850 protein-coding genes, 16 tRNA genes, 2 other RNA genes, 6 pseudogenes, 1 riboswitch and 3 other annotated features (2 of these 878 only partly in view) are annotated in these 922,746 nt (G+C 53.5%); of the genes and pseudogenes, 433 read left to right on the top strand and 441 right to left on the bottom strand.

From position 1 onward, the window contains the following. Positions 1-309, top strand: the 3' portion of a protein-coding gene (ttrA, locus tag I6L53_RS11860; protein ID WP_042319284.1) for a tetrathionate reductase subunit TtrA. The gene continues 2,757 nt to the left of window position 1, outside the view; only the last 309 of its 3,066 coding nucleotides appear in the window; its start codon lies beyond the left edge, outside the window; it ends in the stop codon at positions 307-309. 665 nt (positions 310-974) lie between these two features. Here ttrA and I6L53_RS11865 read toward each other — a convergent pair. The 3 genes from I6L53_RS11865 to I6L53_RS11875 are packed head-to-tail and all read right to left on the bottom strand — an operon-like array spanning position 975 to position 3,492. Next, the gene (locus I6L53_RS11865; RefSeq protein WP_042319287.1) at positions 975-1,787 is read right to left on the bottom strand and encodes a MetQ/NlpA family ABC transporter substrate-binding protein; all 813 of its coding nucleotides are present in this window, start codon (positions 1,785-1,787) and stop codon (positions 975-977) included. A 21-nt stretch (positions 1,788-1,808) separates the two neighbouring features. Further along, positions 1,809-2,477 (bottom strand): methionine ABC transporter permease, encoded by a 669-nt coding sequence (locus I6L53_RS11870; RefSeq protein ID WP_042319288.1) that lies wholly within the window; start codon positions 2,475-2,477, stop codon positions 1,809-1,811. Beyond that, on the bottom strand, positions 2,470-3,492 hold the full coding sequence (locus tag I6L53_RS11875) for a methionine ABC transporter ATP-binding protein (RefSeq protein ID WP_042319289.1): 1,023 nt from the start codon (positions 3,490-3,492) through the stop codon (positions 2,470-2,472). The genes I6L53_RS11870 and I6L53_RS11875 overlap by 8 nt, the downstream gene beginning before the upstream one ends. Before the next feature lie 285 nt (positions 3,493-3,777). Between I6L53_RS11875 and ynhH the strand changes: the two genes are divergently transcribed. The 3 genes from ynhH to lpp all read left to right on the top strand — a co-directional run bounded on the left by ynhH (position 3,778) and on the right by lpp (position 5,974). Next, complete coding sequence (ynhH, locus tag I6L53_RS23830; protein ID WP_419762348.1) at positions 3,778-4,008, top strand: protein YnhH; 231 nt, start codon at positions 3,778-3,780, stop codon at positions 4,006-4,008. Between the two features lie 7 nt (positions 4,009-4,015). Beyond that, positions 4,016-5,428, top strand: a complete 1,413-nt coding sequence (gene pykF / locus I6L53_RS11880; RefSeq protein ID WP_217124945.1) for a pyruvate kinase PykF — start codon at positions 4,016-4,018, stop codon at positions 5,426-5,428. A 309-nt stretch (positions 5,429-5,737) separates the two neighbouring features. Next, entirely contained in the window at positions 5,738-5,974 is a 237-nt protein-coding gene (lpp, locus tag I6L53_RS11885) for a murein lipoprotein Lpp (RefSeq protein ID WP_001082307.1), read from the top strand. Positions 5,975-6,041: 67 nt separating this feature from the next. On the opposite strand, the gene ldtE is transcribed toward lpp, so the two are convergent. The 8 genes from ldtE to I6L53_RS11925 all read right to left on the bottom strand — a co-directional run bounded on the left by ldtE (position 6,042) and on the right by I6L53_RS11925 (position 13,996). Beyond that, a complete protein-coding gene (gene ldtE, locus I6L53_RS11890; protein WP_042319292.1) occupies positions 6,042-7,037 on the bottom strand; it encodes a L,D-transpeptidase LdtE in 996 nt (331 codons plus the stop codon). A gap of 98 nt (positions 7,038-7,135) precedes the next feature. Further along, positions 7,136-7,552: a cysteine desulfuration protein SufE gene (gene sufE / locus I6L53_RS11895; protein ID WP_042319293.1), complete on the bottom strand. Its 417-nt coding sequence runs from the start codon at positions 7,550-7,552 to the stop codon at positions 7,136-7,138. A 12-nt stretch (positions 7,553-7,564) separates the two neighbouring features. Further along, a complete protein-coding gene (sufS, locus tag I6L53_RS11900) occupies positions 7,565-8,785 on the bottom strand; it encodes a cysteine desulfurase SufS (RefSeq protein ID WP_042319294.1) in 1,221 nt (406 codons plus the stop codon). Next, positions 8,782-10,053, bottom strand: a complete 1,272-nt coding sequence (sufD, locus tag I6L53_RS11905; protein WP_042319295.1) for a Fe-S cluster assembly protein SufD — start codon at positions 10,051-10,053, stop codon at positions 8,782-8,784. Before sufD ends, sufS begins: the two co-directional genes overlap by 4 nt. Then, a complete protein-coding gene (gene sufC / locus I6L53_RS11910; protein ID WP_042319298.1) occupies positions 10,028-10,774 on the bottom strand; it encodes a Fe-S cluster assembly ATPase SufC in 747 nt (248 codons plus the stop codon). Before sufC ends, sufD begins: the two co-directional genes overlap by 26 nt. Before the next feature lie 9 nt (positions 10,775-10,783). After that, on the bottom strand, positions 10,784-12,271 hold the full coding sequence (gene sufB / locus I6L53_RS11915; RefSeq protein WP_042319300.1) for a Fe-S cluster assembly protein SufB: 1,488 nt from the start codon (positions 12,269-12,271) through the stop codon (positions 10,784-10,786). An 8-nt stretch (positions 12,272-12,279) separates the two neighbouring features. Next, on the bottom strand, positions 12,280-12,648 hold the full coding sequence (gene sufA / locus I6L53_RS11920) for a Fe-S cluster assembly scaffold SufA (RefSeq protein WP_042319301.1): 369 nt from the start codon (positions 12,646-12,648) through the stop codon (positions 12,280-12,282). Positions 12,649-13,108: 460 nt separating this feature from the next. Further along, positions 13,109-13,996: a LysR family transcriptional regulator gene (locus tag I6L53_RS11925; RefSeq protein ID WP_042319302.1), complete on the bottom strand. Its 888-nt coding sequence runs from the start codon at positions 13,994-13,996 to the stop codon at positions 13,109-13,111. A gap of 124 nt (positions 13,997-14,120) precedes the next feature. Here I6L53_RS11925 and I6L53_RS11930 point away from each other — a divergent pair, with 124 nt between their 5' ends. Further along, entirely contained in the window at positions 14,121-14,972 is an 852-nt protein-coding gene (locus I6L53_RS11930) for a Vmh family MBL fold metallo-hydrolase (RefSeq protein WP_042319304.1), read from the top strand. A 69-nt stretch (positions 14,973-15,041) separates the two neighbouring features. On the opposite strand, the gene I6L53_RS11935 is transcribed toward I6L53_RS11930, so the two are convergent. The 3 genes from I6L53_RS11935 to ydiJ form a co-directional block, all read right to left on the bottom strand. Further along, complete coding sequence (locus I6L53_RS11935; protein ID WP_042320056.1) at positions 15,042-15,230, bottom strand: YdiH family protein; 189 nt, start codon at positions 15,228-15,230, stop codon at positions 15,042-15,044. A gap of 99 nt (positions 15,231-15,329) precedes the next feature. Further along, positions 15,330-15,740, bottom strand: a complete 411-nt coding sequence (gene menI / locus I6L53_RS11940; RefSeq protein WP_042319307.1) for a 1,4-dihydroxy-2-naphthoyl-CoA hydrolase — start codon at positions 15,738-15,740, stop codon at positions 15,330-15,332. Next, complete coding sequence (ydiJ, locus tag I6L53_RS11945; RefSeq protein ID WP_042319308.1) at positions 15,737-18,793, bottom strand: D-2-hydroxyglutarate dehydrogenase YdiJ; 3,057 nt, start codon at positions 18,791-18,793, stop codon at positions 15,737-15,739. Before ydiJ ends, menI begins: the two co-directional genes overlap by 4 nt. 205 nt (positions 18,794-18,998) lie before the next feature. Here ydiJ and ydiK point away from each other — a divergent pair, with 205 nt between their 5' ends. The 9 genes from ydiK (at position 18,999) to I6L53_RS11990 (ending at position 28,733) form a co-directional block, all read left to right on the top strand. Beyond that, positions 18,999-20,111 carry an AI-2E family transporter YdiK gene (gene ydiK, locus I6L53_RS11950; protein ID WP_042319311.1) on the top strand — a complete coding sequence of 371 codons (1,113 nt, stop codon included), beginning with the start codon at positions 18,999-19,001 and terminating at the stop codon, positions 20,109-20,111. A 186-nt stretch (positions 20,112-20,297) separates the two neighbouring features. Next, positions 20,298-20,405, top strand: an RNA gene (gene rprA / locus I6L53_RS11955) — antisense sRNA RprA. 546 nt (positions 20,406-20,951) lie between these two features. Next, positions 20,952-21,308: a YdiL family protein gene (locus I6L53_RS11960; RefSeq protein WP_042320058.1), complete on the top strand. Its 357-nt coding sequence runs from the start codon at positions 20,952-20,954 to the stop codon at positions 21,306-21,308. Between the two features lie 130 nt (positions 21,309-21,438). Next, positions 21,439-22,656: an MFS transporter gene (locus tag I6L53_RS11965; protein ID WP_042319314.1), complete on the top strand. Its 1,218-nt coding sequence runs from the start codon at positions 21,439-21,441 to the stop codon at positions 22,654-22,656. A gap of 246 nt (positions 22,657-22,902) precedes the next feature. Further along, positions 22,903-24,147: an MFS transporter gene (locus I6L53_RS11970; RefSeq protein WP_042319317.1), complete on the top strand. Its 1,245-nt coding sequence runs from the start codon at positions 22,903-22,905 to the stop codon at positions 24,145-24,147. A 23-nt stretch (positions 24,148-24,170) separates the two neighbouring features. After that, positions 24,171-25,037, top strand: a complete 867-nt coding sequence (ydiB, locus tag I6L53_RS11975) for a quinate/shikimate dehydrogenase (RefSeq protein ID WP_042319319.1) — start codon at positions 24,171-24,173, stop codon at positions 25,035-25,037. 33 nt (positions 25,038-25,070) lie between these two features. Next, a complete protein-coding gene (gene aroD / locus I6L53_RS11980) occupies positions 25,071-25,829 on the top strand; it encodes a type I 3-dehydroquinate dehydratase (protein ID WP_042319322.1) in 759 nt (252 codons plus the stop codon). Positions 25,830-25,972: 143 nt separating this feature from the next. Continuing rightward, positions 25,973-27,568, top strand: coding sequence for an acyl CoA:acetate/3-ketoacid CoA transferase (locus I6L53_RS11985; protein WP_042319324.1), 1,596 nt, complete (start codon positions 25,973-25,975; stop codon positions 27,566-27,568). Between the two features lie 13 nt (positions 27,569-27,581). Next, positions 27,582-28,733, top strand: coding sequence for an acyl-CoA dehydrogenase (locus I6L53_RS11990; RefSeq protein ID WP_042319326.1), 1,152 nt, complete (start codon positions 27,582-27,584; stop codon positions 28,731-28,733). Between the two features lie 71 nt (positions 28,734-28,804). On the opposite strand, the gene I6L53_RS11995 is transcribed toward I6L53_RS11990, so the two are convergent. Beyond that, positions 28,805-29,695 carry an AraC family transcriptional regulator gene (locus I6L53_RS11995; protein ID WP_042319328.1) on the bottom strand — a complete coding sequence of 297 codons (891 nt, stop codon included), beginning with the start codon at positions 29,693-29,695 and terminating at the stop codon, positions 28,805-28,807. 328 nt (positions 29,696-30,023) lie between these two features. On the opposite strand from I6L53_RS11995, the gene I6L53_RS12000 reads away from it, so the two are divergent. From I6L53_RS12000 to fadK, 5 genes are all read left to right on the top strand, one after another. Further along, on the top strand, positions 30,024-30,791 hold the full coding sequence (locus I6L53_RS12000; protein WP_042319330.1) for an electron transfer flavoprotein: 768 nt from the start codon (positions 30,024-30,026) through the stop codon (positions 30,789-30,791). Positions 30,792-30,811: 20 nt separating this feature from the next. Beyond that, positions 30,812-31,747 carry an electron transfer flavoprotein subunit alpha gene (locus I6L53_RS12005; RefSeq protein ID WP_042319332.1) on the top strand — a complete coding sequence of 312 codons (936 nt, stop codon included), beginning with the start codon at positions 30,812-30,814 and terminating at the stop codon, positions 31,745-31,747. Between the two features lie 56 nt (positions 31,748-31,803). Continuing rightward, positions 31,804-33,093: an FAD-dependent oxidoreductase gene (locus I6L53_RS12010; RefSeq protein ID WP_042319333.1), complete on the top strand. Its 1,290-nt coding sequence runs from the start codon at positions 31,804-31,806 to the stop codon at positions 33,091-33,093. Beyond that, on the top strand, positions 33,090-33,383 hold the full coding sequence (locus I6L53_RS12015) for a ferredoxin family protein (protein ID WP_042319335.1): 294 nt from the start codon (positions 33,090-33,092) through the stop codon (positions 33,381-33,383). Before I6L53_RS12010 ends, I6L53_RS12015 begins: the two co-directional genes overlap by 4 nt. A 94-nt stretch (positions 33,384-33,477) precedes the next feature. After that, the gene (gene fadK / locus I6L53_RS12020; protein WP_042319337.1) at positions 33,478-35,118 is read left to right on the top strand and encodes a medium-chain fatty-acid--CoA ligase; all 1,641 of its coding nucleotides are present in this window, start codon (positions 33,478-33,480) and stop codon (positions 35,116-35,118) included. 141 nt (positions 35,119-35,259) lie between these two features. On the opposite strand, the gene ppsA is transcribed toward fadK, so the two are convergent. After that, entirely contained in the window at positions 35,260-37,638 is a 2,379-nt protein-coding gene (ppsA, locus tag I6L53_RS12025; protein WP_042319338.1) for a phosphoenolpyruvate synthase, read from the bottom strand. Positions 37,639-37,972: 334 nt separating this feature from the next. On the opposite strand from ppsA, the gene ppsR reads away from it, so the two are divergent. The 3 genes from ppsR to hemP all read left to right on the top strand — a co-directional run bounded on the left by ppsR (position 37,973) and on the right by hemP (position 40,335). Beyond that, positions 37,973-38,806 (top strand): posphoenolpyruvate synthetase regulatory kinase/phosphorylase PpsR, encoded by an 834-nt coding sequence (ppsR, locus tag I6L53_RS12030; RefSeq protein WP_042319341.1) that lies wholly within the window; start codon positions 37,973-37,975, stop codon positions 38,804-38,806. A gap of 156 nt (positions 38,807-38,962) precedes the next feature. Next, positions 38,963-40,009 carry a 3-deoxy-7-phosphoheptulonate synthase AroH gene (gene aroH / locus I6L53_RS12035; protein ID WP_042319343.1) on the top strand — a complete coding sequence of 349 codons (1,047 nt, stop codon included), beginning with the start codon at positions 38,963-38,965 and terminating at the stop codon, positions 40,007-40,009. A gap of 143 nt (positions 40,010-40,152) precedes the next feature. Further along, positions 40,153-40,335, top strand: a complete 183-nt coding sequence (gene hemP, locus I6L53_RS12040; protein ID WP_042319345.1) for a hemin uptake protein HemP — start codon at positions 40,153-40,155, stop codon at positions 40,333-40,335. A 4-nt stretch (positions 40,336-40,339) separates the two neighbouring features. On the opposite strand, the gene selO is transcribed toward hemP, so the two are convergent. From selO to thrS, 14 genes are all read right to left on the bottom strand, one after another. Further along, entirely contained in the window at positions 40,340-41,785 is a 1,446-nt protein-coding gene (gene selO, locus I6L53_RS12045) for a protein adenylyltransferase SelO (protein WP_042319348.1), read from the bottom strand. Between the two features lie 61 nt (positions 41,786-41,846). Continuing rightward, positions 41,847-42,560, bottom strand: coding sequence for an EAL domain-containing protein (locus tag I6L53_RS12050; RefSeq protein ID WP_042319351.1), 714 nt, complete (start codon positions 42,558-42,560; stop codon positions 41,847-41,849). A gap of 223 nt (positions 42,561-42,783) precedes the next feature. Next, positions 42,784-43,248 (bottom strand): C40 family peptidase, encoded by a 465-nt coding sequence (locus I6L53_RS12055; protein WP_042319354.1) that lies wholly within the window; start codon positions 43,246-43,248, stop codon positions 42,784-42,786. A gap of 77 nt (positions 43,249-43,325) precedes the next feature. Next, positions 43,326-44,075 (bottom strand): vitamin B12 ABC transporter ATP-binding protein BtuD, encoded by a 750-nt coding sequence (gene btuD / locus I6L53_RS12060; RefSeq protein ID WP_042319357.1) that lies wholly within the window; start codon positions 44,073-44,075, stop codon positions 43,326-43,328. Continuing rightward, the gene (locus I6L53_RS12065; RefSeq protein ID WP_042319359.1) at positions 44,075-44,626 is read right to left on the bottom strand and encodes a glutathione peroxidase; all 552 of its coding nucleotides are present in this window, start codon (positions 44,624-44,626) and stop codon (positions 44,075-44,077) included. The genes btuD and I6L53_RS12065 overlap by 1 nt, the downstream gene beginning before the upstream one ends. A gap of 63 nt (positions 44,627-44,689) precedes the next feature. Then, positions 44,690-45,670 (bottom strand): vitamin B12 ABC transporter permease BtuC, encoded by a 981-nt coding sequence (gene btuC, locus I6L53_RS12070; RefSeq protein WP_042319360.1) that lies wholly within the window; start codon positions 45,668-45,670, stop codon positions 44,690-44,692. Positions 45,671-45,770: 100 nt separating this feature from the next. After that, positions 45,771-46,070 carry an integration host factor subunit alpha gene (gene ihfA / locus I6L53_RS12075; RefSeq protein WP_001229265.1) on the bottom strand — a complete coding sequence of 100 codons (300 nt, stop codon included), beginning with the start codon at positions 46,068-46,070 and terminating at the stop codon, positions 45,771-45,773. A 4-nt stretch (positions 46,071-46,074) separates the two neighbouring features. After that, on the bottom strand, positions 46,075-48,462 hold the full coding sequence (pheT, locus tag I6L53_RS12080; RefSeq protein ID WP_042319361.1) for a phenylalanine--tRNA ligase subunit beta: 2,388 nt from the start codon (positions 48,460-48,462) through the stop codon (positions 46,075-46,077). Between the two features lie 15 nt (positions 48,463-48,477). After that, positions 48,478-49,461 carry a phenylalanine--tRNA ligase subunit alpha gene (gene pheS / locus I6L53_RS12085; protein ID WP_042319363.1) on the bottom strand — a complete coding sequence of 328 codons (984 nt, stop codon included), beginning with the start codon at positions 49,459-49,461 and terminating at the stop codon, positions 48,478-48,480. A gap of 62 nt (positions 49,462-49,523) precedes the next feature. After that, positions 49,524-49,647, bottom strand: a sequence feature (Phe leader region). Next, positions 49,598-49,642, bottom strand: coding sequence for a pheST operon leader peptide PheM (gene pheM, locus I6L53_RS12090; protein ID WP_001386830.1), 45 nt, complete (start codon positions 49,640-49,642; stop codon positions 49,598-49,600). Its footprint overlaps the feature before it by 45 nt. Before the next feature lie 119 nt (positions 49,648-49,766). Further along, positions 49,767-50,123, bottom strand: a complete 357-nt coding sequence (rplT, locus tag I6L53_RS12095; RefSeq protein ID WP_000124850.1) for a 50S ribosomal protein L20 — start codon at positions 50,121-50,123, stop codon at positions 49,767-49,769. Positions 50,124-50,217: 94 nt separating this feature from the next. Continuing rightward, positions 50,218-50,415, bottom strand: coding sequence for a 50S ribosomal protein L35 (gene rpmI / locus I6L53_RS12100; protein WP_001124225.1), 198 nt, complete (start codon positions 50,413-50,415; stop codon positions 50,218-50,220). Positions 50,416-50,511: 96 nt separating this feature from the next. Next, positions 50,512-51,054, bottom strand: a complete 543-nt coding sequence (gene infC, locus I6L53_RS12105; RefSeq protein WP_015741001.1) for a translation initiation factor IF-3 — start codon at positions 51,052-51,054, stop codon at positions 50,512-50,514. Between the two features lie 3 nt (positions 51,055-51,057). Continuing rightward, on the bottom strand, positions 51,058-52,986 hold the full coding sequence (thrS, locus tag I6L53_RS12110; protein WP_042319370.1) for a threonine--tRNA ligase: 1,929 nt from the start codon (positions 52,984-52,986) through the stop codon (positions 51,058-51,060). Between the two features lie 365 nt (positions 52,987-53,351). On the opposite strand from thrS, the gene I6L53_RS12115 reads away from it, so the two are divergent. The 3 genes from I6L53_RS12115 to yniD all read left to right on the top strand — a co-directional run bounded on the left by I6L53_RS12115 (position 53,352) and on the right by yniD (position 54,729). Then, positions 53,352-53,663, top strand: a complete 312-nt coding sequence (locus tag I6L53_RS12115; RefSeq protein ID WP_042319372.1) for a DUF6506 family protein — start codon at positions 53,352-53,354, stop codon at positions 53,661-53,663. 27 nt (positions 53,664-53,690) lie between these two features. Next, a complete protein-coding gene (locus I6L53_RS12120) occupies positions 53,691-54,509 on the top strand; it encodes a helix-turn-helix domain-containing protein (RefSeq protein ID WP_042319375.1) in 819 nt (272 codons plus the stop codon). A gap of 112 nt (positions 54,510-54,621) precedes the next feature. Then, positions 54,622-54,729, top strand: coding sequence for a small membrane protein YniD (gene yniD / locus I6L53_RS12125; protein ID WP_086512613.1), 108 nt, complete (start codon positions 54,622-54,624; stop codon positions 54,727-54,729). A 62-nt stretch (positions 54,730-54,791) separates the two neighbouring features. Here the strand turns inward: yniD and I6L53_RS12130 are convergent, their stop codons facing one another. After that, positions 54,792-55,550 (bottom strand): DUF481 domain-containing protein, encoded by a 759-nt coding sequence (locus I6L53_RS12130; RefSeq protein WP_042319378.1) that lies wholly within the window; start codon positions 55,548-55,550, stop codon positions 54,792-54,794. A gap of 286 nt (positions 55,551-55,836) precedes the next feature. Here I6L53_RS12130 and pfkB point away from each other — a divergent pair, with 286 nt between their 5' ends. The 3 genes from pfkB to I6L53_RS12145 all read left to right on the top strand — a co-directional run bounded on the left by pfkB (position 55,837) and on the right by I6L53_RS12145 (position 58,128). Next, entirely contained in the window at positions 55,837-56,769 is a 933-nt protein-coding gene (gene pfkB / locus I6L53_RS12135; protein WP_042319380.1) for a 6-phosphofructokinase II, read from the top strand. 101 nt (positions 56,770-56,870) lie between these two features. Further along, positions 56,871-57,161 (top strand): type V toxin-antitoxin system endoribonuclease antitoxin GhoS, encoded by a 291-nt coding sequence (ghoS, locus tag I6L53_RS12140; RefSeq protein WP_042319383.1) that lies wholly within the window; start codon positions 56,871-56,873, stop codon positions 57,159-57,161. A gap of 106 nt (positions 57,162-57,267) precedes the next feature. Next, a complete protein-coding gene (locus I6L53_RS12145) occupies positions 57,268-58,128 on the top strand; it encodes a fructosamine kinase family protein (RefSeq protein ID WP_042319386.1) in 861 nt (286 codons plus the stop codon). 43 nt (positions 58,129-58,171) lie between these two features. Here the strand turns inward: I6L53_RS12145 and I6L53_RS12150 are convergent, their stop codons facing one another. Further along, positions 58,172-58,708 carry a YniB family protein gene (locus I6L53_RS12150; protein ID WP_042319389.1) on the bottom strand — a complete coding sequence of 179 codons (537 nt, stop codon included), beginning with the start codon at positions 58,706-58,708 and terminating at the stop codon, positions 58,172-58,174. Positions 58,709-58,845: 137 nt separating this feature from the next. Between I6L53_RS12150 and hxpB the strand changes: the two genes are divergently transcribed. From hxpB to tcyP, 4 genes are all read left to right on the top strand, one after another. Next, positions 58,846-59,514, top strand: coding sequence for a hexitol phosphatase HxpB (gene hxpB / locus I6L53_RS12155; protein WP_042319391.1), 669 nt, complete (start codon positions 58,846-58,848; stop codon positions 59,512-59,514). A gap of 144 nt (positions 59,515-59,658) precedes the next feature. Beyond that, a complete protein-coding gene (gene kduD / locus I6L53_RS12160) occupies positions 59,659-60,420 on the top strand; it encodes a 2-dehydro-3-deoxy-D-gluconate 5-dehydrogenase KduD (RefSeq protein WP_042319394.1) in 762 nt (253 codons plus the stop codon). A 95-nt stretch (positions 60,421-60,515) separates the two neighbouring features. Continuing rightward, on the top strand, positions 60,516-61,106 hold the full coding sequence (locus tag I6L53_RS12165; RefSeq protein WP_042319395.1) for a metal-dependent hydrolase: 591 nt from the start codon (positions 60,516-60,518) through the stop codon (positions 61,104-61,106). A gap of 132 nt (positions 61,107-61,238) precedes the next feature. Further along, on the top strand, positions 61,239-62,630 hold the full coding sequence (tcyP, locus tag I6L53_RS12170) for a cystine/sulfocysteine:cation symporter (protein ID WP_042319397.1): 1,392 nt from the start codon (positions 61,239-61,241) through the stop codon (positions 62,628-62,630). Positions 62,631-62,681: 51 nt separating this feature from the next. Here tcyP and cedA read toward each other — a convergent pair whose 3' ends face one another. Continuing rightward, a complete protein-coding gene (gene cedA / locus I6L53_RS12175; protein WP_042319400.1) occupies positions 62,682-62,924 on the bottom strand; it encodes a cell division activator CedA in 243 nt (80 codons plus the stop codon). A 212-nt stretch (positions 62,925-63,136) separates the two neighbouring features. Between cedA and katE the strand changes: the two genes are divergently transcribed. After that, positions 63,137-65,395 carry a catalase HPII gene (gene katE, locus I6L53_RS12180; RefSeq protein ID WP_042319401.1) on the top strand — a complete coding sequence of 753 codons (2,259 nt, stop codon included), beginning with the start codon at positions 63,137-63,139 and terminating at the stop codon, positions 65,393-65,395. Positions 65,396-65,446: 51 nt separating this feature from the next. On the opposite strand, the gene chbG is transcribed toward katE, so the two are convergent. The 7 genes from chbG to osmE all read right to left on the bottom strand — a co-directional run bounded on the left by chbG (position 65,447) and on the right by osmE (position 71,346). Then, a complete protein-coding gene (gene chbG, locus I6L53_RS12185) occupies positions 65,447-66,205 on the bottom strand; it encodes a chitin disaccharide deacetylase (protein ID WP_042319403.1) in 759 nt (252 codons plus the stop codon). An 11-nt stretch (positions 66,206-66,216) separates the two neighbouring features. Next, on the bottom strand, positions 66,217-67,572 hold the full coding sequence (locus I6L53_RS12190) for a 6-phospho-beta-glucosidase (protein ID WP_042319405.1): 1,356 nt from the start codon (positions 67,570-67,572) through the stop codon (positions 66,217-66,219). A 119-nt stretch (positions 67,573-67,691) separates the two neighbouring features. Continuing rightward, positions 67,692-68,534, bottom strand: a complete 843-nt coding sequence (gene chbR, locus I6L53_RS12195) for a transcriptional regulator ChbR (protein WP_080949887.1) — start codon at positions 68,532-68,534, stop codon at positions 67,692-67,694. Positions 68,535-68,544: 10 nt separating this feature from the next. After that, the gene (gene chbA / locus I6L53_RS12200) at positions 68,545-68,892 is read right to left on the bottom strand and encodes a PTS N,N'-diacetylchitobiose transporter subunit IIA (RefSeq protein WP_042319408.1); all 348 of its coding nucleotides are present in this window, start codon (positions 68,890-68,892) and stop codon (positions 68,545-68,547) included. Between the two features lie 52 nt (positions 68,893-68,944). After that, positions 68,945-70,303, bottom strand: coding sequence for a PTS N,N'-diacetylchitobiose transporter subunit IIC (gene chbC, locus I6L53_RS12205; RefSeq protein ID WP_042319409.1), 1,359 nt, complete (start codon positions 70,301-70,303; stop codon positions 68,945-68,947). 81 nt (positions 70,304-70,384) lie between these two features. Further along, positions 70,385-70,705: a PTS N,N'-diacetylchitobiose transporter subunit IIB gene (gene chbB / locus I6L53_RS12210; RefSeq protein WP_042319411.1), complete on the bottom strand. Its 321-nt coding sequence runs from the start codon at positions 70,703-70,705 to the stop codon at positions 70,385-70,387. Positions 70,706-71,007: 302 nt separating this feature from the next. Beyond that, positions 71,008-71,346: an osmotically-inducible lipoprotein OsmE gene (osmE, locus tag I6L53_RS12215; protein ID WP_042319412.1), complete on the bottom strand. Its 339-nt coding sequence runs from the start codon at positions 71,344-71,346 to the stop codon at positions 71,008-71,010. Positions 71,347-71,564: 218 nt separating this feature from the next. On the opposite strand from osmE, the gene nadE reads away from it, so the two are divergent. Continuing rightward, entirely contained in the window at positions 71,565-72,392 is an 828-nt protein-coding gene (nadE, locus tag I6L53_RS12220; RefSeq protein WP_042319415.1) for an ammonia-dependent NAD(+) synthetase, read from the top strand. Between the two features lie 93 nt (positions 72,393-72,485). Then, a complete protein-coding gene (gene cho / locus I6L53_RS12225; RefSeq protein ID WP_084196590.1) occupies positions 72,486-73,400 on the top strand; it encodes an excinuclease Cho in 915 nt (304 codons plus the stop codon). On the opposite strand, the gene ves is transcribed toward cho, so the two are convergent. The 7 genes from ves to astC all read right to left on the bottom strand — a co-directional run bounded on the left by ves (position 73,360) and on the right by astC (position 80,961). Further along, entirely contained in the window at positions 73,360-73,935 is a 576-nt protein-coding gene (gene ves / locus I6L53_RS12230) for an environmental stress-induced protein Ves (protein WP_042319417.1), read from the bottom strand. The two genes, cho and ves, sit on opposite strands and share 41 nt — an antisense overlap. A gap of 166 nt (positions 73,936-74,101) precedes the next feature. After that, positions 74,102-74,587 carry an ATP-independent periplasmic protein-refolding chaperone Spy gene (gene spy, locus I6L53_RS12235; protein ID WP_042319419.1) on the bottom strand — a complete coding sequence of 162 codons (486 nt, stop codon included), beginning with the start codon at positions 74,585-74,587 and terminating at the stop codon, positions 74,102-74,104. Positions 74,588-74,933: 346 nt separating this feature from the next. Then, the gene (astE, locus tag I6L53_RS12240) at positions 74,934-75,902 is read right to left on the bottom strand and encodes a succinylglutamate desuccinylase (protein ID WP_042319421.1); all 969 of its coding nucleotides are present in this window, start codon (positions 75,900-75,902) and stop codon (positions 74,934-74,936) included. Then, complete coding sequence (gene astB / locus I6L53_RS12245; RefSeq protein ID WP_042319423.1) at positions 75,895-77,238, bottom strand: N-succinylarginine dihydrolase; 1,344 nt, start codon at positions 77,236-77,238, stop codon at positions 75,895-75,897. Before astB ends, astE begins: the two co-directional genes overlap by 8 nt. After that, entirely contained in the window at positions 77,235-78,713 is a 1,479-nt protein-coding gene (astD, locus tag I6L53_RS12250) for a succinylglutamate-semialdehyde dehydrogenase (protein ID WP_042319425.1), read from the bottom strand. Before astD ends, astB begins: the two co-directional genes overlap by 4 nt. Next, positions 78,710-79,744: an arginine N-succinyltransferase gene (gene astA, locus I6L53_RS12255; RefSeq protein WP_042319426.1), complete on the bottom strand. Its 1,035-nt coding sequence runs from the start codon at positions 79,742-79,744 to the stop codon at positions 78,710-78,712. The genes astD and astA overlap by 4 nt, the downstream gene beginning before the upstream one ends. Continuing rightward, complete coding sequence (gene astC, locus I6L53_RS12260; RefSeq protein ID WP_042319427.1) at positions 79,741-80,961, bottom strand: succinylornithine/acetylornithine transaminase; 1,221 nt, start codon at positions 80,959-80,961, stop codon at positions 79,741-79,743. The genes astA and astC overlap by 4 nt, the downstream gene beginning before the upstream one ends. A 445-nt stretch (positions 80,962-81,406) precedes the next feature. On the opposite strand from astC, the gene xthA reads away from it, so the two are divergent. From xthA to I6L53_RS12290, 6 genes are all read left to right on the top strand, one after another. After that, positions 81,407-82,213, top strand: coding sequence for an exodeoxyribonuclease III (xthA, locus tag I6L53_RS12265; RefSeq protein ID WP_042320061.1), 807 nt, complete (start codon positions 81,407-81,409; stop codon positions 82,211-82,213). 9 nt (positions 82,214-82,222) lie between these two features. Next, positions 82,223-82,897: a TVP38/TMEM64 family protein gene (locus I6L53_RS12270; protein WP_042319430.1), complete on the top strand. Its 675-nt coding sequence runs from the start codon at positions 82,223-82,225 to the stop codon at positions 82,895-82,897. Beyond that, positions 82,897-84,063 (top strand): ABC transporter substrate-binding protein, encoded by a 1,167-nt coding sequence (locus I6L53_RS12275; protein WP_378078064.1) that lies wholly within the window; start codon positions 82,897-82,899, stop codon positions 84,061-84,063. The genes I6L53_RS12270 and I6L53_RS12275 overlap by 1 nt, the downstream gene beginning before the upstream one ends. Then, positions 84,036-85,571 carry an ABC transporter permease family protein gene (locus I6L53_RS12280; RefSeq protein ID WP_042319432.1) on the top strand — a complete coding sequence of 512 codons (1,536 nt, stop codon included), beginning with the start codon at positions 84,036-84,038 and terminating at the stop codon, positions 85,569-85,571. Before I6L53_RS12275 ends, I6L53_RS12280 begins: the two co-directional genes overlap by 28 nt. Then, entirely contained in the window at positions 85,571-86,203 is a 633-nt protein-coding gene (locus I6L53_RS12285; protein ID WP_042319434.1) for an ATP-binding cassette domain-containing protein, read from the top strand. The genes I6L53_RS12280 and I6L53_RS12285 overlap by 1 nt, the downstream gene beginning before the upstream one ends. A gap of 87 nt (positions 86,204-86,290) precedes the next feature. Further along, the gene (locus I6L53_RS12290; protein ID WP_042319436.1) at positions 86,291-87,598 is read left to right on the top strand and encodes a rhodanese-like domain-containing protein; all 1,308 of its coding nucleotides are present in this window, start codon (positions 86,291-86,293) and stop codon (positions 87,596-87,598) included. Positions 87,599-87,600: 2 nt separating this feature from the next. Here I6L53_RS12290 and I6L53_RS12295 read toward each other — a convergent pair whose 3' ends face one another. Together I6L53_RS12295 and I6L53_RS12300 are read right to left on the bottom strand one after the other, a co-directional pair. Continuing rightward, complete coding sequence (locus tag I6L53_RS12295; protein ID WP_042319439.1) at positions 87,601-88,227, bottom strand: CDP-alcohol phosphatidyltransferase family protein; 627 nt, start codon at positions 88,225-88,227, stop codon at positions 87,601-87,603. Further along, positions 88,220-88,789 carry a carboxymuconolactone decarboxylase family protein gene (locus tag I6L53_RS12300; protein ID WP_042319442.1) on the bottom strand — a complete coding sequence of 190 codons (570 nt, stop codon included), beginning with the start codon at positions 88,787-88,789 and terminating at the stop codon, positions 88,220-88,222. The genes I6L53_RS12295 and I6L53_RS12300 overlap by 8 nt, the downstream gene beginning before the upstream one ends. A 75-nt stretch (positions 88,790-88,864) precedes the next feature. On the opposite strand from I6L53_RS12300, the gene I6L53_RS12305 reads away from it, so the two are divergent. Continuing rightward, a complete protein-coding gene (locus I6L53_RS12305; protein ID WP_072015693.1) occupies positions 88,865-89,281 on the top strand; it encodes a pyrimidine (deoxy)nucleoside triphosphate diphosphatase in 417 nt (138 codons plus the stop codon). Here the strand turns inward: I6L53_RS12305 and I6L53_RS12310 are convergent. After that, positions 89,241-89,501, bottom strand: coding sequence for a YnjH family protein (locus I6L53_RS12310; protein ID WP_174349490.1), 261 nt, complete (start codon positions 89,499-89,501; stop codon positions 89,241-89,243). The genes I6L53_RS12305 and I6L53_RS12310 overlap by 41 nt on opposite strands. A gap of 253 nt (positions 89,502-89,754) precedes the next feature. Between I6L53_RS12310 and gdhA the strand changes: the two genes are divergently transcribed. After that, positions 89,755-91,098 (top strand): NADP-specific glutamate dehydrogenase, encoded by a 1,344-nt coding sequence (gene gdhA / locus I6L53_RS12315; protein ID WP_042319448.1) that lies wholly within the window; start codon positions 89,755-89,757, stop codon positions 91,096-91,098. A gap of 21 nt (positions 91,099-91,119) precedes the next feature. On the opposite strand, the gene topB is transcribed toward gdhA, so the two are convergent. The 3 genes from topB to I6L53_RS12330 all read right to left on the bottom strand — a co-directional run bounded on the left by topB (position 91,120) and on the right by I6L53_RS12330 (position 94,779). Continuing rightward, positions 91,120-93,063 carry a DNA topoisomerase III gene (topB, locus tag I6L53_RS12320; RefSeq protein ID WP_042319450.1) on the bottom strand — a complete coding sequence of 648 codons (1,944 nt, stop codon included), beginning with the start codon at positions 93,061-93,063 and terminating at the stop codon, positions 91,120-91,122. A 4-nt stretch (positions 93,064-93,067) separates the two neighbouring features. Beyond that, positions 93,068-94,111, bottom strand: a complete 1,044-nt coding sequence (gene selD / locus I6L53_RS12325) for a selenide, water dikinase SelD (RefSeq protein ID WP_042319451.1) — start codon at positions 94,109-94,111, stop codon at positions 93,068-93,070. A gap of 116 nt (positions 94,112-94,227) precedes the next feature. Further along, the gene (locus I6L53_RS12330) at positions 94,228-94,779 is read right to left on the bottom strand and encodes an NAD(P)H nitroreductase (protein ID WP_042319453.1); all 552 of its coding nucleotides are present in this window, start codon (positions 94,777-94,779) and stop codon (positions 94,228-94,230) included. Positions 94,780-94,944: 165 nt separating this feature from the next. Between I6L53_RS12330 and sppA the strand changes: the two genes are divergently transcribed. The 3 genes from sppA to pncA are packed head-to-tail and all read left to right on the top strand — an operon-like array spanning position 94,945 to position 98,527. Beyond that, a complete protein-coding gene (sppA, locus tag I6L53_RS12335; protein WP_042319455.1) occupies positions 94,945-96,801 on the top strand; it encodes a signal peptide peptidase SppA in 1,857 nt (618 codons plus the stop codon). A 57-nt stretch (positions 96,802-96,858) separates the two neighbouring features. Further along, a complete protein-coding gene (gene ansA, locus I6L53_RS12340; RefSeq protein WP_042319457.1) occupies positions 96,859-97,875 on the top strand; it encodes an asparaginase in 1,017 nt (338 codons plus the stop codon). A 10-nt stretch (positions 97,876-97,885) separates the two neighbouring features. Then, positions 97,886-98,527 carry a bifunctional nicotinamidase/pyrazinamidase gene (pncA, locus tag I6L53_RS12345; RefSeq protein WP_042319459.1) on the top strand — a complete coding sequence of 214 codons (642 nt, stop codon included), beginning with the start codon at positions 97,886-97,888 and terminating at the stop codon, positions 98,525-98,527. A 39-nt stretch (positions 98,528-98,566) separates the two neighbouring features. On the opposite strand, the gene I6L53_RS12350 is transcribed toward pncA, so the two are convergent. From I6L53_RS12350 to I6L53_RS12385, 8 genes are all read right to left on the bottom strand, one after another. Next, positions 98,567-99,925 (bottom strand): MFS transporter, encoded by a 1,359-nt coding sequence (locus tag I6L53_RS12350; protein WP_042319460.1) that lies wholly within the window; start codon positions 99,923-99,925, stop codon positions 98,567-98,569. 199 nt (positions 99,926-100,124) lie between these two features. Then, on the bottom strand, positions 100,125-100,883 hold the full coding sequence (locus tag I6L53_RS12355; RefSeq protein ID WP_042319462.1) for a DeoR/GlpR family DNA-binding transcription regulator: 759 nt from the start codon (positions 100,881-100,883) through the stop codon (positions 100,125-100,127). Positions 100,884-101,019: 136 nt separating this feature from the next. Further along, positions 101,020-102,003: an NADH-dependent methylglyoxal reductase gene (ydjG, locus tag I6L53_RS12360; protein WP_042319463.1), complete on the bottom strand. Its 984-nt coding sequence runs from the start codon at positions 102,001-102,003 to the stop codon at positions 101,020-101,022. A 9-nt stretch (positions 102,004-102,012) separates the two neighbouring features. Next, complete coding sequence (locus tag I6L53_RS12365; protein WP_042319465.1) at positions 102,013-102,960, bottom strand: carbohydrate kinase family protein; 948 nt, start codon at positions 102,958-102,960, stop codon at positions 102,013-102,015. A 4-nt stretch (positions 102,961-102,964) separates the two neighbouring features. Then, positions 102,965-103,801, bottom strand: coding sequence for a ketose-bisphosphate aldolase (locus I6L53_RS12370; RefSeq protein ID WP_042319467.1), 837 nt, complete (start codon positions 103,799-103,801; stop codon positions 102,965-102,967). 143 nt (positions 103,802-103,944) lie between these two features. Next, positions 103,945-104,988 (bottom strand): NAD(P)-dependent alcohol dehydrogenase, encoded by a 1,044-nt coding sequence (locus I6L53_RS12375; protein ID WP_042319469.1) that lies wholly within the window; start codon positions 104,986-104,988, stop codon positions 103,945-103,947. A gap of 10 nt (positions 104,989-104,998) precedes the next feature. Continuing rightward, positions 104,999-106,378, bottom strand: a complete 1,380-nt coding sequence (locus tag I6L53_RS12380) for an MFS transporter (RefSeq protein ID WP_072015694.1) — start codon at positions 106,376-106,378, stop codon at positions 104,999-105,001. Positions 106,379-106,404: 26 nt separating this feature from the next. Next, positions 106,405-107,481: a zinc-binding dehydrogenase gene (locus I6L53_RS12385; RefSeq protein ID WP_042319472.1), complete on the bottom strand. Its 1,077-nt coding sequence runs from the start codon at positions 107,479-107,481 to the stop codon at positions 106,405-106,407. A 301-nt stretch (positions 107,482-107,782) separates the two neighbouring features. On the opposite strand from I6L53_RS12385, the gene chiD reads away from it, so the two are divergent. Both chiD and yajD read left to right on the top strand, forming a co-directional pair. Then, positions 107,783-109,036, top strand: coding sequence for a chitinase ChiD (gene chiD, locus I6L53_RS12390; protein WP_042319474.1), 1,254 nt, complete (start codon positions 107,783-107,785; stop codon positions 109,034-109,036). A 165-nt stretch (positions 109,037-109,201) separates the two neighbouring features. Then, positions 109,202-109,546: an HNH nuclease YajD gene (gene yajD / locus I6L53_RS12395; RefSeq protein ID WP_042319478.1), complete on the top strand. Its 345-nt coding sequence runs from the start codon at positions 109,202-109,204 to the stop codon at positions 109,544-109,546. 53 nt (positions 109,547-109,599) lie between these two features. Here the strand turns inward: yajD and I6L53_RS12400 are convergent, their stop codons facing one another. Further along, positions 109,600-109,875, bottom strand: coding sequence for a YeaC family protein (locus tag I6L53_RS12400; RefSeq protein WP_042319479.1), 276 nt, complete (start codon positions 109,873-109,875; stop codon positions 109,600-109,602). Between the two features lie 41 nt (positions 109,876-109,916). Further along, complete coding sequence (msrB, locus tag I6L53_RS12405; RefSeq protein WP_042319481.1) at positions 109,917-110,330, bottom strand: peptide-methionine (R)-S-oxide reductase MsrB; 414 nt, start codon at positions 110,328-110,330, stop codon at positions 109,917-109,919. A gap of 342 nt (positions 110,331-110,672) precedes the next feature. Between msrB and gapA the strand changes: the two genes are divergently transcribed. Together gapA and I6L53_RS12415 are read left to right on the top strand one after the other, a co-directional pair. Then, positions 110,673-111,668 carry a glyceraldehyde-3-phosphate dehydrogenase gene (gene gapA / locus I6L53_RS12410; protein WP_042319484.1) on the top strand — a complete coding sequence of 332 codons (996 nt, stop codon included), beginning with the start codon at positions 110,673-110,675 and terminating at the stop codon, positions 111,666-111,668. A gap of 74 nt (positions 111,669-111,742) precedes the next feature. Continuing rightward, positions 111,743-112,627 carry a D-hexose-6-phosphate mutarotase gene (locus tag I6L53_RS12415; protein WP_042319485.1) on the top strand — a complete coding sequence of 295 codons (885 nt, stop codon included), beginning with the start codon at positions 111,743-111,745 and terminating at the stop codon, positions 112,625-112,627. A gap of 95 nt (positions 112,628-112,722) precedes the next feature. Here the strand turns inward: I6L53_RS12415 and I6L53_RS12420 are convergent, their stop codons facing one another. Continuing rightward, positions 112,723-113,577, bottom strand: coding sequence for an aldo/keto reductase (locus I6L53_RS12420; RefSeq protein WP_042319487.1), 855 nt, complete (start codon positions 113,575-113,577; stop codon positions 112,723-112,725). Between the two features lie 90 nt (positions 113,578-113,667). Continuing rightward, positions 113,668-114,414, bottom strand: a complete 747-nt coding sequence (locus tag I6L53_RS12425; protein ID WP_042319488.1) for a MipA/OmpV family protein — start codon at positions 114,412-114,414, stop codon at positions 113,668-113,670. 444 nt (positions 114,415-114,858) lie between these two features. On the opposite strand from I6L53_RS12425, the gene yeaG reads away from it, so the two are divergent. The 4 genes from yeaG (at position 114,859) to I6L53_RS12445 (ending at position 120,364) form a co-directional block, all read left to right on the top strand. Beyond that, positions 114,859-116,793, top strand: a complete 1,935-nt coding sequence (gene yeaG / locus I6L53_RS12430) for a protein kinase YeaG (RefSeq protein ID WP_042319490.1) — start codon at positions 114,859-114,861, stop codon at positions 116,791-116,793. Between the two features lie 116 nt (positions 116,794-116,909). Next, on the top strand, positions 116,910-118,193 hold the full coding sequence (locus I6L53_RS12435) for a YeaH/YhbH family protein (protein ID WP_042319493.1): 1,284 nt from the start codon (positions 116,910-116,912) through the stop codon (positions 118,191-118,193). 136 nt (positions 118,194-118,329) lie between these two features. Continuing rightward, positions 118,330-119,820, top strand: coding sequence for a diguanylate cyclase DgcJ (gene dgcJ / locus I6L53_RS12440; RefSeq protein ID WP_042320063.1), 1,491 nt, complete (start codon positions 118,330-118,332; stop codon positions 119,818-119,820). Positions 119,821-119,860: 40 nt separating this feature from the next. Next, the gene (locus tag I6L53_RS12445) at positions 119,861-120,364 is read left to right on the top strand and encodes a YbaK/prolyl-tRNA synthetase associated domain-containing protein (protein ID WP_042319496.1); all 504 of its coding nucleotides are present in this window, start codon (positions 119,861-119,863) and stop codon (positions 120,362-120,364) included. Positions 120,365-120,368: 4 nt separating this feature from the next. Here I6L53_RS12445 and yoaI read toward each other — a convergent pair whose 3' ends face one another. Then, positions 120,369-120,473, bottom strand: a complete 105-nt coding sequence (gene yoaI / locus I6L53_RS12450) for a small membrane protein YoaI (protein WP_094465381.1) — start codon at positions 120,471-120,473, stop codon at positions 120,369-120,371. A gap of 207 nt (positions 120,474-120,680) precedes the next feature. Here yoaI and I6L53_RS12455 point away from each other — a divergent pair, with 207 nt between their 5' ends. After that, positions 120,681-121,127 (top strand): DUF441 domain-containing protein, encoded by a 447-nt coding sequence (locus I6L53_RS12455; protein ID WP_042319499.1) that lies wholly within the window; start codon positions 120,681-120,683, stop codon positions 121,125-121,127. Here the strand turns inward: I6L53_RS12455 and I6L53_RS12460 are convergent. Beyond that, positions 121,108-121,902 carry an AraC family transcriptional regulator gene (locus tag I6L53_RS12460; protein WP_042319502.1) on the bottom strand — a complete coding sequence of 265 codons (795 nt, stop codon included), beginning with the start codon at positions 121,900-121,902 and terminating at the stop codon, positions 121,108-121,110. The two genes, I6L53_RS12455 and I6L53_RS12460, sit on opposite strands and share 20 nt — an antisense overlap. Positions 121,903-122,001: 99 nt before the next feature. Here I6L53_RS12460 and I6L53_RS12465 point away from each other — a divergent pair, with 99 nt between their 5' ends. Next, positions 122,002-123,183 carry a CynX/NimT family MFS transporter gene (locus I6L53_RS12465; RefSeq protein WP_042319503.1) on the top strand — a complete coding sequence of 394 codons (1,182 nt, stop codon included), beginning with the start codon at positions 122,002-122,004 and terminating at the stop codon, positions 123,181-123,183. Between the two features lie 35 nt (positions 123,184-123,218). On the opposite strand, the gene I6L53_RS12470 is transcribed toward I6L53_RS12465, so the two are convergent. After that, positions 123,219-123,926, bottom strand: a complete 708-nt coding sequence (locus I6L53_RS12470) for a CTP synthase C-terminal region-related (seleno)protein (RefSeq protein WP_042319505.1) — start codon at positions 123,924-123,926, stop codon at positions 123,219-123,221. 154 nt (positions 123,927-124,080) lie between these two features. Between I6L53_RS12470 and I6L53_RS12475 the strand changes: the two genes are divergently transcribed. Further along, positions 124,081-124,590 carry a 2-thiouracil desulfurase family protein gene (locus I6L53_RS12475; RefSeq protein WP_042319507.1) on the top strand — a complete coding sequence of 170 codons (510 nt, stop codon included), beginning with the start codon at positions 124,081-124,083 and terminating at the stop codon, positions 124,588-124,590. Then, a complete protein-coding gene (locus I6L53_RS12480) occupies positions 124,574-124,921 on the top strand; it encodes a DUF488 domain-containing protein (RefSeq protein WP_042319508.1) in 348 nt (115 codons plus the stop codon). Before I6L53_RS12475 ends, I6L53_RS12480 begins: the two co-directional genes overlap by 17 nt. Here I6L53_RS12480 and I6L53_RS12485 read toward each other — a convergent pair. Further along, positions 124,907-125,218: a hypothetical protein gene (locus I6L53_RS12485; protein WP_042319509.1), complete on the bottom strand. Its 312-nt coding sequence runs from the start codon at positions 125,216-125,218 to the stop codon at positions 124,907-124,909. The genes I6L53_RS12480 and I6L53_RS12485 overlap by 15 nt on opposite strands. Positions 125,219-125,406: 188 nt before the next feature. On the opposite strand from I6L53_RS12485, the gene I6L53_RS12490 reads away from it, so the two are divergent. Then, positions 125,407-125,505: a YoaK family small membrane protein gene (locus I6L53_RS12490; RefSeq protein WP_042287604.1), complete on the top strand. Its 99-nt coding sequence runs from the start codon at positions 125,407-125,409 to the stop codon at positions 125,503-125,505. 141 nt (positions 125,506-125,646) lie between these two features. Here I6L53_RS12490 and I6L53_RS12495 read toward each other — a convergent pair whose 3' ends face one another. Further along, on the bottom strand, positions 125,647-125,895 hold the full coding sequence (locus I6L53_RS12495) for a GlsB/YeaQ/YmgE family stress response membrane protein (protein WP_042319510.1): 249 nt from the start codon (positions 125,893-125,895) through the stop codon (positions 125,647-125,649). A gap of 461 nt (positions 125,896-126,356) precedes the next feature. Between I6L53_RS12495 and fdhF the strand changes: the two genes are divergently transcribed. After that, positions 126,357-128,504, top strand: a complete 2,148-nt coding sequence (gene fdhF, locus I6L53_RS12500; protein WP_042319512.1) for a formate dehydrogenase subunit alpha — start codon at positions 126,357-126,359, stop codon at positions 128,502-128,504. A 132-nt stretch (positions 128,505-128,636) separates the two neighbouring features. On the opposite strand, the gene I6L53_RS12505 is transcribed toward fdhF, so the two are convergent. From I6L53_RS12505 to I6L53_RS12525, 5 genes are all read right to left on the bottom strand, one after another. Continuing rightward, positions 128,637-128,810, bottom strand: a complete 174-nt coding sequence (locus tag I6L53_RS12505; RefSeq protein WP_042319513.1) for a GnsA/GnsB family addiction module toxin — start codon at positions 128,808-128,810, stop codon at positions 128,637-128,639. A gap of 208 nt (positions 128,811-129,018) precedes the next feature. Next, complete coding sequence (locus I6L53_RS12510) at positions 129,019-129,249, bottom strand: hypothetical protein (RefSeq protein WP_042319515.1); 231 nt, start codon at positions 129,247-129,249, stop codon at positions 129,019-129,021. Positions 129,250-129,320: 71 nt separating this feature from the next. After that, positions 129,321-129,509: a cold shock small protein YmcF gene (gene ymcF, locus I6L53_RS12515; protein WP_080950054.1), complete on the bottom strand. Its 189-nt coding sequence runs from the start codon at positions 129,507-129,509 to the stop codon at positions 129,321-129,323. A gap of 10 nt (positions 129,510-129,519) precedes the next feature. Next, entirely contained in the window at positions 129,520-129,732 is a 213-nt protein-coding gene (gene cspE / locus I6L53_RS12520) for a transcription antiterminator/RNA stability regulator CspE (RefSeq protein ID WP_042319517.1), read from the bottom strand. A 445-nt stretch (positions 129,733-130,177) separates the two neighbouring features. Then, complete coding sequence (locus tag I6L53_RS12525; RefSeq protein WP_042319519.1) at positions 130,178-130,570, bottom strand: YdeI family stress tolerance OB fold protein; 393 nt, start codon at positions 130,568-130,570, stop codon at positions 130,178-130,180. 141 nt (positions 130,571-130,711) lie between these two features. Here I6L53_RS12525 and I6L53_RS12530 point away from each other — a divergent pair, with 141 nt between their 5' ends. Genes I6L53_RS12530 through I6L53_RS12540 form a run of 3 tightly spaced genes read left to right on the top strand, consistent with a single transcriptional unit; the run spans position 130,712 to position 132,201 of the window. Continuing rightward, positions 130,712-131,215, top strand: a complete 504-nt coding sequence (locus I6L53_RS12530) for a hypothetical protein (RefSeq protein WP_042319522.1) — start codon at positions 130,712-130,714, stop codon at positions 131,213-131,215. Between the two features lie 9 nt (positions 131,216-131,224). Then, a complete protein-coding gene (locus tag I6L53_RS12535; RefSeq protein WP_042319523.1) occupies positions 131,225-131,671 on the top strand; it encodes a DUF421 domain-containing protein in 447 nt (148 codons plus the stop codon). An 11-nt stretch (positions 131,672-131,682) separates the two neighbouring features. After that, complete coding sequence (locus I6L53_RS12540) at positions 131,683-132,201, top strand: 2-oxo-tetronate isomerase (RefSeq protein ID WP_042319525.1); 519 nt, start codon at positions 131,683-131,685, stop codon at positions 132,199-132,201. A gap of 186 nt (positions 132,202-132,387) precedes the next feature. Here the strand turns inward: I6L53_RS12540 and I6L53_RS12545 are convergent, their stop codons facing one another. Next, on the bottom strand, positions 132,388-132,885 hold the full coding sequence (locus I6L53_RS12545) for a YciE/YciF ferroxidase family protein (RefSeq protein ID WP_042319528.1): 498 nt from the start codon (positions 132,883-132,885) through the stop codon (positions 132,388-132,390). Between the two features lie 92 nt (positions 132,886-132,977). Beyond that, positions 132,978-133,163: a con-10 family general stress protein gene (locus I6L53_RS12550; RefSeq protein WP_016152753.1), complete on the bottom strand. Its 186-nt coding sequence runs from the start codon at positions 133,161-133,163 to the stop codon at positions 132,978-132,980. A 388-nt stretch (positions 133,164-133,551) separates the two neighbouring features. Here I6L53_RS12550 and I6L53_RS12555 point away from each other — a divergent pair, with 388 nt between their 5' ends. Continuing rightward, on the top strand, positions 133,552-133,824 hold the full coding sequence (locus I6L53_RS12555; protein WP_042319530.1) for a hypothetical protein: 273 nt from the start codon (positions 133,552-133,554) through the stop codon (positions 133,822-133,824). A 281-nt stretch (positions 133,825-134,105) separates the two neighbouring features. Here I6L53_RS12555 and I6L53_RS12560 read toward each other — a convergent pair whose 3' ends face one another. The 6 genes from I6L53_RS12560 to ycgZ all read right to left on the bottom strand — a co-directional run bounded on the left by I6L53_RS12560 (position 134,106) and on the right by ycgZ (position 139,038). Further along, the gene (locus I6L53_RS12560) at positions 134,106-134,915 is read right to left on the bottom strand and encodes a class I SAM-dependent methyltransferase (RefSeq protein ID WP_042319532.1); all 810 of its coding nucleotides are present in this window, start codon (positions 134,913-134,915) and stop codon (positions 134,106-134,108) included. A 613-nt stretch (positions 134,916-135,528) separates the two neighbouring features. Further along, on the bottom strand, positions 135,529-136,971 hold the full coding sequence (locus I6L53_RS12565) for an IS1182 family transposase (RefSeq protein ID WP_042320067.1): 1,443 nt from the start codon (positions 136,969-136,971) through the stop codon (positions 135,529-135,531). Positions 136,972-137,438: 467 nt separating this feature from the next. After that, positions 137,439-137,999, bottom strand: a complete 561-nt coding sequence (locus I6L53_RS12575) for a helix-turn-helix transcriptional regulator (RefSeq protein WP_042319534.1) — start codon at positions 137,997-137,999, stop codon at positions 137,439-137,441. A gap of 113 nt (positions 138,000-138,112) precedes the next feature. After that, positions 138,113-138,379, bottom strand: coding sequence for a biofilm development regulator YmgB/AriR family protein (locus I6L53_RS12580; RefSeq protein ID WP_042320069.1), 267 nt, complete (start codon positions 138,377-138,379; stop codon positions 138,113-138,115). A gap of 42 nt (positions 138,380-138,421) precedes the next feature. Then, positions 138,422-138,727: a hypothetical protein gene (locus I6L53_RS12585; protein WP_052425383.1), complete on the bottom strand. Its 306-nt coding sequence runs from the start codon at positions 138,725-138,727 to the stop codon at positions 138,422-138,424. Between the two features lie 71 nt (positions 138,728-138,798). After that, entirely contained in the window at positions 138,799-139,038 is a 240-nt protein-coding gene (gene ycgZ / locus I6L53_RS12590) for a regulatory protein YcgZ (protein ID WP_042319536.1), read from the bottom strand. A gap of 324 nt (positions 139,039-139,362) precedes the next feature. On the opposite strand from ycgZ, the gene I6L53_RS12595 reads away from it, so the two are divergent. Both I6L53_RS12595 and I6L53_RS12600 read left to right on the top strand, forming a co-directional pair. Then, complete coding sequence (locus I6L53_RS12595; protein ID WP_042319539.1) at positions 139,363-140,583, top strand: diguanylate phosphodiesterase; 1,221 nt, start codon at positions 139,363-139,365, stop codon at positions 140,581-140,583. Positions 140,584-140,806: 223 nt separating this feature from the next. Beyond that, positions 140,807-141,538: a MerR family transcriptional regulator gene (locus I6L53_RS12600; protein WP_042319541.1), complete on the top strand. Its 732-nt coding sequence runs from the start codon at positions 140,807-140,809 to the stop codon at positions 141,536-141,538. A 178-nt stretch (positions 141,539-141,716) separates the two neighbouring features. On the opposite strand, the pseudogene I6L53_RS12605 reads toward I6L53_RS12600, so the two are convergent. Next, positions 141,717-141,959 (bottom strand): annotated as a pseudogene (locus tag I6L53_RS12605) (dihydrodipicolinate synthase family protein); the annotation flags it as partial. A 15-nt stretch (positions 141,960-141,974) separates the two neighbouring features. Then, on the bottom strand, positions 141,975-142,670 hold the full coding sequence (locus I6L53_RS12610) for a B3/B4 domain-containing protein (RefSeq protein WP_042319545.1): 696 nt from the start codon (positions 142,668-142,670) through the stop codon (positions 141,975-141,977). A 43-nt stretch (positions 142,671-142,713) separates the two neighbouring features. Between I6L53_RS12610 and I6L53_RS12615 the strand changes: the two genes are divergently transcribed. The 8 genes and pseudogenes from I6L53_RS12615 (at position 142,714) to I6L53_RS12650 (ending at position 150,545) form a co-directional block, all read left to right on the top strand. Further along, positions 142,714-143,316 carry a helix-turn-helix domain-containing protein gene (locus I6L53_RS12615; RefSeq protein ID WP_042319548.1) on the top strand — a complete coding sequence of 201 codons (603 nt, stop codon included), beginning with the start codon at positions 142,714-142,716 and terminating at the stop codon, positions 143,314-143,316. A 63-nt stretch (positions 143,317-143,379) separates the two neighbouring features. Continuing rightward, positions 143,380-143,571 (top strand): annotated as a pseudogene (locus tag I6L53_RS12620) (GNAT family N-acetyltransferase); the annotation flags it as partial. Positions 143,572-144,141: 570 nt separating this feature from the next. Then, positions 144,142-144,723: a fimbrial protein gene (locus tag I6L53_RS12625; RefSeq protein ID WP_167382390.1), complete on the top strand. Its 582-nt coding sequence runs from the start codon at positions 144,142-144,144 to the stop codon at positions 144,721-144,723. 120 nt (positions 144,724-144,843) lie between these two features. Beyond that, complete coding sequence (locus I6L53_RS12630; protein WP_052425384.1) at positions 144,844-147,429, top strand: fimbria/pilus outer membrane usher protein; 2,586 nt, start codon at positions 144,844-144,846, stop codon at positions 147,427-147,429. Positions 147,430-147,501: 72 nt separating this feature from the next. Next, positions 147,502-148,188, top strand: coding sequence for a fimbrial biogenesis chaperone (locus I6L53_RS12635; protein ID WP_232231074.1), 687 nt, complete (start codon positions 147,502-147,504; stop codon positions 148,186-148,188). Beyond that, positions 148,185-149,489 carry a hypothetical protein gene (locus I6L53_RS12640; RefSeq protein WP_042319554.1) on the top strand — a complete coding sequence of 435 codons (1,305 nt, stop codon included), beginning with the start codon at positions 148,185-148,187 and terminating at the stop codon, positions 149,487-149,489. The genes I6L53_RS12635 and I6L53_RS12640 overlap by 4 nt, the downstream gene beginning before the upstream one ends. Positions 149,490-149,658: 169 nt before the next feature. Next, positions 149,659-150,150: a LuxR C-terminal-related transcriptional regulator gene (locus I6L53_RS12645; RefSeq protein WP_042319557.1), complete on the top strand. Its 492-nt coding sequence runs from the start codon at positions 149,659-149,661 to the stop codon at positions 150,148-150,150. Positions 150,151-150,266: 116 nt separating this feature from the next. Further along, positions 150,267-150,545 carry a CPCC family cysteine-rich protein gene (locus I6L53_RS12650; RefSeq protein WP_232231075.1) on the top strand — a complete coding sequence of 93 codons (279 nt, stop codon included), beginning with the start codon at positions 150,267-150,269 and terminating at the stop codon, positions 150,543-150,545. A 238-nt stretch (positions 150,546-150,783) separates the two neighbouring features. On the opposite strand, the gene icd is transcribed toward I6L53_RS12650, so the two are convergent. Then, entirely contained in the window at positions 150,784-152,034 is a 1,251-nt protein-coding gene (gene icd, locus I6L53_RS12655; RefSeq protein ID WP_042319560.1) for an NADP-dependent isocitrate dehydrogenase, read from the bottom strand. A 171-nt stretch (positions 152,035-152,205) separates the two neighbouring features. Here icd and rluE point away from each other — a divergent pair, with 171 nt between their 5' ends. The 8 genes from rluE to roxA all read left to right on the top strand — a co-directional run bounded on the left by rluE (position 152,206) and on the right by roxA (position 160,062). Next, positions 152,206-152,874 (top strand): 23S rRNA pseudouridine(2457) synthase RluE, encoded by a 669-nt coding sequence (gene rluE, locus I6L53_RS12660; RefSeq protein ID WP_042319561.1) that lies wholly within the window; start codon positions 152,206-152,208, stop codon positions 152,872-152,874. 3 nt (positions 152,875-152,877) lie between these two features. After that, positions 152,878-153,339: an NUDIX hydrolase gene (locus I6L53_RS12665; RefSeq protein WP_042319564.1), complete on the top strand. Its 462-nt coding sequence runs from the start codon at positions 152,878-152,880 to the stop codon at positions 153,337-153,339. Positions 153,340-153,392: 53 nt separating this feature from the next. Then, positions 153,393-154,499 carry a tRNA 2-thiouridine(34) synthase MnmA gene (gene mnmA, locus I6L53_RS12670; protein ID WP_217124946.1) on the top strand — a complete coding sequence of 369 codons (1,107 nt, stop codon included), beginning with the start codon at positions 153,393-153,395 and terminating at the stop codon, positions 154,497-154,499. Between the two features lie 36 nt (positions 154,500-154,535). Continuing rightward, positions 154,536-155,177: a high frequency lysogenization protein HflD gene (hflD, locus tag I6L53_RS12675; RefSeq protein WP_042320078.1), complete on the top strand. Its 642-nt coding sequence runs from the start codon at positions 154,536-154,538 to the stop codon at positions 155,175-155,177. A 3-nt stretch (positions 155,178-155,180) separates the two neighbouring features. Further along, positions 155,181-156,548, top strand: coding sequence for an adenylosuccinate lyase (purB, locus tag I6L53_RS12680; protein WP_042319567.1), 1,368 nt, complete (start codon positions 155,181-155,183; stop codon positions 156,546-156,548). Positions 156,549-156,709: 161 nt separating this feature from the next. Then, entirely contained in the window at positions 156,710-157,381 is a 672-nt protein-coding gene (phoP, locus tag I6L53_RS12685) for a two-component system response regulator PhoP (RefSeq protein WP_042320079.1), read from the top strand. Then, positions 157,381-158,844: a two-component system sensor histidine kinase PhoQ gene (gene phoQ / locus I6L53_RS12690; protein WP_042319568.1), complete on the top strand. Its 1,464-nt coding sequence runs from the start codon at positions 157,381-157,383 to the stop codon at positions 158,842-158,844. The genes phoP and phoQ overlap by 1 nt, the downstream gene beginning before the upstream one ends. Before the next feature lie 96 nt (positions 158,845-158,940). After that, positions 158,941-160,062: a [50S ribosomal protein L16]-arginine 3-hydroxylase gene (gene roxA / locus I6L53_RS12695; protein ID WP_042319570.1), complete on the top strand. Its 1,122-nt coding sequence runs from the start codon at positions 158,941-158,943 to the stop codon at positions 160,060-160,062. A gap of 103 nt (positions 160,063-160,165) precedes the next feature. Here roxA and pepT read toward each other — a convergent pair whose 3' ends face one another. Next, a complete protein-coding gene (gene pepT / locus I6L53_RS12700) occupies positions 160,166-161,392 on the bottom strand; it encodes a peptidase T (RefSeq protein ID WP_042319572.1) in 1,227 nt (408 codons plus the stop codon). A 250-nt stretch (positions 161,393-161,642) separates the two neighbouring features. Between pepT and potA the strand changes: the two genes are divergently transcribed. The 4 genes from potA to potD are packed head-to-tail and all read left to right on the top strand — an operon-like array spanning position 161,643 to position 165,451. Then, positions 161,643-162,779 carry a spermidine/putrescine ABC transporter ATP-binding protein PotA gene (potA, locus tag I6L53_RS12705; RefSeq protein WP_042319574.1) on the top strand — a complete coding sequence of 379 codons (1,137 nt, stop codon included), beginning with the start codon at positions 161,643-161,645 and terminating at the stop codon, positions 162,777-162,779. After that, the gene (gene potB / locus I6L53_RS12710; RefSeq protein ID WP_042319576.1) at positions 162,763-163,620 is read left to right on the top strand and encodes a spermidine/putrescine ABC transporter permease PotB; all 858 of its coding nucleotides are present in this window, start codon (positions 162,763-162,765) and stop codon (positions 163,618-163,620) included. The genes potA and potB overlap by 17 nt, the downstream gene beginning before the upstream one ends. Next, positions 163,617-164,408: a spermidine/putrescine ABC transporter permease PotC gene (gene potC / locus I6L53_RS12715; protein ID WP_042319578.1), complete on the top strand. Its 792-nt coding sequence runs from the start codon at positions 163,617-163,619 to the stop codon at positions 164,406-164,408. The genes potB and potC overlap by 4 nt, the downstream gene beginning before the upstream one ends. Continuing rightward, positions 164,405-165,451, top strand: coding sequence for a spermidine/putrescine ABC transporter substrate-binding protein PotD (gene potD, locus I6L53_RS12720; protein WP_042319581.1), 1,047 nt, complete (start codon positions 164,405-164,407; stop codon positions 165,449-165,451). Before potC ends, potD begins: the two co-directional genes overlap by 4 nt. Positions 165,452-165,486: 35 nt before the next feature. On the opposite strand, the gene cobB is transcribed toward potD, so the two are convergent. The 5 genes from cobB to lolC all read right to left on the bottom strand — a co-directional run bounded on the left by cobB (position 165,487) and on the right by lolC (position 170,462). Next, on the bottom strand, positions 165,487-166,308 hold the full coding sequence (gene cobB / locus I6L53_RS12725; RefSeq protein ID WP_042319582.1) for a Sir2 family NAD+-dependent deacetylase: 822 nt from the start codon (positions 166,306-166,308) through the stop codon (positions 165,487-165,489). A 15-nt stretch (positions 166,309-166,323) separates the two neighbouring features. Beyond that, positions 166,324-167,235: an N-acetylglucosamine kinase gene (gene nagK, locus I6L53_RS12730; RefSeq protein ID WP_042319585.1), complete on the bottom strand. Its 912-nt coding sequence runs from the start codon at positions 167,233-167,235 to the stop codon at positions 166,324-166,326. An 89-nt stretch (positions 167,236-167,324) separates the two neighbouring features. Beyond that, positions 167,325-168,569, bottom strand: coding sequence for a lipoprotein-releasing ABC transporter permease subunit LolE (gene lolE / locus I6L53_RS12735; RefSeq protein ID WP_042319586.1), 1,245 nt, complete (start codon positions 168,567-168,569; stop codon positions 167,325-167,327). Next, positions 168,569-169,270, bottom strand: coding sequence for a lipoprotein-releasing ABC transporter ATP-binding protein LolD (lolD, locus tag I6L53_RS12740; RefSeq protein WP_042319588.1), 702 nt, complete (start codon positions 169,268-169,270; stop codon positions 168,569-168,571). Before lolD ends, lolE begins: the two co-directional genes overlap by 1 nt. Next, positions 169,263-170,462, bottom strand: coding sequence for a lipoprotein-releasing ABC transporter permease subunit LolC (gene lolC / locus I6L53_RS12745; protein WP_042319589.1), 1,200 nt, complete (start codon positions 170,460-170,462; stop codon positions 169,263-169,265). Before lolC ends, lolD begins: the two co-directional genes overlap by 8 nt. A gap of 251 nt (positions 170,463-170,713) precedes the next feature. Between lolC and I6L53_RS12750 the strand changes: the two genes are divergently transcribed. The 3 genes from I6L53_RS12750 to ldtC all read left to right on the top strand — a co-directional run bounded on the left by I6L53_RS12750 (position 170,714) and on the right by ldtC (position 176,456). Next, on the top strand, positions 170,714-171,787 hold the full coding sequence (locus tag I6L53_RS12750; RefSeq protein ID WP_042319591.1) for an acyltransferase family protein: 1,074 nt from the start codon (positions 170,714-170,716) through the stop codon (positions 171,785-171,787). Positions 171,788-171,896: 109 nt separating this feature from the next. Further along, complete coding sequence (gene mfd / locus I6L53_RS12755) at positions 171,897-175,343, top strand: transcription-repair coupling factor (protein ID WP_042319593.1); 3,447 nt, start codon at positions 171,897-171,899, stop codon at positions 175,341-175,343. A gap of 147 nt (positions 175,344-175,490) precedes the next feature. Continuing rightward, positions 175,491-176,456 carry a L,D-transpeptidase LdtC gene (gene ldtC, locus I6L53_RS12760; protein WP_042320081.1) on the top strand — a complete coding sequence of 322 codons (966 nt, stop codon included), beginning with the start codon at positions 175,491-175,493 and terminating at the stop codon, positions 176,454-176,456. A gap of 96 nt (positions 176,457-176,552) precedes the next feature. Here the strand turns inward: ldtC and bhsA are convergent, their stop codons facing one another. After that, entirely contained in the window at positions 176,553-176,810 is a 258-nt protein-coding gene (gene bhsA / locus I6L53_RS12765) for a multiple stress resistance protein BhsA (protein WP_042320085.1), read from the bottom strand. Positions 176,811-177,053: 243 nt separating this feature from the next. Between bhsA and comR the strand changes: the two genes are divergently transcribed. Then, positions 177,054-177,689 carry a TetR family copper-responsive transcriptional repressor ComR gene (gene comR / locus I6L53_RS12770; protein WP_042319594.1) on the top strand — a complete coding sequence of 212 codons (636 nt, stop codon included), beginning with the start codon at positions 177,054-177,056 and terminating at the stop codon, positions 177,687-177,689. A gap of 231 nt (positions 177,690-177,920) precedes the next feature. Then, positions 177,921-180,107 (top strand): TonB-dependent siderophore receptor, encoded by a 2,187-nt coding sequence (locus tag I6L53_RS12775; RefSeq protein WP_042319596.1) that lies wholly within the window; start codon positions 177,921-177,923, stop codon positions 180,105-180,107. A gap of 57 nt (positions 180,108-180,164) precedes the next feature. Here I6L53_RS12775 and I6L53_RS12780 read toward each other — a convergent pair whose 3' ends face one another. From I6L53_RS12780 to hinT, 8 genes are all read right to left on the bottom strand, one after another. Next, positions 180,165-180,704, bottom strand: a complete 540-nt coding sequence (locus I6L53_RS12780) for a glycine zipper 2TM domain-containing protein (RefSeq protein ID WP_042319598.1) — start codon at positions 180,702-180,704, stop codon at positions 180,165-180,167. Positions 180,705-180,889: 185 nt separating this feature from the next. Then, complete coding sequence (gene ndh, locus I6L53_RS12785; RefSeq protein ID WP_042319600.1) at positions 180,890-182,194, bottom strand: NADH-quinone dehydrogenase; 1,305 nt, start codon at positions 182,192-182,194, stop codon at positions 180,890-180,892. A gap of 246 nt (positions 182,195-182,440) precedes the next feature. Beyond that, on the bottom strand, positions 182,441-182,983 hold the full coding sequence (gene ycfP / locus I6L53_RS12790; RefSeq protein ID WP_042319601.1) for an alpha/beta hydrolase YcfP: 543 nt from the start codon (positions 182,981-182,983) through the stop codon (positions 182,441-182,443). 21 nt (positions 182,984-183,004) lie between these two features. After that, positions 183,005-184,030, bottom strand: a complete 1,026-nt coding sequence (gene nagZ / locus I6L53_RS12795; RefSeq protein ID WP_042319603.1) for a beta-N-acetylhexosaminidase — start codon at positions 184,028-184,030, stop codon at positions 183,005-183,007. Positions 184,031-184,040: 10 nt separating this feature from the next. Next, complete coding sequence (gene thiK / locus I6L53_RS12800) at positions 184,041-184,865, bottom strand: thiamine kinase (protein ID WP_042319604.1); 825 nt, start codon at positions 184,863-184,865, stop codon at positions 184,041-184,043. Then, the gene (lpoB, locus tag I6L53_RS12805) at positions 184,846-185,478 is read right to left on the bottom strand and encodes a penicillin-binding protein activator LpoB (protein ID WP_042319606.1); all 633 of its coding nucleotides are present in this window, start codon (positions 185,476-185,478) and stop codon (positions 184,846-184,848) included. Before lpoB ends, thiK begins: the two co-directional genes overlap by 20 nt. 22 nt (positions 185,479-185,500) lie before the next feature. Beyond that, a complete protein-coding gene (locus I6L53_RS12810; protein WP_042319608.1) occupies positions 185,501-185,875 on the bottom strand; it encodes a YcfL family putative periplasmic lipoprotein in 375 nt (124 codons plus the stop codon). Between the two features lie 2 nt (positions 185,876-185,877). After that, positions 185,878-186,237, bottom strand: coding sequence for a purine nucleoside phosphoramidase (gene hinT / locus I6L53_RS12815; RefSeq protein ID WP_042319609.1), 360 nt, complete (start codon positions 186,235-186,237; stop codon positions 185,878-185,880). A 349-nt stretch (positions 186,238-186,586) separates the two neighbouring features. Here hinT and fhuE point away from each other — a divergent pair, with 349 nt between their 5' ends. Further along, positions 186,587-188,782, top strand: a complete 2,196-nt coding sequence (gene fhuE, locus I6L53_RS12820) for a ferric-rhodotorulic acid/ferric-coprogen receptor FhuE (protein ID WP_042319610.1) — start codon at positions 186,587-186,589, stop codon at positions 188,780-188,782. 130 nt (positions 188,783-188,912) lie between these two features. Here the strand turns inward: fhuE and ptsG are convergent, their stop codons facing one another. The 14 genes from ptsG to yceD all read right to left on the bottom strand — a co-directional run bounded on the left by ptsG (position 188,913) and on the right by yceD (position 201,341). After that, complete coding sequence (ptsG, locus tag I6L53_RS12825; RefSeq protein WP_042319612.1) at positions 188,913-190,346, bottom strand: PTS glucose transporter subunit IIBC; 1,434 nt, start codon at positions 190,344-190,346, stop codon at positions 188,913-188,915. Positions 190,347-190,638: 292 nt separating this feature from the next. Next, positions 190,639-191,436: a metal-dependent hydrolase gene (locus tag I6L53_RS12830; protein ID WP_042319613.1), complete on the bottom strand. Its 798-nt coding sequence runs from the start codon at positions 191,434-191,436 to the stop codon at positions 190,639-190,641. A gap of 10 nt (positions 191,437-191,446) precedes the next feature. Continuing rightward, positions 191,447-192,451 (bottom strand): DNA polymerase III subunit delta', encoded by a 1,005-nt coding sequence (holB, locus tag I6L53_RS12835; RefSeq protein ID WP_042319614.1) that lies wholly within the window; start codon positions 192,449-192,451, stop codon positions 191,447-191,449. Then, complete coding sequence (gene tmk, locus I6L53_RS12840; protein WP_042319616.1) at positions 192,448-193,089, bottom strand: dTMP kinase; 642 nt, start codon at positions 193,087-193,089, stop codon at positions 192,448-192,450. Before tmk ends, holB begins: the two co-directional genes overlap by 4 nt. Further along, positions 193,079-194,101, bottom strand: a complete 1,023-nt coding sequence (gene yceG, locus I6L53_RS12845) for a cell division protein YceG (protein WP_042319617.1) — start codon at positions 194,099-194,101, stop codon at positions 193,079-193,081. Before yceG ends, tmk begins: the two co-directional genes overlap by 11 nt. 2 nt (positions 194,102-194,103) lie before the next feature. Further along, on the bottom strand, positions 194,104-194,913 hold the full coding sequence (gene pabC / locus I6L53_RS12850) for an aminodeoxychorismate lyase (RefSeq protein ID WP_042319618.1): 810 nt from the start codon (positions 194,911-194,913) through the stop codon (positions 194,104-194,106). Between the two features lie 117 nt (positions 194,914-195,030). Beyond that, on the bottom strand, positions 195,031-196,272 hold the full coding sequence (gene fabF, locus I6L53_RS12855) for a beta-ketoacyl-ACP synthase II (RefSeq protein WP_042319619.1): 1,242 nt from the start codon (positions 196,270-196,272) through the stop codon (positions 195,031-195,033). An 86-nt stretch (positions 196,273-196,358) separates the two neighbouring features. Further along, entirely contained in the window at positions 196,359-196,595 is a 237-nt protein-coding gene (gene acpP / locus I6L53_RS12860) for an acyl carrier protein (protein ID WP_000103754.1), read from the bottom strand. 154 nt (positions 196,596-196,749) lie between these two features. Next, the gene (fabG, locus tag I6L53_RS12865; RefSeq protein WP_042319622.1) at positions 196,750-197,484 is read right to left on the bottom strand and encodes a 3-oxoacyl-ACP reductase FabG; all 735 of its coding nucleotides are present in this window, start codon (positions 197,482-197,484) and stop codon (positions 196,750-196,752) included. Positions 197,485-197,496: 12 nt separating this feature from the next. Continuing rightward, positions 197,497-198,426, bottom strand: a complete 930-nt coding sequence (gene fabD / locus I6L53_RS12870) for an ACP S-malonyltransferase (RefSeq protein WP_042319624.1) — start codon at positions 198,424-198,426, stop codon at positions 197,497-197,499. A 15-nt stretch (positions 198,427-198,441) separates the two neighbouring features. Then, a complete protein-coding gene (gene fabH / locus I6L53_RS12875) occupies positions 198,442-199,395 on the bottom strand; it encodes a beta-ketoacyl-ACP synthase III (protein ID WP_042319627.1) in 954 nt (317 codons plus the stop codon). 77 nt (positions 199,396-199,472) lie between these two features. Beyond that, complete coding sequence (plsX, locus tag I6L53_RS12880) at positions 199,473-200,549, bottom strand: phosphate acyltransferase PlsX (protein ID WP_072015706.1); 1,077 nt, start codon at positions 200,547-200,549, stop codon at positions 199,473-199,475. 80 nt (positions 200,550-200,629) lie between these two features. Further along, entirely contained in the window at positions 200,630-200,803 is a 174-nt protein-coding gene (rpmF, locus tag I6L53_RS12885; RefSeq protein WP_000290727.1) for a 50S ribosomal protein L32, read from the bottom strand. Positions 200,804-200,819: 16 nt separating this feature from the next. After that, on the bottom strand, positions 200,820-201,341 hold the full coding sequence (gene yceD, locus I6L53_RS12890) for a 23S rRNA accumulation protein YceD (RefSeq protein WP_042319630.1): 522 nt from the start codon (positions 201,339-201,341) through the stop codon (positions 200,820-200,822). 197 nt (positions 201,342-201,538) lie between these two features. Here yceD and I6L53_RS12895 point away from each other — a divergent pair, with 197 nt between their 5' ends. Then, on the top strand, positions 201,539-202,123 hold the full coding sequence (locus I6L53_RS12895) for a Maf family protein (protein ID WP_042319634.1): 585 nt from the start codon (positions 201,539-201,541) through the stop codon (positions 202,121-202,123). Between the two features lie 77 nt (positions 202,124-202,200). On the opposite strand, the gene rluC is transcribed toward I6L53_RS12895, so the two are convergent. Continuing rightward, on the bottom strand, positions 202,201-203,154 hold the full coding sequence (gene rluC / locus I6L53_RS12900) for a 23S rRNA pseudouridine(955/2504/2580) synthase RluC (protein WP_042320088.1): 954 nt from the start codon (positions 203,152-203,154) through the stop codon (positions 202,201-202,203). A gap of 572 nt (positions 203,155-203,726) precedes the next feature. Between rluC and rne the strand changes: the two genes are divergently transcribed. Further along, the gene (gene rne / locus I6L53_RS12905; protein ID WP_042319639.1) at positions 203,727-207,011 is read left to right on the top strand and encodes a ribonuclease E; all 3,285 of its coding nucleotides are present in this window, start codon (positions 203,727-203,729) and stop codon (positions 207,009-207,011) included. A 40-nt stretch (positions 207,012-207,051) separates the two neighbouring features. Here the strand turns inward: rne and I6L53_RS12910 are convergent, their stop codons facing one another. Beyond that, a complete protein-coding gene (locus I6L53_RS12910) occupies positions 207,052-207,987 on the bottom strand; it encodes a LysR family transcriptional regulator (protein WP_042320090.1) in 936 nt (311 codons plus the stop codon). Positions 207,988-208,097: 110 nt separating this feature from the next. Here I6L53_RS12910 and I6L53_RS12915 point away from each other — a divergent pair, with 110 nt between their 5' ends. After that, on the top strand, positions 208,098-209,291 hold the full coding sequence (locus I6L53_RS12915) for an MFS transporter (protein WP_042319641.1): 1,194 nt from the start codon (positions 208,098-208,100) through the stop codon (positions 209,289-209,291). An 83-nt stretch (positions 209,292-209,374) separates the two neighbouring features. Here I6L53_RS12915 and flgL read toward each other — a convergent pair whose 3' ends face one another. From flgL to flgB, 11 genes are all read right to left on the bottom strand, one after another. After that, positions 209,375-210,328 carry a flagellar hook-associated protein FlgL gene (flgL, locus tag I6L53_RS12920; protein ID WP_042319643.1) on the bottom strand — a complete coding sequence of 318 codons (954 nt, stop codon included), beginning with the start codon at positions 210,326-210,328 and terminating at the stop codon, positions 209,375-209,377. 14 nt (positions 210,329-210,342) lie between these two features. Further along, on the bottom strand, positions 210,343-211,983 hold the full coding sequence (gene flgK, locus I6L53_RS12925) for a flagellar hook-associated protein FlgK (RefSeq protein ID WP_042319645.1): 1,641 nt from the start codon (positions 211,981-211,983) through the stop codon (positions 210,343-210,345). A gap of 65 nt (positions 211,984-212,048) precedes the next feature. Then, positions 212,049-212,999 carry a flagellar assembly peptidoglycan hydrolase FlgJ gene (gene flgJ / locus I6L53_RS12930; protein WP_042319647.1) on the bottom strand — a complete coding sequence of 317 codons (951 nt, stop codon included), beginning with the start codon at positions 212,997-212,999 and terminating at the stop codon, positions 212,049-212,051. Then, entirely contained in the window at positions 212,999-214,096 is a 1,098-nt protein-coding gene (locus tag I6L53_RS12935; RefSeq protein WP_042319650.1) for a flagellar basal body P-ring protein FlgI, read from the bottom strand. The genes flgJ and I6L53_RS12935 overlap by 1 nt, the downstream gene beginning before the upstream one ends. 12 nt (positions 214,097-214,108) lie before the next feature. Further along, positions 214,109-214,807 (bottom strand): flagellar basal body L-ring protein FlgH, encoded by a 699-nt coding sequence (gene flgH, locus I6L53_RS12940; protein WP_042319652.1) that lies wholly within the window; start codon positions 214,805-214,807, stop codon positions 214,109-214,111. Positions 214,808-214,864: 57 nt separating this feature from the next. Then, positions 214,865-215,647, bottom strand: coding sequence for a flagellar basal-body rod protein FlgG (flgG, locus tag I6L53_RS12945; RefSeq protein WP_042319653.1), 783 nt, complete (start codon positions 215,645-215,647; stop codon positions 214,865-214,867). A 13-nt stretch (positions 215,648-215,660) separates the two neighbouring features. Next, a complete protein-coding gene (gene flgF / locus I6L53_RS12950; protein ID WP_042319657.1) occupies positions 215,661-216,416 on the bottom strand; it encodes a flagellar basal-body rod protein FlgF in 756 nt (251 codons plus the stop codon). Positions 216,417-216,436: 20 nt separating this feature from the next. Continuing rightward, entirely contained in the window at positions 216,437-217,717 is a 1,281-nt protein-coding gene (gene flgE / locus I6L53_RS12955) for a flagellar hook protein FlgE (protein ID WP_042319660.1), read from the bottom strand. A gap of 25 nt (positions 217,718-217,742) precedes the next feature. Next, a complete protein-coding gene (flgD, locus tag I6L53_RS12960; RefSeq protein WP_042319663.1) occupies positions 217,743-218,441 on the bottom strand; it encodes a flagellar hook assembly protein FlgD in 699 nt (232 codons plus the stop codon). Positions 218,442-218,452: 11 nt separating this feature from the next. After that, positions 218,453-218,857, bottom strand: coding sequence for a flagellar basal body rod protein FlgC (gene flgC / locus I6L53_RS12965; RefSeq protein ID WP_042319667.1), 405 nt, complete (start codon positions 218,855-218,857; stop codon positions 218,453-218,455). A 3-nt stretch (positions 218,858-218,860) separates the two neighbouring features. Further along, complete coding sequence (gene flgB / locus I6L53_RS12970; protein WP_042319669.1) at positions 218,861-219,277, bottom strand: flagellar basal body rod protein FlgB; 417 nt, start codon at positions 219,275-219,277, stop codon at positions 218,861-218,863. Between the two features lie 156 nt (positions 219,278-219,433). On the opposite strand from flgB, the gene flgA reads away from it, so the two are divergent. The 3 genes from flgA to flgN all read left to right on the top strand — a co-directional run bounded on the left by flgA (position 219,434) and on the right by flgN (position 220,908). After that, complete coding sequence (gene flgA, locus I6L53_RS12975) at positions 219,434-220,090, top strand: flagellar basal body P-ring formation chaperone FlgA (protein WP_042319671.1); 657 nt, start codon at positions 219,434-219,436, stop codon at positions 220,088-220,090. Between the two features lie 93 nt (positions 220,091-220,183). Continuing rightward, on the top strand, positions 220,184-220,477 hold the full coding sequence (gene flgM / locus I6L53_RS12980) for a flagellar biosynthesis anti-sigma factor FlgM (RefSeq protein WP_042319673.1): 294 nt from the start codon (positions 220,184-220,186) through the stop codon (positions 220,475-220,477). An 8-nt stretch (positions 220,478-220,485) separates the two neighbouring features. Continuing rightward, positions 220,486-220,908: a flagella biosynthesis chaperone FlgN gene (gene flgN / locus I6L53_RS12985; protein WP_042319675.1), complete on the top strand. Its 423-nt coding sequence runs from the start codon at positions 220,486-220,488 to the stop codon at positions 220,906-220,908. A gap of 42 nt (positions 220,909-220,950) precedes the next feature. Here flgN and murJ read toward each other — a convergent pair whose 3' ends face one another. The 4 genes from murJ to rimJ form a co-directional block, all read right to left on the bottom strand. Continuing rightward, positions 220,951-222,486, bottom strand: a complete 1,536-nt coding sequence (gene murJ, locus I6L53_RS12990) for a murein biosynthesis integral membrane protein MurJ (protein WP_042319677.1) — start codon at positions 222,484-222,486, stop codon at positions 220,951-220,953. Between the two features lie 110 nt (positions 222,487-222,596). After that, positions 222,597-223,520 carry a Gfo/Idh/MocA family protein gene (locus I6L53_RS12995; RefSeq protein ID WP_042319679.1) on the bottom strand — a complete coding sequence of 308 codons (924 nt, stop codon included), beginning with the start codon at positions 223,518-223,520 and terminating at the stop codon, positions 222,597-222,599. A 1-nt stretch (position 223,521) separates the two neighbouring features. Beyond that, the gene (locus I6L53_RS13000) at positions 223,522-224,169 is read right to left on the bottom strand and encodes a YceH family protein (RefSeq protein WP_042319680.1); all 648 of its coding nucleotides are present in this window, start codon (positions 224,167-224,169) and stop codon (positions 223,522-223,524) included. Between the two features lie 9 nt (positions 224,170-224,178). After that, on the bottom strand, positions 224,179-224,763 hold the full coding sequence (gene rimJ, locus I6L53_RS13005; protein WP_042319681.1) for a ribosomal protein S5-alanine N-acetyltransferase: 585 nt from the start codon (positions 224,761-224,763) through the stop codon (positions 224,179-224,181). Positions 224,764-225,021: 258 nt separating this feature from the next. Here rimJ and mdtH point away from each other — a divergent pair, with 258 nt between their 5' ends. The 10 genes from mdtH to I6L53_RS13055 all read left to right on the top strand — a co-directional run bounded on the left by mdtH (position 225,022) and on the right by I6L53_RS13055 (position 232,511). Continuing rightward, positions 225,022-226,230: a multidrug efflux MFS transporter MdtH gene (mdtH, locus tag I6L53_RS13010; protein ID WP_042319682.1), complete on the top strand. Its 1,209-nt coding sequence runs from the start codon at positions 225,022-225,024 to the stop codon at positions 226,228-226,230. Positions 226,231-226,293: 63 nt separating this feature from the next. Next, positions 226,294-226,941, top strand: coding sequence for a glutaredoxin 2 (grxB, locus tag I6L53_RS13015; protein WP_042319684.1), 648 nt, complete (start codon positions 226,294-226,296; stop codon positions 226,939-226,941). Positions 226,942-227,071: 130 nt separating this feature from the next. Continuing rightward, positions 227,072-227,632 carry a lipoprotein gene (locus I6L53_RS13020; RefSeq protein ID WP_042319686.1) on the top strand — a complete coding sequence of 187 codons (561 nt, stop codon included), beginning with the start codon at positions 227,072-227,074 and terminating at the stop codon, positions 227,630-227,632. Between the two features lie 102 nt (positions 227,633-227,734). Continuing rightward, entirely contained in the window at positions 227,735-228,781 is a 1,047-nt protein-coding gene (gene pyrC / locus I6L53_RS13025; RefSeq protein WP_042319689.1) for a dihydroorotase, read from the top strand. Between the two features lie 75 nt (positions 228,782-228,856). Next, entirely contained in the window at positions 228,857-229,102 is a 246-nt protein-coding gene (gene dinI, locus I6L53_RS13030; RefSeq protein ID WP_042319691.1) for a DNA damage-inducible protein I, read from the top strand. Between the two features lie 352 nt (positions 229,103-229,454). Beyond that, positions 229,455-229,709: a biofilm formation regulator BssS gene (bssS, locus tag I6L53_RS13035; protein WP_042320092.1), complete on the top strand. Its 255-nt coding sequence runs from the start codon at positions 229,455-229,457 to the stop codon at positions 229,707-229,709. A gap of 114 nt (positions 229,710-229,823) precedes the next feature. Next, positions 229,824-230,945 (top strand): N-methyl-L-tryptophan oxidase, encoded by a 1,122-nt coding sequence (solA, locus tag I6L53_RS13040; protein ID WP_042319695.1) that lies wholly within the window; start codon positions 229,824-229,826, stop codon positions 230,943-230,945. 46 nt (positions 230,946-230,991) lie between these two features. Continuing rightward, positions 230,992-231,105 carry a YceO family protein gene (locus I6L53_RS13045; RefSeq protein WP_042319697.1) on the top strand — a complete coding sequence of 38 codons (114 nt, stop codon included), beginning with the start codon at positions 230,992-230,994 and terminating at the stop codon, positions 231,103-231,105. Positions 231,106-231,366: 261 nt separating this feature from the next. Next, a complete protein-coding gene (locus tag I6L53_RS13050; RefSeq protein WP_042319698.1) occupies positions 231,367-231,939 on the top strand; it encodes a cytochrome b in 573 nt (190 codons plus the stop codon). Continuing rightward, positions 231,936-232,511: a YceI family protein gene (locus I6L53_RS13055; protein ID WP_042319700.1), complete on the top strand. Its 576-nt coding sequence runs from the start codon at positions 231,936-231,938 to the stop codon at positions 232,509-232,511. The genes I6L53_RS13050 and I6L53_RS13055 overlap by 4 nt, the downstream gene beginning before the upstream one ends. A gap of 85 nt (positions 232,512-232,596) precedes the next feature. Here the strand turns inward: I6L53_RS13055 and trhO are convergent, their stop codons facing one another. Then, the gene (gene trhO, locus I6L53_RS13060) at positions 232,597-233,649 is read right to left on the bottom strand and encodes an oxygen-dependent tRNA uridine(34) hydroxylase TrhO (protein ID WP_042320094.1); all 1,053 of its coding nucleotides are present in this window, start codon (positions 233,647-233,649) and stop codon (positions 232,597-232,599) included. 226 nt (positions 233,650-233,875) lie between these two features. Here trhO and I6L53_RS13065 point away from each other — a divergent pair, with 226 nt between their 5' ends. From I6L53_RS13065 to I6L53_RS13075, 3 genes are all read left to right on the top strand, one after another. Next, positions 233,876-234,796 carry a Kdo(2)-lipid IV(A) acyltransferase gene (locus tag I6L53_RS13065; RefSeq protein WP_042319702.1) on the top strand — a complete coding sequence of 307 codons (921 nt, stop codon included), beginning with the start codon at positions 233,876-233,878 and terminating at the stop codon, positions 234,794-234,796. A 159-nt stretch (positions 234,797-234,955) separates the two neighbouring features. Continuing rightward, positions 234,956-236,176, top strand: coding sequence for a multidrug efflux MFS transporter MdtG (gene mdtG / locus I6L53_RS13070; protein ID WP_042320096.1), 1,221 nt, complete (start codon positions 234,956-234,958; stop codon positions 236,174-236,176). Positions 236,177-236,257: 81 nt separating this feature from the next. Then, the gene (locus I6L53_RS13075) at positions 236,258-236,632 is read left to right on the top strand and encodes a MysB family protein (RefSeq protein ID WP_042319704.1); all 375 of its coding nucleotides are present in this window, start codon (positions 236,258-236,260) and stop codon (positions 236,630-236,632) included. Here the strand turns inward: I6L53_RS13075 and I6L53_RS13080 are convergent, their stop codons facing one another. From I6L53_RS13080 to mdoG, 3 genes are all read right to left on the bottom strand, one after another. Then, positions 236,633-236,860 (bottom strand): YceK/YidQ family lipoprotein, encoded by a 228-nt coding sequence (locus I6L53_RS13080; protein WP_042319706.1) that lies wholly within the window; start codon positions 236,858-236,860, stop codon positions 236,633-236,635. An 84-nt stretch (positions 236,861-236,944) separates the two neighbouring features. Further along, complete coding sequence (mdoH, locus tag I6L53_RS13085) at positions 236,945-239,473, bottom strand: glucans biosynthesis glucosyltransferase MdoH (RefSeq protein WP_042319709.1); 2,529 nt, start codon at positions 239,471-239,473, stop codon at positions 236,945-236,947. Beyond that, positions 239,466-241,001, bottom strand: a complete 1,536-nt coding sequence (mdoG, locus tag I6L53_RS13090; RefSeq protein ID WP_084196578.1) for a glucans biosynthesis protein MdoG — start codon at positions 240,999-241,001, stop codon at positions 239,466-239,468. The genes mdoH and mdoG overlap by 8 nt, the downstream gene beginning before the upstream one ends. Before the next feature lie 280 nt (positions 241,002-241,281). Between mdoG and mdoC the strand changes: the two genes are divergently transcribed. Then, complete coding sequence (gene mdoC, locus I6L53_RS13095) at positions 241,282-242,442, top strand: glucans biosynthesis protein MdoC (RefSeq protein ID WP_042319715.1); 1,161 nt, start codon at positions 241,282-241,284, stop codon at positions 242,440-242,442. A 14-nt stretch (positions 242,443-242,456) separates the two neighbouring features. Here mdoC and I6L53_RS13100 read toward each other — a convergent pair whose 3' ends face one another. From I6L53_RS13100 to csgB, 6 genes are all read right to left on the bottom strand, one after another. Continuing rightward, positions 242,457-243,938, bottom strand: coding sequence for a phospholipase D family protein (locus I6L53_RS13100; RefSeq protein ID WP_042319716.1), 1,482 nt, complete (start codon positions 243,936-243,938; stop codon positions 242,457-242,459). Continuing rightward, entirely contained in the window at positions 243,880-244,413 is a 534-nt protein-coding gene (gene ymdB, locus I6L53_RS13105; protein ID WP_042319717.1) for an O-acetyl-ADP-ribose deacetylase, read from the bottom strand. Before ymdB ends, I6L53_RS13100 begins: the two co-directional genes overlap by 59 nt. 89 nt (positions 244,414-244,502) lie before the next feature. Next, on the bottom strand, positions 244,503-244,826 hold the full coding sequence (locus I6L53_RS13110) for a type 1 fimbrial protein (RefSeq protein ID WP_042320097.1): 324 nt from the start codon (positions 244,824-244,826) through the stop codon (positions 244,503-244,505). A 146-nt stretch (positions 244,827-244,972) separates the two neighbouring features. Further along, the gene (gene csgC, locus I6L53_RS13115) at positions 244,973-245,305 is read right to left on the bottom strand and encodes a curli assembly chaperone CsgC (protein WP_042319718.1); all 333 of its coding nucleotides are present in this window, start codon (positions 245,303-245,305) and stop codon (positions 244,973-244,975) included. Between the two features lie 60 nt (positions 245,306-245,365). Continuing rightward, complete coding sequence (gene csgA, locus I6L53_RS13120; protein WP_042319720.1) at positions 245,366-245,821, bottom strand: curli major subunit CsgA; 456 nt, start codon at positions 245,819-245,821, stop codon at positions 245,366-245,368. A 40-nt stretch (positions 245,822-245,861) separates the two neighbouring features. After that, positions 245,862-246,317 (bottom strand): curli minor subunit CsgB, encoded by a 456-nt coding sequence (gene csgB / locus I6L53_RS13125; protein ID WP_042320100.1) that lies wholly within the window; start codon positions 246,315-246,317, stop codon positions 245,862-245,864. A 763-nt stretch (positions 246,318-247,080) separates the two neighbouring features. Here csgB and csgD point away from each other — a divergent pair. The 4 genes from csgD to csgG are packed head-to-tail and all read left to right on the top strand — an operon-like array spanning position 247,081 to position 249,427. Then, entirely contained in the window at positions 247,081-247,731 is a 651-nt protein-coding gene (gene csgD, locus I6L53_RS13130) for a biofilm master transcriptional regulator CsgD (protein WP_042319721.1), read from the top strand. A gap of 4 nt (positions 247,732-247,735) precedes the next feature. Next, positions 247,736-248,125 (top strand): curli production assembly/transport protein CsgE, encoded by a 390-nt coding sequence (gene csgE / locus I6L53_RS13135; protein WP_042319723.1) that lies wholly within the window; start codon positions 247,736-247,738, stop codon positions 248,123-248,125. 26 nt (positions 248,126-248,151) lie between these two features. Then, entirely contained in the window at positions 248,152-248,568 is a 417-nt protein-coding gene (gene csgF, locus I6L53_RS13140; RefSeq protein WP_042319724.1) for a curli production assembly/transport protein CsgF, read from the top strand. Between the two features lie 25 nt (positions 248,569-248,593). Further along, complete coding sequence (gene csgG, locus I6L53_RS13145; RefSeq protein ID WP_042319727.1) at positions 248,594-249,427, top strand: curli production assembly/transport protein CsgG; 834 nt, start codon at positions 248,594-248,596, stop codon at positions 249,425-249,427. Between the two features lie 31 nt (positions 249,428-249,458). On the opposite strand, the gene I6L53_RS13150 is transcribed toward csgG, so the two are convergent. The 4 genes from I6L53_RS13150 to ghrA all read right to left on the bottom strand — a co-directional run bounded on the left by I6L53_RS13150 (position 249,459) and on the right by ghrA (position 252,391). Beyond that, on the bottom strand, positions 249,459-249,950 hold the full coding sequence (locus I6L53_RS13150; protein ID WP_042319728.1) for a DUF1097 domain-containing protein: 492 nt from the start codon (positions 249,948-249,950) through the stop codon (positions 249,459-249,461). A 100-nt stretch (positions 249,951-250,050) separates the two neighbouring features. Next, a complete protein-coding gene (locus tag I6L53_RS13155) occupies positions 250,051-250,605 on the bottom strand; it encodes a TorD/DmsD family molecular chaperone (RefSeq protein ID WP_042319730.1) in 555 nt (184 codons plus the stop codon). 23 nt (positions 250,606-250,628) lie between these two features. Continuing rightward, positions 250,629-251,366 carry a phosphatase gene (locus I6L53_RS13160; protein WP_042319733.1) on the bottom strand — a complete coding sequence of 246 codons (738 nt, stop codon included), beginning with the start codon at positions 251,364-251,366 and terminating at the stop codon, positions 250,629-250,631. A gap of 86 nt (positions 251,367-251,452) precedes the next feature. Further along, positions 251,453-252,391 carry a glyoxylate/hydroxypyruvate reductase GhrA gene (ghrA, locus tag I6L53_RS13165; protein WP_042319736.1) on the bottom strand — a complete coding sequence of 313 codons (939 nt, stop codon included), beginning with the start codon at positions 252,389-252,391 and terminating at the stop codon, positions 251,453-251,455. Positions 252,392-252,625: 234 nt separating this feature from the next. Here ghrA and I6L53_RS13170 point away from each other — a divergent pair. Beyond that, positions 252,626-252,713, top strand: a tRNA-Ser gene (locus tag I6L53_RS13170). Between the two features lie 303 nt (positions 252,714-253,016). Here the strand turns inward: I6L53_RS13170 and phoH are convergent. The 5 genes from phoH to putP form a co-directional block, all read right to left on the bottom strand. Continuing rightward, complete coding sequence (gene phoH / locus I6L53_RS13175) at positions 253,017-253,805, bottom strand: phosphate starvation-inducible protein PhoH (protein ID WP_042319737.1); 789 nt, start codon at positions 253,803-253,805, stop codon at positions 253,017-253,019. A gap of 521 nt (positions 253,806-254,326) precedes the next feature. After that, positions 254,327-255,610, bottom strand: coding sequence for an iron uptake transporter deferrochelatase/peroxidase subunit (gene efeB, locus I6L53_RS13180; RefSeq protein WP_042319742.1), 1,284 nt, complete (start codon positions 255,608-255,610; stop codon positions 254,327-254,329). A 5-nt stretch (positions 255,611-255,615) separates the two neighbouring features. Continuing rightward, positions 255,616-256,743, bottom strand: a complete 1,128-nt coding sequence (gene efeO, locus I6L53_RS13185; protein ID WP_042319745.1) for an iron uptake system protein EfeO — start codon at positions 256,741-256,743, stop codon at positions 255,616-255,618. A gap of 56 nt (positions 256,744-256,799) precedes the next feature. Continuing rightward, a complete protein-coding gene (gene efeU / locus I6L53_RS13190; protein WP_042319746.1) occupies positions 256,800-257,633 on the bottom strand; it encodes an iron uptake transporter permease EfeU in 834 nt (277 codons plus the stop codon). A 222-nt stretch (positions 257,634-257,855) separates the two neighbouring features. After that, positions 257,856-259,364, bottom strand: coding sequence for a sodium/proline symporter PutP (gene putP, locus I6L53_RS13195; protein WP_042319748.1), 1,509 nt, complete (start codon positions 259,362-259,364; stop codon positions 257,856-257,858). A 397-nt stretch (positions 259,365-259,761) separates the two neighbouring features. On the opposite strand from putP, the gene putA reads away from it, so the two are divergent. Continuing rightward, positions 259,762-263,724 (top strand): trifunctional transcriptional regulator/proline dehydrogenase/L-glutamate gamma-semialdehyde dehydrogenase, encoded by a 3,963-nt coding sequence (gene putA / locus I6L53_RS13200; RefSeq protein ID WP_042319750.1) that lies wholly within the window; start codon positions 259,762-259,764, stop codon positions 263,722-263,724. A gap of 58 nt (positions 263,725-263,782) precedes the next feature. Then, positions 263,783-264,199, top strand: coding sequence for a lysozyme inhibitor LprI family protein (locus I6L53_RS13205; RefSeq protein ID WP_042320103.1), 417 nt, complete (start codon positions 263,783-263,785; stop codon positions 264,197-264,199). Here I6L53_RS13205 and rutR read toward each other — a convergent pair. Then, positions 264,174-264,812 carry an HTH-type transcriptional regulator RutR gene (gene rutR / locus I6L53_RS13210; RefSeq protein ID WP_042319752.1) on the bottom strand — a complete coding sequence of 213 codons (639 nt, stop codon included), beginning with the start codon at positions 264,810-264,812 and terminating at the stop codon, positions 264,174-264,176. The genes I6L53_RS13205 and rutR overlap by 26 nt on opposite strands. A 169-nt stretch (positions 264,813-264,981) precedes the next feature. Next, a complete protein-coding gene (locus I6L53_RS13215; protein ID WP_012132907.1) occupies positions 264,982-265,155 on the bottom strand; it encodes a con-10 family general stress protein in 174 nt (57 codons plus the stop codon). A 403-nt stretch (positions 265,156-265,558) separates the two neighbouring features. Between I6L53_RS13215 and wrbA the strand changes: the two genes are divergently transcribed. Beyond that, entirely contained in the window at positions 265,559-266,155 is a 597-nt protein-coding gene (gene wrbA / locus I6L53_RS13220; RefSeq protein WP_042319755.1) for an NAD(P)H:quinone oxidoreductase, read from the top strand. Positions 266,156-266,175: 20 nt separating this feature from the next. Beyond that, complete coding sequence (locus I6L53_RS13225) at positions 266,176-266,403, top strand: YccJ family protein (RefSeq protein ID WP_042319758.1); 228 nt, start codon at positions 266,176-266,178, stop codon at positions 266,401-266,403. Between the two features lie 36 nt (positions 266,404-266,439). On the opposite strand, the gene agp is transcribed toward I6L53_RS13225, so the two are convergent. The 16 genes from agp to I6L53_RS13305 form a co-directional block, all read right to left on the bottom strand. After that, positions 266,440-267,681: a bifunctional glucose-1-phosphatase/inositol phosphatase gene (agp, locus tag I6L53_RS13230; RefSeq protein WP_042319761.1), complete on the bottom strand. Its 1,242-nt coding sequence runs from the start codon at positions 267,679-267,681 to the stop codon at positions 266,440-266,442. Positions 267,682-267,767: 86 nt separating this feature from the next. After that, entirely contained in the window at positions 267,768-268,475 is a 708-nt protein-coding gene (locus I6L53_RS13235; protein ID WP_042319763.1) for an ArsR/SmtB family transcription factor, read from the bottom strand. Positions 268,476-268,529: 54 nt separating this feature from the next. Continuing rightward, positions 268,530-269,297 carry a sulfite exporter TauE/SafE family protein gene (locus I6L53_RS13240; RefSeq protein WP_042319766.1) on the bottom strand — a complete coding sequence of 256 codons (768 nt, stop codon included), beginning with the start codon at positions 269,295-269,297 and terminating at the stop codon, positions 268,530-268,532. Between the two features lie 88 nt (positions 269,298-269,385). Further along, a complete protein-coding gene (locus I6L53_RS13245; protein WP_042319768.1) occupies positions 269,386-269,874 on the bottom strand; it encodes a MarR family transcriptional regulator in 489 nt (162 codons plus the stop codon). Between the two features lie 24 nt (positions 269,875-269,898). Then, positions 269,899-270,384: a TlpA family protein disulfide reductase gene (locus tag I6L53_RS13250; protein ID WP_042319770.1), complete on the bottom strand. Its 486-nt coding sequence runs from the start codon at positions 270,382-270,384 to the stop codon at positions 269,899-269,901. Next, positions 270,371-271,066, bottom strand: coding sequence for an ABC transporter ATP-binding protein (locus I6L53_RS13255; protein ID WP_042319772.1), 696 nt, complete (start codon positions 271,064-271,066; stop codon positions 270,371-270,373). Before I6L53_RS13255 ends, I6L53_RS13250 begins: the two co-directional genes overlap by 14 nt. Before the next feature lie 4 nt (positions 271,067-271,070). After that, positions 271,071-272,201: an ABC transporter permease gene (locus tag I6L53_RS13260; RefSeq protein ID WP_042319773.1), complete on the bottom strand. Its 1,131-nt coding sequence runs from the start codon at positions 272,199-272,201 to the stop codon at positions 271,071-271,073. Beyond that, a complete protein-coding gene (locus I6L53_RS13265) occupies positions 272,191-273,474 on the bottom strand; it encodes an ABC transporter permease (RefSeq protein WP_042319776.1) in 1,284 nt (427 codons plus the stop codon). Before I6L53_RS13265 ends, I6L53_RS13260 begins: the two co-directional genes overlap by 11 nt. 2 nt (positions 273,475-273,476) lie before the next feature. After that, positions 273,477-274,856, bottom strand: a complete 1,380-nt coding sequence (locus I6L53_RS13270; RefSeq protein ID WP_042319777.1) for a Fe-S-containing protein — start codon at positions 274,854-274,856, stop codon at positions 273,477-273,479. Positions 274,857-274,922: 66 nt separating this feature from the next. Further along, positions 274,923-275,450: an iron transporter gene (locus I6L53_RS13275; protein ID WP_042319779.1), complete on the bottom strand. Its 528-nt coding sequence runs from the start codon at positions 275,448-275,450 to the stop codon at positions 274,923-274,925. Between the two features lie 29 nt (positions 275,451-275,479). Continuing rightward, positions 275,480-277,420, bottom strand: coding sequence for an FTR1 family iron permease (locus I6L53_RS13280; protein WP_042320106.1), 1,941 nt, complete (start codon positions 277,418-277,420; stop codon positions 275,480-275,482). Between the two features lie 263 nt (positions 277,421-277,683). Then, a complete protein-coding gene (gene nqrC, locus I6L53_RS13285; RefSeq protein ID WP_042319781.1) occupies positions 277,684-278,436 on the bottom strand; it encodes an NADH:ubiquinone reductase (Na(+)-transporting) subunit C in 753 nt (250 codons plus the stop codon). A gap of 191 nt (positions 278,437-278,627) precedes the next feature. After that, complete coding sequence (locus tag I6L53_RS13290) at positions 278,628-279,134, bottom strand: protein disulfide oxidoreductase (protein WP_042319784.1); 507 nt, start codon at positions 279,132-279,134, stop codon at positions 278,628-278,630. After that, the gene (locus I6L53_RS13295; RefSeq protein ID WP_042319786.1) at positions 279,124-279,747 is read right to left on the bottom strand and encodes a DsbA family protein; all 624 of its coding nucleotides are present in this window, start codon (positions 279,745-279,747) and stop codon (positions 279,124-279,126) included. Before I6L53_RS13295 ends, I6L53_RS13290 begins: the two co-directional genes overlap by 11 nt. After that, a complete protein-coding gene (locus I6L53_RS13300) occupies positions 279,744-281,624 on the bottom strand; it encodes a cytochrome c biogenesis protein CcdA (protein ID WP_042319790.1) in 1,881 nt (626 codons plus the stop codon). Before I6L53_RS13300 ends, I6L53_RS13295 begins: the two co-directional genes overlap by 4 nt. Positions 281,625-281,672: 48 nt before the next feature. Continuing rightward, positions 281,673-282,035 carry a hypothetical protein gene (locus I6L53_RS13305; RefSeq protein ID WP_042319792.1) on the bottom strand — a complete coding sequence of 121 codons (363 nt, stop codon included), beginning with the start codon at positions 282,033-282,035 and terminating at the stop codon, positions 281,673-281,675. Between the two features lie 181 nt (positions 282,036-282,216). Here I6L53_RS13305 and cbpA point away from each other — a divergent pair, with 181 nt between their 5' ends. From cbpA to I6L53_RS13320, 3 genes are all read left to right on the top strand, one after another. After that, a complete protein-coding gene (cbpA, locus tag I6L53_RS13310) occupies positions 282,217-283,137 on the top strand; it encodes a curved DNA-binding protein (protein WP_042319795.1) in 921 nt (306 codons plus the stop codon). After that, a complete protein-coding gene (gene cbpM, locus I6L53_RS13315) occupies positions 283,137-283,442 on the top strand; it encodes a chaperone modulator CbpM (RefSeq protein ID WP_042319798.1) in 306 nt (101 codons plus the stop codon). The genes cbpA and cbpM overlap by 1 nt, the downstream gene beginning before the upstream one ends. 121 nt (positions 283,443-283,563) lie before the next feature. Next, entirely contained in the window at positions 283,564-284,643 is a 1,080-nt protein-coding gene (locus I6L53_RS13320; protein WP_042319801.1) for a 4Fe-4S binding protein, read from the top strand. A 43-nt stretch (positions 284,644-284,686) separates the two neighbouring features. Here I6L53_RS13320 and I6L53_RS13325 read toward each other — a convergent pair whose 3' ends face one another. Beyond that, positions 284,687-285,802 carry an AI-2E family transporter gene (locus I6L53_RS13325; RefSeq protein WP_042319806.1) on the bottom strand — a complete coding sequence of 372 codons (1,116 nt, stop codon included), beginning with the start codon at positions 285,800-285,802 and terminating at the stop codon, positions 284,687-284,689. Between the two features lie 212 nt (positions 285,803-286,014). Here I6L53_RS13325 and I6L53_RS13330 point away from each other — a divergent pair, with 212 nt between their 5' ends. From I6L53_RS13330 to pitA, 7 genes are all read left to right on the top strand, one after another. Beyond that, positions 286,015-287,172 (top strand): iron-containing alcohol dehydrogenase, encoded by a 1,158-nt coding sequence (locus I6L53_RS13330; protein WP_084196580.1) that lies wholly within the window; start codon positions 286,015-286,017, stop codon positions 287,170-287,172. A 17-nt stretch (positions 287,173-287,189) separates the two neighbouring features. Then, on the top strand, positions 287,190-288,200 hold the full coding sequence (locus tag I6L53_RS13335) for a 2-dehydro-3-deoxygalactonokinase (protein ID WP_042319809.1): 1,011 nt from the start codon (positions 287,190-287,192) through the stop codon (positions 288,198-288,200). A gap of 12 nt (positions 288,201-288,212) precedes the next feature. Then, positions 288,213-289,202, top strand: coding sequence for a 2-dehydro-3-deoxygalactonokinase (locus tag I6L53_RS13340; protein WP_042319810.1), 990 nt, complete (start codon positions 288,213-288,215; stop codon positions 289,200-289,202). Positions 289,203-289,238: 36 nt separating this feature from the next. Then, positions 289,239-290,546, top strand: a complete 1,308-nt coding sequence (locus tag I6L53_RS13345) for an MFS transporter (RefSeq protein ID WP_042319813.1) — start codon at positions 289,239-289,241, stop codon at positions 290,544-290,546. A gap of 44 nt (positions 290,547-290,590) precedes the next feature. Further along, positions 290,591-291,238, top strand: a complete 648-nt coding sequence (locus tag I6L53_RS13350) for a bifunctional 4-hydroxy-2-oxoglutarate aldolase/2-dehydro-3-deoxy-phosphogluconate aldolase (RefSeq protein ID WP_042319816.1) — start codon at positions 290,591-290,593, stop codon at positions 291,236-291,238. Positions 291,239-291,336: 98 nt separating this feature from the next. Continuing rightward, positions 291,337-292,134 (top strand): IclR family transcriptional regulator, encoded by a 798-nt coding sequence (locus I6L53_RS13355; protein WP_042319818.1) that lies wholly within the window; start codon positions 291,337-291,339, stop codon positions 292,132-292,134. Positions 292,135-292,468: 334 nt separating this feature from the next. After that, positions 292,469-293,971: an inorganic phosphate transporter PitA gene (gene pitA, locus I6L53_RS13360; RefSeq protein ID WP_042319820.1), complete on the top strand. Its 1,503-nt coding sequence runs from the start codon at positions 292,469-292,471 to the stop codon at positions 293,969-293,971. A gap of 70 nt (positions 293,972-294,041) precedes the next feature. On the opposite strand, the gene I6L53_RS13365 is transcribed toward pitA, so the two are convergent. After that, positions 294,042-294,776 carry a dTMP kinase gene (locus tag I6L53_RS13365; protein WP_042319823.1) on the bottom strand — a complete coding sequence of 245 codons (735 nt, stop codon included), beginning with the start codon at positions 294,774-294,776 and terminating at the stop codon, positions 294,042-294,044. Between the two features lie 171 nt (positions 294,777-294,947). Here I6L53_RS13365 and I6L53_RS13370 point away from each other — a divergent pair, with 171 nt between their 5' ends. The 7 genes from I6L53_RS13370 (at position 294,948) to lptG (ending at position 301,520) form a co-directional block, all read left to right on the top strand. After that, entirely contained in the window at positions 294,948-295,691 is a 744-nt protein-coding gene (locus I6L53_RS13370; RefSeq protein WP_042319825.1) for a nucleoside/nucleotide kinase family protein, read from the top strand. Positions 295,692-295,702: 11 nt separating this feature from the next. Further along, positions 295,703-296,455, top strand: coding sequence for a nucleoside/nucleotide kinase family protein (locus I6L53_RS13375; protein ID WP_042319828.1), 753 nt, complete (start codon positions 295,703-295,705; stop codon positions 296,453-296,455). A 147-nt stretch (positions 296,456-296,602) separates the two neighbouring features. Beyond that, on the top strand, positions 296,603-297,940 hold the full coding sequence (locus I6L53_RS13380) for a lipopolysaccharide biosynthesis protein (protein WP_042320107.1): 1,338 nt from the start codon (positions 296,603-296,605) through the stop codon (positions 297,938-297,940). Continuing rightward, positions 297,937-298,761 (top strand): hypothetical protein, encoded by an 825-nt coding sequence (locus I6L53_RS13385; RefSeq protein WP_042319831.1) that lies wholly within the window; start codon positions 297,937-297,939, stop codon positions 298,759-298,761. Before I6L53_RS13380 ends, I6L53_RS13385 begins: the two co-directional genes overlap by 4 nt. Positions 298,762-298,813: 52 nt before the next feature. Then, the gene (locus I6L53_RS13390; RefSeq protein ID WP_042319834.1) at positions 298,814-299,374 is read left to right on the top strand and encodes a YtfJ family protein; all 561 of its coding nucleotides are present in this window, start codon (positions 298,814-298,816) and stop codon (positions 299,372-299,374) included. A gap of 11 nt (positions 299,375-299,385) precedes the next feature. Next, positions 299,386-300,456: an LPS export ABC transporter permease LptF gene (gene lptF / locus I6L53_RS13395; protein ID WP_042319836.1), complete on the top strand. Its 1,071-nt coding sequence runs from the start codon at positions 299,386-299,388 to the stop codon at positions 300,454-300,456. Then, positions 300,453-301,520 (top strand): LPS export ABC transporter permease LptG, encoded by a 1,068-nt coding sequence (gene lptG, locus I6L53_RS13400; protein ID WP_042319840.1) that lies wholly within the window; start codon positions 300,453-300,455, stop codon positions 301,518-301,520. The genes lptF and lptG overlap by 4 nt, the downstream gene beginning before the upstream one ends. Before the next feature lie 87 nt (positions 301,521-301,607). Here lptG and spt read toward each other — a convergent pair whose 3' ends face one another. Genes spt through I6L53_RS13420 form a run of 4 tightly spaced genes read right to left on the bottom strand, consistent with a single transcriptional unit; the run spans position 301,608 to position 305,701 of the window. After that, positions 301,608-302,780, bottom strand: a complete 1,173-nt coding sequence (gene spt / locus I6L53_RS13405) for a serine palmitoyltransferase (RefSeq protein WP_042319842.1) — start codon at positions 302,778-302,780, stop codon at positions 301,608-301,610. Further along, a complete protein-coding gene (locus tag I6L53_RS13410) occupies positions 302,767-303,027 on the bottom strand; it encodes an acyl carrier protein (protein ID WP_042320110.1) in 261 nt (86 codons plus the stop codon). The genes spt and I6L53_RS13410 overlap by 14 nt, the downstream gene beginning before the upstream one ends. Positions 303,028-303,056: 29 nt before the next feature. Continuing rightward, positions 303,057-303,971: an NAD-dependent epimerase/dehydratase family protein gene (locus I6L53_RS13415; protein WP_042319845.1), complete on the bottom strand. Its 915-nt coding sequence runs from the start codon at positions 303,969-303,971 to the stop codon at positions 303,057-303,059. After that, positions 303,968-305,701, bottom strand: a complete 1,734-nt coding sequence (locus I6L53_RS13420; protein WP_217124947.1) for a fatty acyl-AMP ligase — start codon at positions 305,699-305,701, stop codon at positions 303,968-303,970. Before I6L53_RS13420 ends, I6L53_RS13415 begins: the two co-directional genes overlap by 4 nt. 391 nt (positions 305,702-306,092) lie before the next feature. Here I6L53_RS13420 and I6L53_RS13425 point away from each other — a divergent pair, with 391 nt between their 5' ends. The 13 genes from I6L53_RS13425 (at position 306,093) to I6L53_RS13485 (ending at position 319,243) form a co-directional block, all read left to right on the top strand. Then, entirely contained in the window at positions 306,093-307,217 is a 1,125-nt protein-coding gene (locus tag I6L53_RS13425) for a hypothetical protein (RefSeq protein ID WP_042320111.1), read from the top strand. Between the two features lie 297 nt (positions 307,218-307,514). After that, positions 307,515-308,216 (top strand): deoxyribose-phosphate aldolase, encoded by a 702-nt coding sequence (gene deoC / locus I6L53_RS13430; RefSeq protein ID WP_042319851.1) that lies wholly within the window; start codon positions 307,515-307,517, stop codon positions 308,214-308,216. Between the two features lie 58 nt (positions 308,217-308,274). Continuing rightward, positions 308,275-309,207: a ribokinase gene (locus I6L53_RS13435; protein WP_042319853.1), complete on the top strand. Its 933-nt coding sequence runs from the start codon at positions 308,275-308,277 to the stop codon at positions 309,205-309,207. 1 nt (position 309,208) lies between these two features. After that, positions 309,209-309,709, top strand: a complete 501-nt coding sequence (locus tag I6L53_RS13440) for an RbsD/FucU domain-containing protein (RefSeq protein ID WP_042319855.1) — start codon at positions 309,209-309,211, stop codon at positions 309,707-309,709. A gap of 12 nt (positions 309,710-309,721) precedes the next feature. After that, the gene (gene adhP / locus I6L53_RS13445; protein WP_042319856.1) at positions 309,722-310,759 is read left to right on the top strand and encodes an alcohol dehydrogenase AdhP; all 1,038 of its coding nucleotides are present in this window, start codon (positions 309,722-309,724) and stop codon (positions 310,757-310,759) included. Positions 310,760-310,763: 4 nt separating this feature from the next. After that, positions 310,764-311,918 carry a mandelate racemase/muconate lactonizing enzyme family protein gene (locus I6L53_RS13450; protein ID WP_042319858.1) on the top strand — a complete coding sequence of 385 codons (1,155 nt, stop codon included), beginning with the start codon at positions 310,764-310,766 and terminating at the stop codon, positions 311,916-311,918. A gap of 14 nt (positions 311,919-311,932) precedes the next feature. Continuing rightward, positions 311,933-312,883: an aldo/keto reductase gene (locus I6L53_RS13455; RefSeq protein ID WP_042319859.1), complete on the top strand. Its 951-nt coding sequence runs from the start codon at positions 311,933-311,935 to the stop codon at positions 312,881-312,883. Further along, positions 312,880-313,743 (top strand): amidohydrolase family protein, encoded by an 864-nt coding sequence (locus I6L53_RS13460; RefSeq protein WP_052425385.1) that lies wholly within the window; start codon positions 312,880-312,882, stop codon positions 313,741-313,743. The genes I6L53_RS13455 and I6L53_RS13460 overlap by 4 nt, the downstream gene beginning before the upstream one ends. A gap of 69 nt (positions 313,744-313,812) precedes the next feature. After that, positions 313,813-315,117 (top strand): MFS transporter, encoded by a 1,305-nt coding sequence (locus I6L53_RS13465; protein WP_084196581.1) that lies wholly within the window; start codon positions 313,813-313,815, stop codon positions 315,115-315,117. A gap of 81 nt (positions 315,118-315,198) precedes the next feature. Beyond that, a complete protein-coding gene (gene fucO, locus I6L53_RS13470; RefSeq protein WP_042319861.1) occupies positions 315,199-316,368 on the top strand; it encodes a lactaldehyde reductase in 1,170 nt (389 codons plus the stop codon). Continuing rightward, positions 316,365-317,297: a dihydrodipicolinate synthase family protein gene (locus I6L53_RS13475; protein ID WP_232231077.1), complete on the top strand. Its 933-nt coding sequence runs from the start codon at positions 316,365-316,367 to the stop codon at positions 317,295-317,297. The genes fucO and I6L53_RS13475 overlap by 4 nt, the downstream gene beginning before the upstream one ends. Position 317,298: 1 nt before the next feature. Next, positions 317,299-317,631, top strand: a complete 333-nt coding sequence (locus I6L53_RS13480; protein ID WP_174349259.1) for an L-rhamnose mutarotase — start codon at positions 317,299-317,301, stop codon at positions 317,629-317,631. Positions 317,632-317,737: 106 nt separating this feature from the next. Beyond that, a complete protein-coding gene (locus tag I6L53_RS13485) occupies positions 317,738-319,243 on the top strand; it encodes a carbohydrate porin (RefSeq protein ID WP_232231078.1) in 1,506 nt (501 codons plus the stop codon). Between the two features lie 63 nt (positions 319,244-319,306). Here the strand turns inward: I6L53_RS13485 and I6L53_RS13490 are convergent, their stop codons facing one another. Then, positions 319,307-320,167 carry an AraC family transcriptional regulator gene (locus tag I6L53_RS13490; protein WP_042319864.1) on the bottom strand — a complete coding sequence of 287 codons (861 nt, stop codon included), beginning with the start codon at positions 320,165-320,167 and terminating at the stop codon, positions 319,307-319,309. A gap of 562 nt (positions 320,168-320,729) precedes the next feature. Here I6L53_RS13490 and I6L53_RS13495 point away from each other — a divergent pair. The 4 genes from I6L53_RS13495 to I6L53_RS13510 are packed head-to-tail and all read left to right on the top strand — an operon-like array spanning position 320,730 to position 325,001. Further along, complete coding sequence (locus I6L53_RS13495) at positions 320,730-322,247, top strand: BglG family transcription antiterminator (protein WP_042319867.1); 1,518 nt, start codon at positions 320,730-320,732, stop codon at positions 322,245-322,247. After that, positions 322,237-322,710 carry a PTS sugar transporter subunit IIA gene (locus tag I6L53_RS13500; RefSeq protein WP_042319868.1) on the top strand — a complete coding sequence of 158 codons (474 nt, stop codon included), beginning with the start codon at positions 322,237-322,239 and terminating at the stop codon, positions 322,708-322,710. Before I6L53_RS13495 ends, I6L53_RS13500 begins: the two co-directional genes overlap by 11 nt. Positions 322,711-322,731: 21 nt before the next feature. Next, positions 322,732-324,138, top strand: a complete 1,407-nt coding sequence (locus tag I6L53_RS13505; protein ID WP_042319869.1) for a PTS fructose transporter subunit IIC — start codon at positions 322,732-322,734, stop codon at positions 324,136-324,138. A gap of 2 nt (positions 324,139-324,140) precedes the next feature. Continuing rightward, positions 324,141-325,001 carry a ketose-bisphosphate aldolase gene (locus tag I6L53_RS13510; protein ID WP_042319870.1) on the top strand — a complete coding sequence of 287 codons (861 nt, stop codon included), beginning with the start codon at positions 324,141-324,143 and terminating at the stop codon, positions 324,999-325,001. 59 nt (positions 325,002-325,060) lie between these two features. Here I6L53_RS13510 and I6L53_RS13515 read toward each other — a convergent pair whose 3' ends face one another. The 7 genes and pseudogenes from I6L53_RS13515 to I6L53_RS13545 all read right to left on the bottom strand — a co-directional run bounded on the left by I6L53_RS13515 (position 325,061) and on the right by I6L53_RS13545 (position 331,164). Beyond that, complete coding sequence (locus tag I6L53_RS13515) at positions 325,061-325,645, bottom strand: hypothetical protein (RefSeq protein WP_042319873.1); 585 nt, start codon at positions 325,643-325,645, stop codon at positions 325,061-325,063. Between the two features lie 676 nt (positions 325,646-326,321). Next, on the bottom strand, positions 326,322-327,068 hold the full coding sequence (locus I6L53_RS13520; RefSeq protein ID WP_042319874.1) for an SAM-dependent methyltransferase: 747 nt from the start codon (positions 327,066-327,068) through the stop codon (positions 326,322-326,324). Between the two features lie 55 nt (positions 327,069-327,123). Further along, a pseudogene (locus tag I6L53_RS13525) lies at positions 327,124-327,671 on the bottom strand (GNAT family N-acetyltransferase). Positions 327,672-327,681: 10 nt separating this feature from the next. Next, positions 327,682-327,939 (bottom strand): YjhX family toxin, encoded by a 258-nt coding sequence (locus I6L53_RS13530; RefSeq protein WP_042319878.1) that lies wholly within the window; start codon positions 327,937-327,939, stop codon positions 327,682-327,684. 450 nt (positions 327,940-328,389) lie between these two features. Continuing rightward, the gene (gene trpA / locus I6L53_RS13535) at positions 328,390-329,199 is read right to left on the bottom strand and encodes a tryptophan synthase subunit alpha (RefSeq protein WP_042319880.1); all 810 of its coding nucleotides are present in this window, start codon (positions 329,197-329,199) and stop codon (positions 328,390-328,392) included. Continuing rightward, positions 329,199-330,392: a tryptophan synthase subunit beta gene (gene trpB / locus I6L53_RS13540; protein WP_042319883.1), complete on the bottom strand. Its 1,194-nt coding sequence runs from the start codon at positions 330,390-330,392 to the stop codon at positions 329,199-329,201. The genes trpA and trpB overlap by 1 nt, the downstream gene beginning before the upstream one ends. A gap of 148 nt (positions 330,393-330,540) precedes the next feature. After that, positions 330,541-330,634, bottom strand: a sequence feature (Trp leader region). Positions 330,635-330,771: 137 nt separating this feature from the next. Then, complete coding sequence (locus tag I6L53_RS13545) at positions 330,772-331,164, bottom strand: VOC family protein (protein ID WP_042319886.1); 393 nt, start codon at positions 331,162-331,164, stop codon at positions 330,772-330,774. Positions 331,165-331,454: 290 nt separating this feature from the next. Between I6L53_RS13545 and I6L53_RS13550 the strand changes: the two genes are divergently transcribed. Next, complete coding sequence (locus I6L53_RS13550) at positions 331,455-331,991, top strand: YbaK/EbsC family protein (protein ID WP_174349255.1); 537 nt, start codon at positions 331,455-331,457, stop codon at positions 331,989-331,991. Positions 331,992-332,060: 69 nt separating this feature from the next. Here I6L53_RS13550 and I6L53_RS13555 read toward each other — a convergent pair whose 3' ends face one another. Further along, positions 332,061-332,882 carry a PhzF family phenazine biosynthesis protein gene (locus I6L53_RS13555; RefSeq protein ID WP_042319891.1) on the bottom strand — a complete coding sequence of 274 codons (822 nt, stop codon included), beginning with the start codon at positions 332,880-332,882 and terminating at the stop codon, positions 332,061-332,063. 238 nt (positions 332,883-333,120) lie between these two features. Here I6L53_RS13555 and I6L53_RS13560 point away from each other — a divergent pair, with 238 nt between their 5' ends. The 6 genes from I6L53_RS13560 to I6L53_RS13585 all read left to right on the top strand — a co-directional run bounded on the left by I6L53_RS13560 (position 333,121) and on the right by I6L53_RS13585 (position 340,043). Then, positions 333,121-333,909 (top strand): IclR family transcriptional regulator, encoded by a 789-nt coding sequence (locus I6L53_RS13560; protein ID WP_042319894.1) that lies wholly within the window; start codon positions 333,121-333,123, stop codon positions 333,907-333,909. 4 nt (positions 333,910-333,913) lie between these two features. Further along, complete coding sequence (locus I6L53_RS13565) at positions 333,914-334,819, top strand: dihydrodipicolinate synthase family protein (RefSeq protein WP_125367843.1); 906 nt, start codon at positions 333,914-333,916, stop codon at positions 334,817-334,819. Positions 334,820-334,829: 10 nt separating this feature from the next. Continuing rightward, positions 334,830-336,809, top strand: a complete 1,980-nt coding sequence (gene yjhG, locus I6L53_RS13570) for a xylonate dehydratase YjhG (protein ID WP_042319898.1) — start codon at positions 334,830-334,832, stop codon at positions 336,807-336,809. A gap of 95 nt (positions 336,810-336,904) precedes the next feature. Then, positions 336,905-338,254 (top strand): GntP family permease, encoded by a 1,350-nt coding sequence (locus I6L53_RS13575; RefSeq protein ID WP_042319901.1) that lies wholly within the window; start codon positions 336,905-336,907, stop codon positions 338,252-338,254. Between the two features lie 282 nt (positions 338,255-338,536). Further along, positions 338,537-339,226: a helix-turn-helix transcriptional regulator gene (locus I6L53_RS13580; RefSeq protein ID WP_042319904.1), complete on the top strand. Its 690-nt coding sequence runs from the start codon at positions 338,537-338,539 to the stop codon at positions 339,224-339,226. Positions 339,227-339,296: 70 nt separating this feature from the next. After that, positions 339,297-340,043: an SDR family NAD(P)-dependent oxidoreductase gene (locus I6L53_RS13585; protein WP_042319906.1), complete on the top strand. Its 747-nt coding sequence runs from the start codon at positions 339,297-339,299 to the stop codon at positions 340,041-340,043. A gap of 141 nt (positions 340,044-340,184) precedes the next feature. On the opposite strand, the gene I6L53_RS13590 is transcribed toward I6L53_RS13585, so the two are convergent. The 11 genes from I6L53_RS13590 to I6L53_RS13640 all read right to left on the bottom strand — a co-directional run bounded on the left by I6L53_RS13590 (position 340,185) and on the right by I6L53_RS13640 (position 354,996). Next, positions 340,185-341,555: a VasL domain-containing protein gene (locus tag I6L53_RS13590; RefSeq protein WP_042319908.1), complete on the bottom strand. Its 1,371-nt coding sequence runs from the start codon at positions 341,553-341,555 to the stop codon at positions 340,185-340,187. Positions 341,556-341,771: 216 nt separating this feature from the next. Further along, positions 341,772-342,227, bottom strand: coding sequence for a type VI secretion system baseplate subunit TssE (tssE, locus tag I6L53_RS13595; RefSeq protein WP_042319911.1), 456 nt, complete (start codon positions 342,225-342,227; stop codon positions 341,772-341,774). Continuing rightward, positions 342,227-342,763 (bottom strand): type VI secretion system lipoprotein TssJ, encoded by a 537-nt coding sequence (tssJ, locus tag I6L53_RS13600; protein ID WP_042319914.1) that lies wholly within the window; start codon positions 342,761-342,763, stop codon positions 342,227-342,229. The genes tssE and tssJ overlap by 1 nt, the downstream gene beginning before the upstream one ends. Next, a complete protein-coding gene (gene tssG / locus I6L53_RS13605) occupies positions 342,741-343,826 on the bottom strand; it encodes a type VI secretion system baseplate subunit TssG (RefSeq protein ID WP_042319918.1) in 1,086 nt (361 codons plus the stop codon). The genes tssJ and tssG overlap by 23 nt, the downstream gene beginning before the upstream one ends. Further along, positions 343,790-345,544 (bottom strand): type VI secretion system baseplate subunit TssF, encoded by a 1,755-nt coding sequence (tssF, locus tag I6L53_RS13610; protein WP_042319920.1) that lies wholly within the window; start codon positions 345,542-345,544, stop codon positions 343,790-343,792. The genes tssG and tssF overlap by 37 nt, the downstream gene beginning before the upstream one ends. 26 nt (positions 345,545-345,570) lie before the next feature. Continuing rightward, complete coding sequence (tssA, locus tag I6L53_RS13615; RefSeq protein WP_094465230.1) at positions 345,571-347,166, bottom strand: type VI secretion system protein TssA; 1,596 nt, start codon at positions 347,164-347,166, stop codon at positions 345,571-345,573. Continuing rightward, complete coding sequence (locus tag I6L53_RS13620) at positions 347,163-350,624, bottom strand: ImcF-related family protein (protein WP_232231079.1); 3,462 nt, start codon at positions 350,622-350,624, stop codon at positions 347,163-347,165. Before I6L53_RS13620 ends, tssA begins: the two co-directional genes overlap by 4 nt. Positions 350,625-350,702: 78 nt before the next feature. Continuing rightward, on the bottom strand, positions 350,703-351,938 hold the full coding sequence (locus I6L53_RS13625; RefSeq protein WP_094465228.1) for a hypothetical protein: 1,236 nt from the start codon (positions 351,936-351,938) through the stop codon (positions 350,703-350,705). Continuing rightward, entirely contained in the window at positions 351,938-352,204 is a 267-nt protein-coding gene (locus tag I6L53_RS13630) for a PAAR domain-containing protein (RefSeq protein WP_072015700.1), read from the bottom strand. Before I6L53_RS13630 ends, I6L53_RS13625 begins: the two co-directional genes overlap by 1 nt. A gap of 39 nt (positions 352,205-352,243) precedes the next feature. Further along, the gene (locus I6L53_RS13635; protein WP_042319927.1) at positions 352,244-352,900 is read right to left on the bottom strand and encodes a hypothetical protein; all 657 of its coding nucleotides are present in this window, start codon (positions 352,898-352,900) and stop codon (positions 352,244-352,246) included. A gap of 2 nt (positions 352,901-352,902) precedes the next feature. Further along, entirely contained in the window at positions 352,903-354,996 is a 2,094-nt protein-coding gene (locus I6L53_RS13640) for a T6SS effector BTH_I2691 family protein (RefSeq protein WP_042319928.1), read from the bottom strand. Between the two features lie 47 nt (positions 354,997-355,043). On the opposite strand from I6L53_RS13640, the pseudogene I6L53_RS13645 reads away from it, so the two are divergent. Continuing rightward, positions 355,044-355,265: pseudogene (locus I6L53_RS13645) on the top strand (IS1 family transposase); the annotation flags it as partial. Between the two features lie 100 nt (positions 355,266-355,365). On the opposite strand, the gene I6L53_RS13650 reads toward I6L53_RS13645, so the two are convergent. The 3 genes from I6L53_RS13650 to I6L53_RS13660 all read right to left on the bottom strand — a co-directional run bounded on the left by I6L53_RS13650 (position 355,366) and on the right by I6L53_RS13660 (position 357,255). Beyond that, a complete protein-coding gene (locus I6L53_RS13650; RefSeq protein WP_156970465.1) occupies positions 355,366-356,016 on the bottom strand; it encodes a hypothetical protein in 651 nt (216 codons plus the stop codon). Further along, positions 355,992-356,369 carry a hypothetical protein gene (locus I6L53_RS13655; protein ID WP_156970466.1) on the bottom strand — a complete coding sequence of 126 codons (378 nt, stop codon included), beginning with the start codon at positions 356,367-356,369 and terminating at the stop codon, positions 355,992-355,994. The genes I6L53_RS13650 and I6L53_RS13655 overlap by 25 nt, the downstream gene beginning before the upstream one ends. A 118-nt stretch (positions 356,370-356,487) precedes the next feature. Further along, positions 356,488-357,255 carry a DUF6708 domain-containing protein gene (locus I6L53_RS13660; RefSeq protein WP_319801812.1) on the bottom strand — a complete coding sequence of 256 codons (768 nt, stop codon included), beginning with the start codon at positions 357,253-357,255 and terminating at the stop codon, positions 356,488-356,490. Here I6L53_RS13660 and I6L53_RS13665 point away from each other — a divergent pair. Continuing rightward, positions 357,185-357,379 (top strand): hypothetical protein, encoded by a 195-nt coding sequence (locus tag I6L53_RS13665; protein WP_139155855.1) that lies wholly within the window; start codon positions 357,185-357,187, stop codon positions 357,377-357,379. The two genes, I6L53_RS13660 and I6L53_RS13665, sit on opposite strands and share 71 nt — an antisense overlap. Before the next feature lie 179 nt (positions 357,380-357,558). Here the strand turns inward: I6L53_RS13665 and I6L53_RS13670 are convergent, their stop codons facing one another. From I6L53_RS13670 to I6L53_RS13725, 12 genes are all read right to left on the bottom strand, one after another. Then, on the bottom strand, positions 357,559-360,144 hold the full coding sequence (locus tag I6L53_RS13670) for a T6SS effector BTH_I2691 family protein (RefSeq protein ID WP_042319934.1): 2,586 nt from the start codon (positions 360,142-360,144) through the stop codon (positions 357,559-357,561). A 16-nt stretch (positions 360,145-360,160) separates the two neighbouring features. Then, positions 360,161-360,994 (bottom strand): DUF4123 domain-containing protein, encoded by an 834-nt coding sequence (locus I6L53_RS13675; protein WP_072015701.1) that lies wholly within the window; start codon positions 360,992-360,994, stop codon positions 360,161-360,163. A 12-nt stretch (positions 360,995-361,006) separates the two neighbouring features. After that, positions 361,007-363,376, bottom strand: coding sequence for a type VI secretion system Vgr family protein (locus I6L53_RS13680; protein ID WP_084196582.1), 2,370 nt, complete (start codon positions 363,374-363,376; stop codon positions 361,007-361,009). Then, entirely contained in the window at positions 363,376-366,027 is a 2,652-nt protein-coding gene (gene tssH / locus I6L53_RS13685; protein WP_042319937.1) for a type VI secretion system ATPase TssH, read from the bottom strand. Before tssH ends, I6L53_RS13680 begins: the two co-directional genes overlap by 1 nt. 170 nt (positions 366,028-366,197) lie before the next feature. Beyond that, positions 366,198-366,689, bottom strand: a complete 492-nt coding sequence (locus I6L53_RS13690; protein ID WP_042319939.1) for an Hcp family type VI secretion system effector — start codon at positions 366,687-366,689, stop codon at positions 366,198-366,200. Position 366,690: 1 nt separating this feature from the next. After that, a complete protein-coding gene (locus tag I6L53_RS13695; protein ID WP_042319942.1) occupies positions 366,691-368,400 on the bottom strand; it encodes an OmpA family protein in 1,710 nt (569 codons plus the stop codon). Next, positions 368,397-369,086: a type VI secretion system protein TssL, short form gene (tssL, locus tag I6L53_RS13700; RefSeq protein ID WP_042319943.1), complete on the bottom strand. Its 690-nt coding sequence runs from the start codon at positions 369,084-369,086 to the stop codon at positions 368,397-368,399. Before tssL ends, I6L53_RS13695 begins: the two co-directional genes overlap by 4 nt. Further along, entirely contained in the window at positions 369,083-370,423 is a 1,341-nt protein-coding gene (tssK, locus tag I6L53_RS13705) for a type VI secretion system baseplate subunit TssK (protein ID WP_042319946.1), read from the bottom strand. Before tssK ends, tssL begins: the two co-directional genes overlap by 4 nt. A 17-nt stretch (positions 370,424-370,440) precedes the next feature. Next, a complete protein-coding gene (gene tssC / locus I6L53_RS13710) occupies positions 370,441-371,991 on the bottom strand; it encodes a type VI secretion system contractile sheath large subunit (RefSeq protein ID WP_042319948.1) in 1,551 nt (516 codons plus the stop codon). A 35-nt stretch (positions 371,992-372,026) separates the two neighbouring features. Beyond that, positions 372,027-372,524, bottom strand: a complete 498-nt coding sequence (tssB, locus tag I6L53_RS13715; protein ID WP_042319950.1) for a type VI secretion system contractile sheath small subunit — start codon at positions 372,522-372,524, stop codon at positions 372,027-372,029. Positions 372,525-372,967: 443 nt separating this feature from the next. Then, positions 372,968-375,394 carry an autotransporter outer membrane beta-barrel domain-containing protein gene (locus I6L53_RS13720; RefSeq protein WP_042319952.1) on the bottom strand — a complete coding sequence of 809 codons (2,427 nt, stop codon included), beginning with the start codon at positions 375,392-375,394 and terminating at the stop codon, positions 372,968-372,970. 507 nt (positions 375,395-375,901) lie between these two features. Further along, positions 375,902-376,330: a winged helix-turn-helix transcriptional regulator gene (locus tag I6L53_RS13725; RefSeq protein ID WP_084196584.1), complete on the bottom strand. Its 429-nt coding sequence runs from the start codon at positions 376,328-376,330 to the stop codon at positions 375,902-375,904. Positions 376,331-376,452: 122 nt separating this feature from the next. Here I6L53_RS13725 and I6L53_RS13730 point away from each other — a divergent pair, with 122 nt between their 5' ends. Then, positions 376,453-377,196, top strand: a complete 744-nt coding sequence (locus I6L53_RS13730; protein WP_042319956.1) for an SDR family oxidoreductase — start codon at positions 376,453-376,455, stop codon at positions 377,194-377,196. Positions 377,197-377,591: 395 nt separating this feature from the next. Then, the gene (locus I6L53_RS13735; RefSeq protein WP_052425387.1) at positions 377,592-380,135 is read left to right on the top strand and encodes an autotransporter outer membrane beta-barrel domain-containing protein; all 2,544 of its coding nucleotides are present in this window, start codon (positions 377,592-377,594) and stop codon (positions 380,133-380,135) included. A 44-nt stretch (positions 380,136-380,179) separates the two neighbouring features. On the opposite strand, the pseudogene gpJ reads toward I6L53_RS13735, so the two are convergent. Both gpJ and I6L53_RS13745 read right to left on the bottom strand, forming a co-directional pair. Beyond that, positions 380,180-380,443 (bottom strand): annotated as a pseudogene (gene gpJ / locus I6L53_RS13740) (TipJ family phage tail tip protein); the annotation flags it as partial. 150 nt (positions 380,444-380,593) lie between these two features. Continuing rightward, a tRNA-Ser gene (locus I6L53_RS13745) sits at positions 380,594-380,681 on the bottom strand. Positions 380,682-380,955: 274 nt separating this feature from the next. Between I6L53_RS13745 and yccA the strand changes: the two genes are divergently transcribed. Further along, positions 380,956-381,615 (top strand): FtsH protease modulator YccA, encoded by a 660-nt coding sequence (yccA, locus tag I6L53_RS13750; protein WP_012905355.1) that lies wholly within the window; start codon positions 380,956-380,958, stop codon positions 381,613-381,615. A gap of 90 nt (positions 381,616-381,705) precedes the next feature. After that, a complete protein-coding gene (tusE, locus tag I6L53_RS13755) occupies positions 381,706-382,035 on the top strand; it encodes a sulfurtransferase TusE (RefSeq protein ID WP_042319960.1) in 330 nt (109 codons plus the stop codon). Here the strand turns inward: tusE and yccX are convergent. After that, positions 382,032-382,313 carry an acylphosphatase gene (gene yccX / locus I6L53_RS13760; protein WP_042319962.1) on the bottom strand — a complete coding sequence of 94 codons (282 nt, stop codon included), beginning with the start codon at positions 382,311-382,313 and terminating at the stop codon, positions 382,032-382,034. The two genes, tusE and yccX, sit on opposite strands and share 4 nt — an antisense overlap. Positions 382,314-382,407: 94 nt before the next feature. Here yccX and rlmI point away from each other — a divergent pair, with 94 nt between their 5' ends. Both rlmI and hspQ read left to right on the top strand, forming a co-directional pair. Then, entirely contained in the window at positions 382,408-383,598 is a 1,191-nt protein-coding gene (gene rlmI / locus I6L53_RS13765; RefSeq protein WP_042319964.1) for a 23S rRNA (cytosine(1962)-C(5))-methyltransferase RlmI, read from the top strand. A 57-nt stretch (positions 383,599-383,655) separates the two neighbouring features. Further along, positions 383,656-383,973, top strand: a complete 318-nt coding sequence (hspQ, locus tag I6L53_RS13770) for a heat shock protein HspQ (protein WP_042319966.1) — start codon at positions 383,656-383,658, stop codon at positions 383,971-383,973. A gap of 45 nt (positions 383,974-384,018) precedes the next feature. Here hspQ and I6L53_RS13775 read toward each other — a convergent pair whose 3' ends face one another. Further along, entirely contained in the window at positions 384,019-384,432 is a 414-nt protein-coding gene (locus I6L53_RS13775) for a CoA-binding protein (protein WP_042319968.1), read from the bottom strand. Between the two features lie 172 nt (positions 384,433-384,604). Between I6L53_RS13775 and csgI the strand changes: the two genes are divergently transcribed. Together csgI and mgsA are read left to right on the top strand one after the other, a co-directional pair. Then, positions 384,605-385,267, top strand: a complete 663-nt coding sequence (csgI, locus tag I6L53_RS13780; protein WP_042319972.1) for a curli synthesis inhibitor — start codon at positions 384,605-384,607, stop codon at positions 385,265-385,267. A gap of 93 nt (positions 385,268-385,360) precedes the next feature. After that, positions 385,361-385,819 carry a methylglyoxal synthase gene (gene mgsA / locus I6L53_RS13785; RefSeq protein ID WP_042319974.1) on the top strand — a complete coding sequence of 153 codons (459 nt, stop codon included), beginning with the start codon at positions 385,361-385,363 and terminating at the stop codon, positions 385,817-385,819. Between the two features lie 31 nt (positions 385,820-385,850). On the opposite strand, the gene helD is transcribed toward mgsA, so the two are convergent. After that, the gene (gene helD / locus I6L53_RS13790; RefSeq protein WP_042319976.1) at positions 385,851-387,905 is read right to left on the bottom strand and encodes a DNA helicase IV; all 2,055 of its coding nucleotides are present in this window, start codon (positions 387,903-387,905) and stop codon (positions 385,851-385,853) included. Positions 387,906-388,028: 123 nt separating this feature from the next. Here helD and I6L53_RS13795 point away from each other — a divergent pair, with 123 nt between their 5' ends. Beyond that, positions 388,029-388,475, top strand: a complete 447-nt coding sequence (locus I6L53_RS13795) for a YccF domain-containing protein (RefSeq protein WP_042319980.1) — start codon at positions 388,029-388,031, stop codon at positions 388,473-388,475. Positions 388,476-388,493: 18 nt separating this feature from the next. Further along, complete coding sequence (yccS, locus tag I6L53_RS13800; protein ID WP_042319981.1) at positions 388,494-390,656, top strand: YccS family putative transporter; 2,163 nt, start codon at positions 388,494-388,496, stop codon at positions 390,654-390,656. Here the strand turns inward: yccS and I6L53_RS13805 are convergent. Beyond that, positions 390,610-391,239: a TfoX/Sxy family DNA transformation protein gene (locus I6L53_RS13805; protein WP_042319983.1), complete on the bottom strand. Its 630-nt coding sequence runs from the start codon at positions 391,237-391,239 to the stop codon at positions 390,610-390,612. The genes yccS and I6L53_RS13805 overlap by 47 nt on opposite strands. A gap of 217 nt (positions 391,240-391,456) precedes the next feature. Between I6L53_RS13805 and sulA the strand changes: the two genes are divergently transcribed. Then, a complete protein-coding gene (gene sulA / locus I6L53_RS13810; RefSeq protein ID WP_042319986.1) occupies positions 391,457-391,966 on the top strand; it encodes an SOS-induced cell division inhibitor SulA in 510 nt (169 codons plus the stop codon). A gap of 356 nt (positions 391,967-392,322) precedes the next feature. Further along, entirely contained in the window at positions 392,323-393,378 is a 1,056-nt protein-coding gene (ompA, locus tag I6L53_RS13815; RefSeq protein ID WP_042319987.1) for a porin OmpA, read from the top strand. An 83-nt stretch (positions 393,379-393,461) separates the two neighbouring features. Here ompA and matP read toward each other — a convergent pair whose 3' ends face one another. Continuing rightward, positions 393,462-393,914 carry a macrodomain Ter protein MatP gene (gene matP / locus I6L53_RS13820; RefSeq protein ID WP_042319990.1) on the bottom strand — a complete coding sequence of 151 codons (453 nt, stop codon included), beginning with the start codon at positions 393,912-393,914 and terminating at the stop codon, positions 393,462-393,464. 185 nt (positions 393,915-394,099) lie between these two features. Here matP and I6L53_RS13825 point away from each other — a divergent pair, with 185 nt between their 5' ends. Next, complete coding sequence (locus tag I6L53_RS13825) at positions 394,100-395,860, top strand: AAA family ATPase (RefSeq protein ID WP_042319993.1); 1,761 nt, start codon at positions 394,100-394,102, stop codon at positions 395,858-395,860. Positions 395,861-395,928: 68 nt separating this feature from the next. Next, positions 395,929-396,447, top strand: coding sequence for a bifunctional 3-hydroxydecanoyl-ACP dehydratase/trans-2-decenoyl-ACP isomerase (gene fabA, locus I6L53_RS13830; RefSeq protein ID WP_042319996.1), 519 nt, complete (start codon positions 395,929-395,931; stop codon positions 396,445-396,447). Positions 396,448-396,544: 97 nt separating this feature from the next. Here the strand turns inward: fabA and rmf are convergent, their stop codons facing one another. The 6 genes from rmf to rlmKL all read right to left on the bottom strand — a co-directional run bounded on the left by rmf (position 396,545) and on the right by rlmKL (position 404,470). Beyond that, the gene (gene rmf / locus I6L53_RS13835; protein ID WP_042320000.1) at positions 396,545-396,712 is read right to left on the bottom strand and encodes a ribosome modulation factor; all 168 of its coding nucleotides are present in this window, start codon (positions 396,710-396,712) and stop codon (positions 396,545-396,547) included. Between the two features lie 256 nt (positions 396,713-396,968). Beyond that, on the bottom strand, positions 396,969-397,532 hold the full coding sequence (gene pqiC, locus I6L53_RS13840) for a membrane integrity-associated transporter subunit PqiC (protein ID WP_042320003.1): 564 nt from the start codon (positions 397,530-397,532) through the stop codon (positions 396,969-396,971). Continuing rightward, the gene (gene pqiB / locus I6L53_RS13845; RefSeq protein ID WP_042320004.1) at positions 397,529-399,169 is read right to left on the bottom strand and encodes an intermembrane transport protein PqiB; all 1,641 of its coding nucleotides are present in this window, start codon (positions 399,167-399,169) and stop codon (positions 397,529-397,531) included. Before pqiB ends, pqiC begins: the two co-directional genes overlap by 4 nt. A gap of 4 nt (positions 399,170-399,173) precedes the next feature. Continuing rightward, the gene (pqiA, locus tag I6L53_RS13850; protein ID WP_042320007.1) at positions 399,174-400,427 is read right to left on the bottom strand and encodes a membrane integrity-associated transporter subunit PqiA; all 1,254 of its coding nucleotides are present in this window, start codon (positions 400,425-400,427) and stop codon (positions 399,174-399,176) included. A 14-nt stretch (positions 400,428-400,441) separates the two neighbouring features. After that, positions 400,442-402,349: an ABC transporter ATP-binding protein gene (locus tag I6L53_RS13855; RefSeq protein WP_042320011.1), complete on the bottom strand. Its 1,908-nt coding sequence runs from the start codon at positions 402,347-402,349 to the stop codon at positions 400,442-400,444. A 12-nt stretch (positions 402,350-402,361) separates the two neighbouring features. After that, on the bottom strand, positions 402,362-404,470 hold the full coding sequence (gene rlmKL / locus I6L53_RS13860; RefSeq protein WP_042320013.1) for a bifunctional 23S rRNA (guanine(2069)-N(7))-methyltransferase RlmK/23S rRNA (guanine(2445)-N(2))-methyltransferase RlmL: 2,109 nt from the start codon (positions 404,468-404,470) through the stop codon (positions 402,362-402,364). Positions 404,471-404,567: 97 nt separating this feature from the next. Here rlmKL and I6L53_RS13865 point away from each other — a divergent pair, with 97 nt between their 5' ends. Continuing rightward, a complete protein-coding gene (locus tag I6L53_RS13865; RefSeq protein ID WP_042320014.1) occupies positions 404,568-405,677 on the top strand; it encodes a YcbX family protein in 1,110 nt (369 codons plus the stop codon). Here the strand turns inward: I6L53_RS13865 and zapC are convergent. Next, the gene (gene zapC / locus I6L53_RS13870) at positions 405,674-406,216 is read right to left on the bottom strand and encodes a cell division protein ZapC (protein WP_042320015.1); all 543 of its coding nucleotides are present in this window, start codon (positions 406,214-406,216) and stop codon (positions 405,674-405,676) included. The two genes, I6L53_RS13865 and zapC, sit on opposite strands and share 4 nt — an antisense overlap. Positions 406,217-406,394: 178 nt before the next feature. Then, a complete protein-coding gene (pyrD, locus tag I6L53_RS13875) occupies positions 406,395-407,405 on the bottom strand; it encodes a quinone-dependent dihydroorotate dehydrogenase (protein WP_042320016.1) in 1,011 nt (336 codons plus the stop codon). 243 nt (positions 407,406-407,648) lie between these two features. Here pyrD and ssuE point away from each other — a divergent pair, with 243 nt between their 5' ends. From ssuE to ssuB, 5 genes are read left to right on the top strand one after another with little or no spacing between them, the layout of a single operon-like run. Further along, the gene (ssuE, locus tag I6L53_RS13880; RefSeq protein ID WP_042320019.1) at positions 407,649-408,224 is read left to right on the top strand and encodes an NADPH-dependent FMN reductase; all 576 of its coding nucleotides are present in this window, start codon (positions 407,649-407,651) and stop codon (positions 408,222-408,224) included. Then, positions 408,217-409,191: a sulfonate ABC transporter substrate-binding protein gene (locus I6L53_RS13885; protein ID WP_042320021.1), complete on the top strand. Its 975-nt coding sequence runs from the start codon at positions 408,217-408,219 to the stop codon at positions 409,189-409,191. Before ssuE ends, I6L53_RS13885 begins: the two co-directional genes overlap by 8 nt. Then, a complete protein-coding gene (gene ssuD / locus I6L53_RS13890) occupies positions 409,188-410,333 on the top strand; it encodes an FMNH2-dependent alkanesulfonate monooxygenase (RefSeq protein WP_042320023.1) in 1,146 nt (381 codons plus the stop codon). The genes I6L53_RS13885 and ssuD overlap by 4 nt, the downstream gene beginning before the upstream one ends. Before the next feature lie 11 nt (positions 410,334-410,344). Further along, positions 410,345-411,136 (top strand): aliphatic sulfonate ABC transporter permease SsuC, encoded by a 792-nt coding sequence (gene ssuC / locus I6L53_RS13895; protein WP_094465126.1) that lies wholly within the window; start codon positions 410,345-410,347, stop codon positions 411,134-411,136. Next, the gene (ssuB, locus tag I6L53_RS13900; RefSeq protein ID WP_042320158.1) at positions 411,133-411,900 is read left to right on the top strand and encodes an aliphatic sulfonates ABC transporter ATP-binding protein; all 768 of its coding nucleotides are present in this window, start codon (positions 411,133-411,135) and stop codon (positions 411,898-411,900) included. The genes ssuC and ssuB overlap by 4 nt, the downstream gene beginning before the upstream one ends. A 101-nt stretch (positions 411,901-412,001) precedes the next feature. On the opposite strand, the gene pepN is transcribed toward ssuB, so the two are convergent. Beyond that, entirely contained in the window at positions 412,002-414,614 is a 2,613-nt protein-coding gene (gene pepN / locus I6L53_RS13905; RefSeq protein ID WP_042320160.1) for an aminopeptidase N, read from the bottom strand. A 265-nt stretch (positions 414,615-414,879) separates the two neighbouring features. Between pepN and pncB the strand changes: the two genes are divergently transcribed. The 4 genes from pncB (at position 414,880) to aspC (ending at position 420,740) form a co-directional block, all read left to right on the top strand. Continuing rightward, positions 414,880-416,082, top strand: a complete 1,203-nt coding sequence (pncB, locus tag I6L53_RS13910) for a nicotinate phosphoribosyltransferase (protein WP_042320163.1) — start codon at positions 414,880-414,882, stop codon at positions 416,080-416,082. Positions 416,083-416,245: 163 nt separating this feature from the next. Beyond that, a complete protein-coding gene (gene asnS, locus I6L53_RS13915) occupies positions 416,246-417,655 on the top strand; it encodes an asparagine--tRNA ligase (protein ID WP_042320166.1) in 1,410 nt (469 codons plus the stop codon). 601 nt (positions 417,656-418,256) lie between these two features. Beyond that, entirely contained in the window at positions 418,257-419,366 is a 1,110-nt protein-coding gene (ompF, locus tag I6L53_RS13920) for a porin OmpF (RefSeq protein ID WP_042320168.1), read from the top strand. 183 nt (positions 419,367-419,549) lie between these two features. Next, positions 419,550-420,740, top strand: a complete 1,191-nt coding sequence (gene aspC, locus I6L53_RS13925) for an aspartate transaminase (protein WP_042320170.1) — start codon at positions 419,550-419,552, stop codon at positions 420,738-420,740. Between the two features lie 48 nt (positions 420,741-420,788). Here aspC and I6L53_RS13930 read toward each other — a convergent pair whose 3' ends face one another. From I6L53_RS13930 to cmoM, 7 genes are all read right to left on the bottom strand, one after another. Further along, positions 420,789-421,436, bottom strand: a complete 648-nt coding sequence (locus tag I6L53_RS13930) for an MBL fold metallo-hydrolase (protein WP_042320172.1) — start codon at positions 421,434-421,436, stop codon at positions 420,789-420,791. A 19-nt stretch (positions 421,437-421,455) separates the two neighbouring features. Next, on the bottom strand, positions 421,456-422,004 hold the full coding sequence (mepK, locus tag I6L53_RS13935) for a peptidoglycan L,D-endopeptidase MepK (protein WP_042320175.1): 549 nt from the start codon (positions 422,002-422,004) through the stop codon (positions 421,456-421,458). Between the two features lie 176 nt (positions 422,005-422,180). After that, the gene (ldtD, locus tag I6L53_RS13940) at positions 422,181-424,031 is read right to left on the bottom strand and encodes a L,D-transpeptidase (protein WP_217124948.1); all 1,851 of its coding nucleotides are present in this window, start codon (positions 424,029-424,031) and stop codon (positions 422,181-422,183) included. A gap of 172 nt (positions 424,032-424,203) precedes the next feature. Continuing rightward, the gene (mukB, locus tag I6L53_RS13945) at positions 424,204-428,664 is read right to left on the bottom strand and encodes a chromosome partition protein MukB (RefSeq protein ID WP_042320180.1); all 4,461 of its coding nucleotides are present in this window, start codon (positions 428,662-428,664) and stop codon (positions 424,204-424,206) included. After that, a complete protein-coding gene (mukE, locus tag I6L53_RS13950) occupies positions 428,664-429,368 on the bottom strand; it encodes a chromosome partition protein MukE (RefSeq protein ID WP_042320183.1) in 705 nt (234 codons plus the stop codon). The genes mukB and mukE overlap by 1 nt, the downstream gene beginning before the upstream one ends. Further along, complete coding sequence (mukF, locus tag I6L53_RS13955; RefSeq protein WP_042320184.1) at positions 429,349-430,671, bottom strand: chromosome partition protein MukF; 1,323 nt, start codon at positions 430,669-430,671, stop codon at positions 429,349-429,351. The genes mukE and mukF overlap by 20 nt, the downstream gene beginning before the upstream one ends. A 3-nt stretch (positions 430,672-430,674) precedes the next feature. Beyond that, positions 430,675-431,454, bottom strand: a complete 780-nt coding sequence (cmoM, locus tag I6L53_RS13960) for a tRNA uridine 5-oxyacetic acid(34) methyltransferase CmoM (protein WP_042320186.1) — start codon at positions 431,452-431,454, stop codon at positions 430,675-430,677. A gap of 135 nt (positions 431,455-431,589) precedes the next feature. On the opposite strand from cmoM, the gene elyC reads away from it, so the two are divergent. Further along, entirely contained in the window at positions 431,590-432,369 is a 780-nt protein-coding gene (gene elyC / locus I6L53_RS13965; RefSeq protein ID WP_042320189.1) for an envelope biogenesis factor ElyC, read from the top strand. On the opposite strand, the gene I6L53_RS13970 is transcribed toward elyC, so the two are convergent. The 13 genes from I6L53_RS13970 to I6L53_RS14030 all read right to left on the bottom strand — a co-directional run bounded on the left by I6L53_RS13970 (position 432,346) and on the right by I6L53_RS14030 (position 447,293). Further along, complete coding sequence (locus I6L53_RS13970) at positions 432,346-433,239, bottom strand: YcbJ family phosphotransferase (RefSeq protein ID WP_042320190.1); 894 nt, start codon at positions 433,237-433,239, stop codon at positions 432,346-432,348. The two genes, elyC and I6L53_RS13970, sit on opposite strands and share 24 nt — an antisense overlap. Positions 433,240-433,391: 152 nt before the next feature. After that, on the bottom strand, positions 433,392-434,138 hold the full coding sequence (gene kdsB / locus I6L53_RS13975) for a 3-deoxy-manno-octulosonate cytidylyltransferase (RefSeq protein WP_042320192.1): 747 nt from the start codon (positions 434,136-434,138) through the stop codon (positions 433,392-433,394). Next, on the bottom strand, positions 434,135-434,317 hold the full coding sequence (ycaR, locus tag I6L53_RS13980) for a protein YcaR (RefSeq protein ID WP_042320194.1): 183 nt from the start codon (positions 434,315-434,317) through the stop codon (positions 434,135-434,137). Before ycaR ends, kdsB begins: the two co-directional genes overlap by 4 nt. Before the next feature lie 51 nt (positions 434,318-434,368). Beyond that, positions 434,369-435,601 (bottom strand): winged helix-turn-helix domain-containing protein, encoded by a 1,233-nt coding sequence (locus tag I6L53_RS13985; RefSeq protein ID WP_042320197.1) that lies wholly within the window; start codon positions 435,599-435,601, stop codon positions 434,369-434,371. A gap of 41 nt (positions 435,602-435,642) precedes the next feature. Further along, complete coding sequence (lpxK, locus tag I6L53_RS13990) at positions 435,643-436,620, bottom strand: tetraacyldisaccharide 4'-kinase (RefSeq protein WP_042320199.1); 978 nt, start codon at positions 436,618-436,620, stop codon at positions 435,643-435,645. After that, the gene (gene msbA / locus I6L53_RS13995; RefSeq protein WP_217124949.1) at positions 436,617-438,365 is read right to left on the bottom strand and encodes a lipid A ABC transporter ATP-binding protein/permease MsbA; all 1,749 of its coding nucleotides are present in this window, start codon (positions 438,363-438,365) and stop codon (positions 436,617-436,619) included. Before msbA ends, lpxK begins: the two co-directional genes overlap by 4 nt. 36 nt (positions 438,366-438,401) lie before the next feature. Beyond that, a complete protein-coding gene (locus tag I6L53_RS14000; RefSeq protein WP_042320204.1) occupies positions 438,402-440,666 on the bottom strand; it encodes a ComEC family protein in 2,265 nt (754 codons plus the stop codon). A gap of 203 nt (positions 440,667-440,869) precedes the next feature. Beyond that, positions 440,870-441,154, bottom strand: a complete 285-nt coding sequence (gene ihfB / locus I6L53_RS14005; protein ID WP_002463068.1) for an integration host factor subunit beta — start codon at positions 441,152-441,154, stop codon at positions 440,870-440,872. A 147-nt stretch (positions 441,155-441,301) separates the two neighbouring features. After that, the gene (gene rpsA, locus I6L53_RS14010) at positions 441,302-442,975 is read right to left on the bottom strand and encodes a 30S ribosomal protein S1 (protein ID WP_042320207.1); all 1,674 of its coding nucleotides are present in this window, start codon (positions 442,973-442,975) and stop codon (positions 441,302-441,304) included. A 113-nt stretch (positions 442,976-443,088) separates the two neighbouring features. Beyond that, positions 443,089-443,772: a (d)CMP kinase gene (gene cmk, locus I6L53_RS14015; protein ID WP_042320210.1), complete on the bottom strand. Its 684-nt coding sequence runs from the start codon at positions 443,770-443,772 to the stop codon at positions 443,089-443,091. Between the two features lie 181 nt (positions 443,773-443,953). Continuing rightward, complete coding sequence (gene aroA, locus I6L53_RS14020) at positions 443,954-445,237, bottom strand: 3-phosphoshikimate 1-carboxyvinyltransferase (protein WP_042320213.1); 1,284 nt, start codon at positions 445,235-445,237, stop codon at positions 443,954-443,956. A 72-nt stretch (positions 445,238-445,309) separates the two neighbouring features. Then, positions 445,310-446,398, bottom strand: coding sequence for a 3-phosphoserine/phosphohydroxythreonine transaminase (serC, locus tag I6L53_RS14025; protein ID WP_042320215.1), 1,089 nt, complete (start codon positions 446,396-446,398; stop codon positions 445,310-445,312). 202 nt (positions 446,399-446,600) lie between these two features. Next, the gene (locus I6L53_RS14030; protein WP_042320218.1) at positions 446,601-447,293 is read right to left on the bottom strand and encodes a DUF421 domain-containing protein; all 693 of its coding nucleotides are present in this window, start codon (positions 447,291-447,293) and stop codon (positions 446,601-446,603) included. A 134-nt stretch (positions 447,294-447,427) separates the two neighbouring features. Between I6L53_RS14030 and ycaO the strand changes: the two genes are divergently transcribed. The 4 genes from ycaO (at position 447,428) to pflA (ending at position 453,737) form a co-directional block, all read left to right on the top strand. Further along, positions 447,428-449,188 carry a 30S ribosomal protein S12 methylthiotransferase accessory factor YcaO gene (gene ycaO / locus I6L53_RS14035; protein ID WP_042320555.1) on the top strand — a complete coding sequence of 587 codons (1,761 nt, stop codon included), beginning with the start codon at positions 447,428-447,430 and terminating at the stop codon, positions 449,186-449,188. A gap of 405 nt (positions 449,189-449,593) precedes the next feature. Next, positions 449,594-450,451: a formate transporter FocA gene (gene focA, locus I6L53_RS14040; RefSeq protein ID WP_042320220.1), complete on the top strand. Its 858-nt coding sequence runs from the start codon at positions 449,594-449,596 to the stop codon at positions 450,449-450,451. Positions 450,452-450,509: 58 nt separating this feature from the next. Beyond that, the gene (gene pflB, locus I6L53_RS14045) at positions 450,510-452,792 is read left to right on the top strand and encodes a formate C-acetyltransferase (RefSeq protein WP_042320221.1); all 2,283 of its coding nucleotides are present in this window, start codon (positions 450,510-450,512) and stop codon (positions 452,790-452,792) included. Positions 452,793-452,996: 204 nt separating this feature from the next. After that, positions 452,997-453,737 (top strand): pyruvate formate lyase 1-activating protein, encoded by a 741-nt coding sequence (gene pflA / locus I6L53_RS14050; protein WP_042320222.1) that lies wholly within the window; start codon positions 452,997-452,999, stop codon positions 453,735-453,737. 59 nt (positions 453,738-453,796) lie between these two features. On the opposite strand, the gene I6L53_RS14055 is transcribed toward pflA, so the two are convergent. Further along, the gene (locus I6L53_RS14055; RefSeq protein WP_042320223.1) at positions 453,797-454,645 is read right to left on the bottom strand and encodes a MurR/RpiR family transcriptional regulator; all 849 of its coding nucleotides are present in this window, start codon (positions 454,643-454,645) and stop codon (positions 453,797-453,799) included. A gap of 121 nt (positions 454,646-454,766) precedes the next feature. Here I6L53_RS14055 and I6L53_RS14060 point away from each other — a divergent pair, with 121 nt between their 5' ends. The 5 genes from I6L53_RS14060 (at position 454,767) to I6L53_RS14080 (ending at position 458,548) form a co-directional block, all read left to right on the top strand. Continuing rightward, on the top strand, positions 454,767-455,042 hold the full coding sequence (locus I6L53_RS14060; protein WP_042320226.1) for a PTS sugar transporter subunit IIB: 276 nt from the start codon (positions 454,767-454,769) through the stop codon (positions 455,040-455,042). A gap of 17 nt (positions 455,043-455,059) precedes the next feature. After that, a complete protein-coding gene (locus I6L53_RS14065; RefSeq protein WP_042320229.1) occupies positions 455,060-456,325 on the top strand; it encodes a PTS ascorbate transporter subunit IIC in 1,266 nt (421 codons plus the stop codon). Between the two features lie 12 nt (positions 456,326-456,337). Beyond that, on the top strand, positions 456,338-457,138 hold the full coding sequence (locus tag I6L53_RS14070) for a transketolase (protein WP_042320231.1): 801 nt from the start codon (positions 456,338-456,340) through the stop codon (positions 457,136-457,138). Next, positions 457,135-458,052 (top strand): transketolase family protein, encoded by a 918-nt coding sequence (locus I6L53_RS14075; protein ID WP_042320234.1) that lies wholly within the window; start codon positions 457,135-457,137, stop codon positions 458,050-458,052. The genes I6L53_RS14070 and I6L53_RS14075 overlap by 4 nt, the downstream gene beginning before the upstream one ends. A 61-nt stretch (positions 458,053-458,113) precedes the next feature. Continuing rightward, positions 458,114-458,548, top strand: a complete 435-nt coding sequence (locus tag I6L53_RS14080) for a PTS sugar transporter subunit IIA (protein ID WP_042320238.1) — start codon at positions 458,114-458,116, stop codon at positions 458,546-458,548. A gap of 179 nt (positions 458,549-458,727) precedes the next feature. Here I6L53_RS14080 and I6L53_RS14085 read toward each other — a convergent pair whose 3' ends face one another. Then, positions 458,728-459,876, bottom strand: coding sequence for an MFS transporter (locus I6L53_RS14085; RefSeq protein ID WP_042320240.1), 1,149 nt, complete (start codon positions 459,874-459,876; stop codon positions 458,728-458,730). Positions 459,877-460,189: 313 nt separating this feature from the next. Between I6L53_RS14085 and ycaC the strand changes: the two genes are divergently transcribed. Then, a complete protein-coding gene (ycaC, locus tag I6L53_RS14090) occupies positions 460,190-460,816 on the top strand; it encodes an isochorismate family cysteine hydrolase YcaC (protein ID WP_042320243.1) in 627 nt (208 codons plus the stop codon). 31 nt (positions 460,817-460,847) lie between these two features. Here the strand turns inward: ycaC and I6L53_RS14095 are convergent, their stop codons facing one another. The 8 genes from I6L53_RS14095 to lrp all read right to left on the bottom strand — a co-directional run bounded on the left by I6L53_RS14095 (position 460,848) and on the right by lrp (position 473,051). Continuing rightward, positions 460,848-461,711, bottom strand: a complete 864-nt coding sequence (locus tag I6L53_RS14095) for a dimethyl sulfoxide reductase anchor subunit family protein (RefSeq protein WP_042320246.1) — start codon at positions 461,709-461,711, stop codon at positions 460,848-460,850. Position 461,712: 1 nt separating this feature from the next. Next, entirely contained in the window at positions 461,713-462,330 is a 618-nt protein-coding gene (gene dmsB / locus I6L53_RS14100; RefSeq protein WP_042319148.1) for a dimethylsulfoxide reductase iron-sulfur subunit DmsB, read from the bottom strand. A gap of 10 nt (positions 462,331-462,340) precedes the next feature. Then, positions 462,341-464,785, bottom strand: a complete 2,445-nt coding sequence (gene dmsA, locus I6L53_RS14105) for a dimethylsulfoxide reductase subunit A (protein ID WP_042320247.1) — start codon at positions 464,783-464,785, stop codon at positions 462,341-462,343. A gap of 232 nt (positions 464,786-465,017) precedes the next feature. After that, complete coding sequence (gene serS, locus I6L53_RS14110) at positions 465,018-466,310, bottom strand: serine--tRNA ligase (RefSeq protein ID WP_042320249.1); 1,293 nt, start codon at positions 466,308-466,310, stop codon at positions 465,018-465,020. A 92-nt stretch (positions 466,311-466,402) separates the two neighbouring features. Next, complete coding sequence (gene rarA, locus I6L53_RS14115; protein WP_042320252.1) at positions 466,403-467,746, bottom strand: replication-associated recombination protein RarA; 1,344 nt, start codon at positions 467,744-467,746, stop codon at positions 466,403-466,405. Between the two features lie 8 nt (positions 467,747-467,754). Next, the gene (gene lolA, locus I6L53_RS14120) at positions 467,755-468,366 is read right to left on the bottom strand and encodes an outer membrane lipoprotein periplasmic chaperone LolA (RefSeq protein WP_042320255.1); all 612 of its coding nucleotides are present in this window, start codon (positions 468,364-468,366) and stop codon (positions 467,755-467,757) included. A 111-nt stretch (positions 468,367-468,477) separates the two neighbouring features. After that, complete coding sequence (gene ftsK / locus I6L53_RS14125; RefSeq protein WP_042320258.1) at positions 468,478-472,422, bottom strand: DNA translocase FtsK; 3,945 nt, start codon at positions 472,420-472,422, stop codon at positions 468,478-468,480. Between the two features lie 134 nt (positions 472,423-472,556). Next, positions 472,557-473,051, bottom strand: coding sequence for a leucine-responsive transcriptional regulator Lrp (gene lrp / locus I6L53_RS14130; RefSeq protein ID WP_000228469.1), 495 nt, complete (start codon positions 473,049-473,051; stop codon positions 472,557-472,559). 546 nt (positions 473,052-473,597) lie between these two features. Here lrp and trxB point away from each other — a divergent pair. From trxB to infA, 5 genes are all read left to right on the top strand, one after another. Further along, positions 473,598-474,566 carry a thioredoxin-disulfide reductase gene (gene trxB / locus I6L53_RS14135; protein WP_042320261.1) on the top strand — a complete coding sequence of 323 codons (969 nt, stop codon included), beginning with the start codon at positions 473,598-473,600 and terminating at the stop codon, positions 474,564-474,566. A 115-nt stretch (positions 474,567-474,681) separates the two neighbouring features. Beyond that, positions 474,682-476,448, top strand: a complete 1,767-nt coding sequence (cydD, locus tag I6L53_RS14140) for a heme ABC transporter permease/ATP-binding protein CydD (protein ID WP_042320266.1) — start codon at positions 474,682-474,684, stop codon at positions 476,446-476,448. Further along, entirely contained in the window at positions 476,449-478,170 is a 1,722-nt protein-coding gene (gene cydC / locus I6L53_RS14145; protein WP_042320267.1) for a heme ABC transporter ATP-binding protein/permease CydC, read from the top strand. It begins immediately after the preceding gene. 44 nt (positions 478,171-478,214) lie between these two features. Then, complete coding sequence (gene aat / locus I6L53_RS14150; protein WP_042320269.1) at positions 478,215-478,919, top strand: leucyl/phenylalanyl-tRNA--protein transferase; 705 nt, start codon at positions 478,215-478,217, stop codon at positions 478,917-478,919. A gap of 295 nt (positions 478,920-479,214) precedes the next feature. After that, positions 479,215-479,433, top strand: coding sequence for a translation initiation factor IF-1 (gene infA, locus I6L53_RS14160; protein ID WP_001040187.1), 219 nt, complete (start codon positions 479,215-479,217; stop codon positions 479,431-479,433). 77 nt (positions 479,434-479,510) lie between these two features. Here infA and I6L53_RS23655 read toward each other — a convergent pair. Next, a pseudogene (locus tag I6L53_RS23655) lies at positions 479,511-479,701 on the bottom strand (LysR family transcriptional regulator); the annotation flags it as partial. A gap of 256 nt (positions 479,702-479,957) precedes the next feature. Between I6L53_RS23655 and I6L53_RS14165 the strand changes: the two are divergent. Both I6L53_RS14165 and I6L53_RS14170 read left to right on the top strand, forming a co-directional pair. Continuing rightward, a tRNA-Ser gene (locus tag I6L53_RS14165) sits at positions 479,958-480,045 on the top strand. 228 nt (positions 480,046-480,273) lie between these two features. Next, a complete protein-coding gene (locus I6L53_RS14170) occupies positions 480,274-480,933 on the top strand; it encodes a B3/B4 domain-containing protein (RefSeq protein ID WP_042320271.1) in 660 nt (219 codons plus the stop codon). Positions 480,934-481,415: 482 nt separating this feature from the next. Here I6L53_RS14170 and I6L53_RS14175 read toward each other — a convergent pair whose 3' ends face one another. The 4 genes from I6L53_RS14175 to I6L53_RS14190 all read right to left on the bottom strand — a co-directional run bounded on the left by I6L53_RS14175 (position 481,416) and on the right by I6L53_RS14190 (position 484,853). Continuing rightward, entirely contained in the window at positions 481,416-481,664 is a 249-nt protein-coding gene (locus tag I6L53_RS14175; protein WP_042320273.1) for a DUF4282 domain-containing protein, read from the bottom strand. Between the two features lie 388 nt (positions 481,665-482,052). Then, entirely contained in the window at positions 482,053-484,329 is a 2,277-nt protein-coding gene (gene clpA, locus I6L53_RS14180; RefSeq protein ID WP_042320275.1) for an ATP-dependent Clp protease ATP-binding subunit ClpA, read from the bottom strand. A gap of 30 nt (positions 484,330-484,359) precedes the next feature. Further along, positions 484,360-484,680: an ATP-dependent Clp protease adapter ClpS gene (gene clpS, locus I6L53_RS14185; RefSeq protein WP_042320277.1), complete on the bottom strand. Its 321-nt coding sequence runs from the start codon at positions 484,678-484,680 to the stop codon at positions 484,360-484,362. Between the two features lie 98 nt (positions 484,681-484,778). Continuing rightward, the gene (locus I6L53_RS14190; protein WP_216526604.1) at positions 484,779-484,853 is read right to left on the bottom strand and encodes a hypothetical protein; all 75 of its coding nucleotides are present in this window, start codon (positions 484,851-484,853) and stop codon (positions 484,779-484,781) included. A gap of 150 nt (positions 484,854-485,003) precedes the next feature. Between I6L53_RS14190 and cspD the strand changes: the two genes are divergently transcribed. Further along, on the top strand, positions 485,004-485,225 hold the full coding sequence (gene cspD / locus I6L53_RS14195) for a cold shock-like protein CspD (protein WP_042284847.1): 222 nt from the start codon (positions 485,004-485,006) through the stop codon (positions 485,223-485,225). Positions 485,226-485,300: 75 nt separating this feature from the next. On the opposite strand, the gene macB is transcribed toward cspD, so the two are convergent. Together macB and macA are read right to left on the bottom strand one after the other, a co-directional pair. Further along, positions 485,301-487,247, bottom strand: a complete 1,947-nt coding sequence (macB, locus tag I6L53_RS14200; protein ID WP_042320280.1) for a macrolide ABC transporter ATP-binding protein/permease MacB — start codon at positions 487,245-487,247, stop codon at positions 485,301-485,303. After that, positions 487,244-488,362, bottom strand: coding sequence for a macrolide transporter subunit MacA (gene macA, locus I6L53_RS14205; protein ID WP_042320282.1), 1,119 nt, complete (start codon positions 488,360-488,362; stop codon positions 487,244-487,246). Before macA ends, macB begins: the two co-directional genes overlap by 4 nt. Positions 488,363-488,507: 145 nt before the next feature. Here macA and I6L53_RS14210 point away from each other — a divergent pair, with 145 nt between their 5' ends. Then, positions 488,508-489,458 (top strand): VirK/YbjX family protein, encoded by a 951-nt coding sequence (locus I6L53_RS14210; RefSeq protein WP_042320558.1) that lies wholly within the window; start codon positions 488,508-488,510, stop codon positions 489,456-489,458. On the opposite strand, the gene I6L53_RS14215 is transcribed toward I6L53_RS14210, so the two are convergent. Next, entirely contained in the window at positions 489,455-491,113 is a 1,659-nt protein-coding gene (locus tag I6L53_RS14215) for an ATP-dependent endonuclease (RefSeq protein WP_042320284.1), read from the bottom strand. The genes I6L53_RS14210 and I6L53_RS14215 overlap by 4 nt on opposite strands. Before the next feature lie 412 nt (positions 491,114-491,525). Between I6L53_RS14215 and aqpZ the strand changes: the two genes are divergently transcribed. The 4 genes from aqpZ to hcr all read left to right on the top strand — a co-directional run bounded on the left by aqpZ (position 491,526) and on the right by hcr (position 496,055). After that, positions 491,526-492,221, top strand: a complete 696-nt coding sequence (gene aqpZ / locus I6L53_RS14220) for an aquaporin Z (RefSeq protein WP_042320560.1) — start codon at positions 491,526-491,528, stop codon at positions 492,219-492,221. Positions 492,222-492,378: 157 nt separating this feature from the next. Then, positions 492,379-493,278, top strand: a complete 900-nt coding sequence (locus tag I6L53_RS14225; protein ID WP_042320286.1) for a LysO family transporter — start codon at positions 492,379-492,381, stop codon at positions 493,276-493,278. A gap of 144 nt (positions 493,279-493,422) precedes the next feature. Further along, the gene (hcp, locus tag I6L53_RS14230) at positions 493,423-495,075 is read left to right on the top strand and encodes a hydroxylamine reductase (protein WP_042320293.1); all 1,653 of its coding nucleotides are present in this window, start codon (positions 493,423-493,425) and stop codon (positions 495,073-495,075) included. Between the two features lie 11 nt (positions 495,076-495,086). Then, a complete protein-coding gene (hcr, locus tag I6L53_RS14235; RefSeq protein WP_042320296.1) occupies positions 495,087-496,055 on the top strand; it encodes an NADH oxidoreductase in 969 nt (322 codons plus the stop codon). Between the two features lie 90 nt (positions 496,056-496,145). On the opposite strand, the gene I6L53_RS14240 is transcribed toward hcr, so the two are convergent. Continuing rightward, positions 496,146-496,580 (bottom strand): DoxX family protein, encoded by a 435-nt coding sequence (locus tag I6L53_RS14240; protein WP_042320300.1) that lies wholly within the window; start codon positions 496,578-496,580, stop codon positions 496,146-496,148. A 152-nt stretch (positions 496,581-496,732) separates the two neighbouring features. On the opposite strand from I6L53_RS14240, the gene poxB reads away from it, so the two are divergent. From poxB to I6L53_RS14260, 4 genes are all read left to right on the top strand, one after another. Then, entirely contained in the window at positions 496,733-498,451 is a 1,719-nt protein-coding gene (poxB, locus tag I6L53_RS14245) for a ubiquinone-dependent pyruvate dehydrogenase (protein ID WP_042320301.1), read from the top strand. Positions 498,452-498,489: 38 nt separating this feature from the next. Then, positions 498,490-499,491 carry a low-specificity L-threonine aldolase gene (gene ltaE / locus I6L53_RS14250; protein WP_042320304.1) on the top strand — a complete coding sequence of 334 codons (1,002 nt, stop codon included), beginning with the start codon at positions 498,490-498,492 and terminating at the stop codon, positions 499,489-499,491. A gap of 10 nt (positions 499,492-499,501) precedes the next feature. Continuing rightward, positions 499,502-500,938 (top strand): SDR family oxidoreductase, encoded by a 1,437-nt coding sequence (locus I6L53_RS14255; RefSeq protein ID WP_042320305.1) that lies wholly within the window; start codon positions 499,502-499,504, stop codon positions 500,936-500,938. 92 nt (positions 500,939-501,030) lie between these two features. Beyond that, complete coding sequence (locus I6L53_RS14260; RefSeq protein WP_042320307.1) at positions 501,031-502,044, top strand: NAD-dependent epimerase/dehydratase family protein; 1,014 nt, start codon at positions 501,031-501,033, stop codon at positions 502,042-502,044. Here the strand turns inward: I6L53_RS14260 and I6L53_RS14265 are convergent. Together I6L53_RS14265 and I6L53_RS14270 are read right to left on the bottom strand one after the other, a co-directional pair. After that, on the bottom strand, positions 502,041-502,871 hold the full coding sequence (locus tag I6L53_RS14265) for an N-acetylmuramoyl-L-alanine amidase (protein ID WP_042320309.1): 831 nt from the start codon (positions 502,869-502,871) through the stop codon (positions 502,041-502,043). The two genes, I6L53_RS14260 and I6L53_RS14265, sit on opposite strands and share 4 nt — an antisense overlap. Further along, complete coding sequence (locus tag I6L53_RS14270; protein WP_042320310.1) at positions 502,868-503,191, bottom strand: heavy metal-binding domain-containing protein; 324 nt, start codon at positions 503,189-503,191, stop codon at positions 502,868-502,870. Before I6L53_RS14270 ends, I6L53_RS14265 begins: the two co-directional genes overlap by 4 nt. 128 nt (positions 503,192-503,319) lie before the next feature. On the opposite strand from I6L53_RS14270, the gene I6L53_RS14275 reads away from it, so the two are divergent. From I6L53_RS14275 to artJ, 6 genes are all read left to right on the top strand, one after another. Beyond that, positions 503,320-503,835 carry a lipoprotein gene (locus I6L53_RS14275; RefSeq protein ID WP_042320313.1) on the top strand — a complete coding sequence of 172 codons (516 nt, stop codon included), beginning with the start codon at positions 503,320-503,322 and terminating at the stop codon, positions 503,833-503,835. A 229-nt stretch (positions 503,836-504,064) separates the two neighbouring features. Beyond that, complete coding sequence (artP, locus tag I6L53_RS14280; RefSeq protein WP_042320315.1) at positions 504,065-504,793, top strand: arginine ABC transporter ATP-binding protein ArtP; 729 nt, start codon at positions 504,065-504,067, stop codon at positions 504,791-504,793. Between the two features lie 16 nt (positions 504,794-504,809). Beyond that, on the top strand, positions 504,810-505,541 hold the full coding sequence (artI, locus tag I6L53_RS14285; protein WP_042320316.1) for an arginine ABC transporter substrate-binding protein ArtI: 732 nt from the start codon (positions 504,810-504,812) through the stop codon (positions 505,539-505,541). Positions 505,542-505,547: 6 nt separating this feature from the next. Then, positions 505,548-506,264, top strand: coding sequence for an arginine ABC transporter permease ArtQ (gene artQ / locus I6L53_RS14290; protein WP_042320318.1), 717 nt, complete (start codon positions 505,548-505,550; stop codon positions 506,262-506,264). Next, positions 506,264-506,932 (top strand): arginine ABC transporter permease ArtM, encoded by a 669-nt coding sequence (artM, locus tag I6L53_RS14295; protein WP_042320323.1) that lies wholly within the window; start codon positions 506,264-506,266, stop codon positions 506,930-506,932. Before artQ ends, artM begins: the two co-directional genes overlap by 1 nt. A 169-nt stretch (positions 506,933-507,101) precedes the next feature. Beyond that, positions 507,102-507,833 (top strand): arginine ABC transporter substrate-binding protein ArtJ, encoded by a 732-nt coding sequence (artJ, locus tag I6L53_RS14300; protein WP_042320327.1) that lies wholly within the window; start codon positions 507,102-507,104, stop codon positions 507,831-507,833. 112 nt (positions 507,834-507,945) lie between these two features. Here artJ and rlmC read toward each other — a convergent pair whose 3' ends face one another. The 10 genes from rlmC to I6L53_RS14350 form a co-directional block, all read right to left on the bottom strand. Next, on the bottom strand, positions 507,946-509,073 hold the full coding sequence (gene rlmC, locus I6L53_RS14305; protein ID WP_042320329.1) for a 23S rRNA (uracil(747)-C(5))-methyltransferase RlmC: 1,128 nt from the start codon (positions 509,071-509,073) through the stop codon (positions 507,946-507,948). 40 nt (positions 509,074-509,113) lie between these two features. Next, the gene (locus I6L53_RS14310; RefSeq protein ID WP_042320332.1) at positions 509,114-509,602 is read right to left on the bottom strand and encodes a YbjO family protein; all 489 of its coding nucleotides are present in this window, start codon (positions 509,600-509,602) and stop codon (positions 509,114-509,116) included. Between the two features lie 59 nt (positions 509,603-509,661). Continuing rightward, positions 509,662-510,507 carry a putrescine ABC transporter permease PotI gene (gene potI, locus I6L53_RS14315; protein ID WP_042320333.1) on the bottom strand — a complete coding sequence of 282 codons (846 nt, stop codon included), beginning with the start codon at positions 510,505-510,507 and terminating at the stop codon, positions 509,662-509,664. Further along, positions 510,504-511,457 carry a putrescine ABC transporter permease PotH gene (gene potH / locus I6L53_RS14320; RefSeq protein ID WP_042320334.1) on the bottom strand — a complete coding sequence of 318 codons (954 nt, stop codon included), beginning with the start codon at positions 511,455-511,457 and terminating at the stop codon, positions 510,504-510,506. Before potH ends, potI begins: the two co-directional genes overlap by 4 nt. A gap of 9 nt (positions 511,458-511,466) precedes the next feature. Then, entirely contained in the window at positions 511,467-512,600 is a 1,134-nt protein-coding gene (gene potG, locus I6L53_RS14325) for a putrescine ABC transporter ATP-binding subunit PotG (RefSeq protein ID WP_042320336.1), read from the bottom strand. A 97-nt stretch (positions 512,601-512,697) separates the two neighbouring features. Then, a complete protein-coding gene (potF, locus tag I6L53_RS14330) occupies positions 512,698-513,810 on the bottom strand; it encodes a spermidine/putrescine ABC transporter substrate-binding protein PotF (RefSeq protein ID WP_042320338.1) in 1,113 nt (370 codons plus the stop codon). A 363-nt stretch (positions 513,811-514,173) separates the two neighbouring features. Then, on the bottom strand, positions 514,174-514,650 hold the full coding sequence (locus I6L53_RS14335; protein WP_042320341.1) for a type III secretion system chaperone family protein: 477 nt from the start codon (positions 514,648-514,650) through the stop codon (positions 514,174-514,176). Between the two features lie 89 nt (positions 514,651-514,739). Beyond that, positions 514,740-515,642, bottom strand: a complete 903-nt coding sequence (rimK, locus tag I6L53_RS14340; RefSeq protein ID WP_042320344.1) for a 30S ribosomal protein S6--L-glutamate ligase — start codon at positions 515,640-515,642, stop codon at positions 514,740-514,742. Between the two features lie 60 nt (positions 515,643-515,702). After that, positions 515,703-516,425 (bottom strand): oxygen-insensitive NADPH nitroreductase, encoded by a 723-nt coding sequence (gene nfsA / locus I6L53_RS14345; protein ID WP_042320345.1) that lies wholly within the window; start codon positions 516,423-516,425, stop codon positions 515,703-515,705. Next, complete coding sequence (locus I6L53_RS14350) at positions 516,409-516,696, bottom strand: DUF1418 family protein (RefSeq protein WP_042320347.1); 288 nt, start codon at positions 516,694-516,696, stop codon at positions 516,409-516,411. The genes nfsA and I6L53_RS14350 overlap by 17 nt, the downstream gene beginning before the upstream one ends. A 172-nt stretch (positions 516,697-516,868) precedes the next feature. Between I6L53_RS14350 and I6L53_RS14355 the strand changes: the two genes are divergently transcribed. Beyond that, positions 516,869-517,132 (top strand): GrxA family glutaredoxin, encoded by a 264-nt coding sequence (locus I6L53_RS14355; protein WP_042284966.1) that lies wholly within the window; start codon positions 516,869-516,871, stop codon positions 517,130-517,132. 39 nt (positions 517,133-517,171) lie between these two features. On the opposite strand, the gene I6L53_RS14360 is transcribed toward I6L53_RS14355, so the two are convergent. Then, positions 517,172-517,549 carry an inner membrane protein YbjM gene (locus tag I6L53_RS14360; RefSeq protein WP_042320350.1) on the bottom strand — a complete coding sequence of 126 codons (378 nt, stop codon included), beginning with the start codon at positions 517,547-517,549 and terminating at the stop codon, positions 517,172-517,174. A 267-nt stretch (positions 517,550-517,816) separates the two neighbouring features. Between I6L53_RS14360 and I6L53_RS14365 the strand changes: the two genes are divergently transcribed. The 3 genes from I6L53_RS14365 (at position 517,817) to I6L53_RS14375 (ending at position 521,619) form a co-directional block, all read left to right on the top strand. Further along, complete coding sequence (locus tag I6L53_RS14365; RefSeq protein WP_042320353.1) at positions 517,817-519,502, top strand: aspartate:alanine antiporter; 1,686 nt, start codon at positions 517,817-517,819, stop codon at positions 519,500-519,502. A 729-nt stretch (positions 519,503-520,231) separates the two neighbouring features. Further along, positions 520,232-520,945: a hypothetical protein gene (locus I6L53_RS14370; protein ID WP_042320355.1), complete on the top strand. Its 714-nt coding sequence runs from the start codon at positions 520,232-520,234 to the stop codon at positions 520,943-520,945. A gap of 194 nt (positions 520,946-521,139) precedes the next feature. After that, positions 521,140-521,619, top strand: a complete 480-nt coding sequence (locus I6L53_RS14375) for an Hcp family type VI secretion system effector (protein WP_042320359.1) — start codon at positions 521,140-521,142, stop codon at positions 521,617-521,619. Between the two features lie 201 nt (positions 521,620-521,820). Here I6L53_RS14375 and I6L53_RS14380 read toward each other — a convergent pair whose 3' ends face one another. Further along, positions 521,821-522,357, bottom strand: a complete 537-nt coding sequence (locus I6L53_RS14380; RefSeq protein WP_042320361.1) for a TetR/AcrR family transcriptional regulator — start codon at positions 522,355-522,357, stop codon at positions 521,821-521,823. Between the two features lie 85 nt (positions 522,358-522,442). Here I6L53_RS14380 and I6L53_RS14385 point away from each other — a divergent pair, with 85 nt between their 5' ends. Together I6L53_RS14385 and I6L53_RS14390 are read left to right on the top strand one after the other, a co-directional pair. Further along, positions 522,443-523,651 (top strand): MFS transporter, encoded by a 1,209-nt coding sequence (locus I6L53_RS14385; protein ID WP_042320364.1) that lies wholly within the window; start codon positions 522,443-522,445, stop codon positions 523,649-523,651. Beyond that, complete coding sequence (locus I6L53_RS14390; protein ID WP_042320367.1) at positions 523,652-524,464, top strand: Cof-type HAD-IIB family hydrolase; 813 nt, start codon at positions 523,652-523,654, stop codon at positions 524,462-524,464. A gap of 61 nt (positions 524,465-524,525) precedes the next feature. Here the strand turns inward: I6L53_RS14390 and I6L53_RS14395 are convergent, their stop codons facing one another. After that, positions 524,526-525,758: an MFS transporter gene (locus tag I6L53_RS14395; protein ID WP_042320368.1), complete on the bottom strand. Its 1,233-nt coding sequence runs from the start codon at positions 525,756-525,758 to the stop codon at positions 524,526-524,528. 297 nt (positions 525,759-526,055) lie between these two features. Between I6L53_RS14395 and ybjG the strand changes: the two genes are divergently transcribed. Both ybjG and deoR read left to right on the top strand, forming a co-directional pair. Further along, positions 526,056-526,664 (top strand): undecaprenyl-diphosphate phosphatase, encoded by a 609-nt coding sequence (gene ybjG / locus I6L53_RS14400; RefSeq protein WP_042320369.1) that lies wholly within the window; start codon positions 526,056-526,058, stop codon positions 526,662-526,664. 71 nt (positions 526,665-526,735) lie between these two features. Further along, on the top strand, positions 526,736-527,494 hold the full coding sequence (gene deoR, locus I6L53_RS14405; RefSeq protein WP_042320371.1) for a DNA-binding transcriptional repressor DeoR: 759 nt from the start codon (positions 526,736-526,738) through the stop codon (positions 527,492-527,494). Between the two features lie 49 nt (positions 527,495-527,543). Here the strand turns inward: deoR and dacC are convergent, their stop codons facing one another. Further along, positions 527,544-528,746 (bottom strand): serine-type D-Ala-D-Ala carboxypeptidase, encoded by a 1,203-nt coding sequence (dacC, locus tag I6L53_RS14410; protein ID WP_042320561.1) that lies wholly within the window; start codon positions 528,744-528,746, stop codon positions 527,544-527,546. Positions 528,747-528,993: 247 nt separating this feature from the next. On the opposite strand from dacC, the gene I6L53_RS14415 reads away from it, so the two are divergent. Continuing rightward, positions 528,994-529,620, top strand: coding sequence for a glutathione S-transferase family protein (locus tag I6L53_RS14415; protein ID WP_042320373.1), 627 nt, complete (start codon positions 528,994-528,996; stop codon positions 529,618-529,620). A gap of 226 nt (positions 529,621-529,846) precedes the next feature. Continuing rightward, entirely contained in the window at positions 529,847-530,941 is a 1,095-nt protein-coding gene (locus I6L53_RS14420; RefSeq protein ID WP_042320374.1) for a glycoside hydrolase 5 family protein, read from the top strand. On the opposite strand, the gene I6L53_RS14425 is transcribed toward I6L53_RS14420, so the two are convergent. Together I6L53_RS14425 and bssR are read right to left on the bottom strand one after the other, a co-directional pair. After that, positions 530,898-532,004 carry a PQQ-dependent sugar dehydrogenase gene (locus I6L53_RS14425; RefSeq protein ID WP_232231083.1) on the bottom strand — a complete coding sequence of 369 codons (1,107 nt, stop codon included), beginning with the start codon at positions 532,002-532,004 and terminating at the stop codon, positions 530,898-530,900. The genes I6L53_RS14420 and I6L53_RS14425 overlap by 44 nt on opposite strands. 140 nt (positions 532,005-532,144) lie before the next feature. After that, complete coding sequence (bssR, locus tag I6L53_RS14430; RefSeq protein WP_042320380.1) at positions 532,145-532,528, bottom strand: biofilm formation regulator BssR; 384 nt, start codon at positions 532,526-532,528, stop codon at positions 532,145-532,147. Positions 532,529-532,758: 230 nt separating this feature from the next. On the opposite strand from bssR, the gene rimO reads away from it, so the two are divergent. After that, positions 532,759-534,084: a 30S ribosomal protein S12 methylthiotransferase RimO gene (gene rimO, locus I6L53_RS14435; protein ID WP_042320382.1), complete on the top strand. Its 1,326-nt coding sequence runs from the start codon at positions 532,759-532,761 to the stop codon at positions 534,082-534,084. Between the two features lie 84 nt (positions 534,085-534,168). Here rimO and gsiD read toward each other — a convergent pair whose 3' ends face one another. From gsiD to iaaA, 5 genes are read right to left on the bottom strand one after another with little or no spacing between them, the layout of a single operon-like run. Further along, entirely contained in the window at positions 534,169-535,080 is a 912-nt protein-coding gene (gsiD, locus tag I6L53_RS14440; RefSeq protein WP_042320384.1) for a glutathione ABC transporter permease GsiD, read from the bottom strand. Between the two features lie 2 nt (positions 535,081-535,082). Continuing rightward, complete coding sequence (gene gsiC / locus I6L53_RS14445; RefSeq protein ID WP_042320386.1) at positions 535,083-536,003, bottom strand: glutathione ABC transporter permease GsiC; 921 nt, start codon at positions 536,001-536,003, stop codon at positions 535,083-535,085. A 17-nt stretch (positions 536,004-536,020) separates the two neighbouring features. After that, positions 536,021-537,559, bottom strand: coding sequence for a glutathione ABC transporter substrate-binding protein GsiB (gene gsiB / locus I6L53_RS14450; RefSeq protein WP_042320388.1), 1,539 nt, complete (start codon positions 537,557-537,559; stop codon positions 536,021-536,023). 28 nt (positions 537,560-537,587) lie between these two features. Further along, entirely contained in the window at positions 537,588-539,459 is a 1,872-nt protein-coding gene (gene gsiA, locus I6L53_RS14455; protein ID WP_042320390.1) for a glutathione ABC transporter ATP-binding protein GsiA, read from the bottom strand. Then, entirely contained in the window at positions 539,446-540,411 is a 966-nt protein-coding gene (iaaA, locus tag I6L53_RS14460; RefSeq protein WP_042320391.1) for a beta-aspartyl-peptidase, read from the bottom strand. Before iaaA ends, gsiA begins: the two co-directional genes overlap by 14 nt. Before the next feature lie 184 nt (positions 540,412-540,595). Here iaaA and moeA point away from each other — a divergent pair, with 184 nt between their 5' ends. Both moeA and moeB read left to right on the top strand, forming a co-directional pair. Then, positions 540,596-541,831: a molybdopterin molybdotransferase MoeA gene (gene moeA / locus I6L53_RS14465; RefSeq protein ID WP_042320393.1), complete on the top strand. Its 1,236-nt coding sequence runs from the start codon at positions 540,596-540,598 to the stop codon at positions 541,829-541,831. Next, complete coding sequence (gene moeB, locus I6L53_RS14470) at positions 541,831-542,589, top strand: molybdopterin-synthase adenylyltransferase MoeB (RefSeq protein WP_042320394.1); 759 nt, start codon at positions 541,831-541,833, stop codon at positions 542,587-542,589. Before moeA ends, moeB begins: the two co-directional genes overlap by 1 nt. Positions 542,590-542,680: 91 nt before the next feature. On the opposite strand, the gene fsa is transcribed toward moeB, so the two are convergent. Then, complete coding sequence (gene fsa, locus I6L53_RS14475; protein ID WP_042320398.1) at positions 542,681-543,343, bottom strand: fructose-6-phosphate aldolase; 663 nt, start codon at positions 543,341-543,343, stop codon at positions 542,681-542,683. A gap of 131 nt (positions 543,344-543,474) precedes the next feature. On the opposite strand from fsa, the gene I6L53_RS14480 reads away from it, so the two are divergent. From I6L53_RS14480 to I6L53_RS14505, 6 genes are all read left to right on the top strand, one after another. Beyond that, positions 543,475-544,374: a glycyl-radical enzyme activating protein gene (locus tag I6L53_RS14480; RefSeq protein WP_042320401.1), complete on the top strand. Its 900-nt coding sequence runs from the start codon at positions 543,475-543,477 to the stop codon at positions 544,372-544,374. A 4-nt stretch (positions 544,375-544,378) separates the two neighbouring features. Continuing rightward, positions 544,379-546,811: a glycyl radical protein gene (locus I6L53_RS14485; RefSeq protein WP_042320404.1), complete on the top strand. Its 2,433-nt coding sequence runs from the start codon at positions 544,379-544,381 to the stop codon at positions 546,809-546,811. Positions 546,812-546,983: 172 nt separating this feature from the next. Then, complete coding sequence (locus I6L53_RS14490; RefSeq protein WP_042320407.1) at positions 546,984-547,799, top strand: Cof-type HAD-IIB family hydrolase; 816 nt, start codon at positions 546,984-546,986, stop codon at positions 547,797-547,799. A 578-nt stretch (positions 547,800-548,377) separates the two neighbouring features. Beyond that, a complete protein-coding gene (locus I6L53_RS14495; RefSeq protein WP_232231082.1) occupies positions 548,378-550,840 on the top strand; it encodes an autotransporter outer membrane beta-barrel domain-containing protein in 2,463 nt (820 codons plus the stop codon). A gap of 87 nt (positions 550,841-550,927) precedes the next feature. Next, on the top strand, positions 550,928-552,070 hold the full coding sequence (locus I6L53_RS14500) for a glycosyltransferase family 4 protein (RefSeq protein WP_042320408.1): 1,143 nt from the start codon (positions 550,928-550,930) through the stop codon (positions 552,068-552,070). Between the two features lie 189 nt (positions 552,071-552,259). Next, the gene (locus I6L53_RS14505) at positions 552,260-553,522 is read left to right on the top strand and encodes a DUF1479 domain-containing protein (RefSeq protein ID WP_042320411.1); all 1,263 of its coding nucleotides are present in this window, start codon (positions 552,260-552,262) and stop codon (positions 553,520-553,522) included. 55 nt (positions 553,523-553,577) lie between these two features. Here the strand turns inward: I6L53_RS14505 and I6L53_RS14510 are convergent, their stop codons facing one another. Next, on the bottom strand, positions 553,578-555,173 hold the full coding sequence (locus I6L53_RS14510; protein WP_042320412.1) for an ABC-F family ATPase: 1,596 nt from the start codon (positions 555,171-555,173) through the stop codon (positions 553,578-553,580). Between the two features lie 217 nt (positions 555,174-555,390). Here I6L53_RS14510 and ldtB point away from each other — a divergent pair, with 217 nt between their 5' ends. After that, entirely contained in the window at positions 555,391-556,311 is a 921-nt protein-coding gene (gene ldtB, locus I6L53_RS14515) for a L,D-transpeptidase (protein ID WP_042320414.1), read from the top strand. Between the two features lie 53 nt (positions 556,312-556,364). Here the strand turns inward: ldtB and I6L53_RS14520 are convergent, their stop codons facing one another. The 4 genes from I6L53_RS14520 to mntR all read right to left on the bottom strand — a co-directional run bounded on the left by I6L53_RS14520 (position 556,365) and on the right by mntR (position 561,871). After that, positions 556,365-556,979, bottom strand: a complete 615-nt coding sequence (locus I6L53_RS14520; protein WP_042320415.1) for a TetR/AcrR family transcriptional regulator — start codon at positions 556,977-556,979, stop codon at positions 556,365-556,367. Between the two features lie 33 nt (positions 556,980-557,012). After that, positions 557,013-560,108 (bottom strand): multidrug efflux RND transporter permease subunit, encoded by a 3,096-nt coding sequence (locus tag I6L53_RS14525; RefSeq protein WP_042320418.1) that lies wholly within the window; start codon positions 560,106-560,108, stop codon positions 557,013-557,015. 186 nt (positions 560,109-560,294) lie between these two features. Continuing rightward, positions 560,295-561,401: an anion transporter gene (locus I6L53_RS14530; RefSeq protein ID WP_042320420.1), complete on the bottom strand. Its 1,107-nt coding sequence runs from the start codon at positions 561,399-561,401 to the stop codon at positions 560,295-560,297. Then, the gene (mntR, locus tag I6L53_RS14535) at positions 561,398-561,871 is read right to left on the bottom strand and encodes a manganese-binding transcriptional regulator MntR (RefSeq protein WP_042320421.1); all 474 of its coding nucleotides are present in this window, start codon (positions 561,869-561,871) and stop codon (positions 561,398-561,400) included. Before mntR ends, I6L53_RS14530 begins: the two co-directional genes overlap by 4 nt. A gap of 185 nt (positions 561,872-562,056) precedes the next feature. Between mntR and mntS the strand changes: the two genes are divergently transcribed. Both mntS and I6L53_RS14545 read left to right on the top strand, forming a co-directional pair. Next, a complete protein-coding gene (mntS, locus tag I6L53_RS14540) occupies positions 562,057-562,185 on the top strand; it encodes a manganase accumulation protein MntS (RefSeq protein WP_042320423.1) in 129 nt (42 codons plus the stop codon). Between the two features lie 277 nt (positions 562,186-562,462). Next, on the top strand, positions 562,463-564,049 hold the full coding sequence (locus I6L53_RS14545; protein WP_042320424.1) for a phosphoethanolamine transferase: 1,587 nt from the start codon (positions 562,463-562,465) through the stop codon (positions 564,047-564,049). Positions 564,050-564,113: 64 nt separating this feature from the next. On the opposite strand, the gene ompX is transcribed toward I6L53_RS14545, so the two are convergent. Beyond that, complete coding sequence (gene ompX / locus I6L53_RS14550; protein WP_042320425.1) at positions 564,114-564,629, bottom strand: outer membrane protein OmpX; 516 nt, start codon at positions 564,627-564,629, stop codon at positions 564,114-564,116. Positions 564,630-564,702: 73 nt separating this feature from the next. Further along, positions 564,703-564,747, bottom strand: coding sequence for a hypothetical protein (locus tag I6L53_RS14555; protein WP_125368550.1), 45 nt, complete (start codon positions 564,745-564,747; stop codon positions 564,703-564,705). 271 nt (positions 564,748-565,018) lie between these two features. On the opposite strand from I6L53_RS14555, the gene rhtA reads away from it, so the two are divergent. From rhtA to ybiO, 6 genes are all read left to right on the top strand, one after another. After that, a complete protein-coding gene (gene rhtA / locus I6L53_RS14560; RefSeq protein ID WP_042320426.1) occupies positions 565,019-565,906 on the top strand; it encodes a threonine/homoserine exporter RhtA in 888 nt (295 codons plus the stop codon). Positions 565,907-566,214: 308 nt separating this feature from the next. Further along, a complete protein-coding gene (gene dps, locus I6L53_RS14565) occupies positions 566,215-566,718 on the top strand; it encodes a DNA starvation/stationary phase protection protein Dps (protein WP_042320427.1) in 504 nt (167 codons plus the stop codon). Between the two features lie 363 nt (positions 566,719-567,081). Beyond that, complete coding sequence (gene glnH / locus I6L53_RS14570; RefSeq protein ID WP_042320428.1) at positions 567,082-567,828, top strand: glutamine ABC transporter substrate-binding protein GlnH; 747 nt, start codon at positions 567,082-567,084, stop codon at positions 567,826-567,828. Positions 567,829-567,914: 86 nt separating this feature from the next. Beyond that, a complete protein-coding gene (glnP, locus tag I6L53_RS14575; RefSeq protein ID WP_042320429.1) occupies positions 567,915-568,574 on the top strand; it encodes a glutamine ABC transporter permease GlnP in 660 nt (219 codons plus the stop codon). Beyond that, positions 568,571-569,293, top strand: a complete 723-nt coding sequence (gene glnQ / locus I6L53_RS14580) for a glutamine ABC transporter ATP-binding protein GlnQ (protein ID WP_042320431.1) — start codon at positions 568,571-568,573, stop codon at positions 569,291-569,293. The genes glnP and glnQ overlap by 4 nt, the downstream gene beginning before the upstream one ends. 117 nt (positions 569,294-569,410) lie before the next feature. Continuing rightward, positions 569,411-571,651 (top strand): mechanosensitive channel protein, encoded by a 2,241-nt coding sequence (gene ybiO, locus I6L53_RS14585; RefSeq protein WP_042320434.1) that lies wholly within the window; start codon positions 569,411-569,413, stop codon positions 571,649-571,651. Here ybiO and rlmF read toward each other — a convergent pair. After that, on the bottom strand, positions 571,648-572,574 hold the full coding sequence (gene rlmF / locus I6L53_RS14590; protein ID WP_042320437.1) for a 23S rRNA (adenine(1618)-N(6))-methyltransferase RlmF: 927 nt from the start codon (positions 572,572-572,574) through the stop codon (positions 571,648-571,650). The genes ybiO and rlmF overlap by 4 nt on opposite strands. Before the next feature lie 286 nt (positions 572,575-572,860). On the opposite strand from rlmF, the gene mcbA reads away from it, so the two are divergent. The 3 genes from mcbA to ybiJ all read left to right on the top strand — a co-directional run bounded on the left by mcbA (position 572,861) and on the right by ybiJ (position 574,055). Next, complete coding sequence (gene mcbA / locus I6L53_RS14595) at positions 572,861-573,121, top strand: DUF1471 family periplasmic protein McbA (RefSeq protein WP_042320566.1); 261 nt, start codon at positions 572,861-572,863, stop codon at positions 573,119-573,121. Between the two features lie 121 nt (positions 573,122-573,242). Beyond that, on the top strand, positions 573,243-573,509 hold the full coding sequence (locus I6L53_RS14600) for a DksA/TraR family C4-type zinc finger protein (RefSeq protein ID WP_042320438.1): 267 nt from the start codon (positions 573,243-573,245) through the stop codon (positions 573,507-573,509). A 285-nt stretch (positions 573,510-573,794) separates the two neighbouring features. Continuing rightward, entirely contained in the window at positions 573,795-574,055 is a 261-nt protein-coding gene (gene ybiJ, locus I6L53_RS14605) for a DUF1471 family protein YbiJ (RefSeq protein WP_042320440.1), read from the top strand. Between the two features lie 108 nt (positions 574,056-574,163). Here ybiJ and ybiB read toward each other — a convergent pair whose 3' ends face one another. The 4 genes from ybiB to pcaB form a co-directional block, all read right to left on the bottom strand. Continuing rightward, complete coding sequence (ybiB, locus tag I6L53_RS14610) at positions 574,164-575,132, bottom strand: DNA-binding protein YbiB (protein WP_042320442.1); 969 nt, start codon at positions 575,130-575,132, stop codon at positions 574,164-574,166. A gap of 26 nt (positions 575,133-575,158) precedes the next feature. Continuing rightward, a complete protein-coding gene (gene dinG, locus I6L53_RS14615) occupies positions 575,159-577,309 on the bottom strand; it encodes an ATP-dependent DNA helicase DinG (RefSeq protein ID WP_042320443.1) in 2,151 nt (716 codons plus the stop codon). Between the two features lie 199 nt (positions 577,310-577,508). Next, positions 577,509-578,930, bottom strand: coding sequence for a DASS family sodium-coupled anion symporter (locus I6L53_RS14620; protein WP_042320446.1), 1,422 nt, complete (start codon positions 578,928-578,930; stop codon positions 577,509-577,511). Positions 578,931-578,963: 33 nt separating this feature from the next. Beyond that, entirely contained in the window at positions 578,964-580,316 is a 1,353-nt protein-coding gene (gene pcaB / locus I6L53_RS14625) for a 3-carboxy-cis,cis-muconate cycloisomerase (protein ID WP_042320447.1), read from the bottom strand. A 202-nt stretch (positions 580,317-580,518) separates the two neighbouring features. Here pcaB and I6L53_RS14630 point away from each other — a divergent pair, with 202 nt between their 5' ends. Then, positions 580,519-581,253, top strand: coding sequence for a GntR family transcriptional regulator (locus I6L53_RS14630; RefSeq protein WP_042320448.1), 735 nt, complete (start codon positions 580,519-580,521; stop codon positions 581,251-581,253). A 660-nt stretch (positions 581,254-581,913) separates the two neighbouring features. Here I6L53_RS14630 and rhlE read toward each other — a convergent pair. Continuing rightward, the gene (rhlE, locus tag I6L53_RS14635) at positions 581,914-583,278 is read right to left on the bottom strand and encodes an ATP-dependent RNA helicase RhlE (protein ID WP_042320449.1); all 1,365 of its coding nucleotides are present in this window, start codon (positions 583,276-583,278) and stop codon (positions 581,914-581,916) included. A gap of 231 nt (positions 583,279-583,509) precedes the next feature. On the opposite strand from rhlE, the gene cecR reads away from it, so the two are divergent. From cecR to I6L53_RS14660, 5 genes are all read left to right on the top strand, one after another. Further along, positions 583,510-584,184, top strand: a complete 675-nt coding sequence (cecR, locus tag I6L53_RS14640; protein ID WP_042320452.1) for a transcriptional regulator CecR — start codon at positions 583,510-583,512, stop codon at positions 584,182-584,184. Further along, entirely contained in the window at positions 584,184-585,179 is a 996-nt protein-coding gene (gene hlyD, locus I6L53_RS14645; protein ID WP_042320454.1) for a secretion protein HlyD, read from the top strand. Before cecR ends, hlyD begins: the two co-directional genes overlap by 1 nt. Continuing rightward, positions 585,172-586,908 (top strand): ATP-binding cassette domain-containing protein, encoded by a 1,737-nt coding sequence (locus I6L53_RS14650; protein WP_042320456.1) that lies wholly within the window; start codon positions 585,172-585,174, stop codon positions 586,906-586,908. The genes hlyD and I6L53_RS14650 overlap by 8 nt, the downstream gene beginning before the upstream one ends. After that, positions 586,901-588,034, top strand: a complete 1,134-nt coding sequence (locus tag I6L53_RS14655; protein WP_042320458.1) for an ABC transporter permease — start codon at positions 586,901-586,903, stop codon at positions 588,032-588,034. The genes I6L53_RS14650 and I6L53_RS14655 overlap by 8 nt, the downstream gene beginning before the upstream one ends. A gap of 68 nt (positions 588,035-588,102) precedes the next feature. Next, the gene (locus I6L53_RS14660) at positions 588,103-589,209 is read left to right on the top strand and encodes an ABC transporter permease (protein WP_042320568.1); all 1,107 of its coding nucleotides are present in this window, start codon (positions 588,103-588,105) and stop codon (positions 589,207-589,209) included. On the opposite strand, the gene I6L53_RS14665 is transcribed toward I6L53_RS14660, so the two are convergent. After that, a complete protein-coding gene (locus I6L53_RS14665) occupies positions 589,171-589,581 on the bottom strand; it encodes a YbhQ family protein (RefSeq protein ID WP_042320461.1) in 411 nt (136 codons plus the stop codon). The genes I6L53_RS14660 and I6L53_RS14665 overlap by 39 nt on opposite strands. Before the next feature lie 132 nt (positions 589,582-589,713). Between I6L53_RS14665 and I6L53_RS14670 the strand changes: the two genes are divergently transcribed. The 3 genes from I6L53_RS14670 to I6L53_RS14680 are packed head-to-tail and all read left to right on the top strand — an operon-like array spanning position 589,714 to position 592,675. After that, on the top strand, positions 589,714-590,475 hold the full coding sequence (locus I6L53_RS14670; RefSeq protein WP_042320463.1) for an endonuclease/exonuclease/phosphatase family protein: 762 nt from the start codon (positions 589,714-589,716) through the stop codon (positions 590,473-590,475). Next, positions 590,472-591,713: a cardiolipin synthase ClsB gene (gene clsB / locus I6L53_RS14675; RefSeq protein WP_042320466.1), complete on the top strand. Its 1,242-nt coding sequence runs from the start codon at positions 590,472-590,474 to the stop codon at positions 591,711-591,713. The genes I6L53_RS14670 and clsB overlap by 4 nt, the downstream gene beginning before the upstream one ends. Continuing rightward, the gene (locus tag I6L53_RS14680) at positions 591,713-592,675 is read left to right on the top strand and encodes a lysylphosphatidylglycerol synthase domain-containing protein (protein ID WP_042320469.1); all 963 of its coding nucleotides are present in this window, start codon (positions 591,713-591,715) and stop codon (positions 592,673-592,675) included. The genes clsB and I6L53_RS14680 overlap by 1 nt, the downstream gene beginning before the upstream one ends. A gap of 42 nt (positions 592,676-592,717) precedes the next feature. Here the strand turns inward: I6L53_RS14680 and I6L53_RS14685 are convergent, their stop codons facing one another. From I6L53_RS14685 to moaA, 6 genes are all read right to left on the bottom strand, one after another. After that, complete coding sequence (locus I6L53_RS14685; RefSeq protein ID WP_042320470.1) at positions 592,718-593,422, bottom strand: Bax inhibitor-1/YccA family protein; 705 nt, start codon at positions 593,420-593,422, stop codon at positions 592,718-592,720. Positions 593,423-593,476: 54 nt separating this feature from the next. Further along, the gene (moaE, locus tag I6L53_RS14690; RefSeq protein WP_042320472.1) at positions 593,477-593,929 is read right to left on the bottom strand and encodes a molybdopterin synthase catalytic subunit MoaE; all 453 of its coding nucleotides are present in this window, start codon (positions 593,927-593,929) and stop codon (positions 593,477-593,479) included. Between the two features lies 1 nt (position 593,930). Further along, a complete protein-coding gene (gene moaD, locus I6L53_RS14695) occupies positions 593,931-594,176 on the bottom strand; it encodes a molybdopterin synthase sulfur carrier subunit (RefSeq protein ID WP_042320474.1) in 246 nt (81 codons plus the stop codon). After that, positions 594,169-594,654: a cyclic pyranopterin monophosphate synthase MoaC gene (moaC, locus tag I6L53_RS14700; protein ID WP_042320476.1), complete on the bottom strand. Its 486-nt coding sequence runs from the start codon at positions 594,652-594,654 to the stop codon at positions 594,169-594,171. Before moaC ends, moaD begins: the two co-directional genes overlap by 8 nt. Before the next feature lie 2 nt (positions 594,655-594,656). Further along, positions 594,657-595,169, bottom strand: coding sequence for a molybdenum cofactor biosynthesis protein B (gene moaB, locus I6L53_RS14705; RefSeq protein ID WP_042320478.1), 513 nt, complete (start codon positions 595,167-595,169; stop codon positions 594,657-594,659). A 25-nt stretch (positions 595,170-595,194) separates the two neighbouring features. Continuing rightward, on the bottom strand, positions 595,195-596,184 hold the full coding sequence (moaA, locus tag I6L53_RS14710) for a GTP 3',8-cyclase MoaA (protein ID WP_042320481.1): 990 nt from the start codon (positions 596,182-596,184) through the stop codon (positions 595,195-595,197). Continuing rightward, a riboswitch (molybdenum cofactor riboswitch) is annotated at positions 596,172-596,314 on the bottom strand. It overlaps the preceding gene by 13 nt. Before the next feature lie 267 nt (positions 596,315-596,581). Here moaA and yvcK point away from each other — a divergent pair. After that, positions 596,582-597,490, top strand: a complete 909-nt coding sequence (gene yvcK / locus I6L53_RS14715) for a uridine diphosphate-N-acetylglucosamine-binding protein YvcK (RefSeq protein WP_042320570.1) — start codon at positions 596,582-596,584, stop codon at positions 597,488-597,490. Between the two features lie 34 nt (positions 597,491-597,524). Here yvcK and uvrB read toward each other — a convergent pair whose 3' ends face one another. The 5 genes from uvrB to bioB all read right to left on the bottom strand — a co-directional run bounded on the left by uvrB (position 597,525) and on the right by bioB (position 603,723). Next, a complete protein-coding gene (uvrB, locus tag I6L53_RS14720) occupies positions 597,525-599,546 on the bottom strand; it encodes an excinuclease ABC subunit UvrB (protein ID WP_042320483.1) in 2,022 nt (673 codons plus the stop codon). Positions 599,547-600,110: 564 nt separating this feature from the next. After that, positions 600,111-600,797, bottom strand: a complete 687-nt coding sequence (gene bioD / locus I6L53_RS14725; protein ID WP_042320486.1) for a dethiobiotin synthase — start codon at positions 600,795-600,797, stop codon at positions 600,111-600,113. Then, on the bottom strand, positions 600,790-601,545 hold the full coding sequence (bioC, locus tag I6L53_RS14730; RefSeq protein ID WP_042320489.1) for a malonyl-ACP O-methyltransferase BioC: 756 nt from the start codon (positions 601,543-601,545) through the stop codon (positions 600,790-600,792). The genes bioD and bioC overlap by 8 nt, the downstream gene beginning before the upstream one ends. Then, positions 601,529-602,686 carry an 8-amino-7-oxononanoate synthase gene (gene bioF, locus I6L53_RS14735; RefSeq protein ID WP_042320491.1) on the bottom strand — a complete coding sequence of 386 codons (1,158 nt, stop codon included), beginning with the start codon at positions 602,684-602,686 and terminating at the stop codon, positions 601,529-601,531. Before bioF ends, bioC begins: the two co-directional genes overlap by 17 nt. Next, positions 602,683-603,723 carry a biotin synthase BioB gene (gene bioB / locus I6L53_RS14740; RefSeq protein WP_042320493.1) on the bottom strand — a complete coding sequence of 347 codons (1,041 nt, stop codon included), beginning with the start codon at positions 603,721-603,723 and terminating at the stop codon, positions 602,683-602,685. Before bioB ends, bioF begins: the two co-directional genes overlap by 4 nt. Before the next feature lie 76 nt (positions 603,724-603,799). Between bioB and bioA the strand changes: the two genes are divergently transcribed. Both bioA and I6L53_RS14750 read left to right on the top strand, forming a co-directional pair. Further along, complete coding sequence (gene bioA / locus I6L53_RS14745; RefSeq protein ID WP_042320572.1) at positions 603,800-605,089, top strand: adenosylmethionine--8-amino-7-oxononanoate transaminase; 1,290 nt, start codon at positions 603,800-603,802, stop codon at positions 605,087-605,089. Between the two features lie 58 nt (positions 605,090-605,147). After that, complete coding sequence (locus tag I6L53_RS14750; protein WP_042320496.1) at positions 605,148-605,624, top strand: kinase inhibitor; 477 nt, start codon at positions 605,148-605,150, stop codon at positions 605,622-605,624. 93 nt (positions 605,625-605,717) lie between these two features. On the opposite strand, the gene hutH is transcribed toward I6L53_RS14750, so the two are convergent. The 5 genes from hutH to hutI form a co-directional block, all read right to left on the bottom strand. Further along, positions 605,718-607,238 carry a histidine ammonia-lyase gene (gene hutH / locus I6L53_RS14755; protein ID WP_042320498.1) on the bottom strand — a complete coding sequence of 507 codons (1,521 nt, stop codon included), beginning with the start codon at positions 607,236-607,238 and terminating at the stop codon, positions 605,718-605,720. A gap of 1 nt (position 607,239) precedes the next feature. Continuing rightward, on the bottom strand, positions 607,240-608,925 hold the full coding sequence (gene hutU, locus I6L53_RS14760; RefSeq protein WP_042320500.1) for a urocanate hydratase: 1,686 nt from the start codon (positions 608,923-608,925) through the stop codon (positions 607,240-607,242). Positions 608,926-609,096: 171 nt separating this feature from the next. Further along, a complete protein-coding gene (locus tag I6L53_RS14765; RefSeq protein WP_042320502.1) occupies positions 609,097-609,822 on the bottom strand; it encodes a histidine utilization repressor in 726 nt (241 codons plus the stop codon). Between the two features lie 25 nt (positions 609,823-609,847). Continuing rightward, the gene (hutG, locus tag I6L53_RS14770; protein WP_042320505.1) at positions 609,848-610,789 is read right to left on the bottom strand and encodes a formimidoylglutamase; all 942 of its coding nucleotides are present in this window, start codon (positions 610,787-610,789) and stop codon (positions 609,848-609,850) included. Beyond that, positions 610,786-612,009 (bottom strand): imidazolonepropionase, encoded by a 1,224-nt coding sequence (gene hutI, locus I6L53_RS14775; protein WP_042320507.1) that lies wholly within the window; start codon positions 612,007-612,009, stop codon positions 610,786-610,788. The genes hutG and hutI overlap by 4 nt, the downstream gene beginning before the upstream one ends. Positions 612,010-612,232: 223 nt before the next feature. Between hutI and I6L53_RS14780 the strand changes: the two genes are divergently transcribed. Then, on the top strand, positions 612,233-613,516 hold the full coding sequence (locus I6L53_RS14780) for a putative acyl-CoA thioester hydrolase (RefSeq protein ID WP_042320509.1): 1,284 nt from the start codon (positions 612,233-612,235) through the stop codon (positions 613,514-613,516). Positions 613,517-613,584: 68 nt separating this feature from the next. Here the strand turns inward: I6L53_RS14780 and pgl are convergent, their stop codons facing one another. Further along, positions 613,585-614,580 (bottom strand): 6-phosphogluconolactonase, encoded by a 996-nt coding sequence (pgl, locus tag I6L53_RS14785; RefSeq protein WP_042320510.1) that lies wholly within the window; start codon positions 614,578-614,580, stop codon positions 613,585-613,587. A gap of 163 nt (positions 614,581-614,743) precedes the next feature. Here pgl and I6L53_RS14790 point away from each other — a divergent pair, with 163 nt between their 5' ends. After that, positions 614,744-615,562 carry a pyridoxal phosphatase gene (locus I6L53_RS14790; protein WP_042320516.1) on the top strand — a complete coding sequence of 273 codons (819 nt, stop codon included), beginning with the start codon at positions 614,744-614,746 and terminating at the stop codon, positions 615,560-615,562. On the opposite strand, the gene modC is transcribed toward I6L53_RS14790, so the two are convergent. The 4 genes from modC to I6L53_RS14810 form a co-directional block, all read right to left on the bottom strand. Further along, positions 615,563-616,621: a molybdenum ABC transporter ATP-binding protein ModC gene (gene modC / locus I6L53_RS14795; protein WP_042320518.1), complete on the bottom strand. Its 1,059-nt coding sequence runs from the start codon at positions 616,619-616,621 to the stop codon at positions 615,563-615,565. It lies immediately after the preceding gene. Positions 616,622-616,623: 2 nt separating this feature from the next. Next, positions 616,624-617,313: a molybdate ABC transporter permease subunit gene (modB, locus tag I6L53_RS14800; RefSeq protein WP_042320520.1), complete on the bottom strand. Its 690-nt coding sequence runs from the start codon at positions 617,311-617,313 to the stop codon at positions 616,624-616,626. Beyond that, entirely contained in the window at positions 617,313-618,086 is a 774-nt protein-coding gene (modA, locus tag I6L53_RS14805; RefSeq protein WP_042320522.1) for a molybdate ABC transporter substrate-binding protein, read from the bottom strand. The genes modB and modA overlap by 1 nt, the downstream gene beginning before the upstream one ends. Positions 618,087-618,338: 252 nt before the next feature. Beyond that, positions 618,339-618,488, bottom strand: coding sequence for an AcrZ family multidrug efflux pump-associated protein (locus I6L53_RS14810; protein WP_003023026.1), 150 nt, complete (start codon positions 618,486-618,488; stop codon positions 618,339-618,341). A gap of 128 nt (positions 618,489-618,616) precedes the next feature. On the opposite strand from I6L53_RS14810, the gene modE reads away from it, so the two are divergent. The 7 genes from modE to gpmA all read left to right on the top strand — a co-directional run bounded on the left by modE (position 618,617) and on the right by gpmA (position 626,442). Continuing rightward, entirely contained in the window at positions 618,617-619,405 is a 789-nt protein-coding gene (gene modE / locus I6L53_RS14815) for a molybdenum-dependent transcriptional regulator (protein ID WP_042320523.1), read from the top strand. 116 nt (positions 619,406-619,521) lie between these two features. Beyond that, positions 619,522-620,994, top strand: coding sequence for a molybdate ABC transporter ATP-binding protein ModF (modF, locus tag I6L53_RS14820; RefSeq protein ID WP_042320524.1), 1,473 nt, complete (start codon positions 619,522-619,524; stop codon positions 620,992-620,994). 207 nt (positions 620,995-621,201) lie between these two features. Beyond that, positions 621,202-622,218, top strand: a complete 1,017-nt coding sequence (galE, locus tag I6L53_RS14825; RefSeq protein ID WP_042320526.1) for a UDP-glucose 4-epimerase GalE — start codon at positions 621,202-621,204, stop codon at positions 622,216-622,218. Positions 622,219-622,227: 9 nt separating this feature from the next. Further along, entirely contained in the window at positions 622,228-623,274 is a 1,047-nt protein-coding gene (galT, locus tag I6L53_RS14830) for a galactose-1-phosphate uridylyltransferase (protein ID WP_042320528.1), read from the top strand. A 2-nt stretch (positions 623,275-623,276) separates the two neighbouring features. Beyond that, entirely contained in the window at positions 623,277-624,425 is a 1,149-nt protein-coding gene (galK, locus tag I6L53_RS14835; RefSeq protein ID WP_042320530.1) for a galactokinase, read from the top strand. Continuing rightward, positions 624,419-625,459: a galactose-1-epimerase gene (gene galM, locus I6L53_RS14840; protein ID WP_042320533.1), complete on the top strand. Its 1,041-nt coding sequence runs from the start codon at positions 624,419-624,421 to the stop codon at positions 625,457-625,459. Before galK ends, galM begins: the two co-directional genes overlap by 7 nt. Before the next feature lie 230 nt (positions 625,460-625,689). Next, positions 625,690-626,442, top strand: a complete 753-nt coding sequence (gpmA, locus tag I6L53_RS14845; RefSeq protein ID WP_042320535.1) for a 2,3-diphosphoglycerate-dependent phosphoglycerate mutase — start codon at positions 625,690-625,692, stop codon at positions 626,440-626,442. Positions 626,443-626,483: 41 nt separating this feature from the next. Here the strand turns inward: gpmA and I6L53_RS14850 are convergent, their stop codons facing one another. From I6L53_RS14850 to aroG, 3 genes are all read right to left on the bottom strand, one after another. Continuing rightward, on the bottom strand, positions 626,484-627,248 hold the full coding sequence (locus tag I6L53_RS14850) for an ABC transporter ATP-binding protein (RefSeq protein ID WP_042320538.1): 765 nt from the start codon (positions 627,246-627,248) through the stop codon (positions 626,484-626,486). After that, the gene (locus I6L53_RS14855; protein ID WP_042320540.1) at positions 627,245-628,312 is read right to left on the bottom strand and encodes a FecCD family ABC transporter permease; all 1,068 of its coding nucleotides are present in this window, start codon (positions 628,310-628,312) and stop codon (positions 627,245-627,247) included. Before I6L53_RS14855 ends, I6L53_RS14850 begins: the two co-directional genes overlap by 4 nt. A 150-nt stretch (positions 628,313-628,462) precedes the next feature. Then, positions 628,463-629,515 (bottom strand): 3-deoxy-7-phosphoheptulonate synthase AroG, encoded by a 1,053-nt coding sequence (gene aroG / locus I6L53_RS14860; RefSeq protein ID WP_042320542.1) that lies wholly within the window; start codon positions 629,513-629,515, stop codon positions 628,463-628,465. A 317-nt stretch (positions 629,516-629,832) separates the two neighbouring features. Between aroG and I6L53_RS14865 the strand changes: the two genes are divergently transcribed. Beyond that, a complete protein-coding gene (locus I6L53_RS14865) occupies positions 629,833-630,207 on the top strand; it encodes a YbgS-like family protein (RefSeq protein ID WP_042320545.1) in 375 nt (124 codons plus the stop codon). Between the two features lie 112 nt (positions 630,208-630,319). Further along, positions 630,320-631,261, top strand: a complete 942-nt coding sequence (gene zitB, locus I6L53_RS14870) for a CDF family zinc transporter ZitB (RefSeq protein WP_042320547.1) — start codon at positions 630,320-630,322, stop codon at positions 631,259-631,261. On the opposite strand, the gene pnuC is transcribed toward zitB, so the two are convergent. The 19 genes from pnuC to cydA form a co-directional block, all read right to left on the bottom strand. Next, complete coding sequence (gene pnuC, locus I6L53_RS14875; protein ID WP_042320551.1) at positions 631,258-631,977, bottom strand: nicotinamide riboside transporter PnuC; 720 nt, start codon at positions 631,975-631,977, stop codon at positions 631,258-631,260. The two genes, zitB and pnuC, sit on opposite strands and share 4 nt — an antisense overlap. 25 nt (positions 631,978-632,002) lie before the next feature. Further along, on the bottom strand, positions 632,003-633,046 hold the full coding sequence (gene nadA, locus I6L53_RS14880) for a quinolinate synthase NadA (RefSeq protein WP_042320553.1): 1,044 nt from the start codon (positions 633,044-633,046) through the stop codon (positions 632,003-632,005). A gap of 303 nt (positions 633,047-633,349) precedes the next feature. Continuing rightward, positions 633,350-633,484, bottom strand: a non-coding RNA gene (locus tag I6L53_RS14885) — RtT sRNA. A gap of 22 nt (positions 633,485-633,506) precedes the next feature. Further along, a tRNA-Lys gene (locus I6L53_RS14890) sits at positions 633,507-633,582 on the bottom strand. 32 nt (positions 633,583-633,614) lie between these two features. Beyond that, a tRNA-Lys gene (locus tag I6L53_RS14895) sits at positions 633,615-633,690 on the bottom strand. Between the two features lie 145 nt (positions 633,691-633,835). Next, positions 633,836-633,911: transfer RNA gene (locus I6L53_RS14900), tRNA-Lys, on the bottom strand. Positions 633,912-633,914: 3 nt separating this feature from the next. After that, positions 633,915-633,990: transfer RNA gene (locus tag I6L53_RS14905), tRNA-Val, on the bottom strand. A gap of 137 nt (positions 633,991-634,127) precedes the next feature. Beyond that, positions 634,128-634,203: transfer RNA gene (locus tag I6L53_RS14910), tRNA-Lys, on the bottom strand. Positions 634,204-634,367: 164 nt separating this feature from the next. Beyond that, positions 634,368-635,162, bottom strand: coding sequence for a cell division protein CpoB (gene cpoB, locus I6L53_RS14915; RefSeq protein WP_042320585.1), 795 nt, complete (start codon positions 635,160-635,162; stop codon positions 634,368-634,370). 9 nt (positions 635,163-635,171) lie between these two features. Then, positions 635,172-635,690 carry a peptidoglycan-associated lipoprotein Pal gene (pal, locus tag I6L53_RS14920; protein WP_006685431.1) on the bottom strand — a complete coding sequence of 173 codons (519 nt, stop codon included), beginning with the start codon at positions 635,688-635,690 and terminating at the stop codon, positions 635,172-635,174. A gap of 34 nt (positions 635,691-635,724) precedes the next feature. Further along, a complete protein-coding gene (gene tolB, locus I6L53_RS14925; RefSeq protein ID WP_042320586.1) occupies positions 635,725-637,017 on the bottom strand; it encodes a Tol-Pal system beta propeller repeat protein TolB in 1,293 nt (430 codons plus the stop codon). A gap of 131 nt (positions 637,018-637,148) precedes the next feature. Further along, positions 637,149-638,381 (bottom strand): cell envelope integrity protein TolA, encoded by a 1,233-nt coding sequence (gene tolA, locus I6L53_RS14930; RefSeq protein WP_042320589.1) that lies wholly within the window; start codon positions 638,379-638,381, stop codon positions 637,149-637,151. A gap of 62 nt (positions 638,382-638,443) precedes the next feature. Beyond that, positions 638,444-638,872 (bottom strand): colicin uptake protein TolR, encoded by a 429-nt coding sequence (tolR, locus tag I6L53_RS14935; RefSeq protein WP_042320591.1) that lies wholly within the window; start codon positions 638,870-638,872, stop codon positions 638,444-638,446. A gap of 3 nt (positions 638,873-638,875) precedes the next feature. Further along, positions 638,876-639,568 (bottom strand): Tol-Pal system protein TolQ, encoded by a 693-nt coding sequence (gene tolQ / locus I6L53_RS14940; protein WP_080343208.1) that lies wholly within the window; start codon positions 639,566-639,568, stop codon positions 638,876-638,878. Next, positions 639,565-639,969, bottom strand: a complete 405-nt coding sequence (gene ybgC, locus I6L53_RS14945) for a tol-pal system-associated acyl-CoA thioesterase (RefSeq protein ID WP_042320594.1) — start codon at positions 639,967-639,969, stop codon at positions 639,565-639,567. Before ybgC ends, tolQ begins: the two co-directional genes overlap by 4 nt. Before the next feature lie 149 nt (positions 639,970-640,118). After that, positions 640,119-640,412 carry a cyd operon protein YbgE gene (ybgE, locus tag I6L53_RS14950; protein ID WP_042320596.1) on the bottom strand — a complete coding sequence of 98 codons (294 nt, stop codon included), beginning with the start codon at positions 640,410-640,412 and terminating at the stop codon, positions 640,119-640,121. After that, positions 640,412-640,525: a cytochrome bd-I oxidase subunit CydX gene (gene cydX, locus I6L53_RS14955; protein WP_042320599.1), complete on the bottom strand. Its 114-nt coding sequence runs from the start codon at positions 640,523-640,525 to the stop codon at positions 640,412-640,414. Before cydX ends, ybgE begins: the two co-directional genes overlap by 1 nt. Before the next feature lie 15 nt (positions 640,526-640,540). After that, positions 640,541-641,680, bottom strand: a complete 1,140-nt coding sequence (gene cydB, locus I6L53_RS14960) for a cytochrome d ubiquinol oxidase subunit II (RefSeq protein ID WP_042320601.1) — start codon at positions 641,678-641,680, stop codon at positions 640,541-640,543. Positions 641,681-641,695: 15 nt separating this feature from the next. Then, a complete protein-coding gene (gene cydA / locus I6L53_RS14965) occupies positions 641,696-643,264 on the bottom strand; it encodes a cytochrome ubiquinol oxidase subunit I (protein ID WP_042320604.1) in 1,569 nt (522 codons plus the stop codon). Between the two features lie 1,280 nt (positions 643,265-644,544). Between cydA and glmS the strand changes: the two genes are divergently transcribed. The 10 genes from glmS to cobO all read left to right on the top strand — a co-directional run bounded on the left by glmS (position 644,545) and on the right by cobO (position 655,701). After that, complete coding sequence (gene glmS, locus I6L53_RS14970; RefSeq protein ID WP_042320605.1) at positions 644,545-644,994, top strand: methylaspartate mutase subunit S; 450 nt, start codon at positions 644,545-644,547, stop codon at positions 644,992-644,994. Then, positions 644,994-646,382 carry a methylaspartate mutase accessory protein GlmL gene (gene glmL, locus I6L53_RS14975; protein WP_042320607.1) on the top strand — a complete coding sequence of 463 codons (1,389 nt, stop codon included), beginning with the start codon at positions 644,994-644,996 and terminating at the stop codon, positions 646,380-646,382. The genes glmS and glmL overlap by 1 nt, the downstream gene beginning before the upstream one ends. An 18-nt stretch (positions 646,383-646,400) precedes the next feature. Then, positions 646,401-647,846 carry a methylaspartate mutase subunit E gene (locus I6L53_RS14980; protein ID WP_217124950.1) on the top strand — a complete coding sequence of 482 codons (1,446 nt, stop codon included), beginning with the start codon at positions 646,401-646,403 and terminating at the stop codon, positions 647,844-647,846. Then, positions 647,846-649,087, top strand: coding sequence for a methylaspartate ammonia-lyase (locus I6L53_RS14985; protein ID WP_042320610.1), 1,242 nt, complete (start codon positions 647,846-647,848; stop codon positions 649,085-649,087). Before I6L53_RS14980 ends, I6L53_RS14985 begins: the two co-directional genes overlap by 1 nt. 3 nt (positions 649,088-649,090) lie before the next feature. After that, positions 649,091-650,461, top strand: a complete 1,371-nt coding sequence (locus I6L53_RS14990; RefSeq protein ID WP_042320613.1) for an acyclic terpene utilization AtuA family protein — start codon at positions 649,091-649,093, stop codon at positions 650,459-650,461. Beyond that, complete coding sequence (locus I6L53_RS14995; RefSeq protein ID WP_042320615.1) at positions 650,458-650,775, top strand: DUF4387 domain-containing protein; 318 nt, start codon at positions 650,458-650,460, stop codon at positions 650,773-650,775. Before I6L53_RS14990 ends, I6L53_RS14995 begins: the two co-directional genes overlap by 4 nt. Positions 650,776-650,945: 170 nt before the next feature. After that, a complete protein-coding gene (locus I6L53_RS15000; protein WP_042320616.1) occupies positions 650,946-652,253 on the top strand; it encodes a dicarboxylate/amino acid:cation symporter in 1,308 nt (435 codons plus the stop codon). A 67-nt stretch (positions 652,254-652,320) separates the two neighbouring features. After that, positions 652,321-653,322 (top strand): glutaminase A, encoded by a 1,002-nt coding sequence (gene glsA / locus I6L53_RS15005; RefSeq protein ID WP_042320617.1) that lies wholly within the window; start codon positions 652,321-652,323, stop codon positions 653,320-653,322. Positions 653,323-653,436: 114 nt separating this feature from the next. Further along, positions 653,437-655,089 carry a class I fumarate hydratase gene (locus I6L53_RS15010; protein ID WP_042320927.1) on the top strand — a complete coding sequence of 551 codons (1,653 nt, stop codon included), beginning with the start codon at positions 653,437-653,439 and terminating at the stop codon, positions 655,087-655,089. 9 nt (positions 655,090-655,098) lie between these two features. Next, complete coding sequence (gene cobO, locus I6L53_RS15015; protein ID WP_042320623.1) at positions 655,099-655,701, top strand: cob(I)yrinic acid a,c-diamide adenosyltransferase; 603 nt, start codon at positions 655,099-655,101, stop codon at positions 655,699-655,701. A 61-nt stretch (positions 655,702-655,762) separates the two neighbouring features. On the opposite strand, the gene I6L53_RS15020 is transcribed toward cobO, so the two are convergent. Continuing rightward, positions 655,763-656,671 carry a LysR family transcriptional regulator gene (locus I6L53_RS15020; protein ID WP_042320624.1) on the bottom strand — a complete coding sequence of 303 codons (909 nt, stop codon included), beginning with the start codon at positions 656,669-656,671 and terminating at the stop codon, positions 655,763-655,765. A 405-nt stretch (positions 656,672-657,076) separates the two neighbouring features. On the opposite strand from I6L53_RS15020, the gene cobA reads away from it, so the two are divergent. Further along, positions 657,077-657,856: a uroporphyrinogen-III C-methyltransferase gene (cobA, locus tag I6L53_RS15025; RefSeq protein WP_042320626.1), complete on the top strand. Its 780-nt coding sequence runs from the start codon at positions 657,077-657,079 to the stop codon at positions 657,854-657,856. On the opposite strand, the gene I6L53_RS15030 is transcribed toward cobA, so the two are convergent. Continuing rightward, entirely contained in the window at positions 657,835-658,728 is an 894-nt protein-coding gene (locus I6L53_RS15030; RefSeq protein ID WP_042320628.1) for a PocR ligand-binding domain-containing protein, read from the bottom strand. The two genes, cobA and I6L53_RS15030, sit on opposite strands and share 22 nt — an antisense overlap. A 372-nt stretch (positions 658,729-659,100) precedes the next feature. Between I6L53_RS15030 and otnK the strand changes: the two genes are divergently transcribed. From otnK to I6L53_RS15070, 8 genes are read left to right on the top strand one after another with little or no spacing between them, the layout of a single operon-like run. Next, positions 659,101-660,366: a 3-oxo-tetronate kinase gene (otnK, locus tag I6L53_RS15035; RefSeq protein ID WP_042320630.1), complete on the top strand. Its 1,266-nt coding sequence runs from the start codon at positions 659,101-659,103 to the stop codon at positions 660,364-660,366. Further along, positions 660,363-661,007 (top strand): 3-oxo-tetronate 4-phosphate decarboxylase, encoded by a 645-nt coding sequence (gene otnC, locus I6L53_RS15040; RefSeq protein ID WP_042320631.1) that lies wholly within the window; start codon positions 660,363-660,365, stop codon positions 661,005-661,007. Before otnK ends, otnC begins: the two co-directional genes overlap by 4 nt. Positions 661,008-661,012: 5 nt before the next feature. Continuing rightward, entirely contained in the window at positions 661,013-661,822 is an 810-nt protein-coding gene (locus I6L53_RS15045) for a DeoR/GlpR family DNA-binding transcription regulator (RefSeq protein ID WP_198034309.1), read from the top strand. Then, positions 661,803-662,579: a hydroxypyruvate isomerase family protein gene (locus I6L53_RS15050; protein ID WP_042320633.1), complete on the top strand. Its 777-nt coding sequence runs from the start codon at positions 661,803-661,805 to the stop codon at positions 662,577-662,579. The genes I6L53_RS15045 and I6L53_RS15050 overlap by 20 nt, the downstream gene beginning before the upstream one ends. A gap of 36 nt (positions 662,580-662,615) precedes the next feature. Beyond that, positions 662,616-663,425 carry a beta-keto acid cleavage family enzyme gene (locus I6L53_RS15055; protein WP_042320634.1) on the top strand — a complete coding sequence of 270 codons (810 nt, stop codon included), beginning with the start codon at positions 662,616-662,618 and terminating at the stop codon, positions 663,423-663,425. 24 nt (positions 663,426-663,449) lie between these two features. Then, on the top strand, positions 663,450-664,796 hold the full coding sequence (locus tag I6L53_RS15060; RefSeq protein WP_042320635.1) for a bile acid:sodium symporter family protein: 1,347 nt from the start codon (positions 663,450-663,452) through the stop codon (positions 664,794-664,796). Between the two features lie 6 nt (positions 664,797-664,802). Beyond that, positions 664,803-665,222, top strand: a complete 420-nt coding sequence (locus tag I6L53_RS15065; protein WP_042320636.1) for a GlcG/HbpS family heme-binding protein — start codon at positions 664,803-664,805, stop codon at positions 665,220-665,222. Then, positions 665,219-665,875: an aspartate/glutamate racemase family protein gene (locus tag I6L53_RS15070; protein WP_042320637.1), complete on the top strand. Its 657-nt coding sequence runs from the start codon at positions 665,219-665,221 to the stop codon at positions 665,873-665,875. Before I6L53_RS15065 ends, I6L53_RS15070 begins: the two co-directional genes overlap by 4 nt. Positions 665,876-666,061: 186 nt before the next feature. On the opposite strand, the gene sucD is transcribed toward I6L53_RS15070, so the two are convergent. From sucD to sdhC, 8 genes are all read right to left on the bottom strand, one after another. Next, positions 666,062-666,931, bottom strand: a complete 870-nt coding sequence (sucD, locus tag I6L53_RS15075) for a succinate--CoA ligase subunit alpha (protein WP_042320638.1) — start codon at positions 666,929-666,931, stop codon at positions 666,062-666,064. After that, positions 666,931-668,097 (bottom strand): ADP-forming succinate--CoA ligase subunit beta, encoded by a 1,167-nt coding sequence (gene sucC / locus I6L53_RS15080; protein WP_042320639.1) that lies wholly within the window; start codon positions 668,095-668,097, stop codon positions 666,931-666,933. Before sucC ends, sucD begins: the two co-directional genes overlap by 1 nt. Before the next feature lie 145 nt (positions 668,098-668,242). Beyond that, positions 668,243-669,463, bottom strand: a complete 1,221-nt coding sequence (odhB, locus tag I6L53_RS15085; RefSeq protein WP_042320640.1) for a 2-oxoglutarate dehydrogenase complex dihydrolipoyllysine-residue succinyltransferase — start codon at positions 669,461-669,463, stop codon at positions 668,243-668,245. Between the two features lie 14 nt (positions 669,464-669,477). After that, positions 669,478-672,279: a 2-oxoglutarate dehydrogenase E1 component gene (gene sucA / locus I6L53_RS15090; RefSeq protein ID WP_042320641.1), complete on the bottom strand. Its 2,802-nt coding sequence runs from the start codon at positions 672,277-672,279 to the stop codon at positions 669,478-669,480. A gap of 287 nt (positions 672,280-672,566) precedes the next feature. Further along, positions 672,567-673,283, bottom strand: a complete 717-nt coding sequence (sdhB, locus tag I6L53_RS15095) for a succinate dehydrogenase iron-sulfur subunit SdhB (protein WP_042320642.1) — start codon at positions 673,281-673,283, stop codon at positions 672,567-672,569. A 15-nt stretch (positions 673,284-673,298) separates the two neighbouring features. Next, entirely contained in the window at positions 673,299-675,065 is a 1,767-nt protein-coding gene (gene sdhA, locus I6L53_RS15100; RefSeq protein WP_042320643.1) for a succinate dehydrogenase flavoprotein subunit, read from the bottom strand. After that, positions 675,065-675,412 carry a succinate dehydrogenase membrane anchor subunit gene (gene sdhD, locus I6L53_RS15105; protein WP_042320644.1) on the bottom strand — a complete coding sequence of 116 codons (348 nt, stop codon included), beginning with the start codon at positions 675,410-675,412 and terminating at the stop codon, positions 675,065-675,067. Before sdhD ends, sdhA begins: the two co-directional genes overlap by 1 nt. After that, positions 675,406-675,810 (bottom strand): succinate dehydrogenase cytochrome b556 subunit, encoded by a 405-nt coding sequence (gene sdhC, locus I6L53_RS15110; RefSeq protein ID WP_042320645.1) that lies wholly within the window; start codon positions 675,808-675,810, stop codon positions 675,406-675,408. The genes sdhD and sdhC overlap by 7 nt, the downstream gene beginning before the upstream one ends. Before the next feature lie 694 nt (positions 675,811-676,504). Between sdhC and I6L53_RS15115 the strand changes: the two genes are divergently transcribed. Both I6L53_RS15115 and I6L53_RS15120 read left to right on the top strand, forming a co-directional pair. Further along, complete coding sequence (locus tag I6L53_RS15115) at positions 676,505-677,788, top strand: citrate synthase (protein WP_042320646.1); 1,284 nt, start codon at positions 676,505-676,507, stop codon at positions 677,786-677,788. 187 nt (positions 677,789-677,975) lie between these two features. Continuing rightward, positions 677,976-679,022: an AbrB family transcriptional regulator gene (locus I6L53_RS15120; protein ID WP_042320647.1), complete on the top strand. Its 1,047-nt coding sequence runs from the start codon at positions 677,976-677,978 to the stop codon at positions 679,020-679,022. Here the strand turns inward: I6L53_RS15120 and nei are convergent. The 11 genes from nei to I6L53_RS15175 all read right to left on the bottom strand — a co-directional run bounded on the left by nei (position 679,019) and on the right by I6L53_RS15175 (position 688,222). Then, positions 679,019-679,810 (bottom strand): endonuclease VIII, encoded by a 792-nt coding sequence (gene nei / locus I6L53_RS15125; RefSeq protein WP_042320648.1) that lies wholly within the window; start codon positions 679,808-679,810, stop codon positions 679,019-679,021. The two genes, I6L53_RS15120 and nei, sit on opposite strands and share 4 nt — an antisense overlap. A 23-nt stretch (positions 679,811-679,833) precedes the next feature. Next, positions 679,834-680,478, bottom strand: coding sequence for a pyroglutamyl-peptidase I (pcp, locus tag I6L53_RS15130; RefSeq protein ID WP_042320649.1), 645 nt, complete (start codon positions 680,476-680,478; stop codon positions 679,834-679,836). Between the two features lie 9 nt (positions 680,479-680,487). Beyond that, positions 680,488-681,483 (bottom strand): DUF979 domain-containing protein, encoded by a 996-nt coding sequence (locus I6L53_RS15135; protein WP_042320650.1) that lies wholly within the window; start codon positions 681,481-681,483, stop codon positions 680,488-680,490. Next, the gene (locus I6L53_RS15140) at positions 681,480-682,208 is read right to left on the bottom strand and encodes a DUF969 domain-containing protein (RefSeq protein WP_042320651.1); all 729 of its coding nucleotides are present in this window, start codon (positions 682,206-682,208) and stop codon (positions 681,480-681,482) included. Before I6L53_RS15140 ends, I6L53_RS15135 begins: the two co-directional genes overlap by 4 nt. Before the next feature lie 75 nt (positions 682,209-682,283). Further along, on the bottom strand, positions 682,284-683,018 hold the full coding sequence (gene pxpA / locus I6L53_RS15145) for a 5-oxoprolinase subunit PxpA (protein ID WP_042320652.1): 735 nt from the start codon (positions 683,016-683,018) through the stop codon (positions 682,284-682,286). Further along, positions 683,008-683,940, bottom strand: coding sequence for a 5-oxoprolinase subunit PxpC (gene pxpC, locus I6L53_RS15150; protein ID WP_042320653.1), 933 nt, complete (start codon positions 683,938-683,940; stop codon positions 683,008-683,010). The genes pxpA and pxpC overlap by 11 nt, the downstream gene beginning before the upstream one ends. Then, positions 683,934-684,590: a 5-oxoprolinase subunit PxpB gene (pxpB, locus tag I6L53_RS15155; protein ID WP_042320654.1), complete on the bottom strand. Its 657-nt coding sequence runs from the start codon at positions 684,588-684,590 to the stop codon at positions 683,934-683,936. The genes pxpC and pxpB overlap by 7 nt, the downstream gene beginning before the upstream one ends. Positions 684,591-684,611: 21 nt before the next feature. Continuing rightward, a complete protein-coding gene (gene ybgI / locus I6L53_RS15160) occupies positions 684,612-685,355 on the bottom strand; it encodes a radiation resistance protein YbgI (RefSeq protein WP_042320655.1) in 744 nt (247 codons plus the stop codon). Between the two features lie 175 nt (positions 685,356-685,530). Further along, on the bottom strand, positions 685,531-686,949 hold the full coding sequence (gene phrB, locus I6L53_RS15165) for a deoxyribodipyrimidine photo-lyase (protein WP_042320656.1): 1,419 nt from the start codon (positions 686,947-686,949) through the stop codon (positions 685,531-685,533). 18 nt (positions 686,950-686,967) lie between these two features. Further along, complete coding sequence (locus I6L53_RS15170; RefSeq protein ID WP_042320657.1) at positions 686,968-687,921, bottom strand: YbgA family protein; 954 nt, start codon at positions 687,919-687,921, stop codon at positions 686,968-686,970. Positions 687,922-688,015: 94 nt separating this feature from the next. Further along, positions 688,016-688,222, bottom strand: coding sequence for a YbfA family protein (locus I6L53_RS15175; protein ID WP_042320658.1), 207 nt, complete (start codon positions 688,220-688,222; stop codon positions 688,016-688,018). 309 nt (positions 688,223-688,531) lie between these two features. Between I6L53_RS15175 and kdpF the strand changes: the two genes are divergently transcribed. From kdpF to potE, 9 genes are all read left to right on the top strand, one after another. After that, the gene (gene kdpF, locus I6L53_RS15180) at positions 688,532-688,621 is read left to right on the top strand and encodes a K(+)-transporting ATPase subunit F (protein WP_042285393.1); all 90 of its coding nucleotides are present in this window, start codon (positions 688,532-688,534) and stop codon (positions 688,619-688,621) included. After that, the gene (gene kdpA / locus I6L53_RS15185) at positions 688,621-690,300 is read left to right on the top strand and encodes a potassium-transporting ATPase subunit KdpA (RefSeq protein WP_042320659.1); all 1,680 of its coding nucleotides are present in this window, start codon (positions 688,621-688,623) and stop codon (positions 690,298-690,300) included. The genes kdpF and kdpA overlap by 1 nt, the downstream gene beginning before the upstream one ends. Positions 690,301-690,320: 20 nt before the next feature. Next, positions 690,321-692,369 (top strand): potassium-transporting ATPase subunit KdpB, encoded by a 2,049-nt coding sequence (gene kdpB, locus I6L53_RS15190; protein WP_042320660.1) that lies wholly within the window; start codon positions 690,321-690,323, stop codon positions 692,367-692,369. Between the two features lie 8 nt (positions 692,370-692,377). Further along, positions 692,378-692,944: a potassium-transporting ATPase subunit KdpC gene (gene kdpC, locus I6L53_RS15195; RefSeq protein WP_042320661.1), complete on the top strand. Its 567-nt coding sequence runs from the start codon at positions 692,378-692,380 to the stop codon at positions 692,942-692,944. Further along, positions 692,944-695,631 carry a two-component system sensor histidine kinase KdpD gene (gene kdpD, locus I6L53_RS15200; RefSeq protein ID WP_042320662.1) on the top strand — a complete coding sequence of 896 codons (2,688 nt, stop codon included), beginning with the start codon at positions 692,944-692,946 and terminating at the stop codon, positions 695,629-695,631. The genes kdpC and kdpD overlap by 1 nt, the downstream gene beginning before the upstream one ends. Beyond that, on the top strand, positions 695,628-696,305 hold the full coding sequence (kdpE, locus tag I6L53_RS15205) for a two-component system response regulator KdpE (RefSeq protein ID WP_042320663.1): 678 nt from the start codon (positions 695,628-695,630) through the stop codon (positions 696,303-696,305). The genes kdpD and kdpE overlap by 4 nt, the downstream gene beginning before the upstream one ends. Positions 696,306-696,583: 278 nt before the next feature. Further along, complete coding sequence (speFL, locus tag I6L53_RS15210; RefSeq protein WP_114149115.1) at positions 696,584-696,688, top strand: leader peptide SpeFL; 105 nt, start codon at positions 696,584-696,586, stop codon at positions 696,686-696,688. Positions 696,689-696,944: 256 nt separating this feature from the next. Beyond that, positions 696,945-699,143 (top strand): ornithine decarboxylase SpeF, encoded by a 2,199-nt coding sequence (speF, locus tag I6L53_RS15215; RefSeq protein ID WP_042320931.1) that lies wholly within the window; start codon positions 696,945-696,947, stop codon positions 699,141-699,143. Then, on the top strand, positions 699,140-700,459 hold the full coding sequence (potE, locus tag I6L53_RS15220; protein ID WP_042320664.1) for a putrescine-ornithine antiporter: 1,320 nt from the start codon (positions 699,140-699,142) through the stop codon (positions 700,457-700,459). Before speF ends, potE begins: the two co-directional genes overlap by 4 nt. Before the next feature lie 129 nt (positions 700,460-700,588). Here the strand turns inward: potE and pgm are convergent, their stop codons facing one another. Together pgm and seqA are read right to left on the bottom strand one after the other, a co-directional pair. Continuing rightward, positions 700,589-702,229: a phosphoglucomutase (alpha-D-glucose-1,6-bisphosphate-dependent) gene (gene pgm, locus I6L53_RS15225; protein ID WP_042320665.1), complete on the bottom strand. Its 1,641-nt coding sequence runs from the start codon at positions 702,227-702,229 to the stop codon at positions 700,589-700,591. Between the two features lie 23 nt (positions 702,230-702,252). Continuing rightward, positions 702,253-702,798: a replication initiation negative regulator SeqA gene (seqA, locus tag I6L53_RS15230; protein ID WP_042320666.1), complete on the bottom strand. Its 546-nt coding sequence runs from the start codon at positions 702,796-702,798 to the stop codon at positions 702,253-702,255. Between the two features lie 190 nt (positions 702,799-702,988). Here seqA and ybfF point away from each other — a divergent pair, with 190 nt between their 5' ends. From ybfF to tcuC, 8 genes are all read left to right on the top strand, one after another. After that, positions 702,989-703,762 carry an esterase gene (gene ybfF, locus I6L53_RS15235; protein ID WP_042320667.1) on the top strand — a complete coding sequence of 258 codons (774 nt, stop codon included), beginning with the start codon at positions 702,989-702,991 and terminating at the stop codon, positions 703,760-703,762. A gap of 128 nt (positions 703,763-703,890) precedes the next feature. Continuing rightward, on the top strand, positions 703,891-704,184 hold the full coding sequence (gene ybfE / locus I6L53_RS15240) for a LexA regulated protein (RefSeq protein WP_042320668.1): 294 nt from the start codon (positions 703,891-703,893) through the stop codon (positions 704,182-704,184). Positions 704,185-704,333: 149 nt separating this feature from the next. Further along, positions 704,334-704,864, top strand: coding sequence for a flavodoxin FldA (gene fldA, locus I6L53_RS15245; protein ID WP_003022839.1), 531 nt, complete (start codon positions 704,334-704,336; stop codon positions 704,862-704,864). A gap of 280 nt (positions 704,865-705,144) precedes the next feature. Continuing rightward, positions 705,145-705,591, top strand: a complete 447-nt coding sequence (gene fur, locus I6L53_RS15250; RefSeq protein WP_042320669.1) for a ferric iron uptake transcriptional regulator — start codon at positions 705,145-705,147, stop codon at positions 705,589-705,591. Positions 705,592-705,722: 131 nt separating this feature from the next. Beyond that, entirely contained in the window at positions 705,723-706,649 is a 927-nt protein-coding gene (gene tcuR, locus I6L53_RS15255; RefSeq protein WP_042320670.1) for a tricarballylate utilization LysR family transcriptional regulator TcuR, read from the top strand. 97 nt (positions 706,650-706,746) lie between these two features. Then, entirely contained in the window at positions 706,747-708,150 is a 1,404-nt protein-coding gene (gene tcuA, locus I6L53_RS15260; RefSeq protein WP_042320671.1) for an FAD-dependent tricarballylate dehydrogenase TcuA, read from the top strand. Continuing rightward, positions 708,137-709,276: a tricarballylate utilization 4Fe-4S protein TcuB gene (tcuB, locus tag I6L53_RS15265; RefSeq protein WP_042320672.1), complete on the top strand. Its 1,140-nt coding sequence runs from the start codon at positions 708,137-708,139 to the stop codon at positions 709,274-709,276. Before tcuA ends, tcuB begins: the two co-directional genes overlap by 14 nt. Positions 709,277-709,329: 53 nt before the next feature. Continuing rightward, positions 709,330-710,625 carry a tricarballylate/proton symporter TcuC gene (gene tcuC, locus I6L53_RS15270; protein WP_042320673.1) on the top strand — a complete coding sequence of 432 codons (1,296 nt, stop codon included), beginning with the start codon at positions 709,330-709,332 and terminating at the stop codon, positions 710,623-710,625. 52 nt (positions 710,626-710,677) lie between these two features. Here tcuC and I6L53_RS15275 read toward each other — a convergent pair whose 3' ends face one another. From I6L53_RS15275 to nagE, 4 genes are all read right to left on the bottom strand, one after another. Beyond that, positions 710,678-711,010 (bottom strand): ChiQ/YbfN family lipoprotein, encoded by a 333-nt coding sequence (locus I6L53_RS15275; protein ID WP_042320674.1) that lies wholly within the window; start codon positions 711,008-711,010, stop codon positions 710,678-710,680. A gap of 49 nt (positions 711,011-711,059) precedes the next feature. Next, the gene (gene chiP / locus I6L53_RS15280) at positions 711,060-712,466 is read right to left on the bottom strand and encodes a chitoporin ChiP (protein WP_042320675.1); all 1,407 of its coding nucleotides are present in this window, start codon (positions 712,464-712,466) and stop codon (positions 711,060-711,062) included. Between the two features lie 426 nt (positions 712,467-712,892). Continuing rightward, the gene (gene glnS / locus I6L53_RS15285) at positions 712,893-714,560 is read right to left on the bottom strand and encodes a glutamine--tRNA ligase (protein ID WP_042320676.1); all 1,668 of its coding nucleotides are present in this window, start codon (positions 714,558-714,560) and stop codon (positions 712,893-712,895) included. A 159-nt stretch (positions 714,561-714,719) separates the two neighbouring features. Further along, on the bottom strand, positions 714,720-716,738 hold the full coding sequence (gene nagE, locus I6L53_RS15290; protein ID WP_042320677.1) for an N-acetylglucosamine-specific PTS transporter subunit IIBC: 2,019 nt from the start codon (positions 716,736-716,738) through the stop codon (positions 714,720-714,722). 326 nt (positions 716,739-717,064) lie between these two features. Between nagE and nagB the strand changes: the two genes are divergently transcribed. The 12 genes from nagB to I6L53_RS15350 all read left to right on the top strand — a co-directional run bounded on the left by nagB (position 717,065) and on the right by I6L53_RS15350 (position 723,966). Next, a complete protein-coding gene (nagB, locus tag I6L53_RS15295; RefSeq protein WP_042320678.1) occupies positions 717,065-717,865 on the top strand; it encodes a glucosamine-6-phosphate deaminase in 801 nt (266 codons plus the stop codon). Between the two features lie 59 nt (positions 717,866-717,924). After that, a complete protein-coding gene (gene nagA / locus I6L53_RS15300) occupies positions 717,925-719,073 on the top strand; it encodes an N-acetylglucosamine-6-phosphate deacetylase (protein WP_042320679.1) in 1,149 nt (382 codons plus the stop codon). 8 nt (positions 719,074-719,081) lie between these two features. Beyond that, entirely contained in the window at positions 719,082-720,302 is a 1,221-nt protein-coding gene (nagC, locus tag I6L53_RS15305; protein ID WP_042320680.1) for a DNA-binding transcriptional regulator NagC, read from the top strand. Between the two features lie 46 nt (positions 720,303-720,348). Further along, on the top strand, positions 720,349-721,101 hold the full coding sequence (gene nagD, locus I6L53_RS15310; protein WP_042320681.1) for a ribonucleotide monophosphatase NagD: 753 nt from the start codon (positions 720,349-720,351) through the stop codon (positions 721,099-721,101). Between the two features lie 254 nt (positions 721,102-721,355). After that, on the top strand, positions 721,356-723,020 hold the full coding sequence (asnB, locus tag I6L53_RS15315; RefSeq protein WP_042320682.1) for an asparagine synthase B: 1,665 nt from the start codon (positions 721,356-721,358) through the stop codon (positions 723,018-723,020). A gap of 223 nt (positions 723,021-723,243) precedes the next feature. Then, positions 723,244-723,320 (top strand) — tRNA-Met (locus tag I6L53_RS15320). A 7-nt stretch (positions 723,321-723,327) separates the two neighbouring features. Next, a tRNA-Leu gene (locus tag I6L53_RS15325) sits at positions 723,328-723,412 on the top strand. Between the two features lie 23 nt (positions 723,413-723,435). After that, a tRNA-Gln gene (locus tag I6L53_RS15330) sits at positions 723,436-723,510 on the top strand. Between the two features lie 36 nt (positions 723,511-723,546). After that, positions 723,547-723,621 (top strand) — tRNA-Gln (locus I6L53_RS15335). Between the two features lie 19 nt (positions 723,622-723,640). Next, positions 723,641-723,717: transfer RNA gene (locus I6L53_RS15340), tRNA-Met, on the top strand. Positions 723,718-723,765: 48 nt separating this feature from the next. After that, positions 723,766-723,840: transfer RNA gene (locus tag I6L53_RS15345), tRNA-Gln, on the top strand. A 51-nt stretch (positions 723,841-723,891) separates the two neighbouring features. Further along, a tRNA-Gln gene (locus tag I6L53_RS15350) sits at positions 723,892-723,966 on the top strand. A gap of 99 nt (positions 723,967-724,065) precedes the next feature. On the opposite strand, the gene ubiF is transcribed toward I6L53_RS15350, so the two are convergent. Further along, complete coding sequence (gene ubiF, locus I6L53_RS15355) at positions 724,066-725,241, bottom strand: 3-demethoxyubiquinol 3-hydroxylase (protein ID WP_042320683.1); 1,176 nt, start codon at positions 725,239-725,241, stop codon at positions 724,066-724,068. Between the two features lie 145 nt (positions 725,242-725,386). On the opposite strand from ubiF, the gene miaB reads away from it, so the two are divergent. From miaB to rihA, 10 genes are all read left to right on the top strand, one after another. Beyond that, positions 725,387-726,811, top strand: coding sequence for a tRNA (N6-isopentenyl adenosine(37)-C2)-methylthiotransferase MiaB (gene miaB / locus I6L53_RS15360; RefSeq protein WP_042320684.1), 1,425 nt, complete (start codon positions 725,387-725,389; stop codon positions 726,809-726,811). Positions 726,812-727,019: 208 nt separating this feature from the next. Then, complete coding sequence (locus I6L53_RS15365) at positions 727,020-728,066, top strand: PhoH family protein (protein WP_042320685.1); 1,047 nt, start codon at positions 727,020-727,022, stop codon at positions 728,064-728,066. Beyond that, a complete protein-coding gene (ybeY, locus tag I6L53_RS15370) occupies positions 728,063-728,530 on the top strand; it encodes an rRNA maturation RNase YbeY (protein ID WP_042320686.1) in 468 nt (155 codons plus the stop codon). The genes I6L53_RS15365 and ybeY overlap by 4 nt, the downstream gene beginning before the upstream one ends. A 98-nt stretch (positions 728,531-728,628) precedes the next feature. Further along, on the top strand, positions 728,629-729,507 hold the full coding sequence (gene corC / locus I6L53_RS15375; RefSeq protein ID WP_042320687.1) for a CNNM family magnesium/cobalt transport protein CorC: 879 nt from the start codon (positions 728,629-728,631) through the stop codon (positions 729,505-729,507). Positions 729,508-729,530: 23 nt separating this feature from the next. Next, positions 729,531-731,069 (top strand): apolipoprotein N-acyltransferase, encoded by a 1,539-nt coding sequence (gene lnt, locus I6L53_RS15380; protein ID WP_042320688.1) that lies wholly within the window; start codon positions 729,531-729,533, stop codon positions 731,067-731,069. 426 nt (positions 731,070-731,495) lie between these two features. Continuing rightward, the gene (locus tag I6L53_RS15385) at positions 731,496-732,404 is read left to right on the top strand and encodes an amino acid ABC transporter substrate-binding protein (RefSeq protein WP_042320689.1); all 909 of its coding nucleotides are present in this window, start codon (positions 731,496-731,498) and stop codon (positions 732,402-732,404) included. A 163-nt stretch (positions 732,405-732,567) separates the two neighbouring features. After that, the gene (gene gltJ, locus I6L53_RS15390; RefSeq protein WP_042320690.1) at positions 732,568-733,308 is read left to right on the top strand and encodes a glutamate/aspartate ABC transporter permease GltJ; all 741 of its coding nucleotides are present in this window, start codon (positions 732,568-732,570) and stop codon (positions 733,306-733,308) included. Continuing rightward, positions 733,308-733,982 (top strand): glutamate/aspartate ABC transporter permease GltK, encoded by a 675-nt coding sequence (gene gltK / locus I6L53_RS15395; protein ID WP_042320691.1) that lies wholly within the window; start codon positions 733,308-733,310, stop codon positions 733,980-733,982. The genes gltJ and gltK overlap by 1 nt, the downstream gene beginning before the upstream one ends. Next, positions 733,982-734,707: a glutamate/aspartate ABC transporter ATP-binding protein GltL gene (gene gltL, locus I6L53_RS15400; RefSeq protein ID WP_042320692.1), complete on the top strand. Its 726-nt coding sequence runs from the start codon at positions 733,982-733,984 to the stop codon at positions 734,705-734,707. The genes gltK and gltL overlap by 1 nt, the downstream gene beginning before the upstream one ends. 116 nt (positions 734,708-734,823) lie before the next feature. Continuing rightward, positions 734,824-735,759, top strand: coding sequence for a pyrimidine-specific ribonucleoside hydrolase RihA (gene rihA, locus I6L53_RS15405; protein ID WP_042320693.1), 936 nt, complete (start codon positions 734,824-734,826; stop codon positions 735,757-735,759). 90 nt (positions 735,760-735,849) lie between these two features. Here rihA and I6L53_RS15410 read toward each other — a convergent pair whose 3' ends face one another. Then, positions 735,850-736,332, bottom strand: coding sequence for a zinc ribbon-containing protein (locus tag I6L53_RS15410; RefSeq protein WP_042320694.1), 483 nt, complete (start codon positions 736,330-736,332; stop codon positions 735,850-735,852). A 235-nt stretch (positions 736,333-736,567) separates the two neighbouring features. Here I6L53_RS15410 and leuS point away from each other — a divergent pair, with 235 nt between their 5' ends. Genes leuS through nadD form a run of 4 tightly spaced genes read left to right on the top strand, consistent with a single transcriptional unit; the run spans position 736,568 to position 741,429 of the window. Further along, positions 736,568-739,150 carry a leucine--tRNA ligase gene (gene leuS / locus I6L53_RS15415; protein ID WP_042320695.1) on the top strand — a complete coding sequence of 861 codons (2,583 nt, stop codon included), beginning with the start codon at positions 736,568-736,570 and terminating at the stop codon, positions 739,148-739,150. 14 nt (positions 739,151-739,164) lie between these two features. Further along, positions 739,165-739,755: an LPS assembly lipoprotein LptE gene (gene lptE, locus I6L53_RS15420; RefSeq protein ID WP_042320696.1), complete on the top strand. Its 591-nt coding sequence runs from the start codon at positions 739,165-739,167 to the stop codon at positions 739,753-739,755. After that, positions 739,755-740,786: a DNA polymerase III subunit delta gene (gene holA / locus I6L53_RS15425; RefSeq protein ID WP_042320697.1), complete on the top strand. Its 1,032-nt coding sequence runs from the start codon at positions 739,755-739,757 to the stop codon at positions 740,784-740,786. The genes lptE and holA overlap by 1 nt, the downstream gene beginning before the upstream one ends. Position 740,787: 1 nt before the next feature. After that, positions 740,788-741,429 carry a nicotinate-nucleotide adenylyltransferase gene (gene nadD, locus I6L53_RS15430; RefSeq protein WP_084196602.1) on the top strand — a complete coding sequence of 214 codons (642 nt, stop codon included), beginning with the start codon at positions 740,788-740,790 and terminating at the stop codon, positions 741,427-741,429. On the opposite strand, the gene cobD is transcribed toward nadD, so the two are convergent. After that, positions 741,404-742,489: a threonine-phosphate decarboxylase CobD gene (cobD, locus tag I6L53_RS15435; RefSeq protein ID WP_042320699.1), complete on the bottom strand. Its 1,086-nt coding sequence runs from the start codon at positions 742,487-742,489 to the stop codon at positions 741,404-741,406. The two genes, nadD and cobD, sit on opposite strands and share 26 nt — an antisense overlap. 97 nt (positions 742,490-742,586) lie before the next feature. Between cobD and I6L53_RS15440 the strand changes: the two genes are divergently transcribed. From I6L53_RS15440 to lipA, 11 genes are all read left to right on the top strand, one after another. Next, a complete protein-coding gene (locus tag I6L53_RS15440) occupies positions 742,587-743,198 on the top strand; it encodes an adenosylcobalamin/alpha-ribazole phosphatase (protein WP_042320934.1) in 612 nt (203 codons plus the stop codon). A 258-nt stretch (positions 743,199-743,456) separates the two neighbouring features. Further along, positions 743,457-743,774 carry a ribosome silencing factor gene (gene rsfS, locus I6L53_RS15445; RefSeq protein WP_012904988.1) on the top strand — a complete coding sequence of 106 codons (318 nt, stop codon included), beginning with the start codon at positions 743,457-743,459 and terminating at the stop codon, positions 743,772-743,774. Positions 743,775-743,777: 3 nt separating this feature from the next. Then, positions 743,778-744,245, top strand: a complete 468-nt coding sequence (gene rlmH / locus I6L53_RS15450; protein ID WP_003022725.1) for a 23S rRNA (pseudouridine(1915)-N(3))-methyltransferase RlmH — start codon at positions 743,778-743,780, stop codon at positions 744,243-744,245. A gap of 29 nt (positions 744,246-744,274) precedes the next feature. Then, the gene (mrdA, locus tag I6L53_RS15455) at positions 744,275-746,176 is read left to right on the top strand and encodes a peptidoglycan DD-transpeptidase MrdA (protein WP_042320700.1); all 1,902 of its coding nucleotides are present in this window, start codon (positions 744,275-744,277) and stop codon (positions 746,174-746,176) included. Between the two features lie 2 nt (positions 746,177-746,178). Beyond that, positions 746,179-747,291, top strand: a complete 1,113-nt coding sequence (mrdB, locus tag I6L53_RS15460) for a peptidoglycan glycosyltransferase MrdB (protein ID WP_042320701.1) — start codon at positions 746,179-746,181, stop codon at positions 747,289-747,291. A gap of 10 nt (positions 747,292-747,301) precedes the next feature. Continuing rightward, positions 747,302-748,411, top strand: a complete 1,110-nt coding sequence (gene rlpA / locus I6L53_RS15465) for an endolytic peptidoglycan transglycosylase RlpA (protein WP_042320702.1) — start codon at positions 747,302-747,304, stop codon at positions 748,409-748,411. Between the two features lie 148 nt (positions 748,412-748,559). Beyond that, positions 748,560-749,771 carry a D-alanyl-D-alanine carboxypeptidase DacA gene (gene dacA, locus I6L53_RS15470; RefSeq protein ID WP_042320703.1) on the top strand — a complete coding sequence of 404 codons (1,212 nt, stop codon included), beginning with the start codon at positions 748,560-748,562 and terminating at the stop codon, positions 749,769-749,771. Positions 749,772-749,878: 107 nt separating this feature from the next. Next, positions 749,879-750,142, top strand: coding sequence for a DUF493 family protein YbeD (gene ybeD / locus I6L53_RS15475; protein WP_042320704.1), 264 nt, complete (start codon positions 749,879-749,881; stop codon positions 750,140-750,142). Positions 750,143-750,244: 102 nt separating this feature from the next. Next, positions 750,245-750,886, top strand: coding sequence for a lipoyl(octanoyl) transferase LipB (gene lipB, locus I6L53_RS15480; RefSeq protein ID WP_042320705.1), 642 nt, complete (start codon positions 750,245-750,247; stop codon positions 750,884-750,886). Between the two features lie 298 nt (positions 750,887-751,184). Next, a complete protein-coding gene (locus tag I6L53_RS15485) occupies positions 751,185-752,138 on the top strand; it encodes a YbeF family transcriptional regulator (protein WP_042320706.1) in 954 nt (317 codons plus the stop codon). A 208-nt stretch (positions 752,139-752,346) separates the two neighbouring features. Next, entirely contained in the window at positions 752,347-753,312 is a 966-nt protein-coding gene (gene lipA, locus I6L53_RS15490) for a lipoyl synthase (protein WP_042320707.1), read from the top strand. 97 nt (positions 753,313-753,409) lie between these two features. On the opposite strand, the gene tatE is transcribed toward lipA, so the two are convergent. Both tatE and I6L53_RS15500 read right to left on the bottom strand, forming a co-directional pair. After that, positions 753,410-753,613 (bottom strand): twin-arginine translocase subunit TatE, encoded by a 204-nt coding sequence (tatE, locus tag I6L53_RS15495; protein WP_042320708.1) that lies wholly within the window; start codon positions 753,611-753,613, stop codon positions 753,410-753,412. 129 nt (positions 753,614-753,742) lie between these two features. Continuing rightward, a complete protein-coding gene (locus I6L53_RS15500) occupies positions 753,743-754,531 on the bottom strand; it encodes a deaminated glutathione amidase (RefSeq protein ID WP_042320711.1) in 789 nt (262 codons plus the stop codon). A gap of 91 nt (positions 754,532-754,622) precedes the next feature. Between I6L53_RS15500 and crcB the strand changes: the two genes are divergently transcribed. Beyond that, positions 754,623-755,006 (top strand): fluoride efflux transporter CrcB, encoded by a 384-nt coding sequence (gene crcB, locus I6L53_RS15505; protein ID WP_042320713.1) that lies wholly within the window; start codon positions 754,623-754,625, stop codon positions 755,004-755,006. A 53-nt stretch (positions 755,007-755,059) separates the two neighbouring features. Here crcB and cspE (I6L53_RS15510) read toward each other — a convergent pair whose 3' ends face one another. Together cspE (I6L53_RS15510) and pagP are read right to left on the bottom strand one after the other, a co-directional pair. Next, a complete protein-coding gene (cspE, locus tag I6L53_RS15510; protein ID WP_000034826.1) occupies positions 755,060-755,269 on the bottom strand; it encodes a transcription antiterminator/RNA stability regulator CspE in 210 nt (69 codons plus the stop codon). A 173-nt stretch (positions 755,270-755,442) separates the two neighbouring features. Further along, positions 755,443-756,021 (bottom strand): lipid IV(A) palmitoyltransferase PagP, encoded by a 579-nt coding sequence (gene pagP, locus I6L53_RS15515; RefSeq protein ID WP_042320715.1) that lies wholly within the window; start codon positions 756,019-756,021, stop codon positions 755,443-755,445. Positions 756,022-756,464: 443 nt separating this feature from the next. Between pagP and dcuC the strand changes: the two genes are divergently transcribed. Then, positions 756,465-757,850: an anaerobic C4-dicarboxylate transporter DcuC gene (gene dcuC / locus I6L53_RS15520; RefSeq protein WP_042320716.1), complete on the top strand. Its 1,386-nt coding sequence runs from the start codon at positions 756,465-756,467 to the stop codon at positions 757,848-757,850. A gap of 55 nt (positions 757,851-757,905) precedes the next feature. Here dcuC and dpiA read toward each other — a convergent pair whose 3' ends face one another. Beyond that, entirely contained in the window at positions 757,906-758,583 is a 678-nt protein-coding gene (dpiA, locus tag I6L53_RS15525; RefSeq protein ID WP_042320718.1) for a two-component response regulator DpiA, read from the bottom strand. Next, positions 758,552-760,213 (bottom strand): sensor histidine kinase DpiB, encoded by a 1,662-nt coding sequence (gene dpiB, locus I6L53_RS15530; RefSeq protein ID WP_042320721.1) that lies wholly within the window; start codon positions 760,211-760,213, stop codon positions 758,552-758,554. Before dpiB ends, dpiA begins: the two co-directional genes overlap by 32 nt. 390 nt (positions 760,214-760,603) lie before the next feature. Between dpiB and citC the strand changes: the two genes are divergently transcribed. From citC to rna, 8 genes are all read left to right on the top strand, one after another. Continuing rightward, positions 760,604-761,680 (top strand): [citrate (pro-3S)-lyase] ligase, encoded by a 1,077-nt coding sequence (gene citC, locus I6L53_RS15535; RefSeq protein ID WP_042320723.1) that lies wholly within the window; start codon positions 760,604-760,606, stop codon positions 761,678-761,680. Then, positions 761,677-761,973 (top strand): citrate lyase acyl carrier protein, encoded by a 297-nt coding sequence (citD, locus tag I6L53_RS15540; RefSeq protein WP_042320725.1) that lies wholly within the window; start codon positions 761,677-761,679, stop codon positions 761,971-761,973. Before citC ends, citD begins: the two co-directional genes overlap by 4 nt. After that, positions 761,970-762,878, top strand: coding sequence for a citrate (pro-3S)-lyase subunit beta (citE, locus tag I6L53_RS15545; protein WP_042320728.1), 909 nt, complete (start codon positions 761,970-761,972; stop codon positions 762,876-762,878). Before citD ends, citE begins: the two co-directional genes overlap by 4 nt. Before the next feature lie 10 nt (positions 762,879-762,888). Next, complete coding sequence (gene citF / locus I6L53_RS15550; protein WP_042320731.1) at positions 762,889-764,421, top strand: citrate lyase subunit alpha; 1,533 nt, start codon at positions 762,889-762,891, stop codon at positions 764,419-764,421. 3 nt (positions 764,422-764,424) lie between these two features. Further along, positions 764,425-764,976 (top strand): citrate lyase holo-[acyl-carrier protein] synthase, encoded by a 552-nt coding sequence (gene citX, locus I6L53_RS15555; protein WP_042320732.1) that lies wholly within the window; start codon positions 764,425-764,427, stop codon positions 764,974-764,976. Continuing rightward, entirely contained in the window at positions 764,948-765,856 is a 909-nt protein-coding gene (gene citG / locus I6L53_RS15560) for a triphosphoribosyl-dephospho-CoA synthase CitG (RefSeq protein WP_042320736.1), read from the top strand. The genes citX and citG overlap by 29 nt, the downstream gene beginning before the upstream one ends. 25 nt (positions 765,857-765,881) lie before the next feature. Then, entirely contained in the window at positions 765,882-767,345 is a 1,464-nt protein-coding gene (gene citT, locus I6L53_RS15565) for a citrate/succinate antiporter CitT (RefSeq protein WP_042320739.1), read from the top strand. Between the two features lie 111 nt (positions 767,346-767,456). Beyond that, the gene (gene rna, locus I6L53_RS15570) at positions 767,457-768,263 is read left to right on the top strand and encodes a ribonuclease I (RefSeq protein ID WP_042320743.1); all 807 of its coding nucleotides are present in this window, start codon (positions 767,457-767,459) and stop codon (positions 768,261-768,263) included. Positions 768,264-768,301: 38 nt separating this feature from the next. Here rna and I6L53_RS15575 read toward each other — a convergent pair whose 3' ends face one another. Further along, a complete protein-coding gene (locus I6L53_RS15575) occupies positions 768,302-768,925 on the bottom strand; it encodes a flavin reductase family protein (RefSeq protein ID WP_042320747.1) in 624 nt (207 codons plus the stop codon). Positions 768,926-769,021: 96 nt separating this feature from the next. Beyond that, positions 769,022-769,858, bottom strand: coding sequence for an alpha/beta fold hydrolase (locus I6L53_RS15580; protein ID WP_042320749.1), 837 nt, complete (start codon positions 769,856-769,858; stop codon positions 769,022-769,024). Positions 769,859-770,132: 274 nt separating this feature from the next. Here I6L53_RS15580 and rnk point away from each other — a divergent pair, with 274 nt between their 5' ends. The 3 genes from rnk to uspG all read left to right on the top strand — a co-directional run bounded on the left by rnk (position 770,133) and on the right by uspG (position 771,319). After that, the gene (gene rnk / locus I6L53_RS15585; RefSeq protein WP_042320751.1) at positions 770,133-770,543 is read left to right on the top strand and encodes a nucleoside diphosphate kinase regulator; all 411 of its coding nucleotides are present in this window, start codon (positions 770,133-770,135) and stop codon (positions 770,541-770,543) included. A gap of 146 nt (positions 770,544-770,689) precedes the next feature. Beyond that, a complete protein-coding gene (gene yldA, locus I6L53_RS23695; protein ID WP_271788437.1) occupies positions 770,690-770,779 on the top strand; it encodes a small membrane protein YldA in 90 nt (29 codons plus the stop codon). Between the two features lie 111 nt (positions 770,780-770,890). Next, positions 770,891-771,319 (top strand): universal stress protein UspG, encoded by a 429-nt coding sequence (gene uspG, locus I6L53_RS15590; protein ID WP_042320756.1) that lies wholly within the window; start codon positions 770,891-770,893, stop codon positions 771,317-771,319. Positions 771,320-771,433: 114 nt separating this feature from the next. On the opposite strand, the gene ahpF is transcribed toward uspG, so the two are convergent. Both ahpF and ahpC read right to left on the bottom strand, forming a co-directional pair. Beyond that, positions 771,434-772,999 (bottom strand): alkyl hydroperoxide reductase subunit F, encoded by a 1,566-nt coding sequence (gene ahpF, locus I6L53_RS15595; RefSeq protein WP_042320759.1) that lies wholly within the window; start codon positions 772,997-772,999, stop codon positions 771,434-771,436. A 241-nt stretch (positions 773,000-773,240) separates the two neighbouring features. Further along, positions 773,241-773,804, bottom strand: a complete 564-nt coding sequence (ahpC, locus tag I6L53_RS15600) for an alkyl hydroperoxide reductase subunit C (RefSeq protein WP_004859485.1) — start codon at positions 773,802-773,804, stop codon at positions 773,241-773,243. A 376-nt stretch (positions 773,805-774,180) separates the two neighbouring features. Here ahpC and dsbG point away from each other — a divergent pair, with 376 nt between their 5' ends. The 3 genes from dsbG to I6L53_RS15615 all read left to right on the top strand — a co-directional run bounded on the left by dsbG (position 774,181) and on the right by I6L53_RS15615 (position 777,082). Continuing rightward, the gene (gene dsbG / locus I6L53_RS15605; RefSeq protein WP_042320760.1) at positions 774,181-774,927 is read left to right on the top strand and encodes a thiol:disulfide interchange protein DsbG; all 747 of its coding nucleotides are present in this window, start codon (positions 774,181-774,183) and stop codon (positions 774,925-774,927) included. 329 nt (positions 774,928-775,256) lie between these two features. After that, positions 775,257-776,480, top strand: a complete 1,224-nt coding sequence (locus tag I6L53_RS15610) for a phosphoadenosine phosphosulfate reductase (protein ID WP_042320763.1) — start codon at positions 775,257-775,259, stop codon at positions 776,478-776,480. Further along, positions 776,465-777,082 (top strand): IbrB-like domain-containing protein, encoded by a 618-nt coding sequence (locus tag I6L53_RS15615; protein ID WP_042320764.1) that lies wholly within the window; start codon positions 776,465-776,467, stop codon positions 777,080-777,082. Before I6L53_RS15610 ends, I6L53_RS15615 begins: the two co-directional genes overlap by 16 nt. 50 nt (positions 777,083-777,132) lie before the next feature. On the opposite strand, the gene I6L53_RS15620 is transcribed toward I6L53_RS15615, so the two are convergent. The 7 genes from I6L53_RS15620 to entC form a co-directional block, all read right to left on the bottom strand. After that, complete coding sequence (locus I6L53_RS15620; RefSeq protein ID WP_042320768.1) at positions 777,133-777,330, bottom strand: YbdD/YjiX family protein; 198 nt, start codon at positions 777,328-777,330, stop codon at positions 777,133-777,135. A 56-nt stretch (positions 777,331-777,386) separates the two neighbouring features. Continuing rightward, entirely contained in the window at positions 777,387-779,492 is a 2,106-nt protein-coding gene (cstA, locus tag I6L53_RS15625; RefSeq protein ID WP_042320770.1) for a pyruvate/proton symporter CstA, read from the bottom strand. Between the two features lie 185 nt (positions 779,493-779,677). After that, complete coding sequence (gene entH, locus I6L53_RS15630; RefSeq protein ID WP_042320772.1) at positions 779,678-780,091, bottom strand: proofreading thioesterase EntH; 414 nt, start codon at positions 780,089-780,091, stop codon at positions 779,678-779,680. Positions 780,092-780,093: 2 nt separating this feature from the next. Beyond that, entirely contained in the window at positions 780,094-780,849 is a 756-nt protein-coding gene (entA, locus tag I6L53_RS15635; RefSeq protein ID WP_042320775.1) for a 2,3-dihydro-2,3-dihydroxybenzoate dehydrogenase EntA, read from the bottom strand. Next, positions 780,849-781,706, bottom strand: coding sequence for an isochorismatase (locus I6L53_RS15640; protein ID WP_042320778.1), 858 nt, complete (start codon positions 781,704-781,706; stop codon positions 780,849-780,851). Before I6L53_RS15640 ends, entA begins: the two co-directional genes overlap by 1 nt. Before the next feature lie 13 nt (positions 781,707-781,719). Further along, a complete protein-coding gene (gene entE / locus I6L53_RS15645; RefSeq protein ID WP_042320781.1) occupies positions 781,720-783,327 on the bottom strand; it encodes a (2,3-dihydroxybenzoyl)adenylate synthase EntE in 1,608 nt (535 codons plus the stop codon). Positions 783,328-783,336: 9 nt separating this feature from the next. Beyond that, positions 783,337-784,512, bottom strand: a complete 1,176-nt coding sequence (entC, locus tag I6L53_RS15650) for an isochorismate synthase EntC (protein WP_042320784.1) — start codon at positions 784,510-784,512, stop codon at positions 783,337-783,339. Between the two features lie 190 nt (positions 784,513-784,702). Between entC and fepB the strand changes: the two genes are divergently transcribed. Beyond that, positions 784,703-785,644: a Fe2+-enterobactin ABC transporter substrate-binding protein gene (gene fepB, locus I6L53_RS15655; protein WP_217437646.1), complete on the top strand. Its 942-nt coding sequence runs from the start codon at positions 784,703-784,705 to the stop codon at positions 785,642-785,644. Between the two features lie 47 nt (positions 785,645-785,691). Here fepB and entS read toward each other — a convergent pair whose 3' ends face one another. Continuing rightward, the gene (gene entS / locus I6L53_RS15660) at positions 785,692-786,930 is read right to left on the bottom strand and encodes an enterobactin transporter EntS (RefSeq protein WP_042320788.1); all 1,239 of its coding nucleotides are present in this window, start codon (positions 786,928-786,930) and stop codon (positions 785,692-785,694) included. A gap of 111 nt (positions 786,931-787,041) precedes the next feature. On the opposite strand from entS, the gene fepD reads away from it, so the two are divergent. Genes fepD through fepC form a run of 3 tightly spaced genes read left to right on the top strand, consistent with a single transcriptional unit; the run spans position 787,042 to position 789,826 of the window. Further along, a complete protein-coding gene (gene fepD, locus I6L53_RS15665; RefSeq protein ID WP_042320792.1) occupies positions 787,042-788,046 on the top strand; it encodes a Fe(3+)-siderophore ABC transporter permease in 1,005 nt (334 codons plus the stop codon). After that, positions 788,043-789,035 (top strand): iron-enterobactin ABC transporter permease, encoded by a 993-nt coding sequence (gene fepG / locus I6L53_RS15670; protein WP_042320794.1) that lies wholly within the window; start codon positions 788,043-788,045, stop codon positions 789,033-789,035. Before fepD ends, fepG begins: the two co-directional genes overlap by 4 nt. Then, complete coding sequence (gene fepC / locus I6L53_RS15675) at positions 789,032-789,826, top strand: iron-enterobactin ABC transporter ATP-binding protein (RefSeq protein ID WP_042320795.1); 795 nt, start codon at positions 789,032-789,034, stop codon at positions 789,824-789,826. Before fepG ends, fepC begins: the two co-directional genes overlap by 4 nt. 36 nt (positions 789,827-789,862) lie before the next feature. Here the strand turns inward: fepC and wzz(fepE) are convergent, their stop codons facing one another. The 4 genes from wzz(fepE) to fes all read right to left on the bottom strand — a co-directional run bounded on the left by wzz(fepE) (position 789,863) and on the right by fes (position 796,559). Then, positions 789,863-790,996, bottom strand: a complete 1,134-nt coding sequence (gene wzz(fepE), locus I6L53_RS15680; protein WP_042320797.1) for an LPS O-antigen length regulator Wzz(fepE) — start codon at positions 790,994-790,996, stop codon at positions 789,863-789,865. Positions 790,997-791,217: 221 nt separating this feature from the next. Further along, positions 791,218-795,105 carry an enterobactin non-ribosomal peptide synthetase EntF gene (gene entF, locus I6L53_RS15685; RefSeq protein ID WP_042320798.1) on the bottom strand — a complete coding sequence of 1,296 codons (3,888 nt, stop codon included), beginning with the start codon at positions 795,103-795,105 and terminating at the stop codon, positions 791,218-791,220. Further along, positions 795,102-795,320, bottom strand: a complete 219-nt coding sequence (locus I6L53_RS15690; RefSeq protein ID WP_042320801.1) for an MbtH family protein — start codon at positions 795,318-795,320, stop codon at positions 795,102-795,104. Before I6L53_RS15690 ends, entF begins: the two co-directional genes overlap by 4 nt. A gap of 30 nt (positions 795,321-795,350) precedes the next feature. Beyond that, the gene (gene fes, locus I6L53_RS15695) at positions 795,351-796,559 is read right to left on the bottom strand and encodes an enterochelin esterase (RefSeq protein ID WP_084196600.1); all 1,209 of its coding nucleotides are present in this window, start codon (positions 796,557-796,559) and stop codon (positions 795,351-795,353) included. A 237-nt stretch (positions 796,560-796,796) separates the two neighbouring features. Between fes and I6L53_RS15700 the strand changes: the two genes are divergently transcribed. Further along, entirely contained in the window at positions 796,797-799,070 is a 2,274-nt protein-coding gene (locus I6L53_RS15700; protein ID WP_042320804.1) for a TonB-dependent siderophore receptor, read from the top strand. Between the two features lie 51 nt (positions 799,071-799,121). Beyond that, complete coding sequence (entD, locus tag I6L53_RS15705; protein WP_042320807.1) at positions 799,122-799,745, top strand: enterobactin synthase subunit EntD; 624 nt, start codon at positions 799,122-799,124, stop codon at positions 799,743-799,745. Between the two features lie 3 nt (positions 799,746-799,748). Here entD and I6L53_RS15710 read toward each other — a convergent pair whose 3' ends face one another. Continuing rightward, the gene (locus I6L53_RS15710) at positions 799,749-800,684 is read right to left on the bottom strand and encodes a transketolase family protein (protein WP_042320810.1); all 936 of its coding nucleotides are present in this window, start codon (positions 800,682-800,684) and stop codon (positions 799,749-799,751) included. After that, positions 800,677-801,507: a transketolase gene (locus I6L53_RS15715; protein WP_042320812.1), complete on the bottom strand. Its 831-nt coding sequence runs from the start codon at positions 801,505-801,507 to the stop codon at positions 800,677-800,679. The genes I6L53_RS15710 and I6L53_RS15715 overlap by 8 nt, the downstream gene beginning before the upstream one ends. Before the next feature lie 361 nt (positions 801,508-801,868). On the opposite strand from I6L53_RS15715, the gene I6L53_RS15720 reads away from it, so the two are divergent. The 8 genes from I6L53_RS15720 to I6L53_RS15755 all read left to right on the top strand — a co-directional run bounded on the left by I6L53_RS15720 (position 801,869) and on the right by I6L53_RS15755 (position 810,732). Then, entirely contained in the window at positions 801,869-802,819 is a 951-nt protein-coding gene (locus I6L53_RS15720; protein WP_042320815.1) for a sugar-binding transcriptional regulator, read from the top strand. A 351-nt stretch (positions 802,820-803,170) separates the two neighbouring features. Then, positions 803,171-804,691, top strand: a complete 1,521-nt coding sequence (locus I6L53_RS15725) for an FGGY family carbohydrate kinase (RefSeq protein ID WP_042320817.1) — start codon at positions 803,171-803,173, stop codon at positions 804,689-804,691. Positions 804,692-804,830: 139 nt separating this feature from the next. Further along, positions 804,831-805,766, top strand: coding sequence for a D-ribose ABC transporter substrate-binding protein (locus I6L53_RS15730; RefSeq protein ID WP_042320820.1), 936 nt, complete (start codon positions 804,831-804,833; stop codon positions 805,764-805,766). A 43-nt stretch (positions 805,767-805,809) separates the two neighbouring features. Beyond that, on the top strand, positions 805,810-806,430 hold the full coding sequence (locus I6L53_RS15735) for a DUF2291 family protein (protein WP_042320821.1): 621 nt from the start codon (positions 805,810-805,812) through the stop codon (positions 806,428-806,430). A gap of 1 nt (position 806,431) precedes the next feature. Next, a complete protein-coding gene (locus I6L53_RS15740; RefSeq protein WP_042320823.1) occupies positions 806,432-807,976 on the top strand; it encodes a sugar ABC transporter ATP-binding protein in 1,545 nt (514 codons plus the stop codon). Positions 807,977-807,993: 17 nt separating this feature from the next. Continuing rightward, entirely contained in the window at positions 807,994-809,061 is a 1,068-nt protein-coding gene (locus tag I6L53_RS15745; RefSeq protein ID WP_042320824.1) for an ABC transporter permease, read from the top strand. A gap of 53 nt (positions 809,062-809,114) precedes the next feature. Beyond that, positions 809,115-809,912, top strand: coding sequence for a glucose 1-dehydrogenase (locus I6L53_RS15750; protein WP_042320827.1), 798 nt, complete (start codon positions 809,115-809,117; stop codon positions 809,910-809,912). Positions 809,913-809,946: 34 nt separating this feature from the next. After that, the gene (locus tag I6L53_RS15755) at positions 809,947-810,732 is read left to right on the top strand and encodes an SDR family oxidoreductase (protein WP_042320828.1); all 786 of its coding nucleotides are present in this window, start codon (positions 809,947-809,949) and stop codon (positions 810,730-810,732) included. Between the two features lie 109 nt (positions 810,733-810,841). Here I6L53_RS15755 and I6L53_RS15760 read toward each other — a convergent pair whose 3' ends face one another. Both I6L53_RS15760 and I6L53_RS15765 read right to left on the bottom strand, forming a co-directional pair. Next, entirely contained in the window at positions 810,842-810,994 is a 153-nt protein-coding gene (locus tag I6L53_RS15760; RefSeq protein WP_042320830.1) for a Hok/Gef family protein, read from the bottom strand. Positions 810,995-811,220: 226 nt separating this feature from the next. Beyond that, positions 811,221-813,254 carry a choline transporter gene (locus I6L53_RS15765; protein WP_042320832.1) on the bottom strand — a complete coding sequence of 678 codons (2,034 nt, stop codon included), beginning with the start codon at positions 813,252-813,254 and terminating at the stop codon, positions 811,221-811,223. Between the two features lie 127 nt (positions 813,255-813,381). On the opposite strand from I6L53_RS15765, the gene betI reads away from it, so the two are divergent. Genes betI through betA form a run of 3 tightly spaced genes read left to right on the top strand, consistent with a single transcriptional unit; the run spans position 813,382 to position 817,152 of the window. After that, on the top strand, positions 813,382-813,972 hold the full coding sequence (betI, locus tag I6L53_RS15770) for a transcriptional regulator BetI (protein WP_042320833.1): 591 nt from the start codon (positions 813,382-813,384) through the stop codon (positions 813,970-813,972). A gap of 17 nt (positions 813,973-813,989) precedes the next feature. Then, entirely contained in the window at positions 813,990-815,462 is a 1,473-nt protein-coding gene (betB, locus tag I6L53_RS15775; protein ID WP_042320834.1) for a betaine-aldehyde dehydrogenase, read from the top strand. Between the two features lie 13 nt (positions 815,463-815,475). After that, positions 815,476-817,152, top strand: a complete 1,677-nt coding sequence (betA, locus tag I6L53_RS15780; protein WP_042320837.1) for a choline dehydrogenase — start codon at positions 815,476-815,478, stop codon at positions 817,150-817,152. Positions 817,153-817,188: 36 nt separating this feature from the next. Here the strand turns inward: betA and I6L53_RS15785 are convergent, their stop codons facing one another. After that, complete coding sequence (locus I6L53_RS15785) at positions 817,189-817,893, bottom strand: GNAT family N-acetyltransferase (protein ID WP_042320838.1); 705 nt, start codon at positions 817,891-817,893, stop codon at positions 817,189-817,191. A 142-nt stretch (positions 817,894-818,035) separates the two neighbouring features. Between I6L53_RS15785 and I6L53_RS15790 the strand changes: the two genes are divergently transcribed. Together I6L53_RS15790 and I6L53_RS15795 are read left to right on the top strand one after the other, a co-directional pair. Continuing rightward, entirely contained in the window at positions 818,036-819,151 is a 1,116-nt protein-coding gene (locus I6L53_RS15790) for a YbdK family carboxylate-amine ligase (protein WP_042320840.1), read from the top strand. 68 nt (positions 819,152-819,219) lie between these two features. Then, a complete protein-coding gene (locus I6L53_RS15795) occupies positions 819,220-819,477 on the top strand; it encodes a DUF1158 domain-containing protein (protein WP_042320842.1) in 258 nt (85 codons plus the stop codon). Between the two features lie 20 nt (positions 819,478-819,497). Here I6L53_RS15795 and I6L53_RS15800 read toward each other — a convergent pair whose 3' ends face one another. Beyond that, complete coding sequence (locus tag I6L53_RS15800) at positions 819,498-819,839, bottom strand: RamA family antibiotic efflux transcriptional regulator (RefSeq protein ID WP_042320843.1); 342 nt, start codon at positions 819,837-819,839, stop codon at positions 819,498-819,500. Beyond that, a complete protein-coding gene (locus tag I6L53_RS15805; protein ID WP_042320845.1) occupies positions 819,836-820,969 on the bottom strand; it encodes an MBL fold metallo-hydrolase in 1,134 nt (377 codons plus the stop codon). The genes I6L53_RS15800 and I6L53_RS15805 overlap by 4 nt, the downstream gene beginning before the upstream one ends. Positions 820,970-821,161: 192 nt before the next feature. On the opposite strand from I6L53_RS15805, the gene I6L53_RS15810 reads away from it, so the two are divergent. The 4 genes from I6L53_RS15810 to I6L53_RS15825 all read left to right on the top strand — a co-directional run bounded on the left by I6L53_RS15810 (position 821,162) and on the right by I6L53_RS15825 (position 824,186). Beyond that, positions 821,162-821,743 carry a TetR/AcrR family transcriptional regulator gene (locus I6L53_RS15810; protein ID WP_042320847.1) on the top strand — a complete coding sequence of 194 codons (582 nt, stop codon included), beginning with the start codon at positions 821,162-821,164 and terminating at the stop codon, positions 821,741-821,743. Then, a complete protein-coding gene (locus I6L53_RS15815) occupies positions 821,743-822,111 on the top strand; it encodes an MmcQ/YjbR family DNA-binding protein (protein ID WP_042320850.1) in 369 nt (122 codons plus the stop codon). Before I6L53_RS15810 ends, I6L53_RS15815 begins: the two co-directional genes overlap by 1 nt. A 98-nt stretch (positions 822,112-822,209) precedes the next feature. Continuing rightward, positions 822,210-822,863, top strand: coding sequence for an oxygen-insensitive NAD(P)H nitroreductase (gene nfsB, locus I6L53_RS15820; RefSeq protein ID WP_042320852.1), 654 nt, complete (start codon positions 822,210-822,212; stop codon positions 822,861-822,863). Between the two features lie 75 nt (positions 822,864-822,938). Next, positions 822,939-824,186: a mechanosensitive ion channel family protein gene (locus I6L53_RS15825; protein ID WP_042320855.1), complete on the top strand. Its 1,248-nt coding sequence runs from the start codon at positions 822,939-822,941 to the stop codon at positions 824,184-824,186. Between the two features lies 1 nt (position 824,187). Here I6L53_RS15825 and I6L53_RS15830 read toward each other — a convergent pair whose 3' ends face one another. From I6L53_RS15830 to I6L53_RS15860, 7 genes are all read right to left on the bottom strand, one after another. Beyond that, a complete protein-coding gene (locus tag I6L53_RS15830) occupies positions 824,188-825,159 on the bottom strand; it encodes a LacI family DNA-binding transcriptional regulator (protein ID WP_042320857.1) in 972 nt (323 codons plus the stop codon). Positions 825,160-825,234: 75 nt separating this feature from the next. After that, complete coding sequence (locus I6L53_RS15835) at positions 825,235-826,377, bottom strand: Gfo/Idh/MocA family protein (RefSeq protein WP_042320859.1); 1,143 nt, start codon at positions 826,375-826,377, stop codon at positions 825,235-825,237. Continuing rightward, positions 826,370-827,395, bottom strand: coding sequence for a sugar phosphate isomerase/epimerase family protein (locus I6L53_RS15840; RefSeq protein ID WP_042320862.1), 1,026 nt, complete (start codon positions 827,393-827,395; stop codon positions 826,370-826,372). The genes I6L53_RS15835 and I6L53_RS15840 overlap by 8 nt, the downstream gene beginning before the upstream one ends. 15 nt (positions 827,396-827,410) lie before the next feature. Next, the gene (locus tag I6L53_RS15845; protein ID WP_042320864.1) at positions 827,411-828,649 is read right to left on the bottom strand and encodes an MFS transporter; all 1,239 of its coding nucleotides are present in this window, start codon (positions 828,647-828,649) and stop codon (positions 827,411-827,413) included. Between the two features lie 190 nt (positions 828,650-828,839). Continuing rightward, positions 828,840-830,228 carry a phenylalanine transporter gene (gene pheP, locus I6L53_RS15850; RefSeq protein WP_042320867.1) on the bottom strand — a complete coding sequence of 463 codons (1,389 nt, stop codon included), beginning with the start codon at positions 830,226-830,228 and terminating at the stop codon, positions 828,840-828,842. 116 nt (positions 830,229-830,344) lie between these two features. Continuing rightward, the gene (locus tag I6L53_RS15855; RefSeq protein WP_042320870.1) at positions 830,345-832,528 is read right to left on the bottom strand and encodes a TonB-dependent receptor; all 2,184 of its coding nucleotides are present in this window, start codon (positions 832,526-832,528) and stop codon (positions 830,345-830,347) included. Positions 832,529-832,589: 61 nt separating this feature from the next. Next, positions 832,590-833,675: a YncE family protein gene (locus tag I6L53_RS15860; RefSeq protein WP_042320873.1), complete on the bottom strand. Its 1,086-nt coding sequence runs from the start codon at positions 833,673-833,675 to the stop codon at positions 832,590-832,592. Positions 833,676-833,972: 297 nt separating this feature from the next. On the opposite strand from I6L53_RS15860, the gene I6L53_RS15865 reads away from it, so the two are divergent. From I6L53_RS15865 to I6L53_RS15875, 3 genes are all read left to right on the top strand, one after another. Next, positions 833,973-835,148, top strand: a complete 1,176-nt coding sequence (locus I6L53_RS15865) for a DnaJ family molecular chaperone (protein ID WP_042320877.1) — start codon at positions 833,973-833,975, stop codon at positions 835,146-835,148. A 548-nt stretch (positions 835,149-835,696) separates the two neighbouring features. Next, positions 835,697-836,269, top strand: a complete 573-nt coding sequence (locus I6L53_RS15870) for a helix-turn-helix transcriptional regulator (protein WP_042320880.1) — start codon at positions 835,697-835,699, stop codon at positions 836,267-836,269. Between the two features lie 197 nt (positions 836,270-836,466). Beyond that, entirely contained in the window at positions 836,467-845,709 is a 9,243-nt protein-coding gene (locus I6L53_RS15875; RefSeq protein ID WP_217124951.1) for an autotransporter outer membrane beta-barrel domain-containing protein, read from the top strand. 185 nt (positions 845,710-845,894) lie between these two features. On the opposite strand, the gene I6L53_RS15880 is transcribed toward I6L53_RS15875, so the two are convergent. The 6 genes from I6L53_RS15880 to I6L53_RS15905 all read right to left on the bottom strand — a co-directional run bounded on the left by I6L53_RS15880 (position 845,895) and on the right by I6L53_RS15905 (position 853,938). Beyond that, on the bottom strand, positions 845,895-846,410 hold the full coding sequence (locus I6L53_RS15880) for a helix-turn-helix transcriptional regulator (RefSeq protein WP_232231085.1): 516 nt from the start codon (positions 846,408-846,410) through the stop codon (positions 845,895-845,897). 87 nt (positions 846,411-846,497) lie between these two features. Continuing rightward, entirely contained in the window at positions 846,498-847,193 is a 696-nt protein-coding gene (locus I6L53_RS15885) for a flagellar brake protein (protein WP_042320886.1), read from the bottom strand. Positions 847,194-847,730: 537 nt separating this feature from the next. Continuing rightward, positions 847,731-850,877, bottom strand: coding sequence for a CusA/CzcA family heavy metal efflux RND transporter (locus I6L53_RS15890; RefSeq protein ID WP_042320892.1), 3,147 nt, complete (start codon positions 850,875-850,877; stop codon positions 847,731-847,733). Between the two features lie 11 nt (positions 850,878-850,888). Beyond that, positions 850,889-852,151, bottom strand: a complete 1,263-nt coding sequence (locus I6L53_RS15895) for an efflux RND transporter periplasmic adaptor subunit (RefSeq protein ID WP_042320894.1) — start codon at positions 852,149-852,151, stop codon at positions 850,889-850,891. A gap of 32 nt (positions 852,152-852,183) precedes the next feature. Then, entirely contained in the window at positions 852,184-852,528 is a 345-nt protein-coding gene (gene cusF, locus I6L53_RS15900) for a cation efflux system protein CusF (protein ID WP_042320897.1), read from the bottom strand. Between the two features lie 27 nt (positions 852,529-852,555). Then, positions 852,556-853,938: a Cu(I)/Ag(I) efflux RND transporter outer membrane protein gene (locus tag I6L53_RS15905; RefSeq protein ID WP_042320900.1), complete on the bottom strand. Its 1,383-nt coding sequence runs from the start codon at positions 853,936-853,938 to the stop codon at positions 852,556-852,558. 170 nt (positions 853,939-854,108) lie between these two features. On the opposite strand from I6L53_RS15905, the gene cusR reads away from it, so the two are divergent. The 4 genes from cusR to I6L53_RS15925 all read left to right on the top strand — a co-directional run bounded on the left by cusR (position 854,109) and on the right by I6L53_RS15925 (position 857,875). Further along, complete coding sequence (gene cusR, locus I6L53_RS15910) at positions 854,109-854,792, top strand: copper response regulator transcription factor CusR (RefSeq protein WP_042320902.1); 684 nt, start codon at positions 854,109-854,111, stop codon at positions 854,790-854,792. Next, on the top strand, positions 854,782-856,221 hold the full coding sequence (locus I6L53_RS15915; RefSeq protein ID WP_042320904.1) for a Cu(+)/Ag(+) sensor histidine kinase: 1,440 nt from the start codon (positions 854,782-854,784) through the stop codon (positions 856,219-856,221). Before cusR ends, I6L53_RS15915 begins: the two co-directional genes overlap by 11 nt. Positions 856,222-856,715: 494 nt before the next feature. After that, on the top strand, positions 856,716-857,162 hold the full coding sequence (locus I6L53_RS15920; protein ID WP_042320941.1) for a VOC family protein: 447 nt from the start codon (positions 856,716-856,718) through the stop codon (positions 857,160-857,162). A gap of 278 nt (positions 857,163-857,440) precedes the next feature. Continuing rightward, positions 857,441-857,875, top strand: coding sequence for a VOC family protein (locus tag I6L53_RS15925; RefSeq protein ID WP_042320906.1), 435 nt, complete (start codon positions 857,441-857,443; stop codon positions 857,873-857,875). A gap of 171 nt (positions 857,876-858,046) precedes the next feature. Here the strand turns inward: I6L53_RS15925 and I6L53_RS15930 are convergent. Next, positions 858,047-858,123: transfer RNA gene (locus I6L53_RS15930), tRNA-Arg, on the bottom strand. A 247-nt stretch (positions 858,124-858,370) separates the two neighbouring features. On the opposite strand from I6L53_RS15930, the gene folD reads away from it, so the two are divergent. The 4 genes from folD to malI all read left to right on the top strand — a co-directional run bounded on the left by folD (position 858,371) and on the right by malI (position 862,311). Further along, positions 858,371-859,237 carry a bifunctional methylenetetrahydrofolate dehydrogenase/methenyltetrahydrofolate cyclohydrolase FolD gene (gene folD / locus I6L53_RS15935; protein ID WP_042320909.1) on the top strand — a complete coding sequence of 289 codons (867 nt, stop codon included), beginning with the start codon at positions 858,371-858,373 and terminating at the stop codon, positions 859,235-859,237. Position 859,238: 1 nt separating this feature from the next. Next, positions 859,239-859,451 carry a ribosome-associated protein YbcJ gene (gene ybcJ / locus I6L53_RS15940; RefSeq protein WP_042320912.1) on the top strand — a complete coding sequence of 71 codons (213 nt, stop codon included), beginning with the start codon at positions 859,239-859,241 and terminating at the stop codon, positions 859,449-859,451. Positions 859,452-859,710: 259 nt separating this feature from the next. Beyond that, positions 859,711-861,210: a PTS transporter subunit EIIC gene (locus tag I6L53_RS15945; protein WP_042320914.1), complete on the top strand. Its 1,500-nt coding sequence runs from the start codon at positions 859,711-859,713 to the stop codon at positions 861,208-861,210. Between the two features lie 84 nt (positions 861,211-861,294). Beyond that, on the top strand, positions 861,295-862,311 hold the full coding sequence (malI, locus tag I6L53_RS15950; RefSeq protein WP_042320917.1) for a Mal regulon transcriptional regulator MalI: 1,017 nt from the start codon (positions 861,295-861,297) through the stop codon (positions 862,309-862,311). 41 nt (positions 862,312-862,352) lie between these two features. On the opposite strand, the gene I6L53_RS15955 is transcribed toward malI, so the two are convergent. Beyond that, the gene (locus tag I6L53_RS15955; protein ID WP_174349155.1) at positions 862,353-864,596 is read right to left on the bottom strand and encodes an FKBP-type peptidyl-prolyl cis-trans isomerase; all 2,244 of its coding nucleotides are present in this window, start codon (positions 864,594-864,596) and stop codon (positions 862,353-862,355) included. A gap of 280 nt (positions 864,597-864,876) precedes the next feature. Continuing rightward, entirely contained in the window at positions 864,877-865,365 is a 489-nt protein-coding gene (locus I6L53_RS15960; RefSeq protein ID WP_139155851.1) for a hypothetical protein, read from the bottom strand. Between the two features lie 243 nt (positions 865,366-865,608). On the opposite strand from I6L53_RS15960, the gene I6L53_RS15965 reads away from it, so the two are divergent. Further along, a complete protein-coding gene (locus I6L53_RS15965) occupies positions 865,609-866,133 on the top strand; it encodes a metal-dependent hydrolase (RefSeq protein WP_042324363.1) in 525 nt (174 codons plus the stop codon). An 82-nt stretch (positions 866,134-866,215) separates the two neighbouring features. On the opposite strand, the gene cysS is transcribed toward I6L53_RS15965, so the two are convergent. Continuing rightward, a complete protein-coding gene (gene cysS, locus I6L53_RS15970) occupies positions 866,216-867,601 on the bottom strand; it encodes a cysteine--tRNA ligase (RefSeq protein WP_042324366.1) in 1,386 nt (461 codons plus the stop codon). 174 nt (positions 867,602-867,775) lie between these two features. Between cysS and ppiB the strand changes: the two genes are divergently transcribed. The 5 genes from ppiB (at position 867,776) to mnmH (ending at position 871,855) form a co-directional block, all read left to right on the top strand. Further along, a complete protein-coding gene (gene ppiB, locus I6L53_RS15975) occupies positions 867,776-868,270 on the top strand; it encodes a peptidylprolyl isomerase B (RefSeq protein ID WP_042324369.1) in 495 nt (164 codons plus the stop codon). Between the two features lie 2 nt (positions 868,271-868,272). Then, positions 868,273-868,995: a UDP-2,3-diacylglucosamine diphosphatase gene (gene lpxH, locus I6L53_RS15980; RefSeq protein ID WP_042324371.1), complete on the top strand. Its 723-nt coding sequence runs from the start codon at positions 868,273-868,275 to the stop codon at positions 868,993-868,995. Between the two features lie 118 nt (positions 868,996-869,113). Next, the gene (purE, locus tag I6L53_RS15985; protein WP_042324373.1) at positions 869,114-869,623 is read left to right on the top strand and encodes a 5-(carboxyamino)imidazole ribonucleotide mutase; all 510 of its coding nucleotides are present in this window, start codon (positions 869,114-869,116) and stop codon (positions 869,621-869,623) included. Next, on the top strand, positions 869,620-870,687 hold the full coding sequence (gene purK, locus I6L53_RS15990; protein ID WP_042324374.1) for a 5-(carboxyamino)imidazole ribonucleotide synthase: 1,068 nt from the start codon (positions 869,620-869,622) through the stop codon (positions 870,685-870,687). Before purE ends, purK begins: the two co-directional genes overlap by 4 nt. A gap of 97 nt (positions 870,688-870,784) precedes the next feature. Then, positions 870,785-871,855 carry a tRNA 2-selenouridine(34) synthase MnmH gene (gene mnmH, locus I6L53_RS15995; protein ID WP_042324376.1) on the top strand — a complete coding sequence of 357 codons (1,071 nt, stop codon included), beginning with the start codon at positions 870,785-870,787 and terminating at the stop codon, positions 871,853-871,855. 101 nt (positions 871,856-871,956) lie between these two features. Here the strand turns inward: mnmH and I6L53_RS16000 are convergent, their stop codons facing one another. The 3 genes from I6L53_RS16000 to ybbA all read right to left on the bottom strand — a co-directional run bounded on the left by I6L53_RS16000 (position 871,957) and on the right by ybbA (position 876,365). Continuing rightward, complete coding sequence (locus I6L53_RS16000) at positions 871,957-873,090, bottom strand: porin (RefSeq protein ID WP_042324378.1); 1,134 nt, start codon at positions 873,088-873,090, stop codon at positions 871,957-871,959. A gap of 177 nt (positions 873,091-873,267) precedes the next feature. Next, a complete protein-coding gene (gene ybbP, locus I6L53_RS16005; protein ID WP_042324380.1) occupies positions 873,268-875,682 on the bottom strand; it encodes a putative ABC transporter permease subunit YbbP in 2,415 nt (804 codons plus the stop codon). Continuing rightward, on the bottom strand, positions 875,679-876,365 hold the full coding sequence (gene ybbA, locus I6L53_RS16010) for a putative ABC transporter ATP-binding protein YbbA (protein WP_042324383.1): 687 nt from the start codon (positions 876,363-876,365) through the stop codon (positions 875,679-875,681). The genes ybbP and ybbA overlap by 4 nt, the downstream gene beginning before the upstream one ends. Here ybbA and tesA point away from each other — a divergent pair. The 3 genes from tesA to I6L53_RS16025 are packed head-to-tail and all read left to right on the top strand — an operon-like array spanning position 876,333 to position 878,672. Beyond that, entirely contained in the window at positions 876,333-876,959 is a 627-nt protein-coding gene (gene tesA / locus I6L53_RS16015) for a multifunctional acyl-CoA thioesterase I/protease I/lysophospholipase L1 (RefSeq protein ID WP_125339513.1), read from the top strand. The two genes, ybbA and tesA, sit on opposite strands and share 33 nt — an antisense overlap. Before the next feature lie 28 nt (positions 876,960-876,987). Beyond that, the gene (locus tag I6L53_RS16020; RefSeq protein WP_042324385.1) at positions 876,988-877,758 is read left to right on the top strand and encodes an SDR family oxidoreductase; all 771 of its coding nucleotides are present in this window, start codon (positions 876,988-876,990) and stop codon (positions 877,756-877,758) included. Between the two features lie 59 nt (positions 877,759-877,817). Next, positions 877,818-878,672: a co-chaperone YbbN gene (locus I6L53_RS16025; RefSeq protein ID WP_042324387.1), complete on the top strand. Its 855-nt coding sequence runs from the start codon at positions 877,818-877,820 to the stop codon at positions 878,670-878,672. A gap of 87 nt (positions 878,673-878,759) precedes the next feature. Here I6L53_RS16025 and fetB read toward each other — a convergent pair whose 3' ends face one another. Both fetB and fetA read right to left on the bottom strand, forming a co-directional pair. Then, entirely contained in the window at positions 878,760-879,539 is a 780-nt protein-coding gene (gene fetB / locus I6L53_RS16030) for an iron efflux ABC transporter permease subunit FetB (protein ID WP_042324389.1), read from the bottom strand. Next, positions 879,532-880,203 (bottom strand): iron efflux ABC transporter ATP-binding subunit FetA, encoded by a 672-nt coding sequence (gene fetA, locus I6L53_RS16035; protein WP_042324391.1) that lies wholly within the window; start codon positions 880,201-880,203, stop codon positions 879,532-879,534. The genes fetB and fetA overlap by 8 nt, the downstream gene beginning before the upstream one ends. A 145-nt stretch (positions 880,204-880,348) precedes the next feature. On the opposite strand from fetA, the gene I6L53_RS16040 reads away from it, so the two are divergent. The 4 genes from I6L53_RS16040 to I6L53_RS16055 are packed head-to-tail and all read left to right on the top strand — an operon-like array spanning position 880,349 to position 884,574. After that, positions 880,349-881,263, top strand: a complete 915-nt coding sequence (locus I6L53_RS16040; protein WP_042324393.1) for an SPFH domain-containing protein — start codon at positions 880,349-880,351, stop codon at positions 881,261-881,263. After that, on the top strand, positions 881,263-881,721 hold the full coding sequence (locus I6L53_RS16045; RefSeq protein WP_042324394.1) for an NfeD family protein: 459 nt from the start codon (positions 881,263-881,265) through the stop codon (positions 881,719-881,721). The genes I6L53_RS16040 and I6L53_RS16045 overlap by 1 nt, the downstream gene beginning before the upstream one ends. Positions 881,722-881,743: 22 nt before the next feature. Then, positions 881,744-883,888, top strand: a complete 2,145-nt coding sequence (locus I6L53_RS16050; RefSeq protein WP_042324849.1) for a PA5441 family protein — start codon at positions 881,744-881,746, stop codon at positions 883,886-883,888. Further along, entirely contained in the window at positions 883,858-884,574 is a 717-nt protein-coding gene (locus I6L53_RS16055) for a DUF3142 domain-containing protein (protein ID WP_042324396.1), read from the top strand. Before I6L53_RS16050 ends, I6L53_RS16055 begins: the two co-directional genes overlap by 31 nt. Here the strand turns inward: I6L53_RS16055 and cueR are convergent. Further along, entirely contained in the window at positions 884,571-884,981 is a 411-nt protein-coding gene (gene cueR / locus I6L53_RS16060) for a Cu(I)-responsive transcriptional regulator (RefSeq protein WP_042324398.1), read from the bottom strand. The genes I6L53_RS16055 and cueR overlap by 4 nt on opposite strands. A 376-nt stretch (positions 884,982-885,357) precedes the next feature. On the opposite strand from cueR, the gene I6L53_RS16065 reads away from it, so the two are divergent. The 7 genes from I6L53_RS16065 to ybaK all read left to right on the top strand — a co-directional run bounded on the left by I6L53_RS16065 (position 885,358) and on the right by ybaK (position 893,872). Beyond that, positions 885,358-886,752: an MFS transporter gene (locus tag I6L53_RS16065; protein WP_042324400.1), complete on the top strand. Its 1,395-nt coding sequence runs from the start codon at positions 885,358-885,360 to the stop codon at positions 886,750-886,752. 104 nt (positions 886,753-886,856) lie between these two features. After that, positions 886,857-887,888 (top strand): LacI family DNA-binding transcriptional regulator, encoded by a 1,032-nt coding sequence (locus I6L53_RS16070; RefSeq protein WP_042324402.1) that lies wholly within the window; start codon positions 886,857-886,859, stop codon positions 887,886-887,888. Between the two features lie 10 nt (positions 887,889-887,898). Further along, positions 887,899-888,882 (top strand): nucleoside hydrolase, encoded by a 984-nt coding sequence (locus I6L53_RS16075; RefSeq protein WP_042324851.1) that lies wholly within the window; start codon positions 887,899-887,901, stop codon positions 888,880-888,882. A 62-nt stretch (positions 888,883-888,944) separates the two neighbouring features. Next, on the top strand, positions 888,945-889,658 hold the full coding sequence (locus I6L53_RS16080) for an MgtC/SapB family protein (protein ID WP_042324404.1): 714 nt from the start codon (positions 888,945-888,947) through the stop codon (positions 889,656-889,658). 95 nt (positions 889,659-889,753) lie between these two features. After that, positions 889,754-892,255 (top strand): copper-exporting P-type ATPase CopA, encoded by a 2,502-nt coding sequence (gene copA / locus I6L53_RS16085; protein WP_042324405.1) that lies wholly within the window; start codon positions 889,754-889,756, stop codon positions 892,253-892,255. A 141-nt stretch (positions 892,256-892,396) separates the two neighbouring features. Next, positions 892,397-893,191 (top strand): TraB/GumN family protein, encoded by a 795-nt coding sequence (locus tag I6L53_RS16090; protein WP_042324407.1) that lies wholly within the window; start codon positions 892,397-892,399, stop codon positions 893,189-893,191. A 201-nt stretch (positions 893,192-893,392) separates the two neighbouring features. Then, complete coding sequence (ybaK, locus tag I6L53_RS16095; RefSeq protein ID WP_042324410.1) at positions 893,393-893,872, top strand: Cys-tRNA(Pro)/Cys-tRNA(Cys) deacylase YbaK; 480 nt, start codon at positions 893,393-893,395, stop codon at positions 893,870-893,872. Positions 893,873-893,969: 97 nt separating this feature from the next. On the opposite strand, the gene ushA is transcribed toward ybaK, so the two are convergent. Beyond that, on the bottom strand, positions 893,970-895,622 hold the full coding sequence (gene ushA, locus I6L53_RS16100) for a bifunctional UDP-sugar hydrolase/5'-nucleotidase UshA (RefSeq protein WP_042324412.1): 1,653 nt from the start codon (positions 895,620-895,622) through the stop codon (positions 893,970-893,972). A 173-nt stretch (positions 895,623-895,795) separates the two neighbouring features. On the opposite strand from ushA, the gene fsr reads away from it, so the two are divergent. Together fsr and ybaL are read left to right on the top strand one after the other, a co-directional pair. Continuing rightward, a complete protein-coding gene (gene fsr, locus I6L53_RS16105) occupies positions 895,796-897,016 on the top strand; it encodes a fosmidomycin MFS transporter (RefSeq protein WP_042324414.1) in 1,221 nt (406 codons plus the stop codon). Positions 897,017-897,230: 214 nt separating this feature from the next. Beyond that, positions 897,231-898,907: a YbaL family putative K(+) efflux transporter gene (ybaL, locus tag I6L53_RS16110; protein ID WP_042324417.1), complete on the top strand. Its 1,677-nt coding sequence runs from the start codon at positions 897,231-897,233 to the stop codon at positions 898,905-898,907. 119 nt (positions 898,908-899,026) lie between these two features. Here ybaL and gsk read toward each other — a convergent pair whose 3' ends face one another. Further along, on the bottom strand, positions 899,027-900,331 hold the full coding sequence (gene gsk, locus I6L53_RS16115) for an inosine/guanosine kinase (protein ID WP_042324420.1): 1,305 nt from the start codon (positions 900,329-900,331) through the stop codon (positions 899,027-899,029). Between the two features lie 141 nt (positions 900,332-900,472). On the opposite strand from gsk, the gene aes reads away from it, so the two are divergent. Beyond that, positions 900,473-901,444 (top strand): acetyl esterase, encoded by a 972-nt coding sequence (aes, locus tag I6L53_RS16120; RefSeq protein ID WP_042324422.1) that lies wholly within the window; start codon positions 900,473-900,475, stop codon positions 901,442-901,444. Here the strand turns inward: aes and hemH are convergent, their stop codons facing one another. From hemH to I6L53_RS16160, 8 genes are all read right to left on the bottom strand, one after another. Further along, positions 901,445-902,407: a ferrochelatase gene (gene hemH, locus I6L53_RS16125; protein WP_042324424.1), complete on the bottom strand. Its 963-nt coding sequence runs from the start codon at positions 902,405-902,407 to the stop codon at positions 901,445-901,447. A 181-nt stretch (positions 902,408-902,588) separates the two neighbouring features. Further along, positions 902,589-903,233 (bottom strand): adenylate kinase, encoded by a 645-nt coding sequence (gene adk / locus I6L53_RS16130; protein ID WP_042324426.1) that lies wholly within the window; start codon positions 903,231-903,233, stop codon positions 902,589-902,591. A 225-nt stretch (positions 903,234-903,458) separates the two neighbouring features. Then, positions 903,459-905,333, bottom strand: a complete 1,875-nt coding sequence (htpG, locus tag I6L53_RS16135) for a molecular chaperone HtpG (protein WP_042324428.1) — start codon at positions 905,331-905,333, stop codon at positions 903,459-903,461. A 111-nt stretch (positions 905,334-905,444) separates the two neighbouring features. Continuing rightward, a complete protein-coding gene (recR, locus tag I6L53_RS16140; protein WP_042324431.1) occupies positions 905,445-906,050 on the bottom strand; it encodes a recombination mediator RecR in 606 nt (201 codons plus the stop codon). Further along, on the bottom strand, positions 906,050-906,379 hold the full coding sequence (locus I6L53_RS16145; protein ID WP_042324433.1) for a YbaB/EbfC family nucleoid-associated protein: 330 nt from the start codon (positions 906,377-906,379) through the stop codon (positions 906,050-906,052). Before I6L53_RS16145 ends, recR begins: the two co-directional genes overlap by 1 nt. A gap of 53 nt (positions 906,380-906,432) precedes the next feature. Then, positions 906,433-908,361, bottom strand: a complete 1,929-nt coding sequence (gene dnaX / locus I6L53_RS16150; RefSeq protein ID WP_042324435.1) for a DNA polymerase III subunit gamma/tau — start codon at positions 908,359-908,361, stop codon at positions 906,433-906,435. Then, positions 907,036-907,100, bottom strand: a sequence feature (DnaX frameshifting element). Its footprint overlaps the gene before it by 65 nt. Positions 908,362-908,473: 112 nt before the next feature. Then, entirely contained in the window at positions 908,474-909,025 is a 552-nt protein-coding gene (gene apt / locus I6L53_RS16155; protein ID WP_042324437.1) for an adenine phosphoribosyltransferase, read from the bottom strand. A 142-nt stretch (positions 909,026-909,167) separates the two neighbouring features. After that, on the bottom strand, positions 909,168-909,545 hold the full coding sequence (locus tag I6L53_RS16160; protein WP_042324439.1) for a DUF454 family protein: 378 nt from the start codon (positions 909,543-909,545) through the stop codon (positions 909,168-909,170). Positions 909,546-909,614: 69 nt separating this feature from the next. On the opposite strand from I6L53_RS16160, the gene priC reads away from it, so the two are divergent. Both priC and rsmS read left to right on the top strand, forming a co-directional pair. Then, positions 909,615-910,142 (top strand): primosomal replication protein N'', encoded by a 528-nt coding sequence (gene priC, locus I6L53_RS16165; RefSeq protein WP_042324441.1) that lies wholly within the window; start codon positions 909,615-909,617, stop codon positions 910,140-910,142. Positions 910,143-910,156: 14 nt separating this feature from the next. Then, positions 910,157-910,318 carry a pleiotropic regulatory protein RsmS gene (rsmS, locus tag I6L53_RS16170; RefSeq protein ID WP_042324443.1) on the top strand — a complete coding sequence of 54 codons (162 nt, stop codon included), beginning with the start codon at positions 910,157-910,159 and terminating at the stop codon, positions 910,316-910,318. A 97-nt stretch (positions 910,319-910,415) separates the two neighbouring features. Here the strand turns inward: rsmS and mscK are convergent, their stop codons facing one another. Together mscK and acrR are read right to left on the bottom strand one after the other, a co-directional pair. After that, entirely contained in the window at positions 910,416-913,775 is a 3,360-nt protein-coding gene (mscK, locus tag I6L53_RS16175; RefSeq protein WP_042324445.1) for a mechanosensitive channel MscK, read from the bottom strand. A 119-nt stretch (positions 913,776-913,894) separates the two neighbouring features. Next, positions 913,895-914,548, bottom strand: a complete 654-nt coding sequence (acrR, locus tag I6L53_RS16180) for a multidrug efflux transporter transcriptional repressor AcrR (protein WP_042324448.1) — start codon at positions 914,546-914,548, stop codon at positions 913,895-913,897. 141 nt (positions 914,549-914,689) lie between these two features. On the opposite strand from acrR, the gene acrA reads away from it, so the two are divergent. The 6 genes from acrA to I6L53_RS16210 all read left to right on the top strand — a co-directional run bounded on the left by acrA (position 914,690) and on the right by I6L53_RS16210 (position 921,499). Then, a complete protein-coding gene (gene acrA / locus I6L53_RS16185) occupies positions 914,690-915,883 on the top strand; it encodes a multidrug efflux RND transporter periplasmic adaptor subunit AcrA (protein WP_042324450.1) in 1,194 nt (397 codons plus the stop codon). 22 nt (positions 915,884-915,905) lie between these two features. Next, positions 915,906-919,055, top strand: a complete 3,150-nt coding sequence (acrB, locus tag I6L53_RS16190) for a multidrug efflux RND transporter permease subunit AcrB (protein ID WP_042324453.1) — start codon at positions 915,906-915,908, stop codon at positions 919,053-919,055. A gap of 509 nt (positions 919,056-919,564) precedes the next feature. Continuing rightward, positions 919,565-919,939 carry an Hha toxicity modulator TomB gene (gene tomB / locus I6L53_RS16195; RefSeq protein ID WP_042324455.1) on the top strand — a complete coding sequence of 125 codons (375 nt, stop codon included), beginning with the start codon at positions 919,565-919,567 and terminating at the stop codon, positions 919,937-919,939. Positions 919,940-919,966: 27 nt separating this feature from the next. After that, positions 919,967-920,185, top strand: coding sequence for an HHA domain-containing protein (locus I6L53_RS16200; protein ID WP_001280991.1), 219 nt, complete (start codon positions 919,967-919,969; stop codon positions 920,183-920,185). Between the two features lie 177 nt (positions 920,186-920,362). Further along, on the top strand, positions 920,363-920,914 hold the full coding sequence (gene maa / locus I6L53_RS16205) for a maltose O-acetyltransferase (RefSeq protein ID WP_042324457.1): 552 nt from the start codon (positions 920,363-920,365) through the stop codon (positions 920,912-920,914). 114 nt (positions 920,915-921,028) lie between these two features. Next, positions 921,029-921,499 (top strand): YlaC family protein, encoded by a 471-nt coding sequence (locus I6L53_RS16210; RefSeq protein WP_042324459.1) that lies wholly within the window; start codon positions 921,029-921,031, stop codon positions 921,497-921,499. A gap of 50 nt (positions 921,500-921,549) precedes the next feature. Here the strand turns inward: I6L53_RS16210 and ykgO are convergent, their stop codons facing one another. Beyond that, positions 921,550-921,690: a type B 50S ribosomal protein L36 gene (gene ykgO / locus I6L53_RS16215; protein WP_003859006.1), complete on the bottom strand. Its 141-nt coding sequence runs from the start codon at positions 921,688-921,690 to the stop codon at positions 921,550-921,552. 222 nt (positions 921,691-921,912) lie between these two features. Between ykgO and I6L53_RS16220 the strand changes: the two genes are divergently transcribed. Next, positions 921,913-922,746, top strand: partial view of an EAL domain-containing protein gene (locus tag I6L53_RS16220; protein WP_042324461.1) — the 5' portion only. 717 nt of this gene lie beyond the right edge of the window; only the first 834 of its 1,551 coding nucleotides appear in the window; it begins with the start codon at positions 921,913-921,915; its stop codon lies beyond the right edge, outside the window.

The raw sequence follows: 922,746 nt of genomic DNA on the forward strand, positions 1-922,746 counted from the left end.
CTGTCACATGGCGACACGGCGCGGATCACCACGCCGGGTGGGCAGGTTGAAGCGCAAATCAGTTTGCTGCACGGGGTAATGCCGGGCGTCATTGCGATCGAGCACGGCTACGGACATCGGGAGATGGGCGGCGAGCAACACACACTCGACGGTGTGCCGCTACCGTTTGATGCGAAAGTGAAATCGGGGATTAACCTGAACGATCTGGGATTTGCCGATCCGACGCGAAAAGTGAGCAATACCTGGCTGGACTGGGTGTCAGGCTCCGCGGTACGTCAGGGGCTACCGGCAAGAGTTGAGCGAGTATGAGGGCGACATTCTCAAAGAGAGAACGTCCAGTGAAGAGTTCCGTTCACTTTATGCCCACCGCAACTCTCTGGTTTGCGCACTCGTGAACGGGCAAGGGAGGCTCTCCGCCGCCTCCCTTGCAACCCTGGCTCCCGGCCGGGAAAATCGCCACTTCGTGGTCCATTCGCCTTATGCCGTCTGCCTGTCGGGTCGGGGCCGAGCCTGCATCCCTGCAGGCCGTCCCCTCCGCCCGCCTCCCTGCGGGCGGCCCCGGTCAGCCGTCAACGTCTCATCGATTTTCACGCCGGACCAACAGCCTCGCTTCAACACTCATCCTTTCAGCTAAATTCTTTTCGCTTTAAGAAACGCTAAACTACTCAGATGTTCAGGTGTGGAAGAGTCCGGCTGAAAATTGCCGACGTGTTTCCGTAAGGCCGGGGGAACCCGCAGGGATGCGGGTTCAGGGCGCGGCTTTACAGGGATGTTACCTCGCGCCCGTCCCGATAGCCTGGCGGAATAAGCGGAGGGTATCGCGGAGCGACAATTTTCCCGCCGGGAGCCTGGATTGTTAAGGAGGCGGCGGAGAGCCTCCTTAACACGTTCACATGCGATAAAGTTTCATAAGCACAATGAACATAACGTGAACGGAACGATGTGCAGAAACTACATAAACGCTTTCACAAAGATCAGTTATTCACCGGGATGACCGCGCCTTTGTATTTGGTGCGGATCCAGTCCTGGATCTCTTTTGAGTGCAGGACGTCAACTAACGCGACAATGTCCTTCTTCTTCTCGTCGCCGCGATGAACGGTAATGATGTTGGCATACGGGTTGTTCTCACCGCTTTCCACGGCGATCGGATCGTGTACCGGATCCAGACCGGCGTCGATGGCGTAGTTGGCGTTAATCACCACCGCATCACCTTCATCGTTGTTGTACATCTGCGGCAGCAGCGCGGCTTCCACGTTAGGCAGGAACTTCAGCTTTTTCGGGTTTTCCACGATGTCGCTGATACGCGCAGTGACTTTATCCACGCCCGGCTTCAGTTTGATCACCCCCTCTTTCTCGAAGATCGACAGGATACGTCCCTCTTCCGACACCGCATCACGCATGATGATTTTGCCGCCTTCCGGCAGATCCTTCAGGGATTTGACCTTTTTCGAATAGATGCCGATTGGCTCAATGTGGATGGCACCCGCGCTGACGAAATCGTACGTTTTATCGCCGGCATGATCTTTCAGAACGCTGTTGAGGTAGGGAATATGCTGGAAGTAGTTGGCGTCAATTTCACGACCCGCCAGCGCGGTGTTCGGCAGAATGTAGTCCTGGAACGGTTTAATCTCCAGATCGATCCCTTGTTTCGCCAGAATCGGTTTGGCCTGCTCGAGAATTTCGGCATGCGGTACGTTGGACGCGCCCACGGTCAGCGTGTCCGCCCAGGAGGCGAAACTCAGGGCACTTAAGGTCGCTGCGGCAAGAAGTGTCAGTGATTTTTTCATGATAATGGTTTCCGTATTTTATTAGCGTTTATCTAACAGAGAAGTGATCACATCGCCGCAGAACTGGATAATGAAGACAATAACCAGAATGGTCACCGTCGCCACCAGCGTGACGTCGTTGTGGTTGCGCTGGAATCCTTCCAGATAAGCCAGATTCCCTAAACCACCTGCCCCGATCACCCCGGCCATTGCGCTGTAACTGACCAGCGCAATCAGCGTCACGGTGATACCGGACACCAGAGCGGGTGACGATTCAGGTAACAAAACCCGAAAAATTAAGGTGCTCAGACGAGCCCCCATAGAACGTGTCGCTTCAATTACGCCCTTATCCACTTCACGCAGGGCGATCTCAACCAGACGCGCATAGAATGGCGCAGCCCCGACAATCAGCGCCGGTAACGCGGCGTTGGCGCCAAGAATGGTGCCGACCAGCGCTTTGGTAAACGGGATCAGCAGGACGATCAAAATGATGAACGGGATCGAGCGGAAGATGTTCACCACCAGAGAAATGCCGCTGTACAGCGCACGATTCTGGAACAGTCCGCCGCGTGCGGTCAGGAACAGCGCCAGTCCGAGGATAATGCCGAGCACAAAGGTGGCGACGCCGGAGAGCGCAGTCATATACAGCGTCTCCTGAGTGGCCGCAAAAAGTTGATCCCATTTCAGATGGGGAAACAGTTCCTCAGCCATGTTGAATCACCTCGCCGTCAATGCCGCTCTTTTGCAGGTCGTCCAGAATGTTATTAAGTTGCTCTTGCGAAGCCACCACGTGCAGCCACAACTGACCGAACACGCCGTGTGCCGTCTGGGTCATTTTTCCGTGCAGGATATTTAACGGCAGGCCGTAGCGAAGCGTCAGCTCACCGACGATCGGCTGATGCGTATTGTGGCCCGTAAACGTCAGCTTGATCACCGTGCCGCCCAGTTCGCTCGCCAGTTGCAAGTCAAATGCCTCTTCATCGGCATACTGCCCCACCTGGCGGACAAACTGACGGGTAATCGGCTGTTGTGGATGTGTAAAAACGCTCAACACGTCGCCTTCTTCCACCACCTGGCCGTTCTCCATCACCGCCACGCGATCGCAGATTTTGCGCACCACGTGCATTTCATGGGTGATCAGCACGATCGTGAGTTGGAAGCGACGGTTGATATCAAGCAGTAGTTCAAGAATCTGGTCGGTCGTCTGGGGATCCAGCGCTGACGTGGCTTCATCGCACAGCAATACATCCGGACTGTTTGCCAGCGCACGGGCAATGCCAACGCGCTGTTTTTGCCCGCCGCTCAGTTGTGATGGATACGCGTTTTCGCGCCCCGTCAGCCCCACCAGCTCAATCAGTTCTGCCACGCGCGCCTGAATTTTCGCTTTTGGCGCGCCTGCGATTTGCATGGAAAAGGCGATATTTTCGCGCACGGTGCGCGACCACAGCAGATTGAAATGCTGAAATACCATACTGATTTTCAGTCGCGCCTGACGCAACGACTCGCCGCGGGCGGCGGAAATCTCGTGACCGTTGATAGTCACACTGCCTGCAGTCGGCTTTTCCAGCCCGTTAAGCAGACGAATCAGAGTGCTTTTCCCGGCACCACTGTAGCCAATAATCCCGTAAATCTGCCCCTGCTCCACCGTGAGATTGACATTATCAACCGCGGTAATGGATAGCCGGCCTGGCGTAAACACTTTCGAAATATTTTTCAGGACAATCATGTCGTTTGGGTATCCGCTGCTGCTTATTGTTATCCTGCCAGCGCTTTCAGCTATTTAGCAGTATGGATGTCCAAACGAGTGTAATCAGGGTAATTTAGATTTGAAATGATTTAAAAGTCATTTGTTATAACTTGAAGTAATAAGACTGGTTGCGCAACACAGCCTGGTTTTTGCGTTTGCGCAATTGGCAGACACGACTTGTTTAATAACAATTTGTTGTGTAATTGCCTGGATGTATTCTGAAACACCGTTTCCATTTTCCTTTTGTGTAAATTTCAGCGTATAATGCGTGACAATTGTCACTTGAATGGTTTCAGCACATTGACCTGTCATACTCAGAGACTACAAAACGTCCCTTTCTGTCGGGCTGAAATACGAGCACACATTCCTCTGCACGCTCTATCGATGTCACCTATCCTTAGTGCGAGGCATCACAACTTTCGTAATACAGGTTTAACTTCCGGGCAGAGCGTCCAGGAAGTCGGCTTTCCATATCCTTCTCAACTTAAAGACTAAGACTGTCATGAAAAAGACGAAAACTGTTTGCACCATCGGTCCGAAAACCGAATCTGAAGAGATGTTAACCAAAATGCTGGACGCGGGCATGAACGTCATGCGTCTGAACTTCTCTCACGGTGATTATGCAGAACACGGTCAGCGTATTCAGAACCTGCGCAACGTGATGAGCAAAACCGGCAAGAAAGCCGCAATCCTGCTCGACACGAAAGGTCCGGAAATCCGTACCATTAAACTGGAAGGCGGTAACGACGTTTCCCTGAAAGCAGGTCAGACCTTTACGTTCACCACCGACAAATCCGTCGTTGGTAACAACGAAATCGTTGCGGTCACCTACGAAGGTTTCACCTCCGATCTGTCTGTTGGTAACACCGTACTGGTCGACGATGGTCTGATCGGGATGGAAGTCACCGCGATCGAAGGCAACAAAGTGATCTGTAAAGTGCTGAACAACGGCGACCTCGGCGAAAACAAAGGCGTTAACCTGCCAGGCGTCTCTATCGCCCTGCCGGCACTGGCTGAAAAAGACAAACAGGACCTGATTTTTGGTTGCGAACAAGGCGTTGACTTTGTTGCGGCCTCCTTTATCCGTAAACGTTCTGACGTTGTTGAAATCCGTGAGCACCTGAAGGCGCACGGCGGTGAGAAGATCCAGATCATCTCCAAAATTGAAAACCAGGAAGGCCTGAACAACTTCGACGAAATTCTCGAAGCGTCTGACGGTATCATGGTTGCGCGTGGCGACCTGGGCGTTGAAATCCCGGTTGAAGAAGTGATCTTCGCGCAGAAGATGATGATCGAAAAATGTATCCGCGCGCGTAAAGTCGTTATCACGGCGACACAGATGCTCGATTCCATGATCAAAAACCCGCGTCCGACTCGTGCTGAAGCGGGCGACGTGGCGAACGCCATCCTCGATGGCACCGATGCGGTTATGCTGTCTGGCGAATCCGCTAAAGGCAAATATCCGCTGGAAGCGGTCACCATCATGGCGACCATCTGTGAACGTACCGACCGTGTGATGACCAGCCGTCTGGACTTCAACAACGACAGCCGCAAACTGCGTATCACCGAAGCGGTTTGCCGCGGTGCAGTGGAAACCGCTGAAAAACTGGAAGCGCCGCTGATCGTTGTTGCCACTCAGGGCGGCAAATCTGCTCGCGCAGTCCGTAAATACTTCCCGGATGCCACCATTCTGGCACTGACCACCAACGAAGTGACTGCTCGTCAGCTGGTACTGAGCAAAGGCGTTGTGGCACATCTGGTGAAAGAAATCGCCTCTACCGATGATTTCTACCGTCTGGGTAAAGACGTTGCGCAGCAGAGCGGTCTGGCTCAAAAAGGCGACGTTGTGGTGATGGTTTCCGGTGCGCTGGTACCGAGCGGTACCACTAACACGGCATCTGTTCACGTACTGTAATAATTCTCGTGTGAATTAATTCGATAAAAAAAGCGCCCTCGCGGCGCTTTTTTTATTTTTCCAATAGCTACTATTAATAAAAAAGCAAATCGGATTGAGCTATCTAATTACAGATTATCTAAGACGAATCCGATGGAAGCAGCCTGTTTTCACTCAGTTTTTTAGCCCTTTTTGCCCATTTCGATGCTTCTTTGAGCGAACGATCAAAAATAAGCGTCTTCTCATCAAAAAAATATTCTCAACATAAAAAAGTTTGTGTAATACTTGTAACGCTACATGGAGATTAACTCAATCTAGAGGGTATTAATAATGAATCGTACTAAACTGGTACTGGGCGCGGTAATCCTGGGTTCTACTCTGCTGGCTGGTTGCTCCAGCAACGCTAAAATCGATCAGCTGTCTTCTGACGTTCAGACTCTGAACGCTAAAGTTGACCAGCTGAGCAACGACGTGAACGCAATGCGTTCCGACGTTCAGGCTGCTAAAGACGACGCAGCTCGCGCTAACCAGCGTCTGGACAACCAGGCTACTAAATACCGTAAGTAATAGTACCTGTGTAATAGAAATGGCGCACATTGTGCGCCATTTTTTTTGCCTCTCGTTTTTCTTCCCACTACTGCGTCTGCGTTCCTTCCTGTACTGAACCGTTCTGCGCTGACTGAACGGCAGGTGTTGCCACTGCGGCAGGCGTTTGCCCGATAGACACGGCCACCGGATACCCCGCGCGGCGGTACAGCGCTTTATCCACCAGACCGTCATCCACCTCTTTCGTCGCCTTAAACTGGCTGAAGCCGGCAGGCAGTACATACGGCATTGTCTGCACGTTTTGCTCTTCTTCCGGCGACAGGGGGCGATGAACCTCAACGTAGCGCAGGCCGTTCGGCTCTACGGAATATTTCACCGGTTCGTTAATCACTTTCACCGGCGTTCCCGTTCTGACCTGAGAGAACAGCGCTTTGATGTCCGGAGCGTTCATCCGAATACACCCGGAGCTAACGCGCAGACCAACGCTGTCAGGCTGGCTGGTGCCATGAATAAGATACTCACCGTTCCCGTGCGCCAGACGTAGCGCAAAGAGCCCCAGTGGATTATTGGGTCCGGCAGGAACGACCGGCGGCAACGTAATGCCGCGCTCCAGAGAGCGCTTACGAATGCCTGCTGTTGGCGTCCAGGTGGGATTCGGGATTTTCTGCCCAACCCGGGTTTCCATCACCGGCGTTTCCAGTCCCTGCAAGCCAATACCGATCGGATACACCTGGACGATATTTTCGCCAGGCGGATAGTAGTACAGCCGCAGTTCAGCCAGATTAACGATAATACCTTCACGCGGCGCGTCGGGCAGGAGTAGCTGCGACGGGATCGTGATGAGGGTGCCCGGCTTTGGCACAGGAGCAATGGTATTATTCGCCTCCAGAATGAGCATCGCGGCAGTATCAAAACGACGGGCAATGGCCTGAAGGTTTTTATCGCCTTCTTGTACCGTGTACGTTTGATTCTGCCCAACAAGACGACTTCCTGCTGGCGGTAAGGGATAATCCACCGCCCAGGCGGCCTGTAAGGCGCTGTAAGCGCCGATAAGCATTAGAGTAATAAGAGACGCGCGTTTCATACCTAACCTCCTGTATTCACTGGCGTAGCCAGAATGCTGATAATCCTGTAAGACAGTCCGGCTGCCTTACCTAACAGGATGAAAGCTGTCTATTGAGTTTAGCTAAGAGTTGCTGCTTTGGTACGGATCGCGCGAATCATCGCCTCCAGACCCTGTGAACGAGACGGCGTGAGATGCTGTGCGAGCGCCATCTGTTCAAACCACGGTCGCACATCAAAATTCACGATATCCTGAGCCGTCATCTGATGATACAGAATGAAGACGACCGCAATCAGTCCTTTCACAATGGCAGCATCACTGTCGCCCTGCAGTTCAATAACGCCTTGCGCATTCTGGCGCATCACTATCCAGACCTGACTCTGACATCCCTGAATCGTATTTTCAGGACAGCGATCCGCGGCGGCTATCTCCGGCAGTCGCTGTCCCAGTTCAATGATGTACAGATACTTCTCTTCCCAATTAGCGCAACGCTGAAAATTACGCAACAATTTTTCTTTATCCGGCAGCGCGGCCATAGTGCCTCCCTGTTATCCCAGTAAGCGATGAATACGTTGCAAACCTGTGACCAGGCGATCCACTTCTTCATGGGTGTTATACATTGCCAGCGACGCCCGACACATCGCGGGTACCTGATAAAAAGCCATCAGCGGCATCGCGCAGTGGTGTCCGGTCCGCACGGCAATCCCGTAATTATCGAGAAAACTGCCGACGTCATAAGCGTGATGTTTCCCGAGATTAAAGGCAATCACGCCCAGCCGGTCAGTCGGCCCGTACAGCGTGAGATCCGGTACCGTCGCCAACTGCTCCAGCGCATAGTGCATCAGGTTCTGTTCGTATTCGGCAATCGCCTCCAGCCCCAGCGCTGAGACATATTCCAGCGCCGCGCCAAAACCGATAATCCCGCCGGTATTCGGCGTTCCCGCCTCGAAGCGCCACGGCGCTTTCGTCCAGGTGGTGCCCTGCGTCAGGCTGACAGTGGCGATCATCGATCCTCCCCCCTCCCACGGCGGCATCTGTTGCAACAACGCCTCTTTGACATAGAGCACGCCAATACCGGTCGGACCATACAGCTTGTGGCCCGAGAAAACGTAGAAATCGCAGTCCAGCGCCTGAACGTCTACCGGGTGGTGCATCACCGCCTGCGCACCGTCCACCAGCACCTTAGCGCCATGCTGATGCGCCAGCGCGGTCATTTCGGCGATCGGGTTTTCGCTGCCCAGCACGTTTGAGACATGGGTAATCGCCAGCAGTCGGGTTTTCTCATCAAACAAGGTGGGCAGGATCTCTTGTTGCAATGTACCGTCGGCGTTCAACGGGATCACCCGCAGCTCGGCCCCCACACGCGCGCACAGCATCTGCCACGGCACAATGTTGGCATGGTGCTCCATCTCGCTGATGATGATGTTATCGCCCGCATGGACGTTCTCTGGTCCCCAACTGTTGGCAACCAGGTTAATGCCCTCCGTCGTGCCACGCACAAACACCAGTTCTTCCGCCGAGTGCGCATTAATAAACAGCGACGCCAGCTTGCGCACATTTTCCATTTTTTCGGTCGCCTGGGCGCTGAGGGTGTGGATCCCCCGGTGCACCGCCGCATAACCGTGACGATAAAACTCGGCTTCCGCGTCAATCACCTGCGCGGGTTTTTGTGCGCTGGCGGCGCTGTCGAGATACGCCAGCGGCAGGCCGTTCACTTCACGCGTGAGGACGGGGAAATCCGCACGCACTTTATCGATGGGAAATGTCATGCTACGCCTCCCGGCAGGCGCTGACCGATCCGCGCCAGCACCTGGTGTTTCAGCGCCTCGTCGCTCAACGCTTCCGTCAGTTCCGCGGCAAAGGCATAAAGGATCATCTGCTGCGCATCCCGCTGAGCTATCCCGCGCGAGCGCAGATAGAACATTTGCTCGTCGTCAATGCGCCCTATCGTCGCTCCGTGACTGCACTTCACGTCATCAGCGTAGATTTCCAACTGCGGTTTGGTATCCACCTCCGCGAGCTTCCCGAGCAGCAGATTGTTGTTCGTCATCTGCCCGTCCGTTTTGATCGCGTGTTGGGCAACGTTAATCAGCCCGTTAAACACCGCCCGCCCTTTATCGCTGACGATAGTTTTATGCAGCTGTCGGCTGTTGCAGTAGCCCTGGTTGTGCTCAAGCCAGGTACGGGTATCGCAGACTTCATTTTTCACCGGCATCGCCAGGCTGTTGATCCTGAGCGTCGTGTTCTCCCCATTTAGCTGTGTGCTGGTGTTATGACGCAGCACCGCATCGCCGAGCAGAAAACTGTGACTGTGGGCGGAGGCATCCGCCGCCAGCAATATATCGTTATGAGCGAAGTGATGACTGAGCGGGTTTTCAAACGCCAGCTTGATGTGGCGCAGGTGCGCATTTGCCGCCACGTTCATGGTCAGGCGCGCGCCGGTGAAATGTCGGGCATCGTTCAGACTGACGTAATGTTCAATTATCGTTGCTTCCGCGCCTTCCGCCAGCTCCAGATGATGACGATAGTGCGCCGTGTTCACCTCCTCAGCGGATACGCCCTGGGTGATATGCATCAGCAGCAGCGGTTGTACCGGGCGCTGATTGCGCTTAACGCGGATATGCGTCACGCTACGCGCCAGGCTTTCTGTGAGATGCAAGAACACCTCCGGCTGTATCGCGTCCGGCAGGGTCTGGCGCTCATCGTTGATCGCCACCTCAAAACCGCTGTTCTCCCAGTTGTCGCTGAGCGCCTGGCTGAACTGGCCGTCGACAAACACCAGCCGCAGCGCCTCAACGTTGAGCGCTAACGCATCGCGCTGCGCCAGGGTGACATCGGCGTAGCGGCTGACGAACAGGCTGTTGGAGAGCCCTTCCAGCGGCGTGTACTTCCAGTTCTCATGCTTACGCGTCGGCAGCCCCAGGCGCAGAACCTGCTGGAGATGCTGCTGCGCCTGCTGTGAGCGCGTCTCGCCCTGTGCTTCAAACAGATGATGCCATTGTTGTAACGCATTACTGCTGTTCGGTAAGCCAGCCATATCCCTGCTCCTCCAGTTGTTTGACCAGCGTGAAATCGCCAGACTTCACAATCCGTCCCTGATACAGGACGTGGACAAAATCAGGTTTGATATAGTCAAGAATACGCTGATAGTGAGTGACAATAATGAATGAGCGCTTACCGTCACGCAGTGAGTTAACCCCATCGGCAACCACTTTCAAGGCATCAATATCCAGCCCGGAATCCGATTCATCAAGAATACACAGTTCCGGCTCCAGCACCGCCATTTGCAGAATGTCGTTGCGTTTCTTCTCGCCGCCGGAAAAGCCGACATTCACCGAGCGGGTTAGCAGGTCTTCCGGCATCTTCAACAGCGCGATTTTCTCTTCCATCAGGTCCTGAAAATCGAAGCGATCGAGCGATTCCTTGCCGCGATAAGTGCGCACCGCATTGAGCGCCGTTTGCAGGAAAAACTGATTGCTGACGCCGGGGATTTCCACCGGATACTGGAAGGCCATAAAGATGCCTTCGCCCGCTCGCTCTTCCGGCGCCAGATCGAGCAGGTCTTTCCCTTTAAACGTCACCGACCCGCCGGTGACTTCGTAATCTTCACGCCCTGCCAGCGTCGCAGAGAGCGTACTCTTCCCGGAGCCGTTCGGTCCCATAATGGCATGCACTTCCCCTGGACGAACCTCGAGACTCAACCCGCGCAGGATCGCTTTCTCTTCCACACTGACCTGTAAATCTTTAATCGTTAACATGTTGCTTCCTTAACCGACGCTGTGTTCAAGGCTAATGGCTAATAATTTTTGCGCTTCGACGGCAAACTCCAGCGGCAATTCAGAGAACACGTCCTTACAGAAGCCGTTGACGATCATCGAGATCGCATCCTCTTCGCTGATGCCGCGCTGCAGGCAGTAGAACAGCTGATCTTCCCCAATCCGTGAAGTGGTTGCCTCATGCTCCAACTGCGCGCTGTTGTTCCGGCATTCGACATACGGGAAGGTATGCGCCCCACAGTCGGCGCCAATCAGCATCGAGTCGCACTGGGTGAAGTTACGGGCATTGGTGGCCGTTGGCATGATTTTGACCAGACCACGATAGCTGTTCTGACTGTGTCCGGCAGAAATCCCCTTCGAGATAATGGTCGACCGGGTGTTCTTGCCGATGTGGATCATCTTGGTGCCGGTATCTGCCTGCTGATGCCCGCTGGTCAGCGCCACCGAATAAAACTCGCCGATGGAGTTGTCGCCGCGCAGAATGCAGCTTGGGTATTTCCAGGTAATGGCCGATCCGGTCTCCGACTGGGTCCACGACATTTTGCTGTTCTCACCTTCGCACAGCGCGCGTTTGGTGACGAAGTTCAGAATACCGCCGGTGTTGTTATCCCCAGGGAACCAGTTCTGAACGGTGGAGTATTTCACCTCGGCGTCTTTGTGGATGATCACTTCCACTACCGCCGCGTGCAGCTGATAGCTATCGCGCACGGGTGCTGAACAGCCTTCGATATAGCTGACATAACTGCCTTCATCTGCTATCAGGATCGTGCGCTCAAACTGTCCGGTCTTCTCGGCGTTGATGCGAAAGTAAGTGGAAAGCTCCATCGGACAGCGCACGCCTTTCGGCACATAGATAAAGGTGCCATCAGAGGCGACCGCCGCATTCAGCGCGGCGAAGAAGTTATCGTTGCCGGGTACGACGGTGCCAAGATACTGTTTCACCAGTTCGGGATGATCGTGAATCGCTTCGCCGAAAGAGCAGAATATGATCCCCTGTTCCGCCAGTTTTTCACGATAGGTGGTGGCGACGGAAACGGAGTCAAAGATGGCGTCAACTGCCACCTCACGGCCTTCACGCACCGGCACGCCGAGCTGTTCAAAGGCAGCCTCTACCTCTTTACTGAGAAAAGCGTTCGCCCCGGTTTGCTGTACCGCTCCCGGTTCCGACGCGCAGGTCTCATCACAATTCCCGCATGAAGGCGCGGAATAGTAGCTGTAGTCCTGATAATTCAGCGTCTCATAGTGCGCTTTTAACCAGTGCGGCTCCGGCATGTCGACCCAGGCTCTGTACGCATTGAGGCGAAATTCCAGCATCCACTCCGGCTCATTACGTTTGGCCGATATGGCACGAACCACCTCTTCGTTAATCCCTTTCGCCAGCTCATCCGTTTGCAGTTGGGTAAAGAAACCCTCTTTGTAATTCAGGGGGCCACCGGTCCAGGTTTTGACATCGTCAGTTGCTTCAGTATTACGAGACATAGTACCGCCTATACCCCAAAGCTTTCGCCGCACCCGCATTCGTTCTGGGCTTTCGGGTTATGAAATTTGAATAACTGGTTTAATCCTTCGCGAACGTAATCCACTTCCGTGCCGTCGATAAACGGCATCGCCTGTAGCGGGACATAGAGCTTCGCGCCCTCCGTCTCGAACAGCAGATCGTCTTTTTCCGGCTCGCTGACGGTATCCAGCACGTAGCCAAAACCGGCGCATCCCGTCTGCTTAACGCCCAGGCGCACGCCCAGCATGCCGGGCTGCTTTGCGACCAGTTCGCGAATATGCGCCGCTGCCGCAGGGCTCAATGTCAATCCGCGCCAGGCGAAATCGTCCGGATCAAATGTTCCTGAATGCAATTCCATAGGGTTACCTCGCATAATGAGCCATCAGGCTATAACACCATGTTAGTGATAACGATTCTCACTTCAACCCCTCAACAGCAGGGGCATTCCGGCGTTTCACCCTTTTTGAGCACTTTTATTAAGCATAGACCCTGCCACGCGGGTTAAGAGGAATGGATGAATTTGTTCAATGCATTGATTAATAATGACTTTAACGTTCATCATCGACCGGACTGGTCAAAACAGTAAAGATGTATAGAAAATGACTATTTCAGGAATAGGGATGACATGGGAAGGGTGAAAGCACAGAAAAACAAAACCCTTAAGGTTGTCAGTAACAGCCTTAAGGGTTCCGGCCCCATCCGGCGCTTATCTCCGGCACTCACGATGGCTTAGCTCTTGAAGGGGCGATAAGAATAATCTCATACTGCCGGAGGTCATTTTTAACACAAATTGCTATCCCGCACTTTTTTGTGTCGGATCAATTATGTGCGTTCGACATCGTTTCCTGGATTGCCTCCAGAAACAGCCGAAGCCCGACTGGCTGATGTTCACGGGAAAGATACAGACCGTATACGGCAAGGCGCCGGGGTTGCAGCATCGGCAGGAGGCGTACCAGCCGCCCCTGCGCCAGCCCTTCACGCGCTTCCTTTTCCGGCACCAGCGCGATCCCCATGCCTGCCAACGCAGATTCGCACAACAGCGACGAGATCCCGGCGCTGAGATTCCCCTTTATCGCCACTGAAACCGCCTCGCCCTGCTCGTCGAGAAAATGCCACGATTTTCCGGCAAACCCGCTGTAATACAGGCAGTTATGCTGAGCGAGATCCTCCAGCGTCTGCGGGATACCGTGCTGGTGCAAATACCCCTCTGACGCGCACAGAACCGATTCGCAGTCGCCGAGTCGACGGGCAATCACACCGGGTTCAGGATTATCGGTAATGCGAATCGCGACATCAATGCGTTCTCCGACCAGACTGACCGGCTGATTGTTTATCTCAACTTCAATGCGCAGTTCCGGATACCGCGCTAAAAAACCCGGCAGCACCGGCGCGAGAATATGCATTGCCGTAAAGTGCGCACATGCGACGCGCAGCGTTCCTGAAGGAATAACCGCCCCCGATCCCGCCCCAATCGCCTGGGAAAGTTGCGCCAGCGTTCGCGTCTTCACCAGCGCCTCTTCTCCGGCGGGTGTAATCGTCAGCTTGCGTGATGAGCGATGAATTAACCGCGCGCCAGCCCATTTCTCCATCTCGTCCAGATAGCGGCTCACCATCGGTCGGGAGAGGCCCAGCGCCCGCGCCGCTGCACTCAGGCTGCCTAAATCGCAGATATGATTGAATACCGTTGCCGCCATCACTCTGTCCATCGCTATCCCATCCGATCGTTTTATGAAACTCAGCATGTCCTGATACAGGAATTCTAACAGATCTGAATTTCCTTAAAATACAGGCCACACGTAAGACAATTTCATCTGCATAAGGTTATCCCTCATGAAAAGTAAACTGCTGGCCCTGTTGTTATCCGCTGTCGCCTCTCCACTGTTTGCCGCACCGCTGCAACTTGACGTCTATAACCCGCAGGAAAACGCCATTTTCCCTGTTTCTTCAACGCTGGTATCCGGCCCGACGGAAGCGATATTGTTTGATGCACAGTTCAGCCCTAAAGACGGGGCAAAACTGGTGGAGATGATTAAATCCCGCGGCAAAACACTGAAGGCCATCGTGATTACCTCCGGCGATCCAGATTTCTATTTCGGCCTGGAGCCGATTGTGAAGGCCTTTCCTGACGTGAAGGTGCTGGCGACACCATCGGTTGTTGAGCATATTCGCGCCACCAAAGAGGCTAAGTTGCAGTACTGGGGACCACAGATGAAAGAGGGGGCGCCAACGACGCTGATTGTTCCACAGGCAATCACGGAGACGCGTTTTAGCGTGGATGGCGAAACGCTGGAACTGCGTCATCCAAATGAATACGCAGCGTATGTCTGGGTGCCGGCTAATCGGGCGATCCTGGGCGGTACGGGCGTGGCGGCAGGCATTCACGTCTGGACGGCTGACACCCAGACACCAGAGCTACGCGCATCCTGGCGTAATACGCTGACTGAAATGCAAAATCTCAAACCAACAGAGGTCATTCCCGGCCATTACCTGGGGCAGCGCCCAGCAGGGGATCGCGCTATCCGCTTCACGCAGGATTACCTGCAATCGTTTGAACAGGCGCTGGCGTCGAAACAAGGTTCGACCTGGGTCATTAAGACGATGAAAGCCGCGTGGCCGGGACTGGCAGATGAGGGGTCGCTGGAACTGAGCGCAAAAGTGAATTCAGGCGAGATGACGTGGTAATACCCTCAGCAAGAGCCAAAAAAAACCCGACATCGTTGTCGGGTTCTCTTTACGCCAGCAATCACAGAATCAATGAACGCCAAGGCGCCAGGCAAAATAGATCTCTTCTTTCAATTCAGTAGAAGAGAGCGTCAGTAAATCGGTAAATTCGAGCTCAAGTTGTTTCAGTTTTTTAAGGTATTGGGCTGGAGAGAGCTCTGTTTTATCACGACGTAAAAACTCAATTGCCAGTTGGGCCGGGTCTAGTTGGCTAGTCATATCATCCTCGCTTATGGTCAAAACCTGCACAGTATATCACCTTTTACTGCGCAGATTATGACCAAAAGCAATAGGGATCACATTTTTCAGGTGACAACGTCACACAACGGCCGTTGTCAACCTCGAGGTACAGCAGAGGCGATGTTGCTCGTCGTAGATGTCTATCTGCCAGACCTGATGCCTGGAGCCGGTATGAATCGCTTTACAGATCCCCTTCACGCGCCCTTGTCGTGCGGAACGAACGTGGTTCGCGTTGACCTCCAGCCCCACTACCTTCTGCTCGCCCTGAGTACACAGGTAACCCGCGACAGAGCCAATGCTTTCTGCGAGTACGACGGAAGCGCCGCCATGTAGCAGGCCAAACGGCTGCTTCGTGCGCCCGTCAACGGGCATTGACGCTTCAAGCGTATCGTCGCCGATGTGCTCAAAGCGAATATCCAGCAGGCCAACCATGTTGCCTTCGCCCATGGCATTGAGGGCATCAAGGGTCACTTCACGTTTCCAGATCATCCAATAATCTCCAGTAATGCCTGCACAGGATGGCGTACGCCTGTGCCTTCGACGCGTTTCACCTGACTGCGGCAGGAATATCCCGTCGCGAGGCAACGGTTACGTGGCAGTCGCTCCATCGCCTGGTGCCACGACAACTCGTAGATACCCAGCGAACTCGTATGGTTCTTCGCCTCATGCCCGTAGGTACCGGCCATACCGCAACACCCCACGCTGACATTTTCCAGTTTCGCGCCAAAGCGGGCAAAGATCGACGCCCATTGTGCAGGCGCGCCGGGCAGCGCGGTCACTTCGGTACAGTGACCGAAGAAATACCAGGATTCGCCGCTAACGTCACGCGGTTCGTGCGAGGCCAGCGCAGTCGCCAGCCACTCATTGGCGAGTTGGACATGGAAGTCGCCGCGCTGTTCACCGAGTGCAAGTTTGTACTCATCGCGATAGCAGAGCACCAGCGCCGGATCGACGCCAACCATTGGCATACCCAGTTTCGCCACGCGGTTCAAAAAATCAGCGGTCTTTTTCGCCGTCTTCGCAAAACGCGTCAGGAAGCCTTTGATGTGCTGCGCTTTGCCGTTTGGCGAAAACGGTAGCAGAACCGGCTGCATCCCCAGTTTTTCGACCAGACGGACAAAATCCGCCACGACCTGCGCGTCGTAATAGCTGGTGAACGGATCCTGCACCACCAGCACCGTATTGGCTTTCTGCGCATCCGTCAGCGCTTCAAGCTGTTCCAGCGTCATGTTCGCCGAGCGATGGCCGACCAGTTGCTGTTGCAGGGACGGCGTCGACAGCAACGGCAGATCGACCATGCCAATATGTTTTGCCGACAGCTTGCGTACCAGCGGCTGATTAATAAAGAAGTTGAAGGTCTTCGGCGCTCGCGCCATCAGCGGCGCATAGGTTTCGACCGTCGCCACCAGATGGTCGCGCAACGGGCGCAGGTAGCGAGTATGGTAAAGCTGAAGGAAGCGCGAGCGGAATTCCGGGACGTCGATCTTGATCGGACACTGGGTCGAACAAGCCTTACAGGCCAGACAGCCGGACATCGCCTCCTTCACTTCATGCGAGAAATCGTACTCGCCCTTGTTGGCATGCCAGGTGTTACGGGTGCGTGAAATCAAAGAGCGCAGACTGGGTCGTTTGCTCGCCAGCGCATTTTCCAGTCGAACCGGGTCAACACCGCGGTCCGCCAGCAGACGCAGCCATTCACGCACCAGCGTCGCGCGCCCTTTTGGCGAGTGAATGCGGTTAAGGCTGATTTTCATCGACGGACACATCGGACTCTTCGCATCAAAGTTAAAGCACAGACCGTTACCGTTACATTCCAGCGCGCCTCGCCAGGTCTGGCGCACGGCCAGCGGGATTTGTCGGTCCCAGGTACCCCGTTTGACCGCATCAACTTTCATCATCGGCGCGTCGATACCTTCCGGCGGACAAATTTTCCCTGGATTCAGCCGGTTTTGCGGATCGAACGCCGCTTTGACCTTCCGCAGTTCCGCAAAAAGCTCATCGCCGAAAAATGCCGGACTGTACTCAGCGCGGAAGCCTTTGCCGTGTTCGCCCCACAGCAGACCGCCATATTTCGCCGTCAGCGCCACCACCTCATCGGAAATTTGCTTCATCAGCATTTCCTGCTGCGGGTCGCACATATCCAGTGCAGGCCGCACATGCAGCACCCCGGCGTCGACGTGGCCGAACATGCCGTAGCTCAGGCCGTGGCTATCAAGCAATGCGCGAAATTCTGCGATGTAGTCGGCAAGATGTTCCGGCGGCACGCAGGTGTCCTCGGCAAACGGGATCGGTTTTGCCGCCCCTTTCGCATTTCCCAGCAGCCCCACAGCCTTTTTACGCATCGCGTAGATACGCTCAACGCCCGCCAGTTCAGTACATAACTGCCAGCCAATCACGCCCGCCTCTTCACGGGCAATCAGCTCATCCAGGCGCTCGCACAGGGACGCCACCTGTCCGTCGATCGCCGCTTCATCATCACCAGCAAATTCGACAATGTTCAGGCCAAGCATCTCTTTATCCGGGACGTCGGTAATCAGTTCGCTCACTGAATGCCAGACGATGTCTTCACGCGCCAGATTCAGCACTTTTGAGTCAACCGTCTCCACCGACAGCGCGCGCGCATCCACCATGAACGGCGCATTTCGCAGCGCGGAGTCAAAAGAATCGTATTTCACGTTCACCAGTCGGCGCACTTTCGGCAGCGGCGTGATGTCCAGTTGCGCTTCCGTAATGAACGCCAGCGTCCCTTCCGAACCGGTGAGAATCCGGGTCAAGTCGAATTTGCTCATGTCATCGTTAAAAACATGACGCAAATCGTAGCCCGTCAGGAAACGGTTCAGTTTGGGGAATTTATCAATGATTAACTGACGTTTTTCGCGGCAGCGCTCAAACACGGTGCGATAAATACGGCCAATGGCGGTGTTGCTCTGACCAAGCGTCTGTGCCAGTTCGACCGGCAGCGGCTGCGTGTCGAGAATATCGCCGCCCAGCAGCACTGCCCGCACGCCCAGCACGTGATCGGATGTCTTACCATAGACCAGCGACCCCTGTCCGGAGGCGTCGGTATTAATCATTCCGCCAAGTGTCGCCCGGTTACTGGTGGACAGTTCCGGAGCAAAAAAATAGCCATACGGCTTCAAATACTGATTCAGTTGATCTTTGATCACGCCGGCTTCAACCCGCACCCAGCCCTCTTCCGGGTTGATTTCAATGATGCGGCTCATATAGCGGGACATATCAACGATGATGCCCTGGTTCAGTGCCTGGCCATTGGTGCCAGTACCGCCGCCGCGTGGGGTGAAAATCAACGACGTAAAGCGTGGCTGCGCGGCCAGGCGGGCAATCAGCGCCACATCGGCCGTTGAACGGGGGAAAACCACGGCATCCGGGAGAAGTTGATAGATACTATTATCTGTCGACATCGTCAGACGATCGGCATAACTGGTCGCCGTATCGCCGGTAAATCCTTGTTGCTCCAGCTCTTGCAAAAAATTGAGCACCAGCTGAACGACGCCGGGTGCCTGAGAAATTTGTGGAATCATTATCGTGACCCTTTCCTGCGGTCTGTGTGTTGTCGGAGTTAATCGTTTGCATATTGTTGTATCACATTTTTTTCTAATACACCCAACAGAAATACTGGCAGAATCCGCCTGTCAAAAACCGCTGAAATTGCTCATCATTATGAGAGGTGTTTCACGCGGTCACGTCGCGTCAACGTTCTGACGCACTACATAGGTGAAAGAGTTTATGGTCAATATTCATCAGCCCAGGGATATCGCACAAGTGCTGCTGTCGGTGCTGTTTTTAGCCATCATGATTGTGGCGTGTCTCTGGATTGTTCAACCTTTTATTCTGGGCTTTGCCTGGGCCGGGACTATCGTCATCGCAACCTGGCCGGTTTTACTCCGCCTGCAAAAATTGCTCTGGGGCCGCCGTTCGCTGGCGGTTCTGGTGATGACCCTTTTATTAGTACTGCTGTTTGTGATCCCGATTGCGCTACTGGTTAACAGCATCGTTGATGGCAGTGGACCGCTGATTCACGCCGTTACGAGCGGCGACATGACGTTACCGGATCTGGCCTGGCTGAACAGCATTCCACTGGTCGGCGCGAAACTGTATGCCGGCTGGCATAACCTGCTGGATATGGGGGGCACGGCGATCATGGCGAAGGTGCGGCCGTACATCGGCACCACGACCACCTGGTTTGTTGGTCAGGCCGCTCACATTGGTCGCTTTATGATGCACTGTGGCCTGATGCTGCTATTCAGCGCCCTGCTGTACTGGCGTGGTGAGACGGTGGCGCTCGGTATTCGTCATTTTGCCTATCGTCTTGCCGCAAAACGTGGCGACGCGGCAATGCTGTTGGCCGCTCAGGCTATCCGTGCGGTGGCGCTGGGCGTGGTCGTCACTGCGCTGGTGCAGGCGGTGCTGGGTGGCATTGGTCTGGCCGTTTCCGGGGTACCGTACGCCACGCTCCTCTCCGTGGTGATGATTCTCTCCTGCCTGGTACAACTGGGGCCGTTACCGGTTCTCATTCCAGCCATTATCTGGCTTTACTGGACTGGCGATACCACCTGGGGAAGCGTGCTGCTGGCGTGGAGTTGCGTGGTAGGGACGCTGGATAACGTGATTCGCCCGATGCTGATCCGCATGGGTGCAGATTTGCCGTTGATTCTGATCCTCTCCGGCGTCATTGGCGGTCTGATTGCGTTTGGCATGATTGGTTTGTTTATTGGTCCGGTACTGCTGGCCGTTTCATGGCGACTGTTTTCCGCCTGGGTAAGCGAAGCGCCAGCACCAACCAGCAAGCCAGAGGAACTCCTCGAGGAACTGAACGAAATCGAAGGCCTTAAAAAATAAAACGATATCAGGCGACTCCGGTCGCCTGATTGTTTAATTTCGTTAATCAATCGCGTACCGCAACGTATCTGTAGCTCCGCTTACCACATCATCATCCCGGATTTGTGTCGCAAATTCTTTACAGTTTTTAAACTATTGAGACGAATCTGATCGACGCTAAAACGTCTGATACCCTACTATTAGCTCACGGTTATAGATCAAGGCATTGATTTATAAGCATGGAAATCCCCTGAGTGAAACAACGAATTGCTGTGTGTAGTCTTTGCCCATCTCCCACGATGGGCTTTTTTTTTATCTGATGGCGCGGTTTTTACACCCTCCGGATAATGTCTTCTCTGTTATTTCGTCAGTGGCGTTGTCAGCACCAGGCTGTCACCTCATCCCTCCAGCAGAATGGGAAGAATCTTAGGTAAGAAAAACATTGCCAACGCCTTCTCTTCTGTCTCGCGTACCGGTCACAGAATACATTTATTTCTCATTCTGCAAGGCTACATTCCTCATGCTTAACGCCGTCAGGACGTTCCAATAAAATTGCATCGTGAATCAGCTTGAATATGCGCGTTTTACTCTTTAATGATTAAGCGTTGAAACATTTCGCGATAACAGCGCTGACCCATTCTGCCTTGATTCACCTCGATTGATGCTGGTCCGCGGGATGTTTTTTATTCTTCCACCTGACATGCCTTTTTTTGTCGGTGATACATTTTTCCCGGTTATTTTCTGCATTCACATATTTATAACAAAGAATATTGCACAAGATATTGTGACTCTCTTCATGCCGAAATCTGCTTAATAGTGTTATTTATGCTTTATTGTTTTTTAATATGGGGTCATTCAATGATGAACGCTTATGAACTACAGGCATTACGTCAAGTTTTTGCAATGACCATTGAAGAGTGCGTGTCATGGATTGCACCAGATTATAATGCCGCCATCTGGCAGCAGTGGGAAAATGGCGAATGTGAACTGCCTCCCGCAGTTGTTGAAACGCTGCTGGAAATGCGCAGAAAAAGAAAACTACGTATTAATGCCATTATAGAGAAGATAAACAATCGCATTGGCAATAATACTATGCGTTTCTTTTCTGATTTAACCGATTTCCAGTCAGTCTATCGTGATGGCAGTTTTCTTGACTGGAAAATTTATCAATCCGTTGCTGCCGAACTCTATGCCCACGACCTGGAACGATTGTGTTAGACCACGTATTCCCTGCCACTGGCGATTCATACTAAGAAACTTCAAATAAACAGACTGATTATACTTTTTAAGGCACGGGTATTTAACCCGTACCAGGGAAAATCATTAGCAATTTCGCTGAGCAGGCATCATGAAAAATCACTATTTCCCCACCGCGATGGGGCTGTATCTCAATTACCTGGTGCATGGCATGGGAGTCATCCTGATGAGTCTCAACATGGCATCCCTCGAACAACAGTGGCAGACAAATGCCGCCGGTGTGTCTGTCGTGATCTCCTCATTAGGCATCGGGCGCTTAAGCGTTCTGTTTTGCGCCGGATTGCTGTCCGATCGATTTGGCCGCAGGCCCTTTATTATCCTGGGGATGCTCTGCTATGTGGCATTCTTTTTCGGCATCCTGACGACCCATAACATTATCATCGCTTATGCGTTCGGGGTTCTCGCCGGCATGGCGAACAGTTTTCTGGACGCGGGTACCTATCCCAGCCTGATGGAGGCCTTTCCCTCTTCACCGAGCACCGCCAATATCCTGATTAAGGCCTTTGTCTCCGGCGGACAGTTTTTACTCCCTATCATTATCAGTCTGCTCGTCTGGGCGGAACTGTGGTTTGGCTGGTCATTTATCGTTGCCGCTGCGATCATGTTGATTAACGGTCTGTTTTTACTGCGCTGCACCTTTCCGCCGCATCCGGGGCGTCGCGTCAAACCGGTCGCGCCGGCGCATGAACAACGACCGGCAGAAAAACATCGCTGCGCGCTTATCGACCTGGCCAGCTATACCCTGTATGGCTATATCTCAATGGCCACGTTTTATCTCATCAGCCAGTGGCTGGCGCAATACGGCCAGTTTGTCGCCGGCATGTCGTATACCCTGTCGATAAAATTACTGAGTATTTATACCTGTGGTTCGTTGCTTTGCGTATTGATTACCGCCCCGCTGGTACGCAAAACGGTACGTTCAACCACCTTGCTGATGCTGTACACCTTCGTCTCGTTTATCGCGCTGTTGACCGTGTGCCTGCATCCGACGATGTATGTTGTCATTGTCTTTGCCTTTGTGATCGGCTTTTCGTCAGCCGGAGGAGTGGTACAGATAGGCTTGACCCTGATGGCAGCTCGCTTCCCACATGCCAAAGGGAAAGCCACCGGCATTTATTACAGTGCAGGCAGCATTGCCACCTTCACAATCCCGCTGGTGACGGCCCATCTTTCACAAAGGAGCATCGCCGATATTATGTGGTTTGATACCGGTATTGCCGCCGTGGGTTTCCTGCTGGCGTTATTTATCGGCTATCGCAGTCGTCTCGAAACAAAACGTCAATTGCTGATATCACCTTTAGCGGAATAAGGCGGAATCCGCTACATGCAATATTGTTATCGCTGACTGCAATATAGTTTGTATAACGTCAATAACATCAGCAAAACGTCGCAGGAGAAGTGGGATTTCACACTTTCGTCTGCAAAATACCTGGTAATGAAAACGTCATGTTATGTAGTTCATGTCGTTGCACAGCCGTATATTAGTGAAAAATCGCCGGAGATAAAAATACTGGCGAAAACAGAATTAAATTAACCGGCAAGGAGCTTTGAAAAAATGTCACAGAATAAGGCCTTCAGTACGCCATTTTTCCTGGCGGTCATCTGTATTTATCTCAGCTATTTTCTCCACGGCATTAGCGTCATTACGCTGGCGCAAAATATGACCTCTCTCGCCGCTAAGTTTTCTACCGATAGCGCGGGGATCGCCTATTTAATTTCTGGTATCGGCCTGGGTCGTCTGGTCAGTATTCTGTTTTTTGGCGTCCTGTCGGATAAATTTGGTCGTCGGGCGATCATTCTGCTGGGCGCGGCGTTATACATTCTCTTTTTCTTCGGCATCCCTGCCAGTCCCAATCTGATGGTGGCCTTTGTGCTCGCCGTATGCGTTGGTGTAGCTAACTCTGCACTCGACACCGGAGGCTATCCGGCACTGATGGAATGTTTCCCGAAAGCGTCTGGCTCAGCGGTGATCCTGGTCAAGGCTATGGTCTCCTTCGGACAGATGCTCTATCCGATGCTGGTCGGCTATATGCTGCTCAACAATATCTGGTACGGCTATGGCGTGATCATTCCTGGCGTGCTGTTTGTGCTGATTACCCTGATGCTACTGCGCAGTAAATTCCCCGGCCAGTTGGTGGATGCCAGCGTCGCCAAAGAGTTGCCGCAGATGAACAGCAAACCGCTGGTCTGGCTGGAAGGGGTGGCTTCTGTCATGTTTGGCGTGGCCGCATTTTCTACCTTCTATGTCATCGTGGTCTGGATGCCGAAGTACGCCATGGCGTTCGCCGGAATGGAAGAAGCGGATGCGCTGAAAACCATCACGTATTACAGCCTGGGTTCACTGGTCTGCGTCTTTATATTTGCCGCACTGCTGAAAAAAATGGTTCGCCCCATCTGGGCTAATGTCTTTAATGCCGGACTGGCGACCGTGACCGCTGCCGTCATTTATCTCTGGCCGTCACCGCTGGTATGTAACGCGGGCGCGTTTGTGATTGGCTTCTCCGCAGCGGGCGGGATTTTACAGCTGGGCGTGTCGGTGATGTCGGAATTCTTTCCGAAGAGTAAAGCCAAAGTCACCAGCGTTTATATGATGATGGGCGGACTCGCGAATTTTGTTATTCCGCTGATTACCGGTTACCTCTCCACCATCGGCCTGCAATACATCATTTTACTGGATTTCGTTTTTGCCCTGTTGGCATTCATCACCGCCATTATCGTCTTTATTCGCTATTACCGGGTCTTCAATATTCCGCAAAACGATATCCGTCTGGGCGAACGTTATTTTTCAACAAAAAGTTAAGCGACAATTTAAGGAGTTATGTTATGGATGTAACCGCGAAATATGAACTGATCGGCTTAATGGCCTACCCCATCAGACACAGTCTGTCGCCTGAAATGCAAAATAAGGCGTTAGAGAAAGCCGGATTGCCGTTTACCTATATGGCCTTTGAGGTCGACAACAGCACCTTCGCGGGCGCTATCGAGGGGCTGAAAGCGTTAAAAATGCGCGGAACCGGCGTATCGATGCCTAATAAACAACTGGCCTGTGAGTTTGTAGATGAACTCACCCCTGCGGCGAAACTGGTGGGTGCCATTAATACTATCGTCAATGATGACGGTTATCTGCGCGGTTACAATACCGACGGCACAGGTCACATTCGCGCGATTAAAGAGAGTGGCTTCGATATCAGGGGTAAAACGATGGTATTACTGGGTGCCGGTGGTGCATCTACTGCCATCGGGGCGCAGGCGGCCATTGAGGGAATCAAAGAGATTAAACTCTTTAACCGTAATGATGAGTTCTTCCAGAAAGCGCTGGATTTCGCCAGGCGAGTGAATGAAAACACGGACTGCGTAGTGACAGTGACGGACCTTGCCGACCAGCAGGCCTTTGCGGACGCGCTGGCGACGGCGGATATTCTCACCAACGGCACCAAAGTCGGTATGAAGCCGTTAGAGAATGAATCCATCGTCAGCGACGCAAGTCTGCTACGTCCGGAACTGCTGGTCACCGAATGCGTTTACAACCCACATATGACGAAGTTACTGCAACAGGCGCAACAAGCCGGTTGCAAAACAATCGATGGTTACGGCATGTTGTTGTGGCAAGGTGCTGAACAGTTCAAACTGTGGACCGGAAAAGATTTCCCGCTGGAATACGTAAAACAGGTGATGGGGTTTGCGGCCTGACGGCCAGGAACTAAGACTGATAAAAGGTATTAAATGAAAACCGTAACCGTAAAAAACCTCGTGATTGGCGAAGGGGCTCCAAAAATAATCGTCTCGCTGATGGGCAAAGATATCGCCAGCGTCCGTTCAGAAGCGCAGGCCTATCGTGACGCGGATTTCGACATTCTGGAGTGGCGCGTTGACCATTTCACCGATGTTGCCTCTGCCGATGCCGTGCTGGAGGCTATCCGCGCGATCCGTGCCGAGATGCCTGTAACTCCCCTGCTGTTTACCTTCCGCAGCGCGAATGAAGGGGGTGAACAAGCTATTTCGACTGAGGCCTATATCGCACTGAATCGCGCGGCTGTCGACAGCGGTCTGGTGGATATGATCGATCTCGAACTGTTTACCGGTGATGAGCTGGTCAAGGCGACGGTTGACTATGCGCACAGCAAAAACGTCAACGTGATCATGTCCAACCATGATTTCCACAAGACGCCAGCAGAAGAAGAGATCGTGTCACGACTGCGCAAAATGCAGGAGCTGGGAGCCGATATTCCGAAGATCGCCCTGATGCCCCAGAGCCGTAGCGATGTTCTGACGCTGCTTTCCGCCACGCTGAAAATGCAGGAGCAGTACGCTGATCGTCCGGTGATCACCATGTCGATGTCGAAAACCGGTGTGATTTCGCGCCTGGCGGGTGAAGTCTTTGGTTCTGCCGCGACCTTTGGCGCGGTTAAAAAGGCCTCTGCGCCCGGACAAATATCCGTTAGCGACCTGCGTACGGTATTAACGATTTTACATCAGGCTTAATACGTTAAATAAAGGCGGGACGGTTTTCTCCCGCCGTAGAATATAAATTTCGCCCCACAATGAATATTTCACATGAATATTCAGCGAACCCCTGCGCCTGAATGTCTCTGCGTAGGGTTTCTGCCGGGCACCCAGGAGTTAATATGAAACCTGAAAGACCACCACGCGTTAATGGTCGCGTGCCTGTGCTCTCGGCCCAGGACGCGGTGAATTATATTAAAGATGAAGATGTATTATGTATATTAGGCGCTGGCGGCGGCATTCTGGAAGCCACCACCTTAATTACCGCATTAGCCGATAAATATAAACAAACGCAAACGCCGCGTAATTTATCAATTATCAGTCCGACCGGTCTGGGCGACCGCGCCGATCGCGGCATCAGTCCTCTGGCCCAGGAAGGGCTGGTGAAATGGGCTCTGTGCGGACACTGGGGCCAGTCGCCGCGCATTTCAGATTTAGCGGAACAGAATAAAATTGCCGCCTATAACTATCCGCAGGGCGTGCTGACTCAGGCGCTGCGCGCTTCAGCCGCCCACCAGCCAGGGATCCTCAGCGATATCGGGATTGGTACGTTCGTTGACCCGCGTCAACAGGGTGGCAAGCTCAATGAGGTCACTAAAGAAGATCTCATCAAGCTGGTGGAGATTGATAACAAAGAATACCTCTACTACAAAGCGATTGCGCCCACCGTGGCGTTTATCCGCGCCACCACCTGCGACAGCGAAGGCTACGCCTCGTTTGAAGATGAGGTGATGTATCTCGACGCGCTGGTGCTCGCTCAGGCGGTACACAACCACGGCGGCATCGTCATGATGCAGGTGCAGAAGATGGTCAAGAAAGCCACGCTGCATCCCAAATCCGTGCGTATTCCCGGTTATCTGGTGGATATCGTGGTTGTCGATCCTGACCAGACGCAACTGTACGGCGGCGCGCCGGTGAACCGTTTTATCTCAGGCGATTTCACCCTCGACGACAGCACTCAACTCTCCCTGCCCCTCAACCAGCGCAAACTGGTTGCCCGCCGTGCTCTGTATGAGATGCGTAAAGGCGCAGTGGGCAACGTCGGCGTCGGCATTGCGGATGGCATTGGGCTGGTGGCCCGAGAAGAAGGCTGTGCGGATGACTTTGTGCTGACCGTCGAAACCGGCCCCGTTGGCGGTATCACCTCACAGGGGGTAGCCTTCGGTGCAAACGTCAACACCCGCGCCATTCTTGATATGACCTCGCAGTTTGACTTCTACCACGGTGGAGGACTGGACGTTTGCTATCTGAGCTTTGCGGAAGTCGACCGTCACGGCAACGTCGGGGTACATAAATTCAATGGCAAAATCATGGGCACCGGCGGCTTTATCGATATCAGCGCCACCTCGAAGAAAATTGTTTTCTGCGGCACGCTAACCGCCGGCAGTCTGAAAACAGAGGTCGCCGACGGTAAATTAACCATCGTCCAGGAAGGCCGGGTGAATAAATTCATCAGCGAATTGCCGGAAATAACCTTCAGCGGAAAGATCGCGCTCGAGCGTGGGCTGGACGTGCGTTATATCACCGAACGCGCGGTATTTACGCTAAAAGAGGACGGTCTGCATCTTATTGAAATTGCCCCTGGGGTGGATCTGGAGCGCGATATTCTGGCCAAAATGGATTTCGCTCCGGTTATTTCGCCAGACCTGAAACTGATGGATGAAAGATTATTTATCGACGCCACCATGGGTTTTGAACTGCCGGAAGCGGCTAATTAAAAGGAGTACGATGATGGACTTTTCTTTAACCGAAGAGCAAGAGCTGCTGCTTGCCAGTATTCGGGAACTGATCACCAGCAATTTTCCGGAAGAATATTTCCGTACCTGCGATCAGACGGCGACCTACCCCAGAGAATTTATGCGCGCGTTGGCCGATAACGGTATTTCCATGCTGGGCGTACCGGAAGAGTTCGGCGGTATTCCGGCAGACTACGTGACACAAATGCTGGCCCTGATGGAGGTGTCAAAATGCGGCGCTCCGGCCTTTTTGATCACCAACGGTCAGTGTATTCACAGCATGCGTCGTTTCGGCTCGCCGGAACAACTGCGGAAAACGGCGGAAAGTACGCTGGAGACCGGTGACCCGGCCTATGCGCTGGCGTTAACCGAGCCGGGGGCGGGTTCTGATAACAACAGCGCCACCACCAGCTACACGCGCAAAGACGGCAAGGTTTATCTGAACGGCCAGAAGACATTTATTACTGGCGCAAAAGAGTACCCGTATATGCTGGTGCTGGCGCGCGATCCGGAACCGAAAGATCCGAAGAAGGCCTTTACCCTCTGGTGGGTGGAGTCCAACAAGCCGGGGATCAAAATCAACCCGTTGCACAAAATCGGCTGGCACATGCTCAGCACGTGTGAAGTCTATCTCGACAACGTCGAGGTGGATGAAAGCGACATGGTGGGCGAGGAAGGCATGGGCTTTCTCAACGTGATGTACAACTTTGAGATGGAACGCCTGATCAACGCCGCGCGCAGTACCGGTTTTGCCGAATGCGCCTTTGAGGATGCCGCGCGCTATGCCAACCAGCGCATCGCGTTTGGTAAACCGATTGGACATAACCAGATGATCCAGGAAAAACTGGCGCTGATGGCAATCAAAGTCGACAATATGCGCAATATGGTGCTGAAGGTTGCATGGCAGGCCGATCAGGAACAGTCGCTGCGTACCAGTGCCGCCCTGGCGAAACTGTACTGCGCCCGTACAGCGATGGAAGTGATTGACGATGCGATCCAGATTATGGGCGGGCTGGGTTATACCGACGAAGCGCGCGTCTCCCGATTCTGGCGCGATGTACGTTGCGAACGTATTGGCGGCGGAACGGATGAGATCATGATTTATGTCGCAGGTCGGCAGATCCTGAAGGATTATCAGAACAAGTAAACGCCTGGCCGGATACGGTGCACGCACCGCTATCCGGCAATTCGTCGGCTTATGGAGAATGGAATAAAAACTCAGGCGTCAGACAACAAGCAGGCCTGCTCTGCCAGACTGTTTTTAAACTGTTTGCGATAATCGCCTGGCGAGCAGCCGACGTGACGCAGAAACAGCTTCGCGAAGTGGTCGACATTCTCGTATCCGACGCGCCAGGAAATTTCGGCCTGCGAATAATCGGTATTGGTCAGCGCAAATTTCGCTTCAGTCATTCGCCGCTGAATCACATAATTGATCGGTGAAATATGGTACTCACGGGTAAATTCGTGGCAAATATAGCTGACGCTGGCACGAAATTTCTTTGATAACTGCTCAAGCGTAATTTTCTCCCGATAGTTATTATTGAGATAGACCAAAATATCTTTAATCAGAACATCTTTTTTAATATGCCCCTGTTCTGAACGATAAGCATTTTTAAAGTTTTCGTGAAAGAGTACCGTCAACGCATAGGCAAATGCATCGCAGACGGATGACGTCAGTCCATTTTTACTTTGCGGCAACATCACGCTGAGTTCATTAAAAATACTCTTTATCACCTCTTTACCCTGACCGACGGCAACCACCGGAGTGGAATGCGATTGCAGCAATTGATTTTCTTCCCACCCCTGAAAGCGAAAGCCGTACAGTGCGCAGGTGTAGGTAGTGGCTGGCGCGTTTACATCCGATGTCACGGCATGCAGTCGTCCCCGCTCCACCACGACGATATCATCTTCGTGAGCCACATAAAGTGAAGAGTCGATAATTAATCTGACCATGCCTTTTTTAACGTAAATCAGCTCTGTCTCATTATCATGAACGTGATGACCGGACTCCCAACGAGGATCATCACTAATAACGAATCGGGAAAATCGCGGGGTCTTACCCTGGTCAAAAAGGCTTTCCATTGCATTATCAAAGCAGCGTTGATACATGACAACCTCCACAAGCAGATAGTAATCCTGAACAATATAATAGGGATAAAATAAAGCGAGTACGGCGGTTATACAACTGTATTTAGTGGGAGCAAAACAAGATTATTTCCCTCACCTGCAAGATAATATGTCTGATTTTCTCAAATGATTTTCTGCCCATTTCTTTTGCATGAGCGATCCCACTTTTTTTGCAAGATACCTGGAAACGAAAACAGATTGCTCCGTCGATAAAAAGCCACTGTCTGTCGCACACTAATTCCAGTCAATTTTCACTTTCCGCCGGGGTGGCCTGACCGTCACTGTCGGTATGCGACTCACAGGAGATGCCATGAAAATAATAACCTGCTTTAAGCTGGTGCCTGAAGAACAGGACATTGTAGTGACGCCCGAGCAAGCGCTCAGCTTTGACAATGCAGACACCAAAATCAGCCAGTTCGACCTCAACGCCATCGAGGCCGCAACACAATTGGCCAGCGACGCGGAGGATGAGATCGCTGCGCTGACCGTGGGCGGTTCATTATTGCAGAACTCAAAAGTGCGTAAGGATGTGCTTTCCCGTGGGCCGCACGCGCTGTACCTGATGCAGGATGCGCAACTGGAACACGCGCTGCCGAAAGATACCGCCCAGGCTATCGCGGCCACAGTGGAAAAAATCGGATTCGATCTGATCCTGTTTGGCGAAGGCTCTGGCGACCTTTATGCGCAGCAGGTTGGCCTGCTGGTCGGTGAGATCCTGCAGCTGCCGACGATTAACGCCGTTAGCAGCCTCCAGCGTCAGGGCGACAAGCTGGTTGTAGAACGCACGCTGGAAGAAGACGTTGAAGTGATCGAACTGTCACTTCCTGCAGTGCTTTGCGTCACATCGGATATTAACGTCCCGCGCATCCCCTCCATGAAAGCCATCCTTGGCGCCGGGAAAAAACCGGTGCACGCGTGGCAGGCAAGCGATATCAACTGGAGCCGGGGGGCGCCGCGTGCGGAACTGGTCGCTATCACCGTACCGCCACAAACGGCACGTAAGCACATCATTCTGGATAACGATTCGCCGGAAGCCATTGCCGAACTGGCTGAACATCTGAAAAAAGCCCTGAACTGAGCCCAACGGAGAACACAATCATGAGTCAATTAACCCACGTCTGGGTATTTAGCGATAACGTTGAACGCTATGCAGAACTGATGGCTGGCGCGCGTCAGTGGGGTCAGCAGGTCTACGCCATCGTTCAGGGTTCCGAACAGGCGGCACGCGTTAAGCCGCTCGGCGCTGACGGTGTCATCGTGCTTGCGAAGACGTCTGAATTGCAGCGAATTGAAAACTACGCCGAGACGCTGGCCGCGCAGATCCGCGAAAAAGGCAACGGGCTACTGCTGATGGCGGCAACCAAACGGTGCAAAGCGCTGGGCGCGCGTTTAAGTATTCAACTCGATGCAGCAATGGTGAACGATGCAACGGCGGTAAGCGTCGACGACAACGCGCTGTTTGCCGAGCACCGTATGTATGGCGGACTGGCGTTTGGCAAAGAAAAGCTGAACAGCCCGCTGGCCATTATCACCCTCGCGCCTGGCGTACTGGAGCCTGTCGCGGCAAATCCTGCACATGACTGCCCGGTGGTCACCGCTGAATGGGTTGCCCCGCAACAGGAGATCCTGTGTCAGGAACGGCGCGCCAAATCGCTCAGCAGCGTTGATCTGAGCAAAGCAAAACGCGTAGTGGGTGTGGGTCGTGGTCTGGCGGCACAGGACGACCTGAACATGGTGCGCGAACTGGCTGCGGTGCTGGGCGCCGAAGTGGGCTGTTCACGTCCAATCGCCGAAGGGGAAAACTGGATGGAGCGCGAGCGTTATATCGGCGTTTCTGGCGTGTTACTGAAGTCCGAACTGTATCTGACGCTGGGCATCTCCGGACAGATTCAGCATATGGTTGGCGGCAACGGCGCCAAAGTGATTGTCGCCGTGAACAAAGATAAGAACGCGCCAATCTTCAACTATGCCGATTACGGACTGGTGGGCGATATCTACAAAGTGGTCCCTGCCCTGATCGCGCAGTTGCGCTAACTCTCACCATTACCCACATCTCCCGCCGTGCAAACGGCGGGAAGGGAGCTTTAAGCATGTCGGATGAAAAATTTGATGCCATCGTCGTCGGTGCTGGCGTAGCGGGAACGGTGGCGGCGTACGTTATGGCAAAAGCCGGGCTCGATGTTCTGGTCATCGAGCGCGGCAACAGCGCAGGCAGTAAAAATATGACCGGGGGGCGTCTCTACGCCCACGTCATTGAGCGCATAATGCCCGGTTTTGGCCAGCAGGCCCCGGTTGAGCGTAAAGTTACCCGCGAGAAAATCTCGTTTATGACAGAAGAAAGCGCGACCACGCTGGACTACCATCGCGAACAGGCGGATGTCCCTGGTCAGGCGTCCTACACCGTGTTGCGCAACCGCCTCGATCCGTGGCTGATGGAACAAGCTGAAGCGGTTGGCGCGCAGTTTATCCCCGGCGTACGTGTGGACGCGCTAATCCGTGAAGGTAACCAGGTGACTGGCGTGCAGGCCGGTGATGACATTCTCGAAGCCAACGTGGTGATCCTCGCCGATGGCGTCAATTCGATACTGGGACGTTCACTCGGCATGGTCCCTGCTTCGTCGGCGCATCATTACGCGGTAGGCGTGAAAGAGTTGATTGGCCTTTCCCCGGAACAAATCAACGATCGCTTTAACCTGTCCGGAAACGAAGGCGCGGCCTGGCTGTTCGCCGGTTCCCCGTCAAACGGTCTGATGGGCGGAGGGTTCCTCTATACCAACCGCGATTCCGTTTCTCTCGGCCTGGTATGTGGACTGGGTGATATGGCCCATGCGCAAAAAAGCGTGCCGCAGATGCTGGAAGATTTTAAACAGCACCCCGCCGTTCGTCCGTTGATTCAGGGCGGCAAGCTGCTGGAATACTCGGCGCACATGGTGCCGGAAGGCGGGCTGGCGATGGTACCAGAGCTGGTCGGCGACGGCGTAATGATTGTCGGTGATGCCGCAGGCTTTTGCCTGAATCTCGGTTTCACAGTGCGCGGAATGGATTTAGCCATCGCCTCCGCCGAAGCGGCGGCACACGCGGCGATTGTCGCAAAAGAGCGCAACGATTTCTCTGCCCGCACGCTGGCGGAATACAAAAGCGAACTGGAAAAAGGGTGTGTCATGCGTGATATGCAGCATTTCCGCAAAATACCGGCGCTGATGGAAAACCCCCGCCTGTTCACTCAGTATCCCCGTATGGTGGCGGACATCATGAGCGACATGTTCACCATTGATGGCGGGCCGAATCAGCCGATGCGCAAAATGATCCTGTCGCATGCAAAACAGATAGGTCTGATGAATCTGCTGAAGGATGGCATTAAGGGAGTCACCGCACTATGAGTCAGGAAAATCGCGTTAACGTAGACGTCAAGCTTGGCGTCAATAAATTCCATGTTGATGAAGGCCATCCGCACATCATTCTGACGGCCAACCCGGACAGTAAAGAGTTTCAAAAATTGCTTAACGCCTGCCCCGCTGGACTCTATAAGCAGGATGAGGCGGGCACAATTCACTTTGATTCCGCAGGCTGTCTGGAGTGCGGAACCTGTCGGGTGCTATGCGGTGAAACGATCCTCGAAAAATGGGAGTACCCCGCAGGCACTTTTGGCGTGGATTTTCGCTACGGCTGATACAGCTGATGGACACCAATGCCGGAGAGTGACGCCTGGCGTCTTATCCGGCCGCCAACACCTCACTACCCACTTGATTTACCGGGAATCTCCGATGAGTGTCACATTAACGTTTGATGCCAGCCGGCGGGACGCATACCGCAAGCTTGGCTTTTGGGGCGATGCCTCGCTGGGAGACTACTGGCAGCAAACCGCGCGCAGCGTGCCGGATAAAATTGCCGTCGTGGATAGCCACGGCACGGCATTCACCTACGCCGCACTCGACCATGCAGCAAGCTGTCTGGCAAGCTGGATGCTGGCAAATGGCATCCAGCCCGGCGACCGCGTTGCTTTTCAGCTTCCAGGCTGGTGCGAATTTACCGTTATCTATCTCGCCTGCCTGAAAACCGGCGCAGTATCCGTTCCCCTTCTGCCTGCCTGGCGTGAAGCCGAACTGGTATGGGTGCTGAACAAGTGCCAGGCGAAGCTGTTTTTCGCGCCAACCGTGTTTAAACAGACGCGTCCGGTCGATTTGATCTTGCCCCTGCAAAACCAGTTACCCCATTTGCAACACATTATCGGCGTCGATAAGCTGGCTCCGGCCACCACCTCACTCGCCCTCAGCCAGATCGTGACGGACAGCGCACCGCTTGCCCGTCACATTCCGGTTCACGGTGACGAACTGGCCGCCGTGTTGTTTACCTCTGGCACCGAGGGAATGCCGAAAGGCGTCATGCTCAGCCACAACAATATTCTTGCCAGCGAGCGGGCCTATTGTGCGCGTCTGAATCTGACCTGGCTGGACGTCTTTCTGATGCCGGCGCCGCTGGGACACGCCACTGGTTTTTTACACGGCGTGACGGCACCGTTTCTGATCGGCGCACGCAGCGTGCTGCTGGATATTTTTACCCCAACGGCCTGCCTTGAACTGTTGGAGCAACAGCGCTGTACCTGTGTGTTAGGGGCTACGCCGTTTGTTTACGATCTGCTGTGTACCGTTGAACAGCAGCCTGCCGATCTCTCTTCGCTGCGATTTTTTTTGTGCGGCGGCACCACTATTCCGAAGCGCATTGCCCGTGACTGCCAGCAGCGCGGCATTAAGCTGCTCAGCGTCTACGGCTCGACGGAAAGCTCGCCGCATGCGCTGGTGAACCTTGATGACCCACTCTCCCGGATGATGAATACCGACGGCTATGCCGCGGCGGGCGTGGAGATTAAGATTGTTGATGAAGCGCGTAACCCGGTTCCGCCCGGCGTTGAAGGAGAAGAGGCGTCACGCGGGCCGAACGTGTTTATGGGCTATCTCGATGAACCAGAACTCACCGCCCGGGCGCTGGATAGCGAGGGCTGGTACTACAGCGGCGATCTCTGCCGGATGGACGAGGCGGGCTATATTAAGGTCACCGGACGCAAAAAAGATATCATCGTCCGGGGCGGTGAAAACATCAGTAGTCGCGAGGTGGAGGATATTCTGTTACAGCATCCGCGCATTCACGATGCCTGTGTGGTTGCCATGCCGGATGAGCGTTTAGGTGAACGTTCCTGCGCCTACATCGTGCTGAAAGCACCGCATCATTCACTGTCACTGGAAGAGGTTGTTGCCTTCTTTAGCCGTAAACGTGTGGCGAAGTATAAGTATCCGGAGCACATCGTGGTGGTTGAAAAGTTGCCCAGAACAGCATCCGGGAAGATCCAGAAGTTCCTGTTACGCCAGGATATTATTCAGCGTTTACACCAGGAGTATGTTGAGGCATAAAACGCCGGATGGCGGCGTACCGCCTTATCCGGCCTACAGGGGCACTGCAATGGTATCAATTGCCGGATGGCGGCGTATCGCCATCCGGCATACAGGGAAATCGCGGCAGGCCTGATAAGCGTAGCGCCATCAGGCATTACATTACTTCTTCAGTTCAGCCAGGCTCAGCCAGGTCTGGACAACGGTATCCGGGTTCAGCGACAGGCTGTCGATCCCCTCTTCCATCAGCCAGGCGGCAAAGTCTTCGTGGTCAGACGGACCCTGACCGCAAATCCCGACGTATTTCCCCTGTTTCTTCGCTGCGCGAATCGCCATCGACAGCAGCGCTTTCACCGCGTCGTTACGCTCATCAAACAGTTCAGACACCACGCCGGAGTCACGATCCAGACCCAGCGCCAGCTGCGTCATGTCGTTAGAGCCGATCGAGAAGCCGTCAAAGTATTGCAGGAACTGTTCAGCCAGCAGGGCGTTGGACGGGATCTCACACATCATGATGATCTTCAGGCCATTCTCACCGCGTTTCAGCCCCTGACGCGCCAGCTCTTCCACGACCGCTTTTGCCTGCTCGACGGTACGCACGAATGGGATCATGATTTCGACGTTAGTCAGGCCCATATCGTTACGCACGCGTTTCACCGCGTCGCATTCCAGCGCAAAGCAGTCACGGAAGCTGTCCGACACATAGCGACCCGCACCGCGGAAGCCCAGCATCGGGTTCTCTTCATCCGGCTCGTAGCGTTCACCGCCGACCAGGTTCGCGTATTCGTTAGACTTAAAGTCTGACAGACGCACAATCACCCGTTTCGGCCAGAATGCTGCACCGAGGGTGGCGATCCCTTCCGTCAGGCGACCGACATAGAATTCACGCGGAGAATCAAAGCCTTTCATCATCTCGCGGATTTCGTTCTGCAGTTTGGCATCCTGGGAGTCAAACTCCAGCAGCGCACGCGGGTGTACGCCGATCATACGGTTGATGATAAATTCCAGACGCGCCAGGCCAACGCCTTCGTTAGGCAGACAGGCAAAGTCAAATGCCCTGTCCGGGTTACCGACGTTCATCATCACCTTCAGCGGCAGATCCGGCATAGTATCGACGCTGGAGCTCTTAACGCTGAAGTCGAGCAGGTCAGCGTACACGTAGCCTGTGTCACCTTCCGCGCAGGAAACGGTGACCTTTTCGTCATCCTTCATGCGTTCAGTGGCATCGCCACAGCCGACCACCGCCGGAATACCCAACTCACGTGCGATAATGGCGGCGTGGCAGGTACGACCACCACGGTTAGTGACAATCGCGGCCGCTTTTTTCATGATCGGTTCCCAGTCCGGGTCGGTCATGTCAGTCACCAGCACGTCGCCTGGCTCAATGCGGTTCATCTCGCTGATGTCGTGAATCACTTTTACCGGACCCGCACCAATGCGGTGGCCGATGGCTCGTCCTTCCGCAATGATTTTGCCCTGCGCGTGCAGCGTATAACGCTCCATTACCTGGCCGCGGGAACGCACGGTTTCCGGACGCGCCTGTACGATGAACAGCTTGCCGGTATGACCGTCTTTCGCCCACTCGATGTCCATTGGACGACCGTAGTGTTTCTCGATCTGTACTGCCTGCTTCGCCAGTTCCTGCACTTCTTCGTTGGTCAGAGAGAAAATGTCACGGCTTTCCTGCGGCACATCTTCAATGGTGACCTGTTTGCCATGCTCCTGGGTCGGGGCATAGACCATGCGGATTTTTTTCGAACCCATCGTGCGACGCACAATAGATGGACGGTTGGCCGCCAGCGTCGGTTTGTGGACGTAGAACTCATCCGGGTTCACCGCGCCCTGCACCACCATCTCACCCAGCCCCCATGCCGAGGTGATGAACACCACTTGATCGAAGCCGGATTCGGTGTCGATGGAGAACATCACGCCGGAGGAAGCCAGATCGGAACGCACCATCCGTTGAACGCCCGCAGAGAGCGCCACGCCACGGTGATCGTAGCCCTGGTGAACACGATAGGAGATCGCGCGGTCATTAAACAGCGACGCGAAGACGTGCTTCACGGCGACCAGTACCGCGTCAAAGCCCTGGACGTTGAGGAAGGTTTCCTGCTGACCGGCAAAAGAGGCGTCCGGCATATCTTCCGCCGTTGCAGAAGAACGTACGGCGAAAGAAGCATGTTGATCGTCCGCGGAGAGTTGCGCGTAGGCATCGCGGATAGCATTTTCCAGCTCAGGCTGGAAAGGAGTGTCGATAATCCACTGGCGGATCTGCGCGCCAGCCTTCGCTAACGCGGTAACATCATCAATATCCGTTTGATCCAGCAGTTCATAGATGCGCTGGTTTACACCGCTTTGGTCCAGAAACTGATTAAACGCATCGGCGGTTGTGGCAAAACCATTCGGTACCGATACACCCATACCGGAAAGGTTAGTAATCATTTCACCCAGGGAGGCATTTTTGCCCCCAACTCTGTCTACATCATTCATGCCGAGTTGGTTATACCAAAGCACCAGCGGTGACGAGCCATTGTTGGACATCGAACAATCCTTTTGTGATAAATGAACGAGTTTAGGAAACGCTTAATTACGTATTTATCTTTGCATATTTACCCCGCTTAAAAAAACGGTGAATCGTTCAAGCAAATATATTTTTTATTTTTTCGGACAGTTTACCCATTTGCGCAAACCCGCGAGTGGCGGGCGATCCCCACAAAATGTGTCGGTATAAACATCTGTTCCAGAAAATGAAATGTACATTTCATAAAATATAAAAATGCCATTTCACTTTTAAAATAAGCGTTATTTTCTACGCTTCGGAGTAATTTTAATTTATGCTTTCAGAGAATTATGACTGACTTTCAGGGTGTGAAAAATGGATAATGCTGTAGATCGTCACGTATTTTATATTTCCGATGGAACGGCAATTACCGCTGAAGTGTTGGGCCATGCGGTGATGTCGCAATTCCCGGTCACTATCAGCAGTATCACGCTACCGTTTGTCGAAAATGAGAACCGTGCCCGTGCCGTTAAGGACCAGATCGACGCCATTTTTCAACAAACCGGTGTGCGTCCACTGGTGTTCTATTCGATTGTATTGCCGGAAATCCGTTCCATCATCCTGCAAAGTGAAGGCTTCTGCCAGGATATCGTGCAGGCGCTGATCACCCCACTGCAACACGAGATGAAGCTCTACCCCACGCCGATTGCCCACCGGACTCACGGGCTGAATCCGGGTAATCTGATCAAGTACGATGCGCGGATCGCCGCCATTGATTACACCCTTGCCCACGACGATGGCATTTCGTTGCGCAACCTCGACCAGGCGCAGGTCATTTTGTTGGGCGTCTCGCGCTGCGGCAAAACGCCCACCAGTCTCTATCTGGCGATGCAGTTTGGCATCCGCGCGGCGAACTCCCCCTTTATTGCCGATGACATGGACAATCTGGTTCTGCCCGCGTCGTTAAAACCCCTGCAACATAAGCTGTTTGGCCTGACGATTGACCCGGAACGTCTGGCTGCTATCCGCGAAGAACGCCGGGAAAACAGCCGCTACGCCTCCCTGCGCCAGTGCCGTATGGAAGTGGCCGAAGTCGAGGCGCTCTATCGTAAAAACCAGATCCCGTGGCTGAACAGTACTAACTATTCGGTTGAAGAGATTGCGACCAAAATCCTCGACATCATGGGACTGAGTCGACGCATGTACTAACAAACTAGTTCACGAGTTCTGTTTTTTTGTTATCATACCGTTCTGCCGCGAGGTGTGATCCACCTCGCACTTGAAATCAGCAGGGATTGGTTTAAGGTTGTGCCCATCACTTCCCGGTACCTCTGCCGTAGAAGCCACAAATTTCTGAGAATTGTCATGAACAGAACCGATGAACTGCGTACCGCGCGTATAGACAGTCTGGTTACGCCCGCTGAACTTGCGCAACGGCATCCTGTGTCGTCCGCCGTCGCCAGCCACGTCACCGACTCCCGACGCCGGATAGAAAGAATACTGAATGGTGAAGACCGCCGTTTGCTGGTCATTGTCGGGCCGTGCTCCATTCACGACCTCGATGCCGCCCTGGAGTACGCCACGCGTTTACAGGCGCTGCGTACTCAGCACCAGGCGCGCCTGGAAATTGTCATGCGCACCTATTTTGAAAAGCCACGCACTGTCGTCGGCTGGAAAGGTCTCATCTCCGATCCGGACCTCAATGGCAGCTATCGCGTGAACCACGGTATTGAACTGGCACGCAAACTGCTGTTGCAGGTCAATGAACTGGGTATTCCGACCGCTACGGAATTTCTCGATATGGTGACCGGGCAATTTATTGCCGATCTGATCAGTTGGGGCGCCATTGGCGCGCGAACCACCGAAAGCCAGATCCACCGAGAAATGGCCTCAGCACTTTCCTGCCCGGTCGGCTTTAAAAACGGCACCGACGGAAATACCCGTATCGCCGTGGACGCAATTCGTGCCTCCCGCGCCAGTCATATGTTCCTCTCGCCTGATAAAACCGGTCAGATGACCATTTACCAGACCAGCGGTAACCCCTATGGCCATATCATTATGCGTGGCGGCAAAAAGCCGAACTACCATGCTGAAGATATTGCGGCGGCCTGCGATACACTGCATGAATTTGATCTACCTGAACATCTGGTCGTTGATTTCAGCCACGGCAACTGTCAGAAACAACATCGTCGTCAGTTGGATGTCTGTGATGATATTTGCCAGCAGATCCGGAACGGTTCAACTGCTATCGCCGGCATTATGGCGGAAAGCTTTTTGCGCGAAGGTACGCAGAAAATCGTCAGTGGACAGCCGCTGGTCTACGGTCAATCAATCACCGATCCTTGCCTTAACTGGGAAGACACTGAACTGCTGCTGAGCAAACTGGCCTCCGCGGTTGACAGTCGTTTCTGATCGCCCGCCCATCCTTTCGGGGGTGGGCAATTCTTCTTCCCATTTCGCAAACTACCACATTTAATACTTGTTGTTGCTGAGCACATTATTGATAATAAAAATCATTGTTACATTAATTATTATTAATCAGCCGCGATACCCGTATGGATAACATTGAATCACCCCGCCTTAAGGAACAAGAAAACGCGGCTCCCCCGCCTGCCCCCATCCGCAAGATCAGCAGTCAGCAGCTGTTAGGTGATGACGGCAAGGTGATTATCGATCACGACGGTCAGGAATACCTGCTGCGTCGAACGCAGGCAGGTAAACTCTTGCTGACCAAGTAGAACATCAACTTGAACAGCTGACTTCCAGACGCTTTCCCCAGTCCGGCGGACGCTGGCTGTAGTCATCATTGCGCTCACGGAAAGGCTCCCGCAGTACGGCGTGTAAGCGATGCAGCTCGCGCATATCGCCTTTTTCCGCCGCCTCGATGGCCCGCTGCGCCAGCCAGTTACGTAACACCACGCACGGATTAGCGCTCAGCATCAACGACTGGCGCGCCGCATCATCGACTTCATCGCGTTGTAAACGCGTTCTGTAACGTGTAAACCAGTCATCAAAGGCGGCACGATCGATAAATTCATCGCGCAAGGGCGATGCACTGCTCTGCTGCTCGGTGACGCTCAGCATGCGGAAAGTACGGGTATAGTCACTGCGCTCGCGAGCCATCAGACTGAACAATTCGTTCAGCAGGTTGTTATCATCTTTTTGCTCGGTCATGAAGCCCAGTTTCTGCCGCATCCGCTGGCCATAGCGGGTCAGTAACGCCACCTGGTAACCATCGAGGGCATCATTCAGCGCTTCAACGCTGATGAAAGGCGACAGGCTTTGCGCGAGCCGCTGAAGATTCCACAGGCCTACTGCTGGTTGATTATCGAAGCTATAGCGCCCCTGGTGGTCAGAATGGTTACAAATGAATCCGGGCTCATAATCATCCAGGAAACCAAACGGACCGTAGTCCATCGTCAGCCCGAGAATCGACATGTTATCGGTGTTCATCACCCCATGTGCAAAGCCTACGGTTTGCCAGTCGGCTATCAGTGACGCGGTTCGTACAACCACATCGCGAAACCAGAGAATGTACTTATCGGCTTCATGCTGGAGATGCGGCCAGTAATGGCGAATCGCGAAATCCGCCAGCTGCTGAACGTTTTCCGGCTCGCGGCGATAATAGAAGTGCTCGAAATGACCGAAGCGCATGTGGCTTTGCGCCAGTCGCATCAGCATCGCCCCCGCTTCCACCGATTCACGGTAAACCGGCGTCTCGCTGGTGACAATCGCCAGCGCCCGGGTCGTTGGTATCCCCAGATAGTGCATCGCTTCACTGGCGAGGCTTTCACGAATAGTGGAACGCAACACTGCACGACCATCACCCATACGTGAATACGGCGTCAGACCCGCACCTTTCAGATGCCAGTCCATCGTACTGCCATCGGCAAGCAATTGCTCACCCAGTAAAATGCCACGCCCGTCGCCCAGTTGCCCCGCCCAGACGCCAAACTGATGGCCGCTGTAAACCTGCGCCAGCGGAGACATCCCCGCTAACAGCGTTTCGCCGCCCCAGACACCCGCCGGGGCATCAGGAGGAAAAAAAAGTGAATCGGGAATACCCAGGTGTTCGGCAAGCACATCATTGTGCCAAACCAGTCGTGAATTATTCAGCGGCGTTGGCGACAGTGCGGTAAATGTTGCTGGCAGTTCATCGCGCCAGCGGGTTGTAAAAGACAGGGTCATAGGGCCTCCTGTCTGTAGTGTAGACGGTTAACACCGGCATAAACACCAGCAAACAGAAAGGTTATCGATGGAGTAATTGTATTAGCTGATTTGCGGTGACAGCAGGCCACAAACCGCCCTGCATGGCACCAAAACCGAATGGCGTTACGCGGTTCAGCATCGCCTCGCTGTCGATACCGGCGATCATTAACGATTCACAATAGGGGGAAACTTGCGTGAGTATGGCGCGCATGAACGGTTCGAAGGAGAGTTGCGTGGCCCGACGGTAGACAAAATTCCGGTCCAGTATTATGCGTTTAAATAACCCATCGAATATGGCTTTGTTGGCACTTTCCCCTGCGCCAAAATTGGCCAGTACCAGCGGAAAACGTTCGGCCAGCGCATTTAGCGTATTATTCTCTTTTCCGTCAGCCAGTTCGGGAAAATTCTCATTAATCATCAGTTCCAGAAATGAAAATCGTTTAACGGCAGAAACGCGCTCACTGTTCATTAATAATAACGGCACAACTGCCGGGGTTATATAAATCCAGGCGATCAGTTTATGCTGAATAAAAAAATGCTGGCACGTTTCGAGCAAGGTCAGTTTTTCGATAAATAGCTGGCACTGCTCTTCGGGTGAGAGTCGCGGAAGCGCCAGTTCCGTTGGGATGCGAACCTTGCCATCATCACTGACAAAGTTTGCGATGATGCTTAAGCCGATAAGTTTCTGTTGTACATTCCGGGCGGGCTGAAAATAGAGTTCAGAATGATACATATTATCCAGTGAAATATTCATCACGGCAGCCCCACACACAGGGAGTGATTCGGCAACCTATTACACAGGATGTCGTCATCCATCTTTGCTAATGGCAGAGGGGAAATGTTCATGTTGTCCTTTTCACCCGGAGTTCCGGTTCCTTTGATTTCAGCTTATCCTGATTATAAACACATATCCAGTATTGTTCTTTTTACGACAATAAAAGCGAGGGACGCACTCAATCAGAAATAACGCCCTGCGACTAAATTCGTCTCGCCTGCCAAAAATTTTTCCGCCAGTAAACATTATCCAGCGACGAACGCATCACGCCACGACTGGTTGACGCATGAATAAACTGACCGTTGGTATCATAAATACCCACATGTAAACCGCTCTCCCCGGATCCTGTTTTGAAAAACACCAGATCGCCGGGCAGCAATTCATCTTTATCGATTTCCGTCCCCAGTTTTGCCTGTTGACGGGTTTCACGCGGCAATTGCAAAGAGAACTGGTCGCGCATGGTCATTAACACAAAGCCGGAACAGTCCACGCCACCGCGACTCATGCCGCCGTAACGATAAGGTGTGCCGCGCCAGGTCTGGAGTTGATCATTTAATCCGGCAATAACGGTAATGGAATCAGAGAGCCGGGCATTAGGCGGCGGCGCTCGGTGGCTACTACATCCTGCCAACAACAGTGCTGTGCAAAAAAGAAACCAGAAACGCATTCAGGCGAATCCTCTGTTTTTCTATTCTTCACCCCATATAGCGGGTATTTACGCGGTTTTTCAAGAAACCATTTCGTTTAAGTGGTTGATATAACCATTCTGTGACCTTCGATGTCAAGACACCGAAAGTGCAGTCCATAGGCTTGTGTTAAATGCGCCGGTGTTAGCACCTCATCACGCGGACCGCTGGCGAGCAGCCTTCCCTGTTTGAGCAACCATGCCCGATGCGCGTGACGCAAGGTATGATTCAGATCGTGGCTACTCATCACAATGGCAATCCCCTGTTGACACAGGCGATTCAGAATACGATCCAGCGCGTTTTGCTGCGCAACATCAAGGCTGTTCATGGGTTCGTCGAGTAGCAACAACTGCCCCTGCGGATTGGTTTCTGGTGCAATTTGCAGGATCACGGCGGCAAGGCGTACACGCTGCCATTCACCGCCCGAGAGTTCCTTCGCATTACGCCCGAGCTTGTCCGCCAGCCCCAGCGACTCGGCCACCGCAGTAAGCTGGTCCGTCCGCGTGTTGTCGGCCTGATGCAGCGTCAGAAAGTGCCATACCGGCATCGCGAAAGGCGGATTCTGCTGTTGCGCCAGATAAGCGCGATGCCGGGCCAGTTTGGCGGCGGGCCACGACGCCAGTTCCGTACCGGAGAAAGCGATCGTTCCCGCTCCGCTGGTTAGCCCAGCCATCCGCGCCAGCAGTGTACTTTTCCCGGCACCGTTCGGCCCTACCAGATGCAGGATCTCCCCTGCGCGGACCTCTCCACAAAGAGGCCCCAGCCGCGGGATATCGGCAACATCCTGTAACTGCATCAGTAATGACATTATTTAGCCAGCGCCAGTTTGATACTTTCCATGACGATGGGATCTTCCGGCGTCATATCCGGTGAAAAACGCTGAACAACCTTGCCATCGCGCCCCACAAGGAACTTCTCGAAGTTCCACAGGATATCGTCCGGCTTGAGCGGCGCACGCCCTTTGCTGGCCATGCGCTCATAGAAGCCGCTCCCTTCAGGGGCCACTGCCGTCGGTGCAGCGTCAATCAGCTTCTGGTACAGCGGATGACGCCCGTCCCCATTCACCTCAATCTTGCTGAACATCGGGAAGGTCACGCCCCAGGTGGTCGCACAGTAAGTTTTAATCTCATCCTCGCTGCCAGGTTCCTGTCCAAGAAACTGATTGCAGGGAAAGCCCAGCACGGTGAAGCCACGATCGGCCCACGCCTTCTGAATATTTTCCAGTTGCTCATACTGCGGGGTGAGACCGCATTTTGACGCCACGTTCACCACCAGCAGCACATTGCCCGCATACTTATCGAGGGTCGTGACCTCGCCATCAATCGTCGTCACTTCAGTGTTCAGAATTGAGTCTTGCATAGCCTCTCCAGGATCGTGAGTGATTCAAATACCAGCTTCTAATCATAGACCGTCTTGTTGTACCTAACGCCCAGCTTTGAGTAATAGCCAGATAAAGACCGGAGCCCCGAGCGTCGCGGTGACCACACCAATCGGCAATTCCGCAGAAGCCAGCGCAAGGCGAGCCACCACATCCGCCAGCAGCAGCGCAATGGCACCCGCCAGCGCGCAGGCTGGCAACAGGACGCGATGGTCCGTTAAGCCGCACAGGCGTAAAATATGGGGGATCACCAGACCAATAAAACCAATGGCTCCCGCCAGCGCCACGCTTACCCCAACCATCCAGCCGGTCGCTACCACCAACAGATTACGCCAGAACCACAGAGGAAGTCCCAGTTGTCGGGCAGACGTTTCCCCCAGCGACAGCATGTTCATCGCTTGCGACTGACAGCAGATCCACACCAGCACCGGAATCAGGGCCAGCATCAGCCAGGCCTGCTCCCAATTGACGCCACCGAATCCGCCCATCATCCAGTACATCAACTGGCGCAAATCAAATGAGGTTGAAAAATAGATGGCCCAGGTCATCAGGGCGCTACAGATAATCCCCAGCGCCACCCCGGCAAGCAGCAGGCGACTGGTCGAAAGATGACGGCGGGCAAAACGCAGGAGGATCAGGGTAATGACCAGCGCGCCGGCAATCGCACACAGTCCGAGCGCCCAGTGTGGAAGCACGCCCTTCCCCAACAATACTGCGGCAATCAGCCCCACGCCCGCACCGTTGGAAACACCCAACAGGCCAGGCTCGGCGAGGGGGTTTTCAAACAGTGCCTGCATCACTGCGCCGGACAGGGCCAGCGCCGCCCCCACCAGCAGAACGGCCAGCGCGCGTGGAAGGCGAATTTGCCAGACAAAAAGTTCGCCACGCGGCGTCAGCCAGTCAGCAGGCAATATCCACTGTTCTCCAGCGCACAGGCTTAACAGCAGCGTCAGTAGCATCAGTACCGACAGGCTCAGGATCCAGCGCACATGTTGTCGCTGTTGTTGACGGGCAAAAGTCAGCATGATTTCCGTTCAACTGAAAAAGATGTCATTGATTCTACGGTGCGATATCACCACAGAAAAGAAAAAAGGCCGCAAAAGCGGCCTTTTTAATTAGATCTGATTACTCATCTTTGGGCGAAGCGTTTTCGACTCGGCTCTTTAACTTCTGTCCGGGTCTGAAGGTCACCACGCGCCGTGCTGTAATGGGAATATCTTCGCCCGTTTTCGGGTTACGTCCCGGGCGTTGATTCTTATCACGCAGATCGAAGTTACCAAAACCAGAGAGTTTTACCTGCTCACCGTTTTCCAGAGCACGACGGATCTCTTCGAAAAACAGTTCGACCAGTTCTTTGGCATCCCGCTTGCTAAGCCCAAGCTTATCAAACAGATATTCTGACATTTCAGCTTTTGTAAGCGCCATAGGTTCAATCCCTCAATGATGCCTGGAATCGCTCTTTTAATGCCTCTACACATTTGGCGACGGTAGCGGCAATCTCCTCTTCTTCGAGTGTACGGCTGGTATCCTGAAGGATCAGGCTAATGGCGAGGCTCTTATACCCCTCCGCAACACCCTTACCACGGTACACGTCAAATAAGTTTACGCCAACTACCTGATTTACGCCAACTTTCTTACATTCGGATAAAATATCGGCAGCGGGAACGTTTTCTGCGACGACCACAGCGATGTCACGACGGTTCGCCGGGAAGCGTGAAATCTCGCGCGCCTGAGGCACCACGCGGTCTGCGAGCTTATTCCACTCCAGTTCGAACACCAAAGTACGACCATTGAGATCCAGCTTACGTTCCAGCTCAGGATGAACAACACCAATGAAACCAATGCGTTCACCTTTCAGATAAATCGCTGCAGACTGTCCAGGATGCAATGCCGGATTAGCCTCTGCCCTGAACTGAATGTCAGCGAGCTTACCGGTCAGATCCAGCACCGCTTCCAGATCGCCTTTCAAATCATAGAAATCAACGGTCTCTTTCGCCAGGTCCCAGTGTTCATCGTAGCGGTTACCGCAGATAACGCCAGCCAGCATTAGATCCTGACGAATGCCCAGGCTTGCCTGCGTATCCGGCACAAAACGCAGCCCGCTTTCAAAAATACGTACGCGGTTCTGCTGACGGTTCTGGTTATACACCACCGTTGCCAGCAATCCTGTCCACAGCGACAGGCGCATTGCCGACATTTCGCTGGAGATCGGGCTTGGCAGCAGTAGCGCGTCTTCACCCGGGTGGAGCAACTGCTGTACTTTCGGGTCGACGAAGCTGTAGGTAATGACTTCCTGGTAGCCTTTGTCGTTCAACAGGGTTTTCACACGTTTCAGCGATAAATCCGCTTCACGGTGCGTCCCCATGATAAGACCAGCCTGGATAGGTTCGTCAGGGATATTGTCGTAGCCATACACGCGGGCAACTTCTTCGACCAGGTCTTCTTCAATTTCCATGTCGAAACGCCAGCTTGGTGCAACGGCTTGCCATTCGCCTTCGCCTTCCGTCACCTCACAGCCCAGACGACGCAGAATGTCGCTCACCAGCTCATCGGCGATGTGATGACCAATCAGGCGATCCAGTTTGCTACGACGCAGCGTAATGGTAGCGCGCTTCGGCAGCGTCGCTTCATCCGTCACATCAATAACCGGACCGGCTTCGCCACCACAGATATCAATCAGCAGACGGGTTGCACGTTCCATCGCTTTGTATTGCACCGCAGGATCCACACCACGCTCATAGCGGTGAGAGGCATCGGTATGCAGACCATGACGGCGCGCACGACCAGTAATCGACAGCGGGCTGAAGAATGCACATTCCAGCAGCACGTTTTGTGTTTCATCGTTCACGCCTGAATGTTCGCCACCAAAGATGCCGCCCATCGCCAGCGCTTTCTGATGATCGGCAATCACCAGCGTATCTGCGTTCAGCTTCGCTTCGCTGCCATCAAGCAGCACCAGCGTTTCACCCGCTTTCGCCATGCGAACGACAATCCCGCCTTCAATGCGGTCTTTATCAAAGGCGTGCATCGGCTGGCCCAGTTCGAGCAGCACGTAGTTGGTCACGTCAACCACCGCATCAATGGAGCGAATACCGCAGCGACGCAGTTTTTCTTTCATCCACAGCGGGGTTGGCGCTTTCACATTGATGCCTTTCACCACGCGCCCCAGATAACGCGGGCAGGCGTCGGTGGCTTCTACGGTAATCGGCAGGACATCGCTGATGGTGGCTGCGACTGGCGCGATTTCCGGCTCTACAAGCGGCGCTTTGTTCAGCACAGCCACATCACGGGCCACACCGATGATCCCTAAGCAATCCGCACGGTTAGGGGTGACGCTGATCTCAATGGTGTTGTCATTAAGCTTCAGGTATTCACGAATATCGGTACCAATTGGCGCATCTGCCGGCAGTTCGATAATGCCGCTGTGATCGTCGGAAATGCCCAGTTCGGAGAAAGAGCACAACATGCCTTCAGACGGTTCGCCGCGAAGCTTAGCCGCTTTAATTTTAAAATCGCCCGGCAGAACGGCACCGATAGTCGCAACCGCTACCTTCAGTCCCTGACGGCAGTTTGGCGCGCCGCAGACGATGTCCAGCAGACGCTCACCACCGACGTTAACTTTCGTCACGCGCAGTTTGTCCGCATTCGGGTGCTGAGCGCATTCAACCACTTCACCCACCACCACGCCGTTAAATTCACCGGCGACCGCTTCAACGCCATCAACTTCCAGGCCCGCCATGGTGATTTGATTCGACAGCGCATCGCTATCGATAGCCGGGTTAACCCACTCGCGTAACCACAGTTCACTGAATTTCATTGTTTTATCCTGCCTTTATTTAAACTGTTTGAGGAAACGCAGATCGTTTTCGAAGAACGCACGCAGGTCAGTGACACCGTAACGCAACATGGTCAGACGCTCCATACCCATCCCAAATGCAAAACCCGAGTAGATTTCCGGATCGATGCCGACGTTACGCAGCACGTTCGGATGTACCATGCCGCAACCCAGAACTTCCAGCCATTTACCGTTTTTACCCATCACGTCCACCTCTGCAGACGGCTCAGTAAACGGGAAATAAGAAGGACGGAAGCGAATCTGCAAATCTTCTTCAAAGAAGTTACGCAGGAAGTCATGCAGCGTCCCTTTCAGGTTGGTAAAGCTGATGTTGGTATCCACAATCAGGCCTTCCATCTGGTGGAACATCGGGGTATGCGTCTGATCATAGTCGTTACGATACACGCGACCTGGCGCAATAATACGAATCGGCGGCTGCTTATCTTTCATGGTACGGATCTGTACGCCCGACGTCTGAGTACGCAGCAGACGCGTTGCATCAAACCAAAAGGTATCGTGATCCGCACGTGCCGGATGGTGACCAGGAATATTCAGCGCATCGAAGTTGTGATAGTCATCTTCAATTTCCGGACCGGTCGCCACGGTGAAGCCCAGCTCACCAAAGAAACTTTCAATACGATCGATGGTACGGGTTACCGGATGCAGACCGCCGTTTTCAATGCGACGACCGGGCAGAGAAACGTCGATAGTTTCCGCCGCCAGACGCGCATTCAGCGCCGCGTTTTCCAGATCGGCCTTACGCGCGTTGAGCGCCTGCTGTACCTGCTCTTTCGCTTCGTTAATCACCGCACCTGCTGCAGGACGCTCTTCGGCTGGCAGCTCGCGCAGAGTCGTCATCTGAAGGGTCAGGTGCCCTTTTTTGCCCAAATATTCGACGCGCACATTGTCTAACGCGGCAACATCTGACGCCTGGTTAATGGCCGCCTTCGCACTGGCTACCAGTTCTGCGAGATGTGACATGGTTTTCCTCATTGTGTCGGTGAAGACACCGGTTCGTTGAACGTAATCTCTCGATTTCGGGCACAAAAAAAGCCTCCATCAGGAGGCTTTTTTGCGCTGTTTTTCGTTTCTTCTTTCACGCGCCAGCCTCCCGAAGTCAGGTGCTAAAGTAAAAAAAGAAGCGGAAAATAGCAGCATTCATGCTTGCGTTACCTTGTGTGGTAAAACCGAAGAACCTTTATTGAAAAGGGTTACGGATAAATTGTCAACTCATTGACAGTACAACAAATAAAAGAGAGGGAGCCAGGCTCCCTCTTTTCACTGGCTTATGCCAGAGCTGCTTTCGCTTTTTCGACCAGAGCGGTGAACGCTACTTTGTCGAATACGGCGATGTCAGCCAGGATCTTACGGTCGATTTCAACAGAGGCTTTTTTCAGGCCGTTGATGAATTTGCTGTAAGAAATACCGTTCTGACGTGCTGCTGCGTTGATACGCGCAATCCACAGTTGACGGAACTGACGCTTACGTTGACGACGGTCACGGTAAGCATACTGACCTGCTTTGATGACGGCCTGGAAGGCAACGCGGTATACGCGAGAACGCGCACCGTAGTAACCTTTGGCTTGTTTCAAAATTTTCTTGTGACGTGCGCGTGCAATTACACCACGTTTTACGCGAGCCATATGTGCTCTCCTGTATCTATTCTGATTTGCCCCCCGCTTTCACCACGGTGAAATCGGTTGGGCATAAAAAAGTTAAAAAATAATCGTTAACGGCTTATGCGTACGGCAGGCACGCGATAACCAGGCCCAGATCGCCTTTGGAAACCATGGCTTTCGGACGCAGGTGACGTTTACGTTTAGTCGCTTTTTTGGTCAGAATGTGACGCAGGTTAGCGTGCTTGTGCTTAAAACCACCTTTACCGGTTTTTTTGAAGCGCTTAGCAGCACCGCGTACGGTCTTAATTTTTGGCATTTTAATAACTTCCACTTCGCATTGTTAATAAACGAAACCCAGGCGAACAAAACCTGTGAAGCCCAAAGGCTCCACAGGAAATGCTACTTGAAGGCCTTACTGTTTCTTCTTAGGAGCAAGCACCATAATCATCTGACGGCCTTCGATCTTCGTTGGGAAGGATTCGACCACTGCCAGTTCTTGCAAATCTTCTTTCACGCGATTAAGCACTTCCATACCGATTTGCTGGTGGGCCATCTCACGACCGCGGAAACGCAGTGTGATCTTGGCCTTATCGCCCTCTTCAAGAAAGCGAATCAGGCTGCGGAGTTTTACCTGATAGTCGCCTTCATCTGTACCAGGACGGAATTTAATTTCCTTAACCTGGATAACTTTTTGCTTTTTCTTCTGTTCCTTAGAAGACTTACTCTTTTCATAAAGGAACTTGCCGTAGTCCATGATACGACAAACTGGCGGTTCGGCGTTAGGGCTGATTTCAACTAAATCTACTCCAGCCTCTTCAGCCTTTTCGATCGCTTCTCTCAGACTCACAATTCCCAGTTGCTCACCTTCCAGACCGGTTAAGCGAACTTCCTGGGCGCGAATCTCGCCATTGATACGATTCGGACGTGCCGTTTGAACTCGTTTTCCGCCTTTAATACCTTATTCCTCCAGTTGTTGAAGACTGCGGCTGCGAATCTCTTGTTGCAGCTTCTCAATCACTTCACTTACGTCCAGGCTGCCCAGGTCTTTCCCGCGGCGAGTGCGAACGGCAACTTTGCCTGCTTCCACTTCTTTATCACCACAGACCAACATATAAGGGACACGACGTAATGTGTGCTCGCGGATTTTAAAGCCTATCTTCTCATTTCTCAAGTCTGCTTTTACACGAATGCCCGCATTTTGTAGTTTCTGCGTCAATTCGTTAACGTATTCAGACTGTGAATCGGTAATGTTCATCACCACTACCTGAACCGGCGCAAGCCAGGTCGGGAAGAAGCCAGCGAACTCTTCAGTCAGGATACCGATGAAACGTTCCATAGACCCAAGAATTGCGCGGTGAATCATTACCGGTACCTGACGCTCGTTGTTTTCACCCACATACGAGGCGCTCAGACGAGACGGCAGAGAGAAGTCCAGCTGTACAGTACCGCACTGCCATGCGCGATCGAGGCAGTCATACAGGGTAAATTCAATTTTCGGACCGTAGAACGCGCCTTCACCCAGTTGATATTCAAACGGGATATTGTTTTCTTCCAGCGCAACGGCCAGGTCCGCCTCAGCACGATCCCACATTTCATCGCTACCGATACGTTTTTCGGGACGAGTGGAAAGTTTGACGACGATTTTCTCGAAGCCAAATGTGCTGTACATATCGTAGACCATACGGATGCACGCGTTAACTTCATCGCGGATTTGCTCTTCAGTACAGAAGATATGCGCATCATCCTGGGTGAAGCCACGTACGCGCATCAAACCATGCAGCGCACCTGACGGTTCGTTACGGTGGCAACTACCAAACTCTGCCATACGCAGCGGCAGATCGCGGTAGGATTTCAGGCCCTGATTAAAGATCTGCACGTGACCCGGACAGTTCATCGGCTTGATGCAGTATTCACGGTTCTCAGAAGAGGTGGTGAACATGGCATCTTTGTAGTTGTCCCAGTGCCCGGTTTTTTCCCACAGCACACGGTCCATCATGAACGGCCCCTTCACTTCCTGATACTGATACTCTTTGAGCTTGGAGCGCACAAAGACTTCCAGTTCACGGAAGATAGTCCAGCCGTCGTTATGCCAGAACACCATACCCGGCGCTTCTTCCTGCATGTGATACAGGTCAAGCTGCTTACCGATTTTACGGTGGTCGCGTTTTGCCGCTTCTTCCAGACGTTGCAGATAAGCACTGAGAGCTTTCTTATCTGCCCATGCCGTTCCGTAGATACGCTGCAACATCTTGTTGTCGCTGTCGCCACGCCAGTACGCACCTGCAGTTTTCATCAGTTTAAAGTGATGGCAGAAGCGCATATTCGGCACGTGCGGACCACGGCACATATCGACATACTCTTCATGATGATACAAACCGGGTTTGTCATCATGGGCAATGTTTTCATCAAGAATGGAGACTTTATAAATCTCGCCACGTTTCACGAAGGTTTCACGCGCTTCGTGCCAGCTGACTTTCTTCTTAATGACGTCGTAATTTTTCTCAGCGAGCTCGTGCATCCGCTTCTCGAGCGCATCGATATCTTCCTGGGTCAACGTACGGTCAAGGTCCACATCATAGTAGAAACCGTTGTCGACAACCGGCCCGATAGCCATCTTGGTATTCGGCCAAAGTTGTTTGATCGCATGACCTAACAGGTGCGCACAGGAGTGACGAATGATCTCCAGCCCTTCTTCATCTTTTGCGGTGATGATAGAGAGCGTCGCATCATTTTCGATCAGGTCGGAAGCATCAACCAGCTCGCCATTAACGCGGCCAGCAATAGTGGCTTTCGCCAGACCAGGACCAATGTCCAGTGCAACATCCATGGGGCTTACAGCGTGGTCGTAATGGCGTTGACTGCCATCAGGAAGAGTAATAACAGGCATGTTATGTCCTTATTTGCAGTGGTGACCCATACGCAAGATCACATACAAAGAGAAAATTTGTTTGTTTACAGTAAGTTGTGAAGCCATCTAACCAACAATTGCTAAATTGGCACACAATCTGGGACACATCCGCTCCCGCTACGCGAGTGCGGTAATGTGGTCGAACGATGGTAACACTAAAAAAAGGGAGAATGCACCCTTCTGTTTTATATTGTGCTGGATCATGACGTTAGCAGGCGCTTTTCGCCTCTGAGACAGAACAATAGCTCAGCGTTTCCAGCCACATTACTGGCGGATTGGTACAATACCGTTTGCATTGTCAAACGTAAGATCCGGTTTCCGATAACGAAACAGGATAGCGTGACATGAGCGATATTTTAAAAGCTGCATTTATATTTGTTGCACCTAACGCGGTTGCTGAAACCCATAACAACTGGGTAAAAACCGAACAGGTGCAGGTTAAAACGATCGCGGTGAAAGATTACCAGCAGGCGGGTAAACTCCTGGATGCACTCTATGATGAAGGGATCCGGGCGATTGAATTGTGCGCGGGTTTCGGCCATCTTGGTGTTGCACATATGGTAAAAGCGGCAGCAGGCAGAATGCACGTAGGCGTCGTTCGCTTTGACCTTCATCCTGGACTGGAAAACCGGAGTGGCGACAGTCTGTTTGAGTAAGGTACAACATCTGAGGTAAACAGCAGCATGCAACGACGCAGCACGCCCAGTCCGGCGCTGGCTGACTGGATAGCCCATTTCTGGTGCTGGCAAATGACGGCGGGGACGCCCTTACCCACGCTCTTTCCCGGTACCGGGGGCGAACTGCTGCTCAACCTGGGCGATCCTCTGCGCATTGTGCCGATCCCCCTGGACAGCCAACAGCCCCCCAATTGTCTCATTCTCCCAAAGGGTGAGGCTGTCCTGCTTCGCCCACGTAAGTCCAGAATGACATTCACCCCCCAGGGAGAAATCGATTTACTGTCGATCCGACTGCGTTCTGCAACCTGCTTTCCTCTCCTGGGTATCGCAATGGATGAACTGGATGACGTTCCCGTGTCCTTCACCGATCTGGGTCTATGCTGTGCTATTCCGGAATTGATTAACTTACCGTATGAGATGCGCATCAGTCGGTTAGAACGCTGGCTGCTGGCTATTGTTGACCGTTGCCATCTGATGAACACCGATCTCATACAGGCGGTCAATCGGTTGTATTACGGAGATTCTTTCTCGACAATCCGTAGCCAGTTGGGGATGAGTGAGCGGACGATACTACGACGCGTTCATCAATTTACTGGCGTTGATGTGCGCTATTTCTGCCGCACAGCCCGATTTCAGAGAACGCTGCGCCAGCTACTGGCAGAAGGCGATGTTCTGAATAGCGCGCTCAACCACGGCTATTGCGATCAAGCACATTTCATCAAAACGTGTCGACTCTATACTGACCTGACGCCGACTGAACTTTTGAAACGTCAGTACCGGCAGCTCAATTACTATACCAACACGCTTGTCGGATGCGTGCCGTAACCCTCCCATTTTCCTTCCTCGTTGAACGATGCAAGATGCATATCCTTTCACTGACTGGCTGACAGTTTTGTTACACTAGGATTAACCGTCTGAAACCGACAGGAAATAAATGATGCCATCAAATCGCTTCGCCAAAAAACACTGGAAAATGGTGGTCGTTCTGATCGTCATTTGTGGTGCAATGTTATTGCTACGCTGGGCGGCAATGATTTGGGGATAGTTGCGAATCGTCATCAGACACCGCAATAAAAAAGCCAGACTGGGGAACAGTCTGGCCTCAGCTTACATCCGGTAGCCCAGAGAAACGGTTGTGCGTCTATCCGTGTGCTCCGGCGCCGTCTCCGGCGGTTCGGAGTTCCACGTCACGTTATAGGCCACTTTCAGGCCAAAGTGCTCATTGATTGCCACATTCAGCGCCGTCTCGGAGTTCAGGGTTGTATCTTCAGCACCGAACACCGACACGCCTTGCGTAAATTTGGTGTTGTCGGAGATCTGCCATGCATACGCGCCAGAGGCATAGCCCAGCGGCTGGGTTTCCGTCTTGCCATCCGTATGTTCGTCGTAACGTACGCCCGGACCGAATTCAAAACGGAAACTATGTACGGGACCGTTAAGGAACTGGCGACCATAACCGGCGGTGAACACATCGCGCTCGCGGTAGCCGTTATAGCGGTCCGTCAGCCAACTGGCCTGGCCGAAAAGGTAGTCATAATCGGTCACATTGTAACGGCTACGGCCGCCAACAGCATATTTCTCTGAAGAGCGTTCATCATTGGAAGAGGTGTTGCTCGCGTTTCCCCACAGCGACCAGGCCGTTGCTTGCCCGTACCAGGTCATGGTCGTGTCCGCGGTTAAAGAAGAACTTTTCGTGTTGCCTGACTGCGCAAGGTAACCGGCGTTGAGATTGCCTTCGAAGGGTTTCTTCGCACTTGAGGGGTCATCCATGACAGTAAAAACGGAATCATCGGCAGTTGCATACATCGACGCAAACACGCCCCCCGCCAGCAGAACGGCAGCGGGAACTGTCTTTAAAAGCTTCATTTATAAAGAGTCCGTACAACAAAAAAAGAGACCACTACGGTCCCGGAAACTTTCAGAGGGATCAATGACAAACGCCCCAGGAAAGGTAACAAATTATAAAAAGGCTCGAATAACATAGCAATGAATTCTTATTTCATTTTTTGAATAAGAGGGCTCTCAAAACAATTAAATATTTATATATCCTTACAGCAAATAAAATAAATAAACTTTAATTAATCATATTGTTAATGACTTCACTTTCGCGCTATTCGGTGCCAGACTGAACACAGCCTAACAGGAGGTAACGATGGTACGTATCTATACGTTAACGCTTGCGCCCTCGCTCGATAGCGCAACGATCACCCCGCAAATCTACCCCGAAGGGAAACTCCGCTGTACTGCCCCGGTATTTGAGCCTGGCGGCGGTGGCATTAATGTCGCTCGCGCTATTGCCCATCTGGGTGGAACGGCGACCGCCATTTTCCCCGTCGGCGGTGCAACCGGTGAGCATCTGGTCGCCCTGCTTGCCGATGAAAACGTTCCGGTAGCAACCATTGATGCAAAAGACTGGACGCGTCAGAACCTGCATGTTCATGTCGAATCCAGCGGCGAGCAATATCGCTTTGTGATGCCCGGCGCGGCACTGAATGACGATGAATTTCGCCAGATAGAAGAACAGGTGCTGGAGATCGAGTCCGGCGCTATTCTGGTGATCAGCGGTAGTTTGCCACCGGGCGTCAAAGTCGAAAAACTTAGCCAGTTGATTACCGCCGCGCAGAAACAGGGGATCCGCTGCATTATTGACAGCTCCGGCGACGCGCTGACGGCTGCATTAGCTATTGGCAATATTGAGCTGGTTAAACCTAACCAGAAAGAACTCAGCGCGCTGGTTAATCGTGAACTCACCCAGCCTGATGACGTGCGCAAAGCGGCGCAGGAAATTATCCGCAGCGGCAAAGCGCAGCGTGTTGTCGTCTCCCTGGGTCCTCAGGGCGCGCTGGGAGTGGACAGCAAAACCTGCGTGCAGGTTGTTCCGCCGCCGGTTAAAAGCCAGAGCACCGTTGGCGCAGGTGACAGCATGGTGGGGGCGATGACTCTCAAACTGGCTGAAGGCGCTTCGCTTGAGGACATGGTGCGCTTCGGTGTTGCGGCCGGTAGCGCCGCGACCATCAACCAGGGAACGCGCCTGTGCTCCCACGACGATACGCAAAAAATCTACGCTTACCTTAGCCAACCATAATGATTTCCCCCCTCTTTTGGAGGGGGAATTTCGCCCAAACCTGTCGGCATACGCGTTCACCGTCTATGCTACAAACTCATGAGATTACAAAGGGGTGTCAAATGGCCAGTGGGGAAATCACCCGGTATGTTATTACCATCAGGTTTCACGAGGACTCCTTAACGGAAATTAATGAACTGAACAACCATCTCACCCGCGCCGGTTTTCTGCTCACGCTCACGGATGATGACGGAAATGTGCACGAACTGGGTACCAATACCTTTGGACTGATTAGCGCCCAGAGCCAGGACGAGGTCAAAGCACTGGCCGCGGGGCTGGCTGAAAGCGCGTTAAATAAAGTGCCGGAGGTCAGCGTGGTGACCTGGGAAGAGTGGGAACGCAGCGGACAATAAATGCCATTACTGCGAAAACACGTCCACGGTGTGCGTTAGTTCGTGTTTTTTACCCGCATCTTTGCGCTAACCTTATGATCTGGCAGACAACATGGGGAGAGACATCATGTGGCAGGCTATCAGTCGTCTTTTAAGCGAGCAACTCGGTGAAGGCGAAATCGAACTGCGTAACGAACTGCCTGGCGGAGAAATTCATGCCGCGTGGCATTTACGCTACGCGGGACGCGATTTCTTCGTTAAATGTGATGAGCGGGAACTGCTTCCGGGCTTTACGGCAGAAGCCGATCAATTAGAACTGTTATCACGCAGCCATACGGTGACGGTCCCCAAAGTGTGGGCGGTGGGTGCGGATCGTGATTACAGCTTTCTGGTGATGGATTATCTCCCTCCCCGTCCGCTGGACGCGCATAGTGCGTTTATTCTGGGACAACAACTTGCCCACCTGCATGAATGGAGCGATCAGCCGCAGTTTGGGCTGGACTTTGATAATGCGCTTTCTACCACTCCGCAACCCAATGCCTGGCAGCGCCGCTGGTCGACCTTCTTTGCCGAACAGCGCATTGGCTGGCAACTTGAACTGGCGGCAGAAAAAGGTATCGCCTTTGGTAATATTGACGCCATTGTCGAACATGTGCAGCAGCGTCTCTCCTCTCACCAGCCGCAGCCCTCTTTGCTGCACGGCGATCTGTGGTCAGGCAACTGCGCCCTGGGTCCGGACGGTCCATACCTGTTTGATCCGGCCTGTTACTGGGGAGACAGAGAGTGCGATCTGGCAATGTTACCGTTACATACCGAACAGCCGCCGCAAATTTATGATGGTTATCAGTCGGTGTCGCCGCTGCCGTCAGATTTTCTCGACCGACAACCGGTGTACCAATTGTATACCTTGCTCAACCGGGCAAGACTGTTTGGCGGTCAACATCTGGTGATCGCGCAGAAGGCAATGGACAGACTCCTCGCGGCGTAATAATGGCTGACATTAAAAGGCCGCCGGATGGCGGCCTTTTTGTTCAGATAAACCCCAACAACGAAAAGAATACATATCCGAGAACGATGATAATCACCGGCAGGATATAGAGCGGGAAAAACTGCAGGAAAATCGTGTGATGCGGTACCACAATGCGCGACTCAATCTGCTCACGGGACAGCCCTTCGCTGCCCTTGGCTTTCTCCAGAATCAACTGGTCTTCGACGCCTTCACGTAAAAACCGCGCCTGGCGGCTCATGCGCGCGCCGGAATCCTGCATCGCCAGACCGATAAAAATCAGCACAAAAATCAGCCAGAACATAATGTTCAGGCTATTCTGAAAATCCGGCGTCGGCGAGTTGTACCAAAAGAGATTCAGAAACGGGGTATTCACTCGCATCATATCAATCATGACGTGGGTGAAATCGAGCATTACCGCGTTAATCCCTTCCTGCTTTTCGCTGTGCGCATACATAAATTTCAAGGCTGAAATCAGCGTGGAGAGGAGTGCCGGGATAAATATCACCCATCCTAAGATCCTTTTTAACACTGCTATGCGTCCAGCTTGTTGATACGTCATGAGTTCCCCTTGATGAAGACGCGTCGTTTTGGCTTAAGTCTACCTGCTGATAACCCTTTTCGCCCGATCTTTAAAAACGTTATGATAGCGGCTAACACTGAATACCCTACATTTAATGCTCAACAGGAGAGGTTGTAATGTCAACCCCGCGTCAAATTCTTGCGGCAATATTCGATATGGATGGATTACTGATTGATTCCGAGCCGCTGTGGGATCGGGCTGAACTGGACGTACTGTCCAGCATCGGCGTCGATATCACTCGTCGTCACGAACTCCCGGATACGCTGGGGCTGCGCATCGATATGGTCGTCGATCTCTGGTTTGCTCAGCAGCCATGGAATGGGCCGAGTCGCCAGGAGGTCACCGATCGCGTCATTACTCGCGCTATTGCACTGGTTGAAGAAACGCGTCCGCTGTTGCCAGGCGTAAAAGACGCTATCGCGTTGTGTAAAGCGCAGGGGTTGAAGGTGGGACTGGCGTCCGCGTCTCCTCTGCATATGCTGGAAAAAGTCCTGGCGATGTTTGACCTGCGGGAGAGCTTTGACGCTCTCGCCTCAGCGGAGAAGCTGCCCTACAGTAAACCGCATCCTCAGGTTTACATCGACTGCGCAGCAAAACTGGGCGTCGACCCGTTATGCTGTGTCGCGCTGGAAGATTCCGTCAACGGCATGGTGGCGTCTAAGGCTGCGCGGATGCGCTCCATCGTCGTACCGGACAAAGAGGTTCGACACGATCCGCGCTATATTCTCGCCGACGTCAGGCTCAATTCACTCACGGAACTGACCCTCACCGATTTGTGTGGCTAAACCAGGACCGGGCAATGGCGACATTGCCCGTGTCGACGGATAATAAATTTAAAACAACGTTTCATTTTTATTGTATTCCTTTCGTTCCTCTCCTATCCTTCTTTCAGGGCACATAACAGATAAAAACGGATAGCCGAGGTCATTATGATTCTGGATGCATTTCGTCTCACAGGCAAAGTCGCCATCGTCACTGGTTGCGATACCGGACTTGGACAAGGGATGACGGTGGCACTGGCGCAAGCCGGTTGCGATATCGTCGGCGTGAACCGCAAAATTCCTCATGACACCGCCGCCAAAGTAGAAGCGCTGGGACGCCGCTTTTTCGCCATTCAGGCCGATCTGAGCCGGCAGGAGGTAATCGCGGACGTTGTCGCCCAGGCGATTGAAAAATTCGCTCGCATCGACATTCTGGTGAACAACGCGGGAACCATTCGTCGCGAAGACGCACTCAATTTCAGTGAAAAAGACTGGGACGATGTGATGAACCTGAATCTCAAGTCGCTCTTCTTTCTCTCCCAGGCCGTGGCCCGGCAATTTCTCGCTCAGGGCCAGGGCGGCAAAATCATTAACATTGCTTCGATGCTGTCGTTTCAGGGCGGCATTCGCGTCCCGTCTTATACGGCCTCAAAAAGTGGCGTGCTGGGCATTACCCGACTGTTAGCCAACGAATGGGCGCAGCATCAGATCAACGTCAACGCCATCGCGCCCGGCTATATGGCGACCAACAATACCCAACAGCTGCGTGAAGATGCCGATCGGAATAAAGAGATTGTCGATCGTATCCCGGCGGGCCGCTGGGGAACGCCTGACGATCTGCAGGGTCCGGTCGTCTTCCTCGCATCATCGGCGTCGGATTACATTAACGGCTATACGCTGGCCGTCGATGGGGGTTGGTTAGCGCGATAAACGCGCATTATTGACAAAGAGTTACAACGTCACCACTTCCGCCCACTGTATAAAAATCCTATACTGTACGAATTCACAGTTTATCAGGTTTTATCATGACGGCGGAAGGTCACCTCCTCTTTTCCATTGCCTGCGCGGTGTTTGCTAAAAACGCGGAGTTGACGCCCGTGCTCGCACAGGGTGACTGGTGGCATATTGTACCCTCCGCTATTCTGACCTGCCTGTTACCGGACATCGATCACCCAAAGTCATTCCTCGGTCAACGCCTGAAATGGGTATCAAAACCGATCGCCCGGGCCTTTGGTCATCGCGGATTTACTCACAGTCTGCTGGCCGTCTTTGCGCTGCTGGCCACCTTCTACCTCAAAGTGCCGGAGAGTTGGGTCATCCCCGCCGATGCCTTACAGGGCATGGTGGTGGGCTATCTGAGTCATATTGCAGCAGATATGCTGACGCCAGCGGGTGTCCCCCTGCTCTGGCCCTGTCGCTGGCGCTTTCGCCTGCCGATTCTGGTCCCGCAGAAAGGTAATCAGCTGGAGCGATTTCTGTGCATGGCGCTGTTTGCCTGGGCGGTATGGATGCCGCAAACCTTGCCTCAGAACAGTGCAGTTCGCTGGTCATCCGATATGATTAACACACTGCAATGGCAGTTTAATCGCTTCATTAAGCATCAAATCGACCAGTAAAACAGCAGAAATAACGTTTTTGGCATAAACAATTCCATTTGAATATAAGACCCATGTCACAGTTCTGCTAACCTTGCGGCAACAGGATCGCTGTGACACAGCGGGACGAATAATAAAATCAGGAGAACGGGGATGAATTTTCCATTAATCGCGAACATCGTGGTGTTCGTCATTCTGCTGTTTGTGCTGGCACAAGCCCGTCATAAACAGTGGAGTCTGGCAAAGAAAGTACTGGTGGGGCTGGTCATGGGCGTGGTCTTTGGCCTTGCGCTGCACACCATCTATGGCTCTGACAGTCAGGTGCTGAAAGATTCCGTCCAGTGGTTCAACATCGTCGGTAACGGCTATGTTCAACTGCTGCAAATGATCGTTATGCCGCTGGTATTCGCCTCAATCCTGAGCGCGGTCGCCCGTCTGCATAATGCCTCTCAGTTGGGAAAAATCAGCTTACTGACTATCGGTACACTGCTGTTTACCACGCTGATTGCCGCGCTGGTCGGTGTACTGGTGACCAATCTGTTTGGTCTGACCGCTGAAGGTCTGGTACAGGGTGGCGCAGAGACGGCGCGCCTGAATGCCATTGAAACCAACTATGCTGGCAAAGTGGCCGATCTCAGCGTCCCGCAGCTGGTGCTCTCATTTGTACCGAAAAACCCGTTTGCCGATCTGACTGGCGCGAACCCGACGTCAATTATCAGCGTGGTGATTTTTGCCGCCTTCCTCGGTGTCGCGGCACTCAAATTGCTGAAAGATGACGCACCAAAAGGCGAACGCGTACTGACCGCAATCGACACCCTGCAAAGCTGGGTGATGAAACTGGTCCGCCTGGTCATGCAGTTAACGCCTTACGGTGTGCTGGCGCTGATGACCAAAGTGGTGGCCGGTTCCAACCTGCAGGACATCATTAAGCTGGGGAGTTTTGTTGTCGCTTCTTACCTCGGGCTGGGCATTATGTTCGTTATCCACGGCGTGCTGCTGGGTGTGAACGGCGTGAGTCCCCTCAAATACTTCCGCAAAGTATGGCCGGTTCTGACCTTCGCCTTCACCAGTCGCTCCAGCGCGGCCTCTATCCCACTCAACGTGGAAGCGCAAACCCGCCGCCTGGGCGTACCGGAATCTATCGCCAGCTTCGCCGCCTCCTTTGGCGCGACGATTGGTCAGAACGGCTGTGCCGGTTTGTATCCGGCCATGCTGGCGGTCATGGTTGCGCCGACGGTCGGCATTAACCCGCTGGATCCGCTCTGGATTGCAACACTGGTCGGTATTGTTACCGTCAGCTCTGCCGGGGTAGCCGGTGTCGGTGGTGGTGCCACGTTCGCTGCGCTGATTGTGCTGCCAGCAATGGGCCTGCCTGTCACGCTGGTGGCGCTGCTCATCTCCGTTGAGCCGCTGATCGACATGGGCCGTACCGCGCTGAACGTCAGCGGGTCGATGACTGCCGGTACGCTGACCAGCCAGTGGCTGAAGCAAACCGATAAATCCATTCTGGACAGTGAAGACGACGCCGAACTGGCGCATCGCTAAGCGTCCCAAAGACAGAAAACCGTCCTTCGGGGCGGTTTTTTTATACCAGAATTAATCTGCGATTTCGTTTTCCTGACGAACCTGATTTGCCCAGCGCTGGGCTGATTCCGCCTCGCTAAACGCCGGCGATCGCTGGAACGACTCCCCCATTAAGACAAACGCGACATACTTCCCGCGCAAGATCCACACGTCACGAAACGCGTCCATTTTTATCGCATGTTCGGGCGGCGAAGGTTCAACACGCGGAACATAGCTAATAACCGGGCGATTTTGTTGGCGAAGAGGTTTCATCATTAATGGCTTCACTAAGACAAATTCAAAAATCAGAAAAGAACTATCTTAGCCGATTTTCACCCCGCCCGTCCTGCTCCGGGCGTGCTCTTTCCTGTGTCTGTCGGCATGGTCTTCAACGCTCAGCCCGGCGGGATCATGCGAATGGACTATAGTTAGGGGGTTTTTGACAAAAACAACGACCCTTTCAGAAATGAAAAATGGAGACGAGTTCAATGTCGCATAATGAGAAAAATCCCCATCCGCATCAATCACCCGTGCACGATCCCCGCGAAGCAAAACCTGGCCTGGACTCTCTGGCTCCTGACGACGGATCGCATCGCCCTGTTCCTGAACCGACAGCCCCCGGCGCGCAACCCACGGCCCCTGGCAGTCTGAAAGCCCCGGATACTGGCAATAAAAAACTGAGCGATCTGGAAAGCGTTCGCACAGGCAGCGAGAATTTTGCTCTCACCACCAATCAGGGAGTACGCATTGCCGACGACCAGAATTCACTGCGTGTCGGACATCGCGGCCCTACGCTGCTTGAAGATTTTATTTTGCGTGAAAAAATCACCCATTTTGACCATGAGCGGATCCCTGAGAGGATCGTCCATGCGCGCGGCTCGGCCGCACACGGATATTTCCAGCCCTATAAAAATCTGAGCGATATCACTAAAGCCGACTTTCTCTCCGATCCGGATAAAATTACCCCAGTCTTCGTACGCTTTTCCACCGTCCAGGGCGGCGCGGGCTCGGCGGATACCGTGCGTGATATCCGGGGTTTTGCCACCAAATTTTATACCGAAGAAGGGGTTTTTGATCTGGTCGGCAACAATACCCCTATCTTTTTCATCCAGGATGCGCACAAGTTTCCTGATTTCGTTCACGCAGTGAAACCGGAACCACACTGGGCAATTCCCCAGGGACAAAGTGCGCATGACACCTTCTGGGATTATGTCTCCCTGCAGCCAGAAACCTTGCATAACGTCATCTGGGCGATGTCCGATCGCGGTATTCCACGCAGTTATCGCACGATGGAAGGATTTGGCATTCACACTTTTCGTCTGATCAACGCGGCGGGCAAAGCCACTTTTGTTCGTTTTCACTGGAAACCCCTGGCAGGAAAAGCCTCACTGGTGTGGGATGAGGCGCAGAAGCTGACCGGTCGTGACCCGGACTTCCATCGCCGGGAACTGTGGGAAGCCATTGAAGCGGGCGATTTCCCGGAATATGAACTGGGGCTGCAGCTGATTTCGGAAGAGGACGAGTTGAAATTCGATTTCGACTTACTGGATCCTACCAAGCTGATCCCTGAAGCGCTGGTCCCGGTGCAGCGCGTCGGGAAAATGGTACTAAACCGTAATCCCGATAATTTCTTTGCCGAAAACGAGCAGGTCGCCTTCCATCCGGGCCATATCGTCCCCGGCATGGATTTTACAAACGATCCGCTGTTGCAGGGGCGTCTGTTCTCCTATACCGATACGCAAATCAGTCGTCTCGGCGGACCTAATTTTCATGAAATCCCGATCAACCGTCCGACCTGCCCTTATCACAACTTCCAGCGTGATGGGATGCATCGGATGAGCATCGACACCAATCCGGCAAACTATGAGCCTAATTCCATCAATGACAATTGGCCGCGTGAAACGCCGCCGGGGCCGAAGCGCGGTGGCTTTGAGTCGTATCAGGAACGTATCGATGGGGACAAAATCCGCGAACGTAGCCCTTCATTTGGCGAATACTACGCCCATCCGCGGCTCTTCTGGTCGAGCCAGACGCCGGTTGAACAGTTGCATATTGTGGATGCCTTCAGCTTTGAGCTGAGTAAAGTCGCACGCCCTTATATCCGCGAACGGGTCGTTGACCAACTGGCGCATATCGACATCGGCCTCGCTCAGGCGGTTGGCAAAAACCTGGGTATCACGCTGACCGATGAACAGACGCAAATTGCCCCGCCGCCAGAGGTGAACGGCCTGAAAAAGGATCCCTCACTCAGTCTTTATGCCGTACCGGACGGTGAAATCAAAGGTCGGGTCGTTGGGATATTACTTAACGGGAAGGTGAAATCGTCAGATCTCCTGACGATCCTTCAGGCGTTAAAGGCGAAAGGCGTTCATGCCAAACTTCTCTATTCCCGGATGGGCGAGATTGTCGCCGATGACGGCTCGACGCTGACCGTCGCCGCCACCTTTGCCGGTGCGCCATCTCTCACCGTAGATGCGGTCATTGTACCGTGCGGGGATATCGCCGATATCGAGCACAACGGCGACGCGCGCTACTATCTGCTGGAGGCGTATAAGCATCTCAAACCCATCGCGCTCGCAGGTGAAGCGCGGCGCTTTAAAGCACTGTTGAATATAGACAGTCAGGGTGAGGAAGGCGTTGTGGAAAGCAGTGACGCGGATAACCGTTTTATGGATGAATTGTTTACGCTGATGGCAGCCCACCGCGTCTGGTCGCGAACAGCGAAAATTCCTACCGTAGCGGCCTGAGGCAAATCGCAGACAAAAAAAGCGGCGCGCCACGCGCCGCAAACTCAGGAGTCAGACATCAAGAAAACTGCCCAGACGGTAGCCGCGTTCTGCAATCGCATACTTGAGCGATGCCGAGGTCAGCACGTCCAGCTCAGTCAAACGGGGGTAACAATAGGCGCTCTGACGAATGATATTGTCGATAAACGCCGGGTGACACATCACTTCCACTGAGGATTCTCCACGCTTTGCGGATTCGTCGAGAACATGCAGAAACAGCGCTTCCGTAATCTCTTCCCCATAAAACTCACTGCTGAATCCCTGCGAGCTACGCAGCGTCGGCGGGAGATCGCTGGCCTGGAACACCGGCTGTCGATCGACACGCAATGCAATGTTGCGCTCGGCAGCAAAACGCGCGACGAGGGGGAAGATCTGCGGGAACATATGCACATGGTGATGGCTATCCAGATGCGTAGGCTCCCGCCCGAACAGGTCGATGAAACGCTGATACTGACAGGCGAGCTCACGGGCGATTTCGTCCAGTGGCAAGGTATCTTCCTCTGCCATCTGCCAGATCCATTTTCCCAGACGCCCCTCACGGGTTAATCCCGGCATCTCGGTCAGGGGTTTTCCCAGCGTCAGAACAAAGTGCATCCCTACCGCCAGCGTCGGCAGATCGCGGCTTAACGTCACCGCATGCTCAATAGCATCACCGTTCACCAGCGCTGTAGTCGAGGTCACCACGCCGTGACGACAGGCTTCCACGATGCCGTAGTTTTGCCCTTTGCTCAGACCAAAATCGTCCGCGTTTACTATCAATAAGCGTTCCATAGCCGACCTCTTTAGTGTTGTGCGTCTTTAAGCTTCGCAATGCAGTCGGCAAAGTTTGGCAACCATTTTTCGTGCGCCAGAATCAGTTCACGCGCCAGACCTTCTGCATCGTGGTCAGAATGCACCAGCGGGCTCAGGTTCAGCGCCAACAGCACATCGTTAAACTCACCGCTCAGCGCCGCGTTGCTGGCTGCTACTTCAAAGCCTTTGATGGTATAGATCAATCCCAACACTTTCTCATCAAAATGGGTGATGCGTGGCGTCGGCGTCGCCCCGTCGCGGCCCAGCGTGCAGGTCATCTCTACCGCCCAGTCTGCCGGGATGTTATCAACATGACCGTGATGCGGAATGTTGACGTAATGTTCGGTCTGCTTGTCATTGAAAATCGCATTGATGACTTCACAGGCCGCGTCAGAGTAGTACGCGCCGCCGCGCTGCTCCAGCTCCTTCGGCTTGACGTTCAGTTCCGGGTTCTTATACAGATCGAACAGCTGTTTCTCGACCTTCTGCACCACCTGTGCCCGCGCGCCGCCCTTGTAGTATTCACCCATCTCAATCGCCAGCATCTCTTTTTGCTTGAAGTAGTAAAGCAGATACGAGCATGGCAGCAGATTCAAAGAGCGAATCAACCCTTCGCTGAACGGCAGATCGAAAATATTTTTCACTGTGGACGCTTTAAGCTGGCCCGAGGCCACGCCGTCCAGCAGCTCGGCAAAGCGTGACTGACCATTAACGATCACATCTTTGATGAACACCATGTGGTTGAGGCCAAACAGGTCGATCGACAGGTCGTCACTCTCTTTCAGCGCCAGCACATCGTGGATGAACATCTTCATCCCCACCGGAATGTTGCACACGCCAATAAAGCGTTTGAAGTTCGTATGGCGATAGACCGCTTCGGTCACCATGCCGGCCGGGTTAGTAAAGTTTATCACCCAGGCATTCGGGCACAGTTCTTCCACATCTTTAATGATGTCGAAAATCACCGGGATGGTGCGCAGACCTTTGAACAGGCCACCGGCACCGTTAGTTTCCTGGCCCAGGTAGCCGTGGCTCAGCGGAATACGCTCATCCAGTTCACGTGCTTTCAACTGCCCTACACGCAGCTGTGTGGTCACGAAATCGGCATCTTTCAGCGCTTCACGGCGATCCAGGGTCTTAAATACCTTCATCGGTACGCCCGCTTTTTCAATCATGCGCTGGCAGAGCTGGTAAATAATATCCAGTTTCTCTTCGCCACCCTCGACGTCAACCAGCCACAATTCGGAAACCGGTAGTTCGTGGTAACGCTTAATAAATCCTTCCAGCAATTCCGGGGTGTAACTGCTCCCGCCACCAATGGTGACGACTTTTAATTTCTGGCTCATCGTTTCTCCCTTCAGTGCTTAACACTGGCGTGAATGATGCTCTACTCTTCTGTCAGGTATGACGCAGGCGTCCCGCGTCAATAATGGGCAAGCGTAAACCTGGTTGTTGAGTAAAATAATTACTGATTATATTGCGTGAGTTTTTTTCTGTAGCTATTAGGCGTAAATGACGTCATTTTTTTAAACGTCTTAATAAACAGACTTGGACTACTGTACCCCGCTTCATAGGCAATATCTGTTACGGAGTAGTTCGTCATCTCCAGTTGTTTCTTGGCAAAGTTGATGCGAATTTCATTAATCAATTGCATTGGCGTTTTGCTGTAATACCGCTGGGTCGCTCGCGTCAGGTATTCCTGAGATTTTGCGGACAGGGAAACCATATTCTCCAGAGCATTCTCACCAAACTGCGCTTTATTGTGCATCGTTTCCACGGTGGCTTTCAGCCACTGCGGAATATCATCAAGAACCTGTTCTTCACGATAATGACGCAGGCGGTTGATAATGTAGAAGGTGACCACTTCAACAAACTCTTCCAGTCCGGTATCGCGAAAGTTGAGCGACGCGATAACCGTCTCGACATAGGTTAAAAAAGCGCTGTTGGTGCGATAGACCTGCGATGCCACGAAACAGAACGGCATGAGCGGGCTATAGTGCTGTTCAAAAAAACGTTTACTGATGCCAACGTTGAGAATACGCGTCGCGCCGAACTCGTAGAAGCTCTGATGGTGCGAACCGAGCGGGACAAACACAAAATCACCCCGTTCAAGCAGCACGCGTTTGCCGTTGATCTCCTGGTAATAGCGCCCCGTGAGCACCAGCGTGAATTCATAGTAATCGTGCTGATGCAGTCCGCAGGCGCTCTCTGTCTTATTGTAGATAAAGACATGGAAATTCTTACCGTTAAACAACTGCTGTTCACGGGCAATGGTGATTTCCGGTGCGGTAGCCTGTAGTTGCATCATCAACTCCTTACTATTTCAGCTTCTCATGAAGCTCAATCAACTCTGTCACCAGTTCGCGTGCCAGCATTGACGTCATCAGGTGATCCTGCGCGTGAACCAGTACCAGACTGACTTTCATTTTACCTTCGCCCTGATCGCCTTCAATCAGTTTCGTCTGCACCAAATGGGCCTCATTCAGCGCCATGCGTGACTGTTCCATCATCGCTTTCGCTGCGTCGAAGTCACCCTGCTTCGCCTGTTTTAACGCCGCGTAAGCCAGGCTACGCGCCTGCCCGGAGTTGATGATAAGCCCCATCACCACTTCTTCGAGCTCTTCGGCTTCGGTCTGGGTATCGGTAATATTATCGAGATCCATCATAAATCATTCCTCTTTGACGGCCCGGCATGTGTCGTCACATGCCGGGTTAAACTTAGAATTTCAGTGCATTAGCGATATCTTCTTCGCTCTCTTCCTTGTCGATAGTGTTCTGCGCTTTGTTCGCGACCACGACGAACGGCAGGTAAATCAGCGTCGCAATCCCAAGGTTGAACAAGGCGACCAGCAGAGCAGCAACGCTGCCGTTGGTATTAAAGAAGGCCCCCAACCCGGTTGGCATGGTCCACGGCGCAATGTTGGTAATTGGCGGAATGATGCCCAGATAGTAAGCAATCAGCGTAATCGCGGCCAGAATCGGTTGTACCAGAATGAACGGGATGAACATTACCGGGTTCATGATGATCGGCAGACCAAACAGAATCGGTTCGTTAATCTGGAAGATGCCGGATGGCAGTGCCAGTTTCGCCACCTGACGATAATCCGCACGGCGGGAAGCGATAAAGATGGCAAGGATCAGACCCAGCGTTGCGCCGCTGCCGCCGAGGAAGATATAGGAGTCAAGCATCGGCTTGGCCCAGACGTGGAACGTCTTACCCGCAGCCAGGGCCGCATCGACCGAACCGTATTGCTGATAGATTGCGATGTTTTCCAGCGCCCACGGCGTCATGATGCCGCTGTCGAGCGCCGTCAGCGCCAGGGAACCGTGGATACCGAAGAACCACAGCAGCGGAACAAAAAGCACGTACGCCCAGCCAACCACACTGCCCAGCGATGCCAGCGGTGTAGAGATGGTATCCATAATAATCTGGTGGAAGTTCGTTCCCCAGGTCGTTAACGCCCAGGCGATGATCCCCATAATCGAGAGGATAATAAAGCCCGGAATCAATGCTGAGAATGAACGGGAGACGGATGCTGGTACGCTATCAGGCAATTTAATTACCCAGTTGCGATGAACAATGAAAGTAAACATTTCCGCGACGACCAGACCGATAATAATACCGGAAATGATATTCGCGCCGCCCAGCCAGTTCGCCCCGACGGCATAGGCTTCACCCACGCTGTATGGCGTGACGGTCATAAAGGCCGCAACGGATAACAGACCGGCCGCCAGGGCGTCGACTTTACGTTCTTCTGCCAGCGCCATACCGATAAAGAATGGTGCCATCAGCGACATAATACCCAGCGTACCGTTATAAACGTTTCCGCCGATGCCTTTCAGACTATTGAGATTTTCAATGGTTGATGCATCCAGCCGAATACCGAGGGAATAAAAAAACGACCCCTCCCCAAAGCTCAGGAAAACGTTATTGATTAATACAAACATGGCCCCCGCGAGGGTTAATGGCATTAAACGAATAAAGCCGTTTTTGATTGCATTAACGTGTGGCTGCTTTCCTATTTTGACAGCAAAAGGAAGGAGTACCTTTTCAAGTGAAGCAATGACGTTACTCATAGAAAAATACCCTTAAAAACCGCAATTAATTACTGCGGTATATGTAAATGAAATAACTCTTTGACGGGAAAATTTAAAATATTAATTTGCAGCGGCTTTTTTAATTGCTGCAACAGCAGCCTTAAGCACGCCTAAACCATCGACTTTGCCATACAGCAGCGAGTCAATCACTTCTACAGGTTTGTTTGGTAACAAACGCTGAATTTCGGGCAACATATAACCAATTTGTGGACCCAATAATACAACATCGGCATTCGGTCCTTTTTCTCCGGCAAGGGTTTCCGGGAATGCTTCAATAATAACCGGGACTTCATACTTTTCCGCCTGCGCGCGCATCTTTGACACTAACAAAGAGGTAGACATACCCGCAGAGCAAAACAGATAAATGTGTTTCTTTTCCATTCAGACCTTCCTCATGTGCGATTATCTGTCAACCAGACACGCCGCAAGTCTCAACCTGCATCTATGCTCTGGACAACCTGCGTAACCGAAAAACTTATTTCTGTGTCTGAAATGAGTATACGGCATCGCACCCGCGGATGGTATTTCCTTGACCAACTAAATTGTCTCTCATTGACCTGGTGTTATGACACCCCTCACACTTCGGGCAAATAATTCGCATCAATAAATAAGATCATCTCCGTTACAAAAAAACCGGCGCAATGGCCGGTTCGTTGAGTTGTTCAGGCAATAGACAGTTATTGTTACTTCGCTGCCTGCGGGTCCGTGTCGTACTCAGCGCAGCTCTGGTAGCCTGAATTGATAACATGGCCGGTATCATCCAGCGCCACGAAATAGGTTTCAGCTTTACCATCACGTTGACCCAGGATGTAGGTCTGACAGGTACCGCGAGCATGGATCATGCTCACCTCAGACGACGGTTTCCCGGCAATCTGTGCAACCTGCGCGCGGCTCATGCCTTTTTTCACATCTTTGACCACAGGCTGGACAAATTGGTCTTTAGTACGATCGTAGGCCGTACACCCTGCAAGCATTGTTAATACTGCTGCTGCACTGAAAATTCCTGCAATAGTCCTGTTCATTTTTCATCCTCTTTCTAATCAGCATGTTATATAAGCCTGGAATAGAATCTGTAATTTTTCAAGCTAACGCTTAGCACGCGAATATTTTGCCAGATTCCGTTCAGGCGGCAGGATGTCGTTTTAAGCGCCACTCAGCCTGTGTTCTCTTGTCGTTTACACAGCAAAGGGTTAGCTTAAAGACGGTCTGACTTTATTCTTTTTATATTGGGAGGGGGTAAATGACTCTGCAACAAGAGATCATCAAAGCGCTTGGCGCAAAACCGCACATTAATCCAGAAGAGGAAATTCGCCGCAGCGTGGATTTCCTGAAAGCGTATCTGCAACGCTATCCCTTCCTGAAAAGCCTGGTGCTGGGCATCAGCGGGGGACAAGACTCAACGCTGGCGGGCAAACTTTGCCAGACCGCCATCAACGAACTGCGTGCCGGGACCGGTAACGATGCGCTGCAATTTATCGCCGTTCGTCTGCCCTATGGCGTTCAGGCTGATGAGCAGGATTGTCAGGACGCCATCGACTTTATCCAGCCGGACCGCGTGTTGACCGTCAATATCAAAGGTGCAGTGCTGGCGAGCGAACAGGCTCTACGTGAGGCCGGTATTGAACTGAGCGATTTCGTTCGTGGCAACGAAAAAGCCCGTGAACGCATGAAGGCGCAGTACAGTATCGCGGGGATGACCAGCGGCGTGGTGGTTGGCACCGATCATGCGGCAGAGGCCATTACCGGTTTCTTTACCAAGTACGGCGACGGTGGTACGGATATTAACCCGCTGTTTCGCCTCAACAAGCGCCAGGGGAAACAACTGCTGGCGACATTAGGTTGCCCGGAGCACCTTTATAAGAAAGCGCCCACCGCCGATCTCGAAGACGACCGCCCTTCTCTGCCGGATGAAGCCGCGCTGGGCGTGACCTATGAAAACATTGATGACTATCTGGAAGGAAAAGCGGTGGATGCCGCCATCGCCAAAATCATTGAAGGCTGGTATCTGAAGACGGAGCATAAGCGCCGACCGCCGATCACCGTATTTGATAACTTCTGGAAACAGTAAGAATGAATCAGCCGGATGGCAACGCCATCCGGCTCCCGCGCCGCCATCGCCTGCGCCCTCTCTTTTTTAATCGTAAATGCGCTGCTATACTGGATGAATAACCAGCACCCGGAGTTTACAGTGCCACAGCGTCAATCCGTTCTTCGTTCTGAGCCTGAAGCAGCAGTCGTTTACGAATATCCCGAACATCTGCGCCCTTTCCTGGATTCGCTCCCGGCTGTGCCCGGTGTTTATCTGTTTCACAGCGAAAGCGACACCCTGCCGCTCTACATTGGTAAAAGTGTCAATATCCGCAGTCGGGTATTGTCGCATTTACGTACGGCGGATGAGGCAGCCATGCTGCGACAGTCCCGACGTATTTCCTGGATTGGTACCGCCGGTGAAATCGGCGCGCTATTACTCGAGGCGCGACTGATCAAAGAGCAACAGCCGCTTTTTAATAAACGCCTGCGGCGCAACCGCCAGCTCTGCGCGTTAACGCTCAGGGATGGGAAAGTCGATGTCGTCTATGCGCGCGACGTTGATTTCTCCCACGCGCCAGATCTGTTCGGTCTTTTTGCCAACCGCCGCGCCGCGCTTGCCACCTTGCAGTCACTCGCTGACGAACAAAAATTGTGTTACGGGCGGTTGGGCCTTGAACCCCTGAGTCGCAACCGCGCCTGTTTTCGCTCCGCGCTAAAACGCTGTGCTGGCGTGTGCTGTGGCAAAGAGAGCCCGCAGGAACACGACGCCCGTTTGCTGGCATCGCTGGATAAACTACGCGTAACCTGCTGGCCATGGAAAAGCGCCATTGCGCTCAAAGAGAGTCGTGAGCAGATGACGCAGTACCACGTCATTAACAACTGGCTGTGGCTGGGAGCAGTTGATACGCTGGAGGATGCGGCAACCCTGGTACAAACGCCGGCCGGTTTTGATCATGACGGTTACAAAATTCTCTGTAAACCGCTCGTTTCCGGAACCTGTGAGATTATTGAACTGAATCCGGGGAATGCCCATGCAGCCAGGTAATCTCGCTAAACAAGAGTTTCCCTTCCGCTTTCAGCAGCCGGAGCGTATGTTTTCCGTCGTGCCAGCAGGCGCCCTGATCGGCAGTCAGTAGCTTATCGCCCAACTGCCAGGCCCCGCTAATGACAAACACCACGCCGCCGCGCGAGCCAAACGTCGTGAAGGTGCGATCGGCCACCCGAACTTTCGCCTGGCAGGAGTCGCGTCGGGTCATGATATTAAAATCCATCGACATCTGCCCTTCCGTGAGTTTGGCTTTCACAACGCGCTCACCGGCAAAGGTAAACGGCTGATGCTGCCTGAGGGTGTGGCTGAACGCCCCCTGACTTTCCAGCGTCACTTCGCTGCCTTCCAGCAGAGTGATCACCCGTTCAATTCCGGGAAAAAGCGAAAATTCGCCATTACCGGCAATAGAAGCAATGCTGGCACGCCAGTGAAAGTCACGCGTCGCCGGAGGAAAACAGCAAATTTCACGCGTTTCACCAGCGCCGTTACGCCAGAGATTGACCGGCATCTTGCGGATATCAAAATATTCCATCATCGCTCCTGATAAACATCATGCGGCATAATAAAGCACAACGTCGTTATCGGCAGCCACGAGGATTTTCCTTAGGGTCTGAAAAGAAAAAACCGCCGATCCTGTCCATCGCCTCCATTGAGAGGATGGACAAGACCGGCGGTCTTCGAATAGATCTGCTAAGCGATTACTCAGCAGGTACAGGCATTTTACCGTCACGCGCCGGACGTTCTGTCAGACGCTTCTCAAAATTGGCATTAAACTGTTTTTTCTGTTCCGGGGTCAGAATGTTGTAGATCTTATTCTGCGTTTCCATGTGCGCCAGCATGTTGGCTTTGCGCTGCTCTTCCATCTTCGCAATCTGCGCTTCTGCCTTCGCTTTATCGAAGGTGTCGCTGGCGATAATGTCGTGCATTGCGCGGCGTTCTTCAACAGGCGGACGCTTCATCTGGTCACGCTTGTCTTTCATGATCTCGCGGATCTGCTGTTTCTGCGCATCGGTCAGATTCAGGTCTTTAAACATCATGTCATGATGTGGCCCAAACTTACCTTTATGCTGCATCATCGGTTTGGCGTCTGCCGGCGCGGCGGCGGTGGTATCCGCAGCATGAGCCAGGTTCGCAGCGCCCAGCGCCAGGCCAGAGGCAACAATCAGTGCAGTTAATTTACGCATAATCTTTATCCTTCCTTTCAGTTATTTTACGGCTATCTTGTCACCTCCGAAGAAGTGCAGTGCCGTGTTGACGAGATTAACTTTAACGACTTAATCGTCAATTAGTCAGAGCATCGGTAAAACAATGAAAGTGTAAAAAACATTTTTTCACCAATTGTGGAGAAAAAAAGAAATTATTGCGAAGAGTTGAAAGAGAAAATGACAACAGCATGATTTTGCAGGGAATATGAAAAACTATACCTGAGCGGTGATGATAAATAAAGCAGTTCACCAGGAATAATCCGGATTAATTTTCTGACGCATGAAAAAAAATAAAACCCACAGGCTCACACCTGCGGGAAATACGTTAGCTTATTTTCTCCAGCATCAGGCCTGCACGTAATCCCAACGCCACGCCGGGATTGGGAAATAGAACATATTCTACGTCATGGGTAACGACAAAACGCTCGGCGCCATCTTCCGCCAGCAGCGTCCCTGCGGTAAATGGGGTGAAGTTGAGCGTCTGGCTGTCCATGTGCAGCACAAACGCATCGCTGCGCCGGGTGATCTGCGACGCGACCTGATAGCGGACAGGTGGGGTGCCGTCGGCCTGGTCAATTTGTCCCGTCAGTAAACAGGTCAGTGCGGCAGACGTCGGGGCAAACTGGCGAAGATCGTTGTGACCGAACGGCAAGGCTTTGCCCAACTCCAGCGTGCAGGCAAGCGCGCCGAAGTGCTCAGCGCTAAAGTGGGTAAAAGTGCCCCCCGGCGTTTGATGGAACACCAGCGCTTCCAGCCCTGCGGCCCCCAGCCAGCCGAGAAATGCCTCATCCCAGGGGATGGGTCGCTGGGGCAACACGCCAAAGCGCAAATGGTGAGAGCCGCGAATAGCAGTATGCAGATCCAGATGCCAGCGAATCGACTCCGTGCCCGTCGCAAAGAAATCTTCCAGGCAGTGTTCAAGCTGACGTGCGCGCTGCGTCTCGCCGCTTTCGGCAAAAAGTTGCCAGCGCCCGCCAAACATCCGATTCAAATCGCTGTGGCAGTAGCGCTTGCCGTCTGCCAGCGCCTGCGGGTTGCCGAGGATCACCAGCAGTCGCCAGCGTAGCGTAATTTCCCCCGTCGACAGCGCCATCAGCAGCGTATTAAGCATCTCCACCGGCGCGGTTTCGTTGCCGTGGATCCCGGCAGAGATCACCAGTGCGCGATCGGTCGCAGTGACGGGCGTAAGTTCGAGAATACCGGCGCTAATCCAGCGCCAGCGAAAGCCCGCCCTGCCACCTTCCCGAACCTCCGGCACCGTGTCTGCCAGCGTGGCGGCGAGAAAATCATCCATGACCGCCTCCCGATTGCTGAAACGGATAGACAGAGCCAAGCTGCAACAGTTGTGTCAGTGTATCCAGCGCTTCGCGCCCTTCACGCAGCAGCTGCGGATCGGCAAGATCCGCGGCGGTCAGGCGGTCGCGATAGTAGCGGTCCACCCAGTCGTTGAGCGCATTAAACAGCACGTCATTCATCATCACGGCCGGATTAACCGCCTGGCGTTCTTCATCGGTTAACACCACCCGTAGTCGCAGACAGGCCGGCCCCCCGCCGTTTGACATACTTTCGCGCAGGTCAAATACCCGCATGTCACGGATCGGGTTATCGGCTTCCAGCAGGTTCGTCAGATAACGCCACACGCCCGCATGTTCACGACACTCCTGTGGCAGAACCAGCATCATCGAACCGTTATCGCGACTCAACAATTGGCTGTTAAACAGATACGTCGCGACTGCATCCGGCACCGACACTTCCGCAGTCGGCACCACAATCGGGGTGAAACCGGGCACCCGGGCACGCAGCTGATCCATGACGTCGTTCTGTTTCGCGAAGGACTGCTCATGGCAGAACAGGACTTCCCGGTTTGAGACCGCAATCACATCGTTGTGAAACACGCCGAGGTCGATAACCTCCGGGTGCTGCTGGGCAAAAACACACTGCTGCGGATTCACCTGATTCAGGCGCGCCACCGCCTCGCTGGCCTCACGGGTTTGACGCGCCGGATAGCGGGAAGGTCGCGTATTGCCGCCCTCTTCACGTCCGTAGACAAAGAGCTGCGTCCCTGGCTCGCCATACTCGCCACCGAGACGATTATGGTTAGCGGCGCCTTCGTCGCCGAGCATCGCTACCTGTGGCAACGCGGAATGCACCGCGAAATAGCGTTCATCACGAAAAATTGCCCGCAGCAGCGCTTCTGTAGTGGGTGCCTCGAGTGAACGATGAAATTTGTTATTGAGGTTGGCGACCGTCAGATGTACTTTGCCATCCAGCGTATCCGCCGACGGTGCGACCGTCGCCGCGTTTGCCACCCACATCGGCGATGCGGAGCTAACGCTGGAGAGCCAGTGCGGCGCCTGACGCGCCACTTTCTCAATCACCTGTTCATCGCTACCGCTAAACCCCAGCTGGCGCAATGCAGGAATAAAAGGCCGCTCATGCGGTGGGATCACCGCCTGCGGATACCCGGCATCCGCCAGCGCCTTCATCTTAAGCAGCCCCTGCTTCGCCGCCAGACGCGGATTCGAAACCTGAAAGCGATGACGGGTAGACGCTTCGTTGCCGAACGATAACCCGGCATAATGGTGTGTCAGCCCCACCAGTCCATCGAAGTTGACCTCGCGTGCTTTCATACGGACTCCTCACGCGAGAAATCAAGGCCAGGACTCAACGTTGCTGGCAGCGTCAACGCCGGGGATTCCAGACTCGCCATCGGCCAGGCACAATAATCGGCGGCATACCAGGCACTGGCGCGATGGTTACCGGAAGCCCCAACGCCGCCGAACGGCGCGGTGCTGGCGGCACCGGTTAACGGTTTATTCCAGTTAACGATCCCCGCACGCGCCTCCAGCAGTAGCTGGTCGAACTGCGCGCGGTCAGGCGAGACCAGTCCACAGGACAGCCCAAAGCGAGTGTTGTTGGCCATCGCGATCGCCTCGTCGAAGCGTTCATAGCGCCAGACGCCGAGCAGCGGGCCAAAGACCTCTTCATCGGGAAGATTTGCCACGCCCGTCAGTTCAATAATGCCCGGCGATAACAGCGAAGTGCCAGCCTGGAGCAGACGCGGTGCCAGCAGCGTCTGCCCGCCGAGCGACTCACGTTGTTGCCAGGCGTCAAACACATGACGCGCCGCCTGTTCGGAGATAAGCCCGCCAATAAACGGCTGCGGATCATCGTCCCAGCGGCCTGGCTGGATGCGCTGGCTGACATCCACCAGTCGCGCAAGAAACGCATCGCCCTGTGGACCTTTTTTCACCAACAGCCGACGGGCGCAGGTACAACGCTGTCCAGCCGTGATAAACGCGGACTGAATAGTCAGGTGCACCGCCGCATCAATATCCGCTGGCTCCTCAATAATCAACGGGTTGTTGCCGCCCATTTCGAGGGCAAGGATTTTTTCCGGTTGTCCGGCAAGCTGGCGATGCAGTTGATAGCCCGTATTCGCGCTGCCGGTAAACAGCAACCCGTCGAGAGCGTCCAGCGCGCTCAGCGCCTGCCCCGTTTCCCGCCCACCCTGCAACAGATTCAGCACCCCGTGCGGTAAACCAGCCTGTTCCCAGAGTCGGATCACCGCCTCCCCGGTCCACGGCGTCAGTTCGCTCGGCTTGAAGAGTAAGGTGTTACCCGCCAACAGCGCTGGCACAATGTGCCCGTTCGGCAGATGTCCCGGAAAGTTATACGGACCAAACACCGCCAGCACGCCATGCGGCCGGTGGCGAAGCGTCGCCGCGCCGTCGGGTAATTCACTCTGTTGCTCGCCGGTACGGGCATGATACGCTTTAACGGAAATGGCGATTTTGTTCATCATCGCCGTCACTTCCGTCACCGCTTCCCAGCGCGGCTTACCGGTTTCACGGGCAATAATGGCGGTCAGATCCGCTTTATTACTTTCCAGCAGCCCGGCGAATTTTTCGACGATTGCCTGGCGCTCGCTGAAAGGACGTCGGGCCCAGGCTGGAAAAGCCGCGCGCGCGGCGCGCGCCGCCTGCATCACCTGCGCGGCATCGGCATCGTGGCCTTCCCAGAGTATATCCCCCTGAACCGGATCTCTTTTCACCCGACGTTCACCCTGACCGGTCACCCAGTCGCCGTTAATCCATAAAGTCATAGCGTTTTCTCCTCTGCACAGAGACGGACAAAGCGAACCCGATCTCCCGCGCGACATTTCAGGGCATCCAGTTGTGCAGCGGTTAGCACCAGACGTTGTGTATTCGGATCGGCGCGCACCAGCATGACGCGGAAGTGATGGTAGTTTTCATTCGCCACCAGGCAAGCCGGGAAATCGCCGGTCGCGGGTTGCCCTTCGGCAACGTCAATCAGCCGACTTTTGCGGATCGCCCGCACCCGGTCGATGTCACACTCCAGCGTTGGGCCGCCGTCGAAAATGTCGATGTAATTGCGATAGCGGAACCCTTCTTTCTCCAGTACGGCTCGCGCCGGAGCGGTTTGCGGATGAACTTCGCCAATCACCGCCTGCGCTTCGTCGGAGAGAAAGTGGGTATAAATTGGATGCTTCGGCATCAGTTCAGCGATAAACGCTTTCTGCCCGGTACCGCAGAGAAAATCCGCCCGGGAGAACTCCATCGAGAAAAAGCGTTTCCCCAGGCTTTGCCAGAACGGGGAATAACCGTGTTCGTCGATCACGCCGCGCATTTCCGCGACTACCTTTTCATTAAAACGGTCGCGAAACGCCGCCATAAACATAAATCGCGATTTGGACAGCAGGTAGCCGTTGCCCTCTTTTCGCCAGTCGGGGTCGAGGAACAGCGTGCACAGTTCGCTGCAGCCAGTGTGATCGTTACTGAGGAACAGCGTCGGCAGCGCGTTATAGACGTTCAGCTCTTTTGAAGCATGCACCTGCGTCCCGACACGATAGTTGTACCAGGGATCGTTGAGCCCTACGGCGACTTCGATAGCACAAATCCCCGCCACGGTGCCCGTATCCAGATCCTCCAGCACAAAGACATAACCCTGTTCACTTTTCGGCAATTCGCCCCGCCAGGTTTTCAGGGAGCGGTCGATACGCGCCGCCAGCGTGGCTTCATTAGCCGGCAGCGAGGTCAGCCCGCCGCCGGTTTTACTGGCCAGTTGCATCAGCGCGCTAATATCTGCGTGCTCAATAGGACGGATCACCATCATGATGAACCTCCAGCTGTAATCTGTTCGCAGGCAAGCGCAAAACGGTCGAGGCCGGTAGCCACCTCTTCCTGGGTAACGTTCAGCGCCGGAGCGAAACGCACCACGTTTCCACCCGCGATCAGTACCATCACCCCCATTTTTGCCGCTTCCTGAGCAATCAGCTTCGCTTTGCCTGCAAACTTATCGTTCAGCACGCAGCCAATCAGCAGACCCAGTCCACGAATTTCACTGAACAAGCCGGTGTGCAGATTGATAGCGTTCAGACGCTCAACGAACCAGTCATGACGCTGTTTCACGCCATTCAGCATCGCGGGCGTATTGACGATATCGAGTAATTTTCCGGCGACGGCGGTTGCCAGTGGGTTACCGCCATAGGTGGTGCCGTGCGTTCCGACGGTCATGACGCTGGCGCATTTTTCACTGGCCAGCAGCGCACCGATCGGGAAGCCGCCACCCAACGCCTTGGCGGTGGTCAGTAGATCCGGCGTAACGCCGTAGTGCATATAAGCGTACAGTTCACCGGTACGGCCTACGCCGGTCTGCACTTCATCAAAAATCAGCAGCGCATTATGTCGATCGCACAGCTCGCGCAGCCCTTGCAGGAAGGCCTGAGTGGCGGGCAGCACGCCGCCTTCCCCTTGCATCGGCTCAACGATCACCGCACAGGTGGAATCGTCAATCAGCGTGCTGGCAGAGTTAATGTCGTTGTAGACGGCGTGGCGGATCTCCGGTGGCAGCGGCGCGAAATCCTGTGAATAGGCGGGCTGTCCCCCGGCACTCACGGTGAAAAGCGTACGACCATGAAAGGCATTCTTAAATGCTACGATGCCGCTTTTATTACTGCCATGGTGGTCGTGCGCATATTTGCGCGCCAGTTTCAGCGCCGCCTCGTTGGCCTCTGCACCGGAGTTGCAAAAGAAGATGCGATCGGCAAAGGTGGCGTCGATTAACTTTTTCGCCAGTCGCAGCGCCGGCTCGTTGGTATAGCCGTTGCCGGTATGCCAGAATTTGCTCGCCTGTATATTCAGTGCTTCACGTAATTCCGGATGCGCGTGTCCCAGCGCATTCACCGCAATGCCTCCCGCGAAATCGATATACTCTTTACCCTGCTGATCCCACAAGCGTGAACCTTCGCCACGAACCGGAATAAAAGGTGCTGGCGCATAGACGGGCATCATCCATTCATCAAAATTTTCACGCGTAATTGGCTGAGACATAGCGACCTCATCGGTAAATAAAAGGTTATTTATATGTTAATAAATAGTAGTGTTTGCGCTGTAAATGTAGATTGCAGTCTTCATGCCAGCCAGCGGAAAAAATGCATAAATGGTTGCCACAGACGAGAAATCAATAAGTTACAACCCATCTTTATTCACTATGCGTGCATATAAAGTGAATATGTTTGCATGAAAGAGGAGTAAATAGAGGAAAAACCGCAATATTATGCACAGGCAAAATATAATTCTGGAAATGTGATCCTATACGAAATTTACAGGAAATTTCTGCGCCATTCTGACGCACTCTGCCCTAAAACAGGGCAAACGTTGCCCCATTGTTAACACCATTCGCACTCATTGCCGGAATCTCACCATTATGGGCAGTCAGTCTGCGGAAATTCTGCTACCATCCATGCACTATTCATCCAGCAAAGTGGCAGCGACTATGAAATTTGTCTCTTTTAATATCAACGGCCTGCGCGCCAGACCTCATCAACTGGCAGCCATCGTCGAAAAACACCAACCCGATGTCATTGGCCTGCAGGAGACAAAAGTTCACGACGACATGTTCCCGCTCGAGGATGTCGCCAGACTCGGTTACAACGTGTTCTATCACGGTCAGAAAGGCCACTATGGCGTGGCGTTGCTGACCAAAGAGACGCCAATCGCTGTGCGTCGGGGTTTTCCCGATGATGGCGAAGAGGCTCAGCGCCGCATCATCATGGCGGAGATCCCCTCTCCACTGGGTAACCTGACGGTGATCAACGGCTATTTTCCACAGGGCGAAAGCCGCGACCATCCGATTAAGTTCCCGGCCAAAGCGCAGTTTTATCAGAACTTACAACACTATCTCGACAACGAACTGCAGCGCGACAACCCGGTACTGATCATGGGCGATATGAATATCAGCCCGTCCGATCGGGACATCGGCATTGGCGAAGAGAACCGCAAGCGCTGGCTGCGCACCGGCAAGTGTTCATTCCTGCCGGAAGAGCGTGAATGGATGGACCGTCTGATGGGCTGGGGTCTGGTTGACACCTTCCGCCATGCACACCCGGAAACCATCGACAAATTCTCGTGGTTTGATTATCGCTCGAAGGGGTTCGATGATAACCGTGGGCTGCGTATCGATCTGTTACTGGCAAGCAATCCGCTGGCGGAACGCTGTGTGGAAACCGGTATTGACTACGAAATTCGCAGTATGGAAAAACCGTCTGACCATGCGCCGGTGTGGGCAACGTTTAAGGTTTGATGCTCAGTCGTGAACGCCAGAAAGATAGGGCTAACAGGCGCACTGATCTTCTGTCTCGCCGGGGTACTCTGGACGTTGCCCCCCGGCCTGCTCACGCTGGAGACGCTTAAGCACAATCATTCACTGCTGGCGGACTGGCAACGCCAGTCCCCTTTTCTCAGTGCCAGTCTCTATTTTCTGCTCTATACCGCCATTGCGGCGCTGTCGATTCCTGGCGCGGCACTGCTGACGCTGCTCGGCGGCGCGCTGTTTGGTCTCTGGCAAGGTACGTTACTGGTCTCTTTTGCCTCAACGTTGGGCGCGACGCTCGCCATGCTCACCAGTCGTTACCTGCTGCGTGACTGGGTGTCGCAGCGTTTTGCCCGACATATGGCAACGGTGAATAACGGGATGGCGCGAGACGGTGCTTTTTACCTCTTTGCGCTACGCCTGATGCCACTGTTCCCGTTCGTTGTCGTCAACCTGCTGGCCGGTCTCACCGCCGTTGGCGTGCGCCGTTACTGGTGGGTCAGTCAGTTAGGGATGCTGCCTGCCACCGTGGTCTATCTGAATGCCGGACGCCAGTTAAGCCAGTTAACCTCCCTACGTGACATTGTCTCTCCCGAGATGCTGGTCGCTTTCGCCCTGTTGGGATTATTACCGCTGGCCTCCCGATGGCTGGTAACACGTTTTTTTCAGGAGTAATGATGCGCTGGGGATTACTACTTGCAGGCCTGTTGCTGACCGCTCAGAGCCACGCTGAACAGAGCTGGCAGCAGATCAAAGATGAAGCCAAAGGCCAGACCGTCTGGTTCAACGCCTGGGGCGGTGACAGCGCCATTAACCAGTACCTTGACTGGGTCAGCGGCGAGATGAAAACGCACTATGCCGTCGACCTTAAAATCGTCCGTCTCGCCGATGCAGCTGATGCCGTGAAGCGTATTCAGACGGAAGCCGCCGCGGGGCGGAAAACCGGCGGCTCTGTCGACCTGCTGTGGGTTAACGGCGAAAACTTCCGCACGTTAAAAGAGGCGGGATTGTTGCAGACCCAGTGGGCGGAAACGCTGCCCAACTGGCGCTATGTCGACACGCAAAAACCGGTACGTGAAGATTTCTCCATTCCCACTGACGGGGCTGAATCACCCTGGGGCGGCGCGCAGTTGACGTTTATCGCGGACAGCGTCGTGACGCCACAACCTCCGCAAAGTCCGCAGGCGCTGTTGGCATTTGCCCGGGCGCATCCAGGCACCGTCAGCTACCCGCGCCCGCCAGACTTTACCGGCACGGCGTTTCTGGAGCAGTTATTGATCTCGCTTACTGACGAGCCGCACGCGCTTACCGTCGCACCGGATAGCGCCACCTTCGCGCGGGTGACCGGGCCGCTGTGGCGCTACCTTGACGCGCTGCATCCAGCGCTGTGGCGTGAAGGCAGGGATTTCCCGCCATCTCCGGCACGAATGGACGCATTGCTCAACGGCGGGACGCTGCGCCTGTCGTTAACCTTTAACCCCGCCCACGCTCAGCAAAAAGTCGCCAGCGGTGAATTGCCGAAGAGCAGCTATAGCTTTGGTTTTACCGGCGGAATGATTGGCAACGTTCACTTTGTCACTATTCCTGCTAACGCCCGCGCCAGCGCCGGGGCCAAGCTGGTCGCCAACTTCCTGCTCTCTCCTGACGCGCAGTTGCGTAAGGCCGACCCGACATTCTGGGGCGACCCGTCGGTACTGGATGCGAAAAAACTGCCTGCCGCTCAACAGGCGGCGCTGGAAACACGCATTCCGGACGGCCTGCCCGCCGTCCTGCCTGAACCTCATGCGGCCTGGGTTAACGCCCTGGAGCAAGAATGGCTGCGCCGCTACGGGTCGCGCTAACGCTTCTGGCCTGGCTGTGCATGGCGGCGATTTACGCGCCAGTACTGCCTGCCAGCGCGTTGCTGATCGCCCCGTCGCTGTCGCTGGCGAACTGGCAGGCGCTTTTTGCCGATCCTCAGCTACCGCAGGCGCTGCTGGCAACCGTGGTTTCGGTGTTCGTCGCTACCGCTGGTTCGCTTTTTATTGCGCTATCCATTGTGGTGGCGCTCTGGCCCGGCCTACGCTGGCGACGACTGACTACCCGCCTGCCGTGGCTGTTAGCCATTCCTCATGTCGCATTTGCCAGCGCGGCTCTGCTGCTTTTCGCCGAAGGCGGACTGCTCTGGCGCGCGCTGCCGTATCTCTCTCCCGCGCTCGATCGCTACGGCATTGGGCTGGGCGTGACGCTGGCGGTGAAAGAGAGCGCTTTCGTGCTGTGGATTTTATCGATTCTACTGAGTGAGAAACGGCTGGCTCAGCAAGTCATCGTCCTGGATTCGCTGGGCTACAGCCGCCGACAGGCGCTCTGCTGGTTGTTATTGCCTGCCATCGCCCCCGGGCTGGGTATTGTGATGCTGGCCGTCGTGGCGTGGACGATGTCGGCGGTAGATGTTGCCATTATCCTTGGTCCCGGTAATCCGCCGACGCTGGCGGTTCTCTCCTGGCAGTGGCTCAGTCAAGGGGACAGTGAACAGCAGGTCAAAGGCGCGCTGGCAAGCCTGCTTTTACTGGCGCTACTCGCCCTTTTTACTCTCGCGGGTTACCTGCTCTGGCGCTGTTGGCAACGCACGCTTCCCGACATCAGCGGCGTACGTCAACACGCTGTCCCATCCGTGACGGGGAAAGCGCTGTCTCTGTCGCTCCCCGCAACGGGCGTGCTGTGCACGGTATTATTGCTTCTTCTCGCCCGGCAATCAGCGCTCAATCTCGGGGCGTTAATCCACAGCGTCGTGGCAGGGCTGGCCGCCAGCATGCTGGGGTTGTTCATCTTGCTGCTATGGCTGGAATGGGGACCGCAGCGCGGACATCGTTGGGTCTGGCTGCCGATCCTCCTCCCGGCGCTGCCGCTGGTAATGGGGCAATATGCACTAGCGCTACACCTTGAACAGGACGGTCAGTTTGCCACGATCGTCTGGGGGCATCTGCTGTGGGTAGTGCCGTGGATGTTGTTCGTTCTGAAACCGGCCTGGCAACGCATCGATCCCCGACTGCTGCTGATTGCCCGGACGCTGGGTTGGTCGCGGGTGAAAATCTTTTACACCGTAAAATGCCCGCAGATTTTGCGTCCTGCACTGGTGGCGCTGGCGGTGGGTTTCTCCGTCAGTATCGCGCAGTATATGCCGACACTGTGGCTGGGTGCAGGCCGTTTTCCGACGCTGACGACGGAAGCCGTCGCCCTCAGCAGCGGTGGCAGCACAGGTATTCTGGCCGCGCAGGCACTCTGGCAATTGCTGTTACCGCTGTTAGTGTTCGCGCTGATGGCCGGGCTTTCATCATGGGTCGGCCACTGCCGACGAGGGTTGCGCTAATGCTCACCGTTCGCCATCTTACTCTGTTTCTTAACCAAACCCCGTTGTTCGGCCCGCTCACCTTCGATGTCGCGAAAGGTGACATTGTCACATTGATGGGTCCCTCCGGCTGCGGCAAGTCTTCACTACTGGCGTGGATGGTGGGCGCGCTGACATCGCCACTGCACGCCAGCGGTGAACTGTGGCGGGATGAGCAACGTCTGGATACGCTCCCTACGGCCCAACGGCAGACCGGCATTTTATTTCAGGATGCCTTGCTGTTTGATCACTTTACGGTGGGACAAAATCTGCTGTTAGCGCTTCCCGCCAGTCTGAAAGGCGCTGCGCGGCATGATGCGGTTCATCACGCGCTTGAACGCGCGGGGATGGCGGGATTCTCTTCTCGCGATCCTGCCACGCTGTCCGGCGGTCAGCGCGCGCGGGTCGCACTGCTTCGCGCCCTGCTGGCGCAACCCAGAACGTTGCTGCTGGACGAACCGTTCAGCCGTCTGGATACTGACAGGCGGGCAGACTTTCGCCAGTGGGTCTTCGCCGAAGTGCGACGACTGGACATTCCTGTCGTTCAGGTGACGCATGATGCGCAGGATATTCCGCCTGGCGGCTTTGTTTTGCAGTTATCTCCCGCGGCGTGAAATTACCTACATACTGCGTTAACGCAAAGTTTTTCCGCTACAGCGAGCACAGAATGGCGCCACCTTATCTCAACGTCGGGCAATTCGATGAAACGTGTTTCTCAAATGACCGCGCTGGCACTGGCTTTAGGGCTCGCTTGCGCTTCCACCTGGGCCGCTGATATGGCGCAGGCACTCAATTTCAAACAACTGGCGCAAAAACAAGGCACGGCTATCGATACCCGCGCAAGCGCGTTCTACAATGGCTGGCCGCAATCGTTAAACGGCCCTTCCGGACATGAACCCTCCGCCCTGAACCTCTCCGCACGCTGGCTCGACAACATGAGTGACGAACAGCTCAACGCCTGGATCCAACAGCATCAACTGAAATCCGACGCCCCTGTCGCGGTGTACGGCAGCGACAGTGACGTGCAGGCGGTGAAAAGCCGTCTGCAAAAGGCGGGGCTGCAACAGGTTGCTACGCTGAGCGACGCGCTGCAGGATCCGGCCCGTCTGCAACGACTGCCGCATTTCGAACAGCTGGTTTATCCGCAGTGGCTGCATGACCTGCAACAGGGTAAAGAGGTGACCGCGAAACCTGCCGGTGACTGGAAAGTGATTGAAGCCGCCTGGGGCGCGCCGAAATTTTATCTGCTCAGCCATATTCCGGGGGCGGATTACATCGACACCAACGAAGTGGAAAGCGAACCGCTGTGGAATAAAGTCTCCGACGCCAGTCTGCAGGCGATGCTGGCGAAACACGGTATTCGTCACGACACGACGGTTATCCTGTATGGTCGCGATGTTTACGCGGCAGCTCGGGTGGCGCAAATCATGCTGTATGCCGGGGTGAAGGACGTTCGTCTGCTCGACGGTGGCTGGCAAACCTGGTCCGACGCCGGGTTGCCGGTCGAGCGTGGTACTCCTGCGAAGGTCAAACCTGAGCCCGATTTTGGCGTGACCATTCCGGCGCAGCCGCAATTGATGCTTGATATGGAACAGGCTCGTGGGTTGTTGCACCGCCAGGACGCGTCGCTGGTTAGTATTCGTTCCTGGCCGGAATTTATCGGCACCACCAGCGGATACAGCTACATCAAGCCAAAAGGTGAAATTGCCGGTGCGCGTTGGGGGCATGCCGGCAGCGACTCGACCCACATGGAAGATTTCCATAACCCGGACGGCACCATGCGCAGCGCGGAGGATATCGCCGCAATGTGGAAGCAGTGGCACATTCTGCCGGATCAGCAGGTCGCCTTTTACTGTGGCACCGGCTGGCGTGCGTCAGAGACGTTTATGTACGCCCGGGCGATGGGCTGGAAGAACGTCTCTGTTTATGACGGCGGTTGGTACGAGTGGAGCAGCGATCCGAAAAACCCGGTCTCCACAGGCGAACGCGGTCCGGACAGCAGCAAATAATCTTACCCCTTCTGACGCTGAAGTCCTTTCAGCGTCAGATAGCCACTCCAGACGCGCGTCAGGGTTGTCATCCAGCACAGTGCGCCGAAGATCCACGCCAGCACGGCAAAGTACGCCGGGAAAAGACAGCCGAGCACAAAGAGTGCGATCGTTTCCGTTCCCTCCGTCAATCCACCCAGATAGTAAAACGATTTATGCGCGTAGCCGGGGTTATCAATATTGTGCTTAGCGGCCAGCGCGGCAAAGGCGAGAAAACTGCTGCCGGTGCCGATAAACGCAAACAACAGCCAGCTCCCCGCCAGCGCGTTATGCGACGGATCGGCCAGAATGAAGCCAAACGGCACCAGCGCGTAAAACAAAAAATCGAGCGCAATATCGAGAAAGCCGCCCGCATCGGTGAGTCCCCGGCGTCGCGCCAGCGCGCCGTCAAGGCCATCCAGTAGTCGGTTCAGGACAATCGCCGCCAGCGCCGCCAGATACCAGCCCAGAGCCAGAAACGGCAACGCCAGTACGCCAAGGGCGAAACCAATGAGCGTCAGTCCGTCCGGGGAAATCCCCGGTCTGTCGAGCGCGCCTGCGCAGCGGTGAAGCAGCGGTTTAAGCCGCGGATGCAGATGCCGGTCAAGCACGCGGCGCTCCTTTGAGACTGTCGCACAGTCCCTGAGAAGGAATGTCCAGCGCGGCATTAAAACGCGCCGAAAGGTTCTGGAAAGCCAGCAGCGCGGTCATCTCACTAATGACATCATCGCTGAAATGCTGCTTCATTTGCGCTTTCAGGACATCGTCGACCTGCGGCGGCGTGGCGGTCACCGCGTCGGCATAAGCCAGCGCAACACGCTCTTGTGTCGTAAAAAGCGACGATACCTGCCAGTTCGCCACTGCCAGCACTTTTTCCATCGCACCGCAGCGCTCTGCCAGCCGCAAACTGTTGGCGTCCACGCAAAATGCACAATGGCAGACTTGCGATACGCGTGTCATCAGTAGCGCCCGCATCACCGGCGTTAAACGGGCGCGTTTGCGTTCGAGAAAACCCACAAACAGCGCCACCAGCCAGAACAAAAATGGCACTCGCCCCCACCAGCGTGTCGGATGTAATACCTCGCCGTAGTGTTTTTTTTGCGTCATCACGAGAGGTTTAAGAGCGACAGGGAGGCGGGTCAGCGGTGTTACCCACGATTGCGGATCGTTCAAGGGAGACTCCTGGGACTTCAGGTCAATCAAAGATGACGATAGTATGTCACTTTCTGCTGTTGAACATTGACGAATATGATGAAAACCCTCGACGTTGTTGCCGCAATCATTGAGCGCGATGGAAAAATTTTGCTTGCCCAGCGCCCGCCGCAGGCAGACCAGGCAGGCTTATGGGAGTTTGCCGGTGGCAAGGTGGAAGCGGGTGAAACGCAACCGCAGGCGCTGGTTCGCGAACTGCGTGAAGAGCTGGGGATTGAAGCCACGGTGGGATGCTATATTGCCAGCCATCAGCGTGAAGTCTCCGGGCGGATGATTCATCTGCATGCCTGGCATATCCCCACGTTCAGCGGAGAGGTGATGGCGCATGAGCACCAACAACTGGTGTGGTGCACTCCGCAAGCCGCGCTGGACTATCCGCTCGCCCCCGCCGACATCCCCCTGCTTAACGCTTTTATGGTTTTACGCGACGCCAGACCAGCGGATTCGTGCTGAGCGTTTTCTCATCGCGCTGGCACTGCAACAATACGCCATCAGCTTTAATCACTGCCCCTTCTGAATAATTCTGATCCTGATAAATGCAGCATTGGTTACAGGGCTGCGTGCGCTGCCCGCCGGAACTGAAAACCTCCGGCGGCACGTTCACCTGAACATCAGGGCGAATATTCTGATTCGCCAGGGTGGATAAAGAGAGTGTCATCAGCGCTGCCGCCATCGCGATAAAACGCATAGCATTTCCTTACTATTACGGGACTGTTCTCAGTATAACGGTAACCCGCGCGGGAAACTTTAATCTCTTCTGTCATCGCTTTTTGTTATGACAGCCGTTTCGTTATTAATTTGTCTGGCACCGGCATTTTTTTCTTGCTATCCGTCACATTCCTGGTGGTATAGTCAAAATCTGCAAATGCACTTAATACAAACAACATAAATACAACCACATTAAAATATAAGAGGTTTTTATATCTATGGATCAGACACGCTCTCTGGAATCATTCCTCAACCATGTCCAAAAGCGCGACCCGAATCAAACCGAGTTCGCGCAAGCCGTTCGTGAAGTCATGACCACCCTGTGGCCGTTCATTGAGCAAAACCCGCGTTATCGTGAGATGTCATTGCTGGAACGTTTGGTTGAGCCAGAGCGTGTGATTCAGTTCCGCGTCGTGTGGCTGGACGATCGTAATCAGGTCCAGGTTAACCGTGCATGGCGCGTTCAGTTCAATTCGGCGATTGGCCCGTACAAAGGCGGGATGCGCTTCCACCCTTCCGTTAACCTGTCGATCCTGAAGTTCCTCGGCTTTGAACAAACCTTCAAAAACGCGCTGACCACCCTGCCGATGGGCGGTGGTAAAGGCGGGAGCGATTTCGACCCGAAAGGCAAAAGTGAAGGCGAAGTGATGCGTTTCTGCCAGGCGCTGATGACTGAACTGTATCGTCATCTGGGCCCGGATACTGACGTTCCTGCTGGTGATATCGGTGTGGGTGGTCGTGAAGTGGGCTTTATGGCCGGGATGATGCGTAAGCTTTCCAACAACAGCAGCTGTGTGTTTACCGGTAAAGGTCTCTCCTTCGGCGGCAGCCTTATCCGCCCGGAAGCAACCGGTTACGGTCTGGTCTACTTCACCGAAGCGATGCTCAAACGGCATGGTCTGGGCTTTGAAGGGATGCGCGTGGCGGTTTCTGGCTCCGGCAACGTGGCGCAGTTTGCCATTGAAAAAGCGATGGAATTTGGCGCTCGCGTGGTGACCGCCTCCGACTCCAGCGGCACCGTCGTGGATGAAAGCGGCTTTACGAAAGAGAAGCTGGCACGTCTTTGCGAAATCAAAGCCAGCCGCGACGGTCGCGTGGCGGACTACGCCCGTGAGTTTGGTCTGACCTATCTGGAAGGCAAACAGCCGTGGTCAGTGCCGGTCGATATCGCCCTGCCGTGCGCCACGCAGAACGAACTTGATGTCGACGCCGCCCGTCAGCTTATTGCCAACGGCGTGAAGGCCGTAGCGGAAGGGGCAAACATGCCGACCACCATCGAAGCGACCGACCTGTTCCTTGAAGCCGGCGTGCTGTTTGCACCTGGCAAAGCGGCGAATGCCGGTGGCGTTGCCACTTCCGGTCTGGAAATGGCGCAGAACGCTGCGCGTCTGAGCTGGAAAGCGGAGAAAGTGGATGCCCGTCTGCACCACATCATGCTTGATATTCACCATGCCTGCGTTGAGTACGGCGGCGAGAGCAAACAAACCAACTATGTTCGTGGGGCAAACATCTCAGCCTTCGTGAAGATTGCCGACGCCATGTTTGGTCAGGGTGTGATTTAATTCACCGCCGCACTAACTACCTTATAACACGCCCGCCTCTGCTGATGGCGGGCTTTTTTTCGCCGCGCGTTTGCGGGGCGCGCTCTTTTTCTTCTCCGCGTCGCCGGGCGCCACAATGCCGCGGAAGCGGCGTACCGGCGTACTCCGCGCCTGATCGATCAGTTGATACAGTGTCCCCACCAGCGGTTGCATAAAATCCTGATAACGGCACTGCTTTTCACTGATTTGCGTCAGTATCGATTCCCAGTGGGCGGTCATATCCGGGCGGGTCGCCATCTCCGGCAGCGAGTGAAACAGCGCTTTTCCGGCATCGGTAGAGTGAATATAACGCCCTTTTTTGACAAGAAAGCCGCGCTTAAACAGCAGTTCAATGATCCCGGCACGGGTGGCTTCGGTGCCCAGCCCATCGGTTGCACGGAGGATCTTTTTCAGATCTTTATCCTGCACGAAGCGCGCGATCCCGGTCATCGCCGACAGCAGCGTGGCATCGGTAAAGTGTCGCGGCGGCTGGGTCTGGCGTTCAACAACCTCACCCTTTTCACACAGCAATTCATCGTCTTTTGCCACTACCGGCAGCGGCGTACCGTCGTTCTCTTCATCCCGCTCTTTACTGCCGAGCAGCGTCCGCCAGCCAGCTTCTGCGAGGAACCGGGCTTTGGCAACGAATTTGCCCTTCGCGATGTCCAGTTCAATCACACATTTACGGAATACCGCGTCCGGGCAGAACTGCATCAGATACTGACGGGCTACCAGGTTGTATACCTTCGCCTCATTCTCCGTCAGACTGATGCTGTTACTGCGCGCGGTAGGGATAATCGCGTGGTGCGCATCGACCTTTTTGTCATCCCAGCAGCGATTGCGGGTATCGGGATTCACCGCCGGTTGCGGCAGCAGATCCGGCGCATGCACGCCGATGGCGTTCATCACCGCATGACGTCCGGCAAAGTGCTCTTCCGGCAGATAGCGGCAATCAGAACGCGGATAGGTAATCAGTTTATGGGTTTCATACAGTTTCTGGCAGATGTCGAGCACGTTCTGCGCGCTCAGACCAAAGCGTTTTGCCGCTTCAATCTGCAAGGCAGAGAGCGAAAACGGTAACGGCGCGGATTCTGATTCCCGTTTATCGTTATAGCTGGTGACAATCGCCGGTTGTCCGTTGATACGGTTAACCACATGCTCTGCCAACGGACGGTGCAGCAGACGCCCCTCTTCGTCCTGATAAGGTTCGCACGCTTCGCTCGGCTGCCAGATGGCGGTAAACCGTTCATCCGCTGGCGTCACGATATGCGCTTTCACTTCAAAGAAATCTTTGGCAACGAAGTTTTCGATCTCTTCGTCACGGCGTACCACCAGACCAAGCACTGGCGTCTGTACGCGCCCGACGGAGAGCACCCCCTGATAACCGGCGTTACGTCCGAGGATAGTGTAGGCCCGGGTCATGTTGATGCCGTACAGCCAGTCCGCGCGGGCACGGGCCAGCGCCGACACGCACAATGGCACAAATTCACTGTTTGAACGCAGACGTTCAATGGCGCGCTCTACGGCCTGCGGGTTGAGATCGTTAATCAAACAACGCTGAACCTGATGGCGTTTTTCCGGCGCCAGTTGCAGGTAATCCAGCACCTCATCCACCAGCAGTTGCCCTTCGCGATCCGGGTCACCTGCGTGGATAACCTCACTGGCCTCGTGCAGAAAGCGCTTGATCACGTTGAGCTGTTTGGTCACGGAAGGACGCGGCTGCAATTGCCACTTTTCCGGCACGATGGGCAGGTCGGCCAGATTCCAGCGCGCATAACGACTGTCATAGACATCGGGTTGCGCCTGTTCAAGCAGGTGACCAATACACCAGGTCACCACCTGACCGTTACCGCATTCAATAAAGCCATCACCTTTGCGATGCGGTTTAGGCAGAACATCGGCAATGGCACGCGCCAGACTCGGCTTTTCGGCAATAAACAACCGCATTCTATTAACGGATCTCAACCATGGCGCGACCGCCACGGGCATCAACCAGTTCACCAATCGCCGTCAGTTCGATACCAAACTCAGCGGCTGTCGCTTTGACTTCTTCTTCGGCGTCTGGCGTCACCGCCAGCAGCAGGCCACCGGACGTTTGTGGATCGCACAGCAGAGAGCGTACCGCCTGGGGCATTTCACCCATCAGGTGTCCGTAACTGGCAAAGTTACGCTCTGTTCCACCCGGCACGGCGCCCAGACGAATGTACTCTTCCACACCCGGTAGTTTAGGGATGTCCTGATAGCGGATCTGCGCCTGCACGCCTGCGCCCTGGCACATCTCGCTGAGGTGGCCCAGCAGGCCAAATCCCGTCACATCGGTCATGGCTTTGACGCCGTCGATGTTGGCAAATGACGCCCCGGCAATGTTCATCCGACACATTACTTCCGTCGCCAGCCCCTGATGCTCAGGTTTCAACAGCGATTTTTTCTCAGCGGTGGTTAATACGCCAATGCCCAACGGTTTGGTCAGGAACAGCTTACAGCCAGCCTGAGCGGTGCTGTTTTTCTTCACCCGTTCGGTGGGAACAATGCCGGTCACGGCCAGACCGAAGATCGGTTCCGGCGCATCAATCGAGTGGCCACCCGCCAGCGCAATACCCGCCTGACGGCAGGCAAAGCGTCCGCCTTCGGTCACTTCGCGGGCGATTTCTGGTGACAGCTTGTTGATTGGCCAGCCCAGGATCGCGATCGCCATAATCGGTTTGCCGCCCATCGCGAAAATATCGCTAATGGCGTTGGTCGCCGCAATGCGGCCAAAATCAAACGGATCATCGACAATCGGCATAAAGAAGTCGGTGGTACTGATGACGCTGGTGCCGTTGCCCAGATCGTATACCGCCGCATCGTCGCGGGTTTCATTTCCCACAAGCAGGTTCGGGTCGACAAACTTCGCCTGCTCGCTGTGCAGGATAGTTTCCAGCACTTTCGGGGAAATTTTACAACCGCAACCCGCTCCGTGGCTGTACTGCGTTAAACGAATAGCTTGCTCGCTCATGGACATCTCCTGTCATTGCAATCGGGCTATGGTAGCGCTCATTCCATGATGTGATAAGAGAGAGTGTCCGAATTCCGGCGTCTTTGCTCAGAATCCAGACAGTTTTGCAGAATTAACTAAAATTTCGTCACAAACGGCGCGGTATCCGGCACGCTAATGGTGGTGGACGCTTTCAGTTGCGGCGTACCGAGGTAGAGGAAGCCGACGATCTTATCCTGCGTACGGCAGTTAAACGCGTCGCGCACTACCGGACTGTCGGTTAACGCACCGCTACGCCAGATACCACCGAAGCCCTGTGCGATGGCCGCCATTTGCATCGCCATCACCGCACAGCCAGCGGACATTTCCTGTTCCCAGACCGGGACCTTATGATTTTCGTCGCATTTCGCGACCACCGTGATGATAAGCGGCGCGCGAAACGGCGCGGTACGCGCTTTTTCGATCCCTTTTTCATCGCTCCCGGCGGCAATCGCCCCTTTTTCCAGCACCGCGCTGAAACGGTCGCGCCCGTCGCCTTCAATAACGAAGAAATGCCACGGTTGCAGAGTCTTATGGTCCGGCGCGCGCATGCCCGCACGGAGAATATTTTGCAGTTGCTCACCGGCAGGTGCAGGCTCGGCCAGGCGAGAGGCGCTGCGGCGGTTAACAAGTAATTCAAGTGCATCCATTTGGTTAACTCCTGTCAGGGTGAATATTCACAAAATTAACACGAGAGCAGATTTTGTTACAGCGCCGACAGTGATTCCTGCTGACAAGAGACGGCAGGGTCATTAGGATAGCCACATCTCATACACCTGACCCAGGTGTAGTATTTGTAACGGTAGGGAGAATACATGCGAACCCTGTGGCGATTCATTGCCGGTTTTTTTAAATGGACGTGGCGACTGCTTAATTTTGTCCGCGAGATGGTGCTTAACCTGTTCTTTATCTTCCTGGTCCTTGTCGGCGTGGGAGTCTGGATGCAGGTCAGCAACAATAATACCAGCGATAAAGTCGGTCGCGGTGCCCTGATGTTAGATATTTCCGGGGTGATCGTCGATAAACCGTCCAGTACCAGTCGTCTTGGCGTGCTCAGCCGTCAACTGCTGGGCGCCAGCTCCGATCGCCTGCAGGAAAACTCTCTGTTCGATATCGTCAATACCATTCGTCAGGCCAAAGACGATCGCAATATCACCGGTATTGTGATGGATCTGAAAAACTTCGCCGGTGCCGACCAGCCGTCAATGCAGTATATCGGCAAAGCGCTACGAGAATTCCGCGATAGCGGAAAGCCGGTCTATGCCGTTGGCGATAACTTCAGTCAGGGTCAGTATTACCTCGCCAGTTTCGCCAATAAAATCTGGCTGTCGCCGCAGGGCTCCGTAGATATTCACGGTTTTGCCACCAACGGACTCTATTACAAATCCCTGCTGGATAAGCTGAAAGTTTCCACCCACGTGTTCCGCGTTGGAACCTATAAATCTGCCGTCGAGCCGTTTATTCGTGACGACATGTCCCCGGCAGCGCGAGAAGCGGACAGCCGCTGGATTGGCGAACTGTGGCAGAACTACCTGAATACCATTGCCGCCAATCGTCAAATTCCGGCTGAGCAGGTCTTCCCTGGCGCGCAGGGCGTTCTGGATGCGCTGACGAAAGCCGATGGTGATACCGCGAAGTACGCGCTCGACAGCAAACTGGTCGACGCCCTGCTTTCCAGCGCCGAAGTGGAAAAAGCGCTGACTAAACAGTTTGGCTGGAGCAAAGCCGAGAATAACTATCGCGCCATCAGCTACTACGACTATACGCTCAATCCGCCTGCGGATACGGGCAGTTCCATCGGCGTCGTCTTTGCCAACGGTGCCATCATGGATGGTGAAGAAACGCCGGGGAACGTCGGCGGGGACACCACCGCCTCGCAAATTCGCGACGCGCGTCTGGATCCGAAAGTGAAAGCCATTGTCCTGCGCGTAAACAGCCCTGGCGGCAGCGTGACGGCCTCGGAAGTGATTCGTTCAGAACTGGCCGCCGCGCGCGCGGCCGGTAAGCCAGTCGTGGTGTCGATGGGCGGAATGGCAGCCTCTGGCGGTTACTGGATCTCCACGCCAGCCAGCTATATTGTGGCCAACCCAAGCACCCTGACCGGTTCGATTGGTATCTTCGGGGTGATCAACACCGTCGAAAACAGCCTCGATTCGATTGGCGTGCACACCGACGGCGTCGCCACTTCACCGCTGGCCGATATTTCGCTGACCAAAGCCCTGCCGCCGGAAGCGCAGCAGATGATGCAACTGAGCATTGAGAATGGCTATAAGCGCTTTATCACCCTGGTGGCGCAGGCGCGTAAATCCACGCCTGAGCAGATTGATAAAATCGCTCAGGGCCACGTCTGGACCGGTCAGGACGCCAAAGCGAACGGTCTGGTCGACAGCCTGGGTGATTTCGACGATGCGGTCGCTAAAGCGGCTGAACTGGCAAAACTTAAGGCGTGGCATATCGACTATTATCAGGATGAGCCGACCTTCTTTGATATGGTTATGGACGGCATGTCAGGCTCCGTCCGCGCCATGCTGCCGCAGGCGATTCAGGCCATGCTCCCTGCGCCGCTGGCCTCAGCGGCCAGTACGGTCAAAGCGGAAGGCGATAAGCTCGCTGCGTTCAACGATCCGCAAAACCGTTATGCGTTCTGTCTGACCTGCGCTAACGTGCGTTAATCCTCAATCCCTCTTCCTGTGAAGAGGGATTTATCCTTGAGCGACAAGATAATAGCCATGCAGAAGAAATCGATTTACGTTGCCTATACCGGCGGGACTATTGGTATGCAGCGCTCCGAACAGGGTTACATCCCGGTCTCCGGACACCTTCAGCGTCAGCTGGCGCTGATGCCCGAATTTCACCGCCCGGAAATGCCTGACTTCACCATTCATGAATATGCCCCGCTAATGGATTCGTCAGATATGACGCCGGAAGACTGGCAGCATATCGCCGACGACATCAAAACCCATTACGATCGGTACGACGGTTTTGTGATCCTTCACGGCACCGACACCATGGCGTTTACCGCCTCAGCACTCTCATTCATGTTAGAGAATCTGGGCAAGCCGGTCATTGTGACAGGGTCACAAATCCCGTTGGCGGAGCTGCGTTCTGATGGACAAATCAATCTACTCAACGCGCTGTACGTAGCGGCAAACTATCCGATCAATGAAGTCACCCTGTTCTTCAACAATCGCCTTTTTCGCGGTAACCGCACGACAAAGGCGCATGCTGATGGCTTCGATGCTTTCGCCTCCCCTAACCTCCAGCCGCTGCTGGAAGCGGGTATCCACATCCGTCGCCTGAGTACGCCGCCGGCCCCGCGAAGCGAAGGCGAACTGATTGTCCACCCGATCACGCCGCAGCCGATTGGTGTTGTCACCATTTATCCAGGGATCTCCGCCGATGTGGTGCGTAACTTCTTGCGCCAGCCGGTAAAAGCGCTGATTCTGCGCTCCTACGGTGTCGGTAACGCGCCGCAGAATAAAGCGTTCCTGAAAGAGCTTAGCGAAGCCAGCGATCGCGGTATCGTGGTAGTGAACCTCACGCAGTGCATATCGGGGAAAGTAAACATGGGCGGCTACGCCACCGGCAACGCACTGGCACATGCGGGCGTGATTGGCGGTGCGGATATGACCGTTGAAGCAACCCTGACCAAACTGCATTATCTGCTCAGCAAAGGGCTTGATACCGATGCCATTCGCAAGGCGATGACACAGAACCTGCGTGGTGAACTCACGCCGGACGACTAAGGAGAAACGAATGGCACAGCGTGCGCTGTTACTGGTCGATTTACAAAACGATTTCTGCGCCGGCGGCGCGCTGGCGGTTCCGGAGGGCGACAGCACTGTTGATATCGCTAACCGCCTGATCGCATGGTGTCAGACGCGCGGCGATGCGGTGATCGCAAGCCAGGACTGGCATCCTGCGAACCACGGTAGTTTCGCCAGTCAACATCAGGCCCAGCCATACAGCCAAGGGCAACTGGACGGTATGGCGCAAACCTTCTGGCCCGATCACTGTGTGCAGAATACCGAGGGCGCGGCGTTTCATCCCCTGCTGAACCGCAAGGCGATAGCGGCCGTTTTCCATAAGGGCGAGAACCCGTTGGTCGACAGCTACAGCGCTTTTTTTGATAATGGCCGTCGACAGAAAACCGGACTGGACGCATGGCTTCGCCAGCATGAAGTGGATGAACTGATCGTCATGGGGCTGGCGACTGACTATTGCGTCAAGTTTACGGTTATGGATGCGCTGCAACTGGGCTATACGGTGAACGTGATTACCGACGGCTGTCGCGGCGTGAACATTCAGCCGCAGGACAGTGCCCATGCCTTTATGGAAATGGCCGCCGCAGGTGCCACGCTCTATACCCTCGCCGACTGGGAAGAGACGCAGAGTTAACCTGCAGGAGGATGGCGATCCCCTCGCCATTCTCCCACGTTAGTTCAGAGTAGAAATCTCCTCGAGCGATACCATTCGCGTTTCAATACCGAAGAAAAACAGGATTAACGCGCAAACTACCAGCATAGCGCCCAGCACAATGAATACGGTGACCGAGCCGTATTGTGTCAGTAATACTGCCACGCCATACGGTGTAAATACCGCCACAATACGCCCTACAGCATTCACAAATCCTGACCCGCGCAGGCGTAAATGTGTCGGCCACAGCTCCGGAACATAGACCGCCGAGGCAAAACAGACGTACATATACAGGAAAAAAATCATCACCAGACCATAGCTCAGAATGGCCCATTCAGCCGTCTGAATTGAATAGACATATCCTAATAGCGCAATAATGACCAGTAGCAATGAGCCAAATAACCGTCGCGGATAACGGTCAATAATCAAAGCGGCGATAAAGATACCGACGGGTGCGCCAATCATAATAATGGCGGTCATAAAAATAGATTTGGTGACATCAATACCTGAGTTAACAAAAATCGTTGGGATCCACACGGTAATGGTATAGAGCGAAATATTCATCGCGATAAGTACGGTAATAGCCACCAGCGTGCGGCGCAACATCTGTCCTTTAAACAGCAGCCAGAATGATCCATGCTCCTCACTGATTGAGTGAGATTCCGGTTTATCCGCAGGCGGAGGCAAGGTGATGCTCTTCTCTTTTTCAATTTGTATCTCAACGTCACGCAGATGTTTTTCCGCAACACATTGTCGACCTTTACCCGCCAGCCAGCGGGGCGATTCAATGAAGTATTTTCCGGAAAGGTACCAGGCCAGCAGCATGCCAACCCCACCCAGGAGAAACATCACTCGCCAGCTCAACAGGGCAATAACGGCAACGCCGATGGCCGCAGACAACATCGGTGCCCAGTTACCGACAAAAGAGAGCCTTGCAGACCATTTTCCCCTGACCGTCGCCGGAATGAACTCCGTAAATGACGCATAGCCCACCATGATAAGCGCTCCCATTCCTGTCCCCATAAGACAGCGAAAGAAGATAAGCCAGTACATGTTGGGAACAAAAGAAGCCGCAGTTGCGGAAATGCCCACGATCAGCAGATTCATACGAAACGCTTTTCGACGTCCGAGATAATCGCCAATGAAGCCGCCGGTCAGAGAGCCGATGAAATAACCGAACATCAATGCCGAGGTAAACGCAGCATTGAGGAAATTATTGGACCATCCATTACTCACCAGTTTTGCCAACACCACGTTGCCGGAATAGCTAAGAAACCCCGTCAATAATAAGCTAAAACTGATAATGCCAAAGATGCGAAAATGAAACCGGGCTAAAGGCAAACGGTCCAGTCTTGCACCGATATGATCATATTGTTCCATCTGGGTACCTCAAATACTCATCATTTCCCGCTAACCCGAAATTTGCAGTACATACTCTGTATTATGCACACGGAATAAACGAGTATATTAAATTGTGACTCAGCGGCAAGCTGGACGTTGCCGCGTCATTCATCATCACTTTGTATTTAACATCCACCAGGTGTGAACTAAAATAATATCGGCTGCATAAACCTAAAACTTAAAAAACCAGCTGGATGTTATTTTTTTTGCAAAATGCAATCCATTCTTCACCGGGTGCTTTATTCGTTATGATATAATTGATATTGTTTAAATCTACTAGCTGGACAAAAGCTTTGCGATCGAATTTCGAGTGATCCACCAGCAGCGCCACTTCCGTCGCTTGCCGAATCATGGTTTTCTTGATCTCGGCTTCAGCCTCGTTAGAATCAAGGGCGCCACTTTCCCTGTCGAGTCCTTTACAGCTCATCACCATAATGTCCACGTGGTAACGACTGATAATCTCTTTGGTGATCCGTCCCTGTAAGGAAAGCGTATTTTTATTTAACTCACCACCGGTCGAGACCACATTAATTTCCGATTGTGCCAGTTCATGAAACGCTTCTGCTGAATTCGTTAATAACGTGAGATCGTTTCTTTCTTTTAATAATTTCAACAATTCCATGGCCGTACTACTGGAGTCCGCCGCCATTGTTGTCTTATTTTTAATAAACGGTAGTGCGTTACGCGCAATAATCTGCTTCTCCTCATAGAACGATTTTGCCCGCTTGTAAAAATGGATGTTGTCAGATAACGCCGTTGTATTTAATACTGCGCCACCATAGGTGCGCGTTAAAAAACCTTCATCTTCAAGTTTCTCCAGATCGCGGCGAATGGTTTCTTCAGTCACCTGAAATATCGCGCTTAAATTAGAAACCACCACTTTCTTGTCATTGGCAACCATTTGCTTAATTGCCTGAATTCTGTCTTTTGCCGCCACAGTTACACCTCTGTTTCCTTCAACGTCATGATAAGTACTTAGTATCTCATAGGCCATGTTTATTTTCAAAAGAACATGTCTGAATCACAGATTTTCATGTCTTTTAACACAGAAACAGAGGTGGTGCTTATCGCTCTTATTTATTATTTAACGCTTCCGCCATTTCCCTCATCAATAATGCGTCGTCATCTGTTAAGGTGATGGTTAGCGCTTCAACATTCTCGCGGACCTGCTCCGGTGCGGTCGCGCCACTGAGTATTGAAATTAAATCACTCTGTTTCAATATCCAGGCCAGCGCCAGCGTTGGCACAGAACAGTGATATTTGTCGCACAGTGGTCGCCACTGTTCCAGCATATCGATAACACGCAGCATATTCTCACGCTGGAACCAGACTTTATTCGCCCTGGCACCGCCTGGGATGTAGTCACGCGTTATTGTGCCTGTGAGTAGTCCCTGCTCCAGCGGGGAGTAGACTTGTACCACGATGCCATGCTCACGACAAAGCGGCAGCAATTCCGTTTCCAGCGCCCGATCCAGAATGCTGTACTTCGCTTGCACAATATCCAGCTCACCGTGTTTAAGGTATTCGCGGATATGAGAGGCATCCACATTCGCGGCCCCAATTGAACGAATCTTCCCTTCGGCCTTTAGCTCATTAAGTACAGCGACAGTATCCGCAATTGGAGTAAAAAATGGCGGTACCGACTGCCAGTGGGTCATATAAATATCGATGCAATCAATCCCCAGACGTTGCAGGCTGGAGTCAACCTCTTCCCGGATAGACTCTGGTGAGAGATTTTTATACAACTGACGATCGCCGACTTTATTGAATAAGCTTCCTTCGCGCTCCCAGACAATACCGCACTTGGTCTCAACGACGATTTCTCTACGCGGTAACTGCTTCAGCGCCTGACCGACAATCACTTCGCTATTGCCAAAGTTGTATCCTGGCGCAGTATCAATCAGGTTGATGCCACAGCGATGCGCTTCAATAATGGTATCGATGCATGTCTGTAGATCGAGATCGCCATTCCACGCTGGTCCGCCGCCGATGGCCCATGTGCCCAGCCCCATTCTGGAGAGCGTAATCTCAGTGCTGCCTAAAGGTATCATTTTCATCTGCCGCTATTATCCTTCGTATTCATCCAGGAGTTGTTCCACCAGCTTTCTGTTTTGCACACCCGTTGTTGCCCCTACGCTGAGGACCGATATCGCGGCTGTCGCGTTAGCAAACAGCGCGCATTCACGCAGCGTTTTTCCCTCAAGTAGAGCAGCGATAAATCCAGAGGCAAAATTATCACCGGCTCCGATCGTGTCGATGGCAGTAATTCCGGACACTGCAGGTACTTCCATTCTTATATCAGCACCTTTGATAAAGCAGCCTTTCTTACCGGTTTTAATCACCACCGTTTTTACACCGCACTGGAGAAAACGATCGGCAATTTCATCCAGCGTCTCTTTCCCGGTGAGCTTTTTTGCCTCATCAAAATTTGGAAACAAATAATCGACAAAACTCAACGCTTCCTGAATATCCTCCAGCATTTCATTGAGCCGGGGTTTGATCATGTCAGCGCAAATGATCAACTTCTGCGCCTTCGCCCGGACAAAAATTTCCGTTAATACTTTGCCATCCAGCAACGGGCTATTGAAAATACTTGCCAGCGAGAGCAGTTTGACCTGAGAAAAACGTTCAAAATCGATATCGTTGATATTCAATTTCCACAAGCTGCCATTGCGATTGGTGACAAATGTTCGCTCACCATCCGCAGTAACCAGCCCCACGTTAATCGAGGTATCAATTTCAGCGTCCAGTCTCAGGCTTTGAATATCAATATTCTCTTTGTAGCAGTGCTCAAGAATAAAATGACCTGCCGCATCATCCCCCACGCGACTCATCAATGCCGTACGATGCCCAAGTCGGGAAATGATGGTAGCCTCATTGATGGCATCCCCTCCCGTGGTCATGGCGATTCGTTCTAAAGGGTAAGAATCTACATCAAAGATATTTTTACTAACCGGTTGCAAGGGAATATCGACGATTGCCGCACCGATGCAAAGCACTTCGATCTCGTCCATATCTTTATTCCGCTTTGCCGTCTGAACCAAATAGACTGATTTTTTCCAGCGCTCGCTCTTTAACCGCTCTGCGCACTTCGCGCTCCAGATGCAGGAACGGTTGATCCTGATTCTCTTTTACCGCCACCATCGCCGCCTGGCACAATTCTGTATGAATATTGATCTTGGCAATACCGAGTGAAATGGCCGTTTTAATATCAGCATCGCTGATACCCGAAGCCCCGTGCAGTACCAACGGCACAGAAACGGCCTGACGTACGCGTTCAACCACTTCGAAGTTCAGCTTTGGTTCGGAGGTATAGACACCATGCTGATTACCGATGGCGACAGCCAGTGAATCACAGCCGGTCCGTTCAACAAACTCCGCCGCCTGGCTGGGATCGGTATAATGGTATCCTGCCAGCGCCTCTTCATAGACCGTTTCATTCCCCACGTGACCCAGTTCGGCTTCAACCGGAATACCTAACGGATGAAAGAAATCAACAGCTTCTTTAGTCAGGCGGATATTTTCTTCAAAGTCAAAAGCGGAGGCGTCGCGCATTAACGAATTCATCCCGTGAGTCCAGGCATTATGGATAATCTCCATACTGCGCCCGTGATCCCAGTGGGTAATCACCGGCACCGACGCTTTTTTCGCCATCGAGACCATCATATGTGAAAAGTCTTCAAATGAGGTATTCCCCACAAACCCCGTACCAAAAGAGATAATTACCGGTGACTTGGCCTCTTGTGCTGCATCAATTACGCCCATTAACATTTCCGCATTCCACACATTAAAGTGGGCTATTGCATAATGTTTATTTTGCGCGTCGTTTTCCCAATATTTAATATCTGCCAGCATTGCTATTTCTCCCGTTTAAATTAATTACGCTACTCGTCATACTTCAGGTTGCAGAGGTGTGGCTGCGTTATCTCATCCCAGCTTCGTGGTTATGTAAGCTTCCGGGATTCACTTCCTTGCCGCCTTTCTGTAACTTGAATTATTTAGGACATAACTTTAATTACACCCTTAATAATGTCTTGTTTGTTATTTACCGACTCATCAAATGCGCGCTGAACCTCTTCATAGTCATAAATATGTGTCACCATCGATTTCACATCGAAACGACCAGATGAAATGGCCTCAATGGTGACCGGATAACGATTCGCGTAGCGGAAAACCGTCTGAATTGACACTTCACGGTTAATTTTGAGGAAATTAATTGCCGAGTCCCCTGGTACAGTACCAACAATCATGATTTTCCCGCCGCGCATCACCAGATACGGCGCCTGCTTAACCGTGATAGCGGAACCTGCAGTTTCAAAAACGATGTCAGCCCCCATCTCCCCAGAAAACTGCTGACAGCATGCGACGGTATCCTCTTTTGCCCCATTGATTACGAAGGTCGCACCGAGCTGCTCAGCCATTGCCAGCCGTTTTTCCAGAACATCGACCACGGCGATGTCAGTGGCACCAAGGCATTTACAGGCCTGCAATGTCATCAGACCAATGCAACCCGCACCGAGAATGACGATTTTTTTCCCAGGCTTAACATCCGCCAACATTGCCGCATGCATTCCGACGGCAGCAGGCTCAACCAACGCGCCCTCTATTGTGTCCATATTCTCCGGAAGCTTATAAGTAAAGCTCTCGGGGTGACACAGATAGTGCGTTAAGGCACCTCGATAGTTGGGCTGGGTCGCCATAAAATCGACGTCCGGACAGATGTTGTATTTACCTTCCAGGCAATAGCGACAATGCCCGCATGGGACGCCTGGCTCAATATTCACCCGATCGCCCGGCTTAAATTTACTGACACGGTTACCTACGGCCACCACCGTCCCGGCACACTCATGACCCAGTCCAATTTCCTGATTCGGATCTTTTGGCGGAATAAACGGCCCCGATTCAAAACCGTGAACATCAGAACCGCAAATCCCGACATACTCGACCTTGATCAGCACTTCGTCATCTTTCGGCACCGGAATATCGGCGGCGATAATTTTCATCGTCCCCGGTGTTTCTAATATCGCTTTAGAGTTTTGCATTTTCATTCCTTTATTTATTAGTTACCGCATCAATACCCAGACTCTCAACCGAGACACCTTTGGTTTCTATTCCGATAGTGGCAATAGCAACTGCGACAATAATTGAGACGGCCCCCAGCAGGATGAAGACGCCTGTCACACCATAACCGTTAAGCAACACCGCAACGGCGTAAGGCGCAGCAATCCCACTGATTCGACCGACGGCATTCGCCAGGCCCGATCCTCTAAGCTTCGCTTCCGTCGGCCAGATTTCCGGTACATAAACGGCTGAAGCGTAACAGACATACATATAGACAAAGGTAATCAGGAAAAAACCAATTAAGGTAATCAACAACATGCTGGTTTGCAATGAATAGATATACCCGAGGACGGCAATCAATATTAATAACCCCACGCCCATGGTTTTGCGGGGAATTTTATCCATTACCAACATGGCGATGAAAATACCAAACGGCGCGCCGAACATACTCATCGTATTTAATACAATGGAATCTTTCAGGTTGATCCCCTGAGTCATGAATATTGTCGGCAACCAGTTAATTAACGTGTATTGCACGACGTTCATGGCGATCAGCACGCAGGAGCCCAAAACAACGCGCTTCAGCAATACGCCGGTCAGCAATGCGGAATACGGTACTGAACGCGGCAGTTTGCCATCGTCTTCGATGACGACCGGTGGCAACGGCTTGCCCGTTTGACGCATCACCCCTTCTTCAATCGCCCGCATGACCTTTTCCGCTTCCTGGTAGCGTCCGCGTGACTCCAGCCAGCGAGGAGATTCCGGGAACCAGCGCCAGGCTAGTGCAGTGGCAATAAGTGATAATGCGGCCGGGATTAACAACTGCACACGCCAGTTCCACTCTGCGCTAATCAACGGCGTGAGTCCCATCGCGATGAGTGAGCATAGTGGATACGACCAGTTACCGATAAACGAAACCCGACTCGACCAGGTGCCCCGGTTTCTTCCCGGCATATACTCCGTAAATCCGGCAAACAAAGTAACCAGCAGTGCCCCTAACCCGACGCCCATGACAAAACGGCAGGCAATAAGGAAATCCATATTTGGCGAAAATGCGCCTACCACCATGGCTATAATATGAATCGCTTCATAGAGGATAAACGCATTCCTGCGTCCGGTTTTATCACCGATAATTCCACCAACCAGTGCGCCGAGGAACATCCCCGCCGTGGTAATCGCGGAAAAAGTCGCGGTTGTGGAATTATCAGTCCAGCCTAACTCTTTTAGCTGCGCGAGGATCAATCCACCGACGGCATTGCTCCAGCAGACAAGTAACCCAAAGGCAACCATCGCAAACATTGATGCGTGCCAGCGACAATCTGGCAGGCGGTCGAGCCTGGCACCGCAGTGTGGCTTTGTTATCTGTTCCATTCGATAACGTTCCTTTAGCTGAAGGGTTATTCATCAAAGTCGTAGGTCATAATCACTTTGATCGCCGTCTTATCGACCATCGCGTCAAAGCCGTCGCGCCACTGTGACAGACCAATACGATGCGTAATCATCGGTTTGACCTGGATAGCGCCGCTGGCGAGCAAACGAATGGCATTACGCCAGGAGGTTGAATCGTAGGCCATATGCCCGATAATGCTTTTATTCCACGCCGTGATGTCGTTAATGGAGAAATCGAGCGGCTTAAACCCCATACCAACGCGCACAACTTCACCGTTAGGACGCAGCATTTCGATAGACTGCTTCAGGGCAATGTTGGCGCCGGAACACTCAATCACCAGGCCAAGATTGTCTCTACCGCAGATTTCCTGACAACGTGCGACCAAATCTTCTGTGGAGCCGTTAACGACCGCCGTCGCGCCGAGTTCTTTAGCTACAGGGAAACGTACAGGAACATCCTCTTCCAGGCCGACCATCACAATATTGACTGCGCCCATGATGCGGGCCATTTGTACGGAGAACAGACCCAACGGGCCCGTACCAATCACCACTACATCCTGACCTGGCAAGAATCTGGATTGTTGAGCAATAGATTTATAGGCGTTGCAGATGGGATCCAGTACCGCGGCCTCTTCATAATCAACGTTTTCCGGGATCTCCCACAGGGCATGGCGATGAATTTTCAGGATTTCACCCGGCACCAGGCAATATTTCGAAAATCCCCCACCCCAGGTGTTATTATCCAACCCCAGATTCACTTTTTCTGTACAACACAGAAAATCCCCCTGTTCACACGCCGGGCAAACGCCACAGACATGCCCACTGTTGTCTGAAACCACACGCTGACCAACCTTCCAGTCTTTAACCTTTTCCCCTACCTGCGTAATACAACCTGCAAACTCATGACCACGAATGGAATTAAATTGATCGGAACCGCTGTCGACGTTGTAATGCTTCATATCTGCACCGCAGATTGCCGCCGCTTTGATTTCAATCACCACATCTTCAGGGCCGCATGTAGGTTGCGGAACATCAATCATCTTGTAGCCACCAAAGGCCTTACCAAATCTTGCCAGTGCTTTCATTGCTTTTTCCTTTGTGTTTAGTTTTGCATCAATGTCCATCATACTTACCCACAAAATCTTTGAGGTCAACATTGAATCTTTAAAACACAGAATTTACTCTGCATTTCGCAACTCAGATCACAAATATGGAGAAATCCACCCAGAAGATAACCAGGTGCCGGGGACGCAGCGCCGGGAAAGATGGCGTGAACGCCTTCGCAGTTTTCCCTCTGCAAAGATGCTAATTTGTTCAGGCTGTTTTTTCGCCACGCCATTTCCGTGGCGTGTTTGCTTTGTATTTTTAATGTCAAAGAGGATCGCTATGAAACGTTTGCCCTTGTTGGCAGCATTACCCTTGCTTTGCGCGTCTGTCGCGTCCGCCAGTTCGATGATGTCCGTCGGCTACTTCAACGGTGGCGGAGATGTCACCGCCGGACCGGGCGGCAATATCAACACCCTGGATGTCCGCCAGATTACCCACCTTAACTACTCATTCGGCCTGATTTACAACGCTGAAAAAGATGAAACCAACGCCGCGCTAAAAGATCCGACCAGGCTTCATCAGATCTGGCTGTCGCCAAAAGTGGAGTCTGATCTCGCCCTGCTCCCGGTGCTGCGTAAACAGAATCCACAGCTGAAAGTCCTGTTTTCGGTCGGCGGCTGGGGGGCGCGCGGATTCTCGGGCGCAGCCGCAACGCCGGAAACCCGCGCCGTATTTATCCAGTCCGCGATGGAGATCATGCGGAAATACGACCTCGATGGTATCGATCTGGACTGGGAATACCCGGTCAACGGTGCCTGGGGACTGGTTGCCAGTCAGCCTGACGACCGCGAGAACTTCACGCTGCTGCTGAAAGAACTGCGTCAGGCGGTCGGCAGCCATAAACTGGTGACAATAGCCGTCGGGGCGAATGCGGAAAGCCCGAAAAGTTGGGTGGACGTGAAGGCGATTGCCCCTCTGCTCGACTATATCAATCTAATGACCTATGACATGGCCTACGGAACGCAGTATTTCAACGCCAACCTGTATGACTCTAAGGACTGGCCAACCGTGGCTGTCGCCGATAAGTACAGCGTCGACGGTGTGGTCAACAACTACCTTGCCGCCGGACTGAAGCCGCAGCAGATGAATCTGGGGATCGGGTTTTATGGTCGCGTTCCCAAACGTTCTGTAGAGCCGGGAATTGACTGGACGAAACCGGACGCACAAAAAAATCCGGTCACTCAGCCCTATTTTGGCGAACAGGAAATCGCGCTGTTTAAATCGCTGGGAGTCGATCTGACCAAAGATACCTACGTGAAGTACAACGACATTGTCAAAACGTTCCTCAACGATCCGCAGAAGCGTTTTACCGAACACTGGGACGCCCAGGCGATGGTGCCGTGGCTGTCCGTTCAGTCGGCTGAGGGTAAGCCGCTATTTGCTCTTTCGTACGAAAATCCCCGCTCGGTGGCAATCAAAGCGGAATACATCAAGAAACGTGGCCTGGCAGGCGCCATGTTCTGGGAGTACGGCGCGGATAACAACAATCAGCTCGCGAGACAGCTGGCGGAATCTTTAGGTATTACGCACTAAGCCGCGTCCATGACTGAAAATGCTCTGTGCGTTCGCATGGGGCATTTTTTTCGTAAGCGGTGGGATGAGGTGTGTTACGCGAAACGGGATCGGTTATGATGGTTACACGCCGTTGCGTCAGCGTTTGACGTCACGTTTCATTTTCAACTGGAGGCATGGGATTGTATGGCTTTTATCCCTAAAAATTACGCCCGTCTGGAAGTTGGCTACCGGGAAAAGGCGCTGAAACTCTTTCCGTGGGTCTGCGGCCGCTGTTCCCGCGAGTTTGTCTATTCAAATCTTCGCGAACTGACGGTACATCATATCGATCACGATCATTCCAATAACCCGGAAGACGGCAGCAACTGGGAAATGTTGTGCCTGTACTGCCACGATCATGAGCATTCCAAATACACGGAAGCCGATCAGTATGGTTCCACGGTGGTGGCGGGTGAGGATGCGCAAAAGAGCGTCGGCGAAGCCACGTACAATCCTTTTGCCGATCTGAAAGCAATGCTGAATAAAAAATAATCCGACGCGTTAGCCCGGCGGATCTACAAAATACCGGGCCTCACTGCGCGATATCAGGATTTAAACGTCACAATCGGTTCTGGCGTAATGCCGAAATCGATCTTCAGTTGCTGTTTGCTCTTCATCACCATCTGTCCGTTGGTATCGATCGTCATATGCTGAGCGTCAGTATTGTGGCGCGCCTGCCAGAGCATCACCAGTTGCAGACTGTTATCTTTTTGCTCCGGAGTGAGCGCCACGCCATCCGGCCATTTACCCAGTTCAACGGCGGTTGATAAGCGCTGATACACTTCCGGCGTCATGCTGTTAACTATCTCATCAAGATTCATGATAAGTCCCCTCCTATGGAATAATTTGCTGAATCGTTTTTTCAACCTTTAGTCTGATCGCCGTTTTCGTCGTCGGTGAAACTCAGAGACGCTGAATTGACACAGTAACGTTCGCCAGTGGGTTGCGGCCCATCCGGGAAGACATGCCCCAGATGGGCATCGCAGTTTCCACAGCGAATTTCAATACGTTGCATGCCGTGTGAGAAGTCCTTGATGTAACGGATCGACTCTTCACTCACCGGCTCGTAGAAGCTGGGCCAGCCGCAACCGGAATCGTATTTAGACTGGGAGGTAAATAGCGGCGCATCGCAGATCAAACAGTGATAGACGCCTTCACGCTTGTTATGCAGCAACTGCCCGGTAAAGGGGGGTTCTGTGCCGTGATTCTGCGTCACATAGAACTGCATTTCAGACAGGTTTTTTTTCAGATCTTCCGCAGAAGGTTTGTTCGCCATTTGCTCACATCTCACTTTTTATGACACTGACATTGCGCGATAGATTCTAACAAAACATTAACACCTCAGTGCAGACTTTTGTTCTAAACTTGATCCTTGCGAAATGGCAGCTTGTGAATCGTGATATAGGTCACATTTTTATCTCAGTTGCCCTTTAAAATTCGGGGCGCCGCCCCCATGTGGTTTCAAGCCCAATGGAAGAGTGAGGCGAGTCAGCCGCGCAAAGCTTGTGCAGAGGATTGATTTGTCGCAATGATTGACACGATTCCGCTTGACGCTGCGTAAGGTTTTTGTAATTTTACAGGCAACCTTTTATTCACTAACAAATAGCTGGTGGAATATATGACTATCAAAGTAGGTATCAACGGTTTTGGCCGTATCGGTCGCATTGTTTTCCGTGCTGCTCAGAAACGTTCTGACATCGAGATCGTTGCAATCAACGACCTGTTAGACGCTGAATACATGGCTTACATGCTGAAATATGACTCCACTCACGGCCGTTTCGACGGTACCGTTGAAGTGAAAGACGGTCATCTGATCGTTAACGGTAAAAAAATCCGTGTTACCGCTGAACGTGATCCGGCTAACCTGAAATGGGACGAAGTTGGTGTTGACGTAGTGGCTGAAGCGACCGGTATCTTCCTGACCGACGAGACTGCTCGTAAGCACATCACTGCTGGCGCGAAAAAAGTCGTACTGACTGGTCCGTCCAAAGACGATACCCCGATGTTTGTTAAAGGCGCTAACTTTGACAAGTATGCTGGCCAGGACATCGTTTCCAACGCATCCTGCACCACCAACTGCCTGGCTCCGCTGGCAAAAGTGATCAACGACAACTTCGGCATCATCGAAGGTCTGATGACCACTGTTCACGCAACCACCGCTACTCAGAAAACCGTTGATGGCCCGTCTCATAAAGACTGGCGCGGCGGCCGTGGCGCGGCTCAGAACATCATCCCATCCTCTACCGGTGCAGCTAAAGCTGTCGGTAAAGTACTGCCAGAACTGAATGGCAAACTGACAGGTATGGCGTTCCGCGTTCCGACTCCGAACGTATCCGTTGTTGACCTGACCGTTCGTCTGGAAAAAGCCGCTTCTTACGAAGACATTAAGAAAGCGATCAAAGCTGCTTCCGAAGGCCCGATGAAAGGCGTTCTGGGTTACACCGAAGACGACGTTGTTTCTACCGATTTCAACGGCGAAGTTTGCACTTCCGTGTTCGATGCTAAAGCAGGTATCGCACTGAACGACAACTTCGTGAAACTGGTTTCCTGGTACGACAACGAAACCGGTTATTCCAACAAGGTTCTGGATCTGATTGCTCACATCTCCAAATAAGTTGAGATGAGACAGTAATCTGTAAGAGCGACTTCGGTCGCTCTTTTTTTTGCCTGAAGAGAAAGGATTGCATCATGATTAATAAAATTTTTGCACTTCCGGTAATCGAACACATTACCCCTGTCCTCTCCCGCCGTCAGCTTGACGAACTGGATGTGATTGTCATCGACCACCCCCAGGTAAAAGCGTCTTTCGCATTACAGGGCGCGCACCTGCTCTCCTGGAAACCAGCAGGAGAAGAAGAAGTTCTGTGGCTGAGCAACAACACGCCGTTTAAAAATGGCGTCGCGCTGCGTGGCGGCGTGCCGATCTGCTGGCCATGGTTTGGTCCGGCGGCACAGCAAGGACTTCCCTCTCATGGCTTTGCCCGTAACCTGCCATGGACGCTGAAAGCGCATAATGAAGATGACAACGGTGTAGTGCTAACCTTTGAACTGCAAAACAGCGAAGCGACTCGCCAGTACTGGCCGCATAATTTCACCCTGCTGGCGCGCTTTAAAGTGGGTAAAACCTGTGAGATCGAACTGGAAGCGCACGGTGAATTTGAAACAACCTCCGCGCTGCATACCTATTTCAACGTTGGTGACATTGCAGCGGTGAAAGTCAGCGGTCTTGGCGATCGTTTTATCGATAAAGTGAACAATGCAAAAGAAGATGCGCTGATCGATGGCGTGCAGACCTTCCCGGATCGTACCGACCGCGTCTATCTGAACCCGGAAGCTTGCAGCGTGATTCACGATGCTGCACTAAAGCGCAACATCGACGTCGTGCATCATCACCACCTCAACGTGGTCGGCTGGAACCCCGGCCCGGCGCTGTCCGTGAGCATGGGCGATATGCCGGACGATGGCTATAAAACTTTTGTGTGCGTGGAAACGGCGTACGCCACGGCGGAACAGAAGACGACTGATGAGAAACCGTCCCGCCTGGCACAGACCATTCGCGTCGCCAGACGTTAAGCATCAGTATTCGTACGCCTGATAAGGCGTTACCCGCCATCAGGCATTGTTTGCCGGATGGCGATGCTCACGCATCTTATCCGGCCTACGAAACCTCACACCATGTCCAGCGTTGTTTTCCCTTTCGGCGCAGGATACGCCTTATCCAGTGCTGTGAGCTCCTGAGCGGAAAGCGTAATGCTCAGCGCCGCCGCATTTTGCTGCACATGTTCCACGCTTGCCGCTTTTGGAATCGCCATCACCCCCTGATGGCTGATGACCCACGCCAGCAGGATCTGTGCCGCTGACGCACTGTGCGCACGCGCAATCTCATTGACCACCGGATGATTAAGCAAGCCGCTACGCAGTCGTCCGGCCTGTGCCAGGGGGCTGTATGCCATCACGGGAAGTTGATGTTGCTGACACCACGGCAGCAGATCGTATTCAATGCCACGGGAAGCCAGATGATACAGCACCTGATTGGTCGCGCACCGCTTTCCTCCCGGGACCTGCCACAGTGCCTGCATGTCGTTGAGGTCGAGATTAGATACTCCCCAGTGACGAATTTTGCCCTGGGCAATCAGTGTTTCCATCGCGCCAACCGTCTCGGCAAAGGAGAAGTTACCCGACCAGTGCAATAAGTAGAGATCAAGATAGTCGGTTTTCAGCCGACGCAGACTGGCCTCGCAGGCGGCAATCGCTTTTTGTCCGCCCGCATTCCACGGATATACCTTCGACACCAGGAATACGCGCTCACGCAAGCCGTTCAGCGCCTCACCAACGACCTCTTCCGCTCCGCCATCGGCATACATTTCAGCGGTATCGATGAGCGTCAGCCCCAGGTCGACGCCCGCACGGAGTGCAGAGACTTCCGCCCGACGATGACCGGGATTCTCCCCCATATACCACGTCCCCTGCCCGATAGCAGGCAAAATAGCCTCACCAGCAAAGACAACCTGTTTATCTGTCATCACATCCTCCTTTACTGTGCACCACCGTAATGCAAAACAGGGCGCAAGCGCCCTGTTTTGATGCACAAATTGCACAGTAATAATGCACAATCAGAACTTGTAGGTGATCCCGGTTGAAATCAGGCCAGTCCAGGATTTGTCGATCATCGGACTGTCGGTTATTTCATCCGACAAACGGGTGTAACGTGCAGTACCGTAAACGCTCCAGTCACCGAGGAAGTTGTAATTCGCGCTCAACTCCAGATACGGGTTCCAGCTGTCGTTCGGGTTGTAGCCACGCATACCGCTCCTGGCGGACTCTTTGCGAGACACACCGTAGTAATAGTCGTTCTGATTTTCACTGTTCCACTCAACACCGATACCCGGCGTCAACGTCAGGCCGCCATTGGTATAGCGATACAGCCAGGCGAGATCCCAGACAATACCATTGCTGTTGTCCAGCGTATCCCCGGCGAGCGTGGTACGCAGGAAGCCATATTCGGTGTGATGAACGTAAGATAAGCCCGCCATCATGGTGCTCTTACGCTTATCAAGACGACGCATCTGACGATCGTCGCTGTCGCCAGGTTTGAAATACATCGGGGACCAGTAGGCCGTGATCGACAATTTGTCTGCCGTGTCGTTCCACAGATAGTACCCACCGCCCAGACCACGGAACCAGAAGTTGTCGCCTTCGTAGTTGATCACCGGAACCGGGTAAACATCCGCGTCGTAATCTTTATAAGGGTGTTCAACCACACCAACGCCAGCGCCAAGCGTCAGGTTGCTTTCAGCGTGCACCACGGTAGCAGACGATGCGATTAACACGCCAAGTGCCAGAAGTTTGAGTTTGGTCACAATCCATCTTTCCTTATTCAAATGTTCAGCGGCAAAAGTGTAACCGCCAATACGTTACAACCCAACCATTTTACAAATTAATGAAAGAATGTAACCGTCTAATTTTGCAGGCTGAGATGACGCGCTGTTTACACCAGGATGAAAACTGTGTGATCTCCTGCTGCATTATTTACATTAGCTACACACTTTTTGCGGATGAGTTATTGATATGCCATTGAAAATCATTTGTGGGTGCATGCAAGTTTTGCAAATGCCATCTACGCTTTAATTTAGAAGTTGTATCACCGGGCACGTTGGTCTCACGCTGTGCAAGCTGGCATGAGAGTTGCTGTTTTTTTGATACGAGACAGTAAATGACGTCGTTCAGTCTACCTCTTCCGGGAGCCTCTACTATTCATATGAACGGCTCTTAACCTGTGCTAAAAAACGAAAGGACGGCATATCATGAATATATTCGATCACTATCGCCAGCGTTATGAAGCTGCCAAGGACGAAGAGTTCACACTGCAGGAGTTTCTTACCACTTGTCGGCAAGATCGCAGTGCTTATGCCAACGCGGCAGAACGGCTATTGATGGCTATTGGTGAACCTGTCATGGTTGATACTGCCCAGGAACCCCGACTTTCTCGTCTCTTCTCCAACCGGGTTATCGCACGTTATCCGGCGTTTGAAGAGTTTTACGGCATGGAAGACGCGATTGAACAGATTGTCTCTTATCTGAAGCACGCGGCTCAGGGGCTGGAAGAGAAGAAACAGATTCTGTATCTGTTGGGGCCTGTAGGGGGCGGGAAATCGTCGCTTGCCGAACGACTGAAGTCGTTGATGCAGCGCGTCCCGATTTATGTACTGAGTGCCAACGGTGAGCGCAGTCCGGTGAACGATCATCCGCTGTGCCTGTTTAATCCGCAGGAAGATACTCAGATTCTGGAAAAAGAGTACGGCATTCCGCGCCGTTATCTCGGTACCATTATGTCGCCATGGGCCGCCAAACGCCTGCATGAATTCGGTGGAGATATCACCAAATTCCGCGTGGTGAAGGTCTGGCCGTCAATCCTTGCACAGATTGCAATTGCCAAAACGGAACCCGGCGATGAGAACAACCAGGATATCTCCGCGCTGGTCGGGAAAGTGGATATTCGTAAACTCGAACACCACGCCCAGAACGATCCAGATGCGTATGGCTATTCCGGTGCACTGTGCCGGGCCAACCAGGGGATTATGGAATTTGTTGAGATGTTTAAAGCACCGATTAAAGTGCTGCATCCACTGTTGACCGCCACTCAGGAAGGTAACTACAACGGCACCGAGGGAATCTCCGCCCTGCCGTTCAACGGCATTATCCTCGCCCACTCGAACGAATCGGAATGGGTGACTTTCCGCAACAATAAAAACAACGAAGCCTTCCTCGACCGTGTTTATATCGTGAAGGTGCCGTACTGCTTACGCATTTCCGAAGAGATCAAAATCTACGAGAAATTGCTTAACCACAGTGAACTGACTCACGCGCCCTGCGCGCCGGGAACCCTGGAAACGCTGGCTCGCTTCTCGATTCTTTCCCGCCTGAAAGATCCGGAAAACTCGAGTATCTACTCGAAAATGCGCGTCTATGATGGCGAAAGTTTGAAAGACACCGATCCGAAAGCGAAGTCGTATCAGGAGTACCGCGATTATTCCGGTGTCGATGAGGGAATGAACGGTTTGTCGACCCGCTTCGCGTTTAAGATCCTCTCGCGCGTCTTTAACTTTGACCATGTCGAAGTTGCCGCTAACCCGGTTCACCTGTTCTATGTCCTGGAACAACAGATTGAGCGTGAGCAGTTCCCGCAGGAGCAGGCTGAACGCTATCTCGAGTTCCTGAAAGGGTATCTGATCCCGAAATACGCCGAGTTTATTGGCAAAGAGATCCAGACCGCCTATCTCGAATCCTACTCGGAATATGGGCAGAATATTTTCGACCGTTATGTCACCTATGCCGATTTCTGGATTCAGGATCAGGAATACCGCGATCCGGATACCGGTCAGTTGTTTGACCGTGAATCGCTGAACTCTGAGCTGGAGAAAATTGAAAAACCCGCGGGGATCAGTAATCCGAAAGATTTCCGTAATGAAATCGTCAACTTTGTGCTGCGCGCGAGAGCCAACAACAGCGGACGGAATCCGAACTGGACCAGCTATGAAAAACTGCGCACAGTGATTGAGAAGAAAATGTTCTCCAATACGGAAGAGCTGCTGCCGGTCATTTCGTTCAATGCCAAAACCTCGACCGATGAGCAGAAGAAACACGACGACTTTGTCGACCGGATGATGGAAAAAGGCTATACCCGTAAACAGGTGCGTTTACTGTGCGAATGGTATCTGCGCGTACGTAAATCGTCTTAACAGCAAACAGCCCGGCGGCGCGTCGCCAGCCGGGCCCACAACAACAGCGAGCCGTAGGCCGGATACGCGGCCCTACAGGTGGCGCATAAAGTTGGCAAATGCAGTACGGGGGACATATGACCTGGTTCATTGACCGACGACTTAACGGTAAAAACAAGAGCACGGTTAACCGCCAGCGCTTTTTGCGCCGTTATAAAGCACAAATTAAACAGTCGATCTCCGAGGCCATTAACAAGCGTTCGGTGACCGATGTAGACAGCGGTGAATCTGTCTCCATTCCAACGGAAGATATTAGCGAACCGATGTTTCATCAGGGACGCGGCGGCCTGCGTCATCGCGTTCATCCGGGAAACGACCATTTCGTGCAAAATGACCGCATAGAGCGCCCACAAGGCGGAGGCGGTGGTTCAGGAAGCGGACAGGGCCAGGCCAGTCAGGACGGTGAAGGCCAGGATGAGTTCGTCTTTCAGATCTCCAAAGACGAATACCTGGATCTGCTTTTCGAAGATTTAGCGTTGCCCAACCTGAAGCAAAACCAACAGCGTCAGTTGACAGAGTATAAAACGCATCGCGCGGGCTATACCGCCAACGGCGTACCGGCCAATATCAGCGTCGTACGTTCGCTACAAAATTCTCTTGCCCGACGTACGGCCATGACGGCTGGCAAGCGACGCGAGTTGCACGCGCTTGAGCAGGACCTCGACACCATCAGCAAGAGCGAACCGGCGCAACTTCTGGAGGAGGAACGGTTACGCAAAGAGATTGCCGAACTGCGGGCCAAAATCGAGCGCGTACCGTTTATCGACACTTTCGACTTACGTTACAAAAATTACGAGAAGCGTCCCGATCCTTCCAGCCAGGCGGTAATGTTCTGTTTGATGGACGTCTCCGGCTCTATGGATCAGTCGACGAAAGACATGGCCAAACGCTTTTATATTCTGCTCTATCTGTTCCTGAGCCGAACTTATAAGAACGTGGAAGTGGTCTACATCCGTCACCACACCCAGGCGAAAGAGGTCGATGAACATGAGTTCTTCTACTCTCAGGAAACCGGGGGGACCATTGTCTCCAGCGCCCTGAAGTTGATGGATGACGTCGTGAAGGAGCGTTACGATCCTGCGCAGTGGAATATCTACGCGGCACAGGCATCGGATGGTGATAACTGGGCGGATGACTCTCCGCTGTGCCATGAAATTCTGGCGAAGAAACTGCTGCCGGTGGTTCGCTATTATAGTTACATTGAAATTACCCGCCGGGCGCATCAAACCTTATGGCGCGAATATGAGCATCTGCAGGCCACGTTTGATAATTTTGCAATGCAGCATATTCGCGATCAGGATGATATTTATCCGGTGTTCCGCGAGCTTTTTCAAAAACAAAGTGCCACCAGCACCAATTGATCGCAACCAGCCAGGGAAATAGTCTCCTGGCTGGTTCATTTCATGCCTTTTGCACTCCATATTCCCGTTGGTCAGTAGGTTGCCCCTGTGACGTGTGATAAAATAGATTATCTGACCAGGAGGGTTGTTGTTTATCATGAAATTGCCTCATAAAGCGCTCAGGCTCTTTATTTCCGCAAGCGTTGTCGTTTTGACATCCTCCTTTTTGATCTACGAACTTATTGCCAGCCATAAGGCAATGAATGGCTATATGCGCTATATCATCGAAAAAGCAGACTCCTCGTTTCTGTATGATAAATACCAAAACCAGAGCATTGCCGCCCATCTGATGCGCACGCTGGCATCGCCGAAAAAAACGGTCCCTGACGAGGTCCGCAACTCCATTTGCCAGGCGTTTGAACGTGCCAACTCGGTGTATGGCCTGAATCTGACGCAGCATAATTATCCCGCGCTCCACGGTACGTTACAGGCCTCTGCCGCTGACTGTGCGCGTATCACGAATGATGTGCTGCTGCTCCCCGCGTTTGATCGCGCCGTCAAGGTGAACCGGGAACAGGTCGATTATGGAAAAGGACTCGCCACCTCAGAAGAGAAATTTCATTATTATCTGGATTTACAGAATCAATATATTTACTTCTACGATCTGATCAATACCCATCAGTTTGCCATGCATCATTGGGCTTTTTTACAGAAAGGCTCATTAGGTATTCATCAGGCTGATATTGATGAATTGTTTTCTGGCCGGACCGTGCTGTCAAGTATCTATCAGGATGATCGTACCGAACTTAACGTAATGAGTTTTTTAACACCCGTCTATCTGAATGGTAAGTTAAAAGGCATCGTGATGGTGGATATTAATAAGCATAATTTGCAAAATATCGTTTTTACCCACGACCGCCCCCTGGTCTGGCGTTATCTCGATGCCAGCGTCACGGATACCGACTCGGATAAGACAATTATTATCCATCAAAGCGAAAATAATCTTTTTCCCTACGTTAATTACGTCAGCAATCTTCCCGGCGGTCTGCACGTCGAGCTATCGCTCGATATTTTGTATTTCATTGTCTCTTCCTGGAAACTGTTTCTGTTTTACCTGCTGGCGACTGCCCTGCTCCTCAATATGGTCAGGCTGCATTTCCGCCTTTACCACAATGTCACCCGTGAAAATATCAGCGATGCGATGACGGGCCTGTATAACCGTAAAATTTTAACCCCAACGCTTGAACAGCGATTACAACGGTTAGTCGCTGCCGGAACGTCGGTAACCTTTATTGCCATCGATCTCGACAAGCTGAAGATGATTAACGATACGCAGGGGCATCACGAGGGCGATCGCGCGATCACACTGCTGGCGAAAGCCATCGAGGCCTCGGTGCGTAAAAGCGATTACGCTATCCGCCTGGGCGGGGATGAGTTTTGCATCATCCTGATAGACGCTGAGCCAGACATGGCCCCCCGCCTGCCGGAACGCATTGCCAACCATCTGCGCACCGTTGCGCCAGAGAAGGATATTCTATTTTCATCAGGCTGTTACAACATGCAGCCGAACGATACGCTGCACGATGCCTACACCGCCTCTGACGAACAGCTCTACCTCAACAAGCACCAAAATCGTCAGCATTCGTGATAGTCTTTAGCGTGTTTTTTCGCGCGAACAGGAGTGAAAGATGAGCGAAATGGAGAAAGGCAGCGACATCCATCAGCGTTTACTCGATTTATTATCTCTGGAGGGCGCACGTTATCGCGTCGTCAGTCATGAGGCCGTGGGGAAATGCGAGGCAGTGTCAGAAATTCGGGGCACCGCTCTGGGTCAGGGAGCGAAGGCGCTGGTCTGCAAAGTCAAAGGCAATGGTGTGAATCAGCATGTACTGGCGATTTTGCCAGCCGATCAACAGGCCGATCTCGGTCAACTGGCGTCTTATCTTGGCGGCCTGCGAGCCTCTCTCGCCAGCCCGGCAGAGGTAGACGCACTCACGGGTTGCGTGTTTGGCGCGATTCCGCCCTTTAGTTTTCATCCGCAGTTAAAACTGGTTGCCGATCCGCTGTTATTCGAGCGCTATAGCGAAATTGCCTTTAACGCTGGCGTGCTCACGGCGTCTGTCATTCTCAATACTGATGATTATCTGCGCATTGCTCAACCTGAACAGGTGGCATTTCACCGCGCATCGTAAGCCTTCAGCTACCGCGTTCAAGAATTAGCACCGAAATCACGATAACGGCAGCGATGGCGAAAAAGGATGAGCTAATAATTAGCGTTTCAATAAACATGTGATCGTTCATGGCTACACCTCATAATGAGAGATACCTGCTCACCTGTTATTGATAGTCCTCGATAATGGCAATTTGATGACAACGCCTCAAAAACGGCTATTTTTTCGCCATCATGCATTTGCCTGAAAATAGCGGTCTGATTCGAAAAAAGTCTGCTCTGCGTTGCGTTTGGGCGTAGAGTAAACAGGCTTAACTTTCTTTGGCAAGGAAACAACGATGTTTGATGTCACTCTGCTGGTCCTGCTTGGGCTGGCAGCTCTGGGCTTTGTCAGCCATAACACCACTGTCGCCGTTTCAATTCTGGTGCTGATTATTGTCCGCGTTACCCCGCTCAATACCTTTTTCCCGTGGATTGAAAAACAAGGGCTGACCATCGGGATTATTATCCTGACGATTGGCGTCATGGCACCTATCGCCAGCGGGACGCTGCCGCCTTCCACATTGATCCATTCTTTCCTTAACTGGAAATCGCTGGTGGCGATTGTGGTTGGCGTGGTGGTTTCGTGGCTCGGCGGGCGCGGTGTGACGCTGATGGGCAGCCAACCGCAACTGGTCGCCGGATTACTGGTCGGCACCGTACTTGGCGTGGCCTTGTTTCGCGGTGTGCCTGTCGGGCCGCTTATCGCTGCCGGTCTGGTCTCGCTTATTGTGGGAAGGCAGTAGTCAATCCCGCCAGATAACGGCCTGGCGTCTGGCCCAGGCCTTTTTTAAACATGGTGATGAACGCCGTGGTGGAGTCGTATCCCAACAGTTGTGCCACCTGCTGCACGTTGTGCCCCCCGACGAGGGCCTGTAAAGCCAGAATAAGCTGGAGCTGATGCCGCCAGCGACGAAAGCTGAGCCCTGTCTCCCTGACGACCAGCCGGGCAAGATTGCGTTCGCTCATCGCAAATACGCCAGCCCATTGCCCCAGCGTTTGCCACTGTGCCGGTTCGCGCGCCATTGTTTCAACCATCCGACGAATTTTCGGATGCGCAGAGACTGGCAGTTGCATCTGCTCCTGCGGCTGTTGCGGGAGTTCATCGAATAGCACCTGCGTCAGGCGCAGCGTCTGCGGTTCTGCCCGCTGACCATCGCTACGTGTTGCCAGAGTGAGGATCAGCTCCCGACAAAGTGGAGATATTTTTAACGTACAACAATTTTCCGGCAGAGTGACCGCATTTGGTTCGATAAACAGGAAGCAGAGCTCCGCACCTGCCGTCACGTGGTTGCTGTGAGGGACGCCACCTGGGATCCAGACCGCATACTGCGGTGGTACCATCCACATTGCGCACTCAACATCACAGGTGATGGCCCCATGCAGCGCCATAATCAGTTGCCCTTTACGATGCTGGTGCTGTGCACTGAACAGCTCGTCAGGGCGGGCGCGAATGCGAAACGCCACGGCGGCGTCGTGGTGAAGATCGGGGTCATATCCGTCGAGTCGTAAACTGTACATCACTTTGTCCGAATTTAGCGATAAACTGTCATTTTAGCTTGATTCGCAATACAGATAAACGCGGTAAGGTACGCCCTCACCTGTTGATATGAGAGAACAATGACTTCTTCACTACCACGCGGCAACCACGGTGCCCTGCTGATTGTGGGCATCCTGATGATTGCCACCACACTGCGCGTGACATTTACGGGCGCCGCCCCTTTGTTGGATGCGATTCGCGCTGATTATGGTCTTACAACCGCCCAGACGGGATTATTAACTACGTTGCCACTGCTGGCGTTTGCGCTGGTCTCTCCCCTTGCCGCTGGCATCGCCCGTCGTATTGGCATGGAACGCAGCCTCTTCGTCGCGATGCTGCTGATTTGCGCCGGGATTGCCATGCGTTCTCTGCCCTCCGTCTCATTACTGTTTTTCGGCACCGCCGTCATCGGCTGCGGTATCGCCCTCGGCAACGTGCTGCTGCCGGGTCTGATCAAACGCGATTTTTCGCAGCACGTCGCCAGACTAACCGGCGCTTATTCCCTGACCATGGGGGCTGCCGCCGCGCTGGGATCTGCGCTGGTGGTTCCATTGGCGCTGAACGGGTTTGGCTGGCGCGGTGCGCTGTTGCTGCTGATGGTATTCCCGCTGCTGGCGTTTCTGGTCTGGCTGCCGCAGTGGCGCAATACCACTCATGCGAACGTGACCTCCTCACGCGCCCTGCACACACGCGGCATCTGGCGTTCTCCGCTGGCCTGGCAGGTAACGTTATTTCTTGGGATTAACTCACTGATCTATTATGTGATTATCGGCTGGCTACCGGCGATCTTAATCAGTCACGGCTACAGTGAAGCACAGGCCGGCTCCCTGCATGGTTTGCTCCAGTTGGCAACGGCCTCTCCCGGTTTACTCATTCCGCTGGTACTGCATCGTTTTCGCGATCAGCGCAGTATCGCCGCGCTGGTATCGCTGATGTGTGCGGTGGGCGCGGCAGGGTTCTGGTTTATGCCGGATCAGGCGGTGCTGTGGACGCTGCTGTTTGGATTCGGCTCCGGCGCGACGATGATTCTGGGGCTAACCTTTATCGGCCTGCGCGCCAGCTCTTCGCATCAGGCGGCGGCGCTTTCCGGCATGGCGCAATCTGTAGGCTACTTACTGGCCGCTTGCGGGCCACCCCTGATGGGCAGGATCCATGACGGCCAGGGAAGCTGGCAGATCCCGCTGCTGGCCGTTGCGGCGCTGGCGGTCGTGATGGCGATCTTCGGACGCTATGCCGGGCGTAATAAAGAGATCTCCGCCTGACAGGATCAGGGCAGACTATACGTCTGCCCTGCTGATTAGCCGCGCGCCGCGCGCAGCATCGCCTGGACAAGAGGCACCGGTTTACCCGCCAGCGCACCCCGTTCGTGCTGAAACAGGGTCGCGACATAGAATGGATGCGTGACCAACTCCACCGCCCGAATATCCCCGTTATCATCCCAGCCGGTCACCCGTAGATCGCCGCTTTCCAGTTCAGCTGCGAACGCCTCGGCAATGCCATAGTTGCAGTGATAGCCTTCTGAAATCACCGACTGGCCATACGCTTTGGCAATCAGAGTGTTGGGTCGCAGTTCAATATCGTCAGTTTTTTCCACCAGTGAACAGGTCAGTGGCGCAATGACCATCCGGCCTGTCGTGTCCGTTTCTGCATGGGCGGCATCTGACCAACCCAGTACGTTACGGGCGTATTCGAGAATAGCATGTTGAAAACCACCGCAGGTTCCCAGGAAGGGAATACTGTTTTCGCGGGCATACCGAATGGCAGTCAGCGCCCCTTCAATATTTTTGTATGGACTACCGGGGACCACCCAGATGGCATCATAGCCGACCAGATCTTCTGCACTGGCGATTTCGGTGCTGGCCAGCCAGTCGTAATCCGCCACCAGTTCCAGAACCGCAGCGGCGTCGTCGATGGCCAGAGGAATCGCCTGATGCGCGGTGACGCCAGCATTGTAATCACCCACCAGCGCAATCCGCAGCGTATCTTTTACAGGGGATATTTCCATGGAGAATTCCTTACGTCAGAACAATTGGGGACAACATAAGGAGCCTCAGCCTACCGATCTTTTACTGTCATCACAATACCTTAATTTAAGGATGGGCACGCGCAAAGTGATATAGTGATCGGGTGCTGTTTTTCTGCTTGTCGAGGCAAATGCGATGAAAAGTAAGGTCTTAGTGAGTGCTTGCCTGATGGGGCTGAAGGTTCGTTATAACGGCAGCGAGAAAGCCTACCCGACAACGATATTAGCTCACTTACAGGCAGAACAGCGCCTGGTGGTCCACTGCCCGGAACTGGCCGCTGGATTGCCGACCCCGCGCCCACCGGCTGAGATTGTTCAGGCCGATGGCAACGACGTCATGCAGGGGCGCGCGTTCATTGTGGAAAAGAGCGGCCATGATGTCACGGCGCACTATCAGCTTGCCGCCTGGCTGGCTCTTCGTACGGCGCAGGATAACGGCTGCGACGTTGCGCTACTCACCGACGGTAGCCCAACCTGTGGAAGTCAGTTTATTTACGATGGCAGTTTCAGCGGTCAACGACATCCCGGAATGGGGGTTGCCGCAGCGCTGTTACGCCAGCACGGGATAACGGTTTTTTCCGACCATCAGCTCGACGAATTTTGTGCCTGGATTAAGGAGAGAGACAAACATGAATATTCAGTGTAAACGCGTCTACGATCCGGCAGAGGACAGTGACGGTTATCGGGTACTGGTTGACCGACTGTGGCCGCGCGGGATCAAAAAAGCGGATCTCGCACTGGATGAGTGGGTCAAAGACCTCACCCCCTCAACAGAACTGCGCAAAGCTTTTCACGCACAAACGATCGATTTTCATCATTTTTCTGAGCTATACCGTGCGGAACTTGCCACACAGAAGAAGGAAGGCGAGCGGCTGGCACAGATTGCGCGCCAACAGAGACTGACGCTGCTGTACGCCGCCAAAAACAGTGAGCAAAATCACGCCCTTGTGCTGGCGGATTGGCTACAGGAATTGTGATTCGCGGGTATTCATCATTTCAGGCTGAGTATCCGGCTGCAGCGGCATCAGGTTTGCCGCTCTCACCCAGGCAAAACCCTGCTGCCCGCTTGCTGAGACCACCTCACCCGTCACCAGCCAGAGCGCACGCGGCGTCTCTTTCGGTAGCATCGTGGTAAACCCATTCACGGGATTAATAAATACCTCACCCGGTTGGCAGAGATGAAATAACTCAACCGACTTGCCAATGTTGCCGCGCCCGGCAGCCGTTTTCGCACCAATGATTAACGCCAGGGTACCCGGCTTTAGCTGAAACATACTTCTCTCGTTGCGCTCCTGCGGCTCTGGTTAAGATAATTCTGAGAAATGATAACCTGCCGTGAGCCCGTGTGTCACGCCCTGGTCGCTCGCAGAATAAGCGAAAAGCGCGAGGAGAAAACTCCTTTTGTCACCCATTAACCCCTGTTATCCTTGCTCCTCTTTGCATAATTCAGACAGGTGAGCGCATGAGACTGGGCATACTGTTTCCCGTCGTCATTTTCATTACGGCCGTGGTGTTTTTGGCCTGGTTTTTCATTGGTGGCTATGCCGCACCGGGGGCGTAAATGATGAAAAAAACGACGCTTATTATGATTGTTGTTGCGCTGGTTGTGGTACTGGGTACTGAACTGGGTTGGTGGTAACGCCTGGTTCAAAAATGACAAAGGCCACCCTCAGGTCGCCTTTTGTCAGTCAATTTTTGCGGGTTAACTTTTGATTTTTCTGTAGATAAACAGCACGACGATAGCGCCAATAATCGCCACCACGAAACTGCCGAAGTTAAAACCGTCCACTTTCCCAAAGCCAAGCAGAGTACTGATCCAGCCCCCCACAACGGCACCGACGATCCCCAGAATGATCGTCATAAAGAATCCACCACCATCCTTACCAGGCATAATCCACTTCGCCAGAATACCTGCAATCAAACCAAAAATAATCCATGAAATAATGCCCATTTTTTCCTCACTTATCGATTTTGCGTTAGCGGTTTACTCGCCGTTAAAAAGGATAGCACATCATCAGGAAATTGAAATTTGTGATACACATCACTCAATTTAGCTTTCTGATTTCTCCCACAAAAGATGGGGTTGCAAGTTTAGATGGTAAAGATTATCTTTCTCATTACTGAATAGTTGAGTAAACGACTCAGGTATTCAGTACGACATTGCTCACATTGCTTCCAGTATTTCTTGCCCGCCTTTGCGCGGGCTTTTTTTTGACGCCAACTCGTCATTTATGTCGAATCAACTGTCATTTTCCCTGTCGGTTCTGCCTGGACCCGCATCAACGCTGACTTTGCCACTCTGGCACGTATTGTGCTTATCCCCTGCGTCATGACGACAACCGAAGCTTTAGCGCCTTCGCGCAGGCTTCGTCACAATTCGCGCTATTTCAGCTTTTAACAGGTCTGTTATTGATGAAAAAAATCACCAGTGTCTGCCCCTACTGTGGGGCAGGGTGCAAGCTCAAGCTTGTTGTTGAAAATAACAAAATCATCCGCGCCGAAGCGGCTGAGGGGGTTACCAACCAGAATCAGCTTTGTCTGAAAGGGTACTATGGTTGGGATTTCCTCAACGACACCCGCCTTCTGACCCCCCGCCTCACCCGTCCGCTGATCCGCTACCAAAAAGGCGGTAAATTTACCCCGGTCAGTTGGGATGAAGCGATCCGCTACACTGCCCAACGTTTACTGGAAATTCGCGACAGGGAAGGCCCGCGCGCCATTATGACGACCGGTTCCTCACGCGGCACCGGCAATGAAACCAACTATGTGATGCAGAAATTCGCGCGTGCGGTCCTCAACACTAATAACGTGGACTGCTGTGCCCGCGTCTGTCACGGGCCGTCAGTGGCCGGTCTCCAGGAAACCCTGGGTAATGGCGCGATGAGTAATTCCATCAGCGACATAGAAAACTCAAAATGTTTGCTGATCTTCGGCTACAACTGCGCAGATTCACACCCGATTGTCGCGCGCCGGGTGATCAAGGCGCGGCAGAATGGCGCGAAGATTATCGTCTGCGATCCCCGCCGCATAGAAACCGCCCGCATTGCTGACCAGCACCTGCAACTGAATAACGGTTGCAATATGGCACTGGTAAACGCTTTTGGTTACGTTCTCATTGACGAACAGCTTTACGACAAAGAGTACGTACATAAGCATACACAAGGACTGGATGCCTACTGGCAGACGGTTAAGGACTATTCACCGGAAGCCGTCGAACACTTGACCGGCGTTCCGGCCTCACAGGTGCGTCAGGCGATGCGGACCTTTGCCGCAGCGCCTTCAGCAACCGTGATGTGGGGGATGGGTGTGACACAGTTTGGTCAGGCCGTGGATGTAGTACGTGGATTATCGAGCCTTGCACTGCTGACCGGTAACCTCGGTCGTCCTCACGTGGGTGTTGGCCCGGTTCGCGGGCAGAACAACGTCCAGGGAGCCTGCGACATGGGCGTATTGCCTAATCTCTTTCCGGGCTATCAGGATGTCACCGATGCGGCCGTTAGAGAAAAATTCGCCAGAGCCTGGGGGATCGACGCCAGCAGGATGGATGACAAGGTCGGAACGCGCATCACCGAAGTCCCTCACCTGGCGCTGGAAGGTAAAATTAAAGCCTACTACATCATGGGGGAAGATCCGCTGCAAACTGAAGCCGATCTGGGACTGGTGCGCGACGGCTTCGCCGCTCTGGATTTCGTCGTGGTGCAGGATATCTTTATGACCAAAACCGCCGAGATGGCGGACGTAATTTTACCCGCCACCTCCTGGGGGGAGCATGGCGGCGTATTCACCTGCGCCGATCGTGGCTTCCAGCGTTTCGACAAAGCCATCGAACCTACCGGCGACGTGAAGCGCGACTGGGAAATCATCAGCCTGCTCGCCAGTGAAATGGGCTATCCCATGCACTATGAGAACAATCAGCAAATCTGGGATGAGATGCGTGAGCTGTGCCCGCTGTTCTATGGCGTGACTTACGAAAAGATGGGCGATATGGGGCATATTCAGTGGCCCTGCCCCGACCTTGATCATCCCGGTACGCCATACCTGTATGAAAACAGCCGATTTGACACGCCAGATGGTAAAGGCAAGCTGTTTGCCGCACCGTGGCGCGCCCCGGCGGAAGTGCCTGACGAGGCGTATCCGCTGGTCCTGTGTACGGTGCGCGAAGTGGGTCATTACTCCTGTCGTTCTATGACCGGTAACTGTGCCGCCCTGCAGGCACTAGCCGATGAACCCGGCTATGTGCAAATCAGCATGCAGGACGCGCAAAAGGCGGGTATTCGTCATCGGGAACTGGTGTGGGTCAGCTCGCGTCGGGGAAAAGTGATCAGCCGGGCGGATGTCTCCGAACGCATCAATCGCGGGGCGGTGTATATGACCTATCAATGGTGGATTGGTGCGTGTAATGAACTGACGCAGGATAATCTCGACCCTATCTCAAAGACACCGGAAACCAAGTATTGTGCGGTTAAGGTCGAGAGGATTGTCGATCAGTCGTGGGCTGAACGCTATACCGCGCAGACCTATCGTGACATGAAGACACGGCTTTGCGAGGCGATCGAATAGCGCAACGACATTGCGCAGAGGACGAAATGAACGTTGACCGCCTCCCATGGAGGTGGTTTAGGGATGACGATAAAAAAGCCCCCTCGCTTTAGCAGACAGGGGGCTATCTCGAATGTGGAGTGTTGATGACAGCTAGATCAAATTAATTTTGATGTCATAGCCTTCCAGCCCAGTCATTTTCTCTCGGGCCGTAAACTGGATATCAGAAACTTCTTTACCTGTCTTTTTTTTGAGCTCAGCTATTTTTTTGGCAATGAAATCAGAAATATCCGCTTCAGTTTTACTTTTTAACTCTTCAATTTTCATTATGCACCTCTTCTGGTCTGTATCGGCATCTATGGCCCCAGCAGTTCCCATGATTCATGTGATAACTTGTACAACCCCTAATATCTATAAACGATAAGGTGGAAAGTTTCAATAATCAACAGGTTAGTGCATATTGTTTATACTGAACCAGCTCAAGAATCAAACAGCCATTCACCTTTTAGTGGCATTGACAGAGAACTTGTCGTCATTATTTAAAGAGTTTTGATGCCGCCGCAATAATTTCTTCTGAAGTCACATCCCGGTCGGAGGCAACATGAACTATTTTATGATCTCCCGTGAGAGACGGAAAACCTGCGGACATGATCTGCAGGTGCGCTTTTTCCCCATTAGGGTACTCACGTATTATCGTAGTGATACTCTTCATTACAGATACAACTACTGCCGATTCCGAATTAAAAAACACTATCACTTTTTTCATAATGGTTCCGTGATGATCCTGTTAATTAGAGCCGTTTAAAAATAAAAAAGGCTCCCAAAGGAGCCCGGATTTTATTTTCTGAAATCCAATGGTGACTGACCAGAACGAATGTACATTGCAATATTATCGAATGTTATCATTGTCGTTTTGCAAAAAATACATTTCGCGCCGAAAGGATTTCTGTCAGTGACATCAAAAGAAGACGTTCTGTACTGAGACCCATGGCAACAAGGGCATCTGAAGTGAATATTATTAGTGATAACAGTTACCTTAAAGAGCCACAACATTAACTGCTGAGGGACCTTTTGGACCTTGTTCAACACCAAACTCGACTTCCTGATTTTCATTCAGTGTCTTAAAATCGTTACTCTGGATAGCAGAGAAATGGACGAATACATCCTTGCTGCCATCTTTTGGAGTGATAAAACCAAAACCTTTTTCAGGATTGAACCATTTAACTAAACCAGTCATTTTATTAGACATCATTATTACCTTTTTGAGTAAGCCCTTAGGCAGGATGGTCCGAAAAAAATTATCAGAGAGGAAAAACCAACAAGGAAATCTCAACAGGAACAAATAAGAAAACTATTCTAGTGACTGCTTCAGATAAATTCATAACAAACCAGAACACCATTAACGCATGATTAACGTGACATAGCAAGGTATAGTTTTGTCAGTCAGCTAAACCTCTACTACCGGACAAAAAATACTATTTTCAGGAAATGCTTCCTGTCTGTTTTGAAACCGCCAGGTCTTCCGTTAGCCAGAACGTTGCGGTGCGAATGACGCCGTCCAGACTCGAGTCAACATCAGGCCCCATGCCGGTTGTGCGAGATAAGCATACCTAAGGTGACCTCCACAGGTATGCCATACAGTGCTAACGGTGTGCTGATACTATGCTTTAAGGATTTATAGAGCGACAGTAATACTACTTTTGTATTCTGTTTACGCGAACCACTGGGGGTTGCGTTTTGGTGTCCAGACTGCCGTTAATACCGATCATTTGATCGGGTTTTACCGTGCGGCCATCGAAGACTGAAAGCGGAATCAGGGTATGGATGCTGCCGGTTTTATCGCGAAAAACAAATTTATCACCACCTTGATCATCAATCAGATTCCCACGCAGGGAGATGGTAGCGCCGTCATGCATGGTTTTGGCTTGTTGAACCGTCATGGTTCGCGCATCTTCAGTACCACGGTATCCCTCATCCAGAGCGTGCGGCGGCGGCGGTGCGGTATCTTTTTTCAGTCCACCACTCTCATCAGCAAAAACTGCCGGGATTATAAAACAACATAATAATGGTGCCATGGCTAATTTCATTTTGCCCTCATCTCTTCGCCTACTTGACTTATTAAGTCTGATTGCTATTCCTTAATCTGGCAAACCAGAAGTGTCTTAAATGGTAATGTCATTATAAATCATTTAACTGACGGGAATACTAACGAAACGGTGAGGTTATAAATGCCCAGAGCAAACCTGAAAATCCCCGGTATTGATGAGAGTCAGCATTTTCTGAATTTTGAGGCAAGATTTCATAAGGTTGGGTTCGTGGTTTTACTCTGTATTATTTCCCTGGCCTTATTTGGTTTTTTTTCTGGTGGTTTCGTCAGTGACACCGTGAGTAAGAATACAACCGGGACGATGACATTACATTTTGAACGATTTGGTCGCTGGCAGACAGAATTTAACATGAAAATTTCCGCAACCGACCAGCATTCAGGGAAAAATATTTATCGGATTGCCGGAGATTTCACAACTTTTTATGAAACTGAAAATATATGGCCTCAACCTGACAGCATGTACAGCAAGGGAGATGCTCTGTACCTGGTGTATAATACAGCCGAAAATCAGCAGGATTCATCCATCTGGTTACGTGTCACCCCCGTAAAACCCGGCAACGCAATAAATGTCATCCAGTTAAACAACACGCCTGAAATTCGTTTCAGGCAGTTTATCTATCCGTAGGAGGTCAGCATGGAAATGGTACTGAGGGCCTTAGCCATTTATCTCATTTTACTGGTGGTGTTTAAAATTGCAGGACGTCGCGCATTATTGCAAATGACCAGCTTCGATCTGATTTTATTGTTGATTATCAGCGAAGCCACGCAACAAGCATTACTCGGCAACGATTTCTCGGTTACGGGGGCGATGCTTACCATTGTCACCCTGGTAGCGATCGACATGTTGTTTGGATTCATGAAAAAAAAGATGAACGGGGCGGAATCTGCGCTTGATGGTTCACCCGTTATTCTGCTGGATCACGGCGAACCGGTAATGGAAAAAATGAAAATGGTCGATGTCTCTCTCGAGGATATTTTAGCGGCAGCCCGGCAGAGTCAGGGGATTACGGAACCCTCTAAAATTAAGTATGCCATTCTGGAGCGTAATGGTCATATTTCAGTCATTCCTGATGATGATTAAGGGAAAAGATAATGAAAAAATCAGCCTATAGCGAAGCGAAAACCGCTGGCGAGTTAACGAATCAGATCGCGAATATGTTCATTGACAGGAGGCTGTCCTTAACCACGGCTGAATCCTGCACGGGTGGACATCTGGCAGCTGCGCTTTGCGCAGAGGCGGACACAGCCGATTTTTATGATATTGGCATCATTACCTTTAGTGACAGAGCAAAAAAGAAAATGCTTGGCGTGCAGGCCAGCACGCTGGAGAAATATACCGCCGTAAGCGAACAGACCGTCAGAGAAATGTCGGAAGGCGCCCGGTTACGCGCAGGAACAGATATGAGTATTGCCATTAGCGGCTATGCCGGACCCGACGGTGGAGAGGATGGTACGCCCGCTGGAACGGTCTGGTTTGCATGGAATTTCCGCGGACAGATAGTGACAAAACGAGAGTTTTTTTCCGGCGACTGTCAGGACGTCATTGCAAAGGCGGTAAGTTACAGCCTGGCAGGCTTAGTGGAAGAAACCACTGCCTGGCTCCGGCACTGACAGTGGTTCGTCAGGGCGTAGCTCTGCCCTGAGCAGAGCGTAAGGAGTTTCTTTTTGAGTCCGACGCCGTTCGCCTCATATCTTAGAAGAAACTGCACAGTCGATTGCTTTTCCAATGAAAGTGCATCCCTCATCAGTCAGGATAGTGTTCTCTACGATCATTATCCTTCTCTCGTGTCAGAGAGGTTAACGTTTCTCTGCCTTTTTATTGATATTCCCCACGGCGAGGTCTGTGAGTTTCAGATCGGTTTCTTTTTCTTCTTCCAGTGTTTCAGCCAGCAGCTTTACCGCTTTTTTATAACCCAGTTGTTCCGCAAGCGTAGCCAGAGTGCCATAACTGGCTATCTCATAATGTTCTACTTTCTGTGCCGCTGCGATTAAGGCCGCATCCCGAACGTCATTTTTTTCCGTGCTCTCGATAACCTCATTCGCCTCTTCAATCAAACCTTCCATCGCCACGCATTTCATACGTTTAATCTTAATTGCCGGTTCCTGTTCAAGGATCTGGTCTATCCGCTCAATTTGCCCCTGAGTTTCTTCCAGGTGCGCATTAAAAGCCGCACTGAGTTTTTCACTTGATGCCGCTCTGGCTAGTTTAGCCAGTCCGCGCGTTAATTGTTTTTCAGCACTGTAGGTATCTGAAAGCAGGTGAATAAATACATCTTCTATATTTTTCATATTCATAGGAACACCTTCCGGGTTATATAAATATCTGCGAGTCTAAAAAGACCCGCAGGACACTCTTTTTAATTAAAAGATGAAACTGAAGCTAATAATCAGGAATTATCAGATTTACGGCCACCGCTGTGACTGTTCTGGCCACCTTTCTTACCGGCCTCAGATGCACGCTGTGGATCGTTTTTGAAGTTTCCACCGCTGTGCTGCCCGCCTTTACGGCCCGCTTCAGACGCTTTGTCTCGGTTTTCTGCGAAATTACCGGAACCACCACGATGCTCTGCCATATATCACCTCATTTATATCGGTTATGTCAGTTTGATACAAAAACGTATTTCGTATCTGTCGTTGTTCAGTGCTTAACACTAGCGGTCATCTGAATTTAGTCAAATTTAATTGATTGTTCCATTTCGGTTGATAGTGTTAATTTTCAATACATTGACAAATCAATAAATCGCTTATTTTTCAACTCAACAAGGACTAACTCTCTGACCTGCCTGAAAATAAAACCCCACCTTTGAAACCAGGATTAATCTCATGCATGGCAATTAATAAAATACAGGACATTAATTTTGTTCTACGCTTAATGTTGCTGTCAGAAATAAAGAGAGGTGACAAATGGATAATCAAAACAATGGAAAAAAGAAACGAACAAATATATTTCCAGGAGATTAAATGACTGACGTAAATGAACGCATTGAAATCCTTGAGAAAACCATTGACGATCTGAGCCTTGATCTTAACGCATCAAAGGTTGCTATCCGCGTTTTATCCACTGTGATAAACAGCATAAGTGGTGAGCCAGGTTTACTTGAGCGATCATATGAGCAAACAAAAAGTTCAGCCCCTCTGGTGAAATTCAATCACCCTGCTCAGGAAGGCTATGAGGAAAAACTGACGGAGAGAATATTGAATTTACTCTCTGTGAGTGAACAAGGGCGAAACTAATCCAAAGCTTCACAGAGGATAAACGGGATTTCCTCTTGAGAGAAGTGTTCACAAAACGGGAACCCATCGGCTCCCGTTCTCGTTTATCCCGGAAGGTGGTTTACCTGTTTTTGATGATCGCGTCGCCAAACTCTTAACATTTCAGCTAGTTAATACCTTCCATGCCTTTGGACTGCCCCCTCAACAGTAGACGTTTCCTGTTCTCACGACGAGGCCTGTCCAAAGGCCGCCAAATGGCAGCCTCAAAGTGAATGTGATTAATATTGGCGATTCTGACGGAATTAGGCTTTTCTTGCGACAGCCAGCAGATGCGACGAAATACCCTGCAACTCAGGAAGTTCCTCAGTTAAGCGGAGATACTTCAGCAAAAGGGCCTTTTTGTCCTCTACCTGCAATATCTCATCCGTGTCAATGATGCTGGCAAACCCCTCTACAGCGAACAGTCTGATATCCTGAAAACCTGTTTGCTGAAGCTCCTGCATAATTAATGACGGGGTATGAAAAAAAGCAGTAGTGAAATAATTTGGGTTGCTTTCAGGGTTTTCATGGTTTCCCGTCAACAGATCGATTTCCACGATACGTTGAAACAATGGGTCGTTTATAAACTGGTATTTATATCCATCCACCAGCGATGCTGACCTGGATATATAGGTAAAAATAGCTACGCCGCCGGGTTTCAGAACACGAAGGCATTCCTCAATGCATTGCATCCTGTCAACGCTGTCCTGCAGGTGATACAGCGCCCCCATCAGCATCACCATGTCAAAAGTGTTACCCTCCCATGGTAGTTTTCGCGCATCGCCGCAGGTGTACGATTGCAACTTGACAGCACTTTGTTGTCCGCGCTGTCTGGCCTGCTCAATATGTTTGTTGGAAAGATCTAACAGATGTACATGATGCCCCTGCTCTGCCAGCCAGAATGAATAAAAACCATTTGCGCCGGCGATATCAGCGATAAGCATGGGGGAAGGCGTTAAAAATCGCTTAATAATCTCCTGAGAGCGGATAAATTCCAGCGGATTTACTGCGAAGCGGTTTGCCTCGTCGAAGTTACTCTCATAGAAGTCGCAGATGCTTTCATTGTTTTCCATAACTCACTGTCTCCACAGAAAAATTCTGTATTGTTCCGCTGATTGCGTTCTATCTATAATTACGCTAAATGTCTAATTAACCACTCTTAACATACCAGAGCACTTTTTACAAACACATCAGATAGCGTATTTGCCTGGTGCGCATCCCGTTTCGTGAAGATTCTGCCGCTGCGTGACCGGCGGAAACTTCACATGGGTATGTGTCAGCCCCCGGAAGGTGTCGCCCCCTCTTCGCCTGGTTTGGAGACCGCCCCGATCTATATAAATCTCATAAATGTACCTTCGAAATTGAGAAAATTGTTCCTTGCTTGTACTCCGTTTTTTCATCATTTTTTTAGTATTGGGACAAGGCTGGAGGATTTCCCGACGTGAATGGATGTCAGATTACCGGGCAGTCATCATCAATGAGCCTTCAGATAAAAGTCCGCTGTGAGCGCAGGCTATGTGAAAACTCATAGCTTCAAATAGCCAAACAATATTTCTCATCTGTGCTTTAATAATGTCGTTTAAGTTGACGAGGTAATCTGTGATTTTATTCGGGTGACTCAGAATTTTTTATTGCGGGGAAGAACCTGATATTTGTTGTTACTGGAGGATAAAATGGCTGGAACCGTTAGCCGTATTGTTCCTGCAGCTGAATTATCAATCCTTCAGTACCCCATATTGATAGCATCCTTTTCAGGTTATAAGCCAATATATGCAGACTAATTTCTGTACTGACGTTTTTAAATTTCCGCATCAAGAAGTGCGTTGCACCCATCCACATTTTTATTGTCCCAAACGGATGTTCTACCGTTTGCTTTCGCATGACTACTGCTTGAGGAAATGCCTCAAGTCTGGCATGCATTTCTTCCATTTCAGCTTCATGAACCCAGCGCCGTATACGCCTTGGATCGCGTTTTGATGTGGTACACCTGGAGCGCTGGCTGCAATCGCGACAGGCAATATTGTTAAAGTATAATTGTTGCTCCAGACCGTCCTCTATTGAGGTAAATCGATTCTGAAGCTCGTTGCCCATTGGACATACATAAACATCTTTTTCCCTGTTATATCTGAACATTGAGCGGTTATAGAGCCCTTTACGTTCAGCACCAGAGGTATCTCCCTTTGGCACCAAAGCCACGGCTCCGCTATCCAGAACTGTTTTAATATCGCTGCGACTGTAATACCCTTTATCGGCAAGTACTGTTATGTCCTTCCGGCCAACAGCTTTCTGAGCCAGTGTTGCCACTGAACCAAGTTGCCCCCGATCTGTTGTATTGGTGACTTCATGCGCAACAATCAAATGGTTCTTCGTATCCACGGCTGTCTGAACGTTGTAGCAAACTTGCCGGTTCATATTATTTGTTTTCATCAACCGAGAGTCAGGGTCGGTTAAAGAGAGTTGTTTATCTGGCTGTTGTGCGACTGCGTGTTGGATTGCCTGAAGTTCACGTAAACGCTTTTGTAGCCAGGCCAGTTTAGTGGCTGTTAACTTTGTGCTTGCATTGGGCCCGGTATTCTTGTCGGCTTCATCCAGCTTGTTTAAATAATAAGTAATACTTTGCTCAACGCGCTCAATATGGTCTTTGGCTTTCTGGGATGTAAAGTTGTTCGGTTTGCTGTTTACTGCTTTGAATTTGCTGCCGTCAATAGCAACAACAACATCAGTGAACATTTGCATTTGCCGGCACAGGCCAATAAAGGCCCGACAAGCATTCCTGATACCTTCACCGTTATCTTTCCTAAAGTCTGCAATGGTTTTAAAGTCAGGCGTTAATCGTTCAAGTAACCACATCAGTTCAACGTTCCGATGGGCCTCTTTTTCCAGTCTTCGGGAGGACTGAATTCGGTTGAGATATCCGTAAATGTACAGCTTCAGTAGGGTGGCAGGGTGATATCCGGGCCGTCCGGTTCGCTTTGCGTTAACTCTTCTGAAACCAAGAGAATCAAGCTGTAACCCATCTACAAATATATCAACTACTCTGACTGGGTTATCTTCAGTGACAAAATCATCCAGTGCATCTGGGAGCAATGTCATCTGGTGCCTGCCATGTCCTTGAATGTGATTGGTCATGTCGGTACCCGCAGTGTTCACTTGTATGTTTATAATTTTAATGGAAAAGTAAGTCCGCGGCATGGGTTTATAAAGAATGGTTGATCATATGAAACCATCGCTTAGACCAAAAAGTGCTCAGGTGTTTTCACACAGCCTGAGCGAGAAGCGGACATAGACTTATCTGGACGCCAGGGGGATTCAAATGTAACCGATACAGCTTTCTGGGATAATTACACCGTATCGACTGAATCGCCTCGAGTTTTAATCTTCGCACCACCTGGATATCCTGCACGGTTTTTCCAAACATCACATTGATGATATAAAAGATAGCATCAGATAAGGAAATTATAATGACGTGCAGCCTTCTATATATGTCATAAGTGACTTACGACTTTTACTCGCACAAATATAGTCCGCTCACTCATGGTAACGAATATTGCCTCAGGAATATCTAAATATCAGTCGCAGTGCATTTAAAAGTGATATCAATGACACTGATGACTTTCTGCCAACCAGTTTTTGAACACGTCGCTGTGTAAGGTACGCAGTAGGTCAACTGCACCACTGCATCCCATTTTTTTTATCAGCGACTGCCGTACCTGGTAGACCGTTTTTATATGCAGGTTGAGATGCTCTCCTATTTCCGCTATGCGCTTTCCCTCTTTGATCAAATTGATTAACACTCTCTCACGATGGGTCAACACTACAGGTATTTTACGTTGTAGCTGATTTTCGTTAGGGTGGCTAATTGAAATGATGAATTCCTGCAACTCTTCAATACTCGAATCCATGGAAAACTGATAAAACGCGATGCCATCAAGAAAATGGAAAAACGCACCGTCAGTCAGAAGAATAATTTTACTGCTACCTCGATCGTAGTTATGCTTCAGGACGTCAAGATATTGGTTTTCTGATAAAAACACGTACCGTATTGCAGTATTCCCAAAGGCGATGTGTTCTAAAATGCTTTCCACTCCCCATCTGAGATAATTATCTGACAACCAGAGATCGGCATGCTCTGACTGTACATAGTCTTCGCTACGCATCTTTTATTTTCCATTCCAGGAAAACCAGGAAGATAAGGTCGGCAATAATCGGCTGACCCACCGTTGAGCATTTAACTATAGCTGTTAACTGATTTATTTCCCCATTAAATACTTCAAATATCGTCCATAGTATGTCCAACAACAATTTCCAATGTTTTTCGGATCACATCGGAATGTACGATGTCATCCGTGACTTCCAACGTTTGAACCAAAGATATAATGATATTTTTGTTATTAATATGCTCACCCTTTATAAGAATATTGCGTATTGCCGCGCCCAAAACCATTGCTTCTTCAGCAAGGGCGTCGCCGGCATGACGAAAATAATCTGAAAGGACGTGATCAGGTAAAGCACTATAAATATCAGGTTGTTGTGTGATTGCTGTGATCATCATTTTTCACCATCATTAAAAGTTAAGCGTTTAGTGAATTTTCCCTTTTCCCGGCTTCAGGGTTGTCCCTGAAAGTGAGCGAACGGTGTCCATTTGACCGCTATGTCTGGATGTGGGTGTTGACGTTGATTTATCAGCCATCACCGCTTCGATGTACGCAATGATTAGCGGAAAAACTTCCCGACGACGGGCATCCATTTCAGTTTCCTGCATAACGCGGAGTTGAGTGACCAAAGCCATTGAATTCACCGCCGCTTTACGTTTCAGCAGCGTCAACACTGCCTGGCCGATCAGTTCGTCTGTGAGTTGTTCAATGTCACTTCTGTTCATCATCATTCTCTCTTCTGCCGTTTTGCCCAGGACCTGGAACACAGCATTTTGTTGATTCACGACTTTAATGCGAGGGTTCAGCGCTCAAAAAGCAAACCAATCAGCGCGTTATAATGAACCTCCTCTTCTTCACAGGTCGCTTTTTCCAGACGACCAAGGAGTTTTGTACACAGGGATTTGCGATTCAGATTGCGCCCGTCCGTGAGAATTTCCACCACAATCTGCCCCAATGTTTCCTGCTGAGTCGGCAAATTGGCCTTACTGAAATAATGTGCAATGGCGTTAGCGGTATCTGAAATGTAACCATTTTGCTGCATGGGTCTCTCCTGTGCGAATCAGTAAAAGGTTAATACTGCGTTATTCGATGTTAGAAAAATTGTACACAAAACCTGTACAAATGCATGATTACATTTTTACCAAAAAGTGCTAATTATTTATTTTCAATTAGTTACAAATTATACATAGGTATTGTTCTGATAGTTATCTGTACACTACTTTCAGGCATCATTTTTAGTGATGCCATTGCTATCCTCTGTTTCCGCTGACACTCGCCACTTTAAAGTAAAACTTTTGTTAATTTAGTGTGTTATATCTCCTCCGTTCTGTTAGGGTTAAACATCATTCCTCAATGTCGGAAAATCATGCTCACTACCATTATCTACCGCAGTCATCTCTGTGATGACGTCCCGGTGAAGGCGCTCGAAAGTATGGTCGCCGCCGCTAACCTTACAAATGGGCATGCTGATGTGACAGGCATTTTGCTGTTTAACGGCACACATTTTTTTCAGCTGCTTGAAGGCCCTGATGAAAACGTAAAGGCTATTTATCAGGCAATTTGTGAAGACAAGCGCCACTATAATGTGGTCGAACTGCTGTGCGATCACGGTCCCTCCCGCCGCTTTGGGAAAGTGGGAATGGAGCTTTTTGATTTACGGGAACATGATCGGGAGGAGGTGTTACAGACCATTCTCGATAAGGGCACATCCCGATACCAACTTACCTACAACGACCGTGCGCTGCAGTTCTTCCGCACCTTCGTGGAATCCACTGAAAAAGAGAACTATTTTGAGATCCCTCCTGCTGGCACGTGGGATTTTATCGCGACCGAATCCGCTCGCACGATTCCCCTGACGTCAGTCAGCGAGGAGGCCAATTGCAGCTTTGCTTTTCAGCCCATCATCGATCCTCTTGCTCAGAAAATTGTCTCTCTGGAAGCGCTGCTGCGTACCCGTTCGGGTGATTCGCCGCAGCACTATTTTGACAATATTAAGGGCGACGATATTTATCTGGCCGACCTGGAAAGTAAGAAAGTCGCTTTTATACTGGCGGCCTCACTGGGTCTGCGCGATCAGGTTTTGTCCGTGAATCTGTTGCCCATGACGTTGGTGAAGGTGCCGGATGCAGCCAGCTATTTGCTCAATGCCATTGCTGACAGTGGTCTTGTTCCGGAACAGATCATCGTTGAGTTCACTGAACGCGAGGTTATCTCCGAGTTTGAAGCCTTTACGGAAACGGTGAGAACCCTGAAATCCTCTGGGATCAGTATCGCCCTCGATCACTTTGGTGCCGGTTTTGGCGGTCTGCGGCTGCTGGCGCAGTTCCAACCCGATCGCATCAAAATTAATCGCGACCTCATTTGCGATGTTCACAAAAGCGGCCCTCGACAGGCCATCATCCAGGCCATGATCAAGTGCTGTGCGTCTCTGGAAATTGCGATATCAGCCGTCGGCGTTGAAAAGCCCGAAGAGTGGATGTGGCTGGAATCAGCGGGTATTTCTCAGTTCCAGGGGCATCTTTTTGCAGCGCCTTGCTTCTGTGGAATTCCATCGGTTGCATGGCCGGAGAAAAAAACACCGCTGTAAACCTCTTATTTCACCTGCTGTATTCGTGGCGGCAGGTGAACCTCGCTACACCATTAGCAGGAATTCTGTACAAGTTTCCTATCCCATCAGTCTTATTTACCTGACGTTCATCATTTTTAGCTATGCTTAAGACGAGGCTGTTGTACAATAAATAATAAATTGTACAAACGCGACTGATTCGTTAGTTTGCATGGAACGTTTCGGTTCACGTATGAGGGACACTATGGGATTTTACAGCATAGGCGATGTCGCTGAACGTTGCGGTGTCAACCCCGTTACCCTGCGCGCCTGGCAACGGCGCTATGGATTGTTAAAGCCCCAGCGCAGCGAGGGCGGTCATCGTCAGTTCGATGAAGAAGATATCCAGCGCATTGAAGAGATCAAGCGATGGATTAAAAGCGGAGTGTCAGTAAGCAAGGTCAAAGTCTTGCTGGAACAAGGCACTGTGGAAACCGATGATGACTGGACCACACTGCAGGAAGAAATGATGGGCGTGCTGCGTTTTGCCCATCCGGCCAGGCTGCGGGCCAAAATCGGCGCTCTCGCCCGTGAACATACTTCAGGCGATCTTATCGATCACGTTTTCGTTCCCGTACGCCAACGCCTCAGCCTCGACCATAATACGGCCCGCATCATGTGCAGCCTGCTTGATGGCGTACTGATTGAATTTGTGACCGCCTGTATGTCCGAAGCCCGCAAAAAAGCCGGCAAAGATGCGTTGCTGATTGGCTGGGATACCGAAGACCGCGCACGTCTATGGCTGGAAGCCTGGCGTTTGTCTCAGCAAGGCTGGCACATTGCCGTACTGGCAGAGCCGCTGGATTCTCCACGTCCGGAGCTCTTTCCTGGACAACAGCTGTTTGTCTGGACCGGCATCGAACCGACCCGCCGCCAGCAGGAATTGCTTCAGCATTGGCACGAACAGGGTTATTCGCTGGTCTTTCACCATCCCTGATTCCATCGCCGCTCGTCTACGCCCTCGCTCTGAGTGGCGGCGTGATGTCGAGGTTTTGTCACCTTTGACACTTCGCGAACAGAAATCGCCCGTCACCAGAGTGCTGAATTACGTTTAGCATCAGGCGAATCCTGCCAGGTTTCAGAAGGACCGACAGGCTGCCAGTCCGGCGAAGAGATTACTTCAGCTCCAGCGCCCTTATCACATGGGCAATATCCGCGATATCGCCTGCTGACAACGGTTGCAGAGGTCGGGGCAGGCAATCCATGTCGGTAAGCCCAGGCACACCAGCAGCAGCGGCAATAACGCGAATACTTCCGCCATGTTTACGGAACAGCGACCACAACGGCTCAAGACGGGTTGTCAGGGCAGTAACGCGTTGATGAGCGTTTGCCGCCGCTGCTTCAGTGGTTTGTTTCGCCATCCCTGAATGGTATTACTGCTGTTGTTCTTCGATGAGAGCAACTTCAAACCACAGGCCGGGCATCATTTTTTCAAGGCCATCGGTCAGCATCTTCCCGGCTTCATGAAGCATCTCCAGCGGCATCTGTGGGAGACTCTCCAGAATGAACCACATTTGTTGAGCTTCCACGCCTAAGCGGGTTCTGATCCCCTGACGCCAGTTCCAGCGGCGACAGGTTACGCCGGTATCATCACACCAGATAACCTCGCCTTGTGGAGGATATTCAACGGACGTTTCACCCTCTTTGACGGTATCAAAAGGCTCTGTTCCTTTTGCCACAGTCAGACGCGGCGAACCCTGATAGGCAGCGATATTCTCTCCGCCAACCGGAACGGCGTAGCGGAGACTAACAGCATTATAAAGATCAACGATGGGATCGAGCGCTGGCATCGTTCCGTCACGTAATACGCGCTTACGTAACGCATCAGCTGAGCAAGGGGTGCGTTTAGGTTTAGCCCCAAACTTTGGAAAAACGTCGGCCCATGCGGCCAGATGAGATTCCGCCCATTCAGGCTCGCCGGCCAGAACCGCTTCACAGGCTTCGCGCAGCGCCGTTTCTCCCGTGTCGGGATTAAGCACTGGCGCCGCTTTTACGTAGATACTGAGTGCCCGAAAACCGGGGGCAATGCGATAAATTTCAGGGGCAATTGACGGAGAGACGGTTAACACGTGATAATCCTGTAATGACCAATTTATTCTATAATAATGACCGATGACCAAAAAAGTCAATTTAATGACCGATGCAGATTCTATCGTCAGTACCGTGAATGAGGCCGTATCTCAGCGAATTAAACTGTATCGTAAGCAAAAGAAAATATCCCTCGATGAACTCTCCCGTCGGGCAGGCGTCAGCAAGGGAGCGCTGGTTGAGATAGAGGGATGCCGGGCGAATCCCAGCATTGCCCTGTTATGCCGTCTGGCTGCCGCGATGGGCGTTTCGGTGGCTGATTTTGTGGATGTCAGTTCCAAACCGACCGTACATCTCATTGCTGAGGATGAGATCCCCGAATTGTGGGAAGGTGAAAAAGGCGGCAGAGCAAGGTTGCTCGCAGGATCGGGTGGCCCTGATATGACCGAGCTCTGGATGTGGGAAATGCAGCCGGGGGAAAAGTTCGCTTCACCCGGCCACACGGAAGGAACGCTTGAACTGTTTTATGTTCAGTCGGGCACGCTCACTCTGGGCGTACAGGATCACGTGTATCTGGTAAAAACTGGCTGTTCGGCAACAGCCAGAACGGACGTCCCTCATTTCTATGAAAATCAGGGGGAGAACCCGCTGGTATTTATCATGACAGTACATGAGAAAGCATCCTGAGCATTCCCCGGTATAGAGGACAGCCCTGTGTCTCATCACAAGTAGCCCAGAAGGAGAAGTTCGGTGAATAATCAGCATCTGCGTTTTACTAAAGACAAATTTATTGTCACAACCGATCCCACCTTTTTTCAGCTGGAAGCCATTCACGATTACCTCTCGCAATCGTCCTGGGCTCATGGCATTGATGCTGAAACGGTCAGGATATCAATCCAGAACAGCCTTTGTTTTGCGCTTTTGGATGGAACAAGAAGCATGCCTCCCCTGTCTCCATGAGGGCAAATATAAATTCTAATCCAGGCAGGAAGATGTCGACTGAACTATTGCATAAAGGCATAATTAAATGAAATATTATATGGGTACTTTCCGACTCCTGACGGGATGATAATTAACCACATCAATATGCGCGAGGCACTCTGAAAAGCCTGAATAACACTTACGCTGGAATTATGTTGCAAATCCGTAAAGCGCAAGTTTCCACTGTTAAATATCTATTATAACTCACTCCCAATGGTGTTATTATTTATACACCACCTGATAACTCATGCCATATAAGATAACTCTATAGAAATAGAGGCATATCCTTTAAATATCATGCAATTGAGTCATTCCACTTTCATCTTAATCTTTAAGTCGTTTTATTTAAGGGTATATAAGACTATTTAAAATGACAACAAGTGCCAGTCGATAAAATAATATTATCACCAGGTGACAGAGTAAGTGTTTTTTAACTGTATTTCAGCTCGCCTTAAATAAACACTCTGTTGCACTGTATTTCAGTACCCCCTTAATAAACACTACTGCATGGATATGCATAAGGAACTTTATATGAACATAACAACTACGATGAAAAAAACATTGCTGACAACGGCGATATTTACTGCATTGCTCAGCGCAAATGCCAGTGCAGCTGATGGCACGATTAACTTCACCGGCAATGTGACAGCAAGTGCATGTACCACAATTGTGGGCGCAGGTCCTTCAGGTGGTTCTATGGGCAACCCGGCTACGGTGACACTGCCGAACGTGACGACCACGACGCTTAATGCCGCTGTCGGTACCTATGCCGGTCACACCCCTTTCTCTATCTCCCTGACCGGCTGTGAATCCACCGCGGCCCTGCAGAACGTGCGCGCTATCTTCACCACAGCATCGCCGGCATCCGGGGATAACTATGTCATGGGTAACACCGCAGCAGGCGGGGCCCAGAACGTTGCTGTCGCTATCCTGAGCACTGGCGGAACGCCGGTTGACCTCAACAGCGGACCGAGTACTGATGCCGGGTTGCCTCTTCCGGCGACAACTGGCCCTGTGACACTGAACTACCAGGCGGCCTATAAGTCACTGACCACAGGTGTCACCGCAGGTGCGGTTGCCGGTACAGCAGATTACATCATCTCGTACTTCTGATATCCGACCGTTTGTTGTCAGCCCTGGCATTCCTGTCCAGGGTTGACAACGCGTTCTCTGAGAGTGAGCTGAGCTGTTTACTCTCATCGTTATTCACACAGGTGAACAGGGATTATATTTATGTCTTTATTACTGTCACTGTCAGGTTTATTCATTCCGGACAGGAAGAACGGAATAAAAATTATTATTGCAGGTTTTATTCTCTGCGGTCTGACAGGCGGTAAAGTCTCTGCTGACTCCAGTTTTGAAGAGTCCTATCTGCGCCGGGATAAAAATGGTGCCTCACCGGATGTCTTTATCTATAAAAATGCGGTGACGCCCGGGATAAAAAGCGTGGATATCAGGGTGAACGACCAGTCTGCCGGGAAGATGGACGTGGAATTTATCAGTAATGGCAGGGATGAAACAACGCCGTGTCTGAGTGCTGATATGCTGAAGACGATTGGGATAAAAACTGAGTTGTATGAGGAGAAAGCAAACGGACGTTGCTACGACCTGAAAAAAACGATCCCCGCTTCTGAATTATATTACCGGGACAGCAACCAGACCTTATTTATCACCGTCCCCCAGGAGGCGGTGGACAAACAGAATTTCACCATGATCCCCCCTGAGGAGTGGGATCATGGTGTGACCAGCCTGCGTACCAGTTACAACGGTTACTACTACTCTTCACGGATCAAAACAGATCAGCACTCCGGTGGCGGGAATGATTCCGACAGCGATACCTCCCGCAGCGCGTATGTGAATCTTAACACTGTCGGCTCTTTAGGCGCATGGCGTCTCTACAGTGTGGATTCGTTCTATAAAAGCGACCAGCGCGGCTGGGAATCAAACCACGATCGCAGCTATCTGTCCCGTGATATCGCGGGCCTGCGCAGCCAGTTGCAGGTGGGGGAGATTTATACCCGCACATCAGGGTATATGGCTGGAACCGTCCCGCTGAGCGGTGTCTCGCTGACGACCAGTGAGAAAATGTCGCTGGACAACCAGTTCCGCTTTGCGCCGGTGATCCGGGGGGTGGCGCGGACAAACGCCCGTCTGACCGTACGCCAGCGGGGCAATGTGATATACAGCACCACCCTGACACCGGGACCGTTTGCCATTGACGATCTGTACAGCGCCCAGGTGGGTGCCGATCTTGAAGCCACGGTGGAAGAGTCTGACGGGCAGCGACAGGTCTTCCGGGTGCCTTACACCTCACTGCCGGACATGATCCGTCCGGGGGCGATGCGTTACAGCGTGGCCGCCGGGAAATACCGTAGTCAGGGACGGGATGTAAAAGAGCCGGTGGTATTCTCCGGCGGGCTTGAGCGGGGTTTCGAATATTTCACGCTCGGGGGCGCATTGCTGGCGTCGGATCGCTATCAGACCCTGTCGGCCGGGGTGTCCTGGAATGCCGGGAATATCGGTGCTTTCTCCGCTGAGATTGCACATGCCCGCTACAACAATCCTGAAAACAAGGACAACACCCGCGACGGTTCGGCGGTACGGGTCCAGTATGCCCGCCATTTTGAAGCATCGGATACCTCGCTGCAGATCCTCGGCTACCAGTATCGTTCAGAAGATTTTCTTGAGTTCCAGGAATATCTGATGCGTGACAGCGGGTATGTCAGTCCTGACGATGACGACGCGTACGCTTACTCAACGCGACGCAAGCGTAACCGACTGGAGATGACCATCAACCAGAACGTGACTGATATCGGCAGCCTGTACATGACGGTCAGCCAGGACCGCTATTACGGCACCAGCAATAAAAGCACCTCCGTCACCGGTGGCATCGGGACAACCATCGGCAGCAGCACGGTTTCGCTCTCGCTGACAGACACCCGCGATGAAGATCGATCAGACCGGCAGCTCAGCCTGTCGGTGAGCATTCCGCTCAGTTCCGGAAGCGACAGCCGCCGGAGCTATGGTTCGCTGAACTATGGGCTGGTGCGTGACCAGAATAAACAGTTCAGCCAGTCGCTGGGCTATTCCGGCAGTGCGCTGGATAACACGCTGACGTATTCGGCGAACGTGCTCCGCGATGTACAGGGGAAATACAGCCAGTCCGGCACCCTCGGTTACAACGGCAGCATGGCGAATATCAGTGGTGGTCTGAGCCACAGCAACAACTATAACCAGATATCGGCAGGAATGAGCGGTGGTGTGACCTTGTATGGCGGCGGTGTGGTGCTGTCGCCGGTACTGGGCGACACGGTGGCGATAGTGGATACCACAGGAGCGTCGGGTATCGGGCTGTCCGGTTCGGGGGATGTCAGAACGGACATGTTTGGCCACGCCATGGTGACCTGGCTGACGCCGTACCGCTACAACGAGATCAATCTGGATGCCTCCGGGGTGGATAACGTCGAGCTGAAAGAGACCGGGCGCAAAGTGGTACCGAGTGAAGGCGCGGCAGTGCTGCTGAAATTTGCCTCGCGGGTCGGACGGCGCGCGATGGCGGAGCTTCACGGTCCCCGGAATATCCCGCTGGGTGCGATGGTTTACACCGAAGGTGACGGGGCATCACGTGAAGAGGCCGGGATTGTCGGCAACAAGGGGCTGACTTATCTGAGCGGTCTGGATGCACGTAATGAGGAGCATCTGCTGGTGGTCTGGGGAGACGGTCCGGACGCACAGTGCCGGTTCACCCTGCCGGCGGCCACGCCGGAACAACTGAAACCGGATAACTGGTACCAGAAAATTATCGTGAACTGCCGGTAACGGCAGTCACCGTCAACAAATATGAACGGGACAGAAACAATGAAATTCAGACAGATATGTGCAGGACTGTTAATGGCAGGTTTGCTTTCCTCTGCGGCCAGCGCGGCTGTCCGTCCACAACTGACGAGAGTGATTGCCTATGCCGATGACAAAGAGACATCGATTGGGGTGATTAATGACAGTGATACCACCTACATGCTTCAGTCATGGCTGGAGGATTTACAGGGGCGTGATGACGGTCTGCCGCTGGTGCTGACGCCGCCGGTGATGAAGATGGAGGGCAAGAGTGAGGGCAAACTCCGTCTGGTGGTGATGCGGGGCGAAATTCCGCGGGACCGGGAGTCGGTGTACTGGCTGTCGCTACAGGAAATTCCGCCGAAGGCGCAGGATGTTGCCAACCGTCTGGTGCTGGCGGTCAGAAGCCGGATTAAGGTGTTTGTGCGCCCGGCGGGGCTGACCTCTGCAGGGGCGAGAGCCTCGTCCGGCGCGCTGCGCTGGAGCCTGCAGCGCGAAGGAAATCAGACGTGGCTGGTGGCGACAAATCCTACCCCTTATTACATCAGCTTCGGACAACTGACAGTGGGCTGTGACAGTTGCCGGAAGGTGACGCCGGAGGAGAAGAACACCATGGTTCCGCCGCAGGGAAGCCAGCGCTACAGTCTGCCGGCACAGACGGGAGCATCCGTGAAGGTGACCTGGAGCGCGATGAATGACTGGGGTGGCGCCGGTGAAGCGCACAGCCAGGAGGTCAGGCCATGAGCAGGTTATGGCGGCTGACAGGGTGTGCGGTCATGGCGGTGATGGCGGGGTTGACCGTCATGCCAGCATCGGCGGCGACATGGTCATACAACTATACCTGGGCCACAGGAGACCATGCCGGGCAGCCAGCGGGCTCCTGCGCCTATACCCTGCCGGACATCCGCCCGCTGCAGGTACCGCGGACGCTGGTGGTGGACAGTGCCGCTCCGGTGGGAACGGTCCTGTATTCGTGGGACTTTAACAGTTTTTTACCGGGGTTCCGCGTCCAGTGTACAGGCAGCGGTATTGATAACAGTACTAACTCCACGAATGTGAATAACGGCAGTATTAGCGGGAATCTCATTGTTGCAGATTTCCTTATCACGGGCATGACCTTAAGTACAGGGTTCAGCGGCACGAATCCGGTGTATGCCACCACGCTGCCGGGGATCGGGATCCGTTTTTCCGTCAAAGCGGATACGGATTCAGCAGTGGATGGCGCAGGCACTAACTACAGTTATACAACCCTGTACAGAGTTGATGGTCAGGCAAGTGTCAGTCAGGCTCCTAGAGATGTCGTTTATGTGTGGGGAGGACCTATTGGCCCCGCAGCGTATCTTTATACAAGGATCTATGCAACTGGCCCCAGCTCTTATAGGCATTCAATTCAGACTATTGCACAGGGAATTTCCGTTAAGGCGGAACTGATAAAAACGGCAGATACTGTCCAGTATGGTAGCCTGGGAGTGGGTGGTACCCCTTCAATATATTGGAACACAACAGCAGTACTGCATCCGTCGCTGCCAACCGATTTACTGGCGGGCAATGCCATTACAGTAGTGTCGCCATCGTGCAGACTGCGCACCACCGATTACAACATCAGCATGGGTACCTGGGCGGCCGATACGGTGAACTATACCGGGACCCCGGCGACCGGAGCGGCTGTACCCGTCGGACTGGACCTGGAGTGTTCGGGTCAGGTGGCGGATGTTCAGTTCCGGTTTGAGGATACCGGCAGTGCACCTTCAACATTTGCCGAGAAAAACGTCACCCTGTATGACGGTGGGGGAAGCAAAGTCAACGGACTCGAAATCCAGATGAAGTACAACGGCAACCGGGTTAACGTTGATGGCGTCACCCAGACCAGTACAGGGAGCCATGGTCAGGTGCGTACTGACGCAGAATCTGTACCGCTTTATACCTCAACCAGTCAGGCCATGTTCACCGCGAATTATATCCAGAACGGGCCGATCACCGTCGGCGGGAATAACTATACCGGACCGGTTTCCGGGAAGGTCAATATCTGGGTAACGTACAACTAAAAGGGAACCACCTCTCTTACGGTGAGGGTATATCAACATCATGTCGTAGCAGGGGTAAATAAGCTTTAAAATCATTAAGAGGGGACGCGCTGTTGACGCTGGATTACTGAGTCAGGGCAGAAGCCACAGGTTGGCCTCTGCTATCCACATATCGCAGGGAGCAAGAAGTATGCAGATATTTTCACATAACAACTGGTTTATCAGCGGCCTTCAGTTATTGCTGAGTCAGTCAGGGATTGAAAATACAGATAATATTGTTGTTTTTGATTCTGGTGCTGAAATTATCTACCTTACCAGCAAGGAAGAGATAGCTCGTAACCGTGGCGCTGATTCATTAAGTCTGTTTACTGAGATTCGTGGGTATTTACTGACGAAGAGTATGTCTCCAGAAGAGTACTGTTATTATGTTTTTCGTATAACTGAAGGGCGACCTCTTCCTGACAGTACGAGATTATTATCTCTGAGAGAAAAAACAGTGATGCAATATTATCTGAATGGAGTGTGGCAAAAAGAGATCGCCCGTAAAATGCAAACCAGCGAGCGTTCTGTCTGTTGCAGCCAATCAAGGGCACTGCGAAAGATGAAGATCAAAAATATCTCACAATTTCTGTCGGTAATGTGTCACTGGCGTGAACTGGAAGATACATCAGTCTATTATTGAGAGACGTGCTGATTTCATCGTTTATTATTTTTGCAGATACCCATGAACATTAAATATTATTTCTGATGGTGGTATTAAAATAGCATGATCGTTTTTCTTGTGAGCAGAAACAACCTATGAAAATTATGATGCAATTCATTCAGGAAAGTCCGAAAATGAAGACAAATCAAAATTTCGCACCATCCAATGTGGTAGAGCAAAATAATGATGTCATGAGCCACAGACATTATTCATGCCCCTGCTGTGGATTAATGATGTCTGTTGAAGCCAGTGGTCATGCAATTTGCCCGCAATGTGAATGGATGGAAGATCCTGAGCAATCAGCCGATCATGATTTATCGGAAGGAAAAAATGCCATGAGCCTCAATGAGGCAAAGGCTGCATTTAACACTTAACGTCCACCTCTGGCACAGAACAGTCCTTAAATAGTAACGAGCATCCACCGCCAATAAACATAAAAAATGAGGAATGCCTAATGGGACCTGGCAGTGGAACTACCATCTGACCGCCCTACTCCCCGCAAACTACCGGGTTTTGAAAACTAGTTTTGATAAAATTTTGATAACGGTTAGCGGACTCACAAAAACAACGGGAGCGATACGCTCCCGTTAATAGATTTAACAATTATCGCTATTACATATTTGCGATGATCGCGTCACCAAACTCTGAACATTTCAGCAGTTTAGCGCCTTCCATCAGACGTTCGAAGTCATAGGTCACGGTCTTCGCGGCAATCGCGCCTTCCATGCCTTTAACAATCAGGTCTGCGGCTTCGAACCACTGCATGTGGCGCAGCATCATCTCAGCGGAGAGAATGATAGAACCCGGGTTCACTTTGTCCTGGCCGGCGTATTTCGGTGCCGTACCGTGCGTCGCTTCGAACAGCGCACATTCGTCACCGATGTTAGCGCCTGGGGCGATACCAATACCGCCTACCTGTGCTGCCAGGGCGTCAGAGATATAGTCACCGTTCAGGTTCATACAAGCGATCACATCGTATTCAGCCGGGCGCAGCAGGATCTGTTGCAGGAACGCATCGGCGATGACATCTTTAACCACGATCTCTTTGCCGGTGTTCGGGTTCTTGATTTTCATCCACGGGCCGCCATCGATCAGTTCAGCGCCGAATTCTTCACGCGCTAACTGGTAACCCCAGTCTTTGAACGCGCCTTCGGTGAACTTCATGATGTTGCCTTTGTGAACCAGCGTCAGAGAATCACGGTCATTGGTGATCGCGTATTCGATCGCCGCACGAACCAGACGTTTGGTGCCTTCTTCAGAGCACGGCTTGATACCGATACCGCAGTGTTCAGGGAAGCGAATTTTCTTCACGCCCATTTCTTCACGCAGGAATTTAATGACTTTTTCTGCATCTGCAGAGTCCGCTTTCCACTCGATACCAGCGTAGATGTCTTCTGAGTTTTCACGGAAGATAACCATATCGGTCAGTTCCGGATGTTTAACCGGGCTTGGAGTGCCCTGATAGTAACGAACAGGACGCAGGCAGACGTACAGGTCAAGTTCCTGACGCAGCGCAACGTTCAGAGAGCGAATACCACCACCGACTGGGGTGGTCAGCGGGCCTTTAATCGCCACGCGGTAGTCACGAATCAGATCCAGGGTTTCCGCTGGCAGCCAGACATCCTGGCCGTAGACCTGAGTGGATTTCTCACCGGTGTAAATTTCCATCCAGGAGATTTTACGCTCACCTTTATAGGCTTTCTCGACAGCGGCATCGACCACTTTCAACATGGCAGGGGTTACGTCAACACCGATACCATCGCCTTCGATAAACGGGATAATCGGATTCTCAGGAACGTTGAGTTTGCCGTTTTGCAGGGTGATCTTTTTACCTTCCGCCGGAACAACTACTTTGCTTTCCATTCACCTCTCCTTCGAGCGCTTCTGGTTTGCTCGTCTGTCATCGCGCTGCATGTGCCTTTGCGTCCTGCTGCACGACTGCGTTAGAGCAATTTTTTGTTAATGTTTTGTAATGAGCATGTCAATACTACCCTAATGTTCGCTGCCATGAAAGACACTCGTTATTAGGCTATAATGCGGCAATTGATAAGATCTGAAAATACCATGCAAAAAACTTCTTTTAGAAATCACCGGGTTGAGCGATTCAGCCAACGACAAGTCACTAAGCGTCGGAAAGAAAACCAGCCAAAACGCGTGGTTTTGTTCAATAAACCTTACGATGTTTTGCCGCAATTTACTGACGAGGCTGGACGCAGCACGTTGAAGGATTTCGTTCCTGTGCAGGGCATTTACGCAGCCGGTCGTCTCGACAGAGACAGCGAAGGGTTGCTGGTGCTGACCAATGACGGCGCATTACAGGCGCGACTGACCCAGCCCGGCAAGCGTACCGGGAAGATTTATTATGTGCAGGTGGAAGGCGAACCCACGGCAGAGGCACTGGATGCGCTGCGCAAGGGTGTGACCCTGAACGATGGCCCCACCCTGCCCGCTGGCGTTGAGGTTGTCGGGGAGCCGGAGTGGCTGTGGCCGCGCAATCCGCCGATTCGCGAACGTAAAAGCATCCCCACTCGCTGGCTGAAAGTGACATTATATGAAGGCCGTAACCGCCAGGTAAGACGAATGACCGCGCACGTTGGCTTTCCCACGCTGCGTTTGATCCGCTACGCGATGGGCGATTACACCCTGGAAAACCTGGCTAACGGTGAATGGCGCGATGTCACTGAAGAAGAAAATAAAGGATAAGCCATGTTCAAACCACACGTCACGGTCGCCTGCATCGTTCATGCAGAGGATAAATTTTTAATCGTTGAAGAGACCATCAACGGTAAAGCGCTATGGAACCAGCCCGCCGGACATCTGGAAGCAGACGAAACGCTGGTGCAGGCCGCTGCGCGGGAGTTGTGGGAAGAGACCGGCATAAAAGCGCAGCCTCAACACTTCATTCGGATGCATCAGTGGATTGCACCTGACAACACGCCGTTTTTGCGTTTCCTGTTTTCTATTGAACTTGCCAATATGTGCGACACAGAACCCCATGACAGCGATATTGACTGCTGCCGTTGGGTGAGCGCCGACACCCTCCTCAACGCCCCAAACCTGCGTTCCCCGCTGGTTGCCGAAAGTGTTCGCTGCTGGCAGAGCGGAATGCGCTACCCGCTGGAGACGATCGGTGAATTTAACTGGCCGTTTACAGAGGGTGTCAAGTAAGGGGCTGCGTGCTAGAATATGCCGCCTTGAAGTTCAATGTCGTGAGTATTCCAATGTCAGAAAGCCCAAAAAAAGTGATCGTCGGCATGTCCGGCGGTGTCGATTCCTCCGTTTCCGCCTGGCTGTTGCAACAACAGGGTTATCAGGTAGAAGGCCTGTTCATGAAGAACTGGGAAGAGGACGACGGTGAGGAATACTGCACAGCGGCAGCCGATCTGGCCGATGCTCAGGCCGTCTGCGATAAGCTCGGCATTGAACTGCATACCGTAAACTTTGCGGCAGAATACTGGGATAACGTCTTTGAACTGTTCCTTGAAGAGTACAAAGCGGGCCGTACGCCAAATCCGGATATTCTGTGCAACAAAGAGATCAAATTTAAAGCCTTCCTGGAGTTCGCTGCAGAAGATCTGGGCGCAGACTATATCGCCACCGGACACTATGTCCGTCGGGCGGATGTCGATGGCAAAAGCCGCCTGCTGCGCGGATTAGATAGCAATAAAGACCAGAGCTACTTCCTTTACACACTCGGCCATGAGCAGATCGCGCAAAGCCTGTTCCCGGTTGGTGAGCTGGAAAAACCTCAGGTGCGCAAAATTGCCGAAGACCTGGGGCTGGTTACTGCGAAGAAAAAAGATTCTACCGGCATTTGCTTCATCGGCGAGCGTAAGTTCCGCGAGTTTCTTGGCCGTTATCTGCCAGCACAGCCAGGTAAAATCATTACCGTGGATGGCGAAGAGATTGGTCAGCATCAGGGGCTGATGTACCACACGCTGGGTCAGCGTAAAGGTCTGGGCATCGGCGGTACTAAAGAAGGAACGGAAGATCCGTGGTACGTCGTGGACAAAGATGTTGAGAACAACATCCTGGTGGTTGCTCAGGGTCATGAGCATCCGCGTCTGATGTCCGTTGGTCTGATTGCGCAGCATCTGCACTGGGTCGATCGCCAGCCGTTCACCGGCACGATGCGTTGCACGGTGAAAACCCGCTACCGCCAGACCGATATTCCGTGCACCGTTAAAGCACTGGATGGTGAACGCGTCGAGGTGATGTTTGACGAACCGGTGGCTGCCGTCACGCCAGGCCAGTCAGCGGTCTTTTACAACGGCGAAGTGTGCCTTGGCGGCGGTATTATCGAGCAGCGACTGCCCCTGCCGGTATAATTATTCTCTCTGGACTAAAACAAGGAAGCAGTGACCGTGGCAAAGAATTATTATGACATCACCCTCGCACTGGCTGGGATCTGCCAGTCAGCACGCCTGGTGCAACAACTTGCGCACCAGGGACATTGTGATGCCGATGCGCTCCACGTCTCACTGAACAGCGTTATCGATATGAACCCCAGCTCAACGCTGGGCGTGTTCGGCGGCAGCGAGGCCAATCTGCGCCTCGGTCTGGAAACCCTGCTCGGCGTGCTGAATGCCAGCAGCCGTCAGGGGCTGAATGCGGAATTGACGCGGTATACGCTTAGCCTGATGGTGCTCGAGCGTAAACTCACCGCCGCCAAAGGCGCGCTCGATACGTTGGGCGAGCGGATCAACGGCCTGCAACGCCAGCTCGATCACTTTGATCTGCAGTCCGAAACGCTGATGAGCGCAATGGCCGGTATCTATGTCGATGTCATCAGCCCGCTGGGTCCGCGCATTCAGGTGACCGGTTCCCCTGCCGTGTTGCAAAGCCCGCAGGTACAGGCCAAAGTTCGCGCCTCGCTTCTGGCCGGTATTCGCGCCGCCGTGCTCTGGCATCAGGTCGGCGGTGGCCGTCTGCAATTGATGTTTTCTCGTAATCGCCTGACCACTCAGGCAAAACAAATTCTTGCTCATTTAACCCCGGAGTTGTGATCTATGGAATTATCCTCACTGACCGCCGTTTCCCCTGTCGATGGACGCTACGGCGATAAAGTCAGCGCGCTGCGCGGGATTTTCAGCGAATACGGTTTGCTGAAATACCGTGTACAGGTAGAAGTACGCTGGCTGCAAAAACTGGCCGCGCACGCAGCGATCAAGGAAGTTCCTGCTTTTGCTGCCGACGCAATCGGTTTCCTCGATGCGATCGTCGCGAACTTCAATGAAGACGATGCGGCGCGTATTAAAACCATCGAGCGCACCACCAACCACGACGTCAAGGCAGTTGAGTATTTCCTGAAAGAAAAAGTGGCGAATGTCCCGGAACTGCACGCGGTGTCCGAATTCATTCACTTCGCCTGCACCTCTGAAGACATCAACAACCTGTCTCACGCGCTGATGCTGAAAACCGCCCGCGATGAAGTGGTTCTGCCTTACTGGCGTCAACTGATTGACGCGGTCAAAGATCTGTCCGTGCAGTATCGCGATATTCCCCTGCTCTCCCGCACCCACGGCCAGCCGGCTACGCCGTCAACCCTGGGCAAAGAGATGGCTAACGTGGCTTATCGTATGGAGCGTCAGTTCCGTCAGCTTAACCAGGTGGAAATCCTCGGCAAAATCAACGGTGCCGTCGGTAACTATAACGCCCACATTGCCGCCTATCCGGAAGTGGACTGGCATCAGTTCAGCGAAGAGTTCGTCACTTCGCTGGGTATTCAGTGGAACCCGTACACCACCCAGATTGAGCCGCACGACTACATTGCTGAACTGTTTGACTGCATCGCCCGCTTTAACACCATTCTGATCGACTTCGATCGCGACGTCTGGGGTTACATCGCGCTGAACCACTTCAAGCAGAAAACCATCGCCGGTGAAATTGGTTCTTCCACCATGCCGCACAAAGTGAACCCAATCGACTTCGAAAACTCTGAAGGTAACCTGGGACTGTCTAATGCGGTGTTGCAGCATCTGGCGAGCAAACTGCCGGTTTCACGCTGGCAGCGCGATCTGACGGACTCCACCGTGCTGCGTAACCTGGGCGTGGGTATCGGCTACGCGCTGATCGCCTATCAGTCCACGCTGAAAGGGGTGAGCAAACTGGAAGTGAACCGCGATCGTCTGCTCGACGAACTGGATCACAACTGGGAAGTGCTGGCTGAGCCGATCCAGACAGTGATGCGTCGTTACGGCATTGAAAAACCGTATGAGAAGCTGAAAGAGTTAACCCGTGGTAAGCGCGTCGATGCTGAAGGCATGAAGCAATTTATCGACAGCCTGCCGCTGCCGGACGACGAAAAAACCCGTCTGAAAGCCATGACCCCGGCCAACTACATTGGTCGTGCCATCACCCTGGTTGACGAGCTGTAGTCATACCCGGCCCGGTGACGCCAGGTCACTGGGCCGACTCCCCACATATTGCTCGCACCACCATTCAGCACTTCCCTTTCCCCGGTTTACGAAATGTTTATCCCCGCAACACCATAATCAGCGTTAAACTATTAATACCGTAAAGACAGAGAGAAAAGATGATGCGTGTACTGGTTGTTGAGGATAATGCGTTATTACGTCATCACCTGAAAGTTCAGCTTCAGGATGCCGGGCATCAGGTTGACGATGCCGAAGATGCCAAAGAAGCCGATTATTACCTTAACGAACACCTGCCTGACATCGCTATCGTCGATTTGGGGCTTCCGGATGAGGATGGACTGACACTGATCCGCCGCTGGCGCAGCAATGATGTTTCCCTCCCGGTCCTCGTCCTGACCGCCCGTGAAAGCTGGCAGGATAAAGTGGAAGTGCTGAGCGCGGGTGCGGATGACTATGTCACCAAACCGTTCCATATTGAAGAAGTCGCCGCGCGGATGCAGGCGCTGATGCGCCGTAACAGTGGCCACGCGTCGCAAATTATCTCTATTCCCCCATTCCAGGTTGATCTCTCTCGCCGTGAACTCTCGGTCAATGATGAAGTGATTAAACTCACTGCGTTTGAGTACACCATCATAGAAACGCTGATCCGTAATAATGGCAAAGTGGTCAGCAAGGACTCGCTGATGTTGCAGTTGTACCCGGACGCCGAGCTGCGCGAAAGCCACACCATTGACGTGCTGATGGGCCGCCTGCGTAAAAAAATACAGGCCCAGTATCCGCACGAAGTCATTACCACCGTGCGAGGTCAGGGATATCTTTTTGAACTGCGCTGATGAATAAACTGTTGCGTCATCTTTTCCCGCTGTCGCTGCGCCTGCGCTTCCTGTTGGCGACCGCGGGCGTGGTACTGGTGCTTTCTCTGGCCTATGGCATGGTCGCGCTGGTCGGCTATAGCGTGAGCTTTGATAAAACCACGTTTCGTCTGCTGCGCGGGGAAAGTAACCTCTTCTATACTCTCGCAAAGTGGGAAGATAATAAGATTCACGTCGAACTTCCCGAGCATCTCAATGTGCAAAGCCCCACGATGTCGTTGATCTATGATGAGAACGGCAAATTGCTGTGGGCCCAGCGTGACGTGCCCTGGCTTGTCAGACTGATTCAGCCTGACTGGCTGAAAAGCAACGGGTTCCATGAGATAGAAGCAGACATCAGCGCCACCAGCGCGCTGCTCAATGACGATCACTCTGTCCAGGAGCAGTTGAAAGAGGTGCAGGAGGATGATGACGACGCCGAAATGACCCATTCGGTGGCAGTGAACGTCTACCCGGCCACTGCGCGTATGCCGCAACTGACGATTGTGGTGGTGGATACCATTCCGATTGAGCTTAAACGTTCATATATGGTCTGGAGTTGGTTTATCTATGTGCTGGCAGCCAACCTGCTGCTGGTCATTCCCCTGCTCTGGGTTGCGGCCTGGTGGAGCCTACGCCCTATCGAAGCGTTGGCGCGTGAAGTGCGGGAACTGGAAGAACACCACCGCGAACAGTTGAACCCTACAACAACGCGTGAGCTGACCAGTCTGGTTCGCAACCTGAACCGCCTGCTGAAAAGTGAGCGCGAACGTTATGACAAATATCGCACCACGCTGACCGACCTCACCCACAGCCTGAAGACCCCGCTGGCCGTGATGCAAAGTACGTTGCGCTCAATGCGCAGCGAAAAGTTGAGCGTCAGTGACGCCGAGCCGGTAATGCTCGAACAGATCAGCCGGATCTCGCAGCAAATCGGCTATTATCTGCATCGCGCCAGTATGCGTGGGGGCGGCGTGCTGCTGAGTCGCGAACTGCATCCAGTCGCACCGCTGCTGGATAATCTCACGTCGGCGCTGAACAAAGTGTATCAGCGTAAAGGGGTGAACATTAGCCTCGATATCTCGCCGGAAATCAGCTTCGTCGGTGAACAAAACGACTTTGTCGAAGTGATGGGCAACGTGCTGGATAACGCCTGTAAGTACTGCCTGGAGTTTGTCGAAATTTCCGCCCGCCAGACCGACGATCATCTGTACATCGTGGTAGAAGATGACGGTCCTGGTATCCCTCATAGCAAACGCGATCTGGTATTCGACCGCGGTCAACGTGTAGATACGCTACGTCCGGGACAAGGTGTCGGATTAGCAGTAGCGCGAGAGATCACCGAACAATATGACGGCAAAATTGTTGCCAGCGACAGCCTGCTCGGCGGTGCGCACATGGAGGTCATTTTTGGTCATCAGCAGCCGGGGACAAAAGACGACTAATCCAAAATGTAATAAATATGAGCCAACTGCACGCATCTGGTTAAGCATCCGTTATAATCGGTGACAGATACCAGCCCCAGCCTGTGGAAGCTCAATATGGAATACCAATTAACACTCAACTGGCCCGAATTTCTTGAACGTCACTGGCAAAAGCGCCCGGTGGTGTTAAAACGCGGCTTTAATAACTTCATCGATCCCCTCTCTCCTGACGAACTGGCAGGGCTGGCGATGGAAAACGAAGTCGATAGCCGTCTGGTAAGCCATCAGGAGGGTAAATGGCAGGTCAGCCACGGTCCGTTCGAAAGCTATGACCATCTCGGCGAAAATAACTGGTCATTACTGGTACAGGCGGTGAACCACTGGCATGAACCGACCGCCGCGCTGATGCGCCCCTTCCGCGCCCTACCCGACTGGCGTATTGACGATCTGATGATCTCATTCTCCGTACCCGGCGGCGGCGTAGGCCCGCATCTCGATCAGTATGATGTATTTATCATTCAGGGGACGGGTCGCCGCCGCTGGCGCGTGGGTGAAAAGTTGCAGATGAAACAGCACTGCCCGCATCCGGATCTGCTGCAGGTAGATCCTTTTGACGCCATCATTGATGAAGAACTGGAACCGGGCGATATTCTCTATATTCCGCCGGGATTCCCGCATGAAGGCTATGCGCTGGAAAACGCGATGAACTATTCGGTCGGTTTCCGCGCGCCGAATACACGCGAACTGATCAGCGGTTTTGCCGATTATGTCCTGCAACGTGAGCTGGGCAGTACGTATTACAGCGACCCGGACGTACCCGCGCGTGAACATCCTGCCGACGTCCTGCCGCAGGAAATGGACAAACTGCGCGCCATGATGCTGGATCTGATTAATCAGCCGGAGCATTTCAAACAATGGTTCGGTGAGTTTATCTCTCAGTCGCGTCATGAACTGGATATTGCACCGCCGGAGCCGCCGTATCAGCCTGATGAGATCTATGATGCCCTGAAGCAGGGCGATGTACTGGTGCGTCTGGGGGGATTACGGGTACTGCGCGTGGGTGATGACGTTTATGCCAATGGCGAAAGAATTGACTCCCCGCACCGACCGGCACTGGAAGCGCTCGCCAGTCATATCGTGCTGACAGCGGAGAATTTTGGTGACGCGCTGGAAGATCCCTCATTCCTCGCCATGCTGGCAGCGCTGGTCAACAGCGGCTACTGGTTCTTCGAAGGGTAACATTGAGATTATGCCGGATGGCGACGCTGATGCGTCTTATCCGGCCTACGGTTCAAATCTCCTGTAGGCCGGATAAGCGTCGCGCCATGTGGCATCAGCCACGCTACGACTGTTTCACCGTTAACTCGGCAATCCGTACAATCACCTGCACCGCTTTCTCCATACCTTCCAGCGTCACAAACTCATGCTTGCCATGATAGTTGTAGCCACCGGTGAACAGATTCGGGCACGGCAATCCCATGAAAGAGAGTTGCGCGCCGTCGGTGCCGCCGCGGATCGGCTTCATCACTGGTTGAATGTCACAGTCACGCATCGCCTGCTGAGCGATATCCAGAACATGCGGATGCTCAACCACCTTTTCACGCATATTGTAATAACTGTCTTCAATCACCAGTTCAATGTAACAGTCCGGGTGTAACCCTTTCCCGACCTTCCTGGCTATCTCCATCATCTTACGTTTACGCGCTTCAAACTGTTTGCGGTCAAAATCGCGAATGATGTAGTGCATATCCGCGCGATCCACGGTGCCTTTCATGCTCGCAAGATGGTAGAAACCTTCATAACCTTCGGTCATTTCCGGGCTTTCATCCGCCGGAACCTCGGCATGAATACGCGCCGCAAGGGATAATGCGTTAACCATTACCCCTTTCGCCGTCCCCGGATGCACGTTGTTGCCAACGATTTTGATATTCACCGAGGCGGCATTGAAGTTCTCGAACTCCAGTTCCCCCACGCCGCCACCGTCAACGGTATAGGCCCATTTTGCGTCAAAAGCCGCAACATCAAAATGTTTCGCCCCTTTGCCAACCTCTTCATCCGGCGTAAAGGCGACGCGGATATCACCATGGGGAATATTTTTATGCTTCAGCACCGCCAGCGCGGTCATGATTTCCGCCACACCCGCTTTGTCATCCGCCCCCAGCAGCGTTTTGCCGTCGGTGGTGATCAGCGTTTGTCCGAGCAACTGATGTAGCACCGGGAACATCACCGGTGACAGCACTTCATCACCAATGCCCAGAGCAATATCCCCGCCGCGGTAGTTCTCAACAATCTGCGGATTCACGTGCTTACCGCTGAAATCCGGTGAGGTATCCACATGGGAAATGAAGCCAATAGCAGGGATATCGCCAGGGACATTCGCCGGAAGCGTTGCCATCAGCGTCCCTTTGTCACTTAATGTCACATTGACCAGCTCCATTTCTTCGAGCTGCTGTTTGAGCAAATTTAATAACTTCCACTGTCCCTCAGTACTGGGAACCTGTCTCACACCTGATTTCGATTGGGTATCCAATGAAACGTAGTGTAGAAAACGCTCAAGTAGTTTATCCATGCAGTCACCCTCACTATTTGTGACAACATTATCAGTAAGCCACAAAAGACAAATATTGCGTCAGGTCACTTTTATCCCCGCAAACGAGAATATTTCGCTTCCCGACCCCTGATGACTATAAGACTACGACAGTTATTGGCAACAAACGTTGGCGATGACAACGGTTTGCCGTAGAATTACGGCCCTCATTAAGAGTCACCAAGGTGGTCAACCACAAACCCCGCATCGGTCAGCCATCCGTTGCGTCTACATGGGACAGAGTAAAAAATTGAATAAACAACCGCGTTCGCTTTCACCGCTGGTTCTTTTGTCAGGTATCAGCAAAAGCTTCGATGGAAAAGAGGTCATTTCCGAACTGGATTTGACCATCAATAATGGCGAGTTCCTCACGCTGCTTGGCCCTTCTGGCTGCGGTAAAACAACCGTTTTGCGCCTGATTGCCGGTCTGGAAACCGTAGATTCCGGGCACATCATGCTCGATAACCAGGATATCACCCACGTACCGGCTGAAAACCGCTATGTGAATACCGTCTTTCAAAGCTATGCGTTATTCCCCCACATGACCGTTTTTGAAAATGTGGCGTTCGGATTGCGCATGCAAAAGACTCCCGCCGCCGACATCACCCCGCGCGTACTGGAAGCACTGCGAATGGTGCAACTGGAAGAGTTTGCCCAGCGTAAGCCGCATCAGCTCTCCGGAGGTCAACAGCAGCGCGTGGCGATTGCCCGTGCGGTAGTCAATAAACCGCGCCTGCTGCTGCTGGATGAATCCCTCTCGGCGCTGGACTATAAGCTGCGAAAACAGATGCAGAACGAACTGAAAGCGTTGCAGCGTAAGCTCGGCATCACGTTCGTGTTCGTGACGCACGATCAGGAAGAAGCCCTGACCATGTCCGATCGTATCGTCGTTATGCGCGATGGGCGCATTGAACAGGATGGCACACCGCGTGAAATCTACGAAGAGCCGAAAAACCTGTTCGTCGCCGGATTCATTGGCGAGATCAACATGTTTAACGCCACGGTGATCGAGCGTCTGGACGAACAGCGCGTACGCGCTAATGTCGAAGGCCGCGAATGCAATATCTACGTCAACTTTGCCGTTGAGCCGGGACAGAAACTGCACGTTCTGCTGCGACCAGAAGATCTGCGCGTAGATGAAATCAACGACGATAACCACATTGACGGCCTGATCGGCTACGTCCGCGAGCGTAACTATAAGGGTATGACGCTGGAGTCGGTGGTTGAACTGGAAAATGGCAAGATGGTGATGGTCAGCGAATTCTTCAACGAAGACGATCCGGACTTTGACCACTCTCTCGACCAGAAAATGGCCATTAACTGGGTAGAAAGCTGGGAGGTCGTACTGGCTGATGAAGAACACAAGTAAATTCCAGAATGTGGTGATTGTCACTATCGTCGGTTGGCTTGTGTTGTTTGTCTTTCTGCCCAACCTGATGATCATTGGCACCAGCTTTTTGACTCGCGACGATGCCAGCTTCGTCAAAATGGTCTTTACGCTGGACAACTACTCGCGCCTGCTCGATCCGCTCTATTTTGAAGTGCTGCTGCACTCGCTGAATATGGCGCTAATCGCCACCCTCGCCTGCCTCGTGCTCGGCTATCCTTTTGCCTGGTTTCTGGCGCGACTGCCGGAGAAGATCCGCCCGCTGCTGTTGTTTCTGCTAATTGTCCCGTTCTGGACCAACTCGCTGATCCGCATTTACGGGCTGAAAATTTTCCTCAGCACCAAAGGTTACCTGAACGAATTTCTGCTGTGGCTGGGGGTGATCGAGACGCCGATGCGCATCATGTTCACCCCGAGCGCGGTAATTATCGGTCTGGTGTATATTCTGCTGCCATTTATGGTAATGCCGCTGTACTCCAGCATTGAGAAGCTCGACAGACCGCTGCTGGAAGCGGCGAAAGACCTGGGTGCCAGCAAGTTGCAGACCTTTATCCGGATAATCATCCCGCTGACCATGCCGGGCATTATTGCCGGTTGTCTGCTGGTGATGCTGCCCGCGATGGGGCTGTTCTACGTCTCCGACCTGATGGGCGGCGCGAAGAACCTGCTGATCGGTAACGTAATTAAGGTTCAGTTCCTCAACATCCGTGACTGGCCGTTCGGCGCTGCCACCAGCATTACGCTGACGATTGTGATGGGCCTGATGCTGCTGGTTTACTGGCGCGCCTCCCGACTGCTGAACAAAAAGGGAGAACTCGAATGATCGGTAGACTGCTTCGTGGCGGTTTTATGACCGCTATCTACGCGTACCTGTACATTCCCATCATTATTTTGATTGTGAACTCCTTTAACAGCTCGCGATTTGGCATCAACTGGCAGGGTTTTACGACCAAATGGTATGGCCTGCTGATGAACAACGACAGCCTGCTGCAAGCGGCGCAACACTCGCTGACGATGGCCATTTTTTCCGCAACGTTCGCCACCGTCATCGGTTCGTTGACTGCGGTTGCGCTGTATCGCTACCGTTTTCGCGGTAAACCGTTCGTCAGCGGAATGCTGTTTGTGGTGATGATGTCGCCGGATATTGTAATGGCAATTTCGCTGCTGGTGCTGTTTATGTTGCTGGGCATCCAGTTAGGTTTCTGGTCGCTCCTGTTTTCGCATATCACTTTCTGCCTGCCTTTTGTGGTGGTGACTGTCTATTCACGGCTGAAAGGGTTTGACGTACGGATGCTGGAAGCGGCAAAAGATCTGGGTGCCAGTGAAATCACTATCCTGCGCAAAATCATTCTGCCGCTGGCAATGCCAGCCGTCGCCGCCGGCTGGCTGCTGAGCTTCACTCTGTCGATGGATGATGTGGTAGTCTCGTCATTCGTGACCGGGCCTGGCTATGAAATTCTACCGTTGAAGATCTACTCAATGGTGAAAGTCGGCGTTTCACCGGAGGTGAATGCGCTGGCGACCATTCTGTTGGTGTTATCGCTGGTTCTGGTGATCGCCAGCCAACTTATTGCTCGTGATAAAACGAAAGTTCAGGGGACGTTAAAATGATGAAATGGTCACGCCACCTGCTCGCGGCAGGCGCTCTTGCAATGGGAATGAGCGCTGTGCACGCGGACGACAGTAAAACACTCTATTTCTACAACTGGACCGAGTATGTTCCGCCAGGACTGCTGGAGCAGTTCACCAAAGAGACCGGCATCAAGGTGATTTATTCGACCTACGAGTCGAATGAAACCATGTATGCCAAGCTCAAAACCTACAAAGACGGCGCCTACGATCTGGTGGTGCCTTCCACCTATTACGTCGACAAAATGCGTAAAGAGGGCATGATTCAGAAGATCGACAAATCAACGTTAACCAACTTCAACAACCTCGATCCCGAGATGCTGAACAAGCCGTTTGACCCTAACAACGACTACTCCATTCCGTACATCTGGGGTGCGACGGCTATTGGCGTGAACAGCGACAGCATTGACCCGAAAACCGTCACCAGTTGGGCTGACCTGTGGAAGCCAGAATACAAAGGCAGCCTGCTGCTGACTGACGATGCGCGCGAAGTGTTCCAGATGGCGCTGCGTAAGCTGGGCTATTCCGGTAACACCACCGATCCAAAAGAGATTGAAGCGGCCTATAACGAGTTGAAAAAGCTGATGCCCAACGTCGCTGCGTTTAACTCCGACAACCCGGCAAATCCGTATATGGAAGGTGAAGTGAATCTGGGAATGGTGTGGAACGGCTCTGCCTTCGTCGCACGCCAGGCCGGTACGCCGCTGGAGGTTGTCTGGCCGAAAGAAGGCGGGATCTTCTGGATGGATAGCCTGTCAATTCCGGCGAACGCCAAAAACAAAGAGGGTGCGCTGAAGCTGATTAACTTCCTGCTGCGCCCGGATGTGGCGAAAGAAGTGGCAGAAACCATCGGCTACCCGACGCCAAACCTGGCGGCGCGTAAGCTGTTAAGCCCGGAAGTCGCCAATGATAAATCGCTCTACCCGGATGCAGAGACGATCGGCAAAGGCGAATGGCAAAACGATGTCGGCTCCGCCAGCGCGATTTACGAAGAGTATTATCAGAAGCTGAAAGCAGGACGCTGATTCAGCAAAAAGGCCCGGATATCCGGGCCTTTTTATTACAATCCTTTCAATAGCTTATCCACAAACTCAGGCACCACCTGACTTGCCGGACCGTAATATTTCTCCTGGAACTCGCTACCAACCTGGCTCGGTTCCAGATTCAACTCAACGGTATGCGCACCGTGCAGTTTCGCTTCATGGACAAAACCGGCCGCCGGGTAGACGTGGCCTGAGGTACCAATCGCGATGAAGATATCCGCCATGGCCAGCGCCATATAGATCTCATCCATGCCGAGCGGCATCTCACCAAACCACACCACATGCGGACGCAGCGGTGCCGGGAACTGACAACAGTGACATTTATCTTCTGGTGTCACATCACCCGTCCACTCAAGGATCTGCCCGCTCTGCGAGCAATGCACCTTCAGCAGCTCGCCATGCATGTGGATGATATTCTGATTACCCGCCCGCTCATGCAAATTATCGATATTCTGCGTCACCAGTAGAAAACGGTCACCCAGCGCCTCTTCCAGTTTTGCCAGCGCGACATGCGCCGGGTTAGGCTGGATTTCAGGCTGCTGTAATTGACGACGGCGGGCATTATAAAATGATTGCACCAACGCGGGATTACGGGCGAAGCCTTCTGGCGTCGCTACATCTTCAACCCGGTGCTCTTCCCACAGTCCGTCTGCAGCGCGGAAAGTCCGAATACCAGACTCCGCTGAGATCCCTGCCCCTGTAAGCACCAAAACTCTTGGTTTTTCCATCACTTCCGGTACCACTCTGTCTCTGAAAAAAATCCGTTGACGAAGGCGTTCGCGCAGATGGCGTTTGTTTTTCCGAAATCGACTTAACCGATGACCCCGACGCGACAGCATAGCAACCTCTTTTGATTAATCGGTAAGATGTAGGAAGGCGGCGCCACGCATCCCGCCCGCATCACCGTGTCGTGCTCGCTCAATACGCGGAACACGTGCGACGGGAAGCAGATGTCGCGGCAATCTGTCTGCCAGATGGGCGGTGATAGCCGAAAAGTTCGACAATCCTCCTCCGATGACGACCAGATCCGGATCGACGATGGTCAGGATATTTCCCAGACACACCGCCAGTAAATCCAGATAACGCTCAACGTGCGCCCGCGCCCCCTCATCCCCCTGCTCCCACAGAGAAATGATTTCAGGCGCCTCTAACGGTTGATGATAGTAATGCTGATACAACCAGGCAAATCCCCGCCCGGACAGATAATTTTCAATGCAGCCAAGTTGACCGCAGCCGCAGCGGCGCAGCGGAAAATCGAGGCCCATCAGCGTGAGCGCATCGACCGGCAGACGCATATGGCCGAACTCGCCGGTGATGTAGCTGCGCCCGGTGATCGGTTTTCCGTTGAGAATTAAACCGCCTCCCACCCCCGTGCCCAGAATCAGGCCCATCACCAGCGGATAGCGGGTGAACTCATCATCCCAGGCTTCAGACAGGGCAAAACAGTTCGCATCGTTATCGAGGCGAACGTCGCGGTCAAGCCGCGCACTGAGATCGGCACGCAGGGGTTTGCCACTAGCAGCAGGGACATTCGCGGCATACAGCGTGCCATCTTCGGTTTCCGGCATACCGGGAATGCCAATGCCCACCGAACCTTTCACGCCAAATCGCTGGTCGGCTTCCGCCACCAGTCCGCAAACGGCCTCTAAAAAAGCGTCATAGCTGTCGCGCGGAGTAGGTACACGTTTTTCCCACTGCAATTTCCGCTCATTATCAAAGACGCCCAACGCAATTTTTGTCCCACCAATATCAAACCCGTAATACATTGCCGCTCCTTGTTTTATACACTTCATCCTTCAGGCTGCCGCTGTTGAGGTCACATGAACGATTTTGTGTATCTCTCACGCAATTATGGTTACTGGCCGCTGAGTACTCTTGCAGGATCGATATTACTGGCGCGCCGCGCCGGATACCAACTCGCCAACAGACTCAGCAACAGTGCGGTGACCAGCACGTAAATCACATCCAGCCAGTGTAATTCGGATGGCAGGAAGTCGATAAAATAGATATCTCCGGAAAGGAACTGATGGCCGATCAGCTTTTCAATGCCATTAATGATCGGCGTCAACTGCAGTGAAACCACCACGCCAATGACCACCCCGATCAGGCTGCCAAACAGTCCCGCCAGCAGGCCGTACCAGACAAAAATGGCGCGAATCAGGCCATCTTTCGCGCCCAGCGTTCTTAATACCGCAATATCACCGCTCTTGTCTTTTACCGCCATCACTAATGTTGAGACAATGTTAAAACAGGCGACGCCGATCACCAGCACCATCGCCAGATACATAATGGCGCGGATCATCTGGATATCGCGGTACATATAGCCGTAGGTGCCAATCCAGCTCTTGATATAGACATAGCTGTTGGTCACTTCCCCGGCGTCACGCACCAGTTTGTTGGCGTTGAAAACGTCGTTTACCTTCAGCGCAATCCCGGAAACCGTGTTGTTCATCTCCAGATACTGCTGTGCATCGGCCATCGGGATCATCGCGAAGCTGTGGTCGAGCTGACCACTCAGTTGCAGAATGCCGGCAACGTGCAGACGTACGCGTTTTGGCTGCATCAACTTATGTTCGGCATTCGAATTGGGGATCATGATGGAGACCCAGTCCCCCTGCTTCACCTTAAGCGCGTCGGCGACACCCTTGCCGATAATAATTTGCTGTTCGCCGGCTTTAAAATCGGCCCAGGCGTTATTCGCCACAAACGAGGGCAGCGCGCTCAGACGCTGTTCCTGCTGCGGATCCACACCTTTCACCTGAATGGCGCGCAGATTTGCCCCGCTCTCCACCAGGCCGGTAAAGTTGATATACGGTGCCGCGGCGGTAATACCCGGAACCTTCTGCACCTTCTCCAGCGCTTCACGCCAGTTGGTCCACGGCTGGTTGACCGCTTCGATCTCACCGTGCGGCACCACCGCCAGAATGCGGTTATTCAGTTCGCGCTCAAAGCCGTTCATCGCGCTTAGGCCGACAATCAGAACCGCCACGCCCAGCGCGATACCGATGGTCGAGATGACTGAAATCAGCGACACCATGCCACTGCGCCGCCGTCCCCGGCTAAAGCGCAGGCCAATTAATAACGATAAAGGCGAGGCCATTACTCCGCCCCCATCAGGCTCAGTTCTGCCGTCAGACGTCCATCACGCATTTCCAGTTGGCGACTCATGCGCTTCGCCAGTTGCAGATCGTGGGTGACGACCAGAAACGCAGTACCCTGCAAACGGTTTAACTCGCCCAGAAGCTGGAAGATGCTGTCGGCGTTGCGGGCATCCAGGTTACCTGTCGGTTCATCCGCCAGCACCAGACGTGGGTTGTTGACCAGCGCACGGGCAATCGCCACGCGCTGACGCTCGCCGCCAGACAGTTCTGACGGACGATGGCTGGCACGGTGATCCAACCCTACCGCTTTCAGCATCTCACGCGCCCGGGCATTAATTTCGGCGGGTTTATGTTTGCCAATCAGCAGCGGCATCGCCACGTTTTCCAGCGCGGTGAAGTCCGGCAGCAGATGGTGAAACTGATAGATAAAACCGAGCTTCTGGTTGCGCAGTTCCGCTTTCGCCGCCGACGACAGTTTACTCATCGGTTGCCCGCTAAAAATCACGTCGCCGGAGGTCGGGGTATCCAGCCCGCCCAGCAGATGCAATAAGGTACTCTTGCCGGAGCCTGAGCTGCCGACAATCGCCATCATTTCGCCTTCACCCACGCTGAAGCTGACATCGTGCAACACGTCAGTTTGCACGGAACCTTCCTGATAGCGTTTGCACAGTTTGTCGCATTGCAACAGGGTCTTATTCATAACGTAAAGCCTCAGCGGGTTGAGTGGCGGCAGCGCGCCATGAAGGATAAAGCGTGGAAAGCAACGCGATGGCCATCGCCACCAGCGCAATCACAATGACCTGTAGCGGCTCAATCGCCACCGGCAGCGCCGCACCGTCCAGCAGGATACCGATAACCGGCATCAGAGTATTGAGCTGGCTGGCCAGGAGCGCACCCAACGCGGCACCCAGCAGCGCGCCGATAATCCCGGCGCTGGCACCCTGCACCATAAAGACCATCATGATCTGTCGCGGCGTCAGCCCCTGCGTTTGCAAAATAGCCACTTCTCCCTGCTTCTCCATCACCATCAGACCCAACGAGGTAATAATATTGAACGCGGCAACCGCCACGATCAGGCTCAACAGCAGCCCCATCATGTTCTTTTCCATCCGCACGGCCTGGAACAGCTCGCCTTTACGCTCGCGCCAGTCCTGCCACTTCGTCCCATCCGGCAGCGCCTGCTGACTGAGCGAGTCCACCTTCAGCGGCTCATTCAGCCACAAACGCCAGCCGGTGATATTCCCGGCCGGGTAGCGCATGAGGCGCGAGGCGTCCTGAATGTTGGTCAACATCTGGTAGCCATCAACTTCGCTGTTCGCTGCAAAGGTGCCGATCACCGTAAACAGGCGCTGGCTCGGCAGACGCCCCATCGGGGTGAACTGGCTGGCGGACGGCACCATCACACGGACCTGATCGCCACGATTGACGCCCAACTGGCCCGCGAGTTGCTCACCGAGGATGACATTATACTTGCCTGGCTGAAGATCGGTTTGCTTCACATTGACCAGATACGGCGTCAACGGATCTTTTTGCGCCGGATCGATACCCAGCATGACTCCAACCGCCACGCTGCGCGCACTTTGCAGCACGACATCTCCGGTTGTCAGCGGCGCAATACGATTTACACCGTCGAGTTTTACGGCGTTTTCCGGCAGTTGGTGAGGATTCAGGGAGCCTTGCTCCGCAGAAAGGATGGCCTGAGGCATCAGCCCCAGAATGTTATTTTGCAGTTCACGTTCAAAACCGTTCATCACTGACAAAACCGTGACCAGTGCCATCACCCCAAGGGTAATACCAATGGTGGAAAGCCAGGAGACAAAGCGACCGAAGCGATCTGCTGCACGCCCGCGCATGTAACGCAGGCCGATGAATAGAGCGACAGGTTGGTACATGAAATCCGTCTGGTTGCTGTTAGCAAAGTCACGAGTATATAAGCGAAAGCCGCAAGGGTAAACGCCTGAACCGTAAGTGTTCGTCAGCACACAGATGAAAGAGATCCATAACGCGACAGGCGCAGGATATCTCCCCCGCTGACCCTGATCCTTTTCTTAAAAAATCAAAAAACAGAATGTTACGCATTACAGCGCCAGTGCCACCCCGCAGGATCACAGGCTATGTTGAATAATACGAGCGCGCTCTCCTGATGAAAAAGAAAGAACTCTGGATTAACCAAATCAAAGGGTTATGTATCTGTCTGGTGGTAATCTATCACTCAGTCATCACTTTTTACCCCCACCTGACCCACTTCCAGTTGCCGCTCTCGGAACTGCTGTCCAAGTGCTGGGTTTACTTTAATCTCTATCTCGCCCCGTTTCGTATGCCGGTATTTTTCTTTATCTCTGGCTTTCTGATTCGCCGCTATATTGACAGCGTGAGCTGGAAAGAGAGCATCAACAAGCGGGTCTGGAGTATTTTCTGGGTGCTGGCGCTGTGGGGAGTGGCCCAGTGGCTGGCGCTCAGCGCACTGAACAACTGGCTGGCGCCGGAGCGCGCTCTGCATAATGCCTCCAACGCCGCTTACGCCGGTTCCGTCGGACAGTTCCTTCTCGGCATGCTGACCGCCAGCACCAGCCTGTGGTATCTGTATGCGCTCATTGTCTATTTCGTGATCTGTAAAATGTTCAGCCGCTGGGCCGTGCCGCTGTTCGCCCTGTTTGTTTTGCTGAGCGTGACGGTCAACGTTGTCGCCACCCCGTGGTGGGGAATGAACAGCGTGATCCGCAACCTGCCGTATTACAGCCTTGGCGCGTGGTTTGGCGTGCCGCTGATGGCATGGATCAAAGAGGTTCCGTTACGTCGCTATGCGCTGCCCTGTATGGCCGCCATCGTGCTGGCTATCGCGGCGTGGCTGTTTAACGTTTCATTGTTGCTGTCATTGGTCTCTATCGTGCTGATTATGAAACTGTTTTATCAGTATGAGCAGCGCTTTGGCATGCGTGAGTCCAGTCTGCTTAACGTGATCGGTTCAAATACCCTCGCGATTTATACCACGCATCGCATTTTGGTGGAGGCGTTCAGCCTGCTGCTAATCCCACAGATCAATGCCGCCGTCTGGTCTCCCGGGCTGGAACTCACCCTGTTGCTGGTCTATCCGTTTGCCAGCCTGTTGATTTGCACGTTAGTGGGTCTTGCCGTGCGCAAACTGTCGCAAGGGGTGTTTGGCGATATTCTCTTTTCCCCTCCTTCCCGCCTGCAAGCCGTTGGCTATTCCCGGTAAGTCTTTCGCCCTCATATGAGGGCGATTCAATTTGCTAATGAAGAGCGATCACGGATAATAAAGGGCATTGCTTATCAGACGAATACCTAAAAGAGATTCTGACAACCGAATGCCTGAACAACAACGTTACACGCTACCCGTGAAAGCGGGCGACCAGCGCCTGTTGGGTGAACTTACAGGAGCTGCCTGTGCCACACTGGTGGCAGAAATTGCCGAACGTCATGCTGGTCCTGTCGTGCTCGTCGCGCCCGATATGCAAAACGCGCTGCGCCTGCATGATGAAATCCGTCAGTTTACCGATCAGATGGTCATGAACCTCGCGGACTGGGAGACGCTGCCCTACGATAGTTTCTCTCCGCATCAGGAAATTATCTCCTCGCGCCTCTCTACGCTGTACCAACTGCCGTCGATGCAGCGTGGCGTGCTGATCGTGCCGGTCAACACCCTGATGCAGCGCGTCTGCCCGCACAGCTATCTGCACGGTCATGCGCTGGTGATGAAAAAGGGTCAACGTTTATCGCGCGATGCCCTGCGTTTACAGCTCGACAGCGCCGGTTACCGGCACGTTGATCAGGTCATGGAACATGGCGAATACGCCACCCGCGGCGCGTTGCTGGATCTGTACCCGATGGGCAGTGAACAGCCCTATCGGCTGGATTTCTTCGACGATGAAATTGACAGTCTGCGCCTGTTTGATGCTGACACCCAGCGCACGCTGGAAGAAGTCGACGCCATCAATCTGCTGCCCGCGCACGAATTTCCGACCGACAAAACGGCAATTGAACTGTTTCGCAGCCAGTGGCGCGATACCTTCGAAGTGAAACGAGACGCAGAGCATATCTATCAGCAGGTCAGTAAGGGCACCTTACCTGCCGGGATCGAATACTGGCAGCCGCTGTTTTTCAGCGAACCGCTGCCACCGCTGTTTAGCTATTTCCCGGCCAATACCCTGGTGGTCAATACCGGTGATTTGGAAAACAGCGCCGAACGTTTTCAGGCCGATACGCTGGCGCGTTTCGAAAACCGTGGCGTGGATCCGATGCGCCCCCTGCTGCCGCCAGAATCGCTCTGGTTACGCGTCGATGAGCTCTTTTCTGAACTCAAACGCTGGCCGCGCGTCCAGCTTAAGACCGATCATCTTCCCACCAAAGCGGCAAATACCAATTTAGGCTTCCAGCCGCTGCCGGACCTCGCGGTTCAGGCACAGCAAAAATCGCCGCTGGATGCCCTGCGCAGGTTCCTGGAGTCGTTCAACGGGCCGGTGATCTTCTCGGTTGAGAGTGAAGGTCGCCGTGAAGCCCTTGGTGAACTGCTCGCCCGCATCAAAGTCGCGCCTAAGCGCATTATGCGTCTGGATGAAGCGGCGGATATCGGACGCTACCTGATGATTGGCGCCGCCGAACATGGGTTTATCGATACGACGCGCAATCTGGCATTAATTTGTGAAAGCGATCTGCTTGGCGAGCGCGTGGCGCGTCGTCGTCAGGATTCACGCCGTACGATTAACCCGGACACGCTGATCCGCAACCTCGCGGAGTTGCATCCCGGTCAGCCAGTGGTACATCTGGAGCACGGTGTCGGACGCTATGCCGGGATGACCACGCTGGAAGCGGGCGGGATCAAAGGCGAGTACCTGATGCTCACCTACGCCAACGACGCCAAACTGTACGTCCCGGTCTCCTCTTTGCATCTGATCAGCCGTTACGCCGGCGGTGCTGAAGAGAACGCGCCGCTGCATAAACTCGGCGGCGACGCCTGGTCACGCGCCCGACAGAAAGCGGCGGAGAAAGTGCGCGATGTGGCAGCCGAACTGCTGGATATCTACGCCCAGCGTGCGGCAAAAGAGGGGTTCGCCTTCAAACACGATCGCGAGCAGTACCAATTGTTCTGCGACAGCTTCCCGTTCGAAACCACCCCCGACCAGGCGCAGGCGATTAACGCCGTGCTCAGCGATATGTGCCAGCCGCTGGCGATGGACCGTCTGGTATGCGGTGACGTCGGATTTGGCAAAACCGAAGTGGCGATGCGCGCTGCGTTCCTCGCGGTCGAAAACCACAAACAGGTAGCGGTGCTGGTGCCAACAACGTTGCTTGCTCAGCAGCACTTTGATAACTTCCGCGACCGCTTTGCTAACTGGCCGGTGCGCATCGAGATGCTTTCCCGCTTCCGTAGCGCCAAAGAGCAGGCGCAGATCCTGGAACAGGTTGCCGAAGGGAAAATTGATATTCTGATCGGCACGCACAAACTGCTGCAAAGTGATGTGAAGCTGAAAGATCTGGGACTGCTGATCGTCGATGAAGAGCACCGTTTCGGCGTGCGTCATAAAGAGCGCATTAAAGCGATGCGTGCCGATGTGGATATTCTGACGCTGACTGCCACGCCGATCCCGCGTACGCTGAATATGGCGATGAGCGGCATGCGCGATTTGTCGATCATCGCCACGCCACCGGCGCGCCGTCTGGCGGTCAAAACCTTTGTTCGTGAATACGACAATCTGGTGGTACGCGAGGCAATTCTGCGTGAAGTGCTGCGCGGCGGCCAGGTTTACTATCTCTATAACGATGTGGAAAACATCCAGAAAGCCGCCGAAAGGCTGGCGGAACTGGTGCCGGAAGCGCGGATCGCCATTGGTCATGGGCAGATGCGCGAACGCGAACTGGAACGCGTAATGAACGACTTCCACCATCAGCGTTTTAACGTTCTGGTCTGCACTACCATTATCGAAACCGGTATCGATATCCCGACCGCCAACACGATTATTATCGAGCGAGCGGACCACTTCGGTCTGGCGCAGTTACACCAGTTGCGCGGTCGCGTGGGACGTTCACACCATCAGGCGTATGCCTGGCTGCTGACACCCCATCCCAAAGCAATGACGACCGACGCGCAAAAGCGTCTGGAAGCGATTGCCTCTCTGGAAGATCTGGGCGCAGGCTTTGCGCTGGCGACTCACGATCTGGAGATCCGCGGCGCGGGTGAACTGCTCGGGGAAGAACAGAGTGGTTCGATGGAAACCATCGGCTTCTCGCTGTACATGGAGCTGCTGGAAAACGCCGTTGATGCCCTGAAGGCCGGACGCGAGCCGTCGCTGGAAGATCTCACCAGCCAGCAAACGGAAGTTGAACTGCGTATGCCGTCGCTACTGCCGGATGATTTCATCCCGGATGTGAACACCCGCCTGTCGTTCTATAAGCGTATCGCCAGCGCGAAAAGCGAGAATGAACTTGAAGAGATCAAAGTGGAACTGATCGACCGCTTCGGTCTGCTGCCCGATCCGGCGCGTACTCTTCTGGATATCGCCCGGTTGCGCCAACAGGCGCAGAAGCTGGGCATTCGCAAGCTGGAAGGCAACGAAAAAGGCGGCACCATCGAATTTGCGGAGAAGAACCATGTCAACCCAAACTGGCTGATTGGGCTGCTGCAAAAACAGCCGCAGCACTACCGTCTTGACGGACCGACCCGACTGAAGTTCATCCAGGACCTGACCGAGCGCAAAACGCGGATGGAATGGGTGCGTCAGTTTATGCAACAGCTGGAAGAAAACGCCGTGGCGTAACCCTTCTGACCGGAGGGGAGACTTATCCCTTCCGGTGCTTTGCGTGATCTTTACAACTCTTTGCATTTCCCTTGCAATTCAAGACACACCGCCCCGCCATAATTACCATTGGACTACTCTGGCATAATAACCCTTTGATTTGTGATGATAATGAATAATATGCGATTCTCTCGCTGGCTGGCCTTTTTTGCGCTCGCCGCCAGCATTACGTTTGCGCTTCCCGCGCAGGCGAATACCTGGCCTCTTCCTCCACCGGGCAGCAAAGTGGTCGGGGAAAATAAATACCACGTTGTTGAAAATAACGGGGGTTCGCTGGAAGCCATCGCGAAAAAGTACAACGTCGGTTTTCTCGCCCTGTTGCAGGCAAATCCTGGCGTGGATCCCTACGTTCCGCGCGCGGGCAGCGTGCTGACCATCCCGTTGCAGACACTGTTGCCGGACGCGCCGCGTGAAGGCATTGTCATCAATCTGGCTGAACTGCGTCTCTATTACTATCATCCGGGGAAAAACGCGGTCACGATCTACCCTATCGGCATTGGCCAACTGGGTGGTGATACTCTGACCCCAACGATGGTCACGACGGTTTCCGACAAGCGCGCTAACCCAACCTGGACGCCGACGGCAAATATCCGTGCCCGCTATAAAGCACAGGGGATCGATCTCCCCGCCGTTGTCCCCGCCGGACCGGATAACCCGATGGGACACCATGCCATTCGCTTAGCCGCTTATGGTGGCGTCTATCTGCTGCACGGCACCAACGCCGATTTCGGTATCGGCATGCGCGTTAGTTCAGGCTGTATCCGCCTGCGCGATGGCGACATCGAGACCCTGTTCAGACAGGTTACGCCTGGCACTAAAGTGAATATCATCAATACCCCAATCAAAGCTTCGGTTGAACCAGATGGTACGCGACTGGTCGAAGTCCACCAGCCGCTGTCAAAGAATATTGATGATGACCCGCAGGTTCTGCCTATCGTGCTGAACAACACCTTGCAGGCGTTTAAAGATTCTGCGCAGACAGACGCGACGGTGATGCAGCATGTGATGGATGTTCGCTCCGGGATGCCGGTCGATGTCAGACGTCATCATGAGGTGGATCAGCAGTCGATGTAACTGTTCCGGACATGAAAAAGCCCCGCTGAATGCGTTTCAGCGGGGCTTTTTTATATCGCGTTTTATGCAGTAGCTGGCATCAATGAGGGGTAATGCTTATTTATAAATTACTGCAGTACCGTGCAGGTTGTTCGGACCACTCACGGAAGTAATACGGAAAGATTTCGCTCCCATAGCATCCGCTTTTTGCGCCAGTTCATCCTGCAGTGAACTCAGGTTAGTGCCTGCGTTTGCAGAGATGGTGCCGACTTTTTGCTGACCTGTTGGCGTTGCCTGAACTTCAACAGCCGCAAAGCTTGCGAATGACAGTGAACTGAGAACAGCAGCAGCGATGAGGGTTTTTACGTTTTTCATAATAGTGACCTTTTGCAGATGATTGGGCGTCGCAAGCATTTACTTAACGATCGATAGGTAAATGATAGATGTGATCCAGGTCACACGTCAACCCATTTTTTATAACGAACGTTATAAAAAACAAAAAGCCCTTATCTTTCATAAAACTAGGCTAATAATATTTTTCTCGCGAATGCGCTGGAGCCTGGGCTGGTTTATTTTTATAATGGTTGTTCACTAACCCCATTAAGGTACAACGGCACCATGACAACTGAATCGACAAGTTGTGTAAAAAAAAGCCGTGGCCGACCAAAAGTGTTCGACAGGGAAGCCGCGCTTGATAAGGCCATGACACTCTTCTGGCAGCACGGTTATGAAGCGACATCGCTTTCTGACCTTGTTGAAGCAACGGGCGCGAAAGCGCCAACGCTGTATGCGGAATTTACCAATAAAGAGGGGTTGTTCCGCGCCGTACTGGACAGATACATCGCCCGCTTCGCGGCAAAACATGAAGCGCAGTTATTCTGCGAAGAGAAAAGCGTTGAAGCCGCTCTGGAGGATTACTTCACCGCGGTGGCAACCTGTTTCACCAGCAAGGATACCCCCGCTGGCTGCTTTATGATCAACACTTCCGCGACGCTTGCCGCCGCGTCACGTGACATTGCACATACGGTGAAATCACGTCACGCTATGCAGGAGCAGACCCTGACGCAATTTCTGCGTCAACGGCAGGAACGCGGTGAGATCCCGGCGCACTGCAATGTGCAAAATCTTGCCGAATATCTGAGTTGCATCTTGCAGGGTATGTCCATCAGCGCCCGTGAAGGTGCCAGTTTCGATAAGCTGATGCAAATCACCCGCACCACCCTGCGCCTGTGGCCTGAATTGCTCAAGGCCTGATCGTTATCTATGACCGGGAACTTCGTTTCCCGGTTCTTCCATGCCGCAATTCCCGCACAATTACTAGTGTTATCATTCAGTTAGATTCAATTTTCCGCAAAAAAATATTGATAATGGCAATTATTATCAGCAATATTCGCATTTGATTTTACATCTGTTTCACAATGTAACAACCGGCTACACCCGGTTAAATCACTTTACCTGTACAGATATTTTCAGAAAGGAATGCGAATGAATAAGCGTCTTTGGGTCCTCAACCCGATCCTGTTAGCCCTGACTCTGCCCGCTGCGGCGGCACAAACAGAAGAAGAAAACCTCATCGTCAGCGCCAACCGCAGCCAGAAAACCGTAGCCGAAATGGCGCAGACCACCTGGGTGATTGAAGGCCAGGAGATTGAGCAACAGGTTCAGGGCGGTAAAGAGTTCAAAGACGTGCTGGCCCAACTGATCCCGGGCATTGACGTCAGTAGTCAGGGGCGCACCAACTACGGTATGAACATGCGCGGTCGCGCGATTGTCGTGCTGATCGATGGCGTACGCCTTAACTCATCGCGCACCGACAGCCGTCAACTGGATGCGATCGACCCGTTTAACATCGCACACATAGAGGTCATTTCAGGCGCAACGTCGCTGTATGGCGGCGGCAGCACCGGTGGCTTAATTAACATCGTCACCAAAAAGGGCCAGGCGGATAGCCAGGTAGAACTTGAACTGGGTAGTAAATCCGGCTTTAACAATAGTAACGATCACGACGAGCGCGTTGCCGCAGCGGTCAGCGGCGGTACAGATCGCGCGTCTGGTCGGCTGTCTGTAGCTTATCAACGCTTTGGCGGCTGGTACGACGGCAACGGCGACGCTCTGATGCTCGACAACACGCAGACCGGTCTGCAGCACTCCGATCGACTGGATGTGATGGGAACCGGTACCCTCGACATCGATGAAAATCGCCAGATACAGGTGGTCACCCAGTACTACAAGAGTCAGGGCGATGAGGATTACGGACTGTACCTGGGGGAAAATATGTCCGCCGTTACCGGCGGCGGCACCGCCAGCACCCGCAGCGGCCTCAGTTCTGACCGCATTCCGGGGACTGAGCGCCATCTGATCAGCCTGCAATACTCTGACGCGGACTTTTTCGGCCAGAATCTGGTCAGCCAGATCTATTACCGCGATGAGTCGCTGAAATTCTACCCTTTCCCGACGCTCAGCAAGGGCCAGGTAACCAGCTTCTCAGCCTCGCAGCAAGATACTGATCAGTATGGTGCGAAAATCACGCTTAACAGCCAGCTGATGGATAACTGGGAGCTGACGTGGGGCGTCGATGCGGACCATGAAACCTTTGACTCCAACCAGAAATTCTTCGATCTGGCCTGGTCTGTGCCGTCTGGCGGGATGGACAACCGAACAGCCTATACGACTGGACGTTATCCCGGCTACAGCATCACCAATTTTGCCCCGTTCCTGCAAAGCAGTTATGACATTAATGACATCTTCACCCTGAGCGGCGGCGTCCGCTATCAGTGGACAGAAAACCGGGTTGATGATTTTGTGGGTTACGCCCAGCAACAGGGGATCGCCAATGGCCTGGCGAGCTCTGCCGATGTCATTCCTGGCGGCAAAACCGATTACGACAACTTCTTGTTCAATGCCGGGCTGTTGGCGAATCTCACCGAACGCCAGCAGGCGTGGTTTAACTTTTCGCAGGGCGTTGAGCTGCCGGACCCCGGAAAATACTACGGCAATGGCACTTACCAGTTAGTGGGCGATCATTACCAACTCCAGCGCAGCGTGAACGTTGCAGATTCGCGCCTGGAAGGGATTAAGGTCAACTCGTATGAGCTGGGCTGGCGCTATACCGGTGATAATCTGCGTACCCAACTGGCGGCGTACTATTCGACGTCCGATAAGTCGATTGTGATTAACCGTAGCGATATGACGATCCGCGTGGAACCTGACGATCGCCGAATTTACGGCGTGGAAGGCGCAGCAGACTACTTTATCCCTGACAGCGACTGGAGTCTGGGTGCAAACTTTAACGTGCTGAAATCTGAAGTGAAACAGAATGGGAAATGGGAAAAATGGGATGTGACGCTGGCGTCACCGTCCAAAGCCACCGCCTGGGTCGGCTGGGCACCAGAACCGTGGTCGTTACGGGTTCAGACCCAGCAATCGTTTGATCTCAGCGATGCCAGCGGCAACAAGCTGGATGGCTATAACACCGTGGACTTTATCGGCAGCTATCAGCTCCCGCTGGGTAAACTGACCTTCAGCATTGAAAACCTGCTGGATGAAGATTACACCACCCTTTGGGGACAGCGCGCGCCCTTGCTGTACAGCCCAACCTATGGCAGCCCGTCACTGTACGAGTATAAAGGCCGGGGCCGTACCTTTGGTCTGAACTATGCCTTAACCTTCTGATAAAAAAAGCCCCTCAGCCTGAGCGATTGAGGGGCTAACTTGCAGAGTACAGCTTTTTTACGCTTTGTTATTCAGAATCAACTGGCCATTGTTATCCAACGGGATTTGCGTGCCAGGATCTTTATCCATACGAATCTTGCCCTGCTGGTCACCAATTTTATAGGTGACGTCGTAACCGAGCATTTTTTCCGACTTGTCATAGACGGTTTTGCAACGTTGCTGCGTGGAAGTATAGGTGTCGTTTTCCTGCATTGAGCCCTGGATCTGGTTACCGGCGTAGCCGCCTCCCAGCGCCCCAACGACTGTCGCCACATCTTTACCCCGTCCACCACCAAACTGATGACCAAGTACGCCACCGGCAACCGCACCCAGCACCGAACCGGTGATGCGGTTCTCATCCTGGACTGGTTTACGATGCGTCACTGTCACATTGCGACATTCCTGACGCGGCGTTTTAATCGTCTCTTTGATAGGTGTTGCAGAAACCACCTGAGCATACTGCGGGCCACGATCGAACACGTTCAGACTGGCAACCGCCGCCACACCCAGCGCAGCAGCTACGCCAATCCCTATACCCGCCAACATCGATTTATTCACGGGAGATCCTCCTTCTTTGCTATTGGTTACAATTTTGCAACCAATGCAATAAGACGCCCATCAGACAGTGGATGAAAATATCGCTGAACGCCGTTAAAACAGGATGATTCAGAGAACTCTGAAGGCAGAGGCAGAACGGAGAAGGCGCTCAGCACCGCCAGCAGGCGATGCTGAGTCCGATGGGATTAATGCAGTTTCAGACGCGGACGGATCACACGGTTAATGCTGCCCACCAGCATCATCAGACCGGTTTTGAAATAGCCGTGCAGCGCAATCTGGTGCATGCGGTACAACGAGATGTAAACAAAGCGAGCGATACGTCCTTCCACCATCATCGACCCTTTTGTCAGGTTGCCCATCAGGCTGCCGACGGTCGAGAAATTGGAAAGCGAAACCAGTGAACCGTGATCTTTGTACTGATACGCTTTCAGCGGCTTGCCGTTCATTTGCGCCAGAATGTTATTCATCGCGCAGGTCGCCATCTGGTGTGCAGCCTGAGCACGCGGCGGTACAAATCCCCCTTCCGGACGCGCACAGGAGGCGCAATCGCCAATCGCGTAAACATCAGGATCGCGGGTCGTCTGTAACGTCGGTTCCACCACCAGTTGGTTAATCCGGTTGGTCTCCAGACCGCCAATCTCTTTCATAAAGTCCGGCGCTTTGATCCCCGCCGCCCAGACCATCAGATCGGCTTCGATATACTCACCGTCTTTGGTATGCAGACCGCCCGCATCCGCACTGGTCACCATCGTCTGGGTCAGGACACGAACGCCGAGTTTTGTTAACTCGTTATGTGCCGCCGCAGAAATACGCGGTGGTAGCGCCGGCAGAATGCGTTCACCGGCTTCCACCAGCGTCACGTTCAGTGCATCGTTGGTCAGCCCTTTGTAGCCGTAGCTGTGCAGCTGTTTCACGGCGTTATGCAGTTCTGCCGACAGCTCTACGCCGGTGGCGCCGCCGCCGACGATCGCAATATTCACTTTGCCGTTCGCGCCAAGATTCGCAGAATATTTCAGGAACAGGTTCAGCATTTCCTGATGGAAACGACGTGCCTGATGCGGGTTATCCAGGAAAATACAGTGATCTTTCACGCCCGGTGTGTTGAAGTCGTTGGAGGTGCTGCCCAGCGCCATTACCAGCGTGTCCCAGGCAATTTTACGCTCAGGTACCAGCAGCTCACCCTTCTCATCACGTAATTCCGCGATGGTGATGGTTTTTGCTTCGCGATCGATATTCATCACAGAACCCAACTGGAACTGGAAGCCGTGATTACGGGCATGTGCCAGATAGCTCAGCGCGTCCACGCCTTCATCCAGCGAACCGGTCGCGACTTCGTGCAGCAGAGGCTTCCACAGGTGGCTGTGGTTTCTGTCAACCAGCGTAATCTTCGCTTTTTGTTTGCGACCCAGTTTGTGTCCCAACTGCGTCGCCATTTCCAGCCCGCCAGCTCCCCCGCCGACAATCACGATCTTTTTCAATGGTGTAGTCAACGTGACCCCCTTAAAATGATTAACCAATTGTTAATTAAACGTTATAAACATAGCCTTTAATTAACAACAAGTTACGACAATGAAAATGTCCTTCGAGAGTGAGAATAACACATGCGGTGCATTGGTCATACCAAAATTGATGTGTATCAAGTTTTGCTGCTGAAAAGATAGACAACAGCGGAAAGACAGGCAAAAAAAACCAGCCCAAAGGCTGGCTTGATTCGACGATTATAGCTCACGGGCGCTTTAACCTAAGGTTTTAAACGCCTTGATTCGTTGCAGATGCGGTGAAATGTTCTTAAATTTATGCGTCTGCTCTTCGTCCCACACGATCTCATAGAAATGATGTAGCTCCTCAGAAGCACGCTGACTGTTCAGGGCTTCGTCATGACGCGAGAGAATGACCAGGCAACGATCGCGATTTTTCTCGCGGAAGTTGGTCACACACTTGGTCGCAATATCCGCATATTCTTCCGGACGGTCTATCTTGCCTTCCATGTTCTCATAGGGAAACAGGTTCGGATTAAACACCACCTGCCGAACATCACAGAGGAAACCAATGCGTTCCGCCCAGTAGCCGCCGAGGCCGACACCGCAAATCAACGGCCGCTCATCAACATTGAGCTGCAACATTTTGTCCACTTCTTTCAGCAGATGCTGCATGTCATGTTTAGGATGACGCGTGCTGTAGCTTATCAGTCTGACGTCCGGGTCGATAAACTGCAGTTGCAAGACTTTTTCGTGGTTTCCCGGACTGTTAGAGTCGAAACCGTGTAAATAGATAATCATCGCATCCTCACCAAACGTGCGTTAATGACCTGCTTTCTCTTCCTGCCAGCGTTCATGTAACTGGTTGAGCTGCGCGCTGACGGTTTTCCAGCGTGCCGAATCCATCAGTTCCTGACGCGAAAATGAACCTTTATGATACAAACGTGTAACACGCTCTGCTTTGATCGGCGACAGATTATCTAACACACTGACCGCCCCTTTACGATTATTGCAGACCAGAATCATATCACAACCCGCGTCCAGCGATGCCTGACCACGTTCGGCATAGCTCCCCATAATCGCCGCCCCTTCCATGGACAGATCATCAGAGAAAATAACGCCGTCAAAGCCTAATTCCTGGCGCAGAACCGTTTTCAGCCAGTGCGGAGAGCCGCTCGCCGGACGCGAATCGACAGCGCTGTAAATAACGTGCGCTGGCATGATGGCATCCAGCTTGTTTTCCGTAATCAGTGTGCGGAACACGGACATATCTTTTGCGCGAATTTCCGCTTCAGGTCGCGGATCGGTCGGCGTCTCTTTATGCGAATCGGCGATCACCGCGCCATGGCCCGGGAAATGCTTGCCGGTGGTTTTCATTCCTGCCGCATGCATACCGTCAATAAAACGGGTCGCCATCGCCAGCGCGTTGAGCGGATCAGCATGATAGGAACGTTCGCCAATAGCGGCGCTGATATGCCCGACATCCAGCACCGGCGCAAAGCTGATATCAATGTCCATCGCGATCATTTCACTGGCCATCAGCCAGCCAGCGTCCTCCGCCAGTTTGCCGCCCTCTTCCAGTCCGTGCAGCGCGGCAAAGGACTGCGCGGCAGGCAGTTGAGTAAATCCCTCACGAAAACGCTGAACGCGTCCACCCTCCTGATCAACGGCAACCAGCAGATGGTTGTGGGACGCCGCGCGGATCTGGCGCACCAGTTCACGTAACTGCTCCGGGTCATGATAGTTTCGCGTGAACAGAATCAGGCCGCCAACCAGCGGATGGGCCAGAATTTCACGCTCTTCCGCATCCAGTTCAAACCCTTCGACATTCAACATTACTGGACCCACACTGCTCTCCTTAATCCTTCGTTGTCAGCTGCCGCCAGGTTGCATCGGCCAGCCTGATAAATTGTTGTTCGCCGGTCTGTCGCCAGCGGTATTCAAACCAACCGGCCTTCAGCATCAGTATCCACGGATACCAGCGTCTGACCTGTTGCCATAATTTTTGCCCGTCCATGCGCGCACGAACAGCATAGGCCTGCACCAGGTGTCGGTGTTGCCGGACATCGTCCACCCACACTCCCGCCAGTTCAAGAGCAACATCACCGTCTCCTGCATATTCCCAGTCGATCAGCCGCAGTCCTGCGGGGCCATGAACAATATTCGCGGCATGGACATCCATATGCAGCGGCGCGAGGCGTAGCGGACGCGGCTCGCCCTGCTTACGCAGACGTTTCAGCCTTCTTAGCCAGTTCGGGGTTCGCCGCGCTGGATCGCTCCCCTGCCAGTATTGCTCCAGCAACGGCAACAGACGGATACACCAGCCGAAACGGGGCTGCTGATGAAGATAATACAGTAAGCCCGACAGTTCGTCGGCATCCGGCAGTCCGGATTTTATCTCGCCCGGCACATAATCCACCGCCATCCAGCCGCGGATGTACAAGTGCGGCTTTGGCGCAAGACTTTCAGGTAATCGCGACAGGACGTGATACTGACGTAAAAAATGCGCTTGCGGCGCATCGGGATCGTGATGACGGCGAAGAACCAGCCGTTGAGTCGGGCTTTCAATGATCACACTCCCGCCGCTAAGACCACTCAGGCCTTCGGCGACGGGACGATAGTGCGGAAAGTAGCGCGACAACACCGCGTCGCGCTCTGGTATGTTATTGCTGCTGAACGGCACCTTTACCAGACCAGATTATCTCGCCAGTTTGTACCAGCATTAATTGCATTTGCAACGATGGCGCGTTGACGTTGCCCGAGGCACTGGAATACAGCACATAGTGCGCGCCGACGTTACGGGCAATACCAATCGCCTTGCTGCGCGTTCCCAGGCTGTCCTGCGGTGACAGCCCTAACTGCTGTTTTGCCAGCGACAATTGCTGCGCGGAGACCAGGGTAAATTTGCCATTGTTCGCCAACGCATTGCGCAACGTTTCAGTGGCTTCACCCGCGTTCAGCGAACCGTTAGTGCGGTTATTGACGCTATCGACCAGCAGTACGCTCCCCGCCGTAACGCCATCGGCCTGTAGCATTTTGCCCACCATTGGCTGCATCGCGCTATTCCAGTCGTAATGACGTATACGCGGCGCCGGTGCCGCGGTCTGATCTTCATGTTCGATAGGTCCAGGCTGTCCTGGGATCGTGGGAACTGAAGGTACTCCCGGAGCCGGTTCTTGCGGCTGCGCGGGCTGTTCCGGCGTGGGTTTCACCTCATCAACCGGCGCAGGTTCACGTTGCACCACACAACCGGACAGGAACATCGCCAGCGCGGCTATCAATGCGTAGCGACTCATTTTTGTCTTCAAGATTCACCCCTTACAAATAAAGATAAAGTCTGACTTTGTGCGCCCCCAGGTAATTAGCGCTGCCATACAACGTGACCGACGAATGTGCCGGAATAGTTACGCTGCGCGGCGTTTCCAGAGGGTGCATCTCCAGCCCTCTGGCGTCATACCAGTAAAAGCGATAATGAACGGTAACGGGCTCTTGCCTTTCGTTATACAGCGTCGAGGATGCAGAGGGCTGAATATCAGACGTAGTCAACGTCGGCTCTTGAGCGGTGATCCCCGCCGCCAGTAGCGTGGACTCCATCACCAGCGACTGTTCATCACTTACCGGGATCTCAGGGTGAGAACGGCATCCGGCAAGTAAGAGCAGACCCAGCGAAAGCGCAATGCATCCTCTGGTCATCATTACAATCCTTTGTGCGCGAGCATAGGACCGAGCGCGCGACCGCCCAACAGATGCATATGGATGTGATATACCTCCTGGCCGCCATGACGATTGGTGTTCATGATCAAGCGGTAGCCGTCTTCGGCAATACCTTCCTGTTGAGCAATTTTTGCTGCAACGGTAATCATCCGCCCCAACGCTTGCTCATGCTCAGCGGTAACGTCATTGACCGTCGGGATCAGAACGTTGGGGATGATCAGAATGTGTGTTGGCGCCTGCGGTGAAATATCCCGGAATGCCGTCACCAGGTCATCCTGGTAGACGATATCGGAAGGGATTTCACGACGAATAATCTTGCTGAATATAGTCTCTTCTGCCACGACGTTTTCCTTTTCTAAAAATAGCCATGCGTGATGTCATGCTACGCTGAGCCACACTGCGAGTATAGAGTATGATCGACTTAAACCCGCTCTTTCAACCTTAACCCACGATTTCTTAAGCAAAAAACCACCACGGTGTCGCGCTTATAACCATTTGTCACCTCTGCCACGCCAAAAAGTAGTGAAACGAGATTTCAAAAAGCTTGTTACATCTGTTTACATGGATAATATGAATGCGTATATTTCGCATTTGCATTTTCATGCGCATTTAATGGTTAGAAAAATAAAAAGGCTCAGCGCTACCTCTTACGGCCTGGGCCAGGATTCGTTCACTATTAAGGGCTTTCTGATGTCTTTAACAACACACAACAGGGATGAACACCGTCAGGCTGTTGCAACACCATCGTTGCTGGCAGCTTGCATCGCTATGGCACTGATGCCATCCATGAGCTTCGCAGCGACCACGCCAGAAGAGACCGTCATTGTCGACGGTTCTGCGCCAGCGACACCAGCAGACAGCGACGAGCGGGATTACAGCGTCAAATCCACCGCCGCCGGAACCAAAATGATGATGACCCAACGCGATATTCCGCAATCGGTCAGCATCATCAGCGAGCAACGCATGAATGACCAGCAGTTGCAAACGCTGGGTGATGTGATGGACAGCACGCTTGGGATCAGCAAAAGCCAGGCGGACTCTGACCGCGTCAGCTACTTCTCCCGCGGTTTCCAGATTGATAACTACATGGTTGATGGTATTCCAACCTGGTTCGAATCCCGCTGGAATCTGGGTGATGCCCTCACCGATATGGCACTCTATGAGCGCGTGGAAGTGGTGCGCGGCTCAAACGGCCTGATGACCGGCACGGGCAACCCGTCGGCCTCCATTAATATGATCCGTAAACACGCGACCAGTCGTGAGTTCAAAGGCAACGTATCGGCGGAGTACGGCAGTTGGAACAAACAACGCTACGTGATGGATCTGCAAAGCCCGCTCACCGATGACGGTAATGTACGCGCGCGCATTGTGGCGGGTTATCAGGATAACGACTCCTGGCTCGATCGCTATCACAACGAGAAAAATTTCTTCTCGGGCATTATTGATGCCGATCTGGGTGAAACCACCAGCCTTGCCGTGGGTTATGAATACCAGAAAATCAAAGTGGACAGCCCGACCTGGGGTGGTCTGCCACGCTGGAATACCGACGGCAGTAAAAACAGCTACGACCGCGCCCGCAGCACCGCGCCAGACTGGGCGTATAACGATAAAGAGATCAACAAAGTCTTTGCCACACTCAAACAGCGTTTTGCCGACACCTGGCAGGCGACGATGAATGCGACCCACTCGGAAATCAAATTCGACAGTAAAACGATGTATGTCGATGCCTATGTCAATAAAGCAGATGGCATGCTGGTCGGCCCCTACAGCAATTACGGACCGGGCTATGACTACGTTGGCGGCACGGGCTGGAACAGCGGCAAGCGTAAGGTTGATGCGCTGGATCTCTTTGCCGACGGCGGTTATGACCTGTTCGGTCGCCAGCACAACCTGATGTTTGGCGGCAGCTACAGCAAACAGAACAACCGCTATTTCAGCTCCTGGGCAAACGTCTTCCCGGCTGAGATCGGCAGTTTCAATAACGTCAATGGCAACTTCCCGCAAACCGACTGGGCACCACAGTCGCTGGCCCAGGATGACACCACGCACATGAAGTCGCTGTACGCCGCGACGCGTATTTCGCTGGCTGACCCGCTGCATCTGATCCTCGGTGCGCGCTACACTAACTGGCGTATCGATACCCTGAGCTACAGCATGGAGAAAAACCACACTACGCCCTATGCCGGTCTGGTTTACGACATCAATGATAACTGGTCAACTTACGCCAGCTACACCTCCATCTTCCAGCCGCAGAACAAACGTGACAGCAGCGGGAAGTACCTCACACCGGTCACCGGCAACAACTATGAAGTGGGCCTGAAGTCTGACTGGATGAACAGTCGACTGACCACCACCCTCGCCGTGTTCCGTATTGAGCAGGATAATGTTGCCCAGTCGACGGGTGCGCCAATTCCGGGTACCAATGGCGATATCGCGTATAAAACGGCGAAAGGCACCGTCAGTAAAGGAGTTGAATTCGAAGTTAACGGGGCAATTACCGATAACTGGCAGATGACCTTTGGCGCAACGCGTTACGTCGCAGAAGACAATGAAGGTAACGCCGTCAATCCGAATCTGCCTCGTACCAGCGTCAAGCTGTTCACCAGCTACCGTCTGCCGGTAATGCCTGCGCTGACCGTAGGCGGTGGCGTGAACTGGCAGAACCGCGTGTACACCGATACCGCGACGCCGTACGGCACCTTCCGTGCAGAACAAGGGAGTTACGCGCTGGTGGATCTGTTCACCCGCTATCAGGTGACCAAAAACTTCTCCGTGCAGGGTAACGTCAACAACCTGTTTGATAAAACCTACGACACCAACGTCGAAGGGTCGATTGTTTATGGTGAGCCGCGCAACGTGAGCATCACCGCGAACTATCAGTTCTGATCAGCCTGCCGGATGATGGTGCTGGCGCCTTATCCGGTTATCAACCCGTTAAGCGCTGCGCCATCCTGCGTTCGGGGATGTAAAAAAGGCAGCCATTTGGCTGCCTTAGTTCTCCCCAACATCTTAGGTTTTAGCTGTTACGGATGTATTCATCCATCTCCGTTTTCAGGTTATCGGATTTCGTACCGAAAATCGCCTGAACACCGGAACCAGCAACCACCACACCTGCAGCACCCAGTTTCTTCAGGCCAGCCTGATCCACTTTCGCCACGTCAGCCACGCTGACACGCAGACGGGTAATGCACGCATCGAGGTTAGTGATGTTTTCTTTACCACCAAACGCTGCAATCAGCGCCGGTGCCATTTCACTGGTCGCGCCCGCTTTCGCGTCGTCGGTGTTATCTTCACGACCCGGAGTCTTCAGATCCAGCGCTTTAATCAGCACGCGGAAGATGGTGTAGTAAACAATCGCATAGCCCGCACCCACAATCGGGAACAACCACAGCTTGCTGCTGTTACCGGACAGTACGATAAAGTCGATCAGACCGTGTGAGAACGACGTACCGTCACGCATACCCAGCAGGATACAGATCGGGAACGCCAGACCAGCCAGAATCGCGTGGATAACGTACAGGATCGGCGCAACGAACATGAAGGAGAACTCGATCGGCTCGGTGATACCGGTCAGGAACGAGGTCAACGCTGCGGAGATCATGATACCGCCCACTTTGGCGCGGTTTTCTGGTTTAGCAGAGTGCCAGATAGCAATGGCAGCTGCCGGCAGACCGTACATTTTGAACAGGAAACCGCCAGACAGCATACCCGCCGTTGGGTCACCCGCCATGTAGCGTGGGATATCGCCGTGGAAGACCTGACCTGCCGCGTTGGTGTATTCACCAATCTGCATCTGGAAAGGAACGTTCCAGATATGGTGCAGACCAAACGGTACCAGGCAGCGTTCAATGAAGCCATAGATACCGAACGCCACTACCGGGTTCTGGTAAGCCGCCCACTGAGAGAACGTCTGGATAGCAGTACCGATCGGCGGCCAAATGAAGGACAGGACGACACCGGTAAAGATCGCCGCCAGACCAGAAATGATCGGCACGAATCGCTTACCAGCAAAGAAGCCCAGATACTCAGGCAGCTTGATACGGTAGAAGCGGTTAAACATGTACGCTGCAATCGCACCGGAGATAATCCCCCCGAGTACACCTGTATCTGCAAGGTGTTTTGCTGCGATTTCTTCAGCAGGTAAATGCAGAACCAGCGGTGCGACCACAGCCATGGTTTTCACCATGATGCCATAGGCAACAACCGAAGCCAGAGCCGAAACGCCATCGTTGTTGGTAAAGCCAAGCGCGACACCGATAGCGAAGATCAGCGGCATGTTTGCAAAAACAGAACCGCCGGCTTCTGCCATCACGTGCGATACAACGGCTGGCAGCCAGCTGAAGTTTGCGGAACCGACGCCCAGCAGGATACCTGCGATAGGCAATACGGATACCGGCAGCATCAGCGATTTACCGACCTTTTGCAGGTTAGCAAATGCATTCTTAAACATAATTGAGAGTGCTCCTGAGTATTTGTGCTTTCTACGTTCACACGCATTGGCGAGGGGGGAGAACCCCGCCGTGGACCAGGCATCTAAGTGCCCTTTATTTATTACACAGAGTAAAATAATTCGGTGAAATTTAGTTTGACGGCTATCACGTTTCAGCTCTGGACAGCGCGTTAAGTTGCACATTTTGCCAAAAAAGGTATCAGAATGTGTCATAACGCTCATTCACCGCCCACTTTGTGGCGGTGAACTTTACTCGCTTTAATTATTAATTACGAGCTTTAAAAAAACTCAACTACGAGGCTGACTGCAGACGGGAAGCGTTGATATGAAACAGGCGGGCAAAGTTATCGGTGGTTATCTGCGCCAGTTCTTCAACGGCTACACCTTTCAATACGGCCATGTATTCCGCCACGTCGCGGACCATCGCAGGCTGGTTCTCTTTCCCGCGATGCGGCACCGGAGCCAGATACGGAGAATCCGTCTCCACCAGCAGTCTGTCCAGCGGCACATACCGCGCGGCATCGCGTAACTGTTCAGCATTACGGAAGGTCACAATGCCGGAAAAAGAGATATAAAAACCCAGATCCAGTAGTTTACCCGCCGTTTCTCTGTCTTCTGTAAAACAGTGTAGTACGCCGCCACAATCCGTCACGTTTTCATGGCGAAGAATCGCCAGCGTATCGACGCGAGCATCGCGCGTGTGGACAATCACCGGCTTGTTCAGTTCACGCCCGATCTGGATATGATGAATAAATGACTCCTGCTGACGTACTTTCGTCTCAGGCGTGTAAAAATAGTCCAGCCCCGTCTCTCCCATCGCCACAACGCCTTCATCGGCCGCCAGATGACGCAGTTCCTCCACATCATACGGTTCGTCCTGATTTAGCGGATGCACGCCGCAGGAGAAAACGACGTTATCGCGCTGACCAACCAGCTCGCGCATGCCGCGGTATCCCGGCAGCGTCGTTGCTACCGCCAGACAGAATTTCACATCGCGCGCGGCCGCCTTCGCCAGCACGTCATCCACATCCTTATGCAGAGATTGATAATCCAGGCCATCAAGATGGCAGTGCGAGTCGACTAAAAACATAATGTCTCTCTTACAGGTGGGGAACAGGCAACACAGTGCCTGGTTGCAGATAATGCTCAATTTGCAGAAGAAGATCGGTTAACACCAGTTCACGGTTTATACCGGTCACATTAAGGAGTTGTTCGCGACAGTGGCAAATGGCGTTAAGGATTGCCTGAATACGCATCTGAGACAACTGGCCGGCAATCGTGGCGACAAGTTGCCCGGCATCCGCGTTGGTCATCGCGGTAGCTCCGTGCTGGCGTTTAAGCGCATCCATCATTAACGTCGCCAGCCAGTGCAATCTGGCAGGTGCCTGTTCATGATTCAGCACCGTCAATAATGAATACCAGTCACCCACAGGAATGCTATTTGCCAGCGCCTGACACAGCGCGTCGCGCTGGGACCAACTTTCTGAGCCCAGTAGTGCCAGCGCCGCGCCCGGAGAACCGGCACTCAGACGCAGCGCGGTCAACAATGTGTCTTGTGACGCTGTCACTTCTCGCGCAAGCCATGATACTGCGTACTGTTCAGCCGGTGGCGCGAGATGGTGTAAACGACAACGACTGCGCAGTGTCGCCAGTAACCGTGCGGGTTCACGACTGGCGAGAAAGAACCAGGTTTGCGCGGGCGGTTCTTCCAGCGTTTTGAGCAACGCATTGGCGGCGGCATCCGTCATCAGTGCCGCATCCGGGATCCAGACCACTTTGGCGCCCCCCAGCCGCGCACGCTCGTACAGCTTCTCACTCACTTCACGAACCGCATCAATACCCAGCGTGCTTTTCCCTTTTTCCGGAAACAGGGAATAGTAGTCCGGATGCGTTCCTGCCTGCATCAACTGACAGCCGCGGCAGTGGCCGCAGCTTTTATGTCCATCCGGCTGTTGGCAAAGCAGATAACGGCTTAGCGCATAGATCAATGCGTCGTCGCCCATCCCCGGCAAAGCCTGAATCAGTAGCGCATGGTGACCCCTTCCCGCCTGATAGCTCGCTACCAGTTTTTCGAAGTCAGGTCGTAACCATGGATACCATTTCATTCGCCCAGCCCCTTCGCCCACTCCGTGATAGTGGTACGGATATCGTTCATCACAATATCCAGCGGCTGCGTCGCATCAATCGTCCGGATGCTGGGATCCTGGGCCGCGAGCTCCAGATAGCGGGCACGGGTGCGATTGAAGAAATCAAACGATTCCTGTTCGATGCGGTCCAGTTCACCGCGGGCACGGGCGCGTTTCAGACCTACCTCTGGCGTGACGTCCAGGTAAAGCGTCAAATCCGGGCGGAAGTCCCCCAGCACGGCATCACGCAGCGTCGCCAGCATCTGCTGATCGACCCCGCGTCCCCCGCCCTGGTACGCCTGAGTGGACAGATCGTGACGGTCGCCAATCACCCATTTCCCCTCTTCGAGCGCAGGTTTGATCACCGTTTCAACCAGTTGTACGCGCGCAGCGTAGAACATCAACACTTCGGCTTTTACGGTAATGGTTTCGTCACCGACCGAACGGATATCCAGCACCAGGCTACGCAGTTTTTCTGCCAACTGTGTACCGCCCGGTTCGCGAGTAAAAACCATGTCGCGAATACCGAGTTGTTCAAGCGTCTCAACCACAACGTTTTTTGCGGTCGTTTTTCCGGCGCCTTCCAGCCCCTCGATGACGATATAATTACTGCGCATTTTTTTCCTTAAGCACTTTCAGGTAGTCCTGCACTGACCGGTTATGGCTGGCAAGATTCGTATTAAAAGTATGACCGCCTTTACCGTCGGCCACAAAATAGAGATACGGTGTTTTAGCCGGATGCGCCGCTGCTTTCAGCGAGGCTTCACCCGGCATCGCAATCGGTCCCGGCGGGAGTCCGGTAATTGTGTAGGTATTATAGGCCGTAGGCGTTTCCAGGTCCGCGCGCGAGATCTTGCCATTATAACGCGCCCCCATCCCGTAAATCACGGTTGGATCGGTTTGCAGGCGCATCCCGATGCGCAGGCGGTTAATAAAAACGGAGGCGACATGATCGCGCTCGCTGGCAACGGCCGTTTCTTTCTCAATGATCGAGGCCATCGTTACCAGTTGATTTTGATCTTTATACGGCAACCCTTCCGCGCGCCCTTCCCAGACGCGGTCAACCGCCTTCACCATCTTTTGATGCGCGCGCTTGAGCAAAGCAATGTCGGTGGTGTTGGCGGTATACATCCAGGTATCGGGCCAGAACCAGCCTTCCAGCCTCTCTGTATTCTCAAGGTCCAGCGCTTTTGCGACCGTTTCGTAACTGTCGTCGCTCAGGGTGTGCTTAATGTAAGGCGCGTCGCGTAGTTGTTTGAGGTAGTCGCTTAACCGCATGCCTTCCACCAGTCGCAGCGGGAACTGCGCCTCTTTACCGCTTTCCAGCAGTTGCAGCATCTCACGGACGCTCATGCCCGGCGTTAAACGATAGGTTCCCGCCTTAAAGTGGGAAAGATCCGGCTCAACCCGTAGTAACCATTGAAACACACGAGGGCGATTGATGACCCGATCCGCATACAGTTGCTCCCCCAGGGCCAGACGTCCGGTTCCCGGTTTGAGGGTAAAAATGGTCTCTTCTTTAATCAGGATTTTACTGTCCGCCAGATGGCGAACTTTCCACATTCCCGCACCTGCGGCAATACCCAGTACAACAACCAGTAAAAGGACAACACGAAACATTTTTTTCATGACTAATTCGGATGCTCACACAGTGGGGCCAGAAACTTAAATAATGCACGTGAAGACAAGGTGTTATCGCCATAAGCCCTGACGGGCACGATCGGCATCAGCGCATTACAGACCACCATTTCATCGGCATGTCGCAGCGCTTCTTCGCGGGCATTCGTTTCGACAACCTGAAAAGACGATTGTGCCAGTTTCCGGATACAGAATTGTCGCATAATACCGTTCACTCCCGCCTGATCGAGGCGCGGTGTGTAGACCACATTGTCTTTTCGCCAGAATAAATTAGCCGCACAGCATTCCGTAACCCAACCCTCGCTGTCAAGAACCAGCGCTTCATCGGCATCCGTCTGCTCAAGATGAGAGCGGATCAGCACCTGTTCCAGACGATTCAGGTGTTTGATACCGGCAAGCAGAGGGTTGCGCCCCAGGCGAACCGGGCTCAAGGCAAGCGTGATCCCCTGTTCGCGCCAGCTGTCATAATGTTGTGGATACGCAAAGACAGAGAGAATACGGCTGCTCTCATGACAGTGCCTGCCGCTGTATCCCCGTCCCCCACTGCCGCGGCTGATGATCACCTTCAGTACCGCGCGCGAATGGCCCGCAGCCAGCGTGGTCATTTCCCGCTCAAGCGCGCCCCAGTCATCAAAGGCGATCATCAATGTTGTGCAGGCCACCTGCAAACGCCGGAGATGCGCCGCCAGCAGCATAACCGTGCCATCGAGAATACGCGCAGTGGTAAAACATCCATCGCCAAACTGGATGGCGCGATCGCTTGCGGGAAGAGATTCCTGTTCACGGCCATTAATCAAGAACATGGTGGCTCCTTATGCGTGGCTCGTTAGTGTCGCAGGATGGATGGCGCAGGACAAGAATGAAGACGCAATAAAAAAGGCCCGACAAGCGGGCCTTTTAACCAGGAAGCAGAACGGCGGTCAGATCTTTTTAAAGATCAATGAACCGTTAGTTCCACCGAAACCGAAAGAGTTACACAGAGTGTACTCCATTCCACTGACCTGGCGCGCTTCGTGCGGAACGAAGTCCAGATCGCAACCTTCATCCGGGTTATCCAGGTTGATGGTCGGCGGAACAGCCTGATCGCGCAGCGCCAGGATAGAGTAGATCGACTCTACCGCGCCCGCGGCACCCAACAGGTGACCGGTCATGGACTTGGTAGAACTCACCATCACACGGTTTGCCGCCTCGCCAAAGACTGATTTAACAGCCTGTGCTTCAGCTTTATCACCTGCCGGCGTGGATGTCCCGTGGGCGTTGACGTAGCCAATCTGGCCAGGTTCAATCGCGGCATCACGCAGCGCGTTGACCATCGCCAGGGCAGCGCCTGCACCATTTTCCGGCGGCGACGTCATGTGGTAAGCGTCACTGCTCATCCCGAAGCCAACGACTTCGGCATAAATTTTTGCACCGCGCGCTTTTGCATGCTCGTACTCTTCCAGTACCACCATGCCCGCACCGTCACCGAGTACAAAGCCATCGCGCTCTTTGTCCCATGGGCGGCTGGCCGCTTGCGGGTTTTCATTACGGGTAGACAACGCACGTGCCGCGCCAAAGCCACCTACGCCCAGTGGCGTACTGGCTTTTTCAGCACCGCCCGCGACCATCGCGTCCGCATCGCCGTATGCAATAATACGTGCGGCATGACCGATGTTATGTACGCCTGAGGTGCAGGCGGTCGCGATGGAGATGCTTGGCCCACGCAGGCCATACATGATGGTCAGGTGACCTGCCACCATGTTAACAATCGTCGACGGAACGAAGAATGGGCTGATTTTACGCGGTCCACCGTTCACCAGAGAACTGTGGTTTTCTTCAATCAGTCCGAGACCGCCGATACCGGAACCGATAGCGGCGCCAATACGAGATGCGTTCTCTTCCGTTATTTCAAGGCCAGAATCCTGCATGGCCTGAACGCCAGCGACAATTCCATATTGAATGAAGGCATCCATCTTGCGCTGCTCTTTGCGCGAGATAATGTCATCACAGTTAAAATCCTTTACTAAGCCAGCAAATTTCGTTGCATAGGCGCTAGTATCGAAATGGTCGATCAGGCTGATGCCACTCTGACCGGCAAGGAGAGCTTTCCAGGTAGACTCTACGGTATTGCCGACAGGAGACAACATGCCCAGTCCGGTCACAACTACACGACGCTTAGACACGGTTGTCCTCCAGGGAGGGATAATTGATTCAAGTGGGACAAAAAGATAAAACTCAGGCGGTCGAATGACCGCCTGGAGATGTTCACTTACGCCTGGTGGCCGTTGATGTAATCAATGGCAGCCTGAACGGTGGTGATTTTCTCAGCTTCTTCGTCCGGAATCTCAGTATCAAACTCTTCTTCCAGAGCCATTACCAGCTCAACGGTGTCAAGAGAATCTGCGCCCAGGTCTTCAACGAAAGAAGCATTGTTGGTAACTTCTTCCTGCTTAACGCCCAGCTGTTCGCCGATAATTTTCTTAACGCGTTCTTCGATAGTGCTCATACTCTTAAATTTCCTATCAAAACTCGCTTTCGCGATGGTTTTCGTAGTGTATAAAATGTTGAAAAATTTGCAACTAAATCCCGGCAGGTCTTACCACGATTTTACGTTATTTTGAGGCCAAGACCTATAATAACGCAAATCTTTTTCATCGTGGTTAAACCATATACATCCCGCCGTTGACGTGCAAAGTCTCACCCGTGATGTAACCTGCTTCGTCAGAGGCTAAAAATGCAACCGCACTGGCGATCTCTTTCGGATCGCCAAGACGACCTGCAGGAACTGCCGCCAACGTACCCGCACGCTGCTCATCAGTCAGCGCACGCGTCATGTCCGTTTCAATAAAGCCCGGAGCAACAACGTTCACCGTAATACCGCGGGACGCAACTTCGCGCGCCAACGATTTACTGAAGCCGATCAGACCCGCTTTCGCCGCAGCGTAGTTAGTCTGACCCGCATTTCCCATGGTACCAACCACAGAACCGACAGTGATAATACGTCCATGACGCTTTTTCATCATAGCGCGCATTACCGCTTTTGACAGGCGGAAAACAGATGAAAGATTGGTTTCGAGAATATCGTTCCACTCATCATCTTTCATTCGCATCAGCAGGTTATCACGTGTAATACCGGCATTATTAACCAGGATATCCACTTCACCAAATTCTGCGCGAATTTTTTCCAGAACTGATTCGATAGATGCGGGATCAGTCACGTTCAACATCAGACCTTTACCCTTCGCACCTAAGTAATCGCTAATGGCCTGAGCGCCACTTTCGCTGGTCGCGGTACCGATAACGGTCGCACCACGGGCAACGAGCGTTTCTGCAATTGCGCGACCAATACCGCGACTTGCACCGGTAACCAGCGCGATTTTTCCTTCAAAACTCATGGTGTTCCTCTTTTATTGCGCAAGTGCCGCCGACATCGCCGCCGGTTCGTTCAGAGCCGAGGCTGTCAGGGTATCAACAATACGTTTCGTCAGGCCCGTGAGGACTTTACCCGGTCCCACTTCATACAGGTGTTCAACACCCTGCGACGCCATTAATTCGACGCTCTTCGTCCACTGCACCGGGCTATATAACTGGCGCACCAACGCATCGCGAATGGCGTTCGCGTCAGTTTCGCACTTCACATCTACGTTGTTGATAACCGGTACAGACGGCGCGTTAAACGGTATTTTCGCTAATTCCGCCGCCAGTTTTTCCGCCGCTGGCTTCATCAACGCACAATGAGACGGTACGCTCACCGGTAACGGCAGCGCACGTTTCGCACCGGCCGCTTTACAGGCTGCGCCAGCACGCTCAACGGCTTCTTTATGCCCGGCGATAACGACCTGACCCGGAGAGTTATAGTTCACCGGTGAGACAACCTGGCCTTCTGCCGCGTCTTCACAAGCTTTCGCAATGGAGGCATCATCGAGACCAATGATAGCAGACATGCCGCCAGTGCCTTCCGGAACCGCTTCCTGCATGAATTTACCACGCAGTTCAACCAGACGCACTGCATCAGCAAAATTAATGACACCGGCGCAAACCAGCGCAGAGTATTCACCCAGGCTATGACCCGCCATCAGCACGGGGGCTTTACCGCCCTGCTGTTGCCAGACGCGATACAGCGCAACGGACGCAGCCAATAGCGCAGGCTGCGTCTGCCAGGTCTTGTTCAGTTCTTCAGCCGGTCCCTGTTGAGTCAACGCCCACAGGTCATAACCTAGCACCGCAGAAGCTTCGGCAAAAGTCTCTTCGACGATGGGGTAGTTTGCCGCCATATCGGCTAACATCCCCACGGTCTGGGAACCCTGTCCAGGGAACACAAATGCGAATTGCGTCATGTTTAAATCCTTATACTAGAAACGAACCAGCGCGGAGCCCCAGGTGAATCCACCGCCAAAGGCTTCAAGCAACACAAGCTGACCTTCTTTGATACGTCCGTCACGCACGGCTTCATCCAGCGCGCAAGGGACAGAGGCCGCAGACGTATTGCCGTGTCTGTCCAGTGTTACCACCACGTTGTCCATCGACATGCCCAGTTTTTTGGCCGTCGCACTGATGATGCGCAGATTAGCCTGGTGCGGAACCAGCCAGTCGAGTTCTGAACGGTCAAGGTTATTGGCCTCCAGCGTCTCGTCGACGATATGCGCAAGCTCAGTAACCGCGACTTTGAATACTTCGTTGCCTGCCATTGTCAGATGAATCGAATTTTCCGGATTCACACGATCGGCATTCGGCAGCGTCAACAATTCGCCATACCGACCGTCAGCATGCAGGTGGGTAGAGATGATGCCCGGCTTGTCGGAAGTGCTCAGCACCACGGCCCCTGCACCATCGCCAAAAATAATGATGGTTCCACGATCGCCTGGATCGCAGGTGCGCGCCAGAACATCGGAACCGATCACCAGCGCGTGTTTGACCGCACCGGATTTAACGTACATATCGGCGACGCTCAACGCGTAAGTAAAGCCAGCACATGCTGCGGCGACGTCAAACGCCGGGCAGCCTTTGATGCCCAGCATGTTCTGAATCTGGCATGCTGCGCTGGGGAAGGCATGTGTCGCTGAGGTGGTCGCTACCACAATCAAGCCAATCTGTTCTTTATCAATGCCCGCCATTTCCAGCGCGCGTTGAGCCGCTTCAAAACCCATCGTTGAGACGGTTTCATTCGGCGCAGCAATATGGCGTTCACGGATACCTGTACGGGTGACAATCCACTCGTCAGACGTATCGACCATTTTTTCCAGATCGGCGTTAGTCCGCACCTGTTCAGGCAGATAGCTGCCAGTACCAATAATCTTTGTATACATGTACGCTCAGTCACTTTTTGGTTATATACCGCGCATTACAACGGCTAAGAGGCTGGGGCTCTCACGCCACACCGTGATCAGTGTGGCTGTGATGTGTCGCCATTGCCAGCGTCCAGCATTGTAAATCCAGCTGGGTATACAGATTCCAGGCGAGCGGCAATTCGCTGAGGAACTTGTCGCTGCACCGCCTGCACTGCCTGTTCAATCGCGACGGTAAAAGCTCGCTGATTGGCTGCACCATGACTTTTTATCACCGTGCCGCGCAATCCTAACAGACAGGCGCCATTATACTGGTCGGGGTTGAGGTGACTGAATCGCCTCGCCAGGCTTTTTTGTAACCAACGTTTTAATATCAGCAGCCACCACGACCGTTTTTTACCCTCACCCTGAGATTTCAGCAGTGAAAGGAACATTCTGACAACACCTTCCATCGTCTTTAATGTGACATTGCCTGTAAAACCGTCACATACCAGAACATCTGTTTTCCCCGTCAATAACTCATTGGCTTCAAGATAGCCGATGTAATTGATGGAAGGGATTGTTTTTAGCACCACTGAGGCATCCCGAATACTGTCGAGACCCTTGGTTTCTTCTTCGCCGATGTTGAGCAAGGCCACGCGAGGGTTATTGATACCGACCACTTCTTCCGCAAGCACCGAACCCATAATGGCAAATTGCACCAGCATGTTGCTGTCGCAATCGACATTTGCCCCCAAATCAAGGACCACCGTCTTTCCCTTCTGCTGGTGCGGTAAAACCGTCACCAACGCAGGACGCTCAATACCGTCCAGCGGTTTGAGCAATAATTTTGCGAGTCCCATGAGCGCACCGGTATTCCCGGCGCTGACACAGGCTTGCGCTCGCCCTTCTTTCACGAGTTCCAGCGCCACACGCATTGAACTACCGCGACTGGCGCGGATTGCCTGCGAAGGCCGGGCATCACTGGCGATAACTGACTGTGCAGGGATAATCTGCAGACGCGAACGTTGTTCAAAGTCAGCTTTAGCGAGTAATGGCGTGATTGTATCGGGATCCCCGACTAAAAGAAGTGTGAGTTGTGAATTAGAATTCAGTGCCTGCAATGCTGCAGGCACTGTCACGGAAGGGCCAAAATCTCCCCCCATGACATCTAACGCCAGGGTTAGACGTGTCAAAGTCGTTTCGCCGCCTGGTTTGGTATTTCCCCGTAGCAACGGGGAAGTTCCTCACTAAGCTTCATCACGCGGATGCGTGATTACTTAGCGATTACCTTGCGGCCACGGTAGTAACCGTCGGCAGTGATGTGGTGACGCAGGTGTTTTTCACCAGAAGTTTTGTCTACAGACAGGCTGGTGACTGCGGTCAGAGCGTCATGAGAACGACGCATGCCACGTTTGGAACGGGTTGGTTTATTCTGTTGTACGGCCATGGACCTTACTCCTCAATTACTTACGCTTTAAGCTGGCTAATACGGCAAATGGGTTTGGTTTTTGCGCTTCATCAGGCAGTTCACCAAAGACCATGTCCGCCTCGGACACTTCACAGTGTTCAGAATCATGCACCGGAACTACCGGCAAGGAGAGGATAATTTCATCTTCCACCATTGCAAGCAGATCGATTTCACCGAATTCGTTAACCTCAATCGGCTCATACGCTTCCGGGAGTGCTTCAGCCTGTTCGTCAGAACGAACCGGACTGAAACAATACGTTGTGTGAACATGATAAGGAAACGGCTTCCCGCAACGCTGACATTCGAGCGTTACCGACACCTTCGCATCGCCGGTAATGACGGCAAGACGCTGGTTATCGATAGCAAACGACATGGAGCATTCCACATCACTGTCCACACTGACTACAGAATCGGCGACGCGCTCTACCAGATCAGAAGTAAAGATACCTTCATAATCGAGGCGTTTTTGAGCCGTACGAACCGGATCAAGAGTCAGGGGTAATTTTACCTTTTGCATAGGGCGCGCATATTAACTTTGTAACGTCATATAGTCAAAGAAAAAGGCAGCCTGCGGTTGCCTTTTGCCAATAATTCGCACACATTGCGGTTTACAGACTTATTTTCGCTCAGGAGAGGCCAAAGTGGCACACCTGGAAGACGAAGAGCATAGTTTAAAATGGCTCTCATCAATACGCTATATCTGGTGGAAAAAATATGCCTAATCTCATTCTTGCCTCCACATCTCCCTGGCGCCGCGCCCTGCTGGAAAAACTGGCGATGCCCTTTGAATGCGCGGCCCCTGAGGTAGACGAAACGCCAATGCCCGCGGAGAGTCCTCGCCACTTAGTTACTCGCCTTGCGCAAGAGAAAGCGCAATCGCTGGCACACCGCTTTCCGGCGCATCTTATTATTGGTTCCGACCAGGTGTGTGTGCTGGACGGTGAAATCACCGGTAAGCCCTTAACGGAAGAGAAAGCCTGCCAGCAGCTAGCCAAAGCCAGCGGCAATATCATTACGTTCTATACCGGACTGGCGCTGTATAACTCCGCGACGGGACATTTGCAGACAGAGGTGGAGCCGTTTGATGTTCACTTCCGTCATCTCAGCGAAACGGAAATTGAAGACTATGTGCGCAAAGAGCGCCCGCTGCACTGCGCAGGGAGTTTTAAAAGCGAAGGACTGGGGATTGCGCTCTTTGAACGATTGGAAGGTCGCGACCCCAACACGCTGATTGGTTTGCCGCTGATCGCGCTGTGCCAAATGTTACGTCGGGAGGAGATGAACCCGCTCAAAGCATAACCGTGTCTTGCCTGATGGCGCTACGCTTATCAGGCCTACGCATGATTTGTAGGCCTGATAAGTTGCGTTCGCGGCAATCAGGCGGGTTTACGTAACGCCTGCAAACAGCGCTTCAACTGATCGTCCATCGGCGCTTCGATGCGCAATACCTCACCCGTGCCCGGATGGGTAAACTTCAACGCCGCCGCATGCAGGAACAGACGCGATAAGCCCGTTCCCGCCAGTTGTTTATCGAACTCACGGTCGCCGTAGCGGTCATCAAAGGCAATAGGATGTCCCGCATACTGCGTGTGGACACGAATTTGGTGCGTACGGCCTGTTACCGGGCTACAGCGAACCAGCGTGGCAAAGGCGTAGCGCTCTTCTACCTTAAAACGCGTTTCCGATGGTTTGCCTTCCTGATTCACCCGCACAATGCGTTCGCCGCTTTGCAGAATGTTCTTCAATAAAGGTGCCTGTACCGTTTTGACATGCGACTGCCACTGCCCACGGACCAGTGCGAGATAATCCTTCTGCATCCCCTTCTCACGCAGTTGCTCATGAAGAGAACGCAGCGCCGAGCGTTTTTTCGCCACTAACAGCACGCCCGACGTATCGCGGTCAAGTCGATGTACCAGCTCGAGAAAACGTGCTTCCGGTCGCAGTGCACGCAGTCCTTCAATCACGCCAAAGCTTAACCCGCTTCCCCCGTGCACCGCGGTTCCCGACGGCTTGTTTAGCACCAGAATATGGTCGTCTTCATAAAGGATGACGTCAGCCAGCGCCGCCACTTTTTGCAGATGCGGTGAAACGGCCTCTTCTTCACGCTCAGCCACGCGCACTGGCGGAATACGCACTTCATCGCCTGCTTCCAGTTTGTATTCGGGTTTGATGCGTTTTTTATTCACCCGCACTTCGCCTTTACGCAAAATGCGATAAATCATACTCTTCGGTACACCTTTAAGTTGTGTGCGCAAAAAGTTATCGATGCGTTGCCCCGCTTCGTCAGCAGTAATAGCAACAATTCTTACGGATGGAGTCTCTGTTTTCATGGGGGCCGATTCTAAATAGCCATAAGGATTAGCGCCACTCATTTTTCTATGCTTATATTTATCTTTATCCTTCCTCACTCACGCGCTTCATGACTGATTTGGTGGTTATTAAACCAATCACCGGGCAGAAGTGAAAAAACTGTGAGTAAGTGGGTGATAAATGGTAAAAGTCATCTTGCTATAACAAGGTTAGCAGTGGAATAATGTCACCGCTTCCGTGCTGAATCTTGTTAAAACAAGGAATTTTACGGAAAGACCCATTTTGTCCGAACGATCATCCACGCAGCAATGGCGTAAGACGTATTGATCTTTCAGACAGTTAGCGGGCTGCGGGTTGCAGTCCTTACCGGTAGATCGGATCTTCTCTGGAGAGTAATACCCAGGCGGTTCCCCTGATAATTGCGCTGTGTTTCCGTATGAAACACAGGCAACCGACACTCTGCGCCTCTTTGAGCTGACGATAACCGTGAGGTTGGCGACGCGAATAGACACGAGGCCATCGGTTCACACCCGGAAAGGCAATACTCTGCCCGCAGCTTAGTCGTCAATGTAAGAATAATGAGTAAGTTACGATGAAAAGAATGTTAATCAACGCAACTCAGCAGGAAGAGTTGCGTGTTGCCCTTGTAGATGGGCAGCGTCTGTACGACCTGGATATTGAAAGTCCTGGACATGAACAGAAAAAAGCGAACATCTATAAAGGCAAAATTACCCGTATTGAACCGAGTCTGGAAGCCGCTTTTGTTGATTACGGTGCTGAACGTCACGGTTTCCTCCCGTTAAAAGAAATTGCCCGCGAATATTTCCCCGCCAATTACAACGCTCATGGTCGTCCAAACATCAAAGATGTGCTGCGCGAAGGCCAGGAAGTCATTGTGCAAATTGATAAAGAAGAACGCGGCAATAAAGGCGCTGCGCTGACCACTTTTATCAGTCTGGCGGGTAGCTATCTGGTTCTGATGCCAAACAACCCGCGCGCGGGTGGCATCTCTCGTCGCATTGAAGGCGACGACCGTACAGAACTGAAAGAAGCGCTGGCAAGCCTTGAACTGCCTGACGGCATGGGGCTTATCGTGCGCACGGCGGGCGTAGGCAAATCAGCCGAAGCGCTGCAGTGGGACTTAAGCTTCCGTCTGAAACACTGGGAAGCCATCCAGAAAGCCGCTGAAAGCCGCCCTGCACCGTTCCTGATCCACCAGGAGAGCAACGTGATTGTTCGCGCCTTCCGCGACTATCTGCGTCAGGATATCGGTGAAATCCTCATCGATAACCCGAAAGTGCTCGAACTGGCGCGTCAGCATATTGCGGCGCTGGGTCGTCCGGATTTCAGCAGCAAAATCAAGCTCTACACCGGTGAAATCCCGCTGTTCAGCCACTACCAAATCGAGTCGCAGATTGAGTCCGCCTTCCAGCGTGAAGTGCGTCTGCCTTCCGGCGGCTCCATCGTTATCGACAGCACTGAAGCGTTAACCGCCATCGACATCAACTCCGCTCGCGCAACCCGCGGCGGCGATATCGAAGAAACGGCGTTTAACACCAACCTGGAAGCGGCCGATGAGATCGCTCGTCAGTTGCGCCTGCGCGACCTCGGCGGCCTGATCGTTATCGACTTCATCGACATGACCCCGGTACGCCATCAGCGTGCGGTTGAAAACCGTCTGCGTGAAGCGGTTCGTCAGGATCGTGCGCGCATCCAGATCAGCCATATTTCTCGCTTCGGCCTGCTGGAGATGTCCCGTCAGCGCCTGAGCCCATCGCTGGGCGAGTCCAGCCATCACGTCTGCCCGCGCTGTAGCGGTACCGGCACCGTGCGTGATAACGAGTCGCTGTCCCTGTCTATTCTGCGTCTGATCGAAGAAGAAGCGCTGAAGGAGAATACTCAGGAAGTTCACGCGATTGTGCCTGTGCCGATCGCCTCTTATCTGCTCAACGAAAAGCGTACGGCCGTTAATGCGATTGAAACCCGTCAGGATGGCGTGCGCTGTGTGATCGTGCCAAACGATCAGATGGAAACGCCGCACTACTCTGTGCTGCGCGTGCGTAAAGGTGAAGAGACGCCGACCCTGAGCTACATGCTGCCGAAGCTGCATGAAGAAGCGATGGCGTTACCGTCTGAAGAAGAGTTCGCCGAACGTAAACGTCCGGAACAACCTGCCCTTGCCACGTTTGCGATGCCGGAAGTTCCGCCTGCGCCAACACCTGCCGAACCGCCAGTGAAAGCCGCTGCGCCGAAGGCTGCCGTTGCGCCAGTTGCCCCTGCGGAGCCGGGTCTGTTGAGCCGTTTCATTGGCGCGCTGAAATCGCTGTTTAGCGGTAGCGAAGAAACGAAACCCGCCGAGCAACCAGCACCTGCAGTCGCTGAGAAGCCGGAACGTCAACAGGATCGCCGTAAGCGTCAAAACAACCGCCGCGACCGTAACGATCGCAGCGAACGCCGTGACAACCGCGACAATCGTGGTGACCGTTCAGAGAATGGTGAAAACCGCGACGAGAACCGCCGCAATCGCCGCAATGCGCAGCAAAATGCCGAGTCCCGCGATAACCGTCAGTCATCCACCGATGCAGCGGATAAAGCGAAGTCCGGTGACGAGCAGCAGCAACCGCGTCGCGAACGCAATCGCCGTCGTAACGAAGACAAACGTCAGGCTCAGCAGGAAGTGAAAGCACTGAACCTTGACGAGCAGCAGACCCCGGAAACGGAACAGGAAGAGCGCGTTCGCCAGGCTCAGCCGCGCCGAAAACAGCGTCAACTGAACCAGAAAGTCCGCTACAACAATGCGCCCGAAGCAGAAGCGGTAGAGACCACCACTGAAGAGAGCGTCATCACTCCGGTTGTAGAGCAGACCGCGCCGGCGCAACGTACTGAGCTGGTTAAAGTCCCGCTGCCTGTTGTAACAGAAGTTGCTTCTGAGCAGGATGACAACGGTGAAGCGCGTGATAATGCCGGTATGCCGCGTCGTTCACGCCGTTCCCCACGCCATCTGCGCGTGAGCGGTCAGCGTCGCCGTCGTTACCGTGATGAGCGCTACCCTCTGCAGTCGCCGATGCCGTTGACGGTTGCTTGCGCTTCTCCGGAAATGGCGTCTGGCAAAGTGTGGATCCGCTACCCGGTAGCGCGTCCTCAGGATGCGCAGCCAGAAGCACAGGAAATCGAACAAGTGCAGGCGCAACCGGTTGTGACCGAACCGCAAGCGGTAGTTGCTGCCGTTGAAACTGTTGCCGCAGTCGAACCGGCTGTTGAAACCGTAGTTGAAAAGGTAACTGATGCTCCGGTTCAGGCTGAAGCGGTCGTTGAAACCTCTCATCCGGAAGTGATTGCCGCACCGGTTGTTGAGCAACCGCAAATGATTACCGACGCCGATGTCCCGGTTGCTGAAGACGTTGCCGCTCAGGCAGAACCTGTTGCTGAAACGCAGGAAACGGCTTTGGTAGTTGAAGAGACGCCTGAAGTCGTCGCAGTAGAACCCGAAGCGGTGGCTGTAGCGACTGAAGTTGTTGCGCCAGAACCTGTAGCCGTTGAACCTGAAGGGGTTGCAGAGCCTGAAGTGGCTGCAGAACCGGTTGAAGCGCCGGTGGTCGTTGAAGCGCCAACAGTGCCTGCATCGGTCGTTGAGACCGCTGACGTTGAACCAGTTGCAGAAATCGCAGCGCCGGTAGCGGCAGAATCTGTTGCTGAGCACCGCCACGCAACCGCCCCGATGACCCGTGCGCCAGCGCCGGAATATGTGCCGGAAGCGTCGCGCCACAGTGACTGGCAGCGCCCAGCTTTTGTCTTTGATGGCAAAGGTGCCGCAGGCGGTCACAGCGCAACGCAACATGCGTCCGCTGGCCCGACCCGTCCTCAACCAGTCGAGTAATATCGATAGCATAAAAAGCCGACCTCAGGGTCGGCTTTTTTTATTCCACTTCTGGCCGCCGCATGCCCGCCAGTTCCGGCATTACCTTTTTCATTAATTCCAGAAACTTACGCAGGCGACCAGGATAATAACGCGCCCACGGGTAGACCAGATGCACCGGTAAAGGTGTAGCCTGCCAGTCAGGCACTAACTCGACGAGTCGCCCTTGCGCGATATCTTCGGTCACCGTCCAGCTTGACACTACCGCCACGCCTAACCCCGCCAGCGCGGCATTGCGCGCCACGTAGATACTGTCAGTACTCAGTCGCGGTGCAATCGGAAAGGTCACCGGTTCCCGGCGGTATTGATGGGTGAGCGAAACGTTATGCTGGTAGAACGTATTGATTGCAATCCAGGGCAGTGACGATAGCTGTTCTGGCACCGTGATGGCATCAAACTGTGCCAACAGCGCAGGTGTTGCAACCACGCTACGCGGAACTTCCGCTAACAGCACAGAAACCGTCGCCGGATCGACCTCCGCACCGACGCGGATCGCGCAGTCGATGTTGTCGCTGAGAAAATCGACGGTCTTATCATTGAGCATCCATTCAACCGACAGATTGGGATAGCGCGCTAAAAAACTCAGTAACGGCGTGAGGAGTTGTTGCTGACCAAAAGCATGCGGCGCCCGCACGCGCAGCATGCCGACAGGCTCATCCTCCGTCACATTGAGACCATCTTCCAGCGCCAGCCAGGCATCAATAATATGTTTGGCATGTTGATATCCACGCTCACCGTCGTCAGTCAGTTTCATGGCGTGGGTAGTACGCAATACCAGTTTCACCCCCAACATCGCCTCCAGCGACTGCAATCGTCGGCTGATCGTCGCCTGGGTGGTATTTAGCTGACGAGCAGCCGCTGACAGCGAACCAGCTTCCACGATGCGCACAAACGTCCGCATCAGTTCCACTCTGTCTATACGCTCATTCTTTTTCATTTCCAAAATGCTCATACACATTACGTATAACGGTTTTACCACTTCGCTGGCTACCAGACCACCGTCGTTCAGAGAAAAATAGCCTCACACCTGTAATTGAGGATTTTGAAATGAACACACCGTCTCGTTGGCTAATCTTTGTTCTGGCGCTGGGCGCGGGTTTTAGCGTTGCCGCCATCTACTATGCACAACCGTTACTACCGTTAATGGGGGCCGATTTAGCACTCAGCATCACCGGCATGGGTCTGGTTCCCACGTTAACGCAGGTTGGCTATGCGTTGGGGATCCTGTTTTTATTGCCGCTTGGTGACCGTTACGATCGGCGAACGCTTATTCTGGTAAAAAGCGCGGCGCTCGCCCTGCTGTTACTGGCCTGTAGCCTCTCCGGGCAATTGCATTCACTGCTGACGGTAAGTCTGTTGCTGGGGATGGCCGCCACGATGGCGCAGGATATCGTCCCGGCAGCGGCCATTCTGGCCCCCGAAGGTAAGCAGGGAAAAACAGTAGGAACGGTGATGACCGGCCTGCTGCTGGGCATTTTGCTGTCACGTACCGTAAGTGGTCTGGTCGGGGAAGCCTTTGGCTGGCGAGAAATGTATCAACTCGCGGCGCTCAGTATCGCGCTGGTCGGCGTACTGCTATGGAAAGTTCTGCCCCCGTTCGCCACCCATTCCACGTTGCGTTATCCCGCGCTGATGGTGAGTCTGGCGCAGCTATGGCGTCGCTATCCGGCACTGCGTCGTGCCGCACTGGCTCAGGGTTTTCTGTCCGTCGCGTTCAGCGCGTTCTGGTCAACGCTGGCCGTAATGCTCGCCGAACACTATCAGATGGGTAGCGCCGCCGCAGGCGCATTTGGTATCGCCGGTGCCGCCGGGGCGCTGGCAGCACCACTGGCAGGCCATCTGGCGGATAAAGTGGGGGCAGAAAAAGTGACACAGTTGGGAGCGTTGCTGGTCACCGTCTCTTTCGCGCTGATGTTCCTGCTACCCACCCTCCCCGTTTACGGTCAGTGGTTGCTCATTGCGCTCTCCGCCGTTGGGTTTGATCTGGGACTGCAATCCAGCCTGGTAGCGCACCAGAACCTGGTATATAGCCTGGAGCCACAGGCCCGGGGTCGCCTGAACGCGCTGCTGTTCAGCGTCGTTTTTATCGGTATGGCACTGGGTTCAGTGCTCGGCAGTCAACTCTACGAACTGGCGAACTGGCAAGGCGTCGTCACGCTGTCCACCCTCAGTGGCGCCATTGCGTTGGTCATCAGAGTCGCGGGAAAGCGTTCATCTGCCCATCGGCGCGTTAGCGTATAACCGGAAAAAAAATGCCCGCTCCGGGGTGAGAAGGAGCGGGCAGACAAAACATACCCAGTTTCATGATATGTTTCAAATCGGTATTAGCGGTTGAGCTGGAACAGCGACATCCCCTGCATATCGGTAAAGGCTTTATAGGATGCCTGGAGCGCCGCCTGCTGCATAACATAAGACGAAATCGCCGCATTCCAGTCCACATCCACCAGATTACTCATCTGCTGCGTTTGCCCTAATGCGCGATCGGTACCCAGCGAGTCCAGAGAACTTAGCTCACTCAGTTGAGTACCCAGTTCCGCACGTACGCTCAGTACGTTGTTGAGCGAGTTCTTCAGGCCACGGTTTGTTTTATCAATCACCGCCTTCGACTGTTCTTTCAGCGTGGCATCATCACCCACAGGGGAATTTAATGAGGCAATCGCTGAATCCAGCATTCTGAACAGGTTGGTTTCGGACGTGCCGTTGTTGGGTTCTGGCACCGCATTACTGGTGATCTTGTTGAAGATTTTGTCGCCTGTGTGGCCGATGACCATCGAGCGGGAAGTATCCACCTGCTGAGTGATATTCTCCGAACCGCCGTTGTAGGTACCGTCAGCCTGCGCAAACGGGGCCGTTTCCGTTTTAAAACCGGCAAAAATATAGCGACCGTTACCATCGGTACTGTTTGCCAGGTTCATCAACTGATCGCGGATCCCCTGTAAGTCAGTTGCCAGCGAGGCGCGGTCATCGTCGCTTAACGTCCCGTTACCGGCGCTGACGATTTTTTCCTGCGCGCTCTGTATCGCCGTCGTCACCTGGTTTAACACGTTCTCTTCCAGCGAAACCTTCTGCGTGGCAAAGGTCCGCGCCAGGGCGAACTGGCTGTTCTCCGCCTGCGCCTGTGACAACACGACGGCCTGCGACGCGGCGATGGGATCGTCAGACGGATTGATCACCCGCTTCCCCGTCGACATCTGCTCACCGTATTTCATCCATTCCGCCTGGGAATTGGTAATACCGCGCATGTTCTGCTGGTACATCATTTGGGTACTGATACGCATCGTTTCCTGCTCCCTTAGCGAATACTCAGCAGTGCATCAAACAGAGAGTTGGCGGTTTGCAACACCTGGGCGTTAGCAAGGTAATACTGCTGGAAACGTTGCAGGTTGCCGTACTCTTCGTCAAGGTTGACGCCGGAAATAGACTGTTGCTGATTACTCAACTGCGTCACCACGTTGCCCTGAGTGGTGCTGCTGGTTTTCAGCGTCGCGGTTTTGCTACCCACATCACTAACGAGCGTAGCATAGGCATCGTTAAACGATTTTGAGCCGCCCACCGTGGTGTCTTTTTTTTGCAGATCCAGCAGCGCCTGACCATTGCGGTTGTCGCTCTCACCTGCCGTTGCGCTCTCTGCCATCGCAATTTGCGATTCGTTGGTGACCTTCACGCCCATGTTAATGATGGCGTCGCTGACCGGTTTTAAGGTGAAGCTATCATTTTTAGCTGCTCCCGCCCCTATGGTCACTTCCAGTCCATCGAAGGTCAGTTTCCCGCCCACTTCTGTCGCTTCGAAGCTGGTATTATCAGCCAAACGCGTGACCTGCCATTTCGCGCCGTCGTACACCATTTTATAGTCGGTCGCCTGGACCGAAGAGGCAACCTTCACCTCCGCGCTGACAGCCGCCGTGCCGGTATTTTTGCCATTTTTAAGCACTGCCGGACTACCGATGCTAAAGAAATCGACATCGGTATTGCCATTCGCATCGTAACCTTCCCTGTGCTGCTGATTAAATGCGTCAGCAAACGCCAGTGCCAGTTGCCCCAGCGTATTGCGCGTCTGATCCAGATCCTGAGAACGGAAGGTCAGCAATCCGCCGAGTGAACCGGTCGTAATCAATTTTTCCGGAATTTCGATATTGCCCGCGATGGAATCTACATAGGCAACGGTGGTACGCGAAGGATCGGCTTGCGATGGTACGGCCGCTAACTGACGTGCATTGCTGCCCTGTACCAGCGAATAGCCGTTCGCCATGGTGATGTTATAAGTACCACCGTCCTGAATGCTGACTTCCACGCCGACAATTTTATTCAGCTCGCTGACCAACTGGTCGCGCTGATCAAGCAGGTCATTCGGCGATGCCCCGGCCCCCACGCCGGTCAGACGCGAGATCTGGTCGTTCAGACTGGCAATCTGCTTACTGTAGTTGTTGATCTGAGCCACGCTGGAGCCGATCGCGATATTGACCTGTTTATCCTGGTCGCGCAGATACTGGTCGGTCGTTTTAAACTGGTTAACCAGCCCGTTGGCCTTGCCAATCAGCGTCTGACGCGCCGCCGGGTCTTCGGCGTTACTCACCAGCGTTTGCAGGCTGGTGAAAAAGTCCTGCATTGAAGCGGAAACAGAGCTGGTTTTGCTGGCCAGCAGGTTGTCAATTTTGGACATCTGCTCATAACGGGTCGTCAGGCCGCTGCTCTGATTCTGCGCTGCACGCAGCTGATTAGTAATGAACGAATCATATTCGCGCTGTACACCCGAAACATAGACACCATTGCCCACCCAACCACCGGCACCCAGCGTGCTATTGGCTTGCGCCATAATGGTCGTCTGCCGGGTATAGCCCGCAACGTTATAGCTGGAAATGTTGTTACTGGCAGTATTCAGCGCCGCCTGAGCCGCGCTCAGCCCGCTCATGGCGTTATTAATCAAGCTGGACATGGAAGTTCCTTTTAATCCTTCAGTTACAGATCATTATCGGCAGCAGGTCACGGGACTTGAGCCATTTAGAAGAGATTGTCGAGATTCGTGTTGTAGGCATTGCTCACCTTTTCGCTCATCGACTTCAGCTGTTGGATCATGCTGGTCAATTTACGCGCATAGTTTGGATCGGTGGCATAGCCCGCGCTCTGCAACGCTTGTGCGCCCTGCTCTGCCGTGGCGGCCGTGGTCACGGCTGCGTAGCGCGGATTACGGGTCAGCAGACCGACGTAATCCGACAGTGCTTCGAGATAGGAGCTGTATACGCGGAATTTGGCCTTCACCTTCTTCGCTTCGCCGTTTTCATATTCAGTGGTGGTGATTTCCGTCACCGGCCCTTTCCAGTTGCCGGAGGCCTTCACACCAAACAGGTTGAAGCTCGGCTCGCCGTTTTCCCGGCGGATCTGCCGTTGGCCCCAACCTGATTCCAGTGCCGCTTGCGCGAGGATCAAGTGATGCGGTACGCCACTCTGTTCACTGGCCAGACGGGCAGGAAGGGACAGTTGCGCCAGGAAGTCTTTGCTGTCGCCGGAAAGTGGTTCATCATTGCTCTCCAGCGTTCTCGGGATCGCTTTACGCACCAGCTGCGTCAGCGCCTGATTCTGATAGCTGGTCACCGTTTCCAGCGGGAACTTCATCGGCACCTGCGGGGTTTCTTCCGCAGGCTGTACCTGCCCCTGCGTCATCTGTTTAACCATCATTTCCGCCAGCCCGAGTCCTTTTCCGGCGGTCATCTGCTGCGCAATCTGCTGGTCATACATGCTGGTATACAGACGCGTCTGATCGCTGCTAAAGACGCCATCTTTCGGCAGTGCTTCACGCATGCTTTTCAGCATCATCTGGACGAACATCCCTTCCACCTGACGGGCTACCGGACGGATGTTAGCCGCCGGGTCCTGACCCGCCTTCGCCTTCAGTTCGTTCAGCGATTGCGCATCCCAGGCGGCACTGGCCATCAGTTTGCTGTCGCTAATCATCAAATGATTTCCAGTTTTGCGCGCAAGCAACCGGCGCTCTGCATGGACTGCAGGATTGACATCAGATCCATCGGCGTCGCCCCCAGCGCATTCAGCGCACGAACCACGTTGTTCAGATTGGCGCTGGAGCGGACGCTTTGCAGCGAACCCCCGCTCTGGCGCAGATCGATCTGCGTTTGCGGCGTTACCACCGTCTGACCGCCGCCAAACGGCGTATCCGGCTGGCTTACGTTGGCCTGACGGTTAACGGTGACGGAAAGATTCCCCTGCGCAACGGCGCAGCTATCCAGCGTCACCTCACGGTTCATCACCACCGAACCGGTACGCGAGTTGATCACCACCTTCGCATCCTGAGGCGTCACGTTCACCTCCATATTCTGGATATCCGCCAGGAAGCGAACCTGAGAACTGTTGCCGCTCGGCACACGAACCTGAATCGTACGCGCATCCAGCGCGGTGGCGCTGCCAAAGCCTCGCGACCGGTTGATGGTGTCGGCAATCTGCTGCGCCATGGCGAAATCTTCATTATTCAGTTGTAGATTCAGCGTGTTACCCGCGCCAAACTGACTGGGCAATTCACGTTCAATTGTAGCCCCGTTGGTGATCCGACCGCCGTTAAGCTGGTTCACCTGCACGCTGCTGCCCCCTGCGGACGCCCCGGCCCCGCCAACTAAAATGTTTCCCTGCGCCAGCGCATACACCTGACTGTCGACCCCTTTCAAGGGCGTCATCAGCAACGTACCGCCGCGCAGACTTTTCGCGTTCCCCAGCGAGGAGACGACCACGTCGATAGTTTGCCCCTGACGGCCAAAGGCCGGGAAGGAGGCGGTGACCATGACCGCCGCGACGTTTTTCAACTGCATGTTCGTCCCGGTCGGCACAGTGATCCCGAGCTGCGAGAGCATGTTGTTCAGGGTTTGGGTGGTAAAGGGGGTCTGGGTGGTCTGGTCACCCGTCCCATCCAGCCCCACCACCAGACCATAGCCAATTAACGAGTTTTCACGCACGCCCTGCACGCTGGTCAAATCGCGGATGCGATCGGCATGCGCCAGCGTGGCGGCGAGGACCAGTACCAGTCCAACAACAGATTTCAACATGGGAGACCTCGCTTACATCGGCGACAGGTTAAGGAAGAAACGCTGGAGCCAGCCCATATTTTGCGCTTCGTTGATATAGCCGTTACCGACATATTCAATACGTGCATCCGCAACCTGAGTTGACGGAACGGAGTTGCTGCCGCTGATGGTGCGCGGATTCACAACCCCGGAGAAGCGGATGAACTCAGTGCCCTGGTTAATGGCGATCTGTTTTTCACCCACGACATGTAAATTGCCGTTAACCAGCACCTGATCGACGGTCACCGTCAGCGTGCCGCTAAAGGTATTGCTGGCGTTGGCCCCGCCCTTACCGTTAAAGGTGTTACCGCCGGAAGCCTCGACGTCCGCTCGCGCGTTGCCGAATAACCCCTGCAGATAGCGTGGGACGGTATCGAAACCAAAGTTAGTTTTGCCATCGCGACTGGCGTTGGCGGAGGAGCTCTTACTGGCGCTGACGTTTTCCTGGAGTACGATGGTCAACGTGTCGCCGATGTTGCGCGGACGGCGGTCTTCAAACAGAGGCTGATAGCCATAGTTGATGGGCTGCGCGGACTGAAAAATCGAACCATTTGCCACCGGCGTCGGGCCAGGAACAGGCTGCGCCGTGGTCGCGCCCTGCACGAGCGGAGTGGAAGGTATCCAGGCACATCCTGACAGTGAAACCACCAGCAGGGCCATGATCGGGTAAGCGTGCGCAGCGTTTTTTTGCATTGCCTTTATCTTCTGAATCAGGGTGCCGGTGAGACGGTAGCCTCACCGGACAACGCCTTAAAGTTGCGTCAGTTTTTGCAGCATCTGGTCGGTCGTTGAGACCGCTTTGCTGTTGATTTCGTAAGCGCGTTGAACCTGAATCATGTTGACCAGCTCTTCCGCGACATTGACGTTGGACGTCTCAACATAGCCCTGGTACAACAGACCGGCCCCGTTCAGACCCGGTGTGCTCTCGTTCGGCGCGCCGGAAGACTGGGTTTCGGTGTACAGGTTTTCGCCGATGCTCTCAAGACCGGTATCGTTCATGAAGGTCGTCAGGTTAAGCTGACCAACCTGAACGGGTGCCGCCTGTCCCTGCTGGGTCACGCTCACGACGCCATCACGACCGATCGTGATACTCAGGGCGTTAGCCGGAATGGTAATCGCCGGCTGAACCTGAAAGCCGCCAGCGGTCACCAGTTGACCGTTCTGATCAACCTGGAATGACCCATCGCGGGTATACGCTGATGTACCATCCGGCAACAGGACCTGGAAGAACCCCTGGCCTTTAATGGCAACGTCTTTACTGTTGTTGGTTTGCGACAGGTTGCCCTGGCTGTGCAGACGTTCGGTCGCGACCGGACGCACACCGGTACCGATTTGCAGACCGGACGGCAGCGTGGTTTGCTCAGAAGACTGCGCGCCAGGCTGACGAATCGTCTGGTAAAGCAGATCTTCAAACACCGCGCGCTGGCGCTTAAAACCATTGGTGCTGACGTTTGCCAGGTTGTTGGCAATCACATCCATATTGGTTTGCTGTGCGTCCAGGCCGGTTTTGGCGATCCATAATGAACTGATCATAAAATGTCCTGTATTAACTCATCGACAGCAGTTGGTTAGCGCGGCCAGCGTTGTCATCCACGCTGCTGATAACCTTCATCTGCATTTCAAAACGACGGGCGCTGGCAATCATGTCGCTCATGGCGGACACCGCGTTGACGTTGCTGCCCTCCAGTACTCCCGACATCACGCGAATGGTCGGATCGGCCTGCAACACCGGCCCCCGGGTTGCCTGTGCGGCAGCGGTCAGACGAAACATTCCGTCGTCACCACGCTGCACTTCATTACCCTCGGCCTTCACCAGCTTCAGACGACCCACCGGCGCGATGGTATTCGCCGGGTCGCCGGGATTTAGCGCAGAGATCGTGCCGTCTGCCGCGATGGTGATTTCCGAACCTTCCGGAACCGCAATCGGCCCGGCCTCGCCAATCACCGGGTGCCCCTGAATGGTCAACTGTCCGGTCGGATCAACCTGAATGCTGCCGTTACGGGTATACCCTTCGCTGCCGTTCGCGGTCTGCACCGCCAACCAGCCGTCCTGCTGTAACGCCACATCCAGCGGACGCGAGGTGTAATCCATCTGGCCCGGCGTCATATCGGCCCCCGGCGTAGACGCCGTAACCAGCGTACGCGTTGGCAACGACAGCCCTTCGACCGGCACGGCGCGCAGCGCATTGAGCTGCGCACGAAATCCCGGCGTCGAGGCATTCGCCAGATTGCTGGCCGTGACGGCCTGTTGGTTCAGCGTCTGACTGGCCGCTCCCATTGCGGTATAGATTGCGTGATCCATTACGTTATCCCGTCAGGCGCTTAGCGCAGGTTAACCAGCGTGTTGAGGATCTGGTCCTGAGTCTTGATGGTCTGCGCGTTTGACTGATAGTTACGCTGAGCGACGATCATGTTCACCAGTTCTTTACTCAGATCCACGTTCGAAGATTCCAGCGCGCCGTTGGTCAGCTTACCGAAGTTACCGGTCCCCGCCGTCCCCAGCAGTTCCACACCGGACGCCTGCGTGGCGGCCCAGACGTTATCCCCCTGGGAGGCCAGACCTTCGTTGTTGGCGAAGTTCGCCAGCACGATCTGCCCAAGCACCTGCTTCTGTTCGTTGGAATAGTTACCAACCACTGTGCCATCGTCGTTAATCTGATAGCTGACCAGATCGCCCGGTTTGTAGCCGTTTTGCGTGGTGGCAATGACAGCGTTAGTCCCGGTGTTCTGCTGCATGGAGTTCTGCAGACTAAGGGTGAAGGTCGCGGGAACCGCACCATTCACTGTCCCCGTGGTGATCTCGAATGAAGGCGTGGCATTCGCCGCCCCCAGCGTCCAGGTTGGTTCGGTAGCGGGTGGAACAGGTGCAACTTCGGTATATTCTTTTACGGTATCCAGCGAGCCGTTCTTATCAAATGTCATCTGTGCGGATTTCACCAGCGGCGAGTTGGCCACGCTGGAGTCCTGAGTCCATATATCCCAGGTGTTATCGCCGGTCTTAACGTAATACAGGTTAATATCATGCTGATTACCCTGACTGTCGAACACCGTTACGGGTGCGCGTTTGTTGTAGCTGTCAGCGTCTGTTGGTTTGAAAGGCGTATTCGCAGGCAGCTTATCCGTTGAGTTCAGGTTGATCTGCATCGCGGCGGTATCGGTGCTTTTCGCCCCCATCAGGGTATTTGGGATGGTGATCGGCCCCGGGTTCGCCCCTTGCTGAATGGTCGGCGGCGTACCGGTTGCCGGATAGCCGGTCAGTTGCATACCCTGCATGTTGACCAGATTGCGGTTTTCATCGAGCTTGAACTGACCGTTTCGGCTGTAGAAAACCGAACCGTTGCTGTCGACCAGACGAAAAAAGCCGTTCTGGCTAATGGCGACATCCAGACCCCGACCGGTGTTGGTGGTCGTGCCGTCGGTAAAGTCCTGCGTGATACCCGCGACTTTTACCCCCAGACCGACTTTCGAACCGGCAAACATATCTGCAAAGGATGCCGCACCGGATTTAAAACCATAGGTCGCGGAGTTGGCGATGTTGTTACCGATGACATCGAGGTTGGTGGCTGCGGCATTCAGGCCGCTAACCGCTTGTGAAAAAGCCATGATGACTCCTGATTAGTGTGAAGGCTTAGATTATCTGCCGTACTTCGTCGAGGGTGGTGGTTCCGTAAGTGCCCAGATCCAGGGTGTTACCGCTGCTGCTGCGAATCACCCCTTGCACCAGAGCGAACTGTAGTGGTTGCGCCACCAGCTGTGTCGCACCGTTACTGGCGGTTATCGCCACGTTATACGAGCCGTTCGCCGCCGTCGTGCCATCGGTCAGGGTGCCATCCCAGGTAAAGGTGTGGACACCGGCCTTCAGCGCGCCAATCTCAATTGTGCGTACCACTTTGCCGTCTTTGTCGGTAATGGTGGCGGTGACTTTGTCAGCCGGCTGTTGCAACTCAACGCCAAACGGCGTGGTCGTGGTGGTGGCCCCCTCTTCGGTGCCTTTGCCCGCCAGAACGGTGGTGCCCGGGATCATCACACCATGGCCAATCAGCGTACTGGCTTGCAACGACTGATTGTTGTCGATCTGCCCGGAAATCGATCCGAGCGTGGTATTGAGCTTCTCAATACCGCTGACGGTGCTAATCTGCGCGAGCTGCGTGGTCAGCTCGTTGTTCTGCATAGGGTTGGTTGGATCCTGGTTCTTCAGTTGCGCCACCAGCAACGTCAGAAAGCTGCTTTGCAGATCGGACGCGTTACTGCCCGTCAGTGAACTGCCGCTGCTGGAGCTTTTCACACCGGTGTTAGTCGGATCGTTAACGTTTACCGCAATAGACATGGCTGTCTCCTTTACTGGCCCAGTGTCAGCGTTTTAAGCATCATGCTTTTAACGGTGTTGAGGACTTCGACGTTAGCCTGATAGCTGCGGGAGGCCGACATGGTATTAACCATCTCACCGACGACATCAACGTTAGGCATCTTCACGTAGCCATTGGCATCGGCCAGCGGATTGCCTGGCTCGTAGACCAGTTTGTCCGGAGCCTGGCTCTCAATGACGTCAGAAACTTTCACACCGCCCGTTGCCGCGCCAGGCGCAGCATCTACCTGGAAGACCACCTGCTTCGCGCGATACGGTTGACCATCCGGTCCCGTAACGCTGTCGGCGTTGGCCAGGTTACTGGCGGCCACGTTCAGACGCTTGGACTGCGCCGTTAATGCCGAACCGGCAATATCAAAAATATTCAGCAGCGCCACGGATTAGTTCCCTCCCTGTAGCACGTTCATCATGCCTTTAATCTGTCCGCTCAAGGCAGTCAGGCTCATTTGGTACTTCAGGCTGTTATCTGCAAACTGCGTGCGCTCCCGGTCCATGTCGACGGTGTTGCCATCGAGCGAAGGCTGGTCGGGAATGCGGTAGAGCAGATCCGTAGACGGGGCCGTGATGGCCTGGGCAGGAATATGCTGGGCGGAGGTTAATGCCAGCGACACGCCGCTGGTTTCTTGCCGTCCACGCACCATGACTTTTTTTAACTCACTGGCAAAATCCATATCGCGCGCCTGATACCCCGGCGTATCGGCGTTAGCAATGTTGGCGGCTAACACCTCTTGCCGTTGGGCGCGCAGATTCAGCGCTTCCTGTTGAAAACGTAAAGCGGCATCGAGCTTATCGAGCATATCTCCCCCGCAGATGACAAAATTCAGCCGACAGCTTAAATCCCATTACGCGCGCGTTATCGCCGGAATAAACGCAAAATGGGTCGCTATTTGTTGCGTTGATGGTTGCGTCACACGGGTAGAATCCTGTCATTGCGAAAACGGTGGGAGGTGACAATGCAAACGTTAAAACGTGGATTAGCCATGCTGGCGCTGCTGTTCAGTCCCCTGACGCTGGCCCAGGATTTGAATGCACAACTGAACGACTGGTTCGTCCAGCGTCTGGCTGGATTCAGCGACGATGTGGTCGTTACCGTCCGGACGCCGCCCAATTTGCTGCCGCATTGTGAAACGCCGACGTTCAGCATGAGCGGGGCAAAACTGTGGGGAAACGTGAATGTGCTGGCACGTTGCGCCAATGAAAAACGTTACCTGCAGGTCAACGTGCAGGCGACGGGAAACTATGTGGTTGCCGCCGCCCCCGTTTCCCGTGGTGGAACGCTTGGCCCGGCCAGCGTTACGCTAAAACGTGGACGGCTTGACCAGCTCCCTCCCCGCACCGTGCTGGATATCAGCCAGGTCCAGGACGCGGTAAGCCTGCGCGATCTGGCGCCAGGGCAAGCCATCCAGCTCAGTATGCTGCGTCAGGCGTGGCGAATTAAGGCCGGACAGCGCGTACAGGTGGTTGCCAACGGCGATGGATTTAGCGTCAATGCGGAAGGTAAAGCCCTGAACAATGCGGCGGTAGCGCAGAACGCACGAGTGAGAATGTTATCGGGTCAGATTGTCAGCGGTATTGTCGATCCTGATGGGAATATTCTTATTAACCTATAATGAGTTAAAGATTTTATCGCGGCTGCCGATAGTGATTACACATCAGATGATAGCTGACCGCTACAGCATAACCCCTCGATGAGGATGATAAAAATGAGCATTGACCGTACCTCACCTTTGAAACCCGTTAGCACCGTCCAGGCGCGAGAAACCACGGATGCGCCGGTACTCAAAGCGCGTCAGGAAAAAACCTCGACGGCAACCAGTACCAGCGTGACGTTAAGCGATGCTCAGGCAAAACTGATGCAGCCTGGCGCGGGCGATATCAACATGGAACGCGTTGAGGCACTCAAAACCGCTATTCGTAACGGCGAGCTGAAGATGGACACGGGGAAAATTGCCGACTCGCTGATCCGCGAGACGCAGAGCTACCTCCAGAGTGAGTAACTGACCGTATGACTCGCTTGTCAGAAATACTCGATCAAATGACGGCTGTGCTGAATGACCTGAAAACGGTAATGGACGCCGAACAGCAACAACTCTCCGTGGGCCATATCAACGGTAGCCAGTTGCAGCGTATTACAGAAGAAAAAAGTTCTCTGCTGGCGACCCTGGACTATCTGGAACAACAGCGACGACTGGAACAAGATCCACAGCGTAGTGCGAACGATGATGTTGCCGAGCGCTGGAAAGCGATTACTGATAAAACGCAGCACTTACGTGATCTGAATCAGCATAACGGCTGGCTGCTGGAAGATCAGATTCAGCGCAATCAACAAGCGCTTGAGGTATTGAAGCCGTATCAGGAACCGTCGCTGTACGGTGCGAACGGTCAACCCTCTTCTGCCTCTCGTGGCGGGAAAAAATTCTCTATTTGATGATTTCCGGATGGCTTTATTTCGCCATCCGGAATGGTTCGATTACGCCGTCCGGCGCGCAAACTCTTTCACTTTAAAACCCATCACCGCCAGCGTGGCAAAGTAGGCTGCAATACCGGTAATCACCACCGCCATCAGACGAAGCAAACGCCACGGCATCGTCCCCTGCGACCACTCCGGCATGATATACAACATGCCAACCAGCGCGGCTGCCATCACCAGCACGGCGATAATCAGGCGGATCAAAAAGCGCATCCAACCGGGTTGTGGCGTGAAAATTTTCTGCTTGCGCAGTTGCCAGTACAACAGCCCCGCGTTCAGACAGGCGGCAAGACCAATCGACAGCGACAGCCCGGCGTGCTTCAGCGGGCCAATGAACGCAAGGTTCATTAATTGGGTCATGATAAGCGTGACAATGGCGATCTTAACGGGCGTTTTGATGTCCTGACGCGAATAGAAGCCCGGTGCCAGTACTTTCACCACTATCAGCCCTATCAATCCCACGGAATAAGCAATCAGTGCCCGCTGCGTCATCATCGCATCAAAGGCGGTGAATTTGCCGTACTGAAACAATGAGGTAATCAATGGCCCTGACAGAATCCCAATTGCCACCGCGCTGGGCAGCGCCAACAGGAAGCAGAGACGCAGTCCCCAGTCCATCAGGCGGTTGTATTCATCATGGTTGCCGCTGGCGAAGCTTTTCGATAACGACGGCAGCAGGATGGTTCCCAGCGCTACCCCCAGTACACCCGAGGGGAATTCCATTAAGCGGTCCGCATAGTACATCCACGAAACCGAGCCGGACGCGAGAAAGGAGGCAAAAATAGTGTTGATGATCAGTGAGATCTGGCTGACAGAGACGCCGAGGATCGCCGGCCCCATCTGCTTCACGACGCGCATCGCACCCGCATCACGGAAGTTAATCCGTGGCAGCACCAGCATGCCGATTTTTTTCAAATGCGGAAGCTGATAAACCAGTTGCAACACGCCGCCGACGGTGACTGCCCATGCCAGCGCCAGTACTGGCGGATTAAAATACGGCGCGGCGAACAGCGCGAAACCAATCATGCTGATGTTTAAAAACGTGGGAGCAAACGCCGGAATTGAGAAGCGGTTCCAGGTATTGAGGATCGCCCCAACCAGTGACGCCAGCGAAATCAGCAGGATGTACGGAAAGGTGATTTGCAGCAGTTTGGTGGTCAGCGCAAACTTATCGGCAGTATCGGCAAAACCCGGTGCCGTCACCATGATCACCCACGGTGCCGCCAGCATCCCGGCGACGGTGACCACGGCAAGCGCCAGCGTCAGCAATCCAGAAACATAAGAGACAAACACGCGGGTGGCATCTTCGCCCTGTTTGCTTTTGTATTCAGCCAGAATAGGGACAAAGGCCTGAGAAAAGGCCCCTTCCGCAAATATGCGGCGTAGCAGGTTGGGTAATTTGAATGCCACAAAAAAGGCATCGGTTGCCATCCCGGCACCAAAGATTCTGGCGACAATCGCGTCACGTGCAAAACCCAGCACACGTGAAAACATCGTCATTGAGCTGACGGCGGCCAGCGATTTTAATAGGTTCATTGCTTTTTTATTCCAGACCCTACGGCAAAACGCCTGCAGTGCAGGCGTTGGAAGAGGCGCTTAGTCTACCTGGATTACGGTGAATTACTACCGCCAGATGTTACAGGGGGTTATTCGCTCATCGCCTCGCGCCAGAGCTTTTCCACCACGCGCTGGGCCAGGATCGCCTGCTCACCGGCGGTTTCCGGAACCGTCTGATTTTGTATACATTCCACAAAATGGCGCGCGCAGCCGGCGAATCCGCGCTGTTCAAGCGTGGTTTGCCAGCCGGGAACCGGTTTGTGCACCATGCCCTGCCCGCGCTCTTCACGCCATTCGCGCATATCCGTCACGTCAATCAGCCCGCCATCGGTCACCAGTTGCACGCTCTCGCGCTGACTTCCCGCCCGGCGATGCATACTCGTCGTGATTTGCAACTGACCGGTAGCGAAATGGTGCTCTGCGTACAGCATCTCGCCCGCGTCATTGGTGAGTAGCGTCCCGCTGCTGATCTGCGCGTTACCGCCCGCCAGCCACAACGCGGTGTCAACGACATGCAGATAGTCATCCAGCAGCGTGAACCGCAGATCGTGGGGCCCCACGCTGTCGGTACGGTGTTTATCCATTCGCAGAGAGGCTACGGCCCCCATTCCAGCCTTTAGCTCACGGTACAACGGCGCAAAGCGGCGGTTAAATCCCACCATCAACGTTAACTTTTTCTTCGCCGCCAACGCCACCAGCCGCTCGGCATCAGCCAAATTTTCCGCCAGCGGCTTATCAACGCAGACATGTACGCCCGCATTGAGCAATTCACTGACCACGGCATAGTGGGTCGCCGTGCTGGAGTGGACAAACACCGCGTCGCAATCAGCAGCAAGGTCAGTCAGCGACCCGGCATACGGGATGCGCCAGGCGGCGCAGATTTTCTCTGCTTTCTCACGTGATGGCGACCAGGCGGCCTGTAACGTCCAGTCACTGGCGTTGCCAAGTACGGGTAGCCAGGCTTTCTGGGCGATCCCTCCCAGACCGACCACCCCGATACGTAATGTAGTCACGTTACTCTCCCGGATGTTCCAGCAGCGACTCGAGCCGTTGTTTCAGCGCGGCGACTTCGCTTTCCAGCGCCTCGACGCGGGCCTGTAAATCTCCCGTCGCCACCTGTGACTCATCGACCGGCGCAACCTGCTCATGCACGTCGCCGCAGAACAGATGCATATAGCGACTTTCACGCTTACCCGGTTCCCGTGCCAGACGAACGACGTAAGGGCCATCCTCCCGCGTTGCCAAATGCTCCAGCGTCGTCTCCACCTCCGCCATGTCGCTAAATTCATACATCCGCGATGCGCGACTGCGCAACTCGCCAGGGGTCTGCGCACCGCGCAGCAACAGCGTCGTGACCAGCGCCACTTCCGCCGGACTCAGTTTCAGATTACCAAATTCCGAGTTACAAAAGCGCTGCTCGTATTTGGTAACGCGACTACCAAAACCGCTGACCGTGCGCAGGAAATGGCGTTTCACCAGATTGTCGAGCTGCTCCTGTACCTCGCGCTCCGCCATATTCATCACCGGTTCGCGGTTAGTTTTCTGATTGCAGGCGGTGACCACGCCATTAACGGAGAGCGGATATTGCTCCGGTGTTGTGACCTGTTTTTCGAGCAGACAGCCAATCACGCGAGCCTCAGCGGCAGTTAATTCATATTTCATAAGGTATCCTCACCGACCTGCGGTCCATTCTGATGTCGTTAACGCCGTCAGCACGTGATCGCGCCATTGCCCGTCAATCAACAGATAATCTTTCGCGTAGCCTTCTTTTTCAAAGCCGAGTCGCGCCAGTAAATCGCCGCTGCGTTTATTGTGCGGCATGTAGTTCGCCATAATGCGGTGAATATGTTGCGTGCGCTGCATATAACGGATAGCGGCGGTCAGCGCTTCAAACATTAGCCCCTGTCCCTGCCATTTCTGTGCAATGGAATAGCCCAGGTAGCAGGCATGGAAAGATCCACGCACCACGTTAGAAAAGTTTGCCACCCCGATGATCTCTTTTTCATTAGGATCCAACAGTGCAAAGTAATACGCAGAACCTTGCTTGTGAAATTCGGCAATCATGCCGAGCCGTGCCTGCCAGCCGGACGGATAACAATGGCTTTCATCACGAATCGGTTCCCAAGGTTTTAAGAAATGACGATTTTCCGCGTAATAATCTGCCAGACGCCAGGCATCACGCTCATGCACTAAACGCACGACCAGGCGGTCGGTGGTTAAGCGCACTTTTGGCACGTTACTGCGATAGCCAAACATAGATATTCCTGCTCCTTCCCGAATCGCCGTTACACCCTGATTGACTTACTATACCTGTGCAAAACCGCCCTGTGAAAAGTGCAATTTGCCATTTTTTGAATTATTCCTCCATTTTGATGAAAACTCTCTATCAAGATGGACTTTTGATAAAAAAATATTGTCCCGGCAAGGGTGGGCAAAAAGGCAGCGAAGCCCCAGAATAGGAGATACTTCGCTTTATATACTCGAAATGTGACGAGTATTTTCCCGGGAGGGGAAATGTCGCGTGTCTCGCAGGCCAGGAACCTGGGTAAAACTTTCCTGCTCATCGATAATATGCTGGTCGTGTTGGGCTTCTTCGTTGTGTTCCCGCTGATCTCAATTCGTTTCGTCGATCAAATGGGCTGGGCTGCCGTTATGGTCGGCATTGCGCTGGGCCTGCGCCAGTTCATACAGCAGGGACTGGGGATTTTTGGCGGTGCAATCGCCGACCGCTTTGGCGCGAAACCGATGATCGTCACCGGCATGCTGATGCGCGCCGCCGGGTTTGCCACCATGGGAATCGCCCACGAACCCTGGCTTTTGTGGTTCTCCTGTTTCCTCTCCGGTCTCGGCGGTACGTTGTTCGATCCGCCGCGTTCGGCATTAGTTGTGAAACTGATTCGCCCGCATCAACGGGGTCGGTTCTTCTCAATATTGATGATGCAGGACAGCGCGGGCGCTGTTATCGGCGCGCTGTTAGGCAGTTGGCTGTTGCAGTATGACTTCCGTCTGGTTTGCGCCACCGGAGCAATATTGTTCGTGCTTTGCGCCGCCTTTAACGCCTGGCTGCTGCCTGCGTGGAAGCTCTCTACCGTTCGCATTCCGGTACGGGAAGGGATGGGTCGGGTGCTCAGTGATAAACGCTTTGTCACCTATGTACTGACGCTGGCGGGTTATTACATGCTGGCAGTACAGGTGATGCTGATGCTGCCGATTATGGTCAACGACATCGCCGGTTCGCCTTCAGCCGTGAAATGGATGTATGCCATTGAGGCCTGCCTCTCGCTGACGCTGCTGTACCCTATTGCGCGCTGGAGCGAAAAACGGTTTCGTCTTGAGCATCGTCTGATGGCCGGTCTGCTGCTGATGTCACTGAGTATGTTACCTGTCGGACTGGTGAGTGACTTACAGCAGTTGTTCACGCTGATTTGCACCTTCTATATTGGTTCGATCATTGCCGAACCTGCCCGTGAAACGCTCAGCGCCTCGCTGTCAGATGCCCGGGCGCGCGGCAGCTATATGGGCTTTAGCCGCCTGGGATTAGCCATAGGTGGTGCTATCGGGTATATCGGCGGCGGCTGGCTGTTTGATATGGGGAAACTGCTCCAGCAACCGGAGTTGCCGTGGATGATGCTGGGGATTATTGGCGTCATCACCTTCCTGGCGCTGGGCTGGCAATTCAGTCACAAGCGCACGCCGCGCGGCATGCTGGAACCCGGCGCCTGATTTGATACCTGCGCGTGTCTCCTCCATACTGAAAGGGAACTGACAGTCAAATGGAGGAGAAACGTGAAGCTTTATATTTACGATCACTGCCCTTTCTGCATCAAAGCCCGCATGATTTTTGGCCTCAAAAATATCCCTGTCGAACTGAATGTCCTGGCCAACGACGATGACGAAACCCCAACCCGAATGATTGGCCAGAAAATGGTGCCTATTCTGCAAAAAGACGACAGCCGCTATCTGCCGGAAAGCATGGACATCGTCCATTACGTCGACAAGCTGGATGGCAAACCGCTGCTCACCGGTAAGAAAAACCCGGCCATTGACGAGTGGCTGCGCAAAGTGAACAGCTACGCCAACCACCTGCTGCTACCCCGCTTCGCAAAATCTGCGTTTGATGAATTTTCCTCGCCTTCAGCGCGCAAATACTTTACTGAAAAGAAAGAGGCGATGATCGGCAGTTTTGCCGATCATCTGGCACATTCCGCTGGCCTGACCAAAAAAATCAGTGATGATTTACGCGCACTGGACAAGCTCATCGTGCAACCAAATGGCGTGAACGGTGAACTTTCCGAAGATGACATCCAGTTATTTCCTCTGCTGCGTAACCTGACGCTGGTGGCCGGTATTAACTGGCCAACACGCGTCGCAGACTATCGCGATAATATGGCGAAACAGACGCAGATCAATCTGTTATCATCCATGGCAATTTAACGTTCGCCGGCGGTGGCTGGGTTATACAGGCCACCGCTATTTTCAGTTTTTTCTACTGGCGGAGTGCGCGCTGGTGACACATGCTGCGTTATGTCAGGATTATGATGATCGCATCATGTAGAGGAACCCCATGAAGAGAATTTTTTTTGCTGCCGCATTGATAGTTGGCGGCCTGTTGACCGGCTGTAATCAGCTCACACAGTACACCGTAAGTGAACAAGAAATTAATCAGGCGCTCGAAAAGCGTAACAACTTTGCCAAAGATATCGGACTTCCGGGCGTTGCCGATGCACATATCGTACTGAACAACCTCGCCAGCCAGATCGGGCGTGAAGAGCCAAACAAAGTGACGCTGACCGGCGATGCAAACCTGGATATGAATTCGCTATTTGGTAGCCAGAAGGCAACCATCAAGCTGAAACTGAAAGCGCTGCCAGTCTTTAATAAAGAAAAAGGCGCCATCTTCCTGCAGGAAATGGAAGTGGTGGATGCCACCGTGACGCCGGAAAAAATGCAGTCGGTGCTGCAAACTCTGATGCCCTATCTGAACCAGTCGCTACGCAATTACTTTAACCAGCAACCGGCGTATGTCCTGCGCGAAGACAGCAGCAAGGGCGAAGCGCTGGCGAAGAAATATGCGAAAGGAATTGAAGTGAAACCGGGCGAAATTATCATCCCGTTCACGGATTAACCGACAAAGGCGCTGCGGCGCCTTTTTTTACGTGCAAACGAAAACGTTTCCGCATATCCTTTGTTTCCGGCAAAAATGACATCCCCCAGCCGGAGCATATTGATGACTGCACCCTCCCAGGTTTTAAAGATTCGCCGCCCAGACGACTGGCACCTTCACCTTCGCGATGGCGAAATGTTGAAAACGGTCGTGCCGTACACCAGCGACATTTATGCACGTGCGATAGTGATGCCCAACCTGGCACCACCGATCACCACGGTGGATGCGGCAATCGCCTACCGTCAGCGCATACTCGATGCGGTCCCTGCCGGACACACCTTCACCCCGCTGATGACCTGTTATTTAACGGACACGCTCGACCCCACTGAACTGGAGCGCGGTTTTCGCGAAGGCGTTTTCACCGCGGCAAAACTCTATCCGGCCAATGCCACCACCAACTCCAGCCATGGTGTCACCTCCATTGATGCAATCATGCCGGTACTTGAGCGCATGGAAAAACTGGGTATGCCGCTGCTGGTACATGGCGAAGTCACCCACGCCGATATCGACATTTTTGACCGCGAAGCGCGCTTTATTGAGACGGTGATGGAGCCCCTGCGCCAGCGCCTGCCCGCACTGAAAGTCGTCTTTGAGCACATCACCACCAAAGATGCGGCGGAGTATGTCCGTGATGGTAACGAGTTACTGGCCGCGACGATCACGCCACAGCACCTGATGTTTAACCGTAACCACATGCTGGTGGGTGGGATTCGCCCACACCTTTACTGCCTGCCGATCCTGAAACGCAATGTACACCAACAGGCACTGCGAGAACTGGTTGCCAGCGGCTTTGAACGCGCCTTCCTCGGTACCGACTCCGCCCCACACGCCCGTCATCGTAAAGAATCGAGCTGTGGCTGCGCCGGATGCTTTAACGCCCCGACGGCGCTGGCGAGTTATGCGAGCGTGTTTGAAGAGATGAATGCCCTGACGCACTTTGAAGCCTTCTGTTCACTGAACGGTCCGCGATTCTACGGTCTGCCGGTGAATGAAACCTTCATTGAGCTGGTACGTGAGGAGCAGCAGGTTCCGGAGAGCATCACGCTGACCGACGATACGCTGGTGCCGTTCCTCGGGGGCGAAACGGTACGCTGGTCAATCAAAAAGTAAAAAAAACAGCGCCGCCTGTTGTAACCTGGTCAAGTTAACTGTATAAATAACCAGTATATTCAACAGGGGGCCATTATGCGTATTGAAGTCACTATTGCTAAAACTTCACCTTTGCCTGCCGGTGCCATTGACGCCCTGGCAGGTGAACTCTCCCGCCGTATTACTCACCACTTTCCCGACAATGACGGTAACGTGACCGTTCGTTACGCTGCGGCGAATAATTTGTCCGTGATCGGCGCGACGAAAGAGGATAAAGAACGGATCAGCGAAATTCTCCAGGAAACCTGGGAGAGCGCCGACGACTGGTTCATTAAAGAATAAAAATGCTATGCCGTAGTCTTTTTTGCCGGGTCGCCCCGGCTTTTTTTATCCTGTCATTTTTATCCTGCTATCCTTCAGACAACCTCTTTACAGGCTCCATTTAAAAAACCACGCCGTCCTGACAATTGATTATATTTTCACCTGTCACGCAAAAATATTGCACAACATACTTAAAAAGAGTGAACAAGATGGTGATTAATTACTCATAAATTCTTAATTTGCAGAAATTTATGCTCCTCCCTCTTTAAAATCTCAGTGAATACCCTTATTTATTGATATACTGAAGTTGCTTCAGATAAAAACGCATTGAACCTCGAAAACCGTTGTCTTGTAACACGAATTAGGGGGCATGATGGAAAAGAATAATGAAGTCATTCAGACTCATCCGCTTGTGGGATGGGACATCAGCACCGTAGATAGCTATGACGCGCTGATGCTGCGTTTGCACTACCAGACTCCGAATCGCCCTGAACCAGATGGTACGGAAGTGGGTCAAACGCTCTGGTTAACCACCGATGTTGCCAGACAATTTATTTCGATATTAGAAGCCGGCATTGCCAAAATCGAATCCGGCGATTACCAGGTCAATGAGTACCGTCGGCATTAACGAGACGGACATTCTCACTTAAAAAGGCACCTTCGTGGTGCCTTTGCTATTTTGGGTTGTATTACGCAGTTCACTTATTTACTCTGCATCAAACGCGACAGCAGAGAGAAACCGATGAAATACGACTTAATCATTATAGGCAGCGGATCCGTTGGAGCAGCCGCCGGTTATTATGCCACTCGCGCCGGGTTAAACGTTCTGATGACCGACGCACATATGCCCCCGCATCAGCAGGGCAGCCATCACGGTGATACGCGACTGATTCGCCACGCGTATGGCGAAGGTGAAAAATATGTACCACTGGTACTGCGCGCGCAGGCGCTGTGGGAGGAACTCTCTCCCCATAATGAAGAACCGATATTTGTCCGTTCCGGCGTCATTAATCTTGGCCCTGCCGATTCGCCATTCCTGACGAACGTCGCACACAGCGCCAAACAGTGGCAATTAAACGTTGAGCAACTGGATGCTGACGCCATTATGGCGCGCTGGCCTGAAATTCGCGTCCCCGCTGACTACATCGGTCTGTTCGAAGCCGATTCCGGTTTTTTACGCAGTGAACTGGCGATAAAAACCTGGATCCGTCTCGCAGAAGAGGCCGGATGCGCACAACTCTTCAACTGTCCGGTGACGGCTATTCGTCATGATGATGACGGCGATGTCACCGTTGAAACGGCTGACGGTGAGTACAGCGCGAAGAAAGCGCTGGTAAGCGCCGGAACCTGGGTTCAGTCCTTGATCCCCGATCTGCCAATTCAGCCAGTACGAAAAGTGTTTGCCTGGTATCAGGCCGATGGGCGCTATAGCATCAAGAATAAATTCCCGGCCTTCACCGGCGAACTGCCCAATGGCGATCAATACTACGGTTTCCCGGCGGAGAACGACGAGTTGAAGATCGGTAAACACAACGGCGGACAACTTATCCATTCAGAAGCTGAACGCAAACCGTTTGCCAGCATCGCCAGCGATGGATCCGAAGCGTTCCCGTTCCTGCGCAATGTTCTTCCGGGGGTCGGTTGCTGTCTGCACGGCGCGGCCTGCACCTATGACAACTCGCCGGATGAAGACTTTATCATCGACACGCTGCCAGGACATGACAATACGCTGATCGTGACCGGGTTAAGTGGTCACGGTTTTAAATTTGCCTCAGTATTGGGTGAAATTGCCGCTGATTTTGCCCAGGAAAAACCATCGGCTTTTGACCTGACGCCATTCAGGCTCTCCCGATTTACGGCATAATCGTTATATGGCCTCGTAATGAGGCCTTTTTTATGGTGATTAAAATATGCGTCGTCTGTTTCTTTATCTGGTCAACAATATTCGCGAGCATTTTATGCTCTACGTTATTTTATGGTCGCTGCTGGCGATTCTTGATGTTATTTACATTATGTTTTATTGAGTCAGCTTCATTGACAAACATTGACAAAAACTGAAACTTCACTAAATTTTATTTAGATTTTTTGAACAATTTTCCTGTGCCTAATCCCCATCCAGCCGTCTCCAGTACGTCTTTTTTGCCGAATAGATTGAACAAAAATTCAAAATTATTGCAAAACTGTTGAACAAACTTTAAATATCCCTTTCATTGTTATTTTTTAGTTGCATTTATGTCTCTTACGCGCCATTTTCATTCAATCCTGAGCTATGAAATGGAATTTTTATGCAATTTTTAAACACTCATCAGCGGTATGGTCTTATTTCCGCCCTGCTCCACTGGCTGACCGCGTTGGTGGTCTACGGTATGTTTGCGCTTGGTCTTTGGATGGTGACGCTGAGCTATTACGATGGCTGGTATCATCAGGGGCCGGAGCTGCATAAAAGCATCGGGATCCTGCTGATGATGGGTCTGGTTGTACGAGTGATCTGGCGTCTGCTCTCTCCGCCGCCAAAGCCACTGAAAAGCTATTCGCCCCTGACCCGAGCGGGGGCGACGCTGGGACACCTCGCGTTATACCTGATGTTGTTTAGTATCGTCATCAGCGGTTACCTGATCTCAACTGCGGACGGTAAACCGATCAGCGTTTTCGGCTGGTTTGACGTCCCGGCGACCTTTGCGGATGCCGCTGTTCAGGCCGATCTCGCCGGAAGCGTGCACCTGTGGCTGGCATGGACCGTCGTTATTCTTTCTGTTCTGCATGGCCTGATGGCCTTTAAACACGATTTTATAGATAAAGACGACACCCTCAATCGCATGTTGGGTAAGTCGTCATCTGACTATGGAGCTCAAAAATGAAAAAAAGCCTGCTGGGTTTAACCCTCGCCTCTCTGCTGTTTGCTACCGGCTCCGCCGTAGCAGCGGATTATAAAATCGACAAAGAGGGACAACATGCCTTTGTTAATTTCCGCATTCAGCACCTGGGGTATAGCTGGTTATACGGAACATTTAAAGACTTCGACGGAACCTTTACTTTTGATGAGAAGGATCCTGCGGCAGATAAAGTGAACGTGACCATCAACACCAACAGCGTGGATACCAACCATGCCGAGCGTGATAAGCACCTGCGCAGCGCTGATTTCCTGAATGTGGCAAAATTCCCGCAGGCAACCTTTACCTCCACCAGCGTGAAGAAAGACGGCGACGAACTGGACATCACCGGGAACCTGACGCTTAACGGTGTGACAAAGCCGGTAACACTCGAAGCAAAAATGATCGGTCAGGGAGACGATCCGTGGGGCGGCAAACGTGCGGGTTTTGAAGCTGAAGGTAAAATTAAGCTGAAGGACTTCAACATCACTACCGATCTGGGTCCCGCTTCGCAGGAAGTGGATTTGATCATCTCAGTTGAAGGCGTGCAGCAGAAGTAAAAAAGACATGATGCCCGATAGCGTTTTGCCATCGGGCCTGATATTGCTGGCCGGATGCAGGGTTGTCCCCCCTCCGGCAACACAATTACTCGGTAGGATCCGGAATACCCAGTTTCGTATTCAGCCGTCCTCGCGACTTATTAAAAATCTTATTGCCGTTCTCGCGTCCCGCGCGAAGGCGACGCTGTTCGTCTTCCGGTAACGCGCTCTCTTTGCAGCAGATCTCGCTGCAGCAGCCGTTGTACTTCTGCGCACACGCCGGACACTGAATAAACAACAGATGGCAACCGTCATTCTTACAGTTAGTGTGGCTGTCGCACGGCGCACCGCACTGATGGCAATGGGCAATCACCTCATCTGAAATGCGCTCACCCATGCGCTCATCAAACACAAAGTTTTTGCCAATAAAACGCACCGGTAGCCCCTGTTCACGGGCCTTGCGGGCATATTCAATGATACCGCCTTCAATGTGCCACACTTTACTGAAGCCGTTGTGCTTCATCCAGGCGCTGGCTTTTTCGCAGCGAATGCCGCCGGTGCAGTACATCACAATTTTTTTATCTTTGTGCTCCTGCATCATCTCGACCGCTTTTGGCAACTGTTCACGGAAGGTGTCAGCCGGAATTTCCAGCGCATTCTCAAAATGGCCCACTTCATATTCGTAGTGGTTACGCATATCGATGAACAGTGCATCCGGGTCGTCGAGCATCGCGTTCACTTCGGCGGCCTTGAGATAATCGCCGACATCGCTGGCGTCAAAGCTCGGATCCTCAATGCCATCCGCCACAATCCGCTCACGTACTTTCATTCGCAGTACCCAGAAGGATTTCCCGTCATCTTCCAGAGCAATGTTCAGGCGCACGCCGTCAAGTGCCGGATCAAAGGCATACAGCTGCTGACGAAACGCCGCAACCTGACTTTGCGGTACGCTGATTTGGGCGTTAATACCTTCATGCGCCAGATAGATTCGACCAAAAACATTCAGCGCTGTTAACTTTTGATACAACGCATCGCGTGTGGCCTGCGGGTCTGCGATGGTAAAATATTTGTAGAACGAAATGGTGGTGCGCGGCTCAGTTTCAGCCAACATCCGGGCTCTGAGGGCATCATTGGAAATGCGGTTATGTAACACTGGCATGGTGTACGAGTCCTGCAAAATAGTGAAAATCAGAATCGGCGGCATCATATAGCAATCAGTGCCAATTTACATCCATACATTTTGCGCTACATTTCCTTCTTCAAACTAAAAACTCAACAACATTTGCTGCATTTATCGCCATCCTGAAGCCACAAATTTTTTCTGAAAGCGAAAAAATGCAACAATACAGATAATTGCCCGTTTTAAGGTACACAACAGGAAAGACATGACGAATTTACCTAAGTTCTCCGCAGCATTACTGCATCCACGGTATTGGTTAACCTGGCTCGGTATTGGCTCACTTTGGTTGGTCGTGCAGTTGCCCTACCCGATTCTCTATCGTCTTGGCCATACACTCGGCCACCTGGCGTTTCGTCTGATGAAGCGCCGGACGAAAATTGCATATCGTAATCTCGAACTCTGTTTTCCCGAGATGAGTGAGCGCGAGCGCCATGCGATGGTGGTTAAAAACTTTGAATCCGTTGGTATGGGCCTGCTGGAAACTGGAATGGCCTGGTTCTGGTCCGATCGTCGCATCGCCCGCTGGACCGAAGTGATCGGTATGGAGCATATTCGTGACGTTCAAAGCCAACAGCGTGGCATTTTGTTGGTGGGACTGCACTTTTTGACCCTGGAACTGGGCGCGCGCCAGTTCGGTTTGCAGGAACCCGGCATCGGCGTTTATCGTCCTAATGATAATCCACTGCTCGACTGGCTCCAGACCTGGGGTCGTATGCGCTCCAACAAATCTATGCTCGATCGCAAAGACCTGAAAGGAATGATCAGGTCACTGAAAAAAGGCGAAGTGGTATGGTACGCGCCGGACCACGACTATGGCCCGCGCGCCAGCGTCTTCGTCCCGCTTTTTGCCGTCGAGCAGGCCGCCACCACCTCCGGCACCTGGATGCTCGCACGGATGTCAAATGCCTGCCTGGTGCCGTTTGTGCCGCGTCGCAAGCCTGATGGCAAAGGTTACCAGTTGATTATGTTACCGCCAGAGTGCTCACCGCCGCTGGACGACGCAGAGACCACCGCCGCCTGGATGAACAAGATTGTCGAAAAGTGCATCATGATGGCACCGGAGCAGTACATGTGGCTGCATCGTCGCTTCAAAACGCGCCCTGCTGGCGTGCCTTCCCGCTATTAAATCCTGAAAAGCAGCCCTTTCGGGCTGCTTTTTCACCGCTTTTAGCGATAAAAGCTCCCCACATTGCGACCCTCCGCCGACAGGCGCATAATGAATATGCTTAATTTATATTCGTTTTTTTGCCCGATCGCGCCAACAGCGCATCACACGCGGATCGTTATGTCACCCTCTGATACCCCCATCAACTGGAAACGTAATCTCACCGTCGCCTGGCTCGGCTGTTTCTTAACCGGCGCCGCATTCAGCCTGGTGATGCCGTTTTTACCGTTATACGTCGAACAACTCGGCGTAACGGGCCACAGTGCGCTCAATATGTGGTCCGGGCTGGTTTTCAGTATTACGTTTCTTTTCTCTGCTATCGCCTCCCCCTTCTGGGGCGGACTCGCCGATCGTAAGGGCAGAAAGATCATGCTGCTGCGCTCTGCGCTGGGGATGGCGATTGTGATGCTGCTGATGGGGGTTGCACAGAACATCTGGCAATTTCTGCTGCTGCGCGCGCTGCTTGGACTGTTGGGCGGATTCATTCCCAATGCCAACGCCCTGATCGCCACCCAGGTCCCGCGTAATAAAAGCGGCTGGGCGCTGGGGACGCTCTCGACTGGCGGCGTCAGCGGTGCGCTGCTCGGTCCACTGGCTGGAGGGTTGCTCGCCGACCAGTACGGCCTGCGCCCGGTTTTCTTCATCACCGCAACGGTCCTGCTGATCTGCTTTTTACTGACGCTGTTTTTTATTCGCGAAAACTTTAAGCCAATCAGCAAGAAAGAGATGCTGCGCGTCCGGGAAGTGGTCGCCACGCTTAAAAACCCCAAACTGGTCCTGAGTCTGTTTGTTACAACGCTGATTATCCAGGTAGCGACGGGTTCCATTGCCCCCATTCTGACGCTTTACGTGCGCGAACTGGCGGGTAACGTCAGCAATATTGCGTTTATCAGCGGGATGATCGCCTCCGTACCCGGCGTCGCGGCGTTACTCAGCGCACCAAGGTTAGGCAAGCTGGGAGACCGCATCGGACCGGAAAAAATCCTCATCGTCGCGCTGATGCTTTCTGTTCTGCTGCTGATCCCGATGTCCTTTGTTCAGACTCCGTGGCAACTGGCAGTGCTGCGTTTCTTACTGGGAGCTGCCGACGGCGCGCTGCTGCCGGCGGTACAGACGCTGTTGGTCTATAACTCGACGAATCAAATCGCTGGACGCATCTTCAGTTATAACCAGTCGTTTCGCGATATCGGCAACGTGACTGGCCCATTAATGGGCGCAGCGATTTCCGCCAACTACGGCTTCCGCGCCGTCTTTCTGGTCACCGCCGGGGTGGTATTATTTAACGCCATTTACTCCTGGAACAGCCTGCGCCGTCGCGCGCTCTCGCGAACCGTGGGATGATTTTTTAGCATTCATACTTGCATAACCGGAGAATCAGCTATTCTTTCCCTGAATACCTCATCAAATCAAAGGGAGACTCAGATGACCATGTATGCAACGCTGGAAGAAGCCATTGACTCAGCCCGTGAAGAATTTATGGCGGACCATCCTGAGCTTGAGCAGGACGAAGCCAATGTACAGCAGCTTAACGTGCAAAAGTATGTGCTACAGGATGGTGACATCATGTGGCAGGTCGAGTTTTTTGCCGACGAAGGGGAAGAAGGCGAATGCCTGCCGATGCTCAGCGGTGAGGCAGCTCAAAGCGTCTTCGACGGCGATTATGATGAGATAGAGATCCGCCAGGAATGGCTGGAAGAAAATACCCTGCATGAATGGGATGAAGGCGAATTTCAGCTTGAACCCCCGCTGGACACTGAAGAGGGGCAAACCGCAGCCGATGAGTGGGATGAGCGGTAATTACTCGTAAGGGCCATGATGCATATCGAGCGGCAACAGCAGTGTATCAAACACCAGTGAGAATGGCAGATCGAGGATAGTGACATAGCGCCATGCTGAGTCCCGAACGTCCCACTGCACGCCCGGATAGTACTGGTTCCCATGGCCCTGTCCGGGAATTGTCCGGCTGATAATGCTGCCGCAGCCGCTTAACAGCATTACCATGATGCCTACCGCTACGAGTCGCATGTGATACCTCTTCATTCATTTCCTTCAGTATAAAAAAATACCGGCACTGGCCGGTATTTTTCAGATGATTTCGCCGGATGGCGCTTACTGAGTTTTCAGCGTCTGCGGATTCAGGGTGATCCCCTGATAGTAATTCACCCACGACGAATACTTCTCTGGCGAATTCCAGACGCGATAGTGCAAACGCGCCATCGTCACCGGATCGCTCAACAATACCAGACGGCGGTCACGGTTCAGTTTTTCCGGCGTTTCGTTCAGCGCTTGTTCAACGTGGCGATCGCGGGCAATCTCCAGCACCTGGCTCGCCCGGTGACGCGCTGTCGCCATCGCTGTCGCCAGCGCGTTCAGCGACGGGTTAAACACCGCGTGCATAAAGCCATCGTCAAGCGCGCGTTTACGGTTCATCACCAGATACTTATCGGTATCCACCAACACCTGCGGCGGCGAATACTCTTCCGGGATCAGGAACAGCTTCCAGCGTTTGGTGCGCAAACCAACCGTTGAACGGCTGGAGATCACCGAAACAAACGGTGACAAAATGAGCGAAAAGACAATCGGCGCCAGCCAGAACAAGAAGCGCAGATCCAGCCACGCCATGCCAACCGCCCACACCAGCCCCAGCAGCAACTGCGAACCATGACGCATAAACGCTTCGCCCCACGGCGTGGAGTCATCGTCACGCTGCGGTGAATTCCAGACCACTTCCCAACCAAGGAAGGCGCTCACTACGAAGACGGTGTGGAACAGCATGCGCACTGGTGCCAACAATACGGAGAACAACACCTCCAGCAGCAGCGACAGCGTTACGCGAATAAATCCACCGTACTCTTTGGTGCCTTTACACCAGATGAGCAGAATACTCAGCAGTTTCGGCAGGAACAGCAGCACCATCGTCGAGGCAAACAGCGCAATCGCCAGTTCAGGTCGCCACTGCGGCCAGACCGGGAACAGTTGCCGCGGTTGCAGGAAGTATTGCGGCTCAGTGAGCGCGTGTACCACTTGCAGCGCAGTCGACAGCGCGAGGAACATGAACCACATCGGCGCGGAGAGGTAAGACATCACCCCGGTCAGGAACACGGCGCGGTGAACCGGGTGCATCCCTTTCACAAGGAACAGACGGAAGTTCATCAGGTTCCCATGACACCAGCGGCGGTCACGCTTCAGTTCGTCCAGCAGGTTCGGCGGCAGCTCTTCATAAGAGCCAGGCAGATCGTAAGCAATCCACACCCCCCACCCTGCACGACGCATCAGCGCCGCTTCCACGAAGTCGTGGGACAGGATAGAACCGGCAAAAGAGCCTTCGCCCGGCAGCGGCGCCAGCGCACAGTGTTCGATGAACGGCTTCACGCGGATGATGGCGTTGTGGCCCCAGTAGTGAGATTCCCCCAACTGCCAGAAGTGCAAACCCGCAGTAAACAAGGGTCCGTATACGCGCGTCGCAAACTGCTGGCAACGGGCATACAGGGTGTCCATGCCGGATGCCTTCGGTGATGACTGAATAATCCCGGCATTCGGGTTCGCTTCCATCAAACGCACCAGACCACTCAGGCACTCACCGGTCATCACGGAGTCAGCGTCCAGTACCACCATATAGCTGTACTGGCTGCCCCAGCGACGACAGAAGTCATCAATGTTGCCGCTTTTACGCTTCACGCGACGGCGACGACGGCGATAGAAAATCTGCCCTTCGCCCTGTACTTCAGCAATCAGTTCCATCCACGCCTTTTGCTCTGCGACGCAGATATCGGGGTTGTAGCTGTCACTGAGAATATAGACATCGAAATGCTCGCCGTTGCCGGTCGCTTTTACCGATTCCCAGGTGGCGCGCAGGCCCGCAAAAACGCGATCAACGTCTTCATTACAGATCGGCATAATCAGCGCGGTACGGTGCTGCGGATTCAGCGGTTCGTCACCGACCGTTGACGCCGAAATACTGTACTTATCACGCCCAATCAGCAATTGCAGGAAGCCCATCAGCGCGGTCCAGAACCCGGCTGAAACCCAGCAAAACAGCACCGCAAAGAGGATCAAAATGCCGGTTTGTAGCATATACGGCAGCAGTTGCATGAAGGAGACCCAGAGGTCCTGGCCAACCATATCCGCCGGATTGATCAACGCCCAGCCCTGATATGGCAGAATCGTCTTCATATACCAGGTCGCAACGACCGTCTGCGCCAACGTCAGCAACAGCAGCGTATAACGACGAATCGTGCCGACAGTACGCCACTTCTGCTCGCTTTCCTGCTCTTCTTTGGTCAGACGCGCCAGATAGCGCGGCGTAACGTCACGGCCACGCAAGCGGTCCCAGAAACGCCCAACCGGGTTGGTACGCCAGGGATCGGGAAACATCGAGGACCGTTTGGCTTTTGGCATCGCCTGAAGCTGGTCGCGCCCTTCGTCATCTTTGATCAACTGCCCTTCACCCAGCGAGTCTGGCCAGGCTTGTTGCAGACGAGCCTTAACAGAACCCTGCGGCGAATCGTCTTCTCGCGAGTAACGGCGATGCTCGGCATCCAGCGCTTCATGCACCGCGCGGATGTCAGTTTTCGGCAATGCCGCTTTCTCAATGTCCGAAAGCGGCAAAGCGTCAATGTACTCAGTTGTCTTATTCATTGGCAGGTAACTGGTAGCTCCAGGTTTCACTCAACGTCTGATCGGCATTGACCAATGCAGCACGCATTTCAGTGGTTTTCTTCGCATCTTTCACTTTCACGCGCATCGTCATACGCCAACCTTTAGTGACCGGGTTGTAACGCACCGTTGTTTCCACGATCTCGCCGTTGTCGCCGATGCTGGTTTGCGCGGTAACCGGGGTATCCTGCGGAAGTTTTTTCATGTCCGTGCCGGTGAAGTCCACCACGAAAGCGATCGTGCCGTCTGGCTGGCGAATGAGATTCGACTGTTTGACATCGCCAGTGGAACGACGCGTCTGCTGCACCCAGGCGTTATCCGGTGAATGAAGTTTGTCTTCATCGCGGCTAAACGTCAGGGTGTATTTGAAGTTCATCTCTTTGCCTGGTTCAGGCAGTTGATCCGGCGTCCAGTAAGCCACGATGTTATCGTTGGTTTCATCATTGGTCGGAATTTCAACCAGTTCAATCTTACCTTTGCCCCACTCGCCTTTCGGCGTGATCCAGGCGCTTGGACGCAGATCGTAACGGTCCTCGAGATCTTCAAAACGAGAGAACTGACGGCCACGTTGCAGCAGGCCAAACCCTTGCGGGTTTTCCATCGCAAAACTGCTCACCGCGAGATGTTTCGGGTTATTCAGCGGACGCCAGATCCATTCGCCGTTGCCGGCATGAATCGACAAGCCGTTGGAGTCATGCAGTTCCGGACGGTAGTTGGTCGCAGGAGAAGGTTGGTTCGGCCCGTACAGGAACATACTGGTTAACGGTGCCACGCCGAGTTTGCCGACCTTATCGCGCAGGTAGACTTTCGATTGCACGTCGACGACGGTGTCACGCCCAGGAATTATCACAAAACGATAGGCCCCGGTCGCACGCGGAGAGTCCAGCAACGCATAAATCGTCAGGCGTTTGTCAGTCGGTTTTGGACGTTCGATCCAGAACTCACGGAAGCGGGGAAATTCTTCACCTGAGGGCAACGCGGTATCGATGGCCAGACCACGCGCAGAGAGACCATAAACCTGACCTGCGCCCAGAACGCGGAAGTAACTCGCGCCAAGCATGCTGACAATTTCATCATTCTTATCTTTGCTGTTGATCGGGTACAACACTTTGAAACCCGCAAAGCCGAGATCTTTTACCGTGTCTTTATCATGCTGCACATCGCCGAAATTAAAGTAGTCCGGGCTGTATTTGATTCTTTTGACAGCCGTTGCCGTGACTTCATTGATTTTGACCGGCGTGTCGAAGTACATACCCTGGTGGTAGAACTCGAGCTTGAATGGGGTCTTAAGATTGCTCCAGTATGCTTTATCGCGATTAAACTGGATCTGCTGATAGTCCGCATATTTCATGTCGCGGAAAACGGAGGGCAAGTTACTTTTTGGCGCCTCATAGCCTTTACCGGCTAAAGATTGAGCTTGCTTTGCAACGTCATCGATGGAGAAGGCCCAGGCCGACGACGTGTACAGCGTTAACATGACTGCCGCACCCAACCAACGCATTTTCATCATTTGTGATTTATGTTTCATAATTAGTAAGCACTTCCCCCTTTGTGTGCTTATATCGATCCGATCTATTTTAATGGATAATCAGGCATTAGGACAACTGAATCCCTGCATTGTTCAGCACGCTGGCTCATGGTTCAGGCACCTCGCCGGACCCTTTTTCACTTTGCGTGCTTATCCTGGAGACAGGTCGTTGTTCTTCGTGTAGGGTTGCCACCGACTGTAACTATTAATCGCCTTAGGGATAAGACGATTAGTCTGAGAATCTGAGAATACGAAAACCGCTATGAATCCCATACCCGCACAGCGTGAATATTTTCTTGACTCCATCCGCGCCTGGCTGATGTTGTTGGGTATTCCCTTCCATATTTCATTAATCTATTCCGGCCATAGCTGGCATGTGAACAGCGCTGAACCGTCATGGTGGCTGACGCTGTTTAACGATTTTATCCATGCCTTCCGAATGCAGGTCTTTTTCGTTATTTCAGGTTATTTTTCGTACATGTTATTCCTGCGTTACCCACTGAAACGCTGGTGGAAAGTACGCGTCGAACGCGTGGGCATTCCGATGCTCACCGCTATTCCGCTGCTGACGTTGCCGCAATTTATTATGCTGCAATATGTCAAGGGAAAAGCCGACAGCTGGCATTCGCTTTCGCTGTATGAAAAATATAATACGCTGGTCTGGGAGTTAATTTCTCACCTCTGGTTTTTACTGGTGCTGGTGGTATTAACAACCGTCAGTTTGTGGGTATTTACCCGAATGCGGAAAAACCTGGAAAGAACGGATAAACAGCGGCTGGCCGCTGTGTCGATGGGCAAACTGACGCTGATCTTTTTCTCTCTGGGTATTGGCTACGCGGTGATACGACGGACATTGTTCATTGTTTACCCGTCGATCCTGAGTGACGGTTTGTTTAATTTCGTTGTGATGCAAACGCTCTTTTATGTGCCTTTCTTTGTGCTGGGTGCGCTGGCCTTTATCTCACCCACGCTGAAAGCGCTTTTCACCACGCCTTCCCGGGGATGCACACTGGCGGCGGCTTTCGCTTTCATCGCCTATTTGTTGAATCAGCGCTACGGCAGTGGCGACGCCTGGATGTACGAAACGGAATATGTCATCACTATGGTGCTCGGACTGTGGATGGTCAATGTGGTGTTTTCCCTCGGCCACCGTTTACTCAATTTCCAGTCCGCCCGCGTCACCTATTTTGTCAATGCATCGCTGTTTATCTATCTGGTGCATCATCCGTTAACGTTGTTTTACGGAGCCTGGATTACGCCGCATATCACGTCGAATCTGATGGGCTTTCTCTGCGGGCTGATCTTTGTCGTGGGTATCGCGCTGGTATTGTACGAAATTCATTTGCGCATTCCGCTGCTCAAATTCCTCTTCTCTGGCAAGCCGCCGGTCAGACAGGAACAAAGCAAAAAAGTGACTGGCTAATGCTTCCTGCTACATTAAAGCAGCCACTCGACAGGCAATAGTGTTGCCAGTCGTACCAGAACCCGCTTCCAGAATCCTGTGGCGGGTTCTTTTTTTAACACCTGCTCCGGCTCCTGCTGCCGATCCACCCAGTTGATTCGCCCCCAGCGATCGAGCCGCAGTTGCCAGGCCGCATCGCGCTGGCTCTCGGTGAATCGTCGGTGAATCAGCGTCGCCAGCGTCTCGCTTTCAATCACAAACCCCATCTCAGTGTTCAACAGCGTGGAGCGCGGATCAAAATTGAGCGAGCCAATAAATACCTTGCGTCCATCAATGCTGAACGTCTTGGCGTGCAGGCTGGAGCCGGAATTACCGGTCAGGCCGCGGTCGTGAAGAATGACGTCGTGTTCACGCGTCGGCTTTAACTCATACAGTTCTACGCCGTAACGTAATAGCTTCTTCCGCCAGCGCGCATAACCAGCATGCACCACCGCCACATCATTGGCAGCTAATGAGTTGGTGAGGATCGCAATTTTGACGCCTTTACGGACCAGTTTCAGTAACTGCGCGACGCCTGCCCGGGTCGGAACAAAATAGGCGGAGATGATGTCAATCCGTTCGGCGGGTGAGCCCATCACGTCAAACAGTCGTTGCGGCAGTAAAGAGTGACGCTGTGCTTTCCCCTCACCTTTTGAAGGGTCGTCACTCAATAGCCGGGTCTTCGCCCAGATGAGCGGTAGCGCCCCGCGATCGAGATGGGTCATAAAGGCGCTGGTTTCCAGTTTATGCTGGTATCGACGGGTGATTGGGTCATTGTACCAGTCGTCGGGTAACTCAATGCGCCGGGTGATCTCTTGCTCCGAAAGCGCCAGCACCGATTTCAACGTCGAGACCGACGCGCAGCGCCAGTAGCGTTCAAAATCCTCCCCCACCTCCCTGACAACAGGCCCGATCGCCAACACGTCCAGGTCAGAAAATAGCGGTTCCTCGCCCGCGCCAAAATAGGCATCGCCAATGTTTCGCCCACCAACCAGGGTGACGACACCGTCTGCGGTATAGCTTTTGTTATGCATCCGCCGGTTGAGACGGGCAAAATCGGTCAGATAGCCCAGCATCCGCAACATGCGAAAAGAGAAGGGATTAAACAGGCGGACTTCAATGTTGGGATGGGCATCGAGCAGTTGCAGGGTATCATCAAGCCCTGGCGTGTTGTTGTCATCGAGCAACAGCCGCACGTGAACGCCACGTTTTGCCGCCGCCAGCAGTACGGCAAACAGCAGTCGCCCGGACATGTCGTCTTCCCAGATATAGTACTGAACATCCAGCGTATGCTCCGCCATTTCCGCCAGCCGGTAGCGGGCGGCAAAAGCGTCCAGACTGTCATCCAGCGCCAGGATGCCGCATTCTCCGGGATGATTTTCACACAGAGGAGATGTTGCGCGGGCGAGCCGGGTCAGATCATTCATCGCCTTGCTGGGTGAGTAAACGCTGGTAAAGTCGGGCTGTTTCTTCGTCATAACAGACAAAGTATATCTGCTCAGGTAACGGACGGCGGGTAATAAATTCCGAAACGGTCTTGAGCGCAATTTCTGCAGCCGCCGCGCGCGGATACCCATAGACCCCGGTGCTGATTGCCGGAAACGCGATCGAGGTATAACCATTTGCCAGCGCCAGATTCAGGCTATTGAAGTACGCATCCTGTAAAAGTTGCGCTTCGTTATGCTCACCGCCGCGCCAGACTGGACCGACAGTATGAATAACCGCTTTGGCTGGGAGGTTACCGGCAAGCGTGATCACCGCATGACCCGTTGGGCACTCCCCCTGCTGCTGCCTGACCTTCATGCAGGCTTCCAGTAATGCAGGCCCGGCGGCACGGTGGATCGCCCCATCAACGCCTCCGCCCCCCATCAGCGACGAGTTTGCGGCATTGACGATGACATCAACGGCAACGGTAGTGATATCCCCCTGGATAACATGAATACGCGATTCCATAGAACCTCCTTGCTTCACTCTATTCTGTAAGTGTACAGCAGGGGTTACCGTGAAATCGCTTTTTTCGTGAGTTTGTCTGACCAACCTGTTCAGCGGTAATCGATACTCATCACCGCCAGCGTTTTCTGTTCATCAAGATAGTGCAGGTTAACCGCGGCGATTTGTTTAAAGTGCTGTGGTGCCTTAAGCAATTGCTGCGGGGAATAATAGCGGGTCTGCATGTGCCCCTTATTATTACATGACATCGCAAGGCGCTGCTGCATCTGACTCACCTCGCAGGGCGGTTCCACAATTTGACCGGAGAAATGAATAACCCCGCCCTGTCCTCTCGTATCCGCCGCGGTAGCGACGGAATACAGGGCAAGAAGACTGAAAAGTAGAACGTTTGCTTTACGCGTGACAGATAACGGCATGATGGTTTCCTCAATGAACATTCATCCTTGAGGGGTGATGTTTTCCCTGACGGTGATTTAGCCCGGGAGTCACGCATTCCGCGTCACTCTATTCATAGTTCAGTCACCTCGCCTCTGCCACTGTAACCGCATAAATAATCAGCCAGTTATGACGGTTTCGCAGAGGGCGGCCACTGTTGCGATAAATGCAGCGATTGACCGTCAGAAACCGTAACCACGATTTTGACGGTGTCTTGTGCAGAGATATTTAAACTGAGTCTGGTCAAATCAATGGGCTGATTAGCAGGCAGAGAAAGGGTCTTTTTCTGTCGTGACTGACTTTGTCCCGCCACACCTTCGCGAAGGGCTAAAATCTGGACCTGACACACGCAGGGTTGCGTCAGGGTAACCTGCGGCGTAATGGTGTAAATGTCACCTTGCTGGGTTGTCGCAAAGGTAATCTGATTAGAGAGCGCGGCAAGGAGTAATAAGGTATTCATAATGTCCTCCCGAAAAAAAACAGGGCTTTCGCCCTGTTTATATTCAGCACATAAACTGAATTAGTACTGGTTAGCCGTGGCGTTGTTACCGAAACCAACTTGTTTAACCAGAACGCTGGAGTCAGAAGCAGTCTGGTTAACCAGCGCGGCGTTACGTCCGCCGTATTGACTCACAGTAATATCGGAGTTTTTGCCGTTCCACTGATCGATGGTGGCGTTGTTTTTGAAGCCTTTCTGAGTCAGATCAATGGTGCTGTTATCTGAACCCTGGCCGACATCAGCGCCGTTACCATAACCGTGCTGAGTGATTGTAGTGTCTGATTTACGAGCGTCACTTTGCAGCGCAAGTGCGGCGTTATTGGTCCCGAACTGATAGATACTCAGAGTCGATTCCGGGCCAGAACTGCTTCCGCCACCGCCGTGATTACCGCCGCCGCCCCACTGTGGAACGGAACCAGCCAGAGCACTGCCAGAAACCACGATTGCTGCAAATGCTGCCACTTGTAAAAGTTTCATGGTAAACCCCCATCGGATTGATTTAAGCGTCGCCAATGTATTAGCGTTGAGTTACGCGAATTGCCATTTGCGACTGTCTCTGCACTACAACTGCTGTTTTCTGCGTACCATACTGAGTAATATTTGCTTTATTTCCAGAACCCTTCTGGATAATCATCGCAGTATTACCGTAATTACTTTGCGAAATACTGGCATCGTTGGAATTACCCGACTGTGCAATATATGCAAAGTTATAAGCTCCTGATTGGTCAACTTTTGCCCGGTTATTTCCACCTTCTTGAGAAACCACCGACAAAAGCTTAGAACCGTCCTGGCGTACCTTTGCACTATTATCAGTGCCGACTTGACCAATAATGGCTGCCTGATTAAATGAAGACTTGCTTAATTCATTTACCGCAAAGTTATATTCTGAATGCGCTAAATCATAACTTGTTGCGGAAGCAATCCCAGGCGCACCCAGTACTGTTAACATCACAAATAACAATTTGTTTTTCATGTTGTCACCCTGGACCTGGTCGTACATCGAGAAAATAACTTTCTCATCAATTTCGTTGTTAACGCTAAACGTAATTTGTTAACGCCGCGTTACGATGAAGAGTATGTCTGCGGAAACATTTTAAATAACTCACCCAGCAGTTGTATTTTTATATATTCGCTCACCCCAAAGTACTAATCAGGGCACGAATGCGCTGTTATTTACGCTTATTTTATTTTCTTCCGATGTGCCGTTGATGCATTTTCATGACGCCAGCCACCAGCCTGTACAGCCGACTTTCCAGCCACTGTTGTGCTGTTGAAGAAGAGAGAGATGAGCAAGTCGTGACAAGCATCGTTTTTTTCTTCATCAAAATGCACAGCGCTAAAGGATGTTATGGGGAAGCAATTTTTTAGCAGATGAAGTGCTGGCGATATTTTCAGTTATCAGTTTAAATTCAGTAGGTTAATATAATTTGTATGATTTTTTAAATCTGTGCAATAACGGCTTAATGTACAACTTTTCTATCAAATCTAAACTTAAAATTAGCCAGAGATTAACAAATTAATATATATTTTTACATTCTGTTACATGTTTAACACTTGCTTTAAGATTTGTAATGGCTAGATTGAAATCAGTTGTAGTTCATTTGTATTAATATTTTGACCCGTTCGGGCTGACTCTTATTTTACTACACACAGCAGTGCAACATCTGTCAGTACTTCTGGTGCCTGATTTGTAAAGGCAACTGTCAGGTGTGCGACTAAAAAAGTGGGGTTTCATCATGTTTAATGAAGTCCATAGTATTCATGGTCATACATTATTGTTGATCACTAAACCATCCCTGCAAGCCACAGCATTATTGCAGCATTTAAAACAATCTCTGGCCCTCACCGGAAAACTGCATAATATTCAGCGTTCTCTGGATGATATCTCCACCAGTTGCATTGTTTTAGTCGATATGATGGAAGCGGATAAAAAGCTAATCCATTACTGGCAAGACAACTTAAGTCGGAAGAACAACAATTTAAAGACGTTATTGTTGAACACCCCCGATGATTATCCCTATCGGGATATTGAAAATTGGCCGCATATCAATGGTGTTTTTTACGTAGCGGATGACGAAGAGCGTGTCGTAAATGGTTTACAAGGGATCCTGCGGGGAGAATGCTACTTCTCACAGAAACTGGCCAGCTATCTGATCACTCACTCAGGTAATTACCGCTACAACAGCACAGAGTCGGCTCTCCTGACTCATCGCGAAAAAGAGATCCTGAATAAGCTGCGTATCGGCGCCTCTAATATCGAAATCGCGCGTTCACTTTTTATCAGTGAAAATACGGTCAAGACGCATCTTTATAATCTTTTTAAAAAGATAGCCGTTAAAAATCGTACCCAGGCGGTTTCGTGGGCAAATGATAACCTCAGGCGATAAAGCCATGAAACGCTATTTGACCTGGCTCGTAGCGGCACAGCTTCTGCTCGCTGCCAGCGCTACGCAGGCTATTGAAGTTGAAGTGCCTGGACTCTTAACTGACCACACGGTTTCGTCTATCGGCCACGATTTTTACCGGGCTTTTAGCGATAAATGGGAAAGTGACTATCCAGGCAATTTGACCATCAATGAGCGACCCAGTGCACGTTGGGGAAGTTGGATCACCATAACGGTTAATCAGGACGTTATATTCCAGACTTTTTTATTTCCAACGAAAAGAGACTTCGAAAAAACGGTTGTCTTCGCACTGGCGCAAACCGAGGACGCTTTAAACCGTCGGCAAATAGATCAAACCCTATTGAGCACCGGCGATTTAACGCATGACGAATTTTAAAGAGTGATTTTTGTCCGGAGGCTGTAATGCGTGTCAAACATGCAGTGGTTGTACTCATGCTTATTTCGCCATTAAGTTGGGCCGGAAATATGACCTTCCAGTTCCGTAATCCCAACTTTGGTGGAAACCCCAATAACGGTTCTTTTTTACTGAACAGCGCCCAGGCGCAGAACTCTTATAAAGATCCCAGTTATAACGACGATTACGGAATTGAAACTCCCTCTGCGTTGGATAACTTCACTCAGGCCATTCAGTCACAAATTCTGGGCGGGCTGTTGACCAATATTAACACGGGGAAACCCGGCAGGATGGTGACCAATGATTTCATTGTTGATATTGCCAACCGGGATGGTCAGTTGCAGCTAAATGTCACGGACAGGAAAACGGGAAAAACCTCGACAATAGAAGTGTCGGGTTTACAGTCAGATTCCACCGGTTTCTAAGCACCGCTTCGTAAGGACAATTATCATGCAGCGCTTACTTATACTCGTCGCCGTCATTTTACTGAGCGGATGCTTGACCGCCCCGCCAAAAGAAGCCGCTAAGCCGACATTAATGCCCCGTGCGCAAAGTTATAAGGACTTAACGCATTTACCGTCGCCAACGGGCAAAATTTTTGTCTCGGTGTATAACATTCAGGATGAAACTGGCCAGTTTAAACCCTACCCGGCCAGTAACTTCTCAACCGCCGTCCCGCAAAGCGCCACCGCGATGCTGGTCACGGCGCTGAAGGATTCTCGCTGGTTTGTACCGCTGGAGCGTCAGGGACTGCAAAACCTGCTGAACGAACGTAAAATCATTCGTGCTGCCCAGGAAAACGGAACCGTTGCCATCAACAATCGGGTCCCGCTACAGTCGTTGACGGCAGCAAACATCATGGTTGAAGGATCGATTATCGGCTACGAAAGTAACGTGAAATCCGGTGGCGTTGGCGCCCGTTACTTCGGTATTGGCGCAGACACGCAGTACCAGCTTGACCAGATTGCGGTGAACCTGCGCGTGGTCAACGTCAGCACCGGTGAGATCCTCTCCTCGGTCAATACCAGTAAAACCATTCTGTCTTATGAAGTGCAGGCAGGGGTGTTCCGCTTTATCGATTACCAGAGACTGCTGGAAGGTGAAATTGGCTACACCTCCAACGAGCCGGTGATGTTATGCCTGATGTCCGCCATTGAAACGGGCGTCATCTTCCTCATCAACGATGGTATCGATCGCGGGCTGTGGGATTTGCAAAATAAGGCCGATCGCCAGAACGACATTCTGGTGAAATACCGCCATATGTCGGTCCCGCCGGAATCCTGATGACTGAGTAAAAAAAAGCGTGAGGACTTCCTCACGCTTTTTTATTTTCCGCTACCGTGTGCGTATTGTGTCTTTCTCGCCGCGCCGCCAGCCACAGGCCGCTATTTTTCATGGCATAACCAAAGAGCAAACCGACCGCCAGTGAAGGCAAGACCAGTTTCCAGTCGCCCTGCCCGGCAAACGTGGCGCAGGCACCAATAAACGTACCTGGCACAAATGACAACAAAACTTGCTTTGCCTGAATACACATCAGGAAAGCCACAACGCCGGTGATCACATAGCCCACCAGTTCCAGATGTGGTGTCAATGCGCTTGCGTGTATGATGACCGACGCCCACACCACGCCGCTCAACAACGTGGAAGCCGAAATGGCCAGTCCCTTTAACCCACCCTGCGGACAAGCGAAATAGGCCGTACAGCCCAAAAACCCTGCCCAACTCAGTAAGCCAAGCGATACGGCCACCCATCCCCAGATACCGGAGAGAATGCCCGTTGTGATTGCTATGGAAAGAAGTATATTCATGCCGCGCATAATAGCAGAAAAGGGCAATATGAATGAGATCACGCACACAATTTATGCAATGATGAACTATCGTTGCATCATCAAGTGACTTGAATCACATTTATGCGTCTGTCTCTTCTTCCAGCTCGTCCCACATTGCGCCAATTGCATCGCGAGTTAATGGTGCCATCGTCCGCCAGAAAGGGGTCGTGGCGTGCGCTTCGACTTTCCCGAGGAAAGTGCCGCACCACGGAAGGATATAGTCCGCAAACAGGGTTTCCAGCGCCTCGCTTTCATCTTCCGCAGACTGATCTTCCAGCCAGGAGGCAGCCAGCAGCAGCGTACCAATATGATCGGCTGGCGTTTCGGCAAGCGGCATCCCGCGCGCGGAAAGGAACGTCCGCACTTCAGATTCTGTCGCCCCTTCCACCCACGCGCTGCGATACGGTGGCACCGAACACTCCGCACCGACAAACAGCGTATTGTAATCCGCCGCCAGTTGGGTCATATCGCAGCTTTTCTGCAAACGCGCCAACAGTTCATCCTGCTCGAGCGGCCAGCTTGCTGAGAGTTTGCCTTCGCGAATCAGGGTAAAGAGAGGAACCAGTAAAGGATCCTGCGGTTGACGGTAATACAGCGAGCCCAGTACGCGGCACAGGATAGAAAACTCGTTCATCAAAATATTCCAGCTTGTGGTAGTTAAAGTTCAGCAAATTCAGGAATCGGCGGCATTCCACGCGATTCCAGGAAATTGAGTAATCGTTTCGGCGTCACGTTTAAAATACGATCTTCCGGGAAGTTCACGTCTTCGAGAATTTTCAGGCACTCGCTAAAGTCACCCATCGTAAAGGCGGTATGAGAATCTGAACCCAGCGCCACCCAACCACCGGCATCACGTACCGCTGCCGCCACCGCGCGACAGTTCGCTTCACTGCCTTTGCGAGAATGAAGGAAGGAGGAGTTGTTAATTTCCAGCGCTACCTCATATTTCGCCGCAGCCTGAGCAATCGCTGCGATATCAACAGGATATTTCGGGTTACCGGGGTGACTAATGATATGCACGACGCCGCTCGCCATAGCGGCAATCATCGCCTGCGTATTGGTGGCTTCATCGTGAGGCGCGAAAACCGGTTCATGGAAGCCGGCAATGATCAGATCCAGTGAGGTGAGCATGGGCCCGGTACAGTCAATTTCACCGTCGATATTCTTGATATTTGCCTCAATGCCCCGCAGGATCCCTACCCCATCCACCACACGTGGCCAGATACGCATATTGATGAAATGCCAATGGTGTGGAGCATCTGCCATGTCCGGGCCGTGATCGGTAATTGCGAACAGTTTCAGTCCCTGGCGTTTAGCCTGGGCGATGTAATCACTCAGAGTGCTGTAAGCATGGGTGCTGGCGACGGTATGCATATGCAGGTCAACGGGATACATGTCTCTCTCCTGTGGTCATTTTTCGACAAGGATAGCAGGAATCGCCCGCGTTTATTAGTCGAAACCCGGCATCTGCCGGGTATACCTCAGTAGCCGCGCTGACGATCGACCTGTCCGGTCACCGCGTCACCGTTTTCCAGATGTGAAATCGTGCGGGATATATAAGCAACGGCTTCAGCGGGACGCGTGACAGCCGCAATGTGTGGCGTCATCGCCACGCGCGGATGTTTCCACAGCGGACTGTCCGCTGGCAGCGGTTCACGACTGAAGACATCCAGCATCGCCCCTTTGAGTTTTTTGCTATTCAGTGCGGCCAGTAAATCATCTTCATTAACGTGGACACCGCGCGCGAGATTCAACAGATAAGCGCCATCCTGCAGTTGTTCAAGCCGTTTTCCATTGATGATGCCCACCGTTTCTGCCGTATTGGGCAGCAGATTAATTAACACCCGAGTCTGGCTGAGGAATGCGCCCAGCTCTTCCGTTCCCGCAAAACTCTCGACGCCTGGCCAGGTTTTGCGGCTGCGACTCCAGCAGCGCAGTGGGAAGCCCCAGGCCTGCAGGCTTTCCGCTACTTTTGCCCCCAGCACGCCAGCGCCCATAATCCCCACGGTAAACGCCTCGCGGGCATATTCCGGTAGTGGTCGCCACTGGCTCTCATTTTTAAGCGCCTGGTAATCATCAAAGCGGCGGAACCAGTGCAGCACCTGGCTAACCGCATACTCCTGCATTTGCAGGCCCATGCCGGTATCTTCCAGACGAAAGAGAGGAATCGCGGGATCCAGCATCGTGGGATGGGCTTTCAGTTTACTCAGGATCGAATCCACCCCGGCACCGAGTGCAAACACCGCCTTAAGTTTACGCCCTTCCAGCATTTCTACAGGAGGGTGCCAGACCAGCGCATAATCTGCCGGATCGTTATCGCCCGACTTCCACTCCCGGACTCTGGCACCAGGAATGGCCTTTTCCAGTGCAGCGATCCACCAGGGGGTATCAAACGTAGGGTGATAGAAAATGATATCCATATTAACTCCTGCGGGTTGTTGTGCGGAATTTTGCGCACTTATTATCATCGTTTTCAACGGGATCATCAGCATAGCAAATTCGCTGGCGCTGGCAAAAAAAGCAGTTTCCGCTTAATTAAGCTACAGGTTGTTTGAAGTTTGTGTAAACGCGCTTTTTTTTGGAAAAGTTGATTGACGCAGGCGGCGTATTTCCCTAAATTAGCGCCCGTTCCCGTTGTTGAGGAACAACAATATGGTGAGGTGTCCGAGTGGCTGAAGGAGCACGCCTGGAAAGTGTGTATACGGCAACGTATCGGGGGTTCGAATCCCCCCCTCACCGCCATATTTGAAGAAGAGCTCGTACGCAAGTACGGGCTTTTTTTTCGCATATTGCACACCCCAGGGGGGATGAGAATCCCCGACCGGGGTTCGACAACGGGCGCAGCCCGTTGGACAGACCGCGAACACCGTGAGCGGGCTGCCCGTCAGGGCGAACGAAGCGAGTCAATCCCCCCCTCACCGCCATATTTGAAGAAGAGCTCGTACGCAAGTACGGGCTTTTTTTTCGCATATTGCACACCCCAGGGGGGATGAGAATCCCCAAAAAAACAAAGCCCGGTCTCCCGGGCTCTGAACACAATAGCGTTTAGCTGTACGCATTCAACGTTCGCTGGCAGAGCGCCGAGCGAACGCAATCATCTTTGTTGAAGCGGACAATTCCTATCATCTCATCTTCTTCAAAGCGGGCCAGCGCGTCACTGAGTCCTGACTGAACATGAGAGGGTAAATCGCACTGGGTAATATCCCCGTTGACGATAACCGTCACATTCTCCCCGAGGCGCGTTAAGAACATCTTCATTTGCGCAGCAGTGACATTCTGAGCCTCGTCGAGAATAACCACTGCATTTTCAAATGTACGTCCGCGCATATAGGCGAACGGCGCGATTTCCACCTTACCAATTTCAGGTCGCAGGCAATATTGCATAAAAGATGCCCCCAGTCGTTTTACCAGTACGTCGTAAACCGGCCGGAAATACGGGGCAAACTTCTCCGATACATCTCCAGGTAAGAAGCCGAGATCTTCATCAGCCTGCAGAACTGGACGGGTGACAATGATCCTGTCTACATCTTTATGTATCAGGGCCTCTGCTGCTTTTGCCGCACTGATCCAGGTTTTGCCACACCCGGCTTCGCCCGTAGCGAAAATCAGTTGTTTACTCTCGATAGCATTCAGGTAGTGCGATTGAGCCTCATTGCGTGCCATGACAGGTGTGGTGTCGCGACTGTCGCGCGCCATGCCTATCGCTTCTACGCCACTCATCTGCACAAGCGAGGTGACCGATTCTTCTTCACGCTGTTTATGGCTACGTGAGTCCCGTCTCAGCACACGTTTTGCTTCACGACGAGCTTTGATCACTGCTTTTTGTCTTCCCATGGATAGCACCTTGAGTTGTTGGTATTCATCACACGCGCCGCTGGCAGCGCGATTATGCGCACGAACATCTGAGGGTTGGCTTCCTTGTAAGCCATTGCTTGCCTTTGAAAAAGACGCCACACACGGCTACGCGCACCGAATATGGCGTCAGTAACACGAGTAAAAAAGGAAAGTGAGTGAAATTTAGCGGTGACGAGGTTGCTACCGGAGGAGAGACTTCCGCGTACGGGACTGCAATAACTGTCAGAAACGTGTCCACAAGAGGACTTTACCATTCGCGATCTCCATAGTGAATAAGCATCACAGCCGGGAACTACCGCTATTACGTATAATTACATCAGAACTTAGCAATAACGCAACAATATTTTTACCTGGCGTTAACTAAGCTCTCATTTTCTGCTGGCAACAGTCTCTTACGGAGATATTACAAAATTATTTCAAAAAACGGATCATATAAAAAAAGAATATTTTCATCAGCGATAATGACGCAGCATACCCCGCCCGCAGACGGGGTAACACTGTCAGGCTTCAAGCAAAGACTGGCCCAGATAGCGATCGGCCTGCTTAATACCCGGTAGCACGAAGAAATAGCCACCGCCAATCGGCTTAACGTACTCTTCCAGCGCTTCGCCATTCAACCGCTTCTGCACGGTCAGAAACCCTTTTTCCAGATCGTGTTGATAGCAGACAAACAGCAACCCCATATCAAGCTGTCCGGAGGGCGTCACGCCGAGGGAGTAGCTATAGCCACGGCGCATCATCAGGCTTGACTGCGTCTGCGCCGTTCGCGGGTTTGCCAGACGAATGTGGCTGTCCAGCGCAATGACGTTGCCCTCCGGATCGCTGGCGTAATCCGGCACGTCATGCTCGTGCTGCATACCCAGCGGCGCACCAGTATGCTTATCGCGGCCAAAAATGGTTTGCTGCTCTTTGAGCGGCGTGCGGTCCCAGAATTCGACGCGAAACTGAATCAGACGCACGGCCTGGTAAGATCCCCCCGTTGCCCACGCCGGTTCCCCCTGTTCCGCCGTGACCCACACCACCTCCTGCATCAATTTTGCATCACTGCTGTCGGGGTTCGCGGTGCCATCCTTAAAGCCCAGTAAATTGACCGGGGTCTCTTTACCTTTGCTCCGTGCCGCATGGTCGGATATAAATCCTTCCCGTTTCCAGCGAACGCTTAACAAATCCGGCGTATGCTTGATGATATCGCGCAGGGCGTGGATCACCGTATCCTGAGTATTGGCGCAAATCTGCAGCAACACATCCCCATGACAAAGCGAGGCATCCAGCGAGTCATTCGGGAAGCGGGTCATTTTTTGCAATGACCTGGGCATCTGTGCCTGCAGCCCAAAGCGCTCATCGAACAGCGAATGCCCCACCGACAGCGTTATCGTCAGGTTATCCGGCGCGATGAAGGCACCGAGGATCCCGGAATCCATCGGTGGCAATCGCGGATTCGGTGTTTCCGGTGCCGGTCCGCCGGTAGTCAGGAAGACGATACGTTTCGTCAGCAGGCGAAACAATCGCTCTAACTCACCTTTATCGGAAGCCAGAACGTCGAACGCCACCAGCATCATTGAGGCTTGTTGCGGCGTCAAAATACCCGCCTGATGTGGACCAAAAAAAGGCTGCGTTTCGCTGCGGGCATCCGGTGACAAGGTTCCCGGCGCGCTTTGCGGTTTTTGCGCGTGCGCGACCGGGCAACCACCGGCCAGAGCCAGCGCGCCGCCGAGCGCGCCCATTCCTTTCAACAAACGTCGGCGTGACGGTTCGCTCACGCCGTTTTTATCATCATGCTGCATGGTGCTTAATCCAGACCCAGTACGCCGCGTAATTGCGCGAGATCTTCCGCCAGCGTCGTAATCGGGCCTTTCAGCGCGTTGCGGTCCGCGTCGGTCAATTTATCGTAAGTCTCAAATCCGTCTTTAGTACGATACTTCGCGAGGATGGTGTCCACTTTTTTGAAGTTCGCATCCACTTTCGCCAGCAATTCTGCGTTGGATTTTTGCAGCTGCGGACGTAGCAGGTTTACGATCTTCTGCGCGCCGTCAACGTTAGCCTGAAAATCCCACAGGTCAGTATGGCTGTAACGATCTTCCTCACCGCTGATTTTACTGGCCGCTACTTCTTCAATCAGCCCTGCCGCTCCGCCAACCACTTTAGACGGCGGGAATGCCAGTTCACTGATGCGTGTTTGCAGATCCAGCACATCGGTATTCAACCGATCGGCGTATTTCTCCATCCCTTTGGTAGAGTTATCGCCAAACAGCGCTTTTTCCAGACGATGGAAACCGGTAAATTTCGGGTCGGCGGCTTTTTGTTCGTAATCGTCTTCACGGGCATCGATACTGCCATCGAGGTCGGAAAACAGTTCAGCAATTGGCTCTATACGTTCATAGTGCTGGCGAGTGGGCGCATACAGTGACTTCGCTTTCTGCAGATCGCCGGCTTTGATGGCATCGGTGAAGGCTTTGGTTCCCGCCACCAACTGCGCGGTCTCTTCGGTTACATAGGCTTTGTAGTCGGTGATAGCCCCACCCAGGCTCAGTAAAGCATCACTCTGCGCAGCATCTGCCGTCGTGCTGCCTTTGACAATCAGCTTCCCTTTCGGATTGGTCAGCAGGCCACAGGTCATATCATATTCACCCGGTTGCAGATTAGCCGTCATCTTCTGGCTGAATCCCGGCGCGATGTTTTCGCGCTCTTCCACCACCATCACCCCTTTCAGGATTTCCCATTCCAGTGCTTTCTGGCTGTGGTTTTGAATAATGAATTGCGTTTTGCCGGCATTAACTGTGATGCTCATCGGCTCGCATTGTTTATCGGTTACTGTCACTTTAACCTGCGGAATATCCGCAGCATGAACAGTAAAAGCAGAAGCCAACAGCGCAGCCATGCCAAGCTGCAGCGCACTACGGCGAAAGTGATTCGTCATGACCATCCCTTTAAATAAGTATGTTGTAACTAAGAAAGTGTCTGCGTCGCAAAGCGTTAAGGCGCTGCGCGGGACGCGGTTGTGCCTGTGCGCGGCGGCAATGCAAAGACCACCAGCGCCGGTATCAAGTAGATAAACCAGACCGCGACCTCACTGACGCTCGGGGCTTCCTGGTAGCCAAAAATGCCTTCCATCAGGGTGCCGAATAGAGAGTGCGTCGAAAGGATGGCGCTCATATCAAAAGCGACGTCCTGGAAGTGATTCCACAATCCTGCCTCATGGAAGGCCCGAATCGCGCCTGCTGCAAGACCTGCCGCGACAAGTAAAATGAACAGACTGGTCCACTTAAAGAAAGCGCTCAGATTCAGGCGAATGCCGCCCCAGTAGAGTAAGAAGCCAAGTACGACAGCCGTCGCCAGTCCCAGCATTGCACCAACCGGCGGCCAGATCCCGACGTCCTGTTGAAAGGCGGCCAGCAGGAAAAAGACCGATTCCAGTCCTTCGCGCGCCACGGCGAAAAAGACCATCATGATCAGCGCCCAGCCATGGTGGTTGCCGCGCTGTAAAGCGCTGTCGACCGCCTGCTCCAGTTGTACTTTGACGTTGCGCGAAACCTTGCGCATCCAGAACACCATCCAGGTGAGGATCACCACGGCAATCACTGCGACAATGCCTTCGAACAGTTCCTGCTCCTTCTGCGGAAACTCACCGGTGGTCTCGTTGATGAAGATCCCCAATCCGAGGCAAAGCGCCGCCGCCAGAAATACGCCAATCCACATCACGCCAATCCAGCGACCTCGCTGGGTGCGTTTCAGATAACTGGCAATCAGGCTGACAATCAATGCGGCTTCCAGCCCTTCACGCAACATAATTAGAAACGGAACAAACATGCCTGAGACCCTTAAACGTTATGCTTAGTCAACTGATGCAAAGAAAGGTAAATTACAGTGATAGTGATTATCATTACGGAAAGAGAAAACTCAAGCAGAATGTAATGATAATGATGTCAGAATGTAAATACTTAGCAGATTAATGGTTATTAACGGAAGCGGTCGTTGCTCGTAACAAAAAAGCCCGCACGAAGCGGGCCTGAAATTCAGTGGACAAAGGCGTTAGCTTTCCTGCAAACGCGACGGCGGTGCGGAGTGATAATGGGCATCTGCCTCAGCAAAGCGTTTGAGCATCGCCGATGATGGCGCTTTACCCAGCAGACTGAAGACGACGATACCGAGGCTACCGAAGATAAAGCCCGGAATGATTTCGTACAGATCCAGCCAGCCAAAATGTTTCCAGACGATCACCGTCAGCGCACCAATAATCATCCCCGCCAGCGCGCCGTTGCGAGTCATGCGCGACCACATCACGGAGAACAGCACCACCGGACCAAACGCGGCGCCAAAACCGGCCCATGCGTAGCTCACCAGACCCAGCACCCTATTCTCCGGGTTCGCCGCCAGGGCGATAGCCACCAGCGCGACCACCAATACCATGATACGCCCTACCCAGACCAGCTCCTGCTGGCTGGCATTTTTACGCAGGAACGCTTTGTACAGATCCTCGGTAATGGCGCTGGAGCACACCAGCAGTTGACAGCTCAGCGTTGACATCACCGCCGCGAGAATCGCAGACAGCAAGATACCGGCAATCCACGGGTTAAACAGGATCTGCGCCAGTTCAATGAACACACGCTCCGCGTTCTGATTCACCGATCCCGCCAGCGCCGGATTATTGTTGAAATAAGCAATACCAAAGAAGCCGACCGCAACCGCGCCCGCCAGGCAGAGGATCATCCAGGTCATGCTGATACGACGCGCATGAACGATGCTGTGGTGGGAGTCTGCCGCCATAAAGCGCGCCAGAATGTGCGGCTGGCCGAAGTAGCCCAGTCCCCAGCCCATCAGGGAAATGATCGCGACGAAGTTCAGCCCCTTGAGCATATCGACGTTCTCAATGCTCTTCTGCTTAATGACTTCCAGTGAATCACCAAAGCCTCCAACGCTGATGATGACGATCACCGGCGTCAGGATCAGCGCAAAAATCATCAGGCTGGCCTGGACAGTATCCGTCCAGCTTACCGCAAGGAATCCGCCAATAAAGGTATAGATGATGGTGGCTGCCGCGCCCGCCCACAGTGCGGTTTCGTAGCTCATGCCAAAGGTGCTTTCAAACAGGCGCGCGCCTGCCACAATGCCGGACGCACAGTAAATGGTGAAGAACAGCAGAATCACCAACGCAGAGATGATGCGCAGAACCCGGCTTTTATCTTCAAAGCGTCCGGTGAAATAGTCCGGCAACGTCAGGGCATTATTATTATGTTCGGTATGCACGCGAAGACGTCCGGCCACCAGCTTCCAGTTGATCCATGCCCCTAAGGTCAGGCCAATGGCAATCCAGCTTTCTGAGATCCCCGAAATGAAAATCGCGCCCGGTAAGCCCATCAACAGCCAGCCGCTCATATCCGATGCGCCTGCGGATAACGCCGTCACGAACGGCCCAAGACTGCGGCCTCCCAGAATATAATCATCAAAGTTCTTGGTTGAACGCCAGGCGATAAAACCAATCAGTATCATACCAAAAATGTAGACACAGAACGTCACCAGCATCGGTGTACTCATTGCCATAAACTCTCCAGACTCTTTTGTTTTATTGCCCTGCCGGAACGTGGCAAAGCATGTTGTATTTCCCAGGCGACCGTATCCTGCCGGAAGCGTGAGTTATTCACAATCGATTTAACACATCATTTACATCAAATTTTGCTTCCGACGAATACTAATTTCCATCAGGTTGCACTCCCTCACACTTTTTCTGGTTGCACCTTTTAAAAGTGTTAAGTGCCGCAGAGAAAAAGATACCGTTATTACATTTCCAGACGTCATAGCTATTTCTTTTATTAACATTTCATTCATTTTTAAGCTTGTCGTACAGGTCACATTTAACGTGGTTGCACAAAGTTGCAACATGGTAGATATTTCTCGATAACCATAAGCAGTACATTATCGAACAACAGGAGCAGATGGCATGGGAACCACCACGATGGGGGTTAAACTGGATGACGCGACGCGCGAGCGTATTAAGTCAGCGGCAACGCGAATTGATCGTACCCCGCACTGGTTAATTAAGCAGGCAATCTTTAATTACCTGGAAAAACTGGAAAACGACGACACGCTGCCAGAACTGCCTGTGCTGTTAGCGGGAGCCGCCAACGAAGGCGATGAGTCCGCGGCACCGCAGGAAGAGATCCATCAGCCTTTCCTGGAATTTGCCGAGCAGATCCTCCCTCAGTCGGTCTCTCGTTCCGCCATCACCGCCGCGTACCGTCGCTCAGAAACTGACGCCGTCTCAATGCTGATGGAGCAGGCCCGTCTGCCGCAACCGGTGGCCGAACAAGCTCACAAACTGGCTTACCAACTGGCGGATAAACTGCGTAATCAGAAATCGGCCAGCGGTCGCGCCGGTATGGTGCAGGGACTGTTGCAGGAGTTCTCCCTCTCCTCACAGGAAGGGGTGGCGTTGATGTGCCTGGCGGAAGCGCTGCTGCGAATTCCGGATAAAGCCACGCGTGATGCCTTAATCCGCGACAAAATCAGCAACGGCAACTGGCAGTCACACATCGGTCGCAGCCCGTCGCTGTTCGTTAACGCGGCAACCTGGGGTCTGCTGTTTACCGGTCGCCTGGTCTCCACCCATAACGAAGCCAGCCTTTCGCGCTCCCTGAATCGCATCATCGGTAAGAGCGGCGAGCCACTGATCCGTAAAGGCGTCGATATGGCGATGCGCCTGATGGGTGAGCAGTTCGTCACCGGCGAAACCATTGCCGAAGCGCTGGCGAATGCCCGCAAGCTGGAAGAAAAAGGTTTCCGTTACTCCTACGATATGCTGGGTGAAGCCGCGCTGACCGCTGCCGATGCGCAGGCCTACATGGTCTCCTATCAGCAGGCAATTCATGCAATTGGAAAAGCGTCGAACGGACGCGGGATCTATGAAGGACCGGGAATCTCTATCAAACTCTCCGCCCTGCATCCGCGTTACAGTCGCGCCCAGTACGACAGGGTGATGGAAGAGCTCTATCCGCGCCTGAAGTCGCTGACGCTGCTGGCGCGCCAGTATGATATTGGCATCAACATCGATGCCGAAGAAGCCGACCGTCTGGAGATCTCCCTCGATCTGCTGGAAAAACTGTGCTTCGAACCTGAACTGGCCGGCTGGAACGGGATTGGCTTCGTTATCCAGGCCTACCAGAAGCGCTGCCCGTTCGTCATCGATTACCTGATCGACCTGGCAACCCGTAGCCGTCGTCGCCTGATGATTCGTCTGGTTAAAGGCGCCTACTGGGATAGCGAGATCAAACGCGCCCAGATGGACGGCCTGGAAGGCTATCCGGTATACACGCGCAAGGTCTACACTGACGTCTCTTATCTCGCCTGCGCGAAAAAACTGCTCGCCGTGCCAAACCTGATCTACCCGCAGTTTGCGACCCACAACGCCCATACGCTGGCGGCCATTTACCAACTGGCCGGGCAGAACTACTATCCGGGCCAGTATGAGTTCCAGTGCCTGCACGGGATGGGTGAGCCGCTGTACGAACAGGTCACCGGTAAAGTCGCGGATGGCAAACTGAATCGCCCGTGCCGCATTTATGCCCCGGTCGGCACTCATGAAACGCTGCTGGCGTACCTGGTGCGTCGTCTGCTGGAAAATGGGGCCAACACCTCGTTTGTTAACCGTATCGCGGATACCACGCTGCCGCTGGACGAACTGGTGGCCGATCCGGTCGATGCCGTCGAGAAACTGGCGCAACAGGAAGGTCAAACCGGTCTGCCGCATCCGAAAATCCCTCTACCGCGCGATCTGTACGGCAAAGGTCGCGATAACTCGGCCGGTCTGGATCTTTCCAACGAACATCGTCTGGCCTCACTCTCCTCTGCCCTACTCAACAGTGCGCTGCAAAAATGGCGGGCGCAACCGATGCTCGAAGTCGCGGTCGCCGAGGGGGAAATGAGCCCGGTGGTCAACCCGGCAGAGCCGAAAGATATCGTGGGCTATGTACGTGAAGCCACTGAAGATGAAGTGGAACAGGCACTGCAAAGTGCGGTGAACAACGCTCCCATCTGGTTTGCGACACCGCCACAAGAGCGTGCCGCCATTCTCCATCGCGCAGCCGTGCTGATGGAAGGCCAGATGCAACAGCTGATCGGCATTCTGGTACGCGAAGCCGGTAAGAGCTTCGCCAACGCCATTGCCGAAGTGCGTGAAGCGGTAGATTTCCTGCACTATTACGCCGGTCAGGTCCGTGACGATTTTGATAATGAGACGCACCGTCCGCTCGGTCCGGTTGTCTGTATCAGCCCGTGGAACTTCCCACTGGCTATCTTCAGCGGACAGATTGCTGCCGCACTGGCCGCAGGCAACAGCGTGCTGGCTAAACCTGCGGAACAGACACCGCTTATCGCGGCCCAGGGCATTGCTATCTTGCTGGAAGCTGGCGTACCGCCGGGTGTGGTGCAATTGCTGACTGGCCGTGGTGAAACGGTTGGCGCGAAGCTGACCTCCGACAGTCGCGTGCGCGGCGTGATGTTTACTGGTTCGACAGAGGTGGCGACGCTACTGCAACGTAACATCGCAACGCGTCTGGATGCACAGGGGCGTCCGATTCCACTGATCGCTGAAACGGGCGGCATGAACGCGATGATCGTTGATTCGTCCGCCCTCACCGAACAGGTGGTGGTCGATGTGCTGTCCTCGGCGTTTGATAGCGCCGGGCAGCGCTGTTCCGCCCTGCGCGTGCTCTGTCTGCAGGATGATATCGCCGACCACACGCTAAAAATGTTGCGTGGCGCGATGGCAGAATGCCGGATGGGCAATCCCGGACGTCTGACGACCGATATCGGTCCGGTGATCGACAGTGAAGCCAAATCCAACATTGAACATCACATTCAGGCTATGCGGGCGAAAGGTCGTTCTGTGTTCCAGGCGGCGCGTGAAAACAGTGAAGATGTCCGGGAATGGCAGAGCGGCACATTCGTTGCGCCAACCCTGATCGAACTGGAAAGCTTTGACGAGTTGCAAAAAGAGGTCTTCGGTCCGGTTCTGCACGTCGTACGTTACAATCGTAACAACCTGGACGCGCTGATTGCGCAGATCAACGCCTCCGGTTACGGCCTGACGCTGGGCGTTCACACCCGTATTGATGAAACCATCGCCCAGGTCACCGGTTCGGCGCACGTGGGCAACCTGTACGTCAACCGTAATATGGTGGGAGCGGTCGTCGGTGTACAACCGTTCGGCGGCGAAGGGTTGTCGGGTACCGGTCCGAAAGCCGGTGGGCCGCTTTATCTCTATCGGTTGCTGGCAAACCGTCCGGAAAATGCGCTGTCCATCACCCTGGCGCGTCAGGATGCGGACTACCCGGTGGACGCCCAACTCAAATCCGTGCTGACCCAACCGCTGGAAGCGCTCAGCGAGTGGGCAACCGATCGTCCGGCGCTGCGCCAACTCTGCCAGCAGTTTGGTGAACTGGCACAGGCCGGTACGCAACGCCTGCTGCCGGGTCCTACCGGGGAACGTAACACCTGGACGCTGTTACCGCGTGAGCGCGTACTGTGTATCGCGGATGATGAAGAGGATGCACTGGTGCAACTTGCCGCCGTCACCTCGGTCGGTAGTCTGATTTTGTGGCCTGACGATGCCTTCCATCGTGACCTGGCGAAACGTCTGCCAGCACCGGTTTCCGCCCGCATTACGTTTGCGAAAGCCGATGGTCTGACGACACAGCCGTTTGATGCGGTGATCTTCCACGGCGATTCCGATCAGCTTCGCGCCCTGTGCGAAGCGGTTGCAGCGCGTGAAGGCGCTATTGTCTCGGTGCAAGGTTTCGCCCGTGGCGAAAGCAATATTCTGCTGGAGCGATTGTACGTCGAACGCTCGTTAAGCGTGAACACGGCCGCCGCCGGAGGGAACGCAAGCCTGATGACAATTGGCTAAGGCTGTGGTTAATTAAAGCTCCGGAAACGGAGCTTTTTTTATGGATCCAGAGGGAATGATGAAACGAATACTACTCACCTGCGCTGCGCTGTTGCTTAGTGGTCAGGTGCTGGCCGATGATTGCGCAAATGCCAGCACGCAAACGGAAATGAACACCTGTGCCGTCAACCAGTACCAGGCGGCAAACAAAGAACTGAATGAGACGTATCAGAATGCGCTGAAACGCGCAGCCCCGACGCAGCAGGCACTGCTGAAAAAGGCGCAGACCGCGTGGATCGCCATGCGCGATGCCGACTGTGCGCTCATCAGCTCCGGCACAGAGGGGGGTAGCGCTCAGACGATGATCGCCAACCAGTGTCTGGCGGATAAAACCGCCGAACGTGAAGCGTTTCTCGCCTCGCTGCTACAGTGTGAAGAAGGCGATATGAGCTGCCCACTGCCCCCGCCAATTAACGGACGCGAATCCCCTCAATAATCATACGTTGAACGTTCTCAACCGTCTGATTAAAAAAGGTTTCGTCACGCAGCGTTGCGCCCGTTACCGCTTCAATCTGAGGTGCGAAATCGGCGTAATGCTGTGTTGAAGCCCAAATCATGAAGATCAGATGGTGCGGATCGACTGGCGCCAGTTTGCCGCTCTTCACCCACCCGGCAATCAGCATAGACTTCTCATCTATCAGCGCTTTCAGATCGCCGGTCAATTCATCCATTAACAACGGCGCGCCGGCCAGCATCTCCATGCAAAAAAGGCGTGAAGCCTGCGGATAGTCGCGGGACACCTCCAGCTTTAAGCGGATGTATTCTTCAATGGCGGCCAGCGGTGCAAAATCTTCACGAAACGCTTTCAGGGGGGCCAACCAGATATGCAGAATCTGTCGCAGCACCGCCACATACAACACCTCTTTTGACGGGTAGTAATAAAGGAGATTGGTTTTGGAGACCCCTGCCTGCTCGGCAATTTGTTCAATGCGCGTGCCGTGAAAACCATATTGTGAAAACGTATTCAATGCAGCCGTCAGGATCGCCTCGCGTTTCGCGCTGACCGCCTGCGAGCGTTTACCTGTTTTTTTCTCTGCACGTTGAACCATGCGCCTCTCCTTGTCCCGTGAATCTGGCAATGGCGCATAGTCTGCGGGGCGTTTCATTTCAGTTCAACCTGACAGACAAAAAAACCGCCGGAAGATCCGGCGGCGATGACATCATCACGCAGAGATGGGATGCTTTCGTGATGAGTTTTCGGGGTAGCAGGCCTGGTCGTTACGAGTTACGATTGCCGTGGCTACTTTTGCCCCCTTTCTTACCGGCTTCAGATGCACGCTGTGGGTCATTCTTGAAATTCCCCCCGCTGTGCTGACCACCTTTACGACCTGCTTCTGATGCTCTTTCACGGTCTTCGGCAAAATTGCCGGAGCCGCCTCGATGGTTTGCCATTACTGACCTCCGTCATTGATTAGACATCGTCGTGCCCAGGTGTCGGGGAGTCTCCCCTCGCGGCGGATGGCCCTTGCCATCACGATCGCCGCGTGGAACTAAGCATAGTGAACACCGACCGTTTATGAGGAGTTTCGTAATATTCTGTAATATCTTTACCCGCGTATAACGTTATCGCGAGAGACAAACCGCATAATTGTTTCTTATGGCAAAAGAAAGCCTGAACAGAAAAAATGTATCATGATAATTCAGAATGCGCCGTCAGCAGGGAACCGCTAAATTTCATGATTAAATTTATTATAAATCAAAGAAATGTTTCTAAGGCTTGCACTCTCGTCGACACGTCTTATCTTTAAATAAGTGCAGCAATTAGCTGCTTTTGATAAACCGAGGAGTAGTGCAAATGGCAAAAGTTCTGGTGCTTTATTATTCCATGTACGGACACATCGAAACGATGGCACATGCGGTTGCAGAAGGAGCAAGCAAAGTCAATGGCGCGGAGGTCACTATCAAGCGCGTACCAGAAACGATGCAGGCGGAAATCTTCGCTAAAGCCGGCGGTAAAACACAAAATGCTCCCGTCGCAACCCCGCAGGAACTGGCTGATTACGACGCCATTATTTTTGGTACGCCGACGCGTTTTGGCAATATGTCAGGCCAGATGCGTACCTTTTTGGATCAGACAGGTGGACTGTGGGCGTCCGGCGCGCTGTATGGCAAACTCGCCAGCGTATTCAGTTCTACCGGGACTGGCGGCGGTCAGGAGCAAACTATTACGTCCACATGGACTACACTTGCCCATCATGGGATGGTGATTGTCCCTATCGGCTACGCCGCGCAGGAACTGTTTGACGTTTCGCAGGTTCGCGGTGGTACGCCCTATGGCGCAACGACCATTGCCGGTGGTGACGGTTCACGCCAGCCAAGTCAGGAAGAACTCTCTATTGCACGTTATCAGGGCGAATACGTTGCCGGTCTGGCAGTGAAGCTCAACGGCTAATCTTCAACGGGAGGATAAGAATGCCAACTCAAGAAGCGAAAGCTCATCACGTCGGTGAGTGGGCAAGTCTGCGCAATACATCGCCAGAAATAGCCGAGGCCATATTTGAAGTTGCCGGATATGACGAGAAGCTGGCAGAAAAAATTTGGGAAGAAGGCAGCGATGAAGTACTCATTAAAGCCTTTGATAAAACAGATAAAGACGCGCTCTTCTGGGGCGAACAGACCATCGAACGCAAAAACGTTTAATCAGTCAATTCCCCCGCTTGCGCGGGGGAATCTCGCTTACTTCGCGGCTGCATTCAGCAGCGTGTCAAACTTATCTATCGGACAGAAACCATTCGCATCAATCGGACAGCCTTTCAGCTCCAGCGTCACTCGCTGCGCCGGTGCTTTCAACGTCAGCACATCCGCATTACGCAGTTGGTCTGAACTCTGATACACATACTCGATTTTCATCAGATCGTGGTTGGCTTTCGTGTCATGCCAGCGCTGGAACACAATTTTGCCCCCGATCGGCGTACGTTCGTTCTGATCGTGTAGCTGATAGGGTTTGAACTCCAGTGCGGAGAGCAGCGAGGCGATGTTCGAGTCATGCCCCACCAGCACGGTAATTTTCGGGGCTTTTGCCTGTTCGGTTACCAGCGTTTTGTCGATGTATTTCACCAGCGGTTTCGCCACATTACGCGCGACTTCCGCAGAGGTAAACAGACTGTCCTGATAGCCGTTTTTCAGTTTCGACAACACCTTCCACTGCTGATCGGATTTAATTTCCCCCCAGGCCACCTGATCCATCGGGAATCCTTCGTAATATTGCAGCGTGAAGGCATCCACCAGCGAGTTACCCACTTTTAGCGGTCCGGAGACGCCCGGCTCCTGCTCATAATTCGCGCTGAAGGTGTCTTTGGCCTCAGTCAGGGAACACTGCTGTTTCTCTTTGCACGATGGTGAGTCTTTGTAGTTAATCATCTGCTCCAGCAACTTGTAGCTGTCATCAAGCTGCATCTGGCTGCGCTCTTTTTCCATCGCCTGCACGGCTTTCTCACGGAAGGCCGCCGAGTCATCAGTGATCACCGGGTTAAAGGTCGGGTCCATGGTGCCCATTTTTTCCTGGTGATGTACCGGGACATCGCAGCCAGGGAACGCGCCGGTGATAAAGAACTGGGCGGTCGCAACCGTACGTTGCAGACTGTTGGCATAGGTATAGACCGTCTCCGGTTCCGGACATTCGCCGGACTTCACCATCCCCTGCTCTGCCAGCCATTCACGCATGTAATGGCCCATATACACTTCCAGCACGCCACCTTTGGTGGTGAGCTGTCCGCCCGGCACATCCCATTCAGGCCATTTATTCGGAGTGGACTGCTCCAGCACGCTGCCATTATTCGCCAGCGGCGCACGTAAGTTGTGTCGACTCATCATCAATACTTGCTGTAGCTGATAGCCTTCCGGCGCGGTTTGCGCCTGTGCTGCAGAAGACAACATCACAACCCCTGCCACAGCGGCGGCAATTAACGATTTGTTCATCCCTACGACCTCGTGTTGTTATTCGTCATTTATAAGTGTGACAGATATATGACACTTTTCCGGGAACGAGACCGCAAAACCGGGATTCAGCTCATCATATTGATGCCAAATATCATTTGCAGCTTGCGGACCCCGGAAGGCGTGAAGGTGACCTGGCGGCTTCCCGGTACTGTTTTGATCCACCCCCGGCCGGAAAAACAGGTCAGCAGCGCCGCGCCGAGCACGCCGCCCAGATGATAACGTCGTTCACTCCAGTCCAGACAGCCGCAGCTAAATTTCCGTCGCGACGTGCCAGCCTGTACCACAACACCCAGTTCCGACAGTTTTTCCTCACCCAGAGGCGTCAGCGTTTCGCCATCCGCCGTCAGCCATTGGCGGGAAACCAGCGTATCAAACAGCATCACGGCCACTTCTCCCGCCAGATGGTCATAACAGGTCCGGGCCTGGCGTAAACTCAGCGGCGTGCTGATTTTTCGCGAAGCCGTTGATGCCCAGGCCACGCCCATCAGGCGCTCCAGCAGTTCAGCAATGTCTGCCCCTGCCAGACGAAAATAGCGATGTCTTCCCTGGGCGAGGGAAACCACAAACCGCTGTTCGCACAGACGGGCAAGATGCGCACTGGCGGTGGAGGCCGAGATATCCGCCACCGCGCTCAGCTCCGTCGCCGTCCATGCCCGACCGTCCATCAGCGCACACAGCATCCGGGAGCGCGATTTGTCAGCCATCACCGCAGCCGTCAGCGCCATTCGCGACTCCAGTTCGCCTTCCTCTTCATTCACGACTACTGACGTCATACAAACCTCTCTGCCTCGGAGATGATTTAACGATGGCACGAATTTGCCATTAAGTCACAGCGCGGATGATGTCGCCCGGAGCATCATTTCCACGCTCAGTCCCATCAGACAAAACAAAAAGCAGCGTTTAAAGACAACGGGCGAGATCCTCCGCCGGATACGGGTACCTGCCCACTGGCCGATCAACGCCGGTATGATGGCGAATGCCGACAAGCTCATCGACTGCACGGGCAGCGCGCCGTGCCACCACAGTCCAAGTGCTAACGCCAGCGTGGAAAAGGTAAAAGAGATACCGAGCGCCTGCACCAGTTCATCCCTCCCGAACCCCAGCGACTGGATCCACGGCACCGCCGGCATCACAAAAACGCCCGTTCCGCCTGTCAACAACCCCGTGGCAAAGCCGACAACCAGCGAGACTGGCTTTTCACGCTGGGGTGAAACCGCGATGCGTTTTCCCGCCAGCGTCCAGAGCGCATATATCATCAACGCCAGCCCCAGCGCAAACTGAGTACGGGAGGTATCGCCGCCCGTGATCCAGGCGCTTGCCAACAGCGTAGCGATCACCACGGTAAATAGCATCGGCCATAACCGTTTCAGCAGTGCCCGGGTATTCCCGCCACCACCAAACTGAAACAGATTACTGACCAGCGAAGGCAACAGCAGCATGGCCGCCGCCGCGACCGGTGAGATCAGCGAGCCGAGGATCCCCATCGCCACGGTGGGCAACCCCATGCCGGTGACGCCTTTCACCATTCCGGCAAGGACAAAGGTCATGGCAATCATGACTATCTGATCGAGTTCGAACGCAAAAAGAAGGGTCATACTTCATTTTTCCTGTCAGGTGAAGATGACCCATCCTGAATGCTGGCGATGACGCTTGCTTCGTCAGCCAGCGAAATATGGCTTCAGGCTATTCAGAGATAATGACCTCATGGCGGATGTTACGCGCGCAGTAGGCAGTCCCGTCTTTGAGATACAATTCCTGGTAACGGGTCTTATCCGCCACCTGCTGTTGCAACGTTCGTTCAGTATCGACAAACTCCTTTTGCACGCGGTAATGCACCGCATCCTGCGTTTCAAAAACGATAAACTCGCGGGTGGCGTAGGGCTTATGCTTCAGTTTGACATAGACGATATACTGTACCGTGCTAAACGTAAGTCCAGTCCGCGCGGCAATCTCCTTCATGGTCAGCGGTTCCGGAGATTCATACAGCGCCCGTACCTGTTGAAGTCTCTTCTGGTTATAAGCCGACACGCGCAAACTGAGTTTCAGCCGGTAAGCCATATTGCGCACCACCGTCACGTTGGTGCACAACAGCTGCGCAATGTTTTGCGTCGAGAGGACGCCCGCGTTTTCTCGCAGGAGCGCCAGGCTCTCGTCGTTCCAGATAAATGCCATCAGCGGTATCCCTCCACCGAAAACTTATTGCGCCGCGAGACGGGCGAACGTGGCGGCTAATTCCGCCGGTTTACGCATTCCCTGATGCCATTCCAGTACCCGGCCTTGCGGGTCAATCAGAACCGAGGTCGGCGTACCGATAACCTGATATCGCTCCTGGGTGATTTTCATCTGATCGCGAAGGACCGGATACGACACCTGATGCTTCGCCAGCAGCGCATCCAGGCTGACCGCTGCTGGGTCAGTATTCACCGCCACCACCACTACGCTATCGCCCCATTTCTGGCTGAGCGTTTCCAGCGAATCCATCTCCGCCAGACAGCCGCCGCAGCCCGCTGACCAGAAGTTCAGGTAGACCGATTTCCCCTGCCAGCGATCAAGCCCGGACTCATTGCCCTGTAAATCGAAGGCCGCCAGCGCCGGAGCCGTTTCTCCCACCGCCAGTTTTTCCTCTTTGCAACCACTGAGCAGCACCGCCAGTGAGAGAATGCAGACGTTAAGCCAGCGCATGATGCATCGCCTCCTCTCCCTGATACTTACCGTGTTGCAGGCGCAAAATGCGATCGGCAAATTGCCCAAGCGCCGGGTTATGCGTCACCATCACTATCGTGCGCCCCTGGCGATGTAGATCGGTAAGTAGATCCAACACCCGCTGTTCATTCTCTTCATCCAGGTTGCCCGTCGGTTCATCCGCAAAAATGACCGGCGGCTCATTCACCAGCGCTCTGGCAATACAGACACGCTGCTGTTCCCCGCCGGAAAGCTGGCTCGGTAAATGGGTCACGCGGTGCCCAAGCCCAACCTGTTCCAGCACTTTCCTGGCCGCCGCCTCGTCCACCACGCTGTGGTAATGCTGCGCCAACATGATATTTTCCAGCGCGGTTAAAAAGGGAATGAGATGGAATTGCTGAAATACCAGGCCAATCTTCTCGGCGCGAAAACGGCGACGCCCCTCTTCGTCCAGCGCGGCGGCGTCTGTGCCGTCAAGAAACACCTGACCTTCCGTAGCGGTGTCCAGACAGGTGAGAATGTTCATTAACGTCGTTTTCCCGGAACCGGAGGCCCCCATAATGGCGACAAACTCTCCTTGTGTAATCCGCAGGTTAATATCATCCAGGGCGGTAACGTCGCCGAACCGTTTATAGAGGTGACGCGTTTCGATCGCCACCTGTGGAATTTGCGTCACAGACATGGCGCTACTCTCCTTTCAGCACTTTAGCGGGTTCGACGCTGACCGCGCGTCGTACCGGAACAATCGCCGCCAGAATGGCGACCAGTAAAGACAATACCAGGGTGACAGGCAGCACCGGCAGACGTAGCGAAATAGTCGCGTTAAATACCGTCAGCCCCAACAATTGCGCCAGCAAATAACCCAGCACCCAGCCGCATACCACGGCCGCGAGAGCGATAATGCAGGTTTCCAGCAAGATTTGCCGCACGATGTCGCCATTGCTGGCACCCAGCGCTTTTTGCAGGGCGAACTCGCGGGCACGCTCGCCCACTATCGCCATCAGGGTGGTATTCACGCACAGGGAAGAGAGCGCCAGAATCACCAGCGATACCAGTCCCATTAGCCCTTTAATTTTATCTAGCACCTGACCTTCAGAGGCGGATACCTTACGCACCGGACGAATCTCCAGATCCGGATACTGGCTTTGCAGGCGACTGGCATAGCGATCGACCTGGCCGACATCGTTACTCACGCTCAACAGGCCGTGGCTGATTTTTCCCGGCTGATGTAGCCAGGCCTGCGCCACGTCGAGACTGACGATCAGCATGTTGTCCGTCGCGTCACCCGCTTCGACAATGCCTTTAATCTGTAAATTTTTTCGCTGGTTATGATCGACCAGCGTGACGCTATCGCCGGGCTGAACGTTGAGGCGCTCCGCCAGCTTGACGCCCATCATCGCGTTACGATCGTCAAAGCTGACGCCAATCCAGCTCCCCTGCACCTGCCAGTACGGCACCAGTTTTTGCAGGGACTCAAACCAGACGCCGACGATCACCACTTTTTCCAGTTCGGTACGCGCCATGCCGTACAGCCACGGACTGGCGCCGTGAACCAACCCCTGCGGCGCATCATCCAGAATCGTCTGTAGCGCCTGCTGCGGCATGCTTGCGCCATGCCCCGGTCCGATGTAGAAATTGGCGCCAAAGGTACGCAGCTCTTCACTCATTTTGGTATTGATGTCGAACCATACCGCGCTCAGCGCCGTCACGATGGTCGCCCCTACCATCAGCGCGGCAAAAACCACGCTAACCCGCTGAAAGCGCAGACGCAGCGCCCGCCACACCAGCAACCAGAGCATGGTCTGTTTAGCGGCCATACAGCACCTCCACAGGATACAGTCGCGCAATGCGCCGGGCCGGGAACCAGGTCCCTATCAGGGCAATCAGCACCGCGACCACGAGTACGCATGGCACTACAATCCAGGCGAAATCGAGCGGCGCGTCGAACAGCATCACGCCAATTGCTTTCGCCAGCCCCCATCCGGCAACGCATCCCAACGCCCCGCCAGCCAGTCCGCTGGAGGCGGCTTCCAGGTAGAACAGCAGCATAATCTGCCACTGCCGTGCGCCGAGCGCCTTCATCAGGCCAATCTCTTTCGCGCGCTCCATAATGGTGCTGGTCATCAGTGACGCAATCCCCATTGCCGACGCCGCCAGCGCGGCAATTGTCACCACCGCCATCAGCAACTGAATTTTATCGATCACCACCCCTTCAGACGCGGCGACCTGCCAGACCGGGCGCACCTCCGCTCCGGAGATCGCCTCTTCCAGTTGGTGGGCAATTGAAGAAACATAGGCAGTGCAGTACCAGAGGTCGTACTCTTCCGCATTCAGCGCATCCAGGTTTTCCCGCGCGCGACGCGAAAGCTCATTTTCCGGCACCGTCAGCGCAGAAACGCGAATAGCCTGCACCTTTCCGGGCAATCCCAGCAGCGTCTGCGCAATCGCGAGCGGCATCACCAGTTGGCTATCCTCCTCGCCGCCGCTGGAGAGGATCCCGCTGACAGTGACATGGATTGTCGTATCCGCGTTGTTTAATACCAGCGTATCCCCCACTTTCCATCCTGTTTGTCGCGCCAGGGCGTGTCCCACCAGCGTTTGTGGTTTACTGTTCTCACCCTCCTGCGGCCAGTCGCCGGTCACCTGCCAGAACGGACTGACCGTCTTCTGCCCGGTTTCATATCCCTCTTCATCAGGAATATCGACCGGTTGACTGAAGAAGGTCCCCAGAATGCGCACCGCGTTACCGTTAGCGGTGACCTCACCGCCCAGCATCGGCGCAAAACCGACAATGTTATTGCGCCAGAAAATATCTTTGATATTCGGCAATTCGGCTTCATCAAGGAAATCCTGTCCCGAGAGCGGATTGCTGCTTTCGCTGAACAATGCAGGTAATGCCGCCTGTCCGGCAGGCTCAATCAGGATGTTCGCGCCATAGGATTTGAGTTCACGGGACATTTTGTCGCCGATGTCGATAGACACCGCCAGCAGCGCCGAGATCAGGCTGGCCGCAAGAAACACGGTGACAATCGCCAGACCTTTACGCCGCAGGTTACGTCCCCAGGATTGTCGTAACATTCGCCATAGCATCGTTACTCCTCCCTCAGTTCAGCAGGAACAAACGATTCCGGCGTCTTGCGAAAGCGGTCATAGTTGGCTTCGGATGAGAAGAACCAGGTCTTACCACCGTAGCTGTATTTGAAGTCTGCCGACGTATTGGTCAGCGTTGAACCGTCAACCGGATCGGTCACCTGAATGGTCATCACCGTCGAGAAGTAGTTCACGCCAGCGGCCAGTTCTTTACCGGGGATCACCAGCTCTTTTTCATCGTTGTGCCAGTTTTCAATCGGCACCGGGTTGCAGCCGCCGGGTTTTCCAATGGAAGGGATAAAGATGTGTACCCCGCAGGCGACGCAAATCACCTGATTGCCTTCCATCACATAGCCCTGGTCGCCGCACAGTAAACAGGCGTCGAACACCACGCCAAAGCGCAGTTTGTCGGGATAACGGTTGATGATGAAAAAGCGCACCGCTTTGCCATCGTCAGCCACCCAGACAAAGCGATGCAGCTTACCGTCGCGGAGTTGTTCAACCGGCAGATGGACACTGCCGTCGCTGGCCAGCGTCACCGGGATCGCTTGCGAAAGCTGCGGCGGCTGAGAAGCGACGTTGTCCCACCACAGTTGTCCGGCAATCACCACTACGGCGCAGCCGAGGGTGACCAGCCAAAGTCGTAGCGCATTACGCCGCTGCGCCAGCGCCAGGCGATGGGGAATCGGTTCTTCTGTTGCTCGCGTCTGTCGGTGAGCGCTCAGTAGCGACGGCAGCCAGCACAGGGCCAGAAGCAGCAGTAATCCCACCGCCATCCAGTTGTAGGCCGGGGCGTTATTAGTGACTTTCGCCACAAAGCTCAGCAGCGATTTTTCCAGTGGCAGTACCTGCAGTTTCATCAGCAGCAACAGCAGATTGCCGCTTAACGGCAGCCACATCATCACCAGGAGAATGAGGGTAAACGGCCAGAACAACACGCGGATACGGCGCAGCAGCATGGCGCAAAGTACGCCAGCCAGACAGAGGATCGCGAAGGCGAGGACCACCGCCGTCAGATTCAGCAGCAGTTCAGTATTCAGGACATGTGTGCTGGTTAAGCCGCCGAGATTCGGGTCGAGCGCCCAGTGACGCGCCGCGCCAAAAACCAGAATCCCCTGCCAGAGATAGCGCACGCGGTTGCCCACCCACCAGAAGCTGAGCACAAACAGCAGCGTGACCATCACTTCCGTGCCCACCAGTAACAACTGTACCGGTTGTGAACCCCGGAGCGTCAGTCCCGCCAGCACGCCGGTCGCCAGACCGACTACCAGCGTCCAGCCCAACGGGCGCAGTGAGGGAGGATCGTTTCGACTCCAGAGAACACCGGAGAGTAGCGCGATGCAGAAAAAGACCTGTAGCGTGGTGACGAAAAAGTAACTCATGACATCGACTCGGAACAGCGGATTGACTCAGCCGGGACGAGCATTCATCCCGGCGCATCGGTTTTCTTAGTTCAGACCGACGTATTTAAATTCGTAGCTCACATCAAACGGTTTCCACCAGCGACCAACCCCGGTGTCACTGTCGGTGTGACGGTGCATACCCGCTTTTGACGGTGGTTCAATGTGGTAAGTCACTTTGTAGTTGCCCACACCCATCATCTTGACGTTCGCGCCATAGTGCGGGCCATCGCTGGCGACCATCGGCATAAACGTCCCTTCCTGTTTTTCACCGGTATCGCTGTTGACCAGGGTATAGCTGATCGTCAGATACGGGATCCACTCACCTGCGCCAAAACCGTTTTTACTGCCTTCGACCGCGTGAATATCCGCCTCAAGGTGAATATCGGCTTTCGCTGCCGGTAAGCCCATACCGCGCGGCTCCATGTCGATCGGCTGCAGGTAAACGGCGGCCAGCTCCATTTCATTCATCACGACAGGCTCGCCCGCCGGGTACTCTTTAAAGGCGAACGCTGCCGGTGCGGTGAAAATTCCGGCCATCACTGCGCTGGCAATCAGGGTTTTCTTCATGGTCATCAGACATATCCTCTCGTCTAAAATCACAACTACAGAGTGTTTTTTATTGTTTCCCCGGGAACGGTGCTTTTTCGCCGCATCACCCACAGCGCAATCAGCGCAGCGAGCAGTAATACCGCCTGCGGTAACAGCGTTTCCACATAGGGATAAATCCCCAGCCAGCTGATTTCCGGGAAGCCGTTAATCAACGTTGGCTGGAACAGTTTGCCTTCCACCAGTTCCAGCACGCCTTTGCCCGCAAACACGAAGGCCATCAGGTACATGAAACTGCCGGTAAACATAAAGAAGGGTTTCAGCGGCAGACGCACCACCGAGTAACGCATAATCAGCCATGCCGCCAGTAACACAACACAGCCAATAACAAAGCCCGCGCCGATCGCCATGTGTCCAGCGACATCGTTGGCATCACCGATCAGGGCGTAGTAGAACAGAACCGTTTCGGCGCCTTCGCGATAGACCGCGAGGAAACTGGTCAGCCACAGCCCCACCAGGGAACCTTTCGACAGTGAATGAGACAGTTTGCCTTCCAGCCAGGCCTTCCAGTGTCGGGCTTCAACTTTGGACAGCAGCCAGTAGCTCATGAAGAACAGCATCACGACCGCAATCAGCATCGTGATGCCTTCCAGCAGTTCACGGCTGGCGCCCGAGTTGGTAAACAGCAACTGGAAAATCACAGCGGTTATCACGCTGGCGACCAGTGCGACGATCACCGACTGGCGAATCAGCGGCAGCTTATCCTGATGATTGTTTTTCACCATGTAGGCGACAATCGCCGCCACGATTAGCAGGGCTTCCAGCCCTTCACGGACGATGATCATCAGGCTATAGAGCAGCAGGCTCCACTGCGTCTCTTCCCCTTCGCCGAGCATCGTCACCGCTTTTTGCAGATCCTGTTCGAGCGCACTGGCTTCTGACTGAAGTCTTTCCACCGGTTGACCGGCCTTCATCAGACTGACCAGACGGGTAAAATAGGCCTCCAGCGCGGTTTTAAACGCCGAATCACGGGAGCCGATTTTGTTCTCCATGCCGCTGGCTTCGAATCGGTCGAAATAGCTGTCCTGAACATCCAGAATGGCGTTCTGCGCTTCGCCGCGCTGATACCGCGCGATAGCCTCCTGAATACTCTGATTGATGCCATCCGCCACTTCACCCCAGTTTGCGCGGGTACTCTCCTGTGCCGTCGCCGGACCGTTGTCCGCAGTTTGCGGTGCAGCAACCTGCTGTTCGTCGCGGGTTGTCGGCAGGCCAGGCAGAATATCCTCGATATCCTGTAACAGCGTGGTGACCTGGTAGGAGACGTCGTTAAGGCGATCCGGTTGGGCGGCAAGGGCAATCAGCGCGGAAAATTGTTGGTTAATGGCGGCGGCATCTTTGGCCGAGCGATTCTGTCTGACCGACATTTCCATCTCAGAGTTTTTGAATCCCTGATAGTGCGCCTGTTGAACGTGCTGACTGGCCGTGGCGTAGTTCCCGGACTGATAGTCGTTCACCGCCTGGGCCAGTAGATCGTCGATCGTACGGAAGCTCTCCTGCCAGTGGACGGCGATATCCGTTCGGGTGAGCGCGCTGTGCTGTTCTTCCGCGACCAGTCTGTGTCCACCGTCCAGCACCGGTTCGACCTCGCGTAGCGATGCCTTCAGCCAGTCAATTCTCGACTGCACCTCTGCGATCGGTTTTTTCTCGCCAATCATCCGCCGGATTTCACCGAATGCGCTCTCCATCTCGTAACTTTTGCTGGCAGAGATGTTGATACGGATGGGACCTTCCAGGTTTTCGAACACCTCGAAGTAGGCCATTTGCACCGTGCGGCGCGCCTCATCGGTTTGTTTTTGAGAATAAAGTTCTGCTGTTTTATCAAGGCGTTGCTCAATATCCTCAATAAACGGAGCATAGTTTGTCGTGGCCCATACGCTAACGCTTACGAGCAGACTAAAGAGAGTCACCAGCAGTGAGAGGCAAAACTTACGCACGTTACGCACCAAAGAACACAAATGATAATTATTATCATTATCGATTTTTGCTGGCGCTGTACATGACCTGGATCATAAAAATGTCAACGGGTGACAAGTTATGTAAATTTATTTCACCAATATGTGATGAAGGGCGAAATCTGACGGTGGGTAATACACCGACTCACCGTCAGGAATTGAATGATGGCATTGCGTAAATCCGCAATGTATTAATGATGCTGCACCCGCTCACTTAAATAAAATTATCCGCAGGCGCAAATTACTTAGCGATTCAACATCTCTGGATCCTGTTTTAACCGCTGCAAAAATGGGCCATAGCCCTGTTCACTGACCCAATAATTAATACTCTTTTCAACGCCCGTTGACGTCAGCGTCGCGCCTGAAATGCCATCAACGGTATATGCATCATTCTTATCTGATTTTTCCTGAACTATTTTCAGTGCAGGCATTCCCTTGTCATCTGCCACTTTTTTCCCCGGCCATTGTTTACGCCAGTTCTCATCCTGCACTCTGGCTCCCAGAAATGGCGTCTCTCGCTGCTGGTAATAATACAGATTATTCACCGTACGGCCGTCCAGTCCCAGAGAGAGAAACGCGTGCATCATCGATTTCGCGCCTTTGCCGGAAACAGGAATGATAACCTGCTGAATCTTATTATACTTATCTTTTACCAGGTAAACGTCTGCCCGCGTACAGCGCTGGCGAATTTGTGCAGGGTCATGGTCCGGAGTGAGTTTTTTACATCCTTGTGCGGTCGTTTTATCCGTCGCCCACTCGCCGGAATCCAGATTCACCGAGCGCACGATAATCGAACGCTGATACAGGTTCTCTCTCGATTTTTTATCCAGAGAATCCGCTTTAAGTAAGCCCGCGGCCTGTAAAACAGCGGCATTTTTTTCTTCCGCCGTCGGTTCCGTCATTTCCCCCTGAAACAGCATAAACCAGGCAATGGCGATCAGAAAAATAAGAACACAAAGCACCATCATCGATGCAATAATAACTTTACCCTTGCGCATTTCTTTATAATTCCCGTAAGCATTAACATTGTTATATCGCCACCAGATATGCCACCACTTATACCTGTTTGCAATGATAAAAACAGAGAAAATATAATCTCACCACCATTTAGTTTTCACTTTAAATATCTGAATCATGAGTGGTTACGGCTATTTCGTGACGTAAAAAAACCGGGTTTCCCCGGTTTTATTCAACTGACTTTCGCCCACCATAGCCGCAGGAGCATCCCCCAGTAGCTGGTCCAGCCGCTGGTTGTTGAAACGACCTCCCCTTTCGACACTACGATCAGCGTGGGGGTGACGCTGATATCCCAACGACGGGAAAGTGCGCCGCTGGCATCGTTGACCACCGGGAAGGAGAACCCTTTGCGCGCCAGCCAGTGCGTGAGCGTCGGCTCATCTCCCGAGCGCAGCGCGATGGTCAGTACATTCTTCCCTTGTGCCTGCAAGCGGGCAACGTCCGGTGTGGTATAGCGGCAAACGCCGCACCAGGTGGCCCAGAAATAGATGAGGAGCGGTTCTTCCTCGCTTAATGCCGCCAGGATCACCCGTTCGCCATCCAGCGTGTAAAGCGGTGTACTGTCGAAAGCAACCGGTGCCTGCGGCGCGCGCCAGGCATCCATTAGCCACATCATGCCCGCCAGCAGGCTCAGAAGAATCAGTCCTTCGCGCAGCCAGCGCCGCAGCTTATTGACCATTCGCCACCGCCAGTTTTTCTTTGACGACCTCTTCAAGCACTTCCCAGGAAACGGCGCCGGGGATCAGCTCATCGCCAACGATCGTCGCAGGCGTGCCCTGGATGCCAATCAGTCGCGCCAGTTGGAGATTGGTACTCAACGTTTCATTGCTTTTCTCATCCAGCACGACCGGACTGGAGCCCGATTTTTCCTGTGCCTGCTTAATGCTGACGTCGGTGTGATAGCCCTTCTTTTGCATCAGCTTTTCATGCAGCGCAAGGAACTGTTGCGGATGCTCACGCCAGGTGATAAGCGCCGTCCGCGCAGACAATACCGAGCTTTCTCCTTTGAACGGCAGCGGTTTAATAACCACCGCCACGTCAGGATACTTCGTCACGATTTTCGCCAGCAACGGATCAAGCTGTTTGCAGTACGGACAGTTGTAATCTGTGAAGTTTACCAGCGTCAGTGTTGCCTGTTTTGCACCAATGCGCGGACTGTCTGGATCGTTAAACAGCGCCTCCTGAATAAGAGCTTCGATCTGTTTTTCCTGCCCGGGAGTAAACGGCGCACCTTCATTGGCGAAGCTGAACGCACTGAACAAGGAAAATAACAGGATGATCAGAGATTTCATGGTGTTTCTCCTTTCGCTGCGGTCAGCGCGTTTAACAGACCGTCGCGAGTTAATAACGTCGGCAGCGCCTGACCTTTCGGTAAGCCGGGGCCATAAATTTGGTTATACGGTACGGCAACCTGGCCGCGTGATTTCAGAAACGCCGTGATGTCATCAGACGGCAACGTCCAGTCGCCGCGCAGGGCCACCACATCCGGTTCCTGTAGCGCCACCTGTACCGCTTCGGTATTCAGTACGTTGTATTTATTGACCTTGCAGGTGATACACCAGTCGGCGGTCACATCGATGAATACGCGCTTATGCTGCGCAAGCGCATCGGCAATCGCCTGTTCGCTGAGCGGTTGCCAGTGGACGCGCTCTTTCACCGCACTTTGAGGAGTAATACCCAGATGAGGCAGGAGCAGCGTTGCCAGCCAGAGAGCCGACCCGAGCATCATCAGGCCGAGCAGGCGTCGCAATCCGTTCATCCAGCGCCCCGGCTTCGGCAGACGAAGCGCCAGACCCGGACGCAGCGCGACCAATAGCCATGGCAGACTCATCCCGACGCCGAGCGCGAAGAAAAGTCCCCACAGGACAGGCAGCGACGCCGTCAATGCTACCGCCACCGCCGTGCCGAGAAACGGCGCGCTACACGGTGTTGCCAGCAGCGTGGCGAACGCGCCCTGCCAGAAATGCCCTGCCAGATTGTTGCCGCCGTAAGTCGCCAGTCGGGTGGTCATTGATGACGGCAGGCGGAATTCAAACAGACCAAACAAACTGGCGCTGAACGCCAACATCACCAGCGCCATCCCACCGATAAACCACGGATTCTGGAACTGGATCCCCCAGCCCAGCGCCTGATTGCTCAGTCGTAGCACGGTCATCAGCAGCGCCAGCGCCATGAAGGAGAGCAGAATACCGCCCACCGAGGCGAGAAACTGGCGTCGTATTTGCCTACGGTTTTTCTCTTCGACGAGCAGAATTGAACCCAGTTTCATCCCCAGCACCGGCAGCACGCAAGGCATCAGATTGAGGATCAATCCGCCCACCAGCGCCATAAGGACCACCTGCCAGAACGGGAGTCCGGCGCGATCGGCCACCGGCTCATCGCCAACGTTAAGCTGGCTCTCCTGCGCCACGCCGTTATCCGCCAGTACTATCGTAAGCGATTTGCCGCGCAGATTCGGCGCCCCTTCTCCCCAGCTATCGTTAACCGGCACCGTCGCGCGAAGTCTGTCGCCGTCGACCCGGATAAGCGGTTTGGCGAAATCCGCATCCTCTACGCTATCAAGAAATAACGCTGGCGAGATCCAGCCGCCGCTGCGCTGCGCCTCGACGATCAGCTCACCGTTACGCGCGCTGGCACTCAACGTTTGTGTCAGACCTTGCGTCAGGGGTACGCGTCCCATCGCCTGCGCATAGTCATGCGCAAACCCGGCATCCTGTTGAGAGGGGGTGAGCGAGAACGGATAGTCGGTCAGCAGGCACACGTTGCTACAGGTGGAGAGCGTCAGCACGCCAGCGAGGCGAGCGGGTGCAGTCCCCCGAACGGTCAGCGGAAACGCAACCTGCTGGTGATAGCCCTGGGTGGTGATACCGGCGACGTCAAAACGGGTCGGCGTCGGCCAGAACCAGTCCACCGCAGGCATCTCTCCTTTCCAGGCGATTGAAGGCGCAACGCCACCTTCCCCCGGCGAGCGCCAGTACGTCTTCCAGCCGTTTTCCAGTTTGACGTCAATCAGCAGGCGGGTTTCATCCTGCGCGGACGTATCGGCTCGCAGTCGGACGCTGGCATGATCGTTCTCCGGGGAACGCAGCCAGCCGCTCTCTGCTGCCCATGACGCGGGCAGCCAGAGTAATAACAGGCAGATCAGTCCCTGCCTGAAGGCATAAATCATAATTTTTCTCCATGAATGATTAGCTAACGGTACGAAACAGCTGCTTTGTCATTCGCGGAAAACACAGAATCTGAGATGGACACGAAGTCCGGGCGGGGAGATAACGCGCTGCGGGAGGAACGGTAGGCGTATCGTCCTGAGCGGGGTTAACAAAGCGAGGAGTAAACAGAGCGCAAGAATCGCCCCCTCAAAAACAACCGGCGGCGCGGTCAGCAGCGATTTTGCGCTGAGCTCGCATGGGGTTACGGGTGACGTTTCCTCTGCCACGGAGGTCGGAGACGGCGTTGCCGTGACGACGGTTGTCTCCATCTGCAACGCATGCAGACCCGCCATGCGCTGCGCGGTACAGACTATCACCACGACACATGCCAGGCAGAGAAACCACCATCCCATCCGTTGACGTTTCGCCATTACACCCTCACTCATTGACGCGAGTTATCTTAGCGGCTCACGTGTTTTACGCAACCTCCGGGCTGTAAAGTTATGTTGTCCCGCAGGTTGGCATTCTTTCGCGACAGGATTACCCTACACTTACTGGTGACACCTTTTCAGGGATCCCTTCAGCCTGTATTGATTAACCCGAGAGAACGCTATGGAATTAAAGGATTATTACGCCATCATGGGCGTGAAACCGACGGACGATCTCAAGACTATCAAGACCGCTTACCGCCGACTGGCCCGCAAGTATCATCCCGATGTCAGCAAAGAATCCGACGCCGAAGCCCGCTTTAAAGAGGTCGCCGAAGCCTGGGAAGTGCTGAGCGATGAACAGCGACGCGCCGAATACGATCAGCTCTGGCAGCACCGCAATGACCCACAGTTCAACCGTCAGTTCCAGCAGGGCGAGAACCAGAGTTACAACGCCGAAGACTTCGACGATATCTTTTCCTCCATTTTTGGTCAGCACGCACGTCAGTCGCGCCAGCATCGTGCCAGCCGTGGACATGATATTGAAATTGAAGTCGCGGTTTTTCTTGAAGAAACGCTCGCTGAACACAGCCGTACCATCAGCTATAACCTGCCGGTCTACAATGCTTTTGGCATGGTTGAACGTGAAATCCCGAAAACCCTTAATGTGAAGATTCCGGCGGGTGTCGGCAATGGTCAACGCATTCGCCTGAAAGGCCAGGGTACGCCCGGTGAAAATGGCGGACCAAACGGCGATTTGTGGCTGGTTGTCCACATCGCGCCGCATCCCTTGTTTGATATTGTTAACCAGGATCTGGAAATTGTCGTACCGCTCGCCCCGTGGGAAGCCGCGCTGGGCGCGAAGATTGCCGTCCCCACACTGAAAGAGAGCATTCTTGTCACCATCCCCCCCGGCAGCCAGGCCGGACAACGATTACGCATCAAAGGTAAAGGTCTGGTCAGTAAAAAACAGACCGGTGATTTGTATGTCGTACTTAAGATAGTGATGCCGCCGAAACCGGATGAACGCGCAACTGCGCTGTGGCAACAACTGGCAGAGGCACAGTCAGGATTTGATCCGCGCAAAGATTGGGGGAAAGCATAATGGCTAACGTCACCATCACCTTTACGGTTACCGAATTTTGTCTGCGCACCGGCGTGACGGAGGAAGATCTGAATGAGATCGTGGGGCTGGGCGTCATCGAACCTTATGCCGAAACGGCGGATAACTGGCAGTTTGACGATCATGCGGCCACCGTGGTGCAGCGCGCCCTGCGACTACGTGAAGAACTGGCGCTTGACTGGCCGGGGATCGCCGTGGCGCTAACGCTACTGGAAGAGAACACCCGTTTGCGCCAGGAAAATCGCCTGCTGCGACAACGACTCGCGCGATTTATCACTCATCCATAAATTCAGGGCAGCGAGCGTAAGCTGCCCATTTATCAGGCGATGATATAAATCAACGCTGGCTCAAAGGGATAGCCGTAAGATAGTGGTATTAGAAATGCCACTTTATGGAAGTCAGAAGGCAATGAGCGAAAAAAGCAGAAAGCGCTGGCAACGCCGCCCTGGAACGACGGGCGGCAAATTGCCATGGAATGACTGGCGTAATGCCTCCACCTGGCGCAAAGCCACACAGTGGCTGCTGCTGGCGATCAATATTTACATTGGCGTGACGTTTTACTACTGGGTGCGTTATTACGAAACCGGTGGATCCAGTCTGTACGTTCCCCGACCTGGCGGCATTGAGGGCTGGCTACCCATCGCGGGTCTGATGAATCTGCGCTACACGCTGGAAACCGGCACTCTGCCCCCTGTTCACGCCGCCGCCATGCTCCTGCTGGTCGCGTTTATGCTGATCGGTCTGCTGCTCAAGAAATCGTTTTGCTCATGGCTGTGCCCGGTGGGTACGCTGTCCGAACTCATCGCCGATGTGGGTAAAAAATTATTTAGTCGCAACTTTTCGCTACCTCGCTGGCTGGATATCCCCCTGCGCGGCCTGAAATATTTGCTGCTGGCCTTTTTTCTCTATATTTCACTGTCGATGCCGGCCCAGGGCATTCAATATTTTCTGATGTCGGCCTACGGCATTATTATCGATGTGAAGATGCTCGATTTCTTTCGCAATATCGGTACGGTCACGCTGCTGAGCGTCGCCTTACTGGTGGTGATAAGTCTGTTCATTCGCAACGCGTGGTGTCGTTATTTGTGTCCCTATGGCGCCCTGCTCGGCCTGCTTTCCCTGCTCTCACCATTCAAAATCCGCCGCAATGCGCAAAGCTGTATCGACTGCGGGAAATGTGCCAAAAACTGCCCGTCGCGCATCCCGGTGGATAAGCTGATTCAGGTGCGAACGGTTGAATGTACCGGCTGTATGACCTGCGTGGAATCCTGCCCGGTGGCCTCAACGCTGACATTTTCCCTGCACACACCAACGGGGAAGGCAGAAACGCGCCGGGGGACGCTGTCGGGTATGGCGATGACGCTGCTGGTACTCGGCATCCTGTTCACCCTCATTGCATTCGCGATGCTGATGGGCATTTGGGACAGTCCGGTGCCGGAGCAGCTTTATTTCCGTCTGATTCCTGAGGCAAGGACAATCGGACATTAACAACCACCGGATGGGGCATCCGCCGCCATCCGGTGGTTATCGATCACTCCGGTTTCTTGTCCTCGTTGATGCCATCCTCAATAAAATCTTTATCGAGTTCTTCGGCATTCCCTGCGTGGTCACGCCCGGAAAGAATATTCCAGCAGGCAATAAACAGCGCGGCGACGAGCGGACCAATAACGAAACCATTGATGCCATAAATCTCCATTCCGCCCACCGTAGTGATCAGAATCAGGTAATCAGGCATTTTGGTATCTTTGCCGACCAGAATGGGGCGCAGAATATTATCCACCAATCCCACCACCACCACGAAGAAGCCGACGATGAAAAAGCCCTGCCACAGTTGCTGTGTCGAAAAGAGATAAATGGCCGCCGGCACCCAGATAATGGCGGAACCCACGGCGGGGATCAGTGACAGGAACGCCATCAATGCCCCCCACAGAATGCTGCCATCAATACCGACAATGTAAAACGCAATCCCGCCCAGCGTCCCCTGGACGATCGCCACCACAACCGTGCCTTTCACCGTCGCCCGGGAGACCGCTGCAAACTTCGCAAACAGATGCTGCTTAACGAAATTCGACAACGGCAGCGAGTCAAGGATTTGTCGAACCAGAAACGGTCCATCTTTGAGCAGGAAAAAGAGCAGGTAGAGCATGATGCCGAAACTGATCGCGAAACCAAAGGTGCCTTTGCCTATCAGGAAGGCGCTTCCGGCCAGATATTGCCCGCCCTTTAATGCCGCATCGGACAGTTTCTGCTGGATTTTAGCCGCGTTATCGAGATCGTGGTCGGCAAGAAACGAACGCGCCCACTCTGGCATATGCGCAAACAAACTGGCCACTACTTCCGGGAACTGAGCGTCGTTATGCTGCAGCTTGTTGTAAACCACGTTCAGTTCAACGGCAAGCGAGGAGAGGATCAGCATTAATGGGATGAACACAATCAGGCAAATGATGCCCAGCGTCAGTAGAGACGCCACCCCGTTACGCTCCCCCAATGCCGAACGCAGCTTGTTTTTCACCGGGTAGAAGATAACCGTCAGTATCGCGGCCCATAAGATGGCGGAAAAGTACGGCGACAGCACATCGAAGAAAGCCCATGTCACCATGGCGAGAAGAAAAAGGAAAAAACCTTTATTCAGTCCGTTAAAACGCATTAGAGGATCCTGTAAACAAAGAAACTCTGTGGACTATAGGACTGATTGCGGATTTTACAAAGCCGACAGGCAGAAAACCCTCTGCCGGGGCTCCACCGTCAAAGTGTGATAGTGCTCATTGTTTCGCCAAAAGGAATTGCTTTTAGCTTAAGAATAGATCAATCATAATCATATACACGAACACAGTCCGTATATACGAACAAAATGGAGAAATGATGAGCGCTTTCGATTACAGCAACCCGGTTAAGTTTTATTTTGGGGCAGGTAAATTCAATCAGTTAGGTGAGATAGCCTCGACACACGGGCGCAAAGTGTTGCTGGTCGTATCTGACAGCACTAAACACACGGGCCAACTTGAACGCGCGCAACTGGCGCTTTCTGAAGCCGATATCGCCTTTGCCATTTACGATCGCTTTATGCAGAATCCGCTTTCGACACTGGTTGAAGAAGGTGCGGCGCTGGCCAGAGACGAACGCTGCGATCTGGTCATCGGGATCGGGGGCGGTAGCGCAATGGACATGGCCAAAGGCATCGCCTTCTGCGCCTGTAATGAAGGGAGTATCTGGGACTATGTGTTTGGCAAAAAACAGGCCCAGCACGCGTTGCCGGTGATATTAATCCCTACCACTGCCGGTACCGGCAGTGAAGCGAACCGGACTGCTGTGTTCACCAACCCGCAAACGCATGACAAAAAGGGACTGGTCAATCCCCTGATTTATCCTGTCGCCGCCATTATCGATCCCGAACTGATGCTCACTCTGCCCAAACGCGTTATCGCCGGTCCGGGTGCAGACGTCCTCTTCCATGCCCTGGAATCCTATATCTCGCGCAACGCCAATCCATTCAGTGAGATGCTTTCCCTGCAGGCCATTCGTCTGCTGGCAAAAAACCTGCCACGGGTTTATGCGGACGTGAACTGTCTGGAGGCGTGGGAAAAAGTGACACTGGCCAGCACACTCGCGGGAATGGCGATTGACTGTGCGGGAACGACATTGCCGCATGCGCTGCAACATCCAATGGGCGGGTTGCTGGATGTGGTGCACGCAGAAGGGATTGCCGCCGTCTACCCGGCCTTTCTTGAATACACCTGGTCCGCCTCTCCAGAGAAGTTTGCCGCCATCGCGCACGCAATGGGCGTTAACACGCAGGGAATGACCACCGAACAGGCGGCACAAAGCAGTGTCTCCGCCGTGACCGATTTCCTGAAAGGCATCAATATGCTGCCGACGCTGAGCGAACTTGGCGTGAAGGAAGAACATTTCGACTGGATCATTAATAACGTGCTAACCACGATGAATGTGGTTTTAAACAATAACCCACGCGTGCCTGATGCGAAGACGCTTCGCGATCTTTTAACCCGTAGCCTTTAAACGATAAAGGAATAGTCATGTTCATTATTATTGACTCTGGCTCGTCGGCAACACGATTGTATCTTATTGATTCGGGCGACCTCCGCGTCATTGACAGGTCGGTTATCCAGATTGGCGTCAATTCCACCATTGATAAGGGAAGCAATGAATTTCTGAAAACAGAGATGGCTTGCGCAATAAAGGCGTTACTCGACAGGCACTCACTGTCGACTGAGGAAATTGAATTTATTATTGCCTCAGGAATGATTACTTCTAACCTGGGACTTTACGAAATACCGCACCGGGAAGCGCCTGCCAGTATTGAACAACTGGCTAAACATGCCGTACATTTCGCGAGCCATACCCTTCTGCCGGTGAATATCCCGGTGATACTGATCCCGGGGATAAAAAATAAAACGACGGCTCAGTGGGAAGATCTGAGCGGTATCGACCTCATGCGCGGGGAAGAAACGCAGGCCGCAGGCGTATTATTAGCCTGGAAACCCACATTGCCCTGCACGCTGATTGAACTTGGCTCAACGACTAAACTGATATCCATCAACGAAAAAGGCGAAATTGCTGGCAGCATTACCTCACTCAGCGGTCAGGTTTATGCCGCTATTCTGAAACAGACATTCGTTGCGTCCAGCGTAGAAAATGCCGAAGACGCTGTTTTAGATGAAACGGTTATTGATGCGGCGTACCGTTCCATTTCACAAAGCGGTTTCCTGCGCACAATATTAATGACGCGCTTCTTACAATTTTCCTTACCGACCACAGCAGCACAGAGAAAACTATTTCTTGAAAGCGCAATGGCCTGCGACGATCTAAAACTGCTGTCAGATGCCCAACGCCAGGGATTTAATCTCAACGGTGACGTCTATCTCATTGGGAATAAATCACGCTGCACCTTATATCACTATATCTTTTCACATTATGCAGAACGTAATGCGCACTTCCATATTATTTCCGATGCGGAAAGTATCGACATGCTGGCGATAACCGGAGCGAGCGCCATTGCCCGCGCGATACAAAATAACCCGCAATAAGGTGAAAACAATATGATCATTATTACCATCGATACAGGAACAACGAATACCCGCGTCTGCGCCTGGCAGGACGGCGCGTTACTCGCAGAAGCGGCGCGTGCCGCAGGCGTTCGGGACACCGCTATTACCGGCAGTACGGCCACGTTGATGCAGGGTGTCAGCGACGCCGTACTGGAGGTAAAGCAAAAAGCCGCTATCCCTTGCGACGCGAAGGTAGTTTACCTCTCCGCCGGGATGATTACCTCTAATGTGGGCTTATTTGAGATCCCCCACCTCGTCGCCCCCGCCGGATTAAAAGAACTGGCGGAAGGGATGACGCCCGCGCATCTGCCAGAGATTAGCGATGAACCCATCTGGTTTGTTCCTGGCATACGTAATCACAAAGATGACGTCTCACTCGATAACGTTGAGCAGATGGACATGATGCGTGGCGAAGAAACGGAAGCAATTGGCGTACTCAGTAGCCTTGATATCCGTGGACCTGCGCTGATCATTTTACCCGGTTCGCATTCCAAATTTGTCAAAATTGATGCGCAAAACCGCATTGAAGGTTGTGTGACCACCATGGGCGGTGAACTTCTGGAAGTGATTACCCGACATACGATCCTGGCCAGCTCTTTACAGCATCAATTTGCGACCCGCATCGACAGTCCCTCGTTATTACAAGGGGCCCGCCAGTGCCTGCAAACCGGGCTTTCCCGCACCTGTTTCTCGGTTCGCGTGCTGGACATGTTTGCTTCCTTAACACTCAACCAGAAAGCGAACGTACTGCTTGGCGCCGTTTTACAGGATGATCTTCAGGCCGTTAAAAACAGTCGGGCATTTGACTGTCCGTCGGATACGCACATCGTGGTATGCGGTAAGGAAGTTCTCAAATTCGCTTTCGCCACCTTAATCGATCATGACCCGTGGTTTAACGGAAAAATAACCGTCGCGCCGGAAAATAAATCCTTATCCGCAGAGGGATTACTGGCGCTGGCGAAACGGAAAAACATTATTTAACTCCTTTGTACCCTACAAAAAATAAAGGTTTAATTTATGAACACAACCGTAAAAGAAAGTGCCGTAGTCAAAAAAAGAGGCGGTAAAAGATGGTTTGTTGTTTTCCTCTTATTAATCGGCGGGATTATTAACTATCTGGATCGTGCAAGTTTATCCATTGCCGCGCCGGATATGATGAAAGAATTGAATCTGTCTAACACGGATATTGGGCTTCTGGGTTCGGTATTCGCGCTGATTTATGCACTGTGTCAACTCCCGGCCGGTTTTCTGGTTGATCGCTTTGGTCCTAAGAAAGTGTATGGTTGGGCCGTTGCATTATGGAGCGGTGCCACCATGCTGACAGGGGCGTGCAGCAATATGATGACCCTGATTTTCGCACGCGGCATTTTAGGGATTACCGAAGCCCCCTGTTGGCCCGGCGCGGCCAAAATCACGGCCTCATGGTTCCCTAAGAAAGAGCGCGCGCTGGCGACAGGTTTCTGGGATGCCGCGTCAAAATGGGGGCCGGCCATTGCTCCACCGATTCTGGTCGCCATCATTGTACCTTTTGGCTGGCGTTCTTTATTTTATATTGCCGGTGCGATTGGTCTGGTCTTTGTGGTGTTCTTTATTTTTGCTTACCATCAGCCGGAAAAACACCCAAGTATTACTAAAGAAGAACTGGATTACATCAAGGAAGGCGGCGGTGGCACTGCGGAAAAACTGACCGGTGATGCAGAGAAAATTAGCTGGGGTGGATTATTCAAATACCGTTGCATCTGGGGAATGATATTAGGCTGGTTTTGCTATGTGTGGATGATGAATATTTTCACGACATTCCTGCCCCTTTATTTGATGAAAACCCAGAACATTCAGCTTAAAGAGTTAGGGATCTATGCCAGTATTCCTTATTTCGGCGGTATTGTCGGCGCCATTATGGGGGGATATATCTCCAAATGGTTAATCGATAAAAATATCTTTACCGACTCACTGAAAGCAAAACGCGTCACCATCAGTATCTCGGCATTACTCGCAGGGATTGCGGTCATTGCCGTGCCGATGGTGGATGGTCTGTTTGCCACATTAACGTTGCTGGTGATTGCCATGGCGCTGCTTTCCGCGCTCTCCGCGACCGGTTGGGCGCTGCCTGGCGACGTTGCCCCCTCCTCCATGGTGGCGTCAGTAGGGAGTATCCAGAACTTCGGCGGCTATTTTGCCGGATCGCTCTCTCCCCTTGCCACCGGCTTGATCGCCGATGTCACCGGATCTTATACCCTCGCTTTCGTCAGCGGCGGGATCATCGCAGCCTGTGCTGCACTGTGTTACTGGTTCATCGTAAAAGAGCCGGTGAAAGTTGAAGAATAATACCGTCAGGGAGAAATCTCCCTGACTTTTAACCGAGGTTATCAATGATTAAACATCGCGTTATTCACGCTATAGAACAGACCGGGCTTATTGCAATCGTGCGCGGTATCGAGCCTGAATCTGTTTTGCCTTTGGCTGAAGCGTTATATGCAGGTGGCGTTGAGGTGATAGAGGTGACGTGCAATTCCACACGTTATCTGGAAAGTATCACCGCGCTAAAAATGAAAATGGGAGACAAGATGAAGGTGGGCGCAGGTACCGTCATCAATCCCGTTATGGCACAACTGGTGATCGATGCAGGCGCTGATTTCGTGTTGTCGCCCGATTTCAATCCCGACGTCGTCTCTATGGTACATGAGAAGCAACGACTGATGATCCCGGCGGTGATGACGCCATCCGAAACCCTCCAGGCCTGTCGCCTGGGCGTGGATTTACTGAAGCTTTTTCCGGCAAACAGCCTGGGCATCGATTATCTGAAAGAGATCCAGGGGCCGTTGGATAATCTCGCGCTGATTCCGGTAGGCGGCATCACGCTTGAAAATACGGCAAGCTTTGCGCAAGCAGGCGCGTTTGCTGTCGGCGTCGGAAGCGCACTGACAAACAAACAGTGGGTAAAAGACGGTGAATGGGGAAAAATCACCCGTCAGGCAGAGGCATTTATCCAGGCTTTTCACGATAACAAGCACCGATAAATGACACAGGCTTCATGCCTGCGCGTTTTTCCTTCATTGTGTTCATGAAGCCCGCCTGGCTATACTGCGGCTCATTAAAACTACAGTGAGGGAAGAACGTGTCTGAGAAGATTAACCGCTCTGTCGCGCGGGCACTGGAAATCATGGAGCTGATTGCGCAAAGCAAAGAAGATCTCACCATTTCAGAGATCAGCAAATCTCTGGCTATCCCAAAAAGTACAACTTTCGATATTCTGTATACCCTTCTGGAAAAAGGATATCTGGAGCAGACCAGCGAAAAGCAGAAAACGTTCAGACTGGGCATGAAGCTGTTCCAGACCGGCGCCCACTACCTCGACAGAACGCCTTTTCGCGATGTCGCCCATGCCACGCTGGAAAACCTGGTTGAAACCGCCGGTGAAACGGCCTTCCTCGCGATTCTGAACAAAGATGAACTGGTATATCTGGACAAGGTAGAAAGCCCCAATTCCGTCAGAACCTCGGCACGTATTGGTTCCAGTAATCCGCTTTACTGCACCGGTCTGGGTAAAGCCATTCTCGCCACCCTGCCCGATGATGAAGTGCGCGCGATATTAAAACGAACCGGTGGCCTGCGTCCCGTCACTCCCTATACCATCACTGACGAAGCACAGTTTATGTCCATCCTCGCCCAGGCCAGACAGCAGGGTTATGCGATCGATGACAGGGAACATAACAGCGAAGTCTTTTGTCTCGCCGCGCCGGTGTACAATCTCCACGGGCACGTAAGTGCGGCTATCAGCGTGGCCAGTTTATTTTCCAAAGTGAAAGACGATCGGCAAAAAATTGAGGTGCTGGGTAAAATGATCTCTGCCGCTGCGCTGGAGCTTTCACACCGAATTGGCTATCGGGGTCATTCACTTTATGTGAGTGGATAATGTCACCGTCTGTTCGTCTGATAGAAACGATCAGACGAACCAACTGGATATTTCTCTCGTCAGTATAATAGCCATTCCTTCTGCAGGATGCGCAAATCAATCACGTTAATAATAAATCACATTTCGGATTTATATTCACAGAAGATATACTCCCAACAAATTCATCATTTTTATTTTTACATTGAAGATAAATTGTACCACTACGATTCAATTCCGCCCTGGCACATAAAGCAAGCCTGATGTCGAATCAAAAAAACAATATTTCACTTTGCCGAATGAATAAAGTCACCGATAATGCGCCCGTTCGTCTCTTCAAAATGGCGGTATATTCCCTATGCTACATTTATTTGCTGGTCTGGATTTATATACCAGTTTGATGCTTTTACTTGCGCTGGTCTTTGTCCTGTTTTACGAAGCGATTAACGGATTTCACGATACCGCTAATGCGGTTGCGACCGTTATCTATACCCGTGCTATGCAACCCCAGTTGGCGGTGATAATGGCTGCGGTCTTCAACTTTTGTGGCGTTCTGCTCGGAGGCCTCAGCGTCGCGTATGCCATTGTGCACATGCTACCTACGGATTTACTGCTCAATATGGGCTCGTCGCATGGCCTCGCGATGATTTTTTCTATGTTACTGGCGGCGATAATCTGGAACCTGGGAACCTGGTATTTCGGTTTGCCCGCTTCCAGCTCCCATACCCTGATCGGCGCGATTATTGGCATTGGGTTAACCAACGCGCTGATGACCGGAGCCTCGGTAGTCGACGCGCTAAACATCCCGGCGGTGGGCAATATTTTTGCTTCGCTGCTCGTTTCTCCCGTCGTCGGAATGGTCATTGCTGGAGGTCTTATCTTCCTGCTACGCCGCTACTGGAGTGGGACGAAAAAACGCGATCGCATCCACCGTCTCCCTGAAGAGCGAAAAAAGAAGGGGGGAAAAAAGAAACCGCCTTTCTGGACGCGTATTTCCCTTATCTTCTCCGCGGCTGGCGTGGCTTTCTCTCACGGCGCGAATGATGGTCAGAAAGGGATCGGTCTGGTAATGCTGGTTCTGGTGGGGATCGCACCGGCCGGATTTGTGGTGAACATGAGCGCGTCTGGTTACGAAATCACCCGCACACGCGACGCGGTCAACAATCTTGAAGTTTACTTCATGCAGCATCCCGACTCGTTAAAACAGGTCGCCGACAAGACTCAACCGATTGCTCCCCCTCCGACAGCGGATACCACACCAGCGCCGGAATTTCATTGCCGCCCGGCGAACACAATGGAAGCGCTTGATCGCGTCAAGACATTGTTGCCAGCCAACCTTGAAAGTTACGACACATTAAGCGTGCCGCAACGCAGTCAGTTGCGACGCATCATGCTCTGCATCTCTGATACGGCAGATAAAGTGGCGAAACTGCCGGATAGCAGCCGGAGCGATGTGCATCTGCTGAAGAAACTGAAGACCGATATGCTGAGCACGATTGAGTATGCGCCTGTCTGGATAATCATCGCGGTCGCGCTGGCGCTGGGTATGGGAACCATGGTTGGCTGGCGTCGCGTGGCAACCACTATTGGTGAAAAAATTGGTAAGAAAGGCATGACCTATGCCCAGGGGATGTCGGCGCAGATCACGGCGGCAATCTCAATCGGTCTTGCCAGTTATATCGGGATGCCAGTCTCTACTACGCATGTACTCTCTTCTGCCGTTGCAGGCACGATGATTGTCGACGGTGGTGGATTGCAGCGAAAAACCGTCACCAGCATTGCGATGGCCTGGGTATTTACGTTGCCTGCGGCAATTCTGCTGTCGGGAGGTCTGTACTGGGCTTCCCTGCAATTTCTCTGAGCCAACTGACGGTTCAGGCAGAGCAGGATACGCGTGAAAATGCCCAGTTAACCAGACTGGGCATAAATGCTTACTGAGGGTATAGACCCGATACAGTTTGATGACTGGCGCGGTGATGGTAGCCACGGGTAGCCATAAACTCCGTTATTGCTTTTTCCACATCCACCAACACCTCATCCAGCGGTTGATTTGCATTGATATCGACCAGTGGCGCGCCGCCAAAGGTCAGTTGCGGTGTTATCGCTATTTTTTGTGCCAGCGCTTCTCTACGGTGATCGGGTTTACGGGCACAGGCAACATCAAGATCAACATTCAGCTTTATCACTAAATCCGGCACGTGGCTGGCCATCCAGCTAAACGCCGCGCGTTCCTGTTCGGCCAACCAGGAAACGAAGCGACTTCCGCCTGCATTAGCAGGAAATACGGTGCCATCATAGGCTCCGGGAATTTGCATTTGAGGGTATCGATCGGCTAATACAATTAACCCACGACGTCGACACGCCAGCATACGACGAAAGCGCAATAACCGACGGACCACAAAGGACATAATCACTAACGCGGGTACAGGACCAGGTAATTTTTTGGCTGTTTTGACTTTATTGCGCTCAATGGTTTTACCTAATGACTTTCCCATTAACGGTAATTTAACCACGGCACGTCCCACATTTCCTGCCTGTTTACCTAAATGCACTTTTTCTGCCGGACCATATTTCTGCAAACAGTTCAGAAGATGTTCACAGACCGTTGTTTTCCCCGAGCCATCACTGCCGATGACGGCTATTAGCGGAGGCTTTATTGACTCCATAAATATTCCTTTAATATAAAATTACCGCCGTGAATAATTTATTATCACAATATCCTCTCGGATATCTCTATTAATACTAAAACGACAATTACCCATTGTCACAACTTTGTTGAACAGATATTCTGAGTTTCCATCGGCAATATACAATCATTTATTTAAACTGGATTATTCGTGAGTCAATATACTTTTTCTTCTATTAATCCCCCTCTTACTCGGGTGATTGCTATAGTCGGCTGCGATGGTTCAGGTAAATCAACCCTTGCGGCCAGTCTGGTCTCTCTTCTGGCAACGCAACTGCCAACGAAGCGGCTTTATCTCGGACAGTCTTCTGGCCGCATTAGCGAATGGATCGAACATGTTCCCGTCATCGGAGCTTCGGTGAGCCGTTACCTGCGGACAAAAGCGGCACGTGTCCACCAGCAACCCTCGTCGCCGCCAGGAAATATCACAGCGCTGGTGATCTTCCTGCTCTCCTGCTGGAGAGCGTACAAATTCCGTAACATGCTGATCCAGAGCCAGCAAGGCACGTTGTTCATCGTTGATCGTTATCCCCAGGCGGAGGTGCCCGGGTTTCGCTTTGACGGTCCACAGCTGGCCAAAACGGCTGGCGGCAACGGGTGGGTGAGGCTTCTTAAAGCACGTGAACTCCAGTTGTACCAATGGATGGCTTCCTGGCGGCCTCTGCTGCTGATCAGGCTGGCTATCGATGAAGAGACCGCATTCTCACGTAAACCTGATCACCCCCTGTCCGTTCTTCAAGAAAAGATCGCGGTCACGCCGCATTTAACGTTCAACGGGGCGACAATTCTCGAATTGAATGGCCGGGAATCAGCGGAAAAAATCCTTAGCGAGTCATTACGCTCAATTCAGTCCTCTCTTCACGATCACCGGATCGGGTTTACTCGCCCTTTTTGAGACGCAATGACATGGAAACAGAAAACTTGAGCTCCTTGCACGCGCCATTACCTGAATATATTCCCGGGCTTATTGCCGTAGTCGGTTGCGATGGCACCGGCAAATCCACGCTGACAACGGATCTGGTTAAAAACCTGCAAAAGAGATGGGTGACCGAGCGCCGCTATTTAGGACTGGTTTCCGGAGAGGACGGCGACAAAATTAAGCGCCTGCCGCTAATCGGTACATGGCTTGAGCGACGACTGGCGGTTAAATCGTCAAAAACGCAGAGCATGAGTACCCGGGCTCCGGCGCTCTGGGCGGCGCTGATTATGTACGGGTTCTCGTTGCGCCGGATGGCTAATTTGCATAAAGCCCGACGACTGGCGCAAAGCGGCGTTCTGGTGATCAGCGATCGCTACCCTCAGGCCGAAGTTTCCGGCTTTCATTATGACGGGCCCGGCATTGGCGTTGAGCGAGCGACGGGCTGGGTGAAAACGCGTATGGCGAAACGCGAATCCCGCCTGTATCAGAAAATGGCGTTATACCGCCCCGAGCTCATCATTCGTCTTGATATCGATATTGATACCGCATTTTCCCGCAAGCCCGACCACGACTACAACGAACTGCGCGACAAAATCGACGTTATGGTGAAAATCACCTACAACGGCTCAAGAATTCTCGATCTGGATTCCAGAGCGCCCTACCGCGAGGTACTGGAAAAGGCGCTGGCTGCCGCATCCGTTACGGCACGGAATTCTCAGCGCAGAAGAGTGGTGTCATGACACTTCTGCGTCCACCGAAGTCGGGGTGCACCCAAAGCGAAAGAATGTCTGAACTCAGGCGCTGTGCAATTTGCCAGCCTGAGATTTTATGCTGGGCGGGTTTGCTCCTGCTGAGTGATGATTAACCTGCCAGACGAGTTTTCTCCCATGAAAAGGTGGTTTGCCGATGGCGCGTTTCGCACCATCATTCGTAATAGCGCCTATTTAGGCTCCAGCAATGTGGTGGGCGCCCTGCTCGGTTTACTGGCGCTCTCCTGTGCGGGTAAAGGCGTAACGCCAGCAATGTTTGGCGTGCTGGTCATCATCCAGTCGTATACCAAAGCCATCAGCGATTTTGCCAAATTCCAGACCTGGCAACTGGTCGTTCAATACGGAACCCCCGCGCTGGAAAGCAATAACCTGCCGCAGTTTCGCGATGTGATCGCTTTTTCTTTTAGCCTGGATATCGCCAGCGGCGCGGTGGCGATCCTTTGCGGAATGGGATTACTGCCGTTTCTTTCGCATTCGTTAGGTCTTGATGCAGACAGCTTCTGGCTGGCAATGCTGTACTGCACGCTGATCCCCTCCATGGCGTCATCGACCCCAACGGGGATATTACGGGCGATGAATCGCTTTGATTTGATCGCCGTCCAGCAGGCGACCAAACCCTTCCTGCGCGCACTTGGCAGCGTTATAGCCTATTTCGCCGACTTCGGATTTGCCGGCTTCGTGGTCGCCTGGTACGCCTCGAGCCTGATCGGCGGCACGATGTACTGGTGGTTCGCTGCACGAGAACTGCGCCGCCGGAATATTCACGGCGCGCTACGTCTGCGCCTGTTCGGGTCGGCACGCCGTCTAAAAGACGCATGGAATTTTGTCTGGTCAACCAATGTTGCCCACACTATCTGGTCTGCACGAAACTCGTGCAGCACGGTATTAGTAGGAGTCGTTCTTGGCCCTGCCGCCGCCGGGCTGTTCAAAATTGCGATGACCTTTTTCGATGCAACAGGCACGCCGGCGCAGTTGCTCGCCAAAAGCTTTTATCCCGAAGTGATGCGTTTAGATCCGCGTAGCAAAAAACCATGGCAGTTAGGAATGAAATCGGCACTTCTCGCGGGCGGGATCGGCATCCTCGTGGCGCTTGTCGTCGTGATTGTCGGTAAGCCTCTCATTTCGCTGGTTTTTGGCGTGAAATACCTACAGGCGTATGACCTCATCCAGATTATGCTTGGCGCAATTATTGTATCGATGCTGGGATTTCCCCAGGAATCACTGTTACTGATGTCCGGCAAACAGCGGGCTTTTTTGACTGCGCAGATCATCGCCTCCATCGCCTACGTTGTCCTGCTGCCGGGACTGTCGCATCTCTTTGGCGTGGTCGGCGCGGCCTTTGCCTACTTCGCCGGACAATGCCTGGATGTATTGCTTTCACTGATCCCGACGCTACACGCTTATCGCCATCGTCGTAGGTTACCCTTTACCGCGGCCAAAGAGAGTCACTCATGACGCACCAAAAATTCTCGCCTGACGTTCTCCAGCGCCTGTTTGTGGCGGTGGAAGAAGATGACAATGTGGATCGCCATGTCGTACTGCCGGAGCGCGTGCAGATCGACTGCAGCGGGGACAATATCCGCCGCTGTTATGATTTATGCCTCCAGTTTTGGGAGGAGGGTTTTACCCGGAAGGCGTTACTGCAGCTAGTGCTGAAACAATTACGAGGCAGTAATCTGTCAGAAGACGAGCGGATACAATACAAATACATTCGTGCGCGCTATAAGCATTTACGCTTTGCTCAGCGACTTTACCGCAAAAACCATCACTCAGGTTGGTTATTCAGCAAAACTACCGTTATTCTTGGCCATTTCCAGGACGGATTTCGTCACGGAAATAAAACGATTATTGCCACTTATGGAAAGCGATTGCGTGTTTACCTGAGCCTCCCCATCTCGTGGGTCGTCCAGCTTTCCCTGCGTCACAGCCGGTTAGAGACGGCAAGCGGATTTACGACGTATTGCCAGTCGCAGATGCGCACGCTGCGAGAACTTATTGCCAGACCGCAGCTGACGGGAAGTGAATTCCACACTATGCGAAAAATCATCAGTCAGCAGGTTTCTTATTACGACACGTTACGTTCTCTCGATCCGGACAATCACGAGGCTCGCGCTATCTCTCGCTTTCTCGCGGCAATTAACGGTCTGATGGGAGACCGGCATGATGAGATGGTGGCCGATGCGATGGAAATGAGAAAACCGTACGATGAGCCCTGCGCACTCGACAGTGATATCCGCGAACGTATAGCGCAATGGCTCGCCCGTTATCCCCTGTAGATTGCCCGGCACTGAATCCCCTATCCCGACTCAGCGAAATAAAGGATCTACGATGCTGCTACGTCGATTACTGATGACTTCACTTCTGCTCTCGCCATTGCTGGCGTCAGCGCATAACTTTATCGATGGCCAGCCGGTTAAGTCGATTTTCATTTCGGATCGCGGCGAGTTGTTACTGGATAATCACGATGCATTTAGCTACCGAAACTGGAATACCGGTGAACTGGCGGGAAAAGTGCGCATTGTTCAGTATATTGCCGGGCGAAAATCCGCAAAAAAGAAAAACTCAATGCTGATTAAAGCCGTTAAGGCCGCCAATTTCCCCCTGGACCGCTTTCAACCTACGACCATTGTGAATACCGATGATGTGATCTTTGGCTCTGGTTTTTTCGTCCTTGGCAAAATAGAAAAAAACAAACGCCGCTACCCGTGGGCACAATTTATCATCGACAGCAGCGGACTGGGCCGCAGAACCTGGCATCTCAATGAGATGAGTTCGACCATTCTGGTGCTGGATAAAGAAGGCCGCGTTCTGTGGGCAAAAGATGGCGATTTGACGCCAAAAGAGGTTCATCAGGTTATCGCGATGGTACAAAAGATGGTTAATGAATAGCCGGGCCCGCGATGAAATTAATTGAACGCTACATCATGACCGGTATTCAACGACTGGTAGCGACCCTCGTGGGTTTCCTTACCTTTATTTTCGCCAGCTATTGCGCACAGCGCTACCTGACCGAAGCGGCAAACGGTACATTAGCCCTGGGCGTCGTGCTGGACGTTGTCTTCTACAAGGTACTGATTGCGCTGGAAATGCTGCTCCCCGTCGGATTGTATGTTTCTGTCGGCGTTACCCTCGGTCAAATGTATACGGATTCCGAAATCACGGCGATATCTGCCTCTGGCGCTGCGCCTTCACGCCTTTATCGCGCAGTGATGATCCTCGCCATTCCCCTGAGTATTCTGGTGGCGTTACTGTCACTGTATGGCCGCCCCTGGGCTTATGCGCAAATTTATCAGCTACAGCAACAGTCGCAGTCTGAACTGGATGTTCGTCACCTGCAGGCGAGAAAGTTTAATACCAACAACAATGGACGGATGATCATCGCCCGGCAGGTTGATCCTCACGCAGCACATCTCAGCGATGTACTGATTTATACCTCCGCAGGCAACAGGACCAGTATCTTCAGGGCGCATAGTGTTGATGTTGTCGACCCATCGCCGTCGACCCCCTCAGTGATATTGCACACCGGTACCGCCTATGTTCTGGCCCATCAGGGCAGTGATGACAACGAGCAGTTTTTTCGCAATCTCAAGCTGAACCTGAAACCATTCGACCAGAGCAATGAGGTCAGACGCAAGGCAAAATCCTTCGCAACGCTCTCCCGCTCCGCTGACCCTGCTGATACTGCCGAGCTGCAATGGCGGGAAAGCCGCGGAATCAGCGCATTATTAATGGCGCTGTTGGCGATCCCGTTAAGCCGTGTCAGACCACGCCAGGGACGATTTTCCACGCTGCTCCCGCTCACGCTCTTATTTGTCATCATTTTTTATGGCGGCAATATTTGCCGCTCGCTGGTTGCCAACGGCGCGTTACCCGTGACTCCAGGCCTGTGGCTGATTCCACTGCTCATGCTGGCTGGCCTGTTTCTTCTGCTGATCCGTGACGGCACTCTGCAATGGAGGATTCGTCAGTGAGTATTTTCAGCCACTACTTGATACGCAATCTGTTTTTGGGATTTGCGGCGGCTGCGGGATTATTGCTTCCCCTGTTTACCACCTTCAACCTCATTAACGAACTCGATGATGTGGCCCCTGGCGGATATCGCTGGACGCAGGCCGTGATGGTCGTGTTGATGACATTACCCAGAACCCTTATCGACCTTGGCCCGTTTATCGCGCTGCTCGGCGGTATCGTCGGGCTGGGTCAGTTGTCGAAAAACGGCGAATTAACCGCAATACGCATCACCGGCTATTCGATTTTCAGAATAGCCATGGTGACGTTAAGCGCAGGACTGATGCTAACCGTGGCCCTGGGTGCCATTGATGAATGGGTTGCCTCGCCATTGCAACAGCAGGCATTGCAGATAAAAACGCGCTATACCCGTCAGGATGCGGCAGGAAACATTTTGTGGGCCCGGCGCAGCAATGAGTTTGTGACGGTAAAATCGCTGGACGAACATCACCAGCCATCAGGTATTGAGCTGTTTTACTATCGGGAAGACCGCACTCTGCAACGGTATATTTATGCGCAAACGGCGACCATTTCAGATACTGGAATCTGGCAGCTTGCGGGGGTAAACCAAAAAGAGTGGGCCAACGGTAAAGAAACAACGGAGACGAAAGAGAAGCTGGCATGGTCATCTCTCTTTGCAGACATGAGCCTGCAAGAGCTCACCCTGCCCGGCAGCAGCTTTTCAGTGAAGCAACTCATGCATTATATTTCCTATCTGAAGAACACAGGTCAACCCAGCCTCGAATTTACACTGGCGTTATGGCAAAAGTTAGGACATCCGCTTTTGATCCTGGCGATGATTTTACTGTCCATCCCTTTCACTTTTAGCGTCCCCCGCGCCCCTGGACTGGGAAGCCGCTTAGCCGTCGGCGTGGTCGTTGGATTATTGACTTACGTCTGCGATCAGATCATCGTCAACCTCGGGTTGCTGTATTCTCTTAACATGCCGATGACGACGCTCGCACCGCCGGCCTTGCTCATGACGGTAGCGTTAATCCTGGTTTTCCGATTCGATCGCCAGCCCTGATATCACATCATCAAACAGAATAATGGGTTGGACGTTCAGAAACCGCAGCGTTTATTCTCAGAGAGTAACCGCTGCGGGCAGAGCCTGTTATTTTTTGAGCTGCGCAAATGCCTGAATAATTGCATCAATTTGCTCATGGGTATGCGCAGCATTAACGCTGCAACGCAGTAGCGTGATTCCGGCAGGTGCTGCCGGTGGCAAAATAAGATTCACATAAACACCTGCGGCAATCAGTTCGCGCCAGACGCGTAACCCTTCTTCTTTCGCGCCGATAATGACTGGCACCACGGGGCTGATGTGCGAACTCAGCTCATAACCCAGTTTTTCAAGCCCTTCATATAATCGCACTGCGTTATCCCACAGCTTTTGACGCAACTCCGGTTGCGCAGCGATCGTTTTTAACGCGGAGCGAACGGTCGCAATGCTCGACGGAGAAGGCGATGCGGTAAAGATATAAGGGCGACTGGCGTAACGCAGAACCTCCATGCCCTGAGCACCCACGGCAAAACCGCCAATCGAAGCCAGGCTCTTACTAAAGGTTCCCACAATGATGTCGACGTCCTGCTCCACCCCGGTCGCTTCCGCCAGTCCTCGCCCCGTAGCCCCCATCACGCCAAAGGAGTGCGCTTCATCAACGATCAAAAAACCGCCCAGCCGTTTTTTGATATCGACAATCTCGACCAGTGGCGCTATGTCGCCCAGCATACTGTAAATGCCTTCGACAATGATGATGGCATCTTTGGCGCGTTCGCCGAGACGCACCATACGCCGCTCCAGATCTTTCGCATCGTTATGGCGAAAACGGATAATTTCTGCGCCCCCTAACGCGCAGGCATCATAAATACTGGCGTGGCTGTCAGCATCCAGTAATACCACGGCATTATGATTGGCAAGCGTGCTGATTATCCCTAAATTGGCCGTGTAGCCTGTGGAGAAAACGATCGCAGACGGTCGGCCAAAAAACTCGGCTATCTCCTGTTCTAAAGCTAAATGCGGTCCATAGCTTCCGTTCGCCATCCGCGAACCGGTCGTTCCCGTCCCCTGGTTAGCTAATGCCGCCTGCCCCTCAGCAATCGCCTGCACATTAAAGGTGAGCCCCAGGTAATTATTGGTACCCGCCAGAATAACCTTTTGGCTACCAATCCGCCCTTCCGTTGCGGAAAACACTTCATCTATACAAGTGCCAAATGGGTTAATCCCCGTCATTCGAAATTGTTCCCGCTCGCTGGCGAGGCGCGAGAATTTATCATAAAGACGCATTGAGACTCTCCAGACAGGGGATTAACGCTTCCATTAATTGAGCCGGCGTTTTTACATCCAACAAAATGTTAATAGGGATAGAAATATCGAATTTATCTTCCAACAACATTAATAGATCCATAACGTGAATTGATTCCAGTCCAAGATCATTAACCAGGTCGCTATCAGGATGAATATCCACACCGCTTTCGACCATCCCCTGTAAACAGTGAAGAGTGTAATCCATTACTTCTTTATGATTTATCATAGAAAATAACATACCTGTAATCTGAATAATCAAAATAACCCCTGGAGTAACGCATGTTCCAGGCTAACCCTGGGGGACCAATTTATTTTCTCGCACAGACATTGATTATTTGCCGACCAGTCAGAATGAATTAACTCACAAACCTTACTCCGGGTTAACATCGGCTCTTTTCCGGCAAACCGACTGATTAACGTACTCGCGTCGGCAAGCAATACGAGCAACGGCAGCGGAATGTTCACGGTCCGAACCGGCCTGTTACGCACCGCAGCCGCAATGTCCTGAAGACGTTGCCAGTTGTAGCCACCCGCAACGCCATCGCACAATTCGTAAGGATAAACTGGCGTCCGATCAGACATGAGCCATTGACTGACGGCCTGAGCCAGATCACTTACATGTAAAAATGACAATCGGGTATCAGCCGCACCAAATCGCGGAAGATAACCGCGCAGCATTGTGCGAAACAACGGGGTTAACTCTTTATCACCGGGTCCATACACCGCCGTAGGGCGAAAAATACCCAGCGTAATTCCGCCGGTCATCGCCGTAAGCCGTTGTTCAGCGACATACTTGGAATTTGCATACCAGGAGAGTTCAGGGTGACGTGCCGCAAGCGACGAGATGAACAGAAAGCGCTGACAACTGCCGCTCTCTTTTGCGGCCTGCATCAGTCGCTGGCTACCTTCAACATTACACCGGGTGAAGATCGCTTCTTTGTGTCCCCGAACCTGCCCAGCACAGTGGACGACATGCTCCGCCCCAGCGACCAGTTGCGCCAGCGTTTCGCTCTCTTCCAGTGAACCCCGGATCCAGACCAGATTATTGCGCGCGTCCTGACGAAGCGTTCGGGTTAACGCCCGAACGGAAAAACCGCGGGAAAGCAGATCCTCAATGATATGTTTCCCGATAAAACCGGTCCCTCCGGTCACCGCAATCGTCGTACTCATTGCACATAATCCGTCACGGGGCTCGATGAATTTAGCGACTCAGGAAAGATATTCAGATAACGTTTTTTCGCTTCCGCACGCGCCGGTTTCCCGGAGGATGTCCGCGGAATACTGTGCGGCGGCAATAGCTCGATACTAACAGAAACGCCAAACTCACTTTGTATCCGGGCTGTCAGACTATGAACGATCTGCGCACGGCGTTCTTCACAACTGACCCGACACTGAATCTGTAAAATAATCCGCTCCTGGGACGTCACAAACGCTATCGCATCGCCAGAGTGAATTTCCGGTTCCTGTTCCGCAATATACTCAATATCCTGGGGCCAGATATTCCGACCACGAATGATGATCAGATCTTTTATACGTCCCGTCACATACAGGCAGCCATCCAACAAATAGCCCAGATCCCCGGTATCCATCCACCCTGTTGACTGGATTTCCTTTTGTGAAACCGGATCCTGAAAGTAACCGTTCATCAAGCTCGGACCTGATATACAGATATGGCCCACTTCTCGTTCAGGAAGCGGGTTCCCGCTTTCGCCACGAATTTCAATACGGTGACCCGGAAGCGCTTTGCCGCAATTCACAAAGGTAGAAATCGCCCGGGTGTACTTCGTTGGCGCAACCGCTTTACCCTGGTATTCGAGTATGTCGCGATCGACGTCACTCACCAGGAGACCCGACGCCTCGTCGGAAAAACTCACCGCAAGCGCATTTTCAGCCAGCCCGTAACACGGCATGAAGGCTTTGCTGTCAAATCCCGCGCGCTGGAAACATTCGCCAAACTGATTGAGTTGCCCGGCAGAAATAGGTTCTGCTCCCACACCGGCCACCCGCCAGCAGGAGAGATCCAACCCGGCAAGTTCGTTATCATTGATGCGACGCAAGCATAAGTCGTAGCCGAAAGGCGGTGCCACGGAAACAGTGCATCGGTTCTTACTGATTAATTTCAGCCACTGTAGCGGGCGCATGGCGAAATCCTGCGTGCGCAGATAATCCACAGATAGCTGAGTCGCCACAGGCGTTAGCAGAAATCCCACCAGTCCCATGTCGTGATAAAAGGGCAACCAGGAAACGCAGCGGTCGCTGTCGCGTAATTTGATACCATCATGGCTAATCACACGAAGATTCGACATCACTTCACGGTGGGTAATAATGACACCGCGTGGGAAACGCGTACTGCCAGAAGTGTACTGGAGATAGGCAATATCGTCCGGAGACGGCAGTGGCAGTTCGATATCCTTTTCCGGTAACGTATTAAATTGTGCGTTGCTCAGAATATGGATTGCCGCCCCATGATCGTTGACAACATTGATCAGTGACAACCATTGGTCGCTGCTGATAATAACCGCAGGCTGACAACTGGCTAACAGGCTCAGCAACTTAGCAGAATAAGAATCGCGTTGCCCAACGCCCATCGGAATGGCCAGCGGTACGGCCACTAAGCCTGCATACTGACAGGCAAAAAAGGCTTCGACAAAACCTACGCTGGTTTCCGCAATCAGCGCGACACGATCGCCCTTATTGAGATTCAGCGAAAGCAATCGCCGCGCCCCGGCTTTTGCCCGGTCTTTTAGCTGGCGATACGTCAGTACAGCTTCAGGCTGGTTGCGTCGATCATAAAAATTCATTCCTGCATTTCCCAAAGCGGCATAGTCCAGAGCTTCCGCCAGGGTTGAAAAGTCAGCATAACGCATAGGAAGAGAATGCGTTGATATTCTATTGGACATATGCACCATGAAAATGTTTGAATGTAAAATCGCTGGATATACAAAACGAATAATCGGCAGAGGATAATATAAATTAAACAGTTATTAAACAGCACCTCTTTTTCTGAAAAACAGCCATCACCATTACAAATACTTTCCAGCATTTCAATATTGACGGAAATGATATTCTTTACACATATATTTCATCTCCTTTCCAGAATAAACAATTATTATTCTTTTCCATAATCATCACTATTTAACGTTTCATCTTCCCGCTTTATCGACAAGCGCATAAAGTGATAAAAGAGATAAACGGGGATTCAGTAGTTTATTTCGTTTTCGGATAACCATGTTACCTCATGGTAATAAATGTAATTATGTTTATTTCTGCACTTTTTATTTAGGGCTGTTTATGATTCAGATACAAAAAGTCATGAATAAACATGACCTCAACGCCTTTATCTCTTTCCCTTCTTCACTCTATTGCGCTGACGACTGTTGGATAGAACCTTTGCATTTTGAACGCGCAGAGCATCTGTCGGCAAAAAATCCAGGGTCCGAACACATCTACTGGCAGGCATGGATCGCAAAAAAAGCGGGACGGGTTGTCGGGCGAATCACCGCGCAGATTGATACCCTGCATCGAAAACGGTACGGTGACGATACCGGGCATTTTGGCACGATCGACGCCATCGACGATCCTGAGGTCTTTAGCGCGCTGTTTGCTGCCGCCGAAACCTGGTTGAAATCCGTCGGGGCGCGAAAGATCACTGGCCCTTTTAGCCTGAACATTAACCAGGAAAGTGGTCTGCTGGTTGAGGGTTTCGGGACGCCCCCCTGCGCACTCATGCCACACGGTAAGGCCTATTACGGCTCCCGGGTCGAACAACTTGGCTATACAAAAGGGATCGATCTGCTGGCCTACTGGATGCAGCGAACCGATTTATGTTTCTCGCCATCGCTGCTCAAACTGATGGATCAGGTGCGTAAAAAGGTGACTATCCGCAGCATTAATCACAAGCAGTTCAGTGAGGAAATGCAGATTCTGCGAGAAATTTTTAACTCCGGCTGGCAGCATAACTGGGGGTTTGTCCCTTTCACGGAACATGAATTCGCCACCATGGGCGAGCAACTCAAATTTCTTGTCCCGGACGATATGATTCACATTGCGGAGATAGATTCCGTCCCCTGTGCATTTATTGTTGGCCTGCCAAATATTAATGAGGCTATCACCGATCTCAACGGTCGACTGTTGCCGTTCGGTTGGGCCAGACTGCTCTGGCGACTGAAAGTGAGCGGCGTCCGTACCGCACGGGTGCCGCTGATGGGGGTGCGTCAGGAATATCAATTCAGTCGTATCGGCCCGATCATGGCTTTGCTGTTAATTGAAGCGTTACGCGAACCGTTTGCCAGACACCATATCGACGCGTTAGAGATGTCCTGGATTCTGGAATCCAATAGCGGGATGCGTGCGATCCTGGAACGCATCGGCGGGGTTGCCTACAAGCGCTATCGTCTTTACGAAAAACAAATCTGACAGCAGCAGGAGGAGAAGGCGCGCCTGTTTGGTAAGCCTCCCCCTCTCCTGTTCTGGATTGCATCGACAGCGATGTAAGCAATGACGCTTTTCCTGCCAAAAACCATATTCTGAATAATCCTCCCCTTTCTGACGGCTTCCAGCCCCATGAAATTGCGACTGATGTCGCAAAAATTTCACCCTGAAAATTCTGTCCATATAGCCGGGATTCTTGCCTATCACACATTTTCTGCCCTCTCCCTAAAGTAGGCCTTAGCCCATAACGTATGTTTTTTCAGCTAACAGGAGTCGCAGTAAATGATCGATTTTAATGACCCACGTCAGGTAGCCAAGGCCATTCAATTCACGAACGTCAATCCTGACCTGACCCGAGAAGGTCTGATCCAGCATCTGAATATCTGCATGGAATATCAGTTTGATGCAGCAATGATAGCCCCCTGCTGGGTCTCCCTTGCCAAAGACGTGCTGAAAGGAACAGGGGTTCGTGTCGCCACCACCGTAAACTTTCCGCAGGCTAACGACACTACCGCAATGAAAGTGGCCGTCGTGCGAGAACTGGCAAAAGAAGGTGCCGATGAGTTTGATTTCCCACCGAATCCAGGTTTTCTGTTGGGGGGCGAGGATGCGCTTTATCTCCAGGAACTGAAGGACGTCACCCATGTTGCCCATGACCTGGGAATGAAAGTCAAAGCCATGCTGGAATTTGGTTTCATCACCGAGGAAGCGATGAAAATCAAAGCCACCCGTTATGCCTATGAAGCCGGTATTGACTGGGTGAAACAGTCAAGCGGCTGGGGCAAAGGGGGTTGTGCCGCCACAGTAGAAGATGTTCGACTTCTCAAAGCGCATATCCAGGCGCCTTGCCGGGTCAAAGTCTCCGGTAAAGTGAATACGATTGAAAAAATGAAAGAGATGTTCGTAGCGGGTGCTGAATTAGTGGGGACCAGTTCCGGTCCTGAACTGGTCAAAGGACTGGTTGGCGACATCAACGCCTATTAACCGAAAAGTGCCGCTGGCAGCAGCGGCACGACGCCCTGCACAATTTAAGGAGTATGTGATGAGTGTATTTATTCTCGGCAGTTATGCAAAGGCGCTGGTCATGACCGCTGAACGTATCCCGCTCGCCGGAGAAACGCTGATCGGACATAACTTCCGCCAGACATGGGGAGGAAAAGGTTCCGATATGGCGGTTCAGGCCGCTCGCCTGGGAGCCGACGTCGCCTATAGCGGCGTGGTGGGAAATGACACGTTCGGCAATGAGTTTATCGAACTGATGCAGGAAGAAGGGATCAACATTGATGCGCTGACCCTGACCAGCGAACTGCCCACTGGCGCAGGCCTGATCGTTAAGGATGAAGAAGGACGCAATGTCATTGTCGTGGACATGGGTGCCAATAAGCTCTTTACCCCTGCTCTTGTCGATAACGCGCTGCAACAACTTAAAAACAGCCACGTGGTGTTAACTCAATTAGAGATCCCACTTGAAACAGCGCTCTACGGTTTGAGAAAGGCCAAAGCGCTGGGTAAAACAACCCTTCTCAACCCGGCACCTGCCAGAGATCTTCGTGGACTCGATCTGAGCGCGGTTGACTTCCTGACCCCGAATGAAACGGAGGCTCGTGTTGCGCTGGGGCTGGCTCCGGACGATCCGCTCAGTAACCGCGAAGTCGCCGACAGGCTGCTGGAAACGGGATGCCGCTATGTTGTGATGACGCTGGGTGAAGCGGGCGCGGCGGTTTTCACCGCTGACACAACGCTGGAGATACCGCCCTGTCTGGTCAAAGTCGTCGATAGCAACGGTGCCGGCGACAGTTTTAACGCCGCGCTTGCCGTAGCGCTTGACGAAGGCAAACCCGTTAACGAAGCCGTTCTGTTTGCTAACGCCACGGCGGCGCTGTGCTGCTCAGACTGGGAAACGGTTCCCTCTTATAAATATCGCAGCGATGTCGATACCTGGATGCAATTCAACCTGAGTCGAAGGAATCCATAACATGAGACCCGACAGAATTTTACACCCCGAGCTTGCCGCAGCATTAGCCACGTTAGGCCATACCGATATTGTGCTGGTCACCGATGCGGGATTCCCGATTCCTGCACAAGCGAACCGGATCGACCTCGGCTTCTGGCCCGGTCAGATTGACGTCCGGGAGATCCTGCGTGTACTGCGTAAGGAACTCTTTGTTGAAGAGGTGCATTTTGCCAGCGAAGTCCGTGATTGCCATCCGCAGTTGTATCGCGAAGTGCAAACGATCTACACCGGTTCTGGCGCGGAATTCTTCGCTGCGAGTCATGAAACGCTGTGCCACGAGATTGCCCAACAGGCCAGGCTGATTATTCGCTCTGGCTCATTCGAACCCTGGGCCAACTTCGCCCTTGTCGCCAGCACCGATCCGTTTGCCTGGTTCACTGACGCGTCAGGCGTACAGCCGCTTCCCGCCTATGTTGCACGACGCCAGCGTATTGTCGACAACATCGTACCGGAACTTAACTGACAGGACATGATGATGAAAGCAGCAGTAATCAGTCAGGCGCAGCCGGGCAAAGTGGAATTTCGCCATCAGGCAGTCCGGGCGTTAGCCTCCGGCGAAGCGTTGGTTAACGTTGAATGCTGCGGTGTCTGCCACACCGATTTACACGTTGTGCAGGGGGACTTTGGCCCGGTGCCAGGGCGTATCCCCGGACACGAAGGCATCGGGATTGTCAGCGCCATTGCCGACGACGTGACCAGCCTGAAGGTGGGCGATCGCGTCAGTATTGCCTGGTTTTACGAGGGTTGTGGCGTATGCGAATACTGTGTCAGCGGGCGGGAGACCTTCTGCCGCAACGTAAAAAATGCCGGTTACAGCGTTGATGGCGCGATGGCAGAGCAATGCATCGTCAAAGCGGACTACGCGGTGAAAGTTCCGGAAGGTCTGGATCCCCTGGTGGCCAGCAGCATTACCTGCGCGGGCGTGACAACTTACAAAGCCGCTCAGGTTTCGGGAGTCCGTCCGGGGCAGTGGCTGGCAATCTGGGGTGCAGGCGGTTTAGGCAATATGGCGATCCAGTTTGCGCGCAATGTGTTTAATGCCCGCGTGATCGCCATCGATATACAGGATGACAAACTGGCGCTGGCCAAAGAAAGCGGCGCGGAAATCACCCTGAACCCCGGTAAAGAGGATGTCCCCGCTCGTATTCATGAACTGACCGGCGGCGGCGCGCATTCGGCGATCGTTGTTGCGGTGGCGCGCTCGGCCTTTAATCAGGCGGTTAACAGTGTCAGAGCCGGGGGAAAAGTAGTTTGCGTAGCGGTTCCTGCTGGCGAGCTTTCACTGAATATTGTCAAAACGGTTCTGGATGGCATCCAGATTGTCGGCAGCCTGGTGGGAACCCGTCAGGATTTGGCGGAAGCCTTCGGACATGCGCTGGCCGGGCGCGTTCGCCCCATCGTGCAGCCTCGAAAACTGGAGGAACTCAATGCCATTTTCAGGGAGATGGACGACGGCACAATCCAGGGAAGAATGGTGATTGATTTACGTACCGTGCAGCGCACAGAGGAGTGAGGCAATGAAAATTACAGGCTGGCGTACGCTAACGACCTGGCATCACTGGGAGAGACCGATTGGTGATGTCAACGGTACCATCGAGTCCGGCGTGACCGAAGTGCCCATACTGATGCTGGAAACAGACGAGGGGATCACCGGCATTGGCCTGGGTGGACATGCCGACATCGAACGCGTCTTCCCGGCCATTGAAGGTGAAGATCCCCGTGCAGTAACCGCACTTTACGATCGCATGCTGGCCTGGGTTTTCAAGAGTGGTCACGCCGGTAGCACCTTCGGTGCCATTGGCGTTGTCGACATGGCCCTATGGGATCTGAAAGCAAAGTGTGCGGGAGAACCGCTCTGGCGGCAGCTTGGCGCAAGACGTGGATTCGTTCCCGGCTACGCTTCGGGACTGGATTACCCGCTCTCACTGGATGCGCTGGTCGCGTTGCATCAACGTTTTGCCGAACGAGGATTCAGCGCGTTCAAACTCAAAGGCGGGCTGGACGTTGAGCAGGATCGGCAGCGCTTTACGGCGGTCAGGGAGGTTTATCTGCGCAACACCCCTTCGCCAGTCATGATGCTGGACGTCAATGAATCAATGAACAGCAAACAGGCCGTCCGTTACATCAACCGCTTGCAGGAAACGCTGGATCTGAGCTGGATTGAGGAGCCAGTCCGTCGCTGGGATGCCACCGGTCACGCCGCGATCCGCCAGCAAATCTCCTGCGCGGTGGCGACGGGAGAAAACCTGACGGGCATTGAACAGTACCTGCCATTACTGAAGGAACAGGCGGTCGATGTCCTGCAGGCGGGGATGTGCTGGGGAATTACCCATTTTCTGCGCGTGGCGAATCTGGCACAGGCGTTTAATCTTCCGGTCAGCCCCGTCGGCTACAACGCGAATCCCGTCGCCCATGCCGCTGCCGCGGTCGCCAATCATCTGAGTTGTGAAGTGCAGGATCTGAATTTTCCGTTGGGTCTACAGGTAGATCAACGCATAGAAAATGGCGGCATCCTCTTGGGCGATGAGCCCGGACTGGGGATTTCCATTGATGAAACGGCGATTCAGTCGCAGCAGGATAAGGGGAGCTGGACAATTGCCCGGGGCCCTCATGTCAGACCGGAACGTGCCGGGCTAAGGCTAACGCTCCAGTCACCATTACGCGAACAATGATAAAGGACAAAAAAATGAAAACCGTATCTCTGGGTCACACAGGAATTCAGGTACCCGTTCTCGCGATGGGAGCGGCTTCGCTGGGTAGCATCTATCATCCCGTGTCCCAACAGCAAGCCAATGAAACGGTGGCAACCGCACTAAGTCATGGCGTGAACTATTTTGATGTTGCCCCCTATTACGGACTCACAAAAGCCGAAACGGCATTAGGCGCCGCGCTCAAGGGCGTTCGTCGTGAACGTTACACCCTTGCCACCAAGGTAGGACGCTACGGTGACAGCCTTTGGGACTTCTCGCGCGATGCCACCCTACGCAGTGTGGATGAGAGTCTCAGCCGTCTGGGGTGTGATTACATTGATGTCATTCAGTGCCACGACATTGAATACGGGGATATGACGCAGTTGCTGGATGAAGCGCTACCAACGCTTCGTGAGCTCCGGGACAGCGGCGTGGTGCGCCACATTGGCATCACCGGATACGATCTGCCGCTGCTCGAACGCGTCGCCTGCGAGCAGAAAGTCGATACCGTCATGGCCTATTGCACATGGACTTTACAGGACCGACGACTGGGAGCCGTAGCGCAACGGTTGAACGAAGCCGGTATTGGCGTCCTCAACGCGTCTCCTCTCTCAATGGGACTGTTGACCCGTTCAGGTGCGCCGGACTGGCATCCGGCCCACGACGATGTCCAACGCGTGTGTCGCCGCGTGTCTGAACTGTGTGATAGCTATGGCGTCAACATTGCGCAGATAGCCCTGCAGTTTGCTCTGACGACCGCGGCTGAGCACGGTATCGCCTCCACCGTCATAGGGACAGCCAGTGCCGGGAACATGCTTGATAACGTCCGCTGGTCTGAGCAACCGCTCGATCCTGAACTGCTGGACAACATTAACGCCCTGATGGCACCGGTGCTAAACATCGGCTGGGATGTATTGCCGGGTAACGGCGGGAAGGCGCAGAAATGAGAACCCTCGACAGTCATCTTCACCTCTGGGATCCGTGCTTGTTGCGCTATGACTGGCTTCGCGACCTGCCGTCATTAAACCGGACCTTTATGCCGCAGGAACTTGCCCGTCAAGTCGGCGCGCCAGAAGCGGCGATTGTAATTCAGGCCGACTGCGCCGCGGAACATGCGATTAAAGAGGTGAACTGGCTGAATCATCTGGCTGATGACAGTCCGGTCGCCGTGGCAGGTATTGTCGCCTGGGCACCTCTGGAATGCGGTAACGCCGTCATTCCTTATCTGCATCAGTTACAACAACTTCCACGTGTGGTGGGCATCCGACGTTCCCTACAGAACGAAGCGCTGGAATGGTTCTACAGCGCGGACTATCGCGCTGGTCTACTGGCCGCAGTAGAAAAAGGCTTTGTCATTGATATGTGCGTCAGAGCGGCGCAACTCCCGGCCCTGTTTGATCTGATGACATGGCTCTATGAACGGGCACCGGAAGCTCGCGTGGTTCTCGATCATATGGGCAAACCGGCCATCATCCGTAATGAATGGCAAGAATGGGCGGAGGGGATCAAGAAGTTGGCAACCTTCCCCAACCTCGTCTGCAAGATCTCTGGACTCCCGACGGAGGCCAACTGGGAAAACTGGCAACCCGAACAACTGAAGCCCTGGATACAGCAGGCCATAACCACATTTGGCGCTCAGCGCTGTTTATTTGGCGGAGACTGGCCGGTTGTTGAACTGGCCGGAGGCTACACCCGCTGGAGGAATTGCGTAACTGAAGCCATTACGTCTCTGTCGCCGGAGGAAATAAACGCAATAATGGTTGATAACGCCAGAAATATATACCTGAGCAAAGCCAAAAAAGGTTAATAAAATCGTATTCGCACTGATGTCGTTTATTTCATTTTACCCTACTGAATAAAATTTGAGGAAATAAGCATGTCTGATAATATCAATTCATTGCCATCCGGGAAGGTTGCCGATAAGCATCAAGCCGACTCTCCCGAAAGCAATATCATGGTCACCGGAAAAAAGAAAAATATATTGCTGGCCTCCCTGTTCGCCAATTTCTTTGTTCTGCTGGCCTTGTATTGCGGCGTCATTTCTGTTCTGTTGCCAAATCATGTCGCGCAAATCGATCCGGCCAATAAGGCTAACAACCTTGCCATCGTGATGACCACGGCGCTGTTGTTTACTATTTTTGCGCAACCTATTGCCGGGGCATTATCCGATCGATGCCGTTCAACATGGGGCCGCCGCTCTCCTTTTATTGTTGGTGGTGCGCTAATTGGTGGGTTGGCGATTTTCGGTATCTCGATGATGACAACTATCGCCGGCATTGCGGTTTTCTGGCTGATGGCTGCCGTCTCTCTGAACTGTATGAACGGGCCGCTCGCGACCGTCGTGGCAGACCGATTCTTACCTGAAAACAGAGGGATAGCCTCGGGTTTCGTCGGCGCGGGATCGACGGCAGGCGGAACCGTCGGCATCATTCTGGCCGGGTATCTGGCCTGGAATCTCCAGTTAGGCTATCTGGTTTTTGCCCTGGCTATTGCAGCCTGCTGTGTCGCGTTCGTATTGATTAACCGGGAACCTTCAACGCGAAATCTGCCGGTAGAACCCTTCAAATGGGGAACATTTTTCAAAAACTTCTGGGTTAGCCCACGCCAGTACCCCGATTTCGGCTGGGCATTTTTTGGTCGCTTTGCAATGTATCTGGGCTACCAGGGCGTGGTAACCTATCAGCTGTATATCCTTCAGGATTTCATTGGCTTAAGTGTTGAAGAGTCCAATTATGCCATCGGCACGATCTCGGTCATTACGCTGGTCACCCTGCTCTTTTCCGGTCTGGTATCCGGCATCATCTCCGATAAACTGCAACGACGTAAAATTTTCGTCTTTCTCTCCAGCATTCTGATGGCTGCTGGTCTCTGTATACCCCTGGTGATGCCGACCCTGACAGGTATGTATATTTATGCGGCGATTATGGGACTGGGATACGGAGCATACACTTCCATTGATATGGCACTTATGACTCAGGTATTACCTGGCGGCGGTAAACAAGCGGGTAAAGATATGGGCATTCTGACGATTGCGACAGTATTACCACAGTCGTTTAGTCCTATATTGTCGGCCTGGTTGTTAGCGACATTTAATAATGATTATTCAGCATTATTTATTGCCGCCATTATTTTTGTTTTTGCTTCATCATTCTTTGTATTACCGATTAAATCGGTTAAATAAAAAATAACAGTTTGCAGGCGAGACCACACTCGGCAACGGGTGGGTGGACCCTCGCCTGCCCGCAACAAGAGGGACGCTATAATGACGCAACGCATGATATTAAATGAAACCTCCTGGTTTGGGCGGGGTTGCCGCAGCCAGTTAATTAATGAACTTACGCGACGGGGTTTTTCCAGAGCCCTGATCGTCACCGACAACGGTCTGGTCAAATGCGGTATCGTTGAGAAAATTACCACCCTACTTGATGAAGCTGGTTTTGCCTGGTCATTATTCGACCGTGTCGTACCGAATCCGGGTATTACCGTGGTACAGGAAGGCGTGGAGAAATTTCGTGCCAGCGGTGCTGATGTCCTTATCGCTATCGGCGGCGGATCGCCCCAGGATACCTGTAAGGCTATCGGGATCATCATTAATAATCCTGAGTTTGCAGATGTCCGCAGCCTGGAGGGGTTTGCTGAGACGACCCGTCCCTGCGTGCCCATTATTGCTCTGCCCACCACGGCAGGAACCGCAGCAGAAGTCACCATTAATTATGTGATTACCGACGAAGAGAATCAGCGGAAATTTGTCTGTATCGACCCGCATGACATTCCGCAGGTCGCGCTTGTGGATGCGGATTTAATGGATGCAATGCCAGGTTCGCTAAAAGCCGCCACCGGCATTGATGCTCTTACCCACGCCATTGAAGGTTACATCACGCGCGGAGCCTGGGAATTACCGGATGCGCTCCATCTTAAAGCCATTGAAATGATTGCTAAATCGCTACGCAGCGCGGTTGCTGGCGATGCTGAAGCGATGGAAAAAATGGCGCTTGCGCAATACATCGCCGGCATGGGGTTTTCCAATGTGGGTCTCGGCCTCGTCCATGGCATGGCGCATCCGCTGGGGGCGTTATACAACACACCGCACGGTATCGCCAATGCCATCCTGCTACCTCAGATCATGGCATGGAATGCGGCCTACACCGGAGAGAAATACCGCGACATCGCGCTGGCAATGGCCATTCCCGACGCCGCCACGTTACCGCTGGAGCAGGTACGACAGGCTGCTGTCGATGCGGTCTATCAGCTCAATCACGATGTCGGGATCCCCGTATCGCTGCGTGAGATCGGGATGAATCAGGACGACATTTCGCAGCTCGCACAGGCCGCCTTTGACGATGTCTGTACCGGGGGAAATCCCCGCCCGGCCACGGTGGATGAGATCGCCGCACTCTATCTGCAGGCCTTCAACGGAGTGAACGGACAATGACACAGCCGATGCCCCAACCGCTGTTCAGCGGGGTGATTCCTCCCGTCCCTACGCTCTTTACCGCAGAGGGTGAATTCAATGAAACCGCGCAGGCCATCCTGATCGAACACCTGATCGACTCTCCCGTGGACGGGCTCTTTTTTCTCGGCAGCGCCGGAGAGTTTGCCCATATGTCCCGCGAGATGCGCCAGGATGTCGCCACATTTTGCACTCGTCTGGTTGCAGGTCGAAAGCCCGTGCTTATCGGTATTGCCAGTTGTGGAACACAGGAGACTATTGAAGCTGGTCTTCATGCGCAACGCCTCGGCGCGGATGGCGTGGTCGTCGTGAATCCCTGGTACAACCCCCTCAGCGAAAGCAACCTGTTTCAGCACTTTAAAAGGGTGGCAGAGGCGCTGTCGATTCCAGTCATTCTGTACAATTTCCCCGCGCTGACCGGGCAATCCATACCGGTACAGACTATCAAAGCCCTTGCAATCGACTGCCCGAACATCGTGGGGTTGAAAGATACGGTAGATACGCTGTCCCATATCCGGGAAACGCTGCATGCAGTCAAACCCGTGCGCCCTGATTTTGCAGTTTTTGCCGGCTACGATGAGTATCTTCTTGGCACATTAATTTTGGGAGGAGATGGCTGTATTCCCGCCAGCGCCAATTTCGCTCCCCAACTCACCTGTGGGATCCGCGATGCCTGGTATGCGCAGGATTATTCTCGTGCCGTAGAACTGCAACAGTCCCTGTCCTGGATCCCGCCTCTCTACGGACTGGACCAGCCTTTTTATAACGCGGTGAAATATGCGCTACAACTGACTGGTTTGGATATTTCTGTCCATTCATTGCCACCTGCGTCGCCACTGACCGCAGAAATGAAAATGGAAATTGAAAATATTCTTCAGCGTGCGGGTGTGATAAATAAGGAGAGTCAATAATATGAACAAAATCCGTCGTTTTGGTTGCGTGGTGAAAGTCCGGCCGGAAAAACTGGAATATTATAAGGAACTCCATGCGAATCCCTGGCCTGAAGTCAATGCCATGATAAAAGAATGTAATCTGCGTAATTTTTCCATTTATTATAAAAACGGACTGCTCTTTAGTTATCTGGAATATACCGGCGATGACTATGACGCCGACCAGCAGAAAATGGCGGAGCATCTGAAAACACAGGAGTGGTGGCAAGAAACGTCTCCCTGTCAGATGCCGCTTGAGGGCGAACCTGAAGGAACACTGTGGGTAGAAATGGAAGAAATATACCACCTCGATTAATTCAAAAAAAATAATAACACTGATTCTCTGCGCTTTCTGAAAGCGCAGAGCCCCCTGTATTTTAATAATGATAGAGACATCCGAGAATAATATGAAAATTACCTCTATGACTTGCATCGGACTCGGCGTAGTAAATCTTTTTGCTATCCCTTACGCCTTTTCTTCGCAAAATATAAATATTGAAGAACGGCTGTCGCAACTGGAATTACGTCTGCAAAAAGCAGAAAGCCGGGCCGCTCTGGCCGAACAACAAAATGCTCAACTGATCAGTCAATTAAAACAGACGGAGCAAGAATCACTGCAGGCAAAAAAATCGGTAGAAGGCCTGGAAGCCCGCACCCAACGAATTGAAAAAATAACCCCCGATGAGGATGATTATTTTGAACTGCACGGTTATGCGCGAGCCGGCATGATGACCAACCATAATGCCCGGCATACCCAGGGTGGCCCGTTTATGACTCCTGCAGGACAAACAGGCGGTGCAATCGGCCGTCTGGGTAACGAGCCGGATACGTATGTTGAAGTGTATCTGGAGAAGAAAAAGCGACTGGAGAACGGTGCCACGACCCGATTTATGACGATGATAGCCGATCAGCAGAAAAGTTATAACGACTGGACGGCGGACTCCAGCACGCTGAATGTCAGCCAGGCCTTTGCTGAAATCGCCTCACTGCCGAGTTTTACTGGCCCCTTCAAGGATACGACGCTATGGGCCGGTAAACGCGTGGATCGTGACAACTTCGAAATTCCCTGGCTGGATTCTAAATTCGTCGCGCTCAACGGCACCGGGGGCGGTATTTATGATATCCGCTGGACTGATAACATCCGCAGTAACTTTTCCTTCATCGGCCGTAGCTTTGGCGATGTGGACGTCGTGAATAATGACGTACAAAACTATGTTCTGACCGCCAACAACTATTTTGGCCCGGTGCAATTATTCATCAGCGGGATGCAGGCAAAGGACAATGAAGAGCGTGAAACCTTAAGCGGATATAAAGTCTTTAATGCGGCGAACAAAGGTTATACCGCCCTGTTAGGGTATCAGGGTGACAGTTTTTATGGTCTGACAGAAGGTGAAACGCGTAGCGTCCTCTCCTGGGGACAAGGCCTTGGCGCGGAAGTGAAAAACATTGGTACCGACCCGGCATTACTGTCCGATGCGAAAACGTTACGTTTAGCCAGTTATGGCATCGTCAATCTTTCGCCTGGTTGGGATTTTGCCCCTTCACTGCTCGCTCAGCAGAGCGCCGATCGTTACGTTAAAGGCGATGATTATCGCTGGGTTACCCTGAACGGACGGTTGATGCAGAATATCACGCAAAACTTCGCGCTGGGTTATGAAGCAACCTGGCAGTATATGGATCTTGATCCCAATGGCTATCAACAATATCAGAAGGTGAAGGGGAATTTTTATAAGCTGACCTTTGCGCCAACGTTCCGGCCTGATGATATTTCGCCCTTCTTTACCCGTCCTGAAATACGCGTTTTCGCAACGTGGATGAACTGGGATAACGATCTGGATAAATACAGTCCTAACGACACCTTTGGCCAGAAAGGTTTCACCTCGGGTGGCGAGTGGACATTCGGCATTCAAATGGAAACCTTCTTCTGATAGTGGGCGAACGGTTTTATCGCGGTAAAACCGTTCGCTTACCTGAAACGAACTGGACGCCATTTACAGTTGTTTTTCCCGTCTCCGGAATTCGCTTGGCGAGACGCCAACCGCCCGATGGAACTCGCGCGAAAAATGCAGTTGATCGTGATACCCCACCTGACTGGCAATGTTTCCTATTGTGGCATCCGTTTCAACTAACAGTCGACGAGCCTGAGACAGGCGGTAGTTTTTCAACCAACGTAGCGGACTTTGATTAAACGTCTCCTGAAAGAGACGAAAAAGCTGTGATTTACTCACCTGACAATAGTGCATGAATTTATCAATATCCCACTCATCGTTATAATGACTGTGAATTTGATAAATCAATCGGCCTAATCCGCGGTGTGTGATCACTGGTGAGCTTTCATTTTCATGACTGCGACTCTCCAGAAGGGTATAAATTAATTTCGAGCACAGCAGGTCGCAATGCGCATCTGCGACCAGAGTATGGCTTTTCATCAGTCCAAATAATTGATGGTAAATTTCGGTTATTTCAGCGGGTGATTCAAATTCAAACACCGGTCGATGAAGAACATTGAGAAAATTCATAATATTGTCCATCTTCGAACCGTCAATTCTTAACCACAATATCTCCCAGGGATCGGCGCTGTCCGGAAAGTGTTCATGCGGCAACCTGACAGGAAGCCAGACCAGGCACCCTTCTTTTACGTCATATTTTTTATTCTCCAGGCAAATAACGCCCTTTCCCTTGAGACAGAAAATAAGTTCATGTCCCACAACAGACTGGCGTTGGATATGGAAATTCGTCCCCGTTAATATATGACCAGCACGCAATACCCGATAATTTACCAGCGTTGAAAAATCTTCTGATTCCCGATACCAGTTTTCAATGACCTGTGTTCGCTGCGGCAGTGAACTCATATGCCATACTCCGAAAGAATTGGTACAATTTAGACTAATTAATTCATCGTGAGATGACAAGGGGAAATCATGAGCGGAGGTGATTTAAATCTTTGACTCAGTTCACAAGTTCAAATAACGATAAAATTAATCCGCCAACAGCCTTATGCACTATGATACCACCACTCTTCTTTTTTTAACTTCAGACCTGACTGTTCACTATTTTGCACATCAGTTTATCCCCCACAAGGCATCATCGTCAAAAATCAGATCTTATGAAATCACTCATTTGGTTTAGGATTCATTTATATTTACTTTCTTTTTGTAAATAACGTTGCAGGGCGAATTAACAAAAGTATCATTATGCTAATATTGCAACCTAACTCCGCCACTTTTTCATCTTCTTCTTTTCGCTTAAGGACGTTTACTGACAAATACCTGCGTATAATGACGTCTCCCCCCTCTGGTCTACTGTTCATTATGATGGTTTACATACGTTCATCTCCTGGTATTTCCCTCTGTCATTCGAATCGTTATAACTGACATCATCAAAGCCCCCCACTTATCATTGAAGGAGCGAAAAATGAAAGTGCTAAGCAAAAGACAAATATCACTGGTCAACCGTTTAGCTCACGAGAATGGGTGGCTGACTACGGCGCAAGCCGCGAAGATACTCAATATTTCAGTTAGTACGCTCAGACGAGACGTCGAAGCCATTAATCTTTTTTTTGCAGGGAAAGAGAGCACTATACTGACCAGACCCGGTTTGGGTCTGAAACTTGATGCGCATGACATCGTATCGCTTCCGGCAACCTCCGGGGATGAGCAGGTTGCAAACATACTAAAAAGCAAAAGACTGGTCGGCATTGCGACTGATTTGCTGACACATTCCCCCTCGCCGTTATCTATCAGTTTTTTATCAGAAAAATACTTTATCAGTCGATCCTCTATTGTGGAAGATTTAAACAAGATAGAGCGATGGGTCGCGTGTTTTGCCCTGCTGATGATAAAAAATCGCACGGGAACATTTATTGAAGGCACGGATTATGATATTCGCATGGCTCTCAAGGAGATCATTACGCATAGCGTTTTATGTAACTATCAGATGACGGACAGCAGAATCGACAGATTCTCCCGAGTGCAGCTAATCAATGAATTTGGCCAGGACAGCGTGTCCAATTGCATCAATCTCATCACCTTTATAGAGGATGAATTAGGATGTGCCATTAGCGAACCCTATTACACCAATCTTTTCTCACATTTGCTGGTCACAATCAGACGGATAGAGAAGAGAAATAGTCGTCCGGCGAATGACCCGGTACAGGTGCATAATAATAAAGAGTGGCTGATTGCTGAAAAAGCCATCATCTGGCTTGAGCAAAAATATGCCTTCACTTTCCCGGCAATTGAAGTGAACTATATCTATCAATACCTTGTTTCATCCGGCAAACATTCAGCGCATGCCGCGCCCTCTGCCAGAGGGTTGCAGGACAAAGAAGCACTGGATTATGCAATCAAGCTAACCAGCATACTTTCTCAGTCACTAAAATGTGATTTGATCTCTGATCAGACCCTACTGAACTCACTGGTAATGCATATTAAACCGATGCTGAACCGCCTTTCTTTTCGGATCATCATCCACAATCCATTACTGGATGAAATAAAGAAAGAGCTTTCCCCGGTTTTTATTGCAGTCAGAGACGCAACCCTGATGATAAATAAACGCAGTAAACACGATCCCCCTTCTGAGGATGAGGTCGCCTATTTAACCGTGTATATTCAGGCTGCCCTTGAGAAGGTCAAAGAAAATAAGAAAATTATTCTTGTCTGCTCAAGCGGCGTGGGGACATCTCAACTTCTCTACAGTCGTATTACCAAAGCCTTCCCTGACTGGGAGATTATCGATATTGTACCTGGCAGTAGACTGAAAAAAACATTATCTGAGAAAAAATGTGACTTAATCATTTCAACGATACGGATAGAAGAAATGATGATCCCTGTTGCCTATGTTTCTGCACTGTTTTCAGCCAAAGACATAATTCGAGTGACGGAAACCTTATTTACCGAGCGCCATCCCCAGGAGAAAGAGCATGTTAGATAAAATAGTCATCAGCGATTTGTTAAATAAAGCCTGCGTTATTACTGACATGCAGGCGAACAGCAAAATTGATGTGATTGAGCAATTGACCCAGTCACTTTGCGATGAAGGTATTATTACTAATAAACAAGGGTTTATCACCGACGTCCTTGCCCGTGAATCACTGGGGTCAACCGGTTTTGAAAACCAGATAGCCATTCCACATGGGAAATCCCGTTGGGTGAGTGAAACAAGAATAGCCGTTGCCAAACTGAAGGATAATATCGATTGGGAAACGATGGATAGTTCTGATGTGAAACTGGTTATTCTCTTTGCTGTAAAAGAGGCAGACAGCGGAGCAGGACATATAAAAGTTCTGGCTCGCATATCTATTGCATTAGGGGATGATGATGTTGTGGAGAAACTACTTAATGCCAATTCACAAGAGGAGCTGTATCGGTTAATTATTAATAATACCGGAGAGTAGTATCCTCACAAGGAGAATAAAATGAAAATAATTGCGATTACCGCCTGTCCAACAGGCGTTGCACATACTTACCTTGCAGAAGCTAACCTTAAAAAGAGCGCACTTAAAAAAGGCATTCCTGTACTCGTTGAAACACAGGGGGCCGTTGAAAGTGAATATATTTTTACTGACGACGACATTCGGCAAGCGGATATTGTTTTAATCGCTGCGGATAAAGTTATCGATCTTAGCCGCTTCCATAACAAAAATATTATTCGGGTCTCGGTGACGCGTGCAGCGAAAGATGCCGCAGGTTTACTGGATGAGATTATCTCCGGTGAATTACAACCAGAGCGACACCTTGAGTCCGGAACATCGCAGGAATCCCCCAAAGCGGATAATGATAAATCGTTTATTTCTCAGATTTATATTCATCTTATCACCGGCGTTAATCTGATGATCCCGTTCGTCGTCGCGGGCGGTATTCTCATCGCGCTGAGCTTTTCATTTGGCATCACCGCAGCAACGCCCGGCGATGCCAACTTTAGTCCGCTGGCAAAAATGCTGTCGGATATTGGAGGCGGTGCTGCCTTTGCGTTGATGCTCCCTGTCCTCTCGCTCGGGATCAGTAAATCGATCAGCGGAAATATGGGGATCGTGTCAGGAGCGGTCGGCGGCATGATGGCAATACAAACCGGATCAGGTTTTCTCGGCGCTCTGCTGGCGGGTTTTTTGGCCGGGTATGTCACGCTGGTTATCGTCAAATATATTAACCTCCCCAAATCCGTCGCCGGCCTGAAGCCTATTTTGATCGTGCCATTGTTGAGCGTATTTATTACCGGCGCGCTGATGGTGCTGGTGATTGGCGAACCGATTAAGTTTCTTCTCGACTCACTGACGGCATTTCTTGAAAACCTCGGCAATACCAACGCCGCCATTATGGGATTGTTAATCGGCATGATGGTGGCCTTCGACATGGGAGGGCCTTTGAATAAAACCGTCTGCATGTTTGCTATCGGATTAATGTCGACAGGTATCTATGAACCCATTGCCGCCTGTATGGCCGCCGGGATGGTCCCACCATTGGGCATTGCACTCGCTACCACGCTATTTGGTCGCAAATTTACCCGTCAGGAAAGAGATACCGGAAAAGTCACCTATGTTCTCGGCCTGTCCTTTATCACCGAAGGCGCAATCCCCTATGCCGTCGCCGATCCGCTACGCGTCATTCCTGCCATTGTCGCAGGTTCCGGTCTCGCAGGCGCGCTCTCCATGGCGTTGGGATGCGCGTCAAGAGCCCCACACGGCGGCGTTTTCGTGATGTTTATTCCCAATGTGATTACCCACGTTGTGGCCTATATCGTCGCTATCGCCGCCGGCGCATTACTGACCGCCATTATTCTTCGTTTTATTAAGAAAGATTGCCCTGAAACTATACAGGAGATGTAACCATGCTCATGAATATGAAAGATCTGCTATCCGTCGCTCAGCAACATAAATTTGGTGTCGGGGCTTTTAATATCGCGTCTGCCGAATTCGCACGAGTGGTTATCGACGCTGCAGAAAAAATGCGTTCGCCGGTTATTCTTGAAGTTCATCCGGATGAGCATGACTTCACCGGCGATGATTTTATCTACTATCTTCGGGAACTGGCCATTAAAGCAACGGTACCGGTTGTCATTCACCTTGATCATGGGCAGACCCTTGAACAGATTATGCGAGCGATACGTACCGGCTACACGTCGGTGATGATCGACGCCTCAGCCCTTCCCCTGGAAGAGAATATTGCCATCACACGCCGCGTAACCGACGTTGCTCACGCTGCCGGTATTTCCGTTGAAGCCGAACTGGGCACCATCGGTGTGGCACAGGGCAGTGGTGAAGGTGGACATGCTGAAATACTGTATACCGATCCCCAACAAGCTGAGCAATTCGTCAACGAGACAGGGGTCGATACCCTGGCGGTGGCGATTGGCACCTCACATGGTTTATATCCGGCAGGAAAGCAGCCAAAACTGGATATAGAACGGCTGAAAACCATTAAGCAACGATTAAGCATCCCGCTGGTTCTCCACGGCGGCTCGGGAAATAAGGACGCGGAAGTCGCAGAATCTATCCAGCACGGCATCGGCAAAATCAACATTTCCAGCGACATGAAGAAAGCATTCTTTGTTGCTCTGGAAGCAGAACTGAAATCGGGGAGTCACGAACCTAATGCGCTATTTATCAAGCCAATGGAATCAGCGAAAGCCATTGTGGTTCACAAGATGAATTTATTCTCATCTATCGGCAAGGCCGAACTTTACCGCTAAAAGAACAGCACGTTACGCGCGAAAAGGGAATCCATACGGATTCCCTTCCCTGTTATGTTTCAGCGTCCGCTGATCATCTCATTCATTTCTGAACCTGGCGGAAAATCCGCCACAGAAAGGACAATATTCAGGCCACGCGGCCGGAATGTTGTGGAATGAATCAGCATATACTTATACCAGCGAAAAAATAACCGCTTATCACTTACGTTGATACGTTCAAGAATACTGTACAACCTTGAGTATATCGACTTCTGGCTTAACCCCAGATACTGCGAAGCATCAGCATAGGTATCCAGACAAACAATCGCATTAAGCGTGTGTTTATCAGCCCTGTTCATCTTCGCCATAAACTGGCAGAACTCGCACGTCTGAACGCCACTGTTATCCTGCGCATCCTTAAGCTTTTCAATAATCAGATTTATCGAGTCACAAAAATTTATATGTTGCTTCAGAAACAAATTATCTTGTTTGTCTGAAATACTCACTAATGTATATTCAGCGACTATGGCGCAACAGCATCGTGTTTGTACCCACATTGCAGGAAGAAAGCGGAATGGTTTCCGATCTGACGGCCTCGCTGCCCGATTTTTTATTTCACTTAGCGCAAGAGCGATCAGTGGAGAAATTTCATCTTCGACAACCACATTATCCCTCCTTGTATCGCTATTCGCAAATATACACTTAACTTAAAAAAAACTGCCAGATGATATAACTGTTCAATCCGATACATCATGATAGGAGATAACTATCACTATTCTTATTTACATCGTCAAACCAGATCATATCATTAACAAACAAAAACAAATATCGATAAATATCAAAATGTTACAAAGCACCAAAAACGCACACAATACAACAAAAATGAAAATAAATAGAAACAATAAATTAACTTAGTCACGTATCATTTCATTAAAAAACCAGGATTATTTAATCCATACCCAGGAAAAAAAATAATTAAAGGCATCATCCTTAGGAATTATTAAAAATACAATTTAAGATTATTCTTAAATGAGAGAATAATCTCACAAAAAGAGCGGAAGGAGAATGAAGGTTATTGCTAAAAACTATTTAACCGAATTAAAAGCAGGCCAGACCACATCCCAGATCATTAAATGATTAATTATAACTGTGTCACAAAAATAATCTACGAAGACGGTTTTAACTCTTAATTCTGACCTGGCAGGCAAACGTCTTTATAATACGAAATGGAAGAAGATTTCAGGTGGGAGAATGTTTAATACGGGTCGTCGCTTTTCGCCATGACGGTTCTCATCTGCGGAAAATACGGCATAGCCTAAAGGCCATGCCGTATCACTTACTTCATCGTGCGATTAACGCAAATACGCCCCAACCGAAGTATTCCCGGGTGTACGTGACGTGTCGTTTGGGCGCAATCGTCAACTCCGCGCGAACCTCATCGGCAAAATCATCACTTGCGTTAGATTCTAACCAACGACGCATTGTCAGCCATTTCGCCGCTTCGTACCGGTCCCAACCCTCCTGGTCCGCCAGCACCATTTCCACAACGTCATAGCCAAGTTCGTCGAAAGAGGCGACAAGCGCAGGAAGAGTGAGAAAATCCGCCCTGGAGGAGACACCACAGGCCTGGGCAATTTCTTCCGTCGCGGGAACCTGACGCCACCAGGGTTCACCGATCAGTATCATTCCGCCAGGCTTGAGGCTTTTCGCCAGCAGTTCGATACTCCCGGCGACACCACCAGCAATCCAGGTTGCGCCAACACACGCCGCCACGTCGCACTTTTCGTCCGTAACGTAACCTGCCGCATCGTTATGGATAAAATGCACGCGTTCACTGACGCCGAGTTCTTCAGCTCGCTGTTTTGCCTGCGCGGTGAAGAGTGAGCTCATGTCGATACCGGTACCGTTGATGCCGTAATCGCGCGCCCAGGTGCAGAGCATCTCACCTGAACCACTCCCAAGATCGAGAATACGCTCCCCCGGCTTCATGCGTAACACGCGGCCCAGAGTGGCGTACTTTTCCGGTGTGAACGGGTTATGAATGCGGTGTTCACTTTCGCTAATTGTAAAAATACGTGGGATATCCATTAGTTAATTCCTTTCATTACGTTGCGAATGAGAGAGCGTTCAATCAGGTTGTTATTCATGCCAGTGCTCCGGTTTCATTAAGGCCTGCGCACATTGAATTTGGCCGTTACGATTAAGTGGCTGAGCAGAAAGGCATTGCACCATCCAGCAGGCCTTGTGCTCTTCCGGGATGGGATAAGGAGCGGGATAGCCTTTGTCTCCTGCGCAGGGTTCGAATCCATGTTTTGGGTAATAGGTGGCGTGGCCGAGAACAAAAACGCTCTGGCACCCCATCAACCGTAAGTGTGCTAAGCCGGTACGTATCAACAATCCCCCCACACCTCTCCCCTGGTATTCAGGTATGACCGCCAGAGGCGCGAGGATATGCATCAGGGGAGATTCCGTATCCCCTTTAAATGTCGCCCGGGTAAACAAGATATGCCCAACGGCATTACCTTCATGTTTGGCCAACAGCGATAGCGTCGGATGTGCACTTTCGTCTTTTAATAATGAAGCCACCAGATCGGCTTCTTTACTGTAGCCAAATGCACGGGTTTCGACTTCCCGGATGTCGCTCGCATCACTCTCATCGGTGATATGAAAGGTGAAGTTGCGTATTGTCATAGAACGCTCCTCAGCGGTTATCTGACTGGGCGCGAACGTTGTTCAGCCCGGTAGTATTAATACGGTAGGGTTGACCATTAACGGATTTGATCAGCTTTTTAGTTTTGAGTTTTTTGAAGACGGCGAGTGTACAGTCCGCAAGCAGCAGCCCTTCGCGACTGTAGCATTCAACGGCGGTGACGCGGCCTGACGTGTCGCGGACGTGCGCAATACGTCCACCTTTGGCGAGAACGTGTAAGGTACGTTGTTCCTGACGGGATAAATTCATACTGGAAAACCTGTTTAATCATCATGTGCAAAACGTGCAAACACACCGCGGTGTCCGCATTCGATTTCGGCGCATTGATAATCAGTCCGTCCTGAAAAGGTCGGGGAAACTGATTATCAGATGATTACATTCTCCAGCATCAAAGCCTCGGGTTGAGTTGAAAGGTATTTACGACATGAATGGTAACACGTAATTTCAGCAGGGGTATGTGCCGGTCGGAAAAATGTGATCGATGTCCAAATCGCGATCCCCTGCAGTGACTACGTCGCCACTTTGTGACGGTCTGTATCAACTACGTACGACGACTGTGTCAGGCCTACGCCCAGCGAAACTATTTTTCCGCCCGTTCGGCACAGCACAGGCGTTGGGGTGACATTGCAGGATGGGGAATCCATATCATTACTTGCATAACTGACGGCCTGCCGTTTCAGGCAGGCCAGGTCAACGGTCTTACCCCTGACGCGTTGCCGCTTTCATACCCATCACAAATGCCTTGAGTTCAGCCAGCATCGCCTCCTCATTATCAACATGTTTCTCAATGATTTTGACGATGGCAGAGCCTGAAATGGCTCCTGTTGCACCGGCTTTAATTGCGCCCGCCACCTGATCAGGCGTGGAAATACCAAATCCCTGGAGGGTTGGCGGGGCCTGATATTTGTCCAGCGTTGCAACCAGATGTTGCAGCGGCTTTGCCGCCTGGCGTTCGGTACCTGTGACCCCTGCCCGGGAGAGCAGATAAGTATAGCCCCTCCCATGGCGGGCAATCTCCTGGAGGAGTTTATCGTCGGCATTCGGGGGACAGATGAAAATGGGGGCCACGTGATGCCGCATCGCGGCCTGAAGGAACGGCGCCGACTCTTCGAACGGCACATCCGCCACCAGCACCGAATCAACCCCGATACGTGCACATTCAGCATAAAACGCGTCGATGCCACGGTTGAAGACCAGATTGGCATACACCAACAGACCCATCGGAATGGTCGGATGTTTCTGGCGAACCGCGGCCAGCATTTCAAAACACAATGTCGGCGTGACGTCGGCAGTAAAGGCCCGCAACGCGGCATTCTGAATCGTCGGACCATCGGCCAGCGGATCCGAAAAGGGGATCCCCAGTTCCAGCGCGTCCGCGCCCGCCGCAATCAGGGTATCGATGATTCTGAGCGACTGCACCGGGCCCGGATCGCCGATCATGACAAAAGGAACAAAAGCGCCTTCTCCACGGGTTTTCAGCTCAGTAAAAAGCGTGCTATAGCGTTCCATCACATTTCTCCTCGTGCGTGCAGAATATCGTGTACGGTAAAAATATCCTTGTCTCCCCGACCAGAGAGGTTCACCACCAGCAACTGCTCTTTGTCAGGATTTTCGCGCATCATTCTCAGGGCGTGAGCCAGCGCGTGAGAGGACTCCAGGGCCGGAATAATGCCCTCTTCCCGACTCAGGATCTTAAAGGCGTCCAGCGCTTCATCATCGGTAACGGAGACATAATCCGCGCGGCCAATACTGTTCAGGTACGCATGTTGTGGCCCGACGGAGGGGAAATCCAGCCCCGCAGAAATGGAGCAGGACTCAATAATTTGCCCCTCATCGGTCTGCATCATCGGCGATTTCATGCCGAAATAGATGCCCACACGACCGTGCTTCAACGGTGCGCCATGCTCGCCAGTTTCAATGCCATGACCGGCCGGCTCCACGCCGATCAACCCGACGCGCGGTTCATCGATAAAGTCAGCAAACATACCAATCGCATTCGAACCGCCGCCCACACAAGCGATCACCGCATCCGGCAGACGGCCTTCTTTTTCCTGAATCTGGACACGGGTTTCTTCCCCTATCATGCGCTGGAACTCACGAACGATGGTTGGAAATGGATGCGGGCCCGCCGCCGTGCCTAGCATGAAATGCGCCGTTTCATAGCTTCCTGACCAGTCGCGGAGCGCCTCGTTAGATGCATCTTTCAGCGTTGCAGAACCGCTGTGCACCGGGATCACCTCCGCCCCCATCAGGCGCATACGAAAGACGTTCGGCGACTGGCGCTCTATATCCTTCGCCCCCATGTAAATGCGGCACTTCAGGCCAAGCAGCGCGCTGGCGAGGGCAGATGCTACGCCGTGCTGACCGGCCCCGGTTTCAGCAATGATCTCGCTCTTGCCCATTCGCTTTGCCAGTAACGCCTGGCCCAACACCTGATTGGTTTTATGCGCCCCGCCGTGGAGTAAATCTTCGCGTTTGAGATACAGCGTCGTGCGGGTTCCTTTGGTGAGATTGCGGCACAAGGTTAGCGCCGTCGGTCGTCCGGCGTAGTTTTTCAACAGATCGGTGAACTCGGCCTGAAAGGCCGGATCGTTCTTCGCGCTAACAAAGGCCTCTTCAAGCTGAAGCAGGGCGGGCATGAGGATTTGTGGAACATACATACCGCCGAATTCGCCGAAGCGAGGGTTGAGTATTGTGCTCATTGTGGCTCCTTAATGTCTGCGCAGTCCCTGAAAAACCGGGCCTTTTCCCTGGTCTGGACTCTGCACATAAAGTGAATTCAGTGACTACGCAGCACTTGCTGGCTCCGTTCATACGGTGAGACTTTCCGCGTATGCCTTAAATTTGGGCAAAAAAAAGCCCGCTCATGGCGGGCCGGGTATCGGTGTGCAAACTGCAGACATGACGATACTGCCCGTTAACGGGAAGTGCGCCACCAGTTATGCTGAGTCATCATTGAGAATGTCATTACCTGATACCTGTATAAGTGAATATTTCGTACTAGTTAACTAGTTCATGAGAGTGAAGTCAACACTTTCCGTGAATAAAATGTGTTCACCGCGCAATACCAGCTGCTGTCGTTCAGCACGCGTTAGCATAATAGACAAACGCCAGCTTATTACCGTCAGGATCTCTGATATAGGCGCTATGAAAGCCTTGTCCATAATGCGGTCTGTGGCCCGGCGCGCCTTCATCCCTTCCCCCCAGACTGAGAGCGAGCGCGTGAAGTTGCTGAATGTGTTCAAAGGAGTGGGCATTCAGCGCCACCATCGTACCATTACCCACACCAGCAGCCTGGCCATCGAAAGGTTTACCTACGCACAGTCCGGTGGTGTGGTTTTCACTGAACGTTCCCCATGATGCGCCCTCTTCACCCCGACCGCCCTTCGGGTGCCCAAGCAATTCCATTAATGGATCGTAGAAAGCGATCGCACGTGGCAGATCGTTGGTGCCCAGCATGACGTATGAAAACATACTCCCTCCTCATTGTGATGCCACAGGGATTATCCGTTTTACATCCCCAGGCAATTATCGCCTCATCAGATAGCGTGTAGTCTAATTAACATACAGGACGACAGTGTGGCGTTAAGCGCGTCAGATCAAGAGATCAGGCCAATACCACTGTGAAGATTGATTGAACCCATATACCCGACGATCGCCGTTTTGCTAGTCTCGGTGTATCTTTTTGCTGACCAACAGGATGGTGGCACTGGAAATTTTTTCCATTACTGCATATCCCTATTTCGCTAAGTACGGCGCTGATTTTGTATGAGTTAAATAATATGGATGAAAATGCGGTTTTAACGTTGCTCAACGAGCTGAATATACCGTATCAGTATGTCTCACATCCGGAGGTGAAGACGGTTGCCGATCACAGGGCTTTTGCCGCGACCTTTCCGGCCCAGTTACTCAAAAACCTGTTACTGAAAAATAGCTCGGGCAAGCGCTTCTACCTGTACATTCTTGATGGTAATCATAAAGCAGATCTTCGCGGATTAGCGTTGCAGCTTGAAGAATCTCGTCTGTCTTTCGCGTCGCCAGCCGAGTTAATGGAAACGTTGGGCGTTGCACCTGGCTGCGTAACGCCTTTTTCTGTCGCGTGTAACAGCAAAAAAGAGCTGCAGATAATCATCGACTCCTCAGTCTCTGCCAGGCAGTCACTGGGATTTCATCCTCTGGTCAATACCGCTTCAGTCTGTATTTCCCGAGAGGATTTACTGCGCCTGCTGGCATTTTACGGTTATTTCCCGGCAGAGATTCACGCTGGCGACATGCTCCGGTTACTGGCTCGTGCTCTTTAGCGCAGGCGAACCAATAGCCGGGTCAGGATGAGCCCACCCGCAGGATCGTGATAACCGCGGTTGCCGGGCTCACACTGGCGCCCGTCCCTCCTGGAGGGCCTGGCGTAACCACACTTTACCTTGCAGATACGTTGTTGCCTGGCCGCCGATATAAACACGCTCTCCCGCGCTCTGGCAGCGTAGCTCTCCGCTGCGCCCGGCCCCCTGATGCGCCAGCATCGTTGTTTTGTCCAGTTTTTCAGCCCAGTAAGGAATAAGCATACTGTGTGCTGAACCGGTAACGGGGTCTTCCGCTACGGCTTCCCCAGGGCAGAAGAAACGGCTGACAAAGTCGTATTTCCCTTCCCCTGGTGCGGTTACGCAAACCATCTTTCCGAGGGGAAGCATGGCATTGATATCCGGACGTAACGCTTCGACCTGCTGTGGGTTATCCAGTACAACCATGTAGTCGCGCGCCACGCGCACCTCTTTACATTCCGTGATACCCAACGCGTCCAACAGTAAGGACGGCGGTGTGACGGGCTCGGTTTTCCAGGCAGGAAAATCCAGCGTCAACCATTCACCGCTGCGTTCAACGGTTAGTGGCCCGACAAACCGGGTATCAAAATGGAGGATCTCACCCGGATAATCCAGATGTTCAAAGATGACATGAGCGGCAGCCAGCGTGGCGTGCCCACACAGATTGATTTCGCCCTGAGTGGTAAACCAGCGCAATTCGAAGCCGTTTTCAGTTGGGACAAAAAAAGCCGTTTCAGACTGGTTATGCTGTTTGGACATCTTCAGTAATGTCTCATCGGGTAACCATTCGGTTAACGGACAGACTGCTGCGGCATTGCCACCAAAGGTCGTCGTACTAAAGGCATCAACCATGTAAAAATCAATTTGCTGCATAGCGCAAACCTCGAATCGTTTGTTGAGCAACTCACACTCTATCATGCCCCGGCGGTATAGCGTCTTGTCATTTCCAGTGCATCCACATTTCGCCGAATACCCGCACGATAATCCCACTATTCAAACTGAGCACAAGATCACACTTAAACACGCCATTACGGTTCAGCATGTTGAACAAGGCATATTTTCAACGCCACAATGCCGATACCATTTATTCTACCAGCAAGAGGGTTCCACAATGGTTCGCAAAGGGTGTAATTCATTAGTCCGTGCCGAAAAAATATTAACCCACATCGCATGGGTCGGCGTGGCGAGTTATATGGAATTATTAAAAAAATTTCAGTATCCCAAAAGCAGCTTGCTCAATTTATTGAATGTGATGGTGGAGTGCGGCTTTTTAATTAAAAACAAAAACGGCCATTATTCGCTGGGAATAAAAAACTACGAACTGGGTTGCCAGGCGCTGCACCGCCAAAATATCTTTGAAGTAACAAAACGGCCCATGCAGGAACTGTCGCTAAAAAGCGGCCTGGTCTGCCATCTGGGGGCAATGGAGAGCTATTCAGCCCTCTATCTCGACAAGGTTGAGAGCCCGAATTCGGTACCAACAAGCAAAAGCTGGATTGGTAAAAAACTTGAATTGCATATCACCGCGCTGGGTAAGGCGTTATTGGCCTGGAAAACGCGGGAAGAGCTGGATTACTTTTTAGATGCGCTCACGTTGACGCCGCACACGCGCAATACGTTTACCGATAAAAAATTATTTCTGGAAGAGTTGCAAAAAACGCGGCTTCGCGGATGGGCCATAGACAACGAAGAATCAACCTATGGTGCGGTATGTTTAAGTATGCCGGTATTCAATATGTATAACCGGGTTAACTATGCGATCTCGCTTTCGGGCGATCCGGTGGTTTATTCAGGAAATAAGATCGAGGGTTATCTGGAACTGCTCCGCAAATGCGCCGGACAAATATCATATGGGCTGGGATACAGAAACGAAAATGAGTATTTACGAAAAGGAAACTGAGGTAATGAAAAAATTCAGCGGTATTATTCCACCGGTATCCAGCACGTTTCATCGTGACGGAACCATTGATAAAACGGCCATGCGTCAGGTTGCCGACTTCCTGATTAATAAGGGCGTCGACGGGCTGTTTTACCTTGGCACCGGGGGGGAATTTAGCCAGATGAATACCGCCCAGCGAATGGCGTTCACCGAAGAAGCTGTCGCCGTTGTCGGCGGACGGGTTCCGGTATTAATTGGCGTCGGTTCACCTTCCACTGACGAAGCGGTCAAACTGGCGCAACATGCACAAGCCTGCGGCGCTGACGGCGTCGTCGCTATCAACCCCTACTACTGGAAAGTTGCGCCGCGAAATCTTGACGACTACTACCAGCAGATCGCCCGCAGCGTCACACTCCCGGTGATCCTGTACAACTTTCCGGATCTGACCGGTCAGGACTTAACCCCGGAGACCGTGAAACGTCTGGCACTGCAAAACGAGAACATCGTCGGCATCAAAGACACCATCGACAGCGTTGGCCATCTGCGCACGATGATCAACACCGTTAAGTCAGTTCGTCCGTCATTTTCGGTCTTCTGCGGCTACGACGACCACTTACTCAACACTCTGCTGTTGGGTGGCGATGGCGCGATATCTGCCAGCGCGAACTTTGCGCCGGAACTCTCTGTCGGTATCTACCGCGCCTGGCGCGAGGGCGATCTGGCCACCGCCGCCGCCCTGAATCAAAAGCTGCTGCAACTGCCAGCCATTTACGCCCTTGAAACGCCGTTTGTCTCACTGATCAAATACAGCATGCAGTGCGTGGGATTGCCAGTGGAGACCTATTGCTTGCCGCCGATTCTTGACGTGTCAGAAGAAGCCAAAGAAAAAGTCCATGCACTGCTGGTCGCGCAGGGCATTTTATCGGACTGAGGAGAAGATCATGTCTGTTCGCTCTATTTTTGCTGACGAGAGTCACGATATCTACACCGTCAGAACACATGCCGACGGCCCTGACGGTGAACTGCCGCTCACGGCGGAGATGCTCATCAATCGCCCGAGTGGGGATCTGTTCGGGATGACCATGAATGCCGGAATGGGCTGGTCTCCAGACGAACTGGATCGGGACGGCATTTTACTGCTCAGTACGCTCGGAGGGTTACGCGGGGCTGACGGTAAGCCCATCGCGCTGGCACTGCACCAGGGTCACTACGAGCTGGATATCCAGATGAAAGCCGCCGCGGAGGTGATCAAAGCGAACCGTGCCCTTCCCTATGCCGTGTATGTTTCCGATCCGTGCGATGGTCGGACTCAGGGGACGACGGGCATGTTTGACTCGCTGCCGTACCGTAATGACGCCGCGATGGTGATGCGCCGCCTTATCCGTTCTCTACCCGATGCGAAAGCCGTCATTGGCGTGGCGAGCTGCGACAAGGGACTTCCGGCCACCATGATGGCGCTCGCTGCACAACATGACAAAGCAACAGTGCTGGTGCCCGGTGGCGCGACGCTGCCGGCAAAAGATGGGGAAGATAACGGCAAGGTGCAGACCATCGGCGCCCGCTTCGCCAACGGCGAGTTATCGCTACAGGATGCCCGACGGGCTGGCTGTAAGGCCTGCGCCTCCTCCGGCGGCGGCTGCCAGTTTCTGGGTACCGCCGGGACATCGCAGGTCGTGGCAGAAGGATTAGGACTGGCCATTCCGCACTCTGCGCTGGCCCCTTCCGGTGAGCCGGTATGGCAGGAGATCGCCAGAGCCTCCGCGAGAGCGGCGCTGAACTTATGTAAACAAGGCATTACCACGCGGGAAATACTCACCGATAAAGCCATTGAAAATGCGATGACGGTCCATGCCGCGTTCGGCGGCTCGACAAACCTGCTGCTACACATTCCGGCAATTGCCCATCAGGCCGGTTGCCATATCCCGACCGTTGACGACTGGATCCGCATTAACAAACGGGTGCCCCGCCTGGTGAGCGTACTTCCCAATGGTCCGGTTTATCACCCGACGGTAAATGCCTTCATGGCGGGAGGGGTGCCGGAAGTGATGCTGCATCTTCGCAGTCTTGGATTGTTGCATGAAGATGTGATGACCGTCACCGGCAGCACGCTGAAGGAAAACCTTGACTGGTGGGAGCACTCCGAACGGCGGCAGCGGTTCAAACAGCTACTGCGCGAACAGGAGCAGATCGACGCCGATGAGGTGATCATGTCGCCACAGCGGGCGCAGGAACGCGGCCTGACCTCAACGATCACTTTCCCGGTGGGCAATATTGCCCCGGAAGGATCGGTGATCAAGTCCACCGCCATCGACCCCTCGGTGATTGACGATCGGGGCATCTATTACCATAAAGGGGTGGCGAAAGTTTATCTGTCCGAGAAAAGTGCGATTTACGATATCAAGCACGACAAGATTAAAGCGGGCGATATTCTGGTCATCATCGGCGTTGGTCCTTCCGGCACCGGGATGGAGGAAACCTACCAGGTCACCAGCGCCCTGAAACATCTGTCTTATGGAAAGCATGTTTCACTGATCACGGATGCGCGTTTCTCGGGCGTTTCCACTGGCGCATGCATTGGCCACGTAGGTCCGGAAGCACTGGCCGGGGGACCAATCAGTAAATTACGCACCGGGGATATTATTGAAATTAAAATTGACTGTCGCGAGCTGCAGGGCGAAGTCAATTTCCTCGGAACCCGTAACGATGAAATATTACCCTCACGGGAGGAGGCTACCGCAATATTAAACGCCAGACCCAGCCATCAGGATTTGCTTCCCGATCCTGAATTGCCAGATGATACCCGGCTTTGGGCAATGCTCCAGGCTGTGAGCGGCGGGACATGGACAGGCTGTGTCTACGATGTGAATAAAATAGGCGCTGCTCTGAGCGATTATATTAATAACAACTTAAAGCAAAAATAAAAAACATCCAGACCGCTGAATAATCCGGCTACACATTATTCATCCTGTGTGCAGCCGGACGATGAGGGGTCGCTACCCTATAATGAGAGGACGTTATGCCACTAATTATCGTTGTGGCAGGGATTGCTTTACTCCTGCTTTTAACCATTAAAATTAAACTCAATACGTTTGTTTCGTTAATTATTGTCTCGATTGCTGTTGCCATCGCCAGTGGAATGGATCTGAATAAAGTTGTCACATCGGTCGAATCCGGCCTTGGCGGTACGCTGGGTCATATTGGTCTGATATTCGGCTTCGGCGTAATGCTCGGACGCTTACTGGCCGATGCGGGAGGTGCCCAGCGAATCGCTCTGACCATGCTGAATTATTTCGGCAAAAATAAACTTGACTGGGCGGTGGTCTGTTCAGCTTTTATTGTCGGTATTGCACTTTTCTTTGAAGTTGGCTTAATTCTGCTGGTCCCTATTTTATTCGCCATTGCCCGTGAAGCCAAAATATCGCCGATGTTTATGTGTGTACCTATGCTTTCCGGTTTGCTGGTGGCACACGGATTTTTACCACCGCACCCCGGCCCGACCGTTATCGCCCGTGAATATGGCGCAGATGTAGGACTGGTACTCATCTATGGCATCATTGTTGGTATTCCTACGTTTATTCTTTGCGGGCCCGTATTGAATAAATTCTGCCAGCGTATTATTCCGGACGCGTTTAAAAAAGAAGGGAATATTGCCTCCCTTGGCGCGACACGTCGGTTTAGCGAAAGCGAAATGCCTGGCTTTGGGATCAGTTTTCTCACGGCAATGCTGCCGGTTATCCTGATGGCGGTAGTCACCATCATCCAGATGACCCATGCCAAAAGCGCTGCGGATTCAGGCTTGTTCTACAACGTGCTGCTGTTCTTAGGCAACTCGACGATTGCGATGCTGATTTCGCTGCTGTTCGCGATTTATACCATGGGTCTGGGCCGTGGAAAGACGATCCCTGACCTGATGGACTCCTGCGGAAAAGCCATTGCGGGTATTGCCGGACTGCTGTTGATTATCGGCGGTGGCGGCGCATTCAAGCAGGTGCTCATTGATTCTGGCGTGGGTCAGTACATTTCCACCCTGGTATCAGGTATGGACATTAATCCCATCCTGATGGCCTGGGGCGTTGCCGCCTTCCTGCGTATTTGTCTGGGTTCCGCCACCGTTGCGGCAATCTCTACCGCCGGGCTGGTCATCCCACTGCTGGCGGTGCATCCCAATACCAACCTGGCGCTGATCACGCTGGCTACCGGAGCGGGCTCCTGTATCTGCTCCCACGTCAACGACGCCAGTTTCTGGATGATTAAAGATTTCTTCGGCCTGACCACCAAAGAGACGCTGTTATCCTGGACGCTGATGTCAACGCTGTTATCTATCTGCGGGCTGATATTTATTCTGCTCGCCAGTATGATTATATAATCTTGCCTTCGCCAGTGGATCGTGTTGTCGATTCACTGGCCCCTGCTCCACGCATTTTGTGGGGATCAGCAAAACACCATTCCCTCATAAGGATGTTTCATACAGGTGGTAAGGCGGCTGCTTAAATCACCGCTGGTTTATTAAACAGAATTTAAGTAAAAAGCGTGCTGTCATAATCAATGGGAGCTGTTCAACTTAAGCATTTACGCTTGCTTTGTACTAAGATGCTTATCTCACCGATGCTTTAAGCTATCGTCTCAGGCTCAAGATGGATTTATCGCCATGACCAGAACAGAAAGGCTTCTCGAATTACTCCAGATATTAAGGGCACAAAGATATCCGGTCACTGCATCCACTCTCTCAGAAAGATTAGGAGTAAGTGTTCGCTCCCTTTACAGAGATATCAAAACGCTACAGCATCAAGGAGTATGCATTGAAGGTAGTGCCGGGATTGGTTATATCGTTAAGTCTGACTTTCATTTGCCCCCCTTAAACCTTTCTCATGAAGAAATCAATGCTATTATACTTGGGTTAAATTGGGTATCACATAATACGGATTATGATTTCAAAAATACAGCAAGGAATGCGCTTGCCAAAATACACGCCGTCATTCCCGCTGACTTAAAAAATCTTGTTGAAAGTCAATCCTATCTGATCGGTCCTTCAGAAAACAATGAGATATTTTTTGAAGACATTCGCAATGCTATTAAAAAGCGAAAAAGAATCAAAATAAAGTATTGTGACAAGAAAGATGCTTACTCTTCTCGAGTCATATGGCCCATTGGTTTGGTATATATGGAGTCATGCTGGCTTTTGGTTGCATGGTGTGAGATGAGAAATGATTTTCGTCATTTTAGAACTGACAAAATTGAAGAGATTGTGCAACTGGATTCCCTGTATAGCGAAAGCAGGACGGTTTTATTGAAAAAATGGAGAGTAAAAGAAGGGCTCTGCGAGGAGAAAGAGTACTGACAAAAACTGTCACAGCGCATTTGTATACTAACCCGGATGAAAAATTCAATTCTACTTCATAGGGGGAGTTATGCATTTCCAGAATAAAGTTGCGGTCATAACCGGAAGTACGACAGGTATAGGTGAGGTTGTCGCAGAGCAATTACACAAACATGGCGCTAAGGTTGTTATTGTATCCCGTTCGTCAGAACAGGCTAAACAAAAAGCGAAACGATTATCTTCGCAGGGACAACAAGCGATGGGGATCGGATGTGACGTGTCACAGCCCGATCAAGTGCGGCAAATGATAGATGAGGTTATCAGTCATTTCGGCAGACTTGATTATGCTGTAAATAATGCAGGCATAACAGGGGAACATGGTAGAAACATAACAGAACAGACAGTTGAAAACTGGGATAAGGTTATTGCCACCTCATTGAGCGGCGTTTTTTACTGCCTGAAATATGAAATACCTCGGATGATGAAGTCTGGTGGATCTATAGTTAATTTATCTGCAGTAAATGGTCTGGTTGGCATTCCTGGATTAGCACCTTACACCGTGGCTAAACATGGTATAATCGGTTTAACCCAAACCGCAGCGCTAGAGTTTGCATGTCAAGGCATTCGAATCAATGCAGTCGCTCCGGGCTATGTCCAGACTCCGCGAATGAATGAATTTCCTGAAAATATCGTACGCAGTTTCGCAAACAGCCACCCTATGAAAAGGATGGCAAAAATGCAAGAAATAGCAGACTTCATATTGTTTTTGCTGTCAGACAACGCAGCCTTCTGTACCGGAGGCGTTTATCCAATCGATGGTGGTTATTTAGCCGAGTAAAATTCCGCTAACGTTCCAGGACTAGTGATAACAATATATCCAGTTCAGGTTGACGGATAATGTATTTAACACATAAATCCATATTGTCGGTGAACCACATCCCTCTGAACATGAGGTTAAAAAAACGTCAAGCTGCACATCTTAGTTCAATTCTGTGGCCATATGCTGATTCTGGTAACCGGAGAAAATAATTATTTCTCCCTTCAGATGCTCTTCAATTATTTTGTATAACGCTATTTTTTCATCATCTGATATCGATGAGGATGCGACCTGGCGGAGTTGCTCCTCCAGCGGAACGGTCTGGCGGAAGCTGTTCGTCATGTCATAAACGATTGATTTCAGCTCACTGACGGTAATGTATTTCCCCCTTTGACCATCCAGCGTGTTCAGCCTGTCTGACAACGCCTGAAGCTGCATCATGCCGTTATGCCAGCCCGTCAATGAACTGGCCGGAAGCGTACTCCCGGCAAGACGCTGCTGCCACTTTTTCTGCATCTGTATTACTTCGGAATTTCCTGGCCACAGTTCCTGAGCCTGATTCAGCAGTGCGGAACCCTGCTGATATGCCCAGTCTGGCGGTATTGTCGCCAGCTCATCAAGCTGTGAGGAGGCCTGTTTCAGCCAGTTATCTGTCGCTAACGCCTGCCCATTATCCCGGCGCAGGGTCTGGATTTGTTCGCGGCTCAGCGCCTTCGGTAAAGCCGCGACGGAGGCATTCAGCGCCAGAGCCGCCCCGTCAACGCGATGAGCATAATGCCACCCCCACAACGCAACCGCCCCCACCACCAGCGCGGAACAGACTCCCGCCATAAACGCAGGCCAGCGCGTTGGCGACGGCAGCGTTTCATGCATCACGTCGACACTCACTTCTGGTTCCGGGCGAATCACATACACCAGGCGACTCAGTGGCGGCGCGATCTCTTCTGCAGGCCGGGAGGTCAGCGCCTGCGGCGGCAGCGTAATAGCAGCCGCAATACCGTCCTGCGGGGAACGGTTTTCCAGTCGGGTCAGCGCACTGCGCACCTGCTGCATCAGCGACGCGATCTGGCAGGCGTGTTTCAGCCCCTGACGGGACAGAATATCGTCGAGCATGGCAAGCTGCTGCTCTGCCTGCTGCAAAGGGGCTAAATCCGTGTGACTGAGTGAAAACGTGCGAAACAGTTTCTGCAGACGCTGCACCAGCCCATTGAGGATTTCTGCGCGAGCATGAACAGGCTGCGGCCAGAGCTGTGTCCACTGGTGCGACAGCAGCGCATTGAGGATTGCCAGCCCTTCGTTCATACCGTTCACTCGCGCCAGATGGCAGCGGGCGAGCGTGTACCAGGCCCCTGTCTGCAGCTCAACGCCGTTGAGTTCGAATAATGAAAGCGAGAGCGTTTCCACCTGCGCCCAGTTCACATCCGGGCGCGCCGGATGCGTGAGCTTCGCCATCTCTTCGCGCAACGCAATAAAGTCGGAAAGCTGACGCGGGTCGCTGCCGGTTTTCACCGGACGGGGTTGTACATCGTGCATAGTGGTTTCATCCCTGAGGAGAAAAAATGGCGGAGCGCAAATATCGCTCCGCGCCGGGCGTGAGGGGCAATTAATCGGGCAACAGCGGCCCGGTCATGTCAAAAAAGATGTCTTCCCTGAACGTAAAGCGCGCACAGACACACCGGGGTAAACTTTCCCCTGCAGTTTTTCAAAAATCTGGCTTTCGCTGACGTGCTTTCCCTGTCATTTTCACGGTTACATCCGGCTGTTGCTATCGAGATAATTCTGCTGTTTAAGGTGGCGGATAAGCACCCTTCCTTCCGGCATAAAATCGGTGCCGTAGCGCACGAGACCAATGCCTTTCAGCACGGCGTCGATGGCATAGCGCAGCTCGCCGGGGATTTCCTGGTCGAGCAGAATGACGGTGATGCTTTGCAGCCGTGGCTCGTATTTCAGCAGCACTTCGGAGAAAGTTTTGAGTAACTGATGTGCCGTACCCGGCATTCCCTGCAGGATTTTAGTCATGTCCGGCAGACCGTAGTCCGGCAAATGCGCCAGCGTGCCCGCCCGACAGTTGAGAATGCGTTGCATATTATCAAGCACCGACAAAATCACCTGGTTTTGCTCACTGACCTGATGCAGGTCGAGACCGCCGGTGAAGTTGCCGGTCAGCATTTCATACAGCGACGGCGTGTTGTGTTCCTGTGGCATCACTTGTCCTTCACGGGTTGCAGCGTCAGGTGATTATTGCCCGCCTCAAGAATGCGCGGTTTGTCAGGATCCAGCTCTTCGCGCTCCATCACCAGTTTCCAGGTGTTGTTCGCCATATCCGGATAACGGAACAGCCCGGCCACGGCCACGAACTTCGCATCGGCTTCCATCGGCATATCCAGGCTCGCATCGCCGCCCGGCTTTATCACTACATCGCGCGCGGCCAGCAAATCGGCTTTTAAAAGGGTGTCGCCATCCTTGAGTAACTGCTGGTACACCGTCTTGTCAAAGGTCTTGCGATCTTTAAGCTGATAGATCCGCACGACGACCGGTTCGGATAATGAATTATTCTCACGGGCATCGGTATTCAGCGCTTCTCGTGCGGTAAAATCCAGATGCAGCGTTTTAATTTTCTTGTAAAACACAGAGGTTAAAGCGGATTTAGTTCCATCCGTAATGCTCTGCGTCAGGCCACACCCGGCCAGATTGAGTGCCAGCAGACAGAGCACGATTTTAGTCAAACTTGTACGTAACACGTCGGTTTCCTTGTTGTTGTGTTGCAGGCCGCAGGCCTCTGTAATAGCCCAGTTCCGTGGTAAAGGTTTTCGGGATATCATCGGGAAGCGTCTCGCCCTCCGCACCCAGCACGCCGTTCATCCCAAGCCAGAAAGCCCCCTCGCCCAACGGAGGAACCTTCAGCAAATGTGTACCGACCGTCAGCGTGATGCGCGCTTTAAACCGCCAGCCGAGATACACCCGCAGCATCACCAGAAAATCCTGATACAGCAGGCCATCCGGTTTCCAGCCCTGCGCTTCCTGTTCGTTATCTGTCGTGAGTGCAATGAGTAACTGGCTGTTCGCATCCATCGCTTCGTCACCCAGGGGCGTATTGCCATCGAGCAGAAAATCCTCATCGCCATAAAAACCCAGCGGCTGGCTGAGGTCTACCGGACGTAAACAGTAAGGACTGGTTTTTACCGTGGTATCGGGTGCCAGCAGGCTGACCAGCGCCTGCATCCCTTCCTGGGTTTTACCGGGCTGGCGCAGCACGCCGAGTAACGCCAGAAAGCGCGACACGGGCGTGGCGATGTGGTTAGCCGTTCCGGGAATACCCAGCCCCACCAGTCCCAGCAGTGATTGAGAAATGCTGTCCGTTCCGCCCGCCTCAAAGGTGGCCGGGTAGGAGTATTTACGCCAGATGCGGTAAAACTGCGTCAGAATGCGGTGGCTAAAGATATCGAGAAAACCCTGCAGCGCCTCATGCCCTTCCCTGCGCTGGGTAATGTCATCCAGATACGCCGTCGGCAACGGCGAGTCAACGCCATACATTCCCATAAAAGTGGTGCGAATAACCGGCGGTTTACTGTCGTCCTCTTCATCGTATTCGACCGCTTTCAGTTCGCTTGCCGGAAAACCCATTCCCGGATGAGGCGCAAACCGCACCGGATCGTCTGAGGGATGCGTTGTCGAACCTATCAGTGGTTTTCCGGGCTGGCACTTTTCCAGCAACTGGCAAAAACGATAGAAGTTAATGCGGTGAAGGTCGGCTTCCAGCCGCGGGGTCAGCCGGGAATGCGGCGGTTGTGCTTCTCTTCCCATTCCAGACGTTCTCCGGTCGGTTGCAGGATGATAATCAGGCGGTTAAACAGATAGATGTCGGTGTAGAGCGCAAAGAAACGGCTCAGCATCTCACCGAACAGGCAGATGTCGCCGCGCCCGGCAAAACCATGGCTGTCGAGCGTCACTTCAATCTGCACGCCACGTACCAGATAGCCCTGCTCGAAGCGTTCCGTTTCGCTGTGTTTCACATCAATAATGGCCTCCAGGCGACGACGGTTCATTTCGCTGTCGGTCCACTCATACAGCGCAAGGGTGCCACGCAATACGTCTGCATTATCCATCATCGACAGAAATCCACTGCCGAGATGGCTCAGTACGCGCCAGTGAAAACGGTCCCGATCCGGTGGATAGCAGGGCAGCGTCGGGGCGCAGAAGTTACGCACGCCAACACTGACCGAAGTGGTTTTTATCACCGTATCGAGCACGGTACTTTGCAGCGCCCGGCGTGGCAGTTGGCCGTTGGTGCCGGTCAGCGTCAGCGACAGGCTTTCATCTTCCGGCACGGTGTGGTTGTCAAAGGCTTCGCCACCAAGAATAAGCCAGGTGTTGTGCAGGCCGGACGGTCCGCGACGCACGCGGGTGTGGTAGTAATACTCCGGTGCCTGATGACGCATCATCCCGCCTTTATGGCGGAAGCTCGAAAACGGCACATAAGTATGCTGGCTGGAAGACATCACCGAGTCCACCGCATAAATTTCAGTATGGCCATCCTGCACGCGCATCGGACGCAGCATGTATTCGGTTTGCAGGGAGTTAAGCGTCACCGGGTCAGACTCCAGCGGGAACAGGTTAATCACCGGCACACAGTTCAGGCGCAGATGTTTCTCCGTAAAGCTGAAGTCATGCTCCCAGCGTTCCGCCAGCACCACGTCGATTTCAAACCACGGCAGTTGTGCCGGAAATGCCACGCGATCCAGCCCGCACAGGCCGGTGAACATGAATTTCTCGCGGAAGGTAAAGTACTCCAGCAGCAGTTGATATCCACTGAAACTGCTGCTGCCTTTGGGCCACAGGGTATCGTCATCACCAAAACCCAGCGCGGTGAAATGCCCCTCGAACGGCCTTCCATCCACATCGCCCGGCAGACGCAGCCTCATTCGGGCAACATTCATGGTGAACGCTTCATGCATAGCGCAGGCCAGCGGTGCATCGGCGTTTAAGTACAGCGGAAGACGACTGAGATCGATCTCACTCCAGTCTGCGAGCTGGCTGCAGTTGAAGCGCAGGTTCACCACTGAACGTCCGTCGGGATCGGTCGTCAACGCCGCCTTGTCGAGCGCAAGCGGCTGAAGATTGATTTCCTGGGTCGTGGTGTAGCGACAGCGCGTGCCTTTTTCACCAATCGGCCTTGAGAGTACCTCAAAGCCTTTGGCAATGCGCATCTGCTCTTTCATTCCACGCCAGTCCGGCGTGAATTCGACCACCGACATTGACGGAATGGTGCGCAAATAATGCGGCCACAGCAGGCTGACCAGCCCTTCGGTCAGCTCTGGTAAATCATCATCCAGCTTCTCGCGAAGCCTGCCCATCAGGAAGGCAAAGCCCTCGAACAGGCGCTCCACGTACGGGTCGCGTGCACCCGCTTTATCAAGATTGAGCATCGCCGCCCGGTCCGGATGGGCACGGGCAAACTCTTCACCGGCTTCAAGCAGGTAGCGCATTTCAGCGTCGTAATAACGCAGGGTTATGTCGTCCATAATTTTTATAATCTTTAATTTGAGTATCAGCTACACAGCACTGTGGCCCGTGCAGGATCAAGTGCAATCAGCCCGGACAGTAACGAATCCATTTCAGGCTGCAGGCGGGTTTTATCAGCCTCACTACGTCCTGCCTTGCTGCGCAGCAGTTTGAGTCTGCGGGCTTTGACTTCAAACATCAGTTCGGGCGTCCATTGTTCAAGCGTGAGTTTACGGGCGCTGCCGTCAAGTTCACCCAGCAGATGCAATGCCATTTCGTTTTTGCCGTACTGCTCGCTCACCCGCGCCATCAGCAAGCGCATCAACCATCTGTCACGGGTAGAGGTATAACCCGGGCGAGCCTGTAACCAGTTGAGCGCCGCTTCAATACCTTCACTGTCAGCTTTCGCCAGCACTTCCGGCTCCAGCATCAACACATCATCGCCCGAAGAGAGAGCGGCGGTAACGGGCTCATCTTTCCAGCCAGCAACATCGTCCAGCACCTTTTCATTAATCCAGTTCAGGGTGACTTCATCCGCAAAAGGAGTACCGTCGCTGAATGCCAGCGCGTCCAGCCCCGGCAAACGGGTCAGCAGCCCTTTCAGGCCATTGCACAGGATGTCTGCCCGAACGCTGTCATTATCCATTTTTACCAGCGCCTGCCAGGTATACCACTGCACGTCCAGCCACAGGTGATTCACCCCCTGCGCCAGCAGCATGTCTGAATGATCCAGTAGTTCTGACCAGCTTTTTTGCAGATACAGACGTTTCAGATGCGCTTTGTTGTCAGGCTTCGGCGGGGCCAGCCGGGTTCGCCCGGCGGCATCCAGCGGGGGAAGCTCCGTCAGCGTGTCCCAGCGGACGCTCTTAAGCAAATGATGCCCGGCAAGCCAGCCACCGGGCCGATCGCGCAGATATTTCGCCAGCACTTTGGCCTGATCGAGTAAATCCCTTCCTGATGTAACAGCGTTCATTACGGGCGCTGAAGAGGCTGTCGCTACAGGCGCATGACTGTCTTCGCGACTGGTTTGCGGCACCAGCGTATTGGTGCCACCGCTTTGTATTAATCGGTTATCCAGCGCCTGGTATAATCCGCCAAGCTCAGGCCGGGCGCTCTCTTCAAAGGTTTGAAGTGTCTGTTCCACCAGCAGCAATGCCGCGGCGATCCGCCGCATCACCGACATATCCACTTCGGGACAAAGGGACAGACTGTCCGTCATTCGGCTGCAGCCAAGCCATTCCAGGGCTGATTTACGGCTACGATCGCGCTGCGGATGCAGACGGGTACCGAACCGCTCCAGCATTGCCGCCAGAAGCTCAACGCCCTCCACCAGCCCGGACTCACCGTCCTGATGCAGACGAGCCCAGACATAGAAAGTGATAACACGCAGATCCTTACAGGTACTGGTCAGCAGCTTTTCCGAAAGCGTGCAAATCAGGCCGGTATCAATGCCGGAGAGCTTGTTAACCTCTTCGCGAATGCGCTGAAAATCATCGTCATAACCCGGGTCTTCTCCAACGGGCTGATGACTGTCGATGGGGACCAGCCAACGCTCCCAGTCCGCTGCATGTGAGCGAGCTTCAGCCAGGAGTTGTTCTTCTCCAACGCCGCTGGCGAGGAGTAAGTTTTGTAATGTCATTATTCTTCTGTCTCCTCCATGTCAGAGGCATCCGTACGGGTGGTAAAAGCCTGGGCCGCAGCCGTCGCATCCACACTAAAAATCTGTCCAGGAAGGCTGAAATCACGCAAATCGAGAAGAGTCAGCGGGCCTTTGCCCAGCTGTGAGCGCAGCACCCACTGCAGCGTGCGGCCATCCGGTGCGGTGAAGCTCATCATCCACTGGCTGCGGTCCAGTTGTTGACGCTTGCCCTGGTCCAGCCAACGAATAAATCCCCAGGTTCCGCTGTAATCACCGAACAGACGCGCTCCCGCGCTGGTCGAGGTCCAGGTCAGCATAGTTCCCGGTTTCCAGGTATCGCCTGGCCAGCGGAAGGACTGCCAGTCGGCCATCTGGTTGAAATAGTGCAACTGCTGCCCGTCGATGGTCAGATGGGTTTCCACCACCTGCGCAGCAGGGCGAGCCTGTAGCTCAAAACTGATCCCCTGGCTGCCGTCAGTAAACAGAATATCTGACAGCTGGCTCAGTTGATTCACTGCTCTGAGGAAGGCCGGATTGAACGTCAGCCCCTGGCTGTGCGCGTTGTCCGGTACCCAGAGGCTACCTTCTTTGTGCAGCACGCCGTTGAGTTCGGTAGTCAGGAATCTGTCGATACGACCGCTGTCTTTACGCACAAACTCCGCCAGCATCGGCAAAGAGGCGTCACTTTTGCTCACCGCAAATGGGAAGCGGCCATCAAAGGCCGTGCGCCAGTTCGCCACCACAGAGCGATTCCACCTGTCGTTCAGGCTGGCGGCCGATGGCTGCAGAACCATTTCCCAGGCCTGCGTCAGCGGCTGCACAAATAATGTACGGCCAAAACCGCTCCACTCTTCACCCAGGCTCGCGGCCATCAGGCTGCCATACTGCCGGGTATCGGTCAGATCGACGCTTTTCCCCTGGAACACGGTTTGGGCCAGCGTCTGCATCATCGCCTGTGGGTCAGAGGCACTGGCCACTTGTTGCAGACGCAGGCGCACGCGGGTAATACGGGTCAGATACGTCTGCAGGCTCAACGTGCTGTCCGCAGACATCACGTTGCTGGCCTTGTTCTTGCCCATCAGCGTCAGTAGTGGCCCGAAGGTGTCATCAAGCGGTCCCTGAGGCCCGGCAGCACTCTGATCGATGGCAGGTTTGTCTTTTCTGTCGATCAGGTCTTTCGCTGATTGGATAAGAGAATCTGATATCCCTTCCATCTGCTGCCCGGTCTGGCCTTGCCAGGCCAGCGTGTTCATCAGCGCAATCACTGGCGATTGACGGACGTCGCTCATCAGCGTCAGTTGGTCAGTGACATCGGCGATGTTGCTGACCGGGTTCCAGTGCAGACTGTTGAGGAAATTAAGCCAGCTTCCGGCAAAGTCGGTGAAGTAGCGCTCTGTCAGACGCGCTTTTAGTGCTTCCGGCGACAAATCTGAGGAGACCGATTTCCGGCTGTCACTCAGCACCCAGTCAATTTCATCCCGGCGAGAGTTTGCCGCTTTTTCGATAGCCTGCTGAATGCCGCCTTCCCAGGCCTGGCGGGTGAACATGCCCGGCACCACCTCATCAGTCGCGAACAAACGACGGGCATCGGTGCCACTGGTCATGTCTTCCAGTGAAACATCAGCAAAGTTGCGACGCACGGATTTGAGCATGTTCTCATACAGCGTGCTTTCCGCGTTGCGACGGCCAATTTGCTGCAACAGGACCTGTCGGCTTTGACTGACCAGTTGCACATCCGGTGTGATTTTCCACTGCGGCTGCTTTGGCAGTTCGGTAATATAAAACGCCCACAAATCCGGCGACAGGCTCTGCCACAGCCCGGTGGATATGCCCATTCGCGTCGGCTGCACGGCTTTCAGGGTCTGCGCGTAAAACGCACCGTCGGCTTTATCCGGACGGGCCATCATCAGCCAGGCTTTCAACTGGTCATAACCGGGTTTCGCCAGTTGCATGCGCTGGTCACTGTTGGGTGCAGAATTTACCAGCGCAGAAAGCTTCTGCATCAGTGCCGCACTGGCCGGATCGCGGATCAGGCGGTTATTCGCCACGCCGTACCAGGGCAGCATCGCGTCGAGCAATTGCGGGTTATGGTCGAGGCCAAAACGCTGAAACCAGGGCGTGCCGTCCTGCATATGATGTCGCAGGCGACCGGCATCATTACGCAGGTCGTGCAGCGCCGTCAGTTGATAATCAGAAACGGAAGGATGTTCAACCAGCGTGTGCGCTTTGTTCGCCACCGAGGCAATCTGCTGCCAGTTGAGCGCAAAAGAGAGCACCATCCCGGCGCCCCAAACGCCGATCACCGCCATCACGGCCCATGCCAGCGTCTGCTCCCACGCCATGCCGACACGGCGGCCCCGTACCCGCATGCAGTCTTCTGTCACCCCCTGCCAGATGGCCGGGAAGGTGATCGCGTGCTGGTGCGCAGAAAGCGTTGTGGTTTCGGTAGTGTCTGCCAGGGGGTTTTCAGGCTTATCTGCCAGACTGAACATCAGGCCGCGCAGAGGAACACGTTGCTGCGAACTGTACAGCCACGGCGTCAGGCGCGAGGCCCAGCGCTGGCTTCCCCCCTGCTCAAACTGCTGTGCCAGGCGTAACAGAAAATCGTAGCGCGGGTTTTCCGCAATCTGCGAAAGCCCCTGTTCACGCAACTGCGCCAGCAATTTATCGAACTGAGGAGCAATATCTTCCGGCATCGCGCGCAGTGGCAACGTCACGCCGACCGTCTGAGGCTTACGCCCCGCCTGCGACCAGGCGCTGTCGCACAACTGCCACAGATAAACCGGCGCGGAGTAGTGCAACGCATCGCCTGTTTTCTCAAGCCCGCGCAGATCGTTGTCGCTTATCTGCGGCGTGAGGTTCTGACCTTCAGCTATCACGCGAACAATCCCGTCAAGCGGGCGCCCACGGCGTAGCTTGCGGAGTGCCGAGTATTTTTCAGTATCAATTTCTGATGACAGACTTCCGCCGTATATCAGTACGGTACGGTCGCCTTCCAGCCACTGGCTGGTTCGCAGTCCTGGGATCAATTGTTCGATAGCGGCTTCATCACCTGTGACGAGCAGCAGGCGGACTTTGCGACGCCAGAAGAAACCGTAGCGACGGTTTAAATGAGCTTTTATCTGGGTTAAAGCGACAACCGCGGGAGAATGTTTGTCGTTTTTTAACTTGGGAACTTTTACGCTACTACCACCAGATGATATTTTTGCTTTGCGGTAAGCCTTTTTTCCGAACAGATAAGTTGAGATAAAAAAGGCAATAATAAATAGCAGCAATCCACCAGTCAGGACCATTGAGAGAAATAGCAATCTCTCTTGCCAGACAGAATCAGTGGAAATACCTAACTGAGCGGGATCGTTTCTGAGAATAAAGCATACAAGGATTCCCAAAAATAAAAAAACAAAAAAAATAAACCACAGCTGAAAGGTTGTGCTTTTAAGTCCTTGTATAATACGTTTCACTTTTTTCTCCCGACACGAAACGACTGAACACTGATTAATCAGTGACAGTGACAATCTGCAAACTGAAGGCAGTAAGAATTATAATTTTTTCTGGGATGCCGATACTTGGGGATGAATAACTAAACAGTAGAATGATGCATTCTTGTCTGAAATGCTCATAACCAGCTGAGGGTTTGGAACAATATCCATGTTTTTAGCAGCCAGAGCCACTGCAAGCCATGGAGAAGTCACACCCGTATGACCGCTTTTCATATCAATATCGACCAAATGTTTATCGCCTTCTGCTCGTGGAAATTTTAGAGTGCTACTGGCCAAAAGAGACTGAACCTTGCTTTCAACTCCCATGCCTGCCAGCCACACAGAAGCAATATCCTCGGCCTGGGTTTTACCCCACTGTAATGCCTGTGAAACCGATGTGGAAATCTCTGCAGCATCTCTGGCAATTTCTGGTCGATGAATATAAGCAACGGCTGAATCATTATCAGAGACATCTTCAGCAACTTGAAACAGTAATGCAACTGCAGCCTCTCCCTCACCATCCGATAATTCAGGTTGTAAATTGACAGACACTAGTAGTAAATCCGCAAAGGAATCAGGGGCATCTAACCAGTGATCGATATCCTTCAGGCCAAACTGTGATGAAATGTGAATTCTGGATGTGGAAAATAGATGCAAAATAAAGCTTTGAATGTATGCAAGTTCTTCCTTACTCAGAATATTTTCATACGCTATCTGCACCACAATGGTCAAAGTTCGATTAACATTACGTTGCTGAAGCGAATTCTGAATAGCTGACTCACTAAAAAGTTTATTCATTCTTTCAATGACGCGCTCGAAAAAGATCAACCCCTCATCATTAAAACGCGCCAGAAAACTTACAGCTTGTGTATTTTTATCTACAACAGCAGGCAGAGCTAATCCCTGTGGCACAAGAAACTGCTGTGAAAGTGTTGTAGATTCCACAACATGTGGCAACTGCACACCAACACCTAGCAGCAGCAGCGATCGCTGCCCACGTCGGATTTCATTAGCAATATCCTGCTTGCGCTCATGATCCCATCCTGAAGCAGGCCATTCGACCGCGAGATATATCAACCAACGAATCCCAAGAAAAACAGCCCAAATCACAAGCGGTGCAGTAATAAAACAGTGCCAGAACAAAGCCTCACGCACAACTTTCTGAGCGGGCCACAGCGACGAGGTAAGAAAACCGCCAAGCACTAAAAAAATAAGCAGTACCATCGACCAGCGTTTTAAAGAAGGTGGCCGGTTGCGAGTTGCGGGTTCCGGAATGCGTGACAAATCAACTGGCATTATTTACTCGTTGTGACGTTAGTAAGAGACGAAATGAGAGTGCATCCGCAAGAGCATTTGTAGCCATGAAAGGCAACGGGGATACCGTTGTCTTTCATCGTAGGGTGCCCTTCAACAATTTTTGACGGGCTGTGCCCTTGAATGGGGCAGCTCACTGGGTCATTTAGTCTCGCCACACCAATACCGGCGAACTTCATTTTGGTAGAGCCTGACAGTACCTGGCCGCCACCGGTGTTTTTATCACCAATTCTGACAATGCCTTTCATTTATCTACTCGCCCTTGTTTGTTGATTTGTTTTGCTTTGTCATATTGACGTTTTTTCCACAAAACAAAAAAATAAAGGAATGACAAACGGTGCAACAAAGATCATCCGACCTGGAGCATAAATAAACTCTGGAATAAGAAGCAGCATGGCTACGCATGACAACACAAACAAAATTCCGGATGAAGACTCCTTGCCAACGGTAATGTTGTAATTAGGTGAGTTAGCAAGCTGAAGTAGGTTCTCTGCTAATGACTTCAAAGATTCTTTGTCGCAATCATATTCAGTAGGGCCCTCACGCCCCAAAAAGTTCAAACATGTAAATTTAAAGCGTCTATCATTTGTAGTTATAGAAAAGGTATATACCTTCGACAGGTCATTAACATAAATTCTCTTAACATCTTTTATGTCTAAAAAGCCATAGCGTGATGAAGATATTTCTTTTTCGCTTACCGAAACTTGATCCCAAACACATTTAGACTTTATTAGTTTTTCATTCAATACAATTAAAGGACCTGTTGCAACAAAAGTAATCCCAATAGTTAAAAATACTGTCATTCCATTAATCGGCTTTCCGTCCGACAAATGCGATATAACGCCAAACCAAGCACCAGCAGCCATTATTAGCAAGGAAGAGAAAACCAATAAAAAAGAAATAACAATGTATTTTTTAGGCAAGTACCTATATTTATAAACCATCTTCAACCTTCTCCTAAAGCCAATTTCAACTCATTCATTTCCCTACTTGGCCATATTGGTCGCCCTCTCGCCTCATACTCTAGATGCTTTCTCTGAGATTCGAGATCTTCATTTTTGTTAATTGGAATTCTTCTCCACAAGCATTGCTCTAACCATTTTTGAATATTATCTTGACTAAAGACTGCCAAAACAATAGCCATTCCAATCAAAATAAGTGTAGCAATAACAGTACCTATTACAGGAAGAGCGTATAAAAGAGAAACCGCAAGCCATAGCCCTGATGCAGCAGAGAAACCGAATGCCCATGCTAATCCTGTATGCCCTTTTTGACTTTCATCATATGAATGGTAAAAATCGACAAATGCAGTAAAAACACCTGCAATAGCACCAAGCCGCGGGCCAACCTTGCCAATCCATGTTAAAAACTTACCAGACCGTAAGACACTTAACCTCGAAGCAGGGTTAGAAAATAACTTAAACTGCTTAATACCCGTTTCAACAATTCCTAAACCAGTGCTCAATGCGGCAGCAACTCCAATCCCAAAGCGAACATAAGCTTCATTCTGATCTGCCGTCAACGTTTTCCCTTTAAAATCCACCGTCCTCCAAATCGCAACGGTCTGCAGAATGCCGGAAACCACACCTAACGTAAACGGCATCCCCTGTCCGGCTTTGTTCATACCGCGCTGGACTGCGCTTTGCCAGTTGCTGAACTGCTCAGCTTCTACGTCACCCACGGTACGTAAAAGCTTGCTTAGGGCGGCACTTCTGGCTTTTGGCGGTAGCGCTTTCAATTCCTCAACCTTGTCCAGGTCGATCATAACCAGGAATTTTTTCATTTCACTCCCTTCCATTGGCAGCCCATCAATGCGTAGACGGCGTAACTCTTTACTGACATAAGTACGCAGGCGATCGGCATTTACTTTACCTGAAAGGCCACTGTCTTTTGCGAGCCGCCCAACAACTTCCCCCACAAACTGTTTATAACTGCCTGTTTTATCGTAGGTAACAATCGCTTTATTGGAGAATGCCCCCATCGATAACAGCACATAAAACATAGTTGGCGATTCAAGCGTCTCCTGCAATCCGGAGGTCAACGGCCCCGCCATCAGTGCGAAAAAGATCCCCATGACACCAGCAGACTGATCTTTCATACGGGTAATCGTTGTATTTACTGCATCCGCAACCGATGACCACGGAAGCGAAAGCATATCTACTGACCCCTGCACACCTTCTTCCAGCTTTGCAGCCAATTTTGATTGATTAAGAGACAGCGCGCGGGCCATCATATTCGTCACATCTGACGGTTTTCCGCTTAGCTGCATCTTAAAATACTGCGCTGCGCCTAACTTATCCTGCATTCCCGCAACACAATAATTAAGTGTCTGAACATAATCGATGCCACTGCTCAATTCTTCCGTATCAAAGTTATGCTGAAAGTACCCCTGGAAAAATTGACTTTTCATACAAGAGAGATACATATCTTCTCTTGGAGTGACAACTGAAGCGTTATAAGCATCGAGAATACTTTTGAACTTCGCCTGAAACTCTGCCACTTTCACTGGATCATAGTACTGCTCATAATCAGCCCATTTTGCAGCGACAACCTTTTTCATCTTCGCGTCGTTAATATGTGTGTACATATTGTCCGGCAACGGACCTGGTGTGTTAAATCCAAAAGGGCCATAAACAGCGGCCCGCTCTTCATTCTCACTTCGATCAAGAAAGTCGCGCTCAAATTGGCGAATCAGTGAAGTTTTCAACCCCGTAATTGCCGAGGAAAGGGCCAACTCTTGCTGATAATCACCTCTTTCGTAGATTTTTTTCTGCAACTCATAATTAAGCAGTAACGATATATCTTGCGCCGCAGCTACAGGATCTTGCAGCAGGATCATCGCCCCTTTACCTGAATAGAGTTTGTCGGCTGCCTGTATCAGATTCAGACCTTCCATCGGTTTCGCGGTCTTCCATGGTGCAGGCGACCATTCCTTCACTTTGCTGGCCGCTGCTTTACTGCTGTATTCCACGACCGTAGTACCCAATGCTGAAATTGCGATGACCTGCTCTGCTTTACCGCTGTTTATCCACGCATCCATGTCATGTTCACTGTCCCCGTTGTCACTCAGACCAAGTTTATGCCTGAGAAGTCCCGAAAGACAATCATCTGACCGGTAAGATATTTACTTAGCGTATTGAACGTAACAATCTGACACTGAGAACCCGGGGTAAACGTCAGGCTCGCCGGACCATATGCTTCTCACACCCCGTTAAGCTGTATGAGAAAATCATCGGTGCCATCATTGAAAAATACATGTTCGACTCATTGGAAGCATTACCGAAAAAACAACCAAACTGGCAAGCATAACAAAAATAAACATACGAGCAAGCGGGTGTCCTTATAGTTTTAATGCTTGGTTTGTTTTATAAAGATCGTTTATGGATGAGTTTTAGCATTAAACTCATGGTTATTCCCCCGTTTTCCATTCCGGATTTATTATCAAACGACTAATATTTGCGTACTTCATGGAATGTTCTCTTTTTTGATAAATTTCCGGTGTTGTTTTTTTAATTATCTCGCTACACTTACGATGCAATTCACCACCCATATCACCCAGCATAGGTTCAACATCCACATTAGGAATATCCCCATATTCTATATTTATCTTTTCAGGATCAATTGTGTAAGTTGCAGGTGCAATCGCCAACACTCCATTGGACTCAGTAAGCTTATTCATGAACTTATCACTGAATGCTGTAGAGTGGGGATAATTGTTCCCTGTGAGTTTCATCCCAATATTTACATATCTACGCAACCCATTTTCATCTTTAATATAATCATCCAGTTGTTTTTCAGTCATCGAGGAACGGAGTGATTCAGGTATATCCTGGAATGAGATATACGGGAGTGGACTTTTAACTTCTAATCTTGGCAATGAATTGGTTAGCATTGCCTGTAGTTTACAATATGCTGCCGGATGGATCTGACTGTATAAGTCTGTCTGGCCCGTTATACTTTTTTTTCGTGTATAGACTACAACTTCAGATTTTGACCAGTCAATATTTGTCGAAATGGTTCCCTTTTGCTGCATGTTCAATTTATTAAGTAATTTAAGCAACTCATTTTCATTTGCATCTTTACCATAATTTTCATCTGTGAAGGTGATGTTAATAGCTGTATTTTTTCATATTGCAGTTGCTTAACCTTTTTCAGCGTTGCCTCAATCCATTCTTTAGAATGCTTTTTATCACCTATAGTCACAAGAAAAGTCGTCGTTCCTCCTTCATTTTCAGATTCTGATACACTGATATTTTCATCATTAATGTTAACCTTTGCATCTAAAAATAATGAACGCATCAGGCCAGCATTGAGATCATTTGTTGCACCAGTCCACTCCCCTTTAATTTCGGCTTCTTTACAACCGGTTATAGAAAGGCAAAAAGCCAATGATAATATTTGTATCTTATTCACGTTCAAAACCTTGTTGATGTCATTGGAAATGCCACAGTGTAAACACACTCACTCCAGAAAAGATGTATTTCATTCTCTGCGTTCCCTGTTGAAGAATGCTTCTGACGCTTAAAACATTTTACTCGTCAGCAGACCTGTTTTTTATCTGCGTCTGGACTTTCGCTCTCAGGCGTTCAATAGCGACTGTCTGGCGCTGATGCAGCGCGGTGTATTCTTCCAGAGACTGGTTGGCCAGCACGTAGCGCCACAGGTGTTTTGGGTTGTCTTTCGCGCTGACGTTAATCGGGTCGTCCGGCGCCACCGCACAGTCGGCTTCCACTGCATCTGACCAGCGGGGAATTTTGCTGGTCCGCATGGCGATAAAGCGAGCGACGCTGCCCGGCAGCGTCAGCGGGAGCAGCAGCAGGGTCATCGGCCATTCCATTCGCGATTCCACCCGCATCATGTACTGCATACCAAACAGATAGCTTTCTTTTTTCTCCGTCACGGGCGGGCACAGCGCAATGATGTCCGCGAGGTCCGGCAGGCAGTCTTCCACTTCCATATAGCTGCGGACAAACGCCCAGTTTTTTACCAGCTCGCGCCGGGTACTGGAGAAACCCAGGCTGAAGGTGTCCAGCACCGTTTTACCATCGTCCGCCAGAATATGACCGTCGATACTCCACTCCGCCGAACTCCCAGGCCCGGCCCGCCCACGGGTGAAAAACACCTCTTTCCACGGCACGGAGAGTATTTTCCCGCCCACTTTAAAGACATGGACCATGCCGGTTTTGCGGTTAAGGCGAACGGGGTAATGGGTCCAGGCAAACCAGGATTTGAGCAGTAATTTTAGAAAAAACCAGCTAAAAAAGGCAGATAAAAAAATAGAAAAAACTAATGCAAACAATCCAAAAAAGTCATTTACAACATACGATGGGTCAAAAAACAAACATCCTATTCCAATAGCAAGTAGAAAAGGTGCCAATGATAAAGTAAAAGCAAATACATCCGGCATTCCTCTGTCACAATAGTACTTATCAACCAGTTCCAGATAGGTTGAGTTCATTTTTATAACAACGGCATCATCTAGCGCGACAGAATCTGAAGCCCCCATTCCCGTAAAATCTTGTCGAAGCTGATATTTAATCTCTTCATTAGTCAACGGCCGATTAATTTTAAACAGACTATACAATCCAGTGTAATTCATTATCTACGCTCCCGACTGGAGGGCATTTCCCAACTGTTCCATTTCAATGCGACTCGTAGGCCAAATATCAGGGATCGTTTTCTCTCCCACAGGAATTTTTCTCCAAAGACAGCTCATTAACCAGAGCTGAATATCATTTTTAATATTCAGGGCAAGATATATTGCGGAGCCTAACATCAATGCGACAGCAACAACAATCCAGAATGGAGACAACACAATACTGAAAATAACAGCAGCAGTAAGGATAAGGCCTCCGGCGGCTGAAAATATATATGCAATTCCAATATCAATATGCCCCTTTTTAAATTCCTCGTAAGCATTGATACCATCATATATTACCCCAACCAGCCCAACAGCCCCACCAAACCATTTCACAAATCGAATACCGCGCATCATCCATCTCTGGAAGTTGCCGCCCATCGCAACCCTGATTTGTGCATTCCAGCGAATGCGCTTGAAGTTAGTGAGCAGGCGCTCTACGGAGTCCGCCACCGAACCCGCGGCCATAAAAACACTGGCAGTGAACCGTGACGTCGCTTCAACGTTAAATTCTTTCGGTAAGCCACCATGAACCAGCGCGAAAATCTGAAAAACCCCTGACAGCACGCTGCCGGCAAAAGGGATCGCCTTCACGGTTGAGGCCGAAACGGTGGCAGGCGAACTGCCTTTCAACTGCGCCAGCTTGCTGTGGAAGGTGTTCGGGAAAATCGCGGCTTTCACTTCCTCCGCTGAACGCAGGGTCTTCGCCATCGCCATCGCCCCGGCCTTTCCGGTGGTGTTACTGACCTCGTTCACCGCCTGGATATCCGCCAGCACCGCAAATCTTGTGGTCTGCTGCCCTGTCATTGTCATCCTGCTGGCTTCAAGATGGCGCACTTCAATATCGACATAGTGGCGCAACTGGTCCAGCCCGCGACGACCGCTGATGCCGAACACCCTTGCCATTTCTTCGACCACGGCGGTCACAAAATGCTTTCTGTCCGCCGTCAGGGTGATGATGTTGACCTGCTTGTTGGCCACCACCGCGAAGGAGACCAGTGCATCGACAGGCCGGGAGTTGATGGTCTTTTCAATCAGTGAGTACACCGCGCTGTTCAGTGCATTCTGGTACTTTTCCAGCACCAGCTGCGCCGCGCCAATTTTCTGGTCAAAAATATCCTTGAAGCCATCCAGAGTCCTGTCCCAGGGCACCGCTATCATATCCATCGACACATGGGTGCTGCTGTTGATTTTCTCAGCAAACAGGTCGTTATTGAAGACCGCTGCCCGGGCAAGGATGTTGTTTTTATCCAGACATGAACCGGCAAGCTTTTCCTGATACTGCTTCGAGACCAGCAGCTTATCCTGAAAACCATCAATACAGTCGGTCACTGACTGCACATAAAAAATACCACTTCCGGTATCGGTGGTATCAAAGTTATGCGCAAAATAGTCGCCCAGGATAGTTCCGTCCAGGCATGCCGTGTACATTTTCATCATCGGCACAATGACCGTGTCATCATAGTTCCTGATGGCCGCATTGAACGTATCCGTGAAGGCCTTTTCTTTGGCCTTATCGTAATATCTGCCGTATTCGCTCATCCATTTTGCCTCAATCCTTTGACTGAGAAGCTGAACGTTACGTTCGTGGGTAGCCTTTCCGAGTACAGGCGAGCCGGGAATAAACATCCCGTTATGGTCATAGTAGCCTATCTCGCTGTTCAGCTCTTCCACTTCATTATTGAAAACGATTTCACGCTCAAACTGCGCGCACACGCTCTCTTTCAGCCCCTGCACGGCAGCGGTCAGCGCCAATTCGCGGGCATAGTGCGGATTATCATAAAAACGGGTATTCAGCCGGTGGTTTGCCAGCCAGGAAATATCCTGCGCCACCGCCACCGGGTCCTGCAGCAGGATCATCGCCCCTTTACCTGAATAGAGTTTGTCGGCTGCCTGTATCAGATTCAGACCTTCCATCGGTTTCGCGGTCTTCCATGGTGCAGGCGACCATTCCTTCACTTTGCTGGCCGCTGCTTTACTGCTGTATTCCGCTACCGTGTTACTCAATGCTGAAATTGCGATGACCTGCTCTGCATTACCGCTGTTTATCCACGCATCCATGTCAAAACGCTGCATAAACTTGCTTCGGTAGCCAGCATTCTCGTGCTTTTTACGCACCGCATTCGTCCATTCCACTTCTGACCAACTAAGCCAGAACAGGCCATTTTTTATCCCGGCAGGCTTCACCGGCAATGTCACCAGTGATGCCGTGGCAAGTTCCTCCGGATGCGTTATGCACGGCTTCGTTTTACCACTCGCAATATCCGGCGGAACTTCCCCACTGGACGGCAGTGGATAATAATACCCCTCACTGGTGGCAAAGTAGCTGATCCAGCGGTTACCCGATTCTGACCAGATATACAGATAGCCTTCCCGCAATAAACGCCCCGTCCAGACCGTTTCACCCTTTGCAGTAGCCGGGGTTTTGATGCTGGACGGAAGGGTTGGTAGGTTATCTTCCAGGCCTGCCACTGCCGGGCGCACCGGCAAAACAGGCAAAACAGGCAAACCGTAGCGGAGACAGAATTTACATCCTTTTTGTGTACTCATACTTATAATTCCATAGTTAAGTGCAAATCATATCCAGCCAAACACGCTCATTCCAGCTACTGGTTTCATCAAGAAAATATTCTGGTGCTTGTCTGGCTTTCTCCAGGAAAATTTTCATTTTCGGAGCCAGCCAAAATTTATCCGGGAGATTTAATCCATGCAGCGCAAAAGCATTTTGATCTTCTCGGGTCGACAACTGACATTCAATAGCTTGCACCAGCAAAAAATCAATTTTTCGACTGATACTTTGCCGGGTACTCATATTCTCTTCGGCTGGTAATTGAGCCAGCACGTCATTAATTTGACCGCAGCGTTGAAGTTGACTCATAGGAAGTCTGGAATTACCGCCGTTTACACAAGCCGTTTGCTCACTAGCAAAGTTTAACGTCTGCCATTTCCCCTCAAGCCAAAGTGTCCAAAGTGGGATTTTTTTCACCGGAAGGTAATTAGTAATTTGGGAAGGGGTCAGCATCCATTGTAAATGGAATAATACCCGAGAATCGTAATATCGGAGTATACGTCCGGTCCCTGTTTCATCCTGATAATAAAGCGCTGACACTAAAGCGCTATGGACCTCCTGCACCGAATAAGAACTGGATAATAATAGAATACATTCGGGAGCCAAGATTCCTTTCACATCAACCGCGAGGTCTTTCATCAGTGACTGCCATTCACCTGAAGGAAGTTCATGTAAAGGTAGCAACCAAGGGTAAAGATGAGCTTGTGGCATAAGCATGGGTGATACAAGCTCGATTAGCGGCCAACTTACGGGAAGCTCAGAAACTCTTAAACGATCAATGACAGCATACTGGTGTTCGCCTAGTGACAAATGCTGAGGTAAATAATCCATTTCACATCATCCCTAACTTAAAGTGATCGTTGCTTCACCCTGACTGGCCCCTTCAGATGCGGCATTTTCACATGCTGTAAATTTTGGGTATGTAGCATTCAATTTAGCTGAGCCAGCATAATCAAAATTCGCGCTCTTAACATTGAAATTTCCGCCCGTGCCGTTTTCAATTTTTGCAGGGTCAATCGTTATATATGAGCCACCACACTGCAGGGTCAGCTTTTTCTTCGCGGAAATGATAATTTCATCTTCGGAGCTGCATATGGTTAATGTTTTATTCGCAAAAAGATCCATAGCATCTGTTTGAGCCTGAATCTCCACTTTTCCAGATGCAGCAACAAGTTTCATTCCTACACTGTGTGTAAAAGCTACAAAACCTTTTTTCGCCACCAGCGCAATACGCTTAAGGGCAGATATTTCTGTATTTGCTCCGGATGTTAAAATATGATTTTGATTAGCACTCAATTGAAGATGTTGAGGTGTGGACATTGCAATACCGCCAGGCGCACCGGCAATAATTACAGGCTGTTGTAATTTATCAACGTTTTGCTGTAAAAACTGCTGCTGATTACCATGATCAAGTGGATCAAGCTTTGCCGTTTCCATTAGATTCGACAAGGATTGTGCCAGCGATAATGCATCCGATAATTGCCGCTTAATCTCATCCATGCTGAGTTGCTGTGCCATTGCCTTAGGCTGGGCTTGCGAAGTCAACAAAAGCCCCTTCCCTCCACGGACAGACACCCAATCATCTGTGCGCAGCTCAACACCTTCCCCGCGCGGCTGCTTTTCGGCATCCACCAAATGTCCGAGGTTCAGCTGACTCTTTCCGCCATACTCCGTTGAGACCTTGATATGCTCCTTACCGCGTTCATCATCGAGGCGGATTTTGTTGTTCGCCGGCGTGCGCAGGACGTTGCGTTTGTAGTTCTGGATAGTGACGTGGTCGCCGTGCGCCGAGTCGTGCAGCACGCCGGAGATGTAGGGCCTGTCCGGGTTGCCGTCCTCAAAGCCAATCGCCACTTCGGTGCCTGCCAGCAGCGGCAGGTGCAGGCCGTAAGTGTCGCCGGCATACGGGCGGGACTGGCGCACCCACAGGCTTTCAAAACCGGTTTCCCAGTTATCACGGTCAAACAGCATGTTGACGCGGTAGCGGCCGTCTTTGTCGATATGGCCGTAGGTGTCGTTCTGGGTGGTGCTGGTGACGCGGGCCGGTAGCGTGCCGGCCATCACCGGGCGTTTGCCCGGTTCCGGGCGGAAACCAACATCACTGCTGTCCGGAATGCCGCCGAAGTGCACTTCAAAATCCCGGTCGCGACGGGCGTGGCTGGTCAGCGAGGTGATAACCACGCCCTTCGCGTAAACCTCCGCCACTTCATTGCCGCCGGTGACTTTCAGCAGCATACCCGGAGAGAGCGTCGGGCAGGAGGTCATCGCGCTGAGCCGTGTCTGACCGTTCAGATAGCGTTCGTGACGCACGCGGGCATAGAACGCCCCGGACTCCGGAGACGGGTTGCGGCCTGCGCTACCCTGCGTCAGGTAGTTATCGGCATAGTGATAGGCATCGCCGTAAGTGGTGCTGTCGCCGCCCGTGGCATCCGCCTGACTGTTCATGTCGACCGTGGCCTGGCGGTAGTTGTAGTCGCGGGTGCTGACCAGCTTCTGCACCACGCTGTGGTGGCATTCCATGCTCCAGACCGCATCCCCCCCTTCCGAGTGCTGGCCCGACGGCGGCACCGATGGCAGGGTCAGGCCTTTCTCGTATCCCTGCTGGCTGTCGTAGAACTCCACCACGTCGATGTTCAGGCGCGTGTCGGTGGTGAAGCGAAACCAGATGCCGACTTCCCCCAGCAGGCGGGTGATAAAGTGCAGGTCATTTTCACCGTACTGCATCACCTGTTCGCGGCGCGGATACTCTTTTGCAAGCGAGAACAGAAAATCCTGACCGCGCATGCCGTGGCGTTCGCGCAGGATTTTTTCCACAATCTGCGGGACCGACATGTCCTGATAAATGGCGTTCTGGTGCGAACGGTCGAGCAGCGCCAGCCGCGGCTGTAATGTCAGCGCATAACGGGTTTCATCCTTTGAGGTGCTCAGACGTTCAAAGCCGCTCACCACACCCTGAATCACCCGCACCGGCTGCTGTATTTTAATGCCAGAGCCCTGCTCCACCGGGGCCTGCAGCGTCAGGGAACCGGCCTTCATCAGCATCATCTCTTTGCTGATGGCATGGTCAGTGCTTGTGAATTCAATACGGTAGCTGAACGGCCGGCTCAGGGCTTCCTGGCCTTCAAAGGCCAGTACATCGAGTTCGGAGGGGGTGCCTTTAACCGCCAGTAAATGGTGGTTGTGGGTGAATCGAATAGCCGGGTTGGTACTCATCATCCTTCTCCTCTGGCTGCATCAAACTCAAGCGCAATTCCCTCTTCTTCACTCCATCCCAGCGTCAGCGTCGTCGGCTTCTGTTTCGCGGCCATATGGCGAAGTAACTGCTGGCTCAGTACCGGCAGGATTTGCTGATTGAGCAGGCTGTCGACGTTGCGCGCGCCGGTGTCCGGCAGCAGGCAGGCGGAAGTGAGTGCGTCGTACAGGCTCTCGTCGATCTGCGTGAGCAGGCCGTAATGGCGATGCAGGCGCTTGCTGACATGAGCAAGTTTCATTTCGACGATGGTGCGCATCGCTGTTTCCGCCAGCGGGCGGTAAATCACGGTCTGAAAACGCGCCAGCAGCGCGGGCTGGAAATGATCGCGCAGGATGGGGCGCAGCAGTTCGTGCAGTTCGCCTTCGGTGGCGTCCGGCTTTTCACCCAATAACTGCATCAGGGGGTCGCTGCCTAGGTTGGAGGTCATCAGGATCACGGTGTTGCGGAAGTCTATTTCACGCCCTTCGCCGTCGCGCATAAAGCCCCGGTCAAACACCTGATAAAACAGGTTCATCACGTCGCGGTGCGCTTTTTCCACTTCATCCAGCAGCACCACGCTGTACGGGCGTTTGCGCACCGCTTCGGTGAGGATTCCCCCCTGGCCGTAGCCGACGTAGCCCGGCGGCGAACCTTTCAGTTGGGAGACGGTGTGTGGCTCCTGGTACTCGGAGAGGTTAATGGTGATCAGGGATTTTTCGCCGCCGTACATGACATCAGCCAGCGTCAGCGCGGTTTCGGTTTTACCGGTGCCGCTCGGGCCAACCAGCAGGAACACGCCCTGCGGGCCGTTCTCGGAGGTCAGCCCGGTTTTGGCGGCACGCAGGCGCTGGGCAATGGCGGTGAGCGCCACGTCCTGGCCAACCACGCGTTTGCCGATTTCATTTTCCAGCGTCAGTAGTTCGGTCTGTTCGTCTTTCAGCAGTGAAGACAGCGGCACGCCGGTCCAGTCGGCGATGACGGTAGCAACAGTACGCACGTCCACATCCACTGCCAGCAGCGGGTTGCTGCGCTGCATGCCGTTCAGTTGCTGTTGCAGGGCCTGCGTTTCAGCCTGACGGGATATATCCTGGCGGGTTTCCAGCAGTTGTTCGGTCAGTTTCAGCTCTTCGCCATACTGGGTTTCCAGTTCGTCGAGCGCAACAATCAACGCGTTTTCTTCCTGTTCGATGGTCGCCAGGCGTTCACCGTGCGCATGGTTGCCGAAAGCAATGTCTTCCAGCAGCGCCTGTTTTTCCATTTCAAGCGCGGTGATTTGCGCGCGGATGTGGGTGAGCGACTCCGGCACGGTGTCGAGGCTCATGCGCACGCGGGCGGAAGCGGTGTCCAGCAGGTCAACGGCTTTGTCCGGCAGTTGGCGGCCTGTTAAGTAACGGCGGGAAAGGGTGACGGCGGCGCGTACCGCCGCGTCGGTGATGTGCACGTTATGATGTTCGGCATAGCGGGATTTCAGCCCTCTGAGCATCAGGCAGGCGCTGTCGTCGTCCGGCTCATCGACTTTCACCATCTGGAAGCGGCGTTCGAGTGCCGCATCACGTTCGAAATATTGTTTGTATTCCGACCAGGTGGTGGCGGCGATGGTACGCAGTTCGCCACGGGCGAGTGCGGGTTTCAGCAGGTTGGCCGCATCCGCGCCGCCCGCCTGGTTGCCCGCGCCGATGATGGTGTGCGCTTCGTCGATAAACAGCAAAACCGGCACCGGGGACTGCTGAACGGCATCAATCACATTCTTCAGACGCTGTTCAAATTCGCCCTTCACCCCCGCGCCCGCCTGCAGCAGGCCGAGGTCAAGGGTGCGCAGGATGACCGGTTTGAGGCTTTCCGGCACGTTCCCTTCGGCGATACGCAGCGCCAGGCCTTCGACCAGCGCGGTTTTACCGACGCCAGGCTCGCCGACCAGAATCGGGTTGTTTTTACGACGACGCGAGAGAATATCCACCATCTGGCGAATTTCCGTGTCACGCCCGAACACCGGGTCGATTTTGCCTTCTCTGGCTTTAGCGGTAACGTCGAGGGTGAACTTGTCCAGCACGTTCTGCAATGCCGGGCTCAGTTCGCCTTCCTTCACTTCCGCACCTGCCGGGCGACCGATGATTTCCACATCTCCGCCATGACCCTGCGCCAGCTCTTCTTCCTGCTGCACGTCCGGACGCTCGTCCGACTGTACATCCAGCAGCGGACGTAAACGTTCAAGCTGGCTCTGACCGAGAGTCAGCAGTGGCCACAGGCCGTCGCAGCGGATAAGTTTCGGGCTTTCCGTCAGGGCCATCAGCAGGTGCTGACTGCGGATTTGTTCCTCATTCTGCAATGAGGCCATCATCCATGCCTGTTTCAGCAGCGCGTTAAGCGAGTCCGCAAGCGCCGGACGGCTGCGCACCGAGCGCGGAAGTGTATCCAGCCAGCCCAGCAACGCCTGCCACATACCGTCCATATCCCATTCGTAGCGGCGGGCCAGCACCGTGAGGTCGCCTTCGCCCTGCTCCAGTAGCTTGAGCAACCAGTGCTCCGGAAGAATTTCGGCATGCGCCCGGGTCTGACACAGGGAGGCTGCCCCTTCCAGCGCGCGGGCGCAGTACGGATTAAGACGGCGTAACAGGACGGCTGAGTTTTCCATTTTCTCTCTCTTCTTTTTTCCGGGCACGCTACCGCCCGTCGCTGTTCCCTCTTCATCAGGAACCCAAAGCGCATCAGGTCAGGCGGGCAGATTGTGTGATTCTTTGCTCAGGGCCTGAGTCTTCAGGCGCTCAGCAAAAAACTGCGGACAGGAAACCTGCCCGCAAAGACTTACGCGGTGGTACGTTCGTTCCAGGAATCGGAATGAATGATGTTGCCGTCTTTGTAGGTCCAGGTGATTTTTTCGTAACGCAGCTCGATCATTTCCAGATGGTTGTGTTTTTCCATCGCAGGATCTTTGATGTCGTGCATTTTGGGGGCAACTTTCACCAGCTTCACGTTCTCCAGTTTGGTGTTGAAATATTCAACTTCCTGGCCCGCGTCATTGATTTTGTACCACTTGAATTCCGCAGACTTCAGGGTCTGGCCGGTGGTCACTGCCTTGTACAGATACGGGCTGGACGAATCGATTTCCTTGGTGAACAGGAACGGCGTATGGATACGGGTACCGGTCAGCTTGCCGGTGTTGTTATCCGTCGGGATGTACAGGGAGTGATCCTGCGCCACCACTTCGATGCTGCCTTCACGATCTTTTACGTCAACGGAACCTTTAATATCCGCGCCGCCATCGTCTTTCAGCCACAGATAAACGGGAATTGCCATGTTACTTCTCCATTTCATTTTGAATGGCGTCATCATCCTGCGATGGCGCCAGGGGTTTGCCCGGTATCTGACAGGCACTGGCCTGCGGTACCAGACTGATTTCGACACGCCGGTTCAGCGCCCGGCCTTCCAGGGTGTCATTCGTGGCAACAGGGCGGCTTGCGCCGTAGCCCTGCACTGCAAAACAGCTTTCCGGCACGTCACCGGTGTCGCGCATCCAGTTACGCACCGCTTCGGCACGTTTCTGGGCGAGCGTCTGGTTTAATTGCGGGTTGCCGGTATTATCGGTATGCCCGGCGACGACAATCAGCCAGCCCGGCCGGGCCTTAATGCCGACCAGCGAGTTCACCAGCAGTTTAGTGGAGCCGGGTTTGAGATCGGCCTTGCCGGAATCGAACAACGACATGCTGTCGAGGCGGACGATGGTCGGGACCACTTTCTCTTTCGGCTTGGGTGGCGGCGGCGGAGGCACATAAGAGCGGATCGCATTCAGCACGGGCATTCGCAGACGTTCGCCCTGATACAGCCCCAGGCTCATGCGCACAGGTTCACCATTACGCGCCCAGTCATCAAGCTGCGCCGCATCCTTATGCAGCACGTTTACCGCCTCCGCTTTCGGGACGTAATCATCCATCGAAATACGGTCATAGCGCTGGATGTCAAAGCTCAGACGATGCAAAAGTTGTCGGTTATTCCAGCCGCTACAGAGCAATGCGACGACGGCGGCCAGGGTAATAAGCGTCAGGGCGCAGCGCCAGGTTCGTTGACGCGGTGTAAGCCCCTGCCCTTCCGGCAGCAGCGGCAGCACGAAATCAGGCATCAGTGATATCACCGTGCTTTCCGTTCCCACAGGCTGCCAGCCAGCGACGTGTTGCAGCGCGGTGTGGCGTGAAAGCCAGGCGGTCCAGACGGAGGAAGCCAGACTCCCGGCGAGGATTGGCCCCATACCCCACAGTACTGCCGTAGGCGAAATTGCTGGCATATCAGGATTTTTATCCATGAATACCGATTTGACATGCTGGTGGAACCAGGTCATCAGGCTATTCATCAGCACCTGCTGCTGCATCGCCATGGCGCCGCCGGTCGTCACCCAGGCCGATATCGGGCTCGGGGCGGCAGATTCACGCCAGACGCTGATCCCTTCCCCCGGGATAGCCGCCTGCCAGAGTATGTCGTTCATCATGGCGCTGCCTGTCAGTCCGTTCAGCACCACAGGAACGGAATGCCCCGATTCCCGGCGGAGGTGACTGATTTGCCACCGCAGCGCCAGCAGACGACTGGTAAGCCGCTCAGTATCCGCATGATGCTGCGGACAGACGCTGACCATCACCGAGAGCTGACGCCCCCAGTCCGGACGCAGCCGCAACAGCTGGCGGGCAACCTGCGCCAGATCCTGGTTATCTTCCACACGGATCCAGCACCCCTGAGTCACCGTCAGAACCGGTGAATCCGCCGGCCAGGACTGTGTCAGATCGCCACAGACCAGTACGACAGGCTGGCGGTAAGTCGCTTCTGGTAGATTATCCAGACGCAGTTCGGTTTGCTGCTCTGCACCGCGGCCCGCAATGAACCAGACCACCGCAATCACGGCCCAGATCGCCAGCAGGATGAGTAACGATACCCAGCCTGTCGTCGGCAAGAAGCCCAGACACACCAGGGCACTGAGCAGTGCTGCCCACAACGCCAACAGCCGTTGCTGTGCAGCACTCATTTCACCGCTCCTGGCAGCAGGGTGACCAGCATCTGATCCAGCCAGCGGTTCAGGCCCCACCACAGGGCAATCACCACCACCACACTCACCGCAATGCGAACCGGCCAGGAAGAAAACCAGCCGCCTATTCCCTGACCGGCACGGCTCTCTGCCAGGACCGGATGCGTTTGCGGATAGCTGAACGGTTCGACATGTTGATTAAGCGCATTCACCAGCTTCTGACGGTCGGGATCATTCACTGAACGGAAGCTGCCCAGAAAGCCCAGCATCATGACGCGCTGAAAACAGGTCAGCACTGCGCTGTCCGGGGTCGGTTCTCGCAAAACGTCCCGCATCCGGTCGCACAGGGTGTCACCCGCATCCATCGTGCCCAGGAAATGCCCCTGGAGCGGAACGTCATACCACTGCACGCAGGCATCATCCTGAACACCACGGCTTTTGACGGCTTCGTCGAGCAACGCGCACTGCGCGGTGAGAATATGCTGACAGCTGGCCTCATCCATCCCGCTGGCTTTCAGTGCCTGTTGGATACGCTCCGCATCGGAGACACAGCGGTCCCATAACACGCGCCCTTCGCCCTCCTGAAACTGAGGGCCGTGACGCAGGCTGATAACCTGTAACCAGGTGTCCTGCAACAGCGCATCGATATCTATGGATGCGGTCGCGCCGCGTTTGTTGTCACTCATGTTCTCAGTACCGCATAAAGTTCAAGTTCGGGTTCACCCAGCGTGCCCGGGGTGTAGAACATACAGCTGCCGCTCTGGAGCATCTCCTGGGCCGCCGGATGAGACAGGTCGAGCGAGAAATACTGATTTTCAAGACGCAGAGGAATGGCGGCAGGAACATGGCGCAGCGCCTTCAGCGGGATCCCCTGACGGGAGGCGTTCACCAGGCTGGTCACGTAATCCGGGCTCCCCACTTTGCACTGTCGCGGGAACTGCTCCTGTAGCTGCGCCACTGGAATGTGAGAACGCACCGACAGGTAGTAATCCGCCCCTTCACGCAGACGAGGATCCTGCAAACGAGCCAGCCACTGATGCAGACGTTTGTCATGGATAAGCTCGACGGACACCACGCGTGACGGCAGGCTGGCTTCCAGCAGGTCACTCAGCAAATCAAACAGCGGCGGGAACACCGCGTTTAGTTGCTCATGCTGATACGCCGGGATAGCACTGACCTGATGCTCAAGGGAAAACGTCAGCAGGCTGCCCGCCAGGCGCGCAAGCTCCGGGTAAAGCCGTTCAACGGGGCTTTTTGGGAAGCGCTGAAACTGTCCCAGCACCGGCTCGGCGCTGTTAAGCGCGTTGAGTAACCAGAACAGGGAAACGTCGGCGACGGCAAAGTCCGCCATTCTTTCGTTGCTTTCGCGACGCATTGCCATCAGGCGCGTCAGGCGCGCGCGTAACTGGGTCATCAGGTGTTCAAGCTGGACCGTCAGCCAGCGGCTGCTCTGCACAGTCATCAACGGAGGAAGGAAGGCATCATCCAGCGCCCACATGCCCTGCGAATCCTGCTGCAGACGCGCAACCGGACAGGTCAGATAATCGCTGTTGTTCTGATGGGAGAATCGAAGCGTCAGTTCAGGCTGCATCACCGCAATCTGGCGAGTATCATCCCCAAAGGTGTTACGCACATCGTGCCAGCGCTGACGGTAACGTACCGGGCGCTCCGCAACGGCATCCGGTGCCAGACAATTGCCACCGTTGGCGCGCATCAGGGGAAGCGCCAGCATGACCAGCGTTTCACCCGATTCACCGTCCAGCAGCAATGCCGGTGGCAGCCCATCGGCATTATCGCTATCGACAAGCGTACCGTCCTGAAAACGCACATGCAGCTTGCGGGCCTGCAAACGTCCAAGCTTCAGCGCGTCCGGTTCAAACGTCGCCTCAATCACTCCCCAGGGGTGGTTGAGGCCCATCTGAGCAATACATTCCGCAGACCAGGCCGCATAAGCGGCCTGTTGCTGGAAGTGCTGGGGAGAGACCATGACGCCTCTGCCCCATAACGGTTGTTCCGTCTTCATTGGCTTCCTGCCCTGATTTACGATTTTGCCTTCGGCATCCGGGAAACCAGCGACAGGTTGACGTCCATCCCTTCCACCTGGAAGTGCGGGATAGCGTACAGCTTCACGCGGAAGAAGCCCGGGTTGTCTTCGATATCTTCCACCAGCACTTTCGCATCGCGCAGCGGGTGGGAAGCCTGCAGCTCGTCGCCCGGATCGGTCATTTCTGTGACCAGACCACGCACCCAGGTGTTCAGCTCCAGCTCCAGCAGACGGCGATCTTTGGTGGTGCCGATGTTTTCACGCTGAATCAGTTTCAGGTAGTGTGCGATACGCGACAGCAGGAAGATGTACGGCAGGCGTGCGTTGATGCGGCTGTTGGCGGTTGCATCCGCGGTGTCGTACAACGCCGGTTTCTGGGTGGAGTTCGCCGAGAAGAAGCACGCGTAGTCACGGTTTTTGTAGTATGACAGCGGAATGAAGCCGAGGTTGGCGAATTCAAATTCGCGGGTTTCCGGGATCATCACTTCAGACGGGATTTTCACCTGATTGCCGGTACCGAGATCGTACAGATGGATTGGCAGATCCTGCACCGCGCCGCCCGCCTGCGGGCCACGGATCTGTACGCACCAGCCGTTGTTGATGAAGCTTTTCACCATGTTGGCGGCAAAGGCAAACGAGGCGTTAGTCCACAGGTATTTGTCGTGATCCGGACCTTTCACTTCCTCGATGTAGTTGAAGCTGCGCACCGGCACGGTATCCGGGCCGTACGGCAGACGGCCGAGCACGCGTGGCATCACCAGACCGATGTAGCGGGAATCATCCGTTTCGCGGAAAGATTTCCACTTGATGTATTCGGCGCGGTCGAAGTAGTTGCCGATATCTTTGATGGCCGCCACTTCTTCCATGGAGTCTTTCAGGAAAAATTTCGGACCAGCGGAGCCGATAAACGGCATGTGCGCCGCCGCAGAGACTTTCGACAGGTTACGCATCAGCGCCACGTCCTGGGCCGAAGCGTCGAATTCGTAAGCGGAGATAATCGCACCAATTGGCTCCCCGCCCGGGGTGTCGTATTCCGCGATATACGTTTGCTTGTACAGGCCGCTCTGGATAATTTCCGGTGAGTCTTCGAAATCCTGACGCAATTCGTCTTTGGAGAGGTCAAGAATTTCCAGTTTTACGTTCTGGCGGAAGTCGGTTTTATCCACCAGCGATTTCAGGCCGCGCCAGACAGATTCCACTTTCTGGAACTCGTCATTGTGCATCACTTCATCGAGCTGGAGGCTGATCTGGAAGTCCAGTTCGGCGATATGATGGTCGAGCAGCGTTTTATCCAGCTTCTCAACGGTCTGTCCGGATTTTTTCAGACACTGCATAAATACCTGTACCGCGGCGGTAACACGCGCGTCGGCAGAGGTTTCAGCCATAATATTGTTGTCCTGGAAACCGTCCAGCTCACCGAGTTTTGTGACCGGTGTTAAATTGATTTTTTCGAACAGTGATGCGTAAACGCCACCCTGCGGCAGCGTTTTTTCTACCGTTGCGCCGCCAGCCTGAGTCTGGGATTCATTATTAAGAGACATAAGCATTTTACTCGTATTATTCCGTTAAAAGTTTCCCGCGATTAATTCCGGGACGGGGCGAGCGCATTGAGCTCATTACGCAGTTCATCGCTGAGGGAAGGGTCTTTCAGAATTTTTTCCAGTTCTTTGCGGAAAGTGACGTTATCAAGCAGGTTGGATTTCAGGTCACGCAGTAAATTACGCATCGCCAGCATGGCACGCAGCTGTGGGATTTGGCGGGCAACCTGCTCTGGCTCAAAATCCTTCATATCCTGGAATTGCAACTGGATATTCTCTTCCGAACCGTCGTTAGCGAGAGTGTTTTTGACGGTAAGGTTCATCTGCGGCGTCAGTTCAGCCAGCACACTGTTGAAATTGTTTTTGTTAACGTTAATTTTCTCTCGCTCTGAAAGCGGGCCTTCTGCTTTGCCGTTGCTGAAATCACCAACGGTGAGAAGTTTAAGGGGAAGTTCAACTTTTTTTTGTGCGCCGCCCGTATGTAAATCAAGCCGGATATTAACGCGCGCCTTTGGGATTTCAGACTGAAATGAATCTGCCATGATTGTTCTGTCTCCTGAATAAATATATCCATGATTGGGTCGATAAAGGGGATATAAAACGTGATTCTATTTTTTACCAGCAACCGAATTAAAGGTAAAGAAAATAAGGGGAACCATTAATATAACCAATGCTTAATGCCAGTTTAGCAGGAGTACAGAATGTTATTCTCACAGGTTTAAATAGCGTTAGACCAAAGGTATTAAGAATTATCCAGCATTACATTTTTTTCATTTTAGGAATATTTAGTGAAACCCATGAAGCATTCCCCCCTCCCGGGGAGGGAGTTTAGAGCTGGCAATAAAAAAAGAAGCCTATTCTTTATAGGCTTCAAGTCCCTCAGAGGAGTTAATATTTCTCAATTATTGTCTATTCCCCCCCGGATCTTTCAGAAGAGACATGGAGAGGTAAGTTATTACGGGCAGATCTTAGTTGACGCCATTACTTAGAAAGACCAACTAATACCCGCTGCCGCACGCCACGGTGACTCTATGTTGGCTCCGTTAGCATAGCTGGCGCTAAGATGTCCGCTAAGATCTTCTGTGAATTTAGCGCGGATACCCGTCTGATAAACCCCTCGGGTTCCGGACAGGTCGTTCACGAAGCGTCCGTCGTCGTTCACCTTGATCTTGTTGTCATCAGCATATTCTTGTCTTACTGATGCCTTCACCCACGGCTGGAGCTCAATACCGTTTTCCAGAACCACCCGGTAGGCCGTTTTCAGACCGGCTTCAGCGCGCATCATTCTGGTATTATCGACATCGGCGCGCATCCCATTGGAGAGAGCGTATTTATTGCTGTCCGTAGTAAATCCAGTAAGGGCTGCGTAAGGCGTTACGCTTAAATCACCGCTGGAGAGACGTATTCCGCTTTCGAGATGAGTACCAGCGCCATACGCGCTGTAGCTTCCATTCGCAGACCCACCACTTGTCATGCGGCCTTGCACATCATTTTCAAAACGGTTGACCTTCACAATGCCATCAACATACAGGCCATTACTGTGCTGCCAGCCCGCATATGCCCCTAATGAATAACTGTCCACATTACCTTTACCGCCACGGTCAAAATCGACGTTCGAATGTGAGTAAGTAAAAAAAGCACCTGTAGTAGCCGCACTGTTTTGCATCCGGAAAGTATGATCTGCACCAATTGTCACCCCGGTGAGCGTCTGGTCGAAACCAGCACCGGCAGAAGTCGATGCGTCATTACGTGTGTTGTAGAGAGTACTCCACACAGCTCCGTCACGATTGAGCGACACGCGGCCATCAATTCTTTCACGGATGCTGTCCAATTCTGCGTCAAACACCAGCGGCTCTACTGCGGCCATATTCAGCACCGCTGCCGTCGATGGTGTGATTCGTTTTTTAATGTTCTCAGGTTTTGGCGGCAGTGCAGGCCCAGATTCAGACGGTGTATCCGGGTTCGGCTCCGGATCAGGGGTTGGTTCCGGTTCTGGAATTTTTGTCAAATCCGGAGTGAGTGCCCAGACTCCTTGCTCTTCCTCTTTCAAAGTGTATTCCCATGCCCCCAGGTCCACGACACCACCCCTGTTCCCCAACGAAAATGTGGCATCGCCATTGGCTGCTTTTACCAACAGAAGACGGTGTTCTTCTGTCGGGCTAACACCAGTATCTTTAACAAACACCTTGTGAGATCCCGAGGCGTTGCCAGTAACATTCAAAAAGTCACCTTTTCGCGATGCTACTTCTGTGTTCATATAAAAATTACCGTTCCCTTCCAGGGTATTCACTGTCAGGATATTCCAGCCATTGCCCCCGCTACTATGTGGATTGTCGAATCTCACTGACCCGCTCTGGTTTAAACTCAGGGATTTTAAAGAATATGAGGCGTCCGAGTCGTATTTACGAAGAAGTAGTTCAGATGTCCCTTCAAGATTTACATCGGCCTGATCTGAAATAACGCCTTTCTCAAGCGTTACCTGCCCTTCCTGGCTATCAATACGCCCACGCAGTTCTCCAGACTGAGCAATTAGTTCACCTCTGTCTATATTTACGTGAGTAAGAGAACCGCCATTTAAATTTATTTTTGCCAAATCACCATGAATGTTAATATTATGCGCCTCACCTCCCTGATTGATATTCATGAACGCGGAGTCATTGAGATAAACGCTGTTAACGGTCGCTCCACTGTTAACACTCATTGAGGACTCCCCGCGCATTGTCACACTTATAATTTCACCACCATTAGCTTGTATCAAGCTCTTATCATTAGCTGTTATGAAATGCACAACGCTACCCTCATGCGTAGTGATGGTACTGTTGTCATACGTTTCAACATCATCCACATGTGTATCTGAGAAAATGTTCAAAGCACTTTTGTCATATAAATTGACAAGGTATGTATGACTCCCTTCACGAACATTCAGTGTACTGGTGCCGTATAAAGAACTATATCTTACCAAAGATCGGGTTACTTCCATTCGGGCATTGTCTTTGAGTGTCGTTCTCGCAGCGGTGGCATTCGAGTACAGCAGAGTGACCCCGTTGTTCATGATGGTCGTCTCTGAGACCCAGCCACCGCTGACCCACTGTTCTCCGCTAACTTGAGTGTCATAAGCATACGCCTCGTTTGAAGCGATATACTGTCTTCCACCCTCTTCAATTACGCTTCCACTGTCCCGGCCTTCTGTCAGGATCATAAGGCCGTCATTACGCACAGTTATATTTGAACTATCCGCACGACCAGAAACCTCTAATATTCCGCCCTTGTCAACAGCGCTTGATGTAATGCTATCCCCTGAACCTATTTTCATCAAAGAAGTAATATTCAGTCCATTATGCTCCGCTGAGAAAACAACGGGTACATAACACGCAAGAGCAGATAAAATTCGCAATGATTTTATTTTCAACAAATAAGCCCCACTTCACATGTCGTTGTGACATAAAGGATTAACAATAAAATGTAATAAGGATAGTTGCGTGTTTTACTTTAAAATCAGACACAACTTAATTCTGCTTAAGAGACTTCCCTATTCAAGTCCGCAAGAACAATACCAGTAAACACCTTTAAGTAAATGAGTTTATTTCGAAAACAATATTCAATAAAACCGAAGTCAAAGCGTTAACTTTACTCACACTAAAAATATATTTTAAAAAAACACCTCCATGCTAATCATTAGCGAAACCATTAAAAAACTTAACATCATCAAATTATAAAACAGCAATATAATGATTTCCGCTGGTATTAATAGCTCACTAATCCGCATTGCTGATTAGATTAACGTGTGTAAATGCTCAGTGCCGAGTTTGCATGCCTAAAGCTATACTTTCCAGCTCCAACTGTTTTTAATACGGTTTCGCCGGTTATAGTAAACCTCATCTCTGATGAGGGGCATGAAAAGTCTTCCCGAACAGTTTTGTTAAGGACCTGCAGGCTGCCGGTCCATTAGAGGGATTACTTCAGTTCCAGTGCGTTTATCACCTGACGTTCTGTCCGCATGAGTATTCATCAAGTTCGCGTTAGCTGTCATCCACTCAGCAAGAGAATCAAGTGTCGGGCGCAGTGATTTACCCAGCTCGGTTATTTGATACTCCACTCTCGGGGGGACTTCAGCAAACACTTTTCGGTTAACCAACCCGCGAGCCTCAAACTGTCGCAACTGACGAGTCAGTTCTTTCTGAGTGATAGGTCTCACCGCCCGTTGTAATTCACTAAAACGAACAGGTTCGCCTAATATAATCAAACGATAAAGGATGGGGATCGCCCACTTACCGGCTATCAGATTCACAAAACTGACCATCGGACATCCTGTATTACTCTCAGCTAACGGCGAAATATTATGTGTCATTGGGTCCCCGGTCTCACTTCATTGCATCCCATAAGGTTCCTTAGTATCCAAATGGTGCCTACTTTCCAAAGGATACTAAAGGATAAATAATTACTCCACGAATAATACGTGGGGGTAGGAAAATGGGCAGACTTGAGGGCAAGTACGCACTGATTACCGGTGGTACTAGCGGTATTGGTTTAGAGACGGCACGTCAGTTTCTGGCAGAAGGAGCAAAGGTTGCCATCACGGGTCGTAGTGAAAAAAAACTACTGGAGGCCAAAAAAGAGTTAATTGACGTTGTTATTTTTCGAACTGAGGCAGGTGATATCCCTCAACAAGCGCACTTAGCAACGGCGTTACAGGCGCTATGGCCGAGACTTGATATTTTATATATAAACGCAGGTGATGTTACACATAAGCCACTGGAATCCTGGGATGAGCAGGCTTACGATGCGCTGATGAATACCAATCTTAAAGGCCCATTCTTCCTGATCAAAGCACTGCTTCCAATGTTTTCTAATCCGTCCTCCGTCATTGTTTGTGGCTCAGTTAGCGCGCGTATTGGTTTTCCGCAAAGTAGTGCTTACGCTGCAAGTAAAGCGGCGATTCTCTCTCTGGCACGCACACTTTCTGCGGAGCTTCATCCGCGCGGAATCCGTGTAAATGGCTTAAGCCCCGGCCCGACTGAAACACCGGCACTGAACAACGTTGGGGGTGGAGTGGACAAAGATAAGCTCAGGGAAGATATTCGAGCGCTGGTTCCCATCGGACGTTTAGGGACCCCATATGAATTGGCTAAAGCAGTCGTTTTCCTCGCGTCTGATGAATCCTCATTCGTCGTTGGTACTGAGCTATTGGTTGATGGTGGAGTGGGTAATCTCTAGCAGAGTCGTATGCCATGGCCTGGTTGAAGGGAATCAGGCCAACAGGCGCGAGGAACGAACATTACTGGAGTTAAGCGCTTTCATCGTCATTATGTTTTTCACTCCAATATTGCCGATGAGTTATCAAATGAGTGATTAGCGGCCAGTCTTTTTTATCTTTTAGTAACTTCCAGCCCTCCTCCTGGTTATCAATCTTCGCCTTCCCGGTGGTTCTTACAGCGAAAGCCTTGCCTGAAATTAGGATTTTTCTACATAAAAAATACAGGTTATGTCTTTCAATTTATTTGAAATCAAAAAAAAGCACAAAAAAAAGGCTAATATAAAAACCTTTGTATAATTATTGTTAAGAATTATTTTCTGGGTGAAGACTTTTAATAAAACATGGAGTTGTTACAGTGTTTAAAAAATATGTAATTGTATTGAGCATGCTTCCCTGTCATGGATATACGGCTGAAGCGGTCTGTAGTTCTTCAGATGGTGTCACTGCCATCTGCAATGGAGATACAGGGCTGGTTAATGATATAGATAGTAAAATTAACGCTTATGACAATATCACCATTAATACAACAGCGAATGACAGAGGTTACGGGTTAGATTTTCGCCAACCAACGCATCATTTAGCAGCAGATAATATTACTATTTCCACTATCGGTAAATATTCAGATGGCATTATTGGCCGTATTTCCACGGCGATCATTGATAGTAATTTAACAATTAAAACCTATGGTGAAAATTCTTCCGGCATTCTGTTGCAGGAAGTGGATTACGCCAATATCACGCTTACCGGAACCACGAATATCTATGCACGATATGGAATGGGAATTGCGCTGGAACTGACCCTGGGGAGTAACAAAAATAACGTCTTAACCGCAGGAGATAATGTCTCTGTTATTACCGATGGTACCGGCAGCAACGTTTACAGAGGGGCGGGTTACGGTGTGTATGCTGGCTCCGCTTACTATCAAAACGCGTTTGGGTTTATTCCCGATCATAGTACCGCCCGTATCACGCTGGGAAATAATGTTTCTGTGCAAACAAATGGGGATGAAGCCCATGCGGTTTACGCGAATAAAACGGGAATGATACAGGTTGGCGATGTTTCAGTGGTGACCCGGGGCGATCGGGCTGCAGGCCTGAAAGCAGAGGATGGTAATAAGTATGTTCCGCCGGGAACGCGCATGCTCAGAGCCCAGACGCAAAGTTATGAAGGCGGAAAAATATTCCTGACCAGGAATGTGAATATCGATCTGGAAGGCACCGGAAGTTATGCGATGCATTCGACCGGTTTCGGTTCGTATATCGGATCCTCATACCTGGGTGGGCAGCAGTCCCGTGGAACCTATATTGTAAACGGCAATTTGTTAGCTGAAAATAAAGGGGTTATTGATCTCCGCATGACCCAGGGCTCCACGTTTACCGGTAGCGCCAATTCCACCCAGTTAAATGCTGATAAATCACTGAATACGGCAGATAACGGTTATATCTACCTCGATATGTCCAGAACAAATAGTATCTGGAATATGACAGAAGACTCCGTTGTTACCCGCCTCGATCTTCATGATGCAAATTTAACCTACACTGCACCCACCACTTTCGCGTCTTACACACCTAAATTCCTGCACGTAGTTGAGGACTATTCCGGCACGAATGGCATCCTGACACTGAATACAGTGCTCGGTGGCGATGATTCATTAACCGACAAACTGTATGTGCTGGGAGATGTGGCTGCGGGAAACACCCAGGTCAGCATTAACAATATTGGCGGCAAGGGTGCACTGACTCATCAGGGAATCGAAATTGTGAATGTTGGCGGCGAATCGATTGGTACGTTTACCAAATACGGTCGTATTGTTGCCGGCGCCTATGACTATGACGTAGTGCGTAAAGGGGAAAATTGGTATCTCGTCAGCAACACTGCAACGAACCCAGCTCCCGATCCAACTCCGACCCCCGATCCTACACCAGTGCTTCGCCCGGAAGGTGGAGAGTATGTGGCAAACATCGCAGCCGCGAACACATTGTTCCAGCATCGTTTACATGACCGTTTGGGCGAACCTCACTATGTAAACGCACTGAAGGGAGAAACGGACAACGTATCCAGCCTCTGGATGCGACACGTCGGCGGACATACGCGCTTTAAAGATAACAGCGGTCAAATCAACACTCAGGCTAACCGCTACGTTGTCCAACTAGGTGGAGATATAGCGCAGTGGAGCGGCGATGAAAAGGACCGTTATCACCTCGGCGTCATGGGCGGTTATGCTAATCAGAAAAGTAACTCACATAACAAACTGAACCGTTATTACAGTAACGGTAGTATTGATGGTTACAGCGTTGGCGTTTATGGCACCTGGTTGCAGGATAATGAAGAAAAGACGGGTGCCTATGTGGATAGCTGGTTGTTGTACAACTGGTTTGATAACACAGTCAGTGGCTACGGTCTGGCACAGGAAGATTATAAATCGAAAGGATACACCGCCTCCCTTGAATCCGGTTATACCTGGAAAATCGGTGAGAAAAATGAGCGTGAAAGCTATTATTTCCAGACCGTTGGCCAGTTAACCTGGATGGGTGTTAAAGCCAAAACACATCGTGAAGCTAATGGGACGCGAGTGACCAGTGAGGGAGACGGTAATATTCAGTCCCGCCTTGGGGCACGTGTATTTATCAAAGGTCATAGCAAAATTGATGAAGGGAAAGAGCGAATTTTCGAGCCTTTCGTCGAAGCTAACTGGATCCATAATACAAAACGCTTTGGCGCATCTATGAGTGGTGTTGACGTTGAACAGGCAGGAACACGGAACATTGCAGAGCTGAAAGCCGGTGTAGAAAGCCAGCTTAATCGTAACGTTAACCTCTGGGGCAACGTTGCCCAACAAATTGGTAATGCTGGGTACAGTGACACAAGCGCCATGCTTGGATTTAAAGTTATTTTCTAAAATAACTCTGGTCTCATTATGCTTTTTTAATGAGACCAGAGTTACCCGCACCACAGCGTGTTGTTCTGCAACAAATCTGTCGTGCAGTCATACATGATGCGCAACATGCGGATTTCAAACGGACGCGGAGGCAAATCGTCGATCACCCCGGTAGCCAGAAACAGCGTGGTTCTCTTCCCGGTCATGGTGATATCCCTCTCCATCTCCCACTGCGCATTACGGCGGAACTGGAGCGGCATCTGCACCCGGGTCAGGTTACGATCTGTATTCTTACTGAAGCTCAGCAGCGGCTGTACGCCAAACGTGAAAGTGACTCCGACGCTGGACGCGCCGCTTTTGGCAGGAAAATCGTGAAAAAATAAACCGTTTTTCGCGAGATATTCTAAGTGGATATTCTAATTGTATTCTAAGTGCCATAAAAACAAAGGGGTTACCTTTCGGTAACCCCTTGTTTAATCTGGCGGAAGCGCAGAGATTCGAACTCTGGAACCCTTTCGGGTCGCCGGTTTTCAAGACCGGTGCCTTCAACCGCTCGGCCACACTTCCGGAATGAGGCGCACTATAAACATCCCAATGCGCCGTGTAAAGCCCGAATGTGTTCGTTTGCCTGAAAAACAGTCAAAATGCTGTTAATAGCCTGAAATAACAACAGATTGACCATTTATTCAACACAACACTCATGCTTTATCAACCATTCTTCGTGATCCACGGTGAAACCTGATTTAGATCAAATGAGTAAAGATGGGTAAAAGCGCTGTGTGCGCGGCTGTGTTTTCATTATCCTCCATCATTAATTACATCTGTCATAAGAGAGTGACTCATGGATCGTATTGTTAGTTCATCACATGACCGTACATCGCTACTCAGCACGCATAAAGTGCTGCGCAATACCTATTTTCTACTGAGCCTGACGCTGGCGTTTTCGGCGATCACCGCTACCGCCAGCACCGTGCTGATGCTGCCTTCTCCAGGTCTGATTCTGACACTGGTGGGGATGTACGGACTGATGTTCCTGACCTATAAAACCGCAAACAAGCCAAGCGGCATTATTTCCGCATTCGCCTTCACCGGCTTCCTCGGTTACATCCTCGGGCCGATTCTGAACGCTTACCTGTCCGCAGGAATGGGCGACGTGATCGGTATGGCGTTGGGTGGTACTGCGCTTGTGTTCTTCTGCTGCTCCGCCTACGTGCTGACAACTCGTAAAGACATGTCCTTCCTCGGCGGTATGCTGATGGCCGGTATCGTAGTGGTACTGATTGGCATGGTGGCTAACATTTTCCTGCAACTGCCGGCACTGCATCTGGCAATCAGCGCGGTGTTTATCCTGATTTCTTCAGGCGCGATCCTGTTTGAAACCAGCAACATCATCCGTGGCGGCGAGACTAACTACATCCGTGCGACGGTTAGCCTCTACGTTTCACTGTATAACATCTTTGTCAGCCTGCTCAGCATTCTGGGCTTCGCCAGCCGCGATTAACGGCAACAAAGCATGACACCCGGCCCCGCTTATGCGGGGCTTTGTTTTTTGGTAAACTGCCGCCAGGTTGTCTAACGCAATGAAGAATATATGTTGATCTTTGAAGGTAAAGAAATCGCAACCGACCCCGACGGCTATCTGAAAGAGAGCGCGCAGTGGAGCGAACCGATGGCGGTGGTCATTGCTGAAAACGAGGGCATTACCCTTTCCCCGGAACATTGGGAAGTGGTGCGTTTTGTACGTGGCTTCTATCTGGAATTTAATACTTCGCCTGCCATTCGCATGCTGGTCAAGGCGATGGCGAATAAGTTTGGCGAGGAAAAAGGCAACAGTCGTTATCTGTATCGTCTGTTCCCGAAAGGTCCGGCGAAACAGGCCACCAAAATTGCTGGCCTGCCGAAGCCGGTGAAGTGTATTTAATAGCGAATACTAAAACCGGTAAATTCCTCACGAGGGCGGTGCGGCTCGCTCAGGACTCTGTCTACACGTGCAGAACTCGGACCACCGTCTTTGAGCCACCTCAGTAACTTGTCGACCTGCTCCGCTTCGCCACTGGCAACAACCTCCACGCTGCCATCATCCATGTTCCTCGCATAGCCGGTTAAACTCAGTCGCCGCGCTTCATGCTGCGTGGTATAACGAAATCCCACGCCCTGAACCCGACCGTAAACCCACGCGATTATGCAGACTCTCGACATTGTTATTCTCCTTCACATCCTCGGGCGCGTTGCAAATCCGGGTAAAACTCAGGACAATGGCGCCCATTTCTTTGATTCGACAGAACCGTAAATTATGAGTGTACGTTTAGTGTTAGCCAAAGGGCGCGAAAAATCATTACTTCGCCGCCATCCGTGGGTGTTTTCCGGTGCCGTAGCCCGCATGGAAGGTAAAGCCAACCTCGGCGAAACCATCGATATTGTTGACCATCAGGGCAAATGGTTAGCCCGTGGAGCCTTTTCCCCGGCCTCGCAAATCCGCGCACGCGTCTGGACCTTCGACAAGTCCGAATCTGTCGATATCGCCTTCTTCACCCGTCGTCTGCAACAGGCACAGCAATGGCGTGACTGGCTGGCGAAAAAAGATGGGCTGGACAGTTATCGGTTGATCGCCGGGGAGTCCGATGGCTTGCCGGGTGTAACCATCGATCGCTTTGGCCATTTCCTGGTGCTGCAACTGCTCAGCGCCGGGGCGGAATATCAGCGTGCCGCATTGATTAGCGCACTGCAAGCGCTCTACCCGGAATGTGCGATTTATGACCGTAGCGATGTCGCGGTGCGTAAAAAGGAGGGGATGGAGCTGACCCAGGGACCGGTCACCGGTGAGCTCCCCCCTGCTCTGCTACCTATTGAAGAGCATGGTATGAAGCTGCTGGTTGACATCCAGGGCGGTCACAAAACGGGTTATTACCTCGATCAGCGTGACAGTCGTCTGGCAACGCGCCGTTATGTGGACAACCAACGGGTGCTCAATTGCTTCTCCTACACCGGCGGTTTCGCCGTTTCTGCGCTGATGGGTGGCTGCCGTCAGGTGATTAGCGTCGATACGTCCCAGGAAGCGCTGGATATTGCAAAACAGAACGTCGAACTGAACAAACTCGATCTCAGCAAAGCTGAATTTGTCCGTGACGACGTCTTTAAACTGTTACGGACCTATCGCGATCGCGGTGAGAAATTTGATGTCATCGTGATGGATCCGCCGAAGTTTGTCGAAAACAAAAGCCAGTTGATGGGGGCGTGTCGGGGTTACAAAGATATCAACATGCTGGCGATCCAGTTGCTGAATCCCGGAGGTGTGCTGCTGACTTTCTCCTGTTCAGGCCTGATGACAACAGATTTATTTCAGAAAATCATCGCCGATGCCGCAATTGATGCAGGTCGTGATGTACAATTTATAGAGCAGTTCCGTCAGGCCGCCGATCATCCCGTGATCGCTACCTACCCGGAAGGGCTGTATCTCAAAGGGTTTGCCTGTCGCGTCATGTAACTTGAAAAGTGGAATTTTACCCTCATATCGAGAGTAATGATTTCCCGGGAGGTGACTATGATTGCCAGCAAATTCGGTATCGGCCAGCAGGTCCGCCATTCCCTGTTAGGATATCTCGGAGTGGTCGTGGATATCGACCCGGTTTATTCGCTTGCAGAGCCGTCACCTGATGAGTTGGCGGTTAACGACGAACTTCGCGCCGCTCCGTGGTATCACGTGGTGATGGAAGATGACGACGGTCGCCCAGTGCATACGTATCTTGCCGAAGCGCAGCTAAGCAGCGAAACGCAGGACGAGCATCCTGAACAGCCTTCGATGGACGAGCTTGCTCAGACCATCCGTAAACAGTTGCAGGCGCCACGCCTGCGTAACTGATCCTGGTTAAGGCCCGATGGCACATTGCTTATCGGGCCCGTTTCCTTACTTCGTCAATCCCAGTCGTGGGATTTCAATCGCCGGGCAGCGATCCATCACCACCATCAGACCCGCTTCACGCGCCAGCACCGCCGCCTGCTCATTGATCACGCCCAACTGCATCCACAGCGTTTTCGCGCCAATCGCAATGGCGTCCTGAGCGACGCCCCAGGCAGCCTCTGAATTGCGGAACACATCCACCATGTCCACTTTTTCCGGCACGTCCGCCAGCGTCGCATAGCCCTGCTGGCCCAGCAACGTCTTCCCGGCGACCTTTGGGGAAACCGGAATCACGTGATAACCCTGATCGAGTAAATACTTCATCACACGGTAGCTTGGACGGTCGGGTTTATCGCTTGCGCCAACCAATGCGATAGTACGGGTCGAGGTCAAAATGCCAGCAATATCGGTCTCTTTCATCATCATTCTCCAGGCTGTTTTGCAAAGTGTACGACAATCCTGACAACCCAACCATGCGTCCCACCCGTAAGTATGAGAGCAAAACGCCAAAATATGTCTATATGTTAGTAAACATGATTGTCGAAAAATTTTGATACATTCTTATCGGGCGGTCTTTGGACAGGAGAACCCTATGAAAACCGGTACTGTGACCCTGATGATTGCCCTCTGTTTGCCGGTCACGGTTTTCGCCACCACTCTCCGTCTTTCAACCGATATTGACCTGCTGGTGCTGGACGGCAAGAAGGTCTCCAGCTCACTTCTGCGCGGTGCCGACAGCATTGAACTCGACAACGGACCGCATCAACTTGTTTTTCGGGTTGAGAAGACCATCCGTCTCTCCAGCCATGAAGAACGGCTCTACATTTCCCCGCCGCTGGTGGTAAGTTTTGACACACAGCGCGTAGGCCAGGTCAATTTTCATCTTCCGCGTCTGGAAAGCGACCGTGAAGCCAACCATTTCGATACCGCTCCGCGTCTGGAGTTGCTGGATGGCGACGCGATGCCGATCCCGGTACAACTGGATATCCTCGCCGTTACCTCGAAATCCAAAACCGTTGATTTTGAGGCAGAAACGGAGCGCTACAATAAATCGGCAAAACGTGCCTCCTTACCCCAATTCGCCACGATGATGGCCGACGACAGCACTTTGCTTTCGGGAGTCTCAGAACTGGATACTATCCCGCCGCAATCTCAAACACTCACTGAGCAGCGCCTGAAGTACTGGTTTCGCCAGGCAGATCCACAAACCCGCAATAGTTTTCTGCAGTGGGCGGAGAAACAACCCTCTTCATGATGTCTTCGACGCACAGGGCTTTTTTTTCGTCTTTCTCTTGCAGCATCAGACACATTCAGTACTCTGTAGCAAAACCCACAATGGAACTGAATGATGGAACTGACGACTCGCACTTTGCCGGCGCGTAAGCACATTGCGCTGGTTGCACACGATCACTGCAAAAAGATGTTGATGAGCTGGGTAGAACGCCACCAGCCGTTACTGGAAAAGCATGTGCTCTACGCTACCGGGACGACCGGTAATCTCATTCAACGCGCAACGGGTATGGACGTTAACGCCATGCTGAGCGGTCCGATGGGTGGCGATCAGCAGGTGGGCGCGTTGATTTCTGAAGGGAAAATTGATGTACTGATTTTCTTCTGGGATCCGCTTAACGCCGTTCCGCACGATCCGGATGTGAAAGCATTGCTCCGTCTGGCGACCGTCTGGAATATCCCCGTCGCCACCAACGTCGCCACGGCGGATTTCATCATCCAGTCGCCACACTTCAATGATAATGTTGACGTGCTCATCCCGGACTACCCACGTTATCTGGCTGAACGTCTCAAGTAATCCCGTACAGGCGACGTACGTCGCCTGTAGCTTACGCTTTTCTCGCTACCGGAACGTCCAGGTCTTTGAGATCCTCCACAAAGCGTGACGGGTTCGCTTTGTTATACAGCAACCAGACACGATGACGGGCACGGGTCAGAGCAACGTAAAGCAATCGCCGTTCTTCTGCATCCGGGAAATCTTCCACAACCGGCAGCAACGCTTCTTCCATGATGGATTCACGCGCCGGTGCCGGAAAACCATCGCTTCCTTCCTGTAACCCGACAATGATGACGTAATCCGCCTGCTGTCCCTTGCTGGCATGGATAGTCATAAAATCAAGCTGCAACTTCGGCCAGCGAGTTGCCGCCTTTTCGAGACTGGCTGGTTTCAAATGGTGGTAACGGGCCAGCACCAGAATCCGCTCATCGGCTTTCGCGTAACCGGAAAGCTTATCCAACAGCGCATCCAGTTGCGTTTCTTCCAACAGCGTGACGGCTTTCTTATCTCCCGTCGTCAGACTATTGAGCGGCTTCTTCAGTTGATGCGGGTTCTGTTGAATAAAGCGGTTAGCAATTTCCCCGATTCGGTTGTTGAAACGATAGGTGGTATCGAGGTCACAACGATCACCGTCACCAAAGGTCTGATGGAACGCGGTCGTCAACGAAAGCTGTGCGCCGCTAAAACGGTAAATGGCTTGCCAGTCATCCCCAACGGCAAACAGCGTGGTGTGGCTGTTTTGTTTACGCAGCGCGGCCAGCAGCGCCGCGCGCTGCGGAGAGATATCCTGAAATTCATCCACCAGAATATGCTTCCATGGACTGACAAAACGCCCTTTTTCCAGAATCACGATAGCCTGATGGATCAGACCGGAAAAATCGACGGCGTTTTCCGCTTTCAGCGCACTTTTCCAGGCCTTCAGCAAAGGTGCCATCAGCTTCACCCGCTTGCTGAACAGATCCCGAATCTCTTCCGGTGCGCTGGCGATCATCTCCGCCTGGGCACCACCATGCATACGCATCAGGCTCACCCAGCGATCCAGACGTGAGGCAAGACGACGCTGAAGTTTTTCATCATCCCAGAAATTCCCTTCAGGCACCGTCCACTGCATCTCCTCTTCCAGCCACTGTCGCCAGCCTTTCGCCTGCGCTTTCTTCTCGCTGCATTGCTGACGCCAGGTGCTGATAAACAGTTTATTTCGCGCGGCGGTGTCATTTTCAAGCTTACTGATGGTCGGAACTTTTTTACTGCCCTGCTGAATGATATGCAGCGCCAGGGCATGAAACGTCCGCGCTGTTATCTCCTCGGTATGCAGTCGCTCGCGGATACGTTCGTCCATCTCCTGTGCCGCTTTACGGCCAAAAGCCAGCAGCAGGATCTGTTCTGCCGCCGCTTCGCCGCGCGCCAGCAGCCAGCCCGCACGCGCCACCAGCACCGACGTTTTGCCACTACCTGCCCCCGCCAGCACCAGCAAAGAATGTTCGCCATTGACTACCGCTCTGGCCTGAGCCGGATTAAGCGGTGACGATTCCACCTGCTGGAAGAAATCGGCGTATTCCGTCAACATCGTTTCGGTATACGCCTGATTGTGCTGCAAACGACACGCTTCGATATCTTTCAGCCACGCCTGGCACTGTCGTAGCGCATCGCGACAGTTATCAAACTCTTCCAGCCGATTAACCGGCAGCGGCAGCGCGGCAAACGCCCGTAGGATCTGCTGCTGTAATCCTGTCGTCTGCTCGCGCGTCAGCCAGGCATTCTGCCCGGTTCGGGTAGCGATTAAGTTCAGTTGCTCCTGCAGTACACTGGCCGCAACTTCACTCATTTCCTGACTCCACAGCTGCCAGCGGGTGTTCAGATGATGGTGGAAACGCTGGGTTTCAGCCCACTCGGTGCCATGCAGTCGCACCACTTTTTCATCCGGCAGTACGAATTCAAGCTCGCCCCACACCAGTCCACGCTTGCAGTGAATCGCCAGTAACTGATTGAAGGGAATGAGATACTCATGGCGATCGCCCGACACTTTAATGCCAGCATTGAGGATCACCGCCCGATCGTAAGGGTGTTGCGCCAGACGTTTTCCAATAGACGTTGCTTTCAGTTCCATGACTCAGCCGATCCAGACAAAGCGTATTTCTTCTCAGTGTAACCGCCAGAGAATACGTGCTCCAGCCCAAAAAAACGTTACAATTGCCAGAAATCATAGAAAACCAGAATCAACCGAGGGTCTATGCGTACCGTTCTGAATATTTTAAATTTTGTGCTTGGGGGATTTGCCACCACGCTGTCGTGGTTCCTGGCGACGCTGGTCAGTATTGTGCTGATCTTCACCCTGCCGCTCACCCGTTCATGCTGGGAAATCACCAAACTGTCGCTGCTGCCTTACGGAAATGAGGCGGTCCATGTCGATGAACTGGATCCGGCGGGAAAAAGCGTGCTGATGAATACAGGCGGGACGCTGTTGAATATTTTCTGGCTGATCTTCTTCGGCTGGTGGCTGTGCCTGATGCACATTGCCACAGGTATCGCGCTGTGCATCACGATCATTGGTATTCCGGTTGGCATTGCGAACTTTAAAATTGCCGCGATTGCACTCTGGCCGGTGGGACGTCGCGTCGTCTCCGTGGAAGTCGCGCGTGCGGCACGTGAAGCGAACGCCCGCCGTCGTTTTGAATAACCAGGACGCTAAGCCAGTATGTTAAGTCCCTTGCTTCGCCGCTATACCTGGAACAGCACCTGGTTGTATTACGTGCGTATTTTTATCGCCCTCTGCGGAACAACTGCCCTGCCCTGGTGGCTGGGCGATGTCAAACTGACCATCCCCCTGACGCTGGGGATGGTGGCGGCGGCGTTAACCGATCTGGACGATCGGCTCGCGGGCCGTCTGCGTAACCTGATCATCACGCTCATCTGCTTTTTTATCGCCTCCGCCTCGGTCGAGCTACTTTTCCCGTACCCGTGGCTGTTCGCCATCGGATTGACGCTCTCTACCAGCGGTTTTATCCTGCTCGGCGGTTTAGGGCAGCGTTATGCGACGATTGCTTTTGGCGCGCTGCTGATCGCGATTTACACCATGCTTGGCGCATCGTTGTACGCCCAGTGGTATCAGCAACCGCTTCTGCTGCTGGCAGGCGCTATCTGGTACAACGGGCTGACGCTTACCGGTCATCTTCTCTTCCCGATTCGTCCATTGCAGGACAATCTGGCACGCAGCTACGAACAACTGGCGCACTATCTGGAGCTGAAATCGCGTCTTTTTGACCCGGATATTGAAGACGAAAGCCAGGCACCGCTTTATGATTTAGCGCTGGCCAACGGCCAACTGATGGCGACGCTGAATCAGACGAAGGTGTCCCTGCTGACTCGCCTGCGCGGCGACCGGGGGCAGCGCGGCACGCGACGAACTCTGCATTATTACTTTGTGGCGCAGGATATTCATGAACGTGCCAGTTCCTCACATATTCAATACCAGACGCTGCGCGACCATTTTCGTCACAGCGACGTCATGTTCCGCTTTCAACGACTGATGTCGATGCAGGGACAGGCCTGCCTGCAACTGTCGCGCTCTATTTTGCTTCGCGTCCCCTATCAGCACGATCCACATTTCGAGCGCGCCTTTACGCATCTCGATGCCACGCTTGAACGGATGCGGACAAACGGCGCCCCCGCCGATCTGCTGAAAACGCTGGGATTTTTGCTGGCTAATTTGCGCGCTATCGATGCACAACTGGCAACAATTGAATCGGAACAGGCACAGGCCATGCCGCGCAACGAGTCGGAGAATCAGCTTGCCGATGACAGTCCGCACGGATTTAGCGATATCTGGCTGCGACTGAGCCGAAACTTCACCCCGGAATCTGCTCTGTTTCGCCATGCAGTCAGGATGTCTCTGGTTCTGTGCGTCGGCTATGCCATCATTCAGATAACCGGGATGCATCACGGGTACTGGATCCTGCTGACCAGTCTGTTTGTTTGCCAGCCAAACTACAACGCCACGCGGCACCGTCTGGCGCTGAGGATCATCGGGACACTGGTCGGGGTTGCGATTGGTATCCCGATTTTGTGGTTCGTTCCGTCACTGGAGGGGCAGCTCATTTTGCTGGTGATCACCGGCGTGCTGTTCTTTGCCTTTCGCAACGTCCAGTATGCCCACGCCACCATGTTTATTACGCTGCTGGTCCTGCTGTGCTTCAACTTGCTCGGCGAAGGATTTGAAGTTGCCCTTCCCCGGGTGATTGATACGCTCATCGGCTGCGCCATTGCCTGGGCGGCGGTAAGCTTTATCTGGCCTGACTGGCGTTTCCGTAATCTCCCGCGAATGATGGAAAGAGCGACCGACGCCAACTGTCGCTATCTGGACGCTATCCTGGAACAGTATCATCAGGGACGCGACAATCGACTGGCGTATCGGATTGCTCGACGCGATGCTCATAACCGCGATGCGGAACTGGCCTCCGTGGTGTCAAACATGTCCAGCGAGCCCGATGTAACCCCGCAGACGCGTGAGGCAGCGTTCCGTTTGCTCTGCCTCAACCATACCTTCACCAGTTATATTTCCGCATTAGGCGCGCATCGCGAACAACTCACCAACCCGGACGTCCTGGCATTACTGGACGATGCGGTCTGTTATGTCGATGATGCGCTACATCATCTCCCGGCCGACGAAGAGCGGGTGCAACAAGCATTGGCCGAACTGAAACAGCGCATCCAGCACCTTGAGCCGCGCCCGGACAGCAAAGAGCCACTGGTGATTCAGCAAGTTGGGCTACTGGTGGCCCTGCTGCCGGAAATGGGCCGACTACAGCGGCAAATCACTCAATCTTCTCCACAGACACCAGCGCCGGCGAAAGCGACTTAACCCACAGAGCAAGCTCCTGGCGACGTATCGCCGGGAGCGCCGCTTCATGAATGCCATAAATGGCCCCTTCAAGATTAAAAAGCACCTTGTCAGTGATGGATTTATTCATCTGTCGAAGTCGCAACCAGCACATTTTAGCCCCCAGCATACGCAGAGTGGCGACGTCGTAGATCCCCGCGTCATTCAGCAAACTCTCCAGATGAAAGGTCATATTGGGGAGATCCTTAAGACGCTGCTGAGAACAGCGAGTCAACTTCTCCTGTAACGCGGCATCCAGCGAAAACTTCGATAACTGGATCAACTGTTGTTGGTCGCGCCAAAGACTTTCATCAACCTGATAATAGTTGAGCATGACCGGACGCCCGCGTTTAAGAAATGTCAGCCATACTGGAGAATGCTGCACACAATACTGTACGCTTTGCTCACAGGCACGCAGATAAAGCTCACCATTCGCGACCATCGCAAAGACGGTATTCTTGATAGTCAGACTGTAGCTGCCGAACAGTGAACGGAAATGGATCGTCCCCAGAGAAGATAAATATTCCTGTGATTTATAGATCCTGTCATAGGAGTGTACTTTCATAAAATTCCCTGTTAAATCATAAACTAAAAGAATGATTTGTCGTCACGGATCCGTTACTGACGAAAATAGGCAACTTATTCTCACGGGGCAAGTTGTATTTCGTTTTTACCGCTACCATGAATAAAAAATGCGAGTCTGTTTCCGAAAATAAGGTTGATCTTTCACGACATCAGGGTTACTGTACATCCATACAGTAACTCACAGGGCTGGATTGATTATGTACACTTCAGGCTACGCAAATCGTTCTCCGTCATTTTCTTCCACATCGAACACGTTGGCGCGCGTCTCTTCTGAGAAAGTGTCCACTGGGCTTATCAGCGAAGTGGTCTACCGCGAAGACCAGCCCATGATGACGCAGTTACTGCTGTTACCGCTTCTTCAGCAGTTAGGTCAGCAATCGCGCTGGCAGCTCTGGCTGACGCCACAGCAAAAGCTGAGCCGTGAGTGGGTTCAGTCTGCTGGCCTGCCGCTGACCAAAGTGATGCAAATTAACCAATTGTCCCCCTGTCATACGCTGGAATCGATGATTCGTGCATTACGCACGGGCAATTACAGCGTGGTAATTGGCTGGCTGGCAGAAGAGTTAACAGAAGAAGAACATGCTGAATTGGTCAAGGCTGCGGATGAGGGAAATGCCATGGGATTTATCATGCGCCCTGTGAATGCACACACTCATGCCACGAGACAGCAAACCGGGCTAAAAATTCACTCAAATTTGTATCATTGAGTGAAATTAGGATTTATCCTGGAATTTTTTTTCCACCCAGGACCTTCGCATTGAGGACTAACGCATTTTTTCTGTGAACGCTTGGCAGACGCGGTTCCAGCGAAATCGGTGGGAAAATTTTGATGCACAAAATGTTAAATATTATGTATACAAGCTTTTTTTTTTCATATGCCTGACAGAGTTCACACTTGTAAGTTTTCAACTACGTTGTAGACTTTACATCGCCAGGGGTGCTCGGCATAAGCCGCAGATATCGGTAGAGTAACTATTGAGCAAGTCCCCCGGTGATGGATTTAACCGTGTTATCTCGTTGGAGATATTCATGGCGTATTTTGGATGATAACGAGGCGCAAAAAATGAAAAAGACAGCTATCGCGATTGCAGTGGCACTGGCTGGTTTCGCTACCGTAGCGCAGGCCGCTCCGAAAGATAACACCTGGTACACTGGTGCTAAACTGGGCTGGTCCCAGTACCATGACACTGGTTTCATCAACAACAACGGTCCGACCCACGAAAACCAACTGGGTGCTGGCGCGTTCGGTGGTTACCAGGTTAACCCGTATGTTGGCTTTGAAATGGGTTACGACTGGTTAGGTCGTATGCCGTACAAAGGTGACAACATCAACGGTGCTTACAAAGCTCAGGGCGTTCAGCTGACCGCTAAACTGGGTTACCCAATCACTGACGATCTGGACATCTACACTCGTCTGGGTGGTATGGTATGGCGTGCAGACACCAAGTCTAACGTACCGGGTGGCGCATCTACCAAAGATCACGACACTGGCGTATCCCCAGTATTCGCAGGTGGTGTTGAGTACGCAATTACTCCTGAAATCGCTACCCGTCTGGAATACCAGTGGACCAACAACATCGGTGACGCTAACACCATCGGTACTCGTCCGGACAACGGTCTGCTGAGCGTAGGTGTTTCTTACCGTTTCGGTCAGCAGGAACAAGCTGCTCCGATCGTAGCTCCGGCTCCGGCTCCGGCTCCAGAAGTACAGACCAAACACTTCACTCTGAAGTCTGACGTTCTGTTCAACTTCAACAAAGCGACTCTGAAACCAGAAGGCCAGCAGGCTCTGGATCAGATGTACAGCCAGCTGAGCAACCTGGATCCGAAAGACGGTTCCGTAGTGGTTCTGGGCTTCACTGACCGCATCGGTTCTGACGCTTACAACCAGGGTCTGTCTGAGAAACGTGCTCAGTCTGTTGTTGATTACCTGATCTCTAAAGGTATCCCGGCTGACAAAATCTCCGCACGTGGTATGGGCGAATCCAACCCGGTTACTGGCAACACCTGTGACAACGTGAAAGCTCGCGCTGCACTGATCGACTGCCTGGCCCCGGATCGTCGCGTTGAGATCGAAGTTAAAGGTGTCAAAGACGTTGTAACTCAGCCGCAGGCTTAAGTTTCCGTCTAATAAAAAACCCCGCAGAGCGGGGTTTTTTTTCGTCTGTTATCTGCACAATGGAATGGTTGTAACGTCGCGGATTACTCTTTGCCCAACAACGCCTGCAGGTCTTGCTTCAACGACGACATCTTGTTGGCATACTTCTCTTTATTTTCCGCATCTTCAATCAACTGGACCACGGTCTCTGATAACGTTTTGCCACGCCGCTGCGCCAGCCCTGCCAGTCGCTGCCAAACGATAAATTCCAGATCGATCGATTTCTTTCGCGTGTGCTGATGTTCAGCATTGAAATGGCGTTTACGCCGCGCACGTATTGTCTGCTTCATTCGGTTTTGTAGCGCGGGATTCATATGTTCATCAATCCAGATATTGACCCGCACCGGTTCATTTTCCAGCGTAAGCAACAAATCCACGGCCTCCTGGGCGGCACTGGCCTCCACGTAACGGGTAATTAATTCCCCTTCGCGGTGCTTCTTCACCAGGTACTTCCACTTCCAACCGCTTTCAAGATTCTCAAGTTGTTGATATTTCATGGCGATCTCAATGTTACCGTGTCACTCCTATCAGAATATCAGCTTTTTCAGCTTCTGAAGAAAAGAATCTTCAGGCTGTGAGCCACTCTGCACGCTCCTGTGCGTTTACCGTCGCTTTCCACGTGTGAAGCGCGGACGGTTACGCTATAATCGCGTCTTTTACAACAGACTATAAAACATCAACTTTGACCATTACGAAACTTGCATGGCGTGATCTTGTCCCTGATACCAATAGCTATCAGGAGATTTTTGCACAGCCACATGTCACTGAAGAAAACGACACATTACTGAGTGATACTCAACCACGCTTACAATTTGCCCTGGAGCAATTGTTACAACCCAGAGCCTCATCCCCTTTCATGCTGGCCAAAGCGCCAGAAGAGCTTGAGTATCTTAATCTTCTTGCCGATGCCGCACGTGCCTTACAGCACGATGCCGATCGCCTGACGGGCGGCCACTACGAGGTTTCGGGTCACACGATTCACTATCGTAGCGCTGAGCGGGCTGAAGACAATTTTGCCACCTTATCTCAGGTGGTGATTGCCGACTGGGTTGAGGCAGAGCAGCTGTTTGGCTGTCTGCGTCAATTCAATGGCGACATCACGCTGCAACCAGGACTGGTTCACCAGGCCAATGGTGGCGTGCTGGTTATCTCCCTGCGCACCCTGCTTGCGCAGCCGCTGTTGTGGATGCGTCTGAAAGCCATCGTCAGCCGCGAGCGCTTTGACTGGGTAGCCTTTGATGAGTCCCGCCCGCTGCCGGTTTCCGTGCCGTCTATGCCGCTTAAACTGAAGGTGCTGCTAGTCGGTGAGCGCGAGTCACTGGCGGATTTCCAGGAGATGGAACCTGAGCTGGCTGAACAGGCGATCTATAGCGAATTCGAAGATAATCTGCAAATTGTGGATGCAGAATCCATGACGCAGTGGTGCCAGTGGGTAACGTGGACTGCGAAACGTAATCAGTTACCGTACCCGGCGGCCGACGCCTGGGAAGTGCTGGTTCGCGAAGCGGTGCGTTATACCGGCGAACAGGATACGTTACCGCTCAATCCGCTGTGGATAATCAGACAGTTCACAGAAGTCGCGCCGCTGTGCGAAAGCGAAACTTGCACCGGTGAACAACTCGGCCTGATGCTTGCCCAGAGAGAGTGGCGTGAAGGATTCCTGGCTGAACGTATGCAGGATGAGATCCTCCAGGAACAGATTTTGATCGAAACGGAGGGGGAACGAGTCGGTCAGATCAACGCCCTGTCGGTGATTGAATTTCCGGGCCACCCACGCGCCTTCGGTGAACCTTCACGTATCAGTTGCGTCGTTCACATCGGCGATGGTGAGTTCACGGATATTGAGCGAAAAGCCGAACTTGGCGGTAATATTCATGCCAAAGGGATGATGATCATGCAGGCGTTCCTGATGTCGGAACTCCAGCTCGAGCAACAACTCCCCTTCTCGGCCTCGCTGACGTTTGAACAATCATACAGTGAAGTCGACGGCGACAGTGCTTCTATGGCAGAGCTGTGCGCACTGATAAGCGCCCTGTCTGATGTGCCAGTGAATCAGAGCATTGCCATTACCGGTTCGGTCGATCAGTTCGGACGCGCCCAACCGGTTGGCGGCTTAAATGAAAAAATTGAGGGTTTCTTCGCGATTTGCCAACAGCGCGAACTGACGGGTAAGCAAGGGGTTATCATCCCTTCTTCCAATGTCCGGCATCTTAGCCTGCAACCTGCGCTATTGCAGGCTGTTGAAGAAGAGAAATTCACTATCTGGGCGGTGGATGACGTTACCGATGCGCTGCCGCTGTTGTTAAATCTGGTGTGGGACGGTGAAGGTCAGACAACGTTGATGCAGACTATCCAGGAGCGTATCGCCCAGGCGACGCAACAGGAAGGACGTCACCGTTTTCCATGGCCGCTGCGCTGGCTGAACGGGATCCTTCCTAACTGATCGGACTTGTTCAGCGTACACGTGTTAGCTATCCTGCGTGCTTCAATAAAATAAGGCTTACAGAGAACATGGTAGATAAACGCGAATCCTATACAAAAGAAGACCTTCTTGCCTCTGGTCGCGGTGAGCTGTTTGGTGCGAAAGGCCCACAGTTGCCTGCACCGAGCATGCTGATGATGGACCGTGTCGTCAAGATGACCGAAACGGGCGGTAACTTCGACAAAGGGTATGTTGAGGCAGAGCTGGATATTAATCCGGATCTTTGGTTCTTCGGATGCCACTTCATTGGCGATCCGGTCATGCCGGGTTGTCTGGGGCTGGACGCCATGTGGCAGTTGGTTGGATTCTACCTCGGCTGGCTCGGTGGCGAAGGCAAAGGCCGCGCTCTGGGCGTAGGCGAAGTGAAGTTCACGGGTCAGGTACTGCCTTCTGCGAAGAAAGTAACCTACCGTATCCACTTCAAGCGTATCGTGAATCGCCGCCTGATTATGGGCCTGGCGGATGGTGAAGTACTGGTTGATGGTCGTCTGATTTATACCGCAAACGATCTGAAAGTCGGTCTGTTCCAGGACACCTCCGCGTTCTGATGCCTGACCCGGTGAATGGCGAGACAGTGCCGTTTATCGCAGGTTATAAAAGGCGAAACCTCCGCACTGCGGAGGTTTCTTTTTTAAAGAGACAGAATCAGGCCATTACCACCCTGTCAGCCATGGCTTCTCGCCAGCCTCCCAGCCAATACGATCTCTGATTCAGCGTCTGATAGGGACACATTTCTTTCGAACGTCCGGCAATACCGGCCTGATAACCACGTTGATGTGCCCGTTCCAGGCGATCTCGTTTTTGTCTCTTCATGCCTCGTTTCCCTCATACTTATATCTGGTGGAAAAGATAACAGTGATTACGAAGTGTGCAATCACACTAAACGAATACCGCGAATCCCCGGTGTCGTCAATGTGCAAAATTCACACGGGTGTCATATTTGTGAGCTAGCGAAAAACTCAGTTGTACAAAAAATGTGAGCCGGAACAAGTTCCTGAGTCATCCCGACGGTAAAAAAAAACCGCCCCAAACGCGCTGTCTGAGACGGTTTTATTTACAAAAATTTAAATTATGGAATGCGTTTCAGCTCCTGGGCGATCGCTGCTGCTTCCTGACGCCAGACGGTCGCCAGCACTTTCACCATCTCATCGTAGCCATCCTGGGTCTGAACGGCTTCAATGTGGAACGGGCGCTTAATAAGACGTCCCTGATGGTTAAGCAGCCATTCACCGCTGACCACCACTTTGCCATCGTAGCGACCATGGAAGCCGGTTACCGTTACGTTGAGCGTATCCTGCACGCTACCTAACGGTTGAGATGCCACCACCCAACCCGGTAGTTGTGCACTCAGATTGGCGACCAGCGTATTACGTAGCTGCTGATCCAGCGGACTGGCCCATAAATTGTTATTGGCGATCACGTACTGCACATCGCTGGTCTGATAGACCACGCCATTGCCAGCCAGGTAATCTGGCACCGAAACCTGCTCGACCCACAGCAGACGATTGCCCTGGCTTGCGGTACTTTGCACACCGCCCTGCGCAACAGGAAGCTGGTAATAACTCTTGTTGTCTCCGCTGGAGCTGCATGACGTCAGCCAGAACGCCATCGCCACTACTAGCCACTTTTTCATTGTTTCGCCCTCTTCGGCTCTGGATCTTTCTTGTCCTTCGCTTCAAACACCAGCGCATTGCTCTTATCATTCAGCGTTTTCAATACCGGCTGTAATTCGCGGAGCACCTGATCAAGACGTTGCATATCGGCCACCATCTTGTTGTAGGCGGCGGAGCCTGGCTGGAAGCCCTGCATGCTGCGGTTCAGTTCACGCAGCGTGTTCTGCATATCCGCCGGCAACTGTTGCATCGACTGACTGGAGGTAATCTTGTTCATGTTATCCAGCGTCGTTTGCAGATGCTTCATCGTGCGCTGGCTTTCACTCAACGTATTGGTAGCCTGCTCGATCATCGGGTTCAACGGCAGATTGTTGATCTTATCCAGCGCTTCCATCAGTCGCTGCTGAATTTGCGCCAGACCTCCACTCACCGTCGGAATGATCTGATAGCCATTAAACTCGCGAATACCGGTAATTGGCGGCTCTTTTGGATAGAAGTCCAGATCGACATACAGCGCCCCGGTCACCAGATTCCCGGTTTTCAGCGAGCCGCGTAAGCCCCGTTTCAACAGTTCGGCCAGATGAGCCCCCACGTCTGTATCTTCCCCCAGTTGCGCTTTCAATCGTTCGGGTTCAATACGGACCAGCACAGGAATACGGTAATCGTTGTTAAACACCTGACGCATATTCGGCGCAAAGAACGGCACTTTACTCACCGTCCCCAGACGAATACCGCGGAACTCCAGCGGTGCGCCGGGTTGCAGACCCCGGATCGAATCTTTGAAGAACATCAGGTAATCGATATGTTCAGTGAACAGCGAATCCTGAATACTTTTCTGATCGTCATACAGACTGAAGGCGGCCTTCTCGGCAACCGGCTGACCCTGTTCAAGCCCTTCCGGCACGTCAAAGCTGACGCCACCGCCAAACAACGTTGTCAGCGATCCCATCTCTACCCGCATCCCGGCGGACGTCAAATCGACTGCAATCCCGCTGTCTTTCCAGAAACGAACGTTGCTGGTGACCAGACGATCGTTTGGCGCATTAATGAACAGTTGGTAGCTGATGCTGCGTTTTTGCGGATCAAAGGTGCTGGTTTCTACCGATCCGACGCGATAGCCACGGAACAGAACCGGATCGCCCGGACTCAACTGTCCGGCTTTTTTGCTGTCGAGCACCACGCGGATCCCTTTCGCATCAGGCGGTGCCAGCGGCGGTGAATCCAACAGATCATAATTTTCCAGTCTGTTGCCTTTATTTCCTGGTTGCAGTTCGATGTAGGCACCAGAAAGCAGCGTGCCTAAGCCGCTGATCCCTTCGCGTCCAACCTGCGGCTTCACCACCCAGAATACCGAGTCTTTGTGCAGCAGTTTTTCCATACCGGCGTTCAGACGCGCTTTGATTTCAACGTGCGTCAGATCGTCGGTCAGCGTGGCGCTTTCGACCACACCCACGTCAACACTGCGGCTTTTAATGGTGGTTTTTCCACCCTCAATGCCCTCGGCATTGGTGGTGATCAGGGTCACTTCTGGCCCCTGATGGCTGTAGTGATAGAACAGAACCCATGCCCCAATGAGCGCAGTGACGATGGGAAAAATCCACACAGGAGACCAGTTTTTTACCTTCTGGATTTTGGCTTCCCCACTTTTAGATTCCATGTTGTCAGGACTCCTCATGGTCTGGTTCTGGTTCACGATCCCACGACAGACGCGGATCAAATGTCATCGCAGAAAACATTGTCATAATGACGACTAAAGCAAACATCAATGCACCCATTGCTGGATAAATATTCATCAAACCTCCCATGCGCACCAGCGCAGAGAGCACGGCGATAACAAACACATCAATCATTGACCAACGACCAACGAACTCCACCACTTCATAAATCAAATGCATGCGTTCACTGTCACGTTTGCCGTGCCCTTTGGCATCCCAGCACAGCCAGGCAATCGCGATCATTTTCAGCGTTGGCACCATGATACTGGCGATAAAGATCACCGCCGCTACCGGATAAGAGCCTTCGCTCCAGATCAAAACCACTCCCTCAAGAATGGTGGAAGGCAGTTTTGACCCCAGCAGATCGGTGATCATGATCGGCAGAATATTGGCCGGCAGATACAGCATGATAGACGTGAACAGTAATGCCAGCGTCCATTGCAGGCTGTTTCTGCGCCGCACATAACCTTTCGTTTCACAGCGCGGGCAAAGGTTTTCATCCGCCGGCAGGATTGCCGTGCAGCAGGAACAGGAGCGCAACCCCTGGCGGATGCCAGGAACGCCAGGCGTCAAAGGTTGCTTAATCACTGGCATGGGAGCGATGTCATCCCACAGCCAACGACGGTCAACGCACTGAAACGCGCGCAGTTGCAGAATGCAAAAGAAGCACCAGGGAATAAAACTGCTGCCGACGCCGATATCGCCGTACGCCATCAATTTAACGAAACTCACCAGTACGCCAGCGAGGAAAATCTCCGCCATTCCCCAGCTCTTCAACTGAAATAAAATTCGCGCCAGCTGGGCTTTGAGTCGATCGGGCATTTGTACCCGATTCACCAGCAGTAGAATGGTTAACAGGCAAAAAGCGGGAACCAGTTGCACAAAGAGTAAAAAGAAAGTGCCGAGACTGGCGTAATTTTCCGAAAAGAGAACGCCGGGGATTTCCATCAAAGTCACTTCACTGCTCACCCCTGCAACATTCATATTCACAAAGGGGAACAGATTAGATAAAAGCAGCATGAACAGCGCGGCTAACGCATAGGCGGTGGGACGCTGTCTCGGCGCGTCCCACATCACCGTTAATGTTGTGCCACATCTCGGACATGCCGCTTTCTGTCCATGCTCAAGATGGGGCAATGCCACCAGCATGTCACACTGCGAGCACAAAATGTGCTTTGCGGCATGATGATGTTCGCACATGGTGTGCTCCTTAATTATGCACCATTCTTTAACGCTTCAAGATACTCCCAGCGCTCAAAGGCCTGCTCAAGTTCCTGTTCTGCTTTTGCCAGATCGGCCAAAACCTGCTGCGTCTGCTCGTGAGGCTGACTGAAAAAGGCAGCATCGGCAACTTGCGCCTGCAACGCTTCCAGTTTCGCTTCCTGCTCTTCGAGCAACTGCGGTAACTGTTCCAGTTCGCGCTGCAGTTTATAGCTTAGTTTGCTACTGGCGCGTTTTACAATTTCTGCTTTCGGGGCAACAACTTCCTCAGTTTTTTTCGCCACCGGCTGTTTAAACGCCAGATGTTGTTCCTGTTGGCCACGCGCATCGTGATAACCACCGACATAGCGACCGATCTTCCCGTTACCTTCAAAAATCCAGCACTCGGTCACCGTATTGTCGACGAACTGACGATCGTGGCTCACCAGTAACACGGTACCCTGATAACCATCAATCAGCTCTTCCAGCAGTTCCAGCGTTTCGACGTCGAGATCGTTGGTTGGTTCATCGAGAATCAATAAATTGCTGGGTTTCAGAAAAAGACGCGCCAGCAGCAGACGATTTCGCTCACCGCCAGACAATGCGCGCACCGGGGTCATCGCCCGTTTCGGATGGAACAGGAAGTCCTGCAGATAACCGAGCACATGACGCGGTTTACCGTTAACCATCACTTCCTGTTTGCCTTCCGCGAGGTTGTCCATCACCGTCTTGTCCGGATCCAGCTCGGCACGGTGCTGATCGAAATAGGCAACTTCCAGTTTTGTTCCGACGTGGATACGACCGCTGTCCGGCTGCAATTGGCCCAGCATCAGCTTAAGCAGCGTGGTTTTACCGCAACCGTTAGGCCCGATCAGCGCAATTTTATCGCTGCGCTGTACCTGAGCAGAGAAATCTTTCACCAGTTGTTTGCCATCGACCTGGTAATCCACGTTTTCCATCTCGAAGACAATCTTACCGGAGCGGGTGGCCTCTTCGACCTGCATCTTCGCCGTGCCCATCACCTCGCGGCGTTCGCTACGTTCGCGACGCATCGCTTTCAGCGCCCGCACGCGACCTTCATTACGCGTACGACGGGCTTTAATGCCCTGGCGGATCCACACTTCCTCTTGTGCCAGCTTGCGATCGAACTCGGCATTCTGCAGCTCTTCGACACGCAGCGCCTCTTCTTTCTCGACCAGATACTGATCGTAATTCCCCGGATAGGTCACCAGCTTGCCACGATCGAGATCGACAATACGGGTAGCCATATTGCGGATAAAAGAACGGTCGTGAGAGATAAAAATGATCGTCCCATTGAACGATTTCAGGAATCCCTCTAACCAGTCAATGGTTTCAATATCAAGGTGGTTGGTCGGTTCATCCAGCAGCAGAACACGCGGATTACTGACCAGCGCGCGCCCCAGCGCCGCTTTACGCAGCCAGCCACCGGACAGCGACGAAAGCGCCGCGTTAGGATCAAGCCCTAACTGCGCCAACACTTCATTGATTCGGTTTTCCAGTTGCCACAGATTGTGGTGATCGAGCTGCTCCTGCACCTTCGCCAGCTCATTCAGATTTCTGTCGCTCGGCTCGGTCATCACCAGGCGTGAAATATCGTGGTAACGCTTGAGATATTCCGCCTGCTCTTCAATGCCTTCCGCCACAAAATCGTAAACGGAGCCTTCCACATTGCGCGGTGGATCCTGCTGCAAACGCGCAACGATCAGATCCTGCTCATAAATAATACGCCCATCGTCCAGACCCTGCTCACGATTGAGGATCTTCATCAGCGTTGATTTTCCGGCGCCGTTACGGCCCACCAGACAGACGCGTTCGTTATCTTCGATATGCAGTTCTGCATTATCGAGAAGCGGCGCGTCGCTGAACGACAGCCATGCGCCATGCATACTGATTAATGACATTCATTTATCCTTTCAGGCGGCGGTAATCAGCCAGCAGTTGTGGATTTGACGGTTACGGGCAAAGTCCTGGGAAAGCGTTTTTTGGGTAATTTCTTGTGCTTTCAGTCCCAGCGCCGCCAGGCCGTCAAGATCCATACGGAATCCGCGTTTATTGTTGGAGAACATGATCGTGCCGCCTTTACGCAGCAGACGTTTCAGATCTTTCATCAGCGCCAGATGATCGCGCTGGACGTCAAAGGCGTCCTCCATGCGTTTCGAGTTGGAGAACGTCGGGGGATCGATAAAAATCAGATCGAACTGTTCATTGGCTTCACGCAACCAGGCCAGACAGTCCGCCTGAATCAGTCGATGCGCTCTTCCGCTCAAGCCATTCAGGCGCAGGTTACGTTCTGCCCACTCAAGATAAGTACGCGACATGTCAACCGTTGTCGTGCTACGCGCACCGCCTAAACCCGCGTGCACGCTGGCGCTGCCGGTGTAGGAGAACAGGTTGAGGAAGTCTTTCCCGTTGCTCATCTGTCCCAGCATCCGTCGTGCAATACGGTGATCGAGGAACAGCCCGGTATCCAGGTAATCGGTCAGGTTCACCCACAGGCGTGCGTTGTATTCGCCAACCTCGATGAATTCCCCCTTCTCGTTCATCTTCTGATACTGGTTTTTCCCTTTCTGCCGTTCACGGGTTTTCAGCACCAGTTTGTTCGGTGCAATCTCCAGCACCGACAGGGTGGCGGCAATAATGTCAAACAGCCGCTGACGCGCTTTCTGTGCATCAATGGTTTTCGGCGGGGCGTACTCCTGAATCACCACCCAGTCGGCATAGCGATCCACGGCGACGTTGTATTCCGGTAAATCGGCATCATACAGGCGATAACATTCAATTCCTTCCTGGCGCGCCCATTTTTCCAGCTTCTTGATGTTTTTGCGCAGGCGGTTGGCGTAGTCTTCCGCCACCGTCGCAGGCTTACTGTCCGGCGTACTTTCAGCTACATGATAGTTCTTCTGCACGCAGTCCAGCGGACCGTTTTTCGCTTTGAATTGCTTGTCTGCTCGCAGTTGCAGGCTGCTCAGCAGATCCGGTGACGCGCTGAACAAAGAGAGGTTCCAGCCGCCGAACTGGTTCTTCATGGTGCGTCCCAGCAGACTGTGCAGCGCAATCAGCGCTGGCTCACTGTCCAGACGTTCACCATAAGGCGGGTTGCTGATCACTGTCCCGTAAGGGCCTTTCGGCAGCGGATTGCTCAGCTTCGCCACATCTTTCACTTCAAAGGTGATCAGCTCGCCAATACCCGCGCGGCGGGCGTTACTGCGCGCGCGTTCAATCACGCGGGCATCGCTGTCAGAACCATAAAAATGCGCAGTGTACTCAGCCAGCCCCTTACGGGCACGGGTTTGAGCTTCTGCCTTCACGTCCTGCCAGATAGCGTCATCATGTTGCGCCCAGCCGCTGAAGCCCCAACGACCACGGTGTAAACCCGGTGCGCGGTCGGTCGCCCACATGGCCGCTTCAATCAGCAGCGTGCCAGAACCACACATTGGGTCGAGCAGCGGCGTCCCCGGTTGCCAGCCGGATCGCATCACAATCGCTGCCGCCAGCGTCTCTTTGATCGGCGCCAGACCAGTGCGATCGCGGTAACCGCGCAGATGCAGGCCATCACCGCTTAAATCCAGCGCAATGCTGGCCGTGTCTTTATTCAGCCAGACGTTGACGCGAATGTCCGGCGATTCACGATCGACATTCGGGCGCGGCAGATTTTTACGCGTGAAGGCATCGACAATCGCATCTTTAACTTTCATCGCGCCGTACTGGCTGTTGCGAATGGTGTCATTCAGCCCACTGAAGTGGACCGCAAAGGTCGCTCCCGGATTAAACATCGTCGTCCAGTCAATCGCCTGCACACCAAGGTAAAGGTCTAAGTCACTGTAAACTTTGCACTCACTCAAAGGTAAAATAATGCGCGAGGCCAGGCGACTCCACATCAGGCTCTGGTAAACAAGCCGGGTGTCGCCCTGGAAATGGACCCCACCCTGAACCACCTGGCACTCCACGGCGCCGAAGCTTTCCAGTTCAGTTTTTAACAGCTCTTCCAGCCCACGGGCCGTACTGGCAAACAAAGAATTCATATCGTCACTTATACTCGAAGAAAATTGCTGCGCATTATAGCTAATATGGGCGCTATGTCATAAAGTTGAGGGCTTATTTCTTTTGAGGGGCTGTACAGTGTTGACGTTATCCAGACTTTTCATCCACCCCGTCAAATCCATGCGCGGCATTGGGCTCACCCACGCTCTGGCAGACGTCAGCGGTCTGGCTTTCGATCGTATTTTTATGATCACCGAAGCCGATGGCACCTTCATCACGGCTCGTCAGTTTCCGCAAATGGTGCGTTTTACGCCCTCTCCCCTGCATGACGGTCTGCATTTGACCGCGCCTGACGGCAGCAGCGCACGGGTACGGTTTACTGATTTCGCCGCCCAGGACGCGCCAACGGAAGTTTGGGGTAACCATTTCACCGCGCGGATCGCTCCCGATGCCATCAATCAGTGGCTAAGCGGCTTCTTTTCACGCAGCGTGCAACTCCGTTGGGTTGGGCCGCAGCTGACCCGCCGGGTCAAACGTCACGCGGGCGTACCGCTCTCCTTTGCGGACGGTTTTCCATACCTGCTGGTAAATGACGCCTCGCTGCGCGATTTACAGCAGCGCTGCCCGGCAGGTGTGCAGGTTGAACAGTTCCGCCCGAATATCGTGGTATCCGGTGCCGCCGCATGGGAAGAAGACCACTGGAAGGTGATCCGCATTGGCGAGGTGATTTTTGATGTGGCAAAGCCGTGCAGCCGCTGTATTTTTACGACAGTCAGTCCGGAAAAAGGGCAAAAACACCCCTCCGGCGAACCGCTCGCGACGCTGCAGACTTTCCGTACCGCACCGGACAACGGCGATGTCGATTTCGGGTTAAACCTGATCGCCCGTAACAGCGGAGTGATTCGCGTCGGCGATGACGTTGAAATTTTATCGACCGGCCCAGCCCGGGTGTACGGCGCGGCCGCTCAGGATGATACCATTGACGCCGTGCAACAGCCTGACAGGACCGTTACCATCGACTGGCAGGGGCAGGCGTTTCAGGGGAATAATCAACAGGTATTGCTTGAGCAACTGGAAAACCAGGGGATCCGGGTTCCCTATTCATGTCGGGCGGGAATTTGCGGCTGCTGCCGAATCAAACTGCTGGAAGGCGAAGTGAACCCACTAAAAAAATCAGCATCAGGTGATGACGGCACCATCCTCAGCTGTAGCTGTGTGCCAAAAACCGCGCTGAAACTGGCGCTCTAAACCGCCTGCTCCAGGCTGAAGCTGTGTGGTCGAAACTGCGGCTTCAGCCGGTCATTCATAACTTTAATCGCATCACCAAGCTGCATGGTTCGCCCGGCCACGACCACGCCAGGCTGCGCCAGCAAACACAATGCCGCATTCTCGCCAGGCTCTACCACTAACAGATTGATTTGTTCCTGGGTATCACTCAGCCAGACACAGGCCGCATCGCCGGTTCCAGGTGACCAGTTTTCGCCGTGCGCGACAAAGTGCCAACTTTTCGGCATCTGCGGTTTCAGGTAACGAATGGCTACCAGCGCATTAAGCACCAGTTCTGCTTTCTGTTCTTTAGAGAGTTCAAGTTCGCGACACTTTTCTTCAAAGGAGAAGTACAGCGCGGCATCATCCACGCAAAAGCCGGATGGTGAGAATGCATCCGGGGTGAGCATTTTACGGGCAAAACGCGAGCGAAATAACATGCCATTGGCTAAATCGAGCATCATTCGGTCATGCTCTTCGTCATAATACCAACGCCAGTTATCGTCAGGTTTAATTCGCATTGTTTTCTCTCCCCTCTCCATCACCCGTTGCAAAATTGTCCTTTTTTGCCGCTTCGTTTATTACCTTAATAAGCAAAGCTTAAAATGTTTAAATTAGCAACAGTGAAAGAATATAAAACAACCAGGGGAGGAAATAAACCCCTGGTTGTCTGATATTCTGATAAAGAGAAAGAAAAAATCAAATATGGGTAACGATTTCTTTAATCAGTGGCGGGCCTTTAAAAATAAAACCAGAATAAATCTGAACCAGCGACGCGCCAGCAGCCATCTTCTCGCGTGCGGCAATCACTGAGTCGATACCGCCGACGCCAATAATAGGCAACTGACCTTTTAATTCCTGAGACAGTCGACGGATAATTTCTGTACTTTTTAATTGTAACGGACGACCGCTTAAGCCACCCATTTGATCGCAATTTTTCATTCCCTGAACAAGGGAACGATCGAGTGTCGTATTGGTGGCAATGACACCATCAATATTATGCCGGACTAAACTATCGGCAACCTGGATCAGTTCTTCCTCAGAAAGATCCGGTGCGATCTTTACTGCGATCGGAACATATTTCTGATGGATCGTTTGCAGATCGTTTTGTTTATTTTTAATTGCACTCAGCAAATCATCCAGCGCATCGCCATATTGCAGCGAACGTAACCCTGGCGTATTTGGAGAGGAGATATTAATGGCAATATAACCGGCATAAGCATAGATTTTTTCCATACAAATCAGATAGTCATCTTTACCCTGCTCAACTGGGGTATCCTTATTTTTGCCGATATTAATCCCAAGCACCCCATCATAATGGGCCTTTTTAACGTTCTCCACCAGGTTATCAACGCCGTGGTTATTAAAACCCATGCGGTTGATCAAACCTTCGGCATCGACGAGACGGAACAGTCTTGGCTTATCGTTGCCAGGCTGCGGACGCGGGGTCACAGTGCCTATCTCGATCGAACCAAATCCCATCGCGCCCAGGGCATCAATACACTCCCCGTCCTTGTCCAGACCGGCAGCCAGACCGAGCGGATTTTTAAAGGTTAATCCCATACAGGTGACCGGTTTCGCCGGCACTTTCTGGCGGATCAGCGCTTCTAACGGCGTTCCCGTCACACGGCGTAATTGCTGAAATGTTAATTCATGAGCGCGCTCAGGGTCGAGCTGGAAAAGGGCTTTACGAACGAAGGGGTAGTACATGAACTCTCCTGGATTCCCGGTGTGCAAACCGGGGGCGTATTATGGGCGATGTTGGTCAAAAAGGGAATTGACCTGCGGCAATAAAAAGCAAACGTTTCCCCTGCCATCGTCTTTTTATGCAATTTTCAGATTTTCTATTCCGCATAAATCATTTCGATTCCCGATTCCCCTCTGTCAGACTGCAAAAATTGTTATTAATGTTAAATAAAAGCGAACAATTGGTTATAAGGGGAGAATGCATCTATGCGCGTTATCACTCTGGCGGGAAGCCCACGCTTTCCCTCTCGATCCAGTGCGCTACTGGAATATGCCCGGGAAAAACTGAACGGTCAGGATGTCGAGGTTTACCACTGGAATCTGCACAACTTCGAACCTGAAGATCTGCTGTATGCCCGTTTCGACAGCCCGGCGTTGAAAACACTCGTTGAGCAACTAAAAGAAGCGGACGGCCTGATTGTTGCCACCCCGGTCTATAAAGCGGCCTACTCCGGAGCGCTAAAAACGCTGCTCGACCTGCTGCCAGAGCGAGCGCTGGAAGGAAAGGTGGTTCTGCCGCTGGCGACAGGCGGCACCGTCGCTCACCTGCTCGCCGTTGATTACGCGCTGAAACCGGTGCTCAGCGCCCTGAAAGCCCAGGAGATTTTGCACGGCGTCTTTGCTGATGACTCCCAGGTAATCGATTATCAGCATAAGCCGCATTTCACCCCCAATTTACAACTGCGTCTTGATAAGGCGCTGGAAACATTCTGGCACGCCCTGCATCGCCGCGACGTCCAGGTTCCCGCCTTTGAGACCGTGCGAGGTGCAGTCCATGCGTAATCTTCTCAAACCCCGCGCGACGTGGCTGGCACTCGCTGGGCTGCTGGCCTTTTCCGGGCTGACACAGGCGGCAGAGCCCTCCCCTGATGCTCTACGCATCGGCTATCAGAAAGGCAGCATCAGTATGGTTCTGGCAAAAAGCCATCAGTTGCTGGAAACGCGTTATCCCCGGACAAAAATATCCTGGATTGAATTTCCGGCCGGGCCGCAGATGCTGGAAGCGCTGAACGTCGGCAGTATCGATCTGGGCAGCACCGGTGATATTCCCCCCATTTTTGCCCAGGCGGCTGGCGCAGATTTAGTTTACGTCGGCGTCGAACCGGCAAAACCGAAAGCGGAAGTGATTCTGGTGCCGGAAAACAGCCCGATCAAGACGGTGGCGGAACTGAAAGGTCATAAAGTGGCATTTCAGAAAGGTTCCAGTTCGCACAATCTGCTGCTGCGTGCGCTGCAACAGGCCGGACTGAAATTTACCGATATCCAGCCTACATACCTGACCCCTGCCGATGCCCGTGCAGCTTTCCAGCAGGGCAACGTTGATGCGTGGGCAATCTGGGATCCCTACTATTCCGCTGCATTATTGCAGGGCGGCGTGCGCGTACTGAAAGACGGCAGCGATCTGAAACAGACCGGATCGTTCTATCTCGCCGCACGGCCATACGCCGAGAAAAACGGTGCATTCATTCAGGGGGTACTGGATACCTTCAGTCAGGCGGATGCGTTAACCCTCAGCCAGCGTCAGGAGAGCATTGCCCTACTGGCGAAAACGATGGGTCTGCCAGAACCGGTGATTGCCTCGTATCTCGATCATCGTCCACCAACCTCCATTTCGCCGGTCAGTGACTCTGTGACCACCCTGCAACAGCAAACGGCGGATCTGTTTTACGACAACCGTCTGGTACCGAAAAAAATCGACATTCGCCAGCGCATCTGGCAGCCCACTCAACAGGAAGGAAAGCAATTATGAGCCTGAATATGTTCTGGTTTTTACCGACGCACGGTGACGGTCATTATCTGGGTACCGAAGAAGGCTCCCGGCCGGTGGATCAAGGCTATTTACAGCAGATTGCTCAGACGGCGGATCGTCTGGGGTTCACCGGCGTGTTGATCCCGACCGGACGATCCTGTGAGGACGCGTGGCTGGTCGCCGCATCGATGATCCCGGTGACTCAACGCCTCAAGTTCCTGGTGGCATTACGCCCGAGCGTCACCTCACCGACCGTTGCCGCTCGCCAGGCCGCTACGCTCGACAGACTCTCCAACGGTCGCGCGCTGTTTAACCTGGTCACCGGCAGCGATCCACAGGAACTGGCAGGCGACGGTGTGTTTCTCGATCACAGCGAACGTTACGAGGCCTCCTCGGAGTTTACCCAGGTCTGGCGTCGTTTATTGCAGGGCGAAACCGTCGACTTCAACGGCAAGCACATCCACGTTCGCGGGGCGAAGCTGTTCTTTCCGCCGATCCAACAGCCTCATCCTCCACTCTACTTCGGCGGCTCTTCCGATGTCGCCCAGGATCTGGCCGCTGAGCAGGTCGATCTTTACCTGACCTGGGGCGAACCACCTGAACTGGTGAAAGAGAAGATCGCCCAGGTACGAGCCAAAGCCGCGGCGCGCGGTCGCAACATTCGTTTTGGCATTCGCCTGCACGTTATTGTTCGCGAAACTAACGAAGAAGCATGGCGGGCCGCGGATCGCCTGATTGCCCACCTTGATGACGACACCATCGCGAAAGCGCAGGCGGCTTTCGCCCGCACGGATTCGGTCGGTCAACACCGGATGGCGGCACTGCATAACGGCAAGCGCGACCAACTGGAGGTAAGCCCTAATCTATGGGCAGGTGTGGGGCTGGTACGTGGAGGTGCCGGAACCGCGCTGGTCGGTGACGGTCCGACGGTGGCCGCGCGCATCAATGAGTATGCCGCGTTGGGCATCGACAGCTTCGTACTTTCAGGCTACCCGCATCTGGAAGAGGCGTACAAAGTCGGTGAGCTGTTGTTCCCGCACCTCGATGTCGCGATCCCGGAAGTTCCACAGCCTCAGCGCCAGTATCAACAAGGCGAAGCGGTGGCGAATGAATTTATCCCGCGCAAGGTTGCGCAGAGCTAAGGAGAAGTGCGATGGCAACGCCAATACAAAGGGGGTTATTGCGCGTTGCCCCCTGGTTCTTACCGGTGGGCATCGTCGCCGCCTGGCAACTGGCCTCCTCAATGGGCTGGCTCTCCGGGCGCATTTTGCCCTCGCCAGAAGGGGTAGTAACCGCCTTCTGGACGCTCTCCGCCAGCGGCGAACTCTGGCAGCATCTGGCTATCAGCTCCTGGCGCGCGCTGATCGGCTTCTCAATTGGCGGCTCGATTGGCCTGACGCTGGGGCTGATCAGCGGCTTATCGCGTTGGGGGGAGCGCCTGTTGGATACCTCGATCCAGATGTTGCGTAACGTTCCGCATCTGGCGCTGATTCCATTAGTGATCTTGTGGTTTGGTATCGACGAAACGGCGAAGATCTTCCTGGTGGCGCTGGGGACGCTCTTTCCCATCTACATCAACACCTGGCACGGGATCCGCAATATCGATCGCGGTCTGGTAGAGATGGCGCGCAGCTACGGGTTATCTGGCTTTTCGCTGTTCCTCCATGTGATCCTGCCTGGCGCTCTGCCTTCGATTATGGTCGGCGTGCGCTTTGCGCTGGGGCTGATGTGGTTGACGCTTATCGTCGCGGAGACCATTTCAGCCAACTCCGGGATCGGTTATCTGGCGATGAACGCAAGGGAGTTTCTGCAAACGGATATCGTGGTCGTCGCCATTATTCTCTATGCCCTGCTCGGTAAACTGGCCGATGTCAGCGCTCAGCTGCTGGAGCGCGTCTGGCTGCGCTGGAACCCGGCTTATCATGTGAAGGAGGCCACCGTATGAATACCGCCCGTCTGAACCAGGGTACGCCGCTCCTGCTGAATGCGGTGACGAAAAAGTATGCGGCGAACACCGTACTGAATCAGCTTGATCTACATATCCCGGCAGGTCAGTTTGTTGCCGTCGTCGGGCGCAGCGGCGGTGGTAAAAGTACCCTGCTACGCCTGTTGGCCGGGCTGGAATCGCCAAATGCGGGTGAACTGCTGGCCGGTACCACGCCGCTTCGCGATATTCAGGACGATACCCGCATGATGTTTCAGGACGCCCGACTTCTGCCGTGGAAATCGGTGATCGATAACGTGGGACTGGGGTTGAAGGGCAACTGGCGGGACGCTGCGCGTCAGGCGCTGGCGGCCGTTGGCCTGGAAAATCGGGCGTCAGAGTGGCCAGCCGCGCTTTCCGGCGGGCAAAAGCAGCGTGTTGCCCTTGCCCGGGCGCTGATCCACCGGCCGGGCCTGCTGTTACTCGACGAACCGCTTGGCGCGCTGGATGCGTTAACGCGGCTGGAGATGCAGGATCTCATTGTTTCGCTGTGGCAGGAACATGGTTTCACCGTGCTGTTGGTCACGCATGACGTCAGCGAAGCCGTGGCGATGGCTGACCGGGTGTTGCTTATTGAAGATGGCAAGATTGGACTGGATCTGACGGTCGACATTGCGCGACCGCGCCGCCTGGGATCGGTACGTTTAGCAGAACTGGAGGCTGACGTGTTGAGTCGGGTTATGCAGCGCGGGGTAACAGAACAGCCAGTTCGTCGACATGGATAACCATTCAGGACGTTCCAGGCCCGGCAGGCAAGCGCCACCGGGCATTTTGCCGGATGGCGGCGTTACCGCCTTATCCGGCCTACAAACAAGAGGTCAATGTCTCAGGCTAACGCTTTGGTGACCTTCTCGAACAGATCGCCGGAAAGATTATCCAGGCTTTTTAACTGCTCCAGCGCGGCACGCATTTTTTGCTGACGCTTCGCATCGTAGCGCTTCAGACGAATCAGCGGCTCGATCAAACGTGACGCCACCTGCGGATTGCGGCTGTTAAGCTCAGTCAGCATTTCCACCAGGAACTGATAACCACTACCATCTTCTGCATGGAACGCCGCCGGGTTACTGCCGGCAAACGCGCCAATCAGCGAACGAATACGGTTCGGGTTGCTCATGCTGAATGAACGGTGTTTTAACAGGCCACGCACCGTGTCCAGCACGTTATCCGCCGGACTGGTGGACTGCAGGATAAACCATTTGTCCATCACCAGACCGTCCTGATGCCACTTGTCATCATACTCCTGCATCAGCGCATCACGGCACGGCAACTGTGCAGCCACGGCCGCAGACAGCGCCGCCAGTGCGTCGGTCATGTTGTTAGCTTCACGATACTGTTTGCTCACCAGCGTATCTGCCAGTGTCGTTTCACCAAAGGCCAGGAAGCGCAGGCAGGCGTTACGCAGTGTACGTTTGCCGATGTCCGCATGCTCAACGCGGTACTCTTCCAGGCGATTGGCGTTATAGATCGCCAGGAACTCATCCGCCAGTTCAGTTGCCAGCGTACGCGTTAACGCTTCGCGAACTTCCGCAATCGCCAGCGGATCGATGATCTCAAACAATTCAGCAATTTCGTTTGCCGAAGGCAGCGTCAGTATTTCCGCCGCCAGCGCCGGATCGATCTTCTCATCCAGCAGCACCGCGCGGAATGCATCCGCCACATGAACCGGCAGAGAGAGCGGCTGTCCCTGCTGATAACGGGCCACGTTAAGCTTGATGTACGTTGCCAGCAGGCTTTGCGCGGCGTCCCAACGGGAGAAGTCGTTGCGCGCATAGCGCATCAGGAACGTCAGTTGCTGATCGCTCCATTTGTATTCCAGCTTCACCGGCGCAGAGAACTCGCACAACAGCGCCGGTACCGGCTGGAAATAAACGTTATCGAACACAAACGTCTGCTCCGCCTGCGTCACGTTCAGCACGGCGTTCACCGGATGACCGCCTTTCTGTAGCGGGATCACCTTGCCTTCGTTGTCATACAACTCAATGGCAAACGGAACATGCAGCGGCAGTTTCTCGTCCTGATCCGGCGTTGTCGGCGTGCGCTGGCTAAGGGTCAGCGTATACTGCTCAGTTTCCGGGTTATAGTCATCTTTAACAGTAACAATCGGCGTGCCTGACTGGCTGTACCAGCGGCGGAAATGAGAAAGATCGACGTTAGACGCATCTTCCATTGCCTGAACGAAGTCATCACAGGTCGCCGCGCTACCGTCGTGACGCTCAAAGTACAGTTGCATCCCTTTCTGGAAATTAGTCTCGCCCAGCAGGGTGTGGATCATGCGAATCACTTCTGCGCCCTTTTCATACACTGTCAGGGTGTAGAAGTTGTTCATTTCAATGACCTTATCCGGGCGGATCGGATGCGCCATCGGGCTGGCATCTTCAGCAAACTGCAGGCCACGCATGGTGCGCACATTGCTGATCCGGTTAACCGCACGAGAACCAAGATCCGAACTGAACTCCTGATCGCGGAAGACGGTTAGCCCCTCTTTCAGGCTCAACTGGAACCAGTCGCGACAGGTGACGCGGTTACCGGTCCAGTTATGGAAATATTCATGGCCGATCACGCGTTCAATATCGAGATAATCTTTGTCGGTGGCGGTGTCAGTTCGCGCCAGCACGTATTTGGAGTTAAAGATATTAAGACCTTTATTCTCCATCGCGCCCATATTAAAGAAGTCGACGGCGACGATCATATAGATGTCGAGATCGTACTCCAGGCCGAAACGTTCCTCGTCCCACTTCATCGAGTTCTGTAGCGACGTCATCGCCCACGGCGCACGGTCGAGATTTCCGCGATCCACGTACAGCTCTAGCGCCACTTCACGCCCGGAACGGGTGGTAAAGGTATCGCGTAGTACGTCGAAATCACCGGCAACCAGCGCAAACAGGTAACACGGTTTCGGGAACGGATCCTGCCACTGAACCCAGTGACGACCGTTTTCCAGTTCCCCCTCACCTGTGCGATTACCATTGGAGAGCAGGAACGGATATTTGCTTTTATCGGCAATAATTTTGGTGGTAAAACGCGCCAGTACGTCCGGGCGGTCGAGATACCAGGTAATGTGGCGGAAGCCTTCCGCCTCGCACTGGGTGCATAACGCATCGCCCGACTGGTACAGGCCTTCCAGTGCGGTGTTCCGGGCCGGGCTGATTTCATTAACAATACGCAGCGTAAAACGCTCGGGTAGATTGCTGATCACCAGCACGCCCGCGTCTTCTTTCCAGGCTGTCCACGGTTCATCGTTGACGTGGAGAGAAATCAGCGTCAGATCTTCTCCATCCAGTTTCAGCGGGGCATCCGATGCGCCATGACGAACAGCCTGGCTCACTGCCGTGACCACGGTTTTTTCAGCATCCAGGTCAAAGGTCAAGTCAATATCAGTAATCTGGTAATCCGGCGCACGGTAGTCGTGTCGGTATTTGGCTTGTGGCTGTTGTGTCATAAAAAACCTTTAGCATCTTTTGAAGAGTCTCGAGTTCAGTCTATTCCTGTTGCGTAAAACACGCTACGCAGAATGTTTATCTTTTCAGGCACAAACACTCTTTTTGCTACATTTTTATAACACGCGGCACGAAATGCACTCGACCCTGGCACCAGCTTATGGTGTGATCGGGGTTCAATAAATCGCTAAACAAGGTATACTCCAGCGGTTTTCTTAGTTGTTTATTGTACTAAACGCTCCCGTGAGAGGATGCTACTGCGCACCTATGACACAATTCGCTTCTCCTGTTCTGCACTCGTTGCTGGATACAGATGCTTATAAGTTGCATATGCAGCAAGCCGTATTTCACCACTACTATGATGTGCAGGTAGCGGCTGAATTTCGTTGCCGAGGCGACGACCTGCTGGGTATTTATGCCGACACCATTCGCGAGCAGGTCAATGCTATGCAGCACCTGCGCCTGGAGGATGAAGAGTATCAGTGGCTTTCCGGCCTCCCCTTCTTCAAAGCGGATTACCTCAACTGGCTGCGTGATTTTCGCTATGACCCACAGCAGGTTTCCATCAGCAACGACAACGGAAAGCTGAATATCCGTTTAACCGGTCCGTGGCGCGAAGTCATCATGTGGGAAGTCCCGCTGCTGGCGGTGATAAGCGAACTGGTTCATCGCTATCGCTCGCCAGAAATGGGCGTCGCGCAGGCCCTTGATACGCTGGAAACGAAATTAGTCGATTTCTCTGCTTTAACGTCCAGTCTCGATATGTCCCGCTTTCACCTGATGGATTTCGGCACCCGTCGCCGTTTTTCCCGTGAAGTGCAACAGGCTATCGTTAAGCGTTTGCAGCAGGAGCCGTGGTTTGTTGGCACCAGTAACTACGATCTGGCGCGCCGTCTCTCGCTGACGCCAATGGGCACGCAGGCGCACGAGTGGTTCCAGGCGCACCAGCAAATAAGTCCGGAACTGGCGACCAGCCAGCGCGCCGCCCTGGCCGCGTGGCTAAATGAATATCCGGATCAACTGGGTATCGCGCTGACCGACTGCATCACGATGGATGCATTCTTACGCGACTTTGGTAGCGAATTTGCGACCCGTTACCAGGGACTGCGCCATGATTCTGGCGATCCTGTTGAATGGGGCGAAAAAGCCATCGCCCACTACGAGAAATTAGGGATCGATCCGCACAGTAAAACACTGGTCTTTTCCGACAATCTGGATCTGAATAAAGCGGTGGACCTTTACCGCCACTTCTCCTCCCGCGTGCAGTTGAGTTTTGGTATTGGCACGCGTCTGACCTGCGATATTCCGCAGGTTAAGCCGCTGAACATTGTGATCAAACTGGTCGAGTGCAACGGTAAACCGGTTGCTAAACTGTCCGACAGCCCGGGCAAAACCATTTGTCACGACAAAGCCTTTGTTCGCGCATTGCGCAAAGCGTTTGATTTACCGCATATCAAAAAAGCCAGTTAATCCTTCCAGGGAGCCGCTTCGGCTCCCTTTTTGTACTTATTTCTGAAATCTTTCTCTTTGCCTGTGAATTCTGCTTGTCTGATTGCAGATGCCAGGTAACATAGGAAATCCCCATTCCGGGGAACATGTGTTTATATATCGGACTATTAACAGAGAGAATATTATGAGCGTTGTGCCTGTAGCCGACGTACTCCTGGGCCGCGTAGCCGTTGACAGCGAAGTCACCGTGCGCGGATGGGTACGTACCCGCCGAGATTCAAAAGCTGGCATCTCCTTCCTCGCCGTTTATGACGGTTCCTGCTTTGATCCTGTACAGGCCGTCATCAATAATTCTCTGCCCAATTACAATGAAGAAGTGCTGCGTCTGACCACCGGCTGCTCCGTTATCGTTACCGGCAAGGTTGTGACCTCTCCGGGACAAGGACAGAGTTTTGAGATCCAGGCCACTGAGGTTGAAGTCAGCGGCTGGGTTGAAGATCCTGACACCTACCCGATGGCGGCGAAACGTCACAGCATTGAGTACCTGCGTGAAGTTGCGCACCTGCGTCCGCGTACCAACATGATTGGTGCCGTCGCTCGTGTTCGCCACACGCTGGCACAGGCGCTGCACCGTTTCTTCGATGAGCAGGGCTTCTTCTGGGTTTCCACTCCGCTTATCACCGCGTCTGATACCGAAGGCGCCGGTGAGATGTTCCGCGTGTCGACGCTGGACCTGGAAAACCTGCCGCGTAACGATCAGGGCAAAGTGGATTTCGACAAAGACTTCTTTGGTAAAGAGTCCTTCCTGACCGTATCCGGCCAGTTGAACGGCGAAACTTACGCCTGCGCGTTGTCGAAGATCTATACCTTCGGTCCGACCTTCCGTGCGGAAAATTCCAACACCACCCGTCACCTGGCGGAGTTCTGGATGCTGGAACCGGAAGTGGCCTTCGCCAACCTGAGCGACATTGCCGGTCTGGCGGAAGGCATGCTGAAATATGCCTTCAAAACCGTACTGACCGAGCGAGCTGACGACATGAAGTTCTTTGCCGAGCGCGTGGATAAAGAGGCGATTAGTCGTCTGGAACGCTTCATCGAGGCGGATTTCGCCCAGGTGGATTACACTGATGCGGTCGCCATTCTGGAAGAGTGCATTAAGAAAGGCAGAAAGTTCGAAAACCCGGTTTACTGGGGTGTCGATCTCTCCTCCGAACACGAACGTTATCTGGCAGAAGAACACTTTAAAGCGCCGGTAGTGGTGAAAAACTATCCGAAAGAGATTAAAGCGTTCTATATGCGCCTGAACGAAGACGGTAAAACCGTTGCCGCGATGGACGTTCTGGCTCCGGGTATCGGTGAAATCATCGGTGGTTCTCAGCGTGAAGAGCGTCTGGATGTGCTGGATGCGCGTATGCTGGAAATGGGCCTGAACAAAGAAGACTACTGGTGGTATCGCGATCTGCGTCGCTACGGCACCGTGCCGCACTCCGGCTTCGGTCTCGGCTTCGAGCGTCTGATCGCGTACGTTACCGGCGTACAGAACGTTCGTGATGTGATCGCCTTCCCGCGCACACCGCGTAACGCGACGTTCTAAAACCGTTCGCCAAAAGGCCAGCCCCGCTGGCCTTTTTTATTGGCTGAAATGTCAGGTTTTGTGAGTAATAAGTAAGCAACTCTAATAGCAACCCCCAAAACCCCTTCTCCTGTTACCTGATGTTACGCCGTAATATTTCTGTACAAAAAATAAACCGCAATTTTCTTGCGGATTAGTATTTCCTCACTCAATAGCACATTTTATACACAACCCTACAGCATTCCAGACGTCCAGATATGGCCATAAGCAAAACTGGAAACGTCTATTTTCTGTACGCTATTTTTCTTTTATTCAAATTAAAGATAAGAAAATCATATAAATAGATATAAGTGGCGAGATCTGGAGCTGAAATCGTTTCGAAATATGATGTCGTTCACAAAGTTCCAAAAATGTAATAATTAGTTACACATTTTTTCTTTCTGAAACCAATTCTTTATCTTTGTAGCACTTTCACGGTAGCGAAACGTTAGTTTGAATGGAAAGATGCCTGTCAGACACATAAAGACACCAAACTCTCATCAATAGTTCCGTAAATTTTTATTGACGAAATTTATTGGCGGCAGTGGCAGGTGTCATAAAAAAACCATGAGGGTAATAAATAATGATGAAGCGCAATATTCTGGCAGTGGTTATCCCTGCCCTGCTGGTAGCCGGTGCAGCTAACGCTGCAGAAATCTACAACAAAGACGGCAACAAACTGGACCTGTACGGTAAAACCGTTGGTCTGCACTATTTTTCTGATAACAAAGACAACGATGGCGACGAAACTTATGCTCGCCTTGGTTTCAAAGGGGAAACTCAGATCAATGACCAACTGACCGGTTACGGCCAGTGGGAATATCAATTCCAGGGTAACCGCTCTGAAGGCGGCGATGACGCACAGAAAGGTAACAAAACCCGTCTGGCATTCGCCGGTCTGAAATTCGGTGACGCGGGCTCCTTCGACTACGGTCGTAACTACGGTATCGTTTATGATGCACTGGGTTACACCGATATGCTGCCAGAATTCGGCGGTGATACTGCGTACAGCGATAACTTCTTCGTTGGCCGTGTTGGTGGCGTTGCGACCTACCGTAACTCTAACTTCTTCGGTCTGGTTGATGGCCTGAACTTCGGTGTTCAGTACCTGGGTAAAAACGAGCGCGCAAGCAGCTACGAAGTTGACTCTACCGATCCGACCAGCAACAACTTCAGCGATGTTCGTCGTTCTAACGGTGACGGTGTCGGCGGTTCTATTAGCTACGAAATGAATGGCTTCGGCATTGTAGGTGCTTACGGTGCAGCTGACCGTACTAATGCACAGCAGGATCCGGCACTGCGCGGCAGTGGCGAAAAAGCTGAGCAGTGGGCGACCGGTCTGAAATATGATGCTAACAACATCTACCTGGCAACTAACTACGGTGAAACCCGTAACGCTACCCCGATCAGCGGTGGTTTCGCGAACAAAACTCAGGACTTCTTCGTTGTGGCTCAGTACCAGTTCGATTTCGGTCTGCGTCCGTCCATCTCCTACAACAAATCTAAAGCGAAAGACGTAGAAGGCGTAGGTAGCGAAGATCTGGTGAACTACATTGAAGTGGGCGCAACCTACTACTTCAATAAAAACATGTCCACCTATGTTGACTACCAGATCAACCAGATTGATTCTGACAACAAACTGGGCGTGAACTCTGACGACACCGTTGCTGTCGGTATCGTATACCAGTTCTAATAGCAGACCCCTTTGTTAAATGCCTAAAAAACAGGACTTCGGTCCTGTTTTTTTATGCCTGTCAGCCAAATCTTGCGACTTCAAAAAACCTGCAGGGTTTTCATCACTAACGGTTGGCATTTTGTAAATCTACCGTTAACCTGATAACGGATTTCCCTTCTGTAACCACAATGGAACCTCGTCATGTTTGAGAACATTACTGCCGCCCCTGCCGACCCCATTCTGGGTCTGGCCGATCTGTTTCGTGCTGATGACCGTCCTTCGAAAATTAACCTTGGGATCGGTGTCTATAAAGATGAAACTGGCAAAACGCCAGTGCTGACCAGCGTTAAAAAAGCCGAGCAATACCTACTCGAAAATGAAACAACGAAAAACTACCTCGGCATTGACGGTATTCCGGAATTTGGCCGTTGCACACAGGAACTGCTGTTCGGTAAAGGTAGCGCGCTGATTAACGACAAACGCGCACGTACGGCACAAACGCCGGGCGGCACTGGCGCGCTGCGCGTTGCAGCCGACTTCCTGGCAAAAAATACGGCTGTAAAACGCGTATGGGTGAGCAACCCGAGCTGGCCGAACCATAAGAGCGTGTTTAACTCCGCCGGGCTGGAAGTTCGCGAGTATGCTTATTACGATGCAGAAAACCATTCTCTGGACTTCGACGCGCTGCTGAGCAGCCTGAGCGAAGCGCAGGCAGGCGACGTGGTTCTGTTCCACGGTTGCTGCCATAACCCAACCGGTATCGATCCTACGCTTGAGCAGTGGCAAACCCTGGCTCAGCTTTCCGTCGAGAAAGGCTGGTTGCCGCTGTTTGACTTCGCGTATCAGGGCTTCGCCCGTGGTCTGGAAGAAGATGCGGAAGGCCTGCGCGCATTCGCCGCGCTGCACAAAGAGCTGATTGTCGCGAGTTCCTACTCCAAGAACTTTGGCCTGTACAACGAACGTGTCGGTGCCTGTACGCTGGTTGCAGCAGATACGGAAACCGTTGACCGCGCCTTCAGCCAGATGAAATCCGCCATTCGTGCGAACTACTCTAACCCGCCAGCTCACGGCGCGTCTGTGGTTGCCACAATCCTCAGCAACGATGCACTGCGCGCAATCTGGGAGCAGGAACTGACCGACATGCGTCAGCGCATTCAACGTATGCGTCTGCTGTTTGTGAATACCCTGCAAGAGAAAGGGGCGGAACGCGATTTCAGCTTCATCATCAAACAAAACGGCATGTTCTCTTTCAGCGGCCTGACCAAGGAGCAGGTTCTGCGTCTGCGTGAAGAGTTTGGCGTTTATGCGGTGGCCTCTGGTCGCGTCAACGTCGCCGGGATGACGCCGGATAACATGGCGCCGCTGTGCGAAGCCATTGTCGCCGTGCTGTAAGACTTCCGATAAAACAAAGCCCGCGATAAGCGGGCTTTTTAATGGGGATTACCAGACAGGCATTTCATCCTGCAGGAACGGGTTGTGCAACCGTTCATAACCCAGCGTCGACAGCGGTCCATGACCCGGAATAAACGTAACGTCATCGCCTAACGGCAGCAGCTTACGTTTGATCGAATCAATCAACTGGTTGTGATCGCCGCGCGGGAAATCACTACGCCCTACTCCGCCTTTAAAAATCACGTCGCCTGAGATGAGAAGCTGCGACCGCTCGTCAAAGAAAACCACGTGTCCAGGCGTATGGCCCGGGCAATGCAACACCTGTAAAGTCACATTCCCTACGCTGACACGATCTCCTTCGTTAAGCCAACGGTCGGGTGTCAATGGCTGACATTCACCGAGGCCAAACATGCGACTCTGAGCAGGCAACCCCTGCAGCCAGAACTCATCTTCTTTTTCCGGACCAATAACCGGTACGCCATAGTGCTGCGCCAGTTCCGCCGCGGCACCCACATGATCGAGGTGTCCGTGAGTAAGCAGGATCTGCGTCAGCGTAATGCCGCTGGCGTCCACTTCCTGTTTGATTTTCTCAGCATCGCCGCCAGGATCGACAAGCGCTGCCAGACGCGTTTGCTCACACCAGATCAATGAACAGTTCTGGGAAAACGCGGTGACCGGAATAATACGATAGTTCATACTGCTCCTGTTTCGTTAATCACCAGTGCCGCGCCGGCCCGGTGTCAATATGCACAAAGTTACTGCGTGGGTAGTATCCTACACCACCTGCGCGCATAGATAACGCGGCTTTGCGAATATTACTTAACGAAATCCCTTCAATATGAAAATCCATTGCCTGGCCTTTGGTGTGATAGCTTTGTTTGGCTACCCCACGGCTGTGCGAACGCAGTTCATTATTGGTATCCAGTGAACGATAACCGGAGATCAATTGAACGGGTTTACGCGTTCCCAGCAACCCTTGCAGGCGGAAAAGTTGATCAAAGAGTCCGGGATCGATGGACTTCACCTTATTCGCGCGATAGTCACGGAAAAAATGGTTAAGTTTGGCTAATTCATCCTGAATATAAGCTCTGCCATCAAAAAATTCCGCTTTGATTGACTCTCCGGTGTTGAGGTTACTCAGAGTCAAAATACGCGGACGCGGGGTAGAGAGTGTGGCAAACGCAGGCACAGGCAAGATGGCAGCGCCGAGGGCAGCACCACCTAACGCCAGCAGTTTGCGGCGATTAGCGTCAAATTTGTCCATGGTTTAAGGTCTACAGGTCAATGTTATCGTCTATATGCTTTAGCGCACGATAGGCACCTTAACTGGCAACAAAGCCGCCGTCAAGTTGGCCCAACCCCAGCAATGACGGGGCTTCTGGGTCGACGCCCCTGTCACTGCCAAATATTACGACAACAAACTGACGAGAACCTCTTCATTTACCTGATTAATTGTTCTACTTTTGCCACAATTTGTGCGCTGGATCGCGCCGTCAGATCATAATTGTAAATATCTGTACGATACTGAGTGCGCCCGTCAGCCCCCACAAACGCCGTCAGGTAATAAAGGTTGACTGGAATAGTCTGGCGAATATTCACATAGCGTGTATCACCTTGCTTCAGCGCATCGGAAATGCGGGTGTCGTTCCAGCCCGCATCCTGCAACAGCATGTTTGCCAGTTCTGACGCCTTGTTCACGCGCACGCAGCCAGAACTGAGCGCTCGGGTATCCTTCTGGAACAAATTGTGGTTTGGCGTATCGTGCAGATAGATCGCATCGGAACTTGGCATATTGAACTTATAGCGGCCCAGCGAGTTACGCGCGCCAGGTGCCTGCTGGAAACGAAACGGTAAATTTGACGGCGTGATGGTTGACCAGTCCACCTGCCACGGATCGATCGCCTCTCTGCTGTTCCAGCCTCGCATCACGGTATAGCCATGACGTTCAAGGTATCCCGGGTCACTCCACAGTTTAGGCAGAATGTCTTTACGCGCCAGCGTCGGCGGAACGTTCCACGGGGGATTGACCACCACGTTATTCAGCGCGCTACTCATCATCGGCGTTTTACGATCGGGACGACCAACAATCACCCGGGATGCCAGCACCTGATTGCCGTTCTGATAATAGACCAGCGAATACGCCGGAATATTCACCATAATTCCCGTCGAAAGTTCAGACGGCAGCAAACGCAGGCGCTGGATATTAAGCGCCAGTACACCCGCACGCTGCGCGGGCGTCATGTTCAGCCAGTCACGAGTGGCCGGGCCAATGGCGCCATCCGCGCCCAGCCCTTGCCAGGTCTGGAACCGTTTTACCGCATCAACCAGCTCTTTATCATACGCGGCACGGACAGCCGGTGCTGGCTTACTGCGCGGCGCGGTCTGTTTCGCGGCATCCACCTCCGACGTTTCAACGGCAACAGCAGACGGGCTGACCACCGCCTCGGATGGAGTCTCATCCCCCGGCAGCGCAATTTTCGGTCCCCCTTCCAGCATCCCGGTACGTTGCAGAATTTCCCGCAATGCCGGCACATCATTGCTCCACTGGCCCGGTCGCAGCGTTGCTTTACCGGTGAGCTGCGGCCACGGACGCGAATCGCCCACCAGCGTCAATAACGACGCGTGCATCGACGCATACTGAGGATGCTGAGGCGCCAGGCCGTCAATAAACGTCGGGAGTTGTCCATTATCCAGCGCAACCTGCCACTGGTTGATCACCGACAACGGCGGCGTCGCCAACGCATACGGCTTGCTGCTGTAGAGCCAGCGGTTACCCTTGACCGGAATATTGGCGATCAGATGCAGATATCCCATCATTGCATCAGACAGCACCAGATCGCGTGTGATGCCACTAACGCCAGGATCGGTGAGTAATGCCACCCAGTGGGTGAACTGGGGCTGGAAGCCGGCAATGGCGACCTCAGCCAGTTGTTGCTGGAACGCTTTGACGGCTTCACGATTTTCCCACATGGGTTTCATATCGCGCGCCGCATAGAGCAATTCAAGCTGATTCATATAGACAGGCGTATAGCCCGAAGGAAGTTGCGACTGCAGTTCAGTCCGCGCTTTTTCCACTGCCCCTTCAGGAAGAGGCTGCAGACCCGCCATCACTGCCGTTGCGCCAGATTGCGCCTGCGGCCGGGCGAGGTTCTGCTCACTGTCAACAACAGGGCTGTCGCCAGGAATCACTTCAGGCTCATCAGCCTGAGCACGGGACAGTGGAGCGAATGCTACGACCAGGCATAAACTTAATGCCGAGAGTCGACGACCACCAATTTTATTAAGCAACATCCCTTGCCCTCTGGTTACATTACGACATGCTCACATCTACCGGAGCTTTCCTTCATTATAGAAAGGCTGTTATGTGATTGCCTAACCTAATGTAAAGAAGTTTAAAGAAAATGCACCTGAAATCCGCGGATTAAGAAATGATAAAGACGGCTTTTCAGCCGTCTTTGGGGTTTTAGCTGGCTTCTGACGGGGCATCAGCCTCGCCGGGGAGAGGATCAGGTAACTGCGGCGCAAACCCGCGTAGCCCGACCACATGGACGTGTTCCGTATTCTGGAAGACTTTACGGACCAGCTTATAGGTGGTGCCCTTCTCCGGACTGATGTTTTCCGGAGCCGCGATGATCAACTGCATTTGCAAACGCTCGCACAGTTCGAACAGCGTTGCGATGGAGCGCGCATCCAGACGGGCTGCTTCATCGAGGAACAGCAGACGGCATGGGGAAATATCTTTCCCGCGCAGACGACGCGCCTCATCTTCCCAGCTCTGCACCACCATCACCAGGATCGACATCCCGGTCCCGATCGCTTCACCGGTCGACAGCGCACCGGACTCCGCACGCAGCCAGCCGTCGGAACCACGGTTTACTTCCACTTCCATTTCGAGATAGTTACGGTAGTCCAGCAACTCCTCACCAATGGTCTGCGGCGTACGCTGCCCCATGTCGATCTGCGGATTCAGGCGCTGATAGAGCTTCGCCAGTGCTTCCGAGAAGGTCAGTCGATTACTGTTGAACAGATCCTGATGCTGCTCATGCTGTTCAGACAATACTTCCAGCAGCGTGGCATGGGTTTCACGCACATTCACGTTCAGACGCACACTGTGAACCTGGCCGAACGACACGCTTTGCAGCCCCTGGTTGAGCTGGCGGATACGATTCTGTTCACGCTGGATAGTCTTGCGAATAATGTTCGCCACGCTGCGTGAGCTGATCGCCAGTTTCTGTTCGCGGGAGGTCAGCTCTTCGGTCAGACGACCCAGCTCAATTTCCATCTGTTCGATGGCTTCCACTGGATCATCGGTACGAATGATATCCTGACGGATACGCTCACGCAGGTGCTGATACACTGCGACAAAGAACTGGATCTTACGTTCCGGACGCTTCGGATCCTCCGACAAGCGCAGAACATCACGCAGGTGTTCGTTATCAGCGACCGCCAGACGCAGCGCACCCAGCGCTTTATCCGACATGGAACGCAGTTCATCACCCGAGAGATAGGCCAGCTCACGGCGGTGCAGGCGGCGTTCGACGCCGCTGTCTTTCACCAGCCGCATTACTGCGCACCAGCCGGCTTTCGCGGTCACGACCTGCTCACGCATTTCGTGGTAATCGCGTTCCAGTTTGCGCAGTTTGCGGGTCAGGTTATCCATCTCCGCTTCACAGAAGGTGAGCGCTTTTTCGAGCTGGTTACGCCGCGCGCGGTTATTGCTGAGCTGCGAGTGCAGTTCATCGCGACGAATGCGCGCGCGCTCTTCCGCCCCACTGTCAGCGCGAACGCCGATATCCTGCAATTCACGCTGCAGATCGTTGAGCAGCTCTTTCTTGGTATCGTAGGAGCTTTTCAGCGAGGCCAGAACCTGATTGTACTGACTCAGCTGCGCCGCATGGCCACGCAGGGCTTCACGGGCGCGGGTACGTTCGGCTTCGGCATGTTCCAGTCGCTCACGCAGTTTTTCATTCAGATCGCTGTTACCGCTGAGCATTTCCGCTGAGTCGGAATAGCCGAAGTGCGCACGACGCTGAACCACTTCAGTCAGCGCAAACGCCTGCTGACGCGCATCGCGCTGCATCTGCTGGGAATACGCGTAATCTTCTTTTAGCTGTTCAAACTGTTCCGGATCGCTCTGTAACACCGAAACCACCGGTTCCAGTTTCGCCAGTTGATTGCCGTGCTGCTGCACAAAGCGCGCGGCTTCCTGCGCTTCATCCAGACGTTCACGGATCTCGTCCACGCGATCCGCCAGACTATCGTCAGCCAGCAGATTGAGGCGCGGCAACAGGCGGTTCAGAGCGGCAACGCCCTCTTTGGCCTGCTCGTACTGCAGACGCTGCTGTTGGTTGTCACTCTCGTGGGCGGTCAGCGCTCGTTCCAGTTCAACGCGACGGCTGTTGAGCTGGCGAATTTCGGCTTCCGGATCGGATTCAAACGCCACCGAAAGATGACTGCCAATGAAACGGCTGAACGCCTGATGCAGACGCTGTGTTTTCTGTACGTCAAAGGAGAGCGTTGCAAAACGTTCGGACAACCCTTCACGCTCGGCATGCAGCGTTTCGATGCGGTTTTCCCGCGCCGCGCGGCCAAACAGCGGTACGGACGGGAAGCGCGAGTAACGCCACTGGCGATCGGCGATCTTCACCACCACGGCTTTTTCCAGTTCGTCTACGCTGAAAACGCTGTCATCAAACGACTGTGGATCCCCTTCAATCAGATACAGATCTTCCGGACAATCCGTTAAGCCTTCCAGTTGCTCGGAGATCAGCGACAGATCCGGCACCACGATGGCATGGCGTGATGGGCCATACAGCGCGGAGAAGTACGGGGCATCTTCAAGGCTGACATCGTCATAAATTTCTGACAGCAGCACGCCGCCGAAGCGCTCCGCCAGCGCGTTCAGGCGTTGATCTTCCGAACCACCAGGCTGACTTAAGCGTTCAATCTCTTCATCGACGGCATTCTTGCGCGCGCCAACTTCGTCGCGTTCCACAATCGCTTCACGTTCACGCTCGAGCAATTGCTGTAAATATTCGGTCACTTCCTGGCTGGAGGTGAACTCCTCGCCACACTGCTCGCTGAGCTGGCTCAGGCTGTTCTGCGCCGCCAACCAGACAGGCGCACGCTGCATTAAGTGCTGAATGCGGGACTGTAGCTGTTCCTGCTCCTGGCGCAGCGCCATGCGCTGTTCGTGAGCGCTGGAGACGTTGTCAGACAGCGAGGCGATACGAGCCTCCAGCTCCTGATGCAGGGCTTCCAGTTCATCAATATCGAAATTTTTGCCCTGACGCTTACAGAATTCCGCCAGCAGACGTTCGGCTTCCTGTTGCTCGCGCAGACGCTGTTCCAGTTCACTCAGTCGCATACGCAGCGGCTGCACCTGTTCTGCCAGGTGACGCTGATCAACGCCTTCACGTAACAGTTCGCGCGCCACGTCCCAGGCTTCATTTCGCGCCAGCGGGCCATTGATTGCTACCACTAACTGATACGCCTGCTCGAACTGGCTGTGCGCGGTTTGCGACACGCTGACTTTCTGCTCCAGCGAAAGCATTTTTTCGGTCGCTTCCTGCTCTTTCGCCTGGAAGGTCTCCAGCCACTGGGCGGCGCTATCTGCCGTCAGATCCGGCAAATGACACACCGCTCTGGCGCGTTCCAGCGCGGAGATCGCCTGATTGTACTGGATGGCGCGGGTCTGCTGGACGTCCAGCGCCTGCTGGTAATCCGCCAGTTGGCTTTTCAGCTCATCCACTTCCAGCTCAGCAGCCTCGGCACGCGCTTCGTTCTCTTCCTGGCGATCGGCCGCTTCCGCTACCACTTCGTTTTGTTCTTCGAGACGGATCTGCAACTCGTCGAGATCCGCTTCATAACGTTCAATTTTTTCCTGTTGACGCAGGGCGGTTTGCACCAGGTTCAGGTGATCGCTCGCCGCCTGATAATCGGCTTCGAGATCGCCTTCCGCGCCGTTGTGCTCACCCAACTCACGCGCCATGTCGACATGCTTGTACTGCTCCGCCGCCAACTGTTTGCGCGAGGTGTACAGTTCACGACGATATTCCAGCGCTTTATCGAGGTGGATCCGGCGCTCATTAGCGTGGCGCATATAGTCCGCCGCCACGTAGTTGGTGGCTTCGCTGATCAGGTGTTTAAACAGATCGCGATCGGACTGGGTGACGCGAATGGCTTCCAGCGTCAGACGGTTTTCCCGCAACGCGGCTTCCATATCCTGGAACGCTTTACGCACCCCGCTGTTTTCTGGCAGCAGATAGTCGCGCAGAGAACGGGTGATCGCACTGGAAATCCCGCCGTACAGCGACGCTTCAATCAGGCGATAGAATTTACTACGATCGGAGGCAGAGCGCAGACGGCGGGCGATAAGGCCCAGATCGAACATCAGCGAATGGTAATCGGTGATCGAGTTGAACTGCTTAAACTGCACGCCTTCCATTTCGTCGAGCTTCTCTTTCAGCTCGGTCAACGGCAGGACGCGCGCCTGACGTTCATTCAGCGTTTCCGTCACCAGTTGCGTAGGCTGCACCGACATCGGCAGTCCCTGAATGGCAAACGGTTTGATGTCGACTTTACGGTCACGTCCGGCAACCTGCTGCAAACGAACACCAACCACCACGCGCTGGTGGCGCGAGTTGATCGTGTCCAGCATTGAATAACAGACACCCGCTTTCAGCTTACCGTGCAGACCTTTGTCGCGTGAGCCGCTGGTCGCCCCAGCTTCGGTGGTGTTACGGAAGTGCAGCAGGGTTAAATCCGGGATCAACGCCGTGACGAACGCCGCCATGGTGGTGGATTTCCCCGCGCCGTTACCGCCGGAAAGCGTGGTAACCAGTTCATCCAGGTCAAAGGTGCGGGCAAAGAAACCGTTCCAGTTAATCAGCGTTAGTGAGCGAAATTTACCGCGTTCAATCATTATTCTTCTTCTCCACTGTCCGGCTGATTCTCTTCGGTCTCATCATTGAGCAGCAGGTGGTTTTCAACCGGCATCGCTTCGCCATCGCGAATCAGGCGACGCTGCGCTTCCCGCGGATCGTCGCCACTGCGCACATCTGCGCCAAAGCGGAACACCGATTCCGTGATACGGAATTTGCTGCTGTCGTGTCCCATAAACCACACCATGCCTAAACGGCGCAGGCGGTTTAACGACGAGCGCATTTTTTCCTGTAGTTTCTGGCGATCGACGTCGGAGCCGGTAGAACGGTTATTTACCAGCTTCAACAGTTTGGCTTCATCAGCCAACGTCAGCAGCTCGTCATACAACTCCTGCTGTGTGAAAATCCCTTCATTCGCCAGCCGCTCCGGGCTGAGATAGAGGTAGCAAAGAATTTTACCGACCATCATGTCCAGTTCAGACAAGACGGAACGCGGGATAATGGTCGTTGAACGCGGTCGCAGATAGAAGAATCCTTCCGGCGCGCGGATCAATTCCACGTTATAGCGGCTGTAAAACTCTTCCAGGTAGTCCTGAAAATCCATCAGAAAGGCATGATTATCCAGTTCATCCAGACCAATATGACGGCCTGAACGTAATGCGCTATCCAGCGCCGGAAATAACGGATTCGCCAACGCCTGCGCCAGCTTAACCGGCATCACTTGTTCAATATTTGTCAATGACATGCGCCTGTACCTTGGCTCCGTAATCATTAATCGGCTGCCATTTGGCTGGCAGTCCGGTGAAGTCTGCTTGCGCTACGCCAAGACGTACCGCCTGATCGATAACAATACGCGCAACGTCGAAATGACGCGCGCGCGGGTATTGCGCAAGATATTCGCGCACTACCAGGCCGAGATCCAGCGGTGTCTCTTTCGATTTATAGATAGCCAGTTGGCCTTCGATAATCGCCGCCAGCTGTTCGCGGATCTCATTAAACTCTTCGTACTCTAAGTCCGGCGGAAGTTCCCCGGTAACCTCTTCATCACGCAGCGCCATCTCTTCATCGCGCATGTCAAGCAGACGATCGGCGTTGGCATAGGTCAGCGCCCACGGCTCGTCAAAGTAGGTCTGTACCGACTGGCGCAAGCGCTGAGCAAAGACGCGGTTTTTATCCATGTCGATGGCGGTACGGATAAATTTATGAACGTGACGGTCATAGCCAATCCACAGATCGATCGACTGCTGGCCCCAACTGATAATACGATCCAGCTTGCTTTGCAGGTCAAACACCAGCCTGTCGACAAAATGCAGATCGTCGTGAGCCAGCGTCGCATCCTGAATACGCAGCAGATTAGCCTGCAATTTATCGCCCGCCGCTTCCAGCGTATCCTGCAACTCGCGCAAGGTACCGGACGTTTCCGAGAGTAACAGTTCACAGCTCGATATCGCCGCACGCCAGTCTTTATTCAACAGCTGCGCGATATCATCTTTCACCTGCTGCTGCTGTTCATCCATGATGCGCTGGGTCAGATCGATACTGTCAAAGATCTCTGCCACCGAATACTTGAGCGGCGCATAGACATTGCGGTGCCAGTGGAATTCATCACCGCCCTCATCGGCAGCATCCGCCGCGCGCTTGAGCTCGCCTGCCACGATCGATAGCTGCATCGACAAACGCAGTGTGGAAAATTCACGTTGGCGAATGTAGTAATCAGTAATGCCAATGCCGAGCGGCGTCAGGCGATAAATCGCGTTCCCTTCTGCCTGCTCACTGGTAAAGCGGTTCAGCAGACGTTGACGCACCATATCGTTGATCGCATTGTTCGCGCGCACGCCAATGGTTTCGCTGGTTTGCTCAAACGCATCACTTACATGGCGGAACGCATCCACCAGTTCGCCTTCACTCATCTCACCGTCCAGGCGCTCGCCGTTTAGCGTGGCCACCGCCAGCAGGAACGAGAGTCGGTCTACCGGCAGCGAGATAGAGAAGTCATTTTTTCTGGCCCAGGCAACCAGTTCGGGGACTGTCTGGGAAAATTCACTCATAGGTTATCCTTGCATCTGCGGTTTACGCGCGGTGACGTGAATGTAACGCCCCAGGCTGACATACGGCTCCTGGCGACAATAACGCGTTTCTAATTCAAGCAATATCTCATAACAGTCACGCTGCTGATGTTTCTCTCGCAGATAATCATGAAACACGCGTACCCCGGTTTTCCCGGTGATCTGCCAGCCAATCTGTTCCAGCCACTGGTAAACCTGTCCCGGCTCACGCGGGTAGTCTGGCGAAAGGGTACGCTTCTTACGCTTTGGCATCCCTATCTGCACGTAGTCAAAGTTCCCCGCCACCATGTTATGCATCAACAGACCGTTGGCATTGTAGAACATTAACGACAGTACGCCATCGGGACGCAATACGGACCAAAGGGTCTCTAACACGCTGACGGGATCGGCAACCCATTCCAGCACAGCGTGAAACAATATCAGATCAACGGGGCTTTCCAAATGCGAAGCAACATCCTGAGCGGCGCATTGTATAAAATGCATGTTGTGGCTCACATCTTTAGCTTCTGCCGCCAGTTGCGCACGGGCGATCATCTCACCGGACAGATCGCACAACGTCACATGATGGCCGCGTTCTGCCATTTTAATGGCCGTCTGTCCTTCACCGCCGCCAGCGTCCAGCACCCGCAGTTTCTGCGAGCCATAGTCAGCGAGGAGACGATCGAGATCCTGCCACAAGATCGCCTGTCTTAGCTGCCCTTTTGTGGTGCCGTAAATATTACGGGAAAACTTCTCAGCAATGTCATCAAAATTGCGATCCCGCATCGGACTCTCCACAGGCTGGCTTAGGTGTGTTCTGATAAAACCGCTATTTTGTCACACCCGCGCGGAGAATGAACCTCTCTGGTGTAATATCCCGATTATTCTTCTGCTATATGGTCAAAAAAGGAACCAAAAAGGATGCTTTTTACACTGAAGAAAGTGATTGGCGGCATGCTGCTGCCTCTCCCTTTTCTGCTCCTGATGATGGGTATCGGCGTGGTACTGCTGTGGTTCAGCCGTTTTCAGAAAACCGGTAAGGTTTTTATCAGCCTCAGTTGGCTGACGCTGTTCCTGCTCAGTCTGCAACCCGTTGCTGACCATCTGCTACGGCCGATAGAAAATAGCTACCCGACCTGGCAGGATACGCAGAAAGTAAAATATATCGTCGTGCTGGGCGGCGGTTATACCTGGAACCCGCAGTGGGCCCCCAGTTCTAATCTGATCAATAACAGTTTGCCGCGTCTTAATGAGGGAATACGTCTGTGGCGGGCCAACCCGGGTTCAAAATTGATTTTTACCGGCGCGAAGGCCAGAACTAACCCAGTGAGTACCGCGGAAGTCGGCGCACGGGTGGCGCAATCACTGGGCGTGCCGGGAGAGGATATTATTGTGCTGGACAGGCCTAAGGACACCGAGGAAGAAGCCGCCGCGGTGAAGCAGGCCATCGGCGACGCGCCATTCCTGCTGGTCACTTCCGCCTCTCATTTACCGCGAGCGATGATTTTCTTTCAGCAGGCCGGATTAACCCCCCTTCCAGCGCCAGCAAATCAGCTTGCCATCGACTCCCCATTGAATCCGTGGGAACGGGCGATCCCTTCTCCCGTATGGTTGATGCACAGCGATCGGGCAAGCTACGAGACACTGGGAAGAATCTGGCAGTGGCTGAAAGGAGCGTCAGGCGAGCCAGGGCAGGAGTGATTTCGCGGCAAGATCAAAATGAGATCGGTTGAAACGCCCGGTATTAACCAGTTGCGCGACTTCATCCCACAACACATATAACCAACGCCGCCAGATGAACGATTCCGCGACTGGCGCGCGTTGCAGGTAATGCCAGAGCAACCCTTCCGCCAGCGTATTATCCACCAGCCGGAACAGCTCGTATTCCCGTGGCGCCCAGAGCATGATACCAGGTCCCACCATCGCCAGAAGCTGGTCGCTTCGGGCGTCTTTCAGCATGCTGCGCAGACTGAAATTGCCATGCACCAGCACACAGTTGTCGTTAAATCCGTCAAACAGCGCCGGCAGACATTCGCGAGTACGAAACAGAATACGTTTATCCTGCATCGTCAGCCCGGTATTGTTGAACTGGTTGAGCGTGCTCCAGAGCACCTCAACACGCTGGCGGTACCAGGAGGGCCAGATATTCTCCTGTGTATTATCCACTGCGCCAACGCAGCCCCGGCTGTCCTGGCGATGCCAGGCCAGTAATCCTTCGACAATCTGATCTTTGAGCTGTTCCCAGCGCTCCGGCGTCCGGGCTGGCGCTTCAACCGGGACGCCGCGAAGACGCTCCAGCAGTAAGACATCCGGACCGGGATGCTCGTCGTGGGTCATCACCCCGTAAATGACCGGCATTCGCACGGTGCCACTTCGCGCTAACATGGTGGTTTTCCAGGCCAGTTGTTGTGCAACCCCCGGCGTGGTGAAACTTTGAGCCATCAGCGGCATCGGGTTGCCCTGACTGTCATAGAGCGCCCACAGTGCTGTGTCGACTTTTTCATTCACGCATTCAATGCGGCTCAGTTTTTCGCCCAGTAAATGACTTAATTCGGCGCGCAGCTGTTCCATTCAGATTGCCCTCATAAAAGCTACTGCTTTTATAATGAGCGCCACACCGACGGATGTCACCCGGATGAGATCAATTGTTGAAAAGAAAAAACGTGGAAAATCGTAACGGTACGACACTCCTCTCACTAAAGAGCGGAGTGTCGTAAAGAGAATTAACGCATTTCAGCGCGAACGCGCTCGAGATCTTCTGCGGTATCAACGCCGGTGCCAGGCACCTCTTTTGCCACCGCAACGTGGATTTTTTCGCCGTACCACAGCACGCGAAGTTGCTCCAGCATCTCAATATTTTCCAGCGGACTGGGCTGCCAGCTCACATAACGGCGGATAAATCCGGCACGGTAACCGTAAATGCCGAGGTGGCGCAGGAAAGTGTCGCCAACAGTCTCGCGACTTTTCGCAAAACGGTCGCGATCCCAGGGGATGGTTGCCCGCGAGAAATACAGCGCATAGCCTTCAGCATCCAGTACGACCTTCACCGCATTAGGATTGAACGCCTCTTCTGCGCCGTGAATCGGTGCTGCGAGTGTGGCCATTCCAACCTGACGCTGCGCCAGGTTTTCCGCCACCTGGCGAATGATGACCGCCGGGATCATCGGTTCATCGCCCTGCACGTTGACAATCACAGTGTCATCGCTAAAGCCACACTTCTCGACCACCTCAGCCAGACGTTCTGTCCCCGACTGATGATCGACGCGGGTCATGCACACTTCCCCACCCGCAGCTTCAACGGCACGCGCGACGTCATCATGATCGGTCGCGACGATAATGCGCTCAGCGCCAGATTCACGGGCGCGCTCCAGCACATGCACAATCATCGGCTTACCGTTGATGTCCTGCAACGGCTTACCCGGCAGACGCGTGGAGGCGTAGCGGGCAGGAATAATGACGACAAAACTCATGATTTACGCTCATCAGCCGCTAACACACGGGCCTCGGTTTCCAACAACACGGGAATGCCATCACGCAGTGGAAAAGCGAGGTTATCCAGTTTGCAGATCAGTTCTTGTTTTTCCTGGTTGTACCAGAGTTTTCCGTTACAGACCGGGCAGGCAACAATTTCAAGCAGACGATGATCCATAGTTCCTCCAGATGGACCGGGTAGTGAATGGGGAAATCTTATCATACTCGCTCATGCGACTGCGTCTATTTCCCACCCCTGCCGACATTGTGCAAATAGCCCTTCCGGACAGTGGCCCAGCGTCACGCGAACGGCATTCTGCCAACGGGCAAAATCGGTTATCGCTTGCTGTAATCCGTTTTGCAACGTCACCCCTTTCCTGACCCCCTCCTGCAGGTAGAGAGAAATCACTTCCAGCACACCGGTTTTACGGTGCATTTTGGCGTCCATCCGCCCCACCAGTTGCCCCCGGTGGAGTAAAGGCAGAACAAAATAACCGTACTGGCGTTTCGGGGCCGGCGTGTAACATTCCAGCCGATAGCTGAAATCAAACAGTTGCTCCGCGCGTTTGCGATCCCAGACCACCGGATCAAACGGCGACAGCACCGCGCTATGCGTCGCTGTCAGCTTTCCTGCCTGTGCCTGTTCAAGCAGAGGCAGCAGATCCGCATGTACCCACAGCGGCCCGAGACTTTCGACCTCTACCGGAATGATCTGCTGCTGTTCAGCCCGCACGTCGCGCCAGTTGTGTAATTCGGGACGTTTCAGACGATAATAATCTGCCAGCCACTGCTCGCGAAAAATACCCAGGCTACGCGCGCTGTTGTCCAGCATGACAGACTCCGCTTGCGCCCGTGGGAGCAGATCGCGTTCATCATCCCAGTGCGGCATGACGCGATGCGTGAGATCGTATACGCGCTGGAAATTACGCCGTTCAATCACCATCACCTTTCCTGCCGTAAATAGCCCTTCCAGATGTAGCTTGTGCGGCTTCCAGTCCCACCAGCCGCTGTTGCCTTTACGCTGATGCTCAAAGTCTGCTGAACGTACCGGCCCGTTATGCTGGATATGCTGCAACAGTTGCTCAATTTCGCCCGCATGTTCTTTCATCCACGCCGCCTGGTACTTCCAGCCCATTTTTTCAGGTGCCAGCATCCGGTGGCGTATCAATGTGAAGTCACTGCGCGGCAGGAAGCAGGCCTCATGAGCCCAGTACTCCATCAACTCGCCCTGCATCAAGGCGTCATCCAGCCACTGTATTGCGTAATCCCCCAGCCGGCTGAAAAGCACAAGATAGGGGCTACGGGCAACAATATTGATGGTATCAATTTGCAGCAGCGACATACGGGTAATTGTCGGCAGGATATCGCTCGCCAGCGCACGACGGCGTGGTTTCTTTAACAGCCCCTGGGCAGCGAGATGAAGGTTACGGGCATCCGTAATTGAGAGGTACGGCAACGACATTCATGATTCCCTCATTCGTTCGCTGCCGTCATGGTCGTGCGCTAACGTGCCAGCGAGATCAATTTTTCGAGTAATGTCTCAGGTTCGGTCCCCGACAAATGTGCATCGACAGGGAGATACCACCAGTTATCTTCTGCAAAGGCGCGGCACTTAACGGCGTCCTTCTCCGTCATGACCAGCGTTTGTGACGTATTCAGTAAGCCGTTGACATCACGTGAAGTCAACGTCTGATGATCCGCCAGCGGAACACATTTCTGCGGCTGTACGCCGCATGCCTCTAACGTGGCAAAAAAGCGCGGCGGATGACCAATACCGGCCATCGCCACGACATTTTGCAGTTGCGCGACATCGCGGCGCTCACCGGTACGCAGGTTCACGGCCAGTCCTGCCGTCAGACGCATCGGGATCTCCCCCGTCTGTGGGATGCCACCGTTAACGATAACCGCATCCACCGTCTTCAGGCGACCCGCCCGCTCACGCATCGGACCAGCCGGTAGCCACCAACCGTTGCCAAAGCGACGGACGCCATCAACTACCACAATCTCGATATCGCGGGCCAGACGGTAGTGCTGAAGGCCATCATCGGTGACGATGATCTGCACATCGTGATGCGCCAGAATCGCTTTCACCGCATCAGCCCGGTTGGGCGACACGGCAACCGGCACGCCAGTGCGCTGATAAATCAGCACCGGTTCATCCCCCGCTTCAGCAGTGGTTGTTTCGGCGTTCAGCAGCAAAGGATATGACGCTGCTTTACCACCGTAACCACGGGAAACCACACCAACGCGAAGACCGCGCTGCTGCAGTTGTTCCACCAGCCAGATCACCACCGGCGTTTTACCGTTGCCGCCCGCCGTCAGGTTACCGACCACTACCACCGGCACAGGTGCGCGCCAGGCACGCTTGATCCCGAGCGTGTAGCACAAACGAATCCCCCCACTTACCAGACCGTACAGCCAGGAGAGAGGGAGTAACAGTCGCCACAAGGGCGACTCACCGGACCAGATGCGCGCGATCATTGCCCAAATTGCATTTTGTGCAGTTGCGCATAGACACCGCGATGTTCCAGCAGCTCACTGTGCGTACCGCGTTCCACAATCAGGCCATCTTCCACGACCACAATTTCGTCGGCCTGTTCAATGGTTGAGAGACGGTGTGCAATAACCAGCGAGGTACGGTTTTTCTGCAGTTCGTCCAACGCCGCTTGTATGGCGCGCTCAGATTCGGTGTCCAGGGCTGACGTTGCTTCATCAAGGATCAAAATCGGGCTATCGCGCAGCAACGCGCGCGCAATGGCAATACGCTGACGTTGACCGCCGGACAGCAATACGCCGTTTTCGCCGATCACCGTATCAAGGCCGTCATCCATTTTATTGATAAAGTCCATGGCATAAGCCATGCGGGCCGCTTCTTCAATCTGCTCACGGCTATACTGTTCATTACGCGCGTAGGCGATGTTGTTCGCCACCGTGTCGTTGAAAAGATGCACGTTTTGCGAAACCAGCGCGACCTGATTACGCAACGATGCCAGGGTATACTCTCGCAGATCGTGACCATCCATCAGGATTTCGCCTTCATTGATGTCGTAGAAACGCGTGATCAGACTGGCAATAGTTGATTTACCGGAACCTGAACGTCCCACCAGCGCAACCGTTTTGCCTGCCGGGATTTTCAGGTTGATATTACGCAATGCTGGTACTTCGCGACCCGGATAGGTAAAGGTCACATTGCGAAATTCCAGATCGCCGGTTGCACGTTCAATAACGCGTTTACCTTCGTCTTTTTCCTGCTCGCTATCCAGGATCGCAAATAAAGTCTGACACGCGGCCATACCGCGCTGGAACTGGGCGTTGACGTTGGTCAGCGATTTCAGCGGACGCATCAGGGCAATCATTGAGGAGAAGACCACGGTGATCGTCCCTGCTGTCAGGCTGTCCATGACACTTGGGAAGCTGGCTGCGTACAATACAAACGCCAGTGCCAGCGAAGCAATCAACTGGATGATAGGATCGGAAATAGAAGAGGCGGAAACCATCTTCATCCCCTGCAAGCGCATCTTGTTACTGACTTTGTCAAAGCGCTTCGCTTCCACCCCTTGACCACCAAAAATCAGTACCTCTTTGTGGCCTTTCAGCATCTGCTCCGCGCTGGTAGTCACCTGCCCCATCGTATTCTGCATATTCTTACTGATAGCACGAAAACGTTTGGAGACCACGCGAATCGCAATCGACACAATCGGTGCCAGCACAACCAGGATGATCGACAGCTGCCAACTGTAATAGAACATCATGATGAACAGGCCGATAATTGATGCGCCTTCACGCACAACAGTAATCAGCGCGCCGGAAGACGAAGAGGCAACCTGCTCAGAATCGTAAGTGATACGAGAAAGCAGAGTCCCGGTGGACTGCTTGTCAAAGAAGGAAACCGGCATTCCCATCATATGGCCAAACAGACGACGACGCATAGTCATCACCACTTTGCCTGATACCCAGGAAATACAATAGCTGGAGATATAGCTGGTGATACCACGTAAAATCATCAGCCCAATAACCACCAGCGGCATCCACAGCAACACTGAGCGATCTGTTTTACCAAAACCATCGTCCAGTAATGGTTTGAGGAGCGATAACATGAAGGTATCGCTGGCCGCGTTGAGGATTAACGCAACACCCGCCACGATCAGACCCGATTTGAAAGGCGCAATGGTTGGCCACAGTCGGCGAAACGTCTGCCACGTAGAGAGATCTTTATCGTTATGCATTCAAGAAACCAGCATCTGTTGAAATAGCCGCATATTCTACCCGTTATCGTCTGACACGCCAAACCACTGATGATACCAACGAGGTAAAATTTGCTCCCGCAGACTGATGACCTGCCAGCCCTGTGTTGAAAAATCCAGCGAAATTTGCCCCTGATGCGGAGTATCACGCCACCGGTAACCCTGTTGCTGGTAGCGCTGCTTCACCTTCCGGGATGGCAGTCTCCAGGCGTTGTAACGTGATGCTGAGGCCAACGCCACTCTGCCATTCACACGTTGAATTAATGCCAGTGAAGAAGAGGTGTTGCTGCCATGATGCGGTACCTGCACTGCCGTCGCTGAAAGGTGCTGCCAGTAATGGCTTAACATTTTCTGTTCCGCCGGCGACTCTATATCGCCCGTCAGCAGAATACTGTGCCTGCCATCATCAATCTTTACGACACAGGAGTGATTGTTTCCCTGCGTCAGGTCTCCCTTTAACGGCCAGTGCACGCTAAAACGCAATCCCTGCCATTGCCACATCTCACCGCGATAACACGGCAAATGGCCCTGCCAGCCTAGCGGACTGCGTACCCAAAGTGTTGGCCAGGTTGTCTGCAAAGAGTGTAGTCCACCGCGATGGTCGAGATGTTCATGGCTGAGAATTATTCCCTCTGGCTGCAGGTGATGCCAGCGCAGCCATGGAATGATCATCTGTTGAGCACTGTCGCCTCCCGGCCAGGCCAACCCGGTATCGTAGAGTAACGCTTTGCCATTGCGGGTGATGACCATCGCCAACCCCTGTCCGACGTCCAGCATGTGCACCTGCCACGCATCGGTGCGTGGCGAACTCCAGAACGGCCAGCTCAATAGCACCAGCGTTACCAGACAGAGACCTGGAAAGATGCGCCATGCAACGAATCGCCAGCAAGGTAATATCAGCCAGGGAGCAAAAACCAACCATTGCCAACGGCTATCCACATTCATCCACCCCGGAGGCAAGTGCTTAAGTCCCCAGAATAACGTGGCTAATGAGCGATCGGCCAGATACCAGAGTCCGTCCTCAAGAAACAGCGGACCGGTGAGGTGGACCACCATTCCAGTGAGGATCAGCGGAACACTGACAAACGTAACCAATGGGACGGCAAACAGATTTGCCACAAAAGAGGTCAGGCTGACTCCGTGAAACAGCGCAATTTGAAGCGGCAGGAGCAACAAAGTAATACCCAGTTGCAGATGAGCCAGCTCGACAAGCAAACGCCCGGCGCGCGGTAAAGGCCAGTTGGGACAAGGAAACCATTGATACCAGAACAGCAAAGCGGCAACAGCAAAGGCAGAAAGCCACAGGCTTTGCGAGATCGCAGCGACGGGATCGACAATCAGGATGGCCGCCAGACAGCAGCACCAGACCGACCAACCGCTCCATTGCCGCCCGGTTAATTTCAGTGCGCCCCATACCAGCAACGCCACCATCGTACGTAGAGCCGGAGGTTGTAATCCGGTCAACCAGGCATAAAACGCAGCGCAAATAAGCCCACCAATCAGCGGGTGCTGCCAGCGGATCATACTAACCGGCAGCAGAAACTGCACACCGCGAAGCAGAGCAGCAACCAGTAAAGCCGCGAAAGCGATATGCAGACCAGAAATCGCCATCAAATGCGCCGTACCGGTATCACGCATGATCGCTTTGACCTCCTGCGGGACCAGCAGCCGCTCCCCCATCCCGAGTCCTGATATCACCTGCCGCCAGGGATAATTTTCCAGAGAGGTGGTCAATGAGGCGAGATAGCGAGCCCGCCAACTGCATTTGCTGTCGACAGCCTTTGCCTGCAAAAAGCGACCGCTGAGCGGCTGATGCTGTGCCAACGCATAACGCTGGCTATCAAATCCGCCGTCATTTAATTCGCCGTGAATGGCGCGGACCTTCAGCGACATCGCCCAACGTTGCCCCGCGCAGGGTGCTATTGGTAAGTATTGATCATAAAGCACAACGCCTACGGAAGGAAAAAGCCGGTGTCCATTAAGATGAGTGATCAATCCAGCATGTGTTGTCATGTTATCCGTGGCCGTAAGCTCTACGACCGCTTCCTGCGTGGCACCAGGCAATGTATTTACCGCCCACAGCGACTGCTTTGCCGCCATGACGCCCCAGAGGAAAAACAACAGGAGAAGTCCGGCACACTGCGTTACTTTCCAGCGGTTCAGACAGAGCAAGCAGGCCAGTACAAACAGAACGCTAACAACCCATGACCCCGGAAGCGCAGGCAGCAGGAATAAGGGGAAAATCCCCCCTAATGCGCACAGACTGACCGTCGTTAATTTCATACACACCCCCGTGTTGGGGGAAGTGTGCAGGTCTGAACAGAGGTTGTCAGGGGAAGAATGAGGGATTTACGGCAATGATTCAGCGATTTTCATCGCCACTCGGCAATGTGCAACGTGAAATGCGAGCGATATTCCGGAACAGGGTACAGGCAAGAAAAAAGCACCGTAAAGGTGCTTTTCTGACGTTACGTTTTGCGAAAAACTTAACCGTAAATATTGGCGCGATCGCGCAGTTCTTTACCCGGCTTAAAGTGCGGAACGTATTTCCCTTCCAGATCCACTTTATCGCCAGTCTTCGGGTTACGCCCGGTACGTGGTGCACGGTAGTGCAAAGAAAAGCTGCCGAAACCGCGGATTTCAATACGCTCGCCCTGTGCAAGAGTCGAGGCCATATGCTCCAGCATCTCTTTTACTGCATCTTCAACCGCTTTCGCGGGAATATGAGATTGCTGAGTGGCAAGTCTTTCAATCAATTCTGACTTGGTCATGATTCCTCCGGTTCCAATAAGCTGCTGCTGTTGCATTGATTAAGGGCGGCCGTAGCCGCCCTTTGTCATTGATTACAGAACGAATTCTATAATCTGTCAAGTAATCTAATCTGACTTCGGGACGAAACATCCCGAAGTATCAAAGAATTACTCGCCTTTAGCTGCTTTGAAAGCTTCAGCCATCGCGTTGTTAGAGAAGTTTGCATCTTCCTGTTTGTTAACAGTGGCGATTGCATCTTTCTCATCAGCTTCGTCTTTAGCACGAACAGACAGGCTGATTGCACGGTTCTTACGGTCAACGCCGGTGAATTTAGCTTCAACGTCGTCACCCACGCTCAGAACCAGGGTAGCATCTTCAACGCGGTCACGGGATGCTTCAGAAGCGCGCAGGTAACCTTCAACGCCGTCAGCCAGTTCTACGGTTGCGCCTTTCGCGTCAACTGCAGTCACTTTACCGTTTACGATTGCGCCTTTCTTGTTCAGTGCAACCCAGTTGTTGAACGGATCTTCTGCCAGCTGTTTAACGCCCAGAGAGATACGCTCGCGCTCTGCGTCAACCTGCAGAACAACTGCTGCGATTTCGTCGCCTTTTTTGTATTCACGAACTGCTTCTTCGCCTGCAACGTTCCAGGAGATGTCAGACAGGTGAACCAGGCCGTCGATACCGCCGTCCAGGCCGATGAAGATACCGAAGTCAGTGATAGACTTGATTTTACCTTCAACACGGTCACCCTTGTTGTGGGTTTCCGCGAACTGCTGCCATGGGTTAGATTTGCACTGCTTCAGGCCCAGGGAGATACGACGACGTTCTTCGTCGATATCCAGCACCATGACTTCCACTACGTCGCCAACGTTAACCACTTTGGACGGGTGGATGTTTTTGTTGGTCCAGTCCATTTCGGAAACGTGAACCAGGCCTTCAACGCCTTCTTCGATTTCAACGAAGCAGCCGTAGTCGGTCAGGTTGGTCACGCGACCGGTCAGTTTGGTACCTTCCGGATAACGCTTAGCGATAGCTACCCACGGATCTTCGCCCAGCTGTTTCAGGCCCAGAGATACACGGGTACGTTCGCGGTCGAATTTCAGCACTTTAACAGTGATTTCGTCGCCAACGTTTACGATTTCGCTCGGATGCTTAACGCGTTTCCATGCCATATCGGTGATGTGCAGCAGGCCGTCAACGCCACCCAGATCAACGAATGCACCGTAGTCAGTGAGGTTCTTAACGATACCTTTAACTTCCATGCCTTCCTGCAGGTTTTCCAGCAGCTGATCGCGCTCTGCGCTGTTTTCGGATTCGATCACGGCACGACGAGAAACAACAACGTTGTTGCGCTTCTGATCCAGCTTGATGACTTTGAATTCAAGCTCTTTGCCTTCCAGGTGCAGCGTATCGCGCACCGGACGAACGTCTACCAGTGAACCTGGCAGGAACGCACGAATACCGTTCAGCTCAACAGTGAAGCCGCCCTTAACTTTGCCGTTGATAACACCGGTAACAGTTTCAGCATCTTCGTAAGCTTTTTCCAGCGTGATCCATGCTTCGTGACGTTTCGCTTTTTCACGAGACAGCAGTGTTTCACCGAAGCCGTCTTCTACTGCATCCAGAGCAACGTCAACTTCGTCGCCCACCTGGATTTCCAGTTCGCCAGCTGCGTTCTTGAACTGCTCTGCAGGGATTGCAGATTCAGATTTCAAGCCTGCATCAACCAGAACAACGTCTTTGTCGATAGCAACAACAACACCACGAACGATGGAACCCGGACGGGTTTCGATTTCTTTTAAGGATTCTTCAAACAGTTGAGCAAAAGATTCAGTCATGTTTAATCTTCAGGTTTCATATTTAACGTCCACCTGGCTCCGTGCCGGATGGGGTTGTTTAACATACCCGCTGTCATTCCATTGCAACGGGGGTACTGCAAATTCGGTCGCTCTTAAGCGAGTGCCAGTTTTTGGCGCGCGTATTGTAGCGCTTTTTCAATCACTTGCTCAATGCTTAATCGTGTAGAATCTAAAACTAAAGCATCAGCAGCGGGTACCAGCGGCGCTACAGCACGGTTTCGGTCGCGATCGTCGCGTTCTTTGATCTCGGCCAAAAGGCGTTCAAAGTTAACACTAAAGCCTTTCTCCTGCAACTGTAGCATACGGCGATGCGCACGTTCTTCCGAGGAGGCGTCAAGGAAAATTTTAACCGGCGCATCGGGGAAAACCACCGTCCCCATATCACGTCCGTCGGCGATCAGTCCCGGCGCTTCACGAAAAGCGCGTTGACGACGCAGTAGCGCTTCACGGACTCGTGGGAATGCCGCAACCTGAGAGGCGGCATTGGCGACTTCCTGCGTGCGGATTTCACCGCTAACGTCTTCCCCTTCAAGAATCACTTCCAGATTTCCGTCAGTTGAGACAAAGCGAACATCAAGATGGGTTGCCAGTGGGACCAGTGCGTCTTCCGATGCGACATCAACATGATGATGTAATGCCGCCAGCGCCAGCACGCGATAGATTGCGCCAGAGTCCAACAGATGCCATTGCAATGCTTCCGCCATCGCTTTGCACAAGGTGCCTTTTCCTGCACCGCTTGGGCCATCAATGGTAATTACCGGGGCAATTGCCGTCATCTTTATCTCCTTAAACAGGCGTTCTGTTAACGTAAACGCCGCGCATTATACGCGCCAACGCCCACAATCGTTAACATTGTGTGCAAAAACCGGTTTAGTCTGTCACCAGGTGAAGAATAATTGCGCAATTATAGCGGGCTGGAGAGCAACCAGCCCGAAAGATGACAATGTTTTACTTTTATCAAGCCGGCGTGCTAATACGCGCCAGTTGTTCGAAGTAGTCAGGGAAGGTTTTGGCGGTGCATTTCGGATCCAGGATCGTGACCGGTGTGTCAGATAACGCCACCAGCGAAAAACACATCGCCATGCGGTGATCGTTGTAGGTCCCAATGTCGGCAAACTTCAGCTGTGCCGGTGGCGTGATGCGAATAAAATCATGCCCCTCCTCCACTTCCGCGCCAACTTTGCGCAGTTCGGTCGCCATCGCAAACAGACGGTCAGTCTCTTTGACACGCCAGTTATAGATGTTGCGAAGCGTCGTTGTACCGTCGGCAAACAGCGCCGTGGTGGCAATGGTCATTGCCGCATCCGGAATGTGGTTCATATCCATATCGATAGCGTTAAGCGTCCCATGAGTGCAGGCGATAAAGTCGTCACCCCAGGTCACGGTCGCGCCCATTTTCTCCAGCACATCGGCAAACCGAATATCGCCCTGCATGCTGTTGCGACCAATCCCTGTCACTTTCACTGTTCCGCCTTTTATCGCGCCTGCTGCAAGGAAATAAGAGGCTGATGAAGCATCGCCTTCGACCAGATAGTGGCCCGGAGAGCGATACTGCTGGCCGCCTTTGACCACGAAATGCTGATAGCTCTGGTTCTCTATTTCAACGCCAAAGGTTTTCATCAGGTTCAATGTGATATCAATATACGGTTTCGAGACCAGCTCACCTTTAATGCTAATCACCGTATCCTGCGGCGCCAGAGGCGCGGTCATCAGCAGCGCGGTAAGGAACTGGCTGGAGACGCTACCGTCAACGTCAACCCGTCCACCGGCAAACCCGCCACGCAGTCGAAGTGGTGGATAGTTTTCCTGTTCGAGATATTCAATGTTCGCCCCGCCCTGACGCAGTGCATCCACCAGGTGACCAATCGGACGCTCTTTCATGCGCGGTTCGCCGGTCAGCACAATATCGTTTGTCCCAAGGCACAACGAGGCGGCCAGCGGTCGCATCGCCGTTCCGGCATTCCCCAGAAACAGTTCTAACGAACCTTCAGCATGCAGAGGGCCTGCATTACCCGTAATTTCGCAGCGGGTACGATCCGCAGAAAGGGTGTAATCAATCCCCAACGCACTCAGGGCATTGAGCATATGGCGAACGTCATCGCTGTCCAGCAGGTTGGTCAGCACAGTGGTGCCATGTGCTAACGCCGCCAGTAACAACGCGCGGTTAGATACACTCTTCGAGCCTGGCAGGTTAATCGTGCCATCGACCCGAGCGATGGGTTGTAACGTCAGGGATTCCATGAAACTCAACTCTCAAAAGACAGAAATAAAAACCCCACAGACAACGCTGTGGGGATGAAAAGAGACAACAGATTAGCCGCGGCGACGCTCGAAATCGGTCATGAACTCGGCAAGCGCTTTTACTCCTTCCAACGGCATCGCGTTATAGATAGAAGCGCGCATACCGCCGACGACGCGATGGCCTTTCAGCGCATGCAGACCGGCGGCAAACGATTCTTCCAGGAAGATCTTATCCAGCGCGCTGTCAGCCAACTGGAACGGCACGTTCATACGTGAACGGTTCGCTTTCGCCACATCGTTACGATAGAAGTCGCTGTTATCAATCACGCCATACAGCAGTTCTGCCTTTTGCTGATTGATTTTATCCATCGCGGCCACGCCGCCATTGGCTTTTAGCCATTTGAACACCAGGCCAGAAAGGTACCAGGCGAAAGTCGGTGGCGTGTTGAACATGGAGTCATTGTCGTTCAGGACGGCGTAATCGAGGATCGACGGGCATGCCACATTCGCTTTACCCAGTAAATCTTCGCGTACGATGACCAGCGTCAGCCCCGCCGGGCCAATGTTCTTCTGCGCACCCGCGTAAATAATGCCGTAGCGAGAAACATCCAGCGGCCCAGAAAGAATGGTCGAGGAGAAATCGGCGGTCACCACCACATCGGCACCAAAATTGGGCGTTTCGTTAATCGCGATGCCATCAATGGTTTCGTTCGGGCAGTAATGCAGATAAGCCGCATCATCAGAAAGCTGCCACTCGCTCATCGGCTTCACGCCGCGTAGGCCATCGACCGAGACTTTGGCATCAATCACATTCGGCGTGCAGTATTTTTTCGCTTCTTTAACGGCGCTGGCAGCCCAGTAGCCGGCATCAACGTAATCAGCCGTGGTTTTGTCGCCCAGAATGTTAAGTGGAATCGCAGAAAACTGGCCGCGACCACCGCCGTGACAAAACAGCACTTTGTAGTTGGAGGGGATATTTAACAGATCGCGAAAATCCTGCTCCGCTTCTTGCGCGACCTGGATGAACTCTTTTCCGCGGTGGCTCACTTCCATGACGGACGTACCAAGACCGTTCCAGTCACAAAGATCCTTTTGAGCCAGTTTGAGTACGTCTGCCGGTAGCATTGCCGGACCTGAACTAAAATTGAAGACCTGAGCCATTTCCCCTCACCACGTTGCGTTGTTATTAACCCAACCTCTTTCATACATGAATTGAGATTGGGTATAAGTTATTCCTGTGGATATCGGTTTTATCATTCAGTGACACGCGCCGCAATGGCTAAAACGGAGCTGAGCAAAAATGAGTGTTCGCTCACACAACAGAATCTTCGGGATTGACGATGAAAGACCGACATTCTTGCTGTCAGACGACCCTTTTTGCCCGGCTGGCCTTCGACCATTCTGGATTTTTGCAACGCGGACAAAATTGGCTATCCCCGGCACTCATGCCGATCACTTCACTGCAGCGCACGCAGGCGTAATCTCCCGCTTCCGGCATGACCCTGAAACGCTGCGTACAATATTCAGGCAGAATGCTAAGCCCAGGCTTCACCTTTTCGTCTGCAAAGAAATAGACGCTGATTTGCCCATTCGTTTCGAGGATCGCCAGTCTGACCTGCCCCAGTTGCTCAACACCGTTCAGCCGCAGTTCCATGAAGAACTCAAATTCGGTCATGTTCGCGTTGCTGAGCTTTGACCAGGCTAACTCGCCGTCTTCGATAATAACGACAGGTTTACCTTCCAGGAGATCCTCCAGCGTTTCACTGCGCGCCATCAGCCACATCACCAGTCGATATAAAATCGCCAGGGTAATAAAGACCACCAGCACGGGCAGCATCGGCACATCGTCATAAAAAGCCACATCCCCTGCCGCCGACCCCAGCGTCAGAATGATCAGCACTTCGAATAACGACATCTGCCTTACGCCGCGTCGGCCCGTCAGTTTAAGAAACAGGAACACCAGAATAAAGGTATAGAGACTGCGCAGAGAGACTTCCCAGAGGAACTCCAGGGGGACTTTGTCGAGCGCCATCCGTTGTAAATCAAATGCTTTCATTTTTATGCCTTAACGCAGGTACTGGATAAAAGCATAGTCAAAAGTTTTATTTGCGCCTGGTCCGTGGCGGCGATAGCGTCAGTCACATAAAACCCGTATCATTGCGCGCTTTCCGTACGACAAAAGTGATTTTCATGACGCAAACATTTATCCCCGGCAAAGACGCCGCTCTGGAAGACTCCATCGCTCGCTTCCAGCAGAAACTGCTTGACCTCGGCTTTCATATTGAAGAGGCCTCGTGGCTGAATCCGGTGCCGAACGTCTGGTCTGTACACATTCGCGATAAAGAATGCGCACTGTGCTTTACCAACGGCAAAGGGGCGACAAAAAAAGCCGCGCTGGCTTCGGCGTTGGGCGAATATTTCGAGCGTCTGTCGACCAACTATTTTTTTGCCGATTTCTGGCTGGGTGAAACCATCGCCAATGGTCCGTTCGTGCATTATCCGAACGAGAAATGGTTCCCGCTGACCGAAAGTGACGACGTGCCAGAAGGCCTGCTGGATGCGCGCCTGCGGGCTTTCTACGATCCCGAGAACGAACTGACAGGCAGTATGTTGATCGACCTGCAGTCTGGTAACGAAGAACGCGGCGTCTGCGGTCTGCCATTCACCCGCCAGTCAGATAACCAGACCGTCTATATTCCGATGAACATTATCGGCAACCTGTACGTTTCGAACGGGATGTCTGCCGGTAACACCCGTAATGAAGCGCGCGTGCAGGGGCTTTCTGAAGTCTTTGAACGTTACGTGAAGAATCGCATTATTGCCGAAAGTATCAGTCTGCCGGAAATCCCGGCCGACGTACTGGCACGCTATCCGGCGGTCGTGGAATCTATTGCGACGCTGGAAGCAGAAGGTTTCCCGATCTTTGCCTACGACGGTTCTCTGGGCGGTCAGTATCCGGTGATCTGCGTCGTCCTGTTCAACCCGGCTAACGGCACCTGCTTTGCCTCCTTTGGAGCGCACCCTGATTTTGGTGTTGCACTTGAGCGTACGGTGACGGAGCTGTTGCAAGGCCGCGGTCTGAAAGATCTCGATGTCTTCACGCCGCCGACCTTCGACGATGAAGAAGTGGCTGAACATACCAACCTGGAAACACATTTCATTGACTCCAGCGGCCTGATCTCCTGGGATCTGTTCAAGCAGGATGCCGACTATCCGTTCGTTGACTGGAGCTTCTCTGGTACCACAGAAGAAGAGTTCGCCACCCTGATGGCGATCTTCAACGCGGAAGATAAAGAAGTGTACATCGCCGATTACGAACACCTGGGCGTTTACGCCTGCCGGATCATCGTTCCAGGGATGTCTGATATTTATCCCGCTGAAGATTTGTGGCTCGCCAATAACAGCATGGGCAGCCATCTGCGCGAGACCCTCCTCTCACTGCCGAACAGTGCCTGGGATAAAGAAGACTATCTCAACCTGATTGAACAGTTAGATGAAGAAGGGTTTGATGATTTCACCCGCGTTCGTGAACTGTTAGGTCTGGCAACCGGATCGGATAACGGCTGGTACACCCTGCGTATTGGCGAGCTGAAAGCAATGCTGGCGCTGGCAGGTGGCGATCTGGAACAGGCGCTGATCTGGACTGAATGGACGATGGAATTTAATGCGTCGATCTTTAGCGCTGAACGGGCGAATTACTACCGTTGCCTGCAAACGCTGCTGCTTTTGTCGCAAGAAGAAGAGCGTGAACCGCTGCAATATCTGAACGCGTTTGTCCGCATGTATGGCGCTGCTGCGGTCGAAGCCGCCAGCGCAGCGTTGAGCGGCGAAGCGGCCTTTTATGGTCTTCAGCCGGTAGACAGCGATCTGCATGCTTTCGCGTCACACCAGTCGCTGCTGAAGGCCTATGAGAAGTTGCAGCGCGCAAAATCTTCATTCTGGTCAAAATAAAGACAATTAACCTGCGCTATGTAGGTTTAAATAATCGTCTGAGCTATATTACGGGGCGCTTTAAGTGCCCCGTTTTACTTATTTTTGGCCATCCGAAAATAAATGTAATAACAAGGTTAAATATTGGTAGTTGATATTACGCATTTTAACAGCCAGTTGTTACTTTGCCTGCCAATTACTCCATATTAATTAACTGGCCAGCAGACCCAGGAAGGAAAATTTTCAACTCATTTGCTAAATTTTAAAATTTATTTTTATCATATAAATCAATAAATTACACCGTAATTGCATAAAAACCATGCGCATTACGGGCCTATAAGCCAGGCGAGATATGATCTACATCAATTTCTCATCTATAATGCTTTGTTAGTATCTCGTCGCCGACTTAATAAAGAGAGAGTTAGTGTGAAAGCTGACAACCCTTTTGATCTTTTACTCCCTGCAGCAATGGCCAAAGTGGCCGAAGAGGCAGGCGTCTATAAAGCAACGAAACATCCGCTTAAGACTTTCTTCCTGGCAATTACTGCCGGTGTGTTCATTTCCATCGCCTTTGTTTTCTATATCACCGCAACGACCGGTACAGGTACGATGCCCTTTGGTATGGCGAAACTGATTGGCGGTATCTGCTTCTCTCTGGGGTTGATTCTTTGCGTCATCTGCGGTGCAGATCTCTTTACGTCAACCGTGTTGATTGTCGTCGCCAAAGCCAGTGGTCGTATCACCTGGGGTCAGTTGGCGAAAAACTGGCTCAACGTCTATTTTGGTAACCTGGTTGGTTGCTTGCTCTTTGTGCTGTTGATGTGGCTTTCTGGCGAATATATGGTCGCCAACGGCCAGTGGGGAATGAACGTCCTGCAAACCGCCGACCACAAAATGCACCATACTTTTATTGAAGCCGTCAGTCTCGGTATCCTCGCAAACCTGATGGTCTGCCTGGCCGTATGGATGAGCTATTCAGGCCGTAGCCTGATGGATAAAGCGTTTATCATGGTATTACCGGTTGCGATGTTTGTTGCCAGCGGTTTTGAGCACAGTATCGCAAACATGTTTATGATCCCAATGGGTATTGTAATCCGTGATCTCGCAACACCGGAGTTCTGGAGCGCAGTTGGCTCGACGCCGGAAAATTTTTCTCACCTGACCGCGATGAACTTCATCACTGATAACCTGATTCCGGTTACGATCGGCAACATTATCGGCGGGGGTTTGTTGGTTGGGTTGACATACTGGGTCATTTATCTGCGTGATAACGATCATCATTAATCTCTGATGACCGCCACACGCAGTAAATAAAAAATCCACTTAAGAAGGTAGGTGTTACATGTCCGAGCTTAATGAAAAGTTAGCCACAGCCTGGGAAGGTTTTACCAAAGGTGACTGGCAGAATGAAGTAAACGTCCGTGACTTCATTCAGAAAAACTACACTCCGTACGAGGGTGACGAGTCCTTCCTGGCTGGCGCGACTGATGCGACCACTGCACTGTGGGACAGCGTGATGGAAGGCGTTAAACAGGAAAACCGCACTCACGCGCCTGTTGACTTTGACACCTCTGTTGCTTCCACCATCACTTCTCACGACGCTGGCTATATCAACAAAGCCCTTGAGAAGATTGTTGGTCTGCAAACTGAAGCTCCGCTGAAACGTGCGATCATCCCGTTCGGTGGTATCAAAATGGTTGAAGGTTCCTGCAAAGCGTATAACCGCGAGCTGGACCCAATGCTGAAAAAAATCTTCACTGAATATCGTAAAACCCACAACCAGGGTGTTTTCGATGTTTACACCAAAGACATTCTGAACTGCCGTAAATCCGGTGTTCTGACTGGTCTGCCAGATGCGTATGGCCGTGGTCGTATCATCGGTGACTACCGTCGCGTTGCGCTGTACGGTATCGACTTCCTGATGAAAGATAAATACGCTCAGTTCGTCTCTCTGCAGTCTGACCTGGAAAACGGCGTAAACCTGGAAGCGACTATCCGTCTGCGTGAAGAAATTGCTGAACAGCACCGTGCGCTGGGTCAGATCAAAGAGATGGCTGCTAAATATGGCTGCGATATCTCTGGTCCGGCAACCAACGCTCAGGAAGCTATTCAGTGGACTTACTTCGGCTACCTGGCCGCAGTTAAATCTCAGAACGGCGCTGCAATGTCCTTCGGTCGTGTCTCCACCTTCCTGGATGCATACATCGAACGTGACCTGAAAGCAGGTAAAATCACAGAGCAAGACGCTCAGGAAATGATTGACCACCTGGTCATGAAACTGCGTATGGTTCGCTTCCTGCGTACTCCGGAATATGATGAACTGTTCTCCGGCGACCCGATTTGGGCAACCGAATCTATCGGTGGTATGGGCGTTGATGGCCGTACTCTGGTTACCAAAAACAGCTTCCGCTTCCTGAATACCCTGTACACCATGGGTCCGTCTCCGGAGCCGAACATCACCGTTCTGTGGTCTGAAAAACTGCCTCTGAACTTCAAGAAATTCGCCGCTAAAGTGTCCATCGACACCTCTTCTCTGCAGTATGAGAACGATGACCTGATGCGTCCGGACTTCAACAACGACGACTACGCTATCGCTTGCTGCGTAAGCCCGATGATCGTTGGTAAACAAATGCAGTTCTTTGGTGCGCGTGCAAACCTGGCGAAAACCATGCTGTACGCAATCAACGGCGGCGTTGATGAAAAACTGAAAATGCAGGTTGGCCCGAAATCAGAACCGATCAAAGGCGACGTTCTGAAGTTCGACGAAGTAATGGATCGTATGGATCACTTCATGGACTGGCTGGCTAAGCAGTATGTCACCGCGCTGAACGTTATCCACTACATGCACGACAAGTACAGCTACGAAGCTTCTCTGATGGCGCTGCACGACCGTGACGTTATCCGCACCATGGCATGTGGTATCGCAGGTCTGTCCGTTGCGGCTGACTCCCTGTCTGCTATCAAATATGCGAAAGTTAAACCGATTCGTGACGAAGACGGTCTGGCTATCGACTTCGAAATCGAAGGCGAATACCCGCAGTTTGGTAACAACGATGCTCGCGTTGATGACATGGCGGTTGACCTGGTTGAACGTTTCATGAAGAAAATTCAGAAACTGAAAACCTACCGTGATGCTATCCCGACTCAGTCTGTTCTGACCATCACCTCTAACGTTGTGTATGGTAAGAAAACCGGTAACACCCCAGATGGTCGTCGTGCTGGCGCGCCGTTCGGACCAGGTGCTAACCCGATGCACGGTCGTGACCAGAAAGGTGCGGTTGCCTCTCTGACCTCCGTCGCTAAACTGCCGTTTGCTTACGCGAAAGATGGTATCTCTTATACCTTCTCTATCGTTCCGAACGCACTGGGTAAAGACGACGAAGTTCGTAAGACTAACCTTGCCGGTCTGATGGATGGTTACTTCCATCATGAAGCGTCCATCGAAGGTGGTCAGCACCTGAACGTGAACGTAATGAACCGTGAAATGCTGCTGGACGCGATGGAACATCCGGAAAAATATCCGCAGTTGACCATCCGTGTATCCGGTTACGCAGTACGTTTTAACTCCCTGACGAAAGAACAGCAGCAGGACGTTATTACTCGTACCTTCACTCAGACCATGTAATGTGTTTTGACTGAAATCACGCGTTAAAAGGCGTACAATAAAGGCTCCACGGAAGTGGGGCCTTTTTAACAGGTCGTTTCCCAAACACAGCCTGTTTTGTCAGCTATCTATACTCAATGGATAACCGCCAAAACAGACTCGACACAGCCAATGAGCTGTGCACCAACACGGCCCCGGATGGGCCACACCTGGAGAAACACCGCAATGTCAGTTATTGGTCGCATTCACTCCTTTGAATCCTGTGGTACCGTTGACGGCCCGGGCATCCGCTTTATTACTTTCTTCCAGGGCTGCCTGATGCGCTGCCTGTATTGCCATAACCGCGATACGTGGGACACGCATGGTGGTAAAGAAGTCACCGTTGACGAACTGATGAAAGAGGTCGTGACCTATCGCCACTTTATGAACGCATCCGGCGGCGGCGTAACGGCATCTGGGGGGGAAGCTATCCTGCAAGCGGAATTTGTTCGTGACTGGTTCCGTGCCTGTAAGAAAGAAGGTATCCATACCTGTCTGGATACTAACGGTTTTGTTCGCCGCTACGACCCGGTCATTGATGAACTGCTGGAGGTCACCGATCTGGTGATGCTCGACCTTAAACAGATGAATGATGAGATCCACCAGAATCTGGTCGGCGTGTCCAATCACCGTACGCTGGAGTTTGCCCGCTACCTGGCAAACAAAGATATCAACGTGTGGATCCGTTACGTCGTGGTGCCAGGCTGGTCCGACGATGATGACTCAGCGCACCGACTCGGTGAATTTACCCGCGACATGGGCAACGTTGAGAAAATTGAGCTCCTGCCCTATCACGAGCTGGGTAAACACAAATGGGTGGCGATGGGCGAAGAGTACAAACTGGATGGTGTGCATCCGCCGAAGAAAGAAACGATGGAACGCGTTAAAGGAATTCTTGAGCAGTACGGTCATAAAGTAATGTACTAAGTTTCGCCGCCAGGCCTGATAAGCGCAGCGCTATCAGGCCATAATTCACCCCAAATGCATTACGACATAAAATATTCCGACAGCTTACTTGCCACACTCTCAATTGAGAAAATACTTTTCTGATGCGCTTTACGGCACTCCGCGTAGCGCTCATCCTGCTCTTCCAGTGCCGTTAGCACCCGATCTGCCACCATCATCGCGCCAGCGATCTCAGCAAAGCCATATTCCCCTTCTCCCTTCAGCGCGACAGCTGCCTGTAAATTCCAGTCTGAAAGTCGGCTGAGCGGCGCAAACGTGCCTCGCGTCAGCGAAAGTATGCGCGTGCCCTGTTGCTTCGCGAGGGTGAGCGCCTGCATCATATCTGTGGAGGTCTGTTCGGTATGCACCACGATAATGCCTTGACTTTGCGCTTCAGCGTTCACTGAGGAGGTCGTGAGATAAAATCGATCGACAAAGCTCGCCGCTTTACCCATTTTTATCAGGTTCATCTGTAAAAAAAGCGCCACCGGTACAGCCGTTCCAACCGCGTAAATCGCAACATTACTGACCTGATTTAACCAGGCTGCCGCGGCCTGCAATTCTTGCGAATTTATGATGGCATAGCTGTCACGGATACTCGCCACCACCGCTGATATTTCTTCATTGCCCTGCGCTTCAGGTCGTGCCGCACCTTGTTCCACGGCCAGTGCCGTTCTGAAATCGGAAAAACCTTTGAAACCAAACGCCCGGCAAAAACGCGTAATACTTCCTTCGCTGGTTTCGATTGAATCAGCCAACTCTGTAATGGTGTGCCGCATCACAAAGTCGGGATTCTCTGTCACGAAGCGACTCACTTTTTCCAGGATCGGACTGAGACCGGAAGCTTCATTCCTGATATTTATCAGTAGGTTAGTATTAATCTGACTCATTTTTAGCCTTTTTGCTCAAAATGCAAACACAATCACATCTTTCTGCTCACGTAGAGATAATAATTTTTTTCACGTTACGCGCAACGGAAAATAATTATTTTTACACTTCAGGAGAAAGCAGATGAAAGGTCTGATTGTCTGTCGTACCGGCATGGGCAGTTCCTTAATGCTCAAAATCAAAGCGCAAAAAATCATCGATAAGTATGGCTGGGATATCGAACTTGAACACGATGTCTTGTCAGGGCTTGCTACCTGGCAAGGCATTGATTTTGTTCTTACCATGCGCGATCTCACCGATGAAATCGAGGCGGCTGGATTTCGGGCCATCGGTATAACCGACTTGATGAATAGCGAAGAAATGGAAACCGCGCTCACCAGCGTAATTCAGGGCAACTAACCTCTCCCGGAGGCAACATGGATCTCCTCAGGTTTATTGTATTCGACATTCTGGGTGTAACCCCACTTTTAGTTGGATTTATTGCACTCATTGGTTTGCTGATCCAACGTAAGCCAATTGAAAAAGTACTATCCGGCACCTTCAAAACCATTGTCGGCTTCCTGGTCTTCGCGGGTGGCGCCGGACTGGCGGTCACCTCGTTGGGTAATTTTCAGACCTTATTCAGCGATGGATTCGGACTAAAAGGTGTCATGCCTCTGGCGGAAGCATTAACGGGTCTGGCACAAACAAAGTTCGCCATGTGCGTTTCGTTGATCATGGTTATCGGCTTCGGCTGGAACCTGTTTTTTGCCCGGTTCACCCCTTTCAAGTACATCTTTTTGACCGGTCAACATAACCTGTATCTCTCCGCGCTGCTTACGGTAACGCTGAAAGCATTAGGTTACAGTGATGGCATTACGATTATCGTCGGTTCTGTGCTACTGGGGCTGGCCGCCTGTATCTATCCTGCCATCGCCCAACCGTGGATGCGTAAGATTACCGGTAATGACGAAATTGCTATGGGCCATTACGTCACGCTGGCTTATGCCGCTTCTGGCTGGATCGGCTCGAAAGTGGGCGATCCCAAAGAATCGACGGAGAAACTTAACCTGCCGGGATGGCTGGGGATTTTTAAAGACTACATTGTCTCGGTTTCCATCTCAGTCAGTATTTTCTATTACATCGCAGCACTGGCAGCCGGGAAAACCGCAGTCACTGCAGTGGCTGGAGGAATGCACTGGCTGGTCTATCCCCTGTTTCAGTCACTGACCTTTACCGCTTCGCTTTACATCATCATTACCGGGGTACGTTTGTTACTCTCAGAAATTGTTCCGGCCTTTCTTGGGATCTCGGAAAAATTTATCCCAAACGCTAAGCCGGCGCTCGACTGTCCGGTCGTATTCCCCTATGCGCCAACCGCCACCGTACTCGGTTTTATTTCCTCATTTGTCGGCGGACTGGTGGTGATGGGCATACTCGCCCTGATTGGTCAGACGGTGATCATCCCGGTTGCCATCCCCTATTTCTTCATTGGGGCAACGGCCGCTGTATTCGGTAACGCATCAGGTGGCTGGAAAGGCGCGGTGGTAGGGAGTTTTATTACCGGCATTCTTATCGGAGTCGGTCCTGCGCTTATCTACCCCATTATGGAATCGGTCGGACTGTCCGGCACCAGCTTCCCGGAAACTGACTTTGTTGTCCTCGGGCTCGCCGTGTATTACCTCGGCAAAATGCTGCCCTGATAAGGAGTAAAAATGAATATTGATGAACTGAAATCGCATGCGCTGTCCGCTCGCCGCGATATTGTGAGCATGATATATGAATCCGGAATCGGCCATCCAGGTGGAGCGCTCTCCGTTGTCGATATCCTGACCTGGATTTACCACCAGGAAGTCGATCTGGACTCCACTCCACGCGCCAGAGTAGTCATGAGCAAAGGTCATGCTGTTGCTGCGCAATACGCGATGCTGTACCAGAAAGGGAAAATAGACCGAAGTGAATTTAACACCTTTCGCCAGATTAATTCGCGCTTACAGGGGCACCCCAGCGTGAAATCGCTCCCGGAGGTTGATGCCACCACCGGGCTCCTGGGTCAGGGGCTCTCCGTCGCGCTGGGGATGGCGGCAGCAAAAAAGAAAGCTCAGGATCCGCACCGTGTCTTCGCCATAATTGGCGACGGCGAAATGCATGAAGGTCAGATTTGGGAGTCATTGCAGCAGGCCAGCCACATGAAGATGGATAATCTGGTGGCCGTTATCGACTACAACGGCTTTTCCTCACACGATCCCGTCAACCAGGTCATCAATCTGGAACCCTTGGCCGATAAAATCCGCAGCTTCGGCTGGCATGTGCTTGAGATACAAAATGGCAACGATATGCACCAGGTTGCCGACACATTGATGCTTTCACGTCACCTCAAAGGCAAACCCGTGGCCATTGTTGCTCATACGGTCAAAGGCAGCGGCGTTAGCTATATGGAAAACAACGGTGACTGGCATTCAAAAACCCCAAGCGCAGAGCAATATCAGCAGGCAATGGAGGAGTTACAGTCATGAGAGCACCACGTGATGAGATTGGCAATGCCCTGCTCGCCCTGAAAGAGAAAGGCTATCCGGTTGTCGTTATCGATAGCGATCTGGCAAGTTCGACTCGTACCGATCAATTTCAAAAATCCTGGCCCGATGCCTTCTTTGAAATGGGGATTGCTGAAGGTTCCGCCATGAGTTTCACCACGGGGCAAGCGCTGGAAGGGAACATCCCGTTCTATGTTAACTTCGCAATGTTTGTTACTGGCACGGCCTGGACCCAGTTGCGTCAGGCCTGCTATGCAAAAGCGAATATCAAGTTGGTGGGCAGTCATCCTGGTATGGATGATGGGCCGGACGGCGCATCCCATCACGCGCTGGAAGATCTGGCCTTAACGCGGGTTTTACCTGGGATCACGATTCTGACACCGGCCGACGCGGAGGAAATTGAAGCGGCTTTTGAACAGGCAGTCAATATTCACGGCCCGGTTTATATTCGTGTGGCACGGGAACCGATGCCTGTACGGGATAAATCCGCCGTTCCGCGCGTGACGGATATTGCCGCGGTAGAAGACGCTGGTGATGACTTTGCTATCCTCTATGAGGGAACGGTACTGGAACAAGCCAGTGCGGGATATGAACAGCTTTATTCAGCAGGTAAACGAGGCAAACTTATTCATGTCGCCACGCTAAAACCGTTTAACCGCCAGCGCTTTCTGCAATTGATTTCGGGTTGTCCGCAGATCGTAACGATTGAAAATCACACCATCACCGGTGGACTGGGTGGACAAGTCGCCGAAGTACTGGCAGAGGAAGGATTAGGGATAAGGCTGTCGCGACTTGGGACACAGGATACGTTTACCGAATCAGGAAACAGTCGTCAGTTAAAAGAGAAATATGGCATTTCAGCGTCTGGCGTCTGTAAGGCGCTGAGTAAAGACTAATGAGGTACCGGATGGCGATTCCCGGAACGCCATCCGGTAAAACAGACTACAAGGAACAACAATGGCGCTCCCCCTCTTTTCCGCCTGCCAGTTTCGAGAACAATGCCATTCCTGGCAAGACGCGGTAAAAACGGCCTGTTTGCCGCTGGAAGAACAGAAAATAATTACTACTGAGTACGCACGGGCAATTATCTATGCCACAGAACAAACCGGCCCCTGGTATATTTTAAGTCCTGAGTTTGCCCTGCCGCACGCTCGTCCTGAAGAGGGCGTTCTCAGCAGCAAGTCGCATTTGTCGCTCTTGTGTCTGAAAGAGCCAGTCGCCTTTCCCGGTCACCCGGACGTGCGGCTGGTCATTGTTCTTGCCGCCGCCAGCAGCACTCAGCATATAGAAATGATTCAACAGTTGGTGTGCTGGCTCGATGACGCAGACCATTTACAAAAACTGAGCGATATCACCACCCCGGCGCAACTACGCTCCTGGCTTGATGCCTGAAATGATCGCGCTTTTCTGCACGGTAAAAGCGTCCATTTTGAGGAAAATCCCGGTTGGACAAGCAAACGCCGTAACAGCTATTTGATAGAGTAAAAAAGAGGCGAAGCATTATGCGCGGTAATTGAGGACAGTGACATCATACATAAACAGCATGCGATATCGCATGCTGCCTGTCCGGATTAAACGTGGGCAACCGGATTCGGGGTATGCCCGGCATTGCGCAGCAGCATCAGTAAATAAATAAACGACACGCTGGCAATCATAATAAACAGAAGATTATCGGAATAATTCTGCATCAGCATGGCCGTGAAGGAAGGGCCCAACAGGCTGCCTACGGTATAACTCAGCAGTAACGCCTGGTTCATCGCCACCAGTTGGTGATGTTCTACTTTTTCACAGGCCCACGCCATGGCAACCGGGTAGAGCGTAAAACCGGCCGCCCCGAGGATAAAGAGCGCCGGGGCCATCGCCGCCTGGCTTAACATCGCGATGCTGCCGAGGATCACGACGAACACCTGCACGCGCAATACCAGCAGTCGACCAAACTTATCCGCCAGTCGCCCGATTGGCCACTGACCAAGGATCCCTGCGCTTACCAGTACCGCCATCCAGAAACCAATACTCGCGTTGCTCATTCCCTGGTGATTGAGATACAGCGGCATCAGGCCGTACAACGAGCCGAGGACAATCCCGGAAATGATACAGCCATTGACGCCCAGCCGTGCCTGACGCAGTTTCAGCATCGCAGCGATCGGTGTGTTACTGTGGTCTTCAGACTGCTGATTCAGGATGCGGGTAAACAGCAGCGGTAAAATCCCTGCCAAAATCAGTCCCGTGGCCCATGGCAGCACACTCATCAATTCCGTAGAGACTTTGCTGACCAGTAATTGCCCGAGAAACGTCCCCACATAGTAGATCATCATATAGGCGGCCAGCAGGCGACCACGGTTGCGTGATGTCCCGCTGCACATCAGCGCACTCTCGACGACAACCCAGATCATGGCGCAGCCAACACCTGCGACAAAGCGCCACGCCAGCCAACTCCAGAAACCAACCATCACACCGAGCCCCACACAACCAGCAGCAAAGATCAGCGAGGCAAGGTAGTAGCTTCGGTTAAACCCAAGTCGCTTGATTAACTGTCCTGTCAGAAGCGTCCCCACCAGATTACCGGTGAAATAGGACGAACTAACCATACCCACCTGCCATGTCGGCAGGTTTTCCTGGGCGAGCCAAAGCGGGACGAGCGTGTTCAGCACCGCGATCGCCAGGGTCAGCAGAAGTAGACCAGCCAGCAAAAGCAAGACAGGTCGAGTATAGGTGGACATGAGTATAAACCGTGAGGAAGTTCAAATTTCACGCGCATCATGCCACTAACAAAAACATTGTCAATCGGCGCAAACCGTGGCGCGACGGCCCTTTTCAACCTTCGATTGAATTTATTGATTAAGAACATGAATTATTGCTGACTCGCGCATCCCATGCTGCTGTTTTCATTGATTTAACGCAAAAGAACTCCGTTTCGCTTAGTCGAAAAATCTCATAGTTCCGGCAACAATTTTTTTCCGTTCTATGCTTTGAATGAACCCTATGCACCTGAATAAATCTGGGCGCAGAGTTGACTCAAGCAAGGAGAAGAGTATGACCAAGCCTTATGTTCGTCTCGATAAAAACGACGCAGCCGTTCTTCTGGTGGATCACCAGGCAGGACTGCTCTCACTGGTCAGGGATATTGACCCCGATAAATTTAAAAACAACGTGCTCGCGCTGGGCGATTTAGCCAAATATTTTAAGTTACCAACCATCCTCACCACCAGTTTCGAAACCGGGCCAAACGGACCGCTGGTTCCCGAACTAAAAGCCCAGTTCCCGGATGCCCCGTACATTGCACGTCCAGGTAACATCAACGCCTGGGATAACGAAGACTTCGTGAAGGCCGTCAAAGCCACAGGGAAAAAGCAGCTAATTATTGCCGGCGTCGTGACTGAAGTTTGTGTAGCATTTCCGGCACTGTCAGCGATTGAAGAGGGATTTGACGTATTTGTGGTAACCGATGCTTCAGGGACGTTTAATGAAATTACCCGCCATGCCGCGTGGGACAGGATGTCGCAGGCTGGCGCACAGTTGATGACATGGTTTGGCGTGGCGTGTGAATTGCACCGCGACTGGCGCAATGACATCGAAGGGCTGGCGACGCTGTTCTCCAACCATATTCCGGACTACCGCAACCTGATGACCAGTTACGATACGTTGACTAAGCAGAAGTAAAAGACCGGGGCGAAAGCCCCGGTCTTTTCACTTAACTGGCAACCGCCATACCGACGGTCATATGAAGGCCATAGAATACGCCACGACCGATCAGTTCTCCCACCAGCAGCAGAATAAAGGCCACTGACAGCAGCGGAACCGCAGGCTGATAACCTTTCAACTGGGGGACAATCCAGCAGCACAGCGCCACAGCCAGTACCCCAATGCGCCAGGCCATCAGCGAACCATAGTCCGGTACCAGCGCTGTAGCCTGCTGGACAGAACTGTGAATGGTCGACAGTTCCGCGCCCTGCATCACCGCCATGATGGCACTAATCACCAGTGCCAACAGCGATATCGCAGGCAACAGACGCATCGCCCAGCCGTCAACACCCGCCACACGCAGCAGCAGGTAGCCCAACAACGGTCCCCCCATCAGCAGCGTCAGGAAGAAGCCCAACGGCGTCCAGACGCTGTACCAGGTCGGTACGGTATCGATGCTGTTATAGACGCGCACCATCATCCAGACAAACAGCACGCCCAGCACCATCGTCAGCAGCAGCCACAGGTTACGCAGGGCCGGAGAGAGCTTTTTCAACACTGCCAACAGCCAGCCAATCCCGCCAACCGCAAAGAAAATCGAACCGCTGGCAATTTCATTACTCAGCGCCGACGACCCTACGCGATTAAGCGAGTTAAAGGCCCGCATTGGCGAGCCGAGATGCAGCATGGAAGCGATAAAACCAATTCCCATCAGCACCCACAGAGCGAACATGCAGGTAATCACGCGCTGTTGCGTTTCTGCCCGCAGGTCGCCTTTCATCAGCGCCAGCGCCAGAACAATAAAGCCACCAACCACACATTGTCCGAAGACCGTGAAGATCATCAGCGGCCATTCATGCCATCCACTTCCCATCTTACACCTCCTTCGGATTCGCCAGATAACCGGTGGTATCCCCGGTCGGACGGCTGTTGGCATTGGGTTTGATCACAATACTCGGCTTCGTGAAGTGCGCGCCCGGCAGTGGCGCAACGGCCGCCAGCTCACCGTGTTTCTTACGCAGTTCGTCGATGGGGCCGAAATCCAGCGCGCGCAGCGGACAGGACTCGACACAGATCGGTTTCTTACCGTCAGCGACGCGGTCATGACAGCCGTCGCATTTGGTCATGTGGCCTTTGGCCGCGTTGTACTGCGGCGCGCCGTATGGGCAGGCCATGTGGCAGTAGCGGCAGCCAATGCAGACATCTTCATCCACGACCACAAAACCGTCTTCCCGCTTGTGCATCGCGCCGCTCGGACAGACCTTGGTACAGGCCGGGTCTTCGCAGTGGTTGCAGGCAATGGACAGATAGTAAGCAAAAACGTTCTGGTGCCAGACGCCGTTGTCTTCCTGCCAGTCGCCGCCCGCGTATTCATAGATACGGCGGAAGCTGACATCCGGGGTTAAATCTTTGTAATCTTTACAGGCCAGTTCGCAGGTTTTACAACCGGTGCAACGGCTGGAATCAATAAAAAATCCATACTGGGTTGTCATCGGTTACTCCTTACACCTTCTCAACCTGAACAAGGTTCGTATGTGACGGGTTCCCCTTCGCCAGAGGAGACGGACGCTGGGTGGTCAATACGTTGATACAACCGCCCTGGTCAATGCGTTTTGTATCCGGGTCATACCAGGCCCCCTCACCTAACGCGACCACGCCGGGCATCATACGCGGCGTCACTTTTGCCTCAATATGTAGCTCTCCACGGCCGTTGAAAATACGAACTTTATCGCCGTTGTTGATACCGCGCTTTTGCGCATCGAGCGGGTTAATCCACATCTCCTGACGGCACGATGCTTTCAGAACATCCACGTTGCCATAGGTCGAGTGAACGCGAGATTTATAGTGGAAGCCCGTAAGCTGTAGCGGGTAATCTTTGGTCAACGGGTCGTTGTAGTTCTCAAAGCCCGGCGTGTAGATCGGCAATGGATCGATGACATCGCCTTCCGGCAATTCCCAGGTAGCAGCAATCTCTGCCAGCTCCTGCGAGTAGATCTCGATTTTACCCGACGGTGTCGTCAACGGGTTAGCCTGCGGATCGTCGCGGAATGCCTTATAGGCCACATGATGCCCTTGCGGATCGCGCTGCTTAAACAAACCCTGTTTGCGGAATTCCTCAAAGGTCGGCAGCTCCGGAATCGCTTTACGCGACTGTTCGTACAGATGACGCATCCACTCTTCCTGAGTGCGCCCTTCGGTAAACTGCTGCTCGACACCCAGGCGCTTCGCTAACTCACTGGTCATTTCATAGATGGTTTTGCATTCGAAACGCGGCTTAATGGCCTGATCGGCGAAAATCACGTAAGACATATTCCCGCAAGAGGCGTCCAGCGCGAAGTCCATCTGCTCAGAAGCCGTGCAGTCGGGCAGCAGGATATCGGCATACTTCGCCGACGATGTCATGTGACAGTCGATGACGACAATCATTTCGCACTTCTTGTCATCCTGCAGAATATCGTGCGTGCGGTTGATCTCTGAGTGCTGGTTGATCAGACAGTTACCGGCGTAGTTCCAGATCATCTTAATCGGCACGTCGAGTTTGTCTTTACCGCGCACCCCATCACGCAGCGCGGTCATTTCCGGACCACGTTCAATTGCATCGGTCCACATAAACATGGAGATACTGGTTTCCACCGGGTTTTCCAGCGTGGGCATCCGAACAAACGGCAGATCGTAAGAGCCTTCACGTGCGCCGCTGTTGCCACCATGAATCCCGACGTTACCGGTCAGAATTGCCAGCATAGAAATAGCCCGGGTGGCGATTTCGCCATTCGCATGACGTTGCGGTCCCCAGCCCTGACTGATATAGGCCGGTTTTGCACTGCCGATCTCACGAGCCAGTTTGATAATGCGATCTGCCGGGATGCCGGTAATTTGCGCCGCCCATTCAGGCGTTTTTGGCGTACCGTCATTCCCCTGACCGAGGATATAGGCCTTATAGTGACCATTCTTCGGCGCGCTGGCAGGCAAGGTTTTCTCGTCGTAGCCCACACAGTACTTATCGAGGAACGGCTGATCGACCATATTCTCAGTGATCAGCACGTAAGCCAGTGCATTCACCAGCGCCGCATCGGTACCCGGACGAATCGGGATCCACTCGTCTTCGCGACCAGCCCCCGTATCGGTATAGCGCGGATCGATAATGATCATCCGGGCATTCGATTTCTGTCTCGCCTGCTCCAGATAGTAGGTAACCCCACCGCCGCTCATGCGGGTTTCACCAGGGTTGTTACCGAACAGCACGACCAGCTTACTGTTTTCGATATCGGACGGGCTGTTACCATCCGCCCAGCCGCCGTAGGTGTAGTTCAGACCCGCTGCAATCTGTGCGGAGGAGTAGTCGCCATAGTGGTTCAGATAACCGCCGCAGCAGTTCATCAGGCGTGCCACCAGAGTATCTCCTGGCGGCCATGAGCGGGTCATTGTACCGCCCAGCGTACCGGTGCCGTAGTTCAGGTAGATAGACTCGTTGCCGTAATCCTTAATCAGACGCTGCATATTGCTGGTAATGATGTCGAAAGCCTCATCCCAACTAATGCGTTCGAATTTACCTTCTCCGCGTTTACCCACGCGTTTCATCGGGTATTTCAGACGATCCGGATTATAGACGCGACGGCGCATAGAGCGGCCACGCAGACAGGCACGCACCTGATGCAAACCGTCATAGTTGTCATCACCGGTATTGTCGGTTTCAACGTATTTGATTTCGCCATCCACAACATGCATGCGCAACGGGCAACGACTCCCGCAGTTCACTGTACATGCGCTCCAGATGACTTTTTCACTGACCTGTACCGGACTCAACGCTTCGGCAGCATTGGCAATTCGGGTAAATGGCAGGGTAAACGCGCTGCTGGCCATCGCCAGTCCGCCTATGGCCGTCGTTTTGACTAAACCACGACGACTCACCTCCGCTGCCATCACGGCATCAGGGATCTTAGTATTCATAAAGGCTCACTCTGCTTGCTTACAGTAAAAAAAAGAAATTAATGTTATTTTTTGTGTAGTTAAGTAGCGGTATATAGATATATATACATCGACTTTATAGGATAACAGTGCAAAATGCTGAGTTTCATTCAAAGGTAATCTTACCCCCAAGGGAGTAATGATTATTGTCCGGTGTCAAACAGGCATAAAAAAAGCGCCCAAAGGCGCTTTTTAGAAAGGGATGAAGCGGGGATTAACCGATATATTCCAGTCCGTTCATGTACGGACGCAGTACTTCAGGTACTTCGATACGGCCGTCAGCCTGCTGATAGTTTTCCATCACGGCTACCAGCGTACGACCCACTGCCAGACCAGAACCGTTCAGGGTATGAACCAGACGGGTCTTTTTGTCGGACTTGCTGCGGCAGCGTGCCTGCATACGGCGAGCCTGGAAATCCCAGACGTTAGAGCAGGAAGAGATCTCGCGGTACGTATTCTGCGCCGGTACCCACACTTCCAGATCGTAGGTTTTGCACGCGCCGAAGCCCATATCGCCAGTACAAAGAATGATTTTACGATACGGCAGACCCAGCAGCTGCAAAACTTTCTCAGCATGGCCGGTCATCTCTTCCAGCGCCGTCATTGAATCTTCCGGACGAACGATCTGTACCATTTCAACTTTATCGAACTGGTGCATACGGATCAGACCACGAGTATCACGACCGTAAGAACCCGCTTCCGAGCGGAAGCACGGCGTATGCGCCGTCATTTTGATCGGCAACTGATCTTCGTCGATGATCTCATCGCGCACCAGGTTAGTCAGCGGGACTTCCGCCGTCGGGATCAGCGCGTAGTTACTGCTGTCAGCTTCTTCTTCCAGCGGACGGGTATGGAACAGATCGCCGGCAAATTTCGGTAACTGGCCGGTACCGTACAGCGTGTCATGGTTGACCAGATACGGCACATAGTTTTCGCTGTAGCCATGCTGCTCAGTGTGCAGATCAAGCATGAACTGTGAGAGCGCACGATGCATACGGGCAATCTGCCCTTTCATCACCACGAAACGGGAGCCTGTCAGCTTGACGGCGGCAGCAAAGTCCAGACCGGCATGCATTTCGCCCAGCGTGACGTGATCGCGAATCTCAAAATCGAACTCACGCGGGGTGCCCCAACGGCTGACTTCAACGTTATCGTTCTCGTCTTTACCGACCGGGACATCGTCAGCAGGCAGGTTAGGAATGGTCAGCGCGATATCGCGGATCTCAGCCTGTAAGACATCCAGCTCTGCTTTTGCAGCATCCAGCTCTTCGCCCAGTTTGTTCACTTCCAGACGTAAAGGCTCGATATCTTCCCCGCGCGCTTTCGCCTGGCCGATGGATTTCGATCGAGAGTTACGCTCTGCCTGCAGGTTTTCGGTATTGACCTGCAAAACTTTACGACGCTCTTCAAGAGCGCGCAGCTTATCTACATCCAGCTTAAAGCCCCGGCGTGCCAGTTTTTCAGCGACTGCGTCTGGCTCATTACGCAGCAGATTGGGATCGAGCATGCTTATCCTGTGCTTATCGAATTGAAAGAGGAAAATGTGACCACAGCCTGCGGTCACAGGGATACAGTGCCAACATTACCGCAACGCCTGCGCTAACGGTAGCGTTTTATAGGGCTATTTTGATCCTGTCCGGCGAGCCAGGCGAGCTTTTCGCCAATCTTCCCCTCAAGACCTCTGTTTGTGGGATGATAATAGCGCGTTTGTGCCATCTCCTGAGGGAAATATTCCTCGCCGGCGGCATAGGCATTCGGTTCATCATGCGCGTAGCGATACTCCTGACCGTAGCCCATCTCTTTCATCAACTTCGTTGGCGCATTGCGCAGATGGACTGGCACGTCATAGTCCGGACGTTCACGGGCATCAGACATCGCCGCTTTGAATGCGGTATACACCGCATTGCTTTTCGGCGCGCAGGCCAGATAGACGATCGCCTGCGCGATAGCCCGCTCTCCTTCTGCAGGCCCCACTCGCGTGAAGCAGTCCCAGGCGGAGATCGCCACCTGCATCGCGCGCGGATCGGCATTGCCCACATCCTCGGAGGCGATTGCCAGGCAACGACGCGCAACGTACAGCGGATCGCCCCCCGCCGTAATGATGCGCGCATACCAGTAAAGTGCCGCATCCGGCGCGCTACCCCGAACCGATTTATGCAAAGCGGAAATGAGATCGTAGAAGCGGTCACCTTTGTTATCGAAACGCGCGCTACGCTCACCGGCAATTTCGGTCAACAGCGCAGGCAGGAGTACCCGCTTGCCGCTGTCATCCACTTCCGCCATGTCGGCCATCATTTCCAGCGTATTCAGTGCCCGACGCGCATCGCCGTTGACCAGCTCAGCGATGGCTCTGCGGGTATCATCGGGCAGAACGATATCCTGTCCACCGTACCCCCGCGCCTTGTCTTCCATCGCCTGACGCAGTACCTGCTCGATATCTTCCGTCGTCAGCGACTTGAGCAGATAGACGCGCGCACGCGACAACAACGCGGAATTTAGCTCAAACGATGGATTCTCGGTGGTTGCCCCGATAAAGGTGATTGTGCCGTCTTCAATGTGCGGCAGGAACGCATCCTGCTGGCTTTTGTTGAAGCGATGAACTTCGTCTACAAACAGGATGGTACGACGTCCGGCATTTCGATTCTGCCGCGCGCGTTCGATGGCTTCACGGATCTCTTTCACACCGGAGGTGACCGCTGAAATTCGCTCAACGTCGGCATCAGCGTAGCGGGCAATCACTTCAGCAAGCGTCGTTTTTCCGGTGCCTGGCGGGCCCCACAAAATCATGGAATGCAGGTGTCCGGCTTCAATCGCACGCGGCAACGGTTTACCCGCAGCCAACAGGTGCTGCTGACCAATATACTGCGCTAAATTTTCTGGCCGCATCCGCGCGGCCAGTGGCTGAAAGGTATTATCAGAAAAATCGAGCGACAGGTTGCTCACGCATGCCTCTACTTACGTTGGTCGTCTACCGTTACGCCTTGCGGTGGAGTAAAGGTGAACTTCGATGCGTCAACGGTGCCATTCTGCTGTGATTTCAGCTGATAGCTGCTGCGCTGGTCATCCTGTTCCACGGCGCTAAACTGATGAATGGTCCCGTCACGGCCCACGTTGATAGTGAACTGTTTCAGGTTGCCGTTGCTGGTTTTCGGCGTCAGGACGAAGTCGTCACCGTTCTGCTTGATGTTGTACTGCTGCCAGTCGCTGGACTGGTTACGGGCAATCAGCATAAACGGCGTATTACCGGTGGCGTCTTTCAGCCAGGTCGCGGTAGCTTGCTCAACAAACGGGTTAAAGAACCACAGCGTTTTACCATCAGAAACCAGAATGCTTTCGTCAGGCTGCGTCATGTGCCAGTTAAACAGGTTCGGACGCTTTACCCACAAATCACCCTGGCCTTCCTGAACGGCGGCCCCGCTGCCATCGGTCACTTTCTGCGTGAAGCTGGCGTGGAAGCTACTCACTTTATCCAGACGACTTTTCAGATCGCTGGCGGCATCCGCCCAAACGCTGCTTACCACGAACCCTGAGAGTAATGCACAGGTGATTGCGATTTTTTTCATTGTTATTCCTCAAAATACGTCACTCCCGATGGGGAGATCCCTCTGCTATCCATTCCAGGCCAAAAATCAGCGTGAGGAAAGAAGACAATACTGAATTACGTAACTTTGCACTTAGTCAAACGGCGGAGGAGCCAGCACTTCGCGATTGCCGTTATGGCCCTGTTCGCTGACGATCCCTTGCGCTTCCATCTGTTCGATGATGCGCGCCGCTCGGTTGTAACCAATACGGAACTGGCGCTGTACGCCGGAGATGGACGCTTTGCGTTTCTCCGTCACAAAGTTGACCGCCTGATCGAATAACGGATCCAGCTCTTCGCCACCATCAAAGCCACCGCCACCGCCTTCACTTTCGCTGTCGGAGGTGATGCCATCCACATACTGCGGACGCCCACGCGCCTTCCAGTCCTGAACCACCGCATGCACTTCCTGGTCGCGGACAAACGCGCCGTGAACACGCACCGGCATAGTGGAGTTCGGCCCGGAGTAGAGCATATCGCCCATCCCCAGCAGCGATTCTGCCCCCCCCTGATCGAGGATGGTACGCGAGTCAATCTTACTGGACACGGTGAACGCAATACGGGTTGGAATGTTGGCTTTGATCAGACCGGTAATGACGTCAACCGACGGACGCTGCGTCGCCAGCACCAGGTGGATCCCTGCCGCACGGGCTTTTTGCGCCAGTCGGGCAATCAACTCTTCCACTTTCTTACCAACGGTCATCATCAGGTCGGCAAATTCGTCCACCAGTACAACGATATACGGCAGTTTTTCCAGTACCGGATGTTGTGCATCCATACTGTCACCCGGCTTCCAGTACGGATCCGGAATCGGACGCCCCATTCGCGCGGCTTCGGCAATCTTTTCGTTGTAGCCTGCCAGATTACGCACGCCCAGAGCAGACATCAGCTTGTAACGACGCTCCATCTCGTTAACGCTCCAGCGCAGCGCATTGGCGGCGTCTTTCATATCTGTCACGACTTCTGTCAGCAGATGCGGAATACCTTCGTAAACCGACAGCTCCAGCATTTTCGGGTCGATCATGATGAAGCGAACGTCTTCCGGTTGCGCCTTGTAAAGCATGCTGAGGATCATGGCATTCACCCCAACCGATTTACCTGAACCGGTCGTACCTGCAACCAGAAGGTGCGGCATTTTCGCCAGATCGGCCACGACCGGATCGCCAGCAATATCTTTACCCAGCACCACGGTCAGTGGCGATGGGTTTTCACGGAACTTCGCGTTATCCAGCACTTCACGCAGATAAACGGTCTGCCGTTTTTTGTTCGGCAATTCCAGGCCCACGTAAGGTTTACCAGGAATCACTTCCACCACGCGCACCGCGACGGTGGAAAGCGAACGCGCCAGGTCACGGGAGAGGTTGGAAATACGGGCAGCCTTCACGCCCGGCGCCAGATTCAGCTCAAACCGCGTGATAACCGGACCCGGAGAGTAGTTCACCACATCAGCCTTGATGCGGAAGTCTGCCAGACGGGCTTCAACCAGGCGCGCCATTTGCTCCAGCGCAAAGGTATCAACCGGCTCAACTTCGCTCGGTGGCTGCGTCAGCAGATCCAACGAAGGCAACGGCGTCGTCGGTCTTTGCAGTGGACGACTGTCGCCATTGCGCATCAGCAGCGGGTGAATCAGGCTTTCCTGCGGCTGTGGAGCCACCGGCTGCTGCGGTTGCTGATACTGCGGCTGCGGAGCCACCGGTTGCTGCGGCTGCTGATACTGCGGCTGCGGAGCCACCGGTTGCTGCGGCTGCTGATACTGCGGCTGTGGGGCTACCGGCTGCTGCGGTTGTTGATACTGCGCCTGCGGAGCCATCGGTTGTTGCGGCTGCTGCGGTTGCTGATACTGCGGCGGCTGAACAGGCGCAGATTCCGGCATCACACCTGGCGTAAACAACGGCTCATGCGGACCATCATCCACCAGCGTTTTCATCGGTGAAAACTCAAAATCATCCAGCGAGAACGGATTCCCCCCCGCAGGCTGCTCACCGGCGTAACGCTGCTGCTGTGAAGAGACAAACTGTCGCGCCAGTTCAGCTTCTGCAGCAGCATCCTCATCGTCGGCCTGCGTCGCATCGTGCTGATACTCATCGCCATAGCGACTTTGCTGCGACTGAGCAAACTGGCGAGCCAGTTCATCCTGTTGCATGGCGTCGATTTCATCATCGCTATATTGTGGCTCGTGCTGCCCGGCTTCACGCGCTCTCTCCTCAGCCATACGCTGAGACGGTAATTTAATACCATATGATGCCAGTTCACGGCGCGTCGGCACACGCACGCGATTTGGTCGAGGTAACTGCGGGCCAATCCCTTCTTTTACCTGCGGACGCGGCGATCCGCCGTTCGCAAGGCTGAAGATCGGCGCTGCCGCCGCAGTCGCGCCAGCGGATAACGTCGCATCCTTCACGCCTGCGGCGATCGGCGCAATGCCCGCGACGGCGTCAACAGGCGGTATGGAAGGAGCCACAGATGGCGCGGGGGCCACCGGTTCCGGCGTGTTAACAGGCTCAGGAATCGGCTGATACCATGCCGCCAACTGCTCGCGTTCACGCGCGCGCTTCTCTTCCACTTCTTCAAAATAGTACAGAGGCGGACGCGTCGGTTTTGCCTCTTCTACCGGTGGTTCAGCCTCTGCAGCTGACCCCTGCTGAACCACCGGTTCCTGCGGTTCCAGTGGCTCTGGCTGATAAGCCGGCTGATGATAATTCGGTTGCTGAGGCTCGGGTTGATAAGCCGGCTCAGGTTGCCAGGACTGTTCTGGCGCAGCCTGCGGTTGTTGCCACGGTTGCGGCGGTACGCCTGGCTGCGGATAGCCAGCTTCAGCGTTCACAGGCGCAGTGTACTGTGGTTCAGCGTGTTGCCAGGACTCATACTGTGCATGTTGCGGTTGCGCATACTCAGTATGTGGTGAATAGCCTTCCGGCGCAGGCGCAATCACTGGCTCACCGGTTTGCGGACCCGGAACAGGCTGCCATTCAACGGCAGGTTGTACCGGAACCGTTTCCGGCATCGGCGGCATTTGCATAATGGGATCGACCGGAGCGGCCCAGGCCTGAGTCGCAGCCGTTGCTGCCGCCGCCGCTGCGATCGGTTCAGTCACCGAATGACCGTTTAACAGCGGATCGTATTCATCATACTCTGGCTGTGTCGCACGATGTCCGGAGAACAACACATCGCCAGGATCGGCTTCGACGCCGCGCGCGCTGTATGCAATCTCATCATCGTCATCCATGCGCCTGCCGGAGAACAGCGCCGCATCGGTCTGGCGACCATGCGGGTTGATAAATTTTTCAGCCAGACGTTTACGGCGCGCCAGCGCACCGCGAAGAATACGCGCCCGACGAGATTCACGTCTCCCGCCCTCCGCATCATCTTCATACTCGTCATCATCTTCGTATTCGTCGTCTTCAACCCAGGTATCATCGCGACGAGTACGGTTGCTGGCAAAGGTCAGAATATTGAGCAGCCAGCCTCCGATTTTTTCGGCAATGCTGACCCACGACCAGCCGGTAAAGAGCGTCAGCCCCGCCGCCCACACGCATAAAAGCGTAATGGTGCCGCCACTGCTGTGCAGTAGTGGTTGCAGCGTGGTGCTCAACAGACTGCCAATCACCCCACCGGACGCGAAGTACCAGATGTCATCGGCATTGATTGCGGCCAGGCCACAGGACGTGAGGATAAGCGCCAGCACGCCAATGATGCGCAGTGAGACGGCGAAATAATCGATATAGTCATCGGTCGCCTGATGACGCCAGGCAAACCAGCAGCCACCCACAATGATGACTGGAATGGTGTACGCCATCACCCCAAAGATAAAGAACAGGGTATCTGCCAACCAGGCCCCCGGCGCACCACCCAAATTATGGATAGGTTCATGCCAGGCTGTTTGTGACCAACTGGGATCAGAAGGATTAAAGCTCAGTAAGGCTGCCATCAGCCAGACGGCAAAAAGGGCAATAAGAATCAGCAACGCCTCCAGAAGTCGGCGCCCGCTGCTTAACTTTGTTAATGTGACTTCTTTGTCTTCAGTGTATTCCTGGCTCAAAAAAGGCTCTCCAGGTTTCAGGCTTTTCCTGCCCGATGCTAAAACGGACAACAGCACCGGGTCACCCCGGCACTGTTGCTGTATGGATTAACAGGAGTGTAATCAAAATACGCCGATTTTGCACCTGTTCCGTATTAGCGCGTCTTAATAACCAGACGATTACTCTGTTTGACTTCTTCCATTACCACATAGGTACGTGTGTCATTCACGCCAGGCAGACGCAGCAGGGTTTCCCCTAGCAGCTTACGGTACGCTGACATGTCCGGTACACGTGTTTTCAACAGGTAGTCAAAATCACCGGACACCAAATGACACTCTTGAATTTCTTCAAGTTTTTGTACAGCGGCGTTGAATTGTTCAAACACATCCGGAGCGCCACGATTCAGAGTAATCTCAACAAATACCAGAAGTGATGCATCCAGATAATGTGGGTTTAACAGAGCTGTATAGCCCTGAATGAAACCCTGTCTTTCCAGTCGACGCACACGCTCAAGGCAGGGCGTCGGGGAAAGTCCCACTCGTTTAGAAAGCTCGACGTTAGAAATACGCCCATCCTTTTGCAACTCATTAAGAATGTTACGATCGATACGGTCGAGATCTTTGCCAGGGCGCTTCTTGCTATCTACCATTATTATTGTCTCTCTGTATTCCTTCCCTACTCCTGCCTGACTCATCAAACATCATTGTCGAGAGTCGATGCCCATCACAATAGACCGAAACCCAGAGGATTAACGGCGCGCAATGCCTGGGTCTATAGTGAGAAGACCGTTGCCTGACGGCAGCTATCGACATCACGGATGGCGTCTGTCCACGCCATGCGTAGATTTCGCTAGCCCGGTAAACATGGTATTTATATGCATGATTATGCGGCACACACACAACACTGTTTTTTTCTTCCTCGAATGTTTTCGCAAAACGGCAGGTGATTGTCAAAGCAAAACATCGATTTTTAGTACAACATGCCAGTTATTCATTAGGCGTTAAGAAGATTCATCATTTTATCACCTTATAACTGAGCGATTTTAAGTAGAATTCATTATGGCCCTACTGCAGATTTGTTCACCCATTGCCCTCGCCTATTACACAAATTGTTAACAAAATCGCTATACTCTTTTTTTACGCCGTCAAATTCCCTACAATCCAGCCCATTGCCTGCCAACAACAATGAGGATCTCATGGGCACGACCAAACACAGTAAACTGCTTATTCTGGGTTCCGGCCCGGCGGGATATACCGCGGCTGTCTATGCTGCGCGCGCCAACCTGCAGCCGGTGTTGATTACCGGGATGGAAAAAGGCGGTCAACTGACCACCACGACGGAAGTGGAAAACTGGCCTGGCGATCCGAACGATCTGACCGGTCCTTTGCTGATGGAACGTATGCACGAGCATGCAACTAAGTTTGAAACCGAGATCATCTTCGATCACATCAATAAAGTAGACCTGCAAAACCGTCCGTTCCGTCTGATCGGTGACAGTGCAGAGTACACCTGTGATGCGCTGATTATCGCAACCGGTGCGTCCGCCCGTTATCTCGGTCTGCCGTCAGAAGAGGCATTCAAAGGCCGTGGCGTTTCGGCCTGCGCAACCTGTGACGGTTTTTTCTATCGCAACCAGAAAGTTGCAGTCATCGGTGGCGGTAACACTGCCGTCGAAGAAGCGCTGTATCTGGCGAACATTGCCTCTGAAGTTCACCTGATTCACCGCCGTGACGGTTTCCGCGCGGAAAAAATTCTGATTAAACGTCTGATGGACAAAGTGGAGAACGGCAACATCGTGCTGCACACTCATCGCACGCTGGAAGAAGTGACCGGCGATCAGATGGGCGTTACGGGTTTGCGCCTGCGCGATACGCAGAATACGGACAACATTGAGTCGCTGGAGGTCGCGGGTCTGTTCGTTGCTATCGGCCACAGTCCGAACACGGCGATTTTCGAGGGTCAGCTTGAGCTCGAAAACGGCTACATCAAAGTGCAGTCCGGAAGTCACGGCAACGCGACCCAGACCAGTATCCCGGGCGTCTTTGCCGCGGGTGACGTGATGGACCACATTTACCGTCAGGCTATCACCTCCGCGGGTACCGGTTGTATGGCTGCGCTGGATGCTGAACGTTACCTCGACGGTTTAGCCGACGCGTGCAAATAGTTTTTACAAATCAGTAACAAAAGTAAATAAGGCGACTATAAGTCGCCTTTATTTTTGCTCCGTTGTAACATTGCCCTGCCAAAAAAACTCTGATAACTCACCTGCAAAGCGCGCAATGAATAAAACTCGTCAACAAGAGCTAACCCGCTGGTTAAAACAACAAAGTATCATTTCCCCACGCTGGCTCATGATTTCCCGCCTGCTGGGGTTCGTGAGTGGTGTACTGATTGTCGCTCAGGCCTGGATCATGGCTCGCATTTTACAGCATATGATCATGGAGAATATCCCGCGCGAGGCATTGCTGTTGCCCTTTGTCGTGCTGGTGCTGATCTTTATCCTGCGTGCATGGGTGGTGTGGTTACGCGAACGCGTGGGATTCCATGCGGGACAACATATCCGGTTTGAGATCCGCCGCCAGGTCCTCAATCGCCTGCAACAGGCCGGTCCGGCGTGGATTCAGGGGCGGCCGGCAGGAAGTTGGGCCACGCTGGTGCTGGAACAAATTGACGATATGCACGATTACTACGCACGTTATCTGCCGCAGATGGCGCTGGCAGTGTGTGTGCCCATCCTGATCGTAGCGGCAATTTTTCCGTCAAACTGGGCTGCGGCATTGATCCTGCTCGGCACCGCCCCGCTGATCCCCCTGTTTATGGCGATGGTTGGTATGGGCGCTGCCGATGCTAACCGTCGGAATTTCCTGGCGCTGGCCCGTCTGAGCGGGCATTTTCTCGATCGCTTACGCGGAATGGATACCCTGCGCATTTTTGGTCGCGGTGAAGCGGAAACGGAAAGCATCCGCGCCGCGTCGCAAGATTTCCGCCAGCGCACGATGGAAGTGCTGCGCCTCGCCTTTTTATCATCGGGCGTACTGGAGTTTTTCACCTCGCTTTCCATCGCGCTGGTCGCCGTTTACTTTGGCTTTTCCTACCTCGGCGAACTTAATTTCGGCCACTACGGTACGGGCGTTACGCTGGCGGCGGGCTTCCTGGCACTTATTCTGGCCCCTGAGTTTTTCCAGCCGCTGCGCGATTTAGGCACGTTTTATCACGCCAAAGCGCAGGCGGTAGGTGCGGCTGACAGTCTGAAAACGTTCATGGAAACGCCGCTTGCCCACCCGGAACGCGGCGACGTTGAATTATCTACGCAAGAACCTGTATCCATTGACGCTGAAGATCTCATTATCACCTCCCCGGACGGTAAAACGCTGGCAGGACCGCTGAACTTCTCGCTTCCTGCCGGGCAGCGCACCGTGCTGGTCGGTCGTAGCGGTTCAGGCAAGAGTTCATTGCTGAATGCGCTTTCCGGTTTCCTTTCTTATCAGGGCTCGCTGCGCATAAACGGTGTGGAACTGCGCGATTTGTCCCCTGAGTCCTGGCGTAAGCATCTCTCCTGGGTGGGGCAAAACCCACAGTTGCCCGCAGCAACGATACGGGAGAACGTTCTGCTGGCGCGCCCGAATGCCAGTGAGCAAGAACTACGCGCAGCGCTCGACAGCAGTTGGGTCAGCGAATTCCTGCCGCTGTTGCCGCAGGGAGTGGATACCCCCGTTGGCGATCAGGCCGGACGCCTGTCCGTCGGCCAGGCTCAGCGCGTGGCGGTAGCTCGTGCGCTCCTTAATCCCTGCAAGTTACTGCTGCTGGATGAACCGGCAGCCAGCCTGGATGCCCATAGTGAACAGCGAGTCATGCAGGCGCTGAAAGCAGCCTCAAAGCGCCAGACAACGCTGATGGTCACACATCAGCTTGAAGACCTTGCCGACTGGGACACGATTTGGGTGATGCAGGACGGACAGATTATCGAACAAGGCTCCTGGGCCGAGTTGAGTAGCGCTGACGGCGCGTTTGCGATGCTGTTGGCCCATCGTCAGGAGGAGATCTAAATGCGTGCGCTTCTGCCTTATCTGACGCTCTATAAACGTCACAAATGGATGTTAACGCTGGGTATTGTGCTGGCAATCGTCACCCTGCTTGCCAGTATTGGCCTGCTGACGCTGTCCGGCTGGTTCCTCTCAGCGTCTGCCGTGGCGGGCTTTGCCGGTATTTACAGTTTTAACTATATGCTCCCTGCGGCGGGTGTGCGCGGCGCGGCTATCACCCGGACTGCCGGACGTTATTTCGAGCGGCTGGTCAGCCACGATGCGACCTTCCGCGTGCTGCAGCATTTGCGCATCCACACCTTCAGCAAGCTGTTGCCGCTCTCCCCTGCCGGACTGGCCCGTTATCGTCAGGGCGAACTGTTGAACCGCATTGTGGCGGACGTGGATACGCTGGATCACCTCTACCTGCGCGTCATATCGCCGCTGGTGGGTGCCTTTGTGGTGATTATGGTTGTGACAATCGGTCTGAGCGTGCTTGACGTCACCCTTGCCTGCACTCTCGGAGGTGTGATGCTGCTGACGCTGTTTATTATGCCGCCGGTATTTTATCGCGCCGGGAAAACCACCGGGCAAAACCTGACCCACCTGCGCGGACAGTATCGTCAGCAGCTAACCGCGTGGCTACAGGGCCAGGCTGAACTGACTATTTTTGGCGCCAGCGACCGCTATCGCGCGCAAATGGAAACCACAGAATTACAGTGGCACGAAGCACAGCGCCGCCAGTCTGAACTGACGGCACTGTCGCAGGCGCTAATGTTGCTGATCGGCGCCGTTGCCATCTTGCTGATGCTGTGGATGGCGGCAGGCGGCGTGGGTGGGAACGCCCAGCCAGGCGCGCTGATTGCCCTGTTTGTCTTTTGCGCGCTGGCGGCGTTTGAAGCACTGGCTCCGGTTACCGGTGCATTTCAGCACCTGGGCCAGGTCATCGCCTCCGCCGTGCGGATCACGGAACTGACCGAACAGAAGCCGGAAGTCACTTTCCCGACTGACGTGTCAGACGTCCCGGAACAAGTCACCCTGACGCTACATGATGTTTCATTCAGCTATCCAGAGCAGGCGCAAAAGGCGCTGGATTCGCTCTCTCTACAGGTAAATCCCGGCGAACACATCGCCATTCTTGGACGCACCGGGTGTGGGAAGTCGACATTACTGCAACTGCTCACGCGCGCGTGGGATCCGCAGCAGGGTGAGATCCTGCTTAACGACCGTCCGATAGCGGCATTGAATGAAGCGACGTTGCGCAAGACCATCAGTGTCGTGCCTCAGCGCGTGCACTTGTTCAGCGCCACCCTTCGCGACAATTTGCTGCTTGCCGCGCCTGATGCCAGTGACGAGCAGCTGGCGGACACGCTGCGCCGTGTCGGACTGGAGAAACTCCTTGACGATACCGGCCTCAACAGTTGGCTGGGAGAAGGGGGTCGTCAGTTATCCGGTGGTGAACTACGTCGTCTGGCGATCGCCCGTGCACTGCTGCACGATGCGCCGCTGATGCTGCTTGATGAACCGACGGAAGGACTGGATGCGACCACCGAAATCCAAATGCTTGAATTGCTGGCAGATGTGATGCGCGAAAAAACGTTACTGATGGTGACGCATCGCCTGCGCGGACTTGCTCGTTTTGATCAAATAATAGTGATGGACAACGGCCAAATTATTGAGCAAGGTAATCACGCAGATCTGTTAGCGCAGCAGGGTCGTTATTACCAGTTTAAGCAAGGTCTGTAAGCTATTATTGAACGATCCGACTCGCGTACTGGAGTTCTGCTGTCATGCGCCTGGTTCAGCTTTCCCGACACTCTATCGCCTTCCCTTCGCCGGAGGGTGCTTTACGAGAGCCAAACGGCCTGCTGGCGCTTGGGGGCGATCTGAGCCCTGCGCGTCTGTTGATGGCCTATCAGCGGGGTATTTTCCCGTGGTTTTCGCCTGGCGATCCTATTCTCTGGTGGTCGCCAGACCCTCGGGCCATTCTGTGGCCTGACACTTTTCATATTAGCCGCAGCATGAAGCGCTTTCATAAGCGTTCCCCGTATCGTGTCACTCTGAACTATGCGTTTGGTCAGGTCATCGAAGGGTGCGCCAACGATCGCGATGAGGGGACATGGATCACTCAGGGTGTGGTGGAAGCCTATCACCGACTGCACGAACTGGGACACGCGCATTCCATTGAGGTCTGGCGCGAAAACGAGCTGGTTGGTGGGATGTATGGCGTTTCCCAGGGTGCCCTGTTTTGCGGAGAATCGATGTTCAGTCGGCAAGAGAACGCGTCAAAAACCGCGCTGCTGGTTTTTTGCGCAGAATTTGTCCGCCACGGCGGTAAATTAATGGATTGCCAGGTGCTCAATAGTCATACCGAATCATTAGGAGCGATCGAAATTCCGCGCCGGGTGTATCTGGAACACCTCGATGCGTTGCGCCAGCAACGTTTACCCCGTGATTTTTGGGTCCCTCGTACGTTATTTTTGCCCCAGAGGTGAATGTTTTCGGCACATTTTTTGTCAGGGTGTTATAATTGCGGTCGCAGAGTTGGTTTAGCCCATTACCCCGCTGCCGTTAAGGATCCGTTCGCGTCAGGTAACGCCATCGTTTATCTCATCGCTCCCTTATACGTTGCGCTTCACGTGCGGCTTTGCCGTGTGTTTTTTAAGCAATCCGGAGTAATGCGCCAAATTTTGTTTGCTGCGTTTTAAACGTGCAAATCTTTACTTATTAAAAGAACTTCGGCATTATCTTGCCGGTTCAAATTACGGTAGTGATACCCCAGAGGATTAGATGGCCAAAGAAGACAATATTGAAATGCAGGGTACCGTTCTCGAAACGTTACCTAATACCATGTTCCGCGTAGAGTTAGAAAACGGTCACGTGGTTACTGCACACATCTCCGGTAAAATGCGTAAGAACTATATCCGCATCCTGACGGGCGACAAAGTGACTGTTGAGCTGACCCCGTACGACCTGAGCAAAGGCCGCATTGTCTTCCGTAGTCGCTGATTGTTTTCACGCCCGAATGGCGTACAGATAATAAAAGGTCGGTCTGTCCGGCCTTTTTTGTTGCGTGAAAACCGCCGCTATTCTTCCGTCATCCGCGCGTATTCGTCCATCAGGAAATCTACCAGCGCTCTGACCGACGGCAGCAATCCCCTGCGTGAAGGAAAACCGCAGGAATCACCTCGCTTCGGAGTTCCCATCCTTCCAGTAGTGCGACCAGTTCACCCGCAGCGAGCGGTTCTTTGACCATTAAGATGGGAAGTTGTACGACACTCGCGTAGTGCCAGCATATCGGTCTGCGATAAATCGCGGGTCGCTTTGGTCAAATCTGAGCGAGAGGAGGTCGTGAAGCACCGCGAAATACCGGATTCACAACGCTAAATCGCTTCCCCAATGGCTGACGTAGGGGAAGGTGTACAATGCGTAACCAAACGAGAAGCAAAGCGTAAATACTGCTTGACCGTTTTAGCGCAACTCCCTATAGTAGCGCCCCGTTGCCCCCTGGTGGTAAGGCAGCAATACAATATGGTGAGGTGTCCGAGTGGCTGAAGGAGCACGCCTGGAAAGTGTGTATACGGCAACGTATCGGGGGTTCGAATCCCCCCCTCACCGCCATATTTGAAGAAGAGCTCGTACGCAAGTACGGGCTTTTTTTTCGCATATTGCACACCCCAGGGGGGATGAGAACACCCGACAGGGGTTCGACAACGGGCGAGCGAAGTTCCCCCCCTCACCGCCATATTCACGTTTTGTCCGCTATTGAAGCCATCTGCAATTTTATCCAATACAGCGCACAACACGACTGGCATGCTGTCAGAAATGGTGCAAAAGGAGAAAATATCAATGCAGTTATGTTATGCCCCTGAAATGCATACGAGATTCGGACAACTTCGTACCGTGACGATGAGTATTAATGGGATCCACGCGAATGCCGATTCGAGTGCACACATCGCTCGGTTACTTGCGGTCGCCGATAAGCGACTGGCGACATGCCGCGAAGGTGAGTTTGCTGAAATAAAGGCCTGGCGTCGTGCGTTTTCCGAATTAGGTCTTAAGCCAACGCAGTATCGCTGTGCGTCGGAATCCCTGTTAAGGCGATATCGTAAGAGTGGTGAATTACCGACGCTACATCCGATGATTGACCTGTGCAATGCCGTTTCACTCGCCTTTGCCATACCGGTTGCCGTGTTTGATATCGACCAGATCAGTGGTGCGTTAACGGTACGCCCCGCCCGTGGGGATGAGTTCTATGAGACCTTTTCCGGAGAGACTGAGCATCCTGAACCCGGTGAAATAATCTTTGCCGATGATTCCGGACGAGCCCATGCCCGACGCTGGACCCATCGGCAAAGCGGCTGGTCGGCCGTTAAGCAAAGTACGTCCAGGGTGCTGATTGTCGCCGAAGCGTTACACGAAACCGCGCAGGATGACGTTGAACGACTCATTTATACGCTCACGGACGCCATATCTCAGATCTGGCCCACCGCCACGCAAACGGACTGACACTGAGTGCCAGTAAAAGCTTTTTACAGGTCTTGTCTTTCACGTCACGACGGTAAGTGATTAGCATGTTCTGGCTGCACATATTGTCTGAAGGAAAAGCCAGGTTGCTCAATTAGCTATATTACGCACATTCATTCAGGATTTGTGATTAAAAGGAAGCTCGGTATAAATACTTCCGTTCAAATACCTGAACATGCGCGGAAACAACTTAGGATATTTTCCACAACAGTAATTATCACACTTTCTAATGTTAGATTGGGGACTAACGACCTGGTAATGTCTAATGTATTTGACGCGCTACCTGCCCTACCACACTTTTTTAGATCTATACTATTTTCAAGCGCCTGAGGGCATCTGCCGATTCATTAGCTTAATGAAACATTCAGGCACATTGCATGAATAAAAAAGTGCCAGAATGTTATATCGGTGTAGAAGTAAATATCACATTGTGGTAGGCCAGGATTAATACCGAAGACGACCCATTATTCTGCTTTATTGGTACTCTGCGCAATCAGGCGCAGGTACTCATTGTTTTTAAAAGCAATCATAATAAGTTCAAACATGACGCGACAGCCAACCAGACTAAGCACTGTGCCAAATAATCCTGCAATGATTTGACCGTTAAATATAGAAATTACGCCACCAACGACCACTAAGACCATAAAAATCCAGTATAAAAACACCATGATTTTAGGTGTCAGAAGACTATCGAAACCCAGAATTACTTTCATTTGGCTATCCTTAATAAATAAAATTTGAAGAAAACTGCAAGGACAACATATATTATCTATTTCAAAATGTAAATACTGATTTATTAGCCTGACCACTATTCAACTTTGAAGTAATTGACGGTAAGAATTTTCCGTGAATAGCGCGATAATGATTTCAGAATCATAATATTAGCTTTGGATGATTCTTAATTAAGTGAAATAGATTCCAGAATTTATTGTTAAATAATTATTAATATCCTCGCCCTCTGCGGGTGAAGAATAATCTGAAATTAAAAAATATAGGCTCCTGGGGACGAAAACCGACGGTTGAGCTGAAGTTTGCTAACCTCATACAAAAAAGAACCGGGCACGCGGCCCGGTTCGTCAGTCAGCTAAGAGAGTGTGGAGATTAATGTGCGGCTTCCGGCTTGTGCTTCTGCGCACTCTGGAAGCCATAGGTCAGTTCATTTTTCTCTTTATCCAGTGCCACGGTCACCTGTCCGCCGTCCACCAGCGAGCCAAACAGCAGTTCGTTCGCCAATGGTTTTTTCAGGTTATCCTGAATCACACGTGCCATTGGACGTGCGCCCATTGCCCGATCGTAGCCCTTCTCAGCTAACCAGTTACGTGCTTCCTGGCTGACTTCCAGGGAGACACCTTTCTGATCCAGTTGAACCTGCAGCTCGACGATGAACTTATCGACAACCTGATGGATCACCTCAGTAGACAGGTGTTCGAACCAGATAATATTGTCGAGACGGTTACGGAACTCCGGCGTAAACACTTTCTTGATTTCACTCATCGCGTCAGTGCTGTTGTCCTGATGAATCAGGCCAATCGATTTACGTTCCGTTTCACGAACGCCGGCGTTGGTCGTCATCACCAGCACCACGTTGCGGAAATCGGCTTTACGTCCGTTATTGTCCGTAAGAGTGCCGTTGTCCATCACCTGCAACAGCAGGTTAAAGACGTCCGGGTGCGCTTTTTCGATTTCATCCAGCAGCAGTACCGCATGGGGATGCTTGATGACCGCATCCGTCAACAGACCACCCTGATCGAAGCCCACGTATCCTGGAGGCGCGCCAATCAGGCGGCTGACGGTATGACGCTCCATATACTCGGACATGTCAAAACGCAGTAGTTCGATTCCCAGCGCTTTGGAAAGCTGCACGGTCACCTCGGTTTTCCCGACACCGGTCGGTCCGGCAAACAGGAAGGAGCCTACCGGCTTATGCTCGTGTCCCAGACCCGCGCGGCTCATCTTGATGGCTTCGGTCAGCGCCTCAATGGCTTTATCCTGTCCAAAGACCAGCATTTTCAGACGGTCGCCAAGGTTTTTCAGCGTATCGCGATCGCTTTGCGACACGCTCTTTTCCGGAATACGCGCAATACGCGCCACCACAGACTCGATATCCGCCACGTTGACGGTTTTCTTGCGCTTGCTGACCGGCATCAGACGCGCACGCGCCCCGGCTTCGTCAATAACGTCAATCGCTTTATCCGGCAGATGACGATCGTTGATGTATTTCACCGCCAGCTCAACCGCCGCTCGCACCGCTTTCGCGGTATAACGCACGTCGTGGTGCGCTTCGTACTTCGGCTTCAGACCATTGATGATCTGTACGGTCTCTTCCACCGACGGTTCAGTAATATCAATTTTCTGGAAGCGACGAGCTAACGCACGGTCTTTTTCGAAAATATTGCTGAATTCCTGATAGGTCGTAGAGCCGATCACGCGGATCTTACCGCCGGAAAGCAGGGGTTTAATCAGGTTTGCGGCATCCACCTGACCGCCCGAGGCCGCCCCCGCACCAATAATGGTGTGGATCTCATCGATAAACAGGATGCTGTTGGTATCCTGTTCCAGTTGTTTCAGCAGCGCTTTGAAGCGTTTTTCAAAGTCACCGCGATATTTGGTGCCCGCGAGCAGCGAACCGATATCCAGCGAGTAGATGGTGCAATCCGCCATCACTTCCGGCACGTCACCCTGTACGATACGCCAGGCCAGGCCTTCGGCAATCGCCGTCTTCCCGACGCCGGATTCCCCCACCAACAGCGGGTTATTTTTACGCCGGCGGCACAGCACCTGAATGGCACGCTCCAGTTCTTTGTCACGACCGATCAGCGGATCAATACCGCCAACACGGGCAAGCTGGTTAAGGTTAGTCGTGAAGTTCTCCATACGTTCCTCCCCGCCAGCTTGCTCTTCGGTATTAGGCTGACTGCCGGAATCAGACGACTGACTCGGCTCATCTTTGCGCGTACCGTGAGAAATAAAGTTGACCACATCGAGACGGCTGACCTCATGCTTACGCAGCAGGTAGGCCGCCTGAGACTCCTGTTCGCTAAAGATGGCGACCAGCACGTTTGCGCCAGTCACTTCACTACGCCCGGAGGACTGAACGTGGAAAACCGCACGTTGCAGAACGCGCTGAAAGCTCAGCGTCGGCTGCGTATCGCGTTCTTCTTCGCTGGCAGGCAGTACGGGTGTGGTTTGTTCAATGAAGGCTTCGAGTTCCTGACGGAGCGCCACGAGGTCCACGGAACACGCTTCCAGCGCTTCGCGGGCCGATGGGTTACTGAGCAGCGCCAGTAACAAGTGCTCGACGGTCATAAACTCATGACGGTGCTCGCGCGCTCTGGCGAAAGCCATGTTTAAACTGAGTTCCAGTTCTTGATTGAGCATAGGCACCTCCCCCAATTTTTATGCCTGCATTCAGGCTTTTTCCAGCGTACACAGCAACGGATGCTCGTTCTCCCTCGCATACGTGTTCACCATCGCCACTTTGGTCTCGGCGACCTCTGCGGTGAAAACGCCGCAGATGGCTTTACCGTGATAGTGAACCGCAAGCATCAGTTGCGTTGCACGTTCTACATCATAAGAAAAGAATTTTTGTAACACGTCAATAACAAACTCCATCGGAGTATAATCATCATTGACTAATATCACTTTATACATAGATGGCGGTTTAAGCGCGTCACGCACTTTATCTGCCGCCAGCTGGTCAAAATCCAGCCAGTCGTTCGTCTTACCCATTGTCAGTCGTCATCTTCAGTTACGGTTACCAGCAGAGCAGTCTGCCGCTGACAAGAGCGGATGTGCACAATCAATCTACCTCAATTAATAGATAACTATCATCTATCACTGGCATCCGCGACATCTGTCACATTCCCGTCAATAGCGTTAACTGCTTCAAATTTTTGATTCATTTTTACCCACCGACCCCCGTCAGATGCTTGACGCCCCGCCTGATTTCTCTAAATTGTAATTTCGAGAGTTGGCGAGGTTTTGAACAACCCCCACTCCACCACCGGTTCATTCCATCTTACTTATATAAGATTTACGAAGGATGTCGAAGCATGGAAACGGGTACTGTTAAGTGGTTCAATAATGCCAAAGGGTTTGGTTTCATCTGCCCTGAAGGCGGCGGCGAAGATATTTTCGCTCACTATTCCACCATTCAGATGGATGGTTACAGAACGCTAAAAGCCGGACAGTCTGTCCAGTTTGATGTTCACCAGGGGCCAAAAGGCAATCACGCCAGTGTCATCGTGCCTATCGAAGCAGAAGCTGTTGCATAGCTCTTCTGTCTCATTGTGTACATCCCGCAGATAAAATGCCAGCCCGATCGGCTGGCATTTTTATTTCCAGGAACGCTACTCTCGCGCTAACGCATCCACCGGATCCAGTCGCGCCGCGTTGCGCGCCGGTAACCAGCCGAACAGGATGCCGGTAAAGGTTGAGCACAAAAATGCCGTCAGCAGCGCCACTGGCGAGAAGCCAATCTCCCAACCGGGCAAGAACAGTTGCAGCGTGAAGGCGATCAGCATCGACAGGCTGATACCCAGCGCGCCCCCCACCAGACAGACCAGCACCGCTTCAATCAAAAATTGCTGCAACACATCGCTGGCGCGCGCGCCAACCGCCATCCGGATACCGATCTCACGCGTGCGCTCCGTGACAGACACCAGCATAATGTTCATCACGCCGATCCCGCCAACCACCAGTGAAATCACCGCCACCAGCGTCAGGAACAGTTGCAGAGTACGTGTGGTCTTTTCAGCGGTTTTCAAGACGCCATCCATATTCCAGGTGAAGAAATCTTTTTTGCCATGACGCAGCGTCAGCAGTCGGGTGAGTTGCTGTTCGGCCTGCGCGCTGTCAAAACCGTCCTTCACTCGCACGGTGATTGAGTTCAGCCACGACTGGCCCATAATGCGCCCGGACATCGTGCTGTAAGGCAACCAGACGCGCAGAATTTTGCTACTGCCAAACATCGACTGCTTCTCTTCTGCCACGCCAATCACCGTCGCAGGCATGTTTCCCACGAGGATCACCTCACCCACCACGTTCGCCTTATGCGGGAACAACTGACGTCGGGTGTTACTGTCGAGTACCACCACCTGCGCGCGACCATTAAGCTGTTCGCGATTAAAGGTGGTTCCTTCGCTGAAGGTCATGCCGTAGACGTTAAAATAGTCGCCGCTTACCCCGTTCGCGCTGGCGGCGACATCAGTATTGCCGTAGCGCAAGCGCAGATTCTGCGATACGGCAGGCGTAGCGGAGGTTACCCAGGGCTGTTTCTGGATCGCTGCGAGATCGTCGTATTTCAGCGCCTGTTGGTACTGCGGATCGTCATCGCCAAAATCTTTGCCGGGATAGATATCAATGGTGTTGGTCCCGATGGCGCGGATGTCCGCCAGTACCAGCTGTTTTGCCGCATCACCGACCACCACAATCGACACCACCGACGCGATGCCGATAATGATCCCAAGCATCGTGAGCAGCGTGCGCATTTTGTTGGCCGCCATCGCCAGCCACGCCATGGTGAGTGCTTCACGGAATCCGCTAACAAACTGACTCCAGCCGGACGCCGCTTTCACCGTCGGTTCCTGAATACCCTGTCCTTGTGCGACACGCTTTGCAGGCGGATTACGCACAATTTCGCCATCATGAATCTCAATCACGCGCTCCGCCTGGGACGCAACCAGGGGGTCGTGGGTGACGATAATAACCGTGTGCCCACGATCGCGCAGCTGGTGCAGAATCGCCATCACCTCTTCACCGGAACGGCTGTCGAGCGCGCCCGTCGGTTCGTCGGCAAGGATCACCTGTCCGCCGTTCATCAGTGCGCGAGCAATACTGACGCGCTGCTGTTGACCACCGGAAAGCTGCGAGGGTTGATAATCAACACGATCGCCCAGACCAAGCCGCTGGAGCAGTTCCTGCGCGCGTACCAGACGCTGTTTCCGTTCCGTTCCGGCATACACGGCGGGTACTTCGACGTTCTGCGCCGCCGTCAGGTGAGACAGCAGATGATAGCGCTGGAAAATAAAGCCGAAATGCTCGCGACGCAGTTGCGCCAGCGCATCGCGGTCCAGCGTTGATACATCACGTCCTGCCACCCGGTAGGTGCCGCTGGTCGGTTTATCGAGGCACCCCAGAATATTCATCAGCGTGGATTTGCCCGAGCCAGACGCCCCCACGATCGCCACCATCTCGCCGGCATTGATCTGTAGCGTAATGCCTTTCAGCACCTCCACCTGTTCCTCTCCGGAGGGATAACTGCGGCGAATATTGCTCAGCTCAAGCAATGCCGTCATTGCACAGCTCCCGGTTTACCCTCACCCGTCACCACTTCATCACCGGCTTCCAGTCCTTTCACAATCTCTACGTCCGTGTCATTGCGCGCGCCAATTGACACCTCGCGTTCGCGGGTTTCGCCGTTACGCAGCAAGGTCACCTTGTAGCGATTATCCCCAACCGGATCGCCCAACGCGGAAAGCGGGATCGTCAGAACATTTTTCACGTCCGTTAGCTGAATATGGACCTGTGCGGTCATCTCCAGTCGCAGAATGCCTTTTGGATTGGGCACTTCAAAACGGGCGTAATAGAAAATGGCATCATTAACCTTTTCCGGCGTCGGCAGCACATCTTTCAGCGTCCCTTCGTAACGGGTTTGCGGATCGCCAAGCACGGTAAACCAGGCTTTTTGCCCCGGTTTTAGGTGAATCACATCGGCTTCAGAAACCTGCGCTTTCACCAGCATTGTGCTCATGTCCGCCAGTGTCAGAATGTTCGGGGCTTGCTGCGCGGCGATCACCGTCTGCCCTTGCAGGGTGGTGATCTGCGTGACTTCTCCGGCCATCGGCGCGACGATGCGGGTGTAGTCGAGGTTGGTTTTCGCGGTATCAAGAGAGGCCTGATTGCGTTTGATCTGCGCATCAATAGTGCCGATTTGCGCCTGCTTCACCGCCATCTCCGTGGCGGCGGTGTCCAGATCCTGTTGCGACACGGCCTGTGTTTTTGCCAGTTGTTGCTGGCGGGAGAGCGTCACCCGCGCCAGTTTCCACTCGGCTTCGGCCTGCTGGCGCTGAGCACGCAGTTCCATCAGCGTCGCTTCCACCTCTTTGATCTGGTTTTCCGCCTGCTCGGGGTCGATAACGCCCAGCAACTGGTCTTTCTTCACCTTATCGCCAATCGCCACTGACAGCGTTTTGAGCTGACCGCTCACCTGCGCACCCACGTCAACTTTACGCAGCGCGTCGAGTTTGCCAGTTGCCAGGACGCTTTGCTGTAGATCTCCCGGACGCACAATCAGCGTCTGATAATTTGGCAACGGCGCATTCAGCGTCCGCCAGAGAGCAAATGCCCCGAGGATAAGAATGACGATAAGCAGCAGATAGCGCTTTTTAATTTTATTTCCCTTAATACCCATAGCGATCCTGATGGTAAGTTTTCAGCTGAAATTCAACAGTATCTAAACAAACCGCAAGCGGAAAGGACAGCGCTCAGGGCATTGACGATTGGTTAAGATTCAGCGTGTTTCAATTTTCGCAATCATCGCATTGCGGATTATGATCATGTCACAGATTACTGATAATACCTTTTACACTTCAGACGTTGCGTCCCCTTTACAATTATTTATGCGCCTGACGCGTGGTCAATTACTGCCAGGTAAATTCTGGCGGAAGGCCAGCTTTCGCCGTAAGTTTTTAATTCGCTCGCTGCTGATGCCGAGAGCCACCCGTCAACTGCTGGAAAATCTGACCCAGTGGCCTGAGCTGAATACGTTACTGACACGGCAGCCCCGGTTACCTATCCGCCTGCACCGCCCGTATATGGCCGTGAATATTAAACGCGATACCGCGCTGACCGCGCTCTGTAGCCATTATGACCTGCTGCGTCAGTTATTCAGCCGCGAACAACTGGCTCGTTATTTAAGTCAGAACGGCCTCAACCTGGCAAAATTTGAGGCCAAAGACGGTGCATCATTCCAGCTGGATTTAGTCAGTCTGGTTTCGCTGGATAAAGAAGGTGAAAGTACCGTCGTGATCCGCGACGATCGAATGCGTATTCTGGCAGAGATTACCTTCACATTCTGCACGTTAAACGGAAAACGCACCCTGTTTATTGGGGGCTTGCAGGGCGCGGCGAATGATGTTCCGCATGAGGTCATTCAGCAGGCCACCAAAGCCTGTTACGGCTTGTTCCCCAAAAGAGTGGTGATGGAGGCGCTGTGTCAGTTTGCGCATATCGCCAGAGCGGAGCAGATTCTGGCGGTCAGCAACGCTGTACATGTTTATCGCAGTTGGCGCTATATGGACAAAAAAACGCAAATGCATGCTGACTACGACGCCTTCTGGACGTCCCTGGGCGGTGAAATAACGGAGGGGGAATATTTTTCTCTACCGCTCACCATTGCGCGGAAAAGCGAGGCGGATATCGCCAGTAAAAAACGGGCTGAATACCGCCGTCGCTACGCGCTGCTCGACAGCGTCGCCACACAGGTTCCCCAGCGCTTACAGGACTAATCCGCTCTGCCGCGTGCCAGCCACAGCACCCGGGAGAACATTTTTCTCAGCAGCGTCGGCACCGCATCTACACCCCGCCGCCCGGCTTCCATCGCCACTTCGATGGCTAAGTCGGGCTTCGATGAGCGATGGATCGCCTTCGAAATGATTTTACGCATATTCATCGGCACATTTTCCGGGATTTGCGCCACCCGGTGAAAGACATCAGAAAACCCCTGCCGGTACATAAAGTGTTCCATATCCAGGGCAGGCAACGCGGTCAGATGTTCACGCTCCTCCTCCCGGTCGTCATTCAGCAGACTTCGCACCGTGGCGGCGTATTTTTTCCCGGCTTCATCGCCATCCACCAGCACGTGCCACTCAATACCCATCCGTCGGGCGAATTTCACCAACGGCTTAAGACCGGACTGCGCAAATTCGATCACCTTAATCCCTTCGGCATCAAAGTGATGACCGCACTGGCGAGCCAGTTCGTTAATCACCCAGGTTTCTGTTTCTCCCTCTACCAGCAGCCAGCAGCGGGCAAATAGCGAAGAGGCGCGATTAAAGCGAATGTGAAACGCAATGCGTCGGCCATCCTCTGCGCTTAGTCCCCCCGGCCCAAGACGCCAGGCCGCCACGCGCGAAGACTCACGCACCAGACGACAGACATGTTCCACAGGGGTCAGCGAGAGCAGCTCGCCCGAGTTGGTGGTGGTGATGCGCTGAAGCGGCAGCAGATTCAGCAACTGCCACGCCACTGACAGCATGATGGGATGCAGACGCGTTTCCGGGTCTTCCACCAATAGCAACGGCCTGGCGTCTTTATGCAGTCTGACCGTCCCCTTCGCCTGCAACAGCGTGGAGAACAGCCCCAGCAGAATCACCCGATGAGTACGCCCGCCCGGTTTGTCAATCATCCGGTTGATGATATCGAGATAACGCCAGCTTCGCTGTTCGTTGGTGGATCGTCGGCGCATTAAGCGGTGGCGGGACTGCGACGTGCCCTGCTCGGTAAAATAGTGCTCCAGCAGTTGCACCATCGCCGAGAGTCCCTGGCGAATCTGTCCATCGGTGAGATTCTGTGGGCGCATCGCCAGCTCGCGGGCGAGAAAATCCAGTTGCCGGGCAGTGACCTCAACGTCGTCGACCTCCGGCACGGTACCGTTACGGATGCGGCGCATAAACCGCGCATCACGTAAGCGCAGTACCGGCATCAGGCGCACCAGATGTCGCGCCTGCTCGTTGATATCGTCCACCGCCAGCGGATGCCCATCGCCATCGAGAAAACTGCGCAGCGTCATCACGCTGCCGTCTTCCCCGCTTTCGCCTTCAAGGCGATAAAAGATGCGCTGAAAACCATCGTGGCACGGTGCCCAGCATGCCTCCAGAGACCGGTAGCGGCGAACCCGGTAGCGCCCAGGTTGCGATTCGCGAAACGTCAGCACGATATGCAGGTGATGTTCACGGCCTTTCATATCGCCAGGGGGAAACCAGAAATCGTCACGGTCAAAATGATACAGTTCTGATTCGGGTGACAACAGCAGCGTTAACGCATCCAGTAAACTTGATTTACCCCAGGCATTCTCACCAATCAGGACGTTGTTCTGCTCGAGCATCAACGACAGTCGATTGATACCGCGAAAACCCACTATCTCAACGCGTTCGAGAATCATGTTTCCTCCAGAAAATCTTCACCTTCCCTTTATGCTCCTCGCAGTATAACTGCAAAACCCGGCGCAGGACGTGATAGGGATATTATTACGCAGGCTAACTGTGCGAAGGGTGAACGATTTATTCTTTTTCTTTCATTCGTAATACACACCAGGCAAGTTTGGCAGGACGAAAATAAATCCGTTTGCGTCAACCCTCTTTCATATAACTATGCGCTACACTTTCCCCTAAGAGAAATCTATGGAAGGAATGACGCCGCATTGCCCTAAATCAAACTAACCGGTTTTATTTGACTAGAGAACGGATGACGATCGTTTTTAAAATAGCGAGCTATTTATTTTGTCGTCATTCAGGCAGACAATAAATATTGATTACCGCAATTCTTTTGTGGTTATTTTTTACATTGAGGTGGATATGTTCAGAAAATTAGCAGCCGAATGTTTTGGTACATTCTGGCTTGTTTTTGGTGGCTGCGGCAGCGCCGTACTGGCAGCAGCGTTTCCGGAATTAGGTATTGGTTTTGCGGGTGTCGCACTGGCATTCGGCCTGACCGTATTAACGATGGCCTTTGCCGTCGGTCATATTTCCGGCGGACATTTTAACCCGGCGGTGACATTAGGCTTATGGGCCGGCGGTCGTTTTCCGGCAAAAGAGGTCATTGGCTACATTATTGCTCAGGTGGTGGGCGGTATTATTGCAGCAGCGGTACTGTATCTGATTGCCAGCGGTCAAGCAGGCTTTGATGCGACGGCCAGCGGTTTCGCCTCCAACGGTTACGGCGAGCATTCACCGGGCGGTTACTCCATGCTGTCGGCGATTGTTATCGAAATCGTGCTGACTGCCGGTTTCCTGCTGGTGATCCACGGTGCCACTGACAAACACGCACCGGCAGGGTTTGCGCCAATCGCTATCGGTCTGGCATTGACTCTGATCCACCTCATCAGTATTCCGGTGACCAATACGTCGGTTAACCCGGCACGTAGCACCGCGGTCGCCATCTTCCAGGGCGGTTGGGCGTTAGAACAACTGTGGCTGTTCTGGGTGATGCCGATTATTGGCGGTATTCTTGGTGGTCTTATTTACCGTACGCTGCTCGAAAAACGCGATTAATGTCAGAAAGCCCGACGGCACATGTCCGCAGGGCTAAACACGCTTCAGCCGGATAAGGCATCGTCCCTGTCCGGCTTTTATTTTGCATCTTTACTGAACCCGCGTTATTGGGTAGTGTCATGGCGCTGTCTCGCTAATTCAAAGGACCCGGCTGTTCATGTTTTCAGGACTTCTCATCATTCTGCTCCCGCTGATAGCAGGTTATCTCATTCCGCTTCGGCACACCGCGGCATTAAAACTGATCAATCGGCTCTTAAGCTGGATGGTGTATCTGATTCTCTTTTTTATGGGGATCAGCCTGGCTTTTTTAGATAATCTGGCGAGCAACCTGCTGGCGATATTTCACTATTCTGCCGTCAGTATTACCGTTATTTTGCTGTGTAATATTGCTGCATTATTGTGGCTGGAACGCGCGTTACCCTGGCGGCATCATCACCAGCAGGAAAAACTGCCCTCTCGTATCGCGATGGCGCTTGAATCGCTGAAGCTGTGCGGCGTGGTGGTGGTCGGCTTTTTGTTAGGGCTAAGCGGCCTGCCCATTTTGCAGCACGCCACGGAAGCGAGCGAATATACGCTGATCCTGTTACTGCTGCTGGTGGGGATCCAGTTACGCAATAGCGGCATGACGTTAAAGCAGATCGTTCTGAACCGGCGAGGCATGATTGTGGCGGTTGTGGTCGTCGCGAGTTCCATGATTGGCGGCCTGATTAATGCGCTGATTCTCGACCTGCCAATGAAAACCGCGCTGGCGATGGCGTCAGGTTTTGGCTGGTACTCCCTTTCTGGTATTTTGCTGACCGAAGCCTACGGTCCGGTGATCGGCAGCGCTGCATTCTTTAACGATTTGGCGCGCGAACTGCTTGCTATCATGCTGATTCCGGGTCTGGTTCGCCGCAGTCGTTCTACCGCACTGGGGTTGTGCGGGGCGACGTCGATGGATTTCACACTACCGGTGTTACAGCGTACCGGTGGGCTGGAGATGGTTCCGGCGGCGATTGTCCACGGCTTTGTTCTCAGTTTGTTAGTGCCCATTTTGATGGCCTTTTTCTCCGCTTAACTCCCTCTTTGGCGGTAGGCTTCTGCCGCCAAAATTGCGCTAAATCAATCTCCCTGTAAATTGTATCAGAAATACCTTTTCTCCCTTTGCACACAGGCATAACCTTAAACATGCATATTAAATATAACTTTAAAAGGTGTGATCATGTTTTGTGTGCAATGTGAACAAACCATCCGTACTCCGGCAGGAAACGGCTGCTCTTACGCGCAGGGTATGTGCGGTAAAACGGCTGAAACCTCTGATTTGCAGGATCTGCTGATTGCCTCCCTACAAGGTCTGTCTGCATGGGCGGCTAAAGCGCGTGAATATGGCATTATTAATCATGACGTTGATAACTTTGCGCCGCGTGCATTCTTCTCCACGCTGACCAACGTTAACTTCGATTCCCCACGTATCGTCGGCTATGCCCGCGACGCTATCGCGATGCGTGAAGCGCTGAAAGCCCAGTGCCTGAGCATTGACGCCAATGCGCACTGCGACAACCCAATGGCTGACCTGCAACTGGTCAGCGACGATCTGGGCGACCTGCAACGTCAGGCTGCCGAATTTACCCCAAACAAAGACAAAGCCGCCATTGGCGAAAATATTCTTGGCCTACGTTTGCTGTGCCTGTACGGCCTGAAAGGTGCCGCCGCTTATATGGAACACGCGCATGTTCTCGGTCAATACGACAACGACATCTACGCGCAGTACCATAAAATTATGGCGTGGCTGGGCACCTGGCCTTCCGACATGAACGCTCTGCTGGAGTGCTCAATGGAAATCGGCCAGATGAACTTCAAAGTGATGAGCATTCTGGATGCGGGCGAAACCACCAAATACGGTCACCCGACGCCAACCCAGGTCAATGTCAAAGCGACCGAAGGTAAATGCATTCTGATCTCCGGTCACGACCTGAAAGATCTGTATAACCTGCTGGAACAAACTGAAGGCACCGGTGTTAACGTCTATACCCACGGTGAAATGTTACCGGCGCATGGCTACCCGGAACTGCGCAAGTTCAAACATCTGATTGGTAACTACGGCAGTGGCTGGCAGAACCAGCAGGTCGAATTTGCCCGCTTCCCGGGACCAATCGTGATGACCTCAAACTGCATCATCGACCCGACCGTCGGCGCATACGATGACCGTATCTGGACCCGCAGCATTGTCGGTTGGCCGGGTGTAAGCCACCTGGAAGGCGACGACTTCGGTCCGGTTATCGCCCAGGCGCAGCAAATGGCAGGCTTCCCGTACAGCGAAATTCCGCATCTGATCACCGTCGGTTTTGGCCGTCAGACCCTGCTGGGTGCAGCGGACACGCTGATCGATCTGGTGAGCCGCGAAAAACTGCGTCATATCTTCCTTGTCGGCGGCTGTGACGGCGCACGTGGCGAACGTAACTACTTCACCGATTTCGCTACCAGCGTACCGGACGACTGTCTGATCCTGACCCTTGCCTGCGGTAAATACCGCTTCAACAAGCTGGAGTTCGGCGATATCGAAGGTCTGCCGCGTCTGGTGGATGCGGGTCAGTGTAATGATGCCTACTCCGCCATCATTCTGGCGGTGACGCTGGCAGAGAAACTGGGCTGCGGCGTGAATGACCTGCCACTGTCTCTGGTGCTCTCCTGGTTCGAACAAAAAGCGATTGTCATTCTGCTGACCCTGCTCTCCCTGGGTGTGAAAAACATCGTGACCGGTCCAACCGCGCCAGGCTTCTTTACACCAGATCTGCTGGCGGTACTCAACGAGAAATTCGGTCTGCGTTCTGTGACCACCGTTGAAGAAGACATGAAGCAGTTGCTGAGCGCGTAAGGAGTTAAGACATGACAATGCCAACTAATCAGTGCCCATGGCGGATGCAGGTTCATCACATCCATCAGGAAACGCCGGATGTATGGACAATTTCGTTGCTGTGCCACGACTATTATCCGTATCGCGCCGGGCAGTATGCACTGGTGAGCGTGCGTAATTCAGCGGATACACTGCGTGCCTACACCCTCTCCTCAACGCCGGGCGTCAGTGAATACATTACGCTGACCGTTCGTCGGATTGATGACGGTGCAGGCTCACAGTGGTTAACCCGCGACGTGAAGCGCGGCGACTACCTCTGGTTGTCCGATGCGATGGGCGATTTCACCTGCGAAGATAAAGCCGATGATAAGTTCCTGATGCTGGCGGCCGGTTGTGGCGTCACACCGATCATGTCGATGCGTCGCTGGTTGGCAAAGTACCGTCCGCATGCGGATGTCCAGGTTATCTTCAACGTGCGTTCGCCGCAGGATGTCATTTTCGCTGAAGAGTGGCGTCAGTATCCGGTTACACTGGTGGCGGAAAACAACGCCACTGACGGCTTCGTGGCCGGTCGCCTGACCACCGAGCTGCTACAGCAGGTACCGGATCTGACCTCCCGCACGGTGATGACCTGTGGCCCGGCGCCATATATGGATCTGGTTGAAGAGGAAGTGAAAGCGCTGGGCGTGACGCGCTTCTTTAAAGAGAAGTTCTTCACCCCGGTGGCAGACGCGGCAACCAGCGGCCTGAAATTTACTAAACTGCAGCCGGCGAATGAATTTTACGCGCCGGTCGGTACGACGCTGCTGGATGCGCTGGAAAGCAACAAGGTACCGATCACCGTTGCCTGCCGCGCGGGCGTCTGTGGTTGCTGTAAAACCAAAGTGGTTTCCGGTGAGTATACCGTCAGCAGCACCATGACGCTGACCGATAGCGAAATCGCCGAAGGCTACGTGCTGGCCTGTTCCTGCCATCCGCAGAGTGACCTGGTTCTCGCCTGATAGTAGATTGCCGGATGACGCTGCGCTTATCCCGCCTACGAGAGCCATTGTAGGCCGGATAAGGCGTTTACGCCGCCATCCGGCAATTCCTCACCGCCACGCCGAATTACCGGCAACCGAAAACCGTCCCGCCCCTAAAAACGCCACTGCCAGCGCCCCGATAAAGAAATAGACCAGGCTTTCAATCGCCCATGCCCCGGTTTTATCCAGCGCCCAGGTTTCATTCATCCCGACCATCAGCCACGCTACAATCATGGTGAACGCCAGCACCAACGCCGCCGGACGCGTCAGGATCCCAAGAATAATCAGACAAGGCGCAATCACTTCCCCCACCAGCACACCGTATGCGATAAAGCCCGGTAGCCCTTTGGCAACCAGCATTCCGCTGATGCCATCAATGCCGGCAAACAGCTTATGCAGCCCGTGAAACAACATCAATCCCCCAACCGCCAGGCGTAATAAAAACTTGCCAAAATCCTCGTGCGTCAGCATCCGATTCACTGCATTTAACAATGTTGTAAGCATCTGAGTTTACTCCTGGTTCGCCCTGATTTTTTTCACGCTACGCGTTATCCCCCCTGAAAGAAAGCTGCTGAAAATAAGGGGGTGCCACGCAGCGTAATCAGTATCTTCATCTAAACTTGTAACCGGTATCACAATTAAGGAGATGGAAAACCATGAAACAAACGGTTGCCGCTTTTATTGCTAAAACACTGGAACAGGCGGGTGTGAAACGTATCTGGGGCGTGACGGGCGATTCGCTGAACGGTCTGAGTGACAGTCTCAATCGCATGGGAACGATTGAGTGGATGTCGACCCGTCATGAAGAGGTTGCCGCATTCGCAGCCGGTGCGGAGGCACAACTGACCGGCGAACTGGCGGTTTGTGCAGGTTCATGCGGACCCGGTAACCTGCACCTGATCAACGGCCTGTTTGACTGTCATCGTAACCACGTCCCGGTGCTGGCCATCGCCGCCCACATCCCTTCCAGCGAAATTGGCAGCGGGTATTTTCAGGAAACGCACCCGCAGGAACTGTTCCGCGAATGCAGCCACTATTGCGAGCTGGTTTCCAGCCCTGAACAGATCCCTCAGGTACTGGCGATTGCTATGCGCAAAGCGGTGCTCAATCGTGGCGTCTCGGTGGTGGTCTTACCGGGCGACGTGGCCTTAAAACCCGCACCAGAAAGCGCCAGTAGCCACTGGTATCACGCGCCGTTACCGATCGTCACGCCCGCGGAAGAAGAGTTAAGAAAGCTGGCCCAACTGCTGCGCTATTCCAGCAATATCGCCCTGATGTGCGGTAGCGGCTGTGCGGGGGCGCATAAAGAACTGGTCGAGTTCGCCGCCAAAATTAAAGCCCCTATCGTCCACGCCCTGCGTGGCAAAGAGCATGTTGAATACGACAACCCATACGACGTGGGCATGACCGGCCTTATCGGCTTTTCTTCCGGCTTCCATACCATGATGAACGCCGACACGCTGGTGCTGCTTGGAACGCAGTTCCCCTATCGCGCGTTCTATCCGACCGATGCCAAAATCATTCAGATCGATATCAACCCCGCCAGTCTCGGCGCGCACAGTAAGGTCGATATGGCACTGGTCGGCGATATCAAAGCCACTCTGAGCGCGCTCCTGCCGCTGGTGGAAGAGAAAACCGAGCGTAAATTCCTGGATAAGGCGTTAAGTGATTATCGCGATGCGCGCAAAGGCCTCGATGACCTCGCCAAACCCAGCGAAAAGGCAATTCATCCGCAGTACCTGGCGCAGCAAATCAGTCATTTCGCCGCCGATGACGCCATCTTCACCTGCGACGTGGGTACGCCGACGGTGTGGGCCGCTCGCTACCTGAAAATGAACGGCAAGCGCCGACTGCTGGGCTCGTTTAACCACGGCTCAATGGCTAACGCCATGCCGCAAGCGCTTGGCGCGCAGGCCACGGCGCCAGGACGTCAGGTGATCGCAATGTGCGGCGATGGCGGATTCAGTATGCTGATGGGAGATTTTCTGTCGGTGGTCCAGATGAAGCTCCCGGTTAAAATCGTGGTCTTTAACAACAGTGTGCTGGGTTTTGTGGCGATGGAAATGAAGGCTGGTGGTTATCTCACTGATGGTACTGAACTGCATGACACCAACTTCGCGCGCATTGCCGAGGCATGTGGCATCACCGGCATTCGGGTTGAAAAAGCCGCCGACGTCGATGAAGCGCTACAGCGCGCCTTATCCATTGACGGTCCGGTGCTGGTGGATGTGGTTGTCGCAAAAGAGGAACTGGCCATCCCGCCGCAGATCAAACTGGAGCAGGCCAAAGGCTTCAGCCTGTACATGCTACGCGCCATCATCAGCGGTCGCGGCGATGAGGTGATCGAACTGGCAAAAACCAACTGGCTCAGGTAAAACAATGCACATCGCCTTTCAAACAATAGGGATGTGCAATGATAGATCTACGCAGTGATACCGTAACCCGTCCGGGTCGCGCCATGCTTGAAGAAATGATGGCCGCCCCGGTCGGAGACGACGTGTACGGAGATGACCCTACCGTTAACGCCCTCCAGCAATACGCCGCTGACCTTTCTGGTAAAGAAGCGGCGTTATTTTTACCCACCGGCACCCAGGCAAACCTTGTGGCGCTACTCAGCCACTGCGAGCGCGGTGAAGAATATATTGCCGGTCAGGGGGCGCATAACTATCTGTATGAAGCGGGTGGCGCGGCGGTGCTTGGCAGCATTCAACCGCAGCCGATTGACGCCGCTGCCGACGGCACTTTGCCGCTGGATAAAGTCGCAGCCAAAATTAAGGCCGATGACATCCACTTTGCCCGTACCCGCCTGCTGAGCCTGGAAAATACTCACAACGGCAAAGTGCTGCCGCGCGAGTATCTGCGGGAGGCGTGGGAGTTTACCCGTGAGCGTGGTCTGGCGCTGCACGTTGACGGCGCGCGTATTTTCAACGCCGTCGTGGCCTACGGTTGTGAACTCAAAGAGATCGCTCAGTATTGCGACTCCTTTACTATCTGCCTGTCAAAAGGGCTGGGAACGCCGGTTGGCTCGCTATTGGTCGGTAGTCGCGACTATATCAAGCGTGCCACTCGCTGGCGCAAAATGACCGGCGGCGGAATGCGTCAGGCCGGTATCCTGGCGGCAGCCGGACTGTATGCCCTGAAAAATAACGTTGCGCGTCTGCAGGACGATCACGACAACGCGGCATGGTTGGCAGAACAACTGCGGGAAGCCGGGGCAGACGTGATGCGTCACGACACCAACATGCTGTTTGTCCGCGTCGGGGAAGCCAACGCGGCGGCCCTGGGTGAGCACATGAAGGCACAGGGGGTGCTGATCAACGCGTCACCGATTGTTCGTCTGGTAACCCATCTGGATGTCTCGCGGGAGCAGCTTACTGATGTCGTCGCCCACTGGCGCGCGTTCCTGAATCGTTAAGGAGAGAGATGTGCCGCAACGCATAGTGGTTCTTGGCGCCAGTGGTTACATTGGTCAGCATCTGGTGCAGGCGCTTAGCCAGCAAGGGCATCAGGTACTGGCTGCGGCACGTCGCATTGATCGACTGAAAAAGCAACAGTTGCCCAACGTCAGTTGTCATAAGGTCGACCTGAACTGGCCGACACATCTTTCTTCTCTGCTGACCAATGTCGATACCGTCTACTATCTGGTGCATGGTATGGGAGAAGGTGGCGATTTCATCGCCCATGAACGTCAGGTCGCGCTTAACGTCCGTGATGCCCTGCGTGAAACGCCGGTTGGGCAACTGATTTTTCTTAGTTCCTTACAGGCACCGGAACACGAGCAGTCCGACCATCTGCGGGCGCGGCAGATAACCGCCGATACCCTGCGCGAATCTGGTGTGCCAGTGACGGAACTGCGTGCCGGAATTATCGTCGGTGCCGGTTCTGCCGCTTTTGAAGTGATGCGCGACATGGTTTACAACCTGCCGGTGCTAACCCCGCCGCGCTGGGTTCGCTCGCGCACAACGCCCATCGCGCTGGAAAACCTGCTGTACTATCTGGTAACGCTGCTGGATCATCCTTCCCCAACGCATCGGGTCCTCGAAGCTGCCGGGCCACAGGTGCTCAGCTACCAGGAGCAGTTTGAACATTTCATGGCGGTCAGCGGCAAGCATCGCTGGCTTATCCCTATCCCCTTTCCCACCCGTTGGATTTCAGTCTGGTTCCTGAACGTCATCACCTCGGTGCCGCCGACCACTGCGAAAGCGCTGATACAGGGACTCAGACACGACCTGCTGGCCGATGACCGCGAGCTACGGGCATTGATACCCCAGAAGCTTATCGCCTTTGACGATGCCGTACGCAGCACGCTAAAGGAAGAGGAGGAACTGGTAAACTCCAGCGACTGGGGTTATGACGCGCAGGCCTTTGCCCGCTGGCGGCCTGAATATGGTTTCTTCGCCAAACAGGCCGGGTTTACCGTGAAGACGCACGCCAGTTTGCCGGCGTTGTGGCGAGTCGCGAACCGTCTCGGCGGCAAAGAGGGTTATTTCTTCGGCAATATTTTGTGGAAGATCCGCGCAGCGCTGGATCTCTTAGTCGGCCATCGGCTGGCAAAAGGGCGTCCTGAGTACGAATGGCTTCAACCGGGTGATACGGTAGACAGCTGGAAAGTGATTATCGTCGAGCCGGAAAAACAGCTCACGCTGCTGTTTGGCATGAAGGCACCGGGACTGGGAAGGCTAAGCTTTACCCTTGAAGATAAGGGTGAGCATCGCGAAATTGACGTACGCGCCTGGTGGCATCCGCACGGTATGCCTGGGCTTTTCTACTGGCTGCTGATGATCCCGGCGCACCTGTTTATTTTCCGGGGGATGGCAAAGAAAATTGCCAGACTTGCAGAACAAATCACAGATAAATCGTAAAAACTTACTGTATTGTTTCACGTTTCCCATTGCATACCGACGTAATTCACGGAAGAATGCGCACGACGTTTTATTAAACACAGTGGACTGATATGAAGGTACTGGTTACCGGCGCGACCAGCGGCTTAGGACGAAACGCGGTTGAGTTTTTGCGCAACAGAGGCATCAGCGTCAGAGCGACCGGTCGCAACGAAGCGATGGGTAAACTGCTCGAGAAAATGGGCGCGGAGTTTGTGCATGCGGATCTGACCGAGCTGGTCTCTGCGCAGGCGAAAGTCATGCTCGCCGGCGTCGATACGCTGTGGCACTGCTCAAGTTTCACCTCTCCATGGGGAACTCAGGAAGCCTTTGATCTGGCAAATGTTCGTGCGACCCGCCGTCTTGGCGAATGGGCCGTCGCATGGGGCGTGCGCAACTTTATCCATATCTCCTCCCCGTCGCTTTACTTCGATTATCACCATCATCGCGATATCAAAGAAGAATTCCGTCCGCACCGCTTTGCCAACGAGTTTGCCCGCAGCAAAGCCGCCGGAGAAGAGGTCATCAGCCTGCTGGCCCAGGCGAATCCACAGACCCGATTTACGGTGCTGCGCCCGCAAAGCCTGTTTGGTCCGCACGACAAAGTATTTATCCCCCGACTGGCGCACATGATGCACCACTATGGCAGCGTGCTGTTGCCGCACGGTGGCAGCGCGATGGTCGATATGACCTATTATGAGAACGCGATCCACGCCATGTGGCTGGCGAGTCAGGTACAGTGCGACAATCTACCTTCTGGTCGGGTGTACAACATCACCAACGGTGAGCCCAGAACCCTGCGCAGTATCGTGCAAAAACTGATTGATGAACTGAACATTCACTGTCGAATCCGTTCTGTGCCCTATCCGATGCTGGATATGATCGCCCGCAGCCTGGAACGCTTTGGTAGTAAGTCAGCCAAAGAGCCAGCGTTAACCCACTACGGGGTATCAAAGCTAAATTTCGACTTTACGCTGGATATCAGTCGCGCCCAAGAAGAACTGGGGTATAAGCCGATGGTGACGCTGGATGAGGGCATTGTGCAAACGGCCGCGTGGCTACGCGACCACGGAAAACTGCATCGCTAGACTTGCCCATACTTTTCCAGTAGTGCCTCAGCAATCGCCTGCGTTTCAGCATCGGCGACGCCGTTCCATAACGCCGGGCGGAAGTGCATCTGAAACGCCATCACCACGCGCTGTTGTTCACGCGCGGTCATATCAGGCTTCACCTCGTAGCCATAACGCGCCAGCAGATCCAGCAGTGACGTCATCTCTACAGGCGCGCGTGGTGCTCGTCCGGCAAGGTAGAAGGTTACCCGTTGCGCATCAGGCCAGGCGCCAATACCCTGTTCTGCCAGCACCTGCCAGGGAAACAGCGGGCCAGGGTCGTCTTTTCGCTGCGGGGCGATGTCCGCATGCGCAACCACGTTCTGCGGCTTGATGTCATAGCGGGCGATAATGTCTTTCGCCAGCGGAATCAGCGCCTGAATCTGCGAGGGCTCAAACGGGGCAAAATATTTTTCACCTGCCGATTTTTGCCAGCCGCGATTCTCCAGCTCAATGCCAATCGAGGTGTCGTTAATACGTGTCGCGCCGCGCCAGAAGCTGATGCCAGCATGCCACGCCAGATCCTGTTCCGGTACCAGTTGCCAGATACGCGGTTTCCCCCGATGCAAGGGCGGCACCGCCGGGATCAGATAATGCGAGCTGACGTTTTTATCCGTCAGCGTTGCCAGCGAACCATCGAAATCATCCGCCGTATAGTGGATCACCAACACTTTGATGCGGGGATACGCCGCCTGCGCCTGATGACGGGTATCGAGCTGGTAGCCTTCTCTGTCTATAATCCCTTTTTCACCCGCACACCCCGTTAACAATAGTGCCAGGGCCACCAGCCACAGCCATGTTTTCATCGGCGGGTTTTCACCGCTGTTCCACTCACGCTGACCATCAGCATGCTGCTATCCTTACCGACCGTTTCGTAATCAATATCAATACCGACCACCGCGTCGGCGCCAAGCGCTTTCGCCTGTTCACCCAGTTCCGCGAAGGCGATCTCACGCGCTTTGCGCAACTCTTTTTCATAAGCGCCCGAGCGACCGCCGACGATATCGCGGATACCGGCAAAAAAATCCCGGAAAATGTTCGCGCCCAGAATGGCTTCACCCGTGACCACACCGCAGTATTCCACGATGCTCTGTCCTTCAAGCGTGGGGGTTGTCGAAAATTGCATGATGTCTCTCCTGGTTACATTCAGCACATTATCAGCGCCATACACTATCATTGAAAGGATATAATTGATTATCGTAGATGACTGTTATCTTAGAAGACTCATGGCAGAAAGCTTATAAGGAAATCACTATGCGCTATTCGAAACTCTCCCTGCTCGTCCCTTGCGCGCTGCTGCTCAGCGCCTGCACCACCGTCACGCCAGCCTACAAAGACAACGGGCCGCGTACGGGTGCCTGTGTGGATGGCGGTCCGGACAGTGTGGCTCAACAATTCTATGACTATCGTATCCAACACCGCAGTAATGACATCACCGCCCTGCGCCCTTACCTGAGCGACAACCTGGCGAAACTGCTGTCGGATGCCAGTCGTGACAGTGCGCATCGTCAACTGATGAGTAGCGATCCGTTCTCCAGTCGCGCAACGCCGCCGGACAGCGCCAGCGTTGCCAGCGCCTCGACGATTCCGAATAGTGATGCACGCAATATTCCGCTGCGCGTTGCGCTGAAGCAAGGCGATCAAAACTGGCAGGATGAAGTGCTGATGATCCGCGAAGGTCAGTGCTGGGTTATTGATGACGTACGTTATCTCGGCGGCAGCGTGCATGCCCCGGCCGGTACGCTTCGCCAGTCGGTAGAAAACCGTTAATCCCTCCGCTTTACCGCGCTAAAAAACATAACCCCCGTAAATTGTCCGGCATTCCGCATGGAATGCCGACAATTGTTCTTACCGGGCTTTGCCCTCGCTATTTTGTGCTATGTTTAATGGGAAATGCGCGCTATATTTAACTTTTAAAGCATAAATATTGCATAACTATTCTGTCAAAGGTACTATCTGCGGCTTCAATAGCTATCAGACGGCCAGTATACGAGTATCAATGAGTATTCAATTAAACGGCATTAACTGCTTCTACGGCGCGCATCAGGCGCTGTTCGATATCACGCTGGATTGCCCACAGGGTGAAACACTGGTGTTACTGGGCCCAAGTGGGGCCGGTAAAAGCTCACTGCTGCGGGTACTCAATCTGCTAGAGATGCCGCGTTCAGGTACGCTCAGCATTGCGGGAAACCACTTCGACTTCCGCAAAACGCCGTCAGATAAAGCGATTCGCGAACTGCGTCAGAATGTCGGAATGGTCTTTCAGCAATACAATCTGTGGCCGCACCTCACCGTGCAACAGAACCTGATTGAAGCGCCCTGCCGCGTGCTGGGGTTGTCAAAAGATCAGGCGTTAGCCCGTGCAGAAAAATTGCTGGATCGCCTGCGTCTGAAACCTTACAGCGATCGTTTTCCGCTGCATCTTTCCGGCGGTCAGCAACAGCGTGTGGCCATTGCCCGTGCGCTGATGATGGAGCCACAGGTGCTGCTGTTTGATGAGCCCACCGCCGCGCTGGATCCGGAAATCACCGCGCAAATCGTCAGCATTATTCGTGAACTGGCTGAAACCAACATTACGCAAGTGATCGTGACGCACGAAGTGGAAGTGGCGCGTAAAACCGCCAGCCGTGTCGTGTATATGGAAAACGGTCATATCGTCGAGCAGGGTAATGCGAGTTGCTTTGCCGACCCGCAGACCGAAGCATTTAAAAACTATCTCTCTCACTAAGATTCGGGACAACACAATGAAAAAAGTTCTGATTGCCGCGCTTATCGCAGGCTTTAGCCTTTCTGCTACAGCAGCCCAGACCATTCGTTTTGCGACCGAAGCGTCCTATCCTCCGTTTGAATCTATGGACGCTAATAACAAGATTGTCGGCTTTGATGTCGATCTGGCTAATGCGCTGTGTAAAGAGATCGACGCGACCTGTACCTTTACCAATCAGGCGTTCGACAGCCTGATCCCTAGCCTGAAATTCCGTCGTTTCGACGCGGTGATGGCCGGGATGGATATCACGCCTGAGCGTGAAAAACAGGTGCTGTTCACCACCCCTTACTATGACAACTCCGCGCTGTTCATTGGTCAGCAGGGTAAATTCACCAGCATTGATCAGCTGAAAGGCAAGAAAGTGGGCGTGCAGAACGGCACCACTCACCAGAAATTCATCATGGATAAACACCCGGAAATCACCACCGTTCCGTATGACAGCTACCAGAATGCGAAACTGGATCTGCAAAACGGCCGCATCGACGGCGTGTTCGGTGATACGGCGGTGGTCACGGAGTGGCTGAAAGACAATCCGAAACTGGCGCCGGTGGGCGACAAAGTGACGGATAAAGATTACTTCGGCACCGGCCTTGGCATCGCCGTACGCCAGGGCAACGCGGAACTGCAGCAGAAATTCAACACTGCGCTGGAAAAAGTGAAGAAAGATGGGACTTACGAGACCATCTATAACAAATGGTTCCAGAAGTAAGCCTTGATGAACGAATTTTTCCCACTTGCAAGCGCCGCCGGGATGACCGTCGGCCTTGCCGTTTGTGCACTGATCCTCGGCCTGGCGCTGGCGATGCTGTTCGCCGTCTGGGAGTCAGTGAAATGGCGTCCTGTGGCGTGGACGGGGTCCGCGCTGGTCACCATTTTACGCGGCCTGCCGGAAATTCTGGTGGTGCTGTTTATCTATTTCGGCTCCTCTCAACTGCTGCTGATGCTCTCTGATGGCTTTACTGTCAACCTGGGCGTGGTGCAGATTCCGGTACAAATGGAGATCGAAAACTTCGACGTCAGCCCCTTCTTGTGCGGTGTGATAGCCCTTTCTTTGCTCTACGCGGCCTATGCGTCACAAACGCTGCGCGGTGCCCTGAAAGCCGTACCGCTGGGTCAGTGGGAGTCCAGCCAGGCGCTGGGGCTGTCGAAAACCGCCATTTTCTTCCGCCTGGTGATGCCGCAGATGTGGCGACACGCGCTGCCAGGACTGGGTAACCAGTGGCTGGTATTGCTGAAAGATACCGCGCTGGTGAGCCTCATCAGCGTCAACGACCTGATGCTGCAAACGAAGAGCATTGCCACGCGAACCCAGGAGCCGTTTAACTGGTACATCATCGCGGCGGCGATCTACCTGGTGATTACGCTGGTAAGTCAGTACATTCTCAAACGCATTGACCTGCGCGCGACACGTTTTGAGCGGAGACCGGGCTGATGTTTGAGTATTTACCTGAACTGCTTAAAGGGCTGCACACCAGCCTGACGCTGACGGTAGCGTCCATTGTGGTCGCCCTGATTCTGGCGCTGATTTTCACTATCGTTCTGACGCTGAAAACGCCGGTCGTGGTCTGGCTGGTTCGTGGCTATATCACGCTGTTTACCGGTACCCCGCTGCTGGTACAGATCTTCCTGATCTACTACGGACCGGGTCAGTTTCCGTCCCTGCAAGAGTATCCGGTTCTGTGGCATCTGCTGTCGGAGCCGTGGCTGTGCGCACTGATTGCGCTGTCGTTAAACAGTGCAGCCTATACCACGCAACTGTTTTATGGCGCGATCCGCGCAATTCCGGAAGGTCAGTGGCAGTCCTGCGGCGCGCTGGGGATGAGCAAGAAAGACACACTGGCTATCCTGTTGCCGTATGCCTTTAAACGCGCGCTCTCCTCGTATTCCAATGAAGTGGTACTGGTGTTCAAGAGTACCTCTCTGGCTTATACCATTACCCTGATGGAAGTAATGGGATACGGTCAGTTGCTGTACGGTCGCACCTACGATGTGATGGTGTTCGGCGCAGCAGGCGTCATCTACCTGATCGTCAACGGACTGTTGACGTTAATGATGCGTCTCATCGAGCGCAAAGCGCTGGCTTTCGAACGCCGCAACTAAGCAGCTTATTGCATAAAACGCAATTCAAAAGACGGACAAGTTTATAACCTGCACGTCTTTTTTTATTTTTAATAAAATAGTTACTCATTTTTATTGCATATAAATTCAATTACTGGCATTGTAAATCCATGCCGCAGAAACGGCGCTTCATCATAACGGGAGTCCAACCATGAAAAAGTTAGTTCTGGCCGCATTACTTGCCTCTTTTGCCGTCGGCGCCTCCGCCGCTGAAAAAATCAGCTTCGGCGTCTCTGCGACCTATCCACCGTTCGAATCTATGGATGCGAATAACCAAATCGTCGGTTTCGACCTCGATCTGGCAAAAGCCTTGTGCAAACAGATGCAGGCAGAATGTACTTTTACCAACCATGCGTTTGACAGCCTGATTCCGGCACTTAAATTCAAGAAATATGATGCGGTCATTTCGGGTATGGACATCACGCCGGAGCGGAGCAAACAGGTGGCGTTTACAACCCCCTACTATGCTAACTCGGCGCTGGTAATTTCGAAGAAAGATACCTACAAAACCTTTGCCGATCTGAAAGGCAAACGCATTGGGATGGAAAACGGCACCACCCACCAGAAGTACTTGCAGGATAAGCATCCGGAAGTGAAAACGGTAGCCTATGACAGCTATCAGAATGCGTTTATCGACCTGAAAAATGGTCGTATTGATGGCGTGTTCGGTGATACCGCTGTGGTAAACGAGTGGCTGAAAACCAACCCACAACTGGGGCCAGCAACCGAGAAAGTGACCGATCCGCAATACTTTGGTACTGGCCTTGGCATCGCGGTACGCCCGGACAACAAAGTGCTGCTGGAAAAACTCAATGCTGCACTGGCGGCCATTAAAGCCGACGGCACTTATCAAAAAATAAACGACCAGTGGTTCCCGCAATAAGTCGAGTCGCTGGCGGTAGAATGCCTGATGACGCTACGCTTATCAGGCCTACACTATCTGCACCGTTCGTAGGCCGGATAAGGCGCCAGCGCCGCCATCCGGCAAACCGTGACTAGTCCCTCAACAACAATGTCAGCACTTCATAATGCGCGGTATGCGGGAACATATCGAACAGCTGTATCCGTGCAATACGGTAGCCTGGCAACGTGGAAATATCTTTTGCCATCGTCTTCGCATTACAACTGGAATAAATAATGAACTGCGGCGCCATCTGCGTCAGGTAATCGCAGAGCGGTTTGCCGATGCCACGTCGCGGCGGATTCACCAGCACCAGTTCCGGCACCGCCCCTTGTTCCGTGGCAAATTGCGTCGAATCCAGCGCCTGAAAATGAAGATTGGTTAAACCCAGTTCCGCCGCAGACTGTCTGGCACAGGCGATGGCTTCCGGCGCGATTTCGATGCCGGTCAACTGCATGTCTGGCGTCGCGCAGTGCAGGCCAAAACCACCGACACCACAGAACAGATCCCACATGTGACTTACCGGCAGTTGTCGCACCCAGTCCCGTGCTGTTGCATACAGCTGGCTTGCCACCGCAGGATTGGTCTGGAAGAAACTTTGCGGACGGATCCACAGCGGCACGTCGTTAAACCGCTCCGCCAGCGCCTGCTGTTCGGTCAGGAAGATTTCCGTCTCCCCTTCCATAATCGCCATATGCACCGGCTGGAGATTGACGCTGATGACCTTCAGTTGCGGCAGTTGCGCCTGCAACCACGGCAGTGCCGCCCGTAATTGTGCCAGTTTATGTTCAGAACGCAGAACAAAGCGCAGCATCATCGCGCCATTAAACTGACTTTCTGTCAGCAGGAGGAATTTCAGCTCCCCACGCTTGCGCGCCACGTTATAGGGGGTTAATCCGGCGCGCGCAATGAACGGCTTCAGCGCGGCAAACACGGGTGCAAACGAGGCAGGATAGAGCGGGCAATCGCACAGATCTTCCGGCGTCCCATCGCGATGAAGCATTCCCAGCAGCGGTTTCTCTACACTCCCACTGACAACCATTTTCGCTTTATTGCGAAACGCCTTTTCCGGGCCGCTGACCGGCGCACACCACTCACCAACCGGGAAATCGGCAAGCAGATGCTGCAGATCGGCGGTTTTAGCTGAGAGTTGATCGCGGATCGGTTGTGTTATCCACTGACAAGAGCGACAGCGATCGGCGTCATAGAGTGCGCACTGCATACAAAAACCTTCAGATGATCAGGGGCGACGATTATACACATTATTGCAAACGGAAGAACCGCCGACTCGTGGCTGGCACATACAGCAACAGCAAAACCAGCATATCAGGGAGTTTTTGCATCACCAGCGTATGCAGGATCTCACGCTTTGACGATCCGGCAATACTGAACAGTTCCGGATAGCCGTATCCCAGTGAGGCCGCCCACAAATAGCCTGCGGCAATCACCTGCGTGAGGAGATACACCCACCGCGCCCAGTTACGCCCTTTCACCAGCGAAAATGCGCAGCCGATCTCAACAAACACCAGCACCAGACTACCCAGAAAAACCAGCGTCAAACTCCAGGTTTGTACACTGCGATGAATAAATTCAGCCAGTCCGCGAACACCAAGCGTGTTAAAGATCATCAGCAGGTCGAGCCCGCGGATCATAATAATGGCGAGCGCCGCCACCTGCACCAGCGCAGGTACATTCAGGCGGGCATGTGATGAGGATGATTTTTTAAAAAATCCCAACGAATCGTCTTCCATGAAAACAATGCCGCGACGAGCGCGGCATTGTGTAGCCAGGTTGGCAGATTTTAGTGCCTTCAGTCACGTCTTGCACGCTGGATATCGCGGATCCGCTGTTTTTCCGTACGTGCCATCAGATACCAGGCGATAAAACCGACAATTCCGACCACGCCGAGGATCAGCGTCGCCAGGGCGTTGATTTCCGGGTTAACGCCCATTCGCACGCTGGAGAAGACCAGCATGGGTAACGTCGTAGCGCCCGGCCCGGAGACAAAGCTGGCGATAACCAGATCGTCCAGCGACAACGTAAACGCCAGCAGCCAGCCGGAAACCACCGCCGGCATAATCATCGGCAGTGTAATCACAAAGAACACCTTAAGCGGTGTCGCCCCCAGATCCATCGCGGCTTCCTCAATGGAGCGATCCAGTTCACGCAGGCGCGATGAAATGACCACAGCCACATACGCTGTACAAAAAGTGACGTGCGCCAGCCAGATGGTCAACATTCCACGATCTGACGGCCAGCCAATCGCGTGGCCCAGCGCAACAAAGAGCAGCAGCAAAGAGAGGCCGGTGATCACATCCGGCATGACCAGCGGCGCGGTGATCATAAAAGCAAACCCGTTCGACCCGCGAAAGCGGCCAAAGCGCACCATCACTACGGCGGCAATCGTGCCGAGTATCGCCGCCATGGTCGCTGCACAGGCCGCGATCGTCAGGCTCAGCCCCACCGCGCTCATCATCGCACTATCGCGGAACAGTTCACCGTACCAGCGCGTTGACCATCCCGCCCACACCGTGACCAGCTTTGAACTGTTAAACGAGTAGATGACCAGCATCAGCATCGGCGCATACAGAAAAGTAAATCCGAGGACCAGAATCACAATGCGCCAGGGCGAACGAATTACCGGTAAGTTGTTCATCCGTGGACCCCTCCACTTTTTTGCTGATGTTTGTGGAACCACATAATCGGTACGATCAATAGCAATAGCATGACGATCGCGACCGCAGAGGCCACCGGCCAGTCGCGGTTGTTAAAGAACTCTTGCCATAGCACACGCCCAATCATGATGCTGTCTGGTCCGCCGAGCAGTTCCGGGATCACAAACTCCCCCACCGCCGGAATGAACACCAGCATGGAACCGGCAATAATGCCGCCTTTGGTCAGCGGGACAATCACGCTAAAGAAGGTTTTCAGCGGGCGCGCGCCCAGATCCAACGACGCTTCCACCAGCGAATAATCAATTCGCGTCAGGGCGGTATAAATCGGCAGCACCATAAACGGCAAATAGGCATAGACAATGCCGATATACACCGCCAGATTGGTGTGCAGAATGGTCAGCGGCTGGTCAATCACCCCCAGCCACAGGAGAAAGTTATTCAGCACGCCGTTATTTTTCAGGATCCCCATCCAGGCATACACGCGGATCAGAAACGAGGTCCACGATGGCAGGATCACCAGCAACAGCAAAATATTACGCGTTGACGGCTTGCTGTGCGCCACCGCCCACGCCAGCGGATAGCCCAACAGCAGACAGCAAAGCGTCGAAATCCCCGCCACCTGTAGCGACTGCAAATAGGCGTCAAAATAGAGCGGATCGTCCGTTAGCTGCAGGAAGTTACCGAGATTAAGGGTGATCGACAGTTGCCCATCAGCCCACGCCATCAGTTCGGTATACGGCGGGATCGCCCGCGCCATCTCCGCGAGACTGATTTTAAAGACGATCAGGAAAGGCAGCAGGAACAGCAGGATCAACCAGACGTAAGGCAGCGCAATCACCAGTTTGCGCCCGTGTTTCATCTGCACACGCGCCAGCCAGAGCGTAAAGCCGCCCGGCTTTTCCACGCGTGCCGGAGGTTCAAGTGTACTCATCTTCACTCCTTAAACCGTCAACACCACACAGCTGTCCGCATCCCAGCACAAACGCACCTCATCGCCCCAGGTCGGCAGACCTTTGCGATAACGGTGAGCATTCTGCAACTGAGCACTGATCATCTGTCCGCTTTTCAGACGAACGTGATAAATGGAGAGATCGCCAAGATAGGCAATGTGCACCACTTCGCCAACGGCGAAGTTAAATCCGTCGGCAGGTGGCTCATCACACAGCATGATCTTTTCCGGGCGCAGCGCCACGTGAACTGGCACGTTGTCCACCACCGACGCATCCGGATCGACCTTCAGCGGATGCACAAGTCCTGGGGAATACAGCACCAGACCGTCATCCTGACGCTCTTTGATAACTCCCTCAAACACGTTCACCGAGCCGATAAACTCTGCACTGTAGCGGGTGGTTGGATGCTCATAAATCTCTTCTGGCTCACCAATTTGCACGAACTTACCGCGGTTCATAATGGCAATGCGCCCGGCCATGGTCATCGCCTCTTCCTGATCGTGCGTCACCATCACGCAGGTCACGCCGACGCGCTCAAGGATATCGACCACTTCGAGCTGCATACGGTCGCGTAGCTTTTTATCCAGCGCGCCCATCGGCTCGTCGAGTAACAGGAGTTTGGGCCGTTTTGCCAGGCTTCGCGCCAGAGCCACACGCTGACGCTGGCCGCCGGAAAGCTGATGCGGCTTGCGTTTGGCGAACTCTTGCATATGCACCAGACCCAGCATCTCTTCGACCCGGCTGGTGATTTCCGCTTTCGGCAATTTGTCCTGCTTCAGGCCAAAGGCGATATTCTGTTCGACCGTCATATGGGGAAACAGCGCATAGGACTGAAACATCATGTTGATGGGCCGTAAATAAGGCGGCACCTGGGACAGGTCAACACCGTCCAACATAATTTGTCCGGTCGTGGGTTGTTCAAACCCTGCCAGCATGCGCAGTAGCGTGGATTTTCCACAGCCTGATGCGCCCAGCAGGGCAAAGATTTCGCCTTTATAAATAGTCAGACTCACATCATCGACAGCGTGCTGACCTTCGAAGGATTTGGTCAGATTGCGGATTTCGAGGAGCGGCGTCAGCGCTTTACGGGTTTTCGCCTGCGGGCGTGGGGTGGCATCATTCACGGGGTGCTCTCCGGCAGCAACAAATCATGGTGCAAACGCACTTAAAAGGTGCGTTTTGCCGGGTAACGCAGCGCGTACCCGGCTCTTCAACGGCGGATTATTTACCGCTCTTCACCTTGGTCCAGGCACGCGTACGGACGCGGTCAATCTTCGGATCCTGAACTTTCAGGGTAAACATTTTCGCGCGTACGTCTGCTGGCGGATAAATGCCTGGATTATCACGCACTTCAGGACTCACCAGCGCCGTCGCCTCTTTGTTAGCATTCGCGTAGAACACATGGTCAGAGATATGCGCAATCACGTCCGGACGCAGTAAATAGTTGAGGAACTGATAGGCCTCGTCTTTATTTTTGGCATCTGCCGGCATCGCGAAAACGTCAAAGAAGGCCATCGCCCCTTCTTTTGGAATCGAGAAGGAGATATTGACGCCATTTTTCGCCTCTTTCGCCCGGTTGGCGGCCTGCCAGACATCCCCTGCCCAACCAATCGCCACGCAGGTGTCGCCATTCGCCAGGTCGTTGATGTACTGCGAGGAGTGGAAGTAGCGGATATTCGGACGCAGCTTAAGCAGCAGATCGGTGGCCGGGCCCGTGTAATCGTCCGCTTTGGTGCTGTTCGGATCTTTACCCAGATAGTTCAGCACGGTTGCAAACACCTCTTCCGGCGCATCGAGGAAAGAGACGCCGCAGCTCTTCAGCTTTTCGAGATTTTCCGGCTTCAGCACCAGATCCCAGCTGTTGACCGGAGCATCTGCACCGAGCACCGCTTTCACTTTATCGACGTTATAGCCAATACCGGTGGTTGCCCACATATACGGCATGGCAAATTTATTGTCCGGGTCATGTTTGGCGACCAGTTTCAGCAGTTCCGGATCGAGGTTTTTCCAGCCCGGCAGCTTGCTCTTATCCAGCGGCTGAAAGACCCCTGCCGTCAACTGGCGCTCAAGGAAGCTCGCGGAAGGCACCACCAGGTCAAAACCGGTGCTGCCAGCCATCAGTTTGCCTTCCAGCACTTCGTTGGAGTCAAAAACGTCGTAGACGACTTTGATGCCGGTCTCTTTCTCAAAATTAGCAACCGTATCCGGCGCAATATAGTCAGACCAGTTATAGATATGGAGTGTTTTTTGTTCCGCAGCGAGCGTGCCGGCAGAGACGGCCATCAGAGCGCCCGCAACCAGACCCGATAGCCATTTTTTATTTAAGGCGGTCATAATCTCTTTCCTTATGAAAGTTCGTTAACAAACGAACCAAAAAAGTTGCACTCAAGGCTATGCAAGAAACGTGCATAGTTTGTCATTCGGTAAACACCAGGAAGAGTTGACGCTCCCCCAACCGTTATTGCTCGCTGTGATTAAGCTTCGCAAGAATAACTTTAGCCAGGGTTTCAGGCTATAGCCCAGATTAAAAAACGCCTTTTATCAATTTTTTATGCAATTTATGTCTATGTGATAAAGCGAAACGGCGGGAAAGGAGGTGAATAATTCTTTAAATAAAGGTTAAATGCAGAATAAAAGAACGTAAACCGCAGCCACTCTGGCAGCGACTGCGCTATACGGTCATACTTCAAGTTGAAATCAGTGAAGAAAATGGTTCTCAGCGCCGCTTTTTTGCGTCTCTTCTTCGGCCGTGAACAGCATCTGGTGCGCGCCAGCTTCCAGAATGACCATGGATATCTGCTCTTCGCTCTGGCGTACGAACCATTCAAACTGCGCGTAAGTCACCCCCTGCATAACGGATAAAGACTGGCAAACCACCAGCTTTGGCAGATTATCATCCTGCATATCCAGAAACGCTTTTACGGTGAGGGAGCTGGCATTAATGGCAGACAGATCCGCCGCCAGTGGCAGTAACGCAGAAGGCCTCACTTCCGCCATCGCGGAAAACAGCAGTGTATTATCGACGAGATCTAACTTCGCATCGTAGATGCCGTCAAAATTTTGCATGTGAGGTAAATGCAGTGCCTGGCAGGTATCACATTCAAAAAAACTCATGCCCAGGTCGTCGAGCCATTGCCGCAACGTATCCAGAGTGGGAACGACCAATTCTGTCATAATAATGTGCTACCTCTTGCGATGAAAAAATACCGGCACAGCTTACGCAAAAAGTGTTCGTCATTCCACGATCATCGGCGATATTAAGACTAGCCACCCGTTTTGAGACAAAATTCAGACGTCGCGTGGCGCTCGATCCACTGAATCATTCGTCCGGCGATATCGATGCCGGTGGTTTTTTCGATCCCTTCCAGACCCGGAGATGCATTCACCTCCATCACCAGCGGGCCGCGCTCGGCGCGTAAAATATCGACACCGGCGACATCAAGCGCCATCGTCTGCGCGGCTTTTATCGCAATCTCTCGTTCACGGGGGGTAATGTTGGCAATGCAGGCCACGCCGCCGCGATGCAGATTAGAGCGAAAGTCGCCGTCTTTCGCCCGCCGTTCGATAGCGGCGACCACCTCGTCCCCCACCACCAGGCAGCGAATATCGCGACCTTTGGCCTCTTGAATATATTCCTGCACCAGAATGTGGGCGTTAAGCCCCCGGAAGGCATCCACGACGCTCTCAGCGGCCTGACGGGTTTCGGCTAACACCACGCCAATCCCCTGAGTGCCTTCCACCAACTTCACCACCAGCGGCGCACCGCCGACCATATCGATCAGATCGCTGGTGTCATCCGGCGAGTGAGCAATGCCGGTAATCGGGAGATCGATGCCCTGACGTGCCAGCAACTGCAACGAGCGCAGCTTATCGCGCGCGCGGGTAATCGCCACGGATTCATTTAGCGGATAACTACCCAGCATTTCAAACTGGCGCAGCGCCGCCGTCCCGTAAAAGGTGATAGCCGAACCGATACGCGGGATGACAGCATCAAAATGAGGCAATTTGCGCCCTTTATAGTGAATCGATGACGCTGCCGGATTGATGTTCATATAGCAGGAAAGCGGATCGAGTATTTCGACCAGATGGCCGCGCTTCATCGCGGCTTCCCGCAGGCGCTTACATGAATAGAGCGTTCCATCCCGGGACAATATGGCAATTTTCACCCTGCACCTCTCTGCATAACCCGATCAACATCCCGTGTATCATACACAGCGGCGGAATTTTTAGCGCGTGGCCCAACCCTGTTTATGCAAATATTCCAGGATAAATGGACGATTTTCCTTAATCAGCGTGCGGCGGATATGATCGCTCCAGGTGTCACGACGGGTATTGCTGCCGCGGTTGAGATAATATTGCGCGAGCTGTTCGTCATAGTCTGCCAGCGCATCCTTGTCGAGCGGCTGATAGTGGTTCTCGTGCATCACAATCGCCGCTGGCAGGCGCGGTTTCAGATCCGGGTTATCGGCAGGCCAGCCCAGGCACAATCCAAACAGCGGCAATACGTGTTTTGGCAGTGCCAGTAATTCGGTGACAGACTCGATGTTATTGCGCAGCCCTCCGATATAGACCCCGCCCAGCCCCAGGGATTCCGCCGCCGTCAGCGCGTTTTGCGCCATCATCGCCGTATCCACCACCCCCAGCAGCAACTGCTCTGCAAGACCTAATTGCGCTTCAGGACAAATCTGCAGATGGCGATTGAAATCCGCGCAGAAAACCCAAAACTCGGCAGCCTGTGCAACATGCTGCTGACCCCCGGTTAATGGCACCAGCGCGTCACGTAGCGCGGGATCGGTAATGCGAATGATTGACGTACACTGCAAAAAGCTGGAGCTGGACGTCGCCTGAGCGGCAGCCAGAATCGCTTCTCGCTGCTCAGGCGTAATCGGTTGATCGGTGTAATGACGAATCGAACGGTGACGACGCAGAAGGTTAATGGTTGGAGTCATTCTTTTTTTCTCTGTCTGAATGGGATGAATCGGATGAGGGCTTCATCAACTGTGGCGCCAGCCGCTGCGCGACGTGCCAGACGAACACCAGCGCGGCTGGGATCATTAACAGTACGCCCAGAAAAAGCATGGCGACGACCGCAAGCGAGGTGTTAAACGGGGCGGGAAGCGTCAGATAGCGATTCAGCGACAGCAAAGCCAGCGCCAGAAGCACCATCCCCACCACTTCAAGAATCAATACACTTTTCGGTAACGCGCCAATCGTACGCACAGGAAGCCCTCTTTTGTGAGACATAGTGTAAGGCGTTCAGCGTGAATGTGTTTAACAGATATAGACTAAATGTATCAAAGTAAAAGGTGCAACCTACTGTTCAAGGCTGACGATTAGCGTCATCATAGCAGCCATTCGCCGTCAGGCTTTGAGTTCGAGGAGAGAGACTACAATGTTCACCGTTATTTTTGGCCGCCCGGGTTGCCCTTACTGTGTCCGCGCAAAAGAACTGGCAGAAAAACTGAGCAACGAGCGCGAAGATTTCAACTATCGCTACATCGACATCCACGCGGAAGGCATCACCAAAGCGGATCTGGAAAAGACCGTCGGTAAACCGGTTGAAACCGTGCCGCAGATTTTTGTCGATCAGAAACACATCGGCGGTTGCACCGATTTTGAAGCCTGGGCGAAAGAGAATCTGAACCTGTTCGCCTGAGTGCTGTGAGTGATGTAATAACGCCCTCTTCGGAGGGCGTTATTGATTTTTTCGCTGTCGCGGCCTGAACAGGCTACTGATGAACAGGAAGCACAAGGCACCCAACGCACACCAGAACACCGCGCTGAATAACCACGCCATCTCCTGCCATAGCGAGCGAGTGGGCGTAAAGAAAAGACGCGTCAGCAGCAAACAACAAGGTGCTGCAAGCATCGCACCGAGGAGCGGTTTGATCACCTCCCGACGATGAGAGCAAAAACTGGCCACCGCGCCTGGCAGCGTAAAAAACAGTAGTCCCATTTCTGGATGCCCGGCGGCCCGAAATGCCCCTTTCATGTTCATCGTCAGAAAAAGACAGACAACCACAAAGAGCACAAAGCAGCAGACCGCACCTACCCAACCATGTTTATATTTCAATCATTTCTCCTGACACTGTCTCTATCGAACACACTTTTCGCCAGTGGCGTCCAGTCAGATAAAGCCGTTCAGCATTCCGTGCCAAAATACGCCAACACGATTCTTATAGCCGTTGATACGTAATGAGATTAAACTAACCAAATATATTGTTGTGTTGCTTATATTCGGGGCGTGAATATGTAACAATCCCCTTAATTGATGGCAAAAACAGTAGCCTAAATAACCATTTCTTTCAACAGCTTACTCGTAAACAAGAAGTTAGTCTCCGTGAATATAAACGTCGCCGATTTGTTAAATGGGAATTACATCCTGTTATTATTTGTTGTACTGGCTCTCGGCCTGTGTCTCGGTAAATTGCGACTGGGTTCTGTCCAACTGGGTAATTCCATTGGCGTTTTAGTCGTCTCTCTCTTATTAGGGCAACAGCATTTCAGTATTAACACCGACGCACTGAATTTGGGCTTCATGCTGTTTATTTTTTGTGTCGGCGTCGAGGCGGGTCCTAACTTTTTTTCCATTTTTTTTCGGGATGGGAAAAATTACCTGATGCTGGCTCTGGTAATGGTCGGCAGTGCGCTGCTGATCGCCCTGGGGCTGGGTAAGCTATTCGGCTGGGACATCGGCCTGACGGCCGGTATGCTGGCAGGCTCAATGACGTCTACCCCCGTTCTGGTTGGCGCTGGCGATACGTTACGCCATTTCGGGATGGAGAGTGCGCAGCTTTCCAGGGCGCTGGATAACCTGAGTCTGGGCTACGCGCTGACTTACCTGATTGGCCTGGTCAGTCTGATCGTCGGCGCACGCTATCTGCCGAAATTACAGCATCAGGATCTACAAACCAGTGCCCAGCAGATTGCCCGTGAACGCGGCCTGGACACTGACACGAACCGGAAGGTATACCTGCCGGTCATTCGCGCTTACCGTGTCGGCCCTGAACTGGTAGCCTGGACCGATGGAAAAAACCTGCGTGAGCTCGGTATTTACCGCGCGACCGGTTGCTACATTGAACGCATCCGTCGCAACGGTATTCTGGCAAACCCGGACGGCGATGCGGTATTGCAGATGGGCGATGAGATTGCGCTTGTCGGCTATCCGGATGCTCATGCCCGTCTCGACCCCAGCTTTCGTAACGGCAAAGAGGTTTTCGACCGTGACCTGCTCGACATGCGGATCGTCACGGAAGAAATCGTAGTGAAAAACCACAACGCGGTGGGACGCCGGCTTGCTCAACTGAAGCTCACCGACCACGGCTGCTTCCTGAACCGCGTGATTCGTTCGCAGATTGAAATGCCAATTGATGACAACGTGGTACTCAACAAAGGCGACGTATTGCAGGTCAGCGGCGATGCGCGTCGCGTAAAAACAATCGCCGACCGCATCGGCTTTATCTCGATTCACAGCCAGGTTACCGATCTGCTGGCCTTCTGCGCATTCTTTATTATTGGTCTGATGATCGGCATGATCACCTTCCAGTTCAGCAACTTCAGTTTCGGCATTGGTAATGCGGCAGGGTTGCTGTTCGCCGGGATCATGCTGGGCTTCCTGCGAGCAAACCATCCCACGTTTGGTTACATCCCGCAGGGCGCACTGAATATGGTGAAAGAGTTCGGCCTAATGGTCTTCATGGCAGGCGTTGGCCTGAGCGCGGGCAGCGGCATTGGTCATGGTCTGGGAGCGATCGGTGGTCAAATGCTGATTGCCGGGCTGATCGTCAGTCTGGTGCCAGTGATCATTTGCTTCCTGTTCGGTGCTTATGTTCTGCGCATGAACCGGGCACTCCTTTTTGGTGCCATGATGGGGGCACGTACCTGTGCACCCGCGATGGAAATCATCAGCGATACCGCACGCAGCAACATCCCGGCACTCGGTTATGCTGGCACCTACGCGATAGCCAACGTGCTGCTGACACTGGCAGGGACACTCATCATCATCATCTGGCCAGGCTTAGGATAAAACTGAAGTTGCCCCTTAAGTGAAAATTTTTTGCAGATACGTAGAACTTTTCCTCAAGGCGTCAGTCATAACTAGTGCCACTGCTTTTCTTTGATGTCCCCAATTTGTGGAGCCCATCAACCCCGCCGTTTTGGTTCAAGGTTGATGGGTTTTTTGTTGCCTGAAAGTTATACCTTTAAAATCAAATCATAAGAGCACTACTTCGGTACGAGTAGCGACAACATGGCGGCTGCGCTACGACATCCAGGGCATCTCTGGTCCGGAAAGGCCGTAAAGAGAGCTACCACTGTTCCAAAACTTCCTGCCATGCTTAGGAGCATAAATGTAATTAGTGCTTATCCAGCATTTACCAGAATTTCTCAGACCATAAATATATCCTCCTGCGCCCCATAAACGGCCTGACGCTTTCGGTCCAAAGATGTCGTTGTTGCTTATCCAATACTTACCAGAACCCATTGACTATCCATTCTCGCAAATCACTGCGTTGTAAATCGCTGCATTTCTCAACAAAAGCCCTGTCACAAATTTATAAATTATACAAAGGGTTGAAGCAATGTACCCATCATGATCTATACGAACAACCTTAGTCAGGAGATAGTTGTTATTTTAGAAAGTAATAATTTAAATACAAATCTTAAATGAATTACAGGATTCAATACAAAAAGTTTTGAACTGTTGCTTTTTCAGCGTATATTCAACATTAGCAACAAGGAAAGTAAGGATATATTTATGCAGGCGTCAGATTATTTAAAGATGAAGTTTCAAAGCGATCGCCAGCTAGCTATATACGGACAGCAGGGTGTTACCAGCACATGGAAGGCGCTAAAAGGAATCGGGTCAGATCTCTACTCGGGCATTGAACGAGCAAGTTGGTATTCTTCCTGCTTGCTACCAAAATATCAGGACGTTTGTCAGGAGTTGCTCTCCGAAGAAAAACGAATGTGGATGAATATTTATTCCATCTATCGTTATCGGGATGTGATCGGCGAAATGCTCTATCTCTATTTCGAAATGGTTATAGAAGATACCAGGAATGGCAATAAGAAAAGCAGTGTTCGCAACGCGGATACAAAGATTACAAAACTCGTTGCTGGCGGTACAGTCAGTAGGGCAGTACGATCCGGTGTAACCCTTGCTTTTTCTGAAACACTTTCCTCCTCCAACCCTGTAGCACAGGCTGTTGTTGAACGTTTAGCTGCAAGAGTCCCGAACGTAGTCACGGCCTTTCAACTCTTTGGTACAGAGCAACACTGTGCCATGGCGGCTCGCAGGCTAAAGGCATTAGACTCGAAATATTACAGAATACTGTATGCGGCACAGTTGGAAATGCTTTATTACTTTGCTGAGCCAATTCTTTCGGATGTAATCAAAAACGTTCAGATGAAGGTCTATCGTGATTTTGATGCAATCTATGATGCACTAAAGAGTAAATATCATGTTTAAGAGCATTTTATCACTACTGTTTAATGAGGTGCTTCTTATCGTAAGTATTATTGCCTTTGGATTCTTTTATCTTCATTTTTTCCCAACTTACTGGTTTCTACTAACAATCATATCAACAATTATACTTATTATTATCCTGCCGAAGTTCACGGAAAGATTTGATAAATACAACAAATAATTCACAAGGAGTTTTTATGTCAAACCCTGCTTATTTATGGCTGACAGATGAAAATGGTTCGCCTATGATTGGTTCATCACTTGTGATGGGCCGCGAAGGTGCTATTGAAATGAAATCGTTCACGCATAACGTTAACATTCCAGTTGATGGTAATACGGGTAAACTGACAGGCACTCGTATTCATATGCCGATCATGTTTCAGAAGGAATTTGACCGCGTTACACCAATGCTCTACCGCGCATTAAGCACCGGAAAAGTACTGCAGTCTGCCACAATTAAAATGTACCAAATTAATGAGGCAGGCCTGGAACAAGAGTATTTCAATATTCTTCTTGAAGGTGTCAAACTAACATCAATCACGCCGGATCTATATCCGGGAGCAAACACAGGAACGCATCTCGAAACCATCCTACTGCGTTATGGACAGATAACCTGGAAGCACTGTGACGGTAACATTATCTATACCGACTCATGGAATGAATGGGCGACATACTAAAAATTTCCGACCAGGGTTCTTTCATAGCTACTGCCGCATCCCTGATCACAGACAAGATTCAACGTTGTTGACGTAGAAGACCATTTCTGCTGCCAGCAACGTTCCTGACACTAACAACCTTTCTGGCCTCGGATAGCGCCAGCGCCATGACGGCAACCATCGTGAATATGACTGCAGGCGCTACAACAGGATAACGGAGCCTTACCCGGCGATGCGTTTAACCATCAGCAGGATCTCTTCACGCGTCAATGGCGCCCGATCGGTCGCAAAATGTAGCGTCATGCCTTCAATAAAGGCATCCAGCGCACGCGCAGTATCCGGTTCGAACCACCGGGAAAGCGTTTGCTGGCTGCGCTGCATCCAGTTCTGCATCACCGTTTTTAACGCGGGTTTGCGATTGGCAAAGGCATACAGTTGATACATCAGTTCCATATTATCTGGCGTGGTGACCTGAGAACTGTAGATCATTTCGGTGATCGCGCGACATGCCCCCTCCTCGTCCGCAACATGCGTAAAAAAGTTCTGATACTGCCTGGACATCGTCTGCGTAAACAGCGTGAACGCTTCGGTCAGCAACTCTTCGATACCGGAAAAATAGTAGGTCAGCGATCCCAGTGGCACCCCGGCCATCGCGGCGATTTTTCGGTGCGTCACAGCATGAATGCCATGCACTTTCACTGCTTCCAGCGTCGCGGCGACGATTTTCTCTCGCCGCTGCGGATCGTTAGCACGTCGCACGTTTACTCCTTTCTACAGGTTTATGTACAAATGTACACAAGCTTGCTAATGTTGTCTTCTTCTCTTTATCTGCCGATCTGGAATTATGACTGCCATCTCTTCACGCAAAGCCCTGCAACGCCGAACCTGGGCGCTTTTTATGTTCTTCTTTTTGCCCGGCCTGCTTATGGCCTCCTGGGCCACGCGTACGCCTGCCATTCGTGACACGCTCTCGGTCTCGACGGCGGAAATGGGGGCGGTGCTGTTTGGCCTCTCGATAGGTTCGATGAGCGGCATCCTTTGTTCGGCCTGGCTGGTGAAACGATTTGGCACGCGAAAAGTGATTCGCACCACCATGTCCTGCGCGATTGTAGGGATGCTGGTGTTGAGTCTGGCGCTATGGTTGACCTCACCGCTGTTGTTTGCGCTGGGTTTAGGCGTATTCGGTGCCAGTTTCGGCTCTGCGGAAGTGGCGATCAATATTGAAGGAGCGGCCGTCGAACGTGAGATGAACAAAACCGTGCTGCCGATGATGCATGGATTTTACAGCTTCGGCACGCTGGCGGGCGCAGGCGTCGGGATGGCGCTGACGGCCTTTGGCGTCGCGGCAACCACCCATATAGTGCTGGCCTCGCTGGTGGCAATTGCGCCGATTTTTATTGCGATCAAAGCCATTCCCGACGGGACAGGTAAAAACGCCAGCGACGGGTCTCATCACGAAGAGAAAGGCGTCCCTTTCTGGCGTGATGTCCAGTTGCTGTTGATTGGCGTTGTGGTGCTGGCGATGGCATTTGCCGAAGGCTCCGCCAACGACTGGTTGCCGCTGCTGATGGTGGACGGCCACGGTTTTAGCCCGACCTCTGGTTCACTGATTTACGCGGGCTTCACGCTCGGGATGACCGTCGGACGCTTTACCGGCGGCTGGTTTATTGACCGCTACAGCCGCGTGGCGGTGGTGCGCGCCAGCGCCCTGATGGGGGCGCTTGGGATCGGTTTGATTATTTTCGTCGACAGCGCCTGGGTAGCGGGAGTCTCCGTGGTCCTGTGGGGTCTGGGGGCATCGCTCGGCTTCCCGTTAACGATTTCAGCGGCCAGCGATACGGGGCCGGATGCGCCCACGCGCGTCAGCGTCGTGGCAACTACCGGCTATCTGGCATTTCTCGTTGGCCCTCCGCTGCTGGGCTACCTCGGCGAACACTACGGCTTGCGCAGCGCTATGTTGGTGGTGCTGGCGCTGGTGCTGCTGGCCGCCGTTGTTGCCAGAGCCGTTGCCAAACCAAATTCAACGACACAAACTGCGATGGAGAAGGGATAAATGGGTATTAAGTTAATTGCAGTCGATATGGATGGCACCTTTCTGAGCGATCAAAAGACCTATAATCGCGAACGTTTTCTGACGCAGTATCAGCAGATGAAAACACAAGGTATTCGTTTTGCGGTCGCCAGCGGCAACCAGTATTACCAGCTCATCTCTTTCTTTCCTGAGATTGCCCATGAGATCTCCTTTGTTGCCGAAAACGGCGGTTGGGTGGTGAGCGAAGGTCAGGATATTTTCAACGGCGATCTGGCGAAGGCCGATTTTACCGCCATTGTCGACCATCTGTTGACCCGCGCCGATGTAGAGATCATCGCCTGCGGTAAGCACAGCGCGTATACCCTGAAAACGTACAACGACGAGATGAAAGCCACTGCGGGCATGTACTATCACCGCCTCGAGTTCGTGGATGACTTCGACAATATTAATGATGTGTTTTTCAAATTTGGCCTCAACATCTCTGATGACAGGATCCCGGAAGTTCAGCAAGCGCTGCACGACGCTATTGGCGATATCATGGTGCCCGTTCACACCGGGTATGGCAGCATCGATCTCATTATCCCTGGCGTTCACAAAGCGAACGGTCTGCGCCTGCTCCAGCAGCGTTGGGGGATTGATGATAAGGACGTGGTGGTGTTTGGCGACGGCGGCAACGATCTTGAAATGCTACGCCAGGCAGGCTTCAGTTTTGCGATGGAAAATGCGGCAGATGTTGTGGCGAAGGCCGCGAAATACCGCGCGGGCTCGAACAACAAGGAAGGTGTTCTGGACATTATTGATTGCGTCCTGAAGAACGAAGCGCCGTTTAATTAACGCTGCTGGCGCTTCGCCGCCCGGGCCTGCAGCGCGACATGCTGTAGGCCTGAAATCTCACTTACCCTTCCCGCGTATTCCCAATCTGCTTATCCTTCAGAAAGATCACCATCAGCAGCAGCCAGAGAATACCGTTTGCCAGGTTGAACAGACTGAACAGGCCGTTCCCTCCGCCCAGCCAGGCGTATTTACTCAGCTCAATCCCGATGGTGAAGATCAGCATTTGCAGCATCCCCATCGCTGCGGAAACCGTGCCTTTACTCATGTCGCTGGCGAACAGCGTGAGGCGCACCAGTCCGGCATTTGCTACGCCAATGCCGAAGGCGTAAACGCTCAGTCCTGCCGTCATCCACAGATAGGCGTGAGACGCGACTACCGTTGCCGCTGCGGCGATCATTAACCCGAGCATAATCGGCCAGCCGCCCATGATGATGAGCGAACGTACCGTACGTCGCGAGGTCAGGCGTGCCAGCACGAGGTTCCCGGCGATCAGCGCACCAAAAATGGGGACCTGTAGCAGTCCATATTCGTAGCTACTAAGTTGCTCGCCGCTGATAATAATAATCGGCGACTGTGCAATCCAGGCCAGCAGCGGCAGACTGACAAATCCCAGCGCCAGCGCGCCGGCGACAAAGCGACCATTTTTCAGCACAAGTTTGTAATCGCTGCCCAGCGCTTTCAGTGACAGCGGTTCGCCAAGCCGCGTTGCGGTCTCCGGCATCGCCCGTTGCAGGCCAAAGAATGCGATCGCCGCCAGCGCGGCGAACAGCACAAACATGCCTTCCCACGGCAGGACATGCACCCAGGCTGCCCCCACCAGGGGGCCCAGCAGTGGCGCTATTAGCGCGACGTTCGCCATCAGCGCCGTGATTTTGATGCACACCGCCTCTTCAAAAGACTCCTGAATTGCCGCATAGCCCACCGCGCCAATAAAGCACAGGCTGATACCCTGTAAAAAACGCAGCAGCGTAAATTGTTCAATGTTTTGCGCCAGCAGCGTCGCCAGGCAGGTCACAATAAACCACACCACGCCCGCTAACATCACCGGACGACGGCCCACTCGATCCGACAACGGCCCGAGCAGCCATTGCAGAAACATGCCCCCGGCCAGATAGGCAGTCATGGAGGTCGGCACCCAGTCGATCCCCGCCTGATATTGTTCCACCACCGCCAGCATGCCGGGTTGGATCATATCGTTACCAATGTAGGTGGAGAATTCGTAGAGCACCAGACAGAGAGGGAAAAGCAGCGCCTGACGTCCAAGACGGGCACCTTGTTGTAAACGGTTTTGCATGCAATCTCTTCGCCAATAAAAAATCGCGCAAAGTGTAATGAAAGTGCCTCACCTGAGATAGTGAATTATGCGTGGTAAAAGCAAAATGCGCACATTTTTACCCGCTCAGGAAAATCCGCCCCCCAGGTTTAAGGTTAATCTAAGTTAATGCCGTTACTCTGTGTGAAAAATCGCAAGCGGTTGCCTGAAACACCTTCAATTGACAGGCAAATAAGACAATCCCTCTTTACCCTATGGACGAACACTTTTATTCTCGGCCTGCCTGGATATTCATTAAACGTACTGAGTCTGAATGCTATGCTGGAAAATATTAACTATTCGCTGTTCTACTTAATCAATGCCACGCCGGACTCGGCATCGTGGATGATTTCCCTTGCCATTTTTATCGCTAAAGATCTGATCAATATCGTCCCGCTGTTAGCCGTTATCCTCTGGCTGTGGGGACCGCGCGAACAGGTTTGCGCGCAGCGGCAGATGATCGTCAAAATGGCGATGGCGCTGGTCGTCAGCCTGCTGGTATCCTGGGTAATGGGACACCTGTTCCCGCACGATCGTCCGTTTGCCGATCGCATTGGCTACAATTATCTCCAGCATGCGGCAGATGACTCGTTTCCCAGCGATCACGGAACCGTGATATTTACCTTCGCGCTGGCGTTTTTGTTCTGGCACCGTCTCTGGTCCGGTGTCCTGCTGATGCTGCTGGCCGTGGCCATCGCCTGGTCCCGGGTTTATCTTGGCGTGCACTGGCCGCTCGACATGCTTGGCGGCCTGCTGGCAGGGATGATCGGCTGCCTGAGCGCACAGATTTTCTGGCTAAAATTTGGCCAGACTCTCTATCGTGGTCTGCAATATAGTTACCGTATCTGTTTCGCCCTGCCGATCCGTAAAGGCTGGGTGCGTGACTAGACGAAGGAAAAAAGAGTAATATTAAGCGCTCAGTAGCGGACAGAGCGCTTAATTATTCATCCAGGGGAATTATGGAAACACGTCGCGAAGAGCGTATTGGTCAATTGCTGCAGGCACTGAAACGCAGCGATAAACTCCATCTTAAGGAAGCCGCGACCCTGCTGGGCGTCTCTGAAATGACCATTCGTCGCGACCTGAATAACAACAGCGCGCCGGTGGTGTTATTAGGTGGCTATATTGTGCTGGAACCCCGCAGCGCCAGCCACTATCTGCTCAGCGATCAAAAATCCCGTCTGGTGGAAGAAAAGCGTCGCGCGGCGCAACTGGCAGCAAGTCTGGTGCAGCCGCATCAAACGCTGTTTTTTGACTGCGGCACCACCACGCCATGGATCATCGAAGCGATCGATAATGAAATCCCGTTTACCGCCGTCTGCTATTCCCTGAATACGTTTATGGCGTTGCAGGAAAAACCGCTGTGTCGGGCGATCCTCTCTGGTGGCGAATTCCACGCCAGTAATGCGATTTTCAAACCGCTTGATGCCCGGGAAACGTTAAACACTATCTGTCCGGATATCGCCTTCTACTCGGCGGCAGGCATTCACATCAGTAAAGGGGCGACCTGTTTTAATCTGGAAGAGTTGCCCGTGAAACACTGGGCGATGTCGATGGCCCAGTACCACGTGCTGGTGGTCGATCACAGCAAATTTGGTAAGGTTCGTCCGGCCCGGATGGGAGATTTAAAGCACTTTGACACGGTGATCAGCGACTGTTGCCCGGACGATGAATTTGTCAGCTTCGCCAAAGCACAGCAGATAACGCTAATGTACTAATTGCAGCTTGCCGGACAGGCGTCAGCCCCATCCGGCAAGCCACAAATGCTTAAGAGAACCAGCCACCAAACCACTGATGGAATTTCATCAATACGAAATCCCACATCCGCCCAAAGAACCCACCTTCTTCAACCGCTTCCATTACGATCAGCGGACGCTGCTCAATCGACTTGCCATTCAACTGGAAGTCAATCGTCCCGACCACCTGGCCTTTTTTCAGCGGCGCGGTGAGCTGCGGTTCAGTTAGCGTAAAGCTGGCTTTCAGGTTTTTCAGTTGACCACGCGGAATGGTCACGGAACCGGCTTCACCCGCCCCCAGATTCACCTCACTCTTGTCACCAAACCAGACGCGCTGGGTCACAAAGGTGGCATCTGGTTTGATTGGCGTCACGGTTTCGAAGAAGCGGAAACCCCAGGTCAACAGTTTTTCCGATTCATTAAAACGGATACGGTCGGTTTTGGTGCCTAACACCACCGAAATCAGCCGCATATCTCCCTGGGTGGCTGACGCGACCAGATTGTATCCGGCTCCCGCCGTGGTGCCCGTTTTCATACCGTCAACGTTCAGGTTGGAGCTCCAGAGCAGACGGTTACGGTTGGGTTGGCGAATCTTGTTGAAGGTGAACTCTTTCTCTTTATGGATCGCATACTCTTCCGGCACATCGTGGATCAGTGCTTTACCCAGCAGCGCCATATCACGCGCGGTGCTGAACTGACCCGGCGCGTCCAGACCATGTACCGTCTGGAAGGTCGTGTTCGTCAGCCCAAGCTTTTTCGCATAGCCGTTCATCAAACCGATAAATGACTCCTGGCTGCCCGCGACATAGTCTGCAAGCGCGATACAGGCATCGTTGCCGGACTGAATGATCACCCCTTTGTTGAGATCGGAAACCGCCACCTGATCGCCAGGTTTCAGGAACATGACTGAGGAGCCGCGAAGCGCCGGGTTGCCGGTCGCCCAGGCGTCTTTGCCTACCGTCACCATGTCGGTTAGTTTAATTTTCCCCGCTTTTAGCGCCTGTCCCACCACATAGCTGGTCATGATTTTCGTCAGACTGGCGGGATCCAGTTTCTCATCGGCATTGCCTTCTGCCAGCACCTTACCGCTGGAGTAATCCATTAAAATCCACGCGCGCGCATCGACGCTCGGCGCGTCAATTGTCTGCTCCGCCGCCATCACTGTTGGCGCGAAGAGAAATAAAAGTGCTGAACCCGCTGCAAAATTACGAAGGGAAGAAACGTATTGCGTCATAAATGCCACCCGAGTATCCATTCAAAAAATATACGTCATACCACCGTATAATAAGTGCGGTGAGTAATAACGCACTAAGAAGCGTAAGGGAACCGTAAGTTGGTAAAGTTTTTAAAGTTTATGCAATAACCCCCCGCTACGCTGCAACTGTGAGGAATTTTTTGTTGGCTGTTGCGTAAATGTTGGGTTTATCTCACCATGTGGAGTGAACGCAGCCCTGAGGCTGTCCATTTTTTGAGGGGTAATTATGATTACGCTGTGGGGCAGGAATAACTCAACCAACGTCAAGAAAGTGTTGTGGACGCTCGAAGAACTGGAATTGCCGTTTAACCATATCCTGGCGGGAGGACAGTTTGGCCTGAACCACGATGCAGATTATCTGGCGATGAACCCGAACGGTCTGGTGCCTTTGCTGCGTGATGATGAAAGCGATCTTTTGTTGTGGGAATCCAACACCATCGTACGTTACCTGGCTGCGCAATATGGGCAAAAACGTCTTTGGGTAGAGGATCCGGCACGCCGGGCGGAAGGCGAAAAATGGATGGACTGGGCCAACCAGACCTTAAGCCCTGCACACCGCGTCGTGCTTTTCGGTTTAGTGAGAACACCGCCGGAACAGCGCGATAGCGCCGCCATCGATGCGGGGGCGAAGCGTTGTGACGAGTTGTTTGCGATCCTCGATGCTGCCCTGGCCAACCAGCCCTGGTTTTCAGGTAACGAGTTTGGCACCGGTGATATCGCCATCGCCCCGTTTGTCTACAACCTGTTCAACGTGGGCCTGACGTGGACGCCGCGTCAGCATCTTGAACGCTGGTACCAGCAGCTCAGCGAGCGCCCGGCGTTTCGTAAAACGGTCATGATTCCCGTTAGCTAAGTCACTCAGGTACGCGGACTGCTGCCGCGTACCGATTTCCCGTTAATAGTCATAACTTACACATATAGTTTTTTCCTTTATATTTCATACAATTATACTTCCTGATTCCCCTCTCAAATCGCGGTACTCAATTCGTGAAGCGCTTTGCAGAAAGTCGCTGCGGCCATTGCCGCGAAGCCGAAACTAATAAACATTAGCGAACAAACTATCTGCATGGAGACCAACGATGCCACAACAATGGAGTACCGCCCGGGCGCAGTCCTGGTATAAGGAACATGGATGGGCGTGTGGGTTCAATTATCTGCCACGAACTGCCGTTAACTGGAGCGAAATGTGGCAGGCCGACACCTTCGATTTACCGGTCATCGAGCAGGAACTCGCCTGGGCGGAAAGCTACGGCTATAACGCCTTGCGGACCAACCTGCCGTTTATCGTCTGGCAGCACGACAGGGAGGGGCTACTGACGCGGATTGATACGTTTCTGGAGATCGCCGCGCGTCATCATATTCAGGTGATGCTGACGCTGATGGACGACTGCGGCTTTTCCGGTGATGAACCGTGGTTCGGTCCACAAAAGCCGCCTGCACCGGGAGTGCATAACAGTCAGGCCGCTGCCAGCCCAGGCAGAGCCATCGTGATGGATCCTGACCAGTGGCCGCAGGTCGAAGCGTACGTTCGCGATATCCTCACGCATTTTTCCAGCGACACGCGCATTGCGATCTGGGATTTATACAATGAACCGGGCAACCGGGGGATTTTCCTCTCCCCGCAAGAATATGCCGAAGCGGATGTAGCGCTGGAAGAGTATGCCTTACAGATGGTGCGCGCCGTTTTTCGCTGGGCGCGAAGCGTGGGTCCATCGCAACCGTTAACCGTCTGCGCATGGCATGTGGATCATGAGCGCTGGGGGACGCTTAAGCACCCGATCGACGTTGCTGCGCTGGAGCTCTCGGATATCATCAGCTATCACGCCTACGTTCCAGCCGCTATGCAATCGGATATTTTGCACGCACTTTCTCAGTTTAACCGCCCGGTACTGTGTACTGAGTGGCTTTCACGTCATACCCACTGCGTGTTCAGCGAACAACTTCCCCTTTTTAGCGCTTTTGATACGGGTTGCTATCACTGGGGACTGGTGCAGGGCAAAACTCAGACCTGGCTCCCCTGGCCCGGTGTCAATAAATCCCATCCGGATCCGCAATCACTGTGGTTTCACGATGTACTGAAACCGGATGGCACGCCCTGCTGCAGCGACGAAATGCGTCTGGTAAAACAGCTTACGGATTATCGGCAACGGCAGCGGAACGGTTTTGCGGACTGACTTTAAGTAACTCGCCGTCGGACTCGTCGGTTAACACGTACAGATAACCGTCAGGTCCGACGCGCACATCGCGGATCCGCTGTTTCCGCTCAGCCAGAATACGTCCGTCTTCAGTCACCTTATTGCCGTCAACGCTCATCACAATCACACTCTGGTCTTTCAATGCGCCAATAAACAGTTTCTTCTGCCACTGGGGGAATGTCCCATTGTTATAAAATGCCATCCCGCTGACGGCAGGTGATTTCTGCCAGTAGAAAATGGGCTGTTCGGTACCTGCGACCTTTTCACCCTGCGCTTCCGGGATCTTAAACCCGCTGTAGTTGATCCCCCAGGTCGCCAGCGGCCAGCCATAGTTTTTCCCTTTTTCGGGGATATTGATCTCATCACCGCCGCGCGGCCCGTGTTCGTTCAGCCACAGCACATCGCTCCACGGGTTCATCGCCATCCCCTGCGGATTGCGGATCCCATAAGACCAGATTTCTGCACGCGCCCCCGGTTGATTGACAAACGGATTGTCCTGCGGGATTTCCCCTTGATCGGTCAGACGCACCACTTTCCCCTGCAATTTATCGAGATCCTGCGCGGTCGACCGCTGGTTGTTTTCTCCCAGTCCAATGAACAGATGTCCCTTACCGTCAAAAACCAGCCGCCCACCAAAATGATTGCCGGTTGACAGTTTTGGCATCTGACGGAAGACGATCCGGAAGTTTTCCAGCCGTGCGAGATCGTCGCTGAGTCGACCATAGCCCACCGCGGTTCCTGCATTGCCCTGCGTATCGGCCTGCGCGAAACTGAGCCAGACGCGCCGCGACTGGCTAAAATCTGGAGCCAACGCTACGTCCAGAAGGCCGCCCTGCCCGCTCGCCCAGACCTTAGGTACGCCAGGGATCGGATCGGAAAGCCCTTTCCCTGCCTGCCAGTGGCGCAACTGTCCGCCCTTCAGGGTTAGCAGCATACCGTTGTCGCCTGGCAGAAAAGCCAGCGCCCACGGATGGTCAAGTTTGGTTTGCAGAACCTCGACATTAACCGCAGGCGTTTCGGCCTGTGTAAACCCGGGAATCATCAGCAATAGAAGTAAAGGGATAAGCGAGCGACGCATGACGCCTCCTTGTTGACTCTGGTTAAAGCGTAGTCAGCGAGAAACGTCAGAGGGGCATTTTTACAAAAACTTAACGATGAAGGGGGAGTCGCCTCCCCCGAAAATCAGGCTTTTTCAAACGTTGAATGCGCCTGCAGACTCTGAATGCTCAGCGTTAAGGTTGTCAGGCAGGTATTGAGTTTTTCTGCATTGACGGCAATAAAAGTCGGACAGTCGTGGTGTCCGCTCATCAGGCACACCGCCGCAGCGGCGAGTGCACCTTCGGCATGGTGCAATGCATCCCATTCTTCTTGATCGAGATGCAGATTCAAGCGCAGCGATTTATCGTGCAGCTCGCGGTTCAGTTCGAAAAAGTTCTCACGTAGATGATCATTCTCGCTGACTGACATGTATCCTTTCGCCATCCTTAGCTGCAGATACGCAGCGAGGTCGATCCTGGCGTTGATGAGCTTATTCAGCAGATCGGTTCTCAGTCTGTCAACGAACATACTTCGTTCCTCCTCTTCCAGCCATGGTGCAACGTAATAGTATGGCTATTTTTTGTACAAAAGGATGCCTGGGATCAACAATTCACTCAGAATTAACATTATTTACACACTAGTTATAAACCGATGCAGGTTTTCCCTCACTGATCCGAAGAGATAGCAATACAATTTTTGTGCGGAACTCTGTAGAATCCCTGCCCTGAACATTCCAATAACTGAACACTTTTTAAGCTATGAGCAAAGTAACCCACCAGCCGAAAATCGGCTTCGTTTCCCTTGGCTGTCCGAAAAACCTCGTCGATTCGGAACGTATCCTGACTGAACTGCGTACCGAAGGCTACGATGTTGTCCCGAGCTACGACGATGCCGATATGGTGATCGTCAACACCTGCGGTTTTATCGACAGCGCAGTGCAGGAATCACTGGAGGCCATTGGCGAAGCGCTGAACGAAAACGGTAAAGTGATCGTAACCGGCTGTCTGGGCGCGAAAGAAGATCAGATCCGTGAAGTCCATCCGAAAGTGCTGGAAATCACCGGTCCGCATAGCTATGAACAGGTTCTGGAACACGTCCACCACTACGTGCCGAAACCAAAGCACAATCCGTTCCTGAGCCTGGTGCCTGAACAGGGCGTGAAGCTGACTCCACGCCATTATGCCTACCTGAAAATTTCTGAAGGCTGCAACCATCGCTGCACCTTCTGCATCATTCCATCAATGCGTGGCGATCTGGTCAGCCGTCCAATTGGTGATGTGCTGAGCGAAGCAAAGCGGCTGGTCGATGCGGGTGTCAAGGAGATCCTCGTGATTTCGCAGGATACCTCAGCCTACGGCGTGGACGTGAAGCACCGCACCGGGTTCTATAACGGTGAGCCGGTGAAAACCAGTATGGTCAGCCTGTGCGAACAGTTGTCAAAACTGGGCATCTGGACGCGTCTGCACTACGTCTATCCGTATCCGCATGTCGACGACGTTATCCCGCTGATGGCAGAAGGCAAGATCCTGCCGTACCTGGATATCCCACTTCAGCACGCCAGCCCGCGCATTCTCAAACTGATGAAGCGCCCCGGTTCGGTAGACCGCCAACTGGCGCGCATCAAACAATGGCGCGACATCTGTCCGGAACTGACCCTGCGCTCGACGTTTATTGTCGGTTTCCCGGGGGAAACGGAAGACGATTTCCAGATGCTGCTCGACTTCCTGAAAGAAGCGCGTCTCGACCGCGTAGGCTGCTTTAAATACAGCCCGGTAGACGGGGCGGGTGCCAATGAACTGCCCGATCAGGTGCCGGAAGAGGTTAAAGAAGATCGCTGGAACCGCTTTATGCAACTGCAGCAGCAAATCTCTGCTGAACGACTGCAGGAGAAAGTGGGTCGCGAAATTCTGGTGATTGTCGATGAAGTTGATGAAGAAGGCGCGATTGGCCGCAGTATGGCCGACGCACCGGAAATCGACGGCGCGGTCTATCTGAATGGTGAAACCAACGTGAAACCGGGCGACGTGATCCGCGTGAAGGTGGAAAACGCCGACGAGTACGATCTGTGGGGCACGCGGGTTTAACGCTGACGCAGGCCGGATAACGCATTTGTGCCGCCATCCGGCAATACCTGATAAGACGCAAACGCGTCTTATCAGGTCTACGATTCACCCTTTAATCTTTGGATCCAGCGCATCGCGCAGGCCATCACCAAGCAGATTAAACGCCAGTACCGAAAGGAATATCGCCACCGCGGGGAACAACGCCACGTGCGGCGCAATCACCATATCCGCCCGCGCCTCATTTAGCATCGCGCCCCACTCCGGCGTCGGCGGCTGTGCGCCCAGCCCCAGAAATGACAGGCTTGCCGCTGAGATTATCGAGGTGCCAATACGCATGGTAAAAAAGACCACAATCGACGAGACGGTTCCCGGCAGGATATGGCTGAAAATAATAGTCGCATCGCTGGCACCAATGCTGCGCGCCGATTCGATAAACGTCTGCTGCTTCAGTACCAGCGTATTGCCGCGTACCAGACGGGCGAACGCCGGGATGGAGAAAATCGCCACTGCGATAATCACGTTGGCAATGCCGCTACCCAGCACCGCCACCACGGCAATCGCCAGCAGGATCCCTGGAAACGCGAACAGCACGTCGCAGATGCGCATGATGATTCGGTCCCACCAGCCTTCATAGTAGCCTGCCAACAGTCCCAGTACGGTGCCAATGGCCGCGCCAATCAATACCGCAAAAACGCCTGCCGCCAGCGAGATTTGCGCGCCAACCAGCACGCGACTGAAGATATCTCTGCCCAGCGAATCCACGCCGAACCAGTGCATCATCGACGGCCCGTCATTCAGCCTGTCGTAATCGAAATAGTTTTCTGCATCGAATGGCGTCAGCCAACGAGCGAAGATCGCCACCAGGATCAGCAGCAGCACAAACAGGCCAGCAATCAGCGCCACATGCTGACGACGAAAACGTCGCCAGAACTCGTGCCACGGCGTGCGTACCCGTTCGGGTTTCACCCTCGGCATGGCATTTAAAATCGCCTGACGGCGCCAGTTAAGTAATCGCATCCCTACTTGTACCTGATAGCCGGGTTAATGGCGGCATACAGCACATCCACCACTAAGTTGATAAGAATAAATTCCAGTGAGAACAGGAGAACTTCCGCCTGAATCACCGGATAATCACGCATCTCTACGGAGTCTACCAGCAGACGTCCGAGACCAGGCCAGTTGAAGACCTTTTCGACCACGATAGAACCGCCGAGCAAAAAGCCGAACTGTAACCCCATCATGGTGACGACCGGGATCATCGCATTGCGCAGTCCATGTTTGAGCACCACCCACGTTTCACTCACCCCTTTCGCCCGGGCGGTGCGCATATAGTCCTCGCTGAGCACATCAACAAACGAGGCGCGGGTAAAGCGCGCCATCACCGAGGCTACCGCCGCGCCAAGAGTGACAGAGGGCAGAATATAGTGCTGCCAGCTATCAGCCCCGACGGTCGGTAACCAGCCTAACTCCACGGAGAACACCTGCATTAACAGCATCCCCAGCGCGAACGCCGGAAAGGAGATCCCGGTAACGGCCAGCGTCATGCTGAGGCGATCCGGCCAGCGATTACGCCATACCGCTGCGACAATCCCCGCCGCCATACCGAACAGAACGGCCCAGATCATACTGGTCAACGTCAGCCACAGCGTAGGCATAAAGCGGCTGGCGATCTCCTCCGAGACCGGCCGGCGAGAGACCATCGAGAGTCCAAAATCGCCCTGCAACACATTCGTCATGTAATGCCAGAACTGGACGTGCAGCGACCGGTCGAGACCGAGCTGCTGACGAACCAGTTCGATCACCTGCGCGTCGGCTTCCGGCCCGGCAATCAGCCGCGCCGGGTCACCGGGTAACAGGTGGACAAATAAAAACACCAGCACCGCAACAATGAACAGGGTCGGAATCAACCCCAGCAGGCGCTTGAGAATATAGTTAAGCATCAGGTTTCCGCTGTGGCTTATTTCAAATCTGCATCATCAAAGCTGAACCCCGTATCTGGCATGATCCAGAAACCGGTCAGTTTGTTACTGTGCGCCGAGACCAGTTTTTCCACCACCAGCGGGATCCACGGCGACTCTTTCCAGACAACATCCTGCGCCGCTTTGTACAGCCGCGCTTTCTCTTGCGGATCGGTTGTTTTCAGCGCGTCGGCCAGATCGGTATCCACCTGCGGATTACTGTAGAACGCGGTGTTAAACAGCGTTGGCGGCCAGTTTTGCGAAGCAAACAGCGGCGACAGCGCCCAGTCCGCTTCACCGGTCGAGGCCGACCACCCCGTGTAGAACATTCTGACGCCGCTCTCTTTCTGCCCTTTGCCCTCCACTTCTGACGCGCGCTGACCGGCATCCATCGCCGTCACCTGCACTTTAACCCCCACCTGTGCCAGCTGCTGCTGGGTAAACTGCAACACTTTCTGGGCGGTACTGTGATTGTGCGATGACCACAGCGTGGTGCTAAAACCGTTTGGGTAACCCGCTTCTTTCAGCAGTTCTCGTGCCTTTGCCGGATCGTAAGGCCAGGCCGTGTAGCTTTGCGCATAAGCAATCGACGGCGGCACCACGCCGGTCGCCGGGGTCGCATATCCCGCGAACGCCACTTTCACCAGCGCCTGACGGTTGATGGCGTAGTTTAACGCCTCGCGTACTTTCGGATTGTCGAACGGCTTTTGCGTCACGTTCATGCTGATGTAACGCTGCATGATCGACGGACTGGCGACCAGCTGCAGATTTTTGTTTTTCTCTAACAACGCCGCCTGCTCGTAGGGGATAGGAAATGCAAACTGTGCTTCCCCGGTTTGCAGCATCGCCGCACGGGTATTGTTATCGGTGACCGGACGCCAGGTGATGCTGTCCAGCTTCGGCAAGCCCGACTGCCAGTAGCCCGCAAATTTCTTCACCTTCACAAAATCGGTTTGATTCCAGGTATCCAGCGTGTACGGACCGGTACCAACCGGGTGGAACCCAATCTCTTTCCCGTATTTCGCCAGTGCGGCCGGTGAAATCATCGCTGTCGCCGGGTGCGCCAGGATATTGATAAACGCGGAGAACGGCTGCTTCAGAGTGATTTTTACCGTCGCAGGATCGACGGCCTCTGTTTTGGCGATGTTTTTATACAGGTTATAACGCTTGAGGCTGTTGGCAGGATCGCTGGCGCGGTCGAGGTTAATTTTCACCGCCTCGGCGTTAAAGTCGGTGCCGTCCTGGAATTTTACCCCCTGACGCAGTTTGAGGGTATACACCAGACCGTCGTCAGAGACGGTGTAACTCTCCGCCAGCACGTTCTTCAGCTTCATCTCTTTATCAAGGCCAAACAGCCCCTGATAAAACGACTTCGCGACCTGCTGGGATAAGGTGTCATTCGCATCATACGGATCGAGCGTGGTGAAGTTGGACCCCACCGCGACTACCACATCTTTTGCGGCAAACGCCGGGGACGCTGCCAGCGCGGTCGTCGCGCCTAATGCCAACAGCCAATGTCGGGCGAGCAATTTTGTCATCTTTTTTCTCCTGAACCCTGCCTGAATGTTATAAACGCGATAGCGCATTTTCTCGTTGCGGACGCGCGACATAATGTCCGGGCCCGACTAACTGCAATGAAACAGGTGCTGGCGCTTCGCCGCGCCGGTAAATGTTGCTCGGCAGATCGTCCGACAGCAGCACCCGCTGCGGCCGGGGATGCCCGGGATCGGCAACCGGAACCGCCGCCATGAGCTTACGGGTATACGGATGCTGCGGATCTTCAAACAGCGCGGCGCGCGGGCCGATCTCCACAATCTGCCCCATGTGCATCACCGCAACACGGTGGCTGATCCGCTCAACAACGGCCATGTCATGCGAAATGAACAGCCAGGCGATCCCCAGTTCCCGCTGCAAATCGAGCAGCAGGTTGATAATTTGTCCGCGAATCGACACATCCAGCGCGGAGACCGACTCATCGGCAATAATCACTTTAGGATTGAGCGCCAGCGCGCGGGCAATGCAGATCCGCTGACGCTGCCCACCGGAAAACTCATGCGGATAACGCCACGCATGTTCCGGTAGCAACCCGACACGTTCCAGCAGCCACGCCACACGATCGGCTGCCGCCTTACCCTGCAATAATCCGTGGACGCGCAGCGGTTCCATGATGGAATAACCCACGGTTTGTCGCGGATCGAGCGAGGCGTAGGGATCCTGAAAAATAAACTGAATATCGCGGCGCAACGGCTGCAATTGACTGTCGGACAGCGTATCGATCCGCTGGCCGTTAAAAATAATCTCGCCGGACTGCGATTCGACCAGGCGCAGTAGCGCGCGCCCGGTTGTGGATTTGCCACAGCCCGATTCACCAACCAGCGACAGCGTCTCGCCGGGCCAGAGATCAAAGCTGACATTTTCCACCGCGTGTACTTCCCGTGTCACCCGATTAAGAACGCCGCTGCGTAGCGGAAAACGGGTGACCAGGTTACGTACCTGCAAAATGGGGTCCCCCTCAACCACCGTATTTTGATCGACGGGTCGCTCGCGCTTTTCCGGCGCGTTCAGGGAGATCAGCGGGAAGCGGCGTGGATAAGGGAGACCTTTCATCGCGCCGAGCTGCGGTACTGCCGCTAATAATGACTGCGTATAGGGATGCTGCGGCGAGCGGAAAATCTGATCCACACGGCCGGTCTCCACCCCTTCGCCCTGGTACATCACCAGCACACGGTCAGCGACATCCGCCACCACGCCCATGTCGTGAGTGATAAAAATCACCCCCATCGACATCTCTTGTTGCAGCACTTTGATCAGTTGCAGGATCTGCGCCTGAATTGTGACGTCCAGCGCGGTTGTTGGTTCATCGGCAATCAACACCGCCGGGCGACAGGAGAGCGCCATTGCAATCATCACCCGCTGGCGCATACCGCCGGAAAGCTGATGGGGATAGCGGGAAAGTATCGCTTTCGCCTCCGGAATACGAACCTGATCGAGCATCCGCTTGGCCTCTGCCATAGCCGCTTCACGCCCTGCCCCCTGATGCAGACGGATGGACTCGGCAATTTGCTCGCCCACAGTAAACACCGGGTTAAGCGATGTCATCGGCTCCTGGAAGATCATGGCGATATCGGCCCCCCGCACTCGCTGAAGCTGCGAAGCGCTCTGTTCGCCCAGTTCAATCACCTCGCGGTTACGTCGGCGCAGCAACATTTGTTCGCACTGAACCTCACCGCCAGCCTGTTCAATCAACCGCATCAACGACAGCGCAGTGACCGATTTTCCCGAACCGGATTCACCGACAATCGCCAGCGTCTCGCCGCGCTTGAGACGAAACGACAGGTTCCGCACCGCCTCAGTACGCTGCTGGTCCTGTTGAAAGGCAATATTCAGATTGCTGACGGCCAGCACGTCGCTGACATCAAGCGCATCACTGTGTGGCAACGGTATCCCCTTTTTCCCGGTAGATCCCGGTCGTTGGTGTATCCCCGGCATAACCCCAGGCGCGATACATTCCTTCACAATTAAACGGCAAAGCCACATTCCCCTCATGATCGATGGCGATCAGTCCGCCGCTTCCACCCAGTGCCGGTAACTTTTCCATTACTACGCGCTCGCAGGCTTCCGATAAGCTCAGGCCGCCGTAGTCCATCAACGCGGCAATGTCGTAGGCGGCCAGCGCGCGGATGAACACTTCACCGGTACCGGTGCAGGAAACCGCCACGCTGGCATTATTGGCATAACAGCCCGCGCCAACGAGCGGACTGTCGCCGACGCGGCCCGGTAATTTGTTGGTCATGCCCCCTGTCGAGGTTGCGGCTGCCAGATTGCCGTGCACATCCAACGCCACCGCGCCCACGGTGCCCATCTTTTTGCCTTCATCGAGCGGCGCACCGCTGTGATCCAGCACGGTTTCGCCGCTCGAGCGCGCGGCCAGCAGCTGTTCATAACGTTCAGACGTTGAAAAGAGATCCGCAGAAACGAGCGCCATCCCCTGCCCGGCAGCAAATTTTTCTGCCCCCGCGCCAATCATCATGACATGCGGGCTGCGCTCCATAACCAGACGGGCAGCGAGAATCGGGTTACGTAAATGGCTGACCCCTGCCACCGCCCCGGCGTTTAAGGTATTGCCATCCATAATGCAGGCATCCAGTTCATGGGTCTCGTCACGGGTATACACTGCGCCGATCCCGGCATTAAACAACGGGCACTCTTCAAGCAGTCGCACAGCTTCGGTGACCACGTCCAGCGCGCTTTCTCCTGCTTCCAGCATCTTTTGCCCGACGTCGACAATGTCGGAAAGCGCCTGGATATAGCGTAACTCCTGCTCCTGGCTCATCTGCGCGCGGGTAATCGCCCCGGCACCGCCGTGAATTGCAATAACTGCTTTGCCCATGTTTGTCGTCCGTCTTCTACAAATATCAGAATTTTGTAGAGTTATTGATTCGATTTTTGACTATAGAAAGATGCGATTAGCATGTAAAGCGTTCACATCCTTTCTAAGTCCGAGGTGGCATACTGTCCCCCCGTATTTTCTGACATAATAGGCGGATTCGATTTTGCCCCGCAGGAGTGTTTTCATGGAATTTACCGCCGGACTGATGCCGCTGGAAACAGCGCTTACCGAAATGTTATCGCGTGTTACCCCGCTGACTGCCGTTGAGACGCTGCCGCTGGTGCAGTGCTTTGGCCGTATTCTGGCGACCGACGTGGTTTCGCCGCTCGACGTGCCGGGTTTCGATAACTCGGCGATGGACGGCTACGCGGTGCGGCTGGCCGACCTCGCCAGCGGACAGCCGCTGGCGGTCGCCGGTAAAGCCTTCGCCGGTCAACCGTTCCAGGGAGAATGGCCTGTAGGGAGTTGCATTCGGATTATGACCGGCGCGCCGGTACCGGCGGGATGTGATGCCGTGATAATGCAAGAGCAGACGGAACAAACTGAGGACGGCGTGCGTTTTACCGCCGATGTCCGCGCCGGGCAAAACATCCGCCATCGTGGCGAAGACATCAAACACAATGCGGTGGTTTTTCCTGCCGGCACACGCCTGACCACCGGCGAACTGCCGGTACTGGCATCGCTCGGCATTGCCGACGTTCAGGTGGTACGTAAAGTACGCGTTGCGCTGTTCTCGACCGGTGATGAACTGCAACTGCCCGGTCAACCGCTCGGCGAAGGTCAGATCTATGATACCAACCGCCTGACCGTGCATCTGATGCTGCAACAGTTGGGGTGCGAGGTGATCAATTTGGGCATCATTCGCGATGACCCGCACGCTCTGCGCACGGCGTTTATTGAAGCCGACAGTCAGGCGGATGTGGTAATCAGCTCCGGCGGCGTGTCGGTGGGTGAAGCGGATTACACCAAAACTATTCTTGAAGAGCTGGGAGAAATCGCCTTCTGGAAGCTGGCAATCAAGCCGGGTAAACCGTTCGCTTTCGGCAAGCTGAGCAACAGCTGGTTCTGCGGGCTGCCGGGTAATCCGGTGTCAGCGGCGCTGACCTTCTATCAACTGGTTCAGCCGTTACTGGCGAAACTGAGCGGCAATACCGCCTGCGGGTTACCTGCACGCCAGCGTGTACGAACTGCCTCGCGACTGAAGAAAACGCCAGGACGCCTCGATTTCCAGCGCGGCGTCCTCCAGCGCGCCGCCAACGGCGAACTGGAAGTGAGCACCACGGGCCATCAGGGTTCACATGTCTTCAGTTCCTTTAGTCAGGGGAACTGCTTCATTGTGCTGGAGCGCGATCGCGGTAACGTTGAGGCCGGTGAATGGGTTGAAGTCGAGCCCTTCAATGCGCTGTTCGGAGGCCTCTGATGGCGGAACTCAGCGATCAGGAAATGCTGCGCTACAACCGACAGATAATCCTGCGCGGCTTTGACTTTGACGGGCAGGAAGCGCTGAAGGAAGCCAACGTGCTGGTTGTCGGCCTTGGTGGGCTGGGTTGTGCGTCCTCGCAGTATCTGGCGAGCGCTGGCGTCGGCCACCTGACGCTGCTTGATTTCGATACCGTGTCGCTGTCGAATTTACAGCGCCAGACGCTACACAGCGATGCAACCCTCGGCCAGCCGAAAGTGGACTCGGCGCATGCAGCGCTAAGCCGTATTAATCCACACGTGGCTATCACCCCGGTAAATGCACTGCTGGACGAGACCGCCCTTCGGACACGCATCGCCGAACACGATCTGGTGCTCGACTGCACCGATAACGTCGCCATTCGTAACCAGCTCAATGCCGGTTGTTATGCGGCAAAAGTCCCGCTGATTTCTGGCGCGGCGATCCGCATGGAAGGCCAGGTAACCGTCTTTACCTACAAAGAGGGTGAGCCCTGCTATCGCTGTCTGAGCCGTCTGTTTGGTGAAAACGCATTAACCTGCGTGGAAGCCGGCGTGATGGCGCCGCTGATTGGCGTCATTGGGTCGCTACAGGCGATGGAGGCCATTAAGCTGCTCGCCCATTATGGTCAACCGGCTTCGGGGAAAATCGTTATGTATGACGCCATGACCTGTCAGTTCCGTGAAATGAAGCTGATGCGAAATCCAGGCTGCGACGTGTGCGGGGAAGCATCATCCTGATCAGATTCCAGGCCTGATAAGCGTAGCGCCATCAGGCAATGACGGCGCGAATTGCCGGATGACGGCGTTGCCTTATCCGGCCTGGAACAAGTCAAATAGAGGTTCGCCCAAAGGCGCTCTGCCAGTCGTGCTCAAACTTCGCCACCGCCGCATCAACAGCCGGGGAGCTAATCAACTGTTGGGCAACGTCCAGCGGTAAGGTGATGGATTCACACCCCGCCAGCAGACAATCCAGCGCCTGACGCGGCGTCTTGAAACTGGCCGCCAGCACTTTGGCATGTGGCGCGTGCATTTTCAGCAAATTCTGCAGATCGGTAACGGTCTGAATGCCATCGCCGCCCTGCGCATCCACGCGGTTCACGTAAGGCGCAACATACTCCGCCCCCGCCAGCGCCGACAGCAGGCCCTGTGCCGCACCGTATACCGCCGTTCCCAGCGTCGGAATACCTTCCTCTTTAAGCAACTTGATCGCCGCCAGGCCTTCCGCCGTGACCGGCACTTTCACCACAATATCAGGAATGATTCCACGAAGTTTACGCGCATCGCTCACCATCCCTTCCGCCGTCGTCGCCATCACCTGGGCAAACAGACGTCCCTGCCCCCCCATCGCTTCACGCAATTGCGGCAGTAAGACGTCCAGTGGTTGTTTACCCGCGGCAACAATGCTGGGGTTAGTGGTCACGCCCGCCAGCGGGAAAATTCGCGCCAGCGCTTTCACCGCGTCAACGTCGGACGTATCCAGATAGAGTTCCATAATCATTCCTCAATGACTAGTTTGCATGAAAGAAAGATACCACGGCAAAACCTCTCTATTAGTTGACGCACGTCAACATAACTTTCATTCGAAAGTTATTTAATCTTTATACGAAACAAAAGAGGCCGTTTATGATTTTCAATATTCAGCGCTATTCTACCCACGATGGCCCCGGAATTCGCACCGTGGTGTTCCTTAAAGGATGCTCTCTGGGCTGTCGCTGGTGCCAGAATCCGGAAAGCCGGGCGCGCACGCAGGATCTGCTGTTTGATGCACGTCTGTGCCTCGAAGGCTGCGAGCTTTGCACCCAGGCGGCCCCGGGCGTTATCGAACGCGCGCTGAATGGCCTCCTTATTCATCGCGAAAAAATCACTGACGTGCATCTTGCCAACCTGATCGACTGTTGCCCCACTCAGGCGCTGACCGTCTGCGGCGAAGTTAAAAGCGTGGATGAGATTATGATCACCGTCCTGCGCGATAAACCTTTTTATGACCGCAGCGGCGGCGGCATTACGCTTTCCGGCGGCGAACCGTTTATGCAGCCGGAGCTGGCCGCATCGCTGTTTAAAGCCAGCCATGAGTCGGGAATTCATACCGCGGTCGAAACCTGTCTGCATGTGCCGTGGAAATATATTGAACCGTCCCTGCCCTGGATCGATCTTTTCCTTGCCGATTTGAAACACGTCGCCGACGCGCCGTTTAAGCAATGGACAGATGGTAGCGCGTCACGCGTACTGGAAAACCTGAGAAAACTCGCCGCCTCCGGGAAAAAAATGATCATCCGCGTTCCGCTGGTTCAGGGATTTAATGCTGATGAAGAGGCCATTAAAGCAATTACCGATTTTGCCGCCGATGAACTGCACGTTGGCGAGATCCACTTTTTGCCCTACCACACGTTGGGCATCAACAAATACCACTTACTCAGCCAACCCAACAACGCGCCGGATAAGCCACTGGATGCGCCCGATCTGCTCGCCTTTGCGCAGCAGTACGCCTGCACGAAAGGTTTGACCGCGACTTTACGAGGATAATCCCATGACCCAACTGAAACTGGATACGCTCAGCGACCGCATCAAAGCGCACAAAACCGCGCTGGTGCACATCGTCAAACCGCCGGTCTGTACCGAACGTGCGCAGCATTACACCGAAATGTACCAGCAACATCTGGACAAACCGATTCCGGTACGCCGCGCGCTGGCCCTGGCGCATCATCTGGCAGAACGGACCATCTGGATCAAACACGACGAGCTGATCGTCGGCAACCAGGCAAGCGAAGTACGCGCCGCGCCAATCTTCCCGGAATACACCGTCTCGTGGATTGAAAATGAGATCGACTCCCTGGCAGACAGACCGGGTGCGGGTTTTGCGGTCAGTGAAGAGAATAAGCGCGTGTTGCATGCCGTCTGTCCGTGGTGGCGCGGTCAAACCGTTCAGGATCGCTGCTACGGCATGTTTACCGATGAGCAAAAGGGGTTGCTGGAAACCGGTATCATCAAAGCCGAAGGCAACATGACCTCCGGTGACGCGCACCTGGCGGTTAATTTCCCACTGCTGCTGGAAAAAGGCATTGACGGCCTGCGGGAAAAAGTCGCGGAGCGGCGCTCTCGCATTAACCTGACCGTCCTCGACGATCTGCATGGCGAACAATTCCTGAAAGCCATCGACATTGTGCTGATTGCCGTCAGCGACCACATCGCCCGTTTCGCCGAACTGGCGCGTAAAATGGCGAGCGAAGAGACGCGCGTCAGCCGCCGTAATGAGCTGCTGACGATAGCGGATAACTGCGATCTTATCGCCCATCAGCCGCCGCAGACATTCTGGCAAGCACTGCAGCTGTGCTACTTCATCCAGTTGATTCTGCAAATTGAATCCAACGGTCACTCGGTGTCGTTCGGACGTATGGACCAGTATCTTTATCCGTACTATCGCCGCGACGTGGAGCTGAACCAATCGCTGGACCGCGAGCACGCCATTGAGCTGCTGCACAGTTGCTGGCTGAAACTGCTGGAAGTGAACAAAATCCGCTCCGGCTCGCATTCTAAGGCTTCAGCAGGCAGCCCGCTGTATCAGAACGTCACCATTGGCGGACAAAACCTGGTCAACGGTCAGCCGATGGATGCGGTCAATCCGCTCTCCTACGCGATCCTTGAATCCTGCGGTCGTCTGCGTTCAACCCAGCCTAACCTCAGCGTGCGTTATCACGCCGGGATGAGCAATGACTTCCTCGACGCCTGCGTACAGGTGATCCGCTGTGGTTTTGGTATGCCGGCATTTAACAATGATGAAATTGTGATCCCGGAATTTATTAAGCTCGGGATTGAGCCGCAGGACGCCTACGATTACGCAGCGATTGGCTGCATCGAAACCGCCGTGGGCGGCAAGTGGGGCTACCGCTGCACCGGCATGAGCTTTATCAACTTTGCCCGCGTGATGCTGGCCGCGCTGGAAGGTGGTCGTGACGCCACCAGCGGAAAAGTCTTCCTGCCGCAGGACAAAGCGCTCTCCGCCGGTAACTTCGACAATTTCGATGAGGTGATGGCGGCGTGGGATACGCAAATTCGCTACTACACGCGCAAATCGATTGAGATCGAGTATGTGGTCGACACCATGCTGGAAGAGAACGTGCACGATATTCTCTGCTCGGCGCTGGTGGATGACTGCATCGAGCGGGCGAAAAGTATTAAACAGGGCGGAGCGAAGTATGACTGGGTATCCGGCTTGCAGGTTGGTATCGCGAACCTCGGCAACAGCCTGGCCGCGGTGAAAAAACTGGTCTTTGAACAGGGAGCAATTGGTCAGCAGCAGTTGGCGGCGGCACTGGCCGAGGATTTTGACGGCCTGACCCACGAGCAGTTGCGCCAGCGTCTAATCAACGGCGCGCCGAAGTATGGCAACGATGATGACACGGTCGACACTCTGCTGGCCCGTGCTTATCAGACCTATATTGACGAACTGAAGCAGTACCATAACCCACGTTACGGACGCGGTCCGGTCGGCGGTAATTACTACGCGGGCACCTCGTCTATCTCGGCAAACGTGCCGTTCGGCGCCGCAACGATGGCGACGCCTGATGGTCGTAAAGCCCATACTCCGCTGGCGGAAGGAGCAAGCCCGGCATCCGGTACCGATCATCTTGGTCCAACGGCGGTGATTGGCTCAGTCGGTAAACTGCCTACCGGTTCGATCCTGGGCGGCGTGCTGTTGAACCAGAAGCTGAACCCGGCAACGCTGGAGAATGAGTCTGACAAGCAGAAACTGATGATCCTGTTGCGGACCTTCTTTGAAGAACACAAAGGCTGGCACATTCAGTACAACATCATATCGCGCGAGACCCTGCTGGATGCGAAAAAGCACCCGGATCAGTATCGCGATCTGGTAGTCCGTGTAGCCGGTTATTCCGCCTTCTTCACCGCGCTTTCACCGGACGCGCAGGACGATATCATCGCCCGCACTGAACATATGCTTTAACACTCACGCCCGGTGGCGCTAACGCTTACCGGGCCTACAAGCCTCTCTCCGTAGGCCGGATAAGGTGCAGCCGCCATCCGGCGCTTTTGCTTTCATTCGAAATTAAATTTGTGCTTTAGGTCACATTGTTATTAAAATGTTTCTGGTCGCAGTTTTGAGCCAGGAGCTTTATATGACCGTTAAAGTTATCGTCACCGATATGGACGGAACTTTTCTCAATGACGCCAAAAAGTACGATCACGCACGTTTTATGGCGCAGTACCACGAGCTAAAGAAACGCAACATTGAGTTTGTCGTCGCCAGCGGCAATCAGTATTTTCAGCTCATCTCTTTCTTCCCGGAACTCAAAGACGAGATCTCTTTCGTCGCCGAAAACGGCGCGCTGGTGTTTGAGCATGGTAAACAGCTTTTTCACGGCGAACTCACCCACCGTGAGTCACGGAGCGTGATCGGCGAATTGCTCAAGGATAAACAGCTCAACTTTGTCGCCTGCGGTCTGCAAAGCGCTTACGTTAGTGAACACGCCCCGGCATCCTTTGTTGCGCTAATGGCGAAGCACTATCACCGCCTGAAGCCGGTGAAGGACTATCACGATATCGACGACGTGCTGTTTAAGTTCTCGTTGAACTTGCCGGACCAGCAGATCCCATTGGTTATCGACAAACTGCATACGGCGCTGGACGGCATTATGAAACCCGTGACCAGCGGTTTCGGCTTTATCGATCTGATCATTCCGGGACTCCATAAAGCCAATGGTATCAGCCGATTGTTGAAACGCTGGAACCTTTCACCGAAGGAGGTGGTCGCCATCGGCGACAGCGGCAATGATGCAGAAATGCTAAAAATGGCGCGCTACTCTTTTGCCATGGCGAATGCCACCGACAGTATCAAGGCGCTCTCCCGCTATCAGACGAATGACAATAATCATCAGGGCGCACTAAACGTGATTCAGGCCGTGCTGGATAACAATCCCCCCTTCAACGTGTAATGTCGAATTGCGGCAACTGGCGAAAACTTAATTCCCGGGGCCGCATTCAGATTATTACTATCAGCACCAGGATTTTTGATAATATTAATGAAAGAATTCTTTTATATCGACACATCAGAGTTAACAAAATTCTTAACCCCCCTGAGCAATGGTCGTATTATATTTATATCCCCTTTCTTATCATCACTTAGCAACAATAGATAACGTCATATTTCACACAGATACCCCATATCCACGAAAGAAAAAAATAAATCACCAACTTATTGATAAACATAAAAAACATTCGACAAAACAAAAAAGGTGTCATTTAATTGATTTTCAGACCCCATCAAATCATTTAAACTATTCATTGACAAACAGGAGTCTTTGTTTGCCCCATCTATTAAATGTTAAATTTTATAATATAATTTAATCATCATGGACAAGTTAACATGGATTACACGCGCCAATTACACCGGGTCAGGAATTTCACGTTTCTTTCGGGAAACTTTAATAAGACTTTTCTCGCTAGCGCCATTTTATTAGCAGCCCACTCCGCTTACGCCGATGACTGTAATAATCTGGCACCGCAAGCGGGAGTGAGTTGCGTACAAAACGGTAACCAACTGAATATTGATATTCATGCCGATATCGACAGCCCTACCCCTTACCCTGCCTACTCATTCGACGCTCAGAACGGGATGCAGTCTGATAAGGTGGTTATCTCTCTGGACGCGGGTAAGACGATCACGGCCGATCAGAATGGGATACTGGCTCAAGGCACTACTTTTGCTCTTGAGGAAATAGAAGTCAGCACATCAGGAAACATCTATACCGGTAAGATTACCGATAGCGATGCGGCGGATCCGCAAGCACCGATTACCGGCCCTTCTGGTGGCATCATTTTTGATAAAACCAATATCCGGGATACGCAGCACGCTGGGGTTTATCTGTCCGGGACATCAGGCGGGGTATTGGCTCTCGGCTCAGTTCTTCAGCAGTCCGGCAGCCAGATTGTGAACAACAGTGCGAGTAAAGACACCGCGGCTATCTACTCGCAGGCGCTGGAATCACGGATTACCAGCTCAGGCGTGATTCGTGCCCAGGTCGGCGATGCTATTCGCCTGGAAAGCACCCCGCCTGAATATACCTATTCCAGCGGCGGTTACATCATTGTCGATCCGCAGGGCGTATTTGATGTTCATCTGAAGGCCGACAGCGTTGTCGAGGGGGGGAGCGAAGGCGCGGGTATCAAAACCACAGGGGGAACGCAGTCCACTGTGCAAATCGATCAGGGTGCCACGTTGGGTGCCTTATCGGATGTGGCGATCGACGTGGCAGGGTTTGACGGTTTTTACTTGCGCGATCCCACCATTTCCAATTCGCCGGTAGACAGTACTCATTATAACGGAGCAGAAACACGCATCCTTAACGCAGGAACAATGACCGGCGTCATGCGCCTCTCCAGCGGTCAGGATACGGTGATTAACGACGCTACGGGTGTCTGGAACGTGCGGCAGTGGTCTGATTCAGATCGCGACGGTATCCGGGATACCGTGGCTGCGGTGGCGACCAGTGATTTTGGCGGAGGCACAACGGAACTTGTTAACCGTGGCGTAATTTCCCTCACCGCGCGCCCGGATGGGACAGCCAATCATGCGCTATTTGATAACCTGACAACATTGCGAAATCAGGGTAGCCTGCAGTTAACCAATAATGTCGCTGGCGATCGCTTTACCCTTAACGGAGATTATGTCGGAGACGGCGGCGTTATTGCGCTTGATACGGTTCTGGGTGACGACAACTCACTGACCGACCGGCTCATTATTAACGGCTCAACGTCGGGCCAAAGTGTACTGTCCATCAATAATCTCGGTGGCACCGGGGCGCAAACTCGCGAAGGCATAAAAGTCATTGAGGTCAATGGCGATTCATCGGGGGTGTTCACGCAGAGCGGGCGTATTGTCGGCGGCGCCTATGAGTATTATTTACACAAAAATAGTCTCAGTGTTCAGGACGGCGACTGGTACCTGCGCTCCGAACTGCCTTCGGTCACGCCGGATCCCCAGGCTCCTGAGCCCGTGCAACGTCCGGAAATCGGTAGCTATATGGTCAACCACATGGCCGCCAATACCCTCTTCCAGACCCGTCTTCACGACCGTCTCGGTGAGGCGCAGTATACCGATGCATTAACCGGTGAACAGACAACCAGCCTGTGGCTTCGTCAGGTCGGTGGGCATCACCGCTCTCAGGACAGTTCTGGTCAACTGAAAAGCCAGGGGAATCGCTATGTTGCGCAAATTGGCGGTGACATCGCGCAGTGGAGTTCCGATCAACGCGATCGCTGGCACCTGGGGATCATGGCGGGCTACGCCCGGCAGAGTAACAATACCGAATCCAAATATTCACGCTATCAATCTAAAGGCACAGTCAAAGGCTATAGTGCAGGTTTGTACGGAACCTGGTATGCCAATGATGAGAGGAAAACCGGTAGCTATGTCGATACCTGGGTACTCTATAACTGGTTTGATAACGAAGTGAAAGGCGATCAACTGGCGACCGAGAGGTATAAGTCACGCGGCGTCACCGCCTCTTTAGAAACCGGATATACTTTTGAATTAGGCAGCAGAGAAACAGGTGCGGTGGGATATTACATCCAGCCTAAAGCCCAGCTTATCTGGATGGGCGTCAGATCCAGTGACCATACCGAACGCCAAAGCAGCGGCGGCTCGCGCGTCTCTTTTGATGGCGACGGCAATCTGCAAAGCCGACTGGGTGTTCGCGCCTATCTGCAAGGACACAGCACGATCGACAAGGGCAAAAATCGCGAATTCCAACCGTTCATTGAAGCAAACTGGATCCATAACACCCGTGATTTTGGGGCAAGTATCAATGACCAGGGGAATGAGATTGCCGGCACCCGCAATATTGGCGAAGCCAAAATCGGGGTTGAGGGACAGCTCTCCCGCCAGCTGGATATGTGGGGTAACGTGACACAGCAAATCGGGAGTCGTGGTTACAGTGATACTCAGGCAATGATAGGGATCAAATACCGTTTCTAGCCAGTAGCAGGCCCGGGCAGACGGAGCATATTATCCGTCTGCCTCCCTGCCGATTTATACCAAACGCATTTGATAACAGGAATGGTCATGCAACCACGCGTTTTAATTGTCACTACGGAAGCTCCTGATGTTCTGTTCAGTGGCCTGGGTTTTTTCAATCAACATTTTTGGCAGGAATTAACGCGCCGTCGCTACCCTTTCAAAGTGTTATACCTGAATAATCAGAAAACCCGGGCGTCAAAACTGGCTGATTATGAGATCGCCGTAGAACCTTCATTACCCTTTGACTCCACCCTGGAATCGCTGAGTCTGAATGTGGCGTGGAGTACCGCGCAAAAAATTCAGCCCATACTCAATGAGTTCAGGCCAGATATTATCTCGGTTCACGAAAACTCGCCGCTGTTGCCGTTTTACTTTGAGTTACACCGAGTGCAATTCACGCTTCATTCCAGCTATATCGGCATGCAGCACTATCTGACCCGGACACAGAAAGGCATGCAGCATTACTGGGAACAGCGTATCGCGGTGCGTCAAAGTGGTGCCGTGGTGCTTCACAGTGACTGGGCGCACCGCTCGATTATTCAGCATGTCTCTGCCGATATTGTGACTCCTGATATCTTCCCTATCGGTGTCGATTTTGCTGATTATCCGGAAAAAAAGATCCGGCATCCGCAAGGTAAAGTGGTCATCAGCTTCTTCGGTCGATTCACCGATATTGTGAAAAACTTTCAAATTTTTCGTGAGTCGATCACTACCCTTCCGCAAGCCTGGCGTAACCGGGTTGAAGCACGGGTTTATGGGCCAGAGAAAATCCCTGATTACATGGAGAAGGAAGGCTTTAAAGGCCTGACGTTTGTTCAGGGCGAGGAAAAAAAACGGGCTTTTGCCGAAACCGACATTGTGGTTTTCCCCAGCATTCAGGAGAGTTTCGGTATTGTCGGGCTGGAAGGCTTGCTTTCAAACTGCGCGCTGATCGCCACACCAGGACTGGGCATGGATGCGTATATGCCTTCTGATTACGCCTGCGAACCCACCGTCGCCGCGCTGCAACAGCGCATCGTCCACTATCTTTCGCATGCTGAACAACTCCGACGCGATCAGGATAATCAGGTGTTTCGCCAGAGTGTGAATCATCCGGAATTAACGCTCAGTAACATGACCGAATCTTATATCGAGGTCTGGAAAAAGTTACATCGAAAGTTAGTGAACTCAGCAACGCCCACTGAGTAAGCCGTTGCCCTGCCCGTAATGGCGCCGTCGTGCGCCACAATCTCATCTATCGAGCATTTCAACGTGTCGTCCTTGCCACAGGCTGACAATGTCATTCAGCAAACATTTAAACTTGCTTTAACTTTTTTATAACTTATATTATCAACTGTAAGTTAAACTAGTTTCGAATGAAAGTTATGCGAGGTGGTTATGGCTTTTACCTTCACAAGCGACACATTACCGGTCGATCACAAAGCGGCTATCCGTCAGATGAAGCAAGAACTGCGGGCGCAGTCTGGCGACCTCCAGCAGATCTTCGGCCAGATCAGCGATACCATTGCCGCTCGCGTGGCAGAAATCAATACGCTTAAAGCACAGGGCGCGTCGGTCTGGCCTGAGCTGTCATATGCTGATATCAACGCCGGCACGATCACGGCGCAACAACGTGAACAGATTAAACGCCGCGGCTGTGCGGTTATCAAAGGTCACTTCCCACGTGAACAGGCGCTGGCCTGGGATCAGTCGATGCTCGACTATCTGGACCGCAACCGTTTTGACGAGGTGTATAAAGGCCCAGGCGACAACTTTTTTGGCACCCTCAGCGCCTCCCGTCCGGAGATCTATCCGATCTACTGGTCACAGGCACAAATGCAGGCGCGGCAAAGTGAGGAGATGGCGAAGGTGCAATCGTTCCTCAATCGCCTGTGGACCTTCGAAAGCGAGGGGAAGCAGTGGTTTAACCCGGATGTGAGCGTGATCTATCCGGACAGGATCCGTCGCCGCCCACCGGGCAGCACGTCAAAAGGACTGGGGGCGCACACCGATTCCGGCGCGCTCGAGCGCTGGTTACTGCCGGCATATCAGCGCGTATTCGCCAGTGTCTTTAACGGTAACCTGGCGAAATACGATCCGTGGCATGCCGCTCATCGCACTGAGGTAGAAGAGTATACCGTGGATAACACCACCAAATGTTCGGTGTTCCGCACTTTCCAGGGCTGGACGGCGCTGTCGGATATGCTGCCGGGTCAGGGGTTACTGCATGTCGTTCCCATCCCGGAAGCCATGGCGTATGTACTGTTACGTCCTCTGCTGGATGATGTGCCGGAAGAGGAACTGTGTGGCGTGGCGCCGGGGCGGGTACTACCGATCTCTGAACAGTGGCATCCACTGTTGATTGAGGCGCTCACCAGCATCCCGCAACTGGAAGCTGGCGATTCCGTCTGGTGGCATTGCGATGTGATTCACTCCGTGGCGCCGGTCAACAATCAGCAGGGCTGGGGAAATGTGATGTACATTCCTGCCGCTCCTTTGTGCGAGAAGAATCTGGCCTATGCGCGCAAAGTCAAAGCCGCACTTGAGAAAGGCGCATCGCCGGGCGATTTCCCGCGCGAAGATTACGAAACAAACTGGGAAGGACGCTTTACGCTGGCGGATTTGAATATCCACGGCAAGCGCGCGCTGGGGATGGAGTAACCAAAAACGTGACAGGTGTAGCCAACACACCTGTCACGTGCAAGACGACGAGAAATTAGCCGTCGATGCCTTTGCTGCGCAGATAATCTTCGTAGTTACCGCTGAAGTCCACCACGCGCTCTGGGGTAATTTCCAGTACGCGGGTCGCCAGTGAACTCACAAATTCACGGTCGTGAGAAACGAAAATCAGGGTTCCCTGATACATCTCCAGCGCCATGTTCAGCGATTCAATGGATTCCATATCAAGGTGGTTGGTCGGTTCGTCCATCACCAGAATATTGGGCTTCTGCATCATCAACTTACCGAACAGCATACGACCCTTTTCCCCCCCCGACAGCACCTTCGCTGGCTTTTTAATGTCGTCCTGGCTGAACAGCAGACGACCGAGGATGCTGCGCACAGCCTGTTCATCATCGCCTTCCTGTTTCCACTGGCTCATCCAGTCGAAAACCGTCAGATCATTTTCAAACTCATATTCGTGATCCTGCGCGTAGTAACCAATGCGCGCGTTTTCAGACCATTTCACGGTGCCGCTGTCGGCGTCCAGATCGCCCACCAGCGTTTTCAGCAGCGTCGATTTACCCACGCCGTTGGTTCCCAGTACCGCCAGTTTCTCACCCACTTCCAGCAGCAGATTGACCCCTTTGAACAACGGGCCATTATCAAAACCTTTGCTGAGCGCTTCCACTTCCAGCGCGTTACGGAACAGTTTCTTGTCCTGTTCAAAGCGGATGAACGGGTTCTGACGGCTTGACGCCTTCACTTCGTCGAGTTTGATTTTATCAATCTGACGGGCGCGAGACGTCGCCTGACGAGATTTAGACGCGTTAGCGCTAAAACGACTGACGAAGGACTGAAGATCGGCAATCTGCGCTTTTTTCTTGGCATTATCCGCCAGCAGACGTTCGCGCGCCTGCGTCGCGGCGGTCATATATTCGTCGTAGTTGCCCGGATATATACGCAGTTCGCCGTAGTCGAGATCCGCCATGTGCGTGCACACCATGTTCAGGAAGTGACGGTCGTGCGAAATGATAATCATGGTGCTGTCACGTTCGTTCAGCACCTGCTCCAGCCAACGGATGGTATCGATGTCCAGGTTGTTGGTCGGTTCGTCGAGCAGCAAAATATCCGGATTGGAAAACAGCGCCTGCGCCAGCAGCACACGCAACTTCCAGCCAGGAGCGACTTCGCTCATTGGGCCATAGTGTTGCTCCACCGGGATACCAACGCCGAGCAGCAGTTCACCGGCGCGCGCTTCAGCAGAGTAACCATCCATCTCACCGTATTTCACTTCCAGATCGGCCACTTTGTAGCCATCTTCTTCGCTCATCTCCGGCAACGCGTAGATGCGATCGCGCTCCTGCTTCACTTCCCACAATTCACCGTGGCCCATGATGACCGTGTCGAGCACCGTGAACTCTTCAAAAGCGAACTGATCCTGACGCAGCTTACCAATACGCTCGTTGGGATCGAGAGAAACGTTACCCAGCGTCGGCTCGAGGTCGCCGCCGAGAATTTTCATAAAGGTGGATTTACCGCTACCGTTAGCGCCAATCAGGCCGTAACGGTTGCCGCCGCCAAATTTGACGGAAATGTTTTCGAATAGCGGCTTACTGCCGAACTGCATGGTGACGTTGCTGGAAACTAACACGGACGCATCCTAAAGAATATGTGACAAACCTCATATTATGCCACAAGTCTTAAATAAGATCGCGCCCTGTCGCAAACGGCTACACTGGGGGAACAGGAAAAAAATGTGATTTCGTACACATCTGAATTCCCTGTTAACGGGAATGCACATATAATGCGCTCCCAACACTACAGAATTCTCAACCCAACAGCCTGCCAGGCAATGAATCTCGCATAACATGAATATGAAATTAACAACGTTTTTCGCGGCAGCACTCGCGGTAGTCGGCTTTTGCAGTACCGCATCCGCTGTCACCTATCCTCTGCCAACGGATGGTAGTCGCGTCATTGGTCAGAATCAGGTCATCACCATCCCGGAAGGTAACACGCAGCCGCTGGAGTATTTTGCTGCTGAATATCAGATGGGGCTTTCCAACATGCTGGAAGCCAACCCGGGTGTGGATACCTTCCTGCCGAAAGGCGGCACCGTGCTGAACATTCCGCAGCAGTTGATTCTGCCGGACACCGTGCATGAAGGCATCGTGATCAACAGCGCGGAAATGCGTCTGTACTACTACCCGAAAGGCACGAATACCGTGATTGTCCTGCCAATCGGTATCGGCCAGTTAGGTAAAGACACGCCAATCAACTGGACTACCAAAGTTGAACGTAAGAAAGCCGGCCCAACCTGGACACCAACCGCGAAAATGCACGCTGAATATCGTGCCGCAGGTGAACCGCTGCCCGCTGTCGTGCCTGCCGGTCCGGATAACCCGATGGGTCTGTATGCCCTGTATATTGGCCGTCTGTACGCCATTCACGGTACCAACGCGAACTTCGGTATCGGCCTGCGTGTGAGCCACGGCTGCGTGCGTCTGCGTAACGAAGACATCAAATTCCTGTTCCAGAATGTGCCTGTCGGAACGCGCGTACAGTTTATCGATGAGCCGGTAAAAGCAACGACTGAGCCAGATGGCAGCCGTTACATCGAGGTTCACAACCCGCTGTCGACCACCGAAGCGCAGTTTGAAGGCGGCGAAATCGTACCGATCACGTTGTCGAAGAGCATTCAGAACATCACGAACCAGGCCGATGTTGACCAGAATGTGGTGGAACAAGCGATTCAGAACCGTTCCGGGATGCCGGTTCGTCTGAACTGATTGTTTTGTATTCATCAAGTTAATGAAAAAGGGCTCATCCACTGAGTCCTTTTTTAATGGTAGCGCCAGGCGGTAAGAAAGGTTTGAACCGCCGAGTGCGCAAGTGGCTCCAGCACACGGCTATCCATCGGTTGCTGATCAATCAATGCGGCAGGTAATGGGTATCCCATTACCGCACCGAGAAAGGCGGTCGCCTGAAGTGTCGGATTATCAAGCTGTATTCTCCCCAGCGCCTGATATTGCTTCAGTATCTCCGCCAGCGCCTGTAATACGCGCCCTGTTGGACGCTGCTTAAGCGTGGCGTAAAGCTCTGGTTTCTGTACCAGAACCTGAATTAACAAACGCTGGAAATGGATATGCTCAGGGGCATAGAAGTGTTCTTGTACCACTTTCGCGAAACCAAGTAGTAATGCTGGCAGACAGTCCGCGTTATCCGTCATCATCTGCTGGAGCGGCGGCTGCATCCTGTCATTGAGAAAGGAAAACGCTTCAACAAGCAGAGCGTCTTTCCCCCCTGGGAAATGGCTATACAGTGTAGGCCTGGAGATCCCGGCAGTGGCGACGATGGTGTCTAACGACACATCAAGTCCCTGCTCAAGAAAAAGATCGCAAGCAGCCTGTAAAATGCGAGGGCGCGCTTTCATCGGACGCCCACGTTGATTTGCCATTAACACTGTCCTTAATGATTTATTGATGAAATCTTACTTCTTCAGATACCGTAACCCTTGTCGAATAAGGATGAAAAACAGCGGCACAAAAAGCAGCGTTAATACCGTACCTGAAAGCATTCCCCCAATGACGGCGGTACCGATCTCTATTCGGCTGGCAGCGCCCGCCCCGGTAGAGAGTACCAGAGGGATAACGCCTGCCACAAATGCCAGTGAGGTCATGATAATGGGACGCAAGCGTAGCCTTGCGCCCTCATATCCGGCTTGTGTTATATCAAGACCTTCGGCGATACGCGACTGCGCAAACTCGACAATCAAAATCGCGTTTTTTGCCGACAATCCCATGGTGGTCAATACGCCAACCTGGAAATAAATATCGTTATTGAATCCGACGAGCATTGAGGCAGTCACCGCCCCCAGAATTCCCAGTGGTATTATCAACATGACAGCCAGTGGAATTGACCAGCTTTCATACAAAGCGGCAAGACAGAGAAAAATAAAGATGAGTGACGCCATGTACATCCAGAGCGTCTGCGCGGACGACGCTTTTTCTTGATACGACAAACCACTCCACTGCAAACCCAGACCAGGCATTTCCTCTACCTTCTCTGCCATCACGTCCATCGCATGACCGGAGCTGGTGCCCGCTGCGGCATTCCCCTGAAATTGAACCGCAGGCAAACCGTTAAAACGTTGCAGCATCTGTGGACCCGTTGTCCATCTGAATGACGCGAAACTCGCGATAGAGGCCATATTGCCACTCGCGCCTTTCACAAACCAGGCGGCAAGATTCTCAGGGTTTGCCCGCCACTCGGCGTCCCCCTGCATATACACCCTTTTAACACGTCCACGATCGATAAAATCATTGATATAAACGCCCCCCAGAGCAGCGGAAAGCGTTTCATTGATATCAGCGTGAACAACGCCTTGCGCACCGGCTTTCAGTGGGTCAATTTCAACCTGTAGCAGTGCCTTTTCTTCCAGGCTGTTAATTCTGACCGCCGTGAGATGTTCACTGGCACTGGCCTTGCGTAAAAGCGCCTGCTGCGCCTGCAACAGCGCCTCATAGCCGCTGGCCGATTGATCCTGAAGCCACATTTCAAATCCGCTGGACTGTCCAAGCCCGCGGACCGTCGGTGGAGACATCGCGTTAATTGATGCCAGAGGTACCGTTTTGAAGTATTGGTTCGCACGGGAAATGATCGCTCTGGCACTATTCTGTTCCCCGCTTCGCCTGTCCCAGTGCTTTAATTCCGCAAAAGCCATTCCGACATTTTGGCCGCTACCCGCATTATTGCGCCCCGTGACCATAAAGATAACGCTGAGATTATCTTTCTCTTGCGTCAGAAAATAATCGGTAATGGAATCACCCACGCGTTGGGTCATGGACAGTGGCGATCCGGTAGGGAGCGCAAACTGAATCATCACCGCCCCCTGATCCTCATCAGGAAGAAAACCTGTCGGCAATCGTTGATATTCCCACACCATAAACAGCACCAGTAACGTCGCAATAATGCATGAACGTAGGGGGCGCGAAACTATCCGTCGCAGCGTGGCTAAATAATTCTGCTGGCTCTTTTCCACCCCTTGGTTAAAACAGATAAAAAAGGCCCCTTTCTTCGGCTGCTCTTTTTTCAGCAAATGAGCACAAAGGGTCGGCGTCAATGTTAATGCCACCAGCGCGGAGAGCATCATTGCCGCCGCGATTGTTATGGTGAACTGACGGTAAATAATACCCACGGAACCGCCAAAAAAAGCCATTGGAATGAAAACGGCAGCTAACACCAGCGCGATACCCATCAGCGCACTTGTGATTTCCCTCATTGAATACAATGTCGCTTCCTTGGGCGTCATATCTTCTTCGGCCATCACTCGCTCAACATTTTCGACAACCACGATAGCGTCATCGACTAACAGACCAATCGCCAGCACCATGGCAAAAAGAGTCAGCGTATTAATGTTGTAGCCCAGGACACTTAAAATGCCGAACGTACCGAGCAGGACGACAGGTACAGTGATCGCAGGAATAAATGTGGCGCGCCAGTTTTGCAAAAACAGATACATCACCACGATCACAAGAATGATCGCTTCAATTAACGTCCATACCACGCCTTCAATGGAAACGGTCACGAACGGCGTACTGTCACGCGGGTAAGCGCTGATCACCCCTTGCGGAAACTGTATACTGAGGCGCTCAACTTCAGCGCGAACCTTTTCCGCTGTCGCCAGGGCATTCGCCCCTGAAGCTAACTGAATGGAAATCCCGGCGGCCGGATAGCCGTTGAGAGTCGTCTGGTTCTGATAATTTTCTGCCCCCAACTCTATGCGGGCAACATCACGTAAATAGATGACAGAACCATCACCATTAATACGAACGACAATGTTTTCAAATTGTTTGACCGTTTCAAGTCGCGACTGCGCCATCACCGTTGCATTGAGATATTGCCCCTCTACTGCAGGCAGTGAGCCTATCTCGCCCCCGGTGACCTGGGCGTTCTGAGCTTCAATAGCAGCCCGAATATCAGATGGCATCAACCCATAACTGGTGAGCTTGTATGGATCCAACCAGATGCGCATCGCATATTGCGCGCCAAAAACGGTGGTTTCGCCAACGCCATCAACCCGACTGAGGGGATCCTGCAATGTGCTAATGAGAAAATCGTTAATATCCAGACTGCTTAGCTGCCGGGTTTCATCATAAAGCGCGACCACCATCAGGCTATCCCCCTGCGATTTGGTCACGGTAATTCCTTGCTGCTGCACTTCCGGCGGCAGGCGTGTTATCGCCTGGTTGACCGCGTTTTGTACCTGGACCTGTGCCATATCGGGGTTTACCCCCTGATTAAAGCTGAGACTGATTCGGGCCTGGCCAGCGGAACTGCTGCTTGATGAGAAATAGAGCAGCCCGTCAATCCCTTTAATCTGTTGTTCCAGAACCTGGGTGATGCTGTCCTCAACGGTCTGTGCAGATGCCCCAGGGTAGTTCGCTGTGATATTCACGCCCGGAGGAGCAATATCGGGATACTGCTCAACGGGTAACAGAAATAGCGCAAGCGTTCCTGCGGCCATGATTGAGATAGCCATCACTGCGGAAAAAACAGGTCGGATAACAAAAAAACGCGCCAGCATGAGCCACTTCCCCCATCAGGGTCCGCTGAACAGAGGTCGCATAAGACAAAAATCTTGTGTCCATTATCTGCTCAGCTTATTTAATCGCCATTTATTTACTTTACAGTAAAGTAAATAAATAGATCAAACAAATCCATTCAATCAGGAAATGGATTTGCTTATGTCAGAATGGAGTGGGAATCGCGACTAAAATTTAAGCAGAACAAATCCTACAACCGCAGCCCATATCAACATGGGTACCGAATAGAGATGGAAGCGCCACCAGATGCGCCGGTCGTTCGCCATCCGCAGGGCAATCAGATTCGCCAGCGACCCCGGCAACAGGCCGAATCCACCCACGTTAACCGCCCAGGCCAACAGCACGCCAGGAGGGACATAGTTCAGCAGTAAGATAGTGCTGGGAACGTTACTGATCGCTTGCGACAGGCCAATTGCCGTCAGCCACAGTCCGGGTTCAGACAACGTACCGACATGACTTAGCACCCCCTGCAACGCCGGCAGTTGGGTTAGCAAATGGACATCAATAAACATGGCCATAAACACCAGCAGCAGCGTCCAGTCAACACTCAACAGCACGCGGCGTGCCAGCAACAGGAAACCGAGGGCCACAATCGCCAGGCCAATCAACTCCAGCTTAAGCTCCAGCGCCGTCAGAAAAACGATGTACAGTCCCAGACAGCCCCACACCAGGCGGGGTAGCCACTCTGGCTGGCTGGTCCCGGTATGGTATTGCAGCGGTTTATTGGGGAAGCAAAACCAGCAGAGCACCAGCAGCGTCAACATCATTGCAACGGCCAGCGGCGCCATCTGACCGATAAATGCAACAAAGGAGAGACCAGAACGACCCCACATCAGGATATTTTGCGGATTCCCGATCGGCGTCAGCAATGACCCGGCATTCACTGCCAGCGCTTCAAAGATAATCAGCCGGTTAACCGGTATTGCACACAACTTCTTCAGAGTGATTGTCAGCGGGACGACGATAAAGAGCGCAACATCGTTCGTCAGGAACGTCGAAAGCAGCGCAGCGGCCAGCACCATAAACATCGACAGACGGCGCTCCGTCGCAAGACGCCGGGTCATTTTACGGCCCAGCACATCAAAGTAACCGCTCAGCTCGACACCTTTAGTCAGCATCATCAGACCACTAAGGGTAATAATGGTGTGCCAGTCAATCGCGCCGGGCCAGGTCTTTGGCGTAAAGGGGACCCACATACTCAATCCGACGCCCACCACAATCAACAAATGAAAAAAACGGTCGCGTTTCAGCGCCCGTAAAAAAGGCAGGCTCATTCAATAGAGTTTCCGTGCTGTTGCGTAAAAAGACGAAAGGCTTCCAGCGTCTCCTGGCTGACATGGTGCTCCATCCCTTCGGCATCGCGACGGGCAATCTCTGCGCTCACGCCCAGCACCAGCAGAAAGTTTTCCACAATTTGATGGCGTTCACGGCTTTCCTGCGCCAGCTTCTCTCCTTCCGGGGTTAAGAAAACACCGCGCCAGGGTATCATCTCGATCAATCCCACTGAGGCCAGACGTTTGAGCATCTTAGCCACCGTCGGCTGGGACACCCCGAGCCGGGCCGCCATGTCCACCTGACGCGCCTCACCGACTTCAATAATCAGGTCAGAAATCAACTCAACGTAGTCGTCGATCAATTCGCGGCGATGCGCTTCTCGCACCTGACGGAACCCTTCAACGTGTTCCTCTACGTTCACTAACTGCGTCACTTTTTTTGTTGTTGGCATACCTGCGCGACGACTCATTCTGCTTCCTCATTCCTGTGACGCGTTAACAGCATCTAATTGGAGAGCGCTCATTGTAAACCAGAGTTGCCCGGGCACAAAAAATTAACGTTTTAGCAATAGCTATATAATATAGCCTGTGCTATATCTGTATGTAATGCAGTCATCCCTCATGGACAGAGGGACCAGAAAGTCAGGAGGTCAATATGAACGAGTTCAAGAGGTGTATGCGCGTGTTTAGTCACTCTCCCTTTAAAGTCCGGTTAATGCTGCTCTCGATGCTGTGCGATATGATCAACAGCAAACCTGAGCAGGATAACCCCTCAGATAAATAACGCGGCGTCGCGGTACGCCGCTTCATCTGGTTGTCATATTCAGCCGTTACACTCCTGTTTGTGTCAAAATAGCCCTTCTTTTTGTCGGATTTGCTAACCTCTTCGCAAAACAATTTCTTTCTGCCAGTTGACCTTCACATTCACACGCTCTATCTTCTTGCAGCCCTGCCTAACTTGCGGCTCGCAGATGCGGACCTCTTCCCCTCTTCACGCACTCTCAGCAGGTAATGACCCTTGGCGCCAGGGTAAGCACATGGCGTTTTTGCGATAGTGGCATATGAATTTAACCCTCAAAGACTCGCTTCTTGCTCGCAGCCGGGCCCTTAGTCCGTGGACGGGCTTTTATGTTTTGCAGTCCCTGCTGATCAACCTCGCGCTGGGCTATCCGCTAAGTCTGCTGTATACCGTTGCTTTTACCTGCATATTGCATTTGCTCTGGCGGAGCGCGCCAAAAGCGCAAAAGATTCTGATCGGCGTTTGCTCGCTTGTCGCTGCCTTTTACTTTCCTTTCGGTCAGGCCTACGGGTCGCCAAACTTTAATACGCTGCTGGCGCTGCACTCGACCAATATGGAAGAGTCCACGGAGATCCTGACGATTTTTCCCTGGTACAATTACCTGATGGGCGTATTTATCTTTGCCCTTGGCGTGATTGCCGTACGTCGCAAGCCCAGTGAAGAGAAAAAACGCTGGAATAAATATGACAGCCTGTGCCTGCTGTTCAGCGTCATCGCTTTTTTTGTTACTCCCGTGCAGAACCTGGCCTGGGGCGGTGTGTTTAAATTGAAGGATACCGGCTACCCGGTGTTTCGCTTCGCCAAAGACGTCATCGTCAATAACAATGAGGTGATTGACGAGCAGGAACGCATGGCGAAGTTCGCCAGCATGAAAGACACCTGGACCGTCACCGCCGTAAAACCGAAGTATCATACCTACGTGGTGGTGATCGGTGAAAGCGCTCGCCGTGATGCACTGGGGGCGTTTGGCGGCCACTGGGATAACACCCCATTTGCCAGCAGCGTCAACGGTTATCTGTTCGCCGATTACGTCGCAGCCAGCGGGTCTACGCAGAAATCGCTCGGGCTGACCCTCAACCGGGTCGTCGACGATAAGCCGCAGTATCAGGATAACTTCGTCACGCTGGCGAACCGCGCTGGTTTCCAGACCTGGTGGTTCTCGAATCAGGGACAAATCGGCGAATATGACACCGCTATCGCCAGCATCGCGAAGCGGGCTGATGAAGTGCATTTTCTGAAAAACGGCGACTTCGAAGCGGACAAAAACACCCAGGATGAGGCGCTGTTAAAAATGACCGCGCAAGTGCTGGAAACCGAACGTACCCAGCCGCAACTGATTGTACTGCACCTGATGGGTTCGCATCCGCAGGCTTGCGACCGCACAAAAGGGAAGTACGACACCTTCGTCCAGTCGAAAGAGACCTCCTGCTATCTCTATACCATGACCCAGACCGATGACCTGCTGCGAAAACTGTACGATCAGCTTCGCAACAGCGGCGGCAGTTTCTCGCTGGTGTACTTCTCCGATCACGGTCTCGCATTTAAAGAACGTGGGAAGGAAGTTCAATATCTGGCGCATGACGACCAGTTCCAGCAAAACTTCCAGGTTCCGTTTATGGTGCTCTCGAGTGATGATAAAGCGCATAAGATCGTCAAAGCGCGACGTTCCGCCAACGATTTCCTCGGTTTCTTCTCTCAGTGGACAGGGATCAGCGCGAAAGAGATTAAGATGAAGTATCGTTTTATCTCTGAACAGAAGGCCGGGCCGGTGTATATCACCAACTTCAAATTGCAGAAGGTAGATTACACCCATCTGGGAACCGACATTTTTAGCACTCAGTCGCGCTAACCCGTCGTAATTAAAGCAAAAAAAATCCGCCCCTTGAGGCGGATTTTTTATATCACCGAAGTGATTAGAAGCGGTAACCGACGCCTGCGATCCAGGTGCCAACGTCAACGCTACGAATACGGCTCTGCTCGTAAGAGAAGTCCAGCGCAACGTTTTCGATCGGGTTGAACTGCAGACCTGCGCCATAAGAGAAACCATAGTCGCTGGTATCATCTTTATGCGTCGGGTAGTTGGTGTCCTGGAATTTACCGTAACCTACACCCACAACACCGTAGATGCTTGCCCAGTCGTTCAGACGGTAAGCCGGACCAGCAGTGATGCCGTAGTACTGAGATTTGTTGTAATCGCCTGCACCGTTAGTACGATCTTTTTCGGTGTAAGTGAAGGAACCGATCACGCCCAGCGGGTTATTGTCCTGCTCATAGCGATACTTCAGGTTAAAACCGTTCATTTTGTTCGCTACGCCCTGAGCATCGCTCTGAGCATAACCACCGGTAACGGTAGAAGTCGCAGCAACAGCAGAACCTGCGGAGATAGCCAGAACAGCGGCCAGTGCTGAAAGACATGCAATTTTTTTCATAACCACCTCAAATGTGCTTCAAATAAATCCTAAGTTTTAAATATATCAAAAATTGATGAGAAACTCTTTGCGATTAGTGATGTCTAACGGGCCATTTCGTGTAACAGAACATTTCCATGAGCCGCTATCTCTTTCAATTAACATCAATTTTCTGGATTATCGCCCCATTATTACGCGCATAATAAAGGACATTCATCCAGATTAATCCTAATCTGGCAGCGCATTAATCCATCAATCTGCCGCCATTTTACGGCTTCCCAGGAATTTTTTTTCAACGAAGACTCAACCGCAGAAGGTTATTTCCATTACACTGCCTCTTTTACTTTTCTATACACAAATCAGACAAGTTGCTGGATGTCGTGTATCTACAGTTATCGTCAGGAGAACGGATGCCAGGGTCGTCACGTAAAACCCCAGTTTGGTTGCCCATTTTAGTACTGCTTATCGCTATGTCCTCGATCCAGAGTGGCGCATCGCTGGCAAAATCACTGTTCCCGCTGGTTGGCGCACCCGGTGTGACCGCCCTTCGTCTGGCGCTTGGTACGCTGATCCTGATTGTCTTCTTCAAACCCTGGCGTCTTCGTTTTGCCAAAGAGCAGCGACTGCCGCTGCTTTTTTACGGCCTGTCGCTGGGAGGCATGAACTACCTCTTCTATTTGTCGATTCAGACGGTCCCGCTGGGGATCGCGGTCGCACTGGAATTTACCGGGCCGCTGGCGGTCGCCCTGTTCTCGTCGCGACGCCCCGTTGATTTTATCTGGGTGGTGCTGGCCGTTCTGGGGCTTTGGTTCCTGCTGCCGCTGGGTCAGGACGTTTCGCATGTTGACCTGTTTGGTGCCGCTATGGCGTTGGGTGCAGGTGCTTGCTGGGCTATCTATATCCTTAGCGGTCAACGCGCTGGCGCGGAACACGGCCCGGCCACCGTTGCGGTAGGCTCGCTGATTGCTGCTCTGGTTTTCGTTCCACTCGGGGTGGCGCAGGCCGGAGAAGCGCTCTGGCACTGGTCGGTGATTCCACTGGGTCTGGCGGTCGCGGTGCTGTCGACAGCGCTCCCCTATTCGCTGGAAATGATTGCCTTAACCCGTCTGCCTACTCGCACCTTTGGTACGTTGATGAGCATGGAGCCGGCACTGGCTGCGGTAGCGGGCATCCTGTTTCTGGGTGAGACGCTGACGCCAGTCCAGCTGCTGGCCCTCGGCGCGATCATTGCCGCCTCAATGGGCTCAACGCTGACTATTCGGCGAGAAAGCAAAATAAAAGAGGTTGATGTAAATTAATTTTACATTTCTGCATGGTTTGCATAACCATGCAGAATATCGACCCACTGTTTTCCCTGTATTTTCCTGATATTTCGTCCCTGCTCACCTGCCCCACCCGCCTATTTATTCTCATTCTTATGTCACCGGGAGAATATTTACCTCCCCATTCTTTATGCACGTAACTATATGAATAGCAATGCAATTAAATACAAATGTTGTTAAACGCTATTAAAGCGATAGGCAGAGCCAGAAAAGCAGAAACGATAACCGGTGCTATACTGAATCTCGTAAATTACTGGGACATAACATCAAGAGGATATGAAATTATGAGTACCGCTAAATTGGTAAAAACAAAAGCGTCCAATCTGCTTTATACCCGTAACGATGTCTCCGACAGCGATAAGAAAGCAACGGTTGAGTTGCTGAATCGTCAGGTGATCCAGTTTATCGACCTGTCGCTGATTACGAAGCAGGCTCACTGGAACATGCGCGGTGCAAACTTTATTGCCGTTCATGAGATGCTGGATGGCTTCCGTACGGCATTGACCGATCATCTTGACACCATGGCAGAGCGAGCCGTGCAGCTGGGCGGCGTAGCCCTGGGAACCACGCAAGTTATCAACAGCAAAACGCCGCTGAAAAGCTATCCATTAGACATTCATACCGTTCAGGATCACCTGAAAGAACTGGCAGACCGTTATGCTGTAGTAGCAAATGATGTCCGTAAAGCCATCAGTGAAGCAAAAGACGAAGATACCGCGGATATCTTTACTGCCGCTTCCCGCGATCTCGACAAATTCCTGTGGTTTATCGAATCCAACATCGAATAATCGATCATAAGTATTTCCTCTATAACCCTCGCGACAGCGGGGGTTTTGCACTTTAATGGTGCACCAGATCGTAATCCCCCCGCCATAAAGTAAAATATTTGTAATAATCACCTCACACAATCGTTAACGAAAGATTGTTTTATCAACGATATTTGCGCTAAATAGGCAGACCGTTCGCACCCCCTGCTGGCTGCACTAAATCAGTGCCCCACTATGGTGCAAAAAGCGAGTTTTGCTCCGTTAACTGTGCAAAAGAGTGCGGCATCCTCTTGTTAAAACAAGGAGTTGCAAAACTGGCACGATTTTTTCATTACACTTATCGTTCTCGCAGGGGATCGCCCCGTGGATAAAAAAGGAAATGCTATGAAGTCTGTATTAAAAGTTTCACTGGCAGCACTTGCCCTGGCTTTTGCGGTGTCCTCTCATGCCGCGGATAAGAAACTGGTTGTCGCCACCGACACCGCGTTCGTGCCGTTTGAATTTAAACAGGGCGACAAATACGTTGGCTTTGATGTGGACCTGTGGGCCGCCGTAGCGAAAGAACTGAAGCTGGATTACGAACTGAAACCAATGGATTTCAGCGGCATTATTCCGGCACTGCAGACCAGGAACGTTGACCTGGCACTGGCGGGTATCACCATTACTGACGAGCGCAAAAAAGCGATCGATTTCTCTGATGGTTACTACAAAAGCGGCCTGTTAGTGATGGTGAAAACCAACAACAACGACGTGAAAAGCGTAAAAGATTTGGACGGGAAAGTCGTCGCAGTGAAGAGCGGCACCGGCTCCGTTGATTACGCAAAAGCTAACATTAAAACGAAAGATCTGCGTCAATTCCCGAATATCGATAACGCGTACATGGAACTGGGCACTAACCGCGCAGATGCCGTTCTGCACGATACGCCGAACATTCTGTACTTCATCAAAACCGCGGGTAACGGCCAGTTCAAAGCGGTCGGTGAATCACTGGAAGCGCAGCAGTATGGCATCGCATTCCCGAAAGGTAGCGACGAACTGCGCGAGAAAGTGAACGGCGCGCTGAAAACGCTGCGTGATAACGGTACTTATAACGAAATCTACAAAAAATGGTTCGGTACTGAACCCAAATAATAAGACGTTTTGCCTTCAGATGTTGCCCGGGGGCGCTAAGCGTACCGGGCATTTGATTTTTTTCACCACGGTAACAGGAACAACATATGCAGTTTGACTGGAGTGCCATTTGGCCCGCCATTCCGATCCTGCTTCAGGGTGCCAAAATGACCCTGTGGATCTCCATCCTTGGTCTGGCTGGCGGGATCATCATCGGCTTGCTGGCGGGTTTAGCCCGTACCTATGGCGGCTGGATCGCCAATCACGTCTCTCTCGTCTTCATTGAAGTCATCCGCGGCACGCCGATCGTCGTCCAGGTAATGTACATCTATTTTGCCCTGCCGATGGCCTTCCCGGACTTGCGCATCGACACCTTCAGCGCCGCTGTTATCACGATCATGATTAACTCCGGTGCCTATATTGCGGAAATCACCCGTGGTTCAGTTCTGTCGATCCATAAAGGGTTCAGCGAAGCCGGTCTGGCATTGGGTCTTTCCCGTCGCGAGACCATTCTCCACGTGATCATGCCGCTCGCGCTGCGCCGTATGCTGCCTTCGCTCGGCAACCAGTTAATCATCAGTATCAAAGACACGTCGCTGTTTATTGTTATCGGCGCGGCGGAACTGACCCGCAGCGGTCAGGAGATTATTGCCGGTAACTTCCGTGCTCTGGAGATCTGGACCGCGGTGGGGGTTATCTATCTCATCATCACGCAAGTCCTGAACATTGTGCTTCGTAGTCTGGAAAGAAGGATGAAAATCCTGTGATTGAATTTAAAAACGTCTCAAAGCATTTTGGTCCGACCCAGGTGCTGCATAACATTGATCTAAACATTAAGCAGGGTGAAGTGGTGGTGATTATCGGACCATCAGGCTCCGGTAAATCCACGCTGCTACGCTGCATTAATAAACTCGAAGAAATCACCTCCGGCGATCTGTTCGTCGATGGGCTGAAGGTCAACGACCCGAAGGTGGACGAGCGCCTGATACGTCAGGAAGCCGGGATGGTGTTCCAGCAGTTCTATCTCTTCCCTCACCTGACCGCACTGGAAAACGTCATGTTCGGCCCGCTGCGCGTGCGTGGAACGAAGAAAGATGCAGCCGAAAAGCAAGCGAAAGAGTTGCTGGCGAAAGTGGGACTGGCCGAGCGCGCCCACCACTACCCTTCTGAACTTTCCGGCGGCCAACAGCAGCGTGTGGCCATCGCTCGCGCCCTGGCGGTTAAACCGAAGATGATGCTGTTTGATGAGCCCACCTCTGCGCTCGATCCAGAACTGCGTCACGAAGTCTTGAAAGTAATGCAGGATCTGGCGGAAGAAGGGATGACGATGGTCATCGTCACGCACGAAATCGGTTTTGCCGAAAAAGTCGCCTCACGTCTGATCTTCATCGACAAAGGCCGGATTGCCGAAGACGGCCATCCGCAAACCCTGATTGAAAACCCGCCCAGCCAGCGTTTGCAGGAGTTTTTGCAGCACGTTTCCTGACGGTCCACCTCCCTTCCGCCTGGAGGGGAGGTAACCCTGCGACTCTTCCCATTTCGAATCACCGCCCCTCCAGCAGCTATACTTATCTTTTTGTTCTGTTTTCTCACTGGAGGAGTCATGCGGTGGATCCTGTTCATCCTCTTTTGCCTGTTGGGCACGCCGGCCCAGGCGGTGACCGTTCCCGGCGTCACGACCGGCACAGATGCTGGTGCACAAACCACTCCTGCGCCAGAACCTGACCTCGAGCAAAAGAAAGCCGCCTACGGGGCGCTGGCCGATGTGCTGGAAAATGACACATCGCGCAAGGAGCTGATTGACCAGTTGCGTACCGTCGCCGCCACGCCGCCGCCAGACCCGGTGCCAAAAATCACGCCTCCGGTAGTCGTTGAAGAAAAAACAGTGCTGGAGAACGTCACCGAGCTCAGCCGCCATTACGGCGAAGCGCTGTCTGACCGCTTCGCCCAACTCTATCGCAATATCACCGATGCCCCTCACAAGCCGTTTAACAGCCAGACCTTTAATAATGCCCTTAGCCACTTTCTGATGCTGGCCGCCTCGGTGTTCAGCTTCTACTGGTTGATCCGTCTGTGCGCGCTGCCGTTGTATCGCAAAATGGGTAACTGGGCGCGGAAAAAGAACCGTGAGCGCAGCAACTGGCTCCAGCTACCAACAATGATTGTTGGCGCCTTTATTATTGACCTGCTTCTGCTGGCGTTGACCCTGTTTGTCGGTCAGTTACTGAGCGACAGGCTAAATGCTGGCAGCCGCACCATCGCGTTTCAGCAAGGACTGTTTCTGAACGCCTTTGCACTTATCGAATTTTTCAAAGCGATTCTGCGACTGATTTTTTGTCCGAATGTGGCAGAACTGCGGCCATTTAACATTCAGGATGCCAGCGCCCGCTACTGGAACCGGCGACTGAGTTCGCTGAGCAGCCTGATTGGCTATGGTCTGATCGTCGCGGTTCCCATTATCTCCAATCAGGTGAACGTGCAGGTCGGAGCGATGGCCAACGTGGTCATCATGCTGTGTATCACGCTGTGGGCGCTGTATCTGATCTTTCGTAACAAGAAAGAGATTACCCAGCACCTGCTGAATCTGGCGGAACGTTCACTGGCCTTTTTCAGCCTGTTTATCCGCGCCTTCGCGCTGGTCTGGCACTGGCTGGCGAGCGCCTATTTTATCGTCCTGTTTTTCTTTTCGCTGTTCGACCCTGGCAACAGCCTGAAGTTTATGATGGGGGCGACGGTGCGCAGCCTCGCGATCGTCGGCATTGCGGCCTTCGTTTCCGGGATGTTCACCCGCTGGATCGCCAAAACTATCACCCTCTCCCCACATACACAGCGTAATTACCCCGAACTGCAAAAGCGGCTTAACGGCTGGCTCTCTAGCGCATTGAACGTGGCGCGGATCCTGACGGTATGCGTCGCCATCATGTTGCTGTTAAACGCATGGGGACTGTTTGATTTCTGGAACTGGCTGCACAACGGCGCCGGTGAGAAGACGGTCGATATTCTGATCCGCATTGCGCTGATCCTGTTTTTCTCGGCGGTCGGCTGGACGCTACTTGCCAGCCTGATCGAAAACCGGCTAGCCTCTGATATTCATGGCCGTCCCCTGCCCAGTGCACGTACCCGCACGCTGTTAACGCTGTTTCGAAACGCGCTGGCGGTGATCATCAGTACGATCACCATCATGATTGTGCTCTCGGAAATTGGCGTTAACATCGCCCCCCTGTTGGCCGGGGCCGGAGCACTGGGGTTGGCGATTTCATTTGGTTCGCAAACTCTGGTGAAAGATATTATTACGGGGGTCTTTATTCAGTTCGAAAATGGTATGAACACCGGGGATCTGGTCACTATCGGGCCGTTAACCGGAACGGTAGAACGCATGTCCATTCGCTCCGTTGGCGTACGCCAGGACACCGGGGCATACCATATTATTCCGTGGTCATCTATCACCACCTTCGCCAACTTTGTCCGCGGTATTGGGTCGGTGGTCGCCAATTACGATGTGGATCGCCATGAAGATGCCGATAAAGCTAATCAGGCGCTGAAAGATGCGGTCGCTGCGGTGATGGAAACCGAAGATGTGCGAGGGCTGATTATTGGTGAGCCGTCGTTTGCCGGGATTGTCGGATTAACCAACACGGCATTTACGCTGAGGGTATCGTTCACCACGCTGCCGCTGAAACAGTGGACGGTCCGCTTCGCGCTGGACAGCCAGGTGAAAAAACATTTCGACCTGGCTGGCGTTCGCCCGCCGGTGCAAACTTATCAGGTACTGCCCGCCACGCCAACGACACCGACAGCGCCGACCGCACCGGCGCCGCTGCCGCCCGGCGAGCCGACCCTCTAGCGTTTTCGCGTGCTAAAACGGCGGCGCTGGTCGTCATCCATAAAGGTCCAGGCGATAAAGCGACTCTGCTTTTGCCCCTGGGCCATCTCTTTTTTCACCACCCTGACCGCCCCCACGTCTGTCAGCGCGCGGTAAAGTGGCGGCAGGTTTTCACCGCGAGATACCAGCGTAGTAAACCACATGACCTGACGGCCAAAGGCCTGACTTTCAGCAATCATCGTTTTGATAAATGCCACTTCGCCCCCTTCGCACCATAGCTCCTGCTGCTGACCGCCGAAGTTCAGCGCATCGTCTTTATTCTGTCCGAGGTTGCGGCGTTTGCGCTCGCTCCCTGCCCGGGCAGAGGCGGCAGAGTCATGAAACGGCGGGTTGCACAGTGTTGCATCATATTGCTCATTCTTATGAATGATACCGTTAAAGATAGCCGCAGGGGATTTCTGCCGACGCAGGCGAATCGCACGCGTTAGTCCCGGATTGGCACTGATAATCGCCTGCGCGCTGGCTAACGCCTGCTCGTGCGTCTCGCTGCCCGTAAAGCGCCAGCCATACTCATGCACGCCAATCAGCGGATAAATACAGTTTGCCCCGACGCCGACATCAAGGATCGTGGCCTGGGTTGGCACACTTCCCGAGGTCTCAGCAAGAAGATCGGCCAGATGATGAATGTAATCTGCACGCCCTGGCACAGGCGGACATAAAAAACCTTCAGGAATATCCCAGTTTGCCACCCCATAGAAATGCGCCAGCAGCGCCTTATTCAGCGCCTTTACCGCCAGCGGATTGGCAAAATCAACGCTTTGCTCGCCTGCGGGGGTCAGGACGAGATACTGTGCCAGCTCAGGCGTGCTTTTGCAGAGTGAGGCAAGATCGTAGCGACTGTGATGACGGTTACGCGGGTGTAAGCCCGGTTTCTGGGGGGACATAGCATTCTCCTTTTAACAGCGGCGTAAGATACCCGCATAACGCCACGCGGTAAACCAGGTTGATGAGAAACAACCGCGTCGTTGCGGCGCGATAAATCACGGAATGGAACAAAGCGGCGTAAATCACCCAAAAATCAGTGATATGCATGTCATTGATTTGTCAACATACGTCAACATTTATCGTTCAAATTTTAAGCAGATCATCATCAATTTTTTACGCCATTTCAGCCGCACTGACGACCTAAACTTATCTGGCACTACACGTTGTTTCACTGAGGAGAGCATCATGAAAAAATGCCTCGCATTACTCGTCGCCACCACGCTTGCCGGTGTGGCATTCGCGGCATCAGCAGCACAGCCACTCAATAGCCCCGATACCGGTCAGCTACGTGCGTCAGGTACCGTCTCTGCGACTGGCGCAACCAACCTGAGTGACCTGGAAGATAAACTGGCGGAAAAAGCGCAAGAACAAGGCGCGAAAGGCTTTGTGGTTAATTCTGCAGGCGGTAAGAACCAGATGTACGGTACTGCCACCATTTACAAGTAACCTTCCCCACGACCTGCCCGATAGCAACTTTGCTTATCGGGCAATCCCCCCTTGACTGCGCAATTTTTGACCCCATTTTGACTATAATGACCTCTTGATAAAGCGTGAGGAGAATATCGCTATGGCCTCGGGTTGGGCAAATGATGACGCTGTGAACGAACAGATCAACAGTACTATTGAAGATGCTGTCGCCCGTGCAAGAGGTGAAATTCCGCGCGGTGATAGCCTGTATGAATGTGAAGAATGTGGCGACCCCATCCCCGAAGCGCGCCGACAGGCGGTGCCCGGCGTAAGACTGTGCCTCAACTGCCAACAGGAGAAAGATTCAAAAAACTCATCCTATACGGGATATAACCGTAGAGGTTCAAAAGACAGCCAGCTACGTTGACCTATTTTTACAGAGATATAGAGAACATGCCGTTTCGCTTACGCTCACGTTAAATCGCATTCTGCGTAGCAAAACGTGCCGTTCAGCTTTCAACTGTAAAGCGAACGTCGAAGAACCGTAAATTCGTCTGGTGAATTAATTAATAATCAATAAGTTATTTGTCATTCAATTTTTTTGATGAATGACGTCAATTCTCTTCGATTTTATCTCTCGGATAAAAGCGTGATACTCATCACATCGACGGAACATCGTCTTCCTTAATAAATAACCTGCGAGAGATTAACAATGAAAACTATCAAATATGCTGTTGCCGCTGTTGCCCTGTCTACCCTGTCTTTTGGCGTTTTCGCTGCCGAACCTGTTACGGCTGCTCAGGCGCAAAGCATGAGTAAAATCGGTGTGGTTTCTGCGGAAGGCGCAACGACACTGGACGGCCTGGAAGCAAAACTGGCTGAGAAAGCCGCTGCCGCTGGCGCGAGCGGTTACAGCATCACCTCTGCCAACAACAACAACAAAATGAGCGGTACTGCTGTTATCTACAAATAAGTTTTACCCCGTCTGCTGCCAACAGACACCCTGCTCCAACCCTCATTGAACCTGAATTACCCTTATTTGCCCGTCCGCCACTGGACGGGCTTTTTTTTATCTGGCGTGCTAAAAACTGTCGTTCACCCGCGCCAGTCCTTCCTCGAGTGTTGCCACTTCTGCCGTTGCCAACAGGCAACAGGCCATCTGGATTTTCAACGATGCCGGTACCGGTTCGCTTCCCGCCAGGCAGCGTTCTATCCAGCGCGCGGTCGTCTCAGGATCCTTCGCCGCAGGCAGCGGTACGGGTTCGTCAGGCATTTCGCTTTGTCGATTCTGTAACACCCGTGAGCCGGTGCTATCAATCAGGCTGATCTGTGGACAGCGTTGCGGGTTGGCGTAAACCTCACCTTCAGTGCCGTGCATCAGCAGCCCACGCCCGCCAATATCACTGAAGAATTTCGCTACGCGCGGCACATATTCCGGGTGCGACACACTGGCCAGACGCAGTGCGGCATCCTCGGCAAACGGCGTCGCCAGTTTCGCCAGCGTATGTGCGCTGTTACGCACGCCCAGCCGCCAGCGCATTGCCAGTTGCTTTTCCAGCGGCGGACAGAGCGTACTCACTGGAATAAAGACCGGCTGATGCCCATCCAGCTTCGCCTGCGCTTGACCGGCGTGTCGCGTCGGTGCAATCCCCATCAGTTCGAAAATGGTTTCCGTAAGCACGCGGGTCGGATCTTCACTCACCCCATGCACCACCACTGGAAACCCCAGCTTGTGCAATAAAATGGCCAGTAGCGGCGTCAGGTTCGCCTGTTTACGCGCGCCGTTATAGCTGGGAATAACAATCGGCATCGGTTTGGCAACCGGCGGGGTCAGCGTAATGGAATGGTTTTGCATCGCCTCATAAAAGCCCAACATTTCGGCTTCCCCTTCCCCTTTAATACGCAACGCAATCAGCACGCTGCCAATCTCCAGTTCAGGCACGTCCCCGTTAAGCATGTGGGTATACAGACCGCGGGCGGTGTCCTGGTCCAGATCGCGGGCATGGTTTTTGCCCCGGCCAATCTCTTTAATAATTTTGCGGTAATCCATCGAAAACTCCTTGCCTCACACTCACGTTATTTACGCCGACGGCGCGCGGGTTTCGCTTTTTCTTTTGCCTTTACTATAACGTCTGGCACAGCGGGTTGCTCTATGGGAAAAACAGGTAATGCATCCAGTAAACGCTTGCCATAATTTTTGGTCAACAGACGCTTATCGTAAATCACCACTTCTCCCCAGCAGCCGTGGCTACGAATCAGACGCCCCACCTGCTGGATAAGATTAAACGAGGCAGCGGGCAGACTCTGCACTTCAAAGGGATAACGATTGAGGCTTTTGAGCCACTCGCCTTCAGTGATCACCACCGGGCTGTCGATGGGGGGGAAGGCAATTTTGTGAATATGTACCTGACTGAGCAAATCGCCTTTTAGATCCAGCCCTTCGGCGAAAGATTGCAACCCAACCAACACGCTACGCTCGCCGTTCTCTACCCGCTTACGGTGCAACTCCACCAACCGATAGCGCGGCTGGTCACCCTGGACCAGCAGCAACAAACGCAGATCGGTGACGTGTTCCAGAAATCGCTGCATTGCCCGTCCGCTGGCAAACAATACCAGCATGCCGGTATGTTTTTTACTTTCCAGCTGTTCGCGAAAATAGGCGGCCATCTCCGCGATATGCTGCTCTTCGCTGTCAATCAGCGGCTCATAGCGCATCTGCGGAATAATGATTTTGCCCTGTTTGACGTGGTTAAACGGCGAATCGAGCGCGACAAAGCGGTCTCCGGCTTTCTCTTTCAGACCGCTCATCTCCTGCAGACGCGAAAAACTGTTAAGCGAACGCAGCGTGGCGGAAGTGACAATAATATGCGGTACGCTGCGCCAGAGTAACCGCTCCAGCTGATCGCTCACGCGGATCCCCACACAGTGAAACCAGACGTGAGGCTGCCCGTCACGCATATCGCGCGTCACCCATTTCGACACCGGCGCACCGGACGACTGGGCCAGTGAGGCCAGCCGCCACAGTTTGCTTTGCGCCTCAAACATCCCCAACGCGCGATTCATCTGCAAAATAGCCCGATGCAGGCGCACAACATCATGACTGCCCGTTTTCTCGCTGAGATCGTTCAAAAATAACTCCGCCAGGCCGCGCAGCGTTTCGGTGAGTTTCGCCAGCCGTTGGCAAATTTCCATCACTTCATCCGGGAGTGTTCCCATCGCAAAGCGATGTTCCGCTTCCTGCCCGGCAGGCATAGTCAGATTGAGGATGCTGTTAAGCGAGGCGATAAGCTCATACAGCTCTTCGCAATGGGCGTTTAAACGCTCCGGATTCGCCAGCGGCGGCGTGGTTTTGGGACGAAACTGCTCCATGCAGGTCGCCACCAGTTTGCCGAACAGATCCAGTTGCAGGCGATACCAGGGGGCAGTGATTTCGGCACTCATTTCCAGCGCATCGCGGGCGACGTCCGGCAGGTGATGGCCTTCATCCAGCACCAACAGCAGATTTTTCGGGTCCGGCAACACCGCTTCGCTTTCCATTGCCGCCATTACCAGCGCATGGTTTGCCACCACCACTTCTGCTTCCTGAATCTCACGACGCGCTACAAAGAACGGGCACTCACGATAGTAATGACAGTTGCGGTTCAGACAGCTGGCTTTGTCGGTGCTCAATCGCCGCCAGAGATCGTCATCAATCGCGATATCCGTATGATCGCGCAGGCCGTCCCACTTGTAGCTGTCAAGGTCGCCTTTCAGCTTTGCGCAGCGCTTCTGTTCTTCCTTGTTGTTCGCCGTGAGTTCATCGTCAAGAAACGCGAGCAGATCCTGCTGAGTGGGTTCAGTACTGGCCAGCGCGGTCAGATTTCGCGGACACACATAGCGGCCGCGGCCAAACGCGGCGGTAAAGCGAAGATCGGGAATGATTTTGCGCAGTAGCGGCAGATCTTTACTGTAGATCTGATCCTGCAACGCCACGTTGGCGGTACTGACTACCAGCGTTTTTTGCTCTTCCCGCGCAATGGCAATGCCGGGAAGGAGATAAGACAGGGTTTTCCCCACCCCGGTGGGTGCTTCAATCGCCAGATGACGCCCTTCTTCTCCGGTCAGCGTTTTCGCGACATCGGCAATCATCTGCCGCTGCGGCGCACGGGGGATAAAGTCGGGGATCTGTTCCTGAAGCGCCTTATACCAGGCGGCGATTTGCGCTTTGAGCGCAGCAGTTAATGCCATGAGAAAACCTGAAATACTGTATAAACAGCCACTATTGTGGCACATTTCAGGCCTGGAACGTATCTTTTTTGCCGGTTCTGGAAAGCGCTTCGCAACCTGGAGGCGAAGTGCCGGATGGCGGCTTGCGCCTTATCCGGCCTGCGTTTAAGCATACTCCTGGCCGGATAAGCGCAGCGCCATCAGGCTGCTGCGCGGCGACTTAATAGTAACCCAGCAGCTTCCACCACAACATGCCAACCGCGAAGATGATGATCACATTGAACGTCACCACACACAGGTTGATTCTGTAGAACCGTGGCCGTTCGAAATAGCCTTGCGCAAAGTAGATAGGACCTGGTCCGCCGCCGTACTCGGTGTTCCCCCACATCAGGTTGCTGAAAATACCGAAACAGATAGCCACCATCATCGGCGGTGCCCCGGCCGCAATCGCCGTGGCGGCAAACGGTGCGTACAGTGCGGCAACGTGCCCCGTGGCGGTGGCAAACAGATAGTGGACGTAGATGTACAGGACGCCGAGCACGATAAAAGCTTCCATCGCGCCGAATCCCTGAATTCCACTGCCCAACTTCACTGTCATCCATTTGATGAATCCCAGATCCGCCAGGCCGGTCGCCAGGCTGATAATCACGCTGAACCAAATCACCGTGTCCCACGCCGCATGGTCATTAAGGAGGCTCTTCCAGCTTACCGCACCGGTCGCAAACAGATAGGCCGCCAGACCCAGCCCAACCGACGTCGCGGAGATACCGGTGATCAGACTGGTTCCCCAGCCCACCAGCGCCAGCACAAAGCCTACGGCCACTTTTTTCTCATTACTGCTCATACCGCCCAGTTCGCTGAGCGACTGTTTGCCCATCGCTTTGGCTTCCGGTGTGTGCTTTAGTTCCGGATCCAACAGCTTGTAGACCAGCAGCGGCATCAGGCAAAAACAAACCATCGCCGGCACCACCGCGGAAATAAACCAGCCGCCCCAGGTGATATCCAGACCCAGTGTGGATTTTGCCAGGCTTGCTACCAGCGGGTTCGCTGCCATCCCCGTCAAAAATATCGCCCCGGTGATCGGCGTAAACTGAAAGCAGACCATCGTTAAGAAATCGCCAATCCGCTTACCGGTTGCGCCGGGCGCCGAGCCGAGTACGTCGTTGATTGAGCGAGCGATGGGGAAAATAATTCCGCCAGAACGCGCCGTCACAGAAGGCATCGCCGGGGCCATAATCAGGTCTGAAACGCCAAGTGAATAGGCAATTCCCAGGCTGCTTCCGCCAAACAGCGACAGCATTTTATAGGCAATACGTTTCCCCAGCCCGGAGGTAACAAACCCCAGCGAGAGCACGTAAGCGCAGAAAATCAGCCACACGGTGCCAGAGGCAAAGCCCGACAGCGCCTTCGCCTCGGTCAACGTTTTGCTAAAGATGACCACGCAAAGCGCAATCAGCATGACCGCCCCCGAAGGGAGCGGTTGGGTCAGGATCGCCGCAATGGTGGCGGCGAAAATCGCAAACATATGCCAGGCCGCCGGCGTTAACCCGTCAGGGACGGGAATAAACCAAATGACGGCACCAATCACCAGCGGGATCAGAAATGAGATAAATTTCTTTCCCGCGACAGAATTTGTAGACATAGCAATATCCTTATTCCGTTAGCACGAGAACGTTCATTTCCGTGACTGATACCTGGACAGCACCTGATCGACCATTTCAGGTGCCATGCCCAGATAATTTGCCGGATCGGTCAGTCGGTTAATCAGTTGCGGATTCAGTCGCTGCGCCACTGTTGGCATCGCATTCAGCACGTCAGCCAGGTGACCGCCCTTCTCGTTGACGATACGACAGGCGTCATACACCACGTCGTGGGCGTCCTGGCGACCGATGTACGGGGCCAGCCCCATCATCACCGCTTCTGCCACAATCAGACCATTGGTCATTCCGAGATTACGCTTCATTGCTGCTTCATCAACTTCCAACCCTGCCAGCATAAAATTGGCCTGATGCAGCGCCCCTGCGCTCAGCACGAAACTTTCCGGGATCGCAATCCACTCCGCATGCCATGGCCCGGTAGCGCGTTCCAGATCCTGAACCATCGCATCCAGCATCAGTCCGGCCTGTTGACGAACGCCTTTCGCGCAGGCCAGCATCAGTTCGCTGGAGATAGGATTGCGTTTTTGCGGCATCGTACTGCTCGCACCGCGCCCTTTCACGAACGGTTCATACAGTTCACCAAACTCATTAGACGCCATCAGCATCACATCATAAGCAATTTTCCCTAGCGAACCGGTCATCACCGCCAGCAGGTTCACCGCTTCGGCAAAGCCATCGCGCGCCACGTGCCAGGTGGAGGTCGGCACGTTAAGACCCAACTCTTCCATCAGCGCTTTTTGTACCGCTAATCCTTTATCACCCAGCGATGCCAGCGTTCCGGCAGCCCCGGCAAATTCACCGACCAGCACGCGGGGACGCGCCTGTTGCAGACGTTCGGCGTGGCGTTCAAACATGTCCAGCCAGATCGCGGCTTTATAGCCAAAAGTCACCGGCAGCGCCTGCTGTAAGTGAGTGCGTCCGGCCATCGGCGTGTCACGATAGCGCAGCGCCAGGTCAGCCAGCGTCGCACGCAAGCGATCCATATCCGCCTCGATCAGTTCAAAGGCATCACGGATTTGCAGAACCACCGCCGTGTCCATAATGTCCTGCGTCGTCGCTCCCCAGTGTACATAGCCGCCAGACTCGCCGGCCTGCTTTGAAATCTGGTGAACAAGCGGCAGGATCGGGTAACCGACGATTTCTGTCTCATGGCGCAGCAAATCAAAATCCAGCGTATCGGCATTGCACTTTTCGGCTATCTCGTTAGCTGCCGCTTCCGGGATCACCCCGCAGCGCGCCTGTGCCCTGGCGAGTGCGACCTCAACTTCGACATATTTGCGAATGAGTTCGTAGTCATCAAACACCGCGCGCATTGCCGGTGTACCAAAAGAATCTCTAAATAAAACAGAATCCATTACATTCGAAGCCATAAATCCCCCGGTTTAATCCGATAGTGATAAGATGAGTATCTGGCCCGGTTTACACGTTAACCGGAATAAATGAAATGTCCGAACATAATATAATGTCCGTACATTTAGAATGTACGGACATTTATAATAATCATGATGTATGTAGGGAATAGTCCGTACCCATTTTTGTGACTGTGATCATTAATTATTTGATGAAACTGCGATGAAAGAATCTCTGTACAAGCGGATAGCCCGTGAACTGGCCCATCAAATCTCGACGGGAATTTATCCGCCCGGTTCGTTGTTTCCGACGGAAATGGAACTGTGTGAAACCTGGCAGGTGAGCCGTCACACCATGCGCGAAGCGTTGCGGGAATTAACGGAACAAGGGCTGATTTCGCGGCGTAAGGGTGCGGGTACGCGCGTATGTGAACCGCAGACGAGCGGGGTTAACCATCCGCTGTCGCATCTGGAAGATCTGCTGTTGTTGGCGAAAAACAACCAGCGGGTGATAAAGAAGATCGACGAGATTGTGGCGGATATTGAGCTTTCTCAGTTGATAGATTGTCCGCCCGGGTCGCGCTGGCTGCATATCGCCAGTATTCGTGAGGATGCGCAAAATCCGGACGCTCCTATTTGCTGGACGGACAGTTACGCCAGTACCGATTACTCCAGGCTGCGTACGTTTATTCGTGACGATCCACATTCGCTGATTAGCGATCTGATCGAAACGCACTACGGGATTAAAAGCCACGAAGTGCATCAGACGATCACCGCCGTTGGCGTACCGAAGAAAATTGCGAAAATACTGAATGTCGAGCCGGATTCTCCAGGGATGCGCATTGTGCGACGCTATCGGGATCGTGACGGAAAGGTGTTTGAGACCACCATTTCGATTCACCCGGCGGGAAGGTATACCTGCTCTATTGTGTTGAAATCGCAGAATTCAGGGGAATGAGGGGATTTTACATACGCATGCCACCACCGGTAATGGTTTACGTTCACCTCATGTTCGCAGCTTGTCTGGTGCACCAGCACCTGTGAACGTGTTAAGGAGGCTCGCCGCCGCCTCCTTAACAATCCAGGCTCCCGGCGGGAAAATTGTCGCTTCGCGATACCCTCCGCTTATTCCTCCAGGCTCTCGGGTCGGGCGCGACTCAGCATCCCTGCTTCGCGCCCCCTGAACCCGCATCCCTGCGGGTTCCCCCCAGCCCTACGGAAACACGTCGGCAATTTTCAGCCGGACCAATCCATACCCGACCATCACTGCGATTTGTCTTTTTAACAGCGAAAAGAATTTGTTTGTAGAGCAGAGAATCGAAGCGATGCCGTTGGTCCGGCGTGAAAATCGATGAGTCGTTGACGGCTGACCGGGTCCGCCCGCAGGGAAGCGGGCGGAGGGGACGGCCTGCAGGGATGCAGGCTCGGCCCCGACCCGAAAGGCAGACGGCATAAGGCGAATGAACCACGAAGTGGCGATTTTCCTCGCCGGGAGCCAGGGTTGCAAGGGAGGCGGCGGCGAGCCTCCCTTGCACGTTCACGTGTGCTGTGGTTTCAGAGAATCACTGAATACAAAGTGAACGTAAAATTTCTCAGAGTATCAGGTTCCCCTGACCCCTTATTGTACTGGCGTAATTCTGCGTGGACGGCGCGGCGGACGTGGCTTTTCGCCAGCCGGTTTCGCATCGCCTGTGCGGCGTGAAGGTTTAGCGCCGGCTTTTGGCGCGCCACCGTCCTGACGACGCGGCTGCTGTGCGCGCCCCGCGCCCTGCCCTTGCCCACGGCCTCGACCACCGCCACTACGCTGCTGGCGACCATTCTGGATCGGCTCAGCTTTAATCGACGGGTCCGGCTCATAGCCTGGCGTTGTAATACGCGGAATCTCTTTTTTCAGCAATTTTTCGATATCACGCAGCAGTTTGTGCTCATCAACACAAACCAGCGACAGCGCTTCACCGGTCGCCGCAGCACGCCCGGTACGGCCGATACGATGCACATAATCTTCCGGAACATTCGGCAGCTCGTAGTTGACCACGTGCGGCAGTTCTTCAATATCCAGACCACGCGCAGCAATATCCGTTGCCACCAGCACGCGAATGTCACCGGATTTAAAATCAGCCAGTGCACGGGTACGCGCTCCCTGGCTCTTGTTGCCGTGGATCGCCGCACTGCGAATGCCATCTTTGTTCAGTTGTTCCGCCAGGTGGTTGGCGCCGTGTTTAGTCCGGGTAAACACCAGCACCTGCTGCCAGTTCCCCTGGCCGATCATCTGCGATAACAGCTCGCGTTTGCGTTTCTTATCGACGAAATGCACGTGCTGCGTAACCTGCTCTGAAGCCGTGTTGCGGCGTGCCACTTCTATTTCCAGTGGGTTATGCAGCAGCTTTTCGGCCAGCGCCTTGATCTCATCAGAGAATGTCGCAGAGAACAGCAGGTTTTGACGCTTCGCCGGCAGTTTCGCTAATACACGGCGAATATCGTGAATAAAGCCCATATCCAGCATACGGTCCGCTTCATCCAGCACCAGAATCTCAATCTGATCCAGTTTCACCGCGTTCTGGTGTTCCAGATCCAGCAAGCGGCCCGGCGTTGCCACCAGCACATCGACGCCACCGCGCAGTTTCATCATCTGCGGGTTAATGCTCACGCCACCAAAAACCACCAGCGAACGGATATTCAGATACTTGCTGTAATCACGGACGTTTTCGCCAATCTGCGCCGCCAGTTCACGCGTCGGCGTCAGGATCAGCGCCCGTACCGGGCGACGTGCTTTGCCGTGCGGCTGCTTAGTAATAAGGTGCTGTAACAGCGGCAGCGTAAAGCCCGCCGTTTTACCGGTACCGGTCTGCGCACTTGCCATCAGGTCGCGACCTTCCAGCACCGCAGGGATGGCCTGCTGCTGAATTGGGGTAGGTTCACGGTAACCCTGCTCGGCAATGGCGCGCAGAATATCAGGATTTAAACCCAGGGAATCAAAAGACATAACTACTCCGAACCGCCCCGACCGTTCCCGGTGTCGTTTTCAGGGAGATACATACAATTTGGGAATGACAAAAACCACAATGTCATGAAGGGGCGGAGTGTAGCAGTTTTTGTGACACACCGCATAAATTATCCCTGTCACTGGAAAAGACAAAATAAACGACCAGACTGGACAAGGAGGATTTTCAGTCATAATCTTAATCAATCGATTGATTAAGATTTAGGTCGCGTGATGAATACTCCCACCATGACCACTAAAGGTGAACAGGCTAAAAACCAGCTGATTGCCGCTGCGCTGGCACAGTTTGGCGAATATGGTCTGCATGCCACCACTCGCGACATTGCTGCGCAGGCCGGGCAAAACATTGCCGCCATTACCTACTATTTTGGTTCAAAAGAGGATTTATACCTCGCCTGCGCCCAGTGGATTGCCGATTTCATTGGCGGTCAGTTTCGCCCGCACGCGGAAGAAGCCGAACGTTTATTCGCCCAGCCCCATCCCGACCGTGCGGCCATGCGCGAGCTGATTCTGCGCGCCTGCAAAAATATGATCATGCTGCTAACCCAGGATGACACCGTGAATCTGAGCAAATTTATCTCGCGCGAGCAACTCTCTCCAACCGCGGCATATCAACGGGTGCACGAGCAGGTTATCGAGCCGCTGCACAGCCATCTGACCCGTCTCATCGCCGCCTATACCGGCTGCGACGCCCGCGACACGCGCATGATTCTGCATACCCACGCGCTGCTTGGCGAAGTGCTGGCATTCCGTCTCGGTAAAGAAACCATTCTGTTACGTACCGGCTGGTCGCAGTTTGATGAAGAAAAAACGGTACTGATTACGCAGATCGTGACCGGTCATATCGATCTTATTCTGCAAGGTTTATCGCAAAGGAGTCTGGACTGATGAAAAAACCTGTCGTTATTGGCCTGGTGATTGCGGTGCTGCTCGCCGTGATTGCCGGTGGCACATGGTGGTATCAAAGCCGGCAGGACAACGGACTGACGCTCTACGGCAACGTGGACATCCGTACCGTTAACCTCAGCTTTCGCGTCGGTGGTCGACTCGCATCACTGGCGGTCGATGAAGGGGATGCCATTAAAACAGGACAGGTGCTGGGCGAGCTGGATCATGCTCCCTATGAGAACGCCCTGATGCAGGCAAAAGCCGGTGTTTCCGTCGCTCAGGCCCAGTACGATTTGATGCTGGCGGGCTATCGTCAGGAAGAGATTGCCCAGGCGGCGGCAGCAGTGAAACAGGCGCAGGCTGCCTATGATTACGCGCAGAACTTCTACAACCGTCAGCAGGGTTTGTGGAAAAGCCGCACCATCTCCGCGAACGATCTGGAAAATGCCCGCTCTTCCCGCGACCAGGCGTTGGCCACGTTGAAATCCGCGCAGGACAAACTGAGTCAGTACCGCTCCGGTAATCGTGAACAGGATATCGCCCAGGCGAAAGCCAGCCTTGAACAGGCGCAGGCACAACTGGCACAGGCGGAACTCGACCTCCATGACACCACGCTTGTCGCCCCGGCGAATGGCACGCTGTTAACCCGCGCGGTTGAACCCGGCAGCATGCTCAGCGCAGGCGGGACCGTGCTGACGCTTTCCCTCACCCGACCAGTCTGGGTGCGCGCCTACGTTGACGAGCGTCATCTTTCTCAGGCACAGCCGGGACGCGAAATCCTGTTATACACCGATGGACGTCCCGACAAGCCCTATCACGGTAAAATCGGCTTTGTCTCCCCGACGGCCGAATTTACCCCGAAAACGGTCGAAACGCCGGACCTGCGTACCGATCTGGTTTACCGTCTGCGTATCGTTGTCACCGACGCCGACGACGCCTTGCGCCAGGGCATGCCGGTGACGGTGAAGTTCGGCAACGAGGCTGGACATGAATGACGCCGTCATCACGCTAAGCGGGCTGACCAGGCGTTTTGCCGGACTGGAAAAACCCGCGGTCGCCCCGCTCGACTGTACGATTCACGCCGGGTACGTGACTGGACTGGTAGGGCCGGATGGCGCCGGAAAAACCACGCTGATGCGAATGCTGGCCGGCTTGTTGAAACCGGACGGCGGCAGCGCAACGGTGATTGGCTTTGATCCGATCAAAAATGACAGCGCGCTACACGCGGTGCTGGGCTATATGCCGCAAAAATTTGGCCTGTATGAGGATCTCACTGTGATGGAGAACCTCAACCTGTACGCTGATTTACGCAGCGTTACGGGCGACGTGCGGGAAAAAACCTTTGCCCGCCTGCTGGAATTCACCTCGCTCGGCCCGTTTACCGGTCGTCTGGCGGGTAAACTCTCCGGCGGGATGAAACAGAAACTGGGGCTGGCCTGTACGCTGGTCGGCGAACCCAAAGTGCTGTTACTGGATGAACCCGGCGTCGGCGTTGACCCAATCTCACGGCGCGAGCTCTGGCAGATGGTGCACGAACTGGCGGGCGACGGGATGCTGATCCTGTGGAGTACCTCGTATCTGGATGAAGCCGAGCAGTGTCGGGACGTGCTGCTGATGAATGAAGGTGAACTGCTGTATCAGGGCGACCCCACTCAACTGACACAAACCATGGCCGGGCGCAGTTTTCTGATGCATAGCCCGCAGGAAAACAACCGTAAATTGCTCCAGCGGGCGCTGAAACTGCCGCAGGTCAGCGACGGTATGATCCAGGGGAAATCGGTTCGTCTGATCCTGAAAAAAGAGGCCACGGCAGACGACATTCGCCGCGGCAACGGCATGCCTGAAATTGACATCAGCGAAACCGCGCCACGCTTCGAAGACGCATTTATCGATCTGCTGGGCGGGGCTGCCACCTCTGAATCGCCGCTGGGCGCCATTCTACATACCGTAGAAGGGACGCCGGGCGAGACGGTGATTGAAGCGAAGGCGCTGACCAAGAAATTCGGTGATTTCGCCGCCACCGATCACGTCGATTTCGCCGTCCAGCGCGGGGAGATTTTTGGCCTGCTGGGCCCTAACGGTGCGGGGAAATCCACGACCTTTAAAATGATGTGCGGCCTGCTGGTGCCAACGTCCGGAAAGGCGCTGGTGCTGGATATGGATCTGAAAGTCAGCTCCGGTAAAGCACGCCAGCATCTGGGCTACATGGCGCAAAAATTTTCGCTGTACGGCAACCTGACGGTGGAGCAAAACCTGCGCTTCTTCTCCGGCGTTTATGGCCTGCGAGGACGCGCGCAGAACGAAAAAATTGCCCGCATGAGCGAGGCTTTTGGCCTGAAAAGCATTGCCTCGCATGCCACCGATGAACTCCCTCTCGGCTTTAAGCAGCGTCTGGCGCTGGCCTGCTCGCTGATGCATGAACCCGACATACTGTTTCTCGACGAACCCACTTCTGGCGTCGATCCCCTCACCCGCCGCGAGTTCTGGCTGCATATCAACAGCATGGTGGAAAAAGGCGTGACGGTGATGGTGACGACGCACTTTATGGACGAAGCAGAATATTGCGATCGTATCGGCCTGGTCTATCGCGGAAAGCTGATTGCCAGCGGCACGCCGGACGACCTGAAAGCACAGGCAGCCGATGACGATACGCCGGACCCGACCATGGAACAGGCCTTTATCCGGCTGATTAATGACTGGGATAAGGAGCATGCCAATGCGTAACCGCCTTCTCTCCTGGCGTCGCGTGCGGGCGCTGTGCGTCAAAGAGACGCGACAGATCGTCCGCGATCCCAGTAGCTGGCTGATTGCCGTGGTCATCCCACTGTTGCTGCTGTTTATTTTTGGCTACGGCATTAACCTCGATTCCAGCAAGCTGCGGGTCGGGATTCTGCTTGAGCAGCAAAGCGAGGAGGCGCTGGATTTTACCCACGCAATGACCGGTTCGCCGTACATTGACGCCACCATCAGCGATAACCGTCAGGCGCTGATTGAGAAGATGCAGGCCGGTCGCATTCGTGGACTGGTGGTCATTCCGGTTGATTTCGCCCAGCAGATGGCACGCCCCAACGACACCGCGCCGATTCAGGTGATCACCGACGGCAGTGAACCCAATACCGCCAACTTCGTGCAGGGCTATGTGGAGGGGATCTGGCAGATCTGGCAGATGCAACGGGCGGAAGATCGCGGGGAAACGTTTGAACCGCTGATTGAGGTGCAGACCCGCTACTGGTTCAACCCGGCGGCCATCAGTCAGCATTTTATTATCCCCGGCGCGGTGACGATCATCATGACGGTGATCGGCGCGATCCTCACCTCGCTGGTCGTCGCGCGCGAATGGGAACGTGGGACGATGGAAGCGTTGCTCTCCACGGAAGTGACGCGCGCCGAGCTGCTGCTGTGCAAACTTATCCCCTACTACTTCCTCGGCATGCTGGCCATGCTGCTGTGTATGTTGGTGTCAGTGTTTATTCTCGGCGTCCCCTATCGCGGATCGTTACTGCTGCTGTTTTTCATCACCAGCCTGTTTTTACTCAGTACGCTGGGAATGGGGCTGTTGATCTCCACCATCACCCGCAATCAGTTTAATGCCGCCCAGGTGGCGCTTAACGCCGCCTTTTTGCCGTCAATTATGCTGTCAGGTTTTATTTTCCAGATAGACAGTATGCCCGCGGTGATCCGCGCGGTGACCTACATTATTCCGGCTCGTTACTTCGTCAGCACGCTGCAAAGCCTGTTTCTCGCCGGTAATATTCCGGTAGTACTGATTGTCAACGTGCTGTTTTTGGTTGCCTCCGCGGTGATGTTTATTGGTTTGACGTGGATAAAAACCAAACGTCGGCTGGATTGATGATTTGCCTGATGGCGCTGCGCTTATCAGGCCTACGAGATGCTTCATCGGGTATTAAGGGCAACACTATGTTTCATCGTTTATGGACGTTAATTCGCAAAGAGCTGCAGTCGCTGTTACGCGAACCGCAGACCCGCGCGATCCTGATTCTGCCGGTGCTGATTCAGGTGTTTCTGTTTCCCTTTGCGGCGACGCTGGAAGTGACTAACGCCACTATCGCCATCTATAACGAAGACAACGGGAAGCACTCGGTTGAGCTGACCCAGCGCTTTGCCCGCGCCAAAGCCTTTACCCACATTCTGTTGCTGAAAAGCCCGCAGGAAATCCAGCCGACGATCGATACGCAAAAAGCGCTGCTGCTGGTGCGCTTCCCGGCAGATTTTTCGCGCAACCTGGACACTTTTCAGCCTGCGCCCATGCAGTTAATTCTCGATGGCCGTAACTCGAACAGCGCGCAGATCGCTGCCAACTATCTTCAGCAAATCGTGAAGAATTATCAGCAGGAACTGATGGAGGGCAAACCGAAGCCCAACAACAGCGAGCTGGTGGTGCGTAACTGGTACAACCCCAACCTCGACTATAAGTGGTTCGTGGTACCGTCGCTGATCGCGATGATCACCACCATTGGCGTGATGATCGTCACTTCGCTGTCCGTGGCGCGCGAGCGTGAACAGGGCACGCTGGATCAACTGCTGGTCTCGCCGCTCACCACCTGGCAAATCTTTATCGGTAAAGCGGTTCCCGCGCTGATTGTCGCAACCGGACAGGCCTCTATCGTGCTGGCAATCGGTATCTGGGCGTATCAGATCCCGTTTGCCGGATCGCTGGCGCTGTTTTACTTCACGATGGTGATTTACGGGTTGTCGCTGGTGGGTTTCGGACTATTGATATCCTCGCTCTGCTCCACGCAGCAGCAGGCGTTTATCGGCGTGTTCGTCTTTATGATGCCGGCGATTTTACTGTCAGGATACGTCTCTCCGGTCGAGAATATGCCAGTCTGGTTGCAGAACCTGACGTGGATAAACCCTATCCGTCATTTCACGGATATCACCAAGCAGATCTATTTGAAAGATGCGAGTTTGCAGATTGTCTGGGGAAGCTTGTGGCCGCTACTGGTCATAGCGGCCACGACGGGCTCAGCGGCGTATGCGATGTTTAGACGCAAAATCATGTAGCTTTTTGTCTTTCGCCAGCAGCGAAACCACAGCGGGTCCGGCCAGAATGGCCAGTCCCGCCAACGCCAGCAGAACGTTATTTTGCAAAACCCGGGACAACAGCCACAGCACGATCAGCGCGGCGCCGAAATACCAGGTCGTGGTGAGTTCTTCCAGCACGTCAGCGACTTCGCGCCAACGCTGCTCATGATGACGCTGTAAGGCCAGCATCAGTAAGACGGTCACGCCATACACTACGCATAATCCCAGGCCGACGTGCACCAGTGTGCCGCTCATCCAGCCCATGACCAACAACGCCACGACCAGTAAATGCAACATAATCTGCCAGCAACTTAACCCCGTTGCGACACGAACACGTTGTTGCCACCTCATGGCTTTTCTCCTGAAGGATTTTTCTCTAATTACTCAGAGTACCGCACTTTACGGAAAATTCCGTAACACCGCACCTTTTTGTGACGACGACTACACTATTTCAATCAGAAGAGTGACGCAAACAGGAGAAAAATGACTCAGTCGACGCGAAATTTTTCATTTAACGTGCTCACCATAAATACGCATAAAGGCTTTACCGCCTTTAACAAGCGCTTCATTTTGCCGGAACTGCGCGATGCCGTTCGTACGGTTGGCGCTGATATCGTCTGTCTGCAGGAGGTGATGGGCGCGCACGAGGTCCATCCGCTGCGCGTTGAAAACTGGCCGGATACCACGCACTACGAATTTCTCGCCGACACCATGTGGAGTGACTACGCCTACGGGCGCAATGCCGTCTACCCGGAGGGGCATCATGGCAACGCGGTACTGTCACGCTATCCTATTGAATATTATGAAAATCGTGATGTATCCGTCGGGAGCAGTGAAAAACGCGGCGTACTCTATTGCCGCATTGTCCCACCGCAACTCGGGAAAGCGATTCATGTGATGTGCGTGCACCTCGGCCTGCGCGAAGCCCACCGGCAGGCGCAGCTCACTCTGTTGGCGGACTGGGTCAACGCCCTGCCCGACGGCGAACCGGTGGTGGTAGCCGGTGATTTCAACGACTGGCGGCAGAAGGCAAACCATCCCTTAAAAGCCGTTGCCGGGCTGGAAGAAATTTTTACCCGTGCCCGCGGTCGCCCGGCACGGACTTTTCCTGCCAGTCTGCCACTGCTGCGCCTCGATCGTATTTACGTGAAAAATGCCAATGCCAGTTCGCCGGCGGCACTACCGTTGCGCAACTGGCGGCATCTCTCTGACCATGCCCCCCTTAGCGCGGAGATCCATCTATGAAATGTGGCTGGCGTGAAGGTAATCAGATCCAGTTACTGGAAAACGGCGACCAGTATTATCCCGCCGTGTTTGCGGCAATTGCCGATGCACAACAGAAAATTATTCTGGAGACTTTCATCTGGTTTGAAGATGACGTGGGAAAACAGCTCCATGCGGCCCTGCTGACCGCAGCGAAGCGTGGTGTCAAAGCGGAAGTACTGCTGGACGGCTACGGCTCGCCGGACCTGAGCGACGCGTTCGTCGGCGAACTAACCTCAGCAGGCGTGGTGTTTCGCTACTACGATCCGCGTCCCCGGATCTTTGGTATGCGTACCAACGTCTTTCGCCGTATGCACCGCAAGATTGTGGTGATTGACGACCGGGTGGCGTTTGTTGGCGGGATTAACTATTCCGACGAACATATGTCTGACTACGGGCCTGAAGCCAAGCAGGATTACGCTGTGCGTGTGGAAGGCCCTGTCGTCGCCGATATTTTGCAGTTTGAGGTGGAAAACCTCCCCGGACAGAGTGCGGTGCGTCGCTGGTGGCGTCGCCATCACCGTGCTGAAGAGAACCACCAGCCCGGCGAGGCGCAGGCGCTGTTTGTCTGGCGCGACAACGACGAGCACCGCGACGATATCGAACGGCACTACCTGAAAATGCTCACCCAGGCGCGGCGGGAGGTGATTATCGCCAACGCCTACTTCTTTCCCGGCTACCGGTTGCTGCATGCCATGCGTAAGGCCGCCCGACGGGGCGTGCGTGTGAAACTGATCGTACAGGGCGAACCAGACATGCCGATTGTGAAAGTGGGTGCCCGCCTGCTGTACAACTATCTGGTGAAAGGCGATGTCCAGGTCTATGAGTACCGACGTAAACCCCTGCATGGCAAGGTGGCATTGATGGATGACCACTGGGCGACGGTTGGATCGAGCAATCTCGATCCGCTCAGCCTGTCGCTCAATCTGGAAGCCAACCTGATCGTACACGATCGCCTGTTTAACCAGACGCTGCGCGATAATCTCACCGCGATCATTGCCGAAGACTGCAAACGGGTAGATGAGTCGATGCTGCCGAAACGCACCTGGTGGAACCTGACCAAAAGCGTGCTGGCGTTCCATTTCTTACGCCACTTCCCGGCGCTGGTCGGCTGGCTTCCCGCCCATACCCCCCGTCTGGCGCAGGTTGATCCCCCCGCTCAACCCGAGATGGAAACGCAGGATCGGGTGGAAGTACAGAACACAGGAGCCAAACCCTGATGGCAAAATCACATCCGCGTTGGCGGCGAGCGAAAAAAATTCTCACCTGGCTGTTTTTTATCGCCGTGATTGTGCTGCTGGTCGTCTACGCCAGGAAAGTCAACTGGGAGGATGTGTGGACGGTTATTCGCGATTATAACCGGGTCGCATTACTGAGCGCCGTTGGGCTGGTGATCCTCAGCTATCTGCTCTATGGCTGTTATGATCTGCTGGGACGCGCCTATTGTGGTCACCGGCTGGCAAAGCGACAGGTGATGCTGGTGTCATTTATCTGCTACGCCTTTAACCTGACGCTCAGTACCTGGGTCGGTGGTATTGGCATGCGCTATCGGCTCTATTCCCGACTCGGCCTGCCGGGTGGCACGATCACCCGCATCTTCTCTCTCAGCATCACCACCAACTGGCTGGGTTACATTCTGCTTGGCGGGATCATCTTCACCTTCGGCGTTGTGCAATTGCCCGCGCACTGGTATATCGATGAAGGCACGCTGCGTATTCTGGGCGTGGCACTGCTGTTAATCATCGTCATTTATCTGTGGTTCTGCGCCTTCGCAAAACGCCGTCACATGACGATCAAAGGACAGAAACTGGTGCTGCCGTCATGGAAATTTGCGCTGGCCCAGATGGCTATCTCCAGTACCAACTGGATGGTGATGGGAGCGATCATCTGGTTGTTGCTGGGGCAGGAGGTGAACTACTTTTTCGTGCTCGGCGTGCTGCTGGTCAGCAGTATCGCGGGGGTGATTGTCCACATTCCGGCAGGGATTGGCGTACTGGAAGCGGTCTTTATCGCGTTGCTGGCGGGGGAACACACGTCGCAAGGCACCATCATTGCCGCCCTGCTTGCTTACCGCGTGCTGTATTACTTTGTCCCGCTTTTACTGGCGCTAATTAGTTATCTGCTGCTGGAGAGTCGGGCGAAGAAACTACGAGCGAAAAACGAAAAGGCGATGGCGAAGTGATGTAATGGCCGGATGGCATCAACGCCAACCGGCCCATTGGAATTAGCGGCGATTGCCTAAAATACGCAGCAGCATCAGGAACAGGTTGATAAAGTCCAGATACAACGTAAGCGCGCCGAGAATCGAATATTTCCGCAGGTTGGAACTGTCGCGGACATCGATCTGCTCACCGATATTTTTTAGCTTCTGGGTGTCATAGGCAGTCAGCCCGACGAACACCACCACGCCGATATAGGTCACTGCCCACATCAGCGCTTCACTCTTCAGCCAGAAATTCACCAGTGAGGCCAGGATGATGCCGATCAGCGCCATAAACAGCATGTTGCCCCAGCCGCTCAGATCGCGCTTCGTGGTATATCCCCACAGGCTCATCACACCAAACATCCCGCCGGTGACCACGAAGGTGCTGGCGATCGAGGAGGCGGTATAAATGATAAAAATGCTGGAAAGCGTCAGGCCGGTGAGGACGGAATAGAGCATAAACAATGTCGTCATCACGCCCGCACTGAGTCTGTTGACCAGCCCCGACAGGACAAACACCACAGCTAATTGCGCAATGACGAGACCAAAGAAAAAGATTCTGTTGGTATAAAGCAACTCCATGAACGCACTGGAATTGGCCGCATACCACGCAATAAACGCGGTAAGCAGCAACCCGACCGTCATCCAGCCGTATACCTGAGCCATATAGGTTTGCAGGCCGGAACGCGCCTGCACGATTGATTCGGATCGTGGAAATCGGTCCATGATAATCTCCTGATTGAAAGTGACCACACTGGATAAGCGTATCACAATTTCCTGCTACCAGCGTTTCGCCGCCTGACGATCGCTGTCACGAGCTTCCACCCAGCGCTCTCCTTCTGGTGTGGCTTCACGCTTCCAGAACGGCGCGCGCGTCTTCAGATAGTCCATGATGAACTGCCCGGCCTCAAACGCGCTGCTGCGATGTACACTGGTCACGCCGACAAAGACGATCTCATCGCCCGGCCACAGCTCGCCAATCCGGTGAATCACCGTGATGCGTCCCAGCGGCCAGCGCGTACGCGCCTCATCGACAATCTCCGCCAACGCTTTTTCCGTCATCCCCGGATAGTGCTCCAGCGTCAGCGCCTTCACGCTGTCGCCAAGATTATGATTACGCACTTTACCGGTAAAGGTCACCACCGCACCGTCTTCGTCGCGTTCCGCCAGCCAGGGATATTCATCCCCTACGCTAAACGGCGCAGGCCCGACAACAATTTTCGTTTCAGCCATCTCAACCTCCCGTAACCGGGGGAAAGAAAGCCACTTCATCGCCGGCTGTCAGCGGATGATCAAAGCTCACCAGCGTCTGGTTGACTGCCGCCAATAGCTTGCCGTCTTCCAGCGCCAGCGCCCAACGATTGCTGTTAGCCGCCAGATGCTGACGCAGCGCTTCTACCGTCTGGAAATCAGCCGCCACGTCCAGCGTATCGGTACCCACCAGTTCGCGAACCTGGGCGAAGAACAAAACCTTAATCATTCGAATCCGCCTTAAAATCGCCAGACTTACCGCCGCTTTTCGCCAGCAGGCGAACCGGGCCAATCACCATATCTTTCTGTACCGCTTTGCACATATCGTAAATGGTCAACGCGGCCACAGACGCCGCCGTGAGCGCTTCCATTTCCACCCCGGTTTTTCCCGTAAGGCGACATAGCGATTCAACACGCACACGGTTGTGCTCGGGCTCCGCTTGCAGTTGTACTTCCACTTTGCTCAACAGCAGCGGGTGGCACAGCGGAATCAGCTCCCAGGTACGTTTTGCCGCCTGAATCCCGGCAATGCGCGCGGTGGCGAACACGTCGCCCTTATGGTGGCTACCGTCAATAATCATGGCCAGCGTTTCGCTGCGCATGGTGATAAAAGCTTCAGCGCGCGCCTCGCGGACGGTCTCCGCTTTTGCGGACACATCCACCATATGCGCTTCACCAGCGGCGTTAATGTGAGTCAGTTGCGACATGCTTATTTCTTCAGATGTGGGTGAAAATTACAGGGATGCGTACGGGCGTCCAGTTGCGGCGCGATGATATTGTCCCAGGCCGTGCGGCAGGCTTTGCCAGAACCGGGCATCGCAAAAATCAGCGTTTTGTTGGCCATGCCCGCCACCGCGCGCGACTGCAGCGTGGCAGTGCCAATTTCTTCAAACGACAGCATGCGAAACACTTCGCCAAAACCTTCCACTTCTCTGTCAAACAGCGGCAGCAGCGCTTCCGGGGCCTGATCGCCTTCGGTCAGACCTGTGCCCCCGGTGACCAACACCACCTGTACCTTATCACTGGCTATCCACGCCGAAACCTGCGCGCGAATGGCGTAGCGGTTCTCTTTGACAATCACTTTATCAATGACCTGATGTCCCGCTTCCTGCGCGGCATCGCGCAGATAATGGCCGGAGGTGTCGTCCTCTTCGCCACGACGATTCGATACCGTCAAAATAGCAATGCGGGTCGGGATAAATTCAGCGCTTACCTGACTCATGGCAAACTCCTTGTTCAAAGCGGTGTTAACCGCCTATGTATGAGAGGTTCTGGGTAATACCCGTATTGTTCTGGTGCAGGAAATGGGTCTGCTTTTTCTCACGCAACGCCAGCGAGATACGCTCTTCCAGCGCGTCTTGCTGCGCATCGTCTTCCAGCAGATCGCGCAGACTGACGCCGCCCTCACCGAACAGGCAGAGATGAAGTTTACCCACAGAGGAGACGCGCAGTCGGTTGCAGGTGGCGCAGAAATCCTTTTCATACGGCATGATGAGGCCGATCTCACCTTCATAATCAGGGTGACAGAAGACCTGCGCCGGACCATCGCTGCGCTGGCGTAGCTGGTGGATCCAGCCACGACGCAGCAGTTCATCACGCAGCACCTGACCAGAGATATGATGTTTGCGGAACAGTTCGCTGCCCTCGCCCGTCTCCATCAGTTCAATGAAGCGCAGTTGAATGGGACGCGTCTGGATCCAGTCGAGAAACGTGTCGAGCTGATGATGGTTCACATCGCGCATCAGCACGGTGTTCACTTTGACCTTTTCAAAGCCGGCATCAAACGCGGCGTCAATACCCGCCATCACCTGCCGGAATTTATCCTGCCCGGTAATCGCATGGAATTGACGCGCATCAAGGCTATCAACGCTGACGTTAATGCCGGTCAAGCCAGCATCGCGCCAGTGGGCGGCATCACGTGCCAGACGGTAGCCGTTAGTGGTCACCGCCAGTTGGCGAATCGCGTCGTTTTCACGCACGGCGGCGATGATGTCGGTAAAGTCTCGGCGCAGGGAGGGTTCACCACCGGTCAGGCGCACTTTTTCAGTGCCCAGGTTGGCAAAGGCGCGGGTCACCCGACGAATTTCATCGACGGAGAGAAAACCTTTATTCGTGACGCCGCCGGGTTTGTAGCCATCCGGCAGACAGTATGTGCAACGAAAGTTACACACGTCGGTAATCGACAGACGCAAGTAATAAAACTTGCGTGCGAAAGCATCGGTCAGTTGTGTGGCCATGTACACCTTTCCAAATACGGGAGGCGAAGTCATTTCTTCCTGCGCCCTGGTGGCAATGCGTTTGCGTTGTCACGGCCAAAGCACCGTATCATTTGACCCAGGTGCAGAGGCTAGAGTGTTTACTGTGGTTATGCCGATACTAGCGTGTAAAGGCGCATTATGCCATTCACACTTAACGCTGTATAATCATGTATATAGCGTCATGATCGTGCTATTTCGCTACAGAATAAGCGAAAATAGCACTTTTGCATTGATGTACATCATTTCGCTGTCAGGCGCGCATCACCTTAAAGGGGTAGTGTGGCAGAATTTATTTTCTCAACTCGCCGCGGGCGAATTGCTGAAAAGCCCCTGTTTGCGCTACTGTAGCGCGGTAAATCTGACATCAGGAATTTTTATGCGCAATCGTACGCTGGCTGACCTGGATCGTGTCGTTGCTCTCGGCGGAGGGCATGGATTAGGGCGCGTTCTCTCTTCCCTCTCATCCCTGGGTTCACGCCTCACCGGTATCGTGACTACCACCGATAACGGCGGCTCGACGGGCCGTATTCGCCGTTCAGAAGGGGGGATCGCCTGGGGCGATATGCGCAACTGTCTCAATCAGTTGATTACCGAGCCGAGCGTCGCCTCCGCCATGTTTGAATACCGTTTTGCCGGGAATGGCGAACTTTCCGGTCATAACCTCGGAAATCTGATGTTAAAGGCGCTCGATCACCTGAGCGTGCGGCCTCTGGAAGCCATCAATTTAATTCGTAATCTGCTGAAAGTGGATGCACATTTAATCCCTATGTCGGAGCTGCCTGTTGACCTGATGGCGATCGACGATCAGGGGCATGAAGTGTACGGCGAGGTGAATATCGATCAGCTCACCTCACCGTTGCAGGAGCTGATGCTGTCGCCGAAGGTGCCTACCACCCGGGAAGCCGTGCAGGCGATTAACGACGCCGACCTGATTATTATCGGCCCGGGCAGCTTTTACACCAGCCTGATGCCAATCCTGCTGCTGGACGATCTTGCGCAGGCGCTGCGTCGCACACAGGCACCCATGGTTTATATCGGTAATCTGGGTCGGGAACTGAGCATCCCGGCCGCAAGCCTGACGCTTATCGATAAGCTAACCATTATGGAGCAGTACGTTGGCAAGAAAGTCGTTGATGCGGTTATCGTGGGGCCGAAGGTAGATATCTCTGCCGTCAGTGACCGGGTGGTCATTCAGGAAGTGCTGGAGGCCAGCGATATTCCCTATCGCCATGACCGCCAGTTATTACACAACGCGCTGGAGAAAGCCGTACAGGCCCTGCGGTAAACGGTGCATTGCTGCACCGCCATCCGGTAGTCTCTCACGAAGCCGCGATAAACAGTTCACGCAGCTGATGCAGTTGATCGCGAATCTGCGCGGCCTCTTCGAACTCCAGGTTCTGCGCATGCTGCATCATCTGCCCTTCCAGCTCGTGAATTTTCTGCTGCAGCGCTTTTGGCGTCATGTCCAGTTCGACCACATCCGACGCCGCCGAGGAACGCGACTTGCCTCTGCCCTTCGCCCTGGTTTTCGCAATGTTCTGCCCCAGCGCCAGAATATCGACCACTTTTTTATTCAGGCCCTGCGGGATAATGCCGTGCTCTTCGTTGTACTGCTGCTGTTTCTCGCGACGGCGTTCGGTTTCGCTAATCGCCTTCGCCATTGAGGCCGTAATTTTGTCGCCGTAGAGAATCGCTTTGCCGTTAATGTTACGCGCCGCACGACCAATGGTCTGAATCAGCGAACGTTCGGAACGCAGGAACCCTTCCTTGTCAGCATCGAGAATCGCCACCAGCGACACCTCCGGCATGTCGAGACCTTCACGCAACAGGTTGATCCCCACCAGCACATCAAACTCGCCCAGACGCAGGTCACGAATGATTTCCATACGCTCTACGGTGTCGATGTCCGAGTGCAGATAGCGCACCCGCTCGCCGTGTTCTTCCAGATACTCGGTGAGATCTTCCGCCATCCGTTTAGTCAGCGTGGTTACCAGGACACGTTCGTTGATCTGCGCACGTTTGCGGATCTCAGAGAGCAGATCGTCTACCTGCGTTGCTACCGGACGTACTTCAATCACCGGATCCAGCAACCCTGTCGGGCGCACGACCTGATCAACCACATCGCCGCCTGATTTCTCCAGCTCATAATTGCCCGGCGTCGCAGAAACATAGATCGTTTGCGGTGCAAGCGCTTCAAACTCTTCGAACTTTAACGGGCGGTTATCCAGCGCCGACGGCAGACGGAAACCATACTCCACCAGCGTCTCTTTACGCGCGCGGTCGCCACGATACATCCCGCCAATCTGCGGGATAGTCACGTGGGACTCATCCACCACCAACAAACCGTCGGCGGGCAAATAGTCAAACAACGTCGGCGGTGGCTCACCCGGCCCGCGTCCTGACAGAAAGCGCGAGTAGTTTTCAATCCCTGAGCAGTAGCCCAGCTCGTTCATCATCTCCAGATCAAACTGAGTACGTTGGCTCAGACGCTGCTCTTCCAGCAGTTTGTCATTGGCGAGCAGGACTTTGCGACGATCGGCCAGTTCGACTTTGATCTCTTCCATCGCTTGTACAATGCGTTCACGCGGGGTCACGTAGTGCGTTTTAGGGTAGATGGTGTAGCGCGAAATGGTGGATTCCACCTGCCCGGTCAGCGGATCAAACAGCGACAGACGCTCCACCTCTTCGTCAAACAGTTCAACGCGCAGTGCAATATCGTCGGATTCCGCCGGGAAGATATCGATCACCTCACCGCGCACGCGGAAAGTCCCGCGCTGGAAAGCCTGATCGTTACGGGTATATTGCAGTTCGGCCAGTCGACGCAAAATGGCGCGCTGATCGATAATCATGCCCACCGTCAAATGCAGCATCATCTTCAGATACAAATCCGGGTCGCCCAGACCATAGATAGCAGAAACGGACGCCACGACGATCACGTCACGGCGCTCCAGCAATGCTTTGGTGGCAGACAAACGCATTTGCTCAATGTGTTCGTTCACCGACGCATCCTTTTCGATGAAGGTATCAGAGCTGGGAACGTACGCTTCCGGCTGATAATAGTCGTAGTAAGAGACGAAATACTCGACGGCGTTATCCGGGAAAAACTCTTTCATTTCGCCATACAGCTGCGCCGCCAGCGTTTTGTTGGGTGCCAGCACCATCGTCGGGCGCTGTAGATCGGCAATCACATTGGCGATAGTGAACGTTTTCCCTGACCCCGTTACGCCAAGCAGCGTCTGGTGCGCCAGGCCGTCCTCCAGTCCCTCTTCCAGGCGTCGTATTGCCTCAGGCTGATCGCCGGAAGGTTTAAATGCGGAATTCAGTTTGAACGGTTTACTCATGAGCAGCTACCTGAAGGAATGGGCGGGCAGGTGTGTAATTTTACTCGCAGAAGATAATATTGCCAGTAAAATATACTGGATGAAAAAACAGTAACGCCTCATAATATTTGTGTTACGCGTGATAAAATCGGATCGGAGACGGCTAAAATTTCATCGCTGACAAGATATTATACCAGGAAGCGGGTTTATCCCCAGACCAATGACTTCGTTAACATTGTCAAGATGTGTTATGAAAGTTTTATTGCATTCAATGACCACAATATGACAGCCATTGATTTTATCTAACGAGCTGTAAAACAAAGACTATTTTGTAAAGCCGTCTTTCGCATCAATTCGGCTGGAAGCCGCGTATTCTCTCGCTTGCCCTGCGTTTTCTAACTCTAATACACAAGGTTATCCACAGGAATGGTGGATAACTGCCTGCAGGCCGTATGGTCTGCCGCCTGGCAAATTCCCGGTTCGACCCGCCAGGACGCACATAAAAAAAAATTATCGCTAAATTTTGATTTTTATCAGCTAACGGAGTGCCCCTGGCAGGCGAGATCTTGCTCGCAATTTTGCGTTTTACTCATCCAAGAGCAAAGAGAGATCCAGATATTGTCCTGTGGCCGCATTTTCAGCTCCGGCCGCCAGCCACGGGATTTCACCCAACAGCGGCGCAGGGATAACCCGCTGAAGCGTCGCCATATACTCAGGGTGGCGTTTTCCCGGCGGCGTAACGTCATTCGCCACCCATCCGGCAAGCAGGAGCCCCGCCTGTTCTACAGCCTGCGCTGTCAGCATGGCATGGTTAATACACCCCAGCTTCACGCCAACGACCAGGATCACCGGCAACCGTTCACTCTGAACCCAGTCAGCGAAGGTATAATCCTCCGCAAGCGGTGTAAACCAACCGCCTGCGCCTTCTACCAACAGCCATTCCGCCTGTGCGTCCAGCGCGCGTAGCCCGTCTGACAGCACGTCAGCACGAATCGGTTTCCCCTCATCGGCGCTAATGATATGCGGCGAAGTGGGTTCCGCGAAGGTGTAAGGATTCACCGCCGCATACTCCAGCGCCAGACCGCTGTTGCGCTGAAGCGCCAGGGCGTCACTGTTGCGTAATCCCTCTGGCGTCATTTCACTGCCGGACGCCACCGGCTTGTATCCGGCCGTCCGGTAGCCCAGACTGCGCGCCGCCTGTAATAACGCACAACTGGCGACGGTTTTACCGACTTCCGTATCGGTGCCGGTAACAAAATAACGTTTAGTCACGTTCAATCACTCCTGCAAAAAGATGGTAGGTCAGAGGATATTTCCCCTGCCGCTGGGGCCAGGCCAGCTGCAGCTGCTGCAACTGCGAGCGGGTTAAAACGCCCGACGCGCGCCCCTCGTGCAAATGGGTCGCGCCGATACCTTTCAGTGAGCGCATGGCGCTCAGGGCGTCATCAAACTCCAGCGTCAGGGAGATCGACTGATGCTCTCCCTGCCAGCCGCGCATCGCATCACACAAGGCCTCACAAGATAAAAACCGGTTGCCATGCGCCCGGTTATCCACCGCGCGCCAGGCCTGATGAAGTTCTGGCAGCGAGTCCTGGGCCAGCGTGGTGAAAGCCACACAGCCGCCAGGACGTACGACCCGGTAAAGTTCGCTTAGCGCATGATGCAGACTGTCACACCACTGCACGGCCAGATTGCTCCAGGCCAGGTCGAACGTCGCGCTGGCTAACGGCAGCGACTCGATGTCTCCGGCAAGGTAGTGATGCGCCACATTCTGACGACGCGCCTCGTCCAGCATCCGGTCAGAGAGATCCAGTGCGGTAACCTGACTGCCCCGCTCGCGCCAGTAGCAGCTCAGACGCCCCGGCCCGCAGCCGGCATCCAGCACCTGCAAAAACGGGCGATGCGGCAGTTGCGCCAGCAACGCGTCAGCGCTCAGGCGCTGCAATGTGGCATGCTGCTCATAGTGCGCTGCCGCGCGGCCAAACGCCGCCGCGACAGCCTGCTTATTCACTTGTCCCATGCAGCACCTCCAGCAAACGATCGATATCCTTAGGTTCATGCCCCTGGGTTATCGTCAGGCGCAGGCGGGCCGTGCCAACGGGCACGGTCGGTGGCCGGATAGCCGTGACCCAGCAGCCCTGATGGCGTAAGGTGTCCGCCAGCTGCAAAGCGCGTGCGTTATCGCCGACAATCAGCGGCTGGATGGCACTGTGCGACTGCGCCAGCGTGAAATCGGCATGATTGATTGCCGAACGAAAGCGCTGGATAAGCTTCGCCAGTTTCTCCCTGCGTGCGTCACCGTCCTGACTGCGAATCACCGAAAGCGAGGCCTGTAGCGCCATCGCCTGCGCAGGCGGCATGCTGGTGCTGTAAATCAGATGACGGGCGAACTGCAGCAGATAATCAGCAACGCTTTCAGAGCACAGGATCGCCGCACCGCTGACACCAAAGCCTTTACCGAACGTCACGACCAACAATTCCGGTTTTACCCGCTGCTGCCAGCAGCTTCCGCGTCCCTCTTCTCCATTCACGCCAATACCGTGGGCATCATCCACCAACAGCCAGGCCCTGTGCGCCTGTGCAGCACGCTGAATTTCCGCCAGCGGCGCGCTGTCGCCATCCATACTGAACACCCCCTCAGTCACCACCAGCTGTCGTCCCGAACAGCGGGCGTCAAGCAGGCGCGCGAGATGCGACGGGTCGTTATGGGTAAAGCGGCGAAGCGGGGCTGGACTCAGGCTGGCCGCTTCCAGCAGCGAAGCATGGCTGAGGCGGTCAGCAACAATCCGATCATCTTTTTCCATTAGCGCGGTAATCACCGCCTGGTTTGCGGCGAAACCGGAGATAAACAGCAGCGCGCGGGGATAGCCGAGCCAGTCGGCCAGTTCCTCTTCCAGCTGCTGGTGGGCGATGGAATAACCGCTGACGTGGCCCGAGCCGCCGCTGCCGACCCCAAACCGTTCCGCTCCCAGTTGCCAGGCGCGAACGATATGCGGATGGTCGCTTAGGCCCAGATAATCATTACTGGAGAAATTGAGATAACGCCGGTCATTCACCTCCAGCCAGCGACCGGCTCCCTGCGCGACCGCGTAACGTCGGCGCAAAGTATCTGCCGAACGACGCGCCGCCAGCGCATCGTCGATTTTCTGTTGCCAGGTCATACGGCAGCCGCGTTGTAGTAATCATCGGTATCCGGCGTCAGCAACGCCTGTTCGAGACGCGCACGCTGCTCGTTATCCCCCGCGAGGACCGCGGTCTGCTGTGGATTCAGCCCCAGCTTATGGAAGAGCTGCAGATCTTTGTCCTCCTCCGGGTTTGGCGTGGTGAGCAGTTTGCAACCGTAGAAAATGGAGTTGGCCCCGGCCATAAAGCACATGGCCTGCGTTTGTTCATTCATCTGCTCGCGACCGGCGGACAAACGGACGTAAGAGGTCGGCATCATGATACGCGCCACGGCAATGGTGCGAATAAAATCAAACGCATCGACGTCGTCGTTATCCGCCAGCGGCGTGCCTTTCACCTTCACCAGCATGTTGATGGGTACGCTTTCCGGCGGGGTCGGCAGGTTTGCCAGTTGCAGAAGTAGCCCGGCACGATCTGTCACCGTTTCGCCCAGACCGACGATGCCGCCGGAACAAACTTTGATCCCGGCCTCGCGCACTTTATCCAGCGTGTCGAGACGCTCCTGGTAGGAACGGGTGGTGATGATATTGCCGTAAAATTCCGGCGACGTATCGAGGTTATGGTTGTAATAGTCCAGACCCGCTTCCGCCAGGCGCTGCGCCTGAGACTCATCGAGCGTGCCGAGCGTCATGCAGGCTTCCAGCCCCATCGCTTTCACTCCCTGAACCATTTGCTGCAAATACGGCATGTCACGTTCGTGCGGGTTCTTCCACGCCGCCCCCATGCAGAAACGGGTAGAACCGGCGTTCTTTGCTTTACGCGCCGATTCCAGCACCTGTTCGACTTCCATCAGCCGCTCAGATTCGAGACCTGTTTTATAGCGCGAACTTTGTGGGCAGTATTTGCAGTCTTCCGGGCAGGCGCCGGTTTTGATCGACAACAGCGTACTGACCTGTACCTGACGAGGGTCGAAATGCTGACGGTGGATTTGCTGCGCCTCGAACAGCAGATCCAGCAGCGGTTTCTCAAATAATTCGGTGACTTGCGACAGCGTCCAGCGAGAATGAGTGGTCATAATTTTATACTTTTTGTGGTGATAAAGGTGTAGACTTGTAAACCTAAAACTTTTTAATTTGGTTTACAAGTCGATTATGACAACGGACGATATCGCTTTTGATCGGCGCCACATCTGGCACCCCTACACCTCAATGACGTCCCCGCTGCCGGTCTATCCTGTTGAACGTGCCGAGGGCTGCGAACTGATTTTATCCAGCGGTGAGCGCCTGGTTGATGGCATGTCGTCATGGTGGGCTGCGATTCACGGCTACAATCACCCACAGCTCAATGCGGCGATGAAAACGCAGATTGACGCCATGTCCCATGTGATGTTCGGCGGGATCACGCATGCCCCCGCGGTCAACCTGTGCCGAAAACTGGTTGCCATGACACCCGCGACGCTTGAGTGCGTGTTCCTCGCCGATTCCGGTTCCGTCGCGGTGGAAGTGGCGATGAAAATGGCGCTGCAATACTGGCAGGCGCGGGGTGAATCACGTCAGCGCTTCCTGACGTTTCGAAACGGCTATCACGGTGATACCTTCGGCGCGATGTCGGTCTGCGATCCGGACAACTCCATGCACAGCCTGTGGAAGGGTTATCTGCCTGAAAACCTGTTTGCCCCCGCCCCGCAAAGCCGGATGGACGGTGAGTGGGATGAGCGCGATATGGTGGCCTTCGCGCGCCTGATGGCAGCGCATCGTCATGACATCGCGGCGGTGATCCTTGAGCCGATTGTCCAGGGGGCTGGCGGTATGCGCATGTACCATCCGGAATGGCTGCGCCGTATCCGCAAAATGTGCGATCGGGAAGGCATTCTGCTGATTGCTGATGAAATCGCAACCGGATTTGGCCGCACGGGCAAACTGTTTGCCTGCGAACACGCCGGGATCGCGCCCGATATTCTGTGCCTGGGTAAAGCGCTGACCGGCGGGACGATGACCCTCTCCGCCACCCTGACCACCCGCCAGGTGGCGGAAACCATCAGCGACGGCGAAGCGGGCTGTTTCATGCACGGCCCCACGTTTATGGGCAATCCGCTGGCCTGCGCGGTGGCAACTGCCAGTCTGTCTCTGCTGGAATCCGGCGAATGGCAGGCGCAGGTATCGGCCATTGAAGCCCAACTACGCCAGGAACTCACTCCGGCGCAAACGTCGCCGTGGGTGGCAGATGTGCGCGTGCTGGGGGCGATCGGCGTGGTGGAAACAACGCATCCCGTCAACATGGCGGCTCTGCAAAAATTCTTTGTGCAACAGGGCGTGTGGATCCGTCCGTTTGGCAAGCTCATCTACCTGATGCCGCCGTATCTCATTCAGCCAGCACAACTGCGCCGACTGACGCAGGCAGTGAACGACGCTGTGCGCGAAGAAACGTTTTTTAACGCATAATACACGGTAAGCTGTGAGGTTTCTGGCGACACTTTTTAGCGAGAATGAAGGAGAGTGCATGAAATTAATCAGCAACGATCTGCGCGACGGGGAAAAGCTTCCCCAGCGCCATGTCTTCAACGGTATGGGCTATGACGGCGATAACCTTTCTCCGCATCTGACCTGGGATGAAGTGCCTGCCGGAACGAAGAGTTTCGTCGTGACCTGTTTTGACCCGGATGCGCCAACCGGTTCCGGCTGGTGGCACTGGGTAGTGGCCAATATTCCCGCTGACACCAGGGTACTGCCGCAGGGCTTTGGCTCCGGCCTGGTCGCGCTGCCCGACGGCGTTATCCAGACGCGTACCGACTTTGGTAAAGCGGGCTACGGCGGCGCAGCGCCACCAAAAGGAGAAACCCACCGCTATATCTTTACCGTTCACGCGTTGGATGTGGACAAAATTGACGTCGATGAAGGTGCCAGCGGCGCGATGGTGGGATTTAACGTCCATTTCCACTCGCTCGCCAGCGCGTCGATTACCGCGATGTTCAGTTGATCGTGTTGTGCCGGATGACGACGCTCACGCGTCTTATCCGGCCTACGGGAGGAATTCGTAGGCCGGATAAGCGTCAGCGCCATCCGGCGCTGTTCAAAGAAACGCCGGCACAAGCTGCAGCAAGGTCCCCTGCGCAAGCAATTCTGTCGCACGCTCAATATCCGGGGCGAAGAAACGGTCCTGGGTATAATGCGCAACCTGCTTACGTAACGCGATTCGCGCCTCCTCCAGGAGCGGACTTGACGTTAACCCTTCGCGTAAATCGATCCCCTGGCAGGCCGCCAGCCACTCGACGGCCAGTACGCCACGAGTATTCGCCGCCATCTCCCACAACCTGCGCCCTGCCGCCGGTGCCATCGAGACATGATCTTCCTGGTTCGCCGACGTTGGCAGGCTGTCCACGCTGTGCGGATGCGCCAGCGCTTTGTTCTCACTGGCGAGCGCTGCCGCCGTCACCTGGGCAATCATAAAGCCGGAGTTCACCCCACCGTTTTTGACGAGGAATGGCGGCAGTTGCGACATATGTTTATCCATCATCAGCGCAATACGGCGTTCGGAAAGCGCGCCGATCTCAGCAATGGCCAGCGCCAGATTATCCGCCGCCATCGCCACCGGTTCGGCATGGAAGTTACCGCCGGAGATGACGTCCCCCTGCTCAGCAAAAACCAGCGGGTTATCGGAGACCGCATTGGCTTCCGCCAGCAGTACGTCCATCACCTGGCGCATCTGCGTCAGACACGCCCCCATCACCTGCGGCTGACAGCGCAGAGAATACGGATCCTGTACCTTTTCACAATTGTGGTGCGACGCCGACAGCGCGCTGGTCTGTGTCAGTACATGACGATACAGCGCCGCCGCGTCAATCTGCCCCCGCTGTCCGCGCGCGGCGTGGATCCGCGCATCGAACGGGCGACGGGATCCCAGTACGGCTTCGGTGGTTAACGATCCGCACACGATGGCTGACGCGAACAGTTCCTGCGCTTCAAACAGTCCGCGCAGCGCAAACGCCGTCGACGCCTGCGTACCGTTAAGCAGCGCCAACCCTTCTTTTGCCGCCAGCGTAATCGGCTCCAGCCCGGCTTTTTTTAACGCTTCCGTCGCCGGCAGCCATTCCCCCTGCCAGCGCGCCTTCCCTTCCCCCAGGAGGGTAAGTGACATATGGGCCAGCGGCGCTAAATCGCCGGAGGCGCCCACAGACCCTTTTGCCGGAATGTGTGGCCAGACTTCGGCGTTAACCAGTGCAATCAGCGCTTCTATCACGCTGAGTCGAATGCCGGAGAAGCCGCGCGCAAGGCTGTTTATCTTCAGCACCATAATCAGACGCACCAGCGCGTCATCCAGTGCTTCGCCCACGCCTGCCGCATGCGACAGTACCAGCGAACGTTGCAGGTTTTGCAGATCGTCATCCGCGATGCGCGTCTGCGCCAGTAGGCCAAAACCGGTGTTAATGCCGTAGGCCGTACGTCCCTCGGCGACAATCGTGTTGACACACGCCACGCTGGCGTTAATACCATCAATGGCGCTGGGGTCGAGGCGCAGTTTAACCGGCTGCTGCCAGACCTCGCGCAGTTGTGAAAAACTCAAATGGCCCGGCGTTAAGGTCATGGTGTTCATATCAGCGTTTCCCCTGCGTTGCCGCAACCATCGGTAGATTCAGACCTTGTTCCACGGCGCACTCCACGGCGATGTCGTAACCTGCATCCGCATGACGCATCACACCAGTCGCCGGATCGTTATGCAGTACCCGGGCAATTCGCTCAGCCGCTTCATCGCTGCCGTCGCAGACAATGACCATCCCGGCGTGCTGTGAGAAGCCCATTCCTACGCCGCCGCCGTGGTGTAGAGATACCCAGGTGGCTCCGCTCGCCGTGTTGAGCAGCGCATTGAGCAGCGGCCAGTCAGACACCGCGTCAGAACCATCGCGCATCGCTTCGGTTTCGCGATTCGGGCTGGCGACAGATCCGGAATCCAGATGATCGCGACCGATCACAATCGGTGCAGACACTTCACCACTACGTACCATTTCGTTGAACGCCAGACCCAGTTTTTGCCGCCATTCAAGGCCCACCCAGCAGATACGCGCTGGCAGCCCCTGAAAATTAATCCGCTCCCGCGCCATGTCCAGCCAGCGATGGAGGTGCTCGTCATCCGCCACGATCTCTTTCACTTTGGCGTCGGTTTTATAAATATCCTGCGCATCGCCGGAAAGCGCCACCCAGCGGAAAGGCCCGATGCCACGACAGAATAGCGGGCGAATATAGGCCGGTACGAAACCTGGAAAAGCAAAGGCATTTTCCACGCCCATCTCTTTTGCCATCTGACGAATATTGTTGCCGTAATCGAACGTGGGTATGCCCATCTCATTGAACGCCAGCATGGCCTCGACGTGTTTCGCCATCGAACGTTTCGCCGCCTCTACCGTTCCCTGCGGATCGGAGAGCGCTTTCTGCTGATAGGTTTCCCAGTCCCAGCCGGAAGGCAGATAGCCATGCAGAGGATCGTGGGCGCTGGTCTGGTCGGTAACCATGTCCGGACGTACGCCGCGTTTCACCAGTTCTGGCACCACATCCGCCGCATTGGCGCAGAGGGCAATTGAGACGGCTTTGCCTTCACGGGTATATTTTTCAATACGCGCCAGCGCGTCATCAAGGGACGTCGCCTGTTCATCGACATAGCGGGTACGCAGACGGAAATCGATGCGGCTCTGCTGACATTCAATGTTCAGGGAACAGGCGCCTGCCAGCGTTGCCGCCAGCGGCTGTGCCCCTCCCATGCCGCCGAGTCCGGCGGTTAACACCCAGCGCCCGCGCAGATTGCCGTCGTAATGCTGGCGTCCCGCTTCGACAAACGTTTCATAGGTGCCCTGCACAATTCCCTGACTGCCGATATAGATCCAGCTTCCGGCCGTCATCTGGCCATACATTGCCAGCCCTTTCGCATCCAGTTCGTTGAAATGCTCCCAGGTCGCCCAGTGCGGAACGAGGTTGGAGTTGGCAATGAGCACGCGCGGGGCGTTCTGATGGGTTCTGAATACGCCAACCGGTTTGCCGGACTGGACCAGCAGCGTTTCATCTTCTTCGAGTTGAGTCAGGGCGTTGACAATCGCGTCATAACACTCCCAGTTACGGGCCGCGCGCCCTATACCGCCATATACCACCAGCTCATGGGGATTTTCGGCGACATCGGGATCCAGGTTATTCATTAACATGCGCAGCGGCGCTTCGGTCAGCCAGGATTTGGCCGTCAGCGTTGTTCCTCGCGGGGCGCGGATATCCTGCTGACGATACTTGCTATGAGACATAACAACGACTCCTCACGGACGTGCCGGATATTGCTTAGCCGGCATAATGGAATGATTGGGTGTGAGGTAAATATATACTTGTCTATACAAGCCATAACAAGGCAATGATTAACAAAAAAGATACAATTTTGTTATATTGCGTCAGCAATCACGCTTTTCAGTCCACGCCGTTCAGGAAGAGAAATGGCCCTGTAACCGGTAGCGAGATCCCGGGAAGAGCAGTCGCGCGTGGGAAACGATCTGCGTGGCGGACCAGGTGGTACGACGAATGAGCAGACAAGGATCGGTCTCGCCAATATCCAGTAAGGCACACTCTTGCGCCGTGGCGCGCACCGCTTCCACAATGTGCTCCCCTTCCGTCAGCGGAGCAATCAACGACAGATAGGCATGCGGCGTGGTCTGGCTGTAATCCTGCGCCAGATACTCCGGGACAATATCGGCATTCACACAGCGATCTTCAATCTGTACCGGCTGATCGTTTTCAAAATGCACCATCACAGAATGGAAAATCGCCGTCCCTTCACTGACCTTCAGCGTCGCCGCCTGTCGCGCATTAGCCGGTTTTTTTTCCAGAATCAGCACCTCGCAGTGATGCCGATGTCCCCGTGAGGCAATTTCGTCGGCAATACTGCGAATTTCAAACAGCGCGGACTGTCCTTTCGGCTCCGCAACAAAGGTTCCCACCCCTTGCAGGCGCACCAGCATCCCTTCGTCGGTCAGTTCGCGCAGCGCCCGGTTGATGGTCATCCGGCTAAAGCCGTACTGCGCCACCAGCTCCGCCTCCGACGGAATACGATCGTGCGGCTGCCAGATGCCGCTGGCAATCTTTTCGCTAATCTCGCGTTTAACCGTCTCATAAAACGGTGCGGGAGCAGAACGAGGGCGAGAGAGTGTCATGGGTATGTTTTACCTTATCAATCGATTACTGCCACCAGTGGGCGATTTGCCAGCCAAGCCGCGCAGCCACGCGTGCTGACCTGCCATCATTATCAAAGCGAGGATTAAATTCAACCATATCCACCGCCTGGAGCTTACCGCTGCGGCAAATAGGTTCAATTAATTTCAGCAGGGTCGCTAACGGCACGCCCAGCGCTGCCGGGGCCGACACCGCGGGCATCTGTGCAACGGGCAGGACGTCGAGATCGACAGTCAGGTAAAGTTTGTCTACCTCGCTGATAAACGCCGTCAGACGAGCGTGCGCTTCACTGCACTGCAGATCTTCAACCACCAGCACATTGCGCTTTTGCGCCTCATCCCACAGTGCCTGGGTATTGGCCGCCCGACTGACACCGATGCAGGCGTACCGGAACTCGCGCTGCTGCTGGTCGCAAAGCTGCGCCAGTTGACGAAACGGTGTGCCGGAAGTCGCCCGCGCGGCGTTACGCAGATCCAGATGTGCGTCGAGATTAATGATCCCCACCCGCTCGCCAGGGAACGCATCAAATATGCCCGCCCCGTGGCCGAATGCCGTTTCATGTCCGCCGCCAAGAACGAAGGTGCGCATTCCAGCCCTCTGACATCGGGAGACCGCATCACGCAGCGCCTGTTGCGCCCCTTCCAGATCCGCCGTCGGGGCCAGCAGGTTTCCCATATCCACCAGTCGCTCATGCCCCGCGTGACTCGCCAGGTTTGCCAGCGCACAACGCAGCGCGTCAGGCGCACCAGCGGCACCGGGACGCCCTTGATTTCGCTTAACCCCCTCATCGCAGGCAAAGCCGAGCAGCGCTATTTTGTCGCGATAATGCTCTGGCGAAAACGTCAGGCTGCGCGCGATCGTCTGAAACAGACGCAGCGCGTTTGCCGCTTCACCGCTGTCATCTCGCCCCTGCCACAGGTCAGAAGCAGCCGCTTCCCATTGCGTCATGTGATTTGTCCTCGAAATATGCGTTGATACAGCGGGTTGCGCCCAGGCTCATAGAGGATCTCCACCGGGTTTTGCGCATCCCAGACGTTAAAATCGGCAACGAAACCCGCCTTAAGTTGTCCGTGCGTTGTCTGGCGTCCCAGCGCCTGAGCGGCATGACGGGTGACGCCCGCCCACGCCTCTTCCGGTGTCAGTCCAAACTGAACGCAAGCCATGTTCATTGCCAGGTGCAGGCTGATAAAGGGACTGGTGCCGGGGTTGAAATCGGTCGCTACCGCCATTGGGATCCGGTAGCGTCGCAGCAGCTCAACGGGCGGGCGCTGCGTCTCCTTAAGGAAATAGAACGCTCCCGGTAGAAGTACGCCGACGGTGCCGCTATGACGCATTGCCGCCACGCCCGCTTCATCAAGATATTCAATGTGATCCGCAGAAAGTCCATGATAACGACTGATCAGTTGCGTCCCGCCGAGCAGAGACAATTGCTCAACATGTCCCTTAACCGGGATGCCCGCCGCCTGCGCCGCGCGCAGTACCCGTTCGCTCTGGGCCAGGGTAAACCCTACGCTCTCGCAGAAGAGGTCGACCGCTTCAAACAGTCCCTTTTCCCATAACTGCGGCAATATTGTTTCGCAGACGTGGGTGATATAGCCGTCAGGATTGCCCTGGTATTCAACCGGCACGGCATGCGCCGCCAGCAGCGTGGGGCTGATTTCGACAAGATTTTCTTCAGCCAGACGGGCAGCAACGCGCAGCATCTTTTCTTCGGTAGCCGCATTCAGACCATAGCCAGATTTCACTTCCAGCAAGGTCACGCCCTCGCGTATCAGACACGCGATCCGCGCCTGCGCAGAGGCGAAGAGCGTCTCCTCCGTGGCGGCACGCGTCGCCGACACGGTAGCGTTAATACCGCCGCCCTGCGCGCTGATCTGCTGATAAGAGACACCGTTCAGCCGCTGTTCCCACTCGCTGGCACGGTTGCCGCCAAACACCAGATGCGTATGGCAGTCAATCAATCCTGGCGTCACCAGACGCCCTTGCAGGTCATGCGTATTGCCGTGCGCTGCCGGGAGTGATGCCTCCGGCACAATCGCCAGCACGCGCCCCTCACGGACAATCAACGCATGACGTTCCAGCATGCCATAGGGCGTCGGCTGCTCCGGGTCGAGCGTCGCCAGACGGAGGTTTCGCCAGATCGTATCATCAGGTAACAGGTGTTGCATGCCCTCTCCAGCTTGTCTTAGATTGTATAGACATTTATTTGAGATCGCGGGCGGGAAGTCAATCATCCAGGGCAAAAATGTTACTTAATTGTGACGTTCGCGGTATCAGGATCCACGAGGAGTGGTTTAAAAAACAACTTTTTAGCTTTTCACCTTCCCGTTTAGCTCAACTTAGTATAAAAAAGCAGGCTTCAATGGATACTTTTATAGCCCGGAGCAACTCGTGAACACATCATCAGTTTCCCGTCTGGCGCTGGCACTGGCTTTTGGCGTGACGCTGACCGCCTGTAGCTCTACCCCGCCGGATCAAATTCCTTCCGATCAAACCGCGCCTGGAACCTCCTCGCGCCCGATTTTATCGGCGAATGAAGCGCAAAATTTTGTCGCTAAAAACTACTTTTCTTCCCTGACGCCGAACGCTGCGCCGTGGACACCCTCCTCGATTTCTCTGCCTGCACAGCCTGACTTTGTGGTCGGCCCGGCCGGTGCGCAGGGCGTGACCCACACCACCATTCAGGCGGCGGTGGATGCAGCGATCACCACCCGTACCAACAAACGTCAGTACATTGCCATTATGCCAGGTGAATATCAGGGAACCGTCTATATCCCTGCGGCACCCGGCAGTCTGACGCTGTACGGAACGGGAGAGAAACCGTTAGACGTCAAGATTGGTGCGGCGATTGACGGTGAAATGAGCACCGCTGACTGGCGTCATACGGTGAATCCAGGCGGTAAATATATGCCTGGCAAACCGGCCTGGTACATGTTTGACAACTGCCAGAGCAAACGCGGCGCGAATATTGGCATGATGTGTTCAGCCGTACTGTGGTCGCAGAACAATGGCCTGCAGTTGCAGAACCTGACCGTTGAAAACAATCTCGGCGACAGCGTGGATGCAGGTAACCATCCGGCCGTTGCGTTACGCACCGACGGTGACAAAGTTCAGATCAACAATGTGAACATTCTGGGCCGCCAGAATACCTTCTTTGTGACCAACAGCGGCGTGCAGAACCGTCTGGAAAATGACCGTCAGCCGCGTACTCTGGTCACCAATAGCTATATCGAAGGTGACGTGGATATCGTTTCCGGCCGCGGCGCTGTGGTGTTCGATAACACGGATTTCCGCGTGGTGAACTCCCGTACTCAGCAGGAAGCGTACGTCTTCGCACCGGCTACGCTGTCGAACATTTACTACGGTTTCCTCGCCACCAACAGCCGCTTCACCGCTGCGGGTGACGGTGTGGCGCAACTGGGCCGCTCACTGGATGTCGACAGTAACACCAACGGTCAGGTCGTGATCCGCGATAGCGTGATTAACGAAGGCTTTAACATGGCGCAGCCGTGGGCTGACGCGGTGATCTCGAAGCGTCCTTTCGCGGGCAATACCGGCGCGAAAGATGATAAAGGCGAAACCCAGCGTAACCTGAACGACACCAGCTTTAACCGCATGTGGGAATACAATAACCGCGGTGTGGGCAGCAAAGTGGTGGCAGCACCGAAGCAGTAAGCATGAAAAAACCGGCATCCTGCGATGCCGGTTATTCTTTTTACCGGTAGGTTAAAAATCTACCTGAATTAATATGCGTTAACCACCACCCACATCGGGCCCTGACCTACCGCATAGCGTCCCTTTTCCGTTAACAACCCCTGCTCACCGACAATCTCGTACACCGCGATATGGTGCGACTTCTGTCCGGCAGCAATCAGGTATTTCCCGCTATGGTCCACATTGAAACCGCGCGGCTGCGTTTCAGTTGGCTGGAAACCCTCTTTGGTTAGCACACTGCCATCTTCTGAAACGCTGAATACGGTAATCAGGCTGGCGGTACGATCGCAGGCATACAGATGGCGCCCATCAGGCGTAATGTGAATGTCCGCCGCCCAGCGAGTATCAGAGAAATCAGCCGGCATCATATCCAGCGTTTGCACACATTCGATATCACCGTGCGGATCTTTCAGTTCCCAGACGTCCACAGAGCTGTTGAGCTCGTTAACGCAGTAAGCATATTGCTGATTCGGATGGAACGCCATATGACGCGGACCGGCCCCTTCAACGGTGGTCACTTCCGCCGGCTCTTGCGCCACCAGTTTGCCGTCATCGCTGAGGGTAAACAGGCAGATACGGTCCTGCTTCAGCGCCGGCACCCACAGGGTGCGGTTGTCTGGAGAGATATTGGCGGAATGACAGCCATCCATCCCTTCCACCACATCGACAAGCCCGACCGGCAGGCCATCTTCCAGACGGGTCACGCTGACATTGCCCGCATTATAGGAGCCAACAAAAACGAAACGCCCATGATGATCGGTTGAAATGTGTGTTGGGCTGCCCGGAAGTGCAGATTCCGCAGCAAACGTCAGCGCACCGTCATCCGGCGCAATCCGATAGGCCAGCACGCGAAATTCAGGACGCACGCCCACATAGAGATAACGCTTATCCGGGCTGACCACCATCGGCTGAACCTGTCCGGGCACATCAACCACCTGTACCAGCTTCAACGCGCCATCATGATTCAGACTCCAGACATGGATCTGTTGACTTTCAGGGCTGGCGGTATAAACGGTTTGCTTCATGAATGCTCCTCTGCTTTAGGCAACTGGCTGCAATGATGGAATACAGCTTAACGTAGTCGCTTTTGACGGTGAATGCTGAATCTAAGTACGAAATTTTGCCTGCTCCCCGTCCCGGTGTACCATTCAGGCAGACAAAATTTTCAATGTTAATCGGGATGACGATATGACCGCTCGCGTGATTGCCCTGGATTTAGATGGAACCCTGCTGACCCCGCAAAAGACCCTGCTCCCCTCGTCGATCGAAGCGCTGTCACGCGCCAGAGCGGCTGGTTACCAACTTATCATCGTCACCGGGCGTCATCACGTTGCGATTCATCCTTTTTATCAGGCACTGGCGCTGGATACACCTGCAATTTGCTGTAATGGCACCTATTTGTATGATTATCACGCAAAAAACGTTCTTGAGGCCGATCCCCTTCCGGTTAATCAGGCGTTGCAGTTGATTACACTGCTGGAAGCACACCAGATTCATGGTCTGATGTATGTCGATGACGCCATGCTGTATGAACATCCAACCGGCCATGTCATTCGCACATCGAACTGGGCGCAGACGCTGCCGCCGGAACAGCGACCGGTCTTCACTCAGGTGCCTTCGCTGGCGCAGGCGGCGCACGATGTCAACGCGGTCTGGAAATTCGCTCTGACAGATGAAGATATCCCTAAACTGCAGCAATTTGGCAAGCATGTCGAACAGCAATTGGGTCTTGAGTGCGAATGGTCCTGGCACGATCAGGTCGATATCGCCCGTCAGGGTAACAGCAAAGGCAAGCGCCTGACCCAGTGGGTTGAAGCTCAGGGCGGGTCGATGGAAAACGTGATTGCCTTCGGGGATAACTACAACGACATCAGCATGCTGGAAGCGGCCGGTACCGGCGTGGCGATGGGCAATGCTGACGACGAGATCAAAGCACGCGCTAACGTCGTCATCGGCGATAACACCACCGACAGCATTGCGAAGTTCATCTATAGCCAGCTGCTGTAATCAGGCGGTTATGGATACGCTCTTGATCTGCGCGTACAGCCAGAGGCCAGGTTTGATCCCCAGTTCATCCCTGGCCCACGGGCTTATGCGCGCCCACAGCGTTTTTCCCCCTACCTCAAGCTGAACTTCCACCTGCCCGTTATCGTCGTAGCAGTGGGTCACCTTTGCACGCAGAATATTGCGGATGCTGGTTTGCTGCGGCGGTTGTAGCACCAGTGAGACATCCGACGCCTGAATACGAATGCGCAGCGAGGCTTGCAGCGGCTCATTGAGCTTATTGACCCACAAATGCTGGTCGCCCAGCGCCAGTGCCGTCATAGCGTAATGCGGATGATGCTCCAGCACGCTCACTTTCAGGATGCTGCTCTGCTGTTCTTTCGGCAGCCACGGATGCATCACGCTGCTGCTCCAGACCTCTTCCAGCGCACCAAACGCCTTCACCTGACCGTCCTCCAGCACCAGCACGTTATCGGCCAGATGGAGAATTTCGTCGAGCGAGTGGCTGACATACAGCATTGGAATATTGATCTCCCGCGCCAGGCGTTGCAGATAGGGCAACAGTTCGCGCTTACGCGGAATATCCAGCGAGGCGAGCGGTTCATCCAGCAGCAGGAGTTCCGGCGCGGTCAGCAGCGCCCGACCAATCGCCACACGCTGTTTTTCACCACCTGAGAGTCCTCCCGGCAGTCTGTCGAGCAAGGGTTCAATGCCTAACAGTGCCACCAGCTTATCAAACTGACCGGCCATGCTTTTTGCCATACCGTAGCGCAGATTGCCGCGCACTTTATAATGCGGAAACAGGCGCGCATCCTGAAAAACGTAGCCTATCCGGCGTTTTTCCGGCGTCAGACAGATACGGTTTTCTGTATCGTTCAGCACCCGTCCGTTGAGCACAATGCGCCCTTTCTGTGGTCGCGTCAGACCACTGATGGCATTGATCAGCGAGGTTTTTCCGGAGCCAGAAACGCCAAAAATCGCGGTGATACCGCTGGCGGGCAGCGTTTCGTTGAGCGTGACGCAATGGGTGCCCAGCGTCTGGGTGAAATTGAGTTCCAGCATGATTATCGCCCCGTTCGCTCGCGGCTGAGCCGGGCCAGCCATTCAGAAATTAACAGTGAAATCAGCGCCAGTACGATGGAGATAAGACACAGTCTCGCCGCTGCGCTTTCTCCCCCCGGCGTCTGGATCAAGGTATACATCGCCGAAGGAATGGTACGCGTTTCACCGGGAATGTTGGAGACAAAGGTAATCGTGGCGCCAAACTCACCCAGCGAGCGGGCAAACGCCAGCACCGTCCCGACAATAATGCCAGGCAGCGTCAGCGGGAGAGTAATGGTAAAGAAGACGCGCCAGCGTCCCGCCCCCAGCGTCCGGGCGGCTTGCTCCAGCTTGATGTCCACCCCTTCCAGCGCCAGCCGGATAGCGCGCACCATCAGCGGGAAAGACATCACAGCCGCCGCCAGCACCGCGCCGCGCCAGCTGAAGGCAAAAGTAATTCCAAACCAGTCGTACAGCCACTGACCGATAAATCCGCGCCGCCCCATCGAGACCAGCAGCAGATAACCGACCACCACCGGTGGTAATACCAGCGGCAGATGCAGCACGCTATCCAGTAGGGCTTTGCCTGGGAAGGTGCAGCGCACCAGCAGCCAGGCAAAGAAGATCCCAAACGGCAAACTAAACAGCACGGCCAGGGAAGACACTTTCAGGCTCAGGAGAACGGCCTGCCATTCGGGATCGGTCAATATCATTACTTGGTCGTAAATCCGTAACGTTTAAAGATTTCAGCAGCCTGCGGTCCTTTCAGGTAATCATAGAACGCGCTGACCGTGGCGTTTTTATGTCCATCAACAATCGCGATGGGGTACTCCACTTTTTTGTGCGAGTCTTCCGGGAAGGTGGCTACGACCTTAACCCCTTTGCTGGCAACTGCATCAGAGCCGTAAACGATGCCTAACGGCGCTTCATTACGCTCGACCAGCGCCAGCGCGCCGCGCACATCTTCTGCCGGAGCCAGTTTAGGTGACAACGTCTCCCAGGCCCCCAGTTTCTGTAGCGCTTCTTTCGCGTAAATCCCCGCCGGAACGTGTTCCGGATCGCCCACCGCCAGACGACCACCGTTCAGCAGCGTCGTCCAGTTGGTTTTACTGTCGATCGTAAAATCTTTCTGCTCACTGGCTTTTGGCGCAACCACCACAAGGCTGTTACCCAGCAGCGTCTGACGCGATGCCGTATCAATAGACTTCTTATCTACCGCGTAGTCCATCCATTTTTGATCGGCAGAAATAAACAGATCCGCTGGCGCACCGGCTTCTATCTGACGAGCCAGCGTCGAAGATGAAGCAAAAGAGGAGACCACGTCGACATTCTTCTCTTTTTTGTATTCTGCCGCGATATCCTGCATCGCATTGGTCAATGACGCCGCTGCAAATACCGTGATTTTCCCTTCATCCGCCAGCGCGTGTCCGGCAACCGTCAGTGATAATGTTGCCCCAGCAAACAGGCGTAACCATGTACGAGCCATCTGTAACTCCTTTCGAGTATCGTTATGTAGACGCAAATATAACGACAAAGCAACGTTTTTCCCAGAAGTTATTGATACCTATAAGAGGTTACGCAAAGAAAATATCGGCAGGAAGGAGGAGAACTTGAGAAACAATCCGATGGATTTCGGGTTGCATCGAGGCGGCAAATCGGTGAGCCGTTCGGGCGCGGCCAACACAATGCGGCCTGGAAGACGAAGGAACAAAACGCCCGACTGAGCGGGCGTTCATAATCAATGATTCTGTCTGGACTGGTCTTTCTGACCGATACCGGAGAAAATGTTGAACACTTCACCGAGACCGTAAATCAGACCCAGGATGATGGCCATCACCACAGGTACCATGATTACGGCGAATACCAGACTTTTCAATAACTCTAACATGGTCAACTCCTGATATAGTCCTTGTAGTATTCTAACCGCATCACTGAGAAAAGCACTCCCCTTTTGTGCGGTCGGCTTTGCGTCTCTGTGGTTTTCCGTCACAATAACCTTTTTGCCAGGATCTTGTTATGCAAGCCGAAATCCTTCTTACCCTGAAACTTCAGCAAAAACTGTTTGCCGATCCCCGACGCATCTCTTTGCTCAAGCATATTGCACTTTCCGGTTCCATCAGTCAGGGCGCGAAAGACGCGGGCATCAGCTATAAGAGCGCCTGGGACGCCATCAATGAAATGAACCTCCTCAGCGAGCAGACGCTGGTGGACCGCGCAACAGGCGGTAAAGGCGGCGGTGGCGCCGTATTAACCCGCTACGGTCAGCGCCTGATCCAGCTTTATGATCTGCTCGCGCAGATTCAGCAAAAAGCCTTCGATGTCTTAAGCGACGATGACGCGCTGCCGCTCAACAGTTTGTTAGCGGCTATCTCCCGCTTCTCCTTGCAAACCAGTGCGCGCAACCAGTGGTTTGGGACGATAACCGCGCGCGACCACGATCAGGTGCAGCAACATGTCGATGTACTCCTGGCAGATGGCGAGACGCGGCTCAAAGTGGCAATTACCGCCCAGAGCGGCGAGCGACTGGGGCTTGATGAAGGTAAAGAAGTCCTCGTACTGCTGAAAGCGCCGTGGGTAGGGATCACGCAGAACGATGCCATCGCCCAGGCAGCGGATAACCAACTCCAGGGCATTATCAATCATATCGAACGCGGCGCAGAACAATGTGAAGTATTGATGACGCTGCCGGACGGTCAGATACTGTGCGCCACTGTGCCGGTAGACGACGCCGCCACGCTGACGGAAGGCGCGAACGTAACGGCGTATTTCAACGCCGATAGAGTGATTATCGCGACGCTGTGCTGAGTCTCGCCGCAGCGGTATAACGGCGGGAAGTTACCCGCCGTCGCGCTAATCACATTGACATTCCTTTCTGGAACACGTATCCCTGTCATTCATCGCTGCAAAAAATGGGATACAAAATGTCATTGTTGCATATTTCGCAAGGCACGTTTCGTCTTAGCGATACAAAAACACTTCACCTGGATTCCGTAACATTAAACGCGGGTGAAAGTTGGGCGTTTGTCGGTTCGAACGGAAGCGGCAAATCGGCGTTGGCGCGCGCGCTGGCCGGTGAGTTACCGTTGCTCAAGGGCGAACGCCAGTGCGCATTTTCGCGGATTACCCGTCTCTCTTTTGAACAACTACAGAAACTGGTCAGCGATGAATGGCAGCGTAATAACACCGATATGCTCAGTCCTGGCGAAGAGGATACCGGGCGCACCACGGCGGAGATCATTCAGGACGAGGTAAAAGACCCGGCCCGTAGCGCGACGCTGGCGCAACAGTTTGGTATCACCCATCTTCTCGATCGTCGCTTTAAATATCTCTCTACCGGAGAAACGCGCAAAACATTGCTCTGTCAGGCGCTTATGTCTGAGCCAGATCTGTTGATTCTCGATGAGCCGTTTGACGGCCTGGATGTTGCCTCCCGCCAGCAGTTGGCAGCCCTGCTTGAAACGTTGCATCAGTCCGGCATCACGCTGGTATTAGTATTGAACCGCTTTGATGAAATCCCGGCGTTCATTCAGTATGCCGGCGTGCTGGTTGATTGCACCTTAACAGAAACCGGATCGAAAACTGACCTACTCCAGCAAGCGCTGATCGCTCAACTCGCCCATAGCGAGCGACTGGAAGGGGTGATGCTACCCGAAGCAGACGAACCTGCCGCTCATGCTGTTCTGACCGCCGATACGCCGCGGATCGTCCTGAAAGATGGCGTCGTGTCGTACAACGATCGCCCTATTCTCGATCGTCTGAGCTGGCGGGTGGATCCCGGTGAGCACTGGCAGATTGTCGGCCCCAACGGTGCCGGAAAATCCACGTTGCTTAGCCTGATAACCGGTGACCACCCGCAGGGATACAGCAACGATCTGACGTTGTTTGGTCGTCGTCGTGGCAGCGGTGAAACCATCTGGGATATTAAAAAACACATCGGCTATGTCAGTAGCAGCCTGCATCTCGACTACCGGGTGAGCACCACCGTGCGCAATGTGATTCTGTCAGGCTATTTCGACTCTATCGGGATCTATCAGGCCGTGTCAGACCGCCAACAGAAACTCGCGCAGCAGTGGCTGGATATTCTGGGTATCGACAAGCGTACCGCCGACGCACCGTTTCATAGTCTTTCCTGGGGGCAACAGCGACTGGCACTGATCGCCCGGGCGCTGGTTAAGCACCCGACCCTGCTGATTCTGGACGAACCGTTGCAGGGACTGGACCCGCTGAATCGCCAACTTATCCGTCGTTTTGTCGACGTGTTGATTAGCGAGGGTGACACGCAGCTGCTGTTTGTCTCCCATCACGCTGAGGATGCGCCGACCTGTATTACCCATCGTCTGGAATTTGTGCCAGACGGCGACACATATACTTACCAGCAAACCCAGTTGCGTTAATTTTCATCCATGGGCGCGAAAGCGCCCTTTTTTTTTCGGATAAAAGGCGCAATCATTCCTAAAGTTTATGATTTATAATCGAATAATTAATGACAAAGCGTGAGAAATCGCGAGTGTAAACGATTCCACTATTTTATTCCATGTCACACTTTTCGCATCTTTGTTATGCTATGGTAATTCCATACCATAAGCTTAACGGAGCGAATTATGAGAGTTCTGGTCACCGGTGGTAGCGGTTACATAGGAAGCCATACTTGTGTGCAGTTACTGAAAAACGGTCATGACGTCATCATCCTTGATAACCTCTGTAACAGTAAGCGCAGCGTACTGCCTGTCATTGAACGTCTGAGCGGCAAACATCCGACGTTTGTCGAAGGCGATATCCGCAACGAAGCGCTGATGACCGAGATCCTGCACGATCACGCGATTGACACCGTCATCCATTTCGCCGGGCTGAAGGCCGTCGGCGAATCTGTCGCGAAGCCGCTGGAATACTATGACAACAACGTCAACGGAACGCTGCGACTGATTAGCGCCATGCGTGCCGCCGGCGTCAAAAACGTCATTTTTAGCTCATCGGCAACCGTCTACGGCGACCAGCCGAAAATCCCTTATGTTGAAAGCTTCCCGACCGGCACGCCGCAAAGCCCGTACGGCAAAAGCAAGTTGATGGTCGAGCAGATCCTCACCGATCTGCAAAAAGCCCAACCGGCGTGGAGTATTGCGCTGCTGCGCTATTTCAACCCGGTCGGCGCGCATCCCTCAGGCGACATGGGCGAAGATCCGCAGGGCATCCCGAATAACCTGATGCCGTACATCGCCCAGGTTGCAGTAGGCCGTCGTGATTCCCTCGCCATTTTTGGCAACGACTACCCGACCGAAGACGGTACCGGCGTACGCGATTACATCCACGTGATGGATCTTGCTGATGGTCACGTTGCCGCAATGGAAAAACTGGCTGGCATTCAGGGTGTCCATATTTACAACCTCGGCGCGGGTGTCGGCAGCAGCGTGCTGGACGTAGTCAACGCCTTCAGCAAAGCCTGCGGTAAACCGGTTAACTATCACTTTGCTCCGCGCCGTGATGGTGACCTGCCAGCCTACTGGGCAGATGCCGGCAAAGCCGACCGCGAACTGAACTGGCGCGTGACGCGCACGCTTGATGAGATGGCGCAGGACACCTGGCGCTGGCAGTCACGTCATCCGCAGGGATACGAGGATTAAAAAACCATCATGAGTCAATTCAACCCCGTCGATCATCCGCATCGCCGCTTTAACCCGCTCACCGGCCAGTGGATTCTGGTTTCGCCGCACCGTGCTAAGCGCCCCTGGCAGGGGGCGCAAGAAATCCCCTCTAACCAGGCGCTGCCAGCACACGATCCGGACTGCTTCCTGTGTGCGGGCAATACACGCGTCACTGGCGATAAGAACCCGGATTACAGCGGAACGTTCGTCTTCACCAACGACTTCGCGGCATTGATGACAGATACACCTGACGCGCCGGACAGTCACGACCCGCTGATACGCTGCCAGAGCGCGCGCGGCACCAGTCGCGTTATTTGCTTTTCACCAGATCACAGTAAAACGCTTCCGGAACTTAGCGTTCCTGCCCTGACCGAAATTGTGAGAACCTGGCAAGAGCAAACCGCAGACCTCGGAAAACGCTATCCTTGGGTGCAAGTTTTTGAAAATAAAGGCGCGGCGATGGGCTGCTCAAATCCTCATCCCCACGGTCAGATTTGGGCCAACAGTTTCCTGCCAAACGAAGCCGAACGCGAAGATCGTTTGCAAAAAGACTATTTTGCCGAGCAGGCGTCGCCGATGCTGGTCGACTACGTGCAGCGCGAACTGGCCGACGGCAGTCGTACAGTGGTAGAAACCGATCACTGGCTGGCTGTCGTGCCTTACTGGGCAGCCTGGCCGTTCGAAACGCTATTGCTGCCGAAAGCGCACGTACTACGTATCACCGATTTGACCGACGAACAGCGCGCAGACCTTGCGCTGGCGTTGAAAAAACTGACCAGTCGTTACGACAACCTGTTCCAGTGCTCTTTCCCGTATTCGATGGGCTGGCACGGCGCGCCGTTTAACGGTGAAGAGAACGAACACTGGCAGCTACACGCGCACTTTTATCCGCCGCTGTTACGCTCCGCAACCGTGCGCAAATTTATGGTCGGTTATGAAATGCTGGCCGAAACCCAGCGCGATCTCACAGCGGAGCAAGCGGCAGAGCGTCTGCGCGCGGTCAGCGACATCCATTTTCGCGAATCCGGAGTATAAAAATGAGTCTGAAAGAAAAAACACAATCTCTGTTTGCAGAAATTTTCGGCTACCCTGCGACCCACACCATTCAGGCACCAGGCCGCGTCAATCTCATCGGTGAACACACCGATTATAACGACGGCTTTGTGTTGCCCTGCGCCATTGATTATCAAACCGTCATCAGTTGTGCTGCCCGCAACGACCGCCTGATCCGCGTCATTGCGGCCGATTACGATAATCAGACTGACAAGTTTTCCCTCGATGCCCCCATTGTGACCCACGACAGCCAACAGTGGGCTAACTACGTGCGCGGCGTAGTGAAACACTTGCTAAAACGCGACAGTAGTTTTGGCGGCGCGGATCTGGTGATCAGCGGGAATGTCCCGCAAGGCGCTGGCCTGAGTTCTTCCGCTTCGCTGGAAGTGGCGGTCGGTACCGTGTTCCAGCAGCTTTACCATCTGCCGCTGGATGGCGCGCAGATTGCGCTCAACGGTCAGGAAGCGGAAAACCAGTTTGTCGGCTGTAACTGCGGGATTATGGATCAGCTCATCTCCGCTCTGGGCAAGAAAGATCATGCCCTGCTGATTGACTGCCGCACGCTCGGCACCAAAGCGGTCTCGATGCCGGAAGGCGTAGCGATCGTCATCATCAACAGCAACTTCAAACGCACGCTGGTCGGCAGCGAATACAACACGCGCCGCCAGCAGTGCGAAACCGGCGCACGTTTCTTCCAGCAACCGGCGTTGCGTGATGTCAGCCTCGAAGCTTTTAACGCCGTGGCGAATGAACTGGACCCACTGGTTGCCAAACGCGTCCGTCATGTGTTAACTGAGAATGCGCGTACTGTTGAAGCCGCCAGCGCGCTGGAAAAAGGCGATCTGGTACGTATGGGGCAACTGATGGCGGAATCGCACGCATCCATGCGTGATGATTTCGAAATCACCGTGCCGCAGATTGATACGCTGGTTGACATCGTTAAAGCCGCAATTGGCGAAAAAGGCGGCGTACGCATGACTGGCGGTGGATTTGGCGGTTGTGTCGTTGCGCTGATCCCGGAAACGCTGGTCCCTGCCGTCCAGCAAGCTGTGGCTGAACAGTACGAAGCTAAAACCGGTATCAAAGAAACATTCTATGTGTGCAAACCATCACAAGGAGCAGGACAGTGCTGAATGAAACACCCGCACTGGCACCCGATGGTCAGCCGTACCGCCTGTTAACCCTGCGCAATAGCGCAGGGATGGTGGTTACGCTGATGGACTGGGGTGCTACGTTACTCTCGGCCCGCATTCCCCTTTCCAACGACTGCGTGCGTGAAGCGCTGCTGGGTTGCGCCAGTCCGGAGCATTATCAGGATCAGGCGGCGTTTCTGGGCGCCTCAATTGGTCGCTACGCTAACCGCATCGCCGACAGTCGCTACACGCTCAACGGGGAAACGGTGACCCTGCAACCCAGCCAGGGTGTAAACCAGTTGCACGGTGGGCCCGACGGATTTGATAAACGCCGCTGGCAAATCGTTAACCATAACGAGCGTCAGGTTCTGTTTACGCTAAGCTCAGACGATGGCGATCAGGGTTTTCCGGGCAACCTCTGCGCGACGGTGCAATATCGTCTGACCGATGACAACCGCATCTCCATTACCTATCGCGCAACGGTGGATAAGCCATGTCCGGTAAACCTGACCAACCACGTCTATTTCAACCTCGACGGCGATCAGACCGATGTGCGCAACCATAAGCTGCAGCTTCTGGCGGATGAGTATCTGCCGGTTGATGCAGATGGGATCCCACGCGAGGGTCTGAAACCGGTCGCCGGAACGTCATTTGATTTCCGCACCGCGAAGGTCATCGCCAGTGAATTTCTTGCCGATGACGACCAGCGCAAAGTGAAGGGTTACGATCACGCCTTCCTGTTGCAGGCAAAAGGCGACAGTAAAAAGCCGGTTGCCCTGCTCTCTTCAGAGGACGGGAAGTTGCAGATGGAGGTCTACACGTCGGCTCCGGCGCTACAGTTTTACTCCGGTAACTTTCTCGGTGGCACCTCATCGCGTGGACCGAAGGCCTACAGCGATTATCAGGGTCTGGCGCTGGAGAGTGAATTCTTACCTGACAGCCCGAACCACCCGGAATGGCCGCAGCCTGACTGCGTGCTTCGCCCCGGCGAAGAGTACACCAGCCTGACGGAGTATCGCTTTATTCCTTCCTGAGGGTGCAATGTCTCTGTACTGATGGCCCGATAACGCATGCGTGTCGGGCCTAAAACACGCCACCTTGCTCAAATCCCCACCACTCAAAGACAAAATCGCAACTCAGAGTTCACAAGAACCTTACACTACTGCACTATTTTCGCTATGGTTATGCGTAAGCATTGCCGCTGACCTGTCACGGCAATATAATGAGAATTATTATCATTCGATAAAGCTTGAGGAGTGAGAGTATGGCTGTAACTAAGCTGGTTCTGGTACGCCACGGCGAAAGCCAGTGGAACAATGAAAACCGCTTTACCGGTTGGTATGACGTTGACCTGTCCGAGAAAGGCGTGGGCGAAGCGAAAGCGGCAGGCAAACTGCTGAAAGCTGAAGGCTATAGCTTCGATTTTGCTTATACCTCTGTGCTGAAACGTGCCATCCACACGCTGTGGAACGTACTGGATGAGCTGGATCAGGCCTGGTTGCCGGTGGAGAAATCCTGGAAACTGAACGAACGTCACTACGGTGCGTTGCAGGGTCTGAACAAAGCGGAAACCGCTGAGAAGTACGGTGACGAGCAGGTTAAACAGTGGCGTCGTGGTTTCGCGGTAACCCCGCCGGAACTGACCAAAGATGACGAGCGCTATCCGGGCCACGATCCACGTTATGCCAAACTGACCGAGAAAGAGCTGCCGCTGACCGAAAGCCTGGCACTGACCATCGATCGCGTTATCCCCTACTGGAACGACACCATTCTGCCACGCATGAAGAGCGGCGAACGCGTCATCATCGCGGCGCACGGTAACTCCCTGCGCGCGCTGGTGAAATACCTCGACAACCTGAGCGAAGAAGAAATCCTTGAGCTGAACATCCCAACCGGCGTACCGCTGGTGTATGAGTTCGACGAAAACTTCAAGCCGCTCAAGCGCTACTATCTGGGTAATGCTGACGAGATCGCCGCGAAAGCCGCTGCCGTCGCTAACCAGGGTAAAGCGAAGTAATCTGAATGGCCCGGCGGCGAATACTGACCGGGTCATTATTCTTATACCCCAATCACCCCATCCAGCACCACCTGCGCCCTGCCCTGTGAGCAGCGCTCCACGCGAGCCTGTACGTTATACACTTCCGCCAGACTTTCTGTGGTGATGACCTTTTCCGGCTCGCCGCTGACGACCCGCTTTCCCGCTTTCAGCATCAGCACATGTTCACAATGGCGCAGCGCAATATTGATGTCATGTACCACCACCACCGTGACCATATTACGTAGCCGGGTTTCACGGCGAACGAGGTTCATCACATGAAACTGGTAGTTCAGATCCAACGCGCTCAGGGGTTCATCGAGCAACAACAACCCGGGACGGCGGATCAGCGATTGCGCCAGCCCCACAAGTTGCCGTTGTCCCCCGGAAAGCTGATCAAGAAAATGCAACGCCAGATGCGCAATCCCTAACTGTTCGAGAATTTCCAGCACCTGTTCATCATCGCGTTTACCCAGCGCCCGCTGCGCGACATGGATTGATTCCAGAACGTGTAAATGTACCCCCTGCGGCAGCGACTGGGGTAAAAACACGACGCTATTGGCCCGCTCAGCCAGCGACAGCGCCGACAGATTTTTGCCCCCAAGTATCATCTCACCCTGCGCGTTGCTCAATCCTGCCAGCGCGCGTAACAAGGTGGATTTTCCGCAACCGTTCGGCCCGAGCAGCGCGGTAATTTTACCGCGCGGCAGCTCGTCGACATTCAGATCCTCAATCACATGTCGTTTCGGATAGCCCGCAGTGACACCTCGCAGGATCAGGCCACTCACGACATACTCCCCCGATGGCGCAAAATAATGCTCAAAAAGAATGGAACCCCCACCAGCGAGGTGACAATGCCCACCGGAATAATGATACCGGGAAGGATATTTTTCGAGGCGACAGAGGCCAGAGAAAGCACCAGCCCGCCCATCAGGACGCTGCCAGGCAGATAGAAGCGGTGATCCTCACCAAACAACAGGCGTGAAATGTGCGGTGCCACCAGACCGATGAAGCCAATCGGCCCGACGAAGGCCACCGAGAGTGCAGACAGCAGGCTAATGCGCAGCAGCGACGACAGGCGTAATCGGCGCACGTTGATACCAAAACTCATCGCCCGATCCTCCCCCAGGCGCAGAGCGGTCAGTTGCCAGGCACTGCGCATTGACCCCACTCCAACGCAGATAAACGCCAACGCCAGTACGCCCAGTTTTTCCCACGACGCCCGCGCCAGACTGCCCATTGTCCAGAACACCAGCCCCTGCAACGTATCCTCATCGGCCACAAACTGCATCATCGACACCAGCGCATTAAAGGTAAACACCAGTGCAATACCAAACAGCACCACACCGGAGGTCGCCACGCGGGTCCAGCGGGTAATGCCGTCGAGTAGCAGTGCAGAGAGCAACGCAAAAATAAAGGCATTCGCCGGGATGAACCACGCGTCAGGAATACCGGGAATGCCGATCCCCAGCACAATTGCCAGCGCCGCGCCAAATGCCGCCGCCGAAGAGACCCCCAACGTAAACGGACTCGCCAGCGGGTTATTGAGGATGGTCTGCATCTCAGCCCCTGCCAACCCCAGCGCCATGCCAACGAGCAACGCCATGAGGGCGTAAGGCAGGCGGATTTCCCAGACGATAACCCGGGAGCCGCCGCTGGCGCTTGTCGGATGGATCAGCGTTTGCCATAGCTCGCCAAGCGGCAATCCTGACGGGCCGAGCGTGAAATCCAGCAACAGCGAGCCAATAATCGCCAGTACGCTTATCAGCACCAGCAGCACGCGCTTGCGAATAATCCTGCGATATTGCGCACTAATGGCATCATCAATGGGTGCCAGAGAAAGATGAGACATAGCGGATAGCGGGAGTTGGCGAATGAAGGCCGGATTATAACGCAATTGTCGCGCGTTATATAAAAAAATACATTTCGATAATTTAATGCGGACGAAGAAAGGACATAAAAAAGCCGACTCCAGGAGTCGGCTTGTCATGTTGAGGATGCGTTATCCGCGACGCGCTTTTACCGCATCCGCGAGTTGGCGCAGGATAGTGTCAGTATCTTCCCAGTTAATGCAGGCATCGGTAATGCTTTTGCCATACACGAGTGGTTCACCACTGTCCGGATTCTGATTGCCTTCAACCAGATGGCTTTCAATCATCACGCCCATAATCGCTGTCTCACCGTTGGCGATTTGTTGGCACACATCCGCCCCGACTTCCATCTGCTTTTTAAACTGCTTGCAGGAGTTGGCATGGCTGAAATCAATCATAATTTGCGCAGGCAGACCCGCTTTCGCCAGACCTTCTTTCACTGCCGTCACGTGCGCAGCGCTGTAGTTCGGTTCTTTACCGCCGCGCAGAATGATATGACAGTCGCCGTTACCACTGGTGTTCACAATGGCAGAGTGACCCCATTTGGTAACCGACAGGAAGCAGTGCGGCGCACCGGCAGCGTTGATAGCATCAATTGCCACTTTGATGGTGCCATCAGTACCGTTCTTGAAGCCAACCGGACAAGAAAGACCGGATGCCAGTTCACGGTGAACCTGTGATTCCGTGGTACGTGCGCCAATCGCGCCCCAGCTCATCATGTCCGCCAGATATTGCGGGGTAATCATATCGAGGAATTCACCTGCCGTTGGCAGGCCGCTGTCGTTGATATCCAGCAACAGCTTACGCGCAATACGCAAACCATCGTTGATCTGGAAGCTGTTATCCATATGAGGATCGTTAATCAACCCTTTCCAGCCAACGGTCGTACGCGGTTTCTCAAAGTAGACACGCATGACGATTTCCAGTTCGCCTTTCAGCGCTTCACGCAGCGCCAACAGGCGACCTGCGTACTCTTTCGCTGCGACAGGATCATGAATTGAGCACGGCCCAATCACCACCAGCAGGCGATCGTCATTCCCTTTCAAAATCTTGTGAATGGCTTTACGCGCATGGGCAACCGTGTTGGCGGCATTTTCTGTAGCGGGGAATTTTTCCAGCAGTGCGACAGGGGGTAATAACTCGTTGATCTCTTTAATACGTAAATCGTCGTTCTGATAATTCATGATTATTCCAGCGTTGCCATACTTATCTAAATGAATGCAATCCCCTCAATCTATATCCTCAGCCGAAAAGTGTAAACGGGCTTTTACACTTCGAACGGATTAATCCTGGAATTCGGCTAAAAAACGCCAGAAAGTAGCGATAAACGAGATCTAACCTACAATTTTTAACTGTAACCACTCTGTTTATGAATCTTTTCAAGATTCTCTGCTGAGCCTTTGCGCTCGTTTGGGATCTTTAACCATTGCCTGACCCTTTGACTGGCATATGCACTGTTGGAAGACGTTATCCGACATCTCAACCAAAACAGGAGCATCTTATGCAAATAACAAAACTGGCTTCACTTTTCCTGACCGCCACGCTCAGCCTCGCCAGCGGCGCTGCCCTGGCCGCCGAAACCAGCACCCAAAGCAATAATGGCCAGGCGAATGCCGCCGCCGACGCCGGCCAGGTTGCTCCGGATGCAAAAGAAAACGTCGCCCCAAATAATGTCGATAACGACAATATCAATTCAGGTGGCACGATGTTGCATCCGAATGGTTCATCCATGAATCACGAGGGAATGACCCAGGATGAGGTGCACAAAAACACGATGTGTAAGGACGGGCGCTGCCCGGACATGAACAAAAAAGTGGAAACCGGTGATGGTATGAACAACGAGGTTGATAGCAAAACCGATGGCACCACGCAGTAAAACTGAAAATCGGGCTGATAAGGGGAGAGCGCTGGCTCTCCTTTTTATATTATTCGTCCAGAAACGGTATGATGTCATACAGTTAAGATGAGAATAACTAAGGGATGACATTATGGCGCACTCACACTCTCATTCTGCCCCTCACCTGCCCGAAGATGGTAATGCCCGCCGACTGCTGCTCGCGTTTTGCATCACGGCGGGCTTCATGTTGCTGGAAGTGGTAGGCGGGATTTTATCCGGTTCGCTGGCGCTGCTCGCCGATGCCGGACATATGCTGACCGATGCCGCCGCGCTATTGTTTGCACTGATGGCCGTCCAGTTTGCCCGCCGACCGCCGACCATTCGCCACACTTTTGGCTGGCTGAGGCTTACAACGCTGGCCGCTTTCGTTAATGCGATTGCGCTGGTGGTCATTACAATTTTAATTGTCTGGGAGGCGATTGAGCGCTTCTACACGCCTCGCCCGGTTGCGGGCGGCATGATGATGATCATCGCCGTCGCTGGCTTGCTGGCAAACATCCTTGCCTTCTGGATCCTGCATCGCGGCAGCGAAGAGAAAAACCTGAACGTACGCGCCGCAGCACTGCATGTGATGGGCGATTTACTGGGTTCAGTCGGGGCTATCGTCGCGGCGGTGATTATTATCTGGACCGGCTGGACGCCAGCGGACCCCATTCTGTCCATACTGGTTTCGCTGCTGGTCCTGCGCAGCGCGTGGCGTTTATTGAAAGATAGCGTGAATGAGTTACTGGAAGGTGCCCCGGTCTCGCTGGATATCGCTGCCCTGCAACGCCACCTCAGCCGGGAGCTTCCCGAAGTGCGTAACGTGCATCACGTGCACGTGTGGATGGTGGGAGAAAAACCCGTCATGACCCTGCATGTACAGGTGATCCCGCCGCACGATCATGACGGGCTGCTGGAACGCATCCAGCACTTCCTCATTCATCATTACCAGATTGAACATGCCACCATTCAGATGGAATATCAGCCCTGTCATGGGCCGGACTGCGATCTGAACCAGAAAGTGTCCGACCATTCACATCACCATCACTAATGAGACAGCGCGTGTGAGCCTCGTTCGCGCGCGCTGTTAATCCACATCCTGCTGCCGTTGAGCGCAATGAAGGTCAGGATCAAGTACTCCAGCGACATCGCATAGACCCCTTGCAGGGCAAAGATCACGACGCTAATCACATTGATAACGACCCACAGCAGCCAGTTCTCGACGTATTTACGAGTCATCAGGATCATCGCCACAATCGACAGCACCATCATACAAGAATCCCAGAAGGGGAAGGCATCAGGCTGCAGTTGCAAAACGGTAACCTGCAAGCCCAGCATCTGCATGATTGTCACCGCAATGCGGGTCAAAAAGGCAAAAACCGGGTCGATATAGACCGTCATCAGGCCAATCGCCACCACGCAAACCGCCAGCCAGCCCAGCGCCTTAGGCAGGGGCAACCAGCGAATTTTAAGTTCCGCCTCGTTTTGTGTGGTCTGCCGCGACCAGGCGTACCAGCCATAAATGTTGGCCGCGAAGAAGAAAAGCTGCAGCAGCAGGCTGGCGTAAAGCTGGATCTGGAAAAAGATAATCGCAAACAACGTGACGTTAATCAGGCCGAAAACGTAGTTGCTGATCTTCTCCATGCTGGCAAGGCCAATACACAGCAAACCGGCAATGGTGCCCACGGCTTCGATCCATGACAGATCGTAACCTCCTGCACCGATTGGAATATGTACCAGAATGTTCTGCGTGCTAAAAAAGTCCATCTTTTCCCCCAGAGCGTTTGATTATCTACGCACGTAGTGTAGCCGCAAATTCCAGCATGCGATTTAACGGCACGAGTGCGCCTTCTCGCAGCGCCTCATCAACGTGTATCTCATGGGGCTTCCCACCCTGCTCCAGGCCTTCAGCGATCGCTTTGAGGCCGTTCATCGCCATCCACGGACAGTGCGCGCAACTGCGACAGGTGGCGCCTTCACCGGCAGTGGGTGCTTCCAGCAACTCTTTACCCGGCACCGCTTGCTGCATTTTATAGAAAATCCCGCGATCGGTGGCGACAATAAGTTGCTGATGCGGCAAGGTTTTGGCTGCATTAATGAGCTGACTGGTCGAACCAACGGCGTCGGCCATGTCCACTATCGACTGTGGTGATTCCGGATGAACCAGGATCGCCGCATCCGGATACAGCCCTTTCATACGAGTCAGCGCCTGCGTTTTGAACTCATCATGGACGATGCACGCCCCCTGCCAGCAAAGAACATCCGCACCCGTCTGTTTCTGGACATATTTCCCAAGATGACGATCCGGTGCCCAGATGATTTTTTCACCCAAACTATCCAGATGCTCAATCAGTTCAACGGCAATACTGGACGTCACCACCCAGTCGGCGCGAGCCTTAACCGCCGCAGAAGTATTCGCGTAGACCACGACGGTGCGATCCGGATGGGCATCGCAGAACGTGCTGAACGCGTCAATCGGACACCCGAGATCTAACGAGCATTCCGCCTCCAGAGTCGGCATTAAAATGGTTTTTTCCGGGCTGAGGATTTTAGCCGTCTCGCCCATAAAGCGCACCCCTGCGACAAGCAGCGTCGAGGCAGGATGATTAGCGCCAAAGCGGGCCATCTCCAGTGAATCAGAGATACAACCGCCGGTCTCTTCCGCCAGTTGCTGGATTTCAGGGTCAGTGTAATAGTGCGCGACCATCACCGCATCGCGCTCTTTCAGCAGGCGCTTGATCTTTTCGCGGTAGAACGCCTTTTCATCAACGCTCAAAGGTACAGGCTTCGGGGGAAATGGATAGATTGCGGCTTCAGGGTCAAACATCACGCTCATCATGCTTTCTCGTTTTACTGGCTTAACGAAATAACCGACTAAAGACGTGAAGCATGTCATGATCGGTCATATTTGTTTTATATGCTAAACAAGATAGCGGATTGAGCAGAAAAAGTCACAACAATTGCGCTTGCTGACACTGGATAACGCGACCTGATGCCTTATCCGGCCTACAAGGACGTAGCCATTGACCTGGCCAATCATTGTAGGCCTGATAAGCGAAGCGCCATCAGGCATGACACAGGTTCGAATCATCAAATTCTGCACATAGCAAAAAGGCGCCGCCAGCGCCCTCTTTTACACTGGTGGGTCGTGCAGGATGACTCGCTTCGCTCGCCCTTCGAGCCGTCGCCGCAAGCGGCTCCGTTGTTTCGCTGCGCTCAACACCGAACCTGCTGCAGGTTCAAATCATCAAATTCTGCACATAGCAAAAAGGCGCCTTTAGGGCGCCTTTTTACACTGGTGGGTCGTGCAGGATTCGAACCTGCGACCAATTGATTAAAAGTCAACTGCTCTACCAACTGAGCTAACGACCCCTTGCGGGATTTTCTTACTTTATCATTCAGGATGGTGGGTCGTGCAGGATTCGAACCTGCGACCAATTGATTAAAAGTCAACTGCTCTACCAACTGAGCTAACGACCCGTTCGGGTGTTACCTGAAAGATTTTACTCGGTTACCAATTTAAAATTGGTGGGTCGTGCAGGATGACTCGGCTTTGCCTCGCCCTTCGGGCCGTTGCTGACGCAACGTTATCCTTCACGTTCAACATCTGAGTGCGATGTTAAATTGGTGGGTCGTGCAGGATTCGAACCTGCGACCAATTGATTAAAAGTCAACTGCTCTACCAACTGAGCTAACGACCCGAGTGGTGGGTGATGACGGGATCGAACCGCCGACCCCCTCCTTGTAAGGGAGGTGCTCTCCCAGCTGAGCTAATCACCCGATACTACGCTGGATACTACTGACTCACTTTATGAGTGGTGGGTCGTGCAGGATGACTCGGCTTTGCCTTGCCCTACGGGCCGTTGCTGACGCAACGTTATCCTTCACGCTTTACTATCGTTTTCCACCGTAACGATTGGTGGGTCGTGCAGGATTCGAACCTGCGACCAATTGATTAAAAGTCAACTGCTCTACCAACTGAGCTAACGACCCACTTTTGCGTTGTTTTCAGGATGTTTGATATCCCGTGGCAACGGCGGCATATATTACTGATTTCAGAATTGAGCGCAACAAAAATTTCGATGCAGATCACTCAACTGCTTAGGAATCGCACGACACGACCAGAAATAATTCGATTTCTGGTCGCATGCTGTGCATTACATCGCGCCAAGACGTTTCTGCGCTTGTTTCGCGCCTTCGGTGCCTGGATATTTGCTGATAACCTGCTGATATACCGCTTTCGCTTTCGCGCTGTCACCTTTGTCCTGCATGATCACGCCGACTTTATACATCGCGTCGGACGCCTTAGGTGACTTCGGGTAGTTCTTTACCACCGAAGCAAAATAAAACGCGGCATCATCTTTTTTACCCTTGTTGTAATTCAACTGACCGAGCCAATAGTTGGCATTCGGCTGATAGGTAGAATCAGGGTACTTTTTGATGAAGTTCTGGAATGCCACAATCGCATCATCCTGGCGGGATTTATCCTGCACCAGAGCGATTGCCGCATTGTAATCGGTATTCGCGTCACCGCTTTGTACCGGCGCTCCCGACGTCGCAGCACCCGCATCAGGCGCAGGTGTCGCTGCCCCCGTTGCAGCTCCGCTCTGATCGCCGCTAGCAGGTTGCGCAGTAGCACCAGCGCTACTCAAACTGTCCATCTGCAACAGGATCTGCTTCTGACGCTCAACGACCTGATTCAGTTGATACTGACTTTCCTGAATTTGACCACGCAGGGAGTCGATATCGGCCTGATTATCAGAGAGTTGCTGCTGGAGTTGGGTTAAAAGCTGGCTGTGAGCGTTAGAAATACGCTCGAGTTGAGTGACACGGTCTTCGACCGAGCCTGAGCCGACACTACTGATTGGCGCCTGAGCAAAAGCGGCCCAGGGGGCCGCTATGCCAACCAGTAACGACAGACTCAACAGATGATGTCTGAAGTTACTGCTCATGCAATTCTCTTAGTAAACCAGTACGGCACGACGGTTTTTGGAGTAAGCCGCTTCGTCGTGACCCAGTACTGCAGGTTTTTCTTTACCGTAAGAAACGATGGAGATCTGGTCAGCAGAAACGCCTTTACCCTGCAGGTACATCTTAACAGCGTTCGCACGACGTTCACCCAGGGAGATGTTGTACTCAGGAGTACCACGTTCGTCCGCGTGACCTTCTACGGTGACTTTGTAAGACGGGTTGCTACGCAGGAAGTTAGCGTGCGCATCCAGCATTGCAGCGAAGTCAGAACGGATATCGTACTTGTCCAGATCGAAGTAAACGATGTTGTTCTGCTGCAGTTGTTGCATCTGCAGACGCGCTTGCTCTTCGGAGGACATGTTGCCGCTGCCGTTTGCATCCATACCAGTGCCGGCACCCAGCATGCCTTCGCTGCCGTCATTGCTGGCGTTCTTGTTAGAAGAACATGCCGCAATAGCCATAACAGGCAGAGCGATCATCAGCCCTTTCAGCACTTTGTTCAGTTGCATTTCAATGATTCCTTTATTAATCAATTATTTATTATCACAGATACGGCGACCAGGCAGGGAATTTAACCTGTCCATCAGTTGCCGGAAGACGCGCTTTGAAACGCCCATCTGTAGAAACCAAATTCAGCACGGATCCCATCCCCTGAGAAGAGCTGTAGATTACCATAGTGCCGTTAGGTGCCAGACTTGGCGTTTCGTCCAGGAACGTTGACGACAGAACTTGTACGCCACCCGCTACCAGATCTTGTTTGGCAATGTGCTGCTGACCATTGGCCGAACTTACCATTACCATAAATTTGCCGTCGCTGCTGACATCAGCATCCTGGTTTTGTGAACCTTCCCAGGTAATACGCTGCGGAGCACCGCCATTAACGTTAACTTTATACACTTGCGGACGACCCGCCTGATCCGACGTAAAGGCCAGGTTTTGGCTGTCCGGGAACCAGGTCGGCTCCGTATTGTTGCTGCGACCATCGGTCACCTGACGGATCTGGCCAGAGCCAACATCCATCACGTACAGGTTCAGACTCCCGGTTTTAGACAGGGCAAATGCCAGTTTGCTGCCATCCGGAGAGAACGCCGGCGCACCGTTGTGACGCGGGAATGACGCAACCTGACGAACAGCACCGTTAGACAGCGTCTGAATAACCAGTGCAGAACGACCGCTTTCGAAGGTCACATACGCCAGTTTAGAACCGTCCGGAGACCAGGCCGGAGACATCAACGGCTGTGGTGAACGGTGAACCACAAACTGGTTGTAGCCATCGTAGTCAGACACGCGCAGTTCATACGGGAACTGGCCGCCGTTAGTCTGCACAACATACGCGATACGAGTGCGGAATGCGCCTTTAATGCCGGTCAGTTTCTCAAACACTTCGTCACTGGCAGTATGACCAGCATAACGCAGCCATTGCTTGTTCACTTTGTAGGAGTTCTGAGCCAGTACAGTACCCGGTGCGCCGCCGGTGTCAACCAGTTGATAGGCGACATTGTAGGAACCGTCCGGATTAGGAGTAACCTGACCGACCACGACCGCATCAATACCCAGCGCAGACCAGGCAGCAGGTTGTACTTCCTGCGCAGTCCCCGGCTGCTGCGGCAAACGAGACCGGTCTAGCGGATTGAATTTACCGCTGTTGCGCAGGTCTGCGCCAACGATACCACCGATATCTTCAGGTGCAGCACCCGGCCCTGCCCACTGGAATGGCACAACGCCAATCGGGCGCGCCGAGTCCACCCCCTGGGTGATCTCGATACGAACTTCTGCATGCAGCACCGCTGCCCACAGCATTAAAAAACCAAATGCTACTCGTAATGCCTGCTTCATCATATCTCCCTTATCCGGGCGATCTGCCCACGATAATTTAGCAGAATGTTAACAAACTCAAATACACAAAACTACCAGAACCCAGCGACTACCGCAGATTGTTTTCCCCGTCATGACGGGGAAAGTTTAGCTTACGGTTTAAAGTCCAGAGGTGCATTTTTAAACACTTCATATACCGCCTGGCTCGGTGGTTTTGGAATCTTCGCTTGTCGGGCTGCAGCAAGCGCTGCCTGACAAAGCGCGGGATCGCCACCTTCAGACTGGATATCAAGCAACATACCGTCAGAAGCCAGTTTTATCCGCAGCGTACAGGTCTTACCTGCATAAGACGATGCGTCGTAGAACTTGCTCTCAATAGCAGATTTAATCTGCCCGGCATAGTTGCTGATGTCCGCGCCTGATGCGCCATTATTTTTAGTATTACCACTCCCCGCAGGAGAAGCGTTGTTCCCTTTTGCCCCACCGCCGGTTTTCGGCGCATTCTTACCAGAGCTGAGATCGCCAAGCAGATCGTCAACGCCGGATGCCGCAGCGGCTTTTTCCGCCGCAGCCTTTTTGGCCGCCGCGGCTTTTTCTGCAGCGGCTTTCTTATCGGCAGCGGCTTTCTCAACTGCAGCTTTTTTATCAGCGGCAGCCTTTTCCGCGGCCGCTTTTTTCTCAGCGGCGGCTTTCTCGGCCGCTGCTGCTTTGGCTGCCGCGGCTTTTTCTGCGGCTGCTTTCTTCGCAGCGTCGGCCTGAGCCTGCTTAGCAGCTTCAGCTTCGGCTTTCTTCTTCGCGTCGGCTGCAGCTTTAGCCGCTTCTGCTTCCGCTTTCTTCTTCGCATCAGCAGCAGCTTTAGCCGCTTCTGCTTCCGCTTTCTTCTGTGCATCCGCCGCGGCTTTCTTCGCGGCTTCTGCGGCTTCTTTCACCTGCGCGTCAGCTTTCGCTTTGGCATCTGCTGCGGCTTTCTGCGCCGCTTCTTCAGCCTGTTTCTGCTGTTCCTGCGCTTTCTTCGCATCAGCTTCAGCCTGCTTCTGCTGTTCCTGAGCCGCTAAACGTTCTTTCTCAATCTGCTTAAGCCGTTCCTGTTCTGCAGCCTGCTTCTCGCGAAGCTCTTCCGCCTGCTGCTGCTCCAGTTTTTCACGTTGCTCTTTGGCACGCTGCGCACTCGACTGTTGCTGCTGCTGACGTTCGTACTGCTGAACCACGGCGCCAGGATCAACCATCACGGCATCGATGGAAGAACCACCGCCGCCGCCGGCTGAAGCCTCTATATGCTCATCGAACGAACTCCAGATCAGGACTGCAAATAGAATGACATGCAGTACCGCTGAAATAATTATCGCCCGTTTGAGCTTGTCGTTTTGTTCGGTTGCCTTTGACACTCTCGGTTCCCAAAAACTGTTCGCCTGTTACACGCTCTCTTTCAAACCAGAGACGCAAATGATCAGATAGGCTGCGTCATTAAGCCAACCGACTTCACACCCGCGCTGTGCAACAAGTTCAGCGCTTTAATTATTTCATCGTAAGGCACGTCTTTCGCGCCCCCGATCAAGAAGACCGTTTTCGGATTTGACTCCAGACGACTTTTCGCTTCGGCAATCACCTGTTCCGGCGGCAGTTGATCCATTCGATCCTTCTCTACCACCACGCTGTACTGCCCTACTCCGGAAACTTCAATAATGACCGGCGGATTGTCGTTGCTGCTCACAGCCTGCGACTCGGTCGCATCCGGCAGATCGACTTCCACGCTCTGCGTAATGATCGGCGCTGTCGCCATAAAGATCAGCAGCAGCACCAGCAGGACGTCGAGCAACGGTACGATGTTGATTTCGGACTTCAGGTCGCGACGACCTCGTCCACGCGATCTGGCCATGGCTTACCCCTTGTTGCTTTCGCTAACGGTAAACGCCTGACGGTGCAGAATCGCGGTGAACTCTTCCATAAAGTTGTCGTAATTCAGTTCCAGCTTGTTAACACGCTGATTCAGGCGGTTGTAGGCCATGACCGCCGGGATTGCAGCAAACAGACCAATCGCTGTGGCAATCAATGCTTCCGCGATACCCGGTGCAACCATCTGCAACGTCGCCTGTTTTACCGCCCCGAGCGCGATAAACGCGTGCATGATCCCCCACACGGTACCGAACAGACCGATATACGGACTGATAGAACCTACGGTGCCAAGGAACGGAATATGCGTTTCCAGCGTTTCAAGTTCACGGTTCATCGAAATTCGCATCGCACGAGATGCTCCTTCCACTACGGCCTCTGGCGCATGACTGTTTGCCCGATGCAGTCGCGCAAACTCTTTGAACCCGCTATAGAAGATTTGTTCCGAACCCGCCAGATTATCACGGCGTCCCTGGCTCTCCTGATACAGACGAGACAGTTCGATTCCGGACCAGAACTTGTCTTCGAACGCTTCGGCTTCACGCGCTGCAGCGTTAAGAATACGGGTCCGCTGGATAATGATGGCCCAGGATGCGATTGAAAAACCAATCAAAATCAACATGATAAGTTTAACCAGAAGGCTTGCCTTCAGGAACAAATCAAGGATATTCATGTCAGTCACTGCTTAAACTCCGCGACAATAGACTTGGGAAGCGCACGAGGCTTCATTTTGAGTGGATCAACGCAAACAATCAGAACCTCAGCCTCATTGAGCACGGTGTTCTCTGCGTTGACAATGCGTTGCGTGAAAACCAAAGAGGTGCCACGCATTGACGTAATTTCTGTTTGGATTTCGAGCATATCGTCGAGTCGCGCAGGCGCATAGTATTCCAGCGTCATTTTTCGCACCACGAAGGCAACTCGCTCCGCCAGCAACACCTGCTGACTGAAGTGATGATGACGCAGCATCTCTGTGCGTGCTCTTTCATAAAAAGCGACGTAACTGGCATGATAAACCACACCACCGGCGTCGGTGTCTTCGTAGTAGACACGTACCGGCCATCGAAACAGCGTTGTATTCACTTTACATCCCGGTAATGCAACAAAAGTTAGTGCTTTTAAACGTTGCTACTATACGCGCGCGATTGAGGCTTGGGAATGGGGAGAGGTTAAGGGAGAGTAAAAATTTATGGGCTTATGCAAGCCCATAGATCATTAAGGATGTTTCTTATTCAAAAGAAGAAGAAAATGAGACCGACAATAAGCACGATATCGGCGAGTAGCGGAGAAAAAATCCCTTGCCAGTGTGCGGCGCGAGGCCGAAAACCCACGCCATGAATGATGCCCGCACAGACTGCCCACATCAGCAGCAGACCGTGCCAGATTTCCAGCCCGCTGGTTTTAGCCGCGAAGCGGGAGGGGTCCCAAAACATACATCCTGCTAACACTAACGCCATCACCAAAGAAAGCGCCCGTAACGGGCGCTTGTCCATCGCGTTATATTGCATCGCGATCAGGGTGGTCATCAGTGTTCTTCTTGACCGTCTTTGCTTGCCTCGACGTGCTCAAGGGCCAGCGCGGTGATGATCCCAAATGCACAGGCAAGAAGCGTTCCCAGAATCCAGGCGAAATACCACATAGTTTTGCTCCTTACTTAGTACAGAGAGTGGGTATTGCTTTCAATATGTTCTTTGGTGATGCGACCAAACATTTTCCAGTAACACCAGGTGGTGTAGATGAGAATGATCGGTACAAACACTACAGCAACCCAGGTCATCACATTCAACGTCAACTGGCTGGACGTCGCATCCCACATGGTCAGGCTTGCGTTCATCATGGTGCTTGAAGGCATCACGAACGGGAACATCGCGATACCGGCAGTCAGGATGATGCAGGCCAACGTCAGAGAAGAGAACAGGAATGCCCATGCCCCTTTCTCCATACGGGACGTCAGAATTGTCAGCAGCGGCAGCGCCACGCCCAGTGCCGGAACCAGCCACAGGATAGGTGCATTGTTGAAATTCACCATCCAGGCACCCGCTTCACGCGCCACTTCTTTGGTCAGCGGGTTAGACGCCGCATGATGGTCAACCGCAGAGGTCACCACGTAGCCGTCAATACCGTACATCACCCAGACCCCCGCCAGCGCGAAGCAGACCAGAGTGACCAGCGCCGCAATTTGCGATGTCGCACGGGCACGCAGGTGCAGTTCACCCACGGTACGCATCTGCAGATAGGTCGCGCCCTGAGTAATGATCATCCCCACGCTCACCACGCCAGCCAGCAGGCCAAACGGGTTCAGTAACTGGAAGAAGTTACCGGTATAATACAGACGCAGGTACTCATCAATATGGAAAGGTACGCCCTGCAACAGGTTGCCAAATGCCACGCCGATCACCAGCGGCGGCACGAAACTCCCCACGAAGATGCCCCAGTCCCACATGTTACGCCAGCGAGTATCTTCAATCTTAGAGCGGTAATCAAAACCGACCGGACGAAAGAACAAGGACGCCAGCACGAGGATCATCGCCACATAGAATCCGGAGAACGCAGCGGCATAGACCATCGGCCAGGCCGCAAACAGTGCGCCGCCCGCGGTGATAAGCCACACCTGGTTACCGTCCCAGTGCGGGGCGATGGAGTTAATCATAATTCGACGCTCGGTATCGTTACGACCGAGGAAACGGGTGAGCATGCCCACCCCCATGTCGAAGCCATCGGTGACCGCAAATCCAATCAGCAGAATGCCAACCAGCAGCCACCAGATAAAACGTAGTACTTCATAATCGATCATTTGACGACTCCTGTCTTAGCGTGCCGGCTGAGTAGTCGCGGTGGACTGCTCAAAGTGATAGCGACCGGTTTTCAGGCTGCTTGGGCCAAGGCGTGCGAACTTGAACATCAGGAACAGTTCAGCCACCAGGAACAGGGTATACAGGCCGCAAATCAGGATCATGGAGAACAGCAGGTCGCCGACGGTCAGCGACGAGTTCGCCACTGCGGTTGGCAACACCTCACCGATCGCCCACGGCTGACGGCCATATTCAGCGACAAACCAGCCGGCTTCTACAGCAATCCACGGCAGCGGAATACCGTACAGCGCGGCGCGCAGCAGCCATTTCTTCTCGCCAATGCGGTTACGAATCACACTCCAGAAGGAGAGCGCAATGATCGCCAGCAGCAGGAAGCCGCATGCCACCATGATACGGAAGGCAAAATACAGCGGCGCAACGCGTGGAATAGAATCTTTCGTCGCCTGCTGAATCTGAGCTTCAGTCGCATCAGAGACGTTCGGAGTATAGCGTTTCAGCAGCAGACCATAGCCGAGGTCTTTCTTCATGCTGTTGAACTGATCGCGAACCGCCTGATCGGTCGAACCTGCACGCAGTTGCTCCAGCAGTTCATACGCTTTCATCCCGTTACGGATACGCTCTTCATGCTGCACCATCAGGTCTTTCAAACCAATAACCGGCGTGTCCACAGAACGCGTGGCTATGATGCCCAATGCGTAAGGGATCTGAATCGCCAGTTTATTTTCCTGCGTTTCCTGGTCCGGAATACCGAACAAGGTAAAGGCAGCCGGAGCAGGCTGAGTCTCCCACTCTGCTTCAATTGCAGCGAGTTTGGTTTTCTGCACGTCGCCCATTTCGTAACCGGATTCATCACCCAGAACGATAACAGACAGCACGGCAGCCATACCGAAGCTGGCAGCAATAGCGAAAGAGCGTTTTGCGAAAGCGATGTCGCGGCCTTTCAGCAGGTAGTACGCACTGATGCCGAGCACGAACATCGCACCGGTCACATAGCCAGACGCCACGGTGTGAACAAATTTCACCTGAGCGACCGGGTTAAGGACCAGTTCAGAGAAGCTCACCATCTCCATACGCATGGTTTCGAAGTTGAAATCCGATGCGATAGGGTTCTGCATCCAGCCGTTTGCGACCAGGATCCACAGAGCTGACAGGTTAGAACCTAAAGCGACCAGCCAGGTTACCGCCATGTGCTGAACTTTGCCCAGACGATCCCAGCCGAAGAAGAACAGACCTACAAAGGTGGATTCGAGGAAGAAGGCCATCAGACCTTCGATCGCCAGCGGCGCACCGAAGATATCCCCCACATAGTGAGAATAATAAGACCAGTTTGTCCCGAACTGGAACTCCATAGTCAGCCCGGTTGCCACACCCAGAGCGAAGTTGATACCAAACAACTTGCCCCAGAACTTAGTCATATCTTTATAAATCTGTTTGCCGGAAAGGACGTAGACCGTTTCCATAATGGCCAGCAGGAACGCCATACCGAGCGTCAGTGGCACAAAAAGGAAGTGGTACATCGCGGTCAAGGCAAACTGTAAGCGCGACAGTTCGACTATATCTAACATCATGACTCCTTGCTCATCGCATGAAGACTCCGAGAGTGACCCCGTTAGAAAGGGTCACACGCATGCCCCAATACAAATTTATTTGTGCACTCTCACCGTTACTGTTTTCCTGGAGAAGGAAACAGAAAGGGCGAAAGGTTACAAACATGTTAATAAAAAACTCAAATTGATCCCGCAATTATATTACGCCGCAAAATCCTTACAATAAACAGGTTTTTATTGAGGAAGATTTGCATTTTTCGACAGTGATCAATTTATAGCGAATTTATCATCTTTCCACCAATTTGATCGGCGACAATTTATCGTGTTTCGCATCCTTTTTCCAACGTTTAAACATTGATTTAAATCAAAAACAGTGCTTTTTGTTAATCATGTTTAATTTTAGTATTTGTAGTGAAAAACATGTTGCCAACATGTGTCTTTGCGGGTAGGAATGGTTACCAGATGAAAATGTATATATAAAAAGACAGTGTTTAAATTAACGCGGTAGCGGCATTTTCCGTAGCCCTGGCCCGATCAATTTAGCGTAGTCAATTTTCGGCTATTTTCCAGAGGTGAAGAGTTCACACGTCATTATTCACAATTATTTTACTTTTAAGGAGAAATGAATTAACACCGCATTGTTATTATTCCGTTAACAATAAGATGACACCGTACGCAGCACCGATCTGTTTGCTGATTATTCCGCCAGATATGTCCCGGCCTGTTCAGAATGTTGGCGAAGAATCGTTCACTCCTCCCCGGTATGAACTCCCCCTTTGTCAGTCCACTCACCCCATCAATTTTATGATGATACGTTTGCGGAACACTTACCGAAAACGGTAAGAGGTGACCAGAAGGCAACACGGGTTGACTGGAATGGCGTACAGCTTAATTGAATAATACAAACGCACTCAGAACAAATTATTAGCCTTTTATTAACAGTTATTTTTATGTCTATATTAAGGGGGCAGTTAATTCCGTTATCTATCTCACATTTCTTCTTCTGAAGTTATTTAAACGCCCTTTTCGTTCAAAGACAAATAAACAGGACTCAGATCACAAACATGAAACTCCGTTTAATAGACTCCTCGTCATTAAAATATTACCCATGTAAAGATTTAATTATAACATTATGAAAGTAAAGGTTTTTTAATTTTCATTCGCAGAACAGTCGTTTTTCGAATGATATTCTGAAAATAGATCAATTGCATCATCACCCCTGCCCCACGACACTCCGTTCCTATTAAAACATTGCAAAACATTTTATTTCTTACCCTGAGTCCTGGAGAGGATTACCCATGAAAAAATCAACACTCGTTATTGGCGTCATTGGTGCTGACTGCCATGCCGTAGGCAATAAAGTTCTGGACCGCGTTTTTACTGCCCATGATTTTCGCGTAATCAATCTGGGCGTAATGGTGAGCCAGGATGAATATATCGATGCCGCGATCGAGACGGGCGCCGATGCAATTGTCGTTTCTTCCATTTATGGTCATGGCGACATTGACTGCCTGGGGCTGCGCGAGCGCTGCATCGAACGCGGTATTGGCGATATCCTTCTGTACGTCGGCGGCAATCTGGTGGTCGGGAAACATGACTTCGCGGACGTCGAAGCCAAGTTTAAAGAGATGGGCTTCCAGCGTGTCTTCGCCCCAAGCCACGATCTCGAAGATGTTTGCCAGTTGATGGCAGCGGATATCAACAAGCGCCACGGCGTTGAACAGCGTTGTCTGGAAGAGGCCATCTGATGCAAACCGTCTCTGTCGATATCGGCTCGACGTGGACCAAAGCAGCCCTCTTCGCAAAGGAGGGGGATGCGTTAACGCTGGTTAACCACGTTCTGACTCCGACGACGACCCATCATCTGGCGGATGGTTTTTTCGCCAGCCTGAACCAGGTGCTGAACGTTGCCGATGCGCGCCCACTGCTCAAGCGCGGTGAAGTGACACTGAAATACTCCTCGTCGGCAAAAGGCGGCCTTGCCGTCGCCGCAATGGGACTGGTGCCGTCGATCACCCTGGAATCGGCAAAAGTCACGGCGCATTCCGCCGGGGCAAAAATCGCCCAGTACTATTCGTACAAGCTGAATCGCCATGATATTCAGGCGCTGGAGGCCTCGCCGCCGGACATTCTGCTGTTTACCGGTGGTACCGACGGTGGCGAAGAGAGCTACGGCCTGGCCAACGCGCATGCGCTGGCGGAGTCCAGCCTCGACTGCGCCATTATCTACGCCGGAAACCGTGACATTCAGGACGATGTTCAGGCGATTCTGGGACACAAAGATCTGACCACGGTAGACAATATTCTGCCCGATCTCGATCACCCGAATCCCTTCGCCGCCCGCAAAGCGATTTGTGATGTCTTTCTGTCCCGCATCGTGAAAGGCAAAGGACTGGATGTGATTGTCGGTGAAACCGGCGAAGAACCCATGCCGACGCCCTGGACGGTGTACGAACTGGTGAAAGCCATCAGCGAAGTCGATAGCGCATGGAGAGAGTTCATGCTCATCGACATGGGCGGTGCGACCACCGACGTCTATTCCGCCAGTGCCAATACCCTCTCGCCCGACACCGTGCTTCACGGCGTCCCGGAGCCGTTCGTTAAGCGCACCGTGGAAGGCGATCTCGGCATGCGCGTCTCCGCTGTGGTGGTGGGCGAAAGCACCCAGGAACTGGTGAAGGTGGTATTCGCTCAGCAACCGGCTCGCCAGGAGGCCTTCTATGGCTACCTGCGCTATCTGGTAACGCATCCCGATTATCTGCCGCAGAGCGAGGAAGAGAAATACTTTGACTCTCTGTTAGCCGGGCTGTGCGTTGGTTACGCCGCCGAGCGTCACGCAGGCACCAAAAAGCAGGTTTGTACCTGCGTTGGCAATGTCGATTTACAGATGGGGCGCGACCTGACCACCGTACGCAAAGTGGTTGGCTCGGGTGGCTGGCTCTCCCGCGCCAGTCAGTTTGATATCCATCGCTGGCTCAAATATCGCGAACTGGACAACGACGGCAGACGCATTCTTTTACCCACTCAGTTTGAGTACTACCGCGATGCAAAGGGTCTGCTTCCGCTGCTGGCAAACGTTGCCAGACTGGATCCCCAGGCCGCTGCGCGCACCAGCATTCACTGTTTAACCCTATAAAACCTAAGGCAGCGACGAATGGAACTTCGAAATAAGAAATTGACCCATGACGAATTTATGACTGAGCGGCATCAGGTGTTGCAGACGTGGCATACCGGCAAAGACGTCGAACATTTTGAAGATGGCGTGAAGTACCAGCAGACCATTCCTGAGAAAAAACGTTTCTCTCATGCCTTATTGAAGGCGGATCAGGAAGGGAAAACCCTGAGCCAACCGCGTGCCGGCGTTGCGCTGATGGATGAGCACATCGAACTGCTGAAAACCCTACAGGTAGAGTGCGACCTGCTGCCCAGCACCATCGATGCCTACACCCGTTTGAATCGTTATGAAGAAGCCGCTATTGGGATCCAGAAATCCATCGAAGCCGGGACCTCAAAGCTCAACGGACTGCCGGTGGTTAACCACGGCGTGGCGGCCTGCCGTCGGATGACCGAAGCGCTGGAGAAACCGATTCAGGTACGCCACGGTACGCCGGATGCGCGTCTGCTGGCGGAGATCGCCATGGCCAGCGGCTTCACCAGTTACGAAGGCGGCGGTATCTCCTACAACATCCCTTACGCCAAGCGCGTCACGTTGGAAAAATCTATTCGTGACTGGCAGTACTGCGACCGTCTGATGGGGCTGTATGAAGAACATGGCATTCGCATTAACCGCGAACCGTTTGGCCCGCTGACCGGCACGCTGATCCCGCCGTTCATGTCTCACGCGGTGGCGATTATCGAAGGTCTGCTGGCACTGGAACAGGGCGTGAAGTCCATCACCGTCGGTTACGGCCAGGTGGGCAGCCTGACGCAGGACATTGCTGCGATCCAGTCACTGCGCGAACTGTCCCACGAGTATTTCCAGAATTACGGTTTCAATGATTACGAGCTGAGCACCGTCTTCCACCAGTGGATGGGCGGCTTCCCGGAAGATGAATCCAAAGCGTTCGCCATTATTTCCTGGGGTGCAGCGGTCGCCGGTATGTCCGGTGCCACCAAAGTGATCACCAAGAGCCCGCACGAAGCCTTCGGTATCCCAACCGCGGCGGCTAACGCCCAGAGACTGCGCGCATCGCGTCAGATGCTCAATATGGTCAGCGACCAGAAATTCCCACCGTGCGCAGCAGTAGAACAGGAAGTGGATCTGATTAAGAGCGAAGTTCGCGCGGTCCTCAAGAAAGTGTTTGAGCTGGGCAACGGCGATATCGCGCGCGGTACAGTACTGGCCTTTGAAGCAGGCGTCCTGGATGTGCCTTTCGCCCCGGCCTCCTGCAACGCCGGGAAAATCCTGCCGGTTCGCGACAACTCCGGCGCTATCCGCGTTCTGGAAGCCGGCTCGGTTCCGCTGCCGAAAGACATTCTCGCCCTGCACCATGACTATGTTGCCGAGCGCGCGCATTTCGAAGGACGTAAACCCTCATTCCAGATGGTTGTTGATGACATCAACGCTGTATCCCACAGTCAATTAATAGGAAGACCATAATGAAAATTAAACAGGCGCTTTTCACCGCTGGCTACTCCTCATTCTATTTTGATGACCAGCAGGCGATCAAAAATGGCGCAGGTCATGACGGGTTTATTTATACCGGCGATCCGGTCACCCCGGGCTTTACCTCTGTGCGCCAAGCCGGCGAGTGCGTTTCCGTACAGCTGATTCTGGAAAACGGTGCGGTGGCGGTGGGTGATTGCGCCGCGGTGCAGTACTCCGGTGCCGGTGGCCGCGATCCGCTGTTCCTGGCTGAACATTTTATTCCGTTCCTCAACGATCACATTAAACCGCTGCTCGAAGGTCGCGACGTGGATGCATTCCTGCCGAACGCCCGTTTCTTCGACAAACTGCGTATCGACGGTAATTTGCTGCATACCGCCGTTCGTTACGGTCTGTCACAGGCACTGCTTGATGCTACCGCGCTGGCCTCGGGCCGCCTGAAAACGGAAGTGGTGTGCGATGAATGGCAACTGCCCTGCGTACCGGAAGCCATTCCATTATTTGGTCAGAGCGGCGACGACCGCTACATCGCCGTCGACAAGATGATCCTCAAAGGTGTTGACGTCCTGCCGCACGCGCTGATCAACAACGTGGAAGAGAAGCTCGGTTTCAAAGGCGAAAAACTGCGTGAGTATGTGCGCTGGTTGTCCGACCGTATTCTCAACCTGCGCAGCAGCCCACGCTACCATCCGACGCTGCATATCGATGTGTATGGCACCATCGGACTGATCTTCGATATGGACCCGGTACGCTGCGCCGAGTACATCGCCAGCCTGGAAAAAGAGGCACAGGGTCTGCCGCTGTACATTGAAGGCCCGGTTGATGCAGGCAACAAGCCGGATCAGATCCGCATGCTGACCGCCATCACCAAAGAGCTGACCCGCCTGGGTTCCGGCGTGAAAATTGTCGCGGACGAATGGTGTAACACCTATCAGGACATCGTGGACTTCACCGATGCCGGCAGCTGCCACATGGTGCAGATCAAAACCCCGGATCTCGGTGGCATTCACAACATCGTTGACGCCGTACTGTACTGCAACAAACACGGGATGGAAGCCTACCAGGGCGGTACCTGTAACGAAACTGAAATCAGCGCCCGCACCTGCGTACATGTGGCTCTCGCCGCACGTCCGATGCGTATGCTGATCAAGCCTGGCATGGGCTTCGATGAAGGTCTCAATATCGTGTTTAACGAAATGAACCGCACCATCGCGCTGTTGCAGACTAAGGATTAAGAGATGGCACGCACATTTAAAATCTTATCGCCGACGGCAATCCTGGGTTATGGCTTCCCGGAAGAGAGCTTTCGTAAAGCCATGGAAGAGTCACCGGATCTGATCGCGGTTGACGCAGGCTCCTCCGATCCTGGCCCCCACTATCTGGGGGCGGGTAAACCCTTTACCGACAGGGCCGGAGTGAAACGCGATCTGCGTTATATGATCACGGCGGGCGTTAAGAACAACATTCCGGTGGTGATCGGCACCGCCGGCGGATCGGGTGCTGCACCGCACCTTGAGTGGTGTCGGCAGATTATCCTTGAGATTGCGCAGGAAGAAAAACTGTCCTTCTCAATGGCCCTGATCCCATCAGATGTAAATAAAGAGGTGGTTCATCAGGCGCTGGATAACGGCAAAATCACCGCACTGGACTTTGTTCCGGCACTGACCCACGAGGCGATCGAAGAGAGCACCTACATCGTGGCGCAGATGGGTATCGAACCGTTCCAGCGTGCGCTGAAAGCGGGAGCGCAGGTGGTATTGGGTGGCCGGGCTTACGATCCAGCCTGCTTCGCCGCGCTGCCGATTATGCAAGGCTTCGATGAAGGTCTGGCGCTGCACTGTGGCAAGATCCTGGAATGTGCGGCCATTGCCGCCACCCCAGGTTCCGGTTCCGACTGCGCGATGGGAATTATCGACGATAACGGCTTTACGCTGAAGACGTTCAATCCAAAGCGCAAGTTCACCGAAACGTCGGCGGCGGCGCACACCCTGTATGAGAAGTCCGATCCGTACTTCCTGCCAGGCCCGGGCGGCGTACTGAACCTGAAAGGGTGCAGCTTCAAAGCGGTAAACGATGGCGAAGTGTACGTCAGCGGTTCCCGTCATGAAGAAACGCCGTATGCGCTGAAGCTGGAAGGCGCGCGCCAGGTGGGCTTCCGCTGCCTGACCATTGCCGGTACCCGCGATCCGATCATGATTGCTGGCATCGACACCATTCTCGAAGAAGTGCAGGCCAGCGTTGCCCGCAACCTCTCACTGAATGATGACAGTATCCGCATGACGTTCCACCTGTACGGCAAAAACGGCGTGATGGGCAATCATGAACCGATGCAAACTGCCGGGCATGAGCTGGGTATTTTGCTGGACGTGGTCGCACCAACCCAGGATATCGCCAACAGCGTCTGTTCGCTGGTGCGCTCTACCCTGCTGCACTACGGCTACGAAAACCGGATCGCCACGGCAGGCAACCTCGCCTTCCCGTTCTCGCCATCCGATATTCAAAGCGGCCCGGTGTATGAGTTCTCAATCTATCACCTGATCGAAGCCAGCGACGCCCTGCGTTTTGACTTCCATATCGAACAGGTGACGCCAGAAGGAGTTCAGGCATGAAACACGCTATTTGCACCCTGGCGCAGGTGATTCGTTCCAAAAACGCCGGACCGTATGAACTGGTGTTAGATATTTTATTTAAAACGCGCGAAGACTATCAGCGGGTAAAACGTTCTGAGCAATTAACACCGCAGTTAATTGCCCGCTTATATAACGTTGAACCTGATTTTATTCATCGCATCGTCTGGTTTGATCCGGCAAATGCCGTAAAAATCGTGATGCCTCGCGATATTATTTCCGGTAACGTTGGTGACAATGATGTTTATGGTGCGCAGCAGCATGCGCCATTATTAAGTATTGAGTTTGATCTGTAATTTAAAAAATACAACAACGTCCATTGGCGTACAGGATTTCGCTGTATCACTGTATTCCAGATAATTCATGCGGTTGGTCACAACAGGCGTGCATCTGAGCTGCTGTCTACGCTCAGGCGCACGCCGCCCTACATAATTTTACCGACCAACCTTGATCCGATGGAGTAAACATGAAGAAAATAAGTCTAACCAAAATGATCATATTAGGCCTGATACTCGGCATGATTGCCGGGGTGGCTATTAATAATATGGCATCGGCAGATACAGCAAAATCGTACGCGCAAGATATTTCTATTTTTACCACCATCTTTTTACGTATGGTAAAAATGATTATCGCGCCGTTGGTTATTTCAACCCTGGTCGTTGGTATCGCGAAAATGGGCGATGCCAAAACGCTGGGGCGTATATTCTCAAAAACTTTTTTCCTGTTTATCTGCGCCTCACTGTTGTCGATCGCACTGGGTTTGGTCATCGTCAATCTGTTCCAGCCAGGCGCGGGCATTAACTTCGTCGCCCATGACGCAGGGGCCGTGGCGGCCGTGCAGTCAGAACCGTTCACGCTGAAAGTGTTTATCTCTCACGCCGTACCGACCAGCATCGTGGATGCGATGGCGCGTAACGAAATCCTGCAAATCGTGGTGTTCTCGATTTTCCTCGGTTGCAGCCTGGCCGCCATTGGCGAAAAAGCCGAGCCTATCGTGAAAGTGCTCGACTCGCTGGTTCACGTGATGCTGAAGCTGACAGGTTACGTCATGCTGTTCGCCCCGCTGACGGTGTTCGCCGCCATCTCCGGGCTGATCGCTGAACGCGGACTGGGCGTGATGGTTAGCGCCGGGATCTTCATGGGTGAGTTCTACCTGACGCTGGGCATGCTGTGGGCGATCCTGATCGGCCTGTCAACGGTGATTGTCGGTCCATGCATCAGTCGCCTGACAAAAGCGATCCTCGAACCGGCACTGCTGGCGTTCACCACTTCCAGCTCTGAAGCCGCGTTCCCTGGCACCCTGGATAAGCTGGAGAAATTCGGTGTTTCGTCCAAGATTGCCAGCTTTGTGCTGCCTATCGGCTACTCCTTTAACCTTGTCGGTTCAATGGCCTACTGCTCGTTTGCCACTGTCTTTATCGCGCAGGCGTGCAACATTGAACTGAGCATGGGCGAGCAGATCACCATGCTGCTGATCCTGATGTTGACTTCCAAAGGGATGGCGGGCGTACCGCGTGCCTCGATGGTGGTCATTGCCGCTACCCTCAACCAGTTCAACATTCCGGAAGCGGGGCTGATTCTGCTGATGGGCGTCGATCCGTTCCTCGACATGGGCCGCTCTGCGACCAACGTCATGAGTAACGCCATGGGCGCCGCCATTGTCGGTCGCTGGGAAGGTGAACACTTCGGTTCAGGCTGCCGGGGCACTGCGCCGGTCAAAACGCCGGAACAGGAGCGTCCTGCAACTGAACCGTCAGAAGTGGTGATGTCCTGATTGCATGAAGTTGCCGGATGGCGCCCGCCATCCGGCATCAGGATGACCACACCAACAGGATTGCACGATGAAAAACACTCTATTTGCCGCAAGCATCATCACCACCAGCCTGCTCTTTAGCGCTGCCACGCTGGCGCAACCCGTGCCGGATTACGCTGCGCTAATCGAACAGGCGCACCAGAAATACAAAAGTAACCACGACGGCAACGTCGCCGATTATATCCCTGCTCTTGCCGCATACAGCCCCAACAACTTCGCCATTACCCTCGCCACCGTTGACGGAAAAATTTACCAGGCTGGAGACATCAACAAAGCGTTCCCGATGGAGTCGCTGAGTAAAGTCTTTACCCTGGCGCTGGCGATGGAACAACGCGGGCCGCAGGAAGTGCTGGATAAACTTGGCGCAAATGCCACCGGCCTGCCTTTTAATTCAGGTCTCGCCGTCGAACTCACGAAAGGCGCACCGGAGAATCCGCTGGTCAATGCTGGTGCCATGAGTACCGTCAGCCTGATTGAGGCGAAAGACAAAACCGACCGCTGGAACAAAATCCTCGCCAACCTGAACGACTGGGCCGATGCCACGCTCACGGTCAATGAACCGGTGTTCAGATCGGAAATGGAGACCAATCAGCACAACCAGGCGCTGGCGCAACTGATGGCGTCGTACAACAGCTTTTATGGCAACACACAAGATGCCGTAGAGATCTACACCCGCCAGTGTTCAGTGGATATCACCGTTGAGCAACTCGCCAAAATGGGGGCCGTGTTGGCCAATAAGGGCAAATCACCATTCAACGGCAAACAGTTGCTGAATGAACGCTATGTGCCGCAGGTGCTGGCAGAAATGGCCATCGCTGGCCTCTACGACGGCAGCGGTAAATGGCTGTACACCGTCGGTATTCCGGCGAAGAGCGGCGTCGGCGGCGGGATGGTCGCGGTGGTTCCGGGACAATATGCCATCGCCGTTTATTCCCCCCCGCTGGATAGCGCCGGGAACAGCGTGCGCGCCCAGCAAACCATTGAATATGTTGCCCATGCAACGCAGGCCAATCTCTTTATGGCGCATTAAGCGGACGCCGGCGCGCGCGTGATGCGCATCCGGCCTACGAATCAGGCATTTTTGTTGGTCGGATACGGCGCGACGCCGCCCTCCGGCGATATCAACCTTAACGTGAGAAGTAACATGTCTAAACCCTTTGTCTGGCAAGAACTCTTTGTACAAAGCAAAGAGAGTACGGAATACGAATTACTGAGCAATCAGCATGTTACGGTGACAGAATTAGATGGCCAGGAGGTCATCAAAGTGGCGCCGGAAGCATTAACGCTGCTGGCTCAACAGGCATTCTATGAAGCATCGTTCTTCCTGCGCACCGGACATTTAAAGCAGATCGCCAGCATCCTGCACGATCCGCAGGCCAGCAGTAACGACAAATACGTCGCCCTACAGCTGTTACGTAATGCAGAAGTGTCGGCGAAAGGCGTGTTGCCGAACTGCCAGGACACGGGTACGGCGACGGTTGTCGCCTGCAAAGGTCAGCAGATATGGACCGGCGGCGATGATGCCGAAGCGCTCAGCAAAGGGATTTACACGACCTTTAAAGAAAATAATCTGCGCTATTCGCAAAACGCCCCGCTGGATATGTACAACGAAGTTAACACGGGTACGAACCTGCCGGCACAGATTGACATCAGCGCCACACCGGGTAACGAATACCGCTTCCTGTTCGTCAATAAGGGCGGCGGCTCAGCCAACAAAGCGGCACTGTTCCAGGAAACTAAATCTATCCTGCAACCGGAAAAACTCACCGCATTCCTGATCGAGAAGATGAAATCGCTGGGCACGGCCGCCTGCCCGCCGTATCACATTGCCTTTGTGATCGGCGGTCTCTCCGCTGACCAGTCGCTCAAGGTCGCCAAACTGGCTTCAACCAAGTATTACGACAATCTGCCCACCAGCGGTAACGAGCTGGGTCAGGCGTTTCGTGACACGGCGCTGGAATCTACGCTGCTTAACGCCAGTCGTGAATTTGGCATTGGCGCACAATTTGGCGGGAAATATTTCGCCCATGATATCCGCGTGATTCGTCTACCACGCCACGGCGGCTCCTGTCCGATCGCAATGGCCCTCTCCTGCTCCGCCGATCGCAATATCAAAGCGAAGATCAACAAGCACGGGATCTGGCTGGAAAAACTCGAGCATAATCCAGGTAAATTTATCCCGGAATCCAGTCGCGTCGAGAACAGCGCGCAGAGCGTAAACCTGGATCTGAACCGTCCGCTGCGCGAAATCCTGCATGATCTATCCGCTTTGCCCGTCGGCACACGACTTTCCCTGAATGGTCCGATTGTCGTCGCCCGCGACATCGTGCACGCCAAACTCAAAGCGCGCCTGGACAACGGCGAAGCAATGCCGGCGTACATGAAAGATCACATTGTTTACTACGCGGGCCCGGCTAAAACACCGGACCAGATGGCTTGCGGTTCGCTCGGGCCAACCACCGGCGGGCGCATGGACGGCTATGTCGATGCCTTCCAGGCCGCGGGCGGTAGCCTGGTCATGCTGTCAAAAGGCAACCGTGGTTCGCAGGTAACCGAGGCGTGCCATAAACACGGAGGATTCAACCTCGGCAGTATCGGCGGTGCCGCAGCCTTACTGGCACAGCAGTATGTGAAAAGCCTGCGCTGCCTCGAATATCCCGAACTGGGAATGGAAGCGGTCTGGATGATGGAAGTTGAAAACCTGCCTGCCTTCGTGCTGGTAGATGACAAAGGGAACAACTTCTTCAGCCAGTTTGAACAACAGCACCGTTGTGCATCCTGCCCGGCAGGACATTAAGGAGCGTTTATGCAAGCGCGAGCCAATGGCGATCGTCATCGCCAGCGTCAGCAAAAGCTGAAAGAACAGGTTGATCTCCGCGTGGCTGCCGCCACGGAACAAAAAGGGATTTTGATCGTTTTCACCGGGAATGGAAAAGGGAAATCCACGGCCGCCTTTGGCACCGCCACGCGTGCGGTGGGACACGGTAAAACCGTTGGCGTCGCGCAGTTCATCAAAGGTCAGTGGGATAATGGCGAATATAACACCCTGCACCCGCTGGGCGTTGAGTTTCACATTATGGGCACCGGGTTTACCTGGGAAACGCAAAATCGTGAGTCGGATATCGCGGCAGCGCTTGCCGTCTGGAAAGAGAGCAAGCGTATGCTGGCAGACGTTCATTACGATCTGGTGGTACTGGACGAACTCACTTATATGCTGGCGTATCACTATCTTGATACCGAAGAGGTGATCGCCGCTATCCGGGAGCGTCCGGCGCAGCAAAGTGTGATTGTAACCGGACGGGGTTGCCATGCGCAGCTACTGGAACTTGCCGATACGGTGAGTGAACTACGCCCAGTGAAGCATGCGTTTGACAGCGGTATTCAGGCTCAGGCGGGAATTGACTGGTAGTGATCTGGTTGCCGGATGGCGCATGCGCTTATCCGGCCTACCGTTCGCCCGTCATCTGGTATCAGCGTTCCTGGGGTGACACCACCGATTTTTGCAACAACCACTCGCGGAATACCTGTAAATGACGGGATTCCGCTTTTTCTTCCCGCCAGGTCATGATGAAACGATTACCGGTGCGCATAGGCACATCACAGGGGATTACCATGTCACCGTTATCCAGATCGTGTTGGATCGCAAAGCGCGGAAGCAGCGCGACCCCCAGATTAGACCGCACCGCGGCGATCAGCATCGACAGCAGATCAAAGCGCGGGCCCTTGTTAGCCAGTGGGCTACTGACATCCGACAGGGCGAACCACTCCTGCCAGCCGTTAATTCGCGTACTTTGATGCAGCAACGGAAACTCATTGAGCAACTCTTCGACCGCCAGTTTCTGGTTGGGCTGCGACAGCAGACTGCCGCTACAGACCGGTAGAATTTCCTCTTCGAACAGATACTCCACTTCTGACCACGGCGAACAGAAGTCCTCGCGCATAATCGCCGCATCGTATTCACGGTTGAGAAAATCCCCCATGTTCGCCAGCGAGTGAATATTGACGATAATATCGGGGTTAAGTTTGTTGAATTCACGCAGATTGGGGATCAGCCAGTGGGTACTGAACGTCGGGTTGACTGCCAGCTCAATGACTTCCACCGTGGGCTGCCAGGTCATAATGGTGTTGGTATCACGCTCAAGTTTATTCAATGTTTCCTTAACAATGCTCAAATAATGCTTCCCGGCCGCGTTTAAAAAAATCCGCTTTTTGGCATGATTAAATAATGCAGTATGTAGAAAATCCTCAAGTGCATTCACCTGGCGAAATACAGCACTTTGCGTTAATGCTAACTCCTCCGCCGCACGCGTATAACTTTCATGACGTGCCACCACTTCAAACGTCACCAGTAATTCAGTCTTCGGTATCTTTCCTCTCATAACGTCTTCCATATGCCGCGTACAAAAATAGTTTAACTTATAAAAAATAAATGCAACCGACTCCCGATTGGCCTGAGAGTTATATTTTATTTCCTACCTGGATGTCATTGATCCACTCCATGATTTATTCACACAGGAGGCGAACAAATAATGACCGATAATACGCAAGGATGACCATAAACACAATTTAATTAAGGTTATTTTGCGACAAATAGCGCCAATAAGTTCTTAATAATTTTTCAAGATAACTTGTTTATCGGAGAAAAAACTTTGCGGGTTTAATCAATATTATTTACTTATTATTTCAGGAGAATTCAGTTCACTTAACGATAAGCAAACGATGGCGTTTTTCCATCTGTTTTTACTCTTTTTACCGTTTTTCCCGACAATAATTAAGGACGACATATGAAAAATTCTGGAAAAGTCTGGCTGGTTGGCGCAGGTCCTGGTGATATCACCTTACTGACCCTCAAAGCCCTGCAGTGCATTCAACAGGCTGATGTCATTATTTACGATCGGTTGGTCAACCCCAAAATACTTGAGTGGTGCTCAACACACTGTACCTGTATCAACGTTGGCAAAAGTCCGGGCTATCATTGCGTCCCTCAGGAGGAGATCAATGCCCTGCTTATCCGGCATGCGCAGACGCATCGGAATATTGTCCGTCTGAAAGGCGGCGATCCTTACGTGTTTGGTCGCGGCGCCGAAGAAGTGGAGTGTCTGGTGGAGGAAGGTATTGCCTTTGAAGTGGTGCCAGGCATCAGTTCCGCCATTGGCGGACTAGCCTGTGCCGGGATCCCGGTCACCCACCGCGACCTGGCATCAGGTTTTCATGTGGTGACAGGACATACCCGCGAAGGCAATCAGCAGCAGGACTGGCGGCAGCTTGCGAAGCTCAATGGCACGCTGGTAATTGTCATGGGGATCGCGAATCTGCCGTTTATCTGCGAAGAGTTACTGATGGGCGGCAAATCGCCGGACACGCCCGCCGCTATTGTGATGTCGGCTACCCGGGAAAATCAGCGGCGCTTAACCTGTACGCTCGGTACATTGCTCACGAAAGCGCAGGAAGCGAATATTGTGCCGCCAGCGCTGATTGTGGTCGGCGACGTTGTGCGTCTGAGCGACCGACTTTCTTTTATTCCTGAGGTGATGGAACGCGACTACAGCGAAAGCTGTTCGTGACGGAATGACTGCGGAGAGGTCTGGTGAGCCGCCCGGAATACCCGACAAAAGTAGCTGGTCTGCGCATACTGAAGTTTCCGGGCGATGCTATCGATAGAGTTCGTCGGGTCGCACAGTAACTCGCTCGCCCGCTGCATTTTTTTCTGACTTACCCAGGTTTTAAAATTCACGCCCTGCCGTTTCTTAAAGAAACGGCTAAAGTAGTTAGCACTTAAACAGACATGTGCAGCGACTGACTCCAGCGTCAGTTCCTCGTATAAATGCTCATCGATATAACGCAATGCGGCGACCAGTTTCTTTTCGTGACGCGAAAGCTCCATTGCCGATAAGCGCAGGTCGCTCAGCTGCACATCGGCATTGCTCTGCGTGGTACTTTGAACCGGATTGATGTTATTAATAATAAAACTAAGCAGGTTTGCTGCTGCCACCAGATGATTATTTTCAACAATCGCCACCTGATTCCAGGCTGATTTAATTTTGGGATCCAAAACCCACTGCCGATCGTCATCAATGACAATAGTTTTATATTCCGGATATTTCGCGCGCACCTGACCACATATAATAAACCCCAGCAGATGCCCCTGGCGAATTAACGGCATAGAGAAAAAACTCAATCCCGCATGACAGCAGAGTATTCTGATTTTTTCTTCTTTCAGCCCTTCAAAAGCGCAATATTTATCACATTTCTGACAACTTTTTTGATATCGCGGATCGGTACGCAGTAATGAACAGAAAGAATTAAAATTATGACAGGCGGAGATTTCCCGACCATTAATGTCCACCACCACGGCAGCGAGCCCTGTCGCCTTAGAAAACACCTCTGCCAGTGAGTAATAAGTGTGTAAGACATCGTCCTGAATATGCTGAGGCACGTTACGCTCCGCCCGTGGTCTGGATAACGTTGCTAATATGCAAAATTTATCCGAGGGAAATAATGACCCTGACCGCAAAAAATAATCTCATTTATTCAGGTGATTATGATCAAATAGCAAGAGCGGCGCGCCCTCTCCTCAAACCCGGTACTACCGCTGTTGTGACAACATTTCCCAAAGATTAACGAATCTTCACATTCTCTTGTGAGCCCTGTTTTAATCGGGAATATCATTTTATTTATCAATTTCAATAAATTATAGAAAATTCATACGATTTTATGATGTGCTTATTTGTGAGAATCATCATGTGAATGTGAAACGCCCTCCTGAATAATAAGCTCAATGACCAGACAATCTGAACGGAGTGGATGTATGCCCGTCACGACAGGTGTTATCGCCGACGACTTTACTGGCGCAACGGATATAGCAAGTTTTATGGCTGAGCAAGGCTGGCGGGTCGCGCTGCTGCCCGGAATGCCAGACGCCGCGCAGCCGTGGAATGAGGAGGTCGACGCGATTGTCATCTCGCTTAAAAGCCGTTCTCTGCCGGCTGACCAGGCCATCGATCAATCATTACGCTGCTGGCAATGGTTACACAACGCCGCAGGTGCCCAGCAGATTTACTTTAAATATTGCTCCACCTTTGATTCTACCCCTGCCGGCAACATCGGTCCGGTCAGCGATGCGCTGATGGAAGCGATGCACATGCCGTACATCGTTCACTGCCCGGCCCTGCCGCAAAACGGGCGAACGGTGATCCACAGTCATCTGTTTGTGAATGGCGTATTGTTGAACGAATCCGGCATGGAGAAACATCCGCTCAATCCGATGACCGACGCAAACCTGATTCGCCTGCTAGCGGCGCAAACCACCAGCCCCGTCGGACGTATCGACCTCAGCACGATTCAGAAAGGTGTGGAAGCGGTCACTCACGCGCTGGAGCGCTGTCAGTCTGAAGGCATACGCCATGTGATCGTGGATACGTTCAATGAAGCCGATCTGCAGACTCTCGCTCAGGCCTTGCGTCATACGCCACTGTTGGCGGGTGGTTCCGGACTGGGCGGCGCACTGGCCGCATGCGCCACCCCGCAGCGTGGGCAGGCGGCGACACCTCCTTTCCCGACGCCTGCAAAAACGGTGGTCTTTTCCGGAAGCTGTTCCACCATGAGCAACCGCCAGGTCAATCGCTACAAAGCGCAGGCCGCGTCCCGTTTGCTCGACGTGGCACGCTGCCTGGCAGACGCCGAGGGTTACAGCGACGAGCTGTCGCTGTGGGCAATGACGCATGTCGATGACGCGCTCGCTCCGCTGATTTACGCCACCCAGCCGCCGGAAGCGCTGAAACGCATTCAACAGGAGTACGGCGAACAGCATGCCAGCCGGGCGATTGAAGATACCTTTGCCAGACTGACGGCCAAACTGCAGGCCGCAGGTGTGAACGGTTTTATCGTCGCAGGCGGCGAAACGTCCGGCACCGTCGTGGAGGCGTTACAGGTGACGCGGCTGACGGTCGGAAAGGCCATCGCCCCTGGCGTCCCCTGGGTATTTTCCGCCGAGCCGCCGCTCGCGCTGGCACTGAAGTCAGGCAACTTCGGTGACGAAGACTTCTTTTTTACCGCGCAGGAGTACGCATCATGAACCCGCTTAACGAACAGCAACTCCGCGAACAGCTGGTGCATTATGGCCGCTCTCTGTTTATGCGCGGCTTCAGCAGCGGCGGTTCAGGCAATCTGAGCGTACGGCTGCCGGACGGCGGCTATCTGGTCACGCCGACCAACTCCTGCCTGGGCGAGCTGGACGCCGCTACGCTCAGTAAACTGGATGCCAACGGCAGTCATCTGAGTGGCGATAAACCATCAAAAGAGGTGCCAATGCACCTGGCCTGGTACCGTCATCGTCCGACCTGCGGCGCGGTGGTCCATCTGCATTCGCCGTGGCTGACCGCCCTTTCCTGTCTGCCGTGCAGCACACCGGAAAACTGTCTGCCGCCGTTAACGCCGTACTACGTGATGCGCGTCGGACAGTTGCCTCTGCTGCCCTATTTCAAACCCGGTCATGAAGGCATCGCCCGTGCGCTAAGCGAGATTGCGGCCGACCATACCGCCGCGCTCCTCGCCAATCACGGCCCGGTAGTCAGTGGTCGCTCACTACGCGAAGCGGTGTTTAATGCCGAAGAGCTGGAAGATAGCGCCCGCATCTGGCTGACCTTAAAACCCCTCGGCTACGTGCCGCTGACAGCAGAAGCGGTGGCCGAACTTCAGTCATCCCGGCGAGCGTGAGGTGAATGATGATCCCTGAACAACGACGTGATTTTATCTACCGCTACGTACATGAAAAAAGCGTTGCCTCGTTTAATGAGCTGGCGGATCTGATGAGCGTATCGCACATGACCGTGCGCCGCGATATTCAGTTGCTGGAAGAAGAAGGCAAAGTCATCTCGATTAATGGCGGGGTGAAACTCAACAATCTGCTGAAATCAGAGCTACCGTGGCGGGAAAAAGCCGAACTGCATCATGAGGTAAAGCGGCGGATGGGACAGCTTGCCGCGATGCTGATCGAGCCTGGGCAAACGCTGTATCTGGATGCCGGTACCTCACTGTTTGAAGTGGCGAAAGCGGTCGCCGCCAGCCACTGCTTCAACCTGACGGTGGTGACGAACGATTTTTCCATCAGCCACTACCTGATGGACATGCCGCACATCACGCTGTATCACACCGGAGGTCTGGTGGATCAGCGCAACCGCTCCTGTCTCGGGAAAAGCGCCGCCAGTTTTCTGCGCACAATTAACATCGACGTGGCGTTTCTCAGCTCGTCCTCGTGGGATACCGAACGCGGTATGTCGACCCCCAGCGAGGGCAAGGCCTCGGTGAAAGAGGCCGTGCTTACCGTCTCCCGCCGTCGGGTACTGGTCTGCGACAGCAGTAAATTTGGCAAGTACGGGATGTTCCACATCTGTTCGCTGGATCAACTGACCGACATTATTTCGGATAACCAGTTGCCCGATGTGGCGCAGGACACCATTGCCAGCCAGGGCGTGAAACTACACCTGGTTGATTGCCGGGAAGGAACGCACCATGCTGAAGTTAGCGGCTAACCTCGACTGGCTGTTTTGTGAACACCCCATTGCCGGGCGCTTCCAGGCAGCAAAGGCGGCGGGTTTCCACGGCGTTGAAGGGCTGTTTCTCTGGCAGCATCCGCTGGACGTTCTATTGGCCGCGCAGCGGGAAACCGGCTTACCTGTAGCGCTGATGAATGCGCCTGCGGGTAACTGGCAGGCGGGTGAACGGGGGCTGGCATCCCTGCCAGACCGTGATGAGGAATTTCATCGCAGTCTGATGATTGCCCACAATTACGCTACGGCGTTGGGCTGTCGCAAGGTGCACGTCATGGCCGGACTGCGCGCGGACAACCTTTCCGCCTGCGCCCAACGCGAACGGTTGACCGACCGACTGCGTATCGCCTGTGACGTCATGGTCGAGGTCGGCATCGACGTGTTGATTGAACCATTAAACCCTGAAGATATGCCTGGTTATTTCGTCGACAGTTTTCCATTAGCCGAAAGTCTGATTAACGAAGTGGCCAGGAAAAATATCGGCTTACAATTTGATATTTATCACTGTCAAAAAATACACGGTAATGTTGCGCATCTTATTGAGCGTTACTTGCCCATAATTAAACATTTTCAGATTGCTTCCGTACCCGGCCGCCATGAACCAGGAACGGGTGAATTAAATGAAACATGGCTTTTTAATTTTATTAAACAGACAGGTTATCAGGGCTGGATGGGTTGTGAATATAAACCATCAACACCAGGGCCAGAATCGTTACGCTGGATGACACCGTACTTATAATTTTAATATCTCTGTACCGGAAAACCGGAGGAACACATGTCGGATACTGTTATTATCTCGCTGGCACCCGTTGCCGCGGATTGCCCCAGAGTTATACCCGAAGAACTGGCGCAGGAAATACTGGCCAGCGTCGAACATGGTGCGGCAATAGTACATTTACACGTTCGCGATAAGCAGGGTCGCCTGACGCCAGACACCACAGATTTTCAGGCGACGATCGACCACGTCATGCGCCATTCCGACCTGATTATTCAGGCTTCTACCGGTGGCGTCTCCTCCATGTCGATTGCCGAGCGCTGCGCGCCATTGGACTGTCCTGGCGTTGAAATGGCATCGCTGAACGTCGGCTCCGTTAACCTTGGTGATGCCGTGTACTTTAATCCCGGACCGGACGTCGAATATTGTTCCCGACAAATTACTCAGCGTTCAATTATTCCTGAATTCGAAGTCTTTGAAATAGGGATGATTAATAATATCCTCGCGCTGGAAGAAAAAATTCAGTTCAAAAAACCCATGCTATTTAATATTGTCCTCGGGCATCGCGGGAGTACACCGGCGACGGTTGATGCACTAATTGCCTTACGGAGTATGATTCCACGCGATGCCTTGTGGGGAATTACGCATTTTGGCCGCAAGAACTTCGATATTATTGCGGCTGCGGTCGGGATGGGGGCCAGTGAAGTAAGAATTGGTTTTGAAGACAGCTATTATTTAAGTGCCGAAGAGAAAGCTCAGCATAATTATCAGCAGGTTGCCAAACTCGCCACGCTTATTCGCAGTATGGATAAAAAAGTCGCCACGCCGGGTATTGCGCGGCAAATGTTAGCTATTCCACCACGGCAGTAATAACGAGAGAAAGGACATTTCATCATGACTATCACGACCGTTATTCACAAAACCGGACTGGGCGTTTGCATCGCTGGTGGCGCACTGGCGGCAATTGGCGCGCTGATGCAGTCTCCCGACCTTTGGCAGCCGGGGCTGGTGATGCTGACAGCAGGCTTCGCGGCGGGCGCGGGCTATTGGCCTGGTCTTCGCAGCTATCAGTTTACCCTGTGGATCATCGCCGGCTTTGTCGCTGCGATGACCTGGTCAACCGATCTGATCGTCTGGGGCGGATTCAACATCACCCATAAGTGGATCGTCTTTTTAGTGATCCAGGCGACCATGTTCAGTATGGGCACCAAACTCACAATTCAGGATTTTATCGACGTTGCCAAAATGCCCTGGGCGGTGTTTATCGGCACCTTCTGCCATTTCGTCATCATGCCTCTGCTCGGCCTGAGCATCACGCTGATCTTTGACTTCCCGCCAGAGGTGGCGGTGGGCATTCTGCTGATTGGTTCCTGCCCCAGCGGGCTCTCCTCGACTGTGATGGTGTATATCGCCAACGCCAACCTGGCGCTGGCGGTCTCAATCGCTGCTGTCTCGACGCTGGCGGCAACGGTGATGACGCCGCTGTGGGTGAATCTGCTGGCCGGTTCAATGATCGACATCCAGCTCACGGCGATGGTAATGGACGTGGTGAAAATCGTGCTGATCCCGATTGGCGCAGCCATTTTGCACGACTACCTGAAAACCTATGCCGGGGTACAGGGACGTCGAACTGTGCAAATTCTGGCCGGAGTCAGCGCCGTCTGGCTGCTGTATATGATTGCCGGCGGCTGGGACACCTTGTTTGGCAGCGCCAGCGCCGACGCGCAAATGTACGCGGTTGTGCTGAACTTTGTGGCGGGCGGGATTATCTGGGCGCTGTTCTACAACTGGCTGTACAGCCGCGTGGACGGCGTTAAGAAAGTCATGCCGACCATCTCGATGATGGGCATCATTTTCTTCACCACCACCGCGGCCGCCGCCGGGCGCGAAAACCTGGTGCAGGTCGGTTTCCTGCTCTGCTTCGCCATGCTGATGCACAACCTCGGTGGCTTCCTGATTGGTTATCTGATGAGCCGTTGGATCTTCCGCATGGATGTCCAGTCAGCGCGTACCGTGGCCTTCGAAGTCGGGCTGCAAAACGGCGGTATGGCGTCAGGTCTTGCTGCCGCGATGGGCAAACTGGCGACCGTCGGTCTCGCCTCTGCGGTCATGACGCCGCTTGGCAACGTCAGCGGCTCGCTGCTGGCTAACTACTGGCGCAAAAAAGATGCCCGACAAGCGCAGGCGCTGAGCGAGAACACGCCTGCTCAGCCGGTATCAGAACCTCTGTCAAAAGGATAACTAACAATGATGACCTTAACTCTGGAACAGGCGCGACGCGCGGTGGACTGTGCGATCGATCTCGCTGACACCCGTTATACGCAACGTCCGCTCAGCGTGGCTGTGTGTGACGCCAACGGTGAGTTACTGAGCTTTGCCCGTATGGATAATGCCAAACTGTTAACCATTGAGCTGACACAGCGCAAAGCCCGCACCAGCAGTCGGCTAGGCTGTACCACACAGGCGTTTTTACAGCGGCTGCAAAAAGAGTCGCTGGATATCAGCTACTTTGCTGACCCACGTTTTACCGCGCTACCTGGCGGCGTCCCGATTCTTCACAACGGTAAATGTCTGGGGGCCGTCGCGGTGGGCGGACTGTCCGCGCAGGAAGATCACGATGCGGCTATGGCCGTTGCCGAATGTTTGCTCAAGGAGATCGCAGAATGAAAAAGATCGCTATGCTTCACACCAGCTCCGCCACGCTCGCCATGATGCAGCAGCTGATCGGGGACATCATGCCAGAGGCGGAAGTGATGCACCTCGTCGAAGAGTCGATGATCAAACAGGTGATGAAAGCCGGGGGCGTTACGCCAGACATTGCGGCACGCATTGCCGACTATGTTCGCATTGCCGAAAAAGCAGACTGTGAGATTTTCATCACCGCCTGCTCGTCCATTGGCACGGCGGTTGAGCAGTGCCAGTTTATGACGCCGCTGCAACTTGCCCGTATCGACTGCGCGATGGTGGAAAAAGCCATTAGCCTGGGTGAGAACATTGCCGTCCTGGCCACCGTCGCCACGACGATGAAACCGACGCTGGAGTATGTACAGCGCAAAATACAGGCCAGCGGTAAGCTATGCTCGGTGACGCCGATATTGATGGAAGAGGCCTTCCACGCCCTGCTGGCGGGTGATATGGAAACCCACGACCGCATCGTCAGTGAAGGATTGCACAGTGCGTATAAACAGGCCGATGTCGTGATGCTGGCACAGGCGTCGATGGCGCGCGTTCTGCAACAGCTTCCTCCTCCGCCCGTCCCGGTGATGACCTCGCCGGAAAGCGGTATCCGCTGGCTGAAAACGCTGGCCGTAAGCGAGTGAGCGCCTGATGGCGATGCTGACGCATCTTATCAGGCCTACACCCGTAGGCCTGATAAGCGACAGCGCCATCCGGCAAACTTGCAGGTAAAAAAAAGGCCATCATCAGATGGCCAACCATGTCGAAAATGGACCAGCCCTTTCCTCTGCATCACGGGTAAATGCAGAGGATGGGCTGTTTTATTGCTTTTACTTAATGACGGCTTTCAGCGCTTCGCCGATATCAGCGAGGCTGCGAACGGTTTTCACACCAGCGGCTTCCAGAGCAGCGAATTTCTCATCCGCAGTCCCTTTCCCGCCCGCGATGATGGCCCCTGCGTGACCCATACGCTTGCCTTTCGGCGCGGTCACACCGGCGATGTAGCCAACAACCGGTTTAGTTACGTGATCTTTAATGTAAGCAGCCGCTTCCTCTTCCGCGCTCCCGCCGATCTCACCGATCATCACGATTGCTTCGGTCTGCGGATCTTCCTGGAACAGTTTCAGGATGTCGATAAAGTTAGAACCCGGGATCGGGTCACCGCCGATGCCCACACAAGTGGACTGGCCGAAACCGTAGTCGGTGGTCTGCTTAACCGCTTCATAGGTCAGGGTACCGGAACGGGAGACGATGCCCACTTTACCCGGCTTATGAATGTGACCCGGCATGATGCCGATTTTGCATTCGCCAGGGGTGATCACGCCCGGGCAGTTCGGCCCGATCATGCGTACGCCAGCTTCATCCAGTTTCACCTTCACGGTCAGCATATCCAGCGTCGGGATACCTTCGGTAATGGTGATGATAAGCTTAATACCTGCGTCGATCGCTTCCAGAATGGAGTCTTTGCAGAACGGTGCCGGAACGTAAATAACCGTTGCGGTCGCGCCCGTTGCTTCAACCGCTTCACGTACGGTGTTAAACACCGGCAGACCCAGGTGCGTGGTGCCGCCTTTACCAGGCGTTACGCCGCCAACCATCTGCGTACCGTAAGCAATCGCCTGTTCGGAGTGGAACGTCCCCTGGCTACCGGTAAAGCCCTGACAGATAACCTTGGTGTTTTTATCGATTAAAACAGACATTATTTCCCCTCCACTGCGGCAACAACCTGCTGAGCTGCATCCGTCAGACTTTTCGCTGCAATAATATTCAGGCCGCTGTCAGCCAGTTTCTTCGCGCCGAGTTCGGCGTTGTTGCCTTCCAGACGAACCACAACCGGTACGTTAACACCCACTTCGGCTACCGCGCCGATGATGCCGTCAGCGATCAGATCGCAACGCACAATACCGCCGAAGATGTTAACCAGAACCGCTTTAACGTTGTCGTCAGAGAGGATAATTTTGAATGCTTCGGTCACGCGCTCTTTGGTTGCGCCGCCGCCAACATCAAGGAAGTTAGCCGGTTCGCCACCGTGCAGTTTCACGATGTCCATGGTGCCCATCGCCAGACCTGCGCCGTTAACCATACAGCCGATGTTGCCATCCAGCGCGACGTAGTTCAGCTCCCACTGTGCTGCCTGTGCTTCACGCGGATCTTCCTGAGACTGGTCGCGCATTTCACGCAGATCCGGCTGGCGGAACAGCGCGTTGCCGTCAGCGCCCAGTTTGCCGTCGAGGCAGATCAGGTCGCCCTGCTTAGTGATCACCAGCGGGTTGATTTCGATCAGTGCCAGATCGCGCTCAAGGAAAATAGTCGCCAGGCCCATGAAGATTTTGGTGAATTGCTGAACCAGTTTGCCTTCCAGACCCAGTTTGAACGCCAGCTCGCGTCCCTGATACGGCATGGGGCCGGTCAGCGGATCAAGCGCAACTTTGTGGATCAGGTGCGGGGTTTCTTCCGCAACTTTTTCAATTTCGACGCCGCCTTCGGTGGAGGCCATGAAGACCACGCGACGAGAGCTACGATCAACGACCGCGCCCAGGTACAACTCTTTATCGATATCGGTCGCTGCTTCAACCAGAATCTGGTTTACCGGTTGACCGTTAGCGTCTGTTTGATAGGTCACCAGACGTTTGCCCAGCCAGTGTTCAGCAAAAGCGCGAATTTCTTCTTTGCTTTTAACGACTTTCACACCGCCCGCTTTACCGCGGCCACCTGCGTGAACCTGACATTTTACTACCCACGGACCTGCACCGATTTTCGATGCCGCTTCTTCAGCTTCACGCGGAGTAGTACAGGCATAACCCACCGGCGCCGGTAAGCCATAGCGGGCAAAAAGTTGTTTTGCCTGATATTCATGTAAGTTCATGTGTTCTGTCCATCCTTCAGGTAATCGTTATCTTTAAACCGTAGGCCTGATAAGACGCGGTAGCGTCGCCATCAGGCATCTCATCAATGCCGGATGGCGGCGTAAACGCCTTATCCGGCCTACGGGCAGGTGATACTCTTGTTTACTACACGTCCAGCAGCAGACGTGTCGGATCTTCCAGCAGCTCTTTAATCGCCACCAGGAAGCCCACGGATTCGCGACCATCGATCAGGCGGTGATCGTAGGACAGCGCCAGGTACATCATCGGCAGGATTTCCACCTTGCCATCGACCGCCATCGGGCGATCTTTAATCGCGTGCATCCCGAGGATCGCGCTCTGCGGCGGGTTGATGATCGGCGTGGACATCAGGGAACCGAACACACCACCGTTGGTGATGGTGAAGTTACCGCCCGTCAGATCTTCCACCGTCAGCTTGCCGTCACGACCTTTGATTGCCAGCGTCTTGATGTTTTTCTCGATGTCAGCCATACCCAGCGTATCAACGTCACGCAGAACCGGGGTCACCAGGCCGCGCGGCGTGGAAACCGCCATGCTCACGTCGAAGTAGTTGTGATACACCACGTCGTCGCCGTCGATTGAGGCGTTCACTTCCGGATAGCGCTTCAGCGCTTCTACCACGGCTTTCACGTAGAAGGACATGAAGCCCAGACGGATGCCGTGACGTTTTTCAAACGCTTCACCGTACTGTTTACGCAGATCCATGATCGGCTTCATGTTGACTTCGTTGAAGGTCGTCAGCATGGCGGTGGAGTTTTTCGCTTCCAGCAGACGCTCGGCAACGCGTTTGCGCAGACGGGTCATCGGTACGCGTTTTTCACTGCGCGCCCCCAGAGCCGGCTGTGCAGCCGGCGCCGCTGCCGGTGCTTTAACCTCGGCTTTCGCAGGGGCGTTCGCCAGGTGTTTATCCACATCTTCACGGGTGATGCGACCGCCTACACCGGTGCCTTTGATAGCACTGGCGTCGAGGTTGTGTTCAGCCAGCAGACGACGGATCGCCGGGCTCAACGCATCGTTGTTTTGTTCTTCCAGAGAGGCCTGCTGACGCTGCGCCGGGGTGGACGCTTTTTCTTCAGACTTCGCGCTGGTTTCTTTACCGGCACTGTTGCCTTCACGCAGGCGACCCAGGATCTGGCGCGAGGTCACGGTTGTGCCTTCGTCTTCCAGAACCGCATCCAGAATGCCGTCCGCTGATGCCGGTACTTCCAGTACCACTTTGTCAGTTTCGATTTCTACCAGCACTTCGTCACGAACCACCGCATCACCTGGTTTTTTGTGCCAGGTGGCTACAGTCGCGTCCGCTACGGACTCAGGCAGGTCGGGAACAAGAATATCTACGCTACTCATTATGTATCCTTTAATTAATCGACGTTCAGCGCGTCATTAACCAGATCTTGTTGCTGTTTCTGGTGAACGGACATATACCCTACCGCCGGAGAGGCGGAGGCCGGGCGACCTGCATAACGCAGAGCAGACCCAAATGGAATCACTTCACGGAAATGATGCTGGCTGCAGTACCATGCGCCCTGGTTGAGCGGCTCTTCCTGGCACCAGACAAAATCATGTACGTGAGCGTACTGTTTCAATACTTCCTGCATCGCCTGATGCGGGAAAGGATAGAGTTGTTCGATGCGCACAATGGCAACATCTTTCTGGTTGTTCTTGCGACGCTGTTCCAGCAGATCGTAATAAACCTTACCAGAACACATCACCACGCGCTTCACGCCTTTCGGATCGAGGTCATCAACTTCGCCGATGGCTGGCATGAAGGTGCCGTTAGCCAGTTCATCCAGGCTGGAAACTGCCAGCGGATGGCGCAGCAGCGATTTCGGCGACATGACCACCAGCGGACGACGCATCCCGCGCAGCGCCTGACGACGCAACATGTGATACACCTGTGCCGGTGTAGACGGTACGCACACCTGCATGTTTTGCTCGGCGCAAAGCTGGAGATAACGTTCCAGACGGGCGGAGGAGTGCTCCGGGCCCTGCCCTTCGTAACCGTGCGGCAGCAGCATTACCAGGCCACACATCCGGCCCCATTTCTGCTCACCAGAGGAGATGAACTGGTCGATCACCACCTGCGCGCCGTTGGCGAAATCACCGAACTGCGCTTCCCAGATGGTCAGGGTACGCGGTTCGGCTGTGGCATAGCCGTATTCGAATGCCAGTACCGCTTCTTCAGACAGCACGGAGTCCCAGACGCGGAAGGAACCCTGTCCGTTATGCACGTGCTGCAACGGCGTATAAGTTGAGCCGTTCGCCTGGTTGTGAATGACCGCGTGACGGTGGAAGAAAGTACCGCGACCTGAATCCTCACCGGACAGACGAACCGGAATACCTTCGTCAACCAGCGTGGCGTAGGCCAGATTCTCGGCGCCGCCCCAGTCGAACAGCTTCTCTCCGGCAGCCATCGCCTGACGATCGCCGTAAATCTTCGCGACGCGAGACTGCATCTCAACCGCTTCCGGCACCGTACTGATGCGTTTCGCCAACTCCTGCAGACGCTTCATCTCAACCTGATTCGGGTAGTTTTCATCCCACTCGTGGTTGAGGTACGGCGACCAGGTAAAGGAGTGCATGTTCATCGGACGCCACTCTTTCACCACGCATTCGCCCGCGTCCAGCGCGTCGCGATACAGGTTGACCATTTCAGTGGCATCTTCCAGCGTGGCGACCTTATCGGCTTCCAGTTTATCAGCGTAGATTTTGCGCGGGGTCGGATGCTTTTTGATTTTCTGATACATCAGCGGCTGGGTTGCGCTCGGCTCGTCGGCTTCGTTGTGGCCGTGACGGCGGTAGCACACCAGATCGATGAAGACATCGCGTTTAAAGGTGTTACGGAAATCCAGGGCCAGACGGGTCACAAATGCGACCGCTTCCGGATCGTCCGCGTTCACGTGGAAGATCGGCGCCTGGACCATTTTACCGATGTCGGTGCAGTACGGGGTGGAGCGCGCATCCAGCGGGTTAGAGGTGGTGAAACCCACCTGGTTGTTGATCACGATGCGAACAGTACCGCCCACTTCGTAACCCCGCGCTTTCGACATGTTCAGGGTTTCCTGAACCACGCCCTGCCCGGTAACCGCTGCGTCACCGTGAATGGTAATCGGCAGGACTTTGTTGCTGCTGGGTTCGTCAAGTCGATCCAGACGTGCACGAACGGAACCAATCACCACCGGGCTGACGATTTCCAGGTGCGACGGGTTAAACGCCAGCGCCAGGTGAACCAGACCGCCTTCGGTTTCGATATCTGACGAGAAGCCCATGTGGTACTTCACGTCGCCGGTGCCGAGATGTTCTTTATGCTTGCCCGCAAACTCGTCAAACAGATCCTGCGGTTTTTTACCCAGCACGTTGACCAGTACGTTCAGGCGCCCACGGTGCGCCATCCCCAGCACCACTTCACGGGTGCCGCTGTTGCCAGCATGACGGATCATCTCTTTGAGCATCGGGATTAATGCGTCGCCGCCTTCCAGCGAGAAGCGTTTCGCCCCCGGGAATTTCGCGCCCAGATAACGTTCCAGACCTTCTGCTGCGGTCAGTTCGCTCAGGAAGCGTTTTTTCTCTTCAGCGCTGAACGCGGCGCGACCGGATTCGATCCGTTGTTGCAGCCAGCGTTTCTCTTCGGTGCTGGTGATGTGCATGTACTCCGCGCCAATCGGGCCGCAGTACGTTTGTTTGAGCGCGGAAATCAACTCACCCAGCTTCATCGTCTCTTTGCCGCCGGCAAAAGAGCCTACGTTAAAGCTTTCCTGGAAATCGGCCTCTGTCAGATCGTGGAAGGAAGGATCCAGATCTGCCACAGTTTCCTGCTGCCACAATCCCAGCGGATCGAGATTCGCATGCTGGTGACCACGGAAGCGATAAGCGTTGATGAGCTGCAGGACTTTTACCTGCTTCACATTGGTGTCAGGGTCGGAAATCGAAGAAGAGTAACGTGAGGCATCCTTCGCCAGACGGCGGAAATAATCACGCGTTTTGGAATGGAATTGATCCGGTTTGACTCCGGTGCCAGGTAACTGCTGGAACGTCGAACGCCAGTTAGCGTCTACCGAGTCAGGATCGGTTAAGAAGTCTTCATAGAGCTGTTCTATCCAGCTCTGGTTTGCGCCAGAGAGGTAAGAAGAGTCCAACCAGGCTTTCAAAGCGCTGTTCTGCATCGTGATCCCTTAAGCATTTATATGCTTACTTCGCCGTGGATACTACCACGCATACGCCGTATGCGTGCCGGGGTTCACTTGTTACGGACTGTCGTGTCATCTGCGTCCGCTAAGGAACCTTTAAAAACTGTCAAACACAGGGGCAGTTTTTAGAGGTTTCCTGCACTGTTTCGCCTGATGGCGATCCCGTAGGCCTGATAAGCAAAGCGCCATCAGGCAAAATGTGCCGGATGGCGACGTAAACGTCTTATCCGGCCTACAGGATTGCCACCACGGGCAATGTCTACTTACGCACTGCGTTGCAACAGCATCGACTTAATATGGCCGATGGCACGCGTCGGGTTCAGTCCCTTAGGACATACACTGACGCAGTTCATGATGCTGTGACAGCGGAATACGCTGAATGCATCGCTTATCCCTTCCAGACGGCTGTCGGTTTCGGTATCGCGGCTGTCGATCAGAAAGCGATACGCGGCTAACAGACCTGCCGGACCGATAAATTTATCCGGATTCCACCAGAAGGATGGGCAAGATGTTGAGCAGCATGCGCACAGGATGCATTCATACAGCCCATCGAGTTTTTCCCGCTGCTCTGGCAGTTGTAAATGCTCGCGAGCTGGCGGATTTTGCCCATTATTCAATAAGTAAGGCTTAATCTTCTCATATTGTGCATAGAATTGCCCCATGTCTACTACCAAATCGCGGATCACCGGCAGTCCAGGCAGCGGACGGATAACAATTTTCTTACCCGGCTGAACCAGCGCTGATACCGGCGTGATGCAGGCCAGACCGTTCTTCCCGTTCATGTTCAGACCATCTGAACCGCACACGCCTTCACGGCAGGAGCGGCGGAAAGAGAGGCTTGGGTCTTTCTCTTTGAGCTGCATCAACGCGTCCAGCAGCATCATGTCACGCCCTTCTTCGCCTTCCAGGGTGTAATCCTGCATGCGCGGAGCGTCATCAACATCCGGGTTATAGCGATAAATTGAAAACTCGAGTTTCATTGTCCTGTCTCCGCATTAGTAAGTACGAATCTTCGGCGGGAATGCCGGGCGCAGTTTCGGTTCCATGTTGACTTCACGTCGGGTCATGGATTCCGTCTCTGGCAGATACAGGGAATGGCACAGCCAGTTTTCATCATCACGCTCCGGGAAGTCGAAGCGACTATGCGCGCCACGGCTTTCGGTACGGAAGTTGGCGGACACTGCGGTGGCATAGGCAGTTTCCATCAGGTTATCCAGCTCCAGACACTCTACGCGCTGGGTGTTAAATTCACTGGAGGTATCATCCAGACGGGCATTTTTCAAACGCTCGCGGATTGCTTTCAGCTCTTCCAGCCCTTTCGCCATCGCATCACCTTCACGGAAGACCGAGAAGTTATGCTGCATACATTCCTGCAGCGCTTTGCGAATCGCCACCGGATCTTCACCATCACGGTTGTTGTTCCAGCGGTTCAGACGCGCCAGGGAAGCATCGATTTCATCTTCAGTCGCGTCGAGCAGTTCACCCTGCTCGGCGATCGATTCCTGCAGATGCAGACCAGCGGCACGACCAAAGACCACCAGATCCAGCAGCGAGTTACCGCCCAGACGGTTCGCGCCGTGTACCGAAACACAGGCGATTTCACCCACGGCAAACAGCCCGGGGATCACCACGTCTTCGCCCTGCTCGTTCACCGTCAGCGCCTGACCGGTCACTTTGGTCGGAATACCGCCCATCATGTAATGACAGGTTGGGATAACCGGAATCGGCTCTTTCACCGGATCAACGTGTGCAAAGGTACGGGACAGTTCCAGGATGCCCGGCAGGCGGGATTCGAGAACATCTTTACCCAGATGATCGAGTTTCAGTTTAGCATGTGGCCCCCACGGGCCGTCGCAGCCGCGACCTTCACGAATTTCGATCATGATGGAACGCGCCACCACGTCACGACCCGCGAGGTCTTTCGCATTCGGGGCATAACGCTCCATAAAGCGCTCGCCGTGTTTGTTCAGCAGGTAACCGCCCTCACCGCGGCAGCCTTCTGTCACCAGAACGCCCGCGCCGGCAATACCCGTTGGGTGGAACTGCCACATTTCCATATCCTGAACCGGGACACCGGCACGGATTGCCATCCCCACGCCGTCACCGGTGTTGATATGTGCGTTAGTGGTGGACTGATAGATACGGCCTGCGCCGCCGGTTGCCAGCACCGTCGCGCGGGCTTTGAAGTAGACTACTTCACCGGTTTCGATGCACAGTGCAGTACAACCGACTACCGCGCCATCAGCATTTTTCACCAGATCCAGCGCATACCACTCAGAGAAAATCGTGGTGTGGTTTTTCAGGTTCTGCTGATACAGCGTGTGCAGCAGGGCGTGACCGGTACGGTCAGCTGCCGCGGCAGTACGTGCCGCCTGCTCGCCGCCGAAGTTTTTCGACTGGCCGCCGAACGGACGCTGATAAATTTTGCCATCGTCAAGACGGGAGAACGGCAGACCCATGTGTTCCAGTTCCAGAATCGCTTCCGGACCGGTTTTACACATATATTCGATTGCATCCTGGTCACCGATGTAGTCCGACCCTTTAACGGTGTCGTACATGTGCCATTCCCAGTTATCTTCATGGGTATTACCGAGCGCGACGGTGATGCCACCCTGCGCAGAAACGGTATGGGAACGGGTCGGGAACACTTTGGACAGCAGCGCACAAGTCTGGCCGCTTTGGGAAATTTGCAGCGCTGCGCGCATACCTGCGCCGCCTGCACCAATGACTACAGCATCAAATTCTCTGACTGGCAGTTTCATTACACACCCCACACCACAACGAATCCATAAATCACGTAAACCACCAGTGCAACGACGATAGCCAGCTGCAGCGGCAAACGAATTGCCAGTGGTTTAACGTAGTCGGTCAACACCTGCCACATGCCAATCCAGGCATGAATCAAGATGGAGAAAAGTGCCAGCAGGGTGAAGACTTTGGTGAAAGCCGAGGAGAAGAAACCGGTCCAGACTTCCCAGGTCAGCTCGCCGCTTGTGGCGAAGAAACCTACCATATAGATGATGTATAACGTCAGAACGATAGCGGTAGCACGAACCAGGATGAAGTCATGTACGCCATTGCGTCCTAATGCGGAGGCGTTGCTTACCATACGAGGACTCCTGCGAGAAGTGAAAGCACGACAGTGATAACAAAAGAGATTTTGGCAGAGCGTTTACCCGCTTCGAATGTTTCTTCCAGATAACCAAAATCCATCATCATGTGACGAACACCGACCACGACGTGATACGCCAGCGCAGTGAGGATGCCCCACATAATAAATTTAACAAAAAAGCTACCTATGATGGCGGATGCCTGTTGGAATCCTTCAGGGGAAGAGAGGCTGGTGCCCAGTAACCACAACAGGATCCCGACCGCCACAAAGGTGATCACCCCGGAAACGCGATGGAGAATGGACGCTATCGCCGTGATTGGGAACCGGATCGTTTGTAGATCCAGATTGACAGGTCTTTGTTTTTTCACATTTCTTATCATGAATAACGCCCACATGCTGTTCTTATTATTCCCTTTTGACTTCGGGTACAGAGAGTGAATCTCCTGTGGCCTGAAAGACGACGGGATTTCCTTCCTCCGGTCTGCGTGCGGGTCAGACAGCGTCCTTTCTATAACTGCGCGTCATGTAAAACACTGCTTCCAGATGCTAAAACGACACGTTACAACGCTGGGTGGCTCGGGATTGCAGGGGTTTCCGGAGACCTGGCGGCAGTATAGGACGTTCACAAAATCATTGCAATTAACCTACATATAGTTTGTCGGGTTTTATCCCGAACAGTGACACAGGTCACGATAACAACATTTATTTAATTTTTAATCATCTGATTTGACAATCATTAAACAAAGTTGTTACAAACAACACCAGAAAAAGCATATAATGCGTAAAAGTTATGGGGTCACTCTTTAACCTGCAAATAAGTTATGCAACAGTAGGAAGATATTGACCGATCCCTTCAGTACAGTTAATAGTGATAGACAGGTTGAATAATTCGGATTGCTAAGTTGTTGATTTGTTGCTAATTCACCATGAGTTAACTGATTTACCTGCAAGCGCCCATTGCTCTGTACCCTGGTTTCTCCTCTATCCAGAGCGGCGAGCCGAATAACAAACTGGTAACGGTTGATTGATGTATCGATGGCAAATCTCACCTGAGTAGTCTTAAGCAATAAGGCGCTAAGGAGACCGTAAATGGCTGACACAAAAGCAAAAATCACTCTTAATGGTGATACGGCTATTGAACTGGATGTGCTGAAGGGCACGCTAGGTCAAGATGTTATTGATATTCGTAGCCTGGGTTCAAAGGGGATGTTCACTTTTGACCCTGGTTTCACCTCGACTGCATCCTGCGAATCCAAAATTACGTTCATCGACGGCGATGAAGGAATTTTGTTGCATCGCGGCTTCCCGATCGATCAGTTAGCCACCGAGTCTAACTATCTGGAAGTGTGCTACATCCTGCTGAACGGTGAAAAACCGACGCAGGCCGAATACGACGCGTTCAGAACCACCGTGACCCGCCATACGATGATCCATGAGCAAATCACCCGTCTGTTCCACGCTTTCCGCCGCGATTCGCATCCCATGGCGGTGATGTGTGGGATCACGGGCGCACTCGCCGCGTTCTATCACGACTCTCTGGATGTTAACAATCCGCGCCACCGCGAAATCGCAGCATTCCGTCTGCTGTCCAAAATGCCGACGATGGCGGCCATGTGTTACAAATATTCTATCGGCCAGCCGTTTGTTTATCCGCGTAATGACCTCTCCTACGCCGGTAACTTCCTGAACATGATGTTCTCCACGCCGTGTGAAACCTATGAAGTGAACCCGGTACTGGAACGCGCAATGGACCGTATCCTGATCCTGCACGCCGACCACGAACAGAACGCGTCCACCTCGACGGTACGTACTGCCGGTTCGTCTGGCGCGAACCCGTTTGCCTGCATCGCGGCGGGTATTGCTTCCCTGTGGGGACCGGCACACGGCGGCGCGAACGAAGCGGCGCTGAAAATGCTGGAAGAAATCAGTTCGGTTAAACACATTCCGGAATTTGTTCGTCGTGCGAAAGACAAGAATGACTCTTTCCGCCTGATGGGCTTCGGTCACCGTGTTTACAAAAACTACGATCCGCGTGCGACCGTGATGCGTGAGACCTGCCATGAAGTACTGAAAGAGCTGGGTACCAAAGATGACCTGCTGGAAGTGGCGATGGAGCTGGAGCACATCGCGCTGAACGACCCGTACTTCATCGAGAAGAAACTTTACCCGAACGTCGACTTCTACTCCGGTATCATCCTGAAAGCGATGGGGATCCCGTCCTCCATGTTCACGGTTATCTTCGCGATGGCGCGTACCGTTGGCTGGATTGCGCACTGGAGCGAAATGCATACCGATGGCATGAAAATCGCTCGTCCTCGTCAGCTGTATACCGGCTACGACAAGCGCGACTTTAAATCTGACCTTAAGCATTAATCGTCTGACTGCCGGATGGTGACGCTACCGCGTCTTATCCGGCCTACGGTTGTCAATTCGTAGGCCGGATAAGTGTTAGCGCCATCCGGCAACTTCCCTGCCTTTTCTTGACCCTCGATATATTAATCTTCTCTGCCCTTCTCTATGATTTACGGATAGTTTGTTCATTTTCTTCCGGGAGCACAGGATGCCAGTTCTGCGGTGGGGCTTGTTGTTTTTGCTGTCACTTCTTTTATCCCTGCTGTTTCTCTGCATTCATCTTCCGGCGGCTTTACTGCTTGGTCCGATGATCACCGGCATTCTGTTCAGCCTGCGCGGCATCGCCCTGCAGCTTCCCCGCTGCACGTTCCTCGGTACTCAGGCTATTCTCGGCTGCATGATTGCACAAAATCTTTCCGCGTCTTTGTTAACCACCCTGGTGGCAAACTGGGCGGTAGTGCTGGCGGTTCTGCTGGTAACGTTGCTCTCCAGTACCGTCGTCGGCTGGCTGCTGGTTCGCTACAGTTCGCTACCGGGCAACACCGGCGCGTGGGGCTCGTCACCGGGCGGCGCAGCGGCAATGGTCGCGATGGCTCAGGATTACGGTGCCGACATCCGTCTGGTCGCCTTTATGCAGTATCTTCGGGTACTCTTTGTCGCCGGGGCGGCGGTGCTGGTGACGCGGTTTATCATGGGCGAAAGCGCGGAAACCGTCAGCCAACAGATTGAGTGGTTCCCCCCCCTGAGCGGCAATTTGTTCACGACACTGCTGTTAGCAGCGGTGGCCGGCGTTGTCGGACGGGTGTTACGCATTCCCTCCGGTACAATGCTGGTGCCGATGCTGGTCGGCGCGGTGCTGCACGCGAGCGGCGTGATGGTGATTGAACTACCGGAATGGCTGCTGGCGATAGCCTATATGATTATCGGCTGGCAGATTGGCCTCGGGTTCGACAAACAGGTGTTTTTTATGGCGCTGCGACCGTTGCCGCAGATCCTGGTCTCCATCTTCGCCTTACTGGCGATTTGTGCGGCGATGGCCTGGGGGCTCGCCCACTATATGCAGATTGATTTTTTAAGCGCCTATCTCGCGACCAGCCCAGGCGGGCTGGATACGGTGGCGGTGATTGCCGCCGGCAGTCACGCCGATATGTCTCTGATTATGGCGATGCAAACCCTGCGCCTGTTCAGTATTCTCCTCACCGGCCCGGCCATCGCCCGCTTTATTTCAGCAAAGGCACCGCGACAGGCGCATTAATGCTGGCAATGTGGACACCAATAGAACGGGCGCGAGGAGAGCGTGGTTTTTGCGATGATCCCGCCGCAGCGCTCGCAGGGTTCACCGTCGCGATGGAACACCTTAAAGCGAAACAGCGCGCCATGATGTTTGTTGTCATCCACCTGACCGCGCGTGGTATACGACAGGCGCGGAATATCCAGCAGCGCATTCGCTAATGCCGTCAACTGCGTATCGCTGAGATCGCGGGCTTTATGCTGACCGGTTAATCCCACCTGCCAGAGGATCTCCACCCGCAGATAGTTCCCCAGTCCGGCAAGAAAGGCTTGATCCAGTAACAGGCCGGAAAACTGACGATTGCGAAAACGCGGGGAGAGTAACCGGGTTTTCACCGTTTCAGGCGTCAGACGCAGGTCCAGCACATCCGGTCCGACCCGTTGCAGGAAAGGATGAGTGGTGAGCTGTTCCGGGGTCAACATCTCGATGTCAGACGCGCTGTAGAGCAAAATGGTTTTATCCGCCGTTTGCAGTTTTACGCGCAGAACGCGGGTGGTTTGCGGCGTCTCACCACTGTCCACCACGCGCCAGACGCCATACAGCTGGTTATGGCTGTAGAGCGTCAGCCCCCCGGAAAAATGGGTCAGCAGCGCTTTGCCACGCGTCTCCATCGCCGTGACGCTCTGCCCCACCAGCGAGGATTGATAGGGTTTTAACTGCGCAAAGGCAAACCAGACATCCGTCAAGGGTTTGCCTTTGATCGCCGCCTCCAGGTTATCCGCCGCGCGGCGGATTTCCGGGCCTTCAGGCATGGTTCTGTCCTTATCTGAGGAGATTAGTGCGTGGCACCGCCCGTCACGGCAATGTCATCATCGACTTGCAATGCGGTGGCGATCGCCACCTCCAGCGCCAGACGCACCGTTTCTGCCGCCATACTGGGTGCTCCCGGATGCGCGGCCGCCTGCTGCGGCAGATAAGGGATATGGATGAATCCCCCCTTCACCTCCGCGATGTCGCTCAGTTTGTGCAGCAATCCGTACATCACATGGTTGCAGACAAACGTTCCCGCCGTCTGCGATACCGACGCCGGCACGCCCGCTTCACGCATCGCGGCCACCATCGCTTTGATCGGCAGTGTGCTAAACCAGGCCGCAGGCCCGCCGGCAATAATCGGCTCATCCACCGGCTGCTGGCCCTTATTATCCGGGATACGAGCGTCATCGACGTTGATCGCCACGCGCTCAACGGTGATATCCGCACGTCCACCCGCCTGACCGATCGCCAAAACCAGCGACGGAGAGAGCGTATCAATAGTGGAATTCAGCACACTGAGCGACTCGCCAAACACACAAGGCAACTGGCGCGCCACCACGCGACATCCGGCGATGATAGCATTGTCGAGACGCGAGACCACTTCCCAGGACGGGTTAACCTGCTCGCCGCCGAAGGGCTCAAACCCGGTGATTAATACCGTTTTCATCCGTCCTCCTTACAGGAACATCAGGAAATACATCAGGAACACGTTGACTAACAGGAGCAGTATGCCGGTCGGCACCTGCGCTTTAATGACCGCGTTTTTATCCGGCAGTTCCAGCAGCGCGGCGGGCACAATGTTAAAGTTCGCCGCCATCGGCGTCATCAGCGTGCCGCAATAGCCGGAGAACATCCCAATGGCCGCCATCACCGCCGGATTCCCGCCGTGCTGGAGCACCAGGATCGGAATGCCAATTCCCGCAGTGACAATCGGGAAAGCGGCAAACGCATTGCCCATCACCATCGTCAGCAGGGCCATCCCAATGGTATATACCGCTACCGCAATAAAGCGGCTGTCGACGGCCAGATACTCTTGCGTGAGATACGAAATTCCGCTGCCAACGCCTGCAGCCGTGAACAACAGCCCTAACGTCGCGAGGATCTGCGGCAGAATAAATGCCCAACCGATGGAGTCCAGCAGGCGACGCGCCTCCTGGATCGGCTGATGTACCTTCTCATGAGTCATTTTGACAGCCATGCCCAGACCAATCAGCGAGCCCGCGGTCATCGAGAACAGCGTCACCAGCGTGGCGTGATTGCCCGGACCAAACACGGCGTCCTGCAATCCCGGAATATGGTTGAACATCAATACGCCAATCACGGTGACGACCGGAATGGCCAGCGCCGGATAAAACAGGCGGTTCCCCAGACGCGTGGCGCTCTCTTCACGCTGCTCGCGGGTACGCTGGTGATAACTCCCCAGTTTCACGCCGCCAAAGCCGGCAATCAGCGCCATTAACACCACCGCGACCCCCACGGCAATATTGACCGTACGTTTGTCACCCACCAGTTGATACGTCCAGTCGCCCAGCAGGAACAACAGCCCGTAAACGCCCCAGAATAACCCAGTCGTCAGCCGACGCGGATTGGCTTTGTCCTGCCAGGACATGATGGCGACAATCAGCAGAACGATTCCCGCCAGCCAGTAGAGGTAGCTTTGCTGAAAATTCATTGCGCCTCTCCTTTGCGGGTGTCGACAGAACCGGCTTTCGCCATCTCGCGTTGCAGATAATTATCCAGTCGCCACAGTCGCGTGCCGTGGATCACGAAGGCGCACAAGGCTGTCGGGATCCCCCACAGGGCAATATGCAGCGGCTCGGTCTGAATGCCGCCGGATTCCAGCATAAAGTTGTGCATGAAGATAATCGCGCCGAATGCCACGAAGATATCTTCACCAAAAAAGAGTCCCACGTTATCTGTCGCCGCCGACATTGCCCGCAGACGGTAGCGCACCGCGCCGGGCAAGGTCCCGTACGTTTTCTCCGCTGCCCCTTCCGCCATTGGCGCTAACAGGGGGCGCACCATTTGCGGGTGTCCGCCCAGGCTGGTCAGCCCCAGCGCGGCGGTAGCCTCACGAATAAACAGATAGACAATCAGCAGGCGGCCTGACGTGGCGCTTCGAATTTTGGCAATCCACGCCTGGGCACGCTCTTTCAAACCGTGACGCTCGAGCAGACCGATAACCGCCAGCGGGATCAGCAGGATAAACGGCAGGTTGCGGGTATTGAGAAAACCTTCACCCAGCTTTTCGAGGATCGTGGCGATCGGCATCTGCGCCGCCAGTCCGGTGACGATCCCGGCGACAATAACCACCAGCACCGGGTTAAAACGTAAAAGAAATCCAACCACAATGACGGCAATGCCCATCAGTGGCCAGAGCGTTATTGCATCTCCCATAATCCATTCCTGTATGTTGTGTTTTGTTGTGGTGTTTTTATATGCACAGCCCCTCTGTGGGGGCTGCGTCAATTCTTATGCGACAATCTCGATACCGCGTGATTCAAATGCCGAGCGTAAACGTCGGGCGAAGGCCAGCGCGTGTTCCCCATCGCCATGAATACAGACCGTCTGCGCCACAACGCTTGCCCATTCACCGGTGAGGCTTTTTACGCGTCCGCGCTCAACCATCTCCAGCGTTTGTGCCAGCGACTGTTCTTCGTCTTCAATCAGCGCGCCCGGTTGGCTGCGCGGCACCAGGCAGCCGTCCGCCTGATAACCGCGATCGGCGAACACCTCCTGGCGCGTGGCGAGACCGTAACGCTCACCCGCGCGGATCAGTTCGCTTCCCGCCAGGCCGACCAGAATCAGCGCCGGATCGCAGGCGTACACCGCCTTCGCAATGGCATCCGCCAGTTGCGGATCTTTCGCCGCCTGGTTGTAGAGCATGCCGTGAGGTTTCACATGACGCATGACGCCGCCCTCCGACCGGGTCATTGCGGCCAGCGCGCCGATTTGATACAGCGTTTGCGCGTAGACCGTTTCTGCAGGCAGCGTCATCGCCGTGCGCCCAAAGTTTTCCCGATCCGGAAAGCTCGGGTGCGCGCCAATGGCAACGCCTTTTTTCAGCGCCTCACGCACGCTTGCCAGCATGGTTTGCGCATCGCCAGCATGAAATCCGCAGGCAATGTTGGCCGATGAGACCAGCGTCAGCAGTTCTCCATCGCTGGCGCAACCTTCGCCGAGGTCCGCATTTAAATCAATGTTCATCGTTGAGTCGCCATGTGAGTTGTTCCAGATAGCGCTGTTGGTCCTGACGCGCTTTCAGCGCCTCCTCCAGCGAGCACTGAACAAAGTGGATAGGTTGACCGAGCGGAATTTGCGCCAGATGGTACATGTCGGCCTCGATAATGCAGGCGATGCGCGGATAGCCGCCGGTCGTCTGGGCATCGTTCATTAAGACAATCGGCTGACCGTTGTGCGGTACCTGAACCACACCGGGCAGCAGACCATGCGACACCAGTTCACGATCCGTCGTCCTCGTCAGCGGTTGCCCCTGCAAGCGGTAGCCCATCCGGTTACTCTGCGGACTGAGATGCCACGGCGATCGCCAGAATGACTCCTGCGAAACCGCGTCAAATTCGTGGTACTCCGGCCCCGGCAGCGCCCGAATGCGGTTTCCCCACAGCAGCTGTTTTACCCCCAGCGCCTCCCGGAACGCGCGTCGGGGTTTACCGATCGCCAGCCGGTCGCCATCTTTGAGCAGACGGCCTTCCAACCCGCCAATGCCCACTTTGAGATCGGTACTGCATGACCCCATCACTTCCGGCACGTCGATGCCACCTGCCAGCGCAAGATAGCTGCGCATTCCGTGCTGCGGACGCTTCAGCGCCAGGCGCTGGCCCGCTTTCACCGGCAGACGCCAGCCGGTCCAGACGGGGTGATTATCCAGTCGCGCTTCACATCCCGCACCGGTCAGGGCAAACCAGCCGTCGGTCTCAAACTCCACAACCAACTGACCGAGGGTAATTTCCAGCACTGGCGCACTGGCCTCATTGCCCACCAACAGGTTGGCGATTTGCATTGCGGGTTTATCCAGCGCGCCGCAGTGGCTAACGCCTGACTGACGAAAGCCGTGGCGACCGCCGTCCTGAACCGAGGTGTACAGCCCCGCGCGAATAATATTCAGCATACCCCCTCCTTCTGCGGGATAAAGCGCACGCTATCGCCGGGCCGCAGGAGAACCGGTTGCTCTTTTTTCGGGTCGAACAGGGGTAGCGAAGTATGACCGATCAGTTGCCAGCCGCCGGGCGTTGGCAGCGGATAAATACCCGTTTGCGGCCCGCCGATACCCACCGACCCCGCCGGAACCCTCAGTCGCGGCTCCGCCCGTCTTGGCGTGTGCAGTTGTTCCGGTAAGCTGCCGAGATACGGGAAACCGGGCTGAAAACCTAAAAACCAGACCACATACTCGACCGACGCGTGCAGTTCCACTACCTGCTTTTCAGTCAGACCGCTGTGACGGGCAACGTCTGCCAGATCGGGACCGCCAGCGCCGCCGTAGATCACCGGAATTTCGATATAGCGCGAGTCAGGCTCCAGCGCCTCACTCTCCTCCCACCAGCGTTGCAGGCGTTCAATCGCATCCAGCGCCAGCGTTTGCGGGTCGCGCAGGATCACGGTGATATTGTTCATTCCCGGAATCGCCTCAACGACGTTTGGCGTCTCAACCAAACGCTGCGCCAGCCGCCAGATACGTTTCTGGCTCGCCAGCGTCACCGGCGGCTCAAGCTCCAGCACCACCGCCGTTTCACCTAACAGATAACAACGCGCTCGTTGCACTTGCGTTCCTCTTGTTTTTATTTATGCCGGGTTTGGAATATCAATAAACGTCACATCCAAATCGGTGTTCTCTGTCAGCCATTCGCTGAGCGCGCGGATCCCGCCGCGTTCAGTGGCATGGTGTCCGGCGGCGTAAAAATGCAGCCCCTGTTCACGGGCAGAGTGGATGGTTTGTTCGGAAACTTCACCTGTGATAAAGGCGTCGACACCAGCCTGCGCGGCGCTGTCGATGAAGCTTTGTCCGCCGCCGGTGCACCAGGCGACGCGTTTGACGGTATCTGGCCCGGTATCACCGCACCACAACGGCTTGCGCCCAAGACGCGCTTCAATCCACGACGCCAGTTCCAGCCCGGAGACCGGCATCGCCAGTTCGCCCCAGGGTACCAGCGGCTCGATTTCCCCCATTACGGTGATCCCCAACAGCGCCGCCAGTTGCGCGTTGTTGCCCAGTTCGGGATGCGCATCCAGCGGGAGATGCCAGCCGTAGAGGTTAATGTCATTCGCCAGCAACGTTTTCAGACGATTGCGCTTCATCCCGCGAATCACCGGGGACTCGCCTTTCCAGAAATAACCATGATGAACGATGACCGCATCGGCTTGCAGACGCACCGCTTCATCCAGTAACGCCTGACTGGCGGTCACGCCGGTGACGATTTTCTGCACCGTCTCTTTGCCTTCAACCTGTAAACCGTTTGGCGCGTAGTCACTGATAGCGGCGCTGTTCAGTTTCTCGTTGATCAGTTGTTCCAGTTCGGTGTTTTTCATCATCGATCCCTTGTTTATTTATGCACTCCGTTAACATAGCGTCCCAGTGCCTGTTCGTCGATAGTCAATTCTTTGTCATATTAATAAACCATCGCCCCCGCGCTTAGCCATAAAAAAGGGGCGTATTTACGCACCTCTTACTGAATAGTTATGGGGGTCTGACGCATAGTCACCGTTAGCTTTTTCGCGCGGCCTCATACGCGGCAAGTGTCTCCAGGCGCGCCTGTTTGTGATCGACAATAGGCTGCGGATAGTCGAGGGAAATGCCCGCTTTTGTTGCCCATTTCCACGGCTCGTGTATCGCCTTACCCGGCACAGCGCTAAGTTCCGGGATCCACTGGCGGATAAACTCACCCTCGCTGTCGAACTTTTCACCCTGCGTCGTCGGATTAAAAATGCGGAAATACGGCGCGGCGTCGGTTCCGGTGGAGGCAGCCCACTGCCAGCCACCATTATTCGCGGCGAGATCGCCATCTATCAGTTGTGACATGAAATAGCGCTCGCCTTTACGCCAGTCGATCAGCAGATCTTTTACCAGGAAGCTGGCCGTAATCATCCGCAGACGGTTATGCATCCAGCCAGTGGCGTTCAGCTGTCGCATCGCCGCATCGACAATCGGATACCCTGTTTTTCCCTCCTGCCAGGCCTGCAAATGGGCCGCACTGTCCCGCCAGCACACACGATCGGTCCAGAGAATAAAGGGACGGTACTTGCACAGTTCAGGATGGTAGGTCATCAGATGGCGATAAAAATCGCGCCAGATAAGTTCGTTCAGCCAGACGCTGCCCGCACCGCCATCCAGCGCCTGCGGCTGTTCCGCCAGCAGGCGATGCAGACACTGGCGCGGCGACAAGCCTCCCGTTGCCAGACTGGCGGACAAACGACTGGTGCCCTCAATGGCCGGAAAGTCACGTCGTTCGTCATATTCTCCCGCGTCCTGCTGGCAGAACTGGCGTAGCCGGGCAATCGCGGCTTTCTCTTGTGCCGGGAAAAGGGCCTGGTCAAAATCCTGCTGCGGATAGTTAAGCCTAATCGGCGGTAACGATGTCGAAACGTCATGCCCCTCACGTCGTTCGGGCGCGGAAACGCATACCGGCATTCCCTCTTTCAGCCGTTTTAACCAGGCGTTTTTAAACGGCGTGAAGACTTTATACATCTCGTTATTTCCCGTCATCACCGCGCCCGGCGGCAGGATCACGCTATCATCAAACCCTTCGCAAACCACATTGGGCAGCGCACTTTCCACTGCCGCATCGCGCTCGCGCTCATTCACTTCATATTGATAGTGGTAGAACAGATGGCTGACGTTTTGCTGTTCACACACCGCCTTCACCGTTTCGATGCTGGCCGCAAAATCATTGACCTCTTCAAACAGCAGCGGAATGCCTTTTTCCGCGAGCGCCGTTTGTAAGGCCGTCAACTGGGCCTGAATAAAGGCGGCCTGCCGCGGTGACATCTCATGGTCCGCCCACTGTCCAGGCGTGGAGATAAACAACGCCACGACGCGCGCAGCCCGCTGGCGGCAGGCGGCGGCAAGGGCAAGATGGTCATGCAGACGGAGATCGCGACGAAACCAGACCAGATGGGTGGACATAACACTCCCGAAAAAAAATCAACTCCCGTAGCGCAGTCGCAGAGCTTCCGGCCAGGGATCAAAATAGCGTTGCCCGGCGAGATACGCATCCGGATATTCCGCCATATAGTGTTTGAGCAGCGTGACGGGTGCAAGCAGTGGTTGCGTGGCGCGTCGATAGCCGTCAATGAGGGAAGCCAACTCCTGCCGCTGACGGGCATTGAGCTGTTTGCGAAAATAGCCCTGAACGTGCATCAGGACATTGGTATGGTTTCGCCGGGTGGCAGGATGGGACATCAGTTTCATCAGGCGCAGACGATATTCAATGAAGAATTCATCCAGACTTTTCCATTCGTGGATGGCGGCGACAAAGCGCCCCAGTTCGCGATATTCCGGTTGAGAATGAGCCAGCAGCAACAGTTTATAGCGGCTGTGATAGTCAATCAGCGCGCCGCGCGTCAATCCTTGTTGGCGCAGCCCATGCAATTCATGCAGCGCATAAATCCGCGCGACAAAATTTTCTCGTAATTGTGGATCGTGCAGTCGCCCGTCCTCTTCAACAGGGAGCCACGGGAAGCGCGCCATCAGCACTGCGGTATAAATACCGCGCCCGGCTTTACGGTTGTTTTTTCCTTCCGCGTCATACACGCGTACACGCTCCATGCCGCAACTGGGGGATTTCGCACAGACGATGTAGCCGCAAAGGTGTTCGAAACGGCTGACACGTTCTTCACTGAACGCGGTCATCATCTGGGTTAAATCGCCCTCCCGCCGATCGCTGAAACGCAATGCAATTGCCTCTTCCGTTTTAACTAAACGCAATGCAGGACGCGGCACCGCCAGGCCGATCGCCATTTCCGGACAGACGGGTTCAAAATGCACCCACGGTGAAAGTTCTTCGACTGCAAAGGTCAGGCGCTTATGTCCACCATCAAAGCGAACCGCCTCCCCTAACAAACAGGCGCTAATGCCAACAGGGATTTTCTCGCTCATGATGTCTCCTTTTCCATTTCTGAAATAAGTGTAGACACAGAGACATAAAAAAACCGCCACATTGCTGTTGGCGGTTCTTTTGAACGCGATGATCTTAGTAGAAATCGCCGGTGGCTTTTTCAGCCTGATCCATCCACACCGGCTTATCGCTGGTTTTCGACCACACGCGGTGTAAATAGCTGTAAAAACGGGCGCGGTCTTTCCAGAACAGCATGACCGGCAATGCCAGCACCCCAGCCACAACGGCGAAAGTACGGCGTAACAATACAACATGCGCTGGATATTCTTTGTACAATTCCATCGTTTGTCTCCCCTTTATCTGGCCGGTAATCATCACCGGTAAAGTCAAATTGGTTATCTGCTGAAAATAGTACCGCTTTGCGTGTAATTTTACTACTCATCCGACCACTTATTTTTAGCTATTTACGTTCTGTTTATCTTTATTTCGTAACTAAGTTACAAAATAGTTAAATTAATACTAATCATTAGTTAAATGATGGTCTTTGCCATTTTTATACTTTTTTTACATCCCCGCCGCCGATTTTTGCAAAATCTTTGCAGCCAGATATTTACGCTCTGTTTATCACATTTATGCCACTGGAGGTGCACTGTGAGTGCAGGCGTGATAATCGGTATCGTGCTGATTTTCTTATTATTAGGTTATCTGGTGTATGCATTAATCAATGCGGAGGCGTTCTGATGGCTGCGCAAGGATTTTTACTCATCGCCAGTTTTCTGGTGATTTTATTCGTGCTCGCCAGACCGTTAGGCGCGGGCCTGGCACTACTGATCGGCAATAATTCACTGCCAGGTACAGCGGGCATTGAGCGTCTGATCTGGCGCGGGCTGGGCATTTCGTCACACGAGATGAACTGGAAACAGTACCTGCTGGCGATCCTCGGCCTGAACGTACTGGGGCTGGTGATTCTGTTTCTGATGTTAATGGGGCAACACCTTCTCCCGCTGAATCCACAGCAATTGCCTGGCCTGTCATGGCATCTGGCGCTCAACACGGCGGTCAGCTTCGTTGCTAACACCAACTGGCAGTCCTACAGCGGGGAAACCACCCTAAGCTACTTCAGTCAGATGGCCGGGCTGACGGTACAAAACTTTTTATCTGCCGCAACGGGGATCGCCGTGGTATTCGCCCTGATCCGCGCCTTTACGCGCCAGAGCATGAGCACGCTGGGCAATGCGTGGGTCGATCTGGTGCGCATTACGCTGTGGATCTTATTCCCCATCGCGCTGGTGATTGCGCTGTTCTTTATTCAGCAAGGCAGTCTGCAAAACCTGCTGCCCTATCAACCCTTCACCACCCTGGAAGGCGTACGGCAACTGCTGCCTATGGGGCCCGTGGCCTCGCAGGAAGCCATCAAAATGCTGGGGACCAACGGCGGTGGCTTCTTTAATGCCAACTCAGCGCACCCGTTCGAAAACCCAACTGCACTGACCAACATGGTGCAAATGCTGGCGATCTTTTTACTTCCAGCCGCACTCTGTTTCGCGTTTGGTGACGCGGCTGGCGATCGTCGTCAGGGACGGATGCTGCTGTGGGCCATGTCGCTCATCTTTATCGTCTGCGTTGCGGTAGTGATGTGGGCTGAGATTCAGGGCAACCCGCACCTGCTGCAGTTTGGCGCAGACGCCAGTCTCAATATGGAAGGCAAAGAGAGCCGCTTTGGCGTGCTGGTAAGCAGTCTGTTTGCCGTGGTCACGACGGCGGCCTCGTGCGGGGCGGTGATCGCCATGCACGACTCGATGACTGCGCTGGGCGGCATGGTGCCGATGTGGCTCATGCAAATCGGTGAAGTGGTATTCGGCGGCGTCGGTTCAGGTCTTTACGGCATGCTGCTGTTCGTGCTGCTGGCGGTGTTTATCGCCGGGCTGATGATTGGCCGCACCCCCGAATACCTGGGCAAGAAAATCGACGTTCGCGAGATGAAAATGACCGCGTTGGCGATTCTGGTCACCCCGGCGCTGGTGTTACTCGGCACCGCGCTCGCCATGATGACCGATGCAGGACGCAGCGCCATGCTCAACCCCGGCCCACACGGCTTCAGCGAAGTGCTGTACGCCGTCTCTTCCGCGGCCAACAACAACGGCAGCGCCTTTGCGGGTCTGAGCGCCAACACTCCGTTCTGGAACTGCCTGCTGGCGTTCTGCATGTTTGTCGGTCGCTTCGGGGTCATCATTCCGGTGATGGCCATTGCCGGCTCGCTGGTGGCGAAAAAAAGCCAACCGGCCAGCCCCGGGACGCTGGCGACGCACGGCGCGCTGTTTATCGGCTTACTGATAGGCACGGTGCTGTTAGTCGGCGCCCTGACCTTTATTCCTGCACTGGCGCTTGGCCCAGTCGCTGAACACCTTTCCTTACGCTGAGCGATGCGGAGCACAATGTTATGAGTCGCAAACAACTGGCGCTGTTCGAACCCTCTCTGGTCGCTCAGGCGCTGATGGACGCAGTGAAAAAATTAAGCCCACATACCCAGTGGCGCAACCCGGTGATGTTCATCGTCTGGATTGGTAGCCTGCTGACCACCGCGATCGCACTCGCGATGGCAACGGGACAGATGGCAGGCAGCGCACTGTTTACCGGGGCAATCAGCCTGTGGCTGTGGGTCACCGTACTGTTTGCTAACTTTGCCGAAGCGCTCGCCGAAGGACGCAGTAAAGCGCAGGCCAACAGCCTCAAAGGGGTGAAAAAAACCGCCTTTGCTCGCAAACTGCGCGAGCCGAAGTACGGTGCGAAGATGGATCACGTTCCCGCCGATGAGCTACGCAAAGGCGATATCGTGCTGGTGGAAGCAGGCGATATTATTCCCTGCGACGGCGAAGTCATTGAAGGCGGCGCCTCTGTGGATGAAAGCGCCATTACCGGCGAATCCGCGCCGGTGATTCGTGAGTCCGGCGGCGATTTCGCCTCAGTAACCGGCGGGACGCGCATTCTCTCCGACTGGCTGGTGATCGAATGTAGCGTGAACCCAGGCGAAACCTTCCTTGACCGGATGATCGCCATGGTCGAAGGCGCGCAGCGTCGCAAAACGCCCAATGAGATTGCTCTGACTATTCTGCTGATAGCCCTGACGATTGTCTTTTTACTGGCAACCGCCACGCTGTGGCCATTTTCGGCCTGGGGCGGTCACGCGGTCAGCGTCACGGTGCTGGTCGCCCTGCTGGTTTGTCTCATCCCGACGACCATCGGCGGGCTGCTCTCCGCCATTGGCGTCGCCGGGATGAGCCGTATGCTCGGTGCGAACGTCATCGCCACCAGCGGACGCGCTGTGGAAGCCGCAGGGGATGTGGACGTGCTGCTGCTGGATAAAACCGGCACCATTACACTGGGTAACCGTCAGGCATCGGACTTCCTGCCTGCACAGGGCGTGGATGAAAAAACATTGGCCGACGCCGCGCAGCTCTCTTCATTAGCCGATGAGACGCCAGAAGGCCGCAGCATTGTGATCCTCGCCAAGCAGCGGTTTAATCTGCGCGAGCGCGATGTGCAGTCGCTGCATGCCACCTTCGTGCCCTTTACCGCTCAAAGCCGCATGAGCGGCATTAACATCGACAACCGGATGATTCGTAAAGGCTCCGTCGATGCCATTCGTCGCCACATTGAGGTCAACGGCGGTCAGTTCCCGGCGGATGTTGAGCAGAAAGTGGATAGCGTCGCCCGTCAGGGTGCCACGCCGCTCGTCGTCGTGGAAGGTTCCCGTGTATTGGGCGTGATCGCGCTGAAAGATATCGTTAAAGGCGGGATAAAAGAACGCTTTGCCCAGTTGCGTAAAATGGGCATCAAAACGGTGATGATTACCGGCGATAACCGCCTGACCGCGGCAGCCATCGCCGCCGAAGCGGGCGTAGATGACTTCCTTGCTGAAGCGACGCCAGAAGCCAAACTGGCGCTCATCCGCCAGTATCAGGCGGAAGGTCGCTTAGTGGCAATGACGGGGGATGGCACCAACGACGCCCCGGCGCTGGCCCAGGCCGATGTCGCGGTGGCGATGAACTCCGGTACGCAGGCGGCGAAAGAAGCGGGCAACATGGTGGATCTCGATTCCAACCCCACCAAACTTATCGAAGTGGTGCACATCGGCAAACAGATGCTGATGACGCGCGGTTCGCTGACCACGTTTAGTATCGCCAACGACGTGGCGAAGTACTTCGCGATCATTCCGGCCGCTTTCGCCGCAACCTATCCGCAACTGAATGCGCTGAACATTATGCGTCTGCATTCACCTGATTCGGCCATTCTGAGCGCGGTTATCTTTAACGCTTTGATCATTGTCTTTCTGATCCCGCTGGCGTTGAAAGGCGTGAGCTACAAACCGCTTTCCGCATCTGCCATGCTGCGCCGCAACCTGTGGATCTACGGCCTGGGTGGTCTGGTTGTGCCGTTTATCGGCATCAAAGTCATTGATTTACTGCTGACCCTGCTGGGTCTGGTGTGAGGTATCTGATGAGTGGTTTACGTCCGTTGTTCTCAACTATGATTTTCCTGATGCTGCTGACGGGCGGCGCGTATCCGTTGCTCACCACCGCGCTGGGGCAATGGTGGTTCCCGCATCAGGCCAATGGTTCACTGATTCAGGATGATCGCGGGGTGCGCGGTTCTGCGCTGATCGGGCAAAACTTTACCTCTGAAGGCTATTTCCAGGGACGACCTTCGGCCACCGCTGAAATGCCCTATAATCCCATGGCTTCCGGCGGCAGTAATCTCGCCGTCAGTAACCCGGAACTGGATAAACAATTGCAAAACCGGATCGCCGCCCTGCGCGTCGCCAACCCGCAGGCCAGTCCCGCCGTACCGGTGGAGCTGGTCACCGCCTCCGCGAGCGGTCTGGACAATAATCTGACGCCCGCCGCGGTGGCGTGGCAAATCCCTCGCGTGGCGCAGGCCCGCCATCTCAGCATTGAACAGGTGACGCGACTGGTTGCAGAATACACGCAGAAACCGCCGGTGAGCTTTATCGGTCCGTCGGTGGTCAATATTGTGGAACTCAATTTAGCGCTGGACAGGCTCTGATGGTTGATGATGACGTTTTACGCCCCGATCCCGATCGCCTGCTGGAGCAGGCGGTTTCCCCGCACCGCGGAAAACTGAAAATATTCTTCGGTGCCTGTGCGGGCGTCGGCAAAACCTGGGCCATGCTGGCCGAGGCCCAGCGCCTGCGCGCACAGGGACTGGATATTCTGATTGGCGTGGTGGAGACACACGGACGCAAAGAGACCGCTGCCCTGCTGGACGGTCTCAGCATCCTGCCGTTGAGGCGGCAGACGCGCCATGGACGCCATATCAGCGAGTTCGATCTCGATGCGGCGCTCGCCCGCCGTCCGGCGCTGATCTTAATGGATGAACTGGCGCACAGTAATGCGCCTGGCTCACGCCATCCCAAGCGCTGGCAGGACATTGAAGAACTGCTCGACGCCGGTATTGATGTCTTTACCACCGTCAACGTGCAGCATCTTGAAAGCCTGAACGACGTGGTCAGCGGCGTGACGGGAATTCAGGTACGCGAAACCGTACCGGATCCCTTTTTTGACGCTGCCGACGAGGTGGTGCTGGTCGATCTGCCACCTGACGATCTGCGTCAGCGCCTGAAAGAAGGCAAAGTCTATATCGCCGGGCAGGCCGAACGCGCCATTGAACACTTCTTCCGCAAGGGCAATTTAATCGCGCTGCGCGAGCTGGCGCTGCGGCGTACTGCCGACCGGGTGGACGATCAGATGCGCGCATGGCGGGGCCGTCCGGGTGAAGAGAAGGTCTGGCATACCCGCGACGCCATTCTGCTCTGTATTGGTCACAACACCGGCAGTGAAAAACTGGTGCGCACCGCCGCACGTCTGGCGTCGCGCCTGGGCAGCGTCTGGCACGCCGTTTATGTCGAAACACCGGCGCTACATCGCCTGCCCGAAAAGCAGCGTCGCAATATTCTGCATGCCCTGCGATTAGCGCAAGAGCTGGGCGCGGAAACCGCCACGCTGTCCGACCCCAGCGAGGACAAAGCGGTAGTCCGCTACGCCCGCGAGCACAATCTGGGAAAAATTGTGCTGGGCCGCACGACAACGCGGCGCTGGTGGCACCGCGATTCTTTTGCCGACCGCCTGGCGAAACGCGCGCCGGAACTGGATCTGATGGTCGTCGCCCTGGACGATCCACCGGTCAGGACGCTGACATCAATGCCCGACACTCGCGCCTTTAAGGACAAATGGCGAGTGCAAATTCAGGGCGGCCTGGTCGCCGTCGCCCTCTGTGCCCTTACCACTTTTATTGCCAGTCAGTGGCTGTCTGCCTTTGATGCAGCTAACCTGGTGATGCTTTATCTGCTCGGCGTGGTGGTTATCGCCCTCTTCTATGGTCGCTGGCCGTCAGTATTCGCCACCTTTATTAGTGTGATCAGTTTTGACCTGTTCTTCATTGCGCCGCGCGGTACGCTCGCCGTCTCAGACGTGCAGTATCTCCTCACCTTTGGCGTCATGCTGACGGTGGGACTGGTCGTCGGTAACCTGACGGCGGGAGTGCGTTACCAGGCACGCGTCGCGCGCTATCGGGAACAACGCACCCGTCATCTTTATGAAATGTCGAAAGCGCTGGCGATGGGACGCAGCGCACAAGATATCGCCACGACCAGCGAACAATTTATTGCCTCCACGTTTCATGCCCGTAGCCAGATTTTGTTGCCGGATGAAGAGGGTAAACTGACCGCCCTCACTCACCAGCACGGAATGACGCCCTGGGATGATGCCATTGCCCGCTGGAGCTTTGATAAAGGACAACCGGCGGGCGCTGGCACTGATACTCTGCCCGGTGTGCCGTATCAGATCCTGCCTTTACGCAGCGCCGACAAAACGCACGGACTGGTGGTTGTCGAACCGGGCAATCTGCGCCAGTTGATGATCCCCGAGCAGCAGCGGCTGTTGGAAACGTTCACCCTGCTGGTAGCGAATGCGCTGGAACGTCTGACCTTAACGGCCAGCGAAGAACTGGCGCGGCTGGCAAGCGAACGGGAAAGCCTGCGAAACGCGCTGCTCGCCGCACTTTCTCACGATCTGCGTACGCCGCTGACCGTGCTGTTTGGCCAGACGGAAATCCTCACGCTCGACCTCGCCAGTGAAGGCTCTCCTCATGCCAGACAGGCCAGCGAGATTCGCCAGCATGTGCTCAATACCACCCGCCTGGTCAACAATCTGCTGGATATGGCGCGCATTCAGTCCGGCGGTTTCAACCTCAAAAAAGAGTGGCTGACGCTGGAAGAAGTCGTCGGTAGCGCGCTGAAAATGCTGGAACCCGGTCTGGTTCATCCGGTGAATCTCTCCCTGCCCGCGCCGCTGACCCTCATTCACGTCGATGGCCCGCTGTTCGAGCGGGTGCTGATTAACCTGCTGGAGAATGCCATCAAATATGCCGGACCGCAGGCGGAGATCGGCATCGATGCCCACGTTGAAAACGATCATCTGCAACTTGACGTCTGGGATAATGGGCCGGGCATTCCACAGGGCCAGGAGCAGCGCGTTTTCGATAAATTCGCCCGCGGGAATAAAGAGTCAGCGGTGCCGGGAGTCGGGCTGGGTCTGGCCATTTGTCGGGCGATAGTGGAAGTGCACGGCGGGGCAATTGCCGTCTATAATCGCCCTCAGGGCGGTGCCTGTTTCCGTGTTACACTGGTGCAAGAAACCCCGCCGGAACTTGAAGATTTTCATGAGGATATGTGACGAACGTTCTGATTGTTGAAGATGAGCAAGCCATTCGCCGCTTCTTGCGTACCGCGCTGGAAGCCGATGGTCTGCGCGTGTACGAAGCCGAAACCCTTCAGCGCGGCTTGCTGGAGGCGGCGACGCGCAAGCCCGATCTCATTATTCTCGATCTCGGCCTGCCGGACGGCGACGGTATTGATTTTATTCGCGACCTGCGACAGTGGAGCGCCGTCCCGGTGATCGTGCTCTCTGCCCGTAGCGAAGAGAGTGACAAAATTGCCGCCCTTGACGCGGGTGCCGATGACTATCTGAGCAAGCCTTTTGGCATTGGCGAGTTACAGGCGCGCCTGCGCGTTGCCCTGCGCCGTCATTCCGCTGTCCCCTCCCCCGAACCGGTGGTGCGCTTTTCCGATGTGGTGGTGGATCTCGCCGCGCATCTGATTCATCGCGGTGAAACGGAGATCCACCTGACGCCGATTGAGTTTCGTTTGCTGGCCGTATTGCTCAATAACGCCGGGAAAGTGCTTACCCAGCGCCAGCTGTTGAACCAGGTCTGGGGACCGAACGCCGTTGAGCACAGCCACTATTTGCGTATTTATATGGGTCACCTGCGACAGAAACTGGAGCAGGATCCCGCGCGCCCACGCCACTTCATCACCGAAACCGGCATTGGCTATCGCTTTATGCCGTGAATGGTTATTCATTTATTTTAAATAAAACAAAAATAATATTTTTATTATTTTTCGTGTCACAATACATATATTTCCTGTCACAGGTAAAATCCTAAAAAAATAATAAAATACATGTTTATAACATATAAATAACAATACGATATCTTATCGCACGATATGCATAAACCGCGACTAATTATTTTGAAAATGATCGTTTAATATTGATCCCCTTCACAGAATGATGCCATTTCCTGGATAAAATACCCTCACCTTCCACTCATCCAGTAAAGGTAAGCAAAATGGAAAATAATAGCCGTACAATGCCCCATATAAGGCGGACAACGCATATTATGATGTTTGCCCACCGTAATAGTTTTGACTTTCATTTCTTTAATGCCCGTTAGTCTTTCGACTATGGGCACTCCAGCATACAGGTCTTCCTGACTCGCTGTATCACAGGCTCACGCCTGTATTCCTCAGTGCTCACACTGCTTAAACCTTGATTCGCCTGTGACCGGACAGGTAAGGTTTTTTGCATCCTAAAAAAAGCAATTTACTGATTTATTTATCAGGGGACAAACTTTGCTTTTATTCCGGAGTTATCAGTTTCTCATTCGAGAAATTGAGGACCTGCTATTACCTGAAAATAAAGAGATGAAAATGTCTGAATTAAAAATCGCCGTGAGTCGTTCTTGCCCTGACTGTTTTTCTACGCAACGCACGATTGTCAATGTTGATGAAAGCCACTTTATTGACGTTGCTGCAGTGGTGTTATCTGTCAATGATATTGAACGTGGGAAACTCGATGAAATTGATGCGACCGGTTACGGCATTCCCGTCTTCATCGCAACCGAAGAGGAAGAGCGCGTTCCGGCAGAATATTTGCCACGCATTTCGGGCGTATTTGAATGTCACGAAGCCCGTACCGCCTTCTACGGTCGTCAATTAGAAACGGCAGCCAGTCATTACGAAACACAATTACGTCCACCGTTCTTCCGCGCGCTGGTTGACTATGTTAACCAGGGAAACAGTGCCTTTGACTGCCCGGGACACCAGGGTGGCGAGTTTTTCCGCCGCCATCCGGCAGGCAATCAGTTCGTGGAATATTTTGGCGAAGCGCTTTTCCGCTCCGACCTGTGTAATGCCGACGTGGCAATGGGCGATTTGCTGATCCACGAAGGCGCGCCGTGTATTGCTCAGCAGCATGCAGCGAAAGTATTTAATGCAGATAAGACCTATTTTGTGCTGAACGGCACCTCTTCGTCCAACAAAGTGGTCCTTAACGCGCTGCTCACTCCGGGCGATTTGGTTCTCTTCGACCGCAACAACCACAAGTCAAACCATCACGGCGCGTTATTGCAGGCAGGCGCAACACCGGTCTATCTGGAAACCGCGCGTAACCCGTACGGTTTCATCGGCGGGATCGATGCCCACTGTTTTGAAGAGAGTTACCTGCGTGAATTGGTTAGCGAAGTGGCGCCACAGCGTTCCCGCGATGCGCGCCCGTTCCGTCTTGCCGTCATCCAGTTAGGGACCTACGACGGCACGATTTATAACGCGCGTCAGGTGGTGGATAAGATTGGTCACCTTTGCGACTACATCCTGTTCGACTCCGCCTGGGTAGGCTATGAGCAGTTTATCCCGATGATGGCGGATTGCTCCCCACTGCTGTTGGAACTGAACGAAAACGATCCGGGTATTCTGGTGACTCAGTCGGTTCACAAGCAGCAAGCGGGCTTCTCCCAGACCTCACAAATCCACAAAAAAGACAGCCATATCAAAGGCCAGTCGCGTTATGTACCACATAAGCGCATGAATAACGCGTTTATGATGCACGCCTCCACCAGCCCGTTCTATCCGCTGTTTGCGGCGCTGGATATTAACGCCAAAATGCACGAAGGCGTCAGTGGTCGCAATATGTGGATGGATTGCGTGGCGAACGGTATCGACGCCCGTAAGCTGATCCTCGAAAACTGCCATCATATTCGCCCGTTCGTTCCGCAATGGATCGAGGATAAACCGTGGCAGTCTTACCCTACGGCGGAAATCGCGAACGACCTGCGCTTCTTCCACTTCGTCCCTGGTGAACGCTGGCACGCGTTTGAAGGTTACGCCGAGCATCAATACTTTGTTGATCCCTGCAAACTGCTGCTGACCACACCGGGGATCAACGCACATACCGGCGAATACGACACCTTTGGCGTCCCGGCAACCATCCTTGCCAACTTCCTGCGTGAAAACGGTGTGGTGCCGGAAAAATGCGACCTCAACTCGATCCTGTTCCTGCTGACCCCGGCGGAAGACATGGCGAAACTGCAACAGCTCGTCGCCCTGTTGGTGCGTTTCGAGCGGTTGCTGGAGTCTGATGCGCCGCTGGCTGATGTACTGCCGTCTCTCTATAAACAGCACGAAGCGCGCTATGCCGGCTACACCTTGCGCCAGCTGTGTCAGGAGATGCACGACCTGTACGCACGTCACAACGTGAAGCAACTGCAAAAAGAGATGTTCCGTAAGTCGCATTTCCCGCGTGTCAGTATGAATCCGCAAGATGCCAACTACGCGTATCTGCGCGGTGAAGTGGATCTGGTGCCTTTGCCAGAGGCCGAAGGCCGCATTGCTGCGGAAGGCGCGCTCCCTTATCCGCCAGGGGTGCTGTGCGTGGTTCCGGGGGAAATCTGGGGCGGCGCGGTATTGCGTTACTTCAGCGCACTGGAGGAAGGGATCAACCTGTTGCCCGGTTTTGCGCCGGAACTTCAGGGTGTGTATGTCAAAGAGTGCGATGGTCGCAAACAGGTGTGGTGCTACGTGATTAAACCTCGCGACACACAGTCAGACCTGTTGAAAGGAGAAGCATTATGAGTAAAGCCAAATCCAATAAAATGGGCGTGATGCAACTCACCATCCTGACTATGGTCAATATGATGGGTTCCGGCATCATCATGCTGCCGACCAAACTGGCTGAAGTCGGCACCATTTCGATTATCTCCTGGCTGGTGACAGCCGTCGGTTCCATGGCGCTGGCCTGGGCATTCGCCAAGTGCGGAATGTTCAGCCGTAAATCAGGCGGTATGGGCGGCTACGCGGAATATGCGTTTGGTAAATCCGGCAATTTTATGGCGAACTACACCTACGGGGTGTCGCTGTTGATTGCCAACGTCGCCATCGCGATCTCCGCCGTGGGTTATGGTACCGAGCTTTTTGGCGCAACCCTCACCCCTGTGCAGATCGGTCTTGCCACCATTGGCGTGCTGTGGATCTGTACGGTCGCTAACTTTGGCGGGGCGCGCATTACCGGGCAGATCAGTAGTATCACCGTCTGGGGGGTGATCATTCCGGTAGTCGGCCTGTGCATTATCGGCTGGTTCTGGTTTAGCCCAACGCTGTACGCCAACTCCTGGAACCCGCATAACGTACCGTTCTTCACGGCGGTTGGTTCGTCTATCGCGATGACGCTGTGGGCATTCCTCGGTCTGGAATCGGCTTGTGCTAACGCGGAAGTGGTGGAAAACCCTGAGAAGAACGTACCGATTGCCGTACTGGGCGGGACGCTGGGCGCGGCGGTGATCTACATCGTCTCCACCAACGTCATTGCCGGGATTGTGCCTAACATGGATCTGGCAAACTCGACCGCACCGTTTGGCCTGGCGTTTGCGCAGATGTTCACGCCGGAAGTGGGTAAAGTGATCATGGCGCTGATGATCATGTCCTGCTGCGGATCGCTGTTAGGCTGGCAGTTCACCATCGCACAGGTGTTTAAGTCCTCGGCGGACGAAGGGTATTTCCCGAAAGTGTTCTCTCGCGTGACTAAAGTCGATGCCCCCGTTCAGGGAATGCTGACGATTGTGATCATCCAGAGCGGCTTATCACTGATGACCATTAGTCCGTCGCTGAACAGCCAGTTTAACGTGCTCGTCAACCTGGCCGTGGTGACAAATATCATCCCGTACATTCTGTCGATGGCCGCGCTGGTGATCATACAGCGAGTGGCAAATGTTCCGTCGGCGAAAGCAAAACCGGCAAACTTCGTGGCGTTCGTGGGGGCGATGTATAGCTTCTATGCGCTCTACTCGTCAGGAGAGGAGGCGATGCTGTACGGTTCCATCGTGACCTTCCTCGGCTGGACGCTGTACGGTCTGGTTTCACCACGCTTTGAACTGAAAAATAAGCACGGTTAATAGCTCCTCGTAGGCCCGATAAGCGAAGCGCCATCAGGCAATAAAACAACGCCGGATGGCAGCCTACGGGAAAACGTGCGGGAATAGAAAAAGGAGCCAATTGGCTCCTTTTTAATGCAACTTTTCAACTCAGGCGTTTTTCAGCACTTCGCTGACGATTTCAACCGCTTCTTTTTCGATCTGCTTGCGATGCTCTTCGCCGAGGAAGCTCTCGCAATAGATCTTGTACGCATCTTCCGTACCCGACGGACGGGCAGCGAACCAGCCGTTGTCGGTCATCACTTTCAGACCGCCAATCGACGCACCGTTACCCGGTGCTGCCGTCAGACGCGCAGTGATTGGGTCACCTGCCAGCGTACTGGCGCTGACCATCTCCGGAGACAGTTTAGACAGCGCCGCCTTTTGTGCGGACGTTGCGCCTGCCTGTAGACGGTTGTAGCTCGGCGCACCAAAACGGGCAGCAAGCTCGTTGTAGTGCTCCTGCGGGTTCTTCCCGGTGACGGCGGTGATTTCTGCCGCCAGCAGGCACATGATGATCCCATCTTTATCGGTCGACCACGGCGTACCGTCAAAACGCAGGAAGGATGCCCCCGCGCTCTCTTCGCCGCCAAAACCGAAGCTGCCGTCAAACAGACCATCAACAAACCATTTAAAGCCCACCGGAACTTCAACCAGTTTGCGCCCCAGATCGTTGACCACGCGGTCGATCATCGCCGAAGAGACCAGCGTTTTACCGACAGCCACGTCTTTGCCCCACTGCGGACGATGCTGGAACAGATAGTTGATTGCCACCGCCAGATAGTGGTTCGGATTCATCAGTCCCGCCGGGGTAACGATACCGTGACGGTCATAATCCGGATCGTTGGCAAATGCCAGGTCGAACTTATCGCGCAGTGCCAGTAAACCAGCCATAGCACATTCAGAGGAGCAGTCCATACGGATGGCGCCATCTTTATCGAGATGCATAAAGCGGAAAGTTTGATCAACCTGATCGTTTACGATGGTCAGATTCAGTTTGTAATGTTCCGCGATACGCTTCCAGTATTCGATACCGGAACCGCCCAGCGGATCCACGCCCAACGTCAGACCGGCTCTCTGAATGGCTGCCATATCGACGATATCCGCCAGCCCTTCAACAAACGGCTGCACCAGGTCCTGCTCTTTAACATGACCAAACGCCAGCGCCGCATCCAGAGAAATACGCTTCACGCCTTTAAGGTCATCAGCCAGCAGCGCGTTCGCGCGATCTTCCACCACTTTCGTGACGTTGGTATCTGCCGGACCACCGTTAGGCGGGTTGTATTTAATACCACCATCTTCCGGCGGATTGTGGGACGGAGTAATGACGATACCGTCAGCCAGCGGGCCGCCTTTTTTGTTATGGACCAGAATGGCATTCGATACTGCTGGCGTTGGGGTAAAACCGTTGTTCTCCTGAACAATCACGTCAACCCCATTCGCTGCGAGCACTTCCAGCACGGAAATAAACGCTGGTTCAGACAGGGCGTGAGTATCTTTTCCCACATAGCACGGACCCGTAATGCCATTTTTTGCACGCTCTTCCGCGATAGCCTGCGCTATCGCCAGAATATGGGGCTCGTTAAAGCTATGACGGCCTGCACTGCCACGGTGTCCGGAGGTGCCGAACTTCACCGCGTGTTCCGCATTTCCTTTTGCGGGCTTCAGTACATAGTATTGTGACGTCAGTTGCGCGACGTTAATCAAATCACTCTGTTGCGCAGGTTTACCTGCGCGGTCGTGGATTGCCATTGCCTGGTCCTTTTCTGCATGGATTAAATTGTTCCGCAAACCTTTTCAATCAATTCCGCCGGGAATTGCATTGACTGCATGATGTGCTCAATCATGTTGCATTTACGGCCGGTGTTGGTGTTGGTGATCACCCAATACGGCGTGCCGGGCACGTGTTTTGGTTTGGTTTGGTTACCGTTTTTCAGCAGCGTCTGTTCATCAGCCGCAAAATAGACACGCGTACGCCCATGCAACGATTCCGTTGCCTCAGCAAACGCATGTTGATCCAGTGTATAGAGTGTAGTCAGCACCAGCATAAAGCGGTTAACGGCTTTCTTCTGTTCTGCATATTCATCGGACAGAAGCAGTTCACGCATAGCGCGCACTTTATCTTTGACAAGATTGACGGGTTTCGCCTCGACAACGACCGGTTGCGCGGCGCGAACCTCTTTTGTCACTGGCGTGACGGGCTGTGATGTGGCGGAAAACTTCAACATACGCCGTAAAATCTCGGATGCGCTCTCGCCGATATGCTTCGTGTGGCTGGCAATATAGCTATAGAGTTCATCATCAACTTCAATCGTTTTCATCTTAATCCAGTGCGGTGTCTTATCTGATCTGAAATACAAATCGTTGGGAGTATAGGAGCAAATCCCAACGGCGAATAGCGTCAAACCTGGCTGAACAAAAAACTCGGAGAAAACCGAAGAGGTTGCAGCCCGGTGGCAGAATGGTCAACATAATACCCTAACCCGACAGAGCGAAAAAAAGAACTTTGCCATGAAATTGAATATCCGAGCGCAATCCGCACAAAACCTGCACAATAATTCTCCCATCGTACTGGTTCACGGTTTATTTGGCAGTCTGGACAACCTGGGCGTGCTTGCACGCGACCTGGTGAACGACCATGACATCATCCAGGTCGATATGCGAAACCACGGTCTCTCTCCTCGCGATCCGGTGATGAACTACCCGGCGATGGCGCAGGATCTGTTAGATACGCTGGATATGCAACACATCGAAAAAGCCATCTTTATTGGTCATTCGATGGGCGGTAAAGCGGTGATGGCGCTCAGCGCGCTGGCTCCGGATCGCATCGAACGTTTAGTGGCAATAGACATCGCGCCGGTGGATTACCACGTTCGCCGCCACGACGAGATTTTCGCTGCTATCAACGCGGTGACGGCAGCAGAAGCAAACACCCGTCAGCAGGCAGCAGCGGTCATGCGCGAACATCTTAATGAAGAAGGCGTGATTCAATTTTTGCTGAAATCGTATGTTGACGGCGAGTGGCGTTTCAACGTACCGGTACTATGGGAACAATACCCGCACATCGTCGGATGGGAGACGATTCCGGCCTGGGATCATCCGGCACTGTTTATCCCCGGCGGCAACTCCCCTTATGTCACTGAAGCATATCGCGCCGATTTGCTGGCCCAGTTCCCACAGGCGCGTGCGCATGTGATTGCCGGGGCCGGTCATTGGGTGCATGCCGAAAAGCCGGAGGCGGTGCTGCGCGCCATCCGTCGTTATCTGAATGAAACGGCTAACTGATTAAAAACTCGGCGTCCGTGCGCGATTACTCGTACGAACGTTGGCGCGCCTCATTCGCTGATGTATGATGGCGCGCTATCCATCCGGGCAGAGGCCTGGCTGATTGTTTCCCCGAAGTCACCAAAATCATGGCCAAAGAACAAACGGACCGTACGACACTAGATCTGTTCGCGCACGAGCGTCGCCCGGGACGACCGAAAACCAATCCGCTTTCGCGCGATGAACAACTGCGCATTAACAAGCGTAACCAGCTAAAACGCGACAAAGTTCGTGGTCTTAAGCGTGTCGAGCTCAAACTCAACGCGGAAGCCGTTGACGCGCTAAATGAGCTGGCGGAATCCCGGGAGATAAGCCGCAGCGAACTGATTGAAGAGATACTGATGGCCCAACTGGCGGCGCTACGCGGTCAGAATCTCGCCTGAAATCATCCCATCCCCCACTTTCGTGTAGCATGGAGTGCACTCGTATGCGTTTGCTATTTCCGCATACCTGACTGTTCTGCTATGATTGCCGTTATCTGTGGGCAATTCGCCACCACCATTTCAATAAGTTTCAAGAGGTTACTTTACTCATGGCAATCACTGGCATCTTTTTCGGCAGCGACACCGGGAATACCGAAAATATCGCAAAAATGATTCAAAAACAGCTTGGTAAAGACGTTGCCGATGTACATGACATTGCAAAAAGCAGCAAGGAAGATCTCGAAGGCTATGACATTCTGCTGCTCGGTATCCCAACCTGGTACTACGGTGAAGCGCAGTGCGACTGGGACGACTTCTTCCCAACCCTCGAAGACATTGATTTTAACGGCAAACTGGTTGCCCTGTTTGGCTGTGGCGATCAGGAAGATTATGCCGAATACTTCTGCGACGCGTTAGGCACGATCCGCGATATCATTGAGCCGCGCGGCGCAACCATCGTGGGTCACTGGCCGACCGCAGGCTATCATTTTGAAGCGTCCAAAGGTCTGGCTGATGACGACCATTTTGTCGGTCTGGCGATTGACGAAGACCGTCAGCCGGAACTGACCGCTGAGCGCGTGGAAAAATGGGTGAAGCAGATTTCTGAAGAACTGCACCTGGACGAGATCATCAACGCCTGATGTACGGCGGCGCAGACAACGTTTGCGCCGCATCAATAGACAGAACCAATCAAAATAATTGCTACAAATTTGTAACTTTCTTGCCCATCCCTGTACAATGTGCGGGAGTTTTTAGGTGGCGCTCTCATTTCCAGGCAATACCGACTATTTATTAACATTTGCCAGAGGCTTGCAGTTTTCATTTAGACACGGCAGTCCTATAATGAAACGCATTATCTCGAGTGCAATTTCTGTCACTTCTTGTATGAAGTGAATCGTTTAGCAACAGGACAGATTCCGCATGACTGACAACAATACCGCATTAAAGAAGGCTGGCCTGAAAGTAACGCTTCCTCGTTTAAAGATTCTGGAAGTTCTTCAGGGACCGGAAAACCATCACGTCAGTGCGGAAGATTTATATAAACGACTGATCGACATGGGTGAAGAAATTGGTCTGGCGACCGTGTATCGCGTGCTGAACCAGTTTGATGACGCCGGGATCGTTACCCGCCACAATTTTGAAGGTGGTAAATCCGTTTTCGAGCTGACGCAGCAGCATCATCACGATCACCTTATTTGCCTCGATTGCGGCAAAGTGATCGAATTCAGTGATGATTCTATTGAAGCCCGCCAGCGTGAAATCGCGGCGAAGCATGGCATTCGTCTGACGAATCACAGCCTTTATCTGTACGGCCACTGCGCTGAAGGCGATTGTCGTGAAGATGAACACGCGCACGACGCGAAATAATGTGTATTATTCTGAAAAGCCAACCATCCGGTTGGCTTTTTTTATGCGTGTCATTCCCCATTCTGTGCTTTGCTTCTGACAGCATGTTGCTTTAATGTAAAATCTCACCCTGCCCTGTCCGGAGAATTGAAATGGAACTTCGCCAGCTACGTTACTTTGTCCGTATAGTGGAAACCGGCAGTATGGGCAGCGCGGCGCTCGATCTCGACATCGGCGTCTCAGCACTCAGCCAGCAGATGACGCGACTGGAAAACGAACTCGCGATTCGTCTGTTGCAGCGAACCTCGCGTGGCGTAACGCCAACCAACGCCGGTCTGGCTTTTTATTCACAGGCACAGCTGGCGCTACGTCACGCTGATGATGCGATTCTGGCGGCGCGAGATGCGCGTCTGTCCGGTCATGTCAGCGTCGGTATGGCCCCCAGCACCGCCTCCATCCTCGGAATGCCGTTTATTCATGCCATGCGGGAACATTACGCCGACGTACGCTTGCATGTGGTGGAAAGCCTCTCCGGCAACCTGGAGCGGATGATCAACACCCGTCAGATTGATCTGGCCGTCGTTTTTCAGAAAGAGAAGATCCTGCGCTGGAGCGCCAGGCCGGTTCTCGAAGAGCGGCTTTTTCTGATTGGCACGCACGAGCTGCTGGCAGATATTCCGGATGACACCATAACCCCTGCCCAACTGGCGAATATTCCGCTGATCATGCCAAGTCAGGGTCACGGACTGCGCGGCCGACTGGAGGCCATCTGTCAGGAACACGGACTAAAGGTGGATATCGCCACGGAAATTGATGGCCTGGCGTTACTGATGCGTGCCGTTCGCAGCGGACTCGGTGCCACGCTGCAACCCGGCGCTGCCATTTCGCACCTTGAGAGAGCAGCGCTAAGAGTGATCGGTGTCCACAATCCTGTACTCAGCCGCCCCAATTTTCTGGTCAGCCTGTCTGACGATGAACTCACCCCCGCCGGGCTCGCCGCCCGCGTGATGCTCACAAAAGTCATGCGTGAACTTGTAGAAACCGGCAGTTGGCCGGGGGCAACCCTTTACGCTCACTAAACAGGTCTTTAGCTTTTCCTCATAGCGCCCACACAACCCGTGCGTATACATTTCAATTACAAATTTAACAAATAGTTAAATGGTAATGGAGTATACGATGGTGGATGTACTGGTGATTGGCGGCGGTAATGCCGCGTTATGTGCCGCCTTAACCGCCCGCGAGGCAGGAGCCTCCGTGTTGCTGTTAGAGGCTGCGCCACGGGAATGGCGCGGCGGCAATTCTCAACATACGCGCAATTTACGTTGTATGCACGATGCGCCACAGGATGTATTGGTAGAGAGTTATCCCGAAGAGGAGTTCTGGCAGGATCTCTGGCGCGTCACGGAAGGCAATACCGATGAAGCGCTGGCGCGTCTGGTGATCCGTACCTCATCGCAGTGTCGTGACTGGATGCGCCAACACGGTGTTAATTTTCAGCCTCCGCTCTCTGGCGCGCTGCACGTGGCGCGTACTAATGCCTTCTTCATGGGCGGCGGGAAAGCCCTCGTGAACGCCTATTACCGCAGCGCAGAAAAGCTGGGGGTGCAGATTCGCTACAACACGCCGGTACAGGCGCTTGAATTGCATAATGGCGAATTCGTCGCCGCCCTGGCAGGTAACGAGCGCATTGAGGCCAGAGCCTGTGTCCTTGCCGCCGGCGGGTTTGAATCCAACCGGGAATGGCTGCGCGAGGCCTGGGGGGAAAACGCGCGTGGCGAATGGCCCGCCGATAACTTCCTCATTCGCGGCACCCGCTTTAATCAGGGTGTGTTGCTCAAATTTATGATCGACGCCGGGGCTGACATCATCGGCGATCCGTCCCAGTCCCACTGTGTTGCCATTGATGCCCGAGCCCCGCTGTATGACGGCGGCATTTGTACCCGCGTGGATTGCGTATCCCTGGGTGTGGTGGTCAACCGGGACGCAGAACGCTTTTACGACGAAGGCGAAGATTTCTGGCCGAAACGCTACGCCATCTGGGGGCGTCTGGTTGCCCATCAGCCCGGCCAGATTGGCTTCTCCATTATCGACAGCAAAGCGATCGGCCACTTTATGCCGCCGGTTTTCCCGGGGGCGCAAGCGAACACGCTGGGTGAACTGGCCCGCCAACTGGGGCTGGATCCCGAACGCTTTACCGATACCGTGGAGCAGTACAACCAGGCCTGTCAGCCGGGCCAGTTTGATCACACAACGTTGGATAACTGCGCAACGCAGGGCCTGACGCCACCAAAAACCCACTGGGCGCGACCTCTCGATACCCCACCCTACTACGGTTATGCCCTGCGTCCAGGGATCACCTTTACCTATCTGGGGCTGAAAGTGAATGAACATGCTGCGGTCCACTTCGCTGGCGCCCCCAGCCGTAACCTGTTCGTTGCCGGTGAAATGATGGCAGGCAACGTGCTGGGCAAGGGCTATACCGCCGGTGTCGGCATGTCCATCGGCACCACGTTTGGTCGGATCGCAGGTAAAGAAGCTGCCCTGGCAGCACGCAAGGAGGCACGTCATGAAGCAGCTTGAAAAATTGATTATCGAGGCCAAAATTCTCACCGGGCCGGAGGCTGAAGTCGAGCGGGTGATGCAGGTTTGTAACGCCTGTCGCTATTGCGAAGGGTTTTGCGCCGTATTTCCGGCAATGACTCAACGGCTGGAATTTGGCAAAGCCGACATCAACTATCTTGCCAACCTGTGCCATAACTGCGGTGCCTGCCTGCACGCCTGTCAGTACGCCCCGCCCCATGAGTTTGCGATCAATGTGCCGAAAGCGATGGCGGAAGTGCGTCTGGAAACTTATCAACATTACGCGCAACCGGCGGTCTTCGGGGCGCTGTATCGCCGGGCAGGCGTCACCGTGACGCTGGCACTAGTCTTTGGTCTGATCCTCTTTTTACTCCTCGCGATGGGGCTAAAGGGATCGCTGCTCCACCCGCCGCTGGCCGGTGATTTCTACCAAATATTCCCGCACAACCTGCTGGCATGGATGTTTGGCTCCGTTTTCGTGCTGGCGATCGGTTTACTGATGGCTGGCGTAATCCGCTTCTGGCGTGAGATATCCCCCGTTGGGCCACGTCCGGTGGAAATTGCCGAAGCTTCGCACAATGCGCTGACGCTGAAATACCTCGACGGTGGACATGGCAAGGGCTGCAACGAAACTGACGATGCCTTTACGCTGATGCGCCGTCGTTTCCATCATTTCACCTTTTACGGCTTTATGCTCTGTTTCGCCGCGACCGTAGTGGCGACCGGTTACCACTACATTGCCGGATGGGAAGCCCCTTACCCGTTCTTCAGCGTGCCGGTTATGCTTGGCACGCTCGGTGGAGTCGGCTTAGTCATCGGCCCGGCGGGCCTGCTGTGGTTAAACCTTAAGCGCTCACCACTGCATGGTGACGCGCGACAGAAACCAATGGATCGCGGATTTATTTTACTGCTGCTACTGACCAGCCTGACCGGCCTGGGTCTGCTGGCGGGGAGAGACACCTCATGGATGGGGATCCTGCTTGCCATCCATCTTGGCGTGGTCATGGCACTTTTTTTGACCATTCCGTACGGAAAATTTGCCCACGGATTTTACCGCTGCGCATCTTTACTCAAATGGGCAATTGAGAAGCGACGTGGAAAACAGGCGGGGGTCGCAGGCGACTGACCCGCAAACTCTTACCTCTATAAATATTATGATAAGACAGTGGAGCAACCTCAATGACTCAACAACCATCGCGCGCCGGCACGTTCGGCGCAATACTGCGTGTGACCAGCGGTAATTTTCTCGAACAGTTTGATTTTTTTCTGTTTGGTTTTTATGCCACTTATATCGCAAAGACGTTTTTTCCCGCCGAAAGTGAGTTCGCCAGCCTCATGCTTACCTTTGCCGTTTTTGGCTCCGGCTTTTTAATGCGCCCCATCGGGGCGGTAATACTGGGGGCATATATCGACAGGATCGGTCGGCGTAAAGGGCTGATGGTTACTCTGGCAATTATGGGCTGCGGCACGCTGTTGATAGCCCTCGTTCCGGGTTATCAGACCATCGGCCTGCTGGCCCCCGCGCTGGTGCTGCTGGGGCGCTTGCTACAGGGATTCTCTGCCGGCGTCGAACTGGGCGGCGTCTCTGTTTATCTTTCTGAAATCGCAACGCCTGGCAATAAAGGCTTTTACACCAGTTGGCAATCGGCCAGTCAACAGGTCGCGATCGTTGTCGCCGCGCTGATTGGCTACGGCCTGAATGTCACGCTGGGGCACGATGAGATCTCTGAATGGGGTTGGCGAATCCCGTTCTTTATTGGCTGCATGATTATTCCGCTGATTTTTGTTCTTCGACGTTCACTACAGGAAACTGAAGCCTTTTTACAACGTAAGCACCGCCCCGACACCCGGGAGATTTTTACCACGATTGTTAAAAACTGGCGCATCATCACCGCAGGTACCCTGCTGGTGGCGATGACAACCACGACCTTTTATTTTATTACCGTCTATACCCCCACTTACGGGAGAGCCGTTTTGAACCTCAGCGCGCGTGACAGCCTGATAGTCACCATGCTGGTGGGGATTTCTAACTTCATCTGGCTGCCGATTGGCGGTGCCATCTCTGACCGGATTGGGCGTCGCCCGGTGCTGATGGGCATCACTTTGCTGGCACTGGTCACCACCTGGCCGGTAATGAACTGGCTTACCGCCGCCCCTGATTTCACCCGTATGACGCTGGTACTGCTCTGGTTCTCGTTCTTCTTTGGTATGTACAACGGCGCGATGGTTGCCGCACTGACCGAAGTCATGCCGGTTTATGTACGAACCGTGGGGTTTTCACTGGCCTTTAGTCTCGCCACGGCGATTTTCGGCGGCCTGACGCCCGCCATTTCCACAGCGCTGGTCCAGTTGACGGGCGATAAGAGTTCACCGGGTTGGTGGCTTATGTGCGCAGCGCTGTGCGGATTCGCCGCGACGGCAATGTTATTTGTCCGTCTCAGTCGCGGTTATCAGACAGCAGAGAATAAGCTCTGAAACGCAGACGGGCGGAGATATCTCTCCGCCCGTTTTATACTATCTCTGACGCTTACTTCGCCGTGTTGTTGCTGCGAATTTCCTGCCAGATCTTATCGCAATCGGCTTTCACGGCCTGATCGTTACCAGTGCGCGTCGCCTGAATACACTGCTGGTAATCCAGCACACGAACACTTTCCTGATTCGCAAACTGCTGATGCTGTTTCTCTTTTTTCAGCACGTTCAGCACGCTCTGACAGGCTTCGATTTTCTCTGGCGATCCCTGTGCCGTGTTGATACAGGCGCTGTACGCTTCTTTCAACCGGCTGTCTTCTTTCGGAGCCATTGACGGTGCGCAGGCAACCAGTCCCGAGGCCATCACGGCGATGAGTATCAGTTTTTTCATAGCAGGGTCCTCAACGAGGCGGCAGGTGCTGGGCCTGCCGCTGTTGGCATTAGAAGATGGTGAACGGTGCAATCACAATGAACTTCACGTCGCGCTCATCCTGGAAGATGTTGCCATAACCGCCACCCCAGCTCGGGATGTTGGAATGGTTGTCATATTCGGTGAAGTGCAGTTTAAACATGGTGCCTTTCGCACGACCGTCCTGCAGCGTATAGACCGCATCCAGGCTGTAAGATGACTCTTCGATAGTACGGTTTTTGTCGTAGTATGCATCCGGGCTGCTCTGCCAGGTAGACGGTTTCGCGTCCCAGGCATACACATAAGAAGCCCCGACGGCCCAGCCCGGCAGGTTCCAGTTTTTCAGGTCATACATCGCACCGAAGAAGACCGCTTTTTCGCCGTTGGCGTTGAAGTCTGAACGGTTATCCCACCAGATATCCAGACGACCGTTGGATGACGCATAGGTCGGAGTCATACGTTGCAGGAAGAACCCTTGCTGCCCTTCGGCCTTAACCCAGGTCCCTTCCAGACGCAGGTCAACCACTTCTGCCACTTTGTAGCCGAAGGTCAACGCCTGCAGCCAGGCCGTACCGTCATAAATGTCGCTGGCGCTGCGGTCATCGACTTTGTCACGCGCCCCGTAGAACTGATAGCTGGTGGAGAACGGATTGCCACCTAAATCGAACTTGTAGCTGGCTTTGGCGAAGTACTGATCGACATAGCCTTCGGACTGACCAAATGCGGCTTCCAGCACCAGGTCATTTTTGAAATCATATTTTGCGCCGACAGAGTGGAGATAATCGACTTTGGTCTTTTTATCGCCCTGGTAGAATTTATCGACTTCAGTGTGCCACGGCGCTTTATATTCGTTGGCCCACATATAGGAGAAACTCAGCGCGCCCGCGTCGCCATAGTCAAAGTTAGCGCCCGCTTCGGCACCCTGATAGGTACCCGGCATAAAGCTCCAGTGCGGCGCTAACAGCGTCTGACCGGTAGGTTGAATATAACCGGCGCGGGCCCAGGCGGGACCAAATTTGAATTTCGCGGCGGCCTTATACAGACTGATTCCGCTCTTATCACCGGAGTAGTCTTCGTCATAGCCTTTGTTCTTTTTCGAGAAGGCGATTTCGTTTGGATGGCCGCTGTCGCCATTTTCTGCCATTTCAATTGCGGTAAACGCCGCCACATCGAGACCGAACATATCGGCTGCATAGCCGGACTGGAAATCCAGGTTGGCGTTCCAGGTCGCGTGAGAAAGGTTGGTTTTATATTTGTCGCCGTCGGTGACATCTTTACGGTCGCGCTCACGCTGCCAGTAATAAATGCCGCCCGTCAGGGTTGAATCATCGATAAAGCCTTCGGCCTGTGCCTGCGGAACAACGACCAGACCCGACAGTGCTGTGATACCGGCGATAGCCAACGCCAGCGCACTACGTTTGCCACTAAACGTACGCATATGTTAATCCTCTTTGACGTATAAATTGCTGTTGCCAAAGGCGAAACAGCGAAAAAATAAAAATTTAAAAGTAGCACTGAGAGAAACCTCACTGACTACAGTGATAGACTATTTTTCGCGACGCGAATTATCAATCTCTTTCTGTAACGAGAATGTAAGAGTATGAGCAACCGCACATATTTCATCGCTTTCTGTTACATTTCATTCATCGGTCAATAAATGACAGCAAAGATATAAATTTTCTTTGTTTTCCAGAAGGATGAAAGCTATTTCGTGTTATGGGCAACTTATTGCATAAGTTAGTGAAAACAAACGTTTGTTAATGGCTCTATTTTCTGAATGGGAATTAATTCGCTTCGCAAAGCGAGAGTGATCGGCGAAAAAAAACGCCGCAGAGTGCGGCGTTTGGCAGGTTCGTTCGACGGTTTACTCGCCGACTTTCGCCCAGGTATCACGCAGGCCAACGGTGCGGTTAAACACCAGTTTCTCTGCGCTGGCATAACGGCTGTCCAGGCAGAAGTAACCTTCGCGCTCAAACTGGAACGCTTTCCCTGCAACCGCGGCTTTCAGCGACGGTTCAGCAAAGCCCTGTTTGATCACCAGTGATTCCGGGTTCATCACGGACAGGAAATCATCCGCAGCACCAGGGTTTGGTACGCTGAACAGACGATCGTAGAGACGGATCTCTACCGGTAGCGCATGTGCGGCGCTAACCCAGTGGATCACGCCTTTCACTTTACGGCCATCAGCCGGATCCTTACTCAGCGTATCCGCGTCATAGGTGCAGAAGATAGTCGTGATATTGCCTTCATCATCTTTCTCCACGCGTTCTGCTTTCACCACGTAGGCGTTACGCAGACGCACTTCTTTGCCCATCACCAGACGCTTGTACTGCTTGTTGGCTTCTTCGCGGAAGTCAGCGCGATCGATCCAGATTTCACCGCTGAACGGAACCTCACGCGTGCCCATTTCCGGTTTGTTCGGATGATTAGGCATGGTGACCATTTCGCTTTCACCCTGCGGGTAGTTCTCGATAACCAGTTTTACCGGATCGATAACCGCCATCGCACGCGGTGCGTTTTCGTTCAGATCTTCGCGGATACAGGATTCCAGCGACGCCATTTCAATCGTATTGTCCTGCTTGGTCACACCAATACGTTTGCAGAATTCACGAATTGCCGCAGCGGTATAACCACGACGACGCAGACCGGAGATGGTCGGCATACGCGGATCGTCCCAGCCTTCTACGTGCTTGTCAGCCACCAGCAGGTTCAGCTTACGCTTGGACATCACGGTATATTCCAGATTCAGGCGCGAAAATTCATACTGACGCGGGTGAACCGGAATGGAGATGTTGTCCAGCACCCAGTCGTACAGACGACGGTTGTCCTGGAACTCAAGCGTACACAGTGAGTGCGTAATGCCTTCCAGCGCATCGCTGATGCAGTGGGTAAAGTCATACATCGGATAGATGCACCACTTGTTGCCGGTCTGATGGTGTTCAGCAAATTTAATGCGGTACAGAACCGGATCGCGCATCACGATAAACGGCGATGCCATGTCGATCTTCGCGCGCAGGCAAGCTTTACCTTCTTCAAAACCACCGGTACGCATTTTTTCGAACAACGCAAGGTTCTCTTCGATGCTGCGATCGCGGAACGGGCTGTTTTTACCCGGTGCCGTCAGCGTGCCACGATATTCGCGGATCTGCTCCGGCGTCAGTTCATCAACATATGCCAGACCTTTGTTGATCAGTTCAACCGCGTAGGCATGCAGCTGATCAAAGTAATCTGAGGAGTAACGAACGTCGCCAGCCCAGTGAAAACCTAACCACTCAACGTCGTTTTTGATCGAATCGACGTACTCGATATCTTCTTTTACCGGGTTGGTATCATCGAAACGCAGGTTGCACTGGCCCTGGTAGTCTTGCGCGATACCAAAGTTCAGGCAGATAGATTTCGCGTGGCCAATGTGCAGATAGCCATTTGGCTCCGGCGGAAAACGGGTATGGATCGTGGTGTGCTTACCACTGGCCAGATCTTCATCGATGATCTGACGAATAAAGTTACTCGGGCGGGCTTCAGCCTCACTCATCGTGGATTCCTCAAAGCGTGAACAACGTATAACGGCATATGATCTTATAAGCTGGGCGAAGAGACAACCTTTATGTCACGGAAAAGCGTTACCAATAAAAAAAAGCGGCGGAGGTTTCCCCCCGCCGCTTAAGGCTCAATGACGCTGACTCAGGAGCGATTATTTGCCTTTAATATCATACAGTGGCGTTTGACCGGCAACCACGTGACCGTCGGCTTTGATCACCAGCCCACTGAAGTCGTCGATGTTGCTGCAAACGACAGGACTGATCATGGAGCGCGCGTTCGCGTTCAGATAGTCCAGATCCATTTCCAGAATCGGCTGACCCGCACTCACTTCCGCGCCCTCTTCCACCAGACGCTTGAAGCCCTGACCGTTCAACGCGACGGTATCGATACCCATGTGGACAACGATTTCCGCGCCTTTCTCGGTTTCCAGGCAGAACGCATGGTTGGTGTTGAAGATTTTTACGATAGTGCCCGCTGCCGGAGAAACCACGGTTTTATCCGTCGGTTTTACCGCAACGCCGTCACCGACCGCTTTGCTGGCGAACGCTTCGTCAGGCACCTGCTCCAGCGCAACCACCTCACCGGTCACTGGCGACACCAGTTCAGCGATGGTTACCGCATTCGGCACGGCCTGTGGTTTTACTGTTGCCTGAGCTGCAGGCGCGGCAGAAGCTTCAGCTGCCGCAACCGGACCGGTTGTTTTCATCGCGTTGGCGATTTTCTCAGCCACGAAGCCGACGATAATCTGCACGCTGGTTTTGTTCAGACGAATGACACCAGAGGCACCCAGACGTTTCGCCAGGCTTTCATTCACCAGCGACGAGTCTTTTACGCTCAGACGCAGGCGGGTGATGCAGGCATCAATACCGGTGAGGTTGTCAGAACCGCCGATGGCCGCAATGTACTGACGTGCCAGGGCAGAAACGTCCTGTTCTTTATCGCTGCTCACGTTGAGGTCCTGACCATCCGCTTCGCTGCCAGCCACAGCCAGTTCGCGACCCGGAGTCATCAGGTTGAATTTGGTGATAACGAAACGGAACACTACGTAGTAGATGGCAAAGAACACCAGACCTTGCGGGATCAGCATCCACCACTGGGTTGCCAGCGGGTTACGGGAGGAAAGCACCATATCCACCAGACCCGCACTGAAGCCAAAGCCGGCAATCCAATGCATGCTTGCCGCGATAAATACAGAGATACCGGTCAGGACAGCGTGAATCACATACAGAACCGGCGCAACGAACATGAAAGAGAATTCCAGCGGTTCGGTGATACCCGTAAAGAACGCCGCAAATGCACCGGCCATCATGATGCCCAGTACTTTCGCCTTGTTCTCAGGACGTGCACAGTGGTAAATCGCCAGCGCCGCACCCGGCAGACCAAACATCATGATCGGGAAGAAGCCCGCCTGATAACGACCGGTAATCCCTACAACCGCTTTACCCGATTCGATTGACTGGGCGCCGCCGAGGAAGTTAGGAATGTCGTTAATCCCTGCAACGTCGAACCAGAATACGGAGTTCAGCGCGTGGTGCAGACCCACCGGAATCAACAGACGGTTGAAGAAGGCGTAGATACCGGCACCGGTTGAGCCCAGTTTTTGAATGTGCTCACCGAAGTTGACCAGACCGTCAAAAATCACCGGCCAGATGTACATCATGATGAACGCGACGATGATCATCACGAAAGAGGTGAGGATCGGTACCAGACGGCGACCGCTGAAGAAAGAGAGCGCTTTCGGCAGTTCAACGCTGCTAAAGCGGTTGTACAGCTCAGCAGAGATAATACCGACGAGGATACCCACGAACTGGTTGCTGATCTTACCGAAAGCGGCAGGAACCTGGTCAGCAGGGATCTTCTGAATCATTGAAACCGCAGCCGGAGAACAGAGTGTGGTCAACACCAGGAAGCCCACAAAACCGGTCAGCGCCGCAGCACCGTCTTTATCTTTGGACATACCGTAAGCCACACCGATAGCAAACAGCACGGACATGTTATCGATAATGGCGGAACCGGACTTAATGAAGAACGCCGCAAGTGCGTTATCTCCACCCCAACCTACCGGGTCGATCCAGTAGCCGACCCCCATCAATATTGCCGCCGCTGGCAGCGTGGCGACCGGCACCATCAGCGCGCGGCCAACCTTTTGCAGATAACCTAGAATACTCACTTTCTTCCCCCTTTGAGACCCCGTTAAGGCTCGCTTTAAGCTGTGTTTTTATTTTGTCACTAACTTATTGAAATTCAGTTGTTGCTTTACTGGCATTGTGAGTGTGTAAAAATTTAATTCGTATCGCAAATTAAAAGCGTGTTTTTTGTGATTTCAGTCACCAAATATCGTTATATTCACTCCCTTTTACTGGCTATGTGGCAAAACTTATTTTATCATTCAAAAAATCAAGACGGATTAACCCAACAGATGCATGCCAGGTTACGCTTTACCATGCACCGACGCACAATCCGTCAACGGCTTACATTTACTTTCTGAGGTGAAGAATGAGACTGATTCCCCTGACGTCCGCTGAACAGGTCGGCAAATGGGCTGCACGCCATATCGTTAATCGCATCAATGCGTTCAAACCGACAGCCGATCGTCCGTTTGTGCTGGGTCTGCCGACAGGCGGCACGCCGCTGACTGCGTATAAAGCCTTAGTCGAAATGCACAAAGCGGGCCAGGTTAGCTTCAAACATGTTGTGACGTTCAACATGGACGAATATGTCGGCCTGCCAAAAGAGCATCCGGAAAGCTACCACAGCTTCATGCATCGTAATTTCTTTGACCACGTTGATATTCCAGCAGAAAACATCAACCTGCTCAACGGCAACGCGCCAGACATCGACGCCGAGTGCCGCCAGTATGAAGAAAAAATCCGTTCCTACGGTAAAATCCACCTGTTCATGGGTGGTGTCGGTAATGACGGTCATATCGCTTTTAACGAACCGGCTTCTTCGCTGGCCTCTCGTACCCGTATCAAAACCCTGACGCATGACACCCGTGTGGCAAACTCCCGTTTCTTTGACGGCGACGTGGATCAGGTACCGAAGTACGCCCTGACCGTTGGCGTGGGTACCCTGCTGGATGCTGAAGAAGTGATGATTCTGGTGCTGGGCCATCAAAAAGCACAGGCGCTGCAGGCCGCGGTTGAAGGTAATGTTAACCACATGTGGACCATTAGCTGTCTGCAACTGCATCCGAAAGCGGTTGTAGTGTGCGATGAGCCATCCACGATGGAACTGAAAGTTAAGACGCTTAAATATTTCAACGAGTTAGAAGCAGAAAATATTAAAGGTCTGTAATGTAGCCTCCGCCCTGCCACGGTGTTCAGGGCGGCATTTTTTTGAAATCGGGGGTCGGAATGTATGCTTTAACCCAGGGTCGGATCTTTACCGGCCACGAAATTCTTGATGACCATGCGATTGTTGTCGCCAATGGCCTGATTGACCGCGTTTGCCCTGTGGCAGAACTGCCGCCAGAGATCGAACAACGTTCAGTGAACGGGGCCATTCTTTCCCCCGGCTTTATTGATGTCCAGCTTAATGGCTGCGGCGGCGTGCAGTTTAACGACACGGCAGAAGCCGTCACCGTTGAAACGCTGGAGATCATGCAGAAGGCCAACGAGAAATCGGGCTGCACCAACTATCTGCCTACGCTGATTACCACCAGCGACGATCTCATGAAGCAAGGTATTCGCGTGATGCGTGAATACCTGGCGAAACATCCGAATCAGGCGCTGGGTCTCCATCTGGAAGGCCCCTGGCTGAACCTGGTGAAAAAAGGGACGCACAATCCGAGTTTTGTCCGTCAGCCTGACGCTGCGCTGGTCGATTTCCTGTGCGATAATGCCGACGTTATCACCAAAGTGACGCTGGCACCGGAGATGGTTCCAGCGGAAGTGATTGGTAAACTGGCGAATGCCGGGATTGTGGTCTCTGCGGGTCACTCAAACGCCACGCTGAAAGAAGCGAAAGCCGGGTTCCGGGCAGGTATCACCTTCGCCACACATCTGTTCAACGCCATGCCTTATATTACCGGGCGCGAACCTGGCCTTGCCGGTGCGATTCTGGATGAAGCCGACATTTATTGCGGCGTAATTGCCGATGGCCTGCACGTCGATTATGCCAACATCCGCAACGCCAAACGGCTGAAAGGCGACAAACTGTGCCTGGTGACGGATGCGACTGCGCCGGCAGGGGCAAATATTGAACAGTTCATTTTTGCTGGTAAAACAATATACTACCGCAATGGACTTTGTGTAGATGAAAACGGAACGCTGAGCGGTTCATCATTAACCATGATTGAAGGCGTGCGTAATCTGGTTGAACATTGCGGTATTGCACTCGACGAAGTGCTGCGCATGGCAACCCTCTACCCTGCGCGTGCCATCGGTGTTGAGAAACATCTGGGTAGCATCGCAGCGGGTAAAGTGGCAAACCTGACCGCTTTCACACACGACTTTAAAATCATCAAGACCATCGTTAATGGTGACGAGGTCGTTACTGAGTAAGAGAAAGTATGACACCAGGCGGACAAGCTCAAATAGGTAATGTTGATCTCGTAAAACAGCTTAACAGCGCGGCCGTTTACCGCCTGATTGACCAGCATGGACCAATCTCGCGGATCCAGATTGCCGAGCAAAGCCAGCTTGCCCCTGCCAGCGTAACCAAAATTACGCGTCAACTGATTGAACGCGGGCTGATCAAAGAAGTCGATCAGCAGGCCTCCACCGGAGGCCGCCGCGCTATCTCTATCGTCACCGAAACCCGCAGTTTTCACGCCATTGGCGTACGTCTTGGTCGCCACGACGCGACCATTACTCTGTTTGATCTAAGCAGCAAAGTACTGGCGGAAGAACACTATCCGTTGCCTGAACGCACGCAGGAAACGCTGGAACATGCGCTGCTCAACGCCATTACCGCCTTTATCGACAGCAACCAACGCAAAATTCGCGAGCTCATCGCCATTTCCGTGATCCTGCCGGGACTTGTCGATCCGGAAAGCGGCAAGATCCACTATATGCCGCATATTCAGGTAGAGAACTGGGGACTGGTTGAAGCACTGGAAAAACGTTTTCTCGTCACCTGTTTTGTTGGCCACGATATCCGCAGTCTGGCCCTGGCGGAGCACTACTTTGGGGCAAGCCAGGACTGCGAAGACTCCATTCTGGTGCGCGTCCACCGCGGTACGGGGGCCGGGATCATCTCTAACGGTCGAATTTTTATTGGTCGTAACGGTAACGTTGGCGAAATTGGCCACATCCAGGTTGAACCGTTGGGCGAGCGCTGTCACTGCGGCAACTTTGGCTGCCTGGAAACCATCGCAGCGAACGCGGCGATTGAACAGCGCGTCCTCAATCTGCTGAAACAAGGCTACCAGAGCCGCGTTCCGCTGGAAGACTGCACGATCAAAACGATCTGCAAGGCGGCTAATAAAGGTGACAGCCTGGCCTCAGAGGTCATTGAGCACGTCGGGCGTCATCTGGGTAAGACCATTGCAATTGCCATCAACCTGTTTAATCCGCAAAAAATCGTGATTGCTGGTGAGATCACCGAAGCCGATAAAGTGCTGTTACCCGCCATTGAAAGCTGCATTAATACGCAGGCGCTAAAGGCGTTTCGCACGAACTTGCCGGTAGTGCGTTCCACGCTGGATCACCGCTCCGCCATCGGCGCCTTTGCCCTGGTAAAACGCGCCATGCTCAACGGTATTTTGCTCCAGCATTTGCTGGAAAACTGATGCGCTCTTATAGTATCGGATTATTAACACATTTCCTGGGTAGTTCATGACCATCAAGAATGTCATTTGTGATATCGACGGCGTGCTGATGCACGACAATGTCGCCGTACCAGGTGCGGCGGAGTTTTTGACGGGCGTAATGGAGAAAGGCCTACCGCTGGTGCTGCTGACCAATTACCCGTCACAGACCGGCCAGGATCTGGCAAACCGTTTCGCGACCGCTGGCGTCAATGTTCCGGACAGCGTGTTTTACACCTCAGCAATGGCGACTGCCGATTTCCTGCGTCGTCAGGAAGGAAAAAAGGCCTATGTTGTCGGCGAAGGCGCGCTGATCCACGAACTGTATAAAGCTGGTTTCACCATTACGGACGTGAACCCGGACTTTGTCATCGTCGGCGAGACCCGCTCCTACAACTGGGACATGATGCACAAAGCGGCTTACTTTGTGGCAAACGGCGCACGCTTTATCGCCACCAACCCGGACACCCACGGTCGCGGTTTTTATCCGGCCTGTGGCGCGCTCTGTGCCGGCATCGAGAAAATCTCTGGTCGTAAACCGTTCTACGTTGGTAAGCCGAGTCCGTGGATTATCCGCGCGGCGTTAAACAAAATGCAGGCGCACTCTGAAGAGACAGTGATTGTCGGCGATAACCTGCGCACCGATATTCTCGCTGGCTTCCAGGCGGGGCTCGAAACCATTCTGGTGCTCTCCGGCGTTTCCACGCTGGATGACATCGACAGTATGCCGTTCCGCCCGAGCTGGATTTATCCCTCCGTCGCCGAAATCGACGTTATTTAACACAGACCACGTCCCAGGACGTGGTTTTTCATTTTCGTCTTCCAGAAAAATAAATCCATCCAACAAAACAGGCGAAAAACTGATAATTCATCAATGAATACGCTCAATGTGTAATCTTTTTTCACTAATCAACAATCACCATTGCGTTTTTTCTTTTTCTGACCCCAAACCTCTTGCACCGCCTGTTCCTTTGCGGCATTTTCTTTAGCAAGCAAACACAAAAAGCATTACGCAACAGGTTAACGGAGAAGGTTATGTGTTCGATTTTCGGCGTATTCGATATTAAGTCAGATGCAGGTGAACTGCGTAAAAAAGCCCTTGAGCTGTCACGCCTGATGCGCCATCGCGGCCCGGACTGGTCCGGTATTTATGCCTGCGATAAGGCCATTCTGGCCCATGAACGTCTGTCGATTGTCGACGTCAATGCTGGCGCTCAGCCGCTGTATAACGACAAGAAAACTCACGTACTGGCCGTGAACGGTGAAATCTACAACCACCAGGCGCTGCGTGCAGAATATGGCGATCGCTACGCGTTCCAGACCGGTTCTGACTGCGAAGTGATCCTTGCGCTGTATCAGGAAAAAGGCGTGGAATTTCTCGACGATCTGCAAGGGATGTTTGCCTTCGCGCTGTATGACAGCGAACAGGATGCATATTTGATTGGTCGCGACCACATCGGCATCATTCCGCTGTATATGGGTTACGACGAGTTCGGCAACCTGTACGTCGCGTCGGAAATGAAAGCGCTGGTACCGGTTTGTCGTACCATTAAAGAGTTCCCTGCAGGAAGTTATCTGTGGAGCAAAGACGGTGAAATCCGTCAGTACTACCAGCGTGACTGGTTCGACTACGATGCCGTAAAAGATAACGTTACCGACAAAAACGAGCTGCGCCAGGCGCTTGAAGATTCCGTCAAAAGCCATCTGATGTCTGATGTCCCTTACGGTGTGTTGCTCTCGGGCGGTCTGGATTCTTCAGTGATCTCGGCGATCACCAAAAAATTCGCTGCCCGTCGTGTGGAAGATGACGAGCGTTCTGAAGCCTGGTGGCCGCAACTCCACTCCTTTGCCGTCGGTCTGGAAGGTTCTCCGGATCTGAAAGCCGCGCAGGAAGTGGCGAACCATCTGGGGACCGTGCATCATGAAATTCACTTTACGGTACAGGAAGGGCTGGACGCGATCCGCGACGTGATTTATCACATCGAAACCTATGATGTGACCACCATTCGCGCCTCCACGCCGATGTACTTAATGTCGCGTAAGATCAAAGCGATGGGCATCAAAATGGTGTTGTCTGGTGAAGGTTCTGATGAAGTCTTCGGCGGTTACCTCTATTTCCACAAGGCGCCAGACGCCAAAGAACTGCACGAAGAGACGGTGCGTAAACTGCAGGCGCTGCATATGTTTGACTGCGCCCGCGCTAACAAGGCCATGTCGGCCTGGGGTGTGGAAGCACGCGTCCCGTTCCTGGATAAAAAATTCCTCGACGTGGCGATGCGTATCAACCCGCAAGATAAGATGTGCGGCAACGGTAAGATGGAAAAACATATCCTCCGTGAATGTTTTGAATCCTACCTGCCGGCAAGCGTGGCCTGGCGTCAGAAAGAGCAGTTCTCCGACGGAGTGGGCTACAGTTGGATCGATACCCTGAAAGAGGTGGCCGCTAAGCAAGTTTCCGATCAGCAACTGGAAACCGCCCGCTTCCGCTTCCCGTACAACACGCCATCGTCGAAAGAAGCATATCTGTACCGCGAGATCTTCGAAGAGCTGTTCCCGGTACCGAGCGCCGCAGAATGTGTACCTGGTGGTCCCTCCGTCGCCTGCTCTTCCGCTAAAGCGATCGAATGGGACGAAGCGTTCAAAACCATGAACGATCCATCAGGTCGCGCCGTGGGTGTTCACCAGTCCGCTTATCAATAAGCTACACTGATGAAAAGGGCCTTTCGGGGCCCTTTTTTGATCCTGAAAAACAGTACAGAAAGCGATTAATAACCAATAATTGCCGAATATTGCGTCACGCTGTTCGCAACCTAACCAAACAGTCACATTCCGGCCGTTTTCGATGAAAAAGGGGTTGACGCTTCAAGGCTCAATACGCATAATGCGCCCCGCAACGCCGATAAGGTAACGCGCGAAAAAAGATGGCTACGTAGCTCAGTTGGTTAGAGCACATCACTCATAATGATGGGGTCACAGGTTCGAATCCCGTCGTAGCCACCATCTTTTTGCGGGAGTGGCGAAATTGGTAGACGCACCAGATTTAGGTTCTGGCGCCGCAAGGTGTGCGAGTTCAAGTCTCGCCTCCCGCACCATTCCCATAAAAGCGTTGCACGGATGGGGTATCGCCAAGCGGTAAGGCACCGGTTTTTGATACCGGCATTCCCTGGTTCGAATCCAGGTACCCCAGCCATATTTCTTCGAGTTTGCGGATTACCGCGACGGTCATTGGGGTATCGCCAAGCGGTAAGGCACCGGTTTTTGATACCGGCATTCCCTGGTTCGAATCCAGGTACCCCAGCCATCGAAGAAATACAGTTTCTGGCTACGTAGCTCAGTTGGTTAGAGCACATCACTCATAATGATGGGGTCACAGGTTCGAATCCCGTCGTAGCCACCATATATCAGAACCCGTTAATTCATGCTAACGAGTTCAAAAACAATTTGTTGGGGTATCGCCAAGCGGTAAGGCACCGGATTCTGATTCCGGCATTCCGAGGTTCGAATCCTCGTACCCCAGCCAAATTCGTAAGCATTCATAATGTGAATGCAGGAAGTACCTGAAATTGTAAATTGGGGTATCGCCAAGCGGTAAGGCACCGGATTCTGATTCCGGCATTCCGAGGTTCGAATCCTCGTACCCCAGCCACATTAGAAAAGCTCGCTTCGGCGGGCTTTTTGCTTTTCTGCGTTTATTGCCTGATGGCGCTACGCTTATCAGGCCTACGATCGTAGGCCTGGATTAAAATTACAACCCTAATGCGTATTTCAGCGCCTGACGCTTTAACACGCCAGCGCGTTCTGCCGCCATCAGTCCGAGGTTACGAATAATCCGTAACGGCTGCAGGTCATTGCTGAATCCGGCGTAGAACAGATCCATCCCGCTTTGCATGATGAAGTTATCCGCCATACGCCGGGTCTGATAACGCTTCAGAACCGGCTGGCTCGCCCAGGATTCGCCATAACTGCGGGCATTGACCAGTACATCGAGAAGCGCGTCCACATCGCGATAGCCCAGATTAACCCCCTGCCCGGCCAGCGGATGTATGGTATGCGCCGCATCCCCTACCAACGCCAGCCCAGGCTGAACATATTGCAAAGCATGACGACGCGTCAGCGGGAACGCGCCTGCCGCAACGGGCATCACTTGCCCCAGTCGTGCCGGGAAGTGCTTTGCGATCTCCGTCTGAAGCTGTGCCATACTCAGCCCCTGCAACTGACGGATCCGCGCCGGTGAGTCATACCACACCAGCGATGCCCAATTGTCGAACAGCGGCAGAAACGCGCGCGGGCCGTCCGGGGTAAACTGTTGCCAGGTGCTGTCGCCGGGATCGTTCTCGCACTGCACGGTAATCAGCATGCAGGATTGCGCATACTGCCAGGCGTGGATACCAATGCCGGCCATCTGCCGCACCTGGGAATTTGCCCCATCCGCGCCAATCACCAGTTTTGCCGTGACTCGTTCGCCACCAGCCAGCTCAAGCTCATGACGATCGTTGTGACGATGCAGCGCAATCAGCGAGGCAGGAACCCGCAGCGTCACTTTGGGATGTCCTTCCAGCGCCTGCCAGAGCGCCTGTTGCAGAACGTTGTTTTCGACCATATACCCGAGCAGTGGCAACTTCAGTTCGCTGGCATCAAATACCACATGCGCGTTTTCCCACTCCCAGGTTTCCAGTCGACGATACGGATGAGTGCGCATCCCCTGCACAGCATCCCAGACGCCAAGCCCTTTCAACAGAGAAACTGAGGCCGCGCTGATCGCCGAAATACGCACGTCCGGCTGGCTGTCTGCGACAAACGGCGCAGGCGCGGCATGTTCGATCACGGTAACCGTAAATCCATGCTGCGCCAGTCCCAGCGCCAGCGCGCCACCGACCATCCCCCCGCCGACAATGGCAATTTCCGTTGGTTGATTTGTCATGGTCAATCATCCTGTTACATGTATTGCGTAAGTTTACAGGATTTTTTACCCCTTGAGGCTGATAACGGTCATACTGGTCACCAGGGCAGCAAAGCATTACACTATGCGCCCTGCAATTCAGCCACTATTTCGCAAGAGCAAGTCGATGACCAAAAAACTCCATATTAAAACCTGGGGCTGTCAGATGAACGAATACGATTCATCGAAGATGGCCGATCTGCTGGATGCCACTCACGGGTATCAACTGACCGACGTGGCGGAAGAAGCGGATGTGCTGCTGCTGAATACCTGCTCAATCCGCGAGAAGGCTCAGGAAAAAGTCTTCCATCAGTTGGGGCGCTGGAAACTCTTAAAAGAGAAGAATCCCGACCTGATTATCGGCGTCGGCGGCTGTGTGGCGTCTCAGGAAGGTGATCACATTCGCCAGCGCGCGCATTATGTCGATATCATTTTTGGGCCGCAAACGTTGCATCGCCTGCCTGAAATGATTAACTCCGTTCGCGGCAACCGCAGTCCAGTTGTCGACATCAGTTTCCCGGAGATCGAGAAGTTTGACCGTCTGCCGGAACCGCGCGCGGAAGGTCCGACCGCCTTTGTCTCAATTATGGAAGGCTGCAACAAGTACTGTACTTACTGCGTGGTGCCTTACACTCGCGGTGAGGAAGTCAGCCGCCCGTCTGATGACATCCTGTTTGAGATCGCCCAGCTTGCCGCTCAGGGCGTGCGTGAAGTCAATCTGCTCGGTCAGAACGTCAACGCCTGGCGCGGACAAAACTATGATGGTACCACCGGTTCGTTCGCCGACCTGCTGCGTCTGGTTGCCGCCATTGATGGCATTGATCGTATTCGCTTCACCACCAGCCATCCGATCGAGTTCACCGACGACATCATTGAGGTCTATCGCGACACGCCGGAGCTGGTGAGCTTCCTGCACCTGCCGGTACAGAGCGGTTCGGATCGCGTACTGAACCTGATGGGGCGTACCCACACGGCGCTGGAATACAAAGCGATCATCCGTAAGCTGCGTGCGGCGCGTCCAGACATTCAGATAAGCTCTGACTTTATCGTCGGTTTCCCGGGTGAAACCACCCAGGACTTCGAGCAGACCATGAAGTTGATTGCCGACGTCAATTTCGACATGAGCTACAGCTTTATCTTCTCTGCACGTCCGGGAACGCCGGCCGCCGACATGGTGGATGACGTGCCGGAAGAAGAGAAGAAGCAGCGTCTGTATATTTTGCAGGATCGCATTAACCAGCAGGCGATGGCCTGGAGCCGTCGTATGCTCGGCACCGTTCAGCGCATTCTGGTGGAAGGAACGTCGCGCAAGAGCATCATGGAGCTGTCTGGTCGTACTGAAAATAACCGCGTGGTGAACTTCGAAGGCTCGCCGGAAATGATCGGTAAATTTGTCGATGTGGAAATCACCGATGTCTGGACCAACTCACTGCGCGGGAAAGTGGTGCGCACCGAAGAGGAAATGGGGCTGCGCATTGCCGAAACCCCGGAATCGGTGATTGCCCGTACCCGTAAAGAGAACGAGATTGGCGTCGGATTCTGGCAGCCTTAATTCTGCGAAAACGTCAAAATGCCCGATGGCGCTGCGCTTATCGGGCCTACAGAGCACGACGCTTCATAGGCCCGATAAGGCTCTTGTATTTCCTCTCTGCGCCCCCATCTTTATTCCAGTGCTTGCGCCTTTCACCCGTGGCGTGAATAATTTCCTGACAGGCCGGTGAATGTTCATCTTCCGGCTCCCTATGCATAAGAGGAACAGTTTGAACACAGACACTCGCGAAATTACCCTTGAGCCGGCAGATAACGCCCGTCTGCTGAGCCTTTGCGGCCCGTTTGATGACAACATTAAACAGCTGGAACGCCGTCTCGGCATCGAGATTAACCGCCGTGACAACCATTTTAAACTGACCGGTCGCCCGATTTGCATCACCGCTGCCGCGGATATTTTACGTAGCCTGTACGTCGATACCGCGCCAATGCGCGGCCAGACGCAGGATATCGAGCCGGAACAAATCCACCTCGCGATTAAAGAAGCACGCGTGCTTGAGCAAAGCGCCGAGAGCGTCCCTGAGTTCGGCAAAGCGGTCAATATCAAAACCAAGCGTGGCGTGATTAAACCGCGTACGCCTAACCAGGCGCAGTACATCGCCAACATTCTCGACCATGACATTACCTTTGGCGTCGGTCCTGCCGGTACGGGGAAAACCTACCTCGCCGTTGCCGCTGCCGTGGATGCGCTGGAGCGTCAGGAAATCCGTCGTATTCTGCTGACCCGTCCTGCGGTCGAAGCAGGAGAAAAACTGGGCTTCCTGCCAGGCGATCTGAGTCAGAAAGTTGACCCGTATCTGCGTCCACTGTATGACGCGTTATTTGAAATGCTCGGCTTTGAGAAGGTCGAAAAGCTGATTGAGCGCAACGTCATTGAAGTGGCCCCGCTGGCCTATATGCGCGGACGTACGCTAAACGATGCCTTTATTATTCTTGATGAGAGCCAGAACACGACCATCGAGCAGATGAAGATGTTCCTGACCCGTATCGGCTTTAACTCGAAGGCGGTGATTACTGGCGACGTCACGCAGATTGACCTGCCGCGTAACATCAAATCGGGCCTGCGCCATGCTGTTGAGGTACTGGCGGAAGTCGAAGAAATCAGCTTTAACTTCTTCCACAGTGAAGACGTTGTGCGCCACCCGGTGGTTGCCCGCATCGTTAACGCCTATGAAGCATGGGAAGAAGCCGAACAAAAACGTAAAGCCGAGCTGGCTGCAGAACGCAAGCGTGAAGCTCAGGAACAGGAACAGAAATGAGTCAGGTGACCCTTGATTTGCAACTGGCGTGTGAGAACAACAGCGGTTTGCCAGAAGAGAGCCAGTTTCAAACCTGGCTGAATGCGGTCATCCCGCAATTTCAGGAAGAATCGGAAGTGACGATTCGCCTGGTGGATGAGGCCGAAAGCCACGATCTCAATCTGACTTACCGTGGGAAAGATAAGCCGACCAACGTGCTCTCTTTCCCGTTTGAAGCCCCGCCAGGTATTGAGCTCCCGCTGCTCGGCGATTTGGTCATCTGTCGTCAGGTGGTTGAACAAGAAGCACAGGAGCAAGGTAAGCCGCTGGATGCCCACTGGGCGCACATGGTCGTCCACGGCAGCCTGCATTTGCTGGGTTACGATCATATCGAAGACGACGAGGCAGAAGAGATGGAAGCCCTCGAGACAGAGATTATGCTTGCTCTGGGCTATGAGGATCCGTACATTGCCGAGAAGGAATAAGCGACCGGGCAAATGCCCGGTGGTTTCCGGTGATGCCATGCGCTGAGTTTGCGCGCATTGGGCAAGAGATTAACTAACAAGAGAACCCACACGACGCCATGAGCGACGACAATTCACACAGTAGTGACACGTTAAGCAACAAGAAGGGATTTTTTTCCCTGTTACTGAGCCAACTTTTCCACGGTGAACCGAAAAACCGTGATGAACTGCTGGCGCTGATCCGTGATTCCGGGCAGAACGACCTTATCGATGAAGATACGCGCGACATGCTCGAAGGGGTGATGGACATTGCGGACCAGCGCGTTCGCGACATCATGATTCCCCGCTCCCAGATGATTACCCTGAAACGCAACCAGACGCTGGACGAATGCCTCGATGTCATTATCGAGTCCGCCCACTCGCGTTTTCCGGTGATCAGCGAGGATAAAGATCACATTGAAGGGATTCTGATGGCCAAGGATTTGCTGCCATTTATGCGCAGCGATGCCGATGCCTTCAGCATGGAGAAAGTGTTACGCCAGGCCGTTGTCGTCCCGGAGAGCAAACGCGTTGACCGTATGCTCAAAGAGTTTCGCTCCCAGCGTTACCATATGGCTATCGTCATCGACGAATTTGGGGGTGTCTCCGGTCTGGTGACCATTGAAGACATCCTCGAGCTTATCGTCGGTGAAATCGAAGATGAGTACGACGAAGAAGATGATATCGACTTCCGCCAGCTCAGTCGCCACACCTGGACGATTCGCGCGCTCGCGCCGATCGAAGACTTCAATGAAGCCTTCGGCACCAGCTTTAGTGACGAAGAGGTCGATACCATCGGTGGTCTGGTGATGCAGGCGTTTGGTCACTTGCCTGCGCGTGGTGAAACTATTGATATCGATGGTTACCAGTTCAAAGTGGCCATGGCCGACAGCCGTCGTATTATTCAGGTTCACGTCAGAATTCCGGATGACTCCCCCCAGCCAAAACTGGACGAATAACACCAAACGGGAAGAAGAACTTAATGGCTTTTGCCTCATTAATTGAACGCCAGCGCATTCGCCTGCTGCTGGCGTTATTATTCGGTGCCTGCGGAACGCTGGCTTTTTCGCCCTATGACATCTGGCCCGCCGCGATAGTGTCGCTGATGGGTTTGCAGGCATTAACCCTGAACCGTCGCCCGCGCCAGTCAGCCGCTATTGGCTACTTCTGGGGACTGGGACTCTTCGGGACGGGGATCAACTGGGTTTACGTCAGCATCGCGCAGTTTGGCGGCATGCCAGGCCCGGTGAACGTTTTCCTTGTCGTGCTGCTCGCGGCGTATCTTTCTCTGTATACCGGACTGTTTGCGGGCGTGCTTGCGCGTCTGTGGCCGAAAACCAACTGGCTGCGGGTTGCCATTGCCGCACCGGTGGTCTGGCAGCTAACTGAATTTCTGCGCGGCTGGGTACTGACCGGGTTTCCGTGGCTACAATTTGGCTACAGCCAGATCGACGGCCCACTGAAAGGACTGGCACCCGTAATGGGTGTCGAAGCCATCAGCTTCCTGCTGATGATGGTCAGCGGACTGCTGGTTCTCTCGCTGGCCAGCCATAACTGGCGTCCGCTGGTGGTCGCCATTGTCCTTTTCGCACTCCCCTTCCCGCTGCGTTATATCCAGTGGTACACGCTGGAGCCAGAAAGGACGACCCGGGTGTCAATGGTTCAGGGTGATATCCCGCAATCGTTGAAATGGGAAGAAGGCCATTTGCTGAATACGCTTAAGACCTATCTGGATGCGACACAACCCGAAATGGGGAAATCGCAGCTGATCATCTGGCCGGAATCCGCTATCCCGGATCTGGAAATTGACCAACAGCGTTTTCTGAGCATGATGGACGATCTGTTGCGTTCGAAAAACAGCTCGCTGATTACTGGTATTGTCGATGCGCGACTGAACAAACAGAACCGCTATGACACCTACAACACCATTATCACGCTGGGGAAAGACAATCCTTACAGCTATGACTCCACCAACCGCTACAACAAAAACCATCTGGTGCCGTTTGGTGAGTTCGTACCGCTGGAATCCATTCTGCGCCCCTTAGCACCGTTCTTTGACCTGCCGATGTCCTCGTTCAGCCGGGGTCCGTATGTTCAACCGCAGTTGCATGCGCACGGTTTAGCGCTGACCGCTGCGATTTGCTACGAGATCATTTTGGGCGAACAGGTGCGCGATAACTTCCGCCCGGATACGGACTATTTGTTAACCATCTCCAACGATGCCTGGTTTGGTAAGTCGATTGGCCCGTGGCAGCACTTCCAGATGGCGCGGATGCGTTCGCTGGAACTGGCGCGACCGCTGCTACGCAGTACCAACAACGGTATTACGGCGGTGATTGGTCCACAGGGTGAGATTCAGGCGATGATCCCGCAGTTTACGCGCCAGGTATTGACCGCTGAGGTGACGCCAACAACAGGCTTAACGCCATATGCCCGCACTGGCAACTGGCCGCTGTGGCTCATCACCGCGCTGTTCGGTTTTGTCGCCGTGCTAATGAGTTTGCGTCAGCGCCGCAGATAACACAGTGCACCATCAAATGTAGGCCGGATAAGGCGGTACGCCGCCATCCGGCGGTTGTGCCACATCATGCCTGATGGCGCTACGCTTATCAGGCCTACAAACTACCATTCTCCCTCCCTTCTTCCATTCTGGCACGCTCATTGCTTTGTTAAACAAGGCAAACCTGTTTTTGACGTTTAGCGCAACTTAGTCGCACTAAAGCAGTTCACTGGTAGCACCGAAACGGTGCAATGAGAGATTTTTGCCTCTAAACGGTGCGGCGCACTTCGCAAAAATAAACAATAACGCAGCAAAATCTTTACATTAAGCCAGACTAAATGTTAACAAACAGGTAAAACACTGCACGCCTAAGTTGCAGGTGATAACAACACAGACACTCACAATAGGTATCACTGCGTCGACGGCGCAGACGATAAGGAGTTGGATATGCAATTACGTAAGCTAGCCACAGCAATGCTGGTTATGGGACTGTCAGCCGGTCTGGTACACGCGGAAGACGCGGCGCCAGCCGCGGGCAGCACGCTCGACAAGATCGCCAAAAACGGCGTTATCGTCGTCGGTCACCGTGAATCCTCTGTGCCGTTCTCTTATTACGACAATCAGCAAAAAGTGGTGGGTTATTCTCAGGATTACTCCAACGCCATCGTTGAAGCCGTGAAGAAGAAACTGAACAAACCCGATCTGCAGGTTAAGCTGATCCCGATTACCTCTCAGAACCGTATTCCATTACTGCAAAACGGCACCTTCGACTTTGAGTGCGGTTCCACCACCAACAACCTTGAGCGCCAGAAACAGGCCGCCTTCTCTGACACCATCTTTGTCGTCGGCACGCGTCTGCTGGCGAAAAAAGGCGGCGACATTAAAGACTTCGCCGATCTGAAAGGCAAAGCGGTTGTTGTGACCTCAGGAACTACCTCTGAAATTCTGCTGCACAAGCTGAACGATGAGCAAAAAATGGACATGCGTATCATCAGCGCGAAAGACCACGGTGACTCTTTCCGTACCCTGGAAAGCGGTCGCGCCGTTGCCTTTATGATGGATGATGCCCTGCTGGCCGGTGAGCGCGCGAAGGCGAAGAAACCAGATAACTGGGAAATCGTCGGCAAACCGCAGTCACAGGAAGCCTACGGCTGCATGCTGCGTAAGAACGATCCTGAATTCAAAAAGCTGATGGATGACACTATCGCCCAGGCGCAGACCTCCGGTGAAGCCGCGAAATGGTTTGATAAGTGGTTCAAAAATCCGATCCCACCGAAAAACCTGAACATGAACTTCGAGCTGTCGAACGAAATGCAGGCGCTGTTCAAAGAACCGAATGATAAAGCACTTAACTAACTAGAACGAAATGGGGCGGGAACTCCTTGCCCTCTCGATTGCTATGCAGCACGGACAGACTATATGCCTGATGGTCGTTCCCCATCAGGCCTGAAAACCGAAGTACGCTGGATAACAATCTTCGAGGGTAGCGCTGCTACCCTTATTTTTTCGGAGTAGATGTATGTCAATAGACTGGAACTGGGGCATTTTTTTACAACAAGCCCCATTCGGCAACACCACCTATCTCGGCTGGCTCTGGAGCGGTTTCCAGGTCACCGTCGCACTATCCATCACCGCCTGGATCATTGCTTTCCTGGTTGGTTCTTTATTCGGCATTTTACGCACCGTCCCGAATCGCTTCCTTTCCGGAATCGGCACCCTTTATGTTGAACTGTTCCGTAACGTACCGCTGATCGTCCAGTTCTTCACCTGGTATCTGGTGGTGCCCGAACTGCTGCCGGAAGATCTCGGCATGTGGTTTAAGGCGGAGCTGGATCCCAACATTCAGTTCTTCCTCTCGTCCATGCTCTGCCTGGGGCTGTTCACCGCAGCGCGCGTCTGCGAACAGGTTCGCGCTGCCATTCAGTCACTGCCGCGCGGTCAAAAAAACGCGGCGCTGGCGATGGGGCTGACCTTGCCGCAGGCATATCGCTACGTGCTGTTGCCTAACGCCTATCGCGTGATCGTCCCGCCGATGACCTCTGAGATGATGAACCTGGTGAAAAACTCCGCCATCGCCTCCACCATCGGTCTGGTCGATATGGCCGCGCAGGCCGGTAAGTTGCTGGATTACTCAGCGCATGCCTGGGAATCGTTTACCGCCATTACCCTGGCGTATGTGTTGATTAATGCCTTCATCATGCTGGTGATGAGTCTGGTGGAACGTAAGATCCGCCTGCCTGGCAATCTGGGAGGCAAATAATGTACGAGTTCGACTGGAGTTCTATTGTCCCTTCCCTGCCGTATCTGCTGGACGGATTGCTTATTACGCTGAAGATTACCCTGACAGCGGTGGTCATCGGTATTGTCTGGGGAACGCTGCTTGCGGTCATGCGCCTTTCCAGCTTCGCGCCTGTCGCCTGGTTTGCTAAAGCGTACGTTAACGTCTTCCGCTCTATCCCTCTGGTGATGGTACTGCTGTGGTTCTACCTGATTGTGCCGGGATTACTGCAGGACGTACTGGGACTGTCACCGAAAACCGATATTCGCCTGATTTCGGCGATGGTCGCGTTTTCGATGTTTGAAGCCGCCTATTACTCCGAGATTATTCGTGCGGGTATCCAAAGTATTTCCCGCGGTCAGTCAAGCGCGGCGCTGGCGCTGGGGATGACCCACTGGCAGTCAATGCAGCTCATCATTTTGCCGCAGGCATTTCGCGCGATGGTGCCGCTGCTGCTGACGCAGGGCATCGTCCTGTTCCAGGATACCTCCCTGGTATACGTCTTAAGCCTCGCGGACTTCTTCCGCACCGCTTCTACTATTGGTGAGCGTGATGGTACGCAGGTCGAAATGATCCTGTTTGCCGGTGCCGTCTACTTTGTTATCAGCCTGAGCGCGTCGCTGTTGGTCAGCTATTTGAAGAAAAGGACAGTTTAATGATTACCCTGAAAAATGTTTCTAAATGGTATGGTCACTTTCAGGTGCTGACCGACTGCTCCACGGAAGTGAAAAAAGGGGAAGTGGTGGTGGTTTGCGGCCCATCAGGTTCCGGAAAGTCCACGCTTATCAAAACCGTTAACGGCCTGGAGCCGGTACAAAAAGGTGAAATCACCGTCAACGGCACGATGGTCAATGACAAAAAAACCGATCTGGCAAAGTTACGCTCACGCGTCGGGATGGTGTTCCAGCACTTTGAGCTGTTCCCGCATTTGTCGATCATCGAAAACCTGACCCTGGCACAGGTAAAAGTGCTTAAGCGTGATAAAGCCCCGGCGCGCGAAAAAGCGCAGAAGTTGCTGGAGCGCGTAGGTCTTGCCGCGCATGCCAATAAGTATCCGGCGCAGCTTTCCGGCGGCCAGCAGCAGCGTGTGGCGATAGCCCGCGCGCTGTGTATGGATCCTATCGCCATGCTGTTCGATGAGCCCACCTCCGCGCTTGATCCAGAAATGATCAACGAAGTGCTGGACGTCATGGTTGAACTGGCCAATGAAGGGATGACCATGATGGTGGTGACCCATGAAATGGGCTTTGCCCGCAAAGTGGCGAATCGTGTGATCTTTATGGACGAAGGGAAAATCGTTGAGGACTCGCCAAAAGAGGAGTTCTTCGCCAATCCGAAATCCGAACGCGCAAAAGACTTCCTCGCCAAAATCCTGCATTAACCTTTCCGGCGCGCATGTCAGAGTGCGCGCCATCTCACGCTTTCTTGTCTCGCTCCTCGAATCATTTTCATCCCAGCGTTACCCTTGCCGCAAAGTAGCATTCATAAGGAGCAACAATGGCACTGCCAATTCTATTAGATTGCGACCCGGGTCATGATGACGCTATCGCAATGGTTCTCGCCCTCGCCTCACCGGAACTTGACGTTAAAGCCATCACCTCATCCGCAGGTAACCAGACGCCCGATAAAACGCTGCGCAACGTTTTGCGGATGCTGACGTTGCTGAATCGCACGGATATTCCGGTGGCGGGCGGTGCGGTGAAACCGTTGATGCGTGAGCTAATCATTGCCGATAACGTCCACGGCGAAAGCGGACTGGATGGTCCGGCGCTGCCGGAACCCGCCTTTGCGCCTCAGGCCTGTACCGCCGTTGAGCTGATGGCGAAGACGTTACGCGAGAGCACACAGCCGGTCACCCTCGTCGCAACCGGGCCGCAAACCAACGTTGCACTGTTGCTGAACAGCCATCCTGAACTGCATGACAAAATTGCCCGTATCGTGATCATGGGCGGTGCAATGGGACTCGGCAACTGGACGCCTGCTGCTGAATTCAATATCTATGTTGACCCGCAAGCGGCTGAAATCGTCTTCCAGTCAGGTATTCCGGTGGTGATGGCTGGTCTGGACGTTACGCATAAAGCACAAATTCATGTCGAAGATACCGAACGTTTCCGCGCTATCGGCAACCCGGTTTCCACTATCGTTGCGGAGCTACTCGATTTCTTCCTTGAGTATCATAAGGACGAGAAATGGGGATTCACCGGCGCACCGCTGCATGATCCGTGCACCATCGCCTGGCTGCTGAAACCCGAACTGTTTACCACCGTCGAACGCTGGGTTGGCGTGGAAACACAGGGGAAATACACCGAGGGGATGACCGTGGTGGACTATTACTTCCTGACAGGCAATAAACCCAACGCCACGATAATGGTCGATGTGGATCGCCAGCGGTTTGTTGACCTGCTGGCGGAACGACTGAAGTTTTACGCGTGATCAATGCCGGATGGCGCTGACGCTTATCCGGCCTACGTAATAAGTCAGCGTAGGCCTGGTAAGATGCGTCAGTATCGCCATCAGGCTATATTACGGTTCAAACGGTCGGCGCTGGAACTGGTCGTGTCCGCATTTTGGGCACAACGGCAGTACATCCGGCGTATACACCGCTAAATGGAAATGGCACTTCTCGCAGACCAGATTGCCCAACCCCACCACTTCGCCGCTGTGATATACCCCGTGATGACTCAGGTCCTGAAAGACTTCGCGCCATTCAAGCTGCGTTTTGTCCGTGATATCCGCCAGTTCCTGCCACAGGCTCTCTTTAATCACCCGCATAAAAACGCTGTCGGACTCCTCTTCCTGACTCTCCTCATAACTCACGGCGAACTCTTCCAGGTCACGTCTGACGGCACGCGTCAGTTCGTCCACTTCGGTTCGCGTTAACTCCCCGGCCTGCAAAACCCGCTGCCGCGCCTGTTCCACCAGCGCATCGATATCACGCTCGCCATTGCGCAGACGTTCACTTAATGACGCCACCAGTTCACGGTAATATTGAGCAACCTTGTTCATCGTTTCGCCTCCTGGGTCGTTAACTGTCTATAATAATAGACGTTATTTGGACCGTGCTTTGCAAGACTGCCCACAGAGTGTGTAAATTCGTGCAAGGATTATCGCGGCGTGAATTCGAACCTGAATGCGCGAAAGGCTGTTTTGACGCGGGCGTTTGGGCTATGCTATGCGGATCTGAAACACCACATCGAAAGCTACGTTTGTAGCTGTATTGAAAACAGGACCACTGGCTGCCATGCAAGAGCAATACCGCCCGGAAGAGATAGAATCCAAAGTACAGCTTCACTGGGATGAGAAGCGCACATTTGAAGTTACCGAAGACGAGAGCAAAGAGAAGTATTACTGCCTGTCTATGCTTCCCTATCCTTCTGGTCGACTACACATGGGCCACGTACGTAACTACACCATCGGTGACGTGATCGCCCGTTATCAGCGCATGCTGGGCAAAAACGTGCTGCAGCCTATCGGCTGGGACGCCTTCGGTCTGCCAGCAGAAGGCGCGGCGGTGAAAAATAACACGGCGCCGGCACCGTGGACCTACGACAACATCGCCTACATGAAGAACCAGCTCAAAATGCTGGGCTTTGGCTATGACTGGAGCCGTGAACTGGCGACCTGCACCCCGGAATACTATCGCTGGGAACAGAAATTCTTCACCGAACTGTACAAAAAAGGTCTGGTCTATAAGAAGACCTCTGCGGTCAACTGGTGCCCGAACGATCAGACCGTACTGGCGAACGAGCAGGTTATCGACGGCTGCTGCTGGCGTTGCGACACCAAAGTTGAGCGTAAAGAGATCCCACAATGGTTTATTAAAATCACTGCTTACGCCGACGAACTGCTGAACGATCTGGATAAACTGGACCACTGGCCTGACACCGTGAAAACGATGCAGCGCAACTGGATTGGCCGCTCTGAAGGCGTGGAAATCACCTTCAACGTGAACGGTTATGACAACACGCTGACCGTCTACACAACCCGCCCGGACACCTTTATGGGTGCCACCTACCTGGCGGTTGCCGCAGGCCATCCGCTGGCCCAGAAAGCGGCAGAGAGCAATCCTGAACTGGCGGCCTTTATCGACGAATGCCGCAATACCAAAGTGGCCGAAGCCGACATGGCGACCATGGAGAAAAAAGGCGTCGACACCGGCTTTAAAGCAATTCATCCGCTGACCGGCGAAGCGATCCCGGTCTGGGCGGCTAACTTTGTGCTGATGGAATATGGCACTGGCGCGGTTATGGCCGTACCGGGTCACGATCAGCGCGACTACGAATTTGCGACCAAATACGGCTTAACCATTAAACCGGTCATCCTGGCAGCCGATGGTTCTGAGCCGGACCTGTCCGAACAGGCGATGACCGATAAAGGCGTCCTGTTTAACTCCGGTGAATTTGACGGTCTGGCCTTCGAAGCGGCCTTTAACGCCATTGCCGACAAGCTGGCTGCCAAAGGTGTGGGCGAGCGTAAAATCAACTACCGTCTGCGCGACTGGGGCGTTTCTCGTCAGCGTTACTGGGGGGCACCGATCCCGATGGTTACGCTGGAAGACGGCACCGTGCTGCCGACGCCGGAAGATCAACTGCCGGTGATCCTGCCGGAAGATGTCGTGATGGACGGCATTACCAGCCCGATCAAAGCCGATCCTGAGTGGGCGAAAACCACCGTTAACGGTCAGCCGGCGCTGCGTGAAACCGACACCTTCGACACCTTTATGGAGTCATCCTGGTATTATGCGCGCTACACCTGCCCGCAATATCAGGAAGGGATGCTGGATTCCAAAGCAGCTAACTACTGGCTGCCGGTTGATATTTACATTGGCGGTATCGAACACGCCATCATGCACCTGCTCTACTTCCGCTTCTTCCACAAACTGATGCGCGATGCTGGCATGGTGAACTCTGACGAACCGGCAAAACAATTGCTGTGTCAGGGGATGGTACTGGCGGATGCGTTCTACTATGTCGGCGAAAACGGCGAGCGTAACTGGGTTTCCCCGGTGGATGCGATCGTTGAGCGCGACGAGAAAGGTCGTATCGTGAAGGCGAAAGACGCGGCAGGCCATGAACTGGTGTATACCGGCATGAGCAAAATGTCCAAGTCGAAAAACAACGGTATCGACCCGCAGGTAATGGTTGAGCGTTACGGCGCGGACACCGTGCGTCTGTTTATGATGTTCGCCTCTCCGGCTGATATGACGCTGGAATGGCAGGAGTCCGGCGTGGAAGGCGCTAACCGCTTCCTGAAACGTGTCTGGAAACTGGTGTACGAACACACTTCCCGTGGCGATGTTGCGCCGCTGAACGTTGACGCGCTGACGGAAGATCAGAAAGCGCTGCGTCGCGATGTACACAAAACCATCGCCAAAGTGACCGATGATATCGGACGTCGTCAGACCTTCAACACCGCAATTGCCGCCGTGATGGAGCTGATGAATAAGCTGGCGAAAGCTCCGCAGGATAACGAGCAGGATCGCGCGCTGATGCAGGAAGCCCTGTTAGCGGTGGTGCGGATGCTTAACCCGTTCACCCCACACGTCTGCTTTACGCTGTGGCAGGCGCTGAAAGGCGAAGGCGACATCGACAACGCGCCGTGGCCGGTCGCGGACGACGCCGCAATGGTCGAAGACTCCACGCTGGTAGTGGTGCAGGTTAACGGCAAGGTGCGTGGTAAAATCACCGTTCCGGTGAATGCGACAGAAGAACAGGTTCGCGAACGTGCGGGCCAGGAACATCTGGTCGCAAAATATCTTGATGGCGTTACCGTGCGTAAAGTGATTTACGTGCCGGGTAAACTCCTCAATCTGGTCGTTGGCTAAGCGCGGGAGGAAGCGTGCGATATCTGGCAACATTGTTGTTATCTCTGGCGGTGTTAACCACCGCCGGGTGTGGCTGGCACCTGCGCAATACCACGCAGGTTCCGGACACCATGAAAACCATGATTCTGGACACGGGGGATCCGAATGGTCCGTTAAGCCGTGCGGTGCGTAACCAACTGCGTCTGAATGACATTGAGCTACTGGATAAGAGCACACTGCGTAAAGACGTGCCGTCTCTGCGTTTGGGTCGGGTCAGTATTTCACAAGATACCGCGTCTGTCTTCCAGAATGGTCAGACAGCGGAATATCAGATGATTATGACGGTCAATGCGTCAGTATTGATTCCGGGTCACGATATTTATCCTCTCAGCGTCCGGATATTCCGTTCGTTCTTCGACAACCCGCAGATGGCACTGGCGAAAGATAACGAACAGGAAATGATCATCAAAGAGATGTACGACAAAGCGGCGGAACAGCTGATTCGTAAGCTGCCGAGCGTCCATGCTGCGGATCGTCTCTCATCGCAAGAAGAGGTTGCCGTTGATGATAAAGAAGCGGCTCCCGCTTCCTCTTCAACGCGTGTCTCCAGCACGCTGGGTAACTGATGATTCGGTTGTACCCTGAACAACTCCGCGCGCAACTCTCTGAAGGGTTGCGCGCGGCGTATCTGTTACTCGGAAACGATCCGCTGCTGTTGCAGGAAAGCCAGGACGCCATCCGCCAGGTTGCAGCAACTCAAGGATTCGACGAACACCATACTTTTACGCTCGACAACAATACCGACTGGAATGCATTGTTCTCGCAATGTCAGGCAATGAGCCTGTTTGCCAGTCGTCAGACGCTGCTGTTGCTGCTACCCGAAAATGGCCCGAATGCCGCCATTAATGAACAACTGGTTACGCTGGTTCAGCTGATGCATGACGATCTGCTGCTGATCGTACGCGGAAACAAGCTCAGCAAGGCGCAGGAAAATGCCGCTTGGTTTGGCGCGCTGGCCGAGCGAAGCGTACAGGTCAGTTGTCAGACGCCGGAACAGGCACAGCTTCCCCGGTGGGTAGCAGCCCGCGCAAAGCAAAATAATTTGCAACTGGACGACGCGGCGAATCAACTATTGTGCTATTGCTATGAAGGTAACCTGCTGGCACTGGCGCAAGCACTGGAACGGTTATCCTTATTGTGGCCCGACGGTAAGCTCACCCTGCCCCGTGTCGAGCAGGCCGTTAACGATGCCGCCCACTTCACCCCTTTCCATTGGGTGGATGCGCTGGTTATGGGCAAAAGTAAGCGCGCCCTGCACATTCTTCAGCAGTTACGTCTGGAAGGCAGCGAACCGGTTATTTTGCTGCGCACCCTGCAACGTGAACTGCTACTGCTGGTCACGTTGAAACGCCAGTCGGCTCACACCCCGCTGCGCACGCTCTTTGATAAGCACCGCGTCTGGCAAAACCGCCGTGGCATGATTGGTGACGCGCTGAATCGGCTTAGCCCGGCACAGCTACGTCAGGCGGTGCAATTACTGACACGTACGGAATTAACGCTGAAGCAGGACTATGGCCAGTCGGTGTGGGCAGAGCTTGAAGGGCTCTCACTGCTGATTTGCCACAAAGCGCTGGCTGAAGTTTTTATTGATGGCTGATATGAAATCATTACAGGCTCTCTTTGGCGGCACCTTTGATCCGGTGCACTATGGTCACCTCAAGCCCGTGGAAACGCTGGCCAATCTGATTGGTCTGTCGCGGGTCATCGTGATGCCCAATAATGTTCCCCCTCATCGCCCGCAGCCGGAGGCGACCAGTGCACAGCGAAAAACCATGCTTGAGCTGGCGATTGCCGACAAGCCGCTGTTTATCCTCGATGAGCGCGAACTGCAGCACGACACCCCCTCCTATACGGCGCAAACGCTGAAAGCCTGGCGTGAAGAACAAGGCCCGGATGTCCCGCTGGCGTTTATCATTGGCCAGGACTCGTTGCTGACCTTCCCGACCTGGCATGACTACGAAACAATTCTCGACAATACCCATCTGATTGTCTGCCGCCGTCCCGGCTACCCGCTCGAAATGGCGCAGGAACAGCATCAGCATTGGCTGGATCAGCACCTGACAAATACGCCAGACGATCTGCACCAGCTACCGGCCGGGAAAATTTATCTCGCCGAGACGCCGTGGTTCAATATTTCCGCCACGATCATCCGCGAACGACTGGAAAACGGCGAGTCATGTGATGACCTGATGCCGCGCGCAGTGCTTGACTATATCAATCAGCACGGACTATATCGCTAAGCACCGCGCTTAACGCCGCCAGCAGGCGGTCGTTCTCTTCCTGACTGCGTATTGCCACACGGAAATAACGTCCATCAAGTCCTGGGTAATTGGCGCAACTGCGGATCAGAATATGCTGCGCCAGCAACGCACGCTGGAGATCGGTTTCGCAGCGCAACAGGAGATAATTCGCCTGGCCGGGATACACCGTCAGTCCCGGCAGCGCACGCAACTGCTGATAAAAGCGTCCGCCCTCTTCCCGCAGCCACTGCCATGTCGCCTGTTGATAGGCGGTATCCTCCAGAACCTGTTCCCCAGCCAGCGCGGCAAAAGCGTTGATCGACCACGGCATTTGCCGCGCCCTCATCGTCGCGACCGCCTGCTCATCGCTGTTGATGAGATACCCCAATCGCAGTCCGGGGATAGCATAGAATTTTGTCAGCGAACGCAGAACCCAGATATGCGGGTTATCCTTTAACAGCGGTATAAATCCCGCTTCGTCAGCGATAAAATCGATAAATGCTTCATCAAGAATCAGCGCAATATTCAGCGCCTGACAGCGCCTGGCAATCGCCTCGAGTAACGCCCGCTCCGGCAATAATCCGGTGGGATTGTTAGGCGTACACAAAAACAGACAGTCCAGTTCTGCCGTTAACGCATCGAGAATCGCCCCGGTCAGTTGCCAGCCATCCTCTTCACGCAGCATGAACGTATCAATGACGCATTCGCTCCACTGCAACGCGCGGCGGTATTCGGCAAATCCCGGCGCGACGATCATCGCCCGCCGCGGTTTCAAACCGTTCACCAGGGTAAAGATCGACTCGGTCTCACCGTTACCGGCGAGGATCCAACTGGCGGGCACCTGATGATGTCGGGCCAGCGCCTGGTGCAAATGGCGGTAATCGACATCTGGATAACGCTCGGCAAGGTGCAAATTGTCGACGATGGCGCGTTTTACCGTTTCAGGCATACCCAGCGGATTAATATTCGCGCTAAAATCCAGCAACTGCTCGGGCAAGATCCCAAGCAGTTCGGCAGCCTCACGGGTGTTACCGCCGTGGGCGCTTTTGAATAGAGACATTGTGCCGCTCCTGGCAAAAGAGGCTATTTTAGAGAAAATAGCGCGCGCATTCAGGGCGAATATCATGTTTTGCGCGAATACGTATCACGAGGGGAAAATGCGACTCTGGTTAGTTCGTCATGGTGAAACCGAGGCCAATGTGGCGGGATTGTACAGCGGTCATGCCCCCACGCCGTTGACCGGGCGCGGCGTGAAACAGGCGCAAACGCTGAATACGCTGCTCAGCCAGGTTCCCTTTGAACAGGTGCTGTGTAGCGAGCTGGAGCGCGCGCAGCACACGGCTCGTTTAGTGCTTCAGGGGCGTGAACTACCGCTGCAGGTGAAGCCCGAGCTCAATGAGATGTTCTTTGGCGACTGGGAGATGCGCCATCACCGGGATCTGACCCACGAAGATGCCGATAACTATGCGGCCTGGTGCAACGACTGGCAAAATGCGGTTCCCACTAATGGAGAAGGGTTTCAGGCCTTCGCCCGGCGCGTTGAGCAGGCGATAGCACTCCTTGCCGACTATCGGCACCACGATCATGTGCTGATGGTCAGCCATCAGGGGGTTCTCAGCCTGCTGATCGCCCGGTTGCTTGCCATGCCCGCCGCGGCGATGTGGCATTTTCGCGTTGAGCAAGGCTGCTGGAGCGCCATTGATTTCACTGGCGATTTTGCCACGCTTCGGGTTCTCAACAGCAGAGCGATATGGACGCCCGGCGAGTAAAAAGTCTGTTTTTTATCGCCAGAAACGCTCCGACCATTGACTCCCCCGGACAGGCTGCTATTCTCCGCTGCCAGACTTTTCCCGCCCTTCCGCGTTTTGCAGAAATTGTTTTACAAAAATGGCGATGCATTCTGTTGCATGGGGTGGGATGATAGCCCACTTTCAAAAGCCGCCCGGTGACATTTGTCCCGAAAAGACGGTGGGTTCAGGTATACTGACAGGCTTATTAACACTCATTCATGCACCCAGGGGGAAAACTTGCAGGGTAAAGCACTCCAGGATTTTGTTATCGACAAAATTGATGACCTTAAAGGTCAGGACATCATCGCCTTAGACGTTCAGGGCAAATCCAGTATCACCGACTGCATGATCATCTGTACCGGTACTTCCAGCCGTCACGTCATGTCTATTGCTGACCACGTCGTTCAGGAATCTCGCGCAGCGGGAATGCTGCCGTTGGGTGTGGAAGGTGAAAGCGTCGCTGACTGGATCGTCGTTGACCTGGGTGAAGTGATTGTCCATGTTATGCAGGAAGAGAGCCGTCGCCTGTATGAGCTGGAAAAACTCTGGAGTTAATGCGTGAAGCTTCAACTTGTCGCGGTAGGCACAAAAATGCCCGACTGGGTACAAACCGGTTTTACCGAGTACCTACGGCGTTTTCCTAAAGATATGCCTTTTGAGCTGATCGAAATTCCGGCCGGCAAACGCGGCAAGAACGCGGACATCAAGCGTATTCTCGACAAAGAGGGTGAACAGATGCTGGCGGCCGCTGGCAAAAACCGCATCGTCACCCTGGATATTCCCGGTAAGCCCTGGGACACGCCGCAACTGGCAACCGAACTGGAACGCTGGAAACTGGACGGTCGTGATGTAAGCCTGTTAATCGGCGGGCCGGAGGGATTATCCCCTGCCTGTAAAGCGGCGGCAGAACAAAGTTGGTCGCTCTCTGCGCTAACACTTCCTCATCCGCTTGTCCGGGTGCTGGTGGCAGAGAGCCTGTATCGGGCGTGGAGCATTACCACTAATCACCCTTATCACCGTGAGTGATCACTGAGCTTGAGTAGACTAAGCAGCGGATGAAATTACAGAATTCTTTTCGCGACTATACGGCTGAGTCCGCGCTATTTGTGCGTCGGGCGCTGGTCGCTTTTTTGGGTATCTTACTGCTCACCGGCGTGCTTATCGCCAACCTGTATAATCTACAGATCGTCCGTTTTACCGATTACCAGACTCGCTCGAATGAAAACCGAATCAAGCTGGTGCCCATCGCCCCCAGCCGCGGCATTATCTATGATCGTAACGGTATTCCGCTTGCCCTGAACCGCACCATTTACCAGATCGAAATGATGCCCGAAAAGGTCGATAACGTACAGCAAACGTTGGATGCCCTGCGCAGCGTCGTCGACCTGACCGATGATGATATTGCGGCATTCAAGAAAGAGCGCGCACGTTCGCACCGCTTTACCTCTATTCCCGTCAAAACTAACCTGACCGAAGTCCAGGTTGCGCGTTTTGCCGTTAACCAGTACCGCTTCCCCGGCGTTGAAGTGAAGGGCTACAAGCGCCGGTTCTACCCGTATGGTTCCGCGCTCACCCACGTCATTGGCTACGTGTCAAAGATTAACGATAAAGACGTTGAGCGACTGGATAAGGATGGCAAGCTGGCTAATTACGCAGCCACCCATGATATCGGGAAACTGGGGATTGAGCGCTACTACGAAGATGTGCTGCACGGCCAGACCGGCTACGAGGAAGTCGAAGTCAACAACCGTGGCCGCGTCATCCGTCAGCTCAAAGAAGTTCCACCGCAGGCAGGACACGACATCTACCTGACGCTGGATCTTAAACTGCAGCAGTATATCGAAACGCTGCTCGCTGGCAGTCGTGCCGCAGTGGTGGTCACCGACCCACGTACCGGCGGCGTGCTGGCGCTGGTCTCGATGCCAAGTTATGACCCGAACCTGTTCGTCGATGGCATCTCCAGCAAAGATTACTCCGGTCTGCTTAACGATCCGAACACGCCGCTGGTCAACCGCGCAACGCAAGGGGTTTATCCGCCAGCATCAACGGTGAAACCGTATGTCGCCGTGTCGGCATTAAGCGCGGGCGTCATCACCCGCAACACCAGCCTGTTTGACCCTGGCTGGTGGCAGTTGCCAGGATCAGAAAAACGCTACCGCGACTGGAAGAAATGGGGTCACGGACATCTGAATATCACGAAATCGCTGGAAGAATCTGCAGATACCTTCTTCTATCAGGTCGCTTATGACATGGGGATCGATCGGCTCTCCGAATGGATGGGCAAATTCGGTTACGGTCACTATACCGGCATCGATCTGGCGGAAGAGCGTTCCGGCAACATGCCTACCCGCGAGTGGAAACTCAAACGCTTCAAAAAGCCCTGGTATCAGGGTGATACCATCCCGGTCGGCATTGGTCAGGGCTACTGGACGGCAACGCCGATTCAGATGAGTAAAGCACTGATGATTTTGATTAACGATGGCGTAGTGAAGGTGCCTCACCTGCTGATGAGTACGGCGGAAAACGGCAAGAAAATTCCCTGGGTGCAACCGCAGGAGCCACCGGTTGGCGATATTCACTCTGGTTACTGGGAACTGGCGAAAGACGGTATGTTTGGCGTTGCCAACCGTGGTAACGGAACAGCGCACAAATATTTTGCCAGCGCACCGTATAAAATTGCCGCCAAATCCGGTACCGCGCAGGTCTTTGGTCTGAAAGCCAACGAAACCTATAACGCGCATAAAATTGCCGAGCGCCTGCGTGATCATAAACTGATGACTGCATTTGCACCGTACAACAACCCGCAGGTCGCGGTCGCCATCATCCTTGAAAACGGAGGGGCAGGCCCGGCGGTGGGTACCATTATGCGTCAGATTCTTGACCACATCATGTTGGGCGATAACAACACCGATCTGCCAGCGGAAAACCCGGCGGTTGCAGCGGCGGAGGATCAATAACCATGACGGATAATCCGAACAAAAAAACATTCTGGGATAAAATCCATATCGATCCCACCATGTTACTGATTTTGCTGGCGCTGCTGGTTTACAGCTCAATGGTTATCTGGAGCGCAAGCGGCCAGGATATTGGCATGATGGAGCGTAAAGTCGGTCAGATTGCGATGGGCCTGGTGATTATGGTGGTCATGGCGCAGATCCCGCCCCGCGTCTATGAAGGCTGGGCGCCGTATCTCTATATTTTCTGTATTATTTTGCTGGTGGCGGTCGATGCCTTCGGAGCGATCTCTAAAGGTGCGCAGCGCTGGCTGGATCTCGGCATCGTACGTTTTCAGCCTTCTGAAATCGCCAAGATCGCGGTTCCTTTAATGGTCGCGCGCTTTATTAACCGCGACGTCTGCCCACCGTCCCTGAAGAACACAGCCATCGCGTTAGTGCTGATTTTTATGCCTACGCTGCTGGTGGCGGCGCAGCCTGATCTCGGAACGTCGATTCTGGTCGCCCTTTCCGGACTGTTCGTGTTGTTCCTCTCCGGCCTGAGCTGGCGTTTGATTGGTGTCGCGGCGTTGCTGCTTGCCGCATTTATCCCAATCCTGTGGTTCTTCCTGATGCATGATTATCAGCGTCAGCGAGTGATGATGCTGCTTGACCCGGAAACCGATCCGTTGGGTGCGGGTTACCACATCATTCAGTCTAAAATTGCGATTGGTTCCGGCGGCCTGAGCGGCAAGGGCTGGTTGCACGGCACCCAGTCGCAGCTCGAATTTTTGCCCGAACGCCATACCGACTTTATCTTCGCCGTACTGGCGGAGGAACTCGGTCTGATCGGGATATTGATCCTGCTGGCGCTCTACATTCTGCTGATTATGCGTGGCCTGTGGATTGCCGCCCACGCACAAACCACCTTTGGTCGCGTGATGGCCGGTGGACTAATGTTGATTTTATTCGTTTATGTCTTCGTTAATATTGGTATGGTGAGTGGGATTTTGCCTGTTGTAGGCGTTCCGCTTCCGTTGGTCAGTTACGGAGGCTCAGCACTGATCGTGTTGATGGCCGGGTTCGGGATTGTCATGTCGATCCACACCCACAGAAAAATGTTATCGAAAAGCGTGTAAGGGGTGCGCAATGCGTAAGCAATTGCCTGGAGTCTGCGTCGCAGCAGGAATTATGCTGCTCGCGGCATGTACGAGTGATGATGGTCAGCAACAGAATACCGTCGCGCCGCAGCCAGCGGTATGTAATGGACCCGTCGTTGAAATCAGCGGGGCCGATCCGCGTTTTGAACCGCTCAACCCGACCGCTAATCAGGATTACCAGCGAGACGGTAAGAGCTACAAGATTGTGCAGGATGTCTCGCGCTTTAGTCAGGCAGGATTCGCAGCGATCTATGATGCCGAACCCGGCAGTAACCTGACCGCTTCAGGTGAAGCGTTCGATCCGATGCAGCTCACCGCAGCGCATCCGACGTTACCGATCCCAAGCTATGCGCGAATTACCAACCTCGCCAATGGACGGATGATCGTGGTACGCATTAACGATCGTGGCCCCTATGGTAACGATCGCGTGATTTCGCTGTCACGTGCTGCTGCCGACCGTCTGAACACCTCCAATAACACCAAAGTGCGTATCGATCCGATTATTGTCGCGCAGGATGGTTCACTGTCCGGGCCAGGTATGGCCTGTACCACGGTAGCTAAACAGACTTATGCCCTGCCCTCACGTCCGGATCTGAGCGGTGGTATGGGCAGTGCCTCCTCTGCACCGGAAGCCATGCAGCCACAGGGTGACGTTCGCGCCATCAGTAATTCCACGCTGCAAAGTGAAGACAACGCCGGCGCACCCGTTCAGAGTAGCGGCTTCCTCGGCGCACCAACGACCCTGGCCGCAGGCGTACTGGAAGGCAGTGAACCGACGCCAGCGCCACAGCCCGCAGCTGCAACGCCCGCTAGCGCGCCAGTCAGTGCGCCGGCAGCTCCCCCTACCGCCACGCCTGCCGCCGCTTCCGCCAGCGGCAGTTACGTCGTCCAGGTGGGTGCGGTGAGCGATCAGGGGCGCGCCCAGCAGTATCAACAGCGCTTAGGCCAGCAGTTTGGCGTGCCGGGACGCGTCACGCAGAACGGCGCCGTGTGGCGTATTCAGCTCGGGCCGTTCGCCAGCAAAGCGCAAGCCAGTGCGTTACAGCAGCGCTTACAATCTGAAGCCCAATTACAGTCCTTCATTACCGGCGCGCAGTAACGTAACAAGGGCATCTGAAGTGTCAGTTTCTGTAAATGACGTTAACTACGTTAACAAAGTCGTGCGGAAAGTCAGATGCCTGCCGGTATTGCATTTGCTATAGTAGGGCACTTTTTTTAATTCCATCACGGACGTCGTAGTTCAGACCATGAAGACCACTTTTTCCGCTCGTTTCTTGCAGCGCATGGCGCTCACCACGGCTCTTTGTACAGCCGCTATTTCAGGCGCGCATGCCGATGACCTGAATATCAAAACCATGATCCCGGGTGTTCCGCAGATCGACGCGGAGTCCTATATCCTCATTGACTATAACTCCGGTAAGGTACTGGCAGAACAAAATGCCGATACGCGTCGTGACCCAGCCAGTCTGACCAAAATGATGACCAGTTACGTTATTGGCCAGGCAATGAAAGCGGGTAAATTTAAAGAAACGGATTTGGTCACTATCGGGAATGACGCCTGGGCCACGGGGAATCCTGTCTTTAAAGGCTCATCGCTAATGTTCCTGAAGCCAGGCATGCAGGTTCCGGTGTCACAATTGATTCGCGGGATTAACCTGCAGTCCGGTAACGATGCCTGCGTTGCGATGGCGGACTTTGCTGCCGGCAGCCAGGATGCGTTTGTTGGGCTGATGAACAGTTACGTGAACGCCCTGGGTCTGAAAAACACTCACTTCCAGACGGTTCACGGTCTGGATGCCGACGGTCAGTACAGCTCTGCCCGTGATATGGCGCTGATTGGTCAGGCGCTGATCCGCGACGTTCCTAACGAGTACTCCGTCTACAAAGAAAAAGAGTTCACCTTTAACGGCATCCGTCAGATGAACCGTAACGGTCTGCTGTGGGACAACAGCCTGAAGGTGGATGGTATCAAGACGGGTCATACCGACAAAGCTGGGTACAACCTCGTGGCATCGGCGACCGAAGGTCAGATGCGTCTGATCTCAGCGGTCATGGGCGGTCGCACCTATAAAGGCCGTGAAACGGAAAGCAAGAAACTGCTGACCTGGGGCTTCCGTTTCTTCGAAACGGTTAATCCGCTGAAAGCAGGTAAAGAGTTCGCGTCTGAACCGTCCTGGTTTGGTGATACCGATCGCGCCTCTTTAGGGGTCGATAAAGATGTGTATCTGACCATTCCACGTGGTCGTATGAAAGACCTGAAGGCCAGCTATGTGCTGAACAGCACGGAGCTGCATGCCCCGTTACAGAAAAATCAGGTGGTCGGAACCATCAACTTCCAGCTTGACGGTAAAACCATTGAGCAGCGTCCTCTGGTCGTTCTGCAGGAAATTCCCGAAGGGAACTTCTTCAGCAAAATCATTGATTACATTAAGTTAATGTTCCATCACTGGTTTGGTTAAAAATCGAACACTTGAAAGTGTGATTTCCATCCCCATATACTAAGCATCAGTAAAACTCCCGCCCTCTGGCGGGAGTTGTTATTTATTTACGTTACGCCGGAGCTGACATGAAAACCAAACTTAACGAACTGCTTGAATTCCCTACTCCTTTTACTTACAAAGTTATGGGGCAGGCGTTACCTGAGCTGGTTGAACAGGTGGTTGAAGTGGTACAGCGCCATGCGCCAGGTGATTACTCCCCGACGGTAAAACCCAGCAGCAAAGGCAATTACCACTCGGTTTCGATTACCATCAACGCGACCCATATTGAGCAGGTTGAAACACTGTACGAAGAGCTCGGTAACATCGAAATCGTCCGTATGGTTCTGTAATCCAGGCTCGGGCCCCGACCTTGTTCGGGTGCCCACCTCACCACCTCTTTGCTGTGATATACTTTTCTCCTCCTTTGGTTACTTCTCTACGGAGATGCTGTTTTGTCTCAGGATAAAATACTGGTCCGCCAGCTCGGTCTTCAACCCTACGAACCCGTCTCCCAGGCCATGCACGACTTTACCAACACCCGCGATGAGCACACTGCCGATGAAATCTGGCTGGTCGAGCACTACCCTGTTTTCACTCAGGGTCAGGCTGGGAAAGCGGAACATGTTTTAATGCCCGGAGATATCCCGGTCATTCAAAGCGATCGCGGCGGCCAGGTGACTTACCATGGACCGGGCCAGCAGGTCATGTATGTTTTGTTGAACCTGAAACGGCGTAAGCTGGGCGTGCGGGAACTGGTCACACTGTTGGAACAAACCGTTGTGAATACCCTGGCTGAACTGGATATTGACGCCCATCCGCGTGCGGATGCCCCTGGCGTTTATGTCGGCGAAAAGAAAATATGCTCCCTCGGTTTGCGTATTCGTCGCGGTTGCTCATTCCATGGACTGGCATTAAACGTTAATATGGATCTTTCACCTTTCTTGCGAATTAATCCCTGTGGTTATGCAGGTATGGAAATGGCTAAAATATCTCAATGGGATAACGAGGCCACAACGGATAATATCCGACCACGATTATTAGCCAATATTTTAGCCCTGCTAAATAATCCCCATTACGAATATATCACTGCTTAACTTATTGAATGCAATGGCCCAAAAATCTGTGGGCCATTACCGCCTTCCGACTCAAATGCTTTACAATACCTCCTGGTTTCTATATTTTCTGTTTATCTTAGCTTGAATTTTTAACGACTTTACCCCGTCATAAAAACGACGTAGGATTTTTCCTTATACAAACGTTAAACCTTCAATCAATTGCCATAAAAATGGTCATCGATACCGCGAGATGAACAATAGTGGTGAATAATACATTCATACAAAAAATACAAAGCACCACTATTATTTATAATGTGAATTAAATTGGAGTTAGAACGTGAGTGAGAATAGTAAGCCAAAAGAACATTTCTACGAACATCGCCCCGAAGATAAGCAGCAAGTATTCAGAACGCTAAGAAATATCGACCTGAACCTATTGACTATTTTCGAAGCCGTTTATGTTCATAAGGGCATCGTCAATGCCGCGAAAATTCTCAATCTGACTCCCTCAGCGATCAGCCAGTCCATTCAAAAATTACGCACAATATTTCCCGACCCGCTGTTTATACGAAAAGGTCAGGGTGTCACACCCACCACCTATGCCACCCATCTGCACGAGTATATTAGCCAGGGGCTGGAGTCGATTCTCGGCGCGTTGGACCTCACCGGCAGCTACGATAAGCAACGAACGATTACTATCGGGACCACACCATCTATCGGCGCACTGGTGATGCCGACCATTTATCACGCTATCAAAACACGCCATCCACAGTTGCACCTGCGTAACATCCCCGTTCATGACGCCGAGACGCAACTCAGCCAGTTTCAGAGCGATTTGATTATTGATAACCACATCTACAGCAACCGCGCAGTAGAGAATCATGTTCTGTTTTCTGACAAAATCGAACTGGTCTGTCGTCAGAATCATCCTTTCCTGACGTCCTTCCTGACCCCTGAGGCTCTCAACGGCGCAGAACACACTCTGTTGATGATCGAAGGGCAAAGTTTCACACTCCTGCGCCAGCGTATCCAGGAGCTGTTTCCCGACCGGCAAATCAGCTTTAGCAGTTACAACATTTTCACGCTGGCGTCGCTCATTGCACACAGCGACCTGGTGGGTATTATGCCCTCTCGCTTTTTCACGCTGTTCAACCACTGCTGGCCGCTTCAGCGGATCCCTCACCCTTCCCTGAATCATGAAAAAATCGACTTTTCACTGCATTACAATAAGCTGAGTTTACGCGATCCCGTGCTGGAGAACGTCATCACGGCGATCCGCGACGCCTTCTGAAAAAGAAATGTTGCGACCTGGTCAAAACTGATGCTGGGGAAATGGCACAAAACAACAACTATTTTACATTTTGCCGCTCACTCGGGCTGCTTTAAGACCTGTTTCAATGGTATACTGCGTGTAGTTAATTCAAAAATAGTTGATAAATACAACATTACCTTGAATTGAAACGCTTTCCCTCGTTATTCGCAACTGGAACACGCACGCTATGAGTAAACCCATTGTGATGGAACGCGGTGTTAAATACCGCGATGCCGATAAGATGGCCCTTATCCCGGTTAAAAATGTGGCTACAGAGCGCGAAGCCCTGCTGCGCAAGCCGGAATGGATGAAAATTAAGCTTCCAGCGGACTCCACTCGTATCCAGGGCATCAAAGCGGCAATGCGTAAGAATGGCCTGCATTCTGTTTGTGAAGAAGCCTCTTGCCCAAACCTGGCGGAGTGTTTCAACCACGGTACTGCCACATTTATGATCCTCGGCGCCATTTGTACCCGTCGTTGCCCGTTCTGCGATGTGGCCCATGGCCGCCCCGTGGCACCGGACGCAAACGAACCGGTTAAGCTGGCACAAACGATTGCCGATATGGCCCTGCGCTATGTGGTGATCACCTCAGTTGACCGCGATGATCTACGTGACGGTGGCGCTCAGCACTTTGCCGATTGTATTACCGCTATTCGTGAGAAAAGCCCAACGATTAAGATTGAAACGCTGGTACCTGACTTCCGTGGTCGTATGGATCGCGCCCTGGAGATTCTGACCGCCACTCCGCCGGACGTTTTCAACCATAACCTTGAGAACGTACCACGCATTTATCGCCAGGTTCGCCCGGGCGCAGACTACAACTGGTCACTCAAATTACTGGAACGCTTTAAAGAAGCGCATCCGGAGATCCCGACCAAATCCGGTCTGATGGTCGGTCTTGGCGAGACGAATGCGGAAATCATCGAAGTCATGCGTGATTTACGTCGCCACGGTGTGACCATGTTGACGCTGGGCCAGTATCTGCAGCCGAGTCGTCACCACCTGCCGGTTCAACGCTATGTCAGCCCGGACGAATTCGAAGAGATGAAAGCGGAAGCGATGGCGATGGGCTTCACCCATGCTGCCTGCGGGCCGTTCGTCCGTTCGTCTTACCATGCCGACCTGCAGGCGAAAGGAATGGAAGTGAAGTAATCCTGAAATAAATACTTACATTTCACCCATAGAAAACCCGCATGATCGCGGGTTTTTTATCGTCAGAGTAAAACGGATGAGCTTTTAGCTCCGGGTATTACTCTTTATGAGAGAGTTTCTCAGCCTGAATGCTGCTGTCCGCGTCTTTTTTCGCGCCCGCATCTTCATCATTCATCGCTTTTTTGAAACCCTTAATCGCCGTGCCCAGGTCTCCACCCAGCGTACGTAACTTCTTGGTACCAAACAGCAGAACGACCAGTGCAGCCACCACCAGCAGTTTGGTAATACTAATCTCACCCATAGATACCTTCTTAACGTAAAACAGGCGGCGTAACGCGCCCTGAGTAACCTGAGAATATTAACGGTCATTTGACGCGCGCACACAATAGCAATCTGTAACAAGGTGAATCAAGCAGTGTTTAAAAAAACGTCATGATAATTGCGGTGGCACAAATCTGCGGTTACGTAATACCGGTAATTGCGCCCGCACCTGACGAATCCGCTCTGCGGAGATCTCCGCCATTACAAGCGTCGGGACGTCTGCCGCAGCCGCGATCGTCACGCCAAAGGGATCGATAATGCGACTCTGCCCGATGTTTTTGTTACCGCACTCCCCTGCGGCAATCATATAGCAGGTGGTATCGAGCGCGCGGGCAGCCAGCAGTGTTGACCAGTGGTGTTCCTTCAGCGCCCCTTTGACCCAGGCTGCCGGCAGAACCAGTACTTCCGCGCCCTGCAACGCAAGCGCCATCGATAATTCGGGAAAGCGCAGGTCGTAGCAGGTCATCAAACCGACTCTGAGCCCCTCAACGTCCAGTAGTGGCGCGATGGCGTTGCCAGCATCAACATTACGGGACTCCTGAATGGAGAACGCATCATAAAGATGTAGCTTGGCGTAGCTTGCTACGACTTTCCCACCGCGCAGTGCCACCAGCGTGTTTACCGCACGACCGGGTCGCGACGGGACATGAAGAGTGAGAATGGTGGTCATCCTGTTCGAGGCGCTTTCCTGGCGCAGTCGTTTCAGAAAATCCCCCTCTAAATGCTGGGCGGATTTCACTGACAAATCGGGATCCGAATCGTCTCGCGCCAGCAATGCCTCTGGCAAAACCAGCAGCGACGCGCCGTTTTCCGCCGCCTGCGACATGAGCGAGACACAGGTATCTGCGTTCTTTTCCCACACAGGACTGACGGCAAATTGCCCAGCAGCAACTAACATAACTCCTCCGGTCAGGTTTATCAGACTCGCCAACAATGATTATTCAGCGTTACACTTATCTTATATACCAACCAAATAGCAGGATTATGCAGTGTTACAACTTCTTTTAGCGGTTTTTATTGGCGGTGGCACAGGAAGTGTAGCGAGATGGATGCTCAGTATGCGGTTTAACCCTATGCATCAGGCGATTCCGATGGGAACCCTGACCGCAAACTTACTTGGCGCGTTCATCATTGGTATGGGTCTGGCGTGGTTTAGCCGCATGACCAACATCGACCCCATGTGGAAAGTGCTGATCACAACCGGCTTTTGTGGCGGTCTGACAACCTTCTCTACCTTTTCGGCGGAAGTGGTATTTCTGCTTCAGGATGGACGACTGGGCTGGGCGATGCTGAATGTGTTGGTCAACCTGTTGGGATCGTTTGCGATGACGGCGCTGGCGTTCTGGTTGTTTTCCGCTTCCAGTGCGCACTAGAGACCAAAAAAAACCCGCTAATAAGCGGGTTTTGAAATCTTGCTGACGTAAGCTTACAGAGCAGTTACGTTTGCAGCAGAAGGGCCTTTGGCACCGTTAGTGATTTCGAACTCTACACGCTGACCTTCAGCCAGAGTTTTAAAACCATTGGTCTGGATTGCAGAGAAGTGTACGAACACGTCTTTGCTGCCATCTTCCGGAGTAATGAAACCGAATCCTTTGGACTCATTAAACCACTTAACGTTACCTTTAATCTTAGACATCAAAATTACCTTTACATGAAAAATAGACACAAATGCTGTGTCGGGTATCAGTACACCAATTGTGGTTCACTTTGTCCAGTCGAACTTTGGCAAAAAGTGATAAAAGTCGCGTTATTTTTTGGCATAAGCTTATATCACTCTGTTTTATATAAAATTTTCTGCCACCACCAGGCTCAGAACTGAAAACGCATCCACGCAAAGTAGACGTTGCCGTTGTTATAAGTACCGGGGATATAGGTCATCTGAAACGTCGCAGGACCGTAACCGATAGAGGCCAACGGCAGCAGGACAGGGAGCGGAATGTAGTTCCAGTTATCACGTGCCGTTACGCCGGCGGTAAAACCCAACCCCAGATGAAATTTGTCATCCGGCAGCGGTCGCCAGGTACCCTCCCAGCCATAACCGCCAATCGGTTCCCATTTGTTCCATGAATCTTTAAAAGCCATAATATACAGGCCGTGCCAATTTCCCTTTTCATCCCAGCGCGACTGACCAAAACCGCCGCCCCACGGACGCTCGTTATAACGATCGGTTTTTTCCTTATCATAGGCAAAACGCGCATGCCAGGTAATGGCAGGAATATACAAATCATAATGTTCAGGCTGCTGCCAGGTTTCGGCAACATTGTCTGTAAAAGTATTAAACCACCCTTTTTCTTCTCCCGCTGCATGCGGCAGTATCGCTAACTGAATAAAAAGAAATGAAAAAAGGAAAAAAAATTTTTTAGTTGTGCTCACAACAGTTATTACCATTCTTAAGATCAGTTTTTATTGTACCAAAAATAACTTGAATGAAACCTTAACAGCAGCCGCACTGACATGAATCAGATTGTTCTAAGATTTTAAGCGCACGCATTAAACCTTATGCTTTGAAGTGTTATTTATCGCTGAAGGGTCAGTCAGATATTGTATGATTTTCATTCGGTCACGGTGAAAACACTCTTTAACCCTCGGTTATTAACAATAAGAAAACACAAACAAAACAAAAATAAAACAATCATAAAAATTTCAGAAAATATGAAAATAAACTATTTCGTCTTCATCCCCCTGACGTAAAAATAGCCGCTTGCCGACAGTTAATCGTTCTGTTTATTGATTTTAATCAGCAAGCAGCAGGCACTTATTCGGCACATTTTCACCCCAACACTTAGCATTTTCTTAATTTTACTTCTGGTGTCCACGCGACAGGGGAAACAATGTTGACTTTTATCGAACTCCTTATTGGAGTTGTAGTTATTGTGGGTGTAGCGCGCTACATCATTAAAGGGTATTCGGCAACCGGTGTGCTCTTTGTTGGTGGCCTGGTGCTGCTGATTATCAGCGCCCTGATGGGCCATAAAGTGCTGCCCTCCAGCGAAACGTCTACGGGCTATTCCGCAACGGATATCGTTGAGTACGTCAAAATCCTGCTGATGAGCCGTGGTGGCGATCTCGGTATGATGATCATGATGCTCTGCGGTTTTGCCGCCTACATGACCCACATCGGCGCGAACGATATGGTCGTAAAACTGGCTTCAAAGCCTTTGCAGTACATCAATTCACCTTATCTGCTAATGATTGCCGCCTATTTTGTCGCCTGTCTGATGTCCCTGGCCGTATCTTCCGCCACCGGACTCGGCGTGTTATTGATGGCAACGCTTTTCCCGATCATGGTCAACGTGGGAATTAGCCGAGGGGCCGCAGCGGCCATCTGTGCCTCGCCTGCGGCAATTATCCTTTCCCCCACCTCAGGTGATGTGGTGCTGGCCGCAAAAGCGGCTGAAATGCCGTTGATCGATTTTGCCTTTAAAACCACGCTGCCCATCTCCATTGCGGCGATCGTTGGGATGGCGATTGCGCACTATTTCTGGCAGCGCTATCTGGATAAAAAAGAGAATGCGACCCACGAAATGCTCGACGTGAATGAAATCACCACCACGGCACCCGCGTTTTACGCCATTCTGCCGTTTACGCCGATTATCGGGGTGCTGATTTTTGATGGTAAGTGGGGGCCACAACTGCACATCATTACGATTCTGGTGCTCTGCATGCTTATTGCTGCGGTGCTGGAATTCATCCGGGGTTTCAACACTCAGAAGGTGTATTCAGGACTGGAAGTGGCGTATCGCGGCATGGCCGACGCTTTTGCAAACGTGGTAATGCTGTTAGTCGCGGCAGGTGTTTTCGCGCAGGGTCTGAGCACAATTGGCTTCATCCAGAGTCTGATCTCCATCGCCACCTCGTTTGGGTCGGCGAGCATCATCCTTATGCTGGTACTGGTGATTCTGACTATGCTGGCAGCCATGACCACCGGCTCTGGTAACGCGCCGTTCTACGCCTTTGTTGAAATGATTCCTAAGCTTGCGCAATCATCAGGGATCAACCCCGCGTATCTGTCGATTCCAATGCTACAGGCGTCCAACCTGGGCCGTACGATCTCCCCGGTCTCCGGCGTGGTCGTGGCGGTGGCGGGAATGGCAAAAATCTCGCCGTTCGAAGTGGTAAAACGCACATCCGTACCGGTCATGGTTGGGCTGTTGATCGTTATTATCGCGACTGAAGTGATGGTTCCGGGTTCCTCTTCCGCCGTGACGGGAGGCTGATTCAGGGCCAATGCCGGATGATGGCGCGATGCGTCACATCCGGCTATACGCATTATTAACCGTGGTAAATACGCTGCGGTCTCCCCACTTTGCCGTGTACAATTTCCGCAATAATCAAATGCCGACTGGCGCAGTATTCGAGATACCGTCTGGCAGTTGTACGGCTGATGGTCAGCGCCTGCGCGACGGTTTCAGCGGTGTGCTGTACCTGCGGGTCAGCAAACAGCTTTTTAACCGCATTGAGCGTTAAGGCATCAATCCCGGTGGGCAACTCATCTTTCGGCTCGCCTCTCGCGTAGGCATTAAACATCTCATCAATTTGTCGCTGACTGGCACTGTCGTTTTCTGCCAGCATCCGTCTGCGCTGTTGGTAACGGGTGAGCGTCTGCCCCAGGCGCTCATAAGCGATAGGTTTGATCAGATAATCAAACGCTCCGCTGCGCACAGCATCCGCCACCGTCTCCATATCACTGGCGGCGGTAGTAAAGACCACCCCGCCGGGATAATGCGACGCCGTCAGCTCATGCAACAACGAGATCCCCTTCCCGTCCGGAAGGTAGTTATCCAGCAAAATGAGACCCGGTTTGAACCGTTCAATCATCATTCTTGCCTGCGCCAGATTACCGGCTAACCAGATCTGATGAAAACCAGGAATATGGCGGATGTACTCTGCATGCATCTCAGCAAGCAACATTTCATCTTCAACGATTAATAGGGTTAATGGTTCCGTCATTGTTCTTTTTCACTTTCGGAATAAAAAGAGAGAATAAGGTGCCGCAGGGATCATTATCTTCCAGAGTAATCATTCCACCACAGCGCCCCACATAACTTGCAATCAGGTACAGTCCAATGCCGTGCTCACCCGGCTCATCGGAACGGGTGCTTACACCTTGTTCAAATATTTTTTCGCGCAATGCTTCAGGGACACCGCATCCCTGGTCGGCAACTTCGATCACCACATCATCGCCTTCATCGCTCAGGTACAGTTCCACGACCTTATTCCCTTGCTCGGTCCGTAAACTGGCTTCAAACGCGTTGTCGAGAAGATTCCCGACAATCGCCGCAAACTCGGTACTGTCCAGCCCTTCCGGCAGTTGGTGAAGTTGACTTCCGGGAACGATGGTCATTTTGAGACCCAGTTCGCGCGCACGTTGAACTTTGCCAAATAGCAGGCCCGCTACCTGGCGATCGGCAAACGCCTCGCGCAAACTGTCGATCAGCTGTTGCTGCGCCTGCGATTCTCCCTGCACCATCTCCCTGACCCGATCGTATTCTTTCATTTGCAGCAGGCCGTTGAGCGTTGACATCCAGTTTAGATGCTCATGTCGTAGCGTTCTCAGACTCTCTACATATTGCTTAATCTGCGTCAGCTGCGCGTTCAGCGTGGCGATTTCGTCTTTGCTACGAAAACTGATGATCGCCCCCAACAGTTCATCGCCTGAACGGATTGCCTCCCGGTTGGCGATAACACTCAGTCCATTGAAGTTCACCATCGCGTCCACACGCCTGTCGGCAATCTGCTCGGTAAAGAAATCCGACGGATTCACCACCTCATGAATCGGTTTGCCCAACCATTGCCGACCTGGAGAACGCAGGCCGAGCATTTTTCTCGCACTGCGGTTAATAGCCGTAATATAGCCGTCCGGATCAACGGCTATCAGCCCTTCATAAACAGAGCTGAACAACGCTTCCTGCTGACGAACCACCCGGGCAATTTGCTTCGGTTCCATCCCCATCATCTGGCGACGAATATGGGTGGCAAAAAACCAGGAAAGCAGCATCAGTACCACCAGCAGCAGAACAAACACGCCGGCCATCGGCAGAATGAAATCCAGTCGCCAGCTGTCAATTTTGCTGACCAGATAACCAATGGAAACTACCCCAATCACGTTTCCGCCGTCATCAAAGATGGGCGTTTTTGCCCGCATTGCCAGACCAATTGACCCCGTTCCGGTAATGAAATAACTCTCCCCTTTCTCCAGCGCCCCCGGCTTAGTGAACTGCATCGGGTAGCCGATTTTCGCCGGATTAGGGTGATAGAGCCGGATAGAGTGGTTATCGCCGATCACCACATAATCAAAATCGGTATCGCTCTGCAGTTTACCGGCAATGGTTGCCAGCCGTTTGTAATCACGAGCCTTCACTGCCGCAATGACGCTGTCGTTGGCGGCAATAATCTTCGCCTGATTCATCGCCATGTCACGGACATGCGTACTCAAATAATCCTCAAAACTGGCGGAAAAATACTGTGCCAATGCGGCAATAATGAACACCGAGAAAACGAGAATAAGCAGAAAAATGCGTAACGGAAATGCCAGTCGGCGAAAAAAAGAAAACGGCTTTTTATTTTTTTGGACCAACATGACTGTTCCTCAATGGGCATTATTCGGTATAGATCGCCAGCAAATGTAATGAAAATGTTTTATCAGCACGCACGAAAAAATAAAAGCGATCGTTACAGATTCATCACGTTAAATCAATTAAGTCACTTAACGCCACGTCACAATCTGCGATAAGAATAATTAAAAAACTTAAAACCATTAAACCCATAAAAACCATCTAAGTCTTTGTGAAATAAATCAAAATTTATCTCATAAATACTCCTTACGATGTATGCATTCGGGAAAAAAAGAAATAGATCGTTGCAAATTCGTCTTTTTCCCGGAATGAAAACAAAACGTTATTAAATCGTATTTTCATACAACATACACACAAAACTGGCAACAACAATATATCTTCAGGACTCTTCCACTATGTTTGGTAATAATGTGTTCACGCGCGTCAAACGCTCAGAAAATATAAAGATGGCGGCGATCACGCAATTCCTGAAAGAGAATGACTTGAGCGTCGATACCACCGTTGAAGTTTTTATTACCGTTACCCGTGACGACAAACTCATCGCCTGCGGCGGTATCGCCGGAAATATCATTAAGTGCGTAGCCATTAGCGAAGCGGTACGCGGTGAAGGGTTAGCACTCACGCTGGCGACGGAACTGATCAATCTCGCCTACGAAAGACACTGCACGCATCTCTTCATTTATACCAAAACAGAGTATGAAACGTTGTTCAGGCAGTGCGGATTTTCAACGCTGACCAGCGTTCCAGGCATCATGGTGCTGATGGAAAACAGCACTACGCGTCTGAAACGCTACGCGGAGTCGTTGAGCAAACTGCATCATGACGGCAAGAAAATCGGCTGCATCGTGATGAATGCCAATCCATTCACTAATGGCCACCGCTATTTGATCCAACAGGCGGCGGCGCAGTGTGACTGGCTTCATTTGTTTCTGGTGAAAGAAGATACCTCTCGTTTCCCGTATGAGGACCGGCTCGATCTGGTGCTTAAAGGCACGTCGGATATTGCGCACCTCACCGTCCATCGTGGTTCGGAATACATCATTTCGCGTGCCACGTTCCCGTGCTATTTCATCAAAGAGCAGAGCGTCATCAACCACTGCTACACCGAAATCGATTTAAAAATTTTCCGTCAGTATCTGGCCCCCGCGTTGGGGATCACCCATCGCTTTGTTGGCACGGAACCGTTTTGCGGCGTAACCGCCCAGTATAACCACGATATGCGTTTCTGGCTGGAAACGCCGACCCTCCCCGCCCCGCCCATTGAACTGGTGGAAATAGAACGATTGTGTTTCCAGGAGACGCCGATCTCCGCCTCTCTGGTGCGCAAACTGCTCGTGAAAAAAGATCTCACGGCTATCGCGTCGCTGGTGCCTTCAGCCACTTTGCAGTACCTGCAAAACATGCCTGAACGTGCGCCCGCTCACGCGACAGTCCGCCAAAAGACCCCCGCATTAGTAACAGGTGAAAAATGAAAATAAACCAGGCTGCCGTCGCAGGCACACTTGAGTCCGGTGATGTGATGATACGCATCGCCCCTCTCGATACGCAGGATATTGACCTGCAGATCAACAGCAGCGTTGAGAAACAGTTTGGCGAGGCCATTCGCGCCACCATTCTGGATGTTCTGGCGCAGTATAACGTGCGCGGCGTGCAATTGAATGTCGATGATAAAGGCGCGCTGGACTGCATTTTACGTGCACGACTGGAAGCATTACTGGCTCGCGCCAGCGGTATCCCGGCCCTGCCCTGGGAGGATCGCCAATGATTTCCGCATCTCTTCAACAGCGCAAAGCGCGCACTCGCCGCAGCATGTTGTTTGTTCCCGGCGCCAACGCCGCAATGGTCAGCAACTCTTTCATCTATCCGGCAGATGCCCTGATGTTTGACCTGGAAGACTCCGTCGCGCTGCGTGAAAAAGACACCGCGCGTCGCCTGGTCTACCACGCGCTGCAGCATCCGCTCTATCACGACGTCGAAACCATTGTGCGCGTTAATGCACTGGATTCCGAATGGGGGATCAACGATCTGGAAGCGGTCGTTCGCGGCGGCGCTGACGTAGTTCGTCTGCCGAAAACCGATACCGCTCAAGATGTTATCGATATCGAAAGCGAAATTCTGCGTATTGAAAAAGCCTGCGGTCGCGAACCGGGCAGCACGGGTCTGCTGGCCGCTATTGAGTCACCGTTAGGCATCACCCGCGCGGTGGAAATTGCCCACGCTTCCGAGCGACTAATCGGGATCGCTCTGGGTGCGGAAGACTACGTCCGTAACCTGCGTACAGAACGCTCGCCAGAGGGCACGGAATTGCTGTTTGCCCGCTGCTCCATTTTGCAGGCCGCACGTTCCGCCGGGATTCAGGCGTTCGATACCGTCTATTCCGATGCCAATAACGAAGCGGGTTTCCTGCACGAAGCTTCCCACATCAAACAGTTGGGCTTTGACGGCAAATCGCTGATCAACCCCCGCCAGATTGAACTGCTGCACAACCTGTATGCTCCGACGCAAAAAGAAGTGACGCATGCGCGTCTGGTCGTGGAAGCCGCAGAAGCCGCCGCCCGCGAAGGTCTCGGGGTGGTCTCCCTGAACGGCAAGATGGTCGACAGCCCGGTGATTGAGCGCGCACGTCTGGTGCTCTCCCGCGCAGAACTTTCCGGCATCCGCGAAGAATAAGGCAAAAATAATGACCCAGAAAAACGAACAGTCTCAACGACAGGAACGGGTAGCGGCCTGGAGCCGCCAGGCTGAAAGCGACCTTTCCACCTATACAAGCACCGCGAAACAGGCTCTGCAGGCACAAAAACCACGTGACCAAAAACTGTGCGCAAACCTTGAAGAGGCGATTCGCCGTTCCGGCCTACAGGATGGTATGACCATCTCCTTCCACCACGCGTTCCGCGGCGGCGACCTGACTATCAATCTGGTGATGGCAACCATTGCCAGCATGGGATTTAAAAACCTGACTCTGGCCTCCAGCTCCCTGAGTGACTGCCACGCGCCGCTGGTCGACCATATTCGTCACGGCGTCGTCAGCCGCATTTATACATCCGGTCTGCGCGGACCGCTGGCAGAAGAGATTTCTCGCGGCCTGCTGGCAGAGCCCGTTCAGGTTCACTCTCACGGCGGGCGCGTACATCTGGTAGAAAGCGGCGAGCTCAGCATTGACGTGGCTTTTCTCGGCGTCCCGTCCTGCGATCCATTCGGTAACGCCAATGGCTATACCGGTAAAGCATGCTGCGGCTCACTCGGTTATGCCCGCGTTGACGCTGAAACCGCCAACCAGGTGGTGCTGCTGACGGAGCAACTGCTGCCTTATCCGCACAACCCGGCCAGCATTCCCCAGGATCAGGTCGATCTGATCGTGCAAATAGACCAGGTCGGTGATGCCGATAAAATCGGGGCTGACGCCACCCGAATGACCACTAACCCGCGTGAACTGCTGATTGCCCGCAGCGCGGCGGAAGTCATCGCCCACTCCGGCTATTTCAAAGAAGGCTTTTCACTGCAAACCGGTACTGGCGGTGCCTCACTGGCGGTCACTCGCTTCCTGGAAGACAAAATGCGCAGCCGCGATATCCGCGCGGATTTCGCTCTGGGCGGCATCACTGCCACCATCGTCGACCTGCATGAAAAAGGCTTGATTCGCAAACTGCTGGACGTACAGAGCTTCGACCGCAGTGCCGCTGAATCTCTGGCGCGCAACCCGAATCACATCGAAATCAGCGCAAACCAGTATGCCAACTGGGGATCAAAAGGGGCCTCCGTTGATCGTCTGGACGTGGTCGTGCTGAGTGCGTTGGAAGTCGACACTCAGTTTAACGTCAACGTGCTGACCGGTTCTGACGGCGTCATTCGCGGTGCGTCCGGCGGACACTGTGATACCGCCGTCGCCGCCGCACTGTCGATCATCGTCGCACCGCTGGTACGTGGTCGTATTCCAACGCTGGTAGATAACGTGCTGACCTGTGTCACACCGGGTTCCAGCGTCGATATTCTGGTTACCGATCATGGCATTGCGGTGAACCCGGCGCGCCCGGAACTGGCAGAACGCCTGAAAGAAGCGGGGATGAAAGTCGTCTCTATTGAGTGGTTACGCGAACGTGCGCAACAACTCACTGGCGAACCTCGTCCAATCGAATTCACCGATCGTGTGATTGCCGTCGTGCGCTATCGCGATGGTTCAGTGATCGACGTTGTTCATCAGGTGAAGGAATAAGCCATGCACCTGCTCCCTGAACAGGCCACCCGCCACGCGGTTTCAATTCCCGAGCTGCTTGTCAGCCGGGATGAGCGACAAGCTCGGCAACACGTCTGGCTGGCGCGCCATCCCATTCCACTGGTCTCCTTTACCGTGGTAGCGCCTGGCCCGATTAAAGATAGCGAACTCACCCGTCGTCTCTTTAATCACGGTGTGACCGCCCTGCATACGCTGGCGACCCAGGCGGACTGGCACATCAGGGAGCAGGCTGCACTGGCCTCAGCATGCGGGCCGGAAGGTATGCTCTCAATTGAGGCTCCGGCCCGTGACATCAAGCTCGCAACCATTGAGCTCGAACAAACCCATCCTCTGGGCCGTTTGTGGGACATCGATGTCCTCACTCCCGGAGGCGAAATTCTCTCCCGCCGCCATTTCGCGCTTCCCGCCCGCCGTTGCCTGCTGTGCGAACAGAGCGCTGCGGAATGCGCGCGTGGGAAAACCCATACGCTCTCCGATCTGCTCACCCACATGGAGGCGCTGCTACATGCTGCCGATTCCCAATATGGCCATTGAAACCACAGCCCTTCCCCGCACGCTGTGCGACGCGTACGGTCATCTGGCATGGCGCGCAATGCTGACGGAAGTCAACCTGTCGCCAAAACCCGGGCTGGTCGATCGTCTGAACTGCGGCGCCCATAAAGACATGTCGCTGACGGATTTTCACCGCAGCGCGCTGGCGATTCAGGCCTGGCTGCCGCGTTTTATTGAATACGGCGCATGCTGTGCACAGATGCCGGCCGACGCCGTATTAAACGGCTTACGCCCGTTAGGCATGGCCTGTGAAGCCGATATGTTTCGCGCCACGGCGGGCGTGAACACCCACAAAGGCAGCATTTTTTCTCTCGGCCTGCTGTGTGCCGCCATTGGCCGTCTACACCAGCAAAAGCAATCTGTTACACCGGAAACGATCTGCACCACCGCCGCCAGCTTTTGCCGCGGTCTGACCGAGCGCGAACTGCGCAATAACAACCAACAAATCACGGCAGGCCAGCGACTTTATCAGCAACTGGGCTTAACCGGCGCACGTGGCGAAGCCGAAGCGGGATATCCGTTGGTTATCCGCCATGCGCTTCCACACTATCGCACCCTGTTAGCCGAAGGACGCGACCCCGAGCTGGCACTCCTGGACACCTTACTCCTGCTGATTGCGCTCAACGGCGACACCAACGTTGCCTCTCGCGGCGGCGCGGCAGGATTGCGCTGGATACAGCAACAGGCAAACGCATTGTTACAACAAGGGGGCATCCGAACCCCCGCCGATCTCAATCATCTGCATCAGTTCGACAGCCACTGCATTGAACGCAATCTCAGTCCTGGCGGCAGTGCCGATCTGCTGATCGTAACGTGGTTTTTAGCCCAGATTTCTCAAGTTAAACATTTACACAATTATTGAAAAGATCCTTTCCGGAGAATCACTTATGTCTTTATCGAAAGATAGTATATGGAAGTTGTTTGCCCCCTTGATAGTGATGGGCGTCATGTTTCTTATCCCTGTCCCGGATGGCATGCCCCCTCAGGCATGGCACTACTTCGCCGTGTTCGTGGCGATGATCGTCGGCATGATTCTGGAGCCCATTCCGGCTACCGCAATCAGCTTCATCGCCGTGACCATCTGCGTCATTGGCAGCAACTATCTGCTGTTTGATGCCAAAGAGCTGGCAGATCCCACCTTTGATGCCGGTAAGCAAGCGCTTAAATGGGGTCTGGCAGGTTTCTCCAGTACCACCGTCTGGCTGGTGTTCGGTGCATTCATCTTCGCCCTTGGCTACGAAGTCACCGGCCTTGGCCGTCGCATCGCGCTGTTCCTGGTGAAATTCATGGGTAAACGTACCCTGACGCTGGGCTATGCCATTGTCATCATCGACATTCTGCTGGCACCGTTTACACCGTCTAACACCGCGCGTACCGGTGGCACTGTATTCCCGGTGATCAAAAACCTGCCGCCGCTGTTTAAATCGTTCCCGAACGATCCGTCTGCGCGTCGTATCGGCGGTTACCTGATGTGGATGATGGTCATCAGTACCAGCCTGAGTTCTTCGATGTTCGTCACGGGTGCGGCACCAAACGTGCTGGGCCTGGAGTTTGTCAGCAAAATCGCCGGTGTGCAGATCAGCTGGCTGCAGTGGTTCCTCAGCTTCCTGCCGGTCGGTATCATTTTGCTGATCGTTGCGCCGTGGCTCTCTTATGTTCTCTACAAACCAGAAGTCACACACAGCGCAGAAGTCGCCGCCTGGGCGGGTGATGAACTCAAAACGATGGGCACCCTGTCGCGCAAAGAGTGGACGCTGATCGGTCTGGTTCTGCTGAGTTTAGCTTTGTGGGTCTTCGGCGGTGAGGTGATCGACGCCACCGCCGTCGGTTTGTTAGCCGTTTCTCTGATGCTGGCGCTGCACGTGGTGCCGTGGAAAGACATTACCAAATACAATAGTGCCTGGAACACGCTGGTGAACCTTGCCACCCTTGTGGTGATGGCAAACGGGTTAACCCGTTCCGGTTTTATCGACTGGTTCGCCAGCACGATGAGCACCCATCTGGAAGGTTTCTCGCCTAACGCGACGGTGATTGTGCTGGTGCTGGTGTTCTATTTTGCTCACTACCTGTTTGCCAGTCTGTCGGCGCACACGGCGACAATGCTGCCGGTGATTCTGGCGATCGGTAAAGGTATTCCGGGTGTGCCGATGGAACACCTGTGTATCCTGCTCGTGTTGTCCATCGGGATTATGGGTTGTCTGACGCCATACGCCACAGGCCCAGGGGTGATCATCTACGGCTGTGGCTATGTAAAATCCAAAGACTACTGGCGTCTTGGCGCTATCTTCGGGGTGATCTACATTGCGATGCTGTTGCTGGTAGGCTGGCCGATTCTGGCGATGTGGAGCTAGTCCTGGCGTAAAACGCTGAATTGATCAAGGCCCGCGGGGTAAACACACCTCGCGGGCTTTTTTTATGGTTAAATAGATACTATTCAGATTTTATATAAGTTCAGAATCATCATGAAACCGACCTGGCAAAAATGGGGGTGGCTCGCCGCCTCACTCCTCCCCCTTTCTTCGGCAATCGCTAACGAATTACAGGCAACGCAGTACGGCGATTTTGACCGTTATGTGCTGGCGCTCTCCTGGCAAACGGGATTTTGCCAGAGTCAGCATGAGCGCGATCGCCGCGAGCCTGATGAGTGTCGCCTGCAAAAAGAGGTCACGGACAACGTCGATTTCCTGACCGTTCACGGTTTGTGGCCAGGGTTACCGAAATCCATCGCGTCGCGCGGGGTGGATGAACGCCGGTGGATGCGCTTTGGCTGCGCCACGCGTCCGATCCCTAATCTACCGGAGGCTCGAGCCAGTCGTAAATGTTCCGCGCCAGAAACAGGGCTTTCGCTGGAAACCGCCGCCAAACTCAGTGACGTGATGCCGGGAGCGGGCGGGCGCTCTTGCCTCGAACGCTATGAATACGCAAAACACGGCGCCTGCTTTGGCTTCGACCCGGATACGTACTTCGGGACGATGGTGCGGTTGAACAAAGAGATCAAGGCCAGCGAGTTAGGGGCATTTCTCAGTGAAAATTACGGCAAGAGTGTGAGTCGCCGCGCCTTCGATGCGACGATTGCCAGACGCTGGGGAAAAGAGGCTGTCAAAGCGGTCAAACTGAACTGTCACGGCAATCCGGCTTACCTGACGGAGATCCAGTTCTCGCTGAAAGCCAGTACCATCAACGCGCCGCTCTCCGCCGACTCGTTCGCCCCGCAACCTCATCCGGGGAACTGCGGTAAACAGTTTATCATCGACAAGGCGGGTTATTGATTCACTGTCCCGGCGCGAAATCCGCACCGGCGACAGCGTTAACGTTTCACACGTGCATCCGGGCGCACCAGATCAAAACGGTGCGACTCGCCGATCGCATAGTAGGCTGTTGGGCCGCCGGCGCGCAGTACGGGCTGCGCTTTTGCGGTCTGGTAAATGCCTTCTTCCAGTAGCGTTTCAGCAATATGAATCCCCACCACCTCACCCAGAATCAGCCAGGTTTCGATGGCTTCGCCCTGCGCGGTCGTGAGCTGAATGCTCTGCGACAGGCGACATTCAAAATTCACCGGACTTTGCGCAACGCGTGGCACTTTCACCAGACGACTTTCTGCCTTCGTCAGCCCGGCGGCATGAAATTCATCTTCACCATGCGGCAGACTGGCAGAGGTTTCATTCATCGCGCTGGCTAACTCTCGCGTGGTCAGGTTCCAGACAAACTCGCCGGTTTCCATGATGTTACGCACGCTATCTTTCCAGCCGGTGCTGGCAAAACCAATAATGGGTGGATGATAATTGAAACAGTTGAGGAAGCTGTAAGGCGCCAGATTATCACGACCTGCGGTATCCTGAGAGGCGATCCAGCCAATAGGCCGGGGACCAACAATGGCATTAAGTGGGTCGTGCGGCAGGCCGTGTCCCTGCGAAGGTTGATAGAAATACATAGTATTCTCTGATGAATTTAACGTCGGCGAAGCACGAATTGCGCTCCGCTCATCCCCCTGATGGAAGAGGATCAGCGTAGAGTAATCCGTTAAAGATTACGACTGAATAAAGTTAAGCAGATCCTGATTTATCTGCTGTTTATGGGTGGTGCAAATGCCGTGGGAACCGCCCGCGTATACCTTCAGTTGCGCGTCAGGCAGGATTTCCGCCGCCACTTTGCCACAGGTTTCAAATGGGACAATTTGATCATCATCACCGTGAATGACCAGTGTTGGGATGGTCATTTTACGCAGGTCTTCACGCAGGTCCGTTTCCGAGAACGCCTTGATGCAGTCGTACATCGCTTTTATTGAGCCCTGTAATCCCTGCTCCACAAAACTTTCCCGTACCGCTTTCGACTCCTTCGCGCCAGGGCGGTTATAACCATAGAATGCGCCGGTCAGCTCATAGAAAAAGGCGGCACGGTCATTGACAACGCCTTCACGAATGCCGTCAAAAACCTCTTTAGGTACACCGTTTGGGTTAAACTCGGTTTTCACCATAATGGGCGTCACCGCACCAATCAATACCGCTTTTGCCACCCGCTGCGTCCCGTGTCGCCCGATATAACGCGCCACTTCGCCCCCGCCAGTGGAATGGCCAACGTGCACCGCATTTTGCAGATTCAGGTGCGCGGTCAGTTCAGCCAAATCGTCGGCGTACTGGTCCATGTTGTGCCCTTCCCACGGTTGCGCTGAACGACCATGCCCGCGCCTGTCGTGGGCTACCACCCGAAATCCTTTCGAGCCCAGAAAAAGCATCTGATCCTCAAAGGCATCAGCCGTTAACGGCCAGCCGTGGCTGAAGACAATGGGCTGTCCATTGCGGTCTCCCCAGTCTTTGAAATACAGATAGCTGCCATCTTTGAGAGTAATTTTGTCGTACTGGCTCATGAGATCTCCTGTAACGTAACACTGAGAGTGTGGCGCGCCCGCGGCGCGTGCTTAAAAAGCATAATGCAAATTTGAGAACGATCACGTTTATCGAATAAAATTCATACTAGTGATGCTTTTATAGCTATTTACCCGAATGTGAACTAAATCACTTCAAACCCGGGGTAAGTCTCAGTATCATCTGGAGAGTTAAACCCTTGCCGCCAGACGGTGAGGGTTTTCTTTTGGGAATATCACCTGCGGCAAAACGCAGTACCGACGACATGGAGTAAAAATGTCCAGACCAACTATCATCATTAACGACCTTGATGCAGAACGCATCGATCGCTTACTGGAACAACCCGCGTACGCAGATTTACCTATTGCCGACGCGTTGAATGACGAGCTGGATCGTGCCCAAATGTGTTCGCCAGAAACCATGCCGCATGACGTCGTGACCATGAACAGCCGCGTTAAATTCCGCAATCTCAGTGATGGCGAAATTCGCGTGCGTACGTTGGTGTATCCTGCGGCGATGACCGACAGCAATACGCAGCTTTCAGTGATGGCACCCGTCGGTGCAGCACTGCTGGGCGTGCGTGTGGGCGATACCATTCACTGGGAACTTCCGGGCGGCGCATCCACCCACCTCGAAGTGCTGGAGCTGGAATACCAACCAGAAGCCGCCGGCGACTTCCTGCGTTAATCCCATCTGCATAAGCGACTTTCCGCTTTACCCAGAGGATGCGCTCGCATCCTCTTTCCGTCACTTCCCTAAAATCACCCGTTCTTCCTGGTTTACCTTTCACCGAACTCGTCCACACTGAATCGGTTTCATTGGCAGGTGCGGTCATGAACGAAACATTCAGTATATTACTGGGATTCTTCATTATGGCGGCGATCATCGTCGGAGCCGTGCTTTACCTGGAGAATCACTGGTAGCGAATGGACAAGGAATCGCCGCACAATGCGAAAAATCCCCTGCAGAAAGCAGACAGAATTATTATTATATGCTTGAATGATTTGAGTATTAATTAACAGGGAGAAACGGGTATGTATAAGACAATCATTATGCCGGTTGATGTTTTTGAAATGGAACTGAGCGATAAGGCAATTCGCCACGCTGAGTTTCTGGCGCAGGAGGATGGCGTCATTCATCTTTTGCATGTGCTGCCAGGATCGGCCAGCCTGAGCCTGCATCGCTTTGCCGCCGACGTGCGTCGTTTTGAAGAACATTTACAGCATGAAGCCGAAACCCGACTACAAACGATGGTCGGTCACTTCAGTATCGATCCTTCCCGCATCAAGCAACATGTCCGCTTCGGCAGCGTCCGCGACGTGGTCAATGAACTCGGCGAAGAGCTGAATGCTGACGTGGTGGTCATTGGCTCACGTAATCCGTCAATCACCACACACCTGCTGGGTTCTAACGCGTCAAGCGTGGTACGTCATGCAACCCTGCCGGTACTGGTTGTGCGCTAAATTACGCCCGGATACCGACAAGCCCTGCCAGCCGGCAGGGCTTTTTTGTCTATAAAAAAACCGCCGGTGATTAACAGGCGGTTTCGATATTGCAGGTGTAGTCTTACTTTCTTTTTATGCCGTTTTCGTACGAATCAGGTAATCAAAGGCACTCAGAGACGCTTTCGCCCCTTCGCCGGTCGCGATGATAATCTGTTTGTACGGTACGGTGGTACAGTCGCCCGCGGCAAATACGCCCTTCACGCTGGTTTCGCATTTCGCGTCGATGATGATTTCACCCATCCGGTTGCGCTCAATCGCCCCTTCCAGCCAGGTGGTGTTTGGCAGAAGGCCAATCTGAACGAAAATGCCCGCCAGTTCAATGTTGTGAACATCGCCACTCACGCGGTCACGGTATTCCAGACCGACCACTTTCGTGCCATCGCCTTTCACTTCCGTCGTCTGGGCGTTCAGGATGATATCGACGTTTTTCAGACTGCGAACTTTATCCTGCAGTACCTGATCCGCCTTCATTTCCGGGGCAAATTCCAGCAGCGTCACGTGTTCAACGATACCGGCGAGATCAATCGCCGCTTCCACGCCGGAGTTACCGCCGCCGATCACTGCCACGCGCTTACCTTTAAACAGCGGGCCGTCGCAGTGCGGGCAATAGGTAACGCCTTTGGTACGATACTGATCTTCACCGGGAACGTTCATATTGCGCCATTTCGCACCGGTGGCAATGATAATGCTGCGCGCTTTCAGTATCGCGCCAGACGCCGTTTCAATCTGATGTAAACCGCCTTCACTGGTCGCAGGCAGCAGCTTACTGGCGCTCTGGCTGTCGATCACGTCGACGTCATAATCATCGACGTGGGCCTTGAGCGCGCCGGCCAGTTTCTGCCCTTCTGTTTTCGGTACAGAAATGTAGTTTTCGATATCCACAGTATCGAGTACCTGACCGCCGAAGCGCTCGCCCATCAGACCGGTACGAATGCCTTTACGCGCGGAGTAAACCGCTGCTGCCGCGCCCGCCGGGCCGGAGCCGACAATCAGAACATCATAGGCATCACGCTGGCTCAGTTCTTCTGCCGCGCGTTTTTCTGCGCCGGTATCCACTTTCGCCACGATTTCCGTCAGCGTCATGCGACCCTGACCAAACTCTTTACCATTAACGTACACGGCCGGAACGCCCATCACGTTACGCTCGGTGATCTCGTTCTGGAACGTGCCGCCATCAATCGCCGTATGCTTAATACGTGGGTTCAGCACCGCCATCAGGTTCAGCGCCTGCACCACGTCAGGGCAGTTATGGCAGGAGAGTGAGTAATAGGTTTCAAACTCAAAATCACCATCAATATCGCGGATTTGCTCAAGCAGAGACTGTGCTTCTTTTGACGGGTGTCCACCGGTCCACAGTAGCGCCAGAACCAGCGAGGTAAACTCGTGTCCCAACGGGGAGCCTGCAAAACGCGGTCCCTGATTTGAACCCGGATTAGTGATCAGGAAAGAGGGTTTGCGTACGGCTAAGCTGTTGTCTTCTTTAAAGGTGACTTTCTCTGACAGTTCGGCGATCTCAGCCAGCAATTCCTTGATTTCTGCCGATTTAGCGCTGTCATCCAGCGTCGCAATCAGCTCAACGGGTTTCGTCAGTTTCTCAAGATAGGCCTTGAGCTGGGTTTTCATATTTGTGTCGAGCATTCTTCTTCCCTCTCTGAAAACATCATCATGCAAGCCGATTGTCTACCGCGGCATGAATGCAACTTGCGTCATGGTGCTGAATAAAACGGGCACCCAAAAGCACCCGTAAATGAAGCAAATTCCCAGTATTTCTTGTCACAGGAAGGCGGCAAGCTTATGAATCCCCGGGAGCTCACATAAGTAAGTGACCGGGTGAGTAAGCGCCGCCAACACACCTGTGGCATGAAAGACGCCGGAATTTTTAGATTTTGCCAACCAGATCTAAAGATGGAGCCAGCGTCGCTTCACCTTCTTTCCACTTAGCCGGGCACACTTCACCTGGGTGAGAAGCAACGTACTGAGCAGCTTTGATTTTACGCAGCAGGTCAGAAGCATCACGGCCGATACCTTCAGCGGTAACTTCGATCGCCTGGATGATACCCTGCGGGTCAACAACGAACGTTGCGCGGTCTGCCAGACCTTCGTCTTCACGCATGTTGTCGAAGTTACGGGTCAGGGCGCCAGTCGGGTCGCCGATCATCGCATATTTGATTTTCGCGATGGTGTCAGAGCTGCTGTGCCATGCTTTGTGGGTAAAGTGGGTATCGGTAGAGACAGAGTAAACGTCTACACCCAGTTTCTGCAGTTCTTCATAATGGTCTGCAACGTCGCCCAGTTCGGTCGGGCATACGAAAGTAAAGTCAGCCGGATAGAAGAAGAAGACGCTCCAGCGGCCTTCGGTATCTTTCTCGGTGACTTCGATGAATTCACCGTTTTTGAACGCCTGGTTTTTAAAAGGTTTAATTTTGGTATTAATCAAAGACATCTGTACTTCCTCCGTGTTTTCGTTGAGGGATAAGTTACCGAAGATTGACTGACAGGGCTAATGCGTTTCCTTTATCAAATCAATAAGCGTTAGCTAACAAACCACTCAATTCAACGTTGTGAACGTGCTACGACGCAAAGTAAAAAGGGCCACCTTTGCAGGCAGCCCCGTTACCTGAACTACCCGTGGGTAACTTCAGCGCCAGTGAAACTGGCTATGTGTTGCGCTCTACATTACCTTAACAAAGGTTGTAACAGCGAGAAGGATTACACCACCCCACTCCTGAAAGGGCAATGTTCCTGTCTGAGGTCTTACCTATGACTGTGATAGGTTTTCTCACCTCACTCGAAATCGCTATGATTTATAAGGATAAAAGATGTTAAAACGTACGCTCTTACTCTCCCTTTTCCCTCTCTTTGTCTGGGCCGAAGACCTGCCTGCACCGGTCAAAGCGATAGAAAAACAAGGGATTACCATTATCAAGTCGTTTGATGCGCCCGGCGGGATGAAAGGTTATCTCGGGAAATACCAGGATATGGGGGTCACTATCTACCTGACGCCTGATGGCAAACAGGCCATTTCAGGCTACATGTACAATGAAAAAGGCGAAAACCTGAGCAATCAGTTGATAGAGAAAGAGATCTATGCGCCCGCCGGACGAGAAATGTGGCAACGCATGGAAAAAGCCAATTGGCTACGGGATGGCAAGCAAGATGCCCCGGTGGTGATCTATGTTTTTGCTGACCCCTTCTGCCCGTACTGTAAACAGTTCTGGCAACAGGCGCGTCCGTGGGTGGAGTCGGGTAAAGTACAATTGCGTACGCTACTCGTCGGTGTCATCAAGCCAGAGAGTCCTGCCACTGCCGCCGCCATTCTGGCGTCAAAGGATCCGGCAAAAACCTGGCATGATTACGAAGCCTCTGGCGGAAAAATGACGCTCTCCGTGCCTAAAGCGATTTCTCCGGATCACATGAAAAGCCTCAATATGAACCAAAAAATCATGGATGATTTGGGCGCGAATGTCACACCCGCTATTTATTATATGAGTAAAGATAATGTCCTTCAGCAGGTGGTTGGCTTACCTGAAAAAGCGCAACTGGATGCCATGATGGCGCAACCATAAATAAAATGGGTAATTACATTAAATTTAATATAATTACCCAAAGAAATATTCATGATAACTTTAGAATCATTTCGTGATTTAAGCCTCACTACAGTGATATTTAGGTCAGAAACAATAATTTCTTTTATGTGAATCCCTTCTGTCAGAAAGGCCTGCTCAGATAGCAGACTTTTGATATCAGTTAAAATATATTCATAGATAATATATTAAATATACACTAATTAACTTATTGAATTTATTTAAACATTGCGCACTCCTAAAAAAGACTTATATTATAGAGGGATATCTATTTCAGGCGTACGACTTTAACGTTTAAGGATAAGCGATCCATGTCTGTTTATAAAATATCATTAAACCAAAATGTACTGGAAGCCGCTGAAGAACGGATCACCTGGACGCTCGAAAATCTTCCCCGCGTATGCGTCTCCTTTTCCGGTGGTAAAGATTCCGGCTTGATGTTACATCTGACGGCAAATCTTGCACGCAAGCTGAACAAAAAGATCAGCGTATTGTTCATTGACTGGGAAGCGCAATTTTCCTGCACCATTAACTATATTAGCGCCTTACGCGAAATGTATGCCGATGTCATCGACCATTTCTATTGGGTTGCCCTTCCGCTTACCACCCAAAACTCACTGTCTCAGTTTCAACCTGAATGGCAGTGCTGGGAACCCAATACCCAGTGGGTTCGCCAACCGCCGCCAGACGCAATCACCGATCCGGGCTATTTTCCCTTTTATCAACCCGGCATGACTTTCGAACAATTCGTGCGTGAATTTGCCGACTGGTTTTCGAATAAACGCCCGGCGGCCATGATGATCGGCATCCGGGCAGATGAGTCTTACAACCGCTTTGTGGCGATCGCCAGTTTACGTAAGCAGCGTTTTGCCGATGACAAACCCTGGACGACCGCCGCGCCTGGCGGACATACCTGGTATATCTATCCGCTGTATGACTGGAAAACGGCCGATATCTGGACCTGGTTCAGCCGCACGGAGCAGCCCTGTAATCCGCTCTACAATCTGATGTATCAGGCTGGTGTCCCGGCCCGTTACATGCGTATTTGTGAACCATTTGGTCCTGAACAACGTCAGGGGTTATGGCTCTATCACGTGATTGAACCCGAAAGATGGGCGGCGATGTGCGCACGTGTCAGTGGCGTCAGAAGCGGTGGGATCTACGCCGGGCAGGATAATCACTTCTATGGCCATCGAAAAATTCTCAAGCCCGAGCACCTGAGCTGGCAGGACTACGCCATGCTGTTACTGCTCAGCATGCCGATCAGCACGGCTGAGCATTACCGCAATAAAATCGCCGTCTATTTACAGTGGTACAAGAAAAACGGCCTCGGCGAGATCCCGCAAACACAGACTGGTGATATTGGCTCGAAAGATATCCCCTCCTGGCGACGTATCTGCAAAGTGTTATTGAACAATGATTACTGGTGTCGGGCGCTCTCTTTCAGTCCAACTAAACCGAAAAGTTACCAGCGTTACAGCGAACGCATGAAAGCGAAACGCAAGGAATGGGGAATATTATGCAACAACGATTGACACAGGATCTCATCAGCTTTCTCTCCGCTCTGTCTGAGGAAGAAAAAATTAAGGCTATCAATGAGTTCAGAATGGCGATTCACAGCGTCAGTCCGTTTCGTAACGAACCGGTTGACTGTGTGCTGTGGATAAAAAACAAACACATTTCACCTAACGATTACAATCCCAATAACGTCGCTCCGCCGGAGAAAAAGCTGCTGCTGAAATCTATCGAAGCGGATGGCTTTACCCAGCCCATTGTTGTTACCCAGTCCAGCCCGGAGGAATACGAGATCGTCGATGGCTTTCATCGCCATGAACTGGGGAAAGGCAAAGCTTCGCTCAGATCCCGTCTCAAAGGCTATTTGCCCATTACCTGTCTGGAGGGAGACCGCCACGACCGCATGGCGGCGACCATTCGCCACAACCGCGCCAGGGGGCGGCATCAGATCCACGCGATGTCTGAAATTGTGCGTGAACTGGCATTGCTGGGATGGGAAGATGCAAAAATCGGTAACGAACTGGGGATGGACGAGGACGAAGTCTTGCGCCTGAAACAGATCAATGGTCTTCAGGAGCTGTTTGCCAGTCGTCGGTTTTCAAAAGCCTGGACGGTGAAATAGCCTGATTGTGCCGGATGACGCACTTATATCCGGCCCGAACTTTCTCATACTCAACAGCAGCGCGCCCCGCCTTTTCCGCCATAGCGTGCATCCTGGCGCTCGCGGAAAAACTCCTCGTAGGTCATTGGCGTCTGATCCGGATGGGTCATGCGCATATGCTCAACATAGTTGTCGTAGTCCGGCACGCCAATCATCAGTTTCGCGGCCTGGCCCAGATATTTCCCGGCTTTTGAAAGCGTATCAAACATCATTACCACCTGTCAGAAAACCCCTCTCCCGGCTGGAAGAGGGGAATAATTACACGTTAATGGGCACCTTTGGCCTGCGCAACGATCTCTTCCACATTTTCCGGCATCGGCTCATACGGCGTCTCTTTCGCCGTCGGCTTATCCTCTTTAAGTGCGGCAAGCGCCGTCTTAATGGAGAACAGCGCCAGAACCACGACCACTACCATGAAGAAGATAGTCAGGCCCGCATCCAGACGGTTGTTAAACACCAGTTGCGCCAGTTGCGATTCGGTGTACTGCGGCGGGATATTGCCGCTGTCGATCATCGACTGGAACTTATTGGCGATAGCCAGGAAGCCCACTTTTGTATCCGGGCTGAAGGATTTCTGCCAGCCCGCCGTCAGAGTACAAATCAGCAGCCATGCGGTCGGCACCAGTGCCACCCACGCATAACGCTGACGTTTCATCTTGAACAGCACAACCGCGCAGAGCATCAGCGCCATACCTGCCAGCATCTGGTTGGCGATACCAAACAGCGGCCACAGGGTGTTAATGCCGCCTAACGGGTCCACCACGCCCTGATGCAGGAAGTAACCCCACGCCAGCACGCACAATGCAGTCGCCAGCAGGTTGGCAGGCAATGAGTCTGTACGTTTAAGGCCAGGAGAAACCACGCCCAGCAGGTCCTGCAGCATAAAGCGCGCCGCACGCGTACCGGCATCGACCGCCGTCAGAATAAACAGCGCTTCGAACAGAATGGCGAAGTGATACCAGAAGGCCACATCCATCATGCCGCCCAGCGCGCCATGCAGGATATAAGCCATTCCCACCGCCAGCGTCGGCGCACCGCCCGCACGGGAGATAATCGACTGCTCACCTACTTCGTTGGCAATCTGATGCAGCGTATCCGGCGTAATGGCAAAGCCCCAACTGCTGACCACCTGAGCGGCAGATGCCACCACGTCAGTGGTGCCCGCTGGAGCCAGCACAGCCATTGGGCTGTTCATAGCAAAATAGACGCCCGGATCGATGATACAGGCAGAAACCAGTGCCATGATGGCGACGAACGATTCCATCAACATCCCGCCGTAGCCGATAAAGCAGGCCTGGCCTTCGTTCGCCAGCATCTTCGGCGTCGTGCCGGAGGAGATCAGCGCGTGGAAACCCGAAACGGCGCCACAGGCGATGGTGATAAACAGGAACGGGAACAGGTTACCCGTCCACACCGGCCCGGTCCCATCGACAAATTTAGTCAATGCAGGCATCGTCAACGTCGGGCGCATGATCAAAATGCCAACCGCCAGACCCACAATCGTACCGATTTTCAGGAAAGTAGAGAGGTAGTCGCGCGGAGCCAGCAGCAGCCATACCGGCAGCACCGCCGCCACGAACCCGTAGCCCACCAGCATCCAGGTTAACTGAACGCCAGTGAAGTCAAAGTACGGTGCCCAGGTTGGACTTTCCGCGACCCAGCCGCCGGAGATGATGGCAAAAACGAGGAACACCAGGCCGATAACCGACACTTCGCCGATACGCCCCGGACGGAGGTAGCGCAGATAGATCCCCATGAAGATCGCCAGCGGGATGGTGAACGCGACGGTGTAAGTCCCCCACGGACTGTGCGTCAGGGCTTTCACCACGATCATCGCCAGCACGGCGAGGATAATCACCATGATCATGAAACAGGCCACCAGCGCAATCACCCCTGCGGTTGGGCCCATCTCTTCTTTCACCAGTTCACCCAGCGAGCGACCGTCCCGGCGAGTCGACACGAAGAGCACCATGAAATCCTGTACCGCTCCGGCTAAGACCACGCCGGCCAGCAGCCAGATCATGCCCGGCAGATAACCCATTTGCGCCGCCAGTACCGGTCCGACTAACGGCCCCGCGCCGGCAATCGCCGCAAAATGGTGACCGAACAGCACTTTTTTGTCGGTGGGCACATAGTCAAGCCCATCGTTATGGCGCACTGCAGGCGTCATTCGCGTCGGATCCACTGCCAGCACATTTTTGGCGATGTACAGACCGTAGAAACGATAGGCGATGAGATAGACACAGACCGACGCCACGACTATCCACAGCGCGTTAATCTGTTCCCCACGGTTTAGCGCAATATAGCCCAGAGCAAATGCGCCCATAACCGAGAGCACTGTCCAGATGAGGTATTTCCCTGATTTATTCATGGTTGTTATCCGTTTGCGTGTTCCAGAGAAGAGAGATGTTACATTTTGTTTCTATAACATCTTTTCTGGTTTTAACAACCTGACAACCCGATAAACCTGAAGTATCACCAACTATTTACATTGCATTGTTAACTGGATCACTTCATTCACCAGTTAACGTTGCAATCTCATGATATTACGTGCGCTCAGCCCAGCACCGCCGTTCCCAGTCGACAGGTGCAGCATCGCCGCCCTTGTTCATCGAACACCGCGATTTCCCAGCTCTGGCTTTGTCGTCCCAGATGCAGCGGCTGGCAGACTCCGCGCACCTTGCCCTGCGAAACCGCACGGTGATGGGTCGCATTCAGTTCTGTTCCGACGACGCATTGTCCGTCGCGGGTCATCAGATAACCCGCCATTGACCCTAACGTTTCAGCCAGCGCCGCCGATGCCCCGCCATGCAGTAAGCCAAACGGTTGATGCGTACGGGTATCCACCGGCATTTCGGCCTCCAGCACGTCATCACCGAGTCGGGTGTAGACAATGCCCAGATGTGCCACCATCGTGTTCTGGCTGGTGGCGTTCAGTTCGTCGAGCGTTAAATGACGTTTCCAGATCATCGTTATGCTCCCAGCGTGGAGCCGCCGTCCACCACGATATCCTGCAATGTAATGTGGCTGGCCAGATCGGAGGCGAGGAACAGAATCGTGTTGGCAATCTCCTGGGGACGGGCGATTTTACCCAACGGAATGCCGAGCTTGAACTGCTCCGCAAAGCCGCGAATACGCTGCTGTTCCGCGTCATCACTGACCCACAGCGTACGCTGCATGTCAGTATCCGTGGAGCCGGGTGACACCAGATTACAACGCACCCCGCTGTCCGCCAGCTCCAGTCCGACGGTCAGCGCCAGACTTTTCAATGCAGCCTTCGACGCGCCATAGGCGCTCATGCCGATGCGTGGCGTATGCGCGGCATCAGAAGCCACGGTCACTATCGCCCCGCCCTGCTGGCGGCGAAACTGCGCCATCGTCTGCTGGAACAAGTTAAAGGCGCCGCCGACGTTAACGGCAAACGTCTGCTGCCAGTCGCGCGGACTTAGCGCATCAGTTGCGCCCATGCGCAAAATCCCGGCGGCATTCACCAGCACATCCAGCCGTTCGGAGTGCGCGAGCACGCGCTGACAGACCTCAGCCACCTGTCCGGCATCCGCCACATCCATCACTTCAGTGGTAAACGGATAATCCTGTAAAGCGAACTCGCGATCGAACCCCGTGACCTGCGCCCCGGCCTCGACAAACGCCAGCGCCGTGGCATAACCAATGCCTTTACCCGCACCAGTGACCCACGCCGTTTTGCCACGAAAATCAAATCCGATCATTAGCGTACCTCACGGGAGAGCAGTGCCCACCAGGCATCAATGGTCGGGTTTTTCGCCAGCATCACAAAGTCGATATCGCTGTGCACTTTACGCCAGCGCGCCGCCAGGGCCATCATCCGTACAGAGTCGAGACCGTAGTCGATCAGGTTCTCGTCATCCATCGGTTCATCAGACTCATCGAGCAGCGGTAAAATCAACGCCCGCAGTTCATCTTTGCTTGACGGCACCGGTGCAGGCAGTAGCTCCTGAGTCATCACGACGCGACCTGAACGTCCCGCGACATACTTCAGCGACATGAGGTGCTCCTCACGGCTAAAATCAGCCAGCGCATCCGCCACCATAAACGGCTTGATATCGCGCATAAAGGCGTCCGTCGCCGTGGTCATGCAGCCGATGTGTGCATACACTCCGGTGATAATCAACTGGTTACGGCCGGTTTCTTTCAGCATCAGTTCCAGCGGGGAACGGTGAAATGCGCTGTAGCGCCATTTCACCAGCACATTATCGGCTTCATCCGGTGCCAGCGCGGCGACCACTTTTTGCTGCTCCGGCGAGCGCGTCAGTCCCGGCCCCCACATGTCGTTCAGCAGGGCGCGATCTTCATCACTCTGATCCTTCGGCTGCGCGGTGTAATAAACCGGAATATTGTGCGCTTTACAGTAGCTGCGCAGCGCGGCGATATTGGCGATCACCTGCTCCATCATCGGACAGTTTTCCCCCCAGAAGCTGACGAAATAGTCCTGCATATCGTGGATCAGCAGCGCCGCACGCTCCGGGTCAAACGCCCAGTTGACCTTATTGACCGGAATATCAAGCGCGGTTGGCAGCGCGTAAGCCTGCAGTTTAGGAATTGCCATTGCGTGTTCTCCTTCAGGCCGAACGTGTTGCCAGCCACTGACGTAATTGTTTTTTATCGACTTTACCGACCGGGGTCAGAGGCAGCGCCTCAACGGTTTCCACCCGGTCTGGTAACTTGAATTCAGCGATGCCCTGCTCACGCAGGAAACGGCGCACCTGCACCGCGCGTAATGGTTCTTTTACCACCAGGTACGCGCAGCTTTTCTCACCCATCAGTTCATCTTCCATACTGACCAGCGCCGCGTGAATCACCGCCTGATGACGCAGCAACAGGTTTTCAATCTCTTCTGCTGCGATCTTCTCGCCGCCACGGTTGATCTGGTCTTTCTCCCGTCCCTGAACGGTGATGTAACCATCCTCATCGATAGCGATCAGATCGCCTGAGCAGTAGAAACCGTTGGCGTCAAAGGCGCTGGCGTTATGCTGTGGACTCTTGTAGTAACCGCGGAAGGTGTACGGGCCACGCGTCATTAACCGACCCGTTTCTCCCTGCGGCAACGGGTTGCCATCGGCATCGGCTACCCACACTTCATCATCCGGACACATCGGACGCCCCTGGGTATTGATGATCCGCTCCGGGCTGTCGTCGAGACGGGTGTAGTTCACTAAACCTTCGGCCATGCCGAAAACCTGCTGTAACTGACAGCCAATTTCGGCCGGGATCCGCGCCGCCAACGATGCGGACAGGCGTGCGCCGCCAACCTGCAAGAGCTTCAGCGAAGCCAGTTGCGCGTTGCTGCCCCATTCGTTAATCGCCTGTAACCACAGGCTGACCGCAGGCGGCACCAGCGCCGTCGCATTAATCTGATGTTTTTCAATCAGTGGAAAGCACAGCGTGGCGCTGGGATCTGCAGCCAGTACCACAGTGCCACCCGCGAGAAACACGCCCAGCGAACCAGGCGAACTCATGGCGTAGTTATGTGCAGCAGGGATCGCACATAAAAAACGCGTATCGGCGGTGAAGTGACAGATTTCATTACTGCGGCGTACGCTGTAGTAATAGTCGTTGTGGGTTCTCGGGATCAGTTTCGGCGTCCCGGTCGTACCGCCAGAGAGCTGGAAGTAGGCCACTTCATCCGCGGGCGACGGCGTGGCGACAAACGCGTCTGCCGGCTGACTTATCGCCGCTTCCAGGCAGTGCTCACCGCTGTCATTGAGCAGATGCACCACCCGAATAGTCTTATGTTGAGTAATGAAGGCGTTCAGAAAATCATTGTCGGCAAACAGCGCGTGCTGACGATCGGCAATCAGCAGCGCAGGTTCGATTTGCGTCGCATACGCGGTAAGTTCAGTGCGCTGATGGCTGAACAGGGCAAGTACCGGCGCGACACCAAGCTTCAATAGCGCAAAGAACGTGATGTATAACTCCACCACGTTGCCCAGTTGCACCAGCGCGGTTTCGCCGGGTTTGAGCCCCTGACGGCGTAGCGTACAGGCGAGATTGTCAGCCGCCTGGTTAAGTTCCCGGTAGCTTAACTGGCGCTCGCCCTCGATGACCGCCGTATGGTCGTTTTCGGCATGGCGGACCAAAATGTCCGTCAGTGGCAGATCCTGCCAGTAGCCTTTTTCACGGTAACGACGGGCAAATTCGTCAGGCCACCGGGTGAAAGGAATACTCATCATCGCTCCTTAATACAATCCAAAAACGTTCAACATGGTGGAAAGTTTGACGCCGGTTTCACGCCACTCTCCCACCGGCGAAGAGGCCGGGACGATCCCTGCGCCCGCAAACAGGCGGACCTGGTTTTTACGTAACGTCGCGCAGCGGATGGTCACCACCCATTCACCGTTGCCTTCGGCGTCGCACCAACCGACGATGCCGCCAAACAGTTCGCGGTCGAACGGCTCCAGATCAGCAATCAACTGTTTCGCCGCCTGATGCGGGAAGCCGCTCAGCGCAGGCGTCGGGTGCAGCAGACAGGCCAGCGTCAGGGCGTTCTCTCCTGCCCTGGCTGTTCCTTCAAACGGTGTACCGAGGTGCCAGAGCGTTGGCGTGGTGATGAGCTGCGGCGAAGACGGCAGTTGCAGATCCTGGCAGCGTTCGCACAGCACGGTTTTCATCGCCTGCGTAACCAGCTCGTGTTCGTGCCGATCTTTCTCAGAGGCCAGCAGACGGTTTCCGGCTTCCCGGTCCAGCACGTCATCAGGCTGACGACGCGCGGAGCCCGCCAGCGGCAGTGAGCTAAAGCGCTCGCCCTCTTTGCGCAACAGCAGTTCCGGGCTCGCGCCGAGCAGAACGCCACCATCGTGCAGCGGGACATGAAAGTTGTAACTAACTGGGTTTTGCGCCACCAGACGCTCAAGCAGCGCACCGCTGTTGATCTCGACATCGGTGGTGATATCAATGAGTCGCGACAGCACCACTTTGTCAACTTCCGGCGTCGCCGTCAGCGCGGCGGCGCGCGCGACCATCTCTTCAAACGTTTCCTGCTCTGGGATCGCTTTGCGAGCCGTAACGTTCAGCGCCTGATGGTCGGTAAAGTAACACGATGATCGTTGTTTTTCCTGGCGAGAAAAGGTTTGCCAGCTTTGGGGAATAAACAGTGACGATGGTTGTCGGGTGTCGAACGGAATAGCCCCCACCATGACCGGATTGGCGATACCCTGCGCTTTGGCATCGGCGAACATTTTTTGTAATTTTTGTTGGAAGGGACTGTCTGGCGAATCGCCGTTCACGGCAGGTTCATCGAAGCGGGCGAAACATCCTGACGTCGTAAAGCTCCGATACGGCGACATAAAGAAAAAGCGATGGGGTGCAAGTGTTGCCATGGTCTGCTGAACTTCCTCGGCCAAAGACGTATCCATATCATCCTCCAAAAATGATAAAGGTTTTAATAATGATTATCATTTATATTTTCGGGCGCTAACCTAAAAGCAAACAAGCGACATGTCAACTCTTGAGGTAGCACAAAGTGCGACTAACGCTTGCATCCCTTACGCTTAATAATGAAAATGAGAAGCATTAATAACTCAGCACAGGAACTGATTTGTGAGACTGCCTTCCCTGCCCGGCCTGCTCGTTACGCTCTTCGTTTTCGGATTCTCCTCAGCCCATGCCGCGGACTGGCCGCGTCAGGTGACTGACGTTCGCGGCAGCCACACGCTGGAGCACAAACCTGAACGCATCGTCTCTACCAGCGTCACGCTCACCGGCTCATTACTGGCGATTGATGCGCCGGTGATCGCCAGCGGGGCGACGACGCCGAACAACCGCGTCGCTGACGATCAGGGATTTTTGCGTCAGTGGGGTGATGTGGCAAAAGCACGCAAGCTGACGCGTCTGTATATCGGCGAGCCGAACGCTGAAGCTGTGGCTGCGCAAATGCCCGATCTCATTCTGATTAGCGCGACCGGCGGTGACTCCGCGCTGGCCCTGTACGATCAACTCTCCCCTATCGCCCCCACGCTTATCATTAATTACGACGATAAAAGCTGGCAGTCGCTGCTGACACAACTGGGCGATATCACTGGCCAGGAGAAACAGGCCGCCGCACGCATTGCTGAATTTGATAAGCAACTGACCGCCGTTAAGCAGCAGTTGACGTTGCCGCCACAACCGGTAAGCGCGCTGGTTTACACCGCCGCCGCCCACAAAGCCAACCTGTGGACGCCAGAGTCCGCGCAGGGCAAAATGTTGGAGCAGCTTGGCTTTACTCTGGCAACGTTGCCTGGCGGGCTGCAGGCCAGCCAAAGCCAGGGGAAACGTCACGATATCATTCAGCTTGGTGGTGAAAATCTGGCGGCCGGGCTGAACGGTGAAGCGCTGTTCCTGTTTGCTGGTGACGAAAAAGACGAGCAGGCAATTTACGCTAACCCACTGCTGGCACATCTCCCGGCGGTCCAGAACAAGCGGGTTTACGCCCTGGGCACCGAATCTTTCCGCCTGGATTATTACAGTGCGATGCGAGTGCTCGACCGCCTCTCCACGCTGTTTTAAACGCCATTGCCGGATAGCGGTTAATGCCCTGTCTGGCCTGCTTCACATTATGCCGGTTCCGGCGGTGTCTGCCGGAATCGACGTAACTCACTGAGCAACAGCAGCAGTAACAGCCCCACAATCACCAGACCAAAGCCGCTGAAGCTCGCCGAGGCCACCGGCGTCATAACAGCCCCCAGACCGCCTAACAACGCCGCACCGATGGCATCTCCGGTGACGTTCTGCGCCGTCCACAGGCCGTTGATGCGACCTAACATATTTTCCGGCGTCTGCGTTTGCAGCATCGTGTACTGCAACAGCGAGCTAATCGCGCTCAGCCAGCCGAACAGCGCCAGACAGACAACGCCTAACGCCCAGACGGGCATCAGGGCAAACAGGCCAATCGCCAGAAACGCCCCTACGCTCGAAGCCAGCATGATTAATCCCGGACGCACGCTGTGCGCCAGTTGCCCGCTGGTGAGCGCGCCGACTGCCGCCCCGAGCGGAATAGCGGCGTACAACATGCCAATCTGTGCCGCCGACATCTGCCAGTTAACTGCCAGCGCCGGATAGAGCACGCGCACCGCGCTTGCCATCGTCAACAGACCGCCAAGTAGCGCAATGCCGCCGATCAGCGGGCTGGCAAGCAGGAAGCGAAACGCCGTCAGCAGCGATTTCAGCGGATGTTCACGTTGCTGCGGTGGGGGCGGCAGCGCCGGAAGGCTCAACAGCGGCAGTAAGGTGATAAAAGTGCCCGCCGCTGCCAGACCGTAGTTCCATGCCACACCGCCGGTGGCAAGCAGCAGTCCGCCCAGCATGGGCGAAATCACCGAACCCAGACGCACGGTCAGCATGGTAATCGCCCCAGCCTGCATCAGGTTTTCACGTCCCACCAGCGCGGGCGTCGCCGCCAGCAATGCCGTCACGCCCAGCGAGGCAAAAAAGCCGTCCCACAGGCCCAGCAGATAAATGGCAATAAGAGAAGGTTCTGGCAGCATAGCGTTCAGACACAGACCGATGAAGCCAATGCCGCAGGTGCCGCGCGCCAGCAGGATCACTTTTTTGCGTTCATAGCGATCGGCCAGTACGCCGCCGACCATCAGTCCGACAAACATCGCGCTGCCGGTTAGTGTCACCGAGAGCCCCACCTGCCATGTGGAATGCGTCATCATCTGGATCTGCACGGGTACCGCGACGCCAAGCAGTCCAAGCGAGACAATAGAGATAAAACGGGCCAGGAAGACAGCGCGAAATGCCGGGTGTGTCTTCAGCAAACTGAGGTTAAGCAGCCAGGATTGTCGATTCATTACAACGCCTTAATGCGATCTTTTTTTCATTATCCATTCAATGGCTGCACATGCTAACATAATCAAATAAGATCGATAACGATAATTACTATCATTATCAGGGAAGTTGATATGTCATGTTCTGTTTCCGTGACGCGTGCCATTGCCGTGCCCGGATTGTTGTTATTACTGGTTATCGCCACGGCATTAAGTCTGATCATCGGCGCAAAATCCTTGCCCGTCTCCGTGGTTGTGGAAGCACTCAGCGGTACCTGCCAAAGTGCCGATTGCACCATCGTGCTGGATGCTCGTCTGCCGCGAACGCTGGCGGGACTGCTGGCGGGAGGCGCGCTGGGACTCGCCGGTGCGCTAATGCAAACGCTCACCCGTAATCCGCTGGCCGATCCGGGTCTGCTTGGCGTTAATGCCGGAGCCAGTTTTGCCATTGTGCTGGGCGCCGCGTTGTTCGGCTTTTCCACACCGCAGGAACAATTGATGATGGCCTTTATCGGCGCACTGGTCGCATCGCTGGTTGTCGCATTTACCGGCAGTCAGGGCGGCGGTCAGTTGAGTCCGGTGCGTCTGACACTGGCGGGCGTCGCGCTCGCTGCTGTTCTGGAAGGTCTCACCAGCGGTATCTCCTTGTTAAACCCGGATGTCTACGATCAGCTTCGTTACTGGCAGGCTGGCTCACTGGATATCCGTAACCTGCAAACGCTCAAAGTGGTTATTGTGCCAGTGCTGATTGCCGGTGCCACCGCGCTGATGCTCAGCCGGGCGCTGAACAGCCTGAGTCTGGGAAGCGATACCGCCACGGCACTTGGCAGCAAAGTCGCACGCACGCAGCTCATCGGCCTGTTAGCCATCACTGTCTTATGCGGTAGCGCCACGGCGATTGTCGGACCGATTGCGTTTATCGGCCTGATGATGCCGCATATGTCGCGCTGGCTGGTCGGCGCCGATCATCGCTGGTCGCTCCCCGTGACGCTGATCGCCACCCCTGTTCTGCTGCTTTTTGCCGATATCATTGGCCGCCTGATTGTTCCCGGCGAGCTGCGCGTGTCGGTCGTGAGCGCCTTTATTGGTGCGCCAGTGCTGATCTTTCTGGTTCGTCGTCGTCCACGAGGTGCCGCATGATGTACGTGTCGCGTCGCCTGCTGATCGCATGCCTGTTACTGATGGTCGGCTGCCTGTTCTTCGCGCTCTGGGGCCTGCGTAGCGGCGCGGTGACGCTGGAAATCTCTCAAATTATTGCCGCGTTAACCGGCGATGCGCCGCGCAGTCTGACGATGGTCGTGACCGAATGGCGTTTACCGCGCGTGTTGATGGCGCTACTGATCGGCGCTGCACTCGGCGTCAGCGGGGCGATTTTTCAGTCTCTGATGCGCAACCCGCTCGGCAGCCCGGATGTGATGGGCTTTAACACCGGAGCCTGGAGCGGCGTGCTGGTCGCGATGGTGCTGTTTGGTCAGCATCTGACAGCTATCGCACTGGCGGCAATGGCTGGCGGACTCCTGACGTCGCTGGTGGTGTGGCTGCTGGCCTGGCGCAACGGTATTGAAACCTTCCGCCTGATTATTATCGGTATCGGCGTGCGCGCCATGCTGTTTGCGTTTAACACCTGGCTGTTGTTGAAGGCCTCGCTGGACACTGCGTTGACCGCCGGATTGTGGAATGCCGGATCGCTTAACGGCCTGACCTGGGCAAAAACCTGGCCTTCCGCACCCATCATTATTCTCATGCTGGCAGCTGCCGGGCTGCTGGTGCGGCGCATGCGTCTGCTGGAGATGGGTGATGACAGCGCCTGTGCGCTGGGGGTCAGCGTGGAGCGTTCACGACTCGCCATGATGCTGGTCGCCGTGGTGTTAACCGCAGCGGCCACCGCACTGGCCGGACCGATTTCCTTTATTGCGCTGGTTGCCCCACATATTGCCCGTCGCCTGAGCGGCACCGCGCGTTGGGGATTAACCCAGGCCGCACTCTGCGGCGCGCTGTTACTGCTGGCGGCCGATCTGTGCGCACAGCAACTGTTTATGCCTTATCAGCTTCCGGTGGGTGTGGTCACCGTGAGCATCGGCGGTATTTACCTTATCGCCTTGTTAATTCAGGAGTCCCGCAAAAAATGACCGAATCAGTAGCCCGTTTGCGTGGCGACCAGTTAACGCTGGGTTATGGAAAATTCACCGTTGCCGAAGACCTTAACGTCACCATCCCGGATGGTCATTTCACGGCCATCATCGGGCCAAACGGCTGCGGGAAATCGACGCTGTTGCGAACCCTCAGCCGCCTAATGACGCCAGCGAAAGGGCATATCTGGCTGGACGGCGAGCCTATCCAACGCTACCCCAGCAAAGAAGTGGCTCGACGCATTGGCCTGCTGGCGCAAAATGCCACGACGCCGGGCGACATCACCGTGCAGGAACTGGTGGCGCGCGGACGCTATCCGCATCAACCGCTTTTTACTCGCTGGCGCAAAGAAGATGAAGATGCCGTGACGCAGGCAATGCGCGCCACCGGTATTACGCATCTGGCCCGCCAAAGCGTGGATACGCTGTCCGGTGGCCAGCGCCAGCGAGCATGGATAGCGATGGTGCTGGCGCAGGAAACATCGATCATGTTACTCGATGAACCAACCACCTGGCTGGATATCAGCCATCAGATCGATCTGCTGGAATTACTGAGCGAACTGAATCGCGAGAAAGGCTATACCCTCGCCGCCGTACTGCATGACCTTAACCAGGCCTGCCGCTATGCCACCCATTTGATCGCGTTGCGGGAAGGAAAAATCGTCGCGGAGGGGGCGCCGAAGGAGATCGTCACGGCGGAATTGATTGAGAAAATCTATGGGTTACGCTGCATGATTATCGACGACCCGGTGGCGGGCACACCGTTGGTGGTGCCGCTGGGCAGCCGTTGAATAATGACCGGAAGGCGCTCCCCTTCCGGCTATTGTTCAGAGCAGTCGTTCTGTGATAGTGGTTTCATCCATTCTACGTGCTGCCATTGCATGCCTGAGGAGTACACTACCGCAGGCCACGATCCCTCCTATTGTTGCCGCCAGCACGATCACGAGCATTCTACCCGGCCCCTGTTTTTTTACAGGTAAGGATGGTTCAAGCTGGTATTTGAACGGCGAGAATTTCACATCATGGATATTGACTGACTCCAGTTGCTCAACATGGTACTGCCGGTTTTTTAATTCCGCATTCAGCTCAGCCACATCGGTTACCGATTTTTCAATTTCCAGCTTTCGCTGGATCCCATCGGCGCCCAGAGCAATAGAAAAATCAGGATCGTCTTTCACCGCCTGGCCATTACTGTAAACCGGCTTTTTAATTCCGGCTGCATTGGCAATCTCCAGTGAGTAATTGAGTCGTTGAATATTTGTATCCAGTTGATTTTTAAGTTTTACACGGTCCAGCGCCAGACGCTCTTTCTCAAAGCGCGTTTTAACCTCGAGTTGATTGCGGATATTTTCCAGCGAATCCTGCACCACAATGTCAGAAATAAACTGGATATATCCCGCCAGCACCTGCTGTGCCTCTTCTTTGGTCGGTGCCGTAAAACTCAACACCCAGGATGTATACAATGCCGTTTCATTTTTCTTTCCGACATTGCTGTCCACCGCTTTCATTTTTTCGCTCAGCGCAACAATAGCCCGATGTAATTCCAGGGCATCGATTTCTGCCCCTTTTAATTGCTCCATCACAAATGAAGATGAGCGTAAATATTGCTCCAGCAGTGACGACGACTGAAATTTCTTGATAAAAAGATTGAAGGTATGTCCACGGTCGACCTTAACATCAAGATCCAGAACATGTAATCCCGTCAGCGCTCTCTGCAGATCCTGCCACTGAATTGACTCGGCAGGCGTCACCCTCGCTTCGCTGGTCCAGCGCTGTGGTAAAAAGAACGTGGCGAATAACCCCAGACATGCAAACGCAAACGTACACGCAATAATGTGTTTTTTAGCCTGCCATAAAATATCAATCAGCTTTAATAAATCGATTTCATTACTCTGGGTATGCGGCAACGGAAAACCAGTAAATTCCGTATTTTTATCCTGCTTGACATTAAGTGACGGCATACTGTACGTCCTGTTGCAAGTTCCATGAAAGCTAATTCTTGCTAACAGCGTAACAAACCCCCTGACCATTCCGAAATGTTAATTCACGAATGAGGCCAATTTCGGAATTTGACCTCTGGCGATAATATTCTGAATGTAATAAATTAATATTATCACTTCCCCCGTGTCCATGCCCCATAGTCACGGGGGAAATAGATAACCAAAATATTAATCAGTCATGATTAATATTTATTACAGCATGCGGCGATGATCGGACCAATATTGTCAAAGGCGGAGGGAGAAATAATCTCCACATGCGCGCAGTCCTGGCGATACACTTCCAGCTCCGCGATCCACGGCGCCCAACTGCGCTCCGGGCTTACGCCGTCCGGCAGAGTCCGCTCGGCAACAAACAGCGTCGCACGTCCATCAAAGGAAACGCTGTGCGCGCTGGTGAGTAAGCGAACGGCATCAGCATAATTCCCTTCAATAGTGCTAAACAATTCGCCTGAGGCGTTCCCCTGCTGCGCGGCCAGAAATGCCTCCCGCTCGCGATCAATTTCCGCCAATACTTCCGGGTCGAGTCCATTGGCCTCTTTTTCTGACCAGTTTTGCGTTTCCGGCGGCCAGGTATCCAGCAGGCCGAGGAAGGCGACCGTTTCACCCCGCGCTCGCAGACGTGCGGCAATACCGTGCGCCAGCGTGCCACCCAGTGAATAACCCAACAGGTAATACGGACCGTGTGGCTGTTGTTCAAGGAGCGTCGCCAGATGGTGTTCGCAGACCTCGTCCAGATTGGCTGCCGTCTGCATCGGCCCCAGCGGACGCGGCGACTGGATACCCATAATCGACCATTGTGGACTGAGATAGCGCGACAGTACGCTAAATTGCCAGGCAAATCCCGACGCCGGATGGAAGCAAAACAGCGTCGGGCCGTCGCTTTTACGTAATGGCAGCAGCGTTTCAAACCCAAGACGTTGCGTCTGTACGTCATCGTCCGCATCCAGCAACGCCGCCAGCTGTCCCACCGTCGAAGCCACCATGACCTGTCCCGGCGTCACCTGACGGTCGAAAGTCCGGCTCAGTTGTGCTGCCAGCTTCATGGCCAGCAGCGAATGCCCCCCCAGCGCGAAGAAATCAGCCTCAATGTCATTGACGTCACAGCCCAGCAATTCACTGAATGCCCTGGACACTGTCGTTTCGCTACCGGGCAGCGGGGCTCTCCCTTTGGCGCGTGGCGTTAATTCCGGCATCGGCAGCGCTTTACGATCCAGCTTGCCATTGGCGCTGAGCGGCAATTGCGCCAACTGCAATAACACCACTGGCACCATATGCGGCGGGAGTGTCTCACGTAACTGCGCCTGGAGTGCCGGGATGTCGAGCGGAAGGCCTGACTGTGAGACCAGATAGCCTACCAGTTGACGGGCATCGCCCCCCGTTGCCGCCGCCTGATTAAAGACACAGGCGTGGACCACCGCCTGTTCAACGTCAGGCAACGCCTGCATGACGCGATCAATCTCGCCCAGTTCGATACGCTGACCGCGGATCTTAAGCTGATCGTCACTGCGTCCCAGATACTCCACCGCGCCGTTTTCCAGCCAGCGCGCGACGTCTCCGGTACGGTACATCCGCTCTCCTGGCGCAAACGGGTCGGCGATAAAGCGACTCGCCGTGAGATCTGGTCTGCCAAGGTAACCCTGCGCGAGCTGGATGCCGGTCAGGTAAAGATCGCCCGCCACGCCGACAGGAACCGGATGCATCATCGCATCCAGGATCCGCAGTCCGGTATTCCACACCGGAAAGCCAATCGGTACGCTACTGCCAGTGACGTTTGCCAGTTCACTCCCCCAGGCCGGGTACCAACTGACATCAACTGCCGCCTCCGTTGGACCATACAGATTATGCAGCGGGACATGCGTCAGTTGTTCCCACTCACGGCACAAATCGGCGGGTAAGGCTTCGCCGCTGCAGAAGACATGCTGTAGCGTTGCACAACTTTCACCGGCGCTTTCTGGCGTCAGCGAAGCGACGAATGCTGCCAGCATCGACGGTACAAAGTGGGTCGTTGTCACCCCGTAGTGGGCAAAGAAGCGCTGCATGGCAAGCGGATCGCGGTGCGCTTCCGGCTCAGCCATCACCAGCTTCGCCCCGGCGATGAACGGCCAGAAGAATTCCCACACCGAGACGTCAAAGCTGCAGGGCGTTTTCTGCGCCACCACATCCTTCGTCGTCAGGCCGTACTGGTTTTGCATCCACAGCAGACGGTTAACGATGGCGGTTTGCCCGACCATCACCCCTTTCGGTCTGCCCGTTGAACCAGAGGTAAAAATGATATACGCCGTGTGCTGCGGTTGCGATAACCCCAGCGGCGCGCTATCGCCTGCCGCCAGCGGTTCGTTATAGCAAAGGCTTTCCAGTCCCGGAATGTCGCTGAAGCGCGATAGCTGTTCCGCCGTGGCGATCAGCAGCTTCGGCTGTGCGTCTTCCAGCATCATCCGTAGACGATCGTCCGGATAACCGGTGTCTAACGGTAACCAGGCCGCGCCGGCTTCAACGATCCCGTGCAGCGCCAGCGTCAGAAATACGGAGCGCGGTAAGGCCACCGCGACACTGTCACCCGGTTGCACCCCGTGTTCACGCAGCACACCGGCAAGCGCCACCACCTGTTCGCGCATTTCACGGTAGCTGAACTGATAGTGGGCATCCGCCAGTGCTGGCGCGTCTGGCGTTCTGCTCGCCTGTTCCGCGACCAGCGCACTCAGCGTTGTGGAGGGGATGTCGATTGCCGTGGCGTTGATCTGCGCAATCTGTTGATATTCAGCCGGAAGCAACAGATCGGCATCACCGCAGCACAAGGCAGGGTTAGCGGCAAACTGTTCGATCAACGCCATCAGACGTGACGCATGCTGCTTGAGCGTCGCTTCATCATAACGCTGCTGGTTGGCGAGAAGCTCAATACTCAGCCCGCCCTCTTCATCCGGGAAGAGCGCCAGTTCCAGATCGTTAACCGGCCCCGTCGCCAGCGTATGGGTTTGCGCTGAAACGCCCGGCATATCCAACTGATAGTCGAAAACTTTGACGTTAAGCACCGGGCCAAACAATGGCTCTTCCCCGCCCGCCCGCCCGCTGTCGCGGACGATTTGTTCTGCATCATAACGCTGATGACGACGCATTTTCTTAAGCTGCGCGGACAGCCTTTTTGCCAGCTCTGCCAGACTTTCTGCGGCATTAATGCGCACGCCCAGCGGTAACACATTGAGTACCGGTCCGGTGGCGGTCAGCGCCGCCGATCCCATGCGGCGCATAAAGATAAAGCCTGCCGCATACTCCATCCGGCTGCACAGTCGTCCCAGCCAAAGCGCAACCAGCGCCAGCGCCAGATCGGTTCGCTGTACGTCAGGCAGTTGCGCCGCCAGGTGGCGAAACGCGCCTTGCGGCGCCTTCAGCTTCATGCGGTAAATGTCTGACGTCGCCGCCCGTCCTGGCAGCGGTGCGGGTGAAAGCGAGGCTGGTGGCGGAAGCTGTTTACGCTGCCCGGCCCAGAACATGGCGTCGCGCTGCCAGGCTTCACTCTGGCGATACTGCTGATACTCTTCCACGACCTCGGCAAACGGCGTAAAGGGCGAGTCAGGCATCGCGTCGCCCCGACGCCATGCGCTGTAAATCGCGGTGATCTGCCGGGTAATCGCCGGGAAACTGAAGCCATCAACCAATAAATGATGATAGCGCTGATACCAGTACCACTGGCGATCGCCAACCTGAATCAATTGATGATGCGCCAGCGGTTTCCCGCCATCGACGCGCAGATTTTGCTGGAGATCGGCCTGCATCAGCGCCAGCGCGGCGTCATGCGGATCCACGGCGGTGCGGAGATCGGTAATCTGCGGTTCAGCAAACGTGAAGGATTCATCCACCCATTGCCAGACGTCGCCGTTATCCTCGGTAAAACGCATCCGTAACGTGTCGGCCTGCTGCATGCCGGTGACCACCGCGCGCGCCAGCATCTGCGCATCCAGTTCACCGGTTAACGCCACGTAGTGCGCGACGCTCCAGGCGGAAGGTAATGTGGAGAGTTTTTCGGCCATCCAGATGCCAGGCTGTGCAGCGACAAGCGGTAAACGTGGGCTCATTGCGCCTCCTGAGAAACGGCATAATGGCCGGGAATTAACGTGGTCCAGTGACTCGCCAGCCAGTGCTGGCAGGCCTCCTGAGACCGCGGTTCGCACGCCACCTGCCAGCCGGCAGGTAATGCGCAGTGCTGCGGCCAGAGGCTAAACTGCTGCTGCGAATTTTGCAGAATGTAGAACTGTCCCTGCGGATTATCGAAGGGATTACTGAATTCCATACTCAACTCCTGTCGTGGAAAATCGCTCGCTCAGAGCAGCGGCTTCCAGAGGTCAATCAGCCCCTGCATCAGACCGCCGCGCCAGCAAAGCGCATCATGTCCGCCGTCAACCTGACGCCAGAAAACCGACTGCTGTGTCGTCTGTAATTGTGTATAAAGCGCCTGGTTCGCCCGGAAGATAACCGGTTCCCGAACTCCCGCTTCAAGGACAATCCGCAGTCCCTGCGCGGACAGCGTACCGTCGTTAAGCTGTTCAATAATCAGTCCGTCCTGTTGGCCACCACGATGAGGCCACCAGTAAGAACCGGACTGGCTGAGCACGCAGCCAAAACGTTCGGGCCAGTGGAGTCCGGCAAACAGCGATGACAGGCCACCAAAGCTTTGCCCTGCAACGATCGTACGTTCCGGACGATCGCTGAACGGCGCTACGCTTCGGACCTGCGGCAATAACTCATGTTGAACCGCCAGCCAGAAATCCGCATTACAGGGCAGTTCGCGACCGCGGTGCGCGGTATCGATAGCATCAATAAGCAGATAAACCGCCGGTGGAAGTTGACCACGCTGGGTAAGTGAAGTGAGCGCGGGCCAGACGGGCATACTCTGCGCCCAGAATTGCCCGTCGAGAAGAACCGCCAGGGGCCGTTCGTCTGGTTGCGCATCGCCAGTCGTAAAGACCCACACCCGACGCGTATTGCCCAGGCGCGCACTGTTCCAGTGCAGAACCACCGGCGATGACGCAGGCGTTTGTGGGGAGTCCCAGCCCGGTTGCACAGGGGCCTGCGGCATCTCAAGCGCGGAAACCGCGTGCCCTCGCCCACCTTTCCAGCTCCTCGGATTAAGCGGATCGGCAATCGCCTGGGGTAACAGCTGTCGCCAGCCTTCGCGCAGCGCCGTGCGATCCAGCGCGTTGTCCGCCTTCAGCGAGGCAAAGGTATCGTCCCGCGTAGAGGGAATAAAGCAGTAACTGCCGCGCCAGTTAGCGCTTAACACGGTCTGCCACTGCCAGACATCCGTTCCGGCGATGCGCTGCATCGTCTGAGGAAAAACATTCTGGTGATGGTCGGTGACGCCGGTGATATACACCCAGACTCGCTGAATGGCTGAGTGAAATTCGCTCCCCTGCGGATCGCGCCACCAGAAGGTCACCCGGTAGTTTCCGTCGGCTTCACGCGCCCATTGCGGACCGTTTTTTGACTGCCACCAGGCCTCACTGCCTACCGTTAACGCTGTCACCGTCATAACCCCATGTTTATTGTGAAATTTTTTATCAATAGATGAAATATATTGATAATATTATTGATAACTATTTGCATTTGCAATAGCGTATTGACGCGCTGTGGGAAGCGTGAACAGTTTTTAACCAACCGCGCTGTGGGCTTTTCTGGAATGGAGGGTTTTCGCAGAGGCGGGCGACATCGGGCCGGATACCGATCTCAGGTGTCTGGTACACGTGGCTAAAGAAAAGCAGGAAATACAATGAACAAGAAGATTCATTCCCTGGCCTTATTGGTCAACTTAGGGATTTACGGAGTAGCGCTGCCTGCAATGGCAGAAGAAACCGCAGATAGCACCGCCGTCTCTCATGAAGATACCATCGTGGTCACCGCCGCCCAGCAGAACTTGCAGGCTCCCGGCGTGTCGACTATCACTGCAGATGAGATTCGCAAAAACCCTCCCGCTCGCGACGTCGCTGAAATCATCCGTACCATGCCTGGCGTGAACCTGACCGGTAACTCAACCAGCGGCCAGCGCGGCAATAACCGTCAGATTGATATTCGCGGTATGGGGCCAGAAAACACCCTGATCCTGATCGACGGTAAACCCGTGACCAGCCGTAATTCCGTGCGCCTTGGCTGGCGCGGCGAGCGTGATACCCGTGGCGATACCTCGTGGGTACCACCCGAGATGATCGAACGCATTGAAGTCCTGCGCGGGCCTGCCGCCGCGCGTTACGGTAACGGTGCCGCGGGTGGTGTGGTGAATATCATCACCAAAAAAGGCAGCAACGAATGGCACGGCTCCTGGAACACCTATTTCAACGCGCCGGAACACAAAGAGGAAGGGGCGACCAAGCGCACTAACTTTACCCTCAACGGCCCGCTTGGCGGGGATTTCAGCTTCCGCCTGTTCGGTAACCTGGATAAAACGCAGGCCGATGCGCGTGATATCAACCAGGGCCACCAGTCTGAACGTACCGGCACCTATGCCGACACGCTGCCAGCCGGTCGTGAAGGCGTCATCAACAAAGATATTAACGGTGTGGTGCGCTGGGACTTCGCGCCAATGCAGTCAATTGAACTGGAAGCCGGTTACAGCCGTCAGGGTAACCTGTACGCCGGGGATACGCAGAACACCAACACCAACCAGTTGGTGAAAGATAACTATGGCAAAGAGACTAACCGTCTCTACCGTCAGAACTACTCTCTGACCTGGAACGGCGGCTGGGATAACGGCGTCACCACCACAAACTGGGTTCAGTACGAACACACGCGCAACTCCCGTACGCCGGAAGGCCTCGCCGGGGGAACCGAAGGGATCTTCGACCCGAAAGCGTCACAAAAATATGTTGATGCCGACCTGAACGACGTCACGCTGCACAGTGAAGTCAGCCTGCCGTTCGATCTGCTGGTCAACCAGAACCTGACGCTGGGTACCGAATGGACCCAGCAGCGCATGAAGGATATGCTCTCCAACTCGCAAACCTTTATGGGCGGTGAAATTCCGGGCTCCAGCAGCACCGACCGCAGCCCGTATTCGAAAGCGGAAATTTTCTCGCTGTTTGCAGAGAACAACATGGAGCTGACCGACAGCACCATGCTGACGCCGGGTCTGCGTTTCGATCACCACAGCATCGTGGGCAACAACTGGAGTCCGTCGCTGAACCTGTCACAGGGTCTGGGCGATGACTTCACCCTGAAGATGGGCATCGCACGGGCTTATAAAGCGCCAAGCCTGTATCAGACCAACCCAAACTACATTTTGTACAGTAAAGGCCAGGGCTGTTATGCCACGGGCGCCGCGACCGGCATCGGCTGCTACATGATGGGTAACGACGATCTGAAAGCAGAAACCAGCGTCAACAAAGAGATTGGCCTTGAGTTTAAACGTGATGGCTGGCTGGCGGGTGTAACCTGGTTCCGTAATGATTATCGCAACAAGATCGAAGCCGGTACGGTACCCATGGACCGCACGTCGATTACCAACAAAGGCAAAACCACCTACACCGATATCTATCAGTGGGAGAACGTGCCTAAAGCGGTGGTCGAAGGGCTGGAAGGGACGCTGAACGTACCGGTGAGCAGCACCGTTAACTGGACGAACAACATCACCTATATGCTGCAGAGTAAAAACAAAGAGACCGGCGAACGCTTGTCGATTATTCCGGAGTACACGCTGAACTCAACGCTGAGCTGGCAGGTACATCAGGACGTTTCTCTGCAATCCACCTTTACCTGGTACGGCAAACAGGAGCCGAAGAAATACGATTACCAGGGTAAACCGGTAACAGGGTCGGATAAACAGTCCATCAGCCCGTACAGCATCGTAGGTCTGAGCGCGACCTGGGACGTGACCAAAAATGTCAGCCTGACCGGCGGCGTGGATAACGTCTTCGACAAACGTCTATGGCGTGAAGGTAATGCCCAGACCACCGGCAGTACGACCGATGTTTCTTATATGCGTGGCGCCGGTGCGTACACCTATAACGAACCGGGCCGTACATGGTACATGAGCGTTAACACGCACTTCTGATGCCTACTCCCCTCCTCCACCCGGAGGAGGGGTTTTGGTTTTGATGACGCGATGCAGACAACTCACACCCTTCTCACTCTGGCTCACCGCACGTTGCATTGTGTGACGTTCGAACCGAACACCTTCCACGAGCACGATCTGCTGTGGCTTCCCCACCATGCGCAACTGACACATGCCGGACGCAAACGTAAAACCGAACACCTGGGTGGTCGTATTGCTGCCGTTCATGCGCTACGTGAATGGGGGCATAAAAACGTGCCGGGAATGGGTGAACAACGACAACCGCTATGGCCGGAAGGTCTGTTTGGCAGCATCAGCCACTGCGCGACTACCGCACTGGCTGTGGTTTCCCATCAGCCAATAGGGGTTGATAGAGAGGAAATATTTACGCCGCAGACAGCGGCTGAACTGGCGGACAGCATCGTCTCGGAGACAGAAAAAGCACGGCTTGCAGGGAGCGGATTAGCGTTTGAACAGGCGCTCACGCTGGCGTTTTCTGCCAAAGAGAGCGCCTTTAAGGCAACCCAGGAGCGATTACAGGCAGGCTGCGGATTCATGCACTATCACATTCTGGACATTCAACATGACCAGATGCGATTACGCGCGTTCGACCAGATCTGGTGTATACAGTGGCTCACTTGCGATAACCATGTCGTTACCGTGGCAACGCGCTAACCTTCAAAGCATTTCCCGCGCCTGGGCCGCAATCGACCCGGCATCAAAACCATGATGCTGGCGCATCCAGCCGCGATCGGCCGCTGCCGCGTATTCACCATCCGGGATCCCTAAGCGTTTCAGAACCGCACCAGTGCCTGCTTCGGCCAGAACTTCCGCCACCAGGCTTCCCAGTCCACCGTTGATATTATGCTCTTCAACGGTGATCACCGCTTTACAGCCTTTCACTGCCGCTAACAATGCTTTGGTATCACACGGACGAATGGACGGTACACTTACCACCGTCGCCTGAATACCGGAATCGGCTAACAACGCGGCCGCATCAACAATTTCGTGGACAGTAGAACCTGTTGCCACCAGCGCCAGCGAGTCGCCTTCACGTAAGGTCACGACGGCGCCCGGCACAAAATGATAGTTCTCGTCATGCAGTTCCGGGAGCGCTTTCCCGTCCATACGAATGTACACCGGCCCCTTGTAGCTAAGGGCATAGTCGATTACCTGCCGACACTCTCGCGGTGAAGAAGGGGCAAAAATCTGGATATTGCCAAACCCACGCATAATGGCGATATCATCGATCGCGTGGTGCGTGCTCGCCAGCGGACCATAGCTCGCCCCCGCATTCAGGCCAAACAGTTTCACGTTGGTATTGTTGTAGCAAACGTCAACTTTAATTTGCTCATTGGCACGGGAAATCAGGAATGGTGCCGCGTTACAGGTGACCGCAACCTTGCCGCCGAGCGCGAGTCCTGCCGCCGTACCGACCATGCTTTGCTCGGCAATCCCGACGTTGACCAGCCTGTCCGGGAACCGCTTAATAAAGGGACCAATTTTCGCGGTGGATGTTGAATCAGCCACAACCGGCACCAGATCAACGCCATTTTCTACCGCATCGATAAACGCCTGAACCATCACGTTTGCGAGGTGTTCTGCATTACTCATCTTTCAACTCCTCCAGAGCCAGTTCAATCTCTTCACCTTTTGGCACCCGGTGGTGCCACTCAGGACGCCCCTGGATAAACGAAATACCTGCGCCTTTTGTGGTATTGGCAATCACAACGTTAGGTTTCCCTTCCTGCTTCAGACCTTCCAGCGTACTGACAACCGACGCCATATCATTTCCCTGGCATTCGGTGACCTGCATGCCGAAGGCTCGCCATTTATCCGCGAGCGGATCGGTGTTCATGATTTCACGCGTGGGTCCGGCCAACTGGAGATTATTCTTGTCATTAATGATCACCAGGTTATCCAGTCCATAATGCGCTGCGGCGAGCGCGGCTTCCCAGTTGCTACCTTCGGCCAGTTCACCATCACCCGTAATTAAAAAGATGCGGCGAGCACTGTTACTTTTCTTCGCCGCCAGCGCCAGCCCCACTGCGACAGGCAAACCGTGACCCAGCGCGCCGGTGTTCAGTTCAATACCCGGCGTTTTCTGGCGCACCGGATGGCCCGGAAGATGGGAATTGGCGTGCTGGTATGTGCCCAGCCAGTCAACAGGGAAAAAACCGGCCTCGGCCAGAACACAGTAGTAGCAGCCTACCGCATGGCCTTTGGACTGAATGTAGATGTCCCGTTCCTCATCGTCGATGCGATCCGGGGCGACATTCAAAATGCGGAAATAGAGTGCGGTGAGCAGTTCAACCTGAGACAGGTCCGCACCGGTATGCCCTCCTGCAGGGCTGTAGGCGTTTAATTTGACGATGTGACGACGCACCGCTCGCGCTGTGCGTTCAAGAGTCTGGATATCGTAGTGCCAGGGATTCATTTAACACCTCTGAATTTATTTTCAATATGGAATATTTATTCCATCAGGGACTAAAAAAACCAGAAATCCCTTTGCTTCACACCACACGGCTTACGCCACGCTATCTTACTCAGGAACATTCTGCCTCCTCACCGCGACCACATTCACGTCGGGAATAATCAGTTGACCTGAAACCATCTTGAATATATATTCACAGATGATTCTTTATTCAATTATGCAACCACATTTCCGTATTTGTCCATCCCTGTTTTTGAGGATTGGTTAAAGTTAGAGCTTTATCACACTTACCTGCCTTTTGTTTTCGCGTATGATAAAAGTCTCTAAGATAATGGCTGTACGTAAATGATTTTCGGGGAAATATATGGCTAAGCAGGACGAACAACGGCTACTGGTTAAAATCGCCACCCTTTACTATCTTGAAGGACGCAAACAGTCCGATATTGCTCAACTTCTCTCGCTTTCTCAGTCGTTTATCTCCCGAGCCATCACCCGCTGTCAGAAAGAAGGGGTGGTAAAAATCAGCGTCGTGCAACCCTCAAATATCTTCCTGAATCTTGAAAAAGGGATCGAAGATCGCTACGGACTCAAACAGGCGATCGTGGTGGATACCGAAGACGATGCCACCGACCACAGTATCAAACGCGCCATCGGTTCTGCCGCCGCCCATTATCTTGAAACCCGCCTGCGACCCAAAGATCTGGTGGGCGTCTCCTCGTGGAGTTCAACCATCCGGGCGATGGTTGACGAAGTGCATACTCAGAACCTGAAAGCCGGCGGCGTGATCCAGCTACTCGGCGGTGTCGGGCCAAACGGCAATGTGCAGGCCACGATTTTAACCCAGACGCTGGCGCAACATCTTAACTGTGAGGCCTGGCTGCTCCCTTCGCAAAGTATTGAGGGGTCGGTTGAGGAGAAAAATCGTCTTATCGCCAGCAAGGATGTCGCCGAGGTGATCTCGCGTTTCGATAATGTCGATATCGCCATCGTGGGGGTGGGGATTCTGGAGCCGTCCCAGTTGCTTAAGACGTCGGGCAACTATTACCACGAAGATATGTTACAGGTACTGGCCGATCGCGGTGCCGTGGGAGATATCTGCCTGCACTACTACGATAAAAACGGCCAGCCGGTCTTACAGGATGATGAAGATCCGGTCATTGGCATGGCGCTCGATAAAGTCAAAAAATGCCCTAACGTCGTGGCATTGGCAGGTGGAACTGACAAAGTTGCTGCCATCAAAGGGGCGTTGAACGGGGGCTATATCGACGTATTGATCACCGATTATCCTACCGCGCGGATGTTAGTAACAGCCTGATCCTTCCCACATCTTCGGTCTTTGCGAAAAAAGGACTCACCGCAAAGACCGTATAAAAATCCCTATATTTCAATAAACTGAAAGGATTCACCTCCACGTAACTTTCGCGTGAACCTGATATTCTTCCCGCTGTGTAAGTGTGATTCTCAGCACAATTGATGATTTTTTCTATAGCCCAACTGAAAGATTCTGGCTAAGGTATTAAATAAATAATCAACATCGAATATATATTCAAGCGATAAAAAAGACACGATGTCACAATCAAGCCTGATTAAGTAATGACGCGACAGTGAGGGAGCCCCTCTTCCCTTCAACGCCGGGACGCAATGTGACTCAGGAGATAATCAATCTATGTGTGCAGCAAAGAAAGAGTTCATTATTGCGCTGGATGAAGGCACCACCAACGCTAAGGCGGTCGCACTGGACGCACAGGGCCAGGTGGTCGCCAAATTTTCTCAACCGCTGGCCATTCAGACTCCGCGTGAAGGCTGGGTGGAGCAATCCGGCGAGGTATTGATTGAGGCATCGCTTGATGTGATTGCGAAAGCGATAAGTCACGTCGGCGCTGACAACGTCGCGGCCCTGGCGATCAGTAATCAACGTGAAACCGCCATTGGCTGGTATCGCCAGACGGGTAAACCGCTGAATTCCGCCATCACCTGGCAATGCACACGCAGCGCGGCGTACTGTGAAGAACTGCGCCGTGAAAACAAAGAACACCTGATCAAAACCACCACCGGACTGCCAATTGCGCCGCTTTTTTCCGCCTCTAAAATGCGCTGGCTACTGGAGTCGGTAGCCGATGGCCCGCAGCTTGCAGCCCAGGGGAAAATCTGTCTTGGCACTATCGACAGCTGGTTGCTGTGGAATTTAACCGGCGGCGCGGCCTTCTGCTGCGACTACTCTAACGCGGCCCGCACCCAGTTGCTCAATCTGCACACCGGGCAGTGGGATGACACCATGCTGGAACTGTTCCACATCCCCCGCGCCGCGTTACCGGAAATAAAACCTTCCAGTGGATTATTTGGCTATACCCGCGGCCTGAGCGGCATTCCGGATGGTATCCCGGTGATGTCAATGGTCGGCGATTCGCACGCCGCGCTGTTTGGTCATGCCCTCGGCGAAATGGGCTGCGTCAAAGCCACTTACGGCACCGGCTCCTCCGTAATGGCACCGGTGACCTCGGCCCAGTGCGATATTGGCGCACTGGCGACCACCATTGCCTGGCACGACGGTGAGAACATCATTTACGGCCTGGAAGGCAATATTCCGCACACGGGCGATGCGGTGGCGTGGATGGCAGATAGTACCGGGTTGAGCGAACTTTCTGACGCCGAACTGGCTCATGAACTGAATACGCTCCCCGCCTCCGTCGAGTCAACCCTGGGTGTGTACTTCGTCCCGGCCTTAACCGGTCTCGGCGCGCCATGGTGGGATGACAGCGCGCGCGGTGTGATCTGCGGACTGAGTCGCGGCGTCAAACGCCCCCATCTGATCCGCGCCGCCCTTGAGTCGATCACCTATCAAATCGCCGATGTGGTGGTTGCCATGCAGCAACATGAGGACTTTAGCTTGTCGGCGCTGATGGTTGATGGCGGTCCGACAAAGAATGACTGGTTAATGCAGTACCAGGCAGACCTGCTGGGTTGTCCGGTAATGCGCAGCGATGTGCCTGAGTTATCGGCCATTGGCGCCGCGTTACTGGCGCGTAAAGCGCTCCATCCCGGCTCGCTCACTGATTTAAAAGCCTTTTTAACCGTACACAGCGCATTTCAGCCCGATATGGCCCGCCATCATCGCCTGCAAAAAAGATGGCAGGAATGGCGCAATGCGGTGAACAGAACACTATGGAAACCGGCCCCGTCCGCCTGACGCCTCACCAGGGAAGATGCGTGACATCCCGACTCATTAACAGAAGGAGAACTCCGGACCATTAGCCCTGTTTTACAAGAATTCATGCTTTACGTTGTTTCACCGTACCCGACAATAACAACACAGAGAGAACATTGTCATGAAATTACGTTTAACGCTGTTAACCGCTGCAACCCTGACCGCATTGTCTTTTACTGCCCATGCCGCAGAGAAAGGGACAATTATGATTATGGTGAATTCACTGGATAACCCGTATTACGCGTCAGAAGCCAAAGGCGCCAGTGAAAAAGCCCAGGAGTTAGGCTACAAAACAACCATTTTGTCGCACAGCGAAGATGTAAAAAAACAGAATGAATTGATTGATACCGCTATCGGCAAAAAAGTTCAGGGCATCGTTCTGGATAATGCGGATTCAACGGCCAGCGTTGCCGCCATTGAAAAAGCGAAAAAAGCCGGTATTCCCGTCATATTAATCAACCGCGAAATTCCCGTTGATGATGTGGCGCTGGTACAAATTACCCATAATAACTTCCAGGCAGGTTCTGAAGTTGCCAACGTTTTCGTTGAGAAAATGGGGGAAAAAGGGAAATACGCCGAGCTGACCTGTAACCTCGCCGATAATAACTGTGTTACCCGTTCGAAATCTTTCCACCAGGTTATTGACCAGTTCCCGGATATGGTCAGCGTCGCCAAACAGGATGCGAAAGGAACGCTTATCGACGGTAAGCGAATTATGGACAGTATTCTGCAAGCCCACCCGGATGTAAAAGGCGTCATCTGCGGTAACGGCCCTGTTGCGCTTGGCGCAATCGCCGCGTTGAAAGCCGCAAACCGCAATGACGTTGTGGTCGTCGGCATTGACGGCAGCAACGACGAACGCGATGCGGTGAAAGCCGGTACATTGCAAGCCACCGTCATGCTGCAGGCTCAGGCTATCGCCGCACAGGGCGTGACCGATCTGGATAACTACCTGCAAAAAGGGGTGAAACCAGAGAAACAGCGCGTCATGTTCCGCGGCATTCTCATCACCAAAGATAACGCAGATAAAGTACAGGATTTCAATATCAAGTCCTGATCTCGGGTAGTTGCGCCTCTCCGGAGGCGCAGAGGAGAAGATTATGTCTAAAAAAGCCTGGCTGGCGCTGGTCGTGTTGACCGTGGGTGGATGCCGCATCGTCTCGCAGCAGGAGCTTGCGGATCTTCAATCTCCGCCAAATCCCCATATGGCCAATATAGACCAAACGTGGCAAAACAAAATTGTGCCGCAAATTGTTGGGCAGGCCCGTCCGGTGGCAGAGTTAATGACGGCTTTACAGGCCGAGAAAGACATCGATAGTGCCTGTAAAAAGCTGGGCTATCGCGCTCAGGAAGAGAACCCCTGCATCTTTTACGTCAAAGTCGAAGGCAAAATTGGCACGATCGATACCGCCTCCCGCAGCGGAAAAATGACCGTCGCGGATAAAAGTGGCAGCAATATTATTGTTCAGATTGGTCCAACGCTACGCGGCACACAATTACGCGACGCCTGGAAAGGCGCAACTTACGGTGATTTTAACGACCAGGTGTTATTTGGCGAATTTGGTCGCGCCATTAACGACCAGGCGATAAAAATGATTCAGGCGGCCCAACTTAAAACCGGTGAATCCACACAAGTGTATGGCGTATTTTCCGCATGGGATATTCCTCAGACCATCCCTGATATTACGCCCGCCAAAATTGAACCTGCAGGAGGACAATAATATGCAACAGCAAGATATCGTCGCTCCCCAGCCCGTCGAATCAGAAGTGATTATCGAAACCCGCAGCCTGTCTCGTGTCTATCCTGGCGTGGTGGCATTAGATAACGTCAATTATCGGGTATATCGGAATAAAGTGAATGTTCTGATTGGAGAAAATGGTGCGGGTAAATCCACCATGATGAAAATGCTTGCTGGTGTCGAAACCCCATCCTCCGGTGAAATTTTTCTGGATGGTACGCCTGTTTCGATGAATTCGACGCATCAGGCCGAAAAATTGGGTATCAGTATTATTTTTCAGGAGTTGAATTTATTCCCGAATATGAATGTCATGGACAACATTTTCATGGCGAACGAGTTTTTTCAGAAAGGGAAAATTAACGAAAAATATCAGTACGCGCTGGCACAAAGTCTGCTCAAGCGACTGGAACTGGATGTTGATCCATACACGCCCTTAGAAGAACTGGGGATTGGTCACCAGCAACTGGTTGAGATTGCCCGCGCGCTCTCGAAAGATACGCGCGTCCTAATCATGGATGAACCCACCTCCGCGCTGAGCCAGTCTGAAGTCAAAATCCTGTTCAACGTGATTGAGCAACTCAAGCGACGCGGCGTCACCATTATCTATATTTCCCATCGCCTGGAAGAGCTCATGGAAATTGGTGACTACATCACCATTTTCCGGGACGGTCGCTTTATCAGCGAGCGTCCGGTCAGCGATGCCAGCATTCCGTGGATCATCGAACAGATGGTGGGCGATAAGAAAAAACACTTCGATTATCAGCCGGCGCCACAAGGCGACACAATTCTCAATGTGAAGGGACTGACCGCGCTCCATTCCAGCGGCGGCTATAAGCTCAATGACGTGTCGTTTAGCCTGAATAAAGGCGAAGTGATTGGGATCTACGGTCTGCTGGGGGCCGGACGCACTGAACTCTTCAAGGGGCTGGTGGGCCTGATGCCCTGCCAGAGCGGCAGCGTTCAACTCAACGGTGAGTGCATCGATAAAGCCCACTTCCAGTCACGACTTAAAAAAGGACTGGCGCTGGTGCCGGAAGACAGACAGGGCGAAGGCATTGTTCAGATGATGTCGATTCAGTCCAATATGACACTTTCTGACCTTAGCTTGCAGGGTTTTCGCCGGGCCTGGAAATGGCTAAATCCGCAAAAAGAGCAGGACAACGTGAAGGAGATGATTCAGCAGCTTGCCATCAAAGTGAGCGATCCCGAGCTGCCTATCACCTCACTCAGCGGTGGAAACCAGCAAAAGGTGGTGCTGGGTAAAGCATTAATGACGCAGCCGCAGGTGGTGTTCCTCGATGAGCCGACTCGCGGCATCGACGTAGGGGCGAAAACGGATGTGTATCACCTTATCGGCAAGATGGCACAACAAGGGCTGGCAGTGATGTTCTCTTCATCAGAGCTGGACGAAGTGATGGCGCTGGCGGACCGCATTCTGGTGATGGCTGATGGCCGGATCACCGCTGATGTCCCCCGCCATGCAGTCACCCGCGAGAAGTTGATCGCGGCTTCTACACCGCAAGATTAATCAGGCTGGAATCCATCATGAACCAGAAATATATGATTTACATGTACCTGCTGAAGGCCAGAACGTTTATCGCTCTGCTGCTGGTCATCGCATTCTTCAGCGTGATGGTACCGAATTTCCTGACCACATCTAACCTACTGATTATGACCCAGCACGTTGCCATTACCGGCCTGCTGGCGATTGGGATGACGCTGGTGATCCTGACCGGCGGTATTGACCTGTCGGTCGGCGCCGTTGCCGGTATCTGCGGCATGGTGGCGGGGGCGTTACTCACCAATGGGTTGCCCATCTGGGGCGGCAACATCATCTTCTTCAACGTGCCTGAAGTGATCCTCTGTGTCGCCATCTTTGGCGTTCTCGTTGGGTTCGTCAACGGCGCCGTCATCACCCGCTTTGGCGTTGCGCCTTTCATCTGTACCCTCGGTATGATGTACGTTGCCAGGGGCTCAGCCCTGCTGTTTAACGACGGCAGCACCTACCCCAACCTTAATGGTATGGAGGCGCTGGGCAATACCGGTTTTGCCACCCTGGGCTCCGGCACCTTGCTGGGCATTTACCTGCCTATCTGGCTGATGATCGCCTTTCTGGTGCTGGGCTACTGGATCACTACCAAAACCCCGCTCGGTCGCTACATCTACGCGATCGGTGGTAACGAATCCGCCGCGCGACTCGCTGGTGTACCGATCGTCAAAGCGAAAATTTTCGTGTACGCCTTCTCCGGGTTATGTGCGGCCTTCGTTGGGCTGATTGTCGCGTCCCAGTTACAAACCTCGCACCCGATGACCGGCAACATGTTTGAGATGGACGCCATCGGCGCCACCGTTCTGGGCGGAACCGCGCTCGCGGGTGGTCGCGGACGGGTATCTGGATCCATCATCGGGGCCTTCGTCATCGTTTTTCTGGCCGATGGTATGGTGATGATGGGCGTCAGCGACTTCTGGCAAATGGTCATTAAGGGCGTCGTTATCGTCACCGCCGTGGTTGTCGACCAGTTCCAGCAAAAGCTACAGAACAAAGTCATTCTGATGCGTCGTCATGAAGAAAAAGAGGCGACAGCACCTTCAGCAAATACCGTATCCAGTTAAGTAGCATCACTCCGCCGGACATTGCGTGTCCGGCTTATACAGGGGAAAGAAATATGCAACGTGATTTTCATGGTAAGACGGTCGTCATCACCGGAGCATGCCGGGGAATTGGCGCGGGTATCGCTGAACGTTTCGCCCGGGATGGCGCAAACCTGGTGATGGTCTCCAACGCTGAGCGCGTTCACGAAACAGCAGAACAACTGCGCCAGCGCTACCAGGCTGACATTTTATCACTACAGGTTGATGTCACTAACGAAGAACAGGTACAGGCATTGTATGAACAGGCGGCTGCGCGCTTTGGCTCGATTGATGTCTCTATCCAGAACGCGGGCGTGATCACCATTGATTACTTTGACCGGATGCCGAAAGCGGATTTTGAAAAAACCCTCGCCGTCAATACCACTGGCGTGTGGCTCTGCTGCCGGGAAGCGGCGAAATATATGGTCAAACAAAATCACGGCTGCCTGATTAATACCTCTTCCGGCCAGGGACGTCAGGGCTTTATCTATACCCCACACTACGCCGCCAGCAAAATGGGTGTCATTGGTATCACGCAAAGCCTGGCGCACGAACTGGCACCGTGGAACATTACCGTCAACGCCTTCTGTCCGGGGATCATCGAAAGCGAAATGTGGGATTACAACGATCGCGTCTGGGGCCAGATCCTCAGTACGGATGAAAAACGCTATGGCAAAGGTGAACTGATGGCGGAATGGGTTAAGGGCATCCCCATGAAACGCGCAGGTAAACCTGAAGATGTCGCCGGACTGGTCGCCTTCCTGGCCTCTGACGATGCGCGCTATCTTACCGGACAAACCATCAACATTGATGGTGGCCTGATTATGTCGTAATACCCGACGGGTATTTGTGAAGAGAGTTATCACTATGATCGCAAAAGATTTTGCTCAACAACTGTTTAACCTACAAGGACGCGTCGCTTTCGTCACTGGCGCCGGTAGCGGCATCGGTCAGACCATTGCCTGGGCGCTGGCCAGCGCGGGCGCACGGGTAGTCTGTTTTGATCTGCGCGAAGACAGCGGGCTGAAAGAGACCGCTGATCATATCGAAGCAATTGGCGGCCAGGCGGCACACTATACGGGAGATGTTCGTCAGCTCAGCGATCTGCGCGCCGCCGTCGCCCTGACCAAAGCGCGGTTTGGTCGTCTGGATATCGCGGTCAACGCTGCCGGTATTGCCAACGCCAACCCGGCGCTGGAAATGGAAAGTGAACAGTGGCAGCGCGTCATCGACATCAACCTTACGGGCGTATGGAACTCCTGTAAGGCCGAAGCGGAACTGATGCTGGAATCTGGCGGCGGCTCAATCATCAACATCGCCTCTATGTCCGGAATCATCGTTAACCGTGGTCTTGAACAGGCGCATTACAACAGTTCGAAAGCGGGGGTTATTCACCTCTCGAAGAGTCTGGCGATGGAATGGATTGAGAAAGGCATTCGCGTGAATTCAATCAGCCCGGGATACACCGCCACACCGATGAACACCCGCCCTGAAATGGTTCATCAGACGCGTGAATTTGAGAGCCAGACGCCGATTCAGCGAATGGCAAAAGTTGAAGAGATGGCTGGTCCGGCGCTGTTCCTCGCCAGTGATGCGGCCTCGTTTTGCACCGGCGTCGATCTCGTCGTGGATGGCGGATTTATCTGCTGGTAAACAGAAATTCGCCCGCAGCCATGGCTGACTGCGGGCGATGTGATAAAGCGGGTGCCGTCACATCCAGACCTGACAAGCGGATATGCGGGGATAACGCCCCGCATAACGGCTACTTCTTCGATTCGTAAGCGAGAACTGCCTTAAACTCAATACCACGCTCCCTGACGCTGAACTCACAGAGTGTGTCCCTCACCAGAAGCGTGAATCCCAGCACTGTAATGCAGAGTGCGATGACTGCCATTAAGGCATATTTCGTCAGCATGTATTGCCTCCATGCGAAGAAGAGACTACCATCCGAATTGTTCAGGTTTGGAATGGTAGCCTCAAGGTTGATAGAACTGTCACCTTGGGGCTTTCTTCTTTCCAGACCTCAGCAATGGCCTGAGGCTGGACAGCATCAGGCACCCGCCGTTATCGTACTCTCCTTCTCTCTTGGTACTGTATATTTAAACAGTAAAATCTTATTTTCGGAAAACGTTTAGACAGCCCTACATCCCCGGGAACAGCACGCCATTTCCCGGCGCTTCGCGATCCAGATGGATGAAGTTCAGATGACGTTCATACTGGTCGAGAATATCGGTAATCACCTGCTCTTTGCTGTAGTCCATCAGGTCATTGCCCTGACTGCCTTCCAGCAGGAAGGTCTCCAGACGGTAATAGGTCGATTTCCCGCTACGCGCACGGTAGGTAAAGCCCGGAATCGCATACTGCTGCGGCCAGATTTGGTAGATAAAGTTACGTTCATCCCCCATATGCACCCGCAAATCAAGGTGTCCCAGACTTTCCCCTTCCACAGGCGGCAGGCTTTTCAGTTCGACCTGCGCGCCACGCAGTGTTAACTCCTGCGCCACCTCTTCCATTGCCGGGAAGCACACATTCTGCATCATTTCGCGGGTATAGCGCGTACCGGGATAGTTCATCAGCCGCGACAGGCGTTTTTTCCAGCTCAACCGGTCCTGTACGCCCATCGGACGCGGCGCGGTATTCCGGTTAGCGCTCTCCCGGCGATAATCTTCCACCTTCAGCGACTTATACAGTCCCGCCATAATAAAGAAAATGACAAAGCTGAACGGCAGCCCCATGATCACCGTGGTGTTCTGCAAAGCGGAAATCCCGTTCGTCATTAACATTCCCAGCGTCAGCAAACCGATCGCCACTGACCAGAAGACACGCAGCCATGACGGGGCATCACTGTTAATATCTTTCAGCTTCGAGGTGAAATTCCCCAGCACCAGCGCGCCAGAATCCGCTGACGTGACATAAAACAGCAGGCCGGTGATGGTGGCCACCGACGCGCTAAAGGTAAACGCCGGATACTGCGCCAGCAGGCTGTAAAATCCACGTTCCGGATGTGCCATCGCCTCCTCAGCAAAACCCGCATCGCCGTGAATGATTTCATACAGCGCGCTGTTGCCGAATACCGACAGCCACAACAGGGTAAAGGTGAACGGAATAATCAGCGTCCCGAAGACAAACTGACGGATGGTACGCCCGCGTGAGATTCGCGCAAGAAATAAGCCGACAAACGGCGACCAGGCCACCCACCACGCCCAGAAGAACAGCGTCCAGTTATTCATCCATTCAACCGGTCGATCGAAAGCAAAGCTGTTCAACGTCATGCCCATAAAGCGATTCACATAGTCGCCCACGTTCAGCACCAGGGCATTAAGCAGGAACGACGTGTCGCCCATAAACAGGACGAACAGAATGAGCCCCAGCGCCAACAGGACGTTTAGCTCTGAAAGCACGCGGATACCCTTATCTACGCCGGAGGTAACCGAAATCGTGGCAATCACCACCGACAGCACAATCAGCGCCGCTTTCGCCGCCATCGAATCCGGAATATCAAACAGTACGCTCAGACCATAGTTGAGCTGAACCACACCAATTCCCAGCGTCGTGGCGATACCAAAAATGGTGCCGATGACGGCGGCAATATCAACGCTATGCCCAATCGGCCCGTTAATGCGTTTACCAAAGATCGGGTAGAGCGCGGAACGGATAGTCAGCGGCAGGTTATAGCGATAGCTGAAGTATCCCAGCGCCATGCCCATCAGGGCATACATCGACCAGCCGGTCAGGCCGTAGTGAAATAGCGTCCACACCATCGACTGACGCGCCGCTTCAATCGTCTGCCCAGCCCCTTCCGGCGGCTGCATATATTGTGTTACCGGCTCCGCCACGGAAAAGAACATCAGGTCGATACCAATCCCGGCGGCGAACAGCATGGCGGCCCAGCTAAGCAGGCTGAATTCCGGTTTCGACTGCTCCGGACCGAGCTTGACTGAGCCAAAGCGCGAGCAGGCGATGAAGACAACAAAGACGATATACAGCGTGGCCGCCAGCAAATAGTACCAGCCGAAGGTTTTTGAAACCCAGTTCAACGTCCGGCCAATCCAGACGGCCGAGAAATCGCTAAAAAAGATGGTGGTCAGGGAAAACAACAAAATCAGCCCGGCGGACGTGTAGAAAACCACCGGATTGATTTTGTCCTTTTCTCTGCGCAGTGGAAGGTCTGACATCCAGTATCCTCACATTTTTTGTAACTATTAAAAATCAAATTCGCAACAATTAAGACACATTTTATATTGAACGTCCAATCAAAAACCGCTTTAATGGTTAAACAAAACTGATGAATGGAGTCCCAAAATGCCCAAACTGGGGATGCAGCCGATACGGCAGCGGCAGCTGATTGACGCCACGCTGGAAGCGATAAATGAAGTCGGGATGCACGATGCGACCATTGCACAGATTGCCCGTCGCGCCGGGGTCTCAACCGGGATCATTAGCCATTACTTTAAGGATAAGAATGGATTGCTGGAGGCGACGATGCGCGACATCACCAGCCAGCTACGTCATGCCGTTTTGCGTCGACTCCATGCGCTACCGGGGGCGCGCGCGGAACTACGGCTGCGTGCCATCGTGGCGGGAAATTTTGATGAAACCCAGATCAGCCACGCCGCAATGAAAGCCTGGCTGGCGTTCTGGGCCAGCAGTATGCACCAGCCGATGCTGTATCGCCTGCAACAGGTCGCCAGTAAGCGTCTGCTGTCGAACATCGTTGCCGAATTTAAACGCGAGCTGCCGCGTGAACAGGCGCAACAGGCGGGCTACGGATTAGCGGCGCTGATAGACGGGCTGTGGCTCCGCGCGGCATTGAGCGGTAAGCCGTTCAACCTTAGTCTCGCCCAGGCGCTGACCACCCATTTCATCAGTCAGCACTTACAAAAAAGCCACTGACTCACCGAGGAGAATGCATGTCCCGAATGGCAGAACAACAGCTTTACATTGATGGTGGTTATACCGCCGCCACCAGCGGTCGGACTTTCGAGACGATCAACCCTGCCAATGGCGAAGTCCTTGCCACCGTACAGGCCGCTGGCCGTGAGGATGTCGACCGCGCGGTGAAAAGCGCTCAGCGTGGACAAAAAATGTGGGCGGCGATGACCGCGATGGAACGCTCGCGCATTCTGCGTCGGGCGGTGGAGATACTGCGCGAGCGCAATGACGAACTGGCGAAGCTGGAAACGCTCGACACAGGCAAACCGTTCAGCGAAACCGCCAGCGTCGATATCGTGACCGGCGCAGACGTACTGGAGTATTACGCCGGGCTGATCCCCGCGCTGGAAGGAAGCCAAATCCCCCTGCGCGAGACCGCCTTCGTTTACACCCGACGCGAGCCGTTGGGCGTGGTCGCCGGGATTGGCGCCTGGAACTACCCGATTCAAATCGCACTGTGGAAATCCGCGCCAGCGCTGGCGGCAGGCAATGCGATGATCTTCAAACCCAGCGAAGTCACCCCGCTCACCGCCCTGAAGCTGGCGGAAATCTACAGCGAAGCCGGCCTGCCGGACGGCGTCTTTAACGTCCTGTCGGGTGAAGGGGCAGAAACGGGCCACTATCTGACCGAGCATCCGGGCATCGCCAAAGTCTCCTTCACCGGCGGCGTCGCCAGCGGCAAAAAAGTGATGGCGAACTCTGCCGCTTCCTCATTAAAAGAAGTGACGATGGAGCTGGGCGGTAAATCGCCGCTGATCGTTTTCGAGGATGCCAACGTCAACCTTGCTGCCGATATCGCGATGATGGCGAATTTTTACAGCACCGGTCAGGTCTGTACCAACGGAACCCGCGTATTTATTCCGGCGCGGATGAAAAGCGCCTTCGAACAGACCATTCTGTCTCGCGTGGCGCGGATCCGCGCAGGCGATCTGTTTGACCCCGCCACCAACTTTGGCCCACTGGTCAGCTTCCCGCATCGCGAAAATGTCCTGCGTTATATCGAAAGCGGTAAAAACGAAGGCGCAACGCTGCTTTGCGGTGGCGATGTGTTGAAGGGTAGCGCATTCGACCACGGCGCCTGGGTTGCCCCTACGGTGTTCACCGACTGCCACGATGAGATGACGATTGTACGTGAAGAGATCTTCGGCCCGGTGATGGCGATCCTGACTTACGAGAGCGAGGACGAGGTCATCCGTCGCGCCAACGACACCGATTACGGTCTGGCGGCCGGTGTTGTCACCCAGGATCTTAACCGCGCACATCGCGTTATTCACCAGCTTGAAGCCGGGATCTGCTGGATCAACACCTGGGGCGAATCTCCCGCCGAAATGCCGGTTGGCGGCTATAAGCATTCCGGTATCGGGCGTGAAAACGGCGTGATGACGTTGCAAAGCTACACCCAGGTGAAATCCATCCAGCTCGAGATGGCGCCCTTCCAGTCCGTATTTTAAGCAGGAGGTTTCATTGCATTTTGACTATATCATTATTGGTGCCGGTTCTGCCGGCAACGTACTGGCAACACGACTGACAGAAGACAGCAATACTACCGTTCTGCTTTTAGAAGCGGGCGGTCCGGATTACCGCGCAGACTTCCGTACCCAGATGCCGGCAGCGCTGGCCTTCCCGTTGCAAGGAAGGCGCTATAACTGGGCGTATGAGACCGAACCTGAACCGCATATGAACTACCGTCGCATGGAGTGCGGACGCGGTAAAGGCCTGGGGGGCTCCTCGCTGATTAACGGCATGTGCTACATCCGTGGCAACGCCCTGGATCTCGATCACTGGGCAAAAGAACCTGGACTTGAGCACTGGAGCTACCTCAACTGCCTGCCCTATTACCGCAAAGCGGAAACCCGCGATGTGGGTGCCAATGACTATCACGGCGGTGACGGCCCGGTCAGCGTGACCACGTCAAAACCGGGAGTAAACCCACTGTTTGAGGCGATGATCGAGGCTGGCGTCCAGGCGGGTTACCCGCGAACCGATGACCTGAACGGCTATCAGCAGGAAGGTTTCGGCCCGATGGACCGCACCGTCACACCGCAGGGTCGTCGCGCCAGTACCGCCCGGGGCTATCTGGATCAGGCAAAAAAGCGCCCTAACCTCACTATCGTGACGCATGCCCTGACCGACCACATCATTTTTGACGGTAAAAAAGCGGTCGGCGTCGAGTGGCTCGAAGGCGACAGTACGATCCCCGTCAGCGCGACGGCCCGAAAAGAAGTGCTGTTGTGCGCGGGCGCGATCGCCTCGCCGCAGATCCTGCAACGCTCTGGCGTGGGCGACGCCGTGCTGTTAAAAGCGCATGCCATACCGCTGGTTCACCATTTGCCTGGCGTTGGTGAAAACCTGCAGGATCATCTGGAGATGTACCTGCAGTATGCGTGTAAAGAGCCGGTCTCTCTCTACCCTGCCCTGCAATGGTGGAACCAGCCAAAGATCGGTGCCGAATGGCTGTTTGGCGGGACCGGCGTCGGAGCCAGTAACCATTTTGAAGCAGGCGGATTTATTCGCAGCCGCGAAGAATTTAGCTGGCCTAACATTCAGTACCATTTCCTGCCGGTGGCGATTAACTACAACGGTTCAAACGCGGTGAAAGAGCACGGTTTTCAGTGCCACGTCGGTTCAATGCGTTCGCCAAGTCGCGGCCATGTGCAGATTAAATCGCGGGATCCGCGCGAGCATCCGGCGATTCTGTTCAACTACATGTCAACGGAGCAGGACTGGCAGGAATTTCGCGATGCGATTCGCCTTACCCGTGAAATCATCAACCAGCCGGCGCTGGATAAATTCCGTGGTCGGGAGATAAGCCCTGGTATTGACTGTCAGAGCGACGAACAATTAGATGCATTTGTGCGCAACCACGCGGAAACCGCGTTTCACCCCTGTGGCACCTGTAAAATGGGCTTTGATGAGATGGCCGTGGTCGATGGCGAAGGCAACGTGCACGGTGTGGAAAACCTGCGCGTGGTGGATGCCTCCATCATGCCGCAAATTATTACCGGCAATCTGAATGCCACGACCATTATGATTGGCGAGAAAATCGCCGATGCCATTCGCGGTCGCGCGCCGCTGGCAAAAAGCACCGCGCGCTATTACGTGGCGGGCGATGCACCGGTACGCAAACCGGCACAACGCTAAAGAAATGTCCGCTCTGACGACAGGGCGGAGTTTCGCTTACGACAACCGACACTGCGCCAGCGTTTGCCGCTGCTGGCCGTGTTCGTCAAAATTCTCCGGCGCTAACCAGCGCTGCAATGCACGGTCACACTCAGGCCATTCACCATCAATCATCGACAACCAGTCGCTGTCCCGATTGCGGCCTTTGCGGACAATTTTCTGGCGAAAGCGGCCTTCAAACACGAACCCTAACCGCTCTGCCGCCCGACGCGACGCCAGGTTCAGGGAGTCACACTTCCACTCCACGCGGCGATATCCCCGCGCAAATGCATAGCGTAACAAGAGCCAGACGGCTTCTGTTCCCAGTACGCTATTTTTCATGCGCGGCGACCAGGTGACATGGCCGATTTCAACGCTGCCATGCTCCTGTTCGATCGCCATAAAGCAGACCAACCCCACCGCACGTTCAGCGCGGGTATCCACGACGACGAAAGGCACCAGCGTGTCATCGTTCGCTTTCCCGCAAAGCCAATGGAACGTTGCCTCAACGCTGTCAGGGCGACTGCTCGCCAGCCACGTCCAGTCCCGCTCATCGTCTGCCTGCATATAGGCGTCGAACAGATCTCCGGCATGACGCGCAGGGACAAGAGGCTCGAGACGACACCAGCGACCTTCCAGCACGATTCGTTCCAGAACCGACGCGCCATGCCAGTCCGGCAGCGCATCGCCAACCGTCTGACCATATTGATTAATTTCCGGCACAGCACACTCCTTACGCAACGGTAAAATCTGGTTATAGCAGTTCCCGATTCGTCTTCAAAGCGCCACTTTCAGATTTCTTCCTCCACCGCAGTTCTTTCCATCGCTTCTATACTGAAAGCAAATCACCAGGGAAACGAACGCCATGCCACTACCCGATTTTCACGTCTCGGAACCGTATACCCTCGGCATTGAACTGGAAATGCAGGTGGTAAATCCGCCAGGTTATGACCTGAGCCAGGACTCTTCGACGCTGATTGCCGCGGTAAAAGATCGGGTCAGCGCCGGGGAGGTGAAACACGATATCACTGAAAGCATGCTGGAGATGGCCACCGACGTCTGCCACAACATCGATCAGGCCGCCGCGCAGTTTTCCGCTATGCAGCGGGTAATTCTGGAGGCGGCGGCTGACCATCACCTCGAGATTTGCGGCGGCGGTACACATCCTTTTCAGAAATGGCAGCGCCAGCAGGTATGCGATAACGAGCGCTATCAGCGCACGCTGGAAAGCTTTGGCTATCTCATCCAGCAGGCCACTGTGTTTGGCCAGCACGTCCACGTTGGCTGTCCCAACGGCGATGACGCCATTTATCTGCTGCACGGACTGTCGCACTTTGTCCCGCACTTCATTGCGCTCTCGGCGGCTTCACCCTATATGCAGGGCTCCGACACCCGCTTTGCCTCGTCACGCCTGAACATTTTCTCCGGTTTTCCCGATAACGGCCCGATGCCGTGGGTCAGCAACTGGCAGGAGTTTGAGGGGTTATTCCGTCGGCTCAGCTATACGAACATGATCGACAGCATTAAAGATCTGCACTGGGATATTCGCCCCAGCCCACATTTTGGTACTGTCGAAGTGAGGGTGATGGACACGCCACTGACCCTGTCGCATGCGGTAAATATCGCCGGGTTAATCCAGGCCACCGCCCACTGGTTGCTGACCGAGCGTCCGTTTAAGCATCAGGAGCGAGATTACCTGCTGTATAAATTCAACCGTTTTCAGGCATGTCGTTATGGGCTGGAGGGTATTCTGACCGATGTGCATACCGGCGATCGCCATCCGTTGTCAGACGATACCCTGCGTCTGCTGGAAAACGTGGCGCCATCGGCGGATAAAGTGGGTGCAACCAGCGTCATCGAAGCCTTAACCCGCCAGGTGAAAAACGGCCTCAATGAAGCGCAGACAATGCGCGAGTTTGTCAGCGAAGGCGGTTCGCTCATCGGGCTGGTGAAAAAACATTGTGAGATCTGGGCGGGATAAACGGAGCAGGTTTGCGTTAGCGGAAAAGATCCCGGACAATGGCTTTTTAACTCAAGTTTAACAATGCCATGAAACACCCGCTTGAATCCCTGATGACCGCCGCCGGTATCCTGCTGCTGGCTTTTCTCTCCTGCCTGCTGCTTCCAGCACCGTCGCTGGGGCTGGTGCTGGCGCAAAAGCTGGTTGCGACCTTTCATCTGATGGATCTCAACCAGCTCTATACGCTGCTGTTCTGTCTGTGGTTCTTAGCGCTTGGCGCTGTTGAATATTTCGTGATTCGCTACGTCTGGCGTCGTTGGTTTTCGCTGGCCCATCAGGACCGTTAAATCCCGCATCCAGAAAAGAATCAGTGCGCCCGACTGTGATTTTCTTTGCGGTAGGCACCCGGCGGCTGGTTAAACGTACGGGTAAAAATACGGGTAAAGGTCTGCTGGGAGTCAAACCCGTAGCGCAGACAAATGTCATACACTTTTGCGTCGGATTCGCGCAGATCCCGCGCCGCCAGCAGCAGTTTGCGCTCGCGAATGTAGCGCCCCAGGCTCTCCCCTTTGTATTGCAAAAACAGGCGCTGCAAGTGCCATTTGGAATAACCCGCATGGCGTGCGATGTCGTCAATACGCAGCGGCTGATTCAAATTATCATCAATCCACTCGACAATGCTGTCGATAACCTGAGCAGAAATGGTCATTCGGAACTCCTCTCCTGCAAATGTGTTGCCTGATCCCACCATGTGGAAAACCGTTGCGCTGAATCGTCCAGCTTCACCGGTTCACCCTGCATCGGGGTGAGCAGGCGGTACGCTTTATTTCGACTGGCCAGTGCCAGTCGTTTGTAAGGGTCATCCCAGCTATGCTTTGCCAGCACAAAGCGTCCGGCATGACCGGGCAAAATCGCTTTTGCCCGCAAATCCAAAGCGGCCTGCGCGGTCTCTTCCGGCATCATGTGAATGTACTTCCAGTCCTGGTCATATTGGCCGTTCTCCATGATGGCAAGATCGATGCCGCCAAACTGTTCGCCAATCGCCCTGAAATGCGGGCCATAGCCCGAGTCGCCGCTGTAATAAATCTTCTGTTCCGGTGTTTCGAACAGAAAACTGGCCCACAGCGTCTGGTTGCGCTTGATGCCGCGCCCGGAAAAATGCCGTGCGGGCAGCACGTGGATCAGCAGCGAATCATCGACTCTGACGGACTGATTCCAGTCACGCTCTTCAATAATGTCGCCATTCATTCCCCAGTAACGCAGATGCGAGCCAACGCCAAGCGGCGTAAGCACGCGCTTCACCTTCGGCATTAATGCGGTGATGGTGGCGTAATCCAGATGGTCATAGTGATCGTGCGAAACGATCAGCAGATCGATCTCCGGCATCGCCTGTGCTGTCCACGGATACTCCCCGGCGAACGCTTTGTTGAGGAACGAAAACGGTGCGGCGTAACTGCTGAAAACCGGGTCGATCAGAATACGTTTGCCGCCCAGTTGCAGGTACCACGAGGAGTGCCCCAGCCAGATCAGGGTATTCTGCTCAACCGGCAGGCTGGCAAGATCGGTGGCAACCAGGGGTAATGGCCGGGCTGGTCGCGCATTGTCGCGCTTCGCGACCAGAAACTCCCACCATGCCGCGAACATACTTTTGTTTCCGGTATAGCCCGGCGTTGGCACCTGATTATGAAATTGTCCGTCACGGTAGTTCGCAGATTGCTCTACCTGACTAAGCTCAGCACCCTGCGGTGCCTGGCCGAAGCCCGCATTGAGGACAAACGGTAACGTTGCTGCACTGGCAATGAGCATAATAACGACCACACAAACGGAGAGAGGCTTCATATCCTGACCTGTAAAACGCGCTCCGGTCCGATGGTTTGCGCGGCTGACTCTTGATTATGAGTGAGTAAGCACTCATTATAGAAATCGGAAGTTTCGCGTCAAGATGATTTTCAATCTTTGACATTCACCGTTGCGGCGCTGCAAAGGCCGTGTTTCAATCACCTTTTTAGACAATCTTAAGGGTAAAGTGTAGTGGCTCGTCCGAAGAGTGAAGACAAAAAACAGGCATTACTGGAGGCTGCAACCACAGCTATTGCGCAATCCGGGATCGCGGCATCTACCGCTGTGATAGCCCGCAACGCAGGCGTGGCGGAAGGAACGTTGTTTCGCTATTTCGCGACCAAAGACGAGTTAATCAACGAACTTTATCTTCATCTTAAGCAGAGCCTTTGTCAGTCGCTGATCGAGAACCTCGATCGTTCACTGACGGATACCAAAGTGCTGACCTTTTACATCTGGAGCAGCTATATCAGTTGGGGTCTCAACCATACGCAGGGACATCGCGCCATTCGCCAGTTAGCGGTCAGCGAAAAAATCACCAAAGAGACGGAACAGAAAGCCGACGATCTGTTTCCCGAGCTACGCGATCTCTGCCACCGTTCGGTGCTGCCGGTCTTTATGTCCGATGAGTATCGCGCCTTCGGCGATGCGCTGTTTTTAACGTTAGCGGAAACGACGATGGAATTTGCCGCTCGCGAACCGGCTCGTGCCAGCGAATTTATCTCCCTGGGCTTTGAAGCGATGTGGCGCGCCCTCACCCGTGAGGAAGCATAATGGACGAAAAAACGCTGTATGATTGCGCGCGCCGTCTGGCGCTGGCGTTTCCGTTTACTGAGCACTGCTGGCCGTTTGGTCCGGAGTACGACGTGTTTAAAGTCGGCGGCAAGATCTTTATGATCGTTACCGAATTTAACCGCCGCGCGGTGATAAATCTGAAAGCCAATCCGGAAAAATCGCTGCTAAATCAGCAAATTTACCCGAGCATTACCCCCGGTTACCATATGAACAAAAAGCACTGGATTTCTGTCGCCCCCGGCGATGACATCAGTGAGTCATTACTGGAAGAACTGGTCAATGATTCGTGGAATTTAGTGGTCGATGGCCTGGCCAAACGCGACCAAAAACGGATCCGCCCCACCTGATTGGTCGTGAAAGCCGATAACTGTTTTCGCATTTTCTCTCTTATCATCATCCAGAGAACCTTGTACCCTGCGGGTATTAAAACCAACCGGGAGTAGTTATGGATATCATTTCAGTGGCCTTAAAGCGTCACTCCACCAAGGCATTCGACCCTAGTAAAAAACTGACCGCTGAAGAAGCAGAAAAAATCAAAACGCTGCTGCAGTTCAGCCCGTCCAGCACTAACTCTCAGCCGTGGCACTTTATCGTTGCCAGCACAGAGGAAGGCAAAGCGCGCGTGGCAAAATCTGCTGCCGGTAACTATGTCTTCAACGAGCGTAAAATGCGCGATGCCTCGCATGTTGTGGTGTTTTGCGCCAAAACGGCAATGGACGATGCGTGGCTGGAGCGCGTGGTTGATCAGGAAGAGGCCGATGGTCGTTTTGCTTCTGCTGAAGCAAAAGCCGCCAACCACAAAGGTCGTACATTCTTTGCCGACATGCACCGTAAAGATCTGAAAGATGACGCGCACTGGATGGCAAAACAGGTTTATCTGAACGTCGGTAATTTCCTGTTAGGCGTAGGCGCACTGGGTCTGGATGCAGTCCCAATCGAAGGGTTCGACGCCGCCATTCTCGATGCGGAATTTGGCTTGAAAGAAAAAGGCTTCACCAGTGTGGTCGTAGTGCCTGTGGGTCATCACAGCGTCGAAGATTTCAACGCGTCGCTGCCTAAATCGCGCCTGCCGCTGGAAACCACGCTGACAGAGGTGTAATTCAGCCAGCGCCCTCCGTTTGCATAATTTCCCCTCAGCGGTCATCATTGACCGCTGTTTTATAAAGGAGAAATTATGCAGGAATTAATTACCCAGGTTGAAGATTTAGCGGGTATTGAGATGAATCACACCACCTCGCTGGTGGTGATTTTCGGTATTATTTTTCTCACCGCCGTCATTGTGCATATTATTTTGCACTGGGTGGTACTACGCACCTTCGAAAAGCGTGCCACCGCCAGTTCCCGCCTCTGGCTGCAAATTATTACCCAGAACAAGTTATTCCATCGTCTGGCGTTTACCCTACAGGGGATTATCGTCAATATTCAGGCGGCGCTATGGTTGCAAAAAGGCAGTGAAGCGGCAGAAATTCTGACCACCTGCGCGCAGCTGTGGATCATGATGTATGCTCTGCTGTCGCTGTTTTCATTACTGGATGTCATTTTAAATCTGGCGCAAAAATTACCAGCCGCCTCTCAGCTTCCGCTCAAAGGCATATTTCAGGGTATTAAACTGATTAGCGCGATTATCGTTGGTATTCTGGTGATCTCGCTGTTAATGGGTCAGTCCCCGGCAATTCTGATTAGCGGACTGGGCGCCATGGCGGCCGTGCTGATGTTAGTATTTAAAGACCCCATTCTGGGGCTGGTTGCCGGTATTCAGCTTTCAGCCAACGACATGCTGAAACTGGGTGACTGGCTGGAGATGCCGAAATACGGCGCTGACGGCGCGGTGATTGATATTGGTCTGACGACGGTGAAAGTCCGCAACTGGGACAATACCATCACCACCATTCCCACCTGGTCACTGGTCTCGGATTCCTTTAAAAACTGGAGCGGCATGTCTGCCTCCGGCGGTCGGCGTATTAAACGTAGCATCAGTATTGACGCCACCAGTATTCATTTTCTGGATGATGATGAAAAACAGCGCCTGTATAAAGCACGCCTGCTGAAGCCTTATCTGGATACACGCCATCAGGAAATCGATGAATGGAATCAACAACTGGATGCACCAGAATCGGTATTAAACCATCGCCGGATGACCAATATTGGGACTTTCCGCGCCTACCTGAACGAATATCTGCGCAACCATCCGCGCATTCGTAAAGATATGACCTTAATGGTGCGTCAACTGGCACCGGACGATCACGGTCTGCCCATGGAGATTTACGCTTTTACCAATACCGTCGTCTGGCTGGAATATGAAAGCATTCAAGCCGATATTTTCGACCATATTTTTGCGGTGGTAGAAGAATTCGGCTTACGTATTCATCAGTCGCCCACCGGCAATGATATTCGCTCGCTGGCGGGAGCCTTCACCAAATAGATCAGGTACTGGCGCGCGAAATAAAGCGCCAGTCCATCATAACCCTTTCCGTTGGCGCATCCGGATTATTAATTTTGTTTAACAGTAACGTGACCGCCTTGCGGCCAATCTCTCGTGACGGTTGTTCAATGGTGGTGAGCGACACCATCTCAGAAAGTTCGGTGCCGTCGAACCCGACCACGGCGATATCCTGCGGTACGCGGAGTCCCGCCTGCTCAATAGCGCGTAGCGCCCCAGCCGCCAGCGTATCGGAAACGGCAAACACCGCATCCGGCGGGTTGTCTTTCAGTAGCGTTTGCATCGCCGCCATCCCGGCCGCTGAGCTGAGGTCGCTGGCATATTCCACCGCCTGATAGTCCAGATCGCGCAGATGAATCACGCTCCTGTAACCACGTTCGCGCAGACGGGCATATTTGTAGCTTAAGTCGTGATTAATTAAGGCAATCCTCGTACGCCCGCTATCAACAAGCTGGCTTACCACGTACTGCGATGCATCCACATCGTTGATCCCAACGCAGGAAACCGTCCCCGCGTCGGCATACTCAGCACACTGAACCCAGGCTGCGTTACCAATTAACTCGGCAAGCTCCGGCAATCGGGAAAATGCATCCATGGTGATAATACCGTCGACGATTTTCCCCGACAGCAGGCTTAATCCCGAACGGGAACGCTCGATATCAGAACCCGAATTGCACAACAGAATACGGTAGCCGTTTTTCTCGGCTTCGGCTTCAATACCCTTAACCACCTCCGCGCAGAACGGGTTAGCGATGTTGGACACCATCACCAGAATCATATGGCTGCGCGCGGTGCGAAGTTGACGTGCCAGCAGATTGGGCTGGTAGTTGCTCTCCTTGATTGCCTGCAAAACCCGCTCACGGTTTTTCGCTTTAACGCTGTCGCTATTGTTCAACACGCGCGACACCGTCGCCACCGAAACCCCGGCCAACTGAGCGATTTTCTGAATAGACATAACGACGACACATCCTGCGGTTAGCGTTTTATGCAGGCTATCATAAATTCGTTGCCCGGCGAACCGGGCAACGCGTCATCGCTCAACGCGTACCCAGCGCTGTTGCTGATGGCTTTTCAGTATTGCATCAATGATATACATCACATTCGCGCCGTCGCGGAAGGTGGCAAACTGTGGCGTTTTTGCCATTTTGCCTGCCTGAACGGCACGGTAGAACTGCACCATCATATTTTTGAAGGCGTCGGGCCAGCCTTCACTATGCCCACCGGGGAAATGGGCGCTGTCGGCGACATCGCGGTTCATTAGGGAAGGATCATCTGTCAGGATCTGATTCGCCTGCTCGCGATGCCCCACCCACAGCTGCTGCGGCACCTCCTGATCCCACGCCACGGACTGCTCGCTACCGTTGATTTCAAACGTCAGGCCATTTTTATGCCCGGCGCTCACCTGTGAAACGCGAAAACTGCCCTTGCTGCCATCATCAAAGCGGAGCAGCACGGAGCCGAAATCTTCCGTCTTCACCGGTTTATCTTCATACCGGGCGTTCGGGTCATGAGCAAAGGTCTGGTTACCCGCGACATTCGCCTTGCGCGTCGGCCAGACGATCGCGAGGTCGGCCATCACCTCCGTGATGCGTCGTCCGGTGACAAACTGCACCGTATCGCACCAGTGGGAACCAATATCCGCCACGGCACGCGACGCCCCGCCGAGTGCCGACTCCACCCGCCAGTTGTAGTCAGTTTCCAGCAGCATCCAGTCCTGCAGATAGCTACCATGGGCGGCAAACAGTCGCCCGATGCTTCCTGCGCGCATCATGCTGGCCGCCTGACGCACCATCGCAAACTGGCGATAGACAAAGCTGACGCCGTGCACCACGCCAGCCTCTTCCGCCAGCGCCACCAGCTCGCGCGCCTCTTCTGGCGTCATGCACAGCGGCTTTTCAGAGAAGACATGCTTGCCTGCCCGCAAGATCTGCCGGTTGATCTGCGCATGCAGATGATTTGGCGTGCAGTTATGCACTACCTGCAGATTCGGATGCGCAAGCAGTTCCTCAACGCTGCCGTAGGCATACGGCACGTTCAGCGCCAGAGCTTTTTCCTGCGCCCGGGAAAGACTCCCGTCGCACAGCGCCACCACCTGCACAAAGCCGAGTCGACGCAGCGCTTCAATATGTGCAGGACCGATAAATCCGCTGCCAATAATGCCGACGTTAATCATTGGCACCTCCGGCGGCAAAATCATCAAACGCCCGTGCGGAGACCGGAATGATATGACGGCGGATAAATTCGCTGCCTTCGCTGGCCCCGGTATCACCGTCTTTCAGGCAGCACTCCCACTCCAGCACCGCCCAACCGTCAAAATCATACTGCGTCAGCTTACTGAAAATACCGTTGAAGTCGATCTGCCCGTCACCCAGCGAGCGGAAGCGACCGGCCCGGTTAATCCACGACTGATAGCCACCGTATATCCCGCTGCGCCCGTTCGCCCGGAACTCTGCATCCTTCACGTGAAACGCTTTGATACGCGAGTGATAGATATCGATAAAGGCCAGGTAATCCATCTGTTGCAACAGCATATGGCTGGGATCATAGAGAATGTTGCAGCGCGGATGGTTATCCAGAAGATGCAAGAAACGCTCGAACGTGACGCCATCATGCAAATCTTCCCCTGGATGCAGCTCAAAACAGACGTCCACCCCGTGCGCATCGAAGATATCCAGAATCGGTCGCCAGCGGTTTGCCAGTTCACTGAATGCTTCCTGAAAACGCGCTTCATTGTGTGGCGGCCACGGGTAGAAAAACGGCCAGGCCAGCGAACCGGAGAACGTCGCATGCGCGCGGAGCCCCAGCTTTGCCGATGCAGCGGCTGCCTGTTTCAGCCTCTGCGCGGCCCACGCCCGGCGTACCCTATCGTTGCCGCGTACTTCCGCTGGCGCAAAGTGGTCAAAGGCGTCGCTGTAGACCGGGCTTACCGCCATCAGTTGCCCTTCCAGATGGGTCGATAGTTCGCTGATGACCAGACCGTGCTCCGCCAGTTTACCGTTTATGTCATCGCAATAGGCCTGACTCTGCGCTGCCTTTGCCAGATCGAAAATAGGCGGCTGATGACAAGGGATCTGCACCGCTTTATAGCCCTTGTCAGCCGCCCAACCCGCCAGTCCGTCCAGCGAGTTAAACGGCGCTTGCTCCCCAATAAACTGCGTCAGAAAAATACCCGGCCCCTTAATCGTCCTCATACCACCTCCAGAAAATTACGCCTTGTCATCGTCATATTTGAACGAGAACAGGAAAATCAGTGCAATCACCGCAGCCGCCACCGCCGGGATCCACCAGAATGTCACCCACGCCTGCGGCACGGTTTGTCCGGCGACCAACCGGTTATACAGCGCGCCGGAGATCTGCGATCCCAGCAGCATCCCAATACCGTAGGTGAACATCACGATCATGCTCTGCGCCTGGCCTTTTACCTTTTCACCCGCCACGCGGTCGGTGTAGATAAAGCCGACAACAAAGAAAAAGTCATAGCACACACCGTGCAGCAGAATGCCGAGATACAGCAGGAAGCGCCCCTCTTCACTCACGCCAAGCGCAAAAAACGCATAGCGAACGAACCATGCCAGCATGCCGATCAGCAGCATGTACTTCACGCCCAGACGACGGAACAGCAGCGGGATCACCAACATGAAGAAGATTTCTGACATCTGCCCGAACGACATCGCGGTGCTAACGTCCGCAATACCGGCATCCGCCAGATAAGAGGCGGTGTAAGCGTAATAGGTGCCGAGTGGCACTGAGATCAACATCGCGCAAAGCGAAAAGATAAAGAAATGACGCGTTTTGAGCAGCGCAAACGCATCGGCACAGAACAGATCGCGCACCTGTATTGGAAGTCCTTTCGCAGGGGCTGGCGTATGCGGCAACGTCAGGCTATACACCGCCAGAACCACGGAACTAACCGCCGCTACCTGGAAGATGGTAATGCTGGACGCCACGCCGGTGACGCCAATGAAAATCCCTGCCACGATCCAACCGATCGTGCCGAACACGCGCACCACCGGGAAGGTTTTATCAACATTCGTCAGGCTGTGAAACGCAATGTTATTGGTCAGCGCCAGCGTTGGCATATAGCACAGCGTATAGCCGAACAGCAGGCTAATCAGCAGCGCCCCATTTTGAGCAATCAATGCCCCAGGCACAAACCACAAAATCACCGCCCCGGCCAGATGCATCACCGCCATCACCTTTTGTGAAGCAAAGAAGCGATCCACCAGCATACCGAGCACAAACGGCGAAAGGATGGAGGCGATCGGCCCTGCGGAAAATGCATCGCCAATCAGCAAAGACATATCGTGTTGCGTCATAACCAGGCCGAGCGTCACCGACCAACTCCCCCAGATAAAAAACTGTAAGAACATCATCAGCGACAGTCGGGGTACCAGCAGCCGGTGCTGCCCTATCGCCTTTCCACTACTTTCCGTTGTTGACACCATTTTGAGCCTCGCCTTTAAAAAGTAATCGATTACAAACTGCCATCAGATGAAAAGTAATCGATTACAAAATAAAGATCCTGTCGATCGAAACAGAATTGAGAGAAGCATCACGATAAAGGTGGAAAGAGATACTGGCAGATGGGGCGTTTTGTAAGCCCGGTAAGTAAGGCACCACCGGGCATCAACAGGGTTACTTTTTACGGGACAGCTTAAACGCTACAAACAGGAAGATGACCCACACCGGCAGCAACATGGCGGACAGACGCATGTCGTCGATAGTGCACATCAGCACGAGGATCATCCCCAGGAAGGCAATACAGATGTAGTTCCCTGCCGGGTAGAGTAACGCCTTGAACTGGGTGTCGCGCCCTTTGCGACGCATCGCGGCACGAAAACGCAGATGCGCCAGACAGATCATGATCCAGTTCAGCAGCAGCGTTGCCACCACCAGCGCCATCAGCAGGCCGAAAGCCGCTTTCGGCAGCAGGTAGTTAATCAGCACCACCAGCGAGGTGATAGCGCCAGAAAGCAGCAGCGAGTTCACCGGCACGCCACGACGGCTGACGCGGGTCAGAAACTTCGGCGCATTACCCTGCACGGACAGACCAAACAGCATACGGCTGTTGGAATAAACACCGCTGTTATAGACCGACAGGGAAGCTACAAGAATGACGAAATTGAGTGCAGAAGCCACCACGTTGCTGTTCAGATCGTGGAAAATCATTACGAACGGGCTACTGTCGGATTTGACTTCTACCCACGGATAGAGCGCCAGTAAAACCACCAGCGAACCGATGTAGAACAGCAGAATACGATACACCACCTGATTGACGGCTTTAGGAATGCTTTTATGCGGATCGCGTGCTTCCGCCGCGGTGATCCCAATAAGCTCCAGTCCGCCGAAGGAGAACATAATCACCGCCAGCGACAGGATCAGCCCCTTCCAGCCCGTCGCCAGGAAGCCACCGTGTTGCCACAGATTGTCGATGGTCGCCCGCTCGCCGCCGTGACCCGTAAACAGCAGCCACAGGCCAAAGCCGATCATGCCGATGATCGCCAGCACTTTAATGAGCGCAAACCAGAATTCGGTTTCGCCGTACAGACGAACGTTCACCAGGTTGACGGCGTTAATGATAATAAAGAAGGCAGCGGCCCAGACCCAGGTGGGAATGTCGGGTAACCAGTACTGCATATAAATGCCGGCGGCAGTCAGTTCAGCCATCCCGACCAGCACAAACATCACCCAGTAGTTCCAGCCCGACAGAAAACCCGCAAACGGTCCCCAGTATTTATAGGCAAAGTGAGCGAAAGAGCCCGATACCGGCTCTTCGACGACCATTTCGCCGAGTTGGCGCATGATCAGAAAGGCAATAATGCCGGCGATGCCGTAACCCAGCAGTACTGCCGGACCCGCCATCTGAATCGCCGGGCCGATCCCCAGAAACAATCCGGTACCAATCGCGCCGCCGAGGGCGATTAACTGAATGTGTCGATTTTGCAAACCACGTTGCAGCGTCGGACTCTGTTCCGACGACGCTTCAGAACGACCGTTGCCTGAAGCGGATGACGCGTCTTTCACGCCCTACCCCTGTCTCTTTTTTAGAAGGGGCACGTTTTAACACTTCATGCTGGAGGTAGCAAGTTAAAGGCATGGGAATGGATGGGGCATCCTTGCCCCTGATAACGAGGTGGAACTCAGAACTCGTAGCCAACGGACACTTTAACGGTGCGCGGTTCGCCCTGGGTGACGTACGTGCCAGAATCATCAACGCTGGCCCAGTAGTTTTCGTTGGTGACGTTGTCGATGCCCGCGCGAACGGTCATCTGGTTTTGGTTCTGGTTAAGCGCGAAGCGATAACGCATGCCCAGATCCAGAGTGGTGAAACTGTCGAGCTTTTTGGTATTGGCCAGGTCTGCATACTGAGAACCAGAGTGGTTCACGCGTGCAGTGGTGGTCAGCCCCTGAATCGGTTTGATGTCATACTCGGCACCCAACACGGCGTAAAAATTCGGCACGCCAATAACATCATTCCCCTGATTCAGGCCATTGTTGGTTTTGGTCATCTCCGCCTGCAGCCAGGTGGCGCTGGCGTTCAAACGCATTCCCAGCATCGGTTCACCGAAGACATTCAGCTCAACGCCGCGGTTACGCTGCTCGGCATCCAGCCCATAGTGTTTGGTTTCACTGTCAAGGATCGCCGACGGCATCTTGATCTCAAACAGCGCCAGCGAGCCGCCAACACGCCCGAAATCCGCCTTCACGCCCACTTCATTCTGTTTCGAATGGACGATACCGGTACTCTGACCATAGTTGGTTGCGGTGTTAGGCGCCGTTTTACCCGGCTGTAACGCTTCGGTGTGGTTGGCGTAGAAAGCGATCGCCTCCCACGGTTTGTAGACAACACCGTAGGTGGGCATCCAGCGGCTGCCGTCAAAGCCGTCGGCGGCGTTTTCCGCGCCAGTGACTTTGTCATAACCCCGGATGACCACTTTCTGATGGCGCGCCCCGACGGTAAACAACAGTGTGTCATCCAGCACGCCCAGCGTATCACTCAACAGCCAACCCTGAGTGCGGGTGCGTCCGCTGGTCAGCGGATCGCTGTAGTTGCCGCCCTTACCATTTGAGTTGGTACTGGCGGGCGCATCAACGCCGCTGTTATGGTAGATGTTGGTATACGGGTTATCCGCCACGTTGGACATCTTCCACGCGATTTTTTCGTTTTTGCTTTGCGCCGAGTAGCCGACGTTCACTTTGTGCGAGACAAAGCCAGTATCGAAGTTGCCGCGAATCCCCGCCATCCCGCTCACCGTGTCGCTGATGCGGTTAGTGTCAAGACGACTGGCAGTGGCTGTACCGCTCTTATCCAGCAGTTTCGGCGCGCTGTAGAGACCTTCTTCGTGCGCGTGCTGAGCGCCAAGACCGGTATAGGCGGTCCAGTTGTCGGTGATGTCGTACTCACTACGCCACATCCCGAACTCGTTTTCGATATCGCTGTACGCCCATTTCTGCGAGAAGTTACGGTCATTTTTCGGCGGCGTAGGGATGAAATCGACCGCAGAAATGTTGACGCTGGTTGGGCTGCCGTGGAACGTTTTCTTCTGATACCCCACGTCCAGCGAGGTGCGGAAGTTATCGCCTTTGTAGTCCAGACCGGTTGAGAGCAGCGTGGTACGACGGCGATCGTCCTGAATTCGGGTTTCGCCTTCACGGTGGACCAGATTCACCCGTGCGCCAAACTGGTCGTTGTCGCCAAAACGACGACCGGCATCCAGCGTGGTGCCAATCTGTGAATCTGAGGTGTAGTCCACGCCCACTTTAGCCTGCGGAATGTCGCCTGCGTGTTTTGGTTCAAGATTAATCATCCCGCCGACGGCAGAGCTGGCGGCACCGTTCATCAGAGCATTCGCTCCTTTGAAGATTTCGATACGATCCACCATCTGCGCATCCACTACCTGACGCGGTAAGATGCCGGACAAACCACCAAAGGTCATGTCATCGCCATCAAACTTCAGGCCACGGATACGAAAACTTTCCGCACTGTTGCCGTAGCCCTGGACATACTGCACGCCCGCATCGTTTGCGACGACATCGGCGATGGTTTTTGCCTGCTGATCTTCAACCAGTTTAGCGGTGTAGCTAATGACGTTGAAGGGCACATCCATCGCGCTCTGTTGACCGAGCATCCCCAGCCTGCCGCCGTTGGCAACCTGCCCGTCGAGAAACGCGGGGAGTAGCGTGTCACCCCCCGGTTTGAAATCATTACTGGAAGTCGCCTGGACCACAATGGTGTCTTCCGCTTTTTTCGCGGTGTCCGCCGACCAGGCGGTGCCAGAGATCGCGCCGATCGTCAGCGCCAGAATTGTTTTGGTGTTGTTCATGTGAATGCCATCAAAAAGGGTCAATGTGCCGGAGAGCGAGAGGCGCCCCGGCTGGTTTTTATTATTTATTCAGCTCAATACGCACAACGCTGTCCGGCGCGTCGGTGGAGTGATCTTTATTAAATTTCTGTTTCACCGTGACATACAGCGTCTGACCGTCAGCTGAGAGCAGCAGGCTGTTTGGATTCGGTGGCAGATCCCAGCTTTTCTTCACGCTGTAATCGGTCGCGTTGAGGCTAAGCAGTTTCCCGGAATCACGCTGGGTGATGTATATCTCATGGCGCCTGGCGTTGAATTTAACGGATAGCGAATCGCCCACTTCCAGTTGTTTCAGCACATTACCGGTGCGGATATCGAGTACCAGCGTGGTTTTTGCTTTGGAGTTATCGGTCACGAACAGGCGACCGGTTTGCGGATCTTCCGCCATATTCAGCAGCAGCGCCGGTTTATCGCCCAGGGGTTTCCAGCGCTTCTCGACACGCTGGTTACGCGGGTTGATGACCAGAATCTCGCCACCGCCATTCGCGGCGTAGATACGTTGCGTGGTTTCGGAGTAGTGCAGACCGGTCATCCATTTGCCGGTGTTTTTGATGCGCGTTTTCAGTTTCAGCGTTTGAGCATCGACCACCCAGATCACTGCGGGATCGGCGACCGCGCCGATATACAGCAGGCCGTTATGCAGCAGCACCTGACGTGCGCCATACGGGAAACCTTCAGGATTCCGCTCCGGGAACAGGACGCGATTTTTGACTTTACCGTCTGCAGTATTCAGCGCGCTCAGGCCACCGTCCAGCGAGTTGGTGACGTACACCGTTTTGCCGTCGGGTGAAATGACCATGCCAAAGTTTTTCAGATCCGTATGGCTGCGCCCGATAGTCTTAAGCGTTTTGGCATCCAGTTTGTAGACCACCCCGCCCTGAACATCTTTAAAACCTTCGGCACTGGCGACATACAGCGCGTCCCCGGCTGGATTTAACGCCATCTCATACAGACCATCCGCCAGAGGGCGTTTTAACGTATCGGTCGCCACTGCCGGCGTCGCCACTTTTTCAACGGCGTTTGTCGGCGTGATGGCGGGTGCAGTGGCCGCGCAACCGCTTACTGCCGCCGCGATCAGTACTGCCAGCGCGGTTATGTTTTTTTTCATTCCTGGGTTCCTTACCAAAAAAGACACGCATTAAATAATAAAGAGAATGAGAACTATACTTATTCTCTTTTTCGAAGCAAGCGTATTTCGCACAAAAAATACCCTTAATGAAACAGAGGTTCGAATTGTGAGAGCTCAAACGAAAATGATGGGTGAACGATAATTTCTGCGAATTATTCTGGACGAACAGGCCCCGCAGGCCACAGAATGCGATTTGCACTTTTTTTATATTTTTCAAACGAATGACTTAACCTAAATATCGTCATTCATGTGTCGGTCACGCCAGGCAACGGTGTCATGAATAAAATCATCAAACGACTTGAAATCATTAAAAGCGCCATCGAACTTGAGGATGAAGAAATCATCCAGCAGCAGCTTGTGCATCTGCAGCGGGAATCTGGCGATCCCGTAATAACGGCAATTGCCCAGGCGATCGAGGCGCGCCGTTTCAGTGATGCAATGCGTGAAATTGCCACCTGGCTACAAAATCAGCGCGCAATAACCCACTGGCAGGATCCGGCGATAGCGGCCAGTAAACTGGAGCTTAAGGCGCTGGAAAGTCAGTTGCGCGAGTTGATCGACACCCGCAATGCTCGTATCCAGATCCTGGATGAATTTAACGACCAGTATCATTTGCGCCTCGGGCCGTTAATGAGCCGTATTCTGGAATTGCGTAAACAACTCGCGGCTAGCGCCCAGCGCCGACAAGAAGCGGAGCGCCGACGTCGTGAGAAAGATTACCTCGCCTGCCAGCAGTACATCTCGCTGGCTGTCGATCGGTTAGCGCAGCTCAAACAGCAGTGGATGGGGATGGACTCGACCTCGCGTTCTGCGGTCGACATTCGTCAGCGCATTCAGCAGCAAACGGAATTGATTACCGATCTGCTCGCTGAGATCCGTGAGCTGGAAGAGGATTTTTCCCGTCACAACGACAGTGACACACGACAAGCACAGGAAGAGGCGGCGCATGAATATGAGGAATATCAGGAACAGCAGCAGGATGCTCAGCATCGCTTCGCACGCGATCAGCGTCTTTCACCGGACGAGCGCAATGAGATTAAGCGCCTGTGGCGTCAGGCCAGCCGCCTGTGTCATCCGGACGTTGTTGCAGATGAACTGAAAGAGAAGGCGCATCAGATGATGGTGCAGCTTAATCTGGCACGACAAAACGCCGATCTTGCGGCCATTCGTGCCCTGCTCACCCAACTACAAAGCGGTCTGGAGCCGATGATGGCCAGCGATCGGCTGAACAACCTCGACCATCTGCGGCAGAAAATCCAGCAGTTGAGGCTACAGATTGACGCGCTGCTGAAAGAGATAGCCGGGCTGGAAGCGGAAAATGCCTGGCGTCTGGCGACATCGCTTCGCGATAAAGAGGCCTACTTTTCGGAGCAGGAACGGGCCCTGGCCGAGCTACGCGATACGCTGGAGACCCAGGTCAAACACGTTGAGCAGGATCTGCTGGCGAGTTAAGGCTTTTTTGCATCAAAACACCTCCTGGAGACCGCTGGAGGCCTGCGCAGCACAAATAATCAAAATCAACATTTAAAGGTAAAAATAAATGTTATCTCAGCCATTTCCACCGAAAAAATACAAAAAACAAGATTCATAAACCATAAAATCTCACATCTTAAACATCTCTCTCCAGACGGGGCTTACCCATCGCCCTATTACCCAGGAATATTCTTAATACACGATATCCTGGCTCATCACGCATTTCCCCCTTCCCCCGATCGCGGGGCTTCCCCCCCTTTTATCTCCGTTATTCTTTAAGACAACCCCGCATATTCTTCATTATTTCCTCTCCTGATTACATCAATCAATAAGTGAAATCTATCAATCATCCTCCCGCAGGAGAAATAAACGATTTATCTTAAATTTTAACAAAGCGTAATATTTCAATTGAGAATAACCCCAATAAAAAACGTGAATTTAAATTAATTCCCGGAAAAGGAACAAACCCTTTTTTTTTTAAAATTCAAAGAGGGGCAGGATGCTATAGCTGATTCAAGGAGAAATTTATGTCAAAAGCAATTTTCTTTGGTGACAATTATTACTCCTGGGTTGGCATTAAAAATATTCTTCGCGGGACATCAATCTATTATGGTATGCAATATTACGCAACCAATTTACCCCTCTGCGCGCTTCCTGCGGTCCAGAATAATGATTACCTTATTATTCATCCCGAACCAACGAATATTCTGAACTACGCCAGCATCATTCGCCGTCTCTCCTCGCGTTCATCATTGATGATTTTCGTGCTGACGGATGCCGAAACCTTTGCGGTATTCCAGGCAATGTGCGGCATACAGATGCATCTTCTCGACCACACGTTGAACCTTGACGCCCTGCACCGTCGGGTGATGCAGCTAATTAACAGCAAGAATACAAGTGTAAGCCGGCCGCTGGACAATGCCATGAGCGTTAATGAATTTAACGTCATGCTGATGTATTCCCGTGGCTGGTCGCTGAGCACAATCGCCAATATTGCGCATAAAAGCGAAAAAACAATCGGTACTTATAAAAGCAATATTGCCAAAAAACTGGGGCACAGCAACCCCCATCTGAAATACAGACTTTTCCATTATCGTTAACCATTAATCGAGGAAATAAGACACGAACCAATGACGATTATTTAAGGCCGTTCAATCACTAAAAATTATTCCGCCCTGCGGAAGGGCCTCCTTTTTCCGAAATTTGACAACCCAGGCCGCACTCATCGTGAGTCAACCCTTGCAACGAACGCAACGCCCCAACCAACAAAAAAAACAGAAATGCAGACGAGGTTATTATGAATAAGGTTTACAACATCATATGGAATGCGGCACTCGGGCTTTGGGTTGTCGCCTCCGAATTATCAAAAGGGAAGAAAAAAAGCAGCTCACGTAAAACCGGACTCCGGATCGTATCCGGTTTATTCGCCGGGGCCACTCTGACCGCCATCGCCGCCCCTCTCGTGACCACCGGAACGCACATTATCACTGATGATTACCCGGATGTTATCTCCGCAGGTGTCCATCAGGACGTATTCAACTACGGTTTTTTATATGAAAACCACACCAGCGGCGATGTACTGACTATCACCGGAGCCATCCCCAGCATCGCCTACGGACAAACCGGCATTGTGGAATCGTCTACCATCCGGGATCTGCTGGCGGAGGGGAAAATTACGCTCACCGCCACCAACCTCGCCCACGAGCAAAAATCTATCACCACGATCGAAGAACTGGCGGAATACCTGAGCCACACGCAATCGTCCACGCCGTCACAAAGCGTCGATTTTCAGGTCATTGACCCAGCGGACCCGGAAAAAACCTCCACCCTGAAGGTGTTTGATACCGCAAGTCTGGCAAGCTTTATTAGCGTCTCGCAGATTGGTGATGCGGTGCTCAACACGTTTGATGCCAATGTGTCGCAAATCTATAAGCAGTTTGGCTTTGCCCTTGCCAAAAATGGCTCAACGGCCAATCTCAACATTGGCGATAACACCCTGACAGTCAGAGAAAATGATATCCGTCTGCTGGCAAAAGACTCTTCTCTGCTCAAAGCGCAGGAGCCGAACAGCAAGGTCAACTGGCAATCCGATAACTACATCCAGTTTGGAGCGGCGCCGGTCGTACCGACCAAAACCTATGCCGGTTCGAAACAAACCACCGTGTTTGGCGATGACATCACCTTAATGACCTACGGCTACGACGAAGAGGGCAAGGTCGTTGAAACAGGTAACCGCACCTTTTCCATCAAAAACACGGCGGACCTGGCGAATTTCAACAACTGGCTGATTGGCGCCGGCAATGAAAGCGCCAAAACACCCGACGGGGAAAATATCAGCCAGATCCAGCTGTGGCTGGATTCTGGTGCCATCAGTAAAGTTTCTGACGCACAGACGTACTACGCCAGCCTCATCAATCAACTGCTGACCTCCAGCACCAATGCCGACCTGCTAACCTGGGATTATGATGTCTGGACTGACGGGTTGGCACATACCAACAACGCCACGGCGGGAACAGGAGAACTGCATGCCATCTACGCCAACGGGCAAGATACAACCGGCACATTGGCCCAGGGCGCGATTCTGGCTGTCGATGGCAGTATCAATGGGGCAATGAAGGCCGATGGCGGTGGTTCTGTCCTCAATGAGGGTGCCCTGAATGTTCTGCGGACCTCTACCGGACAAGGGCTGGCGATTGGCATGCTGGCCAGTGACGCCAGCGCGACTAACCGTGGCACGATCAACTCCGGATTGTTTATCGATAAAGATGGTAATCAGAACGTAAACAGCTACGGTGCCTACGGTATGCAGGGGCTGGGAAACAGCACCGTAGTGAACGAAGGGACCATTAACCAGGCGATTACCACCAATAACTACGGGACGGCGGCAGCAGCCGATCCGTGGTCTACCGACAAACCCAACAGTTCGCTGACGCTCGCTATCGGTATGCAGCTGTCCGGTGAAACCAGCGGGACCAACAAAGGTGAGATTAACGTTGTGGACGGACGGCGTAACGGCGACTCTTTCGGTAAGGGGACGGCTTACGGCGTTGAAGTGTCCGGTGATGCCACTTTTACAAACACCGCTGACGGCACCATTTACCTCGGGCGTAATGCCAATAACCCCGCTGAGGATATTGCCATGGGCGGCGGTGCGAGTCCCAGCGCCGGGATCCTGACCAGAAGCACAGGCGATGTGACCAATGACGGAACGATCACCCTTGGAAAAGGCGTACGTAACGCCGCCGGGATGCTGGTTGGCAACGCCTCCGGAAACGTAATTAACACGGGTAAAATTACCCTCAATGGCGACTCGTCATCCGGCACCAGCCAGAACTTCGGTATTTCGGTACGCGACAGCGGCAGCGAAAACGGTCAGCAGATCCGTAACGACGGCGAGATTAGCGTTAACGGCCACAACAACATCGGTATCCATCTGAGCGCCAGTTCCAGGAACGCGCATGTGACGTCCAGCGATACCGGAGCGATCGCGGTCGCAGGCGACGGCGGCACGTCGAACCGTAACTATGCGATCTGGGCGGAGGGGAGCACGACTTCTCAGGCTATCGTCGACGTGCTTTCCACCATCACGCTGGAAGAAATCGGCAATATTGGCGTTCACGTCCGCGATAATGCGATAGCAAACATCAACAGCACCAGCAGTCCACTGTTCAAAAATAGCGATCAAATTGGCTACTACCTGTACGGCAACGGGGCAACGGCCAATATCGGCAAAGCCGACATGAACGATAACGGTCAGGCACGCACGACGCTGTTCCGCATTGCTAACGGCGCAAATTTTGCCGGCAATACGATCAATCCGGAGAATAATCAGTCGTCTTCACTCGAAATGGCCTTAAGCGGTGAAAAATCGATTGGTGTTTTTGCCACCGGTAAAGGCAGCACCGTGGATACCGGCGAAGCGACATTCACTGTTAGTGGCAACGGGGCCGCCGCCCTGCTGTTGGAAGGGGGCGCAGAAGGTACCATCAGCGACAAGACTCTCATCGAACTGACAGGATCAAACACCACCGCCGGGATTGTTGATGGGCAGGCGCACCAGTTAAACGGTAACAAACAGAACGGCCCGGTCGAGACCGTTCTCAACTCAAATGCCACCATTCGTTCCGCGGTGGATGGGCTGAACGTCATCGCCTATGTGGCGAAGAACCTGGGAAATATCGTTCTGCAACAGGACGCGGTTATCGATCTCGCCAGTAAAAACAGTATCGGCGTCGATGTGCAGGAAGGGGGTCGGTTGAGCAACAACTCATCCCAGATATTGCATGTCAGCAACGGGATCGGCGTTCGCGCCTCCGGTGAAGACGCCCAAATCAAAAAGCTGGGTACGATTGAGGTCGATGACGGCATTGCAGGCGTGCTGCTGACCAATGGCGCAACGCTGAATATGACCGCGGGAACCGGCGGATTAGCGGATACCATTACGACCAAGGGTACGGCGGACGGTATTCGCCTTGACGCGGGGGCCGGTTCACTAACGGCCAAAGGCGTCACCATCAGCGCATTGGGCAGCGGCGCAGGGATTCAGAACCATGCCGAAAGTTCGGATATCACGCTAAACGATGTCACGATTAACGCCAACAACGGTCCAGGGATCCGCACCAGCGTGGCGCTGAACGTGAAAGACGGCGCCAACAATGTGCTCAACGTCACCGGCTCTGGCTCAGGCTTTGCCTTCATGAAAGAGAACGGCGACGACGCCACCGGCGATTTAACTATCGGCACCGGTTACACGGTGCGAGTGCACAACGATGCCGGAAACGCCACGGGGAACGGGATCGATGCCCGTACCAACGGCAGACTGACCACCCGCGCCGATATTATCGTTCAGGACGCGACGGGGGGATCGGCCATCCTGGCAAAAGACGTTTCCGCCCTCACCAACAGCGGTAGTATCACCTCCAACAGCGTAAACGGCCCGGTGGTAGATGCCAGTGGCGACAATGGCAAAACCATCACCAACAACGGGACAATTCTCGCCGCCACCGATCGGGATGTCGCTATTCAGTCCGGTAAAGGCAACGACACCATCAACATCAGCGGCGGCAATACGCGCGGCGTTATCAATACCGGTGCCGGTAGCGATCGCTTTATCTGGAACAGTGGAACGTTCGCCGGAGAGGTGAACTTCGCAGGGACAACCAACAACAAGGCCAACATCGGTAATGTATCGCTGACGGAAACGCGTCACATCACCACGCTCGCCGGTACGGGCAACGCCCTCACCTTCACGAATACCACGGGTAATATCGGTACGCTGCTGGCGGATGATCTCAGTCTGGGAACCAACATCGGCAGCGGCTGGAATACGTTAACGCTCACCGGCGCACAGGCGGATATGCGCATCGTTGATAGCCTGACGCTAACCGACGGAACCCTTTCCGTTAATAACGGTGCGACGCTGCGCACAGGCGATCATCGGGATGTGAGTAATACCAGTGCAACCATTGGCAACTACAGCATCACCACCAGCGGTAACGCCAGCAACATCATCTTTGATACGCAGGGCAATGGTGCTGACAGCCAGATTTATCAGGGCACCATCAGCGGCAGCGGCAACTTTGTTCGCGCAACGGGCGGCACAACGGTTTTCACCACTGATAATAACTATAGCGGTTCGACCACCATCAATCAGGGCGGTGCATTACATCTGGGTCAGGGAGGCACGACGGGCGGTATCAACCCGGTTTCGCAGATCGTTGATGACGGTATCCTGACCGTTAACCGCAGTAACAGCGTTCTGCTTAACGGGGTGATTTCCGGTATCGGCGCGCTGGAACAAATCGGCAAAGGCATCACGCGTTTAACCGGGGCCAACCGCTATAAAGGGGAGACGATTGTCGATAACGGCACACTGTTGGTTAACGGTAATCAGTCAGCCGCGACGGGCATGACAACCGTGAACGGCATGGCAATACTCGGCGGCATCGGGACCCTCGGCGGCGACGTCGTGATGAATGACGCCACCACGCTCAGCGCAGGCGACGGCGGCGCGGGTACGCTGAAGATCAACGGAAGCCTGCAACTGGGCAACAAAACGACCTCCGCATTTGAACTGGGGCAGGCTTTCGTGCCTGGCGGCTCGCAAAACGATCTGGTCGATGTCGCTGGCAATCTTCTGCTCGACGGTACGCTGAACGTCAGCCAAAGCGCAGGCGGCGCGTTTGGACCGGGTGTCTACCGTCTCTATAACTACGGCGGTACGCTCAATAACCAGACGCTGGAATTGGGCGATGTCCCGGCGGGTCAGGATAAGAGCAACATTTTCGTCCAGACGGTGCTGGATAAACAGGTCAACCTGGTCAACGCTAATGGCGTCACGCTACAGTTCTGGGACGGCGCGCAGACGGGGGAAAACCACGGTAAAACCGGGATTGAAGGCAACGGTAAAATCGACGGTGGCGATGGCAAATGGATGGCGATCGGAAGCCAGGGCGATAACAACTGGACGCAGCAGGACGGCATCGGCAACGCGCCGTGGGCGCAGAAAGCCTTCGCGGTCTTTACCGGCAACGCCGGCACGGTCGAGGTCGACAGGAGCGCTGGCGACGTTCAGTTCTCCGGCGCGCAGTTTGACGCAGACGGCTATGTTATCAAAGGCGATGCGCTGAACGCGTGGGCGACCACCGCGGGCAGCGGTGAGCTGATGCTGCGCGTCGGTTCAGGCGGCGCGGGCGCAAACTTCACCGCGACGATCGAATCGGCGATCCGCGAGGGTAACAGCGCTGATAGTCTGACGCTGGTCAAGACCGATCCCGGTCGTCTGATCCTGAGCGGTGACAACGCGTATCATGGCGGCACGCGCATTGACGGCGGTACGCTGCAAATCTCGGCGGATAATAACCTGGGCCAGGCCGGGACCGGCGTCACCATCAATAACGGTTCAACATTACAGTTGGGCGCAGATTTCACCACCCAGCGCACCCTCACCCTGGGCACGTCCGGCGCGGCTGCCGTGTTCGATCTGAATTCGCATCACTTCACCCCTGTCGGCGAAATCGCCGGGGCGGGCAACCTGAAAGTCACCAGTAGTACCCATGATGCGGCCAGCATGCTGTCGCTCGATCGGGCCAACAGCTACCAGGGAACAACGCTGATTGAGGGTACCGGTGAGACTCACAACGTCACGGTGAACGCCAGCCAGACGGGCGTATTTGGCAGCAACGCCAGCAGCACGGTGAGCGTGACGAAAGGCGCGACGTTGAACGTCAGCGGCGCGGCAACCCGTCTGCAATCCCTGACGCTGAATATTGCCGACAGCCTGTTAACGCTGAAAGATACGGTCACTGCCGCAGGCGCGACGCTGAATCTGAAGGGTAAAGCAAAGGCGCTGATCGCGGATAATGCAACGGCCGGACAGTCGACCATTAACGTGTCAGAAGAGAGTACGCTGGCGCTGGAAGACAACGCCAGCGGTGGTAGCGCCACGGTGACCAACAGCGGGCTGATGTCCTTTGCCGGTCACGCGCTGGCAGAAATGACCACGGTGATAAACCAGTCCGGTGGTAGCGTGAATGTCAGCAACGTCGACAGCGCGACCGCTATCGGTTCGCTTTCCGGTGCGGGGAATGTTGAACTGGGCGATAAAACCCTCTCCCTCGGCAATCTGGCGCTGGATGACACCATCAGCGGCATCATCAGCGGTGACCACGGCAACCTGGTGAAAATCGGCGACGGGACGCTGACCTTAACGGGCGACAACACCTGGACCGGCACCACATCGGTCGATGAGGGTATCCTGCTGGTCAACGGTAATCAGGCAGCGGCGACCGGTGACGTAACGGTCAGGGCGGACGCCACGCTCGGCGGCGTCGGCAAACTGACGACCGGTTCTCTAACGCTGAATGACCTGTCGCAACTGGACTATCAGTTTGGTCAGGCGTACACCCCAGGCGGCGCCTTCAACGACCTGATTAACGTCAACGGCGATCTGGTGCTCGACGGTAAGCTCAACATTGCGACTTCACCCGGCGGCAGTTTTGATGTCGGGGTCTATCGCGTCATTAACTACTCCGGCACGCTGACCAACAACGTGATGGACATTGCCAATGCCCCGGCAGCGGCTGACAGTCTGTACGTACAGACGTCGGTGAAAAATCAGGTCAATCTGGTGAACCACGGCGGTTTGACCCTGCGCTTCTGGGATGGCACCGGCGGTGAAAACGGCGAACTGAAAAACAACGGCGTGATCAACGGCGGCGACGGTATCTGGCAATCCAGCCATGGCAACGACAACTGGACCACCGATGAATCCACGCCGGAAGGTGCGCTGAACGCCCCGTTCACCGATGCCGCTTTCGCTGTTTTCCAGGGAGATGCAGGCAACGTCACCGTGGATAACAGCCTGGGTGATGTGATTATTAGCGGTGCGCAGTTTGCCGCCGACGGCTACCGCGTGGCGGGCGATGCAATCACCACCGACACTGCCAATACGCTGATTCGCGTCGGCGATGGCACCGTCGATGGCGCAAGCTATACCGCTACCATCGACAGCCAGATCCGCGGCACCGGCGGCGTCAATAAGAGCGATCTTGGCACGCTGATCCTGACCGGTGATAACCACTACAGCGGCGGCACCACCATTACAGCAGGGACACTGCAGGTTTCTGCCGATAAAAACCTCGGCGCAGCCAATACCGGGATCACCTTTAATGGCGGCACGCTGAAATATGGCGATGCGTTTAATACCGCTCGTCAGGTGACGCTGGAATCTGGCGGCGGGACCTTCGATACCAACGGCTTTAACGTCGCGCTGTTGACCGAAGTGGATGGCAGCGGTCAGTTAACGAAAACGGGTCAGGGCACGCTGATGCTCACGCTGGACACCGCCTATACCGGCGGCACCCACGTCGTGCAGGGGACATTGCAGTTGGGTAACGGCGGTGAGATTGGCAGTGTACAGGGCGATATCATCGCTGACGGCATACTGAATGTGAAACGCTGCAACAACTACACCCTGAGCGGCAACATCAGCGGCGAAGGACAGTTCCACCAGACCGGCAGCGGCACCACGACACTCGAAGGGCAGAATAGCTACAAAGGGGCAACCCTTGTCGCCAGTGGGGTTCTGCAAGCCGGTGGCGTCAATACGCTGAGCGCCGCCTCTCACCACTATGTGGCAAGCGACACCGCGCTGAAAACGCAAGGATACGACCAGACGGTCGCAGGATTAACCAACAGCGGCAACGTGTCACTGATGGGGGCTGCGGTCGGCTCCGCGTTAACCGTGAAAGGCGATTACCATGGCAAAAGCGGTACGCTTGAGTTGGCGGCAGCGCAGAGCAACAGCGGTCAGGGCATTGCGGACCGACTGGTGATCGATGGCGGTAAGGTCAGCGGCAGCACGCTGCTGAAGGTAGATGGTTCCGGACTGGGCGCGCCGACGGTAGGTGACGGGATCGAAGTGGTGACGGCGAAGAACGGTGCCACCACCACGGCGCAATCCACACGCGACGGTTTCCATCTGGCGAGTAACCGCATGTCCGCCGGGGCGTTTGAATACCAGTTGTATGCCGGTAACGCGAAGGGCCAGGGCGAAAACTGGTATCTGCGCAGCGCATATCGTCCAGAAACCATGCTCTACTCTGGTCTCGCCAGCGTGGTGCGTCAGGGCGACCTGAGCCTGTTAGGTAACATGCACCAGCGGATGGGGGATGATGTGCGACCGGGACGGGATGAAGACAACCGCGCGTGGGCGAGAATGATTGGCTACTCCGGTAAAACCAAACTGGACGACGTCACCGGCACGCAGACCACCAGCCATACGATGGGGATTCAGGCGGGGGTTGACCTCTACGCGGATGCCAACTGGAAAGCCGGTATTTACACCAGCATTCTGGATATCGACAGCAGCGTCAAAGGCAGTAACGCCGGCAGTGCGGGTAAAGGCGGTAACATTGATGACAACGCGTTTTACCTGGGCAGTTATGCCACCTGGTTCTCCGCGGATGGCATGTACGTTGATAACGTCCTGCAATACGGAAACCATGACGCTCGCCTGTCAGCATCCGGAAACAATGGATCCCATACCGTGAAGGGGCACACGCTGACCGCCTCAACGGAAATCGGGAAAGCTTTCCGTTTAGGGGCAAGCGCATGGAGTCTGGAACCCCAGGCGCAGCTGATCTATCAGTACAGTGACTTTGATGACAGCACGCTGGGCGGCACGACGAAAACGAAAGTCAAACTCGATACCGCCGATGCTTTTACCGCCCGCGTAGGGCTGAGACTGAAGGCCGACTATGACACCCGCCACGGCAAGATCCAGCCATATGGTCGTGTCAACCTGTGGCAGGGCCTGGGGTCGAAAGACAAAACCCACTTCAGCAATGCGGTTGCTACCACGACGCTGGAATCCTCGCAGCAGTATTCCAGCACCGAAGTGGCAGCCGGTCTGAGCTGGAACATCGACCGCGACCTGCAGGTGTACGGCGAACTGGGCACGCAGTTCAACAACGGCGGGCATAAGTCGCAGGTTGAAGCGCCGATCAATGCCTCAATTGGCTTTAAAAAGTCGTTCTGATTGCGTCTGATATGAAAAATCCCTCTGTGATACGGAGGGATTTCAGATTGCCGATAACGTGTCGAACTGGGATTATGCCGGGTGACGGCTATGCCTTACCCGGCCTACAGGTTTTGGAATATCAACACGTTACTCGTGACACCTGTAGGCCTGATAAGCGAAGCGCCTTCAGGCTGATGACAAACTCAGGATAAAAAAGAAAACGGATGATTGAATTTGACGATCAGTTTATTCAGTTCAGCAGAATGGGCCAGGCCCAACTTTGCGATGATCCTCATTTTATGGGTCTGGATTGTTTTATAGCTCACACTGAGCAGATCCGATATCTCGTTTGGCGAATACCCGCTCACCAGCAAACTCAGGATCTGTTGTTCACGATCGCTCAGTCGTTTTTGCGATCGGAATAAACGGGGATTCCAGCACTCCCCCGTCAGGGTTGTCAGTCGGCCAAAATCACGCAGGGGTGATTTATCGGTCAACACAATAGCCTTCTCGACATACAACAACTCAATGCACAGCCTTGCCAGACGGCTATCGGCAATCACTACCACCGCGTTATCGTAGACTTTAAAGCGGTTCTTATTTAAATAACGCACAAAATCCGCGCAGGACTGTTCGTGGCTGATGATATTAAAAATCATCAGCCGATGGCGATAACGAGTAGAGTAATCCACCATTACCTGCCAGGGTACACTTGTCACCTCGGCATGTTTACTCTTCAAATATGTTGAGACACTGCTACCGATTAAATCTTCATTTCCACACATCAACATGAAGTTCACCTTCCCTTATAAACTTTTCAGTTTGTTATTCATTAAAAAATGAATAATGATTTTTTCGACATCTAACGCTTCGCGAGGATGTTTAAATTCGAACTTGCAGGAGATCTGCTGACAGGAATAAAGCTGATTGTTTTCATCAAATTCATTGACAGCAACGACATTGACGACCCGGAGATCGCATTGCAAATAGCCAAATTGCTCAAAATCGAGAGATGCCGCTTTGATCAGCGCATTTTTATAAAGAAAGCGGGCATTCACTTTTTGTGAAATCAACGCACAACCACCGCGAGAGATATTTTTAATCTGCAGCGAATAATTCTCACCATTTTTATAACGACCAGAACAGTAAAAGTGATACCCCTGTAAAAAGGAGAAACGTTCATGCTGACGACGCTGAACTAATAAGACCATCTCCGGGATGCGATACGCCAGCCCGCATCCCAACTTATCGGTCAATGACTGACTGAATCTGGCATTAAACCTGATAATGCCGCTGTTACTGTGCAAGATAAAAGACTGAATGGAAGAGAGTGGGATTTCGCTATTGTAGGCAATCACAAAGTAATCGAAGTCAACTTTTTCTAATTGAGTGACCAGGCTGGTTTCTTTAAATCTAAGTTCCACCTTGGTTTTTCTGAGAAGTGCTTCACGAATAATAGCCACGATCTCAAATTTATTGTTCTTTGCCATCCCAAACCCCATAGTACAATCCTTATTTTGTATTTCAGATACATCTCATTCGTGTTTAATGATAAAAGGCTAAAAATGGCTCCAACTGATGGTTTTTGATTACCATAAGGGATTACCTTTCAGATATTTCGCATGATATTAAGTTTTTAGCTATTTTTACTGATTAATTGATATGTAAAAACATTCAATGAAGTGTAAAAGTGGCCTGCATTATGCGTAAAAGAGGTTGGACTTAACGAAAATTTGATAATAAAAAGGAATGAAATGCGATGAACTGCACGATCCTGAAATATAAAAATGAGGCTGACATCATTCGCAACAAAAGGATGGCAAGCTGTGTTTTTTATGCACAAAACGCTGAGAGGTAACGACAAATTTAAATATCAGGGGGATTACTACGCAATAAATGGGGATTCAGGAAAGGAGAAACGTCATCATCAGAAAAAGCATTTTACAGTATTGCGGAATATGTCGAATAGAATAAAAAACATACCGTCAGGAGGATGTTATCCGGCCTGCTCTATTGCAGCGAACCGGATAATGAAGGCATTAATGTGATATTTTTCGGTAGCGGCGCATCCACATCAACTTATATGCCGCAGGAATAATAAACAATGACAGCAGCGGAGCCGTAATCATGCCGCCAATCATGGGCGCCGCAATCCGACTCATGACTTCCGAACCGGCCCCTGTGCCCCATAAAATAGGCAGCAGACCCGCAATAATCACCGCTACCGTCATCGCTTTGGGCCGTACCCGCAGCACCGCGCCGTGATACAACGCGTCATCCAGTTTCTCTGCGCTGAACGTCTGCGGATTGTCCAGTGAAGGGTCGGCCTCAATGGCATGGCGTAGGTACATCAGCATGACCACGCCAAATTCGGCCGCCACCCCCGCCAGGGCGATAAACCCGGTTCCTGTCGCTACCGACAGATGGAATCCCATCCAGTACAGGAACCAGATCCCCCCCACCAGCGCAAACGGGACGCTGGTGATGATCAGCAGCGCTTCTCCGACACGGCGGAACGCCAGATACAACAGAACGAAAATGATCATTAGCGTCATGGGCACCATCAGCTTCAGCTTATGGTTCGCCCGCTCAAGCAACTCAAACTGACCAGAGAACGCGACGCTGATACCAGGCTTCAACTGGACGTTATCCGCAATCGCCTTTTTCAGGTCGTTGACCACAGAGACCATATCCCGGTCACGCACGTCAATGTAAATCCAACCGGTGGGCCGCGCATTCTCGGTTTTCAACATCGAGGGTCCCGGCGCGATGCTGATTGTGGCCACATCCCCCAGCGTAATTTGCTGCTTCATCGGCGTCAGAATCGGTAGCTGGCGCAGCGCCTGCGGGCTGTCACGGTAGCTCTGCGGATAACGCAGATTGATGGGATAGCGGGCAATCCCCTCAACGGTCTCCCCCACCATCGCCCCGCCGATGGCCGAAGTAACAAATAACTGCACGTCACCCACCGTCATGCCATAGCGGGCGGCCTTCTCACGGCTAATGTCGATGTTGAGATAGCGACCACCTTGCAGACGCTCGGCCAGCGCGGACGTCACGCCAGGAACGGTTCGGGCGACCTCTTCAATCTGTTCGGCCATGGCATCAATATCGGCCAGCACATTACCTGAGACTTTAATGCCAATCGGACTCTTAATCCCGGTCGAAAGCATATCAATGCGATTACGAATAGGCGGTACCCACAGGTTTGCCAGCCCCGGCAGACGAACGGTTTTGTCCAGTTCCTCGATGATTTTGTCCATCGTCATGCCCGGACGCCACTGATCCTGCGGCTTAAGCTGAATGGTAGTCTCCACCATTTCCAGCGGAGCCGAATCCGTGGCGGTCTCCGCTTTCCCGGTTTTACCAAAGACCCTGGCGACTTCCGGTACGGTCATGATAAGCCTGTCGGTTTTCTGTAACATACTTGCCGCTTCTGCTGCCGAAATCCCCGGCAACGTGGAAGGCATGTACAGCAGATCGCCTTCGTTAATCTGCGGTAAGAACTCGCCTCCGACTTTACTCAGCGGCCAGGCAACCGTCAGGATTGAGAGCACCGCCACCAACAGCGTCGTTTTCGGCCAGTGCAGCACCTTCAGTAATAGCGGATGGTAAATACGGATCAAAAAGCGGTTGAGCGGGTTGCTGCTTTCCGCCGGAATTTTGCCGCGGATCCACAGCCCCATCAGAATCGGGATCACCACGATCGCCAGAAACGCCGCCCCCGCCATCGCCCAGGTTTTGGTAAAGGCCAGCGGCCCGAACAGACGCCCTTCCTGCCCCTCAAGGGTAAAGACAGGAATAAAAGAGAGAGTGATAATCAGTAAACTGATAAACAGCGCCGGGCCGACCTCCACGGACGCGTTGGTGATCACCTGCCAGCGCGTCTCGTTATCCAGCGTTTCGCCCGGATGCAGATGTTCCCACTCTTCCAGCCGTTTATGCGCGTTTTCGATCATCACAATGGCGGCATCCACCATCGCGCCCACCGCGATGGCGATCCCGCCGAGCGACATAATGTTGGCGTTCAGCCCCTGGAAATGCATCACGATAAAAGCGATACACAGCCCCAGCGGCAGCGAGATGATCGCCACCAGCGCGGAACGCACGTGCCAGAGAAACAGCGCGCAGACCAGCGCCACGACGATAAACTCTTCCAACAGCTTAGTGCTGAGGTTATCGATGGCACGATCAATCAACTGACTGCGATCGTAGGTGGTCACCACTTCCACGCCTTCCGGCAGGCTACTTTTCAGCGTCTCCAGTTTACTTTTGACCGCCGAAATCACTTCACGCGCGTTTTTACCGGAACGCAAGATGACCACCCCGCCAGCCACTTCGCCGTCCCCGTTGAGTTCGGCGATCCCCCGGCGCATTTCCGGGCCAGGCTGCACTCTCGCCACATCACGCAGATACACCGGCACACCGTTTTCCCCTGACTTCAGGACGATGTGATTAAAGTCATCCAACGTTTGCAGATACCCGCTGGCGCGGACCATGTATTCCGCTTCCGACAGTTCCACCGACGAGCCGCCCGCCTCCTGGTTGGAGGCATCCAGCGCGCCTTTCACCTCCGACAGGCTGATGCCGTACTGAGCGAGTTTCATCGGGTCGATCACCACCTGGTACTCTTTCACTACGCCGCCCACAGAGGCCACTTCCGATACGTTCGGGATAGTTTTCAACTCATATTTCAGAAACCAGTCCTGCAATGAACGCAGCTCCGCCAGGTCGTGCTTACCGCTGCGATCGACCAGCGCATATTCGAAGATCCAGCCCACGCCGGTGGCGTCCGGCCCCATTTCCGCACTGACGCCCGCCGGGAGCTTCCCCTGCACCTGGTTGAGATATTCCAGCACGCGTGAACGGGCCCAGTATGGATCGGTGCCATCTTCAAAAATAACGTAGACATACGAGTCGCCAAACTGCGAGAAGCCGCGCACCGTCTTTGCGCCCGGCACGGACAGCATGGTGGTGGTGAGCGGATAGGTGACCTGATTCTCAACAATCTGCGGCGCCTGCCCCGGATAGCTGGTTTTGACAATCACCTGCACATCGGACAGGTCAGGTAGTGCATCCACCGGCGTGTTGACGATGGTCCAGGTACCCCAGATGCTGAGAAAGAGCGCGCCAATAATCACCAGAAAGCGGTTGGCAACCGAGCGACGAATAATCCATTCAATCATCTGCATTCTCCTCAGTGCACATGGGCCGCATGAGCGGGTGTCGCCGACGGTTGCTGGGCGCGCATTCTATCCAACGCGCCGGAGATATTGGCTTCTGAATCAATCAGAAACAGGCCACTGGCAACGACTTTCTCGCCTTCGTCCAGCCCGGAACGGATCGCCGTCACCCCCTGCGAAGCCTGGAAGACGGAGACCAGCTTCGGAACAAAACGGCCTTCACCGTCCACTGTGATCACCCGCTGCTCACTGCCGGAATCGATCAGCGCTTTAGACGGGATCAACAACATCGGCTCACTGGCCGTTTTCAAATTGAGCCAGGCGTTCATCCCTGGTTTCAGCGCTTCATCAGGATTTTCGACTTCCAGACGCAGTTGTAGCGTTCGGGTAGTGGCATCAGCACTGGGCAGCAGCGTCCACTTGCGGACGGTGAACGACTTATCCGGACGCGCCGGAATAGTCAGCGAAAACTGTGACGTGTCTTTAATCAGCCACGCGATGGATTCAGGCACGGCGGCAGTGACCCACACCGGGTCTATTCCCTGAATTTTCGCCACCACGTTATCTTTGGCGATGTTCATGCCGGCACGTAAATCAAAGGCGGTAATGACCCCGTCAATGGGTGCCGTAAGGGTAAAACGGGTCTGAATTTTGCGCGTCGCGACCAGACGCCGAATATCCGCGTCCGGCATCCCGGCCAGACGCAGTCGCTCCAGAATGCCTTCAACCTGGGTTGCCGTACCGCCGGTCTCTTTGAGCAGCAGGTATTCGCTCTGCGCTTCCACCCAGTCAGGGATCGTCAGTTCGAGCAGCGGCGCGCCTTTTTTCACCTTATCGCCCACGGTCAGCGGCCAGACTTTATCGACAAACCCCGCGGCTCGCGCCTGCATGATGACAAACTGATACTCGTTGTAGCTGACGTTGGCCGGGAACGTTTGTGCGAACGTGAGAGGGCCACGGCGGACAACCTCAGTCTTCACGCCGAGATTTTGCGTTTGCGTCGGATCGATACGGACTCCCGGCGCAGCGGCGCTGGCAGACTCTTCATCGGCGTATTTCGGCACCAGGTCCATATCCATAAAAGGCGATTTGCCGGGTTTATCGAAGCGGGTATTCGGGTACATCGGGTCGTACCAGAACAGCACATTGCGGGCTTCTTTTTCCGCGGCAGGTGGTGTATTCGCCGATGGGTGTGCGGAGGCGAAATACATATAGCCACCCACGGCGATAATGCCGCCCGCCATCATGCTGCCAATAATCAGCGCGATATTTTTCATGAGGTCATGCTCAACGTTAAAATAAGAGAAAATTACTGGCTTTTAATATCCTGCAATAACGAAAGATTGCCCTGCTGGATAAACGTAAACGCCACGTTGTCCCCCGCTTTTATACCGTTGAGCTGCGTTTGCGGCGTGATGGTAAAACGCATGGTCATTGCCGGCCAGTTCAGCGCGGGAATGGGGCCATGTTCAATGGTGACTTTTTTGCTCTCCATATCAACGCTTTTCACCACGCCGGTGGCGCTGACCGCCGGGCTTTGTTCCGCGGCAGGCATGGCGCCCATCATATCGCCGTGATGATGCTCATTGGCCTGGACATTAATTGCCAGCGTAGAGAAAACCGCGAATACGACTGCGTTAAATACCGTGTTCATTTTGAATCTCCCATGATGTCATTTGATTTATTCCAGCCAACCGCCGCCAAGCGCGGTATAGAGCGTAATTTCGTTAACCTGCCGGGCGTAATTAAGGTCAAGCAGAGTTTGTTGCGTCGTAAATAGTGAACGTTCGGCGTCCAGCACTTCGATATAGCTCACCGCACCGTTGCGATAGAGCGCTCTGGCGCGCTGAAGGGTGATTTGTAGTGAGGAAAGGTAACGCTGCTGACCGCGAATCTGATCGGCCAGGCTCTGGCGCAGCACCAGCGCATCGGCAACCTCTTTGAAAGCGTTCTGGATCTTCTGCTCGTAATTGACCACCGACTGCTGTTGGCGGATTTCAGCCAGATCGAGGTTGGCCTGATTACGCCCGGCATTGAAGATGGGTAACTCCACCTTCGGGATGAAATTCCACATCCCGCTTGCCGCCGAAAACAGAGTTGAGAGATCGCTGCTGCTGCCGGAGAGACCGCTGGTCAGCGTAACAGAAGGGAAAAAAGCCGCACGCGCCGCGCCGATATTGGCGTTCGCCGCCATCAACGCATGTTCGGCTTCCATAATGTCCGGACGCTGCAACAGGATTTGCGATGAGAGCGATGGTGGTAACGTCACGCCGTTGAGATCGCTGACGTTCTGTCGCGTATCGTCCGGCAGCGTGCCGTAGCTCCCCAGCAACAGCTGCAACGCGTTGTTCGCCTGCGCCAGCTCTCCCTGACGTTTAGCGATGTCGCTACGCGTACTTTCGATCGCACCGCGCGCCTGTTCCAGCGCCAGCACGTTGGTACTGCCGGTGACCAGTTGTTTTTCCACCAACGCATAGGCACGCTCGTAGTTACTCAGCGTTTCTTGTGCCACCTGGAGCTGTGCAAAAGCCAGACGCCGATTGAACCAGCTCTGCGCCACGTTGGATACCAGCAGAATATGCACTGCCCGGCCCGCCTCTTCGCTGGCAAAAAAGTTCTGTCGGTCAGCTTCACTCATGTTTTTCAGTCGACCAAAGAAATCCAGATCAAAGCTCAGGTTCAGCCCGGCCTCATATTCACGGGTACTGCGGGTGTCCCCTTTGAGCTTTCCACTCCAGTTACCGCTGCTTTCTGCGTTCAGTTGCGGATAGCGATCGGCATCGGTCACCCGATATTGCGCCCTCGCCTCCTGCACTTTCAGCGCCGCCATGCGTAAATCACGGTTGCTGCGCAGCGCCTCGGCAATCAGCGTTTTCACTTGCGGATCAACGAAGAACTGCCGCCAACCGCTGTCCTGATAGCTCACCGCTGACGTCACCATCTGGTTCTGGCTCAGAGAAAACTGCTGCGGCACCGGAGGTGCCGGACGCTGATAGTCCGGTGCGAGTGAACATCCTGCCAGCAGTAGCGCCATCGAGAGTGTGAGAAACTTAAAATTACGCATGAGCCTGATTTTCATGTGGGTTGATATCAGCAACTTTACCTGGCGCTCTCTGTTCAACCCGTGACAGCAAAATGACAAAGCTGTCATTTTCCCAGAATGCGATTGCTATCCGATCCGGCTTCTCTAGAATTGAGGAACCCCACGACATTCGCGTGGTGAAGGAGGATGTGTTGAAGATTTTGATTGTCGAAGATGAGAAAAAAACCGGTGAATACCTGACTAAAGGGTTAACGGAAGCGGGCTTTGTTGTCGATCTTGCCGACAACGGTCTGAACGGTTATCACCTGGCGATGACCGGTGATTACGACCTGCTCATCCTTGACATCATGCTGCCCGACGTCAACGGCTGGGATATCGTCCGGATGCTACGCACCGCCAATAAAGGCATGCCGATTCTGCTGCTCACCGCGCTGGGAACGATTGAACATCGGGTGAAAGGGCTGGAGTTAGGCGCGGATGATTATCTGGTTAAGCCGTTTGCTTTTGCCGAACTGCTCGCGCGCGTCAGAACGCTGCTGCGCCGGGGAGCGGCGGTGATTGTCGAAAGCCAGTTTCAGGTGGCCGATCTGACAGTCGATCTGGTCAGTCGCAAAGTGAGTCGGAGCGGAACACGCATCACGCTCACCAGCAAAGAATTTACCCTGCTGGAGTTTTTCCTGCGTCATCAGGGAGAAGTATTGCCCCGCTCGCTGATTGCCTCTCAGGTGTGGGACATGAATTTCGACAGCGACACCAACGCCATTGACGTGGCCGTGAAACGTCTGCGCGGTAAGATTGATAACGACTTTGAACCTAAGCTGATTCAGACCGTGCGTGGCGTGGGATATGTGCTTGAGGTGCCGGATGGTCAGTAAGCGGTTATCCCGCCCTTTTTCGCTGGCGACGCGTCTGACCTTTTTTATCAGCCTCGCGACCATTGCCTCTTTTTTTGCCTTTACCTGGATAATGATCCAGTCGGTAAAAGTGCATTTTGCCGAACAAGACATCAACGACTTAACCGAAATCAGCGCCACGCTCGAACGGATCCTCACCCCCTCTGACGAGCCGGAATCCCGCCGTCTGGAGATCCTGAAAAACGTAGCGGCCGGTTACTCGAACGTCATCATTTCGCTGGAAGATGCCAACCAGCAGGCGCTTTTTCATTCCCCTCATGTACCGGATATCCGGCAGTTTCTTGCCCGCGCCACGCCGGATAAAACCGTTCCGGGCGGCAACGTCTATTTAATTAACGGCCCGTCAATGCAGATGGCAGGACACGGCACCCATTCCACCTGGCGCATGATCCGTCTGCCGGTCGGGCCGCTGGCAGAGGGAAAACCGGCCTATACCCTGTATCTGGCGCTATCGATCGATTTTCACCTGCATTACATTAACGACCTGAAAAACAAGCTGATCATGACCGCCTCGATCATCAGCATGTTGATCATTCTTATCGTGCTGTTTGCCGTTTATAAAGGCCACGAACCGATCCGCAGCGTCAGTCGACAGATTCAAAACATCACCTCGAAAGATCTCGACGTGCGCCTGGATCCCCAATCGGTCCCCATTGAACTGGAACGGCTGGTACTCTCGTTTAACCACATGATCGAGCGTATCGAGGACGTTTTCACCCGTCAGTCTAATTTTTCTGCCGATATTGCCCATGAGATCCGCACCCCCATTACCAACCTGGTGACGCAAACGGAAATAGTCCTCAGCCAGCCCCGCAGCCAGAAGGAACTGGAAGAGGTGCTCTATTCCAGTCTCGAAGAATTTAGTCATATGGCGAAAATGGTTAGCGATATGCTGTTTCTGGCGCAGGCTGATAACAACCAACTGATCCCGGAGAAAAAAGCGCTCAATCTGGCAGATGAAGTCAGTAAAGTGTTCGACTTTTTTGAAGCGCTGGCGGAAGACCGGGAGGTTGGACTACATTTTGAAGGGAGTCCATGCCTGGTTTCCGGCGATCCCGGCATGCTGCGTCGGGCGATAAGCAACCTCCTCTCCAACGCGATGCGCTACACGCCACCGGGCCAGAGCATTACCGTCCGGCTGAAAGAGGCGAACGACCAGGTGCACGTCATCATTGAAAACCCGGGAACGCCCATCCCTGCGGAACATCTGCCACGGTTGTTTGATCGCTTTTATCGCGTGGATCCGTCCCGCCAGCGCAAAGGCGAAGGCAGCGGCATTGGGCTGGCCATCGTGAAATCCATTGTCACGGCGCACCACGGAAACGTGTCGGTGACCTCAGATGCCCACGTTACCCGTTTTATTCTGAGTTTGCCGAAAGAGCCGGTCTGACTGACCTGCACCTGACGACGTTTCCCCCTGTTGTGTACTTACCCGAGTGGAGGTACGAACGACGGGCTATCTCGTTTTCGTCGATCGCAAGCGTCTGCGATAGCATCTTGATTATTCATATAGCGCATACCTGCCAGGCAAATGAGCACACAAGCGCAACGTAATTGCACGGTATAGTGGGAAATGATGTGACGTAAAGACTTTGACGGCGCGAAAAAAAGCTGCGTCGCCGCGCTGTGTCGGTTGCCGACAATTTGCTTCAGTTCGCCTGAGAATGTGTTCATCGCGGTTCAGATGACGCGATAGCATAGCGTTGCGGATGCTGTTTCCGCGCGGTAATGTCGTAATTTTTATATTCCCTCACAGAAATGTCCCTTTTTTACAACGAGAATTTTGGATTATATCGTATCTTTCCCCGCATCCACTGGGGAAATTTTATTATTGTGTGGTTCGTGCGTAACAATATAATCACGCTTAAACACTATGAGGTGACTATGTCCAGTATTCTGAAAGGAATTAATGTGTTATTTATCGCAGGGTTTGGCCCTGTCACGACAAACGCTGAGGAAAGTGCGTCTTTATATAAAGACATACTGCAACTGCCGCTTGAAACTATTGACGGTTATGACGGATATCTGCATTCGCAAAACATCCCCGGAGCGAAGTATTTTGCCGTCTGGCCGCTGGATAAAGTGGCCCTCTCTTGTTTTGGCACATCGGAATGGCCTGCCAGTTTACCTGTTCCTCAGGCATGGCTCGAATTTGAAGTTGACGACATGCAGTCCGCCTCCGATATTTTAAAGGAAAGTGGATGTAAGTTACTAACCTGTATGCAAGAAGAACCCTGGGAACAAACGGTCACCCGCTTTCTCAGTCCTGAGGGGATCATCATGGCAATTTCCTATACTCCGTTTTTGCGCCAGGCGTCAGAACGGGCATAATGAGCCAATGGGGGCGACATGCGTCCACATTGCTAAAACACAAAAAGACCATCCGGTTTTTCGGACGGTCTTTCATTCATTTCATGGTGATAAACGCTGAGTTCACCGCGCTAATAAAAGTCTCGCTAAAACGGAAATATCCTGACAGTGAAAGGTCTGAAAATAGATCTTGCCTGGAAAAAGGAAAACATCACCGAAATTAAAGTTGTGGTTTGTTTTTTACTGATAAAGAATAAAAACTTACGAAAACGGTGGTTAAAAGAAAGGGAAATGACGTCATGAAAACGTATCAACTACATCGCGGCAGACTTATCGACCATATCCAGCTCGTGGTTAACGACTTTGACGCCAGTAAAGCGTTTTACACCGCCGTGCTAACGACCCTGGAAATCCCGATCATAAACACAACAGACGACTATTTCTGGGCGGATGAACTGGTCGTGTCTTCGGTGGAAAGCTCAGGCGCGCTGGGAGTCCCTACAGGACGTCATCATCTTGCTTTCCAGGCCAAAGATCGTGAGATGGTAGATGCCTTTTTTCATGCCGCAATGGAGCATGGAGGACGTGACAACGGCGCCCCTGGTGAACGCCACTACCACTGCGGATACTACGCGGCATTCGTTCTTGATCCGGATGGTAATAACATTGAAGCCGTCTATCATGGTGAAGCACAGCGTAGTACACCTTCTGTGGAAATTAGCTTCAGCCTTTAAATGCCGGGTTCAGGATTGCTCAGGCCGTTTTCCCAATGGAGCTGGATGAACCTGGATTTCTTAGACGGTTTCGTGTCTCAGGTTGGCTCGATTTTTAACTATGATATCCCGAATATGTCTCGTGAAGGAAAAATGGGGATGGGAGGTAATGTCTAACTCGTTGATTCATTATGGCGCCCCCTACAGGATTCGAACCTGTGACCGACGGCTTAGAAGGCCGTTGCTCTATCCAGCTGAGCTAAGGGAGCAATGAACTGCAATGCGGACTGTTCCAAAACTGGTCGGTATTATACGTTCACAACCTTAACGGTCAATGGCTTTCCACTCAACTGCTTGAGTTGTGAGCATCCTGCTTTTCCTGTCCCTTCCCCCCCTCCAGGTGGATCGCCGCTTAAAACCACCCTGACAGAAAGCGGTAACTGACAACGGTCTTCACTTCTGACAAAATAGCGCCATCCCCTTTGACGTGAAGTAACAGATGGAATCCTCTCTCTGATGGCAGCAAAGATTATTGACGGTAAAACGATTGCGCAGCAGGTGCGCTCTGAGGTTGCTCAAAAAGTTCAGGCGCGTATTGCCGCCGGACGTCGGGCCCCGGGCCTGGCTGTTGTACTGGTAGGCAGCAACCCGGCCTCACAGATTTATGTGGCAAGCAAGCGTAAAGCCTGTGACGAGGTGGGATTCGTCTCCCGCTCGTATGACCTACCGGAAACCACCAGCGAGGCGGAACTGCTTGAGCTGATTGATACGCTCAACGCCGACAACACCATTGACGGTATCCTGGTGCAACTGCCGCTTCCGGCAGGCATCGATAATGTCAAAGTGCTGGAACGTATTGATCCGGATAAAGACGTAGACGGTTTTCATCCGTACAACGTTGGTCGCCTGTGCCAGCGCGCCCCGCGTCTGCGCCCCTGCACGCCGCGTGGGATTGTCACCCTGCTTGAGCGTTACAACATTGACCTCTACGGTCTGAATGCGGTCGTGATCGGCGCCTCAAACATTGTGGGTCGTCCCATGAGTATGGAGCTGCTGCTGGCCGGTTGCACCACCACGGTAACCCACCGCTTCACCAAAAATCTGCGTCACCACGTTGAGCATGCCGATCTGCTGATCGTTGCCGTTGGGAAACCGGGGTTTATTCCGGGTGAGTGGATCAAAGAAGGCGCTATCGTGGTTGATGTCGGCATCAACCGTCTGGAAAATGGCAAGGTTGTCGGCGACGTGGTGTTTGATGACGCAGCCGCGCGTGCCTCATATATTACGCCCGTACCGGGCGGCGTGGGGCCAATGACGGTCGCCACGCTAATCGAAAACACGCTTCAGGCGTGCGTTGAATATCACGATCCTCAGGACAACTAACATGGCGACATTTTCTTTAGGCAAGCATCCTCACGTTGAACTGTGTGATTTGCTGAAACTGGAAGGCTGGAGTGAAAGCGGCGCCCAGGCGAAGATTGCCATTGCCGAAGGGCAGGTAAAGGTTGATGGTGCGGTGGAAACCCGCAAGCGCTGCAAAATTGTGGCCGGGCAAACCGTCAGCTTTGCCGGTCAGACCATCACCGTAACGGCCTGAGTGCTCTGCTCTCCCCTCGTCCGACGTCGCCTCCGGGCGCTGTCTGACTGAGGGGAACTCCGCTTTTCCCCTACCTGCTTTTCCCTATAACCATAATGGTTAATTATCGTTCAACTTCAAAGAATCACCATTTCATTTGATGAAGCGTGAAATTTAAGTTGCGCGAAACGCGCGCCTTCATCACGATAAGTAGAACGTTCTACTATAACGTTCTACTTACAATAACAACGCTAAAAAGCGTTACTCGGGGGAAATCAGCATGAGTCTGATATCAGGGTTTGTTAAATCGTTGTCTAAATTATCGATGATTGGCCGCGCTTTAATGCTGCCAATTTCACTGCTTCCCGCTGCGGGCCTGCTGCTGGCCTTCGGGGATAAATTCCATCTACCGCTGATGATGAACGCGGGCGGCGTTATCTTTGATAACCTGCCGATGCTGTTCGCTATCGGCTCTGCCGTTGGCCTGGCCTCGGAATCCGGTATCGCAGCGCTGTCTGCGGCGGTCTCTGTATTTGTCACCAATATCACCATCAGCACGGTGTTAAGCATCACGCCGGAGATGGCTTCCCAGGGCGGTAAATACGCGATGGTGGTCGGTATCCCAACCCTGCAAATGGGCGTTTTTGGCGGCCTGATCTGCGGTATTCTCGCCGCCTGGTGCTACAACCGCTTTCACACCATGCAGTTGCCGGAATTCCTCGGATTCTTCTCTGGTAAACGTTTTGTGGCGATCGCCACCGCGTTTCTCTCCTTTGTGCTGGGACTGCTGCTGCCTTACGTCTGGCAACATATTCAGGCCGGTATTGATGCGCTGTCAGTGGTCGTCAACGGCGATAATCAGGCCCTCTCAACCTTCATCTTTGGCCTGGTTGAACGTGCGCTGATCCCACTCGGGTTACACCACATCTGGTATCCTTCCTTCTGGTACTCCTTCGGGGATTACACCACTCAGGCCGGCCAGGTGATCCACGGCGACCAGACGATCTGGTTCAAGATGCTGGAGGAAGGCGTCAAATCCTTCAGTAGCGATACCTATCAGAACGCGGGTAAATTCATGCAGGGCGAATTCCCGCTGATGCTGTTTGCCCTGCCTGCCGCGTGTCTGGCGATGTATCACGAAGCGCATACAAAGAATAAGAAAATTGCTGCCGGTATTCTGTTCTCGGCCGCGCTCACCTGCTTCCTCACAGGGATTACCGAGCCGGTTGAGTTCACCTTCATCTTCGTGGCGCCGATTTTGTACGTCTTCAACGCGATTATGGCGGGACTGGCCTATATGACCATGTACCTGCTGCATGCGCATATTGCCAAGTCGTTCTCCGCCGGTTTCATCGACTACCTGTCGTTTGGTATCCTGCCGTCCTTCAATGGCTATCAGACCAACTTCCTGAATGCCATTATCATCGGCGTGCCGATGGCGTTGATTTACTACTTTACTTTCCGCTTTGTCATTCGTCGTTTCGACATCAAAACGCCAGGCCGTACTGAAGTGACCGCCAATGCGAACGACAAAACGGATACAGAAATTGCCACTGAAATCATTGGCCTGCTGGGCGGCGCGCAGAACATCGACTCCGTAGGTTCCTGCATTACCCGTCTGCGTCTGGAAGTGGCGAAAAGCGATGAGGTCGATAAAGACGGTCTCAACGGCCTGGGTGCCCGCGGCGTGGTCTTTGTCGGGGACAACGGTATCCAGGTGATTTTCGGTGCAAGAGCACAGTTTATCGCTCAGACCATGTCCACGATGATTGGCAAATAATAGGATGCCTGAATGACACGTCTCCTGTACGCTGGGAGACGTTGTCATATCGGGCTGATAACCGGTAATTTTCAGGGAGCGATTTTGAAGAAAGTCAGCATTATTGATGTCGCAAAGCAGGCAGGTGTCTCGGTTTCGACCGTCTCTCTGGTGCTACGACAGAAAGGGAAAATCTCAGAGGCAACGATTGAGAAGGTCCATGCTGCCATCAATACGCTTGGCTATGTGCATAACATCGCCGCGGCGAATCTTCGCGCCAGCACTTCCAATCTGATCGGCCTGATCCTGCGTGATTTTAGCGATAGCTTTTCCATCAAGGTAATGGCAAGTATTGTTCAGGAGTTGGAAAAACAGGGCTTTATGGTTTTTCTGGGGCAACCGCAGGATGATCGCGCAAGCCTGGAACGCTGCTTGCTCTCTTTCAAACAGCAAGGTGTGGCTGGCGTAATTTATTTGTCGTCGGATCCCATCCGTACAGCACTACCTGAACAGGTGCGCCAGTGTCCTTTACCATTAGTTGTCGTATCGCAATCGCTGATTGAAGAAAACTGCAATCTGGTGATGCGTGATAATCGTCAGGCTGCTAGCCTTGCCACTCGCTATCTGATTGAACGCGGTCACCGCAGCATTGGCTATATTGGCGGTCGACCAGACTGTCTGATTCGCCAGCAGAGACTACAGGGTTTTCGCAATACACTGGCGCAAAATGGCATGGTTTATAAAGAAGAATCGACTCCTGCATGTGACGATGATACCTATGCTGCCAGCATTGCCACCCGCCATCTGCTGGAACAAAATAACACCATCACGGCTCTTCTGTGCCACTCACCCACGGCCATCATTGGCTGCATAAGCGGTATCCATCAGGTCGGACGAACTCTCGGTAAAGACGTATTTCTGACCCAGCAGGTGGCGCTAGTTGGTTTTGAAGATATGCTGCACGTCAATCTCACCTCCCCTTCGTTTACTTATGTCTCTTCCGCCATCGAAGAGACAGGAAGACAGGCCGCCGGATTGATTATCGGCCAGCTTAAAGAGCCAGAAAGACAGACACAACGGATCACGCTGTCAGGCCAGCTTATCACCCGGGAATCAGCGTAGGAAAGAAAAAGCCCGGCAAAACCGGGCATGTGTTGCGAGGCTCATTTACCCGCGGCAGGTTGTACATCAACAACAGTAATTTCATAGACCATGGTAGAAGATGGCGGGATCTCCGGTGGTCGTCCTTGCGCCCCGTAAGCCAGTTCAGGCGGGACTGCCATAATCAGCTTGCCCCCTTTATTCATTTTACCGATCGCTGAATTGAAAAGCGGTGGGAAATTGGCCAGCGGCAACGCCAATACCTTCCCGCTCTTCATCATGTCTTTAATAACTTTACCGCTGGAAAGGCTTTCCTTAACGGCAATCGCCACCACATCTGTTGCCGCGATTTTACCCTGCCCTTTTTGGATAATGCGGTAGTAGTAGCCCATATCTGCCCGTTTAGTTCCCGGCTTACTGCTAAAAGTACTGATGAACTTGTTACTCTGATTCGCTTTGGTACTGGCACTCTTCTGCAGTTCCATTGCCTTCTTATTCATAATATCCAGTTCAGCCAGGATCTTACTTTCCGGCACCTTAAGCTGCCCTTTGATCGAATCAGAAACTCCGCTTATCACCTGAGTCAGTTCCAGTGGGAACCCATCAGACTGTACATTCGCCATCGCCCCTCTGACTTCCTGCCCCCACAAAGTCCCCAAAGCATAAGCGCGCAGTTGTTCTTCAGAAGCTGGCGCAGGCGTCGCAGCCCCAGTCTTTGTGGCTGTTAGCGTTGAAATTTGCTTATTTTGCGCATCCAGTTTTGCCGTCACTTCCTGGAGTTTCTTCTGCGCGTCATCCTGTTGTGTCTTGTTTTCTGCCAGCGTCTTCCTGGCATCGGCCAGAGATTTATCGTTATCACTCAGGCTGGCTCGCAAATCAGTGATTTGTTTGTTCTGCACGGCTCTCTGATTCTGGCTGTCGGTCAGGGCGCTTTTCAACGCGGCTGTTTCCGTCTGGCTTTTGCCCAGCGCCTGTTTCAGTTCAGCCACGACGTTGCTGTCGCCTGTCGTGGCTTCCGCCAGCGCTTTGGCATTGGCCGTTTGGGCCGCCGTCAGTTCCGCGATCTGTTTATTCAGCGCAACGCCCTGATTCTGGCTGTCGGTCAGGGCAGTTTTCAGGGCCGCCGATTCGGACTGGCTCTTTTCCAGGGACTGCTTCAGATCAGCCATGGACTTGCTGTCGTCTGCCCTGGCTTCCGCCAGCGCTTTGGCATTGGCCGTTTGCGCCGCCGTCAGTTCCGCGATCTGCTTATTCAGCGCAACGCCCTGGTTCTGGCTGTCGGTCAGGGAAGTTTTCAGGGCCGCTGATTCAGACTGGCTCTTTTCCAGAGACAGCTTCAGATCAGCCACAGCCTTGCTGTCGTCTGCCCTGGCTTCCGCCAGCGCTTTGGCATTAGCCGCTTGGGCCGCAGTCAGTTCCGCAATCTGCTTATTCAGCGCAACGCCCTGATTCTGGCTGTCGGTCAGGGCAGTTTTCAGGGCCGCCGATTCAGACTGGCTCTTTTCCAGAGACTGCTTCAGATCAGCCATGGACTTGCTGTCGCCTGCCCTGGCTTCCGCCAGCGCTTTGGCATTGGCCGTTTGCGCCGCCGTCAGTTCCGCGATCTGTTTATTCAGCGCAACGCCCTGATTCTGGCTGTCGGTCAGGGCAGTTTTCAGGGCCGCTGATTCAGACTGGCTCTTTTCCAGAGACTGCTTCAGATCAGCCATGGACTTGCTGTCGCCTGCCCTGGCTTCCGCCAGCGCTTTGGCATTGGCCGCTTGGGCCGCCGTCAGTTCCGCAATCTGTTTATTCAGCGCAACGCTCTGATTCTGGCTGTCGGTCAGGGCAGTTTTCAGGGCCGCCGATTCAGACTGGCTCTTTTCCAGAGACTGCTTCAGATCAGCCATGGACTTGCTGTCGCCTGTCCTGGCTTCCGCCAGCGCTTTTGCATTAGCCGCTTGGGCCGCCGTCAGTTCCGCAATCTGTTTATTCAACGCAACGCTCTGATTCTGGCTCTCCGCCAATAGCTTTTTAAGTTGCATCAACGCCTGACTGTCACGCATTTTCTCCGCGGCATAATCAAGAGAATTCGCCACCTTATCAGCAAGCTGGTCAGTTATCTGTTTTTTAAGTTTATTGATTTCATCCAGGTTTTCTGCCAACTGCTTTTGTTGCACAATGGAGACGGAGTTACCTTTATCCTGTTCGCTACGTAAAGCCGCCAACTGGTTCGAACTCTCCTCAAGTTGTTGATTTGCGCTCTCCAGTTGCTGTTGCAGAGTCGCGATCTGTTTTTGCGCATCGCGTAGCGATTGCTGAAGCACAGCACTCTCCTTCTCACCGGCAGGAGCAATCTGAATACCACGCAAATCACGGTTATGCGTTTTCGACGTGTGTTTCTTAGCGGTTCGCGGCGCTGAAATAACGGGGGCAGGTAAATTTATATTTTTTTCTGTCAGCAAGGCGGGAATATCGCTAGCCTGAGAGGTGATCACATCCAACGACTGTACAGCGGCTGCATTATCTCTTGCAAAAACATCACTAACAACACCACAAATCACCAGGGGAAGAGTAAAAAAAAAAGAGGTTTTATTTTTAACGCGTTCATTTAAAACTCTCCCCTCGGTTAATCAAAGATTGACGAACGGTTTGTTCGATATCGCTGCACAGCTTCTGCGTTTTATATTTATACAGTGCATCCATGGTATCCCGCGTTTGGGAACCAATATCCTCTCGCACAGACGTGTAGACAGACGCACTATCCAGCAATTGATCAAACGCAGCTTTCTTTTTCGCATATTGATGCTGGTTCACTTTAGAAAGGGCAATAAGTTCTTTCTGGCAATGAGAAGCTGCACCTTCAGAGGTTTCTACGTTCGCAACCTCTTGAGTCGCTGGCGTTATCTGAGGTGAAGGCAATGGCGCGGATACGACGGGGGTAGAGGGATTGTTCCCTGCTGATGACTGAGATTGTGAATGACGCTGGCAACCGGCAAGAAAAACCGGCGTTATTATTAGTAATATATTTAATGCCCTTTTAAAATATTTGTTCGTTTTACTGACATATCTGTTCGATTTACGATAAGTCGTCACAATAAAGCCCCTCAAAAACGGCCGTCTGCTAGTGAAGAAAAATAAAGAATAGAGTATCTTGTGATTATGCACAGCTAAAAAAGTGCTATACAATCCTTCATTCTCAAAAAAGCAAATTTTAGGATTTCATTCAGACTTTTTACACTAATTCATAGAAACAGCATTAACCAATAACGCTATTTACATAGCAAATATATTTCATCCAATATATATTAATACATTCTCGCATTTCGGATAATTATTATGCCAACCATTATTACCCATGCCGCCGTCCCGATTTGCCTCGGACTAGGTCTGGGATTGAAAGCCATTCCTCCACGTTTACTGTTTGCCGGAATCGCGCTTGCAATGCTACCGGACGCCGATGTGCTTTCGTTTAAACTCGGCGTGTCCTATGGCAACGTGTTCGGGCATCGCGGATTTACCCATTCACTGCTGTTTGCCCTGGTGGTTCCGCTGCTCTGCGTGTGGATGGGGCGACGATGGTTTAAAGCCGGGTTAATGCGCTGCTGGTTATTTTTAACGGTTTCGCTGCTGTCACACAGCCTGCTGGATTCGGTAACCACCGGCGGCAAAGGCGTTGGCTGGCTGTGGCCGTGGTCAGATGAACGTTTCTTCGCGCCGTGGCAGGTGATCAAGGTCGCGCCGTTTGCCTTGTCGCGCTATAACACGCCATATGGACACCAGGTCATTCTTTCCGAGTTAATCTGGGTGTGGTTGCCGGGAGCGCTGCTGATGGGAATGCTGTGGTGGTATAGGAAGCATTAATGTGCCGGATGGCGGCGCGTTGCGCCTTATCCGGCCTACAAAATAGGCCGGACACGCATCAGCGCCATCCGGCAATAGACGATTACTTACGACGCCAGGTGGTTCCCTGCGGACCATCTTCCAGCACAATGCCCATCTCGTTCAGACGGTCACGCGCAGCATCCGCTGCCGCCCAGTCTTTGGCTTTGCGGGCATCCAGGCGCTGTTGAATCAACGCTTCAATTTCCGCGACTTCACCGTCGTCCGCCTGCGCACCGCTTTGCAGGAACGCTTCCGGATCCTGCTCTAACAGACCCAGCACGCCAGAAATCTTACGCAGGTGAGAAGCCATCGCGTTCGCAGCGGCCATATCCTCTCCCTTCAGACGGTTGACTTCGCGCGCCATATCAAACAGCACGGAGTAGGCTTCGGGGGTGTTGAAATCGTCGTTCATCGCCTCAACAAAACGCGCTTCAAACGCCTCGCCGCCGGCTGGCGCAACAGACTTATCCGTCCCGCGCAGCGCCGTATACAGGCGCTCCAGCGCGGAACGCGCCTGCTTCAGGTTCTCTTCACTGTAGTTCAACTGGCTACGATAGTGGCCGGACATCAGGAAATAGCGCACGGTTTCTGCGTCGTAATATTTCAGCACGTCGCGCACGGTAAAGAAGTTACCCAGCGATTTGGACATCTTCTCTCGGTCAACCATCACCATGCCAGAGTGCATCCAGTAGTTCACATACTCACCGTCATGTGCGCAGGTGGACTGGGCAATTTCGTTTTCGTGGTGCGGGAACATCAGGTCAGAACCACCGCCGTGGATATCAAAGTGATTACCCAACTGTTTGCAGTTCATCGCGGAACACTCAATGTGCCAACCAGGACGACCAGCGCCCCACGGTGACGGCCAGCTCGGCTCACCCTCTTTGGACATTTTCCACAGCACGAAGTCCATCGGGTTGTGCTTCACGTCCACCACATCCACGCGCGCACCGGCCTGAAGTTGATCCAGATCCTGGCGCGACAGTTGCCCGTAGTTCGGATCGGTCGGGACATCGAACATCACGTCGCCGTTGTCCGCCACATAGGCATGACCTTTGGCAATCAGCTGTTCAGTGATTTCGATGATTTCAGCGATATGGTGGGTCGCGCGCGGTTCCAGGTCCGGACGCAGAATATTTAGCGCATCAAAATCGTTGTGCATCTCGACGATCATACGATCCACCAGCGCGACAAAGCTTTCGCCATTTTCATTAGCGCGCTTAATGATTTTGTCGTCGATATCGGTGATGTTACGCACGTACTTCAGTTGGTAGCCCAGAAAGCGCAGATAGCGCGCAACCACGTCAAACGCCACAAACGTACGGCCATGACCAATATGACAAAGATCGTAAACGGTGATACCACACACGTACATGCCGACTTCCCCGGCATGAATGGGTTTGAATTCCTCTTTTTGGCGCGTCAGTGTATTAAAGATTTTTAACATCGAAGATTCCGTGTAAGACGTGTGTGGATAACAAAGTTTGTATAATACCCATAATTTGGACGGGAAGCAGCACACTTTGCGAGGTGATCGCAGCGTGCGGTTATGCTATAACACCCCCCTAACTCTGACCCTCAGTTGGGTTAAAGCACCACTCTATCGGAACAGGATGCAAAAATGGTTACTTTCCACACTAATCACGGCGATATCGTAATCAAAACATTTGATGATAAAGCGCCTGAAACAGTTAAAAACTTCCTGGACTACTGCCGCGAAGGTTTTTACAACAACACCATTTTCCACCGTGTGATTAACGGTTTTATGATTCAGGGCGGCGGTTTTGAACCTGGCATGAAACAGAAAGCCACCAAAGACGCTATCAAAAATGAAGCCAACAACGGTCTGAAAAATACCCGTGGTACGCTGGCGATGGCGCGTACTCAGGCACCGCACTCCGCGACGGCGCAGTTCTTCATCAACGTTGCCGACAACGACTTCCTGAACTTCTCCGCCGAAAGCATGCAGGGCTGGGGCTACTGCGTATTTGCAGAAGTGGTTGAAGGCATGGATGTTGTTGACAAAATCAAAGGCGTTTCTACCGGTCGCAGCGGCATGCACCAGGACGTACCGAAAGAAGACGTGATTATCGAAAACGTGACCGTCAGCGAGTAATTGTGACGACACTGTTTATTGCAGATCTTCATCTCTGCACGGAAGAACCGGCGATCACCGCCGGTTTTCTGCGCTTTTTAGCGGGTGAAGCCCGTCAAGCCGACGCGTTATATATCCTGGGCGATCTGTTCGAAGCCTGGATTGGCGATGACGATCCCAACCCGTTACACCGTGAAATGGCCGCTGCCATTAAAGCGCTTGTCGAATCCGGCGTTCCCTGTTTTTTCATTCACGGTAACCGTGACTTTCTGATTGGCAAACGCTTCGCCCGAGAAAGCGGCATGACGCTGCTTCCCCAGGAAAAAGTGCTCGACCTGTACGGTCGCCGGGTGCTTATCATGCACGGCGATACGCTGTGTACCGATGATGCGGGTTATCAGGCGTTTCGTGCGAAAGTCCATCAACCCTGGTTGCAAACGCTGTTTCTTGCCCTACCGCTGTTTATACGCAAGCGTGTGGCCGCCAGAATGCGAGCCGGCAGCAAAGCCGCCAACAGCAGCAAATCGCTGGAGATCATGGACGTCAACAAACATGCGGTTGTCGCCGGGATGGAAAAATACCGCGTCCAGTGGCTGATTCACGGCCATACTCATCGCCCTGATGTACACGCGTTCAATGCTAATGGCAAACCCGCTTTCCGCGTCGTATTAGGTGCCTGGCATCGCGAAGGATCGATGGTCAAAGTCACGCCAGACGATGTGGAGTTGATCGCTTTCCCGTTTTAACGTTTTGCCTGAATGACCCGTAATGTAGGGTACGCAACCGTTTTCCTTGGTTTATTTCCGTGCTATTCTCTGTGGCCTTAAAAGCAGTGTATCCCGCACCACAGGAGTTTTCAGACGCATGTCTTCCCGCAATAATCCGGCGCGTGTCGCCATCGTGATGGGGTCCAAAAGCGACTGGGCTACCATGCAGTTCGCCGCCGAAATTTTCGAAATCCTGGACGTCCCGCACCACGTTGAAGTGGTTTCTGCCCACCGTACCCCCGATAAATTGTTCAGCTTTGCCGAGAGCGCTGAAGAAAACGGCTATCAGGTGATTATTGCTGGTGCGGGTGGCGCTGCCCACCTTCCAGGTATGATTGCGGCGAAAACGCTGGTGCCGGTATTGGGTGTTCCTGTACAAAGCGCGGCGCTGAGCGGCGTCGACAGCCTGTATTCTATCGTACAGATGCCGCGCGGTATTCCGGTCGGTACGCTGGCGATTGGTAAAGCGGGTGCGGCTAACGCGGCACTACTGGCAGCGCAGATCCTGGCGATACAGGATAAAGCGCTGCATCAGCGACTGAACGACTGGCGCAACGCGCAGACGGATGAGGTGCTGGAGAATCCGGATCCGCGAGGTGCGGCATGAAACAGGTTTGCGTGCTGGGCAACGGTCAATTAGGGCGGATGTTGCGTCAGGCGGGTGAACCGCTGGGTATCGCCGTCTGGCCGGTCGGGCTGGATGCAGAACCGGCCGCCGTGCCTTTTCAGCAAAGCGTAATTACCGCAGAAATCGAGCGCTGGCCGGAAACCGCGCTAACGCGTGAACTGGCACGTCATCCAGCCTTCGTGAACCGCGACGTGTTCCCGATCATTGCTGACCGGCTGACGCAAAAACAGCTTTTCGATAAGCTCGACCTGGCGACCGCCCCGTGGCAACTGCTGGCGGACAAAAGCGAATGGCCAGCCATTTTTAACCGTTTAGGTGAACTGGCGATCGTGAAACGTCGCGTCGGCGGTTATGACGGTCGTGGTCAGTGGCGTTTACGCGCCAATGAAACCGATCAACTGCCGGATGACAACTACGGCGAATGCATTGTCGAACAGGGTATCAACTTCTCGGGTGAAGTGTCCCTCGTCGGCGCGCGTGCGCATGACGGCAGCACGGTGTTCTACCCGCTAACGCGTAACCTGCATCAGGACGGCATTCTGCGCACCAGCGTCGCCTTCCCGCGGGCTGATGCGAAACAACAGGCGCAGGCCGAAGCGATGCTTTCGGCCATCATGCAGGAGCTGGGCTATGTCGGCGTGATGGCGATGGAGTGTTTTGTCACGCCGGAAGGTCTGCTGATCAATGAGCTGGCCCCACGCGTACACAACAGCGGTCACTGGACGCAAAACGGCGCCAGCATCAGCCAGTTTGAGCTGCATCTGCGGGCGATTACCGGCCTGCCGCTACCGGCGCCGGTGGTGGACAGTCCGTCGGTGATGGTGAATCTGATTGGCAGCGACCTCAATTACGACTGGCTGAAACTGCCGTTAGTGCATCTGCACTGGTACGACAAAGAGGTGCGTCCGGGGCGTAAAGTCGGTCACCTGAATCTGACCGACAGCGACACCGCGCGCCTGAGCGCCACGCTGGAAGCGCTCTCGCCGCTGCTACCGACGGAATACGCCAGCGGTATCCTCTGGGCACAAACTCAGCTCAAATAAGCCTTATATCGCGGGGAAGTTTAACTTATGCTTCCCCGCCCTCTCCTTCAGCGCGTAAAATCCCGCCCATTGCTGTTTGTTTTTTTCAGGATTTAACATGAACGATGGAACGGACTATCGCGCGATCCTTACCGCCGGTACGCCCTTAATCGATGTCCGCGCACCGGTTGAATTTCAGCAGGGCGCAATGCCGGGCGCGATAAATTTGCCCTTAATGAATGATGACGAGCGCGCCGCCGTAGGCACCTGCTATAAACGCCAGGGGCCGGAAGCCGCGCTTGAACTCGGTCATCAACTGGTCTGCGGCGAAATTCGCCAGCAGCGTCTGGATGCCTGGCGAGAAGCCTGCCAGCAACACCCGCAGGGCTACCTCTGCTGCGCCAGGGGCGGCCAGCGTTCCCACATTGTTCAGCAATGGCTACGCGAGTCTGGCGTGGATTACCCGTTGATCGAAGGTGGCTACAAGGCGCTACGTCAGGCCGCGATTGCCGCCACAGAAGAACAGGTGCAAAAACCGATCGTGCTGATTGGAGGTTGCACCGGCAATGGCAAAACACAGCTGGTGCAACAGCAGGAAAACGGGGTGGATCTCGAGGGATTAGCCCATCATCGCGGCTCCTCTTTTGGCCGCACTCTGGAACCGCAGCTCAGTCAGGCAAGTTTCGAAAATCTACTGGCGGTGACGCTTCTCAAGAAGCAGGCTACACGCTGGATACTGGAAGATGAAGGCCGGATGATTGGCTCTAACCATCTGCCAGAGTGTCTGCGCGAGCGCATGGCGCAGGCTACTATCGCCGTAATTGACGATCCGTTCGAGCGACGTCTTGAGCGCCTGCGTGAAGAGTATTTTGTGCGAATGCATCATGATTTCACCTATGCGTATGGCAAAGAGCAGGGATGGCGGGAATACAGCGACTATCTGCATCACGGACTTTCCGCGATCAAGCGTCGTCTGGGTCTGCAGCGCTTTAACGACTTGACCGCAAAGCTGGACGTGGCGCTGGATGAGCAGCGTCGAACCGGCAGCACCGAAGCGCATTTCAGTTGGTTAGTGCCGCTGCTGGAAGAGTATTACGATCCGATGTATCGCTATCAACTGGACAAGAAAGCCGAAAAGATTGTCTTTCGCGGAACATTCGAAGAGGTGGCTCAGTGGCTGAGCCACTAAAAATTGCCGGATGGCGACGCGCACGCGTCTTATCCGGCCTACAAATCACTACCGTCCTCCAGGCCCGGTAAGCGTCAGCGTCACCGGGCACAGCATCAGACTCAGAAGTCGTAACGCAGACGCACCAGGTTCATATCACCCAGATTGTCGGTGCTGGAGGTAAAGACGTGTTCGTAATCAACACGGAAACCGTAATCCAGCTGGAAGCTGATCCCCACGCCGTTGTCGGTACGCAGGTAGTTGCGACCATTCACGTATTCAATGCGGTCACCCATGAAGTACGGCTGAATGGATTTCAGAGCATACTGGTTGATTGGGAATTTATAGCCCGCAAAGTATTCCAGACCCCACGCATCACCGGCAAAGTAATCGTTAACCGACACTTTTTTGGTGGTCATAAAGTTCTGGTACCAGCCGCCGCCCAGTGAGAAGGTCCAGTTGTCCGGCGTCCAGCTCAGTGCAGTACCTACGATGTTCTGATCGTATGTTTTGTTACCGTTACCGCGCATTTCCGCACGGGTATAGTTCCACGCCGTACCCCAGCTCAGATCGTCAGTAATGTGATAATCCGCCCCCAGTGAACCGCCACCTTTACGTTTGTAGTTCAGACCGTTGTTCGGGTTGTAGTCATCGCTGAACAGGTAAGAAGCGTAGAGATCGACATCGCCGACCGTTTTCTTATATTTCAGCATTTTGCGGGAACGGTAAGAGCCGTCGTAGTCGCCGTTAATCCCGTTACCCGGTGCCTGACCAATCATGTCGTAGTCCCAGATATCGGTTTTTGCACCGACCACATCGTAGTAGATGCTGTTCTGTTGACCGAAGGTCAGCGTACCCCAGGTATCACTCTTCAGACCGGTGTACAGCATACGGCGAGTGGTGTCGTGCGCGCCGTCTGCATAGTGGTTGTCCCAGTTGAACTGGGCCGGAATGTTGACGCCCAGCTCGTAGAAGCTGATCCAACTGATGTCATCAAACAGATAGTAATCTGCTGCGAAGCGGAAACGGGTGCCGCCGTCGAAGCCATTACGCTTGTAGCCATTTGCGCCGTCATCGCCCGTCATATTCTGGAACTGAGGACGAATACTCCCGCCAACGGTAAAGTTGAGACGGCTCAGCGGATTGCCCGCCTGCGGATCTTGTTTCAGAACGGTGATTTCCGCCTGAGAGGCGAAAGACGTCAATGCCACTGCTGCGCCGATCGATGCCGCCAGCGCTGTTGTTTTTATAGTCATTATTTTTCCTTGATAGATTTCCTGCTAACTATTCAGCAATTGAATATTAACTGGTATTAACACTGACGTGTTGGCGGTTTTTTAATGATTTGTGCCGTTAAACAGCGAAGGGTTATCAATTTATGCTACTAAAAAAGTACGCGCCAGCATAAAAACCGGCGCGTCATTATCACGTAGTTAAACAGTAAACTGGCGAAACAATGCTTTCCCTTTCAACAGGCGGACACCGAGCCAGCCCCCGCAAAGGGAAAGTAAAAGCGCGCCGCAGAGCGGCAGGACAATCCACAAGCGCCAGTCGGGTTCCCACGGGAAGTCAAACACCCGGGTTTGCAACACCGCCAGCGCGGTTTCCGCACCGATGGAGGCTACCAGTCCGGAGACCAATCCCAGCATGGCGAATTCACACCACAGCGTGGTACGCAGGAGATTCTTACCTGCGCCTAACGTACGCCAGACTACCAGTTCCTGATGGCGCTGACGCATGCCGACCTGCACCTGCGCCAGTAACAGCAGCATGCCGCAGGCGGTCACCAGCACCACCATTACCTCCAGCGCCCGACTGACCTGTTCCAGCACTTGCCCCACCTGCTTAAGGATCGCGCCGATGTCTAACAGGCTGATGGTCGGGAACTCTCGGTTAAGCTGCGTCAGCATGCCGTTGCCGTTTTCCCACCGGAAGCTGGTCAGCCAGCTCTGCGGCTGCCCATCCAGCGCGCCGGACGGGAAGATAAAGAAAAAGTTGGGCCGCAGGCTTTCCCAGTCCACCCGGCGCAAACTGGTTACCTTCGCGCTGAACTCCTGGGTGTCGCCCATAAAGGTTACGCTGTCGCCCAGAGAGATGTTCAACCGTTTTGCCAGCCCCTCTTCCATCGACACCTCGCCTTTTTCTGGCGGCCAGTTGCCGGCGGTGATCGGGTTGTGATTCGGACGAGTATCCTGCCAGGTCAGGTTCAGCTCGCGATTCAGGGACTCATCCTGCCCGCCTTCGGTCGGCGTGTCGTTTATCGCCGTCAACCGCGCCCGCACGATTGGATAGAACGCTTCCGGGATCACCTGATGCTCTGAGAGAAATGCCTTCACTTGCGGCACCTGTTCAGTGGCAATGTTGATCAGAAAATAGTTGGGACTTTCCGGCGGAAGCTGCTGCTGCCACCGATCCAGCAGATCGCCGCGTAATACCAGCAGCAGCGCCAACAGCATAAACGACAGCGAAAACGCCGACAGTTGGCTCAGCGTCGACCACGGCTGACGCAGAAGGCGACTGACCGCAAGGCGTAGCGGCAGCGCCGACAGCGTCATCCCACGCAGAACGTTCAGCAGCATCCATCCCAGCACGCCGCACAGCAGCGCCAGTACCACCGCGCCCGCCAGCACCGCCCACAGCAGCGGACTTCCGCCCATTAACCCGGCCAGTAGTAGCACGACCACTGCAGTCACGATCGGCAAATAGAATTTCAGCGGCCAGACGTTAGCCACTACGTCACGACGCAATACGCGCAGCGGCTGGGTGGCTAATAACAAGCGATAGGGACGCAAACCAACCAGCAGCGAAATCACCGTCATCGTGCCCAATGCCCAGATCCACGGCCAGAAACTGGCAGGCGGCAGCGCGGCAGGCAGCACCGGTTTGAGCAGGACCATTAACAGCTTTTCGAATAGCAGACCGATTGCCCCACCCGTCACAGCGGAAAGGGCCAATACCATCAACCACTGCCCGACGATCAGTTTACGCAGTTGCGCCCTGCCCGCACCGAGCGTTTTCAGAATCGCCACCAGATCGTAACGGCTGCGACAATAGTGATTCATCGCCACCGCTACCGCAGCAACGGCCAGCAACAGCGTTAACAGTGCCGAAAGGAGGAGAAACTGTTGCGAACGCTCAAGGGATTTACCCAGCGCGCCTTCGTCCTGTTCAAGTCCGTACCAGCGATGTTCCGGCTTCAGCTGTGGTAGCAGCCACTTTTCATAGCCATCAAGCTGTTGTGGCGTACCGCCAAATTTATAGCGCCACGTGACGCGACTGCCAGGCTGTACGGCACCAGTTTTCGCAACATCTGCCGTATTCATTAGCAGACGCGGGGCCATCTGGAAGGGGTTAAAACCGGAGTCCGGCTCCTGTACCACTTCGCCAGCAATGCGCAGCGTGGCATCGCCGACATCAATGGTGTCGCCGGTTTTCAGATTCAGCAACGCCATCAACCGTGGTGCCAACAGCACCGTTCCCGGCAGCGGTTTGAGCCCCGGAGGGTTGGTTTCCAGCTCGCCGTACATCGGGTAGATGTCATCGACCGCTTTGACATTCGCCAGCTGCGGCGTGTCGCCGGCAAAGGTCATGGTGGCAAACGTCAGTTGCTCTCCAACCTTCAGACCACGCTGACGTGCTTCGTCAATCCACGCCGGCGGCACCTCGCGCGAACTGCGCAGTGCCCGATCTCCCGCCATAAACTCACGGCTTTGCTGACTTAACCCTTTTTCCATACGATCGCTGATATTGCCCAGCGCCAGCACGCAGGCCACCGCCAGACTCAGCGCCAGCCAGACAATCAACAGTGACGGTGAACGCCATTCGCGCCAGAACCAACGTGCGATCATGCCTCCTCCTGCAACTGTCCGTTCACCAGGCGCAATCGTCGGTTGCAGCGCGCCGCAAGTTGCGGATCGTGAGTCACCAGGATAAGCGTGGTGCCATGCTCGCGGTTAAGCGAAAAGAGCAGATCGGCAATTTTCTCGCCAGTCTGCCGGTCGAGGTTGCCCGTCGGCTCATCGGCAAACAGCACGTCCGGGCGACCATTGAAAGCACGCGCCAGCGCCACGCGCTGCTGCTCACCTCCGGAAAGCTGTGCCGGAAGATGGTCCAGCCGTTTGCCCAGCCCCAGTTGCTCAAGCAGTGCCTTCGCCCCCGCTTTACTTTGTCCGCTGTTTTCGCCGCGCAGCAGTGCAGGAAGTTCAACGTTCTCCAGCGCGTTCAGTGTGGGAATCAGCATAAATGACTGAAAGACAAAACCGACATGCTGCGCGCGCAGCTGGGCCCGGGCCTCTTCATCCATCTGATGCAACGGTTTACCCACCAGATTGACTTCGCCGTCGGTACCGTCATCCAGTCCAGCGAGGATCGCCAGCAGCGTGGACTTCCCTGAACCCGACTCGCCGATCAGCGCAATGGTCTCGGCGCGTTTGACAACCAGTTCAACTCCGGTAAGGATGGAAAGCTCGTGCTCCCCCTGACCGACGGACTTCTTAAGATGATGAACTTCAACAATGTTTTCCGCTGGCATTTGCCTTTCCTGTTCCTGATCCTGTTTACCTGTCGGGCCGCTGCGGCTGACACGTTGTTAATTCTCGGCGATAGCCTGAGCGCCGGATACCGAATGTCCGCCAGCGCCGCCTGGCCTGCGTTGCTCAACGATAAATGGCAGAGCAAGACCACGGTGGTGAACGCCAGCATCAGCGGCGACACCTCCCAACAAGCGCTGGCGCGTCTGCCTGCGTTGCTCAAACAACATCAGCCACGCTGGGTTCTGGTTGAGCTGGGTGGCAACGATGGACTGCGCGGCTTTGCGCCGCAACAGACCGAGCAGACACTACGTACCATCGTGCAGGACGTTAAGGCGGCGAACGCCGAACCGCTGCTGATGCAAATTCGTCTGCCTGCGAACTATGGTCGCCGGTATAATGAAACCTTTAGTGCTCTCTATCCAAAGCTCGCCAAAGAGTTTGATATTCCTCTGTTACCCTTTTTTATGGAAGAGGTCTATCTAAAACCGCAATGGATGCAGGATGATGGTATTCATCCTAACCGCGATGCTCAGCCGTTTATCGCCGACTGGATGGCGAAGCAGTTGAGTCCTTTAGTAAAACACGAGTCTTAATTCAACGGAGATCCTGACAGGTAAAGTTATGCAAAAATCGGTCTTAATAACGGGATGTTCCAGCGGTATCGGCCTGGAAAGCGCGCTTGAGCTGAAGCGCCAGGGCTTTCAGATTCTCGCCGGCTGCCGCAAACCCGACGATGTCACGCGCATGAATAGCATGGGATTCACCGGCGTATTAATAGATCTCGACTCTCCCGAGAGCGTGGATCGCGCCGCTGACGAGGTGATCGCCCTGACCGATAACTGCTTATATGGGATCTTTAACAATGCCGGATACGGCGTCTACGGTCCACTGACCACCATCAGCCGCACACAGATGGAGCAGCAATTTTCTGCTAATTTCTTTGGCGCGCACCAACTTACAATGCGCCTGTTACCGGCCATGCTGCCACACGGCGAAGGACGGATCGTGATGACCTCCTCGGTGATGGGGCTGATCTCCACGCCCGGGCGGGGTGCCTACGCGGCCAGTAAATACGCGCTGGAAGCCTGGTCAGATGCGTTGCGCATGGAGCTGCGTCACAGCGGAATTAAAGTCAGCCTGATTGAACCCGGCCCCATCCGTACGCGTTTTACCGAAAACGTTAACCAGACCCAGAGCGACAAACCGGTGGAAAACCCCGGTATTGCCGCACGTTTTACGCTCGATCCTGAAGCCGTGGTTGCCAAAGTGCGCCATGCTTTTGTCAGCGATAAACCCAAACTCCGTTATCCGGTCACGCTGGTGACATGGGCCGTTATGCTGCTCAAACGCCTGCTGCCGGGACGCCTGATGGACAAAATTTTGCACGGATGAGTTGAAGCGTGCGCGTCAGCCCCCATGTAAAAAAGAAATCGACACAAGAGAGTGACTCCATGTCCACACAGAATATTGTCAACATTAACGAATCAAACCTGCAGCAGACCTTAGAACTGTCGATGACCACGCCGGTCCTGTTCTACTTCTGGTCTGAACGCAGCCAGCACTGCCTGCAGTTGACGCCAGTGCTGGAAAGCCTTGCAGCACAGTACAACGGTCAGTTCATTCTGGCGAAACTCGACTGCGATGCAGAGCAGATGATTGCCTCTCAGTTTGGTCTGCGCGCCATTCCGACCGTCTATCTGTTCCAGAACGGTCAGCCGGTTGACGGCTTCCAGGGACCGCAGCCGGAAGAGGCGATTCGCGCCCTGCTCGACAAAGTGTTGCCGCGTGAAGAAGAGCTGAAAGCGCAACAGGCCATGCAACTGATGCAGGAAGGCAACTACATTGAAGCGCTGCCGCTGCTGAAAGATGCCTGGCAACTGTCTAATCAGAATGGTGAAATTGGCCTGCTGCTGGCGGAAACGCAAATCGCCCTCAACCGCTCCGAAGAGGCGGAAGCCGTGCTGAAAACCATTCCGCTCCAGGATCAGGACACCCGCTATCAGGGGCTGGTTGCGCAGATTGAACTATTGAAACAGGCGGCAGATACGCCTGAGATCCAGCTATTGCAACAGCAGGTGGCGGAAAACCCGCAGGATGCCGGACTGGCAGCGCAGCTCGCGCTGCAACTGCACCAGGTCGGACGCAATGAAGAAGCGCTGGAACTGTTGTTCAGTCATCTGAAGAAAGATCTCGCCGCCGCGGACGGTCAGGCGCGTAAAACGTTCCAGGAAATTCTTGCCGCGCTGGGTACCGGTGATGCGCTGGCGTCGAAATACCGTCGTCAGCTGTATGCATTGTTGTATTAATCGCTTTTGCCCGATGGCGCTACGCTTATCGGGCCCACGGTAGGCCGGATAAGGCGCAAGCCGCCATCCGGCTGAATCCCCGCTCCGTCACGATTTCCTCAAATGCGTCAACACCAGCTGGTGGCGCGAGTTGTAAAACTTCCGATAGGTTAGATAGCAGGCAATAATGGTCGACAGACTCGCCGTTGAGAGCAGCATAAACGTCACCATGATCTGATATTTGATGGCTTTGACCGGATCGATACCGGCAAAGATCAGCCCTGACATCATCCCCGGCAAACTCACCAGTCCGACCGTTTTCGCGGAGTCGATCGTGGGGATCAGCGAGGCGCGAATGCTGTCGCGGATCAATCCGGCAGACGCCATTTTCGGCGTGGCGCCGAGGCTGAGTTTCTCCTGAATCTGCTGCTGCTCACTGCTGAAACGCTGACCGAGATTGTTGTAGCACAACCCAACGGCCACCATCGCATTCCCGGCGATCATCCCGGAAATGGGGATCACCTGCATCGGGATAAATTCGATCGAACCCGACAGTACCAGCACCGCCAGCGTTAACCCCGCCCCCGTCGTGATGGCAATAAACGAGGAAAGAAACGCTTTATCAATATACTTACTGCGTTTCTGCGCGTTATACGCGGCGTTAAAACAGATAAACAGCACCATCACTAACGTCAGGACGGCATGATTAACCGCGAAAATATATTTCAGTACGTAGCCGACAATAATAAGCTGGACGACAGCGCGCGCGACACTCCAGAGAATATCTTTCTCCAGCGCCAGTTTCTCTTTGTGGCTTATCAGCATCGCCACGACCACCAGCATCATCGCTAATGCCAGTGACTCGTTGGTAATATTATGTTCATTCATTTCGGGCTTCCTGCATTTCTCCGGCATGCGGCATCAGGGTGATGATTTCATCCGCATGATTAATTTCGTCTTTATCGTGAGTCACCCACAGTACGCCTGTCTGCTTATCGCGAGCATAGTGATGAATAATCTCATTCACATTGCGTTTATTGCTTTCATCCAGCGCGCTGGTGATTTCGTCAAGCAGTAAAACCTGCGGTAGAAACTGTAAATTACGGATCAGGGAAATGCGCTGTTTCTCTCCGCCGGAAAGTTCATTGATATTTTTCGCCAGAATCGTTTCTGGCAGTTGAAAGCGAGCCAGGTCAGCAAGAAACGCCCCGGGGTCAGGACGCTGTTGCCGGATCTGCCAGGGGAAGATCAGATTATCGTAGACGGTATCGCCAAACAGCGCAGGCGTCTGGGCGCAATACGAGACGTGCTGGCGGTAGTTTTCCGGGTTGAGCGTGGTGATGTCCTCCCCGGAAAAAAGGATCTTACCGCTCGTTGGGCTTTGCAACGACGCAATAATCTTCAGTAAGGTACTTTTTCCGCAACCGGAAGGTCCGGTTATTAATTTAAATTCACCAGGGCGTAAATCAAAACTGATGTTATTCAGAATTTTCGTTGTCCCGACCTGGTAACCCACATTGTTTACCTGCAGCAAAATGCTATTTTCACGCATTGTCTATCCTGTTTTCGCGTTTTATCGCAAAATAGTGTATCCCTCTAATTAACGGGAGGGGAACTCTCTTTAATGAATCAGGTATAATTTCAAGAGTAACGTCGTCAATCACGACATCATGGACAGTTCAACAGGAGGTTTTTCAATGCTTATCGTTATTCCTATTCTCATTTTTGTCGCGCTGGTGATCGTCGGAGCCGGCGTGAAAATTGTTCCCCAGGGGTACCAGTGGACGGTAGAGCGATTTGGCCGCTATACCAAAACGCTGCAACCAGGCTTAAGTATCGTCGTGCCGTTCATGGACCGGGTTGGCCGCAAAATCAATATGATGGAACAGGTGCTGGATATTCCCTCTCAGGAAGTGATCTCAAAAGATAACGCCAACGTTTCGATTGATGCGGTCTGCTTTATTCAGGTCATTGATGCGCCGAAAGCTGCATATGAAGTCAGTAACCTGGAGCTGGCAATCATCAATCTGACCATGACCAACATCCGTACCGTACTGGGCTCCATGGAGCTTGATGAAATGCTCTCCCAGCGCGACAACATCAATACGCGCCTGCTGCATATTGTCGATGAGGCCACCAACCCCTGGGGAATCAAAATTACCCGCATTGAAATTCGCGACGTTCGCCCCCCGGCTGAACTGATTGGCGCAATGAACGCGCAGATGAAAGCGGAGCGTACCAAACGTGCCTATATTCTTGAGGCCGAGGGGGTCCGCCAGGCGGAAATCGTTAAAGCCGAGGGTGAAAAACAGTCGAAAATTTTGATCGCCGAGGGTGACCGTCAGTCAGCATTTTTGCAAGCAGAAGCCCGCGAACGTTCCGCCGAAGCGGAAGCGCGCGCCACCAAAATGGTGTCTGAAGCGATCGCCTCCGGCGATATTCAGGCGGTGAACTACTTTGTGGCGCAGAAGTATACCGAAGCGCTACAGCAAATCGGCTCGTCCAGTAACAGTAAAGTGGTGATGATGCCACTGGATGCCAGCAGCCTGATGGGCTCCATTGCCGGGATCGCTGAACTGATCAAGGACAGCGCCAGCGAACGGAATAAATAATGATCGAGATGATTGCGGAATATCCCCATATTTTCTGGCTCAGTCTCGGCGGTCTGCTTCTGGCCGCTGAAATGCTGGGTGGCAACGGCTATCTGTTGTGGAGCGGCGTCGCGGCAGTCATTACCGGTATTCTGGTCTGGCTGTTACCCGTCGGTTGGGAATGGCAAGGCGTTATCTTTGCCGTCTTAACGCTGCTTTCCGCCTGGCTTTGGTGGAAGTGGATGGCGAAACGCGTTCGCGAACAAAAACCAGCGGACAGTCAACTCAACCAACGCGGCCAGCAACTGGTCGGCCGCCGGTTTGTGCTGGAATCCGATCTGGTTAATGGCCGAGGTCACATGCGGGTTGGCGACAGCTCGTGGCCGGTCAGCGCCATTGAAGATCTTCCCGCCGGCACCCACGTAGAAGTGATCGCCGTTGAGGGCATCACTCTCTTTATCAGCCCCCTTCCCCGATGAAACCGATAACAGGAATCGCATGATGGTCAGGAAGACACCTTTGGCATTAAGCTTTTGCGCATTACTGGCGAGCGCACCGCAGGCATTCGCCTCGTTTGATATGGCAGACTGTACATGGAGCGACGCTCGCTGCCTGCTAAAAGGCGACCCTATTCTGACGCCCGATAATGACTCCCGCGACAACCTGTTGCGCCTGCTGAGTGAGGCAAAGTCATTTGCGGTGCCTGTTCAGTTGATGCCAGCGGATATCACCCGCTCGCGCGATTTCTATTTTGCTTATCACCCCCAGTGGGATGACGTTGATATCCGGACAGACTCACCGGCGCAAACGCAGAGCGCACCGGATCCGATTGTCCAACAAATGGCGACGCTGCAGGTGGAGCCTGTCGAATTCAACCACGATGGTGAGCAGGAAAATCGTTTCGTCTCCAATAATGCCGACAGCGTCAGCCAGTTTTTTGCCGCGCTGTTGAACGATGCTGCGCTGACGGCGGAACAAAAGCAGGCGCTGGCACAGGCGCGCCTGGGACTCTATTCCGGGGCCAGCGCAGAGCAAATTGCGGGGGCCCTTACCGCGCTTCCGACGGATTCACCAGCCCTGCTGTATAAAACTTATCTGACCGGGGCGGCCCATTTTTACGCCGGCGAATACGACAGCGCGGTACAGACCTTCACAACGCTGCTAACCAGCGATCGCCCGTGGCTGGTGGAAACCGCACAATATATGCTGATGCGCACGGCGCTGAACAAAAGCAGTCAGAACAGCGTCGGCGACTATGGCGATTTTGATATCGCGCGAATAAACCGTGAAGATGCTTTACGCGCGCAAAAAGAAGCACAGATCTATCTCCAGCGCTGGCCAGAAGGCCGCTATGCGGATTCCACACGTGGCATGCTGCGCCGCATCCATTGGTATTTGCAGGACTGGACAACGCTTGCGGGCTTGTATGAGCAGGCATTCCAGCAGGCCACCGATGCGCAGGCGCTGCGGGATCGGGTTATTGAGTACGATAACGTCTATGGCATGCAGTTTTACGATCAATCCGTACAGGATGCGTTCACCGATGCCCCCCTTGTGAGCTATACCGAAATGCTGCGCGCCCTTCGCCTGAACAGCGATCGGAAGCCAACCCTGACGCAGGCCAAACTTGACGCCAGCAAACCGGTTTTTGACCAGAGCGGAAAACTGCCGCTGTGGCGCAATTTACAACTCAATTTGTGGCTGGTGACAGATAACTATGCCGCTATTCTTCAGGCGGTCACCCCAGCGCAAAAACTGCCGCCTCACGATATCCTCGCGTTCAGCGAACAGGTGCTCTACGGCGACGCGCTGATGGGACAAAAGCAGTGGTCAGCGGCGCGCGATTTCTGGTCGACGTTGCTGAAGCTCAGCCAGGATAACGAACAGCAGCAGTATGCGCAGGCAAAACTGGCGGCCACGCTGGTCTACAGCGGCAATGTGGCGGCGATCTTTGCTCCTGACAGCGCGGTCACCAGTTTGCGCTACCGCTCCCGGGTACTGAAAACCGTGGCAACACCTGAACAGTTGCGCCAGCAGGTCAGCCAGGGGCCGAATAACGAAGAGCGCACTATTGCGCTGCATACGCTGCTGGTGCGCGATCTTACTGAAAACCGCTTTAGCGACTGGCTAAAAGACCGAAAACTCGCCAGCGCCATCACGCAACCGGTTATCGGTGAGGCATTCGACGACGTCAATCTGAGTACGTTTGACTGGAACGGCGACGCCGCCGAAGTCGGTTATGTGTGCCGCAGCCTCAATGACACCGTCGGCACGCTGAGCAAAACGCCCGACGATGCCCATGCGCTGAACTGTCTGGGCGAGTTTTTCCGTACCTCGCAAACGCATGTCGACTTGTGGAAAGACAGCGCAGGCAACGGCGAGCTAGAAACCGCTATCCAGCAAAAAGATCCTGTCGGACAGTTTAACCGCCAGCATTATTATCAGCAGGTCATCGCCTCGCCGAAGGCCGAGCACGAAGACAGAAGCTATGCGCTGTATCGGGCCATCATGTGCTACGCCCCGTCCGGATCGAATGAGTGTGGCGGAGAAGAGGTGGACAAACAGCAGCGTAAAGGCTGGTTCACACAGTTGAAAACCCAGTATCCGGGCAGTCCGTGGGCGCAAAAACTCAAATACTACTGGTAATTGCGCTCCTGGCGGGACAGGCGCAGGCAGTTGAGACGGTTACCGCCCGCGAACACCCGGCCTTCTGGCTCTGGTCAGGCGTGAAAGCCAGCGATGAACTGAGAGCGGCCCGGACGGTCTATCTGCATCAGGGTGAAGTGTTGGTACGGGCAAAGGGCGTGGAGTTTCAGCGTCTGGGGCTTCCCGTAAGCCGCCTGACGTTTCCGTCTATATGGCTTACCGTGCGCTTCACCACGCTCGACGTACCGGATGCTATTCCGGCACGTATTGTGCGACTGATGCAGCGCTGGCAGGCGGCGGGAAATCAGGTTGTGGGACTGCAGGTCGATTTTGATGCTGCGACACATCAACTGGCTGACTATACTCACTTTCTGCGGGCATTGCGCCAACAGTTGCCCCCCAACTTTGCCCTTGGAGTGACAGGGCTGCTGGACTGGGCGAAAACGGGGGACATCGCAACGCTGAATACGCTGCCGGTTGATGAACTGGTGGTTCAGAGCTATCAGGGACGACGTACGGTGGTGAATTATCAGGACTACCTGCCCGCCCTCACCCGACTGCGTATTCCGTTTAAGCTTGGGCTGGTACAGCACGGAAAACGGGACAGCCAGGCGGAAGCGCAGTTACGCACATCCCCCTGGTATCGTGGCACGGTCGTCTTTATGCTCAACCCCGACGCGCGTTAAGCCTGCGCCTTGTGGTGGCAGCAGCCAGAAAGGTTTTCAATAATCGGACATTCCGCGCTGTCATCACCCGGGCACGACGCCGCCAGCGCCAGCAGTTGGGTGCGCATCGACTGTAATTCGCTGATATGGCGCTCAATTTCCGCCACTTTCTCCAGCGTCCGCTTTTTGACGTCCGCACTGTGACGCCCCGGATCGTTGAACAGATTCACCAGCTCACCACACTCTTCAAGGTTGAATCCCACCTGACGCGCCTGGCGCAGCAGCGTTAGCTCATTCAGATGCTGTTGCCCGTACGTGCGATAGCCGTTTTCACCACGCAGTGGCGGTGTAACCAGCCCTTTTTCTTCATAAAAGCGGATCGCTTTACTGGTTAAGCCGGTTTTTTTTGCTACATCGCTGATATTCACAAGTCCTCCGCACCTTACGCTGTGGCATCGTGCCATTATAACGTACTTGTTGCTGACACCACACACCCATCCCGTTGATGCCACTAACCTCTAAACATTTCATTGCTCCCGGGCTATACCGCTGTCACTTTCCCCTTTTGCCCGCAGCGCCGATCGGTCGTGCCTGATAAACAGTGAAGAACATCGAAACGGGCGCACCTTTTTCTGTAACAATTGCCTGTTATAAGTGATCGCTTTCTCAATTCTCACTCTTTCATCTTTCAATTCTACGCGGGTAGATTTATTAATCTGCGGTAAAAATATAATATCTACGCGAGTAGAACGTGAAGAGTATAAACCTGCGGCTCATGTCGACAGATAACTTCAAGGAGTTCTTATGAACACGCATTCATCCTCTGTTTCCCTGACGGATAACCAACAGGCAGCTCAGGAGCGGCTGGAAACCCCCGAGGGACGCCGCGAGTTTTGGCGAGCAACATTTTCCTGCTGGTTAGGCACCACGATGGAGTATGCCGATTTTGCCCTGTACGGCCTTGCCGCAGGCATTATCTTTGGCGATGTCTTTTTTCCGGAAGCGACACCCGTCATGGCGTTACTTTCCAGCTTTGCCGCCTATTCGGTTGGGTTTATTGCTCGCCCTATCGGTGCATTACTGTTCGGCTGGATAGGCGATAAACATGGTCGGAAGATTGTCATGGTTATCACTATTGGATTGATGGGCATGTCGACCATGCTAATAGGATTAATCCCCAGCTACGCCCAGATAGGCGTCTGGGCACCGGTATGTCTGGTTATCCTTCGATTTTCTCAGGGGCTGGGGGCTGGCGCGGAGCTTTCAGGCGGTACTGTGATGCTCGGGGAATATGCTCCCGTTAAACGCCGTGGGCTGGTTTCTTCGATTATCGCTCTGGGCTCGAACAGCGGGACATTACTGGCTTCTCTGGTTTGGCTCATCGTCCTGCAAATGGACAAAGATGCCCTACTGAGCTGGGGATGGCGTATACCTTTTCTTTGCAGCATTCTTATCGCCGCGACAGCATTATTAATTCGTCGCCATATGCGCGAAACGCCGGTCTTTGAACGTCAAAAAGCGCTCCTGCAGGCCGAGCGAGAAAAGGCGCTTCGCGAGGGAAAAGCACAGCAACAGCATGATACACGTAGCTTCTGGAAACGGACTCGTGCGTTCTGGACCATGGTCGGATTACGCATTGGCGAGAATGGCCCCTCCTACCTGGCTCAGGGATTTATCATTGGCTATGTCGCCAAGGTGCTGATGGTAGATAAATCGGTGCCGACCGTGGCGGTGTTTATCGCATCGGTTCTGGGATTCGCCATTATTCCTCTGGCGGGTTGGCTGTCCGATCGATTCGGCAGACGTATCATCTATCGTTGGTTCTGCTTGTTACTGATTCTGTATGCCTTTCCGGCATTCATGCTGCTGGATTCTCGTGAGCCGTGGATTGTTATCCCGACGATCATTACCGGCATGGGGCTCGCTTCCCTGGGGATTTTCGGTGTTCAGGCTGCATGGGGCGTTGAGCTTTTCGGTGTCACTAATCGTTATACCAAAATGGCATTTGCAAAAGAGCTCGGTTCCATTATGTCTGGCGGGACAGCGCCACTTATCGCCTCTGCGCTACTCTCGTTTTACGGACACTGGTGGCCAATCGCTATCTATTTCGCCTTTATGGCCGCAATTGGACTGGTGACCACGTTCTTTGCACCAGAGACTCGCGGGCGGGATCTCAACTTACCCGAGGATGCAATTTGAGGCCAGAGAACGTGAGATGCGCGTTCTTTACCAAAGATTTTTGGGTCATAACGCCTTATGCTGTCTGGAAAAAATCACTCTGAACGCAATCAGGTAGGTGCTTCGTGACTCAATCACATTCACAACGCGTAACACGTTCTGACGTGGCAAAAGAAGCGGGAACGTCCGTCGCTGTCGTTAGTTACGTTATTAATAATGGTCCGCGCCCCGTTGCCGAAGCGACACGACAGCGTGTACTACAGGCCATTAAGAAAACCGGTTATCGACCCAATGGCATCGCGCGCGCGCTGGCTTCAGGGAGTACGCAAACTTATGGGCTGGTCGCGCCGGACATCTCGAATCCGTTTATCGCCTCTATGGCTCATGCCCTGCAACACGAAGCCTTTGCTGATGGCAAAGTTCTTCTGCTGGGCGACGCAGGCGACAGTAGCTGCCGTGAACGTGAACTCATTAATAATATGCTGCACCGCCAGGTTGACGGGCTGCTCTACACCAGTGTTGATCGCCATCCTTATATCAATTTGATTCAGGAAAGTGGTACCCCCTGCGTCATGCTCGATCGTGTGGATCCTGGACTTAACGTCAGCGTTATCCAGGTTGATGAACAACTGGCGGCGATGCAGGTAACACAACATCTTATTGATCACGGATACCGCGATATCGGCATCATCTGCGGCCCGCGTGAAATGCTGAATACTCAGGATCGTATCCGGGGCTGGCAGCAGGCGCTGGAAGCCTCATCGTTAGTGGTTAATCCCTCATGGATTTTTTCGACCAACTATACCCGCGCCGGCGGTTACGAGGCGACAAAACGCATGCTTCAGCACCAACTGCCGCGCGCGCTGTTCGCGACGAATGAACAGCAGGCTCTCGGTTGTTTACGCGCCCTGGCAGAACACGGGTTACGCGTTCCTGAAGATGTTGCTCTGGTCTGCTTTAACGCAACACAAGAGTCGGCTTACAACGTCCCTTCTTTAACCGCCGTCCGGCAACCTGTCGATAAGATGGCCCGTGCGGCAATTGACATGCTGAAAAATTGGGATGGGGAAGTTCGCCGCGTTGAATTTGAGTTTTATTTACGAACAGGAGAGTCGTGTGGCTGCCAGGGACATGAAGTACACCCCGAAACAAAGTAATAATGAACCGATGCGCATCATTATTGATTGCGATCCGGGGAACGGCATTCCCGGCGCTAATATCGATGACGGTCTGGCGCTGGCGCTGGCCATTGCCGCGCCGCAAATCACTCTGGAGATGATCACTACGGTTGCCGGAAATACGCCGGTAGACGTGGGATATGCCGTCGCTAAAGATCTCATTACACAACTGGATATTCCTGTTGCGGTCTACCGTGGCGCCTCGCGTGCGCTCCGGGAAGATCCGCAACCCTGGCGTGAAAAACTGGATCATGGTGTCGATCAGTTTGGCCTACGGCAACTCTGGTCGAATGTTCCTGCTCCGGCAATGTGTCAAAACGCGAAATCCCATGCGCCTGAAGCAATAGGTGAACTCATCTGTCGCAATCCTGGCGAAATCACGTTGGTTGCTACCGGTCCCCTTACCAATGTGGCCATCGCCCTGCAGCTTTACCCGCAGATTGTTCACGCGGTCAAAAAAATCGTCGTGATGGGTGGCGTGTTCAATGTTCCAGGCTACCTGAAAGATACAAATTTTGGTCTGGACCCTGAGGCGGCTCATGCGGTGCTCACCAGCGGTGCGCCAGTCACGCTGGTTCCGATGGATGTGACAACGCAAACCCAAATGCTTCACGCCGATTTGGATCGTCTGGCAAAAACAGAAAACGGGCTTAGCCGTTTTCTGGTGCAAACCCTTCGCCCGTGGATCACCTACTCAATGCAAACCCGCAATCTGCCCGGGTGTTGGATCCACGATGTGTTAACCGTTGCCTGGTTACTGGATCCCTCTCTTACAACAACGGCTGAAGACTATCTGGATGTCTCTCTGGAAGGCATTACGCGCGGTATGACTTGTCGCTATGGACGTGACACATTACGCCTCAATGTCGGGATCCCTGAACCCAAAGGTGCGCAGGTAACCATTCTGCAAAGCATCGATAACCAGCGGCTTATTTCACTGATAGAGCACTATATTCTGACCTACGGCGCGTAGCGTCACGGGTCAGAAAAGGAGACCTTCGTACACAGTTCGAGGTGAGTTTTTCCGGAGGAAATATGAATACGCTATCCTTCCTCTTATTCGGTGAAGGAGAATCGCTCTTAATTACACTGGGCAAAATTTGCGTCGCGTTTATCCTGGGCGGCATCATTGGTCTTGAAAGAGAATCAAAAGGGAAGCCTGTTGGATTTAAAACGTGCGTCATTATTTCAGTCGCCAGTTGTGTTCTGACAATCGTCTCTATTCAGTCAGCAGAGTATTACGCTGAAATCTCGATGAATATACGTAGCGACCCGATGCGCCTGGCCGCCCAAATTATCAGCGGTGTAGGCTTTCTCGGTGCCGGTGTTATCCTCCACCGCCATGATGATGCCATCTCCGGGCTAACAACCGCAGCCATCGTATGGGCTTCTGCGGGTGTGGGAATTACCAGTGGAGCCGGTTTTTATATGTATGCGCTGCTTGCCACAGGTTTGTTCCTGCTGGCCATAAAGCTCAGCTATTTTGTGATCTTTTTACAAACCAAAAACCAATTACCTGGCAAAGTAAAAATTCGCGTTATTCTTGACGAAAAAGCGGGACTAGAAACGCTGGTAGAAAGTATTAATCAGCAAAAGAACATTATTGAAGCCATTACTATTCGCGATGTTAAAAAGGGGAAAATAGAGGTCAACCTTAAAGTCGTGATTAGAAAAAAAATGACGTTGCCGGAACTCTACAGCAACCTTTCTACGCTCGAACACGTTTGTGCTATCGCACTGGAGCACTAAATGCCCAGGACAAAATAAAGCCCTTGACCTTCCCCTTGATGGAAGGTTTAACCTTTATCACAGTCAGTTAATCCCTGTAATAAAGGAGTGTAGTGATGTCTCAAACTATCGACCTGACCCTGGACGGCCTGTCCTGCGGTCACTGCGTCAAACGCGTCAAAGAGAGTCTTGAGCAACGCCCGGACGTGGAACAGGCTGAGGTCACGGTGACCGAAGCGCACGTCACCGGTACCGCCAGTGCCGAAGCGCTGATCGACACCATCAAACAAGCGGGCTATGGCGCAGAGTTAAGCCACCCAAAGGCTAAACCGCTGGCGGAGTCATCAATCCCGTCGGAAGCGCTGGCAGCGGTCCCTCCTGAGCTTCCGGTAGCGACGGCTGAAGATGACAGTCAACAACTGCTGTTAAGCGGCATGAGCTGCGCCAGCTGTGTTTCCCGGGTACAAAATGCGCTGCAAAGCGTTCCCGGGGTCACGCAGGCACGGGTAAACCTCGCGGAACGTACTGCGCTGGTGATGGGCAGTGCGTCCGCAGCCGATTTAGTCCAGGCGGTGGAAAAAGCAGGCTATGGCGCAGAGGCGATTGAAGACGATCTCAAACGCCGCGAACGCCAGCAGGAAACCGCCGTCGCGACGATGAAACGCTTTCGCTGGCAGGCAACTGTCGCCCTGTTGGTGGGGGTGCCGGTGATGGTCTGGGGGATGATGGGCGATAACATGATGGTGACCGCCGACAACCGCAGCCTGTGGCTGGTGATTGGCCTGGCGACGCTCGCCGTGATGGTCTTTGCGGGCGGCCATTTTTATCGCAGTGCGTGGAAGAGCCTGATGAACGGCACCGCCACGATGGACACCCTCGTCGCCCTCGGCACCGGCGTAGCCTGGTTGTACTCGATGAGCGTCAATCTGTGGCCGCAGTGGTTCCCGATGGAAGCGCGCCATCTCTATTATGAAGCCAGTGCGATGATCATTGGTCTGATCAACCTCGGACACATGCTGGAAGCGCGGGCGCGTCAGCGCTCGTCTAAGGCGCTGGAAAAATTACTCGATCTTACGCCCCCCACCGCACGGGTGATTACGCTAGAGGGTGAGAAGAGCGTGCCGCTGGCAGACGTTCAGCCGGGTATGCTGTTACGCCTGACCACGGGTGACCGCGTGCCGGTTGACGGTGACATCACCCAGGGCGAAGCATGGCTGGATGAAGCGATGCTCACCGGCGAACCTATCCCACAGCAAAAAGGGGAAGGTGATAGCGTGCATGCCGGTACCGTCGTGCAGGATGGCAGCGTGGTGTTCCGCGCCAGTGCGGTAGGCAGCCATACCACCCTGTCGCGCATTATCCGCATGGTGCGCCAGGCGCAGAGCAGTAAACCGGAAATTGGCCAGATGGCCGATAAGATTTCCGCCGTATTTGTTCCGGTCGTGGTGCTGATCGCACTGGTAAGCGCGGGTATCTGGTACTTCTTTGGCCCGGCCCCGCAGATTGTCTATACCCTGGTGATTGCCACCACGGTACTGATCATCGCTTGTCCGTGTGCGCTGGGCCTGGCAACGCCAATGTCGATTATCTCCGGCGTAGGTCGTGCAGCGGAATTTGGCGTACTGGTGCGTGATGCCGATGCGCTGCAACGCGCCAGTACTCTGGATACGGTGGTCTTCGACAAAACCGGAACGCTGACCGAAGGTAAACCGCAGGTGGTCGCGATTAAAACCGTGGGTGACACTGACGACGCGCAGGCACTGCGGTTGGCGGCAGCGCTTGAGCAGGGTTCCAGTCACCCGCTGGCGCGGGCGATTCTCGACAAAGCCGGTGATAGCGCCCTGCCGCAGGTCAACGGGTTCCGTACTCTGCGTGGATTAGGCGTCAGCGGCGAAGCGGAAGGCCATACGCTGCTGCTGGGCAACCAGGCCCTGCTGAACGAGCAGCAGGTTGACACTCGCGAACTGGACGCCGAGATTTCTGCCCAGGCTTCTCAGGGTGCCACGCCGGTACTGCTGGCGATTGATGGCAAAGCAGTGGCGCTGCTGGCCGTGCGCGATCCGCTGCGTAGCGACAGCGTGGCAGCCCTTCAGCGACTGCACCGTGCCGGATACCGTCTGGTGATGTTAACCGGCGATAACCCGACGACGGCAAATGCTATCGCTAAAGAGGCGGGGATTGATGAGGTGATTGCCGGCGTTCTCCCGGACGGTAAGGCCGATGCCATTAAACGTCTGCAAAGTCAGGGACGTCAGGTGGCGATGGTCGGTGACGGTATCAATGACGCGCCGGCGCTGGCACAGGCCGATGTCGGGATTGCAATGGGCGGCGGCAGCGACGTGGCAATTGAAACCGCCGCGATCACATTGATGCGTCACAGTCTGATGGGCGTGGCGGATGCGCTGTCCATCTCCCGCGCCACGCTGCGCAATATGAAGCAGAACCTGCTCGGGGCGTTCATCTACAACAGCATCGGGATCCCCGTGGCGGCCGGTATCTTATGGCCGTTCACAGGAACGCTGCTGAACCCGGTAGTTGCCGGGGCGGCGATGGCGCTGTCGTCCATTACCGTGGTGAGCAACGCTAACCGACTGCTGCGCTTTACACCAAAAGAGTAAGTGATTAAATCCCCAGTCACATAGCTAACTATGTGACTGGGGTTTCAGAACGCAGCCAACAAAGAGGCTGAGTGAATGATGAAGTGTATTTGCACCTTACCAGGTCACGCGCTAGCATGGTCGTCTACTTAGGGAGGTCGCATGGATCTGTTTTACCGGGTAAAAACATTTTTCGCTGGGCTATCCGGCAATCGCTATACCTGGCCCGCCATTGACGTTTCGTTGCCCGGCAATCGCCACTTCCACCTGATTGGCAGTATTCATATGGGCAGCCGCGACATGTCTCCTCTTCCTGCCAGACTGCTCAAAAAGCTTAACAACGCCGATGCGTTAATTGTTGAGGCCGATGTCTCCGGCAATGACAGTCCCTTCGCCGATTTACCCGAGTATGCCGCACTCGAAGAACGCATCAGCGGAGATCTGTTGCGCAATTTGCATAGCGCGACCGATGAACTGGGGATCTCCCCGGCCCTGTTTTCAACGCAACCGCTGTGGCAAATCGCGATGGTACTACAGGCCACTCAGGCGCAACAGTTGGGGCTACGCCCGGAGTATGGCATTGATTATCAACTGTTGCAGGCTGCGAAAAAGGTAGAAAAACCGGTGATTGAGCTGGAAGGTGCTGCCAGCCAGATTGCGCTATTATGTGAACTGCCGGATAACGGGCTGGCGCTGTTGAATGATACATTGACGCACTGGCACACCAACGCCCGGCTACTGCAACAGATGATGAGTTGGTGGCTGCAAGCGCCGCCGCAGGACAACCACCTGACGCTGCCGAACACCTTCAGTCAGTCGTTGTACGATGTACTGATGCATCAGCGCAATATTGCCTGGCGGGATCGCCTGTCGACATTGCCCGCGGGTCGCTATGTGGTGGCCGTTGGCGCGCTGCACCTTTACGGAGAAGGAAATTTACCGGAGCTAATGCGATAAAAAAGTGGCCAATATTTCTATTGGCCCGTCAAAGAGGAATTTCATCATTATTATTATGCCGCCGCTTAACGCGTCGGTGTATGTCGATTGTCGCTCAAACTCTGCATCCTGCCAACCTAATTGCGCAAGATGGTACTATTTTTTAGACAATCATCAGAGGTACGCTTGACATGTCATTTGGTTTAGCCAGGAATAATTACTATGACACCCGCTGTTAACTTACTCGAAAAAAACAAAATTACGTACAGGATCCACACCTACGATCACGATCCCGCCGAAACCAACTTTGGTGACGAGGTGGTGCGCAAATTAGGGTTGAATGCCGATCGGGTGTACAAAACGCTGCTGGTCGCGGTGAATGGGGATATGAAACACCTGGCGGTTGCGGTTACCCCCGTGGCCGGACAGTTGGATTTGAAAAAAGTCGCCAAAGCGCTCGGCGCAAAAAAGGTCGATATGGCCGATCCGCTGGTTGCGCAACGCACTACCGGGTATCTGGTCGGCGGCATTAGTCCGCTGGGACAGAAAAAACGCCTGCCGACGCTTATTGATGCGCCAGCCCAGACGTTTGACACCATTTTTGTCTCAGGCGGCAAACGTGGACTGGACATTGAACTGGCGGCGGGCGATCTGGCCGCTATTCTGCAGGCTAAATTCGCCGATATCGCCCGCCGGGATTAAACGTGTATGGCGCCGGAGGGCGATGCAAGCGTCGTATCCGACCTACGCCGCTCTCTGTATAAGCCCGGAAGGGTAGCGCCACCGGGCACAAGAGCGGTTACTGCCAGCTCACCTCATTATTTGGCGCATAAGTACTCGCCTCCAGCGGTGAATTTTTCTGGATGTACTCCTTCAGCACTTCCGCATCGATAAACCCGGTATTGACGTAGCCTGGCTTGTTATCAATACGCGGATAACCGTCGCCCCCGGTCGCGTTAAAACTGAGCGTCGCCATACGGTAGGTTTTCGCCGGGTCAACCGGCTCTCCGTTGATTTTCAGATCGTTGAGCTTGCCGTCTTTGGCGACAAAACTGACGTTAGCAAACTGCGGATAGGCACCGGAATCCGGCTTCATCTGCGCCACGGCCGTCAGGTAGTCCGTTACGTCCTTGCCGTTCATATCGGCATACACGACAACATTGCCAAACGGTTGCACCTTTAGCACGCTTTTATAGGTGATATCTCCACCTTCGATCGAATCACGAATTCCACCGCCACTCATGACGCCGAAATCCGCCCCGGTGCGCGCCATTTGCGCAGCCAGAATCAGATGCCCCATGTTGGTCTGTACAAAGCGGACCTTGCTGCGATCGCCTTCCAGACGGTCATTCACCGCACCGATTTTCACATCCAACTGGGCTTTCCCTTTATTCTGGAACGGTGACAACAGTGAGAGCATCTGCGCATTCTCAACAATTTCAGGGGTGTAAAGTACGTGCTCACTTTTCCCGTCTTCCCAGGTCACTTTCTTCTTCAGGTTCACCGGGATTAGCTGATAGTTGACCATTTTCATCTCGCCGTTACGGAACTCAAAGTCCGCGCGACCAACGTATTTTCCCCACTCGTGAGCCTGTACAATCCAGATCCCGTTCTGCTTGTCCGGCGCGCACGGCGTACCGGGGACATAATCCACCTGTTTTTTGTTTTCTGCCGCCATGCATACCGGGTCCTGTGAGTGACCACCCACAATCATCGCCAGCGCCCCCTCTGGCAGACTGCGCGCCATTTCGACGTCGCCCGGCGCGTTCGAACCGTGGTTTCCGTTGTCATAGTGCCCCATATGGGTGGTCGCAATAATGACGTCAGGCTTTTCATTCATCTGCAATTCCTGAATCACCACCTTTGCCTCTTCCGCTGGTTTGCGAAATTCGATGTCGGTGAAGAATTCAGGGTTGCCGATCTTCGCCGTGTCATCGGTAGTCAGACCGATAACCGCGATTTTCAGATCCTGACGCTTAAAGATGGCCCAGGGTTTAAACAGGCGCTCGCCGGTACTTTTCTGGTAGATATTGGCCGAGAGAAACGGGAACTTCGCCCACTTTTCCTGCTGACGCAGGACGGTGAGCGGATTATCAAATTCATGGTTGCCGACCGCCATCGCGTCATAACCAATCAGGTTCATCCCGCGAAAGTCTGGCTCAGCATCCTGTAGATCCGATTCAGGAACGCCGGTGTTGATGTCACCACCGGACAACAGCAGAACACTTCCCCCTTCGGCAGCAACCTCCCGACGAATCCCGTCCACCAGTGTTTTTTGCGCCGACAGGCCGTATTCACCGTATTCACTGCGCCAGAAATGGCCATGATGATCGTTAGTATGCAGAATGGTGATTTTATAGGTTTTATCTTTTTCAAAAGCCTGAACAGGCTGACTTGCCAGCGCGAATGCAGCGAACAGTGCCAACGCCACACCCCGTTTCAAAAATTTCATGTTTCTCTCCCTGATTCCTTCACTCGGCTGAAATTACAATTATCTGAAATAATAGTCGAATAAGTTTTCAGAATTGAGACTTCCTTCAAACCTCGTCCGCAGGTATGTTAGTCAGGTAATAATCACAATGACGATATTCCCCTACATCGCAAATCAAACAGAAGTGACTTTCTATGGCAATGAGTGAACAAACCCAGCCAGCACCTGGTGCGTCTGCACCAGTCGCTAAAGCGCGTACGTCGTTCGGCATTTTAGGTGCAATTAGCCTTTCTCACCTGCTTAACGATATGATCCAGTCGTTGATTCTGGCGATCTATCCGCTGTTACAGTCCGAATTCTCACTGACCTTTATGCAGATAGGGATGATCACCCTGACCTTCCAGTTGGCCTCTTCGCTGCTGCAGCCGGTGGTCGGCTACTGGACCGATAAGTACCCGATGCCGTGGTCGCTGCCGATTGGCATGTGCTTCACGTTGAGCGGTCTGGTGCTGTTGGCCATGGCGGGCAGTTTTGGCACCGTTCTGCTTGCCGCCGCGCTGGTCGGAACCGGCTCTTCGGTATTCCATCCGGAATCCTCCCGCGTGGCGCGTATGGCTTCGGGCGGACGTCACGGTCTTGCCCAGTCCATCTTCCAGGTCGGCGGTAACTTCGGCAGTTCCCTTGGTCCATTGCTGGCAGCAGTGATCATCGCCCCTTACGGCAAAGGTAACGTGGCCTGGTTTGTTCTCGCCGCCCTGTTGGCGATTGTGGTACTGGCTCAGATTAGCCGCTGGTACGCCGCACAGCATCGTATGAGCAAGGGAAAACCCAAAGCGACGGTTATCAATCCACTGCCGCGTAACAAGGTGGTCCTCGCTGTCAGTGTCCTGCTGATCCTGATTTTCTCTAAATACTTCTATATGGCGAGCATCAGCAGCTATTACACCTTTTATCTGATGCAAAAATTCGGATTATCGGTACAAAACGCGCAGTTTCACCTCTTTGCCTTCCTGTTTGCGGTCGCGGCAGGAACGGTAATCGGCGGGCCTTTAGGTGATAAGATTGGCAGAAAATATGTGATTTGGGGCTCTATCCTCGGCGTTGCGCCGTTTACGCTGATTTTACCTTATGCCACTCTGCACTGGACCGGAATTTTAACGGTGATCATTGGTTTTATCCTCGCATCAGCGTTTTCTGCCATTCTGGTCTATGCCCAGGAGCTGCTGCCGGGTCGTATCGGCATGGTTTCTGGTCTGTTTTTTGGTTTTGCCTTCGGGATGGGTGGCCTGGGAGCCGCCGTGTTAGGTCTGCTCGCAGACCACACCAGCATCGAGTTAGTCTATAAAATCTGTGCTTTCCTACCACTTTTGGGGATACTGACCATATTCTTACCTGATAACCGGCATAAAGCCTGAGTTTCCTGCGGCTAAAGCTAAACTTTAGCCGCACGCTACGCCTGTTGTCATAAGCCTTTTCTCTGTTTCCTGCCCATTCGTTTTCCGATCCGTGCCTTTTTCGCCCCAAATTGCAGTTTTCTTCAAAATTCAATAATTATTCATAAACATAATAGTCAAAATTGTCATAAACTATTACCTGGAATTTTGGAAATCAGCTACCAAAGGAGACGGAATGCATCACGCCACCCCGCTTATCACCACCATTGTTGGCGGCCTTGTGCTCGCTTTTATACTCGGCATGCTTGCCAATAAACTACGTATTTCTCCTCTGGTGGGATATTTGTTAGCGGGCGTTCTGGCTGGTCCTTTTACCCCTGGCTTTGTGGCTGATACGAAACTTGCGCCGGAGCTCGCAGAGCTTGGCGTTATTCTGTTGATGTTTGGCGTCGGTTTGCACTTTTCGCTGAAGGACCTGATGGCGGTAAAGTCGATAGCCATTCCCGGCGCGATCGCTCAGATAGCCGTAGCGACGTTGTTGGGTATGGCACTTTCCGCCATGATGGGTTGGTCTCTGATGACCGGCATCGTCTTTGGTTTATGTCTTTCAACCGCCAGTACCGTGGTGCTGCTGCGCGCGCTTGAAGAACGACAGCTGGTCGACAGTCAGCGAGGGCAGATTGCCATCGGCTGGCTGATCGTTGAAGATCTGGTGATGGTGCTGACGCTGGTACTGCTGCCCGCCGTGGCCGGGATGATGGAAAAAGGCAACGTCGGTTTCGCCTCCCTGGCGGTCGACATGGGCATTACCATTGGTAAAGTTATCGCCTTTATCGCCATTATGATGCTGGTAGGTCGCCGTCTGGTGCCGTGGATTATGGCGCGCAGTGCGGCAACCGGCTCCCGTGAGCTGTTTACCCTTTCCGTGCTGGCACTGGCATTAGGTATCGCGTTCGGTGCCGTTGAACTGTTCGACGTCTCCTTCGCGTTGGGCGCATTCTTTGCCGGGATGGTACTGAATGAATCCGAACTGAGCCACCGTGCAGCCCACGATACCCTGCCGCTGCGCGACGCGTTTGCTGTCCTGTTCTTTGTTTCCGTTGGCATGCTGTTTGACCCGCTGATTCTCATCCAACAGCCGCTGGCCGTGCTGGCAACGCTTGCCATTATTATCTTTGGTAAGTCGGTCGCCGCCTTCTTCCTGGTGCGTCTGTTTGGGCACTCGCCGCGTACTGCGCTGACCATCGCCGCCAGCCTGGCGCAGATTGGTGAGTTTGCCTTTATTCTCGCCGGTCTGGGGATGGCGCTGAACCTGCTGCCACAGGAAGGGCAAAATCTGGTACTGGCGGGGGCGATTCTGTCAATTATGCTCAACCCGGTGCTGTTTGCCCTGCTGGAAAAATATCTGGCAAAAACCGAGACACTGGAAGAACAGACGCTGGAAGAGGCCATCGAGGAAGAGAAGCAAATTCCGGTGGATATCTGTAACCATGCGCTGCTGGTCGGATTTGGCCGCGTCGGCAGCCTGCTCGGTGAAAAACTGATGGCCGCAGGTATTCCGTTAGTGGTTATCGAAACCTCACGGACACGCGTGGATGAACTGCGCGAACGCGGGATCCGCGCTGTGCTGGGAAATGCGGCCAACGAAGAGATTATGACTCTGGCGCACCTGGATTGCGCCCGCTGGCTGATCCTTACTATCCCGAATGGCTATGAGGCCGGCGAAATTGTTGCCTCTGCCCGCGAGAAGTGCCCGAATATTGAGATTATCGCCCGGGCGCATTATGACGATGAAGTGGAGTACATTACCGAACGCGGCGCCAACCAGGTGGTGATGGGCGAACGCGAGATCGCCCGTACCATGCTGGAACTGTTAGAAACGCCGCCTGCAGGTGAAGTGGTGACGGGGTGACCGTCGTTGCATCGACTCGTTTGCCTGATGGAGCTTCGCCTATCAGGCCTACGTGATTACACAGATAATGGTAGCAGTAGGCCGGATAAGGCGTTTACGCCGCCATCCGGCATAATGACTTAACGATCCCAGTACGACTCTTCGAGGCTATCCTCACGCTCCGGCAGTCCACGCGTCAGACGCGGAGAGTGCTGGTTCAGTACCTGATAACTCACGCGATTAGCATATTTGCACACCTGGGCCAATGACGAATAGGTCAGCCAGGTGAACTTATGCTTGCTGGAATTCGGTACATTCGAACGATGGTAGCTGTTGGCAGTAATATCATGCAGCAGCGCCGCCAGCGCGCCGTCGCCTGCGCCGTTGGTATTCATGATCTTTTCCGGCCCGCCCATATACGGGGCGATATGCGAATAGACGCGCAGCGGATTACGACAGTCTTTATGACGCATCGCGCGGCTGAATTCATACTGGTTAAATTCGGCAATCGCCCCCGGCAGCAGCGGGTGCTGGGTTTTGCGTTTGGCTTCCTCTTCGGTAAAGCCCGCCATGTACAGCCCTACCGGTCCGGCAGTACACAGTACCAGATCGACCCAGTCCAGCGCTTTATCAGACGCCAGCAGCGGATCGTTTTCACCGGTTAGCGCTTCGGCCTCTTCTTCATTCATCGCCAGAATTGAGACATTCTCTTTGAGGAAATCCTGCCACCACTGCGGGTTATCGGCGATAACAAATTTGGTTCCAAGCGTCAGCACCACCGGCACATTGTGCTTTTTAGCGTACTCAATGGCCTTCATCGTCGCTTCCGGCATCGGTTCGCCCGGCTTGCAGCGTACAAGATAGGAGGTCAACACCAGCGCCGATGCCCCGGCAATCACCGATTCCGGAATGCTTTCCGCGCGCAGTTGGTTCATGTACCCTGGGCTGATAGCGAAGGTACGCTCGCCGGACTCGCCAATCAGGGTAAAGCAACGGCCAATCGGCCCGTCAACGCCCTGCAAATAGTTGAGGTCGGTCCGGCTGGAAGTGTTGCACAGATAGCGGTAGGCGTAACTGCCAATCTCAATGTTGCTGCACATCACCCCCAGCAACACCGAACGGTCATCGGCCAGCACGGAGTAGTTGTGCATAGTGTTGCCAATGGTACCACCAGCAAACTGATGGGTGATCAGATTGTCACGAACCAGTTCCCGGTACAACGCCTCCGCCACGTCGTCCTCAATCACCAGTGAATGCCCGGCACTCAGTCCATAACGTTGCACAAATGCATCATCCACTTTCGCTTCAATATCCACCAGCGTCTGATCGATCCCCACCACCCATGCGGCGCTGGTTTCGTTTTCAGGCTGGATTTGTTGCAGAAGCGGATCGCGTGCGTTGACGGGGAAATAATGTTTGGATTTGCGTTTACCGGGAAATTTCATGGCTGTTTTTACGGGTGACTAACTGAGCGGTGCATGGTAGCACATTCCCCCCGCAACGGCAGAGTTTCAATATCGGACGAATGGATCGCAGTTTCCACGGCGGAAGTTTTTACAATGGGCCGATTTCACAAGGAGCGTTTTATGAAACCGGAAAACAAACTTCCCGTACTGGCGCGCATTTCAGATGAGATGAAGGCGGTGCTGAATGTCCGGCAGGACGATCTGCCGCCCTGGCCGTCCGCCGATGACGTGGTGGCTATGCGCCAACACTACATTCTTGAACGCCGCTTCTGGAACGCGGATGCACCACAAATGCCAACGCGGGAATACACCATCCCCACGCGCTGGGGAGAAGTGACAACGCGCCTGTACAGCCCAACGCAAGACAGTCAGGCCACGCTGTTCTATCTGCACGGCGGCGGTTTTATTCTCGGCAATCTGGATACCCATGACCGCATCATGCGCCTGCTGGCAAGCTATACCCAGTGCACGGTGATTGGCATCGACTATTCCCTCTCGCCTGAAGCGCGTTTTCCGCAGGCCATTGAAGAGACCATTACCGCCTGTCAGTTCTTTTATCAGCAGGCAGACGACTATCAGGTGAATATGACGCGGATTGGCTTTGCCGGTGATTCCGCTGGCGCGATGCTGGCACTCGCCAGCGCGCTGTGGCTGCGCGATAAGCCTATCTCCTGCGGGAAAGTGGCAGGTGTGCTGTTGTGGTATGGCCTGTATGGCTTACAGGACTCGGTGAGTCGTCGGCTGATGGGCGGCGACTGGGATGGTCTCAGCCGCCAGGATTTGGAGATGTACGAAAATGCGTATCTGCGAAATACTGACGATCGCGAGTCGCCGTACTATTGCCTGTTCAACAACGACCTGACGCATGAGATACCGCCCTGCTTTATCGCCGGAGCAGAGTTTGACCCGCTGATCGACGACAGTCGCCTGCTCTTCCAGACGCTGGCGGCGCACCAGCAGCCCTGCGAATACAAAATGTATCCCGGCACACTGCACGCCTTTCTGCATTACTCACGCATAATGAAATCTGCCGATGACGCATTGCGCGATGGCGCGCGTTTCTTTACTCAGCAGATAAGCGCGCAGCGTTAGTTAGCGGTACGCGGCCGTCAGTTTTAGCATCATATCGATATGTTCCGGTGCTGCATTCAGCGCCGGAATATATTCATACTTTTTGCCGCCCGCTTCGAGGAAGATCTCTTTATTCTGCACCGCAATTTCTTCCAGCGTCTCCAGACAATCCGCCGCGAAGCCCGGACACATCACCTGAACATGTGCCGTCCCCTTCTCGCCTAACATTTTCAGCGTTTCGTCGGTGTAAGGCGTCAGCCACGGCTCACGACCAAAACGCGACTGGAAGGTCATCATCACCTTCTCCGGCGGCAGACCGAGCGCAGAGACCAGCTCACGAGTGGTGTCGCGACAGCGCTGCGGATAGTCGTCGCCTTCATCAGCAAAACGCTGGGGGATACCGTGATACGACAGCAGCAGTAAATCCGGTTCGCCATGTTTGGCAAACGAGGTGCGCGCGCTGTTCGCCAGCGCGTCGATATAGGCGCTGTCATCGGCATAATCACGAATAAACGAGATCCCCGGAAGACGGCGTTTCCGCGCCAGAATACGCGCCAGTTCATCCCAGACGGCGGCAACGGTGGAGCAGGAATACTGCGGGTACAGCGGCAGCACGATAATGTGATCAACATGGTTCGCCAGCAGCTCGTCCACTGCGCTTTCCAGCGACGGCGAGCCATAGCTCATACCCAGTGCAACCGGCGTATCCGGTAATCGCGCAGCAAGTGCCTGCTGCTGTTGACGGCTATAAACCATCAGCGGCGAGCCGCCTTCCATCCAGACAGACTGATAAAGCTTTGCCACGCGCGGAGCACGCAGCGGCAAAATAACACCGCGAAGTAACGGCCACCACAACACCCGAGGCGTATCGACAACGCGTTTATCGCTTAAGAATTGTCGGAGATAGCGTGTTACCGCCGCCGGAGTGGGGGCTTCGGGGGTTCCAAGATTTGCCAGCAGGATACCGGTTTTCGTTTGACGCATTACCGCCTCTTATCGATTCAAATTGTTGATAATTGTAGCGGAAAAGCGAGTAAGAAGAACTAATTGCTGTGAGAGGTAAGACGAGAATTTGCCTGATGGCGCTACGCTTATCAGGCCTACAAAGCAGGAATACAGTTGTAGGCCGGATAAGGTGCTTGCACCGCCATCCGGCAGAACGGCCTTAGCCGAGAATTTTTTCCAGAGCAGCGCGCACTTCAGCGACGGCCTGAGTCCCGTCAACTTTCGCGTATTGGGTATTGCCCGCGGCCGCTTCTTTCTGATAGTAACCAATCAGCGGCGCCGTCATCTGATGATATTCCACCAGACGTTTACGCACGGTCTCTTCCTGGTCATCTTTACGGGTGGTCAGCTCTTCGCCGGTCACATCGTCTTTCCCTTCCACTTTTGGTGGGTTGAATTTGATGTGGTAAACACGACCAGAAGCAGCATGCACGCGACGACCGACGATACGATCAACGATCAGCTCATCCGGCACGTCAAATTCGAGAACATAATCCACTACGATACCCGCGTCTTTCATGGCATCAGCCTGTGGAATCGTGCGTGGGAAACCATCTAACAGAAAACCGTTACGGCAATCTTCCTGCGCGATACGCTCTTTTACCAGCGCGATCACCAACTCATCCGTCACCAGTTTACCGGCGTCCATGATGTCTTTCGCTTGTTTACCCAGCTCGGAGCCAGATTTCACGGCGGCACGCAGCATATCACCGGTGGAGATTTGCGGAATACCATACTTCTCCATGATGAACTGAGCCTGAGTTCCTTTACCCGCGCCCGGAGCGCCAAGCAGAATGATACGCATTACGAAAATCCCCTTAAAGGTTGTCGATATTTTTAAAAAAGCGCTAAACGATACCACCATCACGCATTTGTCTCAAGGAAGCGGGGTAAGGCTGAAACGGTTAATGAGGGGAAGATGCGCGAAAAAAAAGCCGGATGGCGGTGCAAGCACCTTATCCGGCCTACAAAAACAGCTTTAACCGTAGGCCGGATAAGCGTCAGCGCCATCCGGCACTACAAGCCGTTATCAGGAAACCAGCAGTTGGTTCATACGGCGGATGAACTGGTTTGGATCTTCGAGCGTGCCGCGCTCAGCAAACAGCGCCTGATCCAGCAGCAGTTCAACCCACTCGTTGAACTTCGCGTCGTCCTGGGTCTCAGCTGTGCGTTTCACCAGCACGTGGTCCGGGTTAAGTTCAAAGATGTATTTCACTTCCGGCACGTTCTGACCCGCAGCGGCAAACAGTTTCGCCATCTGGGTGCTCATTTCGTCCGCGTCGGTAGTGACAATCGCCGGCGTATCGGTCAGACGATGCGTCAGACGCACGTCTTTTACCCGGTCGCCCAGCAGGGTTTTCACACGCTCCACGAACGGCGTCAGCGCTTTTTCCGCTTCTTTCGCGCTTTCATCAACCTCATCGGCCAGCTTGTCGATCGACTCGTCCGCTTTGGCGACGGACTGGAACGCCTTACCATCGAACTCGGTCAGGTAGTTCATCATCCACTCGTCAATGCGATCGGAAAGCAGCAGTACTTCGATGCCTTTCTTACGCAGCAGTTCCAGATGCGGGCTGCTTTTCGCCGCTGCATAGCTGTCTGCGGTGATGTAGTAGATTTTCTCCTGCCCTTCTTTCATGCGGGAGACGTAGTCTTCCAGAGAGACCGTCTGCGCAGAAGAGTCGGTATGCGTTGACGCGAAACGCATCAGTTTGGCGATGGTTTCCTGGTTAGCGTGATCTTCCGCCGGACCTTCTTTCATCACCAGACCGAACTGCTGCCAGAACGTCTGGTATTTTTCCGCGTCGTCTTTCGCCAGTTTTTCCAGCATTTGCAGAACACGTTTGGTCAACGCGCTACGCAGATTGCGAGTAACGCTGCTGTCCTGCAGGATCTCACGAGAGACGTTCAGCGGCAGATCGTTAGAGTCGATAAGCCCTCGCACGAAGCGCAGGTAGTTCGGCATGAACTGCTCGGCGTCGTCCATGATAAAGACGCGCTGAACATACAGTTTCAGACCGTGCTTGTGATCGCGGTTCCACATGTCCCACGGCGCCTGAGACGGGATATACAGCAGGCTGGTGTACTCCTGCTTCCCTTCCACACGGTTGTGGCTCCAGGTCAGCGGATCGGTAAAATCATGCGCGATATGCTTGTAAAACTCGTTGTACTCGTCGTCTTTGATTTCCGACTTGTTACGGGTCCACAGCGCCTGAGCCTTGTTGATTTTCTCCCAGGAAACGACGGTTTCGCCATCTTTCTCTTCCTGTTTTTCAATCTCAACCGGCAGTGCGATATGGTCGGAATATTTGCTGATGATGGAACGTACGCGCCAGTCATCGAGGAACTCGTCTTCCCCTTCACGCAGATGCAGCGTGATTTCCGTTCCGCGATCGTCTTTGGTGATATCACCAACGGTGTATTCACCTTCGCCAGCCGACTCCCAGAACACGCCATTCTCCGGCTTGTCGCCCGCGGCGCGCGTGCGGACCGTCACTTTATCCGCCACGATAAACGCGGAATAGAAGCCAACCCCAAACTGGCCGATCAATTGGCTGTCTTTCGCCTGATCGGAGCCCATAGATTCGAGGAAAGATTTGGTCCCGGACTTCGCAATGGTCCCCAGATGATCAATCACATCATCACGGTTCATCCCCACGCCGTTATCGGCAATGGTCAACGTACGCTTATCTTTATCGAAGGAGACGCGCACGCGCAGTTCACCGTCGCCTTCATAGAGGTCCGGGTTCGACAGCGCGCGAAAACGCAGCTTGTCTGCCGCATCGGAGGCGTTAGAGATAAGCTCACGCAGGAAGATTTCTTTATTGGAATACAGAGAATGGATCATCAGATGCAGAAGTTGTTTTACCTCTGACTGAAACCCACGAGTTTCTTGTCCTTTCATGTAGATCTACCTCAACAATGCCATTTTTAATGGTAAAAAACACGTTGTGAGGGAAATGGGGACAACCGCGGGGGATTTCAAGCGGAGGTCGCGAGCGCAACCTCCGTTTGGTCAGAATTTAATCTTGTGACGTCCTGCCAGAGAATGTGACAGCGTGGTGCCGTCCACCATCTCCAGTTCACCGCCGACCGGCACACCGTGGGCGATACGGCTGGCGTCAACGCCATACTGCGCGCAGAGCTCCGCAATGTAGTTCGCCGTGGCTTCCCCTTCAACCGTTGGGTTGGTCGCGAGAATCACTTCACTTAGCGGCTCTGAAGAGAGGCGTTGCTCGAGTCTGTCGAGACCGATATCATCCGGCCCGATGCCGTCAAGCGGCGACAAATGCCCCATCAGCACGAAGTAGCGCCCGGAAAACTGCCCGGTCTGCTCAATCGCGTAGATATCCGCCGGACTCTCGACCACGCAAATCTGGCCGTTTTCCTGGCGACGCGGATTCGAACAAATATTGCAGACATCCTGTTCAGTGAAGGTGCGGCAATCGGCACAGTGGCCGATTTCCGACATTGCCCGGGTGAGCGCTTGCGCCAGGCGCATCCCGCCGCTGCGGTCACGCTGAAGCAGCGTAAACGCCATGCGCTGCGCCGATTTCGGACCAACGCCCGGCAGACAGCGCAGTGCTTCCATAAGCTGAGTTAACAGCGGGCTGGTTTGCATCAGAACGGCATCTTAAAGCCTGGCGGCAACTGCATACCGGAGGAAACAGAGGCCATCTTCTCTTTCTGGGTCTCTTCAATGCGACGGGCAGCATCGTTGAACGCGGCAGCAACCAGATCTTCCAGCATCTCTTTGTCATCTTCGAGCAGGCTTGGGTCGATCTCCACGCGACGGCAGTTATGCGCGCCATTGATGGTCACTTTCACCAGACCTGCGCCGGATTCACCGGTCACTTCCAGCCTGGCGATTTCTTCCTGCATCTGCTGCATTTTTTCCTGCATCTGCTGGGCCTGCTTCATCAGGTTACCCAGACCGCCTTTACCAAACATAGGCTTCTCTCTCAATCACGTTAAGGGATGACAATCATAAGCGTCGCTTACGATCAAATGGGGCGGATACTCTCTTCATCCAGTTCCGCATCGAAGAATCGACGCAGGGTCTGGATGTTGTTATCCGCAACTATCGACTCGCGCGCCTGCGCAAGTTTCTCTTCATAAATCGCCTGACGCCACTCCAGCGGCGTTCGCACCGCCGGATTATCATCTTCTACGATGGTCAGTTCAACCGTTGATCCTGTCAGCGCACTCAGCGCTTCCGCCAGCTTTTGCTGCGCGCCGCTGGAATTCAGGTGACGCTGGCTGGAACGTAAATGCAGACAGATTGCACTGCCGTTCTCTTCTTTCCAGGCATTGAGCGCGACCTGCTCAACCAGTTTTGGCAGTGAAAGCTGACTCACCTGCGCCGCCCATGGGTCGCGTTCAATCGCTTCTGCCGCCAGCCTGGCTGCAAGTTCCGGCGTTTTCTCATGCTCCAGCGCTTTCTTCAGCGCCTTCGGCGTCGCCACGACCTCTTTCACTTCAGCAACCGGTGTGGTCGCCTTCCAGCGATAAGCTTCTTTCTTCGCCGGAGCTTGTTCGAGCGCAGACGGCGCAGGACGAGCCTGCACGCGTTCTGATACCGAAGCCAGTCTTTCCAGCGCAGCGTTATTCACCGGCCGCGCGCGGGATGCGGCTGCCGGTTCACTCTTTTTTGCTTTGGTTGCTCCCTGCGCACGTTGCAGTTGGTTGCGCGCCGCCAGTACCTGACTGGTGGATTCCGGCAGAGGCACCGCCGGAGCCGGGTGCGCAGGTGTAGACTGCTGCGGCGCCTGAGTCGGCGTCATCACCGCCGTTGGCGCGACAGGGGCGAAAGATTGTCGCGGAACCTCAGGTTCCGGAAGCGGCATACGGGGGTGAAACGCCAGCGCCCGCAGTAAGGTCATTTCAACGCCCATACGTCTGTCCGGCGCGTACGGCAGTTCTTTACGGCCAATCAGCAGCGTCTGGTAATAAAGCTGGACGTCAGCAGGCGGCACGATGCGCGCCAGTTCACGCATGCGCACTTCAATCGCCGCCATGTCGTTGCCCAGCGCAGCAGGAGATAGCTGGACCAGCGCGATACGATGCAGCAGTCCCAGCATTTCAACCAGCAGCGCTTCCCACTCGATACCCCGCGCAGCGGCCTCGTTGACCAGTGTCATCACCTTCTCACCGTCGGCGGCTATCACCGCTTCAACCAGCGACAGGGCCTGATCGTCATCCAGCGTGCCGAGCATCGTGCTCACCGCCTGGGTAGAAACCTGACCATCACCGCTGGCAATCGCCTGATCGGTCAAACTCAACGCATCACGCAGGCTGCCATCCGCCGCGCGGGAAAGCAGTTGCAACGCACGCGGTTCATGGGCGATCTGCTCTTCGTTAAGGATGTGTTCAAGCTGATGGCGGATCTGATCAACATCCAGCGCCTTAAGATGGAACTGCAGGCAGCGAGACAAAATGGTCACCGGCAGCTTCTGCGGATCGGTTGTCGCCAGCAGGAATTTGACGTGCGACGGCGGCTCCTCAAGCGTTTTGAGCAGCGCGTTAAAACTGTGGCGAGACAGCATGTGCACTTCGTCGATCAGATAGACTTTGAATCGACCGCGCGCCGGTGCGTACTGGACGTTATCCAGCAGGTCTCGGGTATCTTCAACTTTGGTGCGCGAGGCGGCATCGATCTCGATCAGATCGACAAACCGCCCCTGCTCGATTTCACGGCAGTTATCACACACGCCGCAGGGCGTGGCGGTAATGCCGGTTTCGCAATTCAGTCCCTTTGCCAACAGGCGGGCAATGGAGGTTTTACCGACACCCCGGGTACCGGAAAAAAGATATGCGTGGTGAATACGCCCTAACGACAAGCCGTTCGCCAGTGCGGTCAGCACATGTTCCTGGCCGACGACGTCAGCAAAGGTCTGTGGGCGCCATTTTCGGGCTAAAACCTGATAACTCATTGGCTGGCTCTGAAACGCTGGAAGGTGGATTCATAGGGGGGAATGCTAACACAACCTCGCTAATTCAGCGAGGTCATGTCTTCAGGTAATACGTCAGGTGCTGTTGAGCCGATCAGTGTCCCGGGAATGGAACGAGGCTGTAGCAATTGATGCCCTGTTGTGCCAGGCGCTGTTCGCCACCAAGGTCAAACAGATTGATGATGAACGCCGCGTCGGTCACTTCGCCGCCCAGGCGACGGATCAGCTTTACGGTCGCTTCAATCGTGCCGCCGGTCGCCAGCAGATCGTCAACCACCAGCACTTTGTCACCGGCCTGGATCGCATCAACGTGGATTTCCAGCTGATCGGTACCGTATTCCAGTTCATAGCTTTCAGCGATTGTTTCACGCGGCAGTTTACGCGGTTTACGCACTGGCACAAAGCCAACGCCCAGACCCAACGCTACCGGCGCGCCAAACAGAAAGCCGCGTGCTTCGGTACCGACAACTTTGGTAATGCTTGCATTTTTGTAACGCTCAACCAGCAATTCGATGCTGAGCGCATAAGCTTTCGGATCTTCCAGTAAGCTGGTGACATCACGGAAAAGAATGCCCGGTTTCGGGTAGTCCTGAATGCTTTTAATGCTATTTTTGAGAAACTCAAGCTGCTGTGCAGTCGCGGTCATAAGTTAGTGCCTGATTGATACGGTGTTACTTCACGGCGCAGAGAAAAACGGGACTAAAGTGACTTTAACCCAACGCGCCTGTGCTCGAAAACGGTCGAATTTACTGGCTACCGCCCACAATTGCAACCGCAATTATTACGCTTCAGTGCTTTTGTTGCTTTTCGTCAATCACCGGTATTCGCCACATAAATATCAGCAGACAGACCAGGATTACCAGTAGCAGGATCCGCACCCACCACATCGGCGTTAGCCACAGCGATACCGCGAAGGTGATGAGAATCATCACGATCGCGCGGGGCTTAACGCCCGGCGGCATGGCCTTGTATTTCTGCCAGAATCGCAAATAGCTGCCAAACCACGAGCGGTAGAGTAACCAGTCATGGAAACGCGGCGATGAGCGGGCAAAGCACCAGGCAGCCAGTAAGATAAACGGTGTCGTCGGCAATACAGGCAACACGACGCCCAGCGTTCCCAGCACAACCGCCAGCCAACCCGTGATGATTAAAAGGATTCGTTGCATAATAAAGGCATATCGCAAACCAGAACGCTACTTTAGCATAACAGTTATCATTTTCATCGGAGTGTTAAATTGAAAACCGCCATGCTACTGCAAAAGCTGGAAGATCAGCTCGCCCTTCTGCGCCAACGTTGCGCGCCGATGGCGCAGCATGCCACGCTCAGCGCTCGCTTCGATCGCCATCTTTTTCAAACCCGCAGCACTCTGCTCCAGGCCTGCCTGGAAGAAGCGGAAAACCATCTTCAGGCGCTGCGTCAGGCGGTTGAACAGCAGCAACTGCCGCAGGTCGCCTGGCTTGCGGAACATCTGGCGTCGCAACTGGAAGCGATCTCCCGTGAAACCGCCAGCTGGTCACTTCGGGAGTGGGACAGTGCTGCGCCGGGTCTGGCACGCTGGCAGCGCAGGCGCATTCAGCATCAGGAATTTGAACGACGTTTGCAGGAAATGACCGCGCAACGCAAGGCGCGGCTGGCTCAGGCCACCCGCCTGGACGAGCAACAAACGTTGCAACGTGAAGTGGAAATCTATGAAGGTCGTCTGGCGCGCTGTCGTAAGGCGCTCGACAATATTGAACGTGTTCTGACGCGGTTAACCCGCTAATCCCTGGAGTCGCTATGTCACTTGAAAATGCCCCGGATGAGGTCAAACTGGCCGTCGATTTGATTGTCCTGCTGGAAGAAAACCAGGTCGCCCCCGACACGGTGCTGAAAGCGCTGGAAATGGTTAAACGGGACTATGAAAAAAAAGTGGCTCAAACGGCTGACAAGCCTGATTGAGTTGTGCCGGATGGCGGCGCACGCGCCTTATCCGGCCTACAACGGATTAAGTTATGTCTGATGGCGCGCAAACGCCATCAGACATTCGGGAGTTTGATTAGACCGCCGGCGTCGGATCGTCGCCTTTGATCTCACGTTTCACTTCCGTCACCTCATCGCCCTTCTCATTGCGCAGATGCACTTCAAGCTGGTTAAAAGCAATATCAATGTTGTTTTCGCGACACAGGCGATCGATCGACCGGTTCAGTTCATCAACCGTATGGCTACGATCGCGCAGTTCACGCACGTACAGACGCAGCTCGTGATCGAGAGTACTGGCGCCGAAGGTCGTAAAGAACACCGCCGGCTCGGGATCGTGCATCACTTTCGGATGCTCCAACGCGGCCTGAAGCAGGACTTTCTTCACTTTATCCAGATCTGAACCGTAAGCCACGCCAATGCGGATCACCAGACGAGTGGTAGTATCGGAGAGCGACCAGTTGATCAGACGCTCGGTTACAAACGCCTTGTTCGGAATGATCACCTCTTTGCGATCGAAATCGGTAATGGTGGTCGCACGGATACGGATCTTGCTGACGGTACCGGAGAACGTGCCGATCGTCACCGTATCGCCAATCCGCACCGGCCGTTCGAACAAAATGATCAGACCCGAGACAAAGTTACCGAAAATCTCCTGCAAGCCGAACCCGAGACCGACCGATAGGGCCGCCGCCAGCCACTGCAATTTATCCCACGATACGCCGAGCGAACCGAAGACCGTCATCGCCCCGACGGCAATGATGATGTAGTTAAGAATTGTGGTGATGGCGTACGACGCCCCCTGACGCATTTTCAGACGCGACAGCACCAGCACTTCCAGCAGACCCGGCAGGTTGCGGATCAGTGCCCAGGCCACCATCGAGGCGATAATGGCAAACAGCAGACTGCCCATCGTCACACTTTTCACCACCGCAGCGCCCGCTTCGGTGCCGTTGTAATGCCAGAGCGTGATGCTGTCGAGATAGCTGAATACGGTGATCAGATCGGACCAAATCGCCCAGAACATCACCGCGAACAGTGAGACCATCAACAGCATGGTGATACGCAACGTTTGCTGGTTCACCTGCTCCAGCGCGATGGTCGGTTCCTCCTGCGGCTCCGCGCCTTCGGCCCCTTCCTTCACCAGATTCTGTCGACGCGCCAGCGCACGACGCCAGGCGATACGCCGCGCGGCGACGCTCAATCCACGCAACACCGTCTGGTAGAGCAGATTCCAGATGATGACCAGATAAACGGTCTCAATCCAGCGGCCCGACAGGCGCAGTGTGGTGTAGAAGTAGCCGGTTGCCGTCAGCACCATCAGCGCAATCGGGATGATTGACAGGATGGTGATCGTCACCAGGCGCAGGCCATGCGACTCTTTATCACGCCAGCTTTCGCGACACATCGGCCACACCAGAAAGGCGATCAACAGCAGGTTGAGGAAAATCATCGCCTGCCCCAACACATCGTCCATCAAATGCAGCGGAGAAAGTTCAGCCACCACGGACCAGAAGTGCAGCGGCAGCAGCGCCAGGCTGATGCGCACAATCTGGCGACGCCAGTGGCTGGTCAATTGCGCGGGCATACCGAAATGACGAATCGCTACCCCGTCTTTCTCGAGCACTTTCCAGCACAGGCCAAAGACCAGCCAGAAGATGGCCAGTTTTTTACTGAATGCCCACAGCAGGTCGCTGATGTTCAGTTGCATCGTCAGCAAAATCAGGCCAACGGCCAGGATCAGCAGGCATACCGGCAGCGCGCGGATCAGATCGATCAGAATCGCTTTCGGCGTGTTTAGCTGACTGTCATTGCGCAACGTTCCTACCGCGGCAGCGAGTTTCTGCTGATACGCTTTCAGCCACTTCAGACGCCAGCGAATCAGCCCGGCAATCAGCAGCAGCGGCAATCCGGCCAGGAAAGCGATAAACACCGCCGGCCACGCTTTTTCCCAGTTCACCGTGATTTTCATCGACTTGAACTGATCTTTCAGCGACTGTGGGAAGGCTTTGATCCAGTCCCAGTCCATTGGCCGGTTGCTGTTCACCCAGAAGATTTGCTGGGTCAGGATCTCTTTCAGGCTTTTCGAGACGCTCATTAACTGCTGCTGATTAATTTGCAGGTTAATGGCCATCATAAGCTGATTACCCAGCTGCTTGTTAAGCTGGTCCAGCAGTTCGCGACGCATATCAACAACCTGCAACAGCGCGTCGTGGACTTCATCATTCACTTCGTTACTGTGGCCCTCTTCCAGCCTGGCCACGAACGCATCGTTCTGGAACAGCGCGTCACGCTGTTGGTTGACTTCGAACTGCTCCAGACGCAGGTCCGCAATGCGGTTGGTCATGTCCGAGAGTTCGTCCGCCGACGGCAGCGTTTGCTGCTGTTGATAGAGAATACGCGACAGCAGCAGACTGCCTTTCAGCACCGCGATTTGTTCTTTGATATTACGTTCGGATTGCAGCGCACGGTCCAGCCAGTTTTTGACCTTAATGTTTTGCTGCATCAGCGAATTGCCATTTTCCGTCGCAGTGATCAGGCGCTGGCTGAGCTGATGGTTGATTTCCAGCTCCTGTTTCACCAGCGGATTCGCCTGGATCCGCGCGGTTTCATCCGGCGAAATGGCCTCCTGCGCCGTTTTTTCCGTTAAGGTCAAACGCTTGCTGTTGACCGCCTCCTGCAACAACTGCATCTGATGCTCGAGCCGGTTGCTGTTTGCGGTGACATAATCACGCTGCTTTTGCAGGGTGTCCTGCAACACCGTATTGCCTTCCAGGCTCTTACGTTGTTGATCGATCTGAGCATTCAGTAACGCTTGCTGCGCCTGTAACAGCACCTGCTGAGTTGGTCGCAATGCCGCTTCACCCACATTGGTGCCATCCAGTCGATTGCGGATCTGCTGAAGTTGTTGAGAGGCGTTGTACATTGCATTTTGTACACGTTCTGGCTGCGTTTGCAGAGAAACCAACTGGCTGTTATAGGTGGCGAGATCGTTTTGTGCGTTCTGTAAATCATCCAGTACCTGCGCCACGCGCAGTTCTAACTGGCGTAACGAAAGCGTACTGAGCGTCTTACGCGTTTCATCATCGTTATCCACGTCGCTGAGGGCATTCAGGGCTTCTGTCGCCTGACGCATTTTTTCCGGCGCCTGTGCGACGCGCTGACGAAGCTGAGTCGTCTCGTCTTTCACCCGCTCGATTTTTTCCAGCGTTGCGATGGTCTCGATGAGATCCTGCTGAACCAGTTTATCCTGCGCGGAAAGGTCTTTCTGCTTATTGAGCGTATCCAGTTGGCTTTGAACGTCCGCCTTCGACGGCAAATCGCTGTTTGACGCCGCACGGGCAAGCGCCAAAGACTGGCAGGACAGCATCAGGATGAAAACAGCCACCGTGATGAAAACAAGGTGCTGTGCACGTTTATAGAGCTGCAACATAGTCATGTGAATGAAGGTTTCTGAACCGAAAAGACGACCGAAAATAGTCAACGAGCAAGAATATCACGGCTCTGTCAGACAGAATAGCGGCAGAGAAACCGTCCAGGATAATTCCTGGAGTCGCGTCAGGAGGTTGCGTCGGGCCCTGCCGAGCGCAGTGTCGGACAAAATGTTAACATTTCAAGCAACACGGCAACGTAATCTCGCGCTTCTTTTTTGAGATCAAACGATTGTGGGGCGAAGAGCCAGTTTTCCATCAGGCCAGAAACCGTGGCGCGCATCATCACCGCCGCCCGGCGCGTAAGCAAATTTTCAGGCAACATTTTTGAATTAATACAATGCATTAATGTTTGCTCGATACGATCATAGCTTTCGAGACAGATGTTTCTTTGCGCCTGCTGAACTATAGTCATTTCTCCCACAAATTCACATTTGTGGAATATAATCTCCATCAATAAACGTCGCCGTTCTTCTGTCACGGTAGATTCAAGGAGATGAACGAGAATTTCTCTTAACACTGATAGTGGATCGTCGGGGAATTTTGCCTGATACTCAGTCTCAAGCTCACCAATACTGGATTCTGATAGTTCCCAGATTTCACTAAATAAATCCGACTTGTTTTTGAAATGCCAATAGATTGCACCGCGAGTGACGCCAGCGGCTTTTGCAATCTCCGCCAGCGAGGTGGAAGATACCCCTTGCTGTGAGAACAACCGTAGCGCTACATCCAGGATGTGTTGTCGTGTTTCCTGCGCTTGTTGTTTGGTTTTTCGTGCCATATGTCGGTGAATTTACAGGTGTTAGATTTACATACATTTATGGATGTATGTACCATAGCACGACGATAATATAAACGCAGCAATGGGTTTGTGGACTTTTGACCATTGATCAATTTGAAATCGGACACTCGAGGTTTACATATGAACAAAAACAGAGGGTTTACGCCTCTGGCGGTCGTTCTGATGCTCTCAGGCAGCTTAGCGCTTACAGGATGTGACGACAAACAGGCCCAACAAGGGGGCCAGCAGATGCCAGAAGTTGGGGTTGTGACGCTCAAAACCGAACCTCTACAGATCACAACTGAACTCCCGGGTCGCACCAGTGCTTTCCGTATTGCGGAAGTTCGTCCTCAGGTGAGCGGTATTATCCTGAAGCGTAATTTCGAGGAAGGTAGTGATATCGAAGCAGGAGTGTCTCTCTATCAGATTGATCCTGCGACTTATCAAGCCACTTATGAAAGCGCGAAAGGCGATCTGGCGAAAGCACAGGCCGCAGCCAGCATCGCTCAGGTAACGGTTAACCGTTATAAAAAGCTGCTGGGAACGCAGTATATCAGTCAACAAGATTACGATCAGGCGCTGGCCGATGCGCAACAGGCGAATGCCGCCGTCGTTGCCGCGAAAGCCGCGGTCGAAACAGCACGCATTAACCTGGCGTATACCAAAGTAACCTCTCCGATTAGCGGCCGTATTGGTAAATCCGCCGTGACGGAAGGGGCCCTGGTGCAGAACGGTCAGGCAACCGCGCTGGCAACCGTGCAGCAGCTCGATCCTATCTATGTTGACGTGACGCAGTCGAGCAACGACTTCCTGCGTCTGAAACAAGAACTGGCTAACGGAACGCTGAAACAGGAAAACGGCAAGGCGAAAGTCGAGCTGGTGACCAGTGACGGTATCAAGTTCCCGCAGTCCGGTACGCTTGAATTTTCAGACGTGACCGTCGATCAGACCACCGGTTCCATTACCTTACGCGCCATCTTCCCTAACCCGGATCACACCTTACTGCCGGGCATGTTTGTCCGCGCACGTCTGGAAGAAGGGACCAACCCGACTGCATTGCTGGTGCCGCAACAAGGTGTGACCCGTACGCCGCGCGGTGATGCGACAGCACTGGTTGTGGGGGCTGACGACAAAGTGGAAACCCGTCAAATCGTTGCCAGTCAGGCAATTGGCGATAAATGGGTGGTCACTGACGGACTTAAATCTGGCGATCGCGTCATTATCTCTGGTTTGCAAAAAGTTCGCCCTGGCGTGCAGGTAAAAGCGCAGGAAGTAACATCTGACAATCAACAACAAGCCGCGAACGGTGGCAAGTCAGAGCAAACAAAGTCTTAACTTAAACAGGAGCCGTTAAGACATGGCTAAGTTTTTTATCGATCGCCCTATCTTTGCATGGGTTATCGCCATCATCATCATGCTGGCAGGGGGTCTCGCGATCCTCAAATTGCCGGTGGCGCAATATCCGACGATTGCTCCACCTGCAATCACGATCTCTGCGAGCTATCCTGGTGCTGATGCGAAAACGGTTCAAGATACCGTGACGCAGGTTATCGAACAAAATATGAACGGTATCGATAACTTGCTCTATATGTCCTCAACCAGTGACTCTTCAGGTACCGTTCAGATTACGATTACCTTTGACTCCGGGACAGATGCGGATATCGCTCAGGTTCAGGTTCAGAACAAGCTGCAACTGGCAATGCCGTTACTTCCGCAGGAAGTACAGCAACAGGGCGTGAGCGTTGAGAAATCCTCCAGTAGCTTCCTGATGGTTATGGGGATGATCAGTACTGACGGCTCTATGACGCAGGAAGATATCGCAGACTATGTTGGTGCAACCGTAAAAGATCCGGTCAGCCGTACCAGCGGCGTGGGTGACGTCCAGTTGTTCGGTGCGCAATATGCTATGCGCATTTGGATGGATCCGACCGAGCTAAATAAATACCAGTTAACGCCGGTAGACGTTATTACGGCAATCAAAGCGCAGAACGCCCAGGTTGCAGCTGGTCAGCTAGGTGGCACGCCACCGGTAAAAGGTCAGCAGCTTAACGCATCCATTATTGCTCAAACGCGTCTGACCTCGACCGAAGAGTTCGGCAAAATTTTGCTGAAAGTGAATCAGGATGGTTCTCGGGTTCGCCTGAGTGATGTCGCACGTATTGAACTCGGTGGCGAGAACTATGATGTCATCGCGAAATTCAATGGGCAGCCAGCATCAGGTTTAGGGATCAAACTGGCAACAGGTGCAAACGCGCTGGATACTGCAAACGCAGTACGCGCGACAATTGCAAAACTGGAGCCTTTCTTCCCGCACGGTCTGAAGGTCGTTTACCCTTACGATACAACCCCTTTCGTTAAAATCTCGATTAACGAAGTGGTGAAGACGCTGGTTGAAGCTATCGTACTGGTATTTATTGTTATGTACCTGTTCCTGCAAAACTTCCGCGCAACGCTGATTCCTACCATCGCCGTTCCGGTCGTTCTGTTGGGCACATTTGCCATACTCGCGGCATTTGGTTTCTCAATAAATACGTTAACCATGTTTGGTATGGTTCTCGCGATAGGCCTCCTGGTCGATGATGCCATCGTTGTTGTTGAGAACGTCGAACGCGTTATGGTTGAAGAGGGATTACCGCCTAAAGAAGCAACGCGGAAATCGATGGGCCAGATTCAGGGCGCCCTGGTCGGTATCGCAATGGTATTGTCAGCGGTATTTATTCCAATGGCTTTCTTTGGCGGTTCAACCGGTGCGATTTATCGCCAGTTCTCGATTACCATCGTTTCGGCAATGGTACTTTCTGTTCTGGTGGCGATGATCCTGACCCCTGCTCTTTGTGCCACCATGCTTAAGCCTGTTGCCAAAGGCGATCATGGAGAAGGCAAAAAAGGCTTCTTCGGCTGGTTTAACCGCATGTTCGATAAGAGCACGCACCACTACACCGACAGCGTGGGCAACATCCTGCGCAGTACGGGTCGTTACTTGCTGCTGTATCTGATCATCGTGGTCGGCATGGCGTTCCTGTTCGTTCGTCTGCCAAGTTCCTTCCTGCCGGATGAAGACCAGGGGGTATTCCTGACCATGGCGCAACTTCCGGCTGGCGCAACGCAGGAACGTACGCAAAAAGTCCTTGATGAAGTAACGGACTATTATCTGAAGGACGAAAAAGCCAACGTCAATTCTGTGTTTACCGTCAACGGCTTTGGATTCTCAGGTCGTGGTCAAAACACCGGTCTTGCTTTTATTTCTCTCAAAAATTGGGAGGATCGTCCGGGTGAAGAAAACAAGGTGCCCGCCATTGCAGAACGTGCAAGTGCTCACTTTGCCGCCATTAAAGATGCAATGGTGTTTGCCTTTAACCTGCCAGCAATTGTGGAACTGGGTACTGCTACCGGTTTTGACTTCCAGTTAATTGACCAGGCTAACCTGGGTCATGACAAACTCACGCAGGCGCGTAACCAGTTGTTTGGCGAGATTGCAAAACATCCCGATCTGCTGGTTGGTGTTCGCCCTAACGGTCTGGAAGATACCCCGCAGTTCAAGATTGATATCGACCAGGAAAAAGCACAGGCTTTGGGCGTTTCCATTAGCGATATTAATACTACGCTGGGCGCCGCATGGGGCGGAAGCTACGTGAATGACTTTATCGACCGCGGTCGTGTGAAGAAAGTTTACGTGATGTCCGAAGCCAAATACCGCATGCTGCCGGACGATATTGGGAACTGGTATGTGCGCGGCAGTGATGGTCAGATGGTACCGTTCTCTGCATTTTCATCATCGCGTTGGGAGTACGGTTCACCGCGTCTGGAACGCTATAACGGTCTGCCATCGATGGAAATCTTAGGTCAGGCGGCACCAGGTAAGAGTACCGGGGAAGCCATGGCAATGATGGAAGAGTTGGCCAGTAAGCTGCCATCCGGCATCGGCTATGACTGGACGGGGATGTCCTATCAGGAACGCCTGTCCGGCAACCAGGCCCCTGCCCTGTATGCCATCTCGCTGATCGTCGTCTTCCTGTGTCTGGCGGCGCTGTATGAGAGCTGGTCTATCCCGTTCTCCGTTATGCTGGTGGTTCCGCTGGGGGTTATTGGTGCCTTGTTGGCCGCAACCTTCCGTGGGTTAACGAACGACGTTTACTTCCAGGTGGGCCTGCTCACCACCATTGGCTTGTCGGCGAAGAACGCGATATTGATCGTCGAATTCGCCAAAGATCTGATGGATAAAGAAGGTAAAGGCCTGGTAGAGGCTACACTGGAAGCGGTCCGTATGCGTTTACGTCCGATCCTGATGACCTCTCTGGCGTTCATTCTGGGCGTTATGCCGTTGGTTATCAGTTCCGGTGCGGGTTCCGGTGCGCAGAACGCCGTAGGGACTGGCGTAATGGGCGGGATGGTCACCGCGACGGTTCTGGCTATCTTCTTCGTTCCGGTCTTCTTTGTGGTGGTTCGCCGCCGCTTCAGCCGCAGAAATGAAGATATTGAGCACAGTCATTCTGTCGAACATCACTGATACTCATCAGATAAAAGGCCGCGCAAGCGGCCTTTTTTTCGAATGAAATCAGCCAAAGGGCTTATTGATACTTTGTTGACTTTTGGTTGCGAGTAATAAAGGTTATAATCCACAAGAGGATGAAGGCTATTTCTGGCCATTTGGCTTAGGGCTTATTCCCTGCTTAATAACTCATTATTAAGACAATTCCTGGGGATAAGTCTGACTCTGGTTTTGCCACAGTCAGCGATGAGGATGAAAAGAGAAGATAATCTGATGAATTTCAAAATAATCACGTAATTATCTCATTCCGGAATGGGTTGGCGACATGCTATAATGGGAAAAATGTACAAACCTTCACTTTCTTGCGTATTAAACTAATTGTAATTTTTCGTAATATAACGATGAAATCTTTTTTAGAGTAGATTATAGTTAAATCATCAGGCGTAGAAGGTAAGCTCCAGGTCAGTTTAGTTGTACCCATCCCGAAGGTGTTCGGTTAGTTCAAGCCACTAAGAAGGGGATGCGTTATGGATGAATACTCACCCAAAAGACATGATATAGCGCAGCTTAAATTTCTTTGTGAAACGCTTTATCACGACTGTCTTGCAAACCTTGAAGAAAGCAATCATGGCTGGGTTAACGACCCAACCTCGGCAATCAACCTTCAACTCAACGAACTGATAGAGCATATTGCAACCTTCGCACTTAATTATAAAATTAAGTATAATGAGGACAATAAGCTGATTGAGCAGATTGATGAATATCTGGACGACACATTTATGTTGTTCAGCAGTTATGGCATTAATGCGCAGGATCTGCAGAAATGGCGGAAATCCGGTAATCGCTTGTTCCGCTGCTTTGTGAATGCCACCAGGGCTAATCCTGTTAGTTTGTCTTGTTAAAAATTATTACAATCATAGGTAAGATTTATGTCCGATAAACCATTAACTAAAACTGATTATTTGATGCGTTTGCGACGCTGTCAGACAATTGACACGCTTGAGCGCGTGATCGAGAAAAATAAATATGAATTGTCTGACAATGAATTGGCTGTATTTTACTCAGCCGCCGATCACCGTCTTGCAGAATTGACGATGAATAAACTTTACGACAAGATTCCTTCCTCCGTCTGGAAATTCATCCGTTAATTTGATAACTGTCGCATCAGGAAATACGGACCATCTCCTGGGGAACATTTTTCATACTCGCAATAACAATAGAATGACTATTGTGACTTATGTCACAATCCAGGTCAGGGAACGTTCCCTGAACATCACTGACCCTCTACTGTGTTGCCTTACCGGTGAACAGTCAGAGAGAGCAGAATGAGTGACGAGAAACAGAAAATGATAGCGGGTGAGCGTTATCGCCCGGCAGATGAAACCCTGCGCCATGACAGGTTGCAGGCGCGTCGATTCGTTCACCGCTACAATCTCACCACCCCGGATGAAAAGGCTGAACGCCTGGCAATCCTCAGTGCCCTGTTGGGCCAGTGTGACCGACCTTACATTGAGCCGTCATTTCGCTGTGACTACGGTTACAATATCTTTCTGGGTAAAGACTTTTATGCCAATTTCGACTGCGTCATGCTTGACGTCTGTCCGATTCATATTGGTGATAACTGTATGCTGGCTCCTGGTGTTCATATCTATACCGCCACACATCCACTGGATGCGACAGAGCGCAATAGTGGGCTGGAATTCGGCAAGCCCGTCACGATTGGCAATAATGTCTGGATTGGTGGACGCGCGGTCATTAATCCCGGCGTCAACATTGGTGACAACGTGGTTGTCGCCTCCGGCGCGGTGGTGACCAAAAACGTCCCAGCTAACGTGGTGGTAGGCGGTAACCCGGCACGGATTATCAAAACCCTGTAAACAGAATTGTAACTGTTATGATAAATTGTGGTTAATCTGTTACTTTCTTCACGCTAATCGCCCACTTAAAATGGGGCGTTCCCCTGTAAGTAGCGAAAATCACGAAGGCAAAAAATGACAGAAATACAACGCCTGCTCACCGAAACCATCGACGACCTGAACGTTCGTGAGAAGCGCGATAATAAGCCCCGCTTTAGCATCAGCTTTATTCGCAAGCATCCTGGTTTGTTTATTGGGATGTACGTCGCCTGGTTTGCCACGCTGGCGGTGATGCTGCAATCAGAAACGCTGGTCGACTCCGTCTGGCTGCTGGTCGTGCTGTTTGTCATCCTCAACGGCTTTTTCTTTTTTGATGTTGCCCCGCGCTATCGCTATGAAGATATTGACGTGCTGGATTTCAGGGTGTGTTACAACGGCGAGTGGTATAACACCCGGTTTGTACCTTCCGCGTTGATTAATACCATCCTTCACTCCCCGCGCGTCGATGATGAACATAAAGCACAATTACAGAAGATGGTGACGCGTAAAGGCGAGCTTTCGTTTTACGATATCTTCACCCTTGCCCGCGCAGAAACCGCGCCATAATCCGTTTGTGTTGCCGGATAGTCATTTCCCCTATCCGGCCTCTCCTTTCTTTAACGCCGTTTTTTTCTTCCCTGTACCGCTTTAAAACGCGGATTACTCTTACAAATCACATATAAACGCCCTTTGCGCTTTACGATCTGACAGTCTGGATGGCGCTGCTTTGCACTACGTAATGAATTCAAGACCTGCATGTTATCCTCATCAACCGATAAAAAAGTGTTATAATATAACATCACTTTATCGCTGAATGTATCGCAGTTCAATCCTTTCGACCTTTACACCGGTTTTTTCGTTGTGAAAACGACAGAAATCCACGCTTTCATCAAAAACTTTGTAGATTAACGACATCATTTACAGGGCTTTTTTCGCGATCGGATATACTTTCTCTACAATGCGTTATTAAGGATATCTGCGTGAGAACACGACATCTGGTCAGTCTGGTGACAGGAGTACTTATCCTCTCCGTATTGCTTCCGGTTGGGCTAAGTATTTGGCTCGCGCATCGCCAGGTCGAAAAGAAATTCATCGAAGAGCTGAATACCTACTCAGTGCGCGTCTCGGAACGTACAGAACGAGTGGTAACTCAGGCGAAGCAGGCATTACAGCAGATTAACGCCGTGAAAAGCGCACCGTGCTCACGGGAACACTTACTGGCTATGCGGCGGATCTCCTTCAGTTATCGTTATGTCCAGGAAGTATTGTACCTGCAAAACAACATGCCCCGCTGCTCATCCCTGGAGCAGGAAAGTCATACCGCCACATTTCCTCCCCCCATGAAAATCACCAACGATGGCTACCGCGCATGGTTTACCGCGCAAAACGATCTGGGGATCGAGCGCGATATGGCAGCGCTGGGCTATGGCGACTATATCGTGATGATTGATCCCGCATCGTTTATCGACGTGGTTCCTTTTGGCGCCTGGCAGATAGATGTCGCGATTATCGGCGTAAAACGCAATACAGTCATTGCCAGCAGCAGTGCGCTTGCACCGAATATCCTGCAATTCACACAGGAAGCCACGCCTCGCCATCTGGAAAGTCATGGCATTATTTATGAGGTTCGCCCCTTCCCGGAAATGGGCATTACCATCGTCAGTTGGTCGTCTACCCTTCCACTGCAGAAAATCTGGTACAGGCAGGCGCTGATCTGGGTTCCCGCCGGCATCCTGATCGGTCTGCTGGCCGCTGCTTTTATTCTGCGTATTCTGCGCCGTCTCCAGTCGCCGCATCACCGGCTGCAGGATGCT

It is taken from the genome of Citrobacter farmeri, from assembly GCF_019048065.1.
Classification (GTDB): domain Bacteria; phylum Pseudomonadota; class Gammaproteobacteria; order Enterobacterales; family Enterobacteriaceae; genus Citrobacter_A; species Citrobacter_A farmeri.

Excerpts from the sequence above, each read along its gene's own strand:
- I6L53_RS11865 (WP_042319287.1), bottom strand. The coding sequence starts at position 1,787 with ATGAAAAAATCACTGACACTTCTTGCCGCAGCGACCTTAAGTGCCCTG.
- I6L53_RS11870 (WP_042319288.1), bottom strand. The coding sequence starts at position 2,477 with ATGGCTGAGGAACTGTTTCCCCATCTGAAATGGGATCAACTTTTTGCG.
- I6L53_RS11875 (WP_042319289.1), bottom strand. The coding sequence starts at position 3,492 with ATGATTGTCCTGAAAAATATTTCGAAAGTGTTTACGCCAGGCCGGCTA.
- ynhH (WP_419762348.1), top strand. The coding sequence starts at position 3,778 with ATGCGTGACAATTGTCACTTGAATGGTTTCAGCACATTGACCTGTCAT.
- pykF (WP_217124945.1), top strand. The coding sequence starts at position 4,016 with ATGAAAAAGACGAAAACTGTTTGCACCATCGGTCCGAAAACCGAATCT.
- lpp (WP_001082307.1), top strand. The coding sequence starts at position 5,738 with ATGAATCGTACTAAACTGGTACTGGGCGCGGTAATCCTGGGTTCTACT.
- ldtE (WP_042319292.1), bottom strand. The coding sequence starts at position 7,037 with ATGAAACGCGCGTCTCTTATTACTCTAATGCTTATCGGCGCTTACAGC.
- sufE (WP_042319293.1), bottom strand. The coding sequence starts at position 7,552 with ATGGCCGCGCTGCCGGATAAAGAAAAATTGTTGCGTAATTTTCAGCGT.
- sufS (WP_042319294.1), bottom strand. The coding sequence starts at position 8,785 with ATGACATTTCCCATCGATAAAGTGCGTGCGGATTTCCCCGTCCTCACG.
- sufD (WP_042319295.1), bottom strand. The coding sequence starts at position 10,053 with ATGGCTGGCTTACCGAACAGCAGTAATGCGTTACAACAATGGCATCAT.
- sufC (WP_042319298.1), bottom strand. The coding sequence starts at position 10,774 with ATGTTAACGATTAAAGATTTACAGGTCAGTGTGGAAGAGAAAGCGATC.
- sufB (WP_042319300.1), bottom strand. The coding sequence starts at position 12,271 with ATGTCTCGTAATACTGAAGCAACTGACGATGTCAAAACCTGGACCGGT.
- sufA (WP_042319301.1), bottom strand. The coding sequence starts at position 12,648 with ATGGAATTGCATTCAGGAACATTTGATCCGGACGATTTCGCCTGGCGC.
- I6L53_RS11925 (WP_042319302.1), bottom strand. The coding sequence starts at position 13,996 with ATGGACAGAGTGATGGCGGCAACGGTATTCAATCATATCTGCGATTTA.
- I6L53_RS11930 (WP_042319304.1), top strand. The coding sequence starts at position 14,121 with ATGAAAAGTAAACTGCTGGCCCTGTTGTTATCCGCTGTCGCCTCTCCA.
- I6L53_RS11935 (WP_042320056.1), bottom strand. The coding sequence starts at position 15,230 with ATGACTAGCCAACTAGACCCGGCCCAACTGGCAATTGAGTTTTTACGT.
- menI (WP_042319307.1), bottom strand. The coding sequence starts at position 15,740 with ATGATCTGGAAACGTGAAGTGACCCTTGATGCCCTCAATGCCATGGGC.
- ydiJ (WP_042319308.1), bottom strand. The coding sequence starts at position 18,793 with ATGATTCCACAAATTTCTCAGGCACCCGGCGTCGTTCAGCTGGTGCTC.
- ydiK (WP_042319311.1), top strand. The coding sequence starts at position 18,999 with ATGGTCAATATTCATCAGCCCAGGGATATCGCACAAGTGCTGCTGTCG.
- I6L53_RS11960 (WP_042320058.1), top strand. The coding sequence starts at position 20,952 with ATGAACGCTTATGAACTACAGGCATTACGTCAAGTTTTTGCAATGACC.
- I6L53_RS11965 (WP_042319314.1), top strand. The coding sequence starts at position 21,439 with ATGAAAAATCACTATTTCCCCACCGCGATGGGGCTGTATCTCAATTAC.
- I6L53_RS11970 (WP_042319317.1), top strand. The coding sequence starts at position 22,903 with ATGTCACAGAATAAGGCCTTCAGTACGCCATTTTTCCTGGCGGTCATC.
- ydiB (WP_042319319.1), top strand. The coding sequence starts at position 24,171 with ATGGATGTAACCGCGAAATATGAACTGATCGGCTTAATGGCCTACCCC.
- aroD (WP_042319322.1), top strand. The coding sequence starts at position 25,071 with ATGAAAACCGTAACCGTAAAAAACCTCGTGATTGGCGAAGGGGCTCCA.
- I6L53_RS11985 (WP_042319324.1), top strand. The coding sequence starts at position 25,973 with ATGAAACCTGAAAGACCACCACGCGTTAATGGTCGCGTGCCTGTGCTC.
- I6L53_RS11990 (WP_042319326.1), top strand. The coding sequence starts at position 27,582 with ATGGACTTTTCTTTAACCGAAGAGCAAGAGCTGCTGCTTGCCAGTATT.
- I6L53_RS11995 (WP_042319328.1), bottom strand. The coding sequence starts at position 29,695 with ATGTATCAACGCTGCTTTGATAATGCAATGGAAAGCCTTTTTGACCAG.
- I6L53_RS12000 (WP_042319330.1), top strand. The coding sequence starts at position 30,024 with ATGAAAATAATAACCTGCTTTAAGCTGGTGCCTGAAGAACAGGACATT.
- I6L53_RS12005 (WP_042319332.1), top strand. The coding sequence starts at position 30,812 with ATGAGTCAATTAACCCACGTCTGGGTATTTAGCGATAACGTTGAACGC.
- I6L53_RS12010 (WP_042319333.1), top strand. The coding sequence starts at position 31,804 with ATGTCGGATGAAAAATTTGATGCCATCGTCGTCGGTGCTGGCGTAGCG.
- I6L53_RS12015 (WP_042319335.1), top strand. The coding sequence starts at position 33,090 with ATGAGTCAGGAAAATCGCGTTAACGTAGACGTCAAGCTTGGCGTCAAT.
- fadK (WP_042319337.1), top strand. The coding sequence starts at position 33,478 with ATGAGTGTCACATTAACGTTTGATGCCAGCCGGCGGGACGCATACCGC.
- ppsA (WP_042319338.1), bottom strand. The coding sequence starts at position 37,638 with ATGTCCAACAATGGCTCGTCACCGCTGGTGCTTTGGTATAACCAACTC.
- ppsR (WP_042319341.1), top strand. The coding sequence starts at position 37,973 with ATGGATAATGCTGTAGATCGTCACGTATTTTATATTTCCGATGGAACG.
- aroH (WP_042319343.1), top strand. The coding sequence starts at position 38,963 with ATGAACAGAACCGATGAACTGCGTACCGCGCGTATAGACAGTCTGGTT.
- hemP (WP_042319345.1), top strand. The coding sequence starts at position 40,153 with ATGGATAACATTGAATCACCCCGCCTTAAGGAACAAGAAAACGCGGCT.
- selO (WP_042319348.1), bottom strand. The coding sequence starts at position 41,785 with ATGACCCTGTCTTTTACAACCCGCTGGCGCGATGAACTGCCAGCAACA.
- I6L53_RS12050 (WP_042319351.1), bottom strand. The coding sequence starts at position 42,560 with ATGAATATTTCACTGGATAATATGTATCATTCTGAACTCTATTTTCAG.
- I6L53_RS12055 (WP_042319354.1), bottom strand. The coding sequence starts at position 43,248 with ATGCGTTTCTGGTTTCTTTTTTGCACAGCACTGTTGTTGGCAGGATGT.
- btuD (WP_042319357.1), bottom strand. The coding sequence starts at position 44,075 with ATGTCATTACTGATGCAGTTACAGGATGTTGCCGATATCCCGCGGCTG.
- I6L53_RS12065 (WP_042319359.1), bottom strand. The coding sequence starts at position 44,626 with ATGCAAGACTCAATTCTGAACACTGAAGTGACGACGATTGATGGCGAG.
- btuC (WP_042319360.1), bottom strand. The coding sequence starts at position 45,670 with ATGCTGACTTTTGCCCGTCAACAACAGCGACAACATGTGCGCTGGATC.
- ihfA (WP_001229265.1), bottom strand. The coding sequence starts at position 46,070 with ATGGCGCTTACAAAAGCTGAAATGTCAGAATATCTGTTTGATAAGCTT.
- pheT (WP_042319361.1), bottom strand. The coding sequence starts at position 48,462 with ATGAAATTCAGTGAACTGTGGTTACGCGAGTGGGTTAACCCGGCTATC.
- pheS (WP_042319363.1), bottom strand. The coding sequence starts at position 49,461 with ATGTCACATCTCGCAGAACTGGTAGCCAGTGCGAAGGCGGCCATTAAC.
- rplT (WP_000124850.1), bottom strand. The coding sequence starts at position 50,123 with ATGGCTCGCGTAAAACGTGGTGTAATTGCACGCGCACGTCACAAGAAA.
- rpmI (WP_001124225.1), bottom strand. The coding sequence starts at position 50,415 with ATGCCAAAAATTAAGACCGTACGCGGTGCTGCTAAGCGCTTCAAAAAA.
- thrS (WP_042319370.1), bottom strand. The coding sequence starts at position 52,986 with ATGCCTGTTATTACTCTTCCTGATGGCAGTCAACGCCATTACGACCAC.
- I6L53_RS12115 (WP_042319372.1), top strand. The coding sequence starts at position 53,352 with ATGAGCGATATTTTAAAAGCTGCATTTATATTTGTTGCACCTAACGCG.
- I6L53_RS12120 (WP_042319375.1), top strand. The coding sequence starts at position 53,691 with ATGCAACGACGCAGCACGCCCAGTCCGGCGCTGGCTGACTGGATAGCC.
- yniD (WP_086512613.1), top strand. The coding sequence starts at position 54,622 with ATGCCATCAAATCGCTTCGCCAAAAAACACTGGAAAATGGTGGTCGTT.
- I6L53_RS12130 (WP_042319378.1), bottom strand. The coding sequence starts at position 55,550 with ATGAAGCTTTTAAAGACAGTTCCCGCTGCCGTTCTGCTGGCGGGGGGC.
- pfkB (WP_042319380.1), top strand. The coding sequence starts at position 55,837 with ATGGTACGTATCTATACGTTAACGCTTGCGCCCTCGCTCGATAGCGCA.
- ghoS (WP_042319383.1), top strand. The coding sequence starts at position 56,871 with ATGGCCAGTGGGGAAATCACCCGGTATGTTATTACCATCAGGTTTCAC.
- I6L53_RS12145 (WP_042319386.1), top strand. The coding sequence starts at position 57,268 with ATGTGGCAGGCTATCAGTCGTCTTTTAAGCGAGCAACTCGGTGAAGGC.
- I6L53_RS12150 (WP_042319389.1), bottom strand. The coding sequence starts at position 58,708 with ATGACGTATCAACAAGCTGGACGCATAGCAGTGTTAAAAAGGATCTTA.
- hxpB (WP_042319391.1), top strand. The coding sequence starts at position 58,846 with ATGTCAACCCCGCGTCAAATTCTTGCGGCAATATTCGATATGGATGGA.
- kduD (WP_042319394.1), top strand. The coding sequence starts at position 59,659 with ATGATTCTGGATGCATTTCGTCTCACAGGCAAAGTCGCCATCGTCACT.
- I6L53_RS12165 (WP_042319395.1), top strand. The coding sequence starts at position 60,516 with ATGACGGCGGAAGGTCACCTCCTCTTTTCCATTGCCTGCGCGGTGTTT.
- tcyP (WP_042319397.1), top strand. The coding sequence starts at position 61,239 with ATGAATTTTCCATTAATCGCGAACATCGTGGTGTTCGTCATTCTGCTG.
- cedA (WP_042319400.1), bottom strand. The coding sequence starts at position 62,924 with ATGATGAAACCTCTTCGCCAACAAAATCGCCCGGTTATTAGCTATGTT.
- katE (WP_042319401.1), top strand. The coding sequence starts at position 63,137 with ATGTCGCATAATGAGAAAAATCCCCATCCGCATCAATCACCCGTGCAC.
- chbG (WP_042319403.1), bottom strand. The coding sequence starts at position 66,205 with ATGGAACGCTTATTGATAGTAAACGCGGACGATTTTGGTCTGAGCAAA.
- I6L53_RS12190 (WP_042319405.1), bottom strand. The coding sequence starts at position 67,572 with ATGAGCCAGAAATTAAAAGTCGTCACCATTGGTGGCGGGAGCAGTTAC.
- chbR (WP_080949887.1), bottom strand. The coding sequence starts at position 68,534 with ATGATGCAACTACAGGCTACCGCACCGGAAATCACCATTGCCCGTGAA.
- chbA (WP_042319408.1), bottom strand. The coding sequence starts at position 68,892 with ATGATGGATCTCGATAATATTACCGATACCCAGACCGAAGCCGAAGAG.
- chbC (WP_042319409.1), bottom strand. The coding sequence starts at position 70,303 with ATGAGTAACGTCATTGCTTCACTTGAAAAGGTACTCCTTCCTTTTGCT.
- chbB (WP_042319411.1), bottom strand. The coding sequence starts at position 70,705 with ATGGAAAAGAAACACATTTATCTGTTTTGCTCTGCGGGTATGTCTACC.
- osmE (WP_042319412.1), bottom strand. The coding sequence starts at position 71,346 with ATGAACAGGACTATTGCAGGAATTTTCAGTGCAGCAGCAGTATTAACA.
- nadE (WP_042319415.1), top strand. The coding sequence starts at position 71,565 with ATGACTCTGCAACAAGAGATCATCAAAGCGCTTGGCGCAAAACCGCAC.
- cho (WP_084196590.1), top strand. The coding sequence starts at position 72,486 with ATGAATAACCAGCACCCGGAGTTTACAGTGCCACAGCGTCAATCCGTT.
- ves (WP_042319417.1), bottom strand. The coding sequence starts at position 73,935 with ATGGAATATTTTGATATCCGCAAGATGCCGGTCAATCTCTGGCGTAAC.
- spy (WP_042319419.1), bottom strand. The coding sequence starts at position 74,587 with ATGCGTAAATTAACTGCACTGATTGTTGCCTCTGGCCTGGCGCTGGGC.
- astE (WP_042319421.1), bottom strand. The coding sequence starts at position 75,902 with ATGGATGATTTTCTCGCCGCCACGCTGGCAGACACGGTGCCGGAGGTT.
- astB (WP_042319423.1), bottom strand. The coding sequence starts at position 77,238 with ATGAAAGCACGCGAGGTCAACTTCGATGGACTGGTGGGGCTGACACAC.
- astD (WP_042319425.1), bottom strand. The coding sequence starts at position 78,713 with ATGACTTTATGGATTAACGGCGACTGGGTGACCGGTCAGGGTGAACGT.
- astA (WP_042319426.1), bottom strand. The coding sequence starts at position 79,744 with ATGATGGTGATCCGTCCTATTGAGCACGCAGATATTAGCGCGCTGATG.
- astC (WP_042319427.1), bottom strand. The coding sequence starts at position 80,961 with ATGTCTCAGCCAATTACGCGTGAAAATTTTGATGAATGGATGATGCCC.
- xthA (WP_042320061.1), top strand. The coding sequence starts at position 81,407 with ATGAAATTTGTCTCTTTTAATATCAACGGCCTGCGCGCCAGACCTCAT.
- I6L53_RS12275 (WP_378078064.1), top strand. The coding sequence starts at position 82,897 with ATGATGCGCTGGGGATTACTACTTGCAGGCCTGTTGCTGACCGCTCAG.
- I6L53_RS12280 (WP_042319432.1), top strand. The coding sequence starts at position 84,036 with ATGGCTGCGCCGCTACGGGTCGCGCTAACGCTTCTGGCCTGGCTGTGC.
- I6L53_RS12285 (WP_042319434.1), top strand. The coding sequence starts at position 85,571 with ATGCTCACCGTTCGCCATCTTACTCTGTTTCTTAACCAAACCCCGTTG.
- I6L53_RS12290 (WP_042319436.1), top strand. The coding sequence starts at position 86,291 with ATGAAACGTGTTTCTCAAATGACCGCGCTGGCACTGGCTTTAGGGCTC.
- I6L53_RS12305 (WP_072015693.1), top strand. The coding sequence starts at position 88,865 with ATGATGAAAACCCTCGACGTTGTTGCCGCAATCATTGAGCGCGATGGA.
- I6L53_RS12310 (WP_174349490.1), bottom strand. The coding sequence starts at position 89,501 with ATGGCGGCAGCGCTGATGACACTCTCTTTATCCACCCTGGCGAATCAG.
- gdhA (WP_042319448.1), top strand. The coding sequence starts at position 89,755 with ATGGATCAGACACGCTCTCTGGAATCATTCCTCAACCATGTCCAAAAG.
- topB (WP_042319450.1), bottom strand. The coding sequence starts at position 93,063 with ATGCGGTTGTTTATTGCCGAAAAGCCGAGTCTGGCGCGTGCCATTGCC.
- selD (WP_042319451.1), bottom strand. The coding sequence starts at position 94,111 with ATGAGCGAGCAAGCTATTCGTTTAACGCAGTACAGCCACGGAGCGGGT.
- I6L53_RS12330 (WP_042319453.1), bottom strand. The coding sequence starts at position 94,779 with ATGGATGCACTTGAATTACTTGTTAACCGCCGCAGCGCCTCTCGCCTG.
- sppA (WP_042319455.1), top strand. The coding sequence starts at position 94,945 with ATGCGAACCCTGTGGCGATTCATTGCCGGTTTTTTTAAATGGACGTGG.
- ansA (WP_042319457.1), top strand. The coding sequence starts at position 96,859 with ATGCAGAAGAAATCGATTTACGTTGCCTATACCGGCGGGACTATTGGT.
- pncA (WP_042319459.1), top strand. The coding sequence starts at position 97,886 with ATGGCACAGCGTGCGCTGTTACTGGTCGATTTACAAAACGATTTCTGC.
- I6L53_RS12350 (WP_042319460.1), bottom strand. The coding sequence starts at position 99,925 with ATGGAACAATATGATCATATCGGTGCAAGACTGGACCGTTTGCCTTTA.
- ydjG (WP_042319463.1), bottom strand. The coding sequence starts at position 102,003 with ATGAAAATGATACCTTTAGGCAGCACTGAGATTACGCTCTCCAGAATG.
- I6L53_RS12365 (WP_042319465.1), bottom strand. The coding sequence starts at position 102,960 with ATGGACGAGATCGAAGTGCTTTGCATCGGTGCGGCAATCGTCGATATT.
- I6L53_RS12370 (WP_042319467.1), bottom strand. The coding sequence starts at position 103,801 with ATGCTGGCAGATATTAAATATTGGGAAAACGACGCGCAAAATAAACAT.
- I6L53_RS12375 (WP_042319469.1), bottom strand. The coding sequence starts at position 104,988 with ATGCAAAACTCTAAAGCGATATTAGAAACACCGGGGACGATGAAAATT.
- I6L53_RS12380 (WP_072015694.1), bottom strand. The coding sequence starts at position 106,378 with ATGGAACAGATAACAAAGCCACACTGCGGTGCCAGGCTCGACCGCCTG.
- I6L53_RS12385 (WP_042319472.1), bottom strand. The coding sequence starts at position 107,481 with ATGAAAGCACTGGCAAGATTTGGTAAGGCCTTTGGTGGCTACAAGATG.
- chiD (WP_042319474.1), top strand. The coding sequence starts at position 107,783 with ATGAAACGTTTGCCCTTGTTGGCAGCATTACCCTTGCTTTGCGCGTCT.
- yajD (WP_042319478.1), top strand. The coding sequence starts at position 109,202 with ATGGCTTTTATCCCTAAAAATTACGCCCGTCTGGAAGTTGGCTACCGG.
- I6L53_RS12400 (WP_042319479.1), bottom strand. The coding sequence starts at position 109,875 with ATGAATCTTGATGAGATAGTTAACAGCATGACGCCGGAAGTGTATCAG.
- msrB (WP_042319481.1), bottom strand. The coding sequence starts at position 110,330 with ATGGCGAACAAACCTTCTGCGGAAGATCTGAAAAAAAACCTGTCTGAA.
- gapA (WP_042319484.1), top strand. The coding sequence starts at position 110,673 with ATGACTATCAAAGTAGGTATCAACGGTTTTGGCCGTATCGGTCGCATT.
- I6L53_RS12415 (WP_042319485.1), top strand. The coding sequence starts at position 111,743 with ATGATTAATAAAATTTTTGCACTTCCGGTAATCGAACACATTACCCCT.
- I6L53_RS12420 (WP_042319487.1), bottom strand. The coding sequence starts at position 113,577 with ATGACAGATAAACAGGTTGTCTTTGCTGGTGAGGCTATTTTGCCTGCT.
- yeaG (WP_042319490.1), top strand. The coding sequence starts at position 114,859 with ATGAATATATTCGATCACTATCGCCAGCGTTATGAAGCTGCCAAGGAC.
- I6L53_RS12435 (WP_042319493.1), top strand. The coding sequence starts at position 116,910 with ATGACCTGGTTCATTGACCGACGACTTAACGGTAAAAACAAGAGCACG.
- dgcJ (WP_042320063.1), top strand. The coding sequence starts at position 118,330 with ATGAAATTGCCTCATAAAGCGCTCAGGCTCTTTATTTCCGCAAGCGTT.
- I6L53_RS12445 (WP_042319496.1), top strand. The coding sequence starts at position 119,861 with ATGAGCGAAATGGAGAAAGGCAGCGACATCCATCAGCGTTTACTCGAT.
- yoaI (WP_094465381.1), bottom strand. The coding sequence starts at position 120,473 with ATGAACGATCACATGTTTATTGAAACGCTAATTATTAGCTCATCCTTT.
- I6L53_RS12455 (WP_042319499.1), top strand. The coding sequence starts at position 120,681 with ATGTTTGATGTCACTCTGCTGGTCCTGCTTGGGCTGGCAGCTCTGGGC.
- I6L53_RS12460 (WP_042319502.1), bottom strand. The coding sequence starts at position 121,902 with ATGTACAGTTTACGACTCGACGGATATGACCCCGATCTTCACCACGAC.
- I6L53_RS12465 (WP_042319503.1), top strand. The coding sequence starts at position 122,002 with ATGACTTCTTCACTACCACGCGGCAACCACGGTGCCCTGCTGATTGTG.
- I6L53_RS12470 (WP_042319505.1), bottom strand. The coding sequence starts at position 123,926 with ATGGAAATATCCCCTGTAAAAGATACGCTGCGGATTGCGCTGGTGGGT.
- I6L53_RS12475 (WP_042319507.1), top strand. The coding sequence starts at position 124,081 with ATGAAAAGTAAGGTCTTAGTGAGTGCTTGCCTGATGGGGCTGAAGGTT.
- I6L53_RS12480 (WP_042319508.1), top strand. The coding sequence starts at position 124,574 with ATGAATATTCAGTGTAAACGCGTCTACGATCCGGCAGAGGACAGTGAC.
- I6L53_RS12485 (WP_042319509.1), bottom strand. The coding sequence starts at position 125,218 with ATGTTTCAGCTAAAGCCGGGTACCCTGGCGTTAATCATTGGTGCGAAA.
- I6L53_RS12490 (WP_042287604.1), top strand. The coding sequence starts at position 125,407 with ATGAGACTGGGCATACTGTTTCCCGTCGTCATTTTCATTACGGCCGTG.
- I6L53_RS12495 (WP_042319510.1), bottom strand. The coding sequence starts at position 125,895 with ATGGGCATTATTTCATGGATTATTTTTGGTTTGATTGCAGGTATTCTG.
- fdhF (WP_042319512.1), top strand. The coding sequence starts at position 126,357 with ATGAAAAAAATCACCAGTGTCTGCCCCTACTGTGGGGCAGGGTGCAAG.
- I6L53_RS12505 (WP_042319513.1), bottom strand. The coding sequence starts at position 128,810 with ATGAAAATTGAAGAGTTAAAAAGTAAAACTGAAGCGGATATTTCTGAT.
- I6L53_RS12510 (WP_042319515.1), bottom strand. The coding sequence starts at position 129,249 with ATGAAAAAAGTGATAGTGTTTTTTAATTCGGAATCGGCAGTAGTTGTA.
- cspE (WP_042319517.1), bottom strand. The coding sequence starts at position 129,732 with ATGTCTAATAAAATGACTGGTTTAGTTAAATGGTTCAATCCTGAAAAA.
- I6L53_RS12525 (WP_042319519.1), bottom strand. The coding sequence starts at position 130,570 with ATGAAATTAGCCATGGCACCATTATTATGTTGTTTTATAATCCCGGCA.
- I6L53_RS12530 (WP_042319522.1), top strand. The coding sequence starts at position 130,712 with ATGCCCAGAGCAAACCTGAAAATCCCCGGTATTGATGAGAGTCAGCAT.
- I6L53_RS12535 (WP_042319523.1), top strand. The coding sequence starts at position 131,225 with ATGGAAATGGTACTGAGGGCCTTAGCCATTTATCTCATTTTACTGGTG.
- I6L53_RS12540 (WP_042319525.1), top strand. The coding sequence starts at position 131,683 with ATGAAAAAATCAGCCTATAGCGAAGCGAAAACCGCTGGCGAGTTAACG.
- I6L53_RS12545 (WP_042319528.1), bottom strand. The coding sequence starts at position 132,885 with ATGAATATGAAAAATATAGAAGATGTATTTATTCACCTGCTTTCAGAT.
- I6L53_RS12550 (WP_016152753.1), bottom strand. The coding sequence starts at position 133,163 with ATGGCAGAGCATCGTGGTGGTTCCGGTAATTTCGCAGAAAACCGAGAC.
- I6L53_RS12555 (WP_042319530.1), top strand. The coding sequence starts at position 133,552 with ATGACTGACGTAAATGAACGCATTGAAATCCTTGAGAAAACCATTGAC.
- I6L53_RS12560 (WP_042319532.1), bottom strand. The coding sequence starts at position 134,915 with ATGGAAAACAATGAAAGCATCTGCGACTTCTATGAGAGTAACTTCGAC.
- I6L53_RS12565 (WP_042320067.1), bottom strand. The coding sequence starts at position 136,971 with ATGACCAATCACATTCAAGGACATGGCAGGCACCAGATGACATTGCTC.
- I6L53_RS12575 (WP_042319534.1), bottom strand. The coding sequence starts at position 137,999 with ATGCGTAGCGAAGACTATGTACAGTCAGAGCATGCCGATCTCTGGTTG.
- I6L53_RS12585 (WP_052425383.1), bottom strand. The coding sequence starts at position 138,727 with ATGATGATGAACAGAAGTGACATTGAACAACTCACAGACGAACTGATC.
- ycgZ (WP_042319536.1), bottom strand. The coding sequence starts at position 139,038 with ATGCAGCAAAATGGTTACATTTCAGATACCGCTAACGCCATTGCACAT.
- I6L53_RS12595 (WP_042319539.1), top strand. The coding sequence starts at position 139,363 with ATGCTCACTACCATTATCTACCGCAGTCATCTCTGTGATGACGTCCCG.
- I6L53_RS12600 (WP_042319541.1), top strand. The coding sequence starts at position 140,807 with ATGGGATTTTACAGCATAGGCGATGTCGCTGAACGTTGCGGTGTCAAC.
- I6L53_RS12615 (WP_042319548.1), top strand. The coding sequence starts at position 142,714 with ATGACCAAAAAAGTCAATTTAATGACCGATGCAGATTCTATCGTCAGT.
- I6L53_RS12625 (WP_167382390.1), top strand. The coding sequence starts at position 144,142 with ATGAACATAACAACTACGATGAAAAAAACATTGCTGACAACGGCGATA.
- I6L53_RS12630 (WP_052425384.1), top strand. The coding sequence starts at position 144,844 with ATGTCTTTATTACTGTCACTGTCAGGTTTATTCATTCCGGACAGGAAG.
- I6L53_RS12635 (WP_232231074.1), top strand. The coding sequence starts at position 147,502 with ATGGCAGGTTTGCTTTCCTCTGCGGCCAGCGCGGCTGTCCGTCCACAA.
- I6L53_RS12640 (WP_042319554.1), top strand. The coding sequence starts at position 148,185 with ATGAGCAGGTTATGGCGGCTGACAGGGTGTGCGGTCATGGCGGTGATG.
- I6L53_RS12645 (WP_042319557.1), top strand. The coding sequence starts at position 149,659 with ATGCAGATATTTTCACATAACAACTGGTTTATCAGCGGCCTTCAGTTA.
- I6L53_RS12650 (WP_232231075.1), top strand. The coding sequence starts at position 150,267 with ATGAAAATTATGATGCAATTCATTCAGGAAAGTCCGAAAATGAAGACA.
- icd (WP_042319560.1), bottom strand. The coding sequence starts at position 152,034 with ATGGAAAGCAAAGTAGTTGTTCCGGCGGAAGGTAAAAAGATCACCCTG.
- rluE (WP_042319561.1), top strand. The coding sequence starts at position 152,206 with ATGCGGCAATTGATAAGATCTGAAAATACCATGCAAAAAACTTCTTTT.
- I6L53_RS12665 (WP_042319564.1), top strand. The coding sequence starts at position 152,878 with ATGTTCAAACCACACGTCACGGTCGCCTGCATCGTTCATGCAGAGGAT.
- mnmA (WP_217124946.1), top strand. The coding sequence starts at position 153,393 with ATGTCAGAAAGCCCAAAAAAAGTGATCGTCGGCATGTCCGGCGGTGTC.
- purB (WP_042319567.1), top strand. The coding sequence starts at position 155,181 with ATGGAATTATCCTCACTGACCGCCGTTTCCCCTGTCGATGGACGCTAC.
- phoP (WP_042320079.1), top strand. The coding sequence starts at position 156,710 with ATGCGTGTACTGGTTGTTGAGGATAATGCGTTATTACGTCATCACCTG.
- phoQ (WP_042319568.1), top strand. The coding sequence starts at position 157,381 with ATGAATAAACTGTTGCGTCATCTTTTCCCGCTGTCGCTGCGCCTGCGC.
- roxA (WP_042319570.1), top strand. The coding sequence starts at position 158,941 with ATGGAATACCAATTAACACTCAACTGGCCCGAATTTCTTGAACGTCAC.
- pepT (WP_042319572.1), bottom strand. The coding sequence starts at position 161,392 with ATGGATAAACTACTTGAGCGTTTTCTACACTACGTTTCATTGGATACC.
- potA (WP_042319574.1), top strand. The coding sequence starts at position 161,643 with ATGGGACAGAGTAAAAAATTGAATAAACAACCGCGTTCGCTTTCACCG.
- potB (WP_042319576.1), top strand. The coding sequence starts at position 162,763 with ATGAAGAACACAAGTAAATTCCAGAATGTGGTGATTGTCACTATCGTC.
- potC (WP_042319578.1), top strand. The coding sequence starts at position 163,617 with ATGATCGGTAGACTGCTTCGTGGCGGTTTTATGACCGCTATCTACGCG.
- potD (WP_042319581.1), top strand. The coding sequence starts at position 164,405 with ATGATGAAATGGTCACGCCACCTGCTCGCGGCAGGCGCTCTTGCAATG.
- cobB (WP_042319582.1), bottom strand. The coding sequence starts at position 166,308 with ATGCTGTCGCGTCGGGGTCATCGGTTAAGTCGATTTCGGAAAAACAAA.
- nagK (WP_042319585.1), bottom strand. The coding sequence starts at position 167,235 with ATGTATTACGGGTTTGATATTGGTGGGACAAAAATTGCGTTGGGCGTC.
- lolE (WP_042319586.1), bottom strand. The coding sequence starts at position 168,569 with ATGGCCTCGCCTTTATCGTTATTAATTGGCCTGCGCTTTAGCCGGGGA.
- lolD (WP_042319588.1), bottom strand. The coding sequence starts at position 169,270 with ATGAATAAGACCCTGTTGCAATGCGACAAACTGTGCAAACGCTATCAG.
- lolC (WP_042319589.1), bottom strand. The coding sequence starts at position 170,462 with ATGTACCAACCTGTCGCTCTATTCATCGGCCTGCGTTACATGCGCGGG.
- I6L53_RS12750 (WP_042319591.1), top strand. The coding sequence starts at position 170,714 with ATGAAAAAGAAAGAACTCTGGATTAACCAAATCAAAGGGTTATGTATC.
- mfd (WP_042319593.1), top strand. The coding sequence starts at position 171,897 with ATGCCTGAACAACAACGTTACACGCTACCCGTGAAAGCGGGCGACCAG.
- bhsA (WP_042320085.1), bottom strand. The coding sequence starts at position 176,810 with ATGAAAAACGTAAAAACCCTCATCGCTGCTGCTGTTCTCAGTTCACTG.
- comR (WP_042319594.1), top strand. The coding sequence starts at position 177,054 with ATGACAACTGAATCGACAAGTTGTGTAAAAAAAAGCCGTGGCCGACCA.
- I6L53_RS12775 (WP_042319596.1), top strand. The coding sequence starts at position 177,921 with ATGAATAAGCGTCTTTGGGTCCTCAACCCGATCCTGTTAGCCCTGACT.
- ycfP (WP_042319601.1), bottom strand. The coding sequence starts at position 182,983 with ATGATTATCTATTTACACGGTTTCGACTCTAACAGTCCGGGAAACCAC.
- lpoB (WP_042319606.1), bottom strand. The coding sequence starts at position 185,478 with ATGAGTCGCTACGCATTGATAGCCGCGCTGGCGATGTTCCTGTCCGGT.
- I6L53_RS12810 (WP_042319608.1), bottom strand. The coding sequence starts at position 185,875 with ATGACCAGAGGATGCATTGCGCTTTCGCTGGGTCTGCTCTTACTTGCC.
- fhuE (WP_042319610.1), top strand. The coding sequence starts at position 186,587 with ATGTCTTTAACAACACACAACAGGGATGAACACCGTCAGGCTGTTGCA.
- ptsG (WP_042319612.1), bottom strand. The coding sequence starts at position 190,346 with ATGTTTAAGAATGCATTTGCTAACCTGCAAAAGGTCGGTAAATCGCTG.
- I6L53_RS12830 (WP_042319613.1), bottom strand. The coding sequence starts at position 191,436 with ATGTTTTTAGTCGACTCGCACTGCCATCTTGATGGCCTGGATTATCAA.
- holB (WP_042319614.1), bottom strand. The coding sequence starts at position 192,451 with ATGAAATGGTATCCATGGTTACGACCTGACTTCGAAAAACTGGTAGCG.
- tmk (WP_042319616.1), bottom strand. The coding sequence starts at position 193,089 with ATGCGCAGTAATTATATCGTCATCGAGGGGCTGGAAGGCGCCGGAAAA.
- yceG (WP_042319617.1), bottom strand. The coding sequence starts at position 194,101 with ATGAAAAAAATGTTTCGTGTTGTCCTTTTACTGGTTGTTGTACTGGGT.
- pabC (WP_042319618.1), bottom strand. The coding sequence starts at position 194,913 with ATGTTCTTGATTAATGGCCGTGAACAGGAATCTCTTCCCGCAAGCGAT.
- acpP (WP_000103754.1), bottom strand. The coding sequence starts at position 196,595 with ATGAGCACTATCGAAGAACGCGTTAAGAAAATTATCGGCGAACAGCTG.
- fabG (WP_042319622.1), bottom strand. The coding sequence starts at position 197,484 with ATGAGTTTTGAAGGAAAAATCGCGCTGGTTACCGGTGCAAGTCGCGGT.
- fabD (WP_042319624.1), bottom strand. The coding sequence starts at position 198,426 with ATGACGCAATTCGCATTTGTGTTCCCTGGACAGGGTTCCCAGACCGTG.
- fabH (WP_042319627.1), bottom strand. The coding sequence starts at position 199,395 with ATGTATACAAAGATTATTGGTACTGGCAGCTATCTGCCTGAACAGGTG.
- rpmF (WP_000290727.1), bottom strand. The coding sequence starts at position 200,803 with ATGGCCGTACAACAGAATAAACCAACCCGTTCCAAACGTGGCATGCGT.
- yceD (WP_042319630.1), bottom strand. The coding sequence starts at position 201,341 with ATGCAAAAGGTAAAATTACCCCTGACTCTTGATCCGGTTCGTACGGCT.
- I6L53_RS12895 (WP_042319634.1), top strand. The coding sequence starts at position 201,539 with ATGCCTAATCTCATTCTTGCCTCCACATCTCCCTGGCGCCGCGCCCTG.
- rluC (WP_042320088.1), bottom strand. The coding sequence starts at position 203,154 with ATGAAAACAGAGACTCCATCCGTAAGAATTGTTGCTATTACTGCTGAC.
- rne (WP_042319639.1), top strand. The coding sequence starts at position 203,727 with ATGAAAAGAATGTTAATCAACGCAACTCAGCAGGAAGAGTTGCGTGTT.
- I6L53_RS12910 (WP_042320090.1), bottom strand. The coding sequence starts at position 207,987 with ATGAAAAAGAATGAGCGTATAGACAGAGTGGAACTGATGCGGACGTTT.
- I6L53_RS12915 (WP_042319641.1), top strand. The coding sequence starts at position 208,098 with ATGAACACACCGTCTCGTTGGCTAATCTTTGTTCTGGCGCTGGGCGCG.
- flgL (WP_042319643.1), bottom strand. The coding sequence starts at position 210,328 with ATGCGTATCAGTACCCAAATGATGTACCAGCAGAACATGCGCGGTATT.
- flgK (WP_042319645.1), bottom strand. The coding sequence starts at position 211,983 with ATGTCCAGCTTGATTAATAACGCCATGAGCGGGCTGAGCGCGGCTCAG.
- flgJ (WP_042319647.1), bottom strand. The coding sequence starts at position 212,999 with ATGATTAGCGACAGCAAACTGATGGCCAGTGCCGCCTGGGATGCGCAA.
- I6L53_RS12935 (WP_042319650.1), bottom strand. The coding sequence starts at position 214,096 with ATGTTGAAATCTGTTGTTGGACTGGTACTGGTCCTCGCCGCCACGCTG.
- flgH (WP_042319652.1), bottom strand. The coding sequence starts at position 214,807 with ATGCAAAAAAACGCTGCGCACGCTTACCCGATCATGGCCCTGCTGGTG.
- flgG (WP_042319653.1), bottom strand. The coding sequence starts at position 215,647 with ATGATCAGTTCATTATGGATCGCCAAAACCGGCCTGGACGCACAGCAA.
- flgF (WP_042319657.1), bottom strand. The coding sequence starts at position 216,416 with ATGGATCACGCAATCTATACCGCAATGGGAGCGGCCAGTCAGACGCTG.
- flgE (WP_042319660.1), bottom strand. The coding sequence starts at position 217,717 with ATGGCTTTTTCACAAGCGGTTAGCGGCCTGAATGCCGCAGCCACCAAC.
- flgD (WP_042319663.1), bottom strand. The coding sequence starts at position 218,441 with ATGTCTATTGCGGTAAACGTTAACGATCCGACTAACACCGGTGTGAAA.
- flgB (WP_042319669.1), bottom strand. The coding sequence starts at position 219,277 with ATGCTCGATAAGCTCGATGCCGCTTTACGTTTTCAACAGGAAGCGCTG.
- flgA (WP_042319671.1), top strand. The coding sequence starts at position 219,434 with ATGCAAACGTTAAAACGTGGATTAGCCATGCTGGCGCTGCTGTTCAGT.
- flgM (WP_042319673.1), top strand. The coding sequence starts at position 220,184 with ATGAGCATTGACCGTACCTCACCTTTGAAACCCGTTAGCACCGTCCAG.
- flgN (WP_042319675.1), top strand. The coding sequence starts at position 220,486 with ATGACTCGCTTGTCAGAAATACTCGATCAAATGACGGCTGTGCTGAAT.
- murJ (WP_042319677.1), bottom strand. The coding sequence starts at position 222,486 with ATGAACCTATTAAAATCGCTGGCCGCCGTCAGCTCAATGACGATGTTT.
- I6L53_RS13000 (WP_042319680.1), bottom strand. The coding sequence starts at position 224,169 with ATGAAATATGAATTAACTGCCGCTGAGGCTCGCGTGATTGGCTGTCTG.
- rimJ (WP_042319681.1), bottom strand. The coding sequence starts at position 224,763 with ATGTTTGGCTATCGCAGTAACGTGCCAAAAGTGCGCTTAACCACCGAC.
- mdtH (WP_042319682.1), top strand. The coding sequence starts at position 225,022 with ATGTCGCGTGTCTCGCAGGCCAGGAACCTGGGTAAAACTTTCCTGCTC.
- I6L53_RS13020 (WP_042319686.1), top strand. The coding sequence starts at position 227,072 with ATGAAGAGAATTTTTTTTGCTGCCGCATTGATAGTTGGCGGCCTGTTG.
- pyrC (WP_042319689.1), top strand. The coding sequence starts at position 227,735 with ATGACTGCACCCTCCCAGGTTTTAAAGATTCGCCGCCCAGACGACTGG.
- dinI (WP_042319691.1), top strand. The coding sequence starts at position 228,857 with ATGCGTATTGAAGTCACTATTGCTAAAACTTCACCTTTGCCTGCCGGT.
- bssS (WP_042320092.1), top strand. The coding sequence starts at position 229,455 with ATGGAAAAGAATAATGAAGTCATTCAGACTCATCCGCTTGTGGGATGG.
- solA (WP_042319695.1), top strand. The coding sequence starts at position 229,824 with ATGAAATACGACTTAATCATTATAGGCAGCGGATCCGTTGGAGCAGCC.
- I6L53_RS13045 (WP_042319697.1), top strand. The coding sequence starts at position 230,992 with ATGCGTCGTCTGTTTCTTTATCTGGTCAACAATATTCGCGAGCATTTT.
- I6L53_RS13050 (WP_042319698.1), top strand. The coding sequence starts at position 231,367 with ATGCAATTTTTAAACACTCATCAGCGGTATGGTCTTATTTCCGCCCTG.
- I6L53_RS13055 (WP_042319700.1), top strand. The coding sequence starts at position 231,936 with ATGAAAAAAAGCCTGCTGGGTTTAACCCTCGCCTCTCTGCTGTTTGCT.
- trhO (WP_042320094.1), bottom strand. The coding sequence starts at position 233,649 with ATGCCAGTGTTACATAACCGCATTTCCAATGATGCCCTCAGAGCCCGG.
- I6L53_RS13065 (WP_042319702.1), top strand. The coding sequence starts at position 233,876 with ATGACGAATTTACCTAAGTTCTCCGCAGCATTACTGCATCCACGGTAT.
- mdtG (WP_042320096.1), top strand. The coding sequence starts at position 234,956 with ATGTCACCCTCTGATACCCCCATCAACTGGAAACGTAATCTCACCGTC.
- I6L53_RS13075 (WP_042319704.1), top strand. The coding sequence starts at position 236,258 with ATGACCATGTATGCAACGCTGGAAGAAGCCATTGACTCAGCCCGTGAA.
- I6L53_RS13080 (WP_042319706.1), bottom strand. The coding sequence starts at position 236,860 with ATGCGACTCGTAGCGGTAGGCATCATGGTAATGCTGTTAAGCGGCTGC.
- mdoH (WP_042319709.1), bottom strand. The coding sequence starts at position 239,473 with ATGAATAAGACAACTGAGTACATTGACGCTTTGCCGCTTTCGGACATT.
- mdoG (WP_084196578.1), bottom strand. The coding sequence starts at position 241,001 with ATGATGAAAATGCGTTGGTTGGGTGCGGCAGTCATGTTAACGCTGTAC.
- mdoC (WP_042319715.1), top strand. The coding sequence starts at position 241,282 with ATGAATCCCATACCCGCACAGCGTGAATATTTTCTTGACTCCATCCGC.
- I6L53_RS13100 (WP_042319716.1), bottom strand. The coding sequence starts at position 243,938 with ATGACGAAGAAACAGCCCGACTTTACCAGCGTTTACTCACCCAGCAAG.
- ymdB (WP_042319717.1), bottom strand. The coding sequence starts at position 244,413 with ATGGAATCGCGTATTCATGTTATCCAGGGGGATATCACTACCGTTGCC.
- I6L53_RS13110 (WP_042320097.1), bottom strand. The coding sequence starts at position 244,826 with ATGCCGTTATCTGTCACGCGTAAAGCAAACGTTCTACTTTTCAGTCTT.
- csgC (WP_042319718.1), bottom strand. The coding sequence starts at position 245,305 with ATGAATACCTTATTACTCCTTGCCGCGCTCTCTAATCAGATTACCTTT.
- csgA (WP_042319720.1), bottom strand. The coding sequence starts at position 245,821 with ATGAAACTTTTACAAGTGGCAGCATTTGCAGCAATCGTGGTTTCTGGC.
- csgB (WP_042320100.1), bottom strand. The coding sequence starts at position 246,317 with ATGAAAAACAAATTGTTATTTGTGATGTTAACAGTACTGGGTGCGCCT.
- csgD (WP_042319721.1), top strand. The coding sequence starts at position 247,081 with ATGTTTAATGAAGTCCATAGTATTCATGGTCATACATTATTGTTGATC.
- csgE (WP_042319723.1), top strand. The coding sequence starts at position 247,736 with ATGAAACGCTATTTGACCTGGCTCGTAGCGGCACAGCTTCTGCTCGCT.
- csgF (WP_042319724.1), top strand. The coding sequence starts at position 248,152 with ATGCGTGTCAAACATGCAGTGGTTGTACTCATGCTTATTTCGCCATTA.
- csgG (WP_042319727.1), top strand. The coding sequence starts at position 248,594 with ATGCAGCGCTTACTTATACTCGTCGCCGTCATTTTACTGAGCGGATGC.
- I6L53_RS13150 (WP_042319728.1), bottom strand. The coding sequence starts at position 249,950 with ATGAATATACTTCTTTCCATAGCAATCACAACGGGCATTCTCTCCGGT.
- I6L53_RS13155 (WP_042319730.1), bottom strand. The coding sequence starts at position 250,605 with ATGAACGAGTTTTCTATCCTGTGCCGCGTACTGGGCTCGCTGTATTAC.
- I6L53_RS13160 (WP_042319733.1), bottom strand. The coding sequence starts at position 251,366 with ATGTATCCCGTTGACCTGCATATGCATACCGTCGCCAGCACCCATGCT.
- ghrA (WP_042319736.1), bottom strand. The coding sequence starts at position 252,391 with ATGGATATCATTTTCTATCACCCTACGTTTGATACCCCCTGGTGGATC.
- phoH (WP_042319737.1), bottom strand. The coding sequence starts at position 253,805 with ATGGGAAGACAAAAAGCAGTGATCAAAGCTCGTCGTGAAGCAAAACGT.
- efeB (WP_042319742.1), bottom strand. The coding sequence starts at position 255,610 with ATGCAGCATGATGATAAAAACGGCGTGAGCGAACCGTCACGCCGACGT.
- efeO (WP_042319745.1), bottom strand. The coding sequence starts at position 256,743 with ATGACGAATCACTTTCGCCGTAGTGCGCTGCAGCTTGGCATGGCTGCG.
- efeU (WP_042319746.1), bottom strand. The coding sequence starts at position 257,633 with ATGTTTGTTCCGTTTCTAATTATGTTGCGTGAAGGGCTGGAAGCCGCA.
- putP (WP_042319748.1), bottom strand. The coding sequence starts at position 259,364 with ATGGCAATGAGTACACCGATGCTGGTGACGTTCTGTGTCTACATTTTT.
- putA (WP_042319750.1), top strand. The coding sequence starts at position 259,762 with ATGGGAACCACCACGATGGGGGTTAAACTGGATGACGCGACGCGCGAG.
- I6L53_RS13205 (WP_042320103.1), top strand. The coding sequence starts at position 263,783 with ATGAAACGAATACTACTCACCTGCGCTGCGCTGTTGCTTAGTGGTCAG.
- rutR (WP_042319752.1), bottom strand. The coding sequence starts at position 264,812 with ATGGTTCAACGTGCAGAGAAAAAAACAGGTAAACGCTCGCAGGCGGTC.
- I6L53_RS13215 (WP_012132907.1), bottom strand. The coding sequence starts at position 265,155 with ATGGCAAACCATCGAGGCGGCTCCGGCAATTTTGCCGAAGACCGTGAA.
- wrbA (WP_042319755.1), top strand. The coding sequence starts at position 265,559 with ATGGCAAAAGTTCTGGTGCTTTATTATTCCATGTACGGACACATCGAA.
- I6L53_RS13225 (WP_042319758.1), top strand. The coding sequence starts at position 266,176 with ATGCCAACTCAAGAAGCGAAAGCTCATCACGTCGGTGAGTGGGCAAGT.
- agp (WP_042319761.1), bottom strand. The coding sequence starts at position 267,681 with ATGAACAAATCGTTAATTGCCGCCGCTGTGGCAGGGGTTGTGATGTTG.
- I6L53_RS13235 (WP_042319763.1), bottom strand. The coding sequence starts at position 268,475 with ATGACGTCAGTAGTCGTGAATGAAGAGGAAGGCGAACTGGAGTCGCGA.
- I6L53_RS13240 (WP_042319766.1), bottom strand. The coding sequence starts at position 269,297 with ATGACCCTTCTTTTTGCGTTCGAACTCGATCAGATAGTCATGATTGCC.
- I6L53_RS13245 (WP_042319768.1), bottom strand. The coding sequence starts at position 269,874 with ATGGCATTTATCTGGAACGACGAGAGCCTGGCGCTCCTGCGAGAAAAC.
- I6L53_RS13250 (WP_042319770.1), bottom strand. The coding sequence starts at position 270,384 with ATGCGCTGGCTTAACGTCTGCATTCTCTCACTGGCGGTGCTGCTCAGT.
- I6L53_RS13255 (WP_042319772.1), bottom strand. The coding sequence starts at position 271,066 with ATGTCTGTGACGCAAATTCCACAGGTGGCGATCGAAACGCGTCACCTC.
- I6L53_RS13260 (WP_042319773.1), bottom strand. The coding sequence starts at position 272,201 with ATGGCCGCTAAACAGACCATGCTCTGGTTGCTGGTGTGGCGGGCGCTG.
- I6L53_RS13265 (WP_042319776.1), bottom strand. The coding sequence starts at position 273,474 with ATGCTATGGCGAATGTTACGACAATCCTGGGGACGTAACCTGCGGCGT.
- I6L53_RS13270 (WP_042319777.1), bottom strand. The coding sequence starts at position 274,856 with ATGAGTTACTTTTTCGTCACCACGCTACAGGTCTTTTTCTGCATCGCG.
- I6L53_RS13275 (WP_042319779.1), bottom strand. The coding sequence starts at position 275,450 with ATGACCATGAAGAAAACCCTGATTGCCAGCGCAGTGATGGCCGGAATT.
- nqrC (WP_042319781.1), bottom strand. The coding sequence starts at position 278,436 with ATGCGCAAGGGTAAAGTTATTATTGCATCGATGATGGTGCTTTGTGTT.
- I6L53_RS13290 (WP_042319784.1), bottom strand. The coding sequence starts at position 279,134 with ATGGTCAATAAGCTGCGGCGCTGGCTGCGCGAAGGACTGATTCTTCTG.
- I6L53_RS13295 (WP_042319786.1), bottom strand. The coding sequence starts at position 279,747 with ATGAAATCTCTGATCATCCTGTTATTTTCCTTGTTCAGTGCGTTCAGC.
- I6L53_RS13300 (WP_042319790.1), bottom strand. The coding sequence starts at position 281,624 with ATGATTTATGCCTTCAGGCAGGGACTGATCTGCCTGTTATTACTCTGG.
- I6L53_RS13305 (WP_042319792.1), bottom strand. The coding sequence starts at position 282,035 with ATGGCGAAACGTCAACGGATGGGATGGTGGTTTCTCTGCCTGGCATGT.
- cbpA (WP_042319795.1), top strand. The coding sequence starts at position 282,217 with ATGGAATTAAAGGATTATTACGCCATCATGGGCGTGAAACCGACGGAC.
- cbpM (WP_042319798.1), top strand. The coding sequence starts at position 283,137 with ATGGCTAACGTCACCATCACCTTTACGGTTACCGAATTTTGTCTGCGC.
- I6L53_RS13320 (WP_042319801.1), top strand. The coding sequence starts at position 283,564 with ATGAGCGAAAAAAGCAGAAAGCGCTGGCAACGCCGCCCTGGAACGACG.
- I6L53_RS13325 (WP_042319806.1), bottom strand. The coding sequence starts at position 285,802 with ATGCGTTTTAACGGACTGAATAAAGGTTTTTTCCTTTTTCTTCTCGCC.
- I6L53_RS13330 (WP_084196580.1), top strand. The coding sequence starts at position 286,015 with ATGATGAGCGCTTTCGATTACAGCAACCCGGTTAAGTTTTATTTTGGG.
- I6L53_RS13335 (WP_042319809.1), top strand. The coding sequence starts at position 287,190 with ATGTTCATTATTATTGACTCTGGCTCGTCGGCAACACGATTGTATCTT.
- I6L53_RS13340 (WP_042319810.1), top strand. The coding sequence starts at position 288,213 with ATGATCATTATTACCATCGATACAGGAACAACGAATACCCGCGTCTGC.
- I6L53_RS13345 (WP_042319813.1), top strand. The coding sequence starts at position 289,239 with ATGAACACAACCGTAAAAGAAAGTGCCGTAGTCAAAAAAAGAGGCGGT.
- I6L53_RS13350 (WP_042319816.1), top strand. The coding sequence starts at position 290,591 with ATGATTAAACATCGCGTTATTCACGCTATAGAACAGACCGGGCTTATT.
- pitA (WP_042319820.1), top strand. The coding sequence starts at position 292,469 with ATGCTACATTTATTTGCTGGTCTGGATTTATATACCAGTTTGATGCTT.
- I6L53_RS13365 (WP_042319823.1), bottom strand. The coding sequence starts at position 294,776 with ATGGAGTCAATAAAGCCTCCGCTAATAGCCGTCATCGGCAGTGATGGC.
- I6L53_RS13375 (WP_042319828.1), top strand. The coding sequence starts at position 295,703 with ATGGAAACAGAAAACTTGAGCTCCTTGCACGCGCCATTACCTGAATAT.
- I6L53_RS13380 (WP_042320107.1), top strand. The coding sequence starts at position 296,603 with ATGAAAAGGTGGTTTGCCGATGGCGCGTTTCGCACCATCATTCGTAAT.
- I6L53_RS13385 (WP_042319831.1), top strand. The coding sequence starts at position 297,937 with ATGACGCACCAAAAATTCTCGCCTGACGTTCTCCAGCGCCTGTTTGTG.
- I6L53_RS13390 (WP_042319834.1), top strand. The coding sequence starts at position 298,814 with ATGCTGCTACGTCGATTACTGATGACTTCACTTCTGCTCTCGCCATTG.
- lptF (WP_042319836.1), top strand. The coding sequence starts at position 299,386 with ATGAAATTAATTGAACGCTACATCATGACCGGTATTCAACGACTGGTA.
- spt (WP_042319842.1), bottom strand. The coding sequence starts at position 302,780 with ATGCGTCTTTATGATAAATTCTCGCGCCTCGCCAGCGAGCGGGAACAA.
- I6L53_RS13410 (WP_042320110.1), bottom strand. The coding sequence starts at position 303,027 with ATGATAAATCATAAAGAAGTAATGGATTACACTCTTCACTGTTTACAG.
- I6L53_RS13415 (WP_042319845.1), bottom strand. The coding sequence starts at position 303,971 with ATGAGTACGACGATTGCGGTGACCGGAGGGACCGGTTTTATCGGGAAA.
- I6L53_RS13420 (WP_217124947.1), bottom strand. The coding sequence starts at position 305,701 with ATGTCCAATAGAATATCAACGCATTCTCTTCCTATGCGTTATGCTGAC.
- I6L53_RS13425 (WP_042320111.1), top strand. The coding sequence starts at position 306,093 with ATGATTCAGATACAAAAAGTCATGAATAAACATGACCTCAACGCCTTT.
- deoC (WP_042319851.1), top strand. The coding sequence starts at position 307,515 with ATGATCGATTTTAATGACCCACGTCAGGTAGCCAAGGCCATTCAATTC.
- I6L53_RS13435 (WP_042319853.1), top strand. The coding sequence starts at position 308,275 with ATGAGTGTATTTATTCTCGGCAGTTATGCAAAGGCGCTGGTCATGACC.
- I6L53_RS13440 (WP_042319855.1), top strand. The coding sequence starts at position 309,209 with ATGAGACCCGACAGAATTTTACACCCCGAGCTTGCCGCAGCATTAGCC.
- adhP (WP_042319856.1), top strand. The coding sequence starts at position 309,722 with ATGAAAGCAGCAGTAATCAGTCAGGCGCAGCCGGGCAAAGTGGAATTT.
- I6L53_RS13450 (WP_042319858.1), top strand. The coding sequence starts at position 310,764 with ATGAAAATTACAGGCTGGCGTACGCTAACGACCTGGCATCACTGGGAG.
- I6L53_RS13455 (WP_042319859.1), top strand. The coding sequence starts at position 311,933 with ATGAAAACCGTATCTCTGGGTCACACAGGAATTCAGGTACCCGTTCTC.
- I6L53_RS13460 (WP_052425385.1), top strand. The coding sequence starts at position 312,880 with ATGAGAACCCTCGACAGTCATCTTCACCTCTGGGATCCGTGCTTGTTG.
- I6L53_RS13465 (WP_084196581.1), top strand. The coding sequence starts at position 313,813 with ATGTCTGATAATATCAATTCATTGCCATCCGGGAAGGTTGCCGATAAG.
- fucO (WP_042319861.1), top strand. The coding sequence starts at position 315,199 with ATGACGCAACGCATGATATTAAATGAAACCTCCTGGTTTGGGCGGGGT.
- I6L53_RS13475 (WP_232231077.1), top strand. The coding sequence starts at position 316,365 with ATGACACAGCCGATGCCCCAACCGCTGTTCAGCGGGGTGATTCCTCCC.
- I6L53_RS13480 (WP_174349259.1), top strand. The coding sequence starts at position 317,299 with ATGAACAAAATCCGTCGTTTTGGTTGCGTGGTGAAAGTCCGGCCGGAA.
- I6L53_RS13485 (WP_232231078.1), top strand. The coding sequence starts at position 317,738 with ATGACTTGCATCGGACTCGGCGTAGTAAATCTTTTTGCTATCCCTTAC.
- I6L53_RS13490 (WP_042319864.1), bottom strand. The coding sequence starts at position 320,167 with ATGAGTTCACTGCCGCAGCGAACACAGGTCATTGAAAACTGGTATCGG.
- I6L53_RS13495 (WP_042319867.1), top strand. The coding sequence starts at position 320,730 with ATGAAAGTGCTAAGCAAAAGACAAATATCACTGGTCAACCGTTTAGCT.
- I6L53_RS13500 (WP_042319868.1), top strand. The coding sequence starts at position 322,237 with ATGTTAGATAAAATAGTCATCAGCGATTTGTTAAATAAAGCCTGCGTT.
- I6L53_RS13505 (WP_042319869.1), top strand. The coding sequence starts at position 322,732 with ATGAAAATAATTGCGATTACCGCCTGTCCAACAGGCGTTGCACATACT.
- I6L53_RS13510 (WP_042319870.1), top strand. The coding sequence starts at position 324,141 with ATGCTCATGAATATGAAAGATCTGCTATCCGTCGCTCAGCAACATAAA.
- I6L53_RS13520 (WP_042319874.1), bottom strand. The coding sequence starts at position 327,068 with ATGGATATCCCACGTATTTTTACAATTAGCGAAAGTGAACACCGCATT.
- I6L53_RS13530 (WP_042319878.1), bottom strand. The coding sequence starts at position 327,939 with ATGAATTTATCCCGTCAGGAACAACGTACCTTACACGTTCTCGCCAAA.
- trpA (WP_042319880.1), bottom strand. The coding sequence starts at position 329,199 with ATGGAACGCTATAGCACGCTTTTTACTGAGCTGAAAACCCGTGGAGAA.
- trpB (WP_042319883.1), bottom strand. The coding sequence starts at position 330,392 with ATGAGCACAATACTCAACCCTCGCTTCGGCGAATTCGGCGGTATGTAT.
- I6L53_RS13545 (WP_042319886.1), bottom strand. The coding sequence starts at position 331,164 with ATGTTTTCATACGTCATGCTGGGCACCAACGATCTGCCACGTGCGATC.
- I6L53_RS13555 (WP_042319891.1), bottom strand. The coding sequence starts at position 332,882 with ATGCAGCAAATTGATTTTTACATGGTTGATGCCTTTAGTACGACGACC.
- I6L53_RS13560 (WP_042319894.1), top strand. The coding sequence starts at position 333,121 with ATGGTTCGCAAAGGGTGTAATTCATTAGTCCGTGCCGAAAAAATATTA.
- I6L53_RS13565 (WP_125367843.1), top strand. The coding sequence starts at position 333,914 with ATGAAAAAATTCAGCGGTATTATTCCACCGGTATCCAGCACGTTTCAT.
- yjhG (WP_042319898.1), top strand. The coding sequence starts at position 334,830 with ATGTCTGTTCGCTCTATTTTTGCTGACGAGAGTCACGATATCTACACC.
- I6L53_RS13575 (WP_042319901.1), top strand. The coding sequence starts at position 336,905 with ATGCCACTAATTATCGTTGTGGCAGGGATTGCTTTACTCCTGCTTTTA.
- I6L53_RS13580 (WP_042319904.1), top strand. The coding sequence starts at position 338,537 with ATGACCAGAACAGAAAGGCTTCTCGAATTACTCCAGATATTAAGGGCA.
- I6L53_RS13585 (WP_042319906.1), top strand. The coding sequence starts at position 339,297 with ATGCATTTCCAGAATAAAGTTGCGGTCATAACCGGAAGTACGACAGGT.
- I6L53_RS13590 (WP_042319908.1), bottom strand. The coding sequence starts at position 341,555 with ATGCACGATGTACAACCCCGTCCGGTGAAAACCGGCAGCGACCCGCGT.
- tssE (WP_042319911.1), bottom strand. The coding sequence starts at position 342,227 with ATGCCACAGGAACACAACACGCCGTCGCTGTATGAAATGCTGACCGGC.
- tssG (WP_042319918.1), bottom strand. The coding sequence starts at position 343,826 with ATGGGAAGAGAAGCACAACCGCCGCATTCCCGGCTGACCCCGCGGCTG.
- tssF (WP_042319920.1), bottom strand. The coding sequence starts at position 345,544 with ATGGACGACATAACCCTGCGTTATTACGACGCTGAAATGCGCTACCTG.
- I6L53_RS13625 (WP_094465228.1), bottom strand. The coding sequence starts at position 351,938 with ATGCCAGTTGATTTGTCACGCATTCCGGAACCCGCAACTCGCAACCGG.
- I6L53_RS13630 (WP_072015700.1), bottom strand. The coding sequence starts at position 352,204 with ATGAAAGGCATTGTCAGAATTGGTGATAAAAACACCGGTGGCGGCCAG.
- I6L53_RS13635 (WP_042319927.1), bottom strand. The coding sequence starts at position 352,900 with ATGGTTTATAAATATAGGTACTTGCCTAAAAAATACATTGTTATTTCT.
- I6L53_RS13640 (WP_042319928.1), bottom strand. The coding sequence starts at position 354,996 with ATGGATGCGTGGATAAACAGCGGTAAAGCAGAGCAGGTCATCGCAATT.
- I6L53_RS13670 (WP_042319934.1), bottom strand. The coding sequence starts at position 360,144 with ATGAGTACACAAAAAGGATGTAAATTCTGTCTCCGCTACGGTTTGCCT.
- I6L53_RS13675 (WP_072015701.1), bottom strand. The coding sequence starts at position 360,994 with ATGGATTATTTACCTCAGCATTTGTCACTAGGCGAACACCAGTATGCT.
- I6L53_RS13680 (WP_084196582.1), bottom strand. The coding sequence starts at position 363,376 with ATGAGTACCAACCCGGCTATTCGATTCACCCACAACCACCATTTACTG.
- tssH (WP_042319937.1), bottom strand. The coding sequence starts at position 366,027 with ATGGAAAACTCAGCCGTCCTGTTACGCCGTCTTAATCCGTACTGCGCC.
- I6L53_RS13690 (WP_042319939.1), bottom strand. The coding sequence starts at position 366,689 with ATGGCAATTCCCGTTTATCTGTGGCTGAAAGACGATGGCGGCGCGGAT.
- I6L53_RS13695 (WP_042319942.1), bottom strand. The coding sequence starts at position 368,400 with ATGAGTGCTGCACAGCAACGGCTGTTGGCGTTGTGGGCAGCACTGCTC.
- tssL (WP_042319943.1), bottom strand. The coding sequence starts at position 369,086 with ATGAGTGACAACAAACGCGGCGCGACCGCATCCATAGATATCGATGCG.
- tssK (WP_042319946.1), bottom strand. The coding sequence starts at position 370,423 with ATGAAGACGGAACAACCGTTATGGGGCAGAGGCGTCATGGTCTCTCCC.
- tssC (WP_042319948.1), bottom strand. The coding sequence starts at position 371,991 with ATGCTTATGTCTCTTAATAATGAATCCCAGACTCAGGCTGGCGGCGCA.
- tssB (WP_042319950.1), bottom strand. The coding sequence starts at position 372,524 with ATGGCAGATTCATTTCAGTCTGAAATCCCAAAGGCGCGCGTTAATATC.
- I6L53_RS13725 (WP_084196584.1), bottom strand. The coding sequence starts at position 376,330 with ATGACACATAATATTTCGCCGTTAGCTGAGAGTAATACAGGATGTCCG.
- I6L53_RS13730 (WP_042319956.1), top strand. The coding sequence starts at position 376,453 with ATGGGCAGACTTGAGGGCAAGTACGCACTGATTACCGGTGGTACTAGC.
- yccA (WP_012905355.1), top strand. The coding sequence starts at position 380,956 with ATGGATCGTATTGTTAGTTCATCACATGACCGTACATCGCTACTCAGC.
- tusE (WP_042319960.1), top strand. The coding sequence starts at position 381,706 with ATGTTGATCTTTGAAGGTAAAGAAATCGCAACCGACCCCGACGGCTAT.
- yccX (WP_042319962.1), bottom strand. The coding sequence starts at position 382,313 with ATGTCGAGAGTCTGCATAATCGCGTGGGTTTACGGTCGGGTTCAGGGC.
- rlmI (WP_042319964.1), top strand. The coding sequence starts at position 382,408 with ATGAGTGTACGTTTAGTGTTAGCCAAAGGGCGCGAAAAATCATTACTT.
- hspQ (WP_042319966.1), top strand. The coding sequence starts at position 383,656 with ATGATTGCCAGCAAATTCGGTATCGGCCAGCAGGTCCGCCATTCCCTG.
- I6L53_RS13775 (WP_042319968.1), bottom strand. The coding sequence starts at position 384,432 with ATGAAAGAGACCGATATTGCTGGCATTTTGACCTCGACCCGTACTATC.
- csgI (WP_042319972.1), top strand. The coding sequence starts at position 384,605 with ATGAAAACCGGTACTGTGACCCTGATGATTGCCCTCTGTTTGCCGGTC.
- mgsA (WP_042319974.1), top strand. The coding sequence starts at position 385,361 with ATGGAACTGACGACTCGCACTTTGCCGGCGCGTAAGCACATTGCGCTG.
- helD (WP_042319976.1), bottom strand. The coding sequence starts at position 387,905 with ATGGAACTGAAAGCAACGTCTATTGGAAAACGTCTGGCGCAACACCCT.
- I6L53_RS13795 (WP_042319980.1), top strand. The coding sequence starts at position 388,029 with ATGCGTACCGTTCTGAATATTTTAAATTTTGTGCTTGGGGGATTTGCC.
- yccS (WP_042319981.1), top strand. The coding sequence starts at position 388,494 with ATGTTAAGTCCCTTGCTTCGCCGCTATACCTGGAACAGCACCTGGTTG.
- I6L53_RS13805 (WP_042319983.1), bottom strand. The coding sequence starts at position 391,239 with ATGAAAGTACACTCCTATGACAGGATCTATAAATCACAGGAATATTTA.
- sulA (WP_042319986.1), top strand. The coding sequence starts at position 391,457 with ATGTACACTTCAGGCTACGCAAATCGTTCTCCGTCATTTTCTTCCACA.
- ompA (WP_042319987.1), top strand. The coding sequence starts at position 392,323 with ATGAAAAAGACAGCTATCGCGATTGCAGTGGCACTGGCTGGTTTCGCT.
- matP (WP_042319990.1), bottom strand. The coding sequence starts at position 393,914 with ATGAAATATCAACAACTTGAGAATCTTGAAAGCGGTTGGAAGTGGAAG.
- fabA (WP_042319996.1), top strand. The coding sequence starts at position 395,929 with ATGGTAGATAAACGCGAATCCTATACAAAAGAAGACCTTCTTGCCTCT.
- rmf (WP_042320000.1), bottom strand. The coding sequence starts at position 396,712 with ATGAAGAGACAAAAACGAGATCGCCTGGAACGGGCACATCAACGTGGT.
- pqiC (WP_042320003.1), bottom strand. The coding sequence starts at position 397,532 with ATGAAAAAGTGGCTAGTAGTGGCGATGGCGTTCTGGCTGACGTCATGC.
- pqiB (WP_042320004.1), bottom strand. The coding sequence starts at position 399,169 with ATGGAATCTAAAAGTGGGGAAGCCAAAATCCAGAAGGTAAAAAACTGG.
- pqiA (WP_042320007.1), bottom strand. The coding sequence starts at position 400,427 with ATGTGCGAACATCATCATGCCGCAAAGCACATTTTGTGCTCGCAGTGT.
- I6L53_RS13855 (WP_042320011.1), bottom strand. The coding sequence starts at position 402,349 with ATGTCATTAATCAGTATGCATGGCGCATGGCTGTCGTTCAGCGACGCG.
- rlmKL (WP_042320013.1), bottom strand. The coding sequence starts at position 404,470 with ATGAATTCTTTGTTTGCCAGTACGGCCCGTGGGCTGGAAGAGCTGTTA.
- zapC (WP_042320015.1), bottom strand. The coding sequence starts at position 406,216 with ATGCGAATTAAACCTGACGATAACTGGCGTTGGTATTATGACGAAGAG.
- pyrD (WP_042320016.1), bottom strand. The coding sequence starts at position 407,405 with ATGTACTACCCCTTCGTTCGTAAAGCCCTTTTCCAGCTCGACCCTGAG.
- ssuE (WP_042320019.1), top strand. The coding sequence starts at position 407,649 with ATGCGCGTTATCACTCTGGCGGGAAGCCCACGCTTTCCCTCTCGATCC.
- I6L53_RS13885 (WP_042320021.1), top strand. The coding sequence starts at position 408,217 with ATGCGTAATCTTCTCAAACCCCGCGCGACGTGGCTGGCACTCGCTGGG.
- ssuD (WP_042320023.1), top strand. The coding sequence starts at position 409,188 with ATGAGCCTGAATATGTTCTGGTTTTTACCGACGCACGGTGACGGTCAT.
- ssuC (WP_094465126.1), top strand. The coding sequence starts at position 410,345 with ATGGCAACGCCAATACAAAGGGGGTTATTGCGCGTTGCCCCCTGGTTC.
- ssuB (WP_042320158.1), top strand. The coding sequence starts at position 411,133 with ATGAATACCGCCCGTCTGAACCAGGGTACGCCGCTCCTGCTGAATGCG.
- pepN (WP_042320160.1), bottom strand. The coding sequence starts at position 414,614 with ATGACACAACAGCCACAAGCCAAATACCGACACGACTACCGTGCGCCG.
- pncB (WP_042320163.1), top strand. The coding sequence starts at position 414,880 with ATGACACAATTCGCTTCTCCTGTTCTGCACTCGTTGCTGGATACAGAT.
- asnS (WP_042320166.1), top strand. The coding sequence starts at position 416,246 with ATGAGCGTTGTGCCTGTAGCCGACGTACTCCTGGGCCGCGTAGCCGTT.
- ompF (WP_042320168.1), top strand. The coding sequence starts at position 418,257 with ATGATGAAGCGCAATATTCTGGCAGTGGTTATCCCTGCCCTGCTGGTA.
- aspC (WP_042320170.1), top strand. The coding sequence starts at position 419,550 with ATGTTTGAGAACATTACTGCCGCCCCTGCCGACCCCATTCTGGGTCTG.
- I6L53_RS13930 (WP_042320172.1), bottom strand. The coding sequence starts at position 421,436 with ATGAACTATCGTATTATTCCGGTCACCGCGTTTTCCCAGAACTGTTCA.
- mepK (WP_042320175.1), bottom strand. The coding sequence starts at position 422,004 with ATGGACAAATTTGACGCTAATCGCCGCAAACTGCTGGCGTTAGGTGGT.
- ldtD (WP_217124948.1), bottom strand. The coding sequence starts at position 424,031 with ATGTTGCTTAATAAAATTGGTGGTCGTCGACTCTCGGCATTAAGTTTA.
- mukB (WP_042320180.1), bottom strand. The coding sequence starts at position 428,664 with ATGATTGAACGCGGTAAATTTCGCTCACTAACGCTGATTAACTGGAAC.
- mukE (WP_042320183.1), bottom strand. The coding sequence starts at position 429,368 with ATGTCATTGACAAATATTGAACAAGTGATGCCGGTTAAGCTGGCGCAG.
- mukF (WP_042320184.1), bottom strand. The coding sequence starts at position 430,671 with ATGAGTGAATTTTCCCAGACAGTCCCCGAACTGGTTGCCTGGGCCAGA.
- cmoM (WP_042320186.1), bottom strand. The coding sequence starts at position 431,454 with ATGCGGGATCGCAATTTTGATGACATTGCTGAGAAGTTTTCCCGTAAT.
- elyC (WP_042320189.1), top strand. The coding sequence starts at position 431,590 with ATGCTTTTTACACTGAAGAAAGTGATTGGCGGCATGCTGCTGCCTCTC.
- I6L53_RS13970 (WP_042320190.1), bottom strand. The coding sequence starts at position 433,239 with ATGGAACAGCTGCGCGCCGAATTAAGTCATTTACTGGGCGAAAAACTG.
- kdsB (WP_042320192.1), bottom strand. The coding sequence starts at position 434,138 with ATGAGTTTTGTCGTCATTATTCCTGCCCGCTACGCCTCCACGCGTCTG.
- ycaR (WP_042320194.1), bottom strand. The coding sequence starts at position 434,317 with ATGGATCATCGTCTGCTTGAAATTGTTGCCTGCCCGGTCTGTAACGGA.
- I6L53_RS13985 (WP_042320197.1), bottom strand. The coding sequence starts at position 435,601 with ATGTCGTTGCCGTACCTCTCAATTACGGATGCCCGTAACCTTCATCTC.
- lpxK (WP_042320199.1), bottom strand. The coding sequence starts at position 436,620 with ATGATCGCGCGCATCTGGTCCGGTGAGTCGCCCTTGTGGCGACTGTTA.
- msbA (WP_217124949.1), bottom strand. The coding sequence starts at position 438,365 with ATGCATAACGATAAAGATCTCTCTACGTGGCAGACGTTTCGCCGACTG.
- I6L53_RS14000 (WP_042320204.1), bottom strand. The coding sequence starts at position 440,666 with ATGAAATTAACGACGGTCAGTCTGTGCGCATTAGGGGGGATTTTCCCC.
- ihfB (WP_002463068.1), bottom strand. The coding sequence starts at position 441,154 with ATGACCAAGTCAGAATTGATTGAAAGACTTGCCACTCAGCAATCTCAT.
- rpsA (WP_042320207.1), bottom strand. The coding sequence starts at position 442,975 with ATGACTGAATCTTTTGCTCAACTGTTTGAAGAATCCTTAAAAGAAATC.
- cmk (WP_042320210.1), bottom strand. The coding sequence starts at position 443,772 with ATGACGGCAATTGCCCCGGTAATTACCATTGATGGCCCAAGCGGTGCA.
- aroA (WP_042320213.1), bottom strand. The coding sequence starts at position 445,237 with ATGGAATCCCTGACGTTACAACCCATCGCTCGGGTCGATGGCACGATT.
- serC (WP_042320215.1), bottom strand. The coding sequence starts at position 446,398 with ATGGCTCAGGTCTTCAATTTTAGTTCAGGTCCGGCAATGCTACCGGCA.
- I6L53_RS14030 (WP_042320218.1), bottom strand. The coding sequence starts at position 447,293 with ATGAAAGCATTTGATTTACAACGGATGGCGCTCGACAAAGTCCCCCTG.
- ycaO (WP_042320555.1), top strand. The coding sequence starts at position 447,428 with ATGACGCAAACATTTATCCCCGGCAAAGACGCCGCTCTGGAAGACTCC.
- pflB (WP_042320221.1), top strand. The coding sequence starts at position 450,510 with ATGTCCGAGCTTAATGAAAAGTTAGCCACAGCCTGGGAAGGTTTTACC.
- pflA (WP_042320222.1), top strand. The coding sequence starts at position 452,997 with ATGTCAGTTATTGGTCGCATTCACTCCTTTGAATCCTGTGGTACCGTT.
- I6L53_RS14055 (WP_042320223.1), bottom strand. The coding sequence starts at position 454,645 with ATGAGTCAGATTAATACTAACCTACTGATAAATATCAGGAATGAAGCT.
- I6L53_RS14060 (WP_042320226.1), top strand. The coding sequence starts at position 454,767 with ATGAAAGGTCTGATTGTCTGTCGTACCGGCATGGGCAGTTCCTTAATG.
- I6L53_RS14065 (WP_042320229.1), top strand. The coding sequence starts at position 455,060 with ATGGATCTCCTCAGGTTTATTGTATTCGACATTCTGGGTGTAACCCCA.
- I6L53_RS14070 (WP_042320231.1), top strand. The coding sequence starts at position 456,338 with ATGAATATTGATGAACTGAAATCGCATGCGCTGTCCGCTCGCCGCGAT.
- I6L53_RS14075 (WP_042320234.1), top strand. The coding sequence starts at position 457,135 with ATGAGAGCACCACGTGATGAGATTGGCAATGCCCTGCTCGCCCTGAAA.
- I6L53_RS14080 (WP_042320238.1), top strand. The coding sequence starts at position 458,114 with ATGGCGCTCCCCCTCTTTTCCGCCTGCCAGTTTCGAGAACAATGCCAT.
- I6L53_RS14085 (WP_042320240.1), bottom strand. The coding sequence starts at position 459,876 with ATGTCCACCTATACTCGACCTGTCTTGCTTTTGCTGGCTGGTCTACTT.
- ycaC (WP_042320243.1), top strand. The coding sequence starts at position 460,190 with ATGACCAAGCCTTATGTTCGTCTCGATAAAAACGACGCAGCCGTTCTT.
- I6L53_RS14095 (WP_042320246.1), bottom strand. The coding sequence starts at position 461,711 with ATGGGAAGTGGATGGCATGAATGGCCGCTGATGATCTTCACGGTCTTC.
- dmsB (WP_042319148.1), bottom strand. The coding sequence starts at position 462,330 with ATGACAACCCAGTATGGATTTTTTATTGATTCCAGCCGTTGCACCGGT.
- dmsA (WP_042320247.1), bottom strand. The coding sequence starts at position 464,785 with ATGAATACTAAGATCCCTGATGCCGTGATGGCAGCGGAGGTGAGTCGT.
- serS (WP_042320249.1), bottom strand. The coding sequence starts at position 466,310 with ATGCTCGATCCCAATCTGCTGCGTAATGAGCCAGACGCAGTCGCTGAA.
- lolA (WP_042320255.1), bottom strand. The coding sequence starts at position 468,366 with ATGAAAAAAATCGCAATCACCTGTGCATTACTCTCAGGGTTCGTGGTA.
- lrp (WP_000228469.1), bottom strand. The coding sequence starts at position 473,051 with ATGGTAGATAGCAAGAAGCGCCCTGGCAAAGATCTCGACCGTATCGAT.
- trxB (WP_042320261.1), top strand. The coding sequence starts at position 473,598 with ATGGGCACGACCAAACACAGTAAACTGCTTATTCTGGGTTCCGGCCCG.
- cydD (WP_042320266.1), top strand. The coding sequence starts at position 474,682 with ATGAATAAAACTCGTCAACAAGAGCTAACCCGCTGGTTAAAACAACAA.
- cydC (WP_042320267.1), top strand. The coding sequence starts at position 476,449 with ATGCGTGCGCTTCTGCCTTATCTGACGCTCTATAAACGTCACAAATGG.
- aat (WP_042320269.1), top strand. The coding sequence starts at position 478,215 with ATGCGCCTGGTTCAGCTTTCCCGACACTCTATCGCCTTCCCTTCGCCG.
- infA (WP_001040187.1), top strand. The coding sequence starts at position 479,215 with ATGGCCAAAGAAGACAATATTGAAATGCAGGGTACCGTTCTCGAAACG.
- I6L53_RS14170 (WP_042320271.1), top strand. The coding sequence starts at position 480,274 with ATGCAGTTATGTTATGCCCCTGAAATGCATACGAGATTCGGACAACTT.
- I6L53_RS14175 (WP_042320273.1), bottom strand. The coding sequence starts at position 481,664 with ATGAAAGTAATTCTGGGTTTCGATAGTCTTCTGACACCTAAAATCATG.
- clpA (WP_042320275.1), bottom strand. The coding sequence starts at position 484,329 with ATGCTCAATCAAGAACTGGAACTCAGTTTAAACATGGCTTTCGCCAGA.
- clpS (WP_042320277.1), bottom strand. The coding sequence starts at position 484,680 with ATGGGTAAGACGAACGACTGGCTGGATTTTGACCAGCTGGCGGCAGAT.
- cspD (WP_042284847.1), top strand. The coding sequence starts at position 485,004 with ATGGAAACGGGTACTGTTAAGTGGTTCAATAATGCCAAAGGGTTTGGT.
- macB (WP_042320280.1), bottom strand. The coding sequence starts at position 487,247 with ATGACGGCATTGCTTGAGCTGAGCAATATTCGCCGCAGTTATCCCTCC.
- macA (WP_042320282.1), bottom strand. The coding sequence starts at position 488,362 with ATGGGTATTAAGGGAAATAAAATTAAAAAGCGCTATCTGCTGCTTATC.
- I6L53_RS14210 (WP_042320558.1), top strand. The coding sequence starts at position 488,508 with ATGTCACAGATTACTGATAATACCTTTTACACTTCAGACGTTGCGTCC.
- I6L53_RS14215 (WP_042320284.1), bottom strand. The coding sequence starts at position 491,113 with ATGATTCTCGAACGCGTTGAGATAGTGGGTTTTCGCGGTATCAATCGA.
- aqpZ (WP_042320560.1), top strand. The coding sequence starts at position 491,526 with ATGTTCAGAAAATTAGCAGCCGAATGTTTTGGTACATTCTGGCTTGTT.
- I6L53_RS14225 (WP_042320286.1), top strand. The coding sequence starts at position 492,379 with ATGTTTTCAGGACTTCTCATCATTCTGCTCCCGCTGATAGCAGGTTAT.
- hcp (WP_042320293.1), top strand. The coding sequence starts at position 493,423 with ATGTTTTGTGTGCAATGTGAACAAACCATCCGTACTCCGGCAGGAAAC.
- hcr (WP_042320296.1), top strand. The coding sequence starts at position 495,087 with ATGACAATGCCAACTAATCAGTGCCCATGGCGGATGCAGGTTCATCAC.
- I6L53_RS14240 (WP_042320300.1), bottom strand. The coding sequence starts at position 496,580 with ATGCTTACAACATTGTTAAATGCAGTGAATCGGATGCTGACGCACGAG.
- poxB (WP_042320301.1), top strand. The coding sequence starts at position 496,733 with ATGAAACAAACGGTTGCCGCTTTTATTGCTAAAACACTGGAACAGGCG.
- ltaE (WP_042320304.1), top strand. The coding sequence starts at position 498,490 with ATGATAGATCTACGCAGTGATACCGTAACCCGTCCGGGTCGCGCCATG.
- I6L53_RS14260 (WP_042320307.1), top strand. The coding sequence starts at position 501,031 with ATGAAGGTACTGGTTACCGGCGCGACCAGCGGCTTAGGACGAAACGCG.
- I6L53_RS14265 (WP_042320309.1), bottom strand. The coding sequence starts at position 502,871 with ATGAAAACATGGCTGTGGCTGGTGGCCCTGGCACTATTGTTAACGGGG.
- I6L53_RS14270 (WP_042320310.1), bottom strand. The coding sequence starts at position 503,191 with ATGCAATTTTCGACAACCCCCACGCTTGAAGGACAGAGCATCGTGGAA.
- I6L53_RS14275 (WP_042320313.1), top strand. The coding sequence starts at position 503,320 with ATGCGCTATTCGAAACTCTCCCTGCTCGTCCCTTGCGCGCTGCTGCTC.
- artP (WP_042320315.1), top strand. The coding sequence starts at position 504,065 with ATGAGTATTCAATTAAACGGCATTAACTGCTTCTACGGCGCGCATCAG.
- artI (WP_042320316.1), top strand. The coding sequence starts at position 504,810 with ATGAAAAAAGTTCTGATTGCCGCGCTTATCGCAGGCTTTAGCCTTTCT.
- artQ (WP_042320318.1), top strand. The coding sequence starts at position 505,548 with ATGAACGAATTTTTCCCACTTGCAAGCGCCGCCGGGATGACCGTCGGC.
- artM (WP_042320323.1), top strand. The coding sequence starts at position 506,264 with ATGTTTGAGTATTTACCTGAACTGCTTAAAGGGCTGCACACCAGCCTG.
- artJ (WP_042320327.1), top strand. The coding sequence starts at position 507,102 with ATGAAAAAGTTAGTTCTGGCCGCATTACTTGCCTCTTTTGCCGTCGGC.
- rlmC (WP_042320329.1), bottom strand. The coding sequence starts at position 509,073 with ATGCAGTGCGCACTCTATGACGCCGATCGCTGTCGCTCTTGTCAGTGG.
- I6L53_RS14310 (WP_042320332.1), bottom strand. The coding sequence starts at position 509,602 with ATGGAAGACGATTCGTTGGGATTTTTTAAAAAATCATCCTCATCACAT.
- potI (WP_042320333.1), bottom strand. The coding sequence starts at position 510,507 with ATGAACAACTTACCGGTAATTCGTTCGCCCTGGCGCATTGTGATTCTG.
- potH (WP_042320334.1), bottom strand. The coding sequence starts at position 511,457 with ATGAGTACACTTGAACCTCCGGCACGCGTGGAAAAGCCGGGCGGCTTT.
- potF (WP_042320338.1), bottom strand. The coding sequence starts at position 513,810 with ATGACCGCCTTAAATAAAAAATGGCTATCGGGTCTGGTTGCGGGCGCT.
- I6L53_RS14335 (WP_042320341.1), bottom strand. The coding sequence starts at position 514,650 with ATGACAGAATTGGTCGTTCCCACTCTGGATACGTTGCGGCAATGGCTC.
- nfsA (WP_042320345.1), bottom strand. The coding sequence starts at position 516,425 with ATGACTCCAACCATTAACCTTCTGCGTCGTCACCGTTCGATTCGTCAT.
- I6L53_RS14355 (WP_042284966.1), top strand. The coding sequence starts at position 516,869 with ATGTTCACCGTTATTTTTGGCCGCCCGGGTTGCCCTTACTGTGTCCGC.
- I6L53_RS14370 (WP_042320355.1), top strand. The coding sequence starts at position 520,232 with ATGCAGGCGTCAGATTATTTAAAGATGAAGTTTCAAAGCGATCGCCAG.
- I6L53_RS14375 (WP_042320359.1), top strand. The coding sequence starts at position 521,140 with ATGTCAAACCCTGCTTATTTATGGCTGACAGATGAAAATGGTTCGCCT.
- I6L53_RS14385 (WP_042320364.1), top strand. The coding sequence starts at position 522,443 with ATGACTGCCATCTCTTCACGCAAAGCCCTGCAACGCCGAACCTGGGCG.
- I6L53_RS14390 (WP_042320367.1), top strand. The coding sequence starts at position 523,652 with ATGGGTATTAAGTTAATTGCAGTCGATATGGATGGCACCTTTCTGAGC.
- I6L53_RS14395 (WP_042320368.1), bottom strand. The coding sequence starts at position 525,758 with ATGCAAAACCGTTTACAACAAGGTGCCCGTCTTGGACGTCAGGCGCTG.
- ybjG (WP_042320369.1), top strand. The coding sequence starts at position 526,056 with ATGCTGGAAAATATTAACTATTCGCTGTTCTACTTAATCAATGCCACG.
- deoR (WP_042320371.1), top strand. The coding sequence starts at position 526,736 with ATGGAAACACGTCGCGAAGAGCGTATTGGTCAATTGCTGCAGGCACTG.
- dacC (WP_042320561.1), bottom strand. The coding sequence starts at position 528,746 with ATGACGCAATACGTTTCTTCCCTTCGTAATTTTGCAGCGGGTTCAGCA.
- I6L53_RS14415 (WP_042320373.1), top strand. The coding sequence starts at position 528,994 with ATGATTACGCTGTGGGGCAGGAATAACTCAACCAACGTCAAGAAAGTG.
- I6L53_RS14420 (WP_042320374.1), top strand. The coding sequence starts at position 529,847 with ATGCCACAACAATGGAGTACCGCCCGGGCGCAGTCCTGGTATAAGGAA.
- I6L53_RS14425 (WP_232231083.1), bottom strand. The coding sequence starts at position 532,004 with ATGATTCCCGGGTTTACACAGGCCGAAACGCCTGCGGTTAATGTCGAG.
- bssR (WP_042320380.1), bottom strand. The coding sequence starts at position 532,528 with ATGTTCGTTGACAGACTGAGAACCGATCTGCTGAATAAGCTCATCAAC.
- rimO (WP_042320382.1), top strand. The coding sequence starts at position 532,759 with ATGAGCAAAGTAACCCACCAGCCGAAAATCGGCTTCGTTTCCCTTGGC.
- gsiD (WP_042320384.1), bottom strand. The coding sequence starts at position 535,080 with ATGCGATTACTTAACTGGCGCCGTCAGGCGATTTTAAATGCCATGCCG.
- gsiC (WP_042320386.1), bottom strand. The coding sequence starts at position 536,003 with ATGCTTAACTATATTCTCAAGCGCCTGCTGGGGTTGATTCCGACCCTG.
- gsiB (WP_042320388.1), bottom strand. The coding sequence starts at position 537,559 with ATGACAAAATTGCTCGCCCGACATTGGCTGTTGGCATTAGGCGCGACG.
- iaaA (WP_042320391.1), bottom strand. The coding sequence starts at position 540,411 with ATGGGCAAAGCAGTTATTGCAATTCACGGCGGTGCCGGGGCGATTACC.
- moeA (WP_042320393.1), top strand. The coding sequence starts at position 540,596 with ATGGAATTTACCGCCGGACTGATGCCGCTGGAAACAGCGCTTACCGAA.
- moeB (WP_042320394.1), top strand. The coding sequence starts at position 541,831 with ATGGCGGAACTCAGCGATCAGGAAATGCTGCGCTACAACCGACAGATA.
- fsa (WP_042320398.1), bottom strand. The coding sequence starts at position 543,343 with ATGGAACTCTATCTGGATACGTCCGACGTTGACGCGGTGAAAGCGCTG.
- I6L53_RS14480 (WP_042320401.1), top strand. The coding sequence starts at position 543,475 with ATGATTTTCAATATTCAGCGCTATTCTACCCACGATGGCCCCGGAATT.
- I6L53_RS14485 (WP_042320404.1), top strand. The coding sequence starts at position 544,379 with ATGACCCAACTGAAACTGGATACGCTCAGCGACCGCATCAAAGCGCAC.
- I6L53_RS14490 (WP_042320407.1), top strand. The coding sequence starts at position 546,984 with ATGACCGTTAAAGTTATCGTCACCGATATGGACGGAACTTTTCTCAAT.
- I6L53_RS14500 (WP_042320408.1), top strand. The coding sequence starts at position 550,928 with ATGCAACCACGCGTTTTAATTGTCACTACGGAAGCTCCTGATGTTCTG.
- I6L53_RS14505 (WP_042320411.1), top strand. The coding sequence starts at position 552,260 with ATGGCTTTTACCTTCACAAGCGACACATTACCGGTCGATCACAAAGCG.
- ldtB (WP_042320414.1), top strand. The coding sequence starts at position 555,391 with ATGAATATGAAATTAACAACGTTTTTCGCGGCAGCACTCGCGGTAGTC.
- I6L53_RS14520 (WP_042320415.1), bottom strand. The coding sequence starts at position 556,979 with ATGGCAAATCAACGTGGGCGTCCGATGAAAGCGCGCCCTCGCATTTTA.
- I6L53_RS14525 (WP_042320418.1), bottom strand. The coding sequence starts at position 560,108 with ATGCTGGCGCGTTTTTTTGTTATCCGACCTGTTTTTTCCGCAGTGATG.
- I6L53_RS14530 (WP_042320420.1), bottom strand. The coding sequence starts at position 561,401 with ATGAGCCTGCCTTTTTTACGGGCGCTGAAACGCGACCGTTTTTTTCAT.
- mntR (WP_042320421.1), bottom strand. The coding sequence starts at position 561,871 with ATGAGTCGTCGCGCAGGTATGCCAACAACAAAAAAAGTGACGCAGTTA.
- mntS (WP_042320423.1), top strand. The coding sequence starts at position 562,057 with ATGAACGAGTTCAAGAGGTGTATGCGCGTGTTTAGTCACTCTCCCTTT.
- I6L53_RS14545 (WP_042320424.1), top strand. The coding sequence starts at position 562,463 with ATGAATTTAACCCTCAAAGACTCGCTTCTTGCTCGCAGCCGGGCCCTT.
- ompX (WP_042320425.1), bottom strand. The coding sequence starts at position 564,629 with ATGAAAAAAATTGCATGTCTTTCAGCACTGGCCGCTGTTCTGGCTATC.
- rhtA (WP_042320426.1), top strand. The coding sequence starts at position 565,019 with ATGCCAGGGTCGTCACGTAAAACCCCAGTTTGGTTGCCCATTTTAGTA.
- dps (WP_042320427.1), top strand. The coding sequence starts at position 566,215 with ATGAGTACCGCTAAATTGGTAAAAACAAAAGCGTCCAATCTGCTTTAT.
- glnH (WP_042320428.1), top strand. The coding sequence starts at position 567,082 with ATGAAGTCTGTATTAAAAGTTTCACTGGCAGCACTTGCCCTGGCTTTT.
- glnP (WP_042320429.1), top strand. The coding sequence starts at position 567,915 with ATGCAGTTTGACTGGAGTGCCATTTGGCCCGCCATTCCGATCCTGCTT.
- ybiO (WP_042320434.1), top strand. The coding sequence starts at position 569,411 with ATGCGGTGGATCCTGTTCATCCTCTTTTGCCTGTTGGGCACGCCGGCC.
- rlmF (WP_042320437.1), bottom strand. The coding sequence starts at position 572,574 with ATGTCCCCCCAGAAACCGGGCTTACACCCGCGTAACCGTCATCACAGT.
- mcbA (WP_042320566.1), top strand. The coding sequence starts at position 572,861 with ATGAAAAAATGCCTCGCATTACTCGTCGCCACCACGCTTGCCGGTGTG.
- I6L53_RS14600 (WP_042320438.1), top strand. The coding sequence starts at position 573,243 with ATGGCCTCGGGTTGGGCAAATGATGACGCTGTGAACGAACAGATCAAC.
- ybiJ (WP_042320440.1), top strand. The coding sequence starts at position 573,795 with ATGAAAACTATCAAATATGCTGTTGCCGCTGTTGCCCTGTCTACCCTG.
- ybiB (WP_042320442.1), bottom strand. The coding sequence starts at position 575,132 with ATGGATTACCGCAAAATTATTAAAGAGATTGGCCGGGGCAAAAACCAT.
- dinG (WP_042320443.1), bottom strand. The coding sequence starts at position 577,309 with ATGGCATTAACTGCTGCGCTCAAAGCGCAAATCGCCGCCTGGTATAAG.
- I6L53_RS14620 (WP_042320446.1), bottom strand. The coding sequence starts at position 578,930 with ATGTCTACAAATTCTGTCGCGGGAAAGAAATTTATCTCATTTCTGATC.
- pcaB (WP_042320447.1), bottom strand. The coding sequence starts at position 580,316 with ATGGCTTCGAATGTAATGGATTCTGTTTTATTTAGAGATTCTTTTGGT.
- I6L53_RS14630 (WP_042320448.1), top strand. The coding sequence starts at position 580,519 with ATGAAAGAATCTCTGTACAAGCGGATAGCCCGTGAACTGGCCCATCAA.
- rhlE (WP_042320449.1), bottom strand. The coding sequence starts at position 583,278 with ATGTCTTTTGATTCCCTGGGTTTAAATCCTGATATTCTGCGCGCCATT.
- cecR (WP_042320452.1), top strand. The coding sequence starts at position 583,510 with ATGAATACTCCCACCATGACCACTAAAGGTGAACAGGCTAAAAACCAG.
- hlyD (WP_042320454.1), top strand. The coding sequence starts at position 584,184 with ATGAAAAAACCTGTCGTTATTGGCCTGGTGATTGCGGTGCTGCTCGCC.
- I6L53_RS14650 (WP_042320456.1), top strand. The coding sequence starts at position 585,172 with ATGAATGACGCCGTCATCACGCTAAGCGGGCTGACCAGGCGTTTTGCC.
- I6L53_RS14655 (WP_042320458.1), top strand. The coding sequence starts at position 586,901 with ATGCGTAACCGCCTTCTCTCCTGGCGTCGCGTGCGGGCGCTGTGCGTC.
- I6L53_RS14660 (WP_042320568.1), top strand. The coding sequence starts at position 588,103 with ATGTTTCATCGTTTATGGACGTTAATTCGCAAAGAGCTGCAGTCGCTG.
- I6L53_RS14665 (WP_042320461.1), bottom strand. The coding sequence starts at position 589,581 with ATGAGGTGGCAACAACGTGTTCGTGTCGCAACGGGGTTAAGTTGCTGG.
- I6L53_RS14670 (WP_042320463.1), top strand. The coding sequence starts at position 589,714 with ATGACTCAGTCGACGCGAAATTTTTCATTTAACGTGCTCACCATAAAT.
- clsB (WP_042320466.1), top strand. The coding sequence starts at position 590,472 with ATGAAATGTGGCTGGCGTGAAGGTAATCAGATCCAGTTACTGGAAAAC.
- I6L53_RS14680 (WP_042320469.1), top strand. The coding sequence starts at position 591,713 with ATGGCAAAATCACATCCGCGTTGGCGGCGAGCGAAAAAAATTCTCACC.
- I6L53_RS14685 (WP_042320470.1), bottom strand. The coding sequence starts at position 593,422 with ATGGACCGATTTCCACGATCCGAATCAATCGTGCAGGCGCGTTCCGGC.
- moaE (WP_042320472.1), bottom strand. The coding sequence starts at position 593,929 with ATGGCTGAAACGAAAATTGTTGTCGGGCCTGCGCCGTTTAGCGTAGGG.
- moaD (WP_042320474.1), bottom strand. The coding sequence starts at position 594,176 with ATGATTAAGGTTTTGTTCTTCGCCCAGGTTCGCGAACTGGTGGGTACC.
- moaC (WP_042320476.1), bottom strand. The coding sequence starts at position 594,654 with ATGTCGCAACTGACTCACATTAACGCCGCTGGTGAAGCGCATATGGTG.
- moaB (WP_042320478.1), bottom strand. The coding sequence starts at position 595,169 with ATGAGTCAGGTAAGCGCTGAATTTATCCCGACCCGCATTGCTATTTTG.
- moaA (WP_042320481.1), bottom strand. The coding sequence starts at position 596,184 with ATGGCCACACAACTGACCGATGCTTTCGCACGCAAGTTTTATTACTTG.
- yvcK (WP_042320570.1), top strand. The coding sequence starts at position 596,582 with ATGCGCAATCGTACGCTGGCTGACCTGGATCGTGTCGTTGCTCTCGGC.
- uvrB (WP_042320483.1), bottom strand. The coding sequence starts at position 599,546 with ATGAGTAAACCGTTCAAACTGAATTCCGCATTTAAACCTTCCGGCGAT.
- bioC (WP_042320489.1), bottom strand. The coding sequence starts at position 601,545 with ATGGGACAAGTGAATAAGCAGGCTGTCGCGGCGGCGTTTGGCCGCGCG.
- bioF (WP_042320491.1), bottom strand. The coding sequence starts at position 602,686 with ATGACCTGGCAACAGAAAATCGACGATGCGCTGGCGGCGCGTCGTTCG.
- bioB (WP_042320493.1), bottom strand. The coding sequence starts at position 603,723 with ATGACCACTCATTCTCGCTGGACGCTGTCGCAAGTCACCGAATTATTT.
- bioA (WP_042320572.1), top strand. The coding sequence starts at position 603,800 with ATGACAACGGACGATATCGCTTTTGATCGGCGCCACATCTGGCACCCC.
- I6L53_RS14750 (WP_042320496.1), top strand. The coding sequence starts at position 605,148 with ATGAAATTAATCAGCAACGATCTGCGCGACGGGGAAAAGCTTCCCCAG.
- hutH (WP_042320498.1), bottom strand. The coding sequence starts at position 607,238 with ATGAACACCATGACCTTAACGCCGGGCCATTTGAGTTTTTCACAACTG.
- hutU (WP_042320500.1), bottom strand. The coding sequence starts at position 608,925 with ATGTCTCATAGCAAGTATCGTCAGCAGGATATCCGCGCCCCGCGAGGA.
- I6L53_RS14765 (WP_042320502.1), bottom strand. The coding sequence starts at position 609,822 with ATGACACTCTCTCGCCCTCGTTCTGCTCCCGCACCGTTTTATGAGACG.
- hutG (WP_042320505.1), bottom strand. The coding sequence starts at position 610,789 with ATGACGCAATGGGAAGCGGCTGCTTCTGACCTGTGGCAGGGGCGAGAT.
- hutI (WP_042320507.1), bottom strand. The coding sequence starts at position 612,009 with ATGCAACACCTGTTACCTGATGATACGATCTGGCGAAACCTCCGTCTG.
- pgl (WP_042320510.1), bottom strand. The coding sequence starts at position 614,580 with ATGAAGCAAACCGTTTATACCGCCAGCCCTGAAAGTCAACAGATCCAT.
- I6L53_RS14790 (WP_042320516.1), top strand. The coding sequence starts at position 614,744 with ATGACCGCTCGCGTGATTGCCCTGGATTTAGATGGAACCCTGCTGACC.
- modC (WP_042320518.1), bottom strand. The coding sequence starts at position 616,621 with ATGCTGGAACTCAATTTCACCCAGACGCTGGGCACCCATTGCGTCACG.
- modB (WP_042320520.1), bottom strand. The coding sequence starts at position 617,313 with ATGATATTGACCGATCCCGAATGGCAGGCCGTTCTCCTGAGCCTGAAA.
- modA (WP_042320522.1), bottom strand. The coding sequence starts at position 618,086 with ATGGCTCGTACATGGTTACGCCTGTTTGCTGGGGCAACATTATCACTG.
- I6L53_RS14810 (WP_003023026.1), bottom strand. The coding sequence starts at position 618,488 with ATGTTAGAGTTATTGAAAAGTCTGGTATTCGCCGTAATCATGGTACCT.
- modE (WP_042320523.1), top strand. The coding sequence starts at position 618,617 with ATGCAAGCCGAAATCCTTCTTACCCTGAAACTTCAGCAAAAACTGTTT.
- modF (WP_042320524.1), top strand. The coding sequence starts at position 619,522 with ATGTCATTGTTGCATATTTCGCAAGGCACGTTTCGTCTTAGCGATACA.
- galE (WP_042320526.1), top strand. The coding sequence starts at position 621,202 with ATGAGAGTTCTGGTCACCGGTGGTAGCGGTTACATAGGAAGCCATACT.
- galT (WP_042320528.1), top strand. The coding sequence starts at position 622,228 with ATGAGTCAATTCAACCCCGTCGATCATCCGCATCGCCGCTTTAACCCG.
- galK (WP_042320530.1), top strand. The coding sequence starts at position 623,277 with ATGAGTCTGAAAGAAAAAACACAATCTCTGTTTGCAGAAATTTTCGGC.
- gpmA (WP_042320535.1), top strand. The coding sequence starts at position 625,690 with ATGGCTGTAACTAAGCTGGTTCTGGTACGCCACGGCGAAAGCCAGTGG.
- I6L53_RS14855 (WP_042320540.1), bottom strand. The coding sequence starts at position 628,312 with ATGTCTCATCTTTCTCTGGCACCCATTGATGATGCCATTAGTGCGCAA.
- aroG (WP_042320542.1), bottom strand. The coding sequence starts at position 629,515 with ATGAATTATCAGAACGACGATTTACGTATTAAAGAGATCAACGAGTTA.
- I6L53_RS14865 (WP_042320545.1), top strand. The coding sequence starts at position 629,833 with ATGCAAATAACAAAACTGGCTTCACTTTTCCTGACCGCCACGCTCAGC.
- zitB (WP_042320547.1), top strand. The coding sequence starts at position 630,320 with ATGGCGCACTCACACTCTCATTCTGCCCCTCACCTGCCCGAAGATGGT.
- pnuC (WP_042320551.1), bottom strand. The coding sequence starts at position 631,977 with ATGGACTTTTTTAGCACGCAGAACATTCTGGTACATATTCCAATCGGT.
- nadA (WP_042320553.1), bottom strand. The coding sequence starts at position 633,046 with ATGAGCGTGATGTTTGACCCTGAAGCCGCAATCTATCCATTTCCCCCG.
- cpoB (WP_042320585.1), bottom strand. The coding sequence starts at position 635,162 with ATGAGCAGTAACTTCAGACATCATCTGTTGAGTCTGTCGTTACTGGTT.
- pal (WP_006685431.1), bottom strand. The coding sequence starts at position 635,690 with ATGCAACTGAACAAAGTGCTGAAAGGGCTGATGATCGCTCTGCCTGTT.
- tolB (WP_042320586.1), bottom strand. The coding sequence starts at position 637,017 with ATGAAGCAGGCATTACGAGTAGCATTTGGTTTTTTAATGCTGTGGGCA.
- tolR (WP_042320591.1), bottom strand. The coding sequence starts at position 638,872 with ATGGCCAGATCGCGTGGACGAGGTCGTCGCGACCTGAAGTCCGAAATC.
- ybgE (WP_042320596.1), bottom strand. The coding sequence starts at position 640,412 with ATGACCACCCTGATCGCGATGCAATATAACGCGATGGACAAGCGCCCG.
- cydX (WP_042320599.1), bottom strand. The coding sequence starts at position 640,525 with ATGTGGTATTTCGCCTGGATTCTGGGAACGCTTCTTGCCTGTGCATTT.
- cydB (WP_042320601.1), bottom strand. The coding sequence starts at position 641,680 with ATGATCGATTATGAAGTACTACGTTTTATCTGGTGGCTGCTGGTTGGC.
- cydA (WP_042320604.1), bottom strand. The coding sequence starts at position 643,264 with ATGTTAGATATAGTCGAACTGTCGCGCTTACAGTTTGCCTTGACCGCG.
- glmS (WP_042320605.1), top strand. The coding sequence starts at position 644,545 with ATGAAAAAATCAACACTCGTTATTGGCGTCATTGGTGCTGACTGCCAT.
- glmL (WP_042320607.1), top strand. The coding sequence starts at position 644,994 with ATGCAAACCGTCTCTGTCGATATCGGCTCGACGTGGACCAAAGCAGCC.
- I6L53_RS14980 (WP_217124950.1), top strand. The coding sequence starts at position 646,401 with ATGGAACTTCGAAATAAGAAATTGACCCATGACGAATTTATGACTGAG.
- I6L53_RS14985 (WP_042320610.1), top strand. The coding sequence starts at position 647,846 with ATGAAAATTAAACAGGCGCTTTTCACCGCTGGCTACTCCTCATTCTAT.
- I6L53_RS14990 (WP_042320613.1), top strand. The coding sequence starts at position 649,091 with ATGGCACGCACATTTAAAATCTTATCGCCGACGGCAATCCTGGGTTAT.
- I6L53_RS14995 (WP_042320615.1), top strand. The coding sequence starts at position 650,458 with ATGAAACACGCTATTTGCACCCTGGCGCAGGTGATTCGTTCCAAAAAC.
- I6L53_RS15000 (WP_042320616.1), top strand. The coding sequence starts at position 650,946 with ATGAAGAAAATAAGTCTAACCAAAATGATCATATTAGGCCTGATACTC.
- glsA (WP_042320617.1), top strand. The coding sequence starts at position 652,321 with ATGAAAAACACTCTATTTGCCGCAAGCATCATCACCACCAGCCTGCTC.
- I6L53_RS15010 (WP_042320927.1), top strand. The coding sequence starts at position 653,437 with ATGTCTAAACCCTTTGTCTGGCAAGAACTCTTTGTACAAAGCAAAGAG.
- cobO (WP_042320623.1), top strand. The coding sequence starts at position 655,099 with ATGCAAGCGCGAGCCAATGGCGATCGTCATCGCCAGCGTCAGCAAAAG.
- I6L53_RS15020 (WP_042320624.1), bottom strand. The coding sequence starts at position 656,671 with ATGAGAGGAAAGATACCGAAGACTGAATTACTGGTGACGTTTGAAGTG.
- cobA (WP_042320626.1), top strand. The coding sequence starts at position 657,077 with ATGAAAAATTCTGGAAAAGTCTGGCTGGTTGGCGCAGGTCCTGGTGAT.
- otnK (WP_042320630.1), top strand. The coding sequence starts at position 659,101 with ATGCCCGTCACGACAGGTGTTATCGCCGACGACTTTACTGGCGCAACG.
- otnC (WP_042320631.1), top strand. The coding sequence starts at position 660,363 with ATGAACCCGCTTAACGAACAGCAACTCCGCGAACAGCTGGTGCATTAT.
- I6L53_RS15045 (WP_198034309.1), top strand. The coding sequence starts at position 661,013 with ATGATGATCCCTGAACAACGACGTGATTTTATCTACCGCTACGTACAT.
- I6L53_RS15050 (WP_042320633.1), top strand. The coding sequence starts at position 661,803 with ATGCTGAAGTTAGCGGCTAACCTCGACTGGCTGTTTTGTGAACACCCC.
- I6L53_RS15055 (WP_042320634.1), top strand. The coding sequence starts at position 662,616 with ATGTCGGATACTGTTATTATCTCGCTGGCACCCGTTGCCGCGGATTGC.
- I6L53_RS15060 (WP_042320635.1), top strand. The coding sequence starts at position 663,450 with ATGACTATCACGACCGTTATTCACAAAACCGGACTGGGCGTTTGCATC.
- I6L53_RS15065 (WP_042320636.1), top strand. The coding sequence starts at position 664,803 with ATGATGACCTTAACTCTGGAACAGGCGCGACGCGCGGTGGACTGTGCG.
- I6L53_RS15070 (WP_042320637.1), top strand. The coding sequence starts at position 665,219 with ATGAAAAAGATCGCTATGCTTCACACCAGCTCCGCCACGCTCGCCATG.
- sucD (WP_042320638.1), bottom strand. The coding sequence starts at position 666,931 with ATGTCTGTTTTAATCGATAAAAACACCAAGGTTATCTGTCAGGGCTTT.
- sucC (WP_042320639.1), bottom strand. The coding sequence starts at position 668,097 with ATGAACTTACATGAATATCAGGCAAAACAACTTTTTGCCCGCTATGGC.
- odhB (WP_042320640.1), bottom strand. The coding sequence starts at position 669,463 with ATGAGTAGCGTAGATATTCTTGTTCCCGACCTGCCTGAGTCCGTAGCG.
- sucA (WP_042320641.1), bottom strand. The coding sequence starts at position 672,279 with ATGCAGAACAGCGCTTTGAAAGCCTGGTTGGACTCTTCTTACCTCTCT.
- sdhB (WP_042320642.1), bottom strand. The coding sequence starts at position 673,283 with ATGAAACTCGAGTTTTCAATTTATCGCTATAACCCGGATGTTGATGAC.
- sdhA (WP_042320643.1), bottom strand. The coding sequence starts at position 675,065 with ATGAAACTGCCAGTCAGAGAATTTGATGCTGTAGTCATTGGTGCAGGC.
- sdhD (WP_042320644.1), bottom strand. The coding sequence starts at position 675,412 with ATGGTAAGCAACGCCTCCGCATTAGGACGCAATGGCGTACATGACTTC.
- sdhC (WP_042320645.1), bottom strand. The coding sequence starts at position 675,810 with ATGTGGGCGTTATTCATGATAAGAAATGTGAAAAAACAAAGACCTGTC.
- I6L53_RS15115 (WP_042320646.1), top strand. The coding sequence starts at position 676,505 with ATGGCTGACACAAAAGCAAAAATCACTCTTAATGGTGATACGGCTATT.
- I6L53_RS15120 (WP_042320647.1), top strand. The coding sequence starts at position 677,976 with ATGCCAGTTCTGCGGTGGGGCTTGTTGTTTTTGCTGTCACTTCTTTTA.
- nei (WP_042320648.1), bottom strand. The coding sequence starts at position 679,810 with ATGCCTGAAGGCCCGGAAATCCGCCGCGCGGCGGATAACCTGGAGGCG.
- pcp (WP_042320649.1), bottom strand. The coding sequence starts at position 680,478 with ATGAAAACGGTATTAATCACCGGGTTTGAGCCCTTCGGCGGCGAGCAG.
- I6L53_RS15135 (WP_042320650.1), bottom strand. The coding sequence starts at position 681,483 with ATGAATTTTCAGCAAAGCTACCTCTACTGGCTGGCGGGAATCGTTCTG.
- I6L53_RS15140 (WP_042320651.1), bottom strand. The coding sequence starts at position 682,208 with ATGGGAGATGCAATAACGCTCTGGCCACTGATGGGCATTGCCGTCATT.
- pxpA (WP_042320652.1), bottom strand. The coding sequence starts at position 683,018 with ATGAACATTGATTTAAATGCGGACCTCGGCGAAGGTTGCGCCAGCGAT.
- pxpC (WP_042320653.1), bottom strand. The coding sequence starts at position 683,940 with ATGCTGAATATTATTCGCGCGGGGCTGTACACCTCGGTTCAGGACGGC.
- ybgI (WP_042320655.1), bottom strand. The coding sequence starts at position 685,355 with ATGAAAAACACCGAACTGGAACAACTGATCAACGAGAAACTGAACAGC.
- phrB (WP_042320656.1), bottom strand. The coding sequence starts at position 686,949 with ATGTCCACCCATCTGGTCTGGTTTCGTCGCGATCTCCGTCTGCATGAC.
- I6L53_RS15170 (WP_042320657.1), bottom strand. The coding sequence starts at position 687,921 with ATGAGCGAGAAAATCCCTGTTGGCATTAGCGCCTGTTTGTTAGGGGAG.
- I6L53_RS15175 (WP_042320658.1), bottom strand. The coding sequence starts at position 688,222 with ATGGAATTGTACAAAGAATATCCAGCGCATGTTGTATTGTTACGCCGT.
- kdpA (WP_042320659.1), top strand. The coding sequence starts at position 688,621 with ATGGCTGCGCAAGGATTTTTACTCATCGCCAGTTTTCTGGTGATTTTA.
- kdpB (WP_042320660.1), top strand. The coding sequence starts at position 690,321 with ATGAGTCGCAAACAACTGGCGCTGTTCGAACCCTCTCTGGTCGCTCAG.
- kdpC (WP_042320661.1), top strand. The coding sequence starts at position 692,378 with ATGAGTGGTTTACGTCCGTTGTTCTCAACTATGATTTTCCTGATGCTG.
- kdpD (WP_042320662.1), top strand. The coding sequence starts at position 692,944 with ATGGTTGATGATGACGTTTTACGCCCCGATCCCGATCGCCTGCTGGAG.
- speFL (WP_114149115.1), top strand. The coding sequence starts at position 696,584 with ATGGAAAATAATAGCCGTACAATGCCCCATATAAGGCGGACAACGCAT.
- speF (WP_042320931.1), top strand. The coding sequence starts at position 696,945 with ATGTCTGAATTAAAAATCGCCGTGAGTCGTTCTTGCCCTGACTGTTTT.
- potE (WP_042320664.1), top strand. The coding sequence starts at position 699,140 with ATGAGTAAAGCCAAATCCAATAAAATGGGCGTGATGCAACTCACCATC.
- pgm (WP_042320665.1), bottom strand. The coding sequence starts at position 702,229 with ATGGCAATCCACGACCGCGCAGGTAAACCTGCGCAACAGAGTGATTTG.
- seqA (WP_042320666.1), bottom strand. The coding sequence starts at position 702,798 with ATGAAAACGATTGAAGTTGATGATGAACTCTATAGCTATATTGCCAGC.
- ybfF (WP_042320667.1), top strand. The coding sequence starts at position 702,989 with ATGAAATTGAATATCCGAGCGCAATCCGCACAAAACCTGCACAATAAT.
- ybfE (WP_042320668.1), top strand. The coding sequence starts at position 703,891 with ATGGCCAAAGAACAAACGGACCGTACGACACTAGATCTGTTCGCGCAC.
- fldA (WP_003022839.1), top strand. The coding sequence starts at position 704,334 with ATGGCAATCACTGGCATCTTTTTCGGCAGCGACACCGGGAATACCGAA.
- fur (WP_042320669.1), top strand. The coding sequence starts at position 705,145 with ATGACTGACAACAATACCGCATTAAAGAAGGCTGGCCTGAAAGTAACG.
- tcuR (WP_042320670.1), top strand. The coding sequence starts at position 705,723 with ATGGAACTTCGCCAGCTACGTTACTTTGTCCGTATAGTGGAAACCGGC.
- tcuA (WP_042320671.1), top strand. The coding sequence starts at position 706,747 with ATGGTGGATGTACTGGTGATTGGCGGCGGTAATGCCGCGTTATGTGCC.
- tcuB (WP_042320672.1), top strand. The coding sequence starts at position 708,137 with ATGAAGCAGCTTGAAAAATTGATTATCGAGGCCAAAATTCTCACCGGG.
- tcuC (WP_042320673.1), top strand. The coding sequence starts at position 709,330 with ATGACTCAACAACCATCGCGCGCCGGCACGTTCGGCGCAATACTGCGT.
- I6L53_RS15275 (WP_042320674.1), bottom strand. The coding sequence starts at position 711,010 with ATGAAAAAACTGATACTCATCGCCGTGATGGCCTCGGGACTGGTTGCC.
- chiP (WP_042320675.1), bottom strand. The coding sequence starts at position 712,466 with ATGCGTACGTTTAGTGGCAAACGTAGTGCGCTGGCGTTGGCTATCGCC.
- glnS (WP_042320676.1), bottom strand. The coding sequence starts at position 714,560 with ATGAGTGAGGCTGAAGCCCGCCCGAGTAACTTTATTCGTCAGATCATC.
- nagB (WP_042320678.1), top strand. The coding sequence starts at position 717,065 with ATGAGACTGATTCCCCTGACGTCCGCTGAACAGGTCGGCAAATGGGCT.
- nagA (WP_042320679.1), top strand. The coding sequence starts at position 717,925 with ATGTATGCTTTAACCCAGGGTCGGATCTTTACCGGCCACGAAATTCTT.
- nagC (WP_042320680.1), top strand. The coding sequence starts at position 719,082 with ATGACACCAGGCGGACAAGCTCAAATAGGTAATGTTGATCTCGTAAAA.
- nagD (WP_042320681.1), top strand. The coding sequence starts at position 720,349 with ATGACCATCAAGAATGTCATTTGTGATATCGACGGCGTGCTGATGCAC.
- asnB (WP_042320682.1), top strand. The coding sequence starts at position 721,356 with ATGTGTTCGATTTTCGGCGTATTCGATATTAAGTCAGATGCAGGTGAA.
- ubiF (WP_042320683.1), bottom strand. The coding sequence starts at position 725,241 with ATGACAAATCAACCAACGGAAATTGCCATTGTCGGCGGGGGGATGGTC.
- miaB (WP_042320684.1), top strand. The coding sequence starts at position 725,387 with ATGACCAAAAAACTCCATATTAAAACCTGGGGCTGTCAGATGAACGAA.
- ybeY (WP_042320686.1), top strand. The coding sequence starts at position 728,063 with ATGAGTCAGGTGACCCTTGATTTGCAACTGGCGTGTGAGAACAACAGC.
- corC (WP_042320687.1), top strand. The coding sequence starts at position 728,629 with ATGAGCGACGACAATTCACACAGTAGTGACACGTTAAGCAACAAGAAG.
- lnt (WP_042320688.1), top strand. The coding sequence starts at position 729,531 with ATGGCTTTTGCCTCATTAATTGAACGCCAGCGCATTCGCCTGCTGCTG.
- I6L53_RS15385 (WP_042320689.1), top strand. The coding sequence starts at position 731,496 with ATGCAATTACGTAAGCTAGCCACAGCAATGCTGGTTATGGGACTGTCA.
- gltJ (WP_042320690.1), top strand. The coding sequence starts at position 732,568 with ATGTCAATAGACTGGAACTGGGGCATTTTTTTACAACAAGCCCCATTC.
- gltK (WP_042320691.1), top strand. The coding sequence starts at position 733,308 with ATGTACGAGTTCGACTGGAGTTCTATTGTCCCTTCCCTGCCGTATCTG.
- gltL (WP_042320692.1), top strand. The coding sequence starts at position 733,982 with ATGATTACCCTGAAAAATGTTTCTAAATGGTATGGTCACTTTCAGGTG.
- rihA (WP_042320693.1), top strand. The coding sequence starts at position 734,824 with ATGGCACTGCCAATTCTATTAGATTGCGACCCGGGTCATGATGACGCT.
- I6L53_RS15410 (WP_042320694.1), bottom strand. The coding sequence starts at position 736,332 with ATGAACAAGGTTGCTCAATATTACCGTGAACTGGTGGCGTCATTAAGT.
- leuS (WP_042320695.1), top strand. The coding sequence starts at position 736,568 with ATGCAAGAGCAATACCGCCCGGAAGAGATAGAATCCAAAGTACAGCTT.
- holA (WP_042320697.1), top strand. The coding sequence starts at position 739,755 with ATGATTCGGTTGTACCCTGAACAACTCCGCGCGCAACTCTCTGAAGGG.
- nadD (WP_084196602.1), top strand. The coding sequence starts at position 740,788 with ATGAAATCATTACAGGCTCTCTTTGGCGGCACCTTTGATCCGGTGCAC.
- cobD (WP_042320699.1), bottom strand. The coding sequence starts at position 742,489 with ATGTCTCTATTCAAAAGCGCCCACGGCGGTAACACCCGTGAGGCTGCC.
- I6L53_RS15440 (WP_042320934.1), top strand. The coding sequence starts at position 742,587 with ATGCGACTCTGGTTAGTTCGTCATGGTGAAACCGAGGCCAATGTGGCG.
- mrdA (WP_042320700.1), top strand. The coding sequence starts at position 744,275 with ATGAAATTACAGAATTCTTTTCGCGACTATACGGCTGAGTCCGCGCTA.
- mrdB (WP_042320701.1), top strand. The coding sequence starts at position 746,179 with ATGACGGATAATCCGAACAAAAAAACATTCTGGGATAAAATCCATATC.
- rlpA (WP_042320702.1), top strand. The coding sequence starts at position 747,302 with ATGCGTAAGCAATTGCCTGGAGTCTGCGTCGCAGCAGGAATTATGCTG.
- dacA (WP_042320703.1), top strand. The coding sequence starts at position 748,560 with ATGAAGACCACTTTTTCCGCTCGTTTCTTGCAGCGCATGGCGCTCACC.
- ybeD (WP_042320704.1), top strand. The coding sequence starts at position 749,879 with ATGAAAACCAAACTTAACGAACTGCTTGAATTCCCTACTCCTTTTACT.
- lipA (WP_042320707.1), top strand. The coding sequence starts at position 752,347 with ATGAGTAAACCCATTGTGATGGAACGCGGTGTTAAATACCGCGATGCC.
- tatE (WP_042320708.1), bottom strand. The coding sequence starts at position 753,613 with ATGGGTGAGATTAGTATTACCAAACTGCTGGTGGTGGCTGCACTGGTC.
- I6L53_RS15500 (WP_042320711.1), bottom strand. The coding sequence starts at position 754,531 with ATGTTAGTTGCTGCTGGGCAATTTGCCGTCAGTCCTGTGTGGGAAAAG.
- cspE (WP_000034826.1), bottom strand. The coding sequence starts at position 755,269 with ATGTCTAAGATTAAAGGTAACGTTAAGTGGTTTAATGAGTCCAAAGGA.
- pagP (WP_042320715.1), bottom strand. The coding sequence starts at position 756,021 with ATGGTAATAACTGTTGTGAGCACAACTAAAAAATTTTTTTTCCTTTTT.
- dcuC (WP_042320716.1), top strand. The coding sequence starts at position 756,465 with ATGTTGACTTTTATCGAACTCCTTATTGGAGTTGTAGTTATTGTGGGT.
- dpiA (WP_042320718.1), bottom strand. The coding sequence starts at position 758,583 with ATGACGGAACCATTAACCCTATTAATCGTTGAAGATGAAATGTTGCTT.
- dpiB (WP_042320721.1), bottom strand. The coding sequence starts at position 760,213 with ATGTTGGTCCAAAAAAATAAAAAGCCGTTTTCTTTTTTTCGCCGACTG.
- citC (WP_042320723.1), top strand. The coding sequence starts at position 760,604 with ATGTTTGGTAATAATGTGTTCACGCGCGTCAAACGCTCAGAAAATATA.
- citD (WP_042320725.1), top strand. The coding sequence starts at position 761,677 with ATGAAAATAAACCAGGCTGCCGTCGCAGGCACACTTGAGTCCGGTGAT.
- citE (WP_042320728.1), top strand. The coding sequence starts at position 761,970 with ATGATTTCCGCATCTCTTCAACAGCGCAAAGCGCGCACTCGCCGCAGC.
- citF (WP_042320731.1), top strand. The coding sequence starts at position 762,889 with ATGACCCAGAAAAACGAACAGTCTCAACGACAGGAACGGGTAGCGGCC.
- citX (WP_042320732.1), top strand. The coding sequence starts at position 764,425 with ATGCACCTGCTCCCTGAACAGGCCACCCGCCACGCGGTTTCAATTCCC.
- citG (WP_042320736.1), top strand. The coding sequence starts at position 764,948 with ATGCTGCCGATTCCCAATATGGCCATTGAAACCACAGCCCTTCCCCGC.
- citT (WP_042320739.1), top strand. The coding sequence starts at position 765,882 with ATGTCTTTATCGAAAGATAGTATATGGAAGTTGTTTGCCCCCTTGATA.
- rna (WP_042320743.1), top strand. The coding sequence starts at position 767,457 with ATGAAACCGACCTGGCAAAAATGGGGGTGGCTCGCCGCCTCACTCCTC.
- I6L53_RS15575 (WP_042320747.1), bottom strand. The coding sequence starts at position 768,925 with ATGTATTTCTATCAACCTTCGCAGGGACACGGCCTGCCGCACGACCCA.
- I6L53_RS15580 (WP_042320749.1), bottom strand. The coding sequence starts at position 769,858 with ATGAGCCAGTACGACAAAATTACTCTCAAAGATGGCAGCTATCTGTAT.
- rnk (WP_042320751.1), top strand. The coding sequence starts at position 770,133 with ATGTCCAGACCAACTATCATCATTAACGACCTTGATGCAGAACGCATC.
- yldA (WP_271788437.1), top strand. The coding sequence starts at position 770,690 with ATGAACGAAACATTCAGTATATTACTGGGATTCTTCATTATGGCGGCG.
- uspG (WP_042320756.1), top strand. The coding sequence starts at position 770,891 with ATGTATAAGACAATCATTATGCCGGTTGATGTTTTTGAAATGGAACTG.
- ahpF (WP_042320759.1), bottom strand. The coding sequence starts at position 772,999 with ATGCTCGACACAAATATGAAAACCCAGCTCAAGGCCTATCTTGAGAAA.
- ahpC (WP_004859485.1), bottom strand. The coding sequence starts at position 773,804 with ATGTCTTTGATTAATACCAAAATTAAACCTTTTAAAAACCAGGCGTTC.
- dsbG (WP_042320760.1), top strand. The coding sequence starts at position 774,181 with ATGTTAAAACGTACGCTCTTACTCTCCCTTTTCCCTCTCTTTGTCTGG.
- I6L53_RS15610 (WP_042320763.1), top strand. The coding sequence starts at position 775,257 with ATGTCTGTTTATAAAATATCATTAAACCAAAATGTACTGGAAGCCGCT.
- I6L53_RS15615 (WP_042320764.1), top strand. The coding sequence starts at position 776,465 with ATGCAACAACGATTGACACAGGATCTCATCAGCTTTCTCTCCGCTCTG.
- I6L53_RS15620 (WP_042320768.1), bottom strand. The coding sequence starts at position 777,330 with ATGTTTGATACGCTTTCAAAAGCCGGGAAATATCTGGGCCAGGCCGCG.
- cstA (WP_042320770.1), bottom strand. The coding sequence starts at position 779,492 with ATGAATAAATCAGGGAAATACCTCATCTGGACAGTGCTCTCGGTTATG.
- entH (WP_042320772.1), bottom strand. The coding sequence starts at position 780,091 with ATGATCTGGAAACGTCATTTAACGCTCGACGAACTGAACGCCACCAGC.
- entA (WP_042320775.1), bottom strand. The coding sequence starts at position 780,849 with ATGATCGGATTTGATTTTCGTGGCAAAACGGCGTGGGTCACTGGTGCG.
- I6L53_RS15640 (WP_042320778.1), bottom strand. The coding sequence starts at position 781,706 with ATGGCAATTCCTAAACTGCAGGCTTACGCGCTGCCAACCGCGCTTGAT.
- entE (WP_042320781.1), bottom strand. The coding sequence starts at position 783,327 with ATGAGTATTCCTTTCACCCGGTGGCCTGACGAATTTGCCCGTCGTTAC.
- entC (WP_042320784.1), bottom strand. The coding sequence starts at position 784,512 with ATGGATACGTCTTTGGCCGAGGAAGTTCAGCAGACCATGGCAACACTT.
- entS (WP_042320788.1), bottom strand. The coding sequence starts at position 786,930 with ATGAATCGACAATCCTGGCTGCTTAACCTCAGTTTGCTGAAGACACAC.
- fepD (WP_042320792.1), top strand. The coding sequence starts at position 787,042 with ATGTCATGTTCTGTTTCCGTGACGCGTGCCATTGCCGTGCCCGGATTG.
- fepG (WP_042320794.1), top strand. The coding sequence starts at position 788,043 with ATGATGTACGTGTCGCGTCGCCTGCTGATCGCATGCCTGTTACTGATG.
- fepC (WP_042320795.1), top strand. The coding sequence starts at position 789,032 with ATGACCGAATCAGTAGCCCGTTTGCGTGGCGACCAGTTAACGCTGGGT.
- entF (WP_042320798.1), bottom strand. The coding sequence starts at position 795,105 with ATGAGCCCACGTTTACCGCTTGTCGCTGCACAGCCTGGCATCTGGATG.
- I6L53_RS15690 (WP_042320801.1), bottom strand. The coding sequence starts at position 795,320 with ATGGAATTCAGTAATCCCTTCGATAATCCGCAGGGACAGTTCTACATT.
- fes (WP_084196600.1), bottom strand. The coding sequence starts at position 796,559 with ATGACGGTGACAGCGTTAACGGTAGGCAGTGAGGCCTGGTGGCAGTCA.
- I6L53_RS15700 (WP_042320804.1), top strand. The coding sequence starts at position 796,797 with ATGAACAAGAAGATTCATTCCCTGGCCTTATTGGTCAACTTAGGGATT.
- entD (WP_042320807.1), top strand. The coding sequence starts at position 799,122 with ATGCAGACAACTCACACCCTTCTCACTCTGGCTCACCGCACGTTGCAT.
- I6L53_RS15710 (WP_042320810.1), bottom strand. The coding sequence starts at position 800,684 with ATGAGTAATGCAGAACACCTCGCAAACGTGATGGTTCAGGCGTTTATC.
- I6L53_RS15715 (WP_042320812.1), bottom strand. The coding sequence starts at position 801,507 with ATGAATCCCTGGCACTACGATATCCAGACTCTTGAACGCACAGCGCGA.
- I6L53_RS15720 (WP_042320815.1), top strand. The coding sequence starts at position 801,869 with ATGGCTAAGCAGGACGAACAACGGCTACTGGTTAAAATCGCCACCCTT.
- I6L53_RS15725 (WP_042320817.1), top strand. The coding sequence starts at position 803,171 with ATGTGTGCAGCAAAGAAAGAGTTCATTATTGCGCTGGATGAAGGCACC.
- I6L53_RS15730 (WP_042320820.1), top strand. The coding sequence starts at position 804,831 with ATGAAATTACGTTTAACGCTGTTAACCGCTGCAACCCTGACCGCATTG.
- I6L53_RS15735 (WP_042320821.1), top strand. The coding sequence starts at position 805,810 with ATGTCTAAAAAAGCCTGGCTGGCGCTGGTCGTGTTGACCGTGGGTGGA.
- I6L53_RS15740 (WP_042320823.1), top strand. The coding sequence starts at position 806,432 with ATGCAACAGCAAGATATCGTCGCTCCCCAGCCCGTCGAATCAGAAGTG.
- I6L53_RS15745 (WP_042320824.1), top strand. The coding sequence starts at position 807,994 with ATGAACCAGAAATATATGATTTACATGTACCTGCTGAAGGCCAGAACG.
- I6L53_RS15750 (WP_042320827.1), top strand. The coding sequence starts at position 809,115 with ATGCAACGTGATTTTCATGGTAAGACGGTCGTCATCACCGGAGCATGC.
- I6L53_RS15755 (WP_042320828.1), top strand. The coding sequence starts at position 809,947 with ATGATCGCAAAAGATTTTGCTCAACAACTGTTTAACCTACAAGGACGC.
- I6L53_RS15760 (WP_042320830.1), bottom strand. The coding sequence starts at position 810,994 with ATGCTGACGAAATATGCCTTAATGGCAGTCATCGCACTCTGCATTACA.
- I6L53_RS15765 (WP_042320832.1), bottom strand. The coding sequence starts at position 813,254 with ATGTCAGACCTTCCACTGCGCAGAGAAAAGGACAAAATCAATCCGGTG.
- betI (WP_042320833.1), top strand. The coding sequence starts at position 813,382 with ATGCCCAAACTGGGGATGCAGCCGATACGGCAGCGGCAGCTGATTGAC.
- betB (WP_042320834.1), top strand. The coding sequence starts at position 813,990 with ATGTCCCGAATGGCAGAACAACAGCTTTACATTGATGGTGGTTATACC.
- I6L53_RS15790 (WP_042320840.1), top strand. The coding sequence starts at position 818,036 with ATGCCACTACCCGATTTTCACGTCTCGGAACCGTATACCCTCGGCATT.
- I6L53_RS15795 (WP_042320842.1), top strand. The coding sequence starts at position 819,220 with ATGAAACACCCGCTTGAATCCCTGATGACCGCCGCCGGTATCCTGCTG.
- I6L53_RS15800 (WP_042320843.1), bottom strand. The coding sequence starts at position 819,839 with ATGACCATTTCTGCTCAGGTTATCGACAGCATTGTCGAGTGGATTGAT.
- I6L53_RS15805 (WP_042320845.1), bottom strand. The coding sequence starts at position 820,969 with ATGAAGCCTCTCTCCGTTTGTGTGGTCGTTATTATGCTCATTGCCAGT.
- I6L53_RS15815 (WP_042320850.1), top strand. The coding sequence starts at position 821,743 with ATGGACGAAAAAACGCTGTATGATTGCGCGCGCCGTCTGGCGCTGGCG.
- nfsB (WP_042320852.1), top strand. The coding sequence starts at position 822,210 with ATGGATATCATTTCAGTGGCCTTAAAGCGTCACTCCACCAAGGCATTC.
- I6L53_RS15825 (WP_042320855.1), top strand. The coding sequence starts at position 822,939 with ATGCAGGAATTAATTACCCAGGTTGAAGATTTAGCGGGTATTGAGATG.
- I6L53_RS15830 (WP_042320857.1), bottom strand. The coding sequence starts at position 825,159 with ATGTCTATTCAGAAAATCGCTCAGTTGGCCGGGGTTTCGGTGGCGACG.
- I6L53_RS15835 (WP_042320859.1), bottom strand. The coding sequence starts at position 826,377 with ATGATTAACGTCGGCATTATTGGCAGCGGATTTATCGGTCCTGCACAT.
- I6L53_RS15840 (WP_042320862.1), bottom strand. The coding sequence starts at position 827,395 with ATGAGGACGATTAAGGGGCCGGGTATTTTTCTGACGCAGTTTATTGGG.
- I6L53_RS15845 (WP_042320864.1), bottom strand. The coding sequence starts at position 828,649 with ATGGTGTCAACAACGGAAAGTAGTGGAAAGGCGATAGGGCAGCACCGG.
- I6L53_RS15855 (WP_042320870.1), bottom strand. The coding sequence starts at position 832,528 with ATGAACAACACCAAAACAATTCTGGCGCTGACGATCGGCGCGATCTCT.
- I6L53_RS15860 (WP_042320873.1), bottom strand. The coding sequence starts at position 833,675 with ATGAAAAAAAACATAACCGCGCTGGCAGTACTGATCGCGGCGGCAGTA.
- I6L53_RS15865 (WP_042320877.1), top strand. The coding sequence starts at position 833,973 with ATGAATAAAATCATCAAACGACTTGAAATCATTAAAAGCGCCATCGAA.
- I6L53_RS15870 (WP_042320880.1), top strand. The coding sequence starts at position 835,697 with ATGTCAAAAGCAATTTTCTTTGGTGACAATTATTACTCCTGGGTTGGC.
- I6L53_RS15875 (WP_217124951.1), top strand. The coding sequence starts at position 836,467 with ATGAATAAGGTTTACAACATCATATGGAATGCGGCACTCGGGCTTTGG.
- I6L53_RS15885 (WP_042320886.1), bottom strand. The coding sequence starts at position 847,193 with ATGGGGTTTGGGATGGCAAAGAACAATAAATTTGAGATCGTGGCTATT.
- I6L53_RS15890 (WP_042320892.1), bottom strand. The coding sequence starts at position 850,877 with ATGATTGAATGGATTATTCGTCGCTCGGTTGCCAACCGCTTTCTGGTG.
- I6L53_RS15895 (WP_042320894.1), bottom strand. The coding sequence starts at position 852,151 with ATGAAAAATATCGCGCTGATTATTGGCAGCATGATGGCGGGCGGCATT.
- cusF (WP_042320897.1), bottom strand. The coding sequence starts at position 852,528 with ATGAACACGGTATTTAACGCAGTCGTATTCGCGGTTTTCTCTACGCTG.
- I6L53_RS15905 (WP_042320900.1), bottom strand. The coding sequence starts at position 853,938 with ATGCGTAATTTTAAGTTTCTCACACTCTCGATGGCGCTACTGCTGGCA.
- I6L53_RS15915 (WP_042320904.1), top strand. The coding sequence starts at position 854,782 with ATGGTCAGTAAGCGGTTATCCCGCCCTTTTTCGCTGGCGACGCGTCTG.
- I6L53_RS15920 (WP_042320941.1), top strand. The coding sequence starts at position 856,716 with ATGTCCAGTATTCTGAAAGGAATTAATGTGTTATTTATCGCAGGGTTT.
- I6L53_RS15925 (WP_042320906.1), top strand. The coding sequence starts at position 857,441 with ATGAAAACGTATCAACTACATCGCGGCAGACTTATCGACCATATCCAG.
- folD (WP_042320909.1), top strand. The coding sequence starts at position 858,371 with ATGGCAGCAAAGATTATTGACGGTAAAACGATTGCGCAGCAGGTGCGC.
- ybcJ (WP_042320912.1), top strand. The coding sequence starts at position 859,239 with ATGGCGACATTTTCTTTAGGCAAGCATCCTCACGTTGAACTGTGTGAT.
- I6L53_RS15945 (WP_042320914.1), top strand. The coding sequence starts at position 859,711 with ATGAGTCTGATATCAGGGTTTGTTAAATCGTTGTCTAAATTATCGATG.
- I6L53_RS15965 (WP_042324363.1), top strand. The coding sequence starts at position 865,609 with ATGCCAACCATTATTACCCATGCCGCCGTCCCGATTTGCCTCGGACTA.
- cysS (WP_042324366.1), bottom strand. The coding sequence starts at position 867,601 with ATGTTAAAAATCTTTAATACACTGACGCGCCAAAAAGAGGAATTCAAA.
- ppiB (WP_042324369.1), top strand. The coding sequence starts at position 867,776 with ATGGTTACTTTCCACACTAATCACGGCGATATCGTAATCAAAACATTT.
- purE (WP_042324373.1), top strand. The coding sequence starts at position 869,114 with ATGTCTTCCCGCAATAATCCGGCGCGTGTCGCCATCGTGATGGGGTCC.
- purK (WP_042324374.1), top strand. The coding sequence starts at position 869,620 with ATGAAACAGGTTTGCGTGCTGGGCAACGGTCAATTAGGGCGGATGTTG.
- mnmH (WP_042324376.1), top strand. The coding sequence starts at position 870,785 with ATGAACGATGGAACGGACTATCGCGCGATCCTTACCGCCGGTACGCCC.
- I6L53_RS16000 (WP_042324378.1), bottom strand. The coding sequence starts at position 873,090 with ATGACTATAAAAACAACAGCGCTGGCGGCATCGATCGGCGCAGCAGTG.
- ybbP (WP_042324380.1), bottom strand. The coding sequence starts at position 875,682 with ATGATCGCACGTTGGTTCTGGCGCGAATGGCGTTCACCGTCACTGTTG.
- tesA (WP_125339513.1), top strand. The coding sequence starts at position 876,333 with ATGATGAACTTCAACAATGTTTTCCGCTGGCATTTGCCTTTCCTGTTC.
- ybbA (WP_042324383.1), bottom strand. The coding sequence starts at position 876,365 with ATGCCAGCGGAAAACATTGTTGAAGTTCATCATCTTAAGAAGTCCGTC.
- I6L53_RS16020 (WP_042324385.1), top strand. The coding sequence starts at position 876,988 with ATGCAAAAATCGGTCTTAATAACGGGATGTTCCAGCGGTATCGGCCTG.
- I6L53_RS16025 (WP_042324387.1), top strand. The coding sequence starts at position 877,818 with ATGTCCACACAGAATATTGTCAACATTAACGAATCAAACCTGCAGCAG.
- fetB (WP_042324389.1), bottom strand. The coding sequence starts at position 879,539 with ATGAATGAACATAATATTACCAACGAGTCACTGGCATTAGCGATGATG.
- fetA (WP_042324391.1), bottom strand. The coding sequence starts at position 880,203 with ATGCGTGAAAATAGCATTTTGCTGCAGGTAAACAATGTGGGTTACCAG.
- I6L53_RS16040 (WP_042324393.1), top strand. The coding sequence starts at position 880,349 with ATGCTTATCGTTATTCCTATTCTCATTTTTGTCGCGCTGGTGATCGTC.
- I6L53_RS16045 (WP_042324394.1), top strand. The coding sequence starts at position 881,263 with ATGATCGAGATGATTGCGGAATATCCCCATATTTTCTGGCTCAGTCTC.
- I6L53_RS16050 (WP_042324849.1), top strand. The coding sequence starts at position 881,744 with ATGGTCAGGAAGACACCTTTGGCATTAAGCTTTTGCGCATTACTGGCG.
- I6L53_RS16065 (WP_042324400.1), top strand. The coding sequence starts at position 885,358 with ATGAACACGCATTCATCCTCTGTTTCCCTGACGGATAACCAACAGGCA.
- I6L53_RS16075 (WP_042324851.1), top strand. The coding sequence starts at position 887,899 with ATGCGCATCATTATTGATTGCGATCCGGGGAACGGCATTCCCGGCGCT.
- I6L53_RS16080 (WP_042324404.1), top strand. The coding sequence starts at position 888,945 with ATGAATACGCTATCCTTCCTCTTATTCGGTGAAGGAGAATCGCTCTTA.
- copA (WP_042324405.1), top strand. The coding sequence starts at position 889,754 with ATGTCTCAAACTATCGACCTGACCCTGGACGGCCTGTCCTGCGGTCAC.
- I6L53_RS16090 (WP_042324407.1), top strand. The coding sequence starts at position 892,397 with ATGGATCTGTTTTACCGGGTAAAAACATTTTTCGCTGGGCTATCCGGC.
- ybaK (WP_042324410.1), top strand. The coding sequence starts at position 893,393 with ATGACACCCGCTGTTAACTTACTCGAAAAAAACAAAATTACGTACAGG.
- ushA (WP_042324412.1), bottom strand. The coding sequence starts at position 895,622 with ATGAAATTTTTGAAACGGGGTGTGGCGTTGGCACTGTTCGCTGCATTC.
- fsr (WP_042324414.1), top strand. The coding sequence starts at position 895,796 with ATGGCAATGAGTGAACAAACCCAGCCAGCACCTGGTGCGTCTGCACCA.
- ybaL (WP_042324417.1), top strand. The coding sequence starts at position 897,231 with ATGCATCACGCCACCCCGCTTATCACCACCATTGTTGGCGGCCTTGTG.
- gsk (WP_042324420.1), bottom strand. The coding sequence starts at position 900,331 with ATGAAATTTCCCGGTAAACGCAAATCCAAACATTATTTCCCCGTCAAC.
- aes (WP_042324422.1), top strand. The coding sequence starts at position 900,473 with ATGAAACCGGAAAACAAACTTCCCGTACTGGCGCGCATTTCAGATGAG.
- hemH (WP_042324424.1), bottom strand. The coding sequence starts at position 902,407 with ATGCGTCAAACGAAAACCGGTATCCTGCTGGCAAATCTTGGAACCCCC.
- adk (WP_042324426.1), bottom strand. The coding sequence starts at position 903,233 with ATGCGTATCATTCTGCTTGGCGCTCCGGGCGCGGGTAAAGGAACTCAG.
- htpG (WP_042324428.1), bottom strand. The coding sequence starts at position 905,333 with ATGAAAGGACAAGAAACTCGTGGGTTTCAGTCAGAGGTAAAACAACTT.
- recR (WP_042324431.1), bottom strand. The coding sequence starts at position 906,050 with ATGCAAACCAGCCCGCTGTTAACTCAGCTTATGGAAGCACTGCGCTGT.
- I6L53_RS16145 (WP_042324433.1), bottom strand. The coding sequence starts at position 906,379 with ATGTTTGGTAAAGGCGGTCTGGGTAACCTGATGAAGCAGGCCCAGCAG.
- dnaX (WP_042324435.1), bottom strand. The coding sequence starts at position 908,361 with ATGAGTTATCAGGTTTTAGCCCGAAAATGGCGCCCACAGACCTTTGCT.
- apt (WP_042324437.1), bottom strand. The coding sequence starts at position 909,025 with ATGACCGCGACTGCACAGCAGCTTGAGTTTCTCAAAAATAGCATTAAA.
- I6L53_RS16160 (WP_042324439.1), bottom strand. The coding sequence starts at position 909,545 with ATGCAACGAATCCTTTTAATCATCACGGGTTGGCTGGCGGTTGTGCTG.
- rsmS (WP_042324443.1), top strand. The coding sequence starts at position 910,157 with ATGTCACTTGAAAATGCCCCGGATGAGGTCAAACTGGCCGTCGATTTG.
- mscK (WP_042324445.1), bottom strand. The coding sequence starts at position 913,775 with ATGACTATGTTGCAGCTCTATAAACGTGCACAGCACCTTGTTTTCATC.
- acrR (WP_042324448.1), bottom strand. The coding sequence starts at position 914,548 with ATGGCACGAAAAACCAAACAACAAGCGCAGGAAACACGACAACACATC.
- acrA (WP_042324450.1), top strand. The coding sequence starts at position 914,690 with ATGAACAAAAACAGAGGGTTTACGCCTCTGGCGGTCGTTCTGATGCTC.
- acrB (WP_042324453.1), top strand. The coding sequence starts at position 915,906 with ATGGCTAAGTTTTTTATCGATCGCCCTATCTTTGCATGGGTTATCGCC.
- tomB (WP_042324455.1), top strand. The coding sequence starts at position 919,565 with ATGGATGAATACTCACCCAAAAGACATGATATAGCGCAGCTTAAATTT.
- I6L53_RS16200 (WP_001280991.1), top strand. The coding sequence starts at position 919,967 with ATGTCCGATAAACCATTAACTAAAACTGATTATTTGATGCGTTTGCGA.
- maa (WP_042324457.1), top strand. The coding sequence starts at position 920,363 with ATGAGTGACGAGAAACAGAAAATGATAGCGGGTGAGCGTTATCGCCCG.
- I6L53_RS16210 (WP_042324459.1), top strand. The coding sequence starts at position 921,029 with ATGACAGAAATACAACGCCTGCTCACCGAAACCATCGACGACCTGAAC.
- ykgO (WP_003859006.1), bottom strand. The coding sequence starts at position 921,690 with ATGCAGGTCTTGAATTCATTACGTAGTGCAAAGCAGCGCCATCCAGAC.